The 915,655-nt window shown below is 60.6% G+C and carries 797 protein-coding genes, 6 tRNA genes and 21 pseudogenes (2 of these 824 running past the window's edge); 422 read left to right on the top strand and 402 right to left on the bottom strand.

All coding sequences use genetic code 11. The features are described from left to right. Together P2T68_RS11630 and P2T68_RS11635 are read right to left on the bottom strand one after the other, a co-directional pair. A protein-coding gene (locus P2T68_RS11630; protein WP_102624317.1) for a mannose-1-phosphate guanylyltransferase/mannose-6-phosphate isomerase crosses the window boundary here: on the bottom strand, window positions 1-824 show its 5' portion. The gene continues 637 nt to the left of window position 1, outside the view; the window shows 824 of its 1,461 coding nt (coding positions 1-824); its start codon is at window positions 822-824; its stop codon lies off the left edge, out of view. After that, window positions 824-2,263: an undecaprenyl-phosphate glucose phosphotransferase gene (locus tag P2T68_RS11635; RefSeq protein ID WP_024074433.1), complete on the bottom strand. Its 1,440-nt coding sequence runs from the start codon at window positions 2,261-2,263 to the stop codon at window positions 824-826. Before P2T68_RS11635 ends, P2T68_RS11630 begins: the two co-directional genes overlap by 1 nt. A 663-nt stretch (window positions 2,264-2,926) precedes the next feature. Between P2T68_RS11635 and P2T68_RS11640 the strand changes: the two genes are divergently transcribed. After that, complete coding sequence (locus P2T68_RS11640; RefSeq protein WP_277379359.1) at window positions 2,927-3,556, top strand: LysE family translocator; 630 nt, start codon at window positions 2,927-2,929, stop codon at window positions 3,554-3,556. A gap of 93 nt (window positions 3,557-3,649) precedes the next feature. On the opposite strand, the gene inhA is transcribed toward P2T68_RS11640, so the two are convergent. Then, complete coding sequence (gene inhA, locus P2T68_RS11645) at window positions 3,650-4,330, bottom strand: isonitrile hydratase (protein ID WP_024074435.1); 681 nt, start codon at window positions 4,328-4,330, stop codon at window positions 3,650-3,652. 90 nt (window positions 4,331-4,420) lie between these two features. Between inhA and P2T68_RS11650 the strand changes: the two genes are divergently transcribed. Beyond that, window positions 4,421-5,389, top strand: a complete 969-nt coding sequence (locus tag P2T68_RS11650) for a GlxA family transcriptional regulator (protein WP_277379360.1) — start codon at window positions 4,421-4,423, stop codon at window positions 5,387-5,389. On the opposite strand, the pseudogene P2T68_RS11655 reads toward P2T68_RS11650, so the two are convergent. The 3 genes and pseudogenes from P2T68_RS11655 to P2T68_RS11665 form a co-directional block, all read right to left on the bottom strand. Continuing rightward, window positions 5,386-5,532, bottom strand: a pseudogene (locus tag P2T68_RS11655) (alpha/beta hydrolase); the annotation flags it as partial. The gene P2T68_RS11650 and the pseudogene P2T68_RS11655 overlap by 4 nt on opposite strands. Window positions 5,533-5,889: 357 nt before the next feature. Next, entirely contained in the window at window positions 5,890-7,716 is a 1,827-nt protein-coding gene (locus tag P2T68_RS11660; RefSeq protein WP_168233532.1) for a glycoside hydrolase family 15 protein, read from the bottom strand. Continuing rightward, a complete protein-coding gene (locus P2T68_RS11665; RefSeq protein WP_024074439.1) occupies window positions 7,709-8,509 on the bottom strand; it encodes a glucose 1-dehydrogenase in 801 nt (266 codons plus the stop codon). The genes P2T68_RS11660 and P2T68_RS11665 overlap by 8 nt, the downstream gene beginning before the upstream one ends. Window positions 8,510-8,666: 157 nt before the next feature. On the opposite strand from P2T68_RS11665, the gene P2T68_RS11670 reads away from it, so the two are divergent. The 5 genes from P2T68_RS11670 (at window position 8,667) to P2T68_RS11690 (ending at window position 14,798) form a co-directional block, all read left to right on the top strand. Further along, the gene (locus P2T68_RS11670) at window positions 8,667-9,416 is read left to right on the top strand and encodes a helix-turn-helix transcriptional regulator (RefSeq protein ID WP_024074440.1); all 750 of its coding nucleotides are present in this window, start codon (window positions 8,667-8,669) and stop codon (window positions 9,414-9,416) included. Window positions 9,417-9,523: 107 nt separating this feature from the next. After that, entirely contained in the window at window positions 9,524-10,975 is a 1,452-nt protein-coding gene (locus P2T68_RS11675; protein WP_277379361.1) for an efflux transporter outer membrane subunit, read from the top strand. After that, complete coding sequence (locus P2T68_RS11680) at window positions 10,972-12,099, top strand: HlyD family secretion protein (protein ID WP_277379362.1); 1,128 nt, start codon at window positions 10,972-10,974, stop codon at window positions 12,097-12,099. Before P2T68_RS11675 ends, P2T68_RS11680 begins: the two co-directional genes overlap by 4 nt. Then, window positions 12,089-13,609 carry an MDR family MFS transporter gene (locus P2T68_RS11685; RefSeq protein ID WP_024074443.1) on the top strand — a complete coding sequence of 507 codons (1,521 nt, stop codon included), beginning with the start codon at window positions 12,089-12,091 and terminating at the stop codon, window positions 13,607-13,609. The genes P2T68_RS11680 and P2T68_RS11685 overlap by 11 nt, the downstream gene beginning before the upstream one ends. A gap of 154 nt (window positions 13,610-13,763) precedes the next feature. Then, window positions 13,764-14,798, top strand: a complete 1,035-nt coding sequence (locus tag P2T68_RS11690; protein WP_193690683.1) for an alpha/beta hydrolase — start codon at window positions 13,764-13,766, stop codon at window positions 14,796-14,798. 63 nt (window positions 14,799-14,861) lie between these two features. On the opposite strand, the gene P2T68_RS11695 is transcribed toward P2T68_RS11690, so the two are convergent. Both P2T68_RS11695 and P2T68_RS11700 read right to left on the bottom strand, forming a co-directional pair. Next, window positions 14,862-15,395: an NADPH-dependent FMN reductase gene (locus P2T68_RS11695; protein ID WP_024074445.1), complete on the bottom strand. Its 534-nt coding sequence runs from the start codon at window positions 15,393-15,395 to the stop codon at window positions 14,862-14,864. Between the two features lie 259 nt (window positions 15,396-15,654). After that, window positions 15,655-16,617: a helix-turn-helix domain-containing protein gene (locus P2T68_RS11700; RefSeq protein ID WP_277379363.1), complete on the bottom strand. Its 963-nt coding sequence runs from the start codon at window positions 16,615-16,617 to the stop codon at window positions 15,655-15,657. Window positions 16,618-16,712: 95 nt separating this feature from the next. Between P2T68_RS11700 and P2T68_RS11705 the strand changes: the two genes are divergently transcribed. The 4 genes from P2T68_RS11705 (at window position 16,713) to P2T68_RS11720 (ending at window position 20,331) form a co-directional block, all read left to right on the top strand. Beyond that, window positions 16,713-17,150 (top strand): tautomerase family protein, encoded by a 438-nt coding sequence (locus tag P2T68_RS11705; protein ID WP_168233536.1) that lies wholly within the window; start codon window positions 16,713-16,715, stop codon window positions 17,148-17,150. Window positions 17,151-18,254: 1,104 nt separating this feature from the next. Then, window positions 18,255-18,815 carry a hypothetical protein gene (locus P2T68_RS11710; RefSeq protein WP_277379364.1) on the top strand — a complete coding sequence of 187 codons (561 nt, stop codon included), beginning with the start codon at window positions 18,255-18,257 and terminating at the stop codon, window positions 18,813-18,815. 603 nt (window positions 18,816-19,418) lie between these two features. Continuing rightward, complete coding sequence (locus P2T68_RS11715) at window positions 19,419-19,781, top strand: hypothetical protein (protein WP_024074450.1); 363 nt, start codon at window positions 19,419-19,421, stop codon at window positions 19,779-19,781. A 1-nt stretch (window position 19,782) separates the two neighbouring features. Next, a complete protein-coding gene (locus P2T68_RS11720; RefSeq protein ID WP_024074451.1) occupies window positions 19,783-20,331 on the top strand; it encodes a hypothetical protein in 549 nt (182 codons plus the stop codon). Window positions 20,332-20,363: 32 nt separating this feature from the next. Here the strand turns inward: P2T68_RS11720 and P2T68_RS11725 are convergent, their stop codons facing one another. Beyond that, complete coding sequence (locus P2T68_RS11725) at window positions 20,364-21,515, bottom strand: MFS transporter (protein ID WP_024074452.1); 1,152 nt, start codon at window positions 21,513-21,515, stop codon at window positions 20,364-20,366. Window positions 21,516-21,875: 360 nt separating this feature from the next. On the opposite strand from P2T68_RS11725, the gene P2T68_RS11730 reads away from it, so the two are divergent. The 5 genes from P2T68_RS11730 to P2T68_RS11750 all read left to right on the top strand — a co-directional run bounded on the left by P2T68_RS11730 (window position 21,876) and on the right by P2T68_RS11750 (window position 28,960). After that, entirely contained in the window at window positions 21,876-22,868 is a 993-nt protein-coding gene (locus P2T68_RS11730; RefSeq protein ID WP_277379365.1) for a diaminopimelate epimerase, read from the top strand. Between the two features lie 294 nt (window positions 22,869-23,162). Continuing rightward, on the top strand, window positions 23,163-25,181 hold the full coding sequence (gene tssI / locus P2T68_RS11735; RefSeq protein WP_277379366.1) for a type VI secretion system tip protein TssI/VgrG: 2,019 nt from the start codon (window positions 23,163-23,165) through the stop codon (window positions 25,179-25,181). After that, complete coding sequence (locus P2T68_RS11740; RefSeq protein WP_277379367.1) at window positions 25,181-26,017, top strand: DUF4123 domain-containing protein; 837 nt, start codon at window positions 25,181-25,183, stop codon at window positions 26,015-26,017. Before tssI ends, P2T68_RS11740 begins: the two co-directional genes overlap by 1 nt. Further along, entirely contained in the window at window positions 26,010-26,792 is a 783-nt protein-coding gene (locus tag P2T68_RS11745; RefSeq protein WP_069075640.1) for a hypothetical protein, read from the top strand. The genes P2T68_RS11740 and P2T68_RS11745 overlap by 8 nt, the downstream gene beginning before the upstream one ends. A gap of 11 nt (window positions 26,793-26,803) precedes the next feature. Then, window positions 26,804-28,960 carry a lipase family protein gene (locus P2T68_RS11750; RefSeq protein WP_277379368.1) on the top strand — a complete coding sequence of 719 codons (2,157 nt, stop codon included), beginning with the start codon at window positions 26,804-26,806 and terminating at the stop codon, window positions 28,958-28,960. Between the two features lie 8 nt (window positions 28,961-28,968). On the opposite strand, the gene codA is transcribed toward P2T68_RS11750, so the two are convergent. The 6 genes from codA to P2T68_RS11780 all read right to left on the bottom strand — a co-directional run bounded on the left by codA (window position 28,969) and on the right by P2T68_RS11780 (window position 35,282). Next, window positions 28,969-30,204, bottom strand: coding sequence for a cytosine deaminase (gene codA, locus P2T68_RS11755; protein ID WP_024074458.1), 1,236 nt, complete (start codon window positions 30,202-30,204; stop codon window positions 28,969-28,971). Between the two features lie 26 nt (window positions 30,205-30,230). Next, window positions 30,231-31,436, bottom strand: coding sequence for a PucR family transcriptional regulator (locus tag P2T68_RS11760; RefSeq protein WP_193690399.1), 1,206 nt, complete (start codon window positions 31,434-31,436; stop codon window positions 30,231-30,233). Then, a complete protein-coding gene (gene codB / locus P2T68_RS11765) occupies window positions 31,433-32,701 on the bottom strand; it encodes a cytosine permease (protein ID WP_024074460.1) in 1,269 nt (422 codons plus the stop codon). The genes P2T68_RS11760 and codB overlap by 4 nt, the downstream gene beginning before the upstream one ends. A gap of 192 nt (window positions 32,702-32,893) precedes the next feature. Continuing rightward, window positions 32,894-33,517: an NUDIX hydrolase gene (locus P2T68_RS11770; protein WP_024074461.1), complete on the bottom strand. Its 624-nt coding sequence runs from the start codon at window positions 33,515-33,517 to the stop codon at window positions 32,894-32,896. A gap of 206 nt (window positions 33,518-33,723) precedes the next feature. Further along, on the bottom strand, window positions 33,724-34,080 hold the full coding sequence (queD, locus tag P2T68_RS11775; RefSeq protein ID WP_048729689.1) for a 6-carboxytetrahydropterin synthase QueD: 357 nt from the start codon (window positions 34,078-34,080) through the stop codon (window positions 33,724-33,726). Window positions 34,081-34,202: 122 nt separating this feature from the next. Further along, complete coding sequence (locus P2T68_RS11780; protein ID WP_024074463.1) at window positions 34,203-35,282, bottom strand: hypothetical protein; 1,080 nt, start codon at window positions 35,280-35,282, stop codon at window positions 34,203-34,205. A 210-nt stretch (window positions 35,283-35,492) separates the two neighbouring features. Between P2T68_RS11780 and P2T68_RS11785 the strand changes: the two genes are divergently transcribed. The 5 genes from P2T68_RS11785 to P2T68_RS11805 all read left to right on the top strand — a co-directional run bounded on the left by P2T68_RS11785 (window position 35,493) and on the right by P2T68_RS11805 (window position 39,287). Continuing rightward, complete coding sequence (locus P2T68_RS11785; RefSeq protein WP_024074464.1) at window positions 35,493-35,795, top strand: PepSY domain-containing protein; 303 nt, start codon at window positions 35,493-35,495, stop codon at window positions 35,793-35,795. Continuing rightward, a complete protein-coding gene (locus tag P2T68_RS11790) occupies window positions 35,795-36,106 on the top strand; it encodes a PepSY domain-containing protein (RefSeq protein WP_024074465.1) in 312 nt (103 codons plus the stop codon). The genes P2T68_RS11785 and P2T68_RS11790 overlap by 1 nt, the downstream gene beginning before the upstream one ends. Continuing rightward, window positions 36,106-36,774, top strand: coding sequence for a response regulator transcription factor (locus P2T68_RS11795; RefSeq protein WP_069075642.1), 669 nt, complete (start codon window positions 36,106-36,108; stop codon window positions 36,772-36,774). Before P2T68_RS11790 ends, P2T68_RS11795 begins: the two co-directional genes overlap by 1 nt. After that, complete coding sequence (locus P2T68_RS11800) at window positions 36,771-38,090, top strand: sensor histidine kinase (RefSeq protein WP_277379369.1); 1,320 nt, start codon at window positions 36,771-36,773, stop codon at window positions 38,088-38,090. The genes P2T68_RS11795 and P2T68_RS11800 overlap by 4 nt, the downstream gene beginning before the upstream one ends. 159 nt (window positions 38,091-38,249) lie before the next feature. Further along, on the top strand, window positions 38,250-39,287 hold the full coding sequence (locus P2T68_RS11805; RefSeq protein WP_277379370.1) for an IS110 family transposase: 1,038 nt from the start codon (window positions 38,250-38,252) through the stop codon (window positions 39,285-39,287). 579 nt (window positions 39,288-39,866) lie between these two features. Here P2T68_RS11805 and P2T68_RS11810 read toward each other — a convergent pair. After that, complete coding sequence (locus tag P2T68_RS11810) at window positions 39,867-42,014, bottom strand: methyl-accepting chemotaxis protein (protein WP_277379371.1); 2,148 nt, start codon at window positions 42,012-42,014, stop codon at window positions 39,867-39,869. Between the two features lie 240 nt (window positions 42,015-42,254). Between P2T68_RS11810 and P2T68_RS11815 the strand changes: the two genes are divergently transcribed. Continuing rightward, entirely contained in the window at window positions 42,255-43,574 is a 1,320-nt protein-coding gene (locus P2T68_RS11815; RefSeq protein ID WP_162163605.1) for a Na+/H+ antiporter NhaC family protein, read from the top strand. Window positions 43,575-43,736: 162 nt separating this feature from the next. Beyond that, window positions 43,737-45,416 (top strand): methyl-accepting chemotaxis protein, encoded by a 1,680-nt coding sequence (locus P2T68_RS11820; protein ID WP_277379372.1) that lies wholly within the window; start codon window positions 43,737-43,739, stop codon window positions 45,414-45,416. A 4-nt stretch (window positions 45,417-45,420) separates the two neighbouring features. Here P2T68_RS11820 and yegQ read toward each other — a convergent pair whose 3' ends face one another. Then, entirely contained in the window at window positions 45,421-46,743 is a 1,323-nt protein-coding gene (gene yegQ, locus P2T68_RS11825; protein ID WP_277379373.1) for a tRNA 5-hydroxyuridine modification protein YegQ, read from the bottom strand. Window positions 46,744-46,903: 160 nt separating this feature from the next. Here yegQ and P2T68_RS11830 point away from each other — a divergent pair, with 160 nt between their 5' ends. Continuing rightward, window positions 46,904-47,971, top strand: a complete 1,068-nt coding sequence (locus P2T68_RS11830) for an AI-2E family transporter (RefSeq protein WP_024074472.1) — start codon at window positions 46,904-46,906, stop codon at window positions 47,969-47,971. 3 nt (window positions 47,972-47,974) lie between these two features. On the opposite strand, the gene P2T68_RS11835 is transcribed toward P2T68_RS11830, so the two are convergent. From P2T68_RS11835 to P2T68_RS11845, 3 genes are all read right to left on the bottom strand, one after another. After that, on the bottom strand, window positions 47,975-48,157 hold the full coding sequence (locus P2T68_RS11835; protein WP_024074473.1) for a hypothetical protein: 183 nt from the start codon (window positions 48,155-48,157) through the stop codon (window positions 47,975-47,977). Window positions 48,158-48,248: 91 nt separating this feature from the next. After that, a complete protein-coding gene (locus P2T68_RS11840; RefSeq protein ID WP_024074474.1) occupies window positions 48,249-48,443 on the bottom strand; it encodes a hypothetical protein in 195 nt (64 codons plus the stop codon). Window positions 48,444-48,676: 233 nt separating this feature from the next. Beyond that, the gene (locus P2T68_RS11845) at window positions 48,677-49,051 is read right to left on the bottom strand and encodes a hypothetical protein (protein ID WP_041160888.1); all 375 of its coding nucleotides are present in this window, start codon (window positions 49,049-49,051) and stop codon (window positions 48,677-48,679) included. A 156-nt stretch (window positions 49,052-49,207) separates the two neighbouring features. Between P2T68_RS11845 and P2T68_RS11850 the strand changes: the two genes are divergently transcribed. After that, on the top strand, window positions 49,208-50,026 hold the full coding sequence (locus P2T68_RS11850; protein WP_069075648.1) for a shikimate 5-dehydrogenase: 819 nt from the start codon (window positions 49,208-49,210) through the stop codon (window positions 50,024-50,026). Between the two features lie 361 nt (window positions 50,027-50,387). On the opposite strand, the gene P2T68_RS11855 is transcribed toward P2T68_RS11850, so the two are convergent. Next, window positions 50,388-51,038 (bottom strand): DUF480 domain-containing protein, encoded by a 651-nt coding sequence (locus P2T68_RS11855; protein WP_069075649.1) that lies wholly within the window; start codon window positions 51,036-51,038, stop codon window positions 50,388-50,390. A gap of 205 nt (window positions 51,039-51,243) precedes the next feature. Here P2T68_RS11855 and P2T68_RS11860 point away from each other — a divergent pair, with 205 nt between their 5' ends. Next, complete coding sequence (locus tag P2T68_RS11860; protein WP_024074478.1) at window positions 51,244-51,753, top strand: DUF1993 domain-containing protein; 510 nt, start codon at window positions 51,244-51,246, stop codon at window positions 51,751-51,753. A gap of 269 nt (window positions 51,754-52,022) precedes the next feature. Here the strand turns inward: P2T68_RS11860 and P2T68_RS11865 are convergent, their stop codons facing one another. Next, window positions 52,023-53,048, bottom strand: a complete 1,026-nt coding sequence (locus P2T68_RS11865) for an IS110 family transposase (protein ID WP_024074122.1) — start codon at window positions 53,046-53,048, stop codon at window positions 52,023-52,025. 125 nt (window positions 53,049-53,173) lie between these two features. After that, window positions 53,174-54,394: a serine/threonine transporter SstT gene (gene sstT, locus P2T68_RS11870; RefSeq protein ID WP_277379374.1), complete on the bottom strand. Its 1,221-nt coding sequence runs from the start codon at window positions 54,392-54,394 to the stop codon at window positions 53,174-53,176. A gap of 239 nt (window positions 54,395-54,633) precedes the next feature. Here sstT and P2T68_RS11875 point away from each other — a divergent pair, with 239 nt between their 5' ends. Next, window positions 54,634-55,791 (top strand): MFS transporter, encoded by a 1,158-nt coding sequence (locus P2T68_RS11875; protein WP_024074480.1) that lies wholly within the window; start codon window positions 54,634-54,636, stop codon window positions 55,789-55,791. Window positions 55,792-55,795: 4 nt separating this feature from the next. Here the strand turns inward: P2T68_RS11875 and nhaR are convergent, their stop codons facing one another. Further along, window positions 55,796-56,698 (bottom strand): transcriptional activator NhaR, encoded by a 903-nt coding sequence (gene nhaR, locus P2T68_RS11880; protein WP_024074481.1) that lies wholly within the window; start codon window positions 56,696-56,698, stop codon window positions 55,796-55,798. A gap of 134 nt (window positions 56,699-56,832) precedes the next feature. Between nhaR and P2T68_RS11885 the strand changes: the two genes are divergently transcribed. The 4 genes from P2T68_RS11885 (at window position 56,833) to mnmH (ending at window position 60,095) form a co-directional block, all read left to right on the top strand. Next, the gene (locus P2T68_RS11885; RefSeq protein ID WP_024074482.1) at window positions 56,833-57,084 is read left to right on the top strand and encodes a hypothetical protein; all 252 of its coding nucleotides are present in this window, start codon (window positions 56,833-56,835) and stop codon (window positions 57,082-57,084) included. A 29-nt stretch (window positions 57,085-57,113) separates the two neighbouring features. Further along, window positions 57,114-57,863 carry a TerC family protein gene (locus P2T68_RS11890; RefSeq protein ID WP_069075652.1) on the top strand — a complete coding sequence of 250 codons (750 nt, stop codon included), beginning with the start codon at window positions 57,114-57,116 and terminating at the stop codon, window positions 57,861-57,863. A 94-nt stretch (window positions 57,864-57,957) separates the two neighbouring features. Further along, window positions 57,958-58,992, top strand: a complete 1,035-nt coding sequence (gene selD / locus P2T68_RS11895; RefSeq protein ID WP_024074484.1) for a selenide, water dikinase SelD — start codon at window positions 57,958-57,960, stop codon at window positions 58,990-58,992. Next, window positions 58,992-60,095 (top strand): tRNA 2-selenouridine(34) synthase MnmH, encoded by a 1,104-nt coding sequence (gene mnmH, locus P2T68_RS11900; RefSeq protein WP_024074485.1) that lies wholly within the window; start codon window positions 58,992-58,994, stop codon window positions 60,093-60,095. Before selD ends, mnmH begins: the two co-directional genes overlap by 1 nt. Window positions 60,096-60,160: 65 nt before the next feature. Here mnmH and P2T68_RS11905 read toward each other — a convergent pair whose 3' ends face one another. Beyond that, a complete protein-coding gene (locus tag P2T68_RS11905) occupies window positions 60,161-61,216 on the bottom strand; it encodes a permease (RefSeq protein WP_024074486.1) in 1,056 nt (351 codons plus the stop codon). 103 nt (window positions 61,217-61,319) lie between these two features. Continuing rightward, window positions 61,320-62,021 carry a hypothetical protein gene (locus P2T68_RS11910; protein WP_024074487.1) on the bottom strand — a complete coding sequence of 234 codons (702 nt, stop codon included), beginning with the start codon at window positions 62,019-62,021 and terminating at the stop codon, window positions 61,320-61,322. Between the two features lie 254 nt (window positions 62,022-62,275). Here P2T68_RS11910 and P2T68_RS11915 point away from each other — a divergent pair, with 254 nt between their 5' ends. The 3 genes from P2T68_RS11915 to hemB all read left to right on the top strand — a co-directional run bounded on the left by P2T68_RS11915 (window position 62,276) and on the right by hemB (window position 64,910). After that, complete coding sequence (locus tag P2T68_RS11915; protein ID WP_102625632.1) at window positions 62,276-62,974, top strand: glutathione S-transferase N-terminal domain-containing protein; 699 nt, start codon at window positions 62,276-62,278, stop codon at window positions 62,972-62,974. A gap of 2 nt (window positions 62,975-62,976) precedes the next feature. Then, complete coding sequence (locus tag P2T68_RS11920; protein ID WP_024074489.1) at window positions 62,977-63,819, top strand: PhzF family phenazine biosynthesis protein; 843 nt, start codon at window positions 62,977-62,979, stop codon at window positions 63,817-63,819. 116 nt (window positions 63,820-63,935) lie between these two features. Beyond that, window positions 63,936-64,910 (top strand): porphobilinogen synthase, encoded by a 975-nt coding sequence (gene hemB, locus P2T68_RS11925; RefSeq protein ID WP_024074490.1) that lies wholly within the window; start codon window positions 63,936-63,938, stop codon window positions 64,908-64,910. 199 nt (window positions 64,911-65,109) lie between these two features. On the opposite strand, the gene P2T68_RS11930 is transcribed toward hemB, so the two are convergent. From P2T68_RS11930 to P2T68_RS11965, 8 genes are all read right to left on the bottom strand, one after another. After that, on the bottom strand, window positions 65,110-65,469 hold the full coding sequence (locus P2T68_RS11930) for a hypothetical protein (RefSeq protein ID WP_193690404.1): 360 nt from the start codon (window positions 65,467-65,469) through the stop codon (window positions 65,110-65,112). A gap of 294 nt (window positions 65,470-65,763) precedes the next feature. Beyond that, window positions 65,764-66,072, bottom strand: a complete 309-nt coding sequence (locus P2T68_RS11935) for a contact-dependent growth inhibition system immunity protein (RefSeq protein ID WP_193690405.1) — start codon at window positions 66,070-66,072, stop codon at window positions 65,764-65,766. A 221-nt stretch (window positions 66,073-66,293) separates the two neighbouring features. After that, on the bottom strand, window positions 66,294-66,707 hold the full coding sequence (locus P2T68_RS11940) for a hypothetical protein (RefSeq protein WP_102642594.1): 414 nt from the start codon (window positions 66,705-66,707) through the stop codon (window positions 66,294-66,296). Between the two features lie 46 nt (window positions 66,708-66,753). Beyond that, complete coding sequence (locus P2T68_RS11945; RefSeq protein WP_277379375.1) at window positions 66,754-67,134, bottom strand: hypothetical protein; 381 nt, start codon at window positions 67,132-67,134, stop codon at window positions 66,754-66,756. A 142-nt stretch (window positions 67,135-67,276) separates the two neighbouring features. Beyond that, window positions 67,277-67,624 (bottom strand): hypothetical protein, encoded by a 348-nt coding sequence (locus P2T68_RS11950; protein WP_277379377.1) that lies wholly within the window; start codon window positions 67,622-67,624, stop codon window positions 67,277-67,279. A gap of 491 nt (window positions 67,625-68,115) precedes the next feature. Continuing rightward, window positions 68,116-68,514, bottom strand: a complete 399-nt coding sequence (locus P2T68_RS11955) for a hypothetical protein (RefSeq protein WP_227496858.1) — start codon at window positions 68,512-68,514, stop codon at window positions 68,116-68,118. Window positions 68,515-68,539: 25 nt separating this feature from the next. Next, window positions 68,540-73,330, bottom strand: coding sequence for an RHS repeat-associated core domain-containing protein (locus P2T68_RS11960; RefSeq protein ID WP_277379378.1), 4,791 nt, complete (start codon window positions 73,328-73,330; stop codon window positions 68,540-68,542). 226 nt (window positions 73,331-73,556) lie between these two features. Continuing rightward, entirely contained in the window at window positions 73,557-74,171 is a 615-nt protein-coding gene (locus P2T68_RS11965; RefSeq protein WP_024074498.1) for a LysE family translocator, read from the bottom strand. Window positions 74,172-74,315: 144 nt separating this feature from the next. Between P2T68_RS11965 and P2T68_RS11970 the strand changes: the two genes are divergently transcribed. After that, window positions 74,316-75,401, top strand: a complete 1,086-nt coding sequence (locus P2T68_RS11970; RefSeq protein ID WP_069076249.1) for a DUF1615 domain-containing protein — start codon at window positions 74,316-74,318, stop codon at window positions 75,399-75,401. A 130-nt stretch (window positions 75,402-75,531) separates the two neighbouring features. On the opposite strand, the gene P2T68_RS11975 is transcribed toward P2T68_RS11970, so the two are convergent. Further along, a complete protein-coding gene (locus tag P2T68_RS11975; protein WP_277379379.1) occupies window positions 75,532-76,398 on the bottom strand; it encodes a DUF4349 domain-containing protein in 867 nt (288 codons plus the stop codon). 157 nt (window positions 76,399-76,555) lie between these two features. On the opposite strand from P2T68_RS11975, the gene P2T68_RS11980 reads away from it, so the two are divergent. Further along, on the top strand, window positions 76,556-76,978 hold the full coding sequence (locus P2T68_RS11980; protein WP_024074501.1) for a PaaI family thioesterase: 423 nt from the start codon (window positions 76,556-76,558) through the stop codon (window positions 76,976-76,978). Window positions 76,979-77,160: 182 nt separating this feature from the next. Here P2T68_RS11980 and P2T68_RS11985 read toward each other — a convergent pair whose 3' ends face one another. From P2T68_RS11985 to P2T68_RS11995, 3 genes are read right to left on the bottom strand one after another with little or no spacing between them, the layout of a single operon-like run. Continuing rightward, the gene (locus P2T68_RS11985; RefSeq protein ID WP_102625476.1) at window positions 77,161-78,342 is read right to left on the bottom strand and encodes an acetyl-CoA C-acetyltransferase; all 1,182 of its coding nucleotides are present in this window, start codon (window positions 78,340-78,342) and stop codon (window positions 77,161-77,163) included. A gap of 11 nt (window positions 78,343-78,353) precedes the next feature. Beyond that, a complete protein-coding gene (locus P2T68_RS11990) occupies window positions 78,354-79,013 on the bottom strand; it encodes a CoA transferase subunit B (protein ID WP_024074503.1) in 660 nt (219 codons plus the stop codon). Window positions 79,014-79,044: 31 nt separating this feature from the next. Further along, the gene (locus P2T68_RS11995) at window positions 79,045-79,743 is read right to left on the bottom strand and encodes a CoA transferase subunit A (RefSeq protein WP_010566044.1); all 699 of its coding nucleotides are present in this window, start codon (window positions 79,741-79,743) and stop codon (window positions 79,045-79,047) included. Between the two features lie 132 nt (window positions 79,744-79,875). Here P2T68_RS11995 and P2T68_RS12000 point away from each other — a divergent pair, with 132 nt between their 5' ends. After that, complete coding sequence (locus P2T68_RS12000; RefSeq protein ID WP_024074504.1) at window positions 79,876-80,775, top strand: LysR family transcriptional regulator; 900 nt, start codon at window positions 79,876-79,878, stop codon at window positions 80,773-80,775. A gap of 100 nt (window positions 80,776-80,875) precedes the next feature. Here P2T68_RS12000 and P2T68_RS12005 read toward each other — a convergent pair whose 3' ends face one another. The 6 genes from P2T68_RS12005 to P2T68_RS12030 all read right to left on the bottom strand — a co-directional run bounded on the left by P2T68_RS12005 (window position 80,876) and on the right by P2T68_RS12030 (window position 88,712). Next, complete coding sequence (locus P2T68_RS12005) at window positions 80,876-81,205, bottom strand: hypothetical protein (protein WP_069076246.1); 330 nt, start codon at window positions 81,203-81,205, stop codon at window positions 80,876-80,878. Between the two features lie 559 nt (window positions 81,206-81,764). Next, entirely contained in the window at window positions 81,765-82,613 is an 849-nt protein-coding gene (locus P2T68_RS12010) for an NAD-dependent protein deacetylase (RefSeq protein ID WP_102625477.1), read from the bottom strand. Window positions 82,614-82,621: 8 nt separating this feature from the next. Next, the gene (locus tag P2T68_RS12015) at window positions 82,622-83,062 is read right to left on the bottom strand and encodes a CBS domain-containing protein (RefSeq protein WP_024074507.1); all 441 of its coding nucleotides are present in this window, start codon (window positions 83,060-83,062) and stop codon (window positions 82,622-82,624) included. Between the two features lie 129 nt (window positions 83,063-83,191). After that, a complete protein-coding gene (locus P2T68_RS12020; RefSeq protein ID WP_102625478.1) occupies window positions 83,192-85,141 on the bottom strand; it encodes a DNA topoisomerase III in 1,950 nt (649 codons plus the stop codon). 162 nt (window positions 85,142-85,303) lie between these two features. Then, entirely contained in the window at window positions 85,304-86,926 is a 1,623-nt protein-coding gene (locus P2T68_RS12025; protein ID WP_024074509.1) for an MFS transporter, read from the bottom strand. 115 nt (window positions 86,927-87,041) lie between these two features. Next, window positions 87,042-88,712, bottom strand: coding sequence for a GMC family oxidoreductase N-terminal domain-containing protein (locus P2T68_RS12030; protein ID WP_069076242.1), 1,671 nt, complete (start codon window positions 88,710-88,712; stop codon window positions 87,042-87,044). A 187-nt stretch (window positions 88,713-88,899) separates the two neighbouring features. Here P2T68_RS12030 and P2T68_RS12035 point away from each other — a divergent pair, with 187 nt between their 5' ends. After that, the gene (locus P2T68_RS12035) at window positions 88,900-89,793 is read left to right on the top strand and encodes a LysR family transcriptional regulator (RefSeq protein WP_069076241.1); all 894 of its coding nucleotides are present in this window, start codon (window positions 88,900-88,902) and stop codon (window positions 89,791-89,793) included. A gap of 528 nt (window positions 89,794-90,321) precedes the next feature. Here the strand turns inward: P2T68_RS12035 and P2T68_RS12040 are convergent. From P2T68_RS12040 to P2T68_RS12050, 3 genes are read right to left on the bottom strand one after another with little or no spacing between them, the layout of a single operon-like run. Then, the gene (locus P2T68_RS12040; protein WP_024074512.1) at window positions 90,322-91,419 is read right to left on the bottom strand and encodes a DNA alkylation repair protein; all 1,098 of its coding nucleotides are present in this window, start codon (window positions 91,417-91,419) and stop codon (window positions 90,322-90,324) included. An 18-nt stretch (window positions 91,420-91,437) separates the two neighbouring features. Then, window positions 91,438-92,784, bottom strand: a complete 1,347-nt coding sequence (locus P2T68_RS12045; RefSeq protein WP_024074513.1) for a glutamine synthetase family protein — start codon at window positions 92,782-92,784, stop codon at window positions 91,438-91,440. A gap of 11 nt (window positions 92,785-92,795) precedes the next feature. Then, window positions 92,796-93,353 (bottom strand): XRE family transcriptional regulator, encoded by a 558-nt coding sequence (locus P2T68_RS12050; RefSeq protein WP_277379382.1) that lies wholly within the window; start codon window positions 93,351-93,353, stop codon window positions 92,796-92,798. A gap of 188 nt (window positions 93,354-93,541) precedes the next feature. Here P2T68_RS12050 and P2T68_RS12055 point away from each other — a divergent pair, with 188 nt between their 5' ends. Continuing rightward, window positions 93,542-93,850, top strand: coding sequence for an RcnB family protein (locus tag P2T68_RS12055; RefSeq protein ID WP_024074515.1), 309 nt, complete (start codon window positions 93,542-93,544; stop codon window positions 93,848-93,850). An 87-nt stretch (window positions 93,851-93,937) separates the two neighbouring features. Continuing rightward, on the top strand, window positions 93,938-95,131 hold the full coding sequence (locus P2T68_RS12060) for an MFS transporter (protein WP_277379383.1): 1,194 nt from the start codon (window positions 93,938-93,940) through the stop codon (window positions 95,129-95,131). On the opposite strand, the gene P2T68_RS12065 is transcribed toward P2T68_RS12060, so the two are convergent. From P2T68_RS12065 to P2T68_RS12085, 5 genes are all read right to left on the bottom strand, one after another. Continuing rightward, entirely contained in the window at window positions 95,094-95,366 is a 273-nt protein-coding gene (locus P2T68_RS12065) for a DUF1652 domain-containing protein (RefSeq protein WP_024074517.1), read from the bottom strand. The two genes, P2T68_RS12060 and P2T68_RS12065, sit on opposite strands and share 38 nt — an antisense overlap. 131 nt (window positions 95,367-95,497) lie before the next feature. Then, window positions 95,498-96,994 carry a helix-turn-helix transcriptional regulator gene (locus P2T68_RS12070; protein WP_024074518.1) on the bottom strand — a complete coding sequence of 499 codons (1,497 nt, stop codon included), beginning with the start codon at window positions 96,992-96,994 and terminating at the stop codon, window positions 95,498-95,500. Window positions 96,995-97,296: 302 nt separating this feature from the next. After that, window positions 97,297-98,466: a hypothetical protein gene (locus P2T68_RS12075; RefSeq protein WP_172831351.1), complete on the bottom strand. Its 1,170-nt coding sequence runs from the start codon at window positions 98,464-98,466 to the stop codon at window positions 97,297-97,299. Window positions 98,467-98,480: 14 nt separating this feature from the next. Beyond that, window positions 98,481-99,368, bottom strand: coding sequence for a nitrilase family protein (locus P2T68_RS12080; RefSeq protein WP_024074520.1), 888 nt, complete (start codon window positions 99,366-99,368; stop codon window positions 98,481-98,483). A 115-nt stretch (window positions 99,369-99,483) separates the two neighbouring features. After that, complete coding sequence (locus P2T68_RS12085; protein ID WP_277379384.1) at window positions 99,484-101,433, bottom strand: FAD-dependent oxidoreductase; 1,950 nt, start codon at window positions 101,431-101,433, stop codon at window positions 99,484-99,486. Window positions 101,434-101,858: 425 nt separating this feature from the next. Here P2T68_RS12085 and P2T68_RS12090 point away from each other — a divergent pair, with 425 nt between their 5' ends. From P2T68_RS12090 to P2T68_RS12120, 7 genes are all read left to right on the top strand, one after another. After that, the gene (locus tag P2T68_RS12090; protein ID WP_069076238.1) at window positions 101,859-102,110 is read left to right on the top strand and encodes a hypothetical protein; all 252 of its coding nucleotides are present in this window, start codon (window positions 101,859-101,861) and stop codon (window positions 102,108-102,110) included. 385 nt (window positions 102,111-102,495) lie between these two features. Beyond that, on the top strand, window positions 102,496-102,840 hold the full coding sequence (locus P2T68_RS12095; RefSeq protein WP_069076237.1) for an FKBP-type peptidyl-prolyl cis-trans isomerase: 345 nt from the start codon (window positions 102,496-102,498) through the stop codon (window positions 102,838-102,840). Between the two features lie 6 nt (window positions 102,841-102,846). Beyond that, window positions 102,847-103,452: a GNAT family N-acetyltransferase gene (locus P2T68_RS12100; protein WP_150054679.1), complete on the top strand. Its 606-nt coding sequence runs from the start codon at window positions 102,847-102,849 to the stop codon at window positions 103,450-103,452. A 781-nt stretch (window positions 103,453-104,233) separates the two neighbouring features. After that, a complete protein-coding gene (locus P2T68_RS12105; protein WP_277379385.1) occupies window positions 104,234-104,959 on the top strand; it encodes an MgtC/SapB family protein in 726 nt (241 codons plus the stop codon). 304 nt (window positions 104,960-105,263) lie between these two features. Beyond that, the gene (locus tag P2T68_RS12110) at window positions 105,264-105,890 is read left to right on the top strand and encodes a response regulator transcription factor (protein WP_024074526.1); all 627 of its coding nucleotides are present in this window, start codon (window positions 105,264-105,266) and stop codon (window positions 105,888-105,890) included. Window position 105,891: 1 nt separating this feature from the next. Next, window positions 105,892-109,509, top strand: a complete 3,618-nt coding sequence (locus P2T68_RS12115) for a transporter substrate-binding domain-containing protein (protein WP_277379386.1) — start codon at window positions 105,892-105,894, stop codon at window positions 109,507-109,509. Between the two features lie 137 nt (window positions 109,510-109,646). Beyond that, the gene (locus P2T68_RS12120) at window positions 109,647-110,069 is read left to right on the top strand and encodes a hypothetical protein (RefSeq protein WP_024074528.1); all 423 of its coding nucleotides are present in this window, start codon (window positions 109,647-109,649) and stop codon (window positions 110,067-110,069) included. On the opposite strand, the gene dkgB is transcribed toward P2T68_RS12120, so the two are convergent. Next, on the bottom strand, window positions 110,066-110,884 hold the full coding sequence (gene dkgB, locus P2T68_RS12125; RefSeq protein ID WP_024074529.1) for a 2,5-didehydrogluconate reductase DkgB: 819 nt from the start codon (window positions 110,882-110,884) through the stop codon (window positions 110,066-110,068). The two genes, P2T68_RS12120 and dkgB, sit on opposite strands and share 4 nt — an antisense overlap. A gap of 256 nt (window positions 110,885-111,140) precedes the next feature. Here dkgB and P2T68_RS12130 point away from each other — a divergent pair, with 256 nt between their 5' ends. The 6 genes from P2T68_RS12130 to P2T68_RS12155 all read left to right on the top strand — a co-directional run bounded on the left by P2T68_RS12130 (window position 111,141) and on the right by P2T68_RS12155 (window position 118,462). After that, window positions 111,141-111,779, top strand: a complete 639-nt coding sequence (locus tag P2T68_RS12130; RefSeq protein WP_024074530.1) for a TetR family transcriptional regulator C-terminal domain-containing protein — start codon at window positions 111,141-111,143, stop codon at window positions 111,777-111,779. A gap of 146 nt (window positions 111,780-111,925) precedes the next feature. Further along, a complete protein-coding gene (locus P2T68_RS12135) occupies window positions 111,926-112,717 on the top strand; it encodes an enoyl-CoA hydratase/isomerase family protein (RefSeq protein ID WP_277379387.1) in 792 nt (263 codons plus the stop codon). Between the two features lie 23 nt (window positions 112,718-112,740). Continuing rightward, window positions 112,741-113,901, top strand: coding sequence for an acyl-CoA dehydrogenase family protein (locus P2T68_RS12140; protein ID WP_069076231.1), 1,161 nt, complete (start codon window positions 112,741-112,743; stop codon window positions 113,899-113,901). Between the two features lie 18 nt (window positions 113,902-113,919). After that, on the top strand, window positions 113,920-116,028 hold the full coding sequence (locus P2T68_RS12145) for an acetate--CoA ligase family protein (protein WP_277379389.1): 2,109 nt from the start codon (window positions 113,920-113,922) through the stop codon (window positions 116,026-116,028). Then, complete coding sequence (locus tag P2T68_RS12150) at window positions 116,018-117,625, top strand: 5-guanidino-2-oxopentanoate decarboxylase (RefSeq protein WP_168233131.1); 1,608 nt, start codon at window positions 116,018-116,020, stop codon at window positions 117,623-117,625. Before P2T68_RS12145 ends, P2T68_RS12150 begins: the two co-directional genes overlap by 11 nt. Before the next feature lie 135 nt (window positions 117,626-117,760). After that, window positions 117,761-118,462 (top strand): NAD(P)H-dependent oxidoreductase, encoded by a 702-nt coding sequence (locus tag P2T68_RS12155; protein WP_277379390.1) that lies wholly within the window; start codon window positions 117,761-117,763, stop codon window positions 118,460-118,462. 51 nt (window positions 118,463-118,513) lie between these two features. On the opposite strand, the gene P2T68_RS12160 is transcribed toward P2T68_RS12155, so the two are convergent. Beyond that, window positions 118,514-119,605 (bottom strand): 3-deoxy-7-phosphoheptulonate synthase, encoded by a 1,092-nt coding sequence (locus tag P2T68_RS12160; protein ID WP_024074537.1) that lies wholly within the window; start codon window positions 119,603-119,605, stop codon window positions 118,514-118,516. A gap of 621 nt (window positions 119,606-120,226) precedes the next feature. On the opposite strand from P2T68_RS12160, the gene P2T68_RS12165 reads away from it, so the two are divergent. Further along, on the top strand, window positions 120,227-120,973 hold the full coding sequence (locus tag P2T68_RS12165; RefSeq protein ID WP_193690418.1) for a carbon-nitrogen hydrolase family protein: 747 nt from the start codon (window positions 120,227-120,229) through the stop codon (window positions 120,971-120,973). Window positions 120,974-120,992: 19 nt separating this feature from the next. Then, on the top strand, window positions 120,993-121,433 hold the full coding sequence (locus tag P2T68_RS12170) for a GNAT family N-acetyltransferase (protein ID WP_193690419.1): 441 nt from the start codon (window positions 120,993-120,995) through the stop codon (window positions 121,431-121,433). Window positions 121,434-121,468: 35 nt separating this feature from the next. Here the strand turns inward: P2T68_RS12170 and P2T68_RS12175 are convergent, their stop codons facing one another. Then, complete coding sequence (locus P2T68_RS12175; protein ID WP_024074540.1) at window positions 121,469-121,708, bottom strand: DNA-binding protein; 240 nt, start codon at window positions 121,706-121,708, stop codon at window positions 121,469-121,471. An 83-nt stretch (window positions 121,709-121,791) separates the two neighbouring features. Between P2T68_RS12175 and P2T68_RS12180 the strand changes: the two are divergent. Beyond that, a pseudogene (locus tag P2T68_RS12180) lies at window positions 121,792-122,149 on the top strand (helix-turn-helix transcriptional regulator). Window positions 122,150-122,412: 263 nt separating this feature from the next. Here the strand turns inward: P2T68_RS12180 and P2T68_RS12185 are convergent. Continuing rightward, window positions 122,413-123,390, bottom strand: a complete 978-nt coding sequence (locus P2T68_RS12185; RefSeq protein ID WP_033902000.1) for an IS5 family transposase — start codon at window positions 123,388-123,390, stop codon at window positions 122,413-122,415. Between the two features lie 115 nt (window positions 123,391-123,505). Between P2T68_RS12185 and uvrY the strand changes: the two genes are divergently transcribed. The 5 genes from uvrY to P2T68_RS12210 all read left to right on the top strand — a co-directional run bounded on the left by uvrY (window position 123,506) and on the right by P2T68_RS12210 (window position 128,768). After that, on the top strand, window positions 123,506-124,147 hold the full coding sequence (gene uvrY, locus P2T68_RS12190) for a UvrY/SirA/GacA family response regulator transcription factor (RefSeq protein WP_003190387.1): 642 nt from the start codon (window positions 123,506-123,508) through the stop codon (window positions 124,145-124,147). 1 nt (window position 124,148) lies between these two features. Beyond that, on the top strand, window positions 124,149-125,972 hold the full coding sequence (uvrC, locus tag P2T68_RS12195) for an excinuclease ABC subunit UvrC (RefSeq protein WP_024074542.1): 1,824 nt from the start codon (window positions 124,149-124,151) through the stop codon (window positions 125,970-125,972). Between the two features lie 32 nt (window positions 125,973-126,004). Continuing rightward, the gene (gene pgsA / locus P2T68_RS12200) at window positions 126,005-126,565 is read left to right on the top strand and encodes a CDP-diacylglycerol--glycerol-3-phosphate 3-phosphatidyltransferase (RefSeq protein ID WP_012723427.1); all 561 of its coding nucleotides are present in this window, start codon (window positions 126,005-126,007) and stop codon (window positions 126,563-126,565) included. Window positions 126,566-126,628: 63 nt separating this feature from the next. Further along, window positions 126,629-126,704: transfer RNA gene (locus P2T68_RS12205), tRNA-Gly, on the top strand. A gap of 222 nt (window positions 126,705-126,926) precedes the next feature. Further along, a complete protein-coding gene (locus P2T68_RS12210; RefSeq protein ID WP_102617808.1) occupies window positions 126,927-128,768 on the top strand; it encodes an integrase arm-type DNA-binding domain-containing protein in 1,842 nt (613 codons plus the stop codon). A gap of 934 nt (window positions 128,769-129,702) precedes the next feature. On the opposite strand, the gene P2T68_RS12215 is transcribed toward P2T68_RS12210, so the two are convergent. After that, window positions 129,703-130,431, bottom strand: a complete 729-nt coding sequence (locus tag P2T68_RS12215; protein ID WP_102617807.1) for an SOS response-associated peptidase family protein — start codon at window positions 130,429-130,431, stop codon at window positions 129,703-129,705. Window positions 130,432-130,593: 162 nt separating this feature from the next. Here P2T68_RS12215 and P2T68_RS12220 point away from each other — a divergent pair, with 162 nt between their 5' ends. The 6 genes from P2T68_RS12220 (at window position 130,594) to P2T68_RS12245 (ending at window position 136,273) form a co-directional block, all read left to right on the top strand. Beyond that, window positions 130,594-131,019: a S24 family peptidase gene (locus P2T68_RS12220; RefSeq protein ID WP_014338712.1), complete on the top strand. Its 426-nt coding sequence runs from the start codon at window positions 130,594-130,596 to the stop codon at window positions 131,017-131,019. Next, entirely contained in the window at window positions 131,012-131,152 is a 141-nt protein-coding gene (locus P2T68_RS12225) for a hypothetical protein (protein ID WP_277379391.1), read from the top strand. Before P2T68_RS12220 ends, P2T68_RS12225 begins: the two co-directional genes overlap by 8 nt. Before the next feature lie 98 nt (window positions 131,153-131,250). Further along, window positions 131,251-132,408: a tyrosine-type recombinase/integrase gene (locus P2T68_RS12230; RefSeq protein WP_028692960.1), complete on the top strand. Its 1,158-nt coding sequence runs from the start codon at window positions 131,251-131,253 to the stop codon at window positions 132,406-132,408. A gap of 10 nt (window positions 132,409-132,418) precedes the next feature. Continuing rightward, window positions 132,419-134,026, top strand: coding sequence for a hypothetical protein (locus P2T68_RS12235; protein ID WP_032904191.1), 1,608 nt, complete (start codon window positions 132,419-132,421; stop codon window positions 134,024-134,026). A gap of 98 nt (window positions 134,027-134,124) precedes the next feature. Next, window positions 134,125-135,864, top strand: coding sequence for a tyrosine-type recombinase/integrase (locus P2T68_RS12240; protein ID WP_277378663.1), 1,740 nt, complete (start codon window positions 134,125-134,127; stop codon window positions 135,862-135,864). After that, window positions 135,857-136,273: a TetR family transcriptional regulator gene (locus tag P2T68_RS12245; protein ID WP_079384160.1), complete on the top strand. Its 417-nt coding sequence runs from the start codon at window positions 135,857-135,859 to the stop codon at window positions 136,271-136,273. Before P2T68_RS12240 ends, P2T68_RS12245 begins: the two co-directional genes overlap by 8 nt. Before the next feature lie 89 nt (window positions 136,274-136,362). On the opposite strand, the gene P2T68_RS12250 is transcribed toward P2T68_RS12245, so the two are convergent. From P2T68_RS12250 to mobH, 6 genes are all read right to left on the bottom strand, one after another. Next, window positions 136,363-137,325: an SdiA-regulated domain-containing protein gene (locus P2T68_RS12250; protein WP_028692954.1), complete on the bottom strand. Its 963-nt coding sequence runs from the start codon at window positions 137,323-137,325 to the stop codon at window positions 136,363-136,365. Window positions 137,326-137,370: 45 nt separating this feature from the next. Beyond that, window positions 137,371-137,724, bottom strand: a complete 354-nt coding sequence (locus tag P2T68_RS12255) for a TraR/DksA C4-type zinc finger protein (protein WP_028692953.1) — start codon at window positions 137,722-137,724, stop codon at window positions 137,371-137,373. Between the two features lie 5 nt (window positions 137,725-137,729). Beyond that, on the bottom strand, window positions 137,730-138,581 hold the full coding sequence (locus tag P2T68_RS12260) for a universal stress protein (protein ID WP_028692952.1): 852 nt from the start codon (window positions 138,579-138,581) through the stop codon (window positions 137,730-137,732). Window positions 138,582-138,848: 267 nt separating this feature from the next. Beyond that, window positions 138,849-139,652 (bottom strand): IS21-like element ISPsy20 family helper ATPase IstB, encoded by an 804-nt coding sequence (gene istB / locus P2T68_RS12265; protein WP_029241171.1) that lies wholly within the window; start codon window positions 139,650-139,652, stop codon window positions 138,849-138,851. Next, the gene (gene istA, locus P2T68_RS12270) at window positions 139,645-141,144 is read right to left on the bottom strand and encodes an IS21 family transposase (protein WP_115129398.1); all 1,500 of its coding nucleotides are present in this window, start codon (window positions 141,142-141,144) and stop codon (window positions 139,645-139,647) included. The genes istB and istA overlap by 8 nt, the downstream gene beginning before the upstream one ends. A gap of 538 nt (window positions 141,145-141,682) precedes the next feature. Next, on the bottom strand, window positions 141,683-143,407 hold the full coding sequence (mobH, locus tag P2T68_RS12275) for a MobH family relaxase (RefSeq protein WP_159994816.1): 1,725 nt from the start codon (window positions 143,405-143,407) through the stop codon (window positions 141,683-141,685). Between the two features lie 224 nt (window positions 143,408-143,631). Between mobH and P2T68_RS12280 the strand changes: the two genes are divergently transcribed. Then, complete coding sequence (locus tag P2T68_RS12280) at window positions 143,632-143,829, top strand: hypothetical protein (protein WP_007901093.1); 198 nt, start codon at window positions 143,632-143,634, stop codon at window positions 143,827-143,829. Window positions 143,830-143,961: 132 nt separating this feature from the next. Here P2T68_RS12280 and P2T68_RS12285 read toward each other — a convergent pair whose 3' ends face one another. Both P2T68_RS12285 and P2T68_RS12290 read right to left on the bottom strand, forming a co-directional pair. Further along, complete coding sequence (locus tag P2T68_RS12285; RefSeq protein ID WP_277379393.1) at window positions 143,962-144,921, bottom strand: zincin-like metallopeptidase domain-containing protein; 960 nt, start codon at window positions 144,919-144,921, stop codon at window positions 143,962-143,964. A 130-nt stretch (window positions 144,922-145,051) separates the two neighbouring features. Beyond that, entirely contained in the window at window positions 145,052-145,381 is a 330-nt protein-coding gene (locus tag P2T68_RS12290; protein WP_159994820.1) for a hypothetical protein, read from the bottom strand. A gap of 456 nt (window positions 145,382-145,837) precedes the next feature. Between P2T68_RS12290 and P2T68_RS12295 the strand changes: the two genes are divergently transcribed. Further along, the gene (locus P2T68_RS12295) at window positions 145,838-146,203 is read left to right on the top strand and encodes a DUF3742 family protein (RefSeq protein WP_159994822.1); all 366 of its coding nucleotides are present in this window, start codon (window positions 145,838-145,840) and stop codon (window positions 146,201-146,203) included. Window positions 146,204-146,211: 8 nt separating this feature from the next. Here the strand turns inward: P2T68_RS12295 and P2T68_RS12300 are convergent, their stop codons facing one another. The 5 genes from P2T68_RS12300 to P2T68_RS12320 form a co-directional block, all read right to left on the bottom strand. Further along, entirely contained in the window at window positions 146,212-147,768 is a 1,557-nt protein-coding gene (locus P2T68_RS12300; RefSeq protein WP_159994824.1) for a conjugal transfer protein TraG N-terminal domain-containing protein, read from the bottom strand. A gap of 10 nt (window positions 147,769-147,778) precedes the next feature. Beyond that, complete coding sequence (locus tag P2T68_RS12305) at window positions 147,779-148,087, bottom strand: hypothetical protein (protein ID WP_074844868.1); 309 nt, start codon at window positions 148,085-148,087, stop codon at window positions 147,779-147,781. Between the two features lie 4 nt (window positions 148,088-148,091). Continuing rightward, window positions 148,092-149,474, bottom strand: a complete 1,383-nt coding sequence (locus tag P2T68_RS12310) for an integrating conjugative element protein (protein ID WP_074844871.1) — start codon at window positions 149,472-149,474, stop codon at window positions 148,092-148,094. Next, window positions 149,471-150,427 (bottom strand): TIGR03756 family integrating conjugative element protein, encoded by a 957-nt coding sequence (locus tag P2T68_RS12315; RefSeq protein WP_277379394.1) that lies wholly within the window; start codon window positions 150,425-150,427, stop codon window positions 149,471-149,473. The genes P2T68_RS12310 and P2T68_RS12315 overlap by 4 nt, the downstream gene beginning before the upstream one ends. A gap of 105 nt (window positions 150,428-150,532) precedes the next feature. After that, a complete protein-coding gene (locus P2T68_RS12320) occupies window positions 150,533-150,787 on the bottom strand; it encodes a helix-turn-helix transcriptional regulator (protein WP_159994828.1) in 255 nt (84 codons plus the stop codon). A 167-nt stretch (window positions 150,788-150,954) separates the two neighbouring features. On the opposite strand from P2T68_RS12320, the gene P2T68_RS12325 reads away from it, so the two are divergent. After that, window positions 150,955-151,212, top strand: coding sequence for a LasR-specific antiactivator QslA (locus tag P2T68_RS12325; protein WP_034128270.1), 258 nt, complete (start codon window positions 150,955-150,957; stop codon window positions 151,210-151,212). A gap of 41 nt (window positions 151,213-151,253) precedes the next feature. Here the strand turns inward: P2T68_RS12325 and P2T68_RS12330 are convergent, their stop codons facing one another. The 22 genes and pseudogenes from P2T68_RS12330 to P2T68_RS12435 form a co-directional block, all read right to left on the bottom strand. Next, window positions 151,254-154,007, bottom strand: a complete 2,754-nt coding sequence (locus P2T68_RS12330; protein ID WP_159994830.1) for a conjugative transfer ATPase — start codon at window positions 154,005-154,007, stop codon at window positions 151,254-151,256. Then, window positions 154,007-154,423 carry a TIGR03751 family conjugal transfer lipoprotein gene (locus P2T68_RS12335; protein ID WP_159994832.1) on the bottom strand — a complete coding sequence of 139 codons (417 nt, stop codon included), beginning with the start codon at window positions 154,421-154,423 and terminating at the stop codon, window positions 154,007-154,009. Before P2T68_RS12335 ends, P2T68_RS12330 begins: the two co-directional genes overlap by 1 nt. After that, the gene (locus P2T68_RS12340; RefSeq protein ID WP_159994834.1) at window positions 154,386-155,903 is read right to left on the bottom strand and encodes a TIGR03752 family integrating conjugative element protein; all 1,518 of its coding nucleotides are present in this window, start codon (window positions 155,901-155,903) and stop codon (window positions 154,386-154,388) included. The genes P2T68_RS12335 and P2T68_RS12340 overlap by 38 nt, the downstream gene beginning before the upstream one ends. Then, window positions 155,893-156,702 carry a TIGR03749 family integrating conjugative element protein gene (locus tag P2T68_RS12345; protein WP_159994836.1) on the bottom strand — a complete coding sequence of 270 codons (810 nt, stop codon included), beginning with the start codon at window positions 156,700-156,702 and terminating at the stop codon, window positions 155,893-155,895. The genes P2T68_RS12340 and P2T68_RS12345 overlap by 11 nt, the downstream gene beginning before the upstream one ends. After that, window positions 156,699-157,340: a PFL_4703 family integrating conjugative element protein gene (locus P2T68_RS12350; RefSeq protein ID WP_069551354.1), complete on the bottom strand. Its 642-nt coding sequence runs from the start codon at window positions 157,338-157,340 to the stop codon at window positions 156,699-156,701. The genes P2T68_RS12345 and P2T68_RS12350 overlap by 4 nt, the downstream gene beginning before the upstream one ends. After that, window positions 157,337-157,750 (bottom strand): TIGR03750 family conjugal transfer protein, encoded by a 414-nt coding sequence (locus P2T68_RS12355; protein ID WP_159994838.1) that lies wholly within the window; start codon window positions 157,748-157,750, stop codon window positions 157,337-157,339. Before P2T68_RS12355 ends, P2T68_RS12350 begins: the two co-directional genes overlap by 4 nt. A gap of 7 nt (window positions 157,751-157,757) precedes the next feature. Continuing rightward, window positions 157,758-158,129, bottom strand: a complete 372-nt coding sequence (locus P2T68_RS12360; protein ID WP_069551356.1) for a TIGR03745 family integrating conjugative element membrane protein — start codon at window positions 158,127-158,129, stop codon at window positions 157,758-157,760. 17 nt (window positions 158,130-158,146) lie between these two features. After that, window positions 158,147-158,386 (bottom strand): TIGR03758 family integrating conjugative element protein, encoded by a 240-nt coding sequence (locus P2T68_RS12365; RefSeq protein ID WP_069551357.1) that lies wholly within the window; start codon window positions 158,384-158,386, stop codon window positions 158,147-158,149. Then, window positions 158,383-158,715: an RAQPRD family integrative conjugative element protein gene (locus P2T68_RS12370; protein ID WP_159994840.1), complete on the bottom strand. Its 333-nt coding sequence runs from the start codon at window positions 158,713-158,715 to the stop codon at window positions 158,383-158,385. The genes P2T68_RS12365 and P2T68_RS12370 overlap by 4 nt, the downstream gene beginning before the upstream one ends. 699 nt (window positions 158,716-159,414) lie before the next feature. Continuing rightward, on the bottom strand, window positions 159,415-160,395 hold the full coding sequence (locus P2T68_RS12375; protein WP_159994842.1) for an integrase domain-containing protein: 981 nt from the start codon (window positions 160,393-160,395) through the stop codon (window positions 159,415-159,417). A 138-nt stretch (window positions 160,396-160,533) separates the two neighbouring features. Then, window positions 160,534-161,262 carry a TIGR03747 family integrating conjugative element membrane protein gene (locus P2T68_RS12380; RefSeq protein ID WP_159998768.1) on the bottom strand — a complete coding sequence of 243 codons (729 nt, stop codon included), beginning with the start codon at window positions 161,260-161,262 and terminating at the stop codon, window positions 160,534-160,536. A gap of 40 nt (window positions 161,263-161,302) precedes the next feature. After that, window positions 161,303-163,462, bottom strand: coding sequence for a type IV conjugative transfer system coupling protein TraD (traD, locus tag P2T68_RS12385; RefSeq protein ID WP_159994844.1), 2,160 nt, complete (start codon window positions 163,460-163,462; stop codon window positions 161,303-161,305). A gap of 9 nt (window positions 163,463-163,471) precedes the next feature. Next, window positions 163,472-163,987, bottom strand: coding sequence for an integrating conjugative element protein (locus P2T68_RS12390; RefSeq protein ID WP_159994846.1), 516 nt, complete (start codon window positions 163,985-163,987; stop codon window positions 163,472-163,474). Next, window positions 163,984-164,532, bottom strand: a complete 549-nt coding sequence (locus tag P2T68_RS12395; protein ID WP_159994848.1) for a lytic transglycosylase — start codon at window positions 164,530-164,532, stop codon at window positions 163,984-163,986. Before P2T68_RS12395 ends, P2T68_RS12390 begins: the two co-directional genes overlap by 4 nt. Further along, window positions 164,514-165,233 (bottom strand): TIGR03759 family integrating conjugative element protein, encoded by a 720-nt coding sequence (locus P2T68_RS12400; protein ID WP_159994850.1) that lies wholly within the window; start codon window positions 165,231-165,233, stop codon window positions 164,514-164,516. The genes P2T68_RS12395 and P2T68_RS12400 overlap by 19 nt, the downstream gene beginning before the upstream one ends. A gap of 9 nt (window positions 165,234-165,242) precedes the next feature. Beyond that, window positions 165,243-165,914, bottom strand: coding sequence for a chemotaxis protein (locus P2T68_RS12405; RefSeq protein ID WP_159994852.1), 672 nt, complete (start codon window positions 165,912-165,914; stop codon window positions 165,243-165,245). Then, on the bottom strand, window positions 165,911-166,453 hold the full coding sequence (locus tag P2T68_RS12410; RefSeq protein ID WP_159994854.1) for a PilL N-terminal domain-containing protein: 543 nt from the start codon (window positions 166,451-166,453) through the stop codon (window positions 165,911-165,913). The genes P2T68_RS12405 and P2T68_RS12410 overlap by 4 nt, the downstream gene beginning before the upstream one ends. 106 nt (window positions 166,454-166,559) lie before the next feature. Then, window positions 166,560-167,306: pseudogene (locus tag P2T68_RS12415) on the bottom strand (ABC transporter substrate-binding protein). 52 nt (window positions 167,307-167,358) lie between these two features. Further along, on the bottom strand, window positions 167,359-167,853 hold the full coding sequence (gene radC / locus P2T68_RS12420) for a DNA repair protein RadC (protein WP_159994858.1): 495 nt from the start codon (window positions 167,851-167,853) through the stop codon (window positions 167,359-167,361). Between the two features lie 100 nt (window positions 167,854-167,953). After that, complete coding sequence (locus P2T68_RS12425; RefSeq protein ID WP_093432336.1) at window positions 167,954-168,211, bottom strand: hypothetical protein; 258 nt, start codon at window positions 168,209-168,211, stop codon at window positions 167,954-167,956. 69 nt (window positions 168,212-168,280) lie between these two features. Beyond that, window positions 168,281-168,862 (bottom strand): STY4534 family ICE replication protein, encoded by a 582-nt coding sequence (locus P2T68_RS12430; protein ID WP_159994860.1) that lies wholly within the window; start codon window positions 168,860-168,862, stop codon window positions 168,281-168,283. A 903-nt stretch (window positions 168,863-169,765) separates the two neighbouring features. Then, entirely contained in the window at window positions 169,766-170,107 is a 342-nt protein-coding gene (locus tag P2T68_RS12435) for a helix-turn-helix transcriptional regulator (RefSeq protein WP_029290882.1), read from the bottom strand. Between the two features lie 209 nt (window positions 170,108-170,316). Here P2T68_RS12435 and P2T68_RS12440 point away from each other — a divergent pair, with 209 nt between their 5' ends. Then, the gene (locus P2T68_RS12440; RefSeq protein ID WP_159994862.1) at window positions 170,317-170,574 is read left to right on the top strand and encodes a hypothetical protein; all 258 of its coding nucleotides are present in this window, start codon (window positions 170,317-170,319) and stop codon (window positions 170,572-170,574) included. Between the two features lie 44 nt (window positions 170,575-170,618). Here P2T68_RS12440 and P2T68_RS12445 read toward each other — a convergent pair whose 3' ends face one another. The 14 genes and pseudogenes from P2T68_RS12445 to P2T68_RS12510 form a co-directional block, all read right to left on the bottom strand. Next, window positions 170,619-172,586 (bottom strand): DNA topoisomerase III, encoded by a 1,968-nt coding sequence (locus P2T68_RS12445; RefSeq protein WP_159994864.1) that lies wholly within the window; start codon window positions 172,584-172,586, stop codon window positions 170,619-170,621. Window positions 172,587-172,807: 221 nt separating this feature from the next. After that, the gene (locus P2T68_RS12450) at window positions 172,808-173,278 is read right to left on the bottom strand and encodes a single-stranded DNA-binding protein (protein ID WP_159994866.1); all 471 of its coding nucleotides are present in this window, start codon (window positions 173,276-173,278) and stop codon (window positions 172,808-172,810) included. Continuing rightward, window positions 173,275-173,793 carry a DUF3158 family protein gene (locus P2T68_RS12455; protein ID WP_029290889.1) on the bottom strand — a complete coding sequence of 173 codons (519 nt, stop codon included), beginning with the start codon at window positions 173,791-173,793 and terminating at the stop codon, window positions 173,275-173,277. Before P2T68_RS12455 ends, P2T68_RS12450 begins: the two co-directional genes overlap by 4 nt. Further along, on the bottom strand, window positions 173,790-174,545 hold the full coding sequence (locus P2T68_RS12460) for a PFL_4669 family integrating conjugative element protein (protein WP_029290892.1): 756 nt from the start codon (window positions 174,543-174,545) through the stop codon (window positions 173,790-173,792). The genes P2T68_RS12455 and P2T68_RS12460 overlap by 4 nt, the downstream gene beginning before the upstream one ends. Window positions 174,546-174,691: 146 nt before the next feature. After that, entirely contained in the window at window positions 174,692-175,882 is a 1,191-nt protein-coding gene (locus P2T68_RS12465; protein ID WP_029290894.1) for an STY4528 family pathogenicity island replication protein, read from the bottom strand. Next, a complete protein-coding gene (locus P2T68_RS12470; RefSeq protein WP_159994868.1) occupies window positions 175,879-176,427 on the bottom strand; it encodes a DUF2857 domain-containing protein in 549 nt (182 codons plus the stop codon). Before P2T68_RS12470 ends, P2T68_RS12465 begins: the two co-directional genes overlap by 4 nt. After that, the gene (locus tag P2T68_RS12475; RefSeq protein ID WP_277379396.1) at window positions 176,424-178,010 is read right to left on the bottom strand and encodes a ParB family protein; all 1,587 of its coding nucleotides are present in this window, start codon (window positions 178,008-178,010) and stop codon (window positions 176,424-176,426) included. Before P2T68_RS12475 ends, P2T68_RS12470 begins: the two co-directional genes overlap by 4 nt. A gap of 14 nt (window positions 178,011-178,024) precedes the next feature. Next, entirely contained in the window at window positions 178,025-178,234 is a 210-nt protein-coding gene (locus tag P2T68_RS12480) for a hypothetical protein (RefSeq protein ID WP_029290900.1), read from the bottom strand. Window positions 178,235-178,319: 85 nt separating this feature from the next. Next, window positions 178,320-179,162, bottom strand: coding sequence for a ParA family protein (locus P2T68_RS12485; RefSeq protein WP_159994872.1), 843 nt, complete (start codon window positions 179,160-179,162; stop codon window positions 178,320-178,322). Window positions 179,163-179,166: 4 nt separating this feature from the next. After that, the gene (locus P2T68_RS12490; RefSeq protein ID WP_159994874.1) at window positions 179,167-179,397 is read right to left on the bottom strand and encodes an AlpA family transcriptional regulator; all 231 of its coding nucleotides are present in this window, start codon (window positions 179,395-179,397) and stop codon (window positions 179,167-179,169) included. Window positions 179,398-179,509: 112 nt separating this feature from the next. Next, window positions 179,510-180,259, bottom strand: coding sequence for a hypothetical protein (locus P2T68_RS12495; RefSeq protein ID WP_159994876.1), 750 nt, complete (start codon window positions 180,257-180,259; stop codon window positions 179,510-179,512). Window positions 180,260-181,372: 1,113 nt separating this feature from the next. Next, window positions 181,373-181,891: pseudogene (locus tag P2T68_RS12500) on the bottom strand (AMP-binding protein); the annotation flags it as partial. Between the two features lie 102 nt (window positions 181,892-181,993). Next, window positions 181,994-182,707, bottom strand: a complete 714-nt coding sequence (locus P2T68_RS12505; RefSeq protein WP_277379397.1) for an NAD(P)H-dependent oxidoreductase — start codon at window positions 182,705-182,707, stop codon at window positions 181,994-181,996. 36 nt (window positions 182,708-182,743) lie between these two features. After that, window positions 182,744-183,991, bottom strand: a complete 1,248-nt coding sequence (locus tag P2T68_RS12510; protein WP_277379398.1) for an acyl-CoA dehydrogenase family protein — start codon at window positions 183,989-183,991, stop codon at window positions 182,744-182,746. Between the two features lie 130 nt (window positions 183,992-184,121). Here P2T68_RS12510 and P2T68_RS12515 point away from each other — a divergent pair, with 130 nt between their 5' ends. Beyond that, a complete protein-coding gene (locus P2T68_RS12515; RefSeq protein ID WP_277379399.1) occupies window positions 184,122-185,114 on the top strand; it encodes a helix-turn-helix domain-containing protein in 993 nt (330 codons plus the stop codon). A 36-nt stretch (window positions 185,115-185,150) separates the two neighbouring features. Here the strand turns inward: P2T68_RS12515 and P2T68_RS12520 are convergent, their stop codons facing one another. Continuing rightward, the gene (locus P2T68_RS12520; RefSeq protein ID WP_277379400.1) at window positions 185,151-186,080 is read right to left on the bottom strand and encodes a helix-turn-helix domain-containing protein; all 930 of its coding nucleotides are present in this window, start codon (window positions 186,078-186,080) and stop codon (window positions 185,151-185,153) included. Window positions 186,081-186,985: 905 nt separating this feature from the next. Between P2T68_RS12520 and P2T68_RS12525 the strand changes: the two genes are divergently transcribed. The 5 genes and pseudogenes from P2T68_RS12525 to P2T68_RS12545 form a co-directional block, all read left to right on the top strand. After that, window positions 186,986-187,855 carry a transporter gene (locus P2T68_RS12525; protein WP_277379401.1) on the top strand — a complete coding sequence of 290 codons (870 nt, stop codon included), beginning with the start codon at window positions 186,986-186,988 and terminating at the stop codon, window positions 187,853-187,855. Between the two features lie 212 nt (window positions 187,856-188,067). Continuing rightward, window positions 188,068-189,582 (top strand): amidase, encoded by a 1,515-nt coding sequence (locus P2T68_RS12530; protein WP_277379402.1) that lies wholly within the window; start codon window positions 188,068-188,070, stop codon window positions 189,580-189,582. Window positions 189,583-189,677: 95 nt separating this feature from the next. Beyond that, entirely contained in the window at window positions 189,678-190,277 is a 600-nt protein-coding gene (gene nthA, locus P2T68_RS12535) for a nitrile hydratase subunit alpha (protein ID WP_277379403.1), read from the top strand. Window positions 190,278-190,317: 40 nt separating this feature from the next. Continuing rightward, window positions 190,318-190,980, top strand: a complete 663-nt coding sequence (gene nthB, locus P2T68_RS12540; protein WP_277379404.1) for a nitrile hydratase subunit beta — start codon at window positions 190,318-190,320, stop codon at window positions 190,978-190,980. Next, window positions 190,977-191,294, top strand: a pseudogene (locus P2T68_RS12545) (GTP-binding protein); the annotation flags it as partial. The gene nthB and the pseudogene P2T68_RS12545, both read left to right, overlap by 4 nt. A gap of 159 nt (window positions 191,295-191,453) precedes the next feature. Here the strand turns inward: P2T68_RS12545 and P2T68_RS12550 are convergent. Then, window positions 191,454-191,768 (bottom strand): helix-turn-helix domain-containing protein, encoded by a 315-nt coding sequence (locus P2T68_RS12550; protein ID WP_000349485.1) that lies wholly within the window; start codon window positions 191,766-191,768, stop codon window positions 191,454-191,456. A gap of 111 nt (window positions 191,769-191,879) precedes the next feature. Here P2T68_RS12550 and P2T68_RS12555 point away from each other — a divergent pair, with 111 nt between their 5' ends. Both P2T68_RS12555 and P2T68_RS12560 read left to right on the top strand, forming a co-directional pair. Next, window positions 191,880-192,914, top strand: a complete 1,035-nt coding sequence (locus P2T68_RS12555) for a permease (RefSeq protein WP_277379405.1) — start codon at window positions 191,880-191,882, stop codon at window positions 192,912-192,914. A 12-nt stretch (window positions 192,915-192,926) separates the two neighbouring features. Then, on the top strand, window positions 192,927-194,204 hold the full coding sequence (locus P2T68_RS12560; protein ID WP_000610830.1) for an ISL3 family transposase: 1,278 nt from the start codon (window positions 192,927-192,929) through the stop codon (window positions 194,202-194,204). A gap of 139 nt (window positions 194,205-194,343) precedes the next feature. Here the strand turns inward: P2T68_RS12560 and P2T68_RS12565 are convergent, their stop codons facing one another. The 4 genes from P2T68_RS12565 to P2T68_RS12580 form a co-directional block, all read right to left on the bottom strand. Next, complete coding sequence (locus P2T68_RS12565; RefSeq protein WP_042909957.1) at window positions 194,344-194,727, bottom strand: hypothetical protein; 384 nt, start codon at window positions 194,725-194,727, stop codon at window positions 194,344-194,346. Continuing rightward, window positions 194,724-195,116 (bottom strand): c-type cytochrome, encoded by a 393-nt coding sequence (locus tag P2T68_RS12570; RefSeq protein ID WP_042909958.1) that lies wholly within the window; start codon window positions 195,114-195,116, stop codon window positions 194,724-194,726. The genes P2T68_RS12565 and P2T68_RS12570 overlap by 4 nt, the downstream gene beginning before the upstream one ends. Continuing rightward, entirely contained in the window at window positions 195,113-196,570 is a 1,458-nt protein-coding gene (locus P2T68_RS12575; RefSeq protein WP_042909960.1) for an NAD(P)/FAD-dependent oxidoreductase, read from the bottom strand. The genes P2T68_RS12570 and P2T68_RS12575 overlap by 4 nt, the downstream gene beginning before the upstream one ends. A 188-nt stretch (window positions 196,571-196,758) precedes the next feature. Then, complete coding sequence (locus tag P2T68_RS12580; protein ID WP_041110805.1) at window positions 196,759-197,769, bottom strand: AraC family transcriptional regulator; 1,011 nt, start codon at window positions 197,767-197,769, stop codon at window positions 196,759-196,761. Window positions 197,770-198,453: 684 nt separating this feature from the next. Here P2T68_RS12580 and P2T68_RS12585 point away from each other — a divergent pair. Next, window positions 198,454-199,077 (top strand): phosphatase PAP2 family protein, encoded by a 624-nt coding sequence (locus P2T68_RS12585; RefSeq protein WP_224742910.1) that lies wholly within the window; start codon window positions 198,454-198,456, stop codon window positions 199,075-199,077. A gap of 32 nt (window positions 199,078-199,109) precedes the next feature. Then, window positions 199,110-199,655 (top strand): hypothetical protein, encoded by a 546-nt coding sequence (locus tag P2T68_RS12590; protein ID WP_277379407.1) that lies wholly within the window; start codon window positions 199,110-199,112, stop codon window positions 199,653-199,655. A gap of 250 nt (window positions 199,656-199,905) precedes the next feature. Here the strand turns inward: P2T68_RS12590 and P2T68_RS12595 are convergent, their stop codons facing one another. Further along, window positions 199,906-200,286 (bottom strand): cupin domain-containing protein, encoded by a 381-nt coding sequence (locus tag P2T68_RS12595; protein ID WP_277379408.1) that lies wholly within the window; start codon window positions 200,284-200,286, stop codon window positions 199,906-199,908. On the opposite strand from P2T68_RS12595, the gene P2T68_RS12600 reads away from it, so the two are divergent. Further along, window positions 200,167-201,135: an IS5 family transposase gene (locus P2T68_RS12600; protein WP_277378958.1), complete on the top strand. Its 969-nt coding sequence runs from the start codon at window positions 200,167-200,169 to the stop codon at window positions 201,133-201,135. The genes P2T68_RS12595 and P2T68_RS12600 overlap by 120 nt on opposite strands. Window positions 201,136-201,263: 128 nt before the next feature. On the opposite strand, the gene P2T68_RS12605 is transcribed toward P2T68_RS12600, so the two are convergent. The 3 genes from P2T68_RS12605 to P2T68_RS12615 all read right to left on the bottom strand — a co-directional run bounded on the left by P2T68_RS12605 (window position 201,264) and on the right by P2T68_RS12615 (window position 202,504). After that, window positions 201,264-201,476 (bottom strand): hypothetical protein, encoded by a 213-nt coding sequence (locus P2T68_RS12605; protein WP_277379409.1) that lies wholly within the window; start codon window positions 201,474-201,476, stop codon window positions 201,264-201,266. Window positions 201,477-201,493: 17 nt separating this feature from the next. Continuing rightward, window positions 201,494-201,982 (bottom strand): hypothetical protein, encoded by a 489-nt coding sequence (locus P2T68_RS12610; RefSeq protein ID WP_191122551.1) that lies wholly within the window; start codon window positions 201,980-201,982, stop codon window positions 201,494-201,496. Between the two features lie 207 nt (window positions 201,983-202,189). Then, a complete protein-coding gene (locus P2T68_RS12615) occupies window positions 202,190-202,504 on the bottom strand; it encodes a helix-turn-helix domain-containing protein (RefSeq protein WP_000349485.1) in 315 nt (104 codons plus the stop codon). 111 nt (window positions 202,505-202,615) lie between these two features. On the opposite strand from P2T68_RS12615, the gene P2T68_RS12620 reads away from it, so the two are divergent. The 4 genes and pseudogenes from P2T68_RS12620 to P2T68_RS12635 all read left to right on the top strand — a co-directional run bounded on the left by P2T68_RS12620 (window position 202,616) and on the right by P2T68_RS12635 (window position 206,885). Next, window positions 202,616-203,650: a permease gene (locus P2T68_RS12620; protein ID WP_277379405.1), complete on the top strand. Its 1,035-nt coding sequence runs from the start codon at window positions 202,616-202,618 to the stop codon at window positions 203,648-203,650. Window positions 203,651-203,662: 12 nt separating this feature from the next. Then, a complete protein-coding gene (locus tag P2T68_RS12625; protein WP_000610830.1) occupies window positions 203,663-204,940 on the top strand; it encodes an ISL3 family transposase in 1,278 nt (425 codons plus the stop codon). A 59-nt stretch (window positions 204,941-204,999) separates the two neighbouring features. Beyond that, a pseudogene (locus P2T68_RS12630) lies at window positions 205,000-205,929 on the top strand (GTP-binding protein); the annotation flags it as partial. 53 nt (window positions 205,930-205,982) lie between these two features. Continuing rightward, entirely contained in the window at window positions 205,983-206,885 is a 903-nt protein-coding gene (locus tag P2T68_RS12635; protein WP_277379410.1) for a sulfurtransferase, read from the top strand. Between the two features lie 41 nt (window positions 206,886-206,926). Here the strand turns inward: P2T68_RS12635 and P2T68_RS12640 are convergent, their stop codons facing one another. After that, window positions 206,927-207,220, bottom strand: coding sequence for a c-type cytochrome (locus P2T68_RS12640; RefSeq protein ID WP_277379411.1), 294 nt, complete (start codon window positions 207,218-207,220; stop codon window positions 206,927-206,929). 419 nt (window positions 207,221-207,639) lie between these two features. On the opposite strand from P2T68_RS12640, the gene P2T68_RS12645 reads away from it, so the two are divergent. The 4 genes from P2T68_RS12645 to P2T68_RS12660 are packed head-to-tail and all read left to right on the top strand — an operon-like array spanning window position 207,640 to window position 213,218. Further along, window positions 207,640-209,541, top strand: a complete 1,902-nt coding sequence (locus tag P2T68_RS12645) for a sigma-54-dependent Fis family transcriptional regulator (RefSeq protein WP_277379412.1) — start codon at window positions 207,640-207,642, stop codon at window positions 209,539-209,541. Then, entirely contained in the window at window positions 209,541-211,259 is a 1,719-nt protein-coding gene (locus P2T68_RS12650) for an ABC transporter ATP-binding protein (protein ID WP_277379750.1), read from the top strand. The genes P2T68_RS12645 and P2T68_RS12650 overlap by 1 nt, the downstream gene beginning before the upstream one ends. Next, window positions 211,249-211,926 (top strand): S8/S53 family peptidase, encoded by a 678-nt coding sequence (locus tag P2T68_RS12655; protein WP_277379413.1) that lies wholly within the window; start codon window positions 211,249-211,251, stop codon window positions 211,924-211,926. The genes P2T68_RS12650 and P2T68_RS12655 overlap by 11 nt, the downstream gene beginning before the upstream one ends. After that, window positions 211,923-213,218: a tryptophan 7-halogenase gene (locus P2T68_RS12660; protein ID WP_277379414.1), complete on the top strand. Its 1,296-nt coding sequence runs from the start codon at window positions 211,923-211,925 to the stop codon at window positions 213,216-213,218. Before P2T68_RS12655 ends, P2T68_RS12660 begins: the two co-directional genes overlap by 4 nt. A 121-nt stretch (window positions 213,219-213,339) precedes the next feature. Here the strand turns inward: P2T68_RS12660 and P2T68_RS12665 are convergent, their stop codons facing one another. Then, window positions 213,340-214,830 carry an aldehyde dehydrogenase family protein gene (locus P2T68_RS12665; protein WP_277379415.1) on the bottom strand — a complete coding sequence of 497 codons (1,491 nt, stop codon included), beginning with the start codon at window positions 214,828-214,830 and terminating at the stop codon, window positions 213,340-213,342. Between the two features lie 451 nt (window positions 214,831-215,281). Between P2T68_RS12665 and peaA the strand changes: the two genes are divergently transcribed. From peaA to P2T68_RS12725, 12 genes and pseudogenes are all read left to right on the top strand, one after another. Further along, window positions 215,282-216,862: a quinohemoprotein amine dehydrogenase subunit alpha gene (peaA, locus tag P2T68_RS12670; RefSeq protein ID WP_277379416.1), complete on the top strand. Its 1,581-nt coding sequence runs from the start codon at window positions 215,282-215,284 to the stop codon at window positions 216,860-216,862. An 83-nt stretch (window positions 216,863-216,945) separates the two neighbouring features. Continuing rightward, the gene (gene peaB / locus P2T68_RS12675) at window positions 216,946-218,376 is read left to right on the top strand and encodes a quinohemoprotein amine dehydrogenase maturation protein (protein ID WP_277379417.1); all 1,431 of its coding nucleotides are present in this window, start codon (window positions 216,946-216,948) and stop codon (window positions 218,374-218,376) included. A gap of 1 nt (window position 218,377) precedes the next feature. Further along, window positions 218,378-218,701, top strand: a complete 324-nt coding sequence (gene qhpC, locus P2T68_RS12680) for a quinohemoprotein amine dehydrogenase subunit gamma (RefSeq protein WP_008027961.1) — start codon at window positions 218,378-218,380, stop codon at window positions 218,699-218,701. Between the two features lie 25 nt (window positions 218,702-218,726). After that, on the top strand, window positions 218,727-219,845 hold the full coding sequence (gene peaD, locus P2T68_RS12685; protein WP_277379418.1) for a quinohemoprotein amine dehydrogenase subunit beta: 1,119 nt from the start codon (window positions 218,727-218,729) through the stop codon (window positions 219,843-219,845). An 85-nt stretch (window positions 219,846-219,930) separates the two neighbouring features. Further along, on the top strand, window positions 219,931-221,637 hold the full coding sequence (locus P2T68_RS12690) for an AMP-binding protein (protein ID WP_277379419.1): 1,707 nt from the start codon (window positions 219,931-219,933) through the stop codon (window positions 221,635-221,637). 170 nt (window positions 221,638-221,807) lie between these two features. Further along, window positions 221,808-222,251, top strand: coding sequence for a hypothetical protein (locus P2T68_RS12695; protein ID WP_277379420.1), 444 nt, complete (start codon window positions 221,808-221,810; stop codon window positions 222,249-222,251). Window positions 222,252-222,288: 37 nt separating this feature from the next. Beyond that, window positions 222,289-223,317: an IS30 family transposase gene (locus P2T68_RS12700; RefSeq protein WP_019818564.1), complete on the top strand. Its 1,029-nt coding sequence runs from the start codon at window positions 222,289-222,291 to the stop codon at window positions 223,315-223,317. Between the two features lie 2 nt (window positions 223,318-223,319). After that, entirely contained in the window at window positions 223,320-225,119 is a 1,800-nt protein-coding gene (locus tag P2T68_RS12705; RefSeq protein ID WP_277379421.1) for a methyl-accepting chemotaxis protein, read from the top strand. A 71-nt stretch (window positions 225,120-225,190) separates the two neighbouring features. Further along, the gene (locus P2T68_RS12710; protein ID WP_277379422.1) at window positions 225,191-225,637 is read left to right on the top strand and encodes an OsmC family protein; all 447 of its coding nucleotides are present in this window, start codon (window positions 225,191-225,193) and stop codon (window positions 225,635-225,637) included. 66 nt (window positions 225,638-225,703) lie between these two features. Further along, on the top strand, window positions 225,704-226,483 hold the full coding sequence (locus P2T68_RS12715; RefSeq protein WP_277379423.1) for an enoyl-CoA hydratase: 780 nt from the start codon (window positions 225,704-225,706) through the stop codon (window positions 226,481-226,483). 420 nt (window positions 226,484-226,903) lie between these two features. Further along, window positions 226,904-227,170 carry a reverse transcriptase domain-containing protein gene (locus tag P2T68_RS35185; protein WP_346772499.1) on the top strand — a complete coding sequence of 89 codons (267 nt, stop codon included), beginning with the start codon at window positions 226,904-226,906 and terminating at the stop codon, window positions 227,168-227,170. A gap of 189 nt (window positions 227,171-227,359) precedes the next feature. Beyond that, window positions 227,360-227,729 (top strand): annotated as a pseudogene (locus P2T68_RS12725) (c-type cytochrome biogenesis protein CcmI); the annotation flags it as partial. Between the two features lie 96 nt (window positions 227,730-227,825). Here the strand turns inward: P2T68_RS12725 and P2T68_RS12730 are convergent. Next, window positions 227,826-228,086 carry a helix-turn-helix transcriptional regulator gene (locus P2T68_RS12730; RefSeq protein WP_277379424.1) on the bottom strand — a complete coding sequence of 87 codons (261 nt, stop codon included), beginning with the start codon at window positions 228,084-228,086 and terminating at the stop codon, window positions 227,826-227,828. On the opposite strand from P2T68_RS12730, the gene P2T68_RS12735 reads away from it, so the two are divergent. Continuing rightward, complete coding sequence (locus P2T68_RS12735) at window positions 228,073-228,567, top strand: DMT family transporter (RefSeq protein WP_277379425.1); 495 nt, start codon at window positions 228,073-228,075, stop codon at window positions 228,565-228,567. The genes P2T68_RS12730 and P2T68_RS12735 overlap by 14 nt on opposite strands. A gap of 28 nt (window positions 228,568-228,595) precedes the next feature. Here P2T68_RS12735 and P2T68_RS12740 read toward each other — a convergent pair whose 3' ends face one another. Together P2T68_RS12740 and P2T68_RS12745 are read right to left on the bottom strand one after the other, a co-directional pair. After that, window positions 228,596-230,023 carry a site-specific integrase gene (locus P2T68_RS12740; protein ID WP_159995021.1) on the bottom strand — a complete coding sequence of 476 codons (1,428 nt, stop codon included), beginning with the start codon at window positions 230,021-230,023 and terminating at the stop codon, window positions 228,596-228,598. Window positions 230,024-230,318: 295 nt separating this feature from the next. Then, window positions 230,319-230,570: pseudogene (locus P2T68_RS12745) on the bottom strand (integrase); the annotation flags it as partial. A 240-nt stretch (window positions 230,571-230,810) separates the two neighbouring features. Here P2T68_RS12745 and P2T68_RS12750 point away from each other — a divergent pair. Both P2T68_RS12750 and P2T68_RS12755 read left to right on the top strand, forming a co-directional pair. After that, window positions 230,811-232,043: an MFS transporter gene (locus P2T68_RS12750; RefSeq protein ID WP_277379426.1), complete on the top strand. Its 1,233-nt coding sequence runs from the start codon at window positions 230,811-230,813 to the stop codon at window positions 232,041-232,043. Window positions 232,044-232,056: 13 nt separating this feature from the next. After that, window positions 232,057-232,989: a LysR family transcriptional regulator gene (locus P2T68_RS12755; protein ID WP_102623990.1), complete on the top strand. Its 933-nt coding sequence runs from the start codon at window positions 232,057-232,059 to the stop codon at window positions 232,987-232,989. A 237-nt stretch (window positions 232,990-233,226) separates the two neighbouring features. On the opposite strand, the gene P2T68_RS12765 is transcribed toward P2T68_RS12755, so the two are convergent. Genes P2T68_RS12765 through P2T68_RS12775 form a run of 3 tightly spaced genes read right to left on the bottom strand, consistent with a single transcriptional unit; the run spans window position 233,227 to window position 237,214 of the window. After that, a complete protein-coding gene (locus tag P2T68_RS12765) occupies window positions 233,227-235,482 on the bottom strand; it encodes a molybdopterin cofactor-binding domain-containing protein (RefSeq protein ID WP_277379427.1) in 2,256 nt (751 codons plus the stop codon). Further along, window positions 235,479-235,943 (bottom strand): (2Fe-2S)-binding protein, encoded by a 465-nt coding sequence (locus P2T68_RS12770; protein WP_024076457.1) that lies wholly within the window; start codon window positions 235,941-235,943, stop codon window positions 235,479-235,481. The genes P2T68_RS12765 and P2T68_RS12770 overlap by 4 nt, the downstream gene beginning before the upstream one ends. Further along, window positions 235,940-237,214, bottom strand: coding sequence for a c-type cytochrome (locus tag P2T68_RS12775; protein WP_277379428.1), 1,275 nt, complete (start codon window positions 237,212-237,214; stop codon window positions 235,940-235,942). Before P2T68_RS12775 ends, P2T68_RS12770 begins: the two co-directional genes overlap by 4 nt. Window positions 237,215-237,317: 103 nt before the next feature. On the opposite strand from P2T68_RS12775, the gene P2T68_RS12780 reads away from it, so the two are divergent. From P2T68_RS12780 to P2T68_RS12815, 8 genes and pseudogenes are all read left to right on the top strand, one after another. After that, window positions 237,318-238,208 (top strand): DsbA family oxidoreductase, encoded by an 891-nt coding sequence (locus P2T68_RS12780; protein ID WP_277379429.1) that lies wholly within the window; start codon window positions 237,318-237,320, stop codon window positions 238,206-238,208. Between the two features lie 37 nt (window positions 238,209-238,245). Continuing rightward, the gene (locus P2T68_RS12785; protein ID WP_168232072.1) at window positions 238,246-239,358 is read left to right on the top strand and encodes an alkene reductase; all 1,113 of its coding nucleotides are present in this window, start codon (window positions 238,246-238,248) and stop codon (window positions 239,356-239,358) included. A gap of 52 nt (window positions 239,359-239,410) precedes the next feature. Beyond that, window positions 239,411-240,553, top strand: coding sequence for an FAD binding domain-containing protein (locus P2T68_RS12790; protein WP_277379430.1), 1,143 nt, complete (start codon window positions 239,411-239,413; stop codon window positions 240,551-240,553). Window positions 240,554-240,759: 206 nt separating this feature from the next. Further along, complete coding sequence (locus P2T68_RS12795; RefSeq protein ID WP_024076452.1) at window positions 240,760-241,659, top strand: LysR family transcriptional regulator; 900 nt, start codon at window positions 240,760-240,762, stop codon at window positions 241,657-241,659. Window positions 241,660-242,137: 478 nt separating this feature from the next. After that, a complete protein-coding gene (locus tag P2T68_RS12800) occupies window positions 242,138-243,469 on the top strand; it encodes an ABC transporter ATP-binding protein (RefSeq protein ID WP_277379431.1) in 1,332 nt (443 codons plus the stop codon). Window positions 243,470-243,473: 4 nt separating this feature from the next. Further along, a complete protein-coding gene (locus P2T68_RS12805) occupies window positions 243,474-244,184 on the top strand; it encodes a sulfotransferase (protein ID WP_069076664.1) in 711 nt (236 codons plus the stop codon). 257 nt (window positions 244,185-244,441) lie between these two features. Next, window positions 244,442-245,005 carry a hypothetical protein gene (locus P2T68_RS12810; protein ID WP_102623997.1) on the top strand — a complete coding sequence of 188 codons (564 nt, stop codon included), beginning with the start codon at window positions 244,442-244,444 and terminating at the stop codon, window positions 245,003-245,005. Between the two features lie 144 nt (window positions 245,006-245,149). After that, window positions 245,150-245,449: pseudogene (locus P2T68_RS12815) on the top strand (NADP oxidoreductase); the annotation flags it as partial. A 142-nt stretch (window positions 245,450-245,591) separates the two neighbouring features. Here the strand turns inward: P2T68_RS12815 and P2T68_RS12820 are convergent. Beyond that, a complete protein-coding gene (locus P2T68_RS12820; protein ID WP_277379432.1) occupies window positions 245,592-246,329 on the bottom strand; it encodes an anti-sigma factor in 738 nt (245 codons plus the stop codon). Next, window positions 246,322-246,834 carry a sigma-70 family RNA polymerase sigma factor gene (locus P2T68_RS12825; protein ID WP_069076667.1) on the bottom strand — a complete coding sequence of 171 codons (513 nt, stop codon included), beginning with the start codon at window positions 246,832-246,834 and terminating at the stop codon, window positions 246,322-246,324. The genes P2T68_RS12820 and P2T68_RS12825 overlap by 8 nt, the downstream gene beginning before the upstream one ends. A 153-nt stretch (window positions 246,835-246,987) precedes the next feature. On the opposite strand from P2T68_RS12825, the gene P2T68_RS12830 reads away from it, so the two are divergent. Both P2T68_RS12830 and P2T68_RS12835 read left to right on the top strand, forming a co-directional pair. Then, window positions 246,988-247,956 carry a metallophosphoesterase gene (locus tag P2T68_RS12830; protein ID WP_346772500.1) on the top strand — a complete coding sequence of 323 codons (969 nt, stop codon included), beginning with the start codon at window positions 246,988-246,990 and terminating at the stop codon, window positions 247,954-247,956. 12 nt (window positions 247,957-247,968) lie between these two features. Beyond that, window positions 247,969-248,277, top strand: a complete 309-nt coding sequence (locus P2T68_RS12835; RefSeq protein WP_069076669.1) for a plastocyanin/azurin family copper-binding protein — start codon at window positions 247,969-247,971, stop codon at window positions 248,275-248,277. A 1-nt stretch (window position 248,278) separates the two neighbouring features. On the opposite strand, the gene P2T68_RS12840 is transcribed toward P2T68_RS12835, so the two are convergent. The 12 genes from P2T68_RS12840 to urtA form a co-directional block, all read right to left on the bottom strand. After that, window positions 248,279-248,566, bottom strand: coding sequence for a hypothetical protein (locus tag P2T68_RS12840; protein ID WP_219730552.1), 288 nt, complete (start codon window positions 248,564-248,566; stop codon window positions 248,279-248,281). A gap of 77 nt (window positions 248,567-248,643) precedes the next feature. Then, window positions 248,644-249,522: an urease accessory protein UreD gene (locus tag P2T68_RS12845; RefSeq protein ID WP_102623998.1), complete on the bottom strand. Its 879-nt coding sequence runs from the start codon at window positions 249,520-249,522 to the stop codon at window positions 248,644-248,646. Further along, complete coding sequence (ureG, locus tag P2T68_RS12850; RefSeq protein ID WP_069076670.1) at window positions 249,519-250,172, bottom strand: urease accessory protein UreG; 654 nt, start codon at window positions 250,170-250,172, stop codon at window positions 249,519-249,521. Before ureG ends, P2T68_RS12845 begins: the two co-directional genes overlap by 4 nt. A 26-nt stretch (window positions 250,173-250,198) precedes the next feature. Further along, window positions 250,199-251,911: an urease subunit alpha gene (gene ureC, locus P2T68_RS12855; RefSeq protein WP_069076671.1), complete on the bottom strand. Its 1,713-nt coding sequence runs from the start codon at window positions 251,909-251,911 to the stop codon at window positions 250,199-250,201. A 3-nt stretch (window positions 251,912-251,914) separates the two neighbouring features. Further along, the gene (locus P2T68_RS12860; RefSeq protein ID WP_069076672.1) at window positions 251,915-252,610 is read right to left on the bottom strand and encodes an urease subunit beta; all 696 of its coding nucleotides are present in this window, start codon (window positions 252,608-252,610) and stop codon (window positions 251,915-251,917) included. A 45-nt stretch (window positions 252,611-252,655) separates the two neighbouring features. Continuing rightward, a complete protein-coding gene (locus P2T68_RS12865) occupies window positions 252,656-253,411 on the bottom strand; it encodes an urease accessory UreF family protein (protein WP_069076673.1) in 756 nt (251 codons plus the stop codon). Then, window positions 253,408-253,848 carry an urease accessory protein UreE gene (ureE, locus tag P2T68_RS12870; RefSeq protein WP_069076674.1) on the bottom strand — a complete coding sequence of 147 codons (441 nt, stop codon included), beginning with the start codon at window positions 253,846-253,848 and terminating at the stop codon, window positions 253,408-253,410. Before ureE ends, P2T68_RS12865 begins: the two co-directional genes overlap by 4 nt. Before the next feature lie 23 nt (window positions 253,849-253,871). Further along, complete coding sequence (urtE, locus tag P2T68_RS12875; protein WP_069081345.1) at window positions 253,872-254,561, bottom strand: urea ABC transporter ATP-binding subunit UrtE; 690 nt, start codon at window positions 254,559-254,561, stop codon at window positions 253,872-253,874. 2 nt (window positions 254,562-254,563) lie between these two features. After that, a complete protein-coding gene (urtD, locus tag P2T68_RS12880; protein WP_069076676.1) occupies window positions 254,564-255,301 on the bottom strand; it encodes an urea ABC transporter ATP-binding protein UrtD in 738 nt (245 codons plus the stop codon). Then, on the bottom strand, window positions 255,298-256,446 hold the full coding sequence (gene urtC, locus P2T68_RS12885) for an urea ABC transporter permease subunit UrtC (RefSeq protein WP_069076677.1): 1,149 nt from the start codon (window positions 256,444-256,446) through the stop codon (window positions 255,298-255,300). Before urtC ends, urtD begins: the two co-directional genes overlap by 4 nt. A 1-nt stretch (window position 256,447) precedes the next feature. Further along, complete coding sequence (gene urtB / locus P2T68_RS12890) at window positions 256,448-257,350, bottom strand: urea ABC transporter permease subunit UrtB (RefSeq protein WP_069076678.1); 903 nt, start codon at window positions 257,348-257,350, stop codon at window positions 256,448-256,450. Window positions 257,351-257,429: 79 nt separating this feature from the next. Then, window positions 257,430-258,611: an urea ABC transporter substrate-binding protein gene (gene urtA / locus P2T68_RS12895; RefSeq protein WP_065926081.1), complete on the bottom strand. Its 1,182-nt coding sequence runs from the start codon at window positions 258,609-258,611 to the stop codon at window positions 257,430-257,432. A 653-nt stretch (window positions 258,612-259,264) separates the two neighbouring features. On the opposite strand from urtA, the gene P2T68_RS12900 reads away from it, so the two are divergent. From P2T68_RS12900 to P2T68_RS12910, 3 genes are all read left to right on the top strand, one after another. Continuing rightward, window positions 259,265-260,413 carry a transporter substrate-binding domain-containing protein gene (locus P2T68_RS12900; RefSeq protein WP_069076679.1) on the top strand — a complete coding sequence of 383 codons (1,149 nt, stop codon included), beginning with the start codon at window positions 259,265-259,267 and terminating at the stop codon, window positions 260,411-260,413. Continuing rightward, window positions 260,410-261,042: an ANTAR domain-containing protein gene (locus tag P2T68_RS12905; RefSeq protein ID WP_069076680.1), complete on the top strand. Its 633-nt coding sequence runs from the start codon at window positions 260,410-260,412 to the stop codon at window positions 261,040-261,042. The genes P2T68_RS12900 and P2T68_RS12905 overlap by 4 nt, the downstream gene beginning before the upstream one ends. A gap of 213 nt (window positions 261,043-261,255) precedes the next feature. Next, window positions 261,256-262,791, top strand: a complete 1,536-nt coding sequence (locus tag P2T68_RS12910) for an amidase (protein ID WP_069076681.1) — start codon at window positions 261,256-261,258, stop codon at window positions 262,789-262,791. 48 nt (window positions 262,792-262,839) lie between these two features. Here the strand turns inward: P2T68_RS12910 and P2T68_RS12915 are convergent, their stop codons facing one another. The 3 genes from P2T68_RS12915 to baeS all read right to left on the bottom strand — a co-directional run bounded on the left by P2T68_RS12915 (window position 262,840) and on the right by baeS (window position 265,303). After that, a complete protein-coding gene (locus tag P2T68_RS12915) occupies window positions 262,840-263,163 on the bottom strand; it encodes an IclR family transcriptional regulator C-terminal domain-containing protein (protein WP_227496887.1) in 324 nt (107 codons plus the stop codon). A gap of 67 nt (window positions 263,164-263,230) precedes the next feature. After that, window positions 263,231-263,914, bottom strand: a complete 684-nt coding sequence (locus P2T68_RS12920) for a response regulator (RefSeq protein ID WP_277379434.1) — start codon at window positions 263,912-263,914, stop codon at window positions 263,231-263,233. A 3-nt stretch (window positions 263,915-263,917) separates the two neighbouring features. Next, complete coding sequence (baeS, locus tag P2T68_RS12925) at window positions 263,918-265,303, bottom strand: sensor histidine kinase efflux regulator BaeS (RefSeq protein ID WP_069076683.1); 1,386 nt, start codon at window positions 265,301-265,303, stop codon at window positions 263,918-263,920. A 143-nt stretch (window positions 265,304-265,446) separates the two neighbouring features. On the opposite strand from baeS, the gene P2T68_RS12930 reads away from it, so the two are divergent. The 4 genes from P2T68_RS12930 to P2T68_RS12945 all read left to right on the top strand — a co-directional run bounded on the left by P2T68_RS12930 (window position 265,447) and on the right by P2T68_RS12945 (window position 271,961). Then, window positions 265,447-266,631 (top strand): efflux RND transporter periplasmic adaptor subunit, encoded by a 1,185-nt coding sequence (locus tag P2T68_RS12930; RefSeq protein ID WP_024076448.1) that lies wholly within the window; start codon window positions 265,447-265,449, stop codon window positions 266,629-266,631. A 2-nt stretch (window positions 266,632-266,633) separates the two neighbouring features. Further along, the gene (locus P2T68_RS12935; protein WP_277379435.1) at window positions 266,634-269,768 is read left to right on the top strand and encodes an efflux RND transporter permease subunit; all 3,135 of its coding nucleotides are present in this window, start codon (window positions 266,634-266,636) and stop codon (window positions 269,766-269,768) included. Further along, entirely contained in the window at window positions 269,765-271,159 is a 1,395-nt protein-coding gene (locus P2T68_RS12940; protein WP_277379436.1) for an efflux transporter outer membrane subunit, read from the top strand. Before P2T68_RS12935 ends, P2T68_RS12940 begins: the two co-directional genes overlap by 4 nt. 100 nt (window positions 271,160-271,259) lie before the next feature. Beyond that, complete coding sequence (locus tag P2T68_RS12945) at window positions 271,260-271,961, top strand: VacJ family lipoprotein (protein ID WP_277379437.1); 702 nt, start codon at window positions 271,260-271,262, stop codon at window positions 271,959-271,961. Window positions 271,962-272,047: 86 nt separating this feature from the next. Here the strand turns inward: P2T68_RS12945 and P2T68_RS12950 are convergent, their stop codons facing one another. The 16 genes from P2T68_RS12950 to P2T68_RS13025 all read right to left on the bottom strand — a co-directional run bounded on the left by P2T68_RS12950 (window position 272,048) and on the right by P2T68_RS13025 (window position 289,736). Next, window positions 272,048-273,046, bottom strand: coding sequence for a helix-turn-helix domain-containing protein (locus tag P2T68_RS12950; RefSeq protein ID WP_277379438.1), 999 nt, complete (start codon window positions 273,044-273,046; stop codon window positions 272,048-272,050). A gap of 71 nt (window positions 273,047-273,117) precedes the next feature. Beyond that, on the bottom strand, window positions 273,118-274,596 hold the full coding sequence (locus P2T68_RS12955) for an aldehyde dehydrogenase family protein (protein ID WP_193689579.1): 1,479 nt from the start codon (window positions 274,594-274,596) through the stop codon (window positions 273,118-273,120). A 72-nt stretch (window positions 274,597-274,668) separates the two neighbouring features. Beyond that, window positions 274,669-275,517, bottom strand: coding sequence for a VOC family protein (locus P2T68_RS12960; RefSeq protein ID WP_041160979.1), 849 nt, complete (start codon window positions 275,515-275,517; stop codon window positions 274,669-274,671). Window positions 275,518-275,539: 22 nt separating this feature from the next. Then, the gene (locus P2T68_RS12965) at window positions 275,540-277,186 is read right to left on the bottom strand and encodes a bifunctional 3-(3-hydroxy-phenyl)propionate/3-hydroxycinnamic acid hydroxylase (protein WP_277379439.1); all 1,647 of its coding nucleotides are present in this window, start codon (window positions 277,184-277,186) and stop codon (window positions 275,540-275,542) included. A 21-nt stretch (window positions 277,187-277,207) separates the two neighbouring features. Beyond that, the gene (locus P2T68_RS12970) at window positions 277,208-278,029 is read right to left on the bottom strand and encodes an IclR family transcriptional regulator (RefSeq protein WP_102624002.1); all 822 of its coding nucleotides are present in this window, start codon (window positions 278,027-278,029) and stop codon (window positions 277,208-277,210) included. Between the two features lie 3 nt (window positions 278,030-278,032). Beyond that, window positions 278,033-278,884, bottom strand: coding sequence for a fumarylacetoacetate hydrolase family protein (locus tag P2T68_RS12975; protein WP_277379440.1), 852 nt, complete (start codon window positions 278,882-278,884; stop codon window positions 278,033-278,035). Between the two features lie 228 nt (window positions 278,885-279,112). After that, a complete protein-coding gene (locus P2T68_RS12980; protein ID WP_277379441.1) occupies window positions 279,113-280,558 on the bottom strand; it encodes a carotenoid oxygenase family protein in 1,446 nt (481 codons plus the stop codon). A gap of 35 nt (window positions 280,559-280,593) precedes the next feature. Beyond that, entirely contained in the window at window positions 280,594-281,775 is a 1,182-nt protein-coding gene (locus tag P2T68_RS12985; RefSeq protein WP_193689576.1) for an MFS transporter, read from the bottom strand. Window positions 281,776-281,790: 15 nt separating this feature from the next. Further along, window positions 281,791-282,783 carry a transporter gene (locus tag P2T68_RS12990; RefSeq protein ID WP_041160977.1) on the bottom strand — a complete coding sequence of 331 codons (993 nt, stop codon included), beginning with the start codon at window positions 282,781-282,783 and terminating at the stop codon, window positions 281,791-281,793. Window positions 282,784-282,960: 177 nt separating this feature from the next. Then, the gene (locus P2T68_RS12995) at window positions 282,961-284,517 is read right to left on the bottom strand and encodes a methyl-accepting chemotaxis protein (protein ID WP_024076435.1); all 1,557 of its coding nucleotides are present in this window, start codon (window positions 284,515-284,517) and stop codon (window positions 282,961-282,963) included. Between the two features lie 343 nt (window positions 284,518-284,860). Further along, window positions 284,861-285,094 carry a hypothetical protein gene (locus tag P2T68_RS13000; RefSeq protein WP_024076434.1) on the bottom strand — a complete coding sequence of 78 codons (234 nt, stop codon included), beginning with the start codon at window positions 285,092-285,094 and terminating at the stop codon, window positions 284,861-284,863. Window positions 285,095-285,375: 281 nt separating this feature from the next. Then, on the bottom strand, window positions 285,376-285,795 hold the full coding sequence (locus tag P2T68_RS13005; protein ID WP_024076433.1) for a DUF6691 family protein: 420 nt from the start codon (window positions 285,793-285,795) through the stop codon (window positions 285,376-285,378). 2 nt (window positions 285,796-285,797) lie between these two features. After that, the gene (locus P2T68_RS13010; protein ID WP_024076432.1) at window positions 285,798-286,232 is read right to left on the bottom strand and encodes a YeeE/YedE family protein; all 435 of its coding nucleotides are present in this window, start codon (window positions 286,230-286,232) and stop codon (window positions 285,798-285,800) included. A gap of 70 nt (window positions 286,233-286,302) precedes the next feature. Next, window positions 286,303-287,106 (bottom strand): sulfite exporter TauE/SafE family protein, encoded by an 804-nt coding sequence (locus P2T68_RS13015; protein ID WP_024076431.1) that lies wholly within the window; start codon window positions 287,104-287,106, stop codon window positions 286,303-286,305. 28 nt (window positions 287,107-287,134) lie between these two features. Beyond that, window positions 287,135-288,805, bottom strand: a complete 1,671-nt coding sequence (locus P2T68_RS13020) for a bifunctional protein tyrosine phosphatase family protein/NAD(P)/FAD-dependent oxidoreductase (RefSeq protein ID WP_102624005.1) — start codon at window positions 288,803-288,805, stop codon at window positions 287,135-287,137. Between the two features lie 52 nt (window positions 288,806-288,857). Next, a complete protein-coding gene (locus P2T68_RS13025) occupies window positions 288,858-289,736 on the bottom strand; it encodes an MBL fold metallo-hydrolase (protein ID WP_102624006.1) in 879 nt (292 codons plus the stop codon). A 243-nt stretch (window positions 289,737-289,979) separates the two neighbouring features. Here P2T68_RS13025 and P2T68_RS13030 point away from each other — a divergent pair, with 243 nt between their 5' ends. From P2T68_RS13030 to P2T68_RS13055, 6 genes are all read left to right on the top strand, one after another. After that, entirely contained in the window at window positions 289,980-291,305 is a 1,326-nt protein-coding gene (locus P2T68_RS13030) for a sigma 54-interacting transcriptional regulator (RefSeq protein WP_093235417.1), read from the top strand. Between the two features lie 159 nt (window positions 291,306-291,464). Next, window positions 291,465-291,641 carry a cytochrome oxidase putative small subunit CydP gene (gene cydP, locus P2T68_RS13035; RefSeq protein WP_024076427.1) on the top strand — a complete coding sequence of 59 codons (177 nt, stop codon included), beginning with the start codon at window positions 291,465-291,467 and terminating at the stop codon, window positions 291,639-291,641. Then, window positions 291,638-293,209 carry a cytochrome ubiquinol oxidase subunit I gene (locus P2T68_RS13040; protein ID WP_024076426.1) on the top strand — a complete coding sequence of 524 codons (1,572 nt, stop codon included), beginning with the start codon at window positions 291,638-291,640 and terminating at the stop codon, window positions 293,207-293,209. The genes cydP and P2T68_RS13040 overlap by 4 nt, the downstream gene beginning before the upstream one ends. Next, complete coding sequence (cydB, locus tag P2T68_RS13045; protein WP_024076425.1) at window positions 293,202-294,338, top strand: cytochrome d ubiquinol oxidase subunit II; 1,137 nt, start codon at window positions 293,202-293,204, stop codon at window positions 294,336-294,338. The genes P2T68_RS13040 and cydB overlap by 8 nt, the downstream gene beginning before the upstream one ends. A 22-nt stretch (window positions 294,339-294,360) precedes the next feature. Then, window positions 294,361-294,483 (top strand): cytochrome bd-I oxidase subunit CydX, encoded by a 123-nt coding sequence (gene cydX / locus P2T68_RS13050; RefSeq protein ID WP_024076424.1) that lies wholly within the window; start codon window positions 294,361-294,363, stop codon window positions 294,481-294,483. Further along, window positions 294,480-294,767, top strand: a complete 288-nt coding sequence (locus P2T68_RS13055) for a cyd operon YbgE family protein (protein ID WP_024076423.1) — start codon at window positions 294,480-294,482, stop codon at window positions 294,765-294,767. Before cydX ends, P2T68_RS13055 begins: the two co-directional genes overlap by 4 nt. A gap of 93 nt (window positions 294,768-294,860) precedes the next feature. Here P2T68_RS13055 and bamA read toward each other — a convergent pair whose 3' ends face one another. Then, a complete protein-coding gene (bamA, locus tag P2T68_RS13060; protein WP_193689573.1) occupies window positions 294,861-297,227 on the bottom strand; it encodes an outer membrane protein assembly factor BamA in 2,367 nt (788 codons plus the stop codon). Between the two features lie 188 nt (window positions 297,228-297,415). Between bamA and P2T68_RS13065 the strand changes: the two genes are divergently transcribed. The 5 genes from P2T68_RS13065 (at window position 297,416) to P2T68_RS13085 (ending at window position 304,070) form a co-directional block, all read left to right on the top strand. Beyond that, the gene (locus P2T68_RS13065; protein WP_277379443.1) at window positions 297,416-298,099 is read left to right on the top strand and encodes a response regulator transcription factor; all 684 of its coding nucleotides are present in this window, start codon (window positions 297,416-297,418) and stop codon (window positions 298,097-298,099) included. Beyond that, on the top strand, window positions 298,096-299,379 hold the full coding sequence (locus P2T68_RS13070) for an ATP-binding protein (RefSeq protein ID WP_150296286.1): 1,284 nt from the start codon (window positions 298,096-298,098) through the stop codon (window positions 299,377-299,379). Before P2T68_RS13065 ends, P2T68_RS13070 begins: the two co-directional genes overlap by 4 nt. 57 nt (window positions 299,380-299,436) lie before the next feature. After that, the gene (locus P2T68_RS13075; protein WP_277379444.1) at window positions 299,437-299,889 is read left to right on the top strand and encodes a hypothetical protein; all 453 of its coding nucleotides are present in this window, start codon (window positions 299,437-299,439) and stop codon (window positions 299,887-299,889) included. A 127-nt stretch (window positions 299,890-300,016) separates the two neighbouring features. Continuing rightward, complete coding sequence (locus P2T68_RS13080) at window positions 300,017-302,422, top strand: TonB-dependent receptor (protein ID WP_277379445.1); 2,406 nt, start codon at window positions 300,017-300,019, stop codon at window positions 302,420-302,422. 1,033 nt (window positions 302,423-303,455) lie between these two features. Further along, window positions 303,456-304,070 (top strand): TetR/AcrR family transcriptional regulator, encoded by a 615-nt coding sequence (locus tag P2T68_RS13085; RefSeq protein ID WP_024076417.1) that lies wholly within the window; start codon window positions 303,456-303,458, stop codon window positions 304,068-304,070. A 496-nt stretch (window positions 304,071-304,566) separates the two neighbouring features. On the opposite strand, the gene P2T68_RS13090 is transcribed toward P2T68_RS13085, so the two are convergent. After that, on the bottom strand, window positions 304,567-307,317 hold the full coding sequence (locus P2T68_RS13090; protein WP_150054225.1) for a glycoside hydrolase family 3 C-terminal domain-containing protein: 2,751 nt from the start codon (window positions 307,315-307,317) through the stop codon (window positions 304,567-304,569). 507 nt (window positions 307,318-307,824) lie between these two features. Between P2T68_RS13090 and P2T68_RS13095 the strand changes: the two genes are divergently transcribed. The 20 genes and pseudogenes from P2T68_RS13095 to P2T68_RS13190 form a co-directional block, all read left to right on the top strand. Further along, complete coding sequence (locus P2T68_RS13095; RefSeq protein ID WP_041160973.1) at window positions 307,825-308,049, top strand: hypothetical protein; 225 nt, start codon at window positions 307,825-307,827, stop codon at window positions 308,047-308,049. Between the two features lie 93 nt (window positions 308,050-308,142). Beyond that, window positions 308,143-309,873, top strand: a complete 1,731-nt coding sequence (gene gspE / locus P2T68_RS13100; protein WP_024076414.1) for a type II secretion system ATPase GspE — start codon at window positions 308,143-308,145, stop codon at window positions 309,871-309,873. Then, the gene (gene gspF / locus P2T68_RS13105) at window positions 309,870-311,072 is read left to right on the top strand and encodes a type II secretion system inner membrane protein GspF (protein WP_069076599.1); all 1,203 of its coding nucleotides are present in this window, start codon (window positions 309,870-309,872) and stop codon (window positions 311,070-311,072) included. The genes gspE and gspF overlap by 4 nt, the downstream gene beginning before the upstream one ends. A gap of 20 nt (window positions 311,073-311,092) precedes the next feature. Continuing rightward, window positions 311,093-311,518, top strand: a complete 426-nt coding sequence (gene gspG / locus P2T68_RS13110) for a type II secretion system major pseudopilin GspG (protein ID WP_024076412.1) — start codon at window positions 311,093-311,095, stop codon at window positions 311,516-311,518. Between the two features lie 9 nt (window positions 311,519-311,527). Then, a complete protein-coding gene (locus P2T68_RS13115; RefSeq protein WP_277379447.1) occupies window positions 311,528-311,959 on the top strand; it encodes a type II secretion system protein in 432 nt (143 codons plus the stop codon). After that, a complete protein-coding gene (locus tag P2T68_RS13120) occupies window positions 311,956-312,324 on the top strand; it encodes a type II secretion system protein (RefSeq protein ID WP_024076410.1) in 369 nt (122 codons plus the stop codon). Before P2T68_RS13115 ends, P2T68_RS13120 begins: the two co-directional genes overlap by 4 nt. Then, complete coding sequence (locus P2T68_RS13125) at window positions 312,321-312,950, top strand: prepilin-type N-terminal cleavage/methylation domain-containing protein (protein WP_024076409.1); 630 nt, start codon at window positions 312,321-312,323, stop codon at window positions 312,948-312,950. Before P2T68_RS13120 ends, P2T68_RS13125 begins: the two co-directional genes overlap by 4 nt. Then, complete coding sequence (locus P2T68_RS13130) at window positions 312,947-313,672, top strand: hypothetical protein (RefSeq protein WP_024076408.1); 726 nt, start codon at window positions 312,947-312,949, stop codon at window positions 313,670-313,672. The genes P2T68_RS13125 and P2T68_RS13130 overlap by 4 nt, the downstream gene beginning before the upstream one ends. Next, window positions 313,669-314,712 carry a type II secretion system protein GspL gene (locus tag P2T68_RS13135; protein WP_277379448.1) on the top strand — a complete coding sequence of 348 codons (1,044 nt, stop codon included), beginning with the start codon at window positions 313,669-313,671 and terminating at the stop codon, window positions 314,710-314,712. The genes P2T68_RS13130 and P2T68_RS13135 overlap by 4 nt, the downstream gene beginning before the upstream one ends. Further along, a complete protein-coding gene (gene gspM / locus P2T68_RS13140) occupies window positions 314,687-315,298 on the top strand; it encodes a type II secretion system protein GspM (protein WP_024076406.1) in 612 nt (203 codons plus the stop codon). The genes P2T68_RS13135 and gspM overlap by 26 nt, the downstream gene beginning before the upstream one ends. Further along, entirely contained in the window at window positions 315,295-315,819 is a 525-nt protein-coding gene (locus P2T68_RS13145) for a general secretion pathway protein GspN (RefSeq protein WP_024076405.1), read from the top strand. Before gspM ends, P2T68_RS13145 begins: the two co-directional genes overlap by 4 nt. Further along, window positions 315,816-318,038, top strand: coding sequence for a type II secretion system secretin GspD (gene gspD, locus P2T68_RS13150; protein ID WP_277379449.1), 2,223 nt, complete (start codon window positions 315,816-315,818; stop codon window positions 318,036-318,038). Before P2T68_RS13145 ends, gspD begins: the two co-directional genes overlap by 4 nt. Before the next feature lie 576 nt (window positions 318,039-318,614). Beyond that, window positions 318,615-321,008 (top strand): TonB-dependent receptor, encoded by a 2,394-nt coding sequence (locus P2T68_RS13155; protein ID WP_041160972.1) that lies wholly within the window; start codon window positions 318,615-318,617, stop codon window positions 321,006-321,008. 16 nt (window positions 321,009-321,024) lie between these two features. Then, window positions 321,025-321,990: an amino acid ABC transporter permease gene (locus P2T68_RS13160; RefSeq protein ID WP_024076402.1), complete on the top strand. Its 966-nt coding sequence runs from the start codon at window positions 321,025-321,027 to the stop codon at window positions 321,988-321,990. After that, a complete protein-coding gene (locus P2T68_RS13165; RefSeq protein ID WP_277379450.1) occupies window positions 321,983-322,756 on the top strand; it encodes an amino acid ABC transporter ATP-binding protein in 774 nt (257 codons plus the stop codon). The genes P2T68_RS13160 and P2T68_RS13165 overlap by 8 nt, the downstream gene beginning before the upstream one ends. 18 nt (window positions 322,757-322,774) lie before the next feature. Then, window positions 322,775-323,698 (top strand): ABC transporter substrate-binding protein, encoded by a 924-nt coding sequence (locus tag P2T68_RS13170; RefSeq protein WP_277379451.1) that lies wholly within the window; start codon window positions 322,775-322,777, stop codon window positions 323,696-323,698. Between the two features lie 12 nt (window positions 323,699-323,710). Continuing rightward, window positions 323,711-325,294, top strand: coding sequence for an FAD-dependent oxidoreductase (locus P2T68_RS13175; RefSeq protein WP_277379452.1), 1,584 nt, complete (start codon window positions 323,711-323,713; stop codon window positions 325,292-325,294). Between the two features lie 11 nt (window positions 325,295-325,305). Next, window positions 325,306-325,740 carry a RidA family protein gene (locus P2T68_RS13180; RefSeq protein WP_193689560.1) on the top strand — a complete coding sequence of 145 codons (435 nt, stop codon included), beginning with the start codon at window positions 325,306-325,308 and terminating at the stop codon, window positions 325,738-325,740. Window positions 325,741-325,830: 90 nt separating this feature from the next. Then, a complete protein-coding gene (locus tag P2T68_RS13185) occupies window positions 325,831-327,156 on the top strand; it encodes an LLM class flavin-dependent oxidoreductase (RefSeq protein ID WP_024076397.1) in 1,326 nt (441 codons plus the stop codon). Between the two features lie 175 nt (window positions 327,157-327,331). Next, window positions 327,332-327,733 (top strand): annotated as a pseudogene (locus P2T68_RS13190) (type VI secretion system tube protein Hcp); the annotation flags it as partial. A 21-nt stretch (window positions 327,734-327,754) separates the two neighbouring features. Here the strand turns inward: P2T68_RS13190 and P2T68_RS35190 are convergent. Further along, window positions 327,755-327,874, bottom strand: a pseudogene (locus P2T68_RS35190) (acid phosphatase); the annotation flags it as partial. A 54-nt stretch (window positions 327,875-327,928) separates the two neighbouring features. Beyond that, window positions 327,929-329,134 (bottom strand): annotated as a pseudogene (locus P2T68_RS13195) (DUF1835 domain-containing protein). A 255-nt stretch (window positions 329,135-329,389) separates the two neighbouring features. Here P2T68_RS13195 and P2T68_RS13200 point away from each other — a divergent pair. The 6 genes from P2T68_RS13200 to P2T68_RS13225 all read left to right on the top strand — a co-directional run bounded on the left by P2T68_RS13200 (window position 329,390) and on the right by P2T68_RS13225 (window position 334,486). Next, a complete protein-coding gene (locus P2T68_RS13200; RefSeq protein WP_041161261.1) occupies window positions 329,390-330,067 on the top strand; it encodes an ATP-binding cassette domain-containing protein in 678 nt (225 codons plus the stop codon). Next, window positions 330,064-330,855, top strand: a complete 792-nt coding sequence (gene fetB / locus P2T68_RS13205; RefSeq protein WP_024076393.1) for an iron export ABC transporter permease subunit FetB — start codon at window positions 330,064-330,066, stop codon at window positions 330,853-330,855. Before P2T68_RS13200 ends, fetB begins: the two co-directional genes overlap by 4 nt. Window positions 330,856-331,020: 165 nt before the next feature. Further along, on the top strand, window positions 331,021-331,653 hold the full coding sequence (locus tag P2T68_RS13210; RefSeq protein WP_024076392.1) for a glutathione S-transferase: 633 nt from the start codon (window positions 331,021-331,023) through the stop codon (window positions 331,651-331,653). An 18-nt stretch (window positions 331,654-331,671) separates the two neighbouring features. Further along, window positions 331,672-332,589 (top strand): LysR family transcriptional regulator, encoded by a 918-nt coding sequence (locus P2T68_RS13215; RefSeq protein WP_024076391.1) that lies wholly within the window; start codon window positions 331,672-331,674, stop codon window positions 332,587-332,589. Then, window positions 332,589-333,473 carry a LysR family transcriptional regulator gene (locus P2T68_RS13220; RefSeq protein ID WP_277379453.1) on the top strand — a complete coding sequence of 295 codons (885 nt, stop codon included), beginning with the start codon at window positions 332,589-332,591 and terminating at the stop codon, window positions 333,471-333,473. Before P2T68_RS13215 ends, P2T68_RS13220 begins: the two co-directional genes overlap by 1 nt. Window positions 333,474-333,553: 80 nt before the next feature. Beyond that, window positions 333,554-334,486 carry a pyridoxamine 5'-phosphate oxidase family protein gene (locus P2T68_RS13225; protein WP_041161260.1) on the top strand — a complete coding sequence of 311 codons (933 nt, stop codon included), beginning with the start codon at window positions 333,554-333,556 and terminating at the stop codon, window positions 334,484-334,486. Window positions 334,487-334,588: 102 nt separating this feature from the next. Here the strand turns inward: P2T68_RS13225 and P2T68_RS13230 are convergent, their stop codons facing one another. Next, window positions 334,589-335,365: a LuxR C-terminal-related transcriptional regulator gene (locus P2T68_RS13230; protein WP_069076615.1), complete on the bottom strand. Its 777-nt coding sequence runs from the start codon at window positions 335,363-335,365 to the stop codon at window positions 334,589-334,591. Between the two features lie 597 nt (window positions 335,366-335,962). Here P2T68_RS13230 and P2T68_RS13235 point away from each other — a divergent pair. From P2T68_RS13235 to P2T68_RS13250, 4 genes are all read left to right on the top strand, one after another. Next, on the top strand, window positions 335,963-338,512 hold the full coding sequence (locus tag P2T68_RS13235) for a putative mucin/carbohydrate-binding domain-containing protein (RefSeq protein WP_277379454.1): 2,550 nt from the start codon (window positions 335,963-335,965) through the stop codon (window positions 338,510-338,512). Between the two features lie 433 nt (window positions 338,513-338,945). Continuing rightward, the gene (locus tag P2T68_RS13240) at window positions 338,946-339,239 is read left to right on the top strand and encodes a hypothetical protein (protein WP_277379455.1); all 294 of its coding nucleotides are present in this window, start codon (window positions 338,946-338,948) and stop codon (window positions 339,237-339,239) included. Beyond that, a complete protein-coding gene (locus P2T68_RS13245; protein ID WP_024076385.1) occupies window positions 339,217-339,960 on the top strand; it encodes a hypothetical protein in 744 nt (247 codons plus the stop codon). Before P2T68_RS13240 ends, P2T68_RS13245 begins: the two co-directional genes overlap by 23 nt. After that, the gene (locus P2T68_RS13250) at window positions 339,960-340,673 is read left to right on the top strand and encodes an AAA family ATPase (protein WP_277379456.1); all 714 of its coding nucleotides are present in this window, start codon (window positions 339,960-339,962) and stop codon (window positions 340,671-340,673) included. The genes P2T68_RS13245 and P2T68_RS13250 overlap by 1 nt, the downstream gene beginning before the upstream one ends. Before the next feature lie 23 nt (window positions 340,674-340,696). Here P2T68_RS13250 and P2T68_RS13255 read toward each other — a convergent pair whose 3' ends face one another. From P2T68_RS13255 to P2T68_RS13265, 3 genes are all read right to left on the bottom strand, one after another. Next, window positions 340,697-342,214: a glycosyltransferase family 39 protein gene (locus P2T68_RS13255; protein ID WP_277379457.1), complete on the bottom strand. Its 1,518-nt coding sequence runs from the start codon at window positions 342,212-342,214 to the stop codon at window positions 340,697-340,699. A 9-nt stretch (window positions 342,215-342,223) separates the two neighbouring features. Further along, complete coding sequence (gene arnT / locus P2T68_RS13260) at window positions 342,224-343,879, bottom strand: lipid IV(A) 4-amino-4-deoxy-L-arabinosyltransferase (RefSeq protein ID WP_069076620.1); 1,656 nt, start codon at window positions 343,877-343,879, stop codon at window positions 342,224-342,226. Window positions 343,880-344,067: 188 nt separating this feature from the next. Continuing rightward, complete coding sequence (locus P2T68_RS13265; RefSeq protein ID WP_024076381.1) at window positions 344,068-344,751, bottom strand: histidine phosphatase family protein; 684 nt, start codon at window positions 344,749-344,751, stop codon at window positions 344,068-344,070. A gap of 278 nt (window positions 344,752-345,029) precedes the next feature. Between P2T68_RS13265 and P2T68_RS13270 the strand changes: the two genes are divergently transcribed. The 6 genes and pseudogenes from P2T68_RS13270 to P2T68_RS13295 all read left to right on the top strand — a co-directional run bounded on the left by P2T68_RS13270 (window position 345,030) and on the right by P2T68_RS13295 (window position 351,706). Beyond that, window positions 345,030-345,698, top strand: a complete 669-nt coding sequence (locus P2T68_RS13270) for an ABC transporter ATP-binding protein (RefSeq protein WP_277379458.1) — start codon at window positions 345,030-345,032, stop codon at window positions 345,696-345,698. Then, entirely contained in the window at window positions 345,698-348,160 is a 2,463-nt protein-coding gene (locus P2T68_RS13275) for an FtsX-like permease family protein (protein ID WP_277379459.1), read from the top strand. Before P2T68_RS13270 ends, P2T68_RS13275 begins: the two co-directional genes overlap by 1 nt. Continuing rightward, complete coding sequence (locus P2T68_RS13280) at window positions 348,150-349,211, top strand: lipocalin-like domain-containing protein (RefSeq protein WP_277379460.1); 1,062 nt, start codon at window positions 348,150-348,152, stop codon at window positions 349,209-349,211. Before P2T68_RS13275 ends, P2T68_RS13280 begins: the two co-directional genes overlap by 11 nt. Before the next feature lie 277 nt (window positions 349,212-349,488). Next, entirely contained in the window at window positions 349,489-349,863 is a 375-nt protein-coding gene (locus P2T68_RS13285) for a hypothetical protein (protein WP_024076376.1), read from the top strand. Next, window positions 349,857-349,988 (top strand): annotated as a pseudogene (locus P2T68_RS13290) (iron ABC transporter permease); the annotation flags it as partial. The gene P2T68_RS13285 and the pseudogene P2T68_RS13290, both read left to right, overlap by 7 nt. Window positions 349,989-350,176: 188 nt before the next feature. Continuing rightward, window positions 350,177-351,706, top strand: coding sequence for a hypothetical protein (locus P2T68_RS13295; protein ID WP_277379461.1), 1,530 nt, complete (start codon window positions 350,177-350,179; stop codon window positions 351,704-351,706). A gap of 60 nt (window positions 351,707-351,766) precedes the next feature. Here P2T68_RS13295 and P2T68_RS13300 read toward each other — a convergent pair whose 3' ends face one another. Together P2T68_RS13300 and P2T68_RS13305 are read right to left on the bottom strand one after the other, a co-directional pair. Further along, window positions 351,767-352,864 (bottom strand): SMP-30/gluconolactonase/LRE family protein, encoded by a 1,098-nt coding sequence (locus P2T68_RS13300; protein ID WP_277379462.1) that lies wholly within the window; start codon window positions 352,862-352,864, stop codon window positions 351,767-351,769. Beyond that, window positions 352,861-353,538: a sterol desaturase family protein gene (locus P2T68_RS13305; RefSeq protein WP_024076373.1), complete on the bottom strand. Its 678-nt coding sequence runs from the start codon at window positions 353,536-353,538 to the stop codon at window positions 352,861-352,863. Before P2T68_RS13305 ends, P2T68_RS13300 begins: the two co-directional genes overlap by 4 nt. 216 nt (window positions 353,539-353,754) lie before the next feature. Here P2T68_RS13305 and P2T68_RS13310 point away from each other — a divergent pair, with 216 nt between their 5' ends. The 6 genes from P2T68_RS13310 to P2T68_RS13335 all read left to right on the top strand — a co-directional run bounded on the left by P2T68_RS13310 (window position 353,755) and on the right by P2T68_RS13335 (window position 361,068). After that, complete coding sequence (locus P2T68_RS13310; protein WP_024076372.1) at window positions 353,755-354,678, top strand: substrate-binding domain-containing protein; 924 nt, start codon at window positions 353,755-353,757, stop codon at window positions 354,676-354,678. A 64-nt stretch (window positions 354,679-354,742) separates the two neighbouring features. Continuing rightward, window positions 354,743-356,251 (top strand): sugar ABC transporter ATP-binding protein, encoded by a 1,509-nt coding sequence (locus tag P2T68_RS13315; RefSeq protein WP_024076371.1) that lies wholly within the window; start codon window positions 354,743-354,745, stop codon window positions 356,249-356,251. Continuing rightward, window positions 356,217-357,209: a sugar ABC transporter permease gene (locus P2T68_RS13320; protein WP_024076370.1), complete on the top strand. Its 993-nt coding sequence runs from the start codon at window positions 356,217-356,219 to the stop codon at window positions 357,207-357,209. The genes P2T68_RS13315 and P2T68_RS13320 overlap by 35 nt, the downstream gene beginning before the upstream one ends. A gap of 27 nt (window positions 357,210-357,236) precedes the next feature. Continuing rightward, complete coding sequence (locus P2T68_RS13325) at window positions 357,237-358,316, top strand: alcohol dehydrogenase catalytic domain-containing protein (RefSeq protein WP_069076627.1); 1,080 nt, start codon at window positions 357,237-357,239, stop codon at window positions 358,314-358,316. A gap of 1 nt (window position 358,317) precedes the next feature. Beyond that, window positions 358,318-359,850: an FGGY-family carbohydrate kinase gene (locus tag P2T68_RS13330; RefSeq protein ID WP_277379463.1), complete on the top strand. Its 1,533-nt coding sequence runs from the start codon at window positions 358,318-358,320 to the stop codon at window positions 359,848-359,850. Between the two features lie 492 nt (window positions 359,851-360,342). Beyond that, window positions 360,343-361,068 (top strand): SDR family oxidoreductase, encoded by a 726-nt coding sequence (locus P2T68_RS13335; RefSeq protein ID WP_069076587.1) that lies wholly within the window; start codon window positions 360,343-360,345, stop codon window positions 361,066-361,068. Here the strand turns inward: P2T68_RS13335 and P2T68_RS13340 are convergent. The 14 genes from P2T68_RS13340 to P2T68_RS13405 all read right to left on the bottom strand — a co-directional run bounded on the left by P2T68_RS13340 (window position 361,065) and on the right by P2T68_RS13405 (window position 377,789). Further along, window positions 361,065-362,069, bottom strand: coding sequence for a LacI family DNA-binding transcriptional regulator (locus P2T68_RS13340; RefSeq protein WP_024076366.1), 1,005 nt, complete (start codon window positions 362,067-362,069; stop codon window positions 361,065-361,067). The genes P2T68_RS13335 and P2T68_RS13340 overlap by 4 nt on opposite strands. Window positions 362,070-362,127: 58 nt before the next feature. Then, window positions 362,128-362,991, bottom strand: coding sequence for a LysR family transcriptional regulator (locus P2T68_RS13345; RefSeq protein WP_024076365.1), 864 nt, complete (start codon window positions 362,989-362,991; stop codon window positions 362,128-362,130). 147 nt (window positions 362,992-363,138) lie between these two features. Beyond that, window positions 363,139-364,545 (bottom strand): amidase, encoded by a 1,407-nt coding sequence (locus tag P2T68_RS13350; RefSeq protein WP_277379464.1) that lies wholly within the window; start codon window positions 364,543-364,545, stop codon window positions 363,139-363,141. Continuing rightward, window positions 364,542-365,810: a Zn-dependent hydrolase gene (locus P2T68_RS13355; RefSeq protein WP_102625211.1), complete on the bottom strand. Its 1,269-nt coding sequence runs from the start codon at window positions 365,808-365,810 to the stop codon at window positions 364,542-364,544. Before P2T68_RS13355 ends, P2T68_RS13350 begins: the two co-directional genes overlap by 4 nt. Before the next feature lie 13 nt (window positions 365,811-365,823). Continuing rightward, the gene (locus tag P2T68_RS13360; RefSeq protein WP_102625212.1) at window positions 365,824-366,519 is read right to left on the bottom strand and encodes an ABC transporter ATP-binding protein; all 696 of its coding nucleotides are present in this window, start codon (window positions 366,517-366,519) and stop codon (window positions 365,824-365,826) included. Further along, window positions 366,519-367,268: an ABC transporter ATP-binding protein gene (locus tag P2T68_RS13365; protein WP_024076361.1), complete on the bottom strand. Its 750-nt coding sequence runs from the start codon at window positions 367,266-367,268 to the stop codon at window positions 366,519-366,521. Before P2T68_RS13365 ends, P2T68_RS13360 begins: the two co-directional genes overlap by 1 nt. Beyond that, complete coding sequence (locus P2T68_RS13370; RefSeq protein ID WP_024076360.1) at window positions 367,265-368,275, bottom strand: branched-chain amino acid ABC transporter permease; 1,011 nt, start codon at window positions 368,273-368,275, stop codon at window positions 367,265-367,267. The genes P2T68_RS13365 and P2T68_RS13370 overlap by 4 nt, the downstream gene beginning before the upstream one ends. Window position 368,276: 1 nt before the next feature. Further along, window positions 368,277-369,137, bottom strand: a complete 861-nt coding sequence (locus P2T68_RS13375; protein ID WP_024076359.1) for a branched-chain amino acid ABC transporter permease — start codon at window positions 369,135-369,137, stop codon at window positions 368,277-368,279. Window positions 369,138-369,205: 68 nt separating this feature from the next. Beyond that, window positions 369,206-370,408, bottom strand: a complete 1,203-nt coding sequence (locus P2T68_RS13380; protein ID WP_277379466.1) for an ABC transporter substrate-binding protein — start codon at window positions 370,406-370,408, stop codon at window positions 369,206-369,208. A 224-nt stretch (window positions 370,409-370,632) separates the two neighbouring features. Further along, complete coding sequence (locus tag P2T68_RS13385; protein ID WP_024076357.1) at window positions 370,633-371,400, bottom strand: FCD domain-containing protein; 768 nt, start codon at window positions 371,398-371,400, stop codon at window positions 370,633-370,635. A 115-nt stretch (window positions 371,401-371,515) separates the two neighbouring features. Next, window positions 371,516-373,135, bottom strand: a complete 1,620-nt coding sequence (locus tag P2T68_RS13390) for an alpha/beta fold hydrolase (protein ID WP_081329230.1) — start codon at window positions 373,133-373,135, stop codon at window positions 371,516-371,518. 101 nt (window positions 373,136-373,236) lie between these two features. Further along, entirely contained in the window at window positions 373,237-374,652 is a 1,416-nt protein-coding gene (locus P2T68_RS13395; RefSeq protein ID WP_102625216.1) for an efflux transporter outer membrane subunit, read from the bottom strand. After that, window positions 374,645-376,618 (bottom strand): MacB family efflux pump subunit, encoded by a 1,974-nt coding sequence (locus tag P2T68_RS13400; RefSeq protein ID WP_277379467.1) that lies wholly within the window; start codon window positions 376,616-376,618, stop codon window positions 374,645-374,647. The genes P2T68_RS13395 and P2T68_RS13400 overlap by 8 nt, the downstream gene beginning before the upstream one ends. A gap of 1 nt (window position 376,619) precedes the next feature. Continuing rightward, on the bottom strand, window positions 376,620-377,789 hold the full coding sequence (locus tag P2T68_RS13405) for an efflux RND transporter periplasmic adaptor subunit (protein WP_024076353.1): 1,170 nt from the start codon (window positions 377,787-377,789) through the stop codon (window positions 376,620-376,622). Between the two features lie 345 nt (window positions 377,790-378,134). Between P2T68_RS13405 and P2T68_RS13410 the strand changes: the two genes are divergently transcribed. The 4 genes from P2T68_RS13410 (at window position 378,135) to P2T68_RS13425 (ending at window position 382,295) form a co-directional block, all read left to right on the top strand. Then, window positions 378,135-378,617 (top strand): sigma-70 family RNA polymerase sigma factor, encoded by a 483-nt coding sequence (locus P2T68_RS13410; RefSeq protein ID WP_024076351.1) that lies wholly within the window; start codon window positions 378,135-378,137, stop codon window positions 378,615-378,617. A gap of 119 nt (window positions 378,618-378,736) precedes the next feature. Next, window positions 378,737-380,074 (top strand): SidA/IucD/PvdA family monooxygenase, encoded by a 1,338-nt coding sequence (locus P2T68_RS13415; protein ID WP_024076350.1) that lies wholly within the window; start codon window positions 378,737-378,739, stop codon window positions 380,072-380,074. Window positions 380,075-380,244: 170 nt separating this feature from the next. Next, window positions 380,245-381,465 carry a putative DNA modification/repair radical SAM protein gene (locus tag P2T68_RS13420; RefSeq protein WP_277379468.1) on the top strand — a complete coding sequence of 407 codons (1,221 nt, stop codon included), beginning with the start codon at window positions 380,245-380,247 and terminating at the stop codon, window positions 381,463-381,465. Further along, window positions 381,462-382,295 carry a TIGR03915 family putative DNA repair protein gene (locus P2T68_RS13425; protein WP_024076348.1) on the top strand — a complete coding sequence of 278 codons (834 nt, stop codon included), beginning with the start codon at window positions 381,462-381,464 and terminating at the stop codon, window positions 382,293-382,295. Before P2T68_RS13420 ends, P2T68_RS13425 begins: the two co-directional genes overlap by 4 nt. Before the next feature lie 352 nt (window positions 382,296-382,647). Here P2T68_RS13425 and P2T68_RS13430 read toward each other — a convergent pair whose 3' ends face one another. The 7 genes from P2T68_RS13430 to P2T68_RS13460 form a co-directional block, all read right to left on the bottom strand. Then, the gene (locus P2T68_RS13430; protein WP_041160970.1) at window positions 382,648-383,145 is read right to left on the bottom strand and encodes an Lrp/AsnC family transcriptional regulator; all 498 of its coding nucleotides are present in this window, start codon (window positions 383,143-383,145) and stop codon (window positions 382,648-382,650) included. A gap of 5 nt (window positions 383,146-383,150) precedes the next feature. Next, window positions 383,151-383,981, bottom strand: a complete 831-nt coding sequence (locus P2T68_RS13435) for an ATP-binding cassette domain-containing protein (protein WP_277379469.1) — start codon at window positions 383,979-383,981, stop codon at window positions 383,151-383,153. Between the two features lie 3 nt (window positions 383,982-383,984). Continuing rightward, window positions 383,985-384,698 (bottom strand): ABC transporter permease, encoded by a 714-nt coding sequence (locus tag P2T68_RS13440; RefSeq protein WP_277379470.1) that lies wholly within the window; start codon window positions 384,696-384,698, stop codon window positions 383,985-383,987. Then, entirely contained in the window at window positions 384,695-385,396 is a 702-nt protein-coding gene (locus P2T68_RS13445; protein WP_024076344.1) for an ABC transporter permease, read from the bottom strand. Before P2T68_RS13445 ends, P2T68_RS13440 begins: the two co-directional genes overlap by 4 nt. 150 nt (window positions 385,397-385,546) lie before the next feature. Next, window positions 385,547-386,326: an ABC transporter substrate-binding protein gene (locus tag P2T68_RS13450; RefSeq protein WP_069076586.1), complete on the bottom strand. Its 780-nt coding sequence runs from the start codon at window positions 386,324-386,326 to the stop codon at window positions 385,547-385,549. Between the two features lie 418 nt (window positions 386,327-386,744). After that, a complete protein-coding gene (locus tag P2T68_RS13455) occupies window positions 386,745-387,791 on the bottom strand; it encodes an ornithine cyclodeaminase (protein ID WP_069076569.1) in 1,047 nt (348 codons plus the stop codon). Between the two features lie 11 nt (window positions 387,792-387,802). After that, complete coding sequence (locus P2T68_RS13460) at window positions 387,803-388,729, bottom strand: arginine deiminase-related protein (protein WP_024076341.1); 927 nt, start codon at window positions 388,727-388,729, stop codon at window positions 387,803-387,805. 301 nt (window positions 388,730-389,030) lie between these two features. Between P2T68_RS13460 and P2T68_RS13465 the strand changes: the two genes are divergently transcribed. Then, complete coding sequence (locus tag P2T68_RS13465; protein ID WP_277379471.1) at window positions 389,031-389,924, top strand: GNAT family acetyltransferase; 894 nt, start codon at window positions 389,031-389,033, stop codon at window positions 389,922-389,924. A 127-nt stretch (window positions 389,925-390,051) separates the two neighbouring features. On the opposite strand, the gene P2T68_RS13470 is transcribed toward P2T68_RS13465, so the two are convergent. The 5 genes from P2T68_RS13470 to P2T68_RS13490 form a co-directional block, all read right to left on the bottom strand. Next, a complete protein-coding gene (locus tag P2T68_RS13470; RefSeq protein ID WP_024076339.1) occupies window positions 390,052-391,071 on the bottom strand; it encodes a branched-chain amino acid aminotransferase in 1,020 nt (339 codons plus the stop codon). A gap of 209 nt (window positions 391,072-391,280) precedes the next feature. After that, entirely contained in the window at window positions 391,281-392,660 is a 1,380-nt protein-coding gene (gene lpdA / locus P2T68_RS13475) for a dihydrolipoyl dehydrogenase (RefSeq protein ID WP_277379472.1), read from the bottom strand. 4 nt (window positions 392,661-392,664) lie between these two features. After that, window positions 392,665-393,915: a dihydrolipoamide acetyltransferase family protein gene (locus P2T68_RS13480; RefSeq protein ID WP_277379473.1), complete on the bottom strand. Its 1,251-nt coding sequence runs from the start codon at window positions 393,913-393,915 to the stop codon at window positions 392,665-392,667. Beyond that, on the bottom strand, window positions 393,916-394,974 hold the full coding sequence (locus P2T68_RS13485) for an alpha-ketoacid dehydrogenase subunit beta (protein WP_024076336.1): 1,059 nt from the start codon (window positions 394,972-394,974) through the stop codon (window positions 393,916-393,918). A gap of 1 nt (window position 394,975) precedes the next feature. After that, entirely contained in the window at window positions 394,976-396,211 is a 1,236-nt protein-coding gene (locus P2T68_RS13490) for a 3-methyl-2-oxobutanoate dehydrogenase (2-methylpropanoyl-transferring) subunit alpha (protein WP_069076571.1), read from the bottom strand. A 195-nt stretch (window positions 396,212-396,406) separates the two neighbouring features. On the opposite strand from P2T68_RS13490, the gene P2T68_RS13495 reads away from it, so the two are divergent. Both P2T68_RS13495 and P2T68_RS13500 read left to right on the top strand, forming a co-directional pair. After that, window positions 396,407-396,889 carry an Lrp/AsnC family transcriptional regulator gene (locus P2T68_RS13495; RefSeq protein WP_017847498.1) on the top strand — a complete coding sequence of 161 codons (483 nt, stop codon included), beginning with the start codon at window positions 396,407-396,409 and terminating at the stop codon, window positions 396,887-396,889. A 181-nt stretch (window positions 396,890-397,070) separates the two neighbouring features. After that, on the top strand, window positions 397,071-398,696 hold the full coding sequence (locus P2T68_RS13500) for a methyl-accepting chemotaxis protein (RefSeq protein WP_024076334.1): 1,626 nt from the start codon (window positions 397,071-397,073) through the stop codon (window positions 398,694-398,696). A 58-nt stretch (window positions 398,697-398,754) separates the two neighbouring features. Here P2T68_RS13500 and P2T68_RS13505 read toward each other — a convergent pair whose 3' ends face one another. After that, complete coding sequence (locus P2T68_RS13505; RefSeq protein ID WP_277379474.1) at window positions 398,755-399,618, bottom strand: MBL fold metallo-hydrolase; 864 nt, start codon at window positions 399,616-399,618, stop codon at window positions 398,755-398,757. Between the two features lie 94 nt (window positions 399,619-399,712). Between P2T68_RS13505 and P2T68_RS13510 the strand changes: the two genes are divergently transcribed. The 5 genes and pseudogenes from P2T68_RS13510 to P2T68_RS13530 form a co-directional block, all read left to right on the top strand. Further along, a complete protein-coding gene (locus P2T68_RS13510; RefSeq protein WP_024076332.1) occupies window positions 399,713-400,048 on the top strand; it encodes a metalloregulator ArsR/SmtB family transcription factor in 336 nt (111 codons plus the stop codon). A 172-nt stretch (window positions 400,049-400,220) separates the two neighbouring features. Continuing rightward, the gene (locus P2T68_RS13515; protein WP_102625600.1) at window positions 400,221-401,033 is read left to right on the top strand and encodes a sulfite exporter TauE/SafE family protein; all 813 of its coding nucleotides are present in this window, start codon (window positions 400,221-400,223) and stop codon (window positions 401,031-401,033) included. A 157-nt stretch (window positions 401,034-401,190) separates the two neighbouring features. After that, window positions 401,191-402,366: a porin gene (locus tag P2T68_RS13520; protein WP_069076573.1), complete on the top strand. Its 1,176-nt coding sequence runs from the start codon at window positions 401,191-401,193 to the stop codon at window positions 402,364-402,366. Window positions 402,367-402,506: 140 nt separating this feature from the next. Then, entirely contained in the window at window positions 402,507-403,664 is a 1,158-nt protein-coding gene (nosP, locus tag P2T68_RS13525; RefSeq protein WP_069076574.1) for a nitric oxide-sensing protein NosP, read from the top strand. Window positions 403,665-403,926: 262 nt separating this feature from the next. Further along, window positions 403,927-405,558, top strand: a pseudogene (locus P2T68_RS13530) (PAS domain-containing hybrid sensor histidine kinase/response regulator); the annotation flags it as partial. 585 nt (window positions 405,559-406,143) lie between these two features. On the opposite strand, the gene P2T68_RS13535 reads toward P2T68_RS13530, so the two are convergent. From P2T68_RS13535 to P2T68_RS13560, 6 genes are all read right to left on the bottom strand, one after another. Next, entirely contained in the window at window positions 406,144-406,809 is a 666-nt protein-coding gene (locus P2T68_RS13535; RefSeq protein WP_024076326.1) for a response regulator transcription factor, read from the bottom strand. Between the two features lie 24 nt (window positions 406,810-406,833). Beyond that, window positions 406,834-407,373: a PQQ-dependent catabolism-associated CXXCW motif protein gene (locus P2T68_RS13540; protein ID WP_150056090.1), complete on the bottom strand. Its 540-nt coding sequence runs from the start codon at window positions 407,371-407,373 to the stop codon at window positions 406,834-406,836. Window positions 407,374-407,481: 108 nt separating this feature from the next. Next, a complete protein-coding gene (locus P2T68_RS13545) occupies window positions 407,482-408,273 on the bottom strand; it encodes an ABC transporter permease (protein ID WP_021492851.1) in 792 nt (263 codons plus the stop codon). After that, window positions 408,270-409,010, bottom strand: a complete 741-nt coding sequence (locus P2T68_RS13550; RefSeq protein ID WP_024076324.1) for an ABC transporter ATP-binding protein — start codon at window positions 409,008-409,010, stop codon at window positions 408,270-408,272. The genes P2T68_RS13545 and P2T68_RS13550 overlap by 4 nt, the downstream gene beginning before the upstream one ends. Next, a complete protein-coding gene (locus tag P2T68_RS13555; RefSeq protein WP_024076323.1) occupies window positions 409,007-409,966 on the bottom strand; it encodes a YVTN family beta-propeller repeat protein in 960 nt (319 codons plus the stop codon). The genes P2T68_RS13550 and P2T68_RS13555 overlap by 4 nt, the downstream gene beginning before the upstream one ends. Before the next feature lie 34 nt (window positions 409,967-410,000). Next, window positions 410,001-411,185 carry an ABC transporter substrate-binding protein gene (locus P2T68_RS13560; RefSeq protein ID WP_150095378.1) on the bottom strand — a complete coding sequence of 395 codons (1,185 nt, stop codon included), beginning with the start codon at window positions 411,183-411,185 and terminating at the stop codon, window positions 410,001-410,003. A 279-nt stretch (window positions 411,186-411,464) separates the two neighbouring features. Here P2T68_RS13560 and P2T68_RS13565 point away from each other — a divergent pair, with 279 nt between their 5' ends. Together P2T68_RS13565 and P2T68_RS13570 are read left to right on the top strand one after the other, a co-directional pair. Continuing rightward, entirely contained in the window at window positions 411,465-412,727 is a 1,263-nt protein-coding gene (locus P2T68_RS13565) for a histidine kinase (RefSeq protein ID WP_102624303.1), read from the top strand. Continuing rightward, on the top strand, window positions 412,724-413,350 hold the full coding sequence (locus P2T68_RS13570) for a response regulator transcription factor (RefSeq protein ID WP_277379475.1): 627 nt from the start codon (window positions 412,724-412,726) through the stop codon (window positions 413,348-413,350). Before P2T68_RS13565 ends, P2T68_RS13570 begins: the two co-directional genes overlap by 4 nt. A 95-nt stretch (window positions 413,351-413,445) precedes the next feature. On the opposite strand, the pseudogene P2T68_RS13575 reads toward P2T68_RS13570, so the two are convergent. The 3 genes and pseudogenes from P2T68_RS13575 to exaA form a co-directional block, all read right to left on the bottom strand. Further along, window positions 413,446-414,821, bottom strand: a pseudogene (locus tag P2T68_RS13575) (IS3 family transposase). Window positions 414,822-414,948: 127 nt separating this feature from the next. Next, window positions 414,949-415,596 (bottom strand): pentapeptide repeat-containing protein, encoded by a 648-nt coding sequence (locus tag P2T68_RS13580; protein ID WP_024076318.1) that lies wholly within the window; start codon window positions 415,594-415,596, stop codon window positions 414,949-414,951. A gap of 297 nt (window positions 415,597-415,893) precedes the next feature. After that, a complete protein-coding gene (gene exaA / locus P2T68_RS13585) occupies window positions 415,894-417,789 on the bottom strand; it encodes a quinoprotein ethanol dehydrogenase (RefSeq protein WP_024076317.1) in 1,896 nt (631 codons plus the stop codon). A gap of 255 nt (window positions 417,790-418,044) precedes the next feature. Here exaA and pedF point away from each other — a divergent pair, with 255 nt between their 5' ends. The 14 genes and pseudogenes from pedF to P2T68_RS13655 form a co-directional block, all read left to right on the top strand. Beyond that, window positions 418,045-418,506, top strand: coding sequence for a cytochrome c-550 PedF (gene pedF, locus P2T68_RS13590; RefSeq protein ID WP_024076316.1), 462 nt, complete (start codon window positions 418,045-418,047; stop codon window positions 418,504-418,506). A gap of 3 nt (window positions 418,507-418,509) precedes the next feature. Further along, the gene (locus tag P2T68_RS13595) at window positions 418,510-419,385 is read left to right on the top strand and encodes a transporter substrate-binding domain-containing protein (RefSeq protein ID WP_168232105.1); all 876 of its coding nucleotides are present in this window, start codon (window positions 418,510-418,512) and stop codon (window positions 419,383-419,385) included. Between the two features lie 21 nt (window positions 419,386-419,406). After that, the gene (locus tag P2T68_RS13600; protein WP_069077433.1) at window positions 419,407-420,168 is read left to right on the top strand and encodes a quinoprotein dehydrogenase-associated SoxYZ-like carrier; all 762 of its coding nucleotides are present in this window, start codon (window positions 419,407-419,409) and stop codon (window positions 420,166-420,168) included. Window positions 420,169-420,184: 16 nt separating this feature from the next. Further along, window positions 420,185-421,117, top strand: coding sequence for a quinoprotein relay system zinc metallohydrolase 1 (locus tag P2T68_RS13605; RefSeq protein ID WP_277379476.1), 933 nt, complete (start codon window positions 420,185-420,187; stop codon window positions 421,115-421,117). 136 nt (window positions 421,118-421,253) lie between these two features. Next, entirely contained in the window at window positions 421,254-423,029 is a 1,776-nt protein-coding gene (locus P2T68_RS13610; RefSeq protein ID WP_024076312.1) for a PQQ-dependent methanol/ethanol family dehydrogenase, read from the top strand. Between the two features lie 121 nt (window positions 423,030-423,150). After that, on the top strand, window positions 423,151-424,671 hold the full coding sequence (locus P2T68_RS13615) for an aldehyde dehydrogenase family protein (protein WP_024076311.1): 1,521 nt from the start codon (window positions 423,151-423,153) through the stop codon (window positions 424,669-424,671). Between the two features lie 70 nt (window positions 424,672-424,741). Then, window positions 424,742-425,719 carry an IS5 family transposase gene (locus P2T68_RS13620; RefSeq protein WP_033902000.1) on the top strand — a complete coding sequence of 326 codons (978 nt, stop codon included), beginning with the start codon at window positions 424,742-424,744 and terminating at the stop codon, window positions 425,717-425,719. Window positions 425,720-426,339: 620 nt separating this feature from the next. Further along, a complete protein-coding gene (gene pqqA, locus P2T68_RS13625; protein WP_010209364.1) occupies window positions 426,340-426,411 on the top strand; it encodes a pyrroloquinoline quinone precursor peptide PqqA in 72 nt (23 codons plus the stop codon). Between the two features lie 127 nt (window positions 426,412-426,538). After that, window positions 426,539-427,702, top strand: coding sequence for an alcohol dehydrogenase-like regulatory protein ErcA (gene ercA, locus P2T68_RS13630; protein WP_024076310.1), 1,164 nt, complete (start codon window positions 426,539-426,541; stop codon window positions 427,700-427,702). Then, window positions 427,686-429,056, top strand: a complete 1,371-nt coding sequence (locus tag P2T68_RS13635) for a hybrid sensor histidine kinase/response regulator (protein ID WP_024076309.1) — start codon at window positions 427,686-427,688, stop codon at window positions 429,054-429,056. The genes ercA and P2T68_RS13635 overlap by 17 nt, the downstream gene beginning before the upstream one ends. Before the next feature lie 79 nt (window positions 429,057-429,135). After that, window positions 429,136-430,614 (top strand): DASS family sodium-coupled anion symporter, encoded by a 1,479-nt coding sequence (locus P2T68_RS13640; protein ID WP_168232108.1) that lies wholly within the window; start codon window positions 429,136-429,138, stop codon window positions 430,612-430,614. Between the two features lie 278 nt (window positions 430,615-430,892). Then, on the top strand, window positions 430,893-432,536 hold the full coding sequence (locus P2T68_RS13645; protein ID WP_024076307.1) for an MFS transporter: 1,644 nt from the start codon (window positions 430,893-430,895) through the stop codon (window positions 432,534-432,536). Next, the gene (locus P2T68_RS13650) at window positions 432,533-433,678 is read left to right on the top strand and encodes an HlyD family secretion protein (protein WP_024076306.1); all 1,146 of its coding nucleotides are present in this window, start codon (window positions 432,533-432,535) and stop codon (window positions 433,676-433,678) included. The genes P2T68_RS13645 and P2T68_RS13650 overlap by 4 nt, the downstream gene beginning before the upstream one ends. A 2-nt stretch (window positions 433,679-433,680) precedes the next feature. Continuing rightward, a pseudogene (locus P2T68_RS13655) lies at window positions 433,681-433,806 on the top strand (outer membrane lipoprotein carrier protein LolA); the annotation flags it as partial. On the opposite strand, the gene P2T68_RS13660 reads toward P2T68_RS13655, so the two are convergent. The 10 genes from P2T68_RS13660 to P2T68_RS13705 form a co-directional block, all read right to left on the bottom strand. Next, window positions 433,790-434,647, bottom strand: coding sequence for an aldose 1-epimerase (locus P2T68_RS13660; RefSeq protein WP_277379751.1), 858 nt, complete (start codon window positions 434,645-434,647; stop codon window positions 433,790-433,792). The pseudogene P2T68_RS13655 and the gene P2T68_RS13660 overlap by 17 nt on opposite strands. Before the next feature lie 2 nt (window positions 434,648-434,649). Next, window positions 434,650-435,930, bottom strand: coding sequence for a TRAP transporter large permease (locus tag P2T68_RS13665; RefSeq protein ID WP_069076580.1), 1,281 nt, complete (start codon window positions 435,928-435,930; stop codon window positions 434,650-434,652). A 1-nt stretch (window position 435,931) separates the two neighbouring features. After that, window positions 435,932-436,459, bottom strand: coding sequence for a TRAP transporter small permease (locus P2T68_RS13670; RefSeq protein WP_024076303.1), 528 nt, complete (start codon window positions 436,457-436,459; stop codon window positions 435,932-435,934). Between the two features lie 66 nt (window positions 436,460-436,525). Beyond that, window positions 436,526-437,497 (bottom strand): TRAP transporter substrate-binding protein, encoded by a 972-nt coding sequence (locus P2T68_RS13675; RefSeq protein ID WP_069076582.1) that lies wholly within the window; start codon window positions 437,495-437,497, stop codon window positions 436,526-436,528. Between the two features lie 51 nt (window positions 437,498-437,548). After that, window positions 437,549-438,424 (bottom strand): SMP-30/gluconolactonase/LRE family protein, encoded by an 876-nt coding sequence (locus P2T68_RS13680; RefSeq protein WP_277379477.1) that lies wholly within the window; start codon window positions 438,422-438,424, stop codon window positions 437,549-437,551. Between the two features lie 30 nt (window positions 438,425-438,454). Next, complete coding sequence (locus P2T68_RS13685) at window positions 438,455-439,273, bottom strand: NAD(P)-dependent oxidoreductase (RefSeq protein ID WP_024076300.1); 819 nt, start codon at window positions 439,271-439,273, stop codon at window positions 438,455-438,457. Between the two features lie 320 nt (window positions 439,274-439,593). Further along, the gene (locus P2T68_RS13690) at window positions 439,594-440,856 is read right to left on the bottom strand and encodes an OprD family porin (protein WP_277379478.1); all 1,263 of its coding nucleotides are present in this window, start codon (window positions 440,854-440,856) and stop codon (window positions 439,594-439,596) included. A gap of 192 nt (window positions 440,857-441,048) precedes the next feature. Beyond that, window positions 441,049-441,906: a copper homeostasis membrane protein CopD gene (gene copD / locus P2T68_RS13695; protein WP_277379479.1), complete on the bottom strand. Its 858-nt coding sequence runs from the start codon at window positions 441,904-441,906 to the stop codon at window positions 441,049-441,051. Window positions 441,907-441,909: 3 nt separating this feature from the next. Next, window positions 441,910-442,275, bottom strand: coding sequence for a copper homeostasis periplasmic binding protein CopC (copC, locus tag P2T68_RS13700; protein WP_069076567.1), 366 nt, complete (start codon window positions 442,273-442,275; stop codon window positions 441,910-441,912). Continuing rightward, window positions 442,269-442,736 (bottom strand): GNAT family N-acetyltransferase, encoded by a 468-nt coding sequence (locus tag P2T68_RS13705; protein WP_069076566.1) that lies wholly within the window; start codon window positions 442,734-442,736, stop codon window positions 442,269-442,271. The genes copC and P2T68_RS13705 overlap by 7 nt, the downstream gene beginning before the upstream one ends. Window positions 442,737-442,879: 143 nt before the next feature. Here P2T68_RS13705 and P2T68_RS13710 point away from each other — a divergent pair, with 143 nt between their 5' ends. After that, a complete protein-coding gene (locus tag P2T68_RS13710; protein ID WP_069076565.1) occupies window positions 442,880-443,500 on the top strand; it encodes a TetR/AcrR family transcriptional regulator in 621 nt (206 codons plus the stop codon). Between the two features lie 121 nt (window positions 443,501-443,621). On the opposite strand, the gene preA is transcribed toward P2T68_RS13710, so the two are convergent. The 3 genes from preA to hydA form a co-directional block, all read right to left on the bottom strand. Then, a complete protein-coding gene (preA, locus tag P2T68_RS13715; RefSeq protein WP_024076294.1) occupies window positions 443,622-444,896 on the bottom strand; it encodes an NAD-dependent dihydropyrimidine dehydrogenase subunit PreA in 1,275 nt (424 codons plus the stop codon). After that, on the bottom strand, window positions 444,896-446,263 hold the full coding sequence (locus P2T68_RS13720) for an NAD(P)-dependent oxidoreductase (protein ID WP_168232116.1): 1,368 nt from the start codon (window positions 446,261-446,263) through the stop codon (window positions 444,896-444,898). The genes preA and P2T68_RS13720 overlap by 1 nt, the downstream gene beginning before the upstream one ends. 160 nt (window positions 446,264-446,423) lie before the next feature. After that, window positions 446,424-447,863, bottom strand: a complete 1,440-nt coding sequence (gene hydA, locus P2T68_RS13730; RefSeq protein WP_069076563.1) for a dihydropyrimidinase — start codon at window positions 447,861-447,863, stop codon at window positions 446,424-446,426. 591 nt (window positions 447,864-448,454) lie between these two features. Between hydA and P2T68_RS13735 the strand changes: the two genes are divergently transcribed. Together P2T68_RS13735 and P2T68_RS13740 are read left to right on the top strand one after the other, a co-directional pair. Then, complete coding sequence (locus tag P2T68_RS13735; RefSeq protein ID WP_150055858.1) at window positions 448,455-449,942, top strand: NCS1 family nucleobase:cation symporter-1; 1,488 nt, start codon at window positions 448,455-448,457, stop codon at window positions 449,940-449,942. A gap of 24 nt (window positions 449,943-449,966) precedes the next feature. After that, complete coding sequence (locus P2T68_RS13740; RefSeq protein WP_024076290.1) at window positions 449,967-451,250, top strand: Zn-dependent hydrolase; 1,284 nt, start codon at window positions 449,967-449,969, stop codon at window positions 451,248-451,250. Between the two features lie 62 nt (window positions 451,251-451,312). Here P2T68_RS13740 and P2T68_RS13745 read toward each other — a convergent pair whose 3' ends face one another. The 4 genes from P2T68_RS13745 to P2T68_RS13760 all read right to left on the bottom strand — a co-directional run bounded on the left by P2T68_RS13745 (window position 451,313) and on the right by P2T68_RS13760 (window position 457,880). Further along, window positions 451,313-451,771 (bottom strand): transposase, encoded by a 459-nt coding sequence (locus P2T68_RS13745; protein WP_069076561.1) that lies wholly within the window; start codon window positions 451,769-451,771, stop codon window positions 451,313-451,315. A gap of 326 nt (window positions 451,772-452,097) precedes the next feature. Next, a complete protein-coding gene (locus P2T68_RS13750; RefSeq protein ID WP_193689530.1) occupies window positions 452,098-453,516 on the bottom strand; it encodes an efflux transporter outer membrane subunit in 1,419 nt (472 codons plus the stop codon). Continuing rightward, window positions 453,500-454,669 carry an efflux RND transporter periplasmic adaptor subunit gene (locus tag P2T68_RS13755; RefSeq protein ID WP_024076288.1) on the bottom strand — a complete coding sequence of 390 codons (1,170 nt, stop codon included), beginning with the start codon at window positions 454,667-454,669 and terminating at the stop codon, window positions 453,500-453,502. The genes P2T68_RS13750 and P2T68_RS13755 overlap by 17 nt, the downstream gene beginning before the upstream one ends. Beyond that, window positions 454,659-457,880, bottom strand: a complete 3,222-nt coding sequence (locus P2T68_RS13760) for an efflux RND transporter permease subunit (protein ID WP_024076287.1) — start codon at window positions 457,878-457,880, stop codon at window positions 454,659-454,661. The genes P2T68_RS13755 and P2T68_RS13760 overlap by 11 nt, the downstream gene beginning before the upstream one ends. A 240-nt stretch (window positions 457,881-458,120) precedes the next feature. Here P2T68_RS13760 and P2T68_RS13765 point away from each other — a divergent pair, with 240 nt between their 5' ends. After that, on the top strand, window positions 458,121-458,531 hold the full coding sequence (locus tag P2T68_RS13765; RefSeq protein WP_041161254.1) for a hypothetical protein: 411 nt from the start codon (window positions 458,121-458,123) through the stop codon (window positions 458,529-458,531). Here the strand turns inward: P2T68_RS13765 and P2T68_RS13770 are convergent. After that, window positions 458,528-458,689, bottom strand: coding sequence for a hypothetical protein (locus P2T68_RS13770; RefSeq protein ID WP_168232119.1), 162 nt, complete (start codon window positions 458,687-458,689; stop codon window positions 458,528-458,530). The two genes, P2T68_RS13765 and P2T68_RS13770, sit on opposite strands and share 4 nt — an antisense overlap. Before the next feature lie 234 nt (window positions 458,690-458,923). Here P2T68_RS13770 and P2T68_RS13775 point away from each other — a divergent pair, with 234 nt between their 5' ends. Beyond that, window positions 458,924-459,586, top strand: a complete 663-nt coding sequence (locus P2T68_RS13775) for a C39 family peptidase (RefSeq protein WP_102624292.1) — start codon at window positions 458,924-458,926, stop codon at window positions 459,584-459,586. 7 nt (window positions 459,587-459,593) lie between these two features. On the opposite strand, the gene P2T68_RS13780 is transcribed toward P2T68_RS13775, so the two are convergent. The 5 genes from P2T68_RS13780 to P2T68_RS13800 form a co-directional block, all read right to left on the bottom strand. Next, on the bottom strand, window positions 459,594-460,295 hold the full coding sequence (locus P2T68_RS13780; RefSeq protein ID WP_024076284.1) for a VIT family protein: 702 nt from the start codon (window positions 460,293-460,295) through the stop codon (window positions 459,594-459,596). Continuing rightward, window positions 460,292-461,299 (bottom strand): FAD:protein FMN transferase, encoded by a 1,008-nt coding sequence (locus P2T68_RS13785; protein ID WP_277379752.1) that lies wholly within the window; start codon window positions 461,297-461,299, stop codon window positions 460,292-460,294. Before P2T68_RS13785 ends, P2T68_RS13780 begins: the two co-directional genes overlap by 4 nt. After that, complete coding sequence (locus P2T68_RS13790; protein WP_277379480.1) at window positions 461,289-463,469, bottom strand: PepSY domain-containing protein; 2,181 nt, start codon at window positions 463,467-463,469, stop codon at window positions 461,289-461,291. The genes P2T68_RS13785 and P2T68_RS13790 overlap by 11 nt, the downstream gene beginning before the upstream one ends. 25 nt (window positions 463,470-463,494) lie before the next feature. Next, window positions 463,495-463,965 (bottom strand): DUF2271 domain-containing protein, encoded by a 471-nt coding sequence (locus tag P2T68_RS13795; protein ID WP_024076281.1) that lies wholly within the window; start codon window positions 463,963-463,965, stop codon window positions 463,495-463,497. A gap of 82 nt (window positions 463,966-464,047) precedes the next feature. Further along, window positions 464,048-464,371, bottom strand: coding sequence for a PepSY domain-containing protein (locus P2T68_RS13800; protein ID WP_069076556.1), 324 nt, complete (start codon window positions 464,369-464,371; stop codon window positions 464,048-464,050). Between the two features lie 131 nt (window positions 464,372-464,502). Here P2T68_RS13800 and P2T68_RS13805 point away from each other — a divergent pair, with 131 nt between their 5' ends. Further along, window positions 464,503-465,162, top strand: a complete 660-nt coding sequence (locus tag P2T68_RS13805) for a response regulator transcription factor (protein WP_168232122.1) — start codon at window positions 464,503-464,505, stop codon at window positions 465,160-465,162. Further along, the gene (locus tag P2T68_RS13810; protein ID WP_193689526.1) at window positions 465,159-466,493 is read left to right on the top strand and encodes an ATP-binding protein; all 1,335 of its coding nucleotides are present in this window, start codon (window positions 465,159-465,161) and stop codon (window positions 466,491-466,493) included. The genes P2T68_RS13805 and P2T68_RS13810 overlap by 4 nt, the downstream gene beginning before the upstream one ends. A 30-nt stretch (window positions 466,494-466,523) precedes the next feature. Here the strand turns inward: P2T68_RS13810 and P2T68_RS13815 are convergent, their stop codons facing one another. The 4 genes from P2T68_RS13815 to folD all read right to left on the bottom strand — a co-directional run bounded on the left by P2T68_RS13815 (window position 466,524) and on the right by folD (window position 471,532). Continuing rightward, window positions 466,524-468,611, bottom strand: coding sequence for a TonB-dependent receptor (locus tag P2T68_RS13815; protein ID WP_277379481.1), 2,088 nt, complete (start codon window positions 468,609-468,611; stop codon window positions 466,524-466,526). Between the two features lie 103 nt (window positions 468,612-468,714). After that, on the bottom strand, window positions 468,715-469,104 hold the full coding sequence (locus P2T68_RS13820; protein WP_069077429.1) for a DUF2946 domain-containing protein: 390 nt from the start codon (window positions 469,102-469,104) through the stop codon (window positions 468,715-468,717). Window positions 469,105-469,314: 210 nt separating this feature from the next. Then, window positions 469,315-470,238 carry a D-alanyl-D-alanine endopeptidase gene (gene pbpG / locus P2T68_RS13825; protein ID WP_150054361.1) on the bottom strand — a complete coding sequence of 308 codons (924 nt, stop codon included), beginning with the start codon at window positions 470,236-470,238 and terminating at the stop codon, window positions 469,315-469,317. Between the two features lie 439 nt (window positions 470,239-470,677). Further along, window positions 470,678-471,532, bottom strand: a complete 855-nt coding sequence (folD, locus tag P2T68_RS13830; protein WP_024076274.1) for a bifunctional methylenetetrahydrofolate dehydrogenase/methenyltetrahydrofolate cyclohydrolase FolD — start codon at window positions 471,530-471,532, stop codon at window positions 470,678-470,680. A gap of 275 nt (window positions 471,533-471,807) precedes the next feature. Here folD and P2T68_RS13835 point away from each other — a divergent pair. The 11 genes from P2T68_RS13835 (at window position 471,808) to P2T68_RS13885 (ending at window position 484,076) form a co-directional block, all read left to right on the top strand. Continuing rightward, window positions 471,808-471,884, top strand: a tRNA-Arg gene (locus tag P2T68_RS13835). A gap of 32 nt (window positions 471,885-471,916) precedes the next feature. Then, window positions 471,917-471,992 (top strand) — tRNA-His (locus tag P2T68_RS13840). A gap of 56 nt (window positions 471,993-472,048) precedes the next feature. Continuing rightward, a tRNA-Leu gene (locus tag P2T68_RS13845) sits at window positions 472,049-472,133 on the top strand. 77 nt (window positions 472,134-472,210) lie between these two features. Further along, a tRNA-His gene (locus tag P2T68_RS13850) sits at window positions 472,211-472,286 on the top strand. Between the two features lie 1,424 nt (window positions 472,287-473,710). Further along, window positions 473,711-475,414 (top strand): group II intron reverse transcriptase/maturase, encoded by a 1,704-nt coding sequence (gene ltrA, locus P2T68_RS13855; protein WP_031694129.1) that lies wholly within the window; start codon window positions 473,711-473,713, stop codon window positions 475,412-475,414. A gap of 129 nt (window positions 475,415-475,543) precedes the next feature. After that, on the top strand, window positions 475,544-476,854 hold the full coding sequence (gene tig, locus P2T68_RS13860) for a trigger factor (protein ID WP_024076273.1): 1,311 nt from the start codon (window positions 475,544-475,546) through the stop codon (window positions 476,852-476,854). A gap of 91 nt (window positions 476,855-476,945) precedes the next feature. After that, window positions 476,946-477,581 carry an ATP-dependent Clp endopeptidase proteolytic subunit ClpP gene (clpP, locus tag P2T68_RS13865; RefSeq protein ID WP_024076272.1) on the top strand — a complete coding sequence of 212 codons (636 nt, stop codon included), beginning with the start codon at window positions 476,946-476,948 and terminating at the stop codon, window positions 477,579-477,581. 112 nt (window positions 477,582-477,693) lie between these two features. Next, window positions 477,694-478,977 carry an ATP-dependent Clp protease ATP-binding subunit ClpX gene (clpX, locus tag P2T68_RS13870; RefSeq protein WP_010564906.1) on the top strand — a complete coding sequence of 428 codons (1,284 nt, stop codon included), beginning with the start codon at window positions 477,694-477,696 and terminating at the stop codon, window positions 478,975-478,977. A gap of 175 nt (window positions 478,978-479,152) precedes the next feature. Beyond that, entirely contained in the window at window positions 479,153-481,549 is a 2,397-nt protein-coding gene (gene lon, locus P2T68_RS13875) for an endopeptidase La (RefSeq protein ID WP_069076552.1), read from the top strand. Between the two features lie 148 nt (window positions 481,550-481,697). After that, complete coding sequence (locus P2T68_RS13880) at window positions 481,698-481,970, top strand: HU family DNA-binding protein (RefSeq protein WP_003174819.1); 273 nt, start codon at window positions 481,698-481,700, stop codon at window positions 481,968-481,970. Between the two features lie 231 nt (window positions 481,971-482,201). Continuing rightward, complete coding sequence (locus tag P2T68_RS13885) at window positions 482,202-484,076, top strand: SurA N-terminal domain-containing protein (protein ID WP_024076270.1); 1,875 nt, start codon at window positions 482,202-482,204, stop codon at window positions 484,074-484,076. A gap of 106 nt (window positions 484,077-484,182) precedes the next feature. On the opposite strand, the gene P2T68_RS13890 is transcribed toward P2T68_RS13885, so the two are convergent. Beyond that, a complete protein-coding gene (locus tag P2T68_RS13890; RefSeq protein WP_069076551.1) occupies window positions 484,183-485,376 on the bottom strand; it encodes an MFS transporter in 1,194 nt (397 codons plus the stop codon). A gap of 120 nt (window positions 485,377-485,496) precedes the next feature. On the opposite strand from P2T68_RS13890, the gene P2T68_RS13895 reads away from it, so the two are divergent. Continuing rightward, window positions 485,497-486,396, top strand: coding sequence for a LysR family transcriptional regulator (locus tag P2T68_RS13895; protein ID WP_102624851.1), 900 nt, complete (start codon window positions 485,497-485,499; stop codon window positions 486,394-486,396). An 89-nt stretch (window positions 486,397-486,485) separates the two neighbouring features. Beyond that, window positions 486,486-487,280, top strand: coding sequence for a DUF2242 domain-containing protein (locus tag P2T68_RS13900; RefSeq protein WP_277379482.1), 795 nt, complete (start codon window positions 486,486-486,488; stop codon window positions 487,278-487,280). A 1-nt stretch (window position 487,281) separates the two neighbouring features. Here the strand turns inward: P2T68_RS13900 and aceE are convergent, their stop codons facing one another. Next, on the bottom strand, window positions 487,282-489,942 hold the full coding sequence (gene aceE, locus P2T68_RS13905; protein WP_069076549.1) for a pyruvate dehydrogenase (acetyl-transferring), homodimeric type: 2,661 nt from the start codon (window positions 489,940-489,942) through the stop codon (window positions 487,282-487,284). Between the two features lie 144 nt (window positions 489,943-490,086). On the opposite strand from aceE, the gene P2T68_RS13910 reads away from it, so the two are divergent. Continuing rightward, window positions 490,087-490,563 carry a MarR family transcriptional regulator gene (locus P2T68_RS13910; RefSeq protein WP_024076265.1) on the top strand — a complete coding sequence of 159 codons (477 nt, stop codon included), beginning with the start codon at window positions 490,087-490,089 and terminating at the stop codon, window positions 490,561-490,563. 56 nt (window positions 490,564-490,619) lie between these two features. Here the strand turns inward: P2T68_RS13910 and P2T68_RS13915 are convergent, their stop codons facing one another. After that, the gene (locus tag P2T68_RS13915; RefSeq protein ID WP_277379483.1) at window positions 490,620-491,624 is read right to left on the bottom strand and encodes a pyruvate dehydrogenase; all 1,005 of its coding nucleotides are present in this window, start codon (window positions 491,622-491,624) and stop codon (window positions 490,620-490,622) included. A gap of 203 nt (window positions 491,625-491,827) precedes the next feature. Between P2T68_RS13915 and P2T68_RS13920 the strand changes: the two genes are divergently transcribed. Beyond that, window positions 491,828-491,950, top strand: coding sequence for a hypothetical protein (locus P2T68_RS13920; protein ID WP_277379484.1), 123 nt, complete (start codon window positions 491,828-491,830; stop codon window positions 491,948-491,950). 8 nt (window positions 491,951-491,958) lie between these two features. Here P2T68_RS13920 and P2T68_RS13925 read toward each other — a convergent pair whose 3' ends face one another. Next, window positions 491,959-492,993 carry an AraC family transcriptional regulator gene (locus P2T68_RS13925; protein WP_168232127.1) on the bottom strand — a complete coding sequence of 345 codons (1,035 nt, stop codon included), beginning with the start codon at window positions 492,991-492,993 and terminating at the stop codon, window positions 491,959-491,961. Window positions 492,994-492,997: 4 nt separating this feature from the next. Next, window positions 492,998-494,128: a carbon-nitrogen hydrolase family protein gene (locus tag P2T68_RS13930; protein WP_024076262.1), complete on the bottom strand. Its 1,131-nt coding sequence runs from the start codon at window positions 494,126-494,128 to the stop codon at window positions 492,998-493,000. Between the two features lie 212 nt (window positions 494,129-494,340). On the opposite strand from P2T68_RS13930, the gene P2T68_RS13935 reads away from it, so the two are divergent. After that, entirely contained in the window at window positions 494,341-496,380 is a 2,040-nt protein-coding gene (locus P2T68_RS13935) for an NADPH-dependent 2,4-dienoyl-CoA reductase (RefSeq protein ID WP_069076545.1), read from the top strand. Between the two features lie 57 nt (window positions 496,381-496,437). Next, window positions 496,438-497,328: a pyridoxal-phosphate dependent enzyme gene (locus P2T68_RS13940; protein WP_168232128.1), complete on the top strand. Its 891-nt coding sequence runs from the start codon at window positions 496,438-496,440 to the stop codon at window positions 497,326-497,328. Here the strand turns inward: P2T68_RS13940 and P2T68_RS13945 are convergent. The 3 genes from P2T68_RS13945 to P2T68_RS13955 all read right to left on the bottom strand — a co-directional run bounded on the left by P2T68_RS13945 (window position 497,325) and on the right by P2T68_RS13955 (window position 499,951). Beyond that, on the bottom strand, window positions 497,325-497,870 hold the full coding sequence (locus tag P2T68_RS13945) for a cytochrome b (RefSeq protein ID WP_102624843.1): 546 nt from the start codon (window positions 497,868-497,870) through the stop codon (window positions 497,325-497,327). The two genes, P2T68_RS13940 and P2T68_RS13945, sit on opposite strands and share 4 nt — an antisense overlap. 114 nt (window positions 497,871-497,984) lie before the next feature. Then, window positions 497,985-498,812 (bottom strand): phosphonoacetaldehyde hydrolase, encoded by an 828-nt coding sequence (gene phnX, locus P2T68_RS13950; protein WP_024076258.1) that lies wholly within the window; start codon window positions 498,810-498,812, stop codon window positions 497,985-497,987. Between the two features lie 29 nt (window positions 498,813-498,841). Further along, window positions 498,842-499,951, bottom strand: coding sequence for a 2-aminoethylphosphonate--pyruvate transaminase (locus tag P2T68_RS13955; RefSeq protein WP_069076541.1), 1,110 nt, complete (start codon window positions 499,949-499,951; stop codon window positions 498,842-498,844). Between the two features lie 125 nt (window positions 499,952-500,076). On the opposite strand from P2T68_RS13955, the gene P2T68_RS13960 reads away from it, so the two are divergent. Together P2T68_RS13960 and P2T68_RS13965 are read left to right on the top strand one after the other, a co-directional pair. Next, complete coding sequence (locus P2T68_RS13960; protein WP_069076540.1) at window positions 500,077-500,985, top strand: LysR substrate-binding domain-containing protein; 909 nt, start codon at window positions 500,077-500,079, stop codon at window positions 500,983-500,985. A 109-nt stretch (window positions 500,986-501,094) separates the two neighbouring features. Continuing rightward, the gene (locus P2T68_RS13965; RefSeq protein ID WP_069076539.1) at window positions 501,095-501,802 is read left to right on the top strand and encodes a YebC/PmpR family DNA-binding transcriptional regulator; all 708 of its coding nucleotides are present in this window, start codon (window positions 501,095-501,097) and stop codon (window positions 501,800-501,802) included. Between the two features lie 385 nt (window positions 501,803-502,187). Here the strand turns inward: P2T68_RS13965 and P2T68_RS13970 are convergent, their stop codons facing one another. From P2T68_RS13970 to P2T68_RS13985, 4 genes are all read right to left on the bottom strand, one after another. Beyond that, a complete protein-coding gene (locus P2T68_RS13970; protein ID WP_277379485.1) occupies window positions 502,188-503,501 on the bottom strand; it encodes a protein kinase in 1,314 nt (437 codons plus the stop codon). 39 nt (window positions 503,502-503,540) lie between these two features. Then, window positions 503,541-504,635 carry a cell division protein ZapE gene (gene zapE / locus P2T68_RS13975; RefSeq protein WP_277379486.1) on the bottom strand — a complete coding sequence of 365 codons (1,095 nt, stop codon included), beginning with the start codon at window positions 504,633-504,635 and terminating at the stop codon, window positions 503,541-503,543. A 202-nt stretch (window positions 504,636-504,837) separates the two neighbouring features. Then, on the bottom strand, window positions 504,838-505,575 hold the full coding sequence (locus P2T68_RS13980; protein ID WP_102624839.1) for an anti-sigma factor: 738 nt from the start codon (window positions 505,573-505,575) through the stop codon (window positions 504,838-504,840). Continuing rightward, on the bottom strand, window positions 505,572-506,078 hold the full coding sequence (locus tag P2T68_RS13985) for a sigma-70 family RNA polymerase sigma factor (protein WP_102624838.1): 507 nt from the start codon (window positions 506,076-506,078) through the stop codon (window positions 505,572-505,574). Before P2T68_RS13985 ends, P2T68_RS13980 begins: the two co-directional genes overlap by 4 nt. 168 nt (window positions 506,079-506,246) lie before the next feature. On the opposite strand from P2T68_RS13985, the gene P2T68_RS13990 reads away from it, so the two are divergent. Together P2T68_RS13990 and P2T68_RS13995 are read left to right on the top strand one after the other, a co-directional pair. Continuing rightward, complete coding sequence (locus P2T68_RS13990) at window positions 506,247-507,329, top strand: catalase family peroxidase (RefSeq protein ID WP_102624853.1); 1,083 nt, start codon at window positions 506,247-506,249, stop codon at window positions 507,327-507,329. Further along, window positions 507,326-507,865: a cytochrome b gene (locus P2T68_RS13995; protein ID WP_024076249.1), complete on the top strand. Its 540-nt coding sequence runs from the start codon at window positions 507,326-507,328 to the stop codon at window positions 507,863-507,865. Before P2T68_RS13990 ends, P2T68_RS13995 begins: the two co-directional genes overlap by 4 nt. Window positions 507,866-507,900: 35 nt before the next feature. Here P2T68_RS13995 and P2T68_RS14000 read toward each other — a convergent pair whose 3' ends face one another. Both P2T68_RS14000 and P2T68_RS14005 read right to left on the bottom strand, forming a co-directional pair. After that, window positions 507,901-509,052, bottom strand: coding sequence for a M14-type cytosolic carboxypeptidase (locus P2T68_RS14000; protein ID WP_024076248.1), 1,152 nt, complete (start codon window positions 509,050-509,052; stop codon window positions 507,901-507,903). 465 nt (window positions 509,053-509,517) lie between these two features. After that, window positions 509,518-509,868 (bottom strand): DUF3077 domain-containing protein, encoded by a 351-nt coding sequence (locus P2T68_RS14005; RefSeq protein WP_277379487.1) that lies wholly within the window; start codon window positions 509,866-509,868, stop codon window positions 509,518-509,520. A gap of 131 nt (window positions 509,869-509,999) precedes the next feature. Between P2T68_RS14005 and P2T68_RS14010 the strand changes: the two genes are divergently transcribed. Then, window positions 510,000-510,635: an XRE family transcriptional regulator gene (locus tag P2T68_RS14010; protein WP_024076246.1), complete on the top strand. Its 636-nt coding sequence runs from the start codon at window positions 510,000-510,002 to the stop codon at window positions 510,633-510,635. Here P2T68_RS14010 and P2T68_RS14015 read toward each other — a convergent pair. The 4 genes from P2T68_RS14015 to P2T68_RS14030 form a co-directional block, all read right to left on the bottom strand. Beyond that, window positions 510,632-512,557, bottom strand: a complete 1,926-nt coding sequence (locus tag P2T68_RS14015) for an acetyl/propionyl/methylcrotonyl-CoA carboxylase subunit alpha (protein WP_277379488.1) — start codon at window positions 512,555-512,557, stop codon at window positions 510,632-510,634. The two genes, P2T68_RS14010 and P2T68_RS14015, sit on opposite strands and share 4 nt — an antisense overlap. Next, a complete protein-coding gene (locus tag P2T68_RS14020) occupies window positions 512,554-513,360 on the bottom strand; it encodes a gamma-carboxygeranoyl-CoA hydratase (protein WP_024076244.1) in 807 nt (268 codons plus the stop codon). Before P2T68_RS14020 ends, P2T68_RS14015 begins: the two co-directional genes overlap by 4 nt. 133 nt (window positions 513,361-513,493) lie before the next feature. Beyond that, the gene (locus P2T68_RS14025) at window positions 513,494-515,101 is read right to left on the bottom strand and encodes a carboxyl transferase domain-containing protein (protein WP_069076534.1); all 1,608 of its coding nucleotides are present in this window, start codon (window positions 515,099-515,101) and stop codon (window positions 513,494-513,496) included. 11 nt (window positions 515,102-515,112) lie between these two features. Then, on the bottom strand, window positions 515,113-516,276 hold the full coding sequence (locus tag P2T68_RS14030) for an isovaleryl-CoA dehydrogenase (RefSeq protein WP_024076242.1): 1,164 nt from the start codon (window positions 516,274-516,276) through the stop codon (window positions 515,113-515,115). Between the two features lie 150 nt (window positions 516,277-516,426). On the opposite strand from P2T68_RS14030, the gene P2T68_RS14035 reads away from it, so the two are divergent. After that, window positions 516,427-518,064 carry an AMP-binding protein gene (locus tag P2T68_RS14035; RefSeq protein WP_277379489.1) on the top strand — a complete coding sequence of 546 codons (1,638 nt, stop codon included), beginning with the start codon at window positions 516,427-516,429 and terminating at the stop codon, window positions 518,062-518,064. Between the two features lie 566 nt (window positions 518,065-518,630). Here the strand turns inward: P2T68_RS14035 and P2T68_RS14040 are convergent. From P2T68_RS14040 to P2T68_RS14050, 3 genes are all read right to left on the bottom strand, one after another. Next, on the bottom strand, window positions 518,631-519,530 hold the full coding sequence (locus tag P2T68_RS14040) for a hydroxymethylglutaryl-CoA lyase (protein WP_102624832.1): 900 nt from the start codon (window positions 519,528-519,530) through the stop codon (window positions 518,631-518,633). 16 nt (window positions 519,531-519,546) lie between these two features. Then, on the bottom strand, window positions 519,547-519,942 hold the full coding sequence (locus tag P2T68_RS14045; protein ID WP_024076239.1) for a MerR family DNA-binding transcriptional regulator: 396 nt from the start codon (window positions 519,940-519,942) through the stop codon (window positions 519,547-519,549). Between the two features lie 115 nt (window positions 519,943-520,057). Beyond that, a complete protein-coding gene (locus P2T68_RS14050; protein WP_024076238.1) occupies window positions 520,058-520,993 on the bottom strand; it encodes a LysR family transcriptional regulator in 936 nt (311 codons plus the stop codon). 151 nt (window positions 520,994-521,144) lie between these two features. Here P2T68_RS14050 and P2T68_RS14055 point away from each other — a divergent pair, with 151 nt between their 5' ends. Then, the gene (locus P2T68_RS14055; protein ID WP_024076237.1) at window positions 521,145-522,374 is read left to right on the top strand and encodes an acyl-CoA dehydrogenase; all 1,230 of its coding nucleotides are present in this window, start codon (window positions 521,145-521,147) and stop codon (window positions 522,372-522,374) included. Between the two features lie 123 nt (window positions 522,375-522,497). Here the strand turns inward: P2T68_RS14055 and P2T68_RS14060 are convergent, their stop codons facing one another. Both P2T68_RS14060 and xthA read right to left on the bottom strand, forming a co-directional pair. Next, entirely contained in the window at window positions 522,498-523,832 is a 1,335-nt protein-coding gene (locus P2T68_RS14060) for a phosphate ABC transporter substrate-binding/OmpA family protein (RefSeq protein WP_277379490.1), read from the bottom strand. 211 nt (window positions 523,833-524,043) lie between these two features. Beyond that, a complete protein-coding gene (gene xthA / locus P2T68_RS14065) occupies window positions 524,044-524,856 on the bottom strand; it encodes an exodeoxyribonuclease III (protein WP_277379491.1) in 813 nt (270 codons plus the stop codon). Window positions 524,857-525,024: 168 nt separating this feature from the next. Here xthA and P2T68_RS14070 point away from each other — a divergent pair, with 168 nt between their 5' ends. The 7 genes from P2T68_RS14070 (at window position 525,025) to P2T68_RS14100 (ending at window position 536,278) form a co-directional block, all read left to right on the top strand. Further along, window positions 525,025-525,675: a GNAT family N-acetyltransferase gene (locus tag P2T68_RS14070; protein ID WP_024076234.1), complete on the top strand. Its 651-nt coding sequence runs from the start codon at window positions 525,025-525,027 to the stop codon at window positions 525,673-525,675. Between the two features lie 64 nt (window positions 525,676-525,739). Then, entirely contained in the window at window positions 525,740-527,467 is a 1,728-nt protein-coding gene (locus tag P2T68_RS14075) for an autotransporter assembly complex family protein (protein ID WP_102624830.1), read from the top strand. Then, complete coding sequence (locus tag P2T68_RS14080; RefSeq protein ID WP_277379492.1) at window positions 527,467-531,150, top strand: translocation/assembly module TamB domain-containing protein; 3,684 nt, start codon at window positions 527,467-527,469, stop codon at window positions 531,148-531,150. The genes P2T68_RS14075 and P2T68_RS14080 overlap by 1 nt, the downstream gene beginning before the upstream one ends. 459 nt (window positions 531,151-531,609) lie before the next feature. Then, a complete protein-coding gene (locus P2T68_RS14085; protein WP_024076231.1) occupies window positions 531,610-532,083 on the top strand; it encodes a MarR family transcriptional regulator in 474 nt (157 codons plus the stop codon). Then, window positions 532,080-533,531 carry an efflux transporter outer membrane subunit gene (locus P2T68_RS14090; RefSeq protein ID WP_069076529.1) on the top strand — a complete coding sequence of 484 codons (1,452 nt, stop codon included), beginning with the start codon at window positions 532,080-532,082 and terminating at the stop codon, window positions 533,529-533,531. Before P2T68_RS14085 ends, P2T68_RS14090 begins: the two co-directional genes overlap by 4 nt. Window positions 533,532-533,546: 15 nt before the next feature. Continuing rightward, window positions 533,547-534,749, top strand: a complete 1,203-nt coding sequence (locus tag P2T68_RS14095; protein WP_024076229.1) for an efflux RND transporter periplasmic adaptor subunit — start codon at window positions 533,547-533,549, stop codon at window positions 534,747-534,749. Continuing rightward, the gene (locus tag P2T68_RS14100; protein WP_024076228.1) at window positions 534,749-536,278 is read left to right on the top strand and encodes a DHA2 family efflux MFS transporter permease subunit; all 1,530 of its coding nucleotides are present in this window, start codon (window positions 534,749-534,751) and stop codon (window positions 536,276-536,278) included. Before P2T68_RS14095 ends, P2T68_RS14100 begins: the two co-directional genes overlap by 1 nt. 93 nt (window positions 536,279-536,371) lie before the next feature. Here P2T68_RS14100 and lpxH read toward each other — a convergent pair whose 3' ends face one another. Both lpxH and P2T68_RS14110 read right to left on the bottom strand, forming a co-directional pair. Next, on the bottom strand, window positions 536,372-537,121 hold the full coding sequence (gene lpxH, locus P2T68_RS14105) for a UDP-2,3-diacylglucosamine diphosphatase (protein ID WP_024076227.1): 750 nt from the start codon (window positions 537,119-537,121) through the stop codon (window positions 536,372-536,374). Then, entirely contained in the window at window positions 537,118-537,621 is a 504-nt protein-coding gene (locus P2T68_RS14110) for a peptidylprolyl isomerase (RefSeq protein WP_024076226.1), read from the bottom strand. Before P2T68_RS14110 ends, lpxH begins: the two co-directional genes overlap by 4 nt. A 249-nt stretch (window positions 537,622-537,870) precedes the next feature. Here P2T68_RS14110 and P2T68_RS14115 point away from each other — a divergent pair, with 249 nt between their 5' ends. Continuing rightward, window positions 537,871-539,571 carry a glutamine--tRNA ligase/YqeY domain fusion protein gene (locus P2T68_RS14115; protein WP_277379493.1) on the top strand — a complete coding sequence of 567 codons (1,701 nt, stop codon included), beginning with the start codon at window positions 537,871-537,873 and terminating at the stop codon, window positions 539,569-539,571. Window positions 539,572-539,591: 20 nt separating this feature from the next. Beyond that, entirely contained in the window at window positions 539,592-540,980 is a 1,389-nt protein-coding gene (gene cysS / locus P2T68_RS14120) for a cysteine--tRNA ligase (RefSeq protein WP_024076224.1), read from the top strand. A gap of 173 nt (window positions 540,981-541,153) precedes the next feature. On the opposite strand, the gene P2T68_RS14125 is transcribed toward cysS, so the two are convergent. Next, window positions 541,154-541,717: a dihydrofolate reductase family protein gene (locus P2T68_RS14125; RefSeq protein ID WP_024076223.1), complete on the bottom strand. Its 564-nt coding sequence runs from the start codon at window positions 541,715-541,717 to the stop codon at window positions 541,154-541,156. Window positions 541,718-541,863: 146 nt separating this feature from the next. Here P2T68_RS14125 and lepB point away from each other — a divergent pair, with 146 nt between their 5' ends. Beyond that, window positions 541,864-542,532 carry a signal peptidase I gene (lepB, locus tag P2T68_RS14130; RefSeq protein ID WP_277379495.1) on the top strand — a complete coding sequence of 223 codons (669 nt, stop codon included), beginning with the start codon at window positions 541,864-541,866 and terminating at the stop codon, window positions 542,530-542,532. Window positions 542,533-542,706: 174 nt separating this feature from the next. On the opposite strand, the gene P2T68_RS14135 is transcribed toward lepB, so the two are convergent. The 7 genes from P2T68_RS14135 to P2T68_RS14165 all read right to left on the bottom strand — a co-directional run bounded on the left by P2T68_RS14135 (window position 542,707) and on the right by P2T68_RS14165 (window position 550,262). Continuing rightward, window positions 542,707-543,045 (bottom strand): Na+/H+ antiporter subunit G, encoded by a 339-nt coding sequence (locus P2T68_RS14135; RefSeq protein WP_069076526.1) that lies wholly within the window; start codon window positions 543,043-543,045, stop codon window positions 542,707-542,709. After that, on the bottom strand, window positions 543,042-543,320 hold the full coding sequence (locus P2T68_RS14140) for a K+/H+ antiporter subunit F (protein ID WP_024076217.1): 279 nt from the start codon (window positions 543,318-543,320) through the stop codon (window positions 543,042-543,044). Before P2T68_RS14140 ends, P2T68_RS14135 begins: the two co-directional genes overlap by 4 nt. Then, on the bottom strand, window positions 543,317-543,805 hold the full coding sequence (locus tag P2T68_RS14145) for a Na+/H+ antiporter subunit E (RefSeq protein WP_277379496.1): 489 nt from the start codon (window positions 543,803-543,805) through the stop codon (window positions 543,317-543,319). The genes P2T68_RS14140 and P2T68_RS14145 overlap by 4 nt, the downstream gene beginning before the upstream one ends. After that, entirely contained in the window at window positions 543,802-545,478 is a 1,677-nt protein-coding gene (locus P2T68_RS14150) for a monovalent cation/H+ antiporter subunit D (protein ID WP_024076215.1), read from the bottom strand. The genes P2T68_RS14145 and P2T68_RS14150 overlap by 4 nt, the downstream gene beginning before the upstream one ends. Further along, window positions 545,475-545,819 (bottom strand): Na+/H+ antiporter subunit C, encoded by a 345-nt coding sequence (locus P2T68_RS14155; RefSeq protein ID WP_007986256.1) that lies wholly within the window; start codon window positions 545,817-545,819, stop codon window positions 545,475-545,477. Before P2T68_RS14155 ends, P2T68_RS14150 begins: the two co-directional genes overlap by 4 nt. Next, entirely contained in the window at window positions 545,819-548,740 is a 2,922-nt protein-coding gene (locus P2T68_RS14160) for a monovalent cation/H+ antiporter subunit A (RefSeq protein ID WP_024076214.1), read from the bottom strand. Before P2T68_RS14160 ends, P2T68_RS14155 begins: the two co-directional genes overlap by 1 nt. Before the next feature lie 592 nt (window positions 548,741-549,332). Further along, complete coding sequence (locus P2T68_RS14165; protein WP_024076213.1) at window positions 549,333-550,262, bottom strand: DMT family transporter; 930 nt, start codon at window positions 550,260-550,262, stop codon at window positions 549,333-549,335. A 92-nt stretch (window positions 550,263-550,354) separates the two neighbouring features. Between P2T68_RS14165 and P2T68_RS14170 the strand changes: the two genes are divergently transcribed. From P2T68_RS14170 to P2T68_RS14185, 4 genes are all read left to right on the top strand, one after another. Then, window positions 550,355-550,918 carry an XRE family transcriptional regulator gene (locus P2T68_RS14170; protein ID WP_024076212.1) on the top strand — a complete coding sequence of 188 codons (564 nt, stop codon included), beginning with the start codon at window positions 550,355-550,357 and terminating at the stop codon, window positions 550,916-550,918. Window positions 550,919-551,072: 154 nt separating this feature from the next. Then, the gene (locus P2T68_RS14175) at window positions 551,073-552,269 is read left to right on the top strand and encodes an SfnB family sulfur acquisition oxidoreductase (protein WP_277379497.1); all 1,197 of its coding nucleotides are present in this window, start codon (window positions 551,073-551,075) and stop codon (window positions 552,267-552,269) included. Between the two features lie 9 nt (window positions 552,270-552,278). Then, window positions 552,279-552,605, top strand: coding sequence for an acyl-CoA dehydrogenase (locus P2T68_RS14180; RefSeq protein ID WP_193689512.1), 327 nt, complete (start codon window positions 552,279-552,281; stop codon window positions 552,603-552,605). Beyond that, window positions 552,605-553,981 carry an LLM class flavin-dependent oxidoreductase gene (locus P2T68_RS14185; protein ID WP_024076209.1) on the top strand — a complete coding sequence of 459 codons (1,377 nt, stop codon included), beginning with the start codon at window positions 552,605-552,607 and terminating at the stop codon, window positions 553,979-553,981. The genes P2T68_RS14180 and P2T68_RS14185 overlap by 1 nt, the downstream gene beginning before the upstream one ends. Before the next feature lie 85 nt (window positions 553,982-554,066). On the opposite strand, the gene P2T68_RS14190 is transcribed toward P2T68_RS14185, so the two are convergent. Beyond that, a complete protein-coding gene (locus tag P2T68_RS14190; RefSeq protein WP_069076520.1) occupies window positions 554,067-554,960 on the bottom strand; it encodes a hypothetical protein in 894 nt (297 codons plus the stop codon). 389 nt (window positions 554,961-555,349) lie between these two features. On the opposite strand from P2T68_RS14190, the gene P2T68_RS14195 reads away from it, so the two are divergent. The 7 genes from P2T68_RS14195 to P2T68_RS14225 are packed head-to-tail and all read left to right on the top strand — an operon-like array spanning window position 555,350 to window position 562,494. Further along, a complete protein-coding gene (locus P2T68_RS14195) occupies window positions 555,350-556,252 on the top strand; it encodes an AMP-binding protein (RefSeq protein ID WP_024076207.1) in 903 nt (300 codons plus the stop codon). After that, a complete protein-coding gene (locus P2T68_RS14200) occupies window positions 556,249-557,022 on the top strand; it encodes an ABC transporter ATP-binding protein (RefSeq protein WP_024076206.1) in 774 nt (257 codons plus the stop codon). Before P2T68_RS14195 ends, P2T68_RS14200 begins: the two co-directional genes overlap by 4 nt. Next, window positions 557,019-557,900 carry a branched-chain amino acid ABC transporter permease gene (locus tag P2T68_RS14205; protein ID WP_024076205.1) on the top strand — a complete coding sequence of 294 codons (882 nt, stop codon included), beginning with the start codon at window positions 557,019-557,021 and terminating at the stop codon, window positions 557,898-557,900. Before P2T68_RS14200 ends, P2T68_RS14205 begins: the two co-directional genes overlap by 4 nt. A 4-nt stretch (window positions 557,901-557,904) precedes the next feature. Then, window positions 557,905-558,954: a branched-chain amino acid ABC transporter permease gene (locus P2T68_RS14210; RefSeq protein ID WP_024076204.1), complete on the top strand. Its 1,050-nt coding sequence runs from the start codon at window positions 557,905-557,907 to the stop codon at window positions 558,952-558,954. 21 nt (window positions 558,955-558,975) lie between these two features. Beyond that, complete coding sequence (locus tag P2T68_RS14215; protein WP_024076203.1) at window positions 558,976-560,316, top strand: ABC transporter substrate-binding protein; 1,341 nt, start codon at window positions 558,976-558,978, stop codon at window positions 560,314-560,316. A 3-nt stretch (window positions 560,317-560,319) separates the two neighbouring features. Further along, the gene (locus P2T68_RS14220; protein ID WP_024076202.1) at window positions 560,320-561,087 is read left to right on the top strand and encodes an ABC transporter ATP-binding protein; all 768 of its coding nucleotides are present in this window, start codon (window positions 560,320-560,322) and stop codon (window positions 561,085-561,087) included. A gap of 12 nt (window positions 561,088-561,099) precedes the next feature. After that, window positions 561,100-562,494 carry an FAD/NAD(P)-binding protein gene (locus P2T68_RS14225; protein ID WP_102625049.1) on the top strand — a complete coding sequence of 465 codons (1,395 nt, stop codon included), beginning with the start codon at window positions 561,100-561,102 and terminating at the stop codon, window positions 562,492-562,494. 981 nt (window positions 562,495-563,475) lie between these two features. Here the strand turns inward: P2T68_RS14225 and P2T68_RS14230 are convergent. The 4 genes from P2T68_RS14230 to P2T68_RS14245 are packed head-to-tail and all read right to left on the bottom strand — an operon-like array spanning window position 563,476 to window position 568,105. After that, window positions 563,476-564,741: an HlyD family efflux transporter periplasmic adaptor subunit gene (locus P2T68_RS14230; RefSeq protein WP_277379498.1), complete on the bottom strand. Its 1,266-nt coding sequence runs from the start codon at window positions 564,739-564,741 to the stop codon at window positions 563,476-563,478. Then, a complete protein-coding gene (locus P2T68_RS14235) occupies window positions 564,731-566,209 on the bottom strand; it encodes a TolC family protein (RefSeq protein ID WP_024076199.1) in 1,479 nt (492 codons plus the stop codon). Before P2T68_RS14235 ends, P2T68_RS14230 begins: the two co-directional genes overlap by 11 nt. Continuing rightward, on the bottom strand, window positions 566,202-567,401 hold the full coding sequence (locus tag P2T68_RS14240; RefSeq protein WP_277379499.1) for an ABC transporter permease: 1,200 nt from the start codon (window positions 567,399-567,401) through the stop codon (window positions 566,202-566,204). Before P2T68_RS14240 ends, P2T68_RS14235 begins: the two co-directional genes overlap by 8 nt. Further along, a complete protein-coding gene (locus P2T68_RS14245) occupies window positions 567,398-568,105 on the bottom strand; it encodes an ABC transporter ATP-binding protein (protein ID WP_069076509.1) in 708 nt (235 codons plus the stop codon). The genes P2T68_RS14240 and P2T68_RS14245 overlap by 4 nt, the downstream gene beginning before the upstream one ends. 356 nt (window positions 568,106-568,461) lie before the next feature. On the opposite strand from P2T68_RS14245, the gene P2T68_RS14250 reads away from it, so the two are divergent. Next, window positions 568,462-569,214, top strand: coding sequence for a TetR/AcrR family transcriptional regulator (locus P2T68_RS14250; RefSeq protein WP_277379500.1), 753 nt, complete (start codon window positions 568,462-568,464; stop codon window positions 569,212-569,214). A gap of 281 nt (window positions 569,215-569,495) precedes the next feature. Here the strand turns inward: P2T68_RS14250 and P2T68_RS14255 are convergent, their stop codons facing one another. Both P2T68_RS14255 and P2T68_RS14260 read right to left on the bottom strand, forming a co-directional pair. After that, on the bottom strand, window positions 569,496-570,557 hold the full coding sequence (locus P2T68_RS14255; protein WP_024076195.1) for an FUSC family protein: 1,062 nt from the start codon (window positions 570,555-570,557) through the stop codon (window positions 569,496-569,498). A 314-nt stretch (window positions 570,558-570,871) separates the two neighbouring features. Beyond that, the gene (locus tag P2T68_RS14260; RefSeq protein ID WP_277379501.1) at window positions 570,872-572,488 is read right to left on the bottom strand and encodes an NADP-dependent glyceraldehyde-3-phosphate dehydrogenase; all 1,617 of its coding nucleotides are present in this window, start codon (window positions 572,486-572,488) and stop codon (window positions 570,872-570,874) included. A 138-nt stretch (window positions 572,489-572,626) separates the two neighbouring features. Here P2T68_RS14260 and P2T68_RS14265 point away from each other — a divergent pair, with 138 nt between their 5' ends. The 3 genes from P2T68_RS14265 to P2T68_RS14275 all read left to right on the top strand — a co-directional run bounded on the left by P2T68_RS14265 (window position 572,627) and on the right by P2T68_RS14275 (window position 576,183). Further along, window positions 572,627-573,490 (top strand): Dyp-type peroxidase, encoded by an 864-nt coding sequence (locus P2T68_RS14265; protein ID WP_024076193.1) that lies wholly within the window; start codon window positions 572,627-572,629, stop codon window positions 573,488-573,490. 127 nt (window positions 573,491-573,617) lie between these two features. Next, window positions 573,618-574,982 carry an MFS transporter gene (locus P2T68_RS14270; protein ID WP_277379502.1) on the top strand — a complete coding sequence of 455 codons (1,365 nt, stop codon included), beginning with the start codon at window positions 573,618-573,620 and terminating at the stop codon, window positions 574,980-574,982. 70 nt (window positions 574,983-575,052) lie between these two features. Further along, window positions 575,053-576,183, top strand: a complete 1,131-nt coding sequence (locus P2T68_RS14275) for an MFS transporter (RefSeq protein WP_024076191.1) — start codon at window positions 575,053-575,055, stop codon at window positions 576,181-576,183. A 27-nt stretch (window positions 576,184-576,210) separates the two neighbouring features. On the opposite strand, the gene P2T68_RS14280 is transcribed toward P2T68_RS14275, so the two are convergent. Beyond that, complete coding sequence (locus tag P2T68_RS14280; RefSeq protein WP_277379503.1) at window positions 576,211-576,732, bottom strand: DUF3087 domain-containing protein; 522 nt, start codon at window positions 576,730-576,732, stop codon at window positions 576,211-576,213. Window positions 576,733-576,858: 126 nt separating this feature from the next. Between P2T68_RS14280 and P2T68_RS14285 the strand changes: the two genes are divergently transcribed. Beyond that, the gene (locus P2T68_RS14285; RefSeq protein WP_024076189.1) at window positions 576,859-577,038 is read left to right on the top strand and encodes a hypothetical protein; all 180 of its coding nucleotides are present in this window, start codon (window positions 576,859-576,861) and stop codon (window positions 577,036-577,038) included. A gap of 12 nt (window positions 577,039-577,050) precedes the next feature. Further along, a complete protein-coding gene (locus tag P2T68_RS14290; RefSeq protein ID WP_024076188.1) occupies window positions 577,051-577,251 on the top strand; it encodes a DUF6021 family protein in 201 nt (66 codons plus the stop codon). 31 nt (window positions 577,252-577,282) lie between these two features. On the opposite strand, the gene P2T68_RS14295 is transcribed toward P2T68_RS14290, so the two are convergent. After that, on the bottom strand, window positions 577,283-577,519 hold the full coding sequence (locus P2T68_RS14295; RefSeq protein ID WP_024076187.1) for a DUF6555 family protein: 237 nt from the start codon (window positions 577,517-577,519) through the stop codon (window positions 577,283-577,285). Window positions 577,520-577,640: 121 nt separating this feature from the next. Between P2T68_RS14295 and P2T68_RS14300 the strand changes: the two genes are divergently transcribed. Next, window positions 577,641-578,465, top strand: coding sequence for an arylamine N-acetyltransferase (locus P2T68_RS14300; protein ID WP_102625036.1), 825 nt, complete (start codon window positions 577,641-577,643; stop codon window positions 578,463-578,465). A gap of 81 nt (window positions 578,466-578,546) precedes the next feature. Here the strand turns inward: P2T68_RS14300 and P2T68_RS14305 are convergent, their stop codons facing one another. Genes P2T68_RS14305 through P2T68_RS14315 form a run of 3 tightly spaced genes read right to left on the bottom strand, consistent with a single transcriptional unit; the run spans window position 578,547 to window position 581,332 of the window. Beyond that, on the bottom strand, window positions 578,547-579,548 hold the full coding sequence (locus P2T68_RS14305) for an NAD(P)H-quinone oxidoreductase (RefSeq protein ID WP_024076185.1): 1,002 nt from the start codon (window positions 579,546-579,548) through the stop codon (window positions 578,547-578,549). Window positions 579,549-579,550: 2 nt separating this feature from the next. After that, window positions 579,551-579,883, bottom strand: a complete 333-nt coding sequence (locus P2T68_RS14310; RefSeq protein WP_277379504.1) for a carboxymuconolactone decarboxylase family protein — start codon at window positions 579,881-579,883, stop codon at window positions 579,551-579,553. A 12-nt stretch (window positions 579,884-579,895) separates the two neighbouring features. Then, window positions 579,896-581,332 carry an NAD-dependent succinate-semialdehyde dehydrogenase gene (locus P2T68_RS14315; protein WP_277379505.1) on the bottom strand — a complete coding sequence of 479 codons (1,437 nt, stop codon included), beginning with the start codon at window positions 581,330-581,332 and terminating at the stop codon, window positions 579,896-579,898. Between the two features lie 310 nt (window positions 581,333-581,642). On the opposite strand from P2T68_RS14315, the gene P2T68_RS14320 reads away from it, so the two are divergent. Continuing rightward, window positions 581,643-582,569 (top strand): LysR family transcriptional regulator, encoded by a 927-nt coding sequence (locus P2T68_RS14320; RefSeq protein WP_069076516.1) that lies wholly within the window; start codon window positions 581,643-581,645, stop codon window positions 582,567-582,569. 80 nt (window positions 582,570-582,649) lie between these two features. On the opposite strand, the gene nuoN is transcribed toward P2T68_RS14320, so the two are convergent. The 22 genes from nuoN to P2T68_RS14430 form a co-directional block, all read right to left on the bottom strand. Continuing rightward, entirely contained in the window at window positions 582,650-584,113 is a 1,464-nt protein-coding gene (gene nuoN / locus P2T68_RS14325) for an NADH-quinone oxidoreductase subunit NuoN (RefSeq protein WP_024076181.1), read from the bottom strand. A 7-nt stretch (window positions 584,114-584,120) separates the two neighbouring features. Beyond that, complete coding sequence (nuoM, locus tag P2T68_RS14330) at window positions 584,121-585,653, bottom strand: NADH-quinone oxidoreductase subunit M (RefSeq protein WP_024076180.1); 1,533 nt, start codon at window positions 585,651-585,653, stop codon at window positions 584,121-584,123. 39 nt (window positions 585,654-585,692) lie between these two features. Then, window positions 585,693-587,546 (bottom strand): NADH-quinone oxidoreductase subunit L, encoded by a 1,854-nt coding sequence (gene nuoL, locus P2T68_RS14335; protein WP_024076179.1) that lies wholly within the window; start codon window positions 587,544-587,546, stop codon window positions 585,693-585,695. After that, a complete protein-coding gene (gene nuoK, locus P2T68_RS14340) occupies window positions 587,543-587,851 on the bottom strand; it encodes an NADH-quinone oxidoreductase subunit NuoK (RefSeq protein WP_003174727.1) in 309 nt (102 codons plus the stop codon). The genes nuoL and nuoK overlap by 4 nt, the downstream gene beginning before the upstream one ends. A 2-nt stretch (window positions 587,852-587,853) precedes the next feature. After that, window positions 587,854-588,357 carry an NADH-quinone oxidoreductase subunit J gene (gene nuoJ, locus P2T68_RS14345; RefSeq protein ID WP_003174726.1) on the bottom strand — a complete coding sequence of 168 codons (504 nt, stop codon included), beginning with the start codon at window positions 588,355-588,357 and terminating at the stop codon, window positions 587,854-587,856. A gap of 9 nt (window positions 588,358-588,366) precedes the next feature. Beyond that, on the bottom strand, window positions 588,367-588,915 hold the full coding sequence (gene nuoI / locus P2T68_RS14350) for an NADH-quinone oxidoreductase subunit NuoI (protein WP_003174725.1): 549 nt from the start codon (window positions 588,913-588,915) through the stop codon (window positions 588,367-588,369). Window positions 588,916-588,926: 11 nt separating this feature from the next. Beyond that, the gene (gene nuoH / locus P2T68_RS14355) at window positions 588,927-589,934 is read right to left on the bottom strand and encodes an NADH-quinone oxidoreductase subunit NuoH (RefSeq protein WP_017137518.1); all 1,008 of its coding nucleotides are present in this window, start codon (window positions 589,932-589,934) and stop codon (window positions 588,927-588,929) included. Then, the gene (gene nuoG, locus P2T68_RS14360; RefSeq protein WP_024076178.1) at window positions 589,931-592,645 is read right to left on the bottom strand and encodes an NADH-quinone oxidoreductase subunit NuoG; all 2,715 of its coding nucleotides are present in this window, start codon (window positions 592,643-592,645) and stop codon (window positions 589,931-589,933) included. The genes nuoH and nuoG overlap by 4 nt, the downstream gene beginning before the upstream one ends. A gap of 135 nt (window positions 592,646-592,780) precedes the next feature. After that, window positions 592,781-594,136, bottom strand: coding sequence for an NADH-quinone oxidoreductase subunit NuoF (gene nuoF, locus P2T68_RS14365; RefSeq protein WP_277379506.1), 1,356 nt, complete (start codon window positions 594,134-594,136; stop codon window positions 592,781-592,783). Beyond that, a complete protein-coding gene (nuoE, locus tag P2T68_RS14370) occupies window positions 594,133-594,630 on the bottom strand; it encodes an NADH-quinone oxidoreductase subunit NuoE (protein ID WP_003174721.1) in 498 nt (165 codons plus the stop codon). The genes nuoF and nuoE overlap by 4 nt, the downstream gene beginning before the upstream one ends. A gap of 2 nt (window positions 594,631-594,632) precedes the next feature. Then, entirely contained in the window at window positions 594,633-596,417 is a 1,785-nt protein-coding gene (nuoC, locus tag P2T68_RS14375) for an NADH-quinone oxidoreductase subunit C/D (protein ID WP_024076176.1), read from the bottom strand. Window positions 596,418-596,489: 72 nt separating this feature from the next. Beyond that, window positions 596,490-597,164 (bottom strand): NADH-quinone oxidoreductase subunit B, encoded by a 675-nt coding sequence (locus tag P2T68_RS14380; protein WP_003219572.1) that lies wholly within the window; start codon window positions 597,162-597,164, stop codon window positions 596,490-596,492. Between the two features lie 10 nt (window positions 597,165-597,174). After that, window positions 597,175-597,588 (bottom strand): NADH-quinone oxidoreductase subunit A, encoded by a 414-nt coding sequence (locus P2T68_RS14385; protein WP_003219575.1) that lies wholly within the window; start codon window positions 597,586-597,588, stop codon window positions 597,175-597,177. Window positions 597,589-598,391: 803 nt separating this feature from the next. Then, a complete protein-coding gene (gene aceA / locus P2T68_RS14390) occupies window positions 598,392-599,717 on the bottom strand; it encodes an isocitrate lyase (RefSeq protein WP_024076175.1) in 1,326 nt (441 codons plus the stop codon). A gap of 494 nt (window positions 599,718-600,211) precedes the next feature. Beyond that, window positions 600,212-600,949, bottom strand: coding sequence for a secretin N-terminal domain-containing protein (locus tag P2T68_RS14395; protein WP_069076506.1), 738 nt, complete (start codon window positions 600,947-600,949; stop codon window positions 600,212-600,214). Between the two features lie 244 nt (window positions 600,950-601,193). Beyond that, window positions 601,194-601,616, bottom strand: coding sequence for a GNAT family N-acetyltransferase (locus P2T68_RS14400; protein ID WP_024076173.1), 423 nt, complete (start codon window positions 601,614-601,616; stop codon window positions 601,194-601,196). After that, complete coding sequence (locus P2T68_RS14405; protein WP_024076172.1) at window positions 601,609-602,778, bottom strand: cupin domain-containing protein; 1,170 nt, start codon at window positions 602,776-602,778, stop codon at window positions 601,609-601,611. The genes P2T68_RS14400 and P2T68_RS14405 overlap by 8 nt, the downstream gene beginning before the upstream one ends. 83 nt (window positions 602,779-602,861) lie before the next feature. Continuing rightward, on the bottom strand, window positions 602,862-604,232 hold the full coding sequence (purB, locus tag P2T68_RS14410) for an adenylosuccinate lyase (protein ID WP_024076171.1): 1,371 nt from the start codon (window positions 604,230-604,232) through the stop codon (window positions 602,862-602,864). Between the two features lie 125 nt (window positions 604,233-604,357). Next, window positions 604,358-604,981 (bottom strand): high frequency lysogenization protein HflD, encoded by a 624-nt coding sequence (gene hflD / locus P2T68_RS14415; RefSeq protein ID WP_277379507.1) that lies wholly within the window; start codon window positions 604,979-604,981, stop codon window positions 604,358-604,360. Beyond that, the gene (gene mnmA, locus P2T68_RS14420; RefSeq protein WP_024076169.1) at window positions 604,978-606,102 is read right to left on the bottom strand and encodes a tRNA 2-thiouridine(34) synthase MnmA; all 1,125 of its coding nucleotides are present in this window, start codon (window positions 606,100-606,102) and stop codon (window positions 604,978-604,980) included. The genes hflD and mnmA overlap by 4 nt, the downstream gene beginning before the upstream one ends. Before the next feature lie 59 nt (window positions 606,103-606,161). Next, window positions 606,162-606,608: an NUDIX hydrolase gene (locus P2T68_RS14425; RefSeq protein WP_024076168.1), complete on the bottom strand. Its 447-nt coding sequence runs from the start codon at window positions 606,606-606,608 to the stop codon at window positions 606,162-606,164. A 222-nt stretch (window positions 606,609-606,830) separates the two neighbouring features. Next, window positions 606,831-609,056, bottom strand: coding sequence for an NADP-dependent isocitrate dehydrogenase (locus P2T68_RS14430; RefSeq protein WP_024076167.1), 2,226 nt, complete (start codon window positions 609,054-609,056; stop codon window positions 606,831-606,833). Window positions 609,057-609,549: 493 nt separating this feature from the next. Here P2T68_RS14430 and icd point away from each other — a divergent pair, with 493 nt between their 5' ends. Further along, on the top strand, window positions 609,550-610,806 hold the full coding sequence (gene icd, locus P2T68_RS14435) for an NADP-dependent isocitrate dehydrogenase (protein ID WP_024076166.1): 1,257 nt from the start codon (window positions 609,550-609,552) through the stop codon (window positions 610,804-610,806). Between the two features lie 91 nt (window positions 610,807-610,897). Here the strand turns inward: icd and cspD are convergent, their stop codons facing one another. Further along, on the bottom strand, window positions 610,898-611,176 hold the full coding sequence (gene cspD, locus P2T68_RS14440; protein WP_024076165.1) for a cold shock domain-containing protein CspD: 279 nt from the start codon (window positions 611,174-611,176) through the stop codon (window positions 610,898-610,900). A gap of 224 nt (window positions 611,177-611,400) precedes the next feature. On the opposite strand from cspD, the gene clpS reads away from it, so the two are divergent. Further along, complete coding sequence (clpS, locus tag P2T68_RS14445) at window positions 611,401-611,769, top strand: ATP-dependent Clp protease adapter ClpS (RefSeq protein WP_010567912.1); 369 nt, start codon at window positions 611,401-611,403, stop codon at window positions 611,767-611,769. Window positions 611,770-611,798: 29 nt separating this feature from the next. Beyond that, window positions 611,799-614,069 (top strand): ATP-dependent Clp protease ATP-binding subunit ClpA, encoded by a 2,271-nt coding sequence (gene clpA / locus P2T68_RS14450; protein ID WP_024076164.1) that lies wholly within the window; start codon window positions 611,799-611,801, stop codon window positions 614,067-614,069. 183 nt (window positions 614,070-614,252) lie between these two features. On the opposite strand, the gene infA is transcribed toward clpA, so the two are convergent. The 3 genes from infA to aat form a co-directional block, all read right to left on the bottom strand. Next, window positions 614,253-614,471 carry a translation initiation factor IF-1 gene (gene infA, locus P2T68_RS14455; RefSeq protein WP_002553999.1) on the bottom strand — a complete coding sequence of 73 codons (219 nt, stop codon included), beginning with the start codon at window positions 614,469-614,471 and terminating at the stop codon, window positions 614,253-614,255. A 100-nt stretch (window positions 614,472-614,571) separates the two neighbouring features. Then, window positions 614,572-615,279: an arginyltransferase gene (locus tag P2T68_RS14460; protein ID WP_024076163.1), complete on the bottom strand. Its 708-nt coding sequence runs from the start codon at window positions 615,277-615,279 to the stop codon at window positions 614,572-614,574. A 55-nt stretch (window positions 615,280-615,334) separates the two neighbouring features. Then, window positions 615,335-616,015: a leucyl/phenylalanyl-tRNA--protein transferase gene (gene aat, locus P2T68_RS14465; RefSeq protein WP_024076162.1), complete on the bottom strand. Its 681-nt coding sequence runs from the start codon at window positions 616,013-616,015 to the stop codon at window positions 615,335-615,337. 497 nt (window positions 616,016-616,512) lie between these two features. Between aat and ftsK the strand changes: the two genes are divergently transcribed. Genes ftsK through cysG form a run of 6 tightly spaced genes read left to right on the top strand, consistent with a single transcriptional unit; the run spans window position 616,513 to window position 624,013 of the window. After that, window positions 616,513-618,918, top strand: coding sequence for a DNA translocase FtsK (gene ftsK / locus P2T68_RS14470; RefSeq protein ID WP_024076161.1), 2,406 nt, complete (start codon window positions 616,513-616,515; stop codon window positions 618,916-618,918). Window positions 618,919-618,973: 55 nt separating this feature from the next. Beyond that, entirely contained in the window at window positions 618,974-619,597 is a 624-nt protein-coding gene (gene lolA / locus P2T68_RS14475) for an outer membrane lipoprotein chaperone LolA (RefSeq protein ID WP_069076504.1), read from the top strand. Window positions 619,598-619,624: 27 nt separating this feature from the next. After that, on the top strand, window positions 619,625-620,947 hold the full coding sequence (locus tag P2T68_RS14480) for a replication-associated recombination protein A (protein WP_024076159.1): 1,323 nt from the start codon (window positions 619,625-619,627) through the stop codon (window positions 620,945-620,947). Then, entirely contained in the window at window positions 620,947-621,321 is a 375-nt protein-coding gene (crcB, locus tag P2T68_RS14485) for a fluoride efflux transporter CrcB (protein ID WP_024076158.1), read from the top strand. The genes P2T68_RS14480 and crcB overlap by 1 nt, the downstream gene beginning before the upstream one ends. 16 nt (window positions 621,322-621,337) lie before the next feature. Beyond that, window positions 621,338-622,618, top strand: coding sequence for a serine--tRNA ligase (serS, locus tag P2T68_RS14490; RefSeq protein ID WP_024076157.1), 1,281 nt, complete (start codon window positions 621,338-621,340; stop codon window positions 622,616-622,618). After that, entirely contained in the window at window positions 622,619-624,013 is a 1,395-nt protein-coding gene (cysG, locus tag P2T68_RS14495; protein ID WP_024076156.1) for a siroheme synthase CysG, read from the top strand. Window positions 624,014-624,119: 106 nt separating this feature from the next. Here cysG and P2T68_RS14500 read toward each other — a convergent pair whose 3' ends face one another. The 6 genes from P2T68_RS14500 to tusD form a co-directional block, all read right to left on the bottom strand. Next, window positions 624,120-625,115, bottom strand: a complete 996-nt coding sequence (locus tag P2T68_RS14500; RefSeq protein ID WP_024076155.1) for a glutathione S-transferase family protein — start codon at window positions 625,113-625,115, stop codon at window positions 624,120-624,122. 88 nt (window positions 625,116-625,203) lie between these two features. Next, a complete protein-coding gene (locus tag P2T68_RS14505; protein ID WP_024076154.1) occupies window positions 625,204-626,205 on the bottom strand; it encodes a glycosyl transferase family protein in 1,002 nt (333 codons plus the stop codon). Further along, window positions 626,202-626,537, bottom strand: a complete 336-nt coding sequence (locus P2T68_RS14510) for a TusE/DsrC/DsvC family sulfur relay protein (RefSeq protein WP_024076153.1) — start codon at window positions 626,535-626,537, stop codon at window positions 626,202-626,204. The genes P2T68_RS14505 and P2T68_RS14510 overlap by 4 nt, the downstream gene beginning before the upstream one ends. Next, window positions 626,534-626,812: a sulfurtransferase complex subunit TusB gene (tusB, locus tag P2T68_RS14515; protein WP_024076152.1), complete on the bottom strand. Its 279-nt coding sequence runs from the start codon at window positions 626,810-626,812 to the stop codon at window positions 626,534-626,536. Before tusB ends, P2T68_RS14510 begins: the two co-directional genes overlap by 4 nt. Then, window positions 626,812-627,162, bottom strand: a complete 351-nt coding sequence (gene tusC / locus P2T68_RS14520) for a sulfurtransferase complex subunit TusC (RefSeq protein ID WP_024076151.1) — start codon at window positions 627,160-627,162, stop codon at window positions 626,812-626,814. The genes tusB and tusC overlap by 1 nt, the downstream gene beginning before the upstream one ends. A gap of 1 nt (window position 627,163) precedes the next feature. Beyond that, entirely contained in the window at window positions 627,164-627,556 is a 393-nt protein-coding gene (gene tusD, locus P2T68_RS14525; RefSeq protein WP_041160966.1) for a sulfurtransferase complex subunit TusD, read from the bottom strand. A 157-nt stretch (window positions 627,557-627,713) separates the two neighbouring features. On the opposite strand from tusD, the gene P2T68_RS14530 reads away from it, so the two are divergent. After that, a complete protein-coding gene (locus P2T68_RS14530; protein ID WP_024076149.1) occupies window positions 627,714-628,889 on the top strand; it encodes a CaiB/BaiF CoA-transferase family protein in 1,176 nt (391 codons plus the stop codon). Between the two features lie 174 nt (window positions 628,890-629,063). On the opposite strand, the gene P2T68_RS14535 is transcribed toward P2T68_RS14530, so the two are convergent. The 3 genes from P2T68_RS14535 to P2T68_RS14545 all read right to left on the bottom strand — a co-directional run bounded on the left by P2T68_RS14535 (window position 629,064) and on the right by P2T68_RS14545 (window position 631,600). Continuing rightward, window positions 629,064-630,314, bottom strand: a complete 1,251-nt coding sequence (locus tag P2T68_RS14535) for an IS256 family transposase (protein WP_102625793.1) — start codon at window positions 630,312-630,314, stop codon at window positions 629,064-629,066. A 61-nt stretch (window positions 630,315-630,375) separates the two neighbouring features. Continuing rightward, on the bottom strand, window positions 630,376-630,870 hold the full coding sequence (locus P2T68_RS14540) for a SprT family zinc-dependent metalloprotease (protein ID WP_041161247.1): 495 nt from the start codon (window positions 630,868-630,870) through the stop codon (window positions 630,376-630,378). 127 nt (window positions 630,871-630,997) lie between these two features. Then, window positions 630,998-631,600 (bottom strand): Yip1 family protein, encoded by a 603-nt coding sequence (locus tag P2T68_RS14545; protein WP_024076147.1) that lies wholly within the window; start codon window positions 631,598-631,600, stop codon window positions 630,998-631,000. A gap of 301 nt (window positions 631,601-631,901) precedes the next feature. On the opposite strand from P2T68_RS14545, the gene ttcA reads away from it, so the two are divergent. Next, entirely contained in the window at window positions 631,902-632,726 is an 825-nt protein-coding gene (gene ttcA / locus P2T68_RS14550; RefSeq protein WP_150054751.1) for a tRNA 2-thiocytidine(32) synthetase TtcA, read from the top strand. Window positions 632,727-632,793: 67 nt separating this feature from the next. Next, window positions 632,794-633,465 (top strand): DNA-3-methyladenine glycosylase I, encoded by a 672-nt coding sequence (locus P2T68_RS14555; RefSeq protein ID WP_102625108.1) that lies wholly within the window; start codon window positions 632,794-632,796, stop codon window positions 633,463-633,465. 352 nt (window positions 633,466-633,817) lie between these two features. Here P2T68_RS14555 and P2T68_RS14560 read toward each other — a convergent pair whose 3' ends face one another. The 3 genes from P2T68_RS14560 to arsC are packed head-to-tail and all read right to left on the bottom strand — an operon-like array spanning window position 633,818 to window position 635,170. Next, on the bottom strand, window positions 633,818-634,222 hold the full coding sequence (locus tag P2T68_RS14560) for a DUF2069 domain-containing protein (protein WP_024076144.1): 405 nt from the start codon (window positions 634,220-634,222) through the stop codon (window positions 633,818-633,820). After that, complete coding sequence (gene wrbA, locus P2T68_RS14565) at window positions 634,206-634,820, bottom strand: NAD(P)H:quinone oxidoreductase (protein ID WP_024076143.1); 615 nt, start codon at window positions 634,818-634,820, stop codon at window positions 634,206-634,208. Before wrbA ends, P2T68_RS14560 begins: the two co-directional genes overlap by 17 nt. Further along, complete coding sequence (gene arsC / locus P2T68_RS14570; RefSeq protein WP_024076142.1) at window positions 634,817-635,170, bottom strand: arsenate reductase (glutaredoxin); 354 nt, start codon at window positions 635,168-635,170, stop codon at window positions 634,817-634,819. Before arsC ends, wrbA begins: the two co-directional genes overlap by 4 nt. Before the next feature lie 115 nt (window positions 635,171-635,285). Between arsC and P2T68_RS14575 the strand changes: the two genes are divergently transcribed. Continuing rightward, window positions 635,286-635,747: a TlpA disulfide reductase family protein gene (locus tag P2T68_RS14575; RefSeq protein ID WP_024076141.1), complete on the top strand. Its 462-nt coding sequence runs from the start codon at window positions 635,286-635,288 to the stop codon at window positions 635,745-635,747. A gap of 240 nt (window positions 635,748-635,987) precedes the next feature. Here the strand turns inward: P2T68_RS14575 and P2T68_RS14580 are convergent, their stop codons facing one another. The 4 genes from P2T68_RS14580 to P2T68_RS14595 all read right to left on the bottom strand — a co-directional run bounded on the left by P2T68_RS14580 (window position 635,988) and on the right by P2T68_RS14595 (window position 640,670). Further along, entirely contained in the window at window positions 635,988-636,392 is a 405-nt protein-coding gene (locus P2T68_RS14580) for an META domain-containing protein (RefSeq protein ID WP_277379509.1), read from the bottom strand. After that, window positions 636,389-636,829, bottom strand: a complete 441-nt coding sequence (locus P2T68_RS14585; RefSeq protein ID WP_024076139.1) for a hypothetical protein — start codon at window positions 636,827-636,829, stop codon at window positions 636,389-636,391. The genes P2T68_RS14580 and P2T68_RS14585 overlap by 4 nt, the downstream gene beginning before the upstream one ends. 71 nt (window positions 636,830-636,900) lie before the next feature. Next, window positions 636,901-637,890 carry a 2-hydroxyacid dehydrogenase gene (locus P2T68_RS14590; RefSeq protein WP_024076138.1) on the bottom strand — a complete coding sequence of 330 codons (990 nt, stop codon included), beginning with the start codon at window positions 637,888-637,890 and terminating at the stop codon, window positions 636,901-636,903. Between the two features lie 26 nt (window positions 637,891-637,916). Further along, window positions 637,917-640,670 carry a response regulator gene (locus P2T68_RS14595; RefSeq protein ID WP_024076137.1) on the bottom strand — a complete coding sequence of 918 codons (2,754 nt, stop codon included), beginning with the start codon at window positions 640,668-640,670 and terminating at the stop codon, window positions 637,917-637,919. Window positions 640,671-640,876: 206 nt separating this feature from the next. Between P2T68_RS14595 and P2T68_RS14600 the strand changes: the two genes are divergently transcribed. Together P2T68_RS14600 and P2T68_RS14605 are read left to right on the top strand one after the other, a co-directional pair. Next, window positions 640,877-641,605: a response regulator transcription factor gene (locus P2T68_RS14600; RefSeq protein ID WP_102625480.1), complete on the top strand. Its 729-nt coding sequence runs from the start codon at window positions 640,877-640,879 to the stop codon at window positions 641,603-641,605. Next, complete coding sequence (locus tag P2T68_RS14605; RefSeq protein WP_150055036.1) at window positions 641,592-642,968, top strand: sensor histidine kinase; 1,377 nt, start codon at window positions 641,592-641,594, stop codon at window positions 642,966-642,968. The genes P2T68_RS14600 and P2T68_RS14605 overlap by 14 nt, the downstream gene beginning before the upstream one ends. Here P2T68_RS14605 and P2T68_RS14610 read toward each other — a convergent pair. Then, window positions 642,965-643,480 (bottom strand): DUF2062 domain-containing protein, encoded by a 516-nt coding sequence (locus P2T68_RS14610; RefSeq protein WP_168233404.1) that lies wholly within the window; start codon window positions 643,478-643,480, stop codon window positions 642,965-642,967. The two genes, P2T68_RS14605 and P2T68_RS14610, sit on opposite strands and share 4 nt — an antisense overlap. A 135-nt stretch (window positions 643,481-643,615) precedes the next feature. On the opposite strand from P2T68_RS14610, the gene P2T68_RS14615 reads away from it, so the two are divergent. From P2T68_RS14615 to murB, 8 genes are all read left to right on the top strand, one after another. Continuing rightward, entirely contained in the window at window positions 643,616-645,841 is a 2,226-nt protein-coding gene (locus P2T68_RS14615; RefSeq protein WP_227496811.1) for a DNA internalization-related competence protein ComEC/Rec2, read from the top strand. 109 nt (window positions 645,842-645,950) lie between these two features. Next, window positions 645,951-646,586 (top strand): MotA/TolQ/ExbB proton channel family protein, encoded by a 636-nt coding sequence (locus P2T68_RS14620; protein ID WP_024076132.1) that lies wholly within the window; start codon window positions 645,951-645,953, stop codon window positions 646,584-646,586. Then, window positions 646,583-647,011, top strand: coding sequence for a biopolymer transporter ExbD (locus P2T68_RS14625; RefSeq protein ID WP_024076131.1), 429 nt, complete (start codon window positions 646,583-646,585; stop codon window positions 647,009-647,011). The genes P2T68_RS14620 and P2T68_RS14625 overlap by 4 nt, the downstream gene beginning before the upstream one ends. Next, window positions 647,011-648,021, top strand: a complete 1,011-nt coding sequence (gene lpxK, locus P2T68_RS14630) for a tetraacyldisaccharide 4'-kinase (protein WP_069076496.1) — start codon at window positions 647,011-647,013, stop codon at window positions 648,019-648,021. The genes P2T68_RS14625 and lpxK overlap by 1 nt, the downstream gene beginning before the upstream one ends. A 24-nt stretch (window positions 648,022-648,045) precedes the next feature. Then, window positions 648,046-648,231 carry a Trm112 family protein gene (locus P2T68_RS14635; RefSeq protein WP_003174668.1) on the top strand — a complete coding sequence of 62 codons (186 nt, stop codon included), beginning with the start codon at window positions 648,046-648,048 and terminating at the stop codon, window positions 648,229-648,231. After that, window positions 648,228-648,992, top strand: coding sequence for a 3-deoxy-manno-octulosonate cytidylyltransferase (gene kdsB, locus P2T68_RS14640; protein ID WP_277379510.1), 765 nt, complete (start codon window positions 648,228-648,230; stop codon window positions 648,990-648,992). Before P2T68_RS14635 ends, kdsB begins: the two co-directional genes overlap by 4 nt. Continuing rightward, the gene (locus P2T68_RS14645) at window positions 648,992-649,456 is read left to right on the top strand and encodes a low molecular weight protein-tyrosine-phosphatase (protein ID WP_024076128.1); all 465 of its coding nucleotides are present in this window, start codon (window positions 648,992-648,994) and stop codon (window positions 649,454-649,456) included. Before kdsB ends, P2T68_RS14645 begins: the two co-directional genes overlap by 1 nt. Next, window positions 649,453-650,472, top strand: a complete 1,020-nt coding sequence (murB, locus tag P2T68_RS14650; protein ID WP_277379511.1) for a UDP-N-acetylmuramate dehydrogenase — start codon at window positions 649,453-649,455, stop codon at window positions 650,470-650,472. The genes P2T68_RS14645 and murB overlap by 4 nt, the downstream gene beginning before the upstream one ends. A 74-nt stretch (window positions 650,473-650,546) precedes the next feature. Here murB and P2T68_RS14655 read toward each other — a convergent pair whose 3' ends face one another. After that, window positions 650,547-651,218 carry a Bax inhibitor-1/YccA family protein gene (locus P2T68_RS14655; protein WP_010209655.1) on the bottom strand — a complete coding sequence of 224 codons (672 nt, stop codon included), beginning with the start codon at window positions 651,216-651,218 and terminating at the stop codon, window positions 650,547-650,549. A gap of 152 nt (window positions 651,219-651,370) precedes the next feature. Between P2T68_RS14655 and P2T68_RS14660 the strand changes: the two genes are divergently transcribed. Then, window positions 651,371-651,461 (top strand) — tRNA-Ser (locus P2T68_RS14660). 115 nt (window positions 651,462-651,576) lie between these two features. On the opposite strand, the pseudogene P2T68_RS14665 reads toward P2T68_RS14660, so the two are convergent. Further along, window positions 651,577-651,867: pseudogene (locus P2T68_RS14665) on the bottom strand (integrase); the annotation flags it as partial. A 92-nt stretch (window positions 651,868-651,959) separates the two neighbouring features. Here P2T68_RS14665 and P2T68_RS14670 point away from each other — a divergent pair. Beyond that, window positions 651,960-652,199, top strand: a complete 240-nt coding sequence (locus tag P2T68_RS14670; protein WP_143036948.1) for a hypothetical protein — start codon at window positions 651,960-651,962, stop codon at window positions 652,197-652,199. Between the two features lie 254 nt (window positions 652,200-652,453). On the opposite strand, the gene P2T68_RS14675 is transcribed toward P2T68_RS14670, so the two are convergent. Beyond that, window positions 652,454-653,551: a lipase family protein gene (locus P2T68_RS14675; protein WP_158244164.1), complete on the bottom strand. Its 1,098-nt coding sequence runs from the start codon at window positions 653,549-653,551 to the stop codon at window positions 652,454-652,456. Between the two features lie 141 nt (window positions 653,552-653,692). Here P2T68_RS14675 and P2T68_RS14680 point away from each other — a divergent pair, with 141 nt between their 5' ends. After that, window positions 653,693-653,887: a hypothetical protein gene (locus tag P2T68_RS14680; protein ID WP_024076125.1), complete on the top strand. Its 195-nt coding sequence runs from the start codon at window positions 653,693-653,695 to the stop codon at window positions 653,885-653,887. A gap of 88 nt (window positions 653,888-653,975) precedes the next feature. Continuing rightward, on the top strand, window positions 653,976-654,191 hold the full coding sequence (locus P2T68_RS14685) for a hypothetical protein (RefSeq protein WP_024076124.1): 216 nt from the start codon (window positions 653,976-653,978) through the stop codon (window positions 654,189-654,191). 212 nt (window positions 654,192-654,403) lie between these two features. Here the strand turns inward: P2T68_RS14685 and P2T68_RS14690 are convergent, their stop codons facing one another. Beyond that, window positions 654,404-654,772 (bottom strand): hypothetical protein, encoded by a 369-nt coding sequence (locus tag P2T68_RS14690; protein ID WP_024076123.1) that lies wholly within the window; start codon window positions 654,770-654,772, stop codon window positions 654,404-654,406. A 172-nt stretch (window positions 654,773-654,944) separates the two neighbouring features. Here P2T68_RS14690 and P2T68_RS14695 point away from each other — a divergent pair, with 172 nt between their 5' ends. Continuing rightward, a complete protein-coding gene (locus P2T68_RS14695) occupies window positions 654,945-655,283 on the top strand; it encodes a hypothetical protein (protein WP_003218335.1) in 339 nt (112 codons plus the stop codon). Then, complete coding sequence (locus tag P2T68_RS14700; protein ID WP_024076122.1) at window positions 655,280-655,624, top strand: hypothetical protein; 345 nt, start codon at window positions 655,280-655,282, stop codon at window positions 655,622-655,624. The genes P2T68_RS14695 and P2T68_RS14700 overlap by 4 nt, the downstream gene beginning before the upstream one ends. A 50-nt stretch (window positions 655,625-655,674) precedes the next feature. Here the strand turns inward: P2T68_RS14700 and P2T68_RS14705 are convergent, their stop codons facing one another. Then, window positions 655,675-656,550 carry a hypothetical protein gene (locus P2T68_RS14705; protein ID WP_143036947.1) on the bottom strand — a complete coding sequence of 292 codons (876 nt, stop codon included), beginning with the start codon at window positions 656,548-656,550 and terminating at the stop codon, window positions 655,675-655,677. An 82-nt stretch (window positions 656,551-656,632) separates the two neighbouring features. Between P2T68_RS14705 and P2T68_RS14710 the strand changes: the two genes are divergently transcribed. Then, window positions 656,633-656,830, top strand: a complete 198-nt coding sequence (locus P2T68_RS14710) for a hypothetical protein (protein ID WP_024076120.1) — start codon at window positions 656,633-656,635, stop codon at window positions 656,828-656,830. Window positions 656,831-656,987: 157 nt separating this feature from the next. Continuing rightward, on the top strand, window positions 656,988-657,338 hold the full coding sequence (locus tag P2T68_RS14715; RefSeq protein WP_024076119.1) for a hypothetical protein: 351 nt from the start codon (window positions 656,988-656,990) through the stop codon (window positions 657,336-657,338). A 67-nt stretch (window positions 657,339-657,405) separates the two neighbouring features. Here P2T68_RS14715 and P2T68_RS14720 read toward each other — a convergent pair whose 3' ends face one another. Beyond that, window positions 657,406-657,606, bottom strand: coding sequence for a hypothetical protein (locus tag P2T68_RS14720; protein ID WP_024076118.1), 201 nt, complete (start codon window positions 657,604-657,606; stop codon window positions 657,406-657,408). Between the two features lie 414 nt (window positions 657,607-658,020). On the opposite strand from P2T68_RS14720, the gene P2T68_RS14725 reads away from it, so the two are divergent. Together P2T68_RS14725 and P2T68_RS14730 are read left to right on the top strand one after the other, a co-directional pair. Next, window positions 658,021-658,653 carry a putative metallopeptidase gene (locus tag P2T68_RS14725; protein WP_041160965.1) on the top strand — a complete coding sequence of 211 codons (633 nt, stop codon included), beginning with the start codon at window positions 658,021-658,023 and terminating at the stop codon, window positions 658,651-658,653. Between the two features lie 111 nt (window positions 658,654-658,764). Beyond that, complete coding sequence (locus P2T68_RS14730) at window positions 658,765-659,424, top strand: hypothetical protein (RefSeq protein WP_168233407.1); 660 nt, start codon at window positions 658,765-658,767, stop codon at window positions 659,422-659,424. Between the two features lie 97 nt (window positions 659,425-659,521). On the opposite strand, the gene P2T68_RS14735 is transcribed toward P2T68_RS14730, so the two are convergent. The 4 genes from P2T68_RS14735 to P2T68_RS14750 form a co-directional block, all read right to left on the bottom strand. Continuing rightward, the gene (locus P2T68_RS14735) at window positions 659,522-659,857 is read right to left on the bottom strand and encodes a hypothetical protein (protein WP_069076494.1); all 336 of its coding nucleotides are present in this window, start codon (window positions 659,855-659,857) and stop codon (window positions 659,522-659,524) included. Window positions 659,858-660,483: 626 nt separating this feature from the next. Beyond that, window positions 660,484-660,624 (bottom strand): DUF2256 domain-containing protein, encoded by a 141-nt coding sequence (locus P2T68_RS14740; RefSeq protein ID WP_081329435.1) that lies wholly within the window; start codon window positions 660,622-660,624, stop codon window positions 660,484-660,486. Next, window positions 660,621-662,159 (bottom strand): cryptochrome/photolyase family protein, encoded by a 1,539-nt coding sequence (locus P2T68_RS14745; protein WP_024076114.1) that lies wholly within the window; start codon window positions 662,157-662,159, stop codon window positions 660,621-660,623. Before P2T68_RS14745 ends, P2T68_RS14740 begins: the two co-directional genes overlap by 4 nt. After that, window positions 662,152-662,619, bottom strand: a complete 468-nt coding sequence (locus P2T68_RS14750) for a DUF393 domain-containing protein (RefSeq protein ID WP_168233409.1) — start codon at window positions 662,617-662,619, stop codon at window positions 662,152-662,154. The genes P2T68_RS14745 and P2T68_RS14750 overlap by 8 nt, the downstream gene beginning before the upstream one ends. Before the next feature lie 272 nt (window positions 662,620-662,891). Here P2T68_RS14750 and P2T68_RS14755 point away from each other — a divergent pair, with 272 nt between their 5' ends. Continuing rightward, window positions 662,892-664,205: a PAS domain-containing methyl-accepting chemotaxis protein gene (locus tag P2T68_RS14755; protein ID WP_150296423.1), complete on the top strand. Its 1,314-nt coding sequence runs from the start codon at window positions 662,892-662,894 to the stop codon at window positions 664,203-664,205. Between the two features lie 161 nt (window positions 664,206-664,366). On the opposite strand, the pseudogene P2T68_RS14760 reads toward P2T68_RS14755, so the two are convergent. Next, window positions 664,367-664,615: pseudogene (locus P2T68_RS14760) on the bottom strand (hypothetical protein); the annotation flags it as partial. Between the two features lie 60 nt (window positions 664,616-664,675). Next, window positions 664,676-664,822, bottom strand: a complete 147-nt coding sequence (locus P2T68_RS14765) for a hypothetical protein (RefSeq protein ID WP_155766473.1) — start codon at window positions 664,820-664,822, stop codon at window positions 664,676-664,678. Window positions 664,823-664,899: 77 nt separating this feature from the next. Here P2T68_RS14765 and P2T68_RS14770 point away from each other — a divergent pair, with 77 nt between their 5' ends. Continuing rightward, window positions 664,900-665,100: a hypothetical protein gene (locus tag P2T68_RS14770; RefSeq protein WP_069076493.1), complete on the top strand. Its 201-nt coding sequence runs from the start codon at window positions 664,900-664,902 to the stop codon at window positions 665,098-665,100. A gap of 220 nt (window positions 665,101-665,320) precedes the next feature. On the opposite strand, the gene P2T68_RS14775 is transcribed toward P2T68_RS14770, so the two are convergent. Then, the gene (locus P2T68_RS14775) at window positions 665,321-665,521 is read right to left on the bottom strand and encodes a hypothetical protein (RefSeq protein WP_216639847.1); all 201 of its coding nucleotides are present in this window, start codon (window positions 665,519-665,521) and stop codon (window positions 665,321-665,323) included. A 749-nt stretch (window positions 665,522-666,270) separates the two neighbouring features. Here P2T68_RS14775 and P2T68_RS14780 point away from each other — a divergent pair. The 3 genes and pseudogenes from P2T68_RS14780 to P2T68_RS14790 form a co-directional block, all read left to right on the top strand. Beyond that, window positions 666,271-666,766: pseudogene (locus P2T68_RS14780) on the top strand (glycoside hydrolase family 104 protein); the annotation flags it as partial. A gap of 669 nt (window positions 666,767-667,435) precedes the next feature. After that, on the top strand, window positions 667,436-669,061 hold the full coding sequence (locus tag P2T68_RS14785; RefSeq protein WP_069076492.1) for a methyl-accepting chemotaxis protein: 1,626 nt from the start codon (window positions 667,436-667,438) through the stop codon (window positions 669,059-669,061). A 485-nt stretch (window positions 669,062-669,546) separates the two neighbouring features. Then, window positions 669,547-670,008, top strand: coding sequence for an anti-virulence regulator CigR family protein (locus tag P2T68_RS14790; RefSeq protein WP_024076108.1), 462 nt, complete (start codon window positions 669,547-669,549; stop codon window positions 670,006-670,008). A 97-nt stretch (window positions 670,009-670,105) separates the two neighbouring features. Here P2T68_RS14790 and P2T68_RS14795 read toward each other — a convergent pair whose 3' ends face one another. From P2T68_RS14795 to P2T68_RS14805, 3 genes are all read right to left on the bottom strand, one after another. Further along, the gene (locus P2T68_RS14795; RefSeq protein WP_150054336.1) at window positions 670,106-670,918 is read right to left on the bottom strand and encodes an oxidoreductase; all 813 of its coding nucleotides are present in this window, start codon (window positions 670,916-670,918) and stop codon (window positions 670,106-670,108) included. Between the two features lie 175 nt (window positions 670,919-671,093). Then, a complete protein-coding gene (locus tag P2T68_RS14800; protein ID WP_168233658.1) occupies window positions 671,094-672,092 on the bottom strand; it encodes an NADP-dependent oxidoreductase in 999 nt (332 codons plus the stop codon). 117 nt (window positions 672,093-672,209) lie between these two features. Then, a complete protein-coding gene (locus P2T68_RS14805; RefSeq protein WP_150054338.1) occupies window positions 672,210-672,998 on the bottom strand; it encodes an SDR family oxidoreductase in 789 nt (262 codons plus the stop codon). A 189-nt stretch (window positions 672,999-673,187) separates the two neighbouring features. Between P2T68_RS14805 and P2T68_RS14810 the strand changes: the two genes are divergently transcribed. The 5 genes from P2T68_RS14810 (at window position 673,188) to P2T68_RS14830 (ending at window position 676,685) form a co-directional block, all read left to right on the top strand. Next, window positions 673,188-673,775 carry a TetR/AcrR family transcriptional regulator gene (locus tag P2T68_RS14810; RefSeq protein WP_024076104.1) on the top strand — a complete coding sequence of 196 codons (588 nt, stop codon included), beginning with the start codon at window positions 673,188-673,190 and terminating at the stop codon, window positions 673,773-673,775. A 263-nt stretch (window positions 673,776-674,038) separates the two neighbouring features. Further along, window positions 674,039-674,197 (top strand): hypothetical protein, encoded by a 159-nt coding sequence (locus tag P2T68_RS14815; protein ID WP_190300988.1) that lies wholly within the window; start codon window positions 674,039-674,041, stop codon window positions 674,195-674,197. Between the two features lie 343 nt (window positions 674,198-674,540). Next, window positions 674,541-675,290: a hypothetical protein gene (locus P2T68_RS14820; RefSeq protein WP_069076487.1), complete on the top strand. Its 750-nt coding sequence runs from the start codon at window positions 674,541-674,543 to the stop codon at window positions 675,288-675,290. 142 nt (window positions 675,291-675,432) lie between these two features. Continuing rightward, window positions 675,433-675,702 (top strand): hypothetical protein, encoded by a 270-nt coding sequence (locus P2T68_RS14825; RefSeq protein WP_069076486.1) that lies wholly within the window; start codon window positions 675,433-675,435, stop codon window positions 675,700-675,702. A gap of 479 nt (window positions 675,703-676,181) precedes the next feature. After that, window positions 676,182-676,685, top strand: a complete 504-nt coding sequence (locus P2T68_RS14830; RefSeq protein WP_277379512.1) for a hypothetical protein — start codon at window positions 676,182-676,184, stop codon at window positions 676,683-676,685. A 57-nt stretch (window positions 676,686-676,742) separates the two neighbouring features. Here P2T68_RS14830 and P2T68_RS14835 read toward each other — a convergent pair whose 3' ends face one another. Then, the gene (locus P2T68_RS14835; protein ID WP_024076100.1) at window positions 676,743-677,369 is read right to left on the bottom strand and encodes an XRE family transcriptional regulator; all 627 of its coding nucleotides are present in this window, start codon (window positions 677,367-677,369) and stop codon (window positions 676,743-676,745) included. Window positions 677,370-677,374: 5 nt separating this feature from the next. Beyond that, complete coding sequence (locus P2T68_RS14840; protein WP_168233656.1) at window positions 677,375-677,533, bottom strand: hypothetical protein; 159 nt, start codon at window positions 677,531-677,533, stop codon at window positions 677,375-677,377. A 245-nt stretch (window positions 677,534-677,778) separates the two neighbouring features. Between P2T68_RS14840 and P2T68_RS14845 the strand changes: the two genes are divergently transcribed. The 3 genes from P2T68_RS14845 (at window position 677,779) to P2T68_RS14855 (ending at window position 681,774) form a co-directional block, all read left to right on the top strand. Next, window positions 677,779-679,896, top strand: a complete 2,118-nt coding sequence (locus P2T68_RS14845; protein ID WP_277379513.1) for a TonB-dependent receptor — start codon at window positions 677,779-677,781, stop codon at window positions 679,894-679,896. 406 nt (window positions 679,897-680,302) lie between these two features. Next, complete coding sequence (locus tag P2T68_RS14850) at window positions 680,303-680,845, top strand: sigma-70 family RNA polymerase sigma factor (protein WP_024076097.1); 543 nt, start codon at window positions 680,303-680,305, stop codon at window positions 680,843-680,845. Beyond that, window positions 680,842-681,774, top strand: a complete 933-nt coding sequence (locus P2T68_RS14855) for a FecR family protein (RefSeq protein ID WP_102625114.1) — start codon at window positions 680,842-680,844, stop codon at window positions 681,772-681,774. The genes P2T68_RS14850 and P2T68_RS14855 overlap by 4 nt, the downstream gene beginning before the upstream one ends. Window position 681,775: 1 nt before the next feature. On the opposite strand, the gene P2T68_RS14860 is transcribed toward P2T68_RS14855, so the two are convergent. Next, window positions 681,776-683,593, bottom strand: coding sequence for a sigma-54-dependent Fis family transcriptional regulator (locus P2T68_RS14860; RefSeq protein ID WP_069076483.1), 1,818 nt, complete (start codon window positions 683,591-683,593; stop codon window positions 681,776-681,778). A gap of 473 nt (window positions 683,594-684,066) precedes the next feature. On the opposite strand from P2T68_RS14860, the gene P2T68_RS14865 reads away from it, so the two are divergent. The 6 genes from P2T68_RS14865 to P2T68_RS14890 all read left to right on the top strand — a co-directional run bounded on the left by P2T68_RS14865 (window position 684,067) and on the right by P2T68_RS14890 (window position 690,121). Beyond that, window positions 684,067-685,161 carry an ABC transporter ATP-binding protein gene (locus tag P2T68_RS14865; protein ID WP_024076094.1) on the top strand — a complete coding sequence of 365 codons (1,095 nt, stop codon included), beginning with the start codon at window positions 684,067-684,069 and terminating at the stop codon, window positions 685,159-685,161. Next, window positions 685,161-686,258 carry an ABC transporter ATP-binding protein gene (locus P2T68_RS14870; protein ID WP_024076093.1) on the top strand — a complete coding sequence of 366 codons (1,098 nt, stop codon included), beginning with the start codon at window positions 685,161-685,163 and terminating at the stop codon, window positions 686,256-686,258. Before P2T68_RS14865 ends, P2T68_RS14870 begins: the two co-directional genes overlap by 1 nt. Further along, window positions 686,255-687,121, top strand: a complete 867-nt coding sequence (locus tag P2T68_RS14875; protein ID WP_024076092.1) for a sugar ABC transporter permease — start codon at window positions 686,255-686,257, stop codon at window positions 687,119-687,121. Before P2T68_RS14870 ends, P2T68_RS14875 begins: the two co-directional genes overlap by 4 nt. A 10-nt stretch (window positions 687,122-687,131) precedes the next feature. Next, window positions 687,132-687,932 carry a carbohydrate ABC transporter permease gene (locus P2T68_RS14880; RefSeq protein ID WP_003174634.1) on the top strand — a complete coding sequence of 267 codons (801 nt, stop codon included), beginning with the start codon at window positions 687,132-687,134 and terminating at the stop codon, window positions 687,930-687,932. A 10-nt stretch (window positions 687,933-687,942) separates the two neighbouring features. Continuing rightward, on the top strand, window positions 687,943-688,215 hold the full coding sequence (locus P2T68_RS14885) for a DUF2160 domain-containing protein (RefSeq protein WP_014718862.1): 273 nt from the start codon (window positions 687,943-687,945) through the stop codon (window positions 688,213-688,215). A 163-nt stretch (window positions 688,216-688,378) separates the two neighbouring features. Continuing rightward, complete coding sequence (locus P2T68_RS14890) at window positions 688,379-690,121, top strand: ABC transporter substrate-binding protein (RefSeq protein ID WP_024076091.1); 1,743 nt, start codon at window positions 688,379-688,381, stop codon at window positions 690,119-690,121. A 705-nt stretch (window positions 690,122-690,826) separates the two neighbouring features. Here P2T68_RS14890 and potE read toward each other — a convergent pair. Together potE and P2T68_RS14900 are read right to left on the bottom strand one after the other, a co-directional pair. Next, window positions 690,827-692,155, bottom strand: a complete 1,329-nt coding sequence (gene potE / locus P2T68_RS14895; protein WP_024076090.1) for a putrescine-ornithine antiporter — start codon at window positions 692,153-692,155, stop codon at window positions 690,827-690,829. 164 nt (window positions 692,156-692,319) lie between these two features. Then, a complete protein-coding gene (locus tag P2T68_RS14900; protein WP_024076089.1) occupies window positions 692,320-692,751 on the bottom strand; it encodes a hypothetical protein in 432 nt (143 codons plus the stop codon). A gap of 165 nt (window positions 692,752-692,916) precedes the next feature. On the opposite strand from P2T68_RS14900, the gene P2T68_RS14905 reads away from it, so the two are divergent. Beyond that, window positions 692,917-693,930 carry an ABC transporter substrate-binding protein gene (locus P2T68_RS14905; RefSeq protein ID WP_024076088.1) on the top strand — a complete coding sequence of 338 codons (1,014 nt, stop codon included), beginning with the start codon at window positions 692,917-692,919 and terminating at the stop codon, window positions 693,928-693,930. A gap of 293 nt (window positions 693,931-694,223) precedes the next feature. On the opposite strand, the gene P2T68_RS14910 is transcribed toward P2T68_RS14905, so the two are convergent. Further along, a complete protein-coding gene (locus P2T68_RS14910; protein ID WP_069076480.1) occupies window positions 694,224-695,012 on the bottom strand; it encodes a helix-turn-helix transcriptional regulator in 789 nt (262 codons plus the stop codon). An 86-nt stretch (window positions 695,013-695,098) separates the two neighbouring features. Between P2T68_RS14910 and P2T68_RS14915 the strand changes: the two genes are divergently transcribed. The 4 genes from P2T68_RS14915 (at window position 695,099) to P2T68_RS14930 (ending at window position 699,534) form a co-directional block, all read left to right on the top strand. Beyond that, window positions 695,099-696,097 carry a bile acid:sodium symporter family protein gene (locus P2T68_RS14915; protein ID WP_069076479.1) on the top strand — a complete coding sequence of 333 codons (999 nt, stop codon included), beginning with the start codon at window positions 695,099-695,101 and terminating at the stop codon, window positions 696,095-696,097. A gap of 499 nt (window positions 696,098-696,596) precedes the next feature. Further along, window positions 696,597-697,787 carry a sugar transporter gene (locus P2T68_RS14920; RefSeq protein WP_150054566.1) on the top strand — a complete coding sequence of 397 codons (1,191 nt, stop codon included), beginning with the start codon at window positions 696,597-696,599 and terminating at the stop codon, window positions 697,785-697,787. Between the two features lie 170 nt (window positions 697,788-697,957). After that, window positions 697,958-698,641, top strand: a complete 684-nt coding sequence (locus tag P2T68_RS14925) for a hypothetical protein (protein WP_277379515.1) — start codon at window positions 697,958-697,960, stop codon at window positions 698,639-698,641. Then, window positions 698,638-699,534, top strand: coding sequence for a hypothetical protein (locus tag P2T68_RS14930; protein ID WP_069076477.1), 897 nt, complete (start codon window positions 698,638-698,640; stop codon window positions 699,532-699,534). Before P2T68_RS14925 ends, P2T68_RS14930 begins: the two co-directional genes overlap by 4 nt. Window positions 699,535-699,544: 10 nt before the next feature. Here P2T68_RS14930 and tal read toward each other — a convergent pair whose 3' ends face one another. The 7 genes from tal to P2T68_RS14965 all read right to left on the bottom strand — a co-directional run bounded on the left by tal (window position 699,545) and on the right by P2T68_RS14965 (window position 707,135). After that, window positions 699,545-700,468: a transaldolase gene (tal, locus tag P2T68_RS14935; protein WP_024076082.1), complete on the bottom strand. Its 924-nt coding sequence runs from the start codon at window positions 700,466-700,468 to the stop codon at window positions 699,545-699,547. Between the two features lie 24 nt (window positions 700,469-700,492). Next, complete coding sequence (locus P2T68_RS14940) at window positions 700,493-701,446, bottom strand: sugar-binding transcriptional regulator (protein WP_102625120.1); 954 nt, start codon at window positions 701,444-701,446, stop codon at window positions 700,493-700,495. A gap of 45 nt (window positions 701,447-701,491) precedes the next feature. Continuing rightward, window positions 701,492-702,292 (bottom strand): SDR family oxidoreductase, encoded by an 801-nt coding sequence (locus P2T68_RS14945; RefSeq protein WP_193689495.1) that lies wholly within the window; start codon window positions 702,290-702,292, stop codon window positions 701,492-701,494. Between the two features lie 10 nt (window positions 702,293-702,302). Further along, complete coding sequence (locus P2T68_RS14950) at window positions 702,303-703,067, bottom strand: SDR family oxidoreductase (protein WP_277379516.1); 765 nt, start codon at window positions 703,065-703,067, stop codon at window positions 702,303-702,305. A 547-nt stretch (window positions 703,068-703,614) separates the two neighbouring features. Next, on the bottom strand, window positions 703,615-705,129 hold the full coding sequence (locus P2T68_RS14955) for a sugar ABC transporter ATP-binding protein (protein WP_277379517.1): 1,515 nt from the start codon (window positions 705,127-705,129) through the stop codon (window positions 703,615-703,617). A 15-nt stretch (window positions 705,130-705,144) separates the two neighbouring features. Then, window positions 705,145-706,077, bottom strand: a complete 933-nt coding sequence (locus tag P2T68_RS14960) for a sugar ABC transporter substrate-binding protein (RefSeq protein WP_277379518.1) — start codon at window positions 706,075-706,077, stop codon at window positions 705,145-705,147. Window positions 706,078-706,127: 50 nt separating this feature from the next. Further along, window positions 706,128-707,135 (bottom strand): ABC transporter permease, encoded by a 1,008-nt coding sequence (locus P2T68_RS14965; protein ID WP_024076075.1) that lies wholly within the window; start codon window positions 707,133-707,135, stop codon window positions 706,128-706,130. 361 nt (window positions 707,136-707,496) lie between these two features. Here P2T68_RS14965 and P2T68_RS14970 point away from each other — a divergent pair, with 361 nt between their 5' ends. Genes P2T68_RS14970 through P2T68_RS14980 form a run of 3 tightly spaced genes read left to right on the top strand, consistent with a single transcriptional unit; the run spans window position 707,497 to window position 710,736 of the window. Then, a complete protein-coding gene (locus tag P2T68_RS14970; RefSeq protein ID WP_024076074.1) occupies window positions 707,497-708,333 on the top strand; it encodes a transketolase in 837 nt (278 codons plus the stop codon). After that, window positions 708,323-709,255, top strand: a complete 933-nt coding sequence (locus P2T68_RS14975; protein ID WP_069076472.1) for a transketolase C-terminal domain-containing protein — start codon at window positions 708,323-708,325, stop codon at window positions 709,253-709,255. Before P2T68_RS14970 ends, P2T68_RS14975 begins: the two co-directional genes overlap by 11 nt. 5 nt (window positions 709,256-709,260) lie before the next feature. Next, window positions 709,261-710,736, top strand: a complete 1,476-nt coding sequence (locus P2T68_RS14980) for an FGGY-family carbohydrate kinase (RefSeq protein ID WP_069076471.1) — start codon at window positions 709,261-709,263, stop codon at window positions 710,734-710,736. A gap of 181 nt (window positions 710,737-710,917) precedes the next feature. Here the strand turns inward: P2T68_RS14980 and P2T68_RS14985 are convergent, their stop codons facing one another. Beyond that, window positions 710,918-711,862 (bottom strand): aliphatic sulfonate ABC transporter substrate-binding protein, encoded by a 945-nt coding sequence (locus P2T68_RS14985; protein WP_041161243.1) that lies wholly within the window; start codon window positions 711,860-711,862, stop codon window positions 710,918-710,920. Between the two features lie 573 nt (window positions 711,863-712,435). Continuing rightward, on the bottom strand, window positions 712,436-713,299 hold the full coding sequence (locus P2T68_RS14990) for a LysR family transcriptional regulator (RefSeq protein ID WP_193689494.1): 864 nt from the start codon (window positions 713,297-713,299) through the stop codon (window positions 712,436-712,438). A 101-nt stretch (window positions 713,300-713,400) separates the two neighbouring features. Between P2T68_RS14990 and P2T68_RS14995 the strand changes: the two genes are divergently transcribed. After that, entirely contained in the window at window positions 713,401-714,405 is a 1,005-nt protein-coding gene (locus P2T68_RS14995; protein WP_277379519.1) for a quinone oxidoreductase, read from the top strand. A gap of 61 nt (window positions 714,406-714,466) precedes the next feature. On the opposite strand, the gene P2T68_RS15000 is transcribed toward P2T68_RS14995, so the two are convergent. Together P2T68_RS15000 and P2T68_RS15005 are read right to left on the bottom strand one after the other, a co-directional pair. Then, window positions 714,467-714,892, bottom strand: a complete 426-nt coding sequence (locus P2T68_RS15000) for a hypothetical protein (RefSeq protein WP_102650995.1) — start codon at window positions 714,890-714,892, stop codon at window positions 714,467-714,469. A 145-nt stretch (window positions 714,893-715,037) separates the two neighbouring features. After that, entirely contained in the window at window positions 715,038-715,760 is a 723-nt protein-coding gene (locus P2T68_RS15005; RefSeq protein ID WP_102625615.1) for a pirin family protein, read from the bottom strand. A 180-nt stretch (window positions 715,761-715,940) separates the two neighbouring features. Here P2T68_RS15005 and P2T68_RS15010 point away from each other — a divergent pair, with 180 nt between their 5' ends. Both P2T68_RS15010 and P2T68_RS15015 read left to right on the top strand, forming a co-directional pair. Beyond that, window positions 715,941-716,891: a GlxA family transcriptional regulator gene (locus P2T68_RS15010; protein ID WP_041160963.1), complete on the top strand. Its 951-nt coding sequence runs from the start codon at window positions 715,941-715,943 to the stop codon at window positions 716,889-716,891. A 95-nt stretch (window positions 716,892-716,986) separates the two neighbouring features. Next, window positions 716,987-718,492: a winged helix-turn-helix domain-containing protein gene (locus P2T68_RS15015; protein WP_277379520.1), complete on the top strand. Its 1,506-nt coding sequence runs from the start codon at window positions 716,987-716,989 to the stop codon at window positions 718,490-718,492. Here P2T68_RS15015 and P2T68_RS15020 read toward each other — a convergent pair. Both P2T68_RS15020 and P2T68_RS15025 read right to left on the bottom strand, forming a co-directional pair. Continuing rightward, window positions 718,439-721,210, bottom strand: coding sequence for a winged helix-turn-helix domain-containing protein (locus P2T68_RS15020; protein WP_277379521.1), 2,772 nt, complete (start codon window positions 721,208-721,210; stop codon window positions 718,439-718,441). The two genes, P2T68_RS15015 and P2T68_RS15020, sit on opposite strands and share 54 nt — an antisense overlap. Before the next feature lie 58 nt (window positions 721,211-721,268). Next, entirely contained in the window at window positions 721,269-721,664 is a 396-nt protein-coding gene (locus tag P2T68_RS15025) for an AraC family transcriptional regulator (protein ID WP_024076064.1), read from the bottom strand. Between the two features lie 204 nt (window positions 721,665-721,868). Between P2T68_RS15025 and P2T68_RS15030 the strand changes: the two genes are divergently transcribed. The 6 genes from P2T68_RS15030 to P2T68_RS15055 all read left to right on the top strand — a co-directional run bounded on the left by P2T68_RS15030 (window position 721,869) and on the right by P2T68_RS15055 (window position 727,992). After that, window positions 721,869-722,777 carry a LysR family transcriptional regulator gene (locus P2T68_RS15030; protein WP_024076063.1) on the top strand — a complete coding sequence of 303 codons (909 nt, stop codon included), beginning with the start codon at window positions 721,869-721,871 and terminating at the stop codon, window positions 722,775-722,777. A gap of 105 nt (window positions 722,778-722,882) precedes the next feature. After that, window positions 722,883-724,112 carry a formamidase gene (gene fmdA, locus P2T68_RS15035; protein ID WP_024076062.1) on the top strand — a complete coding sequence of 410 codons (1,230 nt, stop codon included), beginning with the start codon at window positions 722,883-722,885 and terminating at the stop codon, window positions 724,110-724,112. Between the two features lie 2 nt (window positions 724,113-724,114). Then, window positions 724,115-724,462 carry a zinc ribbon domain-containing protein gene (locus P2T68_RS15040; RefSeq protein ID WP_024076061.1) on the top strand — a complete coding sequence of 116 codons (348 nt, stop codon included), beginning with the start codon at window positions 724,115-724,117 and terminating at the stop codon, window positions 724,460-724,462. A 362-nt stretch (window positions 724,463-724,824) separates the two neighbouring features. Next, window positions 724,825-725,397, top strand: a complete 573-nt coding sequence (locus P2T68_RS15045) for a DUF2239 family protein (protein WP_277379522.1) — start codon at window positions 724,825-724,827, stop codon at window positions 725,395-725,397. A 26-nt stretch (window positions 725,398-725,423) separates the two neighbouring features. Further along, window positions 725,424-726,779, top strand: coding sequence for an MATE family efflux transporter (locus P2T68_RS15050; RefSeq protein ID WP_069076464.1), 1,356 nt, complete (start codon window positions 725,424-725,426; stop codon window positions 726,777-726,779). A 40-nt stretch (window positions 726,780-726,819) separates the two neighbouring features. Further along, window positions 726,820-727,992 carry an MFS transporter gene (locus tag P2T68_RS15055; protein ID WP_024076058.1) on the top strand — a complete coding sequence of 391 codons (1,173 nt, stop codon included), beginning with the start codon at window positions 726,820-726,822 and terminating at the stop codon, window positions 727,990-727,992. Here P2T68_RS15055 and P2T68_RS15060 read toward each other — a convergent pair whose 3' ends face one another. Next, window positions 727,993-728,352, bottom strand: coding sequence for a type II toxin-antitoxin system HicB family antitoxin (locus tag P2T68_RS15060; RefSeq protein WP_024076057.1), 360 nt, complete (start codon window positions 728,350-728,352; stop codon window positions 727,993-727,995). Beyond that, window positions 728,349-728,555, bottom strand: a complete 207-nt coding sequence (locus tag P2T68_RS15065) for a type II toxin-antitoxin system HicA family toxin (RefSeq protein WP_168233502.1) — start codon at window positions 728,553-728,555, stop codon at window positions 728,349-728,351. The genes P2T68_RS15060 and P2T68_RS15065 overlap by 4 nt, the downstream gene beginning before the upstream one ends. 256 nt (window positions 728,556-728,811) lie before the next feature. Between P2T68_RS15065 and P2T68_RS15070 the strand changes: the two genes are divergently transcribed. From P2T68_RS15070 to P2T68_RS15080, 3 genes and pseudogenes are all read left to right on the top strand, one after another. After that, window positions 728,812-739,746 carry a non-ribosomal peptide synthase/polyketide synthase gene (locus P2T68_RS15070; RefSeq protein ID WP_277379523.1) on the top strand — a complete coding sequence of 3,645 codons (10,935 nt, stop codon included), beginning with the start codon at window positions 728,812-728,814 and terminating at the stop codon, window positions 739,744-739,746. Between the two features lie 3 nt (window positions 739,747-739,749). Next, a complete protein-coding gene (locus tag P2T68_RS15075) occupies window positions 739,750-747,531 on the top strand; it encodes a non-ribosomal peptide synthetase (RefSeq protein ID WP_277379524.1) in 7,782 nt (2,593 codons plus the stop codon). A 22-nt stretch (window positions 747,532-747,553) separates the two neighbouring features. Continuing rightward, a pseudogene (locus P2T68_RS15080) lies at window positions 747,554-761,098 on the top strand (non-ribosomal peptide synthase/polyketide synthase). 142 nt (window positions 761,099-761,240) lie between these two features. Here P2T68_RS15080 and P2T68_RS15085 read toward each other — a convergent pair. Both P2T68_RS15085 and P2T68_RS15090 read right to left on the bottom strand, forming a co-directional pair. Then, the gene (locus tag P2T68_RS15085; RefSeq protein WP_024076052.1) at window positions 761,241-763,658 is read right to left on the bottom strand and encodes a TonB-dependent siderophore receptor; all 2,418 of its coding nucleotides are present in this window, start codon (window positions 763,656-763,658) and stop codon (window positions 761,241-761,243) included. Window positions 763,659-763,767: 109 nt separating this feature from the next. Further along, on the bottom strand, window positions 763,768-765,420 hold the full coding sequence (locus P2T68_RS15090) for a cyclic peptide export ABC transporter (protein WP_024076051.1): 1,653 nt from the start codon (window positions 765,418-765,420) through the stop codon (window positions 763,768-763,770). 201 nt (window positions 765,421-765,621) lie between these two features. Between P2T68_RS15090 and P2T68_RS15095 the strand changes: the two genes are divergently transcribed. Further along, entirely contained in the window at window positions 765,622-766,449 is an 828-nt protein-coding gene (locus P2T68_RS15095; RefSeq protein WP_069075800.1) for a N(5)-hydroxyornithine transformylase PvdF, read from the top strand. A gap of 130 nt (window positions 766,450-766,579) precedes the next feature. On the opposite strand, the gene P2T68_RS15100 is transcribed toward P2T68_RS15095, so the two are convergent. From P2T68_RS15100 to pvdM, 3 genes are read right to left on the bottom strand one after another with little or no spacing between them, the layout of a single operon-like run. Next, window positions 766,580-767,452 carry a formylglycine-generating enzyme family protein gene (locus P2T68_RS15100; protein ID WP_024076049.1) on the bottom strand — a complete coding sequence of 291 codons (873 nt, stop codon included), beginning with the start codon at window positions 767,450-767,452 and terminating at the stop codon, window positions 766,580-766,582. Between the two features lie 32 nt (window positions 767,453-767,484). After that, window positions 767,485-768,756, bottom strand: coding sequence for an aminotransferase class V-fold PLP-dependent enzyme (locus P2T68_RS15105; protein ID WP_277379525.1), 1,272 nt, complete (start codon window positions 768,754-768,756; stop codon window positions 767,485-767,487). A gap of 19 nt (window positions 768,757-768,775) precedes the next feature. Then, window positions 768,776-770,125, bottom strand: a complete 1,350-nt coding sequence (gene pvdM / locus P2T68_RS15110; RefSeq protein WP_069075797.1) for a pyoverdine-tailoring dipeptidase-like protein PvdM — start codon at window positions 770,123-770,125, stop codon at window positions 768,776-768,778. Window positions 770,126-770,267: 142 nt separating this feature from the next. On the opposite strand from pvdM, the gene P2T68_RS15115 reads away from it, so the two are divergent. Continuing rightward, window positions 770,268-771,887, top strand: a complete 1,620-nt coding sequence (locus tag P2T68_RS15115; protein WP_024076046.1) for a hypothetical protein — start codon at window positions 770,268-770,270, stop codon at window positions 771,885-771,887. A gap of 12 nt (window positions 771,888-771,899) precedes the next feature. Here the strand turns inward: P2T68_RS15115 and P2T68_RS15120 are convergent, their stop codons facing one another. Together P2T68_RS15120 and P2T68_RS15125 are read right to left on the bottom strand one after the other, a co-directional pair. Next, window positions 771,900-772,574: a helix-turn-helix transcriptional regulator gene (locus tag P2T68_RS15120; RefSeq protein ID WP_024076045.1), complete on the bottom strand. Its 675-nt coding sequence runs from the start codon at window positions 772,572-772,574 to the stop codon at window positions 771,900-771,902. Window positions 772,575-772,803: 229 nt separating this feature from the next. Continuing rightward, on the bottom strand, window positions 772,804-774,048 hold the full coding sequence (locus P2T68_RS15125; RefSeq protein WP_024076044.1) for a methionine gamma-lyase: 1,245 nt from the start codon (window positions 774,046-774,048) through the stop codon (window positions 772,804-772,806). Between the two features lie 123 nt (window positions 774,049-774,171). On the opposite strand from P2T68_RS15125, the gene P2T68_RS15130 reads away from it, so the two are divergent. Both P2T68_RS15130 and P2T68_RS15135 read left to right on the top strand, forming a co-directional pair. After that, a complete protein-coding gene (locus tag P2T68_RS15130; protein ID WP_069075795.1) occupies window positions 774,172-774,642 on the top strand; it encodes an Lrp/AsnC family transcriptional regulator in 471 nt (156 codons plus the stop codon). Window positions 774,643-774,986: 344 nt separating this feature from the next. Beyond that, complete coding sequence (locus P2T68_RS15135) at window positions 774,987-775,424, top strand: carboxymuconolactone decarboxylase family protein (RefSeq protein WP_024076042.1); 438 nt, start codon at window positions 774,987-774,989, stop codon at window positions 775,422-775,424. 4 nt (window positions 775,425-775,428) lie between these two features. Here the strand turns inward: P2T68_RS15135 and P2T68_RS15140 are convergent, their stop codons facing one another. Further along, window positions 775,429-777,588 carry a TonB-dependent siderophore receptor gene (locus P2T68_RS15140; RefSeq protein WP_277379526.1) on the bottom strand — a complete coding sequence of 720 codons (2,160 nt, stop codon included), beginning with the start codon at window positions 777,586-777,588 and terminating at the stop codon, window positions 775,429-775,431. A 191-nt stretch (window positions 777,589-777,779) separates the two neighbouring features. Between P2T68_RS15140 and P2T68_RS15145 the strand changes: the two genes are divergently transcribed. After that, the gene (locus P2T68_RS15145) at window positions 777,780-778,574 is read left to right on the top strand and encodes an acetoin reductase (protein ID WP_277379527.1); all 795 of its coding nucleotides are present in this window, start codon (window positions 777,780-777,782) and stop codon (window positions 778,572-778,574) included. 56 nt (window positions 778,575-778,630) lie between these two features. Here the strand turns inward: P2T68_RS15145 and P2T68_RS15150 are convergent, their stop codons facing one another. Beyond that, the gene (locus tag P2T68_RS15150) at window positions 778,631-780,490 is read right to left on the bottom strand and encodes a sigma-54-dependent Fis family transcriptional regulator (RefSeq protein ID WP_277379528.1); all 1,860 of its coding nucleotides are present in this window, start codon (window positions 780,488-780,490) and stop codon (window positions 778,631-778,633) included. 309 nt (window positions 780,491-780,799) lie between these two features. Here P2T68_RS15150 and P2T68_RS15155 point away from each other — a divergent pair, with 309 nt between their 5' ends. Genes P2T68_RS15155 through P2T68_RS15165 form a run of 3 tightly spaced genes read left to right on the top strand, consistent with a single transcriptional unit; the run spans window position 780,800 to window position 783,936 of the window. Beyond that, window positions 780,800-781,777 carry a thiamine pyrophosphate-dependent dehydrogenase E1 component subunit alpha gene (locus P2T68_RS15155; protein WP_024076038.1) on the top strand — a complete coding sequence of 326 codons (978 nt, stop codon included), beginning with the start codon at window positions 780,800-780,802 and terminating at the stop codon, window positions 781,775-781,777. Between the two features lie 39 nt (window positions 781,778-781,816). Next, window positions 781,817-782,836, top strand: coding sequence for an alpha-ketoacid dehydrogenase subunit beta (locus P2T68_RS15160; RefSeq protein WP_024076037.1), 1,020 nt, complete (start codon window positions 781,817-781,819; stop codon window positions 782,834-782,836). Continuing rightward, window positions 782,833-783,936, top strand: coding sequence for an acetoin dehydrogenase dihydrolipoyllysine-residue acetyltransferase subunit (locus tag P2T68_RS15165; protein WP_069075792.1), 1,104 nt, complete (start codon window positions 782,833-782,835; stop codon window positions 783,934-783,936). The genes P2T68_RS15160 and P2T68_RS15165 overlap by 4 nt, the downstream gene beginning before the upstream one ends. Window positions 783,937-784,398: 462 nt before the next feature. Here P2T68_RS15165 and P2T68_RS15170 read toward each other — a convergent pair whose 3' ends face one another. Next, the gene (locus P2T68_RS15170) at window positions 784,399-785,295 is read right to left on the bottom strand and encodes a helix-turn-helix domain-containing protein (protein WP_069075791.1); all 897 of its coding nucleotides are present in this window, start codon (window positions 785,293-785,295) and stop codon (window positions 784,399-784,401) included. A gap of 139 nt (window positions 785,296-785,434) precedes the next feature. Between P2T68_RS15170 and P2T68_RS15175 the strand changes: the two genes are divergently transcribed. Genes P2T68_RS15175 through P2T68_RS15190 form a run of 4 tightly spaced genes read left to right on the top strand, consistent with a single transcriptional unit; the run spans window position 785,435 to window position 789,668 of the window. After that, a complete protein-coding gene (locus P2T68_RS15175; protein WP_277379529.1) occupies window positions 785,435-786,793 on the top strand; it encodes a glutamine synthetase family protein in 1,359 nt (452 codons plus the stop codon). 22 nt (window positions 786,794-786,815) lie between these two features. After that, window positions 786,816-787,904 carry a polyamine ABC transporter substrate-binding protein gene (locus tag P2T68_RS15180; RefSeq protein WP_024076033.1) on the top strand — a complete coding sequence of 363 codons (1,089 nt, stop codon included), beginning with the start codon at window positions 786,816-786,818 and terminating at the stop codon, window positions 787,902-787,904. Continuing rightward, complete coding sequence (locus tag P2T68_RS15185; protein ID WP_024076032.1) at window positions 787,901-789,196, top strand: FAD-binding oxidoreductase; 1,296 nt, start codon at window positions 787,901-787,903, stop codon at window positions 789,194-789,196. The genes P2T68_RS15180 and P2T68_RS15185 overlap by 4 nt, the downstream gene beginning before the upstream one ends. Before the next feature lie 55 nt (window positions 789,197-789,251). Beyond that, window positions 789,252-789,668 (top strand): SRPBCC family protein, encoded by a 417-nt coding sequence (locus P2T68_RS15190; protein WP_069075789.1) that lies wholly within the window; start codon window positions 789,252-789,254, stop codon window positions 789,666-789,668. Between the two features lie 241 nt (window positions 789,669-789,909). Here P2T68_RS15190 and P2T68_RS15195 read toward each other — a convergent pair whose 3' ends face one another. Then, window positions 789,910-791,304, bottom strand: coding sequence for a HAMP domain-containing sensor histidine kinase (locus P2T68_RS15195; RefSeq protein WP_069075812.1), 1,395 nt, complete (start codon window positions 791,302-791,304; stop codon window positions 789,910-789,912). Further along, window positions 791,282-791,965 (bottom strand): response regulator transcription factor, encoded by a 684-nt coding sequence (locus P2T68_RS15200; protein WP_003219726.1) that lies wholly within the window; start codon window positions 791,963-791,965, stop codon window positions 791,282-791,284. The genes P2T68_RS15195 and P2T68_RS15200 overlap by 23 nt, the downstream gene beginning before the upstream one ends. Before the next feature lie 492 nt (window positions 791,966-792,457). Between P2T68_RS15200 and P2T68_RS15205 the strand changes: the two genes are divergently transcribed. After that, window positions 792,458-793,363, top strand: a complete 906-nt coding sequence (locus tag P2T68_RS15205; RefSeq protein WP_024076029.1) for a hypothetical protein — start codon at window positions 792,458-792,460, stop codon at window positions 793,361-793,363. Window positions 793,364-793,574: 211 nt separating this feature from the next. Here P2T68_RS15205 and P2T68_RS15210 read toward each other — a convergent pair whose 3' ends face one another. After that, complete coding sequence (locus P2T68_RS15210) at window positions 793,575-794,495, bottom strand: MurR/RpiR family transcriptional regulator (RefSeq protein WP_024076028.1); 921 nt, start codon at window positions 794,493-794,495, stop codon at window positions 793,575-793,577. A 284-nt stretch (window positions 794,496-794,779) separates the two neighbouring features. On the opposite strand from P2T68_RS15210, the gene iolC reads away from it, so the two are divergent. The 14 genes from iolC (at window position 794,780) to P2T68_RS15280 (ending at window position 810,465) form a co-directional block, all read left to right on the top strand. Beyond that, window positions 794,780-796,717, top strand: a complete 1,938-nt coding sequence (gene iolC / locus P2T68_RS15215) for a 5-dehydro-2-deoxygluconokinase (RefSeq protein WP_277379530.1) — start codon at window positions 794,780-794,782, stop codon at window positions 796,715-796,717. 179 nt (window positions 796,718-796,896) lie between these two features. Beyond that, window positions 796,897-797,787, top strand: a complete 891-nt coding sequence (gene iolE / locus P2T68_RS15220) for a myo-inosose-2 dehydratase (RefSeq protein ID WP_024076026.1) — start codon at window positions 796,897-796,899, stop codon at window positions 797,785-797,787. Beyond that, window positions 797,787-798,575 carry a 5-deoxy-glucuronate isomerase gene (gene iolB / locus P2T68_RS15225; protein ID WP_024076025.1) on the top strand — a complete coding sequence of 263 codons (789 nt, stop codon included), beginning with the start codon at window positions 797,787-797,789 and terminating at the stop codon, window positions 798,573-798,575. The genes iolE and iolB overlap by 1 nt, the downstream gene beginning before the upstream one ends. A gap of 23 nt (window positions 798,576-798,598) precedes the next feature. Beyond that, window positions 798,599-799,414, top strand: a complete 816-nt coding sequence (locus P2T68_RS15230; RefSeq protein ID WP_277379531.1) for a TIM barrel protein — start codon at window positions 798,599-798,601, stop codon at window positions 799,412-799,414. Window positions 799,415-799,424: 10 nt separating this feature from the next. Then, window positions 799,425-801,356, top strand: a complete 1,932-nt coding sequence (gene iolD / locus P2T68_RS15235) for a 3D-(3,5/4)-trihydroxycyclohexane-1,2-dione acylhydrolase (decyclizing) (RefSeq protein ID WP_277379532.1) — start codon at window positions 799,425-799,427, stop codon at window positions 801,354-801,356. A 19-nt stretch (window positions 801,357-801,375) separates the two neighbouring features. Further along, on the top strand, window positions 801,376-802,386 hold the full coding sequence (locus P2T68_RS15240) for a Gfo/Idh/MocA family oxidoreductase (protein ID WP_069075808.1): 1,011 nt from the start codon (window positions 801,376-801,378) through the stop codon (window positions 802,384-802,386). A gap of 198 nt (window positions 802,387-802,584) precedes the next feature. Beyond that, window positions 802,585-803,613 carry a Gfo/Idh/MocA family oxidoreductase gene (locus P2T68_RS15245; protein WP_150055837.1) on the top strand — a complete coding sequence of 343 codons (1,029 nt, stop codon included), beginning with the start codon at window positions 802,585-802,587 and terminating at the stop codon, window positions 803,611-803,613. Window positions 803,614-803,740: 127 nt separating this feature from the next. Next, window positions 803,741-803,920, top strand: a complete 180-nt coding sequence (locus P2T68_RS15250) for a hypothetical protein (RefSeq protein WP_081730344.1) — start codon at window positions 803,741-803,743, stop codon at window positions 803,918-803,920. Between the two features lie 48 nt (window positions 803,921-803,968). Next, window positions 803,969-804,904 carry a sugar ABC transporter substrate-binding protein gene (locus tag P2T68_RS15255; RefSeq protein WP_277379533.1) on the top strand — a complete coding sequence of 312 codons (936 nt, stop codon included), beginning with the start codon at window positions 803,969-803,971 and terminating at the stop codon, window positions 804,902-804,904. A 64-nt stretch (window positions 804,905-804,968) separates the two neighbouring features. Further along, window positions 804,969-806,522, top strand: a complete 1,554-nt coding sequence (locus P2T68_RS15260) for a sugar ABC transporter ATP-binding protein (RefSeq protein WP_069075806.1) — start codon at window positions 804,969-804,971, stop codon at window positions 806,520-806,522. A 58-nt stretch (window positions 806,523-806,580) separates the two neighbouring features. Continuing rightward, complete coding sequence (locus P2T68_RS15265) at window positions 806,581-807,603, top strand: ABC transporter permease (protein WP_024076018.1); 1,023 nt, start codon at window positions 806,581-806,583, stop codon at window positions 807,601-807,603. A 360-nt stretch (window positions 807,604-807,963) separates the two neighbouring features. Next, window positions 807,964-808,368, top strand: coding sequence for a TraR/DksA C4-type zinc finger protein (locus P2T68_RS15270; protein WP_003191666.1), 405 nt, complete (start codon window positions 807,964-807,966; stop codon window positions 808,366-808,368). Window positions 808,369-808,550: 182 nt separating this feature from the next. Then, entirely contained in the window at window positions 808,551-810,146 is a 1,596-nt protein-coding gene (locus P2T68_RS15275; protein WP_024076017.1) for a methyl-accepting chemotaxis protein, read from the top strand. A 115-nt stretch (window positions 810,147-810,261) separates the two neighbouring features. Beyond that, window positions 810,262-810,465 carry a hypothetical protein gene (locus P2T68_RS15280; RefSeq protein ID WP_024076016.1) on the top strand — a complete coding sequence of 68 codons (204 nt, stop codon included), beginning with the start codon at window positions 810,262-810,264 and terminating at the stop codon, window positions 810,463-810,465. 6 nt (window positions 810,466-810,471) lie between these two features. Here P2T68_RS15280 and P2T68_RS15285 read toward each other — a convergent pair whose 3' ends face one another. Both P2T68_RS15285 and P2T68_RS15290 read right to left on the bottom strand, forming a co-directional pair. After that, the gene (locus P2T68_RS15285) at window positions 810,472-810,708 is read right to left on the bottom strand and encodes a DUF2789 domain-containing protein (RefSeq protein ID WP_024076015.1); all 237 of its coding nucleotides are present in this window, start codon (window positions 810,706-810,708) and stop codon (window positions 810,472-810,474) included. Between the two features lie 74 nt (window positions 810,709-810,782). Next, window positions 810,783-811,013 (bottom strand): hypothetical protein, encoded by a 231-nt coding sequence (locus P2T68_RS15290; RefSeq protein WP_069075805.1) that lies wholly within the window; start codon window positions 811,011-811,013, stop codon window positions 810,783-810,785. A gap of 803 nt (window positions 811,014-811,816) precedes the next feature. On the opposite strand from P2T68_RS15290, the gene P2T68_RS15300 reads away from it, so the two are divergent. Both P2T68_RS15300 and P2T68_RS15305 read left to right on the top strand, forming a co-directional pair. After that, window positions 811,817-812,266, top strand: coding sequence for a hypothetical protein (locus P2T68_RS15300; protein WP_051448895.1), 450 nt, complete (start codon window positions 811,817-811,819; stop codon window positions 812,264-812,266). A gap of 133 nt (window positions 812,267-812,399) precedes the next feature. After that, entirely contained in the window at window positions 812,400-813,410 is a 1,011-nt protein-coding gene (locus tag P2T68_RS15305; protein WP_024076011.1) for an ABC transporter substrate-binding protein, read from the top strand. 182 nt (window positions 813,411-813,592) lie between these two features. Here P2T68_RS15305 and P2T68_RS15310 read toward each other — a convergent pair whose 3' ends face one another. Together P2T68_RS15310 and P2T68_RS15315 are read right to left on the bottom strand one after the other, a co-directional pair. Then, the gene (locus P2T68_RS15310) at window positions 813,593-815,719 is read right to left on the bottom strand and encodes a TonB-dependent receptor (RefSeq protein ID WP_277379535.1); all 2,127 of its coding nucleotides are present in this window, start codon (window positions 815,717-815,719) and stop codon (window positions 813,593-813,595) included. A 94-nt stretch (window positions 815,720-815,813) separates the two neighbouring features. After that, window positions 815,814-816,203 carry a DUF2946 domain-containing protein gene (locus tag P2T68_RS15315; protein ID WP_041160960.1) on the bottom strand — a complete coding sequence of 130 codons (390 nt, stop codon included), beginning with the start codon at window positions 816,201-816,203 and terminating at the stop codon, window positions 815,814-815,816. 92 nt (window positions 816,204-816,295) lie between these two features. Between P2T68_RS15315 and P2T68_RS15320 the strand changes: the two genes are divergently transcribed. Beyond that, window positions 816,296-816,733: a DUF3995 domain-containing protein gene (locus P2T68_RS15320; RefSeq protein WP_024076007.1), complete on the top strand. Its 438-nt coding sequence runs from the start codon at window positions 816,296-816,298 to the stop codon at window positions 816,731-816,733. Between the two features lie 299 nt (window positions 816,734-817,032). Here P2T68_RS15320 and P2T68_RS15325 read toward each other — a convergent pair whose 3' ends face one another. The 3 genes from P2T68_RS15325 to P2T68_RS15335 all read right to left on the bottom strand — a co-directional run bounded on the left by P2T68_RS15325 (window position 817,033) and on the right by P2T68_RS15335 (window position 822,641). Then, window positions 817,033-817,416: a hypothetical protein gene (locus tag P2T68_RS15325; protein WP_168233525.1), complete on the bottom strand. Its 384-nt coding sequence runs from the start codon at window positions 817,414-817,416 to the stop codon at window positions 817,033-817,035. 255 nt (window positions 817,417-817,671) lie between these two features. Further along, a complete protein-coding gene (locus tag P2T68_RS15330; protein ID WP_168233526.1) occupies window positions 817,672-818,082 on the bottom strand; it encodes a hypothetical protein in 411 nt (136 codons plus the stop codon). Then, window positions 818,079-822,641, bottom strand: a complete 4,563-nt coding sequence (locus tag P2T68_RS15335) for an RHS repeat-associated core domain-containing protein (RefSeq protein WP_277379537.1) — start codon at window positions 822,639-822,641, stop codon at window positions 818,079-818,081. The genes P2T68_RS15330 and P2T68_RS15335 overlap by 4 nt, the downstream gene beginning before the upstream one ends. A gap of 252 nt (window positions 822,642-822,893) precedes the next feature. Between P2T68_RS15335 and P2T68_RS15340 the strand changes: the two genes are divergently transcribed. From P2T68_RS15340 to P2T68_RS15350, 3 genes are all read left to right on the top strand, one after another. After that, window positions 822,894-825,386, top strand: coding sequence for a TonB-dependent siderophore receptor (locus tag P2T68_RS15340; RefSeq protein WP_277379538.1), 2,493 nt, complete (start codon window positions 822,894-822,896; stop codon window positions 825,384-825,386). A 129-nt stretch (window positions 825,387-825,515) separates the two neighbouring features. Next, entirely contained in the window at window positions 825,516-825,845 is a 330-nt protein-coding gene (locus tag P2T68_RS15345) for a hypothetical protein (RefSeq protein WP_024076003.1), read from the top strand. A 211-nt stretch (window positions 825,846-826,056) separates the two neighbouring features. Further along, window positions 826,057-826,317 (top strand): hypothetical protein, encoded by a 261-nt coding sequence (locus tag P2T68_RS15350; protein ID WP_024076002.1) that lies wholly within the window; start codon window positions 826,057-826,059, stop codon window positions 826,315-826,317. Window positions 826,318-826,595: 278 nt separating this feature from the next. Here the strand turns inward: P2T68_RS15350 and P2T68_RS15355 are convergent, their stop codons facing one another. Beyond that, window positions 826,596-827,540 carry a sensor domain-containing diguanylate cyclase gene (locus P2T68_RS15355; protein ID WP_277379539.1) on the bottom strand — a complete coding sequence of 315 codons (945 nt, stop codon included), beginning with the start codon at window positions 827,538-827,540 and terminating at the stop codon, window positions 826,596-826,598. 210 nt (window positions 827,541-827,750) lie between these two features. Continuing rightward, window positions 827,751-827,891 (bottom strand): hypothetical protein, encoded by a 141-nt coding sequence (locus P2T68_RS15360; RefSeq protein ID WP_024076000.1) that lies wholly within the window; start codon window positions 827,889-827,891, stop codon window positions 827,751-827,753. Between the two features lie 223 nt (window positions 827,892-828,114). Here P2T68_RS15360 and P2T68_RS15365 point away from each other — a divergent pair, with 223 nt between their 5' ends. Genes P2T68_RS15365 through P2T68_RS15380 form a run of 4 tightly spaced genes read left to right on the top strand, consistent with a single transcriptional unit; the run spans window position 828,115 to window position 829,956 of the window. Then, window positions 828,115-828,426 (top strand): YXWGXW repeat-containing protein, encoded by a 312-nt coding sequence (locus P2T68_RS15365; protein WP_277379540.1) that lies wholly within the window; start codon window positions 828,115-828,117, stop codon window positions 828,424-828,426. A gap of 32 nt (window positions 828,427-828,458) precedes the next feature. After that, window positions 828,459-829,037 carry an RNA polymerase sigma factor gene (locus tag P2T68_RS15370; protein WP_277379541.1) on the top strand — a complete coding sequence of 193 codons (579 nt, stop codon included), beginning with the start codon at window positions 828,459-828,461 and terminating at the stop codon, window positions 829,035-829,037. After that, on the top strand, window positions 829,034-829,465 hold the full coding sequence (locus tag P2T68_RS15375) for a hypothetical protein (protein WP_024075997.1): 432 nt from the start codon (window positions 829,034-829,036) through the stop codon (window positions 829,463-829,465). The genes P2T68_RS15370 and P2T68_RS15375 overlap by 4 nt, the downstream gene beginning before the upstream one ends. Then, a complete protein-coding gene (locus P2T68_RS15380) occupies window positions 829,462-829,956 on the top strand; it encodes a periplasmic heavy metal sensor (RefSeq protein WP_024075996.1) in 495 nt (164 codons plus the stop codon). Before P2T68_RS15375 ends, P2T68_RS15380 begins: the two co-directional genes overlap by 4 nt. A 23-nt stretch (window positions 829,957-829,979) precedes the next feature. On the opposite strand, the gene P2T68_RS15385 is transcribed toward P2T68_RS15380, so the two are convergent. Next, window positions 829,980-830,513 (bottom strand): hypothetical protein, encoded by a 534-nt coding sequence (locus tag P2T68_RS15385; RefSeq protein ID WP_024075995.1) that lies wholly within the window; start codon window positions 830,511-830,513, stop codon window positions 829,980-829,982. 135 nt (window positions 830,514-830,648) lie between these two features. Beyond that, complete coding sequence (locus tag P2T68_RS15390; protein ID WP_041161240.1) at window positions 830,649-831,011, bottom strand: NUDIX domain-containing protein; 363 nt, start codon at window positions 831,009-831,011, stop codon at window positions 830,649-830,651. 127 nt (window positions 831,012-831,138) lie between these two features. On the opposite strand from P2T68_RS15390, the gene P2T68_RS15395 reads away from it, so the two are divergent. Both P2T68_RS15395 and P2T68_RS15400 read left to right on the top strand, forming a co-directional pair. Then, window positions 831,139-832,119 carry a Gfo/Idh/MocA family oxidoreductase gene (locus tag P2T68_RS15395; RefSeq protein ID WP_024075993.1) on the top strand — a complete coding sequence of 327 codons (981 nt, stop codon included), beginning with the start codon at window positions 831,139-831,141 and terminating at the stop codon, window positions 832,117-832,119. Between the two features lie 89 nt (window positions 832,120-832,208). Continuing rightward, window positions 832,209-832,850: a ribonuclease T2 gene (locus tag P2T68_RS15400; protein WP_024075992.1), complete on the top strand. Its 642-nt coding sequence runs from the start codon at window positions 832,209-832,211 to the stop codon at window positions 832,848-832,850. Here the strand turns inward: P2T68_RS15400 and P2T68_RS15405 are convergent, their stop codons facing one another. Continuing rightward, window positions 832,851-833,711: a helix-turn-helix transcriptional regulator gene (locus P2T68_RS15405; protein ID WP_102625531.1), complete on the bottom strand. Its 861-nt coding sequence runs from the start codon at window positions 833,709-833,711 to the stop codon at window positions 832,851-832,853. Between the two features lie 109 nt (window positions 833,712-833,820). Between P2T68_RS15405 and P2T68_RS15410 the strand changes: the two genes are divergently transcribed. Continuing rightward, the gene (locus tag P2T68_RS15410) at window positions 833,821-834,231 is read left to right on the top strand and encodes a hypothetical protein (protein ID WP_024075990.1); all 411 of its coding nucleotides are present in this window, start codon (window positions 833,821-833,823) and stop codon (window positions 834,229-834,231) included. A 167-nt stretch (window positions 834,232-834,398) separates the two neighbouring features. Continuing rightward, window positions 834,399-835,307 (top strand): glutaminase B, encoded by a 909-nt coding sequence (gene glsB / locus P2T68_RS15415; protein ID WP_024075989.1) that lies wholly within the window; start codon window positions 834,399-834,401, stop codon window positions 835,305-835,307. Between the two features lie 130 nt (window positions 835,308-835,437). Here glsB and P2T68_RS15420 read toward each other — a convergent pair whose 3' ends face one another. From P2T68_RS15420 to P2T68_RS15445, 6 genes are all read right to left on the bottom strand, one after another. Beyond that, window positions 835,438-836,955 (bottom strand): DUF2599 domain-containing protein, encoded by a 1,518-nt coding sequence (locus P2T68_RS15420; protein ID WP_024075988.1) that lies wholly within the window; start codon window positions 836,953-836,955, stop codon window positions 835,438-835,440. Window positions 836,956-837,743: 788 nt separating this feature from the next. After that, complete coding sequence (gene mddA, locus P2T68_RS15425) at window positions 837,744-838,511, bottom strand: methanethiol S-methyltransferase (RefSeq protein ID WP_277379542.1); 768 nt, start codon at window positions 838,509-838,511, stop codon at window positions 837,744-837,746. A gap of 132 nt (window positions 838,512-838,643) precedes the next feature. Beyond that, window positions 838,644-839,912, bottom strand: a complete 1,269-nt coding sequence (locus tag P2T68_RS15430; protein ID WP_168233417.1) for an FAD-binding oxidoreductase — start codon at window positions 839,910-839,912, stop codon at window positions 838,644-838,646. Further along, entirely contained in the window at window positions 839,909-840,661 is a 753-nt protein-coding gene (locus tag P2T68_RS15435; RefSeq protein ID WP_024075985.1) for an amino acid ABC transporter ATP-binding protein, read from the bottom strand. The genes P2T68_RS15430 and P2T68_RS15435 overlap by 4 nt, the downstream gene beginning before the upstream one ends. Continuing rightward, window positions 840,658-841,326, bottom strand: a complete 669-nt coding sequence (locus tag P2T68_RS15440) for an amino acid ABC transporter permease (protein WP_277379543.1) — start codon at window positions 841,324-841,326, stop codon at window positions 840,658-840,660. The genes P2T68_RS15435 and P2T68_RS15440 overlap by 4 nt, the downstream gene beginning before the upstream one ends. Next, window positions 841,323-842,105: an ABC transporter substrate-binding protein gene (locus P2T68_RS15445; protein WP_150295143.1), complete on the bottom strand. Its 783-nt coding sequence runs from the start codon at window positions 842,103-842,105 to the stop codon at window positions 841,323-841,325. Before P2T68_RS15445 ends, P2T68_RS15440 begins: the two co-directional genes overlap by 4 nt. Before the next feature lie 216 nt (window positions 842,106-842,321). On the opposite strand from P2T68_RS15445, the gene P2T68_RS15450 reads away from it, so the two are divergent. Continuing rightward, window positions 842,322-843,101: an IclR family transcriptional regulator gene (locus P2T68_RS15450; RefSeq protein WP_024075982.1), complete on the top strand. Its 780-nt coding sequence runs from the start codon at window positions 842,322-842,324 to the stop codon at window positions 843,099-843,101. Between the two features lie 131 nt (window positions 843,102-843,232). On the opposite strand, the gene P2T68_RS15455 is transcribed toward P2T68_RS15450, so the two are convergent. Together P2T68_RS15455 and P2T68_RS15460 are read right to left on the bottom strand one after the other, a co-directional pair. Beyond that, window positions 843,233-844,477 (bottom strand): saccharopine dehydrogenase family protein, encoded by a 1,245-nt coding sequence (locus tag P2T68_RS15455; protein WP_024075981.1) that lies wholly within the window; start codon window positions 844,475-844,477, stop codon window positions 843,233-843,235. A gap of 28 nt (window positions 844,478-844,505) precedes the next feature. Next, window positions 844,506-845,603: a carboxynorspermidine decarboxylase gene (locus P2T68_RS15460; protein ID WP_069076330.1), complete on the bottom strand. Its 1,098-nt coding sequence runs from the start codon at window positions 845,601-845,603 to the stop codon at window positions 844,506-844,508. 354 nt (window positions 845,604-845,957) lie between these two features. Here P2T68_RS15460 and P2T68_RS15465 point away from each other — a divergent pair, with 354 nt between their 5' ends. The 7 genes from P2T68_RS15465 to P2T68_RS15495 all read left to right on the top strand — a co-directional run bounded on the left by P2T68_RS15465 (window position 845,958) and on the right by P2T68_RS15495 (window position 852,925). Continuing rightward, complete coding sequence (locus tag P2T68_RS15465) at window positions 845,958-846,977, top strand: LacI family DNA-binding transcriptional regulator (protein WP_024075979.1); 1,020 nt, start codon at window positions 845,958-845,960, stop codon at window positions 846,975-846,977. After that, window positions 846,961-847,965, top strand: a complete 1,005-nt coding sequence (locus P2T68_RS15470) for an ABC transporter substrate-binding protein (RefSeq protein ID WP_069076331.1) — start codon at window positions 846,961-846,963, stop codon at window positions 847,963-847,965. Before P2T68_RS15465 ends, P2T68_RS15470 begins: the two co-directional genes overlap by 17 nt. Next, window positions 847,966-848,784, top strand: a complete 819-nt coding sequence (locus P2T68_RS15475) for an ABC transporter permease (RefSeq protein WP_024075977.1) — start codon at window positions 847,966-847,968, stop codon at window positions 848,782-848,784. Beyond that, window positions 848,781-849,575 carry an ABC transporter permease subunit gene (locus P2T68_RS15480; protein WP_024075976.1) on the top strand — a complete coding sequence of 265 codons (795 nt, stop codon included), beginning with the start codon at window positions 848,781-848,783 and terminating at the stop codon, window positions 849,573-849,575. Before P2T68_RS15475 ends, P2T68_RS15480 begins: the two co-directional genes overlap by 4 nt. Next, window positions 849,572-850,603 (top strand): ABC transporter ATP-binding protein, encoded by a 1,032-nt coding sequence (locus P2T68_RS15485; protein ID WP_277379545.1) that lies wholly within the window; start codon window positions 849,572-849,574, stop codon window positions 850,601-850,603. Before P2T68_RS15480 ends, P2T68_RS15485 begins: the two co-directional genes overlap by 4 nt. A gap of 10 nt (window positions 850,604-850,613) precedes the next feature. Then, window positions 850,614-851,447 (top strand): phosphodiesterase, encoded by an 834-nt coding sequence (locus P2T68_RS15490; RefSeq protein ID WP_024075974.1) that lies wholly within the window; start codon window positions 850,614-850,616, stop codon window positions 851,445-851,447. Between the two features lie 158 nt (window positions 851,448-851,605). Then, entirely contained in the window at window positions 851,606-852,925 is a 1,320-nt protein-coding gene (locus P2T68_RS15495; protein WP_277379546.1) for an OprD family porin, read from the top strand. A 20-nt stretch (window positions 852,926-852,945) separates the two neighbouring features. Here P2T68_RS15495 and P2T68_RS15500 read toward each other — a convergent pair. After that, a pseudogene (locus P2T68_RS15500) lies at window positions 852,946-853,032 on the bottom strand (outer membrane lipoprotein carrier protein LolA); the annotation flags it as partial. Window positions 853,033-853,198: 166 nt separating this feature from the next. On the opposite strand from P2T68_RS15500, the gene metE reads away from it, so the two are divergent. Beyond that, the gene (gene metE, locus P2T68_RS15505; protein ID WP_277379547.1) at window positions 853,199-855,487 is read left to right on the top strand and encodes a 5-methyltetrahydropteroyltriglutamate--homocysteine S-methyltransferase; all 2,289 of its coding nucleotides are present in this window, start codon (window positions 853,199-853,201) and stop codon (window positions 855,485-855,487) included. Between the two features lie 213 nt (window positions 855,488-855,700). Here metE and P2T68_RS15510 read toward each other — a convergent pair whose 3' ends face one another. Then, complete coding sequence (locus P2T68_RS15510) at window positions 855,701-856,855, bottom strand: DUF1624 domain-containing protein (RefSeq protein WP_277379548.1); 1,155 nt, start codon at window positions 856,853-856,855, stop codon at window positions 855,701-855,703. Window positions 856,856-857,017: 162 nt separating this feature from the next. On the opposite strand from P2T68_RS15510, the gene P2T68_RS15515 reads away from it, so the two are divergent. Both P2T68_RS15515 and yfcF read left to right on the top strand, forming a co-directional pair. Further along, on the top strand, window positions 857,018-857,554 hold the full coding sequence (locus P2T68_RS15515; RefSeq protein WP_277379753.1) for a DUF924 family protein: 537 nt from the start codon (window positions 857,018-857,020) through the stop codon (window positions 857,552-857,554). Window positions 857,555-857,666: 112 nt separating this feature from the next. Continuing rightward, window positions 857,667-858,299: a glutathione transferase gene (gene yfcF / locus P2T68_RS15520; RefSeq protein WP_277379549.1), complete on the top strand. Its 633-nt coding sequence runs from the start codon at window positions 857,667-857,669 to the stop codon at window positions 858,297-858,299. Here the strand turns inward: yfcF and P2T68_RS15525 are convergent. Beyond that, window positions 858,274-858,540: a hypothetical protein gene (locus P2T68_RS15525; RefSeq protein WP_024075968.1), complete on the bottom strand. Its 267-nt coding sequence runs from the start codon at window positions 858,538-858,540 to the stop codon at window positions 858,274-858,276. The two genes, yfcF and P2T68_RS15525, sit on opposite strands and share 26 nt — an antisense overlap. A gap of 134 nt (window positions 858,541-858,674) precedes the next feature. Between P2T68_RS15525 and P2T68_RS15530 the strand changes: the two genes are divergently transcribed. Together P2T68_RS15530 and P2T68_RS15535 are read left to right on the top strand one after the other, a co-directional pair. Continuing rightward, on the top strand, window positions 858,675-859,319 hold the full coding sequence (locus tag P2T68_RS15530) for an ATPase (RefSeq protein ID WP_277379550.1): 645 nt from the start codon (window positions 858,675-858,677) through the stop codon (window positions 859,317-859,319). 36 nt (window positions 859,320-859,355) lie between these two features. Next, the gene (locus P2T68_RS15535; protein WP_024075966.1) at window positions 859,356-859,697 is read left to right on the top strand and encodes a hypothetical protein; all 342 of its coding nucleotides are present in this window, start codon (window positions 859,356-859,358) and stop codon (window positions 859,695-859,697) included. A 67-nt stretch (window positions 859,698-859,764) separates the two neighbouring features. Here P2T68_RS15535 and P2T68_RS15540 read toward each other — a convergent pair whose 3' ends face one another. Together P2T68_RS15540 and P2T68_RS15545 are read right to left on the bottom strand one after the other, a co-directional pair. Beyond that, complete coding sequence (locus P2T68_RS15540; protein ID WP_150295126.1) at window positions 859,765-860,511, bottom strand: creatininase family protein; 747 nt, start codon at window positions 860,509-860,511, stop codon at window positions 859,765-859,767. A 29-nt stretch (window positions 860,512-860,540) separates the two neighbouring features. Beyond that, a complete protein-coding gene (locus tag P2T68_RS15545; protein WP_024075964.1) occupies window positions 860,541-861,254 on the bottom strand; it encodes a murein L,D-transpeptidase catalytic domain family protein in 714 nt (237 codons plus the stop codon). 39 nt (window positions 861,255-861,293) lie between these two features. On the opposite strand from P2T68_RS15545, the gene P2T68_RS15550 reads away from it, so the two are divergent. After that, window positions 861,294-862,898: a L,D-transpeptidase family protein gene (locus P2T68_RS15550; RefSeq protein WP_069076338.1), complete on the top strand. Its 1,605-nt coding sequence runs from the start codon at window positions 861,294-861,296 to the stop codon at window positions 862,896-862,898. On the opposite strand, the gene P2T68_RS15555 is transcribed toward P2T68_RS15550, so the two are convergent. Further along, the gene (locus P2T68_RS15555) at window positions 862,876-863,394 is read right to left on the bottom strand and encodes an AAA family ATPase (RefSeq protein WP_150095188.1); all 519 of its coding nucleotides are present in this window, start codon (window positions 863,392-863,394) and stop codon (window positions 862,876-862,878) included. The genes P2T68_RS15550 and P2T68_RS15555 overlap by 23 nt on opposite strands. Before the next feature lie 78 nt (window positions 863,395-863,472). Between P2T68_RS15555 and dapF the strand changes: the two genes are divergently transcribed. After that, window positions 863,473-864,282 carry a diaminopimelate epimerase gene (dapF, locus tag P2T68_RS15560; protein WP_069076340.1) on the top strand — a complete coding sequence of 270 codons (810 nt, stop codon included), beginning with the start codon at window positions 863,473-863,475 and terminating at the stop codon, window positions 864,280-864,282. A 113-nt stretch (window positions 864,283-864,395) separates the two neighbouring features. Beyond that, entirely contained in the window at window positions 864,396-865,607 is a 1,212-nt protein-coding gene (locus P2T68_RS15565; protein ID WP_277379551.1) for a YgcG family protein, read from the top strand. Between the two features lie 81 nt (window positions 865,608-865,688). Here the strand turns inward: P2T68_RS15565 and P2T68_RS15570 are convergent, their stop codons facing one another. Then, on the bottom strand, window positions 865,689-866,183 hold the full coding sequence (locus P2T68_RS15570) for a DUF1543 domain-containing protein (RefSeq protein ID WP_277379552.1): 495 nt from the start codon (window positions 866,181-866,183) through the stop codon (window positions 865,689-865,691). A gap of 106 nt (window positions 866,184-866,289) precedes the next feature. Between P2T68_RS15570 and P2T68_RS15575 the strand changes: the two genes are divergently transcribed. Then, window positions 866,290-867,111, top strand: a complete 822-nt coding sequence (locus P2T68_RS15575; RefSeq protein ID WP_102624757.1) for an aldo/keto reductase — start codon at window positions 866,290-866,292, stop codon at window positions 867,109-867,111. 53 nt (window positions 867,112-867,164) lie between these two features. Here the strand turns inward: P2T68_RS15575 and P2T68_RS15580 are convergent, their stop codons facing one another. Further along, window positions 867,165-867,680 carry an Hcp family type VI secretion system effector gene (locus tag P2T68_RS15580; protein ID WP_024075957.1) on the bottom strand — a complete coding sequence of 172 codons (516 nt, stop codon included), beginning with the start codon at window positions 867,678-867,680 and terminating at the stop codon, window positions 867,165-867,167. A 477-nt stretch (window positions 867,681-868,157) separates the two neighbouring features. On the opposite strand from P2T68_RS15580, the gene tssA reads away from it, so the two are divergent. From tssA to P2T68_RS15660, 16 genes are read left to right on the top strand one after another with little or no spacing between them, the layout of a single operon-like run. Continuing rightward, window positions 868,158-869,711: a type VI secretion system protein TssA gene (gene tssA, locus P2T68_RS15585; RefSeq protein ID WP_102624758.1), complete on the top strand. Its 1,554-nt coding sequence runs from the start codon at window positions 868,158-868,160 to the stop codon at window positions 869,709-869,711. Between the two features lie 34 nt (window positions 869,712-869,745). Then, window positions 869,746-870,243, top strand: a complete 498-nt coding sequence (gene tssB, locus P2T68_RS15590; RefSeq protein WP_069076343.1) for a type VI secretion system contractile sheath small subunit — start codon at window positions 869,746-869,748, stop codon at window positions 870,241-870,243. A 26-nt stretch (window positions 870,244-870,269) separates the two neighbouring features. Further along, entirely contained in the window at window positions 870,270-871,745 is a 1,476-nt protein-coding gene (gene tssC / locus P2T68_RS15595) for a type VI secretion system contractile sheath large subunit (RefSeq protein WP_277379553.1), read from the top strand. A gap of 14 nt (window positions 871,746-871,759) precedes the next feature. Further along, complete coding sequence (gene tssE / locus P2T68_RS15600) at window positions 871,760-872,161, top strand: type VI secretion system baseplate subunit TssE (protein WP_024075953.1); 402 nt, start codon at window positions 871,760-871,762, stop codon at window positions 872,159-872,161. Further along, the gene (tssF, locus tag P2T68_RS15605; RefSeq protein WP_277379554.1) at window positions 872,151-873,938 is read left to right on the top strand and encodes a type VI secretion system baseplate subunit TssF; all 1,788 of its coding nucleotides are present in this window, start codon (window positions 872,151-872,153) and stop codon (window positions 873,936-873,938) included. Before tssE ends, tssF begins: the two co-directional genes overlap by 11 nt. Beyond that, window positions 873,902-874,909 (top strand): type VI secretion system baseplate subunit TssG, encoded by a 1,008-nt coding sequence (tssG, locus tag P2T68_RS15610; RefSeq protein ID WP_277379555.1) that lies wholly within the window; start codon window positions 873,902-873,904, stop codon window positions 874,907-874,909. The genes tssF and tssG overlap by 37 nt, the downstream gene beginning before the upstream one ends. A 12-nt stretch (window positions 874,910-874,921) precedes the next feature. Next, the gene (locus P2T68_RS15615) at window positions 874,922-877,360 is read left to right on the top strand and encodes an AAA family ATPase (protein ID WP_277379556.1); all 2,439 of its coding nucleotides are present in this window, start codon (window positions 874,922-874,924) and stop codon (window positions 877,358-877,360) included. Next, window positions 877,357-878,883, top strand: coding sequence for a sigma 54-interacting transcriptional regulator (locus P2T68_RS15620; protein WP_168233430.1), 1,527 nt, complete (start codon window positions 877,357-877,359; stop codon window positions 878,881-878,883). Before P2T68_RS15615 ends, P2T68_RS15620 begins: the two co-directional genes overlap by 4 nt. A 27-nt stretch (window positions 878,884-878,910) precedes the next feature. Then, the gene (locus tag P2T68_RS15625; RefSeq protein ID WP_024075948.1) at window positions 878,911-879,042 is read left to right on the top strand and encodes a hypothetical protein; all 132 of its coding nucleotides are present in this window, start codon (window positions 878,911-878,913) and stop codon (window positions 879,040-879,042) included. Between the two features lie 15 nt (window positions 879,043-879,057). Next, complete coding sequence (gene tagH, locus P2T68_RS15630) at window positions 879,058-880,248, top strand: type VI secretion system-associated FHA domain protein TagH (RefSeq protein ID WP_168233431.1); 1,191 nt, start codon at window positions 879,058-879,060, stop codon at window positions 880,246-880,248. Window positions 880,249-880,253: 5 nt separating this feature from the next. Further along, complete coding sequence (gene tssJ, locus P2T68_RS15635) at window positions 880,254-880,739, top strand: type VI secretion system lipoprotein TssJ (protein WP_069077420.1); 486 nt, start codon at window positions 880,254-880,256, stop codon at window positions 880,737-880,739. A gap of 1 nt (window position 880,740) precedes the next feature. Continuing rightward, window positions 880,741-882,069: a type VI secretion system baseplate subunit TssK gene (gene tssK, locus P2T68_RS15640; protein ID WP_277379557.1), complete on the top strand. Its 1,329-nt coding sequence runs from the start codon at window positions 880,741-880,743 to the stop codon at window positions 882,067-882,069. A gap of 5 nt (window positions 882,070-882,074) precedes the next feature. Beyond that, complete coding sequence (icmH, locus tag P2T68_RS15645) at window positions 882,075-882,941, top strand: type IVB secretion system protein IcmH/DotU (RefSeq protein ID WP_277379558.1); 867 nt, start codon at window positions 882,075-882,077, stop codon at window positions 882,939-882,941. Between the two features lie 15 nt (window positions 882,942-882,956). Continuing rightward, window positions 882,957-886,319, top strand: coding sequence for a type VI secretion system membrane subunit TssM (gene tssM / locus P2T68_RS15650; RefSeq protein WP_277379559.1), 3,363 nt, complete (start codon window positions 882,957-882,959; stop codon window positions 886,317-886,319). Beyond that, window positions 886,316-887,047, top strand: coding sequence for a PP2C family serine/threonine-protein phosphatase (locus P2T68_RS15655; protein WP_277379560.1), 732 nt, complete (start codon window positions 886,316-886,318; stop codon window positions 887,045-887,047). The genes tssM and P2T68_RS15655 overlap by 4 nt, the downstream gene beginning before the upstream one ends. After that, entirely contained in the window at window positions 887,044-887,880 is an 837-nt protein-coding gene (locus tag P2T68_RS15660) for a serine/threonine-protein kinase (RefSeq protein ID WP_024075941.1), read from the top strand. Before P2T68_RS15655 ends, P2T68_RS15660 begins: the two co-directional genes overlap by 4 nt. A 7-nt stretch (window positions 887,881-887,887) precedes the next feature. Here P2T68_RS15660 and P2T68_RS15665 read toward each other — a convergent pair whose 3' ends face one another. Then, window positions 887,888-888,217, bottom strand: a complete 330-nt coding sequence (locus P2T68_RS15665; RefSeq protein WP_024075940.1) for a DUF6388 family protein — start codon at window positions 888,215-888,217, stop codon at window positions 887,888-887,890. Between the two features lie 302 nt (window positions 888,218-888,519). Between P2T68_RS15665 and P2T68_RS15670 the strand changes: the two genes are divergently transcribed. Next, window positions 888,520-890,595: an EAL domain-containing protein gene (locus tag P2T68_RS15670; RefSeq protein ID WP_277379561.1), complete on the top strand. Its 2,076-nt coding sequence runs from the start codon at window positions 888,520-888,522 to the stop codon at window positions 890,593-890,595. On the opposite strand, the gene P2T68_RS15675 is transcribed toward P2T68_RS15670, so the two are convergent. Genes P2T68_RS15675 through P2T68_RS15685 form a run of 3 tightly spaced genes read right to left on the bottom strand, consistent with a single transcriptional unit; the run spans window position 890,592 to window position 893,875 of the window. Further along, window positions 890,592-891,434, bottom strand: a complete 843-nt coding sequence (locus tag P2T68_RS15675; RefSeq protein WP_277379562.1) for a metal-dependent hydrolase — start codon at window positions 891,432-891,434, stop codon at window positions 890,592-890,594. The genes P2T68_RS15670 and P2T68_RS15675 overlap by 4 nt on opposite strands. A gap of 15 nt (window positions 891,435-891,449) precedes the next feature. Further along, window positions 891,450-892,340, bottom strand: coding sequence for an SDR family NAD(P)-dependent oxidoreductase (locus P2T68_RS15680; RefSeq protein ID WP_102625095.1), 891 nt, complete (start codon window positions 892,338-892,340; stop codon window positions 891,450-891,452). Further along, window positions 892,337-893,875, bottom strand: a complete 1,539-nt coding sequence (locus tag P2T68_RS15685; protein ID WP_277379563.1) for an NAD(P)/FAD-dependent oxidoreductase — start codon at window positions 893,873-893,875, stop codon at window positions 892,337-892,339. Before P2T68_RS15685 ends, P2T68_RS15680 begins: the two co-directional genes overlap by 4 nt. 276 nt (window positions 893,876-894,151) lie before the next feature. Between P2T68_RS15685 and P2T68_RS15690 the strand changes: the two genes are divergently transcribed. From P2T68_RS15690 to P2T68_RS15735, 10 genes are all read left to right on the top strand, one after another. Continuing rightward, window positions 894,152-895,150, top strand: a complete 999-nt coding sequence (locus P2T68_RS15690) for an alpha/beta hydrolase (RefSeq protein ID WP_227496808.1) — start codon at window positions 894,152-894,154, stop codon at window positions 895,148-895,150. A gap of 318 nt (window positions 895,151-895,468) precedes the next feature. Continuing rightward, entirely contained in the window at window positions 895,469-896,749 is a 1,281-nt protein-coding gene (locus P2T68_RS15695; protein ID WP_150054536.1) for an alkane 1-monooxygenase, read from the top strand. A 135-nt stretch (window positions 896,750-896,884) separates the two neighbouring features. Beyond that, on the top strand, window positions 896,885-897,379 hold the full coding sequence (gene praA / locus P2T68_RS15700; RefSeq protein WP_024075933.1) for an alkane oxidation protein activator PraA: 495 nt from the start codon (window positions 896,885-896,887) through the stop codon (window positions 897,377-897,379). 132 nt (window positions 897,380-897,511) lie between these two features. Then, entirely contained in the window at window positions 897,512-898,024 is a 513-nt protein-coding gene (gene praB, locus P2T68_RS15705) for an alkane oxidation protein activator PraB (RefSeq protein WP_024075932.1), read from the top strand. A 200-nt stretch (window positions 898,025-898,224) separates the two neighbouring features. Continuing rightward, window positions 898,225-899,658, top strand: coding sequence for an outer membrane protein transport protein (locus P2T68_RS15710; protein WP_024075931.1), 1,434 nt, complete (start codon window positions 898,225-898,227; stop codon window positions 899,656-899,658). Between the two features lie 282 nt (window positions 899,659-899,940). After that, window positions 899,941-902,466 carry an acyl-CoA dehydrogenase gene (locus tag P2T68_RS15715; RefSeq protein WP_069076358.1) on the top strand — a complete coding sequence of 842 codons (2,526 nt, stop codon included), beginning with the start codon at window positions 899,941-899,943 and terminating at the stop codon, window positions 902,464-902,466. 235 nt (window positions 902,467-902,701) lie between these two features. Then, entirely contained in the window at window positions 902,702-904,045 is a 1,344-nt protein-coding gene (locus P2T68_RS15720) for a 3-oxoacyl-ACP reductase (protein ID WP_102625099.1), read from the top strand. A 4-nt stretch (window positions 904,046-904,049) separates the two neighbouring features. Continuing rightward, complete coding sequence (locus P2T68_RS15725) at window positions 904,050-904,940, top strand: MaoC/PaaZ C-terminal domain-containing protein (RefSeq protein WP_069076360.1); 891 nt, start codon at window positions 904,050-904,052, stop codon at window positions 904,938-904,940. Further along, entirely contained in the window at window positions 904,937-906,235 is a 1,299-nt protein-coding gene (locus P2T68_RS15730; protein ID WP_069076361.1) for an acetyl-CoA C-acetyltransferase, read from the top strand. The genes P2T68_RS15725 and P2T68_RS15730 overlap by 4 nt, the downstream gene beginning before the upstream one ends. Window positions 906,236-906,266: 31 nt before the next feature. After that, on the top strand, window positions 906,267-907,970 hold the full coding sequence (locus tag P2T68_RS15735) for an AMP-binding protein (RefSeq protein WP_024075926.1): 1,704 nt from the start codon (window positions 906,267-906,269) through the stop codon (window positions 907,968-907,970). A 210-nt stretch (window positions 907,971-908,180) separates the two neighbouring features. Here P2T68_RS15735 and P2T68_RS15740 read toward each other — a convergent pair whose 3' ends face one another. Further along, complete coding sequence (locus P2T68_RS15740) at window positions 908,181-909,296, bottom strand: Gfo/Idh/MocA family oxidoreductase (protein WP_168233607.1); 1,116 nt, start codon at window positions 909,294-909,296, stop codon at window positions 908,181-908,183. 309 nt (window positions 909,297-909,605) lie between these two features. Here P2T68_RS15740 and P2T68_RS15745 point away from each other — a divergent pair, with 309 nt between their 5' ends. Both P2T68_RS15745 and P2T68_RS15750 read left to right on the top strand, forming a co-directional pair. Beyond that, window positions 909,606-910,646 (top strand): YCF48-related protein, encoded by a 1,041-nt coding sequence (locus P2T68_RS15745; RefSeq protein WP_069081340.1) that lies wholly within the window; start codon window positions 909,606-909,608, stop codon window positions 910,644-910,646. Window positions 910,647-910,661: 15 nt separating this feature from the next. Continuing rightward, the gene (locus tag P2T68_RS15750) at window positions 910,662-913,037 is read left to right on the top strand and encodes an RND family transporter (RefSeq protein ID WP_024075923.1); all 2,376 of its coding nucleotides are present in this window, start codon (window positions 910,662-910,664) and stop codon (window positions 913,035-913,037) included. Window positions 913,038-913,086: 49 nt separating this feature from the next. Here P2T68_RS15750 and P2T68_RS15755 read toward each other — a convergent pair whose 3' ends face one another. Then, window positions 913,087-915,655, bottom strand: partial view of a DUF6543 domain-containing protein gene (locus P2T68_RS15755; RefSeq protein WP_277379564.1) — the 3' portion only. It continues 2,333 nt past the right edge of the window; only the last 2,569 of its 4,902 coding nucleotides appear in the window; its start codon lies beyond the right edge, outside the window; it ends in the stop codon at window positions 913,087-913,089.

Genomic DNA, 915,655 nt, shown 5'->3' on the forward strand with positions numbered 1-915,655 from the left:
CAAGGCACCACGGCCACGTGCTGGGATTTCTCCATCAGTGCCACGTCGATGGAAATGTCCGGTGCGCTGCCGAAGGCATCGGCGTCCAGCTCTCGTTGGCGCGAGGTTTTATTCTGTAGGCTTTGGCTATGCGCCAGCGCAGCGCTGGCCGCTTCCAGGACGTCGGGAGCATAGGTCGTCAGTTCGTTGACCAGGGTGCTGGCCTTGAAGCAGAACATCCCGGCGTTCCACAGGTGCTTGCCACCGTCGAGGTAGGCCTGGGCCGTGGCCAGGTCGGGTTTCTCGACAAAGCGTTTGACGCGATACCCGGCGCTCAAGGCCTCGCCTTGCTCGATGTAGCCAAAGCCCGTCTCGGGGCGATCGGGCTGGATACCGAAGGTCACCAGGTAGCCGGCTTCAGCCAGCTCGCGGGCCTGGCTCACGGTGGCGGCGAACGCGGTTTCATTGAGGATCAAGTGGTCGGCCGGCATGACCAGCAACGGCGCGTCGTCGCCGAAATGCTCCTGTACATGCAGTGCCGCCACGGCAATCGCGGCGGCCGTGTTGCGACCGAACGGCTCCAGCAACAGGTCCAGGGGCAGGTGCGCCTTGTTCACCAGCCGGTAGTCATCGAGGGTGCGAAACAGCAGGTCGCGGTTGGTGACCGTGAGTACGCTCTGCACGCCGGGCAGGCGGCTGGCGCGCTGGAAGGTTTTCTGCAACAGGCTCTGGCCATCGCGCATGCGCATGAAGGGTTTGGGCATGTTCTGCCGCGACACCGGCCACAGCCGCGTGCCCGAACCACCGGAAATGATGCAGGGAATTAATCCGTCGAGGGGATTCATCAATAGACTTCCTTGGTGGAAAGGACGGCCGGGACCGTCATGAAGACGATGTACAAGTCAAACCACACCGACCACTTGGAGATGTACTCCAGGTCGTACTCGACACGTTTCTGGATCTTGAACAGCGTGTCGGTCTCACCGCGGTAGCCGTTGATCTGCGCCCAGCCGGTGATTCCAGGCTTGACCCGGTGCCGCGAGCTGTATTCGCTCACCGCCACTTCGAAGGGAATACCGGCGGCCTTGGTGGCCGTGGCGTGGGGGCGCGGGCCAACGATCGACATGTTGCCCAGCAGTACGTTGAACAACTGCGGCAGCTCGTCGATGCTGGTCTTGCGGATAATGCGTCCGACCCGGGTGATACGTGGGTCGTGACGGGTGGTCTGGCGTTCGGCGGTGAAGTCGCTCTGGTCGGTGTACATCGAACGGAACTTGAATACGCGGATTTCGTTGTCGTTGTAGCCAAATCGATTCTGGCGAAACAGCACCGGGCCCCTGGAGTCGAGCTTGATCGCAATCGCGGTCGCCAGCATCAACGGTGACAGCACCACCAGCGCCAGGCTTGCCAACAGGCAGTCTTCCAGGCGCTTGATCACCGGCGACCAACCGCGCAGTGGCAACTGCGAGGTGTTGAACATCAGGATGCCACCCACTTCGCTGATGCGGCTGTGGCCATAGCGCAAGGCGGCCATGTCGGGCACCAGCATCACGTTCACCGACATCTGGCGCAGGCGATTGACCAGCCCATGGATACGCTGTTCGGCCGCCCAGGGCAGGCAAATCATGACCTGGTTGACCTGCTCGGCGCGGATCAGCTTTTCCAGCTCGCGGGTGTTGCCCAGCAAGGGCAGGTTGCTCAACGATTTGGGAATGCGCTCGGTACGGTCATCGATAAAGCCGATCAGGCCCGAGCGGATATCGCCGTTGCGTTGCAGGTGATCGGCGACGTGCACGGCGGTATCGGTGAAACCCAGGATCACCGTGCGTTGCAGGTACATGCCGTGGCGCATCAGCTGGCGGTACAGGCGCAGCATGAGCAGGCGCTCAAGGCAGAACAGCCCCAGGCTGGTGATGTACCAATACACCAGGTTGCGCGGGGTCAGTTGCGGGAAAAACTGCAGGATCTGGTACATGAACAGCAGGATGCAAAACGCTGCCGACCAGGCCTTTATCTTGGTGCGCAAGCGCAGTCGATTGCTGAACAGTTCCTCGGAATAAATACCGAGAGCCTGGAACAGAATAATGGTCAGGATCGCGAAAAACAGCAGCAGGCCGAGAAAGTGGGAGCGCAGTTCAGGGGCCATCGGGTCGATGAAAAATACCAGCACCAACGGCGGCAGGATAGCCGTCAGGCCATGGATCGATTTGACGAAAACAACAAAAAATTCAACAAAACCCGCACGTGTTAAAAACAAGCTGTCGACGGACGACGTCTCTGGCATAAAACATCCCTCATTGCACTCCAGACTTCTCTGTCCGGTTCTTTATTCAATAAGGCGGCGGGCCACTTTATTGAGGGAACGTCGAACGACGGCAACTCTGGATAAAACGCAACCGCCCATTCATATGAGTGGAATGTGCGGGGTGGTGACTAAAGGAGTGGTCCCTTTGTGTGCTATGTCAACGAATTGACGATGTTGCGGAAGTGTTGTGATAGACGCTTTAGGCGATATTCTTTTGGCATTTTATTGACGATCCTTGTCCAGGCACTCGGTGATGGCGTGTGTTTTTGAGTGTAGGAACAAATGTGAGATTTTTCCTGTTTAACGCGAGAACCTTTTCCAAAGAGAGGTAGGAAAAGGGGACAAGTATGGGTTGATCAGGAGCACAAAGTGCCCAGCCGCCGGGCTTTCGTTGGTTCGGAAGTTGTCTGCGGAACTTACGCTTAAATGATGCGGTTCATCCAGGAAGTTGTCCTGGGAAGCGGTGCCCACTGTTTGATAATAGTGTTTGGCGAACAGGTGAGTGCCCGGCAGTGTGAGCGTCCAAACGTTATTCATGCTGTAGTCGATGACCCGTACGTGCGGGATTGTATCCAGCACAATTTTTTGTTTGCGTCAGGTTCGCTGCTTAATCTACGGGCTTTCCCGGTGGATGGGCCGAGCATGATAGATCTCGCAACCTTGGCGGTTTTTTCCGGTGCTGTTGTGCTGTTGCTGTTATCGCCGGGGCCGAACATGGCGTTCGTCATCAGCCACGGCATAACCCATGGCTGGCGCGGTGGCGCGGCCTCGGCCCTGGGCATCGGCGTAGCGGACCTGCTGCTGACGGCATTGACGGCCATGGGCGTTACGGCCTTGGTCGCGAGTTGGCCACCGTCATTCGACTTGATTCGCTATGCCGGCGTGATTTACCTGCTGTGGCTGGTATCCAAGACCTTGCAGGCAAAGCCCGGTGGGGCAGCTACCCAGGTCGAACGCGTGCGGTTGGGCCGTGTATGCGTACGGGCCATGCTCAACAGTTTGCTCAACCCCAAGGCGCTGTTGTTTTTCGTGGTGTTCCTGCCGCAGTTCGTGCGCCCCGAAGCAGGCCCGATCGCGACGCAACTGTGGGTGCTGGGCGGCGTGCTGACCTTCATCGCCGCCGTGTTTCACCTGGTGCTGGGGGTGTTTGGCGGGGCGGCCAGCCGGTTTTTCAGCGGCCGCCCCGGCACCGCCACCCTGCAGAAGTGGGGCCTGGCCACGGTGCTGACGGTGTTGGCCGTGCGCCTGGCGCTGATGGCCCGACCGACGTGATGGCTTGTTGAAGAAAGTACGGTCCCCCTGCTCATCGCTGCTGGCGATCAACCGAGGCCCCTACACAAGCCACACTGGCCGCGAGCCGCGTCGTCAACCCAGGCGCGCTGCCGCCCGCGCCACAATCTCAGCGCGGGTCTTGCGCGATTCGGCCGTACGCTTGTTGGCTTCTTCCAGCACAGCGGTGGGCGCCGTGTCTGGGCGGCCGGCATTGAACGGTGGCGCCGGGGCGTATTCGATCTGCAACTGCACCAATTGTGCCGCCGCTTCGCTGTACAACTCCGCTGCCAGGGTCAGGGCGAAGTCGATGCCGGCGGTGATGCCGCCGCCGGTGAACAGGTTGCCATCGCGCACCACGCGCTCCTGTACCGGGATCGCGCCAAGAGGGGCGAGCAGGTCGTGGTAGGCCCAGTGCGTCGTCGCCTTGCGCCCGCGCAACAGGCCCGCCGCGCCGAGCACCAGCGAACCGGTGCACACCGACGTCACGTAGCGCGCGGTCCGGGCCTGGGCCTTGAGGAAGTCCAGGGTTTGCGGATCTTCCATCAACGGGCCCACACCGGAACCGCCGGGCACGCAGAGCACATCCAGGTTCGGGCAGTCGGCGTAGGTCATGGTCGGGGTAAAGACCAGCCCGGTGCTGGACGTGACCGGAGCCAGGTCTTTCCAGACCAGGTGCAACTGTACGTCCGGCAACGAGCCCAATACGTCGTACGGGCCGGTAAGGTCCAGTTGCTGGATGCCGGGGAACAACACAAAGCCGATCTGCAAAGTCATGAATGACGCTCCGATAAAGGGGTGGACGGCTTCACTCTAGAGGCCTAGGCTTTGGCGCATACGCCATTGAGCCCACGAATCACGCCAATCATGCCCAGACTTGTTCACGTACTCGCCTTCGACAATGCACAAGTGCTCGATGTCACCGGGCCGCTGCAAGTGTTCGCCTCGGCCAATGACCTGGCGCGCCAACGCGGTTTGCCGCTGCCCTATGCCGTCACGGTGATCGCCGATCAGGCACAACCGGTGATGACCTCCGCTGGCCTGGCGCTGGTGGCCGAGCCGTTGCCTGCGGTTGACCAGCCTTGCGACACCCTGCTGATCGCCGGCGGCTGGGGCGTGTACGGCGCCGCCGAAGACCCGGCGCTGGTGGATTGGGTGCGGGAAAAATCCCGGCATACCCGACGCATGGCTTCGGTGTGTACCGGTGCGTTTCTGCTGGCCGCCAGCGGTTTGCTCGACGGCTGCCGCGTGGCCACCCACTGGACGCGTTGTGACGAGCTGGCGCGCAAGTTCCCCGCGCTTCAGGTCGAGGCCAACCCGATCTTTATCCAGCAAGGCACGCTGTGGACCTCGGCCGGCGTGACGGCCGGTATCGACCTGTGCCTGGCGCTGGTGGAAGAAGACCTGGGCCGCGCCGTCGCCCTGGAAGTGGCGCGGCATTTGGTGGTGTTTCTCAAGCGCCCCGGCGGCCAATCGCAATTCAGCGTGACCTTGTCGTTGCAAAAGGGCGACAGCCGCTTTGCCGAATTACACGCCTGGATCGCCGAGAACCTGACTCTCGACCTGAACCTCGCGACCCTGGCCGCCCAAGCCGGCATGAGTGAGCGCAGCTTCGTGCGCCACTACCGTGCCGAAACCGGGCAAACCCCGGCGCGTGCGGTCGAGTTGATCCGTGTTGAGACTGCCCGCCGGCAACTGGCGGACAGTACGGCATCGATCAAGCGCATCGCCGTGCAGTGCGGCTTTGGCTGTGAAGAGACGCTGCGCCGCAGCTTCCTGCGGGCCTTGGCGGTGACGCCACAGGCCTATCGCGAACGTTTTTCGCCAGTGGCCTAGGCAAGCAATTCCAACAGCGCTTCAAGGGTCGCGTGTGGCGCTTCCTGGGGGATATTGTGGCCCACACCGGCCAGCACCTGCCGGCGATAGACACCGCTGAAGTGCGCCACGTCGTCGTCCTTCAGGGGGATCGCCAGCCCATCCATGAGTTCCAGCAGCTCCTGCCGGTATCTACACAACTTTTCAGCCCCTGACACATCTTCCTGTGGCGAGCGGGCTCGTCCCGCGTTGGGCTGCGTAGCAGCCCCAAAACCAGGCACCGCGGTGTGTCAGTTAAAAACACATCGCCTGTAATGGGGCCGCTTCGCGCCCCAACGCGGGACGAGCCCGCTCGCCACAACAGCCTCATCTGCCGGGCATTCAGCGTTGAGCCAGCGTTGTTTAGATCCCTATGGCGTGATAGGGGAAGCCGTGCAGCAGGGGTACCGGCTCACTGTCAGTGGGGCCGTGGGCGACAAGCGCCACTCCTGCGCCAACACCCCCAGCACACACAGGCGACCTCAGGGCTGCCACACCGTCTTCTCTCCACTCAACTTGCGATCCAGGAATGTCGCCGCGCTGATCAACGCCAAGTGGCTCAACGCCTGGGGGGTGTTGCCCAAATGCCGTGCCTGGCTGTCGAACTCTTCGGCGTACAACCCCAGCGGGTTGGCATAACGCAGCAACTGTTCGAATTCCAGGTGGGCCTTTTCCACCTGGCCGGCGCGGGCCAGGCATTCGACGTACCAGAACGAGCAGGCGGCAAATGCGCCTTCGGTGCCTTGCAGGCCGTCGATCTGGCTGTCGTCGTTGCGATAGCGGTACACCATGCCGTCGCGTACCAGGCTGTCCTGGATCGCTTCCAGCGTCGACAGCCAACGCGGATCGGTGGCGGCAACAAAGCGCACCAGCGGCATCAGCAGCATCGAACCGTCCAGCGCGGTGCTGCCGATATGCTGCACAAAATGCCCGCGCTCTTCGTTCCAGAAGTTGCTCCAGATGTCGGCGTAGATCGCCTGGCGTGTCTCGTCCCAGCGCGCGAACGGGGCCGGCAGGGAACGCTTGGAGGCCAGGCGGATCGCGCGGTCCAGGGCTACCCAGCACATCAGCCGCGAATGCAGGAAGTGATGCTGCTCGCCGCGCATTTCCCAAATGCCCACGTCTTTCTGGTTCCAGACTTCACAGACCTGGTCGGCCACTTCCACCGTGTGTTTCCAGCCTTCGTGGGAGATGGCTTCGCCGTATTTGTTGACCAGGTACACCGCGTCCATCAACTCGCCGTAGATGTCCAACTGCACCTGGTCGAAGGCTTCATTGCCGATGCGCACCGGGGTCGCGCCGCCATGGCCGCTGAAGTGATCAAGGGTGGCCTCGGGCAGCTCCTGGCGGCCGTCGATGCCGTAGAGGATATTGATTTTGGTCGGTTGGCCACAGCAGTCGCTGACCCGGCCTTTGAGCCAGCGCATGTAGGCGTTCGCTTCATCGATGAAACCCAGGCGCATAAAGGCGTAGACCGTGAACGAGGCGTCGCGGATCCACGTGTAGCGGTAGTCCCAGTTACGCTCGCCGCCGCGGGTTTCCGGCAGGCCGAAGGTGGCGGCGGCGATGATTGCGCCGTGTTTGCGCGAGGTCAGGAGCTTGAGTGCCAGCGCCGAGCGGTTGACCATTTCGCGCCAGCGTCCGCGGTAATTCGATTGGGCGATCCAGCTGCGCCAGAAGCTCAGGGTACGTTGCAGGTACAGGTCGGTGCAGGCGTTGGTGACCCGGGGGTCGTCCTCGCCACCGAGGATGAATTCGGCGCTTTCTTCCTGGCCGAGGGTAAACGTCGCCACGGCGGCCTGGTTATCCAGTTGCAGCGCATGGCTGCCCGCCAGGCGCAGCCCAGGCTGGCCATCAGCGGTGAACAGCACGGCGTTTTCATCGGCGCTGGCGTGAGTTCGCGCCCGCGCATAGTCATGGCGCACAGCGCAGCGCAGATGAATCGTTGCCGTTCCGCTGACCACTCGCACCCGGCGAATCAACAGGGGCAGGTCGTCGACGGCTTCACTGACACACAGCAGGTCGGTCACTTCCACTACCGCCTCGTCGCTGAGCCAGCGGGTTTGCAGCACGTTGGTATCGGGCAGGTAGATCTGCTCGCGGCGGGCCTCGGGCAGGTTCGGGGTGAGTTGAAAAATGCCGGCCTCGGGGGTGTCGAGCAGCGAGCAGAAAATCGATGGGCTGTCGAATTCAGGCCAACAGAAAAAGTCGATGCTGCCCTTGTCGTTCACCAGGGCGGCGCTGCGCATGTCGCCGATAATGCCGTGGGCATCGATGGCGCTTTGGGGCTCTTTGTTCAAATCAACCATTGCCACGAAACTCCGGATAAAGGCTCATCCCGCCATCAATGAAAAGGGTACTGCCCACCACATAGTCCGAGGCGTCACTGGCCAGCCAGACCACCGCATTGGCCACGTCTTCCACGTCGCCCACACGCCCATACGGAATCAACTTGAGCAGCTCTTTTTCAGCCGCGCCCTCAGTGGCCGCCTGGTTGATCGCCGTGCGAATCGCTCCTGGGGCAATGCCGTTGATACGGATGCGTTGCTCGCTAACTTCCTGGGCGAGGGTGCGCATCAGCATCTCCACGCCGCCCTTGGACGCGGCGTAGTTCACATGCCCGGCCCAGGGGATCAACTGGTGCACCGAACTCATGTGGATGATCTTGCCCGCCGCTCGCGACACACCATCACGCACGCCCTGGCGCTGGAAAATTCGCACGGCGGCGCGGGCGCAGAGGAACTGGCCGGTGAGGTTGACGCCGATCACCGTGTTCCAGTCGTCGAGGCTCATGTCGACCAGGTTCGCGTCTTTTTGCAGGCCGGAATTGGCCACCAGGATGTCCAGGTGGCCAAAGGCTTCGAGGCTCTTCGCGAACAGGCGTTCCACGTCGGCCTCCTTGGACACATCGCCACCGATGGCAATCGCCCGGCCGCCGTCGGCATTGATCTGTGCGGCGAGGGCCTCGGCGGGTGCCGCCTGGGCGTTGTAGTTGAGCACCACGGCCGCACCGGCAGCGGCCAGGGCCTTGGCTGCGCCGGCACCGATGCCGGAGCTGGCGCCGGTGACCAGGGCCACTTGTTGCTGCAATGAAATCTGCATCGACCATCCACCGTATTGTCAGAGTCCTTTCAGCTGACTGGCGGCGCGGCGCGGAAGTTCACCGGATGTCTTGAGCGCGACGACAGCTGTCTCTTTCAATCGTTTTCGCCAGCGTGCTTTTCGCTAGACTCAGGGCCTGTTGACGCGAGACCCGCCCATGACTGCCCAATCGTCTCCCAGGCCGTGGCTTGAAGCCTATGCCGACAATTACCACAACGATGAGGTGGTGCACGCCCATTGCCATGCCGAAGCCCAACTGATTCATGGCGTCTCCGGGGTCATGCTGGTCAGCACCGCGCAAGGCAGCTGGCTGGTGCCTTCCGGGCACGCGCTGTGGGTGCCCGCGGGGACGGCCCATGAGATTCGCATGGCCGGTGACGTGCATATGCGCACACTGTTCCTGGCGCCGGATGCCGAGCCCGAATTGGGCCGAGTGTGCCAGGTGATTGAAGTGTCGGCGCTGCTGCGCGAACTGATCGTCGCCGCCACCTTGATCGCCGGGCAGAACAGCCCGCGCATGCAGGCGATGATCGAGCTGATCCGCATGGAGCTGCTCACGGCGCCCGTGGTCGCGATGCATGTGCCGGTGCCCGCCGAGGCGCGGTTGGCGCGGTTGTGCACGCACTTTATCCGCAACCCTTCCGATGACAGCAGCCTGCAAGCCTGGGCCGACATCCTGAACATGAGTACACGGACCCTGAGCCGGATTTTCCAGCGCGAACTGGGCATGAGTTTTGGCGAATGGCGCAAGCGCGCGCGGCTGGCCCTGAGCCTGAAATTGCTGGCCCAGGGCGTCTCCATTCTGGAGGTGGCGCTGGAGCATGGCTATCAAAGCCCGAGCGCCTTCAGTGCGATGTTTCGGCGAGCGATGGGCTACCCGCCGAGTCATTTCCGCCCGGGGGCCTGATTCGCTCATCCCGGTGTCTGTCCGGCGACGACACATGGCCTGGGTGCGCGCGAAACCCGTGGGGCGACTGCCTATGCTGCAAGGCCCTTTCTTGAACGAGCCTTGTGATGCCCAGCTCTGTGATTGTCGCCTTACACCGCACACCGCTCGCGGTTGTGTTGAGTGCGCTGGTCGCGTGCGGCCACGTGCCGTCGACCCAGGTCACCGCGCAGCCCGCGCCACGCTTGTCGGTGGAAACCAGTGACGCGCTGCCCGACCATTGGTGGCAGTTGTACCGCGACCCGCAATTGGATGCCCTGGTGGAAAAGGCACTGCGTGAGAACAAAGACCTGGAGGCAGCCGGTGCCCATGTCGATGCATTGCTCGCGCAGTTGCAGCAATTTGAAGGTGAACGCCGTGCCTCGACGATGTTGTCCTATGGCCTGGACTATGGGCGCAGTCGTGATGACCAGACCCTGGCCAAGGCCTCTGGCCAGTCAGCGGATGGGCAGTGGAGCCATACCCCGCAATTTTCCCTGAGCTACACCCTGGACCTGTGGGGCGCGGTGCGCTATCGCATTGCCGCCGCCCGCGCCGATGCCCAGGTGGCACGGGCGATGGAAGATGAGTGGCGCGTGACCGTGGCGGCGCAGACCGCCAGGGCCTATGCCCAGGCGTGCGTCTACACGCAACAGGCGCAGGTGCAACGCCATTCGGTGCAATTGCTGGAGCAGAGCGTCGACATCACCCAGCGCTTGCGCCACGCCGGTGCCGCCACCGAACTGGACGTCGCGCGCCTCCAGGGCTTGCTGGAAGAAACCCGCTCGCCCTTGCCCATGTTCACTGCCCGGCGCCAGAGCGCGCTGTATGAACTGGCCGCGCTCAGCGGCCAAACCCCGGAAAAGGTGATCGCCTTGCGCTGTGCCCAGGCGCCGCAATTGCAGGCACCGTTGCCAGTGGGCGAGGGCTGGGCGCTGGTGCAACGGCGCGCCGATATCCGTCGCGCCGAAGCGCGGTTGCGTTCAGCCACAGCGTCCACGGGCGTTGCCCGCGCGCAGCTTTATCCGCGTATCACCTTTGGCGCCATGTTGGGCTCTTCGGCTGCCAGCCTGGGTAAGCTGGGCAATGCTGATGCTGTGGTGTACGGCATTGGGCCCTTGCTGTCCTGGCAGTTTCCCGACCGGCAGATCGCCCATGCGCATATCAGCCAACGCCAGGCCGAGACCCACCAGGCCCTCGCGCAATTCGATGCCACGGTGCTGGGCGCGCTCAAGCAAGTCGAGCAAGCCTTGGCCCTGTACCAGGGCGAACAGCAGCGTCGCCAGGCCGTTGCCGACGCTCTCGATAACAGCCGTCGCGCCTTCGACCTGGCCCGGCGTGGCTTCCAGGCCGGTGGGCTGGATGCCTTGCAACTGCTCGACAGCGAACGCAACCGGGTCAGCCTCGAGGCACGCCTGGCCCAGGTCGACCTGCAATTGATCAACCGTCAGATCGACGTGTTCCAGGCCCTGGGTGGCGGCTGGCAGCGTGACGATCCAGCGTCTTCCCTCACTGTTAATACCCTCGGAGCTCGCCCATGAACCAGGCAATTGAAGTCCTTCCTCCTACGTTGATGCAGCGTCATCGCCGGGCACTGGTCAGCGCTGTTTCAGTCGCCGCTTTGCTGGGCGTCGTAGGGGCTGGCGCCTGGTGGTGGAACCTGGGCCAATACTTGGAGGAAACCGATGATGCCTATGTGCGCGCCGACTGGGTGGCAATCAGCCCGCGGGTGGCCGGTTACGTCAGTGAGGTGCTGGTCGATGACAACCAGGCGGTCAAGGCTGGAGATGTGCTGGTGCGTATCGATGCACGGGATTACACCGAGCGCCTGCACAGTGCCGAGGCGCAGTTGCAGCAAGCACATGCGGCGGTCACCGCGCAGCAGGCACGCCTGGACACCTTGGACGCACAATTGAGCGAACAACAGCAACGCATCGTTCAAGCACGTGCAGCCCTCGACAGCGGTGAGGCTGAAGCGCGACGGGCGCATTTGGACTACCAGCGCTATCGCGACTTGGTGGCACAACAGGTGGCCAGCGCGCAGCACCTGGAAACCGTGAGCGCCAGCCAGGCCCAAGCCCTGGCGGCGCTGGCCCAGGCGCGTGCCCAGGTCGCGCGCCAGCAGGCGCAGGCACAGGTTATCCAGGCGCGTCGACAGCAAGCCCAGGCCCAGTTGCTCGAGCGCCAGGCGCATATTGGCGAAGCCCAGGCCAGCCTGGCCCTGGCCCGTAATGCCTTGGCCGATACCGCCATCCGTGCGCCCTTTGATGGCGTGGTCGGGCAACGCAAGGTGCGGCGCCAGCAATACGCAACGCCGGGTCTGCCGCTGTTGGCCGTGGTACCGGTGACCCAGGCTTATGTGATCGCCAATTTCAAGGAGACCCAGCTGCAGCACATGGCACCGGGGCAGGCGGTGGAGATTGCGGTGGACAGCTTCAGTGGCCAGCACTGGCAGGGTGAAGTCCACAGCATCGCCCCCGGTTCCGGCGCCGTGTTTGCGCTGTTGCCGCCAGACAACGCCACGGGCAATTTCACCAAGATCGTCCAGCGTTTTCCGGTGAAGATCCGCCTGGTGCAGCGGGGCGGCGCGAGCCCGCCGATCCTGCCGGGCATGTCGGTGATCGCCACGGTCGATACCCGTGGGGAGCGTGCCCATGGAGGCTGAGGCGCATTCGTCCCAGGTCTCGCTGCGTGCCTGGGTGGCCGTGATCGGCGGGCTGTTTGGTTGTTTCATGGCCGGCATGAACGTGCATGTCACCAGCGCCGCGCTGCCGGAAATCGAAGGCGCCCTGGGGGCGACGTTCGAGGAAGGCTCGTGGATTTCCACCGCATACCTGGTGGCGGAAATCATCATGATCCCCCTCACGGCCTGGCTGGTGCAGGTGTTCTCGCTGCGCCGCGTGATGCTGGTGGGCTCGGGCCTGTTCCTGGTGGCGTCGGTCGCCTGTTCGCTGGCGCCAAACCTGCAAACCATGATCGTGATCCGCGTGGTGCAGGGCGCGGCCGGGGCGGTGCTGATTCCGTTGTCGTTCCAACTGATCATCACCGAGTTGCCGGCCAGCAAGGTGCCGCTGGGCATGGCGCTGTTCAGCTTGGCCAATAGCGTGGCCCAGGCGGCCGGTCCTTCCATGGGCGGGTGGCTGACGGACATGTATTCCTGGCGCTGGATTTTCTACCTTCAACTCTTCCCCGGTATCGCGTTGCTGGCGGCGGTGGCCTGGTCCATCGATCGTCAGCCCATGCAACTGAAGCTGTTGCGCCAGGGCGATTGGTGGGGAATTGCCTGCATGGTGCTGGGCCTCGGTGCGCTGCAAATCGTGCTGGAGGAGGGGGGGCGCAAAGATTGGTTCGGCTCGCCGTTCATCGTGTGGATGACGTTGTTGGCGGTGGTGGGGTTGATCGGCTTTGTTGCCCGTCAGTTAGGAGGGCGGCACGGGTTTATCAACTTGCGGTTGCTGGGGCATTACAACTTCGGGGTGGCCAGTGTGGCGATGTTCATTTTCGGCGCCAGCACCTTCGGCCTGGTGTTCCTGGTGCCCAATTACCTGTCGCAACTGCAGGGCTACAACGCGCGGGAAATCGGGGTAAGCCTGATTCTCTACGGGCTGGTGCAACTGGTGATGGCGCCGTTCTTGCCACGGCTGATGAAGTGGCTGAGCGCCAAGCTGCTGGTCGCTTCGGGCTTCGCCATCATGGCGTTGGGCTGCTGGATGGGCGCCCATCTATCGACCGACAGTGCCAGCAATGTGATCGTGCCGTCGATCGTCGTGCGCGGCATCGGCCAGCCGCTGATCATGGTGGCCTTGTCAGTACTCGCCGTGCAGGGGTTGGCGAAGGCGGAGGCGGGCTCGGCGTCGGCGGTGTTTTCGATGCTGCGCAACCTGGGTGGTGCCGTCGGCACGGCGCTGCTGGCGCAACTGGTGGTGGTGCGTGAGCGGGTGCATGCGGCACGCATCAATGAGTCAGTCACGGTGTTCGACCCGGCCTTGCAGCAACGCTTGCCCGGTGAGGGTGTGTTGCAGGCGCAATTACCGGACCAGCAATGGGCCTTGCAGATATTGGATCAGGGCATTCATCACCAGGCGTTCCTGATGGCCTACAGCGATGCGTTCTACCTGGCATGTGTGGCCTTGACGCTGTGTGCCGTGGCGGCGTTGATGTTACGGCGCGGTTGAGGCTTGACCCCAGTGAAGTCCCTCAAGAAAGTGATGCTTTTCGATCTTAAAAATCAATAGGTTGCGTATTATTGAATGCATGCGCTGCTTAAGGGATTGGCACTGAGATTCGAGCCGATTAGTCGGAACGCTTGAAAGGAAAAAAGTAGTGACTATGCACAACGTAGTCTGGATGAAGCGTTACCGCGCAAGGTTGATTTTTGTCATCTGTCTCATCGTGGCTATCGCTTTGGTGGTTCTCGCGCGGCTTGACACTTATGGTCTGGATCGCAGGGCCAGCGAACCTTTTGCATTCGACGCAAATGGACTGCGCCTGGCCGGCACGCTCTGGCTTCCTGACCACGCAGCGACAGCGGCAGTCGTTCTGGTTCACGGAGATGGCCCCCAGGATCGCACGTCGCAGCAAGGTTACGATCCCCTCATCAATGCGCTTCTCGATGCAGGTATCGCGGTTGCTTCGTGGGATAAACCAGGCATTGGGGCGTCGCAGGGGAATTGGCTCAGCCAGTCCATGGCTGATCGCTACGTGAACGCGCGCAGCGCGTTGTCCGCCTTGCGCAGTAAGCTGCAAGGAATCCCTGTCGGTGCGCTTGGGTTTTCTCAAGCCGGCTGGGTACTGCCCCGCTTTGCGTCGGGTGAGGCCGACTTTCTGGTGCTTGTCGGCGGTGCGGTATCCTGGCAACGGCAAGGTGACTATTACACTCGGACGCGGTTGCAACGCACTGGGATGTCCGAGCGTGACATTGACACAACGATGGCTGAGATGGCCGCCGCCGATGATCGCTTGTTTGCCTCTTCGCAGGTGCCGTCGGCTGCTCTTCTGGACGGTATAAGCCCAGAACGATGGGCTTTTGTACGGCGAAATGTGCACGAAGATGCGACCAGCGCCTTGAAAAAACTCGATATACCACTCCTTGCGTTGTGGGGGGCGGACGATCTGAATGTCGATCCCGAAGCCAACCCAGCCCTCTATCGAAAGACAGTTGGGGGCAACCATCCAGCCAACCGGATTGAAGTCATACCGGATGCAACTCATGGGCTACTGAGGGCGGCGTCTTACAACACCCAACTCACCAGCGAATGGTCCTGGTTCACCACGATGAGGTTCCTGATGGAAAGTCGTCATGCCTACGCACCAGGCGCCCTTGAAACGATAAACGAGTGGGTTCATGCAAGATCCGGCCAGTAGATGCGCTGGCTGCTAGCAGTTCGACTGCATGCGGCCAACCACTCGGCAAGCGATGCAGGAGCATCAAGGGTTTTGATTGTCGAGGTGCCGTTTAAACGCGTCGAGCGCAGTAACAATCAGAGGGCCTATCACCGGGTCGGTGGTGATGCCCTCGGCGCTCAACTCGCTGGACAGGAGGTTAACCGACATCGACGCCTCCTCGATGACGCGGGCGGACATCGTATCCAGGACCAGCCGCAATGCGGCTTGCGCATGACTGGCTCTGGGTGAAGCGTTGAACAGCGCGACAGGCTTGCCTGGGAACTCTTCACTGCTCACGAGCCAATCGAGCATGTTTTTGAATGCGCCGGGAATACCTCGAGCGTACTCGGGGCATGAAAACAACAGCCCATCCGCTTGCCCGATAATTGAGCGTAACTCGATGATTGTCTCGGGGGGATCCTCGAGCAGATCCGGGTTGAAGTGAGGCAATTTACCGATACCGTCGTACTGTGCGACCGATACCCCTTCGGGGCATAGACGCTCCGCTGCTTGTAGCAAAATTGAGTTGGAGGAGGCCTGACGCAGACTTCCCGAGACAGCAAGCAAACGCACCATTTCAGCACCGTTCGTGGTTCATCAATCGGTGAAGTTTCGCACGAGCCGGACTGCATGGACTATTGCTGCATAGCCATGCGGCAATGGACATCTTCTTCCCTCTTGCGGCTACGAACGAATGTGTTTACAGGATGAAAATCTATTCATTGGATTCAGGGAGAGGGTTGGTCGGATGTATAGGTGCACCCATCATCGCACCGAGCGCATAAGCAGGGACAGCAAAGCCCGCTTGGCTGACGCTGGCGTGCAAGTCTGCGGGCTACTGGCGCAGTTGTTTTGGGGAGGCGTTCAACAGGCGGCGCATAAGTCGCCGTAGGGCCGTGGCATCCTGGTATCCCACCTGTTCGGCGATAGATTCAACAGAATATCTGCTGGTTTCCAGCAGCACGCGGGCCCGGTTGAGTTGCACACGCTGGATCAAATATTGGGTTGAAAGGCCGGTAGCTTTTCGAAGGTGTCGGGACAGCGTTCGCTCAGACATGCCTGCGTACGCTGCAAGGCTCGGGACACTGGGCGGATGGGGCAGGCATGTTTCGATGTAGGCGGTGAGGTTAGCGACCAGTGTATTGCCCTGGGCCATGATTGCTGGGTTGATGAAGGGGGTCTGTAGCTGTCGGCCGTCGAGCAGAAGCGCTTTGCCCACATAGTCGGCGAGCTCCGGCGACAGGCGTCTGCGCAGCAGGTGCAGCATCAGGTCAGTTTGCGCGAAGGCCGCGCCTGCGGTCGTCAAGGGTGGGTCGCAGAGCACCATGACGTTGGGGTCGACAATGCAGTCAGACGCGATGCTCGACAGCCAAGGGGCGAGCCACCAGGAGGTCGTTACCTGTCGACCATCGAGTAATCCTGCGGCATTCAGGAGAAAGACCGCCGAGCACGACGCTGCAATCTCCCTGCCTTTATCCGCATGAGCCTTCAGCGCCGGCAGTATCTGACGTACCCAGTCTTCCTCAAGACGCTGCAGCAGCGTGTCGAAGTCGCTGATGCCAAGGCCTGGAATGACCCAGCAGGAGTTGTCCTCGACGTCTGTTGTCAGTTCGTCAACCAACAGGTGCATGCCGTGCCCTAGCACAACCAGCCCCGACTGCGGCCCACAAACTCGCCAGCGTGGCACGGCAAGGCCGTGCCGTTGCGCAAGTGTTGCGGCGGTGCCGAGGATGTCCAGGGTCGCTGCGACGCTTGAAGCGAACGCCCCAGGAAAGATGAGGATAGTGAAATCGTACATTGTCCGATTGTGCCCGAAAACAGACGAATCGGTCACTTATGCGCTGAAGAGATAACTGGCCCAATGGCGTTTCCAGTTAACAATGAGGTTTCGCCATGCCAAACATTCTGATCAAAGTACCTACCGGAGCTTTCAATCAGCCACAGCGCCAACAGCTGCTTCGACGCGTGAGCGATGTGGCAATGGTTAACGAGCATATGGGCGATGCCCCTCAACAGCGTGCGTTGTGCTGGGTGCTCATCGAGGAAGTTCAGGCTGATGAATGGCTGTGTGGGGGCGTTGCTCCTCATGCCCGGTTTGTCCCATGCATGGTCGTCGTCAAGGTACCTGCCGGCGTTCTGGATGCGCCGATGCGCCAGCGCTACGTGCGTGAACTGCATGGCGCACTACAATCGAGCCAGGCAGTGGGGGATCAGCGCCAGTTGCTGAGCTCTATACAGATCCAGGAGGTTGTTGACGGAACCTGGGGGGCGAATGGTGATATTTGGCATTTGGCCGACTTCACCCGTGCAGCCGGATACGGGCATCTATAGGCCCTCCAGACAGCTTACATCTGAACCTCCATGTCTTCTTACGTGCCCCTGTCTTCAGTTGAAATGTCTTCACCGTCACCTGGGCGGCGTCAGCCCCGAGGCATTCGAAAGTGCCTCACTTCGAGGCTGGAAAACATCTACGGAGGCGGGGGCGATTCACTGGGCGAGCCACGTACTTTCTTCGTACGGGCCAGTGTCGGGTTCTGACTCTGGGAGGAAGGAGAAAAGTCGCAGCACCACGCTGTGTTTTTTTTCGCGTATCGATCCGATCTCCTACCGATCAGTCGGCGATTTGATGCCGACTGGAGGAACTGAATCAGACATGTCCGCCACACAGAGGTTGCCTGCATTCCCTTATTGGAAGCCGGTGAACCCTGTAATACAGCCGGACTGGAGATTCAAAAAATGGCGGTATCAGCCCTCGATAAATCCGTGTCTCATTCGCCCCCTAATTCGTCGTCCTCCAAAGCCGAGACCAAGGTCAAGGACACTGTCGCCTCCCAGGGTGATGGGCAAAAAGGCGCACGTATCGCATTCAACCCGGGCGGCGACAAACCTGGCAAATTGTTTGCCAACAAAGAGCTTGCCCAGCACCGAGAAGGTGGGAGCGGGGCGCAGGGTGAAAGTCGACAGACACCGGCGTCTGGGACCCTCAGCCAAATCACGCAAAAAATGAAGGGCTGGTGCGGTGGGCAGCGACCGCCCAAGCCGGTCCCGTGCAAGCCCGACCCTTGCTACAGCAAGCCGCCGGAGCGACCTACGCCGTGCAAGCCTGACCCTTGCTACGGCAAACCACCGAAGCCGCCCAAGCCGGTCCCCTGCAAGCCCGATCCTTGCTACAGCAAGCCACCAGAGCGACCTACGCCGTGCAAGCCTGACCCTTGCTACGGCAAACCACCGAAGCCGCCCAAGCCGGTCCCCTGCAAGCCCGATCCTTGCTACAGCAAGCCACCAGAGCGACCTACGCCCTGCAAGCCTGACCCTTGCTACAGCAAGCCACCAGAGCGGCCTACGCCGTGCAAGCCCGACCCTTGCTACAGCAAGCCGCCGGTGCGCCCCACGCCCTGCAAGCCTGATCCTTGCTACGGCCACAAGCCCGACCCTGTGTACTCACAGAAGAGCAACGACGATCTGGCACGCCAGCTGTTGAACAACTTCGATGCCTTCAAGGATCCGAAAACGCCGTGGTTCGTCACCACGCAGGGTCTTTCGGACATGGCCAACAAGCCGTTGACCGGTAACCCCGCCCAGGATCAGAACATCCGCCTGGCGCGTGAGCTGTTAAGGCGCCCGGAAGTGGTGAACGCATTGGATCGACACAGCTCCACCGGCGCGCTGGATGGCCTGATCGACCGGCAAAAAATTCAGATGACCCTCAGCAGCCAAAGTCCTTTGAAATACCAGGATGACTCGCGGTTGGCGCAAGAGATGCTCGAGCATTTCGAGGGATTGAAGGCCCCGGCCAACCCGGGCTTCATCAGCATCGACAAGTTGCACGGGCTCGCCTCGTGGCCGACGAGCGATCCGGTTCATGGACGCCTGGCCTGGATTGCGCAGGAAGTCCTCAAGCGCTCCGAGGTGAAGGAAAACATGGACGGTGGGGATTACTGGGGCAAGGACGGCTGGATTCACTGGGACACATTGCGCCAGATGTCCCGCGGATAAACGTGCACCGCAGAGTAATTCATTGAGCGGGAGAATCGCCACGAACCCCTCGTGGCGCATTCCCTTGGGGGGCCCTATGACTTCGACTTCGTTCAACGCTGGTCAGTCTGGATACCGACAGTCTGCCAGCGATCAAACCCATGCGGAGGCTCAAGAGCCCACTTGCGACAAAGCCCCCGCGCAAATACTCCATGCTTATGAGACCCAGCGCATGAAGGACTTTGCCGGTCAGCGCAGGTTCCAGGCGCCAGTGGCTGACGATTTTGCCCGAGGCATGCTTGCGCCCGGCCAGGAACTTGGAAGGGACGCTCAACCCCTGGCGTCGCTTCGTGGTGTCATGGTCTCGGTGATGATTGGGCTGAGGTCCATGTGCAGTGGGCAAAAGGCCGAAAACAACCGCGCGGCGCCTCCTCACGACCGCGACTGATCGGCCATCGTGGTGCGTGCGTTTACATGCTGTCATCGCTATTCGCTCGTCCTCCGGAACTATTGCGATCGCCCAGCCACACATCGGTGGCTTGACTGGTATCCATCCGCGGAGCTCGGCCACCTTGGCAGTGGGCGCCAGACAAGCTCGGATCTGGAAAAAGTTGGAGATAATGCATGAAAATTGATGGTGCAATACCTCTCGGGCGGCCAGCGGCCATGGGAGGGGCAGAGGTGCAACCGGTTTTGCCGGCGCCCGTTGTTCACACGCCGTGCGAGGAACCCAGTCTCGCACCGGACGCGCGGCCACGGCGTCCGGTGCTGTTGCGTGGGGCCTTGTCGGCGTTGCGCTACCAGGCATTACAAAATCCACCGGCTGCGCGCGCGAATACGGTCCCACCCGGTCCTCACTCCACCGATAGCCAGTTGGCGGGCGAGCTGGAGAAAAACTTTGGTGAATTGCACTCGTTTTTCAAGGAAGGGCGCCTGACGCAGTCGTCCTTGCATCGCATCGCTGCTGAAGCGTTGAGGGGAGAGTAATGTGCGGGACCGCATGATCCTGATGGTCAGGGAAATTCTCAAGCGTCCGCCTCTTAACGACGCAATCATCGATTGCGAGGGGTACATCACTCGCGACAGCTTGAGGGTGGCTGCTGCAACGCTGCTGGGCAACAGTACGCCAGGGGCCTTCAGCCAGGATCCTTTCCAGGGGCAGGGCAATGCCCTGGTTGTCGAGGCCCTGCAAGGTCATTTCACACAATTGAAAGACCCGACCAAGGATCGCAAGTTTTTTTTTGAAGCGCTTGAGTACGTGGAAATTGCGCTGCTCAAAACCGTGATGAATGACCCCGATGCCATTGATTCACTGGGCTTGCCCATACTGGAGCCTTGCACTGGCCTGCCCAGGAAGAAGTACAGCGAACATTGCGTGTACATGGCGAAAAATATTATCGAGCGCCCGGGGTTACTGCGTTCGCTGGAGCGTGCCAACCACACGCGCCTGTTTGGTTGGCCCCGGTATGAGGGTTGGCTCAGCAATAAGAGTCTTGAACGCTGGCTTGAACAGTACAAGGCGCATAAGGCCAGGTAGCCCTCGATCCGGGCTTATTGCCTTGAGTTGCCTTATACCTTGAGGATCTTGCCACTGATGGCCACACCCGCCAGCAGCAGCGCGATCAACACAAAGGCGGTGCTCAGGCTACTGCCGTGGGCGATAAAGCCGATCATCGCCGGGCCTGCGAGTATGCCGGCATAGCCGAGGGTGGTGATGGCTGGCACGGCGATATGTTCAGGCATGACGGTCTGCTTGCCGACCGCGGTATACAGCACCGGCACGATATTCGAGCAGCCGGCGCCCACCAGGGCGTACCCCAGCAGGGCGGTTTCCCACGCAGGGAGCAGGGTGGCCAGTAACATGCCCGTGGTGGCCAGCGCACCGCCGATCATGATGACGCGGGTGGCGCCCAGACGCCGCACGATCGCATCACCGGTCAGGCGTCCGGCCGTCATGGTCAAGGCAAAGGCCGCATAACCCAGGCCGGCATAGGCTTCGTCCAGGCCGCGTTCGGCGCTGAGGAATACCGCGCTCCAGTCGAGCACGGCCCCTTCGGCCAGAAACACGATAAAGCACAGGCAGCCGATAAACAGCACGACGCCGTGCGGCACCGCAAAGGCCGGCCCCGAGCTTTCACTGCCATAGGGCAAGAAGTGTGGCCCAGCCTTGAGCAGTGCTGCCGCCATGATGACGATCACTACCAGGGTCGCCTGCAAGGGCGACAAGCCCAGCCCCAGCATCCCGGCAACGCCCGCAGCGCCGACGATGCCTCCCAGGCTGAACAAACCATGGAAGCCCGACATCATGGTTTTGCCGCTGGCGCGCTCAACGATCACCGCTTGCAGGTTGACCGTGGAATCCACCGTGCCCAGGCCTGCGCCAAACAGGAACAGCCCGGCGATCAACAAGGGGATCGAACTGACGGTGGCCAGCATCGGCAGGGCCAGGCAGATCAGGATCGTCCCGGCGGTCAGTACGCGTCGGCAACCGTAGCGCGAGGCCAGCGCGCCCGCCACGGGCATGGCAATGATCGAACCCACCCCCAGGCACAGCAGCAACAGGCCAAGCGTGCCTTCATTCAACTGCGCGCGCGCCTTGGCATACGGTACCAACGGCGCCCAGGCGGCGATGCCGAAGCCAGCGATAAAAAAAGCGATACGGGTCGACATTTGTTCCAGCCGACCGGGAACCACGGGCGCTGGGGTGGGGATGGCAGTCATGAAAAATCCTTGGTCTTGCGTTCAATGAACGATGTCCGGCGCGACATCCTTGCATATCAAGCCGTATCGAGCGAGTCAGGGTTCCCCTGGTTTCAGGTTTGCTGCCCAGGCGGTGAATTCTTTTTTTACAAACACGGAACGCTGTGGACCTGATTTGCCACACAGAGCCTGTCGAGTTTGTAGGAGGTGGCCTGGAAGATGTGTAATTCCTGTGAGAATGGATGAACCCCAGCTTTCTTGTGGTGGATGACCACCTTCCAGCCCACCTCCCACAGCTCGACCATTCTGTAATACGCTGCTGCCCCGGTGAGTAGGCAACTGGATGGACGAGCTGATGAAAGTTCTCAGGCAGGCGGCAGCATGACCCTGTTCTACGATGCACGCGGCAATATCTATGGGGTCGTCAACCCCGCCTTTTTGCGCAGCCGGGGTGTGGGTGTGCCCGATAGCGCCGCCCTCGCGGCGAGTAACCGGGAGGCATGGGCGGCATCGGCCATCGCCTCCGAATGCGGTTGGGGTTCATTGCCGCGTCCGGCCGACGCCAAGGCCCATCGCTGTGATGGGCTGCTGGTCGGGCCGTTTCAGGCTGAGCCGCCGTTCGATCTGTTGATCGTCAATACCGATGGCTCCCTCGCCGAGCGCAGTGGCAACGGCTTGACCATCTTTGCGCAGGCGTTGACCGACCAGGGGTTGATGACCCAGGGCTGTGAACTGCGGGTGCATCACGACAAATCGGATGCCGCGTCGCCGGTGGCTACGTCGGTCGAGCCCGCACGGTATGGGCCGGTCGATGGGTTCTGGCTGGCCTTGGGGCAGCCTGAGTTCGGGCCCTTGGCCGTGGGGGCGGTGGGCGTCGAGCCCGTGCGGGTGGAGGCGCATGGGTTCAGCCGGGTGGACACGTTGGTGGCAATCAATCCGCACTGGGCCTGCAGTCAGTTTGTGCGGGTCGGCAACCCTCATTGCGTCACACTGGTCGACCAGGTTTCGGCATTGCCGGACAACCCTTCGATGCACCAGCCCGCATTGTTCCTCGCCCTGCAAGCCGTTGCCTTCGCACCACCTGTCGGTAGCGGCCAACCCTGTGCCGCCGGCATTAACCTGCAATGGGCGGCGCGTGATCACGGCAACCGGGTGTTGGCGCGAGTCTTCGAACGGGGCGAGGGACCTACGGCGTCGTCGGGCACCAGCGCCAGCGCTGTGGCATGCGCGGCGTGGCGGGCCGGTTGGGTTGAGGGCGGTGAAGTGGCCGTGGTCATGCCGGGCGGCACGGCGCCAGTGCGTTTGCAAACGCAGGCCGAACGCTTGCTCGGCGTCAGCCTGTTTGGGACGGCGCGACCACTCCCCGCAGCGTAGGCGAACCGTTGTCGGCTTTAATTGATGTGGGCTAGTTCTTTAGCGGTTAGTTATTTAGATGTAAGCCTGTGTCGTACTTTTCTTATTGTTGATCACTGGTTGAATGGCTGTATTTAATATTTAGCAAAAGACACTTCCATCCTCATCGTACGAATATTCTGTTTTATTTCTGACCGGCCGAATTTCCGACGGAGACGCTAAGCTTTCGGGCGTTCAGGCGCTTTTTCTCTGCAACTCGATCGATGTTGCGAGAGAGAGTATTTCAGTCAGAAAGTGGATGGCGGGTAACAACGGATGGTTAATGCGTTTGTTTCGTCACGTTTCAAATTAATAGTTCCAGGCATAAATACAGACTTTCAAGTACTGGCTTTCAACGGCAGCGAGGCCGTCGATCAGCCGTACTTCATTGAGGTGCAACTCGTCAGCGAAAACCCTTCCCTTGACCTGGAGCGTTTGCTTCACCAACTTGCCTATCTGGACTTCGGCGAGGCCGATCAAGGCCTGCATGGGCAGGTCTACGCCATTGGCCGGGCTGATCCGGGTGTTCGGCTCACCCGCTACCACCTCACCCTGGCACCGCGCCTGGCCAGCCTGGCCTACCGGCGCGACCAACGCATCTTCCAGCAGCGCAGTGTGCCGCAGATCATCATGGCCGTCCTCGAGCACCATGGCATCCTGGCCGACGCCTATGCCTTTGAGCTCGGCCCGGTGGTCTATCCGCCGCGCACATTCTGCGTGCAATACGCGGAAACCGACCTGCACTTCATCCAGCGCCTATGTGAAGAAGAGGGGATTCACTACCATTTCCGCCACAGCGTGAACAACCACCTGCTGGTATTCGGGGATGACCAGACGGTGTTTCGACGCTTGCCACAGCAGCGTTACTGCGCCTCGCCTGATCCAACGACCGAGGCGCGGGGCGTCCAGCGTTTCGACAGGCGCCTGGAAACCCGCAGCCGGCAAACGGTGAGCCGCGATCATGACTTCGAACACCCAGCGTTGCGCCTGCAGGAACAGGCCGGCACGGTGTCTGCTCAACCGCTGGAAGACTATGACTACCCCGCTGGTTTCACTGGCCATGCGCGGGGTGTGCAATTGGCGCGTCGAGGCCTGGAGCGCCATCAGAGCGACCGTCATCGGGCATCGGGCCAGAGCGATCAACCCGTATTGCGCAGCGGTCATTTCCTCGACCTGCGTGACCATCCGGACCCGGCCTGCAATGACTTGTGGTTGCTCACCTCGGTGCGTCACGAAGGTTATCAACCGCAAGTACTTGAAGAGGCGGTATTTGAGCCAGGGGCCTTCCAGGGCTATCGCAACCGCTTCACCGCGACGCCCTGGCGCGCGGTGTATCGTCCGCCCCTCAAACATGCCAAGCCAACCATCAAGGGCAGCCAGACCGCTACGGTGACCGGGCCTGCGGGGGAGGAGGTGCATTGCGATGCCTATGGCCGGGTCAAGGTGCGCTTTCATTGGGATCGCCTGGACCCGACGGATGATAAAAGCAGCGCCTGGGTGCGCGTGGCCACCGGTTGGGCCGGTGCCGGGTTTGGCGCCATGATGATTCCCCGGGTCGGCATGGAGGTGCTGGTGATCTTTCTTGAAGGCGACCCCGACCAGCCGCTGATCAACGGCTGCCTGCCCAATGCGCTACGCCTGCCGGCCTATTCGTTACCGCAGCACAAGACCCGTAGTGTGCTGCGTACCTGCAGTTCCCCGGGAGGCGCAGGCGGCAACGAGCTGCATCTGGAAGACCGGTGCGGCGAGGAGCTTATTTACCTGCGCGCCCAACGTGACCTGGAACAACAGGTCGGCCATGACAGCCGGCTGGAGGTGGCCGGGGAGCGACGCGAGATCATCCACGGGTTAAGTACGGTCCGCCTGGATAACGAGGAGCATCGTCACATCACCGGTGATCGCAAGGTGGTGTTGCAGGCGAACGACCACCTTGACGTACAGGGCGAGAGCCGGACCTATGTGAAGCAGACCCTGGTGGTCGAAGCCGGACAACAGGTGCATATCAAGGCCGGTGCCAACCTGGTGATCGATGCGGGCGCACAACTGAGCCTCAAGGCTGGCGGAGAGCACCTGGTGCTGCAGGCAGGAGGGATTTTCAGCAGTCGGCCCATCAGCCTTGGCGGCTCACCGTCCGAAACCCGTGCTGCGAATGCCTCGCCTGTTACCGGCAGCCTGAAAGTCGCCGCCGTGCAAGGCGTCATCATGGACCTGGCGCGGCAACTGGGCGCGGACTTCTGCCCCCTGTGCGAACGCTGCCGTGAAGGCCAATGCGACATGACCGGGAGGGCGGCTTGATGCCGATGCTTCCCAACCGCTGGATGGCCCGACAACAACAGGCAGGACGCCGGATATGCCTGATGCTCGATGGTTACAGCGCGGCCCGCCAGCCCATGTTGGCGGCCCGCGACCTGTCGCACTATCGCTGTCTCTACAGCGAGACCGTCGCGGCAGAACTGGCGAACACGGGCCCCGTACTCCTGCTGCTGGGGCCGATGAGCGAGCCCGCATTGGTCGACCTGTTGCAACACCCCGAAGCCAACTGGGGGTGGCTGGGCAGCCTGCCTGACGACGACTTGACCGGTGTGACAGCGCATTGGCGCGAGCGGCTGATGGTCGGGCCCGAAGGGGAGCAGGCGCTCTACCGTCTTCACGATAATCGCACCCTGGCCCGTGCCCTGGCCTACCTGCCCACAGCGCTGTGGCCGGAATTCCTCGGGCCACTGATCAGCGTGTGCTACTGGCACGAAGGAGGTTGGCGCCATGGCGAAAACCCTGCCCCCGGCCACTACCCGGTGCCTGTGCCGGTGCCATGGCTGAACACCCCGAACCCTCAGGCCGACGCCATCCTGCACGCCAATATCCTGCGATACCTGCTGGCCGAACACAGTGAAGACCTTGCCGCACTGGTCGAGTTTCAAGACCCCAGGGCGTGGCTGAGCCAAGTGCTGGAGCAGGCTCGCGCCTGGCAATGGCACGCGCCGGAGCAGCTGGAATTCCTGGTGGTTCGACGGCTGAAGGAGGCGACTCGCAACCGTGTGATCTGTTGGCAGCCGCGAGCGGGTGAGGCGCCAGGGGAGCATTTTGAACGGCTGGTGGAGCAATGGCGTGGGGAGGAGCGCAACCATGAGTAGATGGATAGGCGGTGCGTTGTTAGTTGTTGCCCTGGTGTGGCTCCCTGGGTGTACGGGGAAGAGAGGTGAGCATTTTACGCTGGAGGTGGATATGCCGGCGGAGTTCAAAGTCAAAACGGCGGCCAACTACCATCCCGCCCCTGGTGAGACTTGCACGTTGCCGCAGCGCCGGGGCAGGCGTCCTGAGCGCAAGGTGTTTTTTACTGAATACAAACCCGTGGCCAGTCGGGTGAGTTATGAGTTGCCGCTGACTGAAACAGTAGACGGCTGCCCGCTGGTCGTGAGTAGTGTGGTGTTTGATTTTTATGCGAAGTGGGGCAAGCGGGATACGGATGTTGGGGGGGATATTGCAGGTATCTCCATTCAAGACCGCTTAGAAGACAAATTGCCGACGATGCCTGAGTCACGCGTGCACGAATTGTCAGGGCAATGTCAGTGGTTGTTTCGGACGGTGGGCCCACAGCACGCAATCATAAAGGTCCTTAAATGCAATTCATTGAGCGAAGGGGGGCAGTTACAGAAAACACCAGCAGGAGGCGTTGTACAGCGGGCTCAACTGACGGGAAAAACACTTAGGATGGCCCTACACGTTATTGGTGAAGAACGACCTTACATGGGAGATAACTGGATTCGTTTTCCCCAAGGCTGGAGGCGCTGCCGAGGGAAGAGCTTAGAAGATCAAGACGCGTTCTGTCGGGGTAATACCACTGACTTCAAGTCTTTCAAAATGCCAGATGGGCGTATTTGCGACTGGTATCCACACTGTACTGAATAAGGATGTTCAGCATGGCAATTGAACAATGGAAGCGCGCTTTTTTTAATGGAACGATGCCTGCTTGTGCGTTACGAGGAGGTTGGCTGAGTTTTTGTCTGGTAGACGAGTTAGGTGATGGGAAAGCCTATGGTGGGCTTGCTTATGAAATGGCTGATTGTGCAGGACAGCGATACAAAGGGCATTTGGACGGGCAAGGATTCGCAAGGTTGGAGGACATATGTCGAGGGCCAGTCGTACTGGTTTTCGATGCATTGTATGACGCGGAGGAGGGGTACTACCCAACCTTGCTGAAGCGAGAGAGATATCCAATACCTATCACCAATCTCCAGGTTCGAGCTGAAAAAACGCGCTTCAAGCATTTGGGTGGTGAACGTAACGAGCAAAATCCTGCGTGCCGATTGGGGGATCAGTATTATCAGGTTGAAGTGCGTGATTTGGTTCGGCACGTTGCTCATTTACCACCCCTTACGCCGAGTGCGCATGGTGTTCAACGCCACGCGTTAAAAATGATGGCCGACTTGGGGTTCGGCCCACCTGAGCCAGTTCTTTCAGGGGTTGTGCTTTTTCCCAACCGACACACCGTTCTTGAGGTCCGTCCGTTGCGGGCATTGCGCCCCATGCTTTCCATCGATGATCGGTTTTGTGCGTTAAATCTATATCAGTTGGCGCTGATGTCGACCTTGAGTTACTGCGATTTTGGTCAGCAACCTCCAAAGAAACCATTGGATCAAGTCAGCTTTCCATTGGAACCCAGTGTTGGAAATTTGTTTGCGGAGAAGCTCTCGGGGTATCACGAAGCCTGGAAAGTTGATGGGGAACAGGTTCAGCGTTTTTATCCGCTGTATGAGGAAGTCCCGTACTCCCTTCGCTTTGAAATATTGCCCTTCGATCCTGAAATTTATCCTCAGAACCGGGCTGAATTAGGAGCGGTACAGGAACATCCTGCGTATTTGCATTTTTTTGACGATGATAAGTTCGGTACCGATACGCAAGCTTTCATCAGTCACCACGATGAGGTGGTCCTGATTGCGATACGCGGCACTGCCAGTGCTGCTGATGGGCTGAGAGACGCCAATGCCCACCAGGTGGATTTTGCCGACGGCGTGGGCAAAGCCCATGAAGGGTTTTATCAGGCATACCGCGCCATGCGAGATTTTGTATTGCGCTATCTCGACCAGTTCTATCGCAGCCAGCGCATCGTGATATGCGGCCACAGTCTGGGCGGAGCAATTGCCTTGCTGTTAGCAGAAGGGCTGCGGCGCGCCCCGGATCGTAACTACACTCCTCTCCTCTATACCTACGGCGCCCCCCGCGCCGCCGATTCCAAATTCACCGACGGTGCCTCAGCCCTGGTCCACCACCGCATCGTCAACCATAACGATCCCGTCCCCAGTGTTCCCGCGCCCTGGATGAACACTACCGCCAAACTCTGGATCCCCGGCGCCGTGACGTTATTCAGTGCCCCTACGCCCGGGGGCCTGTTGTTCGCCGCTGGCCTGGTGCGGGTTGGTGGCAATCCCTACCAACATCATGGCGAACAGCAGCACTTCATGCCGATCACATTGGAGGATGGCACGCAGGCGTCGGTGTTGTGGAAACCCGGTTGTGAGTCCATCCAGGAGGCCGCCTGCAATCGTGCGTTGCAACTGCACGGCGATATGCCCGACCGTGACAACTTGCTCAAACAGCTGTTCCAGGCCGACCAGCATTTCATGACCGCCAGCTACATCCCCGCCGCCTGGGCCACGTTGCGCCGCTGGCAGCACACCCTGGAGAGCCAGGGGCCTTTGGTCACACCGAGGGAATACGCGTTGCTCGACCATGCGCTGGAGACCATGCGCCAACAATTGCGCGACAAGAACCGCGAGCTTGAGCAGCGGCGTCCGCCGAACCAGCGTGGCCAGGCCCATGAGCACAATCAGGCCCTCAATGCCGAAATCGACCGCTTGAACACCAGCCGCGAGCGGCTGCACAGCCTGCGCTGGCGCCGTCTCGAGGTCCGTGACGTGTATGGCAGTCATAGTCACTCCGCCAGCCTGCAACCGAGTCTCAAGCGTTGGTTCAGCCACCGGGAAAACCGTGAGCGTTCGCCGGTAGCGAGTGTCCCGTCCCCCGTTCATGGTGACCGGGGGAGGGTGCACTCGCTGGATATCGACTCGATCGTTTAGCCCACTCTTTACAGGAACTCGACCTGCGCCGGCCGCCGCTTCATCAACACCTTGCCATGGCGGATCGAATACAGCGGCAGGCCCTGGCTGCGAATCACCTCATAATCGCTGTCGGCCGACAGGATCAACAGGTTGGCCGGCCGCCCAGGCTCCAGGCCGTAGCGCTCGCCCAGGGCCATGGCTTTGGCGCTGTTGTCGGTGACCAGGTCCAGGGCGCTTTGCAGGTTACGGTAGCCGAGCATATGGCAAATGTGCAGGCCGGCTTCCAGCACGCGCAGGATGTTGCCGTTGCCCAACGGGTACCAGGGATCGACGATGGAGTCCTGGCCGAAGCACACGTTCATGCCGGCTTCGAGCAGTTCGTTGACGCGGGTGACGCCACGGCGTTTCGGGAAACTGTCGAAGCGGCCTTGCAGGTGAATGCTTTCGGTGGGGCAGGAGACGAAGCTGATCCCGGAATGCCCCAGCAGGCGAAACAGTTTGGCGCAGTAGGCGTTGTCATAGGAACCCATGGCCGTGGTGTGGCTGGCAGTGACGCGGGCACCCATGTCACGGCTGCGGGCTTCCTCGGCGAGGACTTCAAGGAAGCGCGAGTGTGGGTCGTCGGTTTCGTCGCAGTGCACGTCCACCAGGCAGCCGGTACGTTCGGCCAGGTCCATGAGGAACTTCACCGAACTCACCCCTTGGTCACGGGTGTATTCGAAGTGCGGGATGCCACCGATCACGTCGGCGCCCAGGCGAATGGCTTCTTCCATCAGTTCGCGACCATTGCGGTAGGACTCGATGCCCTCCTGGGGAAAGGCGACGATTTGCAGGTCGATCAGGTGCGTGCTTTCTTCACGCACTTGCAGCATGGCCTTGAGCGCCGTGAGGTCCGGGTCGGTGACGTCGACATGGGTGCGAACATGCTGGATGCCATGGGCGGCGAGGGCCTGGATGGTTTTCTTGGCGCGGGTGCGGGTGTCTTCCTCGGTGATGGTGGCCTTGCGTTCGCCCCAGCACTCGATGCCTTCGAACAGGGTGCCGCTCATGTTCCAGCGCGGCTCTCCGGCAGTCAGGGTGGCGTCGAGGTGAATATGCGGTTCGACGAACGGTGGCGTCACCAGGTTACCGGCAGCGTCCAGGTCGTCGGGCCCTGCAGTTGGCGACCCCGTTTGCGCAGTGATACTGGCGATCCGGCCATGTTCCAGGTGCAGATCATGCAGGCCTTCACGGTGGCGCAGGCGGGCGTTGATGATGTGCATGGGCAAGTTCCTCTTGGCTAAAACAATCAGGCAGACAGCCGCCAGATCATCAGGGCGATACCGATGTCCAGGCGGTCGTATGAATTATCCAGCGTCAGCCCGCACAGGGCTTCGATGCGCTGGACGCGGTGCGTCAGGGTATTACGGTGAACGGCCAGGCGCTGGGCGGCGGCCACAAGGTTACCATTCTCATGAAACCAGGCTTCCAGGGTCGGCATCAGGCTTGGGCCATGATGCCGGTCATGGCGCAGTAACGGGCCCAGGCGCTCATTGAGAAACTGATCGAGCAGCGCGCGATCACGAACACCGCTGAGCAGTTTCAGCACGCCTAGTTCGTCATACACGCACAGCCCGGCGCGCTCGCTGAAGCGTCGCGCGGCGGTCAACGCCTGGCGTGCTTCCTCCTGTGCCAGGGCCAGGCGCGCGGGCGGGTGGGCGGCGGCGCTCAGGCCGATAAACACTTTCAGGGGCGCCAGGCGCAGGTTCAATGGCTTCAACCAACTGGCCAACTGCTCGCGGTTGGCCAAGGCGGCAACGGCATCCGCGGCCGGCAGCAACAACGTCCATTGCCCGGCCCTCCCGAGGACGGGTATCGACGCCGAATACTGACGCAGGCGCCGAGTAATGCTTTCGTGTTGCCGAGCCAACTGCGCTTCCATGTGCCCGGCATCGCCTTGGGTAAACAATGCGTCGCTGCCCTCCAGCTGTAATTGCACCACTTGCCAATGCCCTGCCAGCGACAGGCCCAGTTGGGCGGCGCGGTGCAGCAGGAGGTCCAGGGATTGAAAGTCGCCGGCCAGCAAGCGTTCCAGCACATCGTGCCGCGAACGCCCCAGTTGTTCGGACTGGATCAGCGCCGAGCCGATCGCCTGGGTCACCAACACCATTTTCAACGAGTAGGGCTGCTCGATCAGGGGCAGGCCAGCGGATTCGGCGGCGTCCAGCAAGCGCTGGGGGATCACCTGAATATAGGCGGGGCCGGTCAGGATCACCAACCCGGCCACTTGGCGCTGACAGGCTTCGTCCAGCAGTTGCAGGAGGTTGGCCTCATCCCGGGGGTGGTTGATACCGGTGACGAACACCAGTTCACCGCCGAGCACCCATTCGGCGATCCCAGTGTTTTCGGCCACATACGGCCAGCGCACCACGTTATCCAGGCCGGCCGAGCCAGCGCGCAGGCGCATGGACTCCAGGCCCGGCAGGGCCAGCACATCGGCAAGGGTCAGGCTCATGCCTGGGCGTCAGCCAATGGCGTGCGCACACGCAGGACGGCGGTGAGCACCACGTAGGTCAGCGACGCCGCCACAATCCCCACCAGCGGCGCGACCCAGGGTGAGTTGAATGCCAGCAACGTACCCACGGCGTACGCCACCAGGCCCGGCCAGTTGAACGCGGGCAGGCGCGCCTCTGCCAGGCGCGGGTACTGGCCGCGATAGCGATAGAAGAAGTCCGCCATGATCACGCCGCCGATGGGCGGGATCACCGTGCCCAGCAGGATCAGGTAAGGCACCAGCAGGTCGTACATGCCCAGCAGGGCGAGCAGGGTGCCGATCACCGCACCGGCGAGGGTCACGGTCTTGCGACGTCGGGTGCGCAGCAGGTTGCAACCGGCGACGGCGAAGTTATAGATGGTGTTGTCCTGGGTGCTCCAGATGTTGAGCAACAGCATGGCCATCGCCGCCATGGCAAAACCTTGCAGCAGCAAGACTTCCACCACATCCGGTTGCTGATAGACGATGGCCCCATAGGCGCCGATCAATACCATCAGGCCATTGCCGACAAAGAAGCCGATCAGGCTGGCCAGTACCGCGACCTTGGCCGAGCGGGAAAACCGTGTCCAGTTGGTGGCCTGGGTCGCGCCGCTGACAAAGGTGCCGAACACCAGGGTGATCGCCGTGGACAAGTCCAGCGTACCGCTCGGCACCACCGCCAGCAGGCCGTCCAGCCCGCCGACCTTGACGGTCGCCACCCACATCGACAGAAACAGCAGAATGCCCATGGCCGGCACCGCGATGTACGACAGAATCTCCAACCCTCGATAGCCCACATAGGCCGTGGCGCAGAACACCAGGCCAAACAGCACCATCAGCGCCAGCACACTGCCCTGGCTCAGCTCGAAGTATTTGCCCAGCACCACGGCGGCCGTGGCGGTGCCCCAGGCATACCAGCCGATCTGGGTGAAACCGAGGATCAAGTCACTGAGCTTGCTGCCCACTTCGCCAAAACAGAAGCGTCCCATCAGCACTGAATTCAGCCCACTCTTGAAGGCGATGTAACCCAGGCCGGCGGCGTAGATGCCCAACAGCAGGTTACCCAAGGCCACGACGCCGAGCATGTCGATGAAACTGAAGGCCACCCCCAGCTTGCCGCCGGCAAACATGGTTGCGGTAAAAAACGTGAAACCCAGCAGCACCATGGCGGTCGACGCCAGCCCCTTGCGCGCATGCATGGGGACTTCGCTGAGGGGGTAATCGTTGCCTGGATCTTGCTGCGTCATGTGCCTTGCTCCCTGAATGAGTGACGCAGGCCTATTGCACCGCGCGTGCCACATTCGCCGCAGTGAAGGACGCATGGCGGGCGTTGTGCAGTGTGCACAGTATTTATAGCCAATCAGGGGGGCGCGCGCGGGCAGGAGTGTTCTGTGTGCCCAATCGGGCACGAAAGCGGTGCAGCGGTGATACAAATTGGATCAGTCGAACAGGGTCTGGGTGGTCTCGCCGCGATGAAAGGCAAACGCCGCTTCCAGATCACTTTCAATGGTGCGGCCACGGGACAGTGGCGGCAGGTTGTCCAGGGCGAAAAAACCCACCTCGGTGGTTTCAAAACCCGCCGCGGGTGCCAGTTGGTCGACCCGCTCACACAGGAAATACAGCTTGTAGAAGTCCCGCACATCCGGCCGGTACAACCCCTTGGCCTTGTGCGTCACGCTGTACAGCGCGCGTGCGGTCACGGTCAGCCCGGCTTCCTCGCGAATTTCCTTGATGATGTTTTCTGCCGCCGACAAGCCGATATCGGCGTAGCCCCCTGGCAGGGCCCAGCAACCGTCGGTCAACTCGCGCACCAGCAGGATCTTGTCACCCTCGATCACCGCGCCGCGCACATCGATCATCGGCGTGGAATAGCGCTGGGCAAAATCGCTCACCAACCCGGTGATGCGCTCCAGCGGCACATTGCCCAGTTGCGCGAGCATGCTATGGGCAATTTCGGCAATTTCTTCCAGACGCTCGCGCTCGAAATCGTCGGTGCAAAAATGCAGCCCGGTGGAAGCCAGTGCCTGCAAGCGTTTGGCCTGGGCCAGCCAGATGTTTTCCATACGAACCTCGTGGGTGACTGAACAGGGGCAGGTCCAAGCCTGTAATACCGGGCATAAAAAAACACCGCAAGGGTGATGCGGGTCAATCAAGGGATAGAGCGGGTCACCGCTAACCTGTGGCGAAGGCGCAAACGCCCTCGCCACAGTGACCGTGTTCTTCCTTGGCTGACTGGCATTACCGCCAGGGTGTTTTGTACCGCATGGGTTTATTCACCGCGATAGATGCAGCCGCTGGTGCAGGTCTCATGGATGCGAATGGCGCTGAGCTCCGGCAGCAGGGGTTTGAGTTCGGCCCAGATCCACTTGGCCAGTACTTCGCTGGTCGGGTTTTCGAGGCCCGGGATGTCGTTCAGGTAGTTGTGGTCGAGGCGTTCGTAGAGCGGCTTGAAAATCGCCTTGATCTCCGAGAAGTCGCGAATCCAGCCTGTATGAGGGTCCAGGTCGCCGCTCAGGTGGATCGCCACCTTGAACGAATGCCCATGCAGGCGCCCGCACTTATGGCCTTCCGGTACATGGGGCAGGCGGTGGGCGGACTCGAATGTAAATTCCTTGAAGATTTCCACAGTATTTTTCGGCTCGGTCAGGTTTCTGGCAGGCGGCGAGTTTAACAGCTACATCACACGTCGCGCATACCGTCCCTCTGCAGGCGCGAACAGGCTCGCTCCTCCAGGAGAAAGGCGTTGGGTCAAAGGGCTTGCAAGCGCTCGCCTAATCCACCGTTATCGGCCAATGCCAGAAACTCATCGCCCAATCGCTGGCTCTCGCTCATCGCGGTCTGCCAGTACCGGTTACGACTCGGGTCATCCCCCATGAAGCGCTTGAAATCGCTGCGATCCGGCAGTTTGCCGTGTGGCAGGCGGGCCAGGTAGTCCTTGGACGGCGCCAGCAGCAACACATCCTGCAAGCCTTGTGGGTTGCTGCGCCGCCACGGCAGGCCCTTGTCGAACCAGCCGGGGATGACCCGGTCGGTGAAGTGCGGGTACAGCACGATGTCGTCGCCGTGGTAGGGCAGGTCCAGGTGATAGTCCAGCAGGCCGCCGTCGCGGTAGGTGCCGGCACCCGCTCCGGGCAGGTCGCGTACGCCTTGCATCACCATGGGGATCGAGCCGGAGGCCAGCAGCGCCTGGCGCAGGTTGCCCAGGTCCAGGGTGAGGAAGCGCGACGGAAAATCCTTCAACGGATGCACCGGCGGCGCCTGGCGGGGGTCGTGGACGATCAGTCGTTCGAAATGCCGCGACAGCCGCGCGCGGCCACGCAGGTTGTCGGCAATCACCGACGACAGGCCGAGGCCAAGACGCCCGCGATGGTCATCGGCGAGCAGGCCGTGGCTCTTGACGACCATGATGTTCAATCGATAGTTGGGGGTGTCCAGCACCTGGGCATCACGTCCGGCCAGCAGGTCATCGAGCATACGCTGGCAGCTCTGGCTGACGTCGGCCATGGTGACGCCCTTGGCAAAGCGTTGTTCGTTGTACAGTCGGCCGAGGTCGAGCAAGCCTTGCACCGGGTCGGGCAGGCAGGCACTGGCAAAGCGCCAGGAGCCGATCGACGCGCCGATCAGCGCGCGTTCCCGGGGCGCGCGGGGCAGCCAGTCGCCGAACAGGGCCAGGTCCAGGCCCTGGATGCCCAAGGCTTTAGGGCCGCCGGCCGCGCCGGGGAGGGTGCCGACGTCGGCCGGCTGCAGGCCCTGTTCGCGAATGCGGGTGAACGCACGTTTACCGGCCTTGAGCGTCAGGGCGGGAAACTTGATATGGATGGCTGTCATACCGGTCTCTGTTGAGGCAAGTTCAGGGGCGAGGTTGCTCGCGAAAACGTCAACGATAACGCGTGAATCCTGGATACACACGATGCTGGCGAAATCTTTGTGACCGCGTTTGCGCATACTCGTAATTGCCATGGTGGCAATTCAGTTTCAGTTAAGTTGCAGCCGTTACCGTGACCGGCGTAGGAAAACATCGTGTAACGGAGACTTATCATGAAGCGCCTCACAGCTCTGGTCGCCGCCGCTATCATCACGTCCACGGCGACCCAGGCTGGAGCCGTGGACCCTGACAAGCCACTGACCGTGCCCGCCACTGTTACAATTGTCGCCTTTGATCAACTGGACGCCACCGCCCTGGCCCTGCATCCCGGCTCAACGCTGTTGGACACCGATCTGGATGAGGCCTATGGCAAGTACATCTATGAAGTCGAACTGGAAGATGCCCACGGTATCGAATGGGACGTTGAATTGGACGCGCTCACCGGGCAAGTTCTCAAGAATCATCAGGATACGTAATGAAGGTATATCGACGTGCCACGGGTTTGGCGGTGCTGGTGCTCCTGGCATTCTGCTCAAGCCTGTCGGCCCGTGACCTCAACCAGGATGAAGCCTTGGCGCTACGCCAGCAGGGCGTGATCCTGCCGCTGGAGCAACTGTTGCAGCAGGCCATGGCGCGGCACCCCGGCTCGCGGTTGCTGGAGGCGGAACTTGAGAAAAAACATGGCCAGTACGCGTATGAAGTGGAACTGGTGACCACCGAAGGCGTGGTGCGCGAGATTAAGCTCGACGCCACGACCGGTGCGCTGATCAAAGACGAGGAAGACTGATGCGCCTGCTGCTGGTGGAAGACAACGTACCCCTGGCCGATGAACTGCTGGCTGGGCTGCAACGCCAGGGCTATGCGGTCGATTGGCTGGCGGATGGGCGCGACGCGGTGTATCAGGGCCGCAGCGAGCCCTATGACCTGATCATCCTCGACCTCGGCCTGCCTGGCTTGCCGGGGCTGGAAGTGCTGGCGCAATGGCGCGCAGCCGCGCTGGCCACCCCGGTGCTGGTGCTCACCGCCCGGGATTCCTGGGCCGAGCGCATCGAGGGGCTCAAGGCCGGCGCCGACGATTACCTGAGCAAACCCTTTCACCCTGAAGAACTGCACCTGCGCATCCAGGCGTTGTTGCGCCGTTCCCATGGCCAGGCCAACCAGCCCACCCTGCAAGCTGCCGGCCTGCATCTGGACGAGGGCCGCCAGTGCGTGTTGCGCGACGGCGAGGAAATCCAACTGACCGCCGCTGAATTCCGCCTGTTGCGTTATTTCATGCTGCACCCGGAACAGATCCTGTCGAAAAGCCATCTGGCCGAGCATCTTTATGACGGCGAGACCGAGCGCGACTCCAATGTGCTGGAAGTGCACGTCAACCATCTGCGCCGCAAGCTGGGCCGCAGCGTGATCGAAACCCGGCGCGGCCAGGGCTACCGGTTTGGCGCCAGCCCTGCATGAAGTCGATCCAGCGACGCCTGAGCCTGGGGCTGATCAGCGTGATGGTGATCGTCGGCGTGGTACTCGCGCAAACCAGCCTGTGGTTGTTCGAGGCCGGTTTGCAGCGTTACCTGGAAGCTGGCTTGCGTAACGACAGCGAGAACCTGTTGGTGGCGCTGGTGCGCGGGCCCAACGGCGTGCAGTTGGATGAGCACCGCCTGTCGCCGGCGTATCAGCGGCCGTTCTCCGGGCATTATTTTCGTATCGATTTTGCCGACATTCACTGGCGCTCCCGCTCGCTGTGGGACCAGGAACTGCCCCGGCTCCCCGAGACCGGGCTCAAGGGCAACCTGCAACTGGGGCCGGAGGGCCAGCAGCTGCTGGTACTACGCTCGGACTACAAGCGCTTTGGCCAAGCGATTTCGATCAGCGTGGCCCAGGACTACACACCGGTGCGCGAAAGCTTCCGACTGATGCGCCAAATCGGCCTGGTGCTGGGGCTGGCGGCGCTGCTGCTGGTGCTGATCCTGCAACGAGTCACCGTGCGCCGGGCGTTGCGCCCCCTGGAAACCGCGCGCAACCAGATCGCCCAATTGCAACAGGGCCAGCGTTCCCAGCTCGACACCCAGGTGCCGCTGGAACTGGAGCCGCTGGTGGCGCAGATCAACCACCTGCTGGCTCACACTGAAGACAGCCTCAAGCGCTCGCGCAACGCCCTGGGCAACCTGGGGCATGCACTGAAAACCCCGCTGGCGGTGCTGCTGAGTGCGGCCTCCAGCGAGGCGCTCAAGGACCACCCCGAGTTGCGCAAATTGCTTCGTGACCAGTTGGAGCAGGTGCAGCAACGCCTCAATCGTGAACTCAACCGTGCGCGCCTGGCCGGCGAAACCCTGCCGGGCGCCTTGTTTGATTGTGAAAAAGAACTGCCCGGCCTGCTGGCCACGTTGAACATGATCCACGGCGACCACCTGGACCTGAGCCACCACGTCGCCCCGGGCCTGCAACTGCCGTGGGATCGCGAAGACCTGCTGGAGCTGCTCGGCAACCTGCTGGACAACGCCTGCAAATGGGCAGATGCCGAAGTGCGCGTCAGCGTCAGCGAGACGCCACACAGTTACCTGCTGACGGTGGAGGATGACGGCCCTGGCATTCCCGAGACCCGGCGCGACGAAGTGTTCAGCCGTGGTACACGTCTCGATGAGCAGACGGACGGCCATGGCCTGGGCCTCGGGATCGTGCGGGATATCGTCGAGGTGTGGGGCGGGGTGTTGCAGTTGCAGGAGAGCGAGTTGGGCGGCTTGAAGGCGTTGATCGAATTACCCAAGCGCCATGGCTGACATACCTTAGATAAAAATGTGGGAGCGGGCTTGTTGTGGTGAGCAGGCTTGTTGTGGCGAGCGGGCTTGTTGTGGTAATGGGATGGACGCCCCCTTCCTAACGGCATCTATGTGCCAAAGTTAAAGTGTTACCCACACTTAACGGAAGGGAGCGTCCTCATGAAGCTTACGACTGTTTCGGTTGACTTGGCAAAAGCCCTGTTTCAACTTCACGCGATCGACGAACAAGGAAAAACGGCGCTAAGGAAGCAGCTTAAACGTGAACAAGTTGTACCGTTTTTTGCCACGTTAGAGCCGTGCCTGGTGGGCATGGAGGCATGTGGCGGAGCCCACTACTGGGCAAGAAAACTGCAGGCACTTGGTCATACGGTCAAGTTAATGGCACCGAAATTTGTGAAGCCCTATGTGAAGTCGAACAAAAGCGATGTAGCTGACGCAGAAGCAATCTGTGAAGCCGTTACTCGGCCCAACATGCGCTTTGTGCCGATCAAGACGGTAGAGCAACAAGCTATTCTGGCCGTGCATCGCGCACGGCAGGGATTCGTAAAGGCCAGAACGGCACAAGCTAATTCGATTCGTGGACTTCTTGGAGAGTTTGGCGTGGTCTTGCCGCAGGGCATTCGGCATATTACCGAGCGTTTGCCGGGCATTTTGGAAGATCGTGACAACGCTCTTCCTCGATCTTTGCGCCAACTGATGCAGCGTTTGAGTGAGCATTTCAAAGAGCTGGATCGACAGGTCGTCGAGTTGGAACGGGAGATTCAACAATGGCATCGCAGCAATGAAGACAGTTGCCGCCTGGCAGAAATACCAGGAGTCGGCCCGCTCACTGCAACCGCGCTAGTGGCGTCAGTGGGTGATGCGAAGAATTTCACTAATGGTCGGCAAATGGCAGCATGGCTGGGGTTGGTGCCACGACAACATTCCAGCGGAGGAAAGCCCACGTTGTTGGGGATCAGTAAACGGAGCGATGGTTATTTACGCACTTTGCTGGTTCACGGCGCTCGGTCGGTGGTTCGAGTGGTGGAGAGTAAAACAGATCCTTCGGCGGATTGGCTGAAGGGGTTATTGGCTCGTCGGCACACCAACGTTGCAGTTGTTGCTCAGGCTAATAAAACTGTCCGGATAGCCTGGGCACTATTGGCCCATGGCAGCAAGTTCCGAGCCGACTACACCCCTGATGTAACAGGGGCGTAGCCGGCTCGGTGGAATCAAAAAGTGGTGCGTTAGAGGGAGTATTTCCAAGGTTGCTCAGGCGATCATGACGTGATGGCAAGACAGGTAGGACCGGGATCGGGTAACTCTGCTCCGCTCACAGCGCTTCGAGCGCGTTGTGGTGATAAGAGCCCGATCAGCGAATTCCATCAGGGACAGAGGCATAGCCTCACTTAAAGTCCGGATGTATGGCTGCAACCTTATCCCGTCTGTGTTTTCACGAATTGAGCGCTTGGCATACTGGGGGCGTCCATGTATGAGCGGGCTTGTCCCGCGTTGGGCTGCGAAGCGGCCCCAAAACCTGGCGATTTAATATGCCTGGATAAACGCGGTGGCTTTATTGGGGCTGCTGCGCAGCCCAACGCGGGACAAGCCCGCTCGCCACAACAAGGCCACTCGCCACAAGCCCGCTCGCCACAACAAGGCCACTCGCCACAAGCCCGCTCGCCACAAGGCCACTCACCACAACAAGCCCACTCACCCTAGAGGTCACAGTCGGCTGTGCGACAGCGCCACGTCGACGAGGGTGTGGGGCCTCTCACATTGGACTGCCTTCGACCCTCAGACGCGGAACTGGTCCATCAACCCCTGCTGCTGGTTGGCCAGGCTGTTCAACGCCTGGCTGACCCGCGCCGACTCATTGGCCTGCTCCGACAGCGACTCGGTGACATCGCGGATCGTTGCCACATTGCTATTGATCTCTTCGGCCACCGCACTTTGCTCTTCGGCGGCGCTGGCGATTTGCAGGTTCATGTCGCTGATCACCGTCACCGCGTCGCCGATCTGGCGCAGTGCGGTGACCGCTTCGCCCACTTGTTCGACGCTGCCCTGGGCCTGGCGATAGCTGTTGCCCATGGCGCCGACCACGTCGGTGGTGCCGCTTTGCAGCTGTTCGATCACCAGGCGGGTTTCTTCCACTGACTCCTGGGTCCGTCGCGCCAGGTTGCGAACTTCGTCAGCCACTACGGCAAAGCCACGGCCTGCCTCACCGGCGCGGGCAGCTTCGATGGCAGCGTTAAGGGCCAGCAGGTTGGTTTGCTCGGCAATGCCGCGAATCACTTCCAGCACCGAACCAATCTGCTCGCTGTTGGCCGCCAGGCCTTCGACCTGGGTCATGGCCGTGCTCATGTCCGCAGCGAGGAGCCCGATGTTGGTGGTGGTGCGGTCGATTACCGTCAGACCGTCGCGGGTTGCCTGGTCGGCATCCCGCGCCGCTTGGGCCGCCTGGGCCGCGCTGCGGGCGACGTCCTGGGCGGTGGCGCTCATTTCATGGGAGGCGGTGGCCACCTGGTCGACCTGGCGGTATTGCTGTTCCATGCCGGCGCTGGTTTGGCTGGCAATCGCGGCGGACTGGTCGGCGGTGCCACGGGCGTCCTGCACCGAGCGTTTGACCTCGGCAATGATCGGTTGCAGCTTGTCGAGGAAGCGGTTGAACCAGCCGGCCAGTTGGCCCAGTTCGTCTGGCTTGTCATAAGCCAGGCGACGGGTCAGGTCGCCTTCGCCGCTGGCGATGTCTTCGAGCATGTGCGCCACACCGAGGATCGGTTGGGTCACGCTGCGCGCCATCAGCCACACCAGGATCAGGCCGATCACGGCGGCCAGCAGGCCCAGGCCCAGTTCCAGCAGGGTGCCGCGGGTGTTATCGGCATCCATCTGCGCCTTCAGTGCTTCTGCCGGCCCCACCAGGACTTTTTCCGGCACATCCAGTAACACTCCCCACGACTTGCCACCGGGAATCGGCGCGAACGGCGCCAGGACCTTCAGTCGATGGTCGGTGCGCAGGCTGCTGATTTGCGTACTGCCGGCCAGGGCGCTGGTCAGTTGTGCGCCGTTGGCGCTGTCGACCTGCTCAAGGCGCTGGCTGAGCTTGCTGGCGTCCGGGCTATAGCCGGCAAGCAGGCCGGTGGGGCTGAGGATGCTGACCTGGGTCTGCCCGTCATACAGCTTCTCGCTGGCCCGTTGGCTGATGCTCTGCAGGCTGTTGAGGTTGATGTCCACCGACAACGAGGCGATGACTTTGCCGTTGACCATCAGCGGGAAGACGATGCTGGTCATCAGCACGTTCTGCCCGTCGATCCGATAAAAATAGGGTTCGATCACGCACGGCTTGAGGGTGGTGCGTGGGCAGGTGAACCAGGCGTTGGCTTTTTCACCGCTTGGGCCGACGGATGTGTCGGTCATGTCGCTTTCGGGCAGCGGCATCGACGTCAGTTTGCCCGGCGTCGGTTGCGACCAGTACAGGGCGAACCGGCCCTTGTCGTTGCTGCCCAGCTCTGCCTGGTTGGCGAACAGTTCGTCCTTGCCGTCCAGCGCATTGGCTTCGAACACCAGGGACAGGCCCAACAGGTCCGGGTTGGCCTGCAGTGCAGCCTTGACCTGGCGGGTCAGGTCTTCGCGGGTGTCGAAAGCGTCGAGGAAGCGTTTCTCGGCCTGTTCGCGCAGGAACAGCACCTGGCGGGAAAAACCGTGGCCGTACTGGTAGGCGTCCATGAACTGCTGGCGAATGCCCAGCGCCTGCACATCGCCTTGCGCCTCGATACGCGCCTGGGCGGCTTCATCGAGCATCTGCATGCTCGAAACCTTGACCTGTTCGGAGCTGTGCTCCATGCGATACAGCGACAGACCTACCAGCAGGGTCACGATCCCCAACAGGCAAAGGCCGGCGAGCAGGGTGATTTTCCATTGAATGGAGAGCTGTCTGAGGGACATCGCGGAGCATCCTTAACCTGAAAACACAAAGAACCCCTGTATCGACCGCTGCAAGTTTTTCTTTATTCAAACGTTCAATTTAAATCTAGCAGCGGCGTCGTTTTTTGACATGCGGCCCCGCCTGCTGCAAAGTGCGCGCCCTCTAATAAGACCTCCTTGAAGCCTGCATGCTGGCCGCCATTACCGTGGCCGCACGCGTGGGCATGCCTGTTTTTATGTTTCTGTCTTGAGGTAACCATGATTAACGCAGTCATCGCCGCGGTCGGCACCATGCTGGTGCTCAGCCTGTCCCGCGTGCATGTGGTCATTGCCATCATTGTCGGCGCCCTGGTGGGTGGCCTGACTGGCGGCCTGGGCATCGAGGCCACTCTCCAGGCCTTCAATGGTGGGCTGGGCGGTGGCGCGACCGTGGCGTTGTCCTACGCATTGCTCGGCGCTTTTGCGGTGGCCATTGCCAAGTCCGGCCTGGCCCATGCCCTGGCGGACAAGGCGTTGATGTTGGTGGACCGCCAGGAAGCCACGGGCGGCAGTCATGTCAAATGGGTGTTGATCGGCCTGTTGTGGGGGGTAGCAATTGCTTCGCAGAACATCTTGCCCATCCATATCGCTTTTATCCCACTGCTGGTGCCACCGCTGCTCTACGTGTTGACCAAGCTGCAACTGGATCGCCGCCTGATCGCCTGTGTGATGACCTTCGGCCTGATCACGCCGTACATGTTCCTGCCGGTAGGGTTCGGCAATATCTTCCTCAACCAGATCCTGCTGGCCAACGTGGCCAAGAGCGGCGTGGACATCAGCCAGGTCAATGTCACCCATGCCATGGGGCTGCCGGCGTTAGGCATGGTGGTTGGCCTGCTGGTGGCGGTGTTTATCAGCTATCGCAAGAAACGCGTGTATGACCTGGAGAAAATCGAGCGGGTCGAGCAAGTGGCGGTGCAGTACAACCCGCTGACCCTGCTGGTGGCGGGTGTGGCGATTGCCTCGGCGTTCATTATTCAGCTGTGGCTGGATTCGATGATCATCGGCGCCCTGGCGGGGTTCCTGATTTTCTCGGTGTCGGGCATCGTGCGCTGGCGCGAGACCGACGATTTGTTCACCGAAGGCATGAAGATGATGGCCATGATCGGCTTCATCATGATTGCCTCGTCGGGTTTTGCCGAAGTGCTCAAGGCCACCGGCGACGTGCGCTCCCTGGTGGAAGCCTCGGCGGCGTTTATCGGGCATAGCCGTGGGGTTGGGGCGTTGTTGATGTTGCTGGTGGGCCTTCTGGTGACCATGGGGATCGGTTCGTCGTTCTCCACCGTGCCGATCCTGGCGGCGATTTTCGTGCCGCTGTGCGTGCAATTGGGCTTCAGCCCGCTGGCCATAGTATGCATCGTCGGCACGGCCGGCGCCCTCGGCGATGCCGGCTCGCCTGCTTCGGACTCCACCCTGGGCCCGACTTCCGGCCTGAATATCGACGGCCAGCACCACCATATCTGGGACACCGTGGTGCCGACATTTCTGCATTACAACATCCCGCTGCTGGCGTTTGGCTGGCTGGCCGCCATGATCCTCTGACCGGCATGTTGCACCGCCCTGGCTCGCGAAGAACGTCAACGATAACGCGGCAAACCTGACACCCTGCGGTGCTCAGGTTTTTCGTGAGCACGCTCGCTCCTACAGATATTTCTCAATTGGCCGCTAACCTCTTTAAGTCGCCACTAATAAGAGAGAAAAGCCATGCGTCTGAGTTTGAAGGCCAAAGTCCTGTCCCTCGCCGTCGTGCCGGTGCTCTTGTTTGCCCTGGTGATCAGCCTTACCACCGTGTCGATCCTCCAGGGGCAAGCGCGTAACGAGGTGGATGAAACCCGCCAGCGCCTGCTCAACGACGCCAAGGCCACCCTGAAAAGTTATGTAGAAGTGGCCATGACCACCATCAAGCCGCTCTACGACGCGGCGGCCCCCGGCGATACGGCGGCGCGCGCCGAGGTGGTCAAGCTGCTGTCCAGCACCAGCTACGGCAAGGACGGTTACTTCTTTGGCTACGACTCCGAGACCATCCGCCTGTTCAAGGGCAACAGCCCGGACGGCGTGGGCAAGAGCTTCAAGGACAACCGTGACCCCAACGGCGTCTACGTCAACCGTGACCTGGTCAAGGTCGGCAAGGATGGCACCCACTACCTGCAATACAGTTCGACCCAACCGGGCCAGACCGAACTGGTACCCAAGATGGGCTACACCGAATACCTGCCCAAATGGGACATGGTGATCGGCACGTCGGTCAACCTGGACGGCATTGAAGCCCAGGTGGCGGTGGTCGAGGCCAAGGTGGAAAAACGCATGGAAGGCGTATTGCTGAGCATCCTCGGCGTGGCCGTGGTGGTGTTGCTGGTGATCGCCGCCGTGGGCGTGGTGCTGGCCAATACCATCCTGCGTCCACTGCACCTGATGAAAGCCAACCTCGACGACATCGCCGCCGGCGAAGGCGACCTGACCCGCCGCCTGGCCATCACCAGCCAGGATGAACTGGGCGACCTGGCTGGGGCGTTCAATCGGTTTGTCGACAAGATCCACGGCCTGGTGCGCCAGATCACCGAAATGACCGCGCAACTCACCGGCCTGGTCAGCCAGGTGTCCGAGCAGGCCCAGCGTTCAGAACAGGCCATGGAGCGCCAGCGCCACGAGACCGACCAGGTGGCCACGGCGATCAACCAGATGTCTTCCGCTGCGCAAGAAGTGGCGCGCAGTGCCCAAGGTGCCTCCGTGGCCGCGCAACAGACCGACGCCGAAGGCCAGGCCGCCAAGCGCGTGGTGGACGGCAGCATCGCGCAAATCCATGCGCTGGTGAACGATATCCGCAGCAGCGGCGTGTCCCTCGACAGCTTGAAGCAGGATGTATCGTCGATTGTCATCGTACTGAGCGTCATCCGCTCGATTGCCGAGCAGACCAACCTGTTGGCCCTCAATGCCGCCATTGAAGCCGCCCGGGCCGGGGAGGCCGGGCGGGGTTTCGCCGTAGTCGCCGACGAGGTGCGCGCGCTGGCCAGCCGTACCCAGACCAGCACTCAGGAAATCCAGGGCATGATCGACCGCCTGCAAAAAGGCACCGAGGCCGCTGTCGATGCCATGCGCCGCTCCAGCGATGCCGGTGACGGCACTTCGGCCCAGGCCAACGAAGCCGGGGCGTCACTCGACACCATGGCGCAGTTGATCGGCACCATCAATTCGATGAACGCGCAGATCGCCAGCGCCGCTGAAGAGCAAACGGCAGTGGCCGAAGAGATCAATCGCAGCGTGCATCAGATTGCCGTGGCTGTGGACAGCGTGGCCGATGAAACCCAATTGGGCGCCCAGACGTCGCGTAGCCTGGCTGATCTGGGCCAGCGCCTGGGGCAATTGGTCGGTCAGTTCAGGATCTGAGCGGCTACACGATGTCGCGCATCAACAGGCCGTAGCGCAAATCCATCTCGGCTGGCAGGGGGACATACACTGTGTGTCCATCCCCCGGCGCCACCTCGATAGCCTCGCCCTTGGCGTTATGCAACGTGGCCAGGTCGAAGTGAAAGTTGCCGGCAGGGGTCATCAGTTCCAAGTGATTGCCCACCGCAAAGCGGTTTTTCACCTTGACCTCGGCCAACTCGCCACGGCGCTCGCCGGTCAACTCCCCGACAAACTGCTGGCGTTCGGAAACCGAGCTGCCGTTCTGGTAGTTCTGGTATTCGTCGTGGACATGACGGCGCAGGAAACCTTCGGTGTAGCCGCGCTGGGCGAGGGACTCCAGGTTGGTCATCAGGCTACGGTCGAATTCACGCCCGGCCACCGCATCGTCGATGGCCTGGCGGTACACCTGGGTGGTGCGCGCGCAGTAGAAGTGGGACTTGGTGCGGCCTTCGATCTTCAGTGAGTGCACGCCCATATGGGTCAGTCGCTCCACGTGCTGTACGGCGCGCAGGTCCTTGGCGTTCATGATGTAGGTGCCGTGTTCGTCCTCGAAGGCGGGCATGTGTTCGTCGGGGCGATTGGCTTCTTGCAACAGGAACACCTGGTCGGTCGGTGCGCCGATACCCAGGGTTGGCTCGGGCTGATATTCCTGGACGATATCGCCGGTGGCATTTTCCACTGCGGGCGTGGCCTGGTATTTCCAGCGGCACGCGTTGGTGCAGGTGCCCTGGTTGGCGTCGCGCTTGTTCATATAACCCGAGAGCAGGCAACGCCCGGAATAAGCCATGCACAACGCACCGTGCACAAACACCTCCAGCTCCATGGCCGGCACTTGCTGGCGGATCTCGCCGATTTCTTCCAGGGACAACTCCCGCGACAGGATCACGCGGCAGATGCCCTGCTGTTGCCAGAACTCCACGCTGGCCCAGTTCACGGTGTTGGCCTGCACCGACAGGTGGATCGGCATCATCGGGAAATGCCGGCGCACCAGCATGATCAGCCCCGGGTCGGACATGATCAGCGCATCCGGGCCCATCGCGATCACCGGGGCGAGGTCCTTGAGGAAGGTCTTGAGCTTGGCGTTGTGCGGCGCGATGTTCACCACCACGTAGAAACGCTTGCCCAGCGCGTGGGCTTCCTGGATGCCGAGCGCCAGGTTGGCGTGGTCGAATTCATTGTTGCGCACTCGCAGGCTGTAGCGCGGCTGGCCGGCATAGACCGCATCGGCGCCGTAGGCGAAGGCGTAGCGCATGTTTTTCAGGGTGCCAGCGGGGGCGAGCAGTTCGGGAGCGAGGGTAGGCTGCATGGTCGGCACTTGGGGCAAAAGTGCAGCAGGGTAGTGCAAGCCGGCGAAGGCTTTATTGATCTGGGTCTACGCTTGCAACAAAGATGGCACTCGCAGGGGGCGCAGTGGACTAAGCATCAGGGCGCACACGCGCGCCCTGCTTTTTTGACATGGATCGGACATGAACGCGACCAACCTGCAATTCAAAACCCTGTTGCTCTTACTGGTCCTGGTGACCATGGCCTTTATCTGGATTCTGTTGCCGTTCTACGGCGCGGTGTTCTGGGCGGTCATCCTCGGTATCATCTTTGCGCCCTTGCAGCGCCGGCTGCAGTTCAAATTTGGCTGGAATCGCAACCTCACGTCCCTGACGACTCTCACGGCCTGCCTGATCATCGCGATCCTGCCGGTGATCATCACCAGCGCGTTGTTGGTACAGGAAGGGGCGACGCTGTACAAGAACATCGAGAGCGGCAAGTTGGACGTGGCCGGTTACATCGAACAGTTCAAGAACGTCCTGCCACCTTACTTCCAGCACCTGCTGGATCGCTTCGGCATGGGCAACCTGGAGGGCTTGCGCGAGAAAATCGTCAAGAGCGCGATGCAGGGCAGCCAATTCTTTGCCACCCAGGCGTTCAGCTTTGGCCAGGGCACGTTTGATTTCCTGGTGAGCTTTTTCATCATGCTGTACCTGCTGTTCTTCCTGCTGCGCGACGGCCCGGAGTTGGTGCGCAAGGTGCGTACCGCAGTGCCCTTGGCCGAACCGCAAAAGCGTCGCCTGCAACTCAAGTTCAACCGCGTGGTGCGTGCCACGGTCAAGGGCAACGTCCTGGTGGCCGTGACCCAAGGAGCGCTGGGCGGTTTGATTTTCTGGTTCCTGGATATCCCCAGTGCGTTGCTCTGGGCGGTATTGATGGCATTTCTATCGCTGCTGCCGGCCGTGGGCGCGGGGATCGTATGGGCGCCGGTTGCCGTGTATTTCCTGCTCAGCGGGGCGATCTGGCAGGGTGTGGTGCTGGGCTTGTTCGGCGTCTTTGTGATCGGCCTGGTGGATAACGTGCTGCGCCCGATCCTGGTGGGCAAGGACACCAAGATGCCCGATTACCTGATTCTGATCTCGACCCTGGGCGGCTTGTCAGTATTTGGCCTCAACGGGTTTGTGATCGGGCCGCTGGTAGCGGCATTGTTCATGTCCAGTTGGGCGCTATTTGTCGAAAGCAAGCCCCGGGTCAAGCTGCCACTGCCCTGATTCTCAGGCGTGGAGCCGGACATGGGTCGCGTGTTGCAGTTGTTTTTCTGCGGCCGACAACGAGGTGAGCGGGCCGCTGATGGGCTCGCCATCACGGACCACATACCAGCAGGCAAGCAAGCCGGCCTTGCGAAGGGGCGCGGGGACGGCGCTACCGATAACGGACATGATCTGAACAGTGGGCATAAATACCTCCAATCGCTATGGAGGTCACCTTACGGGGTGCAGGCGTGCAGGAAAAATCACCTGGCTCGATAGTCGACATCAACGCCAGGCGTCAATCCACCACTTGATCGAGCATGCTCACGACTTCCTGCTCGCTGAGCAGGCCCTTGCGTACCAGGTTTTCCGTAAGCAATGCCAGGAACTTCGCGCTGCGGTGGCCTTCGAGGTGCTTGAGTTCAGTCAGGGCGCTATAGACCCTGCTGGACGTACAGAGGCCGGCGGTGCGGTGTGGGTTTTGTGTGGGCATGGTCAGTCGTCCTTGTTGTTTTGGGGTGGACTGGTTTAAGAGTGAGGGGGTGTCGTGACGTAAACATGACAGCGCGAGCCCCGGTCGGGCAAGTAGACTTTCGATCTGAATGATGTGGGATTGCTGCTTGGCCGTTGTCTTCAAAGCGACATTGGCCTCCCGAATCCAGCCTTTTTCGCCCGAAAAAAAGCCCCGCGTGTGGGCGAGGCCTGTTCAGGTGTGTCAATTCAAACTTACCAGCCGCGGCCATAGTAGCCATGGGGCGGGCCGTAGTAACCGCGGGGAGGGCCGTAGTAGCCGCGTGGCGGGCCGTAATAGACGGGCGCCGGACGGTAGTAAACCTGTTGCTGCACATACACCGGTGGCGGCGGGGCGTAGTAGACCGGCGGCGGAGCGGCATACACCGGCTGCGGCTGGACGTACACCGGCTGCTGCACATAGACCTCACGCGGCTGGCTGGCAACGACGGAGCCGACGACGGCGGCACCGACAAGAGCACCCAAAACGGCCGGGCCACCCCAACCACCACCGTGGGCTGAGGCTTGGCCTGCCATAGCGAGTGCGCCGATAAGCAGGGCGATCTTGGGGAGTTTACGCATCATGGTCATTCCTCGGTTAGCCCCTGCGCTTGTGGTCTGCAATCAATAGACTCAAGGATTGTCGCGGGGATACTTTTAAGACAACGTATTTCTGAAAAACAGCACAGCCACTAGGTAAAGGTTGTGTAAGGTCTGTACCCATTTGCTTACTTAAAGGAGCTTGCGATGCAGATGCACCCCAACAAGGACACCCAATTGTGCATGTCACTGTCGGCGCGCCCTGGGAATTTTGGCCTGCGTTTTCATAACCATCTGTACGAGCAGTTGGGTTTGAACTTCTACTATAAAGCCTTCAGCAGCCAGGATTTGCCCGGTGCGATCGGCGGTATTCGCGCCTTGGGCATTCGCGGTTGCGGGGTGTCCATGCCGTTCAAGGAAGCCGCCATTGCCTTAGTGGACGAACTGGATGATTCGGTTCAAGCCATTGACTCCCTGAACACTATCGTCAACACCGACGGCCACCTCAAGGCCTACAACACCGACTACATCGCTATCGAACAACTGCTGAAAAAACACGGGGTGCCACAGGATTCGACCTTTGCCCTGCGTGGCAGCGGCGGCATGGCCAAGGCCGTGGCCAGTGCCTTGCGTGACGGTGGCTATGCCCATGGCGTGATCGTGGCGCGCAATGAGGCGGCGGGGCGGGCATTGGCGCAGAATCTTGGGTACGAATGGCGGGCTGAACTGGGTGATTTGCGCCCACGGATGCTGATTAACGTAACGCCGATCGGCATGACCGGCGGGGCCGAGGCGGACGCGTTGGCGTTTGAGGCGGATGCCGTTGATAAAGCCGAGACAGTGTTCGATGTGGTGGCGATCCCCGCCGAAACGCCGTTGATTGTGCGAGGGCGGGCCAAGGGCAAGCGGGTGATTACTGGCCTGGAAGTGATTGCGATCCAGGCGCTGGAGCAGTTCGTCCTGTACACCGGCATTCGACCGACTCAGGAACAGTTCGAAAAGGCCGTGGTGTTTGCCCGAAGCTGAAGAACGCTGGTGATCAAATGTGGGAGGGGGCTTGCCCCCGATGGCATAGGTATCTACACAACGTTGGCTCAACGCTGAATGCCCGGAAAATAGGGCTGTTGTGGCGAGCGGGCTAGTCCCGCGTTGGGCTGCGTAGCAGCCCTAGTCAAGAAGAACGCGGTGTATCAGACACTCTGCAGAGGCTGGTTTTGGGGCTGCTACGCAGCCCAACGCGGGACTAGCCCGCTCGCCACAGGGAGATTTGTCAGGGGCTGAAAAGTTGTGTAGATACCCATGCCCCGATGACGGTGTATCAGGCAATGAATGTATTGACCGAACCACCGCTATCGGGGGCAAACCCCCTCCCACATTTTTGACCGTGTCAGGCCTGTTCCAGCTGTGCCAGGCGCTCTTCCAGCGCCGCAATCCGTGCTTCAAGCTCTTCAATACGATCCAGCGAGACCGCGCCGGCAGAGCGCTCCACCGGGCTCCCCCGCGCCGCGATAATCGCCTCGATATCCGCCGGGTCCCCCAGCGCATGGGTATAGCGATCTTCCCGCTGTCCGGCCTGACGTGGCACCAGCAGCGCCAATCCGCGTGCGATCAGGCGCTCCAACTGGTGCACCACTTGCTCGGCATCTTCGAAATCATGCATGCGCCCGCTGCGGGTCAGCAGTTCATTGACCGTCTGCGGTCCGCGTAAAAACAGCAGCCCGGTCAGGATCACCTGGGCCGGCACCAGCTCCAGCGCCTTGTCTACCCGATGCTCCCAGCGGTCGGCGCGACTGCCCATCACCAATCGGGTAAAGCCCTGGCCTTCGAGTGCGCGCAGGCTCTGGCCGACCTGGCCTGGGCTGAGGTTCATGACGGGTTCGCGGCTGGTCTTCTGGTTGCAGGCCAGGACCAGGGCGTTGAGGGTCAGGGGATAGGTTTCGGGGTTGGTCGCCTGTTTTTCGATCAGGCAGCCCAGGATGCGGATTTCCGTGCTGTTCAGGCGCGGCTCAGGAGTGTCGGTGTCGTGCTCGGCGGTCATCGCGCTTTCCCTATGCAGTGAATGGGGGCGTTCTCAATGGGTTTCCCTACCCCGTTGTCGCCTTAAAGCAGACCAGGCCCGGCGCGGCGGGGAATCTAATTGAGAACGCCCCCGCCTAGCCTAAGCCGGAAAAAATAAAAGACAAGCGCTCGGCATGGCTATAATCGCCGCTGGTTCCAACCCTGCCATTACCGATGAGACTGTCATGACTATTTCCCTGTACGCCGCCTCCGTCCCAGTCTTCAAGCAAATGCTCAACGCCCTGAGCGATGTGCTGAACAAAGCCGAAGCCCACGCCACCGCCAAGAACATCGAGCCTAACGCCCTGCTGCAAGCGCGCCTGTTCCCGGACATGTTCCCACTGGTGCGCCAGGTGCAGATCGCGGTCGACTTCGCCAAAGGTGTTTCCGCACGCCTGGCCGAGATTGAAGTGCCGAAGTACGAAGACAGCGAAGTGACCTTCGCCGACCTGCAAGCGCTGATCGCCAAGGTCCTGGCGTTTGTCGACACCATCAAGCCTGAGCAGATCGACGGCAAGGAAGGCATCGAAATCATCACCCGCCCAGGCACTCCGAAAGAGAAACGCTTCACGGGCCAGTCCTACCTGCTGACCTACGGCCTGCCGCAGTTCTTCTTCCACGTCACTACTGCTTACGCATTGTTGCGTCACAACGGTGTGGAAGTGGGCAAGCGCGACTACATGGGCGCGTTCTAAGCCTATAAAAAAATCTATGGTCCCCCCATTTTTGCAATACTGATTAACGGGCGATGTGGTTGGCTTGCTTAAATCTATCCGGCGTCTGTTTGGGGCTTGCCCCAGCGCCACGATGAGAGTCGCGCCTGACGATCCTTAAAAGCCCGTCGGCTTCTGAAGCCGATTTTTATGTCAGGATCTTCGCCAGGCCGGTAGGCCGTTCACGTCATCCGTTGTTCAGCTATCGCAAAACCTGAAGGGTGAATTGTGGTACTGCAACAACCGCAGGGTCAGGCGTTCAAGGCGTCTGGCCCTGCTTCATATTGCGCATGGTGAGCCGCTATCGCCCAAGCGATACGCGCCAGTTTGTTGGCCAGGGCACAGGCCACCACATTCGAGTGTCGTCGGCGCAGCAGCGCTCGCACCCAGTCGGCCAAAGCCCCCTTCTGATGATCCAGCCTCTGCATGTAAACCCTGGAGCATTGCACCAGCAGTTGCCGCAGGTGCTTGTCACCCCGCTTGCTGATCCCCAACAAATTGGCTTTGCCGCCCGTGCTGTACTGTCGCGGCACCAAGCCCACTGAAGCCGCAAAATCGCGACTGCATCGGTATTGCTTGCCATCGCCCATTTCTACAGCCAGAAGGCTGGCGGTGATCGGACCGACACACGGCATGCTAAGCAAACGGCTCCCCAGATCATCGTCGGCCAGCTGGCAAGCCAGTTGTTTGTCCAGTTCCTTGATCTGTTCATCCAGGTAAACGAAGTGATCGTGCAGGCGTTGCAACAGCACTGTCAGCCGCACAGGCAGCTCATGCTCGGCCAAAACAGCTGCCAAACGCTTCATGATGGCTGAGCCTTTGGGCAGGCTGATGCCAAATTCCAGCAGGAAACCGTGCATCTGATTGGCTGTCTTGGTGCGGTCATGCACCAACGACTCGCGCATGCGATGCAGGACAGACAGGGTTTGCTGAGACTCGGTTTTAGGCGTAACGAAGCGCATGGACGGACGGGAAGCCGCCTCGCAAATGGCCTCTGCGTCGATAAAGTCATTTTTGTTGCCCTTGACGAAAGGGCGGACAAACTGCGGTGAAATCAACTTGGTCGTATGCCCCATCGCCGCAAGCTGACGGGCGATGAAGTGAGAGCCGGCACAGGCTTCCGTTACCACGACGCAGCTCGGCAAGTTGCCGAAGAACCGCATCATCTGCGCTCGCGAGAGCTTTTTGCGAAACACCTCGCGGCCCGATTTGTCTTGGCCCAGAAGGTGGAAATTATGTTTGCCGAGATCGATCCCGATCAGTGCTGACTCGCTCATGATGATGGCCTCCAAAAACAAAACACCCTGCGAAAGCGTAGCCCTCGCAGGGTGTGGGGGGGACCATCTCATTAGCCCGGGGGCGTTCTTCAATGAACGGCCCCGGGCTTTTTTACGCCTGGAGTTCACGCAGGCAGTTCTTCCTTGCCCAGGCACGCGGCCGCGGTAAACAACACATCCGTGGACGAGTTAAGTGCAGTCTCCGCCGAATCCTGCAACACACCGATGATGAAACCGACCGCCACCACCTGCATGGCAATTTCGCTGGGAATGCCGAACAGGCTGCACGCCAGGGGAATCAGCAGCAGTGAACCACCGGCCACCCCCGAGGCTCCGCAGGCACAGACTGCCGCGACGACGCTGAGCAGTACGGCGGTGGGCAGGTCGACGGCAATCCCGAGGGTGTGCACGGCAGCCAGGGTCAATACGGTGATGGTGATCGCGGCGCCGGCCATATTGATGGTGGCGCCCAGGGGGATCGACACCGAGTAGGTGTCTTCATGCAGGCCCAGGCGTTTGCTCAACGCCAGGTTCACCGGAATATTCGCCGCCGAGCTGCGGGTGAAGAAGGCGGTGATGCCACTTTCGCGCAGGCACATCAGCACCAGTGGGTACGGGTTGCGGCGCAGCTTCCAGAACACGATGGCCGGGTTGATCACCAAGGCCACGAACAACATGCAGCCGATCAACACCACCAACAGGTGCGCATAGCCGAGCAGGGCGCCGAAACCGGAAGTGGCCAGGGTCGAGGCCACCAGGCCGAAGATACCCAGCGGCGCAAAGCGGATCACCACGCGCACAATCAAGGTGACGCCGTTGGACAGGTCGTCGAGTACGGTGCGGGTGGTTTCGCCGGCATGGCGAATCGCGATCCCCATGCCGATGGCCCAGGCCAGGATGCCGATGAAGTTGGCATTCATCAGGGCACTGATCGGGTTATCCACCACGCTGAGCAGCAGGCTTTGCAGCACCTCGCCGATGCCGCCGGGGGCGCTCACCGTGGCGTCATGGGTGGCCAGTACGAGGAACGAGGGAAACAGGGTGCTGGCGATCACCGCAACGACTGCCGCGGCAAAGGTGCCCAGCAGGTACAGGAACAGGATCGGCTTGATGTGGGTTTCCTGGCCGTGTTTATGGTTGGCGATCGACGCCATGACCAGCACAAACACCAGGATCGGCGCGACGGCCTTGAGCGCAGTGACAAACACTTTGCCGATAAACCCGGTGGCCTTGGCGGCTTCGGGCAACAGCAGGGCCAGCAGGATACCGGCGATCAAGCCGATGACGATTTGCGTGACCAGGCTGACACGCGCAAGTCGTTGAAAGAGGGAAGGGGCAGCAGTCATAAAGTTGTCTCTGTTTTTTTAATGGGTGCAGCAGGGCGGGCGGAAAGGGCTGTAGGAAACAGGTCGCGAAGTCTAGCATGCTGCACGAACTGTCCCGGCCAATGCGGCAATGCGTCACCGGCCGGGCGCCGGTCTTAGCCAAGTCCGGACATGTTCTGTTAAGATTCCGGCCTCTCATCTTTCCTCTCCGTCAGCGAGCCCCCAGGGCAGTCGTTGATGTCGTCGTTTCTGGAGTTTTCATGCTGTTTCCGATCCTGCTGCTGTCGGCCGCCGGCTTTACCGTGCTGACCACGGAATTCATCATCGTCGGCCTGCTGCCGTCGATTGCCCGCGACCTGAATGTCAGCGTGTCCCAGGCTGGGTTACTGGTGACCCTGTTCGCGTTCACCGTGGCGGCGTTCGGCCCGTTTCTCACGGCCTACTTCGCCCGATTCCAGCGCAAACGCCTGTTCATCACGATCCTGGTCATGTTCGCCGTGGCCAATAGCGTGGCCGCGCTGGCGCCGAATATCTGGGTCATGTCCCTGGCCCGCTTGATCCCGGCCTTGGGGTTGCCGGTGTTCTGGGCCCTGGCCAGTGAAACCGCGGTGGATATCGTCGGCCCCGAATTCGCCGGGCGCGCCATTGAGAAGATCGGCTTCGGGATTGTCTGCGCCACGGTGTTTGGCATCCCGGTCGGCACGCTGATTTCCGATATGTTCGGCTGGCGTACGGCGTTTGCCCTGCTTGCGGCCATCGCGCTGGCCAAGGCCTTGCTGCTGTACATCTACCTGCCCGTCACGAACGCCAAGAACGAGCAGGTCACCTTGCGCTCACAGTTCAAGATCCTGCGCAGCCCGCTGATGCAGGGGCATATCCTGCTGTCGATCCTGGTGTTCAGCGGCATGTTCACCGCCTACACCTACCTGGCGGACATCCTCGAGCGCCTGGCCGGGTTCGACGGTACGCTGGTGGGCTGGTGCCTGATGGGGTTCGGCGCGGTCGGCCTGATCGGCAACTCCCTCGGCGGGCGCGCGGTGGATCGTCACCCGTTGATCGCCTCCATGGTGTTTTGCGGGTTTATGATCGCTGGCATGGTGGCCGTGGTGCCCGCCATTCATTCGACAATCGGGCTGGCGGCGGCGATGGCGGTGTGGGGCGTGACCCAGGCGGCGATGTTCCTGGTCAGCCATGTCCGCCTGATGAAGGCCGCGCCCCATGCGCCGGCGTTTGCCGCGTCGCTGAATATCGCCGGGGCCAACCTGGGTATCGGCCTGGGGGCCATGGTCGGTGGGCATGTCATCGACACCTTGGGCCTGGGCAGCCTGGGCTTTGCCGCCTCCGGGTTTATCCTGGTGTCGATCCTGCTGGCGCTGTGGCTGATGACGGCCAAGCAACCGGCTGCTTCCAACGCCTGAGCTGTCAGGGCAGGGCGGTGAACAATTCTCGCCGCGCACCCTCGGTAATCGCCACGATGCCGGGGTGCTTGACCTTGCGCTCCACCGAGATCGCGTAGAACGACTCGCTCACCGCATCAGTCTGGCCGATCAGCGCCACGCCGTACTGGCGCACGACCTCATCGGCGATCACGCTGGGGGCGATAAAGATACCGCTGCCGGATTGGCCGAATGCCTGCATCAACGCGCTGTCGTCGAACTCGCCGATAATCTTTGGCTGGATCTTCTGCTCGGCAAACCAGCGCTGCAAGCGGCTGCGCACCACCGTCTCCGCCCCCGGAATCAAGAGCGGCGCGCCATGCAAGCATTGTGGGAAATCGCCGCCATGCCGGTCAGCCAGTGCCTGGGTGGCGAAGAAACTGATGCCACATTCCCCCAGTTTCTGGCTGTAACCCTTGATGTCCAAGTGCGTTGGCATAGGGCTATCGGAAATGACCAGGTCCAGGCGCTGGATCGCCAGGTCGGCCAATAAACGTTCGAGTTTGTCTTCACGGCAGGTGATGCGGATCGGTTCGCTTAGCTCCATGGTCGGTGCGATCAGCCGGTAGACGATGGACTTGGGCACCACATCCGCTACCCCGACCCGGAACACAATCTGCTGTTCATTGGGTTGCGCGCGCAGCATCGCTTCCAGTTCATTGCCCGTCTGGAACATCTGCTCGGCATAGGGCAGGGCCTGGCGACCCGCTTCGGTCAGCTCCAACTGGCGGCCTACCCGTTGAAACAATGCGACACCAAAGGTTTGTTCCAGCAGGCTGATCTGCCCGCTGATGGTCTGCGGCGTGAGGTTCAGTTGCTCGCAGGCGCGCACGATGCTGCCGGTCTTGGCTACCACCCAAAAGTAATGCAGTTGTCGGTAATTGAGCATGGCACCCTACACTTCGCAAAAATCGAAGTATACGCGAGAAAAATACGAATTTTCCTGAACTGTTCGCCTGCATAGAATGCCTCGCTATCGCGGGGCCACTATTTGGACCCAATGGTTCTAACGAGGAAGACATCATGAAACTCAACTCCCTGGGCGCTGCATCGCTGCTTGCGCTTTCATTGGTGGTGGTCAGCGGTTGTGATCAAGTCGAAAAAAGCGCGCAGCAAGTGATGGGCAAGGCCACCGAGCAGGCCAAACAAGTCATCGATGAAACCCACAAGGCCGCCGAACAGGCCTTGAGCGAGGCGACCCAGGGCCTGATCAGCCCGGAAAAAAAGGATGACCAGCCAGAAAACGCGCCGCAATCGGACAGTAAAGAAGCTTAACTTCCCCCGAACAACGTCAGGACTGACCTATGGATTACCTTTTACAACTGGCCGCCAGCCCCACCGCCTGGGTCGCCCTGGCCACCTTGATCGTCATGGAAATCGTGCTGGGCATCGATAACCTGATCTTTATCTCGATCCTCACCAACAAATTGCCGGAGAAGCACCGGGCCAAGGCTCGTCGCATCGGCATCAGCATGGCGCTGGTGCTGCGCCTGGGCCTGCTGAGTACCATCGCGTTCATCGTGCAGTTGACTGCCCCGGTGTTCGAGATATTCGGCCAGGCGTTTTCGTGGAAAGACATGATCCTGATCGCCGGCGGCCTGTTCCTGGTATGGAAGGCGACGACCGAAATCCATCACAGCATGGACCCGGAGCCGGAAGAGAAGGCCAGCACCAGCAATGTCGTGGCCATCGGTTTTGCCGCCGCCATCGGGCAGATCCTGTTGCTTGACCTGGTATTTTCCATCGACAGCATCATCACTGCCGTAGGCATGACCGAGCACTTGCCGATCATGATCATTGCCGTGGTGACATCGGTCATCGTGATGTTGGTGGCGGCTGAACCGCTGGCCAAGTTCATCAACGACAACCCGACCGTGGTGATGCTGGCCCTGGGCTTCCTGATCATGATCGGCATGACGCTGATCGCCGAAGGTTTCGGTGCCCATGTGCCAAAAGGCTATGTATATGCGGCGATGGCGTTCTCGGCGGCAATCGAATGCTTGAACATCGCGCGGCGTAACCGGCACAAGCGTTTGCTCGCTGCCCGTCAGTAACGGCTGGAACAAACAGGCCGGCTGCGCTCATCCGAGCCCAGCCGGCCTTTTGCTGTCTGCTAGAATCGGCCCACTTGATAGCTTGAGGTCCACCATGAACGAGCCGATTCGACTTACCCAGTACAGCCACGGTGCGGGTTGCGGCTGCAAGATTTCCCCCCAGGTGCTGGAAGTGATCCTGGCCGGCAGCGGAGCACAGAACCTTGACCCCAAGCTGTGGGTGGGTAACGCCTCGCGCGATGATGCGGCGGTGTATGCCATCGATGATGAGCGTGGAGTCGTCTCCACCACGGATTTTTTCATGCCGATTGTCGATGATCCCTTCGATTTCGGTCGCATTGCCGCCACGAATGCCATCAGCGATATCTACGCCATGGGCGGCGACCCGCTGATGGCCATCGCCATTCTCGGCTGGCCGGTCAACGTGCTGGCCCCGGAGATCGCCCGCGAAGTCATCCGAGGCGGGCGCTCGGTGTGTGACGAAGCCGGCATTCCGTTGGCGGGTGGGCACTCCATCGATGCCCCGGAGCCGATCTTCGGCCTGGCCGTGACCGGCATCGTGCAAAAGCGCCATATGAAGCGCAACGACACGGCCACTGCTGGGTGCCAGCTGTACCTGACCAAGCCTCTGGGCATCGGTATCCTCACCACTGCCGAAAAGAAGGGCAAATTGCGTGAGGCGGATATCGGCCTGGCCCGTGACTGGATGTGCACCCTCAACAAGCCTGGCAGTCGCTTCGGCAAGTTGGCTGGCGTGACCGCGATGACCGATGTCACCGGTTTCGGCCTGCTGGGGCATCTGGTGGAAATGGCTGACGGCAGTGGCCTGACTGCGCGCATCGAGTACGAAAAGGTCCCACGCCTGCCTGGCGTGGAGTACTACCTTGACCAAGGCTGCGTCCCTGGCGGCACCTTGCGCAACTTCGACAGCTACGCCAGCAAGCTCGGGCGCCTGCAGGAACTGCACAAGCGCGTGCTGTGCGACCCCCAAACCAGCGGTGGCCTGCTGATCGCTGTCAGCCCCGACGGTGATGCCGAGTTTCACGCGGTCGCGGCTGAACTGGGCCTGGCTCTTGAGCCGATTGGCCAGTTGGTGGAGCGACAGACCAACGCGGTAGAGGTGTCTTGATGGCCACTGACATCACCGATTACCGCGATATCTTCCTCAACGACCGACCCATGATGGATACCCGCGCGCCGATCGAATTCAGCAAAGGCGCGTTTCCCGGGGTGATCAACCTGCCGTTGATGACCGACGACGAGCGCCAGCGCGTCGGCACCTGCTACAAGCAACAGGGCCAGCAGGCGGCAATCGTGCTGGGCCATGAACTGGTGTCGGGGGCGATCAAGGCCGAACGCATCGAACAGTGGGCACGATTTGCCCAGGCCCATCCCGACGGTTACCTGTACTGCTTTCGTGGCGGGCTGCGCTCGCAGATTGTGCAGCAATGGTTGAAAACCGAGGCCGGTATTGAGTACCCCCGTGTCGGCGGCGGCTACAAAGCGATGCGCTCCTTTCTGCTCGACACCGTCGAGCGCGCCACCGCCGAGTGTGATTTCGTGCTGCTGGGGGGCATGACCGGCGCGGGCAAAACCGAGGTCCTGGGCCAGTTGCGCAATGCCTTGGACCTGGAAGGCCACGCCAACCACCGGGGTTCCAGCTTCGGCAAGCGGGCCACGGCGCAGCCGTCCAATATCGACTTTGAAAACCGTCTGGCGGTAGACCTGCTGAAAAAGCGCGCGGCGGGCATCGAGCAGTTCGTCGTCGAGGATGAAAGCCGCATGATCGGCAGTTGCGCACTGCCGTTGCCCTTGCACAAAGGCATGCAGTCCTTTCCGATGGTGTGGTTGGAGGACAGTATCGAAGGGCGCGTCGAGCGAATCCTCAACGATTACGTCGTCGATCTGAGCGCGGAATTTATCGAGGTGTTTGGCGAGCAGGGCCAGGCGCTGTTTGCCGAGCGCTTGACCCAGGGCCTGGCCAATATCTACAAGCGCCTGGGGGGCGAGCGCTTCCAGCGATTGCAGGTGATTCTGCAGGAGGCCCTGGCGGAACAGGCACGCACCGGCGTCGTGGATTTGCATCGGCTGTGGATCGAAGGTTTGCTGTGCGAGTACTACGATCCGATGTACGCCTTCCAGCGTGAAAAGAAAGGCGCACGGATCGAGTTCTCCGGCGAGCAGGGCGCGGTGCTGGCGTACTTGCGCGAGCGTAGCGCCCGGCGCGGTTGACAGGTGGGTTTCCGGTGCCTCATCGCGGGCTTGCTCGCGATAGGGCCGTCAGCCTCAACGAAGCGTTAGAGGATCACGGCACCGATCAATCCGCACACCACGCCCACCAGCATGGTCAAGCCGGCCACCGTCACCAGCACCCGCGCATCGAAATCCTTGCGCAGCATCAACAGCGACGGCAGGCTCACGCTCGGCAAGGTCATCAGCAAGGCCACGGCGGGGCCGGTGCCCATGCCCAGGGTCATCATGGTTTGTACGATGGGGATCTCTGCCGCTGTAGGAATCACAAACAGCGTGCCGACAATCGCCAGCGGTACCAGCCACACCAGGCTGTTGGCCATGGCGCCGTCCACATGGGGAAACAGCCAGACCCGCGCTGCACCGAGCACCAGCACCGCCAGGATATAGATCGGTATCGTGCTCCAGAAGAGCTGCCACAGGGTACGCAGCCAGCGGCTCAGGAACGGTTGCGACTCCGTGCTGCTGGCTTCGGCTACAGCCTCCAATGCCGCTTCCGGCACCTGTTCAGGCCGGGCGATGCGCTGTGCCACCATCGACACCCCCACCACCAGCACAATCCCCGCCACCAGCCGCAACGCCGTAAACCCCCAGCCCAGCACAAACCCCATGAACACCAGCGTGGCCGGGTTCAGCACCGGGTTGGCGATCCAGAACGCCAGCGCGGCGCCCACCGACACCCGCTGGCGGCGCATGCCTGCCGCGACCGGTGCCGCGCAGCAACTGCACATCATCCCCGGCAAGGCGAACAGCCCGCCGCGCAAGGTCGAACCCAGCCCGGCGCGGCCGAACAGGCGCAACAGCCAATCGCGAGGGATCAGGACCTGCAGCAAGGAACCAAGGATCACCGCCAACACAGCGGCTTTCCAGATCGCCAGGAAATACACCTGGGCATAGGCCAGCGCCGCGGCCAGCGGCGAGCTTTGCTGGTCATTGAGAATCGAGGCGCCGATGCTGTGGTTATCGGCGGCCACAAATGCCTTGAGGTAATAAGGCGACCACTTCACGTAGTAGAGGCCCACGCAGGCCACCAGCAGGAATAACGTTGGTTTCCACCAGAATGACCAGCCTCGGTTGGGCTGGGTGGAGGTGAGGTTGGGCATGGAAAGGTTCCGCAGGCGAGTCAAGAACGCAGCATCATACGCCCTTGCCTTCGATCATACCCACGCTCCTGCGTGAGCAAAGCTCAAGCCGAAACGCTGCGCTTCAGAGATCGGCGCTGGCCTGGGTCGCCTGTGGGCAAGTTTCGTCGCCGTTATTCAGCCCTTGCTTGTAGTTACGGCTCAGCAACGAGGCCTTGCCGTTGTGCCAGGTCAGCGTCAGCACATACAGCGTGTCGTAGTCACTGCCGGACCAGTCATTGGTGATGGTGTGCTTTTCGCCCACCGCTTCACTGGCCACCTTGTTGATCAACTCCGGCAGGTAACCGTGGGACCAGGCGGTGTAGATGATGGCGTTGTGGTACTTGTCTTCCACCAGTTCGTCGGCGAGGGCGCTGGTGTCATTGGCCGAAAACTTGATGTTCACCGGCAGGCCGAGCTTGATCGCGCTGGGGCTGATGGTCATCAGGGGGCGAATGTAGCTGTACGAGTTATCTTTTTCGCCTTCTTCGATATTGCGCGTGGGGTTGGCGGCAAACACGAAGTTGGCCTTGCCGAATTTTTCCGGCAATACAGTGGCCAGGTTCATCGCACGGTTCAGGCCCTGGCAATTGAGCTGGCCCAGGCCGCCGGCGGGTTTTTCGCCGTGGCGCAGGAAAACCAGGGTTTGCACGCCATCCACCGGTTGGGCGCGGCTTTCGCGAGCGTCGAGGGCGGCGACCATGGCGGCGCTGACCAGCAGCAGCGGCAGCGTAATGTAGGAATAGCGTTTCAGTCGTTGTACATGGCGCAGAGGCTTGATCTTCATTGTAGGTTCGAGTCTTCATGCGTCAGGTTAAGGCGGACAAGCCTGGCCCCAGTCACGCCGATGGCGTCCTGCGGTGTGTTCCCTGTCGATACAGCGAGGTGCCTCCATTTACCGTTCGGGCGCATGTAAGAGTGCGCTTGGGCACTTTGGTTCGCCCGTGCGGGACATTAGCCCGCCAATGTTGCGCAATGATGACTTATGCACGACGGCAGGCGGGTGGCTATCATGGTGACTTTCTGCCTTGGGGTTTCCCGATGAATTCGCTCGCTGCCTTCCCGATCAACAGCAAATGGCCCGCCCAGCACCCTGAGCGCCTGCAGCTGTACTCGCTGCCCACGCCTAACGGAGTCAAGGTCTCGATCATGCTCGAAGAGCTGGGCCTGCCCTATGAAGCGCACAAGGTCAGTTTCGACACCCAGGACCAGCTGTCGCCCGAGTTCATGTCCCTGAACCCCAACAACAAGATTCCCGCGATCATCGACCCCAATGGCCCCAGCGGCCAGCCGTTGGCGCTGTTCGAGTCCGGCGCGATCTTGATTTACCTGGCGGAAAAGACCAGCCAACTGCTCTCGGAAGACCCGGCCACCCGCTACGAAACCCTTCAGTGGCTGATGTTTCAGATGGCCGGCATCGGTCCGATGTTCGGCCAGGTGGGGTTCTTCAACAAATTCGCCGGTAAGGCCTACGAAGACAAACGCCCGCGCGACCGCTACGTCGCCGAATCCCGACGCTTGTTGGCGGTGCTGGAGAAACGCTTGCTGGGGCGTACCTGGATCATGGGCGACGACTACAGCGTCGCCGACATCGCCACTTTCCCGTGGATTCGCAACCTGATCGGCTTCTACGAAGCGGGCGATCTGGTCGGCATTGCCGACTTCCCCAATGTACTGCGCGCGCTGGACGGTTTTGTTGCCCGGCCAGCCGTGATCCGTGGCTTGAACATTCCGAGCTGAGCATGCCGACTTTCGATTTCAAACAACTGGATGTATTTAGCCGCGAGTCGCTCAAAGGTAATCCGCTGGCCGTGGTGCTGGGCGCCGATAGCCTCAGCGACCAGCAAATGGCCGACTTTGCCCGGTGGACCAATCTCAGTGAGACCACATTTTTGCTGACACCCCGTGATCCACGGGCCGACTACCGCGTACGAATTTTCACTACCTTGAAGGAGCTGCCATTCGCCGGGCACCCCACATTGGGCAGTTGCCATGCGTGGCTCCAAGCCGGAGGTATCCCCAAGGGCGAGGAGATCATCCAGGAATGTGAAATCGGCCTGGTGCGTGTCCGCCGTCAAGGGGATGAACTGGCGTTTATTGCGCCGCCGTTATTGCGCGACGGCCCGGTGGAAGCGCCATTGGTCGAGCGCGTGCGCCTGGCCTTGGGCCTGGAGCCGCAAGCGATTGTGCGCAGCCAATGGGTTGATAACGGGGCCGATTGGCTGGCGATAATGTTGGCCGATCGCAATCAAGTCCTAGGCTTGCAGCCAGACTATTCGCAACTGCTCGGTTTGGCCGTGGGTGTCATAGCCCCTTGCAACCCAGCCCACGATGACGTGGAGGCGCACTTTGAAGTGCGTGCCTTTGTCGCAGGCGATGGCGCCCAGGAAGACCCGGCCACCGGCAGCTTGAATGCCGGCATTGCGCAGTGGCTACTGAGCGAGGGGCTGGCGCCGGAGCGTTATGTGGTCAGCCAGGGCACGGCCATAGGGCGTGCGGGGCGCATTCACATCGAGCGCCAGGGCGATGAAATCTGGGTCGGTGGGGCAGTGGCGGTGTGCATCGAAGGGCGTCTACAGCTCTAGATCAATGAATTATTACGAGCCTGGCAATACACTGTTGGCCCCTGGGCATTTGTGCTGCCGGGGCCAAGGGGCATAAGCTTTCGCCCCAAAGTTTTCAGTCTTCAGTCAGGAAAGCCATGACCAGCCAGTTCCCCCAAGCCCGCCCACGCCGCCTGCGCCGCTCCCCGGAACTGCGCAGCTTGTTCCAGGAAACCGAGTTCACCCTCAACGATCTGGTATTGCCGATTTTCGTCGAAGAAGAAATCGACGACTTCGTGCCGATCACCAGCATGCCGGGGGTGTTGCGTATTCCCGAGAAGAAGCTGGCCCATGAGGTCGAGCGCTATGCCCGTGCGGGGATCAAGTCGGTGATGACCTTTGGCGTGTCCCACCACCTGGACGCCAGTGGCAGTGACACCTGGAAGGAACGCGGGCTGGTCTCGCGCATGTCCTCGATCATCAAGGACGCCGTGCCGGAAATGATCGTGATGTCCGACACCTGCTTCTGTGAATACACCGACCACGGCCACTGCGGCGTAATGCACGGTGCCCACGTCGACAACGACGCGACCCTGGTCAACCTGGGCAAGCAAGCCGTTGCCGCCGCCCGCGCCGGAGCCGATGTGATTGCACCGTCGGCGGCGATGGACGGCCAGGTCCAGGCGATTCGCCGCGCCCTGGATGACGCCGGGTTCACCCATATCCCGATCATGGCCTACTCCACCAAATTCGCCTCGGCCCTCTACGGCCCGTTCCGCGAAGCCGGTGGCAGCGCGCTCAAGGGCGACCGCAAGAGCTACCAGATGAACCCGATGAACCGCCGCGAAGCCGTGCGCGAATCGCTGCTCGACGAACAGGAAGGCGCGGACGCGCTGATGGTCAAACCGGCCGGTGCCTACCTCGACATCATCCGCGACATCCGCGAAGCCTCGCGCCTGCCGGTGGCGGCGTATCAGGTCAGCGGCGAATACGCGATGATCAAGTTCGGTGCCCAGGCGGGGGCGATTGATGAGGATCGGGTGGTGCGTGAAACCCTCGGCTCGATCAAACGCGCGGGTGCGGATTTGATCTTCACCTACTTCGCGATGGACTTGGCGTTGGCCGGTATCTGAGAACAGTGCAAACCCTGTGGCGAGCGAGCTTGCTCGCGTTGGGCTGCGTAGCAGCCCTAAACCCCTGATTTACCTTAAATACTTCATCTCCCTGACTAACTGCATTCTGTGGCATTTGAATTTTGTGATTGGGTGAATGAGATTTTCTTCAATCGTTGGTCTGAATTTTATTTGTTTATTTCGGCTGTATAATTAGTTTTTATTTGTTGTTCATAGCTTCTGCATTGTATTTGTCAAGGCAGTCAAGCAAGACTTTCATGAATTGCCTTTTGTCAGTTATTTCGTCGTTGAAATAAGTATCAAAAAGATAAAATACGGACTCGAAGTTTTCGTCTGTATTTAAGAAGTGCCGGATGGTGTTGATATGCCATTCCCTTTCGTCTTTCTTGTATTTGATAAATTCAGGTTTGGTAAGTGTGTCAAATAACTCGGCGAGTTCTTTGTCATTGTTTATATTTTTTGATGCAATGAAGATCTCTCTTTCGGAGTCGTCAAGGTTTTCGATGTTGTAGGTGAATAAAAGGCTGCGGAGAATTGAAAGTTTAGGCTGATGTTTCATATCAGTAGTCCGTATAGGCGGTAATTGGGTTTCCGTCTGTATCTAGTATTACTGTTGCTTTTCGTTGTTTTCCATATTCAAATGTGTCTTTTTTATAGCCCTCTCCGATTTTTTCCCCATGTCCGTGGGATCGCGAGATGTTTCGAAGTTGGTACGTCTATATGTTGTCTCGGCACAAAAAAATTAGCCTATAAATAGTACTGCCCCCCTTTCTGATAACTATCTGGTCGTAAGCTTATCAAGCTTTACCTGTCGCTCCGCACGTGTCAGTTTCGGTGAGGCGGGTTCTCAATTTTATTCCCCGAGTAAGTGATTTTCGAGTTTTTGGAGTACGTGATCCAGCCATAGTGGTCCTGAAGCCCATTGATTTGGATAATAATAGTAACAATACTGCTTATGTAACAGATTTTCTTGGAAACCTGACTCGTTTGTGTAAGAAGTAATTAGGTCTAAAATTTGATTTCTTACAGTCAATACTACATCGGTAGGCGACTCGAGTAGAAAGCTATCAATGACCTCGTCAGCAGAGGCATGATTTTCTGTCCAGTCCTGATTAAAGTAGGCGCCAAAAAAATGTTGAAGTTCTGTTGAGGTTTTGTTCATTTTTATATTGCGAGACAAAGGGGAGGCAGAGGGATGGATTTATTTGATTGAGAACAGTGAGTTTGAACTTAAGCCTATTAATAGTTTTGTCCCCATTTTTCTGTTCCCTTTCTGGTCTTGCATGACTGGGGTCGCTTCGCCGTCCAGTGCGAGCAAAGCCTGCTCGCCACAGGTCGTAGGCATGATCTGAAAAGTTGTTCTTTCGACTTATTTAAAAAGGTTTAATTGAGTTTTTCATAGTCTTTCGCGCCTATTGAGGCTAGCCAAGTCTTGAAAAAATCAATTTGTACTTGCGGATCGTTTGTTAGGTTGTTTTCTTCGTAGTCAAATAAATGAACTATATTGTCTTGATCTGCGTGTTTGCCTAGTGTCATCTCGTATGCGACGAGTCCCGCGCTCATCTGAGAAGCCATTCTTGAAGGCATGACGTTTATCTTTGCGCCCTTGCACAAAAATGTCATGTGTGGGAATTCCGCTCTGACTTTTGCCAAGCACACGTATATGTCTTTTCCTTGATAAAGTTTTCTGAAGTTATTGGATTCTGAAAACCACATCAGCCTATTTACGGGGTCATATTTTACGGTTGTTTCGATTTTTATATTATTACGTATGACCTGAATTTTTTGGTATTCCATTTTTTATTTCTGCTGAGCCTTCTCGAGTGAGTGATTTATGGTTTGTCTAAATTGATTTAGCCCATTTGTTACCATAAAGAATGTGCTCGTTAACATCGTTAGTCAGTTCGTTTTCTTCATAATCGAATATGCGGACCAGCTTGGCCTCTGGATCGCCCATTTCAACTTCGTATGCCACGATTCCACTTGACATTTGGGATGCCATTGCGGACGGGTAGACATTTATTTTAGAGCCTTTGCACAGGAAAGTTATGTCGCTGAACTCTTTTCTTAATAAACCAAAACAGATGAAAATATCTGTATCGGTATATGTTCTTTTTGCACCATTGCTAAATATTATGGAGAGAGAGGGTATGCTTCCGTCATATTCAATGGTGGCCATTTCTCTAAGAGAATTATTAATTATGGCTATTTCTATGCTTTTCATTTTTTATTGTCTATTTGGATTGATTGGCGAATAGCCTTTATGTGTGCCGTTATCGTGAAGTGGGGGGCATATAAGGTATCTTTAGTGTTTATCCGTTCGAGACAAAGGGCGGTGGATTTGTTTAATTGCTGCTTTTTTGCGATTACTGAGTGTTACGGTATTGCCTCAATCGACCGAGCAGCGTTCTCATGAACATTTGCTGATTAATTACAGGTTCACCGAAATAAGTTGCCATTGTTTTGAATATTGAGTCGAAGTTGTCTCCGATGGATAAATAGTGTTCGATCGAGTCAATGAACCACTCTTGCTCCTGTTTAGTGTGTGACAGGAATTCCGGTTTGGTCAGTTCGTCAAGTAGTTCAATAAGCTCTTTTTCATTGTTTATATTTTTTGACGAAATAAGATTTTCTCTTTTTAAATCATCCGTATTTTCAATGTCATAAGTGAACAGTAGTCCGCGAATTATTGACATGCTTGGTTTGTTTTTCATTTTTATTCCTCGGTGTAAGCCGTTTTGGGATTTCCATTTTTGTCCAGTATTACTCGAGCTTTGCGTTGTTGACTATATTTGATTTCTTCGCTGGAATACCCTTCACCAATAATTTTTCCCATGTCTCCGTTTCTTCTGAAGATCAGCTGTGCTCGATATATCGAGTTCAATTGATCCCTGTGACTAGGGACAAAGGGGCGGATTTATTTGACTGAAAACAGTGAGCTTTAACTTAAGCCTATTAATAGTTTTGTTCCCATTTTTCCGCATTTTTCCAAGGCCAGGCGAAACTCCGTGGTGACCCATTTCTTGAGGCAAGCGAGTTCCTGTGGCGAGCGAGCTTGCCTCGCGTTGGGCTGCGTAGCAGCCCCAAAACCGACACCGCAGAACTACCTGAAACCCCGCATTGCCCTGACTGGTGCCGCTTCGCAGCCCAACGCGAGCAAGCTCGCTCGCCACAGCGTTTTGGGCTGTCAGGGAAAGTGGTGGTGTTACCACGTTGACTGGTCTTCGAGGCTGGCTTTTTGCAGGTCGTCTTTCCATACCTCATTGGCTAGCCGGTAGATATCGGCGAAGAAGCCTCTAGGGTCGGCGATTTCCGTTTCGTCCCAAGCCATAGTTATGTGTTCGTCGTAATCACTTTCGAATTCTCTCGCAAAGTCAAAGTCGGGTTTGTCTAGCACACTCCTGAGTGCAGACATCAACACGAAGCGATGCCTGTAGGAGAGATACATAAGATCCTTAAGAATATAAGAAATTATAATTATTTCTCTGTCTTTTTCATTGTTAGGGTTGTACTGTCGTAATTCTTTTTCGACCGTGTTCTCAAGGTCGTATATCGATAAAGCTCCTAATATATGAGAGATGTTAGGGGCGTAGGGAGTATTCATGAATGGGCACTTCAGCATCGTCTGCTCACTTAGGGAATGCGGTAAATGGTCGAGTTGGATTGTTTCTATCAAATCTGACCTCTGCTCTGTCCATGTTTTCAATGTACTTAGGATCGTTTACGTCTCGGCGGTTAGGTTTGTAGCCGCGTCCGGCTCCGGGTAGCTCGACTATAACCACGGGGTTACCTCCTCCATCAAGACCTGTAGGAAATGGTGAATTGCCTTGCATCCTGCCCATGGCTTTATTTATAGCGTGAAGCTGCATTCCCCAGGTTTTAAATTGGGAGCTGGAATTGATAGTTTCTCTTTTTCCAGTGGTTGGACTTGTTCCATCAATAGATCGTTGCTTTAAAGCGTTGTCTGGTATCTCCGGGCCATGCTTTTCAACCGAGTGCATATCGTATTTCTGTTCCCAACCCAGTACTTTTTGTTTTGCATTTGCCTCTTTCAGTTCATCTATTCTCGCCTGTCGTTGAGTGCGCGTCAGTTGAGGTAGAGCTGGCGCGCCTTCATTAACGCTAGACTTCGGAAGGATAGGAGGAGCGCCAGGCTTGCATTCGTCACCAGGGCAGGTGCTTAAACCTAGTGGATCCACCCACCCCGTAGGATTGGGCACATACTGGTACCCATTGATCCCACCCGCCAACTTCACCGGATCCGGTGTCAGGTAACGACCAACATCCGGATTGTAGTAGCGATGGCGGTTGTAGTGCAGCCCGCTTTCCTGATCGAAGTACTGGCCCTGGAAACGCAGTGGGTTGTCGACTGTTCCGATGTCGAGCCGGGTGATTTCGCCGTAGGCGCGGTAGTGCGCGGACCAGACGATTTCGCCCTCGGGATTGGTGAGTTCCTGCGGTGTGCCGAGGTGGTCGAGTTGGTAGTGGTAGGGCTTCGTTTCTTTTGGGCCGAAGCCTTCCAATAGCGCCAGTGGGCGAAAGCTGTCCGGTTCGTAGAGGTAGCTGCGATGCTTTTCGGCGTGGTGTTCGGCGATGAGCTTGTCGCCTTGCCAGAAAAACTCGGTGGTGATGTTGTCGACGGTTTTGCTGATTCGTCGCCCAAACGGATCGTAGCGATAGCTCGCGGTTTGGCCGTCGGGCTGGGTAATGCCGATCAGCCGATGCTGGCAGTCGTAGCGATACTCGGTGACGAGTTGATGGTCTTTGCCGCGCCGTTCGCGGATCAGGTTGCCGAAGGCGTCGTAGTCGTAGTGGCGGTCGCCCTGGATCATCAGGCGGTTGCCGGCGACGATGTCGGGGCCGGGGCGGTCTTGCATGAGCAGGTTGCCGGCCGGGTCGTGGGCGAAGCGTTCCTGCGGGGCTTGCGAGTGGTCGGCGCGGGTGAGGCGGGCGAGGGGGTCGTAGTGGTAGTGGTGTTCGCCTTTGCGGCTGTCGACTAGACGGGTGAGGTTGCCGCTTTTGTCGTAGTCGTAGTGGCGTTGGTAGAGGGGGGTGCCCTGTTGCGCGACGGTGTGGGCGTGCAGGCGGTGTTGTTCGTCGTAGTGGTAGTGGCTGAGGAGCTGGCCCTGTTGGCGTTGGCTTTCGCGGCCGGCGTTGAACAGATGGGAAGTGAGCATTTCTCCATTCAATTCAACCGTGGCGAGGTGGCCACCTTTGTCGTGGTTGAAGGTGAGGCGGTTGTTATCGGGTAAACGCAGGTGTTTCAGCTGACCGCACGCGTCGTAGCCATAGCGCAAGGTGCCCCAGCCTTGGTGTTCGGCGGTGAGACGGTTTTGGCTATCGTATTCGTAGGCTAACGCCCAGTGACCGTCGTCGACGCTGAGGAGGTTGCCTTGGCGGTCGTAGGTATATTCAACAAGGTTACCGTCGGGGAGGGTTTTTCGTACAAGGCGTCCGGCGTGGTCTCGCTCATAACGAGTAACGAGCTGACTGCCATCGTCGCCGTGTTCGGTCTTTTCCTGCAGGTTGCCGTTGAGGTCGTAGGCGTAAGCGGTACGCTGCCCATCAAACCCGACTTCCTGCTGGATCAGGCCGTTGGGGTGGTAGTCGAGCCGGTAGGTCTCGCCAACCTCGTTTTCGATCTCGGTCAGCAGTAACCGGGCGTTGTCGTAGCGGTAGTGGACCTGGGTGCCATCGGCATTGATACGGCGGCTGATCAGGTGCAGGCCGTCGGCGTATTCGTAGCGGGTGACTCGTCCGAGTTCATCGCGTTCGGCGGTGATTTTTCCGTAGGGGTTGTAGCTGTATTCGCGCGTGGCGCCGTCCGCTTGGGTTAGCCTGACTAAGCGCCCGGCGGCATCCCATTGATACTGGATCAGCGCGCCATGCTCATCCTCGCGGGCAATCTGTCGACCCAAGTCGTCATAGCGATAGCGCCGCACACCGCCATTGGGCCGCGTCTGCTCCAGCAGTTGCCCGCGCTCATTCCACACCAGCCGCTGGCAGCTGTGATCCGGGTACCAAACCCCCACCAGTTGTCCGTATTGGTCGTAGCTGTAGTCGGTGACATGGCCGTCGGGATCGGTCTTACGCGTAATGTCGCCCTGGTCATTACGCTCGTACTTCCACAGCGCCTGACCCCGGCGCACCACGCGTACGAAGCCATTGTCATGCTCGTAGGACGTCGGCTCGTCATCCCCCGGAAACAGCGCGACCAAGCGCCCGGCTTCGTCGTACTGATACGCCGTCACCGCCCCCAGCGGATCTTGCTCAATCGTCAGCCGACCTTTGTCATCGTAGGATTTGAAGTGCTGCGCACCGTCCGGATCAATCCGCTGCACCAGCCGCGCCCGGTCGTCATGGACATACACTTCCTGACTGCCATCGGCGTTGTGCACCGTGACGCGCCCGTCGTCACTCCACACATAGCGCGTGTCCATCTGCGAAAAACTGGCCCAATGCCGGACACATCGCGCCGCCTTGCCAGACCGTTCCCACGCCCAGAAGAAACTCGCCCCGCCGGCCAATTGCCGCTCGAGAATGACGTGCTTATCGTCGTAGCGGTAAACCTCGCTTTCGCCGACGGCATTGGTCGCCGAGACCAGCCGTCCAGCGTTGTCATAGGCGTAGGCAACAACGTGCTGCTCCGTCACCCAGACGTAGGGTTCATGCCCCTTGGCGCGCTGAACCTGGTAGTCCACCGCCACAATGCGGCCCCGTTCATAGCGCAAAAACAGCGACCGGCCCGCGCCGTTATCCAACCGCTCAATGCGCCCCAATACGTCTCGGAAAATTCGCAGGCGGTTGTCATACGCATCACTGATCGAGACCAATACTCCGTCGCGAAAGTGATAAAACCGCGCCGCCTGGGCCAGCACCAGTTCATCCGGCGAAGCGCCCAGATAGATCGCCGCTTCAGCCAGGCTATTGGTGATCGCGGGGCGAGCAGCGGTGGGCAGTGGAAACTCAGTCGTGCGGTTTTCATGGTCAATCCAGACGACCGAATCGCCCACCACAGAAAGCCTGTGCGCCAGCGAATGACTCCAGCCAAAGCCCAACCCGCAATCCACTTCCACCGCACTGGTGCGGTACAACCGGGTCCACTCGAACGGCAAAATCCCGTCCAGCGTGCCATCGGTCAGGGTGAGCAGCTCCTCGCCGGTAACCATCGACACCGGGCAGCCGTTGGTGACGGTCTTGTCCGAAGACGCGGCAGCATCCCCCGCAGGGTTTTTCCCCGAAACAGGCGCATCATCCACGTGCTCTTGCCTGACCAATACCGTTTGCGGGCGCTTGTTTCGAACTGCCGGCACCGAGTTTGAAACCAGGTTCTCACCCGCCTTCAGCGGTGCAACAGGTACAGACTTCGAGATCATCGAGCCGCCGAGCAACAACGGTTTCGCCGCTGCCACATGGGGCTCCAACGTCGGTCCTGCAACCTGCTTGGCGAGCAACTGCAGCAGCTCCCGCGCCCGTCCGGACTTGACCTGGCTCAGCACCTGGGAGCCCAGGCGCACCGCAACCCCCATCCCGGCCGTCACCCGAATCAGCAGCAGGTTGATCAGCACCTCACCGGTGATCTCGCCCCACAGTTCATGCATTTGCGGGGGCGGCAGCAGGCGCATCCAACTGACCATCGCCGACACATAGATGAACAGCAGCGGCTCATCGCTGAGGATCAGCAGGCCATGGGCGATCTTGTCGTTGCCCAGCTTCAACAGCTCATCGAGCTCGGCCTGGGAGAGGTATTGCAGCAGCTTTTCGCTGTTGGGCTTGATGTCCTTCAGCAGCTCATACAGCTGCGTAATGTTGTCCCACAGGCTGTAGAGCGCTTTGCCGATACCACTTAGGAACGCGGTCTCCAGCAGCCTGCGCCGGTCCAGTGGACTGGTGTCCGTATAGCCTTGCCACTGAGCTTGGAAAGCGCCGGCCCACTCTTCACGCAGGCGCACTTCCAGCTCGGCGATCACCGACTGATAAGACGCATACAGCGCCTTGACGTGATCCTTGGAAACGTTGGGATAGAAGGTGATTTGGTACTGCTGGTTGCGATCGCACTCGGTGATTTCGAGGATGCCGCTCGGGCCGATGGTTTTGTGGATCGGTTCACCCAGCGGGCCGCCGTTTGGATCAACGCGTTGCAGCACCACCGGTGTATTGCCGATGGGGACGAAGCGCGTGCTCTGGAACATATGCACCAGCGTCAGCGTGCCATCGGCCCGGCATGTGGCGACGGTGCTGCTCGGATAGAGGGAACGGGTCGTCGGTGCGACCAGCGCCACCTCATCCCCTACCTTGAATACCTGCTCGACATCGAGTGCCGAAAAGCTCCAGAAGCTCGCCGCCCAGGTGTCAAAGGTGTTGAGGCATTCACGAAAGTCGCGGAAGACGCCTTCAACGTCGACCGTCTTCACGTCCATTGGGGTCAGGACTAACCTGCCAATGGCCGGGTTCAAGCGGCAGCCCCCGCCATCGGGGCCTCAATAAAAAACGCCATCTGCAATCCCTCGCACTGTGTATTCAGGCGAGGGACTTTGCAGATGTTCTCAGGGAAGGGGAGTAGAGGTTATCCGGCGATCGGGTGGGACGTTTCGTCTTCTTTCGGCCCAGCTCGAAAGGGCTTTGCGGCCCGGCGAATGTAAGCTTTCAACGCTGCGCAAATGCCAGGTTCAGCCCCAACCCCGCAAACGCCGCCGCAAAACTGCGCCGCAACCAGTTCTGCACCCGTGGCGACTCGACCACCGTACGGCGGAACCCGTTGGCCAGCAGGCCATAGACCACAAACACCGCAAAGGTCATCGCCATGAACACGCCGCTCAGCACCAGCATTTGCAGGGCGGGCGCGGTGCTGCCTGGGGTGACGAACTGGGGCAGGAAGGCCAGGAAGAAAATGGTCAGCTTGGGGTTGAGAATATTCAGCAGGAAACCGCGGACCATCAAACTGTGTGCAGTCGCGACCGTTGGCGCGTCGTTCATGGCGAAGGCCGAGCGATCCCGCCAGGTGGCATACGCCAGGTACAACAGGTAGGCGACGCCGGCGTACTTCAACGCTTCGAAGGCCAGCGCACTGGTGTGCAGCAGCGCGGACAGGCCAAGCACCGACGCCAGCAGGTGGGGGAGGATGCCCGCCGTGCAGCCCAGGGCGGCGAAGACGCTGGCGCGCTTGCCGGCCGTGAGGCCTGTGGACACGGTGAAGATCACGCCGGTGCCGGGAATCAGCACGACAATCAGGCAGGTGACGAAAAAGTTCAGGCTAAGCATGGCATTCAAACTCCGTGTAGGAATGGTCGTTGATAGATCCTGTCACGTTCGACCCGGGAGGGCGAGAGGGGCGATTGGCGAACCCGCGTTAGACTTACCGGTCGAACCCCGCAATGCCTGACCATTGTCTTTCAAGGAAGCCCCATGTCCGTACGCTGCCTGATCCTGTGCCTCACCCCCTTGCTGGTGCTGGCCGGCTGCTCTACATCGCGGGCCCCGCAACAGCCGGAGCGCAGCGAGGCTGAGGTGAAAGCGCAGATCGTGCGACTGCTGCCCTCAACGGTGGCGGACCGGAATGGGTGGGCCCAAGACATTTACACGGCCTTCGACACCCAGAATATCTACCCCAGTACTGAAAATATCTGCGCTGTGTTGGCGGTGACCGAGCAAGAGTCCACCTACCAGGTCGACCCGGCAGTACCCGGCATGGGCAAGATCGCCCAGGATGAAATCCTGCGCCGTGCCGGTAAGGTCCATGTGCCGGCATTTGTCGTACGCAGTGCGCTGCAATTGCGTTCACCCACCGGCAAGTCCTACGCCGATCGCTTGAACGCCGCGCGCACGGAGAAAGACCTCAGCGGTATTTTCGACGATTTCATCAGCATGGTGCCTTTGGGCAACACGCTGTTTGGCGGTTTCAACCCAGTGCACACTGCTGGGCCCATGCAGGTCAGCATCGATTTTGCGCAAAAACACGCGCGGGGTTATCCCTACACGGTGGAGGGGACGATTCGCCGCGAGGTCTTTACCCGGCGTGGCGGCCTGTATTTTGGTATCGCCCATTTACTGGGGTATCCGGTGAGCTACGAGCAGCCGCTGTATCGCTTCGCCGACTTCAATGCGGGTTGGTACGCCAGCCGTAATGCGGCGTTCCAGGCTGCTGTCAGCCGTGTCTCGGGTAAAGAACTGGCGCTGGATGGCGACCTGATCAACTACGGTTCCTTGTTGCCCGGCACCACCGAACTGGCGGTGCGCTCATTGGGCGCGAAGCTTGACATGCGCAACCCCAGCATCCGTAGCCAACTGGAGCAGGGTGAGCAGCTGGATTTTGAAGAAACAACCCTCTACACACGGGTGTTTGCCCTGGCCGACAAAGCTGCTGGCAAGCCGCTGCCCCGGGCGATCCTGCCGGGCATTGTGCTCAAGAGCCCGAAGATCACCCGTAACCTGACCACGGCGTGGTTTGCCAAGCGCGTGGATGAGCGGTATCAGCGTTGTATGAAGCGCTGACACCGAATCACTGTGGCGAGCGGGCTTGCTCTGGCCAGTAGGCTTGCTCTGGCTAGTAGGCTTGTCGTGGCGAGCGGGCTTGCCCCGCGTCGGGCTGCGAAGCAGCCCCAATAAAGCAGAATGCGGTGTATCAGGTATCTTTTGGCTCCTGATTCCGGGGCTGCTTCGCAGCCCGACGCGGGGCAAGCCCGCTCGCCACAGCAAGCCTGTGCGACACAACGAATCTGCGCCATAGCCACACCCACAACCACACCACCGGAAACGCCAGGATCACGAACGGCAGCACGTAGCTGGCGCGCTCCAGGGCGTCTGCGGTGCCGTCCACCAGGTTCGTGCCCAGGTTGCTGAACATCCGGCTGAAGCGTGACGCTGGATTCGCGCCGTCGGAGGAGCGGAAGTTCAGCGTTACGCGGTTGGTATCGAGGCGATGTTGCTGGCCGGCAGCGACCTGGGCCAATGCCTGCAACTCGTTTTCGATGCCCGCTTGCTCCTTGCTCAAGGCGATCAGGTCGCTGACGGTGATGTCTTTGCGCTTGGCCAGTTCGTCGAGGCGTTGCTGCTGGGCTTGCAGCCGATCCTGGCGACGGCGCACATCGGCGACCGCATCGGCCAGGTCTTCGGCGCGGGTGATGCGCTGCCCGAGTTTGCCGCCTTCGGCAGCCAGGGTGACCATCGGTTCCACGCCGCCAGGCGCGATGCGCAGGATGATCTCGCCGCCATTACCGTCTTCGGTGATGCCGAGGATATTGCAGGCGCCAAACCGCGCGGACTCGCAGGCTTCGCGAGTGGCCTGCATGCGTGGTGCGAGCAAGGCGCCAGGCAGGGCCAGGGTCAACTCATGTTCATAGGCCAGTTGCGCGCCGGCCCGGCCTTGTTCGCCGCTGATCACCGTGGCGCGGGAGTGGTCCTTGGGCGAACAGCCGGCCAGGGCGAGGCCGGCGAACAAGATCATCAGAGGCATGCGGAGCGGGTGGGAGTTGCCGTCCAGGTGGCGCATTGCGATTCCTTGAGGTGTGCAGGAGACATTGGCGGCGATTAAAGCGGGTCTGGCCAATTAACGCAAAGCATCCCAGGGGATTTGCAGCGCTGATGGTGATGGCCGTCGTTTCGGACCCGGCGTACACCTCAAGCCTTATTCCAGGGACGTACTCGCCATGATCGCTCACGCTGTGCCCGAAGGTTTTGTCTCGCTGCCCCGAAGCAGTCCACTCCTTGACCTGCTGGGCCCGGCGTATTGCCGGGGGGAGGGCCTGCAACTGGAGATCGGCTTGCGTGCCGACAACCGTCACGCCAATGGACGCGGCACGGTGCATGGCGGGGTGTTGGCGACGCTGGCGGATATCGGCATGGGGTATGCCATGGCGTTTTCCAGTGAGCCGCCGTTGCCGTTGATTACGGCAAGCATGACGGTTGATTACCTGGGAGCGGTGCAGGTGGGGGAGTGGATCACCGTGCGCTTGGAGCATCACAAGCGGGGGCGGCAGATGGCGTTTGCCACCGTGGGTTTGCGGGTGGGGGAGAAGGTGGTCGCGCGGGCTAATGCGGTGTTTGCCGTGCCTCAATCTGACAGGCAATGAAGAGCTGATGTGGGAGGGGGCTTGCCCCCGATGAGGGTGGGTCAGTTAATACATCTGTAGCTGACCCGCTTCTATCGGGAGCAAGCCCCCTTCCACAGTAGGACTGTGTTTTTTCAGGGAAGCCGCGTAAAGAAAAGGCCTGGCTTTTCGTGGAGCCGGGCCTTTTCAGTGTTGCTCTTTTATCAGCTGCGTTCGAGTGCCAGGGCCACGCCTTGGCCGCCACCGATGCACAGCGTCGCCAGGCCTTTCTTGGCGTCGCGCTTGATCATTTCATGCAGCAGGGTCACCAGTACGCGGCAGCCTGAAGCACCGATCGGGTGGCCGATGGCGATGGCGCCGCCGTTGACGTTGACCTTGTCGGCGTCCCATTCCAGCTCTTTGCCCACCGCCAGGGATTGTGCGGCGAAGGCCTCGTTGGCTTCGATCAGGTCCAGGTCGCCCAGTTTCCAGCCGGCCTTGTCCAGGCAACGACGGGTCGCCGAGACCGGGCCGATGCCCATGATTGCCGGGTCGACGCCAGCATTGGCGTAGCTGGCGATACGGGCCAGCACCGGCAGGCCCAGGGCCTTGGCTTTGTCCGCGCTCATCAGCAGCACCGCAGCGGCGCCGTCGTTGAGGCTGGAGGCGTTGCCGGCGGTGACACTGCCGTCTTTCTTGAACGCCGGCTTGAGCTTGGCCAGGGATTCGGCGGTGGTGCCGGCGCGCGGCTGTTCATCCACTGCAAAGGCAATCGGGTCGCCCTTGCGCTGGGGAATCAGGATCGGCGTGATCTCATCGGCAAAGCGCCCGGCTTCAATGGCGGCCGCGGCTTTTTGCTGGGACGCGGCGGCGAAGGCGTCCTGGGCTTCACGGCTGATACCGTATTTGTCCACCAGGTTCTCGGCGGTGATGCCCATGTGGTAGTCATTGAACGCATCCCACAAGCCATCGGTGATCATGCTGTCGATCATCTTGGCGTGGCCCATGCGCAAGCCGGTGCGCGCAGCAGGCAACACGTAGGGAGCAAGGCTCATGTTCTCCATGCCGCCAGCGACGATCACCTCGGCGTCCCCGCAGCGGATGGCCTGGGCGCCCAGGTGCAGGGCCTTGAGGCCCGAGCCGCAGACCTTGTTCAGGGTCAGGGCGGGTACGGCATGGGGCAGGCCGGCCAGGATCGAGGCCTGGCGCGCCGGGTTCTGGCCTGAGCCGGCGGTGAGCACCTGGCCGAGGATCACTTCATCGACTTCGGCCGGGTCCAGGCCGGTCTGCTCCAGCAGGCGACGGATCACGGCAGCGCCCAGTTCCGGTGCCGGGATGCTGGCCAGCGAACCTTGAAAGCTGCCCACGGCGGTGCGGGTGGCAGCGACAATCACGACGTCTTGCATGGAATCAGTCCTCACTGGAAGTGCATTTCTGGAACGTTGTCCGGGACGATCAGTTTACCGGCGGTCTTGCTCACAATCTCTTCAACGCTGACGCCAGGTGCGCGTTCCTTGAGGACAAAAGCGCCATTTTCGATTTCCAGGTAGGCCAGGTCCGTCAGTACACGCTTGATGCAGTTCGCACCGGTCAGCGGCAGGCTGCATTGGCTGAGCAGCTTGGACTCACCGTCCTTGGACGCGTGGGTCATGATCACGATGATGTTTTCTGCGCCGGCCACCAGGTCCATGGCGCCGCCCATGCCTTTGACCAGCTTGCCGGGGATCATCCACGAGGCGATGTTGCCGTGGACGTCGACTTCAAACGCACCCAGCACGGTCAGGTCGACGTGGCCGCCGCGAATCATTGCAAAGGACTCGGCGGAGGAGAAGATCGAGGCGCCGATACGCGCGGTCACGGTTTGCTTGCCGGCGTTGATCATGTCGGCATCAATGGTTTCTTCGGTGGGAAACGGGCCCATGCCAAGCAGGCCGTTTTCCGATTGCAGCATCACTTCCATGCCTTCGGGGATGTAGTTGGCCACCAGGGTCGGAATGCCGATGCCGAGGTTGACGTAAAAACCATCCTGCATTTCGCGGGCGACGCGTTGAGCCATTTGTTCGCGGGTGAGAGCCATGGTGACTTCCTCTTATTGTTCTGGACGTGGATTATTTGCGGACGGTGCGCTGTTCGATGCGCTTCTCGAAGGTGCCGCAGATGATCCGGTCGACGTAGATGCCAGGGGTGTGGATCTGCGACGGTTCCAGTTCGCCCGGTTCGACGATTTCCTCGACTTCGACCACCGTGATCTTGCCGGCGGTGGCGGCCAGCGGGTTGAAGTTCTGGGCCGTGTGGCGGTAGATGACGTTGCCGAAGTGGTCGGCTTTCCATCCCTTGACGATGGCAAAATCACCGGTGATGGACTCTTCCATCAGGTAGGGGCGGCCATTGAATTCACGGGTTTCCTTGCCTTCTGCGACGGGCGTGCCGACACCGGTGGCAGTGAAGAACGCTGGGATGCCAGCACCGCCTGCGCGCATTTTTTCCGCCAGGGTGCCTTGGGGAGTCAGCACCACTTCGATTTCGCCGCTGAGCAATTGCTTCTCGAACAGCGCGTTTTCACCGACGTAGGAGGCGATCACTTTGCGGATCTGTTTTTCTTCCAGCAGCACGCCCAGGCCGAAACCGTCGACACCGCAGTTATTGGAAACCACGGTCAGGTCGCGGGTGCCTTTGCGCTTGATTTCGGCGATGAGGTTTTCCGGAATGCCGCACAGGCCAAAACCACCCGCGAGCACGGTCATGCCGTCTTCCAGGCCTGCCAGCGCTTCTTCATAGGACGCCACGCGTTTATCGAAACCTGCCATATGCACCTCTTTTATTGTTTGTGGTCCAGCCATTGAACGAAGTGTTGCGCCGACGGATTGATTTGTTAAGTTGTTTTTTAAGGTTGATTGATTTAGAAAACAGCATAGTCGAGCCGTCTACGGAGTAGCCTCATGACAGTTAAACAGATGCGTGCCTTTCTTGCCGTGGCCCAGAGCCTGAGTTTTGCCGCTGCCTGCGAACGCCTGCACCTCTCCCAATCGGCCTTGAGCCTGACCATCAAGGGCCTGGAAGAAGGGCTGGGCGGGCGCTTGTTCAGCCGTAATACACGCAATGTCGCGCTGACACCCGAGGGCGAATCCCTGCTGCCCCTGGCACGCCGGCTGATGGCTGACTGGGACAATGCCGAGGACGAACTGCGCCAGTTGTTCACCCTGCAGCGGGGGCGGGTAACGGTGGCCGCGATGCCGTCGTTCGCCGGTAACCTGTTGCCGCCGATCCTGAAGATATTCCGCGCACGTTACCCCCAGGTGAATGTGACGGTACACGACCTGATCAACGAACAGGTGCTGGAAATGGTGCGCGACCGCCAGGTGGAACTGGGCGTGGCGTTTGAGCCGGCGGAAGGCTCGTCACTGCTCTTTACCCCGCTGTACCTGGACCGCTTCATTGCCGTGGTGCCTGGCGATTCACCGCTGGCGCAGTACGCCGAGATCGATTGGCAAACCCTGCTGGAGCAACCGTTTATTACCTTGCAGCGGCCCTCTACGGTACGGGTGATGCTCGAAGAACACCTGGGCGCTTTAAAACGCAAGCTACCGGTGGCATTGGAGAGCCACCAATTGGCAACCGTGGGCAAGATGGTTGCCAGCGGCTTGGGCGTCAGCGCGGTACCGGCGTTATGTGCGCAGCAGATGCGGGAGGCGGGAGCCCATTGCATTACCTTGACCGACCCGGTGATAGAGCGGCCGATTGGGGTGTTGACCAAGCCGGGGTATGAACTGTCAGCCGCCGCGCAGGCGTTGTTTGACATCTTTCGCGATGAGGCGGGGAAGGGCCGGTTCCCGCTGTGACGCTTGCGTCAGCGCCGGTTTATATGAATAAAAAATAATCGCGCGCATAAAAAAGTCCGCTCGGCTAACCGGGCGGACTTAATGTTGTAATGATTTTTTATCAGCAGTATTTATCAATCACTTTAACTTGCGATTGGCCCTTGATGTTCTGCCATTCGGTATTAAGTGTATGGAACACTTGCTCGATAAAGTTACGATCGGCAGCCGCTTTTTTACCGACATAACCCTGGCCGCGGCGGTACATCCGCAGGCGCGCCGCCAGTTCACGGTTATTGCGGTCGAACTCCGCTTCTTCGGTGTGGGGCGCCAGGCAGTCAATTTTGACTTCGCCCGATTTACCAATCCACAGGATATGGTCGTCGAGTTTGTCTTTCTGCGCTGCGAACATATCAGCCAATTCATCGATAGTTGGTTGGTTGTTCAGATTCATGTGTAAGCCCCTTGACCAGTTGGCGATCTATCAATTGATTCGTTAATACACGTTTAAGTTGTCTCCGGTTCCGAAAACCGGGCGTCAGCGACTGTCTGCCGAATACGGGCAGGGTCTTGAACCTGATGCATGTAGTCTTGCTGATGAACTGCTACGCAATGGTTTCATAACGAAGACAAGCAGCGTTTGAGCTCCTTGTACCGATCCTTTCGGGCCGGTCAGCTTCATCAATCTGCCTTGTGGGCAGTGCACATCCGGAAAAAACAGCTCGGCGGTCAGACGAGCTTGTTCAAAACGCTTGTTGCCAACGCTCCCGATCCGGGAGACGTCTAGATCATGCAAGGACAAAAAGGTTACGTCAACGGTTATGTAGTGATTATTTTCGATCACTACATAAATCGCCGTGGGGACGGGAGGATGCAGGAGAAGGTGACTTGGGCGTCATTTTTTGTGCTGATTAGTCGCCGGCGCCAAGTGGCCATTCAGCGCTTGACCCTGGTGGGAGGGGGTAACTCGAATCGTCGCACCGCCCCCTTCGACGGGTTGATCTGTGGTGTCTTTAGGCTCCCAGCCGCTCGGCCAGCAAAGGCAACAACCGCTCACAAGAGGCTTCGATTTTCACCTGCAAGAGCTCATCGCCTCGGGTCTTGCCCAGGTTAATGGCGATCACCGGCTTGCCCTGTTCGACCATCGCCTTGCACAGGCGAAATGCCGAATAGGCCATCAGCGAAGAGCCTACCACCAGCAAGCCCTCGGCCTGCGCCACTGCGGCCATCGCCCTGGCCGCCGTGGCCGGCGCGACGTTCTCGCCAAAAAACACCACATCCGGCTTCAGTCGTTCGCCATCGCAATGGGGGCAGTGGGGTACCTGGAACTGCTCTTCGAAGGTCGGGTCAAGCAAGGTGTCGCCATCAGGCGCCTGGACGGCATGCACCTGCGCCAGGTAGGGATTGGCGATTTCCATTTGCCGCTGAACGCCATCGCGGGGGCTGCGTAGCTGGCAATCCAGGCACAGTACTCGATGCAGGCTGCCATGCAGTTCGATGACATCGTGGCTACCGGCCTGATCATGCAGGGTGTCGACGTTTTGCGTGATCAGGCCACTGATGCGCTGGCGTTGCTGCAGGGTCGCCAGCGCGCGGTGGGCGTTGTTCGGTTGGGCGATACGTACTCGCGGCCAACCCAGCATTGCCCGCGCCCAGTAACGGCGTCGCGCTTGCGGTGTGGCCAGGAACTCCTGGTACATCATCGGCGCCTTGCCCCGGCGTACGCCTTCGCTGTCACGGTAATCGGGTATCCCCGACGACGTACTGATCCCTGCACCGGTCAACACCAGAAAGCGCCGTTCGGCCAGGGCCCGGTGCAGGGTGTCGAGGTGATCCTCTTGATGTTCCAGCGTGTCGAGCATGGGGTCCCCTATTCGCCGCGGATGTATTGCTCCAGCTGTTTGATCAGGTCGGCCTGGTCGGCAATGGCTTCTTTTACCAAGTCACCGATGGAGAGCAGGCCCAGCAGTTTGCCGTCTTCGACCACCGGCAGGTGGCGCAGGTGACTGTCGGTCATGATGTTCATGCACTCATCGACCTTTTTATGGGTGTCGACGGTGATCACCGGAGAGCTCATCACCTCATGGACCTTTGTAGTGACCGACGACAGACCCTTGAGCATGATTTTGCGCGCGTAATCACGTTCGCTGATGATGCCTACCACCACGCCATCCTTAACGACCGGCAAGGCCCCGACGTTTTTCTCCGACATCCGGACCAGTGCTTCAAACACGGTGTGGTCGTGTTTGATGACATGGACTTCCTGGTTTTTCTGGTCCTTGGCTTTGAGCACTTGTGCAACGGTTTTCATGGCGACCACTCCGGTTTTTTTTAGTTAGTCTGGCTCCCCCTACAGAATCCTAGACGGCCCGCGCGGCGGCAAGGTCCAAAGCGGCGTTAAACCCGTCGAAAAACGTCATTCGCCGGTTTTTTTTACCTTTCATCCCGCATTCGCTGGCTTTTTGCCGCGCTTGGGGCTGCCGGCGGTCTTGCGGGGTGCGGCCTTGCGCTTCTTTTTCCACGGTGCGGCGCCTCGGCCCGCCGGGCTGGCCGGCCCCATGATGGTCATGCGCATGCCGTTGCAGCGCGCCACCTGCTTGCTCATCCAGGCCGCCTGTTTGGCGACGAATTCTTCCAGGCTCATCTCGCCGCTTTGCACCATGTCCAACGCCTGCTCCCAGATCGCGGTGGTGCCGGGGTCGGCGATGGCGCGGGGTACCGCGTCGATCAGGCTGAAGGCTGCCGGGGTTGCCGACAAGGCCTTGCCGTTCTTCACCAGGTAACCCCGGTCGAGCAACCCTTGGATAATGCCGGCGCGGGTGGCCTCGGTGCCGATGCCGGTGGTGTCCTTGAGTTTTTGCTTGAGCAGTGGGTCTTCCACCAGTTTCGCGACGTTTTTCATCGCCTTGATCAGGTCGCCTTCGGTGAAGGGTTTGGGCGGTTGGGTCCACAGGTCCTTCAGGTTGACCTTGGCCACTGCGTATTCCTGGCCTTGCACCAGTGTTGGCAAGGCCTGGGGGGCCGGGGCTTCGCGCCCCTTGGCCGGTGCGAGGGCTTCGGGCAAGGCCCGTTTCCACCCCGCTTCGATCACGACTTTGCCCACCGCGCGTAACGCCTGGCCCGCGCAGTCGAAATCCGCCTGGGTGCGATCGTATTCGTGGTTGGGCAGAAACTGCGCCAGGTAGCGCGCGCGAATAAGGGTGTAGACCGCGCGGTGCTTGCCGGTGAGTTGGCCAACGTCCTTGCCGGCCCCGGTGGGAATGATGCCGTGGTGGGCGCTGACCTTGGCATCATTCCAGGCTCGTGAGCGGCGCTGGGGGTCGATATGCGGCATCAACTCGTTCACTGCCGCATCCGCGCGGCCCAGCGCGGCGAGAATCTTCGGCGCTTCGCTGTGCTGGCTCAATGGCAGGTAGCCGCAGTCACTGCGCGGGTAGGTGATGACCTTGTAGGTTTCGTAGAGGGATTGGGCGATATCCAGGGTTTCCTGGGCGCCGAGCCCGAGCTTCTTCGAGCAGATTTCCTGCAGGGTGCCCAGGTCGAAGGGCAGGGGGGCCACTTCGCGCATGCGTTCGGTGCGCAACTTCACCAACTGTGCGCGGGCGGCCTGGGTCATGGCGTCGGCGGCGTCCCGGGCGAGTTGCGGGTTGAGGCAGCGGCCCTGGTCGTCACAGGCGTCCTCGGCGGCGCGCCATTGGGCGGTGAACGTCATGTGCTCATGACGCAGGTCGACATCGATCGCCCAGTACGCCACCGGCACGAAGTCGGCGATGCTGCGGTCGCGGTCCACCACCAGGCGCAACGTCGGGGTTTGCACGCGCCCCACTGGCAGCACGCCTTGGTAGCCGGATTGACGGCCGAGCAAGGTAAACAGGCGGCTCATGTTCATGCCGATCAGCCAGTCGGCGCGGGAGCGGCCCAACGCCGAGTGATACAGGCTGAAGGTCTCGGCACCGGGCTTGAGTGCGGCCAGGGCCTTGCGAATGGAGGCGTCGTCCAGCGCCGACAACCATAGCCGCTGGATCGGCCCGCGATAACGGCAATGTTCCACCAGCTCCCGGGCGATCATTTCGCCTTCACGGTCGGCGTCGGTGGCGATCACCAGTTCCTGGGCTTCCCCCAGCAGGCGCTTGACCGCCTTGAATTGGCTGGCGGTCTTGGGCTTGACCCGCATTTTCCATGTTTGCGGGACGATCGGCAGATCGGCGAGCACCCAGCGTTTGTACTTGGCGTCGTAGGCGTCGGGCGGGGCGGTTTCCAGCAGGTGGCCGATGCACCAGGTGACGGTGACTCCGCTGCCCAGCCAGCAACCGTCGCCACGGCGACTGGCGCCGAGCACGGCCGCGATATCCTTGGCCTGGGAGGGTTTTTCACAGAGGAACAGCCGCATGGTCAGCCCATTCGATACAGAGTTGAATGGGGAGCAGGATGGGCAAAAGACGGGAAATGATCAACCTTTATCTGGATGGATATACAGCTATTTGTGTGGCGCTGGAAAAAATGTGGGAGGGGCAGCCTCCCACAGGGGATCTCCTGTGTTCAGAAGATCGGTTTAGTTGTTATCGATATCCACATGCCGCGTTTCCTTGAGGCAGAACATCCCCACGATCAGGCTAACGCCAGTCACCGCTACCGGGTACCACAGGCCATAGAAGATATCGCCGGTGTACACCACCAGGGCAAACGACACGGTTGGCAGGAACCCACCAAACCAGCCGTTACCGATGTGGTAAGGCAGGGACATCGAGGTGTAGCGGATGCGCGTCGGGAACAGTTCCACCATCAGTGCCGCCAGCGGGCCGTAGCACATGGCTGCGATCAGGATCAGCGCGACGATCAGCACCACCACCATCACCTTGTTGACCTGGGCCACATCCGCCGAAGTCGGATAACCCGCCAGCGCCACCGCGCCACGCAGGGCGGCTTCGTCAAAACCATCGATACGCACTTCACCCACGCTCACTTGCACCGGGCTGCCGGCCGGGGCGGCGGCGCTGCTGTAGGGCAGGCCTTGCTTGACCAGGAAGGTCTTGACCTTGTCGCAGGGGCTGTCGAAACGCGCCTTGCCTACCGGGTCGAACTGGAAGGTGCAGGTGGCCGGGTCGGCCAGTACGGTGATTGGCGCCTGGTGGCTGGCCTGGTCCATCGCCGGGTTGGTGTAGTGCGCCAGGCTCTTGAAGATCGGGAAGTACAACGCGGTGGCCAGCAGCAGGCCGAGCATCAGCACCGGCTTGCGTCCAACCTTGTCCGAGAGCCAGCCAAAGAAGATAAAGAACGGCGCCCCGATCACGACGCTGATGATCAACAGCATGTTGGCCAGGGCCGGGTCCATCTTTAGGAACTGCGTGAGGAAGAACAGCACATAAAACTGCGCCGCGTAGAAGGTCACCGCTTGCCCGCCGTTGATGCTGAACAGCGCAATCAGCACCACCTTGAGGTTTTCCCATTTGCCGAAGGACTCACGGATCGGCGCCTTGCTCGCCTTGCCTTCCTCTTTCATCTTCAGGAAGGCGGGTGACTCATGCAGGCTCATGCGGATCCAGGTGGAAATGCCCAGCAGTACGATGGAAAACAGGAACGGAATGCGCCAGCCCCAGACTTCGAACTGGTCACCGGTGAAGTAACGGCATGCCAGTACCACCAGCAGCGAGAGCAGCAGGCCGAGGGTGGCAGTGGATTGAATCCAGCTGGTGTGGAGGCCGCGTTTGCCGACCGGCGCATGTTCGGCGACATAGGTGGCCGCACCGCCATATTCACCACCCAGCGCCAGGCCTTGCAGCATGCGCAGCACGATCAGGATGATCGGCGCCGCGATGCCGATGCTGGCGTAAGTGGGCAACAGCCCGACGCAAAAGGTCGCGACGCCCATCAGGATGATGGTGACGAGAAAGGTGTATTTGCGTCCGATCATGTCGCCCAGGCGACCGAATACCAGGGCGCCGAACGGTCGTACGACAAAGCCGGCAGCAAAGGCCATCAGGGCAAAGATAAACGCCGTGGTGTCGTTGACCCCGGCAAAGAACTGTTTGCTGATCACCGCCGCCAGGGCGCCGTAGAGGAAGAAGTCATACCACTCGAACACCGTCCCCAGGGACGAGGCGAAAATGACTTTCCTTGATTCGCTGGCGGTACTCGGGCTGACCGCCGAGCCCAGGACTTGAGCATGTTCTGACATCGGGTATCCCTCACAGTGATTATTTATTGTTGTTCCACTGTCGGCGCCAACCTCGGCGCCGGTCTGTTTTCCGTTCCTCAGCAGGAGCGGACTTGCTCGCGAAAATCGTCAACGATTACGCGGGAAACCTGGCTGAACGTGGCGCCTTTGCATTTTTCTCGAGTTGGCTGCTGGCTCCTGCAGTATTCGGTGAAAGGATCAACTGCGCGGCTTTCTCGGCGATCATCAGCGTCGGTGAACAGGTATTGCCGGATGTAATGCGCGGCATGATCGAGGCATCGGCGATGCGCAGGCCGGGCACGCCATGCACGCGCAGTTGCGCGTCGACCACCGCGTCCTTGTCATCGCCCATGCGGCAGGTGCCCACGGGATGGAAGATAGTCGTTCCGATGCGCGCGGCGGCTTCGTGCAGTTGCTCTTCGGTTTGCAACGCATCGCCGGGCAGGTACTCCACGGGTTTGAACTGGCTGAGAGCCGGCGCCGCCACAATGCGCCGGGTCAGGCGAATGGCATCGGCAGCGACGCGCAAGTCTTCCGGATGGCTGAGGTAATTGGGCTGGATCAGCGGTGCATCCGCCGGGTTGGCTGAGCGGATATCGATGCGGCCGCGGCTGTGCGGGCGCAGGTCGCAGACCGACGCGGTAAAGGCCGGGAAGGCATGCAGCGGCTCGCCAAAACGCTCCAGGGACAGCGGCTGTACATGGTATTCAAGGTTGGCCGAGGTCTGTTCCGGACCGGAGCGGGCAAACGCACCGAGCTGGCTGGGCGCCATCGACAGCGGGCCGCTGCGGTCATACAGGTAGCGCAGGCCCATGCCCATCTTGCCCCACACGGTGCCGGCGATCTGGTTCAAGGTGCGGGCGTTTTCCAGCTTGTAGATCAGCCGCAGTTGCAAGTGGTCTTGCAGGTTGCCGCCGACACCCGGCAGTTCATGCACCACGTCAATGCCCAGCGGCTTGAGCACATGGGCGGGGCCGATTCCCGAGCGTTGCAGGATACCCGGCGAACCGACGGAGCCGGCGCATAGCACGATCTCCTTGCGGGCTTCCCAACTGACCTGCTGGCCGTGCTGGCGCCCGAGTACCTTGGAGGCGCGGCCGTTCTCCAGCAGCACACGGTCGACCTCCACCTCGGTCAGCACGGTCAGGTTAGGCCGTTGGCGGATCGGCTTGAGAAATGCCTTGGCCGCATTCCAGCGTACCCCGGCCTTCTGATTGACCTGAAAGTAGCCGCAGCCTTCGTTATCGCCTTGGTTGAAGTCGCTGATGTTGGCAATGCCGCTCTGCGCCGCGGCGTCGCGAAACGCATCCAGGATCGGCCACGACAATCGTTGTTGTTCTACCCGCCATTCGCCGCCATCGCTGTGGAATTCCGAGCCGCCGGCAAAATGGTTTTCGCTCTGCTTGAACAGCGGCAGCACGTCTTTCCAGGCCCAGCCGGCGTTGCCTGCCGCCGCCCAGCCGTCATAGTCCTGGGCCTGGCCGCGCATGTAGATCATGCCGTTGATGGAGGAACAGCCCCCCAGCACCTTGCCGCGTGGATAACTCAGTGCGCGGCCTTGCAGGCCCTCCTGGGCTTCGGTCTTGAAGCACCAGTCGGTGCGCGGGTTACCGATACAGAACAGGTAGCCGACGGGGATATGGATCCAGGGGTAATTGTCGCGACCACCGGCTTCGAGCAGCAGCACGCGGTGGGCGGGGTTGGCGGACAGTCGATTGGCCAGCAGGCAACCCGCGGGGCCGGCGCCTACTACCACGTAATCGTATTGCGCAGCTGCAATGGGCATCTGAGGTCTCGCTTGTTTTTCTTATTGGCTCCATCCTAGTTGTTAGTTTTCGTCTTAAAAATGTTAGTTTTTACCCAGCTGCTGTGCGTTTTTAAACAGCGCTGCCGGTTGGCGCCAGCCCCTTTGGCGAACGAGCTTGTTGTGGCGAGGCTTAAGTCATTATTTATGCCCAAGGGAGAAAGGCGACATGTTCGACTGGAATGACCTGCGATATTTCCTGGAGTTGCAGCGCAGCGGCCGCCTGCTGACTGCCGCACAGCGCCTGAAAACTACCCACGCCACGGTGGCGCGGCATATCGAGGCCATCGAGAAAAGCCTGGGTACGGCGTTGTTTGTGCAGCACGCCCAGGGCTACGAGCTGACGCCTGCTGGCGAAGCCTTGCTCAAGCACGCCGAAGCCATGGAAAACGTCGCGCTGCTGGCCGAAGACGAACTCACCCACAGCGCCGCCCCGCTAGGCAAGATCCGCCTGGGCGTGGCCGAGGGCCTCGGCGTGATGTTCCTCGCCAGCCGCATGGGCGGGCTGTTCGAGCGCTACCCAGGGTTGGAAGTCGAGCTGGTGGCGGTGCCGCGCTTTGTCAGCATTCTCAACCGCGAAGCGGAAATCAGTATTCACCTCGAACGCCCCAGCGTCGACCAACTGGTAACGCGCAAGCTCACCGACTACCGCCTGGCCCTCTACGCCAGCCGCGCCTACCTGGCGCGCACGCCACCGATTGAAAAACGCGAAGACCTCGCGGCCCATTCATGGATCGATTACGTCGACGACCTGCTGTTCAGCCAGGAATTGAAGTTCCTTAGCAGTTTCTGCCGTAACCCCAAGGTGGTGTTCCACAGCACCAGCGTGATCGCCCAGCACCAGGCGGCACGCTCGGGGTTGGGGATTGCCGTGTTGCCGTGCTTCATGGCCGCCGGCGACCCCGACCTGGTGCCGTTGCTGCCGGGGGAGGGGATTCAGCGCAGCTACTGGATCAGCTCGCGCAGGGAGTTGCACAAGTCGGTGCGGCTGCGGGTGTTGTGGGATTACGTGGTGGAGTTGTGCGCGCGGGAGCAGCCGCTGCTGCTCGGCGAATCCAACTGAAGAAACCGGATCAACAATGTGGGAGGCTCCGCTAAATCTCCAACTTGGCGCTGTCGCGCAGCAAACTGGAACCCCTGTGGCGAGCGGGCTTGTTGTGGCTAGTAGGCTTGTTGTGGCGAGCGGGCTTGCCCTAATGCCGTTCAGTTAAGCGTACATCGCCTTCTGTAGGAGCGAGCTTGCTCGCGAAAAACGTCAACGATAACGCGTGTTTCCTGAGTGAACGCGGCGCCTGTGAGTTCTTCGCGAGCAAGCTCGCTCCTACAAAAAAGCCTTAACTGAACGGCATTAGGGCTTGCCCCGCGTTGGGCTGCGAAGCAGCCCCAAGACCAGCCGCCCCGGCAATATCTGATACACCGCATTCTGCTTTATTGGGGCTGCTTCGCAGCCCAACGCGGGGCAAGCCCGCTCGCCACAACAAGCCGGCTCGCCACAACAAGCCGGCTCGCCACAACAGCCCGTTCGCCGCAAAAATGCGGTCATGGGGGCAGCCTCTTCCCACTTTTGATTTGTGGTGGTGGTTAAGTCGGGTCAATCGCGCAATACGAATTCCGCACTGCCCAATCGCTCCCCATTCACCAGCACATGCACCTTATGCCTGCCAGGGTAGTGCTTACGCGTGGTCAGTTCGCGGATGTGCTGCTCGCGGCTGATACGTTGATGTTCACCCGCCGCCAGCGTGAAGGCCTTGAGCTTGAACACCTTGGCCGCGCTGTGGCCGGCGCTTTTGACATAGTCGATGGCGTAGTCCACCACCAGCTTTTGCGCGGTGGCGGCGGTGGACTCCAGGCTGAACGACAGGTTGATGCGCTCGCCCAGTTTGATGACCGCCGGGGAGACGTTCAAATGATGAATCTTCACCTCGGCCTTGGCCCCTGCGCCCATGATCGTCAGTGCCCGGGTGTTGCCTTGCTTGATCAAGCTGCGCAGTGCATGGCGGGCAATCCAGGCGGTGTGGGGGTTGTCGAGGTTCCAGCCTTCAATCAGGCTGAGCACCCAGTCCGGGTGGTCCTTGGTGATGTCGTTGAGATGGTTGGCCACGGACTTGCGCACGTAGAGGCTGCTGTCGGCCTTGAGGTTGTCTAGGATCGACGCGCACAGCTCGGGGTTGGCCTGCACTTCGGCCAGGCGAAACGACCAGGGCAGGCGTGGCCGCGAGCCCTCGCTGGCGAGGCGACGTACGTGTTCGTTGGTATCCCGCGACCACTGTTGCATCACCGCCAGGGTGCGGTGGAAATCGTGCAACAGGAAGTGCCGGATGGCGAATTCGGCCGAACCGAACGTGGTGAAGTATTTGAGCGCGGCCATGGAGCGCTTGAAGTCATCCCGGCCGTAACTCGCCACGTAGTGCGGCAGGAACAGGCTGACAAACCCGCTGTTCAGGCGCGGCGCCAAGGCGTAGAGCAATTTCAGGGTCTGCGGGTAATCCAGCGCGATTACCGCGTGCAGGCTCTCGCTGACCCGCGCCATGCGCTGCATCACCGACAACTCGGCCAACCCGGCCTTCGCATGCTTGAGGAAACCCTTGGCGTCGAACGCCGGATACACCGCGCTCATTTCGGTGGCGATGTGTTGCAGGCGTTCGACGTTGAAGATTTCCTTGAGGGCCGGGGCGCTTTGGTCGGTCATCGGTGATTCCTGTGGGGGTTAGAGAAACCAGCGGTACTCCCGCGCGTTGATCTCTTGCTGAAACGCCAAGTGATCCTGACGCTTGTTTTCGCAGTACACGTCGACAAATTCCGCCCCCAGCTTATCGCGTACCACGGGGTGATGTTGCATGGCGCGCACGGCGTCGAGCATTTCCAGGGGGAAGTCGGCGCCGCTGGTGCGGTCCTCGTTCAGCGGTGTGATGGGTTCGCGCTTGGCCTCCAGCCCATGTTCCAGCCCGGCCAGGATCGCCGCCAGCACCAGGTACGGGTTGGCATCGGCGCTGGCCAGGCGGTGTTCGATGCGCAGGTTGCGTGGGTCGGACTCGGGAATGCGCACGCACGCATCGCGGTCTTCAAAGCCCCAGCTCGCACGGGTTGCCGCGTTGACCGTACCGCCCAGGCGGCGAAAGGCGTTGTGGTTCGGTGAGAATATCGGCATGCAGTGCGGCAGTAACTCCAGGCAGCCGGCAACGGCATGGCGCAGGGGTTGCTGCTGGTGCGCCGCGAGCAAGTTATTGCCGGCGCCGTCATAGAGGCTGACATGCACATGCATGCCGCTGCCGGGAAATTGCAGGTAGGGCTTGGCCATGAAGCTGGCGCGGTAGCCATGCTTGAGCGCGACGCCACGGGTGCTGCGGCAGAACAGGGCGGCCCAGTCGGCGGCACGCAGGCCATCGTCCAAGTGGCCGAAGTTGATCTCGAACTGGCCAGGGCCGAGTTCGGCGGTGATCACCGTGATGTCGATGCCCTGGTCCTTGGCGGTTTGCGCCATATCGTCGAGCACTTGCGAGAAACGTGACAGCCGTTCGATATGCAGGTTGGGCTGGTCATCGGCGTCGTCGCTCAACGGGTCACGGGCATATTGCGGCAGGCCATTGTCGAGCTTGCGGTCGAACAGGTAGAACTCCAGCTCAAACGCGACCACCGGGTGAATGCCTTTGTGGTGCAGACGCTCCAGCACCTTGGCCAACACTTCCCGAGGCTCGAATTCGATGGGCGCCTCGGTGCCGTCCGAGGTGATCAGCATCTGCCCCAGGGGCTGGCTCTCCCAGCTCACTGGCTTGAGCGTGCCTGGCACCAGGCGGCGGTTGGCGTCGGGGTCGCCGTCGTTGAAGCAGTAGTCGCCGATCTTGAACAGCCCGCCCTGAGTTCCCAGCAGCACGGCATTTTGCGGCAGTTTCAATGGGCCGCCGGCGGCGACTTTTTCCAGCATCTCCACCGGGTAGCGCTTGCCGTAGAAATGCCCGGGGATGTCCAGGGCGATCAGGTCGACGTAACGCACGTCGGGATGGTTCTGGCGAAAGGTCCGTACTTCGGCCAGTAACGTGGAGGCATGGCTTTTCACGGGTGTTGCTCCTAGTTGTAGACCCACAGCACGCGGGCGGGCAGATCGGTCAGGTTGGCATAGCGACAATGGGCGTAACTGGCCAGGTGGAAGCTGTCGCCGGGGCCCAGGGTCACCGATCCGGCTTCGCCTTCCACCCACAGCGTCAACTCGCCTTCCAGTACAAAACCGGCCTGCTCGGCGCGGTCGCTCATGCTCTGTTCGCCGCTGTTGGCGCCGGGGGCCAGCAGGCTGTCGAGCATCGAGAACGCGCCGTTCATGCTGGGCGAGACGAGGATGTCGGTGATGCCGTTGGCGTAATACACCGTGCGCCGCTCATTCGGGCGGGTCACCCAGTCCACGGCCTTGGGTTTGGGCCGGCTGTAGAAGTAAGTGGTTGGCACATCGAGGGCGTGGCTGATGGCGGTCAGATCCGCCACGGTCGGGCGCGACAGGCCACGCTCAACCTGGGACAGGAAGCCCACCGAACGCTCGATTTTTCGCGCCAATTGGGCGAGGGTGAGCTTCTTGTGCTTACGCAGGTCGTGGATCAGCGCAGCCAGGGTGGCGAGTTCTTCTTGTTGGCTCATGAAATTTATGTCGAATAATTTCATGAAAAATTACAGGATTAATTTCACGCAGGCAATGCCCATGCAGTCGGAGCCGTGTTTGTTCGCCCTCGACGGCGCCAGGAGTTCGTGCTGCTCACTTCTGGCTGAATGATTCCCCGTGCCTGCGGTCGGAACCTGGGTACGCGTCATTCATTGAAGGAGCACCCATGAAGTCCAGAACACTCGCTGCTTGCCTGCTGGTCGCCGCCAGCCTGTCCACCGCCAGCTTTGTCGTGCAGGCTGGAGATACCCCGCAGGAAACTGTGCAGCCGTCCAACATCAACACCCGCGACTTGAAAGAGGGCGACCGCGCTCCGGATATCCTGATGCGCAAGGAGTCGGCCGTCAGCGACTGGAAAAAGCGCGGCCTCAAGCAACCCGAAGAAGACAGCCAGTGGGCACGGGTGGGTGACAAGTTCGTGCTGCTCAAAACCACCAACGGCACCATTCTCGAGATCACCCCAGTCAAGAAATAAGCAGGTGGCAGCACCTGCTTTTTTCGAGATTCCTGGGTTAAGGTAACCGGCTGAAATGGTCGCGTTACCTTCAAGGAAAAGAGCAGGATGCTTGCCACAATAAGAAACTACCCCCGCACCGTGAACCTGCTGCTGTCGGCTACCTTGATGCTGACGCTGGCCAAAGCCATCACCTTCCCCTACCTCGTGATCTACCTGACCAGCCACTTTGCACTGGACATCAGCCAGGTCGGCCTGGTCATCGGCAGTTCGCTGATTGTCGGTTCGCTGCTCAGCGTCTATGGCGGGTTTCTGGTCGATCGCATCAACAGCTATCGGCTGCTGCTCGGGTTGAGCGTGCTATTTGCGCTGGGCTTTGTCGGCACGGTACTCGCGCAGAATATCTGGACGTTCTACAGCTGCCTGATCCTGATCAACCTTGCTTATGCGGTGATCGACATTGCCGTCAAGGCCGGTTTCGCCAGCCTGTTGTCGGAAGAGGCGCGCAGTGAAGTGTTTTCCATCAAGTACACCCTGACCAATATCGGCTATGCGGTGGGGCCGTGGTTTGGCGCGATGGTGGCCAAGCTGGATATCAGCCTGCCGTTCATTCTGTCGGCCCTGTTGGGGGTGGGGTTTTTCCTGCTGTACTGGCGCTGGGGTGATCGCTCATTGGCTACCGCCGATGCGATGCAAAAACCGGTGTCATTCCTGGCCGTTGGCGGCGTGCTGCTGCGCGACCATCGCCTGGTGTGCTTCACCCTGGGTGGCCTGCTCAGTGCGGTGGTGTTCGGCCAGTTCACCGCGTACCTGTCGCAGTACCTGGTGACCACCACCACGGCGGAATATACCTACACCGTGATCAGCGCCGTACTCACCACCAATGCCGTGCTGGTGATTGCCTTGCAATATGTGATCGGCCGACGTATTTCCCACCGTCACCTGAGCCGCTGGCTGATCTTCGGCCTGAGCATGTTCATGCTGGGCTTGATCGGTTTCGCGCTGTCCACCAGCGTGTGGTGGTGGGTGCTGGCGATGGCGGTGTTCACCATTGGGGAAATCATCGTGTTCCCGGCCGAGTATATGTTTATCGATCGGATTGCCCCGGACCACCTGCGGGGCATGTACTACGGTGCGCAGAACCTGTCGAACCTCGGTGCCGCCCTGGGGCCGGTATTGTGTGGGCTGGTGCTGGCCAGCCTGCCGGCACACTACATGTTCTACATGCTCGGTGCGTTTATCGTCGCGGGCGGGGTGTTCTATTTCATTGGTTCGTCGTTGAAGGCAAGTCATCGATCATGAGCTTGCCCATGTTGTTGCTTTGCAGTTCGTAGCGCAGCTCTTCGACCATCTTTTCCACTTCTTGTGGGGTCTGCAGCCGATTGGTGTTGATGCCGGTCACGACCAGGTCGACCCGACCGGTTTGAGCGTCGTAGACCTTGAGGGTCAGCGATGCGTCCCGGCACAGTGTGAATTCGCAGGTCAGCGGCGCCAGGCCTTCTTCGATGCAATTTCGCAGTTGAGAGAGGGTGAACATGTGGGTTCCTTCAAGGGGGTCGTTTTGCGACTGCACAGGTTCAAAGACCTGTGCTCACCCTGGAAGGTTAAGGACTGCAACGACACGCGATAAGGCGAATTCGCACTAGCCTCACTAGTGCATTTGCACTTTTAGCGCTTGTTCTTGACCCGCATTTCTCCGGCAAACAACCCGCGTTCACGGGCCCAGACGATGGCTGCACTACGGCTGTGCACCCCCAGCTTGGAGTACACCGTCGCCACATGGTTACGCACGGTATTCGGCGCCAGTTTAAGGCGTGAGGCGATCTCCTTGTCGGCCAGGCCTTCGCAGATCAATCCGAGCACATCGCGCTCGCGGGCAGTGAGGTCGGTGAAGGTAACGTTTGGCAGGTTGGGGCTGTTGACGCTCTTGGCATTGGCCAGTTTTTCGATCAGGGTCTGGCTGAACCAGGAAGCGTCCTGCATCACTTCTTCGATGGCCGCCACCAGTTCCAGCTCCGAGCGTTTACGTTCGGTGATGTTCATCAACACCATCAGGTAGCAGGGCACGTCCTGGATGATCACGGTGTCGGCGGAGACTACGCAGTCGATCACCTCATCGCCTTTCTTGCGCACCTTCAGGTCCAGCCCATCGAGGTTGCCGGCTTTTTCCAAGGTAGTGAACAGCTGCGCGCAGGCCTGGGCGCTGTCGATAAAGTCGATGTCTTCGATGGCCTTGCCGATCAACTCTTCACTGATGTAGCCCGTGATGTTCATGAACGCCTCGTTGATATCCACCACCTGGCGGTTGGCGGCGCTGCATACCAGGGTGGGCACCGGGGTCAGTCGAAACGACTTGGCGAAGCGTTCTTCACTCTGGCGCAGGGCGATTTCCGCCTTGCGTCGTGGCTCCAGGTCGGTGAAGGAAAACAGCATGCAGTCTTCCTCATTCATGTCCAACGGCTGGCCAGCGACGATCACCAACTTGCTGCCGCCTTCGGGCAGGCGCAGTTCGGCTTGCATCTGCGGGATGGTCGCCCCTTCGCTCAGGCGTTGGATGGCCAGGTCCTTGCGCTCGGCCTGTTCCAGCACATCCAGTTCATACACCGAGCGGCCGATCACCTGGTCGCGGTTGTAGCCGGTCATCTCCAGGAACCCCTGATTGACCTTGATATAGCGCAGGTCGCTCAGGCGGCAGATTACGGCGGGCGCCGGGTTGGCGTTGAAGGTTTTCTCGAAGCGTTGTTCGGCACTGGCCCATTCGGTGGCATCGCTGAGGATCAGCACCAGCAACTCCGGCTCCCCGCGCGCATCGGTCAGCACCAGGCTGCGCAGGCGGTGCACCCAACTGCGGTGGTCGTCGTCGAGGGGCGTGACTTCCACCACCACATCACTGAATTCTTCACCGGCCGCCACACGGCTCAGCGGGTAGCTGTCCAGCGGCAGCGGGTGGTTGTTGCGATAACGCAGGGCGAAGCGCTTGGCGTACTGCTCGGTGTTGGCGCCCAGCGCCAGGACGTCGCTGACACCGTGCATGGTCAGCGCGGCTTCATTGGCCCAGAGGATGGTCTGGTCGACCTCGGCCAGTATCACACCGTCGGACAGACCGGAAATGATCTGCTGCAGTTGGCGGCGGTTGGTTTCTTTGGCTAAGACGTCCTGGCTCATGGTTTCTCCGTGGTTGGCGATCCGTGTCCCGGGCGGGGGAGGGGCGCATGGGAAGTACGACACCCGGGCTTAAAGATAGTGCAGATCAATTGCCCGTCACGGAGTGCGAATGCACTAGAGGGGGTGGTGCATTTTTGCGAGGACGACGTGCACGCTGTTCGCCAGGCTCAAATGATCAATTGCGCGGAAAGGATCGAGCAGGACCTTCGGCAATGTGGTCGGTAAAGGTCTGTCGGTTGCTGACAGGGGGGATCTACGCCATTTCAGGGGAGGGGGGTGTAGAACCCCCTCACCACTCAAGCTTATGTGATTAATTTACCGATCAGAGGCACAACCAATAGCGTACTGATCGCCATTGAAATTACATTGCCGATATAGGGGTGAAAGTGTCCAGGTAACCGCTGGGTGATAGCACACGCCAACGGCGGTGCGATTAACGCACCCAGTGTTGCACTTAAGGCAATCACGGCGCCGCTACCGCCGTGGGTCAATACTGCTGCAGGCACCACCGAGACCAGTGGAACGTAAGTCGGATACCAGCCTTGCTTGATCCATTGATGCCTCCATATCACTACACCCAGCGCTGACGTCAGAGCCTGCGCGGCGACCATGTGCAACACCAGTCCCGATCCGTAAGCCGGGCTCATGGGGTTCAGGGCATAGGCCAGCAACACTCCCGCCAACAGACCAAGACTGGCAAGTTCATTCCCAAAGAATGGTGCTTCGGAGAAGTCTGCTAGTACTCGGCGCAGACTCCATACGACACCATAAGTGGGTGGACTGGTCGGCAATGGTTTGGTTGGGGCGACGTAATCCGAGCGCACTATTGAGGGGGCTCGGCGAAGCAGCATGAACGCGATGACGCTGCCCACCGCCATGCCCAGCACATTACCGATGACCACCGGCAAGCCGAGTGGCACGCATACAAAGTTGACGATCAACAAGCACATCGGCGTAACCAGCAATGCCCCAAGCACCGCGGCGTTGAGTGTGACCTTCCAGCCACCGCCAAACATCAGCACCATCGCTGCCGGCAACGAAACGAATGCTGCAAACGTCGGTTGCCATGTTTCTGCCGTGATGCTCCAACCCCATAGCAGATTGCTCAACAGCAGCCCTAACAGGGAGCTGGTCACAAGCCAAGGCCACAATCCAGTGCCATAGGAAATGGGAAAACCCTGCCAGGCTTTATTGCGCTTGCTCGCCCACCAAGCCAGGTAAGCACCGCCTAATAGACCAAGTGAAGCAAGTTCATGCTTGTAGAAGGCAACCTCGCTGATATCTCCCAGCACCCAGCGCAGCCAGGCTGCTGGATGCGGCAAGCTGACGACCATCTCATCGTATCCAGGCCATGACCCCCGATAACTGAATACAACCCATATCACCAATAGAATGCTGGTCAACGCGAGGCTAAGGACTGTTATATCTGTCCACGAACGGGGGCGAGCTGTCTTGGTAAATGAAGTTTCCATGACGTCCCCTCTGATCAGCGCGGCAGGGCTGGGTGTCGGGAATACCCGAGCATCTGATCGTATAAGTCATTGCGCCGGTCCCGTTGCAGGTCATTGAGGCTGTTCCATATAGGGGCGCTACGGGCACTCGTGAGGTCAATGTCGGCAAACAGAATTTCCTGCCGATTGGCCGAAGCTACGGCGCCAATCGGCCAACCGTTGGTTCCAGCAATCAACGAGCATCCGAGGTAGCGAGCATCCCGTTCTTCACCGATGCGGCTGGCTGCGGCGATAAACACGTTGTTTACATGGGCTGCAGTCATGGTCAGGTACGACGCCATGCATTTGCCTGCCTCGTCAAAAAGCGGTGGTGGCGTCCACACCCAGTTGTTCAGGCTGCAAATGATATCGGCGCCCTGTTGGCTGAGAATTCGCGGCACCTCCGGGAACCAGATATCCCAACAAATCAGCAGACCGATTCGGCCGATCGGGGTTTCAAATACCGGAAAGCCTGTATCGCCAGGAGTGAACCAAAGCTTTTCCAGGTTCCACAAATGTGCTTTCCGATATTTGCCTATGAATCCGTCGGGTCCCAACAGCACGGCAGTGTTGAACAACTGCACCCCTTCAATCTCACTCAGGCCTGCCACCAGATAAACCTGATGCCTGCATGCAAAATCAATCCACGCCCGCACGCTTGGCCCGTCCGGTATCGCTTCAGCGTGATCGAACGCGTCTTTGCGACTGCAGAAAAAATACCCGCAGTTGGAGAGTTCGGGCAGAACGATCAGGTTGGCGCCACCGTTCACTGCTTCGTTTGCTAGTTCGAGGCTCTGACGCAGGTTTTCGGCTCTATTGAAAACGCCGACTTGCGGAGCAAATTGAATAACAGCAACGCGGGTAGGGCTTGTCGGTTCTTGCATGGGGGTGACCTCTTATTATGCAACCGGGATGGTTGAATGTTTATAAGAAGTGATGAAGTGTTTAAATGGAAGTCAGATGATTCCTGTCGTGATGTAGTCTGATTCTGTTGAGTCTTTAATTTTTATTTATATACTCGGGGTAATCTTGCATTGTGAAATCGCCGTTGAAGTTTGCGTGGGTTTTGTTGCAAATATTTATCACTGTGTCTATAGCGCCTCTGAAGCATGGCTCTGTCCAGCCCGCGTCAACGGAAAATGACTCGCCGCAAAGATACAGTCCCGACGTGTATGAAAAGTCTCTGTTGTATTTCATAAGGCTGACAGCATCATAATACGTGCCCGCACGATAGAGTTTTGCGCAACCCAAGGAGTGCTTGTCTTTCATCCAGCGTTGAACAAGTGCTTGTTTGTGCCCTATGTAGGGAGATATTCGTTCTTTTATGTTTGTTGATTTCAGGAGGATTCTGTCAAGTTCTTCTATGCATTTTTCGACGAGTTCGTTGTCGCTGAATGAAGACAATTTTGTGGCGTCGTCTTCCCATGTGTAGCTGAGAAGTATGCAATCATAGGTGCTGTTTTCGTTGTAGCGGTAAGTGTATACGTCATGTATGAAACTGTCGGTAACTATCGCTTGTGGGATGTTTTTGTTATTTGATAGGAACGTTTTTTTGAGGGGGGCGTAGACCTTGCAACTGGTCTCCCAGTGCGCGGTTTTGTACGCTGCAATAATTTCAAGTGGAAGCATGTCCTGATTGAAGTTTTCAAGAAGAATCTGCGTCTCTATTATCCATGAAGGTAGCGTCATTACCACTGAGTCGAAGTCGATAAAATATGAGTTTGTGATTTTTGATTGAATGGGATGCCAGGTGTAGTGAACTCGGATTTGCCCGTTTTTTAGTTTTTCCAGTTTCGTTACTGAACTGCTGGTGAGTAATCCGGATTCTCGTTTTATCAAGTGTTCGTATAGAGACTCCTGGGTTTCGGTCGGTTTTATAAATAGTAAAGACTCTGCCAGAGATGCAAGGCCTATATAATTTGGCTTATTGAATTTTAGTCCTTTTGAATCGACAACTTCAGGAGCATTCAAATAGGGGGACGGTATAGGCGTGCCATCGGGATTTACACGCCCATGAATTAATTGGAGATGACTGCTGAATCCGAATATGGCTGTGCGTATCGGATAAAGAGAACATATGTCATAGAATGCTCCCCAGCTACCGTCACCGATTCCGATAGAGTAAAAAATTGCTGATTCTTCTGCCGTCATTCCCATACCTCCAAAATTACCAGGATCGTTAGCGTTCCAAGCGTTAATCGTTGGTGTTTTGACAAGGTCGCGAAATGTAATGCCTTCGTATCTCTTTACGATAGCTGCCCAATAGTCTTCCCACTTGTCAGTGCCGTAGTAGTGGGCGATTGTTGATGTCATGTGCTCGGCGAATGCTGTCCATTTTGCGAAGACAACCCCTAAGGTCTTGCCTGGGGGTGGTGTTCTTCCATCCGTGTTTTTCCAGATCAGCATTATTGGTTGATCGTTGTCATCTATGCATCCTTCTTGGAGGTAGATTCCAGTTGATCGGACCCATGGACTACCAGGGTTCGGGAAATTTGAGTGGGCCAGTTCGAACTCATTTGCGTAATACGCCATAAGCGAGCGCCCATCTTTTGGTTGTTCATTTGATTTGTTGAAGAAAGGCATTCTCATTGCACCCATTTCAAATGGGGGTCTGCCAAGGGTGTTGGTGTTGTTGCTTCCAAGTGCGGTAAGGTGTCTTCCGCCAATACGCGTTGATTTTTCAATCAGGGTGATATGGGTGAACCCGCACCTGTGTAATTCTCGTGCGGTTGTTAGGCCTGTAATTCCTGCGCCTATCACACAGATTTTATGACGGGGCTCTGTTGCTTGTGCCACTCCGTTTTTTTGTTCTAATAGAGTGCGGTAGTCAAAACACAGATCTGGCGGGTTTGGAAAGGTTGCCGTCCACTTACTTTTGGAAGAGCGTTTTTTTCTATGGAGTTTTGTGGCGATGTCTGCAGGGTAATTGAAGTCTGATCCGATAGTCATTTTGGTATTGTCCATTAATAATTGATTGGCTTTTTACAGCGTGAACGTGATTTCGCGGGGCGGGAATAGGCAGGTTGTAATTTTTGGCTAAGGAAGGTCGCGTTGTTTTGTAGGTGAAAACTACTTGATCTGAAAGTCACGGTCGGGAAGCAAAGCTATGAGTGGGATTTACACCTTGTTATGAGGGACTGCACCAACATGCCATTCAATTAAGGGTAGTTGGCGTGACATGCTCCTGATAGTAAGCCTCCTTGCCACAACGGAATGTGTTCGACACGTTATTATCAATTAACGTAGTCGCTCACGACGCTACGTATCTAAAAACCAACTGGTATGGACCTGTGAACTCTGACAGTAGGCAAGCCCTTACACCCACCGTAGGCTGGTGCATGTGTCCACCGCATAGATGAGTAAGGAGCCTGGCCATGACAAAAAATGAGTTTAGCGTTCATCTTGAGGAAAAAATGGCTGCTGCCCGTAAGCGAATCTCGTCCAAGATGACCAAGTCAGACCGCATGGATTCGGGCAGGGTGGCGTTTTTGACCGCGTTGAAACATGTGGTCGATGGGGCCGGCAGTCCAGAGGACCTGGGGACCCTCGATGCCGTCAATGATGTACTGCAGGACCTGGGGATGCTGGCAAAGTCGAAGACCTTTTTGGCCATGCTCGAGCCTTGAGGAGGGGAGTGTCTGGTGTCGTGAAGGGCGCATTGCCACGCTATCTGTCTAACACCGAATAACCTCTGTCGCTCTCCATGTTGATGCCTCTTTCATCAACATGGAGCCAGTGCCATGAGCACGTTCAACCCATCGACCCCGCGCCTTCGTTCAGTGAAGTCGAGGGTTACCTGAGCGCGATCGGCCCACAGTTGTTCGAGCAGGCAGCATCGCTGTTGCCGAAGCAGCCCGCCCGCGTGGGGCCGCTGCATTTACAGCGCGTGCATGTATCCACGGGAGACCTTGCTGGTGCATCGTTCGCGCAGTGGGCGGCTGGCGATCAGCCTTGCCAAACGCGTTTGATTCTGGGAAAACCCCAGCCTTTGCGCATTCAACGAGAGCCTCCATGAGCGACGACACCCTCCAAGTCACCGATATCCGCCCAGGCACCGGCAAGGCCGTGGTCAAGGGCGCGCTGATCACCACCCAATACACTGGCACCCTGGTCGATGGCACGGTGTTCGATTCGTCCTGGGCGCGCGGCAAGCCGTTCCAGTGCGTGATTGGCACCGGGCGGGTGATCAAGGGCTGGGACCAGGGCCTGATGGGCATGCAGGTGGGGGGCGTGCGCCAGTTGTTCGTGCCGGCGCACCTGGCCTACGGCGAGCGCTCGATGGGCGCGCATATCAAACCCCATAGCGATTTGCGCTTTGAGATTGAATTGCTGGAAGTACTGACGCGCGATGATTGAAAGGCCATGAACAGGGACGTTGATCCACAGGCGTTACCGGGTTGCTCCATCGAGGGCATTCGGGTGGTTGAATTGCAGGGCCGCGATGAGGCTGAGCTGCAACGGTTTTTTGCGCAGGCGCCGGATTACTTCCTGGCGGTCAACGGTGAACCGGCCACGCCCAACGAGGCCCGCGAGGAACTGCAGGGCCAGTTGCCGCCAGGCTGGCGTTGCCGCCGGATGTACTGGCTGGGCTACCGTGATGGGCAAGGCCAACTCGTCGCCGTGGTCAATATCGCTGCGGACCTGCTCGCGTTGGGCGTGTGGCATATCGGTTTGCTGCTGGTGGACTCGCGCCTGCACGGCACAGGGCTGGCGCAGCGGCTGCATGTGGATCTTGAGGCATGGGCGGTGACACAGGGCGCCGAGTGGCTACGGCTGACCGTGGTACTTGGCAATGCCAAGGCTGAGCGCTTCTGGCCCAAGCTGGGGTACGTGACGGTGCGGACTCGGGAGGGGATCAGGATGGGGCGCCAGGTGAACCGCGTGGCGATCCAGGTGAAGGCCCTGGCCGGTGGGCAGGTCGATGATTACTTGAGGCGCGTGGCGCGGGACCGGGCCGATGCGCAGTAGCCATGGTGGTCCACTCTTCCATTGTGGGAGCGGGCTTTGGGGAGGGTTGAAAATCGCTTCCTGAACCCGTCCTGAAGAATATTCTTATTCCCCATGCGGAAAATTTCCTACGGTTTACTCTCCTGTAATCGGCGCGTAAGCTTCGCGCGTTTTCATCAATAGCGGAGACCCTCAGTGGGTACTTGTTCGAGTGACAGTTGTCAGCCGGTCTCGGTAACCGGCCCATACTTGGCAAGGTAACGCGCATTTTCCAGATGCCGTTGTCTCGCCACCTAGCGAGAAGCGGCATCCCGGCAGTAGCCAGTCCTGGCGCCTGCCTGATCCCTCTCATCGACGCTGACCTGCACCTGAGTTGACTCGGGATGCTACGGACGCGCCTGCCTGTTACGGCAGGCGGGCCCCGCCGGCTATGCCTGTCTGACAGGCGTGGCGCGGATGGGCAGTACCTGCATGACGGTTTTTTCCTCAAGCAGGAGTCACACCATGAACCTCACTCTGTTGAAAGCGTTTTTCGCCGGCTTCCTGCGAGACCCGGCATATCGCCCGGCACTTCCGTCGCCTGGCATTACAGGCGCTGCCGTCGCTGTACGTTGTATTCCTGCCGCTGATTCTGCTGGCGTATAGGGGCCTGGCCCAGGCAGTAAAGGGGGGCCGCATCCGTAAGTTTGGCTGGCAGTAACACGCTGTATCGACCACCCCTGGCCCTTGTGGGGGACGGCTGACGGGCCTCCACCGGGAGCAACGGTGGTTTCAATTTGCTCAGGCATTCATGGAGTTTTTTATGCAGGCAATCAACAACATCAACCTCAATTCCTTGATCGATACCCTGGTCAGCCTCACCGCCGCGTTTATCCTCGGTGGGCTGATCGGCTTCGAGCGCCAATATCGCCAGCGTACGGCGGGTTTACGCACCAATGTGCTGGTGGCGGTGGGCGCAGCGATATTTGTCGACATGGCCAACCGCCTGGGCGGCGCGGAGGGCGCGGAGGGCGCGGTGCGAGTGGTCGCGTATGTGGTATCGGGTATCGGCTTTCTGGGTGCCGGCGTGATCATGCGCGAAGAAGGCAATGTGCGCGGGCTCAACACCGCCGCCACGCTTTGGGCCTCGGCGGCGGTGGGGGCATGTGCCGGCGCCGACCTGATCCTCGAAGCGCTGCTGGGGACGCTGTTTGTACTGGCGGCCAACACGTTGCTGCGCCCGATCGTGAACAACATCAACCGCCAGCCGTTGGACGTGGTGTCGGCGGAGGTGACCAACATCCTCTATGTCATTGCGCGGCGTAGCCAGCAGCAGGCGGTCATGGTTTTGCTGGAGGCCGAATTGGCGCGCTGCAACTACCCGGCCAGCGACGTCGACGTCCGGCCGTTCGGCAGCGACGAAGTGGAAATCGAGGCCACGCTGGTGGCCACCTCGGTAGACGGCGACGAGCTGGATGCCCTGGTTGCGCGCATTTCCACCTCGACGCTGGTGGTACAGGCCTTCTGGAGCCCGAGTACCACTGACTGACCCCCCGCCAGGCATAGCCAGGCCCACGGGGCTATGCTTTTTTGTGAGGAAAAGTCCTACATTCAGTCAGGAGTATCCCTTCAAATAATACGCCACCTCATTGCTAAGGTTGCGCGCTTGCGGCTGGCCGGCGGCAAAGGTACGGCTTTATAGGGTCAAGGTGTTTTTCAATTGAAGGGACCAGGCACTGCCTGGCTGGCGTCCTTAGGGGAAAGGCAGTACCGCTTGTCGGAACTGTCATTTCTCACAGGTACCCGAGTCCCGTGTGATGTGTCAGCGTACTTTGTCCTCCCAGGGGAGTTATATGAGTAAAGCGTTAATTGTCGATGATCATCCGTTTATCCGGGCCACGGTCCGGTATCTGTTGAAGCAGGAAGGCTTTACTGAGATCGATGAGGCGGGCAACGGTGCAGATGCTGTGCAGAAGGCCAGGGAAGGGCGCCCGGATCTGGTGATCCTCGACCTGGCAATGCCGAAGCTGGGCGGGCTGGAGGTGATCGCTCGGATCAAGGCGCTTGGCCTGCCGTGCAAGATCCTTGTGCTGACCTCCTACCTGGCGGTGTTTTTTTCCACCCGCTGCATGCGCGCCGGGGCCATGGGGTTTGTCGCCAAGACCGGCGAGCTGGACGAACTGCAGAAGGCTATCAAGGCGGTGATGTCCAACTACAGCTGCTTCCCCAGCTTGCCCACCAGTTCGGTACGGCGCGATGATTTGCAATCTACCGAGCAAGCCATGGTGGAGGCGCTCTCGGATCGTGAGTTGACGGTGTTGCAGAAACTGGCCCTGGGCCTGGGCAACAAGGAAATCGCCGAAGACATGCTGCTGAGCCACAAGACCATAAGCACCTACAAGACGCGTCTCAAGGAGAAACTGCGTATGTCATCGGTGGTGCACCTGTCCAAATTTGCCCAGCGCAATCATCTGATTTGAAATGATCGCCTCCGCGTTTGCCCGACTCGCGGCCATTCTGTTGGCGGCCCTGTTGCCCCTGTTCGCGGTGGCCCTGGATGAAGCGCACCCGTTGCGGCTGCTGGGCCACTCCCACCTTGAAAACCCCGGCGTTGAGCTGGACGAAGCCGATTGGCGCTGGCTGCGCGAGCGGCGCAGCGTGTTGATGGGCGTCTCCGCGCCGGACTACGCGCCGTTCGACCTGAGCAACAATAATGACGAGCTTGAGGGGATTACCGCCGATTATGCGGCGCTGGTGGCCCAGGCGCTGAATATCACCGTCGAGGTACGGCGCTATGACACGCGCGATGAGGTGATCGAAGCCCTTAAGCAAGGCCAGGTGGATTTCCTCGGTTCGGCCAATGGTTACGAGGCCGCAGACCCGCAACTGGTGCTGTCGCGCTCCTATGCCAATGATCAGCCGACCCTGGTCACGCGTACCGGGGACAGCCAGGCCCTGAGTGCCGACCTGGCCGGCAAGCGCGTGGCCATGCTCTATCACTACATGCAGCCCGCCGCCGTGCAGGCGTTTTACCCTCGGGCCCACCTGCAGCTGTTTGCCTCGACCTTCGAAGCCATTGGCGCCGTAGCCTTCGAGCAAGCGGATGTGTACCTGGGCGATGCCATCAGCACCCGGTATCTGATCAGCAAGAACCACCTCAACAATGTGCGCATGGCGGATTTTTCCGCCCTGGAGGTCAACCCGTTCGCGTTTGCCGTGGCCAGGGGCGATGATCGATTGCTGCGCATCCTCAATGCGGCACTGGCGACCATCCCCGTCAACACGCAACTGGAGATCCTGCGCCGCTGGAGTGCGGGCAGCAGTGGTTTCCTGGAGGCCGACCGGCTGCGCCTGAGCCGGGGTGAGCAACGCTGGCTGGAGAAACATCCCCGAGTGAAAGTCGCGGTGCTCGACAAGTTCCTGCCCCTGTCGTTTTTCAATGCCAAGGGCGAATTCGAGGGGTTGAGCGCCGAAGTGCTGTCGCGGATCAGCCTGCGCACCGGCTTGAAATTCGATGTGGTGAAAGGCAGTTCGCTGCCTCGCCAGATCGACGCGGCCAGCATGGGCGACGTGGATATGATCGCGGTGATCACCCCCAGCAATGAGCGCGCCGAAAAGGTCCGTTTTACCCGACCTTACCTGACCAATCCCTATGTGCTGGTCAGCCGTCTTGATGGAAAAAGCCCGCTCACCCTGGAGGACATGGCTGGAAAACGCCTGGCCTTTATCGGAGGCAATACGCTGGGCGAGCGTATTGCCCGCGACTTCCCGCGCGTCGAGTTCGTCGACACCGAGAACCCTGAACAAGCCATGGCGATGGTGGCCAGCGGCGCCGCCGACGCGACCGTGCTGTCATTGATCAGCGCGCGCTACATGATCGCGCGCTATTACCGCGACCGCCTGCGGGTGACCAGCACGGTCGGCGCCGAACCGGCACGCATCACCTTTGGCGTGAACCGTAGCCAGTTGGAGCTGTACTCGATCCTCGACAAGGCGTTGTTGAGCATCACGCCCGAGGAAATGGACGAACTGACCAACCATTGGCGCAGTGAAGTGATCATCGAAGACAGCTATTGGCTGCGCCATCGCAATGCAATCATCCAGGGGTTCGGGCTGGCCGCATTGTTGTTGCTGGTCACCCTGGGCTGGGCCATGTACCTGCGCAATCTGATTCGCAAGCGGGTCCAGGCCGAACGGGCGTTGAGCGACCAGATGCGCTTTATGAGTGTATTGATCGACGGTACGCCCCATCCGATTTATGTGCGCGATCGCCAGGGGCGGTTGATGGCCTGCAATAACGCCTACCTCGAGGTATTCGGCTTCAAGCTGGAAGACGTGATCGGCAAGACCGTGGTGGAAACCGATACGGGTAACCGGCCGCAAGCCCAGTCCTATCATGACGATTACCTGCGGCTGATGGCGCGGGGCGAGCCGCAGATTCATGACCGCATACTCCGGGTGCCCAGTGGTGAGGTCCTGACCATTTATCAATGGATGTTGCCGTATCGTGATGGCGACGACCATGTGGTGGGCATGATCGCCGGCTGGGTGGACGTGAGCGAACGCCAGCGCCTGCTCGGCCAGTTGCAGGAAGCCAAGGACGAAGCCGACGCCGCCAACCGCGCCAAGACCACCTTCCTGGCAACGATGAGCCATGAGATCCGCACGCCGATGAACGCAGTGATCGGCATGATCGAGCTGGCTCTGAAAAACGCTGAGCAGGGCCGGGCCGACCGTGATGCGCTGGAGGTGGCGTCGGTGGCGTCGCGCGGCATGTTGGAGTTGATTGGCGACATTCTCGATATTGCCCGCATCGAGTCCGGCCATCTGTCCCTGGACCAGGCGCCGGCCAACCTGCATGAGTTGCTGGCGTCGGTGGCGCGGGTGTTCGAAGGGCTGGCGCGAGCCAAGGGCCTGGCGTTGAAAGTGGAGCTCGATCCGGCGCTCGATCGCCCGGTGCTGATCGACCCGCTGCGCTTCAAGCAGGTGGTGTCGAACCTGTTGAGCAATGCCATCAAGTTCACCGCCCAAGGCCAGGTGCAGCTCGGCGCTCAAGGGCTGTTAGCGGGTGAGCAGCTGACCCTCAAACTCTGGGTGCAGGACACCGGTATCGGTATCAGTGCCGAAGACCAGCAGCGCTTGTTCAACCCGTTTATCCAAGGTAGCAACACTGAGCAATCGGCGCGCAGCGGGTCTGGCCTGGGGTTGGTGATCAGCCGTAACTTGTGCGAAATGATGGGGGGGCAATTGCACTTGACCAGCGTGCTGGGGCAGGGCACACGGGGGGATGTGAGCCTGCCGCTGGTCACCACCGACGCCATGCCGGCCCCGGGGTTGGCACCCGCCGCGCATCTGCCGCCGGCGTGTGCCTTGAGCATCCTGGTGGTGGATGACTACCCGGCCAATCGCGTGCTGCTGACTCGGCAATTGAGTTTCCTCGGGCATCGCATTACCACGGCGGAAGACGGTGTACAGGGGCTTGCGCTGTGGCAGACCGGTCACTTCGACGGAGTGATCACCGATTGCAATATGCCCCTGAAGGACGGTTACACATTGGCGCGGGATATTCGTGCGCAAGAGCGTGAGCGTGGGTTGGTGCCGTGCCTGCTGCTGGGGTTTACCGCCAATGCCCAGCCTGAGGAGGTCGAGCGTTGTCGCCAGGCGGGCATGGACGGATGCCTGTTCAAGCCCACCGGCCTGGAAGATTTACGCGCGGCGTTGGCCGTGCGCAGCGCCAGCTTTTCCCCGCCGGAGGCTGAACCCCTGTTTGATCTGAGCGCGCTGATCGCCTTGACGGGCGATGATCACGCCGCCCTGAAAGAGCTATTGATGCCGTTACTCGAGAGTTTGGAAACCGATCGTGCACGGTTGTCGTCCCTGCAGCACCAGGCTGACTTTTCCGGGCTGCACGACTTTGCGCACCGCGCCAAGGGTGGCGCGCGGATGGTCAAGGCACAGGCGCTGATCGAGGTCTGCGAGACGCTGGAGAGGGTGTGTGAGCAGCGCGATCACACTGCACTGGAGGCGGCGACGCAAGCGGTCGGGGAAGCGATCGGTGATTTGCATCAGCATCTGAGCCGTTATTGCAATCAGCCTTGACTGGGGTTGAGTGCCACTCGGTGGGTTTGGGAGAAATCCTACGTGAAGAGGGAATATGCCTGATTTTGTCTTCGGGATATGTCTGGAAAATGGGCGGCGCTCACTGACGAGCACTGACTGCCTCCCAGGGGTTCGCCATGCCGAATAAAGCACTGACTATCCTGATTGCCGATGAACAGCACCTGCAACGCCTATACATCGAAAAAATGCTCAATCAGCTGGGGTACCACCGGATCGTTCCGGTGCAGACCTTCGAAGAAGTCAAGATTCTCACCGCCATTCCGGCCGAGCCCTTTGATGTGCTGATCATCAATGCGGGGCTGGCGGCCCATGCCAGCGAGCCGCAACCCCAGGTACGCCATGTGCTGGTCTACGACCACCAGGACCTGGGCCAACCGACCGGCGCCACACCGGCGGTGCTGGTTCGCCTGCCCGGCGTGCCGGACCCCATCAACCTTGAACATTTCATGGACATCATTGATCCACCCGAGGCCACTACGGGCCTTCGGGTATTGCCGTGGCTGCGGGAGTTGTCCCGCGTGCCGGTGGCTGGGGTCTAGTCCCACTTCGGTGCGATGCCCTTGGGGCTGGTCAGGCGATGGCCGCGCTCCAGCCCAGCAATCTGTGCCATGTCGGCATCGCTCAAGGTCAGCTCCAGGGCCTTGAGGTTGCTCTCCAGATTGGCGCGCTTGGTCGACGATGGGATCACTGCATAGCCGCTTTGCATGGCCCACGCCAGGGTTACTTGCGCCGGGGTCGCATGGTGGCGTTCGGCGATCTGCTGGATCACCGGGTCTTTCAGCACCTCGCCGTAGGCCAGGGTCATGTAGGAGGTGAGCGGGATACCCTGGGCTGTCGCGAACGCCACCACCTTGCGGTTTTGCAGGTAGGGGTGCAGTTCAATTTGATTGGTGGCGATGTTGTCGGCGCCGACCGCCGCGATGGCCTGCTTCATCAAGTCGATGGTGAAGTTGGAAATCCCGATCTGGCGCGTCAGGCCCAGGCGCTTGGCTTCCAGCAACTGGCCCATGAATTCGGCGACGGGTACCTGGTCTTCCGGCGATGGCCAGTGGATCAATGTCAGGTCCAGATAATCGGTCTTGAGCTTGCGCAGGCTCTCCTGGAGGCTCGGGATCAACTGGCCTTCGGCGAAATTGGCGATCCAGATCTTGCTGGTGAGGAACAGCTCTTCACGGGGGATGCCGCTGTTGGCGATCGCCTGGCCGACGTCGGCTTCGTTTTCGTAGATTTGCGCGGTGTCGATGGCGCGATAGCCCAGTTCAAGGCCGGTGCTGACCGAGTCGATCACCACCTGGCCTTGCAGGCGGAAGGTGCCGAGGCCGAAGGCGGGTACGGTGTGCGTGGGGATAGACATCAGTGACTCCTGAAGGGGGTAAACAATGGCGCCGAGTATCCGCCCGTCGTTCCTTCGGAAAAACCGTTGAATCCGAAAAGGAGTCTTGACTGCAAGTCACGAATGCAGCATTTCCGGTTGATGGGTGGGCAAGGGCGTGAGCCGTGGCCCTGGGCGACAAGCGTGGGCGGCGTTGCTGCGCACGCTGGATCGGCTGTCGCCGGGCTACCGCGACTGATGTAGAGTCGTGCGGCCGACTCAACCGAAGGATACCCCCATGACCCAGGAAACCCGTTTCTCCCGGATGGACCCGGAGTTGCGCAAGGCCCATCTGGTCCAGGCCACGCTCACCTGTCTCAAGCGCGACGGTTTCCAGGGCGCTTCGATCCGCAAGATCAGCGCCGAGGCCGGGGTATCGGTGGGGCTGATCAGCCATCACTACTCCGGCAAGGATGAGTTGGTGGCCGAGGCCTACCGCACCGTCACCGGCCAGGTCATGGACCTGCTGCGCGAGACCATGGCCAAGGCCCCGTCCAGCCCCCGTGAGCGGTTGTCGGCGTTGTTCCGTGGCTCGTTTTCCGCCGAGCTGCTCGACCCGCAATTGCTCGACGCCTGGCTGGTGTTCTGGGGCGCGGTCAAGACTGCGCCGGCCATCAACCTGGCCCACGAACATTCCTATGCCGAGTACCGCACCATCATGCGTTCAGCCCTGGCCGACATGGCCCGGGAGGAGGGGTGGGAGCCGTTCGACGCCGACCTTGCGGCCATCGGCCTGAGTGCCTTGCTTGACGGGCTGTGGCTGGAGTCGGGGCTCAACCCCGGCACCTTCACGCCGGAGCAGGGCATCCAGATCTGTGAAGCCTGGGTCGACGGCCTGCAAGGCGCCGGTCGCCAGCGCTACCTGCTCAAACCCTGAGTTTTCGCGCCGCCTGGATGCAATGTCCGGGTCGGTATTGGCCTTTGGAAAATTTTACAGCCTGCCAATTGCAACCTTGCTGAACACTCGTTTAGTATCGCCCCATGTCGCACCCCTCAAGCCAATTAAAATAATTCGAGGAAGCCATGACTGCCGATGCGCCCGTGCTCACCCAAGTGCAAGCCGGCATTGCCTGGATCACCCTTAATCGGGGTCCCCAGCGCAATGCATTGGATATCCCCACGCTCAAATACCTGCAGGCCTTGCTCGACGGCTTCAACCGCGACCCGGCTGTGCGCGCGGTGGTATTGACCGGCAGCGGTCGCAGCTTCTGCGCCGGCGCCGACCTCGCCGAATGGGCCGAGGCAGATGCTCGTGGCGCCCTGGAAACCTACGGTTGGACCGAAACCGCTCACGCCCTGATGACCCGCCTGTACACCCTCGACAAACCTACGATTGCCGCGATCAACGGCACCGCCGTCGGCGCCGGCATGGACCTGACCCTGTGTTGCGACCTGCGCATCGCCGGCCAAGCGGCGCGCTTCAAGGCTGGCTACACCAGCATGGCCTACTCCCCGGACGCCGGTGCCAGCTGGCACTTGCCGCGCCTGATTGGCAGCGAACAAGCCAAGCGGCTGCTGTTCCTCGACGAGCTGTGGAGCGCCGAGCGCGCCCTGGCGGCAGGGCTGGTGGGCGAAGTGGTCGCTGACGATCAACTGCACGCCCGCACCCTCGATCTGGCGACGCGTCTGGCCAACGGCCCGACCCTCGCCTTCGCCCTGACCAAGACGTTGATCCGTGAGGGCGCCCACCGCAGCCTGCCCGAGCAACTCCAGGCAGAACGCGCGGCAGGCCTGTTGTGTGGGCGCAGTGTCGATGGTGCCGAAGCCTTGCGCGCCTCCCTGGAAAAACGCCCGGCGAATTTCTGCGGCCAATAACAAGACCCCGAACAGGTAGCGCCATGAATTTCCAACTCAGCCAAGAACAAGACATGTTGGTGGACGCGGTACGCAGTTTTGTTGCCAGGGAATTATTGCCTCACGAGGAGGCGGTAGACCGTGCCGACGCGGTTCCCCCGGAACTCGCCGCGCAGATTCGCGACACCGCCATCGCCGCGGGTTTCTACGCGTTCAACATGCCGGAAGAGGTGGGGGGCGGTGGCCTGGATTACCTGTCCCAGGCGTTGATCGAGCGGGAGTTGTCCAAGGTCTCGTGGGCGCTGCATGTGTTTGTCGCGCGCCCGTCCAAGATCCTGATGGCTTGCACCGGCGCGCAGATTGGCGACTACCTGTTGCCATGCGTGCAAGGCAAGAAAATCGACTGCTTTGCCCTGACCGAACCGGGTGCCGGCTCGGATGCCAACGCCATCAAGACCCGCGCCGTGCGCAGTGGCGATGACTTCGTGATCAATGGCAGCAAGCACTTCATCAGCCATGCCGGCCATGCCGACTTCGCCATTGTGTTTGCCGTCACCGACACTTATGAACACAACGGTCGCCAGCGCAATGCGGTGACTTCGTTCCTGGTGGACCGGGGTACCCCAGGCATGACCATCCGCCGGGGCCCCAAGTGCGTGAGCAACCGTGGTTACCACACCTATGAAATGTTCTTCGACGACTGCCGGGTCCCGGCCTCCAAGGTGCTTGGCGACGTGGGCAAAGGCTGGGACGTGGCCAACGCCTGGCTCACCGCCGGCCGCGTAATGGTCGCCGCCAATTGCGTCGGCCAGGCCCAGCGCGCGCTGGATGTATCCCTGCAATGGGCGGCGGACCGCAAACAGTTTGGCCAGCCCATCGGCACCTATCAGGGGGTGAGTTTCAAGTTGGCCGACATGGCCACACAGATTCGCGCCGCCGAATTGCTGACCCTGCACACCGCCTGGAAGATGGATCAGGGCAGCATGACCGACGGCGAGGCCGGCATGGCCAAGCTGTTTGCCAGCGAAACCCTGGGTAAGGTCGCTGACGAAGCTGTGCAGATTTTCGGTGGCATGGGCCTGATGGACGAAGGCCCGGTGGAGCGTATCTGGCGCAACGCGCGGATCGAACGGATCTGGGAAGGCACTTCGGAAATCCAGCGCCATATCATCGCCCGCGAACTGTTGCGGCCCCTGTTGCGTTGATCGGCGCGGAGAACGCTCATGTCCCAGGCTATTCGCGACAATCTCAAGCGCCTGCTGGCGCCCCGGCACCTGGCGTTCGTCGGCGGGCGCAGCATGGCGCGTGCCCTCAAGCGTTGTGCCGAGGGTGGCTTTACCGGGCCGATGTGGCTGGTCAATCCGCAGCATGACCACCTCGAGGGTATTCCCTGTGTGCGCCGCGTCGCCGACCTGCCGTGCGGCCCGGACGCGGTATTTATCGCCACCCACCGTGAGCTGACGTTGACCTGCGTCGCCGAGCTGGCGGCTATCGGCACGGGCGGCGCCATCTGCTATGCCTCTGGCTTTGCCGAAACCGGTGCCAGTGGCGCGGCGTTACAGCAGCAGTTGCTGGCGGCGGCGGGGCAGATGGCCTTGCTGGGGCCCAACTGCTACGGCCTGCTCGACTACCTGCACCGCTCGGCGCTGTGGCCGGTGGCCCATGGCGGCAAGGCCGTCGAGAAGGGCGTGGCGGTGCTGACCCAGAGCGGCAACTTCGCCTATAACCTGTCGATGAGCGATCGCTCGTTACCGGTGGCCTATATGGCTTCGGTGGGTAACCAGGCGCAGCTGGGCGTTGCCGAACTGATGGATGTGTTGCTCGATGAACCACGCGTTACTGCCATCGGCCTGCACCTGGAAGGTTTGAAGAATGTGCCGGGGTTTGCCCGCGCCGCGCATAAGGCGCTGGAGAAGGGTATTCCGATTATCGCGTTGAAAACCGGCGTGTCGCAGATCGGTGCCGAGCTGGCGTTGAGTCATACCAGTTCGTTGTCCGGCTCCGATGTGTTGTACGACAGCCTGTTTGCGCGGCTGGGCGTGATCCGGGTCAGTGGCCCGGTGAGTTTTGTCGAGACGTTGAAGGCGGCAGCGTGCGGCAATCTACCGGGCGGCCATCGCCTGATTGCGCTGGCCTGTTCCGGGGGCGATGCCGGGCTGATCGCAGACTATGCCGAGCGCAACCGCCTGGCCTTGCCCAAACTGGATGAAAACCAGCGCGGTGAGCTGGCGCAGGTGTTGCCCAGCTACGCCAACCTGGTCAACCCATTGGACTTCACCACTGCCATCTGGGGCGACAGCACGGCACTCAACAGCATGCTCGACACGGTCCTGCGTACCGACGCCGATGCTGCGATGCTGGTACTGGACTACCCGGCTGAATTCACCGGTGAGCGCCAGGAATGCGACCTGTTGCTCGAGCTGTTCTGCAATGCGCTCAGTCGGCACGGCAAGACCGGTTTCGTCACTTCGGCTTTTCCCGAATTGCTGCCGCCCCATGCCCGTGAGCGTTTGCATGCCCAAGGCATTGCTGCGTTGCAAGGTGTGGAGGACGCACTCGCAGCCTGGGGACGGATCGCTGGGTATCAACATCAGCGACGCATCTTGCTGGCGCGAGGCGAATCCCGCCTCGCTCCGCTGTGCCCCCTCCCTTTGCAAGGCCAGGGCCTGGCGCTGGATGAGTGGGTGTCCAAGCAAGCCTTGCGGGTTTTCGGCTTGAACACCCCGGCCGCGGTGTTGAGTACACCGGGGCGGGCACTGGCCGATGCGAGCCTGTTGGGCTACCCGCTGGTGCTCAAAGCGGTCAGCGCTCAGTTACCGCATAAAACCGAAGCCGGGGCCGTGGCGCTGAACCTGCAAAACGGCGAGGCCCTGGCGACTGCGCTTGAGCAGATGCGCACGCACATTGCCGCGTACGCACCGGGTGTGGTCTTCGATCAATTGTTGCTGGAATCCATGGCGCCGCCGCCGTTGGCCGAGTTGATCGTCGGCATCAAGCGCGAGAATGACTTCGGCCTGGCCCTGGTGATTGGCGCCGGGGGCGTCCTGGTGGAATTGCTCAAAGACAGCCGCAGCCTGCTGCTGCCCACCACGGATGATGCGATCCGCCATGCTGTGCTCAGCTTGCGCAGCGCTGTCTTGCTGCAAGGCTTTCGCGGGCGCGAGGTGGCGGATATGGACGCGTTGGTCGCAGCCATCCGTGCAGTGGCCGACTACGCATGCGCCAACGCCGGGCAATTGCTGGAACTGGATGTAAACCCATTACTGGTCAATGCCCAGGGCGCCACGGCGGTCGATGCGTTGATTCGTTTAGGAGATGAGCATGCACGATAAAACGATGACCGGCGGCCAAGCCCTGGTGCGATTGCTGGCCCACTATGCGGTCGACACGGTGTTCGGCATTCCCGGCGTGCACACCCTGGAGCTGTATCGCGGGTTGCCTGGCAGCGGCATTCGCCACGTGTTGGCTCGCCACGAACAGGGTGCAGGCTTTATGGCCGACGGTTATGCGCGGGTCAGCGGCAAGCCGGGGGTGTGCTTTGTGATCACCGGGCCCGGCGTGACCAATGCGGCAACGGCCATCGGCCAGGCTTACGCGGACTCGATCCCGATGCTGGTGATTTCCAGCGTCAACCACACCGCCAGCCTGGGCAAGGGCTGGGGCAGCTTGCATGAGACCCAGGACCAGCGGGCGATCACTGCGCCGATCACTGCGTTTTCAGCGGTGGCCTTGAATGCCGAGGACTTGCCCGAATTGATCGCCCGTGCCTATGCGGTGTTCGACAGTGAGCGGCCACGGCCGGTGCATATCTCGGTACCACTGGATGTGTTGGCGGCGCCCATTCAAAGGGACTGGAGCCATGAGGTGGTGCGGCGTCCCGGGCGCGGCCTGCCTGCGGCGCACTGCCTGGATCAGGCGGCGGCGAAACTCTCGGCGGCCAGGCGCCCGATGATCATTGCCGGCGGTGGCGCGCTGGCGGCCGGTGCGGTGTTGCGGCGCTTGAGCACAGTGCTGGCGGCACCGTTTTTCACCAGTGTCGCGGGTAAAGGCCTGTTGCCGATCGATGACCCGTTGAATGCCGGTGCGACCCTTTGCGTGGCGCCGGGCTGGCAACTGATCAGCGAGGCGGATGTGGTGCTGGCAGTCGGCACCGAGATGGCCGACACCGATTATTGGTGCGAGCGTTTGCCGCTCAAGGGCGAGCTGCTGCGGGTGGATATCGACCCGCGCAAATTCAATGATGTCTACCCCTGTGCGGTGGCGCTTAACGGCGACGCCGAGCAGACCTTACGAGCCTTGCTGGAACGCCTGCCGTCTGCACCGCGCGACGCTGACGCGGCGGCATCACACGTCGCGACGTTGCGGCAGGCAATAGCGCGGGGGCACGGTCCATTGCAGTCGATCCACCAGGCCATTTTCGAGCGTATCCACGCCGAGTTGCCCGTCAACGCCTTCATCAGCAGCGACATGACCCAACTGGCCTATACCGGCAACTATGCCTTCCAAAGCCGCGCGCCGCGCAGCTGGCTGCACCCCACTGGCTACGGCACGCTGGGCTATGGCCTGCCGGCGGGCATCGGTGCCAAGTTCGCCGCGCCGCAACGCCCGGGGTTGGTGCTGGTGGGCGACGGCGGTTTTCTCTACACCGCCCAGGAACTGGCGACCGCCGTCGAGGAACTGGACAGCCCGCTGGTGGTACTGCTGTGGAACAACGACGCCCTTGGCCAGATCCGCGACGACATGCTGAGCCTGGAGATCGAACCTATCGGCGTGCTGCCGCGCAATCCGAATTTCGCGCTGCTCGGCCAGGCATTCGGCTGCACGGTGAACCAGCCACAGAACCTGGATGAACTGCAAACGGACTTGCGCAATGGCTTCAAGCGCAATGGCGTGACCTTGATCGAGCTGAAACATGCCTGTGCCTGTTGACCGTCAGAGGAGCAAGACCATGGGCGAACACCACATGACTCAAGCCATGCACCTACGGGACATCCTTACACCCAGCGTTGTGGCCGAGCGGTTTGACTGGCCCAACGGGCGGCGCCTATTGCTTGAGGAACTGACATGAAAGTTTTGATTGTGCATGCCCATCCGGAGCCGCAGTCGTTTACCGCCGCGCTGCGCGACCAGGCCATCGCCACGCTGCAAGGACTGGGGCATGCGGTGCAGGTCAGCGATTTGTATGCCATGAACTGGAACCCGGTGGCATCGGCGTCGGATTTTTCCACCCGAGAGAATCCCGACTACCTGGTGTACGCCCTGGAGCAGCGCCTGGGGGTGAAAAAGCAGTCGATAGCGGCGGATATCCAGGGTGAGCTGGATAAGTTGCTGTGGGCCGATCTGTTGATCCTTAATTTTCCGATCTTCTGGTTCTCGGCACCGGCGATGCTCAAGGGGTGGATCGACCGGGTGCTGGTGTCGGGGGTGTGTTACGGCGGTAAGCGCTTTTACGATCAGGGTGGGCTGGCGGGCAAGCGGGCACTGGTCACGGTAACCTTGGGTGGGCGCGAGCATATGTTCGGCGAGGGGGCGATTCATGGTCCGTTGGAGGAGATGTTGCGCCCGATTCTGCGCGGGACGCTGGCGTATGTGGGGTTTGAGGTGCTGGCGCCGTTTGTGGCATGGCATGTGCCGTATATCAGCACGCAAGCGCGGCAGGATTTTCTGATGGGGTACGAGCAGCGGCTGCAAGGGCTGGCGGATGAGCAGCCCCTGGTGTTCCCGAAACTTGAGCAGTTCGACGAAGCGCTGCACCCCCTGTCCTGAACCGAACATCCCTCCGATGGGGGAGGGGGCCTGTCCCCTCCCAGATGCCCGTCAGTGGGCTGCGCGGTGTTCCCGCAAACGCTCTGCCGCATTGCGCAGCAACTGCTCGGTGCTATCCCACCCCAGGCAACCATCGGTCACCGACACGCCATAGTTCATCGATGTGCTCAACGGCTGGCAGCCTTCGAACAGATGACTTTCCAGCATCATGCCGATCAGCGCGGTATCCCCTTGCAGGCGTTGCTCCAGCACGTCATTGAACACCGCCGGCTGACGCAGCGGGTCTTTGCCGCTGTTGGCATGGCTGCAATCGACCATGATCCGCGCGGCCACCTTGGCCTTGGCCAGGTCGAGTTTCACCTGGGCCACACTCTGCGCGTCGTAATTCGGCCCACGGTGACCGCCGCGCAGCACCAGATGGGTGTCGGGGTTGCCCGAGGTCTGGATGATCGCCGGGTGGCCCTGGCTGTCGACGCCGAAGTGTCGATGCGGGTGGGAGGCCGAGCGCATCGCGTCACAGGCAATCGCGACGCCGCCGTCGGTACCGTTCTTGAAGCCCACGGGCAGGCCCAGGCCGCTGGCCATTTCGCGGTGGATCTGCGATTCGGTGGTGCGCGCGCCAATGGCGACCCAACTGAGCAGGTCGTCGAAGTAGCCGGCGGCCATGGGTTGCAGCAGCTCGGTGGCAACCGGCAGGCCCAGGCGCAGCATTTCGCGCATCAGCTCGCGGGACAGGGTCAGGCCAGCGGCCATGTCGTCGCTGCCATCCAGGTGGGGATCGTAGGCCAGGCCTTTCCAGCCGATAGTGGTGCGCGGTTTTTCGACGTAGGCGCGGATCACCAGCAGCATCTGGTCGCTGACATCCAGGGCCAGCCTCTTCAGGTTGCGCGCGTATTCCATGGCCGATTTCGGGTCGTGGATCGAGCAGGGGCCGACAATCACCAGCAAGCGAGAGTCGTCGCCATTGAGGATGGCACGCACGGCTTGGCGATGGGCGTGGATCTGCTGGTCGAGGAACGGGCTGAGGGGCAACTGGTGCTTGAGCTCAAGCGCGCTGGGCAAGCGCTGGGTCAGGGCTTCATTGGCGCTGGTCAAGGCGCTGTTCAGGGCAGAGAGGGGCAGAGCGGCGACGGAGGAGTTCATATTCAAGGCTTCCTGGGCAAGCGGCGGGCTGTTCCCGCACGCTTGGCCCTACTGGGGTGTTCGACAATTGGCCGTATTGGCTACGTGAGTTGGCTTGCCACCAATAGGTGACCGATCGGAGGCGGCAGGCTGTCCCGAGCGGAGCTTGCTAAATCGCCATGCAGTGGAAGTGTCGTAGCGGTAATAAGTGGCGTAGTTCATGACGTGATTCCTTTAAGTGTTCTTGATCAATCAAAAAAAGTGGCGGCCTGAAAAAACAAAACCCCCGGTCGGGGAGCCGACCGGGGGTTAGATTTCTCTGGTAGGCGACCCCTTGAGTAGTGGGCGCCGATTTCAGGTATCAGGCGCGCCAGTGGCTAAACCAATACCCAAAATAAAAGCTGACCAGTGCGCTCAAACCGTTAACGCGGGTAGCCACGACCGAGCGCGGGGCGCTGGAAGCAGGGCAAACCTGGGTTTGGGTGAGTTGCAACATGGTATGTCTCCAAATGATGGGGGGAGCTTACTAGAGGCTTGCGGTTGGATTCAATCAGTAATTTCTATTACGTGGAGGTACTTACGACTATGGGGGGAGTGCCGATATGCTGGTCGCACTTCGATAATGATTGCGGGGACGCGACCATGACTGCCTTGACCCTTGCAGCAGCCCAAACAACTTCCATCGCGGGCGATGTGCCGGCCAATCTTCAGCGGCACCTGGCGTTCATGCGGGCGGCAGCCGGCCATGGCGTGCAATTGCTGGTGTTCCCAGAGCTGTCATTGACCGGGTATGAACCGTCCCTGGCGGATGAATTGGCCATAGCGCCTGAAGACGCACGGCTGGCGCCCCTGCGGGAAATGGCGCGAGAGCTGCGGTTGACGGCGGTGGTGGGCATGCCGATCCGATTGGCTCCAGGCACGGGCGTGTTGATCGGTGCCCTGGTGCTGGGGGCGGATGGCTCCTTGGGGGTCTACACCAAGCAGCATCTGCATCCCGGCGAAGAGGTGGCATTCATTGCGGGACAGGGCGGTGCAGCGTTGGCGTGGGGAGACGATCGGATTGCGCTGGCGGTGTGTGCAGATTTCTCCCACTCAAGTCATCCGCGCAATGCCGCGCAATCGGGAGCAAACGTGTATGCCGCCGGCGTGTTGATCAGCGAGGCTGGCTATGCTGCCGATACCACTCTGTTGCAGGGGTACGCGGCTGAGCACCGTATGCTGGTAGTGATGGCCAACCATGGGGGCCCAACGGGCGGCTGGACCTCTGCCGGGCAAAGTGCCATCTGGGCTGCCGATGGCCTGGTTGCTGCGGCGTCCGGCACTGGCGAAGCACTGGTCATTGCGCGTCGCGAGGCTGGGCGCTGGACCGGACGGCAGGTGGCGATCTGAAAAGGGAGGGCGTGACGGTATGACATTCCACTTACGCGCGGCGACGGATCAGGACCGGCTGTTTGCACGTACGCTCACCCGTGAAGCGATGAATCGTTACTACGAGCAATTCGGTTTCATCTGGTCCAATGAAGGCTTCGATACAGCCTGGGCGGGACGAGAAAGCTGGTTGATCTGTCGCGACGATGCCGTGATAGGTTTTATCAGCCTGAGCCGGGACGATGAGGCGCTGTTCATCCGCGAGTTACACCTGGTCGAGGCGTTTCGCGGGCAAGGCGCGGGCAGTTGGGTGTTGGAGCAGATGGTCCTCAAGACTCGCGCATTGGGTTTGAGGCTGCTGCGTCTGACGGTGTTCAAGACCAATCCTGCCAGGTTGCTTTATCTCCGGCACGGATTGAATGTCGTCCGGGATGAAGAGTGCTTCTGGCAAATGGAGCGTCTTTGTCAGACTCTCGACTAAAACAGGCACTGCACTTGAATTAGCGCATACTGGCTTCAGGAAACTACTTCTCTATCGCTGTGCTGGACTTCAGGTTCATCCAGGATAATCCCTTCTTTCATGCCCAACAGGACCGCCACCTTGTGGGCTTCTCCACGCCGTCCCTTTTTGCGCCCAGCGAGCACTTGATACGTGGTTGCCGGGTCCACGCCGTGTTCCCGGGCGAATGCTTGAACTGATTTACCTTGGTGTTCAAGCCAAGCCTTGGCTTGTGCAGCGGTGCGGATTCCGGGCATAGTTCAAAACCGTTCAAATTTGTTTAACCAAGGGATGAACGTATCACCTCTTGGGGTGTGCCAATTTAGGATCATACATCCAAATGAGTGGAATCGGTTCGCGTTTAAGGCAAGAAAGAGAGCGGCTTGGCCTGTCGCAAAAAGTTTTTGGTGAGATAGGAGGCGTAGAGGCCAACGCCCCAAGGCAAGTATGAAAACGGAGGGCGCGCACCGAAAGCGGATTACTTGTCGCGCGTGGCAGCGAGAGGTGTGGACATCCTGTACGTGTTGACCGGGACTCCTACGCCGACACAACTGGACAACCTGAGTCATCTCGAAGAAACAGTCCTGGGCAACTACCGGGCAATGTTCAAGGAGGACCAGGATGCGATCCGGCGCCTGACCTCAACCTTGGCCGAGCTTTCATCGATAGTGAACGATAAACTCAAGCCGCTGCCCTAGGATTCCTGACCTTTTACCCAGGAAACAACGCTGTTCCTCACCCGAGGAACAGTTGCAGCGCGTTTAAACTCTATATATATGACACTTGCAACTAGGTCTGTGCCTTGGTTTTTTGCTAAGGAAGGTCTGAAGTAAGCAGCCGTTTTTAACGGCCTCGCTGTCTGAGGTTCAAAAAACACCGACTTAATCGAAAATCAGACCTTTCCTCCTGTCAGTTCACTGTTTTTTGCGGAATAGCACCTTTTCAGGGCTCATTGTCCACATCACAGGCGCACCTCGCCTGCATTCAACAGTCGTTTTCGCATCATCCACAGGTTCGATAAGGCAAACAGTGTGGTCTGCTGCGCGGTGTTTTTCACCAAGCCTCGGAAGCGGACTTTCGTATAACCAAACTGGCGCTTGATCACCCTGAATGGATGCTCAACCTTGGCCCGGACTTGAGCTTTCGCGTATTCGATTTTGCGGCGCATGCGACCGATCAGGCTCTTTTTTGCATGCTTCTTATAGCTGCTGGGGCGCGCTGCGATCGACCAGATCATCTGGCGATGTTGATGCTCCGCACGCTTCTCCACGCCGGTGTAACCGGCATCGCCAGAGACGTAAGTTTCCTCGCCATGCAGCAACTGATCGACCTGAGTCACGTCCGCCACATTCGCCGCCGTGCCCACCACGCTATGTACCAGACCGGATTCAACATCGACACCGATGTGCGATTTCATCCCGAAATAGTACTGATTTCCTTTCTTTGTCTGGTGCATTTCGGGGTCGCGTTTACCGTCCTTGTTCTTGGTCGAACTGGGCGCATGAATGATCGTCGCATCGACCACAGTTCCCTGACGCAGCAGCAAACCTCGGTCGCCCAAATAGCCGTTGATGACCTGCAAAATCCCACCGGCCAGCTCATGTTTTTCCAACAGCCGGCGGAAGTTGAGGATCGTGGTTTCATCCGGAATCCGATCCAAATGCAGCCCGGCAAACTGGCGCAGAATCGTGGTTTCGTAGAGGGACTCTTCCATCGCCGGATCGCTGTAGCCGAACCAGTTTTGCATCAGATGAACCCGCAGCATGGCCATCAACGGATACGCCGGACGACCGCCTTCACCCTTCGGATAATGCGGCTCGATCAACGCAATCAGGCCTTTCCAGGGCACGACCTGATCCATCTCAATCAGGAAACGCTCACGGCGGGTCTGCTTACGTTTGCCTGCGTACTCGGCATCAGCGAAAGACATTTGCTTCATCGGGGCTCAACCGTTCAGTTCGTGGGACAGCCGTATCTCACCAGATTTGGAAGTCTTTTTCAGAGTTTCCCTAAGGTGCACGGCAACCTATAAGACCATATCGCGAGGTGTCTGCTTGATTAGGGTGCTAGTAGTCGATGACCATGATCTCGTTCGTACAGGCATTACACGAATGCTGGCTGACATCGATGGCCTGCAAGTAGTCGGCCAGGCTGAATCGGGGGAGGAATCCCTGATCAAGGCCCGGGAATTGAAGCCCGATGTGGTGTTGATGGACGTGAAGATGCCTGGGATTGGCGGTCTTGGCGCCACCACCAAGTTGTTGCGCAGTCACCCGGACATCAAGGTCGTAGTGGTGACCGTATGTGAGGAAGACCCGTTTCCGACCCGCCTCTTGCAGGCAGGGGCGGCGGGTTACCTGACCAAGGGTGCGGGCCTGGCAGAGATGGTGCAAGCCATTCGCCTGGTGTTTGCAGGCCAGCGTTATATCAGCCCACAGATTGCCCAGCAGTTGGCCATCAAATCTTTCCAGCCCACCAGCGACTCGCCATTCGATGCGCTGTCCGAGCGGGAAATCCAGATCGCCTTGATGATTGTCGGTTGCCAGAAAGTACAGACAATCTCCGACAAGCTGTGCTTGTCGCCCAAGACCGTCAATACCTACCGCTATCGGATTTTCGAGAAGCTCGCCATCAGCAGTGATGTTGAATTGACCCTGCTCGCGGTCCGCCACGGCATGGTGGACGCCAGCGCCTGACATGACCACACCGTTTGATCCAAGTGCCTTCCTCTCAACCTGCAGTGGTCGCCCCGGCGTGTACCGCATGTTCGACAGCGAGGCACGCCTGCTCTATGTCGGCAAAGCCAAGAACCTGAAAAACCGCCTGGCGAGCTACTTTCGCAAGAGCGGCCTGGCGCCCAAGACGGCCGCCCTGGTGGCGCGCATCGCCCAGGTCGAGACGACCATCACGGCCAATGAAACCGAAGCGCTGCTGCTGGAACAGACGCTGATCAAGGAGTGGCGGCCGCCTTACAACATCCTGCTGCGCGACGATAAATCCTACCCCTACGTGTTTTTATCCGACGGTAACTTCCCACGCTTGAGCATTCATCGTGGCGCGAAGAAGCAGAAGGGCAAGTACTTCGGCCCTTACCCCAGCGCCGGCGCCATCCGCGAAAGCCTGAGCCTGCTGCAGAAGACCTTTTTCGTGCGCCAGTGCGAAGACAGCTTCTACAAGAACCGTACGCGGCCGTGCCTGCAATACCAGATCAAACGCTGCAAGGCGCCCTGTGTGGGTCTGGTGGAGCCGGCGGAGTACGCCGAAGATGTACGTCACTCGGTGATGTTCCTCGAAGGTCGCAGCAATGCCCTGACCGATGAACTGTCCGGTGCCATGGAGCAGGCAGCCAGCACCCTGGATTTCGAGCGCGCTGCCGAGCTGCGTGACCAGATCTCCCTGTTGCGCCGTGTGCAGGACCAGCAAAGCATGGAGGGCGGCACCGGCGACGTCGACGTGGTCGCGGCTTTCGTCAACCCGGGCGGCGCCTGTGTGCACCTGATCAGCGTGCGTGGCGGGCGGGTGCTGGGCAGCAAGAACTTCTTCCCGCAGACCGGTATCGACGAGGAGGTGGCCGAAGTCATGGCCGCCTTCCTTGGCCAGTACTACGTCAGCAGCCCCGAGCGCGACTTGCCGTCCGAATTGATCGTCAACGTGGTGCATGAAGATTTCCCCACATTGATCGAGGCGATCCACGAACTGCGTGGTCGCGAGCTGGACATCAGCCACCGCGTGCGCGGCACCCGTGCCCGCTGGCAGCAACTGGCCGTGACCAATGCCGAGCAGGCCCTGGGGGCGCGTCTGGCCAATCGACAGCACGTGGCCGCACGCTTCGAGGCCCTGGCCGAAGTCCTCAACCTGGACGAGCCACCCCAGCGCCTGGAGTGCTATGACATCAGCCACTCCAGCGGCGAGGCGACGGTGGCCTCGTGCGTGGTATTCGGGCCGGAGGGGCCGATCAAGTCCGATTATCGGCGCTATAACATCGAAGGCGTCACCGCTGGCGACGACTACGCCGCGATGCACCAGGCCCTCACGCGCCGCTTCAGCAAGTTGAAGGACGGGGAGGGCAAACTGCCCGATATCCTGCTGGTCGATGGCGGCAAGGGCCAGTTGTCCATGGCCCGTGACGTGCTTAACGAACTGGCGGTGCCTGACCTGATCCTGCTCGGCGTGGCCAAGGGGACCACGCGCAAGGCTGGTTTCGAGACGTTGTACTTGAATGATGCCGCCCATGAGTTCACCTTGAAGGGCGACTCCCCCGCGCTGCACCTGATCCAACAGATCCGCGACGAGGCGCATCGTTTCGCCATTACCGGCCATCGCGCCCGTCGCGGTAAAACCCGGCGAACTTCAACGCTGGAAGGGGTTGCCGGGGTTGGCCCGACACGCCGACGCGATCTGCTTAAACATTTTGGTGGCTTGCAGGAGCTATCCCGTGCCAGCATTGACGAAATTGCCAAAGCTCCCGGTATCAGTAAAAAGCTCGCTGAGTTGATTTATGCCAATCTGCACAGCGAATAGAATGCCTTCTCACCTCGTAGCCAGTTGTGCCGATGAATATCCCTAATCTGATCACCGTTCTACGCGTTCTCCTTATTCCGATTTTCATTCTGTTGTTCTATTTGCCGTACGAGTGGAGCTATATGGCCTCCAGTTCGGTATTTGCTTTTGCTGCCGCAACCGACTGGCTTGATGGCTACCTGGCTCGCCGCCTGGAACAGAGCACGCCGTTCGGCGCATTCCTCGACCCGGTGGCCGACAAATTGATGGTCGCCGTGGCCTTGGTCCTTCTGGTGCAGGAGCACGGTAACCTGTGGTTGACCTTGCCGGCTGCCGTAATCATCGGGCGCGAGATCGTTGTCTCGGCCCTGCGCGAATGGATGGCCGAAATTGGTGCCCGTGCCCATGTGGCTGTTTCGAACATGGGTAAATGGAAAACCGCCGCGCAGATGCTTGCACTGGTGATCCTGCTGGCCAACCCGTCGGATTTCACCTTCTGGGTGCTGCTGGGCTATGCCTTGCTCCTGATCGCCGCTGGCCTGACGTTGTGGTCCATGCTCCAGTATTTACGCGCTGCCTGGCCGCATCTGCGTACCACCGTTGAAAAGAAATAAAACTTTTTTGAATCAAGGGGTTGACGGGTGGTGAGGATTCTATAGAATGCGCATCACCAAGACGCGGGAATAGCTCAGTTGGTAGAGCACGACCTTGCCAAGGTCGGGGTCGCGAGTTCGAGTCTCGTTTCCCGCTCCAAATATTGCGCTACAGAGTTCCACTGAATTCTGTAAGTGATTGAAATCAGGGCCTTTAGGCCCTTTTTTCGTTCCAGCGGGAACCACTGAAATCCAGCACTATCCGGTGCGTTTAAGTCCAGAATTGAGTCCAGGATTCTGACGAGCACTGAATCGGTTTAATGCTGGAGCAGATTGTGTAGCGAGATGAGCATCTGGCCCTGACTCTGTTCAGGAGCTCGCGATGGCACTCTCAGAAATGGCAGTTCGGCATGCCCGAATCACCGGTAATGACTACACCCTCGGTGACAGTGATGGTCTCACTCTCAATGTGACGGCCAGAGGCGGAAAAGTCTGGCTCTTCCGTTATTACTGGGCGGGCGTGCAGAAACGCATGTCTCTCGGTAGTTATCCGCAAATCAGCCTTAAAGAAGCCCGTGTCCGACGTGATGAGGCGCGCGCCTTGGTTGCCCAGGGCATCAACCCCTACGAGCATCGTAAACAACAGCGACTAGCTGTTCATGCTGCGAAGGAGCACACCTTCGAAGCGGTGTTTAATCAGTGGGTGGAGTTCCGCAGGCTAAGCCTGAAGGAAGGACGCCAGAGCACGCTCTCGCAGATCTTGAGAATCTTCAGTAAAGACGTCTTGCCCATGCTGGGCGGGCGGTCCATTTACGATATCAATCGTCACGATCTGCTGGATTTGCTGAGCAGGATTGAGCAGCGCAAGGCGTTAACGACCGCCGAAAAATGCCGGACCTGGTTCAACCAGTTGTTCCGCTATGCGTTGGTGAAGATCGAGGGGCTGGAACACAACCCAGCTTCAGATCTTGATGTGGTCGCATTTCCCAAGCCTCCAGTGACGCACAATCCGTTTCTCCGAATGGACGAGCTTCCGGCATTGATGGCTGCTCTTCGAAACTACGGTGGCGCCAACCAAACTCGGCTTGGCCTTCGGTTGTTGTTGCTGACCGGTGTCCGCACGGGCGAATTGCGGTTGGCGACACCCGACCAGTTCGATCTGGAGAAGCGCTTGTGGGTCATACCGGCGGAAGTGGTGAAACAACTCCAGCTAGCGATGCGGAAGCCAGGTAAGCAGACTCAAAATGTACCGCCTTATATAGTGCCGCTGTCGGTTCAGGCGCTGGAGATCGTGCGTCACTTGCTGGACCAGGTTGTCCCCGCACAGCGCTACTTGTTTGCGCATCGAAGCGACCTGAGCAAGCGCATCAGCGAGAACACGCTGAATGGCGCGTTGCGTCGGATGGGGTATGCCGATCAACTCACCGGTCATGGGATGAGGGCGACGATCTCGACGGCGCTGAACGAGATCGGGTATCCAAAGGTTTGGGTGGATGCTCAGCTTTCTCATGCTGATCCGGACAAGGTGAGCGCGGCCTACAATCACGCGGGATACGTGGAGCAGCGCCGGACCATGATGCAGGACTGGGCGAACCGTCTTGATCTTTGGGGGCAGGGCCAGCTGAAAGCGGCTAGCTCTCCGCTTACCATCCGGTTGGAGGGTGCTGCTTCGCTGCCGTCGCTGGAAAGCGCGAGCGCAAACTCCATTCAGTTCAACGGCATCTTTCCAATGACAACCGTCTCGGTGCCCAAGGCTTCGGTTAGCGGCGAACCAGCTCTTATCGTGCCGCACCAGTCGCCTGTCGTACCTCTTTCGGTCCCGACTGAAATGCCGCATAAATCTCACGTGTCTGACATCCAGCGCGAACGCGCCGAGATGCTTGCCATCTATGAGGCCGCTAGTAATTTACCGTTAATTGTTTTCGCTAAATTGGCTGGTAAATCCCGAGATCAGATCAATCGTGATATTAAGGCTCGGCGTCTGCTGTCCCTCAGCCTGGGGAATCGTGGTCAGCGCATTCCGGATTGGCAGCTTGATCCACTGCGGCACAAGTTGGTACTTGCTGCGTTAGCGAGGTTTCCGGATACCGGTGCGTGGAGGCTTTATCGGGCGGTCTGTGAGCCTCATGAGCGACTTAAGAGGCGTGCGCCAATCGATGTGCTCACTCCGGAGAATTTCGACGCGACTGTGCGGATCGTTTGCAGCGCCCTGAGCCCAAGCTGAGTTGCTGTCCTAGCGCGGTGACAAATGGGCGTCACCGCTTGCTTGAGTACTGCTTGGCACGGAACTGTAGTCGAGGCCTGCCGACGGTGTTATGCGTCTAGTCGACCTGATTCCGCTGCAATACCGCGTGTTGGTCGCCGGCCTTCTACCATGCGTTTTAGTCGCCGCTTCGGCGGCCATCGCCTGGATGGTCCAAGGCTGGCAATACGGTCAGCAGCTGGAAAAAAAAGCCCGGCAAGGCCTAGCTCAGCGGTGAACTGGTGATAATGAACTGGGAAACCGGAAGCACTAGGAAGGTTGTTTTGATGGGAGATGCTCCTCAGCAACGGCTCATTTCCTGATCGCCCGGGCTGACCCGCTCAAGTCTAGGGGAGCAGACTGTCAGCTCCCCGGTTTGAAATCAAAAAAAGAAGCCTGGGCAACCAATGCCCCATCGTTCCAGCAGCTCAGAGATCCTGATAAGCAATACAACAGTCGCCGTCAATAAAATAACTATGTTCATTTCTTCTTCTCGCAAAGAAACTCGCCACGCTGATAAGCGCGGTGTTTGTGGACGTTGGGTAGGGCTGTTAATAAACTAAATGTTTATCGGCTCGGTCGTCAACGGATGTTTTAAGAAATAATTAAATGAGACGACGACATACACCTTAAGCCCTCCTAAAGCAGGGCGGCTGCGGTGGTGTGAGGGTATATACGCCTTTAGCCCTAGTGGCAAAGATGTCCGGTGGTAGAGGAGATTCAATAGTGTAGTTTCATAAGCTGTTAACAACACTTTACGTGTAGATCTCCTGCTCTATTTTTCGCTTAAGATTTCGTACTATGTTGTTCCACGAAATTATAATTTTGTTGAAGTGCCCGATTTTATTGGGTGCGGTAGCCTATGTGTAGGAATAAGTTTCGCAGGGCAGGTGTTACACGAAAAGTGTAAATAACACTATTTCTGTGGATCGAATAAGGAAACCGATTGGATCAGGGCTGCCCCCTGATTGCGAACATTCCCCACGGCCTGGTCAACCCCGAACCACTCGAAGACCTCGCTAGGTTCGCCCTGCAGCAGCACAATTTGTTTGGGGCGCTCTGTGGGTGTGGCGGGGTCGATCCATTCCTGCGCCAGTTCCGCATTCAGCGCCACAGGGCAGCGATCATGGATTTTCACGATGCCTCCCTGGCTGTCAGCGGTGATGATCACGAAGCCGTCATGCTCCAGCGGCTCCCAGGCTCCCGTCGGGTACTGACCGATGGCAGCGCACAAAATCGGCGCTAGGTCCTTTCGGCGGATCAAATACGGCTGCTTTTTTGGCCCGCCTTCATCCACCCATTCCAACCAACTGTTGATTGGAGCCAGTGCTCGGTGCGGCCAGATCGACTTGTAGTAAGGACCGTGCGCAACTTTCTCGACCCTAGCATTCACCGGGGTTCTATCCTTCGCCCAATGCAGCTTCGAGCCCCAACGCACCATATCGGCGTTTAGAACGTCACCCCCCTGATGGAAGAGTGCGAACTGATTCGAGGGTGCGCCGTTATAGCGTCCCAAGGGCTGATCGCCCACGGTACTGACCATGGCATTCGGCATGCTCAGCACGCGGGTGAGCTCATGGCTTCCGGTGTACTGGGAGAGTCGTCCGCGATGTTCAGCCCTCTGGTTAACGTCAGCGTAGTCCAGCGGGCGATCCGTCTACGAAGCACAGGTGAGCGGCGCACGACCGTGACCTGTATCAGCGTGGGCCTGCTCAGCCATCTGTCCGAATATTCTTACAAGAAATTGACCGCAAAACTTGTACAACGTTAACTGTATATCTGTACAGGTTTCTGGAAGTGATCCGTCATGAGCTTTTCGATTTTGGGCCCTATTGCCGAGGGTGGCTTGAAGCTGCCCTTGTGTTCGTTTCGAGTGCCCGCCGGGTTTCCATCTCCGGCGGCGGACCACATCGAAGCGCACATCTCATTGGATGAGGTTCTGAACATTCGCGCCCCGCATGTCTACCTGGTCTCAATCGCCGGGGAGAGCATGCAAGGCGCCGGGATTTTTGAAGGTGATCTCGCGGTGGTGGACCGCGCTCTGGAGCCTGCGCACGGCCACATCGTCGTGGCATTGCTCAACAACGAGCCCGTATGCAAACGCCTTTGCATTCGCGGCAGGGAGGTGATTCTCCTTTCGGAGAACCCAAAGTACCCACCGAGGTACGTGCTTGAGGGCGACGAGCTGGTGATTTGGGGCGTCATCACATGCAGCGTGCGCAGCCATGTCTAAACCCCAGCCAGTTTTCGCCCTGATCGACTGCAACAGCTTCTACGCCAGTTGCGAGCGCGTGTTTCGACCCGACCTGGCCCGCGTGCCCATCGTGGTGTTGAGCAATAACGATCTGAGGGGTGGGAATCGTTAGTAAATCCTGTAGAGTCCGCGCCACCTTCTGAACCCCTCTGGAACAGCAGTTTCCAGGCTTCATAAGGCAATCCATTGGAAGTGTTTTAGGGCAGCGGCATGAGGCTGGTATTCGCAACAAAAGACCTAGCATTAGCAGGTCGATCCTTTGAAGGCTTTCCGTTGCTGATTGGGTCAGAGGGATGGCCAGTCGAGCCAGCTCAATCCTTCCTTTGGCACACGCTTATCGAGTCAGGTGAGGCCCTAAGCGATTTGACTTGGGAAGCCTATGGACGGCGTCTGTACGATTACTTTGCCTTCCTGGAAGCCAATGGATTGGGCTGGGACGAGGAAAGCCCGGCTCACGGTCTGAGTGCTCTGTCGAGGTACAGGGATTGGTCGAGCGGAGAATTAGCACTTGATCCCGGCACGGTGAACAATCGTCTGGCCTTGATCGTGAGGTTCTACCGATGGGCTAAGCAGCGCAACCTGATAACTGTGCTGCCCTTCGGTGAGAAAAGGGTAAGAGTTGCCCAACATTCCGGTCTTCTCAGTCATATCGCTCTGCCCGGAGCCGAGAGCACGAAAGTTTCGGTGATGGTTCGCGACCGAAAGCGCTTGACCAAATTCCTGACCAAGGATCAAGTCAAGGTATGCCTTGCCCTGGATACCGATCCAAGCCACCAGATATTGTTCCACCTCATGGTGCGTACCGGCCTTCGCTCCTGTGAAGCGAGGTCTTTTCCTCTCAAATATGTGTTCAACCCCAGGTTGAAGAAGGGACTGCGCCCAAGGCAAATGATCAGTGTTGCTCTTGATCCTTCAGACATGCATATCAAGTACGACCGGCCTAGAACTATCGACGTGCCATGGTCGTTGATGGAGAGCATGTGGTCTTACTCCCTTCACCAACGAGAGGTTCGTAAGTCCAATGGTGATGGACGTGTTACCGCGCTGCTGCTGACTAATGAAGGCAGGCATTATTCAAAAGATTCCGTAGTGGACGTTATGAAGTCCTATGAAAGAAAGTGCGGTTTCTATGTTCGGGCCCACATGCTACGCCACACCTATGGGACTTATACCTTGCTTGCTCTTCGAAAAAGCAAAGAGTTTGAAGGTGAGCCATTGTTGTATGTCCGAGATAGGCTGGGGCATTCAGATGTGCAAACAACTATGATCTATTTGCATCTCATAAACCAGCTTGAAGCCCAATCCGTCCTTGCTCACGAGGACGAAATTGACATGATGTTTATGACTGATTCGGTTTCGCGTATTTGAGGTAGCACCATTGGCTCGGCAAAAAAGCTACAAGGCGGTTATGCGGTCGGTTACAAAAGGATTCGAGGCTGTCGAAGATGATATCAAGATTGACCTGCCGAGAAACCCGAGAAACCACAGGCAACTCGATCATACGAAATATTTAGGCTTGGGCTTCGACGCTTGGGCAATTCAAAGTCTTCACGTTATCAAAGCTTTGCTACAAGGAGGAAACTTCTCAGTGACGACCTTGATTGGTTACTCTACGAACGGGCTGAGATTTTTTATAAATTTCTTGAGTGGAGGTTCGGTCAAGTCGCCACCTGCAACGCCAAACAGTCTTACCAAAAGCCACTTGGATCGATACGTCTCTTGGCTGAGGCTAAAATACCCTAACGGCTCGACAGCCAAGAATTACTATACTAGCTTCAAGTCGTTAGTTGTTGTTTTGGCTGAATATGGATTTATTGAAGTTAATCTTGACGATCTTTTGCCCCTCAATCCATTTCCTAATAATTCGCAGAGCACTAAAGATGCAGATCCGCTCACCTTGGGTGAAATGCAAAGGCTGATTGGCGCTTTGAAGTCAGATCTTATTGCCATCCATAAGGGTACATTCCTTGGAAATGGCGCGGAGGCGATGGCTGTATTGCTACTAATTACTGCGGCAAGGTCTGGAATCAATACTACGCCGCTCTTGGAGATGAAAAGGGATGCCCTACAGCCTCACCCATTTATTCCTAATCTCAGGTTGATTACTACCGTCAAACGTCGAGGTAAAGGCGCACAGAGCAAAACAATCCGTCAGACTAATCTGCTAGATGAGTACAGTGCTATTCCCCTGGATGGGGTGGCAGTCCTCAATAAGGCGCTGGAGATTTCTAAGCCACTCGTAGCACTGGCACCTGATGAAATATCTTCATGTGTGTGGTTATATCGCTCGGGCCAGCCTGGCCGCTCGAACGACATCGTTACCCTTACACCCGGTGCTTTATATGTCACGGCAAAAAGCATTTGTGAGCGTCATGCGCTTCAGGATGATCAAGGCAATCGGCTAAATGTCACGCTTAGTCGGCTGCGAAAGACTATGGAAAGCCGTTTGTGGAAACTGAGCGGTGGCGACATTATAGAAGTTTCCTCCGTTATGGGTCATACCCCTGGTGTCGCCGATAATCACTATTTGAAAATCAACGATGAGATCAAGGTCGACGGGGCGACATTTGTTGGGGAGGCTTTTCCGGACAAACTACGTGGCATAAACGTTATACCAACCCCACCAGGCGGCTGCAAAGATAGCCTTTACGGTAGTCTGGCACCAAAGGATGGCGTCAATCATTGTTCTGAATTCATCCACTGCCTCGGTTGCCCTAGCTATGCAATTGTAGGCACCTTGGAGGACTTATACCGGCTGTTCAGCTACCAACAATTCTTGTATGCAGAAGTCGAATACTTTCTCACGGACGAGTGGGGCGCATGGCGCAAGCGTCAGTTTGACTATATTCGATTGATAGATGATTTCACCCAGAAGTTTGATCTTGCATTGGTTTCGCAAGCAAGGGCTCAGGCTGAGTCATCTCCGCACTTGTTCTGGGCTAAAAAAATCGAGTTCATGAAGAAAAAATTGGGCGGCGAAATTTGAGCATAAGAACCACGAATGCGGTGTTAAAGGCATATGATGTCCTCATCGCACAGCCAGTTTCAGCGAATGGTCTAAGTCCCGCAGAGCGGGATGCAATCGTGATCAGCGCTATCGTTAATGAAGATGGAGAAACCTTCGTTCTTAGCAGGTTTGGCGATGCACAGTGGGATCTTCGCCCGTTTTTTGATCAGGCCAATATTGCTCATTCTTATAAATTCATCAACTGGGATATGGGCATGCCTCGGGCGCTTATTGATGACTGCAAAGCTGTTGCTTATGCTTGGTTTAAAAGAGGAATGCCTAGATCCAAACCTCCTATCGCACGGGGCATTACTACTTTCGCCGTCGTCAGCGTGATGCCTTTTGTTCGCTGGTTAAACAATCTAGGAGTTTCAAGCTTTGCAGATGTCCGTCCGATCCATGTCAGCAATTACGTTCATCATTGCAAATATGAATTGAAGTTAAGGCCTCTCCCGCTGTATGGGCGATTACGGGTTATTGATTTTCTTTGGGTGTTTTCTGTCGACACGATGTTTCCCATTCAGAGTTATCCTTGGGGTAATTCGACATTGTGGCGGATTTGTGGGGTCGCGAATGTAAAAGGGTTGGGTGCTGCCACTAAAAACGTCGGGCGAACAGATATCATTCCTCATGATGAACAATCTAGGATTTTCAACTATTGCGAAAGCATTGTCCGGGAGATGAAGGCCGAATTGGCAGTCAATGGTATTGGATATCATCCTAGTGATGAACGGATGGCAATTCGTTGCAGAGATGCTGTTCTGTATATAGTTTCAATCACTAGCGGCATGCGCAATGACGAGGCAATTGGAATTGAGGTTGGCGCTTGGCGCAAAGAGTTAAGAAATGGAATTAATTTTTGCTGGGTGACCACAGTCGAGCACAAGACAGGTAAAGGCCAAGTCGAATATCTTGTGCCAGAACTAACGATTGAAGCTTTAAGTCTTTTGGCAAAATATTCAGCACCCATCAGAAAAGAGCTGGATGAAGAGATTAGACAGCTTGCAAGCAATCGGGATTTTTCGTATTCAACTGAACATCTCCTTAGGCTCGAAAAAGCCCGAAAAGCCGCGAATAAACTATTTTTGGGACGAAACACACAAGGAGGGAAAGTTCAGGAAAGCCATCATGTTGAGGCTCTCAGCGGGCAAGCATCCAATGCTGCGTTTGACCGTATAGCTAAAGCCGCTGGAAGCGATTGGCCGTTGAGGACGCATCAATGCAGGCGAACATATGCAAGATGCTTTGTAGAATCCCGTATGGGCCGCACTTCATTGATCTACCTCAAATGGCAGTTCAAACACAGCAGCATGAGTATGACCCAACTCTATGCATCCAATCCGCAGCAAGACCTGACTCTCTTTGATGAGATCTTCCAGCAGATGACAGAGTTTAAAATTGACCTGATCGAATCATGGCTCGATGATCAGCCACTGGCAGGGGGCGCTGGCGAAAAGATTGTGGAATTGCGGGCAATTCCAATCAAGGATAGAGCTGCTTTGCTTGCCCAGACCGCCCCACATGCCAACATTCGTGCGACTGGACACGGCTGGTGCATCGCCACAGAGCGGGGCTGCGGAGGTGCTGGTCTATACGAAGCCACACGGTGTCCAGGGTGCAAAAATTCGGTGATCGATGAAGTCTTCGCCAGCACTTGGCAGGACATCTACATTCAACAGCGAGAGCTGATAAAAATTGAGGATGCAGGCCCGGCTGTTAGGCAGCGCGCAGAACGCGACTTGCAGGTTGCACTAGATGTAATTACCAGCCTTGGCCTTTCTCCAGTTGAGGAAATGGAGGAGGCGGCAAATGACTAGACAGGCGGTGGGCCCTGACTCTCCTATTCGCTCCAGGTCGAAGACACTCGCCGCGCTCAACAAGGTCGTCGACGATCTCATTGCTGGTGACGGAAAGCTTTCCATCACATCCGTTGCCCGTGCCGCAGGTGTGACTCCGGGACTCATCCATAACACTTACCCAAGCATAGCGGAAAGGATTCGCAACATCGTTGGCAAGTCGGTGCGAGCCCAGCGAGACTCTAAGCATCAAGCGTTGATGAGCGAGAAAGAAAAGAACAGGGTGCTCCGTGCAGAGAATGATCAGCTTTTAGCGGAGGTAGCTCGGCTGGCTTCGGTTAACCAGCGACTAATATTCGAGATGATTCAGCTGAAGGCGGTTGCCAACGGTAAGGTCACCGCACTCCCTCTGAAACCAGGGCCCAACTAGGCCCTGATGGGGAACCCGCAGAATTCGTAAAAATCGCACGCTAACAGTTCAAGCGTCCCGGCCACGCCTGACTGTAGCTTGTTGACTGGTCAGTCTGTCTCGCGGGTAAAGCGATAGAACAAGTTCGGCTCGCTGACCACGTACAAATACCCTTCATCGTCGATGGTTACGCCTTCGGCTTGGGGTATGCCTTTCAGCAAACCAGCAAACCCCCTCGCCAAGGAGCGGAAACTCACCACCTTGCCCTCATCGGTGATTTCAATCAGCAGTTTCGACTCGTCGCTGAGCAATATCAGGTGGCCACTCTGTTGATCGAAGACGACCGAAGACAAGTCAGTGGCAAATACCTTGTCCTTTACCAAGTTGGACAGGTCGCGCACGTGCAGGGAAAAACCTCCTGCCAGGCTGGCACGAAGGCCGCCCACTTCCAGCAATTGGCGAGGGTCACGCTCCTTGGTCACAAACAAGCGATCACCTTTCAGGTCGTAGGCGAGCCCTTCAAGGCCTTTGTTGTCCGCCTTGCCAAGTGCCAAGGTCAGAGCTGGATACTGGTCTCGGCTCAATGAGCGACCGGGAGAAAGCTTACTGCCTTCGGCGAGGGGGACATCCACGATAACAAGGCTCTGCCGGCGCTCCTCGGCGATTACCAGTTGGCCGTTGCCGGCATAGGACACCGCCTCCACATCGTGGAAACCGTCCAGGCTATAGCGCCTTTCCACGTCACCGTCACGACTGAGGGCCAATAGTTCGTTTGGGCCGTTGGTAACCGCCCATAGCAGGTTCAGGTCAGGGTCGAAGGTCAGGCCCGAAAGGTTGTTGTCCACACCGGGAACCGGCTTAGCATCGAGCTCAACCCGATAGTCAGGCAGCCACACAGAGCGCTCCTGCCAATCGTCGGTGTGCCAGTGGGTCTTGATCCAGAAGTACAACCGATCATCAAGGTGATGGGTGCGGACTTGGAATACGGTAAGCAATACAAAGCACAGCAGTGCCCACATCCAGGCACTTGTTTTCTGTGTTCGGCCCAACCAGTTTTTAGCCATCAAATACATTAGAAGCCTCGTTAATTGGGACTGACGTCACGAGCTGTCATGGTTTCAATCCGACTCGGCGCGGCTCGCACAGGTGATGCACAACGGCGTGGCCGGATCGAATTCCAGGCGGCCCGAGGCGATCAACTCGCCGCATTGGTTACACCAGCCATACTCGCCCTCGTGCCAACGCTTGAGGGCCAGCTGGAGGCGGACGCGTTCATGCTGCGCCCGACTGCGGATGGCATCGTTCATCGCTTGCTGCTGGAGTGCGTCCATCCTCGACAGACGCCCTACCTTGCTTTGATCCAACTCCACCGATTGCGAGCGAGACTCAGCGTCTTCCAGCAACCGATCCAGCTCGGCAGCCCGCTGTTCCAGTAGGGTCTTGAAATGGGCAAGATCGAGGGCGTCGTCCATGGCCGTTAGCGCAGCAGCAACAGTGGGCCAGTGGTGGTGCGCAGCATGCTGGTCGTGGTGCTGCCGACCAGAAACTGACGGATGCGCGAATGACCGTAGGCCCCCATCACCAGCAGGTCGATGCCGTGCTCTTTCTGATAGGCGTGCAAGGTAGGCTCTATCTCGCCGTTCAGGGTCTCGGCGCGAACAGTGAATCCGACGTTGAGCAGCACTTTCTGCGCCCAGTCCAGCTGCGCGGACGATTCGTCGTTCACTGGCCCAACCATCACCAGGTGGATCGGCAGCCCCTTCAGCAGGGGGCTGGCCGCCAGCATCTCCACACCCTTGCGGGTAGTAGCGCTGCCATCGAAGGCCAGCATCGCGCTCTCGGGCTTTTGGAAGTTGGCCGGGGTGACCAGGATTGGCCGGTGCATGATACGAATCACGCTCTCCAGCTGGCTTCCGACATGCTGACTCAGACCGCCGCTAGACTCGCCTTGGCGACCGATGACCAATAGGCGCGTTTCGCTTTCCAGCTCTTGCAGGTTTTCCAGCAGATCGCCATGACGTTGCTTGGACTCCGGCGCGGTCACACCATCCGTCATGGCCCGCTCTTTCGCGGCCGTTAACATGATCCGCCCCTGCTCCAGGGCCAACTTACCGCGCTGTTCATCCAGGGAAGCAAGCTCATCGAGCAGATGCTCGCGGCTGCCAAGGCCGATATTGCCACTCAAGTCGGCCGCAACTGGGTACTGGCGCTGATCCAGCACATGCAAGAAGGTCAGCGGGGCTTCCAGGCTCAGACTGGCCCAGGCTGCGTAGTCGCACACAGCTGGAGCCGAGGTGGAACCGTCGATACAGGCAATTACTTGGGTCATCGTTGTTCTCCTTCTCAGTGGCCCATGAGTTGATCAATGGCGTCGGGTTTATCGTGAACTCCGAATCGATCCACGATAGTGGCGCTCGCTTCGTTGAGACCTAACACTGTTGGCGCTGATTTAAAACTGACCCACCCTGCCGATTGAAAATTGACCCAGGACGGATTGCTGATTTTTGCCCCAGCAATTGTGGATAAGCTTAGCAGCAGTGTTCCGATTCAAGACCATCAAGCCCCACCGCAAGCGGCAGGGCATTTATGGTGCGGATCAAAATGGCTCATCGTCCTCGACATCATCTCCGTCCTTGCGCTTTCGTTCCCGTGACTTGATCTTTGTCTGCGCGGCCAAGGTGCTGTGTTGTAGTCGGTAGGACTCGTTGCCCGTTTCGACGATGTGGCAGTGGTGTGTCAGCCGATCCAGCAACGCGGTGGTCATCTTGGCGTCGCCAAACACACTCGACCATTCCGAGAAGCTCAGGTTGGTGGTGATGACCACGCTGGTGTGTTCGTACAGTTTGGACAGCAGGTGAAATAACAGGGCACCGCCGCTTTGACTGAAGGGCAAATACCCCAGCTCATCCAGTATCACCAGGTCTGTTCGTAGCAGTCCCTGGGCGATTCGCCCTGCCTTGCCATCGTACTTCTCACGCTCCAGCAGATTCACCAGATCCACCGTGGAAAAGAAGCGCACGCGTTTGTTGTGGGCCGTGATTCCGGATACAGCCAAGGCACTGGCCAGGTGTGTTTTCCCGGTTCCAGGGCCGCCGATGAACACGACATTCTGCGCGGTTTCAGTGAACGCTAAGCTGGATAGATCGCTGACCAGCCGGGCATCAGCGCTGGAAGCGCTGAAGTCAAAGCCAGCTAAGTCACGGTGCATGGGGAGTTTTGCCATGTTCATCTGATGATTCACCGAGCGTACCGCGCGATCCGCATGTTCCTGCTGAAGCAGATGTTCCAGCAGCCATTTCGATGAAGCCGTCGACGCTGTTCCTTGAGAGACCAGTTCTTCCCAAGCACTGGCCATGCCGTGCAGGCGAAGTTCTTTGAGTTCAGTCATTAGGTCACGCATTGCGATTCTCCTCATCGGTCGCACGGAGCCGGTCGTAGCGTGCCGTATTGGCAACAGGCGCGACCTTGAGTTGCAGGCTGGTTTCTACACAGGGAGGTGGTGTGGTGGAGGTCAGGCGGGCAACGACATTGAGGATGTGATCGGCGCTCAGACTTCCCGATTCAAGTACCAGCTCCACCGCCACCAGCACTGGTTCGAGACCCGCAATTGGCACAGCAGCCAGTACCTGCATCATGATTCGATCACCGTTGGTGTGACGCCTCAGTCCTCGTTTGAGAAGCCGTAACGGTTTTGGCAAATCAGCAAATGGCGCGCCGTTGCGCAATGCACCAGGCTTGCGTTCGATGAGTGGGATGTAGTGCTGCCAGTCAAAACTGACCTGATCTCGATCAAAGAGGCGCTCGTGACTGGCGATCACCGTTTCGTCGGCAATGACCACGATCCGCGAAGGGTACAAACGGCTGCTGACCCACTGGCCGACTCTCTCACATGGCACTGAATAGCGATTTCGCGCCACGCTGATCAGACAGGTGCTGGAGACCCGCACGGTACGCTCGACGTAGCCATCAAATACCGTCGGCATTGGCATCATTTCGACCTGCTCCAGCTCCAAGACCTCGGCCACCGTCAGCCCGTTGTACTGCGGATGCACCAGTTCGCTCCAGAGCGACCGGCAACGTTGGCCGAGCCAGACATTCAGCTCCTCAAAGGTATGGAACATGCAATTTTGAGCATCGAGCCAGATTCGCCTCCGGCTGTCCTGCACGTTCTTTTCGACGATGCCTTTCTCCCAGCCAGAGGCCACGTTGCAGAAGTCCGGATCGAACAGATAGTGCGCGCACATCACGGAAAACCGGGCGTTGACCGTGCGGCCTTTACCTTTGTTGACCTTGTCGACAGCCGTTTTCATGTTGTCGTAGATGCCGCGACGTGGCACGCCACCCAACGCTCCAAACGAGCGCGTATGGGCATCAAATAGCATCTCGTGGCCTTGGCTGGGGTACGCAACCAACCAGAATGCGCGGCTGGCGCACAGCTTCATGTGGGAGACCTGGACACGTCGAAAAAGACCACCGATCAGCAGACCTTCTTCGCTCCAGTCAAATTGAAAGGCCTCACCGAGAGCAAACGTCAGCGGTACAAAAGCGCGTAAAGACTTGCCTTGCTCCCCTCGCCAAGAGCGGACAAACGCCGTGAGCTGGCTGTAGCCGCCGTCGTAACCCTCGGCCTTGATCTGCTCGAAAAGCGCTTTGGCGCTCCTGCGGTTGTGTCTTGGCCGGAACGAATCGGCCTTGAGCGCCTGCTCCAGGGTCTCGTGAAAAGGGCTGAGCTTATTGAAGGTTGCGCACCGTTGGTACGCTGGCTGAGTGGCTTCGGGCGCTCTGACCCATTTTCGGATGGTGTTTCTCGACAGCCCGGTACGCTTGGCTATCTGATGCAGCGAGAGCTTGTCGCGGAAGTACATCCGCCGGATTTTTCCCAACATTTCCATGCTGATCACCCTGTGTTCTCCTGCTCAAAAAGTGAGCAGAAGCAGTTGAACACCTGGGTCAGTTTTCAGTCGGCAGAACAGCCTCTACTGGGTCAGTTTTCGGTCAGCGGCAACAGAATGAATATAGGTCGTCATGTGTTCGCATGTCTTTTCTCTGCAGGTACGTTATTTTGCATATTTTTAACATACACGCAAGGCGGGATGTCGCGATGGTACGGTCCAGCAGCTTGCTTGTGAGTTGAGGTCAATAGGGCGACGGGTTAAACAGCGGAGCCTGCGCGTGGTAGACGTCAAGTTTTTGAGTGCGGAACAGAATGACAGTATGGATACCTGTATCTGGGTGGCAGTTAATCTGCATTTCTCACATGCTTGAAGAGATCGCTGATGCGCTGCGTTGGGCACACCGACGCTTCGGGAGGAGCGTGTCATGGATAGATCTGCAGCTAGATTGTAAGTGACAAAAATATAGAGTCTGGGAGGCAATCCTTGCATGGGCAGTGCCCAAGAAAAGAGTTGGACGGCTCCCTATGTGAGGTCGTTAGCCATCATCAAGCGCAAGAAACGGGTTGTTTGGTGGTATCGATTCTAAAAGTGATGTCGGCTCCGCAATCAGATATCCCTTCAAAGTTGTTTTCTTCCTGGGGCCTTGCACTTTGCATGCCCAGATGTTCAAACCATCAGCGCGCTTTCGGTGGACCTTCAGCTTCTCAAATTGCTTCTGCACCCAGCGCCATTCTTCGATCTCTTGACAGGTGCCATGAGACACACCAGGAAACTCCTGCGCATAGCGTTGAAAGAGGCCAGGGGTCACGAGAAATACAGTGCCGTCCACCGTGTGAACCTTCGCCTTGCTGTCATTGATGACCAGCTTGTGGCTCGAGATGCTTTCTTTGACCCAATTCAGAAATGCCTGACCTGGGCCATCCAGCGAGGTATTTGAGATTTCGAGAGTGCTTGCTGACGATTCGTCGCTGACCTCAGGCTCTTCCAGCTCGAACATATCCAATAGCGTGCCGAGATAGTCAGCGTCTTCCATCGCCATGGGATCTTTCAGCGAAGAGCTTTGACGCGATCCTGTACTGACAGCCTCTGACGCTGCTGGTGATGCCGGAGCGTCGGTCGGATGGTCATCGACTGTCACGCTCACCGTCCCGCTGAAAGCTTCGGGACGTTCTTCGTTCCTCCAGATCAACGCCGGCTGAAGGCGCAGAAAGGTAAAGCTCTGCTCCCAGTCTCCCTGCGTCACCAGCGCGGTCCAGATGGCTTTGCCTTCCGGGGTGGACTCGGCCAGCCCATGCGACTGGAGTTCATCGAACACCGCGATGTTGGATGAGGGAATACCCTCGATCGACTGCGACAGCAGATAGGCTCGCAGCTTGTCCGTGACCGTCTTGCTGACCAGCCACAGCGCGTCTTGGGTCAACCAACCCGCGGCGCCCGGCTGGTTGAGTTTCAGCTCGTGCTGAACCAGATGACGCAGTCCGCTGACCAAATGGTGTTGCAACGAATGAACCGGTGCTTGCAGCGCCTTGCTAGGGTTACCTCCGATATTCTGCGCGGTGGAGACACGGTCGGCCTGAATGACCAACTCACCGAGCACGCCGGCACGTTCGTACTGGCCGGCCAGGACATACAGCAAGCTGCCCCAGAGCGACGGAAAGCCACTGAGCCAATCGAGGATCGGGCGGTCGAGAATCTGGGTGTAGAGCAAACCTGCGGCGGCGCCGTGCAGGTGGTAGTCGCGACCTTTGAGGTAGCGAAAACGGTAGGGCTGATCCAGCGGGCCCTGCCAAGGATGCCAAACACGGCCATCCTGGCGTTCGACCTGCAGGTCCACGGCGATCTTGCCGATGTCATGCAGCAGGGCGCCATAAGCAATACCCGCCGACCAGGCATCGGTCTGGGCGGCTTGGTCTTCGGGCGCGGCGCCGGTGGGAAGCAGATATGACTGACGCAGTTTCAAACTGCAAGCGACCAGCTCTAACCCATGGTCGAGCATGCCGCCAAGATAAGCATGATGGTGCGTCTCGCTGGCTGGAAGCTGCTGGACCAGTTCGGCGTAGCGATGGATCGGATTTAAATAGAGCTGGCTGAACTGCGGATGGGAGAGGGCGGTGTACTGCCAGATGCGATCGAGCAACCGTCGACGGTGCTCGGCTGCTAATAAGCTCTGGGACGACTCGATGGGCAGGTAACCTTCGGCAACTTTTACGGTGGGTGGCGGAGGTGGCTTTTGCCTTTTGTGGCGAAACAGATTGAGCATCGTGGCCTCCCGGGAAATGGCAGGATCAGTGGCCTTTTAGCCTTTTCGGATAGGGCTCTTACCCTTGACTCCCCATTCCCTTCCAACCCTTCCCCATCCTTTTGGCTCGTGTCCCTTTGTGCGGCAATTGGGATATTGATACTGCTAGACATCGTTTTGTTAGGGTGCTGGTACGAGAAAGAAAAGAGTCGGTACACTGCGGTGCATATTTTTTGGGTCTTGCCATGAACCTCACTGACGCTACGCTCGTGCTGCTGCTCGCGGCACGTATCCATGGGACCGACGAAGCCGTCAGGGCCTCGGCGAAGAGCGTGGTCAAGAAGTTGCCGCGCAGTAAGCGCGATTTGATCTACAAGGTGATCGACAGCCGGAGTCCGCTCGAGCTGGTGGATTTTCTGGCGCAGAACCTGGATGCGGAATGACAGGCTGGGGGTGTGTGCCCATCTCTGATTCTTTTCATCAGTGCCCCGCGGCATGGGGATTTTTCTGGGCGCAGAAAAAAGGGCCCGACTCGCGTTGGGCCCTGTGATGCGATTGCAGCGGTGAGGTAACCATCAAACTCCATCGTTCATGTATCGTGAGTCATCCATTGCCATCTGCTTCAGTTGCTGCTCCAGGTTGAGTACATACTCCGAGGCGCTTCGGGCCTGACCACTGGCGCGAAAGATCGCGCGTTTGTCAGCCTTGAGCAGGCCGAGCCAGGAGTCGATGTAGCCCTCGTGCCGCAGCTCCCCCTGTATACCGGCGTAGGCACATAAAAAAGCAGCGCCCATCTCGGCGATCAACTCCTCAAACGCATAGCCTGGCGAGCCGAACGGACAGGCTGACGTCACGCCTTCGCGCTGTAACCGAGCGTGATGCCCGGTCCAGTGCGTCAGCTCGTGAAGTGCGGTGGCGTAGTATCCACGTTCATCGTGAAATTGCGCTTTTGTCGGCAGTTGGATGAGATCCCTGATCGGGTGGTAAAAGGCTTCGTCGGCAGATCGATGAACGATCTGTGCCCCCGAACTTAACAGCAGATTTTCCGCAGCACTGTTGGGCTGGAAGGGATCACTCTGTTCCGTCTCGAGCAGGGTGTCATTGAGCATTTCGAGCCCCTCCGTTTGCTCGATGTTGAACAGAAAATGTGTCCTGAGAATGCCAAAGTGAGCGACCTTGGGTTGACCGTTCTCATCGAGGACCGGTTGGCCTGACTCGGTCTGTTCCTCGCGCTCCATCGGCTTGTAGAGCACCGCCAGGGTGCTGTGCTCACCCTTACGGATGTGTCCACCGGCCTTTCTGGCTTGGTTGAACGTCAGCCAACGATCTTGACTGAACCCCTGCAACCTAGCCTCGGCCCAGAGCAGCGGTAAATTGATGCCCGAATACGGACGTCGCGTGATGGCATTGATGGGGTAGGGTTGATGACCGATGTAAGCTGATCCACTTGAGGACCAGGGTTTGATCCAGGGAGCAACGCCTTGGTCTAACGCGGTAACGATCTTGTCAGTTACGTCTTGGTAGATATCGCGCATGGCAATTTCCTCGAAAGAAAAACGAAGGAACGCCTTGCCCGCCGGGGGAGGGTTCCCCGGTGGGTGATGGTTGGATTGATGCAGGTCTTGCATGCCGTCCGAATGTGGAGGTGGGCGCCGCCCATTGCGCTTAGCGCTGGTGTTCTCCTGCAAGCGCTATCAGCAAGGCGGCAGGCTGACCCGGTTCTTGGAGTAGGCTCAGACTCAATTGCAGCAACGGGTCTTGGTCTAAGCGATCGGTTGGTTCAATGTGGATTACCTCGAACAGCACATAGGGCTTTTGTGGATAGGCCAGGTGTGCTTCGAAGGCTGCGCGCAATACGTGGCTCAACCGATCGATCTGCAGCTTCTCAGCGTGATCGGAACGCTCGAGCTGTACTGCGCGTTGCCATGCGCCAGGTGTGAACACGATGGGCAAACGAAGGGTGTTCAGTGTTTCCGGTGTAAGTGAGTCGGGCATGGTATGTCTCCGTTGAAAACGCGAAGAAACCTGTCCCGTGCGGGAAAAGATTTCCCCGCAGTGGGTTGAAGAAAATCAAGAGGGTTTTCCTGACGAGCAGAGCTCGAAAGGCGCTCAGGAGAGCAGTAGGCGTTCATCACCGTAGAAACGGTCACCGTGCGAGCTACCGAACGCTAATCGCACTTGGGGAGAGCCATCATCGAAGTGACGTAGCCTTGAAGGTTCTGGCTACCTGGGAAAGTGCTGTCGATAACAGCGATCCGTACCTTGTATTTAACCGGACGATTTGTATGGGTCAATGACTGTAGAGACGCTGTTTCACGGAGCTTGTCTTCTGTCTTCCAGTGAAGATTTTTCGGCTGGGGCAAACTGATAAACGGTCAGGCACGGGCCGATTTCAGTAGTACGCTATTACTCTTGTCTCAACCATGAAAACGCTCAGAAGAGGGCGAGACCATGCCGATTCAGCAACCTGTTCAGAGTTCACGTGCCCACTGCTGGGCCTATACCTGTGGCATGTCGATAAAGCGCGGGTATCGCAAGTTGAAAGCGTTTGAGTCCCGCGTGGCTGAGCGTGCGGTGACGGCAGGTATGCCTGCAGGTAAATTACTTGTTCGCGGGAGTTTTCTGATTGCTCAGTTGGCGCTGCTCGGAGCATTACTTTTTGTTAGTTTCTGGTTGTTTGTGCTGATGTGCACATTCGTCGCATTCGCAGCTATCCCAGTTCAAGATTCAGACACTCCAGGTATTGATGATCTCGATGATCCAATGCATAGAACATCTTGGCCTGAGCGGTACGATAAATGGGGTTCACTGAAGTAACCTCGTGGTTATTTTGAGCCCCATTTACCCGAAACAACTCTTGCACCGCTCATCAACTGAGAGGTCCCGTTAGCGCTCGCTGTCTGTGCAGCCTGGGTTCCCCTGCTGAGCATTCCTTCTACGCCGGAACCTACGCTATATCCGGCCCAACTCATTGCTGCTAGAAAGACCATTGGCAGCACGATGAACATCGCCCCCATCACATACTCAATTACCTGCGCCGTGACCGTCCCATCCATAAACCCGGATGTGGGTAGCGATAACAACACTTGATTGGACGCCGAAACTTGGTTGTACAAGGTATCGAGCATGCTGGAGTCGACCCAGCGGGCCAGTTCCCACCAGAAACTCAGCATGTGCAGCGTGAACAGCGCGAACGTCACCGTCATGACGGTCTTCAGCTGATAGGTACTGACCAGCAGGATCAGCGGCAAGCTGATGATGACGCCCATGATGAGGAAGGCCTGCACCATTGGCAGAGCGGCGCGTAGCGCATTCATCGCTGGGAAGTTGCTGAAGGAGCCGAGGGCCAACCCGGTATTGGTGGCGAGGTTATTGAGCCCCTGATTGATTGAGCCGCCACGAGCGCTAGAGCCATAGTCCTGGTACACCTGTCCAGGTGACATGGACATCGTTTGCTGGCGCGGGCTGATCAGTTCGCGCAGGGTGGCATCTTCGATCTCGTTGCTCGAACGGCCAGTCAACCAACCTTTCAGCTGAGTCAGCAGCGAGGGATCAACCTGCTGGATCAACCGCTCGCGCAAGCCAACACCGCTGTCGCTCCACCACTGCTTGCAAGTGGGGTAGCCCGCGCCATTCTCCAGGCGCGGCAAGGAAACATCGCGGCTTTCGTCATACGGCCAACTGATTCGCGGTGTGCGTGAACGATCCGTGTCGTAGTAGCCGGGCGTGTCGAGAAGATAGCTTGAGCCGATCCAGGACGCGTCGTGACTTTGTTCCTTGTCCAGTTGCGGGCGATTGGTAAACAACCGAGAACGGGAATAGCCATAACAGTCGCGGGTGAAGTCGGCGACTTCCTGCAGCAGTACCTGGCTGTTGATACGCGAGCTGTCGATCTCCATGCGCATCTGCCGAATATCCGGTGCGCAGGGAATGGAGGCGGTGGCTGCGGCGGTTACCCCTTTGCTCAAGGCATGCACTAGAAACCACCAGGTCGGTACGTTGGCGGAGCGTTCGCCGATGGTATTGAAGGTCGTCCCCCAGGCGGTTTCCGCTGGCTTGGCCACACTTACGCCGCAGCGCTGACTCGCCGCATCATCGAGCGTCATTGACGAGAGGCTCAACGGAAAGACCGGCGCGCAGCCGAACAACACAACGATGTAGGCCAGCCACAACCGGTTTTCGATCCGCGGCACCGAGAGCTGTCCCTTGTTACCTTCATCCGCACCTTGCTGACGGGCCGATAGCCATTCTTGCAGGATGATTGCACCAAAGGGCGCGGCGAACAGTCCGGTGTCGGACAGGACGCTCCAGAGGCCGTTGTTGATGATCCAGGCCAGTAGGGAGAGGTAAAACTCCAGGTAGCTGTTGGTGCTCATGAGCATGGTGGTGACCTCACAGTCGGGTGAGTTCGACGCAGGTAATGAGCACGAGCCCTAATGTCCCGATGCGTTTCACGCGCAGTCGATCCTGTGGTCGATGTCGGTAGCGCCGAAGCAGACCCCACCAGAGCGCGAAGAGGGCGCCGTAGAGCAGGGCACGCCACCCCCGCAGATAGGGTCGTACGGATTCGAATACCTGCTGCCAGGCCTCGAAACTACCCAACGCAATGCGGCCGATCCAGGCGACCAATGCGGCGGTGAGGATCATCGCCGCGGCAATTCCCAGACCTGAAAGCAGAGTGAACAGCCGTGAGCGTTTCATGGCTTCACTTGCGCCTGGCGTCGGCGTCATTGAGTCGGCGGGGCTCGGGATCACCTTGTTCGACGGTGCGTGATGCGTCGGCACCCCCTGCATGCCGATCGAGCACCAAGCTGGCGGTATTGGTGGCCAGCATCTGCCGGACCTGCAGTTCGGTCTGCAGCAGACGAATTTCGCGCTCCAGAGCGTCGATGTTTTTCGTCAAGGCGGTTTGGGCCGGTTCGGCGGAAGCGATGTTCGGTTCGTGGCTGCCCGCCAGCAGAGTGCGCAGTAGCAATAGCGCCTTGTCGAGCACGCTGGACAGGGCTGTCTCACTGGCCAGGCGCCGTGTCAGTAGATCCTGGTCGGGATCGTCGCGCAGCGCTTCGATCACACCCCGGGTCACCGGCAGCATCGGGCTGGAGGCTTTCACCAGGTTGTCAGGGGTAGGCGGCAGCGAGCCAGACAGCAGCTCTTGCAAGGCCTTGAGGCGCTCGTTATAGGCCTCCTGGATCAGTGGCGTCAATCCGCTGCCAGCGGTCGCACGCAGGGTTTCGCAGCTATCGCAGGTCGAGACTTCGCTCTCGCCCAACACGCGAACGGCCCATTCGGATTCCTCTTGCGGCGAGGCCCAAGTCTGGCAGATAGCCCCACCCAGGCAGTCGTTGCTACTGATCGACGCACCGTCATCCACCGACCGGTTATGCAGCAGGTTATAGCCTGCGCGGACCACGTCGGCGGTCACCCGAATGGGCGTCTGTCCGTTACCTCCGGCCTTCGAACCGCCGACCCAGGACACTCCATTGTTGCCGTTACGCGCCTCGGTGTTTTTCACTGCGGCCACCGCATCACCGCCGGTTTGCTCCAGATTACCCTGCATTTCCTGGTTCTTAGCCAGCGCGCCCCAGCCGGCCTGACCGACCTTGTCCGCCATCTTCTCGGCCATGGCCTGGCAGGTCAGCTTGGAGCGGTCGAAGTCGATACGCCCCTGCATCACCCCGTTACTCAGCAACTCATAGAGACCGGGGTTGGCGCGCTGGATGATCAACGCCGGCAGTGACATCACCGCTTGGGTCGCGTTCTGCACGATGCTGCCCATAATCTGCTGGAAACCTTCGGTGGCACCGTTTAGCTGGTTTTGCAGGGTGTTGGTGAGGCTCATGTTTCCGCACATCATGTTCGCTCGCCAGGACCCGCCGACACCGAGACCACTGGGTCGGTAGAGCGAGCTCGGTGAGCCCACTGCCGAGCCGCCACCAATGGTGTACATCACTCGGTCATCGAGCACTTCGCCTTGAGTGCCCAGGCGGTAATCGCCCTCGGCGGCGTGGGCATGCGTGGCCATGGCGAGCAGCCCGTAGATCAACAAATTTGCCAGACCAAACCATGATTGCGCACGAAGTCGACTCATGACGCACCGCCTTCGAAGTCGATGCTGAACAGGAAGGTCTGCCCCTCGCGTTTACAGCAGCTATAAGGACGCCACAGCGACCAGGCATAGCCGCCATCCGCGCTCTGGACCGGATCGCTGGGGAAGATGGCGCACGTGGGCTGAACCTGGGGGTAGAGCAACTGCCATTTGTGGGTTGAGGTGTCGTTTTCAATAATCGGGCCCGGCGGCCAGTAACCGTCGCGTTTGGCCGGCGTGAGTGGTACATACACATGCGGTTGCCCGTTACGGGTGATGACATCGCCGGCCCGTTGCGCCATGACTGCGGCGGCTTTGAAGTCGTCAGGCTGTACCAGAAAACCCTGCCGGGGATAAACGTTGCCCCACATGTTTCCCGAGGCCTGACTACCGATTTCACGGAGCCCCGGCATGAGCGACTCGGGGTAGAAACCTTCCGGGATGCCATCGCGCCAGGCCAGTGAGTCCAGGGTACTCAGGAAGTAAGGCATGAATGCAGTTGCGCCGCTGGCGCAGGCGTAGCCTGATTGCGAAGCCAGTTGCGTGGCGATCCTGCCACCGGGGTGGCCGATACCGTCGACGTTCTTGAAGCGGGGCAGGTTGTCGCGGCGGGTGTTCGGGGTGATCAGGTTGCCGCCACCCTCCGCGCCGCTGATGGGAGCGGAGAGGGCAGCCATCTCGGTCCAGGGGTTGCCGCCGGTGTTGGCGTAGCTCGAGACCACCAGTTCAGGAATGAAATGACGAACCTTGGTCGAGGTTTTGACTGTGCAGCCGAAGGGGGTGCAGAACAGCCAGAAACAAATGCCGACGACCCTGTAGTCGAGGCAGTTTTGCGAAAGCACGGAGGACGTGATGCTGGCGGTGTCCAGCGCCACGCTTGGGCCGCACGCCAGCAGGATACTCAGCGCCAGGGGCCGTAGCTTTGTGGGCGAGATTGACGAGCAGGCAACAGGCATGATCCAGGCTCTCGGTGTATGGCCTGGGCAGGTTCGATTACAGACTGAAGACTGTCAGTGGAAATTATGAAGGCGGATCTATCGGATTTGTGAGCCGTGAGACTATTATTTGACGTGAAGGGCGCTGCGCAGAGTATCGGGTTCTGCAAGTAGCTGATCTGTGGTGATTTCGAGAATATTGGCGAGTTTGCACAGGACCATCAGCGACGGATTGCCCGTGCATCGTTCGATTTGACTGACGTAGGTGCGATCCACCTCGGCCATGAGCGCCAACTGCTCTTGGGTAAGGTTTTTCACGCGTCGCATCAAGCGGATGTTTTCCGCCAGCTGCAGACGAAGCTGTTCGTAGTCTTGAGTCATGCGCGCAAATTGCGCCTTGAGGGACTCTCAATCCACGGGATATAGTCTACATTGGCATATCTAGGCTATTTGATGCTCATGCCTGTTATCGAGCTTTCATTTGGCTTCGTTAGGATTTTCGAGGCTGTACTCCGCGTCTAACAATAAATCAGACATCTAGGGTGTGTATGGACGAAAACTACATTTCAATTCCTGCGGCGGATGGTTGCCCAAGTCTTCTGACACCATGGAGCAACGAGTTTGCCTCGATGATCGAACGTGGCGTGCAATGTGCTCAGGCTTGGCTTGATACGCCCGGCGAGATTCCCCTGTGGTGGGAGCTGGCACAAACCCGCAAGACCTTTCCTGTCGGTGACTGCCAGGATGCCTTCGAAGCCGGATTCTTGTTGAGGATTCAGCAGCGGCTCCGGGGCGTACCGCAATAACCGATCACTCGCTTTAGAGCGAAAGGCCTGAATAGATTCCCCTATGCGGGTTCTATTCCTCGCGCTCTATCGATCCGTTGAGCTACCCGATACGCCGCTTCCAACTCAGAGCAGCCATTCTCCTGCATCAGTGTCCAGCGCTCGGCTTTTTCCTCGGGCTCCGTCATGGCCAGGGCGAGATAAAGACTTGGCGGCACGGCCCGAAACAGCGTTTCGAGCTTCTTCGATAGCACGACCCCCTCAGTGTATTTTCCCGGCTCCTTGCTGGCGGAGAGCAACAAGGCTTTCTGTGCCGGCGTGAGTTTCTTGAACCGTGCGATTTCTTCGATTTCCGCGGGCGGCATGTTCAAACAAATCCACCACTCGATCATGTTGAGCATGGTCTGCGCGGCAGTGGGGAAGTCGGCAAGGTTCTGCGTGGCGAGCCAGAACCAGGCGCCAAGCTTGCGCCACATCTTCGTGCCCTTGACCACGAACGGTGCCAGCAACGGGTTCTTGGTGATGATATGGCCCTCGTCGGTGACCATGATGATCGGTCGGCCCAGGTACTGATCGCGCTCGGCGAGATTGTTCACGGTGTTCATCAGGCTGATGTAGCTGATGGACATCTGGGCTTCGTAACCTTCACGAGCATAGGTGGCCAGGTCGACAATGGTCACATCGCTCTCGGGCCAAGGCGTGCCCTCGCGATCGAACAGTTCACCCTCGAAACCCTGGCAAAACAGGTCGATGGACTCGCCCATTTCCTGGGCACGCTCGCGACGCTTCTCCGGCAAGTGCGGGTCTGCGGCGACGCGCAGCAAGGCGTCGCGCACGTCGCGGGTCAGCACCTGACGGCCCGCGGTGACGCAGGTTTGCGCCGCATAGAGAATGCACTCGCGGATCAAGCTGCGATCGGCTCGACTAAGGCGGGCTTCTTCCTTGGCCTCGCCGCCGGTGATCATCAGTCGGGCGGTGATTTCCAGTTCGCCGAGAACATCGCGCTGGTCCTCGCGACTGGCTACCGCCTCATCGTCCAGCTCATCGATCGACAGAGTTGCCACCTGATCCGGCTGCTCAACCAGACGCCAGGCATCGACAAAGGGCGCGAGGCTGACCGGGGCGCCAGGTTTCAATTGGACCTTGTTGACCGAGAGACCTTGTGTCGCGAAGTAGTCACCCTGCAAACCAAACGAATTACCGGCCTCGACGATAAACACGCGAGGGCGGTACACGGCCATGATTTGCATCAGCAGGGTGACCAGGGTGGCTGACTTGCCGGCACCAGTCGGGCCGAACAACAGCAGATGACCGTTCATGGCCCGGTCCAGTCGTGATAACGGGTCGAAGCTCAACGGCGAACCACCACGATTGAACAGGGTGATACCTGGGTGATCGGTACCTGTGCTGCGGCCCCAGACTGGAACCAGGTTCGCCAGGTGCTGGGCGAACATCAGGCGCGTGTACCAGTTGCGTGTGTCGCGGGCCGGGTTGTACGCCATCGGTAACCAACGCAGGTAACTGTTGCAGGCGGCAACTTCATCGCCTTCGCGTACCGGTTGCAGCCCCACACCCAGCAGCGCGTTGGCCAGGCTGACCGAGCGCAGGTGCAATTGCTGCTCATCGTGACCGCGCACGTAGAACGCCAGCGTGCCGCGGTACAGCTTGTGCTGGCGACCGATGATCGCGCGAGCCTCTTCGACATCCTGACGGGTCTGGGTCGAGGCCAGGTTTTCACCGATGGCTTTGCGCGCCAGGCGGTTTAACTGGTCCTCGAGCACATCCTGCGGTTTGACCACCAAGGTCAAACTCATCACCGTGCCTTCGGGTACCTGATCGAACAGGGCATTCACCGCGTCGCCCTTGTGGGTTTCGCCGGTTAGCTGACCAATCAGCGGTGCGCGTCGTAGCTTGTCCACGACCATCACCCGATGGGGCTGATCGTCGAAGTACCAGAGTCCACGCTGTACATCCGAACGCGGCTCATTGAAAAATAGGCGCTCGGCAAAGTCATGATCGAAGGGCAGCTCCAGCGACTCACCATCGCTCGGCTCCGGATAGGCCACGCGGCGGTAGAAATCCTCGGGCGCTTCATCAGTGAGCGTGGGTGCCGGATTGAACCACGGCACTAACCAGGCATACAGACCTCGGCCATCGACTCGCGTTGTTTGCACCCCGCATGCCTGCAACGAAGCCGCAATACGTTCGCAAGCCTGATGCAGGGATTGCACCGGGGTGAGTCCTGTCTCCTCAGCGTCAGACTCAAGCCAGCGATAGACCACCAGTCGCACCCGACGGTTATTGCCGCGCCAGGGCAGGCGCGTCACCACCTTATCCTCAAACAGACCACCGGGCTTGGCGATGGCCTTCAGATGACGGCGGCTGAGCTCCAAATACGCCTCGGTGAAGACCGTGCCTCGCGCGCTGTCCTGGATATAATCGGTGAGCCGGGTCAGGTAGGGGGTGAAGTCGTTGTCGTCCTGACAGAAAAACTGCGCCACCCACGGCGCTTGGTCCCGCTCGTCAAAGCTATCCTGCAGGGCATCCTCGAGGGCATCGCGGGCGGCCATCAACCAATCGGGTTCGCGCCCTTCGGTGCCGATGGGCAGCAACTCGAACACCGCGCCCACCGAGCGATTGTCATCGAGCAAAAAACACTGCTTGGTGTCGAGGTATTCGACCCACGGCAGGTGATCGGTGAAGCTGGGGTTGTGCGCATAGAGCGCGGCTTCATCGGCCAAGGTGGCGCGAGGGCGCAATGGGTGGCGCCAGGCTTTCCGCGCAGGAGTGCGGTTGCCCGCATCGCTGGTACGCACTACAAGTCTTCCTGACGTTCACCCGGTAACGCGTACTGCACCCGTTGGTAGAACGGAAATACGGTCGAGTAACCCGGAACTGGTGCCTGCTCGGTACCACTCAAATGCGGATACACGTACAGCACCAGATCGGGGCTGGGCAGGCGAGGGAACAGGTTGCGGATCTCATTCGCCGCTGTGCGCGTGTACGGTTCCTGGAGAGCCGCGGAGACATCTGCCTGAGCCAGCGGGCGGCGTAACTGCTGCCGAGCATCCAGCAGTTGCTGCTGAGTGCCTTGCGAACCAGCACCGTTCCAGATTTCCAGCATGGTTTGCTCGCCATGGGGCAGCAGCGTCTCCTTGTCGGTGGAGCACCCCGCCAGACCCCAGCAGAGCAAACTAATCCAGGTAAGGCAGAGAAGCTTGGTCTTTTTCATGGCGAACGCTCCGGCCCTTGGGCTCGTAGTCGATGGTGATCTCATGGTCGAGGTGCAGTGCGACTTGGGCGGCCGGTGGCACGTACACGGCCGCAAAGGCCTCGCCATACAATTTGTTGATCCACTCGCGGATGTCGCTGACCCCACCGCTGAGAATTGCATTCAGCGCGCTATTGCCATTGCTGCTGGTGACTCCGAGCGTACTTCCGCCCGAACTGATCACGCTGCTATTGCTCTGCTCATCTCCGAGCAAGGCAGCGACACCGGCGCCAGCCGCCGTGACCAGACTCTGGCTACCGAGGTACTGCTGGGCGTTCGAGCGGCGCTCACCGGCAATGCACGGGATGCCATACGGATCGGACAGGTAACCGAGTCCACCACGGATCTTGTCGGTGTTCGAACTCTGGGTGGTGGAGGCGTTGCGGCTGGCTACTGCCTTCGGCTGAGGCACCGTGCGGATGGTGCCGTCTGTGAATACGAAAGTGATCGACTCGACCTGTCCGCGTACGCAGGACAGGGTCCAGTCACCGGACGCCGTGCCGCTCATTACGGCCCCCGCAACGTCCGGCAGGTCGATGCCGTTGGCGGTTAGGTTCTCGGGGCCGACCAGCACCTTGAAGGGATAGGGATCATTCACGGTGCCGTCCACCGGGACTCGGCCGATCAGCGCGGTCATGGCGACCGAGCCCATCAGCGTGGCGTTTTCAGGAATGGTGTAGACCGGCTTCGCGCCTTCGGTACGATCAAGGGATCGCGTCAGGCCACGCTCACCCTGGGTGACCGCCCGTAGCTGTTTCTGGCTGCGATCAATGGCGTTATCTTTCAAGTCTTCCAGTGAGTTGAAGGCGGTAGGCAGACTCAGTGCGGAGGAAGTCTTGGTTTTGCCTCGGGCGTTGGTGGACGGAGCATCCGAGGGTTCAATCCACTGCAGCGCATCAACAGCAGGATGCAGGCCTTCGAACTGCGCGCCATCGCCCGGCTCAAGCCCCAGTCCGATCGGCATGTCCTTGCCTTTGCCGGTCAGCCCCGACAATTGGTTCTGCAATTGCGTCAGCAGACCGCGAGCCTGGTGACTGTCTTGTTCCGCTTTGAGTCTGGCCTCGTTGGCTTGTCGGCGGCCTTCGTCGACCTGCTGGGTCACACTACCTAGCGCTGTCTGGATACGCGAATCAACACTGTTTTCCCGCTCCCGCAGGCGGTTGTTCTCCGTTTGCAACGAATCGTTGTGTTTCTTCAAACCGAGCATGTCGCTGCGCATGGCTTTCACCTGGCCGACCAGGGTGGCGACCGTGTCGCGTGGGGTATCGCCCGCAATGCCGAGCGACTTGGCTTGCTCGACGGATAACTGAAGGTTGCCCTGATCAACCGGGTTCTCTGGAGAGGGCGTGCTACTCCCCGCGACCCAGCTTTTCAGAATAATCAACACCACGCCCAGCAGTGCAGCCGGCACCAGCCATTTGAGCAAGGCGTTAGCTTTCATCGTCAGCACCTCGTGCAATGGGCGGGAGCGGCACGGCGTGTTCGAGGCCGGCACCGCGAGTGACGAGGTAGGCGATCGTGGTGTCTTCAGCACTGCCGACCGGTCCGAGGAAAGCATGCTGGAAAGCCGCGGCGAACAGCGTGGCCTGCAGCCGACGCGGATCGAGTTGCACCCTCGCTGAACCACGATTGCGCAACTTCACCGCCGTCACCCAGTAATCACCGAGTCGCCAGGCGGCGATGGGTGTGCTGGACACGTTTTCGGTCGGCAGCAGGGTCGGCAGTTCGGTGCGCAGCTTGAGCGGGACGCGGCGTACACCGGGCAGGGACTCCACGGTGCGCAGCGGCGCGTACAGGCTTTGCGCGGCGTAGCGTGTCAACGCGACCGGGATCGGCGTACGTGCTGGAACAGGTACGGCGCTGGTTTCAGCCTCCGTAGCCTGCATCTGAACATTCTTGAGAATGCGCACGGGCTCCAGCGGTTGATCGCCAGGCGTGGCCGCGATATCCAGGAGGATGATCTCGCCCGTCGCGACCGATTGCAGTTGCAGTCGGGTCGGGGCAATGGCTTCCGATGCGCGCAGGTACAGCGTGCCGCCGGTTGATTGCACGCGCAGCTTACCCGTCAGGGTTGAGGGCACGCCGACTCGAACATCCTCATCGACAAAGACCACTCGTTCCTGATTGATCACCAGCGGAACCGCGAGGGGGAGGCGTTCCCAGCGGATCAGTTCGACGGCTTGTGCTGCTCCCCATAGCATCAGTACGACGGTGAGTCCCAGGGTAGACATCCGCTTCATGGTTCACCTCCAGGCAGGGAGATTTTTTGCGGAGTGCCCTGATAGCAATCCAGTGCCAGCCCCCACTTGTTGCGCTCGGGATCCAGGTCAAAACGCACCACGCGCAATGGATAGCGCACCACCACCCGTTTCACCGGTTCAGCGGCGTAATATTCATCGGCGTTGAGGTCGAGCTTGACCAGCCAGCTGTCACGGTCGAGTTGCTTGACCCGGAGTTCAGGATCCTCGCTGTAGCCTCGGCCCAGAATTTCGTAGACGCCACGCACTCGCTGACGCAGTTCGCCTGCGGCCTTGCGGTACTCATAATCACCGTCGAGGAAGGCCTTGCAGGCGGGTGTCAGGTAGGACTGCAAGCCATAGATGGCGCGACGATAATCCTTCTCGCCATCCGAGGGCCAGCGGTTGAGCTGGCCAAAGATGTACAGTGCAAAGGCATAGACATTCTCTGAGGGGATATCCCACCACTTGCGCGTGCTGCCCGAGCGCAGATCTGGGGGTACATGCACGGTCAGATCGGTCGGTGCCGAACGCCAGCCGTACCAGAGCCCGGCACAGACCAGGGCAAGGATCATTACCGCCAGACGCAGGCTGAAGATATGGGCCCGTTGGGCATCGACCTTGTTTCGAAATCGGCTCATGGCTGCCACCGGGACAGGGCAGGGCGCAGTCGACGCGAACGGCGAACCGTCCAGGCGCCGGAGTGGAGAATCAAACTTCCGCGCCCCAAGTGCCAACGGCTGGCGAGTACCCATTCGAGTTTGCGGTACAACCAGGTCTCGGGGCGAGCCCGTTTGGCCCGGCGCAGTAGCGTGCCACCGGCAAATAGCACCAGCGCCATGCATGCGATCATGCCGGTCGGCGCTACGGCAATGGAAGCGGTGGCAATCGCTAGAGGAACGCCCAGCAGTAGGCCAATGACGGCGCCGGTGCCGAGTGCTACCCACATCTCATCATTGGTCAACCCGCGCAATACGGCGGGATCACGATTGAGTCGCTCTGGGAGAAAGACCAAGGTGCCGTCGGCCAGGCGTTCGATAGTGTCGTTCATGCCAACCTCACAGAATCGCGGCCGCCTTGGTCAAAAACCAGATGATGATCACCACCAACAGGGCACCGATGCCGACTACAGCACCCAAGTCCTTCCAGGTCTTGCGCTGGTTCTGCACGTCGGCATAGACGGTCAGCGAATGCCAGGCCACACCGAGAAAGGCGAGCAGGGCGATCAGCAGACCCAGCAGGATGCCGCCGTCGTAGGCGTAGTTTTTGATCGTCTCGATCAAACCAGATCCTTCGCCACGCGAAGGGGCTTCCATGGTCGGGAGTTCGGCAAAAGCCAGGCTTGGACCGAGCACCAGCAACAGACCGATCAAGCGCAGGTTCGCACGATCACGCAGGTTGTTTTTCAGGGGGACAAGGCACTTGAGCATGACGGCGATCTCCTGGTTTAGGAAAGGGTGAAGAACATCAGAACCAACAACGCGAGCAACACGCGTGCAGTGCTGCCACCGAAGAAGCCGAAGCGCACACTGCCTGTCGCCCATCCCCGGTAAGCCGTCCACATCACCCAGGTACACCAAAGCAAAGCCAGGACGAGAACCAGGGACAGCCACAGTGTCGAACTGCTTTGCGCCGAAAAGCCGGAGGCGTTTTGAAAAGCGGAGCTCTGAGCGTCAGTCATGCTCATGGCGACGGCTCCGCGGGCAGTGCGTCCAGACGGTAATCGCCGACCAATTCAGTAGCATCGCGGGGTTGAGCGCGAGAGGGGGACATATAGCCCTGCACCCCCTGGCGAATACGTTGGATGTCCTTAGACAGACGGAGATAGTCGAAGCGATAGCGCTCGACTGGTTCAGCCGTGCTGGCTGCCTCAGCTCGTGTCGCAAGGCGTTCGATGGTGTCGAGTTGCCGCTGGATAAGGCTGAGTTGATCCTGCTCATGAGCCGAGGCGGCATAGCTGCTGCCGTGAACGATAGCCAGCGAGAGTAGTAAGCAGCGAAAGACGGTAATCGGCATGATGCTGTCCCATATGGAGCTGGGAGCAGAATCAAGTCAAAGGTCGAATTATTCCGTAAGAAACCTGAGGTCTAATGAATCGCTTTTTCTGGGGAGGTACTGGAGATGTTTACTTACAGCTATGTGGTCCTTCGATCTTTGATGGAGAGAGTGGTTGAGGCTCTAGGGAAATTCCACTCTCGATGAGTTTCGTTGGTGACGGTATCCGTTTCGTAAGGACACCCAGCAAGGCTGCCTCGGAGTAGAACGGATGGCCGAAATCCTCGCTGCCGACTCGTTTGTCTGTCACAAAAAACGGACGTGCAGTGCGCCGGGCACATGCTGAATAATGGCCAAGATAACGCCTTTGTGCCGCTCGCTGGACAGTTACGGATTCCTTTTATACTGACGGGTAGTAAGTAGATTTTGATAGCAAAACGGCCTGCATCGAACACCACAAGAATTGATATGGAAAGTGATATGGCTATCTCTGACGAACATAAGAGGCTGACGGCGCTGTGAGCGAACTGGTTCCGCAAAAGAGTCTTTGGCGTTATTGCCACGGAGCTGACTTGCGATCGACACCACATGTAGTGGTCCAGAGGAAGAGACCATGCCATTCCCAAAGATCCACCAGCACAGTTCACACGTACCTACTGGTCCGATCATGCCGGACTACGTTCGCGAGCAGTAGGAACAGCGCCATATCGAATGGCTTGCTCATGTTCGACTACCAATGTAAGTCGATAACAGGTCGATACGGCCGAGTCCCAACTCGTAGCTGATTTGCACTCGGGCATCCTGATCTAGGCGTCGGTCGAGTTGGTAGCAACGGCCACCGTTGATGGGCGCGAGATGATGAGTGATCTGCTCATAGCGCTCGCACGCATAGGCGACCCGAAGTTCGTGGAAGCCTTTGAGGTTGTGCGAATGGAGGATCTCTCGTGCGGGGCGGACGATTTGCCGTTGTAAATCGACATAGCGTTCGTTCGGTGCAAGCAGGTTGCGGCTACCGTTGGGCGAAACCTGTTCGGCAAATTTCAGCGCTTCATGAATAGGATCATTTACCGTGATCCAACGAAGCGCCGACGCACGTGAGCGGCCACCTTGGATGCCATCTCGGATGTTGATTTTGCCGCAGTGTTCGGTCTCATGTTTTAGGCGCGGTAGATCGGCCAAAATGGCCTCGCGCAAGCGCATGCCGGTGGCTCGCGCCAACTGAACGATAGCCGCCGCGCGCGGCATTTGGTGTTCGCAGAGCGCGTCAACGATCCGCGTCACCTGCTCATGGTCTTGGCCTTGCGGCGTCGAGCGACGAACACTGGTACGCCGCATTCCCAAGGCCTTACTCGGGCTCGGCACCGCCACAGACTGATCGCCGCGAAGCGCCGCCATAGTCCGGTTCACGCTGGACAACCGGTTTTGTGCGGTGGCGATGCCGATAGCGCCTTGTTCAACTTGTTGGCGCAGATGCCCTGCGTAGTCCAGCAAGGTCTGCCGATCTATCTGTCGCGCATCGTTAAACCCCGGCCCATCCTCCGAACGACACCAGCGGACAAACGCCTGCCAGCGATCACTGTGCGCCTTGACCGTGGCGTAATGCCCGCCGCCAAAAAGATCGCGCAAGGCTTGCGGTCCGGCATAACTCAGTTGTCGGCCATAGCCAAAATTGCGCCCATCTCGTCTACCAACCAATGCCATGATCAAACTCCTCTCGAAGCCAAACACCTGTGAGGGTTGTCCACTAACGCGGGACTGGCGGCTCCTTACGACCGGGAGCTTGGGCCTCTCATGAGCTAACCTCCTGAACACTTCCGCGGATAAGCATTTGTGTCGCACTCAGAGATATTTTTTGAATGTCGCCGTCGTGATGGCCATGGCGACCCCGAGCATCACGGCGCAAGGCAGAAGTACCGCCATTGGGTTGAGCGAAAAGGGTAGGGACAGGTAAAGGATCCAGGGCACGATCAGCAGTGGGATGACCGCTCGCTTGGCCCGATGATAGACAAAGCTGCTTTCGCGCCCAGCGCCGAATTTACGCAGGTCGCGGCGCATCAAACCATCGATGAAGCCGGTGAGCATGGCCAGCAAAAGCAGGGGGGTCGCCAAGACCAGAATGGTCAGACGCACCACGAAAGTGAAAGTGACATACACCGCCGCCAGTACAAAATCCTCGATGCTCACATACAGCTGATTGAGCTCGCTCCAGAAGCCGTTGTCCTGGCTCGACGCCCGCGCCTGCTGGGCGAAATCCGTAAAACCGGTCTTGACCAGTAACCACTGCTGGAGGAAAGCCAGCCACTGGACAATCGTCTGTCCAGGCTGTTGGATAATCAGTGAGGATGTGAAGTGCTCACTGAGCCAGCCCAGTTCGCGACTCAGCATCGCCTGACTGTGTCGCCAGCCTTGATCACCCCAGAACAGCAGCAGACCGGCCCACTCGATCAGAATCGAGAACAGCAACGAGGCGATCAGCAAACCGATGACGTGCAGGACCAGGTTAATCGCCGAGACGATTAGCCCTGGGCGCTGGATGGGTTGCGGTGGAGGGTTCTGAGCTGAAGTCATCCTTCTTGACTCCGCGAGATGCACAGCAGGGCCGACGGCGTCATGGGGCCTCCTGAGCAGGAACACTTGCATCCACCGCTGAAGAAGTGCGTGGAGGCGTAACCCGATCTGGATCGAAGTCGAGCGTCGGGCCGCCGCCACTTGCACTCCACCAGTGACCCGCCTGTTCGTTGTAGCTGGTGCGCATCCGCTGGGTGAGCTCCTGCAGATCCTTGGGCATCGCATCGTCGGGAGAGGGCCTGGGCAGTGGCATACGGACTTTCCAGAGCTGCCCGCCCACCTGGAAGGAGAACATTTGCCCCTTGGGCAAGCTGACGATGTGAGCCGGCTCGATCAGGGGCACGCAGGTGCTGCTGACCCGATCTTGGGAGGACGAAGTGAAGTCCGTGTTGGCCTCCGGGTCGGAGGTATCGGTGGCCCCCGAGACCAGGGTTTTCGTCAGCACGTTGATCTTGGGCAATTGTTGGGTGAGCAGTTCCGCGGTGGCGGTTTCGCGCACCCGGAGCATCTGCAGGGTGTTGAAGTTACCGATGACCTGGCCGGCTTTGGCCCGGTTGCCGATGCGTGCCTCAATATCGCTGAGGGTTTGGGTGTAAGCCGTGACTTGGATACCGGCACCGCCGCCCTTGTTGATCAGCGGAATGAATTCATCGCCCATCAACTCGTTGAACTCATCGGCGTGCAGGTTGATCGGTAGCTTGTCGGCGCTGCTGCCAGCGGTAGGCAAGCCATGGTCGATGCCATGCTTGTAGATGTGTCCGGCGACCGAGACCAGATCGGCGAACATGGAGTTGCCCACGGCAGCGGCGACCTCGGCATCGGTCAGTGCATCGAGGCCGACGTAGACGATGCCGCGCTTACGGATGATCTGTATCCAATCGAAGATCGGTCGTGGGTCATTCAGGTCGGTGTAGTTGGGGGCCAGCAGTTGGGAGGTCTTGCCGGTGGTGAGTTTCTCCAGCAGCGGCAGTAGGGAGGCAACGATTTTGTCGAAGTAAGTACGGTCATATCGCACCGCCGAACGCAGTCCATCCATTACCGGATCAAATACCCGCTTCACCGCTAGGTACTGCTCGATCGCCACCACGCGCTTTTCGCGCCCGATCATATGCCGGGGAATGTTTTTCTCGGTGAGTTTGCCTTCAAGCTGGACGATCACTTCCCACGCCTTCGGGTCAGTTTTGGCGAAAAACTGCTGGGCGTATTCGATGAACAGTGCGTCGATGTTGACCACATGCCGTTGGATCTGCAGGTAGTCTGGACGTCGGCCTAGCTCGATCAGCGCTCGGGCGATGATGTTGACGAAACGCCAGGCGAACTCGCGAAAAGCCGCAGAGTTACCTTCACCGCTAAGCTGCCCGGCGATGCGTGACGCCACTTCCGAGATACGACCGAAACGTCCCACGGCGTTGTAGCGGGCCGAGATTTCTGGCCAGCCCAGATGGAAGACATAAAACTCCTTCTCCCTACCGGCACGTTTGGCTTCGACGTACATGCGCTTGAGCAGGTCGGCATCGCCCTTCGGATCGAAGACAATCACTACCTCGTGTTCAACGCGGTGTATGTCCTGGGTGATGTACACCTCGGCGAGTCGCGTTTTGCCGACACGGGTCGTGCCCAGCACCAGGGTGTGTCCGACCCGTTCGCCCAGCGGCAGGCTGACTTCCGTTTCGTTGGGTTCGACCCCATGCAACAGCGGCGAACCACCGACCGGGGGCAAAGGGCGCAACGGATTGAAGGCGCTGTCCCAGGCCGTGACACGCGCCAGTGACGAGAGCGGAAACGGTGCATGCTCCAGGCGGCGTTCGAGTTCACGTGCCAGCCGGTAACAGGTCGGTTGGTCGACATAGTGGGCGACCGCCGGATCCTGGGCTTCGACCAGGCGCTGGGTGTGCAGGCGGGTCCAGCGAAAGCCGCGCCCCATAAACAAACGCTTACGGCTGACTGGAATCTGTCGGCTGGTCAGTTCGTAGCGGGGCAGCCGACGGATATTGCGCCGATAACGCAGCACCTCCCAGGCTTGTCGCAGCCGGATTAGGCCGAACAGGGCATAGGCCAGCGCCGCAACCAGACCGATCTCGGGTGACAGGGCCACAGCCCAGGGCGAGTACACGCACAACACCGCGGCAGCGATGCAGATCGCTACGGTGTACAGCTCCACCGCTGGCCGGAGCTTGGACTCCATCGCATGCTCGGCCATGACCTGGACTCACTGTTCCAGTGAGGTGGCAGTGATCAAGACGGGATAGTGCTCAATCTGCAGGCGGGTGGCGATGTCGTTGCCGTTGACCGGCAGGATGGTAATGCCCGGAGCGGCTGCTCGAATCCGGGCCAGGGCTTCATTATCGGCCACTTCGACGGCGAGGCCAGCCGCGCCCATTTCCTGCAGTTCAGCAGCGCGTTGACGCAGCCAAGTCAGCGACTGGGGATCGTCACCGACCAGGAAAAATGGCCGCAAACCAGGCATGCTCAGGGCGCGAGGCGTGATTTTGCCGGGGCTCAACTGAGAGCTGCGGACGGGTAGTATCCAGGCTTCATCGGCAAACGTGGACAGGTCCGCATGCATGGCCCGATCAGGCTGGATCTTATTGTTTATTAGCGGCCTGGCAACCTGAAAATGGGGGCGGGTGAAGTCGCTAGGCTGATCCCCGGCTACGGTCAACTCCGGCTGCGCGAAAGGTGCCAAGAGCAAGATGAAGTAGCATGTAAGTGGCATTCGCTTCATGTTGGTGTGTCCTGTTTGAAGGCAATCAGCAGTCGTTCGAGTTGCCGGGAAAAACCTGCGCGGTAACGTGCGGCTGGCGCTCCTCCCGCCGGGCGGTGATAGCGTCCGGCAGCCAAAACCCAATCACCGGTGGTAGCGTGATGCTCCTGCAACAGCTCGGCGGTCACCGCGAGATTTCGGTAGGGATCAAGGGCTTCGCAAGGGCTGGAAAAACGTTGTCCGTGATAACCCAGGTTGGTTTGCCCGAGACCGGCATCGACCCGCTTGGCGTCATGTCGGGCGAGTGCCTGAAGCAAGGCGTGACAGGCGGCCTGGCGAGTGGCGAAGCGGTAGGGTGTTCCGGCGATGTTCAGGGTCCAAGGCCAGGGCAGCAGTCGACCACGGACGCGGGTACCACTCTCCTGCAGGGCAATCGCGAACAGCACCGTAGAAGGGATGTCGGCGTCATGCGCCGCCAGTTGGTAGGCAGGAGGCGGAAGTTCGTCAGCCTGGACGGCGAGCATTGTCAGCATGAGCGCAATACCACTCAGTCGAGACGTTGCCATTGTCCATTCACCTGTTGAAATGTGGCGGGCAACGACCCCGAGGCACCCAGGCTGAACCAGCGACCACGGTCATGGTTCAGGGTGATTTGCCGGCGTTGAACCTTGGCCGGCTCGATGTCGGCTTGCCGAGCCCAGCTACGGACGCGTTCATCCTCGCCTTGGCTGCCCACTAGGTAGATATCGAACACCGTGTCGCTGCTTTGCAGACGCTGCGCTTCGGCGGTGCACGCTGGGCAGTGGTCCTCCACAAATAGAGCCTGGCGCGACGCGGCCGCTGAGCTGGTAGGGGGCGGGGATGCCATGCCCTGGATCGGCAGCAGCCCGGGAAACAGCTTGGCCCAGGCTGCGGTGTAAGCGTTTTGGTAGGCCAACTCGCGCTCGGCGCGTTTGGCTTCCAGCGCCACCTGTAATTCGGCATAGCGCTGGCGCTCTTGGTCGGTCTGGGCCTCAACCCCAAGTGCGGTCAACGGATCGAGGTTCGGGCTCCAGAAACCGCGTGGACCGGCTTGGATCTGTTCGAAGCGCGTCCACTCCTGCTCCGTCAGCCCCCAGCTTGCCGCCTGTTCAGAGTCAGAGCGCCCCAGGGGAGCGGACTGCGTGTCCTGGATCCGTGACTGTGTCGCGACGGGGTTGCCCACCGCAGCGCCCATGGCCAGTAGCGAAGCGAGACAGACAACGGTGGGCAGTAGCGCTCTGTTCATGATCACTACTCAAGGGAGGTGCACGGTCTGATCTGGCTGAGCGGCCACCGCGAAGATGGCTGAGTTCGGCTCCAGTATTTTCAGGCGCCAAGCCCCTTGCTGCTCACCGCTATGTAGCAGCCGGACATCCGTGAGCGAGCGACTGTCATGAGGTGCGACCGCCAGAAAGCGCTCACCCCCGCGGGACTCGACACTCAATACTGAAAACGGTGGCGAGAGCGGGTTGGGTTTGGGGCGAGCGGTCTTTTTCGGTTTGGTCGCAGAAGGCGTCGGCGGTGGAGGGAATGGCTTGGTCCTGAGGTCCAGGAGCTGCTGCTCGACCTGTTCAATGCGTGCGCGCAGCGCTGTCAGGTCTGCCTGGGTGGCGCGGGCTGCGAGACCATCACGCAGTTCCTGTATCTCTTGCGCCCACTGATCCAACATCGGATCGAGGGTATTGGCCTGTTGCTCACCAGTATCGACCATCTGCTTCAGGTCTTTCAGCGCGTACTGCAGCTTCTCCTGGGCGTCCTTGAGGGCGCTTGAATCATGTTGCAGGGTGTCCAGGGTTTGTCGGTATTGCGTGTTCGTGCTCTGCAGTTCGGCCACGCGTTGATACTGGTTATACAAACCACCGCTCAGGCCGGCGACCGCCAAGCAAAGCAGCCCAATAATGAGGGTTTGAAACGTCGAGGCTCTCATGGGCGTGCCTCCAACAGATGGGGCGAGACGGGTGTGATCAGCGCGACGCCGGCCTCCGTTTTCTGCTGTTCGAAGCAGACCGAACGGCTGACTTCGTCGGTCGTGAGTTGCCAGGCGGGGCCAGCCAGCACTTGCAGCGCGCGGCGCAAAGAGATCGGGCCGAGCCGGTAATGGGCTGCGGGCAGGGGCCGAGTAAACAGCACCCTCACGGACGCGGTAACGGGGCAGAGCGAATAGCCTGAACGCTGCAATACGTACTGCAATGCATCCAGCACAGAAGGGTTCAGGCTGGACGGGATGCTCACGTCAATGATTTGGGCAAGAAGATCGCGTTGTTCCGTGGTGGGCTCGGTGCTGACCAGCGTGTAGCGGCCATAACGAAGCTCTGCCGGATGGCTTTCTTCGGCTATGCCCCTCGAGTGCTGGGCCCGATTGGAGCCACTGTCGATCTCTGGATTGGTCGGCAAAGGGTTGGGGATTTGCGCGGTGCAGGCGCTCAACAAACCCAGCAGGCAGACAGGTGTGAAAAAACGCTCCATGGAAGAAACCTCATGTCAGATTCAGTGCAGAACCTGACATGAGGTGAAGGAGCGATTCCGTGAGAAAGTTGATTCAAGGTGGGTCGTGTTAACGCTGAACACGTTGCTATTCATCGAAAATGGCGAGCCCAACCAAGACGGCAGCGTCGGGGTCGAAGATCAACAATCGCACATCCGCCAATGCCGCCAAATACAGTACGTTGACCAAAGTTTCCGGTGTGCCTGCGTCGAGTTGTTCTTGTCTCAAGCTCGAATAACGATTGCCCTCAATGTTCAGCAAGTTCTCGTCCGTCCATGGCGTGCCGATCAGTTTGCAACCGATACCGCAGCAATCTGGCAGCGTAAAAAGCTCGAACAAGAGGCCGGTTTGCCTCGGAACGAAGTGACTGACCCACTCCTGCAGATAAAGCACCGCTTCTTCGGGAAGGTGCGCGGTACTGATTTCCCAGACTCGACTGTAGTGTCCTGTTTCGAAGCTCAAGTGATGGACCATGGCTTGGGCCTTTTCCAGGGAGTACAGATCACCGAGGTGATGCCGCTCGTTGAGCATTTCGCCCATCACAGCCTAGATCACTTGGCGCACTAGCCCGCTGGACTGACAGCGTTCATCCAAATTAACCGGAATGGAGTGGCCTTCGCTGATCACGGCGAAATCGTCATTGAACAGGCAGGGGAACAGTTCCAGCTCGTCGTCGGACAGATGGGCTTGTGCATCATGCACTGGTCGAAAGCAGGGAGGGCAGTCGTCTTCGTAGGTGATCAGTAGCAGCCGTTCGATATGAAGGTTGTCGTAACTGCGAGCAAATGGGTTTGAGGCCGCCAGCAGGGCTGCAGCTTGGTATGTGGGGTTCATGAAGGTTCTCCAGAATGAAAATGAACAAGGCGCCCGAAGACGCCTGTGAGGGTTAAAGCCAGCCATGTTCGGCAAGGGAGAGAGGACGACCTTCACCGACGATGAAGTGATCCAGTACGCGCACTTCGACCAAGGCCAAGGCCTCCTTCAACCGTGCGGTCAAGATGCGATCCGCCTGGCTGGGTTCCGTACAACCTGAGGGGTGGTTGTGAACAAAAATGGCGGCCGCGGCGTTATGCGCTAGGGAGCGCTTAACGACTTGGCGGGGGTAAACGCTGGCACCATCAATGCTGCCGTGAAAGAGGACTTCGAACGCCAACACCCGGTGTTTGGCATCGAGAAATATCACACCGAAGACTTCATGCTCTTGTTGCACAAGGTGCAGTTTTAGGTATGAAGCCACGGCGTCAGGCGACGTCAGGTTAGGGCCGCGGGCGAACAGCCGACGATCCAGAATATGCAGTGCTTCGTCGATCACCTGGTTTTCTTGGACAATGCGATCAGCCTCGAAATCCGAGGTCTCAATCAGTGTGAGCTGGGTGCTCATGGTGGTACCTCCGAAGGGAACAATCAGGGGTACACGCCCGAGGGGAGTGGTGTCCCCGAGGTGGGTGTGGAGTCGCGGGCGTTAGCAGATGGCGCGCTGTTTACAGTCGCGTGAATCGGTGGCGTTGACCGTGTAGGGGCGAACTACAACCGTCGCAGGGCAATGGGGAAAAAGCTTTTATTCCCCAGCCAGTTTCGGGATCGAAGTCGGCACTGATGGGCATTAACCGAACCAGTTCTCGATGGATGCCGGCGATGCGTTTCTCAATTTCATCCGTCGTGTAATAGAGCGATAACGTGCTGTAGTCCTCGTAAGCAGTAGCAAACAGGCAGTCGTCGCAAAGCCAGAAGGATTCCATGTCGTTCTCCTGTGCTATTGAAGAAAAGGCGCTCGAGGGAGCGCCTTTATGTGGAACATCGTTGACTGTTCAGGCGGACTGAACGGTACGGGTGGCATGACGGCGGGCCGTGTGGGGAGTGGGTAAAGATTCAGGTTCGACCTGAGCCTCTGTTGGTTCGTCGGTCCCCTCAGCTTCGGCCTCAGCCGATGTTGGAGATGGCTCACTGGTGGGCGCTTGCTCAGCAGGTGCTGTTGCTTCCTGCCTGGCGGGCGCTTTGTATTCGAACGTGCCGTTGACCTTGATCCAGTCGATGAACAGCAAACGACCTTTCAGACTGGCGCCTGGTTGGCCTTGTTTATCGCCTTTCTCGTAGAGAAACGGATCAATCCATAGATCGCCGATACGGAACGACAGCAAGACCTTTTTCTCGGCGTTGACAGCGTCCATGTAGAGACGAATCAAACGTTCAGCTTCGCCTCCAGCGACCTTGCAGTCGAAGCGGGTGTACTCCACGGCATCGGTGGCACCGTGCAGGGCGGCGATATCGCAGGCCATGAAGGGTTGGCCGCGGCGGACTTGTACTTCACGAACACGGTTGAGGTAACCGATACCGGTGGTGTGCAGATTGAAGTAAGTGGTCGCTTCTTGGGATTGGTTGGCGTGGGCCATGGTGGTTCTCCTGTTTCAAGGGAAAACGGCGACGCACAGGCCCTGACGGGGAAGTGAGCCCCCGTCAGGGTGGGTAAGGTGAAGTCGAGCGATGAACGACTCGCCACCGGCAAGCCGATGACGATCAGAACGATGCGTCTGGGGAATAGCTGTGCAGCAGAAAACCGTCTGAGGTGGTGATCCGCAGGCATGGGGTAGTGGGCATTCATCACCGCTGAAGCGGTAACCGCGCGAGCTTCCGAACGCTGATCGCACTTGGGTAAACCACCACGAACGTGGCGTAGCCTTGAAGGTTCTGGCTACCTGGGCTGGGCTGTCAACGACAGCGAACCACGCCCTTGGTATAAGCCTGTCATAGGGGAGCGTCAAGACGCTGCAACCGGATTTTTTAAGGCCGGAATACAATGGCAGTCACTGGATTGAAGAAAGTGAAGAGCGGGCCTGGCGGGGTGCCAGGCGAGGAACAGAAAAGCCACCTTTGGCGGTCTTACGCAGTCGACAAGCTCCTCGCAAAACTTGGTTTAACTGCGCCATGATTCGCCAACCGACCCTTGTCGTGGCCTGGGTCGGAAGCTGCTGGCACGCATCCGCGCACAAAGGGTGCCCAGTGTTTCCCCGGCGGGCTCCGGGACTGAATACGATCGTCGAAGCGGATGACCGCTATTGCCTGGCAGAGGCAACAGTGGTCATCCGCCACCACAATCAGGTCGAGCACAAAATGGGAGTGAAATTCCGCAGAAGAGAAGGCTCCGAACTCTAGGAGTCCGACCGAGCTGCCCGGAGCGAATCGGTCTTGGGTCGCCGTTGGCGGTGATCCTGAGGCACTACAGCAGAGAGGGTGGGACGACGTCAAGACAGAGGGCGTCCCTCAGAGCCCCCTATATCGAATGCGAGCGAAGGAGCTCACTTGTTGGCGAGATGAGCGGCTAATTGTTCGACGGTTGCCAAGATATAGGCACGGTCGCTTTCTTTCAGTCCACTCAGCAGACCTGCGATCATCTGGCCCTGGTCATTGGGACGATTGCTCGACTCCGTCAGCAGTTCATCCATTCGGCAGTCGAAAATGTCCGCCAACTGCATCAGCTTGACCACGGAAAGCTCCACTACACCCCGCTCCAGGCGCGATATGGCTTCACTGCCGATCCCCATGCGCTCAGCCACCTCTTCCTGGGTCAGATTACGCTCGGTCCGGTGTTTCGCGATCATGCGCCCGATTTGGGCTTGGGTTGGATGTTTATGTGCCAAGTGATGAGTTCTCCAGTTCAACCCGAATGGTTGAGCAAAGACCTATTGACATGAACATCCTTAGCGGTTGAGTATCGACTTTTTGGGTTGCTATATTGGCTGAAATCGCTGTGTAATGCGACGTGGGTTCTATTCCTCCAGGAATCAGAGTCCAGGGTGGCCCGTGAGAATGAATGGTCTGATAGGGCCAAGCTGAGGAATGGTTGAGCATGGAAGAGCAGAGCGAGAACGTCATGGATCTGATCTGGGATCGAACACTGGAGCTGTTCATCAAGATTCATGATTGCCCTGATAACCACGAACACTTCGACAGCCTTGTCCGTTGGCTCAACGAAAATCCTGCTCACCTGAAAGCGTTCAACGAACTAGGGCAGATATGGATTTCGACAGGCATCGCCTTGGCGCGTGAAATCGGACAACCACTCAGCGACTTAGAGAGGGATCAGCCGCCGTTGATGATGCACTGACCAGTACATCGCCTCCAATATTCATGTTGATCTTCAATGGCGCGTCATGGGCGACACGAATCTTTTCTGATGGGCACAGTGCCTTTGCAGTCTGGGTAGTGGGAGCACGACCAAAATGGCCCTGATTTCCCCTTTCGTCTGAGTGTTGAGGCATTGCATATGGGGCAGGCTGGACCGGCTTCGACAGGTACCGCCAAGGTGAGCGTTCCGCAGTGTTCGACCAATTGCGCAATCCAAGTCGCCTGCTTGGCGACGAACGCATCCAGGGTCAGACGTCCCACTTCGATTTCGTCCAGAGCCTGTTCCCAGATCGCGGTCATACCCGGATCCGCGACTGCAGCAGGTACCGCCTCGATCAGGGTATGGGCCGCTGCGGAGGCCATCAAGGCGCGTTTTTTCTTCAGCAAATAACCGCGATCAATCAACCCCTTGATGATACCGGCTCGCGTGGCTTCGGTGCCGATACCGGTGGTGTCCCGAAGTTTTTGTTTCAGGCGTGGGTCGTTGACCAGCTTGGCCACATTTTTCATGGCCTTGATCAGATCGCCCTCAGTGAGTGGTTTGGGAGCGGCAGTGCGCATGGACTTGAGTTCGACGTCGTCCACTGCGCACTGAGTACCTTGTTGTAAGTCTGGTAAGACTTGAGACTTTTGACTGGGCGCATCGTCCTCGGTGTTGTCGGAGAGCAAGCCTTTCCAGCCCTGGACCAGGATCTGTTTGCCAACAGCGGTCAATCGTTCTTCGCCACACTTCAGTTCGACCTGGGTCCGATCAAACTCATGATGCGGAAGAAATTGCGCGAGGTAGTGGCTACGAATCAGTTCGTAGACTTGGCGTTCTTGTTCGGACATCCGCGCCAGGTTCGCCGGCTCGATGGTGGGGATGATGCCGTGATGCGCTGTGACCTTGGCATCGTTCCACGCACGGGAGTGCAGTAATCGATCGAGTCCTCCCAGTGCGGGCAGCAGTGCAGGATCTGTTTCGAACAGGGCATCGAATACCGCGGGTACCTCGTCGAACATACTCTCAGGCAAATATCGGCAATCGCTGCGCGGGTAGGTGGTGGCTTTGTGGGTTTCATACAGAGCCTGGGCGATGTTCAGGGTTTCCTGAACGCCGAGTCCCAGCTTGCGTGAGCAGACTTCTTGCAGTGTGCTCAGGTCTAAGGGCAGGGGTGGCGGTTCTCGGGAATGCTCAGTCTGCAGCGAGAGTACTGTGGCGGTCTTACTGCTAGAGATCGCTTGGACCGCGTGACGGGCAAGCGCCTGCTGCAGGCAACGACCGGCCTCATCTCGTCCTGAGCTTGGTGGTAACCACGATGCGATGAATGGTTGTCCCATTGAGGACAGGTGCACATCCACGTCCCAGTAGGGTACCGAGACGAAGCTGGCAATCGCGCGATCCCGATCGACTACCAGACGTAAAGTGGGTGTCTGGACGCGTCCAACCGACAATACTCCGTCATAGCCCGCCCGCCGTCCGAGGAGGGTAAACAAGCGACTAAGGTTCATACCGATCAGCCAGTCGGCGCGGCTGCGGGCGAGGGCTGAATGATAGAGCGGGAAGGTCTCCTGGCCGGACTTCAGCGAGGACAATGCTTTGCGAATCGACGCCTCGTTGAGTGCGGATAACCAGAGGCGCTGAACGGGGCCTCGATACTTGCAGAGCTCCAGTAACTCGCGGGCAATCATTTCACCTTCGCGATCGGCGTCGGTGGCGATGACGACGGTGGTAGCTTCGTTGAGCAGCTGTTTGATGATTTTGAACTGCGCGACAGTCTTGGGTTTGACCTCAACCCTCCACTGCGTAGGGAGGATCGGTAGATGATCCAACGACCAGGTTTTGTACTGATCGCCATAGGCTTCAGGTGGGGCCGTTTCCAGCAGGTGACCGATACACCAGGTGACGGTTGAATCGGTGCCGATCAGGCAACCATCACCGCGTCGAGTGGCTCCGAGAACCTTGGCGATGTCACGACCTTGGGAAGGTTTCTCGCAGAGGAAGAGACGCATGGAACTACTCCGGATTGAGTTCGGAGCAGCGTTGTTGGAAACAGCCGTTGCGAGATATGAGAAACCTGAATGGCAGGTTCCTCATATTAGTCGGTGAGGACGGGCATAAATGGTCCGAGGCCGCTAGCCGATTGCAGCGTGGACGATAGTGTGGATCTTCACGAGCAGCGAGTAATAACAACCAGCAACTTCGCGCAAAGGCGCAATTTTTATGCCTGAAGTCAGTCCGTAGATGGCTGTCCTCTGCGCTTTCGGGGTTTGGACGTAGCTGAACTGGCCTGCTCTGTATTTTGCCCGACGTGCGTCGCAGATGCCGCCGGTTCACTGGAGCGTTCCCGCATGACCACACTGTGCACCCGGTGAGGCAGGATGCCGACTCGACGGGCCTCGATCTTGAAGGTCACCCGCGCATTGTCATCGCTGTCCTCCCACTCATCGCGCACGGTGCGGCCTTCGACCAATACGCGCATACCTTTCCGATACAGCGTGCTCCAGTGTTCAGCCTCGCGGTGCCAGAGCTCAACCGGCGCCCAATAGCCGCCTCGATCTTCATAGCTGCCATCGCGTGGCACGGGGTTGTCGAAGTACACATTCAGCCTTAGCAAACGCCGTGGCTCGTCATTACCTGACGGAAATTCCTGGAACTCTGGCGCACTGCCGATATTGCCTTCGCCGACGAAAAAAGTACTCATCGTGATACCTCCACTGCGGTTGTGAACTGGCGCAGCAGCCGTTCGGCACTGTCCATTTTGATCGCACAGGTCGTGGCCTGGCGGTAGAGCGAATGCACCACACTCATCTGTAGATTCAGTGCGATGCGATTGCATTCGAAACGGCGCAATCCCTCGCGTACTACCTGCGTCAGGGCTTTGTTGGAGATCTGGCGTTCCCAGACCGCCACCCCCATACGGGTGAAGTCACGGGTGCGCCAACGCAAAAAGGTGCTGCCAGCGCTGGTGTTCTGCAGCACCAATCGGATACCCAGCAGTGAGTAAGGGGGCTGTCCGGCTTGCTGCACCACAGCCTCCATCAAGTCACATAACTGCGCCTCGATTTCCCTCGCCATCTGCGCCAGCTGCTCCAACTCCCCCTTACCCTTAAAAGGTTTTAAAAGGCCTTTTAGGGAGGCCGCGTGTTCGAGCTGCCGATAAGCATCCGGTGTCAACGCTTCGAAGGGCATTGGTTGAATCGGGATCATGGGATTCATGCTTCGTCCTCCGACTCATCCACTGTCGCAGATGGCTCTCCGGCTTCCTCTGCCAACGCGTCAGCATCATCCACTGCTACCGCACCACGACGAATGATTGGCGGCGCGAACTGGGAGCGACGAATACCTTCAAGGATGTCCATCGGGGGCAAACCCAGTTTCTCAATGGCCGCAATGGCACGGGCGTTGTTCGCCGCCATGTCGTCGCGGGTGACGCCAGCATGCCGATAGCGTTGCGCTTGGCCGAACAGGCTGCGCAGCAGATGGGCACCGTCGTCGATCCAGGCTTCCATGTCTCTGCGACCGATCAGGGCGGTGTGATGGGCCAATAGGGTACGACGCACCAGGGTGTCGTAATCGGTCAGCAGGTAGACCGCCAGAAAACCCAGCTGGCTGCCGATATACAACGGCAAGGTCACGGGGTGGATATTGAGGTTGTCGCCCATATCGATCTGCGTCGGCAGGTCTTGTCTGATCCGATCCAGCTGTTGGGTCAGTTCCAGCATTCCGATCTTGGCTTGCGTCAGTTTTTCTTCGAGTTGCACGATGGCCCAGTCGGCATAGGGATCATCCTGGGCCGCGGTTTGTTTGATCAGGTTGGTGGCACTGATGTAACCGGCCATGCCCATGATCGAGTGGACGCCTTCGCGTGCGGTCCGACCTTGCCAGATACGGGCAGCGTGGTGAGTGTGCAGGGTCAGGGTAATGCTGCTGCGCAATGAACCCAGATTGAGTTGATAGTGATCGGCCACGGTGATGTCCTCGCATTCGCTTGGAGGGGAACGTTGCGACAGATGAGAGGTAAAGACAGCCAAAAAGCTGAATGCGGTCTGTTCGGTTTGGTTTAAGAGTGCTAACTATGTAGACGTCAGTAGATTTGATGCCAGTGGCATCAAATCTATTGACGTCCACCGCGTTTGCCACGCAGTTGGCGTAGCTCATTCAGGCACGCTAGTGCGAGGGCGGATGCGGGTTCGCCCTGTTGTCGAGTTGATCGCGAGGTGGCCGGTAGGGGCGGTTCTGCAATGGGTAAAGGTTCTGCCTGACCTGCCCAAGGACGAAAATCGCCTTTCAGCGCACGCTGGATTAGACCCATCAGATAGGCCGCTGGCTTGCGGATTCCACCGGCCGCACAGCGTGCCCCCGCTTCGTTGAGCACCGCCTGCCGATCCGCTGGTTTAAGTTTGTTCAACGCCACGGTGACGGCCTGATGCTCGCTTGGGCTCAGGTGCAGTGGGGTGGGCCAGAGCAGGTTATCCACCGCCGGGGTCGCGCGCGGTACAGTACAAATACTTTCTTTTAATACAGTACAGGCGGCGTTCGGATTCCGAACGGTGCCGGAAACGCTGGTGTTCAAGCCTGGTTCGGATTCCGAACGAAGGTCTGCACGATTCCGAACGCGGTGATCGCCACCCCGTTCGGAGTCGCGTAACGCGTCAGCGGTTGCCCGATCCAATCCTTGCTGTGTCCAATGTTCGCCCCAACTGTCGAGCCGCGTCGGTAACCGATCCCGATCGATATTCGTGTCCTGGCGGACCTCCTCCACTACGTGCTGGGCGACAATACGCACCGCTTTGGTGGCATGAGCGAGGGCATGTCCGACCAGCTCCAGGTAATCCTGATCCAGTTCCATGGCCTCTGCGGGGGTTAACGGCTCATCGTGTAGAACATACAGAGAACCTTGATGACGTCCGCTGATCTGATCGCGGGCGCGACTCACCAAGCTGAGCCAGCGGGTCAGTCTGAGCATCGTCAAGACGCGGGCGATGGTTTCACGGGAAGCTGATGCACCGTAGGGCACGCTCGAAAGGTACGGCTGCAAATCTTCATAGCGCGGCGTGACCACGCCCTGGCCTTGCAACATGAGTCGAAATACTTGCCAGGCATTACGTTCCAACGGCGTCAACCGACTATCCAGCAGCAGTCGACGCGGCACGACTTCGTGTGATTGACCACTGAACAGAAAACCAGCTTGCAGAGCCTGGTAAGAGGGCTGTTCAGTGGTAGGGCGTGCTGGCCAGCGTTCACTCAGCTGTTGGGTGCATTGCTGCAGGACACGCTGCCAGCGACTGGAAGGGGCGGTGTTCATATTTCGTTGCTGTAATGGTCGATCTGCTGCCACACGATGGTCAAGCTGATCTGTTGTTCTTCGGCCAGCATCATCATGGCGTCGAGCTGATCCTCGGTACCGTCCTGCGCGCGTAGCTGGCACCATCGCTGCCAGAGCGCATGTTCCTGGGCTTCGCTCAAATGCTGAGGACGGCCCTTACGGGTTTCTATCTTGAGCAGGCGTCGACGCAGGGCGGTTTCCGAATGCGCCAAGCCGAAGCAGCGATACATGATGGTGCTGCTGGCGCCCAGCTTGAGCGCTCGATTGATCAGCCGTTCGTTCTGCTCGTCGCGTTCGGCTTGCTCGATCAACCGATGTAGCACCGGCGAGTCAATCTTGACCTCAACCCAAGGTACGGTGGCATGGGCCAGGCGCGACAGCGTGGTGGGCGGTAAGGATTGCAACAGGTAGATGTCGTCCTCACCCAAGCCGAGTGCTTTGCAGCGTTGCAGGTTACCCAGGCGCAACTCGTGAAGGACCTGGGTCAGCATGGCCTGGTTGAGCACATTGAAGGATAAGCTCATGGCAATTCCTTCTGTGAGTTGACTTCATGGGGAAGCGTTAAGTCGATCAGGCGACGGGCTAGGCGGATCAGGCGATACAGTTTGATGAGCAAGCCGTCGGGCAGTCGCTCCAGTCCCACATCCACGGCGGGACGATCTGTCAGCGGGAGTTGGTAGACCCCCAACAACAACTGGCCGAACAGGGCTGAGGGCAGTTGCTTGCGGTCCTCCCAGTTAACGTCGTCTTGAGCGCGTAGCAGGGCCAGGAGCAGTAGGTGAACGCCGGTCGCGCGAGGCGCTGCAAGATCAAGTGGCTCGATGTTGAGGGCAAAACCCAAGCCATGCGTCTGATCGATGATGCTCTCGGGATGTCCGGCATAGGTCGCCATTTCCCGCGCCAGTCCGGCAATGGCTAAACGCAGTTCTTCGGGGCTATCCAGTGTGGGTGCGATGATCCAGATGTCGTCGATCGCGCATGCCTCGACGGTCGGTGCTGTATCGATTGAGATCTCGCGCTCGATCTGTTCACGAATCTGTTGAACACGTGACGGAGGGCTGACCTCTGAAACGACATTCGTTTCGTGCGGTGTTAGCCGTTCCTCTCGCGCTGTTTCGGTCAGGGACTTGGTCTCAGTTGATTTGGGATGAGGATCGGAGGAGAGAGGTTCTGCCGCGGCTTCATTAACGCTCGGCAGAGGGGTGTTCTCTGAGGGCGTGGTGATGACAATGCCAGGCGTCGAGATGACTCGTTGGGTATCGCTCAGCTCCAGGGCCAACATACGGTAGGACTGTCCGAGTAAACGGCTCATGCGTTCAAGCAGTTCATCCTGGAGCTGCTCAAGATCGAATGACTCGGGGTCGGTGTCAAAGTCGCCCAGGGTATCGAGCCAAAACTCGGCGAACGCAACAGTGACGGTTGGATAATGGTTCCAGGTTCGTTCGGCCTGGCTACGCAGACCGATTAGTCGTTCGATCTGTGGTTTACCCAATCCGGCATACAGGGTTTGTGGAATGGCGGGCAGTACGTGTTCAAGGGTGTCCAACATACGGCTGATGTGTGATTGCGAAATCGGATAGCCTCCAGCGGCAAGACGTCGTGCCAGCTCACGTTGTGATAGCAGAGCTCCCTCTCGTTCGAGCATGGCTTTGAGTTTGGCTACCGCCAGAGCCCGTTCGATGAACGTGAGTTGGCCATGTAGATCGCTTTCAGCCAGATGGCCGAGTAGGGCGGTGATTTCATTGCTCCAAGGCCGGAACAGGCAATGAATGCGAAAGAAGCGCTCGTCGCGGGTTTCCTGCCACAGCTCGCCGAGAATCGCCAATCGCGTATTACCGCCGTTGCGGATGATGAAATAGGTTTCTCCGGGGCGGCGGGTAATCGGTGGCGGTTGATCCAGCCCGCGTTCACGGATCGAAGCTTTGATATCGTCGTATAGAGGATTACGGATGAAGCGCGGGTTGTGTTCGTACGGCCGCAACTGCTCCAGCGTCACCAACATAGGCGTGTCAGCAAGTGGGTCGGACAGCCGCTCCAGTTCTGAAGCTCGAGGAAAATGGTCCTGATGCAGCTTGTCGGTGACTTCCTCCTGACTGAGCTTTTTCATCTGAATAACCTCAGTTAACGGCGGTTGTGCAAATGATCACCGACCTCGAACTTGACGATCTCGGCAGTCCCTGAACCTTCGAAGTGTCGGGAAAGTTCTGCGAGGAACCAGTTCATGGCCGAGCGCCCACCCTGCAGGCGAAAGACCACAGTGCAGTACTCCTCACAAGGTCGGTGGTGGGGTTGAATGGAGGGTGGAACGATGATGGGCAGTTGATCCAACATCAGAAGACTCCTAGCCAAACATGGTTGGTCTCAAGGTCGATCAAACTCAATGACGGGGTGAGAAATGCCAGTTGGGTGATTTGTCTCATTGAACATCCGCGCATCTGTTCACCGTAGATATCGCCTCGCGCCATTCCGGAGACAACTCAATGGCCAGCGCTTGCATAGTTTCCAATGCTGGTGGCGAGCGTCGTTCGCGTGACCGGCGCGTCTCGATTCGGTGGACTGGTAGGCCGAGGGAGGCGGCATTGAGATACGCCACTCGGTCTGGAACTATGGTTTCTAGAACCGAGATGTTGGTAGCCCCAGCGAAGGTCTCGCGCAGGTCTCGGATGATCATTCGCGTGTCTACTCGGATGCTATTTACCTGGTTCAGCAGCAGTCGCAACGGTGGCGGCGTAATACCCAGGTGACGAAATGATTCGAGATCACTGAACAGCCTCAAAGTGCCGCGGCGTAGTTCGCGGGCGGCTAGCATTTCCGGTGTGATGGGGGAGAGGGCGATATCGCAGGCGAGGATGGCCATCTCTACTAGCACGCTACGTGCGCCTTGGGTGTCGATCAAAAGCAGGTCATAACGGGGGCGAAAATCGTCGAGCAAATTGCGCAGCCGTAATCTCCCGTCAGGGGCGTGCAGCAGTAATGTACTCAACTGGCCCTGAGCGTCGTTGGAGATGATGAGGTCGAGCCCTGCAATCACGGTCCTGGAAATAATCTGTGCAGGCGTTGTTAACTTGAGTGCAATGAGCTCGTGAGCGCCAGCAATAGCTTTCTGGCTCAAGGCGTAATAGCTGGAGAGGGTGGGTTGGCTATCCAGATCGAGCAGTAGAACACGTAGACCAGCATCCGCCAGCAGACCGCCGAGATTGGCGGATACTGTGGTTTTGCCTACGCCACCTTTCGTTGAAACCACCGATAGCACATGCATGGCATCAGACCTGTTGGCCTAAGCGCTCAACGACCCACTGCTCGATTTCTAGCGAGTCCCAGCCAACCGCACGCAACCCTATGCGTTTGGCTTGAGGGAATTTACCTTCCTTCATCAGGTTATAGATGTGTGCACGCTTGAAGCCGGTTTTACGCTCCACCTCCTCACGCCGCATGATGTGACGTTCGAGCGGCGGTTGGAGCAAGTCTGCAATAGGTGAAAGCTGATTGAACATGATGGTCACTCCTGGCGTCGATTGGCGCGTAGTGGGAAGTGACCTGAATTGAATAGCAGAAACGGTAGAGAGTCATTGCACTGCAATTGGGATGATTGCGGTGCAATGGGACTCAGCGCTTCGAGAGACTTCGTTTGGCAGCAGCGAATTTTTCATCCAAGGTGCGCTTGGAAATGCCAGACAGGTTTTTATGGTGAGCGGTCAGCGCGTCGACAATGGCAGCTTGGGATCTGAAAACTGAATGAGGTTTTCCCGAGGGGGAGTGATCTAGGAAAAGGCTGACCATTGCACCGATGATGTGGAGGTACGCGGTTTCGCTCCGGTCGCTAACCTTACTATTGGTCTTGAGCAGGTGATGTATGTTCTCCTTTTCCAATCCGATACTTTCAAGTTCATTTAACAGTTGCTGATAGGCTGTTTCTATATTTTTTAACTGTAGTTGCAAGGCGTCCCGATCACATTGTAAGGTTAAATATGCACCTATACTTATAGTATTCTGCTGCTTGAGTGAACCTTCAAAAAGAAACGCCGGTCGCTGGTCAGGATAGTATCGCGACATCCAGAACCTAAGATCAGTATGGCGCACGGTTATTTGGTTGCAGTCAATGGGTGTTCCAGTTGCGACTGGCACGCCGAAGCAACCGTAGGCGAGTTCTCCATGTTGAATCCCATCCAAAATTTTTTCGGTATTTGCATGCAAACATGGCCACTGTGGGAAGGCGATTTTGAGCATGGTGGTGCAATGCCGCCCTGCCTCAAGAATTTCCCTCTCGAAGGCCATTAAGTTACACCAACGTAAGGCCGCATCAATGGGCCGATAAAAAATCTTCGCGTTGGGATGGCAGCTTCGAGTTGCGTACATAACAGTTTCTCCTCCTTGAAATCCGTTGCTCCTGAAGAGTTTATTTTTGAGTGTTTTCTTGAAAAATTTAGGCTTACTAAATTTAGGGGGCATCCAAACGAGCTTTGATGGAACCAACGGCTTTAACTGCTGAGCGAGCTTAATTCAGATCGGCTGAAAAAAAATGACAAAAAGTTGATGATTTCCGCCAATTTTTGCTGATTGACCGTTGGAGGCTCATACGTAGTTGATAATTTCTCTGCTGTCAAGCGATCAACCTATATTTTCATGCTCTGAAAGTGAGTTGAAGCAGTTGAACACCTAGAGCAGTTTTCAATCGTCATAACGGTCTTACTGCGTCCGTTTTCGCTCAGCAGCTAATAACAGCCTGACGCCGGAAGAGTTTGATATACAACCCGTTTCCTCGTTTGGCGAGGCTGCAGGTGCCAACGTTTTAGGCGGGTATTAGGGAAATATTATCGGCGTATACTAGCCGATCGAGAAATCTAATAGTGAGGAAACCTTTTAAGGAGTCATCCAACGGCTAATATTTCTTGCATGACTGACGGCGGATCGGATCAAAGGCGGCGGGATTGGAGACTGAATATTTTTACATTTGGGACGAGAAAACTTGACTCTCACTGGTTCGCTACTTTCATACGACGAGAGTAATAAGAAAGTCCGAATTGCTGGGCGTGATAAAAGTCTGGAGACCTATTCAGTACAAACTCCAGATGAACGTAAATGTTCCCTGTAGGCCGGTGCTGCGGGCAAAACTGTATTAGCCTTCTGCGTTCTACGCGTGGTCGCGTCTCTAAATCTTGAAAGGATAATTGATACAGCATTTACTTCTTCGTAGTTGCAAAAAGAAGATCTGGAATGGAAGAGGTTGGGCTCCTGTTGATAGGGGCACGTATTGGGAGGCTTTGGCTTGGCAGTTCTCTTTTTCGTAGACGGAAAAATTCGAGGTTTAATTTCAGTGAGAACTTCTAAGTACCGTAAAAGTGAACGAGACCTATCGACACTGGTGCGTGAGGCTACTGGAAAGATAGAACGTCTTTCTTCTTCGGGTATTAGAACAATCAAGTTTCTTTGTTTGGATTCAAGAATTCGCCAGCATTAGGTTTATTTCAGCGCGAACGCCGGATCGCCCTCGGCCAGGAACGCCTCGTAGTCCAGGTTGCTGACGGCCTGGCCTTCGCCGTATTCCGGGTCATTGACGTCGATGACCAGCGGCGGATGGTCCAGCATGCTGATCGCTGCGTGAATCACTTTATGGAATTCACGGTCAGTGATCAGCACCTTGGCTTCGCCATGCTGGAGCATGAACGCAATGGCTTCGGCGTCGAGCCGCACGTTGAGGGGGTTGAGCACGGCGCCGATCATCGGCACGCCGAAGTGCACTTCAAGCATCTCGGGGATGTTGGGCAGCATCACCGCCACGGTGTCGTTCTTGCCGATACCTCGACCGGCCAGCGCCGAGGCCAGACGTCGGCAACGGGTGTAGGTCTGCGCCCAGGTACGGCGAATGGAACCGTGGATGACGGCGGGGTAGTCGGGATAAACGTTGGCCGTGCGCTCGATGAAGCTGAGCGGTGACAGGGCGATGTGATTGACAGCCGAAGGGCCTAGCCCTTGTTCATAGATCGACATGTGCGGGTACTCGATGGCTGATTGTTAGCTCTATCAGTGATCCCTCGGCGTAGTTGCCGTGGTCACCTTTTATGTCCGGCTTGCTTAAATTCGAAAAAAATATTAGGTGTCGGGAGCAGAGAACGGCTGCAACTTTTCGTCGAACTGATTGAGCGAAACGAACGTAAGTGCTTCTAATGTGTCTAGTGAGCTCAAGTGCTGCCGATAGTGATCCAACAGGTCAGCGCGGGCTTCCTGAGAGAGATATGGCACGTGATGCGCAACAAAAGTCGGGAGCACCGCCATCCCGGTATACGCCAGCGTGCCGCGTAGAATGGGCTTGAGCATATCGTTAAGTTCACCGTGCACGCCGTCCTTGAGCAGCATGTGAGGTTGGCCGCCGATGGTGATGGCAAGCATGGCTTTCTTGCCAAGCAAACCTCCCTGATCATAAAAGCGCTTGCCACCGTAGCAAACGCCGGAAACAAGTACCCGGTCTATCCAGCCTTTCATGATCGCGGGCATTGAGAACCAATAGATCGGGAAGTTGAAGATCACAAGATCAGCTTTGAGCAACTTGTCTAGCTCCTCCTGGATATCGGGTGCGAGAGTTTGTTGTGAGTGATTGTGACGCTGCTCCAAGGCATAGGTCAGGTACTCGGGATTGGCACGGCTGCCAAAATCTGCAGCGCTGGCAATCGGATTCCACCTCATGGCATATAGGTCAGAAACTTCGACGCTATGCCCTTGCGCCTGCAGTTCTTCAACCGCCAGATTTTTCATGCTTGTATTAAACGACTGCGGCTCATTGTGCGAGTGGACAATTAGAATCTGCATTGGATCGCTCTCCATCGAATCGGCTCAGAAGTCCAATCAACCTGTAATTTCTTTACCGAAAATGCCGCGAGCAATTACCAGTTTTTGAATCTCATTGGTGCCTTCATAGATTTCGGCGATCTTGCAGTCGCGGTAAATCTCCTCAACTCGATAATGCGAACCATCAGCGGCTAGTTCGCGCATAAAGCCGTAACCACCAAAGATCTGTAGGGCGTCACGGGCAAATTCACCGGCGAGATTAGTGCCGTACCATTTGGCCATCGCGGCCTCGGGTTCCGGGAAAGCAAGCCCTTCGTCCATGCGTAAGGCGGCCTTGAGATACAGGTTGCGGGCATTTTCGACTTCAGTCGCACGCTCAGCCAGCTTGAACTGCCAATACTGGAACTGCGCGATGGCTTTGCCGAAAGCGCGGCGGCTCTTGAGTCGATCGACACTGTGATCAAACAGGGCCTGAGCCATGCCGGTCCCGCTTGCAGCAATCCCGATGCGTCCGTAAGTCAGCGTTTGCAATGCGATCTTAAGACCCTGCCCCGGCTGACCAACGATGTTCGCGAAGGGTACCTTGACGTTGTCGAAGTAGATGTCCGCCGTCAGTTGACCGTGGTTGCCCATTTTTTTGTCTGGTTCGCCAACACGAACGCCGGGCCAGTTCAATTCGACCACTAACTCGGTCATGCGCTCGCCATCGACGCAGAGCAATACAACAAAATCGGCGACAGGTGAGTTGCTAATGAAACGCTTGCGGCCGTTGACGATGTAGCCATCTTCGGTACGCGTGGCGTGGGTGCTCATGGCTTCGATGCTCAGGTCGGTACTGGCATTCGGTTCGGTAGTCGCAAAGCTCCCGATCTTGTCGCCGTTGAGCAAGGGCGTGAGATAGCGTTGTTTAATCGAGTCTGATCCGTGGTTCAGTGCATTGCCCGCGAGAATGCAATGCACGTCAACAATGGCGGCGACCGAGTTCGAGTGGTAGGCCAGTTCTTCGATCATCACTGCGGTGGCTGCAGTTGGATACTTGAGCCCGCGCCCGCCATTGTCGGCAGCAAAGGGGATACCGAACAAACCGGCTTTGGCCATCTTGGCGAACAAGTCGCGCGGGAAGGCTTCGACGGATTCTTCGGTATGACCAATAGAATAAGCCACTGGCGCGACATGCTCATCAGCGAAGCGACGAACCTCCTCGCGGATGGCCAGGATTTCCTCAGGGGTATTCAGGTCGTGGTACAGGCTGTTCTGGTAACGGGTAGTAGTCGCAGTGGCGGGTGCATCGGCAAAAACGGTCATTGAATTAATCTCGTATCCAGTTTGGAAGCAACGTTGCGAGAACTGTAGAGAGCTTCATGAGCGGGGGTAATAGGCAAAAACGACGGTAAATATGCGAATATCGCCATACCCAACTTTAAAGGTGCCCGCCATGCCTATCGTCGCGATCCTGGGGTTTGACGATTCCTATGCCTCCGTCATTGGAGGATTTGCCGACATGCTTCAGGTCGCCAATGCACATATGTCCAAGCAAGGGATGCCTTCAGCCGGACTTTTTGAGTGGCATTTCCTATCGCAAAACGGGCTGCCTGTGCGCACAAGCAACGGGCTTGAACTTGCAATGAGGTCACTCCCGCAGGACCAGTATTACGATCTGGTCTTTATCCCCAGCCTGCATTACCGGGGCTGGCATCCTTTTCGACAGTTTCTGGAGAATCAGACAGATGTGCGTGACTGGCTGGTCAAGCAATGGCTGCATGGCGCATGGCTTTGCGCGAATTGCACGGGCACCTTCCTGCTTGCCGAAACAGGCTTGCTCAATAACAAGGTTGCAACGACGACCTGGTGGCTGGAGGAGCACTTTCGCGAGCGATTCCCTGAGGTTGATCTGCAAATTCGTCCGGCGGTGACTGAATCTGATCGTCTGGTGTGCGGCGGTGCACATGCCACATTTCTGTTGCAGGCCATTCACGTGCTCAACAAATTTGCGGGAAAGGCCATTGCCATGCAGTGCGCCCGCAGCATGCTGATCGATTTGACCCAGACAATACAGACGCCCCTTCAACCCCTTATCGCCGATAGGACACACAACGATCCCTTGGTTCAACGCGCCCAGAAGTGGCTTCAGGATCACTTGGCGGAACAGGTGCGCATGACCGACCTGGCACAAAGGCTGGCCGTCAGCGAACGCACGTTAATCCGCCGCTTCAATACTGTGCTTAAGCAGTCACCGTTAACCTACTTGCAAAATTTGCGCATCGACACGGCGCGGGCGTTATTGGAGGCTGGCGACCTAAGCACCGAGCGTATCGCTCAATATGTCGGTTACAGCGACATCAGCTCGTTTTCCCGGCTATTTCGTGAGCGCGTCGGGTTCACGCCGGGAGCTTATCGAGCCAGGTTTCAATTACCCGAGGTGGATTAGCTGACGGATCCAGGTAGCAGACTGAACGCTAGTATCTCAATTCCGGCGCAGCAGGGACTGAGGGGAAACACCAAAGGCCTTGCGGAAGGCATGGCTGAAGTGTGAGAAATCGGAGAATCCAAAGTCTAGTGCTACCTGGGAAACGCTACGCGCCTGGCCTCGTTCGATGGCATTGCGGCTGGCTAACAAACGCTCTTGCCAGAGAACGGACATTGGAGACTTCTGGTGCCGGGCGAACGCGCGCGTCACGGTACGCGTCGAGACATGGTGAACACTGGCAATTTGCTCAACTGACAGCTCCTGATTGGACAGGTGCTTTTGAATGTAGATCATGATTCGACCATACAGGTCGCGCTCGTCGTTGGCTTTTTCCAAGCTCTGAACTTCAAGACTCAGCGCCAATAAATCCAGCAGCGTCTGGGAGAAACGCGTGGAAAAGTCGCTGTTTTCCAGAAAGGGCGGCGCTTCTACCACCTGGCGTAGCATTTCGCGGAGGGGGATGACCCCGGGGCGCCGATCGTCCAACACTATTGCGGTCAGGTTTTCCACCCCAGGCAGACGCATGCTTAGCATATGACGCGGGATGCGCACCAAATGATTGTTATTGCCCCCCAAGCTGTAACGAAAGGTCTGGGAGCCGTCATAAAGCATCATGTTTCCGGCACCGAGGACGGCCTTGCGTCCACCCTGTTCCATCTGGCCATAGCCATCCTGATAAAAGCCCAACCACAGATCCTCGTCAGGGCGGCTCCGCAAGTTCTTTGGCGTGCGCTCCCAAAAGTGCATGGACGAGGAGACGGTACACACATCGAGGGCTCCCAAGCCTCTGACGTGCAACTGGCCGTTGAACATGTGTTCATCGAGAGGTTTACTGAGGGCTGGTATGCAGTGTCGGCATACCACCTCCTTCCAGTATTCAAAGCGGTGCCGGGGGGCTTGGTTTTCAGTGGAGTAATCTGCGGACATTGAAGGCGCCTCCCACAATTGTCTGTTTTATCGACTGCTTGGAGCGTTGTCGAAGGGTGGAGGTACTGGCAGAGCAAAAAGCAGGCCAGTGGATCATTAACGTTGCCGACTGCGCACTGACGCACAGACAAAGCATGCCGTGTAAGGTTTTCGGTGCGATGAATACTCACCTCGGGTCAATTGGCGATGGGTGATGTGGGCGTATTTATGCTACATAAAGAACCAACACCTGATGTTAGGTGTTTCGAGTGCTTCTTTAAGAGGCACTCATTGGGATTTATTTTCCCCTCTGTTTTCCCTGTGGTTCTCTGTATTTAACCGGATGTCCTTTTCAGCCAAGTGCTTGTCCTTGTAAACCAAGCCAAACGCGATGTTCCAGCCTACCTTCTGTTCTCGGCGGTGCGCAGCCTCTCCCGCTGTAAGCCTATTGGCAGGCGCGATGTTTAAATTGAAAGCAATCTCTACATGCTTTGAACTTGCGGCGAATTAAACGGCTGAACCGTCTCTGTAGTTTTTTAATAAAATGTTGTTCAAGCTCCATGTTTTTGTTAGCTGCCAATAAGTCTGCTGCCGGCCTTGAAGATCGGGTGCGAGCGTTCGCCCGTTGTTCAATCGCTGTGCAAATAATAACAATCATAAATTCAGGAGTAATTATGGAATCCACAATTGATGGCTATCTAACATATCCCGGAAAATTCTCCCGAAGTGTTCCTGATGATTATGGGTCGCCTCTCGTGTGCCGGGTTTACGCCGGGTCACCTACAGACTGACTTGCGGTGTTACCGACAGTACCACGGGCGGTTCTGATCCAGATCCCGTCCTGACGCTGAACTTACCCCGAACATTTTCTAGCCCCTCATCTCTAGCGCATGGGGTAGGGGCCCCTTTTTGCCAGGAAATTGATCATGAAGTGGAGCCACTCCTTACTCGTTCTGGGCATGTTGCCCTTTGTCAAAAGCCAGGCAATTGAATTAGCACCGGGTGATTTCGAACCTCTACCCGTAGGGGCTGATGCCTTGCTGATTTATTACCAGCATGCTGATCGATCGGACCTTTATCAGAACGGCCATAAAGTCTCCGACAACGCCAAGCTCAGCTCGGATGTGGGTATCCTTCGTTACATTCATGCAGTAGGTGTCTCGGAGAACCTCACATGGCAGCCGCAGATATTGTTGCCATTCGGCTACCTGAACGCCTCGGGTGATGTCGGTGCCCTGGGTGACGCGCACGGTGTTGGCGACCCGATACTCGCTGCACCCCTTTTTTGGAAATTGCCGACTGCGAACAAGGATGTTTTCGTGCTGGCGCCCTATCTGTCCCTCCCCGTGGGTAGCTACGACAAAAATGATGCCTTGAACCTGGGCGAGAACCGCTGGCGTGCGACTTTACAAGCGGCCTATGTCCATCACTTTTCAGCGCAGTGGGCGTTGGACACTGTCGCTGAAGCGTCTTGGGTATCGGACAACAACGAGTACGGTGCGACAAGCGCGAAACTCGAAGAAAACACGCGGTATGAATATCAGGCGGCAGTGCGCTACAACTGGACGCCAAGCACCACTTTCGCAGTCGGCGGAGGTTACGTAACCGGTGCGGCTACTACCGTGGACAGCGTTGATCAACACGACGGCGTTTCAACTTCCTACGGGCGTTTTACCGTCACTCACTTCATCGATCCGACGCTGCAGGTTCAAGCTCAGATCGGCAAGGACATCGAGGTTGAGCAAGGCTTCAAAGAAGGTGCGCGCCTGAATCTACGAATCCTGAAAGTTTTTTGAGAGAAAACACGCATGGAAGGATGTCCTTTTTAGCCAAATGGTTGTCCCTCTCAGCCAAGAAAGAGCGGGGAGGGATGCCTAATGTGATTTCTGTCACTACCCGGATCGATGTCGCTCCAGGTGCTCGGCCAGGGGCTGTGTTTAACCTCCTCCGAGTACACTCGTACTGCTCGCCCGGTGTCGATCTCAGACAACAAAAGAATAGGAAAACCATGGCCATTGTTCGCCCCACCCTCGATCAACTTCTGGAAATTGCCGGCCGCTTGAACATGCAGCTGTCGAACGAGCAGGCATCGGAATACCTGGCACTCATGCAGTCGAGTTTCGACGCATACGATCTGGTCGACGAACTCCCCGATTTCGTTCCGCCGGTACGCTACGAGCGCAGTTCGGGCTATCGCCCTTCGGCCACGGAAAATCCGCTCAACGCTTGGTACTACAGGTCCCTGGTGAGCGGCGCCCCGGAGGGGAAACTTGCCGGCATGACCATTGCTGTCAAGGATAACGTCGCTTTGGCCGGTGTCCCGATGATGAACGGCGCCGCGCCACTGGAAGGCTTTGTGCCTTCATTCGATGCCACTGTGGTCACCCGTCTGCTCGACGCCGGAGCGACCATCCTGGGCAAAGCCACGTGTGAACACTACTGCCTTTCCGCTGGCAGCCACACCTCTGATCCCGCGCCTGTGCACAATCCCCATCGCCACGGTTTTTCCTCTGGCGGATCCTCCTCCGGCAGCGCTGCGTTGGTGGCGGCCGGTGAGGTGGACCTGGCGGTCGGCGGCGACCAGGGTGGCTCCATTCGCATTCCCTCGGCGTTATGCGGCACTTATGGCATGAAGCCTACCCATGGCTTGGTGCCTTATACCGGGATCATGGCGATAGAGGCTACTATCGACCATGTTGGGCCTATCACCAATAACGTGCGTGATAACGCACTGATGCTGGAGGTCATGGCCGGTGCGGACGGGCTCGATCCACGTCAGGCGGCGCCTCAAGTCGATGACTACTGCGGCTATCTGGAGCGGGGAGTAAAGGGGCTCAAGATTGGCATCGTGCAGGAAGGGTTCCAGCTGGCCAATCAGGATCCACGTGTCGCCGAAACAGTTCGCAACGCCATCGCCCGACTCGAGTCGTTGGGCGCCCACGTAGAGGAAGTGTCAGTACCCGAGCATAACCTGGCCCGCTCGCTCTGGCTTCCCATCGGCTGTGAAGGCCTGACCATGCAGATGATGCACGGTAATGGCGCGGGCTTTAACTGGAAGGGGCTCTACGACGTCGGCCTGCTGGATAAGCAGGCCGGTTGGCGCGAGCAGGCGGACGCACTGTCCGCGTCGCTAAAAATGTGCATGTTCGTCGGTGAGTTCGGCCTGGAGCGCTACAACGGCAGGTTCTACGCCAAGGCACAGAACATCGCGCGCTTCGCCCGTGCCGGCTATGACAAGGCACTGGACACCTACGACCTGCTGGTGATGCCGACGGTGCCGATGATTGCCCAACCACATCCGAAACCGGGTTGCTCGATCACCGAGTACATCGCTGGGGCGCTGGAAATGATCGGCAACGCCGCGCCACAGGACATTACGGGGCATCCCGCGATGTCGATTCCGTGTGGTCTGGTAGATGGCCTGCCAGTGGGCCTCATGCTCGTCGGAAAGCATTACGCGGAGGGCACGATTTACCAGGCCGCCGCGGCGTTTGAAGCCTCTGCGAACTGGCGCACGCTCTGAGCCTTTCTACAGGCGCTGCACCTCCAACAGATCAATAAGAAGGCTCGACAGGTTCCACAGTTTTATAGCCGTGTTGACTAATAAGGAGTTACCCGATGAGTGTATCTGTTCCCACAACGACTACTTCCACACCCGGTGAGAGGGCATGGGCCTTGTTTCAGGTTCTGAAGAACAAGGAACTGATCCCTGAGGGCTATATCGAGCAACTTACCCAAGTAATGGAGCACGAATGGAGTCCTGAGAACGGAGCTCGAGTGGTCGCCAAGGCTTGGGTCGATCCGCAGTATCGAGCGTTGCTGCTCAAAGACGGAACTGCAGCGTGCTCACAGTTCGGATATACCGGCCCGCAAGGCGAATATATCGTTGCTCTGGAAGATACCCCATTGCTGAAGAACGTCATTGTCTGCAGCCTTTGCTCTTGCACCAACTGGCCGGTCCTCGGCCTTCCGCCTGAGTGGTACAAGGGCTTTGAGTTCCGCGCACGCATGGTCCGGGAAGGGCGCACCGTGCTGCGCGAATTAGGCACAGAGTTGCCGAGCGACATGGTCGTCAAAGTCTGGGACACCAGCGCTGAAAGCCGTTACCTGGTTTTGCCGCTGAGACCTGAAGGCACCGAGCACATGAGTGAGGAGGAACTTCAGAAACTAGTGACCAAGGACGTGCTGATTGGTGTCGCCTTGCCACGCGTAGGCTGAGAACAACAACTCATTATCTTCTGGTTTCGGAGTTTTAATTATGGATGGTTTTCACGATCTCGGCGGTTTTCAAGGCTTTGGCAAAGTGCCCCACACCATTAATAGCTTGAGCTACAAGCAAGTCTTCAAGCAAGACTGGGAGCACCTGGCGTATAGCTTGATGTTCATCGGTGCCGACCAGTTGAAAAAGTTCAGCGTGGACGAGGTGCGTCACGCTGTCGAACGCCTGGATGTGCGTCAACACGTCGGCACCCAGTATTACGAGCGCTATGTTATCGCTACCGCCACGCTGCTGGTTGAAACAGGCGTTATTACTCAAGCAGAACTCGATCAGGCGTTGGGCTCGCACTTCAAGCTGGCCAACCCCGCTCATTCTGAAGGTCGCCCAGCTATCACCGGTCGGCAGCCCTTTGAGGTGGGCGACCGGGTCGTCGTGCGCGACGAGTTTGTGGCAGGGCATATACGCATGCCGGCCTATGTGCGCGGCAAGCAAGGTGTGATCTTGCACCGGACTTCACAACAATGGCCTTTCCCGGATGCGATCGGTCATGGAGATTTGACCGCTGCTCATCAGCCTACCTACCACGTTGAATTTTGCGTGAAAGATATATGGGGTGATGCGACGGATGATGGTTTCGTGGTGGTCGATCTTTTTGAAAGCTACCTGGATAAGGCTGATATCACGCAAGCGGTGAATACATGATTGACGGCGCCCTGAAAGGCCGACTGCCGGTGACGGTCCTTTCTGGCTTCCTCGGCGCCGGCAAAACCACGCTGTTGAACCACATACTGCACAATCGTGAAGGCCTGAGAGTAGCGGTCATCGTCAATGACATGAGTGAAGTCAACATCGATGCCGAAGAGGTGCAGCGTAATGTTTCGTTGCATCGCGGTAGCGATGAGCTGATTGAAATGAGCAACGGCTGCATTTGCTGCACGCTACGGGCCGATCTGCTTGAGCAGATCAGCCTGTTGGCGCGCCAGCAGCGTTACGATTATCGGGTATCCGGAATTTCTGGTTGATAAAATGCCAAAGATGTAAAGAAGAAAATCTTTCTCAGCGGATTATCTGATTGATCCTCTTCAGCCTACTCTACTGCCAATTTTCTGTTTCCACCTTCGCCTGAGTCTTCATAGCGATGCTGACTAGGGAGGACAGCGAGAGCTGGGCAAGCGTCAAAGCGGTTCTGGTTCATGCGCAATCCGGACACCTGCACAACATTCCTCTTGTAAGAAACCGATCAAATTCTCTAGGTGCCCATACTCGGGTATACAGACAATCGTGCGGCTATGTTTCTCCTGCCGGATCAGCCCTACCTTGGCCATGCGCGCAAGGTGATGTGATAGCGTCGAAGCAGGAATACCCAGCCCCTTCTGGATATCTCCGACCGAAGCCCCATCATGGCCAGCTTTGACCAGAAAGCGGAACACGGACAGTCGGTGACTATTCCCTAGCTCAGCTAAGCTGGCTGCAACCTTTTCGTGATCCATAGCACGCCCCAATAATTCGATGTTTCTAGAATTATAGTTGACAGGTCGGATAAACGCAAGTAGGCTGCGTACATCATTTCGACAATACTAGAAATATAGGAGTAATATTGAATGTCATCTCAACTCCAAGACGCTCTAGGCATGTTCGCCTTTCTCGCTATCGAGCTATCGGTTTTATTCATTGGCATTAGCTTGCTGGTCGGAGTTCTTCAACGTCACATCCCACCATCCAAGGTGGAAGCGTTACTGACTTCCAGTGGGAAGCGAGGCTATTTTCTTGCTGCTGGTTTAGGAGCTATAACGCCCTTCTGTAGTTGCTCGACTATCCCCATGTTGAAAGGGTTGATTCGGGCACGGGCCGGTTTTGGGCCGATGATGGTGTTTCTTTTCTCATCTCCGTTGCTGAATCCTATCGTCGTCGGCCTGCTGGTTGCCACGTTTGGATGGACACTTACTGCTATCTATGTGCTCGCCGCTTTGGTGGTCGCGGTAGGTGCCGGATGGCTGCTTCACACGCTTGGCTTCGAGCGTTATGTGCGCCGGACGGCGACACAAGAGAGCAGTGGATGTAGTTCATCAGCAAGCCCGTGCAGTGCTACATCGACCGCATCGAGTTGCGGCACCAACAGCTGCGACACCACTCGGAAGACGGCTTCTTGCGGGGCTGATAGGAAGACAACAGTCTCTACGTCTAGCGAATGCTGTGACAGTCAACCCACTGTCACGGTTAAGAAAGAAGGGAAGTACAGTGGTGTGTGGCGGGAAGCTTGGTCGGACTTTATCGATGTGTTGCCTTACCTGCTCATCGGTATTGCGATTGGCAGCGTGATCTATGGTTTCATGCCCACTGACTTATTGGAGCAGTATGCAGGCCCAGATAATCCCTTTGCCATTCCAGTTGCCGCTGTCATCGGCGTGCCGTTGTATATTCGCGCTGAAGCCGTCATACCTCTGGCAGCGGCTCTGATGGCCAAAGGCGTGGGTGCCGGGACGGTGCTAGCGTTGATCATCGGCAGTGCCGGAGCCAGCCTGACTGAGCTCATTCTGTTGCGCTCTTTGTTCACGCTGAAGCTTTTAGCGGCGTTTTTAGCAGTCATTTTTGCTATGGCGATGATTGCCGGTTACGCCACCTACCTGTTTTTCTGATCAAGGCGGGAGATGATTAATTCGTTAAGCCTTCCTGGGTACCAGTTGGTGGATTCTGATGAGCAGAATGAAGACATACATTTTCGGCTTGAAGCACCTACACCAGTAGCCTGCGAGGGGTGCGGCGTGCAGGGTGAGTTCGTGCGGTTCGGCAAGCGTGACGTTCCCTATCGTGATCTGCCCATCCACGGCAAGCGGGTCACTCTCTGGGTGGTCCGCCGCCGATACACCTGCCGGGCCTGCAAGACAACATTCAGGCCCCAGCTACCGGAGATGGTGGACGGATTCCGTATGACACTGCGGCTGCATGAGTACGTGGAGAAGGAATCCTTCAACCACCCCTACACCTTTGTGGCGGCACAGACCGGCCTGGACGAGAAGACGGTGCGCGACATCTTCAACGCCCGCGCCGAGTTCCTGGGGCGCTGGCACCGCTTCGAGACGCCCCGCATCCTGGGCATTGACGAGCTATACCTGAACAAGCGCTACCGCTGCATTCTGACCAACATTGAGGAGCGAACCCTGCTCGACCTGCTGGCCACCCGCCGCCAGGACGTGGTGACCAACTACCTGATGAAGCTGAAAGACCGGCAGAAGGTCGAGATCGTCAGCATGGACATGTGGAACCCCTACCGGGCAGCGGTCAAGGCTGTGCTGCCCCAGGCCCGTATCGTGGTCGATAAGTTCCATGTGGTGCGCATGGCCAACGATGCCCTAGAGAGAGTGCGCAAGGGCCTCAGAAAGGAGCTGAAACCGTCCCAGAGCCGGACTCTCAAGGGAGACCGGAAAATCCTGCTGAAACGCGCTCACGAAGTCTCAGACCGGGAGCGCCTCATCATGGAGACCTGGACAGGCGCGTTCCCGCAACTGCTGGCCGCCTACGAGCACAAGGAGCGCTTCTACGGCATCTGGGACGCCACCACACGGCTCCAGGCAGAAGCCGCCCTGGACGAGTGGATAGCCACCATCCCGAAGGGCCAAAAGGAAGTCTGGAGCGATCTGGTCAGGGCAGTGGGAAACTGGCGCGAAGAGACCATGACCTACTTCGAGACGGACATGCCCGTCACCAACGCTTACACGGAGTCCATCAACCGACTGGCCAAGGACAAGAACCGTGAAGGGCGCGGTTACTCCTTCGAGGTGATGCGGGCACGAATGCTCTACACCACGAAGCACAAGAAGAAGGCACCGACTGCGAAGGTCTCTCCTTTCTACAAGAAAACCATCGGTTACGGACTGCCGGACTTCGCAGAGGAACTCAACTACGGAGTCGATCTATCAACCATCTGATAATGGTATCAGGTTGGTGGGGTAAAGGTGCCCCATCAACCATTAAATCCGTATACCCGAATTTCATACTCATGATCACTCTCCCATTGTAATTATTGTGCAGGAGCGCCCGGCGCCTGACGCCGGGGCGAAACGTGGATCAGACGCAGACTGGCTTTGCGGTAACCTGGCTGGCGCACCAGCCGAAGCCCAGGGCTGAACCCAGGTAGACCGCTGCCAGCCCCCAGCCAAGAGGATTCATCGAGCCCGCCATCACCGCGTGAACGATGATGCCGGCGCACACGAGATCGGAGCCGATCAGCAACAGCGCGTCGCGCCGTGGCAGGTCTTCGAGACTGCGGATAAACCAGAAGCCCAGACCGACAGCCAGATACGTAGCGCCGAGGAGTCGGCCAAGGAGCATGCCGTCAGCCCCCAGTGGCAGGCCCACCCAGCGGAAAATCAGGCTTGGGTCGACCAGCAGCAGCGTAGCGACAGCTACGGTCAGCAGGCACTTGGGTTTGGTGTAGATCGTGATGCTCATGAGTGGGGTCCTTGTTGACTGAGGAAACAAGTAAGGGCCTGACGATCCTCTGCCTGGCGCAGGCCACCGAAGGCCATGACGGTGCCGGGCAGGAACGTCATGGGGCCACTGAGGAAGGCGTCGAGTTTTTCCGTATTCCAAATGAAGCCGGCCTGCTCCAGCGTCGGCGTATAGGTGAAACCCGGGGCTGAACCTGCCCTGCGACCGAACACATCACCGAGACTTGGCCCGACCTTGTGTTCGGCGAGTGAATGGCAGGTTGTGCAACGGGTTTCGAAGAGCTTCTGGCCGGCAGCCGGATCGCACGCTTCAGCGGCCTGCGCGGGCAGATTGATCAACCCCTGCAGCCCGAGTGCGGCGAACAGCTGAAAGGCATAGCGGCCATTCATCCCAGCAACTCCTTGGTTCTCTGGGCCGCCTTGCCGCCGGCAGCGATGGCTCCGTCGATGCAGCCTCGCCAGCCCTCGCCGTGGTCTCCCTGGCCGAAGAAGATGCGGCCACTGTCCTTCTGGAAGTGCGCGTAATACTTCTCGAACCACTCCGGTTTGTAGCTGGCGTAGGTGCCGAGGCTGTAAGGGTCGAGGGTCCATTCGTAGCCATGGGTACTCTCGACCTGGATGCCTGGGAAGAGCGGTTCCAGAATCGACTGGACGGCTTTGATGTCAAAGATATCGATTTTGCCTGGATCGTTGCCGAAGGCGACGAAGAGTGTGTAGTCGTCGCTCACGTAGTGCGCCATCACCAGGTTGACCGGGTAGTTGGAGTCGGCCATGGCGGTGACCTTCGCCAGCTTGGTAAATCCGCCCCTGGCCTTGATGTAGAACTTGATCCCTTTGCCGCTGTGCTTCTGCTTTCCTGCCTCGATCAACACCGGGTCCAGCGCAGGGGAGAACTCCAGGTTGGGCAGTACGTTCATAGGCAGCGCGATGATGACACTGGCAGCGACGATCTTTTCGCCTTTTTGGGTGGTCACCACCGTGTGGTCACCCTTGTCTTCGATTTTTTTGACCGGAGTCGACAGGCGCACTTGCGGCTTGCCGTCTTCGATCATCTTGTTGATCAGGCCGACGGTGCCGTCCTTTAGCTTGTAACGCACGACAGCGTCGTTGAAACCCTGCAGGTTCCAGCCAGAAAGCGCCCAGTAACGCAGCATGTCGACGTAGGACGTCTGGTCCAGTGGGGCATGCGCTGTCGCGCCGACGAAGCTGTCGATCGCCACCCGCTGCACCGGGTTGAGCTTGAGCTCATCCAGTCGTTGCTGGCCAGTTCGCTTGTCACGGCGAATGATTTCGTTCCAAGTGTATTGAGCGTCGTAGGGACGATCCCAGACCTGACGCGCCTCGACGTAGAAGGCATCCAGTGCTTCGTACAGCGGCAGCAATTGCTCGCCGCTCAACGTGTGGGTCGTGTCGCCGACCTTGACCACATACTCTTCTTTGTCCAGCGCGACGCCACTGACCGGAGTTTCCAGCACCTCCAGGCCGTAACGCTCTTTCTCGGCCCAGACGAAGGGCTGCGCCTGGTGAATCCAGGTGCCACCCATTTCGACTTTGTGACCGTCAAACTCGGAGGTAAAGGTGCGCCCGCCCAGGCGGTTACGCGCTTCCAGCAACAGTGTCTTGTAGCCGTTCTTGCGACTGTCGCGAGCCGCCGTGACACCGGCGAAACCGCCGCCGATCACCACCACGTCATAGTCACAACCCGCTGTCTTGCAGTTATCGCCGGATGCCGCCGTGGCACGGGTCATAACACCTGCCCCCGCGACAGCCACCGCGCCCACTCCGGCGCCGTGCAAAAACTTGCGACGGCTGACGCCCTGGGCGCCGTTCTCATGCTCTGCCATGCCCTCACCTCTTTTTTTGTTATGAGTGGCGGGCATGCTGTGCAGCTAAAAAGCCCCCGGCCGAACCAGACGACGCTAGCCGGGACAGGTCCTGCCCACCTCAGGGACAGAAGCTAACAGTGGAGATGCGCAGGGGCTTGCCAGCGTGCGTCAGAGCCGTTGACATCTGACGTCAACTGCAAAAAAAATTACGCGAGGTTGGCCTTGGCTTGCAGGCGATATTGCTGAGGAGAGACTTGAGTCCAGCGACGAAAAGCTCGGCTGAATGAACTGCATTCGGCGTAACCAAGCAGCAAGGCGACTTCAGTCAGGCTGTAATGGTTCTGCGCCACATAGGCTTCGGCCAGTGACCGGCGCACGTCTTCGACCAGCAGCCTGAATTCCACCTGGTGCTCAGCCAGACGCCGTTGCAGTGTGCGCGGTCCCAGGCCCATGCTCTGCGCCACCATTTCCAGGCTGGCCCCGCCGCTGCTCAGGCTGCTGGCGATATGACGCCCCAGTTCGGCGAGCAGATCGCCAACGGGTGCCCTGATCTGCCGCTGCTGTTCGAGGAAGGGTTCCAGTGCCTGGAACAGGCGTGGATCGGCGGTGCGTACCGGCATCTCCAACAATTCAATCGGGAAATAAAGGCGGTTGTCCGACTGCTTGAAATGCAGCGGGCACGCAAGCACGTCTCGATGTAACGACCAATCGGTCGGCCTTTCATGCTCGAAATCGGCCCGCTGCGGCGTCAATCGCGGATTCTCGGTGATCTCCCGCAGAAGGCTGAGGAAGAAGCCAATGGTGAATTCGGAGTCCTGGCGGCGCCGCGTGATGGTCGGATCGGTGCACTGGTAAGACAGGATGACCTGCCCCCCGTCGATTTCGAAATCCACCCGAATAGCATGAGCAAACACCACGGCGAAATGACTCATGCACCGCAGCGCCAGGAGCATGGTCGGCGCACTGCGTATCGTTTGACCATAGGCGCCAAGGGCGGTGCTGACAGTCTGGATGCCGATGCGCAGGCCGATCGACGCATCCACTCTGCGCCCGAGGATCTCCCAGAGCTCGACATAATTCGCGGCGGGAATCTCCACATCGGGGGTATGCAAAATGCGCTCGTCCAGGCCGGCCTCGGCCAGGAACGGGGCGAACAGTTGTGCATTCACGCGAAAGAAGCTCTCGGCGAAGATGGTCTGGGCACTGGGTCTGGACATGCTGGACAACGCCGAATGAAGCCCTGTTCCGGGCAGGTAGTTCTTATAGGACTCACGGTCCCTGTCTCGATGACATGGCCGAACCTGAAGTCATCCTAAAGGCCATGAAACATTTTGCAAAGACTCTTCGGCCGGGCAATTACCACGGATTCTTAGTCTCATCATCCCCCCCGCCGAAGGGGGGGACGTGCTTTTCAGCTCCGATAAATTCAAGACACAACAGTACGTCCCATCACTCAACGCTTTCGAGCGGGTGAACCGATGAAAACAATAATAATGCTGTGTGTCATTGCCTCACTGATAGCGATGGTGGCTGTCGTCACCACACGATTTGACGACGTCTCGCTGGAGTCGCTGCACCAGGCCCGGAATGAATGCCAGACGGTGAATCCCTACGCCTGCCTCAGACCATCGGTGAATTTTGCCTCGCTGCATTGATCGTGCTCCGAGCGCCGAATTCCAGGTTGTCGCCCCCGATAAATGAGGTACTCCGTGAATCACCGATCCTTTTGGCTGGGAACCAGTCTCGCACTCTGTGTCGCTGCTGCGCATGCCGATGCACCTGCCCAACCGGCTGCCGTCCCTGAGTTTCGTCCCGGTCTGTTGACCGGTTATCTGTCGCCTAAATCCTTACCCGACAGTCGCGCATTGCTTCCTGCCCCTCCTGAACAGAATTCTGCAGACATGGCGCGTGATGAGGCGATTTCTCACGCTACCCTCGCCTTACGGGATACGCCGCGATGGGCTCTGGCAACCGCCGATAATGATTTGCGATTTCCGCGGGCCGCCGAGACGTTTAGCTGTGCATTGAATGCCCCGGTCAGCAGCGAAGACACGCCCTACTTGTATCAACTCTTGCGTCGCTCGCTGACGGATGCCGGACTGGCGACCTATGCAGCCAAGAATTTTTACGTCCGCACACGGCCTTTGGTGGTGAATCAGGCACCCATCTGTGCCCCGGACGCGGAACCCTTGAAAAAAGACGGCTCCTATCCCTCCGGACACAGCGCCGTCGGCTGGGCATGGGCACTGATCCTGTCCGAGATGGCACCTGAGCGTACCGATGCCCTTCTGGCACGGGGTATTGCCTATGGACAAAGCCGGGTGATTTGCAATGTGCACTGGCAGAGCGATGTCGACGCCGGACGACTTATCGGCGCCGCCGCAGTCGCTCGTCTGCACGCAGACCCTCTATTCCTCGCCGACCTGGATATCGCCAAGCGGGAACTCGCTGCGGTACGTGCGAAAGGTCTGAAACCGTTACGTGACTGCCAGACAGAGACACAGACACTCGCCACTCACCCTTAGTGGCGCCCCTCCACACAACAGGAAACTTTCCTATGAGCAACGCAACAATGGCCATCGTCGGTGACGAAGCAAACGTTACACCCGCCGAACTGGGCTGGACATTCATCCGCTGGGGCCTTGGCCTGTTCATCACCGGATTTGCAGTCGGTTTCATTCCGATCCTGCACTACATGGTCGGCGCTCAACAGGGAGATGTCGGCCCGGTGTTCCTCAAGAACGTCACGCTGTGGTGGGGCTGCCCCGCCGTCCTGGCCGAGATGACGCTCAAAACCGGTAGCCTCGGCATGATCGCTATCGGGTTGTGCTATCTGGCGGCGATCCGCCAAGGCGCGGTGCACAGCGTTTGCGGCCTTGAACGCATTGCGGCCAAACTTTGCGCCTACGGACTGATCGCCGAACTGGTGACTGCCGGCGTGGGTTTTTACGTCGGCAACAAGATCTGGCCAAACTTCTATTTCGAACCCGTGCAGGTCGGAAAGAACCTGTGGCTCGCTGCGCAGGGACTCAGCATCCTCGTCTTTTTCGTCGGCATTTGTTATGCGATCGCTGGCGTGCGCAGAGCGGCGGCGCAACGGTGATGACACATTATCTGCGCAAGTGGTTCTGGCAAAACGGACGTTGGCAGGTCATTGCTTGGGTCTGCGGCATCACAGCCACGGCATACTGGGTCTATTCAGGCATGCCGATGATTTGCCACTGAGTGCGAGTCAACCAAGCCAGAACCAAAAAGCCCGGCAGCGTATCGCATGCCGGGCTTCTTTTTTGCTGCATGTAGAGTTACGCGATAAAGCAGGAAATACGTCAGCTCATCAAAGCATCCATGTGCACCTAAATATCCGTAGTGGCAGAAAAAAAGCTCTTGCGCGCTTTTTCTGATTTCACATCCCAGATCACCGTTGCTCCCTTGCGAATAAACCAGCTACGTCCATCGCCACCCTCATAGGTGACGCTATTGCCTGATTCATCGGTTATCTCGATTTCACCCTCAATTAACGTTGCCAGCTCGCTAAGGAAACTCTGAAAAAGACTTCCAAATCTGGTGAGATACGGCTGTCCCACGAACTGAACGGTTGAGCCCCGATGAAGCAAATGTCTTTCGCTGATGCCGAGTACGCAGGCAAACGTAAGCAGACCCGCCGTGAGCGTTTCCTGATTGAGATGGATCAGGTCGTGCCCTGGAAAGGCCTGATTGCGTTGATCGAGCCGCATTATCCGAAGGGTGAAGGCGGTCGTCCGGCGTATCCGTTGATGGCCATGCTGCGGGTTCATCTGATGCAAAACTGGTTCGGCTACAGCGATCCGGCGATGGAAGAGTCCCTCTACGAAACCACGATTCTGCGCCAGTTTGCCGGGCTGCATTTGGATCGGATTCCGGATGAAACCACGATCCTCAACTTCCGCCGGCTGTTGGAAAAACATGAGCTGGCCGGTGGGATTTTGCAGGTCATCAACGGCTATTTGGGCGACCGAGGTTTGCTGCTGCGTCAGGGAACTGTGGTCGATGCGACGATCATTCATGCGCCCAGTTCGACCAAGAACAAGGACGGTAAACGCGACCCCGAAATGCACCAGACAAAGAAAGGAAATCAGTACTATTTCGGGATGAAATCGCACATCGGTGTCGATGTTGAATCCGGTCTGGTACATAGCGTGGTGGGCACGGCGGCGAATGTGGCGGACGTGACTCAGGTCGATCAGTTGCTGCATGGCGAGGAAACTTACGTCTCTGGCGATGCCGGTTACACCGGCGTGGAGAAGCGTGCGGAGCATCAACATCGCCAGATGATCTGGTCGATCGCAGCGCGCCCCAGCAGCTATAAGAAGCATGCAAAAAAGAGCCTGATCGGTCGCATGCGCCGCAAAATCGAATACGCGAAAGCTCAAGTCCGGGCCAAGGTTGAGCATCCATTCAGGGTGATCAAGCGCCAGTTTGGTTATACGAAAGTCCGCTTCCGAGGCTTGGTGAAAAACACCGCGCAGCAGACCACACTGTTTGCCTTATCGAACCTGTGGATGATGCGAAAACGACTGTTGAATGCAGGCGAGGTGCGCCTGTGATGTGGACAATGAGCCCTGAAAAGGTGCTATTCCGCAAAAAACAGTGAACTGACAGGAGGAAAGGTCTGATTTTCGATTAAGTCGGTGTTTTTTGAACCTCAGACAGCGAGGCCGTTAAAAACGGCTGCTTACTTCAGACCTTCCCTAAAGGGATACGTGAAACGGAAACGGCCCTTCGTGACTTCAAACAGACCTGTAGTGAGTGGAGCCTCTCCCCCGCCAAGATCCAAGCGGGCATACAGTTTTATTTCCGTTTCAGACAATGTCGTTGCGCCCAGGCTCTCAGGTGAGCCGATGTAAACGAGTTCATCATCTTTGTTTGCGGATGAATAGGTGATCATGGTTGCTCCTTCTCTGGCTAAACTTCAATTGTCGGCAAGGGGTAGCGCAACTCTCCGATCATGTCATCCAGAGAGCCGCGCGGATGGCACGTGCTTTCCATGGTCAGCCATTTGAGGATGGCTGACTCGTGACGAACCATTGACTGGGCGATGTCGCGATCCTCTTCCGGGCAAATGCGCGCGATCTCTTCAAAGCGCGACAGGAAGTTCTCAACAACAGGTTTAATGCCGCCGGCAAATTCCTGGAGGTTAGCGGCTGACTGATAGGCGCTGACAATGGCTCCAGCATCACTCAGGTCGATGTTCTCGCTCAGAGGTACGCCGTACTTGAACAAGAAGGGCCGCAAGCGCGCTTTTGTTTCGGTTTCAAGTTGCAGCAAAGTGCCAAAGTGGTATTGATCGCGTTCGCTTTTCGCCACCTCGATCAGCGCGAGTGCAAGGGCTTCACCAAATATCTCGCTCTCATGCAGTTCGCGAATCCACGCAGGATATTCCACAGCCGTCATACAGTTACTCCACTGTTTGTCTTGTTTTAATGGGTATCCGGAATTTCTGGTTGATAAAATGCCAAAGATGTAAAGAAGAAAATCTTTCTCAGCGGATTATCTGATTGATCCTCTTCAGCCTACTCTACTGCCAATTTTCTGTTTCCACCTTCGCCTGAGTCTTCATAGCGATGCTGACTAGGGAGGACAGCGAGAGCTGGGCAAGCGTCAAAGCGGTTCTGGTTCATGCGCAATCCGGACACCTGCACAACATTCCTCTTGTAAGAAACCGATCAAATTCTCTAGGTGCCCATACTCGGGTATACAGACAATCGTGCGGCTATGTTTCTCCTGCCGGATCAGCCCTACCTTGGCCATGCGCGCAAGGTGATGTGATAGCGTCGAAGCAGGAATACCCAGCCCCTTCTGGATATCTCCGACCGAAGCCCCATCATGGCCAGCTTTGACCAGAAAGCGGAACACGGACAGTCGGTGACTATTCCCTAGCTCAGCTAAGCTGGCTGCAACCTTTTCGTGATCCATAGCACGCCCCAATAATTCGATGTTTCTAGAATTATAGTTGACAGGTCGGATAAACGCAAGTAGGCTGCGTACATCATTTCGACAATACTAGAAATATAGGAGTAATATTGAATGTCATCTCAACTCCAAGACGCTCTAGGCATGTTCGCCTTTCTCGCTATCGAGCTATCGGTTTTATTCATTGGCATTAGCTTGCTGGTCGGAGTTCTTCAACGTCACATCCCACCATCCAAGGTGGAAGCGTTACTGACTTCCAGTGGGAAGCGAGGCTATTTTCTTGCTGCTGGTTTAGGAGCTATAACGCCCTTCTGTAGTTGCTCGACTATCCCCATGTTGAAAGGGTTGATTCGGGCACGGGCCGGTTTTGGGCCGATGATGGTGTTTCTTTTCTCATCTCCGTTGCTGAATCCTATCGTCGTCGGCCTGCTGGTTGCCACGTTTGGATGGACACTTACTGCTATCTATGTGCTCGCCGCTTTGGTGGTCGCGGTAGGTGCCGGATGGCTGCTTCACACGCTTGGCTTCGAGCGTTATGTGCGCCGGACGGCGACACAAGAGAGCAGTGGATGTAGTTCATCAGCAAGCCCGTGCAGTGCTACATCGACCGCATCGAGTTGCGGCACCAACAGCTGCGACACCACTCGGAAGACGGCTTCTTGCGGGGCTGATAGGAAGACAACAGTCTCTACGTCTAGCGAATGCTGTGACAGTCAACCCACTGTCACGGTTAAGAAAGAAGGGAAGTACAGTGGTGTGTGGCGGGAAGCTTGGTCGGACTTTATCGATGTGTTGCCTTACCTGCTCATCGGTATTGCGATTGGCAGCGTGATCTATGGTTTCATGCCCACTGACTTATTGGAGCAGTATGCAGGCCCAGATAATCCCTTTGCCATTCCAGTTGCCGCTGTCATCGGCGTGCCGTTGTATATTCGCGCTGAAGCCGTCATACCTCTGGCAGCGGCTCTGATGGCCAAAGGCGTGGGTGCCGGGACGGTGCTAGCGTTGATCATCGGCAGTGCCGGAGCCAGCCTGACTGAGCTCATTCTGTTGCGCTCTTTGTTCACGCTGAAGCTTTTAGCGGCGTTTTTAGCAGTCATTTTTGCTATGGCGATGATTGCCGGTTACGCCACCTACCTGTTTTTCTGATCAAGGCGGGAGATGATTAATTCGTTAAGCCTTCCTGGGTACCAGTTGGTGGATTCTGATGAGCAGAATGAAGACATACATTTTCGGCTTGAAGCACCTACACCAGTAGCCTGCGAGGGGTGCGGCGTGCAGGGTGAGTTCGTGCGGTTCGGCAAGCGTGACGTTCCCTATCGTGATCTGCCCATCCACGGCAAGCGGGTCACTCTCTGGGTGGTCCGCCGCCGATACACCTGCCGGGCCTGCAAGACAACATTCAGGCCCCAGCTACCGGAGATGGTGGACGGATTCCGTATGACACTGCGGCTGCATGAGTACGTGGAGAAGGAATCCTTCAACCACCCCTACACCTTTGTGGCGGCACAGACCGGCCTGGACGAGAAGACGGTGCGCGACATCTTCAACGCCCGCGCCGAGTTCCTGGGGCGCTGGCACCGCTTCGAGACGCCCCGCATCCTGGGCATTGACGAGCTATACCTGAACAAGCGCTACCGCTGCATTCTGACCAACATTGAGGAGCGAACCCTGCTCGACCTGCTGGCCACCCGCCGCCAGGACGTGGTGACCAACTACCTGATGAAGCTGAAAGACCGGCAGAAGGTCGAGATCGTCAGCATGGACATGTGGAACCCCTACCGGGCAGCGGTCAAGGCTGTGCTGCCCCAGGCCCGTATCGTGGTCGATAAGTTCCATGTGGTGCGCATGGCCAACGATGCCCTAGAGAGAGTGCGCAAGGGCCTCAGAAAGGAGCTGAAACCGTCCCAGAGCCGGACTCTCAAGGGAGACCGGAAAATCCTGCTGAAACGCGCTCACGAAGTCTCAGACCGGGAGCGCCTCATCATGGAGACCTGGACAGGCGCGTTCCCGCAACTGCTGGCCGCCTACGAGCACAAGGAGCGCTTCTACGGCATCTGGGACGCCACCACACGGCTCCAGGCAGAAGCCGCCCTGGACGAGTGGATAGCCACCATCCCGAAGGGCCAAAAGGAAGTCTGGAGCGATCTGGTCAGGGCAGTGGGAAACTGGCGCGAAGAGACCATGACCTACTTCGAGACGGACATGCCCGTCACCAACGCTTACACGGAGTCCATCAACCGACTGGCCAAGGACAAGAACCGTGAAGGGCGCGGTTACTCCTTCGAGGTGATGCGGGCACGAATGCTCTACACCACGAAGCACAAGAAGAAGGCACCGACTGCGAAGGTCTCTCCTTTCTACAAGAAAACCATCGGTTACGGACTGCCGGACTTCGCAGAGGAACTCAACTACGGAGTCGATCTATCAACCATCTGATAATGGTATCAGGTTGGTGGGGTAAAGGTGCCCCATCAACCATTAAATCCGTATACCCCGATTATCTACTCATCGAGTCAACGGGCATTTCTGAACCCATGCCGGTTGCAGAGACTTTCGCCTTCCTTGATCCCGAAGGCTTCAGTCTTAGCGAATTGGCGCGGCTCGATACGCTGGTGACGGTCGTCGACGGCAGTCATTTTTTGTCGTTGCTGAATTCAACGGAAACCGTCGTTCGCGACAACACAATCGACAGCCCGCCGCGTTACTTGGCGAATCTGCTGATCGAGCAAGTAGAGTACGCCAATGTCATTCTCATCAACAAAGTAGACCTTATCGATGAGCCAGAATACCTGGCGTTGCACGCGGTCCTCGCGAGCCTGAACCCGACCGCTGAGATCATGCAGATGGCCCATGGCAATGTCGCGTTATCAAACATTCTTGGCACCCACCTATTCGATTTGCCCAGCCTGGCGGAGTCGCCGGGCTGGATGAAGAAAATGGAGGCCGTTGATGAGCCCGCTTCAGAGTCGGACACCTATGGCGTGACGTCCTGGGTGTACCGCGAACGAGCTCCTTTCCACCCGCAGCGATTGCTCAACTTCCTCAATCGGCCCTGGCACAACGGCCGCCTGTTGCGCAGCAAAGGTTACTTCTGGGTCGCCAGCCGGCATCTCGAAACAGGCATGCTGGTACAAAGCGGCCAGCAGTTTCAATGGGACTACGTGGGCCACTGGTGGAACTTTATTGAACGGTCGCAGTGGCCCCGGGACGAGTACCGGCTCCAAAGGCTTATGGCCAGGTGGGATAGCATTGTTGGCGACTGCCGGCAGGAGTTGGTTTTTATCGGCCAGGGACTCGATACGCATCTCTTGCAGAGCGAACTGGACGATTGCTTGCTGAGCGCGCAAGAGATCTCAGACGGACCAGACAACTGGCGGGCCTTGCCAGGCGCAGAAGCTTTCGACTGCAGGGCATTGTCCGCATAATCAAGTGATCAATGGGCCGCCAAACATCCGCACAACTGTCTTGGAAGGACGTAATGAACTCGATAACGCTTAGGGATCCAAATGCCCTGGTCAGCACAAGCTGGCTGGAAGATCACCTGGGAGATCCCGGTCTTCGGATTTTTGACTGCACTACGAGGCTTGTTGCAGACGAAGCTGGCAAGCGCCCCTACAGGGCGACACCTTGCCTGCATGAATATGAGGTCGGCCATATTCCAGGCGCTGGATATTTCGATTTACAAAGGGACTTTTCGCGTCAAGACAGTCCATACGGCATGACATTGGCTGACTCAGCCCATATCGCTGCGGCGTTCGCAAAGAGTGGTATTGACGACAGTTCCCGGGTCATTCTCTATTGCCGACGCGGGGTGTCATGGGCTGCGCGATTCTGGTGGATGTTGAAGTGGTTGGGCTTTGACAATGCCTCGATCCTGGATGGAGGACATGAGAAGTGGGAGGTAGAAAAGCGGGCCCTGTCAGCCTCTCCCTGCAAGTATCCTGCGGGCACCCTCCATATCCAGCCTCGACCCGAACTGTTCGTAGGCAAAGCGGAGGTACTGAGCGCAATCAATGATCCCTCAATGTGCACAATCAGCGCTTTGGGCGCTGACTTGCATAACGGAAAAGTCACTGCATTTGGACGGACAGGAAGGATTCCGCGAAGTGTGAATGTGCCCCAGAAAGAGCTGCTGGATCCTGAAACAGGATTATTCAAATCCCCAGAGGAAATCTCCCGGTACTTCATGGAAGCGCAGACAAGCACATCCAGAGGATTCATCACTTACTGCGGAAGTGGCATATTCGCTGCGGTCGACGCGTTCTGGCTCTATCAGCTGGGATACGACAACGTTGCCGTCTACGATAACTCGATGAGTGAATGGGGCGCCGATCCGACCCTTCCCATGGAGTGCGACTTAGAGACAATCAATGGCTCGTGATCTGTGCAGAGCCATCTTTGCTGGAGGAGAGTTATCAGCTATTACTTTGACATCCAGGCAATCACAGCCATGTAGTCTTCAGCATTGCAATCCATGCAGAGGCCGCGTGGTGGCATGGCGCCAAAGCCCTCTGTCACATGCTTTACGAGTACTTCGGTGCCTTTATCCAGACGTGGTTTCCAGGCGGCCTGGTCGCCTTTTTTCGGAGCAGTCGGTAATTGGCCGCTGTGACACATCATGCAACTACGCTTGAAGACAGCTTCGGGCTCCTGGGCTGCCTGCGCGGCAGTCAGTACAAAAAGCAGGCAGCAGCTATGACCTTTCTCACGATTCACCTAATTGGTTTTTATGTTTAGGCTTGGGCGGAATTTATCCGTTGCTGCGCAATGAATCGGAACGCATAAGGACGCAGCGCAGGTACTGATTTCGCCTTTCTCGGGCAGAGCATAGGGCGTTGGCAGCAAGGTACCAAGTGCGACAACCTGTCATGCGAAGGGTCCTCTTGAAGATTGATGGCAGATGCGACGCGCACTTCGGAATGACCTGTGGTCGATTGTCGCAGTCTGGTATTGAAGCCTCACGCCAACTCCAGTCGGGTAAAAGATGCCTTGCAAGTGGTTCGGATCCTGCATGTCTAAACATAATCACCCGAACGGCCTCTCTTGCAATCGAGGAGGTGTTAGCGTGATGCTTAGATAAAGCGCCGCGCCTGCGGGAAGAGATAGGCGGACGGATTAGCCAGGAACTGACCAACATGTCCAAGAAAACAATAATAGATAACCTTCGACCCGAAGCCCTTTTGGCTCGTGAAAAGCTGCACAACGATGGGTTCATCCCCGATGGTTTGTTGCGTGCTGAAATTGGTGCGTCGTGGCGACGCAGCATGGAGCATGGCGTGCATTTCAAGGCAGGATACGAGCTGGAGCAGCAGTCCCGTTCGAATGTGGAAGCTTTAACTGTTAGCAACCGCTTGCTGATTGACGCAGCGCTGCCTGCGATCGACTACCTGGCCGAGCGTCAGGGCAAGTCAGGGGTGATTATCCTCGCCAACGCAGATGCCACCATCCTGACTGTCGAAGGTCGTGCCGATCGCCTCAAGGGTATGGGCATGGCGGACATCGCCCGTGGCGCGTGCTGGAGCGAAGCTGCTCGCGGCACTAACGCGTTAGGCACTGCTCTGGTCGAAGCCCGAACAACAATGATTGATTGCGGTGAGCATTTTCTTGATCGCCTTAATCAGATCTCTTGCACGTCCGTTCCGATTTATTGCCCGCAAGGCAATCTCCTCGGCGTGCTTGATCTGACCCGTGAAGGGCCGTTGGGGCGCGCTCAAGAGAGCACCGCACTGCTGTCTATGGCCGTCAGCCAGATCGAAAGTCGGGTATTCAACACCAGTTATCCAGATGAAATAGTCTTGGCATTTCACAGCCGCCGCCAATACCTCGAATCATCCTGGCAGGGGCTGATGGCGGTGAGCCTGGGGGGGCAAGTGCTGGCGGTCAGTGCCCAGGCGTGTCAATTGCTCAATGATCAACGCTCGTCGCTGGTTGGAATGCGTTGCGAGGAATTCCTGGGCGTTGACGGCATGCAACTTTTGTCACGAGCGCATGGGAGTCCGGTAGGTAGCCTAAGGACCGCTAGAGGTGAGTTTTTTTACAAGATTTTGCGTATGCCGCAACGCTCGATCAGCGTTAGCGTACCGTCGCGTAGCACCGTCAAAGTTAACCAGACCCAACCCCAGCTTGAATCTCTGGCCGGTAGCAATAGTCGTTACGCCCGCGCTTTGCGGATGGCTCGTCAGGGCCTGGCTAATGAGTTGCCCGTTTTGCTGCTGGGTGAAACCGGCACTGGCAAAGAAGTCATCGCCCGCGCCCTGCACATGGCTGGCAGTCGCTGTGACAAACCTTTTGTGGCGGTCAATTGCGCGGCAATCCCCGAAGGTTTGATCGAGTCGGAATTGTTCGGCTACCGCGAAGGTGCCTTTACGGGGTCTCGCCGCGGCGGCATGGTCGGTCGATTGCAACAGGCCCATGGAGGCACCTTGTTCCTGGACGAAATCGGCGATATGCCGCTGGCGTTGCAAGCGCGACTGTTGCGTGTATTGCAAGATCGCAAAGTAGCGCCGCTCGGTGCTGGCGAAGAGCAGAGCATAGACATAGCGCTGATTTGCGCCACTCACCACGACCTTAAACGCCAGGTGGAAGACAAGGAGTTTCGCGAAGACTTGTTCTATCGGGTCAACGGCATCAGTGTCTTGCTCCCGGCACTTCGCGAACGCGACGATGTACCGTCACTGGTGACTCAACTGCTGGCCAAGCTTGGGGCACCCGATATGCTGTTGGACGAGGACCTGAGTCGTTTGCTGCTGGGGTATCACTGGCCGGGCAATATCCGCCAACTGGAAATGGTCCTGCGTACTGCACTGGCCATGCGTGAGGCGGGGGAGAGCGTGCTCACTCTCGACCATCTGCCCGACAGTACGCTCGATGAACTCAATGCGAGCGAACGGCCGCCGTCCGGCAGTATCAGGGAGAGTGAACTGGGGCTGATCCGCCAGTCCCTCGACACCCATAAAGGGAATGTCTCGGCTGCTGCTGACACCTTGGGTATCAGCCGTGCGACGCTGTATCGCAAACTCAAACAGTTGCGCTCTTGATGCAGCGCGTCATAGTTCGGCTGATCGACAGCCAAAACCCCGAAGCTCTGAAAGCCGCGCTGAGTTGGCTCTACGGCTTTGTTCGACCCCACAGGTTGGCGATCATCGGTTTGCTCGGGTTGTCGATCTGCGCCTCGCTGCTGGTGCTGGTGCAGCCATGGCTGACCAAACTGCTCATCGACGATGGTTTGTTGGGGCGCGACTTTTCAATGGTGGTTCAGATTGCCGTCCTGATGATTTTCGCCGGTATCACGGGCACGGCACTCTCAGGTGTTAATCGTTATCTGCACACACGCTTGTCCGGACGAATTTTATTCTCGCTGCGGGACGATCTTTACCGGCACCTGCAAACCCTGTCCCCGAGCTTTTACGGGCAGCGGCGCATTGGCGATTTGATGTCGCGACTCGACGGTGATGTCGCCGAGATCCAGCGCTTCGCCGTAGACTCATTATTTTCAGCAGTATCCAGTGTGGTCGGCCTGGTTTGCGCCATAGCAATGTTGCTGACGCTGTCGTGGAAATTATCGCTGCTGGTATTGCTGTTAATCCCTCTCGACATACTCTGGTTACGCTGGATGCGCAGAAAGGTCGAGCGCGATGTGCGGCAGTTACGCGAGCGATCGGCAGACCTGTCTTCGTTTATGGTTGAAACCCTGCCGGTGATGAAATTCATTCAATCGTCGGGTCAGCAGCGACGGGAATCAAGCCGGTTGGAGACACTGGGGCAGGGGTACATGAGCCAACTTCTGCGCCTGCAGATCACCGAGTTTTTCACCCAGGCAGTGCCGGGTACGTTGACGTCATTGTCCAGGGCCTGCGCATTTTTGATCGGCGGTTATTGGGTGGTACAGGGCACCTGGCAACTCGGTGCGCTGATCGCGTTTTCCACCTATCTGGGCATGGCCGTCGGGCCGGTTCAGAGTTTGCTTGGGCTCTATGTTGCTATCCAGCGGATGACGGTCAGTCTCGGTCGCGTCATGGAGTTGCGTGGTGAAGAGCCGACGGTGCTCACCCCCACCACCCCCCAACCGATGCCTGCCAGCGGGGACTTGCGTTTTGATGAGGTGCACTTCACTCACCCCGGCCGTCGAAGCACCTTGTGCGGCATTGATGCGCGGATCCCCTATGGCTTGAAGGTTGCGCTGAGTGGTGGCTCCGGTGTAGGGAAATCGACGTTGATCGACCTGTTGCAACGTCATCATGATCCGCAGTTAGGGCGCGTACTACTGGGTGAAGTCGACTTGCGCGACCTGGACCTGTTCCAGTTGCGCCAGCGCATCGCCGTGGTCAGTCAGGACATCGTGCTGTTTCGTGGCAGCCTTGCCGACAATCTGGCGTACGCAGTGCCAGATGCCAGCCGCGAATCGATCGCGGAAGTCGCGCGCCTGGCACAACTCGACAGCCTGATCGCCTCCTTGCCCGAAGGCCTCGACAGCCCTCTGGGCGAACGCGGCCAACAGTTGTCCGGTGGGCAGAAACAACGCATCGCGATTGCCCGGGCATTGTTGCAGGACCCGCTGATACTGGTACTGGACGAGGCGACCTCGGCGGTGGATGAAGCCACCGAACGTGAAGTGATAGAGGCCATCGACCTTCTGTTTGCCGGGCGCACACGCATCCTCATCAGCCATCGCCCCTCGACCCTGGCCGATGCCGATCTGCGCTTCGAGTTGCTGGACGGTGTGCTCACTTCGAAGACGGTGCCGCATGAAGCCTGAATTGCGCATTGGTGTGGTCGACAGCGGACATTGCGTGGCGCAACAGGTGCGGGTGTTCGCCGGGCGGCGCTTTTCGTTGCTGGACGATGGGCTGGCCGAGAGCGAACTGCTTGACGATCCCCTGGGGCACGGCAGTGCAGTGATCGAAGCCATCGGCCAACGGGCGCCAGCGGCGGTATTTTGTGTGGCTCAGGTGTTCGATCAGCGTGGTGTCACCAGCGCCTTGCAGATAGCTATAGCAATTGACTGGCTGGTGGCGCAGGACGTGCGCTTGATCAACTTGAGCCTGGGTTTGCGCCAGGATCGCAGCCTGCTGCGCGAAGCCTGCGCTTCGGCGGTCGCACGCGGCGTTCTGATCTGTGCGTCCAGCCCGGCCCAGGGCGAGGGTGTATTTCCGGCTAATTACCCCCAAGTGTTGCGGATTACCGGCGACGCTCGCTGCACCGAGCAGGAGTGGTCCTGGCTCGACAGCGCCCAGGCAGACTTCGCCGCTTGTGTGAATGGCAGCTACCCAGGGCAGTCCGGCGCCAGCCTCGGATGCGCGGCCTTGAGCGGGCACATCGCGAGCTTTCTGGTGGAACAACCCCAGGCCAGCAATGCGCAGGTGGTTCATTGGCTGCAGGAGAACGCCCGTTATCGTGGCCCTGAACGGCGCTCGGGCGCATGAAGTCGATTATCGTACTGGGCGCGGGGCCGGCGGGGGCGGCGGTTGCATTGGGCCTGCGCCGACTCGGTTATCCGGTGACACTAATCAGCGAATGGCGGCGGTTTGCGGCGCTGGAAGGGGTCTCAGTCAGAGTGCTCGAGGCCTTGCGTGGCGCGGGGCTGCACCAAGCCCTGGCGGACGCGGCCTTGCCCTCCCAGAGGCAGGTGTCGTGGAACGGCCAGCAGCATGCGCAGAACATCGAATACCTGCTGGATCGTCCCGGCTTTGATCGCGGCCTGCGCGAGGATTTGCGCCTGGCTGGCGTGGCGCTGATCGAGGGCCGAGCGCTGACCGTCAGGACTTCGGTCGCGGGGCATTTGATCGAACTCGAGGGCCAAGAGGCCCTGTCGGCCGACTTTCTCGTGGAAGCCCGCGGGCGTCAGGCCCCAGCGCTCGGCAAGGGCCTGCGCGGCCCCGAGACGGTCAGCCTGCTGAACCGTTGGCAAGGTACGCCGGGGCACACCGCCAGCGCCGTGGAAAGCCTGATGGATGGCTGGGCCTGGATGGCGCGGCGGGCGGACGGTCAATGCTACTGGCAATGGACGGTAGACGTTGCCAGCGCCGGTTTGCCAGGCAAGACACAGTTGCTCGATTACTGTCGCCGACGTCGTGAAACTTCTGAATGGGCCCGGGCGTTTTTCGGCTTGGAGTCAGAGATTGATCTGCAATTGCACGCTCGCAGCAGCACGGCGATTCTCAGCCCACAGGTGTGTGGCGATAACTGGATCCGCGTGGGTGACGCAGCGATGGCGGTGGATCCGTTGTCTGGCAACGGGATTTTCCAGTCGCTGTCTTCGGCGCTGCAGGCACCTGCGGTGATCAATACATTGCTGCACAAACCCGAGCGGGCAGCGCTGGCGCAGCGTTTTCATCAGCAACGGGTGGAGCAGCTGTTCCTGCGTTTCGCACGAATCGGCCGGGATTTTTATGCCGATGAGCAGCGTTGGCTGGATAAGCCATTCTGGCAATTGCGGCGTAACTGGCCGGATGCGGAGGTAGCGCATGCCGAGACGGATTTTGCAGCGTTGCGGATCGAGCGGGCGCCGGTGCTGAGGGACGGTTTTGTCGATGAGGCTGAGGTGGTGATCACGCCGGATCAGCCGCTGGGGATCTGGCATGTGCAAGGGGTGGAGGTGGCGCCGCTGGTGCGACGGTTGAGGATTGAACCTGCTCGGCAAGTACTGGCGCAGTTGTCGGTGGAGCAGGACAGGGTGGTGCGAGGGTGGCTGTTGAGTCAGGGTTTCAAACCCTGATGTCGTGATGATCGGGCAGGCCTCTTCGCCGCCAGGCTCACCCCTACATTGACCGTGCGTGATAACACATTTCCCTGTAGGAGAGAGCCTGATAGCGATGGCGCCCATGAGGCGCCACAGATCAGAGCTTGATCAATACCGATTTGAGCTCGGTGTAATGCTCAATCGCCGCGAACCCCATCTCACGCCCCACCCCGGACATCTTGTAGCCGCCAAATGGCAGCGCGGGATCCAGCGCACTGTGGCAGTTAACCCAGACCGAGCCCGATTTAATTCGTGGAATCATCCGATGTACCGCTCCCAAGTCATTCGACCAGATGCTGGCGCCCAATCCATACGGACTGTCATTGGCCATGCGCAACGCATCGGTTTCATCATCGAACGGAATAGCGACCAGCACAGGCCCGAAGATCTCGTCCTGAACCAGTGAATGCTTCTGATCGACATCAACGATCACTGTCGGTTTGACGAAATACCCGGGGCCGTATTGCTCGCCACCGCAGGCAATCGTCGCGCCACTTTGGCGACCCTTTTCGATATACCCGTAGACAAGGTCCTGCTGGCGCGCGGAAATCAAAGGGCCCATCTCGACAGTTGTATCCAGCCCGTTGCCCATCTTCATGGCGTTGGCGATATCGGCAATATCGGCCACGACATTATCGAAATGCTTGCGTTGCACATATAGCCGTGAACCCGCGCAGCACACTTGGCCCTGGTTGAAGAAAATGGCACTGGCGGCGCCTGCTGCTGCAGCCTTCATCTCTGCGTCCGCCATCACGATGGTCGGTGACTTACCGCCCAGCTCAAGCGTGACGCGGGTCATTGTCTCCATGGCGATCTTGCCGATCTGCTTGCCAACGGCAGTGGAGCCCGTGAAGGTCAGTTTGTCTACCAGAGGGTTATGGGTCAGTGCCGAACCAGCGGTGATCCCGGTCCCGGTGACAACGTTGAACACGCCCTCCGGGTAACCTGCTTCCAGCGCGAGTTCGGCCAGTTTGAGTGCAGACAGTGGTGTTTCATCCGCAGGTTTGAGCACCATCGTACAGCCGGTTGCCAAAGCCGGGCCGAGTTTCCAGCACGCCAGCAACAGTGGGAAGTTCCACGCCACGATGGCGCCGACTACACCCACCGCTTCGCGACGAATGAAGCTGTGGAATTGGTCATTGGGCATCAGCGGAACCGACACTTCTACCGTCGACCCTTCGATCTTGGTTGCCCAGCCTGCCATATAGCGCAGGAAATCGATGGACAGTTGCACGTCCATCACCCGGGCCACGGTCACGCTTTTTCCGTTGTTCAGACATTCCAGCTGGGCGAGAACATCGGCATCACGCTCCATCAGATCGGCGAGCTTCCACAGAAGGTTCTGGCGCTCCCGGGGGCGCGCTCGGGACCAAGCCGAATCATCGAAAGCCTGGCGCGCAGACAGCACCGCCCGGTCGACGTCGTCAGCAGTGGCGCGGGGCACAACGCAGAGTTCTTCCCCAGTGGCGGGATTGCGAAGAGACATAGTCTGACTATCGGCGGCTTCAACCCATCGGCCCCCGATGAGCATGCGCGGAGCTCGTTGAATAAACGCGGTAGTGTTGGGATGTAGGCTCGTAAGCGACATGATTCAACCTCTTTTGTTGGTGTATTGAGGTTCATCGCAATGGTTGTGCCAATTACGGCTTTTTAAAGTTAAAAGCACGAATACTCGGGGGGGGGCTGTTATACGAGCGTTTTTTGGATTCGCCGACTGTCGTATATTGAGACGACTTGAGAAATTAAAGTCATTCTCGTGAAACAGTTCACCAAGGGACATGTGCGGGCAACACGGTAATTTGCATATCTCAGAGTGAAACAGTTGTCGCGAAGTAAAACAGTCTGCTGCAGCAGTTGAGTTGCCAAATAACCTTGTCGTTACCGATACGCCGCCTATCTAGCAAAATATCAAAAGTTGGCACGGTCTGTGTATTCACCACTTCAGACGCGCTTTGTTTCTGCCTGCTGCAAGTCGCTGGAACAGAAATCGCATACACGTAATTTAAAAATAAGAATACACCGTGCGAGGTTCGACGTTGATGAAGAGAAAACTCCGATCAGGCCTGAGCGCCAGTCTGCTGGCCGTGGCCGCTTGTGTGGCGCTGCATTCGCCTTACAGCCTGGCAGCTCGCGACGCCCAGACCATCCTCAAGGAAACCTGTCAGGGCTGTCACACCCCCGAAGCCGATAACGCCCTGAGCCGTATCAGTCATCAGCGCAAAACGCCGGAAGGCTGGCTGATGAGCATCGCCCGCATGCAGACCATGCATAGCTTGCAGATCAGCGATGAAGATCGCCGAACGCTGGTCAAGTACCTGGCCGATACCCAGGGGCTGGCGCCTAGTGAGACGGACGGCGTGCGTTATGCGCTGGAACGTCGCCTCAATACTGTCGAAAAATTCGACGACCAGACCAGCCAGATGTGCTCTCGCTGCCACTCGGGCGCGCGGGTCGCTCTTCAACGCCGTCCGGCGAAGGAATGGGAGGAGTTGGTTAACTTCCACCTCGGGCAGTGGCCATCGCTTGAGTACCAACTGTTAGCGCGCGATCGTGAGTGGTTCGATATTGCCCGCAAGGAGATGGTCCCACTGTTGGCTGAACGCTACCCGCTGGACAATCCGGCCTGGAAAAAATGGTTGAGCAGTGCACCGAAAGCCGAAGCCTTTGTCGGTGACTGGAGTTTCAGCGGCCACCTGCCGGGCAAGGGCGAACTGTCTGGCGTCATGAGCGTGACACCCGATGCCAGCGACACGTTCAAGGTCAGCGTCAAAGGCCAATACGCCGATGGCAGCCCATTCAACGGCGAAGGCAGTGCAATCCTCTACACCGGCTACGAATGGCGCGGCAACGTGACCATCGACGGCGTGGCCATGCGCCAGGTGTTCGCCGCGCAAGGAAATGCGATGCAAGGCCGGATGTTCGAAACCGAGCACGATGAACGTGGGCTGGATTTCGTCGCGGCCAAGCAGGGCAGCAGTCGTTTGCTCGCGGTGCAGCCGGGTTATGTAAAGGCCGGCAGCGAGACTGAAGTGAGCCTGATCGGCAGCGGTCTTGATGGCAAACCGAACTTTGGCAAAGGCGTGGAAGTGGTCGAAGTGCTTGAGCAAAGTTCTGGGCGCATACGCGTCAAGCTCAAAGCCTTGGCCACTGCTCAGCCGGGCCTGCGAAACGTCACCGTTGGTACGCTGAAAGGCCCGACACTGTCGGTCTACAGCAAAATTGCGGAAGTCAAAGTCGTTCCCGAGTTCTCGGTGGCGCGGATCGGCGAGGGCGGTGGCTCGACGCCGAAAGTCCAGGGCCGTTTCGACGCGGAAGCCTGGGGCAAGGGCGCTGACGGCAAGCCGTACCGCATCGGCGTGTTCCCAGCGCAATGGAAAGTCGAGGCCTTCGACGACCGTGCCAAGGAAGACGAAGACGTCAAGTTCGCCGGCACCATGCACGCCGACACCGGCGTGTTCACTCCGGGCGATGCGGGGCCAAACCCGCAGCGCAAAATGTCCACCAACAATGCCGGCAACCTGAAGGTCATTGCCGCCGTCGACGATGCAGGAAAATCCCTGACCGGCGAAGGCCACATGATCGTCACCGTGCAACGCTGGAACAATCCACCCATTCCTTGAGTTGGCCTGAGAGCAATGGCTTCAGACACTTTTTCGGAATGATCGCAGGCCCCGCCAAGCGGGGTTTGCACAGGAGGTTTGCAATGGGCGCTATCTTGAATCTGGTCGAGCGGAACTTGCACGAAGTGCACGTCGATGCCGACCGTATGCTGTTCCATATTCCCAGCAGTTCGCTGTTCGCCAGTGATGAACTCACGGGCACCATCATCGACACCTTGCGCGGCCCGGGTTGTTCATCGGATGACTTGATCCAGCGCCTCGCCGCACGCTTCAACGGCGAAGAAATCACTGAGACCCTGCGTGAGCTGATGGCCCTTGAACTGGTCAGCGACGGCTCGCCGCTGACCCCCGACATCGGCACCAAGCGGGTCGAGCGCACGGCAATCAATACCGTGGTGCTCAACGTCAATACCGGCTGCAATCTGAGCTGCACCTACTGCTACAAGGAAGACCTGGACAAGCCGTCGGCCGGCAAGAAAATGGACGTCGAAACCGCGGTCGCCTCGGTGGAAATGCTGCTGCGCGAATCGCCGGACGAAGAGCGTTTCACCGTGGTGTTTTTCGGTGGCGAACCGCTGAGCAATCGCAAGCTGATCGAGTACATGGTCGATTATTGCGAGAAGCGTTTCCGCGAGGCGGGCAAGTTCGTCGAGTTCGTCATGACCACCAATGCGACGCTGCTCACCGAAGAGACCGTGGACTACCTCAACGCCCACCGTTTCGGCCTGTCAGTCAGTATCGACGGACCAAAAACCGTGCACGACCGCAACCGCATCACCGTGGGCGGGCAGGGCACGTATGACGTGGTGCGGCGCAAGGCCGAAATGCTGCTGTCGCGCTACAACAGCCGTCCGGTTGGCGCTCGGGTGACCTTGACCACTGGCGTGACCGACGTCGAAACCATCTGGGATCACCTGTTCAACGAACTGGGGTTTGCCGAAGTCGGGTTTGCCCCGGTGACTTCCGGCGACATCAGCACCTTCAACCTGTCCAGCGACGAGCTGATCGAAGTCTTCGCCAGCATGAAGAGGCTTGGTCGGCGTTACCTGGAAGCGGCGCTGGAACACCGCAACATCGGCTTCTCCAACCTGCACCAGTTGATCACCGACATCCATGAAGGCCACAAAAAAGCCCTGCCGTGCGGTGCCGGGTTGAAGATGCTGGCGGTGGACTACAAGGGTGAGCTCAACCTGTGCCACCGCTTCACCGGCTCGTCGTTGCCGACCTTTGGCAACGTCCACACCGCCGTGAAACAGGTCGAGTTGAACGACTTCCTGTCCCAGCGTCTGGATCGCACCAACACCGGCTGCGAAGATTGCCAGATCCGCAACCTGTGCTCCGGCGGCTGCTACCACGAGAGCTACGCCCGGTACGGCGACCCGACCCACCCGACCTATCACTATTGCGAACTGATGCGTGACTGGGTCGACTTCGGCATCGAGGTCTACACCCGGATCATGGCCAACAACCCTGCGTTTATCAGCAGCTACATCACTCCGCGCAAGGCTCACTGATATGAAACATCTCAAGGCAATCAATAACAAAGCGTTGAAACTCGATGAGGCTGCGGCCGAAAACCGTATCGAAGAAGTGGTGGCGATGAGCTCCGTCGCGGGCTGCGCCTCGACCACCGACCCGGGTTGGGAGATCGATGCGTTTGGCGGTGTGTCGTCGCTGTGCCAGCCGATGGAAGCCGACCTTTATGGCTGCTCCGACCCATGCTGGTGGCCGGCCCAGGTGCCGGACATGATGAGCACCTACCCGGACTGGAACAAGGATGCCCAGGCGTCCAACGACAATTGGCGCAACCTTGGCACTGTCTTCCCTAAAGACAAGTGATCGGACAGACAAGAAGGATTCCAGCATGCCTAGCATCAAAGCCTGCGGCCTGGCCGCGTTCGCCGTCCTGAGCGTCTGTTCGTTCAACGTTCTGGCCGATGAGACCACCCCACTTAAAGCCGGTCACGAGTACATGGTGACCCCTAACTACCCGAACAACCTGCACGTTATCGACTTGGCCACCGATACAGTGTTGAAGACGTGCAAGATGCCCGACGCCTTTGGCCCGGGCACCGTTCAGTTGTCGCCGGACCGCAAGACCGCTTACGTGCTGAACAACCACTACGCCGATGTCTACGGGGTCGAACTGGACAGCTGCAAGCAGGTGTTCCACGCCAGCATCAGCCAGCAGCCGGGTGAGAAAGCCAAGTCGATGTTCGCTTTTACGGTGAGCCATGATGGCAAGGAACTGTTCATTGTTGCTAATCCGACATTGATGCTCAACGACCGCTATGTGGTGCAACAACCGCGACTTGATGTGTACGCCACCGACGCCGGCATGAGCGCCAAACCTGTACGTAGCTTCCCGGCACCTCGGCAGTTGACCATCATGCAGAGCGGCGAAGACGGCACGCTGTATGTAGCGGGTGCGGACATCTTTAAGGTCGATGTGAAAACCGGAAAATTCGATGTGCTGATTCCTAGTCGCCATTGGAAAAGAGCCAACTACAGTGCGCCGGACGTGCTTTACGTGTGGAACCAGCAGACCTACCGGCATGACTTCTCGCTGCTCTACACCGCGGCGAAATACAAGGACAAGAAGCAGGACCCGGCCACCGCAGAGTATGTCTATGGCCAGTTCAGTGTCGACCTGAAGACCGGCAAGACTGAGATCAACGATTTTGGCCCTCTGACCGAAATCTACTTTACTGGCATGCGCTCGCCGAAGGACCCGAATCTGATGTTTGGCGTGCTGAATCGCCTGGACAAGTACGACATCAAACAGAAGAAAAGACTTCACTCTGCCACGCTCGATCATTCCTATTATTACGTAGCCTTCAACAAGGATGGCAGCAAAATTTATTTGTCAGGCACGCTCAATGACATCGCTATTTTCGATGCCGATAGCATGAAAAAGATCGGAAATATCAAACTACCTGGAGGTGATATGGCGTTGAACTCCTCGCAAATATTTATTCGTTAAAAGTTCGCTATCAATAATAAAAATGATGGGGGCTGTTGCGCTGTGATTCGCAACGGCTGCCCTGGTTGGATAGAAGGGTTTTGATATGAATCTTCCGAGCTACAGCAGTGGGCCGCAGAGCAAGCCATTATTAGCAATGACCATCGGTGCGGCCTTCGACCTGGCTGTCGAGCGTTTTCCCGAGAGAGAGGCTCTGGTTGTGCGGCATCAGGAACTGCGTTACACCTGGAAGCAACTAGCGGAAGAGGTGGACCGTTGCGCACAAGGGTTGCTTTCACTGGGGCTTGAAGTGGGCGAGCGCGTCGGTATCTGGTCGCCTAACTGTGCGCAGTGGTGTATTGCTCAGTTTGCAACCGCAAAAGTGGGTGTGGTGCTGGTTAATATCAATCCCGCCTATCGTCCCAGCGAGATTGAATATGCGCTGAAGCAATCCGGTTGTCGTTGGCTGATTTCTAGTGACGTTTTCAAAAGCTCCAATTACCACGAAATGCTTTATACGCTGTTGCCGGAGTTAAAATCTTGCGACTCTGGCGCCATAAAAAGTGACAAGCTACCGGAGCTACGTGGGGTCATCACTCTCAGCGAGCAGCCAGCGGAGGGTATGTTGTCCTGGACCGATCTGCTGGGGCGTGCCGCTATGGTTGGCCGTCAGAAACTGATTGAGTGCGGAATGCAGTTGCAGTTCGATGATCCGATCAACATTCAGTACACCTCAGGTACGACGGGGGCGCCCAAAGGCGCAACACTTAGTCATTACAGCATTCTGAATAACGCTTATATGGTGGGAGAAAGTATGCGTCTCACCGAGCATGATCGTCTGGTAATTCCTGTTCCGCTCTACCATTGCTTCGGCATGGTGATGGGGAACCTCGGTTGTATGACTCATGGCAGTACGATGATTTATCCCAGCGCTTCTTTTGAGCCGTTGGCGACACTTCGAGCTGTGGCAGAAGAACAAGCGACCGCCATGTTTGGCGTGCCTACCATGTTTATTTCCATGCTGGATCATCCCGAACGTACGGCTTTGGACCTGAGCAGCCTGCGCACAGGTATAATGGCCGGCTCCACATGCCCCATCGAAGTGATGCGACGGGTCATCGAGGACATGCATCTTACCGAGATGCAAATAGCTTATGGCATGACCGAAACCAGCCCTATCTCGACGCAGACCGGGCCTGAGGACGATTTTACCCACCGCATAACCAGCGTCGGGCGCACTCAGCCACATTTGGAAAGCAAGATCATCGACGAGCACGGCAGGATAGTTACATGCGGGCAAATCGGTGAACTCTGCACGCGCGGATACAGTGTGATGCTCGGCTACTGGAACAATCCTCAAGCGACCACGGCTGCCGTAGATGCAGCCGGTTGGATGCATACCGGGGATCTCGCAACCATGGACGAGGAGGGTTACATCAACATCGTCGGACGTAACAAGGACATGATCATTCGCGGAGGTGAAAACGTTTATCCGCGAGAGGTCGAAGAATTCCTTTTTACTCATCCAGCGGTGGCGGATGTGCAAGTAATCGGTGTACCAGATGAAACCTACGGAGAGGAGATTATAGCCTGGGTTAAACTACATCCCGGCCACCTGGTGGACACTGAATCCCTGCGCGACTATTGCAAGAATAGAATCGCTCACTTCAAGATCCCGCGAAGCTTCAAATTGGTTGACGAATTCCCCATGACCATCAGTGGCAAGATACAGAAGTTTCGTATGCGGGAAGTCAGTATCGCTGAACGTGAAGCAACCGCGTCAAAGGAAGCTGTTCTCAGTACAAGTAAATAGGGCTGGCTGCAGTATCGCAATTGAGTAATGTGCAGTCAGTCATGACCGTTACCGTAACTTTCGAGCCTGAAGCGTGCTATGCGCATATAGCACGCTCTGGTTTAAAGTCGCCTGCGACTTAGTAGGTGTCGACAGTAGCGCTCGGAAGATTGTGCCTATAAAGAGGACGTTTGCTTTTGTTTTCGAATCGATTACCTATTCTATGGAAAATTACGCTATTGGCGGGCTTCTGTCTTTTGGCGGTTGTTGCATTGCTGGTAGGGCATGCGGTCTATCGAATGAACGCGGACACCTCTTTCGTAAAAATGAGTGTGGCTCAAATGCTAGAAACATCCGCTCGGGAGCGGATGAAAAAAGAAGCCGATGTGCAGGCTCTCACGATCAAGAATTATATGATGTCGTCCTACCAGGAAGGCCTCAATTTCTCTCGACAAGTTGTGCTGCAGCGCAGGCAAGCGCACGCACTGAAATTAAGCCCGCAGGCCCTGCGAGAGAATCTCCATCATCAGGTCAAGCAGGCATTGGAGGCCAATCCGCAACTGCTTAGCCTCTATATAGTGTTCGAAAAAGACCAGGTCGATGGCAATGATAAATCCGGCGGCCGCGAAAACTGAGTGCAACACCTGACCTTTCCGGTACGGTGCTGCCCCTATGTCCTATTCCGAACTCAGCGTCGAAGAGCGCGCCATCATTCAACTCAGTCAAGCTCAAGGCTTCAGCCTGCGCGGCATTGCTCGCCTGATTGACAGGTCGCCCTCGACCATCAGCCGAGAGCTGAAGCGCAATCGAGGCAGTAGTGGTGCTTACTCGGCCCGCTGCGCCCAGCAACAGATGAACATTCGGCGCCAGGTTTGTCGCCCCAAGCGCAAGCTTGTGCCGGGCAGCGAGCGCTTCGAACTGGTGGCCCACATGCTGCGTAAGCGTTTGTCTCCCGAGCAGATTGCCGGCAAGCTGCGCAGCATGACCATACCCAACCTCAGAGATGCCTACGTCTGTCGTGAGACGATCTATAACGCGATCTATGCCTTGCCGGTCGGCGAGTTGCGCAAGGAGCTGATCGTCTGCCTGCGCCAAGGCAAGACGACGCGCCGGCCGCGCTCTGGTGGCGTGGATCGGCGCGGCCAGATCCCTGAGATGGTCAGCATTCATGTTCGCCCGCCAGAGATCGAAGACCGGCTGATGCCGGGGCATTGGGAGGGCGACCTGATCAAGGGTAAGGCCAACGCCTCGTCGGTAGGCACGTTGGTGGAGCGCACCAGTGGCTACCTGATGCTGATGAAGATGAACGACGCAACGGCGACCTCGGCGATGGAGGGCTTCAGTGCAGCGCTCAACAGCATGCCGCTGGCGATGCGCAAGAGCATGACCTACGACCAGGGCCGGGAGATGGCGCGGCATGCTGAAATCACCCAGCAGACAGGGGTCGCTATTTACTTCTGCGACCCGCACAGCCCCTGGCAGCGCGGTAGCAACGAAAACATCAACGGCCTGATCCGCCAGTACCTGCCCAAGGGGACTGACTTGTCGGTACACAGTCAAGAGCAATTGAATGCCATCGCCTTGGAGCTGAATATGCGCCCCCGTAAACGCTTCGATTTCAAGTGCCCGATCGAAGTCATGGGCGAGGTGATGCAGGAAGCCATGGCTATGCGGCATCATGCTCCAGCTTCAAATCAATAACCGTGTTGCACTCAGCTTCTGCAACCGCCTCCTTTATTGACCATGGCGATGTAGGGAGTAACGAGAAAGGTCGTTTTGCGCCTTATTGGATACGGCGCGAAGGTCGCGTCAGTGCTCAGGTGATATCCGAAGCTCTGATTTCCGACACCACGCCTATGCTGGATGGTTCTCCTTTTAATCAGTGGCTCAATTGTCCAAGAGAAACGCTTAAGGCGTGCTTGTTAAATCCCTATTTCGACGACAGTACCGGCCAGCGGATATTAATAACGACCTTGGCGTTCCCTGTCATAGAAGACGGTAAGGTGCTGGCGATTATCGGTATGGACATCAGTCTGGATAATCTTCAACAACTCGCTACTGTTGGCAGCCACGATCTGTATCAGGGGAGGGGCGCTGTCAGCATTGTCAGCTCCGCGGGTCTGCTCGCTGCGCACAGTCGTGATAGAAGCTTACTCGGACAACGCCTTGAAGAGGTCTACCCGGAGAATGGCGAAGTCTTACTGGCATTGCAGCGGCTTGGGAAAGCATCCGAGCAACAGGGGCAGGATAATTTACAGTTGATTGCGCCAGTGATGCCTATTCCCAACAGCGAGCCTTGGGCGTTACTGCTGGATGTTCCCATGCAGTCTCTTTTGGCCCCGGCCTTGTTGTTGCAGCAAGATTTGGATAACCGCAACGCAAAAGGTGCAGTGCTGGAATTAGCGCTCGGCGCCGCTGCAGCAACTATTGGCTTGATATTGGTTTGGCTGACGGCGTTAGGCGTGACCCGACCGATTTTACGTGTAGCAGACATGCTCAAAGACATTGCTGTCGGCGAAGGAGACCTTACACGCCGTTTGGTTTATACGCGTCAGGATGAGCTCGGCGAACTGGTTGGCTGGTTCAACCGCTTCCTCGATAAGCTTCAACCCGTGATCGCCGAGGTAAAACGCTCTGTTCAAGAAGCCCGTAATACCGCCGATAAGTCCGCCATCATTGCAAATCAAACCAGTTCGGGTATGCAGCAGCAATACAGAGAAGTGGATCAAGTTGCGACTGCATCCCAAGAAATGACCGCTTCAGCCCATGAGGTTGCGCGCAGTGCTGCGCACGCTGCCGATGCAGCACAAGGAGCCGACTTGGCGACCTTGGAGGGCCTTGAGGTTGTAAACAACACCTCAACTGCCATCGAGCATTTGTCTCACGAGATGAGTGCGGCTATGGAAGAGATACGAGATTTGACTAGCCGGAGTGACCAGATCAGTTCAGTGCTGGATGTAATACGTGCCATTGCCGAACAAACCAATTTGCTTGCGCTAAATGCCGCCATTGAGGCAGCGCGTGCAGGCGATGCGGGACGAGGCTTTGCGGTCGTCGCCGATGAGGTACGAAACCTGGCCCGACGTACTCAGAGTTCTGTCCAAGAGGTTCGCTCGGTAATTGAGGGGCTGCAGCAGCGAACCAGGGATGTTGTCAACTCGATGCATAGTAGCCATAGCAAGGCTCAAAGCAGTGTCGGACAGGTGGCATTGGCCGTGGCCGCTTTGCAGCGCATTGGTGCTTCGGTATCCATCATCACCCATATGAATTTGCAAATAGCCAGCGCCGCTGAGGAGCAAAGCATTGTAGTTGAAGAAATTAATCGTAACGTCGCAGCGATTCGAGATGTGACCGAATCGCTCTCTGCGCAGGCGCAGGAATCGGCAAAAATAGGTAATACTTTGAACGGCTTGGCTAACCATCAACAGGCACTCATGGATCAATTCGTAGTGACTCCCATTACCGCCGATAACCTTTTTGCCAAGGATATTTGTAGGCGATAAGATAAGGTTGTCGCATACGGCTATTGTGCTTGGTGTGTAATTTGATTAATTATCAGGTTTGAGGAGAAGATATGTCTCAACATATTGCTGAAATTAGCTGGGAAAAAGATACTCACACTGATGACGCTTCTACCTACTCACGCAATCACGTTGCTCGGTTTGAAGGACAACAGAAATTAAACATTTCTGCCGGAGTTGAATACAAGGGCGATGCATTATGTGCGGATCCTGAGCAGCTTTTGGTCACTGCCGCCGCTAGCTGTCACATGCTTTTTTTCTTGGCAATCGCTGAGCAACAGGGATTCCTTCCCGAGTCCTACAGCGATACTCCTGTAGGTTACCTTGAGAAAACCGATGGAGGCGGGTTGGAAGTCACCTTGATTAAGCTTTATCCAAAAATTGTATTTTCTGGAGAACACCAGCCTGGTGAAAGCGCTATTGCCCGTATTCATGCAGGCGCACATAAAAGATGCTTCATAGGGAACTCTATAAAAGCGAAAATTACGGTATGTAATTAATCCTGAGTGAATAAACTGACCTGCGTAGATAGCTGAAATAGTCCGCAGGAATGAAGGTGATGATACATGTCCAATATTGATGAGGTAGTCTTAAGCGAGCGTCGAAACGACGTTGTGACATTGTGGCTTAACCGGCCGCAGCAGTACAACGCACTATCGGAAGAAATGCTGACTGTGCTGAAAGAAAAATTAGACATGATTGCATTCGACTCCAGCATTCGCTGTGTCATCTTGGCCGCTAAAGGCGATGCATTTTGCGCAGGTCACGATTTGCGCGAAATGCAGCAAAAACAAAATATTGTTTTTTACCAGAACTTATTTGGTTTGTGCAGCGATGTGATGCTTAAAATTCAGTCGTTACCTGTGCCTGTAGTTGCTCGAGTACAAGGGCTAGCGACTGCGGCAGGCTGCCAGCTTGTAGCGAGCTGTGACTTGGCGGTTGCCACGCGTGGTGCCCGCTTTGGAGTTTCAGGTATAAATTTAGGGCTGTTCTGCTCTACGCCATCTGTTGCGCTTACCCGGAATATTTCCGCTAAGCGAGCCTTTGAGATGTTATTTACCGGAAAATTTATTGACGCACATACCGCGGTGGATTGGGGTTTGATTAACCAGGCCGTCGAAGGTGAAGTGCTTGATGGCGCAGTGGAAGTTTATACTTCTGCGATATCGTCCAAGAGCCCCACAGCCATTCGGTATGGTAAGTCGATGATTTATCGTCAGCAATCGATGTGCGTCGAGGATGCATATTCATATGCAGCTAAAGTCATGGCGTGTAATGCCATGGAGGATGAAGCCATCGAAGGTATTGCCGTTTTCCTGGACAAGCGTCCGGCTGACAATAAATAGCGACTTGATTAGGGCGAAAATATGATGTTTTGGAGCATCTTATGGAAGCCTCCTAAGCAATGTTTTTTGCTCAAGCTATCTCAAGGCGAGGTGAGAAGTACGCGGGTTGGACAGGGCAGGGGACGTCAGGGCCTAGCTTCGGCTGAAGCACGGTTGTTCCACCGCTGTCTGTCGATTGCGAGTGCGCAGCTCTGCGAGTGGTACGCCGAACACGGCCCTACGCTGTCCGCGCTCCCAGGCACTCAGTAGTTCGACAGGGTCGGCTCTGTCGCGCTGCCAGAGTTCGAGTGTCCCGACTCTGCCATCAGGCTAACCGATTTGTACGCAGGGCTCCACGGTGGAGCCTATCGAGCAACGCCATCGCGGCGGGTCGACATTCCCAAAGCCGGTGGCAGGCAACGCCCGTTGGGTATTGCCTCAATGGAGGACAAGATCGTACAGCAGGCGGTCGTTAGCGTTCTGAATGCAATCTATGAAGAGGACTTTCGGGGATTCTCGTACGGGGTTCGGCCGCGACTTAGTCAGCACGATGCGCTGGATGCGTTGACGGTAGCGTTGAAGGGCCAGGAGGTGAACTGGATATTGGATGCGGATATCACGTCGTTCTTTGATGAGATCGACCCTGAATGGATGCTGATATTTCTGGGGCACCGGATTACAGGCCGGCGCCTGCTCAGGCTTATCTGAAAATGGCTTCAGGCGGGTTTTATCGAAGATGGCCCTAGGATGGCTGCGACCAAGGGGACGCCTCAAGACGCAGTGATATCGCCGCTGGCGAATATCTATGTTCATTACGTGCTGGATCTGTGGGCACGCCCGTGGTGATGTAATTATTGTGCGTTACGCGGACGACAGCGTGGTGGGTTTCACGACCAAAGAGCCGTCGCGGCCAAGCCGGTGGCATTGCTCAAGGTTTCGGTCGACCTTTCGCCGAGGTCAAGGTCAAAGTCCAATCGGGTTACAGCGTGTTCATCTTCACCCGTGCCGTTTCCGGTCCACCGGCACCGTTGGCCAACGCCTGACCGTGGCCGACTTGCCGGTGACCGTGGAGTTGGGTGATGCGGACGCAATGATGCTGCAAATGAAACTGTCGAACTTCCCTGAAATCCAACTGGTTGCGCGTATCTCCCGCGCCGGCCAACCAGCTGCCGGCGAGTGGAGCGTTCAAAGCGCCTCTCTGCCGAAAAGCGCCAAGACGCTCCAAAAGCTAATTATTGACACACCAAAATCTATCCGACGCAAATAACGTCTGTGATGTACTCGACGCCTAGGATTTACGCATCCTTAAACAAGATGAATTGCGTTGATTTAACGCCGTTTGACCACCTCTAGTCGTATGGACCTAGATCTTTTCCTGCAGCGTTTTGAAAAAAGCATCGATATTCTCATCGTGGCGTTGGTAATAGGTCCAAGGGCCTATCCGCTGAGAAGTCACCAGTTGCGCGCGCTGCAGGGCAGTGAGGTAAAGCGATGTAGTGGACTGTGAAAGCCCTGTGCGCTCCTGGATGATGCTGACGCACACACCCACCGTTTCAGGATCTACCTCCTGCTCGGGAAAGCTCCTCCTGGGATCCTTGAGCCAATTGAGGATGTCAAGTCGCATCGGGTTTGTATTGGCAATTGCTGGCTTGGTCTGTCTGCTGCTTCCAGGCGCAGCCGCCCCTGACCCCGTTAGCGCACTCACGATGCTGTTATCGGGGGTGGCATGGGGGATCTATTCACTGCTTGGCAAAACTGTCGCCGATCCGCTGGCAACCACAGCCGGCAATTTTCTGCGCTCGATTCCCCCGGTCTTGATTGCAAGTTTGCCGTTTCTCTCAGCGCTGCGTTGGGATCTGCTGGGGATATTTTATGCGGTTCTTTCCGGCGCGCTGGCGTCGGGCGTTGGCTACGCGGTCTGGTACGTCGCGGTGCGTTATCTTGCAGCGTTTCAAGCCGCGACGGTGCAGTTGAGCGTGCCCATCCTGGCTTCGCTGGCTGGTATCGTTTTTCTGGGGGAAAGCCTTAGCGTAAGGATGGTGTTGGCATCCGTCGCTGTGCTGGGGGGTGTTGCGTTGGTGTTGGGCGGCAAACAGCACGGCTAGTTGTCACCGGATGACGATGCCAGGAAAATCACTGCTGCTTTTCACCTGATGAGTATCCTAGTTCCTCTAAAGAGTCCTGGCCGATTATGATATCGGTGAGCTTCTCCCCCAGCAGATTCCAAGCTTCTTTTTTCTCTTCGGCATAATCATGGTGTAAGTAGTGACGGCGGACCCGGGAGCCTGCCAGCACGTGGTTCTGACAGCGGTCTATCACGTCAAGGCTTATGCCACAGGCTTGCATCATGGTCGCACCCGTTCGTCTCAAGTCATGGGGTGTCCATTCTCCATTGGCACCACCGGACAGCACCAGGGTGTCATCATGTCGGCGACGTGAAAGCGGCTTGCGATTTTTGAAGCGTGATTGGCGGTCTCCCACCTGTTTGCTGACGACCTTGAGATCGACATGACCATCATGATGCTTTGCGGGAAAGCACCATTGAGAGTTTCCTGTCAGCAGCCGAAGCTTGCTGAAATAGTGGATCGCAAACGCAGACAGGAACACGTGGTGGTCTTGTTTTCTCCCCCGGCTACCTTTGACGTTCGCCACAGGAATAAACCAGACACCAGTTTTCAAATCAATGTTTTTCCATTCGGCCTGAAGCAGTTCACCGATCCGGCATAACGTTCCCAAGCAGATCCAAAGCGCAAGTTGGGTCTCCGGCTTGAGTGGGCGAATCCCATCATACTTTTCGCCGGCAGGTAGTGCTGCATAGTCCGCAGTCATTTTTTGAAAGCGTTGGTTTAATTCTTGAAGTTCGATAGAGGAGAGGATCCGAGTTCGCTCCTCCTGATAGTCACTGGGTACAAGCTTGTTGATTTCGACCAAGTCTGCTGGGTTTCCATCAATCAGCAATGTTCGCCATGGCTGGCGTTTCTGCGCCCATCCAAACATCTGAACGATATCCGAAAAAAGACTGATGGCCTGACGAGTGGCGCCGCGAGCCATTACAGATCGCACCAGGCTCCGCAGGTCATGCTCATCAATTGAGCTGATGACTTTTGAGCCTAGGGCGGGGTAAAGATCTTTCGCGAATTTTCTCCGTAGCTCGGCATTACCATCCTTGCGCGCCACACCATCGCGAAGCCATTCTCCCGCGAGGTCTAGCAGCGTTAACTCCTTGGATTTTCGCTGGGCGGCTTCTGCGAGTTGCGCAGCCAGCTCCGCTTTCAGTCTGACCTTCTCTGCGCGTTTGTTCTCGTTTGGATTAATCCCTTTGGCTACAAGGTCTCGCGCTTCGTTGCGCTCCTTGCGGATCTCGGTCAACGACTTATTTGGCCAGGTACCGCACGAGAAACGGGTGTAAATCCCTTCCCAGCGAAACTGGAAGTAAAAGGGGATGGCGATACCTTTTTTGCGGAGTGAGACTCTGCCCGCGAGGCTGCCTTCGTCGCGTATCATGATTCCGACATCCTGCTCGGTCAGTGCTTCCAATTCCTTGGCAGTGAGCTTTACCATAATCAACCTCTTTATGAGTTTACTCCCACATTTACTCCCACCGATTCGTCAGCTAAAGGTAGATCAGGATAGAGGTCGTTGGAAGAATAAAGCGCTGAAAGGCCTTTTATTGCTGGGATTTAGGATTCTGTAGGAGAATGACGAGAGCCAAGGATGTCTAATGCTTAACTGAATGGGGTGCTAGGGGTCGAGTGTTCGAATCACTCCGTCCCGACCATTATTCCTGAGTAGAATCAGACAATTGAGCCGATCTAACAGATCGGCTTTTTTGTGCCTGCGCAAAATCAGCGCAAAACTACCCGGTGATTTCACTGATATTCAGGTCCGGGATTGCTTCTGACCAGATGATTTCATCGTGGTCCCGCTGGTGGTTTTTGGTCATGCCCTCGCTCGCATGACCAGTGATCTTTTGCCCATCCTTTCCGGCTTTCTCTTACAGGTGCAGCGACAGAGCTCGCACTTCGTGGAAGCCTGGCATCTCCTCTTCCTTCCATCCCGCGTAGCCGCTCGCCGCCTCGCTGACCGCCTTGAGCGCTCGCGTCAAATATGAGCCGGTCTAATGAATTTGGACATATCAATAGGGCGCTCTGATGGCGTCCAAACCTGATGTGTGCAGTTGCTGTTATCGACCCAGCCCGGGCATCTCTTGCGCACGACGCAACGCGACGTTGCGTCCCGGCCATATTCTCTCGAGGTGCACTGCCGCCTATGTTGTTGGCCTGGCAAACATGAATGCGAGTGACCTTCGTTGGAAAGTCACCGCTGTCGAACCTCAGGAGTCTATGGCATGGGCCTTTCTACACGTGATACAGCAGCGACGATACAAAAAGCATCAATGACAAAGGGGCTGGTGCTTCTATTTGCTTTTTGTTGCGGTGCCATCGTGGCCAACATCTATTACGCACAACCGATTATTAGCTTGATCGCTCCGGATATCGGCATGTCGAGTGGGAGCGCGAGTTTCATCGTTTCGCTGACCCAGATTGGTTATGCGCTCGGATTGTTTTTCCTGGTGCCCTTGGCGGACCTGGTAGAAAACCGTCGGCTGATGATCGCGACGATCGTGATTACGATCTTCAGCCTGGTCGCCGCCAGTTTATCCAAGCAGCCGAGTGTATTTCTAGTGGTGTCGGCACTCATCGGTTTCAGCTCAGTCTCCGTGCAGATGCTTATTCCTTTGGCGGCACATCTGGCATCGGAAGAGTCTCGCGGTCGGGTGGTTGGCGGGATTATGGGGGGCTTGCTGCTAGGGATTCTGCTGGCGCGGCCTCTGTCGAGCCTGGTTGCCGATCATTTGGGCTGGCGGGTGGTGTTTGTCGGGGCCGCCGCCTTGATGCTCGTTATCGCCATCGTGATTGGCATGACCCTGCCTAAATGGCAACCGACCCATCGTGCGTCGTACGGCCAATTGCTGATGTCCCTGGGCCAACTGTTTTGCCGCGAGCCCGTGCTGCGTCAGCGCGCGCTCTATCAAGGGCTGATGTTTGCGGCGTTCAGTTTGTTCTGGACCGCTGTGCCATTGATATTGAGTCGTGAGTTCGGCCTCACGCAAAGTCAGATTGCGATTTTCTCTTTGGTTGGCGCCATCGGTGCCATTGCCGCACCTATCAGTGGCCGTCTTGCCGATGCAGGCCATACTCGACGAGCGTCGCAGGTGGCCATGGTGCTGGGTGTATTGAGTTTCCTTCCAGCCTTCATCAATCCCTTTTACGGTGTGATTGGGTTGGCCGTCACCGGGATAGCGCTGGATTTTGCAGTGCAAATGAACATGGTGCTTGGCCAGCGAGCTGTCTATGCATTGGGCACGGCCAACAGAGGCCGTCTGAATGCGTTGTACATGATCAGTATCTTTATTGGGGGTGCAATCGGTTCTTCGGTAGCCAGTTTGCTTTATGAACATGCCGGCTGGCTGGCGATTGCTGCGGTGGGAAGCGCATTGTCGCTGGTAGCTCTAGTCGTCTTCTCGGTGGTTTCTCGTCGGACCCGAACTGGCACAATGCTCAATATGAACAACGGGTGAGTCAAGGAGTGTCATGGACAAGCTGCTCGCATTGAAGATGTTCGTCCAGGCTGTGGATTCGAAGGGCTTTTCTTCTGCCGCTCGACAGTTAGGCCTGGCGACGTCTTCTGTGACTCGGATGATCGATGGGCTTGAGGCGGAACTGGGCGCTGTCTTGCTTAATCGATCCACGCGTCAAATCTCATTGTCAGATGCCGGGGCCGCCTACTACTTGAAAGCGCGGGAAGTGCTGAATGCTGTCGCCGAGGCGGATGCCTCGGTCAGTGACCGCGGGGAACTCCCTGCGGGCCATCTTCGTATTTCCGTGCCCGTAGCGCTGGGGCGTCGTCTGATTGCACCTCATATTGCCTCGCTGTTGAAGCGATACCCTCAACTTGTGTTGGACATGACGCTCTCCGATGACATCGTTGAATTACTGGGGGAGCGCGTCGATCTGGCGATTCGATTGGGATCGGCAGCCGCCATGGATGGTGTCGTCAGTCGTCCCGTCGGTCATTTCAAGCGCCGGGTGGTGGCCAGTGCCGAGTACCTGAATGCACATGGCTTTCCTGAACATCCCATGGACCTCATGCAGCACGAGTGCCTGCGTTTCAGTTACGGCCCAAAGCAACAGGTGTGGACTTTCTTAAAGGAAGGTGAGGAGACTCGAGTACCGATTGAGGGCCGCTTCAAAAGCAACAATGCCGAGGTTTTGCGTGAGGTTGCGTTGGCGGGCGGTGGAGTGGCTCTGTTACCTGACTGGCTCGTCAACGACGATATTGGCAGCGGTGATTTGACTTCATTGTTCGAGTCCTTTGTTATCAATCCGAACGATGCCAGTTCGGCCATTTCCGCGCTGTATCTTCCCAATCATCGTGGCTCCAAGCGCGTCAATGCGTTTATCGATTTCATCAGCGAATTGCTAGGGCCTGAAGGCTCGTTTTCGAACGATGCTGTCAGGAGATAGCATTGAAATGCTCAAGCGCCTGCAAAACTCTATCGATATTTCCCCAGCAAAGAGGCACTGATAGACCGCGTGTACGACGAGGTGTATCAGTGGGATTCCTCGTGTTCGCGTTAACGGGTTGCTGCATGAGCGCCAGGCGCTCACGAGCGTGCGCCTGGCTACCGATTCAGACGTTTCGCCGGCATCGGCAGGCTGACTTGTGGCGGAAGGGCATAAGGTCGACACCGCCCGGATCGGTCATGATCCCAGCGCCTCCTGCCAGCCACGTCGCGCCAGCGGCAGATCGAGCAAGCGCTTGCCGGTGGCATCGTTGATGGCATTGCCCAGTGCTGCGGCCATGGGGCCCTGGACGATTTCCGCCGCACCAAGAAATGGCTGATCCGGCTGATCAATCAGGTGGACCTCGACCTGTTGCGGCAAATCCGGAAAACGCATGATCGGATAGCCGCTCCAGTCGAAACTGTGCATGCCGCTGGCGTCATAGAGGATTCGCTCATAGAGCGTCCAACTGGCGGACTGCACGATGCCACCCTGGATCTGATTGAGCAGCCCGTCGGGGCTGACAATTTGCCCCACGTCGACGGCGGCGACAACGCGATCAATCGTCACCTGTCCAGTCTGGCGCTGCACATGCAACTGCACGGCGATTGCGCAGTAACCCATGATGTTTTTGTAGCGGGCAAAGGCAAAGCCGACTCCGCTGCCGGGGCCCGTTGCTTTTTGTGGCCAGCGGAACTCAGCGGCCACGCGCTCCACCACCGCCCGTGCTCGCGGATCGCTCAAGTGATTCAGGCGAAATTGTACCGGGTCGACGGTGGCCCTGGCCGCCAGTTCATCGACGGTGCTCTCGATGGCGAAGATGTTGATATGGGCACCGAGCGAACGCATGGCCGAGGTCCTGAATGGCATGGTCAGTACAAAGTTAAGATCGACCTTCAGGTTGGGGATCTCATACAACGGAACGGCATTGCGGTCGCCGTCGCCTTCGGGCTGAGCGATCGGTACCGACGGTGCCGGGGTGAAGGGATTGGCCAACAGCCACGCCGGCAACAGGCGCCCGGCGTTGACGATACGTTCGTTGTGCGGCGTACTCCAGAGTTCGTATGTCCAGTCGCGAAGCCGCCCGCTGTCGTCCAGTCCTGCTTCCACTTCGGCAAGCATGGCCGAGCTGTAGGGCTCCCAGAGATTTTCCTGTTCGCGCATCCATTGCACCCGTATCGGCTTGCCGGGAATGGCCATGGCGATCAGCGCGGCGTCGGCGGCGGCGTCATCGGCGCCGTTGTGGCCATAGCAACCGGAGCCTTCAGCGTGGATGCACCGCACCTGAGCCACCGGCAGGCCGACCATCTCGGCGATACCCGAGCGCAATGGATAGACACCTTGAGAGTGGGTCCACACGGTCAGTGTGCCGTCCTTGAACCAGGCCACTGCGCAGGAGGGGCCGATGGAGCCGTGCATCAGGTATTGCTTGGTCACCCGGGCCTTGTAGGCGCGCGGCACCGGTTGCGGGAGGTCACCCTTGGCACTCACCGGGTAGCGTCGCGCCGGCAATTCGGTGAGGAGTTGATGGATGTGTGTCGAGTCGGGCAGCGGGTTACCTGCTGTCCAGCGGGCCGTGGCATAGCCCTCGCGCATTGCTTTGACCGCCAGCCATTCATCGGTGGCGACCACGGCAAGGTAGCTGCCGTTGCGGATCAGTTTCACCTCACCGGGCAGTTTCCCGAGGGCGGCCTCGTCAATCTCCAGAAGCTGACTGCCGCGCCGGGGTGGCCGTATCACGCGGGCATGCAGCATATCGGGCAGGCGCATGTCCTGCACATAGGCTGCACCGCCGCTGACTTTGGCCGGGATGTCCAGTCGAGGCAGTGATTGGCCGATCAGGGTGAAACGGCTGGCTGGCTTGAAGGGCGAGTTGGCCGATGCAAAACGATGCAGTTGGACCCCTGCCACGGCTTGTGCGTAGGTCATGCTGCGGCCTTGCGCATCGTAGATCACCGCGTCCCGCGTGGTCAGGCTGTCGACGTTGAGATGCCATTGCCGTGCCGCGGACTCGAGCAACAATTGACGCACCTGGGCCGCGGCGTTGAACAGCGCGGTGCCGCTGTCGACGATCGTATGGCTGCCGGCGGTATACCCTTCATTGGGGGTCAGTGCGGTGTCGGCGGTGAGAAAACGGATGAGCGTGGGCGGCACTTCCAGCCGCTCGGCGGCGATCTGCAGGAGCGCAGTTTTGACGCCAGTGCCCAGTTCCACTTTGCCGGTGTAGACGGTGATGCCATCTTTTGCATCAATGCGGATCCAGGCGTCCAGGTGAGGAGTGGCGCGCAGGCTGCCCGGCAGGTCGGGGGCGAGGATCTCTGTCCCCAAGGTGTCTACTTCAGTGTCGGCGAAGGCGCGAGGAATGGCCGGGAGCAGTGCGAACCCCATCACCAATGCACCATTTATCATGAATGCGCGGCGGCTCAGATCGACTTTTTGCGTTGAGGTTTTCATACCTTGCCCCCTTGCGCGATGACCGATTTGATAGCGGCGAGGATTCGCACATGGGTGCCGCAGCGGCACAAGTTGGGTGCCATGTGGCGACGGATCGTTTCATCGTCCGGATGGGGGTTGGCTTCCAATAGCGCCTGTGCGCGGACGATCATTCCGGCGATGCAATAGCCGCACTGGGCCGCCTGTTCCTCGATAAAGGCTTTCTGCAAGGCACCCGGTTGGTCAGCGCTGCCGAGGCTCTCGACCGTGCGCACCGATTTGCCCGCCAGCGCGCCGCAGGGCGTCAGGCAGGAAAACACCGGTTTGTCGTTCACTAGCACCGTGCAGGCGCCACATTGACCCAGACCGCAGCCGTATTTGGCGCCGTTGAGCCCCACTTGATTGCGCAAGGCATACAGCAAGGGCATGTCGTCCGCGATGTCCAGTTCGTGAGTCTTGCCGTTGATATCGAGTGTGATCACGGTTGCTGCTCCTGAGCCCGAATGCTTTTGATGGTCTTGTCGAGATCCGTCCAGGGACGGTTCGCGCAACTTTGGTTGCGCAAGTACTCGGCAAGTGCGGCCACATGGGTGTCGTCCAGGCTAGGGGCGAAGGCAGGCATGTAGTGGCTGGAAGCGGCGCTGGACATGGGGATGCCCTGCAGGATGGTCTGGATCAAATTGCGTGGCGAGTCCTCCATCACCGCCGAGGTGTTCGCCAGCGCCGGCCGCGATTCAATGACGCGCATCGGCGCCGCGCCGCCGTGGCAACTCGCGCAGGCGCCGTCGAACAATGAGGCGCCCATAAGTGCTCTGGCGCTGGGCTTGACCCCAGAAGTGCAGGGCGGCGATGGGGCATCCGATGAGGTTTTCTTGAGGTCGAGAATGTACTGCGCGATGGCATGGGCATCTTCCGTCGGCAATTGCGCGATGCTCAGACTGACCGGCAACATCGGGCCCGCTGCTGCGCCGTGTCCTTCGGCGACCTCGCCCGTCAGATAGGCGACCAACTGGGCTTCGTTCCAGGGGTGTTGCGCCTCGGTCATTCCGCGCAGGGCAGGGGCTGTCCAGCCGTCGACGACACCACCGTTGAACCGTTCGCTGCTTTTTTCCCCGCCAATCAGATTCAGGGGCGAATGGCAGGATGAACAATGTCCCGCTCCCTCGACCAGGTAGCGTCCGCGGTTCCATTGTGCTGACTGGTTGGGAAGTGGCTCCAGCGGATCTCCATGCAGGAACAACAAGTTCCAGAAGGACACCAGCGGACGGAAGTTCATGGGGAAGACCATATGGTTCTGCGGCGCGGTGTATGTGATCGGGTCCACGCTCATCAGGTAGGCATAGGCGTCGGCGATATCGGCGTCGCTCATCTTTCGATAATGCACGTAGGGGAACGCCGGATAGAGGAAATGGCCGTCACGCGCGATGCCTTCACGCATGGCCCGTTCAAAGGCGTCCAGCGACCACTTTCCGATACCGGATTCCGGGTCCGGGGTAATGTTGGTGGTGAAGAGGGTTCCGAAAGGCGTTACCAGCGGCAAACCGCCGGCCATGTAGGCGCCTCCTGGCCGTGTGTGACAGACCGCACAGTCTCCGGCTTCGACGACGCGGCGGCCTCTGTCCAGGGTTTCGCGATCGGCCTTCAGGGGCTGGCTGACCGTGGCAATTTCCGGCCTCCACATCATCCAGAACGCAAACCCTAACCCCACGACGCCGATCGCCAGAACGACACCGATGATCGTTTTGCGCTTCATCGCCTTACCTCTCGAGCTGAATTAACGACAGATTTTTCAATCCGCCGCGTGCGATGGGCGTACGGCGATTTTCCATGACGTGAGCTTAGAGAGGGTGCTTGTGATGGAGTACCCCATCAAGGCGCAACGCTACATTGCGCCAGGCGCAACGGTGACCGAATCAACAACCGTTAACTCGCGCAGCGTGCGCCCCTGTCCAAAGACAGGCGCTCAAGGACCGTGGCGCGCCGAAGGCGTGATCGGCACATCGTTGCGTTTTGCGAAAAGCTACGTTGTGCAACCGACGGATTCTCTGGCGGCGCTCCGGCCCCTACCTTGGGGGGTGAAACACTCAACCACGGAGACCGTCATGAGTTTGCACTCATCCACAATTCAAGTGACTTACGACTTCATCTGCCCATGGTGCTGGATCGGTGAGGAACATCTCGAACGCGCTCTGGCCGCTTCGGGTTTATCAACGGACCGACCCATCGGCTTCCTGCCTTATCAGTTGAACCCTGACATGCCCGTTCAAGGCATGGATCGCAAAGTCTATCGCTCTGGCAAATTCGGCAGTTGGGCACGTAGCCAGGCGATGGACGCACAGGTCACCCACGCCGGTAAGGCGGTCGGGCTTGAGTTCGATTACGAGCGAGTCAAAAAAACGCCCAACACCCTGGCCGCGCATCGGTTGGTATGGCGCGAGCAACAGGCGGGTCGAGACGCGTCGACGCTGGTCAAGGCCATTTTCAAGGCGTACTTCGGCGAGGGGCGGGATATCGGCGACCTCACGATACTGGCCGACATCGCTGCCGAAACCGGGCAGGACCGAGCGGTCATTGTCGACTTTCTCAAGTCCGATGAAGGCACGGCTGAAGTCTTGAAGCTCGAAGCCCAAACCAAGGCATCCGGTGTGCGCTCGGTGCCCAGCATTCAGATCGCAGATGACGTGATCAGTGGCGCCCAGCCCGTCGAAATAATGACCCGGATACTGAAACGAAGCGAAGCCGCTTAAGGCGTTTTTCCAATCCCTATTCATTCAGGAAATCATCATGACTCATCACTTGTTCAGCCCGATCAAACTTGGCCAACTCACCCTCAAGCACCGCGTCGCCATGGCGCCTCTGACTCGTTCGCGGGCGGGGCAACCGGGCAACGTACCGACATCGATGAACGTCGAGTACTACCGTCAGCGTGCCAGTGCCGCATTGATCATTACCGAGGCTACGCAGATTTCGCAGCAGGGCCAGGGTTACGCCTGGACCCCCGGCATCCATAGCGACGAGCAGATCCAGGGCTGGAAGGCGGTCAGCGAGGCCGTGCACGCAGAAGGCGGGCGCATTTTCCTGCAGCTCTGGCATGTGGGGCGAGTGTCGCACCCGGTGTTCCAGCCTGGCGGCGGCTTGCCGGTGGCGCCCACCGCGCAACCGGTACCCGGCAAGACCTTCATCCTCAATGAAGAGGGCGAGGGCGTATGGGGTGATGTACCTGTCCCTCAAGCGCTGGACATTCCCGGGATCGAAGCGATCGTTGCCGACTTCCGCAAGGCCGCTCGCAACGCGATCCTGGCGGGTATGGACGGGGTGGAAATTCACGCCGGCAATGGTTACCTGCTCGACCAATTCATCAACAGCGCCAGCAATCAGCGGAGTGATCGCTACGGTGGAAGTATCGAAAACCGTGCCCGGTTGCTGCTTGAAGTCGTGGACGCCGTGACCGCGCAAGTAGGCGCCGAACGCGTAGCTGTCCGCCTGACACCGATGGGACGTTTCATGGGGATGGGCGATGACACCCCGGAACAAACCTTTGGCTACATCGCATCCCGGCTCAATCACTGGAATCTCGCGTACCTGCACCTGGTAGAACCGATGATGGTTGGCACAGTGCTCGATGAAAGTAACGACCCACGCTGGGACGCGATCATCAAGCAACTGCGTAATGACTTCCACGGCGTTCTGATGTTGGCGGGAGGCTACTCCGGCGAAACGGCCGAACAGGCCATTGCGCAGGGGCGTGCGGACCTCATTGCGTTTGGTCGCCCGTTCATTGCCAACCCCGACTTACCGGCTCGCTTGCGCGGTCGCAACGAACTCAACGTGGCTGACGGCAACAGCTTTTTTGGTGGCGACGCCAAGGGGTACGTCGACTATCCGGTGTTGGCATAACGCAACGCTAAACCGCAGCCGGGGAAATCACCCGGCAACGAGGAGAAAGGTAATGAAGCGTTCAGGTGTTCCGAAGGCCTTGGTCATTGGTGGTTCCCTGGGAGGGCTGTTCGCCGCCACGGCGTTACGCGCGATTGGTTGGCAGGTCGATATTTACGAGCGATCCCCTGCGGCGATGGACAGTCGTGGCGGGGGCATCGTTCTGCAGGCGGATGTCCTGCACCATTTTCGCTATGCGGGCATTCATCCGGCAGGTGCGCTCGGCGTCCGGTCCCATGACCGTCTCTATCTGGATCGAGTCGGTAGCATCGTGCATAAAGAGCCGATGCCGCAAACCCAGACGTCCTGGAATACGCTATACAGCGCATTATTTTCTGCGTTTCCTGCCGAGCATTATCACCGTGGCAAGACGTTGGTGGATCTGACCCAGAATGAGCACAGGGTGACTGCGACTTTTGCAGATGGCGGCGGTGCAGAGGGTGACCTGCTGATTGGTGCCGATGGCGCGGGTTCAACCGTACGAAGCATGGTGCTGCCTGGAGCGGTACCTACTTATTCGGGGTATGTGGTGTGGCGTGGGCTGGTCGATGAAGAGCAACTTCCAGACTTCGCCAAAACGCAGCTTTACGAGGACTTTGTTTTTCAACAGGACCCTGAATCGCTGATGCTGGAATACATGGTCCCGGGCGTGAATGGCTCCGTTAATCCTGGCGAGCGTCGGTTCAATTGGCTGTGGTATTTGAAAGCTGCACAAGGGCCGGAACTGGACGCTGTGCTCACTGACCGCAATGGCCATCGGCGTAGTCACTCCATTCCACCCGGGGCCTTGGCCACGGGGCAGGATGCTTACATTCGGGAAATGGGTGAGCGGCAGGCGAACCCGGCTTTTCGGGAACTGATTCGCCAGACCAGGGATATTTTTGTGCAGGCGATCCTTGATCTCAATGTCCCGCAAATGGTGTTTGGCCGTGTGCTGTTGACGGGGGATGCCGCTTTTGTGCCGCGTCCTCATACCGCCGGAAGCACGGCCAAGGCCGCCCGCAATGCACTGTCCCTGGCGCAAACAATCGATGACAGCGGCGACCTCGATCATGCACTGCTGGCCTGGCAGCGACAGCAACTTGCAGAAGGCAAGCGCATGGCGGATTGGGGAGTGAATATGGGCAATCGGATCATGGGCATCGCGCAAGCCTGATGGTGCGGTTCACACCGGCCAACCTGTACCTGCCCTGGGATGCCACTCTATTGATCAATCGGTTATTTGTCGTTTTTTGATTGTCATCCGATCAATTGTAGGGTCGCAGGCCTCTTTAATCAGGCCATTGAGCACAGCCATGCAAGATTCCCATTGCCTGGTCATGCACAGTCGCCACCTTTACCTTTCGATTTCGGAGTCCGTTCATGGACAAGTTGCTTGCGCTGAAAATGTTTGTCGAAACGGTACGCTGTGGGGGGTACTCATCTGCAGCGCGTAAGCTCGGCATCTCCACGTCGTCGGTGACGCGGCAGGTCGCGGGGCTGGAAAGTGAGTTGGGCGCCAGCCTGCTCAACCGCACCACGCGCAATACGAGCGTCACTGTGGCGGGGCAGCACTATTTCGATAAGGCCGTGGCGATCCTGGAGGCCATCGATGAAGCGGATGCCGTCGTTGCCGATCGTGGCAGCGAAGCTCAGGGGCGTCTGCGGGTCAGTGTCCCGGTGGAGTTCGGCCGGCGAATCATCGCCCCGCACTTGGGGCGGCTGCTTGAACGCCATCCCGGTCTGGAAATCAGTCTCTTGCTGAGCGACGAGATCAGTGACCTGCTCAGCGAACAAATTGATGTGTCGGTACGTCTCGGTTCATCGGTTGTCAGCGACGACATCATCAGCAGGCAGTTGGGCGAGTTCCAGCGCTGGGTTGTGGCGAGTCCCGAATACCTGGCACGAACCGGACTGCCCCGACACCCTTGCGACTTGCTGGAGCACCAGTGCTTACGTTTCGATTACCGCATGGGCCACCACCAATGGACATTCCAGGGGGATGAGGACGTCATCCGCTTGAATGTGCAGGGACGGCTGCAAAGCAACAATGCCGACATTCTGCGCGAGGCTGCCTTGGCCGGTGGCGGGGTGACGCTGTTGGCCGATTGGCTGGTACGTGAGGATGTCAGTGCAGGTCGGCTGACGCGGGTGTTGGAGCAATATGAGGTCAACCCAGGCAGTGCAAGCACCTGCATCAATGCGCTGTATCTGCCCAACCATCGTGGCTCCAGTCGCATCAATGTATTCATAGCGTTTCTTCAGGAAATAATCACGCCCTAAGCGCGTCTCGTGCATCAGGCAAGACCGCGTTGTACATTTCCCCACGTGCTCGAGTTCGTACAGTGGCATCCATCAACTGCCCCGGTCGTCAACGCAGCATCCCGCGGCCACTGACAAAAAATTTCGTTTAAAACAGGACGTCAGCATGACGCAGTTGGCAGCTCAAACAGTCTTATCGGGGTGGGCAAGGGTGCTAGGGGGCGAGTGTTCGAATCACTCCGTCCCGACCATATTTTTCAATGACTTAGGCCAATGTTCACAGCATTGGCCTTTTTCATGTGCGTGAGAGCCTGCCAGCTTCCTTTCAGCCTCTGATCATGGCTAATCCTTTGACTTTTTGTGATTGAACAGGCGCGCGATGTTTTGATTTGGGGCAGAATGTCGGACTTCATCGGCTTGACAAAATACTTGGTGATCTCCTTGGTGTGTCTCTGGGCAGGATTTGCTTTCTTCCAAATCGCGCGTAAAGGTTTTGCAGATGTGTTCTGAGTTTTCAATACAGGTTAAAAGTGTTAGCAAGCATTTTCGAATATACGCCAGCCCGCGCGCGCGTCTGCTGCAGATGTTCAGTAGGGAAAAGCACTATAAGGAGTTTGTGGCGCTAGATGATGTTTCTTTTGTAATAAATAAAGGCGAGACAGTTGGCATTGTTGGTCGCAATGGGAGTGGAAAGTCTACGTTGTTGCAGATGATTTGCGGCACTCTGACCCCTACTTCCGGTGAGATAACTACACATGGCCGTATTGCCGCGCTGCTAGAGTTGGGGTCGGGTTTCAACCCCGAGTTCAGTGGGCGAGAGAATGTTTACATGAATGCTTCCATACTTGGACTTTCCAATGCGGAAACTGCAGCACGCTTTGAGTCCATACTCGCCTTTGCAGAGATTGAAGACTTCATAGATCAGCCGGTCAAGAATTACTCCAGTGGCATGATGGTGCGGCTGGCTTTTGCTGTGGCTATCAATGTCGACCCGCAGATCCTGATTGTCGATGAGGCGCTGGCTGTGGGGGATGAGCTCTTCCAGCGCAAATGCTATGCGCGGATCGAGGCTATCAAGGCCCAAGGTGCAACCATTTTGTTCGTTTCCCATGCAAGTAATACGGTTGTGAGCCTGTGTGACCGGGCGATTCTGCTGGATGGTGGTAAAAAGATTACTGAAGGCACGCCCAAATCAGTGGTTGGTAAGTATCAGCGGCTGCTGAACGCTCCTGCCGACAAAGCCAAGGTCATGCGCGAACAAATGTTGGCTGGTATCGAGGCGCCTCCGAGTCCCGAGTTGGCTGAGCCTGGAGAAGTGGATGAGCTATGTCAGGAAATGGCGGGATATTTCGATCCGCACCTTGTTTCCAAGACTGTGCTGTCTTATGAATCTCGTGGTGCATTGATCTCTGATCCTCAGTTACTCAACATCCAAGGGCAAAAGGTTAATTGTCTCAAGGCAGGAGAAACTTATCGCTATACCTACCGTGTGCGCTTTGATCGTGATGCTAGGAATGTCCGTTTTGGTATGCTGATCAAGACTCCCACTGGCGTGGAGTTGGGGGGGGCTACTTCAGCCAAGCAGATCGCAGAGGGAATCGGGGTTGTTTCATCCGGTTCCGTGCTGTCGGTGGAGTACAGTTTTGTCTGTCGCCTCAATGAAGGATTGTATTTTCTCAATGCTGGCGTATCCGGGGATTGTGGTGAGGGATTCCACCATCTTCATCGCGTCGTCGATGCGTTGTGCTTTCGCGTGAGTGCGGAAAGCAAGCAGTTCGGGCTTGGTCTCGTGGATTTCTCATGTGCGCCGGAATGGTCTTTGGTAGAGTGATTGGATGTTAAGGTTTATCGGAATTGGTGCCCAGAAAAGCGGCACTAGCTGGTTATACGAAGTGTTGAGCAAGCATCCAAGTGTAAGCTTTCCAGCTGGCAAGGAAGTTCACTTCTGGGATGCTCACTACCTGAATGGTGTTGGCTGGTACAGCAGTTTGTTCAGTGAGGAACGCTGCAATGGCGACATCACTCCTGCCTATGCAATTCTGCCACTCGACCGGATTCGTGAAGTGCACCAATACTTTCCCAGCTTACGTATCGTTTATCTGATGCGAAATCCGATTGAGCGAGCATGGTCTTCTGCCAGGATGGCACTGCGCCGAGCCGAAATGGAGTTTTGTGAAGCGTCTGATCAGTGGTTCATTGATCATTTCAAATCGCAGGGATCGTTGCAGCGTGGTGACTACGCCAACTGCTTGAGAAACTGGATGTCGGTCTATCCTCGTGAGAGCTTTTTGATTTCTCGCTACGAAACGATTGCGCACGACCCCGTTGGTTTCGCCAACAGGGTACTGAGTCACATTGGCTTGGGTGAGTTTTTCTCCGAGACTCATCGTCCCGAGTTATCTCGGCCGGTCTTCGAGGGCTACAAATCTGCTATCCGACCGGAATTGTTGCAAGTGTTGCATCGGCTCTATGCTGACAAGATCGACGCATTGAGCGAGCTGCTCGAGGCTGACTTCTCAGACTGGAAGAACAGGTGTTGGCGCTGACGGAAAGCTGACCCACCCAGCCGATTGATAATTGACCCAGGACGGATTGCTGATTTTTGCCCCAGCAATTGTGGATAAGTTTAGCAGCAGTGTTCTGGTTGACGACGCATCCAGCCCCACTGACCCGCTGATGTAGCGCACTATCGCTCCCGGATCAGCCGTCACTGGCATTCCATGCGCGCTGGATGCCTGGTTGGGTACTGGGTACAGTGCTTGGAGTCCAAGTTGCACTATCCGCCTGAATCGCAAGGATGCCCATGCGTAAAATCTTGATAGCGTTGTCGCTCGTTATTCCCTCGCTCCTGCTGCCTGGCTGCTCAGCTGTGTCGACTTTCGACAAGTATGCAACCTTGCGCTTTTATGAGTTCAGTCGAACGGACATTAAGTACAGTCACTTTGATGGTGAGTCAGGCATGCTGAGTTCTAATCCCAATTTTCGGAATACAATGCTGCCCGCACGGATAGCCGATAACAATCAATGGATCGACTTCACTGATGACATGGGGCAAGTTTATAAGACGTTTGGAAATACCTTACATCGCGACACATTTCCAGCTGGGCTGGAGCCGATCAAAGAGTTTGTTGCCTGGAGTCAGCTTCCGCCAATGCAGCGCCTGATTATGCGCGATACGTTGAATGCCAAGCCTGAGTTCACATCTATTAACGCTCGACTGGTGCTTGAGCGCGGCACGAATGAGCCGCTGTTGGTTTTTACAGGCAGTTCGCTACCTTGGGAGACAGCCCCGCAGTATGCGATCGACAAAGTCAACGCAGTCAGAATGCTGGTGAATGCGCGGATCTGGTATGAGATTTTGAAGTAGCAGGCTTCCGAGAAGGCCAATGGCAGATCTGACAGCCCAGCCCCACGCTGGGCTTTTTGCATCTGGCGGGAAATATCGGTACTAATGAAAACCCAATCGAGCGTGATGTCGTTTTGCCTCTTCCCACTCGCGACCTATGGAATCAAGGCGGTCGATCTGGGTGGCAAGTATTCGAGCGAGGTATTCGCTCAGTTCGTCCCAGGCGCGCGGGTTGTCAAAGCCTTCAACCACCTTGATGTGGCAGTGCTGGCGGAGCCGGAAGTGGCGGGCGGCAAGCGCGTCTTGTTCTACTCAGGCGATGATGCAGCCGCAAAGGCAGACGTGCGTAAGATCATTGAAGAGACCGGCTTCTATCCCGTTGACCTGGGGTCACTTGACGTTGGTGGGCATCTGGCATCGCTGCCTTTTGGCTCGTTGTCTGCGCAGAACTTCATCAAGATCTGATCGCACAACGCTGAATAACACGCAGTATTTTCCCCGGGAGACCGGACTGCCGTTGACGAGTGATTCCCGGGACTGGCATCTGGCATTACGCGCGTGGGGTGTATTGGTCATGCCCTCTCCCTATGGGCGTACTTACCTGTCTTCAGTTCTGGATGAGTTGGCTGAGGGTCTGCAGTTCGCCTTTTTCTACATCGGAAACAAGGACGTAGCGCATGTGCTTAGCTTGCCACGAGACGACGTTGAAGCCTCGGATTGATTGGGTTTGCTGAGGTTTGTCAGCTTCGGGGGTGGGCAGTATGAACACGTTGATAATGTGTTTCGCCCGGCCATAGCTCAGTGCTGCTATGGTCTGGTGTTGCAGATAATCAAGGCGTCCGCCCAGCAGCACAAACCCTTGCGCCGTGTAGTCGACCACCGGTGGCGAGAAGTCGAGTTTGCCGGCGAACCACGGTTTGACGGTGTGACGGTCGGAGGAAACGACGTCGTTGAGGTGTTCGCCCATCAGCGAGCGCACGTGGCTGGAGACGGCTTCGTCCATCAGCGGTTGTTCGCCGTCGGGCGTTGCGATGTAAAGCATCGCGGCCAGCGCCAACGTCGTCGCAGAGAACGCTGGGGCGAGCCATTTCCGCCAGCGTTCCATTAGGCCAATGGCAGGTGCTTCAGGCGCGAAGATACGGGTGGCTAACGCTGCCGGCGCCGGGTAATACGCAGCATGGCGCTTCACGCTGACCTTCAGCGCTTTTACTTCTTCACACCCCCGCGCGCATTCCCTGCACAAAACCAGATGCGCAGACACATCCGCAGCCAAAGCAGGATCCAGTTCCTGATCCACATAACCTTGCAACCGAACCCGGCAAACCGGGCAATCAAGCTCATTCATGATCGTGCAACTTCAGTAATTCAATCTTGAGCATCGCGCGCGCCCGGGCCAGTCGCGACATGACGGTGCCCATCGGAATGTCGGCCACCAGGGCGATGTCTTTGTAGGGCAGGTCTTCGAGTTCTTTGAGCACGATCACCTCGCGATACGCTGGCGGCAGGGCGCTGAGGGCTTGCTGGAGCAACGCGACGTTTTCGGTGTGAATGGCCAGCAATTCCGGGGTCTGGCTGTGGCTGAGTGCGCCTTCATGCTCGCCGATGTCGTCTTCGATGGCCACCCAATGCCGCCCGGCCGAGGCTTTGAGCCAGGTGTAGCTTTCGTTGCGCACGATAGCCAGGAACCACGCCCTGGCATTGCCATCGGCAAAGCGCTGCAAAAACCTGAAGGCGCGCAACGCGCTTTCCTGCACAACGTCGCGCGCGGCGCTGTCGTTGCCGGTCAGCCAGCGCGCGAGGTTGTAGGCGGCGTCCAGATGGGGCGCTATCAGTTCCTCGAATTGCTTCATGGTCGGTTCCGCACCGTCACACCTCTATAACTGTGCTGCGCGGGCGTTTATTCCCGCAAAAGAATTTATTTTTTGGCTCGGAATAAACCGCCACCGCGCAAGGTTTCCCTCGTGTCAGCTACCTCACTGTAGTTCGCCCGCGAGGACACACCGATGGCCATGCACACAAAACCTCAACGCCGCACCGACGGCTTGCTCAACCCGGATCGGCGCACGCTGCTCAAGTGTTCGGCGTGGGCCGGGGCCGGCGTCATCTGGGCCTTGCATGGCGGCATTCCGAAAGCCTTTGCGCTGTATGCGGCGGGCAACGTTTCCGATCCCGAGGCGTTGGACAGCACCTTCCACTTCGTACAGATCAGCGACTCGCACATCGGCTTCAACAAGGAGGCCAATCCGGAGCCGGTGAAGACCCTGCAAGTGGCGGTCGACAAAGTTATCGCGCTGCCGAAACGGCCTTCGCTGATCCTTCATACCGGCGACATTACCCACCTGTCCAAAGCCGAGGAATTCGACACGTCGGCGCAGTTGCTCAAGGCGCTGCCGTCCACCGTGCATTACGTGCCGGGCGAGCACGACACGCTCGATGCGGGCGGCGGCGCGCTCTATCTGGAGCGTTATGGCAAGGGCACCAAAGGTAATGGCTGGTATAGCTTCGACGATCACGGCGTGCATTTCATTGCGCTGGTGAATGTCTTCAATTTTCAAGCGGGGCGTGAGGCCAATCTCGGCGCCGATCAACTCGCCTGGCTGGCGGATGACTTGCGCGCGGTATCGAGCAGTACACCCATCGTCGTCTTCACCCACATTCCGCTGTGGACGATTTATCAGCCATGGGGCTGGGGCACCGAGGACGGCGATCAGGCGATCGCGATGCTGCGCAAGTACGGTTCGGTGACGGTGCTGAACGGGCATATTCACCAGGTCATTCAGAAGGTCGAAGGCAACATCACCTTCCACACCGCCCGTGGCACGGCGTATCCGCAACCTGCACCGGGTGCGGCACCGTCACCGGGGCCGATGACGGTGGCGGCGGATCAGTTGCGCAATTATCTGGGGGTTACCGAGGTGCGTGCCACGCAGGGCGATCACCCGTTGGCGCTGATTGACTCGACATTGGTTTAAGAGGGTGGACAAATGAAAACGCGACTGTTGGCGCTGCTGTGCCTGATGTTGTCGATGCCGGTGTGGGCGCAGGAAGTGAAGATCGACATCAAGCAATTCATGTTCGACCCCAAGGATCTGACCGTGGCCGTGGGCACCAAAGTGACGTGGGTGAACGACGATCAGGTCCCGCACACGGTCGCGGAAACCCACAAGGTGTTTCGCTCGGGAGCGCTGGATACGGACGATAGTTTTTCCTGGGTGTTCGATACCCCAGGGGAGTTTGAGTACTTCTGTGCGCTGCATCCGCAGATGATCGGGAGGATTATCGTGACTCAATAATCTAGCCGGAAAACGTCAGTACCGTTGTCTCTTCAGTTGCCGCGATGAAGGCCGCGACCTGCTCCTTCGGGGGCGGAGAGAGTTGGCAATATTCGTCTGCCAGGTATTCGATAACGGCTTGGTCATCCCAGGGGCCAAGCGATGTCAGGTAGTCAGGGTACTGATTCTGAATCTCTACCCATGAAGAGTAAGGTTTTTTGGAGAGCAGCATCTTTGTGTGGGTGTAAATAATGTGGATGTGCACGAGGCGGTTTTCCTTACGCTGCCTGGGGGTTGTGACTTCTTTCATGACTGTCCTTGCGCAAGGGCCGGCGCGGTGGAAGCGGGCGCGCCATCATCTACAAAGAGCTTGAGCAGCATCAGCACTCATTTGCGACGTACACGCGGTGCCACGCCGGTCAGATGCTCACGCACGCACGCCCAGGCTGTGTGAAGGCTGTTGCGCAGTGACACGGCATCAAGGGTCATGATGCGTAATGAAACCCCGCAATCGTTGGGCAACGCGCTGACACCCAGATAGCGGTCGGGGTGAGCGGGTAGGGCATTGCGCAAGGCTGTTTTCAACGCTTCGACAGGTAAGCCCTGGCCCACAAGCATAAATGTTGCCAGGGTCTGGAAGGCATGACTGACGCCCGGTAATTGCCGCAGCAGGTCTTGCCCGCTCAGCGCCAGGCGATCGCCGGCCAGTAAGCGGCCTGCCGGGCAGCGCACTTCCAGGTCGGCGCGGTAGAAATCGAAGAGGCCGGCACTGTCTTGAGGGGTGTGCAGGCAAAACGCGTCGCACAGCATCACCCTGGCGCCCGGGTGCAGATTCACCCTCACCTGGCTGTACAGGTTTGCCTGGGGAAACAGGATCGTCGCCATTGGCAGGTACTCCAGCAATGCTCCGCGTTCGGCGGTGAGGCTGACAGTCTGGCGTGCCGATTGCTCGAGCATGCTGTGCGCTACCGTCGCCGCGCCAGTGCTGACATGGACTTGAGTGTCCGGCCCGGCATGCAGGTGCATCCGCAAATCCTGCCCTGCGAAAATCCCGCCCGAGCACGACTGCACATACACGGCGGCCATGTCTTTCGGGTCGTCCGGCAGCTTCAGGGTGCGGCCCAGATGAAAGGGATAGCCCACGCGCTGCTCGCTGATATAACTGGCGCCGGACGGCGCTTTGCTGAAGGCGATCCGGGCCTGCACCGGTGACGATGCCTGGGGCGGGGCAATCAACGGGCGAAGCAGTTCCTGCGGCGCGTTCATGGTCGGTCAAACAATACGGCGCGGCTGATGGCTTCGACTACCGCGTCGACCCCGTCACCCGTCGCGCAGTTGGTGAACAGCACGGGCCGGCCGTTGCGGGCTTCGGCGGATTCGCGACGCATGCGTGGCAGATCAACGCCCACATAGGGCGCCAGATCATATTTGTTGACCACCAGCAGATCACAGCTCAACACGCCTGGCCCTCGTTTGCGCGGGATGTCATCGCCGCCAGCAACATCAATCACAAAGATCCAGTAATCCACCAAGTCCAACGAGAAGGTCGAGGCCAGGTTGTCGCCACCGGACTCAATCAGGATCAGGTCCAGGTTCTCGAATCGCGCTTCCAGTTCGTCGGCCATTTGCAGGTTCAGCGTCGGGTCTTCGCGGATCGCCGTGTGCGGGCAGGCGCCGGTTTCTACCGCGAGCACCCGTTGTGGGTCGATCAGGCCGCTGCGCTGCACCCGTTCGGCGTCCTCGCGGGTCGCCAGGTCGTTGGTGATGATGGCCAGTTCGGTGCCGCGCGCGATGAAGCGCGGAATCAGTTGCTCCAGCAGGCGAGTCTTGCCCGAACCGACCGGGCCGCCAATCCCGACTCGCGCGGCGCCGGGGTGGGCTTGCGGCTGCGGTACGGCGTGGAATGCAGTGCTCATTATCGGGTTCCTTTTATTGGCTGTGATCAGCGCAACATGTAGCGCTGGGCCAGGGGCACTTCGCTGACCGGCTCGCAGGTCAAGCGCTCACCGTCGGCGTACACATCGAAGGTCTGTGGGTCGACGCGAATGTCCGGGCAGGCGTCGTTGTGCAGCATGTCGGACTTGCGCAGGGTGCGGGTGCCGAAGGCCGGCAACAGGACTTTTTTCAGGCCCAGCTTCTCGGCGGTATTGGCCTCTACCGCGAGGCGGTTGACGAAATTCACCGACAGCGCCTGTTTGGCTTCACCGAAGGCACCCCATTGCGGGCGCATGATCAGCGGTTCGCAGGTGTACAGCGAGGCTGCCGAGTCGCCCATCACGCCGTGCACGATAAAACCGCCCTTGACCACCAGCTCCGGCTTGATGCCAAAAAAGGCAGGGCGCCACAGCACCAGGTCAGCGATCTTGCCCGGCTCCAGCGAGCCGATATAACTGTCGATTCCGAACACCCGCGCAGCATTGATCGTGTACTTGGCGATGTAACGCTTGATGCGTTCGTTGTCGCCCAATCCGGTTTTTTCTTCCGGCAAACGGCCGCGTTGGTCTTTCATCTTCGAGGCCAGTTGCCAGGTGCGACAGATCACCTCGTTGATGCGCCCCATGCCCTGGCTGTCGGAGCCCAGGATCGAAATCGCCCCGGTGTCGTGCAGGATGTCTTCGGCGGCGATGGTCTGCGGACGGACCCTGGACTCTGCGAATGCCACGTCTTCCGGCACGTCCGGATTGAGGTGATGGCAGACCATGATCATGTCCAGGTGCTCGTCGAAGGTGTTGACGGTGTACGGATTGGTCGGGTTGGTCGAGGAGGGGATGCAGTTGGATTTTCCTGCCACGCTGATGATGTCCGGGGCGTGGCCGCCGCCTGCACCTTCGGTGTGGTACATGTGGATCGTGCGGTCGCCGATGGCGGCCAGCGTGTCTTCGAGAAAGCCCGACTCATTCAGGGTGTCAGTGTGCAGTTGCACCTGAAAGTCGTATTCATCGGCCACCTTGAGGCAGGTATCGATCACGGCGGGCATCGCGCCCCAGTCCTCGTGGATCTTCAAACCCAGGCAGCCACCACGCAGTTGGCCGAGCAGCGATTCCGGCTTGCTGGAATTACCCCTGCCGAGAAAGCCGAAATTGATTGGCCAGGCTTCAGAGGCTTGCAGCATCTTGCCAACATTCCATTCGCCGCCGCAGTCGATCCCCACGGTAATCGGCCCAAGCGAGCCGCCGATCAGCGTCGTCAGGCCCGCGGCGAGCGCGTGGTCGCAGAGTTGCGCAGAATCGAAATGCACGTGCACGTCGATCCCGCCGGGCGTGACGATCAGGCCTTCAGCGTCGCGCACGGTGGTTGCGATGCCGCAGATCAGCAGCGGATGCACACCGTCCATGACCTGCGGATTGCCGGCCTTGCCGATGGCTACGATCTTGCCGTCCTTGATGCCGATGTCGCCTTTGACGATGCCGATCACCGGGTCGATGATCAGCGCGTTGCAGATCAGCATGTCCAGCGCGCCGTCTGCGCTGTCATGCCCCGGCATCAGGCCCATGCCGTCGCGCAGGGTCTTGCCGCCGCCGTGCAGGCATTCATCGCCGGGCACCGAGTGGTCGAATTCCACCTCGGCCAGCAGCGAAGTATCCCCCAGGCGCACGGCGTCGCCGGTGGTGGGGCCGTACATCGCGGCGTATTCCTTGCGAGTCATCGTTGCCATGGATCACGCCCCCTTGAACTGTTGAGCGCGCGCGCGATCGAGCGCGATGGCTTTGCAGGCCGGATCGTGCAGGTTGCCGTTGGTCAAACCGCTGAAACCGTGGATGTCACCCGTGCCGCCGAATTGCACCAGGTGCACTTCGCGCAGCTCCCCCGGCTCAAAACGCACGGCGGTGCCGGCGGGAATGTCCAGGTGCATGCCGAAGGCGGCGGCGCGGGGGAAATCCAGCGCCTTGTTGACTTCGAAAAAGTGGTAGTGACTGCCGATTTGCACCGGCCGGTCGCCGGTATTGATCGCCCGTACGGTGGTCGTGGGGCGACCGCTGTTGAGCTGTATATCGCACTCGGGCGAGATGATTTCGCCAGGCGTCGGCATGACGGCCAACGGCAACTGGCCGGGTCGAATCGGCTGATGCACGGTGACCAGTTTGGTGCCATCGGGGAACGTACCCTCCACTTGCAGCACCGGCAGCAGATCGGCCACGCCGGGCATGACATCGTCAGTGTTGAGGAGCGTTGAGCCGAAACTGATCAGCTCGGCCACGCTGCGCCCCTCACGGGCGCCTTCCAGTATTTCATCGGCAATCAGCGCCGAGGCTTCCGGAAAGTTCAGGCGCAGCCCTTTGGCGCGGCGTTTACGCGAGAGTTCGGCGGCGGTGTACAGCGTCAGCCGCTCAAGTTCGGTGGGCGTCAGCAGCATGTTCAAGCTCCTGTGTCGGCAGCAGGCGTTTTCGTGCCTGCCACCTCAATTGGCGAAAAGACGGAGGTCCTGGGTTTCGTGACGCATCACGGCAATCTCGGCCATGGGTGTGAAACCGCTGGCGTCGTCGGGGGCGAGCGGAGCCTCAGCCAGCAGTTGCAGGAGCAAGGGCTGGATATCGGTAAGCACCCGCTGCGCATCCACATGCCCCATTACGCCCAGGCGCACAGCGGCGCTGACCAGTCCGGTGCATAACCCATGGGCGGCAGCGAGTTGGCAGTGCTCGAGTGGCATGCCGAGACGTTTCCACAGCAGCCCTTGCAGCACCGGCAAATGCCCCGGCGTTGCTCGGGCGAGCACGTGTTGCTGGTAAGCGGCAGCGCCGGGTGTACCGAGCGCGACATGCACGCCCAGCAACGATTGGCCAACGCGACGTGAGCCTTGGCGCAGTTCCTCTGCCAGGGTCAGGGCCTCGATGTGACTGTCCAGGTCCATCAGGGTGGCGAGGTCAGCCGCCGCGTGCCAGGCGGCGCATAAAAACACCCGGTCAAAACTGTTCCAGCGATGGCGCAATTGCCCTTCGACGAAGGCCCGCACCTGAACGCTGCGATCATTCTGCAGCCCGCGCTGACGGCGCCTGACAGGGACGCGGTCGGTCATCGAGTCGTTCTGCCCCAGGCGTGCATCGGCCACCAGCGTTTCCAGCCCCCATGACCAGGCAACCGCGCCGCCGGGGAAAAAGCTGTCCGCCTGTTGCAGCGCCAGCAGGCTGCTGCGCAAATCGGCCGGTGCGGCGCTCATAGGCGCTGCACCCGGCCGTCCGCGAGCATCGGCGCCAGACGTTCGAGGTAATCGGCCTGCGGGCCATTCAGCGGGATCCGTAACGTCGTGCCTGCAAAGCGCACGGCCCAGTGCATGTTTCCGGCGAAATACCCCAGCTCCAGCGCTGCGGCAGCGTCCCTCGGTTGCAGGTCGAGAAACTGCACGTCCTGCATTTGCACGACGATGGCGCGCTGACCGTCGAGCATCAGCACCGAGCCGTTACGCAGTTGCTGATGGCGCTCCAGCCGAATCGCACAGTCGGTGCCGCGATCACTGGCCAGGCGCAGGCGATGACGCTGAATATCGCTGGCCGACAGGCTGAGGGTTTCGACCTGGCCTGCGTGGCTGAGGTCATGCAAACGGTCGGCGAGGGCAGGGTCGCTGGCCTGGCCCAGAATGCGGTCAAGGATCAACATGGTGTGCGCTCCCAGGTCCGGTTTCAGATGGTCAGGTAGCGCAGGATGCGCTCGCGGTCGACGGTTTCCCGGACCTCGCTGTGGACGAACTCGCCTTTCTCGATGATCAGGTAACGGTCGGCCACTGCCATCGCAAACGACAGCACCTGTTCGGAGACGATCAGCGAAAACCCCCGTTCTTTTTTCAGCAGGTTCAGGGCCCGGGCGATGTCCTTGATGATCGATGGCTGAATGCCCTCGGTCGGCTCATCCAGGATCAGCACTTTGGGGTTGGACACTAGCGCGCGGGCAATCGCCAGCTGTTGTTGCTGGCCGCCGGAGAGGTTGCCGCCCTTGCGTCGACGCATCTCGAACAGCACCGGGAAGTACTCGTAGATGTAGTCGGGAATCGGCGCGGCTGGGGCGCCCTGCATGCCCGTGAGGATGTTTTCCTCAACCGTCAGGTACGGAAAAATCATCCGCCCCTGTGGCACGAAGCCCACCCCGGCGGCCACCCGCTCATAGCTCTTGCTGGCAGTGAGTTCCTGGCCCGCCAGCGTGATGCTGCCGCTACGTGTCGGCAGCATGCCCACCAGGCTTCTGAGCAGGGTGGTCTTGCCCATGCCGTTGCGACCCATGATCGCCAGGGACTCGGCGGGTGCGAGAGCCAGGTTGAGGTTGCGCAGCACATGGCTGTCGCCGTAATACACGTTCAGGTTATTGACGGTCAGCATGCTCAGTGCCCCAGATAGACGTCGATGACGCGAGGATCGTTTTGCACCTGATCCATCGAGCCGTAGGCCAGGGTTTTGCCCTGGTGCAGGACGGTGACTTTGTCAGCCACTGACTTCACGAACTCCATGTCGTGCTCGATGATCACCATGGCGCGGCCCTTGGCGATACGCTTGAGCAGGCCCGCGGTCTTTTCCCGTTCGCCTGCACTCATGCCGGCCACCGGCTCGTCCAGCAGCAACAGGTCCGGGCGCTGCATCAGCAACATGCCGATCTCCAGCCACTGCTTTTGCCCGTGGGACAACAGCCCGGCTTTGCGCCCCAGTTGGTCCTGGAGGAAAATCATCTCGGCGGTCTGCTCGATCTCTGCTTGCAGGGCCGCGTCTTTGCGGGCGAACAGGCAGTTAAAAATGCCGCGTTTGCCAGGCGATGAGATGTCGAGGTTCTCGCGCACGGTGAGGTCTTCATACACCGAAGGGTTCTGGAACTTGCGCCCAACGCCCGCGCGGGTGATCTGGTACTCGATCATGTTGGCCAGTTGCAGGTCCTTGAAACGGATGCTGCCGGCACTCGGGCGGGTTTTGCCGCAGATCATGTCAAGCAGGGTGGTCTTGCCCGCGCCGTTAGGGCCGATCACTACGTGCACCTGGTTTTCTTCGACATAGAAATTCAGGCTGTCCACTGCCTTGAACCCGTCGAACGACACCGTGAGGTCTTCGACACTCAGCAACAGGCCACTCATGACTGCACCTCCTGTTGGGCGTGGCCAAGGCGTTGCAGCAAACCGGCCAGCCCGGTCGGCAAGAACAGCACCACGCCCATGAACAGGAAACCGATGAAGTACTGCCAGAAGTTGACGAAATTTTCCGACAGGTAGGTTTTGGCCACGCCAATCAACAGCGTGCCGTACACCGCACCCACCAGCGACAGACGCCCGCCAAGGGCTGCGTAAATGACGATTTCGGTCGAGGGGATGATGCCCACCAGCGACGGCGACGCGAGGCCGACCTGCAGGGTGAACATCACTCCGCCGAGCGCCGAGATCAGTGCCGCCACGGCAAAGATGAACGCTTTGAACAGTGCTGTGTTGTAGCCGGAAAACCGCACGCGGTCCTCACGGTCACGGATCGCCACCACCACTTTGCCCAGTCGGCTGCGCAGGATGAACCCGCACAACGCCACGCAGCCCAGCAGCAACAGGGTGGTGATCAGGTACAGAATCCAGGGCGTTTGAGGCGTTTGCAGGCTCATGCCAAAGGCGGTCTTGAAGTCGGTCAGGCCATTGACGCCACCGGTGTAGCCTTGCTGGCCGATGATCATGATCGACATGATCGCCGCCAACGACAGGGTGATGATCGAAAAGTACACGCCGCCCACGCGCTTCTTGAAATACGCGTAGCTGAATACAAACGCGAGCAATGTCGGGAGGATGAGGATCGCCGCAAAGGTGAATGTCGCCGACTCGAAAGGCTTCCACCACCAGGGCAGCGCGTCGACGCTGTTCCAGATCATGAAGTCCGGCAACGCCGAGCCGTAGAAGGCGGCGAGTGCGCTCGCCGCTTCGTCGGTGGCCGTGGCTTCAAGTTTCAGGTACATCGCCATCATGTAGCTGCCAAGGCCAAAGAAGATGCCCTGGCCCAGGCTGAGTATCCCGCCGTACCCCCAGATCATCACCATGCCCACGGCGCAGAACGCCAGGCTCAAATATTTGCCGGCCAGGCCCAGGCGAAAGTCGCCCAGGCTCAGGGGCAATATCACCAGCAACAGCAGCGACAGCCAGGCCAGGCTGTGGCGCTCGAGCAACGGCAGCAACCCGGCGCGCAGCCAGCGCGTGGTCGGCGTCGAGGTGCTGGGGCGGGTGAGGGGCGTCTCAGTCATATCGTTCATCTCAGCGTCTCACTTTCGCGGCGAACAAGCCGTTGGGGCGGAAGAACAGCAGCACGATCACCACCAGCAGCGTGATGGCTTTGGCCATGGATCCGGTGGTGAGGTATTCCAGCGAAATCTGCGTCTGGCCGATGGCGAAGGCCGACAGGAAGGTGCCCAGCAAACTCTCCACCCCGCCAAACACCACGACGATGAAGGTGTCGACCAGGTACTGCTGGCCGCTCACCGGGCCGGTCGAGGCGAGCATGGTGAACGAGCTGCCGGCGATCCCGGCCAGCCCGCAGCCCAGGGCAAACGTGACCGCGTCGACGCGGGCGGTGTTGATGCCGGCCGCCCCGGCCATGGCGCGGTTCTGGGTCACCGCGCGAATGCGCAAACCCCAGCGGCTGCGGTACAAAAACAGAAACACGGCGCCGGCGATGACCAGTGTCAGGCCGATGATGAAAATCCGGTTGAGCGGCAGTTCCAGGCCATCGCTGATCTTCCAGGCGCCTTGCAGCCATTGCACGGTGGGCACGCTGACTTCCTTGGGCCCGAAGACTTGGCGGAACACCTGCTGCAGCACCAACGACAGGCCCCAGGTCGCCAGAAGCGTGTCGAGCGGGCGGTTGTACATGAAGCGAATAAAGCAGCGTTCGAGCAAGAAACCAAACGCGAAGGTCACGACGAAGGCCACGCCGATGCCGATCACGAAATACCAGCCCATGTAGTCGGGAAAGTAGCGCGCAAACACCACGGACGTGACGTAGGTCATGTAGGACCCCATCGCCATCAACTCGCCATGGGCCATGTTGATTACGCCCATCAGGCCGAACACGATGGTCAGCCCCAGGGCCATCAGTACCAACACCGAGAACAGCGAGAACCCGCTGAAGACCTGCATCACCAAAATATCGAAAGTCATTGCGTCGCTACCTGTCGCTGCACGTTGGCGGACCGCGTGGGCGGGAGAGGGCGCGAGTCAGATCGCGCCCGACCCTGCATCACAGTTTCGGGAAAGGGTTGGGCTCGATGGGCGCGGACTCGTAGATCACGTCAACCTGACCCTGGGCATTGAGGGTGCCGATACGCGCGCGCTTCCACAGGTGGTGGTTGTCCTTGTGGACTTTGACCTCGCCTTCAGGCGCGTCGAGGGTCAGTTCCGAGGACGCGGCGATCACGGCCGGGACGTCGAAACTGCCGGCTTTTTCCACGGCTTTCTTCCACAGGTACACGGCGGTGTACGCGGCAGCCATTGGGTCGCCGACCACGCGTTTGTCGCCATAGCGGGCCTTGAAGGCGGCGACGAATTTCTCGTTGACCGGGTTTTTCAGGCTCTGGAAGTAGCTCATGCAGGTGAGAAAACCGGTGAGGTTTTCGGCGCCGATGCCGGTGACTTCTTCTTCGGTGACGGCCAGCGCCATCAGCGTCTGGTTGCTGCTGTCGATGCCGGCGGCCTTGAGCTGTTTGTAGAACGCCACGTTTGAGCCACCGACGATGGTGGACAGCACGATGTCGGGCTTGGCGGCCTTGATTTTGTTGATCACCGAGGAGAACTCGATGTTGCCCAGGGGCAGGTAATCCTCACCGACGATGGATCCGCCCTGCTTGGTCACCGACGCCCGTGCCAGCTTATTGGTGGTGCGCGGCCAGATGTAGTCCGACCCCACGAGGTAGACGGTCTTGCCTTTGTTGGCCATCAACCAGCTGACGGCTGCCAGGGTTTGCTGCGACGCTTCGGCGCCGGTGTAGATGATGGCCGGGGATTTTTCCAGGCCTTCATAGAACGTCGGGTAATACAGCAACGCCTTGTTGCGTTCGAACACCGGCAACACCGCTTTACGCGACGCCGAGGTGAAGGCGCCGAACGTAGCGACAACGTGATCGTTTTCCAACAGCTTGCGCGCCTTCTCGGCGAAGGTCGGCCAATCGCTGGCACCGTCCTCGACGATCGGTTCGATGGTCTTGCCGAGCACGCCACCGCTGGCGTTGATTTCGTCGATGGCGAGTTTTTCCGCATCCACCACCGAGGCCTCACTGATGGCCATGGTGCCGGTCAGCGAGTGGATGATGCCGACCTTCACGGTCTCGGCTGCCTGCACCTGGCTGACCAGGGAAAACGGCAACAGGCTGAAGGCGCCCAGCAACAGGGCATGCTTGATCAAACGGCGTTTGTCGTTGTGCATTCACTTCTCTCCAGGAATAAAAAAAGCCCGACATCCCGGCTAAATCAATAGTCGGGAAATCAGGCTTCTTGTGCCGAATCTGGCGGGACAGCTGTGTCCGATCCAGTCGTACGCGAGGTGCTTCCCTACTTGCCAAGGGGGCGTAGGGCAAACAGCTGGCGCGATGTCTCTGGAGAGTTATAGCAAGGGCAGTGCCAATTGCGACCAGGGCGTTTTCCGGGCAGTTGAGGGGAGGGGGCGAGTGACTCCTGCATCTATTGCCGCGTGTCACTGGCCTGCGCTGCTTTGGCGCGAATGCATGATAAATGCACCAATACCGTGAGCATGTGGGCGGCATGGGTTGGCTCCAAGGCAAGGATTGAAACCGGCTGGCGCCAGGCGAGCAGGTTGCCCGTTGTGTGTGGCCCACTATCTGCATGAGTGACAGGCAACACCCTCGCAGGGTCCCTTGTCACACGCCCATCCTCGGCAGGTGTGGAAGGCCCCTCGCATGACTGGCCCTGACAGCGTTGTCGCGCCAGCCCCAGGCACAACCCGCCTGAGAGCAGCCGTTGCGTTTACACGGCGTCTCGTTCAATCATTTTTTTGCACAGGCCTCCAGACCCCCATCCACGAGCGGGTGTCTTTTCTCACGTTGAACAAGGTTTATAGGCATGGTTGACCAGTCGATCCGCATAGGCGGTCTGTTTTCCGATACCGGTGTCACGGCGGCTGCCGAGGGCTCGACGATGCGCGGCGCGCAGTTCGCGATTGCGCAGATCAATGCGGCCGGCGGGGTCGATGGTCGCCCGCTGCAGTTGATCACCCGCAACCCCGATTCAACGCCTGCGCTGTACGCCATGCACATCGAATCGCTGATCCGCGAAGAACACCTGCGGTTTTTCTTTGGTTGCTACACCTCGGCTGCACGCAAGGCGGCACTGCCGATTGTCGAGCGCTACGACGCCCTGTTGCTGTACCCGGTGTATTACGAAGGTTTCGAGTATTCGCGCAACATCATCTACACCGGCGCCACACCGAATCACAATGCCTTGCCGCTGGGTAATTACATGCTGGACAACTTCGGCAATCGCGTGTTGATGATCGGTTCCGAATACGTCTACCCGTACGAAACCAATCGCTTGATGAGCGACCTGTTGTACGAGCGTGGCGGCACCAAGCTGGGCGAGTATTACCTGCCGCTGAAAAATGCGCGGCCGGAAGATTTCGCCAAGCTGATGGTCAAGGCCAAGGAACTCAAGCCCTCGTTTATTTTCTCGACAGTCGTCGGTGAAACCATGGGGCATTTGTACCAGGCCTACGCCGACGCAGGCTTTGATCCGGCAGTGATGCCGATTGCCAGCCTGACGACCAGCGAAACCGACATTCAGCAAATGGGTGTTCACCTGGGCGCGGGGCATATTTCGGCGGCTACGTATTTTCAGTCGGTGGACACGCCGACCAACCGCCAATGCATTGCCCAATACCGCGAGCTGTTTGGTCAGCATCAGGTCACTGACCGTTGCTGGGAGGCGGCCTACTTCCAGGTGCATTTGCTGGCCAAGGCGATCGTTCGAGCGGGCAGCACTGAAGTGGAGGCTGTGCTGCAGGCCATGCGCGGGCTGGAATTCGAAGCGCCACAAGGACGCATTCGGATCGATGCCAACAATCACCATACGTACCTGTTTTCGCGGATCGGCCGGGCCAATGTCGAGGGTCAATTCGACATCCTTTACGAAAGCCAGCGTGCACTCAAGCCTGACCCATATGCCATTGCACCCAATTTCAATGAATGGTCCGGCTCGGTGGGGAGACGTCTATGACCGTGCGCGCCGCCAAGAAACGCCTGCGCAACGACGGTGCCGGTGGCATCAAGGACCTGCGCGACGTCAGCGTATTGGTGATGCACCCGGATGACGAGGATGGACGCAACCTGATCGAACAGTTGCAGCGCATCGGTTGTCAGGTGCGTGTGCAATGGCCGATTCCGGAGCGCTTGAGCGCTGAGGCGGACGTGATCGTGTTGGCGGTGTCGCCGGAAAGCCTGTCGACCAACACACCATGGCTGCTGCACGCCAGCACGCCGCCGATCATTCCGGTGATTGCCTATGAGAACCCGATCATTGTCGAGGCATTGGTGCAATTGAACGCTTGCTCTGTCATTCCTTCGCCCGTGAAGTCGTTCGGTTTGCTGACCGCGTTGGCGATCACGCTCAGTCAGTCACGCAAGGCCCGCGAACGGGAAAGGCACGTCAAGCGCCTGGAAGGGCGCATGGCGGTCATGCGCACCGTGCAGCAGGCGAAAATAATCCTCATCGAAACCAAGGGCATGTCGGAGACCGATGCCTACAACGCCTTGCGAGATCAAGCCATGGCCAAACGCGAACCGGTGGAAAAAATCGCCGAAGCACTGGTCAAGGCCCACGAGTTGTTCCGACAAGCCTGTTCCTGAACAGTCTTTGAGCATCAAGCTTGTGAAGGCTTGATCCTCTTCTGCGTGGACGTTTGCCATACGCCTCACTTGGCAGGTATGGATCACCGCGTGGCGACCGGCATGGACAATGGAGTCCTCCGGAGCGAGCCGTAACCTGTGCATTGGGCACGGCCGGTTCGAGTCAATGATCACCCGATATCGGGTGGTTCTTAACGTCACTTGGAGAACACCATGTCCGTAAAACGCCCCAGCAAAGCCGATTTTCTGATGGCCGCCGAAGACCACGGTTATCACCTGACAGATAGCCAGATGGAGGCCTTCCTCAATCTGGCCGACGAAACGTTGAACGCCTATGAAGCCATCGATGCGCTGTACGCCGCCAACGTCGCGCAGCAACCGCCTGAACGCGAATACAACAAAGCCGCCGAGGCAGACAACCTGCACGGCGCCTGGTACGTGAAAACCCGCATCGTTGGAGCGGCGCAAGGGCCATTGGCCGGCAGGACTGTGGTCATCAAGGACAACGTGTCGGTGGCTGGCGTCCCCATGGCTAACGGTTCATTGAGCCTGGACGGGTATATCCCGTCCGAAGACGCCACTGTGGTCAAACGCTTGCTGGCGGCCGGGGCCACGGTGGTCGGCAAGTCGGTGTGTGAAGACTTGTGTTTCTCCGGGGCCAGTTTCACCTCCGCCAGCGGCCCGGTTAAAAACCCGTGGGACCTGACGCGCAATGCAGGCGGCTCGTCCAGCGGAAGCGCGGTGCTGGTGGCGCTTGGCCAAGTCGACATGGCCATCGGCGGCGATCAGGGCGGTTCGATCCGGATGCCGTCGGCCTGGAGCGGCATCGTCGGGCACAAACCGACTTACGGCCTGGTGCCTTACACCGGGGCGTTCCCGATTGAGCGAACCATCGATCACGTGGGCCCGATGGCCAATAACGTGCGCGATGTGGCAGTGATGCTCGATGTCATTGCGGGAGCCGATGGGCTTGATTCCCGGCAAAAGAGTCCACCCGCGGTCAACTGCCTCGCGACGCTGGACCAGGGCGTTGCCGGCTTGAAGATCGGCTTGCTGCGAGAGGGGTTTGCGATCCCGGGGATGTCCGAGCCGCAGGTGGATGCGCTGGTCAAGGCGGCGGTTGCCCAGCTTGAAAGCCTGGGCGCCAGTGTCGGCGAAGCGAGTGCTCCGTGGCACACGGGCGTGGCATTGGATCTGTGGAACGTGATTGCCACTGACGGCGCGGCGTATCAGATGTTGCAGGGCAATGGTTACGGCATGAACGTCGACGGTTATTACGACCCGGACATCATGAGTTACTTCGGCGAAAAACGCCGTGAACACGCGGATGCGTTGTCCAGTAGCGTGCGAGCGGTCGCGTTGACCGGTCACTACAGCCTGAAAAACCTGCATGGCGCCTACTACGCCAAGGCGCGGATGCTGGTACCGGAGCTGACGCGCCAGTACGACGAGGCATTCAAGGATTTTGATGTATTGGTGCTGCCCACCATGCCCTTCGTAGCCACGCCGTTGACCGCCGCGGATGCGCCCGTCGAGGAGTACGTGCACAGTGCACTGGACATGCTCGCCAATACCGCGCCGTTTGACCTCACGGGGCACCCCGCGACGTCGATCCCGGCGGGGCTTGCGGACGGCTTGCCGGTAGCCATGATGATCGTTGCCCCGCGTTTCCAGGACGCCCTCGCATTACGCGTTGCCCAGGCCTACGAACACGCCCGTGGCGCATTCCCTAAACCCCCGGCGCTGTAAACCGATTGCCTGCCCTGGCGCTGGCGAATACGTTCGCTGGCGCCTGGGCTACTTTGCCTGCCAGCCCAATTGTCTGGAAATCTGCTGGGTGGCTTCCATCAGCCGATTAACGTAATCCTGCTTGAGTTCTTCGCGAAAACGAAAGCAGGGGAAGGACACGCTCATGCCCGCTATCACGTGGCCGAAACGGTCACGGATCGGTGCGGCCAGGCAGCGCATATTGTCTTCGAACTCTTCATGGTCTTCGGCATAACCCTGGGCGCGTACCACTTCCAGTTCTTGTAGATAGGCCTCGATGCTGGTCAAGGTGTTGGCGGTACGGCGCTCGAAACTTTCTTCCTGCAAATGAGCGATCAGCTCGGGCTGCTCCAGCCAGGGCCTTTAGGATGGTCAAGGGGGGCGTTGCCAGGGTGCAGACTGCCTTGGCCTCGACAAAACCTCAGCCCCCGGAAAGCTGAAACCGATAGCCCACCCCATACAACGACTCGATGGGCGTTTCCCCAGGGCATGCCTGCTCCAGCTTACGCCGCAGGTTACGGATATGGCTGTCCACCGTGCGGTCGGTGACCACACGGTGGTCGGAGTAGATGTTGTCGAGCAGTTGGTCACGGGAAAACACCCGCCCGGCGGAACGTGCAAAGGTGCTGAGCAAGCGCAGTTCCAGCGGCGTGAGGTCCAGTTCGATACCGTCGAGTGACGCACGGTATTGCGTTTCGTCGATCAGCAGGCGCGGCGGTGTGCTGGTCAGCAGGTGGGGGCCGCGACGCAGGATGGCTTTGACTCGCGCTACCACCTCGCGCGGGCTGAACGGCTTGCAGATGTAGTCGTCGGCGCCCAGGTCCAGGCCCTGCAGGCGGTCCACCTCTTCGACTCGGGCGGTGATCATGATGATCGGTACGGCGCTGAACCCGCGCAGGTCCTGGCACACTTGCATACCGTCGCGCCCGGGTAGCATCAGGTCGAGCAAGATCAGGCGCGGTGCCTGGGCGCGCACGCTCGGCACCACCTGCAAGCCGTTGTCCAGGCAGCGCGTCGGGTAGCCCGCGGCGACCAGGTAATCGCGCATCAGTGCGGCCAGCTTCGGTTCGTCTTCGACGATCAGGATCGGGCTTTCGTCGCTCATGAGTCAGGTATTCCGTGGCAGGCGCAGGGTCAGCCAAAGACCGCCGAGGGGGGAGTGAGCGGCGCTGAGGCTGCCGCCGTGGGCGAGGGCGATGCTGTGACAAATCGCCAGCCCCAGGCCGGCCCCGCCACTGGCGCGGTTGCGCGACGATTCACCGCGATAGAAACGCTCGAACAGGCGCGGCAGTTGTTCGGCTGAAACGCCTGGGCCGGAGTCTAGAACGTCAATGCACACGTCGGTGCGATCCAGGCCGGCGCGGATGCGTATGAGCCCCTGCGGGTCGGTGTAGCGCACGGCGTTTTCCAGCAGGTTGGAAAACAATTGCTGCAAGCGATTGGCGTCGGCCAGCAGTTCCAGGGGCTGGGATGGCAAGTCCAGTTCGATGCGCAGGTGCTGGGCGTGCAAGCGCTCCTGGAACATCGCCACACTGTTGCGCAGCAGCGGCTCCAGTGCGCAAGCGCTCTTGCGATAGGTCAGTGCGCCCACATCCGCCAGGGACAGTTCATACAGATCATCCACCAGCTTGCTGAGCATGCCGACCTCACCTTGCAAGGATTTCATCGAGCCTTGGTCCAGGGTGCGCACGCCATCCTCGATGGCCTCCAGCTCGCCGCGCAACACCGACAGCGGGGTACGCAATTCGTGGGACACATCGGCCATGAACTCACGACGCATCTGTTCATTGCGCTCCAGGGTATAGGCGAGCTGATTGAAGTCCCGGGCCAATTGGCCCACTTCGTCATTGGAGGCCACCGCCACGCGGCCGCTGTAGTCGCCGCTGGCCAGGCGATGGGTCGCTGCGGCCACCCGTTTGACCGGCTCTAACAACGTGCGGGCGATCCACCAGGCAATCAGCATCGCCAGTAGCAGCGAAAAGGCGCCCATCACCAGGCTGGTGCGTAACTGGTATTGCTGGAACCGTTCGCCGCCGGCCTCGGTCACGCTCTGGAACGGGGTCACGGCCAGCCAGCCGACGGTTTCATCGGCCACCACGATCGGGCGCAACAAGGCGTCGTTGCCGATATCCGGGTAGCCGTTCACGCGTTTTTTGTGTTTATCCAGCAATGCAATGCGAAACAGCGCGCCCGTCAGGTCCGAGGCCATGGGGGTACGCAAGTCGTTCTTCGCCGGATCTTCGCCGAGTTCGGGCCGCATAATGTCAAACCAGCGGTCCGGCTGGTTGCGCAGGAACTCCCAATTCCCCTCACGCGCATAGGCACTGGCCAGGCGTGGCAGCACGGGTGCCATGCGGTCCAGCGCCTGCTCATTGAGATACCCGAGAAAGCCGCGCCCAAAACTCCAGCTCGTCGCCAAGCCCATGCTCAGGATGACCAGCAGCACACCGGCCAGTACCGCGATAAACAGCTTGGTGGAGATACTCAACTTCATGCAGGTGGGCCGTTAAGAATGGATGGACCATTTAGGCCCTGGCGACGGAAAGATTCAACCCGGTCGGGCAATCTTCAATTTTCCTGCACATTTGCCTCGCAGGATGGCGCTGACTCAAGCCATTCCGTCTTGCAGAGGCAGCTATGTCCACGAAAATAATCGCCAAATTCCTGGTAACCGCCGCGGTTTTCCTGTCGTTGATCATTCTGGTCATGTTGGGTGGCTGCTCCGGTGGCGAGCCGGCGCCTGAAGCGGTCACCCCCAAAGTCTCGGTGATCAGCATAAAGCCCCAGAGCCAGGTGCTGACCACTGAGTTGGCCGGGCGCACCCAGGCGTTCATGGTGGCGCAGATCCGTCCGCAGGTGGGCGGCATCGTCCAGCGGCGACTGTTTGTCGAGGGCGCGGATGTCAAGGTCGGGCAGGCCCTGTACCAATTGGATGCGGCGTCCTATACCGCCGCGCTGGCGCAGTCCCAGGCGAGCCTGGCCAAGGCTCGCGCCACGCTTAAATCGGCGCAGAGCACCGCCAGGCGCGACGCGGAACTGGTGAAGATCAATGCCATCAGCCAGCAGGATAACGAGGACGCCCAGGCGACCTTGCTGACGGCTGCCGCCGATGTGCAAGTCGCCGAGGCGGAAGTCGAAACTGCCCGGATCAACCTGGCGTACACACGTATCACCTCGCCGGTCAGCGGGCGCATCGAAACGTCCACCGTGACCCCTGGCGCGCTGGTGGTGGCCAATCAGGACAGTGCATTGACCACGGTGCAGCAACTCGATCCGATCTATGTGGACGTTACCCAATCGACCACGCAATTGCTGCGGCTCAAGCGGGACCTGGCCAGCGGCGTGTTGCAGTCCAACGGTGACGGCCAGGCGCGGGTCAGCCTGAAGCTGGACGATGGCAGCACTTACAACCAGCAAGGGCGGCTCAAGGTCAGCGGCGTCAGTGTCAACGAGGGGACGGGCACCGTCACCCTGCGCGCGGAGTTCGCCAATCCAGACCACCTGCTGCTACCGGGCATGTATGTCCGCGCGGTGCTGGAGCAGGCCCGCAATGACCAGGCCATTCTGGTTCCGCAAAAAGCAGTGACCCGCAGCGCCAGCGGTGTGACCACGGCGCTACTGGTGGTCGACGGCAAGGTGGAACAACGTCAGCTGAGCATTGATCGCGCGGTGGGCAATCAATGGTGGGTCACGGCAGGCCTCAAGGCGGGTGACCAGTTGATTGTCGAAGGCGGACAAAAAGTCCGTGCCGGTGCCGCAGTCCAGGCGCAGGACGCCAGCGCGCAAGCGGCCACGCCACCCACCCCTGTGAAGGAGGGTTAAGCGTGGCGCACTTTTTTATTGATCGACCGATTTTCGCCTGGGTCATCGCCATCGTGATCATGCTCGGTGGCAGCCTCTCCATCAGCCAGTTGCCGTTGGAGCAATACCCGGACATCGCGCCACCTACGGTGAAGATTTCCGCGACCTACACCGGGGCCTCGGCCAAGACCGTGGAAGACTCGGTGACCCAGGTCATCGAACAGCAGATGAAAGGCCTGGATAACCTGACCTACATGTCGGCCACCAGCAGTTCGGCGGGCAGTGCCAGCATCAGTTTGACGTTCACCGCCGGCACCGACCCGGATGTCGCCCAAATGCAGGTACAGAACAAGCTGCAACAAGCCGAGTCGAGACTGCCGCAATCGGTACAAAGCGAAGGCCTGACCGTGACCAAGGGCGGCTCGGACTTCCTGATGATTGTCGCCCTGGCATCGGATGACCCCAGCGTGACCGGCACCCAGATCGGCGACTACATTTCCACCACCTTGCTGGACTCCATCAGCCGCATAGACGGGGTCGGCGATGTGCAGACATTGGGGGCAGGCTATGCCATGCGTATCTGGCTGGACCCGGCCCTGTTGGAAAAGTACGCGCTGATGCCTTCGGACGTCAGCAGTGCCCTGGAGGCGCAGAACACCGAAGTCTCCGCCGGGCAACTGGGGGCATTGCCGGCGATCAAGGGGCAGCAGTTGAACGCCACGATCAGTGCCCGCAGCAAACTGCAGACCGTCGAAGCGTTTCGTGATGTGGTGGTCAAGTCCAGCAGCGACGGTGCCGTGGTGTTGCTGGGCGATATCGCGACCCTGGAACTGGGCAGCGAGAGCTACGACATCAGCACCGCCCTCAACGGCAAGCCCGCGGCGGCCATGGGGGTGCAACTGGCGGCAGGCGCGAATGCGCTGAACGTCGGCAAGGCGGTCAAGGCCAAGCTCAAGGAGATGGAGCCGTTCTACCCGACTGAAATGCAGCTTAAAAACGTGATTGCCTACGACACCACGCCGTTTGTCAGCCTGTCCATCGAGGAAGTGGTCAAGGCCTTGGGCGAGGCCATCGTGCTGGTGGTGTTGATCATGTTCCTGTTCCTGCAAAACCTGCGCGCGACGCTGATCCCGGCGATTACCGTGCCGGTGGTGTTGCTGGGCACGTTCGGCGTGTTGGCGATGTTTGGCTATTCGATCAACACCTTGACGATGTTTGCCATGGTCCTGGCGATTGGCTTGCTGGTGGACGACGCCATTGTGGTGGTGGAAAACGTAGAGCGGCTGATGGGGGAGGGGCTATCGCCTGTGGCGGCCACGCGTCAATCGATGCGCGAAATCAGCGGCGCACTGGTCGGCATCACGCTGGTGCTGAGCGCGGTGTTTATCCCCATGGCGTTTTTCGGCGGTTCCACCGGGATTATCTATCGGCAGTTTTCGGTGACCATTGTCTCGGCCATGGTCCTCTCGGTGTTGGTGGCGATGACGCTGACCCCCGCGCTGTGCGCTTCGTTGCTCAAAACCCACGATGGCCAGGGGCATGCGGCCCAGCGCGGGTTCTTCGGCGGGTTCAACCGCACCTTTGAACGTGCCAGCGCCGCTTACGAGCGTTGGGTGGGCGTGGTGTTGCGGCGTTGGGTGCGCAGCCTGCTGCTCTATGGCGGGGTGCTGGTGGTCATGGCGGTGGGCTACATGAGCCTGGCCACGTCGTTTCTGCCGGACGAAGACCAAGGGATCCTCCTGGCACAGATCCAGTTGCCGGTCGGCGCGACGGACAGCCGCACCCAGGCGGTGATCAAGCAGTTCGAGGACTACATCCTCAAACAGCCCGAAGTCGAAGCGATGATCAGCATCAGCGGGCTGGGCATGGGGGGGAACAGCCAGAACACCGCGCGCGCGTTTATCCGCCTCAAGGACTGGGACGAACGCGGTGGGCCCGGCCAGGGTGCGGCGGCCATTGCCCAACGGGCGACCCTGGCACTGGCCAGCATCGGGGATGCCGACGCGTTCGTCATGCAACCGCCGACCGTACGCGGCCTGGGCCAAAGCTCGGGCTTTGACCTGCAACTCAAGGACCTCGCTGGCCTGGGCCACGATGCACTGGTGGCGGCCCGCGAACAGTTTCTTGAGCTGGCCAGAAAGGATCCACGTTTGCTCGGGGTTCGCAGCAACGGCCTGGACGATGCGCCGCAGCTCAAGGTCAGCATCGACGACCGCAAGGCCGGGGCCCTGAGCCTGAGTACCAGCGACATCAACACCACCTTGTCGACGGCGTTGGGCGGTACTTATGTGAATGACTTTCTCAACCAGGGCCGGGTGAAAAAAGTCTACGTGCAGGGCCAGGCATCCGCGCGCATGCAGGCCGCGGACCTTGATCATTGGTTCGTGCGCAACAGCAACAATGAAATGGTGCCGTTCTCATCGTTTGCCAGCAGCACCTGGAGTTACGGCTCACCCTTGCTGGAACGCTACAACGGTAACGCCTCCCTGGAAATCGTCGGTGACCCCGCGCCAGGGGTGAGCTCCGGCGACGCGATGGACGCGGTGGAAGCCATTGTCCGGCAATTGCCCCAGGGCATCGGCTACGAATGGACCGGGCAGTCCTATCAGTTGCGGCTATCCGGCTCCCAGGCCCCGCTGCTCTATGCCCTCTCCGTATTGTTTGTGTTCCTGTGCCTGGCCGCACTCTACGAGAGTTGGTCGGTGCCGTTCTCGGTGATTCTGGTGGTGCCCCTGGGGGTGATTGGCGCCGTGTTGGCGACCCGCGTCGCGGGGTTGAGCAACGACGTGTATTTCCAGGTGGGGCTGTTGACCACCGTCGGCCTGGCGGCGAAAAACGCGATCCTGATCGTTGAGTTCGCCAAGCACCTGCAAGAGCAGGGCAACAGCCTGATCGACGCGACGCTGATCGCGGTGCGCCAGCGCCTGCGGCCGATCCTGATGACGTCCCTGGCCTTCATGTTCGGCGTGTTGCCGCTGGCCTTGAGTACCGGCGCAGGCTCCGCCGGACGTCAGGCCATCGGTACCGGCGTACTGGGCGGGATGTTCAGCGCCACGGTGCTGGGGATCTTCTTTGTACCGCTGTTTTTTGTGCTGATCCGCCGCCGTTTCGGCCGCGAGCGCAGTGCTCGTCAATCTGCCTCGACAGGTGATGCATGATCAAGTCACATTGGCCTTTACTGGCCGCCATGGTCCTGGGCGGCTGCGTCAACCTGGCGCCCCAGTATGAGCGGCCTGAAGCGCCCGTCTCCGGGCAATGGCTGCCGGCGGCCAGCCTGCCGAAAGGGCAGGTGGGCGCCGACGTCAAATGGCAGCAGTTCTTCACCGACAGCCGCCTGGCGCAGTTGCAGGCGTTGGCGCTGGCCAATAACCGCGACTTGCGCCTGGCCAACCTGAACGTGGAGAAGGCCCAGGCGCAGTACCGCATCAAGCGCGCGGACCTGTTTCCCACCCTTGATGCGAGCGTCAGCGGCACCCATAGCCGTACGCCGGGGTCGTTGTCCAATACCGGCACGGCGGCCACCACCCACGATTACAGTGCGCAATTGGGGCTGAGCAGCTATGAACTGGACGTGTTTGGCCGGGTACGCAACCTTCGGGACGAGGCCCTGGAAGACTACCTGGCGCTGACGGAAACCCGGCGCAGCACGCAAATCAGCCTGGTGGCCGAAGTGGCCACCGCCTGGCTGACCCTGGCGGCCGACAACGAACGGCTGCTGCTGGCCCAGGAAACCCTGACCAGCCAGTTGGCCACCTACGACCTGACCCAGCGCAGCTATGCTCTGGGCGGCTCCTCCGCGCTGTCCGTGGCCCAAGCCCAGACCACGGTCGAGTCGGCGCGGGGCGATGTGGCGTCCTACGAGAGCCAGATTCTGCAGGACCGCAATGCCTTGCGCCTGTTGGTCGGCAGTGACGTGCCCGAGGCCCTGTTGCCGGGCACGCACCTGGAGTCAGCGGCCGTGCTGGTGCAGATACCCGCGGGCCTGCCTTCCAGCCTGCTGCAACAACGCCCGGATGTGCTGTCGGCCGAACACACCCTCAAGTCCGCCAATATCGATATCGGCGCGGCGCGCGCGGCGTTTTACCCCAGCATCAGCCTGACCGCCAATGCCGGCTCCTCCAGCGCGGCGTTGGCCGGCCTGTTCAAATCCGGCAGCGGTGCCTGGACCTTTGCCCCGAGCATCAGCGTGCCGATTTTTGACGCGGGCAGTAACCGCGCGACCCTGGACTCGGCCAAGGTCGAACGTGATATCCAGGTGCAGACCTACCAGCAAACCCTGCAGACCGCGTTCCGTGAAGTGGCCGACGCGCTGGCGGTGCGCAGCACCCTGGATCGCCGGATCGCCGCGCAACAGGCGCTGACCGACGCCAGCCGCAAAAGCTTCGAACTCTCCGATGCCCTCTATCGTGGCGGGTCGAAAAGCTACCTCGAAGCCCTGGATGCGCAACGCTCCCTCTACAGTACACAGCAAGACCTGATCACCCTGCGCCTGACCGAGCAGAGCAACCGCATCACGCTCTACAAAGTGTTAGGCGGCGGCTGGAACTGAAGGCCCAGGCGAAAAGACTCTGCCGCATACACACATAACCGCAGCGATGGAACGGCTTGCGTGGATCAAATCGGGTGACTTCATTCATTGGGGAACAAACATGCGTGCCTTTCGTTTCACCTTAAGCCGTCGCGCCCAGGCACTGGCCTGCGCCTGTTTCATCACGCTGTCACCGCTGTGCCGTGCGGATTCCGACGAGGACCCATGGGAGGGGTTCAACCGATCGATCTTTGCATTCAATGACACGTTGGATACGTATGCACTCAAACCGCTCGCCCAAGGCTATCAATTCATCACCCCCCGTAGGGTCCAGGACGGTATTCATAACGTCTTCAACAATCTGGGGGAGGTGAAAAACCTGGCTAACAATGTACTTCAAGCCAAATTTCACAGTGCCGGCGTGGATACCAGTCGCTTTTTGCTCAACAGCACGCTGGGCCTGGTGGGGATGATCGACGTCGCGACGCCGATGGGGCTGCAACGCAGTGACCAAGACTTTGGCCAAACCCTGGGGCACTGGGGCGTCAACAGCGGCCCTTACCTGGTACTGCCATTCCTGGGGCCAAGCACGCTTCGCGATGCACCCGCGATCCTGTCCGATGCCTACGCCAACCCGGTCCGTTACATCGGCGACGTTCCGACGCGCAATAGCCTGTACGGCGTGAGCATGATCGACGGGCGTGCCCAATACCTGAAATCTGAAAAGCTCATCACTGGCGATAAATACAACTTTATCCGCAGTGTTTATCTGCAAAACCGAGCGTTCAAGATCCAGGGCGCAAACGTCAAGGATGACTTTTGAGCCGTGTGACGACCTACACGAGGTGACCTGCATGCGTTGCCAGGCCCGTCCAGCCTGACCTCGGTGTGGATGGGCGGTGCCTGGGGTTACGCCGCGGTGGAGTTGGCGCGGGCGTCGCTGGCGGTCTCACGAAACAGCCGGGGCGACATGCCGAATGTCGACTTGAAGTGCCGGCTGAAATGGGAGCTGCTGCCATAACCCCAGGCGTAGGCTATTTCGGTGAGGGAGCGATGGGCCTGCTCGTGGTTGCGCAGGTCTTCGGCGCAGCGGGACAACCGACGCTGCCAGATGTACTCGCTGACGCTGCACCCCAGTTCGTCCTGGAATGCCCGATGCAAACTGCGCACCGAACACTGCTCGGCGTTGGCGATGCGTTCGATGCTCAGGTCGCGGTCGGCCAGGTGGCGCTCAATGTAGGCCTTGAGGCGGTTCTGCTTGAAGAAGCGGAAGTCATGGTCGAGCTGCTTTTCATCTTGCTTGTTCTTCAGCGCATTGTTCAGCAGCCCGGCGATACTGTCGCCGATCAGCCCCGCCGAGTGGCTGTTGAGCAAGGGGTATTGGTGGTAGGCGTCGCTGATCAAGTGCATCAGCATGCGCCCCAGCCCGTTGCGGCCACTCAAGTGCATGTCGCCGGTCTGGGTCAGTTGCCCGGCAGCCCCCTGGAACAGCAGGATAAAGTGCTCGCAGCCCTGGGTACTGGTGACGCTGAAGGGTTTGCCGCAGTCGACCAGGAGCATCTCGTCCGGCGCGACGGCGCTGCTTTTCTGGCCTTGCTCGAAGTGACTGACACCGGCGATTTGCAATATCAGCATACGCGGGGTGTCGAGCACATCGAGCGCCTGGCTCAGGTGACGTGAATAGCGATGGGCACTGGCGGTCATGCGGCAGAAACGCAACTGGCCCAGGTCGCCGTATTCCAGTCGCCCCTGGAAATTACCGTTGTGCAGCGGGTCGATGTGGGTGGATTCCAGGCGCTTTATATACTCCGGCGTGCGGCCCAGATGATCGCTCATGAATTCTTTCCACTTCATCAGCCGATCGGAGCGCATGACCTGTTCGGTGGACACACAGGCTAGATTATTCATTGGTTTCGCCTTTTGTTTTTTGTTTTGGGCAGACGGGGCAGGGCTGGACCCTGCCCGATCCTCGCAGACGATCAGAACGGGTAGTGATGGCTCCCGGCTTGCCAGGTCACCCAATGGGCCCGGGTGAATTCATCCAAGGCATAGTGACCATTGAAGCGGCCAAGGCCGGAGTTCTTTTCGCCGCCGAACGGCGCATTGGGCTGATCATCGACCGTGATGTCGTTGATATGGGTCATGCCCGCCACGATGCCACGGGCAAAGCTCAGGCCGCGCGCCATGTCGCGGGTAAACACCGCACTGGACAGACCGTACTCGCTGGCGTTGGCCAACTCCAGGGCATGGGCCTGGTTTTGCGCGATCATCAACGGCAGCAACGGCCCGAAGGTTTCATCGCGAGCCAGGGCCTGGTCGGGGCCCACTTCGCCAAAGACATGGGCCGGCAGCACCAGCCCGCGCGCCTGGCCGCCACACAACTGCTTGAGACCGGCGCGCTCGGCGGCGGCGATCTTCCCCAGCAGACCGTCGAGCTGACTTTGGTTGACCACCGGCCCGATCACCGTATCGGCCTGGGCCGGGTCACCGGTCTTGAGATTGCGCACGCGCTCGACCACCAGCGCTGCGAAATCGGCATACAGCGAGCGATCCACAATGACCCGGTTGACGCTCATGCAAATCTGGCCCTGATGCAGGAAGCGCCCGACCACGGCGGCATGCGCCGCGATCTCGATGTCCGCATCCTCCAGCACCACCAGCGGCGCGTTGCCGCCCAGCTCCAGCGCCACCCGCTTGATGTGCTTGCCACCGGTGGCGATGCGTCCGACATTGCGTCCCACATCGGTGGAACCGGTGAAAGAGATCAGGCTCGGTATCGGGTGTTCGACGAAGGCATCGCCAATCTCCGAACCCGCGCCGACCACCACGTTCAGCGAACCGGCCGGGAACCCGGCTTCTTCGAACAGGTGGGCAATCAGCAGGCCGCCGGTCACTGCCGTGTCGCTGGCCGGCTTGAGTACCACGGTATTACCCAGCGCAAGTGCCGGCACCACGGAACGCATGCTCAGGTACAGCGGGAAGTTCCACGGGCTGATCACACCGACCACCCCCAGTGGTTCGCGAAACACGAAGCTCTGCTCACCAGGCTTGTAGCTGGTCAGGATCCGCCCCTCAACCTGCATCGGCAGGGTGGTGCACTCGCGAACCAGGTTGAGGGTGAACTGCCACTCCATGCCCGCCTTGATGCGGGTACTGCCGGACTCACAGATCAGCCAGTCGATGATTTCTTCGCGGCGGTTCTGGATGACCTGGGCGAGCTTTTCCAGCTGTGCGCCGCGCTCGGTCGGGTGCAGCGCGGCCCAGTCGGTCTGTGCGCGCTGGGCGGCCTGGTAGGCGTCATCCAGGTCGGCCACCGAGGCCAGGGGCATTTCCAGCAAGGGTTCGCCGTTGAAGGGGTTGCGGTCGTCCAGGCGTCGTGTCGAACCACCGGCGCGCCAGGTGCCGTTGATGTATTGGTCGCCGTTGATGGCGTAGGCCGCGAGTATTGGAGTTGTCATTGTCTTACCTTTGAGGCAGGTAGCCGCGTCGATTGAGGGTGGGTGAGGGCAGACCCTTTAGGTTGTGCGTATTCAGCTTCGGATCCAGGCGCGTCCCCAGGAGTTGAGGGTGTATTCCTCCTGCGGCCAGACGCCAGGCGGGCGCGTGGCCTCGGTGATCTCCAGCTCGGCCGAGAACTCCAGGCGGTTGCGATCGGCATCGACCACCATGAAGAACAGGTTGTTGCCTGGGCCATGTCGTCCCGGGCCGAAGAACAAGGTGATGCGTTCCTTGGCGAAGCGGTCGCCCCAGTCGCGAATGTCGTTCCATTCGTTGGTTTCGTAACAGTGGTGATCCCACTCGTTTTTCGATCCGCGGAAGAACGCCAGCGAATGGTGCTCATCGTCCGAACGCAGGAAGCAGGTGGTGAGCTGGCCGCTCTGCTCGTCGACGACATTGTCCGAGACGGTGAAGCCCACCGTGTTGACGTAGAAGTCGATCATCGCTTCCAGCTCCGTGGTCTGGAACACCACGTGCTGCAGGCGGCCCGGCATGCCCTTGCGGTCGACCGTGGACGCGCCGCGAGACACCCCAAATACGGTTTGTCGACCCTGGGGGTCACGGATTTGAAAGGCGCCCGCCTCCAGCAACGGCGAGTCGAGCGCCTCGACGTTACAACCGTTGCCGACCAGGCGCGTGCGCAGCTCGCTCAAGTGTGCTTGGCTGCCCAGGTCGTACGCCGCCGCGAGCAGGCCGCTATGGTCGGCGGGCGAGATCAGCATGGCCCGTTGAGGCCCCTGGAGCAGCCAGCTGCCGTCGGCTTGCGCCAGGCTGTCCATGTCCAGCAGGCGCCGATAGAAATCGACTTGCTGCTGGGGCGCTTTGCTCGCCAGGTGCAGGTAACACAGGCGTGCGGGAGTGGAAGTCTGCAAGGTTTGCATAAACACCTCTGGGGCTGAAGGTTCAGGGGTAGACGGGCGCCATCGCCGGCTGATCCACGCGATGGTTCGTCAGGGTGATGCCGAACAACGACTGCAATGCGCCAGCGGCCTGGTCTTGTGTGGCCAGGTCGAAGATGGCGGCCACATAGCGATCCGGGCGCAGCAGCACAAACGTGTGGCTGTCGCCGAGCAGGTCCTTGAGCGCATCCTCGCGGTCGTGCAGCACGGTGCAGCCGGGCAGTGATGGCAGGGCCTGCACGTGCGCCGGCAGGATCAGGATGCGCTTGGCTTCCAGGTGGTCCCAAAGGCCGTGGCGCAGTTCATCCAGGCGCTGGCGAGCGGGGTCGCCATATTGGATCAGGGCAAAACCGGCACCAATGGTCGTGTCCAGCAGTTGTGTGTGGCCTTGGGCATCGGTCAGCAATGGCTGAGGAAACATTTGCCCGCAGGCCAGCTTCCCGGCCTTGCCTTCGGGCAATACCAGGCCTTTGGTAAAACGTGGTTTGGGCTTGAAGCGCATTTGCAGGAAATAATCGCGCAGCGGCGGCACCAGGCCGATTAACGCGAAGGCCGCGCTGATCAGGCGAGCCCGCAGCACGGTGGCTGGCGCCATGACCAAGCCAAGGTTCAGGGCCAGCTTGATCAAGGCCCAGGCATGGTCGCGCCGCTCGCTTTCGTAGGACAGCAGGGCGGTTGCGGCCATTTGGCCCTTGAGCACAGCGATCAGCTTCCAGCCCAGATTGTGCGCGTCGCGAACGCCGCTGTTCATCCCTTGCCCGGCGTAGGGCGGGGTCAAGTGGGCGGCATCGCCGGCAAGAAATACGCGGCCGACCTGCCAACGCTCGGCGACGCGGGCATGAAAGGTGTAGACCGTCTTGCGCACGATAGACACCGGGGCATCGCCCTTGAACGGACGAAGCAGCGTGTGCAGGCATTCGGGGCTGAGCACCTGCGCATCGGTTTCGCCCGACTTGAGCTGGAACTCAAAGCGCCGAGTATGGTGCGGGCCGGGCACTTCCACCACCGGGCGCCGGGCATCGCAATACACGCGGGTTTGCCAGAAGGGGTCGTCGTCCTGGTCGGTGTCGACCACCAGCCAGCGTGAGGAAAAACTCGACCCTACCATCTCGATCCCCAGTTGCTTGCGCACCGGGCTGCGACCGCCGTCGCAGGCGATCAGGTAGCTGGCCTTGACGTCGAGCAGTTGGCCATCGGCATCCTTGATCAACGCGCGCACGCCGTGCTGGTCTTGAGTGAACTCGAGCAGTTCGTGATTGAAGCGCGCTGTCAGGTTGGCAAAACGTTCAAGGCCGACCTTCAGCGTGCTTTCGAACAGCGGCTGGCGAAACGCATTACGCTTGGGGAACCCATATAACCTGCCGGTGGGCTCGACCTTGCCAAAGCAACGGCCGCCTGCGCGGGTGAAGTAATGCACACCGTAGCCGGGCACGACGTCGCGTAACACGGCGTCATCCAGCCCGATCGCCTGCATGGTGCGCAAGGATTCATCATCGATCGAAACGGCGCGGGGTTCGGTCACGGTGCCGGGTTTGCGGTCGATGATCAGGGTGTCCACATTGGCCTGGCCGAGCAGGTTGGCCAGGGTCAGCCCGGTGGGGCCGGCGCCGACGATCAGGACTTGAGTGCTGAAGCTGTTGAGGGGTGTCATTGTTATTCCCTTCCAAAGGTTTCAGTCCGGCTGCGGCGGGCGATGGGTCAGCGCCGCCATGCGTTGCGACAGCGTCTGCGCGAGGGCCAGCATCTGTGCCCCTTGTTGCGCTTCCTGGGCGTTGTCGCGCTGCTGGATCGGGCGCACGCAACTGATGCTGCCGACCACCTTGCCGTCGCTGTCGAAGATCGGCGCCGCCAGGCCGTAGACGCCGGGATCGATTTCCGCCGCGCTGGCGACATAGCCCTGGCGGCGCAGTTGCTGCAGCGAGCGGCGGAACTGTTCCCAGGTCTGGCCCAGGTGGCTGGCGCGCACTTCATCAGGGTTTTCCAGGAACAGTTGGTTGTGCTGGCGCGAGGTCATGTTGGCGAGGATCGCCTTCGACGTTGCGCCGAGGAACAGCGGCCTGGGTGAGCCCCGGGAGTAGCTGACCTCACTGAACAACTCGCCATGCTGGTGGATACACACCACCTGGTCCTTGAACAGCCGGCAGATCAGCCAGACCTGTTGTTCGCTCCAGCGTGGCAGGTCGTGTTCCAGCGACTGTGCGGCGCGCACCAGGGGGTCGCTCAGGCGCAGTTGGCGGTCCCAGGTGATAATCCGCGCGCCGAGTGCGTAGCGTCCGGCTTCGACCTGAAACAACAGGCTCGCCTCGGCCAGTTCGCGCACATAGCGATAGATGGTCGAGCGCGTATAGCCCAGCGCGGCGCCCATTTCGTCGACCGCCCAGATCGGGCTGGCTTCGGTGAATAAATCCAGTACCCGCAGCATGCGTTCAAGGCTCGAACCTTTGCTATCGGCGTCCTGTTCGGACAGCTGTTCTGCTTCAGACAATGGCTGCATGGCTTACTGCTCGTCGGCGATGTTGTTGCGCAGAATGCCGATGCCGGCTATCTCGACTTCGACGGTATCGCCGGGCTTCATCCAGACCGCTGGTTCGCGGAAGGCGCCGACGCCGCCGGTGGTGCCGCTGACAATCACATCGCCGGGCGCCAGTTCGGTGAAGGTGGAGCAGTACTCGATCAACTGGCGCACACTGAAAATCATGTCGCTGGTGCAGGTGTGTTGCATCACTTCGCCGTTCAGGCGCGTGGTCAATTCCAGGTCCTGCGGGTCGCCGATCTCATCGCGCGTTACCAGCCAGGGACCGAAGCCGCCGGTGTTGGGGAAATTCTTACCCGGCACGAACTGAATGGTGTGCTTCTGCCAGTCGCGGACGCTGCCATCGTTGTAGCAGGCATAACCGGCCACATAGTCCAATGCATCCGCTGCCTTGACGTGCCGCGCGGTTTTGCCGATGACCACCGCGAGCTCGCCTTCGAAGTCCAGTTTGTGCGAAGCCTTCGGACGAATGATCGGTTGCAGGTGCGCCACCTGGCTGTCGGCGAAGCGCGTGAAAATCATCGGGTAGGTTGGCATGTCACGCCCGGTTTCACGCACGTGGGTGGCGTAGTTGATGCCGATGCACAGCACTTTGCCGGGGTTTGCGATCACTGGCAGGAACGTCACGTCCGCGATTGCGACGCGGGGCAATGACGCCAGCACGGTTGGGGTCAGTTCCCCGAGGCGATGGGCGGTGATGGCTTGCTTGAGGTCCGTGCCAACGGTGGGCTTGACCGATTCCAGGTCAATCAACTGGTCACCGTCGACCACACCGTAGGTCGTACGGCCGTGAACAATGAAGCTTGCGAGTTTCATGAAGTGTCCTCTCGTAAAGGGCAGCGGGAGATGGCGGCAATGGGGTTAATCTAGTCCTGCACATTTATCCTGTAAAGTGGGATTTATGCATAAATCCTGCAATATGAAATAAATGCGATTTTTCTGTTCGATCATCGGATCGAGGCCGGCAATGCCAGGCAGCCCGTGCCATTCCAGCAAGTGGATGGCCACGGGCGTGACGCGCGAAAGGGGGAACGCTGGGACGATTTAGCGCGGTGCCCAGCAGCCATGCAGTGACATGCGCAGGCGGAACGGGATTTTGATGCGTGCGATGGGGCCGGCGGCCATGGCGGAGGCGTCCAGCACCACCAGTTCGCTGCGGCCTTCGGCAATCAGGTTGAGCAGGCACACCACGTAGCCATCGCCTTCCGCGGCGTCAGCGGAGCGTGGAATGAAAATGGGTTCCTGGAAGCAGCCGCTGTCACCGGGAAACCAGGCATCGGTGACACCGGTGGTGAGGTTGAGGTGAGCCAGCAGGTTAAAGAACTGGAACGGCATCGGCCCGTTCGACGGGTTGTAGGGGCGCTCTGGATCGAAGGCGAGCAGGAATCCATGTTCATATTTGCGCCCGATGTAGCGGTCATCACAGCGGGGAAACTCGCAGGGGTAGTCGGTCAGCGCCTGGGGTTGCAGTTCATCTTGCGCACTGTTGAGGTCGAACACCCAGCGCATCAGGCTGGCGGCCAGGGTTTCCGGTGGCGGTACAAAACCGTCCGCCTGGGGGAAGAAGTAAAAGATGTTGCCGCCGGTGACGGGCATGTCCAGATAGACTTTGCCGCCTTCGTCGAACGCATTCAGGGTGTGGCCCTGGAAGCCGTCCTTGGGCCCTTTGAACCAGCGCACGTCGCGCGCGTGGCCGTGGCGGGGGACCACGGCAAACAGCTGGGGCAGCTCGGGTTGCCACTGGAAATGCTGGCCGCCGTTTTTCATGCGCTCGACATCTACCGTCAGCGGGATCAGCGGGAACACCACATAATGTTCGGTGACCGCGAAGTCGTGGACCATCGCTGCATAGGGGGCCTGGAACCAGATTTCATGCAGCAGTTTTCCCTGCGGCGAAATCTCGAAATAGGCCATGTCGGGTGTGCCGTCGCCTTTGGCTTCGTAGCTGAAGGCCAGGAGGTTGCCGGTGACGGGGTCGAGCTTGGGGTGGGCAGTGAACGTTGCAGAGTTGATCTGCCCGTCGAAATTCCACTCGCCGAGGGTTTCCAGCGTCTGTGGGTCCAGGGCCCAGGGCATGGCATCTTCCTTGAGCGCCAGCAGGACATTGTTGTGCGGGATCACCGAGGTGTTGGCGGTGGTGTTGTTTTTGGCCGCGAGCGGGTCGTTGGTGTAGACGTTGCGGTACACGCCGTTGAGCGAACGCCCTTCACGGCGTTGAGCGACCAGGCGATCGGTCAGCACATAGCGTCGACGCAGCGAGACCTTGCCGCCTTCAAAGTAAAAACCGCTGACCAGGGCATCGCCGTTGAAGAAAATATCGCTGCCGAGCATCGGCGGGTACTGCGGGTCCGGCGACACCTGATAAAAAGTGCCACGGATCGACTCGGGAAGGGTGCCTTCGACTTCAAGGTCGTACACCTCGCCCTCGACGCGGCTGGGTGTATACAGCGCCCCGGAAAATTCGGGGGTATTGGGGAATGGCGTATTCATTGCGTGATCTCATTGAGCGGTTTGGTTGACGTCGTTCAGGCGGATTGGGTTGCCAGGGCCTGCCCACAAGGCTTCACGCCTCGACGGAAACGGGCCACCACCAGGCACGAGATGATCAAGGCCAGCATATAAGCGCAGGCGGCGAGCCAACCCACCGCGCGAAAGTGCCCTTCACCGACTACCAGCGCGGCGCCAAAGGGGCCAAGGCCCTGACCGACGAAAATCGCTGCGTTGCCAAGGCCGGCCAATCGACCGGAGGGGTCGAGTTCGGCGGCCATGGACAGCAGGTACGGCAAGCTGAAAAACCACACCATATGAATCAGGCAAGCCGTGGTGGCGAATGCCACGGTGCTGTCGCCGTAGACCATGATCAGGGTGGCCAGTAACGCAGTGCCGAAGCTCAACAGTTGCGGGAACAATAGCCCCAGACGCCGCCCGATCAGCCCGGAAAGGCCGGCACCCAGGGCGCCCGCCAGGATGCTGCCACCGAGGATGGCGCCGATCTGCTGGGGCTCCAGGCCCAGGCTTTTGCCGATGCGTTCCTGATACACCCACAGGGCGGAGTGCCCGAAGAACAGTAGCGCAAACAGCGCGATCAGCAGCATCGACGTCAGCCCGAACGGCCGGGCTGCGCCATGGGCGATGCGTTGGGCGTCCGGGTAGTGCCTGGGTATTCTCCAGCAACCCAGTGCGGCGAGCAGGCTGGTGATGGCCAGCAGGCAAAAGGCACCCTGTACGCCAAACCCCCGCAACAGCAGGGGCATGGAGGTGACCAGCAGCATGCCCCATAACAGGTTGCCGATATTGATCACCGCAAAGGTCGCATCTTTGGACCTGCGCAGTGCCGCGGTCGCATACACCACCGCCATGACCGCGCCACCGCTGGCGCCGCAGATGATTCTGAAGACCACCAGCCATGCCTGGCTGTGAAGCTGGGTGCTGACCAGGTTGCCAGCGGCCAGGATCAACAACGCTACCAGGGCAAAGCGGCGGCGGTCGACACGCGCCATCAACAGCGCACAGGCGCCGCAGGCGATGGCCATCGCGATCAGCTCGGCGGCGAAAATCGTGCCGATGGCATTGAGCGGCACACCCAGTTGATCAATCAACGCGCCGCCCAGAATCGGCTGGATCTGCAGCGTTCCCAGGGAAATGACCATCATCAGGCAGATAGCGCCCAGTGATTGCTTGCTATCGATGGAGTCGAGCGCATTCATCACACATCACCTCAGTCAGAACTTATGGACGTAGCGAACTTGCACGGCGTAATCGGTTTTGCTGCGGTTCTCTACGCCGGTTTCTTTATAGGTATTGAGCCAGAACGCCTTGTCCTCAGTGATCTTCCAGAACAGGCCAGGGCCAATGCCGAGGACTTTCTCGCGGGAATTACTCAAGCGGTCGCCGTTGACCTGGTCATCCGAAATCTGCCGGAAGTAATAGCCGTTGATCCCGACCGAGACCTTCGGGAACACCTCGTACGAGGCCGTAAAGTTGGCCCAGGCCGATTGCCCTGCTTGGGTGTCGCGCACCGGTCGCCCTTCAAAGAACTGCGCCGAGCTGCTGGCTGGATCGTCGTTCTTGAAGTTGTACAGGTAATTCAGGCGCCAGCTCACTTCCCAGCGCGGTGCCGGCATCAAGGTCGCGGCCCAGTAGGGGTTGAAGGAGAAGTAGTTGGAGCCGGTATTCAAGTCCTTGTGTTTGTCGTACTTGCCGGTGGGCAGGATCGTATCGAAGGCCACGCGCTGCACAAACACCGGCCGGCCTTCGGCATTGACGATCGGATCGAACTGGATCTGCGGGCCGACCGTGACGTCGCCCAGGCCAACGCCGTTGTCCTTGAGTTTGGCGCCGTTGTCGCCAAAGTCGCCGTCCAGTGAGATCACGGGTACCAACAGGCTCCAACCCAGGTGCGCGCCACCGCCGATGGTGTCGGGTGAGTAATAGCTGAATTGGTTGATCAAGCTGATGACATTGATCTTCGGGTTATCGAAGTTGCGGTTGTCCTTGCCGCCATTGTCACGAATGCTGCTGGCCGTACTGAATTTCAGATAGGTCTGATGCGTCAGCCCGGGTGGCCCGGCGAACCCGTCGTAGAAGCTGGTGCCGCCCAGGTTGATACCGCTGGGTTGGCTGACGGAGGGCGGAGGAGGGCCCTCGGCAGCATAGGTGGCAAGTGATACGAAGCTCAGAGCCAGGCACGCTGGCAAGGATGGTGTCAGTCTCATTGACGTCGCTCTATTATTGGAGTTGTGAGCTGGGGTAGCTTCCCCTGGCGCTTCAACTCTAATTCCTGAGCTTTTGCGTTACTTGTACACAGCGGTCAGAGTTGACTGAGAGCGTCATGTTGCCGGCGTTAGGCGCTTGAGCGGCAAGTTTGTGCAATCAGCCCACCCCTCGCGCCCCTAGACCTTGAAGCGCTCCACCAACCTTTCCAGTTCATGCCCCAGCCGCGCCAGCTCGTTACTCGACGCTGCGGTTTCTTCGCAGGTGTTGGCCGTCTGCTCGGAAATGTCGCGGACGTTGATCACGCTGCGATTGATCTCCTCGGTGACAGCGCTCTGCTGTTCGGCTGCCGTGGCAATCTGCTGGTTCATTGACTGAATGATCGAGACCTTGCCCGTGATGTTCTCCAGCGCATTGACCGCTCGATGGGTGCATTCCACGCTGCTTTCACTCAGCAGCAGGCTGCTTTCCATGCCGGAGGCCACGGCGTGGGTGCCGCTTTGGACGCCGGCGACCAGGGTTTCAATTTCTTCGGTGGAGCGCTGGGTGCGCAGGGCGAGGTTGCGGACCTCGTCCGCGACCACCGCAAACCCGCGACCAGCCTCTCCGGCGCGGGCCGCTTCGATGGCCGCGTTCAGCGCCAGCAGGTTGGTTTGCTGGGCCACGGCCTTGATCACATCCAGTACGCCGCCGATTTTGTCGCTTTGTTCCTGGAGATGGCGCACCGCGTCCGCCGACTGGTTGAGTTCTGCCGCCAATCGCTGGATTTGCGCGATGGCTTCGCCCACGATCCGTTCCCCTTCGCTGGCCTGCTGATCGGCTATGGATGCCGCCGCAGAAGCTTCTTCGGCATTGCGTGCGACGTTGTGCACGGTGGCGGTCATCTCGTTCATTGCCGTGGCCACATGATCCGTTTCGGCTTTCTGGTTGCTGATGCCGGAATTGGTGTGCTCGGTGACCGCCGACAGCTGCTCGGCCGCGCTGGCCACCTGGATAACACCGGAGCGAATGCCGTCGATCAGTTCGTGGAGGTTGAGCATCATCTGCTGGAGGCCTGATTGCAGCTGGCCCAGTTCGTCACGCCGGTTGACCTGCAGATGCTCGGTCAAATCACCCTGGGCAATGCGGTTCACCGCCCGGAGCGTGTGTTGCAGTGGGTTCACGATTTGACGGGTGATGACCCACGCAGCGAGGGCGCCCAGCAACAGCGCCAAGGCCGCGACGAGCCCCAGCAGGGTCTTGGTGGAAGCGGCGTCGGCATCGCGTTTGGCATTTTGCGATTGAATGAGTTTTTGCGTGGTATCGAGCAGCAGGTCACCCAACTGGCCCATTCGTTTAAATAACGACGCCTGGTCAATGCCGGGGGTGGACAGGTCGTGCAGCAGCCCTCCGTACGCGGTGACCGCATTTTCCTGCTGTTGGATCAGGTCGGCATCCAGTGGGTCAATGAACAGTGCCCGAATACTGTGCAGGTGGGCTGCGAGCTGATCCAGGGTTTGCTGCAACGGTTGATAGGCATTCGGCTGCGCGTTCGTACCGATGCGTAGACGAATGATTCGCAAGTCCTTGGTGTAATCGCTGACCTGCGCAATTTTTTCAACTTTCAGCCCGCGGTCGGTCAACGTCACCACGGCGTACCAGCCGGTCGCGGCCAGTAACAACGCAAGCCCCAGTACCAGACCGAACCCCCAACTTAATTTAGCACTGACTCGGATATTGCTGATCCAGCCGAACATATGGACTCCCGATAGTAACGCAGGTTGATAAGTGAGTTCTGAGTGTCGACCTTGAATCGTAATGCTTTAGCGTGAGTGTGACGGCCACACTATTACTCCGGCTGGTTTTGAGCACTGCATGAAAAAATATCGAGAGGTGGAATGAAGGGCGGTAGTGCCACTGAAAGGTTAAAGCACCTTGTTTTTCGGGGGGGTGGAAAGATTGGCCAATTAACCAAGTGCGTTTTCAGAAGGCTCATAGTGTGATCTTGTGCTTTAGTCGAATATTCAGGAAGGCCAGGTTCTGGTGAGCCCGAATAGAGAGCGACAACTTCCCGAAAGGGCCACGATCGTCATCATGAATTTAATGGTTGATGGCTTTTTTCAGGTAGGAAAACAGCTGGTCCTGGCAAGCCCTGTAGTGATTTTCAAGGTTCTCGACCTCCCACATGCGGGCGAGCCAGACCTCATCGCAGGCCTCTTCTAAATGGTTTACGGTTGTCATCCAACTGGTTTGGGCGTTCAGCGTCGCCTGCATTAATTGCAAGAACTCCTCATTAATGGGAAGGGTATTGGGTGTGGATTGTTTGAGGGGCATTAAAAGTACCAGGCAACAATTTTAATCAGGGTGGGGGTTTGTGCTGCCCACTATAAAACGCTGCTCGCAAAGGGCCATATTCGACGAATGGCTAACAAGTCGGGCACTCATAGTTGAATTTTTTAGGTGCGGGTATTCATCCGCTGGATAATATCGTTGTGGTGATAATCATTATTTGTTGCATTAAACCGATGATTCGATTCAGCCGATAAGTTGAGCCTTAAATAAACGCTCTTGAATGATCGGCTGCAACGCTATTGTTGTTGAGAGTGCAAACGCAATCAACGACCGTGGCGGTTTTCCAGGGCCGTAAATAACAACATGCCACTCAGCATGGCCACCATGAACACCAACGCTTGCCAATGCCCGGTCAGCAGGATGGCCACGGCCGGCCCAGGACAAATTCCGGCGATCCCCCAACCGATGCCAAATAACAGGCTGCCGCCGATCAGGCGCCGGTCCAACTCACGCTTGGCAGGGAATTGCATGGGCGCGCCCAGGAGCGAACGGGCGTGTCGGCGTGCCCAGGTCAGCGGGCCAATCGCGACGGCAATGGCGCCGCCCATGACCAGCGCCAGGGACGGGTCCCAGGCCCCAGCCAAATCCAGGAACGCGAGCACTTTGCTCGGGTTGGCCATGCCGGCCAGCAGCAGGCCCAGACCGAACAGCAGGCCGGCGATGAATGCCGTGACTTTGAGCATGTTCAAACCCCCAGTAGATGACGCAGCACAAACACCGTCAGGAATCCGCTGGCCATGAAACAAACCGTGGCGACCATTGAGCGCGGCGAAAGGCGTGATAAGCCACACACCCCATGGCCACTGGTGCAACCTGAGCCATACCGCGTACCAACCCCCACCAGCACACCGGCGACGATCAGCCCGAGCCCGCCGCTCTGGAACTCAATCGCCGGCAGCGCGGCAAACAAGCCCCATAGCAGCGGCGCGACCAGCAGGCCCAGCAGAAACAGCGCTTTTTCACTTACGCCTTCGCCACCGCGCTGCAGCAGGCTGCCGATCAGGCCGCTGATGCCGGCGATGCGGCCGTTGCCGACGGCGAACAGGCTGGCCGCCAGGCCAATCAATGCGCCGCCTGCCAGGGACGACCAGGGGGTGAAGTTGAGCCAGTCGACAGTCATGGGGTTTCTCCTGTGCACATCTTGGGGGACTGGCGCGGTTCAGGCGCGCCTGAAAGTCGCTCGTTCAGGTTCATGTATTAATCGCCTTGACCAGCAGGGCCACCGCCACCAGCATCGACACGGCGGCAAACCCTCGTTGCAGGTGGGGCCCCGCCAGCCGAGCCGCGATCAGGCGTCCGCCGGCCATGCCAGACAATGCGCCCAGAGAGAACGGCAGCGCAATTGCCCACTGCAAATGCCCGGCCGCCGAACTGGCCGCAACGCCGGAAATGGACACCAGCGCTATCACCGCCAGAGACGTTGCCAGCACCGACTGCGTGGTCAAATTCGTGTATCGCTGCAGCGCCGGTACCATCACAAAGCCGCCCCCCACGCCGAGCAGGCCCGACAGCCCGCCCGCGACTATGCCAGACACGGTGAGCGCCCAGGCGCACGGCGCCGTCCAGTTCAGCTTTCCGCGCTGGGGGTTCAATACGCAAGGCGGCTTGGGCGCGACGGCGGTCTTCGAGGCCGGGGAGGGCGGCAACGAGCGTTTGAATACCCGGAACGCCACGTACATCAGCACGCATGCAAACAGGACCGTTAACGGACGATTCGGTGTGCGTTGTGCCAACCAAAGGCCCAGGGGCGAACAGACGATCCCCGCGGCCGCGATCAACAACGCGGCCTTGTAGCGGACGGTGCCGTTCTTGAGGCCCATCACCGCGCCCAGAGTCGCGGCCAGCCCGACCGCCAGCAGGCCAATAGGCCCGGCCTCGGCCATGCTCAAGCCCGCCCCGAATACCAGTAACGGCACCGCGAGTATGCCGCCGCCGGCACCGGTCAGGGCCAGAATCACGCCCACCGTGAGCCCCAGTAGTAAGACGATGATCATCTGAGTGTCCTTGCCTTCTGCGCGGCATTCATTGGTCGGTCAACTCGGGTTTCGCCAGCCACTCCCGCCCCTTGAGCATGCCCTTCCAGTACAGCGGTGGAAGAATCCGCTCTTTGAGCAGCCAGGCCAGCCTGGAAGGTCGAGTGCCGTCGATCAGCCATGACGGGAAGCTGGGGGCGACCTTGCCGCCGTAGGTGAACTCCGCCAATACAATCTTGCCGCGCTCCACCGTCAGAGGGCAGGAGCCGTAACCGTCGTACTGGGCGACGCCGGTTGCCTTACCGAGTGCCGCCAACACGTTATGGGCCACCACCGGTGCCTGCTTGCGCGCGGCGGCGGCTGTCTTGGCGTTACTGGTGTTGGCTACGTCGCCCAGGGCGTGAATGTTGGCCCAGGTTTTATGGCGCAGCGTGGCGGGCTCGACATCTACCCAACCCGCCGCGTCTGCCAGGGGGCTGACCCGAATGAAATCCGGCGCGATCTGCGGCGGCACCACATGCAGCAAATCAAACTCGCGCGTCACCCGGCGAGCGCTGCCATCGGCGTGTACGCTGCTGAACGTGGCGGTGCGTGCCGGGCCATCGACGTGGGTGAGGGTATTGCCGAAATTCAGGTCGATCCCATACGCCGTGACATATTCCATCAACGCCGGCACATAGTCGGCCACCCCGAACAGCACCGCGCCGGCGCTGTGGAACTCGATGTCGACGGCATCCAGCACACCGCTGCGTTTCCAATGATCGGCCGACAAGTACATGGCTTTTTGCGGTGCCCCGGCACATTTGATCGGCATGGGCGGCTGCGTGAAAATCGCCCGGCCACCGCGCAAGTGTTGCACCTGTTCCCAGGTATAAGGCGCCAGGTGATACAGGTAATTGGAGGTCACGCCGTTGCGCCCCAGGGTCTCTGATAAGCCCTCGATGGCATGCCAATCGAGCTTCAGGCCGGGGCAGACGATCAGTTGCTCGTATTTGACCACCCGGCAGCCATCCAGAATGACCGCGTTTCTCTCGGGTTCGAAGGCCGCCACCGCGGCCTTGATCCAATGCACGCCGCGGGGCAGGGTGGCGCCCATGGTGTGGGCCGTTTGACGCGCATCGAACACACCGCCGCCGACCAGCGTCCAGCCAGGTTGGTAGTAATGCACATCGGCCGGGTCGACGATCGCGATGTCGAGCCCCGGCGCGCGGGCCAGCAGGCTGGAGGCGGTGGCGATACCCGCCGCGCCAGCGCCGATGATCACCACGGTGTGCTGCGCCTCAGCCACTTCGACCGGCGTGCGGCCCTGGTTCGCAATCCGCCGAATCACGCCTTTCATGTCGAAGCCGGCTTTTTTGGCGCTTTCGACGATGTGCGGCAGGTCGTGCTGACCTGCTTGTGACAGCGCCCACATTGTGGTCGAGCGCATACCGGAGCGGCAATAGGCCAACACCGGCTTGGGCAGTGTTTCCAACAGTTGGCCGAAGGCAATCCCTTGCTCGTCGGTGACTTTGCCCGATTCGGCGGGTAGATAGTGCGCCTCGATGCCGACCGCGTCGGCGGCGCGTTTGATTTCGGCAAACAACGGTTGGTCAGCGCCCTCACCATCGGGGCGGTTGCACACGATGGCTCGAAAGCCGGCGGCTTTCAGTTCGGCCAGTTGGCTGGGGAAAATCTGTTCTGATACTGATAGAGCAGGTGCAAGGCTGCGGATATCCATACGTGTCTCCGTGATGGGGATTTTTCTTATGTGTTTTTTTGGGTAGGAAATGTCAGACGACGTTGAGGGGGATTTTCAGGTAGCGGGTACCGTTGGCTTCAGGCGCAGGTAAATGCCCGGCGCGGATGTTGACCTGGACCGAGGGCAGGATCAGGGTCGGCATGTCCAGCGCTGCATCGCGCTTGGTGCGCATCGCTACGAACGCCTCCTCGCTGATGCCATTACGCACATGCACGTTGAGTTCGCGCTGTTCGGCAACGGTGCTGACGAATTGCACCTCGCGCCCGCCCGGCTGGTAGTCGTGGCACATGTACAGCAACGTCTGCGCGGGCAGGCTCAGGACTTTGTTGATGGACTGGAACAGCGTGCGCGCGTTACCGCCGGGGAAGTCACAGCGGGCGGTGCCGTAGTCGGGCATGAACAGGGTATCGCCGACAAACGCCGCCGTTTCGCTGCCATTGCTGATCAGGTAGGTCATGCAGGCCGGCGTATGGCCGGGGGTATGCAGCGTAGAGCAGTGCAGCGTGCCGATACGGAACGTTTCCTCGTTGGCGAACAGGTGATCGAACTGGCTGCCGTCGCGGGGCATATCGCTGCCGGCATTGAACAGCGTGCCGAACACCTTTTGCACCGTCGAAATCTGGCTGCCGATGCCTATTTTTCCACCGAGCTTTTCCTTCAGGTAGGGCGCGGCGGTCAGGTGGTCGGCGTGGACGTGGGTCTCCAGAATCCACTCGACCTGCGCATTCAGCGCGTTCACCCGGGCTATCAGGCGGTCGGCAGAGGTGGTGGCGGTGTGGCCTGATTTGGGCTCGTAATCCAAAACGCTGTCGATGATCGCGCAGTGGTGGGTGGCTTCATCCAGCACCAGATAGCTGACGGTATGGGTAGCAGGATCGAAGAAGCCTTCGACGTGAAGTTTGGCGCGCATGAACGGTCTCCTTGAGGGGGCTTTTTTACCGAGCCACTTAGACTAAGGACTGACGGTGCAATAAGTTTGCCAGGCGATGGCGCTCACCAAATCGTATGATATCCAATTGATTTTATTGGGCTTTGTATTTGTGTATGGGCGTGTTCGGGCCTCTGTCGGATGGGGTTTTCTGCCATTGGCAGTGCCTGTTGACAGAGGTGGCAGTGCCACAACAGGATAGAAGAATGGATTCCAGGAGCCATGATGAAGACTTTCCAGCCGACCCCCACCAACGCCGTGCCCCCTCCGGATCAAGTGCAGTCGCTTGTTTCGTTTTTGGAGCACGAACCCAACCCCATGATCGTGCTTGATCCGGACTACAACATCCTGGCGGCCAACACGGCCTATCAGCGTCAGTTCGGCAGCGCCGACAAGCCCTTCATCGGGCATAAGTGCTATCAGATCTCCCACCATTACGACGTCCCGTGTGATCAGGCAGGTGAGAATTGCCCGATGAAAAAAGCCCAGGAGATGCGTGGGCCGGATCGTGTCTTGCACATCCACCACACGCCTCGGGGGCCTGAGCATGTCGACGTGGAATTGCGCCCGATCCTCGACGAGCATGGGGTGATTACCGCCTATGTGGAGCGCCTGACACTGGTACGCAGCGCCTCGGCGCGCCCCAGCGACGAAGGGTTGGTCGGCTGTTCACCGGCTTTCAACCTCGCCCTGTCGGAGTTGCAACGGGTGGCGCCCTCCATGCTGCCGGTGCTGCTGCTGGGGGAATCGGGCACCGGTAAAGAGCTGTTCGCGCGCGCCGTCCATGAAACCAGCGAGCGGGCCGCCGGGCCGTTTGTGGTGGTGGATTGCTCGGGCTTGACCGAAACGCTGTTCGAGAGCGAGCTGTTCGGCCATGAAAAAGGCGCCTTTACCGGCGCCGTCACGCGCAAGCCCGGCTTGGTCGAAACCGCCCAGGGCGGCACATTATTCCTGGATGAAATTGGCGATGTGCCGCTGGCCATGCAGGTGAAACTGTTGCGCCTGATCGAATCCTCGACTTATCGCCGGGTTGGCAGTGTCGAGACCTGTCACGCCAATTTCAGATTGATTGCCGCCACCCACAAACCGCTGGAAAAGATGATGGAAAAAGGCGAGTTCAGGCAGGACCTGTACTATCGCATCAGCGCCTTCCCGATTCACTTGCCACCCTTGCGTAACCGGGTCGAAGACATCGGCTTGCTGGCCAATTCCTTTCTGCAGCGTGGCGGTGCCGGCAAGCGCCGTCTGACCCTCGACCCTGAAGCCTTGGCAAGGCTCCAGCAGTACCCTTGGCCTGGCAATATCCGTGAGTTACGCAATGCGCTGGAAAGAGCCAGCCTGTTCGCTGACGACGGCGTCATCCGTGCCGTCCATTTACCCCAGGCATGCGTGGCGCTGCCGCCTCAGGCTGTGGCTTCGACCCCGTTCGACAGCAACACGCTGGCGCAGGCCCTGGCGACATTCAAAGGCACCCGCAGCGAGTTGGCCAGGCACCTGGGCATCAGTGACAGGACCTTGTACCGACGCCTGAAAGAACAGGGCCTGGCCTAGGCAGTCTCCGACTGCCAGCGCGCTGCCAACCTGGCAGATTGGCAGCGCGCTGGTCTGCCAATTCCCGCTTAATTCAACCCGATCACATCGTAACTGTCTGTTTTATAAGCATATAAATACAGAATCAGGCCTTGGCATGCCCTGTGCTAATTGCCTGGCATGACCATTTCCGACAAACGCCTGCTACGCCATCTGCTCACCGCGGTGCTGATCAAGCTCGTGCTGCTGAGCGTGCTGTGGTGGCTGTTCGTCCGGGATTCGCACGTCACTGTCGACCCGAACACGGTCGGCAACCGATTCGGTGTACCCACCTCGACTCAAGGGGCAAGCAAGTGATCTCAGAACAACTGGTGGATTTGTCACGGCTGCAGTTCGCAGCGACTGCGCTATACCACTTTCTTTTCGTGCCGCTGACGGTGGGCATGGTGTGGCTGCTGGTCATCATGGAGAGCGTCTATGTGATGACCGGGAATGTCATCTGGAAAGATATGACGCGCTTTTGGGGCAAGTTATTCGGCATCAACTTCGCCTTGGGGGTGACCACCGGCATCACCTTGGAATTTCAGTTCGGCACCAACTGGGCGTACTACTCCCACTACGTGGGCGACATCTTCGGCGCCCCGCTGGCCATTGAGGGGTTGATGGCGTTTTTCCTCGAATCGACCATGATCGGGCTGTTCTTTTTTGGCTGGGATCGCCTGAAGAAAGAGCATCACTTGCTGGTCACGCTGCTGATGGCCATCGGTACCAACCTGTCGGCGTTGTGGATATTGATCGCCAATGGCTGGATGCAGAACCCGGTGGGCTCGGAGTTCAGCTACATCACCATGCGCATGGAGATGGTGGATTTCTGGGCGGTGGTGTTCAACCCGGTGGCCCAGGCCAAGTTTGTCCACACGGTATCTGCCGGTTATGTCACCGGCTCGATGTTTGTGTTGTCGATCTCCAGTTGGTACTTGCTCAAGGGGCGTGACATCGAGTTCGCCAAGCGCAGTTTTCGGGTGGCGGCTGCCTTCGGCCTGGCCTCGGTGCTGAGCGTCATCGTGCTGGGGGATGAATCGGGTTACACGGTGGGCGAGGCGCAGCAAACCAAGCTCGCGGCCATGGAGGCCATGTGGGAAACCAAGCCGGCGCCGGCGGGGCTAACCTTGCTGGCCAGCATCAATGAAGCCGAATCCCGGAACAACTGGGAAGTCGACGTGCCGTGGGTGATGGGCTTGATCGGCACGCGCTCGGTGAGCAAACAGATTCCCGGCATTCATGACATCAAAGAGAAAAACCGTGCGCGCATCCTGCGTGGCATTACCGCGGTCAATGCGCTGGAAGCCCTGCGCGCCGATCGCACCGATAAGGCGGCGTTCGAGACCTTCGAAGCGTACAAGGCCGACCTCGGCTTTGGCCTGCTGCTTAAAAAGTACGTCGCGGATGTCAACCAGGCCACCCCGGCCATTATCGACAAGGCGGTGAACGATACCGTACCGCGCGTAACCCCGATGTTCTGGGCGTTCCGGGCCATGGTCGCGCTGGGTTTCGCCATGCTCCTGCTGTTCGGGCTGGCCTTCTGGAGCACCTTGAAGTCGGCCTGCACACGCCGCCGCTGGCTGCTGCGTTGGGCGCTCTGCATGCTCCCCGCGCCCTGGCTGGCCTGCGAGCTGGGCTGGTTCGTCGCTGAATACGGTCGTCAACCCTGGACCATCTACGGCGTGCTGCCCACCCACATGAGCGTCTCCACGCTGAGCATCAACAACCTCTATGGCTCGCTGGCAGGATTCGTCGCTTTCTACACCGTGCTGCTGGTGGTTGAAATGTTCCTGATGGTCAAGTTCGCCCGCCAAGGGCCCGGCAGCCTCGGAACCGGCCGTTATGCCCACGATGCCAACCTGAAGGAACTCCACCATGCTTGATTACGTCACCCTGAAAATTATCTGGTGGGCACTGGTCGGCGTACTGCTGATCGGCTTCGCCATCATGGACGGCCACGACATGGGGGGCGGCACCCTGCTGCCCTTTGTGGGCCGCACGGACCTGGAGCGCCGCGTCGCGATCAACACGGTGGGGCCGCACTGGGACGGCAACCAAGTGTGGTTCATCACGGCGGGCGGCGCGTTGTTCGCGGCCTGGCCGGTGGTGTATGCCACTGCGTTCAGCGGGTTTTACTGGGCGATGATCCTGGTCCTGTGGGCGTTGTTTTTCCGCCCCGTGGGGTTCGACTATCGCAGCAAGATCCACAACGCCAGATGGCGCAGCACCTGGGACTGGGGGCTGTTTGTCGGCGGGGCCGTGCCGCCGCTGGTGTTCGGCATCGCGTTCGGCAACCTGTTGCAAGGTGTACCGTTCCACTTCAGCGACCTGCTCGTATCGACGTACACCGGGAGTTTCTGGCAACTGCTGAACCCCTTCGCGCTGCTGACCGGGGTGGTGAGCAGTGCAATGATCACGCTGCAAGGCGGTACGTACCTGGCGCACCGCACTGAAGGGGCGATCCAGGCCCGGGCGATCAAAGGCGGGGTGGGCGCGGCGTTGGTGCTGCTCTGCACATTTGTGATCGCTGGCATCTGGTTGCAATGGATCGACGGCTATCGCATTACCTCGGTGGTGGATACCGCCGGGCTGCCGGACATTCTCAACAAGACGGTAGTGCGCGAAGCCGGTGCCTGGATGGCCAATTACGGCCATTACCCTTGGCTGTGGCTGCTGCCCGTGCTGGGCTTGGTCGGCGCAGCCGCTGCCGCGTTGTTGCTGATGATGCGGCGGACCCTGGCCGCGTTCGTCGCGTCGTCGCTCGCGGTGATCGGCGTGATCAGCACGGCCGGTGTCTCGATGTTTCCCTTCGTCATGCCGTCGTCATCGGTACCGGCGGCCAGCCTGACCGTGTGGGACAGCGTTGCCAGTCATCTGAGCCTGGCGATTATGTTCTGGGCCACGCTGATTTTCATGCCGCTGATCGTGATCTACACCTCATGGGCCTATCGCGTCATGCGCGGCAAGGTCACCGTGGCGCAGATCAAAGCCAACGAACATTCAGCCTACTAGCGTCATCGGAGGAGCAACGACTATGTGGTATTTCGCCTGGATGCTGGGAGTCGGCTTTGCACTGCTGCTGGCCATATTAAATGCGATGTGGGGCGAGAACGAAGCCGGCCGCGCCCTGAACGATCGTGACGAGACGCGGCCATGACGCCGCGTGCCGCCGACGCACCGGCGCCCTCACAGCTACACCTGCTGAGCTTGCTGCTTGCGATCGCGATGATGCTAGCGTGTACGCTCTATCCGCCGATGATGACCGCGCCAGATGGCCGCGCTGATCATGGGCTGGCAACGGCGTTGTTCACCGCGATGAGCGTGGCCTTTGTCAGGGGCGTGGGGTTTGTGCCACGCAGGCGTGTGTGGCGCGGGTTGTTCTCGGGCTGGACCTGCCTGGCCGCACTGGCCCTGGCGGGCGCGCTGAAGTTCCTGCGCTGAAGGCGCGACGATCCCGAAGCTACGGTGGCATCTCTTTGCCGTAGCGGGATCGTCGAGCCTTGCGCACGCGGCGGCGCCGGAATGCTGGAAGCCTCAGAACGTCTGGCCCATGGAAAACTGGAAGATCTGCTTGTCCGCGTTCTCCGGCGTGCGGATCGGATACGCCAGGTTGACACTCAAGGGCCCCAGCGGGCTGTACCACGTCACGCCCACCCCCACTGAGCTGGCCATCTGGCTCAGGTCCACACTGCCGCAGCCTTGGGTGGTGCTCAGGTAGCATTTGTCCGAATACACCGAGCCCATGTCCCAGAACAGCGAGGTGCGCACGGATTTGTTGTCCTTGATAAAAGGCACTGGGAACAAGTACTCCGCGCCCCCGGTAATCAGGATATTGCCGCCCAACGCATCGGTATCGCGGTCTGAATAGTACGCCTGACCGGCGCTGGCATAGGTGCCGGTCGCCGGGGTGCTGCGCGGGCCGAGGGTGCCACTTTTAAAACCGCGCACCGTGCCTTCGCCGCCCGCGGTATAGCTTTCATAGAAGGGCAGCCCGTCCGTGGCGCCATAACCGTTGCCGTAACCGAGCTTGGTATGCAGGCGCAGGGCCGTGGTGTTGCTGACGGGCAGGAAGGTTTGCCCCGTGTAGTCGACTTTGTAGAAGCTCAGGTCACTGCCGGGCACCGTCACGGTCAGGTTGAGGTTTTGCGAGTGCCCGCGCGTGGCCAATACGCCCTTGTTCAAGGTCGACTCCGACCAGCCCAGGTTGGCCTTGAAGTTGGTGAACTGCTTGCCTTCGCGTTCGATGAAATCGTAGATCTCGTCGGCGCTGTAAGTGCCTGGCTCGATGCTGTCGTGTTGGGCTGTCAGGCCGAAACTCAGGCGTGAAGTCTCATTGATCGGGTAACCGAGGGTGGCGCCCAGGCCAAAACTGTTGATGGCGTAATAAGACACCCCATCATCGTAGTATTTGTTGTAGTCGGTCTTGTTGTAGAACGCGTTGTAACCCAGGCTCACCCCGTCGGCCGTGAAGTAAGGGTCGGTGAAACCGATGTTGTACTTGCTCTGGTAGGACGAACGGGTCAGCCCCAGGCTGGCGTAATTACCCGTGCCGAGAAAGTTGTTCTGGGTAATCGAGCCGCCGAGGATCAGCCCCGAACTCTGGGCGAAGCCGATGCTGGCGGTGATCGAGCCGGAGGCTTGTTCTTCCACGGCGTAGTTCACATCCAGCTGGTCATCCACCCCGGCGACTGCCGGCGTCTCGACATTCACCTCCTTGAAGAACCCCAGGCGCTCCAGGCGGACCTTGGATTGGTCGATCAGGTAGGTCGACGCCCAGCCACCCTCCATCTGGCGCATTTCGCGGCGCAACACCTGGTCGTCGGTCTTGGTATTGCCCCGGAAGTTGATGCGATTGACGTAAGCCCGCTTGCCGGGGTCGACGCTGAAGAGGATGTCGACCGTATGGTCGGCGTCATGGACCTGGGGCGTACCGTTGACGTTGGCGAACGTATAGCCTTCGTTGCCCAGGCGGCGGGTAATCAACTCCGAGGTGGTGGTCATCAATTTGCGCGAGAACACCTGGCCCTTTTGCACCAGCAGCAATGATTGGAGCTGGTCTTGCGGGACTTTCAGCTCGCCGCTCAACTTGACGTCGCGCACCGTGTATTTCTGGCCTTCCTGGATGTTCACGGTGATGTAGACGTGCTTTTTGTCCGGGGTCATGGACACCTGGGTCGAGCTGATGTCCATGTTGATGTAGCCACGGTCCAGGTAATAGGAGCGCAGCCGTTCGAGGTCGCCGGAGAGTTTCTCCCGCGCGTATTTATCGTCGTTCTTGAAAAATGACAGCCAGTTGCTGGTCTTGAGCGTGAAGGTATCGGTCAAGGCGTCGTCGGGGAATACCGTATTGCCCACCACGTTGATGTGCTGGATCGACGCCACTTCACCTTCATCGATCTTGATCTTCACGCCGACCCGGTTGCGCGGCTGGGCGATGACCTCGGTGTCGACCGACGCCGAATAGCGGCCCTGGGCAACGTACTGACGCTGCAACTCATTGCGCACACCCTCCAGGGTGGCACGCTGGAATATCTCACCTTCGGCAAGCCCGCTCTGCTTCATGCCCTTCATCAAGTCGTCGGTGGAGATCGCCTTGTTGCCTTCGAATTCGATACTGGCAACCGAAGGACGCTCGACTACATTGATAATCAGCACGTCGCCTTCGCGGCTCAACTGGATGTCCTGGAAGAACCCGGTCTTGAACAACGCACGCGTGGAGTCCACCAGGCGCCGGTCATCCGCTTCGTCGCCGACATTCAGCGGCAGTGCGCCGAACACGCTGCCCGCCGAGACCCGTTGCAGGCCATTGATTCGAATATCCGAGATTTTGAAGCCTTGGGCGAGTGCCAGTGAGGCATTGAGCAGCAGCGCAACCGAGCAGAGCAGGCGCGAAAAATTCATCAAGATCTTTTCCAGAACACATCGACAAGCAGCGCCGGCGCGCTTGGATCACTCGCCGACCGGTGAAGGGCGAGCATACGAGCGCGGGGCGTTTGGTGCGGTTAACCGAATGTCAAGTTAGGTAAAGGTTGGCCCGAATCGCTGCTGCAAGGCTGATAATGCGCACCCACCCCACAGACGAGCCGGCAATGATCTCCGTACTGTTAGTCGACGACGACCAGGAATTGACTGGAATGCTGAGCCAGTACCTGGCGTGTGAAGGCTTCGAAGCCACGGCCGTGCACACGGGCGAGGAGGGCGAGGCCGAAGCGCTGTCGGGCCGCTACAGCATTGTGGTGCTGGATGTCATGCTGCCCCAGCGCTCGGGCATCGAGGTGCTGCGGCGTATCCGCATGGTCAGCCAGGTGCCCGTGGTGCTGCTGACCGCCCGTGGCGACAACATCGATCGCATCACCGGCCTGGAGCTGGGCGCCGACGATTATGTGCCCAAGCCCAGTTCCCCAGGCGAGCTGGTGGCACGCCTGCGCGCCATCATGCGCAGGGTGCAGGCGGCGGGTCAGCCGACCACTGAGGTGATCAAGACCGGCTCGCTGGTGTTGTGGCCAGGCAAGCGTGAGGCCCTGTGGAACGGCGCCGAGCTGGGTGTGACCAGCACCGAGTTCAGCCTGCTCGAAGAGCTGGCCCGCAGCGCCGGCCAGGTGGTAAGCAAAAAAGACCTGTCGCTCAACGCCCTGGGCTGTCCGCTGACCCGCTACGATCGGCGCATTGACGTGCACATCAGCAGCATCCGGCAAAAGCTGGGGCCGCGCCCGGATGCCAAGGCCTGGATCCAGAGCGTGCGCGGGCTTGGCTACCTGTTGATTGCCGAATGAGCACGCCCGGCCTGCTGTTCTGGAAGCTGTTCCTGGCTTTCTGGCTGGCGACCACCTTGACGTTCCTGGTGGGCGTCGGTGTGCTTGAGGTGGGCCGTTTCCGCCCGGGCGACCCGCATGTGGAGGCGATCCTCGCCAGCGAAAAGAGGCTGCTGCAACAGTTTGGTGTCCAAGCCGCCGGCCAGCTTCTGACGGTATGGGAGCGGCCGCCGGATGAGGCCATCGGGGTCTATGACAGCACCGGCCAGTTGCTGGTTGGCGCTCCCGTTGCACAGCCGGCCTATGAGCAAGCGGTCACCAGCCGGGAGGGCCTGGCGCTGTCTCTGCGGTCGACCCATGCGCCGGGTAATGACGCAGGCAGGCCGTGGCCCCAGATCCCGCTGATCATCGGTACGCTGATGAGTGCGCTGTTCAGCGGTTACATGGCGTACTACCTGGCCTGGCCCTTGGCGCACTTGCGTCGGGCAATGAGCGATGTGGCCCAGGGGCGTTTCGAAACCCGGGTCAAGCCGTCCATGGGCAAGCGCCGCGATGAAATCGTCGACCTGGCCGAAGACTGCGACCGCATGGCCAACCAGTTGAAGGTATTGGTGCAAGCCCAGCAGCACCTGCTGCACGACATCTCCCATGAGCTGCGCTCGCCGCTGACGCGCATGCAAGCGGCCATCGGCCTGTTGCGCCAGGACGCCGCGCGCCTGGAAATGCTCGAACGCATCGAGCGCGAATCCGAACGCATGGACACCCTGATCGAAGCGTTGCTGACCCTGGCTCGCCTGCAAGGCCGGCCCGAAAGCATCGAGCGCGAGCCGGTGGATATCGTCGAATTGCTGGCGATGATTGTCGAAGATGCGCAGTTCGAAGCCGGTATCAAGGGCTGCCGCGTTCATCTGCAGGCTTGCCCGCCGTTTATCGCCTGTGTCAGCGGCGAGTTGCTGTACCGCTGCTTTGAGAATGTGATCCGCAACGCTGTGCGCTATACCCGACCGGGTACTACCGTGCGGGTCTCGGCGCACGTCAATGCCGAGGCGAATCGCTTGAGCGTGCGCATCAGCGACCAAGGCCCGGGGGTGCAGCATGACCGGCTGCACAGCATCTTCCAGCCGTTCGAGCGCGGCGTGGGCGATGCCACTGTCGGCTTTGGCCTGGGCCTGGCCATCGCCGCGCGGGCGGTGCAGATGCACGGCGGCACTATCGAGGCGCGCAATGAGATGGGGGGAGGGCTGACCGTGGAGGTCAACCTGCACAGCGCGCGATCTTTACACGACATTACATTGGCTTGACCGCCCTGTACGTCGCCGCTCATTAGACTGGTCGCCAGTGATCGAGCGGAGATGGCAATGTTTCAGGTGCATAAAAAGGGCTTTGTGCCCGGCAGGAAAATGGTCGACGGCCTGGTCCCGTATGATTTCTTTTGCGAAGACAGCCCGGCGATCAATCTCTTCGTGTTTACCGGCGCGGCCACCCCAGGCGCAAGCGTCGAAGAGCAGACGCTGTGGGGCTTCACCCGGCTGGAGCGGTTCGAGGCGATGACCAGCGTGCTGGTGGGCAACAAGCAACAGGTCGGCTGGTTTCAAAGCGTCAATGTGCTGACCGGGCCTGACCTGAACGGTACGCAAAGCGTGAAATTCCAGCGCGTGCTGAAAATCATCAAGCACGCGAGCGCCACGCGCAAAGTCGACTACGAGATCCTGACCGACGAAGGCGACACCTACTTCACCCGGCCGACCGTCGCGCCGAACTGTGCGCAAACCGTCATCTATTCGGCCGACACCTCCGCTCAGCGTGGGTAAACACGCCATGAAGGCGGCGTAAGGAGTACTCGAACTTTTTTTGTGAATGATTTTCGTCGAAGCCTGTCCCTTTTTTTCACCTCACCGGTCATTCCAGGTAAGTGAACAAAATCGAGAGCTTCTTCCAATGCCCGCAGTCCTCCCCTTGCGCTTGCGCCCGTTGCTCAAACTGAGCCTGGTGCTGAGCCTCAGCGCCAGCCCGTTGTTTGTCCCGCTCAGCTATGCCGAAGACACCGCCGCCCGCCGCAGCTACCAGGTGCCCGCGGGGAGCCTGAGTGCCGCGCTGACCCGCTTCGCCGGGTTGTCAGGCGTCAACCTGTCGGTGGACCCGGCGCTGGTCAGCGGGCGCAGCAGCGCTGGGTTGTCCGGTGAGTACGGCGTGGAGGAGGGCTTTGCGCGTTTGCTGCAAGGCTCGGGCCTGCAACTGCAATCGATGGGCGAGCAGGCCTACATGCTGGTGCCGGTACCGGATGGCAGCAGCCTGGAGCTGGCGCCGACGTCCATCCTCGGCACCACGGGCCTGTATGACGGCGATACCTACGCTGGCGGCCAGGTGGCGCGCCGTGGCTCGCAAGGCTTGCTGGGCACGCGGGACTTCATGGAAACGCCGTTCAGCATGACCACCTACACCCAGGACACGGTCAAGAACCAGCAGGCGCGCACCCTCGGCGACCTGATCGCCAGCGACCCCTCGGTACGCGCCACTAACCCGGCCGGCGGGCGGTATGAACAGTTCACCATTCGCGGCTTCAGCCTGTTCAACAGTGATGTGGCCTACAACGGCCTGTACGGCGTGCTGCCCACTTACACCATCGACATGGAAATGGCCGACCGCGTCGATATCTTCAAAGGCCCCACCCAGTTGATCAACGGCATCTCGCCGCGCGGCAGCGTGGGCGGCGGCATCAACGTGGTGCCCAAGCGCGCCACCGACAAGGACATCACCTCGTTTACCGGTACCTGGGCCTCCGACAGCCAGGCGGGCGGGGCGGTGGATGTGGGGCGGCGCTTTGGCGAGGACAACAAGTTCGGCCTGCGTTTCAATGGCGTGAAGCAATCTGGCGATACCACCTGGGACCACCAGAGCGTCGACCGCGAAATGGCGGTGCTGGGCCTGGATTTCCGTGGCGAACGCCTGCGCCTTTCCACCGATATCGGCCACACCGAACGCGATACCGATGCGCCACAGGAACGTGTGCAAGTGGCCGCCGCCGCGCCAGTGCCGAGCGCCAACGATGTGCGCCACAACTACGCGCAATCCTGGAGCAAGGCCAGCACCAACGACACCTTCGGTACCGTGAATGCCGAATATGACCTCAGCGATTCGGTGATGCTCTACGGCGGTGTGGGCGCGCGTAAAAGCAACCACGACTTCCTGCGTCATGCGGTGTCCGTGACCAATGCGGCCGGCGATTTCACGGTGCAGCCCCGTGATTTCACCCGTGATGAAAATGTGCACACCTACAACGCGGGGGTGCGCAACTGGTTTCACACCGGGCCGGTGAGCCATGAGGTCAACCTGGCCGCCAGCTACTTCTATATGGACTTCACCAACGGCGGCGCGCGTTATGCGAACGCGTCGAGCAATCTCTACAACCCCGTGCAAACTGCGACGCCGTCCGTGGCCACGCGCCAGGATGCGAAGGTCTACACCGAGAACAAGTTCAGTGGCGTGGCCTTGTCCGACACCCTCGGCTTCTTCGATGATCGCCTGCTGTTGACCCTTGGCGCGCGCTGGCAGCGGGTCAAGGTGGATGACTGGAACAATGGGGTCAAAGGCCTCACCGGCTACGACGAAGAAAAGATCTCGCCATCCGGCGGCTTGCTGTTCAAAGCCACCGACAAACTGTCGCTGTACGCCAACTACATGGAGGGCTTGAGCCAGGGCAAGATCGCGCCGTCCACGTCGAGGAATGAAGACGAGATCTTCCCGCCGTTTATCAGCCGCCAGGTCGAAGTCGGCGCCAAATACGACGCCGGAGCCTTCGCCGTGACCGCCGCCGTGTTCCGCATCAAGCAACCGGCCTATGAAACCAACGCCACCTCGCGGTTATTCGGCCCCAACGGCAAGCGCCAGAACCAAGGGGCGGAAGTCAGCGTGTTCGGTGAACCGCTCAAGGGCGTCCGCCTGCTCGGTGGGGTGATGTACATCGACAGCGAACTGACGCACACCACCAACGGTACCTACGACGGCAACCGCGCGCCGGCCACGCCCAAGTACAACGTCAACCTCGGCGCCGAGTGGGACGTACCGACCCTCGAAGGCTTGACCCTGACCAGCCGCGGCATCTACTCCAGTTCGCAGTACCTGGACCCGTCCAACGTCAAGGAAATCGACGCCTGGAACCGCATCGACGTCGGCGCACGCTATGCCTTCAAGGTGGATGACAAGCACATCACCCTGCGGGCCAATGTCGAGAACGTCGCCGATAAGCGCTATTGGAGCTCGGCGGGTGCGTCGGATGACAGCGAGCCGGGGCTGACCCTGTCGACCCCACGCACCTACCTGCTGTCTGCCACCGTCGATTTCTAATACCCGCGCCCCTGTATGGATTGATGGCTGGTTGTGGCGAGCGGGCTTGCCCCGCGTTGGGCTGCGAAGCAGCCCCAAGACACCGTCCCGGAGCTGCCTGACACACTGCAGCGCTCTTATTGGGGCCGCTTCGCGACCCAACGCGGGGCAAGCCCTAATGCCGTTCAGTTAAGGCTTTTTGTAGGAGCGAGCTTGCTCGCGAAGAACTCACAGGCGCCGCGCTCACTCAGGAAACACGCGTTATCGTTGACGTTTTTCGCGAGCAAGCTCGCTCCTACAGAAGGCGATGTACGCTTAACTGAATGGTATTAGGGCAAGCCCGCTCGCCGTTCAGTTAAGGCTTTTTTGTAGGAGCGAGCTTGCTCGCGAAGAACTCACAGGCGCCGCGTTCACTCAGGAAACACGCGTTATCGTTGACGTTTTTCGCGAGCAAGCTCGCTCCTACAGAAGGCGATGTACGCTTAACTGAATGGTATTAGGGCAAGCCCGCTCGCCGTTCAGTTAAGGCTTTTTTGTAGGAGCGAGCTTGCTCGCGAAGAACTCACAGGCGCCGCGTTCACTCAGGAAACACGCGTTATCGTTGACGTTTTTCGCGAGCAAGCTCGCTCCTACAGAAGGCGATGTACGCTTAACTGAATGGTATTAGGGCAAGCCCGCTCGCCGTTCAGTTAAGGCTTTTTTGTAGGAGCGAGCTTGCTCGCGAAGAACTCACAGGCGCCGCGCTCACTCAGGAAACACGCGTTATCGTTGACGTTTTTCGCGAGCAAGAACTAGGCGTCCCCCTCGCTCCTACAGAAGGCGATGTACGCTTAACTGAATGGTATTAGGGCAAGCCCGCTTGCCACAGTTACTGTGTTCTTCCTTTACTGACAGGCATCAGGGCTTGCCCCGGGCGGTCGGAAGCCTTGGAGGATGAGGTACAGCGTTTGAACCGGTTGGACTGCCGCCTGATCGAACGGGAAAGCGCCTGAGCTTTATTTGCGGCCCAGGGGCAATTTGGATACGGTGCAAGCCTGCCCACAAGGACCTCCCCATGACCGAGCCTGCCCCCAAGACCCGCCGCGCGCCCAAAGGTGAAAAACGCCGCGAAGAGCTGTTGGACGCGGCCTTGCAGGTGTTTTCCCTGGAGGGTTACAGCGGCGCTTCGGTGGCCAAGGTGGCGGCCATCGTCGGTATTTCCGTGGCCGGTGTGCTGCATCACTTCCCCAGCAAAATTTCATTATTGATGGGCGTGTTGCAACGTCGCGACGAGGTCAATCAACGGATTGCCGATGAAGTGCGCGCGGAGAAGTCGCTGACCGGGTTGCTCGGCAGCCTGCGCGCGATCAACCGTTCGAACGCCACCGCGCCGGGCGTGGTGCGCGCGTTTACCATCTTGAATGCCGAAAGCCTGCTCGACACCCAACCGGCCTGGGCCTGGTTCCAGGCGCGCTATGCGGCGATTCAGCAACGTATGCAGGGGCAGTTTGCCGACCTGGTCGCAGCGGGGGAGGTGCGCAGCGATGTGGACATCGCCGGGCTGGTGGAAGAAATCCTGGCCATGATGGACGGCTTGCAGATCCAGTGGCTGCGCTTTCCGGAGCAGGTGGACCTGGTGGCGCGGTTTGACAGCTACATCGCGCGGGTCGAGGCAGCCATCAGAACTTGAGTCGAACACAGTCAAATGTGGGAGGGGCGGTGCGACGATTCGACTTGCCCCCGATGGCGGCCTCTGGGCCGACTATTTTTTTGGATTGGACCGGGTACATATCCGTTGCTGCGGTAACGGCCACTTAGGGTTCCGCCCTTACGGCGGCTCACTTTGGAAAAGCCCCAAAGTAAGCAAAGGGCTCTTGCCCCACCACTCGGCACCTCGCCCAGGCTCGGTGTGCCCGCAATCCGACAGTGATTTGGGGGGCCGCCGCCACGCGCCATCCATGGCGCGGGGCGGCTAAACCGGCATCCCTGCCGGTTTACCCCCCAAATCACTATCGAATTGCGGCCAGCGTGGTTTAACGGGGCGCCTGAGATCAAGATCAAGATCTAAAGCAAGATCAAGGGCGGCTCGCTTCGCATCGTGGTTACCGTTGGCTAATACAACGTTGTGTAGATACCCATGCTCATCGGGGGCAAGTCGAATCGTCGCACCGCCCCTCCCACAGAGGTCAGTTACCGGTGGCACTGCCCTGGCTGCTGTCATCGCTCATGTCATAGCCATCACCGTCGCTGGTGCCGCTATCCCCTTCATTTTGATGCAGCACACCGCCGGTCTTCACCGCCGATTCACGTAGCGTCGAGTTGAGCGCCGAGCGCGGCAGTGGGTTGCTGGTGGTGGTCGACAGTTCCTGGCGGAACGGGTTGACCAGCTTGGCGTTCAGGCGAATGTCCTGGGACGACGCGCCCACCGACAGGTTGAAGCTGTCGGCATCCACGACCCATTGCTTGCTCGCGACGTCGTAGTAGGCCAGCGAGCGATCGTTGAGCTCGATAGTCACGCGCTTGCTCTCGCCCGGCTTCAAGAACACTTTCTTGTAGCCCTTGAGTTCCTTGATCGCGCGTTCGACTTTCGGGTTGTTCTGGCCCACGTACAACTCGGCCACTTCGGCGCCCGCGACCTTGCCGGTGTTGGCCAGGTCGAACGACACCTTGATCGGCGCACCGGCCACCGCCACCCCAGGGGTCACGCTGATGTTGCTGTAGCCGAAGGTGGTGTACGACAAGCCGTAGCCGAACGGGTAGAGCGGCTTGATGCCCTTTTTCTCGTAGCCGCGATAGCCCAGGAACAGGTCGTCCTTGTAGCTCATCTCGGCCAGGGTTTCCTGGTTGTCGAACTTGGGGAAGGTCGCGTAGATCGGGTTGTCTTCGATGTTGCGCTCGATGCTGATCGGCAGCTTGGCCGACGGGTTGACCTTGCCCAGCAGGATCTCCGCCAACGCCTGGCCGCCGTTCTGCCCAGGGTAGAACGCATGCAGCGCGGCCGGTACCTGGTCGATCCAGTCGCTCATCTTCAAGCCGGTACCGCCGTGCAGGGTGACCACGGTATTCGGGTTGACCTTGGCGATGCTCTGGATCAGCAGGTTCTGGTACTCGGGCAGGTCGAAACTGTGATCGAAGCCTTCGCCTTCGTATTCATTGCTGTTACCGGCCGCGACCAATACCGCGTCGTACTGGGCCAGGTCCTGCGGTGCCACCAGCGAGGCCCAGCTCATCTGCACGCCCACCAGGCCGCCCATGGTCGACAGGTAGCCGTTGCGGCGTGAGTATTCCAGCTTGATGTCGACCGGTTTGCCGGCTTCCAGGTTGACCTTGGCAAACACCGGAATGGTCGGCGGAATACTGTTGTTCGGCAGCGGTTTGCCGTCGCCGTTGTCGAGGACTTTCTGGCCGTTGACGTAGAGGCGCACGGCGCCGTCGGCACGCACCTTGAACACCTGCTCGCCGCTGACCGTCGGGGTGATCTGGCCGCTGTAGCGAATCGAGGTGGCGGCGGTATCGCCGTTCACTGGGAGGCTGTCGGTGGACCAGTCCAGGTCGACATGGGTGTCGGTGCGGCTGGCGGCCGGGTCGCCGGACCAGTTGGTGTTGCTGAAGAACTCGGTCTTCAAGCCTTTGACGCGGTTGCCATGGCTGTCGGCGTGGGTCCAGGTCGAGGTGGCGGGGTCCAGGGACAGCCCGTCGATGAACTCGACCTTGGCGCCCGGCGCCAGTTGCTGCAAGCCGCTCAGCTCACTGATGTAGTTGGCGGCCATGACGTTGGCGCTGCCAAAACCGGTAGGTGGCGCGTACTTGGCCAGGGTGCCGACCACGGCGATGCGCTTGACCTTTTTGGCGTCCAGCGGCAGCAGGCTGTGCTGGTTTTTCAGCAGCACGATGCCTTCGCGGGCAGCGTTCAGGGCCACGCGGTTGCTGGTGGCGCTGTTCATGTTGTGGCTGGTCAGCGGCGCCTTGCTGTCGAACTTGTACAGGTAGATCTGCTTGAGGATGCGGCGCACCTTGTCATCGATGGTCGCGCTGCTTAGCTCGCCGCTGTCCAGGTACGGCTTGAGGATGGTGCTGTTCATCTGGTAGCCCATCATGTCCAGGTCGGTACCCGCCTGTGCCGCCGGCAAGCCGTTGACCACTGCGTTGTAGTCGCTCTGCACGAAGCCTGGGTAGCCCCATTCGGTCTTGAGGATGTCACGCATCAGGTGCTTGTTCTGGCAGGCGAACTCGCCGTTCACCTGCTGGAAGGCGCACATCATCATCGCGACCTTGCTGTTCTTCGAGGCGGACTCGAACGGCGGCAGGGTCATCTCGCGCAGCACGCGCTCGCTGATGATTTCATTGAGGTGGAAGCGGTTGCTTTCCTGGTCGTTGGCGGCGAAATGCTTGGCGTTGGCCCACACACCACGCGACTGAATGCCGTTGATCACCGCCGGCCCCAGGCTGGCGCCCAGGAACGGATCTTCACCGGACAAGTACTCGAACGCCCGGCCGCTGTACGGCATGCGGTAGAGGTTCACGCCTGGGCCGGTGACGAACTGATAGCCGCCACTGGCGGTGTCATAGCCCAGGGCACGGCCCAGGTCGATGGCGCGACGTGGGTTCCAGCTGGCGGCCAGGTTCGGCCCCGACGGGTAGACCACGCCCTGCGCGTTGCCTTCGCTGGTGTAGCGCACGCCCACGCCGCCATCGGCGCCGTGAATCTGCGGGATGCCGTACTGGGTCAGTGGCTTGACGTCCCAGCCTCCGGTGCCGCCGATGTAGGCGAGTTTTTCTTCCATCGTCATCTTCGCCAGGGTCTTGTCCGCGGCTTTTTCCGCGCGGCTTACCCGGCCTTCATCCAGGGCGGGGCTGGTGGCCGCATGCACCTGGGACACGGCCAGTGCCAGCAGGGCGAATGCCGACTGTGCACCGATCATTTTGCGTTTATTCATGGGACTCTCCGACAACAGTTCAGTAAACATGGCGCGCCGAGAAGTGCGTATTGCACTGCACCTCGTCACTTTTTTCTGGGCAAAAGTTGCCCGTGATCGCAATTTTTAACCGATGGCTAATTGCAACTATTTGGCGAAATTCGCAGTTTTATAAGTGTAATAATTGTATTGGTTATTGTTGTGGGTAGTGTCTAGGCGATATCACGGCATGGCATTTTGAACCGCGAAAACGGCATAATTAAGGCAATTCTTGCGCTTGTAAGTCAAACGAAAGCTAATTTTTGCGTGAAATAAGAAATAATTTCTTACGTTCTGGAACTAAGACTAAACCTACCAGTCGATTGGTTTAACAAAAAACATCCTGGCATGGCTAACTAGTGGCATTGCTCGATGGTTCTAAAGTGCCATGTTTACACAAGCTGTCATACACAACGCTTTGGTGTAGGGTCTTGATCGAGTTCAAGGCGCCACTTGGGCTGTTTGCTGTTTTTGATCTGGAGAAAGTTGATGAAGATTTCCCTGTTGGGTGCCGGTGTTGTATTGGGCGTTGCGCTAAGTGGTGCGGTGATGGCGGCTGATGCCACCGACGCGGATGCCAAGTCAGGCGCCGCCGATTCCACCGTGCTGACCCAGAGCCACGATGCCAAGGCGGCCAAGAAGCAGAAGACCGAAACCACCAAAGGCGGGCGGCCGCTGAACAGCAGCCAGGCCGCGCCGAAGACCTCGAACTAACGGGGAAACGCGGTCCCCTGTGGGAGGGGACTTGCCCCCTCCCACAAGGGTTTCCCATAGCCCTTTAGAACATCGCCCCTCAGATTTTTACCCATGCCCAGTTCCTCAACGCCCATCGATGCCTGCCAACTGCACATCCCGCACACCGAACAGGTCTGCGCGTGGCTGATGCAACACGCTGGGTTGAAAACCGTTGACCTGGAGCGCGCCCGGCGCCTGTCCCAGGAGGGCGGCGATGCCGAGTTGCTCGGCCTGCTCACACGTTTAGGGCTGGTCTCGGAAGTGGAACTGGCCCGTGCCTGGGCGGACCTGCTCGGCGCACCGCTGCTGCTGGCCGATGCGGCGCCGCCGCTGCTTGATCCGTTGCCGGTATTGACCGAACGCTTCATGCACCACTACCAGGTGGTGCCCGTGGGCTGGAGCCAGGGCGGCCTGCGGGTACTGGCGGCCAACCCGTCGCTGGTCTACCCGTTCCAGGCCATCGCCTATGCCTGCGGCGTACCCGTGTGGCTGGCCGTGGGCCCGCGCAACGAAGTCGAAACCCTGATCGAGCGCTACTACGGCCAGGGCCGTTCGGCCATGGGCACCCTGATCGAAAACCTCGACGAGCAGGGCAGTGCCCTGGAAGACATCGAACACCTCAAGGACATGGCCTCCGAAGCGCCGGTGATTCGCCTGGTCAACCTGATCCTGCAGCGCGCGGTGGAACATCGTGCCTCGGATATTCATATCGAACCCTTCGAAAACCAGCTCAAGGTGCGCTACCGCATCGACGGCGTGCTGCACGAAGCCGAAGCCCCGCCGTCCAGTTCTTCGGCGGCGGTGATTTCGCGGGTGAAGATCATGGCGCGCCTGGACATCGCCGAGCGGCGCCTGCCCCAGGACGGGCGCATCATGCTGCGCATCCAGGGCAAGGAGCTGGACTTGCGGGTGTCCACGGTGCCCACCAGTTTTGGCGAATCGGTGGTCATGCGTTTGCTCGACCGCCAGACCGTGCAATTCGATTTCCAAAGCCTGGGCTTTGATGGCCAGCGCCTGGAAACCTTCCTCGAAGTGCTCGAGCGGCCCCACGGCATCCTGCTGGTCACCGGGCCCACCGGCTCGGGCAAGACCACCACCCTGTACACCGCGTTGTCGCGACTCAATACCGCCGAGCGCAAGATCATCACCGTCGAAGACCCGGTGGAATACCAGCTTGAAGGCATCAACCAGATCCAGGTCAAGCCGGCCATCGGCCTGGACTTCGCCGGCGCGCTGCGCTCCATCGTGCGCCAGGACCCGGACGTGATCATGATCGGTGAAATCCGCGACCTGGAAACCTGCCGCATCGCCATCCAGTCGTCCCTCACCGGCCACCTGGTGCTCTCGACCCTGCACACCAACAGCGCGGCCGCGAGTATCACGCGCTTGCTCGACATGGGCGTCGAAAGCTACCTGATTGCCTCGACCGTCAACGGCATCCTCGCCCAGCGCCTGGTGCGACGCCTGGACCCAGCCACTCGCGAAGCCTTCGAAGCCCCTGCGGAATTGATCGCCGAGCACGGCCTGGATCGGTTTACCGAGCAGCGCCCGATCCTGCTCTATCGCCCCCGCGCCGATGCGCCGGGCGGTGGCTACCACGGCCGCAGTGCGATCACCGAACTGCTGGTGATGAACGACGAACTGCGCAGCCTGCTGATGCGCCAGGCCGACGCCGCCACCCTCGAACAGGCCGCCCGCCGTGGCGGCCTGCGTACCTTGCATGAAGAAGGCCTGCGCCAGGCCGTGGCGGGTGTCACCTCCCTTGAAGAAGTGCTGCGCGTCACCCGTGGAGAGGGCGCATGAGCCTGTTCAAATACCGTGCCCTCGACGGCCAGGGCCAGGCGCAAAACGGCACCCTCGAAGCCAAGGACCAGGACGCCGCCGTCGCCGCGCTGCACAAGCGTGGCTTGTTGCTGTTGCAGATCGAGGTGGCGGGCGCCCAGGGGCTGCGCAAGGCCTTCGGCCGGGGCCAGTTGAACGGCGCGGCGCTGGTCAGTTTCACGCAACAGTTGGCCACCCTATTGGGCGCCGGTCAGCCGCTGGAGCGTTCCCTGGGCATCCTGCTCAAGCAGCCCGGCCAGCCGCAGACCCGCGCGTTGATCGAGCGCATCCGCGAACAGGTCAAGGCCGGCCAGCCGTTATCCAAGGCGCTGGAGGCGGAGGGCAGCCAATTCTCGCCGCTGTACTTGAGTATGGTCCGCGCCGGTGAGGCGGGCGGCGCCCTCGAAGACACCCTGCGCCAGCTCAGCGATTACCTGGAACGCAGCCAGTTACTCCGGGGCGAAGTGATCAACGCGTTGATCTACCCGGCCTTTCTGGTGGTCGGCGTGCTCGGTTCGCTGGCCTTGCTGCTGGCCTACGTGGTGCCGCAGTTCGTGCCGATCTTCAAGGACCTGGGCGTGCCGATTCCGCTGATCACCGAGGTGATCCTGGGCCTTGGCCAATTCCTCGGGGCCTACGGCCTGGTGGTGCTGGCCGGGTTGATTGTCGGCGCATGGGCCCTGGCCGCACGTCTACGCGACCCCCAGCGCCGCGAACGCTATGACCGCCGCGTGCTGGGCATCCGCATCATCGGCCCGCTGCTGCAACGGGTCGAAGCCGCCCGCTTGGCCCGCACCCTCGGCACGCTGCTCAGCAACGGTGTGGCGCTGCTGCAAGCGCTGGTGATTGCCCGCCAGGTCTGCACCAACCGCGCCCTGCAAGCCCAGGTCGCCCAGGCCGCCGAGTCGGTCAAAGGCGGCGGCACCCTGGCCAGCGCTTTCGGCAGCGAGCCGCTGTTGCCCGATCTGGCGTTGCAAATGATTGAAGTCGGCGAACAGGCCGGCGAACTCGACAGCATGCTGCTCAAGGTCGCCGAGGTGTTCGACGTCGAAGCCAAACGCGGCATCGACCGCCTGCTCGCCGCGCTGGTGCCGTCCCTGACCGTGGTCATGGCGGTGCTGGTGGCGGTGATCATGCTGGCGATCATGCTGCCGCTGATGAGCCTGACCAGCAATATATGAACCCTTAAGGAAACACGCTGATGCGCCATACCCGATTCAAGCCCGCCCGCCGCCAGGGCGGTTTTACCTTGCTGGAAATGCTCGCGGTGATCGTGCTGCTGGGCATCGTCGCGACCATCGTGGTCCGCCAGGTCGGCGGCAACGTGGACAAGGGCAAGTACGGCGCGGGCAAGGCCCAACTGGCCAGCTTGAGCATGAAGATCGAAAGCTACGGCCTGGACGTTGGCTCGCCGCCCAAGACCCTGCAGCAACTGGTCGACAAGCCGGGCAACAGCGCCGGTTGGGCCGGGCCGTACGCCAAGCCGTCAGACCTCAAGGACCCGTTCGGCCATGCCTTCGGCTACCGCTTCCCGGGTGAGCACGGTGCGTTCGACCTGATTTTCTACGGCCAGGACGGCCAGCCCGGCGGCGAAGGCTACAGCGCCGACCTGGGCAACTGGGAATAACCCACGACCATGGCCAACGCCCAACGCGGCTTTACCCTGCTGGAAATGCTGGTGGTGATCGTCTTGATCAGCATCGCGGCCGGTTTGGTCGGGTTTGGCCTGCAACAAGGCCTGCGCGCCGCCAAAGAACGCCAGGCCGTCGGGCAGGTGGTCGAGGCATTGCGCAGCACGCGGGCGCGGGCGATTGTCAGCGGCACCACCGAAAGCACCGTGTTCGATTTGCGCAACCTCAGCGTGCAGGCGCCGGGCCGTCCGAAAAAGTATTGGCCGGCCGGGCTGCAAGTGACCCTGCACACCGCCGAGCAAGCCGGCGTGGCAGTGGATTTCTATCCCGATGGCAGTTCCACGGGGGGCCATGTGTTGCTGGCCAACGGCAGTCGGCGTTGGCGCATCGACATCGGCTGGCTGACCGGCAGCGTGCAGTCCAAGGCGCTGCCATGAAGCGCCAGGCGGGTTTTACCTTGCTGGAAATGCTTGCCGCGCTGACGCTGATGGCGATCTGTAGCACGGTGCTGCTGGTCGCCTTCGGCCAGAGCGCGCGCTCGTTGTTGCAGGTGTCCCACAGCGACCGCCTGACGCATGCGGCCTTGAGTGTGATGGATCAGGAAGGCACCGGGCCTTTGGCCAGCGGCATACGCCAGGGCGAGTTGGACGGTATCGCCTGGCAACTGCGCATCGCCCAACAGCCCAGCCGCGTTGGCCAGGCGCATCTGTTTCGCCTGGATCTCACCGTCAGCGAAGGCCCGCGCCGTGCCAGTTTCAGCACCTTGAAACTGCGCGCTGTCGGCCTCGGGGCTGGCTTGTGAAGGCGCGTCAGCAGGGCTTCACCTTGCTTGAGATCATGATCGTTCTCAGCCTGCTCGGGGTGTTGCTGACCCTGGTCGGCGGCGCCTTGCTGGGCGCCAATCGCGCCGTGCTCAAGGCCCAGCGCTACACGGTCAGCCTGGATGAAATGCGCGCCGCGCAACAGTTTTTACGCACCGCCATCAGCGAGGCGTTGCCGTTGGATGTGACCGAGGACGACAGCCAGACCGATGGCTTTTTTGCCGGTGGCCCCCAGCGCATGCAATTTGTCGCGACCTTGCCGGGTGTGCTCGGTGGCGGGATTCAGCGCTTCACCTTGCAGTGGGTGGGGCCTGAATCGCAGCGCGACTTGCAGGTGGCGTTCGCACGGTTTGAGTCCGCGGCGCAAGTCAGCGTCCCGGCCTCGCGCAGTGAGCCGCAAGTGTTGTTGAAGGATGTCGAGGATCTGCAATTCAGCTATCGCGGCGTGTCGCCCAAGGGCCAGGCCACCGGCTGGATCAGTACGTGGCCGTGGACCAAGCGCCTGCCATACGCGGTGCGGATTGACGCGCGGGTGAATGGGCCGGTGCCATGGGTGACCCAGGTGGTTGCCTTGCGCCTGAACCTGTCCGGCGGGGCGCCCGAATGATCAAGCATCAACGCGGTGTGGCCCTGCTGCTGGTGCTGTGGGTGCTGGCCTTGCTCAGCCTGTTGTTGGGCGGCCTGGCCGGCTGGGTGCAATTGGAAACGCGCCAGGCCGCCTGGCACCGTCAACACACCCAGGCGGTGCTGGCCGCCGAGGCCGGGGTGGCGCTGGCGATGCAGGCCGTCGCGGACCCGTTGCAGCGCAAGCAGTGGATTGCCGACGGGCGTGAAATCGCGCTGGTGTTCGACGATGCGCAGCTGCGCGTCAGCCTGCACAGCGAGCGCGGCAAGTTGTATTTGAACAGCGCCGAAGTGGGCGATTTCGCCCGCCTGGCCCTGGCCTGCGGTGCGACCCAGGCCCAGGCCAAGCAGCTTGCCAGGGCCTTGGAAGTACGCCGCAACCAGGGCCTGGCGCCGTTTCGGGTGGTGGAAGAAGTGCGCCAGCTGCCGGGCATGACCCAGGCGCTGTACAGCGAACTGGTGCCCGAGATCAGCCTGTGGAGTGGCCTGGACCGGCCTGATCCGGCATTCGCCAGTGCCGTGATGCGCCGCGCGCTGAACCTGCCGCACCCGAGTGCGGTGGGTGCCGATCCCGGCGACGTGCTGGTGGTCAGCAGTCGCGCACAACGCCCCGGCGGTTACCACGCCCAGGTGCAAGCCACCGTGTTATTGAGCCCCGCGCAAGGCAGCGCACAACCTTATCGAGTCCTACGTTGGCAAGAATGAACGAACAGCTAACCGCGCGGCTTCAGGCGCTGGCACAGCCCATCACCCAGCGCTGGCGCGGCAGCCTGCTGCAACTGGGCTGGCGCCTGTGGCTCAAGGAGCTGCGTGGCTGCCTGCCGGCGTGGTTGTCGTTCGCCGATATCCCCGAGCGTGTCTACGCCTGGCCGTTGACCGCGGCGGTCGAAAAGCGCCCTGGCGAAGCGCGTCAGGTGCTGGTGCTGCCGCCGGAAACAGTGCTGGTGCAAACCCTGCAATTGCCTCCGGCGGCGGCGCGCAACCTGTCGACGGTGGTCGGCTATGAACTGGACCGCTTCACGCCGTTCGACGCCGCCCAGTTGTACTTTGTCGCGCGCCAGGAACGCCGCACCCCCAGCCACCTGCATGTCACGCTGGTAGCGATCCTGCGTGAGCGCCTCGACCAGATCCTCATCGACTGCACCGCCCTCGGCTTGCAACCCCATGCCGTGGATGTCGCCGATAGCGCAGGCAACCCCATGGGCATCGACTTGCTGCCGGCGCCATTGCGCCCGCGCCAGCGCCCCCAGGGCAAGGGCCTGCAACGCAGCCTGCCGTGGTTGTGCGGCGCCTTGGTGATTGCGGCGATGCTGTTGTGGCTCAACGACCGCCAGCGCGTGCTCGATGCCATGCAGCACAGTGTGCGCGAGCAGAGAGCCCAGGTCGCCGAGATCCAGGCCCTGCGCCAGCAACTGCTCAATACCCGTGGCGCCGCCCAGTACCTGATTCGCCGCAAGGCCGCTCAACCGCCGCTGGCGGCGCTGCTCAACGAACTGACCGCGTGCCTGCCGTCGGACACCTGGCTCGACCAGTTGGAAGTCAACGACGGCGCCGATGTGTCCTTCTCCGGGCAAAGCGCCAAGGCCAGTGCGCTGATCACCCGGATCAAGGCCTGCCACAGCCTGGAAAACGCCCAGTTCGAAGGGGTGATCCAACCCGATGCGCAAACCGGCAAGGATCAGTTTTCCTTGCGCGCCCACCTGCACCAGGAGGCCGCCGATGCGCCGACCACTGACACCCCGTGAACGCCGTGGCGCGGCCCTGATCGCCCTGGCCCTGGTGCTCGGCGCCGGCTACTGGCTGTTGATCGACAGCTGGTTCGCCGGCCCCCTGCGCAGCATGGGCGAGCAGGCCGAGCAATTGCGTGAACAGCAGCAACGCTACGCCGGTGTGTTGCGCCAGGGCGACAGCCTGCGCCAACAGCTGGAGCAAGCGCGGCAGGACCCGGCCAGCAGCACCAGCCTGTTGCCCGGCGACGACCCCAGTGCGGTGGCGGCGGACCTGATGCAGCGCATCGCCGACCTGATCAACAGCCGCGCCGGCCTCGGTGGCGGTTGCAGCCTGACCCAGCGCATGCCCATCACCCCGGAGCAGGACGACGCCGAGCCCTATCGCCAGGTCAAGGTCAGCCTGACCCTCAACTGCGCCATCGAGCCGTTGACCGCGATCCTGCATGAACTGGAGTACCAGCGGCCATTTCTGTTTGTCGACGAGATGAGCATCCGCCGCCCGCCGAACGCGCCGGCCAGCGGCGGCGCCGGACAATTGGTGGTGCACCTGTTGGTGCGCGGTTACCTGCAACCGGCCGCCGCCCGGCAGGTGCAGCGATGATCAATGCATTGCGTCCCCTGGAATGGCTGTTGCTCGGCGTGGCCGGGCTGCTGGGCCTGCTGATGGTCGGCATCCTCAGCAGCATCGGCGATGCGCCGCAGTGGTTGCCGGCGCCGGCCCCCGACGCGCGCGCCAATACCGCCGCCAAGGTACTGGTGGCACCCAGCGCGACCCTCGAAAGCCTGGCCGGCACCTGGCAAGCACCGCTGTTCAGCCCCGACCGCAGCCCTGACCGTGCGGTGGGCCAGGCGGCCGTCTCCAGCCTGTCGAGCCTGGTGCTGACCGGTATCGTCCTCGACGGCGACCTGCGCGTGGCGCTGCTCAAACGTGCCGATGGCCCACCCCTCAAGGTCCACCAGGGCCAGACCCTGCCCAATGGCTGGCGCCTGGAACACCTCACGCCCCGCGATGCGCGCTTTGTACTCGACGGTCGCACGCAAACCCTGAGCCTGCGTGCCCTGCGTTTGCCGCCGCCGTCCACCACCGCCCCGATTACCCTTCCTCACGAGTCCACCCCTTGATCGATACCTTCCCTGGCGCCTTGCGCACCACCGTGTTCTGCCTGGCCACCGCCGTTTCCCTCGGTGGCTGCGGCACATTCCCTGAGCATCTCGACCCGGACGAGGCCCTGTTGCATGAGGCGATGCAGGGCACCGGTTCGCAGCGCCCGCCCGTGGACCCGGCCAGCGAACAGGCCGCGGTCGACAGCGGCCAACCCCAGGCGAAAACCCCGCCCCAGCGCCAGTTGATACGTGGCAACCAGCAGTTCGTGCGCCAACCGGCCGCGGTCTCGGCCACCAAGGAGGAGGGCAGCGGCGACATCGTCTTCAACTTCGCTGACCAGCCGATCGAAGCCGTGATCAACAGCGTGATGGGCGACCTGCTGCACGAGAACTACAGCATCGCCCAGGGTGTGAAGGGCAATGTCAGCTTTTCCACCTCCAAGCCGGTGAACAAGCAGCAGGCCTTGTCGATTCTGGAGACCCTGCTGTCGTGGACCGACAACGCCATGATCAAGCAGGGCAACCGCTATGTGATCCTGCCGGCCAACCAGGCGGTGGCGGGCAAGCTGGTGCCGGAGATGCGCGTGTCGCAACCCTCCAGCGGCCTGTCGGCACGCCTGTTTCCGCTGCGCTATATCTCGGCTACCGAGATGCAGAAACTGCTCAAGCCGTTCGCTCGCGAGAACGCCTTCCTGCTGGTGGACCCGGCGCGCAATGTGCTGAGCCTGGCCGGCACTCCCGAGGAACTGGCCAACTACCAGGACACCATCGACACCTTCGACGTGGATTGGCTCAAGGGCATGTCGGTGGGCGTGTTCGGCCTGCAACGCGCGTCGGTGGCCGAGCTGATGCCCGAGCTGCAAAAAATGTTCGGCCCCGACAGCGGCATGCCCCTGGCGGGCATGGTGCGCTTTTTGCCCATCGAGCGGACCAACTCGGTGGTGGCGATCTCATCGCAGCCGCAGTACCTCAGCGAAGTCGGCGACTGGATTCACACCATCGACGAGGGCGGCGGCAACGAGCCGCAGATGTATGTCTACGACGTGCGCAACATGAAGGCCACCGACCTGGCCAAGTACCTGCGGCAGATCTACGGCACGGGCGCGATCAAGGACGACACGCCGGCCAAGGTCGCCCCCGGTTTGCGCACCGCGACCTTGTCCTCGGCGGGCACCAACAGCACCTCCGGCAGCACGCCGGGTGGCCTGAGCAACAACCTCAATAGCAACCAGCCGCCTGCGGAGGATGACGAGCAGGCACCCGAAGCCGAGCAGGACAGCGCCGAGCAGGGCGCGAGCGAAGACGCCCCGGCCAAAAGCCTCGACGCCGGCACCCGCATCACCGCGCAAAAAAGCAGTAACCAACTGCTGGTGCGCACGCGCCCGGTGCAGTGGAAAGAGATCGAATCGGCGATCAAGCGCCTCGACAACCCTCCGCTGCAAGTGCAGATCGAAACGCGCATCCTCGAGGTCAAGCTCACGGGTGAGCTGGACCTTGGTGTGCAGTGGTACCTCGGTCGCCTGGCGGGCAATTCCACCAGCACCACCGTGGGCAACGCCGCCGGCAGCCAAGGCGCCTTGGGCGGCGGCGGGGCAGGGTTGGGGGCGACGGATTCGTTGTTCTATTCCTTCGTCAGCTCCAACCTGCAAGTGGCCCTGCACGCCCTCGAAACCAACGGCCGCACCCAGGTGCTGTCAGCGCCGTCGCTGGTGGTGATGAACAACCAGCCGGCGCAGATCCAGGTGGGCGACAACATCCCGATCAGCCAGACCACGGTCAACACCGGCACCTCCGACACCACGTTGAGCAGTGTTGAATATGTGCAGACTGGGGTGATCCTCGACGTCGTGCCACGGATTAATCCGGGTGGTTTGGTGTACATGGATATTCAGCAGCAGGTCAGCGATGCCCAGGACCAGCAGGCGTCCAGCAACGACACCCAGGCCAACCCGCGTATCTCCACGCGCTCGGTATCGACCCAGGTCGCGGTGCAGAGTGGGCAAACGGTGTTGCTGGGCGGTTTGATCAAGCAGGACAACGCAGAGAGCGTCAGTGCGGTGCCTTACCTTGGGAAGATTCCGGGGTTGCGCTGGTTGTTTGGCAATACCAGCAAGTCCAAGGACCGCACGGAGTTGATTGTGCTGATTACGCCCAGGGTGATTACCAGCAGCAGCCAGGCGCGGCAGGTGACGGATGATTATCGCCAGCAGATGCAGTTGTTGAAGCCGGCTAACTGAAATGTGGGAGGGGGCTTGCCGTAATGCCAGTCAGTTAAGGCTTTTTGTAGGAGCGAGCTTGCTCGCGAAAAACTCACAGGCGCCACGTTCATTCAGGAGGCACGCGTTATCGTTGACGTTTTTCGCGAGCAAGCTCGCTCCTACAGGAGGCGATGTACGCGAGCCCCCTCCCACAGTTTGATATCCCGATATCAGATAGATCTGGGCCTGAGATAAAGACCAACCTCAAAAAGACATTATTTATATGAATAAAAAAACTAAAAAATAATAAAATTAGAGAATATTAGCTTATACCAAAACAGCATTATATTTTCAAAACCCATTCCGTTATGTTTGATCGCAACAGCCTACCCCTGACCTCGGATGGTACCCAGCGTGATTCAGATTCTGCGCGCCATAACCGGGTGATAGCCCCGCGGCAGAATCGTTGGAAGGGAGCTCAACGTATGTTGCCGATTCAACCCCCTCGACTGCCCCACACCTAGTCACCAATCGCCGCAATACCCCTGAAAAAACGAGCACCGCGCCCGCCCGCGTGACTGCCCGACTTCGCGATTTGGAATGTCTGGAGTGGCTATGAAGCAAGTCTTACAACCGACCGTCTTACTGGCGCTGGCCGTGCTGGCCGCAGCGGCACAGGCCCAGGACGACAGCACCCTGTCCACCGTGGTGGTCACCGGTAACCGTGGCGCCGAGCAGCGCACGGTCACCAGCAGCCCGGTGCCGATCGATGTGGTCAGCGCCAAGCAATTGCAGAACACCGGCAAGCCCGGCTTGATGGAAGCGCTGAGCGCGGTGATCCCGTCGCTGACCCTGCCGGAAAAAACCGGCTGGGACGCCAGCGGCATGGCCCGTGCCCCGAACCTGCGTGGCCTGAGCGCCGCCGAGGTGCTGGTGCTGGTCAACGGCAAGCGCCGCCACACCAGCGCGACCCTGAACATCAACGGGATCAACACCGGCGCCGCGCCGGCAGACCTGGACCTGATCCCCATCAGCGCCATCGACCATGTGGAAGTGCTGCGCGATGGCGCCGCCGCCCAGTACGGCTCCGATGCAATCGCCGGGGTGATCAACGTGATCCTCAAGGCTGATACCAGCGGCACCTCGGTGACCAACGCCGGCCTGGGTTACGACGGCAAGAAACAGACCGTGCAGCAAAGCCTCAACAAGGGGTTTGAAATCGGCAACGGCGGCATCGTGCAACTGGCCCTGGACGCGCGCAGCCAGAATGATGACAACAAGGCCAGCGCCAACGGCTACACCTATGAGCAAGCCTATGGCCTGGCCGGCAAGTCGACCTACGGCGGCTACGGCACGCCCAAGACCAACCTGCTGACCCTGGGCTACAACGCCGAGCTGCCGATCGATGACCGCTTGAGCCTGTACTCCTTCACGACCTATTCGCGGCGCAAGGCCGAGCAGGGCCAGAACTTCCGCCTGCCGACCATCACCAACACCATCACCACCGGACCCAATGGCTACCCGTCCGGCTACACGCCGACCTGGTACATCGACGAGGACGACTTCCAGGCCGCATTCGGTGGCAAAGGTAGCGTGGGCGCGTGGGACTGGGATTTGTCCACCACCTATGGGCGCAACGAGGCGGAGCAGGGCACCACCCATAACCAGAACCCCTCCTTAGGCGAGGCCACGCCGAACAGCTTCACCTCCGGCACGTGGATTTCCACCGAGCTGACCACCAACCTCGACTTCAAGCGCGGCTTCGATATCGGCCTGCAAAAGCCGCTGGACCTGTCCTATGGCTTTGAGCATCGGCGTGACACCTATGAGGTGCAGGCCGGAGACTACGCGTCCTACGCCAATGGCGGCTACTGCGTGGCGCCGGGCAACTGCGCCTCGTCCGGGGCCCAGGTCACCAACGGCATTTCACCGGACGAAGAAAGCAGCGCCTCGCGCAACAGCCTGGCCAGTTACGTTGACGTGGGCTTCAACCCGCTGCCCGACTGGTATATCGGCACCGCCTTTCGCTACGAGCATTACAACGAAGGCGTGGGCGCCACCCGCAGCGGCAAGTTGACCACGCGTTATGACTTCACCCCACAATTTGCCGTGCGCGCCACGGTCAGCAATGGCTTTCGCGCACCGTCCCTGGCCAACAGCTTGTTCAGTGCGCGCTCGACCACCTATGGCGTGGTCGACGGCGTGTACCAGTCGATCAACTACGGTGTCCTGCCAGTCGGTTCGGCCGCCGCCAAGGCCCTGGGCGCAGAGGACTTGAAGCCCGAGCGCTCCACCAACTTCAGCCTCGGCTTTACCCTGACCCCCACCGATCGCCTGAGCTTCACCGCCGACGCCTACGTGATCAACCTGCGCGATCGCATCACCCTCACCGGCACCTTGCTCGGCCCGGAAGTCACCCAGGTATTGCAGAACAACGGCATCAACTCCACCTCCGGCGGCCAGTACTTCATCAACGGCGCCGATACCCGCACCAAGGGCCTGGACCTGGTCAGCAGCTACAACCAGGACCTTGGCCCATACGGCTCGCTGAAGTGGACGGCGGCGTTCAACTGGAACCAGACCAAGATCCTCAACTACAAGGAGTCCACCAACATCCTGGGCACCTCCTATGAGCTGATGGATCGCCAGGCGCGCAACCTGATCACTGGGGTACAGCCCAACACCAAGTTGATCCTCGGCGGCGACTGGAGCATCGATCGCTTCAACCTCAACCTGGCCCTGACCCGCTACGGCACCTACAAGGAAGTCAACTCATCGGCCAACCGCGACCTGGACCGCGTCTACAGCGCCAAGTGGATCACTGACCTGGACCTTGGCTACCACCTCACCAAGGACCTGAACATCGCCGTCGGCGCCAAGAACCTGTTCGACCTCTATCCGAAGAAACAAGGCGTGCCCAGCAGCACCATGCTTGCCAGCTACGGCACCTATTCGCCCTACGGTTTTACCGGCGGGTATTACTACACCCGCTTGACCTATGCCTTCTAAGGCCGAGGAGTCACACATGCCCATCGTCGCCAAATCCTATGACCTGATTGACTCGCCCAGCACGGTGCGCCAGGCCCGTGTGTCCACACCGATCAAAGCCCTGCAGGTGGTGCCCGCGCGCCATCCCTGGCGCTGGGCCGGGTCGATCTTTGCCGCGCTGGTGCTGCTCGCCATCGTGCATTCCCTGGCCACCAACCCGCGCTGGGAGTGGGGCGTGTTCGGCCAGTGGTTCTTCTCGCCGTCGGTGCTGCGCGGCCTTGGCCAGACGCTGTTGCTGACGCTGCTGAGCACGCTGTTCAGCGTCATCCTCGGCACCGCGCTGGCGTTGGCACGGCTCTCGGGCTCGCCACTGCTGGCGGCCCTGGCCTGGGGCTATATCTGGTTTTTTCGCTCGATGCCGGCGCTGCTGGTGTTGATCATCCTCTACAACTTCGCCTACCTGTACGACCACATCGTGCTCGGCGTACCGTTCACCGGCGTGGTGTTCGCCGAGTGGTCGACGGTCGACGTGCTCAGCCAATTCACCGTGGCCGTGCTGGGCTTGAGCCTGATGCAGGCGGCGTACGCGGCGGAGATCATCCGCGGTGGCCTGATCGGTGTAGATGCCGGCCAGCATGAAGCGGCAGCGGCCCTCGGTTTGCCTGCGTCGCGGCGTATCTTCCGGATCATCCTGCCCCAGGCGCTGCGTTCGATCCTGCCGTCGGGGTTCAACGAAATCATCGGCCTGGTCAAAGGCACCTCCATCGTCTACGTGCTGGCTTTGCCGGAGCTGTTCTACACCGTGCAGGTCATCTACAACCGCACCCAGGCGGTGATCCCGCTGCTGATCGTCGCCACCGTCTGGTACCTGATCATCACCACCGTGCTCACCAGCGCGCAGTACTACGTCGAGCGGTATTTCGCCCGTGGCACTGCGCGTGTACTGCCGCCGACCCCGCTGCAGCGCATCCGTCGCTGGCTCAAGGAGAAATCCCATGAGTGACGCCCGCGCCGGCCGTATCCAGATCCAGGGCGTGGGCAAGCGCTTTGGCAATCAACAGGTGTTGAAAGACATCGACCTGACCATCGATCCAGGCAAGGTCACGGTGATTCTCGGGCCATCCGGCTCGGGCAAGTCCACCTTGCTGCGCACCATCAACCACCTGGAAAAGATCGACAGCGGGCACATCACCATCGACGGTGAATACGTCGGCTATCGACGCAAGGGCGACCTGCTTTACGAACTCAAGGAACGCGAGATTCTCAAGCGCCGCATCGACGTGGGTTTCGTGTTCCAGAACTTCAACCTGTTCCCGCACTTGACCGCCTGGGAGAACGTCGCCGAGGCGCCGCTGGCGCACAAGCGCTGGAGCAAGGCCGACGCCCAGGCCAAGGCCACGGCGCTGCTGGCCAAGGTCGGCCTGGCGGACAAGGTCGATGCCTACCCCCGCCAGCTTTCCGGCGGCCAGCAACAGCGCGTGGCGATTGCCCGTGCGCTGGCGCTGGACCCCAAGGTGCTGCTGTTCGATGAGCCCACTTCAGCCCTCGACCCGGAACTGGTGGGCGAAGTACTCGACGTGATCAAGGGCCTCACCCGATTGGGCGTGACCCTGGTGATCGTCACCCACGAAATCGGCTTTGCCCGCGAAGTGGCCGACCACGTGGTGTTCCTCTGCGACGGCGAGTTGATCGAAGAGGGCCCGCCCGAACAGATTTTCCGCCAACCCCGACATCCCCGCGCCAAAGCCTTTCTCGGCAAGGTGCTTTAGTTCAAGGAGTGACTGCCCATGTTTATCGATACCGCCCGCGTGGCCCTGCTGGCACTGGCCGTCAGCACCGCGCAACACGCATTTGCCGTGCAACAGGTCGACCTCAGCCCCGACCGCCCGCGCATCCATGCGCCGCGCAACGAAGCGGCCATCGCGCAGATCCCGCCGGGCTTCAAGTTCGCCCAGCCGGGCAAGTTCACCGTGGCCGTGTCCGGTGTGGCCGGGCCGCCCCTGGCGCTGTTGGCCAGCGATGACAAGACCACCATCGGCAGCGAAGCCGACACCGCGCAACTGGTGGCCGACAGCCTCGGCCTGCAACTCAATGTGGTGCAGACCAGTTGGGAAGACTGGCCCCTGGGCGTCAGCTCGGGCAAGTACGACGCGGTGATCAGCAACGTCACTGTGACCGAGGCGCGCAAGAAGCGCTTTGACTTCGCCACGTATCGCCAGGATGTGCTCGGGTTTTATGTGAAGAGCATCAGCAAGATCAGCGAGATCAAACAGGCGGCCGATATCGCCGGGCTGAAGATCATCGTGGGTTCCGGCACCAACCAGGAAAAGGTCCTGCTGGCCTGGAACGAGGCCAATGAAAAGGCTGGCCTCAAGCCCGCGCTGTTGCAGTACTTCGACGACCAGGCCGCCGCGCAACTGGCGGTGCAATCCGGGCGCAGCGATGCGTTGTTCGGGCCTAACTCGGTGTACGCCTATTCGGCTGCGATCACCGGCGGCATCAAGCGCGTCGGCACGGTGAACGGTGGCTGGCCGTTGCAGGCGGACATTGCCGTGACCACCCGCAAGGACAACGGCCTGGTCAAGCCAATCCACACGGCCCTGGAAGGCGCGATTGCCGGCGGCCAATACGAACAGGTGCTGCAACGCTGGGGCCTGGACGTGGAGCGGGTCGACAAGTCGCTGATCAACCCACCGGGCCTGCCGGATTAAGGAGTATCGACCATGGGACTGACACGACGTGAAGCCTTATCCAGCATCGCTGCGGTAGGCGGCGAAAAGGCCGTGAAGGATGCACTGGCGGTATTGGGCCTGGGGCCGTCGTCGCATCGACGGCCGCAGCCGCTGAAACTCAAGGACGGCCTGGGGCAGGGCACCCGCGTGCTGGTGCTCGGTGCGGGGATTGCCGGGCTGGTCACCGCCTTGGAACTGACCCGCGCCGGCTTCGCCGTGCAGGTGCTGGAAGCCCGCGACCGCGTAGGCGGGCGCACTTGGACCCTGCGCCATGGCGACCGTGTGGATTACAAGGATGGCCGTACACAGACCGCAGCGTTTGACCCGGGGCATTACTTCAATGCCGGGCCTGCGCGTATTCCCAGCCAGCACCGCACGATCCTCGACTATTGCAGTGAACTGGGCGTGCAGCTGGAAGTGCTGGTCAACAGCAGCCATGGCGCCCAGGTACGGCCGGATGTGAACCAGCCGGCGTTTACGGTTGGCCAGGCGATCAACGATGCGCGCGGGCACTTGTCCGGGTTGCTGGCCAAAGCGGTGCAGCGCGATGCGCTTGACGATGTGCTGAGCGCCGAGGAACGCACGCGCTTGCTGGCATTCCTGCAGGTGTATGGCGACCTGTCCCAGGAGCTGGCCTTTGAGGGCACGATCCGTTCGGGGCACCTGGAATCCCCCGCCCACCCTGGCGCCTTGCCTGCCAGCCGCCGCCCGTTGGCGCTGGACCAACTGCTGCACCCCGAGCTGTGGGGCGCCTTGCTGCACACCGAGTTCCCGGAGTTCTCGGCGACCATGTTCCAGCCGGTGGGCGGCATGGACCGCATCACCGATGCCTTCTACCAGCGCGTCAGCGATCACGTGCAGTTGGGCGCCCAGGTCCGCCAGATCCGCCAGTTGGACGACGGTGTCGCGGTCACCTATCACGACCAGCGCAGCGGCCGCGAACAGGTGGTGCGCGCCGATTACCTGGTCTCGACGCTACCGCTGCCGCTGGTGGCCAGGCTCGACACCGACTTCAGCGACCCGATCAAAGCCGCGCTGCTCAGCACCCGCAGCGACCAGGCGACGAAAGTGGCGTGGCAATCGCCGCGCTTCTGGGAAACCGACTACCGCACCTACGGCGGCCTGTCCTGGATCGAACACCCGGCGCGCCTGCTCTGGTACCCCAGCAACGACCTCAACACCCGTGAGGGCTTGTTGGTGGCGGGCTATGTGACCGGGGAGGGCGCCGATGTGTTTGGCGCGCAACCGTTCGACCAGCAGTACGCCACCTCCAAGGAGGCTGTGGAGTTGTTGCATCCTGGGTATTCCAGGTACCTGCGCCACCCACTGGCGGTGTCCTGGGAACAGATCCCTTTCAGCGAAGGCCCGTGGCTGCAGCGTGAGCACTTCCCGGCCGCTGCCAGCGCCTTGCTCGAAGCAGGCCACGGCCGCGTGTACTTCGCCGGCGACGGCCTGGTGCAAAGCGGCGTGGGCATCTGGCAGGAATCGGCGGCCAACTCGGCGCGGCATGTGGTGGCGCAACTGGCTGAGCGCGTTACCCGACAAACCCACCTTGCGGCAGTGGCCGCCTCCTGAGGAACCCCACCATGAGCGACAGCATTCAACGCACCAGCGTCGGCGATTTCCCGATCTCGCAGACCGTCACCGTACCCGCGTCCGCCAGCCTGGTTTTCGTCAGCGGCACCTTGCCGGACCTGGCTGATCCGAACGCCCCGGCCGGCACGCCAGCGGCCTATGGCAGTACCGAAGTACAGACCGTGTCGGTGTTCAACAAGATACGCAAGATCCTGCGCCAGCAAGACCTGGACCTGGGCGATATCGTGCAACTGCGCGTGTTCCTGGTGGGCGCCGCAGAAACCGGCGGCAAGCTGGATTTCGCCGGGTTGCAGCGTGGGTACACGCAGTTCTTCGGTACCCCTGAACAGCCGAATAAACCTGCACGCACCGCGTTGCAAGTCGTCGCGCTGCCCTTGCCCGGAGCGCTGGTCGAAGTCGAAGCCATCGCTGCCAGAACAGCCTGATTCGAGCGGGAAAGACGGTGGGAGGGGGCTTGCTCCCACCTTTTATCCGGTTCAGCCAGATGATCCTTATGTCCACCTTGGAGAATCCCGATGTCTACAGCACCCCGGCAACTCAAATTCGGCGCCATCCTCACCGGCGTCGGCACCGCGCAAAACGAATGGCTGCACCCGCAAATCCCTGGCAATGCCAGTGTCGATATCGACTGGTACCGTGCCCAGGCACAGCAGGCGGAAGCGGCCAAGTTCGACCTGGTGTTCATCGTCGACAGCCCCTACATCACCCCCGATTCGGCACCGCACTTCCTCAACCGCCTGGAGCCGCTGACCCTGCTCTCGGCCATTGCCGGCGCGACGTCGAAGATCGGCCTGGTCGCCACCTTGACCACGTCCTATACCGAACCTTTCAACGTCGCCCGCCAGTTCGCCTCCCTGGACCTGATCAGTGGCGGCCGCGCCGGCTGGAATGTGGTCACCACCGGCCTGGAAGGCGCGGCCGGTAACTTCGGCCGTGAGCAGCATATCGACCATACCGAGCGCTATCGTCGGGCAGCCGAGCACCTGGAGGTAGTGCAAGGCCTTTGGGATTCCTACGAGGACGACGCCTTTGTGCGCGACAAGGCGAGCAAGGTGTTCCTCGACCCGCAGCGCCAGCACCGCCTCGACCATCACGGCGAGTTCTTCTCGGTGACCGGGCCGCTGAATATCGCGCGCTCAGTCCAAGGCCAACCGGTGATTTTCCAGGCGGGCATTTCCGAATCCGGACGCAGCTTGGCGGCCAACTATGCCGAGGGCATTTTTGCTGGGGTGGGTAATTTCGAGGACGCCCAGGCCTATTACAGCGATATCAAACAACGTACCGCCGCTGCCGGGCGCAACCCCGATCACGTGACCATCCTGCCGGGTATTTCGCCGATCATTGCCGACACCGATGAGCAGGCCCAGGCCATCGACCGCGAACGCAATGGCGAGCTGGATTTGAACAAGGCACTGGTGCAGTTGGGGCGGCCGTTCAACTACCACGACTTCAGCCAGTACCCGTTGGACGAACCCTTCCCCGACCTGGGCGACCTGGGCAGCAATGGCTATCGCGGGCATGCCGAAAACATCAAGCAAGTCGCCCGCGAACAGGGCCTGACTCTGCGTGAGGCGGCGTTGCGCTTTGCCAAGCCGTTCTCCAGCTTCGTCGGCTCGCCCAAGACCGTGGCAGATGAGATCGAGCGTTGGTTTGTGGACGGGGCGGTGGATGGCTTCAACATCCATGTAGGGGCGCCGGATGACTTTGCGCGGTTTACCGACCAGGTGCTGCCGCTGCTGCGTGAGCGTGGGTTGTTTCGTCGTGAGTACAGCCACAGCACGCTGCGTGGGCACCTGGGGTTGCCGGTGCCGGTGAATCGGCATACGGCGGCAAGGAGCTAGGCGGCCTGAGGGTCATCACCACTTCCAGCCGCCCTGTTGTTTCAGGGGCGCGATAACGCCGTTGCGTTTATGTCTGATTTCCAACATCTCTCGGCGCATTTGTCGTTGGCGTTTGCTGTTCAGGCATAGAAGCCCGATCAGCAGGCTTAGTAAGGCAAGGGTAAATAGGAGGTAATGGGCCTGGGGGGTGTCGCAGACAGGGTCGATGCACTCGGGCACTGGAGGTGGTGCGGGCAAGGTCAATATCGCCAACCTGAACCTGAAAAAACCGCTGGATAAATCCAGCCCCAACCTGATGATGGCCTGCGCCAGTGGCAAGCATTACCCCGAAGCCAAATTGGTGGTGCGCAAGGCGGGCGGAGCCAGCCCGGTGGAGTACCTGGTGATCACCTTGAAGGAAGTGATGGTGGTGTCCTACGGCACCGGTGCGCAAAGTCAGGATGATGTGCTCTACGACAACATCGCCTTGAACTTCGCCACCGTCGAGGTCAGTTACCAGCCGCAGAAAGCCGACGGTACCAAGGACGGTGGGGCGGTGAAGTTTGGCTGGAATATCCGGCAGAACGTGAAAGCCTGAGCCACGGCCAATCAATCACTATTACCGCAACAACAAGGCTCGTTGCTTGACTTGCCGCTTTTGTTCAAACGGCAACTCCCCATCATCCCCATACGGCGCGCTGTACCGGTTGCAGGCGCCGGCGCTGGGGGCTACTGGTATCCCATCAAGGCGGTCGGCAGCAGGCAGGTGACAATCAGGTCACTCTCAGGTGAGTCAAGGCCGCCATACGGGCGACAGATGTTTATCAAGGGTCCAATGGCATTGGCCGGGCTTCAGGCTCACACCGCCGACCCACCGTTCATGGCTGGCGTGGTCCAGCCAGTAAGCGTCGCCGTTCAGTACTTGATGCCCCAGTGTCGTCAGCGCCAGCACCCGCCGAGGCCATTCGAGGTGGGGCTCGGTTTCTGTCAGCAACGGCTACTCACCATCGATCAACGGCCGCAACAGCGCGTGAAACATCATGTCTCCCAGGAACGGCAGCGGTTCGCGCTTGGCCATCAATTCGGCAAACACGCGCCCGAACGTCACCGGGCCGGCTTCGGCGAGGTACGCCAGGGACAGGCGTTCGGTCAGCGACAGCCCATCCCGCGCGCCTGGCAATTCCTGCAGTTGTCGCCGCAAGGCGGGTGCCAGCAAGGGCAGGGCGGGATGCGGGCGCTGGGCCAGGGCGGCCAACTTGAGTGGGGCGCTGTCGCAGTAGGCTGCCCAAGCCTCACGGGCCAGTTGCAGCGCAGCCTCATCGATCAACCGCCGTTGCGGCCAGAGCCAGGCGAGGACATCGGGGGCCAGTTGGCCTATGCCGATAAAGCGTTCGACGCCGGGGATGCGGTCGACCTCGATCAGCTCCAGCTTACGGGGTACACGTTCAAGGCTGGCCAAGGCGTGGATCAGGAACAACTGGTCATAGGCATCCGCCTCGCACCAGAGCACGCTGTGCTCGGCGTCGGCCAGGGTTTCAAGCTGGTTGTACTCATCATTGACGCGACGCGTGACATCGGCCAGGTCCAAGGTGAATGCCTGGCTGATGAACGCACTGCGCATCGCGCGGAATGCGTCGCGGGGCAGGTCGCGAACCGGGCCCATGCACAACGGGTCGGTGAGCATCTGGAACTGGCCCTTGAACCCGGCCAGCTGCAGGCTGTGGGCAATGTCACTACCGCAGCGCCAATGGGTGGTGCGGGCTTCATCGCTGGCGTCGAAGTCGGGATGGCGGGCGGCGAAATCGAGGGCGTCGACGTGGGCCTTGAGCTTGGGCCAACTGCTGAAACCCAGTTGTCTGGCGACCTGCCATTGGGCCTGGGACAACGTGGCGCCGGGGTTTTCGGCTTTCAGGCGCGGTAGCAGTTCCTTGGCGCGCTTGCGCTGCTGCTCAAGGTTGATACGGCCATCGGTGGTGGAGGTCAGGGGGCGTTGTGACATACGAGCTCCTTGCACAAACCTTTTCCGCTTTAAGGTTGGGAGTCGTAGAAATGAGGGGGTGCTTCACTGTCTTGGGCGCAGCCCTTTCCGCGGAAGGTGGCGTAGAGAGCGCCAGGCGGCAAATATAGGCAGGGCAGGTGTCGATTGCAAGGCACCGCTATGGGACGGGGCGCCATCGTTTGATTTTTTGCTATGAAAAGCCTGCTCGTCTGCTTCACCATTGCGTCCGACCGACAGACGAGGAACACCGCGTTCATGAGCGCACTGATCGAAACCCGCGCCCTGACGCGCATGGACGAGCGCCGCCAGGTGCCCTTGCTCCAACCGACGGATTTCTCCTTGAAACGCGCCGACCGCGTGTCGATCACCGGCACGTCCGGTTCCGGTAAAAGTGTGTTCCTGCGGGCCTTGGCGTTGCTCGATGCCCCCTCTTCGGGGCAGGTCCTGTGGAACGGCCAGCCGATCAGCAACGCCCAGATTCCCCACTACCGCAGCCATATCAGCTACCTGTCCCAACGCCCGGCGCTGATCGACGGTACGGTGGAAGACAACCTGCGGTTTCCCTTCAGCCTCAAGACCCTGCGTCAACGCCATTTCGAGCCGGCGGCTGTCATCGCGCTGCTGGGCCACGCCGGCAAGTCGCCCGACTTCCTGGCGAAGAATGCCGGTGACCTATCGGGCGGGGAGGCCCAGGTGATGTCGTTGATCCGCACGTTGCAGCTCAACCCCGAGGTGCTGTTGCTGGACGAACCCACCGCTGCCCTCGACCCTGCGTCATCCCGCGAGGTGGAAGCGTTGATCGATGCCTGGTTCGCCGCTGACAACGCGCGTGCCTATATCTGGGTGTCCCATGACCTCGACCAGGCCCGGCGCATGAGCGATATCCACCTGCACATGAGTGCCGGGGTATTGAGTGGCGCCGCCCAGCCATGAATTATCAAAACCTCACGGCCCTGGACATGGCCATTGCCGCTTCGCTGATCCTGATCAACGGCGCGTTGTCGCTGGCGTTGCGCCTGGGCCTGGAGCGCCAGTTGCTGTGGGCCGCCGTGCGCACCGTGGTGCAACTGCTGGCGATCGGTTACCTGCTGGGCTGGGTGTTCGAATTCGCCTACTGGTACGTGGTGCTGCCACTGATGTGCGCGATGACGCTGATCGCCGGGCTGTCGGCTGCCGGGCGCGGGCGGCGCACTTACCGTGGGCAACGGGTCGACAGCATCGTGTCGGTATGGGGCAGTTCGTGGCTGGTGACGGCGGTGGGTTTGTTTGCGGTGATTCGCATCCACCCCTGGTACGAGCCGCAGTACGCGATCCCGATCCTCGGCATGATCCTCGGCAATACCCTGACGGGTGTGTCCCTGGGCATCGAGCGCATGACCCAGGAACTCACATCGGGCCGCAACACCATCGAGATGATCCTGGCCCTCGGCGGTTCGCGCTGGGAGGCGGCGCAGGAAGCGATTCGCCAGGCAGTGCGCGCCGGGATGATTCCGACGCTGAACCAGATGACCGTGGTCGGTATCGTCAGCCTGCCCGGCATGATGACCGGCCAGGTGCTGGCGGGGGAGAGCCCGGTGGATGCGGTGCGCTACCAGATCGTGATCATGTTCTTGATCGCGGCGTCGTCGGCGTTGGGCACGGTCGGCGCGGTGCTGTTGACCTACCGGCGTTTGTTTTCCAAGAGCCATCGATTCTTGCGCGATCGCTTGGAAGAACGCTGAAGGACTCTCCCGCGCCGAGTTGGCGTACGTTGCAGCGACGGGTAAAAATTTCGGCGGGTGATTGTTTCACTGGATGAAATGCTGGATTGTCAATCCTGGTCATTCCATTGATCGAGGCCGCGGAGGACCCTGCGAGGCGTCGAACCCCTACCTTTGGAGCCTTTCATGTCCCAGCCTGCGATCAAACTTTATGGTTTCCCATTGTCCGGCCACTCCCATCGGGTCGAGTTGATGCTGTCCCTGTTGGGGCTGCCCAGCGAGTTCATCCTGGTCGACCTCAAGCAAGGCGCGCATAAAACCCCCGAATTCCTGGCCACCCTCAACAGCTTCGGCCAGGTGCCGGCGATTGACGATAACGGCACGATACTGGCCGATTCCAACGCCATACTGGTCTACCTGGCCAACCGATATGGCGACGGTCAATGGCTGCCCAGCGACCCCGTGGGCCAGGCGCGCGTACAGCGTTGGCTTTCGGCCGCTGCCGGTCAATTGCATGCGGGGCCTGCGAGCGCGCGGTTGGCGGTGGTGTTTGGCGCCGATGTCGATACCGTCACCGCCATCAGCCGCTCCCATGCCTTGCTGGCGTTGGTGGAGCAGCAACTGAGCCAAAGCCGCTTCCTGGCTGGCGAGCAGCCGAGCATCGCGGATATCGCTTTCTACACCTATGTGGCTCATGCACCGGAAGGCAATGTATCGTTGGCCGACTACCCTCAGGTACGTGCCTGGCTCGCCAGCATCGAGGCTTTGCCAGGCTTTGTGGGCATGCCGCGTACGGCGGTGGGTTTGCAATCACAGTAACCCTCACGAGGCGCGCGGATGGATCGATTTCATGAAATGCAGGTGTTCCTCGCGGTGGCCGAGGAGGCGGGCTTTGCCGCCGCCGCGCGCCGCCTGAAGACCTCGCCGCCCAGTGTGACGCGGGCCATCGCCGCCATGGAACAGCGCATCGGCACGCAACTGCTGGCGCGCACCACCCGCAGCCTGCACTTGACCGAAGCCGGCCAGCGTTACCTGGAAGATTGCCGGCGCATTCTCGCCGAACTCAATGAAGCCGAGGAGGCGGCGGCGGGCAGTTATTCCGTCCCCTGCGGCCATCTGGCGGTGACCGCGCCGGTGCTGTTTGGCGAGCTGTATGTGGCGCCGGTGCTGGGGGATTACCTGGATCGCTTCCCCCTGGTGAACATCAATGCCTTGCTGGTCGACCGCGTGGTGAACATGACCGACGAAGGCGTCGACGTGGCCGTGCGGATCGGCCATCTGCACGAGCCTGGCCAACAGGCGATCCAGGTCGGTGAAGTGCGCCGTGTGGTGTGCGCCGCGCCTGGTTATCTGGATCAGTGGGGGCGGCCGCAACGCCCCGAACACTTGCGTGAGGCCAAGGTGGTGACCTCGTCCGCCAGCCAGCGGGTGGGTGAATGGCAGTTTGTCGACGCTGGCCAGCCGTTGACGGTGCCTATTGAGCCGCGCCTGGTGGTCACGGCGAATAACGCGGCGATCAACCTGGCGCGGCTGGGCTGGGGCTTGACCCGGGTGCTGTCTTACCAGGTCGCGGCGGCGGTGGCGGCGGGTGAATTGGAGATTGTCCTGGAAGCGTTCGAGCCGGCACCACTGCCGATCCAGGTGGTGTTCCAGCAGAGCAACCGGGTGCCGGCCAAGGTGCAGACTTTCGTGGACTTCCTCGCCCATCGCCTCGGCCAGGATGCAGCCCTGAACCCGCCGATGCGGCGCGGCTGATGGAGCGCTATCACGACATGCAACTGTTCGTGGCGTTGGCCGGGCAGCCGAGCCTGGCCGCGGCTGCGCGCAGCGCCCAGGTGTCCGGGCCGACGCTGATGCGTGCGATTGCCCGTTTGGAGGCGCGCCTGCGCGTGCCGTTGCTGCAACGCAGTACGCAGGGTGCCAGCCTCACCGACGTGGGCGGCGCCTACATGGCCGACTGCGTGCGCCTGCTGGCCGCCGTGGAGGCCGCGCAAGCCTCGGCCAAAGGCTTGCATGTGCAGGCCCAGGGCAATTTGCGGGTGTTCTTGCCGTTCCTGTTCAGTTGCCACGTGATGGCGCCGGTGTTGGCCAGCTACATGGACCGCTATCCCGATGTACACCTGTCGGCGCATTACCACGACTACTACCCGAACCTGCATGAAGAGGGGCTGGATGTGGCGATCCTGGTGGGTGAACTGCCCAGTTCGGCGCTGATCGCACGGCCAGTCGGGCACGTGCGGCATATCCTCTGCGCCAGCCCCGCTTACCTCCAAGCCCACGGTGCGCCAGCGCATCCCGCCGACCTCAAGCGCCATCATCTGATCGCCAGCGTCGATCAAGTGTCCTGGGCGTTTCGGGGCTATCAGCTCAAGGCCCGTGCGCGCCTGGGGTGTGCCACGGTACAAGGGGCGATCAGTGCCGCGGTGCAGGGCGCGGGCCTGGTGCGTTGCTTGAGCTATCCCGTGCATGAGCATCTGCTCAGTGGGCAGTTGCTTCGCGTCTTGCCAGGCTATGAGCCGCCAGCCATGCCCGTGCACGTGGTGTATCGCGAAGGCCGCAATGCGCCGATGCGCGTGCGCAGCTTTGTCGACCACTGCGTGGCAGCCCTGCGCGAACACCCGGCATTTCAGTTGGTGTAACAGTGGATTGCCGGCGGTGGGCATTCTCTCGGTGCTCGCCGGGGTGCAGCATGGGGCTGTCCAAACTTGAGGTGATTGCCATGAACCCGAACGAACAGTCCCCCTGGCATGCCGGTGAACGGCAGATACAGGCAAGTGCCGGCGCCGCCGAACGCATGGCCGTGATCGGGCCGAAGGTGATTCGCGATCATTTGCCGGAGCAGCATCGGGATTTCTATCCCTTGCTGCCGTACCTGATACTCGGTGTGGTGGATGAGCACGGCATTCCCTGGGCGACGATGCTCGAAGGCGCTCCGGGGTTTGCCCATTCACCCGACCCCCACACCTTGCAGATCGATAGCCTGCCCAGTGCAAGCGACCCCGCCAGGGCCGCTTTGCACAGCGATGCTGCTGTGGGCTTGCTGGGCATCGACCTCAATACCCGTCGACGCAATCGCATGAACGGGCGAATCGGTGCCCTGGATCACGACGGTTTCTCCGTCAACGTGGTGCACACCTTCGGCAACTGCCCCAAGTACATCCAGCTGCGGCCCGTCGATTCAATCGCGCGTAAACCCGGTTGCATGGCCGAGCACGCCAACCACCTGGATGATGCCGCCCGCGTGATGATCCGCAACGCCGACACCTTCTTCGTTGCCAGCTACGTGGATGCGGACGGCGAACGCTCGGTGGACGTTTCCCATCGTGGCGGCAACACCGGGTTCGTGCGGGTCGAAGGCAATGTGCTGACCATCCCCGACTTTGCCGGCAATCTGTTCTTCAATACCTTGGGCAACCTTGCGGCCAACCCCGTGGCGGGCCTGTTGTTCATCGATTTTGCATCAGGTGATGTGATGCAACTGGCCGGTCGCACTTCGCTGATACTCGGCGGCCCGGAAGTCGACGAGTTCGACGGTGCACAGCGGTTGTGGACGGTGACCGTGGAGCATGTCATTCGCCGCCCGGCGGCGTTGGCATTGAGGTGGCGGTTTGCGGAGTTTTCACCGTTCAGCCTGGCGATGGGCCGTCGGTAGATGGGGGAGAGGGGGCGGGGGCGGGAGCGGCTGCGACCGCCACCCGAGGCCAGCGCGCAAGGCTTCAGGCCATGCCGCTTGTGGTAAGCATCGGCTTGCGCATCAGGCGCCGATCATCCATTTCGCCAACCCGTGCCGGCCACTGACGCCCAGCTTGGCGGCGGCGCGCTTGAGGTAGGTTTCGACCGAGCTGTTTTTCACGCTGAGCTGTTCTGCCATTTGCGGCACGGTGCCGCCGGTCAACAGGCCGAGACACACCTGCTGCTCACGGGCCGATAGGGTGATATCGCTGAGGGAAAGGCGCTTGTCGAACTCGCGCTGCAACTGCGAGTGTTCCAGCAGGGTGTGCGCCGGTTCGCGCTCGGGGGGCGCAGCCTGGCGCAGCAATTGTGCATGCCGCTCCATCAGCGGTAACAGGGTGTCTGACAGGCACTTGAGAAACGACAGCTCGGCCAGGGAAAATCCGCGCTGGGCCGGTGGACGGTACAACGAAATCACATAGCGTCGATCACCCTGGCGCGACACCAGGCTGCACTGGTGCGAGCGGTCGGCGCGGGCCCTTATCTGGATCAGCAATGGGTCCTGCATGTCGAGCATGTCCCGCAGCAGCGGATGCTCGTTCAGTGGGGGCAGGGTGTGGGCGGGAGAAAGCTCATTTCTCTGCCCGGCGCGGCCCAATCGCTGGATGTCGAGCACGCGGCCGTGCTGTTCGTCGAGGGTCCATTCATTGAGCTCGGCACCGTGGATCGGTACCCACTGGTCCACCAACTGCCACAGATGGGCGGCGAATGCGGCGTGGCCGCTGGTTGCGATCAACTCGCCCAATTCGGCGTAAAAAACCGGGTTCTCCATGGTGTTGATACGGCGCGGCAGACTCATAGCCATTTTTCATCCTTGATGTCGAAAACCTCAACGGGCGCCCTGGCGTGGGCGCCGGGGCCCAGGTGTGCGGCGGAAACAAGGGACACAATCTGCCATAAAAATAGCGTCATTAATCCGACGTATCTCACGGCCCTTTGCGCTGTAGCAGAAACCGCGGTGGCTCAACATTACGAATAACTATTTGATATTAAACATAATTTTCGTTTTTTAGCGGCGTGTTCGTCACTCGGCAGCGGACAGATATAGCTGATGTCCTACATCGATTTCATCGTTTCAACCCTCGGTCTCATCGGGCACGAGCAAGCTCGCTCCCGGACGTGACAGGCGATACCGCCTCTAATCGCGCGTATCAACGGCAACACCTCTGCCGCCCAGGGCGAAGGCAGGGTGTTTTCTAACAGGGAAAAAGGCAGGGTGTTGGTTTTTGAGCAGGCGCCTGGTTGATGCAGGCACGACAACCCCGGGTATAGAAAGATTATGTCTACGCGGGCAAAGAAATAGATATAAAAAACTGTGAATTATCACAGTCGTGAAAACAGGTGGGGGGCTTCATGATTTTTCCAGGTAATGAGTTCAATCACCCTGGAAAGCGATATGGACGATTCAAAGGCAATTACAAAGTTTTTTAAACCTTATACCTTGGAACATCCAGGCTGGTTTTGGGGAACCGGTTTTTCCAAGGGCATTTACCATGATCGACAACCCCTTGGAGTGATACTTCCCGCCGGTGCACGTATATCCATTCGCCGGTCCAGTGCCATTGACCGTGTACTGCAGCTGGATCTGCTAAATGATAGCGGCGTGACGGAAACCTATATTCGGATCACCGGTGAGTGGGCAGGCTTGACTGTCACCCATCCCTCCGTTCCGTTCGTGCTTACACCCTATGAGCCGATAGATGTCGAGATCGAATATTCGACAAGCGGCGACGAAGTCCTGCCCATCTATGTTTCGAATGGCAATGCGGATTTGTTTTTTCAGCAGTGGGATGAGACTGATTCTGCGTTTGCGCTCATCCAGACAACTTATGCCAGCTTGCTCGTTCCGGCGGTCGATAAAGCCGTCGTCAAAGCACTGCATCAGGCGCAGGGGCTTGACAGCCTGGAGAAATATTATACGGGCGTGTTTGAGTACTTTAATTCCTTGGCGGGTATCTCATTCGATACACCGGTCCCGACCGATAAGAATATTCACAATCGGTATTTCATCAAGGCAGATAAAACGGGTGGAGGCTCTGCCTACTATGGGAATGGGTGGACAGCTCAGGTTGGCGATTCGATCGCGAGTTGCTGGTTGGACACGCGCGCAGATAACTGGTGCTCACTGCATGAGATAGCCCACGGCTACCAGACATACGCGATGTATAACAGTGTCGTACCGACCGGCGAGGTCTGGAATAATATTTATGCGACTTATTATCAACATAAAATGATGGGGCAAAGTGTATATGAGCGCGGCTGGATGTATGCCGGCAATGCTCAGGCGACATTCGATGCGATGCGCAGCCGAATGGACAGTAGTGTGCCGCCGGGGAGATGGCATTTACATGAAGTGCTTTTTTTATTCATGATCATCATTGATAAAGCCGGCGAGTCGGCTTTCACCGAGTTTAACCAGTACTACCGAGCACTTGCCACGACCAACGGATTTGATCTTTGGGAACATCCCTTGATGGATCTGTTCAGTGCACGCTGGGCTGATAGGCTCAATATTGATATCGGACCCTTGATGGCATTGTTGGAGGTGGAAGTCTCCGCTGACCGCGCTCTGAAAAATGTCTATGGGAACTTTCGCCCGTGCTGTCCGCTTTACCGGGTCGTGCCTCCTGAACAACTGGCCTACCTCCAGCAGCAGTTGAATTTGAAGACGCCGTTTTCACTGGTCGACTGTCTATCGCTCAACGTGACTGATCTTAAAGGTGACTTGACACTGGAGATGACGAATCAAGCCTATCTCGAAAACAAAAATAAATCTTTCATCCTGCGCACGGGTAGTAATCAATCGCATATTGTTAAAGTCACTTCGCCTGTGCTTGAACTGAAGGGGCTGCCGATAGGTGTATATAATTTGCAGCATCCAGCGGTGCCCAGTGGCGTTCGAACGATCAATCACAATTATCTAGAAGTGAGTGCGAACATGAATAATAACGTGTCATTAGATTATGCTTATGCTCAAGGCACCTCGTTGGCGTCGCAAAAGATCGAGTTTTTCGGGTTGTATGGTTTATTTGCTGTACTGAATGTCGATATGGAATTTCATAGGGCAACGTTCAATGTTTTAAGGGCTGAGCCCCATTCCTACTATGGAACGTCTGTCTATGCAGGTATTTCCGTCGAGGACATTAATGGCTTTGTGCTGTTTGATTTATCCATTCCCGGCAAAGGTGCAGTGGTGTTCGTACACGAGTTTTTGATAGGACCTGGCTGTACCGTTACGATTCATCATAAAGAGCCTTCTCGTCTCTCAGAGACTCCGAACTTACAACCCTTTATCGATAAGGCCTCTGTCGATAATACGTTGACGGTCACGGTGCAGGGTTTAAGGAATTTGAAACTGGATAATAGGCCGGCAAATAATTTGAAAACGAGAATTGCACTGGCGGCTGATGAAATCAGAAAAACCCCGCATTTATTGTTGCATGCGGGCTCTTCGCCCGTCATGGATGTGTTGGCGGCGATCAATACATTTGAAAGCCCCGAGCGGGATCAGCTTCTTGAAAGCATCAGGGACTTGATTGTCTTCTATGGTGATACCGGAGACGCAGGCGTGGCGGGAAGTTATTTTACCTGGCGCCAATCTGGGGTTGGACAGGGAACGGTGGCAGATATAAAAATTGATACGGTCACTCAGCAGGTGGCTATCGAAGTGATTGCCGCTAGACCTCATGGCTATTTCCCTTCTATTTACATTGCCATGTGGGTCAGGACGGCAACAGGTGAGGTGCTTTACTCTCAAGAACTAAGAGGTGATGTTCAGGCCGAGCCCAGTTACGTGACGCTTCCTTTTGTCGAGGGTTCTACGGTTAGCGTTTTGCACTTGGAGCCCGTTCGTTCGGTCATCGTAAATACTGATACTCAAGCGCAATATCCAGTCAAGCAGATACATGTTGTTCGATCACTTGGAGGCGGCAAGTTGCAAATTTAATCGGGCTGGGTGATTCCTTGTCCCCGGTTTGTACCGTCCTGTGTGCAGCGGCAAAGAGCGGCCGACCTATTCTTGCCGGATACTTGAAGTAAGACCGTATGTCGGATTTTCTTGTGAGGTTCGTTGGAACTGTTCGGTGTTCTACACATTTTCTTGGTTTGAACATTTTTATAGGTGCCGATTGAGATTTTGGTAAGTGATTAATTTTATGAGGGTTAAATATTTATATCGAGTATGGGTAGCACAGCTTTATTTCGTATGGGCTTGTTGGTGTTCTGATTGTCGTGAAAGAAAACTCCTAAAGTGTCCGGTTCATTTTCCTACAAGGCGAAATTGGAAAAATTGCGCTTTCTTTTAGCTGGATCTAGATTGCTATCGTCACTCGTTAATCAGTCATTGAAGATAATGATTGTGTGGTCTCAGGAGAATTGAGATGAGCGATGAAGAGTTTGACGTGATGTTTTTCTATTTTGATAATGAATGTGGGTTCAATCTGTATGTGGGTAGCGCCGGAGCATCAGGAAACCAAGGCGGATGCTGGAAAACCGCTATAGGGTATTCCGCGATGAATATAACCCTACCTAACTATGAAATCATGAATTTCGCAACGGAAAGTTTGCTCGTAGCTGACAGGGGCGTTTCAAAGGTACATTCGCAGCCACTGCGCGCGTGGAAAGAGTGGTGCCGTTTCCATGAGGTGAGTGATGAGATATTACCCCTTGCTTAAGCCATTATTGTTGGCGGGGCTATTTATTAAAGAACAGTTAAAAGAGCCCGTGGCTTTATTTTGGATCGTTATATCCCCGGTGGTTACGTTCTATTTGATCGCCTATGCCAGGGTGGGGGAGGGTACGCTGTCTCAGCGTTATCTGGATAATACCTCGTGGTTTTATGCGTTCGTATCGTCGAGTGTTGCCCTGTTTGGCTTGGCATTTTATATAGTGGGGAGAAGGGAGAGTGGGTTTCTACGATCCTTCGTCTATACGCGGCGCACAAAAACAATCTTTCTTTTGGGGCAGTTTTTTGCCTATTCTGTAATGTCGGTTATCTATTGTTCTGCTTTTTATGTGTTCACGAGAAACTATTTTGGCGTAATGGACGTTACAGAGTTTTTTGTTGTGCTTGGGCGGTTTTACATCTGCTTTCTCTTGTTTTCCGTACCTTCGCTTCTGCTGACGTTGATTCCAATGGGATTTCAAAATACAAATACGGTTTTTTCTATATTTTCATTCCTGATGCTGGTGCTGGGAGTTGTCAGCGCGAACGCCTCTCATCGCGTGTTTGAAGTGATCCGCTATTTTAATCCGATGTGGTGGGCAAACCAGATAATGTCACTGGGGGTCGCTGAATGCGCATTCCTCGTTAGGGTGGTTGTTTGCCTTTTTGTTATTTCGTTTTTGATGTTGATCCGTTTTTTACTTATTAACCCAGTGTGGAGTCGCTATTGATGAGACGGCTTATCGTAAAATCACTGGGTATCGGATATGCGCAGCATGTGGTGCTTGAAGACGCCTCGTTGACGGTCGGTCCCGGTTCAATTTCAGGCTTGTTGGGACCTAATGGTTCTGGAAAAACGACTTTTTTTGACGCGGTGTGTTGTCTGAAAAAAGCCAATTCCGGTGAGATATCCAATTCGTTCTCGAAGTTGCTTTATCTATCACAAATCATTACGACGCCGCCGGTGCTGCGAATGTTTGATGTTTTTAAAATGATGATGCTTTTTTGTTCTGACACACAGGTCACACAAAAGCACGCGCTGGAAAAAATTGAAAAATGGAGCCCGGGGATAGCTGAACGCTATTGTGAAATATGGGAAAAGAAATCGTCTCTTTGCAGTTACGGAGAAAAGCGATGGTTTTTTACCTTGTCCCTGCTCTCCGTTAACGCTGATCTGGTGATACTGGATGAGCCCACGGCAGGTGTGGATCCCGAGTTTCGTTATCACATCTGGAAATGCCTGGAAGGGGCTGCCGCGGAAGGTGTCGCGATTGTGGTTTCATCGCATAACGTCGATGAGATCGTTGCCCACTGCGATGACTTCTACATGCTGAGTCAGCGGCGTTTCAACCGCTTCACTGATGCTGAGGGCTTCATGAACGCCTATGACGCTGCAAGCCTGGATGAGGCGTTTATTCATGCCGCGAGCCTGCCAAAGGGTTAAAGGCAGGCGCGCACCAGGCTCGGTTATTGCCCCTGTGGGATAAACGCTACGCTGCCACCCGAACGCGTGTGAAACAAGCGCTCGCCATTGTCCGGCTGGGTGGTGATCACCTGGTGATCCGCGCCCAGGTAGGCCAGCGGTGTGGGATCTTCCTTGGAGAACTGCGCGATGATGATCGTATGCTGCGCGTCGAAGCCCTGGCCGCTGGTTTTTTCCAGCCAGGCCATGAACTCGGCGCTGGTGCCCCGGCGCGGGAAGTCCTGGGTCTCGGCGACGTAGTAGAACGGTTTGCCGTGGTTTTGCAGGTACATCGGCAGTTTGTTGTCGACCTCCACCAATACCATTTGCCATTGGTTCCAGGGGGCGCTCTTGATGGCCTGGGCCTGAACGTCCTTGACGAAACGGGTCACGCCGCCGTTGCCATTGGTCCAGGGATACGCCACGCCCAATACCAGCAGCATCAACAGGGCCGCAGCGGCAAACCCTTTCTGCCAACGCGGCCAGCTCGCCGGTTTTTTCGCCAGCCGCTCACTCACCCACCAGGCCGCCAGTAACTGCGCGAACGGCACCAGGGGCAGCACGTAGTAGCTGCGTCGGCTACCGCTGGCGGTGAAGAACACAAACAACAGGCCCAGGCCCCAGACCAGCCAGCGCACATTGGGGGGAGTCTGGCGCCAGTGCCGCACGGCCAGCCACAGGCCGAGCAGCCAGCATGGGGCCCAAGGCAGGGTGTAGGCGGGCAGGTAGATCAGGTAGGTGTAGATCGGCCCCATATGGTCGAACGGGTCGAAGAAGCGCACCACGTTTTCGCGGAACACCAACGCCAGGCCGCTTTCACCGTAAGTCGGCGCACCGTAGAGGTGGGACAGCACGAACGGGATGGCGTAGAACGCCGCAGCGATCAGCAGCGCCAGCACCAGGCGCAGGTTGAGGTGGCGTTTGTAGCGCTGTTCGCTGAGCAAGTGCGGCAGCAGTACCAGGCCCGGCAGTACAAAACCGATCAAGCCTTTGAACAGCGACGTCGCCGCCAGCAACAGGAAAAATACCGTGTAGCGCCCCAGGCGTGTGTCGTCCGGCCCGCGCCAGTACCACCACACCGCCGCCAGCACGCCACACACGGTGAGCACATCCGCCGTGGCCACGCGTGCCCAGAACAGAAAGTAGAAGGTGGTGGCGAGCATCCAGCCGGCAATCAGCCCGGTGCCCTTGCGGAACAGGCGCTCGCCGATCAGGTAGACCAGCCAGATGCTCAGCCATGCCGCGATCACCGAGGACAGGCGCAGCGACCACGGGCCCAGGCCACCCATCAGGTTGGCAAACGCGGTGATCAGCCAGTAGGAGGGCAGGGGCTTGTCGTAGTACGGCGCTCCCTTGAGGTAGGGGTCGAAGTAGTCGCCGCTTTGCAGCATCTGCAATGCGATATTGGCCCAACGGGTTTCCGGTCCCCACAGATCGCGACTGCCCAGGCCCAGCAGCAGGAGCAAGGCCGACACGCCCAGCAATAGCAACAGGGCGCCGCGCTCGGTTTTCCAGAAAGTCATGGTGGGTTCCTAGGGGGATTGCGGATAGAGGGTGAGTACCAGGTCGCCCTTGCGATAGCGTTTGCCACCGGGCGGCAGTTGCCCCTCTTCAATGTGTTCGCTGGTGCTCCGGACACGCATCAGGACCCCCACCGAACCCTGTTTACGGGCATCGGCCAGCCAGGCCTGGACATCGTCCAGCCCGACCTTGCGGTGCACCGAGTCGGGGTATTGCAGGCCATAGCGCAGCTCGCCTTCGGTGTTATAGAGCGTCACCTGTGTGCGGTTCAGGCGCCAGGCCAGGGCCGAGGCCGATTCCAGTTCATTGCTCAGCAATGCCTGGGTTTGCTGCAAGTCGTCCAGGTGTTCCAACACGAACTGGTCGGGCATTTCGTTATCCGCCACGAACTCGGGCATGCCCACCGGCAGCAGTACCACCAGCAAGCCGATACCCAGGGCCGGCATTGCCCATAACGTCAGCGGGCGCACGGCTTGCAGCAGGTTGGAGAGAATCCAGCCCAGCAGCACGATAAAGGTCAGCGACAGGCTGAACATCTCAGCGTGGCTATTGCCGTACAGCGGCCTGGTGAGTTGCAGATAAATCAGTGCCACCATCGCGACCATGCCGATCACGAAGTTGAGCACGCCGTTGAGGCAGAGGGCGCGTGCTTTGCGTTGTTGAATCAGGTCGATCAGGGCATGCCCCATCAACAAGGCCAGCGGCAGCAGGCACGGCATGATGTAGGTCGGCAACTTGCCGTTGCTCAGGCTGAAAAAGCCCAGCGGCAGCAGCATCCACAGGGCGAGGAAGACCATCGCCGGTTGACGTTTTTCTTTCCAGGCCTTGAGCAGGGTATTGGGTAACAACGCCGACCACGGCAGGCAGGCCACCACCATGATCGGCAGGAAGAACCACCACGGCCGCGCATGCTGGGCATTGTCGGAGGCAAAGCGGCGGATGTGTTCATGCCAGAAGAAGAAGCGCCAGTAGTCCGGTTCCTGCACGTGGATCGCCCACACCCAGGGCAGGCAGATCAGCAGCGCGACGCCAATCGCCAGCGGGCCATAACGCAGCAATTCACCCAGGCGGCGCTGCCAGAGCATGTAAGGCACGGCAATCAGCACCGGCAGCAGCCACGCCAGGAAGCCCTTGGTCATGAAGCCCATGGCACAGGCCACGCCCAGCACCGCCCAGGCTCCCAGCCGGGCCCGCACGGTGCGGCTGTCGAGGGCAAACCACAGCGCTACCAGGCTGAGGTTGACCCAGAACGTGAACTGCGGATCGAGGTTGGAGTAGCTGGCTTGCCCGGCTACGAGGCCAAAGCTCAGGTAGAGCAGGGCGCAGGCGAAGCTTTTGCGTGGGTCGTTCCACAGGCGGCGGGCGATCAGGTAGGCCAGCAGCACGCTCAACCCGCTGGTCAGCGCCGAAGCGATCCGCACCCCGAACAGGTTCTGCCCAAACACCGCTTGGCCGAGCGCGATCAGCCAATAGCCGGCGGCGGGTTTTTCAAAGTAGCGCAGGCCCATGAAATGCGGGGCCACCCAGTTGCCGCTGGTGAGCATTTCCTGGCTGATCTGGGCGTAGCGGGTTTCGTCGGGTACCCATAAACCGTGCAGGCCAAGAGGCAGGAGATAAAACGCGGCAATCGCCAGCAGCAGTAAGGGCAGAGGTTTTATTCGGGTCATGCGAACGTCGCTCCTTGACGTCTAAGGGAGGGAAATGGATGTAGGAAAGTTGTAGTACAAAGACTCACAATGTTCACTAAGTCGCTGAAAATAGTCATGACGTCCTTAACTAACAGGCGCGACTAAACATGCCAGAAGTTGGCTGTCGTTTGGCTGAACACCTGCGCCTTGTATATGTAAAAAATTGTCTAGAGTTGCTTGATTGCCGCTGGCCAGTCCACGCTGTTCATGATGCCCAGGGTCTTGAAGTGACCGTTGCCCAGCACCTCCACGAACAGCGCGCTACCGTACTCGGCGGTCACCGCATGGGGGTACCCGAGTGCTTGTTCGAAGTCATTGATGCAGGCACTGTGGGTGATCAGCACCAGGTTGCGCCCGGGTTGTTTGTGGCTGAGGATTTCTTCGCCCATGGCGTCGCCGCAGATCGCCAGCGGGCCTGGGGAGAGCAGGGTCTTGCCGAACATGAACTGCGAGGTCTGGGCGGTGCGGGTGGTGGGGCTGCTGAGGATGTCAGCGCTCTCCATACCCAGGGTTTTAAACGCTTTGCCGATTTCCTTGGCCTGCTGGGTGCCGTGGATGGTCAGGCCATCAGCGGGGCCGAAGCAGGGGTTTGACGAGCGGTCGCAGCGCTCTTCATGGCGCACAAGCACAACCACATTGCCGTCGCGCCAGCCAGCGAGCAAGCCTGAGGTGAGCAGGCGATTACCAACGCCCAGGTCCGGCGGGGACAGTGGCCAGGCCAGGTAGCCGGCCAGTAAGGTCCCGAAGAAGGCAGCCACTGCCATGCCCAGCCAGAGCTTCTTCAAGCGTTTGGCCCGGGCTTGGTATGAGCGCGATTTGGTCAGGGTCAGGTTAACCACGTTGTTCACCATCGACACGTTAGGCAGCGTTTTTTATCAAACAGGTGCAACTCTCTGAGTGCGCCCGTAGTGGTGCAGGAGCCTGTCATACAGTTGCTGTCTTTTTGCTGAAAATCGGTGTGTTAAAAGTTGCCAGTGCCGGCAACTAAAAAGTTGGTCGTTATTGGCAGTTGGTCGGCACTTTATGCGCTGATCGGTAGGTAACCGGTGAAATGCATGTGAAAAATTTGCGTGGCGAGGGCGGTCAGCCGTTATCCTCGATTGCAGTCCATTGGCGAGCGAGCATTCCCATGTTGCAGGTGCAAGGTGTCCATAAAAGCTACGTCACTGCGCAGGGCCCGCTGACCGTCTTGGCCGGCGTTGATCTGCACCTGGCTGAGTGTAGCAGCCTGGCGTTGATGGGCGAGTCGGGTAGCGGGAAAAGTACGCTTTTGCACCTGGTGGCCGGTCTCGATCGTGTCGACAGCGGCAGCATCCGCATCAGGCAGCAGCGTCTCGACCAAATGAGCGAAACGCAACTGGCCCACTGGCGCCGCACGGAAATCGGTCTGGTATTCCAGCAGTTCAACCTCATCGGCAGTTTGCGCGTGGACGACAACCTGGCCTTCCAGGCGCGGCTGGCAGGACGCTTCGATCCGCAGTGGCAGGCGCAGTTGGTGGAGCGCCTGGGCCTTGGCGACTTGCTCAAGCGCTATCCCGAACAACTGTCGGGTGGCCAGCAGCAACGGGTGGCGGTGGGGCGGGCGTTGGCGTCGCGACCGGGCCTGCTGCTGGCCGATGAGCCTACCGGCAATCTGGATGAAGCCACCAGTGATGACGTGCTGCAATTGCTGCTGGACCTGTTGCGCGACACCACCACCAGCCTGTTGATGGTCACCCACAGCGCGCGGATTGCCGCACGGCTTGATCGCCAGGTGGTGCTGCAGCGCGGGCATGTGCAAGCCCCGGATGCGGGTTGATGGCGGTATTCCAGTGGACCTTGCGCGCGTTGCTCAGCCATTGGCGGCGCCATCCCGTACAGTTTTTCAGCGTGCTGACCGGACTATGGCTGGCGACCGCCCTGCTGACCGGCGTACAGGCCCTGAACAGCCAGGCGCGTGACAGCTACGCCAGAGCCAGCCAATTGATCGGCGGCGAACCCCAGGCCAGCCTGAGTACGCCGGACGGCGCCAGTTTCCCCCAGGCGCTCTTTGCCCAATTGCGCCGCGCCGGGTGGCCGGTGTCGCCGGTGGTGCAGGGGCGGGTGGTGCTCAAGGGGCATGAAGACCAGCGCCTGCAATTGATGGGCATCGACCCGCTGTCGTTGCCCGGCAGTGGCGTGGTGGCGGGGCAGCGCTTGAGCCAGGCACAGATGCTCGTCTTCTTCGAGCCGCCCGGGCGCACCTGGATCGCTCCGCAGACCTTGCAGGCGCTGGGGCTGCACGCCGGTGAGCAGCCGCTGACGACGAGCGGGCGCACTTTGCCGCCGTTGCAGGTACAGCCGGACATGGCGCCCGGCATGCTGCTGACCGATATCGGCTTCGCCCAACCATTGCTGGACATGCCCGCGCGCCTGTCGCGCTTGCTGGTGGACAAGGCTTACGCCGCCAGCCAGCCCACGCCGCCGGCCGAGCTGCAACTCAAGCAGGGCGAAGACAACAACCTGTCGCGGCTCACCGAAAGCTTTCACCTGAACCTTGATGCGCTGGGCTTCCTGTCCTTTGTGGTGGGGCTGTTTATCGTGCACGCGGCCATCGGCCTGGCCCTGGAGCAGCGACGCGGGCTGTTGCGTACATTGCGCGCCTGCGGCGTGAGTGCGCGGATGTTGATCCTCGGCCTGGGGGTGGAGCTGGGTGCCTTGTCGATAGTGGGGGGCGTGCTCGGCGTCGCCAGCGGCTACCTGTTGGCCAGCCTGCTGCTGCCGGATGTGGCTGCCAGCCTGCGTGGCTTGTATGGCGCCGAGGTGCCGGGCCAATTGAGCTTGAGCCCAGGGTGGTGGGTGGCAGGGGTGGGCTTGAGCTTGCTCGGCGCCTTGCTTGCCGGCGCCAGCAGCCTATGGCGCGCGGCCCGCCTGCCATTGCTGGCGCTGGCCAATGCCCAGGCCTGGCACGAGGCCCATGGGCGCTGGTTGCGGCGCCAGGGCTGGGTGGCGGCGACGGCCTTACTGATCGCGCTGCTGGCGTTATGGCTGGGCGACAGCCTGGCTGCCGGTTTTGTGTTGATGGCGGCCTTGCTGCTCGGCGCCGCCCTGGGTTTGCCGGTGTTGCTCAACGGTTTGCTGGAGGCGCTGCTGGGGCGCAGCCGTTCGGTACTCGGCCAGTGGTTTCTGGCTGACTGCCGCCAACAATTGCCGGCCTTGAGCCTGGCATTGATGGCGCTGCTGTTGGCCCTGGCCGCGAATATCGGCGCGGGCTCCATGACCTCGGGCTTTCGCCACACCTTCAATAACTGGCTGGAGCAACGCCTCACCGCCGAGCTGTACCTCAACCCGCAAAACCCGGCCCAGGCCGAGCAACTCAGCACCTGGCTGGCGCAGCAACCGTTGGTGCAAACCGTGCTGCCTACCTGGCAGGTTGCGGTGCAATTACAGGGCAGGCCGGCGGATCTGTTTGGCGTGGTCGACGACCCTACCTATCGCCAGCACTGGCCGTTGCTGGAAGCGGCGAGCGCGCCGTGGGACCAGTTGCAGCAAGGCGAGACCCTGATGCTCAGCGAACAACTGGCGCGGCGGCTCGGCGTGACGCTGGGTGACACGGTCAGTATTCCCACGCCGCACGGTGTGTGGTCGCCCACCGTGGTGGGGGTGTACGCCGATTACGGCAACCCCAAGGGCCACGTGCTGGTCAACGCCCGGCACCTGCTGGCCCACTGGCCGAGACTGACGCCGGCGCGTTTCAACCTGCGGGTGTTGCCGGAAAACGTGGCGCCGCTGGTGGGTGAAGTGCAGCGCGCCTTTGCCTTGGAAGACAGCCGTATCGTCGATCAACAGCAACTCAAGGGATGGTCGAGCCAGGTGTTCGAACGCACCTTTGCCGCCACCGCCGCGCTCAACAGCCTGACCTTGGGCGTGGCCGGCGTGGCGCTGTTCATCAGCCTGCTGACCCAGAGCCAAAGCCGCCTCGGCCAACTCGCCCCGCTGTGGGCGCTGGGGGTGACGCGGCGGCAATTGATGCTGCTGAACCTGGGGCAAACCTGGCTGCTGGCGGTGCTCACGCTGCTGCTGGCGTTGCCGCTGGGCCTGTTGCTGGCGTGGTGCCTGGATGCGGTGATCAACGTGCAGGCGTTTGGCTGGCGCCTGCCGTTGCAAGTGTTCCCGTGGCAGCTCGCACAATTGCTCGGGCTGGCGCTGCTGGCCACGCTGTTGGCGTCGGCCTGGCCGCTGTGGCAGCTGTATCGCAGCCGCCCGGCGGACTTGTTGAGGACGTTTGCCCATGAAGATTAGGTCGTTGATGTGCGCATTATTGCTGCTGGCGGCCTGTGACAAAGTCCCCGCGCCACAGGAAAGCTTTGCCGGCCTGGGCAGCGACGCGGCCGACTTTGCCCAGGTGCTGCCTGGCAAGGTCTTCAGCTTTCCCGAGGATCACGGCCCCCACGATGGCTTTCGTATCGAGTGGTGGTACGTCACCGCCAACCTCAAGGACGCCCAGGGCAATGTGTTCGGCGTGCAATGGACGCTGTTTCGCAACGCCCTCAAGGCCGGGCCGACGCAAGCCGGCTGGCACGATTCAAACGTATGGCTCGGCCACGCGGCGGTCACCTCCGCCACTCGCCATTACGCCGCCGAACGCTTCGCCCGCGGCGGCGTCGGCCAGGCCGGGGCGCAGGCAGTGCCGTTCAACGCCTGGATCGACGACTGGAATTTCGCCAGCGAGCCCGGCGCCGCGAGCGCATTGGCGGCGATGCAACTCAAGGCCAGCGGTGCGCAATTTGCCTACGACCTGCACCTGACCTCCAGCCGGCCATTGGTGTTGCAAGGCGACAACGGCTACAGCCGCAAATCCGACCAGGGCCAGGCGTCGTACTACTACAGCCAGCCGTTCTTTACTGCCGAAGGCAGCGTCAGCATCGACGGCAAGACGTATCAGGTCAGCGGCCCGGCCTGGCTCGACCGCGAATGGAGCAGCCAACCGTTGACCGCCAGCCAGACCGGTTGGGACTGGTTCTCCCTGCACCTGGACCGTGGCGAGCAGTTGATGCTGTTTCGCGTGCGGCAAACCGACGGCGCGGCCTACCTGACCGGCACCTGGATCGACCGCGAAGGCCACACCCAGACCCTGCACAACGCCGACATCCAACTGGCACCGCTGGACACCACGGTGATCGACGGACGCCACATTCCCACACGCTGGTCGCTGAAGATTCCCAGTAAACAGCTGGATATCACCACCCAGGCCGTCAACCCGAACGCCTGGATGAACCTGAGTATTCCGTACTGGGAAGGGCCGGTGCAGTTTGACGGCGGGGTGGGTTACCTGGAGATGACCGGATATTAGGGTTGTTTCTGTAGGCGCTGTTTCTTCGTGAAGTAGGCCACTTCCCAAATGCATTTCAGCCCACCAGCGCTTGTGTCCGGGGCGTAGGTGCTTGCTTATATTTCGACGCCATCTTCTTTGCATCTCGGATGTAGGGCATCGCGCAGAGCTATATCAACGACCGCACAACGGACTACACCAGTTTGAAATCCCGCCTCATGGGCAGCGCCCCGAGCCAGCAGCGCTCCGATCATTTTGATGTGCTCAACCGGCACCTGCGCCCAGAGGGGGCTTAGTCGTGTCGTTTTTTCTTGCCTTCACCATTGTGCATTTTGGTGGGGCGTTTGTCGTTTTGGGGCTGGCGTTGTTTGCCGAATATACAAAACTCGACGAGGTGGAAGGTTATTTCAGTCATAACGAAAGGGTCCGCGCCAATAAGCGATTCTGGAGACGAAACCGGTGGATCGACAGGCAATACCGCATGCTGTTGATGTTTGATTTCCTGTCTGACTCAGCACGCTATGTGAAAGCAGGTGTTGTGACCGAGGCCGAGCTGGCGTCGGTTCCCTTAGGACTGAAGCGTTGGGTGTTGTGGCCTTATTACGTAGGTTTCATTTGGGTTATTGCAACAGTCGTTTGGACCGTTTGGCGTAGATGGGCCGATATCACCTGACCGGCACCTGGATCGACCGCGAAGGCTGCCCCTAGACCCTGTACAACGCCGACATCCAACTGGCACCGCTGGACACAGCGGTGATCGACGGACGTCACATTCCTACACGCTGGTCGCTGAAGATTTGGGCTGTCAGCTGGGGCTATTGGGGCACTTGGCTCCAGAGGGGGTCCGTTTTTTCCTACGCGAATTTCTCCTTAAAACCACATTTCTCTGAAAAAATACTGTACATCCATCCAGTCTTATCCTACATTCCATCCCAGGTGACCGGATGTCACCTGACCTTCAGTTTTTAACTATGGATGGATAAAAAATGAAATCGAAAAAAGCCTTTATGCTGGGCGCGGCCATGGCGGCCACCTGCTTTGTCTCGGCCTTTGCCCTCGCTGAACAATACCCTCACCTGGCTGCGCAAGCGGCGCCTCCCGCGGTCAAGCAAGGGTTGAAAAACGCTGCGAAGATCAAGGTCAACAAGGCGCCGACTGCCCTCAAGCAGCAACTGCAGGCGGGTGCCCAGTTGAAGAAACCGCTGTTTGCCGCCAAGGCGCAAGCCGACTCGGTGGTGGAAGACAACACCGCGCCGGCCCGGGTGACCCAGGTACAAAAAGCCACGGCCCAGTCGGCGCCCGCCGTGCAGGCCGTGCAGGCCGTGCAGGCCGCGCTGGTCCAGGGCTGTGAGCAGACGCTGGATGTCAACGCGCTCTACACGATCAATGGCGTGCAAACCGGCGACCTGCTGTGCTACCACTTCAACCTGCCGCAGAAAGCGCGAATCAACGTCCTGCTGGTCAACCAGACCGCGGGCACCGACATGTCGTTGTCGCTGTTCCAGGATGACGGCCAGGGCAATCCGCTGCCTTTGGGCACCTCGAACAACCCTGGTACTGGCGATGAAAGCCTCGGCGGCGTGGTGCCGGCCGGCGATTACTACTGGTTCATGGAAGCCAACGCGGCGGTCCAAGGGTCGAGCTTTCAGTTCGGTGTTGCGGTCGATACCAACCTCGACGCCTTTGAACCCAATGACACCCCGGACACGGCCTTCCAACTGCCGGACACCCTCAACTACATCAGCGGCAATGCCGACAGCCTGGATGACGTCGATTACTTCGATTTCACCGCAGTCCGTGGCCAGAGTGTCGGTATTGCGCTGACGGCCGATGCGGCCAGTGGCAGCACGCGTAACAAGTGGATCCTTGAGCGTTTCGATGGTGCCCAGTGGGTCACCGTGGGGGCCAATGTCCTGTCGACATCGATCCCGAGCCCGGGCGTCGGCGGCGTGGTCAAGGTGCGTGTGCGGCCGAACCAGCACCCGAATGAGCCGTGGAGCGCGACGGGTAAATACAACCTGTCGTTTGGCTCCAATCCACGGGTGAACAACCCGGATGTGAAGGGCGAGGCGAACGTGTTGCGCATCCCGTACTCGGCTTCCGACGTGGGCTACGGCTACATGACCACCCAAGCCTATCGGGACCTGACCTGGACCATGGGCCTGTCGGACAGTACCGGTGCGCCACTGGTAGGGCTGCACCCGGTCGTCTACCTCGACCAGCACATCAATCCGGACACCGGCAATATCGTCTACAAGGCGTATTCGGCGGCGACCGGCAGTTCGGGGCTAGCGTCGGGCACGATCAACGTGGGCACCTGCTTCGGTGATTTCCAGACCACCTTTGTCGATTACGCCCAGGGCTACAAGAACACCTGGCGTACCGACTTCAACTACGGCGTGTGGCGCATGGAAGTGCTGGAATACCCAGGCATTGGTGTCGGTGGCGATAACACCGAGTTCGTCAGCTTCGGCCACCTGTGCAAACAGACCTTGCTGAGCAGCACCAAGAGCTGAACATGATTGACCCGTAGTCCCCAGGGCATACAGGCCAGGCGCCTGTATGCCCTGTTTGCGTTATGGCGCAAACGCCAGTTTCAACGGCAAGCGCGCCATGCTCGTATTCTTCAACGAGCCCAGGTACAACCAGTCGCCATACTCCCGCGCGGTGGTGATCGGTGAGTAGTTGCCCGCGCTGCCATCCTGCAAATTAGCGATGACCTTACCCTCGGTATCCAGCCCCAGCACAAAGGCTTTGCGCTCGATGGGCTTGGGCACCACCATCAGCGCGCGCACCATCACCTTGCGCAGCAGCGGGTAGCCGGCAAAGCTGTCCAGCAACGGATTGCGCGGCGAATACAGCGCGACCCAGAAGCGGTCCTGGCCATTGAAACTGAGGTTGTCCGGCAGGCCGGGCAGGTTGTCGATAAACAGGTCATGGCTGCCGGCGCGGTCGCCCTTGAGCCAGTAACGGCTGATGCGGTAGGCACCGGTCTCATTCACCAGCACGTAGCGTTCATCCGGCCCCAGGGCCACGCCGTTGGCGAATTGCAGTTGGTCGAGCAGCACCTCGGTGCGGGCGTTGCTGAAGTCGTAACGCAGCAACCGCCCGTCGCCGCCATGCTCGATCACGGCTTCACCGTCCTGCCCGTAGCCCCAGCGGCTCGAAGCATCGCTGAAGTACGCGTAGCGCCCGCTGGCGTCCACGCTCACGTCATCGGTAAACCCGAACGGCACGCCATTGGCCGCAGTGCTCAGGGTGGTGAGCTGGCGATTGCGGTCCAATGCCAGCAGGCCCTTGACCCCATCGGCGATGATCAAGCGCCCATCCGGGTGCAGCGCCATGCCCAGTGGGCGCCCGCCGGTATTGGCCAGCACTTCCAGGCTGCGGCTGTCGGGCGAGGTGCGGATGATGCGCCCGTCATGCAACCCGCTGATCAGATAGCCCTGGGCATCCAGCAGCAGGGCCTCGGGCCCGTCGATGTCTTGGGCACCGATTTTTTGTACGCCCTTGAGGCGCTGGTTTTCGGCGTAGGGGCCGTCTTTCAGCGAGGGCGCCTTGGGGGGGACCCAGTTCACCGGTTGTACTGGGGTGGGCATCAACAGCAGAAAGGCGATCACTGCCAGGAGCAGCACAAACAACAGGTGGCGCAGTTTTTTGGGGCGGGTACTCATGACGGTTCCTGGTTGTCGTGGGGGTTCGGTTCCCAATGCAGGGTGCCGAACAGGTAATCCATCAGCGGCAAGACAATATTGAAGTTGCGCCCCTGCATCAGCTCGCGACGGTGGTGCAGGGCGTGCAACCGGTGCATCTGGCGAATCCACGGCAGGCGTGCCAATGGATGTGCGACGGGCAAGTGCTCACAGGCGTGAAACACTTCGTAAAGCAAATAACCGAGGATCATGCAGCCAGCAAACAATCCGGCGACATTGGGGCTCAACTGCTTGAGCAGCCACCAGGCGGGCAGGGTGATCGCCAGGCTGTGCAGCACGATCAGCCAGGCGGGGAACAGGATCACCCGCCAGTCGCGAGGGCTGTCGTAGGTCATGTGGCCGGGGGTGAAGAAACTGTGGTGATCGCCGGTGTGGCGCGCGTAGAACAGGCGTGACAAGGCATGTTTGTGATGGCCGAGGTGACGGTGCACCAGGTAGATACACAGGTTGAAGAACACCAGGGTCGCGGGCACGGTCAGCCATTGCAGCGGGGTGATTCGATGCGTCGATGACCAGGCCAGGAGGATGCTGGCGATGCCGTAGCCGAACACGAAACCGGCATGCAGCCAGGGGTTGTAATGGGGCGCGACATTGGCGCGGTAGCGGGCGCGAAAGGTCTCGGTAGGGTGGGCCATGGCGGGGTGCTCGGATTTTTTTTGTTGGAGGCTGAGCTTAGTTGGTGCTCAAGATTGTGCGAGCTTTTGCGGCGTACCTCCAACAAGCCGCCTCCCATATTTCGACCGCGCCCGACCAGTGGCCCCTTGCGCCTGCCGGATTTCCTTGCTAGCTTCTCGCAAAATGTTAACGATAACATTTGCTCTAACAATAAAAACAAAACAGAGACCCACGCCATGAAAATGCTTCCGAAAACCCTGTGTTTATTGGCTGTAAGCATCACCCTCGGTACCGTTTCCCCGGCCTTTGCCGACGCCGCCAAACCGCTGCGCATCGGCGCGTCCTTCCAGGAAATCAACAACCCCTATTTCGTCACCATGAAAAACGCCCTGGAAGAGGCGGGTGCCACCATCGGCGCGAAACTGATCATCACCGACGCCCGCCACGACGTGTCCAAGCAGGTCAGTGACGTGGAAGACATGCTGCAAAAGGGCATCGATATCCTGCTGATCAACCCTACGGATTCGGTCGGCGTGCAATCGGCGGTCAAGTCCGCCCACGCTGCCGGCGTGGTGGTCGTGGCGGTCGACGCACAGGCCGAAGGCCCACTGGATTCCTTCGTCGGTTCGAAGAACTTCGACGCCGGCTTCCAGGCCTGTGAATACCTGGCTAAGAACATCGGCGACAAAGGCAATATCGCGATCCTCGACGGCATCGCCGTGGTGCCGATCCTCGAGCGTGTGCGCGGCTGCAAAGAGGCCGTGGCCAAGCACCCGGACATCAAGATTGTCAGCATCCAGAACGGCAAGCAGGAACGTGACCAGGCGCTGACCGTCACCGAGAACATGCTCCAGGCGCAACCGACGCTCAAAGGCATTTTCAGCGTGAATGACAACGGCTCCCTCGGCGCACTCTCGGCCATCGAAGCCAGTGGCCTGGACGTGAAACTGGTCAGCGTCGACGGTGCGCCGGAAGCGATCAAGGCGATCCAGAAACCCGGCAGCAAGTTCATCGCCACCTCCGCCCAATACCCCCGCGATCAGATCCGCCTGGCCCTGGGCATCGCCCTGGCGAAGAAGTGGGGCGCTCAGGTACCCGCCACCATTCCAGTGGACATCACCCTGATCGACCAGGCCAAGGCCAAGGACTTCAGCTGGTAAATCACCCAGGCCCCACGTGCGTCGTGGGGCTTGAGGCCATCCTTCTGAATACGAGGTCGGCGGTATGAGCAGTCTTCTGAAGCTGGAAAATATCTGTAAGCGTTACCCCGGTGTGCAGGCCCTCAAGTCCATCGACCTGCAGGTGGAGCGTGGCGAGATTCACGCGTTGCTGGGGGAAAATGGCGCCGGCAAATCGACCCTGATGAAAATCCTCGGCGGCGTCGAACATCAGGACGAAGGGCACATCCTGATCGATGGCCAACCCCGGCATTTCGCGACCTACCGCGATGCGATTGCCGCGGGCATCGGCATCGTGTTCCAGGAATTCAGCCTGATCCCCTACCTCACGGCGGTGGAAAATATCTTCCTCGGCCATGAGCTGAGCAACCGTTTCGGGCTGCTGCGCAAGCGCGAAATGGTCGAGGCGTGCGAAGCGTTGTTCAAGCGCCTCGGTGTGACGATTGACCTGAAGTGCGCGGTCAAGCACCTGAGCGTGGCCGAGCAGCAGTTTGTCGAAATCGCCAAGGCCCTGGCCCTGGATGCGCGCCTGCTGGTGCTGGATGAACCGACCGCGACGTTGACCCCCAGCGAAGCCGAGCTGCTGTTCGACATCATGCGCGAGCTCAAGCGCCAGGGCGTCGCGGTGATCTTTATCTCTCACCACCTGGAGGAAATCTTTCAGGTGTGCGACCGCATCAGCGTGCTGCGTGACGGCGCCAATGTGGGCGTCACCGAAGTGGCCGACAGCGATATCGACCGCCTGGTGGAAATGATGGTGGGCCGCCGCCTCGAATGCAGTTTCCCTTCCAAGCCGAGCAGCGAGCGTGGCCCGGTGTTGCTGGAGGTCAAGGACATCCAGCTGGTGCGCAACGGCCCGCGCAACCGCTTCAACCTGCACAAGGGCGAGATCCTCGGCTTTGCCGGCCTGGTGGGCTCGGGCCGCACCGAACTGGCCCTGGGCATGATGGGCGCGCTGCCATCGGTGAGCAAAGACGTGTGGCTGCGAGGCGAGAAAATCACCCTCGACGACCCCGCCCAGGCGCTGGCCCACGGTATCGGCCTGCTCCCTGAGAGCCGCAAGAGCGAAGGGCTGATCACCGATTTCAGCATTCGCGAAAATATCTCCTTGAACAACCTGCCCAAGTACCAGGGCGCCTCGGGCCTGATCGACAAGGCCAAGGAGTGCGCCAGTGTCGAAGACCTGATGCGCCAGCTGTCGATCAAGGCGCCCAGCGGCGAAAGCCGGGTGTTCAACCTCAGCGGCGGCAACCAGCAAAAGGTGGTGATCGCGCGTTGGATCAACCACCACTGCGACGTGCTGGTATTCGATGAGCCCACCCGTGGCATCGATGTCGGCGCCAAGGCCCAGATCTACGCGCTGATGCGCAGCCTGACCGAGCAGGGCTACGCGATCATCATGATTTCCTCCGAACTGCCCGAAATCATTGGCATGTGCGACCGCGTCGCCGTGTTCCACAAAGGCGCCATCGTCAAGCTGCTCGAAGGCTGCGCCGTCAATCCTCAAGAGGTCATGCGCCATGCAACAGGGGGCTCAAGTGAATACGTCCATTAACAGCGTCGACACCCGCCGACTGCGCCTGAACCTGGCGCAGCTGGTGCGCTCGCCGGCGTTCTATCCCTTCGTGGGGCTGGTGGTGGTGACCCTGGTGATGATCCTGGCCAGCGACACCTTCCTCACGGCCAGCAACCTGTCGAATATCGCTCGCCAGGTGTCGATCAACGCGATTATCGCGGTGGGCATGACCTGCGTGATCCTCACTGGCGGTATCGATTTGTCGGTGGGGCCGGTGATGGCCTTGTCCGGCACCCTGACCGCCGGCCTGATGGTCGCGGGGCTGCCGCCGGGCCTGGCGATTGGCGCCGGCATGCTGGTCGGCGTGGCCTTCGGTATCGGCAACGGACTGTTCGTGGCCTACCTGCACATGCCGCCGATCATCGTGACCCTGGCGACCATGGGCATCGCCCGTGGCCTGGGCCTGATGTACACCGATGGCTACCCGATTTCCGGGCTGCCGGAGTGGTTCGGCTTCTTCGGTCGCCAGAGCCTGTTCGGCATCGAAGTGCCGATCCTGATCATGCTGATCACCTACTTTGCCGCCTATGTGCTGCTGCAACACACGCGCATCGGCCGCTACATCTACGCCATCGGTGGCAATGAAGAAGCCGTGCGCTTGTCCGGGGTGCGCGCGGCGCGCTTCAAGTTGCTGGTGTACGCCATCAGCGGGCTGACGGCCGCGATTGCCGGGCTGGTGCTTACCTCGCGCCTGATGAGCGGCCAGCCGAATGCGGGGGTCTCGTTCGAGCTGGATGCGATCGCCGCCGTGGTGCTGGGTGGTGCGTCGATTGCCGGTGGGCGCGGGGTGATCGTCGGCACGTTGCTCGGCGCGATGCTGCTCGGCGTACTGAATAACGGACTGAACATGCTTGGCGTCTCGCCTTACGTCCAGAGCGTGATCAAGGGCGGGATCATTTTGCTGGCGATCTTTATCAGCCGTCAGCGCCATCGATAAACCTCTATCCACACAGGACCCAATACCATGGAAAAGCACACTCATATGCAAGCCGTCGTCTGCCACGGCCCGAAAGACTATCGCCTGGAACGCATCGGCAAACCCCAGGCGCGCCCCAATGAACTGGTGATTCGCATCGCCGCCTGCGGCATCTGCGCCAGTGACTGCAAGTGCCACTCCGGCGCGGCCATGTTCTGGGGCGGCGACAACCCCTGGGTCAAGGCGCCGGTGGTGCCGGGCCATGAATTTTTTGGCTATGTGGTCGAGGTGGGCGAGGGTGCCGAGGAGCACTTCGAGGTCTCCGTCGGCGACAAGGTGATCGCCGAGCAGATCGTGCCCTGTGGCAAGTGCCGCTTCTGCAAGTCGGGCAAGTACTGGATGTGCGAAGTGCATAACATCTTCGGCTTCCAGCGCGAAGTGGCCGAAGGCGGCATGGCCCAGTACATGCGCATCCCCAAGACCGCCATCGTGCACAAGATTCCCGAGTCGGTGTCCCTGGAGGATTCCGCGCTGGTGGAACCGATGGCCTGCTCGATCCACACCGTGAACCGTGGGGACCTCCAGCTTGATGACGTGGTGGTGATCGCCGGCGCCGGTACCCTGGGCCTGTGCATGGTCCAGGTCGCCGCGTTGAAAACCCCGAAGAAACTGGTGGTGATCGACATGGTCGACGAGCGCCTGGAACTGGCGAAAACATTCGGTGCCGATGTGGTGATCAACCCGTCCCGTGACAACGCCCGCGAGATCATCAACAGCCTGACCGACAACTACGGCTGCGACGTGTACATCGAGACCACCGGCGTCCCGGCCGGCGTGACCCAGGGCCTGGACCTGATCCGCAAGCTCGGGCGGTTTGTCGAGTTCAGCGTGTTTGGTGCCGAGACCAGCGTCGATTGGTCGATCATCGGTGACCGCAAGGAACTGGACGTACGCGGCGCCCACCTGGGGCCGTATTGCTACCCGATCGCCATCGACTTGTTCGAGCGTGGCCTGGTCACCTCCCAAGGCATCGTCACCCACGACTTCCCGCTGGACGATTTTGCCGAAGCCTTCGAATTGGCCAACTCGACCAAGTCGATCAAGGTGCTGTTGAAGCCGGTGGTTTGACATGAACTACGTGATGGGCGTCGACATTGGAACCCAGAGTACCAAGGCGCTGCTGGTGGATGCTCAAGGCACGATCATCGCCCAGCACAGCCAGGGGTATCGCGTGGATACCCCGAAAGTGCGCTGGGCCGAGCAGTGGCCACAGGTGTGGTTGGACGCGGTCGAGGCCTGCGTTGCGCAGTGCATGGCCAAGGCCGGGGTTGCGAAAGAACAGGTCAAGGCCCTGTGTATCAGCAGCCTGTACGGTGGTTCGGGGATTGCGGTGGATGCGCAGATCACGCCGCTGCACCCCTGCCTGATCTGGATGGACCGGCGTGCCGGCGAGCAGGTGGCGTGGGTGCGTGAGCACGTTGATTTGGCGCGTCTGTACGCGGTCACCGGCAATTCGGTAGACAGCTACTACGGCTTCACCAAGATGCTCTGGCTCAAGCAGCACCAGCCCGAAGTGTGGGCTGACACGCGTTACTTGCTGCCGCCCAACAGCTATATCAACTGGTGCCTGACCGGTGAACTGGCGGTGGACCATAGCAGCGCCGGCAACATGGGCGGGGTGTACGACGTGGCGCAGCGGGGCTGGTCGCAGGAGATGCTTGCCGCGCTGGGTATCCCCCTGGCGATGATGCCCGAACGGTTGGTGTATTCCGGCGAAGTGGTCGGCGAACTGCGGGACGCCTGGGCCACGCGATTGGGCTTGGCGGCCGGTATGCCGGTCCTCGCCGGCGGGGTGGATGCGGCCATGGCAACCCTGGCCGCCGGGGTGACACAGCCGGGCAACCACGTGGCGATGATCGGCACCAGCATGTGCTGGGGCTATCTGAACCAGCAGGTGGATGCGCACCACGGCCTGGTGAGTTTTCCCCATGTCTACAACGGCCAACGCGACCTGTACATCTTCGGCGGCGCAATCACCGCCGGGGCGTCGGTCAGCTGGTTTCGCGAGCAGTTCTGCCAGGCCGAGGAGCAACAGGCCCGGGCCACCGGCCAGGACAGCCTGGTATTGCTGGAAGAACGCGCGATGAAGATCCCGGCGGGCAGTGAAGGCTTGCTGTTTTTGCCCTACCTGATGGGCGAACGCAGCCCGGTCTGGGACGACCGCGCCAGTGGCAGTTTTGTCGGGCTCAACCTGTACCACAGCCGCATTCACCTGTACCGCGCGGTCCTGGAAGGAGTGAGTTTCGCCCTGCGCCACAACATCGAGGCCGGCACCCGTGGCGCGCACTCCCTGGACCCGCGCTTGATTGTGGTGGGTGGGGCGAGCCATTCGGATTTGTGGATGCAGATCATCGCGGACGTCACGCGCTACCCGGTGTACACCATCGTCCAGGAAGTGGAAGCGGCCCTCGGCGCGGCGTTGCTGGCGGCGCATACGGTGGGGTTGGTGAGTGATGGGGAGATGGCGAAGGGGTGGGTGCAACTGCAATTGCGGGCGGAGCCGAAGGTGGAAAACGTCGAGGCCTATGACCGCGCGTTCGCCGAGTACCTGAAGCTGTATCCGGCCCTGAAGCCCGTCATGCACGGCCTGCAAGCCCACTGAACATCCGACCACCCCTGTGGCGAGCGGGCTTGCTGTGGTGAGCGGGCTTACTGTGGCGAGCGGGCTTGCCCTAATGCCGTTCAGTTAAGCGGACATCGCCTTCTGTAGGAGCGAGCTTGCTCGCGAAAAACGTCAACGATAACGCGTGTTTCCTGAATGAACGCGGCGTCTGTGAGTTCTTCGCGAGCAAGCTCGCTCCTACAAAAAAACCTTAACTGAACGGCATTAGGGCTTGCCCCGCGTTGGGCTGCGAAGCAGCCCCAGTAAGATCACCGCGTTTTTTCAGACCAAACGCGGTGCGGGATTTGGGGCTGCTGCGCAGCCCAACGCGGGGCAAGCCCGCTCGCCACAAAAATAGCCCGCCTGCCACAAAAAATGCGGTCATCCAGCTGGAGTTTTAATCCTTAACAATCAATAAGTTATTTTGTTTTTTATATGAGGGGGCTTGCCCCCTCCCACAGCGGATCTTCATTGTTTTTGGGAATTTCATTCATGCAAGCCACCTTCGACTTCACCCACCAGCGCATCCTCGTCACCGGCGCCAGCAGCGGTATCGGCCGCGAAATCGCCCTGCAACTCATCAACAGCGGCGCCGAAGTGATTGCCCTTGGCCGCGACGCCCAGGCCCTGTCTCAACTCGGCTGCCAAACCCTGTGCCTGGACATCGCCGACAGCGCCGCCCTGGATACCGCGCTGCAAGACCTGCCGCCCCTGCACGGCCTGGTCAACTGTGCCGGTATTTCACGCCTGGAACCCGCCGCGGCTATCAGCGCCGACGCCTTCGACCAGGTGATGCAGGTCAACGCCCGTGCCGCGGCCCAGGTCGCCAGCCGCGTGGCGGCGAAGATGATCGCGGCGAAGATCGCCGGCAGTATCGTCAATGTGTCCAGCCAGGCGTCGCTGGTGGCGCTGGACGACCACCTCGGCTACTGCGCCTCCAAGGCCGCACTGGATGCGATCACCCGCGTGCAGTGCGCCGAATGGGGCCGCTTCGGTATTCGCGTCAACAGCGTCAACCCCACGGTGACGCTCACGCCAATGGCGACCATGGCCTGGTCCGAGCCGGCCAAGCGCGACCCGGCGCTGGCGGCGATCCCCTTGGGGCGGTTTGCGCAAACCGTGGAAGTGGCGTTGCCGGTGCTGTTCCTGTTGAGCCGCGCGGCCAGCATGATCAGCGGTGTCAGCCTGCCGATCGACGGTGGCTACACCAGCCGCTAGCCGTTCTCCAGCCGGCCGGCGATAACCACCTTGTCCCGTGGCTTGTATGGGTCTTCCAGGCGGTCGAGCAGCAGGCGTACCGCGCTGCTGCCGGCCAGGGAGGCGTCGTGGGCGACGCAGGCGATCGGCACGCCGAAGATATCGGCGAAGGGCAGCCGGTCGATGCCGCAGATGGTCAGGCTGTCATGGGGGATGTTGTGCATGCGCAGCGCGCGCAGGGCACCGAGGGTGATCAATTGGTTGAAGCCCATGATCGCGTCCGGCGCCGAATGTTCGGCAAGGTAGTCGAGGGTGTGCAGGTAGGAGGGCATCAGCGTGTAGTCGCCGGCCTGCACCTCGACCTGCACCTGCGGGTGTTCGGCCAGCACTTCGCGCAGGCCCTTGAGGCGCTCGACGGTGATGCGTGAATGCTCGGGGCCGGTCAGCACCAGCAGGCGCTTGAGGTCAGGGGTCTGGCGCAACAGGTAATGCGCGGCCTGGATGCCGCTGTGGTAGTTGTCGAGCACCACACGGCTGAACGGGCTGTCGTGGATCGTGCGATCGAGCAGCACCACCGGGGTCTTGCCGTTGCCCAGGCGCTCCAGGTAGTCGGGTTGGTAGCTCGGCTCATCGGACACCGGCGACAGGATAATCCCCGCCACGCGGTAGCCGAGCAGGGTGTCCACCGCCTTGCTTTCCAGCTCTGCCAGCTCATCGGTGTCCACCAGCATGATCGTATAGCCGTGCTGTTTGGCCTCGCGGGAAATCGCCTTGATCATCTCGCTGTAGAACGGGTTGTCGACCGACGCCGTGATCACGCCGATGATCAGGCTTTCACTGCGCTTGAGCCCGCGGGCGAAGGCGTTGGGCACGTAGTCCAGCTCCCGCGCCACTTCGAGAATGCGCGCCAGGGTCGCGGGCTTGACCTGGTCGGGTTTGTTCAGCGCCCGAGACACCGTGATGGTCGTCATGTTGACCCGTTTGGCGATGTCGCTGATGGTGACGGACTTTTTCTTGTTCATCGGTAAGGCTGCAAAAGGAAACACCCGCAGGCTAGCATGCACGGCGGTGGTTGGTGACTCAAATCAACGGGTCCCAGCGTTGCGACCAGTCGCTTTCGGCCTTGACCACCTCACGCAGCAACCCCAGCGCCTGCTGCAATACGGCCGAATCCCGCGCTCGCGAGTACACCAGGAATGTCGGGAAGCTGAACTCCGGCGCCTTCGGCACGCGTTGCATCACGCCGCTGTCGAGGTAGCTCTGCACCACCCGCGTGCGGAAGTACCCCGCGCCGCCGTGCTCCAGGATGTACTGCAACGCCAGCGGCCCCAAGTTGAAACTCAAGGCGGCGCGGGCCTTGTCGGGCAGGGCGGCGTCATGCTGCTGGCGAAAACCCGGGCCCCAGTCGATATACACATACGGGTCCGGCTGACTCACCCGTTGCACCAGGATCAGTTTTTCCTCCAGCACCTGCTCCACCTGCAACCCCGGCCAGTATTGCGGCTGGAACACCAGCGCGGCGTCGAGTACGCCCAGCTCCAGCTGGCGCAACAGGTACTCGCCTTCGCGTATTTCGGTGCGTAGGGCATACCCGGGGATGTGTTCGCGCAGGGCCTGGGCCCAGCCGAGCATCAATGGGTTGCACAGGCTGACTTCGCCACCGATATGCAACACGTTGCGGTAGCCATCCGGCAACGGCAGATCGCGCCGCGCGGCTTCCCAGGTTTGCAGCAACTGGTTGGCATACACCACAAACGCCTCGCCATCGGCGGTCAGGCGCGCGCCGGCGCGGTTGCGTACAAACAGCGTACTGCCCAGCTGGCTTTCCAGGTTTTTCACGCGGGCGGTGATGGCGGTCTGGGTGACGTGCAGTTTCTCGGCGGCTGCGGCGAGGCTGCCGCAGCGGGAGATTTCGAGGAAGGTGCGTGCCAGTTCGATGTCCATGAAGCCCCCAGGGATGAATGGGGACCTATTGTAGTGGAATGCGATCAAGAACTGTGGGAGGGGGCTTGCTCTCGATGCAGTGGGCCAGTTGACCGATCGGCTTCTGGCACACCCTCATCGGGAGCAAGCCTCCTCCCACAGTTGGATCTACGCTACTCCGGTGATCGGGGCTGGCAGATGATCGGTAGGGAATGCCTTGGCATATGCCTGGCAAACCCGCAACACCGTCTCATCGGCAAACCGCGCCGCCACCACGTGCAACCCCACCGGCAGGCCATTCGCCGCCAGCCCGCACGGCACCGACGCGGCTGGTTGCTGCGTCAGGTTGAAGGGGTAGGTGAAGGGCGTCCACTGCGTCCATGCCTGCATCCCGGAGCCTGGCGGTACGTCGTGCCCGGCCTCGAACGCGGTGATCGGCATCATCGGCGACACCAGCACATCGTAGTGCTGGTGGAACGCTGCCATCCGTGCCACCAGCGCCGCCCGGGCTTCGAGCGCGGCGTTGAAGTCCTCCAGGCTCAACTGCGCGCCGCGTTGCGCGATACGCAGCAGGCCGGGGTCCAGCAGCTGTTTTTGCGCATCGCTCATCGAGCCGGTCAGGCGGGCGGCGCCAGCCGCCCATAAAGTGCTGAACACCTCCAGCGGGTCACTGAAGCCTGGATCGATCTGCTCGACATGGGCGCCCAATTGCTCCAGGCCTCGAACCGCCTGGGCGACCACGCTGGCCACCTGGGGATCGACGTTCACATAGCCGAACGTGGGGCTGTAGGCCACGCGCAGGCCCTTCAAGTCCATCGCCCCCGCCAACCATGGCGTGGTCCTCGGCGCGCCGATCAGGCCATCCCGCGCATCCGGCTGCGCCACGGTTTGCAGCATCAGTACGCTGTCTTCCACGGTGCGGGTCATCGGCCCCAGGTGGGACAATATCGTCATGGAACTGGCCGGCCACTGCGGCACGTAGCCGAAGGTCGGCTTGATCCCGAACGTCCCGGTAAATGCACAGGGAATGCGGATCGAACCGCCCGCATCGCTGCCCTGGTGCAGCACGCCCAGGTTCAACGCCGCCGCCGCGCCCGCGCCGCCGGAAGACCCGCCCGCCGTGGTGCGCGTGTCCCACGGGTTGCGTGTGATGCCGTACAGCGAGTTGTCGGTGACGCCTTTCCAGCCGAATTCCGGGGTGGTGGTCTTGCCCAGCAGCACCGCGCCGGCCTTGCGCATAAAGGCCGGGAAGGGCGCGTCGACGTCCCACGGTCCCTCGGCGCTAGACGTACGCGAGCCCTTGCGGGTGGGCATGCCGATCGTCAGCGTGAGGTCCTTGATCGACGCCGGTACGCCGTCCAGCGCGCCGCAGGGTTCGCCCTTGAACCAACGTTCTTCCGAAGCCCGCGCCGCATGCAGCGCGCCCTCGGGGTCGACATGGCAGTAGGCGTTCACCACCGGGTTGTAGCGCTCGATGCTTAGCAGCGCGTCTTCGGTCACTTCAACCGGTGACAGGCTCTTATCGCGAAAATGCGCCAGCAGTTGCACCGCCGTCAGTTGGCCCATCTCACTCATGGCTGATCCCCCTGTGCCGCATTGACCATGGCGCGTAGCAACACCGCGCAGCCCGCTGCCAGGTCATCCGGCGCGGCGTTTTCGATTTCGTTGTGGCTGATGCCGCCTTCGCACGGCACGAAAATCATCCCGGCCGGGCCGAGTTCGGCGACAAAGATCGCGTCATGCCCGGCACCGCTGACGATGTCCATATGGCTCAGGCCCAAGGCGCTGGCGGCGTCGCGCACGGCGTTGACGCAGGCCGGGTGGAAGTCCAGGGGTGGGAAGTCGGCGGTGGGGGTCAACTCGTAGCTCAGGCCGTGTGTGGCGGCGGTGGTTTCGATCACGCCACGCACTTCATCGACCATGGCTTGCAGCTTGTCGGCATGCAGGTGGCGCAGGTCGATGGTCATCTGCACCTGGCCGGGAATCACATTACGCGAACCGGGGTGCAGGCTCAGGCAACCGACCGTGCCGCAGGCGTGGGGTTGTTGTTGATGGGCGATGCGGTTGACTGCGCTGACGACCTCGGCGGCGCCTACCAGGGCGTCCTTGCGCAGGTGCATGGGCGTCGGGCCCGCGTGGGCTTCGACGCCGGTGAGGGTCAGGTCGAACCACTTCTGGCCCAGGCAACCCATCACCACGCCAAGGGTAATGGCCTGGTCTTCCAGCACCGGGCCCTGTTCGATATGCGCTTCGAAATACGCACCGACCGGGTGACCCGACACCGCGCGGGCACCGGCATAGCCGATGCGCTGCAACTCGGCGCCCACCGACAGGCCTTGCTCGTCCTGCTTGTCGAGGGTGTCCTGCAAGTCGAACTTACCGGCAAATACCCCGGAGCCCATCATGCACGGCGGAAAGCGCGAGCCTTCTTCGTTGGTCCACACCACCACTTCAATCGGCGCTTGGGTCTCGATCTTCAGGTCATTCAGGGTGCGGATCACTTCAAGGCCCGCCATCACCCCGTAGCAACCATCGAACTTGCCACCGGTGGGCTGGGTGTCGATATGGCTGCCGGTCATCACCGGTGGCAGGGCGGGATTGAGGCCAGGGCGACGCGCGAAAATATTGCCGATGGCGTCGACACTGACGCTGCACCCGGCCGCCTCGCACCATTGCACGAACAGGTCACGGGCCTGGCGATCCAGGTCGGTGAGGGCCAGGCGGCAGACGCCGCCCTTGACGGTGGCGCCGAGCTGGGCCAGGTCCATCAGCGATTGCCACAGGCGGTCGCGGTTGATCAGCGGGGCATTGCTCTGGAGCGGTTGGGCAAAGCTATTCATCTTCGTACTCCGGTCAGGCGCTCAGGGCCAGGTAGCGATTCTTGATTGTCGGGTCGGCGCGGAAGTCTGCAGCGCTGCCTTCGTACACCACGCGGCCTTGTTCGAGCACGTAATGGCGGTCGGCGAGCTTGTCGCAGACCATCAGGTTCTGTTCCACCAGCAGCACCGGCAGGCCGTCGTCCTTGACCTTGCGCAGGATCTTCACCAGCTCGTCGACGATCACCGGGGCCAGGCCTTCGGTGGGCTCGTCGAGGATCAGCAGCTTGGGGTCGTTAAGCAGGGCGCGGGCGATGGCGAGCATCTGTTGCTCGCCGCCGGACAAGGCGTGGCCGGCGTTTTTGCGCCGTTCCTTGAGGCGCGGGAACATGCCGTACACATCTTCCAGCTGCCAGCGGCTGGTCTTGCGCGTGGCGATGCGCAGGTTTTCCTCAACGCTGAGCAGGCGAAAGATCCCGCGGTTTTCCGGCACCAGCGCCAAGCCCTGGCGCGCGATTTCAAAGATCTTCTGCCCCACCAGCGCGTGGCCATTGAAGTGGATCTGGCCCTGGCGCGGGCAAATGATGCCGAGGATGCTGCGCAAGGTGGTGGTCTTGCCGGCGCCGTTGCGGCCCAGCAGGGTCACCAGTTCGCCGGGGTTGACCCTCAGCGACACGCCTTCGAGCACGTGGCTTTTGTCGTAGTAGGAATGGATATTCTCGACGATCAGCATCAGGCAGCCTCCCCCAGGTAAGCGGTGCGTACACGTTCATCGGCGCGCACGAACTCCGGCGTGCCTTCCACCAGGATCTGGCCGTGGCTCATCACGGTGATGCGTTGGCTGATGGACATGACGATGCTCATGTTGTGTTCGATCAACAGCACCGTATGGTCGCGGCCCAGGTCGCTGATCAGTTGGGTCATGATCGGGATATCGTCGATGCCCATGCCCGACGTGGGTTCGTCGAGCATCAACAGTTTGGGTTTGGAGCAGATCGACATACCCACTTCCAGCACCCGTTGCTGGCCGTGGGACAACTCGCCGGCCAAGGTCTCGGCGCGCGCGGTGAGTTGCAGGCGTTCGAGCACCTGGTCGGCCATCTCCCGGTGTTCGCGCTGGTTGTCGACGTGGCGCCAGAAGTTCAAGGCGCGCGCACCGTCGCGGCCTTGGGCGGCCAGGCGCAGGTTTTCGCGCACGCTGAGGTTCTGGAACAGGCTGGTGAGCTGGAACGAGCGCGCCATGCCCAGGCCGACACGGGCGTGGGCCGGTTTGCGCATCAGGGGGTGGCCGTCGAAGTGGATGGCCCCGGCGGTGGCCTGGCGTTCGCCGGTCAGGCAGTGGAACAGGCTGGTCTTGCCCGCGCCATTGGGGCCGATGATGGTATGGATGGTGCCGGCTTCGACCTTGAGGTTGACGCCGTTGACCGCATGGAACGCGCCGTAGGCCAGCTCCAGGTCCTTGGTTTCCAACAGGATGCTCATAGCCCTTGCTCCTTGGCGACGATGGCCGCTTTGCGACGGCCGCGCACTTTCTCGAACAGCGACGCCAGGCCGCCCCACAACCCCCCGCGCATGAAGATCACCACCAGGATCAGGATCACCCCCAGCAGCATCAGCCAGCGCGGCCACAGGTCGGAAAGGAAGTCCCCCAGCAGCACGATGGAGCCGGCACCCAGCAATGAACCGAACAGCGAGCCGGTACCGCCGACGATGGTCATGATCAGGATGTTCTCGGACATCGCCAGGTCGATGTTCGACAGCGGCACAAAGTGCAGCAACATGGCGTACAGCGCCCCGGCAATCCCGGTGACCGCGCCGGACAGCACGAACACCAGGATCTTGAAGTGGCGGGTGTCGTAGCCGATGGCCGAGGCACGGGTTTCGTTTTCGCGGATCGCCATCAGCGTGCTGCCGAACGGTGAGGCGATCACTCGGCGCGCGCCGATAAAGATCAGCAGGAACAGCACCGCGACGAAGGCGTAGAACGCTCGCGCGTCAGCCAATGACAGCAGCACGGTGTCACCGATACGGATCTCCGGGCGCGGCACGCTGAGCAGGCCGTTGTCGCCGCCGGTCCAGTCGCTCAAGGTGTAGGCAACGAAGTAGGCCATCTGGCTGAAGGCCAACGTCAGCATCACGAAGTAGATCCCGGTGCGCCGGATCGCCAGGGCGCCCACCAGCAACGCGAGGAAACCACCGGCGATGGCAGCCCCCAGCAGGGCGACGAACAGGCCCAGGTGCAAGTGGATCATCAGCAGCGCCGCGCAATAGGCGCCGGCCCCGAAGAAGATGCCTTGGCCAAACGACAACAGGCCGGTGTAGCCGAGCAACAGGTTGCAGGCCAGGGCTGCCATGGCAAAGATCAGGATCTCGGTGGCCAGGGTCGCCGAAGGTAGGATCAGCGGCAGGCCGATCAACACCGCCAGCACCCACAGCAGCATGGCGCGTGACTGGGTCTTGGCAAACGGCAGGGGGTTTTTCTCGCTCATGTCAGGCTCTCCCGAACAGGCCGTAGGGGCGCACCAGAATCACCGCGGCCATGGCGCCGTAGATCATCAGGCTCGCACCCTGGGGCCAGAGTGTGGTCATCAGGCTTTGCACCACGCCCACCAGCAAACCGCCCACCAGCGCACCGCTGAAGGAACCCATGCCGCCGATGACCACCACCACAAAGGCGATCCCGAGAATTTCCGGCCCGACAAAGGGTTGGGCACCGCGCAACGGTGCGAACAGGACGCCCGCCATGCCCGCCAGGCCTACGCCGAGGGCAAAGGTCATGGAGAACAGCCGGAAGATATTGGTGCCCAGCAGCGACACGGTTTCGGTGCTCTCGCTGCCGGCGCGCACCAGGGCGCCAAAGCGCGTGCGTTCCAGCAGCAGCCACAGGCCCAGGCCGACCAGCCCGGAAAACAGGATGAGGAACAGGCGGTAGTAGGGGTAGACGAAATCACCCACCACCAGCACCCCGCGCAGCAGTTCCGGCACGGCCACGCTCTTGCCCACCGGGCCCCAGATCATCACGCTGGCCTCCTGGATGATCAGCGCAATCCCTAGGGTCACCAGGATCTGGAACATGTGCGGCAGGTGATAAATCCGCTGGATCAATAATCGCTCGATCACCCACGCCAGCGCGGCCACCACCAGCGGCGCGAGCAGCAGCGCCAGCCAGAAGTTGCCGGTGAGGCTCACGGCGGTGTAGCAGATGTACGCGCCCAGCAGGAAGAACGCGCCGTGGGCGAAGTTGACGAAGTTGAGCAAGCCGAAAATGATCGTCAGCCCGACCGCGATCAGGAAGTAGATCATCCCCAGGCCAAGGCCATTGAGTATCTGGAACAGGTAAAGATTAAGCATGCACAAACCCTCTAACAGGTGGCCGCGCGAGCGGCCCTGCCGTGTACAACCGGTGATGTTTTAGCGGATCAGGCGAGCGTGCAGCCCGTGGCGTCCACCGGCGGGAACGACTGGCCGGCGTTGAGTACCTTGGCCAGGTCATCCTTGTCGGCCATCTCGCCAGCGGCCTTGCCAACCAGCAGGTAGTAATCCTTGATCACCTGGTGGTCGCCGGCGCGGATCGACTCTTTGCCGGTCGGGCCTTCGAAACTCAGGCCCTGCATGGCCTTGGCCACGGTCGGCCCGTCGAAGCTGCCGGTGGAAACAATGGTGTCGAGCATGACCTTGGTGCTGATGTAGTCGGCGGCCAGCGGGTAGGTGGGGTTGATGCCGTACTTGGCCTGGGTCAGCTTGACCAGTTCGCGGTTGAGCGGGGTATCGACCTGGTGCCAGTACTGCGCGCCGAGGTACACGCCTTCCAGCACGTCGCTGCCCAGCTCCTGGAACTGGTCGAGGCCGGCGGACCACACCAGCAGGATTTTCATGCGTTCCTTGATGCCGAAGTTCACCGCCTGGCGCAGGGTGTTGGACGACTGGCTGCCGAAGTTGAGCAGCACCAGCACGTCGGGCTTGGTCGAGATGGCGTTGGTCAGGTAGCCGGAGAATTCCTGCTCCTGCAACGAGTGATAGCTGTTGCCGACATGTTCCAGGCCGTGCTCCTTGAGCACGTTTTTGGCGCCTTCGAGCAACGCTTCACCGAACACGTACTGTGGGGTGATGGTGTACCAGCGCTTGGCGTCCGGCAGCAACTTGATCAACGGCACCAGGGTTTCGCGGATCGCGCCGTAGGTGGGCACCGACCAGCGGAACGTGGCGGCGTTGCAGTCCTTGCCGGTGACCTCATCGGCGCCCACCGGTGTCATGAACACGCCGCCGGCCTTGTCGACTTCCTTGGCCACCGCCAGGGCCGACGATGACAGCGTGCAGCCCTGGAAGAACCGCGCGCCGTCCTGCTGGATGGCTTCCTGGACCTTGCGCACGGCCTTGCCGGCGTTGCCTTCGGTATCGATGACTTTGTAGTTCAGCGGGCGGCCGAGGATTTCGCGATGTTGTTCCACCGCCAGGCGCGAACCCATGTCGGCAAATTTGCCATAGCTGGCAAAGGCGCCAGACATGGACTTGAGGCCGTAAAAGGTAAAGGGCTCGGCGGCAAATGCCGAACGCACACTCAGCGGGAGGCTGAGGGCGGCGGCTGCGGTGAGGCTGGCTTTCAATAACGTACGACGCTGCATGGGGTGACTCCCTGGTTTAGTTATTGGCAGGAGTAGCAATGGCGATACGGTGGAGCAGGGCCTGTGGGCAGGCCTGTTATTGGATGAAACGATGTGTGGTTGAAATGCAGCCCACATGTGGGAGGTGGCTTGCCTCCGATAGCGGTGTGTCAGTCGACATTAATGTTGAATGTGCTGGCGTCATCGGGGGCAAGCCCCCTCCCACATGGGGTCTGTGGTGTTCTTTAAGAGTGATCGAACTCCAGTAGAAAATGCGGGCTGACCTGGCCTTCGAGGGCGGTCATATGGTGTTCGGCGTCGCACATGTGTTCATGCATCAGGCTGCGCACCGCGCCTTCGTCGCCGGCACGAAAAGCGCTCAGCAGCTGCTTGTGATAGTCGAGGTTGGCCGCGTCGAACTGTTTGCGTTTGGGCTTGTAGGCTTTTTTCAGCACCACCAGGTCGCGCAGCAGGTCGTTGAGAAACTGCGCCATGAAGCTCAGCAACGGGTTAGGGCAGGCCTTGGCCAGCAGGTTATGGAACTCCAGTTCCGCCAGGCGCTGTTCGCGCTGGCCGGCTTCGCTGTCTTCCGGAGCGCTGCAAAAATCCACGTTGTCCTGCAGGGCCTGGTAATCGGCTTCACTCAGGCGCCCGAGTACCGACACTGCCAGTTCCACCTCGATCACCTTGCGCAGTTGATACACCTGCTCGCCATCCAGGTGCTGGAAGTGCAGGTAATTGCGCAAGGCGCGGCTGGCCGGTTCAGTGCCGGCCTGGTTCAGATACGCCCCGCCACTGGGGCCGGTGCGCGTACTCACCAGGCCCTCGACCTCCAGCGCCTTGAGCGCTTCACGGGCCGAGCCCTTGGAGCATTGGAAGCTTTCCATCAGCTCGCGCTCGGTGGGCAGGCGGTCGCCGGGCTTCAGCGCATCGGTGACGATGGAGCGCTTGACCGACTCGACAATCACATCGGACAGCTTCTGGCGTTTGCGGCGTAGCGGGCGAGTCAGCATGGGGTCGATTTATCGTATTAATGCGGATAAATAGCACTTAATAACGATTGGGCCGGGGCGTCAACGCGAGGTGTCGTTTCTGGTGCGAAGGGGTCGCAAATGGGTGCGGGGAAGCTCACTGCAAGGTGGCATCGGTGCACACCGTCGAACGGGGTGGCTTGGTGCCGTGCATCAGGTAGTCCCCGACCCAGCGGTTCACGCAGGCACTGACTCCGCTGAACGAAACCCCGTGGACATAGGCGTCCTTGAGCTGCACGCGACTGGCCGGGAAGGTGCGTTCAAAGGCCCAGGCGGCACCGGTGGACGGGGCATGGTCGTCGAATTCGGCTTGCACCATCAGCAGGCTGTCGAGCTGTGCCAGTGCCTTGTGCGGCAGCGGGGCGGCGGTTTTGCGTGGCCAGGTCGTGCATTGGCGAGCTTCGAGGGCACTGCCGGCGACGGGGTGTTTGGCGAGGGATTCGGACTCTTTCTGCTGCCACTGTTCTTCGCTGGAGTAGACCGAGTCATTGCACAGGATGGCGGTTTTTACCGAGTCGGCAGCCGACATGCGCAGCGGCCCCGGCTTCGGCACGTTGGCCTGCAACGGTTCACGCACGCGCTGCAGCAGCAGGCTGAACATTGCCTTGGCCCGCTGTTCGATCTCGGCGTCAGGGCTGAATAGATACGCGCGTGCCCGAGCCTCCAGCGTCAGGTCATCGCTGTCGGGGGCTTCCCGCAGCCAGCGGCTGAGCACGTGGGCCCCCATCAAACCGGCGGGGTCGCTGTAGTAGCGGTTGTTGGAGCGCAGGGCCGTGCGCACACTGGGCAGCAGTTCCATGAAGACCCTGCGCACCGCCACCGGTGAATCGCCCAATTGGTAGAGCCCTGGGTAAAGGGCGGCGGGGGTGGCGACGAAGCGATCGAAGATCTTTTCCTTTTCGCTGGCCACGATAAAACTGGCGTGCTCGAAGGTGGACGTCCAGTTCAGGTTCGAGTCGAGCACCATGCGCCCGACATGGGCCGGGAACAGGCCGCCGTACCAGGCGCCGAGCCAGGTGCCGTAGGCGTTACCCAGGTAGTTGAAGCGCAGTTCGCCCAGTTGCTTGCGTACAAACTCCAGGTCGCGGGCCGTCTGCTCGGTGGTGATGTAGGGCGTCAGCGGATGGCTGGCGCAGGCTTGGGCTATCAACCGTGCGTTGTGGCGCACAGCGGCCAGGTTGGCCTCGCTGCGGTCTTCGCTGATGTCCCCTTGCGGCACGATCTTGCGCTCGGACTGACACTCCAGGCGCGACCCTGGCAGGCTGCCCAGGCCCCGAGGGGTGACTTCGACCACGTCATAGGTGTCGGCCAGCTCGCGGTAGGTATCGCCCCAGTCGGGTTGCCGGGCGTAATGCTTCCACACCGTCGCCAGGTGCACGGCGAAGGCGCCGCCCGCATCGAGCCCCGGCCCGCCAGGGTTGGCAAACAGGGCGCCCTGGCGAGACAGCGGTTGCTTGGCGCCGACGCGCGTGATGTCAAAACTGATGCTGCCGCGCTCAGGGGCGGCGTGGTCGAGGGGCGCGGTGACGATGCCGCATTGGGTGCGTTCGATGACCTCCGGGTCCAGGCGCTCAAGCGCGGGCTGCGGGCAGTCGAGAAACCATTCGATACCGAAGGCGGAGGGCTGCGCCTGGGTGTGGCCGACGGAGGGTATGAGGGTGGCCATCAGGACCAGGCAACGGAAGGTGATGGCGCTGGCAGTGGTCAGGGATTTCATCTGCGGTCCTGGTCAGTCGGGAGGGTGACTTTTTTACCAAGGACCGCACGCTTAAAAATGTAGGAGGAAAAAACAGCCCGTGTATGAAATGCGAATTTTGTTTATCGGATGTCGGAGTGCCAGCCGCCCCCCAACGCTTTGTACAGCGCAATACTGGCCTGCAGGCGTGACAGCCGCAGTTGTACGTCCAGGTCCTGGGCCGTGTACAGGGTGCGCTGGGTTTCCAGCACCGTGAGCAGGTCTTCGGCGCCCGCCTGGTAACGGCTTTCGGCGATCTGGAAGGCGGTCTGCGCCTGTTGCAGCTCTTCGCGTTGCCATTGGCGTTGCTGGTCCAGGCGCGTGATGCTGCTGAGGGTTTTTTCCACATCGGCAAAGCCGTTGATGATTGCGCCGCGATAGGTTTGCAGCAGTTCATCCTGGCGCGCGCGGGCCTTGTCGCGTTCAGCCCTTAAACGGCCGTGGTTGAAAATCGGCCCGACCAGCCCGGCGGTCAGCGTGTAGTACGGGCTGCGCAGCATATCCGCGGCCTTGTAGGCGTCGGAGCCGAGCGTAGCGCCAAGGGTCACCTTGGGCAGCAAGGCCGCGCGGGCGACGGCCACATTGGCTTGCGCGGCGGCCAATTCGGCCTCGGCCTTGGCCAGGTCGGGGCGACGGCTCAGCAATTGGCTGGGCACACCCGCACCGATACTCGGCCAGGTCAGCGTCGCGAAAGACTCTGTGCCCAGGTCCAGGGCTTGCACGGGTTGGCCAAGCAGGGTCGCGAGGGTGATGCGCGACTCTTCGGCGACTTGCTGGATCAGCGGCAGTTGCCGTTGCTGGCTGGCGACCAGGCTTTTCTGTTGCGCCAGCTCCAGGGCGGTGGCAGAGCCGGCGTCGTAGCGAGTCTGCACCAGGGCCAGCACGTTGCGCGCATTGGCCAGGTTCAGCTCGGCGATCTGCTCGCGTTGGCGGGCGGCGAGGGTCTGGGCATAACGGTCGGCGACGTTGCCGAGCAGGGTCAATTCCACTGTGGCCTGGTCCGACTCGCTCGCGCGCAGGCTGTACAGCGCGCTGTCCCGGGCGGCGGCGCGGCCTCCCCAGAAGTCCACTTCATAACTGGCGGTGAAATTGGCGCCGAAGTTCTCCACGGTATCGTCGCTTTGCGAGGCATCCAGGTCCGGCCCACCCTGGCCGCGCAACAATTTCTGGCGGCTGGTGGTGAGGTTCAGATTCACCTCGGGCAGCAGCGGCGCACCGGCAATCACCGCCGTCGCCTGGGCCTGGCGCACCCGTGCCATGGCGGCGGCGACGTCGAAACTGTCACGCCGGGCCTGGTCGATCAGGCGGTTGAGTTGCGGGCTGCCAAACTGGGTCCACCAGCGTTGGTCGATGGCCTGGGCGGCGTTTCGCTCGGCGTATTGCCAGGCAGCCGGTGCTGCGATACCGCTGTCCACGGCGGGCGCAGGGCCGGTGCAGGCGTTGAGCAGCAGGCACAGGCTGATGACTGACACGTGCGGCAGGGGGGAGGGTTTATTCACTGGTCAATGCCTTAACCGGATCGAGCCGGGCAGCTTTACGGGCCGGCATAAAGCCGAAGACGACGCCGGTGACCAGCGCACAGCCAAACGCGCCGAGCACCGCCACCAGGGAAAACTGCACCGCGACCTGGGCCAGCAGCAACAGGCCGCCCACCAGCAGCGCCAGGGCGATACCGCACAAGCCGCCGACCACCGAGAGCATCACCGCTTCGGTGAGGAACTGACGCAGGATGTCGCGCTGGCGTGCGCCGGTGGCCATGCGGATGCCGATTTCGCGGGTGCGCTCGCGCACCGTCATCAACATGATGTTCATCACGCCGATGCCGCCCACCAACAGGGAAATCGCCGCAATCGAACCGAGCATCAGCGACAGGGTGTTCTGGGTGTGGGCTTCGGCCTGGATCATCGCGGCGTTGTTGGTCAGTTCATAATCGCGCTTGCCGTTGTGCAGTTTCTGCATCAATTGGTCGATGGCCACTTCGGCGTCATGCACCTTGCGCGCATCGGCGGCGGCAATCACCACGTATTCGGGGTTGTAGCTGCCGAACAGGCGCACGCTGGCGGCGCTATAGGGAATCGCGATGCGGTCGTCACTGTCCTTGTTTCCGGAGGTGGCGCCTTTTTCCGCCAGCACGCCGACCACCTGGAATGGCACGTTTTCGATCAGGATGTACTGCCCGATTGGATTGACCTGGCCCTTGAACAGCTTTTCGCGGATGCGATGGCCGATCACCGCCACGGTGGCGGCGGCCTGTTCGTCGGCGGCGGTGAAGTAGCTGCCCTCGACCACGGGCCAGTTGAAGATCTCCGGGAAATTGGTGTCGTTGCCGCCCACATAAGCCATGTAGTCGACGTTGCCGTAACGCACCCCGGCCTCGGTGCCGTTGACCGGCATGATGCGCTTGACCTGGGGCAGGCTGGCCAGGGCCGCGACGTCGTTGAGGGTCACGATCCCCAGTGGTGTGCGTGGGTTGGGTGACGAGCCGCTCAGATACAGAATGTTGGAACCGAACGCGCCCATCTGCGCCATGACCTGGCGCTTGCTGCCTTCGCCGACCGCCAGCATCACCACCACCGAGGCCACGCCGATGATGATCCCGAGCAACGTCAGCGCGGTGCGGAAGCGGTTGATCCACATCACCCGCCATGCGGCTTGTACCGCGTCCAACAGTTCAGCCTTCCACGCGCCGTTGTGTTCGGCACCGTCGATCAAGCGTTGGCGCAGGTCCACGGCTTGCAATGCGTCGCGGCTGGCGGTGGCCGCGACGTAATGTTCATCGGCGGCAGAGTCGCTGATGATCAGGCCGTCGCGAATCTCGATGATGCGGTTGGCGCGCGCGGCCACTTCGCGATCGTGGGTGATCAGGATCACCACGTGGCCCTGGCTCGCCAGTTCGTCGAGCAGGGCCATGACCTCGGCGCCGCTGTGGCTGTCGAGGGCGCCGGTGGGTTCGTCGGCGAGGATGATATGCCCGCCGTTCATCAGTGCGCGGGCAATCGAGACGCGCTGTTGCTGGCCGCCGGACAGCTGGTGCGGACGGTTGCCGGTGCGCTCGGCCAGGCCCAGGCGCGTGAGCAGGGCGTTAGCGCGGGCGTGGCGTTCGGCGGCGCTGAGGCCGGCATAGATCGCCGGCATCTCGACGTTTTCCTGGGCCGTGCCCGACGGGATCAGGTGGTAGCCCTGGAACACAAAGCCGAACGCCTCGCGACGCAGCCAGGCCAGTTCGTCGTTGCCCAGGTGCGCGACGTTTTCCCCGGCGAACAGGTAGTCGCCTGTGCTGGGGCGGTCGAGGCAGCCGAGGATATTCATCAGCGTGGACTTGCCGGAACCGGAGGCGCCGACGATGGCGACGAACTCCCCGGCATGGATCGACAGGTCGATCCCGCGCAGCACGTCGACCTGCGGGCTATCGCCGCCGCCGTAGGATTTGCGGATGTGCTTGAGTTCGATCAGGGGCGTGGTCACGTCAACCCCCACTGCCGTCGAGCGGGCCGATCAGCAGGTGATCGCCTTCGTTGAGGCCGTCGAGCACCTCGACCCGCAAGCGATCGCTGAGGCCCAGGCGCACTTCGCGCTCCTCGATACGCCCTTTTTTCGTGACCACGCGCGCGATCTGCCTGTCGGCGCGCGACGTTCCCTGCAATGCCGCGACGGGCACGGTCAGCGCATCCCGTGCCTGGCCGGCGACAAAGAACACCTGGGTGGTCATTTCAGCCATCAGCGCGTTGTCGGGGTTATCCACATCCAGCAGCACCGTGTACAGCACAACGCGGCCGGTCCCGTTTTTGCTGGAGCTGGTCGGGCTGCCACTGCCCTGGGTCTCATTCAGCGGTTTGGGGGGAATCGGCAGGATTTGCCGCACGGTGCTGGTCCAGCGGCGGTTGCCGCCGCTCAGGGTGGTGAAATAGGCCGTCATGCCGGGTTTGACATGGCCGATATCGGCTTCCGAGACTTCAGCCCACACCGTCATCGGCGACAACTTGGCGATGCGCAGGATCAACGGCGTCTGCTGCTGCGCGTTGAGGGTCTGGCCGACGCGCGCATCCACGGCGACCACGGTGCCGGTCATCGGCGCATAGATGCGCGTATAACCCAACTCGGCTTCGTCACTGCGCAGGCTGGCCTGGGCCTGGAGAATCTGCGCCTGGAACATGGCGACCCGGGCCTGGGTGGCGCTCAGTTCGGCCTTGGCGGTTTGCACGTCTTCTTCGCGGGTGGCATTGCCGGCGGCCAGGCGCTGCTGGCGCTGGTACTTCTGCTGCGCCAGTGCGTGCTGGGCCTTCTGCTCCTGCAATTGGGCCTTGAGGTTTTCGATGGCGTAGCGGCTGGCGTCGAGCTTGGCCTTTTGCGTCGAAGGGTCGATCTCCACCAGCAACTGGCCTTCCTGGACCTGGTCGCCGGCCTCGACATGGATCTTGCGGATCTGCCCGGACGCCTGGGCGCCCACATCCACGTAGCGCCGCGGTTGCAGGGTGCCCAGGGCGGTGACGCTGTTTTCGATATTGCCGCGCGTGACGGTGACGGTCGTCAGATTGTCGGCGCCCTGGGGCAGCACCTGCCAGGCGGCCACGGCGATGATGGGAAGCAGGCACGCGGCAGCGAGCAGGGCGCGTCGGGCGGGGCGAGGGCGTTTCATGCTTTGGTTCCAGCCAGGGAAGTTCGGGCCGCGATTGCGGGGAGCTGACAGTTAAACGAGGGAATTGCCCGAAGATTTAGGCGGTTACACACGCAAATAGCGCTGTGGCGAGTAAAAAAATCGCCGATGGGTGCAAGACTTCTTTAAAAGTAGATGAGAATTACTATAAATTGCACGCAGCCAAACTGCCATTACTGAATGGCCTGTATCTGTGTAGGAGCGAGCGTGCTCGCGAAGAGCTCAAGGACGCCGCGTTCACTCTGGTTTCCCGCGTTATCGTTGACGTACTTCGCGAGCACGCTCGCTCCTACAGCACCTAATGCCGCCGCCCGTAGGCCGGGAGTCATGTTGGAAAACTACTATCGTGAGCTGGTGTGTTTCCTCAACGCCAAGCTGGGCAACCGCCAGGTGGCCGAAGATGTGGTGCATGACGCTTATGTGCGGGTGTTGGAGCGGACCAGCGAGACGCCCATCGACCAGCCTCGAGCCTTCCTGTACCGCACGGCGTTGAACCTGGTCATCGACGGGCACCGGCGCAATGCGCTGCGCCAGGTCGAGCCGCTGGACGTGCTGGACCATGAAGAACGGTTTTCCAGCTACGCGCCCCACACCAGCCATGATCAGGCCCAGCGCCTGGAGTTGCTCGAACGGGCGCTGGCCGAATTACCCGCGCCGTGCCGCCACAGCTTCCTGCTGCGCAAACTCGAGGGTTTGTCCCATTCGCAAATCGCCGAACGCCTGGGTATTTCACGTAGCCTGGTGGAAAAACACATCGTCAATGCCATGAAGCACTGCCGGGTCCGGATGCGCGAGTGGGACGCGCACTGATCGGCGATCGGTTAAATTTTATTTCATTGTCCTCGTTTCCTATCAACACATGACCTGTTGTGCAGGTCTTGAAGGTATTCCCGCCCCACCGCCACGGGGCTTATCCAGAGGACACTGGAATGACACAGGCAATTGCTTCGCCCGCGGTTCACGACCTGATCGGTATCGGTTTCGGCCCTTCGAACCTGGCGCTGGCCATCGCCCTGCAGGAGCGTGAAAAGACGCAGGGCAAACTGGACGTGCTGTTTCTCGACAAACAGGCTGATTACCGCTGGCACGGCAATACCCTGGTGACCCAGAGCGAACTGCAGATTTCGTTCCTCAAGGACCTGGTGACCCTGCGCAACCCAACCAGCCCGTACTCCTTCGTCAACTACCTCAAGGCCCATGACCGCCTGGTGGACTTCATCAACCTGGGCACCTTCTACCCGTGCCGCATGGAGTTCAACGACTACCTGCGCTGGGTCGCCGGGCAGTTCCAGGCCGTGGGCCGCTACGGAGAGGAAGTGCTGGCCATCGAGCCGATCCTGCATCAACAGCAGGTCGAGGCGCTGCGGGTGATTTCCCGCGATGCCCAGGGTGAGCAGCATGTGCGTACCACCCGTGCGGTCGTGGTCAGCGCCGGTGGCACGCCGCGGGTGCCGGAGGTGTTCAAGGCCCTTAAGGATGATGGCCGGGTGTTCCACCATTCCCAGTATCTGTCGCGCTTGGCCCAGCAGCCCTGTGTCGACGGCAAGGCGATGCGGATCGCGGTGATCGGCGGCGGCCAGAGTGCGGCCGAAGCCTTCATCGACTTGAATGACAGCTTCCCGTCGGTGCAGGTCGACATGATCCTGCGCGGCTCGGCACTCAAGCCGGCCGATGACAGCCCGTTCGTCAACGAAGTGTTCTCGCCGGCCTTCACCGACCTGGTGTTCCAGCAGGCCGGCACCGAGCGTGAACGCCTGCTCGCCGAGTACCAGAACACCAACTATTCGGTGGTGGACCTGGACCTGATCGAACGCATCTACGGCATCTTCTACCGCCAGAAAGTCTCCGGCATTGCGCGCCATGCGTTCCGCACCATGACCGTGGTCGAGAAGGCCACCCCCGGTCCGTTGGGCATCGAACTGGCCCTGCGCAACAACGGCACTGGCGAAACCAGCGTCAGCCACTACGACGCGGTGATCCTGGCCACCGGCTACGAGCGCCAGATGCATCGCGAATTGCTGGCGCCGCTGGAGGAGTATCTGGGTGACTTTGAAGTGGCGCGCGACTACCGCCTCGTCACCGATGAGCGCTGCAAGGCCGGCATCTACATCCAGGGCTTCAGCCAGGCCAGCCATGGCTTGAGCGATACGTTGCTGTCGGTGCTGCCGATTCGTGCGGATGAGATTGCAGCGTCGCTGTTCGAGCATGATCGTCATCGTGGCCAGGGCCGCTCGGTGCAGGACCGGCTGCTCGCCGCCGCCAGCTGACCCCCTTGCAGGAGCGAGCTTGCTCGCGGAAACCGTCGACGATAACGCGGGCATTCTGGGTTGACGCGGTGGTCTTGCGTTCTTCGCGAGCAAGCTCGCTCCTACAGGTGGTACTGGCAACACTGTGGGGTGACTGGTACTGTATAAAAAACCAGTATCGGTAGCCCTCCATGCAATTGATCGAAAAACTCAGCATCCTCGCCGACGCCGCCAAGTACGATGCCTCGTGCGCCAGCAGTGGCGCGCCCAAGCGTAGCTCGGAGGGCAAGGCGGGGCTGGGTTCCACCGATGGCATGGGCATCTGCCACAGCTACACGCCGGATGGGCGCTGTGTGTCGCTGCTCAAGGTGTTGCTCACCAACTTCTGCCTCTACGACTGCCAATACTGCGTCAATCGCCGCTCCAGCGACGTGCCGCGGGCACGCTTCAGCCCGGAGGAGGTGGTCACGCTCACGTTGGATTTCTATCGGCGCAATTGCGTCAGCGGGCTGTTCCTCAGCTCGGGCATCATCCGCTCGGCGGACTACACCATGGAGCAGCTCGTGCGGGTGGCCAAGCTGCTGCGCGAAGAACATGACTTTCGCGGCTATGTCCACCTCAAGACCATTCCCGAAGCCGACCCGGCGTTGATCGCCGAGGCCGGGCGGTATGCTGATCGCCTCAGTGTGAATATCGAATTGCCCACCGATGCCAGCCTGCAAACCCTGGCGCCGGAGAAGCAGATCGTCTCGATCAAGCAGGCCATGCAGACCATCTACACCGGCGAACAGACCGTGCTCAACGAACCCCGTGCCCCGCGTTTCGCGCCGGCCGGGCAGAGCACGCAGATGATCGTCGGCGCCGACGACACCGACGACAGCACCATCCTCCACGGGGCCGAGGCGTTGTATGGCAATTTCAAGCTGCGCCGCGTGTATTACTCGGCGTTCAGCCCCATCCCCAACAGCCCGAAAAGCGTGCCCCTGGCCGCGCCGCCGTTGATGCGCGAGCACCGTTTGTACCAGGCGGATTTCCTGCTGCGCAGCTACGGCTTCAGCGCCAATGAACTGTTCGAAGGCCCTGGCCACCTGGCCCTGGATATCGACCCCAAGCTGGCCTGGGCCCTGGAACACCGCGACGTCTTCCCCTTGGACCTGAACCGTGCCGAAGCGACCCTGATCGCCCGTATCCCCGGTATCGGCCTGCGCACCACCCAGCGCCTGGTGGACCTGCGCCGTGAACGCAAGATCCGTTTCGAAGACCTGGCCCGCATGCGCTGCGTGCTGGCCAAGGCCAAGCCATTTTTCATCACCAGCGACTACCACCCGCAACAGGCTGAAAGCACCAGCGTGCTGCTGCGTGAACAACTGCGTGACCGTCCGCAGCCGCAACAAATGGGGTTGTGGGGATGATCAGCCTGGAATGCGACAACCTGTTCAGTACCTGGCGCGAACAGGCGCGTTGGCTGCTCAGCCATCAGGTCGATCCCAGCCAGGTGAGTTGGGGCGAGGCTGAAGTGGCGGACCTGTTCGCCACCGACGAACCGATCCCCGAGGGGCTGGGGCCGTTCCAGGCGCGGATTCCCAAGGCGTTGCTCGAACTGCTGGAAGCCGCCGCCTGTTACCACGGCGAGCAGCGCTGGAGCCTGTTGTATGAGGTGCTGTGGCGGGTCAGCCATGGCGACCGCACGGCAATGCTCGCGGGGGACAAACTGGGCAGCGAACTGCAACGGCGAATCAAGCAGGTCAGCCGCGAGGCTCATCACCTGCACGCGTTCGTGCGGTTTATCGCGGTACCCCAGGAGGCCGGGCCCGAGCTGCCGGAGTACGTGGCCTGGCATGAGCCGGCCCATGACATTCTCCGCAGCGCCAGCCAGCACTTTATCGGGCGCATGGGCCGCCATCGCTGGATGATCGCGACACCGTTGGATGGGGTTTACTACGATGGCGAGCAACTGATCCATCAACGCCAGTGCCCAGAGGCGTGGCAGCAGTTGGCGCAGAATGTCGAGGACCCCCACAGTGCCATGTGGTTGACCTATTACAGCCACATCTTCAACCCGGCGCGGTTGAACCCCAAGGTGATGGAAGGGCATTTGCCAAGCCGGTTCTGGAAGAACTTGCCGGAGGGCAAGTTGATCCCGGGGTTGATCAGCGAGGCGCGGACGGGGAAGCAGAAGGATGGGCAGGCGAGCCTGATTGGGGCAAAGCCGGGTAAGCGCATCTCCAGCGGGCACGCTTAAAAAATGTGGCAGGGAGCTTGTTGTGGCGAGCAGGCTTGCCCTGCGTTGGGCTGCGCAGCAGCCCCATTAAAAACACCGCGTAGTTTCATCGTTTCAGATAAAACTTCCTGGGGCTGCTGCGCAGCCCAACGCAGGGCAAGCCTTAATGCCGTTCAGTTAAGGCTTTTTTGTAGGAGCGAGCTTGCTCGCGAAAAACTCACAGGCGCCGCGTTCATTCAGGAAACACGCGTTATCGTTGACGTTTTTCGCGAGCAAGAACTAGGCGTCCCCCTCGCTCCTACAGAAGGCGATGTACGCTTAACTGAACGGCATTAGGGCAAGCCTGCTCGCCACATACAACTGGGCTTGATCCTTATGCCAGTTCAGTGGCGGTGTTCTTGACGATTGCGAGTTCGGGATGTGCCACGAGTTTGTCGATGTGCAACTCATCATTGTTCAACCAGGTCTCGGTCAGCACCCGGTAATGCTCCATATCCCGGCAGCGCATGCGCAGGCTGTAGTCGAACGGCCCGCTGATCAGCTGGCATTCGAACACCTGCGGGCAGGCCTTGACGCAGGCTTCGAAAGCCTTTTGCGCCGAGCGCCCGCTCTGGTTGGACAAGGCCACGAGCACCAGCAGAGACAGCCCTGGCGAGACCATCTGCACATCGATGATCGCCCCATACCCGCGGATCACCCCACGTCGCTCCAGCTTGCGCACCCGCTCCAGGCAGGGCCGGGGAGTGAGGTGGACCAGTGACGAGAGCTTTTCGTAGGTGATACGCCCCTGATGCCGCAGCACATCGATGATTGCCTCATCGATGCGATCCAGCGCAGGGGAAGAATGGGGTCCGTTGGCCTTGGTATCCATGGGTTTCACTTCAAACGATTGGAAAGAAATTGCTGCAAGCGTTCGCTGTTGGGGTGGTCGAGGATCTCGGCGCCGCCTTGTTCTTCGACCCGGCCCTGATGCAAGAACAGCACTTGGCTGGACACCTGGCGGGCAAAGCCCATTTCGTGGGTGACCATCAACATGGTACGACCTTCCTCAGCCAACGTCTGTATGACTTTGAGGACCTCTCCTACAAGTTCAGGGTCGAGGGCGGAGGTCGGTTCATCGAACAGGATGATTTCCGGCTCCATCGCCAGGGCCCGGGCGATGGCCACGCGCTGCTGTTGACCGCCAGACAGGAACGCCGGGTATTGATCCGCCACCCGGCCAGGCAGGCCGACCTTGTCCAGGTACAGGCGCGCGCGTCTTTCCGCCTCGGCGGCGCTCACGCCCAGCACCCGGCGCGGGGCCATGGTGATGTTTTCCAGCACGGTCATGTGGCTCCACAGGTTGAAATGCTGGAACACCATGGCCAGGCGCGTGCGCAGGTTCTGCAATTGCTCCTGGTGCGGTGCGCGGGTACCGGCGCGGCCCTGGCGCATTTCGATGCTGATGCCGTCCAGGGTGATGACCCCGGCATCTGGTTGTTCGAGGAAATTGATGCAACGCAGCATGGTGCTTTTGCCCGAGCCGCTGGCGCCGATCAGGCTGATCACATCGCCGTTGCGTGCGTTGAGGGACACGCCCTTGAGCACTTCGTGTTCGCCGTAGCGTTTATGGATGCCTTCGACCTGCAGCTTGACGGCAGCTGTGGCCGTTCGTGTAGCGGGGACATCGACAGGATAAGTGGCCAGGGCCTGCGCGGACTGATTCATGGGTTAGCCTCGGGTAGGAACAAGAAAACGCATCCAGCGACGTTCGGCCAGTCGAAACAGGCCCACCAGTGCAAAGGACAGCAGCATGTAGAGCAGGGCAGCGATACCGAAGGCCTGGAACGTCAGGAACGTTTCGGCATTCGCATCGCGGGCCACCTTGAGGATATCGGCGACGGTGGAGGTAAACGCCAGCGATGTGGCGTGCAGCATCAGGATCATTTCATTGCTGTAGGCCGGCAACGCCCGGCGCAACGCGGCCGGTACCACCACAAACAGGTTCAGGCGCCAGCCATGCAGGCCATAGGCGCGTGCCGCTTCGAGTTCGCCGTGGGGAATATTACGGATCGCCCCGGCAAAGATTTCCACGGTGTAGGCGCAGGTGTTGAGCACGAAGGCCAGCAGGGTGCAGTTCAAGGCATTGCGGAAAAACTGGTTGAGCAGGGCGTTGTCCTGCACCACCTCCAGGCTGTACAGCCCGGTGTAGCAAATCAACAGTTGGATATACAGCGGCGTGCCCCGGAACAGGTAGGTGTACACCTCCACTGGCCAGCGCAGCCAGACGTGTTCCGAGACGCGGGCCAGTGCCAGGGGGATCGACAGGACAAAGCCGAACACCACCGAGATAATGAACAGCCACAGGGTCATGGCGACGCCGGACAAACCCGCGCCATCGCTGAACAGGTAGGCCAGGCCGTATTGCTGGAACAGTTCGATCATCGCGCCATCCCCTTGATGCCGAGGTTGTAGCGCCGCTCGAGGCGCTTGAAAATGCGGTTGGAGAGGGTGGTGATCACCAGGTAGACCAGGCCGGCGAGGATCAGGAAGTACAACGGCTCATTGGTGGTCTTGCCGGCGTTTTGCGCGGCCTTGACCAAGTCCGACAGGCCGATGATCGACACCAGCGCCGTGGACTTGAGCAGCACCAGCCAGTTATTGCCCAGGCCCGGCAGGGCGAAGCGCATCAACTGCGGGAACAGCACCAGGCGAAACCGCTGCCAGCGGCTCAGGCCATAGGCGGTCGCGGCTTCCAGTTGGCCGACCGGCACGCTGAGGATCGCGCCACGGAAGTTTTCGGTGAAATACGCGCCATAAATAAACCCCAGGGTGATCACCCCAGCGGTGAACGGGTCGATTTCGAAGTAGTTCCAGCCGAATACTTCGCTCAGGTCGTTGAGCCACAGTTGCAAGCTGTAGAAGATCAGCAGGATCAGCACCAGGTCCGGCACGCTGCGGATCAGCGTGGTGTAGAGCGTCGCCGGCACGCGCAGCCAGTTGGCGCTGGAGAGCTTGGCACCGGCGGCGACCAGGCCCAGGGTGAGGCTCAGGGCCAGCGCCAGGAGCGCCAGCTTGAGCGTCATCCAGGCACCCTGGGCCAGCATCGGGCCGTAGCCTTGCAAGTTGAGGAGTTCGTTCATGGGGGGATCTCTAAAGGAACGACGCCCTTTTGTAGGAGCGAGCTTGCTCGCGAAGAACTCAAGGGCACCGCGTTGAACCGGATTCGCTGCGTTACCGTTTACGACCTTCGCGAGCAAGCTCGCTCCTACAAGGGCTTTGGCCGGTGGGGCTTACTCGTTGTAGATGTCTTGATCACCGAAGTATTTCTTCTGGATCTGCGCGTAGGTGCCGTCTGCCTGTACAGCGGCGATGCCCTTGTTGATCAGCGCACGCAAGTCCTGGTCGTTCTTGCGCAGGCCCATGGCGATGTCCAGGGGCAGGGTCGGGTCCTTGAAGGCCGGGCCGGTCTTGAAGTCGGCGCCTTCAGGCTTGGACAGGAAGTTGAGCTGGGCTTCGAGCTTGTCGGTCAGGGTGGCGTCGAGGCGGCCGTTCTGCAGGTCGGCGTAGTTCTGTTCCTGGGACTGGTATGCCTTGATCTGCGCGCCGAGCTTGGCCAGTTGGGCACGGGCATAGGCTTCTTGCAGCGAGCCTTGCAGCACACCGACTTGCTTGCCTTTCAACGATTCCGGCGTATCGCCGAACTCGGCGCTTTTACGGGTGATGACCGAGGTCGGGCTGAGGAACAGGCGGTCGGTGAAGTCGATGACTTTCTCGCGCGCCGAGGTCACCGCCATGGACGACATGATCGCGTCGAACTTGCGCGCACGCAGGGCCGGGATCATGCCGTCGAATTCGTTGTGCACCCAGGTGCATTTGACTTCGAGCTTGGCGCAGATGGCGTTGCCCAACTCGATATCGAAACCTTGCAGGCTGCCATCGGCGGCCACGGATTCAAACGGGGGATACTCGGGGAATACGCCAAAGCGGATTTCTTTCCAATCCTGGGCGTGGGCGGTGGTGGCGCACAGTGGCAACAGCAACGCAGCGAAGAGTGATCGCAGTGGAGTCATGTGTAAGTCCCTATATTTTGTAATTGATGTCAGGGCAGTCAAAAGGTGAATCGAGTCTTTATTGTTTAGTGCAGCTTTGTGGTCGTTCGGCTTCTTGTGGGGAGCCCACTTGTTGTGGCGAGCGGGCTTGTCCCGCGTTGGGCTGCGTAGCAGCCCCAAGCCATTCACCGCGTTTTTACAGACACGACGCGGCGTTTTTATTGGGGCTGCTGCGCAGCCCAACGCGGGGCAAGCCCGCTCGCCACAGAGAATGCTTCATGGTGGTGCGTTTTTTGTGTCGTTTACCCCCGGCTCAAAGCGCAAATTGCGCTGTTAAAACAAGCAATGCAGCGGAATCGGCTGTAGCACCCTATGAATCGGCTTTTCAGTCCGGGAAATCCGGCCTGCTCTGGGCGCAAAGTGGCAGGCCAGAGCGGTCTCAGGCGCGCTTTTTGTGCTGTGCACGAGGTTGTTGGGCCAGGCGCGCGAACAGGTCTTTCGGGTCGGCCAGGTCGGGTACCAGTTCCAGCTCGCTGCCGACATCCAGCGCCTTGGCGACGTCGAGCACGTAGCGCAGGGCGGAGTAGTCTTCGATGGCAAACCCCACCGAGTCGAACAGGGTGACCTGGCGCGCATTTTCACGGCCGGGCTGCTGGCCGTTGATCACCTGCCACAACTCGGTCACCGGCGAGTCTTCCGGCATGTGCTGGATTTCACCTTCGATGCGGCTTTGCGGTTCGTATTCGACGATCACCCGGGCGCGCTCGACGATGCGTCGGTCCAGCTCAGTCTTGCCTGGGCAGTCGCCGCCCACGGCATTAAGGTGCATGCCGGGTTCGATCATCTCGTCGGTGAGGATGGTGGCGTAGGCTTTGTCGGCGGTGACGGTGGTGACGATATCCGCACCTTTGACGGCCTCGGCCACGCTGCCGGCCAGGATCACCTTGATTGCCGGGAATGCCTTGAGGTTGGTGGCCAGCTTGGCGGTGGCCCTGGCGTCGATGTCGAACAGGCGGATCTCGTTGATGCCGAGCATCGCGTGGAAGGCCAGTGCCTGGAATTCGCTCTGGGAGCCGTTGCCGATCAACGCCATGCTGCGGCTGTTGTCGCGGGCCAGGTAGCGGGCCACCAGGGCTGAGGTGGCGGCGGTACGAATCGCGGTGGTCAGGGTCATCTCCGCCAGCAGCACCGGTTTACCGGTGTCCACGTCGCCCAGGGCTCCAAAGGCCATCACGGTAAGCATGCCGGCCAGGGTGTTTTTCGGGTGGCCGTTGACGTATTTGAAGGCGTACAGCGAGGCGTCGGACACCGGCATCAACTCGATCACGCCATCCGGCGAGTGGTTGGCCAGGCGTGCGCATTTCTCGAAGTCCTGCCAGCGCAGGTAGTCGGCGCGGATGTACTCGGCCATCTCGGTGATGCAGGTTTGCAGGCCTTTTTGCGAAACCAGGTAGCTGAGGTCGTTGACGTCGATATAACGGGTCATGGCAAGACTCCTTATTGAAATGAGGGACGGGCGGGCAGATGCACTTCTGCCAGCATGCAGCGGGCACTGCCGCCGCCGATGCGTTCGATGTTGTCGATGTTCACCACCACCGGCCGTGTGTGGCGCTCCACATGCTGGCGCTGGGCCGGTTGCAGCGCGCTCCAGGCACTGGCAGACATCACCAGCAGCGGCTGGCCGTCGCGGTCGTGGACTTCGAGCATGTTGCCGGCGAAGGCTTCGAGCTGGTCGAAGTCGAGGCCGAGGATGTCTTTGCCGGTGTCGCGCAGCGAGCGCTCCAGGGCCTGGCGTTCGTTGGCATCGGGCAGCGCTTGCAGGCACACCACCGCGAGGTCGCGGCCGACACTCATCATCACGTTGCTGTGGTAGATCGGCGCATGGTGCCGGTCGACGGCGTGGAACACGCAGAGTTGGTAGTCGAGACGTTCGGCGAACTGGCGCAGGGCGGCGTGGTGGGTGCGCCCGGAATGGCAGGCGTAGCTGATACGGTGCTGACGGTCGAGCACCATGCTGCCGGTGCCTTCGAGGAAGATGTTTTGTTGTTCGAGGTGGCTGAGGTCGATGGTGTCCTTGATCGCAAAGCGCTGCTCCAGCACTTGCAGCACCCCCTTGTTGCGCTCCAGTCGGCGGTTCTGGCCTTCCATCGGGTACAGCACCAGGCTGCCATCGGCGTGGCTGCTCCACCAGTTATTGGGAAAGATCGAGTCCGGGGTGTGAGGCGCCGGGGTGTCCTGCACCACCAGTACTTCCACGCCGTGCTGGCGCAGGGTGTCGACGTAGCCGTCGAACTCTTCCAGCGCTTTCTGCTGTGCACCGAGCGGGTCGAGGGGCGCACGTTGGAAGCGGTTGTTGATCGCGGTGTCCGGGTTGAAGGCAAAGCGCGCCGGGCGAATCATCAGGACGGTGTTGGTGGTTTGCATGGGTGCACGAATCCATGGGGTGAGCTGTGGGGCTATTTTGTGGCTTGTGCGGTATGAATCCCGGCTGAAACAACGGGGCGGCTCAGCCGGGAAAGCTGAAAAGGGGGGTAGGGCAGCCGAATCGGCTGCCGGGGGTGGAATGCGGTCAAAATGTGGGAGTGGGCGGTGCGACGATTCGACTGGCCCCCGATAGCAATCTTTCGGTTACAGGTTATCTGACTGGCACACCGCTATCAGGGGCAAGGCCCCTCCCACATTGGTACAGTGGCGACTGTTATAGCGCCGTCAGCCAGGAGGAACCATGTCTACCGTCGTTCGTCTCGCCCAATCCGCCGATGCCGAAGGGATCAGCCAGGTCATCCTCGCGGCTTTGCACAGCAGCAATGCGCGGGATTATCCGGCGGAGGTGATTGCGCGGGTGGCCAGCAACTTCACGCCGGACGCGGTGCTGGACCTGCTCAAGCGCCGTGTGGTGCTGGTGGCGGTGCAGGACTCGGTGATCGTCGCCACGGCGGCCTTGGATGGAAATGTGGTGCGCTCGGTGTTCGTCAACCCGGCGCTGCACGGGCAGGGCATTGGTCGGCTGCTGATGATTGAAATCGAACTGCGCGCGCGGGACGCGGGGGTGACGACCCTGAGTGTGCCATCCTCGCTGACCGCCGAGCCGTTCTACACCAAGCTGGGCTTTCACACGGTACGCGATGTCTACCACGGCAATGAGCGCACGTTGGTGATGGAAAAGGCGCTGCTGTCGCGCCATCCCATCGGGCCGTATCGCGACCGCCAGCATCGGGCGCAGGTGGTGGCGTTATGGCAGGAGGCGTTTGGTTATGACACGGCGCATAACCTGCCGACCTTGGCGATCGATAAGAAACTGGCGGTCAATGACGGGCTGTTTTTCGTGGCGACGGACAAAAAAACCGTGATCGGGACGATTCTGGCCGGCTACGACGGCCATCGCGGCTGGCTGTACTCGGTGGCCGTGCACGCCGACTATCGGCGTCATGGCTTGGGGGCCTCGCTGGTGCGGCATGCGGAACAGGCACTGACGGCCCTGGGCTGCATGAAGATCAACCTGCAGATCACCAGTGGCAATGATGCGGTGGCTGGGTTTTACGAGGCGCTGGGGTATGGGGTGGAGCCGAGGATCAGCATGGGCAAGAAGATTGTCGAGAATATCCCGACTCAATCTTGAGAACACTGCAAATCAAATGTGGGAGGGGGCTTGCCCCCGATGGCGGAGTGTCAGCCCGTACAGTTTTAACTGATGCACCGCCATCGGGGGCAAGCCCCCTCCCACAGGGTATTGCAGTGTTGCTGGCTTAGACTTTTACGATCCAACCCTCTGGCGCTTCGACGTCACCGGTCTGCACACCGGTCAGCTCTTTGTAGAGCTTCTGGGTGATCGGGCCGACTTCGGTCTCGCTGTAGAACACGTGCAGCTTGCCGTTGTACTGGATACCGCCGATCGGCGAGATCACGGCGGCAGTCCCGCAGGCGCCGGCTTCCTTGAAGTCCGACAGTTTGTCGATGAACACTTCGCCCTCGATCACTTCCAGGCCCAGGCGGGTCTTGGCCAGTTCGATCAGCGACAGGCGGGTGATGCCTGGCAGCACCGAAGGCGACTTCGGTGTGATGAACTTGTTGTCGTGGGTGATCCCGAAGAAGTTGGCCGAGCCGACTTCCTCGATTTTCGAGTGGGTCATCGGGTCCAGGTAGATCGCGTCGGCAAAACCGGATTTCTTCGCTTCCGAGCCCGGCATCAGGCTGGCGGCGTAGTTGCCACCGACCTTGGCGGCACCGGTGCCCTGTGGCGCGGCGCGGTCGAAGGTGGAGATCTGGAAGTTGTGCGGCACCAGGCCGCCCTTGAAGTAGGCGCCGACCGGGATGCAGAACACCGAGAAGATGAACTCCGGCGCGGTACGCACGCCGATGTTGTCACCGGTACCGATCACGAACGGGCGCAGGTACAGCGCGCCGCCGCTGCCGTACGGCGGGATGAACCGCTCGTTGGCCTTGACCACTTGTTTGCACGCGTCGATGAACGCGTCGGTCGGGACGTGCGGCATCAGCAGGCGCGCGCAACTGCGCTGCATGCGCGCGGCGTTCTGGTCCGGACGGAACAGGTTGATCGAGCCGTCCTTGCAGCGGTAGGCCTTGAGGCCTTCGAAGCACTGCTGACCGTAGTGCAGGGCAGTGGAGCCCTCGCTGATGTGCAGCACGTTGTCGTCGGTCAGGGTGCCGGCTTGCCATTCGCCGTTTTTCCAGACCTGGAGAAACCGCTTGTCGGTCTTGATGTAGTCAAAACCCAGCTTGTCCCAATTGATGCTTTCGTTACCCATGACACCCTCTATCTTTGGTCAAGTCGGTTTTTTTCTGAATGGGCGCAACAATACTGCATTCGCAGGTCCGTTCGCATCCCCCGCGTCCCTTGTAGGAGCGAGCTTGCTCGCGAAAAACTCAAGGGCGCCGCGTTCATTCTGGTTTCACGCGTTATCGTTGACGATTTTCGCGAGCAAGCTCGCTCCTACAGACGGCGTTGTGAGCCCGGTTAAAGGTGCAAGGCATGCCCGAGCGCACGCAGTGCCGCTTCCTGCACCGCCTCACCGAGCGTCGGATGGGCATGGATAGTGCCCGCCACGTCTTCCAGGCGCGCGCCCATTTCCAGGCTCAGGCCGAACGCGGTGGACAGCTCGGACACGCCGGCACCGACCGCTTGCCAGCCGACAATCAGATGATTGTCCCGCCGCGCTACCACCCGTACGAAACCGGTTTTCGACTCCAGGGTCATCGCGCGGCCGTTGGCGGCAAACGGGAAACTCGACACGATGCAGTCCAGGCCGGCGGCCTTGGCTTCATCGGGCGTCTTGCCGACCACCACCAGTTCCGGGTCGGTAAAGCACACCGCCGGGATCGCCGCCGGGTTGAATTCGCGGTGTTGACCGCTGATCAGTTCCGCGACCATCTCGCCCTGGGCCATGGCCCGGTGCGCCAGCATCGGCTCGCCGCTCAGGTCGCCGATCGCCCACACATTGTGCATGCTGGTCTGGCAACGGTTGTTGATCCTGATCGCCGCGCCATTCATCTCCAGGTCCAGCGCCTCGAGGTTCCAACCCTGGGTATTGGGTTTGCGACCGACGGCCACCAATACCTGGTCGGTCACCAGTGACAAGGTGTCGCCATTCGGGTCGCGCACTTGCAGGTGGTTGTGTTCGAAGCCGGTGACGCTGTGCTTGAGGTAGAGCTTCACTCCCAGCTGCTTGAGGGACTCAACCACCGGCTGGGTCAGTTCGGCGTCATAGGCGGGCAGGATGCGCTCCTGCGCCTCCACCACGCTGACTTCGGCGCCGAGCTTGCGGTAGGCAATGCCCAGCTCCAGGCCGATATAGCCACCGCCCACCACAATCAGGCGCTTGGGCACGCGGGTCGGCGCCAGGGCTTCGGTGGAGGAGATGATCGGCCCGCCAATCGGCAGCATCGGCAGGTTGACGCTTTTCGAGCCGGTGGCCAGCAACAGGTGTTCGCACTGGATGCGCTGGTCGCCGACGTCGACGGTCTTGCCGTCCACCACGTTGGCCCAGCCGTGGATCACCTGCACCTTGTGTTTCTTTAGCAGCGCGGCAACGCCAGTGGTCAGGCGATCGACAATGCCGTCTTTCCATTCCACGCTTTTGCGGATGTCCAGGGTCGGCACATCCACTTCGATACCCAGCTGGGAACCCTGGCTGTGGTGGATGGTTTGCTGGAACTGTTCGGCCACATGGATCAGGGCCTTGGACGGAATGCAGCCGATATTCAGGCAAGTACCGCCCAATGCCTGGCCTTCGACCAGAATGGTCGGGATGCCCAACTGGCCGGCGCGAATGGCGGCCACATAACCGCCGGGGCCGCCGCCGATAATCAGCAGGGTGGTATGCAGTGTTTGAGTCATGCCCTTACTCCAGGAACAGGCTGGCGGGTTGTTCGAGCAAGCCGCGAATGGCCTGGATGAATTGTGCCGCGTCCATGCCATCGACCACTCGGTGATCGAAGGAACTGGAGAGGTTCATCATCTTGCGGATCACGATCTGGCCCTTGATCACCATCGGCCGTTCGACGATGCGGTTGACGCCGACGATGGCCACTTCCGGCAGGTTCAGCACCGGGGTGCTGACGATACCGCCCAAGGCACCCAGGCTGGTCAGGGTAATGGTCGACCCCGACAGTTCGTCGCGGCTGGCCTTGCCATTGCGCGCGGCGGTGGCCAGGCGCGCGATTTCCTCGGCATTGCCCCACAGGCTGCGCGCCTCGGCGTGACGCACCACCGGCACCATCAGCCCCACATCGCTCTGCGTCGCGACGCCGACGTGGACGGCGCCAAGGCGGGTGATGACCTGGGCTTCGTCGTCGTACCGCGCATTGATCTGCGGGAACTCCCGCAACGCCACGACCATGGCGCGCACGATGAATGGCAGCAGGGTCAGCTTGCCGCGTGTCGCACCGTGCTTTTCATTGAGGTGCACACGCAATTCGTCCAGGGCGGTGACGTCGATCTCTTCCACATAGCTGAAATGCGCGGCGCGGCGGGTGGCGTCCTGCATGCGCTGGGCGATCTTGCGGCGCATGCCGATCACCGGGATCTGTTCTTCGTCGTTGCGTTCGGCGTAGGGGTTGGCGGCAGCGGACGTTTTCAGCGAACCCTGCAGCAAGTAGGCGTCCAGGTCTTCGTGCAGGATCCGGCCGGCAGGGCCCGTGCCCTGGACCAGGCGCAGTTGGATACCCGCATCCAACGCATGCTTGCGCACGGCGGGGGAGGCCAGTGGGCGTTCATTGGCATCGCGAGCCACGGGGGCGTGTGGCGCCACGGCCGGCTTGCTTTCCACCACCGGGGCCGCCTTGGCTTCAACCACCGGCGCGGCTTTCACCGGTGCCGCGGTGACCGGCGCATCCTTGGTATTGCCTGCGCCTTCCACTTCAATGCTGATCAGGACACTGCCCACGGCCATGACTTCACCCGGCTCGCCGCCGAGGGCAATCACCCTGCCATGGACCGGCGAGGGAATATCCACCATCGCCTTGTCGGTCATCACATCCGCCAGCACCTGGTCTTCGACCACCATATCGCCGACCTTCACATGCCAGGCCGACAGTTCAACTTCCGCAATGCCTTCGCCAATGTCCGGCATCTTGATTACGTGCGTGCCCATTCAGACCTCCATGACCCGTTTCAACGCCGCGCCCACTCGGGACGGACCTGGGAAATACGCCCATTCCTGCGCGTGTGGGTAGGGGGTGTCCCAACCGGTGACGCGTTCGATTGGCGCTTCCAGGTGGTGGAAGCAATGTTCCTGCACCAGCGCCACCAGTTCGGCGCCGAAGCCGCAGGTACGGGTGGCTTCATGCACCACCACGCAACGGCCGGTCTTTTTCACCGACTTGACGATGGTTTCCAGGTCCAGCGGCCACAGGCTGCGCAGGTCGATGACCTCGGCGTCGATGCCGGTCTCTTCGGCGGCGACTTGCGACACATACACAGTGGTGCCGTAGGTCAGCACGGTCACGGCCGAGCCTGGGCGCACGATGGCGGCCACATCCAGTGGCACGGTGTAGTAACCGTCCGGCACTTGTGCCTGCGGGTGTTTCGACCACGGCGTGACCGGTCGGTCGTGGTGGCCATCGAACGGGCCGTTGTACAGGCGCTTGGGCTCCAGGAAGATCACCGGGTCATCGTTTTCGATCGAGGCAATCAGCAGGCCCTTGGCGTCATACGGGTTGGACGGCATCACCGTGCGCAGGCCGCAGACCTGGGTGAACACCGCTTCGATGCTCTGGCTGTGGGTCTGGCCGCCGTAGATGCCGCCGCCGCAGGGCATGCGCATGGTCAGCGGTGCGGTGAACTGGCCGGCCGAGCGATAACGCAGGCGCGCGGCTTCCGAGATGATCTGGTCGGTGGCGGGGTAGACGTAGTCGGCGAACTGGATTTCTGCCACCGGGCGCAGGCCGTAGGCACCCATGCCCACCGCCACGCCGATAATGCCGCTTTCCGAGATCGGTGCGTCGAACACCCGCGAACTGCCGTATTTGCTCTGCAAGCCTTCGGTGCAACGGAACACGCCGCCGAAATAACCGACGTCCTGGCCGAATACCACCACGTTATCGTCACGCTCAAGCATCACATCCATGGCCGAGCGCAGGGCCTGGATCATGGTCATGGTGGTGGTGGTCATGGCGGTTTCCAATTCGATGCTGTTGTTGTGATCGTTCATGTCAGACCCCCAACTCTTGACGCTGGCGCTTCAAGTGCTCCGGCATCTCTTTATAGACGTCTTCGAACATGGTCGCGGCGCTCGGAATCTGGCCACCGGCCAGGGTGCCGTACTGTTCGGCTTCTTTCTGCGCGGCGATCACCTCGGCTTCAAGTTCGGCACTGACCGCCGCGTGTTCCTCTTCGGACCACTGGCCAATCTTGATCAGGTGCTGCTTGAGGCGGGCAATCGGGTCACCCAGGGGGAAGTGGCTCCAGTCGTCGGCAGGGCGGTACTTGGACGGATCATCCGACGTGGAATGCGGGCCGGCGCGATAGGTGACCCATTCGATCAGGGTTGGCCCGAGGTTGCGGCGCGCACGCTCGGCAGCCCAGGCGGAGGCGGCATACACCGCGATAAAGTCGTTGCCATCCACGCGCAGGGAGGCGATGCCGCAACCGACGCCGCGTCCGGCGAAGGTGGTGGCTTCACCGCCGGCAATCGCCTGGAAGGTGGAGATCGCCCACTGGTTGTTGACCACGTTGAGAATCACCGGCGCGCGGTACACGTGGGCGAAGGTGAGCGCGGTGTGGAAGTCCGATTCGGCGGTGGCGCCGTCGCCGATCCAGGCGGAGGCGATCTTGGTATCGCCCTTGATTGCCGAGGCCATGCCCCAGCCCACGCCTTGTACGAATTGGGTGGCGAGGTTACCGGAAATAGTGAAGAAACCTGCGTCCTTGACCGAGTACATGATCGGCAGTTGGCGACCCTTGAGCGGATCGCGCTCGTTGGACAGCAGTTGGCAGATCAGGTCCACCAGCGGTACGTCGCGGGCCATCAGGATGCTTTGCTGGCGGTAGGTGGGGAAGCACATGTCGTCGATGTTCAAGGCCAGGGCCTGGGCGCTGCCGATGGCTTCTTCGCCGAGGCTCTGCATGTAGAACGACATTTTCTTCTGACGCTGGGCGACCACCATGCGGTTGTCGAAGATCCGCGTCTTGAGCATGGCGCGCATGCCGCGCCGAAGGACCTCGACAGGCACCCCTTCGGCCCATGGGCCCAGGGCCTGGCCCTGGTCGTCGAGCACGCGGATCAGGCCCTTGGCCAGATCGGCGGTGTCGGCGGGTTCTACGTCGATGGCGGGTTTGCGCACCAGGCCGGCGTCGGTCAGGCGCAGGTAGGTAAAGTCGGTCTTGCAGCCTGGGCGGCCCGAGGGTTCGGGAACGTGCAGGCGCAGTGGTGCATACGGCTGGTTCATGGCTTTCTACGCTCGATCTTGTGAATTTCTTGTAGTGGGCGCGCTAGCTGACAGTCAGTCTTCGGGTAGAAGAAATCTTGTCCTACAACAATCATAGGCTCGGCGTAGAAGAATATTTATCTCTGTTTCGTTGCGCTCCGGCTCATTTGCGGATAAAAAAACTGCATAAACATAATAAACAGGTGATTTTGTCTCATGCGCAAACTGGACCGTACCGATATCGGCATTCTCAACGCCCTGCAGGAGAATGCGCGCATCACCAACGCCGACCTCGCCCGTTCGGTCAACCTCTCCCCCACGCCGTGCTTCAACCGGGTCAAGGCGATGGAGGAACTGGGCCTGATCCGTGACCAGGTCACCCTGCTGGATGCCGATTTGCTGGGGCTGCACGTGAACGTGTTTATCCACGTCAGCCTGGAAAAACAGAACGAACTGGCCTTGCAGCAATTCGAAGGCGCGATTTCCGACCGGCCCGAGGTGATGGAGTGCTATTTGATGGCCGGCGACCCCGACTATTTGATCCGCGTACTGGTGCCAACGATCCAGTCACTGGAGCGCTTCATGATGGACTTCCTGACCAAAGTGCCGGGGGTGGCGAATATTCGCTCAAGCTTTGCGCTCAAACAGGTGCGTTACAAGACCGCGTTGCCACTGCCACCGGATGGCTTGATGGTCTGATACCAACAGGTGATAAGACTCACCACTTTGATAGTTAGCTAGATAACTAAAGTAGTTGTTTTATTATTTCCACCTATAAATAAAAAATTGCTTAATCAGTCACGTATTTTTCACATCCGTTTCAACACATTAACACCCATAAGGCCGTGAAGTTCGCGGCCCAGGAAAGGGGTGAGCCGCGATGTCCATGAGAGCCTTGAAGTTGAACTTTCGTACCACGCTATGTTTTGGCGTGGTGTGCCTTCTACTGTTGATACAAGGGGCCATGACGCTGATAAAAGTCGACAAAGTTTATTCGTCGACTGTCGATATAGAAACTAACTGGCTGCCCAGTATTCGCCTGGGCGGTGAGATAGATGCGGCGTTTTACAAGCTGCGTCTTGATCTGCGTCGTTTTGCCATGGAAAGCGACCACCAGGACCCCGCGTCCCTTGAGAAACTCAAAAGCATTCGTGCTGCCGCGCTTGAAGTTGCCGAGCGCTATGCACCGTTAGTGTCGAGCCCCGAGGAACAGGCCAAGTACAACCAGGCAATGAGCGGGATCAAGAACTACGTCCAGAAAACCGATGAGTTTCTTGCGCAAGTCTCCACCCTGTCCCCTGAGCAGATGTCGACTTACTTGCGTGACGTCAACGGGCCTATTGCGCTTGAAGTGCAACGCTCCATCAGCGAACTGATCGAGTTGAATGCCCGCGGCTCCAGCCAGGCGGTGCAAGTTGCCTCCGGTGAGTATCAAGCCGCGCGTCTGTTTACCTGGCTACTGATGATCGGTTCAGTGCTGGTCACCCTCGTGGTTGCGCGTTTGTTTACCCGCAGCATTATCAAGCCGGTACGTGAATTGTTGGTGTCGACCGGCAAAATTGCCGACGGCGATTTGCGTGTCGCCATCGCCGTCAACGGCAATGACGAGTTGACCGAATTACAACGGTCGACCGCGTCTATGCAAATGAACCTGAAAAGCACCTTGCAGCATATTTCTGAGGCGTCCGGGCAGTTGGCCTCGGCTGCGGAAGAGATGAGCGCCATTACCCGCGAGTCCAGTGCAGGGATTGAACGCCAAAGCATGGAGACGGATCAGGCGGCCACGGCGGTTAACGAGATGACGGCGGCGGTGGAAGAAGTGGCGCGCAATGCGGTTTCGGCTTCCCAGTCGACGCAAGACTCCCAGCGCTCGGCCAAAGTTGGCCATGAGCGGGTGACGCAAACCATCGCCTCGATCGAGAAACTCAGCGCCACGGTGCAGCAGACCGGTATCGAAGTCGAAGGGTTGGCCAAGCAGGCACAGGACATCGCCCGGGTGGTTGAAGTCATTCGCTCGATTGCCGAGCAAACCAACCTGCTGGCCTTGAACGCGGCCATTGAAGCCGCCAGGGCAGGGGAGCAGGGGCGGGGCTTTGCGGTGGTGGCCGACGAAGTGCGGGCACTGGCCCATAGAACGCAAACCTCGACCCAGGAAATCGAGCAGATGATTGCGAAAATCCAGACGTGCTCCAGTGACGCGGTGTCTTCCATGGCCCTCAACCGCAACGAAGCGCTGGACTCGTTGAAGATCGCCCATGAAGCGGGCCTGGCCATTACTCAGATCACCGAGGCCATCACGGATATCAATGACCGTAACCTGTTGATTGCGACCGCCTCCGAGGAGCAGGCCCACGTGGCCCGGTCCGTGGACCAGAACCTGATCAGTATTCGCGATCTTTCCATCCAGAGTTCGTCGGCGGCCGGTCAGACCTCGATCGCCAGCCAAGAGCTGTCGAGGCTGGCGGTGGACCTCAAGCAGATCGTGTCGAAATTTGCCGTAGCCTGATCACACCTGCGAAATACCCCCGGAGCATGCAACGGCATGGACGCCACGCAGGATGGCTTTAGAGCTGATTCAACGGAATCTTCAGGTACACCACCCCATTCCCCTCCGCTGGCGGCATATTGCCCGCTCGCACATTCACCTGGATCGCCGGCAACAACAGCGTGGGCATCCCAAGGCCCGCATCGCGCTGGGTTCGCATCGCCACAAACGCCGCTTCGTCCACCCCGTCATGCACATGAATATTGCCCGCGCGCTGCTCGGCCACGGTGGTCAGGCATTGGGCCGCGCGGCCCTCGGGTGGGTAGTCATGGCACACGTACAGCCGGGTCTGGGGTGGGAAGGCCAGGAGTTTGCGCATCGACGCATACAACTGGCGCGCATCGCCGCCGGGGAAGTCGCAGCGTGCGGTGCCGACATCCGGCATGAACAGGGTGTCGCCCACCAGGATCAACTGGTCGTCGATCAGGTAGGCCATGTCCGCCGGCGTATGCCCGGGGACGTGCAGGGCCTGGGCCTTCAGAGAGCCGATGTGGAACACCTCATCCGGTGCAAACAGGTGATCGAACTGCGAACCGTCGACGCGAAATTCCGGCTCCAGATTGAACAGGTTCTTGAACACGTCCTGCACCTTGCTGATGCACTGGCCAATGGCGAACTTGCCGCCCAGTATCCGCCGCAAGTACGGCGCGGCAGACAGATGGTCCGCATGGGCGTGGGTCTCCAGCAGCCACTGCACCTGCAGGTGATGTTCGCGCACAAAAGCAATCACCTTATCGGCCTGGGCGGTGTCGGTGCGTCCGGACGCCGGGTCGTAGTTGAGCACCGAGTCGACGATGGCGCAGGCGCTGCCATCGGTTTCATAGACGACGTAGGTGTAGGTCGACGATGCCTCGTCCAGAAAGGCTTGAATCAACGCTGGCATGGCGGCTGTCCCCGGTGAGGAAAAAAGTGATTACAATCAGTTTACATTTACACATAATGTTTTGAGCTTAAGTGAGAGAAAGGACCCGCGGCAAATGGAATCTACTCTGAGTGAAGGCGAAGTCGCCCAGTTGCGCGCGTCGGCGTCCAAGGCGTGTTCCTTGCTCAAGGCCCTGGCCAACGAGGATCGCTTGTTGATCCTGTGCCAGTTGACCCAGGGGGAGCGCAATGTCGGCGAGCTGGAAACCATGACCGGTGTGCGCCAGCCCACGCTGTCACAACAGTTGGGCATCCTGCGCGACGAAGGGCTGGTGTCGACCCGCCGCGAAGGTAAATACATCTTCTACGGCCTGGCCAGCCACGAAGTGATCCAAGTGATGAAGACCTTGTCCGGTCTTTACTGCGGCGCGGTCATGAAAAGCTGGGCGTGAGGCCATACGGCAGCGACCCTTGTGTGCATGACGATAAGAAAGGCGATCGACCATGAATGACCAACACTGGGGACCGACCATCAGTGGCGATATCGTTGTCACCGGCGGTTCGGCAGGCATTGGCCTGCTCAAGGGCCGTGAGTGGCAGACCCGTCTGACCAAGGTGGATTGAATGCTGCTGGCCAGTCTTTTGGGGATGTTGATGGGCCTGGTCATGGGCCTGACCGGTGCCGGTGGTGGCATCCTCGGGGTGCCGGCGTTGGTACTGGGCCTGGGGTTGAGCATGACCCAGGCCGCGCCGGTGTCGTTGCTTGCCGTGGGCGCGGCGGCGGCGGTCGGGGCGATCGATGGGTTGCGCCACGGCCTGGTCCGTTATCGCGCCGCGTTGTTGATCGCCTTGCTCGGTGCGCTGTTTTCACCCTTGGGCGTATTTCTCGCCCACCAAATGCCCGAGCCACTGCTGATGGGCCTGTTCAGTGCGCTGATGGTGCTGGTGGCCTGGCGCATGCTGCAGCGCGAAAAGGTCGAGACCGGCCCGAGTGACCATGGCGCCGCGTCCTGGGGCCAGAAAAACTGCATGCTCGACCAGCAGACCGGGCGCCTGGCCTGGACCGTCAAATGCAGCGCGACCTTGGCCGCGTTGGGCGCGGTGACCGGTGCCGTGTCGGGCCTGCTTGGGGTCGGCGGTGGCTTTCTGATCGTGCCGGCGTTCAAGCAACTGACCGATGTGCAGATGCGTGGCATCGTCGCCACCTCGTTGATGGTGATCAGCCTGATCTCGTTGATCGGTGTGGCGGGCGCCATGCAGGCCGGGGTGAGCATCGAAGCGGTGGGCTGGGTGTTTATCGGCGCGAGCATCGTCGGCATGCTCATCGGCCGGCGCCTGTGTGCGCATATCCCTGCGCGCACCTTGCAAGTGGGGTTCGCCAGCCTGTGTGTCCTGGTGGCCCTCGGCATGTTGGTCAAGGCCGGTCTTACGTCCTAAGTGCCGGGCCTGTCTCCGGGCCCGTCTTACGCCCCATTTGCCGGGCTCCCCCGGCCCGCCCAAAGCACCCTCAAATCACGGCCAAGGCAGCGTAGGCCGGGGCCTGGCATCTTTCGATAATCGCCTCCGACATCACGTCCCTGTTGCGGAGCGCACCATGCATAACAATAAGAACCTCCCCCTGCGTCTGTTACCTGCTTTTATTCTCAGCCTCGGGCTCAGCCCGTTCGCCGATGCGGAAATCATGCTGTATGACAAAGACGACACGACCTTTTCCACCGATGGCTACATCAACGCCTTCTACGTCAACAGCAAGGTGGACCGCGCCGGTGACCAATACGATCGGCGCCAGGCGCGGGTGAAGATGGGCTTCTTGCCCAACTACCTGGGCTTCAACATGAGCAAGCAGGCTGACGACCTCAAGCTCGGCGCCCGCGCATCGTTCTGGGTGACCATCAACGACAGCGAAACCAATGGCACCGACACCGCCATCGACGTGCGCCAGTTCTACGGCACCGTGGCCAACCCGGAGTGGGGCGAGGTGCTGATCGGCAAGGATTTCGGCCTGTTCGCGCGCTCCAATATCCTGCTCGATGAGCTGCTCGCGGGCTACGGCCAGGTCAGCGACAGCCTCGGCCTGGTGGATGGCGGCGGGGTGTCGTTCGGCAATATCGGCAGCGGTTACCCGTACCCGTTCCCCACCTCGCAGATCACCTACCGCACCCCGGTGATGGATGGCCTGCGCATTGCCGTGGGCATCCTCGACCCGGTGGATACCAACGACAGCAGCCCCCAAGGCAAGGCCTACCAGAAGAACCCGCGCACCGAGAGCGAGGTCACCTACCAGTTCGACCTCGGCGGGGCGAAAATCTACAGCTGGCTCAACGGCAGCTACCAGACCTCCGACAACACCGACTCGACCGTGGCGTCCGTCACCTCCAAGGGCCTGGGTTATGGCGTGCAGGCGAAAATGGGCGGCCTGTCCTTGACCGGCTCGGGCTTCCAGGCCAAGGGCATCAACCCGTTCTTCACCAACAATGCCGGCGAGGCGACCCTGCGTAATGTCGACAGCAACGGCTACCTGCTCCAGGGCTCGTACAAGCTGGGCAAGAACCGCCTGGCGTTGTCCTATGGCAAGACCCAGGACGACGGCAACGGCGTGGTGGGCAGCGGCGCGGATTATGAGACCCGGGGCATTGCACTGTTCCACGACGTGAATGCCAACCTGAAGCTGGTGGCCGAGTACAACCAGTTCCAGATCAAGGGGCATGACACCCGCGCGCAGAATGAAGACACCGATACCTTCGCCGTCGGAGCCGTGCTCACCTGGTAACCCCTGCACTGCAATCCAACTGGAGGGGCGGTGCGATACCGTGAAACTTCATCCCATCGCATCCCCCCACCCAGTACCCAAGTAGCATAGGTCCCGCCCCCCGCCCTTCGTACACTCATGCCTCAGAGGGGGAACCAACGATGCACAACAGTGAAGGCGTAGTCAGTGCCATGTCCCAGGCGATCGATGCCAGGCAGGCCGCCGAGGAATTGGCCGAGCAACTGCTGCATCCATACCTGGGCTTCGTGCTGTTTTTCTGCTCAGCCTCCTACGATCTACAGGCCCTGGGCCAGGCCCTGCAACAGTGCTTCGGCAGCGTACGGGTGGTGGGCTGCACCAGTGCCGGCGAGATCACGCCTGAAGGCTATGGCCGTAATTGCGTCACGGCAATGGGCTTTAACCACGCGCACTTTTCCATCGCCACCGAATTGATCGACCAGGTGGAACACTTCAGCCTGATCGACGCCCAGCAGATGGTCGAACGTCTCGTCGGCGGCTGTCGCAGCAACACCCTGGCGCCGATCAAGGGCAATACCTTCGCCCTGACCTTGCTCGATGGTTTGTCCAGTCGTGAAGAAATGGTGCTCGCCGCCCTCAGTGCCGCGCTTGGCGACATTCCGCACTTCGGCGGTTCGGCCGGTGACGACAACTTCCTCACCCACACTCACGTGTACTTCAACGGCGCCTTCCACAGCGGTGCGGCGGTGGTGGTGCTGGTCAATACCTGGCTGGATTTCGAGGTCTTCACCACTCACCACATCCTGCCGCGCAGCGAAAAGCTGGTGGTGACCGGCGCCGACAGCCCGTCGCGCCGGGTCTTCGAACTCAACGCCGAACCCGCCGCCGAAGAATACGCGCGACATATCGGCGTGGCCGTGGCCGACCTTGACCACCGTATCTTCGCTGCCCACCCGCTGGCGGTGCGTATCCATGACCAGTACTACGTGCGGGCGATCCAGCAGGTGCATGACGACCTGAGCCTGAGTTTCTACTGTGCGGTGGAAAACGGCATCGTGCTCACCGTGATGAAGCCGGGGCCGATCCTGCCGAACCTGGAAAACCTGTTCGACGGCCTGCAATCGCGTCTTGGCGACTTGCTGCTGACCATTGGTTGCGACTGCTTCCTGCGGCGCCTGGAGCTGGAAGACAGCGACAACCTCGAACAAATCGGCTGCTTTCTGCGTGACCATCGGGTGATGGGGTTCAACACCTACGGAGAACAGTTCAATGGCATGCATATCAACCAAACCTTCACCGGCGTCGCCATTGCCCGAGGTCGAGCTCCTGGATCGCACTGAACTGTTGGCCGAGGTGGCGCGACTGCGCCAGGACAACCACAAGCTGGCGCGGATCAATGCGGCGTTGATCGAGCGTATCGAGTCCGGCGTGACCCAGGGCAATGACCCGTACACCACCTTCCAGCATTCGGTGGTGCTGGCCGAACAAGTGCGCGAGCGCACCGACGCACTGAACCAGGCGATGGCCGAACTGCGCGCCAGCAACCATTTGTTGATCAACGCCCGGCTGCGCGCCGAAACGCTGCGGCGGGAACAGGCCGCCGCGCAAAAAGCCCAGGAAAGCGAGCGCTGGATTCGCCTGATCACCGACCATGTGCCGGCCCTGATCGGCTACCTGAATGCCGACCTGGTGTATGAGTTCACCAACAAAGTCTACGAAGAATGGTACTGCTGGCCACGGGGCATGATGCTCGGGCAGAGCCTGCGCGAAGTGCACAGCGAACAGCACTGCCAGCGCCTGGATGCGTATGTCGCCCGCGCGTTGGCGGGGGAGAGCGTGACCTTCGAATTCGCCGAAACCAATATCAAGAACCAGGAGCGCTACATGCTGCGCTCCTACGTGCCCAACCGCCTGGCCAATGGCGAAGTGGTGGGGATTTTCGTGCTGATCCGCGACATCACCGAACGCCGCCGCACCGCCGAAGCCTTGCATCAGGCTTACCTGCATCTGGAGCAGCGCGTCGCCCAGCGCACCTCGGAGCTGACCTCGCTCAACGACCAACTGCTGCGCGAGATCGACGAGCGTCGCCGGGTGGAGTCACGCCTGCGTGAAGCCAAGCTGGAGGCGGAACAGGCCAACCTGTCGAAAACCAAATTCCTCGCCGCCGTCAGCCACGACCTGCTGCAACCGCTGAACGCCGCGCGGCTGTTCACCGGTGCCTTGCTCGAACGCCGCGAGCCCCAGGCCAATGAAACCCTGGTGCGCAACGTGAGCAATTCCCTGGAAGACGTGGAAAACCTGCTGGGTACCCTGGTGGATATCTCCAAGCTGGACGCCGGGGTGATCAAGGCCGATATCGCCCCGTTTGCCTTGAGCGAGTTGCTCGACAACCTGGCTGTGGAATACACCGAACTGGCCCGCAGCGAAGGTTTGGCGTTGCACTTTATCGGCTGTTCGGCGCTGGTGCGCAGCGATATCCAGCTGCTTGCGCGTATCCTGCGCAACCTGCTGAGCAATGCGATTCGCTACACCTATCAGGGGCGCATCGTGCTCGGTTGCCGGCGTCAGCACCAGCGTTTGTCGATCCAGGTGTGGGACAGCGGCATGGGCATTGCCGAGGAGCGCCTGGAGGAGATTTTCCAGGAGTTCAAGCGCGGTGATGTGCAGCGGCGCGATCAGGATCGCGGGCTGGGCCTGGGGCTGGCGATCGTAGAGAAGATCGCCGGGATACTCGGCCATCGCATCACCGTCAAATCCTGGCCGGGCAAGGGCTCGATGTTCTCGGTGGAAGTGCCGCTCAGCGCCACCGCCCCGCGTTCATTGCCCATGCCGGCGATGACCGAGCCGATGCTCGAACGCCTGCAAGGCGCGCGGGTGTGGGTGCTGGATAACGACGCAGCCATTTGCGCGGGGATGCGCACCTTGCTCGAAGGCTGGGGGTGCAGCGTGATCACCGCACTGTCGGAGCAGGACCTGGCGCGGCAGGTGGACAACTACCATGCCGAGGCGGACCTGTTGATCGCCGACTACCACCTGGACGATGAGCAGAACGGTGTCGACGCCGTGGCACGCATCAACGCCCGGCGCGCCAGCCCGATCCCGGCGATGATGATCACCGCCAACTACAACAACGAGCTGAAGCTACAGATCCGCGAACTGGGGCACACCTTGATGCATAAGCCAGTGCGGCCGATGAAGCTCAAGACTGCCATGAGCCACCTGCTCGGCAAGTGAACCCCGAAACCCCATCAAATGCAGATCAAAGTGTGGGAGGGGGGAAGCCCCCTGGTGTTGTGTCAGGAAGCTCAGGGGTACGAGGCCGGTGCTGGCCACCTGCCCGGCAAGCGAACCCCGAAACCCCATCAAATGCAGATCAACCTGTGGGAGGGGGCTTGCCCCCGATAGCGGTGTGTCAGTCAACTTTATTGTGACTGACACACTGCCATCGGGGGCAGGCCCCCTCCCACCTTTGATTGGTGTTGCGTCAGGAAGCTCAGCGGCGCAGGTACGAGGCCGGTGCGAGCCACCTGCCCGGCAAGCAAACCCCGAAATCCCATCAAATGCAGATCAACCTGTGGGAGGGGGCTTGCCCCCTCCCACCTTTGATTGGTGTTGTGTCAGGAAGATCAGTGGTGTGGGTACGAGGCCGGTGCGGGCTACCTGCCCGGCAAGTGAACCCCGAAACCCCATCAAATGCAGATCAAAATGTGGGAGGGGGCTTGCCCCGATAGCGGTGTGTCAGTCAACTTTTATGTCACTGACCCACTGCCATCGGGGGCAAGCCCCCTCCCACCTTTGATTGGTGTTGTGTCAGGACGATCAGCGGCGCAGGTACGAGCCGAAATCTATATCTCCGGCACTGAGTATCGCTTGCACCCGGTTGTGCACATTCAACTTGCGCAGGATCGCCGACACGTGGGCCTTCACGGTGGTCTCGGCAATTTCCAGGGTGTAGGCAATCTGTTTGTTCGACTCACCCTTGGTCATGCGTTCCAGGACCAGCAACTGCTTGCGGGTCAATGCCTGCAGCAGTTCGGGGGCGAAGCCGGGGTTTTCGTTGAGGCGGCGGTGGGTACCGGTTTTCTGGGTGCGGATGATGTCCGGCGGCAGGTACACGTTGCCGTTGAGAATCTGCTGGATCGCCTCGGTCATCTGCTGGCGCGGCGAGGACTTGGTGATAAAACCAACGGCACCGTAGGTGATGGCTTGCAGCACGATCTGCTTGTCCTGCTCGGCCGACACGATCACCACCGGAATGGTCGGCGACTCGTTGCGAAGGTTGATCAGGCCATTGAGGCCGTGCATGCCGGGCATGTTCAGGTCGAGCAGGATCAGGTCCAGGTCGTCGTGTTCCTGGGTCAGCGCCAGGGCACTGTCCAGGTCGGCGGTCTCCATCACTTCGCTGCCGGGGAAACCGTCGCTGATGACGTTATGGATCGCTTCGCGAAACAGCGGGTGATCATCGGCAATCAGGATTTTGTACATGGCCGTTCACCTTTCTTATTGTGGTTATTCAAATGGCTCGGGTTGCGCAACCGACACCGGCAGCTTCGCCGCTTCCCAGGCATCCAGGCCATCTCGATACCAGTACACAGAGGTATAGCCCAGGTTGGCGGCACGTTTTACCGCGTTCCAACTCAACCAGCAATCGGAGCGGCAATAGAAGACCAGCGGTCGTGTCGGGTCGCCGCCGCTGTAGGTGTACAGGTGGCGCACGAAGTAGCTTTGCCATTCCGGCGTGAGGTCGCCATCGCCGGTATTGGCCAGCCAGTGGCTGCCGGGCAGGTTGGCGTGAGGCTGGTCTTCGATGAAGCGACCTTGCAGCCATTGACGGCGATACACGTCGATCAGCACCGGTGCCGGGGTCTGCGCCAGCAGGGCTTGCAGGGCCGGGGTGTCGATGATCGTGGCGCCCGGCAAGTGATCGGGCGTGGGGCTGCGGTACAGGCTGATGCGGTAGCCGTCGGCGGAAAACAGTGGGGTGTCGGCATGCGCGTGAGCGATGAACAGACACAGCAGTGCCAACAGAGGCAGTCGGGCAGGCAGCATGGCGGGGCAATCCTTATCGTTATGCGGCCATTACACGTGAGTCCCGAGCCCTTGGGAATGCGACGATAGACAGGAAAACCCGTACTAAAGTAGTAGTTTTTGCCAGCCTCAGCCCTTTTTGCGCAACGCCGCATGCTGAGGGTTGAAGGTCAGTACCGCCAACACCGCGAACAGCACGGTCAAGCCCAAGCACACCGCCAGGGCCAGGCCGGCGAAGCGTTCATACAGGGCAAAGCGCACCAGCTCCACGGCGTGGGTAAACGGGTTGATCGCGCACAACCAGTACAGCCATTCACTGGAGTCGCGCATCTTCCACAGCGGATACAGCGCCGATGACAGGAAAAACAGCGGGAAGATCACGAAATTCATCACCCCGGCAAAGTTTTCCAACTGACGAATGGCATTCGACAGCAGCAGGCCCAGGGCACTCAGCATCAAGGCCACCAGCAGCAAGGCGGGCAGGGCGATCAGCAGCCCCATGGCCGGCGGTTGCACACCGTATACCCAGGCAATCGCCAGGAACCCGTACACCTGCAACAGCGAAATCAACGCAGTGGCGAGCAGCTTGCTGCACAGCAAAAATGTGCGCGGCAGCGGGCTGGTCAGCAGCACGCGCATGCTGCCCATCTCGCGGTCGTAGACCATCGACAACGAGCCCTGCATGCCGTTGAACAGCAGGATCATGCAGGCCAGCCCCGGGATGATGTAGACCTCGTAGGGGATGTAAGTGTCGTAGGGTTCGATCACCGAAATGCCCAGCGCAGCGCGGAACCCGGCGGCAAACACCAGCAACCACAACAGCGGGCGCACCAGGGCGCTGAGAAACCGGGTGCGCTGCAACACAAAGCGCAGCCACTCGCGCAGCACGATGCCGCGCAAGCATTGCCAGTAAGCGTTCATGCCACGGCTCCTGTGGGGGCGGGGCGGGTCAGGCGCGCGAACACGCTGCCCAGGTCGCCGCCCTGGGCCTGGATCAACGCGTCGACTTGCCCGCTGGCCACCAAGCGGCCCTGGTGCAGAATCATCAGCGCATCGTCGGGCTGCACTTCATCGAGCAGGTGGGTGGTCCACAGCACGCTGATGCCTTGCTCCAGGCACAGCCTGCGCACGTGCTGGTTCAGGGCCAGGCGGCTGGCGGGGTCGAGGCCGACACTGGCTTCATCCAACAGCAGCAAGCGGGGTTCGTGCAGCAACGCCCGGGCGATTTCGACGCGGCGCCGGTGACCGCCGTTGAGTTCGCGGACTTTTTCGCGGCGCCGTTCCGTCAGGGCCTGGCGCGCCAGCTCGGCGGCAACGCGCAGGTCGGTCTGGCGCCGCGATAAGCCGTGCAGCGCGGCGTGGTAGCGCAGGTTCTGCTCCACGCTCAAATCCAGGTCCAAGGTGCTTTGCTGGAACACCACCCCCAGTTGCGTGAGTGCTGCGCGTGGCGCATCGCGCAGGGAGTGGCCGCCCACGCGGATATCGCCGCTTTGCAAGTCGTACAACCGCGTGAGCAGCGCGATCAAGGTGGATTTGCCCGCGCCGTTGGGCCCCAGCAACGCGGCAAACCCTCCGGGCGCCAGGCTGAAACTCACCTCGTGCAGGGCCTGGCGTGCGCCATAGGCGAAGCTCAGGTCGCGCACCTCCAGGGCGTTCATGGCGTCACCACCACGCCCCACGGATAACGTCCGACCTTGACCGACTTGATCACCTTGAGGCTGTCCACATCGATCACCGATACATCGCCGCTCACGCCATTGGTGGCCAGCAACTGTTTTTCGTCCGGGGTGAATGCCATCTGCCAGACGCGGCGGCCCACCAGCAGGTAGTCGAGGATTTCGAAGGTCTTGGCATCGATCACCGCCACATGGTTGGCCGGGCCGAGGGCGACAAAGCCGTACTTGCCGTCGGCGCTGAGCTTGATCCCGACCGGCTGCACCTTGTCCGGGTGCACGCCCTTGATCTTGAAGGTCAGGGTCTTGAGGATCGTGCGGCTGGCCACGTCGAGGATGGTCACGGTGCCGCCGATTTCCGCCGAAGCCCACAGCTGCGAGCCATCGTGGTTGAACTCGACGAAGCGCGGGCGCTGGTCCACCAGGGTGCTGTCGGCCAGGGTCTGGGTGCTGGTGTCGATCCAATGCAGCATGTTCGTGGTTTCGCTGGTGTTCACCGCCCACTTGCCGTCCGGGCTCACGGCCATGCCTTCAGGCTCCACGCCGACGTTGATCTGGCCGAGCACCTTGGAGGTCTCGGTGTCGATCACTGTCACCAGCGCATCGTCTTCGTTGGACACGTACAACCAGCGGTTATTGGGGTGCAAGGCGAACTGCTCGGGGTCCTTGCCGGAGGGCAGTTCCTTGATGATCTTGCGCGTCGCCACGTCCATCACCTGTACCCGGTCCGAGTCGCTGGCGCAGATGTACAGCAACGTGTTGTCGTGGGACAGCAACAAGCCCCTTGGGCGCTGGCCGACCTTGAGGGTGTCGGTGACTTGCAGGGTCTGCATGTCGATCAGGCTCAGGCTGTTGTCTTTCTCGTTGGAGACCCAGGCGGTGCTGGCCATGGCGTGCCCGGCGGCAAGCAGCAGGGCGCATGAGAGCAGGGTGCGGCGCATGGCGGATTCCTTATTATTGTGAGTAGGGGAGCGATCAGGGGAAGCGGCAGGTCACCTCGGGCTTGTCGTAGCCCAGGCTGTCCATTTCGTTGAAGGGGTGCAGGAAACCGTCCTGGGGCGAGGTGCTGACCAGGGCGCGGGGCTGCACGATCGGGATCGGTTGGCGCAACTCGCCGTTCCACGGGCGGTAGCTGAGCTTGCGGCCCTTGAAACCGTCCAGTGGCAATTGTTCGCTGATCTCCAGTTGGCGGATGGCCATGGGCTCGACCTGGCGCAACTTGTTGACCGCACTGGCGACGCTGCGCACGGCCATCCAGGCGGCGAAGTCGCGGTCGTTCATCCAGCGCCCGGCCAGGGCCTCGAAGCGTTTTTGCAATTGCGCGGCGCCGTAGGTCTCGACGGTTTTGTGCCAGCCGGTGGGCGTCAGGCCCTGAGTGCCGGCGACGGGGCGCGGGTACCAGGTCTGGTAGGGCACGTACTCGCCGAAGTCGCCGCGCTCATCGGCCACCAGTACCACGTCGTATTCGGCGGTCTGGGTGAACAGCGGCATATCCGCCTGGGCACTGCGGCGTTGGTCGTTATCGAAACGCCAGGCTTTTTCCGCCACCAGCTGCACGCCGAAACGCTTGGCGGCGCGGCGCAGGGCGGCGGCGTAGGCTTGGTCATCCTCGGTGGGGCCGACGATCAGCAGCGCCTTTTGCCATTTGCGCACCACCATGAACTGCGCCAGGGCATCGGCGAGCATGGCCCGGCTCGGCAGGCTGTGCAGCACGTTACCCAGGCAGTCGGTGCTGCGCAGGCTGTCATCCGGGCTGCCTGCGTTGAATAGCAGGCTGTCGGGCAGTGCCGCGCTGAGTTGGCGCAGGCTGGCGGCGGGGGCGTTGACCACGAACAGGCGCAGGCCCTGGGCGTGCTGGGCCTGGGCGGCGGCGAGCAGGGCCTCGGGGGTGTCCACCGTGGCGCTGGTCAGGCTGTAGCGCTGGTTGAGAAAGGCGCCGGTGCTGTTGCTGTCGATGATCGCCAGCTCGGCGCCGCGTTGCCCGGCATCGCTCGGCTCGGGGATCACATTCGACAGCAGCGGCCCCGGATCCGGCCGGTAGCCCAGGTAGCCGATCTGTACCGCCAGCGGCGCCTCGGCAGCCTGGCTGGCGCTGGCCACCCCGGCGGCGCAAGCGATCGCCAGCAGGTACAGCACGGCGTAGGGGGCGAGCTGGCGCATAAGGCACTCCATGACAGGTAGCGCCAGCATAGGAACCCTTGGGGGCGCTGCAAATATGCAGAAAGTACCGCTGGGGCAGTACCAAGGTAGTAGCCCCGCGCGCGTGGCGCGGTCTTAGCATGGGGCATCCGCGTCGCGCTCACTCGGGAGATGAACGCTCATGCACATCCTCAAGGTCCTGCTCCTACCGTTCCTGCTGATCGTCAGCCTGATCGGCGTCGACAAGCTGCACGCACCACGCCCGGCGTCGAGCGTGCCCGCCAGCGTGGCGCGCTAGGCATGTCGGCGCTGTGGCGCATCAACCTGTGGGTGTGCGGCTTTTTCGCCCTGGTCACCTGCGCCTGCACTGGCCTGTTGATGCATCAGGCCTTGGCGGATGTGGAGCGCGAGCTGCAATCGGCCGAAGCGGTGGTGCACTACCTCAGCGAAACCGCCGAGCGCGACCCCGCCAGCCTGCAACCGCACCTCACCGCCAGCCTGCGTCATGTGCGCGTGCATTGGCTGGGGCCTGGCGAAACCTTGCAGGCACCGGCGGCAGACGGCCTTGACGCCTGGCTCGGCCGCCTGCTGTTTGCCCAGGCGCGGCGCAGTCCCCAGGTACTGGACTTGCCGGACGGCCGGCGCGTGTCGATCGCGGTCGACCCACGGGACGAAATCGACGAAGTCTGGGACTCTCTGCAACAACTGTTGGGCCTGTGCGCGTTGGCGCTGGCCTTGAGCCTGTTGACCATCCGTTGGGCGGTGCGCCGTGGCATGGGCGTGCTCGATGAGTTGCTGCGTGCGCTGCAACAGGTGTGCGCCGGCCAGCTCAATGTCCGTCTGCACAGCGCGGGGTCGCCGGAAGCGCGGCAACTGGCGCTGCATTTCAACCGCATGACCCACGCCCTGGAGCAGGCGCGCACCGACAACACCCAACTGACCCAGACCCTGATGGCGGTGCAGGAGCAGGAGCGCAATCACCTGGCCCAGACCCTGCACGATGACCTGGGCCAATACCTGGCCGGCATTCGCGCCCAGGCCTGCCTGTTACGCCTGGTCACCGACCAGCCGCCATTGCTGGCGCGCACGGTGGCGCAACTGGAAGATCACTGTGACCACTTGCAGCAAGGTTTCCGCGCGCTGGTCCACGACCTGTACCCGGTGGCCTTGCAACACCTGCCGATGGCCGAGGCTTTTTCGATGCTGGTCACGCAGTGGCAGGCCAGCCATGGCATCGATTGCCGGCTACGGGTCAGCACCGATTTGCCGGCATTGTCCGGAGCGAGCAAGACCCACCTCTACCGCCTGCTCCAGGAGGCCCTGACCAATGTCGTGCGGCATGCCGACGCCAGCCATGTCTGCGTGCGCCTGCACCGTCGCGGTTCGCGCCTGCGCCTGTGGGTGCGCGACAACGGGCGCGGTGCACACACGCCGCAGCGCCCGGGTGTCGGCCTGTATTCGATGGCCGAACGCGCGCGCTGCCTGGGCGGCGAACTGAAAATCCTCAGCCATCCCGGCGCCGGTTGGGCGCTGGCGTTGAACATGCCGTTGGAGGCTTCATGAATATTCTGTTGGTGGATGACCACGCGGTGGTGCGCCAGGGCTATGCCAGCCTGTTGCGGGCGCTGCTGCCGGCCATTGAAGTGCGCGAGGCGGCCAGTGGTGAAGAAGCCCTCAGCCGCGTGCAGGAAGCGGTGCCGAACCTGGTGATCATGGACTTCGGCCTGCCCGGTATCAGCGGCCTGGAAACCACGCGCCGCCTGCGCCAGCGCCTGCCGCAGTTGCGCGTGCTGTTCTTCAGCATGCACGACGAATTACCGCTGGTGCGCCAGGCCCTGGAGGCGGGGGCCTCAGGCTACCTGACCAAAATCTCGGCGCCCGAGGTGTTGATCGAAGCGGTGCGGCGCATCCTCGACGGCCACGCCTATATCGAACAGGCCCTGGCCACCGAGCTGGCCTACACCCCCAGCGATCAACGCCTGCAGGGCATGACCCCGCGCGAGCTGGAGATTTTCCTGATGCTGGCCAAGGGCACGCCTACCCGGGCGATTGCCGACCAGCTGAATATCAGCAGCAAGACCGTGTCCAACCACTTGACCTTGCTCAAGAGCAAGTTGCAGGTGAGTTCCCATGCCGAACTGGTGCATCTGGGGATCGACATGGGCGTGGTGCGCGTAGCGGGCTGACAGTTTTCTCTCTGTTTTACACCCTTCAAATGTGGGAGGGGGCTTGCCCCCGATAGCGGTGCTGAAGTGCGCCCCAAAAGCTGGACAGCTGTTGGTTAGGCTACAGCGGACCGGGTCCTGTACGCTACAGGGCTCAGTCCGCCAAGCTTCACTTTGATTCGCTTATGGTTGTAGTAATGGATGTACTCATCCAGCCCCGCTTGCAACTGCTCCACGCTTTCAAAGCTTTCCCGATAGTAGAACTCTGACTTCAGCGTGCCGAAGAAACTCTCCATTGTGGCGTTGTCATGGCAGTTTCCTTTGCGTGACATGCTTTGCTCCAGCCCTGCTTTTTCTAGCCTCTCCCGGTACTTTGGATATCGATAGTGCCAGCCTTGATCTGAATGCAGCATTGGCTTGCCGCCCTCAGGTAAGCCTTCAATAGCTTTTTCCAGCATCTCGCCCACCAAGGCATATTGGGGACGTATTGCCGTCTGATAGGCCACGATTTCTCCGTTGTACAAGTCCAAAACTGGGGACAAGTACAGCTTTTTGCCGGCCACTTTGAACTCGGTGACATCCGTCACCCATTTCTGATTCGGTTGCTCAGCCTCGAACTGACGAGCCAAGGTGTTGGGCGACACTTCGCCCATCGGCCCTTTATACGACCTGTATTTCTTAGGCCGCACCGTGCATTTCAGACCCAGCTCCCCCATCAGTCGTCGTACCGTTTTACTGTTGATCAGCGATCTTTCTTTACGTAGTTCTAGCGTCATCCGACGGTAACCAAAGCGGCCCTTATGCTCGTTTTGGATGGTCTGGATAGAAGCTTTGATCGAGGAAAATCGGTCCGCAACGCCCATCGCCTTGAGTTGGTAGTAGTACGTACTTCGCGCAAGGCTCACTAGCTTGAGCAAGTCACGCAAGGGAAAGTGTTGCTTAAGCTCACTGACTAATCGGGCTTTTTCTTCTGTTCTTTCTCCCGCCTCATCACCGCCTCGCCTAACTCCCCAAGCTTTTTTAGATAAGCGTTCTCCATCCGTAGGTATTGGAGCTCATCAAGTAACGTCTTGTGCTCAGGCTCAGGGCTGGTGAGTGGGGCAGCGGTTTTGCGTGGTTTAGCAGGTGGTTTAGGCATAGCGGTGCTCAGTCCTCTTTTCCCTGACTCCAGGGCTTCAATACCGCCACTGTAATACTGCTGTTGCCATCTGCCCACCTGAGTGGAATCCCCCAAGTTGAAAAGCGCCGCTGCGCGGCGCAAGGAAAGGGAGTCATCCCACATGCGCCGCAGAACAGAGAACTTGAACAAGGCACTGTAACGCTGGCCGGTACTGCTCAAGCTGGCCTCACCGTGTAATCGATAAGCCTCGACCCAACGACGAAGCAAGGTGGGGTCCATTTGAAATTGAGCGGCGACCCGGCGAAACCCTCGGCCTCGCTCAAGGAAAGCGGTGATGGCAGATAGCTTGAACTGCGTGGTGTACTTGCTCATGAAAACGCCCCAGAAATTGGATGGGTGTCCAACTTCTGGGGCGCACTTCATGCTTCAGTCACTCAGGCATTGACTGATCCACCGCCATCGGGGGCAAGCCCCCTCCCACATTTTGAATCGTGGTGGTCTAGCGATTCCAGGTGGTAGGACAGTCTTTGCAGCCTTCCATATTGGCATCCTGAAAGTTCGCATAGTGCTGGCGACTGCCGGTGAGCGTGGCCTGTTCCAGGTTGCTTTCGCCGAACTTGGCTTCCTGTAGATTCGCATCGCTCAGGTCCGCTCCTTGCAGGTCGGCCTTGCTCAGCCAGGTCATTTCCAGGTCGGCGGCACGCAGGTTGGCCTTGTGCATTTTTGCCCCCGACAGCCGTGCGAATTGCAGGTAGGCCGCGCTGAGGTTGGCGTTTTCGAACTGTGCGCCCTGGGCAAACAGACCCCAACCCTGGATCGCCATCAGCGTCGCGCCGGTGAAGTCGGCCAGGCGCAGGTTGCTTTGCTGCAAGCTGGCGCGGGTCAGGTTGGCGCCCTGCAACCGGGCTTTTTCCAGGTTGGCCAGGTCGAGGTTGGCATGGCGCAAATCGGCGTCGCGCAGGTCGGCACCGGCCAGGTTCATTCTGCTCAGGTCCTGGTTGCTGAGGTTGGCGCCCTTGAGGTTGGCGCCGGGGCATTGGCTGTGTTCGGCGATCGTACAGCCGTTGACGACCAGTGGGGCGTCGTCGCCGTCGTCGGCGTGCGCCAGGGGCAGGGAGAGCAGGAGTAACAAGGGCAGGTAGTTCATCGTGCAACCTCTAGGGATCCTGTGGGGAGCGGGTTTACTGTGGCAAGCGGGCTTACTGTGGCGAGCGGGCTTGCCCTAATGCCGTTCAGTTAAGGCTTTTTTGTAGGAGCGAGCTTGCTCGCGAAGAACTCACAGGCGCCGCGTTCACTCAGGAAACACGCGTTATCGTTGACGTTTTTCGCGAGCAAGCTCGCTCCTACAGAAGGCGATGTACGCTTAACTGAACGGCATTAGGGCAAGCCCGCTCGCCACAGGAGCCCGCTTACTGCAAAAGGCGGCCCGGCATTCTCGCAGGGGTTATTTTTGCGCGGTTTTCTGATCCCAGCTCGGGATCTTGAACACCCAGAACGACCCGCCTTGCGCCACCGGCTTGGTCAGCTCGGCCATGTCGCCGCCCCACAACGGCACCGCGCCGCCATAACCGACGGTGACGCCAATGTACTGCTCGCCATCCTGTTCCCAGGTGATCGGCGGCGAGACGATGCCGCTGCCGGTCTGGAACTTCCACAGCTCCTTGCCGGTTTTCGCGTCGAAGGCCTTGAAGAAACCATCGCCGGTCCCGGTGAACACCAGGTTGCCCTTGGTCGCCAGCACGCCGGCCCACAACGGCAGGTGTTCCTTGTGTTCCCACACCACCTTACCGGTAGTGGGGTTCATCGCGCGCAGGGTGCCGACGTGGTCCTCATACATGCGCTTGATACGAAAGCCCATGCCCAGGTAGGCCGAGCCCTTCTTGTAGTTGACCTCTTCGGTCCAGTATTCCTCTTTCCACTGGTTGCCCGGGATGTAGAACAGGCCGGTGTCCTGGCTGTAGGCCATGGGGTTCCAGTTCTTGCCGCCCAGGAACGGCGGAGAGACCTCCACGGGTTTGCCCTTGGTTTCACCCGGCAATGGCTTGGCCGGGCGCTGGCCTGGGTTTTCCACGGGGCGGCCGGTCTTCAGGTCGATATGGCTGGCCCAGGTAATGTTGTCGACAAACGGGAAGGCGTTCTGCAGCTTGCCGTTGTTGCGGTCGACCACGTAGAAGAAGCCGTTGCGGTCGGCATGGCCGGTAGCCTTGACCACTTTGCCGTCCTTGTCCTTGTAGTCGAACAGCACCAGTTCGTTGTTGCCGGAGAAGTCCCAGGCATCGTTCGGCGTGTGCTGGTAGAACCATTTCACTTCACCGGTGCTCGGGTCGACGCCGACCTGGCCGGAGGTGTAGAGGCTGTCGAAATCGTGGGGGTTGCCGTCCTTGGAGGTGCGCGCCCAGGTGTTCCACGGGCCGGGGTTGCCGGCGCCGACGATGATGGTGTTGGTCTCGGCATCGAAGCTCGCGCTCTGCCAAGGTGCGCCGCCGCCGTGGCTCCAAGCCTCGACCTTGCCGGTTTCGGTGGTCGGGTCATCCGGCCACGACGGGGCTTTCACGTCGCCGGTCGGCGTGCTGTCCTTGCCGTTGAGGCGGCCCATATGGCCCTCCACGAACGGACGCATCCAGACCTCTTCGCCGGTGTCCGGGTCGCGCGCAAACAGCTGGCCGACCACGCCGAACTCATCGCCGGAGCTGCCGTGGATCAGCAGCACCTTGCCGCTGACCTTATCCTTGATCAGCACCGGGGCGCCGGTCATGGTGTAGCCAGCGGCGTGGTCGCCGAACTTCTTGTTCCACACCACTTTGCCGGTGTTCTTGTCGAGGGCGATCAGGCGCGCGTCGAGGGTACCGAAGTAGATCTTGTCGCCGAAGATCGCCGCTCCCCGGTTGACCACGTCACAGCAGGGGCGAATGTTGTCGGGCAGGCGGTGATTGTAGGTCCACAGGCGCTTGCCGGTCTTGGCGTCGAGGGCGAACACGCGGGAGTAGGAGCCGGTCACGTAGACCACGCCGTCGCTGACGATGGCCTGGGATTCCTGGCCGCGTTGTTTCTCATCGCCGAACGAGTAGGACCAGGCTGGGGTGAGCTTGAACACGTTCTTGTCGTTGACCTGGGCCAGCGGGCTCCAGCGCTGGGCGTTGGTGCCCATGCCGTATTGCAGCACGTCCTGGGTGGTCAGGTGGTCGTTGGCGATGTCTTCCCAGGTGACGTTGCGGGTTTGCTTGGCCGCAGGCTCGGCGGCGGCATAGCCCGCGGCACTGAGGGACAGGCTGCCCACCAGCACGAAGGCTTGCACGGCAAGGCTTAAAGGTGAGAGGGCGGGTAGCGATCTTATTGTCATGGTTGCAGTTCCCAGTGGAGGTTTTGGCCTGCACAGGGTGGCGCGTCAGGGGGCCGGACGGATACGGAAAAACGCCCGCTGTGGCCGGGAAGACTTCCCGTGGCGCCGCTGTTTTAGGCGTGCCCCACAAGCCCTACTACCAAGGGAGGATAAGCCGGCCACCAAAGCAGCATACGGCCCATGCCCCGGGGTTTCTAAGATGGTTGCCATAGCCTCTGCAATGAGGTTTTGCGTGCAATCCTGAGGGCAAAAATAATGACAACAAAACACAACGCCTTGCTTGTCGCCGGGCTGTTGGCCGGTGTGATCGCTGCGGGCTCCGCCTGGGCCCATGGCAACGTGGTCCCGCAAGCCGTGGAAACCAAGGGCCTGACCTCGATCAAGGACGCCGGCGTGCCGGTCAACGAAGACGGCTGGGCGGCGGTCAATCCGTACCGCACCTCCCCTGAACACGACCGGGCCGTGGAAATCGGCTCGTCCGCCTATAACCAGAACTGCGCCGCCTGCCACGGCCTGGAAGCCAAGTCCGGCGGCATCGCCCCCGACCTGCGCATGCTCGACGTGGGCGAAGCCGGTGATGAGTGGTTCGTCGAGCGCGTGCGTCATGGCGCGGTACGCGACGGCCGGGTGTATATGCCGAAGATGGCCGACTACCTGAGCCAGGAAGCCTTGTGGGCCGTGCGCACCTACCTGGACACCGTGCACGTCGAGGAGTAAGCCATGCGCCTGTTCGCTTATGTGCTTGGCCTGGCCCTGCTGTGTTGCCAGACGGCACAGGCACAGGTGCGCAGCTATGACCAGATGATCGCCGACGGCGAACTGAAAGTGGCGGTGTACAAGGACTTTGCCCCCTACAGCTTTGAAGACGGCACCACCCCGCGTGGGGTCGACGTGGAGCTGGCCCAGGCCCTGGCCAAGGCGCTGGGGGTGCAACTCACGTTGATCTGGGCGCCGGCCGGCGAGAAGCTTGACGACGACCTGCGCGACTACATCTGGCGCGGCAGCCCGTTGCACAACCAGCAATTGGCCGACCTGATGATGCGCGCGCCCTACGACCGCGATTACGCGCAAAAGCGCAATGACCAGGGCGAGCTGGAAAACGGCCATGTGGTGATGTTCGGGCCTTACCAGAACGAACAATGGCAGGTGGCCTACGATCGCCGGCGCCTGGACAAGGTCGCCAGCGTGGCGGTGTTCGAGCAGCACCCGGTCGGCGTCGAAGTCGACAGCGTGCCGTCGTTCTACCTGACCTCGGTGTTCAACGGCATGCTTGCCGGCAAGACCCATCACTACCCCGGCGTGCCCCAGGCCTTTGCGGCGATGAAGGCCGGCGAGGTCGATGCGGTGATGGCCATGCGTGGCGAAATCGACTGGCAGGTGCATGAGGCCCACGACCCGCAACTGGCCCTGGCCGAGAACGCCTACCCGAACATGGGCAGGCAACGCTGGGAAATCGGCATGGCGGTGCATGAAAGCAATCGCCAGTTGGCCTACGCGGTGGAAGAGGCCCTTGAAGGCCTGATCCGCGACGGTTCGCTGCAAGCCATCTACAGCCATTACGGCCTGCAATACGAAGTGCCCGAGATGTACCAATAGGAGCAGGCGATGATCTGGCGACTGAACGTGCGACTGAGCTGCCTGCTGGCCTGCTGGTTACCGCTGGCGGCCCACGCCGTGGACGTCGAGCCAGGCAAGGATCCGGTGCCGTCGGTGATGTGGGCGTTCTACCACAAGCAGTTCCTGGCCGAAGCGCCGTTTGTGTTCGACGAACGGGTCAAGCTGCTGGCGCCGCCGTTTGCCGAAGATGCGCGCCAGGTGCCGCTGGAGATCGACGCACGGGCGTTCAAGGGCCATGTGCTGAAAATCCTCGCCTGGGCCGAGCTCAACCCATTGCCGAAGATCGTCGACTTCCAGCCCAAGGCCGGGGTGCTGCCGTGGCTATCGCTGCGGATTCGTATCGAACAGGCCACGCCGTTGCGCGCGGCAGTGCTCACCGACGACGGGCTGTGGCACGTCGGCTCGACCCTGATCGATGCGGCCGGCGGCGGCTGCACCGCGCCCAGCGTGGTACGCACCCAGCCCGGCTGGGAAGAACACATCGGTGAAGTGCTCGGCGGGCGTTACCCGCGTGGCGAGTTCAGTCGGGTGCGCGTGCAGGTGGCGCATCCGATGGACAACGGCATGGTCAGCGGCATCCCCGAGTTCTACCTCAACCATGCGCAACTGCGGGGCCAGGACGGCCAGGTGCTGGCCGAGCTGGAGCTGTTCCCGGCGGTCAGCGAAAACCCCAACCTGGCCTTTGATATCGACGCCCCAGGGCCGACCCGCCTGGTGTTGCGCGACAACAGTGGCAATGAATTCGACGCCGCCATTCCCTGACCAGAAGGAGCGCGGCATGCGCTGGATTCTATTGCTGTGCCTGAGTTTGAGCCTGCCCGCGCTGGCGGACCTGGACTACGCCCTCAAGCCACGGTTGATCGCCGATGACACCTGGCTGCTCGAAGGCAGTACCGACAACTTCGCCAAGGCCAATGGCGGCAATATCGTCAACACCGCTTTTATCGTCACCGAGGCGGGCGTGGTGGTGATCGACACCGGCCCGTCGCGGCGCTACGGCGAAGCCATGCGCGAGGCCATCGCCCGCGTCACCCCCAAGCCGGTGATCCAGGTGCTGATTACCCACCATCACCCCGACCATGCGCTGGGCAACCAGGCGTTCAAGGACGTGCCCATCGGCGCCCTGGCCGACACCACGCGCCTGCTGCATGAGCAAGGCGACGGCATGGCGGAAAACCTCTACCGCATGGTCGGCGACTGGATGCGCGGCACCGAGGTGGTGTTGCCCACCCAGGTGTTGGAACCCGGTGTGCTGAGCGTTGGCCGCCACGACTTGCGCCTGCTCGCATTGACCGGCCACACCGGCGCCGACCTGGCCATTCTCGACCAGAGCACTGGCGTACTGTTTACCGGCGACCTGGTGTTCTACCAACGCGCGCTTACCACGCCCAACAGCCCTGGGTTGACGGCGTGGCTGGCCGACCTCGACACCCTGCAAGCCTTGCCCTGGACGTTGATCGTGCCCGGCCACGGCCCGGTCGCCAGTGACGCGCAGCCCTTCGCCCAGATGCGCGACTACCTCACCTGGCTCGACCAATTGCTGCGCGACGGTGCCGCCCAAGGCAGCGACATGGCCGAGATGATCCGCGGCCCCATTCCCGAGCGTTTCGCCGCCATCAGCCTGAGCCGCTACGAACTGATCCGCAGCGTCAGCCACTTGTATCCGCGTTATGAGCGCGAGCAGATGCAACGCGTCGACTCGGCGCGCTGAGCGGCCAGACCCGCTACTAAGGAACTAGCAATCTCGATACTGCGGTCAATTGTGACAACTGCCCCTGCGCCCAAGAATCGCTACCAGACCGGGAAAATTTCCCGGGTATAACAAAAAAACCGCAGAGGTAGCCGTCATGACCCAACCCGCACGCCGCCAACCCTTCGCCTTGAGTGTGTTGCTCGGTGCCATTCTGTTATCCGGCCAAGCCATGGCCGCCGTGACCGACCAGGACATCCTCCAGGACCCGAAAAACCCTGGGCAGATCGTCACCAACGGCCTGGGCGTGCAGGGCCAGCGCTACAGCCCGCTCGACACCCTCAATGTGGACAACGTCAAGGACCTGCGCCCGGTCTGGGCCTTCTCCTTTGGCGGCGAGAAACAGCGCGGCCAGCAGGCGCAGCCGATGATCAAGGACGGGGTGATGTACCTCACCGGTTCCTACTCGCGGGTGTTCGCGGTGGATGCGCGCACCGGCAAGAAACTCTGGCAGTACGATGCGCGCCTGCCCGATGACATCCGCCCCTGCTGCGACGTGATCAACCGTGGTGTGGCGCTGTACGGCGACCTGGTGTTCTTCGGCACCCTCGATGCCAAGCTGGTAGCGCTGAATAAAGACACCGGCAAAGTGGTGTGGAGCAAGCAGGTTGCCGACCACAAGGAAGGTTACTCGATCAGCGCCGCGCCCCTGGTGGTCAACGGCAAGCTGATTACCGGCGTGGCCGGTGGCGAATTCGGCGTGGTGGGCAAGATCCAGGCCTACGACCCGAAAAACGGCGACCTGCTGTGGATGCGTCCAACCGTCGAAGGCCATATGGGCTATGTCTACAAGGACGGCAAGGCCGTGGAGAACGGTATTTCCGGCGGCGAGGCGGGCAAGACCTGGCCTGGCGACCTGTGGAAGACCGGCGGCGCGGCGCCATGGCTGGGCGGCTACTACGACCCGGAAACCAACCTGCTGCTGTTCGGCACCGGCAACCCGGCGCCGTGGAACTCGCACCTGCGCCCCGGCGACAACCTCTATTCATCCTCGCGCCTGGCGCTGAACCCGGATGACGGCACCATCAAGTGGCACTTCCAGAGCACGCCCCACGACGGCTGGGACTATGACGGCGTGAACGAGCTGGTCTCCTTCAACTACACCGAAGGTGGCAAGGAAATCAAAGCGGCGGCCACCGCCGACCGTAACGGCTTCTTCTACGTGCTCGACCGCACCAACGGCAAGTTCATCCGTGGCTTCCCGTTTGTCGACAAGATCACCTGGGCCAGCGGCCTGGATAAGGACGGCCGGCCGATCTACAACGAAGCCAGCCGCCCAGGCGCACCGGGCGGTGAAACCAAAGGCACCTCGGTGTTCGTCGCGCCGGCGTTCCTCGGCGCGAAAAACTGGATGCCGATGGCCTACAACCGTGACACCGGGCTGTTCTATGTGCCGTCCAACGAATGGGGCATGGACATCTGGAACGAAGACATCGCCTACAAAAAAGGCGCGGCGTTCCTCGGGGCGGGCTTCACCATCAAGCCGTTGAACGAAGACTACATCGGCGTACTGCGTGCCATCGACCCGAAGACCGGCAAGGAAGTCTGGCGCCACAAGAACTTCGCGCCGCTGTGGGGCGGGGTGCTGACCACCAAGGGCAACCTGGTGTTCACCGGCACGCCGGAAGGTTTCCTGCAGGCGTTCAACGCCAAGACCGGCGAGAAGGTCTGGGAATTCCAGACCGGTTCCGGCGTACTCGGCTCGCCTGTGACCTGGGAAATGGACGGCGAACAGTACGTCTCGGTGCTCTCCGGCTGGGGCGGCGCGGTGCCGTTGTGGGGCGGTGAAGTGGCCAAGCGCATCAAGGACTTCAACCAGGGCGGCATGCTCTGGACCTTCAAGCTGCCCAAAGAACTGGTCGCCAAACACTGAATCTACGACCAAATGACAAGAGCCCCCCTGCCAACGGCGCATTCGCCCGGCAACGGGGGCTCTTTACTATCGGGTCATCGCCTGTTGACCGACAGGCCCGGACCCAGACAGAGGCCTTAACATGATCTACGCACAACCTGGCACCCCTGGCGCCATCGTCAGCTTCAAGTCGCGCTACGGTAACTACATCGGCGGCGAATTCGTCGCGCCGCAGAGCGGCCAGTACTTCACCAACACCTCGCCGGTGACTGGTGAGCAGATCGCCGAATTCCCGCGCTCCAACGCCGCCGACATCGACAAGGCCCTCGACGCCGCCCATGCTGCCGCTGACGCCTGGGGCAAGACCTCGGCCCAGGATCGCGCCCTGGTGCTGCTGAAAATCGCCGACCGCATCGAACAGAACCTCGAAGTGCTGGCCGTGACCGAAAGCTGGGACAACGGCAAGGCCGTGCGCGAGACGCTCAACGCCGACGTGCCCCTGGCCGCTGACCACTTCCGCTATTTCGCCGGGTGCATCCGTGCCCAGGAAGGCGGCGCCGCCGAGATCAACGAACACACCGCTGCCTATCACTTCCATGAGCCATTGGGTGTGGTCGGGCAGATCATTCCGTGGAACTTCCCGCTGCTGATGGCGGCCTGGAAACTCGCCCCGGCCCTGGCCGCCGGTAACTGCATCGTGCTCAAGCCGGCCGAGCAGACGCCGCTGTCGATCATGGTGTTTGCCGAGTTGATCAATGACCTTCTGCCACCGGGCGTGCTGAATATCGTCCAGGGCTTTGGCCGCGAAGCCGGCGAAGCGCTGGCCACCAGCAAGCGCATCGCCAAGATCGCCTTTACCGGCTCGACGCCTATCGGCGCGCACATCATGCATGCGGCCGCCGAGAACATCATCCCGTCGACCGTGGAACTGGGCGGCAAGTCGCCGAACATCTTCTTCGAAGACATCATGAACGCCGAGCCACAGTTCATCGAAAAGGCCGCCGAAGGCCTGGTGCTGGCGTTCTTCAACCAAGGTGAAGTGTGCACCTGCCCGTCGCGGGCGCTGGTGCAGGAGTCGATCTACGACGACTTCATGAAAGTGGTGATGAAGAAGATCGTCAAGATCAAGCGCGGCAACCCGCTGGACACCGAGACCATGGTCGGCGCCCAGGCGTCCGAGCAGCAATACGACAAGATCCTGTCCTACCTGAAAATCGCCCAGGAAGAGGGCGCCGAGTTGCTCACCGGCGGCGCGGCCGAGCGCCTGGAGGGCGACCTGTCCAGCGGTTACTACATCCAGCCGACCCTGCTCAAGGGCCACAACAAGATGCGCGTGTTCCAGGAAGAAATCTTCGGCCCGGTGGTGGGTATCACCACCTTCAAGGACGAAGCCGAAGCCCTGGCGATCGCCAACGACAGCGAATTCGGCCTGGGTGCCGGGCTGTGGACCCGTGATATCAACCGTGCCTACCGCATGGGCCGGGCGATCAAGGCCGGCCGCGTGTGGACCAACTGCTACCACCTGTACCCGGCGCATGCCGCGTTTGGCGGCTACAAGAAGTCCGGCGTGGGGCGTGAGAACCACAAGATGATGTTGGATCACTACCAGCAGACCAAGAACCTGCTGGTGAGCTACGACATCAATCCGTTGGGGTTCTTCTAAGGAAACTCTGAAAAAGACTTCCAAATCTGGTGAGATACGGCTGTCCCACGAACTGAACGGTTGAGCCCCGATGAAGCAAATGTCTTTCGCTGATGCCGAGTACGCAGGCAAACGTAAGCAGACCCGCCGTGAGCGTTTCCTGATTGAGATGGATCAGGTCGTGCCCTGGAAAGGCCTGATTGCGTTGATCGAGCCGCATTATCCGAAGGGTGAAGGCGGTCGTCCGGCGTATCCGTTGATGGCCATGCTGCGGGTTCATCTGATGCAAAACTGGTTCGGCTACAGCGATCCGGCGATGGAAGAGTCCCTCTACGAAACCACGATTCTGCGCCAGTTTGCCGGGCTGCATTTGGATCGGATTCCGGATGAAACCACGATCCTCAACTTCCGCCGGCTGTTGGAAAAACATGAGCTGGCCGGTGGGATTTTGCAGGTCATCAACGGCTATTTGGGCGACCGAGGTTTGCTGCTGCGTCAGGGAACTGTGGTCGATGCGACGATCATTCATGCGCCCAGTTCGACCAAGAACAAGGACGGTAAACGCGACCCCGAAATGCACCAGACAAAGAAAGGAAATCAGTACTATTTCGGGATGAAATCGCACATCGGTGTCGATGTTGAATCCGGTCTGGTACATAGCGTGGTGGGCACGGCGGCGAATGTGGCGGACGTGACTCAGGTCGATCAGTTGCTGCATGGCGAGGAAACTTACGTCTCTGGCGATGCCGGTTACACCGGCGTGGAGAAGCGTGCGGAGCATCAACATCGCCAGATGATCTGGTCGATCGCAGCGCGCCCCAGCAGCTATAAGAAGCATGCAAAAAAGAGCCTGATCGGTCGCATGCGCCGCAAAATCGAATACGCGAAAGCTCAAGTCCGGGCCAAGGTTGAGCATCCATTCAGGGTGATCAAGCGCCAGTTTGGTTATACGAAAGTCCGCTTCCGAGGCTTGGTGAAAAACACCGCGCAGCAGACCACACTGTTTGCCTTATCGAACCTGTGGATGATGCGAAAACGACTGTTGAATGCAGGCGAGGTGCGCCTGTGATGTGGACAATGAGCCCTGAAAAGGTGCTATTCCGCAAAAAACAGTGAACTGACAGGAGGAAAGGTCTGATTTTCGATTAAGTCGGTGTTTTTTGAACCTCAGACAGCGAGGCCGTTAAAAACGGCTGCTTACTTCAGACCTTCCCTAACCCTCCGATGCAACGCGGTCCCCTGTGGGAGGGGGCTTGCCCCCGATAGCGGTGTGTCAGTCACAGCTGTTTCAGCTGACACGCCCTCATCGGGGGCAAGCCCCCTCCCACATGTTGCTCCCCGTACGTTCGCGACCAATGCAGTGCCCGCACTCGTTCGAAAGCAGCATTCGTACCCTCGTCCCAAGAACCTGCTGGTGAGCTACGACATCAATCCGTTGGGGTTCTTCTGATTTCAACTTGAAATGCAATCAACTGTGGGAGGGGGCTTGCCCCCGATAGCTGTGTGTCAGTCACAGCTGTTTCAACTGACACTCCCTCATCGGGGGCAAGCCCCCTCCCACATGTTGCTCCCTGTACGTTCGCGACTAATGCAGTGCCCTCACTCGTTCGAAAGTAGCATTCGCACCCCCATCCCTCCATGCATTAATGCCTTCACCGGAATCTTCCGGCACAACAAGAGGATCGCCCCATGTGGACTAAACCCGCGTTTACCGACCTGCGTATCGGCTTTGAAGTGACCATGTACTTCGCCAGCCGCTGATCCACCCCCGGCCAGCCACGCGCTGGCCGGGCTCGTTTTGGGAATGACCCTTTGGTCTGATTGCATTCGTCCGCGAATGGGTTAGTGTGAAGTGCATCTCCCAAAAATAATAACAACAGGCTTTCCAATGAGCCCAAATCTGAGCCTCCTGCGTAAATTCGTCTCGCCTGAAATCATCTTTGGTGCCGGCTGCCGGCACAACGTCGGTAATTACGCCAAGACCTTTGGTGCGCGCAAGGTCCTGGTGGTCAGCGACCCTGGTGTGATCGCCGCGGGTTGGGTGGCCGATGTGGAAGCCAGCCTGCAAGCCATCGGCATCGACTATTGCCTGTACAGCGACGTGTCACCCAACCCGCGCGTCGAAGAAGTGATGCTGGGCGCCGAGGTGTACCGCGACAACCATTGCGACGTGATCGTCGCCATCGGTGGCGGCAGCCCCATGGACTGCGGCAAGGCCATCGGCATTGTGGTCGCCCATGGGCGTAACATCCTCGAATTCGAAGGGGTGGACACCCTTCGCGTGCCCAGCCCGCCGTTGATCCTGATCCCCACCACCGCCGGCACGTCGGCGGATGTCTCGCAGTTCGTGATCATTTCCAACCAACAGGAACGCATGAAGTTCTCCATCGTCAGCAAGGCGGTGGTGCCGGATGTGTCGCTGATCGACCCGGAAACCACGGCCAGCATGGACCCGTTCCTGTCCGCCTGTACCGGTATCGACGCGCTGGTGCATGCCATCGAAGCGTTCGTGTCCACCGGTCACGGCCCGCTCACCGATCCCCATGCGCTGGAAGCCATGCGCTTGATCAACGGCAACCTGGTGCAGATGATCGCCAACCCTGGTGACATTGCCCTGCGCGAGAAGATCATGCTCGGCAGCATGCAGGCCGGCTTGGCGTTCTCCAATGCGATCCTCGGCGCGGTGCATGCCATGTCCCACAGCCTCGGCGGGTTTCTCGACCTGCCCCATGGCTTGTGCAACGCGGTGCTGGTGGAACACGTGGTGGCGTTCAACTACAACTCGGCGCCGGAGCGTTTCAAGGTGATTGCCGAGACGTTCGGCATCGACTGCCGGGGCCTCAACCATCGGCAGATTCGGGGGCGGCTGGTGGAGCATCTGATTGCCCTGAAACACGCGATCGGCTTTCACGAAACCCTCGGTTTGCACGGGGTGCGCGTGGCGGATATTCCGTTCCTGTCCCAGCATGCCATGCACGACCCGTGCATCCTCACCAACCCCCGTGAGTCGAGCCAGCGTGACGTCGAGGTCGTCTATGGCGAAGCTCTCTGACGACCAGCAGCGCGCCCTGGCCGGGTTGCTGGGGCTGGGCGACCAGTCGGCGCGCAAGAGCCATTACCCGGAACTGACCGCGCGGCTCGATGAGCTGGAGGCCGAGCGCAAGCGCTACATCCGCCTTAACGATGAGCTGGAGCAACGGGTGGCGGCGCGCACCGATGAGTTGCTGGAAGCCAACCGCAACCTGCAACAGCAGATCGCCCAGCGCGAACAGGTCGAACAGGAACTGCGCGATGCCCGCGATGCCGCCGAGGCCGCCAACCGCAGCAAGGACAAATACCTCGCCGCCGCCAGCCATGACCTGTTGCAACCGCTCAACGCCGCGCGCCTGCTGATCGCCACCCTGCGCGAACGCAACTTGCCCAGCGTCGAGCAGGTGCTGGTCGAGCGCACCCACCAGGCCCTGGAAGGCGCCGAGGATTTGCTCACCGACCTGCTGGATATCTCGCGGCTCGACCAGGCCGCGGTCAAGCCGGATGTGGCGGTGTATCGCCTGGATGAACTGTTTGCGCCGCTGGTCTCGGAATTCCAGTCAGTGGCCTTGGCCGCCGGGCTCAATCTGCGCGCGCATACCGGCCACTACGCGATTTGCACCGACTTGCGCCTGGTCACGCGCATCCTGCGCAATTTCCTCAGCAACGCTTGCCGTTACACCGACGACGGCTGCATCCTGCTCGGCGCGCGCCGCCGTGGCGACCGCCTGCGCCTGGAAGTGTGGGACACCGGGCGCGGCATCCCGGCCGATCGGCTCGACGCGATCTTCCTCGAATTCAACCAGCTGGACGTCGGCCGCGCCTCGGACCGCAAGGGCGTGGGCCTGGGCTTGGCGATTGTCGAGCGCATCGCCGAGATCCTCGGCTACCCGGTGGCGGTGCGCTCGTGGCCGGGGCGCGGGTCGATGTTCAGCATCGAAGTGCCCATCAGCGAGGACATGCCGTTGGCCATCAGCCAGCTGCCGGTGCAAGCGACGACGGGCAACCCCTTGCCGGGGCGGCGTTTGCTGGTGCTGGATAACGAACTCAGCATCCTGGAAAGCATGAGCGCGCTGCTCGGCCAGTGGGGCTGCGAGGTGGTTACCGCCACCGACCAGGCCGGCGCCTTGCTGGCGTTGCAGGGCAGGGCGCCGGAGTTGATCCTGGCGGACTACCACCTCGACCACGGCGTGGTGGGTTGCGAGGTGGTCAAGTACCTGCGCGAGCACTTCGACCAGCCGATTCCCGCGGTGATCATCACGGCTGACCGCACCGACCAATGCCGGCGCATGCTGCGGCGGCTGGACGCGCCATTGTTGAACAAACCGGTCAAGCCCGGGAAGTTGCGGGCGGTATTGAGCCAGTTATTGGCCTAGGGTCTTGATACCTGTCAACACCGCCTGCGGCATTTTGCGCCATGCTCCCTGCCTGATTTGACGGCCGACGGAGAACCCCATGAGCGCCCCCGCAACAACCGCTGCATCCTTCAAGTTGCCCCTGGGCCTGGTCGTCGCCGTGCTGGTGATGGTCGGGGTGCTGCTGTTGCCGATGCCCGCCGACTTGCCGGTGGCGGGGCATCGCATGCTGGCGATCCTCGCGTTTGCCGTGGTGGTGTGGATCACCGAGGCGGTGTCGTATGAAGCCAGCGCGATCATGATCACTTCGCTGATGGCGTTCCTGCTCGGCACCGCGCCGTCGCTGCAGGACCCCACGCACCTGATCGGTTCCAGCCCGGCCATCAGCATGGCGCTTACCGGCTTTTCCAACCCCGCGCTCGCGCTGGTGGCGGGCGCGTTGTTCATCGCCGCCGCCATGACTCACACCGGCCTCGACCGGCGTATCGCCCTGGTCACCCTGACGCGGGTGGGCACCAGCACGCGCGGCATTCTGCTGGGGGCGATCGCGGTGACTATCCTGCTCAGCCTTGTCGTCCCCAGCGCCACCGCGCGCAGTGCCTGTGTGGTGCCGATCATGATGGGCGTGGTCGCTGCGTTTGGCGTCGACAAACGCTCCAACATCGCTGCGGGCTTGATGATCGTGGTGGCCCAGGGCACCAGCATCTGGAACGTCGGCATCCAGACCGCCGCCGCACAAAACCTGCTGACCGTGGGCTTTATGGACAAGATGCTCGGCCAGCGCGTGTCGTGGATCGACTGGCTGATCGCGGGGGCGCCATGGGCGCTGATCATGTCGGCGGTGCTGTTGTTCCTGGTGATCAAGCTGCTGCCGCCGGAAAGCGACAGCATCCCTGGCGGCAAAGAGGCGGTGGCGCAGTCGCTGGTGGATATCGGCCCGATGACCGGGCCGCAGAAGCGCCTGCTGGCTGTGTCGGTGCTGCTTCTGCTGGCTTGGGCCACGGAAGGGCGCCTGCACAACTTCGACACCACCTCGACGACCTATGCCGGCCTGGTGTTCCTGTTGTTGCCGGGCATTGGCGTGATGACCTGGAAGGACGTGCAATCGCGTATCCCGTGGGGCACGGTGATCGTGTTTGGCGTGGGCATCAGCCTGGGCACGGCGCTGCTGACCACCCAGGCCGGGCAGTGGCTGGGTTCCCAGGTGGTGGCGCACACCGGCTTGGACCACGTGGGGCCGCTGGGGGTGTTTGCGATTCTTGGGGCATTCTTGATCGTGATCCACTTGGGGTTTGCCAGCGCCACGGCATTGACCTCGGCGTTGCTGCCGATCCTGATTGCGGTGTTGCAGACCCTGCCGGGGGAATTCAACCGGTTGGGGGTGACGATGCTGTTGGGGTTTGTCGTCAGCTACGGGTTTATCCTGCCGATCAACGCGCCGCAGAACATGGTGTGTTTGGGGACTGGGACGTTTACGGCACGGCAGTTTGCCAAGGTGGGGATTTTGGTCACGTTGATCGGCTACCTGCTGATGCTGGTGTTTGCGGCGACTTACTGGAGCTGGCTCGGCTGGATCTGATAGGGCGTGTGGTCTCCAATACAAAGGAGATCCAATGTGGGAGGGGGCAAGCCCCTCTCACATTTTGATCTCCATGGACCAGATAGACCTTGCTCTGTACCCAACCCAGAAAGCTGGTCAGCCCAGACGCCGCCATCACCGCCAACCCCCATACTTGACCTTGCCCACGCCAGGCATCAATTGCCCCTTCAACATGGCAAGATGAACTCCTCTCAGGTTTACTACTCCCTGAGTAATGGAGTCACCGACCTTGCGTGTCGGCTCATCAAGGTCACCGAATGGACAAATACACCCCCCGCACCTGGCAGCCTCACGAGCGCCCGAGCCTGCCGGGCTCGCCGTCGACGCCGTTGCACCCCACCCACAAGCGCTGGCTGTATGCCTTGGTCGGCGTACTCGTAGCCATCACCGGCGGCCTGGGCAACTCGCTGGTGATCGCCAACCTGCAATACCTGCAAGGCGCCTTGGGCGCGACCACCGCGGAAATGGCCTGGTTGCCCGCCGCCTATGTGATGACCAACGTGTGCATGAACCTGCTGCTGGTGAAGTTTCGCCAGCAATTCGGCCTGCGTGCGTTTACCGAGGTGTTCCTGGTGCTCTATGCACTGGTGACCTTCGGCCACTTGTTCGTCAACGACCTCAACTCGGCCATCGCCGTGCGGGCAGCCCACGGGATGGTGGGGGCGGCGCTCAGTTCCCTGGGTTTGTACTACATGATCCAGGCGTTCCCCGCCAAATGGCGCTTGAAGGCGCTGGTGCTGGGGTTGGGGACCGCGCAGCTGGCCTTGCCCCTGGCGCGGTTGTTCTCCGAAGACCTGCTGCAAATCGCCGAATGGCGCGGCTTGTACCTGTTCGAACTGGGCATGGCGCTGATCTGCCTGGGCTGCGTGTTCCTGCTCAAGTTGCCGCCCGGCGACCGTTTCAAGACCTTTGAAAAACTCGACTTCCTCACCTTCGCCATTCTCGCCAGCGGTGTGGCGCTGCTCTGCGCGGTGCTGTCCTTGGGGCGCATCGACTGGTGGCTGGAAGCGCCGTGGATCGGCGTGGCCTCGGCCTGTTCCCTGGTGTTGATCATGACTGGCCTGGCCATTGAGCATAATCGCGCCAACCCGCTGCTGATGACCCGTTGGCTGGGCAGCGGCACCATGATTCGCCTGGCGCTGGCGGTGATCCTGATTCGCATGGTGTTGTCCGAGCAGTCCACCGGCGCGGTGGGGTTCATGCAGATGTTGAACATGAGCTACGAGCAGATGCACACGCTGTACGTGGTGATGCTGGCCGGGGCGATCAGCGGGCTGGTGGTCAGTGCGCTGACGATCAACCCGGCGCACTTGCTGATGCCGCTGGTGATTGCCCTGGCGCTGATGGCCACCGGCTCGGTGATGGACAGTTTCTCCAGCAACCTGACCCGCCCGCAGAACCTGTATATCAGCCAGTTCCTGCTAGGCTTTGGCGGCACCTTCTTTTTGGGGCCGACCATGGTGCTGGGGACTAAAAACGTGCTGACCAACCCACGCAACCTGGTGAGTTTCTCGGTGATGTTCGGGATCTGCCAGAACCTCGGCGGCCTGATCGGCGCGGCGTTGCTCGGCACGTTCCAGGTGGTGCGCGAGAAGTTTCACTCCAGCATGATCGTCGAGCACCTGACCTTGCTCGACCCTCGCGTGGCCGCCCGCGTGCAGGGCGGCGGCTCGGCCTATGGCGGCATCGTCGCTGACCCGGAGTTGCGCAACCTCATGGGGATTCGCAGCCTGGCCACCGCGGCAACCCGTGAGGCCAATGTCATGGCCTACAACGATGTGTTCATGCTGATCGCGATCATCGCGATCCTGACCATGATCTGGATCTTTATCCGCAGTCTGTGGCTGATGAGCACCACTAAAGCAGCCACTCCCGTTCAACCCAGCGGCGCCTCTTCATGACCGAACCGACCACGACCACCACCAATGCCATCGCCGCCACCCCGGAAGGCACCACGCCACCGGGGGCCACCGTCACCGAACCGCGCTCCCTGTGGGTACGCATCCTTTCGTCCCTGGGCTTTGCCGCGATTGCCCTGGTGGGCGTGCTGGTCGTGCTGTACGCCTGGCAGCTGCCGCCGTTCAGCAGCGCGGTGGAAACCACCGAGAACGCCCTGGTGCGCGGCCAGGTGACCATTATCGGCCCGCAGCTCAGCGGCTATGTGTTCGAGGTGCCGGTGCAGGACTTCCAGTACGTCAAGGCCGGCGACTTGCTGGTGCGCCTGGATGACCGCATCTACCAGCAGCGCCTCGACCAGGCCCTGGCCCAACTGGCGGTGCAGAAGGCTTCACTGGCCAATGTGGTGCAGCAACGCAACAGTGCAGAAGCAACGATCAAACTGCGCCAGGCCGCATTGGTGGACAGCCAGGCGCAGGCGCGCAAAAGCACCGCCGACTTGCGGCGCAATGAAGCGTTGATCAGCGACGGTTCGGTGTCCAAGCGCGAGCTGGACGTAACCCGCGCCGCCCATGCACAGACTATTGCGGCGGTCGCGCAAGCCCAGGCCAGCCTGGAAATCGCGCGGCAGGATTTGCAGACGGTCATCGTCAATCGCGGTTCCCTGGAAGCGGCGGTGGCCAGTGCCGAAGCGGCGTTGGAGTTGGCGCGTATCGACCTGTCCAACACCCGCATTACTGCACCCCGTGACGGTCAATTGGGGCAGATTGGCGTGAGGCTGGGTGCCTACGTCAACTCTGGCGCGCAGTTGATGGCGCTGGTGCCGAAGCACCTGTGGGTGATCGCGAATATGAAGGAAACCCAGATGAACAACGTGCAGGTGGGCCAACCGGTGACCTTCACCGTGGATGCGCTGAACCACCGCAAGTTTCGCGGCACGGTGCAGCATATATCCCCAGCCACCGGCTCGGAGTTCAGCCTGTTGCAGGCGGATAACGCCACGGGCAACTTTGTGAAGATTGCCCAGCGCGTGCCGGTAAGGATTACCGTGGACCCGGATCAGGCTGAGAGTGAACGGCTGCGGCCGGGGTTGTCGGTGGTGGTGAGTATCGACACGGCTGGGCGCCTGAAAAACTCCCCACCTTGAGCATGGCGCTGATCCCTGTAGGAGCGAGCTTGCTCGCGAAGATCGTCAACGATAACGCGGGGGGCCTGATGCCCCGCGTTGCCCTGAGGTTTTTCGCGAGCAAGCTCGCTCCTACAGGGGGGTGTATTTCAGGTTGAAATTGAGTTGGACCGACTGGTTGTGTTCCAGCAGTGTCAGGCCCGGCCGCCCTGGCAGGTGATGAGCATTCACCGGATGACTCACCGGCTCGATGCAAAAGAACCCCAACCCCGGCGGGCAGTACAGCAGGAAGTAATCGGCCCCGCTGGCCTGGCATTCCAGCGCATAACCCAGTTCTGGCTGTTCGATCCGGCAGTACCCGTCCCACTGGCAAAAGCCATTGTCCACTACGCCTTCGGGCAGGTTTTTCAATGCCTGGAAATCCCACTCTCCCGGCACCGCCGCCAACCCGGTCGGCAGCTTGGACGCATCACTCATCCACACCTGTGCGGCCTTGGCCTGCAACCGGGTGCCCGGTCGGCGTGGAAAGTACGGATGCAGGCCCACGCCATGCCACGCCGCTGTTGCGGCCTGGTGCGTCACCCGCAGTTCGATACCTAGAACCCCGTCGCTCAAGCGAATACGCTGCTCGGCGCGGTAGGCAAACGGCGTGGCGCATTCGAGCGCCAGCACCACCTCATCCGCCGCCTGGCTGACCACTTGCCACCCGTGCTGCCAGGCTGAGCCATGAATCGGCAGTGGATCGGTCAGGCTGTTGGGCGTGAGTGCCAGCCAACCGTCGGGGTTGTCGAAACCGCCATGGGCAATGCGGTTGGACCAGGGCACCAACGGATAGCACCCCAGCTTGCCCGGCAAACCGGTATGGATCGCCTGCTCATCGTTGTGTCGCAGCAACGGCTGCCCGGTGGCACGCACTGTCCAGTTGACGATGCTGCCGCCCACGGCCGGGTTCAAGGTCAGGTGGGTGAGGTTATCTTCAAGTTCAATCATCATCACAGCACCACACTGGGCAGCCACAACGACAGCGCCGGAACGTAGGTCACCGCCATCAGCACCAGGAACAGCACCGCATAGAACGGCAGCAACGCCTTCACGGTCCGCTCGATACTGACCTTGCCCACGGCCGCCCCCACAAACAGCACCGCGCCCACCGGCGGCGTAATCAAACCGATGCCCAGATTCACCAGCATGATCATGCCGAAGTGCACCGGGTCGACGCCGATGCCGAGCACCACGGGCAGCAAAATCGGGGTAAGGATCAGGATCAGCGGCGCCATGTCCATCACCGTGCCGAGCAACAGCAGCATGGCGTTGATGCACATCAGGATCACGTAGCGGTTGTCCGACAGGGTCAGGAACAGCGTGGTGATCTTCGCCGGGATCTGCATCAGGGTCATGATGTAGCCGAAGCTGGCGGCGAAGGCGATCAGGATCATCACGATGGAAATGGTGCGTACCGTGCGGTGCATCAGCTTGGGCAGTTCGCTCCATTTGTAGTCGCGGTAGATGAACATGGTCACGAAGAACGCCCACAGCACCGCGATCGCGGCGGATTCGGTGGCGGTAAAGATGCCGGAGAGGATGCCGCCGAGGATGATCACCATGGCCATCAGGCCCCACAGCGCGTCGGCGCAGATTTTCAGCGCTTGCTTCAAGGGAATGACTTCGCCCTTGGGGTAATTGCGCTTTTTGGCGAAGATCAGGCACAGCACCATCAGGCACGCGCTCATCAACAGGCCGGGGACCACACCGGCCATGAACAACGAGGCGATCGACACCGTGCCGCCCGCTGCCAGGGAGTAGAGCACCGAGTTATGGCTGGGCGGCGTCAACAGTGCCTGCACCGAACCGCTGATGGTCACCGCGGTGGCGAATTCTCGGGGATAGCCACGGCGTTCCATCTCCGGGATCAGCACCGAGCCGACCGAGGCCGTGTCGGCCACCGACGAACCGGAGATCGCGCCGAAAAACGTCGAGGCCATGATGTTGACCAAGGACAGGCCGCCGCGCACAAAGCCCACCAGCACGCCGGCAAACGCCACCAGGCGGCGCGACATGCCGCCCTCGGCCATGATCGCCCCGGCCAGCACGAAGAACGGAATCGCCATCAGCGAAAATTTATTTACCCCGCCGGCCACCTGGATCATCAGGGCCTGGAACGGGATGTCGATCCACCACGCGCCAATCAATGCCGACAAACCCAGGGCGTAGGCCACCGGCATGCCGATCAGGATCAAGGCAATAAAGCTGCCCAACAGAATCAATGCGTCCATATCACGCGGCCCCTTCGCTTTCTTCCACCAGGTCGAGGCGCACCACGCGCCGGTTGCTCTGGTCACCGAGCAGGAGTTTTTCCACCACAAAGATCAGGGTCAGCAGCCCGCCAATCGGGATCGGCATATAGGTGATGCCCACGCGCAGGGTCGGGATGGCGCTCATGAACTGGTTCCAGGTGGACAGGCACAGCTTGGTGCCCCAAATGGCCATGAACAGGCAGATGGTGCCCATCAGCAGCTGCGAGACGATGCCGATGACCTGGCGTTGGCGGGGCGGCAGGCGGTCGGTGATCATCGCCACCGACATGTGTGCGCCAGCGCGATAGCTGGCGGCGGCGCCGATAAAGGTGAACACCAGCATCAGCAGGATGGCGGTGGGCTCCGGCCAGCTGGAGCCGGTGCCGAGGATGTAGCGGGCGAAGATGCCCCAGGGAATGATCAGTGCCACCCCGAGAACCGAGAGGCCGGCGACCCAGACGCAGGTCATGTAGAGGCGGTCGTTGATGCGCAGCAGTAGATTCTTCATGGCGTTCACCGTAACCGGGCGCGTCGATGCCGACCGCGCCGGGCCTTTTGCGAGAGGCAGGGAAGGTTATTGAACGGCGTCGATGCGCGCGATGATGTCGGCGTAGGGCGCGCCGTACTTGGCGCGAACCGCTGCGGTGGCGTCGTAGAAGGGTTTTTTGTCGACGCTGATGAACTCGACACCGGCGGCCTTGAGCTTGGTTTCGCTGCTGGCGGACTTGGCATCCCACAGCGCGCGCTCATCGGCCTGGGCGGCCTTGGCGGCGTTTTTCACCATGACTTGCTGCGCCGGGGTGAGCTTGTTCCAGGTGATCTTCGACATCACGATGGGCTCGGGCAGGATCAAGTGTTCGGTGAGGGTGTAGTACTTGGCGTTCTGGAAGTGGTTGTGTTCCAGCAGGGTGGGCGGGTTGTTTTCCGCGCCGTCGATCACTCCGGTCTGCAGGGCACTGAAGATCTCGCCGGTGTCCATGGCGATGCCGTTGGCGCCCATGGCATTAAAGGCGTCGATGAACAGCGGGTTGCCTTGCACGCGGATCTTCATGCCCTTGAGGTCTTCGATCTTGCGCACCGGTTTCTTGGTGTAGAGGTTGCGCGTGCCGCCGTCCATCCAGGCCAGGGCCACCAGGCCGAACTCGGAGTCGGTGATCTTGGCGAGGATCTCATCGCCGATCTCGCCGTCGATGACCTTGCGCATATGCGCCTGGTCACGAAACACGAACGGCAGGTTGAATACGTTCACGTCCGGCACCACGGGCCCGACGATGCCAAGGCTGACGCGGGTCATCTGCACCGCGCCGACCTGGGCCTGCTCGACCACTTCTTTCTCGGAGCCCAGGACCCCGCCGGGGAAGTACTTGAAGGTCAGTTCGCCGTTGCTTTGTTTGGTCAGGGCCTTGCCCATGTTCTCTTCGGCTACGACAGTGGGATAGCCGGCGGGGTGAACGTCGGCGAATTTGATTTCCAGCGCGTGGGCGGCGCCGGTGAACAGGACACTCAGGGGAAGTGCAGCGGCCAGCAAGGTGCGTTTGAAGTCCATGGGAGGTCACTCCTGTGTTGTTATTGTTGTATTCAAGGCACAGCGATGCAGCTAGAGGGTAAACGTTGGCTCAGGCAGTCCTTGGACGCCGGGGTTGAGGGCGAACACGCCGCCGGACAGTGACTGCTCGCCCTGGTCGTCTCGTATCGAGGTGACGAACAGCGTGTCCAGGCGACTGCCGCCAAAGGCGCACATCGTGGGTTTTTTCACCGGTACGCTCAGGGAGCGGTCCAGGCGGCCATCGGGGGTAAAACGGTGGATCAGGCCGGCGTCGTTGGCGCAGATCCAGTAGCCACCGTCGGCGTCCACGGCTGCGCCGTCGGGACGACCTGGGTGCTGGTGCATGTCGACGAACACGCGGCGGTTGGACGGCGTGCCGGTCTCGGTGTCGTAGTCGAAGGCCCAGATCTGCTGGACCAGCGGGTGTGAATCCGAGGCGTACATCGTGCGGCCATCGGGGCTGAAGGCGAGGCCGTTGAGGGTGATAAAACCGTCCAGCTGGGCATGGGGCGCTGAACCCGATGCATAGCGATAGAGGATGCCTTCGGCCGCATTCGCGCCCATGTTCAGCACCATGCTGCCGGCCCAGAAACGGCCCTGGCGATCACAGCGGCCGTCGTTCAGACGCATGTCCGGGCGAGGGTGCTCGACGCTGGCCAATGGCGTGGTGTCGAGGCTGCCGTCGTTATGCGGCGTGAGTTGGAAGAAGCCGGTTTGCATCCCCGCAACCCAGTTGCCGGCGTCGGTGCGAGCGATGCAGGCCAGCATCTGCGGGGCTTTCCACGCAGCGAGATGGCCGGTGGCGGCGCTCCAGCGTTGCAGGCCACCGTTGGGGATGTCCACCCAGTACAGGGCGTTTTCCTCGGGCACCCATACCGGGCACTCGCCCACGGCATTGCGGGCGTCGACAATCAATTCTGCAGTCATGGCCACTCATTCCCTTGGGTTGGTCTGGCGTCAGTCACCGAACGGTCCAGCGGCGCAGAATGCCCCGCCTTGATACACCTTGGCCGGGTCATCGGCCGCTACGGGGGGCTGGGTTTCGACCTGGGCACGGAAGACTTCGGAGGTGTCTTTCGGGGCATAGCCCAGGTGCGCGGCGTAGCGGTTGTCCCACCAGGTGTCGAGGTTAGCCGACATGCCGTAGACCACGGTGTGGCCGACGTTCGGCGTATACAGTGCGCGTTCGAGCAGTTGGGTCAGGTCGTCGAAGCTCAGCCAGGTGTGCATCATCCGGCGGTTCTGCGGTTCCGGGAACGAAGAGCCGATACGGATACTGACGGTCTCGATGCCGTAGCGGTCGAAGTAGAAACTGGCCATGTCTTCGCCATAGGACTTGGACAAGCCGTAGTAGCTGTCTGGGCGGCGTGGGGAGTGGGCGTCGAGCTGTTCGCCCTGCTTGTAGAAGCCGATCACATGATTGGAGCTGGCGAAGACCACGCGCTTGACGCCATGGCGGCGCGCGGCTTCGTAGATGTGGAAGATGCCGCTGATATTGGCGCCTAGCACTTCTTCGAAGGAGCGTTCGACCGAGACACCGCCAAAATGCAGGATGGCGTCGACGCCTTCCACCAGGTGATGCACGGCTTGTTTGTCGGCGAGGTCGCAGGGTTGCACTTCTTCGCTGGCGTCGGCCGCCGGGGCCATGTTGGCAATGTCCGACAGGCGCAGTACTTGGGCGTAAGGGCGCAGGCGTTCGCGCAGGACTTTACCGAGGCCGCCGGCGGCACCGGTGAGCAGCAGGCGGTTGAAGGGAGTGGGGGTAGTCGTGGTCATGGAGATTCCAAATTTTTGTTGTAGGTTGTCGTATGACTATGCCGAAGTATTGTTAGGGATCCCCTGGGTTGTCAACGCGCCATTGGACAAAAGGTGTAACGAGGCTGTGGCGAGCGGGCTTGCCCTAATGTCGTTCAGTTAAGCGTACATCGCCTTCTGTAGGAGCGAGGGGGACGCCTAGTTCTTGCTCGCGAAAAACGTCAACGATAACGCGTGTTTCCTGAATGAACGCGGCGCCTGTAAGTTCTTCGCGAGCAAGCTCGCTCCTACAAAAAAGCCTTAACTGAACGGCATTAGGGCAAGCCCGCTTGCCACAGGGGTTACAGCAACGAGATCGGATAGCTGATAAAGATCCGGTTCTCATCGAACTCGTTATTGCTGAAATCCCGACGCAGGGTGGAGTTACGCCATTTGACGTTCAAATCCTTCAGCGCACCGCTCTGCACGGTGTAGGCCAGTTCCGATTCACGCCCCCATTCCTTGCCGTCGGTGATCGCCCCGGTGTGTACGTTACTGCCGCTGATATAGCGGTTCATCATGGTCAGCCCGGGAATGCCAAGCACCACGAAATTGAAGTCATGGCGCACCTGCCAGGATTTTTCCTTGGCGTTGTCGTAGCTGGAGTTGTAGCTGTCGTTGGCCAGGGTGCCGCCGCTGGTGCCGTTGACCCGCATCCACACGCTGTCGCCGGTGAGCTTTTGCAGGCCGACATAGAAGGTGTTGCCCTGGTACTTGGCCGAAAGCAGGGCGAACACGGTCTTGTTGTCCAGGTCGCCGGCCAGGGCGCTGCCGTCTTCCTTGCCGTTGAAGAAGCCGAGGTTGGCGCCCAGGGTCCAGTCGCCCAGCGGTTGGCTGTGGGTCAGGTTGAGGTATTGCTGCTGGTAGATATCGCTCAGTTCGGCATACCACAGGCCGACCTGGGTGCGCTTGTCATTGAAGCTGTATTCACCGCCACCGAAGTTGAAGCGGTCGGAGGTGAATGCGGCTTTGCCGTTCATGAACATGTCTTCCATGCTCGCGTCGTTGCGCGGGCTATTGCCGCGAAACTGCCCGCCGTAGAGGGTCAGGCCGGCGATTTCGCTGGACGTCACCTGACCGCCACGGAAGGTCTGTGGCAGCGAGCGGCCGTCGTCGGAACGCAGGATCGGCAGCACCGGCATCCATTCGCCCACCTTTAATTCGGTCTTCGACAGCTTGGTCTTCAACGCCACGCCCAGGCGCCCGAAGTTGTCGGCGGGGCGGCCGTCATCGTGGATCGGCAGCAACTGGGTGCCGCCGGTGCCTTTGCCGCCGTCGAGCTTTTGTGAGTACAGGCCCAGCACATCGATCCCGAAGCCGACAGTGCCTTGGGTAAAGCCGGACTTGGCGTCGAGGATAAAGCTCTGCGTCCACTCTTCGGCCTTGCCCTGAGGGTTGCTCGGGTTGGTGAAATTGCGGTTGAAGTAGGCGTTACGCAGGTTGAGCGTGGTCTTGGCGTCGTCGACAAAACCTTCGGCGTGGGCGATGAGGGGCAGGGTGAAGGCCAGGCTGCCGAGGCCGATAACACTGAGACGCGCGGAAGAATAGCGGGCGAATTGACTCACAGTGATGCTCCCTTTCATTTGTTGTTTTTATTATTTGTTATACGTCGTCGTACAACATTGGGGCGGATATTTGCGGGGTTTTTGCGGGGTGTCAAGCAGAAGTTATACGATGACTGCGTGTGGGTTGATCTAGAGCGGGCAGTGTCAATGTGGGAGGGGGCAAGTCGAATCGTCGCACCGCCCCTCCCACATTCAGCCCGCCAGGACCATGGGAGGCAGGGTGCCAAGGAGTGAAACGGCGGCGACGGCGCAAACACCGAGCAGCCATTCCAGCATCACGCTGGCCTTCAAGCTGCCCAGCCGCTGTTCGCAGCGATCAAGGCGCAGCCGGTTCAGCAGCGCCAGCGCCAACATGCCCAGCACCAGCATCACCTTGATCAATAGAATCAACGCAAAACCACTGAACAACGGCGTGGGCCACAGCTGCCCGGTGAGGACGCGCACATTGATCAGGCCGGTCACCAGCAAGCCCGCGACCAGGCCATAACCGACGCCGCTGAAACGACGCAGGACCGGCGCCAGCTCAACACCGTGTGGCTGCCTGAGGATCAATACCAGCAGCAATAACCCCCCCAACCATGCGCCGACGCACATCAGGTGCACCATCTGGTTGAGGATCAACAGCTGCCCGCTCAGCCCATCGAGCATGGCGCCATGGCCGACCGGGGCCAGGGTCATCAGCAGCAGCGTGATCAACGGCAGGCGCGGGGCCTTCCACGCGGTCATCAGGGCGATGACCAGCAGCCCATTCAACAGCAGGTGCCAGGTCCACACCTGGCCAAAAAAGGTCTTGCCCAGCACCAACTGCACGGTCGACAGTTCCAGCGCCGCCGGCCATGAACCGGCCATGCTGGCGGTAATCAACAGTAACCAGATCACCCCCGACGCGAGGGCCGTCCAGGCCAGCCCACGGGTGATGCGCAACACTTGTCGGTCCAGCACCGCCTGCGGTTCAGCGCCCAGGAGCCAGGGCCTGAATACACAGGCCCCGAACATCAGCAGCACGACGATGAAATGCACAAAGCGGCACAGCACCAGCAGGGTTGCCATGGGTTATTGGCCGACCTGGAAGCTGTATTCGCCATTGCTCTTGTGGGTATCGACCGAGACTGCGTTCCACACCACTTTGTAGTGACCGTCCGCCAGCGGGGCGGCGGGCGTCACCACCAGGGTTTTCTTGTCGGCGTCTGGCGTTGCCAGGCCCTTGATTGCCACTTCGGTGCCGTCCTTGCTCAGGGACACCTTGGTGAAGGTGGCTTCGACGCCTTCGCTGAAGGTCAGGCGCAAGTCCTTCGGTGCGGCGACGGTGCTGTCGGCGGCCGGCTCCGAGCTTTTGAGGTGGGCGTGGGCAAACGCCGCCGAGGCGCCGAGCAGGGAGGCGAGCAGGGCGACGGCGGTTAGGGTTTTCTTGATCAGCATTGTTCCGTACCTTCAGTGGGAGGAGTCGGTAAAGCCATGTGCAGCAAGGGAAACGGTTTGCCTTCGCCATCCAGCGGCGAGCGCGCGACCTGGACAAAACCGTAGTGCAGGTAGAAACCCACAGCCTGGGGGTTCTGCTCGTTGACGTCGACGGTCAAGGTGTCGTGGCGCGCACGGGCGTGGTCCAGCAACTGGCGGCCGATCCCCTGGCCGCGGCGCGTAGGGTCGATAAACAGCATTTCCACATTGTTCCTGCCGGTGGCGATGTAACCGGCAATACCCTGTTCATCTTCATACACCCAGACGTCAAGGGCAGGCATCGGCAGGTAAGTGTCGCGTACCAGGGGCAGTAAACGCTGGATATCGTCCTCGGGGAGGAAGTCATGGGTGGCGCGTACCGAGCGCTCCCACAGGGCGCCCAGCAACGGGTCGTCGGCGGGTACGCGAGGTCGAATAGGCATGGGAATGATCCTGGATAGGGACCGCGATCCTAACCAATCCAATATCCGTGGGGAAGGTGAAGGTAAGAACTTTCATTGCGGCCTGTCGCCGCGGTCTAGAGCCGATGGTAGTCTTTAGCCCATGTTGTTGTCAGGGAGCCCTTATGGGCAATCACAAGATCGGAATTCGCCGGGTCAACGTCGAAAAAATCCTGCTGGCGGCGGAGAAGGTCTTCGCCGAAAAGGGCTATGGCAGCACCGCCATGGCCGATATCGCTGAAGAAGTGCAGCTGCCACGTTCCAACCTGCATTATTACTTCACCACCAAGAGCGAGCTGTACAGCGCCGTGCTGTTCGATCTGCTGGAGGTGTGGAAGCAGGACGCCTTGAGCTTCGAGACCTTCGATGACCCGAGGGTGGTGCTCAGCAGCTACATCCGCGCCAAGATGCAGCGCTCGCGCACGCGGCCCTATGGCTCGAAAGTCTGGGCCAACGAGATCATCCACGGCGCGCCGACCCTCGGTGAGGCGCTGGATGAAAGCCTGTACGACTGGGCCAAGATGAAGGAGGCGAAGATTCGCCAGTGGGTGGAAGACAAACGCATCCTGCCGGTGGAGCCGTCGAGCCTGCTGTATATGATCTGGGCATCGACCCAGCACTATGCCGACTTTGATCACCAGGTGAAGATTTTGAATGATCACCAGCCGTTGTCGGATATGCAGTTCGAGAAGGCGATCCAGACGGTGACCAGTGTGATTTTGCGCGGGATTGGGTTGGAGCCTTGAGTCTTGTGGTGAGGCTGAGGGCCTCATCGGGGGCAAGCCCCCTCCCGCAGTGGATCGCATTCTTTCAGACATAATGCGCTCAATGTGGGAGGGGGCTTGCCCCCGATAGCGGTCTACAGGACTACACCGCCTCCCGGTAGGGATTACGCGGATCCTGCGTCCAATTCAAGAACGGCTTACCGGTGTCCACCGGTACCATCTCGATGCAATCCGCCACCGGGCAGGTGATCTGGCACAGGTTGCAACCCACGCACTCGTCGTCGATCACCTCGTACTGATGGGTGCCGTCCGCCTGTTTCAAACTGGCGATGGCCTGGTGCGACGTATCTTCACAGGCAATATGGCAACGCCCGCAGCCAATGCACGTCTCCTGATCGATCTTGGCAATGACCTGATAGTTGATGTCCAGGTACTTCCAATCCGTGGTGTTGCCCACCGCCCGCCCGGAAAATTCTTGCAGGCTGGTGTAACCCTGACTGTCCATCCAGCGTGACAATCCATCCTTCATCTCTTCCACAATGCGAAACCCATGCAGCATCGCCGCCGTGCACACCTGCACCGCGCCGCAGCCGAGGGCGACGAATTCCGCCGCGTCGCGCCAGTTGCCGATGCCACCAATGCCGCAGATCGGCAGGCCTTGGGTCTGCGGGTCGCGGGCGATTTCGGCGACCATGTTCAGGGCAATCGGCTTGACCGCCGAGCCGCAGTAACCGCCGTGGGTGCTCTGGGTGCCGACCATCGGCAGGGCGACCATGCGTTCCAGGTCCACGCTGGTGATGGAGTTGATGGTGTTGATCAGCGACACCGCGTCCGCACCGCCGCGATAGGCCGCCCGCGCCGCCACACGGATGTCGGTGATATTCGGCGTGAGCTTGACGATCACCGGCAGTGAGCAATAGGTCTTGCACCAGCGCGTCACCTGTTCCACATACTCTGGCACCTGGCCCACCGCCGCGCCCATGCCGCGCTCGGGCATGCCGTGGGGGCAACCGAAGTTCAGCTCGATGCCGTCGCAGCCGGTGGCTTCTACCAGGGGCAGGATGTTTTTCCAGGATGCTTCAACGCACGGCACCATCAGCGACACGATCAGCGCGCGGTCCGGCCAATCCTTTTTCACCTGGGTGATTTCCCTGAGGTTGATCTCCAGGGAGCGGTCGGTGATCAGCTCGATATTGTTGATGCCCAGCACTTCGCGGTTGGCGCCGTAGTGCGCCGAGTAACGCGACGACACGTTGACCGCCGCCGGGTCTTCACCCAGGGTTTTCCAGACCACGCCACCCCAGCCCGCTTCAAACGCGCGGACCACGTTATAGGCTTTGTCGGTGGGCGGCGCGGAGGCCAGCCAGAACGGGTTGGGGGCCTTGATTCCGGCGAATACAATCGAGAGATCGGCCATTACGCAGCCTCCACGTTAAGCATGAGTTGGGCGTGCATTGCTTCGGCGGCCAGCTTGCCGTGTTGTACCGCTTGCACGGTGAGGTCCTGGCCGAGGCTGACGCAGTCGCCACCGGCATATACGCCGGGGATGCTGGTGCGCAGCTGTTCATCGACGAAGATACGCGCGCCGACGCGCTGCAGTTGTTGGGCCAGGGGGTCGTGCAGCGCCTCGTTATCGAAGCCCTGGCCAATGGCCTTGAAGATCGCATCGGCGGCCAATTCGAAGGTCTCTCCGGTGGGTTGCAGGCAGCCGTTTTCCAGGCGAGTGCGGGCGAAGCGCATGCCGCGGACGTGGCCCTGGTCATCCAGCAGCACTTTTTCGGGTTGGGCCCAGGTCAGCAGGCGCACCTGATTGGCCTTGGCGATGTCCTGCTCATGCTGGGTCGCGCCCATGTCCGCCAGGCCTCGGCGGTAGACCAGGTTGACGTCGCGCGCACCGAGGCGGGCCATTTGCACGGCCATGTCGATGGCGGTATTGCCGGCGCCGAGCACGATGCAACGGTCGGCCAGGGGCAGTTGGGTCAAGTCGTCAGCCTGGCGCAACTCGCGGATATAGTCGGTGGCAGCGAGCAGGCCGGGGGCGTCTTCGTGGGGCAGGTCGAGGTGTTTGCTGGCGGTCAGGCCCAGGCCAAGGAACACCGCATCGAATTGCTGGTGCAGTTCGCTCAAGGTGAGGTTGTCGCCCAGGCGCTGGCCGTGGCGAATCTCGATGCCGCCGATTTGCAGGAGGAACTCCAGTTCCTTCTGGGCGAAGTCATCCACCAACTTGTACTTGGCGATCCCGTATTCATTCAGGCCGCCGGCCTTTTCCCGCGCTTCGAAAATCACCACGTCATGCCCGTGCAGGGCGGCGCGATGGGCGCAGGCCAGCCCTGCGGGACCTGCGCCGACCACGGCGATGCGCTTGCCGGTGGGCGCTGCACGCTGGAACGGGTGTTCGCTGAAGTGCGCATTGTCGATGGCATAGCGCTGCAACAGGCCGATCAGCACCGGCGCGCATTCTTCGGCGTTGTTACGCACGCAGGCTTGCTGGCACAGGATCTCGGTGGGGCAGACGCGTGCGCAACTGCCGCCAAGGATGTTGGCCGAGAGGATTTTCTGCGCTGCGCCTTGGACGTTGTCGGTGTGGATATTGCGGATGAACGAGGGGATATCGATCTCGCTGGGGCACGCATTCACGCACGGCGCGTCGTAGCAATACAGGCAGCGCGAGGCTTCCAGTTGCGCTTGCCGGGCGGTGAGGGGCGGTGCCAGGTCGGTGAAATGGCTGGCGAGGGTGGCCCCGTCTTCAGGGGGATGGGGGAGGTGGCTCAGGGTCTGGATCACGGTGTTGGCCTCACGGTTATTTTGCCTCTGACGGGCATTTGCTGACGCAATGTGTAGGAGCGAGCTTGCTCGCGAAAAACCTGAGAGCGCCGTTGAGTATCAGGCTTCCCGCGTTTTCGTTAACGTTTTTCGCGAGCAAGCTCGCTCCTACATGGGGGGCTCAGCGTTTCACAGCCACCGGCCTGGAATGCTCCGCCCGCTTGCTCAACTGCTCAAACACCGACGGATACGCCGGCCGTTCCACATAGCGCCCGGCACCGCGCTCGGCGCGCAGGTCGCCATCGGCCCAGACCAGCTTGCCCTGGCTGATGGTGTGGCTCGGCACGCCGCGCACGGTCTTGCCTTCGAAGATGTTGAAGTCCACTTGCTGGTGGTGGGTCTTGGCTGAAAGGGTGCGGGTGCCCTCGGGGTCCCACAGCACCAGGTCGGCATCGGCGCCGACGCGGATCGCGCCTTTGCGTGGGTAGAGGTTGAAGATCTTCGCGGTGTTGGTGGAGGTCAGCGCGACGTACTCCTGCATCGACAGGCGCCCGGTGTTGACCCCTTCGTGCCACAGCAGCGCCATGCGGTCTTCGATCCCCGCGGTGCCGTTGGGGATCTTGCTGAAGTCGTCGCGGCCGGCGGCTTTCTGTTCGGCGCAGAAGCAGCAATGGTCGGTGGCGGTGGTGTGCAGGTTGCCCGATTGCAGGCCATGCCACAGCGCTTCCTGGTGCCCGCGTGGGCGGAACGGCGGGCTCATCACATAGCCGGCCGCGGTGTGCCAGTCGGGATGCTGGTAGACGCTGTCATCCAGTAACAGGTGGCCGGCGAGCACTTCGCCGTACACCGCCTGGCCCTTGCCCCGGGCGTAAGTGATTTCGTCCAGGGCTTCCCGGGTTGAAACGTGCACCAGGTACAACGGCGTGCCGAGGGTCTCGGCGATACGAATCGCGCGGCTGGCCGCTTCGCCTTCCACCTGGGAGGGACGCGACAGTGGATGGGCCTCCGGCCCGGTGATGCCCTGGGCCATCAGCTTGCGTTGCAGGTGATACACCAGCTCGCCGTTCTCCGCATGCACGGTGGGCACCGCGCCCAGTTCCAGGCAGCGTTCGAAGCTGGCCACCAGGGTGTCATCGGCGGCCATGATCGCGTTCTTGTAGGCCATGAAGTGCTTGAAACTATTGATGCCATGGTGGCTGACCAGCTCGGCCATTTCTTCGCGCACCTGCTCGCTCCACCAGGTAATCGCCACGTGAAAGCCGTAGTCGGATGCGGACTTTTCCGCCCAGCCGCGCCACTGGTGAAAGGCTTCCAGCAAGGACTGCTGCGGGTTGGGGATCACAAAGTCGATGATCGAGGTGGTGCCCCCCGCCAGGCCTGCTGCGGTGCCACTGAAAAAGTCTTCACTGGCCACGGTGCCCATGAAGGGCAATTGCATGTGGGTATGCGGGTCAATGCCGCCGGGCATCAGGTATTGGCCGCTGCCGTCGAGTATCTCAGTGCCGGCGGGAATATCCAGGTCCGTGCCAATGGCGCGAATTAGACCGCCTGCGCATAAAACATCGGCGCGGTAACTTTCATCATGGGTAATAACGGTGGCGCCACGGATCAACAGCGACATGTCGAGTTCCTCACAAGGCTTGACCGGCTTGTGCCAGTTCTAAGTGTTGTCATGCTGTTCACCGTGGGGTGCATAAACCTGTCATCGGTGACAGGAATAGAAACTAGCCCGAGTTTTTAGAATGAGCAAGAATATTTTTTATAAGCTTATATCGATATTAACTTGTTGATTTATATGGATAAAAATTGAAAATCACCAAAATGTAGCGAGCGCTCACCATTTTGACGCACTTGACAGGTTCTCAATATGAGCAACATTTCTTATTGCAAATCAGACGCTTGAGATATGCCGCTTGACGGGCGCGGTAAATAAAAATAATTGTGATGCACCAGATTGAGCCCTGAGGGTTCGGACAACTTTCGCGTTATTTAGCCTGAGTAGCGCGGCAAGTACCGCAGGCTCAATTGGAAAGCTGATTAACATCAGCACGTTATATAAGCGGTGCGGGTTGAAGGTCAGTGGTCGGCACGATTATTGAGTGCAGTGGCGGCTGGCCGGGCCCGTGATGTCGTGTTGTCAACGAGGTACTCCGGCCATCCTGCGTAAAGCGTGGGATGAGCAACAATAATTCGAAAAAACCGTGGAGCGGCCATGCAACAGAACAGATCGCAAGTCATAGAACGCAACGGCCTGTACGAACTCGACGCCGGCCCCGACGTCCTCGACAGCCCTCGCTACAACCACGACATGGCACCGACCAAGGTGCATGAACGCACTTGGAACAAGTGGCACATCACCGCGCTGTGGGTCGGTATGTCGATCTGTGTGCCCACGTACACCCTGGGCGGGGTACTCACGGCGTACTTCGGTTTGTCGGTGGGCGAGGCGCTGATGGCGATCCTGCTGGCCAATATCGTGGTGCTGATTCCGCTGACCCTCAACGCCTTCCCCGGCACGAAGTACGGGATTCCGTTCCCGGTGTTGCTGCGCTCGTCGTTCGGCATCCTCGGCTCCAACGTGCCGTGTCTGATACGCGCGCTGGTAGCCTGTGGCTGGTTCGGTATCCAGACGATGTTCGGCGGGTTGGCGATTCACCTGTTCCTGGGCTCGATTTTCGACGGTTGGAAGTCCCTCGGCGGCACCGGTGAAGTGATCGGCTTCATGATTTTCTGGACCCTGAATTTGTGGGTGGTGCTGCGCGGCGCCGAGTCGATCAAGCGCCTGGAAACCCTGTCGGCGCCGCTGCTGGTGGCGGTGGGCATTGGTTTGCTGGTGTGGGCGATGCCCAATGTCTCCCTTAGCGAGCTCATGGCCATTCCACCGAAACGCCCCGAAGGTGCCAGCCTCACCGGTTACTTCATGGCCGGCCTTACCGCGATGGTGGGCTTCTGGGCCACTTTGTCGTTGAACATTCCTGACTTCAGTCGTTATGCCAAAAGCCAGAAGGACCAGATCCTCGGGCAGATTTTCGGCCTGCCGCTGACCATGTTCCTGTTCGCGGCCCTGGGCGTGATCATGACCGCCGCCTCGGTGAAATTAGTGGGCGTCAGCGTGTCCGACCCCGTCACCTTGATCGGCCATATCCAGAGCCCGGTGTGGGTCGCCGTGGCCATGGCGTTGATCATCGTCGCCACCTTGTCCACCAACACGGCGGCGAATATCGTCTCGCCCACCAACGACTTCCAGAACATCGCGCCCAAGCTGATCAACCGCACCACGGCGGTGATCCTCACCGGCCTGGTCGGGCTGGCGTTGATGGCCCATGAGCTGCTGAAAAAGCTCGGGCTGATCGTCTCGGACGTGAGCCTGGAGACGGTGTATTCCAACTGGTTGCTGGGCTATTCGAGCTTGCTGGGGCCAATCGCCGGGATCATGGTGGTGGACTACTTCATCACTCGCAAACAGCAACTGGACCTGGCCGGTTTGTACCGCGACGACGTGTACCCGGCGTGGAACTGGAGTGGCTTTGTCGCCTTTGGCGTGCCGGTGGTGTTGACCTTGCTGTCGTTGGGCAGCGATGCGTTCAGCTGGTTCTACAGCTACGGCTGGTTTACCGGTTCGGCGTTGGGCGGGTTGTTGTATTACGGCTTGAATGCCAAGCGCGGAATCAGCCCGGTAGTCGTCAAAGTCAATTCATAAGAAATACAGCCTGAGGAGATCCCCATGAACGCTGCCCTCGACGTTCTGCAATCGACCCATCAGCACATCAACCGCGACCGTTTGTGGCAGTCGCTGATGGACCTGGCCAAACTCGGCGCCACGCCCAAGGGCGGCGTGTGCCGCCTGGCCCTCACCGACCTCGATCGCAAGGCCCGCGATCTGTTCGTGCAATGGTGCGAAGACGCCGGCTGTACCGTGACCATTGATGGCATCGGCAATATTTTCGCGCGCCGCCCTGGGCGCAATCCCAACTTGCCGCCGGTGATGACCGGCAGCCATATCGACACCCAGCCTACAGGCGGCAAGTTCGATGGCTGCTTTGGCGTGCTGGCAGGGGTGGAGGTGCTGCGCACGCTCAATGACCTCAAGCTCGAAACCGAAGCGCCCTTGGAAGTGGTGGTGTGGACCAACGAGGAAGGTTCGCGCTTCCCCCCGTGCATGATGGGGTCTGGGGTGTTTGCCGAAAAATTCACCCTGGCCGATACCTTGGCCAAGGTCGATGTGGACGGCGTCAGCGTGGGCGATGCGCTGAATGCGATTGGCTACGCAGGTACGCGTCCCGTCAGCGGGCACAAGGTCGGTGCGTATTTCGAAGCCCATATCGAACAGGGGCCGATTCTTGAGGATGAGAAGAAAACCATCGGCGTGGTGCTCGGCGCCCTCGGGCAGAAGTGGTTCGACCTGAAACTGCGCGGCGTTGAAGCGCATGCGGGGCCGACGCCGATGCACCTGCGCAAGGACGCTCTGGTAGGCGCGGCGGCGGTGGTGGCGGCGGTCAATGCGGCGGCGCTGGGGCATCAGCCGCATGCTTGCGGGACCGTCGGTTGCCTGCAGGCCTATCCTGGCTCACGCAACGTCATTCCCGGTGAAGTGCGCATGACCCTGGACTTCCGTCATCTGGAACCGGCGCGGTTGGATTCGATGATTGCCCAGGTGCGCAAGGTGATTGAGGACACCAGCGCCAAACACGGCCTGAGCTTTGAGATGGAACCCACCGCCGACTTCCCGCCGCTGTACTTCGATAAAGGTTGCGTGGACGCTGTGCGCGATGCGGCGAATGGCCTGGGCCTGTCGAACATGGACATCGTCAGCGGGGCAGGGCACGACGCGATTTTCGTCGCCGAACTGGGCCCGGCGGGGATGATCTTCGTGCCGTGCGAAGGCGGCATCAGCCATAACGAAATCGAGAATGCGGCACCGGATGACCTGGCGGCAGGCTGTGCAGTGCTGTTGCGCGCGATGGTGGCCGCTTCAGCCGCCATCGCCAGCGGCAAACTCGCCGCCTGAAAGGCACAAAAAAAATGTGGGAGGGGGCAAGCCCCCTCCCACATTTTGAACTGCGTTTGACGTTAGACCCAGATGGCATCCCACAATGGGTAGTCGCCAATCCGCTCCACCAACCCCGCCCGCAATGGATTCGCCACCACATACCTGGCCATTTTTACCAGGTCATCTTCCTTGCGCAGTGCCCGGTCATGGAAGCTCTCTTGCCAGAGCCGCCCCTTGCGACCACTTACGCCATTGACGGATCGCGTGCTCTTGGATTTCACCTGCCGCATCAAATCCGCCAGCGAGCCTTTCTGTAGCTCGATAATCCAATGAAAGTGGTCCGGCATGACCACCCAAGCCAGGGAGTTCGCCAGCCCTTGGTACTGGGCTAACCGAAATTGCCAGACCACCAAGCGACCGAGATGGAAATTGTTGAATATCGGTATGCGTTCGTGGGTGTTGGTGGTGATGAGGTAGATGCGGTTGGGTTCGCTGACGCGGCCGATGCGCAGGCGGTGTGAAGCGGGTAAATCTGCCATTCCCTGGCCCTCTCAAGATGTGCCTGGAGAGGCTAGATCGGAGGGCAAGAGGCTGATGGGCAGGCTGTTGGCAGGATGTGTCTGGAAGGGCGCTATCGGGGGCAAGCCCCCTCCCACAGGGGCTCAGTGGCGTTTATACATTATGTGTCTGACACAGGATCAGTGTGGGAGGGAGCCCCCTCCCACAGGGGAGCTGCGGTGTTCATACAGTATGTGTCTGACACAGCATCAGTGTGGGAGGGGGCTTGCCCCCGATAGCGGTGGCTCAGCTACGGATGAACTGGCTGTCCTCCTGCATTTAGCCTGAACGGTGCCTGAGGGCGGTGTCAGGCCTCAGGCTGCCAACCGCCGCCCAGGGCTGTGACCAAGCCGATACTCGCCTGCAACTGCCGCGTCTGCACCGCCTGCAATGTCCGCTGGGCTTGCAATGCCGCCGTCTGCGCCGTCACCACATCCAGATAACTCACCGCGCCCGCCTGATAGCTGTTCATCGCCAGGGACTGGGTGCGCTGCGCCGCATCTGCCGCGGCTTGTTCATCCTGCGCTTCCTGCTGCAAGTCCCGCAGTTGCGCCAGGTTATCTTCCACCTCACGCACGGCCTTGAGCACCTGGCTGCGGTACTGCGCCGACGCTTCTTCAAACTCGGCCTTTGCCTGGCGTTCATTGGCGCTCAGGCGTCCCCCATCGAAGATCGGCAAGTTCATCATCGGCCCCAATGCCCAATAGCGGTTGCTGGCGGACAGCAGGTTGCCCACCCCTTGCGTCTGCCCCCCGATCAACCCGGTCAAACTGAAATCCGGATACCACGCCGCCTTGGCCACGCCGATATTCGCATTGGCGGCAAACACCCGGCGTTCCGCCGCGGCAATATCCGGGCGGCGTTGCAGCAGGTGGCTTGGCAACTGCGAGGGAATCCCGGGCAGGGTCATCAGGTGTTGGCTCTGCGGCAGCGTAAAGTCACTGGCCGCCACGCCCACCAGTTCACCGATCGCATGTTCGGTGAGGTTGCGCTGGCCGGTGACTTCATCCAGTTGTGCCTTGGCTTCGGCCAGTTGATTTTGCGCGCGAGTCAGGTCCAGTTCGGAGGCGATCTGGCCTTCATAACGGCTGCGCGTCAGTTGCAGGGCCTGGCTGTAATCCTCCAGCGAACGGTTGAGAATCCGACGCTGTGCATCCAGCCCATTGAGCTGCACATACAGCGTCGCCAGCTGACGTTGCAGGCTCAGGCGCGCCACGGCCAAGTCATCGCCGGACGCTTGCGCCTGGGCATCACCGGCCGCGACCTGGTTGCGGATTTTGCCCCACAGGTCCAGGTCGTAGCTCAGGGAAAAGCCGGCGGTGTTGCTGTTGTATACCGATGGCTGCGTATCCCCGCGCAGCGGCCGTGAATCCGATTGGCGCTGGCGCAACGGCTGCGCGCTGGCGGTGATTTGCGGGAACAGCCCGGCATGCAATTGGCTGGCATACGCCTGGGACGCATCGAAGTGCGCCAGCGCTGCCGCCAGGTCCGGGTTGGCCTCGATCAGTTGCTGTTGCAGCTGATTCAGGCGCGGCTCGTGGTAGAGCGTCCACCACTGCGGCGCCAGTTGGTCGGACGGCTGCGCGCTGTGCCATGGACCGTCGCTGGTCTGTTCGCGGTAGTTCGCCGGCAGGTCGATCGACGGCACGTGGTAGGTCGGCGCCATCGAGCAGCCTTGCAATGCCAGCAGCATCAACGCCGCGAGGGGCTTAAGCCTTGGGCGCATGCGCACCTCCGGAGGCGTCGGCCAGTTGCACCGGGTCGCCTTCGCGCAGGGCGTCGGGCGGGTTGTCGACGATGCGGTCAGCGGGTTTCAGGCCCTGGTCGATGACCAGGCGTTCGCCGAGGTCGAGGCCGATATGGATGTCTTGCAGGTGCACATGGTTCCGCGCATCGAGCACCGCGACCTGAGTGCCTTGGGCACGGAAGATCAGCGCACTGGCCGGGATGCTGACGCCATGGGTATCCGCCGGAATCGGCAGGGTGGCTTCGGCGTAATCACCGGGCAGCAGTTCGCCGTGGGGGTTGTCGGCGACGAACTGCGCGAGCAGGGTGCCGGAGCGACGGTCGATGGCGGTGGAGTCGCCGATCAGGCGCGCCTTGAAGTGTTTGCCGGGATGCTCGGGCACCGTCAGTTCGGCTTCCAGCCCTGGGTGAATCACCGCCGCATAGTTCTGCGGTACCGGCACATAGAGGCGCAATTGGTGGGTGTCGGCGATGTTGAACAGTTCCGGATCGCTGTCGGTATCGGCCTTGATCAACTGGCCGATATCGGTGTTGCGCGCGGTGATGGTGCCGGCGAAGGGGGCCCGGATGGTCTTGTAGCTTTCCAGCGCCGATAGCCGTGCATAGTCGGCCGCGGCCGCCTCGGCGTTGGCCTTTGCGGCCGCGGCGTTGGAGGTTTTTTCATCGGCTTCCTGGCGCGACACCGAGTGGCTGCCCAGCAGGTTTTGCCAGCGTGTGGCGGTGGTTTCGGCCAAGCGTGCATTGGCCTGTTGCTGCACCAGGCGCGCGTGGGTTTGTGCCAGTTGCTGGTCGAGGTCGGGGCTGTCGATCTCGGCGAGGATTTGCCCGGCCTTGACCTGGCTGCCGATATCAACTTTCCAGTCCTTCAGGTAACCGCTGACCCGCGCATGGATCGGCGCCTTGCTCCAGGCCTCGAGGTGCGCGGGCAGGCGCAGGGTGTCGCCGGCCACGTTCTGTTGTGGCTGGAACACCATGACTTGGGGGATGGCGGCGGTTTCGGTCCAGGCGGTGACCGATTGTTCGTGCATCGTGCGGGCATGCAGGCCGTTGGCGACCAACAGGGCGGCCAGGGTCAGGCCGCCGACACCCATGAGCATCAGACGCTTGCGCGAGGGGTTGTGATCAGACGACATGTGGGTTTTCTCCAGCAACTGCGCGAGTAGAGTGACGACCGTGGACCAGGCTGAAGACCACGGGAACAAATAACAGGGTGGCGACGGTGGCGCAGATCAAGCCGCCGATCACCGCTCGGCCAAGGGGCGCGTTCTGTTCTTCGGAAAGGGCCAGGGGCAACATGCCGATGATCATCGCCAGGGCCGTCATGCACACCGGGCGAAAGCGCGTATAGCCGGCTTCCAGCGCGGCCTTCAGAGCATCGCCATGCTCGGCCAGGCGTTCGCGGCAGAAGCTCACCACCAGGATCGAGTTGGCGGTGGCCACGCCCATGCACAGGATCGCGCCGGTCAATGCCGGCACCGACAACGACGTCCCGGTGAGGAACAGCATCCACACGATCCCTGCGAGCGCCGCCGGCAATGCGGTGATGATCACGAACGGATCGACCCACGACTGGAAGTTGACCACGATCAGCAGGTAGATCAGCACCACTGCGCCGAGCAGGCCAAAGCTCAAGCCGCTGAAGGCTTCGTGCAGCGCATCGATCTGGCCATGCAGGCTGATCACCGCGCCCTTGGGACGCATCGATGCGGTGTCGTCCAGCACTTTTTGCACGTCGCGGGCCACGCCGCCGAGGTCACGGCCTTGCACGTTGGCGTACAGGTCCAGGGTCGGTTCGATGTTGTAGTGCGTGACCACTGCCGGGCTTTGCACGCGGGAGATGGTCGCCACGCCGCCGAGGATCTGCGACTGGCCGTCGGCACCGGTCACCGGCAGCGCTTCCAGCGATGGCAGGCTGTCGAGACGATATTGCGGGGTGGCGGCGACGATGGAATAGGACACGCCATTGGCCGGGTTAAGCCAGAAGGTCGGTGCGGTTTGCGAGCTGCCGGCGAGGGAGGCGACCATGCTGTTGGTCACGTCCCGTTCGGTAATGCCCAGGCCGTTGGCGCGCATACGGTCGACATTCACTTGCAGCGACGGGTAGCCGGTGGACTGCTGGATACGCAGGTCGGCGATGCCGGGTACGTGTTGCAGTCGACGCTCAAGCTCCACGGCATAGGCACGGTTTTCTTCATCGCTGCGCCCGGAGATTTTCACGTCCAGCGGAGCCGGCGCGCCGAAGTTGAGGATCTGGCTGCTGATGTCCGCCGGCAGGAAGGCGAAGTGGCTGCCGGGGAAACTCTGGGGCAGCGCCTCACGCAGTTTTTTCACGTAGTCGGCGGTGGGCGCGTGGCCCTTTTTCAGGCTGACCTGGATATCACCGTCCTGCGGACCGATGGTGCCGCTGCTGCTGTAGGCCATGTCGATGCCGCTCAGCGGAATGCCGATATTGTCGACGATGGTGTCCAGCTCTTCGGCGGGGATCACTTCGCGAATCCGCGCTTCAATCCGGTCGAAGGCCGCCGCGCTTTCTTCGATACGCGTGCCCAGCGGCAGGCGCACATGCAGCGCCAATGCGCCGGCATCGGTGGCGGGAAAGAAGTCCTGGCCGAGGCTCGGCAGCAGCAGGAACGACGCCAGCACACAAGCCAGGAAGCCGACGATAAAGCCCTTGCGGGTGCCCAGCGCGAGGGTCAGCAGGCCATGGTAGGTGTCGCGGATATTCGAGAAGTGACGCTCGAACCCCTGCTGGAAATTCAGCACCGATTGCAGCAGGGCATTGCGCGGTTGGCGGTGCTGCTCGCCTTCGTGGTGGTTGATGAAGTCATCTTCCGGATGATGCCCCGCACCGGGCTCCGGCGTGTGCGGCTTGAGCAGGAACATTGCCAGGGTGGGCACCAGGGTGCGCGAAAGGATGAACGAACTGGCCATGGCGAAGATCACCGCCAGGGCCATCGGCCGGAACAGGTAACCGGCGATGCCTTGCAGCAAAAACATCGGCACAAACACGATGCAGATGCACAGCAGGGAGACGAATGCCGGGCCGACGATCTGCGCGGCGCCGTCGAGGATCGCGGTCTTCACCGCCTTGCCTTGTTCCAGGTGCCAGTTGATGTTTTCGATGGTCACCGTGGCGTCGTCCACCAGGATCCCCACCGCCAGCGCCAGCCCGCCGAGGGTCATCACGTTAAGGGTTTGCCCGCTGACCGCCAGCAACGCGATGGCCGACAGCACGGCCAGGGGAATCGATGCGGCGATGATCAGCGTGGAGCGCCAGCTGCCGAGGAACAACAGGATCATTGCGCTGGTCAGCAGCGCGGCGATGATGCCTTCCTGGGCCACGCTGCCCACCGATTGCTTGACGAATACCGAGGCGTCGCCCAGCAGCGAAGTCTTCAGCGACGGCGGCAGGGTTTCGTTGATGCGCGGCAGCATCTGGCGGATGCCGTCGATGATCGACAGGGTCGAGATGCTGCCGTTTTTCAACGCCGGCATCAGCACCGCGCGATGGCCGTCGACGCGCACGATATTGGTCTGCGGCGGCGAGCCATCGCGCACGTGGGCCACCTGGCCGATGGTGATCAGTGCGCCATCAACCGTTTTGATCGGCAGGTCGTTGAGCTCATCGATGGCCTTCGGGCTGTTGTTGAGCAGGATCGTGTATTCGTTGGGGCCGAGCTTGGCGGTGCCCACCGGGATGATCTGGTTTTGCAGCGCCAGGGCGTTGCCCACGTCCTGTGCCGACAAGCCCTTGGCGGCCAGCGCCTGCGGGTCGAGGTCGAGGGTGATCTGGCGCTGTTTGCCGCCCATCGGCGTGGGCATGGCCAGGCCGGGCAGGGCGCTCAAGGGCAGGCGGATATTGTTCTGCACCAGGTCGCGGATCCTGGCTTCAGACAGCGTCGGGCTGGAGAACGCCATTTGCAGGATCGGCACCGTCGAGGCGCTGTAGTTGAGGATCAGCGGCGGCGTGATGCCCGGCGGCATTTGCTTGAGTACGGTTTGTGATACCGCCGTGACTTGGGCATTGGCGGTGCGGATATCCACGCCGGGTTGGAAGAAGATCTTGACGATGCCCATGCCGGGCAGCGATTGCGATTCGATATGTTCGATGTCGTTGACGGTGGTGCTCAAGGAGCGTTCATAGGTGTAGATCACCCGACCGGCCATGGCGTCCGGCGACAGGCCGTTGTATTGCCACACCACGGCGACGACGGGGATGCCAATATCGGGAAAAACATCGGTGGGGGTGCGCAGGGCCGCCATGGGCCCGACGATGCAGATAAATATGGCCAGCACGATAAACGTGTATGGCTTTTGCAGTGCGGTCTTTACCAGCCCGAGCATGCGTGAACCTCCGGAGGGAGCAGGATTGCAAACCCCGGCAGTCTTGACCGACCCACCTAACACGCACCTTTCAGCCAGGTGAAGGAAGTTTTAGTTATGCGCTGAAGATCGTTTCATGTGTATTCATTTGTTCTACAAAGGCGAGCTCCTCAAGCTTGTACCCCATCGGACGCGAGTCACTTTTCTGCGTCCAGCGCCTTGATCGATGTCCTTTGGAGCCCTGCCATGAACTTGAAAAACCTGTCACTTAAACCACTCCTGCTGATTCCCGCCCTGGGCGCGGTCTTGTTGTTGTCGGCCTGTGCCGGCCCGATTCCCAAGGCTGACCCGAGCGAAGCCTGGATCGGCTTGAAGGAAGAAGCCCCGAATGACTTGATGGCCGAGCGCGTGGATGGCAAACGCGTGGATGACGGGCGCTTTTTTGAAGTGCCACCGGGGGACCACCGCCTGGATGTGACGCTCTATGAGGAGGAACCGGGCGACGATAACCAGCAGGATTGCCAGGGCCGCGTGGAGTACAAGCACTTCAAGGCGGGTGAACACTACACCCTGGTGGAATCCAGCCTGGGCACCACTGTGCGCGCATCCCTGATGGATGGTCACGGTAAGGAAGTCGCCGCGACGCAGGACTTCAATTGCATGCCTGGCTAGGCGTGGTGCACCGCGCGCTTATGCGGCTTGGCGGGCGCAGTGGGTCTGGCGTGGGGGTGATGGTGCCGGCGGGTAATGCGCAACACCCCCCACAACATGGCGCCGGCTACCGCCAGCCAACCGCAGATCAACAGGACAATCGTTGTTGCAAGGCTCATTCGGGCCTCCTTCGCCCCGTAGGGGGCACACACAGTCTTCTCAATGGACAGTCTAGCTACCCGGCGGTTGCCTGCTATTGACCAATGGTCGTGTCCATCCAACTTGTTTGCTCTATCACCGCGTGTTTACTGGGGTTCTCGGCTATAGAGAACGCCATTGCCCGCGGTTTACTGTCGGCGCGATTGGGCTATGATCAGGCCCCTCACCGACAGTTGATCAAGAGAGTAAAAAAATTGCGGTTACGGTCGAACGTTAAAACATCCTGGTTGCTGGCCTGTGCCCTCGGGCTGGCGGCCTGTTCCGGTCATCCGTCGAAGCTTGCGGGCTTGCCGGAGCGCGTTGAACTCAATGGCGTCCCGACGTTTCGCAGCGATGCCTATCAGAGCGGTCCTACGGCATTAGCCAGCATGCTGTCGCAACAAGGCATTGTGATGACACCGGGCTTGCTCGATAAACCGCTGCGCTTGCCCGCTGCGCAGGCTGATCTGGAGCGCAACATGCAGGTGCTGGCGCGTGAGTACGGGCTGATGGTGTACCCGCTGGATGCCAAGCTGACCGCGGTGCTGGCGCAGGTGGCGGCGGGCTACCCGGTGATGGCGCGCATCAGTGGCCGGTTCTGGTCTGAACCGCACTACGTGGTGGTCGTCGGCTTTAACCAGCAGAAGAGCACCGTGTTGTTGCGTTCAGGCATGGACCGGCGACTGTTGATGGGCTTCAGTGATTTTGAATCGGCGTGGAAGAGCGCCGGACACTGGGCCATCCTGACCCAGCGCCCGAGCCAGTTGCCGGCCAACGTGGACGCACAACGCTGGCGTGAAGCCGCCAACGCCACTGCCCAGGCCGGGCAGGAGCAGGCAGCGGCGCAGGCGCTCAAGGTGTTGGCTGAGAAAAAGTAAGCGCCACCTACACCACCGCGCCAAACAGCGCTCCTACGGTCGCCGTAACGCCCATGGCGAGTGCCCCCCACAGGGTCACTCGCCAAGCGCCGGTGATGATGCTTGCTCCGCCGGCCTTGGCCGCGACGCCGCCCAGGCTGGCCAGAAACAGCAGGGACATGCCGGATATCCACGGCACCACGCTGTGGGGCGGCGCGATCACCGTTACCGCGAGTGGCAATGCGGCACCGACCACAAAACTGGCGGCCGAGGCGAGTGCCGCTTGCAGCGGTTTGGCCGTGAGTGCCTCGCTGATGCCCAACTCGTCACGGGCATGTGCGCCCAGGGCGTCGTGTGCCATTAACTGATCGGCGACCTGGTGGGCCAGTTCGGGTGACACCCCGCGGTGCATGTAGATGTGGGCAAGCTCGCTATGTTCGGCCTTCGGGTTGCTCGCCAGCTCCGCCCGTTCCCGTGACAGGTCGGCCCGCTCGGTATCGGCTTGGGAATGCACGGAAACGTATTCGCCGGCCGCCATGGACATTGCGCCCGCCACCAACCCGGCCATGCCGGTGACGAGCAGCGAAGCGTGGGTAGCGTTGGCGGCAGCGACGCCGATCAGCAGGCTGGCGGTGGAGACGATACCGTCGTTGGCCCCCAGGACTGCGGCGCGCAGCCAGCCGATACGATCACTGCGATGGGACTCGGTGTGCCGGTGCATGAATTTCATGGTTGAGCGGGACTCGTGTTCGTGGGCGGTGTTTGGATCGGACGGTTCTCAATCTGCGCCTGCAGAATGCCGTCGACAATCGATATTTCCTTGAGTTGGTCACCCTCGCGCAGCACGAACAGCGCGTCCATGCCGCGCGCCTGCGCCAGGCGTGGGCCTTCGATCTCGCCGAGCACCATCAACGCCGTGCCCCAGGCATCGGCAAGCATGCACGAGGCGGCTACCACCGTGACGGCGGCGATCGTATTGCACAAGGGCGCGCCAGTGGCCGGGTCAAGGGTGTGGGCATACTGTCGCCCCTCGAGGTCAACCCAGTGCCGGTAGTCGCCAGAGGTGGCGATGGCCGCATCGCAGAGCTCCATCACGCCCATGACTTCCCGCCGGCCCCGGCACGGCTTTTCAATGGCCACGACCCAAGGTTGGGCATCCGGCTTCACGCCTCGGGCCCGCATTTCGCCGTCGATACCGACCAGGTAGCGGGTCAGCCCGAAACCGTCCAGGCAGCGTGCCAGTTCATCGACGCCAAAGCCTTTGGCGATCGCGTTGAGGTTCAGGTGCAGCGGCGCGTGTTTGCGCACTTGATGTCGTTGCAGGTCCACCGTCAACCCCGCGTGGGCGCTCAGGCGGGGGCGTGGCGCCAGGGTGTCGACGTTGTGTGCGGTGATCGTGGGGGCGCCAGGGCCAAAGCCCCAGGCCTCGACCCGGTCACCGACCGCGATGTCGAAGGCGCCGGCGGATTGCTGGCTGACCCGCAGTGCTGTCGCCAACACGCTGGCCAGTTCCTTGGGCACCGGCAGCCAGGTCTGCTCGGGGGCGGCGTTGAGGCGATTGAGGTCGGAATCGGCTTTCCAGAGGGACATTTGCTGGTCCACCCGCTCCACGGCCTGGGCCAGGCTGCGGCTGATCGCCTCGATGTCGAGGCCCGCCTCGGCATAGAACACGGCGCTGTAGCGCGTGCCCATGGTCTCGCCGTTGAGGCTGTAGCGTTGGCTATCAGTAGACATCTTCACGGTAGCGTCCTTGTGCCTTGAGGGCTTGCACACTCAAGTTGAGTGGCACCAGTACTTCATCCAGGGCCTGCATCACGCCTTTGGCCATCTCGCGACTGCCACACACCAGCACCTGGGCGCCTTTTTCAATCAGCCGCCGCAACGCCAGGGCATCGTTGATCAACCGGTCTTGCACGTAGCTGCGGTCCTGCACTTGGGAAAACGCGGCGCGTAACGTGGTCAGGCGGTGGTCGGCCAGGTAACGGTTGAGCTCCGGTTCATAGAGGAAATCCGACGCCGGGTTACGCCCGCCCCAATACAGGTGCATCGGGTGCCTGGCCTTGTTGTTGCGAATAAAACCGGCCAGGGGGCCAATGCCGGTACCCGCACCAATCAGGATCACCGGGTGTGCACCCGACGCCGGGCGAAATTGCGGGTTGGGTTGGATAAAGGCTTCGATCGACGCGCCGATTGCCAGGCCATGCAGGAAACCCGAACACAGCCCACCTTCGTGTTTGCGCACGCAAATCTCCAGTACGCCATCGTCACGGCTGCTGGCCAGCGAATAAAAGCGTGGCAACGGGCTGCCTGGCGGGTAGATGCCGACCAGATCGCCGGCCTGGAAACGCGGCAGCCCGCCGGGTGCCTTGAACCGCAGGACGTGGGTCGGTGCCTGTACTTGCTCGCCATAGACAGTGCATTCGGCCAGTACCAGTTGATGGGTACGTGGTCGCTCGGGGTTGTGGACCAGTTTCAACGCCTGCCCGAGGACTTCACCCAGGTCCAGGCCCCAGCGCATGAGCTCCTGGGAGGACTGGCGGTTGATGCTCTCCAGTGGCAATAACGCCACGCCGCCGGCCTGCTCCATGGCGGCCTGCACGACGTGGGCGTATTGGCAGAACTGCGCAAACTGTCGATCGCCAAAACCCAGTACGGCAAAAGGCAGGCCGGGTTTGATCGCGCATTGCTCCAGCCGTTTGAGGAACTGTGTGGCCGAGGCGGGCGCGTCGCCGTCGCCATGAGTGGCCGTCAGGATCAATACCCGCTGCGCGCTGCGGTAATCCCCTGTCCATTCATTCATCGCTGCGCTATGCACCCGATGGCCGGCCTGGTGCAGCGCGTCATGCAAGGTGCTGGCAAAGCCCCAGGTGGTGTTGTTTTCACTGCCCACCAGAATCACGCTGTCGGCGGCGTGGGCAGGGCTGTTATGACGAATGCGCGGGCCGGCCTTGCGGCGGCGCCACCAGAGCAGCATGCCGGTCACGCTCATCAGGGGCACGCTGAGGGCGCAGAGGCCAAGGAACAAGCCCAGCCACCAGAGGCCTTCACCGGTGTGCAATTGATAGATCAATTGGTAAAGGTCATGCAGCGAATCATGGGCCTGATAAGACACCAACGCGCCGCTGACCGGGTCCACGTAGCCATCGCCCTGAGCGGTACGCAGGGAAAACACGTCTTGCGGGTGACCGGGGCTCGGGTACACCAGTTCGCGCAGGTCATTCAGGTCGGTGGCCTGCAAGGCTTGCAGGTTGGCCACCGGTTGCGCCACGCCGGCGCTGATGGCGGTCGGGAAGGCCGGCTCGCTCTGGCTGCCGTCGGCGACCAGGCCAAAGGTGGTGGCGCACAGGTAGAGCCCCGTCAGGGCCGAGAGCAACAGGCCAAGCACGACCAGGCGCCCGACTTCGGCATGCCAGCGTTGGCTGAACGTGCCCCGCAGCGGTCGCAGCAGGTTGCGCAGGCCGCCCAGGCGGCGCGCCAGCAACAGCGCGCCAGACACGCAAAGAATCAGCATGAAAAGCGCGCCGATACCCGCGATCCCGTGCCCTGTGGTGTCCATGAACAGCGAGCGATGCAGGTCTTTGACCCAGCGCGAAACGGCAGACGGCTCGTAGGGGCCAAGGCCCTCGCCCGTCAGTGGATCGACCCTTTGCGCAGCGGCCTGGCCGTCCTGAGTGTAGTAGATGATCAACGTCCCGGACGCGGTGCGCTGAATCTGCTCCACCCCCGGAAAATGCTGGGCGATGCGCCCGGCCAACTGGCCGACATTGAGCTGCCCGGCCTCGATTGACGTGCTGTGCAGGCGTTCCAGCGCTGGGTTGACGGACAACACTGCGCCGCTGATGGCCATGATCATGACCAGCAGGGCGGCGATCAGTCCGGGCAGTGAGTGGAACTGGCGAAGCATGTTCAGCCTCCAGAAGTGGCGAGTACTACAGGGCGTAGGTAAACGACTCGACGTAAGTGTTGCCGCTCACCGGCTTGCTCGACCCGCTCGATGTCAGGGCAACGCTGACGTCGGCGCGGCTGTCGCGTTTGTCTTCCACGGCGCTGTCGATACGGATCTGATACCCGGCATCGATCAAGGTGTCGGCCAGTTCAACGCTGACGGTGAGGGTGTCGCCGCTGCCGACGCTGGCGCCGCTGAGCCCGTCAAACTCGCTTGGGTTCATGCCGCTGCCACGGGCCCAGTCGCTCAGGTGGCGGTAGTACTTGGCTTTCTTGCCGGCCACCCAAAGGGTTTTCTGGTACTGGCCGTTGGCGTCAGTGACATAGATCGCCAGGTACGCACCGTTGCCGCTGTAGGGCTTGAGCTGGGTGGTCAGGGTGACTTCTCGGGCCTGGGCCAGGCTCGGGAGAGCAAGGGCGCCGGCGAGGCAGGTTGCAGCGAAGAGTGTTTTCATGGGGATGTCCTGGTTGAGCGTTGTGGCGAAAGCCTGGACCTGCTGGCTGACAGCAACCTGAAAGCCTTGGAAAGCGTCAGGCTCATTGAGCACCAGGGCGGTCGAGGTAATCCCGTGCGTCGCCGTTGTCGCCGAAATGGATTTCCAGTTTGCGCAGGCGAAGCGAGGCGGGTGCGTAGCTGGCTTCGATCGCATTGCCCTTGCGGTCGGTGGCCTTGAGCGTGTAGCAACCGTCGTCGACCTTGATGCGCTGCACACTCCAGCCGTATTGCTGCTCGACCTGCTGGCGCAAGGTTTCGCGCGGTTGCCAGTCGTTGACCGGCTCGCGGCAGTCATCATCGGCCAGGGCGTACCCGCCGAGCAGGACGCTCAGCAGGGCGGTGCTGGCAATAAAAGCGGGTTTCATGATCTATCTCCGATTCGATGGGCCTGTGCGGCATACCCTAGGGGGCATTCCTGACAACCGGCTGAATCTTCAGATTCACGTCAGGTAAGGCCGCTAGGGTGCTGCACGACAACCATCAGAGGAGGTGCCAGATGCGCGTTTTATTGGTCGAGGACGCACCTGGGCTGGGCGAGGCGGTGCGCGAACAGATTGCCGATGACGGTCACGCCGTCGATTGGGTGCAGCGACTGGAGCATGCGAGCGCCAGTGTGCGTACCACGCCGTATGACCTGATTCTGTTGGACCTGATGTTGCCTGACGGTCGCGGGCTGGACTTTTTGCGCCAGCAGCGTTCGGCTGGCAACGTGACCCCGGTGATCATCCTCACCGCCCAGGACCAGATTTCCGACCGCATCGCCGGCCTGAATGCCGGCGCCGACGACTACTTGGTCAAACCGTTCGACCTGTTTGAACTCTCGGCCCGTGTGGCCGCGGTGGCCCGCCGCTACAGCGGCAACCCGAACCCCCTGATCAGGCTCGGTGAATTACAGATCGACATGAACGCGCGCACCGTGCAGCGCGCCGGCGTCACCATTGACCTCACGGCACGCGAGTGGGCGCTGTTCGAGGCGTTTGTGCAGCGCCCTACGGCGTTGCTGTCGAAGTCGCAGCTCGAAGAGCGCTTGTATGCCTTTGGCGCCGAAATCGAGAGCAACACCATCGAGGTCTACATCAGCCGCCTGCGTAAAAAACTGGGGCGTGAGCTGGTGGAAACCGTGCGCGGCATGGGCTATCGGTTGATGACCGTATGAAGTCGCCGATCAGCCTGCAAAGGCGCCTTGGCCTGGGACTGACCCTGGGCATGACCTTGCTCTGGCTGGGCGCGACCGTCGGCGCCTGGCTGGTGGTGCAACATGAGTTGAACGAAGCGTTCGACAGTGCCCTGGAAGAGACCGCGCAACGCATCCTGCCCCTGGCCGTGCTGGAAATCAGCAACCGCGAAGAACCGCGCACCGCCCAGCACATCGCAACCTTGAAGATGCACAAGGAGTATCTGACCTACCTGGTGCGTGATGCCCAGGGCCAGATCCTGATGCAGTCCCATGACGCCAACCCGAAGATATTCAACGACTCGCCGCGCGAAGGGTTCTCTACCACGAAAAAGTACCGGCTGTATGGTGCGAGTGCGCTGCGCAATACGTTGTTCATTGAGATCGCCGAGCCGCTGGGGCATCGCCGCGAGGCGGCGCGGGAAGCCTTGTTTGCGTTGTTGCTGCCGCTATTGGCGTTGATCCCCATCAGCTTGTTGGGCACTTGGCTGTTTGTGCGCGTCAGCCTGCGTAGCGTGTTGGCCTATCGCCGTGCCGTGGAAGCCCGAGGGGTGGGGGATTTGTCGCCGATCAGCGTGGCGCGGTTGCCGGCAGAAATCGACCCGTTGGCCGACGCGGTCAACCACCTGTTGGAGCGCCTGCGCAAGGCATTGGAGGCCGAGCGTAGCTTCACCGCCAACAGTGCCCATGAATTGCGCACCCCGTTGGCCGCGACGTTGGCGCAGATCCAGCGCCTGCGCCAGGAAGCGCCGGAAGGTCCATTACGCATGCGTGCGACGAAGATCGAAAACTCATTGCGCGAGCTGGCACGGCTGTCGGAAAAGCTCATGCAGTTGGCCAAGGCCGAGGGCGGCGGGCTGTTGTCCGAGGCGCCCCAGGACCTGATCCCCTTGCTGGCCCATGGGGTCGATGAATGGAATCGCAGCAGCGGTCAGCGCATCCGCTTGCAGCTTCCTACCCAGGGCAGTGTGTATGCGGCGATTGACCCGGACGCGTTCGGTATTCTGCTGCGCAACCTGATCGAGAATGCATTGAAGTATGGGGCGCAGGACCAACCGGTTGAAGTCAGCCTGACGGACCAGGCGCTGCTGCGGGTGGTCAATGGTGGACCGGCTGTGCCTGCACCAGTGTTACAGCGCCTGACCGAGCGCTTTGTGCGCGGCAGCAGCGAAGCCAGCGGCACAGGGCTCGGCCTGGCCATTGCCAAGACCATCGTCCAAGGGGTCAAGGCGCGTATGACCCTGGCTTCGCCCGCGGCCGGCAGAGACGACGGGTTCGAAGTCAACGTTCAGTTTTTGCGCCTGCCGACCTGAACGTTGACTGAGCCCCAGCGACTGCTTGCCTCAGAAATCCACACTGACGCCGGTATACAACGCCCGCCCGTCACCGGGTGAATGCAGCGAAGCCTGGGCACCGTCCGGGTCGTACCAGACGTATTCATAGTAGCGATTGGTAAGGTTCTTCAGCTGCAGATCGACACTGACCGACTCGGTCACCCGGTAACTGGCGCCGAGGTTCATCAGGACGTAGCCACCGTAAGTCCCCCGGGTATTTTCGCGTTCAAGGTAGTAATTCGTCTGGCCATTCATCCACGCCGTCAATTGCAGGGCGGGGGTCGCCTTGTAGCTGACCCCGGCGTTGTACAGGTGATGAGGGATGTGGTCGATCTCCTGGCCTTTGCTGTTGGGCAAGGTTGAACTGGGCTGGAGTATTTTCGAGTACTGCCAGGCGTAGGCCATCCAGAGATCGGTACGCTCGTTCGGGTGCAGGTTCACCTGCGCGTCGTAACCCCAGCGCCGGGTTTGGCCGACGTTATCCGACTCACCACTCGGGTCGTTGAGTCGACGACTGACTTCGCCACTGGCCTTTTGTTGCCAATAAGCCACGCGGCCGTCGATCCAATCGGCGGGCGTGAACTTGATGCCGGTTTCCCAGCCTTCGTTGATGGACGGCGCGAGATCCGTATCCCTTGGCGGAATCTTGTAGGCCGCGGCACCGGTACCCACCTGAAATGTACGGCCCCAGTTGGCATAGACGCTGGCAACGTCCCACGGTGAATACACCACGCTGAGCTTGGGTTGTTTGATCAGCCCATAGTCATTGATGGCGTAGTCCAGGCCGGTCATTTCGTTGGTGAAGTCGCCTTGGATCTTATCGACGCGATAGGCCGGGATGATCTTCAGCGACTCGAACGGTTTGATCTCGGCCTGCACGTAGGCGCCGTAGGTATCGAAGTCGAATTGCTGGTCACGGGTTTGGGCCTGCCGGACCCGGTCCTTGGTGCGGTAGCGCTCGCTTTTGTTGTGTTGCTGCTGCATGTCCGCGCCGCCTTCCAGGGCGAAGTCATACAGCCAGCTGACTTCAGGGCGCCAGGTCAGGGAGGTGAGGGCGCCGTATTGGGTTTCGTACGCATCGCGCTCTTGCTGGGCGCTGGTGCGCCAATATTGCGTCCAGCGCCGGTCGTCGAAGGTGTTGACGTAGGTTTTCGCCGCCCAGGCCAAGGTGTCGGCCAGCTCGGTGTCGAAGTGCACGCTGAGCTGGTTCATCCGCCGCGTGCCTTTGTCGGTGGCGTTGTAGCTGTTGGTCATGGTCGGGTGCTGGTGGGCGTCCTCTTCACTCAGGTAGCCGGGTTCCTGCGCCTCGGTTTCGTAGTGACGGGCGATCAGGCCGATACGGTAGCGGTTGTCGTCCGGGGTATAGAACCATTTGCCGGCCATGGAAAACTTGTCTGCCTGGGCGTGATCGCGGTAGCCGTCGGATTTCTGGTAGGCGAAGAAGTAGTTCTGCGTCCAGTTGCTGGTTTCGATGCCCTTGGCGAGCTGGGTCTCCTGCGTGTTGTAGCTGCCATAGCGAATACGTGCCTTGGTGTAGTCGCCACCGGTGCGGGTCAGCATGTTCACATTACCGGCGATGTTGTTCAGGCCGTAGCGCGCATCGCTGGTACCGCGTACCACTTCTATGCTGTCCAGCTCCAGGGGGAAGATCATGTCCATGAACGGCATATTGCCGTCGTTGCTGTTGCTCGGAATGCCGTCGATCAGCAACTTCACCGCGTTGACTTCACCTTCGCCGTTAAAACCGCGAAAGGAAATCTTGCCGGAGGTGGTGCCTTGGTTGAATTCGGTGAGCATCACCCCCGGCGCACGGCTGAACAACTCCCAGCTGTAATTGACCGGCATTTTTTCGAGGATATCGGCGCCGAGCACATCCACTGAGCTGAGCACACTGCTGGTACTCAGCGGGCCATTGCTGCCGGTGGCGCCCTGGACCGTGACGGTGCCGAGGGTGAGGGTTGAGTCTTCGGTTCTACTGGCTTCGGCCAAAACCAGGGGCAGCGGGTTGATGGCGAACAAACCGACCGACAGGAGCGGCCATAGGGATCGGGACACGCAAACGCGCTTTGCGCACGGCAAAGTCAATGGAGCAGGCATAACGCACACTTCCTGATAAACAAGACACTTCAAAGGGGTTCAACCACCTCAGGGGGCGGTGAAAAAGAAGAGCGCACCTCACCTAGGTGGGTGCAGGTGTCGATCAGGCGGTGGGGGAGGCGCGTGGGCTCAGGCTGGGCCAGCGAATCCTGGGGTGCAGCGTCGGCAGCTCAGGGTTGACGAGGGCGATGGCAAGCGCGTAGCGCGGCAGGAAATGTCGATAGTAGTCGGAGGGCAGTGCCGCCAGCCCGGCATGGCCGCAACAGCAATCGCTGTGTTTCATGGGGCTGCTGGACGGGGCTGACTGGAGTGGGTCGATCAGCTTGCTCAAGCTGGGAGGTAATGCCTGCGAGGTGCCCCCCGAGCAGAATCCGCCCCATAGCAACAGCCCCATATCCGGCGGCTGCAGGGCACGGCCGAGCGGCATGGCCAGCATGTTGAGCAGCACGGCAAGGCAGGCGATCCAGGGGCTTATGCGTTTGAAGCTAGCCATGAAAGACGTCGACTGAAAGGGATGAGCATTTAGCGGCAGTTCCTGCGCAAAGTAAAAGCGCATTCGTGCGCTATTTTGCCGCAGATCAGGCCGCGGCCTGGGGCGACCGACTCCCCCGCAAAAGTCTGTTTTGTGTGTCTATCGGACAAAAAAATGCCCCGAGCGAGTCGGGGCATCCGCCAAGGTGACACCTTGTCCTGGCGGGTTGGTTCAGCGTCGAACCTCTGTCGCGTTGGCGCGGTTCTTCAGGTTCTTATCGGCTTTGTAGCGCAATGCCACATCCGGCACCGAACCGCTCTTGCCGGTCTCGACCCAGTTGCGAATGCGGCTGGCATCGGCGAAGTGGGTGAATTTGCCGAAGGCGTCGAGGATCACCAGCGACACTGGGCGGTTACCCATGCTGGTTACCAGCACCAGGCAGTGACCGGCCTGGTTGGTGAAGCCGGTCTTCGTCAGCTTGATGTCCCAGTTGGCGCGGTTGATCAGGTGGTCGGTGTTGGAGAAGCCCAGGGTGTAGTTGGGCTTGCGGAACGCCACGGTTTTTTCCTTGGTGGTGCTCAGCTGGCTCAGCATCGGGTATTTGCGCGCATAGGCCAGCAGCTTGCTCAGGTCCCTGGCGGTCGACACGTTGTGGATCGACAGGCCGGTGGGCTCGACGTAATGGGTACTGGTCATGCCCAGCGCCTTGGCCTTGGCGTTCATCGCTGCAATAAAGGCCGGGTAGCCGCCTGGGTAGTGGTGGGCCAGGCTGGCGGCGGCGCGGTTCTCCGAGGACATCAGGGCGATCAGCAGCATTTCTTTGCGGGGCATTTCGCTGCCGATTTTCACCCGGGAGAACACACCCTTCATTTCCGGGGTGTCCTTGATGTTGATGTCGATGTACTCGTCCATGTTTTGCTTGGCTTCGAGCACGATCAACCCGGTCATCAGCTTGCTCACGGAAGCGATGGGTACCACCACGTCCGGGTTGCTGGAATAAATCACCTTGTTGGTTTGCAGGTCGACCAGCATGGCGCTGCCGGAGGCAATTTGCAGTTTGGAGGTGTCACGCGGCGCCAGGGTGGTTTCGGCGGCTTGCGCGAAGGTGCCTGTGAAAGCAAACAATAGGCTGACGAGAGAGAGACGAATTTTCACGCGGATGAACTCGCTAAAAAGTAAGGAAATACCGTTCTGCAACGGGTTATATGAAAAATGACGTTACATTTTAAGAGTATGGATCAGAAAACGATAGAGAGCCTTTAAATAAAGGCTGTAAGCCGATGATTGGTTGGGTTTGTATCCACCCGCGGAAAAAAAAGGCCCGCTTGCGGGCGGGCCTGATGGAGTTCTTCAAAGGAGTGGGGGTAAGTTGCGCCCGTTCCCGTCGATGGCGGGTGAAAAGGATGTCGAAGAATCGAGAAACCCGGCATTGCGGCTAGCTGTTGAGCAGGATGCCCGGGCGAGTCCTTTATGTGGCTGACTTCAACAGTCCGTGGCGTTTTGGGAGGGGGTAGGAGAGCAGCTTTATTGACGGGTGATCAAAAAAACAAAAGCCCTGCTATCAGGCAGGGCTTTTGTTCAGCGCGCCAGAGGATCAGGCGTGCAGGGTTTCCGCCGCATACAGCGTATTTTCCAGCAGGCAGGCACGGGTCATCGGGCCAACGCCGCCTGGCACCGGGGTAATCCAGCCGGCGCGGGGCAGGGCGGTTTCGTACACCACGTCGCCGACCAACTTGCCGTCTTCCTGGCGGTTGATGCCGACGTCGATAACGATGGCGCCTGGCTTGATCCATTCACCTTTCACCAGCCCCGGCTTGCCGGCGGCGACCACGACCAGATCGGCGCGGCCGACATGGCCGGCCAGGTCTTTGGTGAAGCGGTGGGTCACGGTCACGGTGCAGCCGGCCAGCAGCAGCTCCATGGCCATCGGGCGACCGACGATGTTGGAAGCACCGACGATGACGGCGTCGAGGCCGTAGAGGTCGACACCGGTGCTTTCGAGCAGGGTCATGATGCCTTTGGGCGTGCACGGGCGCAGCAGCGGGATACGCTGGGCGAGGCGGCCGACGTTATACGGGTGGAAGCCATCGACGTCCTTGTCCGGGCGGATGCGCTCCAGCAGCTTGGAGGCGTCCAGGTGCTCAGGCAGTGGCAATTGCAGCAGGACGCCGTCGATGCTCGGGTCGTCGTTGAGGCTGTCAATCAGGTCGGTCAGGGCCTGTTGAGTCGTGTTGGCAGGCAGGTCGTAGGCTTTGGAGATGAAGCCGACCTCTTCACAGTCTTTACGCTTGTGCGAGACATAAACCTGAGAGGCAGGATCGCTGCCGACCAGGATCACCGCGAGACCCGGCGTGCGCAGACCTTGCTGGCGACGCTCGGTGACGCGTTTGGCGATCTGCTGGCGCAGGCTGGCGGCGATTGATTTGCCGTCGATAAGTTGTGCAGTCATTACGCGTGATTAACCATCGAGAGGGGGAAGAAAAGTGCGCGCATTCTCGCACGCCAAGGCGTGAGGGCAAAGGCGCTTGGTCTGCAAATTGGCCTAACCCCTTAAATAAAATGAATTTTTTTTAAAAAAGATTTGACGGGTTTCCGGGGCCTCTATACTATTCGTCGCACTTGTCGGGCACAGCCTAGCACTGGTTAAGAAGGTCGAGCAGAATTGCTGTTCTGCAACGCTGGAAGCACTTAGTTTGTAATCCTCCAAGAGTACAGATTAATCAGGCGCCCGTAGCTCAGCTGGATAGAGCATCCGCCTTCTAAGCGGATGGTCGCAGGTTCGAGTCCTGCCGGGTGCGCCATTAGGCAGCTTTGGCACAAGTAGCGCTATATGGTGGGCGTAGCTCAGTTGGTAGAGCACGGGATTGTGACTCCCGTTGTCGAGGGTTCGATCCCCTTCGTCCACCCCATATTTAGAAAGGCGCCAGATTAATCATCTGGCGCCTTTGCTTTAAGAGCTTCAAGCGCGGATGTGGTGGAATTGGTAGACACACTGGATTTAGGTTCCAGCGCCGCGAGGCGTAAGAGTTCGAGTCTCTTCATCCGCACCAATTAAAGCCATGCGCAGCCGACAGGCTGGGTAGGGCTCAACAAAGAAGTGGTTTGGTTTCTTTGTTAACGCAATATGGTGGGCGTAGCTCAGTTGGTAGAGCACGGGATTGTGACTCCCGTTGTCGAGGGTTCGATCCCCTTCGTCCACCCCATATTCGAAAGGCGCCAGATTTAACAGTCTGGCGCCTTTTTTGTTTTAGCGGTTCGAGTACCCGGCGGCTGTAGGTGCTGGGTCGCAAGAGCGGGGCGTTTCGTCGTATTTATGTATCTCGATGATGCTGCACTGCTTGCCTGCTCTGTTCGCGGGGTGGGCTGTCAGGGAGATGATCGGCGACTTCTTCTATATATAGAAGGGTTGGCGCAGAGCCCTGGCGTGATTGGCTGTTATTTGTCACCGGGGCGAGCTGCATTCGTGCATTCGTACCGATAAATTGCCTGCTGTTTTTTTACCCGTTTCCAGTAGGGTGACTTCTTGAGTTTGACCCACTAGAATGCATGCCCTTGGTGCGACACGCGTGGCGTGTCTCCTAAACTTCGAGGTGTAGAGTCATCTTGAAGGGTTTTCGAAAGAGAGCCGAGAGCTTGGGTGCCCAATCCCAAGAAACAAAACCCTCCCAGAAGTCCAATGCCTTCAAGGACTTGCCGCAGCGGCGGTGGCAAACTCAAGGTCGATTAGCGCTCGGTGGCTCGACCGCAGTACTGGATTTCCGGTATTGGAGTGCCTACTACACATCAGCCCTATTCAGGGCTAAACCCATGCGGGAGAGAATCCCCGCTGGGGTTCCCTCCTGCTTTTGAAACAGGAGGTAACAATTCTTTGAGCATGCTGCCCCGGCAGTCCCTGTTCACATCAAACCGGAGACATGAGCGAAAGCTCTGTCTGTCATTGTCCAACCATTGCCTGTTTGGAGTGGCAGCGGACTCGTTGTGCGACCAACGATAGCCTAGGAAGACATGCGTCACTGGTAACGGTGGGGTGTGAAGCTCTTCCAACAATGTAGCCCCCGTATGGGTGCGTCTTCGCCGTGAGGCGGAGCGCAGATGCTCGGAGCAGTACCGGGTTGAGGCGCTAGGCTGGCTGGTATGGGTAACACAAGTGAACTGCTAATAAACGTCGTCAGCATTACGGTGCCTAATCTGCTGATAGGCATTAACCAAAAAGGTGATGCGACCGGTTGTTCTGGTCAAGGGTCGGAACACGTCGTCACATAAGGTCGCCGGCGAATAGGCAGACTCTAACCCAGTCGTGTGACAGGCAGGGAACGTGGTAAGCCCGTATGGCTGCCTTCGGGCAGGTGAACCGCAAGGGGATCCGTTGGCTGTGCGGGTATGGGATCGCAGAGAAAGCGAAAGCCGGGCTGTAATGGCCCGGATAGGGGCTGGAACATTGCTCCACGGGAAACCGGGCAGACTTCTGCGTGGTCTTTCGTCGCATGAACTCTGAGTGAACCTGTCTCAATAAACCTAGAGATCCAGCTGTAACGGATCTTCTATTAATCCAACCCTGGCGGGAGCGTCCATTCCCGTCAGGGGATGTGTGCGTCTTTCGCTTGGGGCAACTTGAGAGGAAGGCAGCATGTTAGAACATAGCCAATTGGCCGTGTCTGCGCCTTCCGGCGCTCCGCAACAATGGCATGACATCGATTGGTGGCGTGTTCAGCGGAATGTCCGGGCGATGCAGATACGGATTGCGAAGGCTTGTCGGGAAGGCAACTGGCGCAGGGTGAAAGCCTTGCAGCGGATGCTGACCCGCTCACGCTCGGCCAGATACTTGGCCGTACGGCGAGTCACTGAAAACCAGGGTAAGCGCACGGCGGGAGTCGACCGCGTGCTCTGGGATACACCCGACGCAAAATGGAAAGCGGCAAATGGGTTGAAGCGTCACGGATATAAACCACGACCTTTACGGCGTGTGTTCATTCCGAAGTCGAATGGGAAGGAACGCCCTTTGGGCATCCCGACCATGACTGACAGGGCTATGCAGGCGCTGTATTTGCTAGCTCTGGCACCCATTGCAGAAACCACCGGCGATCCAAACAGCTACGGCTTTAGGATCGAGCGATCTACGGCGGATGCAATGGGGCAGTTGTTCGTATGCCTATCCAAGAAGGTTTCGGCCCAATGGGTTTTGGAGGCGGACATCAAAGGCTGCTTTGACCATATCAATCATGACTGGCTTATCACCAACGTCCCAACGGATAAGGTGGTTCTCCGAAAATGGTTGAAAGCTGGCGTGATTCATAAAGGCCAGCTACAGGCAACGGATGCCGGTACGCCACAGGGCGGGATTGTCTCGCCCAGCTTGGCGAATCTGGTGCTGGATGGGCTGGAGTCACAACTTAAGCAACATCTGGGTGTGACCAAGGCCAAGAAGCTGAAAATCAATGTGGTGCGTTACGCGGATGACTTTGTGATAACCGGAACCTCGCGAGAGGTGCTGGAAACTGAAGTCAGACCTTGGGTAGAGCAGTTCCTAGCAGTGCGGGGGCTGCAGTTGTCACTCGAGAAGACGCGTGTCGTCCATATAAAGGAAGGCTTTGACTTTCTAGGTTGGAATTTCCGCAAGTACGATGGGAAGCTTCTGATCAAGCCAAGCAAGAAAAACGTGAAAGCGTTCTATAGCAAGGTAAGGGAGGTCATCAGTACCAGCAAAACGGTAAGGCAGGAGGATCTGATCCGACAGCTGAATCCGATACTGCGTGGCTGGGCGTTCTATCACCAGCCTGTGGTAGCCAAGAAAGCGTATAGCCGCATGGATTACATGATCTTTCTGGCTCTATGGCGTTGGGCAAAACGGCGACACCCTAAGAAAACACTCCAGTGGATCGGAGCGAAATATTTTAAACCCATGAAGGGGCGCAAAGGGGTGTTTGCCACCGCGACGATGAATGACAAGGGAGAGATGCGAACGATCGAGTTGTACTCGCTAGCGAGCACTCCGATCGAAAGACACAAGAAGGTGAGTGGGGAGTACAACCCCTTCGATCCTTCTATGGAGGAAATGGGTGAGAAAAGGCGTATGGAACAGATGCTCAAAAGGCTGGCGTACCGTAAGCAAATCTTGAGCCTTTTCCAGAGTCAGAAAGGATTGTGTCCAATATGTAAGTTACCGATTACGAAGGAGACGGGGTGGCATGATCACCACATTCTGTACCGCACAAAAGGCGGTGGAGACTCCCTAAATAACCGGGTACTATTGCACCCCCTTTGTCACCAGCGGCTACACGCTCGCGGATTGACAGTGAACAAACCGGCTCCCCTTACCGGGGGTTTTGATTAGGCCCGAGCCGTATGCGGGGAAACTCGCACGTACGGTTCTTAGGGGGAGGTGGGCCAGTAATGGCCCATCTCTACCCGACATTCTGGGGTCGGAAACGGCCGGCTAACGTCTGTGCAACGAGGAATATCCATGCAAGTTTCTGTTGAAAATACTACTGCTCTCGAGCGCCGCCTGAGCATCACCGTGCCGGCAGAGCGCATCGAGACTGCGGTCAACAAGCGTCTGCAGCAGACTGCCCAAAAGGCCAAGATCGCTGGCTTCCGTCCAGGCAAAGTGCCAATGAGCGAAATCAAGCGCCGTTTTGGTGCTGATGCGCGCCAGGAAGCGGTAGGTGACGTGATCCAGGCTTCCTTCTACGAAGCCGTTGTTGAGCAAAAGCTGAACCCGGCTGGTTCGCCGTCGATCGAGCCTAAGTCCCTGGAAGCCGGCAAGGACCTGGAATACGTTGCCGTATTCGAAGTGTTCCCAGAGTTCACCGTTGCCGGTTTCGACGGTATCGCTATCGAGCGCCTGAGCGCTGAAGTGGCCGATTCGGACCTGGACAACATGCTGGAAATCCTGCGCAAGCAGAACACTCGTTTCGAAGTGGCCGACCGTGCCGCCCAGAACGAAGACCAGCTGAACATCGATTTCGTGGGCAAGGTTGATGGCGAAGTATTCGCCGGCGGCTCCGCCAAGGGGACTCAGCTGGTGCTGGGCTCCAATCGCATGATCCCGGGCTTCGAAGACGGCCTGGTTGGCGCCAAGGCTGGTGAAGAACGCGTCCTGAACCTGACTTTCCCAGCTGACTACCAGAACCTGGACCTGGCTGGCAAAGCCGCCGAGTTCACCGTGACCGTCAACAGCGTTTCCGAGCCTAAGCTGCCAGAGCTGAACGAAGAGTTCTTCGCTCAATTCGGTATCAAGGAAACCGGTATCGAAGGCTTCCGCACCGAAGTTCGCAAGAACATGGAGCGTGAGCTGCGCCAGGCCATCAAGTCCAAGGTCAAGAATCAGGTGATGGACGGTCTGCTGGCCGCCAACCCGATCGAAGTGCCTAAGGCCCTGCTGTCCAACGAAGTGGATCGCCTGCGCGTACAAGCTGTTCAGCAATTTGGTGGCAACATCAAGCCTGATCAACTGCCGGCCGAGCTGTTCGAAGAGCAGGCCAAGCGCCGCGTCGTGCTGGGCCTGATCGTGGCTGAAGTGGTCAAGCAGTTCGACCTCAAGCCTGACGAAGACCGCGTTCGCGAAATGATCCAGGAAATGGCTTCGGCCTACCAGGAGCCTGAGCAGGTCGTGGCTTGGTACTACAAGAATGACCAGCAGCTGAACGAAGTACGTTCGGTTGTGCTGGAAGAACAAGTTGTGGATACTGTTCTGCAGAAGGCTAAGGTGACCGATAAATCGGTCTCTTACGAAGAAGCAGTCAAACCGGTCGAAGCACCACAAGCCGACTGATTGCCCAACTCGTTCGAAATACAACCATAAGCCAGCCTCGCGCTGGCTTATGTGTTTTCAAGACATGACTATTTGGGAGTAACTGCAGAGCATGTTCCGTAATTCCTATATTCAGCAGAACTCTGATATCCAGGCCGCAGGCGGCCTGGTCCCGATGGTTGTCGAGCAGTCCGCTCGTGGCGAACGCGCCTACGACATCTACTCGCGCCTGCTCAAGGAGCGAGTGATCTTTCTGGTGGGTCCTGTAGAGGACTACATGGCCAACCTGATCTGTGCGCAACTGCTGTTCCTTGAAGCGGAAAACCCGGACAAGGACATCCATCTTTACATTAACTCGCCGGGCGGTTCGGTGACTGCGGGCATGTCGATCTACGACACCATGCAGTTTATCAAGCCGAACGTGTCGACCACCTGCATCGGCCAGGCATGCAGCATGGGCGCATTCCTGCTGACCGCTGGTGCCGAAGGCAAGCGTTACTGCCTGCCGAACTCGCGTGTGATGATTCACCAGCCACTGGGCGGCTTCCAGGGCCAGGCATCGGATATCGAAATCCATGCCAGGGAGATCCTCTTTATTCGTGAGCGTCTCAACACGCTGATGGCCAAGCACAGCGGGCATACCTTGGAAGAAATCGAGCGTGATACCAACCGTGACAATTTCATGAGTGCCGAAGCGGCACGTGATTACGGGTTGATCGACGCAGTGATCGAAAAGCGCCCCGCTTAATATAAGCAGCTCAAAATAGGGCTGGTCGGCTTGTCCGATCACCGGCGGGCTTGAAAAAGCCCGCATAAGCCTTCATCTTGTGTTGCAAGCCTATCGGATTTGGATCGAACGAATGACTGACACCCGCAACGGCGAGGACAACGGCAAGCTGCTCTATTGCTCCTTCTGTGGCAAAAGCCAGCATGAAGTACGCAAATTGATTGCCGGCCCCTCGGTCTTTATCTGCGACGAGTGCGTCGACCTGTGCAATGACATCATCCGTGAGGAGGTGCAGGAAGCCCAGGCCGAAAGCAGCGCGCATAAATTGCCTTCGCCTAAAGAAATCAGCGGCATCCTTGACCAGTATGTGATTGGTCAAGAGCGTGCAAAGAAGGTTCTGGCCGTAGCGGTGTACAACCACTACAAGCGCTTGAACCAGCGTGACAAGAAAGGCGACGAAGTCGAACTCGGCAAGAGCAACATCTTGCTGATTGGACCTACAGGCTCGGGTAAAACCCTGCTTGCAGAAACCCTCGCTCGCCTGCTGAACGTTCCGTTCACCATCGCCGACGCCACCACCCTCACCGAGGCTGGCTACGTGGGTGAAGATGTCGAGAACATCATTCAGAAACTGCTGCAGAAGTGCGACTACGATGTTGAGAAGGCCCAGATGGGTATTGTCTACATCGACGAAATCGACAAGATTTCCCGCAAGTCCGACAATCCGTCGATCACCCGGGATGTTTCCGGTGAAGGCGTTCAGCAGGCACTGTTGAAGCTGATTGAAGGCACGGTTGCTTCCGTACCGCCACAAGGCGGCCGCAAGCATCCGCAGCAGGAATTCCTTCAGGTTGATACGCGTAACATCCTGTTCATCTGTGGCGGTGCGTTCTCCGGTCTGGAAAAGGTTATTCAAAACCGTTCCACCCGTGGCGGCATTGGTTTCAGTGCAGAGGTACGCAGCAAGGAAGAAGGCAAGAAGGTGGGCGAGTCCCTGCGTGAAGTCGAGCCTGACGATCTGGTCAAGTTCGGTCTGATCCCGGAATTCGTTGGCCGTCTGCCGGTCCTGGCCACGTTGGACGAGTTGGATGAGGCTGCTCTGATTCAGATCCTCACCGAGCCGAAAAACGCCCTGACCAAGCAATATGCCAAGCTGTTCGAAATGGAAGGTGTAGACCTCGAGTTCCGTACCGATGCACTCAAATCGGTGGCCAAGCGGGCACTGGAGCGCAAGACCGGTGCGCGTGGCCTGCGCTCGATTCTCGAAGGCGTGTTGCTCGACACCATGTACGAAATCCCCTCGCAATCCGAGGTGAGTAAAGTGGTGATCGACGAAAGCGTTATTGAAGGTAAGTCCAAGCCACTGTATATCTACGAAAACAGTGAGCCTGCTGCCAAGGCTGCGCCAGACGCGTAAGCGTTTTGCAGTTGCTTTACAAACAAGGGGCCTTTAGGGGCCCCTTAGTTTTTAGGACGCGTTTTGGCTGTACCGGTTTTCCTGCGTTTAACTGCTGGCAATAAGCTTGTTTTTTTTGCATGCAGCCCCCATCTTGGTTTCAAGCTTACTTTTCAACTGTCATAGAGGCGAAATCATGAAGACAACCATCGAATTGCCTCTCCTGCCGTTGCGTGATGTCGTCGTCTATCCGCACATGGTTATCCCGCTGTTCGTGGGGCGCGAGAAGTCTATCGAAGCCCTCGAGGCTGCGATGACGGGCGACAAGCAGATCCTGCTGTTGGCCCAGAAAAATCCTGCTGATGATGATCCAGGCGAAGATGCCTTGTATCGCGTCGGTACTGTTGCGACTGTGCTGCAACTGCTCAAGCTGCCGGATGGCACCGTCAAGGTGCTGGTGGAAGGTGAGCAACGCGGCGCGGTGGAGCGTTTCATGGAGGTGGACGGCCACCTGCGCGCGGAAGTGGCGCTGATCGACGAAGCCGAGGCCCCTGAGCGCGAATCTGAAGTGTTTGTACGCAGCTTGCTTTCGCAGTTCGAGCAATATGTGCAGCTGGGCAAGAAAGTCCCGGCGGAAGTCCTGTCGTCCCTCAACAGCATCGATGAGCCAAGCCGCCTGGTCGACACCATGGCCGCGCACATGGCGCTGAAGATCGAACAGAAGCAAGACATTCTCGAAATCATCGACCTGTCCGCCCGTGTCGAGCACGTCCTGGCGCTGCTGGATGCCGAAATCGACCTGCTGCAGGTCGAGAAGCGCATCCGTGGTCGTGTGAAGAAACAAATGGAGCGCAGCCAGCGCGAGTACTACTTGAATGAGCAGATGAAGGCCATTCAGAAAGAGCTCGGCGACAGCGAGGAAGGCCACAACGAAATCGAAGAGCTGAAAAAACGCATCGATGCCGCTGGCCTGCCGAAAGACGCCCTGACCAAAGCCAATGCCGAGCTGAACAAGCTCAAGCAAATGTCGCCGATGTCGGCCGAGGCCACTGTGGTTCGGTCCTATATCGACTGGCTGGTACAGGTGCCGTGGAAGGCCCAGACCAAAGTGCGTCTGGACCTGACCCGCGCTGAAGACATTCTTGACGCCGACCACTACGGCCTCGAAGAAGTCAAAGAGCGCATCCTCGAATACCTCGCCGTGCAAAAGCGCGTGAAGAAAATTCGTGGTCCGGTGTTGTGCCTGGTTGGTCCTCCGGGCGTGGGTAAAACCTCCCTGGCCGAGTCCATTGCCAATGCCACTAACCGTAAATTCGTGCGCATGGCACTTGGTGGCGTGCGTGATGAGGCCGAAATCCGTGGTCATCGCCGCACATACATTGGCTCGATGCCAGGAAGATTGATTCAAAAGATGACAAAGGTGGGTGTGCGCAACCCGCTGTTCCTGCTCGATGAAATCGACAAAATGGGCAGCGACATGCGTGGCGATCCGGCGTCGGCCTTGCTCGAAGTGCTCGACCCCGAGCAGAACCACAATTTCAACGACCATTACCTGGAAGTCGACTACGACTTGTCCGACGTAATGTTCCTGTGCACCTCCAACTCCATGAACATTCCGCCAGCTTTGCTGGACCGGATGGAGGTGATTCGTCTGCCGGGTTACACCGAGGACGAGAAGATCAACATTGCGGTCAAATACCTCGCGCCCAAGCAGATTTCGGCCAATGGCCTGAAGAAAGGCGAGATCGAATTCGAAGTCGAGGCCATTCGCGACTTGGTGCGTTACTACACCCGCGAGGCCGGCGTGCGGGGGCTTGAGCGCCAGATTGCGAAGATTTGCCGCAAGGCGGTCAAGGAACATGCGCTGGAAAAACGTTTCTCGGTGAAGGTTGCCGCCGACTCCCTGGAGCACTTCCTGGGCGTACGTAAATTCCGTTACGGCCTGGCGGAGCAGCAGGATCAGGTCGGGCAGGTGACTGGCCTGGCGTGGACCCAGGTGGGCGGCGAGTTGCTGACCATCGAAGCCGCGGTGATCCCGGGTAAGGGCCAACTGATCAAGACCGGTTCCCTCGGTGACGTGATGGTCGAATCCATCACCGCTGCCCAGACCGTGGTGCGCAGCCGTGCCCGAAGCCTGGGGATCCCTCTGGACTTCCACGAGAAGCACGACACTCACATCCACATGCCGGAAGGGGCGACCCCTAAAGACGGCCCTAGCGCAGGCGTAGGCATGTGCACGGCCCTGGTCTCGGCCCTGACCGGCATTCCCGTGCGCGCCGATGTGGCCATGACCGGGGAAATCACCCTGCGTGGCCAGGTATTGGCTATCGGTGGCCTGAAAGAGAAATTGCTTGCTGCACATCGGGGTGGAATCAAGACGGTGATCATTCCTGAAGAGAATGTTCGCGACTTGAAGGAAATTCCTGACAATATCAAGCAAGATCTTCAGATTAAACCGGTTAAATGGATTGACGAAGTCCTGCAAATTGCGCTGCAATACGCGCCGGAGCCCTTGCCGGATGTGGCTCCGGAGATAGTCGCGAAGGACGAAAAACGCGAGTCTGATTCCAAGGAAAGAATTAGCACGCATTAATGCGTTAAAGCCTGGGGGCTTCCTTGACAGCTTTTTAGAGCCCTTGTTATAAAGCGGCTCTTAAGTGTCTGTAGGCCATTCAGCACTGGTTTTTGCTTTCACCAAAAAACTTAGAATCATACTCAATAGATATATAAGGGGACTTAGAGTGAACAAGTCGGAACTGATTGATGCTATCGCCGCATCCGCTGATATCCCGAAAGCTGCTGCTGGCCGTGCGCTGGACGCAGTAATCGAATCCGTCACTGGCGCTCTGAAGGCCGGCGACTCGGTGGTACTGGTAGGCTTCGGTACTTTCTCTGTGACTGACCGCCCAGCTCGCACTGGCCGTAACCCACAGACTGGCAAAGCACTGCAAATCGCTGCTGCCAAAAAACCAGGTTTCAAAGCCGGTAAAGCCCTGAAAGAAGCCGTTAACTAAGTTTCGATCAAGCCTTTACCTACCCGGGTCCGACGCAGGTCTGGCCTGGCAGCGGAGCGGAAGCTGACCCACGTATCCATTGGGTCGCCACGCCGGGGGTGTGGGTTCAAACCCCCGTCCGCTCCGCCAGTTACGAGAAGGCGCATCCTCGGATGCGCCTTTCTTCTATCCGGACTCTACCCACGCTCCACGGTTGCCTAATTTTGAAGTTCAACCGTTTCTGGGGGACGCATGCTGCAGAATATCAGGGACAATTCACAAGGCTGGATTGCCAAGACCATTATCGGGATCATCGTCGCATTGATGGCGTTCACCGGTATCGAGGCCATTTTCCAGGCTTCGACCAACACCAAGCAGGACGTGGCCAAGGTCAACGGTGAAGTAATCACCCAGACCGAACTGAGCCAGGCCGTCGACATGCAACGTCGTCAGCTCATGCAACAACTGGGCAAGGATTTTGATGCCTCCCTGCTGGACGAAAAATTGCTGCGCGATGCAGCCCTCAAGGGCCTGATCGATCGCAAGCTGCTGCTGCAAGGTGCGGCTGACTCCAAGTTCGGCTTCTCCGAAGCGGCACTGGACCAGGTGATCCTGCAGACGCCGGAATTCCAGGTGGACGGCAAATTCAGTGCCGAACGCTTTGACCAAGTGATTCGTCAACTGGGCTACAGCCGTCTGCAGTTCCGTCAGATGCTGACCCAGGAAATGCTGATCGGCCAGGTTCGCGCAGGCATCGCCGGCAGCGGTTTTGTGACCGACGCCGAGGTACTGGCATTTGCCCGCCTGGAAAAACAGACCCGCGATTTCGCCACCGTCAATATCAAGGCCAACCCTGCGGCGGTGAAGCTCACCGACGACGAGGTCAAGGCTTACTATGACCAGCACGCCAAGGAATTCATGACCCCGGACCAGGTAGTCATCGACTATCTGGAACTGAAGAAGTCGTCCTTCTTCGACCAGGTTACCGTCAAGGACGAAGACCTGCAGGCTGCCTATCAGAAAGAAACCGCCAACCTCGCTGAACAGCGTCGTGCGGCGCACATCCTGATTGAAGTCAACGACAAGGTCAGCGAGGCGCAAGCCAAGGCCAAGATCGAGGAAATCCAGGCGCGCCTGGCCAAGGGCGAGAAGTTCGAAGCCCTGGCCAAGGAGTTTTCCCAGGATCCAGGTTCGGCCAACAATGGTGGCGACCTGGGTTATGCCGGCCCAGGCGTTTACGATCCGGACTTCGAAACTGCCTTGTATGCGTTGAACAAGGATCAGGTCTCGGCGCCGGTACGCAGCAGCTTCGGTTGGCACCTGATCAAGCTGTTGGGTGTCGAGGCACCGCAAGTGCCGACATTTGCCAGCCTGAAAGACAAGCTGACCCGCGAACTCAAGACCCAGCAGGTCGAGCAGCGTTTCGTCGAAGCGACCAAGCAATTGGAAGATGCGGCATTCGAAGCTTCCGACCTGGCCCAGCCAGCCTCTGACCTCAAGCTGACCGTGCACACCTCCGCGCCATTTGGCCGTGAAGGTGGCGAAGGCATTGCGGCCAACCGTGCCGTGGTCACCGCTGCATTCAGCCCGGAAGTGTTGGATGAGGGTGCCAACAGCACCGCCATCGAGCTGGATCCGGAAACCATCATCGTGCTGCGTGCCAAAGAGCACCTCAAGCCTAAGCAACTGCCGCTGGAAAGCGTTGCGGCGGCGATCCGTACGCAGATGGCCAAGGAACGCGCCAGCGCGGCTGCCAAGGCTCACGCTGACGAGTTGATCGCCAGCTTGCGTGATGGCAAGACTCCGCTGAACCAGCCAGTCGATGGCCAGGCCTGGAAAGTCACTGAAGCGGCGACCCGTAGCCAGGAAACGATTGACCCAGCTGTTCTGCAAGCGCTGTTCCGCATGCCCAAGCCCGTGGCCAAGGACAAGCCGACCTTCACCACCGTGACCCTGGCTGACGGTAGCCTGGTGATCGTGCGCTTGAATGGTGTCAACGAAGCCGCCGCCCCATCGGACGAAGAAAAGGCGCAATACCGCCGCTTCCTCGCTTCCCGCGTGGGTCAGCAAGACTTCGCGGCGTACCGCAAGCAGTTGGAAAGCAAGGCTGATATCAAGAAGTATTGATGTCGGTTTGAACAAAAGCCCTCGGCCTGAAAGGACCGGGGGCTTTTTTTTATGTGTGTCCCGCCCTGAATAAGGTTTACACCTTCTGGCCTATCTTCAGGAGGACTCAAGGGATAGAGGTCGAAGGCGCAGCCTGTGATGCACCGGCCAAGGCCAGTAGCATCAACAGCACCACCGCCCATGGAAACGCCGCAACCCCCCAGCCCTCAAGCAACACCCCGCCGGCCAGCCCGCCGCCCGCTATCCCCAGGTTCCATACGGTCACCAGCATCGATTGCGCGGCATCCGCCGACGCGCCTGCCGATTTGGCCAGTGCGGTCTGCAACAATGCGGGCAGGCCGCCAAATGCCAGGCCCCAGAGGGCGATAGCCACGTAGATGACGGCGGGTATGTTGATCCAGAACGCCAGCGCCACGGCTATCAAGCCAAACAGCGCACAACTGATCAGCAGCAGTGTATGCAACCAACGATCAATCAACAGGCCGGCTAACCAGATGCTCAGCAGCGCCGCCAGGCCAAACACCAGTAGCACCCGGTCGATATCGGCGGTGATCGCGGCAGGCGCCAGCAGCGGGGCGATGTAGGTGTAGAGAATGTTGTGGGCGAGTACGTAGGTAAAGGTCACCCACAGCACCGGACGAATACCTGGCAAGGTCAATACTTCACGCATTCCCAAGCGTTTTCCTGGCGGTTCGCCGGCAAAGTCCGGGAGCTGCCAGCGCGCCCAGATCAGCAGCACCAGCGTCAGCCCTGTCATGATCGCAAAGCTCAGGCGCCAGCCTGCAACGGTGCCTAGGAACGTGCCGGCCGGCACACCCAGGGACAAGGCCAATGGTGCGCCCAGCATCGCTACGGCGATCGCCCGGCCTTGCAAGTGCGGTGCAACCATCCGGCTTGCATAGCCTGCCAACAACGCCCAGAGCAGGCCGGCGAAGACCCCGGCAAAAAAGCGTGCACCCAGGGTCAGCCCATAGTGACTGGACAGCGCCGTGACACTGTTGACCAGCGCGAAACCACCGATGGCGACCAGTAACAATGGCCGCCGACGCCAGCCTCGGGTCAGCAGCGTCAACGGTATCGCCGCGAGTAGTGACCCAAGCGCGTAGAGAGTGACCAATTGACCGACCAGTGCAGGCGATACGTCGAGGCCTTCGCCCATCTGCGGCAGGAGCCCGGCGGGCATGGCTTCAGTGAGGATGGTGATAAACCCGGCGCACGCCAGGGCCAGCAAGCCGCCCAGCGGTAGTACGTCAGGCTGGGCTGTCGTTGGGCAATCGGTCAGTGAAGGGCTGTTGCTCATAGCGCTCTATCCATGCAAAGGGGCAAGGGGGGCAGAGTAGGGGGCTGTGAGCAACGGAAAAACAGGCTAAGGTTCCGAACTTATCGGACACCTATGTCCGTAATACTCAAGGATTCGTTCATGGACAGCCTGGGCAGTCTCTCGGTATTTGTGCAGGTGGCGGAGACTCGTAGCTTTACGGCTGCCGGTCGCGTGCTGGGGGTGTCATCGTCGGCGGTGGGTAAAAGCATCGCACGCATGGAAGAGCGCCTGGGCGTAAGGCTATTTCACCGCAGCACGCGCAGTATCACCTTGACCAGTGAAGGCGCGCTGTTCCTTGAGCGCTCACGGCGCATCCTGGCCGAGGTCGAGGCGGCCGAGCAGGAGTTGACGCAAGCCGGGGCCATCCCTCGGGGTAAGTTGCGCATCAGTGTGCCGCAGGTGCGCGGCCTGTTGATGCCGGTGCTCAGCGACTTTATGCGCGCCTACCCGGCTATCGAATTGGATGTGGATTTTTCCGACCGTATGGTGGACGTGATCGAGGAGGGTTTCGATGCGGTGATTCGCACCGGTAAACCGGAAGATTCGCGCTTGATGGCGCGGCATCTGGGCTATTACCAGTTGGTGCTGGTCGGCACCCCCGGTTACTTCGACCAACATGGCACCCCGCAGCAGCCGCAGGACCTGAGCCGCCATGCCTGCCTGCGCCATAAATTCTGCGCTACCGGCAAGCTGGAAAACTGGCCATTGCGCCAGGTGCCAGGCATTGCCGAGCCGACACTGCGCGCACCGCTGGTCAGTACCACCATCGAGTCCCTCAACCATGTGGTGCTTGAGGGGTTGGGTATCGCTTGCCTTCCGGACTACATGGTCAACCAGGCCGTGGAGCAGGGGCGTTTACAGCGTGTACTGGACGACTACCTCGAGCACCGGGGTAGTTTCTGGATGTTGTGGCCATCAAGTCGCCATGCCTCGGCCAAACTCCGCGTGTTTATTGACCATATGTGTGCCGGGCTTTTTCCTGTAGGCACCGATGTGTAGGCCTGTGACGTTTTACCGACAGGAATGCGCGCGCCAAGGCCTCGTTCTGTTGCACAATACCGCCCTGACTGTTTTCCTCAGGATTTTCAATGTCGACATCATTTCAATTGCGTAGCCTCGGGTTGGCGCTGGTGCTGGCGGGCACCGCGGGCTGCTCGTCACCCAAGACCGCTATTTATGAACATGAAAATTTCGACGACTCTGGTACGTTTTCCCGGGATTACCCGGTCACTGACGTGGCAGCGTGCGAGGCCGCACGGCGTGCCCTGCTGAGCCAGGGCTACATCATCACCAGCAGCGATCCGAAACTGGTAGTGGGTAACAAGAGTTTCCAGCAGACCGGCGAGACTCACCTGCAAATCAGCTTCAACGTGGTGTGTGCCGATGACGGCAAGGGCAAAAACCACTCGACGATGTTCGCCAACGCCCTGCAGGACCGCTATGCGCTGAAGAAGGTCAATAACTCCGCAAGCCTGGGGGTGGGCGTGCTGGGCTCGGTGTCGATGCCGATTGGCTCCACCGATGACTCGATGGTGAAGGTGGCGAGCGAGACCGTCTCGGCGCCGAAGTTCTACGAGCGCTACTTTGCCCTGGTGGACGTGTTCCTGCCTCAGGAAGTCAAGAAGGCGGCGCATATTCCAGAGACGCCCAAGGCGGACCTGGGGGTACCGGAACCCAAGGTCGCCCCAGCGGCCGAGAAAACGCCAACGCCGAAGGAAGCACCCGCGGCGCCGGCCGCCTCGGAGCCGGTTGTACCTGCGCCGGAGGCTGCGCCGATTGCCCCGCAGGCAGAACCGACACCTGCGCCGACACCAGCGCCAACCACGTCGGACCTGCCGCCGCCGACAGAGCCGATTCCACCCCTGCCGACGCCTGCACAGTAAATCAGACCGCTACGGGATTGGTCTTGTCGACATTGATTCCGTAGCGCCTGATCGCCTCACTGACTTTGTCGCGTCCGATCAACCCGTCGTCGGCCAGCGCCTTCAGTGCCGCCAGCACGATGAAATGCCGGTCCACCTCGAAGAACTCGCGCAAGGTTTCCCGTGTATCCGACTGCCCGAAGCCGTCCGTGCCCAGCGCAACAAAGCGCCGGTTTGCCACGAAGGGGCGGATCTGGTCGGCGAAGAGCTTCATGTAGTCAGTGGCCACCACCACCGGGCCCATCTGTCCGGCCAGGCATTGTTCGACGTAACTCAAGCGCGGTTCACGTTCCGGGTGCAGCAGGTTCCAGCGTTCCGCTTCATGCCCATCACGGCGCAACTCGGTCAGGCTGGGCGCACTCCACACGGTGCTGTGTACGGCGAAATCCTTGTCGAGCAATGCAGCAGCAGCGATCACTTCCCGCAGGATCGAACCACTGCCCATCAATTGCACCTGTGCTTGCTGATGAGTACTCAGGGGATACAAACCCTTGAGAATGCCTTCTTCCACGGCTTCGGGCATTGCCGGGTGTGGGTAGTTCTCGTTGAGCAGGGTGATGTAGTAGTAAATATCCTCCTGCTCGACATACATGCGCCGCATGCCCTCGCGAATGATCACCGCCAGCTCGTAGGCAAAGGTCGGGTCATACGACACACAGCAGGGAATCACTGACGCCAGGATATGGCTATGCCCATCGTCATGCTGCAAGCCTTCGCCCATCAGGGTGGTGCGCCCGGCCGTGGCGCCCAGCAGGAAACCGCGCGCCCGTGCGTCGCCAGCCGCCCAGGCCAGGTCGCCGACGCGCTGGAAGCCGAACATCGAGTAGAAAATGTAGAAGGGTACGGTCATCAGGGCGTGGTTGCTGTAGGACGTACTCGCCGCGATCCAGGAGGAAATGGCGCCAGATTCATTCAGGCCTTCCTGCATGATCTGTCCGTCCTTACTCTCCTTGTAGTAGCTCAGTTGCCCAGCGTCCTGTGGGGTGTAGAGCTGGCCGACGGCGGAGTGGATACCTATCTGACGGAAGAGGCTTTCCATACCGAAGGTGCGTGATTCGTCCGGCACGATGGGTACGACCCGCTTGCCCAGATGCGGATCCTTGAGCAGCGTGCCGAGGATGCGCACAAAGGCCATGGTGGTGGAGATGGCGCGCTCGCCGGTGTCTTTGAGCTGGGTGGCGAAGGCGCTCAGCTCCGGAATCTGCAGTGACTCGACGGCGGTGTGGCGCGCTGGCACATAGCCGCCCAACGCTAGGCGCCGTGCGGCGAAGTAGCGAGCCTCTTCGCTCTCGGCGGCTGGCTTGAGATAAGGGATTTCGGCCAACTGCTCATCAGGCACTTCCAGGCCGAAGCGGTCGCGGAAGGCTTTGACGGCATCGGCGCCCATTTTTTTCAGTTGGTGGTTAATGTTCTGGCCTTCGCCAGCTTCGCCCATGCCAAAACCCTTGACGGTTTTCGCCAGGATCACCGTGGGCTGGCCGGTATGACGCACAGCGGCAGCATAGGCGTTATAGACCTTGTCGGGGTCATGACCGCCTCGTGAGAGTTTCCAGATATCCTCGTCGGACAGGTCTGCAACCAGTGCCAGCAACTCTGGGTATTTGCCGAAGAAATGTTCGCGCACATAGGCGCCATCCTGGGATTTGTAGTTCTGATAATCGCCGTCCACGCACTCCATCATGCGTTGGCGCAGCAGCCCGCTCTGGTCTTTTTCCAGCAGCGCGTCCCAGCCACTGCCCCAGATCACCTTGATCACATTCCAGCCCGCCGCGCGGTAGAGGCTTTCGAATTCCTGGATCACCTTGGCATTGCCGCGTACCGGGCCGTCCAGGCGTTGCAGGTTGCAGTTGACCACGAAGATCAGGTTGTCGAGCTTTTCGCGCCCGGCCAGGGAAATGGCGGCCATTGATTCCGGCTGGTCCATTTCGCCATCACCGAGGAACGCCCAGACCTTGCGGCCCTGGTGCTGCTTGAGCGCGCGCAACTCCAGGTAGCGCATAAAGCGCGCCTGGTAGGCGGCGGTGATCGGCCCGAGCCCCATGGACACGGTGGGGAATTGCCAGAAGTCCGGCATCAACCGTGGGTGAGGGTAGGACGATAAGCCCTGGCCACCGGCCTCGCGCCGGAAGTTGTCCAACTGCGCTTCGCTGATGCGGCCTTCGAGGTAGGCACGCGCGTAGATGCCTGGGGAGGAGTGACCCTGGATGTACACCAGGTCGCCATCGAACGTGTCGGTGCGCCCACGGAAAAAGTGGTCGAAGCCGACGTCATACAGCACGGCGGCCGACGCATAGGTGGCGATATGCCCACCGACACCGGAATGTTTGCCGGCGCGCAGCACCATGGCCATGGCATTCCAGCGGATAAACGCATTGGTGCGGCGTTCGATGGCCAGGTTGCCGGGGTAGGGCAGCTGGCGGTCTACCGGGATCGTGTTGATGTAGGGCGTGGTCACCCGCCCGTAGAAGTCACCATGCCGCGCCACGTCGAAATCCAGCAACTGGTCGATCAGGTAATGGGCGCGCGGGCGGCCTTCGGTGGACAGCACCGACTCGATGGACTCCAGCCACTCGCGGGTTTCCTGTGGATCGGCGTCGCGTCTGACTGTGTTATTCGGGGTCATGTGAGGCTCCAGGGTAGGCGGATTTCAAGGGGTGGGCTCCTTGTGGGAGTGTTGCAATATGATTGCAATTGCAACTACATGAGCGAATCTAGCGCGGGATGAGCTACTATTGCAACCTTCTTGAAATCCACCGGATGGTGTTGCATGTCGTCGAAAGAGCCCGATGTATGGTTCCGTTTTGTCAGGGCCCACAGGACGGTTATCCGTGAAATCGAGCGCCGCCTGGCGGCCGCCGACTTGCCGCCTTACGCCTGGTACGACGCACTGTGGGGCCTGGAAAGCGGCCCCGAAGGCACCCGCCGCATGCACGAGTTGGCCGATGTGCTGGCCATCGAGCGCTATAACCTCACCCGCCTGGTAGACCGCCTGGAAAAGGACGGCCTGGTGGTGCGTTCACGCTCCGACGGCGATGGTCGCGCGGCATTTGCGTCGATCACCGATGCCGGCCGGGCATTGCGTAAAAAAATGTGGAAGATCTACGAAAGCACGGTGGACGAGTTGTTCCTGTCGCAGATCGAACCGGAGCAGCGCCAGGCGTTTGCCGAGGCGTTGGAGCGTACTGCCGGGATGGCGATGGCGGCAGGTGTTCAAACCCGTGGCCGACGCAAGTCGGAAGCTTGATGCCGATCCCATGTGGGAGGGGGCAAGTCCCCTCCCACAATGGCGTGCATGCCTGTTCATTTCAGTGCATACCGGTTTATCGCCAGGTCCACCTGCCGGGCATCAATAAGCCCTTCTTCCGCCAAGGCGTTCAATGCCAATACCGCAATCCAGTAGCGACTGGGCGCGGTCGCCTGCACCGAGCCGGCTCCCAGCGCCACGAACCGCGCATCCACATACGCCGCCAACTGATCGACAATTGCCTGCGGATAACCGGTGACGGCAATGACCGGCGCCGCATTTCCGGCCAGGCAATCGCGTAAATGGCAGCTGCGTTTGGGGGCCGTCGGATGCAGGCGATTCCAGCGTTCAGTGGTCGCCGCTTCACGGGCCAACCGCGTATAGCTGGGACAGCTCCACAGTTGGGCCGTGATCTTCCAATCCTCTTCCAACAATTGCGCCGCCTGGACGACTTCTTCCAGCGCCCGGCCTGCGCCGAGCAATCGCACATCCCATGAGGGACCGCCCTGGATCGGGTACATGCCCTTGAGCGCATCCTCACGGTCCTGTGCGCTCAAGGGCACTGCGCTTGCGTGGTCATGCAGCGCCAGGTAATAGAAGCCCGGTTGGCCTTCGACATACAGCGTGCGCAACCCTGCCAGCACAATCGCCTGGGCTTCCTCGCCCGAAGCCGGGTCGTAGGGCGTGCAGCGCGGATGGGTCGCCAGCCATATCGGCAGGGATGGTTGCGTGCCCTTGGGCCAGGGGGAGGCGTGGTTTTCGATGTCGTTGCACAAGATGCCGCGCTGCGTCGTCTCCTCCGTCAAGGCGCATAACTGCGCAGACGACACGGCGCTGTGCAGGTACAGCAGCGGTTTTTCCCCGGTATTGCGTGCGAACCAGCTGGGCCATCCATCTACGCGCCGGGAGTGGGACTGGCCGCGGATCACCCAGGCCTGTCGGCTGGATTCCAGGGTGTTGGCGATGCTCATCACGGTGTATAGCGGTGAGCGGCAGGCCGTTGTCGCACAACTCAAGGCGTCGAGACAGAGCTGCGCGGCGCGGGCGGTAGCGGTGGTCATAGGGAGGGCACCTGGCAACGAATGCCCTTACCTTAGTGGAAATCGGTATGTTATTGCAATTGCAATGATTGCAATTGTACTTAAAGCCTCCTGTGCTAAATCCGTATAACGCTGCTACGTTTAATCTTGGAGTGCAGGAACGTCATGACGTCGACATATTTTCGTCATCACGGCACTTTAGTCTGGCTGTGCAGGTCATTTGTTTGCAGCCGTTTTTAATTCAAAACAAGGAGCCCACCATGGACGATTACCAGGAAGAACTGCTGGAGTACCAGGCCTTTGAACTGGACCCTCTGGATCCGGCCGATGACGCCACCGAGCTGTAAGACCGACTTCAGGCGGAGTGCCGCTGACTGCGGCGAAATTCCCCTGGGGTCTGGTTGTTCCACCGCCTGAACGCCCGTTGAAAGGCTTGGGCCGAGGCAAAACCGAGCAAATAGGCGATCTCGCCGAACGCCAGTTCCGTATCGCGAATGTAGGTCATGGCAAGGTCGCGGCGGGTGTCGTTGAGGATTGCGCGAAACTGAGTGCCTTCTTCGGCCAGTTTGCGGCGTAGCGTCCAGGTGGGCAGCTTCAAGCGTGCCGCCACTTCTTCCAGGTCGGGTTCCCGGCCACCATTGAGCATCGGCCCGAGCAACCGGGTAATGCGCTCGCGCAGGCTGCGGGTGCGAGTCAACTGCTCCAATTCCCTTTCACACAATTGCAGCAAGAGTTGCCACGTGCTTGGACAGTGCTGTGGGTTGCGCAGGGCCAGGGTTTGCTGGCTGAGGCGCAGTTGATTGATGTCGGCGCCGAAATGGACCAGGCCGTCACCCAGCATGCTGTACTGGTCGCTGTACTCGGGGGCGTCGAATTCAATCTCGATGCGCTGTGCCTGCACCGGTTGCTGGGCCAGGCTCGACAGTTGGTGCAGCCACCCGGCGATGATCGAGTCCACCACAAAGCGGTTGTAGGCGTTGTAGGGGCTGATGGAATAGAAGCGCAGCCAGGCGCCTTCGGCATCCTCATGAAAACTCGATTGCCCGCGATAGTTGGAACCGTACAGCGCTTCGAAGCGTGTGAGGGTGCGCGCCGCTTCACGCACGTTGGGGGCTTGGGCGGCCGTGACCCCGGCCAGGCCGGCCTGGCTCAAGCGACCGAGTTGGCCCATGCGCAGGCCCAGGGCCGGGTCGCCGGTGAGTTGGATGGCGGCATGGCCCAGGCGCATATAGCGCGGGATCGACAAGCGTGCGCCCGCTTCGGCGAGGCGTGCCGGGTCAAGGCCGTATTGCAGCAGCAGGGGTTGCGGGTCGAGGCCGTGGCTGTGGATTGCGTCGGCCAGGGTGTGCACGAAGCCCACCGACAGATCCCCCAGGCGCACCGGTTTCACGGCATTACAACCAGATATTCAGCAGGCGTGCGCCGCGGGCGTCGCCGTCGGCGATGATTTGCCCGTTGCTGCTGAGGAAACTGTGCCCGGCAGTGCCCAGGTCCCAGAACTGCCCACGCAGGAACACGCTCATGCCGGCGCTGGCCTGGCTGATGGCGGGCTGGCTGATGAGGGTGAGACGGCGCCAGGCCTCGCCCTCGCTGAGCTCTTCGGGCTTGAGGCTGATTTCCGGTGGGGTGGACACACTTTTGAAGCCACGCCATGGGCGGTCCCAGGTGTCGCGACCGATGACAAACGCCGGCACCGCGATCAGCTGTGCGCCTTGTTCGTTGAGCTTGCGATAGTTGTCCGGGTACCAGCTGTCACTGCCGATCAGGATACCCAGGCGTCCAGCCGGGGTGTCGACTACGCTGACGATGGTTTCATCGCCCGGCTCGATAAAACCGCGCTCATCGTAGATCGGGTAGAGCTGGCGTTGCGGCTGGCCCACGGGCAAACCGTCGGCGGCAAACACCAGGCTGGCGTTGTACAGCGCACCATGGCCGACCTGCAAGTGACCTTGGCGGACGCTGGGGTTGGGCAGGGCGATGGAGCCGGCCACCAGGGTCACGCCAAATTCCTTGGCCAGGCCGCCGAACAGTACCTGGTAATCGCGCGCCATCTCCGGGGCTTTCATGCGCAGGTAGGCATCGTCCATGCGGTTATCGCCGGTGGCGCTGATCCAGGCCCGCAGGAACTGCAACGGGTTGCTGATCGACAGCCAATTCATCGCATCTTTGACATGGGTCGCTTGGTACAGCTCGTTTTTCTCACCGCCGAGCATCAGCCAGGTGCCGATGTGTTCCGGCAGCACCACGATGGTCTTTTCATTGATCAGCCCCTGGTCGCGGGCTTTTTGCAGGTAGGCCGCCAGCTTCAGGTGCAGGCGTTCCAGGCTCTGGTAGTCAGCGGGGAACAGCTCGGGCTGGATGCCCAGCAGATTGCCGCGGTCGGCCGGCTGGCCTTCGTTGACGGCCAGGGTAATGCGCAGGTCGGACAGGTAATGCGCCACGGGGCGCTCCTGGGTCCAGACCAGATACGCGGCGATGGCGGCAACCAGGGCCATGGTGACGGTAAGAACGAGAAGTTTACGCATGGGGGAACAGACAACGGACCAAGTGCAGGGTTCGCACCTAGGGTAGGGCCCATGCCCCGGCTTGCCAAGGGGCACTGTGCATTTGGATCAATAACTTGTCAGTTTCAGTCATTGAGCCGTCATCCCTCGCCTCTTAGTCTGTGGGACATAAACCGATGACGGGCCCTACGAGCCTGCCACACCCCCGTGATGATCCGTTGTGGAGCTTGACCATGACCGCTGCTGCGTACCCGCACCTGCTGGCCCCGTTGGACCTGGGTTTTACCACCTTGCGCAACCGTACCCTGATGGGCTCGATGCACACCGGCCTGGAAGAGAAACCGGGCGGTTTCGAGCGCATGGCGGCCTATTTTGCCGAGCGCGCCCGTGGCGGCGTGGGCCTGATGGTCACCGGCGGCATTGGCCCGAACGACGAAGGCGGGGTGTATGCCGGCGCGGCCAAGCTGACCACCGAGCAGGAGGCGCAGAAGCACAGGATCGTCACGCAGGCCGTCCATGACGCGGGCGGCAAGATCTGCATGCAGATCCTCCACGCTGGCCGTTATGCCTACAGCCCCAAGCAGGTCGCGCCGAGTGCGATCCAGGCACCGATCAACCCGTTCAAGCCCAAGGAGCTGGACGAGGCGGGCATCGAAAAGCAGATCCAGGATTTCGTCACCTGCTCGCTGCTGGCTCAGTCCGCCGCGTACGACGGCGTGGAAATCATGGGCTCCGAAGGCTACTTCATTAACCAGTTCCTCGCCGCTCATACCAACCACCGTACCGACCGTTGGGGCGGCAGCTACGAAAACCGCATGCGCCTGGCGGTCGAGATCGTGCGCCGGGTGCGCGAAGCGGTGGGCCCGAACTTCATTATTATCTTCCGCCTGTCGATGCTCGACCTGGTCGAAGGCGGCAGCACCTGGGAAGAAATCGTGCAGTTGGCCAAGGCCATCGAGCAGGCCGGCGCCACGCTAATCAACACCGGGATTGGCTGGCACGAAGCGCGTATCCCGACCATCGCGACCAAGGTCCCCCGTGGCGCCTTCAGTAAAGTCACCGCCAAGTTGCGTGGCGCGGTGCAGATTCCGCTGATCACCACCAACCGCATCAACACCCCGGAGATTGCCGAGCAGATCCTTGCCGAAGGCGATGCCGACATGGTGTCGATGGCACGACCGTTTCTCGCTGACCCGGAGTTCGTCAACAAGGCCGCTGCCGGTCGCGCCGATGAAATCAATACCTGTATCGGCTGCAACCAGGCCTGCCTGGACCACACCTTTGGCGGCAAGCTGACCACTTGCCTGGTCAACCCGCGGGCGTGCTACGAGACCGAGCTGAACTACCTGCCGGTAAAACAGATCAAAAAAGTCGCCGTGGTCGGCGCCGGCCCCGCAGGCCTGGCAGCGGCTACCGTGGCGGCTGAGCGCGGCCATCAAGTCACGTTGTTTGACTCCGCCAGCGAGATCGGCGGCCAGTTCAATATCGCCAAGCGCATACCGGGCAAGGAAGAGTTCTTCGAAACCCTGCGCTACTTCAAGCGCAAGTTGCAGACCACCCATGTCGAGGTGTGCCTCAACACCCGTGTGGATGTCGCGCAACTGGTGGCGGGCGGCTATGACGAGATCATCCTGGCCACCGGCATTGCGCCGCGTACCCCGGCGATCCCGGGTATCGACAATGCCAAGGTGCTGAGCTACCTGGACGTGATCCTTGAGCGTAAGCCGGTGGGCAAGCGCGTCGCGGTGATCGGTGCCGGTGGCATCGGCTTTGATGTGTCGGAATTCCTCGTGCACCAGGGCGTCTCCACCAGCCTGGACCGTGATGCGTTCTGGAAAGAGTGGGGCATCGACACCCAACTGCAAGCCCGTGGCGGCGTGGCCGGGATCAAGCCCGAGCGTCATGCACCGGCGCGTGATGTGTTCCTGCTGCAACGCAAGGCTTCCAAGGTCGGCGACGGCCTGGGCAAGACCACCGGCTGGATTCACCGCACCGGCTTGAAGAACAAGCAAGTGCAGATGCTCAACAGCGTCGAATACTTGAAGATCGACGATGAGGGTCTGCATATCCGCATCGGCGCCGAGGGCGAGCCGCAGCTGTTGGCGGTGGACAATATCGTCATCTGTGCCGGCCAGGATCCGTTGCGCGAATTGCAGGACGGCCTGGTCGCCGCGGGCCAGCACGTGCACTTGATCGGCGGTGCCGATGTGGCGGCCGAGCTGGACGCCAAGCGCGCCATCAACCAGGGCTCGCGCCTGGCGGCCGAGCTGTAAGGAACCGAGGCGGGGCGGTGTTAGACTACCGCCCCTTTTTCACGCAGATGTTCCCCGATGGGTCCCTTCGATTGGCTTCCCCGTGCGCCGCTTGAACCCTTGCCGCTGGACTGGCTGAACGGGGTTGAACTGGCCGTGCTGCGCCTGGACCGCATCGACCCGCTGATCAGCGGCAACAAGTGGTTCAAGCTCACCGGGCACTTGGCCCAGGCGCAACAGGCCGGTGCGAACGGAATCATCAGCCTGGGCGGAGCGCACTCCAACCATTTGCACGCGCTGGCGGCGGCGGGCAAACGCTTCGGTTTCCCTACCGTCGGCCTGTTGCGCGGCCATCCTCAAGACACCCCCACCGTGGTCGACCTGAAAGCCTTCGGCATGCAGTTGCATTGGCTGGGGTATGGCGGCTATCGCGCACGTCACGAACCTGGATTCTGGGCACCATGGCGTGAGCAGTATCCGGACTTACATCCTGTGCCCGAAGGCGGCGGCACGCTCTGCGGGGCGTCGGGGTGTGGCGTGTTGGTCGAGCAGGCTCGCGCCCAGTTGGGCAACCTGGGGTGGGCGGATTACACGGCCTGGTGGCTGGCGGCGGGCACTGGCACCACCCTGGCGGGCCTGGTGCTGGCAGAGGCTGGTGCGCATCCGGTGTTTGGCGCAATGGCGGTGCCGGATGATCACGGTGTCGCGCAAAACGTGCAGGCCATCGTGCAGCAGGGATATGAACTGCTGGACGCCAGCCGGGGTGGGTTTGCCAAGGTCGACCCACTCCTGCTCGACTTTATCGACGCCACCGAACAGGCCTGCGGTGTGCCGCTCGAGCCGCTGTACACCGGCAAGGCGTTGCTGGCGTTGAAGCAACAGGTCGAGGCCGGACGCTTCGGTCGCGGCACTCGCCTGATCTTCATCCATACGGGTGGCTTGCAGGGCCGTCGTGGGATTGGCGCCTAGCGCTTGGGCATCATGCGCAACACCGTGTTATCGCGCATGAAGTAATGGTGGTAAAGGCCGGCCACCGCGTGCAGCCCGATCAACCAATAACCGATCGAACCGCCCAGTTCGTGCCATTCCTTGATCTGCTTGGCCAGGTCCTTGTTTTCACCGATCAGCGGCGGTAACTCGACCCCGTAGAACATCACGGAATGCCCTTGGGCGCTGACGATCAGCCAACCGGCGATCGGCATGCCGATCATGAACACGTACAGCGCCAGATGCATCAGGGTCGCCAGCGAGGACTGCCATTGCGGGGGGGCCGGAACGATCTTCGGTGCAACGCCCAGGCTGCGTGCAAACAGGCGCAGCCACACCAGCACAAACACGGTCAGGCCGAACATGAAGTGCATTTCGACGATCAACGCCCGCCCGCCACTGCCTTTGGGAAAGATCCCGCGAAACTCAATGCAGGCGTAGACCACCGCCAGCAACACCACCATCAACCAGTGCAACGCAATCGACATGGTGCTGTAGCGTGTATCGGAATTTTTCCACGGCATCGCTTTCTTCCTCACTCATCAGGGCAAACCTCCGTTCTTTGGCGACGAAGTCCTTTTACTGTAAGCCTGTTTTGCCGGATTTGCCCGACGCGAATGCCGTTGTGTTGACCTTGATCAGTGCGCTTGCGGCATTTCACCGCGCGCCAGGCGCTGGTTGATGTCCGTGATCACCGCCGGCAGGTCGCTGATGGTGTCGATCAGGTAGTGCGGGCGCGAGGCTTGGAACAGCGTCTCGATGCGCGTGCGTTCGCTGGCCAGGGTGGCGCTGTCCAGTGCGCGAAATTGCGCGTAGGTCAGGCCCAGGGCGTTGCCGGAGCAGGTCAGGGCCACGGTCCACATCCCGGCGCGGCGGCCTTCGAGAATGCCCGGGACGGTGTCGTCGACCTTGACGCAGGCCGCCACATCGTCAATGCCCAGCGCGATCACGTTGGCCAGGGCCTGGGCCGGCCATGGACGGCCATTGGGGACTTCGTCGGTGGCAACCACGTGGTCGGCGCTATAGCCGTTGCGGGCCGCCAGGGCGACAACCTTGTCCATCACTGGCTTGGGGTAGCCCGAGCAGGAACCGATCTTGATCCCCTGTGCACGCAGCGCCGCGATGGTGTCGAGGGCGCCGGGGATCAGGGCCGAGTGTGCGGCGATTTTCTCGATCTGCAAGGGCATGAAGCGCTGGTAGATGGCGGTGACGTCGTCATCGCTGGGCGTGCGGCCGAACACCTTGCGGTAGCGCTCGGCGACCGCCGGTTGGTCGCAGAGGGTGCGGATATGGTCCCACTTGCCCATGCCCATCGGGCCACGGGCTTCTTCGATCGAGACGTGCACGTCGAACTCGGCGAAGGCTTCGACAAAGATCTGCGTGGGAGCGAACGAACCGAAGTCGACTACGGTGCCAGCCCAGTCGAGGATGACGGCCTGGAGGGTGTTGGGGGTTTGATAGTTCATGGGTCGAATCCTGTGGGTCATGGGGAGAATCAAATGTCCAACACTTCCATCTCTTGCAGCACCTGGGCGACCGCCGCCACCGCCGCCTGCATCTCGGCGATATCGACGTGGCCGATGCAGCCGACGCGGAAGGTCTCGACCTCGGTCAATTTGCCGGGATACAGAATGAAACCCTTGGCCTTGACCCGTTCGTAGAACGCCTTGAACTGGTAGCGCGGGTCTTTTGGCGCGTGGAAGGTGACGATGATCGGCGCCTGGATCGCTGCCGGCAGGAAGCTGCGCAGGCCCAGTTCGGCCATGCCGTCGAGCAACGCCTGGCAGTTATTGGCGTAGCGCTGATGGCGCGCGGGCAGGCCGCCCTCTTCGTGGTAGTGCAGCAGCGCTTCGTGCAGGGCGGCGACCACGTGGGTGGGCGGGGTGAAGCGCCACTGGCCGGTCTTGGCCATGTAGCTGTGCTGCTCGAACAGGTCCATCGCCAGGGAGTGGCAGTTGCCTTGGGCGGCGGCCAGCGCCTGTTTTTCGGCGAAGACAAAGCCCATGCCGGGCACGCCCTCCAGGCATTTGCCCGAGGCGGCGATCAACGCCTCGAACGGCACTTGGCGGGCATCGATCGGCAGTGCGCCGAACGAGCTCATGGCGTCGACGATCAGGCGCTTGCCGTGGCGTTTGACCACCTCGGCGATCTGCGGCAGCGGATTCAGAATGCCGGTGCTGGTTTCGCAGTGGATCAAGGCGACGTGGGTGATGGCCGGGTCGGCGTGCAGCAGGCGGTCGACGTCGGCGGCGGTAGTGGGTTCGTCCTCGGCGGTCGCAAAGGTGCTGAACGTACGGCCGAGTACTTCACAGATCTTCGCCAGGCGTTTGCCATAGGCGCCGTTGATCAGCACCAGCACCTTGCCGTCGCGGGGCACCAGGGTGCCGATGGCGGCTTCGACGGCGAAGGTGCCGCTGCCCTGCAAGGGGATGCAATGGTGGCTTTCGGCACCGTTGAGGATCGCCAGCAGTTGCGCGCAGGTGCTGGCAGTGAGTTGGTTGAAACGGTCATCCCATGACCCCCAATCCACCATCATTGCCTGGCGAGTGCGGGCAGAGGTGGTCAAGGGGCCAGGTGTCAGCAGGATCGGCGCGGCAGTGCTCATCTCAAGTCCTTGCAAGCTGTTTGGGGGTGAAGCTACGGCGCCTAAATTGCAGTTTGGCTTGTTATCAATCAAATTGTTTGTTGTTATGCGAGCTATCAGTCAGGCCGATAGCCAGGTCAATCCCCATGAACCTGTTCCAATTGCGCGCATTCGATGCCGTGGCCCGCGAGGGTAGCTTTACCCGTGCGGCAGCGCGGCTGTTCATCAGCCAGCCGGCGGTCACCGGGCATATCAAGGCCCTGGAGGAGCACTACCAGATCCCGCTGTTGCGTCGCACGGCGCGGCGGGTCGAGTTGACCGAGGAGGGCGCGCGCCTGGCGGCGATCACGCGCGCGATCTTCGGCCTGGTCGACGAGGCGCAGACCCTGCTGGAGGCCAATCGACAATTGCTCTCCGGGCGCCTGGAAGTGGCGGCGGACGGCCCGCACCTGGTGATGCCGATGATTGCCAGCCTGCGTGCGCGTTACCCCGGCATCACCGTCAACCTGCGCTTGGGCAATGCCCAGGAAACCCTGGCGGCGTTGCTGGCCGAGCACGTGGATGTAGCGGTGCTGACTGAGGCGGAGCCGCGCAATGGCTTGCACCTGCACCCCTTGGGCGAGTCGCGGATTTGCGCGTTGGTACCGGCCAGCCACCCGTGGGCGACGCTGCCCAAGGGCATTGGCCTGGAGCAATTGAACGAGGTGATCATGGTGCTGCGCGAGCCCGGCTCCATCACCCGACGCACCTTCGACGACGCCTGCCTGGCGACCAATGTGCAACCCAGGGTGTTGCTGGAACTGGACAGCCGCGAGGCGGTGACCGAAGCCGTCGCGGCTGAATTGGGGGTTGGCGTGGTGTCGTCGATGGAGGTCAGCCAGGACCCGCGCGTGCAGGCGGTGCCGATCCGCGGCGAGGGGCTGCTGAACCGGCATATGCTCGGGTGCATGGAGCGGCGCCGGTCGTTGCGTTTGATTCAGGCGTTCTTCGAGCTGGCGCCGATGAGGGGCTTGGTGCCGGAGCAGGATGCGACGATCAAACCCTTGCGAACCTGAGGGGTATGGCCGGTTTTTGGTGGATCAGAGCGTTTTTGCCCTATAAACTCTGCCCCCAAAGCGCCGGCCAGTAGACGTTTCGGCGCGATGGACGAGAAGAGAGTGAGTCATGGGCGCACAGTGGAAAGTCAAACATAAAGAAGCGGCAGCCAATGCCAAGGGCAAGATCTTCGGCAAGCTGGTGAAAGAGATCACCATCGCCGCGCGCAATGGCGCCGACACGGCGACCAACGCCCACCTGCGTCTGGTGGTGGAGCAGGCCAAAAAGGCTTCGATGCCCAAGGAAACCCTGGACCGCGCCATCAAGAAAGGTGCCGGCCTGCTGGGTGAAACCGTGCAGTACCACCGGGTGACCTACGAAGGGTTCGCCCCGCACCAGGTGCCGTTGATCGTCGAGTGCGTCACCGACAACATCAACCGCACCGTGGCGGAAATCCGCGTGGCCTTCCGTAAGGGCCAACTGGGGGCTTCCGGCTCCGTGGCCTGGGACTTCAACCACGTTGGCCTGATCGAAGCGTCGCCGGACAGCCCGGACGCTGATCCGGAAATGGCCGCGATTGAAGCCGGCGCGCAGGACTTCGAAGAAGGTGAAGAAGAAGGCACCACCCTGTTCATTACCGAGACCACCGACCTGGACGCCGTGCAAAAAGCCTTGCCGGAGCAGGGCTTCACCGTACTGTCGGCCAAGCTGGGCTACATCTCGAAAAACCCGGTGAGCGGCTTGACCGACGCGCAGATGGCGGAAGTCGAAGCCTTCCTCGAAGGTCTGGACAACCATGACGACGTGCAGGATATGTTCGTCGGCTTGGCAGGCTGATTGAGAGCTGAATAAGCTCGGCTTGAATGTGGGAGGGGGCTTGCCCCCGATGGCGGTGGGTCAGCCAACACACCTTTCAACCGTGCCACCGCCATCGAAGCCTCGCTAAAGCTCGACATCTCCCACAGGGGATTGGCGGTATCCACGAGATCCACAGCCGGGCTGCTCTCTACCTGCCACCCGCGATCAAATGTGGGAGGGGGCTTGCCCCCGATGGCGGTGGGTCAGCCAACACACCTGCCAACAATGCCACCGCCTTCGAAGCCTCGCTAAAGCTCGACATCTCCCACAGGGGATTGGCGGTATCCACGAGATCCACAGCCGGGCTGCTTTCTACCTGCCACCCGCAATCCAGTGTGGGAGGGGGCTTGCTCCCACATTGGGTTCAGGGGTGTGGGATAGATTGCAGCAGCGCTTCGACTTCCTCGAAACTCGGCCGTGCCAACACCTCCGGCTGGCAGCAACGCGCCTGCAAGCCTTCTAGCACCTGACGCGTGTCGTCGCTCAAGCCCGTGTCGATCCGCTCCAGCAACTCCCCGAGCAACACCCCGAACGCCCGCACTTCAATGCGCTGCAACGCCCTGGTCTCCAGGGTATCTGCCGTGGCATGGAATGACGCGGCGCCAAAATCCCCCAGCAGGCAATCACCCGCCGCATTCCACAGGATATTGTGGCCGTACAGGTCACCATGGGTGATGCCGTGCCGGTGCAGGTGTGCGGCCACCGAGGCGATGCCCCGCGCCATGCGCAATGCCACGGCGAGGCTGAAGCGGGTAGCAGGGTCGTAGATGTCGCGGGTGCAGGACGCGAGGCTGGGCAGGGCGGCGAGGTTACGGTAGCTCGGTTCGATCAGGTCCATCACCAGCGCGGCCTGGCCGTCGGGGTGGCCCACCACACGGCCTTCGACCTTGATCAGGTTGGGGTGCTGCCCGGCCGCGATGCAGGCCTGCATTTCATGCAATGGCGAGCCGTCGCTGGTGATGGCGCCTTTATAGAGTTTGACCGCGACGGGCTTGGCCTCAGGTTGCCACGTGGCCTTGCGAATCACTCCGGAGGCACCTTCCCCGAGCACGTCGGCGAGCGCCAGTTGCGCCCAGGGAATATCCGGTGTCGCGTCGTCGGCGGCCACGTCAACCGCCATTTCCACCGGGTTGCCAGCGTAGGCCAGCCAAGTCAGGCTCGGCAGTGTCAGCAGCCATTCGGGCAAGTGGGTCAGACGGTTGGAGGCAATGCGGATCAGCTCAAGGTTCTGGCAGTTGGCCAGGCTCGGCGGCAAATGCGCGAGTTGGTTGCCGGCCAGCATCAGTTTTTGCAGCAACGGCCGCTGGCCCAGTTCGTCGGGCAGTTGGCTGATGCGGTTATCGGTGAGGATCAGCCAGCGCAACTGCGGCGGCAGCGCGGTCGCCGGTACGTGGCGGATCTGGTTGGCCTTGAAGCCGATCATGCTCAGTTTGGCGCACTGGCCCAGGCATTCGGGCAGTTCCGTAAAGGCGTTGTCCGAGCAGAACAGTACGCGCAGGTGCGGCAGGCGATGCAGGTCATCCGGCAGGCTGCTCAGGGCGTTGCCGCTGAGGTTGAGGATTTCCAGGGAGTCGGCCAGTTCGAAGATTTCCCGGGGGAATTCAGTCAGCCCGCAGGACAGGTCCAGGCGCGTGATACCGGCCAGTTGGCCGGCCTTGAGTTGGGCGAGGGTATTCATGAACGGCGCGGTCACTCGGCAAGAGGGCGTAAAAGGCGCTCATGATACCGGGTCGGGCGCGCGTTGCGGGCTGACCGTTTGCAATTGGTTCAGGCGGCTGGCCGTGCGGGCCAGGTCGATGGCCTGGCCTTCCAGGGATTTGGCCAGGGGCTGTTCGCCGATCAGGGTCAACTGCTTATCGCGGTCGTAGAGTACGTCTACCAGGTTGATAAAGCGCTGTTGCACGGCGATCGGGCAATCCGCCAGGTATGGCAGCCCATCGATGATCCAGTGGTCGAAGTCGTCGCACAGCAGCAGGTAGTCCATTACCGCAGTGAGTTGTTCGCACAGGTCGCTGAACGTGAAAGCGATGCGGTGTGCTTCGCGCTGGCGGCAGGTCAACTGGCGGGCGCCGACGCTGAGGGGCTGCGGCGGGCAATCGGTGGTGGGCAAGCCAAGGGCCTCACGTTGTGCTGGCGTGCCCGGCCACACGTATTGCCCCTGGGTAAAGCGCTGTTCGGCATGGGCCTGGGGCAGGCTGCGGAAGTCGCGGGGCGAACTGACTTCCAACACCTCCATACGCGCCGCGATCAAGTCGATCACCGGCTTGAAACGCTGGTGGTACAGGGGGTTGGGCAACAGGCCCGCGGGCGGGTAGTTGGAGGTGACCAGCACCAGGACACCGCGCTTGAACAAGGCTTTGAACAGCCGACTGATCAGCATGGCATCGCCAATATCGTGGACGTGGAACTCGTCGAAGCACAGTACGCGGCAGCCCTCGAGCAGCTCATCCAGGGTCGTGGCCAGTGCGTCTGGCTGCTGACGATGGGCGAACATGCCCCGGTGCAGGCGGGCGAAAAAGTCATGGAAATGCACGCGTTGTTTTTCGGCCATTGGCAACGCCTGGAAAAACCCATCGAGCAGCCAGCTTTTGCCGCGCCCCACCGGGCCGTGCAGGTACAGGCTGCGGGTCGGTTGGCCGGCCAGCAGGTGCGCGGTTTCGCGGGCCATGGCGGCGATCGCCTGGGCCTGGCCGGCGCTGAGGGTGTAGCCCTGTTGCTCGGCCTTGTGCTGAAAGAACATCGGGATGGAGGCGTCGACGCGGGTGCCTGGGTTTTTACCGAGCAGGCGTCGGATCAGGGGAAACACGGCCAATGCAAGTCACTCTGTGGTGCGGTGGTCGCTTACTTTAGAGCTCCGGCCATGTTTTGACCAATCGAGAAGGGCGCCGCCAGCCATCTCGAAAAGGCATGGCCTATAGACACCCGCCCAAGCGCTCAGCAGGCGGCGCGGGTTTGGGAGGGCCGGGTGCACCTGCAACGCCGAGACCTGGACCGATACCGTGGTGCTGGAGTTTCTAGAACTTCAACAGCGGCGCGGTGGGCTGATCCACCGGGCTGACCATCGCATAGTTGTAGCCGGCGCCGGACCAGTATTCGGCGTGTAAGCCGTCAGCGCTGCGGTTGCCACGGGGCAGAAAGCCGTTGTCCGGGCCCGGTGGGCGGATGTAGAAGCTGATGTGTCGACCTTGCGTGTCTTCGTACAACACCATCGCCGCTGCGCCTTGCTCGGTGGTGAGCAAGCGTGCGCTGACCGGCTTGAAACCTGCCTGGCTCAAGTCCGGCAGGCGGTGGGCCTGGTTGAAGTAGCGATCAAGCCAGGTTTGCATCGTGCCGCTGTCCGAAGAGCGGTAGTCGGCCGGCATGATGCCGTCCTGGGCAAACAGGCGGTAGGCCTGCATGGCGTCGGCCATGGGCAGCAGCGGCGGTTGCGTGGCTTCACGGGCGTGCCAGCCGCCAATGCCTCCGAGGCTGACGGCAATCAGCAGCACCGCCGCTGTCGCGAAATGGCGGCGGGACTGATGCTTGATGCGCTGGCGAATCAGCATCGGGTCCAGCCCAGGGTTGGCCGGCTGGTGCAGGACGCCACTCAGTGCCGCGCGCAGCAATTGCGCATCCTGCTGCCAGGCGTGGACTTGGGCCGCGACCTCGGGGTGGGCCGCCAAGTAGGTTTCAAGCACACGCCGATCACTCTCCAGGAGCTGGTGATCGACGTAGGCATGCAAATCGCGTTCGCTGGGGGGCAGGCTGATCATTTGAGTATCCGCAGGGAAGGGCTGGCGATTTCGCCATCGCTGAGTTGGCGCAGGGCCTGGCGCGCCCGGGACAGGCGCGACATCACCGTGCCGATGGGCACGTCGAGGATTTCTGCGACTTCCTTGTAGCTCAAACCTTCGACCGACACCCACAGCAGCAGCGCACGTTGCTCGGTGTTGAGTTGATCGAAGGCTTGCAAGGTGGCTTGGGCCATCACCGTGCGCTCGACCGAGGGCTCGGCATCATCGCGCCCGGTGAAAAAATCGAGCATGCGTGCATAGCGGCGGCTGCGTCGATGGGCGTCGAGGAACTGCCGGTAGAGGATCGAGAACAGCCAGGCGCGCAGGTCGCCTTCCAGACGTTTGTCGTCCCAGCGGATGATCGCCCGTTCCAGGGTCGACTGCACCAAGTCGTCGGCGCTGCTGGCGTGACGGGTCAGGGACACGGCAAAGCGCCGCAGCCTGGGGATGAGTTCACGTAACTGTTCGTCGAGTGCGTGCATGGGATGCTGGCTGGTCGCTACGTTGGGACTAGAGAGACGTCCGGCGCTGAAGGTTATTCCCCTTTCTCGAAAATAAATCAAAGGCCAGGGAATAGAGCGGATCGGCATTCGTCTCAATGCACCGACCCTATGTTCACCGCCAAAGGCCCTTGGCCCTGGAGTTTCCTGATGGTAGATCACTCACCACCACCCCGTCTTGCGCTGAGTACTGCGAGCCTGATTGCTCGACTTGTCGGCATCGGTGCGGTTGTTGCGGTTGTTGCGGGGGCGTTTGCCTACGTCAACGGCACCCTCGACCCACAACGCCTGCGGCCCACGACGCTGGTCAATGCCCTGGAAACCAATAACGGTGTGCATCCGGGGTTCCGCCGCAACCACGCCAAGGGTGTGTGCGTCGCGGGTTATTTCGAGAGCAGCGCCGAGGCGCGCGCGTATTCCAGCGCCCAAGTCTTCAGCGCAGCCAAAACCCCCATCATCGGCCGATTTGCCTTGCCCAGCGGCAACCCCTATGCACCGGACAGCAGCGTGCCGATCCGCAGTTTTGCCGTGCAATTTACCCAAGCCAACGGCCAGCAATGGCGCACTGGGATGAACAGCATGCCGGTGTTCCCGGTGGGCACGCCCGAGGCGTTCTATCAACTGCTCAAGGCCGGCGCGCCCGACCCGGCCACCGGCAAGCCGAACCCGGCGAGTATGCCGGCGTTTTTTGCTTCTCACCCTGAGACCGCGCCGTTCCTGGCGTGGGTCAAGACCGCCAGGCCATCGGCCAGCTATGCCACTGAAACCTACAACGGCATCAATGCGTTTTACCTGGTGAACGCCGACGGCAAACGCCAGGCCGTGCGTTGGGGCGTCGTACCGCAGAGCCAGGATGCACCCGGCGATAGCGCACCGGCAGGCAATGACTTTCTGGAGAAAGACCTGGTGCAACGCCTGGCGGCAGGACCGCTGCGTTGGCAATTGAACATGACCCTGGCCAACCCCGGTGACCCGCTGGACGATGCGAGCAAGACCTGGGCCGGTGAGCACAAGGTCATCAACGTCGGCAGCCTGGTGCTGGACAGCAGCCAGCCACAGGTCGATGGGGATTGCCGTGACATCAACTTCGACCCGCTGATTTTGCCGAGCGGCATCGAGGCATCCAATGATCCGCTGCTGGCGGCCCGTTCGGCTGCGTATGCCAGTTCTTACCTGCGTCGCGCTGGCGAAGTCAGCCCCTTGCACAATGCCCCTCAGGAGTCGAAGCCATGAATGCCCAACCACGGTTTTTCACGCCCCTGGCGCGCCTGCTGCATTGGTTGATGGCGCTGATGATCATCGCGATGCTGTTTATCGGTGCGGGGTTGGCCGCGTCGGTGTCCGAGCGGCATGAATGGTTGATTCACCTGCACAAGCCGTTGGGGATTGCGATTCTGGCGCTGGTGATCGTGCGGCTGGTGGTGCGCTTTTCCACGCGCCAACCACCGCTGCCCAGCGATTTGCCGTTGTGGCAAACACTGGCGGCCAAGGCGTCTCACCTGGTGCTGTATGCCTTGATGCTGGTGCTGCCGCTGCTGGGTTGGGCGATGATTTCAGCGGCGGGCGACCCGGTGATGCTGAGCAGTTCGATACAGCTGCCGGCGCTGGTGGGCGCGAATGCACCGTTGTTCGCGGTGTTACGCAAGGCCCATGGGTATCTGGCCTACCTGCTGTTCCTGACGGTGCTTTTGCACCTGGCGGCGGCGTTATTCCACGGGCTGATTCGGCGCGATGGCGTGTTGCAAAGCATGACCGGTACCAAAGACTGAGGCTGCCATTGAACCCTTGCCGGACCAGGCAAGGGTTAGCGCAGGACGGTCACGATATCGGCGATCGTGCTCAACACATCCTTACCCAATTGCATCGAGCGTTTGCCCGACCAGCCGGTGTGTGGGTTGGGCGCATCGTCGTTGTCCTTGAACGGCATTTCCAGGGTCAGCGAAAGGCAATCGTATTTCTCGCCGACGGCATTGCAGGCCAAGGTCATGTTGGCTTCGCCCGGCAGGTCGCGGGTGTAGCCGTGGGTGGTCTGGAAGTCACGGGTCAGCGCGCTCAGGTGGCTGCGGAAGTGTTTTTCCAGGGCTTCGATGCGCGGGGTGTATCCCGGGTTGCCTTCGCAACCGGCGGTGAACACGTAGGGGATTTCCTCGTCGCCATGGATGTCGAGGAACAGGTCGACGCCATGCTTTTCCATCTGTTGCTGCACGAACAGCACTTCCGGGCTGGTTTCCTGGTTGGCGCTCTGCCACGCGCGGTTGAGGTCCTGGCCCATGGCGTTGGTGCGCAAGTGGCCATGGAAGGCACCGTCAGGGTTCATGTTGGGGATCAGGTACAGGTCGGCAACGGCCAGGAGCTTCCTCAGCTCGGCATCGCCATCCTGTTGCAGGCGTTCGATGATGCCTTCCATGAACCATTCGGCCATGTGTTCGCCGGGGTGTTGCTGGGCGATGATCCAGACCTTGCGCCGGTTGCTGCCGCCTTTGCCACGACGTAGCAACTGGATATCACGGCCTTCGACACTTTTACCGGTGGCCAGCAATTTAGCGCCTGCGCGGGTCACGGCCTGCTCGATCAGCCAGTCGTGGCGTTCGCGGCTGTAGGGTTCGAAGTAGGCGAACCAGGCGTGTTTCTCACGGGTTTCGAGGCTGATGTGCAAGGTCTCGCCATCAAAGCGCGTGGGCACGCGGAACCAGTTGATATGGTCGTAGGAGGCGACAGCGTTGTAGCCGCTCCACGCATGCTTATAGGAAGAATGGCTGGCGTTGCTCAGGCGGAAAGTGTGGGTATGGCCCACGTGCATGCCTTCGGCCTTGAAGTGGAACCACTGGAAATGTGCGCTGCGGGTATCGGGTTCGATGGCGAGCAGCAACTGATAGGCATCGCTGGCATCCAGAACCTGGATATTGCCACTGTCGAAGTCGGTGCTGATCTTGATAGAGGTCAAGGCCACGGTCATAGTCGGGTTGCCTGGGTATGAATGTTGTGGCGGTTATATTACACAGGCACCGGGCAAAATCTTGACGCAAAATTGTTGCGGAGGAGGGGGGCGTCGTCCTTGACGCTGGGGCAGCTTAGAATCTATGAGATTGATTCTCAAGCGCTATTTCTCAAAGATCTGGGCTAGAGCCTTCGATCGGCTTTCTTTGGACGATGGTCTTTTGCTACCATGCGCGCCATTCAGCAACACACAGTCTTCATTAGCCTGAAGTCATGCCAGGGAAACTGGCAAAAAAAAAGACCCGGCCAAAGAGCCGGGTCAAAAACCGTGATTAGCCTGATGAGGAGATATTCCAAGAGTCCGACCTAAGGTCCCTTGGTCTATCGACTGATCTCGCGATCAGCTGAGCCCAATAATAATCATTATCATTTGCAAGTCAAATGTTTTTATCCGTGAGATAGAAATATTTTTCCTGCGCGCCCGTCACACGCTTGCCTGAGCCTTCGGCGCCTGCAGCGACCGCTCCACCATCGCCTTCGCCATATCGATCAAATACACCACTGAGAATGCCAGGTCGCGTTGATTGCCTTGATGGCTGTTCGCTGATTCGTAGGCGGTGGCGGCAGCACTGCGCAACAGGTCCGAGGCGTGCACCAGGGCTTCTTCGTGGCTGATGTCGGGTTTGACGCGAAAGAAGGTGTCATCCGAGGGCGATGGCGACATATCTTCTTTCAAGTAATAGTCCAGGGCTCGCTGGGCGGCGCTGCTGCCGCGCATGTCGAGCAATTCGCTGGTTTCGGGTGTTTCAGGCAGGCGGTGCGGGCTTGTCGTCATAAGGGGCGGTACTCTGGGTGGGTGTCGAAAACCTTATGTTCGATGATAGTACGTATCGTATTTATGTCGTTTTATGGATTACTACAAACTGTTTATTGCCCTGAAAAATACGCATCGTATTGTCACGCACCATGGATAACTGGATAGCGTTGGTCAAAGCCAACATGAAAGACCGCAAGGTCACGCAGGATCAACTGGCCGAACGCCTGGGCATGTCCCAGGGCGGGGTGGGCCATTGGCTCAACAAACGCCGTGTGCCAAGCCTGGCCGACATGAACCGGGTTCTCGCGGAACTGGGGCTGGGCTACCTGGAAGTCGCCTTGCAGATTCGCGAAAAGACCGCCGAGGCACTGCCCGCGCAACCTCCCTACAACCCGTATTTTCGATACCCGGTCAACGATTGGACGGGCATGTGCGAAATTCGCGAAGAGCACGGCGCGTACGCCACCACCCGCTTCGAACTGACGGACTACCACGCCCGCGGGGACGCCTTCTGGCTCCCGGTGAGGGGAGACGCCATGACCGCCCCCAGCGGCCTGAGCATCGGTGCGGGCATGCTGATCCTGGTGGACCCGGCTATCGATGCCCAACCTGGCAAGCTGGTGGTCGCCCAATGGGCTGACAGCCCCCAGGCGACTTTTCGCCAACTCATGGAAGAAAGCGGCCAGCTTTACCTGGTGCCGCTCAACCCCACCTATCCGAAGCAGCGGTTCACCGAGGATTGCCGCATCCTCGGCGTGGTGGTGCAGGCCACGGCGAAGTTCTAGTCGGCTGTTTCGAGCTCCACCAGCGCGCAGCCTTCGGCAACCATTTCGCCTTCCTCGCAGAACAACGCCTTGATCACCCCGGCCTGGGGCGCACGGATGCTGTGTTCCATCTTCATGGCTTCCAGCACCACCAGTTGCATGCCGGCCTCCACGGCTTGGCCGACTTCCACCAGCACCCGCACGATGCTGCCGTTCATGGGCGCGGTCAGGCCGCCTTGATGGAGCTGGCCGGCCTCGACCGCTGCAATCGGGTCGAACAGGCTGACCGCGTGCAACTCGCCATCCCAGCGCAGGTACAGGGTGCTTTCGCTGCGCACCGCCAGATGAGCGCGGCGTACGCCCTGGTGCTCGATCAGCAGCTGTTCGCCGCGCAACAGCGGGGGCTGGGTGGGTAATGTCACCAACCGATCCTGCCCATTGCAGCTCAAGTGCAGCGAGACTTCGGCGGGCAGGCCGGCACGAAAACCGCGCGTGTCCGCCCAAGGCCCGTCACCGGCCGGCAAGCTCTGTATGAACGCCGCGGCCGCGGCCTGCCAGAACTCATCGCTCAAGGCGCCAGGTACCGGCAGCAGCTCATCCTGATAGCGCGGGATAAACCCGGTATCCAGTTCCGCCGCGGCAAACGCGGGGTGGGCGATGATTCGACGCAGGAAGCTCAGGTTGGTCCGCAGCCCGCCCACCGCAAATTCATCCAGCATGCTCAACAGCCGCAATCGCGCCTGTTCACGGTCTTCGCCCCAGGCAATCAGCTTGCCGAGCATCGGGTCGTAGAAGGGCGACACGCTGTCGCCCTGCTCGACGCCGCTGTCCACGCGTCGCCCCGGGCCGGGGGCCGATTCGCGGTACAGCGCCAGGTGCCCGGTGGCCGGCAGGAAATCGTTGGAGGGGTCTTCGGCGTACAGCCGTACTTCGATGGCATGGCCGATCAGCGGCACTTGTGCCTGGGTGATCGGCAGCGCTTCACCCTGGGCCACGCGAATCTGCCAGGCCACCAGATCGAGGCCGGTAATCGCTTCAGTCACCGGGTGTTCCACTTGCAGGCGCGTGTTCATTTCCATAAAGAAAAACTCGCCACGGGCATCCAGCAGAAATTCCACCGTGCCCGCGCCCACATAGCCAATGGCCTGGGCTGCGCGTACCGCCGCTTCGCCCATGGCCTTGCGCTGTTCAGTACTCAAGCCAGGCGCCGGGGCTTCCTCGACGACTTTTTGGTGCCGACGCTGGATCGAGCAATCGCGCTCATTGAGGTACAGGCAATGCCCCTGCTGGTCGGCAAACACCTGGATCTCCACATGGCGCGGCTTGAGCAGGTATTTTTCCACCAGCATCTGCCCATTGCCGAACGACGACAGCGCCTCGCGCTGGGCAGAGGCCAATGCCTCGGCCAACTGACTGACGTCCTCGACCACTTTCATTCCCTTGCCGCCGCCGCCGGCCGTGGCCTTGAGCAGCACCGGGTAGCCGATACGCGCGCAGGCATCGCGGAACGTCTCCAGGTCCTGGGCTTCGCCGTGGTAACCCGGCACCAGCGGCACGCCGGCGGTCTCCATCAACGCTTTGGCGGCCGACTTGCTGCCCATGGCGTCGATCGCCGAGGCGGGCGGGCCGAGGAAGATCAAGCCAGCGGCCTCGACCGCGCGGGCAAACCCGGCGTTTTCCGACAGGAAGCCGTAGCCCGGATGAATCGCCTGGGCGCCGCTGGACTGGGCCGCGGCGATCAATTTGTCGATCTGCAGGTAGCTGTCCGTGGCTTTGCTGCCCCCCAGGTCGACGCGGATATCCGCCTCGCGACTATGGCGCGCGTCGCGGTCCGTGGCGCTGTGTACAGCGACGGTGGTCAAGCCCATGGCCTTGGCGGTGCGCATCACCCGGCAGGCGATTTCACCACGGTTGGCCACCAGTACGGTGGTCAGTGTGCTCATGAACGGGGCTCCTGGGATTGCCAGCTGGGCGTACGTTTTTGCAGGAACGCGCGCAAGCCTTCCTGGCCTTCGGCGCTGACGCGAATGCGGGCGATGGCATTTTCGCAATAACGGCGCAGGGCCGGGGTGAGGGCGCCGTTACCGACCTCGCGCAACAAGTCTTTGCTGGCGCGCATCGCCGCCGGGCTGTTTTGCAGCAGGTTGGCAACCCATTGCGCGACCTGTTGTTCCAGCGTATCGGTCGGATAGCTTTCCGCCAGCAGCCCAATATCCCGCGCCCGTTGGCCGCCAAACCGTTCGGCCGTCAGCGCATAACGCCGGGCTGCGCGCTCGCCGATCGCCTGTACCACAAACGGGCTGATCACCGCTGGCGCCAAGCCAATACGCACTTCTGACAGGCAGAACTGTGCGTCATCGGCACCAATCGCCATGTCGCAGCAACTGATCAGGCCCAATGCGCCACCGTAGGCCGCGCCTTGCACCACTGCCAGGGTGGGGATCTTCAGCTTCGCCAGGTTGTACATCAGCTCGGCCAGTTCGCGGGCGTCGTCCAGGTTGGTGTGGTAGTCCAGCTCGGCCGATTGCTGCATCCAGGCCAGGTCGGCCCCGGCGCTGAAGTGCTTACCGCGCCCGCGCAGGACCAGGAAGCGCAGGGACGGATCACCTTGCACCTGGTCGAGGGCGATGATCAGTTCGCGGATCATCTCGGCGTTAAATGCGTTGTTCTTGGCTTCACGACTGAGCCACAGCGTGGCAAAGCCACGGCTGTCGGTGATCAGTTCGAGGGTGTTGAAATCGCTCATGCAAGGAGCTCCATGATGATGAGAGGTCTCCTGTAGGAGCGAGCTTGCTCGCGAAAAACGTCCAGGCAACGCGTTCATCCAGAATGCTCGCGTTATCGTTAACGACCTTCGCGAGCAAGCTCGCTCCTACAGGTTACATGCGGAACACGCCGAAGCGGCTCGGCTCGATGGGGGCATTCAGCGCGGCAGACAGCGCCAGGGCCAGCACGTCGCGGGTCTGCATCGGGTCGATGACGCCGTCGTCCCACAAGCGCGCGCTGGAGTAGTAGGGATGGCCCTGGGTTTCATACTGGTCGAGGATCGGCTGCTTGATCGCCGCTTCTTCTTCGGCACTGAACGCAACCCCTGCACGTTCGGCCTGTTCACGCTTGACCTGCACCAGCACCCCTGCGGCCTGCTCGGCACCCATCACACCGATGCGCGCGTTCGGCCACATCCATAAAAAGCGCGGGTCGTAGGCGCGGCCGCACATCCCATAGTTACCGGCACCAAAGCTGCCGCCGATGATCACCGTGAATTTCGGCACCTTGGCGCAGGCCACGGCGGTGACCAGCTTGGCGCCATGCTTGGCGATACCGCCGGCCTCGTATTTCTGGCCGACCATAAAGCCGGTGATGTTCTGCAAGAACAGCAGCGGAATCCCGCGCTGGCAGGCCAGCTCGATAAAGTGCGCGCCTTTTTGCGCGGCTTCCGCAAACAAAATCCCGTTGTTGGCCAGGATCGCAATCGGATAGCCGTGCAAGTGGGCAAAACCGCACACCAGGGTGGTGCCGAACAGGGCCTTGAATTCATCGAACACCGAGCCGTCCACCAGCCGTGCGATCACTTCGTGCACATCGAACGGTTGCTTGGCATCGGCCGGGATCACGCCATAGAGCTCCTCGCTGCTATACAACGGCGCCACCGGCGTGCGTTGCAGCAACTGGCCCTGCTTATGCCAATTGAGGTGGGCGACGCTGCGGCGGGCCAGGGCCAGGGCGTGCTCGTCGCTGTCGGCATAGTGGTCGGCTACGCCAGAAATCTTGCAGTGCACATCGGCACCGCCGAGGTCTTCAGCGCTGACCACTTCACCGGTCGCCGCCTTCACCAGCGGCGGGCCGGCGAGGAAGATGGTGGCCTGCTGGCGCACCATGATCGCTTCGTCGGCCATCGCCGGCACGTAGGCGCCGCCGGCGGTGCACGAACCCATCACCACGGCGATCTGCGGGATGCCCTGGGCACTCATGTTCGCCTGGTTGAAGAAGATCCGCCCGAAGTGCTCACGGTCGGGGAACACTTCATCCTGGCGCGGCAGGTTGGCGCCACCGGAGTCCACCAGGTAGATGCACGGCAGGCGATTCTGCTCGGCGATGGTTTGGGCGCGCAGGTGTTTCTTCACGGTCAGCGGGTAGTAGGAGCCGCCCTTCACCGTGGCATCGTTGGCGACGATCATGCATTCGACCCCTTCGACCCGGCCAATCCCGGCAATCACGCCGGCGGCAGGCACGTCTTCGCCATACACCTGGTGGGCGGCCAGTTGGCTGAGTTCAAGGAACGGTGAGCCTGGGTCGAGCAAGCGGTTGATGCGCTCGCGTGGCAACAGTTTGCCGCGTGAAGTGTGGCGCTCCTGGGCCTTGGCGCCGCCACCCTGCTGCACGTGGGCGAGCAGGGTGTGCAGGGCGTCGACCTGTTGGCGCATCGCTGCGTCATTGGCGATGAACTCCGCCGAGCGAGGGTTGAGCTGGGTGTGCAAGGTGGCCATGACGTGCTCCTTCAGCGGGTTTCGTTGAAGAGTTCGCGACCGATCAGCATCCGCCGAATTTCACTGGTGCCGGCCCCGATTTCATACAGCTTGGCGTCACGCAGCAGGCGTCCGGCAGGGAATTCGTTGATATAGCCGTTGCCGCCGAGGATCTGGATGGCATCGAGGGCCATCTGCGTCGCGCGTTCGGCGCTGTAGAGGATCACCCCGGCCGCATCCTTGCGCGTGGTTTCGCCACGCTCGCAGGCTTGCGCCACCGCGTAGAGGTAGGCGCGGCTGGCATTGAGTTGGGTGTACATGTCGGCGACCTTGCCCTGGATCAGCTGGAATTCGCCGATGCTCTGGCCGAACTGCTTGCGGTCGTGGATGTAGGGCACGATCAGGTCCATGCACGCCTGCATGATCCCGGTCGGGCCACCGGAGAGCACCACGCGTTCGTAGTCCAGGCCGCTCATCAGCACTTTCACACCGCCGTTGAGGGCACCGAGGATATTGTCTTCGGGGACTTCCACATCATCGAAAAACAGCTCGCAGGTGTTGGAGCCGCGCATGCCCAGTTTGTCGAACTTGTTGCTGCGGCTGAAGCCTTTCCAGTCACGCTCGACGATGAATGCGGTGATGCCGTGGGGGCCCTTTTCCAGGTCGGTCTTGGCGTAGATCACATAGGTGTTGGCGTCAGGGCCGTTGGTGATCCAGGTCTTGCTGCCGTTGAGCACGTAGCGGTCGCCACGCTTGTCGGCGCGCAGCTTCATCGAGACCACATCGGAGCCGGCATTCGGCTCGCTCATGGCCAGGGCGCCCACATGTTCGCCGCTGATCAGTTGAGGCAGGTACTTGAGCTTCTGCTCATGGTTGCCGTTGCGGTTGATCTGATTGACGCAGAGGTTGGAGTGGGCGCCGTAGGACAGCGCCACCGACGCCGAACCGCGGCTGATTTCTTCCATGGCCACCACGTGGGCCAGGTAACCCAGGCCGGCACCGCCGTACGCTTCCGGCACCGTGATGCCCAGCAGGCCCATGTCGCCAAACTTGCGCCACAGGTCGGCGGGAAACAGGTTGTCGATGTCGATCTGTGCCGCGCGAGGGGCGATCTCCTTGGCCACGAAGGACTGCACCTGGTCGCGCAACATGTCGATGGTTTCACCGAGGGCGAAGTTCAGGGAGGGATAACTCATGGACGGGCACCTTAAGTTGAGCTTTGTTGTTATGTGGGTGGGGCGCCGGGGGAGGGCGATCACCTTTACGTTAACGTAAGCTTGCGTTGCGGTGCTGTCAATCGTAGTTTACGTTTACGTCAACCTACAAAAAAGACAACAGGGGTCGTTATGGATCAACCGAATCCGAGCTACAGCCGTGGCTCCCAGGACAAGACGCTGCTGGCCATGACCATCGGTCAGGCCTTCGATCGCACCGTTGCGCAGCATCCTGATGGCGAAGCCCTGGTGGTGCGCCACCAACAGCGCCGCTACACCTGGCGGCAACTGGCCGAGACCGTTGACCTGCACGCCCGAGCGTTCCTGGCCCTGGGCATGCAAACCGGCGACCGCCTGGGCATCTGGGCGCCCAATTGCGCCGAATGGTGTATCAGCCAAATCGCCAGCGCCAAGCTCGGGGTGATCCTGGTCAATATCAACCCGGCCTATCGCAGCAGTGAGTTGGAATACGTGCTCAAGCAATCCGGTTGCCAGTGGCTGGTGTGCGCCGGGTCATTCAAGACGTCCGATTACCATGCCATGGTGCAGGCGCTGAAGCCCGACCTGCGTGGCGTCATCAGCCTTGACCCCAATCCGCCCCCGGGTTTCCTGCCCTGGTCGCAGTTGGCAGCACTCGGGGCGGGAGTCGCGCCGGAACAGGTGCGCAGCCGTCAAGCCAGCCTGAGCTTTGATCAAGCCGTCAATATCCAGTACACCTCCGGCACTACCGGCTTCCCCAAGGGAGCCACCCTCAGTCACCACAACATCCTCAACAACGGCTACATGGTCGGCGAAAGCCTGGGCCTCACCGCGCAGGATCGCCTGGTGATCCCGGTGCCGCTGTACCACTGCTTTGGCATGGTGATGGGCAACCTGGGCTGTATCACCCATGGCACCACCATGATCTACCCCAATGACGGCTTCGATCCGCTGCTGACGCTCACCGCCGTCGCCGAAGAGCGCGCCACTGGCCTGTACGGCGTGCCCACCATGTTTATCGCCATGCTCGATCATCCGCGCCGGGGCGAGTTGGAGCTGTCGTCCCTGCGTACCGGCATCATGGCCGGCGCCACGTGCCCCATTGAAGTGATGCGCCGGGTCATCGGCGAATTGCATATGGGCGAGGTGCAGATTGCCTACGGCATGACCGAAACCAGCCCGGTGTCGTTGCAGACCGGCGCCGATGATGACCTGGAGCGTCGGGTCACCACGGTGGGGCGTACCCAGCCACACCTCGAACACAAGATCATCGACATCGACGGTAACACCGTGGCGCGCGGCGAGACGGGCGAGCTGTGTACCCGTGGCTACAGTGTGATGCTTGGCTACTGGAACAACCCGGAAGGTACCCGCGAGGCCATCGACGACGCGGGCTGGATGCACACCGGCGACCTGGCGACCATGGACGCGCACGGCTACGTATGCATCGCCGGGCGCAACAAAGACATGATCATTCGCGGTGGCGAGAACGTGTACCCGCGGGAGCTGGAAGAGTTTTTCTTTACCCATCCGGCGGTGGCCGACGTGCAGGTTATTGGTGTTCCGGATGAGCGTTATGGCGAAGAGATTGTGGCCTGGGTCAAGTTTCACCCTGGGCACGTGGCCAGCGCGCTGGAGTTGCACACCTGGTGCAAGGGGCGCATCGCGCACTTCAAGACGCCCAAGCATTTCAAGTTCGTGGACGAATTTCCGATGACCGTCACGGGCAAGGTCCAGAAATTCCGCATGCGCGAGATCAGTATCGAGGAGTTGGCGTCGCGCAACGACTGAGGGAAAGCGCCTCTGCCTGAGGAGGCGTGCACACAGCACAAAGGGGACCCTAGGGTCCCCTTTAATTTGTCGTTGCCTGCTCTTTTTTTATTATTGAGGGGCGGTCTGTTGTTGTTTTTGGTAACCGTGACCCTTTACCGCTGTTTTTGGCGACCCCCATCCGGGGTCAAGAGCAAACGTATTTTTTTGAGCGCTGATCTGCTTCTTCGCAAGCGATCCAACCAGTGGCAGCTACCTGAGGTAGTTTTATTTTTCTCTATCCGGTTGCGGGTTTCGGCATGCCGTACCCTGCGAAGCACATCTTCTCCAAAAAAATCTGTTAGCTGCGTCTCTGCCGTGTTGTTTTTGTTATGTCAGAGTCGTTACGTCTTATTTTTATTAGGTTTGGCGCTTTTTATTCTTGTTATGCCATAGAGATAGCAGAACCCGTGCCAACTTTATAAAGTCTTTTAGAATCAATGAGTTAATTTTTGTGTGCGATTTGGCCTACGGCGAATGCCACAAAATATGTTCCCGTGTTACTCGATGTGTAGCGGTGCGGTAACACATCGTCACGGATCGGTTACTCACTGTGTGCTACGCACCTTGGCCACACGCGAACCGGTGGGGCGGCCCAGCACTGTGCAGATCTGTTGGCCGGCCCGGATCAGTTGCTCCAGGTCGATGCCCGTGTGGATCCCCAGCCCATCGAGCAGGTACACCACGTCCTCGGTGGCGACGTTACCGCTGGCGCCCTTGGCGTAGGGGCAGCCGCCGAGGCCCGCGATAGAGCTGTCGAACACATTGATCCCTTCCAACAGGCTGGCGTAGACATTGGCGATCGCCTGCCCATACGTGTCGTGGAAGTGCCCCGCCAACTTGTCCCGCGGTACCTGCGCACCCACCACCTCGAACAGCCGCCGCGTGGCGCCGGCCGTGCCGGTGCCGATGGTGTCGCCCAGGGACACTTCATAGCAGCCCATGGCATACAGCTCACGAGCCACTGCCGCCACTTGCTCCGGGGCGACCGCGCCTTCGTACGGGCAACCCAGCACACAGGACACATAGCCACGCACACTGATGCCGTGCTGCTTGGCCGCCGCCATGATCGGCGCAAAACGCTCCAGGCTTTCGCTGATGGAACAGTTGATATTGCGCTGGGAAAACGCCTCGGAGGCTGCCGCAAACACTGCGACTTCCTTCACGCCGGCCGCCAGCGCGTCTTCAAACCCGCGCAGGTTCGGTGCCAACGCGCCATAGGTGACACCGGGCTTGCGCTGGATCTGCGCAAACACCTCACCGGAACCGGCCATCTGTGGCACCCATTTGGGCGAGACGAAACTGCCCACCTCGATATAGCCCAGGCCGGCGGCACTCAGGGCATCCACCAACTGCACCTTGTCGGCCACGCTGATGGGTTGGGCTTCGTTCTGCAAACCGTCGCGCGGGCCGACTTCGACCAGGCGCACGTGGTAGGGGAGGGACATGGCAACTACCTTCTGTTCAATGGCCAGCCTGGCCTTGGATGGTCTCGGCCAGGGCCTGGGTGCAGCGCTCTTCGGCGGTGTCCAGTTCCAGCTTCATTTGTTCGATATCCAGCAACTGTTGCTCCAACTGTTCACGGCGTTCGGCGATCTTCGCCAGCATGCTGTTGAGCTGGATATGGTTGCCGCTGGCGGGGTCGTAGAGTTCGATCAATTCACGGCACTCGGCCAGGGAAAAACCGATGCGCTTGCCACGCAGGATCAGCTTCAGGCTGACCTTGTCCCGCGCCGAGTAGATGCGTTCCTGGCCGCGGCGTTCCGGGGCCAGCAGGCCTTGTTCTTCATAGAAGCGAATGGCGCGGGTGGTGATGTCGAGCTCGCGGGCGAGGTCGGAGATGCTGTAGGTCGTGCTCATGGGGGCGCTCAAGAAGGTCTTGGCGTTAAGCTAATGGCAGGTTGACGTGAACGTCAAGGGCCGCTGCGCAGCCCATCGGGGGCAAGCCCCCTCCCACAGGGGAGGCTTTTCACCCTCAGGCCTGCTGTTTATCCAGCTTCTTTTCGTGAGCCGTGACTTGCTGGCACAACTCGATCATTTGCTCACGCATCCAGCGGTTGGCCGGGTCCTGGTCGGTGCTTTCGTGCCAGTACAGGTGGGTTTCCACCGGCGGCACGTCATTGACCGGCAGGTTGAACCAGTGCAGGTCATGACGGCGGGCGAAGCGTTCGGGCACGGTCATCACCATGTCGGTCTGCTGCAACACTTGGGAGGCCATCAGGTAATGCTGGGAGCGCAGGGCAATCTTGCGCTGGATGCCCATCTTGCCCAGGGCCAGGTCGACATGGCCCAGGCCATTTCGGCGGCTGGAGATATGGATATGGGTCAGCGACAGGTAGTCATCCAAGGTGAATTTGTCCTTGCCCGCCATGGGATGGCCCTTGCGCATGGCACAGACGTAGCGGTCTTCCATCAGCTTGACGTGGCGCACCTGCGGGTCGGTGTTGAGCGGCGCGTCCACGGCAAAATCCAGGCGCCCGGCGGCCAGTTCCTTGGTGGTTTCGCGGCGCTTGGACAGGAAACTCTCGATCACCACCGTCGGTGCCAGGCGGCGCAGACGCTGGAACAGCAACGGCAGGATCACCGCCTCGGTGAGGTCGGTCATGCTGATGCGATAGGTCTTGGCCGCCTGCTGAGGGTTGAAAATCCGGCTTTCCTGCACCGACACCCGCAGCAACGACAACGCATTGCGCACCGGACCGATGATGTTCTGCGCCATCGGCGTGGGCACCATGCCTTGGGCGGTGCGCACGAACAGCGGGTCGTTGAAGGTCTCGCGCAAGCGGGCCAGAGCGTTGGATACCGCTGGTTGGGTAATGCCGACAATCTGCCCGGCGCGGGTCAGGTTGGCTTCGGTGTAGATCGCGTCAAAGACGATGAAGAGGTTGAGGTCGACCTTGCTCAGATTCATTTCGTTGCGCTCTTATTGTTAGGTGGCCATACGTCGATCATATATCGGTGATGAATGTTAATACACGCCGAGAATAGGCTAGGTAAATTATCAACGCTGTTCTAGCATCGAATGCATGACCTAAACAACCTCTCCAAGAAGGGAGCTGCTCATGGATTTCGCCTATTCGCCCAAGGTTCAGGAACTGCGTGAACGCGTTACAGCGTTCATGGACGCTTACGTTTACCCGGCCGAGCCGGTGTTCGAACGCCAGGTCAGCGAAGGCGACCGCTGGCAGCCCACCGCGATCATGGAAGAGCTGAAGGCGAAAGCCAAAGCCGAGGGCCTGTGGAACCTGTTCCTGCCTGAATCCGAGCTGGGCGCCGGCCTGACCAACCTTGAATACGCGCCACTGGCCGAGATCATGGGCCGCTCGCTGCTGGGCCCGGAGCCGTTCAACTGCTCGGCCCCCGACACCGGCAACATGGAAGTGCTGGTGCGCTACGCCAACGAAGAGCAGAAACAACGCTGGCTCCAACCGCTGCTGCGCGGCGAAATCCGCTCGGCCTTCGCCATGACCGAGCCCGATGTGGCCTCCTCGGATGCCACCAACATGGCTGCCCGCGCCGAACGCCAGGGCGACGAGTGGGTGATCAACGGCAAGAAGTGGTGGACCTCCGGCGCCTGCGACCCGCGCTGCAAGATCCTGATCTTCATGGGCCTGAGCAATCCTGATGCACCGCGTCACCAGCAACACTCGATGATCCTGGTGCCGGTGGACGCCCCGGGGGTGAAAATTGTGCGCCCGCTGCCGGTGTTCGGTTACGACGACGCGCCCCATGGCCACGCCGAAGTGCTGTTCGACAATGTGCGCGTGCCGTATGAAAACGTGCTGCTCGGCGAAGGCCGTGGCTTTGAAATCGCCCAAGGTCGCCTTGGCCCGGGCCGCATCCACCACTGCATGCGCTCCATCGGCATGGCCGAGCGCGCACTGGAATTGATGTGCAAGCGCGCCGTCAGCCGCACCGCATTCGGCAAGCCATTGGCACGCCTGGGCGGCAATATCGACAAGATCGCCGACTCGCGCATGGAAATTGACATGGCGCGCCTGCTGACCCTGAAAGCGGCGTACATGATGGACACCGTGGGCAACAAAGTGGCGAAAAGCGAAATCGCCCAGATCAAGGTCGTGGCGCCGAATGTGGCGTTGAAAGTGATCGACCGCGCGATCCAGATTCATGGTGGCGCCGGGGTTTCCAACGACTTTCCGCTGGCCTACATGTACGCCATGCAACGTACCCTGCGCCTGGCCGACGGCCCGGACGAAGTGCACCGCGCGGCGATCGGCAAGTTCGAGATCGGCAAGTATGTGCCACGGGAGATGATGCGCAGCGGGCAGTAACACCGCGTCGCCTGCAATCGGGGGCAAGCCCCCTCCCACACTTTGAATGTATGCCCAAATCAAAATGTGGGAGGGGGCTTGCCCCCGATGAGGCCGGATCAGGCCCTGAAGATCCCACAGCCCTCAGTACACCCAAACCTCCACCCGCCGATTCTTGATCCGCCCTTCATCCGCGGTATTCGCCGCCACCGGCATCTGCGCGCCGAACCCGCGAATATCCCTCAGCACCACGCCGCTCTTGACCAATTCACGGCGCACCGCCATCGCCCGCAATTTCGACAGCAGCGCCGCGCGCTGCGGGTCACTCTTGGCATCGCCAAACCCTACCAGCGTCACCTGCTTGTCGAGCTTGTCGTGGCTTTTGATATAGGCCACCACGCGTTGCAGATCCTGACGCGCCTTGTTATCCAGGCTGGCGCTGCCTTCCTCGAAACGAAAATTCACCGTCAGGCGCTGGGCGTCGCGGGCGATCGCCTGATAGTCCTCGGGCATCGACGCGCGCGGCTCTACCCCAATCGCCTGCACCTGCTGTGCGATAAATCCGTTGGCCGCGACAATCGCCTGGCCTTTGCTGCTCTGGGTAAAGTCCACCAGCGCCTTGGCCCATGGATTACGTGTGGACGGTGGCAGGTAAAAGAACAGTCGTCGGGAGAGAGGGTAATCCTCCGTGGCGATCAGGCTGTTCAAGGGCAACATGGGTTGCGAGTCACCATCGACAATCGCCACCGCCTTGGCCTGACGCACATAGGGCAGGCCGATAAAGCCGATGCCATGGGGGTCACGGCTCACCGCGTCGGACAATTGCTCGCTGGACTCGAAACGCTTGGCGGACGCCGCCAGGGGTTTGCCGCGCCGGCTCAGCACCAGTTCCTTGAAGGTGTCATAGGTACCGGACTGGTCATCGCGCGCGTACAGATTGATCGTCCCGCCGACACCGCCCAGGGCCTCCCAGGTACTGATTTCGCCATTGAAGATCTGCGCCAGTTGCTCGGTGTTCAGGGTGTCCAGCGGGTTGCGCGGATTGAGGATGATCGCCAGGCCGTCGATGGCGATGACCTGCTCGGCCTCAGGGCTTTTCAGGTCACCCAGGGGTTCGAGCTCCACCAGTTCACTGTCCTTGATCGGGCGGGATGAAGCTGCCAGGTCGGCGCTGGATTTTTTCAGCGCGACAAACCCGGTGCTGGAGCCATGGGCCGCGACCTCTATGGTCACGACCTTGCCCTGGCGTGTCTTGCCGACGACCCTTTGTTCATTGGCGCCTTCGGCGGGTTCGCTGTGTACGCCTTGCAGCCCCTGCTGCTCCATCAAACCCTTGATCAGCGCCGGCCCCAGCGCTGCGCCAATAGTGTTCGAGCCCTGGATGCGCAGGGCAGGGCCTTGGTCGGGAACGGGTAGAGGGGCAGCAACAGCCGAGAGGGAAAACGCGCTACACAACAGGAACAGAACGCGCAGCATCATGCCGGCACCTTCTCAAGCCAAAGGGAGTGCCGCGAGATTAAGTCAGTCAGGTTGCATAAATATGACTGGCATGCTGCCAATCAAACGGTGGGAGGGGCGGTGCGACGATTCGACAAGCCCGCTCGCCACAGGGGTTCAAGTTTGTCGTGCGACCGCGCTAAATCGGAGATTCAGCGGGACCTCCCCCATTTGACCGAGTCCGGCCAGGGAATCAGATCAGTTCCAACCAGATCGGCGCATGGTCAGACGGCTTCTCCAGGCCACGCAGATCGTAATCCACACCGGCATCCTTGACGCGCGGCAGCAAGCCATTGGAGGCCATGATCACGTCAATCCGCAGCCCACGCTTGGGCTCATCCTCGAACCCACGGCTGCGGTAGTCGAACCAGCTGAAACGGTCGGTCACATCGGGGTTGAGGTGACGGAAGCTGTCCACCAGGCCCCAGTTCTTCAGGCGGGCCATCCACTCGCGCTCTTCCGGCAGGAAGCTGCACTTGCCGGTTTTCAGCCAGCGCTTGGCGTTGTCGGCGCCGATGCCGATATCGCAGTCTTCCGGGGAAATATTCACGTCGCCCATCACCACCAGTGCCTGGTCATTGCTGAACTGGCTTTCCAGCAGCTGTTGCAGGTCTTCGTAGAAGCGCTGCTTGGCCGGGAACTTGGTTGGGTGGTCGCGGCTTTCGCCCTGAGGGAAGTAGCCGTTCATGATGGTCACCGGATGGCCATTTTCATCGGCGAAGGTGCCCCAGATAAAGCGGCGCTGGGCATCTTCTTCATCGCTGGCAAAGCCTTTGTGCACGCTCAAGGCTTCTTTGCGCGACAGCAGGGCCACGCCGTAGTGGCCTTTCTGGCCGTGGTAATACACGTGATAGCCCAGTGCCTGTACTTCGGCCAAGGGGAACTGGTCGTCATGCACCTTGGTTTCCTGCAGGCCAATCACGTCGGGTTGATGCTTTTCAATCAGCGCCGCCAGCTGATGGGGGCGAGCCCGCAGCCCGTTGATATTGAAGGAGACGATTTTCATGGTCGGCAGTCCAGTCTGGCAAAAGGGCGATGCTAGCGGACAAGTCGGACGGGGGCCAGCGTGGCGGTAGGACAGATGCACTGCTAATGTCTGGGAACGACTGGTGCCGCGTAAGTTCGTACTCATAAGAACGCCATCTTTTGAATGGCGCCCAGGGAGACTCACCGTATGCCTGACTCTTTAACCACCCTTGCCGAAGTTCGCTTGCTCAACAGCGACTATTCCCCCGAGGCCCGCTCCCTGCTGTATCAGGCTTATCGCCATGAGCCGACCTTTGCCTACATCTTCGAAGCCGAGCGTCCAGGCTATGAACAGCGGGTGCGCGCCACCGTGCGCGAACTGGTCAAGCAGCATTTCTTTCAGAAACTTCCTGCCATTGGCCTGTTCGTCAATGACCGGCTGATCGGCATCGCCTTGATCGCGCCGCCGCAGCGGCGCCTGGGGATCACCGAAAGCTGGGCCTGGCAACTGCGCATGTGGCTGAGCACGGGTGTACGTGGCACGCGGCGCTACCTTGATTACCATCATGCGGTGCTGGCATGCCTGCCCGCCGAATCGGTGCATGTGTTGCCGCTGCTGGGTATTCACCCACAGTTCCAGGGCAAGCATTACGGCGAACAGTTGCTGACGGCGGTGCACAACTGGTGTGCCGAGGACCCGCATTCGTCCGGTGTGGTGGTGGACACGGGGAATCCACGCTATCTGGATTTCTACCAGCGTCAGGGCTATGAGGAAATCGGCGAGGTTGCTGTAGGACCTGTCTTGGAACATGTGTTTTTTCACCCCAATCCCCAGGCGTTACAGGCTTCAACGGCTTAACGCAGAATTTTTCAGAATCATCTGTGTTCTAAGTTGCTCCCGAGGTCGTGTAGCATCCGCGCCTATGAAGTTTCCAGGAAGATTTACCAGCGGCTTGGTTCTGCTGTTCACAAGCTGCGGCGCGTTCGCGCAAAGCGAATTGGACGTACGGATCAAGCCAACGAACGATGCGCTGAAGGCCAATATCGAAGGTTATATCGGCGGGGTGGGCGATCGTGATGAAGAGGCCTTGCAACGGTTCAGCCGTGGCGCCGAGGAACAGGCGCGCAAAGCCGCCCAGGCGCTGGGGTTCTATCAGCCACGGATCGCAAGCGATGTGAAGGGCGGCAAGACTCCGCGCCTGATCCTCACCATCGACCCCGGCGAACCGGTGCATTTGCGCAACGTGACCATTCGGGTCGACGGCGAGGCTGCGAACCTCAAGGCGTTCCGCGTACCCGTCAGCGACGACCTAAAATCCGGCGCCGTGCTCAACCACGGCCACTACGAAGACGCCAAGCGTCTGATCCAGAACCAGGCCTCGCGCTACGGCTTTTTCAGCGGGCGCTTCACGCGCCAGACACTCTCGGTGGACCCCCAGGCGGGCGTCGCCGATATCGAACTGATCTATGACAGCGGCCCACGCTACACCTTGGGCAAGGTCAGCTTTGCCGGTGACACGCCGTTTGATGAAGAGCTGCTGCAACGCATGGTGCCGTTTAAAAATGGCACGCCCTACGACTCCGAACTGATCGCCGAACTCAACCAGGCCCTGCAATCCAGTGGCTTTTTTGAAGGCGTGCGCGTGGACGCCGCCCCGGCGGCTTCGGCCAATGATGTGATCCCGGTCGCCGTGCGACTGGAAACCCGCAAGCCGCGCACCATGGGCCTTGGCCTGGGGTATTCCACCGACGTCGGTCCACGGGGCAAAGCCAACTGGACCCGCCACTGGGTCAACCCCCAGGGCCACAGCTACGGCTGGGAAGCCGAACTGTCGGCACCGCGCCAGAACGTCGGGCTGTGGTACGACATTCCGCTCGACCCGCCGCTCACCGACAAACTGCGGTTTGCCGGCGGCTACCAGAATGAAGAACTGGCCAACACCGACACCCTGAGCAAGCTGCTCACCCTTGGCCCTGAATGGCACAGCAAGTTGCCCAGCGGCTGGACCCGGGTGATCTCCCTCAAATGGCAACGCGAAGAATATCGCCTGGGCGATGACTCGGGCCTGAGCAACCTGGTGATGCCGGGGATCAGCTATTCCTACCTGCGCAGCGATAACCGCATCGACCCGCACCATGGCTACCGCCTGATGTTCGATGCCAAGGTCGCCAAGGAAGGGCTCGGTTCCGATACCAACCTGCTTTACGGTACGGCCACGGTCAAGGGCCTGACCACCCTTTGGGACAATCATCGCTTCTTGGCACGGGCGCAGTTCGGTGGCAGCGCCACCAATGGCTACAAGTCGGTGCCGCCGTCTTTGCGCTTCTTCGCCGGTGGCGACCAGAGCGTGCGCGGCTACGAGTACCAGACCCTGTCGCCGGAAAACGACCAGGGCGACCGCATCGGTGGTCGCTACATGGTGGCCCTGAGCGCCGAGTACCAATATTCCATCGCCGAGAAATGGCGAATCGCGACCTTCGTCGACCAGGGCAACTCCTTCAACACCCTGGAAATCCCCAACCTGAAAACCGGCGTCGGCGTCGGCGTACGGTGGGTCTCGCCGGTAGGACCGATCCGCCTGGACCTGGCCCATGCCTTGGAAGAGCCAGGTGGGTTTCGTGTGCACTTTTCCATGGGGCCTGAGTTGTGATGCGAGGTTTGAAAATAGCGGGGCTGGCCATCGTTGCCTTTCTCGCCTTGATAGGGCTGGCGCTGTGGACGGTGCTCGGGACCCAGGCGGGCAGCCGTTGGGCCTTGGGCCACGTGCCGGGGCTGAGCGTGGAGAATTTCCAGGGGCGCCTGGGCGGCCAGTGGAGCGCCGATCATCTGCTGTGGCAGCAAGACAGCAGCCGTGTCGAACTCGACGCACCGAAGTTTGATTGGTCGCCTGCCTGCCTGCTGCGCCTGACCTTGTGCATCGATCGATTGGAGGTGGATCAAGCCAGCCTGCAATTCCCGCCCAGTACCGAGCAGAGCAGTGGCCCGATCACGCTGCCGGACCTGACGTTGCCCGTCGCCATCCAGTTGGGCGACGTTCGCGTCGGCCGGCTGCTGTTTAACGGCAGCGAACAACTCAAGGGCCTGCAACTGGCGGCGCATTGGACCGTCGCCGGTATGCAGATCGATACGGTGCACCTGCAACGGGACGACCTGATGCTGGACCTGTCCGGCCTGCTGCAACCCACGGGCGACTGGCCGTTGACTGCCAGCGGCAACCTGAGCCTGCCTTATGCGCCAGGCGGTGCGCCGTGGAAGGTTGCGCTCAGACTCGACGGCGACCTGCTCAAGACCCTCAAGCTCGATGCCGACAGCAGTGGCTACCTGCCCGCCAAACTCAGTGGCGAACTGCAACCGCTGGTGGAGAACCTGCCAGCGCAGTTGCACATCACCGCCGATGGCTTCAAACCCAGTGCGGACTTGCCCGATACCCTGCAACTCAATCAACTCGACCTCACCGCCAAGGGCGACTTGAGCAGTGGTTACCAACTGCTGGGCAAAGCCATCCTGCCGGCGGAAAAAGGCTCGGTGGATGTATTGCTGCAAGGCACGGTCGACGCCAAGGGCGCGCAGATTTCCGGCCTGGATTTGACCGCCGGTGAGCAACAAAGCCTGAAACTCACGGCACAGCTGGACTGGCAAGAAGGTTTGAGTGCCGAGGCGAAAATCGCTTGGCTGGATTTTCCCTGGCATCGCCTGTATCCGCTGATCGACGAGCCTCAGGTCGCGTTACGTACCTTTAACGGTGAAATCTCCTATAAGGACGGCAACTACCTCGGCAACTTCAAGGCTGATCTCGACGGCCCGGCGGGCCGGTTCAATGTGGTCACGCCCTTCAGCGGCGATCTCAAGCAAGTGTTCCTGCCCGAGTTGAAACTGACCGCCGGCCAAGGCAAGGCCGAAGGCCACCTGAACCTGCAATTCGCCGACGGTATTGCCTGGGACACCGCACTGGACCTTTCGGCCCTGAACCCGGCGTACTGGGTCGGCGAATTGCCTGGCACCCTGGCGGGTCCGCTGCGCAGCAAAGGCGAATTCAAGAACGAGCAACTCAAGCTCAACGCCGACCTTGACCTCAAGGGCCGCCTGCGTGGCCAACCCGCCGTGCTGGCGGCCAAGGCCGAAGGCACAGGCCAGCAATGGACCTTGGCCAACCTGGATATCCGCTTGGGCGACAACCGCATCAACGGCAGCGGCAGCCTGCAACAACGCCTGGCCGGGCAGATCGATATCAGGCTGAGTCGCCTGGCCCAGCTGTGGCCGCAGCTACGTGGGCAGGTCAATGGCCGAATCGATGTGGCCGGTAGCCTCAAGGCGCCACAAGGCAAACTCGACCTCAAGGGCCAGCAATTGGCCTATGTCGATAATCGTCTGCAAAGCCTCACCCTCGACGCCACCCTCGATAGCGCCCAGCGCGCAAAGATCGACCTCAAGGGCAGTGGCATTCAAAGTGGCGACACCCAGGTCGGTACCCTGACCGCCAGCGCCCAAGGCGATATCCGGCGCCAGAGCGTCCAACTCGACCTGGCGGGACCGCTGCTCAAGCTGGCCCTGGCCCTCGACGGCAACCTCGACAACAGCAACTGGCGTGGGCGCCTCGCGAGCGGCGAGGTGCAGGCCGGTGGCCAGGACTGGAAGCTGCAGGCCCCGGCGAAAATCGAACGCCTGGCCGACGGCAAACTGACCTTCGCGGCCCACTGCTGGGTGTCCGGTGCAGCCAGCCTGTGCGGTGAAGACCAGCGCCTGATGCCCGAGCCGAAGCTGCGCTACCACCTCAAGCAATTCCCCATCGACAGCCTGGCGGCCTTTTTGCCGAAAGATTTCGCCTGGCAAGGCAAGCTCAACGCCGACGTTCAGCTCGACCTGCCCGGCAGTGGCCCCAAGGGCGTGGTCTCGGTGGATGCCAGCGGCGGCACCTTGCGTGTCAAGGATAAGGACCAGTGGCTGGATTTTCCCTACGACACCTTGAAGCTGGAAACCACCCTCAACCCCAAGCGTATCGACACCCAGCTCAACTTCCAGGGCGGCAAGCTCGGCGAGTTGCTGTTGCAGGCGCAGATCAACCCGTTGCCGAAAAACAAACCGATCACCGGCAATTTCAGCCTTACGGGCCTCGACCTCGCCGTGGCGCGCCCGTTTGTGCCGATGGTGGAAAAACTCACCGGCAAGCTCAACGGCAGCGGGCGGATCTCCGGTGGACTGTTGGCGCCGCAGGTCAACGGCAACGTGAATCTGGTGGGTGGTGAAGTGTCCGGGCCTGAGCTGCCCGTGAGCCTCGAGGGCTTGAATGTGCAGGCGTTGATTGCCGGCGAAAGCGTGCAACTCAACGGCGCCTGGCGCAGCGGCAAGGCCGGGCAGGGCAGCCTGAAGGGGCAGATCGACTGGGGTCAGGCGCTGGCGGTGGACCTCAGCCTGCAGGGCTCGCAACTGCCGGTCACCGTAGAGCCCTACGCCGCGTTGGAAGTGGCGCCTGACCTGAAGATCAGCTTGAAGAACGACAAGCTGGCGATTGCCGGCAAGGTGCATATCCCTCGTGGCGATATCACCGTGCGCGAACTGCCGCCTTCGACGGTCAAGGTCTCCGATGACACGGTGATCGTTGGCCGCCAGACCGAGGAGGGCAAGCCGCCGATGGCGATGGCCATGGACATCGATGTCGTGGTGGGGGAAGAGCAGCTCAACTTCTCGGGCTTCGGCCTGACCGCCAAGGTTCAGGGGCATGTGCATATCGGCGACAACCTCGACACCCGGGGCGAACTGTGGCTCAACGATGGTCGCTATCGCGCCTATGGGCAACGGCTCACGGTGCGCCGCGCGCGCCTGTTGTTCGCCGGGCCCCTGGATCAACCGTTCCTCGATATCGAAGCCGTGCGGGTCACCACCGAGCCGTCCAGGACCGTAACCGCCGGTATTCGCTTGAGTGGCAGTGCCGAACAGCCGACCACGCAGATCTTCTCCGAGCCGGCAATGGCCCAGGAGGACGCCCTGTCCTACCTGGTGCTGGGACGTTCGCGTACCACCACCGGCGAAGACAACAATATGCTTGCGCAAGCAGCGTTGGGCCTGGGCCTGATGGGCAGTGCCGGGGTGACCTCGGATATTGCCAATAAACTCGGCATCCAGGATTTCGACCTCGACACCCAGGGCAGCGGCAACAACACTGCCGTGGTCGCAAGCGGCAAGATCACCGAGAAACTCAGCCTGCGCTATGGCGTGGGGGTGTTCGAACCGGCCAACACCATCGCCTTGCGCTACCTGTTGAGCAAGAAGGTATACCTGGAAGTGGCCAGCGGCGTCGCCAGTTCCCTGGATATCTTCTACAAGCGCGATTTCTGAGTCCTGCTCGGTCAAAAAGGTAGGGGCGGCGACTCAGCGGGGGCAAGCGGGCTTGTTGTGGCGAGCGGGCTTGCCCCGCGTTGGGCTGCGCAGCAGCCCCAAAACCAGGCTCCGCGGTGTCTCAGTAAAAAACACATCGCCTGTAATGGGGCCGCTTCGCGCCCCAACGCGGGGCAAGCCCGCTCGCCACAACAAGCCCGCTTGCCACAGTTACAGTGTTCGCCTTTAACTGACTGGCATTAAGACAAGCCCGCTCTCCACAGGGATTCCACTTTGCTGTGCGACAGCGCCAAATCGGAGATTGGGTGGGACCACCCAACCCACAGGTTTGACCGCATCCCCCCCCCCCGACCGCCAGCCAATTACCAAGCAAGCTAATTATTTAATTTGACATTCGCTGCCTAAGCAGTAACATCTCGTCATACATTAACTGCCTAGGCAGTAATAAGGTGGCTTTCGATGAAACACTTCACCCCTGACAACTTCCACAACTGCCACCTCGGCCTGTTGCTGGGTCGTGCCGCCATCCTCAAGGACCGCATCATCGACGCCCACATGGAACCCCACGGCATTACCGCCGCGCAGTTCAAGGTGTTGATCATCATGGCCCAGTTCGGTGTCGACACCCCGGCGGAGCTGTGTCGCAACCTGTCCCTGGACAGCGGTTCGATGACCCGCATGCTTGATCGCCTGGAGCAAAAGGGCCTGCTGGACCGCAAGCGTTCCGAACTGGACCGCCGTCAGGTGCAGTTGGTGCTCACCGCCGACGGTCAGCGCTTGGCGGACATGCTCCCGCACATCGGCGCCGACGCGTTGAACCAGTTGGCTGGCGCCTTGGAGCCCGGCGAGCTGGAAACCCTGGAAAAGATCCTCAAGAAAATTCTGATAGCTGCTGGTGATCCCATCACCCTTCAGCGGGTAGGTAAAGAATGAACACACGTGCCCTTTGCCTGGTGCTGATGGCCATGAGCATGGCCGGTTGCGCCAACTTCAGTGGCCTCGACACCCAGGGTCAACGCCTCGATGCCAACACCCTGCAAACCGGCAAGTCCCTCAGTGGCGTGAGCCTGTCGGCCGCCGCCTGGCCCAGCGCCGACTGGTGGAAAAGCCTCGGTGACCCGCAACTCGACAGCCTGATCCAGGAAGCCCTGCAAAACAGCCCGGATATGCAAGTCGCCAGCGCGCGTGCCCACCAGGCCGAAGCAGCGGCGTATGCGGCCAACGCTGCACGTATGCCGACCCTGGACGCCAGCGCCGGCGTCAGCCGTTCACGCCTGGCCAAGGATCAGGACCCGCTGGGTCAGGGCGATGCCTACGCCACCGTGCGCAACATCGGTGCCAGCTTCAATTACAACTTCGACTTATGGGGTGGCCAACGCGCCGCCTGGGAAGCCGCGTTGGGCCAGGCCCGCGCCGCCGAAGTCGACCAGCAGGCCGCGCGCCTGACCCTGGCGGCCAACGTGGCCAAAGCCTACAGCGACCTGGGCCAGGCCCATATCGTGCGTGACCTGGCCAATGACGACCTCAAGCGCACCCGGCAAATGCTCGACCTGGGCAAGCGTCGGCTGAATTCGGGTATCGACAGCCAGTACCAGTACCAGCAGACCGAAAGCCTGGAAGCCAGCTCCCAATCACAACTGATCGATGCCGAAAAGCAACTGCAGAGCGCCAAGATCGCCCTGGCCGTGTTGCTCGGCAAAGGCCCGGACCGTGGCAACGAACTGGTACGCCCCAACGTGCTGAAACCCAGTGCCGTCGCGGTGCCTTCGGTGCTGCCTGCCGAACTGCTCGGCCGGCGCCCGGACCTGATCGCCGCACGCTGGCGGGTCGAGGCCGCGAGCAAGAACGTCGCCGCCAGCAAGACGCGCTTCTACCCCAACCTCAACTTGAGCGCGAGCGCCGGGGCTGAGTCGTTGCTGGGGGATGCGATGTTTGGTTCGGCCAGCCGTTTCTTCAGCATTGCGCCGACGATTTCGCTGCCGATCTTCGACGGTGGCCGCCTGCGCGCCGACCTCGATGCCCGCGATGCCGACTACGACCTGGCGGTGGCCCAGTACAACAAAACCCTGGTGCAAGCCCTCGGCGATATCGGCAATACCCTTTCACAACTGCGCGACACCGGCCGGCAGATCCAGGCTCAGCAACATGCCGCGGACATTGCCCAGCAGTCCTACGACACCGGGTTGCAACGGTACAGCTCCGGCATCGGCAATTACCTGGATGTACTGAGCATCGAGCAGCAATTGCTGCAGGCCCAGCGTCAGCTGGCGACCTTGAATGCCGCACAAATCGATCTGTCGATTCAACTGATGCAAGCCCTGGGTGGCGGCTACAACGCCGCAAACGTGGCGTCGACCACCCCAGCTACACGCACGGAATAATTTGAGGTATTTGTCATGGCCACTGCCGAAAACAGCAATGCAACGCAACAACCCAAAGACGACAGCAACCCCCGCAAACGCAAAGTGATGCTGATCGGCCTGGCGCTGATCGTGATCCTCGGGAGCGTCGGTGTGTGGGGCTGGTATGAGCTCTACGGTCGCTTCAACGAGAGCACCGACGACGCCTACGTGAATGGCAACGTGGTGGAAATCACCCCGCTGGTCACCGGTACCGTGGTCAGCATCGGTGCCGACGATGGCGACCTGGTCCATGAAGGCCAGGTGCTGGTCAATTTCGACCCGAACGACGCAGCGGTCGGCCTGCAAAGTGCCCAGGCCAACCTGGCGCGCACCGTGCGTCAGGTGCGTGGCTTGTACAGCAATGTCGATGGCATGAAAGCCCAGGTGAACGCCCAGAAAGCCGATGTGCAAACCGCCCAGGACAACTACAACCGACGCAAGACCCTGGCCCAGGGCGGGGCGATCTCCCAGGAGGAGCTGTCCCACGCCCGTGACAGCCTGACCGCGGCCAAGAACGCCCTGACCAACCTTGAGCAACAACTCAAAACCAGCAACGCCCTGGTGGATGACACCGTGATCTCGTCCCACCCGGACGTGCAAGCCGCCGCCGCACAACTGCGCCAAGCCTACCTGGCCAATGCGCGCAGCACCTTGATCGCCCCTGTCACCGGCTACGTGGCCAAGCGCACCGTGCAACTGGGCCAGCGTGTCCAGCCGGGCACGGCGTTGATGGCGGTAATCCCGCTCAACCAGCTGTGGATCGACGCCAACTTCAAGGAAACCCAGTTGCGCAACATGCGTATCGGCCAGCCGGTGGACATCGAGGCGGATATCTACGGCAGCGACGTGAAGTTCAGCGGTACGGTCGACAGCCTCGGCGCGGGCACCGGCAGCGCGTTTGCCCTGCTGCCGGCACAGAACGCCACCGGTAACTGGATCAAGATCGTGCAACGGGTGCCGGTGCGCATCCATGTCAATGCCGACGAACTGGCCAAGCACCCGCTGCGCGTGGGCTTGAGCACCGTGGTCAATGTCGACCTGCATGACCAGAGCGGCCCGGTACTGGCGCAACAGGCCCCGCAAAAGGCCTCGTTCACCACGGATGTGTATGAACGCCAATTGGCCGAGGCCGACGCCATGATCACCCAATTGATCCATGACAACAGCGTCGCTGCTCCCAAGGCTGCGCAACGCTGATGAGCAATAACGCCTCCTTCTCACCGCCGAGCCTGCTGATGGCCACCATTGGCCTGTCGCTGGCGACCTTTATGCAGGTGCTCGACACCACGATCGCCAACGTGGCGTTGCCGACTATTTCCGGCAACCTCGGCGTGAGTTCGGAGCAGGGCACCTGGGTGATCACCTCATTTGCGGTGAGCAATGCCATCGCCTTGCCGCTGACCGGCTGGTTGAGCCGGCGCTTTGGTGAGGTGAAGCTGTTCCTGTGGGCCACCCTCCTGTTCGTGCTGGCCTCGTTTCTGTGCGGTATCTCCACCTCGATGCCCGAGCTGATTGGCTTTCGGGTGCTGCAAGGCCTGGTGGCGGGGCCGTTGTACCCGATGACCCAGACCCTGTTGATCGCCGTCTACCCCCCCGCGAGGCGCGGCATGGCCTTGGCGTTATTGGCGATGGTCACCGTGGTGGCGCCGATTGCCGGCCCCATCCTGGGTGGCTGGATCACCGATAGCTACAGCTGGCCGTGGATCTTCTTTATCAACGTGCCCATCGGCATCTTTGCGGTGATGGTGGTGCGTTCGCAATTGAAGGCACGCCCGGTGGTCACCAGTTACCAGCCGATGGATTACGTCGGATTGCTGAGTTTGATCGTCGGTGTCGGCGCCTTGCAGATCATCCTCGACAAGGGCAACGACCTGGACTGGTTCGAATCCAACTTCATCATCGTCGGCGCGGTGATCTCGGCGATTGCCCTGGCGGTGTTCATCATTTGGGAACTGACTGACCAGCACCCGGTGGTCAACCTGCGGCTGTTTGCCTACCGGAACTTCCGCATCGGTACCATTGTGTTGATCCTGGGCTATGCGGGGTTCTTCGGCATCAACCTGATCCTGCCGCAGTGGTTGCAAACCCAGATGGGCTACACCGCGACGTGGGCGGGCCTGGCGGTGGCGCCGATCGGCATCCTGCCGGTGCTGATGTCGCCGTTTGTCGGCAAGTACGCGCACAAGTTCGACCTGCGCCTGCTGGCCGGCCTGGCGTTCCTGGCGATTGGCTTGAGTTGCTTCATGCGGGCAGGCTTCACCAATGAGGTGGACTTCACCCACATCGCCCTGGTGCAGCTGTTCATGGGCATCGGCGTGGCACTGTTCTTCATGCCGACCTTGAGCATCTTGATGTCCGACCTGCCACCGCAGCAGATTGCCGATGGTGCGGGCCTGGCGACCTTCCTGCGTACCCTGGGGGGGAGCTTCGCGGCGTCGCTGACCACGTGGATCTGGATTCGCCGGGCGGACCAGCACCACGCGTACATGAGCGAAAACATGACGACCTACGACTCGGCGACCCGTGATGCGTTGAACGCACTCGGCGGGGCAGGGCAGAAGGCTTATGCGCAATTGGACCAGATCCTCACCAGCCAGGCATACATGATGTCCACCGTGGATTACTTCACGCTGCTGGGATGGATGTTCATGGGGTTGATGCTGCTGGTGTGGCTGGCCAAGCCGCCGTTTACCGCGAAGGCGGGGCCGGCTGCTTCCGGTCACTGATTCCGAAAACGTACAGGGATCTAAATGTGGGAGGGGGCAAGCCCCCTCCCACATTTGGATCTTTGTTCACATTGGATCAGTGGTGTTTGGGGATCAGGCGCCAGGCAACGCCAGTTGCGGGTTCACAAAATCAAACGCCGCCAACTGAAACCCTTGCTCATCCACCTGCAACGCCCAGCCCTGCTTGTCCCAATCCCCCAGCACAATGCGCTTGGCCGCCTGGTCGCCAATCTGCAACTTGTGGATCGCCGGACGGTGCGTATGGCCGTGGACCAGGGTGCGCACGCCAAATTGCTGCATCACCCGCGGCACTTCTTCCGGGGTGACGTCGACAATATCGTTGGCCTTCATCCGCGTCTGCGCACGGCTTTCGCTGCGCAGCTTGCGCGCCAGCGCGTGGCGGGCGCGCAGTGGCAGGTGACGCAGGATAAACAGCACCAGCGGGTTACGCAGGATGCGCCGCAGCTTCATATAGCCGAGGTCGCGGGTGCAGAGACTGTCGCCGTGCATCAGCAGCACGGGCTCGCCATGGAGCTGCACGACACTCGGGTCCTTGAGCAAGGTAGCGCCTGTGGTTTTGCAGAACGCCTTGCCGATCAGGAAATCGCGGTTGCCATGCATGATAAAAATCGGGGTACCGCTGTCGCTCAGCTCGCGCAGAGCTGCGCAGATCGAACGCTGGAAGGGGGTCATCCCATCGTCGCCAATCCAGGCTTCAAAGAAGTCCCCCAGAATGTACAACGCCTGGGCGCCACGGGCGCGGCCGTGGAGCAGATCCAGAAACGCCCGGGTAATGTCCGGGCGTTCCTCTTCCAGATGCAAATCTGAAATCAGCAATATCACTCAATGATCTCGGCTTTCTCGATGATCACGTCTTCTGCTGGCACGTCCTGGTGGCCGGCCTTGCTGGTGGTGGAAACTGCTTTGATCTTGTCGACAACGTCAGTGCCTTCGGTGACTTTACCGAACACCGCGTAGCCCCAGCCTTGAACGTTCTTGCCGCTGTGGTTCAGGAAGGTGTTGTCGGCCACGTTGATGAAGAACTGCGCGGAGGCCGAATGCGGCTCCATGGTACGGGCCATGGCAACGGTGTACTTGTCGTTGGAAAGGCCGTTGTCCGCTTCGTTCTGGATGCTTGGACGCTTGTCTTTCTTTTCTTTCATGCCTGGCTCGAAACCGCCGCCCTGGACCATGAAGTTGCCGATGACACGGTGGAAAACGGTATTTTCGTAGTGGCCGGCTTTCACGTATTCGATGAAGTTGGCGACGGTGATCGGCGCTTTCTCGGCGTTCAGCTCGATGACGATGTCACCGTGGTTGGTGGTCAGTTTGACTTGAGTCATGTGTACTACTCTTTTCAGGGAATTCGTGGGTTCGGGCGCCTCGGCGCCACGACCGGTTTGGCTAAACGACGGCCAAGACGCGCAGTTTAACGTGCCCTGCAGGAATTTCGAGGTGGTTTTTTACCGCCCGGGCAATTAAACCAGCAGTTTTTGGCCGTGCTCTGTCAGGTGGTTGACAGCATCGGCTATGATATCGCCTTTGTTTTATCTGGCCCCACCCGGCCACGAACCTGTCTGTTCAAGGATCCTATGAGCAAGCCCACTGTCGACCCTACCTCGAATTCCAAGGCCGGACCTGCCGTCCCGGTCAATTTCCTGCGCCCGATCATCCAGGCGGACCTGGATTCGGGCAAGCACACGCAGATCGTCACCCGCTTCCCGCCAGAGCCCAACGGCTACCTGCACATCGGTCACGCCAAGTCGATCTGTGTGAACTTCGGCCTGGCCCAGGAGTTCGGTGGCGTCACGCACCTGCGTTTCGACGACACCAACCCGGCCAAGGAAGACCAGGAATACATCGACGCCATCGAGAGCGACATCAAGTGGCTGGGCTTCGAGTGGTCCGGTGAAGTGCGCTACGCCTCCCAGTACTTCGACCAGTTGTTCGACTGGGCCGTCGAGCTGATCAAGGCCGGCAAGGCCTACGTCGACGACCTTACCCCGGAGCAGGCCAAGGAATACCGTGGCACCCTGACCGAGCCAGGCAGGAACAGCCCGTTCCGCGACCGTTCGGTAGAAGAGAACCTCGACTGGTTCGCCCGCATGCGTGCCGGTGAGTTCCCGGACGGCGCCCGCGTGCTGCGCGCCAAGATCGACATGGCTTCGCCGAACATGAACCTGCGCGACCCGATCATGTACCGCATCCGCCATGCCCACCACCACCAGACCGGTGACAAGTGGTGCATCTACCCCAACTACGATTTCACCCACGGTCAGTCGGACGCCATCGAAGGCATCACCCACTCCATCTGCACCCTGGAGTTCGAGAGCCATCGCCCGCTGTACGAATGGTTCCTGGAGCACCTGCCGGTACCGGCGCACCCGCGCCAGTACGAATTCAGCCGCCTGAACCTGAACTACACCATCACCAGCAAGCGCAAGCTCAAGCAACTGGTGGATGAAAAGCACGTGCATGGCTGGGACGACCCGCGCATGTCGACGCTGTCGGGCTTCCGCCGTCGCGGCTACACCCCGGCGTCGATCCGCAATTTCTGTGAGATGGTCGGTACCAACCGCTCCGACGGCGTGGTCGACTACGGCATGCTCGAGTTCAGCATCCGCCAGGACCTCGACGCGAACGCGCCGCGTGCCATGTGCGTGCTGCGCCCGTTGAAAGTCGTGATCACCAACTACCCGGAAGACAAGGTCGACAACCTCGAGCTGCCGCGTCATCCGCAGAACGAAGCACTGGGCGTGCGCAAGCTGCCGTTCGCGCGTGAAATCTACATCGACCGCGATGACTTCATGGACGAGCCGCCAAAAGGCTACAAGCGCCTGGAGCCGAACGGCGAAGTGCGCCTGCGCGGCAGCTACGTGATCCGTGCCGACGAAGCCATCAAGGACGCCGATGGCAACATCGTCGAGCTGCGTTGCTCCTACGACCCGGAAACCCTGGGCAAGAACCCTGAAGGCCGCAAGGTCAAGGGCGTGATCCACTGGGTGCCGGCCGCTGCCAGCATCGAGTGCGAAGTGCGTCTGTACGATCGCCTGTTCCGTTCGCCGAATCCTGAAAAGGCCGAAGACAGCGCCAGCTTCCTCGACAACATCAACCCTGACTCCCTGCAAGTGCTCACCGGTTGTCGTGCCGAGCCATCCTTGGGCGACGCACAGCCGGAAGACCGTTTCCAGTTCGAGCGCGAAGGCTACTTCTGCGCGGATATCAAGGACTCGAAACCAGGTCAGCCGGTATTCAACCGTACCGTGACCTTGCGTGATTCGTGGGGCCAGTGATTCTGTTTTAAGGAACTGTCGTGCTAACGATCTACAACACACTCAGCAAGACCAAAGAAGTCTTCAAGCCGCTGGATGGCAACAAGGTGCGCATGTACGTGTGCGGCATGACCGTGTACGACTATTGCCACATCGGCCACGGTCGCAGCATGGTTGCCTTCGACCTGGTGACCCGCTGGTTGCGTTTCAGCGGCTATGACTTGACCTATGTGCGCAACATCACCGACATCGACGACAAGATCATCAACCGCGCCAACGAAAACGGCGAGTCGTTCGACGCGCTGACCGAGCGCATGATCGCCGCCATGCACGAGGATGAGGCGCGCCTCAACATCCTCAAGCCGGACATGGAGCCGCGTGCCACGGACCACATCCCTGGCATGCACGCGATGATCCAGACCCTGATCGACAAGGGCTACGCCTACGCCCCAGGCAATGGCGACGTGTACTACCGCGTCGCCAAGTTCATGGGCTACGGCAAGCTGTCGCGCAAGAAAATCGAAGACCTGCGCATCGGCGCGCGCATCGAAGTCGACGAGGCCAAGCAGGATCCGCTGGACTTCGTGCTGTGGAAAGGCACCAAGCCCGGCGAACCAAGCTGGGAATCGCCATGGGGCGCCGGGCGTCCGGGCTGGCACATCGAATGCTCGGTGATGTCCACCTGCTGCCTGGGCGAGACCTTCGACATCCATGGTGGCGGCAGCGACCTGGAGTTCCCGCACCACGAGAACGAAATCGCCCAAAGCGAAGCCGCCACCGGCAAGACCTACGCCAACGCCTGGATGCACTGCGGCATGATCCGCATCAATGGCGAGAAGATGTCCAAGTCCTTGAACAACTTCTTCACCATCCGCGACGTACTGGAAAAGTACCACCCGGAGGTGGTGCGTTACCTGCTGGTATCCAGCCACTACCGCAGCGCCATCAACTACTCGGAAGACAACCTCAAGGACGCCAAAGGCGCCCTGGAGCGCTTCTACCACGCGTTGAAAGGCTTGCCCGCCGTTGCACCGGCTGGCGGAGAAGCTTTCGTGGCGCGGTTTACCGAAGTGATGAACGACGACTTCGGCACCCCCGAAGCCTGCGCTGTGCTGTTCGAAATGGTGCGCGAGATCAACCGCCTGCGCGAGAGTGATCTCGACGCAGCGGCGGGCCTGGCGGCGCGCTTGAAAGAACTGGCCAGCGTCCTGGGCGTGTTGCAGATGGAAGCCGACGACTTCCTGCAAGCCGGCGCCGAAGGGCGTGTGGATGCGGCTGAGGTCGATGCGCTGATCCAGGCGCGTCTGGCGGCTCGTGCCAACAAGGACTGGGCGGAATCCGACCGTATCCGTGACCAACTGACCGCGATGGGTGTGGTGTTGGAAGACGGCAAAGGCGGGACGACGTGGCGGTTGGCCGACCAGGCTTGATCAGCAAACCCTGAATAAAAAACGCCCCGACTGGTTCGGGGCGTTTTTTTTGCGCCCTGTTTTTAGTGAGCGGCTCACCCGATCCAGTGTGGGATTGGCGGTATCCATGCGATCCACAGCCGGGCGGCTCTCCACCTGCCACCCGCGATCCAGTGTGGGAGGGGGCTTGCCCCCTATTGCGCGGTGCGAGAGCCTGCTGCCACTTGATATCGACTCTGCACAAAACCATTGTCCGACACGTACGTTCCGACGTGGTGGAGCTCATGCTCACTGCCAACCTGACTGAATAGCGGGATCCCTTGCCCGAGTAAAACCGGGATACGGGTAATGATCAGCTCATTGATCAGGCCCGCTTCAAGAAACGCCTGGATCGTTTGGCCACCGTCGATATAGAGATGCTTCATGCCGCGCTCAGCTAACGCCGCCACGAGTGTGGTTGCATCTCCCGCCATGACCTCGACCTTGCCCTCCAGATGTGCAGGGATTTGCAGCGGCTGGTGAGAGAGCGCAATGACCGGTGTACCCTCATAGAGCCACTTGGGGAAGGACACTACTTTCTCCAGGGTTTTTCGGCCCATCACCAGCGCATCGACCGTGGCGATAAAGCGTTCATAGGTCATGCCTTTCAACTCAGCGGTTTCATATTCCGGCCGGAGCAACCATTCGATATCACCGTCTGGACGGGCAATAAAGCCGTCGATGCTGGCGGCGATAAAGACAGAACATTTGATCTCCATGGTGGACACTCCTCTTTATGCGCTGGACGCAACGACAGTCAACGGGGGCTTTTAGCCTGGCGCTAATGTTAATTTAATCTTTGCGTGTAACAACCGAGCGGCGATAAAGATAGCCCTTACGCCCCCTTTCTGCCGTGCGAGGATGTATGCGAAGTTGGTTGATCCGTTACCGTTACGCAATTATTTTCTGGTTGTGCTTCGGCGTTTTCCGTACATCCCTGGCCGACTGGAATCCCATTCCCTCTGGCTCCATGCGCCCGACATTGCTGGAGGGCGATGTGGTGTTGGTCAATCGCGTGGCCTACGACCTCAAGCTGCCGCTCACGGACATCTCCCTGGCCAAACTCGATAACCCCCAGCGCGGCGATGTGGTGACGTTCTCGTCGCCCAAGGATGGCATGCGCCTGATCAAGCGCATCGTCGGTATTCCCGGTGACACCCTGGAAATGAAGGATGAGGTGTTGTGGGTCAACGGCGTGCCTGCCACGTACAGTGACGCGCAGGACATCAGTGAACCCATCGTTCCCGGCCATACGGTGCCGGGGATCAAGCTGACGGAGCGGGAAGATACCCGTCAGCGCACCATCCAGTTCATGCCTACGGTTCGGGCTTTACGCAATTTCGGCCCAGTCACCGTGCCGGCCGACAGTTACTTCATGCTCGGGGACAACCGCGATAACAGCGATGACTCCCGGTATATCGGCGTTGTTCCACGTCGGCTGTTGATCGGGCGGGCGCATCATGTGCTGGCGTCGGCGGAGATCCTGGACCATTGGATGCCACGCCTGAACAGATTTGGCGCACCGATCCTGTAGGCGCCCTACCGCTAAGCGTTGCGCGGCCCCATCAGATCTTATGCCTGGCACCCATTCAAGTGTGGGAGGGGGCTTGCCCCCGATGGCGGTGTATCAGTATCAGATGCACAGGCTGACACACTGCAATCGAGGGCAAGCCCTCTCCCACATTTTCAATCGAGTCTGTCTGAGAGGTCAGCGGCGGCTGCTGACCTCGGCCGGCACATCGTCACCGGCCATGCGCTTGCGGAACAGCGCGGTCCTTGCCAGCAGCAGGGTGGTCACCGGCACGGTGATCGACAGCAAAATCGGAATCAACCAGCCGTGCAGCACCGGTCCGGACTTGAGCACCGAAAAATAGATAATCGATGCCAACGCCACACTCCACGCGCCCAGCGTCGAGGCCAGTGCCGGCGGGTGCATGCGCTGGAAGAAGTCTTTCATGCGCAGCAAGCCAATCGCGCCGATCAGTGCGAACACGCTGCTCAACACCAACAGTACCGCGACGACGATTTCCATCCATAACGGCATCATTCAATCACCTCCCCACGCAGCAGGAATTTCGCCAGGGCAAATGAGCCCACGAAGCCGAACAGCGCGATCAACAGCGCCGCTTCAAAGTAGGTGTCACTGGCATACCGGATACCCAGCACCAGCATCATCAACATCGCCAGGATGTACAGGTAGTCCAGCGCCAGTACCCGGTCCTGGGCCGAGGGGCCTTTGAACAGGCGGATCAACGTCAGCACCATGGCCAGGGAGAACAGGAACAGGCTGAACAGGATCGCATTGGAGAGCAGGGGGCTCATTCGAAGATCTCCATCAGGGGCCGTTCGTAGGCGTGTTTGAAGTGCTGGATAAACTGCGCGTCGTCATCCAGATCGAACACGTGCAACAGCAGGATGCTGCGGTCCAGGGCCAGTTCGGACCAGACGGTACCGGGCGTCACGCTGGTGATCATTGACAGCGCAGCCAGCCCATTGGGGTCGCGCAGGTCCAGGGGGATTTTGACGAAGCGCGAACGCGGTGGTCGCGAGCCGCACACCAGCACCCCCCAGGCCACCTGCAGGTTGGAGATGATCACGTCGCGGCCGACCAGAAAGAACAGGCGGATGATCACCCCAGGGCGGCGGATGCGGATCGGCAGCGGACGCAGTGGCGCCATCAGCAGCGGCGCGAGAAAGCCCAGCAGTGCCCCTAGCAGCAGGTTGCCGGGGCTGACGGACAGGTTGAGTACCAGCCACAGCACCCACAACGCCAGCGACAGCCACGGGGCAGGGAACAGGCGCTTCATGGTTGCACCTCCAGCGCGGCGCGGGCTTCGGGGCTGGGTATCGGGCGCTGAGCCATGACGGCCATTACGTAGCGTTCTGGGTTGTTCAGGCTCTTGGCGATGTCCAGGGTGTAGTTCATCAGCGGTTCGGCCTTGAATGTCAGCACGACGCTCAAGCCCAGCAGGAAGAAAATCGGCAGGCATTCGAAGCGGCGCAGCAGCGGCGAAGGGCGCTCTTCCGGGGTCCAGAAGCGCTGGATGCCCAGGCGGGCGAAGGCCATCAGCGATGCGAGGCCCGACAGGATCAACAAGGCGGCCAGGCCCCAGGCAGCCGGGCGAATCGGCTCATCAATGCTGAACCAGAGGCCGATCGGATTGAGCAGCGCACTCAGCAGGTTGAGTTTGCCGATAAACCCCGACAACGGGGGCATGCCGATAATCAGCAGGGCGCAGGCAATAAAGCTCAGGCCGAGGAACGCCATGGTCCAGGGAATGACCTGGCCGACCACGGCTTTCTGTTCGTCATCGAGGTTGACGCCTGGCCGTGGATGCAAGGACTCCATGGCTTTGGGCAGCGCATCGATTTCTTCATCCAAAGGCAGGTCGTTGGCCGAGCGCGATCGCTCGATCAGTTCCGCCAGCAGGAACAGGGCACTCAGCGCCAATGTCGAGCTGACCAGATAGAACAATGCGCCTGCCGTCAGGCTTGGCTGGGCGAACCCCACCGCTGACAGCAGGATGCCGGCCGATACCAGAATGCTCAGACTGGCCATGCGCTCCAGGCGCTGCGCCGCCACCATGGCCAGTGAGGCGCAGATGATCGTGGCCATGCCGCCGTACACCAGCCAGTCGCCGCCGAACAGTGCCGACGCGCCGGCCTGGCCAGAGAACAGCAGGGTCCACAAACGTAGCACGGTGTACACGCCGACCTTGGTCATGATCGCGAACATCGCCGCCACCGGCGCGCTGGCCGAGGAGTAGGCGGGTGCCAACCAGAAATTCAGCGGCCACATGCCCGCCTTGGCCAGGAATGCGGTGGCGAGGATCGCCGCGCCGGCATGCAACAGGCCGCGATCGGCTTCCGGCACCAGCGGGATTTTCAACGCCAGGTCGGCGAAGTTCAGCGTGCCGGTGACGCCATAGACCATCGCCGCGCCGATCAGGAACAGCGACGAGGCCAGCAGGTTGATCGCGATGTAATGCAGCCCCGACGACACCCGTGCGCGCCCCGAACCGTGCAGCATCAAGCCATAGGACGCGGCCAGCAGCACTTCGAAGAAGACGAACAGGTTGAACAGGTCGGCGGTCAGGAAGGCACCGTACAAGCCCATCAACTGAATCTGGAACAGCGCATGGAAACTGGTGCCGGCACGGTCCCAGCGGGCCATGGCAAACAACAGCGCGCTGACGCCGACGATGCCGGTCAGTACCAGCATCAGCACCGATAACTTATCCGCCACCAGCACGATGCCGAACGGCGCTTGCCAGTTGCCCAGCAGGTAAACCACCACCGCATCGCTACTGCCGTGCATCCACCCCATCAGGAACACCGAGAGGCCGAGGCCGAGCAGGGTCGAGAACAGGTTGATACGGGCCTTGAGTGGCCGGCGCTTTTCGCCAAGCATCAGCATCAATGCCGCGGTCAGCAGGGGCAGCAGGATCGGCGCGGCGATCAGGGAGTACGCCAGGTTCATTCCTTGGGCTCCCGGCCGTCCACATGGTCGGTGCCGGTCAGGCCCCGCGATGCCAGCAGCACCACGAGGAACAACGCGGTCATCGCGAAGCTGATCACGATCGCCGTCAGCACCAGTGCCTGGGGCAGGGGGTCGGTATAATGCAGCAGGTCTTGCGGCACGCCGTCCTTGATGATCGGCTCCTTGCCGATAAACAGGCTGCCCATGCTGAAGATGAACAGGTTGACCCCGTATGACAGCAGGCACAGGCCCATCACCACCTGGAACGTCCGTGGCCGCAGGATCAACCAGACGCCCGAGGCAGCCAGGACCCCAATGGCAATTGCAATGACTTCTTCCATCAGGCGGCTCCTTCCGTTGCGGCAACCACTTTGGCCTGGTTGCTCGGTTTATGGGCCCGTACCGACTGGTGACCGAGGGCGGTGAGCATCAACAGGGTCGAGCCGACGACCATGGCGTACACGCCGACGTCGAAGAACAACGCGCTGGCGATATGAATGTCGCCCAGCACCGGCAAGCTGAAATGCCACGTATGGGTGGTGAGGAATGGGTAGCCGGCAAACAACGCACCCAGCCCGGTGAGGGTCGCCGAGAACAGCCCGAAGCCCATCCAGCGCATCGGCCGCAAACTCATCTGCGCCTCGACCCACTGGGTGCCGGCGACCATGTATTGCAGGATAAACGCCACCGACATCACCAGCCCGGCGACAAACCCGCCGCCCGGTTGATTGTGGCCGCGCATGAACAGGTAGAACGACACCACCAGCGCAATCGGCAGCAGCAGGCGCACCAGCACTGCCGGCACCATCATGAAGCCCAGGGCGGTGTCGCTGGCCTGGCGCGGGTTGACCAGGTCGGTGGCCACGTCCGGCGCCAACTGGCGCTGTTGCGGCGGCAATTCCATGCTCTCTTTTGACGGGCGGAAGCGCCGCAGCAGGGCGTAGACGGTCAGCGCGACGGCGCCGAGCACGGTGATTTCGCCGAGGGTGTCGAAGCCGCGGAAGTCCACCAGCATCACGTTCACCACGTTGCTGCCACCGCCTTCGGGCAGGGCGCGGCTGAGGTAAAACGATGAGATGTCGTTAGGCGTCTGGCGCGTCAACATCGCGTAGGACAGCAGCGCCATGCCGCCGCCGACCACGGTGGACAGCAGGAAGTCGCGCAGGCGCCGAACGCGTGCCTTGCGCAGCGAGCTGGGCAGTGGCGAGACTTCTTCGATCCGCCGTGGCAGCCAGCGCAGGCCCAGCAGGATCAGCACGGTGGTGACCACTTCGACCACCAGTTGCGTCAGCGCCAGGTCCGGCGCCGAGAACCACACGAAGGTGATGCAGGTCATCAGGCCACACACGCTGACCATGGTCAGGGCGGCCAGCCGATGGTACTTGGCTTGCCAGGCAGCGCCCAGGGCGCAGGCAATCGCCAGCAACCACAGGGTCACGAACACGATGGAGCCCGGGATCTTCGGCCGGTCGCCCCAGCTGAGGCCGCTGTTGATCACGGGGATCATGCCGCCGATCACGGCCACCAGCACCAGCAGGAACAATTGGGTCTGCAGGCGCTTGGTGCTGATGCGTTTCTCGATCTTGCGCACGCCGCGCATCATCACCACCAGGCTGCGTTCGAAGCCGCGCTTGCCGTTGAAGTAGCTGATGATTGGCGGGTATTTGAAGCGGCCACGCTTGAGTTGCTTACGCAGCAGCAGGTACAGCACCACACCGCCGGACATGGCCACCAGGCTCATGATCATCGGTGCATTCCAGCCGTGCCAGATCGCCAGGCTGTACTCCGGCAGCACGCCGCCGACCACCGGCAGCGCGGCGGCAGCGAGGATCGAACCGACCACTTGGGCCGGGAAGATACCCACCAGCAGGCAGGTAAACACCAGCAGCTCAACCGGCGCGCGCATCCAGCGCGGCGGCTCGTGGGGTGTGTGCGGCAGGTCGGTGGCGGCCGGACCGAAGAACACATCCACGGTAAAGCGCAGGGCGTAGGCCACGCTGAACGTACCGGCGATGGTCGCGATCATCGGCAGGGCGATTTCCACCCAGGCGGTTGCCGAGATAAACACGGTTTCGGCGAAGAACATCTCTTTGGACAGGAAGCCGTTGAGCAACGGTACGCCGGCCATGGATGCACTGGCCACCATCGCCAGGGTCGCGGTAAACGGGATCAAGCGCACCAGGCCACTGAGTTTGCGGATGTCCCGCGTGCCGCTTTCGTGGTCGATGATGCCTGCCGCCATGAACAGCGAGGCCTTGAAGGTGGCGTGATTGAGGATGTGGAACACTGCTGCGACGGCGGCCAGCGGGCTGTTCAGGCCAAGCAATAAGGTGATCAGCCCGAGGTGGCTGATGGTGGAGTAGGCCAGCAGGCCTTTGAGATCATTCTGGAACATGGCGCAGTAGGCGCCGAGAAGCAGGGTAATCGCGCCGGCACCGCCGACGATATAGAACCATTCTTCGCTGCCGGACAGCGACGGCCACAGGCGGGCCAGCAGGAACACGCCGGCCTTCACCATCGTCGCCGAGTGCAGATAGGCTGAAACCGGGGTGGGCGCTGCCATCGCGTGGGGCAGCCAGAAGTGGAACGGGAACTGCGCGCTTTTGCTCAGCGCGCCAATCAGCACCAGGGCCAGCATCACCGGGTACAGCGAATGCGCACGAATCTGATCACCCGCCGCCAGCACCTTGTCCAGGTCATAGCTGCCGACGATATGCCCCAGCAGCATCACGCCCGCCAGCAGGCACAATCCACCGGCGCCCGTCACCATCAACGCCATGTACGCACCGCGCCGTGCATCAGCGCGGTGGTGCCAGTAGCCGATCAACAGGAACGAGAACAGGCTGGTCAGTTCCCAGAAGAACACGATCTGGATCAGGTTGCCGGAAATCACCAGGCCGAGCATGGCGCCCATGAACGCCAGGAAAAACGCGAAGAAGCGCGGCACCGGATCGTCCGGCGACATGTAGTAACGCGCATACAGCGACACCAGCGTGCCGATGCCGAGCACCAGCATCGAGAACAGCCAGGCGAACCCGTCCATACGCAAGACGAAATTCAGGCCGAGGCTGGGCAACCACATGAATTCTTCGCGGATCACGCCACCGTGGGCGATCTGGGGGTAGAGCAGGGCGACTTGAACGGTTCCGACCAGGGCCACAAGGCCAGCCAGCAGGGATTCGGTGTTACGTGCGTTATGCGGCAGCAAGGCCGCCAGACAGCTGCCAATGAAAGGCAGAAGCAGTAGAACTATCAGGGACATAGGCTTCTAATCTGCAGGAGTTTGGGATGCATCATACGTGCCGCTTTCGTGATCACCAAACGGCAAGATGTGGCAGGATCCTACAAGATAGGTCGAATAATCCCATTTGGCAGTGTTTCGGACCTGATCGCTCCCCTGTGGCTGCTGTGGCAAGTGGGCTTGTTGTGGCGAGCGGGCTTGCCCCGCGTTGGGCTGCGAAGCAGCCCCAAAACACAGCCCCGGGAGCAGCCTGGCACACCGCAGCGTTCTTATTGGGGCTGCTGCGCAGCCCAACGCGGGGCAAGCCCTAATGCCGTTCAGTTAAGCGGACATCGCCTTCTGTAGGAGCGAGCTTGCTCGCGAAAAACGTCAACGATAACGCGTGTTTCCTGAATGAACGCGGCGTCTGTGAGTTCTTCGCGAGCAAGCTCGCTCCTACAAAAAAACCTTAACTGAACGGCATTAGGGCAAGCCCGCTTGCCACAACAGGCCCGCTTGCCACAACAAGCCTGCTTGCTACAACACACCCGCTTGCCACAGTTACCGTGTTCCTCCTTGACAGACTGGCATCAGGGCTTGCCCGCGTTAGGTTGCTTCGCAGCCCCCAGCTGCCTCAATTCTGACGCTCTTGCTCCAACGCCTCTTCCAGCGCCTGCGCCTTTTGCCCGCGCGTCTTCATCTCGCTCACAATCACCGCCACCACAATCAACGCCGCCCCCAGCATCGCAATCGGCGAGAACCGCTCGCCAGCGATCCGCCCCACAACGCCTGCCCACACCGGTTCCCCGGCATAGATCAACGTGGCCCGTGTCGGCGAAACGCTCTGCTGCGCCCAGTTCATTGCGACCTGGATCACCGCACTGGTCAGGCCCAGGCCCACGGCGCTGAACAGCAGCAGCCAGGAGAACCCCGGCAACGCTTCGCCCATCGGCACCACCATCAGGAACGACAGCAGCGACGCCGTTGCCAGTTGCACCACGGTCACCCGGCGTACGTCTACCTGCCCGGCAAACGCACTGATCAAAATGATCTCGGCGGCTATCGCCACCGCACCGATCAAGGTCGCGATCTCCCCAGCGCTGAAATTCAGCGATGCCCCAGCCGGCCCGGTCAACAACATCAACCCGGCAAACGCCAGCATGATGCCAATGCTCGGCATCAACCCCGGACGACGGCCCAGCACCAGCCATTGCAGCAACGGCACAAACGGCACATACAGCGCGGTAATGAACGCCGATTGGCTGCTCAAGATCGTCTGCAGGCCAATGGTCTGCAAGCCATAGCCGAACATGATCGCCACGCCGATAAACACGCCCGCCTTCAGTTCGAACAACGTCAGGTCGCGTAAGGTCCGCAAGGAAAAGAACCCCACCACAACCGCCGCCGCGGCAAAGCGCAGGCCCACGAAAAACATCGGCCCGCTGACGGTCATGGCGTGTTGCACCAGCAAAAACGTGCCGCCCCAAATCATCGTGATAAACACCAGGATGCATTCGGCTTTGCTGAAGCGGTTGAAACGCGGGGAGGATTTCGGGGTGGTCATGGCGGCTCGGTCTTGCAAGGGAAAGGCACGGACCGCACAATGCGCCGCACGCTGGGCAGTATACTGCGCACACCCACCCATTGAGCAATATAGTGCACAAAGAAAATCCACAACGGGCTTCGGTCCTGCAGCACGTCAGCCAGAACGTTCGTCGCCTGCGTCATGCTGCCGACATGAGCCAGACTGCGCTTTCGGAAAAGTCCGGGGTCAGCCGGCGCATGCTGGTGGCCATCGAAGCGGGGGAGAAGAACGTCAGCCTGTCCACCCTCGACCGTGTGGCCGAAGCGCTGGATGTGGCGTTCAGCGACCTGATCCAGGCGCCGGATGTGCGCGATCACAGCCGCATCAACGAGCTGGCCTGGGCCGGCGAAATCGACGGCAGCAAGGCGGTGTTGCTGGCCAAGGCCACGGCGCGGCGTGAGGTCGAATTGTGGGAGTGGCGCCTTGAGCCGGGTGATCGCTATTGCCCGGACCCCGACCTGGAAGGGTGGAGCGAGCAACTGTTCGTCTTCGAGGGCAGCCTGACGTTGGTGGTCGGCGACCAGGAAAACACCATCGGTGCCGGCGAATTCTTCATGTTCGCCAGCCACCAGCCCCATGCCTATCGCAATGACGGCCACGTTGCCGTGCGCTTTGTGCGCAATGTGGTGATCTAACTGTTTGCCAGCCAACAGTGGATGGACACTTTGCTGGTTTGAAACCGCGGTTGCGCGCCCGTATACGCAGCAACCCACTGATTTTACTGACGATTAAATTCAGGCACGACTCCTGCAATCACTCCAGCATCCCCTCGGAGCCTGGAGTCGGCCCATGTCTGCCCACCCTCAACACCCTGCCCATATCATCCGCTCGGACGCGGAAGCCATCGAGGTCGCCCGGCGCCTGGCCGAACGCTTTGCGGTCGACGCCAGTGCGCGCGACCGTGAGCGGCGCCTGCCGCTTGCCGAGCTTGACGAGTTTTCCGCCAGCGGCTTGTGGGGCATCACCGTTCCCAAAGCCTACGGCGGCGCCGAGGTGTCCTATGTGACCGTGGCCGAGGTGATCAAGTTGATCTCCGCTGCCGACCCTTCACTGGGGCAAATCCCACAGAACCACCTGGGCGTGGTGGATATCCTGCTGCAAACCGCCACCGAGGAACAAAAGCGACACTACTTCGGCAAGGTCCTGGCCGGCTACCGTTTCGGCAATGCGTTCTCCGAGGCCAAGAGCAAAAACGCCGGCACCTTCGATACCCAGATCCGTTTTCACGGCGACACCGCGCAGATCAATGGCGAGAAGTTCTACTGCACCGGTGCGCTGTTCGCCCATCTGGTGCCCACCGTTGGCAATAACGAGCGCGGCCAGGCGTTTATTGCCTTGGTTGAACGCGATGCGCCAGGCCTCACCGTTATCGACAGTTGGGACGGCTTCGGCCAGCGCACCACCGCCAGCGGCGGCGTGACCCTCGATGGCGTAACCGTGCCCCTCAGCGCGGTGATCCCCGCTCACCAGGCCTTCGATCAACCCACCGCCAACGGCCCGATTTCACAGATCATCCAGGCGGCGGTCGACACCGGCATCGCCCTGGGCGCCCTTGAACAAGCCAAGATCTATGCGCGCCAGGCGCGACCCTGGATCGACAGCCAGCAGGATCACGGCTGGCAAGACCCGTTCACCATCGCCGCCATCGGCGATCTGGAATGGCGTGTGCACGGCACCGAAGCCATCCTCGCCAAGGCCGGCAAGGCTGTGGACCTGGCCCTGGCCGAACCGAATGAAGACACCGTCGCCAACGCTTCACTGATCGTCGCCCAGGCCAAAGTCCTGTCGGCCGAAACCGCGTTGCTCGCCAGCAGCAAGCTCTTCGAACTGGCCGGCACCCGCTCCGTCACCGGCAAACATAACCTTGACCGCTTCTGGCGCAACGCACGCACCCACACCCTGCACGACCCGGCCCGCTGGAAATACCACCTGATCGGCAATTTCGTGCTCAACGGCGTGAAGCCCGCGCGCCACGCCTGGAACTGAGGATTGACCATGACCGCACTGAGCCTTGCGCGCCAACTGTTGGACAGCACCCGCCGCCATGTCGAGACAAGCGATGACCCCTATGTCATCAGCCGCTTCGGTGATCTACAGATCCGCGTCGACGTGGCCGCCGCCCTGCTGGAACGCGCTGAAACCCACCCCAGCCCGGTGGCCGCCACCGAAGCGCAGATCGCCGCCGCCGAAGCCCTCATCGCCGCGAGCAACGCCGAATTCGAACTGACCGGCCAACGCACCGAACTGCCGTCGAGCCTCGATGACCCGTTGCGCTGGAAATACCAGATCGTCGGCAACTATCACCTCAACGGAGTGCTTTGATGTCCCGTGAAATCCGCTTGAATGCCTTCGACATGAACTGTGTCGGCCACCAATCGCCCGGCCTGTGGGCGCACCCGCGTGACCGTTCGTGGCAGTACAAGGACCTGGAGTACTGGACCGACCTGGCGAAAATCCTTGAGCGCGGCAAGTTCGACGGCTTGTTCATCGCCGACGTGCTGGGTATCTACGATGTGTACAACGGCAATGGCGACGCGGCCATTCGCCAGGCGACCCAGGTGCCGGTCAATGATCCGCTGTCGCTGATCGCGCCGATGGCGCTGGTCACCGAGCATCTGGGCTTCGGCCTGACTGCCTCGCTGTCCTTCGAGCATCCGTATCCATTTGCCCGTCGGCTCTCCACCCTCGACCACCTGACCAAGGGCCGTATCGGCTGGAACATCGTCACCTCCTACCTGGAAAGCGGCGCCAAGAACCTCGGCCAGAAAGCCCAGACCGAACACGACGCGCGCTACGACTACGCCGAGGAATACCTGGAGGTCTGCTACAAACTCTGGGAAGGCAGTTGGGAGGAGGGCGCCGTGTTGCGCGACCGCGAGCGCCGGATTTTCAGCGACCCGAGCAAGATCCACGAGATCCGTCATGTCGGCAAACACTTCCAGGTGCCCGGTATTCACCTGTGTGAACCCTCGCCGCAGCGCACGCCGGTGCTGTACCAGGCCGGTGCGTCCAGCCGTGGCAAGCAGTTCGCCGCTGAACAGGCCGAGTGTGTGTTCGTCGCCGCGCCATCTAAAGTCTTGCTGAAAAAGACCGTTGCCGACATCCGCCGTCGTGCCGCCGAGGCCGGGCGTGATCCGAAGAAAATCCTGATCTTCAACCTGCAGACGGTGATCGTCGGCGAGACGGATGCCAAGGCCAAAGCCAAGTTCGACGAGTACAAATCCTACGTCAGCTACGAAGGCGCGATGGCGCTGATCTCCGGCTGGACCGGTATCGATTTTAGCCAGTTCAAACCGGATGAACCGCTCAAGCATGTGCATACCAACGCCATTCAATCGGCGGTGGAAGCCTTTTCCACGGCAGACCCGAACAAGGTCTGGACGCCCAACGAGCTCGCCGATTGGGTCGGCATCGGCGGTTTTGGCCCGCTGTTTGTCGGTGGTCCGGAAACCGTGGCGGATCTGTTGCAGGAGTGGGTGGAAGAAACCGATGTGGATGGCTTCAACCTGGCCTATGCATTGACTCACGAAACCTTCATCGACGCCGTGGAGTTGCTGGTGCCGGAGTTGCAGAAGCGCGGTGTGTACAAGACTGAATATGCCCAGGGCACGTTGCGCGAGAAGTTATTTGGCAACGGAGCAAGGTTGTCGAGTTCCCATCCAGGCAGTGGTTACAGGATTTTGGAAGGTTTGCAGTGAGACAAGTACACATATGATCCTGCTGTGTAAATGGTTCAGCGGGGGATGTGATAAAGATCGCAAACCCCGCATGAAAGATAAACGCCTATCGAGTAATACTGAAAACGCCATTGCGTGCTTCGGTAAAGTGTCGCCCACCACTGGGGTCGGTTGCACCGGCCACAAAGTTGAACGTTCCTGCGAAGGTTCCCGTAATGTTATTGTTACTGTCAACGTTGGGGAGTGAACGTATTGTCAACTGACCTTCTTCGCCATGGTAGATATAAGATCCACTCATGTTATAAAAAATAACACTGACCTCTTTGCTGTCTTCACTGATAGCGTAGGTGCCTGTCGGAAGGTCTCTTGAAATGAATATGGCTATTCGATAGTCGTATACGTCTGGCCTTGTCGCAAACGCTCGCGACCATCCCGCGATCTGGTTATTTGAACTGATGTATAGATTATCCTCATTAGACTCATAGCGTGCATTGATATCGCGACTCAGGTCGCACACAACCGTCGGTGCCGCATAATTTCTTCTGCTTTCTGTGAACCCCACAAGCTCCAGAACGCCCTCACTCACGGTGACTGTTTTACCCCTGTTCTGACCCTTGAAGTTGAAAGTCGCCTTGATTGTTTTGGTGCTATTGTCAAATGTCAGTTTCAGGCTGCCTTCGGTGGCGGTGTAGTTGATTTGAGAGAAGGGGCCTGATTTTGACCAGAGGGCATTAACGCCAGAGGTGGTAGTGAAGTCTGAAGTGATGGCGTATGTTTTGTCAGTGACGTCGCCATCGTTAGGGATAAAAAAAGAAAATTCTTGAAAGTCTTGGTTCTCATTTTTTTCGGTGCGTATGTTGAGGAGCCACTTGAGTGGCAGGTCATTCATGAATAGTGAATAGTGAACGCCATCGAATGCGTCATATTCATCTTCCTCGTCTTTGATCGTTGCAGTGCACTTTAGAGATGTGTTGGCTGAGATTTTTCCGGAAGTGTTCATGATGATTCTTCCTCTGTGGGAGCATGAGGCTAAAGATTATTCGGGGGGATGTGCGACGTCTACTGTCAGGTTTGACAGGTATAGCGGGAGTTTTTTTTATTTCGAAAGATACGCTCATGCTCGTGTGGCTAAGCAGGTTTAGGTATGAGGTCGCTGTTGCTCACACCGACGGCTTAGTTGGCTTTCTGTTGCTCCAGCAACAGTTGATATGCACTTTGTTCAACGAGGCTTCTGCCCGTCGTTGTAGGCCTATGAATTAGCTGAGTTTGAAGGCAATTCTGCATTGGCATAGTTAATGCTTTGCTCTGATTGCTATTTACCGTTACCGCTTGACCCCAGACAGCCAGCGGACCACCGCACGCTTAACTCCCAGTAGGAGCTTTACCCCTATGAGCGTGCACGTACTAAAAAGCCCGCTGGCCCTGGAATGGCCCGCCGAGCGGCTCGGCAACCTGCCCAACGCGCTGGAACAACTGCACCACTGGGCGCAGACCACGCCGCTGCACACCGCCTTGCGCCACAAGCGCCAGGGCCAGTGGTATGCGTGGCGCTGGATCGACGCCTTGCGAGATGTGGAGCGCCTGGCCGATGGCTTGCGTCAGCAGGGCTTTGACGAGCAATCGCGCTTGGCCCTCAGCGGGGCGTTCGAGCCGAACCTGTTGCTCCTGGCTCTTGCGGCTCAAGCCATCGGCGGGCAAGTCCTGACCCTGGCCGATGACTTGGAGCCCGAAGCGCTGCAACAACATTTATGGCGCATCCGTCCCACCCATGCCTACACCCAGGACCGTCAGCAAGTGCGGCATTGGCAGTCGGCCAACCTGCTGGATTTTGCCCCGTTGCTCGGCCCGATCGACCCGACGCAGCACCTCGTACGCTGGTGGCAACCCAGCGGCGAAACCGCGTTGTGGAGCGAAGAGGGCACCCACTGGGAGGGGGGGCTGGCGGTGGTGTTGGAGCAATGGCTGAACAGCGGCCATGGCCTGGCCTTTCCGGAAAGCCTGGCCTCGGCGCGGCGCGATCGCAGCGAAGTCGCCCCCACCGGCTTGCTGTTGTCACCCGCACGCTTGCAGCACCTGGCCGACGAAATCGAAAGTCGCCTTGCACCCCATGGCACCTGGCGTCGGCGCCTGTGCGACTGGGCCATCGCCCACCCGCAAAGCGGCCTGCGTCGCCTGTTGAAAAACCGTGTGCGCAAGCTGCTCGGCTTTCAGCGCCTGGCTTACATCTGGCAACCCCACAAATCCACCCCTTCGCCGGTGTGGCTGGCGGAATTCAAACGGGACATCGCATGAGCCAAGCCATTCTCCAGGTGCGGGATATCTCGCTGTCGTTCAAGGGCGTCAAGGCGATCAATGCCTTGTCCTTCGAGGTGGCGCGCGGCGAGATCTGCGCGCTGATCGGTCCCAATGGTGCCGGTAAAAGCTCATTGCTCAATGTGCTCAACGGCGTGTACCGCTTCGATGCTGGCGAGATCGTCTTCGAAGACCAGCACTTCCAGCGCATCGACCCGCTGGGTGCCGCGCGCCGGGGCATTGGTCGCACCTTCCAGAACAACGCGCTGTTCAAGAAGATGAGCGTGCTCGACAACATCCTTACCGGCCTGTCGCGGCATATGCGCAGCCGTTTTATTGAACAAGCCCTGGGCTTGCCGCGCGCACGCCGGGAAGCCGAAGCGTTCCGCCTGCGCGCCCAGGGCATTCTCGAGTTTCTTGAGTTGCAAGCTCAGCGTGATGTGCTGGTGGGCAACCTCTCTTATGGCCTGCAGAAGCGTGTCGAGTTGGGCCGGGCATTGATCGCTGGGCCTAGCCTGTTACTGCTCGACGAACCCATGGCGGGCATGAACGCTGAGGAAAAACAGGAAATGGCACGCTTCGTCGCCGATGTGAACCGCGACCTGGGCACCACCGTGGTGTTGATTGAGCACGACATGGGCGTGGTGATGGGCCTGTCCGACCATGTGGTGGTGCTCGACTACGGGCGCAAGGTCGGCGACGGAACCCCCGCCGAGGTACAGGCCAACCCCGATGTGATCGCGGCTTATCTCGGAGTGGCAAACGAATGACGTTCTTCTTCGAAACCCTGCTCGGCGGCCTGCTGGCCGGCACCATGTATTCGTTGGTCGCCATCGGCTTCGTGCTGATCTACAAGGCCAGCGGTGTGTTCAATTTTGCCCAGGGCTCGATGCTGCTGTTTGCCGCGCTGACCTTCGTCAGCCTGCATGACCAGGGCGTGCCGTTTGCCCTGGCACTGCTGCTGACGGTGATCGTGATGATCGTCGGTGCCTTGCTCATCGAGCGCCTGGTCCTGCGGCCCTTGGTGAACCGTTCGCAGATCACCCTGTTCATGGCCACCCTTGGCCTGTCGTTCATCATCGAGGGCCTGGCCCAGGGCTTGATGGGGTCCCAGGTGCGTGCACTGGACCTGGGCATTGATGACGTGCCGCTGTTCATCGGGCCGCTGATGCTCAGTCAGTTCGATCTGATCGCGGCCGCGGCTGCCGTGTTGTTGGTGACGGTCCTTGCGCTGCTGTTCAACAAGACCCGCATCGGTGTGTCCCTGCGTGCGGTGGCGGATGACACCACGGCGGCGCTGTCCATCGGCATCAACCTCAACCGTATCTGGCAGATCGTCTGGGCGGTGGCGGGGATTGTCGGGCTGGTGGCCGGCTTGCTCTGGGGGGCGCGCCAGGGCGTGCAGTTTTCGCTGTCGCTGGTGGTGCTCAAGGCCCTGCCGGTGCTGATCATCGGCGGCTTTACCTCGATTGGCGGGGCCATCGTCGGCGGGCTGATTGTCGGCGCGGCGGAAAACCTTGCCGAGGTGTATATCGGCCCGTTGATCGGCGGCGGCATCACGCCGTGGTTCGCCTATGTATTGGCCTTGGCCTTCCTGTATATCCGTCCCGCCGGCCTGTTCGGCGAGCGCGCCATCGAGCGAGTCTGAAACCATGTCGATTCCCGTTGCTCAACAAACCGCGCCGTTGTTGCTGGTACAGCGACGCGTGCCCTGGGGCCTGATCGGCCTGCTGGCCCTGGCCTTTATCGTGGTGCCGCTGTGGGGCAATGACTATTGGCTCAATGCGATCCTGATCCCGTTCCTGGTGCTGTCCCTGGCCGGGCTTGGCTTGAATCTGCTGACCGGCTATACCGGGCAAACCTCGGTCGGCGCGGCGGGTTTCATGGCCGTCGGCGCGTTCGCGACCTACGGTTTCCTGTTACGCCTGCCGGAGCTGGGCCTGCCGCTGGCGCTGCTCGGTGGGGGGATTATCAGTGCGTTGGTCGGTTTGCTGTTCGGCTTGCCCAGCTCGCGGATCAAGGGCTTCTACCTGATGGTCACCACCCTGGCCGCGCAGTTTTTCCTGGAGTGGCTGTTCGTCAAGTTTCCCTGGTTCTACAACTACGGCTCGTCCGGGACCATCTCTGCGCCGAAGCTGGCGCTGTTCGGCCATGACCTCAACACGCCGCTGGGCCGCTATTGGCTGACGTTGGTGACGGTGCTGCTGTTGACCTGGACCGCCATCAACCTGGTGCGCAGCCAGGTCGGGCGCAATTGGATGGCGATCCGCGACATGGACACCGCCGCCGCCGTGGTTGGCATCCCGGTGGTGCGCTACAAGCGCCTGGCGTTTGCGGTCAGCTCGTTTTACCTGGGCATTGCCGGCGCGCTGTGGGCGTTCGCCTACCTGGGCACGGCCAGCGCCAGCAGCTTCGATATCAATCGCTCATTCCAGATCCTGTTCATCATCATCATCGGCGGCATGGGCAGCATCGCCGGCAACTTCGTGGGTGCGGCGTTTATCAGCCTGCTGCCGATTGTCCTCAGCCATGCCGGGCAGGCGCTGTTCGGCGGTTCGGTGGACGCGGGGCAGTTGCAGAACCTGCAAAAAATCATCTTTGGCGTGTTGATCATCGTGTTCCTGATCAAGGAGCCCGAGGGCTTGATCCGCCTGTTGCACAACCTGCGTGACCGTGTGCGGCAGTGGCCGCTGCGTTTCTGACATTCCTCCAAGAGAATCCTTATGCGTGCATCCTTGAAACGTTCCTTGATCGGCGCCGCGTTTACGTTGGCAACCCTGGCCGGTGCTGTCCCCCAAGCGATGGCCTCGCCGGACCAGCAATTCATTCCCCTGGCCACCTATCGCGTGGGCGCCTACGCGTCCAGCGGTGTGCAGGTGTGGGCCGGGATGATCGACTACCTGCGTTATATCAACGAGGTCGAAGGCGGCATCAATGGCGTCAAGTTGGTGTGGCAGGAATGCGAGACCGAGTGGACGGCGGAGAAAGGCATCGAATGCTACGAGCGCTTCAAGCATGGCCTGGAGGGCGCGCCGGTCGCGGTGTACCAGCCCAATGGCGCGCCGGCGGCCTATGCGCTCAGCGAAAGGGCAGAGGTGGACAAGATCCCGCTGATCACCCTCGGTTACGGGCGTACCGAAGCCACCGACGGTACGGTGTTCCCGTATAACTTTCCGGTGATGCTGACGTTCTACAGCGAGGCGTCGACCCTGGTGAACTACATCGCCCAGCGCGAGGGTGGTTTCGACAAGCTCAAGGGCAAGAAGATCGCCACGGTCTACCACGACTCGGCCTACGGTCGCGAAACCCTCGGCCCGTTGAAGTTGCTCGCCGAAAAATACGGTTTTGAAAATATCCAGATTCCGGTGGCCGACCCAGGCAACGAACAATCGGCGCAATGGCGCCAGGTCCGCCAGGCCAACCCGGACTGGGTGTTCCTGCGCACCTGGGGCGTGTCGACCCCCGTGGCGGTCAAGACCGCTGCGCGCTTCGGCTTCCCGGTGGACCATATCATCGGCGATATCTGGGCCAGTTCCAGCGAAGACGTATTGCCCGCAGGCGCCGCCGCCAAGGGCTACCTGGCCCTCACGCCGTACCCGGCCGGCAGCGACTTCGAGATCCACAAACGCCTCAAGCAATCCGTCCTCGACAAGGGCCACAGCGACCTCAAGGACCTGAAGAACTTCGGCAGCGTGTACTACAACTCCGGCCTGGTGAATGCTGCCGTGGCGGTGGAGGCGATCCGCACGGCCCAGGCCAGGTTCGGCCAGCGCCCGCTCAATGGCGAAGAAGGCCGCTGGGGCCTGGAGCACTTGAATATCGACGACGCGCGCCTCAAGGCCATGGGTTACCTGGGCCTGATGCAGAACCTCAAGCTGTCGTGCCGCGACCACGAAGGCGGCGGCTCGGCGCGGGTACAGCAGTGGGACGGTGCTCAGTGGACGCTGGTCAGCGACTGGATCGCCGCCGACCGCGCACTGTTGCGCCCGCTGATCGATGAAAAGTCCGCGGCCTTCGCCAAGGAAAAAGGCCTGACGCCACGCACCTGCACCGGGGATGAATAAACCATGAGCCTGCCTGCCGCAGAACCTGCACACGCCGCGCTGCTGACGGTCAACGACATCGAGGTCATCTACGACGGCGCGATCCTGGCGGTGGCCGGGGTGTCGCTGAGCGTGCCCAAGGGCGCCATCGTCGCCTTGCTCGGCGCGAACGGCGCCGGCAAGAGCACTACCCTCAAGGCGATCTCCGGGTTGGTGCGTGCCGAGCGCGCCGAAGTCAGCCGTGGCGTGATCGAATACGCCGGCGTCGACCTGGCCGGTGTCGACCCCAGCCAGCGTGTGCGCCAAGGCATGGTGCATGTGCTCGAAGGCCGCCATGTGTTCGGCCAGCTCAGCGTGGAAGACAACCTGCGCAGCGGTGGTTTTGTGCGGCGCCTGAGCCGCAAGGCCATGGAACACGACCTGGAGCGCATCTATGCCTGGTTCCCCCGGCTCAAGACCAAGCGCCACACCCGCGCCGGGCTGACCTCCGGTGGCGAGCAACAGATGGTCGCCATCGGTCGGGCGTTGATGACCCGTCCTACTTTGGTACTGCTCGACGAGCCGTCCATGGGTTTGGCGCCTATGATCGTGCAAGAGATCTTCGAGATCATCGCGCAGCTCAACCGCGAGCAGCAGGTGAGCTTCCTGGTCGCCGAGCAGAACATCAACGTGGCGCTCAACTATGCGTCCCACGGCTACGTGCTGGATACTGGGCGGGTGGTCCTGAGTGGCAGCGCCGCCGAGTTGCTGGCGCGGGGCGATTTGCATGACATTTATCTGGGTAAACAGTAAGGGCGAATCCGCATGAGTGAAACCATCCGCAACGCTGATGTCCTGATCATCGGCGGCGGCCTGAGCGGCACGATGCTGGCTGTGCAACTGCTGCGCCTGCCTGGCCAACGGCAAATCCTGGTGATCGAACCGCGCCGCGAACTCGGGCGTGGCGAGGCCTACAGCGCGGTCGAGTTGGGCCACACCTTAAATGGCAATGCGGCGCGCATGAGTGTCGACCCGGACAATGCCGACGACCTGACCCAATGGCTCACCGACTACATCGGTGCGGGCGGTTGGCCTGAGTCCGACCAGCAGCACGTGCCCATCAGCGAACTGTTCCCGCCACGCGGCATTTTTGGCCTGTATGCGCAGCAACGGTTGGCTGAAGCCAAGGCGTTTTCGGCGTCCACCGTCGAGCATATCCGCGCCGAGGTGGTCGATCTGCAAGTCGAGGACGAGGGGGTATTGCTGACCCTCGACAACGGCCAGCAACTGCGCGGCGCCCAAGCGGTGTTGGCCACTGGCATGTTCCCGGCGGCGCGCACGCCCCAGACCGAGTCCAGCGGTTTGAACGCTGCGGCCGTCGACCCGTGGGACGTGCAGGCCATGACCCAGATCGACCCGCAGGCGCCCGTGCTGATCATCGGCTCCGGGCTGACCATGGTGGATGCCGTGGTGTCCCTGGAACAGGCCGGGCATCGTGGGCCGATTGAGGTGTTTTCCCGTCACGGCCTGCTGCCCCATGTGCGCCGGCAACCGCCCAGCTGGGAAGACTTTCTCGGCGCGAACCACAACCTGCGAAGCCCTCGGCAACTGCTGCGCGAGGTGCGTCGCCAATGCCGCCTCGCGCTGGAGCAGGGTATCGATTGGCAGGCGCCGTTGGACACGGTGCGCGCCCATATCGGCCGGTTGTGGAGCCAGGCCAGCGAGGGCGAGAAGCGTCAGTTCGTGCGGCATGTGCGGCCATGGTGGGAAAGCCATCATCACCGTTCCCCGCCGTTGAGTGCGCAGTTGGTGGCCAGGCTGCATGAGGAGGGGCGGTTACGGATTCAAGCGGCCTCGTACAAGGGCCTGGAGCCTTCGGGCAGCGGCGTGACCATTCGTTTGCGTCGGCGTGGCGAACCTGCGGTGACTCTGGTGTCGGGCGCAGCCCTGATCAACTCCAGCGGCATCGAGTACGACTGGCGCCGCGTGGCCCGGCCACTGCCGCAACAGTTGCTCAAGCGCGGGTTGGTCCAGCCTGGGCCGTTGGCGTTGGGGATTGCGGCGGATGCGTCGGGGGCGGTGCTGGATGCCCAGGGCCAGGTCAGTGCGCGCTTGTTCGCCATGGGCCCGCCGTTGCGCGGGATGTGGTGGGAGAGCACGGCGGTGACCGATGTGGCGCTTCAAGCCAAGGCACTGGCTTCAACGCTGACAGAAATCTAAATGTGGGAGGGGGCTTGCCCCCGATGGCCATAAGTATCTACACAACTTTTTTCAGCGGTCTGTGGCGAGGGAGCTTGGTCCCGTGGCGGCCTTCGGGCCGACCGCTTTTTGGGGGTTGGGTGAGTACATATCCGTTGCTGCGGTAACGGCTGCCTATGGTTCCGCTCTTACAGCGGGTCACTTTTGGAAGAGCGAGCGCCAAAAGTAACCAAAAACGTACAGCCCCAACACTCGGCACCTCGCCTAGGCTCGGTGTGCCCGAACGCAGGCTTTGGAGTGTGGGCCGCCGCGATGGGCCATCCTTGGCCCAGGACGGCTAACCCGGCGTCCTGCCGGGTTACCCACGCTCCAAAGCCTGCGTTCGGCCAGCGTGTTTGACGGGGCGATCCCAGATCAAAAACAAAAGCGAGGCGGCCTTAAAGCCGACCTGATCATTGAAGCGTACGCGGTGTGGCTTCTATTTCCTTAACCGCTGACGAAGTCAGCAATCTTTTGATCTCCTCTGGCTCTGGCTCTGGCTCTGGCTTTTGATCTTGATCTCAGGCGCCCCGTTAACCACGCTGGCCGAACGCAGGCTTGAATCCGTGGGTAACCCGGCAGGACGCCGGGTTAGCCGTCCTGGGCCAGGGATGGCCCATGACGGCGGCCCACGGATTCAAGCCTGCGTTCGGGCATACCGAGCCTAGGCGAGGTACCGAGTGGTGGGGCAAGAGCCCTTTTGGTTACTTTTGGGGCTCTTTTCCAAAAGTGACCCGCTGTAAGAGCGGAACCCTAAGCAGCCGTTACCGCAGCAACGGATATGTACTCGGTCAAATCCAACCACATGGTCGGCCCAAAGGCCGCCACGGAAGCAAGCTCCCTCGCCACAGACCACTGAAAATTGTGTAGATACCCATGCCCCGATGAGGGAGTGTCAGTGAATGCATCTTCGGCTGACCCACTGCCATCGGAGACAAGCCCCCTCCCACAGGGGTTCTGCATTTATCTTGAGGTCTTCACAAAGCCGGGCTTGAGGCCGAACACCTCCACGCCCTGCGGCGTCGATTGCCCGGTGGTCACCTTCACCTGCTCTACCGGCTTATCCATCGCCTCTCGATACTCCACTGTCATGCCATCCTCGCCACGGGTGATTGCCGGCGCCGGCACGATGATCGCCTGGGCATTGTTGTAAGTGGCGATGGTCAAGCGTGCGCTCATCCCCAGCCGCACCCGCTGCAACTGCTGCGGCGTCAGCTTGGGGATCGACAGGGTCACCGGAAACTGCGCGCTGCCCTGGCTGTCGCCGGCTATCGCCAGGCCGCTGACCACGCTGACCGAGCCGGTCAGTCGCTCGCCATCAAAACCATCGCCCATCACTTCCACGGCCTGGCCCTGGTGCAACTGGTTGATGTCCAGTTCGGAGACCTTGGCGACGATTTTCAGCCGCTCGATATTGGCCAGGCCGAACAGCACCTGGCCCTGGCTGACCCTGCTGCCGGCCTGCACCGGTGCATTGTTGCTGCCGCCTTGGGCCGATGGGGTGCTGCTGCCGGGCGCGGGCACGACGATGCCGGAGAATGGCGCCTTGACCTCGCGACCTTCGAGCAACTTGTGCAGGGCGTCGTATTTCACCGTGGCGTTGGTCAGCTCCATATCGGCAATTTGCCGGTACTCGCCTTTGCCTTGCTCCAGCGCCTGCTGCAGTTCGCTGCGGGCCGAGGCGAGGTCCAGTTGTTGTTGCTGGGTCTGTTGCTTGAGGTCGTCCAGCTCATTGCGCGGGATGATGCCGCGCTGGAACAGGTTTTCGCTCTCGGTGAGTTTGCGCTGGGTATTGCCGGCGGTCATTTCTACGGTGCGCAGGCTGCGGCGCGCACGGCTGACGGTGGGGCTGCTGTCCCAGTCCTGCATTTCCTGCACGGTGCGCCGCGCCTTGAGCTGTGCGGAGAGGGCGTCGCGCAGTTGCACTTCGAGGGTGGCCGGGTCCATGCGCAACAGCACCTGGCCGGCCTCGACCCGCTGGCCTTGTTCCACCAGGTTGGCCTCCACATTGCCGTCAAAGGGCGCGGTGAGGGTGAGGGTGGTGTCGGGCTCGATCTTGCCCACCAGGCCGATCTGGTGCACCAGCGGGTCGGGTTTCACCGCCAGCCATTGTTCGCCCACCGGCGCCGTGTTGGCGGCCGGGCTGCGCAGGCTCAGCGCGGTGATCCCCGCAGCCGCCAGCAGCACGATCAAGACAGCACCCAGCAGGCGTTTTTTGTCAGTAGTCATTGAGGGCGATTTCCCAGCTTTCCAGCGTCATGCCCAGGGTCAGATCGAGTTGGGTCTGGGCGTTCAAATAAGCGATCAGTGCATTGAGCTGTGCATTTTCGGCGTTGCGCAGGTCAGTCTCGAAGCTCAGCACCTGGAAGTTGGTGGAGCGTCCGGCGCTGAGTTTTTCCCGCTCGATGTCGATCTTGCGCCGCGACAGCTCCACGGCGCGCTGGGAGATTTCATATTGGCGCCAGCGCGTACCGAGGTCGCGCACCACATCGTTGACGTTGCGCTCCAGTTCCTGGCGCGCGTCGGTGATACGGATCTCCTGGTCCTCCACGTTCACCCGCGCACGCACTTCGGCCTGGCGCGTGCTGATATCACCGATGGGGATCTGCACCTGCACCCCGGCGTAGCTGTCCCAGGTGCGGTTGTTGGTGCTGCCGGCATTGTTATTGTAGGCATCGCGGACCTGGTTCGCCCCGGCCACCAGGTCCACTTGCCAGCGCCCGGAGTCCTTGGCAATCACCAGGTTGAGGTCGGCCTGCTGGCTGCCGAGCAGGGCGGCAAGGTATTCCGGTTGCTGGGTCTGCGCCAGAGTGAACGCCTGGCGCTTGTCGATTTGCATGGGCCTGGCTTCCAGGGCCTCGGTGGCACGAATCGGCGTCGACAGGTCCAGGGCCAGCAGGCGCAGCAGGGCCAGGCGGCTGGTGTCCAGTTGGTTTTGCGCCTCTTCCACGCCCAGTTGCTGGGTGGCGATGTCGGCTTCGGTCTGCACGATTTCGAACTCGGCCATGCGCCCGGCACTGATCAATGCCTTGTTCACTTCCAGCAACGTGCCCGAGCGCTTGAGGGCATCCTGCACGATGCTCAGTTGTTCCTGGGCGCGCAGCAGCTCGCGGTAGGTGGCGATGATCTGGCTGATGGTCTGCGCCACGGTGGCCTTGAGGTTCAGGCGGTTGGCCTGCTCCGACAGGCGCGACAGGCGCAGCGGCGCGGTGGTGGCGTCCCAGCCGGCGCCGCGCATCAGCGGTTGGATGATCGCCAGGTCGAGGCCGTCGCTGCGGTAGCGGCCGGCGCGGTCGGCGTTGGTCAGTTGCTGGGTCCACGCCATGCTCAGCCGCGTGCCGTATTCGCTGAGCAGGCTGGTGGCCGGCGCCAGGTTGGCGTTGCGTGTGTTGTCTGTCGAGCCACGGGTACTGCGGTAATAACTGTTGAGGGTGAGCTTGGGGTTGAACACATCTTCGGCCACGCGCAGGTCGAACTTCTGCGCCACCCGCTGCAGGTAGGCGCTACGGATCGCCGGGTTATTGCGCAGGCCCAGGTACACGGCATCTCCCAGGGTCATGTTGGTGACCTGGGCGTTGAGCGAAACGCCACGCTCATAACCGCTGCGGGTGGTACTGGGCGCTGACGGTTTGATGACGACGTCGGCGGCCACGCCGTGCAGGCTGACCCAGGCGAGCAACCAGAGCCATTTACTCATCGCGCAGGGCCTCCACCGGTTGCAACCGCGAGGCCGAGACCGCCGGGTAAATACCGAAGAACAGCCCCACCAGCAACGTGCTGCCCACGCCCAGGGGCAGGGCGGCGACAGCCAGGGCGAATTCCCAGCCCGACAACCAGGCGTATAGCCAGGCGGCGGTCATGCCCAGCACGGCGCCGCACAGTGCGCCGACGGCGGTGAGGGTCACGGCTTCGAGCAGGAACAGGTTGCGGATATCCCGCTGGCGCGCACCGAGGGCCATGCGAATGCCTATCTCGCGTCGGCGTTCCGAGACGTTCATCAGCATCACATTCATCACACCGACGCCGCCGCCCACCAGGGAGATCGCCCCCAAGGCCAGCAGCAGGTAGGCGAAGGTGCGGCTTTGCCGGGTCATGCCATCGATCATTTGCTGGGGCACCGTGATCTCGACGTCGTGGTCGCTCAGTTGGGTTCGCAGCGCGACGGCGGCGTCCCGCGCCACGCGTTCCATGTCCTCGCCGGGGGCGGCGCGGATGATCACATTGCTGATTTGCGGGTTGGGGTAGATGCGGCGCATGCCGTCCGCAGGCATGAACAGCGTCTCGTTGGCCTGCACCGGCATCAGCATCGCCCGGGGCTGGTTGGACAAAATGCCCACCACCTGGAACAGGTAGTCATTGATGCGCACCCGGTCGCCCAGCTTCAGTGGGTCACCCGGCGCGCCCAGGGCCTGGGCGAGCTGGTCGCCGATCACGCCGTAGGTTTCATTTGCGTCGAAGGGGGACAGGAAGCGTCCTTCGCGCAGCACCAGGCGCATGGTCGGCGGGATATCCGGGGTGATGCCGACGAAGTTGGCGTTGGTGGTGCGGCCATGGAACACCATGGGCCCGCTGAACGGGGTGATCGCGCCGATATGGGCGATCCCCGGCACGGCCCGGCGTACGGCATCGAGGTCGAGCTGGGTGCGCATCGGCACGTTGGCGGTGCCTTTGGGCGGGAACTGGGCGATCAGGGTGTCGGTGCCCATGTCCTTGAAGATCATTGCGGCGTCCACCGCTGCGTTGTGGCCGATATTGATCAGCGCCACCACTGACGAGCTGCCGATCACAATACCCAGCAGCGCCAGGATCGAGCGCTTGCCCAGGGTGCGCAGGCTGACGAACGCTTCGTGCAGCAGTTGGCTGAGGCTCTGTTCGACCCGCAGGTTCATAGGCCGCCAGCCTCATGCACCACACCGTTGCGCACCAGGATCTTGCGCTCCAGGCGCTCGGCGATGTGCGCGTCGTGGGTGACGATGATCAGGGTGACCTGTTGCTCGCGATTGAGCGCCAGGAGCAGGTCCATGATCTCCTGGGCAGTGGTGCTGTCGAGGTTGCCGGTGGGTTCGTCGGCCAGGATCACCGAGGGGTTGCCGACCAGGGCCCGGGCAATCGCCACACGCTGGCGCTGGCCGCCGGACAGGTCGGCGGGGCGGTGATGAGCGCGGTCGGCCAGGCCAACCTGTTCAAGCATGCGCAGTGCCTGTTCTACCGATTCATGGCGTGATACGCCGCGATAGCTCAAGGGCAACGCGACATTATCCAGGGCGCTGAGACGCGGCAGCAGGTTGAAGCTCTGGAACACGAAGCCGATCTGCTGGTTGCGGATCGCCGCCAGTTCATCGGGGCTGGCACTGAAAATATCGTGGCCGGCAAAGTGGTACTGGCCGCAGTTGGGCACGTCCAGCAGGCCGAGGATATTGAGCAGGGTACTTTTGCCAGAGCCCGAAGCACCGAGGATGCCGCAGCTATCGCCGCTGGCGATGGACAAGCACACATCATTGAGAATGGACAGTTGCTGCCCGGCGAGCTCATAACGCTTGCCGATGCCTTGCAGGGAGATCAAGCCTGGGTGCGCGTGGGTGTCTGTCATCATGACTACGCCTGCAGTCTCGACGGTGCCGACACGCCCCCGGAAAATCGTTGTAACAAGTTCGGGAGCCGCCTGGTACGCGTCACGGACTGGTTTAATTTCTTGTTTTTAAAATATTGTTTGAATAGTAACCGCGTTCAATCCGCTTCGCCAGCCATGGATGTAGAGCGGTTTTACGCTTTGAAACGATTTCCAATGCGGCGCCTCACGCCCACAAAAAAACCTTCGGCGGCCTTCAATGCGCCACACTGCAAGGCTTTTCAATCATATGGCGCAGTGTCACTACTTGATTTCGAACGACGGCCCCGGTATAAAAAATCAAATAATTTTTTAAAACATATTTCCCACGTGGAACTTCTATGGTCGCGAAGAAAGTCAGCGCTCCAAACATTACCAAGACTCGATTGCTGGATGCGACAGAGGCTCTCTTCATAAAGTACGGATATGACGCGGTTTTGTTACGGCAGATTACCGAGCGTGCCCAGGTCAACCTGGCCGCCGTGAACTACCACTTCGGGGACAAGGACTCCCTGATGAAAACCCTGCTGATGCAGCGCCTGGAGCCGCTTAACGAGCAGCGCCTGGAGTTGCTGGCACGCTGTGAAGCCGAATCCGACGGGCCCCTTGATTGCGACACGCTGCTGGGCGTGCTGTTTGCCCCGGCCATGGGCCTGGAACGCAGCGACCCCGCGAGCGGGCAAGGGCGCTCGTTCATTCGCTTCCTCGGGCGGGTGTACAGCGACACGTCGCCGTTTATCCAGGAATACCTCAAGGTGCATTACCAGCCGGTGTTCCAGCGTTTCTTCGAAGCCTTCGCCCTGGCCTTGCCGGACTTGCCGCGCAACGAGTTGGGGGTGCGCCTGCAATTTGCCCTCAAGGCGATTTCCGGGGTGATGGCCGGTACCGAACTGCGCCTGTTGATGAACTCCATGAGCCTGGGCCGCCCGGCCACGGATGCCGAGGTGATGGCCAAGTTGATCACCCTGGTGTCGGCGGCGATTCGCGTGCCGCAGCAAAGCCCGGAGGCTGAAAACGCGTTGGCCAAGGTGCTGGATACCCAGCGGGCCATTCGCGAACAAGCGGCAGCCCCCGCCGCCAAGGCCTCACGCTGACCTCCCTGTAGGAGCGAGCTTGCTCGCGAAGAACGCACGATCACCGCGGTTAACCAGCCTGAGACCGCTGCGTTATCGTTTAATGCTTTTCGCGAGCAAGCTCGCTCCTACAGTGTTTTGCGCAGGCAAAAAAAAGCCCGCTGGGGCGGCGGGCTTGATGTGCAACGTTTGTAACGGATGAGGCTTCACCCTACGTCCCGGGATGTGAATAATTCGTGAAAAAAATGTAAGAGAAAGTATGAAAGTGTTGACGTGCTTAAACACGTCAAAAGGCCATCTGTTTATATCTTCCAGTGCCCCGCGCTTTTGGCCAGGCGTTGACGCAGTGCATCCACATTTGCCGCCAGTTGCACCGTCAACAATCGGTAGCCATCCAACGCGCTATAGACCGGCGCATCCAGTGTCGGCTTGTCGCCTCCGAGGTGGCCAGGCCGTTCCAGGCGCTCTGTCACCCCGGATTTCAACGCCCGCGCCATGCCCACCAGCTGCACGCGAATCTGCCGGTGCTCGGCCTTCAACATCACCTGCATGCGCGCCATCGCCTGCTCGTCACGCGGGTCCGGCCGGGTATTGCCGAGAATCTCCAGGGTGCTGATACACATGCGCAGGTGGCGTTGGATGTGGTCCAGCTCGGTCATGGAAATTCGCACTTCCTTGGACACCGATGGCATCAGTGAGCGCAACTGCACGATGGCCGCGTTCAAACGGTTGAGCAGTTTAAGGTGCTCATCATCGGTGACCGACTGGCCGTTGATGATCCGGCTATAGATCGCGGCACAGTCGCGCAATGCGCTGGCCAGGTTGTAGCGCCACGAATACACGGCGTACAGCGGCAGGGCGAAGGAAAATGCCAGGGCCAGGACGATACCGATCAGGATATCGACGGTGCGCCACAAGCCATCCGACAGCGGGTTGTCACCATGCCCGGCGACGATGAACACCGTGATCGCCGACAGCAACGCGATGTAGCCGCCCTTGCCGATGGCGTGATAGGAAAAGAACCCGCACACCACCGACATCAACAGGTAGGTCAGCAAGGGTTGGCCGAAGTAAGCCTGTTGCACCACCAGCAGCAAACCGACGCTGGCGCCGATCAAGGTGCCGTAGGCGCGCTCCACGGCTTTCTTGCCGATATTGCCGTGATGCTGCAAGCCGCCGATCACGATCAGCATGGTCACCGACGCCCACTCACCGTGGGGCAGGTTGATGCCGGTGGTCAGCAGGATCGTCGCCAGCAAGCCGATGGACACGCGCACCGCGTGGATCAGCTTGGCATGACGATAACGGCGATACGGGTCGAGCAGGGGGCGCAGCAGGCGCCGGGCGAAGAGGGGTAGATTCATCGGGAGTAAAGGGGCCTCAGCTAGTCAGGGCGAATTCGGTTCAAGTGTGGGAGGGGGTAAGCTCTAATGCACTTCATCAGTTAAGGAAGAATGCTGTCACTGTGGCGAGCGGGCTTGTCCCGCGTTGGGCTGCGCAGCAGCCCCAAAACCAGCCCCTGCGCAATATCGGGTACACCGCATTTGTCCTTCATTGGGGGCGCTTCGCACCCCAACGCGGGACAAGCCCGCTCGCCACAGGTTACCGGTCGCCCGTTCTATCTCTTAACTGACCGGCATTAGGGCTTGCCCCCTCCCACATTTTCTGCGGTGCGTTTTTAGAAAATGTAGTCGGTGGTCAAGAAGCTCGAATCGCGGTTGCGCAGGATCTCGCTGAGCAACGCCTTGTTGCTGTCCTGGAACTTGGTTGCCACCAGGGTGCGGATCGAAAATACGCGCAACGCATCATGCACCGACAGCGTGCCCTCGGCCGAGTTCTTGCGGCCGTTGAAGGGGAAGGTGTCCGGCCCGCGTTGGCATTGGGCATTGATATTGATCCGGCCGACCTGGTTGGCGAAGGTGTCCACCAGGCGTCCGATTTGCACCGGGTCGGTGCCGAACAGGCTCAACTGTTGGCCGAAGTCCGATTCGAGCACGTAATCGACCACGGTTTCCAGGTCGCGGTAGGGCACGATCGGCACCACCGGGCCGAACTGTTCTTCGTGGTACACACGCATTTGCGGGTTCACCGGGTACAGCACCGCCGGGTAAAAGAACGACCCGCGACTGACGCCACCCTGGGCGTTCACCACCTGGGCGCCGTGCTGCGTCGCATCCGCCACCAGCGCCGTGAGGTAATCCACCTTGCCCACTTCCGGCAGCGGCGTCAGCGACACGCCGTCTTCCCACGGCATGCCGGGTTTGAGCGTGGCCAGTTTCTGGTTGAACTTCTCGATAAAGCGATCGACCACGTCTTCATGCACAAACAGGATCTTCAAGGCCGTGCAACGCTGGCCGTTGAACGACAGCGAGCCAGTGAGCGCCTCGCTGACCGCATTGTCCAGGTCCACCTGCGGCAGCACGATGCCGGGGTTTTTCGCGTCCAGGCCCAAGGCCGCGCGCAGGCGGTGTGGCTTGGGATGCAGTTTTTTCAAATCACTGGCGGCCTTGTTGGTGCCGATAAACGCAAAGATATCGATCTTGCCGCTGGCCATCAGCGCGCTGACGGTTTCGCGGCCGCTGCCGTAGATCACATTGATCACCCCGGCCGGGAAACTGTCGCGGAACGCCTCCAGCAACGGACGGATCAGCAGCACACCCAGCTTGGCCGGCTTGAACACCACGGTATTGCCCATGATCAGCGCGGGGATCAGCGTGGTGAACGTCTCGTTCAACGGGTAGTTGTAGGGGCCCATGCACAGCGCCACGCCCATCGGCACACGGCGGATCTGGCCGAGCGTGTCCTGCTCCAGTTCGAAGCGGCTGCTACGGCGATCGAGTTCCTTGAGGGCATTGATGGTGTCGGTGATGTAGTCGCAGGTGCGGTCGAACTCTTTTTGCGAGTCCTTGAGGTTCTTGCCGATTTCCCACATCAGCAGCTTGACCACCGCATCACGTTGTTCGCGCATGCGCCGCAGAAACGCTTCGACGTGCAGGATGCGTTGCGCCACACGCATTGTCGGCCATTCACCCTGGCCACGGTCATAGGCGCGCACGGCGGCGTCGAGGGCGGTGAGGGCGGTGTCGGCATCCAGCAGTGGTGTGCTGCCAATCTGCACACGCGTGTCGCCCAGTTGCACGGGGCTGAGGACCTGGGCCAACGGACCGTTCCAGACCCGCAACTGGCCGTCGACCAGGTAATCACGCTGTTCGATAGGCGCCGCCAGGCGAAATTGCTCGGGAATGTCGGCGGTGGAAACGGGAAACAGCTGGGCGAGCAGGTTATCGGTGGTCATGTTGCTACCCCTGGAATAGTTGCAAAACATGACTAGAGAGTCACCCAACAACGGTCTCCATGGCAAGGCTTGTGCGCTTTGCAGTACGCAGGGGCGCGCGTGGCGGGTAAACTGCGCGGCTTTCTTGAAGGAGTTCATATGAGTCAGTACCAGCCGGGCATTCTTGCCGCTCCGGTGCCCTTGCAGGCACGCCATCTGTTTTTTGCCGTGGATTCCCTGGACGCCGTGCCCGCTGCGCTGGATGCGTTGGTGCAGCGTGTGGATTCGGCGGCCGTGGTCGGGTTCGGTGAGCCGCTGGTAACCGCCCTGGGCGCACAGATCGACGGTTTGCGCCCATTCCCGGCTGTCAGCGGGCCAGGTGCGCACAACCCCTCCACCCAGCAGGCGCTGTGGGTGTGGTTGCATGGTGTGGATCGCGGTGAGCTGCTGTTGCGCAGTCGCGCCTTTGAAAAAGCCTTGGCCCCGGCTTTTCGCCTGGTGCAGTCGACTGAAGGTTTTCGCTTCAAGACCGGCTTCGACCTGACCGACTACGAAGACGGCACCGAAAACCCCCACGACGATGCCGCCGTGGAAGCCGCGCTGACCGACAGCGGTGCCAGCTTCGCCGCGATCCAGCAATGGCAGCACGACCTCGATGGCTTCGCCGCCTTGCCCGCCGAGGAGCGCGACCACATCATCGGCCGCCGCCATGGCGACAACGAAGAACTCGACGACGCCCCCGAATCCGCCCATACCAAACGCACCGCCCAAGAGAGTTTCACCCCGGAAGCCTTCGTGGTACGCCGCTCGATGCCGTGGGCCGAAAATGGCCAGGCTGGCTTGATGTTTCTTGCCTTCGGCCATTCCTTCGACGCATTCGAAGCGCAACTGCGCCGCATGAGCGGGCTGGAAGACGGGATTGTCGATGGCTTGTATCGCATCAGCACGCCGTTGACCGGCGGCTACTACTGGTGCCCGCCACTTCAGGCCGGGCGCCTGGACCTGGGTGCACTGACGGGCTAAGCGATCCACCCCACGGGCCTGCTGTTTCGAAGCGAACATGAAAACTCTGACAGACAGGCAATCGATCACTGAAAAATGTCGGCACAGCCCTTAGTCTAGAGGCCTTTGTCACCCGCCTGGATCGTTCATGTCTTCTGTTGCCGATGGGTTGCCCTTTAACAAACGCCTGCCGGCGGTCATCGCCATTTCCCTGGGGATCGGCATGGCGACCCTGGACACGGCCATCGTCAACACGGCGCTGCCGACCCTGGCCGAAGGGATCGGCACCGATTCCGCCTCGGTGATCTGGGTGGTCAATGCTTACCAGTTGGCGATTATCGCCACGGTATTGCCGTTCGCTTCGTTGAGCGATGTGCTGGGCCATCGCCGGGTGTACCTCGGCGGTTTGCTGCTGTTTATCCTGTCTTCGCTGTTTTGCGGATTGGCCGGGTCGCTGGTGACCCTGACGGCGGCGCGAGTGGTGCAGGGGTTGGGCGCGGCAGCCATCATGAGCGTGAATACGGCGCTGTTGCGGCATATCTACCCGTCGAAAATGCTGGGCCGTGGCCTGGGCTACAACTCGTTGGTGGTGGGGCTGGCCTTTACCCTGGGGCCGACCGCCGCGTCGGCGATCCTGTCGGTGGCGACCTGGCACTGGCTGTACCTGATCAATGTGCCGTTGGGGCTGTTGGCCCTGGTGTTGGGCCTGCGTTCATTGCCGACCCTGCCCATGACCGGGCATGCCTTCGACCGTCTGGCGGCCGTGCTGTGTGCCGGGTTATTTGCCTTGCTGGTCCTCGGCCTGGGCACGGCGGTGCACGGCGCCCAGGGCGCGCTGACCCTGGGCCTGGTCGCGCTGGCGCTGGTCTGTGGCGTGTTGCTGTTGCGCCGGCAGGCCGGGCACCCGGCGCCGATGCTGGCCCTGGATTTGTTCAAGCGGCCGGTGTTTGCCTTGTCTTCCCTCACGGCGATCTGCGCGTTCAGCGCCCAGGGCCTGGCCTTTGTGTCGCTGCCCTTTCTGTTGCAGGCGGTGCTCGGGCATAGCCAAGTGGAAACGGGCTTTCTGATGACGCCCTGGCCAGCCGTCGTGGCGGTCATGGCGCTGGTGGCGGGGCGCCTGGCCGACCGTGTCTCCCTGGGGGCGCTGTGCGGCATCGGCCTGCTGATGCTCAGTGTCGGCATGGCCGCGCTGGCGACACTCGGCAGCGGCGCGTCGACGTTCGATATCGGCTGGCGCATGGCACTGTGCGGTGCCGGGTTTGGCTTTTTCCAGTCGCCCAACCTCAAGGCGCTGATGACCAGTGCGCCGTTGGCGCGCAGCGGTGGGGCCAGTGGCATCGTGGCGATTTCACGGTTACTGGGGCAGACGTTGGGCGCCTCGCTGGTGGCATTGTGTTTCCACCTGTTCCTGGGCAGCGGTCCGCAATATGCCTTGTGGCTGGGCTGCGTGTTCGCGTTGGTGGGCGCCGTGGCCAGTGGCTTGCGCTTACTGCCCTATGGGGAAAAAGCGTGATTGGGCGTTGTAAAATCCGGCGTGGGAAGGCTACCTTGGCGACCTGAATATTTCGGGATGTTTCAGATTTATGTCCAGCCTGGCCCTCCGCACCGCTGATACTCACTCCCGTCGCGCCGCGCTGACCCTTGCCTTATGCCTACCCAGTGATGTGTTGCTCTACCTGCTGCTGCCGATGGAGTACCAGGCGTTCGGCATCACTTTGGCCCAGGCCGGGGTGTTGTTGGCCGCCAACCGCCTGGTACGGATTTTCGGTTACCGGCATGTATTGAATTTTTACGCGCGCCACGGCGACCGCTTGACCTGCATGATCGCGGCGGGGGCCGCGACATTGTGCGCCGTGGGCAATTCGATGCTGTCGGGGTTTGCCGCCCTGCTGGGCTTGCGCCTGGTCTGGGGCTTGTGTTTTGCCGCGTTGAACCTGTCCACCCAGGTGCTGGCCACCTCGGAGCCTGCGGGCGCCGCGCGCCGGGCCGGGCGATCGCGGGCGTTGATTGCGCTTGGGCCGATGCTGGCCTTGCCCCTGGGTGGGTTGCTGACGTTGTGGGCCGGGCCGCGTCCGATTTTCCTGATTCTTGCCGGCTGCTGCCTGGTGGGGCTGTGGATGGCGCGCGGTTTGCCCGGCACCGGGCACGACTTGCACAGCACCCCGGGGCGCCGTTTCAAATGGCCCGACAGTGTGGCGCTCTGGTCGTTTATCGAAGGCGTGGCGCTGGATGGCTTGTTTATCTTCGGTCTGTCGATTCAGGCGCAGAAGATCATGGGCGGTGACGCGGTGCTGATCGCCGGGGGCTTGATGGCCCTGCGTTACCTGTCGGAATTGCTCCTCAGCCCCTTGGGGGGGCGCGCGGCACAACGCTTCGGCGCCACCGCCATGTTGTTGCTGTTTTCGTTCTTGAGTGCACTGGCCCTGGCTGCGTTTGGCAGCTATTGGGTGATCATCGGCGCGGCGGCCGTGCTGGTGCTGCGCGCCTTGCAACTGCCCCTCGTGACTACCCTGGTGGCCGAGCGCAACCCCGGCGCCATGCGGGTGTCGGCATTGGCGTCGAACGCAGTGTGGCGCGATATCGGCGCCGGCCTCGGGCCGCTGCTGGCAGGCCTGTTGCTGCCGGTGGCGTCGGCGCCCTGGGTGTTTGGCCTGGCGGGCGCGGCGATTGCGGTAAGTGCGCTGTTCTGCTGGCGCGCCAAGCGTTCCAGCTGATGGGGCAGGGCGCGTGTATCCGCAGGCTCAAGCGGTTTTGATACTGTCCAGCCAGGCGGGGTTGAAGCGGGTTTGCTCGGTGTCGAGCCCCAGCGCCTGCATCTTGGCCTTATGCGCCTCGATCTCGCCAACCAACTGCGCCTGGGCGCTGGAGTTGGCGTCCAGCTCGTGCATTTGCGTCAGCCCCAGGTGGTAGAAGCGCAGCACCTTGAGCGCGGTCGGGTCGTTGGCCTGCACCCGTTCGGTCACGGTGTGCATCACATTGGTCACGCGCATCAACTGGCGCTTGAGCTGCCAGCCATACACCGCGGGCGCCAGCCACGGCTGGTGCCACAACGGGCCGCGCACCAGGGCAACAGTGATCAACACGCCGGTAAATACACCACCGACGTTGAAGCGAAAGTTATCACCACCAGGCTCGCCGAACAGCATCACGGCCAGGCTCGACAGCAGCATCGCCAAGGCCACGAAAAGCACGGCCACGATCAGCGTGCTGCGACGGGTCTGACGGCGGTAGGTGACGGGGTCGCAGGGTTTGAGCTCGAACATCCGGGGCAGGTCTCCAGAAGGAATGTGCCGGCATCTTCTCATGCCTGGGGCAATCAAGTTGAACGATGGTTTGCGGTACTTCCTCTAAAACGATGCAGGCCACTAACCCCCGTGAGGTGAAGCATCATGCCCGAATACAAGCAGCCGCCGCCCGGCACTCCCGACCCCGACCGCACACCCGGTGAAGAAGAGCGCGATAACGATGCATTGCGCCCCAATGATCCGAAGGAGCGTGACGAACACGATGAGGTGGAGCGCGTCGAGCAAGACCTGGAAACCCTCCACGACAAAGCCCGCCCGCTTTAACAGGAGACAGTCATGAATAAACCCTCGGATGGCCCACACTCCAACGAACATGCCAGCGGCCAGGATGAGCTGGGCTTCGACCCGGACTCGCCGGATGTGGCAGACCCGCAGGTCGACCCGGTAGGTCCGGCCATCGCCCCGCTGGATAGGAAAGGTAAGGACGAGGCGAAAAAAAAGCCGCCCTACGATCCGTTGGGCGACTTGAAACACTAATACGGGCCCCGCCATTGAGCGGGGCTTTGCTTTATTTGGGCGGTGTCCAACTGACGTCGGTGATGCCGTATTTCTCTGCCCAGGGCCGCGTGGTTTTTTTCACCTGCTCGTGACCTACCCGGCCGATACGACTGACATGGGCGATGTCGGCGTCGACGGCTGCCCAGTGCCAGGCTTCGGCGTTGTTCATGATTTCTGCGCGCACCACAAAAGATTTCGGCTGGCCGTGCAGTTGGTAGTGGATGGTGTAGATTTTTGCGGTACTCATGTTGCCTCCCTGTCTTGTTCATAGATGGAGAGGAAAGCGTCCAAAAAGGTTCACTCAAAATGACAAGGTGCATGCCAGGACGGCATAGTGACGCCTTTGCACCGTGCCCAAGGATCGCGCCATGCTCCAGCTGACCCATAGCCGTTTGTACCTGCAACACCTCGGTTACGATGCGCCGCCCGCGCCTACGTTGCAGACCCTGCGGGATTTGCAGCTGCGTCATGTCTGCCGCTTTGCCTTTGAAAGCCTGTCGACCCTGATGAAGCTGCCGGTACCGATCGACCTGCCCAGCGTCGAGCAAAAAGTGTTGTTCGAGGGGCGCGGTGGTTATTGCTACGAGTTGAACCAGATGTTTCTCGCGTTGCTGCAGGAACTGGGTTTCGACGCGCGTGGGATCACCGGCAGGGTGGTGATGGGCGGGCCACCCGATGCACGCACCGCGCGGACCCATCGCCTGAGCCTGGTGACCCTGGACGGCGTGCGCTATATGACCGATGTCGGCTTTGGCGGCATGGTGCCCAGCAGCCCGTTGCTGCTGGACACCGAAGCGGTGCAGGCGACCGCCCATGAACCCTATCGCCTGACCTTCAACGACGGCAGCTACACCCTGTGGGCCCTGGTCGCCGGGGAGTGGCGCGGCTTGTACGTGTTCGACCTGCAAGTGCAGGCGGACATCGATTATGAAATCGGCAATTGGTACGTCTCCACCCACCCAGGTTCGCCGTTTCTCGGCCAGTTGAAAGTGGCACTGCTGGCGCCCGGTCGACGCCACACCTTGAACAACGCTGACTATGCGATTCACACCCTGGATCGCCCCAGCGAAAAACGCCGGATAGACAGTGCCGACGAATTGTCGAGGGTGCTGCACGATACCTTCGGTATTCGCCTGCCAACGCATCCGCAACTTCGCGAAGCGCTGGAGGGCTTAATCCTGGGGCGTCCGTAAGCGCGCGACGAACCGGAAATCAACGAGCTTGACGGGAAACTCACCAACAACGTTTTTTAGGGTGGCAACCTGCTGCCGGGCTTAAACCAAGTCAGCCGGTTGCATCGTCAGAATGATTTTTCCAACATTCTCGGATGATTCCATTCGGCGATGGGCATCGGCCGCACGAGACAGCGGGAACGTGCTGTCAACGACCGGCTCCAGACTTCCGGCGCCCTCGAAGCGATCAAGCCAATGCGCGCGGAAGCGCTTGATCATGTCGTGCTTCTCTGGCTGTGTACGGGACTTCATGACCGTACCGATGATTTGCAAGTGACGGTAAAGGATGTGCTCCAGTTCTACGCTTACCTTACCGCCTCCGCCCAGGATACCGACCTGTACCAGCCGGCCTCCATGGGCAAGGGAAGCGATGTTGCGTGCGAAGTAGGGCTCGCCCACGAAATCAATGACGACATCAACCCCTCGACCATGGGTTTTATCGGCGATGACTTGGGCAAAATCCTGCGTCTTGTAGTCAATGGCCGTATCGGCTCCCAAATGTTCGACACGCGCCAGCTTGCTGCCGTCGGTTGTCGCATACACCGTGGCCCCGGTGGCGTATGCCAGTTGCACGGCGGCAGATCCCACACCACCCGCAGCGGCATGGATCAATACCGAATCGCCGGACTTGAGCCGAGCCAGGTGCATCATTGCTTCATGGGCGGTGACGAAGACCTCGGGAATAGCGGCTGCGTGCACATAGTCCAACTGCGCAGGAATAGGCATGGCCATGCGATAGTCGATGCGTGCAAGCTCGGCGTAGGCCCCACCGCCGACAACGCCCATCACTCGATCTCCGATCTCAAAATCCTTGACCTCATCACCTTTGCCAATCACCTCGCCGGCGATCTCCAGACCGATGATCGGTGAGTCACCGAAATTTGGATGGCCGTAGCCACCTGTTCGATGGGTCAGATCCGCACGGTTCACACCCGCCGCATAGACCCGTACCAGCAAGTCAGTCGGGCGGACTTCAGGGGTGGGAGCGTCTGCCAGTTCAAGTACGTCCGCCGCGCCGAAGGCGCTAATGCTGATGGCTTTCATGGTCAGTTTTTCTCCGATTCGGTAAACGTGGCATTGGCGATAGCGGAGGCGGTGATGGCGCCTGGAAAGCCTACGTAGAACGCCAGGTGAGTGATCGCGGCGGCGATTTCGTCATGGGTCACCCCGTTGCTGACTGCCCGTCGCAAGTGCGCGGGCAACTCTTCAGAGTGACCGCCGGCAATCAATGCCGCCACGGTGATCAGGCTTCGGTCGCGCGGGGACAATGCCGGGTCGCTCCAGATCTGCGGATACAGCGTTGAATCGAGGAATTGCGACAGCTTGGGTGTAAACGCCCGGGCCGCTTCACGAGGGCTGCTGAAATTGAGCGTGGACATGATGAGGTCTCCTTAAGCCTGGCTGATGAATTTGTGGGTGAGGTAGTGCTCGATGCCTTCAATGCCGCCTTCCGAACCGTGGCCGCTTTCTTTCATGCCGCCGAAGGGAAGTTCCGTGGCGACGATGCGGTATTGGTTGATGCCGATCATTCCGGCCTCCAACCCGTCAGCGACGTCAATGGCTGTTCGAGCGCTGGACGTGAACGCGTAGGCTGACAGCCCGTAGGGCAGTCGATTTGCCTCCTTCAAACCATCCGCCAAGTGATCGAATGGCATCAGTACGGCGATAGGCCCAAAGGGTTCTTCATGCATGACTCGGGCGCTCATAGGCACATCCGCCAACACGGTGGGCTCAAAAAAGTAGCCGCTGCATTCCAGGCGTTTACCACCGGCCAACACGCGTGCACCTTTGGCGACGGCATCAGCCACCAACACTTCCATCTTGGCCAACTGCCTTGGATTGGCGAGCGGTCCAACCTGGGTACCAGGCAGCAGGCCATCGCCAATGTTCAACGCGAGGGTGGCCGTCACAAAGTGATCGACAAAGGTTTCGTAGACGTCACGCTGAATCAGAAACCGCGTTGATGAGATGCAGACTTGGCCAGTCCCGCGGAACCGATTGGCAACGCCTTCGACGGCGGCTTTTTCGACGTCGGCGTCATCGAATACCAGCACTGGCCCGTGCCCTCCCAATTCCAGGGTGATGGGCTTGACGCCTTCTGCCGCGCGGGCTGATAGCAGCCGCCCGATGGGAACCGAACCCGTAAAGGTCACCTTTCGAATGATGGAGGAGGCGATCAGGTGGCTGGAAACCTGATCCGGTACACCAAAGACCACCTGCAACACGCCTTTAGGCAAGCCTGCATCGTCGAGTGCACGCGCCAGGGCCAGCGCCGTGGAGGGGCTTTCTTCCCCTGGCTTGAGGATGACACTGCAACCTGCGGCCAAGGCTGCCGAGAGCTTGCGTGCGGGCGTAATGGCTGGGAAATTCCAGGGCGTGAACGCAGCGACAGGACCGATCGCTTGGCGTTTTACCAGTTGCAGCACACCGGGACGATTGGCCGGCACTACGCGCCCATCGATGCGGCGTGCGCTTTCGGCAAACCACTCGAAGTATTCAGCCGCACGCGTGACCTCATCCAGGCTTTCTGCAAGCGGCTTGCCCTCTTCAAGGGTCATTTGCTCGGCAATGTGGGGGGCGCGCTCCAGGATGAGATCGGCAGCACGTTTGAGAATTTTTGCGCGCTTGTCAGGTACGGTCTGGCGCCATTGCTCAAAGCTCAGTTGCGCCACTTCGAGGGCGTGATTGAGGTCGTCGGTGGTGGCGAGTGGAACGCGCCCGATCTCACGTGCGGTTGCGGGGTTGACGACAGCAGCGGTTGCGCGTCCTTCGGCACTGATCCATTCACCACCGATAAAGAGATAAAGCGGGTCGTAAGACGTGTTCATGGGGTTGCCCTTCGGTTGGAGTATCAAACGTTCATACAGCTCGGCGCCTGGGGTGCCGCGGCAGGGCTTGTTCAGACGCCCTGTGCAACCCAGTCTATGGACTGGGAACCGTTTGATTTAGCCGGCCAGGAGGGAATCATTGTTGTGTCTGGAGGGAATATCGAGCACAGGCGGGAGCGTGTAGCATCTGCACTGCCGCACGCGTCATGCGGCGATGACTGTCCGGATCGAAGGTCAAGACGTTAGTGTTTTTTGGTGGCGTACTTCTGCAGTGAAGAACGTTGGGAATTGGATCGACAGGTAGATCTGGATGGATAAGCTTACGAACATGTCGGTGTACGTCAAAGTGGTTGAGATGGGCAGTTTTACTGCTGTGGCTAACCATCTTGACTCTACGGTCGGCAATGTCTCGCGTGCGGTTTCCGCGCTGGAAAACGTGCTCGACACCCGCCTGTTGCAGCGCTCGACCCGCCGTCTTTCGGTGACGGACGCTGGCCGGCGCTTTTATGAGCGCTGTACCAAGATTCTGGCGGACCTTGAAAACGCAGAAGCCGAGGCGAGTAATGCCGCGCTGAAACCCAGGGGGACATTGCGTGTGCATTGTGTGCCGGGGCTGGCGCGGCAGTTGGTCACCTCGGCCGTGCTGGAGTACCGCCGGGAATTCCCCGAAGTCACCGTGGACTTATTGCTTTCTCAGCGAATGCCTAACCTTTTGGAAGACCAATTGGACGTGTCTATTCTGATCGCCCGCACGCTGCCGGATTCAGCGTATGTCAGCCAAAAAATCGGTGTTAGCCATTGTGTGCTGGTTGCGTCTCCAGCCTATCTGGAACGACACCCGGCCCCTGTGACGCCGGAAGATCTCAATGATCACCAGTGCTTGCTGTTGGGCACCGTCGATTATGTGCGGGATGAGTGGCAATTGAAGAGCAAGGCCGGGGATGCCACGTTCGCCCCCCAGGGCCCGAGTTTCAGCGTCAATGATATGGACGCAATGGCGTCCGCCATTCGAGAGGGCGCAGGCATAGGTTTGCTGGCCGGCTTTTCAGCTATCGAGGACCTGCGTTCAGGCAGGCTCGTGCGTGTTCTGCCTGAGTATCACACCTACGAGCGCAATGTTTACGCCGTCTACACATCACGGCAGTTCATCGATGCAAAAATTACCCGCTTCATCGAGACGTTAAAAAATCGGGTCGGCACTGAGCTGATGATGACCGCTCAGGAACTCATTGTTTGAACGAAGCCTGGAACCATTCCCCAGCATGCAAAACGGCGCCCGAAGGCGCCGTTTCTGTTTACTGACATCCCGCTAGGCAATCAAACGCCCAGCACCGCGTGCTGCACCAGGGTGAGCAACGGTTGTGGGTACACGCCCAGGAAGAAGGCGAGCAGGGCGATGGCCAGCAGCATCACGCCACCGGCTTTCTGTTCCCAGTGCAGCTCGGCGTCAACACGGCGCAGGTTTGGCTCGATCAGGTACAGGGTGACCATCACGCGCAGGTAGTAGAACACGCCGATGGCACTGCCCAGCACCAGGGATGCAACCAACCACCACTCGTGGGCTTCGACACCGGTAGCGACGATGTAGAACTTGCCGATGAAGCCCGCGGTCAGCGGGATACCGGCCAGGGAGAGCATCATCACGGTCAGCACGGCGGTCAGGTACGGACGGCGCCAGAACAGGCCGCGGTATTCGTACAGGGCGTCGGCGTCACGGCCTTTGTAAGGCGAGGACATCAGGGTGATCACGCCGAACGCGCCGAGGCTGGTGATCACGTAGGTGACCAGGTACACGCCGATCGCTTCCACGGCCAGGCCTTTGCTCGCCACCAGGGCGATCAGCAGGTAGCCGAAGTGGGCGATGGACGAGTAACCCAGCAGACGCTTGAGGTTGTTCTGGGTCAGTGCCAGCAGGTTACCGAACAGGATCGACGCAATGGCGATCACGGTCAGCACGTTGCTCAGCACGCCGGTGTTGGCGGCAGGAGAGATCTGGAACAGACGCACCATCACCGCAAACACCGCAACCTTCGACGCGGTGGCCAGGAACGCGGCGACCGGCGCCGGGGCGCCTTCGTACACGTCCGGGGTCCACAAGTGGAACGGCACCAGCGACAGCTTGAACGCCAGGCCGATCAGCATCATCGCCAGGCCCAGTTGGGCAATCGGCGCGGGGCTGTTGGTGGCGGCCAGGGCGTGACCGATACCGGTGAAGCTCAGGCTGCCGGCTTCGGCGTAGAGCAGGGCCATGCCGAACAACAGGAACGCGGAACCGGCGGCCGACAGCACCATGTACTTGATGCCGGCTTCCAGGGAGCGCTTGTTGAAGAAGGCGTAGGCCACCAGGCCGTAGGTCGGGATCGACAGCAGTTCCAGGCCGATGAACAAGCCGGCCAGGTGCTGCGCGCTGACCAGCACGATGCCGCCGGCCGCAGCCAGCAGGATCAGCAGGTACAGCTCTTCGCGGTTGCCCGGGTAGCCCGTGCCGCCTTCGCCGAGGTAGGCGTGGGCGAGGGTGACGCAGGCCAGGGTCGCCACGAGGATCAGCGCGATATACAGCAACGCGAAGTCATCGATCATCATCAGCGGGGTGACCGCCAGTGGTGCGACCTTGAGTGCCGGGATAATCGACAGCAGGGCCAGGTTCAAGCCCGCGCAGGACAGCAGGAACGTTTGCGAGTGATTGCGGCGCCAGGCGATCGCCAGCATCACCACCACGATGGTGAGGCTGGTGATCAGCAGCGGCGCAAGCGCGATAAAGTGTTGGATCGTGAATTCCATAGCGCTCTTACCGGGCCGAAGCGAGTTGAGAGAAGGCGGTGCCGAACCACTGCTGCACGCCATGCATCGTTGCGGCAGAAGTGTCCAGGAACGGTTGCGGGTAAACGCCGATGTAGATCAGCAAGACCGCAAGGCCGAGCACCATGATCAGTTCGCGAGCATCCATCCCGTGCAGCACGGTGTCGGACTTGGCCGGACCGAAGTACGCGCGGTGGATCATGATCAGCGAGTAGACCGAACCGAACACCAGGCCGGAGGTGGCGATGGCGCTGATCCATGGCGTGTGTACGAACGAACCCATCAGGATCAGGAACTCGCCGATGAAGTTGCCGGTACCCGGCAAGCCCAGGGACGCGGCGGCGAAGAACAGGCTGATCGCCGGCAGGTAGGCAATGCGCGACCACACGCCACCCATCTCACGCATGTCACGGGTATGCAGGCGCTCGTACAGCTGGCCACTGAGGATAAACAGCGCGGCAGCCGAGACACCGTGAGCGAGCATCTGGATCACCGCGCCTTGCAACGCCAGCTGGCTACCGGAGTAGATGCCGATCAGCACGAAACCCATATGGGAAACAGACGAGAAGGCGATCAGGCGCTTGATGTCGGTTTGTGCAAAGGCCAGGAACGCACCGTAGAAGATCCCGATCAGACCCAGGGTCATGGCGATCGGCGCGAACTCGGCCGAGGCATTCGGGAACAGCGGCAGGGCGAAACGCAGCAGGCCATACGCAGCGGTCTTCAGCAGGATACCGGCCAAGTCCACGGAACCCGCGGTCGGCGCCTGGGCGTGGGCGTCAGGCAGCCAGGAGTGGAACGGTACCACCGGCAGCTTCACCGCGAAGGCGATGAAGAAGCCCAGCATCAGGATGTACTCGGTGGTCAGGGACATCTTGGTTTTCAACAGGTCGGCGTAGTTGAAGGTAATCACGCCCGTGCTGTTGAAGTTGACCAGTACCAGGCCAAGGATCGCCACCAACATGATCAGGCCGGAAGCCTGGGTGAAGATGAAGAACTTGGTCGCCGCGTAGATCCGGGTTTTCTTGCCGTCCGAAGAACTGTGACCCCAGAGCGCGATGAGGAAGTACATCGGCACCAGCATCATTTCCCAGAAGAAGAAGAACATGAACAGGTCGAGGGCGAGGAACACGCCGACAACGCCGCCCAGGATCCACATCAGGTTCAGGTGGAAGAAGCCCACGTGACGCTGGATCTCTTTCCAGGAGCAGAGTACCGAGAGGATACCCAGCAGGCCGGTCAGCAGGATCATCAACAGCGACAGGCCGTCGAGGGCCAGGTGCACGTTGATGCCGAAGCGTTGGATCCACACGTGCTTGAATTCAAGCGCGAACGTCGGATCGACACCCGGTGCCGGAGCAAATGAATAGTCGCCATGGGCCCACAGCCAGAGGCCGAGAGCGAGTTCCAGGGACATGGTCAGCAACGCAATCCAGCGGGGGAGGGTGGCGCTGAAGCGTTCACCCATCCAGCAGAGCAGGCCGCCGATAAAGGGGATCAGGATTAGCCAGGGCAGAATCATGACGGGCTCGTTTCCTTTCGCAAGTTCGCAAAGTTCATATCAGACCGCTACCACAACGATGGCGCCGATCACCAGCACGGCACCGGCCGCCATGGAAGCTGCATACCAACGCAGTTGGCCCGTCTCGGTACGGCTCAGGGCGGTGTGACCGCCTTTGGCAGCGCGCGGGATCAAACCGATGGTCTGGTCCAGCGGGTCTTTACGCAGTACATGACTGATGGCCAGGTATGGCTTGACGAACAGTTTGTCGTAGATCCAGTCGAAGCCCCAGGCAGCGAACCACCAGGCCGAGAGGAAACGGCCGATGCCACTGTTGGCCACGGCGGTCACGAAGCGACGCTTGCCGAGGAACAGCAGGGCCGCCAGCAGGATACCGGCGATGGCAATGGCGCCCGAGGCGATTTCCAGGCTGTGCTTGGCGGCGCCACCGGCATGGCCGGCGCTTTCCGGCAGTACACCGGCCAGTGGCGGGGTGATCAGGGCGCCGATGAAGGTCGACAGGATGATCAGCACCGACAGTGGCAACCAGTGGGAGATGCCATGGCCTGCGTGGGCTTCGGTCTTGGCTTCACCGTGGAAGGTGATGAAGATCAGGCGGAAGGTGTACAGCGAGGTCATGAATGCACCGACCAGGCCTGCATACAGCAGGTTCTGGTTACCGCTGGCAAAGGCTTCCCAGAGGATTTCGTCCTTGGAGTAGAAACCGGCGGTCACCAACGGCAAGGCGGCTAACGCGGCACCACCGACGATGAAGCTGGCGTAGGCCAGTGGCAGTTTCTTCCACAGGCCGCCCATCTTGAAGATGTTCTGCTCGTGGTGGCAGGCAACGATCACCGCACCGGAGGCAAGGAACAACAGGGCCTTGAAGAAGGCGTGGGTCATCAGGTGGAAGATCGCCGCGTCCCAGGCGCCAACGCCCAGGGCCAGGAACATGTAGCCGATCTGGCTCATGGTCGAGTAGGCGAGGATACGCTTGATGTCGGTCTGCACCAGCGCGGCGAAGCCGGCCAGTACCAGGGTCACGCCGCCGACCACGCCCACCAGGTGCAGGATGTCCGGCGCCAGGGTGAACAGGCCGTGGGTACGGGCGATCAGGTAGACACCGGCGGTCACCATGGTCGCGGCGTGGATCAGTGCCGAGACCGGTGTAGGGCCGGCCATCGCATCCGCCAGCCAGGTTTGCAGCGGCAGCTGTGCGGATTTACCCACGGCGCCGCCCAGCAGCATCAGGGTCGCCAGGGTGATCCAGAAGTCACCGACCTGGAATTTCTGCGGTGCCAGCACCAGCAGTTCCTGGATGTTCAGCGTGCCCACTTGTTGGAACAGGATGAACAGGCCGATGGCCATGAACACGTCGCCGATGCGGGTGACGATAAAGGCCTTGAGTGCCGCGTTACCGTTGTTGCGGTTGCTGTAGTAGAAACCGATCAACAGGTACGAGCACAGGCCCACGCCTTCCCAGCCGAAGTACAGGAACAACAGGTTATCGCCCAGCACCAGGAACAGCATGCTGGCGATAAACAGGTTGGTGTACGAGAAGAAGCGCGAGTAGCCCGCTTCACCGCGCATGTACCAGGACGCGAACAGGTGGATCAGGAAGCCCACGCCCACCACCACGCCGAGCATGGTGATCGACAGGCCGTCGACGTAGAGGGCGAAGTTGGGCTTGAAGCCCTCCACCGACATCCATTGCCACAGCACCAGGGTGTAGTGACCGCCTTCGGGTGGCGCGACGTTGAATTGCCAGATGACGTAGGCGGCGACGATCGCCGACAGGCCAATGGAACCCACGCCGATCAGGGCAGAAAGGTTTTCCGACCAGCGTCCACGGGAGAACGACAGCAGCAGGAAACCGATCAGGGGAAATACGAAAGTCAGAAAGATCATGTTCATCCGCGCATCTCACTGGCAGCGTCGATATCAAGCGTGTGGAAGCGACGATACAGTTGCAGCAGGATCGCCAGGCCAATACTGGCCTCGGCGGCTGCCAGGCTGATCACCAGGATGAACATGACTTGTCCATCCGGCTGGCCCCAACGTGCACCCGCCACGATGAACGCCAGTGCCGCAGCGTTCATCATGATTTCCAGGCTCATCAACACGAACAAAATGTTACGGCGGACCATCAGGCCGACCAGGCCAAGGCAGAACAGGATGCCGGCGACCGCCAGACCATGCTCCAAAGGGATAGCAGGCATCGTCATTGCTCCTTGGCTTCGTTGCGGCCCAAGTGGAAGGCGGTGATGGCTGCGGCGAGCAGCAGCATCGAAGCCAGTTCGACCACCAGCAGGTACGGGCCGAACAGGCTGATGCCCACGGCTTTCGCGTCCACGGTGGTGTGGCCGATGGCCTGGCCGCTCTGGTGAGCGAACAGCACATACAGCAGTTCACCCAGCAGCAGGGCTGCGAGGACGACCGGGCCGAGCCAGATGCCGGGCTTGAGCCAGACGCGCTCCTGGGCGACCGAAGCCGGCCCGAGGTTGAGCATCATCACCACAAACACGAACAGCACCATGATGGCGCCGGCGTAGGCGATCACTTCCAGGACACCGGCGAACGGTGCGCCGAGGCTGAAGAAGGTCATGGCCACGGCGATCAGCGAAATGATCAGGTAGAGCAGGGCGTGCACGGGGTTGGTGTTGGTGATCACGCGAAGCGTGGACACAACCGCGATACCCGATGCGAAATAGAAAGCGAATTCCATCTTTCTTCCTTAAGGCAGCAAGCTCTTCACGTTGATCGGCTCGGCTTCGTTTTGTGCGGCGCCCTTCGGCTTACCGGCAACGGCCATACCTGCAACACGATAGAAGTTGTAATCAGGGTTTTTACCGGGACCAGAGATCAGCAGATCTTCTTTCTCGTACACCAGGTCCTGACGTTTGAACTCGGCCATCTCGAAATCCGGTGTGAGCTGGATCGCGGTGGTCGGGCAAGCTTCCTCGCACAGGCCGCAGAAAATGCAGCGCGAGAAGTTGATGCGGAAGAAGTCCGGGTACCAGCGACCGTCTTCGGTTTCAGCTTTCTGCAGGGAGATGCAACCCACCGGGCACGCCACGGCGCACAGGTTGCAGGCTACGCAACGCTCTTCGCCATCGGGGTCGCGGGTCAGCACGATGCGGCCGCGATAGCGCGGCGGCAGGTACACCGCTTCTTCCGGGTATTGCAGGGTGTCGCGTTTGCGGAAGCCGTGACCGAACACCATCACCAGGCTTCGCAACTGGGTACCGGTACCCTTAACGATGTCGCCAATATATTTGAACATGGGTCAAATCCTCACTGAACCGCGCCCGCTGGCGTGTTCAACAACACAACGGCAGCAGTCACCAGCAAATTGATCAGGGTCAGCGGCAGGCAGAAACGCCAGCTGAAATCCATCACCTGGTCGTATCGTGGACGCGGAATGGAAGCGCGCAGCAGGATAAACAGCATGATGAAGAACGCGGTCTTCAGGAAGAACCAGAAGAACGCCAGCTGCGGCAGGATGCCGAATGGACCGTGCCAGCCGCCGAAGAACAGCGTGACCAGCAGGGCCGAGATCAAGATGATGCCGATGTACTCACCGACGAAGAACATGCCCCATTTCATGCCGGCGTATTCAATGTGGTAACCGTCGGCCAGTTCCTGTTCCGCTTCCGGCTGGTCGAACGGGTGACGGTGAGTCACGGCCACGCCAGCGATGAAGAAGGTACAGAAGCCAAAGAACTGCGGAATGATGAACCACAGGTTCTGCGCCTGGTACTCGACGATGTCGCGCATGTTGAACGAGCCGACCTGCACCACGATGCCCATCAGCGCGAGGCCCATGAACACTTCGTAGGACACGGTCTGGGCCGAGGCACGCAAGCTGCCGAGCAGGGCGAACTTGTTGTTACTCGACCAGCCGGCGAACAGCACCGCGTAGACCGACAAACCCGCCATGGCGAAGAAGAACAGCAGGCCGATGTTCAGGTCCGCCACGCCCCAGGTCGGGGTGATCGGGATGATCGCGAAGGCAATCAGCAAGGCGCTCATGGCCACGACCGGTGCCAGGGTGAAGATCACCTTGTCGGCAAACGGCGGGGTCCAGTCTTCCTTGAAGAACATTTTCAGCATGTCGGCAGCGATCTGGAACATGCCGAACGGGCCAACGCGGTTCGGACCGTAGCGGTCCTGCCACCAGCCCAGCAGGCGACGTTCGACGAAGCTGAGCAGGGCGCCCGCGACGACCACGGCCAACAGGATCACGATGGCCTTGACGACCGAGATGATCACGTCGATCACTTCAGGGGTGAACCAGGTCATTGCGCTGCCTCCTGCAGACCGTCAACGGTTTTGCCAAAGATTGCCGCGGGAATACCGGCGAAACCTTTAGGCAGTGCAACCAGGCCGGCACCCAACGCTTCGTTGATGCGCAGCGGCAGACGCAGGGTCTGGCCGGCCACGTTCAGGCTGAGCAGGGCGCCGTCGTTGACGCCCAGGCGGTCGGCTTCGGACTTGGCCACGGATACATAGGCAGCGGGAATGCGCTCTTGCACCGGCGCGGCTTTGGAAGAGGTTTCTTCGCTGCCGAACAGGTGGAAGAACGGCACGACCTGCCAAGTACCGGGGGCCGGATTGAACGGACGCGGTACGGCGGCGAACCAGTTCAGCGCATCGCCCTGGGTTTCGATCAGGCGGGTGCCTGGGTCGCCAGCGCGGATATGACCACCGACTTCGTCCTGGAACTTGTTCCAGGCCTGCGGCGAGTTCCAGCCCGGCGACCAGGCAAACGGCACCTGCTGACGTGGCTCGACGGAACCCGAGTAACCTTCCATGGAGAAGGCGAATGCGGTGTCGTTATCTTGCGGGGTGCGCGGTTCGTGCACGCTGATATCGGCACGCATGGCGGTACGACCGGAGTAGCGCAGCGGTTCACGGGCGAGTTTCAAGCCCTTGATGCGGAACGCGGCGGACGGTGCGGCGTCGACGATACGTGCCAGTTGCGGTGCACTTGCGGCGACAGCTGCGGTGACGTGGTCGAGCTGGGTCCAGTCCAGCGGCTGGTTCAGCAGGGTCGAGCGCAAGGCATGCAGCCAGCGCCAGCCTTCGTGAACCAGGATGCTGGCGTCCATGTACTTCGGATCGAACACCTGGAAGAAGCGCTGGGCGCGGCCTTCCTGGCTGACCAGGGTACCGTCGCCTTCGGCGAAGGTCGCGGCCGGCAGTACCAGGTCGGCTCGCTCGCTGGTCGCGGTCTTCTGGTGGTCGGCCACGATCAGCACCTTGGCGGCGTTCAGCGCGGCATCGACCTTGGCCGAATCGGTGCGGGTGTACAGGTCGTTTTCCAGTACCACGATCGCGTCGGCCTTGCCGTCGGTGACCGCTTGCAGGGCCGCGTCCAGGGACTCGCCCCCGAGCATGGCCAGGCCAAGGCTGTTGGCTTCCGGCACGACCAGGCTGATGGAGCCGTTCTTGTCACGCAGCTTCAGGGCCTTGGCGATGTTTGCGGCGGCTTCGATCAACGCCTTGGACGCCAGCGAGGTCCCGGCAATGATCAGTGGGCGCTTGGCCGCCAGCAGGGCGTCGGCGATGCGTTGGGCAAGTGCCAGCGCTTCAGCGTCCAGGCCTTCGACGGCAGGCGCGCTGGCATCGAGGGCGTGGGCCACGGCGAAACCGATGCGGGCCAGGTCGTCAGGGGCGGCGTGTACGCATTCTTCGGCGATATCGTCGAGCTTGGTTTCAGCGATGCTTGCGATAAACAGCGGGTTCAGCGCGTGCTGGCCGATGTTTTTCACCGCAGCGTCGAGCCAAGGCTGTACGCGCATGGCGTCGGCCATGTCTTCGGCCTTGCCTTTGACTGATTGACGCAGGGACAGCGCGATACGCGCGGCGGTCTGGGTCAGGTCTTCACCGAGCACGAAGATCGCGTCGTGGTCTTCGATGTCGCGCATGTTCGGCACTGGCAGCGGGCTGTCGTTCAGCACTTGCAGGACCAGGCGGATACGTTCCAGTTCACCGGCTTCGATACCGGAGTAGAAGTGCTCGGCGCCGACCAGTTCGCGCAACGCGTAGTTGCTTTCGAGGCTGGCGCGGGGCGAACCGATACCGACGATATTGCGCCCGCGCAGCAGGTCAGCGGCCTTATCGAGGGCCTCATCGGTGCTCAGCTTGGCGCCGCCGGCCAGCAGGGGCTGGCGCGGGCGGTCTTCGCGGTTGACGTAGCCATAGCCGAAACGGCCACGGTCGCACAGGAAGTACTGGTTGACCGAACCGTTGAAGCGGTTTTCGATGCGACGCAGTTCACCGTAGCGCTCGCCCGGGGAGATGTTGCAACCGCTGGAGCAGCCATGGCAGATGCTCGGTGCGAACTGCATGTCCCACTTGCGGTTGTAGCGCTCGGAGTGCGTCTTGTCGGTGAAGACACCGGTCGGGCAGACCTCGGTGAGGTTGCCGGAGAATTCGCTTTCCAGCACGCCGTCCTCGACGCGACCGAAGTACACGTTATCGTGGGCGCCGAAAACGCCGAGGTCGGTGCCGCCAGCGTAGTCTTTATAGAAGCGCACGCAACGATAGCAGGCGATGCAGCGGTTCATTTCGTGGGAAATGAACGGGCCGAGGTCCTGGTTCTGGTGGGTGCGCTTGGTGAAGCGATAACGGCGCTCGTTGTGGCCGGTCATCACCGTCATGTCTTGCAGGTGACAGTGACCGCCTTCCTCACAGACCGGGCAGTCGTGGGGGTGGTTGGTCATCAGCCATTCGACAACGCTGGCGCGGAACGCCTTGGATTCTTCATCGTCGATGGAGATCCAGGTGTTGTCGGTGGCAGGGGTCATGCAGGACATGACGATACGACCACGGGTGTCGTTCTCGTCGGTGTACTGCTTGACCGCACACTGGCGACAGGCACCGACGCTACCAAGCGCGGGGTGCCAGCAGAAATACGGGATATCGAGGCCGAGTGACAGACACGCCTGTAACAGGTTGTCCGCCCCATCGACTTCGAGCGCTTTGCCGTCTACGTGGATAGTGGCCATGGTTCAAAGTTCTTCGTTGGCCCGTTGTCAGCGGGCGTGGCTAATGGAATCTTGTTATTCATGTGCATCAACACAGCCATCAAGGCGTCAGCACATGACAAGGCGAAGGGCACGGACCCTTCGCCTGTTTAAGCGTTACGCGCCGACTATGATCGGCCTTGCCAGAGGCGGGACGGCGGCGCTGGTGGGCGCGATGCCGGCTTCGAACTCCGAGCGGAAGTATTTGATTGCGCTGCCCAATGGCTCTACGGCGCCCGGTGCGTGAGCACAGAAGGTCTTGCCTGGGCCGAGGAAACCGACCAGGCCCAGCAGGGTCTCGATGTCACCCTCGCGGCCTTCGCCGTTTTCCAGGGCCATCAGCAGCTTGACGCTCCACGGCAAACCATCGCGGCATGGGGTGCAGAAACCGCAGGATTCACGGGCAAAGAACTGCTCCATGTTGCGCAGCAGCGAGACCATGTTCACGGTGTTGTCGACTGCCATCGCCAGGCCGGTCCCCATCCGGGTGCCGACCTTGCCGATGCCGCCGGCATACATTTGTGCGTCGAGGTGCTCAGGAAGCAGGAAACCGGTACCGGCGCCGCCTGGTTGCCAGGCTTTCAAGGTGTAGCCGTCGCGCATGCCGCCGGCGTAGTCCTCGAACAGCTCGCGCGCGGTCACGCCGAACGGCAGTTCCCACAGGCCAGGGTTCTTGACCTTGCCGGAGAAGCCCATGAGCTTGGTGCCCATGTCTTCACTGCCTTCGCGAGCCAACGATTTGTACCAGTCCACGCCGTCGGCGATGATCGCCGGCACGTTGCACAGGGTCTCGACGTTGTTCACGCAGGTCGGCTTGCCCCACACGCCCACGGCGGCAGGGAAGGGCGGCTTGGAGCGTGGGTTGGCGCGGCGGCCTTCGAGGGAGTTGATCAGTGCGGTTTCTTCACCGCAGATGTAACGCCCGGCGCCGGTGTGCACGAACAGTTCGAAGTCAAAACCCGAACCAAGGATGTTCTTGCCCAGCAGGCCAGCGGCCTTGGCTTCTTCCACGGCACGGTTGAGGTGCTTGGCGGCGGTGGTGTATTCGCCGCGCAGGAAGATATAGCCACGGTAGGTTTTCAGCGCGCGGGCGCTGATCAGCATGCCTTCGATCAGCAGATGGGGCAGTTGCTCCATCAGCATGCGGTCTTTCCAGGTGTTGGGCTCCATTTCATCCGCGTTGCACAGCAGGTAGCGGATGTTGATGGATTCGTCTTTGGGCATCAGGCCCCACTTCACGCCGGTGGGGAAGCCTGCACCGCCGCGACCCTTGAGGCCGGCGTCTTTCACCGTCTGGACGATGTCGTCCTGGCTCATGTCGGCGAAGGCTTTGCGCGCAGCGGCGTAACCGTTCTTGGCCTGGTACTCGTCGAGCCATACCGGCTCGCCGTCGTCACGCAGGCGCCAGGTCAGCGGGTGGGTTTCGGCCGAACGCTTGATCAGGTTGGCCGGGCCGAAGGAAGTCAGGGTCATGGGTAGCCCTCGAGCAATTGGGTCACGCCAGCAGGCTGCACGTCACCGAATGTGTCGTCGTCGATCATCAACGCCGGCGCCTTGTCGCAGTTGCCCAGGCAGCACACCGGCAGCAGCGTGAAGCGGCCGTCCGGGGTGGTCTGGCCGAGGCCGATGCCCAGTTTGTTCTGGATCTCGCTGACCACCGACTCGTGGCCACCGATGTAGCAGACCATGCTGTCGCACACGCGAATGATGTGGCGGCCAACCGGCTGGCGGAAGATCTGGCTGTAGAACGTGGCCACGCCTTCAACGTCGCTGGCAGGAATGCCAAGGATCTCGCCGATGGCGTAGAGGGCGCCGTCCGGCACCCAACCACGTTCCTTCTGGACGATCTTCAAGGCTTCGATCGACGCCGCGCGCGGGTCTTCGTAGTGATGCAGCTCGTGCTCGATGGCCGAGCGCTCGGTTTCACTCAAGGTGAAACGGTCTGTCTGGATAAGCGTGCTGTTCATGCTTAGCGGTCCACGTCGGCCATAACGAAATCGATACTACCCAGGTACGCAATCAAGTCCGCGACCATCTCGCCTTTGATCACCGAAGGGATCTGCTGCAAGTGGGCGAAGCTTGGGGTGCGAATCCGGGTGCGGTAGCTCATGGTGCCGCCATCGCTCGTCAGGTAATAACTGTTGATACCCTTGGTCGCTTCGATCATCTGGAAGGATTCGTTGGCCGGCATTACCGGGCCCCACGAAACTTGCAGGAAGTGCGTGATCAGGGTTTCGATGTGCTGCAGGGTGCGCTCTTTCGGCGGCGGCGTGGTCAGCGGGTGATCCGCTTTGTAGGGACCTGCCGGCATGTTGCGCATGCACTGCTCGATGATCTTCAGGCTCTGGCGCATTTCTTCGACGCGCACGATGCAACGGTCGTAGGCATCGCCGTTGGCCGCCAGCGGTACTTCGAACTCGAAGTTCTCGTAGCCGGAGTACGGGCGTGCTTTACGCAGGTCGAAATCGCAGCCGGTGGAACGCAGGCCGGCACCGGTGACGCCCCATTCCAGGGCCTCTTTGGTGTTGTAGGCGGCGACGCCGATGGTGCGGCCCTTGAGGATGCTGTTGTCCAGCGCGGCTTTCTGGTACTCGTCCAGGCGCTTGGGCATCCAGTCGATGAATTCCTTGACCAGGCGTTCCCAGCCGTTCGGCAGGTCGTGGGCCACGCCGCCGATGCGGTACCAGGCCGGGTGCAGGCGGAAACCGGTGATGGCTTCGATGACCTTGTAGGCGCGCTGACGGTCGGTGAAGGTGAAGAACACCGGGGTCATGGCGCCGACGTCCTGGATATAGGTACCCAGGAACAGCAGGTGGCTGGTGATCCGGAAGAACTCGGCCATCATGATGCGGATGGTGTCGACGCGGTCCGGTACCTTGATGCCGGCCAGCTTCTCGACCGAGAGCACGTACGGCAGGTTGTTCATCACGCCGCCGAGGTAGTCGATACGGTCAGTGTACGGGATGAAGCTGTGCCAGGACTGACGCTCGGCCATCTTCTCGGCGCCACGGTGGTGGTAGCCGATGTCGGGCACGCAGTCGACGATCTCTTCGCCGTCCAGTTGCAGGATGATACGGAAGGCACCGTGGGCCGAAGGGTGGTTCGGACCCAGGTTGAGGAACATGTAGTCCTCGTTGGCGCCGGAACGCTTCATGCCCCAGTCTTCCGGACGGAAGCGTGCAGCCTCCTCTTCCAGCTGTTGCTTGGCGAGGTTGAGGCTGAACGGGTCGAATTCGGTGGCGCGGGCAGGGAAGTCCTTGCGCAGCGGGTGACCTTCCCAGGTCGGCGGCATCATGATGCGCGTCAGGTGCGGGTGGCCGGGGAAGTCGATGCCGAACATGTCCCAGACTTCACGCTCGTACCAGCTGGCGTTCGGCCAGATACCGGTCACGGTGGGAATGCTCAGGTCGCTCTCGGACAGGGCGACCTTGATCATCACGTCGCTGTTACGTTCGATCGACAGCAGGTGATAGAACACGGTGAAATCGGCGCCGCTCGGCAGCCCCTGGCGCTTGGTGCGCAGACGCTCGTCCACGCCATGCAGGTCATAGAGCATGACGTACGGCTTGGGCAGGTTGCGCAGGAAGGTCAGGACTTCGACGAGCTTGGCACGTGCCACCCACAGCACCGGCATGCCGGTGCGTGTGGCCTGGGCGGTGAAGGCATCAGGGCCGAAACGGTTATTGAGTTCGACGACCACATCCTGGTCGTCTGCCTTGTAAGGCGGGATGTACAGAGCACTGCCTGTAGTCATGGTTTTTTATCGCTTTCGGTCAACGTAAAGAATGAAGCCAGGTTTTCGTTCTATAAAAGAATCGGTTCTGGATCAGACTTCGTCGGGGCTGCGCAGGTTGGTGACCTGAATACGCTGTTCGCGGCGCTGTTCCTTTTGTGACGGCATCTCGGCGCGGTAAACGCCTTGATCTCCGACAACCCAGGAAAGTGGGCGACGCTCCTTGCCAATCGATTCCTGCAACAGCATCAAGCCTTGCAGGAATGCTTCAGGGCGGGGCGGGCAGCCAGGCACGTAGACGTCCACGGGCAGGAACTTGTCCACCCCCTGAACCACGGAGTAGATGTCGTACATGCCACCGGAGTTGGCGCACGAACCCATGGAGATAACCCACTTTGGCTCGAGCATTTGCTCGTAGAGACGCTGAATGATCGGCGCCATCTTGATAAAGCAGGTTCCGGCGATAACCATGAAATCCGCCTGGCGCGGTGATGCCCGGATGACTTCGGCGCCGAAGCGTGCGATGTCGTGGGGCGCCGTGAAGGCGGTGGTCATTTCCACGTAGCAGCAGGACAGACCGAAGTTGTACGGCCACAGGGAGTTCTTACGTCCCCAGTTGACCGCGCCACTCAGCACGTCTTCCAGCTTGCCCATGTAGATGTTTTTGTGGACTTGGTCTTCTAACGGGTCGGAAACGGTTTCCCGTTCGCCGATGGGGTACTGCTCGTTAGGAGCATCCGGGTCGATCCTGGTGAGATTGTATTGCATCGCCAAAGCCTCATTGTTTCAGCTTCGCTTGCCGCTTGCGACGAGCTTCCGGAGCCCAGTCAAGGGCGCCCACTCGAAATAGGTAGACAAGGCCTGCCAACAGAATTGCTATGAAAACGAGGGCTTCGACGAATCCGGTCCAGCCGCTTTCGCGGACGGACACAGACCAGGCAAAGAGAAAGAGGGCTTCGATATCGAAGATCACGAAGAGCATCGCGACCAGATAGAATTTGGCTGAGAGCCGCAAGCGGGCGCCACCTGTGGGTAGCATGCCGGACTCGAACGGTTCGTTTTTGCTGCGGCCCCAGGCTTTTGACCCGAGGAGGCTGGAGACGCCAAGCATGAAGGCACAAAGGCCGACAACACCGAGGAGGAAAATGGCAAAGCCCCAGTTGTGGGCCATGAGTCCTGTCGCTTCGGTCATGCTGGAAATCCTTAACAGAGAGCAAAGGTCTCTGAGCTCGAAAAAGTAACGATGCAGTGACGATATGTCGCAGCGCAATCAATCGCGTTGATTTTATGGCTAAACACCGGGCAAGTAAAATTCCTATAGCGAAATTATTCGCGGGAATAAGCACATAGTGCACCTCCTTGGGGCTGCAGCCCTTGCATAGTGGGCATTAGCGGGCATTTGATCAAATGTGTTTTGTTTAACCTGTAACGAAGCTTTCTTGTTCTAAATGATAATGAATATTGTTTGGGTGGGTTTTAAGCAGGTGCTGATGGTGTAGCGGGGGAAGTTGCCGTTACTTGGTTGATTTCCGCTAGTTGCCGGAGCGGATCTTTTAACCGATTTATTTGCAGCGAATACCGCGCTGGATCAATGTTTTGTAAAAAATATTCAGGTTGCATGCGTTCCCGGGGTGTGGGGGGGGCTTGTCAGTTAAGAGATAGAACGAGCAAACAGTCACCTGTGGCGAGCGGGCTTGCCCCGCGTTGGGCTGCGAAGCGGCCCCAAAACCAGGCATCGCGGTGTGTCAGTTGAAAACACATCGCCTGTAACGGGGCTGCTTCGCAGCCCAGCGCGGGGCAAGCCCGCTCGCCACAGTTAGGGTGCTCCTTCTGGACTGACAGGCATCAGGGCAGGCCCCCTCCCACATTTGGGGGCTCATTGACCTGGGGCGGATCGCTCAGGCAAAAAAACGCCCCGAACCAGTCGGGGCGTCAGATCGTGCGGCACTGCGGTTAGCTCTTTATCGGGTCCGCGATGGCCGTGTGCTCATGCACTCAGTGGAACTGTTCTTCTTCGGTCGAGCCGGTCAGTGCGGTCACGGACGAGGTGCCGCCCTGGATCACGGTGGTCATGTCGTCGAAGTAGCCGGTACCCACTTCCTGCTGGTGAGCCACGAAGGTGTAGCCCTTGGCGGCGTCAGCGAACTCTTGCTCTTGCAGCTTCACGTAGGCGGTCATGTCGTTGCGGGCGTAGTCGTGCGCCAGGTTGAACATGCTGTGCCACATGTTGTGAATGCCGGCCAGGGTGATGAACTGGTGCTTGTAGCCCATGGCGGACAGTTCGCGCTGGAACTTGGCGATGGTCGCGTCGTCCAGGTTTTTCTTCCAGTTGAAGGAAGGCGAGCAGTTGTAGGACAGCAGTTGGTCCGGGTATTCCTTTTTGATCGCTTCAGCAAAGCGACGGGCTTCAGCCAGGTCCGGCTTGGCGGTTTCGCACCAGATCAGGTCGGCGTACGGCGCGTAGGCCAGGCCGCGGGCGATCGCCTGGTCAAGACCGGCGCGTACTTTGTAGAAACCTTCCTGGGTGCGTTCGCCAGTGACGAACGGTTGGTCGTACGGGTCGCAGTCCGATGTCAGCAGGTCGGCGGCGTTGGCGTCGGTACGGGCCAGGATGATGGTCGGTGTACCGGCAACGTCAGCCGCCAGGCGGGCAGCGGTCAGCTTCTGTACGGCTTCCTGGGTCGGCACCAGTACCTTGCCGCCCATGTGGCCGCATTTTTTCACCGAGGCCAGTTGGTCTTCGAAGTGCACGCCGGCGGCGCCAGCCTCGATCATGCTCTTCATCAGCTCGTAGGCGTTCAGTACGCCGCCGAAACCGGCTTCGGCGTCAGCCACGATCGGTGCGAAGTAGTCGATGTAGCCTTCGTCGCCAGGACCTTTACCGGCTTTCCACTGGATCTGGTCGGCACGGCGGAACGAGTTGTTGATGCGCTTGACCACGGTCGGTACGGAGTCCACCGGGTACAGCGATTGGTCGGGGTACATGGATTCAGCGGAGTTGTTGTCCGCTGCCACTTGCCAGCCGGACAGGTAGATCGCCTGGATACCGGCTTTTACCTGTTGGACTGCCTGGCCGCCAGTGAGGGCGCCCATGCAGTTGACGAAATCTTTGTCGGGACGGAAGGAAGGCTTGGCGCCCTGGGTCACCAGGTTCCACAGCTTCTCGGCGCCGAGTTTTGCAAAGGTGTGCTCAGGTTGAACCGAGCCACGCAGGCGGACGACGTCAGCAGCGGAATAAGCGCGGGTTACGCCTTTCCAGCGTGGGTTTTCAGCCCAGTCTTTTTCAAGGGCTGCAATTTGCTGTTCGCGTGTCAGTGCCATGGGGGAAAACCTCGTCGCATAGGTCTAGGTGGAAAATTCCATTTGCCAGCCACGTAGTGAATGCGTGGTTGTGGCTGCTCGCTGACCAGAAGCTTGGGTGTTCAAGTCAAGTTCGGCGGGGATGGCGACGGGATGAACGATGGCTCAAGGGGGGAGTTGAGCAGGTAAGGGCGAACTGCGAACGGTCTTCGGGCATCGTGGGCCTTTGTACGATCCATCAGTGTGTAGCCGGGTTACCTGGTTAGCTTCCGTCCCTCGGGACAACTTCGTTCCAGTCGCAACCTCGTCAAACACACCTTGTGGGCGGTACAGACACGAATCGGCTCGGGTGGGTAGCTTGGAGCGTCGATCCGAAGGCCCTTGCCAGGGCCCCTGATTAGCGGGAGCGAGGCCATCATGCACAGGCTTTTTTGGATCGTCAAATGTTTTGTAGTGCTTTTTTTATAGCACTACATCTTTAGTCTAATACGACTCGTCAGTCAGTTTTTGGTGCTTCAGTTCAGGGTGTCGACCTTAACCCGCAAAGTCAGGTCGTCACGGCCCTGAGTAGAGTAGCTGCGGGTTGTGGAGGATTTATCGGCCTGGGTCTCACGGTTGATGCCGGCCAGGGGGATCCATTCGCCCAGGCGGCCGCTGACGGTTGTGTCGGTACTTTGCACGTTCACTACATCGGCACGTTCCTGGCTCATGCGGTCACGGTTGGTACTGATCGCCAGGTGCACGGTGTCGCCGGTGACGCTGGCGGTGACGTAGAAGCCCTGAGTGACGTTGCGGTACTGGGTCTGGTTCTGCGGGCGGCCGTAGGCATCGGGCTGCGTGGTGGTCAGGGGGACGCTCTGGCCGACCTGGATCAACGCGGGTACGCCTTCGCTGGCCTGGATCTGCTGGATGCCGCCCTCGCGGCTGGCGGTGCCGTAGCTGATGATGCGCGTCTGGCTGTCGCCGCTGTTCTGCTGGTTGTTTTCATTGGTATCGACGGTGATCAGCAGGCGTTTGGCCGGCGTGTCCAGTTGGGCGAGCAGGGCGCGCAGGTCCTGGATCTTGCCGGGGGCGGCATTCACGATCAGTTGGTTGCCGTAGGCGCTGACGGTACCGTCCTTGCCGATGAAGTTCTGCGCCACGGGCAGCAGGTCGGCGCTGGTGCGGTTGCTCAGGTTGACGACTTCGGTGTCGGCCAATGCCGTGCAACTGGCGGTCAGGAGGAGAGCGGTGAGCAGGGTGCGAAGGGACATGTCCGTTATCTCTGCGAGTCATTTAGGCTTGATAGTGCCAGTTTGTCGGCCTGGCAGGTCGCAAGTTTAGTGAGGATCAAGCCTGCTGTAGTGGGTAAGTCTGTCGTGGCGAGCGGGCTTGCCCCGCGTTGGGCTGCGTAGCAGCCCCAATAAAAAACGCCGCGTTCCTTCAGAAAGAGCGCGGCGTCTGGTTTTTGGGGCTGCTACGCAGCCCAGCGCGGGGCAAGCCCACTCGCCACGGGGATCAGCCCCCGCGCACCATGTCGACATGCGGAATCCCGACTTCCAGGAATTCCTCGCTGGTGATCTTGAAGCCCAGTCGCTCATAGAACGGTGCCGCATAGACCTGCGCGCTAAGGAACTGTTTGGTCTGGCCGCGTTTCTCGGCCTCGCCAATCACGGCTTCCATCAGCTTGTCGCCGACCTTCAGCCCGCGCCAGTCCTTGAGGACCGACACGCGACCGATCTCGCCGCTGGGCAGCAGGCGAGCGGTGCCAATCGGGAAGTCGCCCTCGTATGCGAGGAAATGCACTGCATCTGCGTCGTCTGCGTCCCACTCCAGTTCTGGTGGGACCGATTGTTCGGCGATAAATACCGCTTCACGAATGCGCCGAATCTCGGCGATATCCTTTTGCCAGTCCGCGACACTTACGTGAATTTTATTCATCGGCAAACCCCAGGCTTCCTTGTTTGACCAGTTCGCACAACAGGTCGCGGCCATCTTCGTCCGCCAGCCATGGGCTGAGGTTCTCGATGTGCAGCGCGTCGGCGGCGCAGATCAGCTTCAGCAGCTCGCGCAGTTTGCCCGGCAGGTAGCGACTCTGGCCGCTGGCGAACAGCAGCAGGTCGTCGTCCACTTCCGACCAGGCCAGGCGCGCGCTCGGGTTGCGAATCAGCACGGCGCCGTCTTCCAGGCTGCTCACCACGTCTTCTTCCGACAGGTCTTCCGGTCCGGTAACCAGTTCCGGGTAGCGCGGCTCGGTCATGAACTGGCCAAACCAGGTCAGCAGCATGCGCTCGTCGCTCATATGCTCGGCCAGCAGGCTCTTGAGACGGTCCAGGGCGTCGCTCTGGATCTGGTGCGGGTCGCCGGCTGGTTGGGCGTCGGCGTCGGTGTAGCGCTCTTCGTCGGTCAGGTACTGGCTGAGGAAGTCGGTGAAGTGGGTCAGGACTTCAGCGGCGCTCGGTGCACGGAAACCTACCGAGTAGGTCATGCAGTCATCTTCAGCGATACCGAAGTGTGCCAGGCGTGGCGGCAGATAGAGCATGTCGCCCGGTTCCAGTACCCACTCGGCGCTTTCTTCGAATTCGGCGAGGATGCGCAGGTCGGCGTGTTGCAGCAGCGGGCTTTCGGAGCTGCACATTTGGCCGATCTTCCAGTTGCGCTTGCCCTGGGCCTGCAGCAGGAACACATCGTAGTTGTCGAAGTGCGGACCCACGCTGCCGCCCGGCGCAGCGAAACTGATCATCACGTCGTCGATGCGCCAGCTCGGCAGGAAGCGGAACTGCTCCAGCAGATCGGCCACTTCCGGCACGAACTGGTCGACCGCTTGTACCAGCAGGGTCCACTCGCGCTCAGGCAGGGTGCTGAAGGTGTCTTCGGCGAACGGACCGCGACGCAGCTCCCATGGACGTTCGCCATGCTCGATCACCAGGCGCGACTCGACTTCCTCTTCCAAGGCGAGGCCGGCCAGTTCGTCGGCGTCGATCGGGCTTTCGAAGTCAGGGATGGCCTGGCGGATCAGCAGGGGTTTTTTCTGCCAGTAGTCGCGCAGGAACTCCCGTGCCGTGATGCCGCCCAGAAGTTGAAGAGGGATATCAGGATTCATGTGTAACCTATTGAAAAAAAGCACTTTTCAGACTGGAATAAAAACGCCCGGCGCGGCCGGGCGTCTCAGGGGTCTTGCGGTAATCAGATGCGTTTGGCTTGGGCCACGGCGTTGCCGATGTAGTTGGCCGGGGTGAGCAGTTTCAGCTCGGCCTTGGCAGCGGCTGGCATGTCCAGGCCATCGATGAAAGTTTGCAGCGCTTCAGGGCTGATGCCCTTGCCACGCGTCAACTCTTTGAGCTTCTCGTACGGGTTTTCGATGTTATAGCGGCGCATCACGGTCTGGATCGGCTCGGCCAGCACTTCCCAGCAAGCGTCCAGGTCAGCGGCGATCTTCTGCTCGTTGAGCTCAAGCTTGCTGATGCCTTTGAGGCTGGCTTCGTACGCGATCACGCTGTGGGCAAAGCCGACGCCGAGGTTGCGCAGTACGGTGGAGTCGGTCAGGTCGCGCTGCCAGCGGGAGATCGGCAACTTGCTGGCCAGGTGCTGGAACAGGGCGTTGGCGATGCCGAGGTTGCCTTCGGAGTTTTCGAAGTCGATCGGGTTGACCTTGTGCGGCATGGTCGACGAACCGATTTCGCCGGCAATAGTGCGCTGCTTGAAGTAGCCCAGGGAGATGTAGCCCCAGATATCGCGATCGAAGTCGATCAGGATGGTGTTGAAGCGTGCAATGGCGTCGAACAGCTCGGCGATGTAGTCGTGCGGTTCGATCTGCGTCGTGTACGGGTTGAAGCCCAGGCCCAGCTCGTCTTCGATGAAGGCGCGGGCATTGGCTTCCCAGTCGATCTCGGGGTAGGCCGACAGGTGCGCGTTGTAGTTGCCGACAGCGCCGTTGATCTTGCCCAGTAATGGCACGGCGGCGACCTGTGCGATCTGACGTTCCAGGCGGTACACCACGTTGGCCAGTTCTTTGCCCAGGGTGGTCGGCGACGCCGGCTGGCCGTGGGTGCGCGATAGCATCGGCACGGCGGCGAAACGGATCGCCAGTTCGCGGATAGCTTCGGCGGTCTGGCGCATCAGCGGCAGCATGACGTCATCACGGCCTTCGCGCAGCATCAGGGCATGGGACAGGTTGTTGATGTCCTCGCTGGTGCAGGCAAAGTGGATGAACTCGCTGACCTGGGCCAGTTCCGGCAGCTTGGCCGCCTGTTCCTTGAGCAGGTACTCGATGGCTTTTACGTCGTGGTTGGTGGTGCGCTCGATCTCTTTGACACGCTCAGCGTGTTCCAGGGAGAAGTTTTCCGCCAGGGTGTTGAGCACGGCGTTGGCTTCGGCGGAGAACGCCGGCACTTCGCTGATGGCGGGGTGAGCGGCCAGGCGCTGGAGCCAGCGCACTTCAACCAGTACACGAGCACGGATCAGGCCGTATTCGCTGAAAATAGGGCGCAGGGCCTGGGTTTTGCCGGCGTAGCGGCCGTCAACAGGGGAAACCGCAGTGAGCGAAGAGAGCTGCATGGGGTGTTCTCGGACAGTCGGGCAACGAAATGGGGCGCGTATCATACATGAAAAAATCCGCCGGTCCGTTGCCAACTGACCGGCGTATTACGCGTAACGGCTTGAAAAGGGCCCGTTGGTACGACTTATTCGTTGCGCATCAACGGGTAAAGCTCTTTGAGCAATTTGCGATGGCTGATGACCAGCTGCCAACGATGACCGCCCAACTGGCGCCACAACCGCGCCGAACGAATACCGGCCAGGAGCAGCGCGCGGATTTTCGAGGCGTTGTTCGGTTGTTGCAGGTTGCGCATGTCGCCGTGGACCTGGATCCGCTGGCGCAAGGTGCTCAAGGTGTCCTGGTACAGCGCACCCACGGCGGCGATCACGTTTTCGTGGGCTGGGCCGAAGTGTTCCACCTGGGATTGAATCTGCGGCAGGCGTTTGCCAATGGTCTCGAGCAGGTCGTCGCGCTTGGCCAGTTGGCGCTCGAGACCGAGCATCGACAAGGCATAGCGCAGCGGCTCACGTTGCAAGGTGCTCGGGTCACGCTCGAGTGCGCCGATCAGCGCGCGGTAACCTTCGCGCAGGGCCAGGTCGTCGCCGCCGTAGACCTCCAGGGTGTCCTTGGGGTCGCGGATCAGCAGGCTGCCGAGCATGCAGGTCAGGCCCGCTTCGGTGACCTGGCCGGTCTTGGCGATCTTGTCCACCAGCACCGCGGCGAGGAATACACCGCCGAGTGCCGTCAGTTGCTCCTGGGTCGGGCTCATGCCGGGGTGCTCCAGGGTTCGGCGATTTCGATCACGCCGCCCCCCAGGCAAATCTCCCCGTCGTAGAACACTACGGACTGGCCAGGTGTGACCGCGCGTTGCGGGTCATCGAAGGTGGCACGGTAACCGCTGGCGGTTTTTTCCAGGGTGCAGGGTTGGTCGCTCTGGCGATAGCGCACCTTGGCGGTCAGGCGACGCGGGGTGCTCAGGTCGATCGGGTTGACCCAATAGATCTCCGACGCCAGCAGGGCGCGGGAGAACAGCAGCGGGTGTTCATTGCCCTGTCCAACAACCAGTACGTTGTGCTCCAGGTCCTTGATCAGTACGTACCAGGGTTCTTCACCGGCGTCTTTCAAGCCGCCGATGCCCAGGCCCTGGCGCTGCCCGATGGTGTGGTACATCAGGCCGTGGTGGCGGCCGATGACCTCGCCGTCGGTGGTCTTGATCTCGCCCGGTTGTGCCGGCAGGTACTGCTTGAGGAAGTCACTGAAGCGGCGCTCGCCAATAAAGCAGATCCCGGTGGAGTCCTTCTTCTTGGCCGTGGCCAGGCCGTGTTGCTCGGCGATCCGGCGCACTTCGGGTTTCTCCAGCTCGCCGACCGGGAACAGGGTCTTGGCGATCTGTTCGCCGCCGACGGCGTGCAGGAAGTAGCTCTGGTCCTTGTTCGGGTCCAGGCCCTTGAGCAGTTCGGTGCGGCCATCGATATCGCGACGGCGCACGTAGTGGCCAGTTGCAATCAGGTCGGCGCCGAGCATCATGGCGTAGTCGAGGAACGCCTTGAACTTGATCTCGCGGTTACACAGGATGTCCGGGTTCGGCGTACGACCGGCCTTGTATTCGGCCAGGAAGTGCTCGAACACATTGTCCCAGTACTCGGCGGCGAAGTTGGCGGTGTGCAGCTTTATACCGATTTTGTCGCACACGGCCTGGGCATCCGCCAGGTCGTCCATGGCGGTGCAATATTCCGTTCCATCGTCTTCTTCCCAGTTCTTCATGAACAGGCCTTCCACCTCATAGCCCTGCTCCATGAGCAGAACGGCGGAAACGGAAGAATCCACGCCGCCGGACATACCGACGATGACGCGCTTCTTTTGTGTGTCAGAAGGGGCTGGATCACGCATAGGATTTCAACGGGTGTCTTTAAAAAGGACGCGATTCTAGCAGGCTCGCGCCTGCAAGGCTAAAGAGAAGGGCGGATCAATTCGAGACTGTGGCGCTGACCGGCCAGATAATCGTCGATACAGCGGATGATCAGCTCGCTGCGCCAGTCGTCGCGCAAGGCTATCAGCTCGTCGCGCGTCAGCCAGCGGGCGCGCACGATGCCCTCGTCGAGTTGATAGTCCGGGTAGTGTTTCAGCGCCTTGGCGGTAAAGCAGACCCGCTGGTAGGTCACGCCATTGCTGGGGGCGGTGTACAGGTAGATACCGACGACGCCGGTGGCTTCCACGTCCCAGCCGGTTTCTTCGAGGGTTTCGCGCACGGCGGCTTCGGTCAGGGTTTCATGCGGGTCGAGGTGGCCGGCGGGCTGGTTGAGCACGGCACGCCCGTTCTTGAGTTCTTCGACCATCAGGAAGCGGCCGTTGTCTTCGACGATGGTGGCGACGGTGATGTGGGGTTGCCAGGTCATGGGGTGCCTCGATTCAGTTGTACGGCTCGGCCTATCGGCAGGATTGCAGTCAATGTGGGAGGGGGCTTGCCCCCGATAGCGGTGGATCAGCTATAAGTAGCCTGGTCGGTATGTGCCATCGGGGGCAAGCCCCCTCCCGCAACTTGATTGGGTTTCTTCAGCAAAAAGCACATAAACAAAAACCCCGGCACAGGGCCGGGGCTTCTTTGCATCCTTACAACCTTACTTCAACTTGGCAATCGCCGCGTTGAGGGTGTTGCTTGGGCGCATGGCCTTGCTGGTCAGCTCCGGGTTCGGCGCGTAGTAGCCGCCGATGTCCACTGGCTTGCCCTGTACGGCGTTGAGCTCGGCAACGATGGTTGCTTCGTTCGCGGCCAGGGTCTTGGCCAGTTCGCTGAACTGCCCTTGCAGTGCCGTGTCTTCGGTCTGTGCCGCCAGGGCCTGGGCCCAGTACAGCGCCAGGTAGAAGTGGCTGCCGCGGTTGTCGATGTTGCCGACTTTGCGCGATGGCGACTTGTTGTTGTCGAGGAACTGGCCGGTGGCCTGGTCCAGGGTCTTGGACAGTACCAGGGCTTTCGGGTTGTTGTATGTCACGCCCAGGTGTTCCAGGGAGGCTGCCAGGGCCAGGAATTCGCCCAGGGAGTCCCAGCGCAGGAAGTTCTCTTCCAGCAGCTGTTGCACGTGCTTGGGTGCCGAACCGCCAGCGCCGGTTTCGAACAGGCCGCCGCCGTTCATCAGTGGCACGATCGACAGCATTTTGGCGCTGGTGCCCAGTTCCATGATCGGGAACAGGTCGGTCAGGTAGTCGCGCAGTACGTTACCGGTCACCGAGATGGTGTCCAGGCCCTTGCGGGTGCGCTCCAGGGTGAACTTCATCGCGTCGACCGGCGACATGATGCGGATGTCCAGGCCTTCGGTGTTGTGGTCTTTCAGGTAGGTCTGGACTTTTTCGATCACGGCGCCATCGTGGGCGCGCTTCGGGTCCAGCCAGAAGATGGCTGGGGTGTTGCTGGCGCGAGCGCGGTTGACGGCCAGCTTGACCCAGTCCTGGATCGGCGCGTCTTTGGCCTGGCACATGCGGAAGATGTCGCCGGCTTCGACGGGCTGTTCCATCAGCAGGTTGCCCTTGCTGTCGGTGACGCGGACCACGCCGTCAGCCTTGATCTGGAAAGTCTTGTCGTGAGAGCCGTACTCTTCGGCTTTCTGCGCCATCAGGCCAACGTTCGGTACGCTGCCCATGGTAGTTGGATCGAACGCGCCATTGGCCTTGCAGTCTTCGATGACGGCCTGGTAGATGGTGGCGTAGCAACGATCCGGAATCACGGCCTTGGTGTCGTGCAGTTGGCCGTCGGTGCCCCACATTTTACCGGAGTCACGGATCATGGCCGGCATCGAAGCGTCGACGATGACGTCGCTCGGCACGTGCAGGTTGGTGATGCCTTTGTCGGAGTTGACCATCGCCAGGGAAGGGCGCGAGGCGTAGACCGCCTGGATGTCGGCTTCGATCTGCGCTTGCTGCTCGGCCGGCAGGGCCTTGATGCGTGCGTACAGGTCGCCGATACCGTTGTTCAGGTTGAAGCCGATCTCGGCCAGCACGTCTGCGTGCTTGGCCAGGGCGTCTTTATAGAACTCGGCAACGATCTGGCCGAACATGATCGGGTCGGAGACCTTCATCATGGTGGCTTTCAAGTGAACCGACAGCAGGACGCCTTGTTTCTTGGCGTCTTCGATTTCAGCGGCGATGAAACTGCGCAGGGCTTTCTTGCTCAGTACGGCGCTGTCGATGATTTCGCCGGCCTTGACCGTGGTCTTTTCTTTCAGGACGGTGGTGGTGCCGTCTTGGGCGACCAGCGCAATTTTGACAGTGTCAGCGGCTTCGATCTGTACGGCTTTTTCGCTGCCGTAGAAGTCGCCGTTGCTCATGTGGGCAACGTGGGACTTGGAGTCGGCAGCCCAGGCGCCCATTTTGTGCGGGTGCTTGCGTGCGTAGTTCTTGACCGACAGGGGGGCGCGACGGTCGGAGTTGCCTTCGCGCAGGACCGGGTTCACGGCGCTGCCCTTGACCTTGTCGTAACGTGCACGGGTTTCTTTTTCCGCGTCGGTGGTTACGGTTTCGGGGTAGTCCGGCAGGGCATAGCCCTGGGCCTGCAGTTCCTTGATCGCCGCCTGCAGTTGGGGGGTCGAGGCACTGATGTTAGGCAGCTTGATGATGTTGGCTTCAGGGGTCACGGCCAGGGCGCCCAGTTCGGCGAGGTGGTCCGGTACGGCCTTGGTGCCCAGTTGCTCGGGGAAGCTTGCGAGGATGCGCCCGGCGAGGGAGATGTCGCGGGTTTCCACGGCAATATCAGCGGAAGCGGTGAAGGCCTCTACGATAGGCAGCAGTGAATAGGTGGCGAGGGCTGGGGCTTCGTCGGTGAAGGTGTAGATGATCTTCGAGCGGGTGGGCATATTCGGATTAACTCTCTTCTTTGCTGAAAGCGTGCGCAGAAACTCGAGATGCGCCGGGTAGAGCGCGTTCGTTCAAAGTCATCCATGAGCGAAAGGTCGAGGTTTCTTCGCGGTGATGTTGGGTTGCATCAGTCGAGCGTCAAGCGGGTGGACTATTGTAATAGTCCTGCTTTGTGGCGGAGGGCGTTGTTCTAGAGCGGTCCGCCGTCGTGACTCTTTGGTCAGCGGCGGCATTATACATAGGTCGCTATGCTTACGCCGAGCCTTCATACAAAAGGTGTGTCGTCCATTGGTCTAAAGGTCGCAGGTACCGGATTACGCCTAAAGTCGCACGATGTGCTCAAGATTGGCGCTTTTCCCTTTGCTTTCAGGCTTGTAGGCGACTAAATGTGCTGTTTTCGATGCAAATGAGCATGGCGCGAGGTTTCAGTCGCCATTTATCTGGAGTAGGCTCGAACGCAGCCAGATGTTCAATCCATAGATGGAGTTCAGCATGGGATACAAGAAGATTCAGGTTCCGGCAGTCGGCGAAAAAATCACCGTCAATCCAGACCATTCTCTCAATGTTCCTGACCAACCGATCATCCCTTATATCGAAGGTGACGGTATTGGCGTCGACATCAGCCCGGTGATGATCAAGGTAGTCGACGCGGCTGTTGAAAAAGCCTACGGCGGCAAGCGCAAAATCTCGTGGATGGAGGTGTACGCCGGCGAAAAGGCGACCCAAGTCTACGACCAGGACACCTGGCTGCCCCAGGAGACCCTGGATGCGGTCAAGGATTACGTGGTGTCCATCAAGGGCCCGCTGACCACTCCAGTCGGTGGTGGTATCCGTTCATTGAACGTAGCCCTGCGCCAGCAACTCGACCTGTATGTGTGCCTGCGTCCGGTGCGCTGGTTCGAGGGTGTACCGAGTCCGGTCAAGAAGCCCGGTGACGTGGATATGACCATCTTCCGTGAAAACTCCGAAGATATTTACGCCGGCATCGAGTGGAAAGCCGGCTCGCCGGAAGCCATCAAGGTGATCAAGTTCCTCAAGGAAGAAATGGGTGTCACCAAGATCCGTTTCGATCAGGATTGCGGCATTGGTATCAAGCCGGTATCGCTGGAGGGCACCAAGCGCCTGGCGCGCAAGGCCCTGCAATATGTGGTGGATAACGACCGCGACTCGCTGACCATCGTGCACAAAGGCAACATCATGAAGTTCACCGAAGGTGCCTTCAAGGAATGGGCCTACGAAGTGGCGGCTGAAGAGTTCGGTGCCACCCTGCTTGATGGTGGCCCGTGGATGCAGTTCAAGAACCCCAAGACCGGCAAGAATGTGGTGGTCAAGGATGCCATTGCCGACGCGATGCTCCAGCAGATCCTGCTGCGTCCGGCTGAATATGACGTGATCGCGACGCTTAACCTGAACGGCGACTACTTGTCCGACGCCCTGGCGGCGGAGGTGGGTGGTATCGGTATTGCGCCGGGCGCCAACCTGTCCGACACCGTGGCCATGTTCGAGGCCACCCACGGGACTGCGCCCAAGTATGCGGGCAAGGACCAGGTCAACCCGGGCTCATTGATCCTGTCGGCAGAAATGATGCTGCGCCATATGGGTTGGACCGAGGCGGCCGACCTGATCATCAAGGGCACCAATGGCGCTATCTCGGCCAAGACCGTGACCTATGACTTCGAGCGCTTGATGGAAGGTGCCAAGCTGGTCTCTTCGTCAGGCTTTGGTGATGCGCTGATTTCGCATATGTAGGTGTAGGGCTCAGGCAACAAAAAACGGCCGCCCCGATTTGACTGGGTGGCCGTTTTTTTTATCGCAATTTGCTCGCTCGGCAGCCGATGGTTCAGGCCGTTTGTTTCTTTTCTTTATGAGCGTGCGGGGCTGCGGGTTTTTCCAGTGTTTCCGCTTTCACTGGTTCGATCTTCACGGCGTGCAGCCCTTTCGGTCCTTGAATGATTTCAAAGCTCACAGCTTGGCCCGCTTTCAGCGTTTTATAGCCATCCATTATGATCGCTGAATAATGCGCAAAAAGGTCCTCGGTTTTTCCATCCTCCTGCACAAAGCCATATCCTTTGGCGTTGTTGAACCACTTGACCTTGCCATTGATCTTGACGCCAGACATACACATTTCCTTCTGCACCAGACTCCATCACTGGAGTATCATCCAGTTTATCCGTCCTAACCCGAATAAATAAGGTTGACTGCGCGGACCTTTTTTACCCACTGTGGGTTCTATTGGTTGTAACACCGTTTTGCCGATAGTCAAGGCGACCGTATAGTCAGAGTTGAAATTCTGACAGCTCGCCCCCACCACTGTATTTGAACCACTGACGAACCTTTCTTTCCATGCATGCAATCAGCCAGATTCGACTAACATTCAATCAGGATCGACCGGATCACGAACACGATGACGACGGTTCTGCAGGCATTGCTGTTCAGGAGGCCAAGCCTGCTTTACAGGCGCCGCCGATGTACAAGGTGGTTTTGTTCAATGATGACTACACACCGATGGATTTCGTGGTCGAAGTGCTCGAGGTGTTTTTTAACCTGAACCGCGAGTTGGCGACCAAGGTAATGCTGGCCGTTCACACAGAAGGACGGGCAGTATGTGGAGTGTTTACCCGCGACATCGCCGAGACAAAGGCCATGCAGGTCAACCAGTACGCCAGGGAAAGCCAGCATCCGCTACTCTGTGAAATCGAGAAGGACGGTTAACGCCGACCACTTGGGTATGAGGTGAAGCTATGTTAAACCGCGAGCTCGAAGTCACCCTCAATCTTGCCTTCAAGGAGGCTCGTTCGAAGCGTCATGAATTCATGACCGTCGAGCACCTGCTGCTGGCACTTTTGGATAACGAAGCTGCCGCCACCGTATTGCGTGCGTGCGGCGCCAACCTCGACAAACTCAAGCATGACCTGCAGGAGTTTATCGACTCCACCACGCCACTGATCCCCGTGCATGACGAGGACCGCGAAACCCAGCCAACCCTGGGCTTCCAGCGGGTGTTGCAGCGTGCTGTTTTCCACGTACAGAGCTCCGGCAAGCGTGAAGTCACGGGCGCCAACGTGCTTGTGGCGATCTTCAGCGAACAGGAAAGCCAGGCGGTATTCCTGCTCAAGCAACAGAGCGTTGCCCGTATTGATGTCGTCAACTATATCGCCCACGGTATCTCCAAGGTGCCTGGGCACGGCGATCATTCCGAGGGTGAGCAGGAAATGCAGGATGACGAGGGCGGTGAGTCTTCTTCTTCGGGCAATCCACTGGATGCCTATGCCAGCAACCTTAATGAATTGGCGCGCCAGGGGCGGATCGATCCGCTGGTAGGGCGTGAGCTTGAGGTGGAGCGTGTCGCGCAGATCCTCGCGCGCCGTCGCAAGAACAACCCGCTGCTGGTGGGTGAGGCGGGTGTCGGTAAAACCGCGATCGCCGAAGGCCTGGCCAAGCGCATCGTCGATAACCAGGTGCCAGACCTGCTGGCCAACAGCGTTGTCTATTCGCTGGACCTGGGCGCGTTGCTCGCGGGCACCAAGTACCGTGGCGATTTCGAGAAGCGCTTCAAGGCTTTGCTTGGCGAATTGAAAAAACGCCCGCAGGCGATCCTGTTCATTGATGAGATCCACACGATCATTGGTGCCGGTGCGGCGTCCGGTGGGGTGATGGATGCGTCCAACCTGCTCAAGCCTCTGCTGTCGTCGGGTGACATTCGCTGCATCGGTTCGACCACGTTCCAGGAATTCCGTGGGATCTTCGAGAAAGATCGCGCACTGGCGCGTCGCTTCCAGAAAGTCGACGTGTCCGAGCCTTCGGTTGAAGACACCATCGGTATCCTGCGCGGGCTCAAGGGCCGTTTCGAGGCGCACCACGGCATCGAGTACACCGATGAAGCATTGCGGGCGGCGGCTGAGCTGGCATCGCGCTATATCAATGACCGTCACATGCCGGACAAGGCGATCGATGTGATCGATGAGGCGGGTGCTTATCAGCGTCTGCAGCCGGTCGAGAAGCGGGTGAAGCGCATCGACGTGGCCCAGGTCGAGGATATCGTGGCGAAAATTGCGCGGATTCCGCCAAAACACGTCACCAGCTCCGACAAGGAACTGCTGCGTAATCTGGAACGTGACCTCAAGCTCACCGTTTTCGGCCAGGATGCGGCCATCGACTCGCTGTCCACCGCGATCAAGCTGTCGCGTGCGGGCCTCAAGTCGCCGGACAAGCCTGTCGGTTCGTTCCTGTTCGCCGGCCCTACCGGCGTCGGCAAGACCGAGGCTGCGCGGCAGTTGGCCAAGGCCATGGGGATCGAGTTGGTGCGGTTCGACATGTCCGAGTACATGGAGCGTCACACCGTGTCGCGCCTGATCGGTGCGCCTCCAGGCTATGTTGGCTTCGACCAGGGCGGCCTGTTGACCGAGGCAATCACCAAGCAGCCGCATTGCGTATTGTTGCTCGATGAAATCGAGAAGGCTCACCCGGAAGTCTTCAACCTGCTGCTGCAGGTCATGGATCACGGGACCCTGACCGACAACAACGGGCGCAAGGCGGACTTCCGCAATGTGATCGTGATCATGACTACCAACGCCGGTGCTGAAACGGCTGCGCGGGCCTCGATCGGCTTTACGCATCAGGATCACTCGTCCGATGCGATGGAAGTCATCAAGAAGAGCTTTACGCCGGAGTTCCGCAACCGCCTGGACACTATTATCCAGTTTGGTCGCCTCAGCCATGAGGTCATCAAAAGCGTGGTGGACAAGTTCCTTACCGAGCTTCAAGCGCAGTTGGAAGACAAGCGCGTGCAGTTGGACGTAACGGACGCGGCGCGCAATTGGCTGGCAGAGGGTGGCTACGACGCGGCAATGGGTGCTCGCCCAATGGCACGTCTGATCCAGGACAAGATCAAGCGGCCATTGGCCGAAGAGATCCTGTTTGGCGAATTGTCCGACCATGGTGGCGTGGTGCATATCGACCTGAAGGACGGCGAACTGACCTTCGAGTTCGAAACCACGGCTGAAATGGCCTGATCGATAGCTGCGGGCGCCAATGTGGGAGGGTGCTTGCCCCCGATAGCGGTAGATCAGTCACTTATGTAGCGACTGAAACACTGCTATCGGGGGCAAGCCCCCTCCCACATTTGGTTTTGGCACTTGGTAAATAGCACGCACACAAAAACGCCCGGCATAACCGGGCGTTTTGTATTGACTTGATTAGCGAGCGCGGTAAGTGATGCGCCCTTTGCTCAAGTCATAGGGCGTCAGCTCGACGCGCACTTTGTCACCGGTAAGAATACGAATGTAGTTCTTGCGCATCTTGCCGGAGATATGCGCGGTTACGACGTGCCCATTTTCCAACTCCACACGAAACATGGTGTTGGGCAGGGTGTCGACGACAGTGCCTTCCATTTCGAAGCTGTCTTCTTTCGACATGCAGTAAAGCCCTCGGTATCCAGTGAATGGCCCGGTGCAACTGCGCCAGGCAAAAGCGGCGTGCATTGTGCCCGAAAAAGGGTGTTTAAGCCAAGGGGTTCTAGTTAAGCGTGACCCATCTTTGATTAATTAGCAGTTCAATGGGCCGATATTGGGTCTTGTAGTTCATCTTTTTGCAGTTTTTGATCCAGTAGCCCAGGTACACCGCCTCCAGTTCCAGGCGTAGAGCTTCGCCGATTTGCCAGAGGATCGCGAAACGTCCCAGGCTGCGACGTTCCTCGGCCGGCTCATAGAAGGTATAGACCGCCGACAGGCCGTTGGGCAGCAGGTCGGTCACGGCGACGGCCAGCAGGCGGCCGTCGAGGCGAAACTCGTAGAAGCGCGAGAAGGGCAGGTCGCGCACCAGGAACGTGGAAAACTGGTCGCGGCTGGGGGGGAACATATCGCCGTCGGCATGGCGTTGTTCAATGTAGCGCTGATACAGGTCGAAGTATTCTTCGCTGAATCGAGGCTTGCTCGCGGTGACAGTCAGGTCGGCATTGCGCTTGAGGATGCGCTTCTGGTTACGATCGGGTAAAAACTGCGCCACCGGGATGCGTGCCGGCACGCAGGCATTACAGTTCTGGCAGTGGGGCCGGTAGAGGTGATCGCCGCTGCGCCGAAAACCCATTTCCGAAAGGTCGGCATACACATGCACATCCATCGGCTGGCTGGGGTCGAGGAACAGGGTGGTGGCCTGTTCGTCTGGCAGATAGCTGCAAGAGTGGGCTTGAGTGGCATAAAACTTCAAACGCGCCAGCTCGGTCATGATCAACCCTCGGATAAGCTTTGAAATAAGTGTAAGCCAGGTGCGCGGATGTCGCCTAGGAAACCCACGGCCCAGAGCTGGGTTGATCCAAGTGGTCGTGCAGGAAGCCGGCGAACTCGCTGCGGGGAATGGCGCGGGCGCCCAGGCTGTGCAGGTGATCATTGGGCATCTGGCAGTCGATCAGCACAAACCCCCAGGCCTGCAATTGACGGGTCAGCGTGACGAAGCCAAATTTCGAGGCGTTGTCAGCGCGGCTGAACATGGACTCGCCAAAAAAAAGCTGGCCCATCGCCAGGCCATACAGCCCGCCCACCAGCTCTCCGTTGTCCCATACCTCCACGGAGTGCGCATAACCGCGTTTGTGCAGCGCCTGGTAGGCGCTCTGGATGCCTTCGGTGATCCAGGTGCCATCGGCATAGGCGCGGGGCGCGGCGCAGGCCTGGATGACCGCTGCGAAGTCCTGGTCGAACGTCACGGTATAACGCTGTTGGCGCAATAATTTGCCCAGGCTGCGGGATACGTGCAGCTCGTCCGGAAAAATCACGGTGCGCGGGTCCGGCGACCACCACAGGATCGGCTGGCCTTCCGAGAACCATGGAAAGCAGCCATGGCGGTAGGCCTGGATCAATCGTTCGGCCGACAGGTCGCCACCGGCGGCGAGCAGGCCGTTGGGTTCGCGCATGGCTTTGGCCAGCGGCGGGAACGTCAGGGTATTGCGTTGCAACCAGGTCAGCATGGCATCCAGGCTTACGGAAGGGGAGGGGAGTGGCAGGCATGTTGCCTGCCCCAAGGGGGTGATTATTGTCGACCCAGCGCCATGGGGCCAGTCCGAATCGGCCATTGGCGTGGATTAACGTGAGCGGAAGGTTCTGCAACTCTGTGCGCGAGGTGTGGTCGTAATCGGGTCTGGCCGATGCAGGCCATTTGCCAAGCTTGCCTGGATTGGCAAAAACAGCTCATAAGCCTTTGTCAGCAAAGACAATGCATGCTCAAATTGAACATGGTGTGACACACAATTGGCTATGCTGCCTGAAGAAAGGCAAGTGGCGTGGCATCGGGGGCACAAACCCGTACAATGCGGCCATTGTGGCGTTATCGCCGTTTCGTGAATCAGTCACGGAATGTTAAAAGTAAATTCAACAATGTTCGTTCATTTTTCAACTGCTCGGATTGAGCGGTAGTGTGCAGTCATTCAACAGATGGACGCGCTGAAGGCGCAGGAAAAGACCCGTTTTGAAGAAATCCACCGCGACACCCAAGACAGTCGTGCCGGCCTGGCGCCAGCACCTGCACTATCGACTCAAGGAAGGTGCGCTGATCGCTATCGGTGCGTTGTGCCTGTTCCTGATGATGGCCTTGCTCACCTATGGCAAGGACGATCCGGGTTGGAGCCACAACAGCAAGATCGAAGACGTGCAGAATTTCGGTGGGCCTGCCGGTTCCTACAGCGCCGATATCCTGTTCATGGTATTGGGCTACTTCGCTTATATCTTCCCGCTGTTGCTGGCGATCAAGACCTGGCAGATCTTCCGCCAGCGTCATGAGCCGTGGCAGTGGAGTGGCTGGCTGTTTTCCTGGCGGCTGATCGGCCTGGTGTTCCTGGTGCTGTCCGGCGCGGCGCTGGCTCATATCCATTTCCACGCGCCCACCGGCCTGCCGGCGGGCGCGGGTGGCGCATTGGGCGAAAGCCTCGGCGACCTGGCGCGCAAGACCCTGAACATCCAGGGCAGCACCCTGATGTTTATCGCATTGTTCCTGTTCGGCCTCACGGTGTTCACCGACCTGTCATGGTTCAAGGTGATGGACGTGACCGGCAAGATCACCCTTGACCTGCTGGAACTGTTCCAAGGCGCTGCCAACCGCTGGTGGGCGGCCCGGGTCGATCGCAAGCGCATGGTCGCGCAACTGCGTGAGGTGGACACCCGCGTCAACGAAGTGGTCGCGCCGAGTACGCCGGATCGCCGCGAGCAAGCCAAGGTCAAGGAACGCTTGATCGAGCGCGAGCAGGCCCTGAGCAAGCACATGTCGGACCGTGAGAAACAGGTGCCACCGGTGATCGCCCCTGCGCCGACCAAGGCCCCGGAGCCGAGCCATCGCGTCCAGAAAGAGAAGCAGGCCCCCTTGTTTGTCGACAGCGCGGTCGAAGGCACCTTGCCACCGATCTCGATTCTCGACCCGGCCGAAAAGAAACAACTCAATTATTCCCCTGAGTCCCTGGCGGCCGTCGGCCACCTGCTGGAAATCAAGCTCAAGGAATTTGGCGTCGAGGTATCGGTGGATTCGATCCACCCCGGCCCGGTGATTACCCGTTACGAAATCCAGCCCGCCGCTGGCGTCAAGGTCAGCCGCATTTCCAACCTGGCCAAGGACCTGGCGCGCTCCCTGGCCGTGACCAGCGTGCGCGTGGTGGAAGTTATTCCCGGCAAGACCACCGTGGGTATCGAGATTCCCAACGAAGACCGCCAGATCGTGCGCTTCTCCGAGGTGCTGTCGACGCCGGAGTACGACAACTTCAAATCGCCGGTGACCTTGGCTCTGGGCCATGATATCGGCGGCAAGCCGGTGATCACCGACCTGGCCAAGATGCCTCACCTGCTGGTGGCCGGTACCACCGGTTCCGGTAAGTCGGTGGGTGTGAACGCGATGATCCTGTCGATCCTGTTCAAGTCCGGCCCGGAAGACGCCAAGCTGATCATGATCGACCCGAAAATGTTGGAATTGTCGATCTACGAAGGCATTCCACACCTGCTTTGCCCGGTAGTCACCGACATGAAGGACGCCGCCAACGCCCTGCGTTGGAGCGTGGCCGAGATGGAGCGCCGCTACAAGCTGATGGCGAAGATGGGCGTGCGTAACCTGTCGGGCTTCAACGCCAAGGTCAAGGAAGCCCAGGATGCCGGCACGCCGTTGACCGACCCGCTGTACAAGCGCGAAAGCATCCACGACGAAGCGCCCTTGCTGAGCAAGCTGCCGACCATCGTGGTGGTAGTCGATGAATTTGCCGACATGATGATGATCGTCGGCAAGAAGGTCGAAGAACTGATCGCACGTATTGCCCAGAAAGCGCGTGCGGCCGGTATCCACTTGATCCTCGCCACCCAGCGTCCTTCGGTGGATGTGATCACCGGCCTGATCAAGGCCAACATTCCGACCCGGATGGCGTTCCAGGTTTCCAGCAAGATCGACTCGCGTACCATCATCGACCAGGGCGGCGCCGAGCAATTGCTGGGGCACGGTGACATGCTCTACATGCCGCCGGGCACCAGCCTGCCGATCCGGGTCCACGGCGCCTTCGTTTCCGACGACGAAGTGCATCGCGTGGTGGAAGCCTGGAAACTGCGCGGCGCGCCGGAGTACAACGATGACATCCTCGCCGGTGTCGAAGAGGCCGGCAGCGGCTTCGACGGTGGCAGCGGCGGCGGTGACGATGATGCCGAAACCGATGCGCTGTACGACGAGGCCGTGGCGTTCGTGCTGGAAAGTCGTCGCGCCTCGATCTCCGCGGTGCAGCGCAAGCTGAAGATCGGCTACAACCGCGCCGCCCGTATGATCGAGGCCATGGAAAACGCTGGCGTCGTCACCGCAATGAACACCAACGGCTCGCGCGAAGTCATCGCTCCTGGGCAGATGCGCGACTGATCACGCGCCGCGTGGCATTACGCGGCGCGCCTTAAACGACTCAATGAGGACTCCCATGCGTCTTATCCGCATGCTGTTGTTGCCGGCACTGGCCCTGACTGCTGTCTCGGCCCACGCTGACCAGGCTTCCGTCGACAGCTTGAAAAACCTGTTGGACAAATCCCAGACCCTGACTGCGCGCTTCTCCCAGCTGACCCTGGATGCCGGTGGTACCCGGTTGCAGGAAACCGCGGGTGAGATGGCCGTGCAGCGTCCAGGCCTGTTTTACTGGCACACCGAAGGTAAGGCTGAACAGACCATCGTTTCCGACGGCAAGAAGGTCACGCTGTGGGATCCTGACCTGGAACAGGCGACCATCAAAAAGCTGGATCCGCGTCTGAGCCAGACTCCAGCTTTGTTGCTGTCGGGCGACGTGTCGGAAATCAACAAAAGCTTCGACATCACCTCCAAGCAAACCAGCAATGTGATCGAATTCACCCTCAAGCCGAAATCCAAGGACACGCTGTTTGACAGCCTGAACCTGTCGTTCGGCAACGGCATGATCAACAACATGCGCCTGATCGACAGTGTCGGCCAGCGTACCGATATCCTGTTCTCCGGGGTCAAGGCCAACCAGCCGGTACCGGCATCCAAGTTCAAGTTCGACATCCCCAAGGGTGCCGACGTGATCCAGGAATAACCTGCCTAGAGGTCTCAAGCGCTGCCCATGGATCTGTTTCGAAGTGACCCGATTGCCCAGCCCCTGGCCGCGCGCTTGCGCTCCACCAACCTGGATGAGTATGTCGGTCAAGAACACCTGCTCGCTCGCGGTAAGCCTCTGCGCGAAGCCCTGGAGCAGGGTGCGCTGCACTCGATGATTTTCTGGGGGCCGCCGGGCGTGGGTAAAACCACCCTGGCCAGGCTGCTGGCGAAGGTCTCCGACGCGCACTTTGAAACGGTCTCGGCGGTCCTGGCCGGGGTCAAGGAGATCCGCCAGGCCGTCGAGGTCGCCAAGCAGCAGGCCGGGCAATACGGTAAGCGCACCATCCTGTTCGTTGACGAAGTGCATCGCTTCAACAAGTCGCAGCAGGATGCATTTTTGCCTTATGTCGAAGATGGCACGCTGATCTTTATCGGGGCCACCACCGAGAACCCGTCCTTCGAATTGAACAACGCCTTGCTCTCTCGGGCGCGGGTCTATGTGCTCAAGAGCCTCGACGAAGCGGCGATGCGCAAGCTGCTGCATCGCGCCTTGAGCGAAGACAAGGGCTTGGGCAAGCGCCAGCTGAGCCTCAGTGACGAAGGCTTCAAGATCCTGCTGAGCGCTGCCGACGGCGACGGCCGACGTTTTCTCAACCTGTTGGAGAACGCCTCCGACCTGGCCGAAGACGGCAGCGAAATTGGCGTTGACCTGCTGCAAAGCCTGCTCGGCGATACCCGCCGCCGCTTCGACAAGGGTGGCGAAGCCTTCTATGACCAGATCTCCGCACTGCACAAGTCGGTACGTGGTTCCAACCCGGACGGCGCGCTGTACTGGTTCGCGCGGATGATCGATGGCGGGTGTGACCCGTTGTACCTGGCGCGCCGCGTGGTGCGCATGGCCAGCGAAGACATCGGCAACGCCGACCCGCGCGCCTTGAGCCTATGCCTGGCGGCCTGGGAGGTGCAGGAGCGCCTCGGTAGCCCTGAAGGCGAGTTGGCGGTGGCCCAAGCCATCACCTACCTGGCCTGCGCGCCAAAAAGCAACGCGGTGTACATGGGGTTCAAGTCGGCCCTGCGGGCCGCCGCCGAGCATGGTTCCCTCGAAGTACCGCTGCACCTGCGCAATGCCCCGACCAAACTGATGAAGCAACTGGGCTATGGCGATGAATATCGCTATGCCCACGATGAGCCGGACGCCTATGCCGCCGGCGAAGATTACTTCCCCGACGATCTGGAGCCGCAGCCGTTCTACCAGCCAGTGCCTCGCGGCCTGGAGCTGAAGATCGGTGAAAAGCTCAATCACCTCGCCCAACTCGATCGCCTCAGCCCAAAACAGCGGAGAAAGTAGTGCTCAAGACGATTCTTGCCGTGTCCGTTGCCGGCATCGCTGGTACATTATTGCGTTTCGCCACCGGTACTTGGGTAAACGCCAATTGGCCGAAGCATTTTTATGCGGCGACCCTGGCCGTCAACCTGGTGGGTTGCCTGATCATTGGGCTGTTGTACGGCTGGTTCCTGTTGCGCCCGGAAGTGCCGATTGAAATTCGGGCCGGCTTGATTGTCGGCTTTGTAGGCGGTCTGACGACCTTTTCATCCTTTTCACTGGATACGCTGCGCCTGCTGGAAAGCGGGCAGGCCCTGGTCGCCTTCGGGTACCTGGGCATCAGCGTGTTCGGCGGGCTGCTCGCCACCTGGGCCGGCCTGTCCTTGACCAAACTTTGATAAACGAGAGAACGACATGCTCGATTCCAAACTGTTACGTAGCAACCTTCAGGACGTAGCGGACCGCCTGGCATCCCGTGGCTTTGCCTTGGATGTTGCGCGCATCGAAGCGCTGGAAGAACAGCGCAAGACCGTCCAGACCCGCACTGAAGCACTGCAGGCTGAGCGTAATGCGCGTTCCAAATCCATCGGTCAGGCCAAGCAGCGCGGCGAAGACATCGCGCCGTTGATGGCCGATGTCGAGCGCATGGGCACCGAGCTGTCCGACGGTAAAATCGAGCTGGAGAAGATTCAGGGCGAGCTGGATTCAATCCTGCTGGGTATTCCCAACCTGCCGCACGAGTCCGTGCCGGTGGGCGCCGATGAAGACGGCAACGTCGAAGTGCGCCGCTGGGGCACGCCGAAAACCTTTGATTTCGAGATCAAGGACCATGTCGCCCTGGGCGAACTGAGCGGTGGCCTGGATTTCGAAACCGCCGCCAAGCTGTCCGGCGCGCGCTTCGCCCTGCTGCGTGGACCGATCGCGCGCCTGCACCGTGCCCTGGCGCAGTTCATGATCAACTTGCACACCGGCGAGCACGGTTACGAAGAGGCGTACACGCCTTACCTGGTTCAGGCGCCGGCCCTGCAGGGGACTGGGCAACTGCCGAAGTTCGAAGAAGACCTGTTCAAGATCGGTCGCGATGGCGAAGCCGACTTGTACCTGATCCCGACCGCCGAAGTGTCGCTGACCAATATCGTGGCCGGCGAGATCCTCGACGCCAAGCAACTGCCGATCAAGTTTGTCGCACACACGCCGTGCTTTCGCAGTGAGGCCGGTGCATCGGGTCGCGATACCCGCGGCATGATTCGCCAGCACCAGTTCGACAAGGTCGAGATGGTGCAAGTGGTCGAGCCGTCGACCTCCATGGAAGCCCTCGAGGGGCTGACCGCCAACGCCGAACGCGTCCTGCAATTGCTGGAGCTGCCGTACCGCGTACTGGCGTTGTGCACCGGCGACATGGGCTTCAGCGCCGTGAAGACCTACGACCTCGAAGTATGGGTGCCCAGCCAGGACAAATACCGCGAGATTTCGTCGTGCTCCAACTGCGGTGATTTCCAGGCGCGTCGCATGCAGGCGCGTTTCCGCAACCCGGAAACTGGCAAGCCGGAACTGGTGCACACCCTCAACGGTTCGGGCCTGGCCGTTGGCCGCACCCTGGTGGCGGTGCTGGAAAACTACCAGCAGGCCGACGGCTCGATCCGTGTACCTGACGTGCTGAAGCCCTACATGGCGGGCATTGAGGTCATCGGCTAAATGGAATTTCTGCCGCTGTTTCATAACCTGCGCGGCAGTCGTGTGTTGGTCGTCGGTGGCGGGGAGATTGCCTTGCGCAAATCCCGGCTGCTGGCCGACGCCGGTGCGTTGCTGCGGGTGGTTGCTCCCCAGATTGAACCCCAGTTGCGTGAACTGGTGCTGGGCAGTGGCGGGGAGCTGATGTTGCGCGGTTATCAGGAGGCCGACCTTGAGGGGTGCACCCTGATCATCGCCGCGACGGATGACGAACCACTGAATGCGCAGGTGTCCAGTGATGCCAGGCGCCGTTGTGTGCCGGTCAACGTGGTGGATGCGCCGGCCTTGTGCAGCGTGATCTTCCCGGCGATTGTCGACCGTTCGCCCTTGGTGATCGCGGTGTCCAGCGGCGGCGACGCGCCGGTGCTGGCGCGCTTGATCCGCGCCAAGCTGGAAACCTGGATTCCGTCTACCTACGGCCAATTGGCCGGGTTGGCGGCGCGTTTCCGCGCCCAGGTCAAAGCCTTGTACCCGGATGTGCAGCAACGCCGCGCGTTCTGGGAGGAGGTGTTCCAAGGCCCGATTGCCGACCGGCAACTGGCCGGGCAGGGCGATGAGGCCGAGCGCCTGCTGATCGACAAGGTCAACGGTGCGCCGCCTTATGCGCCGGGTGAAGTCTATCTGGTCGGCGCTGGCCCGGGCGATCCGGACCTGCTGACCTTCCGCGCCTTACGCCTGATGCAACAAGCCGATGTGGTGCTGTATGACCGCCTGGTGGCGCCGGCGATTCTCGAGCTGTGTCGTCGCGATGCCGAGCGGGTATATGTCGGCAAGCGTCGCGCCGATCACGCCGTGCCCCAAGACCAGATCAACCAGCAATTGGTGGACCTGGCCAAGCAAGGCAAGCGCGTGTTGCGCCTCAAGGGGGGGGATCCGTTCATCTTTGGGCGGGGTGGCGAAGAAATCGAGGAACTGGCGGCCCATGGCATCCCGTTCCAGGTGGTGCCGGGAATTACCGCCGCCAGTGGTTGCGCGGCGTATGCCGGGATTCCGCTGACACACCGCGACTATGCGCAATCGGTACGCTTTATCACCGGGCACTTGAAGGACGGTACCTCGGACCTGCCTTGGCAGGACCTGGTGGGGCCTTCGCAGACGCTGGTGTTCTACATGGGCCTGATTGGCTTGCCGATCATCTGCGAGCAGTTGATCAAGCATGGTCGCGCGGCGGATACCCCGGCAGCGCTGATCCAGCAGGGCACTACCGCCAACCAGCGCGTGTTTACAGGCACCTTGGCTGACTTGCCGCGCATGGTAGCGGAGCATGAAGTGCATGCGCCGACGCTGGTGATTGTCGGTGAGGTAGTGGTGTTGCGTGAGAAGCTGAAGTGGTTTGAAGGCGCCCAGGCCCAGGTCTGAGCCTAAATGCATCGGGGGCAAGCCCCCTCCCACATTTTGGAATGCATTCCAATGTGGGAGGGGGCTTGCCCCCGATAAGGCCATTTGATCCAACCAGTCCTCTGGATCAGCTCCAGACACCCTTACCGCTCAGCCGTCCACGATCATGCTTGGCATCGAACGCCTGCAACGGCCCCTTCGGCACAATCCCGGTCGGATTGATCGTCCGGTGGCTGGCGTAGTAATGCCCCTTGATGTGCTCGAAATCCACCGTCTCGGCCACGCCCGGCCACTGATACAGCTCCCTCAACCAATTCGAAAGGTTCGAATAATCGGCAATCCGCCGTAGGTTGCATTTGAAGTGGCTGTAGTACACCGCATCAAAACGAATCAGCGTGGTAAACAGCCGCACATCCGCTTCGGTCAGGTATTCGCCTGCCAGGTAGCGATGGTCGCCCAGGTGCTGTTCCAGGTAGTCCAGTTCGGCAAACACATCATCAAACGCGCTTTCGTACGCTGGCTGCGAAGTGGCGAAGCCTGCGCGATACACACCGTTGTTGACGGCGGGGTAGATGCGCTCGTTCAGCGTGTCGATGCTTGGGCGCAGCGTCTCGGGGTAGAAGTCCAGGGTATTGCCGGTCAGTGCATTGAACGCACTGTTAAACATGCGAATGATCTCTGCCGATTCGTTGCTGACGATGCGATTCAACTGCTTATCCCACAGCACCGGCACGGTAACGCGCCCGGTGTAGTCGGCGGTGTCGGCGGTATAGCGTTGGTGCATGAAGTCGAAGCCATCCAGCGTATCGCCACTGGAGCCGAGGGCCTTGTCGAAGGTCCAGCCGTTTTCCAGCATCAGCCAGCTGACCACGGAGACGTCGATCAGGCTTTCCAGGCCCTTGAGCTTGCGCAGGATCAGGGTACGGTGCGCCCAGGGGCAGGCCAGGGAAACATACAGGTGATAGCGACCGGCCTCGGCCTTGAAGCCACCCTCACCACTTGGCCCGGGCTGGCCATCGGCGGTCACCCAGCTGCGGCGTTGCGCCTGTTCCCGTTGGAAGGCGCCATCGGCGCTACTTTCGTACCACTGGTCATGCCAGTGTCCTTTGATCAGCAAACCCATGATGGGCTCCTTGGCTAATAAACGTTGGAGCCCAGTCTAGAGGGATGAGTTCGAACTAAAAGCGCAAAGACCGGAAGTTAATGATCGATTAAATCGATTTGTCCCGCGCGTCCCAGTATTGCTGGGCCAATTCGAACGCCTGTTCCCGTGGGTGGCCGAGGCCGCGCAGCGCCAACGCCATGGTGGCGATCAGGGCCAGTTGCGGGTAGCTGTCCTCGACGTCGCCGCGCCACAGTGCCTTCAAGTGCTCCGGCTCAAGCGTGGCCGGCTTGACATGGCGCTGGGCGGAGAGGGCGGGCCATTCTTCGTCCCAACTGGCCCCGCCCGTGGTGCCGTACAGGTGGCTGAGCGTGTCGGGGTTGATCTCGATCTCGCCACCGTCGCCCTTGACCACAATCACATTGTCGCCAAGCAGGCCGCTGGCATCGCGATGAACACCCTGGTAGCCCGGGTGGAAAATGCTTTGCAGGCCGCACCGGGCATTCAGTGGGTTGAGCAGGCGCGCCAGGGAGTGGATCGGTGAACGCAGGCCCAGGGTATTGCGCAAGTCGATCATGCGTTGCAGTTGCGGTGCCCAATCGCCGAGCGGGATAAACGCCAGGTTGCCGTGTTCATAGGCCGCCTCCACCTGCTGCCAGTTGCGGCACAGCGGGATCTGCAAGCCTTCCAGCAATTGCTCGGTGTACAACCGGCCGGCGGTGTGTGCGCCGCCGCCGTGCATCAGGATGCGCACGCCATGTTGCGCCAGGCATTTGGCCGCCAGCAGGAACCAGGGCAGGTGGCGTTTCTTGCCGGCATAGGTTGGCCAGTCGACATCTACGTTCAGTGCCGGTGCGTGCAGGCGTTCGCGCACGGCTTCGGTGAAGCCAGCGAGCTCTTCAGGGCTTTCTTCCTTATGCCGCAACAGCATCAGGAAGGCGCCGAGCTGGGTGTCCTCGACCTTTTCATCGAGCAGCATGCCCATGGCTTCGCGCGCTTCTTCGCGGGTCAGGTTGCGCGCGCCGCGTTTGCCTTTGCCCAGGATGCGTACGAATTGCGCAAAGGGGTGCTCGGCAGGGGTTTCGAGGGTCAGCGGGGCAAAGTCGGTCATAAGCAATTCGTCGGCCTTGGCAGGCCCGCCAGCTTGGCGGCGAGTTTGGCGGGAGTGCCGTTGAACAGTTTGTTGAGGTGCAGGCTGTTGCCCTTTTCCGGGCCCAGCTTCAAGGCGGTGTACTTGATCAGGGGGCGCGTGGCGGGGGACAGCTGGAATTCGGCATAGAACTGGCGCAGTAACTCGAGGATTTCCCAGTGGTCCGCGGTCAACTCCAGAGGCTCGGCGGCGGCCAGGGCGTTGGCCACGTCGACGGACCATGCATTCAGGTCGACGAGGTAACCGTCCTTGTCCAGTTCAAGGGTACGAGCGCCTACGGTCAGGGTGTTCATAACCAGCTGTTGACCTTGTCGTAGTCAATCGACAACTGCACGAAACCCGGGTAGTCCACGCTATCGGCCCAGTCTGGCAGCGGTAGATTACGCGCCAGCATGTCCTCGGCCAGCACAAAGACCTTCACCCCCCTGGTCAGCAGGGCAGGGGCGTGCAGCCCGTAGGCGCCATCGCCGCAGAGCAGGATGGCGTCCTCGCTGCCGCAGATACGCAGGCAGCTCTCGAGGCGGCTATCGGTAAACGGGGAGTGGGATATCACATGTAAAGTCGACATCAGAGGGTGATCACCTGGTCGTAACGGTCAATCAGCTGGGTGATGGCTGCGCTGTCCAGCGGCTGGGCAAGGGTCGAGTGCACAAGCCCGCGGGCGGCGAGGCTGTGGCTGCAGGCGAACACGTCGTCGATGCCAAACAGTCCCAGCGCCTGCAGGTTGGCGCTGAGGTCTTTTTGCTGCACGGCCTTGGCGTCCTGGTGCGGGGCCAGTTGGAACACGCCGTCATCGAGCAATAGCAGGCCGATGGGCAGGTCGAACGCGCCGCCGGCCAGCACGATGTCCAGGGCCTCCCGCGCACTCGGCCCGGACCAAGGCGCCTGGCGGCTGATCACCAGCAAGGATTTGGCCATGTCACGGTCCTCCAAAACAGATCAGGCGGTCGGCCGCCTGGGCGGCGTCATGCAATTGGCCCAGGCCGGACAATGCCCATGGCGCTTCCAGGTTGACCGCGCTGCGTTGATAGCGCGTGGCTTCTTCGTGATTGAGCACGCCACGGCGCAACGCCGCGGCGATGCAGACGACGCCGTCGAGCTGGTGCGCGCTGACCAGCTCACGCCATTGGCGGGCAATATCCTGCTCGTCCTGGGGCGTGACGATGGCATTGGAAGCGCTGTACACGCCATCCTGGTAAAAAAACAGGCGCACAATCTCATGCCCACCGGCCAATGCGGCCTTGGCGAACAACAAGGCGCGGCGCGAGGAGGGCGCGTGGGCGGCGGAAAACAGTGCAATCGCGAACTTCATGGAACACTCTGCAAGCAAACGTGGGCCAATGATAAAGCCGCCGACGCGAAAAAGCCCGCCATGATCAAAACGGTCACTGTCGCTGATCGTTCTGACGATTGCCGGTCGGCGCAAGGCTGCCTAGTCTGTGGGCATTCGAAACCCAGCAGGAGTCTCCATGTCAGGTCCCTTGGCGTCCCTCAAAGTCCTGGATTTTTCCACCTTGCTACCCGGCCCGTTTGCCTCGTTGATGCTCGCCGACATGGGCGCCGACGTACTGCGCATCGAGTCGCCCACGCGCATGGACCTGTTACGGGTATTGCCGCCCCATGACCAGGGGACGTCGGCAAGCCATGCCTACCTCAACCGCAATAAGCGCAGCCTTGCCTTGGACCTCAAGCAGGCAGAGGCGCTGGAGATTGTGCGCGAGCTGGTCAAGGGCTACGACATTGTGCTTGAGCAATTTCGTCCCGGGGTGATGGAACGCCTGGGCTTGGGTTATGACGCATTGAAGGCGATCAATCCGCGGCTGATTTATGTGTCGATTACCGGCTACGGCCAGACCGGCCCCTATAAGGACCGCGCCGGGCACGATATCAATTACCTGGCACTGGCCGGCGTGGCCAGTTACACCGGGCGTCGGGACAGCGGGCCATTGCCGTTGGGCATACAGTTGGCGGATGTCGGCGGCGGGTCGTTGCATGCGGTGGTGGGCCTGCTCGCTGCTGTGATCGCTCGACAGCAAAGCGGCGTGGGCCAGTATCTGGACGTGAGCATGACCGATTGTTCGTTCAGCCTGAATGCCATGGCAGGCGCTGGCTACCTGGCCTGCGGGGTGGAGCCGGAATGGGAAAGCCATGTGCTTAATGGCGGTAGTTTCTACGATTACTACCGGTCGCGGGATGGGCGCTGGATGTCAGTGGGCAGCCTGGAGCCGGCTTTTATGCAGCGGTTGTGTGAAGCGTTGGGGCGCCCGGAGTTGGCTGCGCAGGGTTTGAAGCCAGAGCAGCAGCCGGCGCTTAAGCAGGCCTTGCAGGTGGAGTTCGAGAAGCGCAGTTTCGAGGAGTTGTGCGAGCTGTTTGCCGGGGTGGATGCCTGCGTTGAACCGGTGCTGACGCTCAGCGAAGCCGTGGCCCATCCGCAGTTAAAGGCGCGGGCGCTGGTCAGCCAGGTGCCCAGGGGGGATGGCTCGAGCCAGGCCCAGATTGCCTGCCCGTTGAGGTTTTCGGAAGGGTTGCCCGCGCCCCGGCACATTGGCGCCGCCGTGGGCGCGCACAGTGATGAAGTGTTGGCGGAGCTGGGTTTCAGTGCCCAGCGCATAGCCGATTTGCGGCGGAGCAAGGTTGTGGGGTGACTTCACCGGCGCTATCGGTGGGCAAGCCCCCTCCCACATTTGACCGCGCTGTCATGTCGATCAACTGTGGGCGTCGGTTTTGCCCGCGATGAGGCCCTGGCAGGCACCGCAACCGGGACTGTCAGATATTTTGTGTGCGGGCCGGTAATGGCCTGCCGTCAGGCAGGCCATGCTTTACCAGGTTGGCCTGATAAATCGATCTCCGTACAGAATCGCAAATTGATTCATCGCACTTTTCCAGTCATGTGCCGCGGAGCCCCAGTTTGCGGTGATATTGCGCAGTCCAAGCCAGATCAGTTTTGTCGCCGCATCGTCGGTCGGGAAGTGACCTCGGGTCTTGATGATCTTGCGCAACTGAGCGTTGATGCTCTCAATGGCGTTGGTCGTGTAGATCACTTTTCGAATCGCCGGCGGGAACACGAAAAATGGGATCACACGATCCCAAGCGCGGCGCCAGGCAGCCACTACCGTCGGATACTGCTTGCCCCATGGCCCGCTTTCAAACGCATCCAGTGCCTGCTCGGCCGCTTCGGCGGTCACCGCCTGATAGATCGGTTTGAGCGCCTTGGCCAGTTCGCGACGCTTGTCCCAGGCCGCGTAATCAAGACTGTTGCGGATCAGATGAACAATGCATGTTTGCAGTGTCGTGTCTGGAAATACGGCGTTGAGAGCCTCTGGCATGCCTTTCAGTCCATCGGTCACAGCAATCAACACGTCTTCGACGCCGCGTGTCTTGAGGTCGTTGAAAACTTTCATCCAGAACTTGGCGCCCTCGGTATTTTCTATCCAGATGCCGAGAATATCGCGTGTTCCGTCAGGCAAAACGCCCAGGGCCAAGTAAATCGCCTTGTTGCGAACCAGCCCCTCTTCGCGAATTTTGACCCGTAGAGCATCGAAGAAAATAACCGGATACATCGGCTCCAAAGGCCGCTGTTGCCATGCACCGATCTCTGCCATGACCTCGTCGGTTACAGAGCTGATGAAGTCGGGAGAAACGTCAGTACCGTACTGCTCGGAAAGAAACGCTCGGATCTCTCTGACCGTCATTCCACGGGCATACATGGCGATGATCTTGTCGTCGAAACCGGTGTAGCGGCGTTCGTGCTTGGGGATCAAAATGGGCGAAAAACTGCCGTCCCGGTCGCGAGGAATATCCAGTCGGAGCGGGCCGTCGCCGGTTAGAACCGTCTTGCCGCTTTTGCCGTTGCGCTGATTGGTTTCATCCTCTGGGCGCTGCGCGCCCGGCGGATAGCCCAAGTGATGCCCGAGCTCAGCACTCAGGGCTCGCTCGATCAAAGCCTTCTTGAACGCCGCAGACGCGTCCTCGATGGCTTCAGCGGTCATCGGTCCATCGGTGAATTGCTCGAGCAGCTCTTTCGGGATTTTCGGCAGCTCTCGCAACGCAGGTTTCTTTTTGGTTGGCATACATGCACCTCTTACTCATGTTATGCCCGAACACAAAATTTCTGACACCCCCCCGCAACCTTCACTCGACGCGGGTTTCCCCGGTAAACACCAAGGTCTGTCGGCAGCGCCGGCACAGGTAACGCCGCCCCTGCCGCACCAGCCCATGGCGCTGTGGCGAAAATGGGAAGTCGCTGTCGGCACACGGGCAACGATAGATGTAACGGGTCACCTGGCGGCGCTTGATTGCATAGGTGTGGCAGCGGTCCGGCGGTAGTTCATAGACGCCGCGCATGATCAACTGCCATTCCTCGCCATGGGGCTGGATGCGTTCACCAAACAATTGGTGGGCGATCAGGTGCGCGACTTCATGCGCCACGGTTTGCTTCAGGAAGTGTTGGCTGTTTTCTCGGTACAACTGTGGGTTGAAGCGCAGCAGGTTCTCATGCAAATGCGCGACACCGGCTTTCTGGCCCCGCAGCTTGAGGCTGACCTGGGGGCGTTTGAAGCTTCGTTTGAAAAAGGATTCGGCTAGCAGGAAACAATCTTCGACGCGGGTATTGAGTTGCTCGGGCATGCTGTACATATCTCCAGAGGTGCCCAGTATGCCGCAAAGCTGGGTGTTTCCGAATCTGTCAGGCGCCGAATGGTCATGCATGACGCACAAAGCCACCTTGCGGTGGCCTTGCCTGCGGTGTGAATACTCAGTTGGTGTAGATCGGGCCCACGCCCAGGCCCCAGACAATCACGGTAAACGCCATGATCGCGACCAGCACCACCAGGCCCACGGCCAGTACCGAGCTGGAAAACAGGAAGCCTTCATCGGGGTCGATGTTCATAAAAGTCGGCAGCCCTACGTACAGCAGGTACACCGTGTAGCAAATGGCTGCCGTTCCGACCACCATGCCGAGCCACATATGCGGATAGAGCGCCGCGAGCCCGCCGATAAACAGCGGTGTCGCCGTGTAGGTGGCAAAGGCGACACAACGCGCCATGCTGGGGCTGGCGTCGTAGGTGCGCGCCATCCAGTGAATGAAGGCGCCCATGACCGCTACGCCGCCGAGCATGGCCAGGTACGACATGATGGTCATCCACAGCGCGCTTTCCTGGGTCAGCATGACCGGGGAGCGGTTGCCGATGACCCAGCCCACCTGGGTAGTACCGATAAAGGCAGACACGGCGGGGATCGCCGCGAGAATCAAGGTATGAGTGAGGTACATGTGGCCGATGCTTTCTTCTTTATCGCCACGAATTTCCCGCCATTCCTGGTCGGGATGGGTAAAAAGCCCCACGACGTGATGGATCATGCCAGTCACTCCTGTCGTTATTACCATCGCCCCCCATTGGAGCGCCCACGGGCCAGATGGCCTGAAAGGTCTGGATATGTGTGCGACCTCAAGTCGCAGTATAGGAAGTGATGACCGGAAAAACCGTAGGGCTTTAGAGCAAATTGCGCTGTAAACAGTGGGGTTAATCGCGGCGCGGTCTGTAGTCGGCCATGCAGCCAAGTGTGGGAGAGGGCTTGCTCCCTCCTACATTGGAACTTGGCCAACCTTATCGGTAAAATACCCGGCTTTTCGTCACATACCTCCAGCGGATCCAAGCGCCATGGGCACTCTTACGGTCAACCAGAACAAACTGCAAAAACGCCTGCGTCGCCTGGCCGGTGAAGCGGTCGCCGATTTCAACATGATCGAGGACGGCGACAAGGTCATGGTCTGCCTCTCCGGCGGCAAAGACAGCTACACCATGCTCGACGTGCTGCTGCACCTGCAAAAGGTCGCGCCGATCAAGTTCGAGATCGTCGCCGTCAATATGGACCAGAAGCAACCGGGCTTCCCCGAGCACGTACTGCCGGCGTACTTGAAAGAGCTGGGCATCGAGTACCACATCGTCGAGAAAGACACTTACTCGGTAGTCAAGGAACTCATCCCCGAAGGCAAGACCACCTGCTCGCTGTGCTCGCGCCTGCGCCGTGGCACGCTTTATACCTTTGCCGACGAAATCGGCGCGACCAAGATGGCCCTGGGTCATCACCGCGATGACATCGTCGAAACCTTCTTCCTCAATATGTTCTTCAACGGCTCCCTCAAGGCCATGCCGCCCAAGCTGCGCGCCGATGATGGGCGCAACGTGGTGATCCGCCCGCTGGCCTATTGCAACGAGAAGGACATCCAGGCCTATTCGGATTTCAAGCAATTCCCGATCATCCCGTGCAACTTGTGCGGCTCCCAGGAAAACCTGCAGCGCCAGGTGGTCAAGGAGATGCTTCAGGAGTGGGAGCGCAAGACGCCGGGCCGCACCGAGAGTATCTTCCGCAGCCTGCAGAACGTGATCCCGTCACAGTTGGCCGACCGCAACCTGTTTGACTTCACCAGCCTGCGTATCGACGAGACCGCCGCTTCGCGCTTCGTCAACGTAGTGAACCTCTGACGCTTTTCAACGCTCTGAACGACGGCGCTCACGGGCGCCGTTTTCATTTCAATTTCCAGGAGAGGGCATGCGCGATTACAAGTGGCTGCACGAATACTGTCTGAATCGCTTCGGTTCGGCGGCCGAGTTGGAGGCGCACCTGCCAGTGCCCAAGACCCCGGCGCAATTGCGCAGGATCAGTGATGATCGCTACCTGTCGACCCTGGCGCTTCGTGTATTCCGTGCCGGGCTCAAGCACAGTGTGGTGGACGCCAAATGGCCGGCGTTCGAGCAGGTATTCTTCGGTTTTGACCCGGAAAAAGTCGTGCTGATGGGCGCTGAGCACCTCGAGCGCCTGATGCAGGACACCCGTATCATCCGCCACCTGGGCAAGCTCAAGAGTGTGCCGCGCAATGCGCAGATGATCCTGGATATCGAGCAGGAGAAAGGCAGCTTCGGTGCGTTTATCGCCGATTGGCCGGTGACCGATATCGTCGGCTTGTGGAAGTACCTGAGCAAGCACGGCCATCAGTTGGGTGGGCTGTCGGCACCGCGCTTCCTGCGCATGGTGGGCAAGGACACGTTTGTGCCGAGTGATGACGTGGTCGCCGCATTGAATGCGCAGAAGATTGTCGACAAGGCGCCGACCAGCCTGCGCGACTTGGCGACGGTGCAGGGCGCGTTCAACCAGTGGCATGCCGAGAGTGGGCGGCCAATGTGCCAGTTGTCGATGATGTTGGCGTACACCGTCAACCATTGAGCCGGTTTTTTAATGTGGCGAGTCCGCTTGTTGTGGCGAGCGGGCTTGCCCCGCGTTGGGCTGCGAAGCGGCCCTAAGACCGGCTAATTGGTTCTGCCTGAAAGAATGCGGCGCCTGGGTCAGGGCTGCTTCGCAGCCCAACGCGGGGCAAGCCCTAATACCGTTCAGTTAAGCGTACATCGCCTTCTGTAGGAGCGAGCTTGCTCGCGAAAAACGTCAACGATAACGCGTGTTTCCTGAATCAACGCGGCGCCTGTGAGTTTTTCGCGAGCAAGCTCGCTCCTACAAAAAAGCCTTAACTGAACGGCATTAGGGCAAGCCCGCTCGCCACCACAAGCCCGCTTGCCCCGCGTTACTCGGCCAGCCGGCGATTCAGTTGGTGCCGCCAACGCACATACAGCAGCGCCGTACAAAACAGCGCCAGGCTCGCCAGCATTTCCAGAACGCCGAACCACTGGCGGTTCGGGTCATACGCCGCCAGCGCGCCCTTGATGAAATACAAATTCACCACAAAGCACATCCACGAATGCCCGCGAGCGCTGCCGATGAGCATTCCCGGCGCCAGTACCAGCAGCGGCACCAGTTCGATCAGCAGGATCACCCATGGGCGTGCGCCATGCAGGTCGGCCACGAACAGGTAGTAAATGCACAGCAACCCCACCAACCCGAAAAACGCCAACAGGCTCAGGGCGCGCGCGACCTTGACCCGCGGTTCGAGCCACGCCTGTGGGGGCAGGACCTTAGGCTTCCTGGCCACGGCCGTTCTCCAACAGTGCCGCGGTTTTTGCCAGGCGCAGGCCAAGGGCCTTGCACAGCGCAATTTCATGGGGGTCGAGCAGGCGCTTGCCGTCGGGCCCGGCGTGGTGGCTGGCGCCATAAGGCGTACCGCCGCCCTGGGTGTCGAGCAGTGCCTGTTCGCTGTAAGGCAGGCCGGTGATCAGCATGCCGTGGTGCAGCAGCGGTAGCAGCATCGACATCAGCGTGGTCTCCTGGCCGCCGTGCAGGCTGGCGGTGGAGGTGAATACACCCGCCGGCTTGCCGACCAGGGCGCCGGTGAGCCACAGGTTGCTGGTGCTGTCGATAAAGTATTTCAACGGTGCGGCCATGTTGCCGAAGCGTGTCGGGCTGCCCAGCGCCAGGCCCGAGCAGTGCTTGAGGTCATCCAGGCTCGCATAGAGTGCGCCTTCATCGGGAATGCTCGGCGCCACGGCTTCGCATTCGGTGGAGATGGCTGGCACGGTGCGCAAGCGCGCTTCCAGTCCGCCCAACTCTATGCCTCGGGCAATATGCCGGGCCATTTCGCTGACCGAGCCATTGCGGCTGTAATACAACACCAGCACATACGGCGCCGTCACGGCAGGATCTCCAGCACGTTCTCTGGCGGGCGGCCGATGATGGCCTTGTCGGCGGTTTCCAGGATCGGGCGCTCCATCAACTTTGGATGCGCGGCAATGGCGGCGATCAACTGGGCTTCAGTCAGGCTGGCATCCGCCAGGTTCAGGGCCTTGTATTCATCTTCGCCGGTGCGCAGCAATTGACGTGCGCTGACGCCCAGCTTGGCCAGCAGGGCCTTCAATTGTGTGGCGTCCAGCGGGGTTTCGAGGTAGCGCACGACGGTGGGGGCAAGGCCGCGCGCTTCGAGCAGTTCGAGCGCACCGCGGGATTTCGAGCAGCGCGGGTTGTGATAAAGCGTCAGATCTGTCATGTGCGGGTCGCATCTTGCGTAAGGTGGCGGGTATTCTACCTGCGCTGCGGCCCGTCCTTAAACCGTAAGAGGCGATAGGTCGCAGTGAACGTTCATTTTTGCGAAGGATTACCCCATGACAAGGCGACTGATCGGTGCATTGGCGATCATCACAACCCTGCTGCTCAGCGGCTGCGGCAATGACTATGGCGTTGACCAGTACGGCCAGAAGGTTGCGGCCGAGCGCCTGGACAAGCAATGGTTGGTGGTCAATTACTGGGCGGAATGGTGTGGCCCTTGCCGTACTGAAATTCCGGAGCTCAACGCCTTGTCAGAACAATTGAAAGGGCAGAACGTCGGCGTGTTCGGGGTCAATTTCGACAATGTGCAGGGTGCGGAACTGAAGGAAGCCAGTGACAAGCTGGGCATCAAGTTCACGGTGCTGGCGCAGAACCCGGATGGGATCTTCGATATTCCGCGCAGCGAGGCGTTGCCGGTGACGTACATCATCGATGACAAGGGCAAGGTGCGTGAGCAGTTGATGGGCGAGCAGACGGCGGAAGGGGTGCTCGCCAAACTTAAGGCCCTGCGCGGTTAAAGCAACACTTCAAAATGTGGAAGGGGGCAAGCCCGAACGCCAGTCAGTTAAGCCTACATCGCCTTCTGTAGGAGCGAGCTTGCTCGCGAAAAACGTCAACGATAACGCGTGTTTCCTGAATGAACGCGGCGTTTGTGAGTTTTTCGCGAGCAAGCTCGCTCCTACAAAAAGCCTTAACTGACTGGCGTTCGGGCTTGCCCCCTCCCACATTTGGATCCCATCAATCCATAGATTGGGGGTTCAACCCTCTTCGAGCCACAGGCGAATGGGCTTGCCTTCGGCCGGCCAGAAGCGGGTCTGTTCGATCGGCGAGATATCCCAGCGCTCGACGCCTTGCAGGGCCTGGAAGAAGCGGTGTTCCTGCTCCATCAATGCCTCGGCGCAGAGTTTGCGGGTGCTGCCGAGCTTGCCGAAGCTGAGCTTGTCGCCCTTGACGGTGTACGGCGCGAACCAATGGTTGCAGCCGCCGTTGCCATAGGCACGGCCGTCAGATCCCAGGGTGACGGTGAGGTGGGCGTAATCCATCAGCGGCCGCTCGCCAATCCATTCCACCACGTAGCTGTGATCCTGCTTGAGCTTGGCCGTGTCGCCGGCGCAGCCTGTCAATGCCGTACCGAGGACGGCGAGCAGAAGCGGGCCTTTCATTGCGCAGCCTGCTGGCATTTCGGGCAGCGGTGTTTGTCGCCTTCGTGGGTCCAGCCTAACTCGGCAATGCGCGCGTTGGCGGCCGGCTGCAGCGGCTCCTTGGTCAGTTTGGTTTCCACCGCGAATTCAAACTCCAGCACAGCGTCGCAGCTGTCGCAGTTGACCTTCCAGGTGTGAATCTCCAGCTCGCCGAATTTCGGCCCCTGGGCCATGGCAACCCATTGGCCCGCCGGGCGGATGGAGTAGCGCGCATCACCTTCGACGGTGAGGCGCATCGACAGGGTTTTACTGCCGCGCAGGGTGACGATCAGTACGTCGCCATGCTTGATCGAGCCCCCGTTGCCGGTGACCTGGTAACGGCCCGGCACCAAGGCGCGGCATTCGATCAGGGTGTGTTGCGGGCTCAGCAAGCTGAAGCGGAAATCGTGTTCGGCCATGGATCCTCCAAATAGGCGCGGCATCCTATCACGGGTGCCGCTCGATCATGAGCCGGGTATGTGACCGCTGATCATCCCTCGACCAGGTTTTGTGCCCGGCCGTCGGCCCATGCCGCGATATTGGCCAGGGTGGTGCCGGCGATCGCCGCCAGCGCTTCACGGGTGAGGAAGGCCTGGTGCGCGGTGATGATTACATTGGGGAAGGTCAGCAGGCGGGCGAGGACGTCGTCCTGCAAGGGCAGGTCCGAGCGGTCCTCGAAAAACAGTTGGGCTTCTTCCTCGTACACGTCCAGCCCCAGATAGCCGAGTTGGCCCTCCTTGAGCGCTTCGATCAGCGCCGGGGTGTCCACCAGGCCGCCTCGTCCGGTATTGATCAGCATCGCACCGGGTTGCATCTGCGCCAGGGAACGGGCGTTGATCAGGTGTTTGCTGTCGGCTGTCAGCGGGCAATGCAGGCTGATGATCTGCGCCTGGGCCAGCAGCTCGGGCAGGCTCACATAGCGAGCGCCAAGAGCCAGGACGTGCGGGTTAGGGAAGGGGTCGTAGGCCAGCAGTGTGCAGCCGAAACCGGCCATGATTTTGGCGAACGTCGCGCCGATCTGCCCGGTGCCGACCACGCCCACCGTCTTGCCCACCAGATCGAAGCCCGTCAGGCCGTGCAGGCTGAAATCGCCGTCGCGGGTGCGGTTGTAAGCGCGGTGCAGGCGGCGGTTGAGGGCAAGGATCAATGCCACGGCGTGTTCGGCCACGGCGTGAGGCGAGTAGGCGGGGACGCGCACGATGGTCAGCCCCAGGCGTTTGGCGGCGGCCAGGTCGACATGGTTATAGCCGGCCGAACGCAGGGCGATCAGGCGCGTGCCGCCGCGGGCCAAATGTTCCAGCACCGGGGCGCTGAGATCGTCGTTGATGAAGGCGCAGACCACTTCGTGGTGTTCGGCCAGGGCGACGGTGTCGAGGTTGAGGCGGGCCGGCTGGAATTGCAGTTCCAGGCCCGCGGGCAAGGGCTCACCGAGAAAACTGTCGCGGTCGTAGGCCTGGCTGCTGAAAAGGATGATGCGCATTGAATAGCTCCCTGCATTAAGGTGGATCAGACACTGACCCGCGCTTCACTGGCCAGTCGTGCAATGGCCATGTCCAGTTCGTCCAGCGCGGCCACGGCCTTGGCATCGTCCTGCTTGAGCAGGGTTTCGGCACGTTGGCAGGCAGCACGCAGTTGCGGCACGCCGCAGTAGCGCGTGGCGCCATGCAGGCGGTGGACGCGCTCGATCAAGGCATGGTTGTCGTTGGCCTCGCGGGCAACGGTGATGGCCAGGCGGTCGGCTTCCAGGGATGCCAGCAGCATCGCGAGCATGTCCGCCGCCAAGTCAGTCTTGCCGGCGGCCAGGCGCAAGCCTTCCTCGTGATCGAGCACCAGCAGTTGCACGCCGGGCCCCAGATTGTCGGACGAGCGCTCCGGCCCCTGGTTGCGCAGGGCCAGGCCGGTCCACTTCAACACCACCTGGGCCAGTTGCCGCTCGCTGATCGGCTTGGTCAGGTAGTCGTCCATACCGCTTTGCAGCAGGGCGCGTTTTTCATTGGCCATGGCGTGGGCCGTGAGGGCCACCACCGGCAGGGGCGTGCCATTGCGCTCGCTTTCCCATTGGCGAATCGCCTCGGTGCTCTGGCGACCATCCATGCCCGGCATTTGGACGTCCATCAATACCAGGTCGAAGGTTTCCTGCTTGACCGCTTCGATGGCCGCGTAACCGCTTTCTACCGCCTGGACCTTGGCACCCATGTCTTCCAGCAGGGTTTGCACCAGCAACAGGTTGGCCGGATTGTCGTCCACGCATAACACACGAGGTGCGCGGCTGGACAACGGCTCGCCCGGCTCGCTACGCGATGGGCGCGGGCTGATCAGGTCGGCCAGCGCGCGGCGCAGCTTGCGCGTACAGGCCGGCTTGGCCTGCAACTGGCTGTTAGGGTTGGGCACCGACTGGTTGAATAGCATTTGCTCGGTGGTCGGGCACAGCACCAGGACTTTGCAGCCCAGATGTTCAAGGTCCCACAGGTGCTGGTTGAGACGCTCGGGCGGAATGTCATTGGCGGTGACGCCGAGCACGGCGAGGTCGATCGCCTGTTCGGTCTGGTGGGCGCTGGTGATGCCGTTGGTCAAGCTTTCCAGGGTATTGAACGGGGTGACTTCCAGGCCGCAGTCTTCCAATTGATGTTGCAGGGCCTGGCGCGCCAGTTCGTGGTTTTCCAGGACCGCCACGCGATGGCCGAGCAACGGCGCACAGGGCAGGTCTTCGACGTCATCGCGGGTCTTGGGCAGGTTCAGGCTGATCCAGAACTCCGAGCCTTCGCCCGGTGTGCTGTCGACGCCGATTTCACCGCCCATCTGCTCGATCAGGCGCTTGGAGATCACCAGGCCCAGGCCGGTGCCGCCGGGCTGGCGCGACAGTGAGTTGTCCGCCTGGCTGAACGCCTGGAACAGTGCGCGCACATCCTGGTTGGACAAGCCAATACCGGTGTCCTGCACGCTGATGCGCAGTTGTACGCTGTCTTCCTGTTCGTCCTCGATCATCGCGCGGGCAACGATGGTGCCTTCACGGGTGAACTTGATCGCATTGCTGATCAGGTTGGTCAGGATCTGCTTGAGACGCAGCGGGTCGCCGACCAGCGCCAGCGGGGTGTCGCGGTACACCAGGCTCACCAATTCCAACTGCTTGGCATGGGCGGCAGGGGCGAGGATGGTCAGGGTGTCTTGCAGCAGGTCGCGCAGGTTGAAGGGCACGCTGTCGAGGACCAGCTTGCCGGCCTCGATTTTCGAGAAGTCGAGGATTTCGTTGATGATGCCCAACAGGTTGTCGGCAGATTTTTCGATGGTGCCCAGGTAGTCCAACTGGCGTGGGGTCAGTTCGCTTTTTTGCAGCAGGTGGGTGAAACCGAGGATGCCGTTGAGCGGGGTACGGATTTCATGGCTCATATTGGCCAGGAACTCCGACTTGATACGGCTGGCCTCCAGGGCTTCCTTGCGTGCCAGGTCCAGCTCGATGTTCTGGATCTCGATGGTTTCCAGGTTTTGGCGCACGTCTTCGGTCGCCTGGTCGATGCTGTGCTGCAATTCTTCCTGGGCGTTCTGCAGGGTCTCGGCCATGCGGTTGATGCCTGAGGCGAGCTGGTCCAGCTCCTGGCTGCCCAGCGGCGGCAGGCGCGTTTCCAGGTTGCCGTCCTTGAGCTGGGCGACGGCTTGCTTGATCTGGCCAATCGGCGAGTTGATGGTACGACTGATACGCAGCGCCAGGGCGGCAGTGCAGATCAAGCCGATAGCGATCAACAGCAGGCTGGCGAACAGGCTGCGATAGCCACGCAGCAACATGCCGTTGTGGGACAGTTCCACCTCGACCCAGCCCAGCAGGCGGTCGGATTCATCGGGGATCAGGTCGCCCGCCAGGTTGCGATGACGGCCAAACACCGGCAGCAGATAGCGGGTGGCGTCGTTGCCGGTGCGCTGCAACAGGTGGGAACTGTTGCCGGTCGGCGGCTGGTTGAGCATGGTCGGGCCGGCGTGGGCCATGGACACGCGATCCGGCGCTAAGAAGGACACGGCGCGTACGTCGGGCTGTTCCAGGGATTGGGTGGCGATGCGTTCCAGCAGGTCGGTGTTCTTGTTGCTCAGGGCCGGCGCGACCAGCGGTGCCAACTGTTCGGCGATCATTTCGCCGCGTTGCAGTAATTGGGTTTGCAGCTCAGAAAGTTGCATCCAGGTGAAATAGCCCCCCAGCAACAAGGCCATCAGGCTGGTCGGTAACAAGGTCAGCAACAGTACGCGGCCTTTTATCCCCATTCTTCTAAGCACGCCACTCTCCTGCTTCCACACTGAAATCAATTGTCCCGCGCGGGCATCCGGCCCGCGCCACGTGCGCAGTGTAGCCATTTGCGCGGCCTGGAATCTTGCAAATTAATGATACATCGCAGTCTTCAGGCCATTTCGCGCCGCTCGGCGATTGCCTGGGGCGGGGTAATCTTGAATAATTAGTATTTGAGAATGACTTGCAGACGCTAATGAATCCCGCGGCAGTTAGCCTACCCAATATCCTGACCATCGAAGATGACCCTGTGCTCGGTGCCTACGTCCACGAGCATTTGGGGCGCTGCGGGTTTCAGGTCACTTGGTGCCAGAACGGCCAGCAAGGCTTGCAACTGGCGCGTAGCCAAGTGTTCGACGTGGTGTTGATGGATATTTTGCTGCCGGGGCTGGATGGCTTGTCGATCCTCACGCACTTGCGCCAGCATCACGCGACGCCGGTCATCCTGATGTCTGCCTTGGGCGCCGAGGCTGACCGCATCAACGGCTTTCGCCTGGGCGCGGACGATTACCTGCCCAAGCCGTTCAGCATGATTGAACTGCGGGTGCGCATCGAAGCCATCCTGCGCCGCGTGGCCTTGGACCGTCGGCCGTTGCCGACGCAGCAAGCGATGCGCGACGACGCACGCACCCTGCGCTTTGATGATGAGCTGTGCGATGTCGTCTATCAGGCGCAGTGGGCCGGACTGACCCGCAGTGAATACCGTCTGCTGGAAACCCTGCACCGCAACGGGGAAGAGGTCCTGAGCAAGGCCTTCCTTTATCAACATGTGTTGCAGCGCGGCTATGCACCCCACGACCGCAGCCTCGATATGCACATCAGCCAGATGCGTCGCAAGCTCAAGGCCATCGGCTACAGCGAGCGCGAAGTGCGCACGGTGTGGGGCAAGGGTTATGTACTGAGCGGTCACGATGAAGCTGTTTGAACGGCCATTGCAGCGGCTTCCGGGCAAGCATTCGATATTCTGGAAGCTGGCGTGCCTGCTGATTGCTTTCTGCTTGCTGATGATCTGGCTCAGTTGGTCGTGGGGCCGGTACATGGAGGAGCAGAACGCCTTCCTGGCGGACAAGTCCCGCGAGATTCTCAGGGGCTACGCGGCGGGTGCCGAGTTGGCCTTCAGCACCCAGGGGCGTGCCGGCGTGGATGCTTGGCTGCAATTGATGGCAACGCGTGAAAGCACTTGGGTCGGCGTGATCGGCAATGACCTGCAGTCGCTCAGCAGCGCGCCACTGAACGATAAGGAAAGCCAGCGCCTGACTTTTTTGCGCGGCCTGGATTGGCCGGTCAGCCGCCATGTCAAAGGCTTGCCCTGGATGAAGGTGCCGTTTCCCGTCGACCCCAGCGTCGGCTCGCTGGTCATCGAACTGCCCCAACGCTTTATGCCGGGGCAATACCAGCTGTTCTGGCGGGTGGTGACCAATGGCATGATCCCAGGCCTGTTTACCCTGTTGCTGTGCATCGGCCTTTATCGGCTGCTGATCATGCCTCTCAACCAGCTGCGCGAGCAGGCCAACGCCTGGCGTGCCGATCAATTGAATACCCGTCTGTCCCACGATGCCACCAGTCGCCAGGATGAACTCGGCGAATTGGGGCGCGCCTTTGACCAGATGTCCGAGCGCCTGCAAGGCACAGTGGTGGTGCAACGGCAACTGCTGCGGGACATGTCCCATGAACTGCGCACGCCGTTAAGCCGTTTGCGGGTGGCCTGTGACAGTGAGCGAGACCTGACGCAACTGCGTGAGCGGCTGGGACGGGAGATCGATGCCATGCAGCGCCTGGTGGATGACAGCCTGCAACTGGCCTGGCTGGATACCGAGCGGGCGCCGCTGCCTGTGGAAAACATCCAGGTGCAAGCGCTGTGGGACATGCTCAGCGAGAACGCCTGTTTTGAAAGCGACTGGCCAGCCACGCGCCTGCCGTGCGTGGTCGGGGCTGATTGCTGGGTGCGCGGCAACCTGAATGCCTTGGCCCAGGCGCTGGAAAATATCCTGCGCAACGCCATACGACATTCCCCTGTGGGCGGGATTGTGTGGCTTGATGGACGCCGTGATGGCGAGCACTGGCACCTGTGGCTGGAAGATCAGGGCGGGGGAATTGATGAGGGCGATCTGGAACGGATCTTTGCGCCGTTCACCCGGCTGGAGGGTTCACGCCCCGGCGACGGCGGCTTCGGACTGGGCTTGAGCATCGCGCGCAATGCCGTGCAACGCCAGGGCGGTAGCCTCTGGGCGGAAAACGCCGGGCAGGGCTTGCGCGTGCACCTGCGGTTGCCGGCCCGCGCGGATTAACCGCGGCGCTGTTTGCGTTTCTTCCATTGGTGCGCGACCCACCAGCGCCAGTAAATCATGGTCAGGCAATAGGCCAGCGCACCCAATACCAGGCCCAACACCACCGAACCCAGCAGGAACGGCTGCCACAGCGTGCTCAGCTGACCGCTGATCCATTCCCAGGTCAGGTCATCGGGCAGGCTGCGCGTCGGCACATTCATCAGCCAGGCGCCGGTCATGTAGGTACAAAAGAACACCACCGGCATGGTGATCGGGTTGGTCAGCCACACCAGGCTGATGGCAATGGGCATATTGCCGCGCACCGCGATTGCCAGCACCGCAGCCAGCAGCATCTGCAAGGGGATCGGGATAAACGCCGCGAACAAACCCACGGCCATGGCACGCGCCACCGAGTGTCGGTTCAGGTGCCAGAGGTTCGGGTCATGCAGCAAGGTGCCAAGAAACTGTAATGACTTGTGTTCCCTGATACTGGTGGGGTCGGGCATGTACCGTTTGAATAAGCGCCGGGGCATAAGGGGTCCAGGTCAGTTCGAGGGGCAAGTATGCCCGCATTCTATAAACAGAAAATTCAGACTTTGTGACAAAACATCATAGGCGTTGCTCGGTGTCCGGCTAAGACTGAGTGGATCACTTGGAAGGGATGATTCATGAAGACAGGGATGTTCGCGCTCGCGCTGGGGCTGCTCGCCTTGCGTTTTTTACCCGCGTTGCCGCCTGCCGCGGGGGTGTTGGCCATGTGCGTGCTGGCGTTGATGCTGCTGCCGTTTCGCAGCCACCCACTGGCGTTCTTTCTGCTGGGCTTGAGTTGGGCGTGCATCAGCGCGCAGTGGGCGCTGGATGACCGCCTGCAACCGGCGCTCGATGGCCAGACGCGCTGGGTGGAGGGCCGGGTGACCGGGTTGCCGCAGCAGACCAGCACGGGCGTGCGTTTCGAACTGACCGACGGCCGGTCCCCCAAGGCGCGTTTACCCAAGCGTATTCGCGTGGCCTGGCATGGCGGGCCACCGGTGCGCAGTGGGGAGCGCTGGCGCTTGGCCGTGACGCTCAAGCGGCCATCCGGCGTGCTCAACTTCCATGGCTTTGATCATGAGGCCTGGCTGTTGGCCCAGCGCATCGGTGCCACCGGCTCGGTGAAAGACGGTGAGCGTTTGGCGCCGGCGCGCAACGCTTGGCGCGACGCGGTCCGCCAACGACTGATGGCGGTGGATGCCCAAGGCCGCGAGGCCGGGCTGGCCGCCTTGGTGCTGGGCGATGGCTCGGGGCTGGCCGCCGAGGATTGGCGTGTGTTGCAGGACACCGGTACGGTGCACCTGCTGGTGATATCCGGCCAGCATATTGGCTTGCTGGCGGGGTTGATCTATGGGCTGGTCACACTGCTGGCGCGCTACGGTTGCTGGCCCCCCTGCTGGCCGTGGCTGCCTTGGGCGTGTGGCCTGGCATTTGCTGCCGCGCTGGGCTACGGCCTGCTTGCGGGGTTCGGAGTGCCGGTGCAAAGGGCCTGCGTGATGGTGGGGCTGGTATTGCTGTGGCGTTTGCGTTTTCGCCATTTGGGCGCCTGGTGGCCATTGTTACTGGCATTTAATGGCGTGCTGATCCTTGAGCCTTTGGCCAGCCTGCAGCCGGGGTTCTGGTTGTCGTTCGCGGCTGTCGCGGTATTGGTGCTGGCATTCGGTGGGCGTTTGGGGCGGTGGAGCGCCTGGCAAGCCTGGACCCGTCCCCAGTGGTTGATCGCGATCGGCCTGTTTCCGCTGTTGCTGGTGCTGGGGTTGCCCATCAGTCTCAGCGCGCCGTTGGCTAACCTGTTTGCCGTGCCATGGATCAGCCTGGTGGTGTTGCCCTTGGCATTGTTGGGCACTGTGCTGGTGGCGGTGCCCTTTGTGGGGGAGGGGCTGTTATGGCTGGCGGGTGGGGCGCTGGATGGGTTGTTCCGCGCCTTGGCGTTGCTGGCCGGGCACCTGCCGGCATGGATACCGGCCGAGGTGCCGATGGGCTATTGGCTGGTGAGCGTCGCGGGTGCAGTGTTACTGCTGTTGCCCAGGGGCGTACCGTTACGACCGATGGGGTGGCCGATGCTGTTGTTGGCGGTGTTTCCGCCGCGGGAGCCGGTGCCCCATGGGCAGGTTGAGGTGGTGCAACTGGATGTCGGTCAGGGGCAGGCGCTGGTGCTGCGCACCCGTCATCACACCTTGCTCTACGATGCGGGTCCGCGCTCGGGGGAAGTCGATCTTGGCGCGCGTGTGGTATTGCCGTCATTGAGAAAACTCGGGGTGGAGGTATTGGACATGATGCTGCTCAGCCACGCCGACGCCGACCATGCCGGCGGTGCGGCGGCTATTGCCCGTGGGCTGCCGATCAGACGGGTAGTCGGAGGCGAAACACGAGGCTTGCCGGCGTTTCTCGGCACTGAACCCTGTGTCAGCGGTGAACAGTGGGAGTGGGATGGGGTGTCATTTGAACTGTGGCAGTGGCCAGATGCTATTAGTGGTAACCCGAAATCCTGTGTATTACAGGTCCAGGCCAAGGGTGAGCGCATGTTGCTCACGGGGGATATTGATCGCGCCGCCGAGCGGGCTTTTCTTGCCTCGCCCTTGGCTGTGCGGACCGATTGGTTGCAGGCGCCCCATCATGGCAGCCGCAGTTCTTCGTCCTGGCCCTTTGTGCAGCGGCTGGCGCCCACGGCGGTGCTGATTTCCAGGGGGCGAGGCAACGCGTTCGGCCACCCCCACCCCCAGGTGATGGAACGCTACCGGGCACTGGGTACCCAGGTTTATGACAGTGCTGAACAAGGGGCTGTGCGTGTGCAATTGGGGGCGTTCCTGCCACCGACTGTTGCGCGCAGTCAACGCCGTTTCTGGCGCGAAGCGTTACCGTAATCCTGCGTTACCAAAGACCGGAGCCCGTGAGAGGCGGGTCCATGGCCGACGAACCCTGCTGCCGAACCTATATGGTAAAGTGGCGCACTTTTTCGAGGGGACATTCACTGTGTGGGAATTGGTCAAATCCGGCGGCTGGATGATGTTGCCGATCATCATGAGTTCCATCGCCGCACTCGGCATCGTTGCCGAACGCCTGTGGACCCTGCGCGCCAGTCGCGTCACCCCGGAGCATCTGCTGGGGCAGGTCTGGGGCTGGATCAAGAACAAGCAACTGGACAAGCAAAAGCTCAAGGAGCTGCGCGCCCATTCACCGCTGGGTGAAATTCTCGCCGCCGGCCTGGCCAACTCCAAGCATGGTCGCGAGATCATGAAGGAGTGCATTGAAGAAGCGGCTGCCCGCGTCATCCATGAGCTGGAGCGCTACATCAACGCCCTGGGCACCATCGCGGCCATGGCGCCGTTGCTCGGCCTGCTCGGCACGGTGTTGGGCATGATCGATATTTTCAGCGCCTTCACGGGCTCCGGCATGACCACCAACGCTGCCGTGCTGGCCGGCGGTATTTCCAAGGCATTGATCACCACGGCCGCGGGCCTGATGGTCGGTATTCCCTCGGTGTTCTTCCATCGCTTCCTGCAGCGCCGCATCGATGAACTGGTGGTGGGCATGGAGCAGGAAGCCATCAAGCTGGTGGAAGTGGTGCAGGGCGACCGTGATGTGGACCTGGTCGAGGGCAAAGCGTGAAATTTCGCCGCAAGCAACGGGAAAATGTCGATATCAACCTCGCGTCGCTGATTGATGTGGTGTTTATCCTGCTGCTGTTTTTTGTCGTCACCACCACCTTCACCCGACAGACCGAGCTGCGCGTCGACTTGCCGGAAGCAGTGAGCGGGTCGCCGGCCGAGGACCAGGAGGTCAAGCAACTGGACATCGCCATCAGCGCCGACGGGGTGTTTTCGGTTAACAACCAGTTGCTGGAAAAAAACGACCTCAATAGCCTGATGGAGGCCTTGCAGAAGGAATCCGGTGGCGACACCAAGATGCCCCTGTCCATCAGTGCCGATGGCAAGACCCAGCATCAAGCCGTGATCACCGCGATGGATGCCGCCGGCAAGCTGGGTTTCAGCCATCTGCGCATGTCCACGGTCGAGGCGGCGAGCCAACCCTGATGGCCATGTCCGATCGTTTGCTCAAGGCTTGGTACGAAGGTCATCCGGCGCTCACGCTGTTGAGGCCGCTGGAGTGTCTGTATCGCCGGGTGGTGCAGCGCAAGCGTGCGCGTTTCGTGGCGGGCGAGGGCGACATCTATCAATCGCCGGTGCCTGTGGTTGTGGTCGGTAATATCACCGTAGGAGGCACTGGCAAGACGCCGTTGATCCTATGGTTGATCGAGCATTGCCGGCGCAGTGGCTTGCGTGTGGGGGTGGTCAGTCGTGGGTATGGCGCCAAGCCGCCGCAGTTGCCATGGCGCGTCGAGGCCGACCAAAGCGCCGCAGTGGCCGGCGACGAGCCCTTGCTGATCGTGCAGCGCAGCGGTGTAGCACTGATGATCGATCCCGATCGCAGTCGCGCAGTGAAGGCCTTGCTGGCCAGTGACAACCTGGACCTGATCCTCTCTGACGACGGCCTGCAGCATTACCGCCTGGCTCGCGACCTTGAACTGGTGCTGATTGACGCCGCGCGCGGCTTGGGCAATCGCCGTTGCCTGCCGGCCGGGCCATTGCGCGAGCCGATGGAGCGCCTGCAGAGCGTTGATGCGCTGCTCTACAATGGTGCCACTACGGACCGCGACGACGGTTTTGCCTTTCGTCTGCTGCCCACCACGTTGGTCAATCTGCACAGCGGCGAGCACCAGTCGGTCGATCATTTTCCGATGGGCCAGCAGGTGCATGCGGTCGCTGGCATCGGCAACCCGCAACGTTTCTTCAACACCCTCGAGACGCTACACTGGCGTCCAATACCCCATGCTTTTGCCGACCACGCGCCCTACAGCGCCGAAGTCCTGAATTTCACGCCGTCATTACCACTGGTCATGACCGAGAAGGACGCGGTGAAGTGCCGCGCCTTTGCCCGGCCAGACTGGTGGTACCTTGCGGTGGATGCGGTACCGTCGCCGGCGTTTGTCGCTTGGTTCGACACGCAGTTGATGCGCCTGTTACCCGACCGTCTCTTGCCTTAAAACGCTTCTTTCCAGGAAACACTCATGGACACCAAACTGCTCGATATCCTCGCTTGCCCGATCTGCAAAGGCCCGCTCAAGCTCAGCGCCGACAAAACCGAGCTGATCAGCAAGGGGGCCGGCCTGGCTTATCCCATCCGTGATGGCATTCCGGTCATGCTGGAAAGCGAAGCTCGCACCCTGACTACCGATGAGCGCCTGGATAAATGACCACCGCCTTTACCGTTGTCATTCCCTCGCGATATGCCTCGACGCGCTTGCCGGGCAAGCCGCTGCAACTGATCGGCGACAAGCCGATGATCCAACTGGTGTGGGAGCAGGCCTGCAAGAGCGGCGCCGAGCGAGTCGTGGTGGCGACCGATGACCCGCGGATCATCGAAGCCTGCAAAGGGTTTGGTGCCGAAGCGGTGCTGACCCGCGAAGACCATAATTCCGGTACCGACCGCCTGGCCGAAGTGGCCACCAAGCTTGGCCTGGCGCCCGATGCGATCGTGGTCAACGTGCAAGGCGACGAGCCGTTGATTCCACCGCGCGTGATTGACCAGGTGGCCGCCAACCTGGCGGCCCATGGCGAAGCGCGCATGGCGACCCTAGCCGAGCCGATCGAGGACATTGACACGCTGTTCAACCCGAACGTGGTCAAGGTGGTGAGCGATATCAACGGTCTGGCCCTGACATTCAGCCGTTCGACCTTGCCATGGGCGCGGGACGCGTTCGCCCAGAGTCGCGACGTGTTGCCGGAGGGCGTCCCGTATCGCCGCCATATCGGTATCTACGCCTACCGCGCCGGCTTCCTGCATGACTTCGTCAGTTGGGGCCCGTGCTGGTTGGAAAATACCGAATCCCTGGAGCAATTGCGTGCCTTGTGGCATGGCGTGCGCATCCATGTAGGCGATGCCCTGGAAGCTCCTCCTGCGGGCGTTGACACCCAGGAAGACCTCGAGCGCGTCCGTCGCCTGCTGGGGGCCTGATGGAGGTCCTGTTTGTCTGCCTGGGCAATATCTGCCGCTCGCCCACCGCAGAAGGCGTACTGCGCCATAAGTTGCGCGAAGCCGGGTTGGCCGACCAGGTCGACGTGGCATCTGCGGGGACCGGTGAGTGGCATGTCGGCAACCCGCCGGACCAGCGCAGTCAGCGTGCAGCGCTGCTGCGCGGTTATGACCTGTCGGCCCAGCGCGCCCAGCAGGTCTCTCGCGCCGACTTTGCACGTTACGACCTGATCCTGGCCATGGATCACAGCAACCTGCGCAACCTCAAAGCGCTGCAGCCAGTGCAGGGCAAGGCGGAGCTGGACTTGTTCCTGCGTCGCTACGACGCCGAGGTGGACGAGGTGCCAGACCCTTATTACGAAGGTGAACAAGGCTTTGAACGGGTCCTGGACCTGATCGAGCGAGCCTGTGACTTATTGGTGATCGAATTGAAGGGGCGGTTATGACCTTGCACGTGCTTACGCAGGTGTCGCTCAAGCCATTCAACAGCTTTGGCATCGATGTGCGCGCCCAATTGTTCGCCGAGGCCCATAGCGACGACGATGTCCGTGAAGCGCTGGCCTGCGCTGCCGTGCATGCGTTACCGCTGCTGGTGATCGGCGGGGGCAGCAATTTGCTGCTGACCCAGGACATCCCGGCCTTGGTATTGCGCATGGCAACCCAGGGCATTCGCGTGCTGCACGATGATGGCCTGCACGTGGTGGTCGAGGCCGAAGCGGGCGAAGCCTGGCACCCGTTTGTGCTGTGGACCCTCGAACACGGCTTTTGCGGCCTGGAAAACCTCAGCCTGATCCCCGGCACCGTCGGTGCGGCACCGATGCAGAACATCGGCGCCTACGGCGTGGAGATCAAGGATGTGTTTGCCGGCCTCACGGCCCTGGATCGCCAGACCGGCGAGCTGCGGGATTTCAGCCTGCAAGAATGCCAGTTCGCCTACCGCGACAGCCTGTTCAAGCATGAAACCGGGCGCTGGCTGATTCTACGGGTGCGTTTTGCCCTCAGCCGCGCCAGCCACCTGAAACTTGACTACGGTCCAGTGCAGCAGCGCCTGGCCGGGCAGGGGATCACCGAGGCAACCCCGAGCGACGTCAGTCGGGCGATTTGCAGCATTCGTCGGGAAAAACTGCCGGATCCTGCGGAGCTGGGCAATGCGGGTAGTTTCTTCAAGAACCCATTGGTTTCCCAGGCGCTGGCCGAAGAGCTACGGGGCGTTTACCCGGACCTGGTGGCCTACCCCCAGGCGGACGGGCAGATGAAGCTCGCCGCCGGTTGGCTGATCGATAAGGCTGGCTGGAAGGGCTTTCGGGATGGCGACGCAGGTGTACATAAAATGCAGGCGTTGGTGCTGGTCAACTATGGCGGCGCCACAGGGCACGATATAGCGAACCTGGCGCTGCGTATCCAGCGCGATATCGCCGAACGCTTTAACGTCGAGCTGGAAATGGAGCCGAACCAGTATTGAGCATCCACGCCAAGCGCTGGAAACAAAAATGCCCCGCATCTTTCGATACGGGGCATTTTTTATTGCGGGATGAATCAGTCGTCGCGGCTCATGATGCCGAAGATCTGCAACAGGCTGATAAACAGGTTGTAGATCGACACATACAGGCTGATGGTCGCCATGATGTAGTTGCGTTCACCGCCGTGGATGATGGCGCTGGTCTGGAACAGGATGCACACCGACGAGAACAGCACGAACCCTGCGCTGATTGCCAGTTGCAGGCCACTGATCTGGAAGAACATGCCCGCGACCACCGCGGCCAGCAACACGAAGAAGCCAGCGGTGATGAAACCACCCAGGAAGCTCATGTCCTTGCGGGTAATCAGCACGTAGGCCGACAGACCACCAAATACCAGGGCGGTCATGGCAAACGCCGAGCTGACCACTTCCGCACCGCCGGCCATGCCCAGGTAACGGTTAAGGATCGGGCCGAGGATAAAGCCCATGAAACCGGTCAACGCAAAGGCCGACACCAGGCCCCAGGCCGAGTCACGCAGCTTGTTGGTCAGGAAGAACAGGCCATAGAAACCGATCAACACGACAAAGATATTCGGATAGCCAACACGCATCTGTTGGGCCACGAACGCCATTACGCCGCTGAATGCGAGGGTAAGGGCGAGCAAGCCGTACGTGTTGCGCAAGACGCGGCTGACTTCAAGCTGCTCAGCCTGCGCGTTACCATTCACTGCGTAATTCTGTTCGCGCATGGCGACACTCCTTCAGTTTTGAAACGTTCAGTCGCAAAGATCATAACAGACGCTCTGTAACAAGCGATGGCGAGAGTTTGACAGTGTGTTTCATTCGGGTATTATGGCGCCCGCTGAGACGGGATGGGCTACTATAATCCTGTGACGCACAAGGGAAATTGGCAGAGTGGTTGAATGCACCGGTCTTGAAAACCGGCGGACGTTAATAGCGTCTCCAGGGTTCGAATCCCTGGTTTCCCGCCAAGATTCAAACGAAAGCCCCGCATTTGCGGGGCTTTCGTGTTTCTGGCACTTGGCAAGCGAGGGGCGGCTCTTCATAGGTGTTCCATAACTATTATGGAGGCGTTCCAGAATTTCTCTATTTTGACGGCTTCGCGGTAGCGCCGATCCTCCTGTAAACCCGCTTGGTAATTTCCTGTTTGCTGTGCCCCAACAGCAGGCTTGCATCGCCAATATCGACGATTTCCGATGCCGCCTTTGGCCGGATGTCACGAAACTGAAACCCGCCAATCTTCGCGGCGAGCATCGGATCCCCCTGATTGATTGCTTTTTGCTGCGCCTTCTCCCGCGCCTTGTCCCAGCGCAAGCGCAACATCCCCTTTGTCATCCTCTTGCCATGCTTGCTGATCAGCAGGTACTTGGAGGGGTGGTGTGCGGACATAGGGGATCCTCGCCGGCTGGCGTGATTCGTTGATATGGGGTATTACGGGTGACCGACACAGTGTCGGTGGGAGTTTGAAAGTGGATGCTGCTGTAGCAGGCTTAGTCGGTGCTGCAATCGGACCGAGTACGACCCTGATCACCGTTTGGATTCAAGCGCACTATCTCGCTAAACGCGAGCGAGCAAAATTTGTTATGGAGTTTGCTGCGGTAGATCGCCGACATCAAATGCAAGAAGCTATTCGCCAAGGAAAGCGAGCAGCCATTGCTCCTTTATCCGCTTTTGCCAAATATCACGATCGACTGATTAAAATCAGATAGCAGGGAATGATGAAAGAAAAAGAGCTTCAACCGCTTTCTAGGGGAATTCATTCAATGCTTGACTTTGCCAATCGCCTCGATAAAGAGCGGCGTATGCAAGATGTTGATTGAGCTAGTAAGTTGGAGGTCGGATATCCGAGTGGCCGGCATGGAACCGGATTATAGTGAGTTAGGTAAGTGATGAGTATATGAATTAATCACCCGCGATCGCCAAGATGGCACGGTAGCGGTAAGACTTTTCTCGAAAGTAGTACTTACATTGACATTGGTGTTGGTCTGCTTTCAAGGTCTCCACTGCAAAGTGTTGATTGCATGGCTAATGTGTAAAATACTGGGCGTTGTTCTGAGGCTAATAGCTTTATTAACAACCGTCCATAATTTTTCATTCGGTGCCCCTGGATGATTTCTTTGCTCGATACGGCATTGCTTAACTCAAGGCGTAACTGGTGTGAGAAGTCGCGTTCTATATCCATGCGCTCCGAGTAATCGAAGTATGGTGTCCGCATTAAAAGAATTACATTGCCGTTAGCTTCGTAGTTGTTGTTTGACCATCCAATTATATTTGGTGGGGGCATGAAGGGTATTGCGTCATCGCATCTAACAACTCTGTACGTAACAATGTTTAATATCTGGTATTTTCTTGCGCCTTCATTGTTGGTGAAGCGCGGAGCGCCAAAAGTTCCTACAAATTCGATTGTTGCTCCAGATTCATGAAGATACATCGATACAATTGATGCCACCGCGCCACCTAAAGAATGGCCGTAAAGCCTTATCATATAACCCTGATCTATTTTTTTACCGTATTTCTCCCTGATAGACGCATATACAATTTTGGCGATCATTTGAAAACCTCGATGAAACGAAGTTCCTGTATCCTTATCAAGCTGCTTTGATGTCTGAATGTCTATGTAGGCATCATCAAGATTGGCAGTGCCTCGAACCGCAATATCTATGGTTTTATTCTTTTCATCGACTTTAGAAATATAGACCGTTGATGTTTCTTTGGATCCGATGCTAGGTCGGCTTAAGGTTGTTCTAGACCAACCCTCTAATTCGCCGTCACTGTAAGCAAAGTCAGATGCCCTCATGGCAGTCAGCAGGTAGTCATTTACTCTGGCTAGTTGAGCGCTGCGAAATTGCTGTTGATGATTTGGAAGCCCAGAATATCCAGGGTCCAATAATTTTGGAGTTCTTTTCGGAACTGAATCAATCGATTTACAGCTGGAAAATGAAATTAATAGTGCGAGGGCTGCCGCTAAGTAAAGTAAAGTACGCATTCGCTGCCCGCCCTTCGAAAGTGATGACATATAAGCATCATAGCTAAAAATCCGCGAGTCGTTGATGAAGAGCAAAGATCCGTGTCCTAAAATCTCAATCTGTAGGTTCGTGAGATTTTCTAATAAGACGATATCATCCGTGAATGGTAGTGGAATTTTGATTTGCGTTGCGGTATCAAGTCTTCCCGGCATCGGGCCGGCTAGGGGGGAGTATAGATGTCGAATCAGGCGCAAATTGATGCAATTGAGCAACTGCTACTGGCAGTGCTGAAGCAATCTGGAACTACGTTTTCCGACCTCGCAATTGAAGAAGCTCTTGCATCTCTGATGAGAGCTGATGCGCCTGGTGGTCTTGAGCGGCGAGGAGCCGCTGGTGATTATCTGATGGAGCTGAGATTACGGCTGGGTTAGGCGCCGTCTTCCTTGACAGATGTTGGCAATTCATTTTCGGTTGGGGTATTACGGGTGACCGGCATGGAGCCGGATCAAGGAGCAGAAAATGGCATATATGGTTGATTCGTTATTGAAGGTCGCTGCGGCTGGTGGCAGCTTGGTAATCGGGGAGGGTTACATGGTCGACAGCGTGATTCAAATCGCGCAGACCCTGAAAGGAAACGGCGGCCATTTGACCATCAAAAGTCAAAAGTACATGGTGGACAGCATGATCAAAATTTGCCGAGCAGCCCCGGGTCAGGTGACATTCGACCTTTCTTGAGTCGAAGCTCCGTGAGCTAAGGATCTAGACCCGTCTTAGCAAACTCTTCCAACTGTCGCGACTGCTTTTCTGTAACTTTGAAAACCGGTCGCGCCCGCGCGCTCTGTTCACACCTGACTTCCAGAGTGGCGCGAGACCAGATTGGCGAGATCGATGCATTGGGGCGTCGACGCTGGGATGGTCTTTGGCTGACAGCGCGGAAAGACGCGCACTTATTTCGGTTGAAGTAAGTTCAGATAGGCCGTGCAAAACTCGCTATTAACGATTTTCACTACTCTGGAGTCCCGCTCATCCCATGAAGAATCGGGTGGGCCCATAATTTCATCTCTTATGTTCGCGGCAATCGCAGTTAGCTCTGCTTGGCTTTTTTTGATGCCGTTTTCTCGCATATAGAGCCCCGTTATTTCCCAAGACTTCTCTATCACAGAGTCGTCTTGTTTCTCTATGCTCGCTGCCATGGTGCATCGAATCATATGAAATATGCGCTCCTCATGGCGTTCGCACCCCTGTGTCGCTAGAAGGGCAACTGCGAGCATTGCCGGAAGAATTTTGCTTCCTTTCATCTTTCTTTCTGTATCCATCCAGTATTTCGTTCTTCGAAGGGGCGGCGGTCTCTATCCCCCTCAAGTGTACCTTTTCAGGCCTCGACATTGATCGGGCCCTTTTCGTTTTCGGCCCCGCCACACCCATCGCTATGGCTGGGAGTGTTGTTGGGGCTGACCTATTTCAAACATGCCCCACGGAGTCGAGCGCATGGAGTACCTACAGCGCCTGCTCGACAAGATCGACAGGTTCGAATTGCTTATCGCGGGCCTGGTTGGAGCGGTGATCGCCAGTTGGTGGCACAAGGACGACTTGAACGACTGGCGTGCCTGGATGATCTTCCTCATCACCGGCATGGCCTGCTCGATCTACCTGACGAGCATGGTCAGCACCTACCTGGGCGTGACTGAGCCAAAGATCGTCGCCGGCATCGGCTTCCTGCTGGGCGCATTCGGCGGCTCGCTTCTGGCGGCCATCAATCGAGCCATCAAATCCGCTGACCTCTGGGCGCTCATTCGCCAGCGGTTCGGGGGAGGCAATCCACCATGAATCTTGAACTGATCAACTCCATCGCCTGCGGCCTTATCGCGCTGTGGGCGGCCTGGTGCGTACTGAGCGGGAAGGTGAGGGACGGCATCCTCGGGAAGCTGATCTACTTGGCGATCGCCATCAGCGGTTTTGTCGTTATGGCACGCAGCCAGAACATCTTCTTCGGCCCGACCAGTGCCGGCCTGACGCTGCATGTGTCCCTGGCCCTGGCCGGCGCGCGCCACATCTTCATGGTCACTTACTGGCAGCGAGTGAAGATCTGGCTGTGCCGTACGCTGAATTGCGAGCACTGCCTGCATTGCGACAAGGCACCAGGTGGTGTCGAGCGCAGGGGTAAATAATCCGCGCCACGTTTTCGAATGCGCCGAATCGTGTTGAACGATGGCTGAAGTCAGTGGCTTTTTCTCTCTATATTTTTGAAAAGTGACTTGAGATTGGAAGGGTCTAGGCAGTCAGGTGCTATCGTCTGCGACTGCTTAAAATAGGCCTGAACTTTCGGGTTCGCGAAATCGCCCTTAAGAGCCAACAGGTAATACCCGTCGGCGCGAAACTTTTCCAGGCTCAGAGAAACAGGTTCGAAGAAGTCCCTCATAGTGGTCAAGGGTAGTTGACGGTTGGCTTCCGTTTTCAGTGAATCTTTGAAGCAGTACGAGCGTATCGCCGGCAATGGATAATGGTCAGAGTACAGATCTGGTCGCTCTAGAGCATTAGCTAGCTGGCTATACTTGCGAAGAAACTCGGGGTCATCGAACTTGAATCGCAGGAACGCCTCGTCACAGTCACGCAACAGCATAATCGCTCCGGCAACCAAGCCTTGATCCGCGGCGCTTTGGTAAAGTGCGCAGGCCTCTACATGCATAGCCTTATAGCCATTTAGAAAGGTTGCCGCTTTACTCTCTTGCATATTCGCCAACATGAAAGTCGCTACACCGTGTCCTCCGGCGCTAGCTTTACGCAGCTCGTCCTCGTAGGTCTCAAGTCCTTTCGTTGCCTCCTGTATGGATTGGCTCAGTGTGAGCTTGTCAATTTTACCCTGCTGTTCTTTTTCAACCAACTGATTAGCTCGTTGCTGTATTTCATCACCTAAAAGCATTGCGTGTTCAAAGACAGCTTCGGCTTCGGGAGATGGCGCAGCCTGCACCTCAGCACACAGAGCGATGCTGGAAAGTAGGACTAAAAGACGAAGTTTCAAAGGCGTTTCTTCCGTGATTGCAGTTGTTCGAGTCTCCATTACTGTAATGGATTCAATCAGGGTGGGGTAGTTCACGTGCTTGACCGTCACTCCAGTATGAGTCGGAGTTATGGTGAGGTTTCCGATTGGTGCAGAGTTTCATTGCAGAGTCTAATACATGACCAACGTCACCCGCCTGCGGCACGTGCTGCCAATGAGCCTGGACATCAACGCAGCGGTAAACGCTCTCGACAAGGCCATTGCTGATGCCGTGGACGACGCCAAGGAAACCGGGCTGCCTCAGGGCCTGGTCGTTGGATTGCTCCACGGTCACGCCCATGCCCAGACGCACCAGATGGTTACAGAATCCCCATGACGACCAAGCAGCCAGACTGGGGGGCAATCGAGCGCGCCAAATCGTGGCGCGATTAAGATCATGTCAATCATGACCACGCCCGCTGTCCTGAATGCCCGCTATCAAGCTGATGCGTTATCCTTCGGGAAATTCAGCAGTGCTCTGATAGGTAATTTCCATGCCGCGATTCGAAGCTTTCAGTAATGGGCAGCATATCGGTTGGTCCGATTTAGAGCTCGGCGATCCGCCCATGGGGGTTGCGTTCGGCGTATTTGTTCCTGCTCCTGGATATTCCATTATCCAGGAGCAAGTCAGAGCCTTTGCTCAGCGTGATCAGAGACATTTTAATTTTACAGTGCGTATTGTGGGCGGAGAGGCGATTCGTGCTGCCGGTGTGTGCATTGCGGACTACTCGTTTGATTGCGGGAAAGACGCAATAGAGTTGAGCGTTCTAGGAATCGAATATCCACCATACGGTGATGTCTTTCCTGAGCACGTCGCGGCCTACAAGCAGCAGTGGGGCGGGTAGCCACATCTCGGACCGTTGATGGGTTTGACAGCTTAGGTGTGCCGCGGGTGAGTGCGGCACGGAAGGATCACTTCACTTTGAGCGCTTCTTGGATCTGGTCGGCGTAGGTGCTCAGGTTCTCCAGTTCGGAGGCCAGAGTGCTCGTACCAGCAACGGCTGCCTCGATTAGCGTCACGGCTGCAGCAACTGCATTTGCCCTTTCAAATTCCGCGTTAAGGCGGTGAGCCTTGGATGCTGCGTGTGCGTATTCGCCAGCTGTTTTAGACATCGGTTGATTTCCTTTCAAATATTGATCCTCACCAATACCGGCAACGAGCCACTATTTCAATTCCACCTTTAGGCTCACCTGAGACAATTTATGACAACCAAGCAACCCGACTGGGAGGCAATCGAAAGCGCCTACCGGGCCGGGTTGCATTGTGGTTAGGTTTTAAATATTTGCCATAGGGTGACGCCTCCTAGCACAAATATCAGCACTGTTTTTGGTGTGAGTCGCCCCGTTAGATAAAGTCCAATCAAGATGACAAGAAGCGCCTTCGATATTATCTCTGATGAGCTCATGCGTATCGCCTGTAATGAATGAGCTACCTATCCTCCACGCCTAATTCACTCCTGAGTGCTGTATTCGTACCGTTTTCCGGTCTGAATTAAATGTGCTGTCGCTTCAAAGATCAGGTGATAAATGAACAGACCGATGCCTCCCGCATCACTGATTGAGTTGTCGGAGCTATCCGACGTCGGTATTCGCCTGACTCCAGCCACAGAGGTTTGGGAATGGCTACAAACCGAGATCCTTGCCGACACCGGCAGCATTCAAAACGAAGACCATGCCCACTTATTGGATGCAGACATCCGGGTCATGTGGGCGTCGTCGAGCTTCGAGAAGCAGGGCAGGACAGTCCTGGGCCAGGCCGAACAGGTAGCGTTCCGCGCAGGCGGTTGGCAGAAAGCCCGGATGGAGCAGCAGATGCGTGATTGGTTCGGCGACGTGCCGGCCTTCATCATCACCCTGGCTGCTGACTACTGCGCCCAGTGCAGCGATACCGACTTCTGTGCCCTGGTTGAGCATGAACTCATGCATATCGCTCAAGCCCGCGATCAATGCGGGCAACCAAAATTCACGAAGGATGGAATGCCCAAACTGGAGCTGCGGGGCCATGATGTCAGTGAGTTCGTCGCTATCGTTGAGAGATACGGTGTTGGGGCGCCGGATAGCGATGTTGCTCGAACGGTCGATGCTGCCAAAAAAATACCATCCGTTAACCGTGCCTCTATAGCGAGTGCTTGCGGTACCTGCTTGATGAGGGCTGTGTAGTGGAAGAGCAGTGGAAGACGATTCAAAACTTCGGTGAGATGTGATCTCAGTTGATACCCCCAAAAGACTTGGGCGCCATTGGCGTAGCCTGGCATAAATTAAGGGCAAAATATGTTCAGCAAATCTCAGATAATGACCATCCCAGTCCTGATCTCATCGGTACTTTTACTCACCGGGTGTCCGCCACCGGCGTCTTTCACCCAATGGAAACGCGCTTCTACCTCTGTAGAGGGCGTTAAAGCCGCAATGGCAGAATGTGGCGACCCTGTAGCAGGGCCACAAAACCATTTCCCAATAAACGAACAAATAATCCACTTTCAGTGCATGCAGCGTCTCGGTTTTACTCGAAAAGACGGCTTTGAATACTGCGACATAATGAAGAATATGCCGGCCTGTGTTGAAGAAAGGCAGGGGAGGCCGCTCAGCTTGTCCCAGCTCGAAGCGTTACCGTTTGTCGAAGACGAAGCATTTCACCCAATCAAGCCTAATTCAGGCCGGGATGAACGTATGCAGGTCTCATGGCGTAGAGCGGGAGCGTCACGCCATTTTTCATTCAAGGTAGCTAATGACAGCGAAGCCCTGCCGGTGATGTATGCGTGCGGCTATGCGAAGCCACTTGGGTCGAATCTGGACGTCGCAAGCATCGGGCGCACTGCAGAAGTGCAGCGTTGCATGATTGATCATGGCTTTGAACCCAAAAACAAAATTATGCTGGTTTGCCAGACTTACCCCCAAGTGACGGGCTGTTCGTCGACAACTCCGCCGAGTTGATGCAGGCAGAGAGCAGGGCCGAGAGGGGCTTGCTCGTTCAAAATAAGAGGACGTCCTAGACGCGCGACCTTTCAACTCATGGGCACAATTGGATTTTCTACATCGATTTAACGGATAGCACTTCCACGTATTTGTATTTCTTCTTGGCAGCCTTCACAGCATCTTGTTCGGCGAGCAACGAGCTCAACGTATCAGACTCGTGAATCAACTCGGTCATTTTTCCCTCGAACTCGTTTCCAACCCGTAGCGTGACCCGCAGCCTGGGCGTAAATGCTTTCGCCAGCTTCTTCTTGGCTGCTGGAGCGACAACGGGTTTTGCGAGCACAATTTCTTCCACAGGCTCATTTACTAGAGGAGCAGATATCTGCTCTTCGGGCTGAGGCGTACCGAATAGGGCACGACGCATTTCTTCTTCAGTTAATTCAGAGCTCATAGAACATCTCAAAGTGGGCAGTAATCAGCTCGACGAATTCTACTAGGATGGCGGCTCAAGCGTGTCCTCTGGGAGCATGTACGGCCACTGTGAATTCGTGCTACATGGTCACAACATTTCAACGTGGTAGTGGGCCTGATAGCGATAAAAATGATGCAACGTAAGCTAGGCTATTGAGGGCTTAAGGGGTCATCGCAATGGTTGTCTGGCTTCGTCTTCGACAACTGAGTGAACTGTTCCAATGCGTTTTGGAAGTCCTCCAATGCAAAGCTTACCGGCTTGCTCCCTGCGATCCATTGTGTCGAGATTCCAACTTCCAGTTTGTCGGAAATACTTCGACCGAAGCGCCGCCAGTGGACGGTGTCGCTCATGCGCTTCTGTGGAGGCTGGAAATGGAGCGCGTTCTTTCGAGCCATGATGCTGATAATTTTCGCGTCCTCCTTCAGGTTCGGCTTGAAAAACGATTGAGTCAATTTTGGACGCTATGACATGGAGCCATGTCTGACTTTTCTTCAAGGCATATGCTCTGAGCATCTGATGGATGCAGCTGCTCGATCTTTCTTCATTCATAACAGATAGCCTTATCAGGTGCACCAAAGGGTCTGTCGAATGCCCTCTATTTCTTTTCACCGCGTCGTTGCTTTGTTGCGCCGGCAACGCTCCGAGCAGTAGAGCACCTCCTCCCAGCAGCGCGCCCATTTCTTTCTCCAAGTAAATGGTAGGCCACACGTCATGCAGGTTTTGACTGGGAGCTCACTCTTTTTCAAAACGACTGACCTTCATCCAGTTTTGCGAGTAACAACTCGCCGCGTCGCCATAACGCCTGCTGTTTGGATTCATCCATGTGGTCGAGGTTTTTATAAATCATGGCCATGCGCTGGTTGCCGCGAAGGCGGTCGCCGTGGCGCATCAGGAAGTGCCAATAGAGCGAGTTGAACGGGCAGGCATCGCCTGTCGTGCTTTCGCTTACTTTGTATGCGCAGCCACGGCAATAATCAGACATACGCTTGATGTACTGCCCGCTCGCGCAGTAGGGTTTCGAGCCTAGATATCCGCCGTCTGCGTGCATAACCATGCCGAGTGTATTGGGCAGCTCCACCCAATCGAAAGCGTCCATGTAGATCGCCAGATACCACTCACATATCTGACTCGGTGCGATACCTGCCAGCAGGGCGAAATTGCCAGTCACCATGAGACGTTGAATGTGGTGAGCGTAGGCATGCTCAAGGCTCTGGTTGATGGCTTGGCGCATGCAATTCATCTGCGTGTCGCCCGTCCAGTAGAACTCTGGGAGCGACCGCGAATTACCGAATGCGTTGCCGTCGGCATAGTCAGGCATCTTCAGCCAGTAGACGCCTCGGACATACTCCCGCCAGCCGATCAGTTGTCGAATAAAACCTTCGGCAGCGTTCAGCGCAATGCTGCCCGACAGGTACGCCGATTCAACATCGCTGCACAGCTGACGAAGATCCAGCAGTCCAATATTCAGCGCGGCGCTTATTCGGGCATGAAACAGGAACGGCTCGTTACAGGCCATCGCGTCTTGGTAGTCGCCGAAGGCTGCCAGGCCCCAGTCGAGGAAGTAATCCCAGAGGGCCTGAGCTTCGGCATGGGTTACCGGGTAGTCGAATGTGTCGAGCGTGCCGTAGTGGCTTGCGAAATTTTTGGCAACTAACGCAAGAACATCTCGGGTAATTGCGTCAGGAGTAAAACGTGCGGGTGATGGAGGCCTTACGCCCTTGGGTAAAGCCTTTCTGTTTTCTGCATCAAAGTTCCATGCACCTCCGACCGGGCTACCGTCCCCATTGAGTAATAGCCGGCTCTTGCGGCGCATCTCGCGATAGAAGAACTCCATGCGCAGCTGCTTTTTGCCATTCGCCCAGGTAAAGAACTCGGCACGGGAGCAGAGAAAGCGAGAATCCGAATGCCATTTTATCGCTAAACCACAGTCCTTTATCGATTGCTCCAAGCGCCAGTCGCCGCACTCGGTGATGTGGATTTCATCCGGTCGCAAAAGTGCGCGCCACCGCTCTAACTCGCGAGGCACCGATCCAGTATTTTCTGGGTCATCGAGCTTTACGTACTGCACCTTGACTCCCCGTTGCTGCAACGCCTCGGCGAAGTGGCGCATAGCGCTGAAGATAAGGGTGATCTTTTGCGGATGATGAGGAACATGGCTGGCTTCTTCCATCACCTCGACCATGAGCACGGTATCGCATTCGATATCAACGGCCTGTAGTGAGGCGAGATCGAACGACAGCTGATCACCTAGGATCAGGCGAAGGCTGCTAGCTTTATTCATCATTACCTCTTGCAGGCGACGTCTTGCTGCCAGTGGCGCGTTTGGTATCAGGCACTACGCAGCCCTCATCGCGACACCGAACGCTGCCATCAGGATGGGGCAGCCATGCTAGATGCGGACGCAAGCGACAAAATAGGCGATAGCCAAGGTTTAGAAGTGGCCTAGTCGAACGCCATGATAACGGCTCCGCCCAGATACCAAGGCCCGCTGCTCGCCAGCTCCAAAGCGTCGCGTCTAAGCCAGTGACCCAGGTTCCATCGCCCAACCTGGCGTGCAGTATCGACTGCATTTCAACGAGCGTGAACCCAAGAGATTTTGCGTCGAAGGTAGGATCGCTGATGTCCACAAACAGGAGACGATCCGGTGCTGCTCGCGCATTTAGGATCTTGATCTCCCGGGCGCAAAGAGGGCACTCGCCGTCGAAATAAAGCGTCAGTGGCCACCGATCATTCTTGTACAACTACTGATACCTTGTATAAGTTTTTAGACAAGATATGCTCAAAAAACTTCGATGACAACCGGGCCTAATCCTCGAAACGAAATCAGGTTCCAAGCAGTGCCTGATCGGGGGATTTCAGGTTTGCTTCTGGGGCTGGAGCTGAGACGTGTGGCCACGGCAGCTTGCCGACCTGATTGTGACGTTCGTCGCCTCACTGCTTTTCGTTCGTCTGATAGCTAAACGTGTTGCTGATCACGCCGATAAACCTATTAACACCCAACAGGCGGTTTTCCATGTTCAATAAAAAAATCAAGAATCAGCTTGAGGCTCAAACAGCCGAGTTGTCGGAGTTGCGCCAACTGCGTGATGGCCTACACCGTGAAATGCTGACGCTGAGTATCGATACAAATTTTGCAATTACCGCCTGCAACGACAATTTTGCACAGGCTTTGGGGTACACCCAGAATCAGCTTATAGGTCGTGCCATGGCCGACATTGTTCCGCAGTACGTTTCCAAGCTTCCCTGTTTTCACAATTTTCGCGCGGCTGTCGCCGCCGGTAAGTCGATATCCGATGAATACAGGTACCTGCATGCTGACGGCTCATTAGTGTGGATTCATGCTCATTGGCAACCCGTAGCTGATGCGACTGGCCGGTTGAGTCATATCGCAGGCTATGCGACGAACATTACGTCCAGAGTGGAAAAGGCATCGGAAAACGCATCGTTCATTGACGCGCTACTGCGCTCGACGGCGGTCATTGAGTTCGATCTATCCGGGCATGTAATCACGGCGAATGAGCAGTTTTTAAAAGCGATGGGTTACAGCCTGGGACAAGCGCAAGGAAGTCATCATCGTATTTTCTGTCGGCCAGAGGAGGCTTCTTCCCAGCAATACAGGGATTTTTGGTTGACGTTGAACAAGGGTGAGTTTGTCGCTGGCCGATTCCAACGTGTTGATAGTCGGGGTCAGACGGTATGGCTGGAGGCGAGCTATAACCCGGTCTACGACACCGAAGGAACACTGCGCAAGGTAGTTAAGTTTGCAACGGTTATTACCGAACAGGTTGCCCGTGAACACCAAGTCAGTGATGCTGCACAAACGGCATTTGAAATCTCCCAGCAGACTGACGTTACTGCTCAACGTGGTGCGATAGTGGTTAACGACACTATGCACACCATGCGCAAAGTCGCTGGGGATATGCAGGCTGCCTCGGGTGGCGTCGAAGCGCTTGGAAAGCAGTCGCTGTTAATCAGTTCGATCATTCAGACCATCAGTAGTATTGCTCAGCAAACGAACCTTTTGGCATTGAATGCTGCGATTGAGGCTGCACGCGCAGGTGAGCAAGGCCGAGGTTTTGCAGTCGTCGCGGATGAGGTTCGACAATTGGCCGGGCGCACCAGCACGGCGACTGAGGAAATCGCATCAGTTGTTTTGGAAAATCAGAAGCTGGTGGATCAAACTATAGCGGAGATGGCGAACAGTAAGTCCCAAGCTGAGCAAGGTCTTGAGCTAGCCACGCAGGCAGGGCAAGTTATTGTTGAAATTCAGGACGGAGCCAAGAAAGTTGTTGAAGCGGTTGGTAAGTTTGCGACTCAGGTGGCTTAGCACGCTCAATCGTACTGCGTTGGAGTTCGCCCCTAAGGAGTTGTCGAGTGTGTGCAAAGTGAGGGGGAACAACACATGCTTGGCGAGATCGACGGTTCGGGCTTGTTAGGGTTGTCGTTGAGCTTTGGCCTTCGTTACCAGTCATAGTCACATCCGGCAAACCAACCACGCTTGGCTAGTTGTTCAGTTACGTCAATGACGCCCGAGTCACCAAAAAAACCGGTGGTGTTTGGGTAGTGAATACCTGCCAGCGACACCATCGACACCTCGGTCTTGCGGCCGAAGTACGATAGAAAATGCCAGCCGCCAGCTGTACTCCCCACGTGTGGAAAATTGATCGCAGCTTTATCTGTTATGTAGTGCTCGCGTGAGGCGCGTTTGAGATCAAAATCAAATAGTGGCTGAATCATGGAAGCTTTCTGAGTTGGGCTAGACCTTGCTTGATGTGGCCGGCGTTCTCGCCGATGGTCTCAAGGGCGCCACGCACGTTGTTTGCCTTGTCCCGGCGCCACCGTCTCCACCAAGAAGAAGTCGACAACGATCTCATTGTCCTGAGGGTTGAAGCCGAGTCCGTATTGGGTTTTGAAATCGAAGGGGGGCTTCTGCTGTGCGGACATAGGGGATCCTCGCCGGTTGGCGTGATTCGTTGAAGTGGGTGATATGCTTTGCTGCTTATCAAACAAGGACGTGGGTAATGGCCGGTAAAAAGCTTGAAGCGTTCCGCGAGTGGTTCACGCCGCGTAAGCGGTTATGGGCAGGGCTCGCTTTGCTTGTCACTGGGGTATTCGGGCCGCTTTTGTATCCAAGCATAAATGGCTATTGGAGTATCTTTATTGCTCCTGGGATCGTGTTTATCTGCAATGCAAGGAATCCCGAAGCTCGCGATAAGCGCTGATAGCCTCGCCGTCTGGTGCTGTTCAGCGATAGGGGTATTACGGGGGACCGGCATGGAGCTGGATTAAGGCGTGTTGCTTGTTCCGCAGTTGCGGCGGTCTTCCCGGTAGCGCTGCGCGTCGCTTATGAACCGACCGCAAGCGGCTTCTGGATGTAAAACTCAGCTGCGTCGGGGTATTGGTCCAGCGCTTCGCTCAGCGTCACATACTGGCAGTCAACACCTACTCTCGCGCTCTGGCATCCACGTAGGCCTTGGGCCACGGGATGTCGGTGTCGCGGTGATCGCAAGCGCCGTCCCGCGTAAACACCTGGGCCTTTGCCAGGTCGGTGACGTACCCAGAGCCACCAAAGCCCCAGAACGATAAGCCGTCGCCGACGTAGGCGTGACTGTGGCTGTCTTGCAGGTAGAACTGGTCGTCCATGGATTATCTCCAGTTAGGCGCCGGCCTCCGGATGCAGCGAGAAAGATTCTTATTGAAGGTCGCGGCGATAAACTCAGCGCATTCTTAACAGGGAGCATCGCTGCAATGGAACTGAAGTCGCCGAGCAAAAACATATGGATAGTGGGCGCCGCCGGGGTGATCGCTGGCGCCGCCATCATCGCCACCAACTCAGAAGGTTTTGTGCATACCTTGGGTGTTGGCATTCTTGCAGGGGGGGACTGCCGCTTTCGCTGCAGGTGGCCGGTTTGTTGGTGATACCTTTACGGCCCCATCGATGTTTCCGTAATCGAGCAGGCTGACAGTAAACCAGCATAGCTTGATCGGAATTGATCAACGGCGGAAACGAAATTTTGACCAACCATGCTTGTATTTAAATGACCCCGTGTCTCCTCGAAGGACATAGAGGGACGTCCGGTAAAATGCTGTAAATCGAGAGAAGCCGAAGCTTCTTATCTTTTTGTAGACCCAAACCCATCCGTGGTGATTGGTAGTTTTGGTGGGTCTCAACACCATTGACGCGTTCCTTGTAGGGTTAATTTGGCGCAGATGATAGCGATGTGCCCCAACGCAAAGGCTGTCAATTAATAACGGAGCGGAACTTCTTGTCGCGACGGGGTCTTTGGCCAAATTCGTTTGAATACAGCATCTTGCCAACCTTATCCAACTGAGTTGGTTTTTACCCTTGATCCCGCCTTATATGCGGGTTTTTTTCGCCTGGAGAAAAGACAATGGCACGAATTTCAGCTATCCAAGCGGGCAGTCGTGACGCGTTGGCCTTCCTCGATATGCTCACTTGGTCCGAAGGGACCAGCACATCGCCGGCCACCGCCCTGGATGGCTACGACGTCATCGTGACGGGCATCGACAGGAAGCCTGAGATCTTCACGGATTTCAGTGATCACCCTCTTCGCAAAGGGACGACGCTCGAAGGTCATCAACAGTAAGGGGCTGACATCTAATGCCTCGGGCCGGTACCAGCAGATGCTCAAAGATTGGCCGTATTGCCGAACGCTGCTGACCCTGTCGGACTTCAGCCCGATCAGCCAGGACCTGCTGGCTCTGCAGCACATCCGCGAATGCCGCGCACTACCGGACGTGCATGCAGGCCGGGTCGGAACCGCAATCGAAAAGTGCCGGAATATTTGGGTAAGCCTGCCTGGTGCAGGGTATGGCCTGTGTGAATACCGGCTTGATGATCTGATCCAGCAGTACCGCTTGGCGGGGGAGCACTGTCATGACGGCATTACGGAAAGTGTCCCAGCGCAAACGCAACACACCCTTCGTCATCCGTTTCCCGTGCTTGTTGATCAGTAAGTATTTGGAGTGGGGGCGCACGTCCCTTTCTGTTATCTCCCTAACCAATTTCCCGAGGCTGTTTTCTCCGGCTTCTGTTCGCATCAGAGTTCTGAGTTTCTGCCTGGTCAGATAGGCCAGATCAGCTTTGGTTGATCGCTAGCAAAAACTGACCTTCGACACTTTGTGACCCGCGCATTGGAGTAGGGATTTCCCTAACCGCTTTTCCAGTATTCCTACATTTGAATAGGGATGATCTGATGGTTGCATTGGTGTCAATAAGCCACTATTTGGCCAGGGGCTCATAACCTGTCCACCAGAGGCGACAGGTTATGAGCGGGAGACAGGCAGTGAGCAAACAGACTCCATCCATTCTGCAGCTTTTGCCCGGTTTCGCGTGAGGAGTGCCAGCCAACTGAACTACAACGATCTTTATATGACATCAATTCTTCGAGCTGACTGATTCCGCTTGTGAATTTCAGGTTCCGAAGTCACGAGAAATCGAGCCGGTAGGTGCGTTGGCGGCATTGTTCGACTTTTACGGATGTTGGCTGCCGAAGTAGCGTCCATGTTGTACCGACCTTCCTCAGAGAGATAAAAATGAACGTCAGGAATATGAATCTGGCTCCAAGGTCTGCCGCCTTCTTCTCACTCATTGTCCTAGTGGTTTTTGCTCTGGGCATTGTCGCCGTGATGCAAATGGGCAAGCTTCGAGAGTCGGAGCAAGATGTCGAAACTAATTGGATGGCGAGCATCCGTGAGATTGGCAAGATGCAGGTGGGCGTCTTGCGTCTGCGTCTGGAAAGTATCCGTATCACCGTGACCACTGACGAACAACAGCGCCAAACCCGCATCGCTTCGTTGAGCGGCTACCGCAGTACGCTGAAGGACACCATCAGCCATTACGAGCCCCTGGTTACCGGGCCGGCAGAGAATGAGCTCTACCGGGCAGTCGAAGGCGATGTGCAGCAGTATTTCAAGCTGTTGGATGAGCTGGAGCCTTTGTTGCGAAGTGGTGATGACGCCGCAGCTGTTGCCCTGATCAACACCCGCATCAGTCCGATGACCAATACCCTGCAAGACAACCTGAACAAGCTTGCGGACTTCAACGATGAGGGCGCCAAGCGTTCAGGTCTGGATGCTGCCGCGACGTACAGCAATGGTGTGACGCTGGTGATTGGCTTGCTGGTGGCGACCGTCATACTTACCGTGGTGCTGGCTGCAATGCTGACCCGCAGCATTACGACGCCCATTAGCGATGCGTTGGCCGTGGCCGAGCGCATCGCCGGCAGCGACCTGTCCAAGGAGGTCGTGATCATTGGCCGTGATGAAGCCGGTCGCCTGCTGGCCGCTTTGGCGAAGATGCAGGGCAACCTGCGGGAAACCATCGCTCGTATCGCCGATTCTTCCACCCAATTGGCGTCAGCCTCTGAAGAAATGACTGCTGTAACCGAAGAGGCCAGTCGCGGGTTAGTGCGACAGAACGATGAAGTCAATCAGGCCGCGACGGCAGTGACCGAAATGAGCGCTGCGGTGGACGAGGTGGCACGTAATGCCGACGCCGCCGCCCAATCTTCCCGCGAGTCCATGGAATTCACGCGCTCGGGTATCGAGAATGTGGCGCAGACCCTCAAAGCCATCGAAAGTCTGGCCAGCAACGTGGCCAGCACGGGTGACCAGGTCAAGGCCTTGTCAGGCAAAGCTCAGGACATCAGTAAGGTGGTCGAAGTGATTCGCGCGATTGCCGAGCAGACCAACTTGCTGGCGCTTAACGCTGCTATTGAAGCTGCCCGCGCGGGCGAGCAAGGTCGCGGCTTTGCGGTGGTGGCTGATGAAGTGCGTGCCCTGGCCCACCGCACCCAGCAGTCGACCCAGGAAATCGAACAGATGATCAGCGCGATTCAGGCGGACTCGACCCAGGCAGTGGGCGCCATGAACGTCAGTGCCCAGATGGCCAGCAGCTCAATCTCTGTGGCGCAGAATGCCGACCTGTCGCTCAAGCAAATCGCTGAGGCCATAGCCCAGATCAATGATCGCAACCTGCTGATCGCCACCGCCTCCGAAGAGCAGGCTCAGGTGGCCCGCGAGGCGGACCAGAACCTGACCAGCATCCGAGAACTGTCGATCCAGAGCTCGGCAGGTGCCAATCAGACCGCCAGCGCCTGCAGTGAGATGGCCAACCTGGCTATTGAACTCAATCATCTGGTGGCGCGCTTCAAGGTATGACATGCGTCGTTGTCCTGGCCTGTACTTGCCATATCAGTCGCACCCTCATCGGAGGTGATTACGTTTGCGAGTGTTCGAATCCCTGGTTTCCCGCCAAGATTCAAATGAAAGCCCCGCACTGCGGGGCTATTGCGTTTCTGGGGGCTGGTACCGCCGCCCTCTGAAAATATGATCGTTTCCGCATCATTTCAGGCAGTTGCCGCAACTCGTGTCGAGTTACGGTTAGCCGGATGGCTTTACGATCTGCGCGCCACGTCGGTAAACCGTCTCGGTTACTCGGTCGGGCCTTGCTGGTAGTGGCAGAAGAGGGCATGCCCGCCGATGCCCGGACCGGTATATGCCGAGCCAGCCGACGGAGGGGCACGCGTCTTACCCCAGATAGGCGCCGCCCTGACCACCGGATGCAGCGAGTCGGAAGAAGGCGAAACTAAAACCGACAATACCGTCTACCTTTCAAGGGGTAATCCCTTTTGGAGAAAACGGTCATGTTTAAATCTCGCTCGCTTGTAGCCGCTGTTACCTGCCTTGCTTTGGCTGTTGGCTCTGTGGCGGCTGTGGCCGACCCTGGTAATGGGAAGGGCCAAGGCAATGGAAAAGGCAACTCCCAAGGTGGCCAAGGCCATGGCAACCAGGGTAACAAGGGGAAAGGTTCGAGCGGGGATGATTGGGCGCGCGGGCCTAGCATTGACCGGGGCGGTGTATTGGGGGTGGTTGGTGGCTATCGTGACTATTGGCGCCCAGGTCCGTCACTGCCGCCCGGAATACAAAAGAACCTGGCTAGGGGAAAACCTCTTCCTCCAGGCATCGCCAAGAAGCTGGATGGCCGGTTGCTGGGCAGGTTGCCCCATTACGACGGCTACGAGTGGCAACAAGCGGGCACTGATTTGATATTGGTAGCAATTGCCTCCGGCATAATTTACGAGGTGCTCAACGGAGCATTCGATTAAGGCGATAGCGGTTCGATGATCTTGTCGCCCTGCGCAGTAATGCTTTCCCTCAACCCTGAGTGTTAGCCCGATAGTCGCGGACACCAGGGCGTGTTGCTCAAACCGGCAGGCGGAATTGCTTACGCAGGGCTTTGTCGAAGAATCCTGCGGGGGCAAAGCGGCGCAGCAGACTGATTTGTCGCGCTGTCTTGCCGGCCGTGTAGCGATGCTGAGGCTGGAAATCGGTCGCCGCTTTGACTATGACCGCTGCCACGACTTCAGGAAGATCGGCTTTTGGCATCACTTCGCCGAGTAGTGCCCGGAACCCTGATCGAGCCTGATCGTACTCTTTCAACGGCGCGTCCGGTTCAATGCTGTTTTGATCGAAAACGGTACGCACGAATGCCGGCTCGATGACCGAGACGCGAATATCGAAGGCTCGAACCTCGTGATCAAGGGATTCCGAATAGCCCTCTAGAGCGTGCTTGACCGCCGAATAATGAGCGGAGTAGGGCGCGGGTATTAATCCCAAAATAGATCCGATATTGATGATGCGCCCTTGGCCACGTTGTCGCATCGAAGGCAATACCGCGTTGGTCATACGGATTACGCCGAACAGATTGACATCGAACAATGCCTGCACCTGTGGGATCGAGAACTCTTCTGCACCGCCCAGCAGGCCAATGCCGGCATTATTGACCAACAGATCGATCCGCCCGGTCTGGGCGAGCACGCTGGAGACGAGAGCACTGACAGAGTTGTCGTCTGTCACATCGCAGGTGAGCATGGATACCTGTGTTGGACTGGCACCAGCCTTGCGACTCGTGCCAAATACCCTATACCCAGCACGCAGCAGAGCCTCGGCAGTCGCTTGGCCAATCCCGGATGATGCACCGGTCACTATCGCGGTTCTTTCGGAAGAGGTTTTCATTGGGTGCTCCAGTGTGTCCGTGAGTTGCTTTCGGTTATAGCAAGGTGTGAGTTCAACGTTATTGCTCCAGCATTAATGGGCGCCAGACTACTGTTGGCGGTGTTGCTCGCACACGTCTGACTGCAAAAGACATGAGCCCTTGCCCTGAGCTTCAGTTATCGAGTACTCGTTGTAGTCATATGAGCTTAATGATCACCTTACCTTTGGCTCTGCCCCGTTCCACATAACTCAAGGCCTCAGCCGTTGACTCGAAAGGGAAGGTCCGGTCGATGACAGGTGTGATAACGCCAGACTCGACAAGCGCAGTGATTTTCTTCAACTGAGCGCCGCTCGCACGCATGAACACGAACGCATAACTGACGTTCTGTTTGCGGGCTTTTCTGCGTATGCCACTGCTCAACAGGCGCATTACCCAACCCAGCCCCCAGAACAGCTTCTGTTCTTTTGCGAACTCCGCCGTCGGTGGCCCAGAGATAGAAATAAGCTGGCCGCCAGGCTTGAGAATACTGAGTGATTTTTCCAGCTCGACCGGGCCGAGGCTGTTCAATACGACATCGTAGTCGCGCAAGACGTTTTCGAATTTTTGCTGCGTGTAGTCGATGACGACGTCTGCTCCCAACGCCTTAACCCAAGCCACGTTACTTGTACTGGTCGTCGTCGCAACAAAGGCCCCCAGATGTTTTGCAAGCTGGATGGCCACTGTGCCGACTCCACCGGAACCTGCGTGGATAAAGACTTTTTGCCCCTTCTTCAACCGGGCTGTTTCAACCAGCACCTGCCAGGCAGTCAGTGCAACCAAGGGAAGAGAAGCCGCTTCTTGCAGGGTGATATTGTTGGGTTTCAGCGCAAGGGCACTTTCCTCCACCGCAATCATCTCGGCAAAGGTGCCAATGCGCGATTCGGGTGGGCGTGCATAGACTTCGTCACCCGGCTTGAAGTGCTGCACGCCCGACCCCACGCGAACCACGACGCCGGCTAGGTCATTACCCAGGATCAAAGGGAATGAATACGGCAGGATCAGCTTGAATTCGCCTTTGGCAATCTTCGAATCCAGCACATTGACGCTACTGGCATGTACTTTGACCAGCACGTCGTAGATGCCTGGTTCAGGTACCGGTACCTCGCCAATATGTCCATGGTTCTCGCCGTAGCGGTCGATCAGGAAGGCTTTCATGCTTCAGTTCTCTGGCTTCAATGGGCTGGCAGCATGCGCACCCCAACGTAATGTTAGAACCTTTGCAGCAAGCGCCTTTACCTCAACGTATGCGTATCACCGCTTGCAGCGTGGCAATCACACCTGGGCTTGATAGCGCTCGGCGACTACCGATTGGCGAATCTCTGAAAGCAAACCCTGGCGGGCAGACTGCAGAGCATCCCAACGCGCGGCGTCTTGTAACGGCGGAATGGTCACCGGCTCGCGACGATCAAAACCCACCAGCGCAGCATCGACCAGGTCGCTCACGTTCATGACTTCGCTCAGGGTATTGATATCGATACCTGCACGTTCCCAGATTTCCGTACGGGTGGCCGCGGGGAGTACAGCTTGCACGTAGACGCCTTTGGGCGAGAGTTCAAGGCTCAACCCTTGCGATAGAAACAGGACAAACGCCTTGGTCGCACCGTAGACGCTCATCCCGAATTCCGGCGCCAGCCCCACGACCGAGCCAATATTGATAATCGCACCATTACCGGCGTGTGCCAGGCGTGGGGCGATGGCGCTGGCGAGCCGTACCAATGCGGTGGTGTTGAGCGCGACCAGGTTGGCAATGCTGTCGGTGGATTGCTCGATGAAGCTGCCCGATTGCGCGGCTCCGGCATTATTCACAAGGATGCCGATACGGGCGTCATCACGTAGGCGAGCTTCGACGGTGATCAGATCATTGGTTTGAGTCAGGTCAGCCTGGATCACGTCAATGGAAACACCGTGTTGCTCGCGCAGCCGGGAGGACAGTGCGTCTAACCGGCTTTTGTCGCGGGCAACCAGTACCAGGTTGTGGCCACGTTGGGCAAAACGCTCGGCGTAGGTTGCGCCAATGCCTGTCGAGGCGCCGGTAATCAGTACGGTTTCAGGGATGCTCATAAATGAATGCTCTTGAGTGGACGTGGATAAGCGATGCAGTTTTCAGGGCTGTTCAGCCCTGCGCGCAGCCCCAGAGACATGCGGCGGTGTTTTTATGATGTCGATCATAATCAATGCTGTCAACGGTTTTGATTGCGATCGACATCAGAGTATAGTCAGGCCATTGTTCAGGAGTCCCAGGGGCGCGAAATGAAGATCACCAAGACGCAATCGCTCGCCAATCGAGCCCATATTGTGGAGACGGCGTCAGAGCTGTTTCGTGAGCGTGGCTATGATGGTGTGGGTGTGGCAGAACTCATGGCGACTGCCGGTTTTACCCAGGGCGGCTTTTACAAGCACTTTGGCTCTAAGGCCGATTTGATGGCTGAAGCCGCAGAAAACAGTCTTGCAAAATCTCTCACGAGTACCTGCGATCTCGACCTTCCCGGGTTTGTAAATCTTTACGTGTCGAGGGATCACAGGGACGGCAGGGGAGTGGGTTGTACGATGGCAGCGCTATGTGGTGACGCTGCTCGTCAATCAAATGAGCTGAAGGCGACCTTTGCGGACGGATTAGAGAGCACGCTGGCAGCACTTGAGGAAAAGTACCTGAAGGGGCTGGATACGATGGGGCAAGACGTTCGGGCAAAAATGATCAACTTGCTGGCACATGCCATCGGTGCCGTCATGTTGTCACGGGCGTGTCCGGATGATTCGTCTCTCGCCGATGAAATACTGGAAACGTGCCGCGCTGAGATCATTGCATCATTGCCATTGAGTGAGAAAAACAGCCTGTAAGTGGCTGGGACACGGACCCAGCGAGTTGCCGGCGTCAGTAACGCTGCGGCAATGCCCCCCCCCTCATTGCGTGGAGGTTGCCCTGCCTCGAGCGATGGGGGCGGAGGTTTTTCGACGAGTGACGTGTCTAGATCAAGGGTTCTGAGGTTTTTGGGGTTGTCACCTCCGACGTTGGCGTCTACCCTGAAAATGTATGAATTGTTACTAACAATTTCGGAAGCGCCCGTTTTTGAGGCGCGATACTTCAGGACGAGGAACGAAACATGTTTTCACATGAAGGTGCCGCAATAGAGCTGTTGTTGTTCATTATCGGTCTGTCGGGACTGCTCTTGGTCGTCTGGTTTATTCACCATCAATATGAACGAAGGGGCGGGAAAGGCGTAAAAAAACAACATGACCGTAATGCCGGGCGTTCGACGTAGCCTGGCTGTCTATCTCCCATCCAAGCCAGCCGTTTTCGGCGGGTTCCTGGCGGCCACGCCCTGTAGGGATGAGATTCTCCAGCACTGTTCGTGCCGGCCCAGGCTGCCGAGCATTGCCCCCAGAGGATAGGGCACCACTTGAAGAAGAGATGTCTGATGTCGACGCCGCCAACTCGCTGGCGAGCGAGCATCCTGACAACTGATTCAAGCGCTTGAGCCCAGCGAACCCGGCCCGGCGCCGGGTTTTCTGCCGCCCCTCTGCACTTTTTCGAGTTTTCTGGATCTATCGTTGTGCCAGCGACACTCATACTGCGTGTGGCCAGAACAACTAGATCGGGTGCCGATGCCGCGTACTTTGCCTGTTTTTACCGCCTTTTGGACGCGCCGGCCGTTGCTGCTGGCGGTCGTGTTGATGGGGTGTGCCAGCGCTTGCACTCAGCAGCAGGGACGCGATATCGCCAAGCAATTCAGTAACGGCAAGCCCGATGAATTCTTCCAGACCAGCGTCGATCGTATGGCCACCCTGGGCATGCGCGACAACCTGCAAAGCTTGTATCTATTGATGAACAAACTTTATCTGCGTAACCCCAACCAGTGGCGTCAATCGGGGTACCCGGACGCGGTGAGCGCGGCGCGGGAAATTCGCAAGGCCATCGAGAATCGTCAACCATTGCCCGCCCTGGGGGATCGTCGTGACCTGGCGGCATTGAGCTATTCCTTGAGCCCTGAGTTTCGCGGCGACCGGGTGGGTGCGTTTATCTACGCGATTGGCAGCATGCTCGTCACCGCACACGGTGGGCGCACGCAGTTCTACATTTCCGACTCGATCAATCCGCAGTTCGTCAATAACGCTGCGCGCAACATCGAGAAGGCAACCTGGTTGCTCAGCCAACGCCAGGATGCCAATGGCGTGCTGCTGTTGTTTTCTAACGAGATCTCGGAGGAGGGCAGCAACCTCAGTTTTGCGGTGGAGTTCGGCAAGATCGTCGCGCGCCTCGACCTGCTGACCCAGATGCTCGATGAGCGCTACCGACGTATCGGCCTTAACTATGCGCAAAGCCTGTTATTGATGAATTTCCTGCCGGTGCAATGAAATCCCCCGACCTTGCGCTCTGCGCCAGATAGTGCGGTGCTTCCGTTTCCTCTGTAGGAAATGGCCTATCTTGCATCTCGCAACTTGAAACGCTTCCCGGTCGGCAATAGCCTCGGATTTTTCTTAAATATGAGGCCCTACCTTGGGTAAGCGAAAAACGGTTTGGCCCACTGATCGCGAGATTCGCCTGCGGTTTATGCTCTTTGCGGTGATCGACGCCGCGCGTGTCCATGGGGTTGCTGCCGAGCTGCTGTTGAACGCGCACACGGTGCTGCGAGATTCGCCGACGGAGATGCAATTGCGTGACGTGCTCAGCGACATCCTGGCCACCGATGAAATGCAGGGTTTCAGATTCCCGGCGGGGTCAGAGGCTGACGATTTTATGCGCGCACTGGAGCCGTCTGCCGATTAGTCGCCGGGCTCAGCTTGGGTCGGCAATGTCTTGAGTCGCCTCGTCGCTGCCCGAGTTGCACGTCGGCGTCGAGGCAAGGGATGGGTGGGACGTCCTGCCCAAATAGCTCGAAAACCTGGAGAGGGTGGAAATCCTGATCATCTTCACGCGGCGGGTCAGTATCACCCTGGAATTGCAGCACCGCCCGGTGTGATGCCTCGCCAGAATTTGTTCGCGTCAGTTAGATCGTTTATTTCCTTCAGGAATGGGGCTATTGCCCGATCGAATATCTATTGCGATGTAATTGATTGGATAGCAGCCACCTTGGAAGTTGCAGCGTTGTAATCGACGTTATCGCAACAAGTAGGGCTGCATTATCCGATTGAAACCCGCTCAAACGTCATTTTCCGCTGCTGGATCACCTTCTTGCGTCGTGACACCCGCGCTCTAGAATCGGCCCCAGAACTTACTCATTTCCTGTCGATTACGGAGTTTCGAACATGATGAATGCCATGCAGATGCCAATGAACACCTCCATGCCAATGATGCCGATGATGGGCATGCCGATGATGATGGCGACCATGAAGTGCGAAATGGCCAGCGACGCCATGATGTGCACCATGAAGCCGGCAGCGGGCATGGATATGGCTCAGTTCAAGACCAACGCCGAAATGATGGCGATGATGCTGAACTGTGGCATGCCCATGATGATGCAGTGTGCCAACCTGTCGATGATGTGCATGTCGGCCGACGCCATGGCTATGATGTCCAACATGAACATGCCGATGATGATGCCTATGGGCATGTCGATGCCGATGATGAAGTGCGTGATGGAATGCACGATGCAGGCTGACGGCATGCTCTGCAAAATGATGCCGATGCCAGGCATGAGCATGGACATGATGAACAACTGCTGCATGCTGATGAACAAGATGATGAACGACTGTGCCATGCCGATGATGATGAGCTGCAACGGCATGCCGATGATGTGCTGCACCTGCTGACAGGTTCTGCATGCTGAAAAACGCCCCGATTATCCGGGGCGTTTTTTTTGGCGCAAATTAATCCAACCGTTCCGGATAGGTGATCACCAGAAACGCCACCGCCTCGCTGTCCGATGGGTTGCGGTAGCGGTGGGGCTGGTCGGCATAGAACAGGATCGAGTCGCCGGTGGAAAGCAAATAGCGCTCGTCGTTGACGCTGACCTCCAGCACGCCCTGGGCCACCACCAGGTTTTCCTGGATGCCCGGGCCGTGGCCTGCGGAAATTTCTTCGCCCAAGGCGCGCAGGCGAATCTCATAGAATTCGGACTGGCGCGCCGTATCGTATGGAAATAACGCGCGGCTGACGAAGGCCCCGTCAGCACTCACCAGGCGCTTACTCTGTTGCGCCGGCAGTACCTCAACCCCTTCAAACGCGCGGTCTTCCAAAAACGCCGCCACCGATACCTTCAAGCCCTTGGCGATCTTGCACAGAACCTTGATCGACGGGACGCTGCGCCCGGATTCGATCTGCGCCAACATCGCCCGGCTGACGCCGCAGGCACGTGCCAGGCCGTCCAGCGACAAGTGGCGCTTGCTGCGCAGGCGTTGCAGGTTATGCGCCACGCAGAGGCTGATGACGTCATCGTCGTTGCTGGGCTTGGGCAGCGGTTCAGGTGCTTCGGGAATCACGTGCAGAAAACTCATCGGCCTTACGCCCGGCGAGTGTCGCTGGGCAGGGAAGCTTGGGCGGTGAACAGCATCAACCCGGCACGCGCTGCGTACATCGCCCACATCAACTCGGCCGCAGCTCGTGCCTGGCGGCGTTTGCGGTGGAGGGTGAAGTCGATGACGGTAGCGGATGTGTGCATGGGGGCGGTCTCGTGATGCGTGGGTGACTCAGTGGCTCCACAGTAATGCTTGCCGGTTATTTCTATAAATACTGAGTTTGCATTTGTTAATTCGATTTTGGACTTAAAAATATTCCCCGTCCGATGGCGTTGTGGGAAGGCTCTGGTCCGTTAATCAGGCGTGACCTGATGCACCGGTTTGCCTTCCCATCACTGTTCGCGTGCCAGGCCCTGGCTTCCACGCCCCCGAATTCAAAGGACTCCCCATGCTTTTGCGTCAACCTCCGCTGCTGTTTGCCGCCTTGACCCTCACTTCACTGGTGCAAGCCGAAGAACTGCAACTGGCTCCGGTCGAAGTCACCAGCAGCGAAGCCAGCGCGGGCGAAGTGGCCCAGACGCAGCTCAAGAGCGTGCCTGGCGGCACCAACTACATCGACATGAACAGCGTGCAGCAGGGGCGGGTGAGCACCAATGAAGACGTGTTCAAGTACCAGGCTGGGGTGTACGCCAAGGCGGCCAATAACGAAGGCGTGAAGCTGTCGATCCGTGGCTCGGGCCTGAATCGCAGCCCGGGTGCCCATGCCTCGGGGCTGTATGAAATGTTCGACGGCTTGCCGCTCACCGGGCCTGGCGGTACGCCCTATGAACTCAAGGACCCGCTGTGGCAAAGCCGTGTCGAAGTGCTGCGCGGCGCCAATGGGTTCGATCAAGGCGCATTGGCGCTGGGTGGTTCAGTCAACTATGTGACCCGCACCGGCTACGACGCGCCCAAGTTGCAAGTGCGCTACGAGGCGGGCAGTCGCGGCTATGGCCAGCGGGAGATCAGCTCGGGCCAGGTGCTGGGGGACGCCGACTACTACATCAGCCTCACCGGTTCAGAGTCCGACGGTTACCAGCACCAGAGCACCGGCAGCGGCAAAGGGGTCGCGGCCAATTTCGGCTATCGCTTCAACCCGGACCTGGAAACGCGCTTTTACTTCCGTTACCGCGAAACCACCAATGAGACGCCCGGCAAGCTTACGCGCGACCAGATCAACCACGATCCGCGTGCCGCCAACAGCCTTAACGCCGCCCGCGATTCGAAGCGCCTGCAACCCGGCTCCACCTGGATCGCCAACAAAACCACGCTGCAGTTGGACGATACCTCGCGGCTCGAAGTCGGCCTGGCCTACCACGACTACCCCATGGACCTGCGTGAAGGCACCAATCGCCTGAAAGTCGCCTACACCGATATCAGCAGCACCCTGAAATACATCCGCCAGGACACGCTGTTCGGGCATGCCAGCACCACCACCCTCGGCCTGCGCACCACCCAGGCGATGCCGAACAATGGTGCGTCGGAATACGTGCGAACGCCCGCTGGCAATACGGCCACCTTTGCCCCCGGCACCAAGACCCGCGACTACAGCTACCTGGGCTCCGACACCGTGCTGCACCTCGGCAACGAGCTGGAACTGGTCCCGGACCTGTGGCTGACCACTGGCCTTGCCGCGATCTACACTCGCCGCGAAACCCAAGTCACCTATCCCGAAGGCCAGGCGCCGCTCAGTCAACATGACTGGGACTACGCGCCACGCATCGGCCTGCGTTATGACTTCAACCCGCAATTGCAGGTGTACGGCAACCTGAGCCGCTCGGTCGAGCCACCCCATGCCTGGTCGATGATCTGGGGGTCGAACAAATACTTCCCCGCAGGCAGTGGTGCGGCCACAGGTTTGCAACGCGAAGGCGTGAATCTGAAAAACCAGACCGCCACCACCCTGGAAATCGGCGGGCGCGGTGAAGCAGGGTTCGGCCAGTGGGACCTGGCGCTGTACCGTTCCGAAGTGCGCCACGAACTGCTCACCGTGGAAACCCAGGCGCAGACCTCGACCCGCAATGCCATCGTCGCAGAGTCCAATGCCAGCCCCACCGTGCACCAGGGCGTGGAACTGAGCCTGCTCAGCCCGTTGTGGGACGGTGGCCGCAGCGGCGCGCTCGCCCTGCGCCAGGCGTATACCTTCAGCGATTTCCACTACCGCGACGATGACCGCTTCGGCGACAACACGTTGCCGGGCATCCCCAAGCACTATTACCAGGCACAACTGCGCTACAGCCATCCGACCGGCTTCTACACCAGCCTCAACACCGAGCATTCCTCACGGGTGGCGGTGGACTACGCCAACTCCTACACCGCCGCCGCCTATACCTTGCTGGGTGCCACCGTTGGCTATGACGCGCCCAAGCAGGATTGGCAGGCCTGGGTCGACCTGCGCAACCTCACCAACCGGCGTTACGCCAACACCGTCACGCCCGGTTACGACGACAAGGGCCTGGACGTGGCCCGATCCACACCGGGCGACGGGCGTGGCATCTATACCGGGGTGTCATGGAGCTGGCGCTAAGAGTGCAAACAGGGGGGAGGCCCATGCCCCGGTTAGAAATGTAAACGATGTCCCCGGTTTGTAACCTCGCATAAGCCATTCCAGTCGACCGCATTCTTGTGGCGAGCGGGCTTGCCCCGCGTTGGGCTGCGAAGCAGCCCCAAAACCAGGCGATTCAATATGCCTGGATAAACGCGGTGGCCTTATTGGGGCTGCTGCGCAGCCCAACGCGGGGCAAGCCCGCTCGCCACAACAAGCCCGCTCGCCACAGGTTACGCTCGCCACAGAGGTCCCCGTCGCGCTTAGTGCAGCCACCCACATTGGGTTCGCGGTGCTTTTAGAGAGTGTGAGCCCCCTTGCCCCGATATCGTTTTACTGGCATTGTTTGCGCAATTGGTAATATTTCCCATTTGAGAAGTTTTTGCGCATGCATGACATTCCGGCCGCGCTGGGCGATTCAGTGCGTCAGCAAACCCTTACGGCAATGTACAGCGAGCACCACGGCTGGCTGCATGGCTGGCTGCGCAAAAAACTCGGTTGTTCCCAGCACGCTGCCGACCTGGCGCATGACGCGTTCATCCGCGTACTGATGCTGGCCGAGCCGCAAAACATCAAGGAACCCCGTGCGTTCCTTGCGACAACGGCGGGGCGCCTGTTGATCGATGGCGCGCGTCGCCGACGTATTGAAAAAGCCTACATGGAGGCCCTGGGAATCCAGTGCGAAGAGGCAGGCATGCCCGATCCGGCCGCGATCCACGTGGCGCTGCAAGCCCTGGAGCGCATCGCCGAGATGCTCGCCGGCTTGCCCGCCAAGGCGCGCGAAGCCTTCTTGTTGAGCCGCCTCGATGGGCTGACCTACAACGAGATCGCGACCCGCCTGGACGTATCCCCCAGCACCGTCAAAAACTACATCTCCACGGCGCTGGTGCATTGCTACCACAGCCTGCATGCGGCAGACCCATTGGCATGAGTTCCGAGCAGATCATCCAGCAGGCTGCGAACTGGCTGACGCGCCTGCACGACGAAGATGTCAGCGACACCGACCGCCAAGCCTTCAATGCCTGGTGCCAGGCCGACCCTCGCCACGCGGTGGCCATCGAACGCATGCGCAGCCTGTGGGGCAGCCTCGACACCTTGCCGGCGCAACCGGCGCGGATTGCCTTGAACCGCGCATTCGCCCCGCAACGCGCGCGCGGTGCCCAGGTGGTGGGCTTGCTCGGCGTATTGCTGTGTGGCTGGCTGGGCCTTGAGCACTTGCCGGTATGGATGGCCGACCAACGCACCGGTGTCGGTGAGCGCCGTCAAATCGCCCTGGAAGACGGCAGCCAATTGCAGCTCAACAGCAACTCGGCGGTCGACGTGAAATTCGACGGCCACCAGCGTGTGATCGAATTGCTGCAGGGCGAGTTATGGGTGGACGTGGCCAAGGATGCGCAGCGGCCGTTCGTGGTGCGTACCGATCAAGGTACGGCGACCGCACTGGGTACGCGTTATATGGTCAAGCGCGCAGCGGACGGCACGACGGTAGTGACGGTGATCGAATCCACCGTGGCGGTCAAAGGCGAGGGCGCAGACAGCGTGAAAGTCGCTGCTGGCCAGCGTTCGATCCTCGACCACGGCCATGCCCAGGCCGCGCAAGCCATCGCCAACACCGACCCGGACGCCTGGACCCGCGGCCTGCTCAAGGTCAACGACCAACCGCTGGGCGAGGTGCTGCAAACCCTGGCCAGCTATCGTCATGGGGTGGTGCGCTTCGATGCCCAGGCCCTGCGGGATGTGCGAGTGTCTGGCGTATTCAAGCTGGACGACAGTGCAGCCGCGCTCTCAGCGCTGGCGGACAACCTGCCGATCCGGGTGGAGTACTTCACGGATTTGCTGGTGGTGGTCAAACCTCGCTAGCTCAGGCTTCGTTCTGCCGCAGGCGCTTGTACAAGGTGTTGCGGCTGACTCCCAGCTCCCGTGCCAGGTGGGAAATGTTCCCGCCTGCTGCCTTCAGGCGTTGCTTCAGGTCGAGGGTCTCATCCAGGTATTCAGTGGCCGGCAGCGGTGCCGTCAGGTTCAAATCCACAAAAAAATCGTCCGGCAGATGCTCCGCGCGGATCGGCTGTTCTTCGGCCATGGCCAGGGCCACCTGCAACACGCTGCTGACCTGGCGTAAATTGCCCGGCCAAGGGTGCTGCTCGAACAGCGCCAGCACCTCGGGACTGAGCCCGGCCCACTGGGTCGGCTCGCGATGCTGCTGCCATAGCTGTTGGAACAGCGCGCGCTTGTCGGTGCGCTCGCGCAGGGGCGGTAGTTCCAAGGTCAGGCCACCGATGCGGTAGTACAAATCCTCACGAAAACGCCCGGCCTGCACAAGCTCTCGCAGTGCGCGGTTGGTGGCGGAGATGATGCGCAAGTCCACCGGGAACAACTCGCTGCTGCCCACGGGTTGCACGCAACGTTCCTGCAATACCCGAAGTAGACGCGCCTGGGTCGGCAGGGGCATGTCACCGATTTCATCGAGAAACAGCGTGCCTTTGTCGGCCTTGCGAATCAGGCCGATGCTGCCTTTCTGATTGGCGCCGGTGAACGCGCCTTTTTCATAGCCGAACAGTTCCGATTCCACCAGCTCTGCCGGAATGGCTGCACAATTCACTGCGATAAACGCCTGCCGGCTGCGCGAACTGGCCTGGTGCAGGGCTTTGACGAACACCTCCTTGCCCACCCCGGTTTCACCGTGGATCAGCAGCGGGATATCTTTTTCCAGCAGCCGCTCGGCCTGGCGTACGGCTTTTTCCACGCGGGCTTCACCGAAATGCAAGGTCTTGAGGCCCATCGCGACGGGCTTGGGCGGTATCGGTTCGCTGAACACGCGCGCCTGCACCGGCGTTTGCTTGGGCCGTTTCAACACGCATTGGAAGCGATTGCGTCCCGCCGCCTGCAACGAGAACGGCAACCCCTCCGGCTGATTGAGCAACTCCAGCAACGACACCTTGAACAAACTGTCGATCATCACCCGCGACAGGCTGATGCCCAGCAGGTTGTCGGCGCGGCGGTTGGCCGAGAGCACCTGGCCGCTTTCATCGAAGATCAGCAGGCCGGCCCACTGGCTGTCGAGGTTGCTCAGGCCAGTATTGAAGGTCAGCTGAAAGTGCTCGCCGCGAAACAGGTTGAGGATCAGCCGGTTCTCCACGGTTTGGCTCATCATCTTGACCATGCCCAGGGTGTGCGAGGGCGGCAGGTAGCTGTCGCTGGACACATCCAGCACGGCGATGATTTCACGCTGGGCATCGAAGATCGGCGCCGCGGAGCCGGTCATGAAACGGTTGGCTTTCAAGAAGTGTTCATCGTGCTCGATATGCACCGCCTGGGCACAGGCCAGCGCCGTGCCGATGGCATTGGTACCGCTGGAGCGCTCCATCCAACTGGCGCCAGCGCTGAAACCGCGGGCCAGCTTGGGCTCGATAAAGCGCTGGGTGCCCCACGAAGTCAGGACCTGGCCCTGGTTATCGGCCAGCATGATCAGGCAGTTGGAGTTGCTGAGGATGTTCTCGTAGTAGGGCAGCACTTCCTGATGAGTGGTCTGCACCAGGGAATGCTGGCTTTCCAGCAACTGGCTGATGCCTTCGGCGGGGAGCTGGTCGAAGCTGGGGGGGCTCTGGTGGTCCAGGCCGTACGCACGGCAGCGGCGCCAGGATTCCTGGATTAAGGTGTCGTGAGCCAAGGGTTCGGCCATGGGGCGACCTTCTTTTTATTGTTTTGGGGTCTTGCACTATTTACCCGACGCAACGGGGACAAAATGGGGGAGGGGGTAAGCCCTAAGGCTTTTTTGTAGGAGCGAGCTTGCTCGCGAAAAACCTCAACGATAACGCGTGCTTCCTGAATGAACACGGCGCCTGTGAGTTTTTCGCGAGCAAGAACTAGGCGTCCCCCTCGCTCCTACAGAAGGCCATGTACGCTTAACTGACTGGCAGCCCCCTCCCACATTTGACCTGTGTCGATCGTTCCATCGGGTTCAAAGAGTGTTGTTCATAACTGTTCATTGTCAACCCCAGGATTGTTCAATTGTTCAGCCCGATCTGTTCATTTTTGTTCGTTCCTGAACATCACGTTCAGCCCACTGCCTTGTGAATCAAGCACCTGCCGTCTTGGCATGAAACTCGCTCTGAGGACTGGCCAGATTCATTCCAATAATAAAAAGGGCGTGTCATGTCATTGACCCTGGAACATGTCTCCCGCGTCGTCGAAGGCCAGACCTGGATCGACGACGCCAACCTGCGATTCGAAGCCGGTTCCTTCAACGTCCTGCTGGGCCGCACGCTGTCCGGCAAGACCAGCCTGATGCGCCTGATGGCCGGCCTGGACAAGCCCGACAGCGGCCGCATCCTGATGAACGGCGTGGATGTCACCCACAAACCGGTGCGTCTGCGTAACGTGTCGATGGTGTATCAGCAGTTCATCAACTACCCGACCATGACCGTATTCGAAAACATCGCCTCGCCGTTGCGCCAGGCCGGTGTGTCCGACGAGCTGATCCAGAGCAAGGTGCTCGAAACCGCCAGGATGCTGCGCATCGAGAAATTCCTCCAGCGTCACCCCTTGGAACTGTCTGGCGGCCAGCAGCAACGCACGGCCATGGCCCGCGCCCTGGTCAAAGACGCCGAACTGATCCTGTTCGATGAACCGTTGGTGAACCTGGACTACAAACTGCGTGAAGAGCTGCGTCAGGAAATGCGCGAGCTGTTCAAGGCGCGGCATACCATTGCCATCTACGCCACCACCGAGCCCAACGAGGCGTTGGCCCTGGGCGGCACCACCACGATCCTTCACGAAGGCCGAGTGATCCAGAGCGGCAGGGCCGCCGAGGTCTATCACCAGCCGCAAACCGTGCTGGCCGCCGAGCTGTTTTCCGAACCACCGATCAACCTGATGCCGGGGCGTATCAGCGGTAACGAGGTGAGCTTCGCCAATTTCGTGCACTTTCCGTTGAATGTCGACCTGCGCCCCATCGGCGAAGGCGAGTTCCGCTTTGGTGTGCGCCCCAGCCATATCAGCCTGGTACCGAGCAACGACGATGACCTGGAGTTGGCGGTGACCGTGGAAGTCGCCGAGATCAGCGGTTCAGAAACGTTCCTGCATGTGCGCAGTGAACACTTCCTATTGGTCCTGCACCTGCCGGGCGTGCATGAGTACGACGTCGACGCGCCGATCCGCGTGTATATCCCCACCCATAAACTGTTTGTGTTCGATGGCCAGGGCCGTTTGGTCCAGGCCCCCGGGCGCCGTGTCGCGAGGGTTGCCTGATGGCCGAGATCCATTTGCAGAACCTGGCGCACAGCTACAGCCCTACGCCGGCCGGTCCTGAGGACTACGCCATTCGGGCAATGAACCACGTGTGGGAGCAGGGTGGTGCCTACGCCTTGCTCGGGCCGTCGGGCTGCGGCAAATCGACCCTGCTCAATATCATCTCCGGGTTGCTCAGCCCCTCGGAAGGCCAGGTGTTGTTCGACCAACAGGTGGTCAACGAGCTGACGCCGGAGAAACGCAACATCGCCCAGGTGTTCCAGTTCCCGGTGGTCTACGACACCATGACGGTGTTCGACAACCTGGCTTTCCCCCTGCGAAACCAGGGTATGGCCGAGGCGAAAATTCACAGCAAGGTGCAGGAAATTGCGGAGGTCCTCGACCTGCAAAACCTGCTGAGCAAAAAGGCGCGCAACCTCACTGCCGACGAAAAGCAGAAAGTCTCCATGGGCCGTGGCCTGGTGCGCGATGACGTATCGGCGATCCTCTTCGATGAACCGCTGACCGTGATCGACCCGCACCTCAAATGGAAACTGCGGCGCAAGCTCAAGCAGATCCACGAGCAGTTCAATATCACCATGGTCTACGTCACCCACGACCAGCTGGAGGCGTCGACCTTTGCCGACAAGATCGCGGTGATGTACGGCGGCCAGATCGTGCAGTTCGGCACGCCACGGGACCTGTTCGAACGGCCGAGCCACACCTTTGTCGGCTATTTCATCGGCAGCCCGGGGATGAATCTGATCGAAGTGCAGGCCGAAGCCGGCGGGGTGCGTTTTGCCGGTACGTATCTGCCGTTGTCGGAGGCCTTGCAGCAGCGCATTTCCGAAACGGACTACACGAAGCTGCAGGTCGGCATCCGCCCGGAATTTGTCCATGTGTGGGATGAGCACAACCCTGACGCCCTGCAGGCCGACGTCACCCATGTGGAAGACCTCGGCACCTACAAGATCGTGACCCTCAACCTCGACGGCGCCACCCTGAAAGTGCGCCTGGCCGAAGACAAACCGGTGCCGGAGGGCAGGGCGTCCATCAGCTTTCCCGCGCAGTGGCTGATGGTGTATGCCGACGACTACCTGCTGGAGGTGCTGCCATGAACAAGGTGCAGAACAACAAGGCCTGGTGGCTGGTGTTGCCGGTGTTCCTGCTGGTGGCGTTCAGCGCGGTGATCCCAATGATGACCGTGGTCAACTATTCGGTGCAGGACATCTTCGACCAGTCCAGCCGCTACTTTGTCGGCGCCGACTGGTATAAACAGGTGCTGCTCGATCCGCGCCTGCATGACTCGCTGTTGCGCCAGTTCATCTACTCGGCCTGCGTGCTGCTGATCGAAATCCCCCTGGGCATCGCCATCGCCCTGACCATGCCGACCAAGGGCCGCTGGTCGTCGCTGGTGCTGATTATCCTGGCCATTCCCTTGCTGATTCCATGGAACGTGGTCGGCACCATTTGGCAGATTTTCGGCCGCGCCGATATTGGTTTGCTCGGCTACAGCCTCAATGCCCTGGGCATCAGCTACAACTACGCGGCCAATACCCTGGACGCCTGGGTCACGGTGCTGGTGATGGACGTATGGCACTGGACGTCGCTGGTCGCGCTGCTGTGCTATTCGGGGCTGCGGGCCATCCCTGATGTGTACTACCAGGCGGCGCGGATCGATCGCGCATCCGCCTGGGCGGTTTTCCGACATATCCAATTGCCGAAGATGAAAAGCGTGCTGCTGATCGCGGTGATGCTGCGCTTTATGGACAGTTTCATGATCTACACCGAGCCCTTTGTCCTCACGGGGGGCGGGCCGGGTAACGCCACTACCTTCCTCAGCCAGACGCTGACCCAGATGGCCGTAGGCCAATTCGACCTGGGCCCGGCCGCGGCGTTTTCCCTGGTGTATTTCCTGATCATCCTGTTGGTGTCCTGGTTGTTCTACACCGCCATGACCCATTCCGACGCCAACCGCTGAGGTCGCCAGCATGAGCAAGCGCAAAGTCATCCCCCTGCTGATTTATATCCTGTTCCTGCTGGTGCCGATCTACTGGCTGTTGAACATGTCCTTCAAGAGCAACACCGAAATCCTCGGCGGGCTGACGCTGTTTCCGCAGGACTTCACCCTGGCCAACTACAAGGTGATCTTTACCGACCCGAGCTGGTACACCGGTTACCTCAACTCGCTGTACTACGTGAGCCTGAACACGGTGATTTCACTGAGCGTGGCGTTGCCGGCGGCCTATGCTTTCTCGCGTTACCGCTTCCTGGGTGACAAGCATCTGTTCTTCTGGCTGCTGACCAACCGCATGGCGCCACCCGCGGTGTTCTTGCTGCCATTTTTCCAGCTGTATTCGTCCATCGGCCTGTTCGATACGCACATCGCCGTGGCCTTGGCCCACTGCCTGTTCAACGTGCCGTTGGCGGTGTGGATCCTCGAAGGCTTCATGTCTGGCGTGCCCAAGGAAATCGACGAAACCGCTTACATCGATGGCTACAGTTTTCCCAAATTCTTCGTGAAGATTTTTATCCCGCTGATCGGCTCCGGCATCGGCGTCACGGCGTTTTTCTGCTTCATGTTTTCCTGGGTCGAACTGCTGCTGGCGCGCACCCTGACTTCGGTCAACGCCAAGCCCATTGCGGCGGTGATGACGCGCACGGTGTCGGCGTCGGGGATCGATTGGGGCGTGCTGGCGGCGGCGGGGGTGTTGACCATCCTGCCGGGCATGCTGGTGATCTGGTTTGTTCGCAACCACGTGGCCAAGGGCTTTGCCCTGGGCCGGGTCTGAGGAGTCGATGATGGAATGGATGGCCTGGACCACCCCTACGGCGCTGTTCTTTGGCGGCATTGCCCTGATTCTGGCGGGCATGACCACCTGGGAACTGCGTTCGCCGAGTATCCCTCGGCGCGGTTTGTTGCCGATCAGCACCACCCGTGGTGATCGCTTGTTTATCGGTCTTCTCGGAAGCGCCTACCTGCACCTGCTGGTGATTGGCGTAACCGACTGGAGCATCTGGGTGGCGTCCGCGCTCTCCCTGGTATGGCTGTTGAGTGTGATGCGTTGGGGCTAGTGCCTCGACACCTTGTAGGAGCGAGCTTGCTCGCGAAAATCGCCAACGATAACGCGGGCATTCTGGATGTACGCGGTGTCGTCGGGTTTTTCGCGAGCAAGCTCGCTCCTACAGAGGGGCTGTGGCGTTTGTAGTCCTTTTTGAAATTAACCAGGAGGTCTCTATGTTGAATAAAAACAATAAGCTGCGACATAGCATTTCATTGGCCGCCGTACTGGCCCTCAGCGGTTTGAGCGCCACGGCCTGGGCCGATGCGTACGAAGACGCGGCGAAAAAATGGATCGGCAGCGAGTTCAAACCCTCGACCCTCACGGCCGACCAGCAGCTTGAGGAACTCAAGTGGTTCATCAAGGCTTCGGAACCGTTCCGTGGGATGAAGATCAACGTGGTGTCGGAAACCCTCACCACCCATGAGTACGAGTCCAAGGTGCTGGCCAAGGCCTTCAGTGAAATCACCGGGATCAAGCTGACCCACGACCTGCTGCAGGAAGGCGACGTGGTGGAAAAGCTGCAAACCCAGATGCAGTCCGACAAGAATATCTATGACGGCTGGGTCAACGACTCGGACTTGATCGGTACGCACTTTCGCTATGGCAAGACCGAATCGATCACCGACCTGATGGCCAACGAAGGCAAGGCCTTCACCTCGCCGACCCTGGATATCAAAGACTTTATCGGCATCTCCTTCACCACTGCGCCGGACGGCAAGATCTACCAGTTGCCCGACCAGCAATTCGCCAACCTCTATTGGTTCCGCGCCGACTGGTTCGAGCGTCCGGAACTCAAAGCCAAGTTCAAGGAGAAGTACGGTTATGACCTCGGCGTGCCGGTGAACTGGTCCGCCTATGAAGACATCGCCAAGTTCTTCAGCGAAGACGTCAAGGAAATCGACGGCAAGCGCATCTATGGCCATATGGACTATGGCAAGAAGGATCCGTCCCTGGGCTGGCGCTTCACCGATGCCTGGTTCTCCATGGCCGGCGGCGGCGACAAGGGCCTGCCCAACGGCTTGCCGGTGGATGAGTGGGGCATTCGCGTGGAGGACTGCCACCCGGTGGGCTCCAGCGTGACCCGTGGCGGCGATACCAACGGCCCGGCCGCCGTGTTTGCCACGCAGAAATACGTGGACTGGATGAAAGCCTACGCCCCCCCGGAAGCGGCGGGCATGACCTTCTCCGAGTCCGGCCCGGTGCCGTCCCAGGGCAATATCGCCCAGCAGATCTTCTGGTACACCGCGTTTACCGCCGACATGACCAAGCCGGGCCTGCCGGTAGTGAACGCCGACGGCACGCCGAAATGGCGCATGGCGCCATCGCCGGTCGGGCCGTATTGGGAAAAGGGCATGAAGAAGGGCTATCAGGACGTGGGCTCCTGGACCTTCCTCAAGTCGACGCCTGAGAAGCAGAAACTCGCGGCCTGGCTCTATGCTCAGTTCGTGACCTCGAAAACCGTGTCGCTGAAGAAAACCATCGTCGGCCTGACGCCGATTCGGGAATCCGACATCAACTCCCAGGCCATGACCGACCTGGCGCCGAAACTCGGTGGCCTGGTTGAGTTCTACCGCAGCCCGGCCCGGGTGGAATGGACCCCGACCGGCACCAACGTGCCGGATTACCCACGCCTGGCGCAACTGTGGTGGAGCAACATCGCCGCCGCCGCCAGCGGCGAGAAAACCCCGCAACAGGCGCTGGATAACCTGGCCAAGGAGCAAGACGCGATCATGACGCGCCTGGAACGCTCCAAAGTGCAGCCGGTGTGCGGGCCGAAAATGAACCCTGAGCGTGACGCGCAATACTGGTTCGACCAGCCGGGCGCGCCGAAACCGAAACTGGCCAACGAGAAGCCTAAAGGCGAGACCGTGGCCTACGGCGACCTGCTCAAGCAATGGGAGGCCGCGCGTAAATAATCATTCCGGAACACGCGGTAAAAACGGTGGAAGGGGGCTTGCCCTCGATGAGGGCGTGTCAGTCACCTATTGGTTAACTGACCCGGCGCCATCGGGGGCAAGTCGAATTGTCGCACCGCCCCTCCCACAATTGGATCTGCATATATCCGGTAAATTTCGGTCTGGTTTTGTTCTGGCTTTTGCGGCCCTGGAACCGACCGGTGTTGTGGCTGGTGTACTCGGTAAAAATGTGGGAGGGGGCAAGCCCCCGATGGCGGCGTGTCAGCCAACACACCTGCCAACAGCACCACCGCCTTCGAAGCCTCGCTAAAGCTCGACATCTCCCACAGGGGATTGGCGATATCCGTGAGATCTACAGCCGGGCTGCTCTCTACCTGCCACCAGCGATCAAATGTGGGAGGGGGCTTGCCCCCGATGAGGGAGTGTCAGTCACTTAGTTGTTAACTGACCTAGCGCCATCGGGGGCAAGCCCCCTCCCACAATTGGATCTCCACAGGTCAGATATCTCCACAGGTCACGTAGACCTCGGCCTGCTTTTGCTCCGTCTTTTGCTGCCTTGGAGCCGACCGGTGTTGTGGCTGGTGTACTCGGTAAGAATGTGGGAGGGGGCTTGCCCCCGATGGCGGAGTGTCAGCCAACACACCTGCCAACAACACCACCGCCTTCGAAGCCTCGCTAAAGCTCGACATCTCCCACAGGGGATCGTCAGGCCTCGGGTGAATCTGCTGGTTCCCCAACAAACCGCTTGGCCAGAAACCCATACAACAGATACCCCAGCGCCAACACCAGCATCGCGCCAAACACCGGCGCTTCCCCGCATGCGTAAATCGCATACAGCGAATACCCCACGGCTACTACGACCACCAGCGTGTTCCGCGCCTGTACCGTCGCACTGGCGCGCGCCTTGTGCATCATCACCAGCAAGCCGCTGAGGGCGGTCACATAGGGCACCAGGTTGGTCACCACCGCCAGGTTCACCAGCTTGCTGAACTGCGCACTGGCGCTGGGCGAGATGGTCGACAAGGCGATCAGGCTTTGCAACGTCGCACAGGCCAGCAGCCCCAGCACCGGCGCATTGGCCTGGGTGACCCGGCTGAAAAAGCGTGGAAACAGGCGTTGGTCCGCCGACATCTTGGCCGTCTGTGCCAGGGTGAATTGCCAACCCAGCAGCGAACCGATGCAAGCCACCACCGCCAGCGCCATGATCAGCTTGCCCACCCAGGGGCTGAACATCTGCGCATAGACCAGCGCAAACGGCGCGGAGGAGGCCGCCAGCTCAGCGTTGGGGACGATGCCCTGGATCACCGACGTCGACAGCACATACACCACCGCCACCCCCAGCGTGCCCAGCAGGCACGCCAGCGGTACGGTGCGCTCGGGGTTCTCGACCGCGTCATAGCCTTGGGCGGCCGACTCCATGCCGAGGAAGGCCCACAGGGTCAGGGGAATACTCGCGCTGACGGCGTCCCACAGGTAGCGTCCGTGCGGGTTCCATGCCGCGGTGAACACCTCGGCCCGGAAATAGAACCAGCCGATCACGCACAGCCCCGCCACCGGAAGGATCACGCCCCACACCGTCACCACGCCGATGCGCCCGGTGATGCGTGGGCCGCCGAAGTTGGCCGCGGTGGTCAGCCAGATCAATGCCAGGCTGCCGATAAACAACGGCATCGGCCCACTGCCCAGCCAGGGGATAAACGCTGACAGATAACCCACCGCTGAAATCGCAATCGCCACATTGGCGATGATCAGCGAGAGAAAATACAGGAACGAACACATGAAGAACCCGGACTTGCCGTGGGCCTCTTCGGTGTAGGCCGACATGCCGCCGCTGCGCTTACAAAAAAGCCCGCATTGGGCAAAGCCGTAGGCAATTGCCATCGAACCGACCGCCGTGACACCCCACGACAGCAACGAAATGGCCCCCAATTGCGCCATGCTGGCCGGCAACATGATGATGCCCGAGCCCATCATATTGATCGCGACCAGGGCGGTCAGGCCCAGCAGGCTCATCTTTTTACTGGGTGTGGACATCGGTATTCCTTGGGGTTGAATAGCGAGCACTGTCGTTGTGGCGAGGGAGCCATGGCTTGGACACATTCGGCGCGTCCTTTGGCCTGCGTCAACCTCCGCGCCTGTCATACTGCAATGGACTCAGGTGGGGCGCCCCCTTGGGTCGGTGGTTCGGGGCCTCGGGATCAGGCCATCGCCTGTGGCTGGAGGCGCCATTCACCTTCCAGGTCCTTGACCAAGCCACTGGCCAGGAACAACGGGACCAAACGCCTGTGCAGTGGCGGTTCGACAAACTCCTTCACCGTCTCCACTGCCAGCACCCCACTCAACGGCAGCTCGGCCTTGGTGTAGGACAACCAGGCTTTCTTGAGCATCAACAGCACATCACTGCCGGCCGTGGACGCAAAGCGACGGTGGGTCGGCTTGGCGTCGAAGGTGAACGTGTGTTGCTGTTCATAGCTGCTTTCATCGCCGCCACTGGCCGCACACCGTACGCAGGTGCACGGACCATCGCCAAATGCGCTGCGCAGGTAGGCGTTGAAGTCCACCACGGGCTTGAGTGACAGGCGCTTATCCACCTCGAACAGGTCCCCGGTCATTTTTTCGTCAGTGTTCAACGTCCATTTCCTCGCAGGTATCAGGCGGCTTTTCAAAGCGCGGCACAATAGCAGCCGGGCGCCGATTTGGGGATGATTTGCATAACAATAGATCGCGATATTCTTTTGCGCTCTTAAAAACCGCCGCTAGGCTTCATCACCTCCTCGAAAACGCGGCAGCCCTCCATGACTTTCAAACGTTCCTCCCTGACCCTCCTGGCCGCATCCCTGGCCGCCGCCGGTGCGTTACTCAGCCCCGGCGCCCAGGCCGAAGGCAAGATCAGTATCGCCCAGCAGTTCGGCATCGGTTACCTGATCCTTGATGTAGTGCGCGACCAGCACCTGATCGAAAAACACGGCAAGGCACAGGGCCTGGATATCCAGGTGGAATGGAACAGCATTTCCGGCGCTACGGCCATGAACGAATCGCTGCTGGCCGGCGCGCTGGACGTGGTGTCGGCCGGTGTGCCGCCGATGCTCACCCTATGGGACCGCACCCAGGGCAAACAGAACGTCAAGGCCATCGCCTCCCTTGGTTCGATGCCCAACTACCTGCTGTCCAACAACCCCAAGGTCAAGACCCTCAAGGACTTCACCGAGAAAGACCGCATCGCCGTGCCCGCCGCCGGCGTGGGCTTCCAGTCGCGCACCTTGCAGATCGAAACCGCCAAGCAGTTCGGCGACGCCCACTACAAGAAATTCGATGACATCTCCATCAGCCTGGCCCATCCCGACGCCACGGCGGCGCTGATTGCCGGCGGTTCGGAGATCAATTCGCACTTCTCCAGCCCGCCGTTCCAGTACCAGGAACTGTTGAACCCCAACGTACACAAGGTGCTCAGTTCCTACGACATCCTTGGCGGTCCGGCCACCTTCAACGTGCTCTACACCACGCAGAAATTCCACGACGAGAACCCCAAGACCTACAAGGCGTTCTATGACGCCCTGGCGGAGGCGGAGACGATCATCAAGGCTGACAAACCGGCGGCGGCCAAGGCGTATATTCGCGTCGAGCAATCCAAGCTGCCGTTGGACCTGGTGGAGAAAATCGTCCAGGACCCGGAAATCGACTTCACCATCGTGCCGCAGCGGACCTATATTTATGCCGAGAAATTGCATGAGCTCGGCGTGCTGAAAAACAAGGCGGCGAGCTGGAAAGACTACTTCTTCGAAGAGGCCCACGGCGGCAACGGCAGCTGAACGTCGATCCCCATTGGACGTACGGTCAACATTGTGGGAGGGGGCTTGCCCTAATGCCGTTCAGTTAAGGCTTTTTTGTAGGAGCGAGCTTGCTCGCGAAGAACTCACAGGCGCCGCGTTCACTCAGGAAACACGCGTTATCGTTGACGTTTTTCGCGAGCAAGCTCGCTCCTACAGAAGGCGATGTACGCTTAACTGAACGGCATTAGGGCTTGCCCCGATAGCGGTGGGTCAGCTACAGATAAGCTGACTGTTCCACTGCCATCGGGGGCAAGCCCCCTCCCACATTAGTGTCAGCGGAAGAATTCACCGGGGGTGGCATCGAACTGCTGCCGAAACGCGTTGATAAACGCCGAGGTGGACTCATAGCCACAGCTCAACGCCACATCTGTGACCCGCTCGCCTTGCTCCAAGGCGGGCAGGGCGCTCAATAACCTTAAACGCTGGCGCCAGGCCCGAAACGTCAGGCCGGTGTCACGCACGAACAAGCGGCTCAGTGTCTTTTCACTGACCCCCAGCTTCCCGCTCCAATCGCCCAATGTCGTCTGCTGTTCCGGGTGCAGGTTCAAACTGCGATAGATCTGGCGCAACCTGGGGTCGAGGGGCAATGGCAGCATCAAATCCACTTGGGGCGCCGCCGCCAATTGATCCAGTATCACGTGGGCCAGGCGACCATCGGGGCCGTCCTCGGCGTACTCCACCGGCAACGCGCTGAAGCTGCGAATCAGCTCACGCAACAGGCTGCTCACCTCCAGCACCTGGCAACGTTCGGCGGCCCAGGCGGTGACCCGGCAATCCAAGTAGAGGCTGCGCATCTCGGTGTGGGGCGAGCTGTACACCCGGTGCGGCATGCCCGCCGGAATCCACACCGCGCGCTGAGGCGGCGCGACGAAACGGCCGGCGCTGGTCTGGATCTCCAGCACCCCGGAAATCGCGTAGGACAATTGCACCCACGGGTGGCTGTGCCGACGGGTGAGGGCGCGATTGGGCAGCGATTCGGTACGCCCATACACCGGCCGTGGCAGGCTGGAAAGCCCGGGCACGCTGCGGCGCACGGTTTTGTCATGTCCTTTAGGCGGCATTTACTGGCTCATTGGCGTTAGTCGGTAACAAGGCGTTACGTTAGAGTCGCGGTGACGCTCTTGGCAACCCCCGGAAGATCCTGCTTATGACTCGCCCCCGTTTTCTGCCTGACAACTTCACATTGACGCTGATCGCCACGGTGATCCTCGCCTCCCTGCTACCCGCCAGTGGCCAGACCGCCGTGGCCTTCGGCTGGGTGACCAACCTGGCGATCGCGCTGCTGTTTTTCCTGCATGGCGCCAAACTGTCGCGCCAGGCCATCGTCGCCGGGGCGGGCCACTGGCGCTTGCACTTGCTGGTATTCAGCCTGACTTTCGTGCTGTTCCCACTGCTGGGCCTGGCGCTCAAGCCGGTGTTGTCGCCGTTGATTGGCAAAGACCTGTACATGGGCATGCTTTACCTCTGTGCGCTGCCGGCCACCGTGCAATCGGCGATTGCCTTCACCTCCCTGGCCCGCGGCAATATCCCGGCGGCGATTTGCAGCGCGGCGGCGTCGAGCCTGTTCGGCATCTTCCTCACGCCGTTGCTGGTGACCCTGTTGATGAATGTCCACGGTGAAGGCGGCTCTACGCTCGATGCGATCTTGAAGATCAGTGTGCAACTGCTGCTGCCGTTTATCGCCGGGCAGATCGCTCGGCGCTGGATCGGCGCATGGGTGGGGCGTAACAAGGCTTGGCTGAAGTTCGTCGACCAGGGCTCGATCCTGCTGGTGGTGTACGGGGCGTTCAGCGAGGCGGTCAACGAAGGTATCTGGCACCAGATCCCGCTGTGGGAACTGGGCGGCCTGGTGGTGGCCTGCTGCGTGTTGCTGGGCCTGGTGCTGTTGGCGTCCACCGTGTTGGGCAAGGCGTTCGGCTTTAACCAGGAAGACCGCATCACCATCTTGTTCTGCGGCTCGAAAAAGAGCCTGGCGACGGGCGTGCCGATGGCCCAGGTGCTGTTCGCCGGGGCGACCATGGGGGTGCTGATCCTGCCGTTGATGCTGTTCCATCAGATTCAGTTGATGGTCTGTGCGGCATTGGCGCAGCGCTATGCCAACCGGCCGGAAAGCATCCCGGAAATGATGGGGCAGGTGGATCCGTGATCCCATGTCCAGGCGCCGACGAGAATAGCCGCTCGGTCAGCCGTGTCGGCATATGCATCAACATGGGGTCGTGGGTGGGGAATCTTTCCCGGCTGTAGGGCGGCTCAGGTTGTCGGTCAAGGGCCGCTTGAGTTCAGGGCGCGCTGGGCGGGCACAGGGTGTGCGACAAATGCGCGCAGTGCTGCGGTGATTGACGCGACGGGGCGTTCCCCGCCAGCCGTGGCACCCGCTTCAATGGGCACCGCGCTGCATCGCTGGCCGACGCCCAGGCGGCCTGTCACGCCGGGCGTTATTACCACCCGCGTTACCCGTGGAGGGGCAAGCTCGGCAAGCCGATGGCGCCGCTCGCTGACGTGATGGCCCTGGCCTCGTCATGAGGGATCGGACGACGAATGCCTGGGATCAGCGTCAACAGCCGCCCGAGAAACCTATAGAATGCTGGGCGGCGGCGCTCCTCCTGGGTGGCCGCTCGATCATCGCCAGAGTGCCGCACCGTTCAATGAGCCTTTCAGCCGCAACCCCCCAAGCCAATTGGCAACCGGTCATCGCCCTGGCGCTGGCCGCCTTTGTGTTCAATACCACCGAATTCGTCCCCGTTGGGCTGCTCAGCGCCATCGGCGCCAGCTTCGACATGCCGATTGCCAGCGTTGGCCTGATGCTCACCATCTACGCTTGGGTGGTGTCGGTGACGTCACTGCCGGTGATGCTGCTGACCCGCAATATCGAGCGGCGCAAGTTGCTGATCGTGTTGTTTTGCCTGTTCATCGCCAGCCATATCCTCTCCAGCGTGGCCACCGGCTTCGGCCTGTTGATGGTCAGCCGTATTGGCATTGCCTTGTCCCATGCGCTGTTCTGGTCGATCACCGCTTCCCTCGCCGTGCGCCTGGCGCCCGCCGGCAAGCAGGTGCAAGCCCTCGGACTGCTGGCCACCGGCACGTCCCTGGCGATGGTCCTCGGCATTCCCCTGGGCCGCCTGCTCGGTGAAGCCATGGGTTGGCGCACCACGTTCCTGGTGATCGCCGCCTTCGCCGCCGCCCTGGTGTTCTGGCTGGCGCGCACCTTGCCGCTGTTGCCCAGCCAGAACTCCGGCTCGTTGCGCAGCCTGCCACTGCTGTTCAAGCGCCCGGCGCTGGTGGCGCTGTACGTGCTCACTGCCATGACCGTGACTGCGCAATTCACCGCCTACAGCTACATCGAACCTTTCGTTGAAGGCGTCGCGGGCCTGAGCGGCAATGTGGTCACCCTGTTCCTGCTGGTGTTCGGTGGTGCGGGCATCCTCGGTTCGCTGCTGTTCAGCCTGGTACACCGCTTCAACCCCCATCTGTTCGTGATCGGTGCGGTGTTCCTGCTCGCGGCGTGCCTGGCGCTGTTGCTGCCATTGAGTGGTGCGCAGTCGTACCTGGTGGGCCTGAGTGTGTTCTGGGGCATGGCGATCATGGGCTTCGGCCTGGCCATGCAGTCGAAAGTGCTGGTGTTGGCACCGGACGCCACCGATGTGGCCATGGCGATGTTTTCCGGTATCTACAACATTGGTATTGGCGGTGGCGCGCTGATGGGCAGTTGGGTCGGCAGCCACTTCGGCTTCGCCTGGATCGGCGCGGCGGGCGGGTTGCTGGCAGCGGTGGCGTTGATCGGGTATTGCCTGGCAATCAGGCGCTTTGGGCAGGGTGTAGCGCAGACGCCGGCTTGATCGCCGCGGGCGACCATTGGTCGCCTTCGAACACCCACACTGTTATTAAGTTGACGCCATTTTTTCCTGCTTTTAATATCCCCAGCCAATGATGGCATGGTGATGGCATTTGTTCGTCAGACACTGCTGGCAATCCACTCTTTAAAAGGACTTTTCCCGTGGCATTTCGCATGTTCCGAAACTGTATCGCCCTGTTTTTCATCTGCTCCGGCCTGTTTGGTTGCGCAGCCAATATCCAAAAGCCGGTTGAACTCGACACCCAGTTCTGGAACGACAAGAGCCAGACCATTGGCGTGGCCATGACTGCCTTGCCGCCCTCGGAGCTGGTGCTCGGTGGCAATCAGGGGCTGTTGGACCTGGCGATCAACAAGGGTGTCAACAGTAAACTCAGCACCCACGTCAGTACCTGGAAGCTGCAGGACGCCGCAAGTATTCCCGATGAAATCGTCGCCAAGCTGGTGGCCAAGGGTTACAAGGCCAAGCGCGTGGACGAGTCGATCGACCTCGCCAAGTTCAAGGAAACCAAATTCCGCGAAGGCTTCTTCGGCCGTGACCTGACGCCATTGCAAGCCAAGTACGGCGTGGATCGCCTGCTGTTGATCTCCTACACCGCCAGTGGCGCATACCGCACCTACTACAGCGTGGTGCCTACCAGCGTGCCGACCCCGCAAGTGGGCGGTATCGGCCTGGTGGTCGACCTGCGTGACAATCACCTGCTCTGGTACAAGCCGTTTGCCGTGACTCAGCCGGCGCAGGGTGAGTGGGACCAACCCAACTTCAGCAACTTGTCGAACGCCTACTACCAGGCCGTGGACAGCAGCCGTCAACTGGTCATCACTCCGTTCGCCCAATGAAGGTCCTGGGCAGTGCCTTGCTCATTGTCAGCGGCCTGATGCTGGGGGCGTGCGCCCAGCATCCGCTGCCTGAACCGGGCTTCAATACGCCGTCCGCGCTGTCTTATATCAATGCCCACGGCGCCAAGGTCGAAGTGCGGTGGCCGGCGCAGGGCCTTGTCACCGCGTCGATGGTGATTGATAGCAAGCGCGCGGCGGACGCCGCTCAAGTCAGTGACAATGTCACCCGCAGCGCGGTGAATGCCGGGGGCGTGGTGGGGTTGTTGATCGCCAGCGCCATTAATACCCAGACAGGCGCGGGTGTGCTCGAACGCGATGCGCGCAATAGTGCGGAACACGATGCACGCCCGATGACGACGCTGCTCGGCGAGCAAAACCTGGAAGCGGCCTTTTCCCGACGCTATCAACAGACCGGCCAGGCGGCTGGCCTGCCTGCGGCACAGGGGCCGGTCAGCGCGCTGGTGCTGGTCGAACCGCGGCTGGTGCTGAGCGCGGACCGGGGCAGCTTTACCCTGGTCAACCGGGTACAGGTCCAGGACATCGCCGGGTCGGTGCTGTATCAACGGCGCATTGACGTGGTCGGGCAGCCGTTTCGCAGCTGTGGTGCGCAATGCATCGACGATGGCCACCTGGAGTGGGCCAAGGTGAATGAGCAACTCGAAGCCTGCATTGACGAGACCATGCGCGTGCTTGCACAAGACCTGCGCGCGGGCGAGGGGGTGGATGCAGGGGAGCAGACGGTGCGTTACGTGCTGGACGGTCGCCGTGTGGTTGAACGCGGTCGGCTGTTGCCGTCAGCCGGTGTGTATCACCGGTACCGTAACCTGGATGGCGCAATCAAGTCGGTACCGATGCCATTCGAAAACATCGCGGCGCAGGCGGTTTCACCCTGACCGGGCGGGCTTAGAGCCCGCCGAGCAAGGTCTCCAGCTTTTCCTGGTCACGGGCAAACTGGCGGATACCTTCCGCGAGTTTTTCCGTGGCCATTGCATCTTCATTCGACGCCCAGCGAAATTGCGCCTGCGTCAGCCGCTGGCGCGGTTCGCCGTCGGTGCCTGGCACCAGCTTGCGTTCCAGGGTGCCCTGGTCTTCGTCGAGCTTTTGCAGCAGGTCCGGGCTGATGGTCAGGCGGTCGCAGCCAGCCAGTTGTTCGATCTGGCTGAGGGTGCGGAAGCTGGCGCCCATCACCACGGTCTTGATTTCATTGGTCTTGTAGTAGTTGTAGATGCGCGTCACCGACTGCACGCCCGGATCATCAACGCCGGTGTAGTCCAGGCCGGTGTTCTTGCGGTACCAGTCGTAGATACGGCCCACGAATGGTGAGATCAGGAACACGCCGGCATCGGCGCAGGCCACGGCCTGGGCGAAGGAGAACAACAGGGTCAGGTTGGTCTGGATCCCGGCTTTTTCCAGGCGCTCGGCGGTGCGGATGCCTTCCCAGGTGGAGGCCAGTTTGATCAGCACGCGGTCGCGGCCGATACCGGCCTGGTCGTACAGGGCGATCAACTGGTTGGCCTTGGCCCACAATGCGTCTTCGTCGAAGGACAGGCGTGCGTCGACTTCGGTGGAGATGCGCCCGGGGATCACCTTGAGAATGCCGGCACCCACCGCCACTGCAAAGTGGTCGCAGGCCAGGCCCACGTCACCCTTGGCATGGGCCACGGCGCTGCGCAGCAGCTCGGCATATTCCGGGATGGCGGCGGCCTTGAGCAGCAGGGAAGGGTTGGTGGTGGCGTCGACCGGGCGCAGGCGGCTGATGGCTTCCAGGTCGCCGGTGTCACAGACCACGGTGGTGAATTGCTTGAGTTGTTCGAGCTTGGACGTCATGAGCGGCAGTCTCCAGAATGAGGGTTAGTGGTTCAGCGCCAGGGCGGTGTCGAGGTCGGTGATCAGGATGTCGAGGTAGCCGCCCTTGAGCGCCCCACGAATCGCCTGGACCTTGTTCAACCCGCCGGCGAGGCCGAGCACGCGGTGGATCGAGCGCAGCTTGGGCAGCGCTACCGACACCACGAATTCTTCATCTTCTTCCAGCACCGGCTTGCCCTGGGCATCGAAGTAGCGCAAGCAGATATCGCCGACGGCACCGCGTTCGGCGAGCAGGCGCAGCATGTCTTCGGTGTAGTAGTTGCCGCTGTTGCGCAGCAGCTGCGAGGGTTCCAGGTCGCCGATGCCGACAATCGCCAGGGTGATGCTGTCAAAGCGTTGCAGCACCTCCTTGACCTCTTCCATTTCGATGATGCGCTGCTTGCTTTCCACCGATTGCTCGATGCTCTGTGACGGCAGCAAAAACGCCGGGCAGTTGAGCAGGGTGGCCAGGCGTTGGGTCAGCAGGGTGGCTTCGAAGGCGCCTTTGTTGCCGACGCCGCCCAACAGTTGTACCACTTCCTGGGCGCCTTGCTTGCCCGGTTGTGCATGCAAATGGCCGACCATGGCGCGAATGGTGCTGCTCCACGACGAAATACCGATATGGTCCTGGGGTGACAGGCTGGTCTCCAGGTAATGAGCGGCGGCCGAGCCGATGGCCTGCTTGATGCTTTCATCGTTGCCCGGTTCGGTGGCTTCCACCACGATCACCCGGCGCACGCCATAACGGCGCTGCAATTGGGTTTCCAGCTCCAGGTGCAGGCCTTGCAGGCGCATGACCGTGATCTTGACCACGCCTTCTTGCAGCGCCCGGCGCAGGGCGCGGCTGATAAAGGATTGGGACAGGTCCAGCTGTGCGGAAATCTCGGACTGCTTGAGCCCTTCTTCGTAATAGAGGCTCGCGATCTTGGTGATCAGGCGCTGTTCTTCGATCTGGCTCATGAAGGCCTCGGTGGTGAAATCAATGCGGGTGAGGATACCAAACCCTTACGACATGATCAGGCCGCCGTCGATATTGATTGCCTGGCCGGTCAGGTAGGCCGCGTCATCGGAGGCCAGGAATGCCACCAATCCCGCCACGTCCGAGGGTTTGCCGGCTCGGCGCAGGGGGATGTTCTTGACCCATTCGGCCATCAGTTCACCCTTGCCATAGCGCTTGTCATCGGTGCTGAGGATCTCGCCCCAGACGCGGTCGTTGTAGTCCCACATCTCGCTTTCGATGATACCGGGGCAGAACGCGTTGACCGTGATGTTATGCCGCGCCAACTCCAGCGCCAGGCTCTGGGTGATGCCGATCACGCCCATTTTGCTCGCGGCGTAGTGCGGGGTGTAGATAAACCCCTGGCGGCCCTGGCCGGACGAGGTGTTGATCAGCCGGCCGCTGCCTTGCTTGACCATGTACTTGGCCGCTTCCCGGCAGCCCAGCCACACGCCGGTGGTGTTGACTTGCAGGACCTTGTCGAAGTCGGCACGGGGCATTTTGTCGTAGTGATCGATGGTGATGATGCCGGCGTTCTGTACCGACACGTCGATGCTGCCAAAGCGTGCGTGGCCTTCGCGGTAGAGCTTTTCGATATCGTCTTCACGGGTGACGTCGATGCCCAGCGCGAGGACATCGACCTGGTATTCCTGGGCCAGTTGGTCGGCGGTGAAGGTCACGCGCTCGAGGTCGTTGGAGGCCAGCACCAGGTTGGCGCCCTCCTGGGCGAAGCGCTCGGCAATGCCGGCGCCGATACCACGGCAGGCGCCGGTGATCACCACAGTTTTACCGCTGAATCGTTGCGACATGAGGGGCTCCTTACCAGCAGACAAAGCCGCCATCGACCAACAGGTCGACACCGGTGCAGAAAGACGACGCCTGGCTGACCAGGAAGATCGCCGGGCCGACCATTTCGTCCACGCTGGCCATGCGGCCCATGGGCGTGGTCTGTTCAAAGATCTTCACCTGGTCGGCGACTTCCGGGCGTGAGTTCATCGGCGTGGCGGTGTAGCCCGGGCTGATGCAATTGACCCGCAGGCCCTTGTCTGCCCACTCCATCGCCAGGCTTTTGCTCAGGTGGATCACCCCGGCCTTGGAGGTGTTGTAGTGGGCTTGCAACAGGCCACGATTGACGATGCTGCCGGACATGGAGGCGATATTGACGATCGCGCCTTTGCCCCGTGGCAACATCACCGCGGCCTGGGCCTGGCAACTGAGGAAGATGCCGGTGAGGTTGATGTCCAGGGTGGTTTGCCAGCGTTGCAGTTCCAGGTCCTCGGCGGCCTGGGCGTTGGCGATGCCGGCGCAGTTGACGGCGACACTGAGTGGGCCGAGTTCTTGTTCGGTTTGCGCGACGGCTGCATCCAGGGCGGCGCGCTCGGTGACGGTACCGCTGAGGGCCAAGGCGCGACGGCCCAGGGCCTGGATGCGTTCTACGGTGCTGGCGATGCCGGGGCTGCCCGGAAGATCAAAGCAGGCTACATCCGCGCCCGCTTCGGCGAGCCCGACGGCGATAGCTTGGCCTATGCCGCTGCCGGCACCGGTGACAAAGGCCACTTGGTCTTGAAGACTAAAAAGCTGCATGAACTACTCCAATCTTGAAATCACAGTGGAACCCCTGTGGGAGGGGGCTTGCCCCCGATAGCAGTGGTTCAGTTACAGATGCATCTACTGACACTCCCTCATCGGGGGCAAGCCCCCTCCCACATTGGGATCTGTGCAGGTGTTTGGTTATGCGGTGGCCATTTCCATTACCGAAACCGGGGTGGCCTCGCCGCGCTCCAGAGTCCCCATTCGCCAAAAGTCACGACTGAAAAGCTGCATGGATAACTCCAATTTTGAAATCACAGTAGATCCCCTGTGGGATCTGTGCAGGTGTTTGGTTATGCGGTGGCCATTTCCATTACCGAAACCGGGGTGGCCTCGCCGCGCTCCAGAGTCCCCATTCGCCAAAAGCCACGACTGAAAAGCTGCATGGATAACTCCAATTTTGAAATCACAGTAGATCCCTGTGGGAGGGGGCTTGCCCCCGATGGCAGTGGTTCAGTTACAGATGCATCTACTGACACTCCCTCATCGGGGGCAAGCCCTCTCCCACATTGGATCTCCATTGTTTGTGAGGGCCGGGTTCCTAGGCGGTGGCCATTTCCATTACCGACACCGGGGTGGCCTCGCCACGCTCCAGAATCCCCATCTGCCGGCCCCGGCTCATCACCATCACGCGGTGTGACAGCCCGAGCACTTCATCCAGGTCCGAACTGACCACAATCACCGCCATGCCCTTGGCTGCCAGGTCGGCGATCACTTCGTAGATCGCTGCCCGCGCGCCCACGTCAATCCCGCGCGTCGGTTCATCGAGGATGAACACCTTGGGGTTGCGCGCCAGCCACTTGGCGATGATCACCTTCTGCTGGTTACCGCCGGACAGACTGGAAATCCGCGACTGCGGCGCACCTTTCACACCCAACCGCGCCACCGCCGTGCGCGCGAATTCGCGCAGCGGGGTAGGGAACACCCAGCCGCGTTTGTCGAGCAAATCGGTGTTGCCATAAATCAGGTTGTCTTCGATGCGATGCTCCACGACCACGCCTTGCTGCTTGCGGTCTTCCGGTACCAGCACCACACCGGCCTGGATCGCCTCGAAGGGCGAGCGCAACTGGCATGTCTCGCCATCGAGCACCGTATGCCCTTGGATGTCCTGTGCCGCACCGGCAAGGGTGCGCACCAGCTCGGTCCGCCCGGCGCCGACCACCCCGGCAATGCCGAACACTTCACCGGCGCGTACGCTGAAGTCGATGCCGTGCAAGGCAAACTCGCGGCAGGTCAGATCCTTGACCTGCAACATCACGCGCTCTTGCGGCGCCTGCAACGCAGGGAAAATTCGCTCCAGGCTGCGCCCGACCATCTGCTCCACCAATTCCCGCACCGGCACTTGCGCCGTGGCATGCAGGGCGATCTGGCGACCGTCGCGCAGCACCAGCACACGGTCGGCGATGCGCGCGATTTCTTCCAGGCGATGGCTGATATAGATGAATGACACACCCTCGGCCTTAAGCCGTTCCACCTGCTTGAACAGCAGCTCGGTTTCGTCCCCGCCCAAGGCCGCGGTGGGCTCATCGAGGATCAGCAGGCTGGCCTTGAGTGTCAGTGCCTTGGCGATTTCCACCAGTTGCTGGGCCGCCACGCTCAGGCCCTCGACCTTACGCGATGCCGGCACCTTGAGCCCCAGGCGCTCCAATTGGATCTGCGCCTGGGCCTCCATGTACTCGCGGTCGACCCGCCCGTAGCGCATGGGCAGGCGGCCGACGAAGATGTTTTCGGCGATCGACAATTGCGGCAACAGACGGATTTCCTGGTGGATCAGGCCGATCCCGGCCCCCAGTGCGGCACCCGGCGAGGCTGGGGTGTAGGGCTCGCCGAGCCAGGTCATGCTGCCCCCGGCTTCGGGTTGCACGAGCCCGGCGATGATCGACGACAAGGTCGACTTGCCCGCGCCGTTTTCGCCGAGCAACGCCAGGACTTCGCCGGGGCGAATGTCCACATTGATCTGCGACAGCACCTGCACCGGGCCATAGGCCTTGCTGATATTGCGCAGGCATAGCACGGCATCGGGTTCAGTTGCACGGGTATCCAGAGCGGCTTGCATGACGACCTCCACGGCTTACGGGTGCTGTTGCAGGAACGGCGCGACGTTTTCTTTAGTGGTCAGCACGGTGGGCAGCAGTTGTTCCTTGGGCACGGCCTTGCCGGCTTTCAGGTCAATGGCCGAGGCCACGGCCAGGCGCCCCATTTTCTGCGTCTGCTGGGTCATGGTCGCGTTCAGCACACCGCTTTGCACGGCCTTGAGCCCGGCCACGTCACCGTCGAAACCGACCACCACCACCGGGTGATCGAGGTTGCCGACCTTCACCGCCTGGGCGGCGCCCAAGGCCATGGCATCGGCGCGGCCGAAGAACACGGTGATATTCGGGTCACGCTGGAGCAGGTCCTGGGCCACGGCGAAGCCTTTGTCCTGGGCCCATTCGGCGGGTTGCTGGGCCACCACCTTCAGGTTCGGGAAGGCTTTCAACCCTTCTTCAAAACCTTTGGCGCGATCATTCTCGGGGGTGGTGCCGAGCTGGCCTTGCAGGATCGCGATACGGCCCTTGCCGTCGGTGATCTTGCCCACGTATTCGGCCAGGGTCTTGGCCCCGTCCACGCTGTCGCTGGCGATAAAGGTGTCGCCGGGTGCGTCGGGGGCGTTGCGGTCGACAGCGATGACCGGGATGCCGGCAGCCTTGGCGGCTTTCACCGGCACACCGGCCGCAGTGGCGCCAGCCGGGATGTAGATCAGCACATCGATCTGGCGGGTGATCAAGTCTTCAATCTGGCTGACCTGGGTCGAAGAGTTGCCCTGGGCATCCACGGTGATCACCTTGATCCCCTTGGCCTTGCCCTGGGCTTCCACCGATTGCTTGATCTGGTTGAAGAAGTCGGCCTGCAGGTTGGCCACGGCCAGGCCGATGGTCAGGTCCTTGGCCCAGGTGGTGCCGGCGGCAGTGAGGGTGGCGGCGGCGAGAGCGGTGGCTAACAGCAGTTTCTTGGGGCTGAACATGTCGGTGACTCCTGGTTTTATTGTTGGAGGGTGTCAACTGTCGAACAGGTTTAACGGGCAGTGCTGGAGCGGCGTCGCAGGGTGTCGATGGTGACGGCGAGGGCAATGACCACACCGATCACCACTTGTTGAATGAAGGGCGAAACACCCAGCAGGTTGAGGCCATTGCGCAGCACACCAATGATCAACACGCCGACGAGGGTGCCGCCGATGCTGCCGACGCCGCCACTGAGGCTGGCGCCGCCAATCACCACGGCGGCGATGGCGTCCAGTTCCAGGCTCAGCCCGGCACTCGGTTGCGAAGAATCAAGGCGTGCGGCGAGGGTCACGGCGGCGATACCGGCGAGGGCACCGCTGATGGCGTACACCCACAAGGTAATCGCACGCACCTTGATGCCCGACAGCCGCGCGACTTCCGGGCTGCCGCCCATGGCGTAGAGGTTGCGGCCACCGGCACGAAAGCGCAGGAACACCCAGGCCACCACCAGCATCACCAGGAACAGCCCCACGGTGGCCGAGAGGAAACCAAAGTGGCGCACCGTGGCCAGGCTGGTGAACCAGTCCGGGTAGCCGACGATCTGCCGGCCTTCGGTGAGGATATTTGCCAGGCCACGGGCTACCGACATCATGGTGAGCGTGGCAATAAAGGGCGGCAGCTTGGCGTAGGTGATCAACCCACCGGACACCAACCCGGCGAGCATGCCGCTGGCAATCGAGATAGGAATCGCGAAGCCCAGCGGCACGGCCTGATCCTGATACAGCCAGCCGAGCATCATCATTGAAAAGGCCAGCACCGAGCCGACCGACAGGTCGATGCCGCCGATCACGATCACCGCCGTCATGCCAATCGCCAGGATGCCCAGTACGGTGACCTGATCGAGGATGTTCAGGCCATTGCGCAACGAAAAGAAGAATTCAGAGCTGAAGGAGAAGACCAGCACCAACAGCACCAGGCCGATCAGCGGGCCGCCGATGTTGCTGGGCAGCAGTTTCACCAGACGTGGGCGGGGTGGCGGCTTGAGTTCGGCCGGATGCTGGACAATAGCTTTGGCGTCCACAGTGTTCTCCTGATTTATTTTTTTTGGAGTGCTTTCAGGCGTCTTGAATATTTATGCGTGCCTGACTGTTAATTCAGATTCCAGTGACACCGTGTCAAAGTCAAGCGCTTAATTTTTCATGTGTGCCTCTAGGCTGGCACTTTCACACGCCACAAAGCCACGGGATAGATAAGCCCGCGTGGGATTTTGGCCGTTTGTCCGAGGGCTGTTTCCGGGGTTTATTTCATTTTTTCGCCGGTCGCTCACTTGACCTGCTGAGCGTTCGGCGTCTAAATAGAAATATATTGTCACTGCTGAATAAATATTCAAAACAGCTTTGGACACTTTCACCCCGCGTGGTCAGCCTCAAAGGAGCCGCTGCATGAATGCCTTCCAGTACGACGCCCACCAGATCAAGGAACAGGCCCGCCTGATCCGTCGCCATGTGATCCGCCTGAATGCCGACTCACCGGCCGGCGGTCACACCGGGGCTGACTTGTCGGAGACCGACATCCTGGCCACCCTGTATTTCCGCATCCTCAACACCGGCCCGGAACGTACCGAAGACCCGGAGCGGGATATCTATATCCAGAGCAAAGGCCATGGCGTGGGCGGTTTGTACTGCTGCCTGGCGCAGGCAGGCTACATCCCCACTGAGTGGCTGCCGACCTACCAGCACTTCAATTCCCACTTGCCCGGCCACCCGGTACGGCAGAAAACCCCCGGCATCGAACTCAATACCGGCGCGCTTGGGCATGGTCTGCCGGTGGCCGTGGGCCTGGCGTTGGCGGCGAAAATGTCCGGCAGCAAAAAACGCATCTATGTGCTGACCGGCGACGGTGAGCTGGCCGAAGGCTCCAACTGGGAAGCGGCGATGGCGGCGGCCAAGTACGGCCTGGATAACCTGTTTGTGATTGTCGACAAGAACAAGTTGCAACTGGCGGGGTTGACCGCCGAGATCATGCCGCTGGACCCGCTGGACGTGAAATGGGCCGCCTTCGGCTTCAGCGTCAGCGAGTGCGACGGTAACGATGTGGGCCAATTGATCGAGGCCCTGGAAACCATGCAGACCAAAACCGGCGCGCCCCAGGTACTGATCGCCCACACCATCAAAGGCAAGGGCGTGTCGTTTATCGAAGCCCGTCCCGAATGGCACCACCGCGTGCCCAAGGGTGATGAAATCAACGCGGCACTGGAGGAGTTGAACCATGGCGAGTGAACATTTGGCGAGTGTCATGGTGGACGCGTTTATCGCCGCCGTCGATGCCGGGCTGGACGTGGTGCCGGTGGTCAGTGACTCCACCTCTACGGCCAAGATCGGTCCGTTTGCCCAGCGCTTTCCCGAGCGTCTGATTAACGTCGGCATTGCCGAACAGTCCCTGGTCAGCGTCGCTGCGGGCCTGGCCCTGGGCGGCAAGATCGCCGCCACCTGCAATGCGGCGCCATTCCTGATTTCCCGCGCCAATGAGCAGATCAAGGTCGACGTCTGCTACAACCAGGCCAACGTCAAGATGTTCGGCCTCAATGCCGGCACCAGTTACGGCCCGCTGGCCAGCACCCACCACAGCCTCGACGATATCTCGGTGATGCGCGGCTTTGGCAATGTGCAGATTTTCGCCCCGGCGGATGCGCGTGAATGCCGTCAGATCGTCGATTACGCGCTGCGCTATCACGGCCCGGTGTATATCCGGCTCGATGGTAAGGCCCTGCCGGATGTGCACGAGGGCGACTACCAATTCGTGCCTGGGCAGGTGGATATCCTGCGCCAAGGCGCGGATGTGAGCATCGTGGCCTTGGGCTCGGTGGTGCATGAAGCGGTGGATGCGGCCGCATTGCTGGCGGAACAGGGCATCCAGGCGCAGGTGATCAACCTGTCGTCGATCCGGCCCTTGCAGCGCGATGTACTGCTCAGCGCCTTGCGCGGCACGCGTGCGGTGATCAGTGTGGAAGAACACAATATCAACGGCGGCGTCGGCAGCCTGGTCGCCGAAGTGCTGGCCGAAGCTGCATTGGGCATTCCCTTGATCCGCCTGGGCATTGGCGATGGTGAATACGCCGCCGCCGGCGCCCGCGAACCGACGCGCGCCTTGCATAACATTGATGCGGCTGGGATCGTGGCGGCTGCCACTCGGTTGCGGTGAATCCCATGAACAACAACACTCCGCTGATCCTGGCGCTGGATGAAGGCACCAGCAACGCCAAGGCGGTGCTGGTCAATGAACTTGGCCAGGTGATTGCGCGCGGTTCGCGGCCACTGAGCATCAGCCATCCCCAGGCCGGGTTTTCCGAACAGGACCCCCTGTTGATCTGGCAAAACACGTTGGCGGCGATTGAAGAATGCCTGGCCCAGGTGGATCGTCCGATCACTGCGCTGGCGATCAGCAACCAGCGTGAGTCGGTGGTGGCGTGGGATCGTCGTAGCGGCGAGCCGCTGTCGCCTTGCATCAGTTGGCAATGCCGACGCTCCACCGCGTTGTGCACCCAGCTGCATGCGCAGGGCCATGAAGCACTGATCCTGGAGAAGACCGGGCTGGCATTGGACCCGATGTTCTCGGCGGGCAAATTTCGCTGGATTCTCGATCACCTTGAGGATGGCCACGCCCGCGCCGCTGCCGGGCAGATCTGCCTGGGCACGGTCGACAGCTGGCTGTTGTGGAAACTCAGCGGCGGCCAGGTGTTCGCCACCGACTATTCCAACGCCGCGCGTACCCAACTGTTCAACCTGCATACCTGTGCCTGGGATCCTGAGCTTTTGCAGCTGTTCGCCATTCCGGCCGCGGCCTTGGCACCGATCCAGCCGAGCGCCGGTTTCTTCGCCGAAACGGTCGCCGTGGGCAGCTTGCCCGCCGGTATCCCGGTGATGTCGATGATCGGCGACTCCCATGCGGCGCTGTACGGGCAGGGCGGTTTTGCGCCGGGGCTGGTCAAGGCCACCCTCGGCACCGGTTCGTCCTTGATGACGCCCATGAGCGGCCCGATTGCCTCCACCCATGGCTTGTCGACCACCTTGGCTTGGCACGACGGCAGCCAGCCCACCTTCGGCATGGAAGGCAATATCGTCCATACCGGCGCCGCCGTGCAGTGGGCTTCGCGGTTGGTGGCCGGGGAGTCCCTGGACGCCTTGACCGAACAGGCCGCGCAACTGCCGGATAACGGCGGCGTGTATTTTGTGCCGGCGCTCTCCGGTCTCGGCGCACCGCACTGGAAGGCCGACGCCCGTGGGCTGATCTGCGGGTTGACCGAAGCCACGTCCGGCGCGCATATCCTGCGCGCGTCGCTGGAATCGATCGGCTATCAGATTCGCGATGTGTTCGAGGCCATGCAGCAAGACATCGGCAGCCCGCTCAAGGAACTGTGGGTGGATGGCGGCGCCACGCGCAACCGTTGGCTGATGCAGTTCCTGGCCAACCTGTTGCAACGGCCGGTGGTGCGCAGCCTGTCGCCGGAAGTCTCGGCGCTGGGCGCAGCGCACCTGGCGGGGAGGGCGCTGGGGATTTGGGCGAGTGATGAGGCGCTGGGTGCATTGGAGCGCCAGCGCGAGCGGTTTGAACCGCAGGATGACCCGGCGATGGCAGGGCGTTACACCGAGTGGAAAAACGCCCTGGCCCGCACACTTCTCTAACTTGGCATCCACGGCCTTGAGCAACAGCCGCGATTTGACGGGGTGTATAGGGATCAAAAGTGTGAGAGGGGGCTTGCCCCCGATGGCGGTGTATCAGTCAGCTCATCTGTCACTGACCCACTGCCATCGGGGGCAAGTCGAATCGTCGCACCGCCCCTCCCACATTTGGCCTGTGCAAGCCTCAAGGGCGCCAGGTCTGCACATCCGTGGCATCCACGGCCTTGGGTAATAACCCCGCCTTGAAGAACGCATCGGCAATCTTCTGCTGCTCACCCAACTGATCCACCGTCACCGGCTGCACCTGATAACTGCGGTGCGCGTTCGCCGCTTCCACCGTGGCCACATCCAGGTTGCCCCACAACGGCCCAAGCACTTTCGCTGCGTCCTGGGGGTGGGTCTTTATCCATTGGCCGGCTTTTTCCAACTGTTCATACACCACTTTCAACACGTCGGGATGGGCCTTGGCGTACGGCGTGCCGGTCAGGTAGTAACGCTTGTAGCTGGCCAGGCCTGCGCCATCGGCCAGGGTGCGCGTCGGTAACTGGCGCTGCACGCTGGTGAGGAAGGGTTCCCAGGTCACCCAGGCATCCACCTTGTTGTTCTCGAACGCCGCGCGACCATCGGCCGGCGAGAGGTAGGCCGGTTCGATGTCCGAGAACGCCAGGTCGGCCTTGGCCAGCGCGGCAATCAACAGGTAGTGCGTGCCGGCGGCTTTGGTGACCGCGACCTTCTTGCCTTTCAAGTCCGCCAGTTGCTGGATCGACGAATCCTTGTGCACCACGATCGCCTGGGCGTTGGGCGAGGGCGCTTCCTGGGCGAAGTAGGTGAGCTTGGCCTGGGCCGCCTGGGCGAAGATCGGCACGGTGTCGGCCACGTCGGCGCTGATGTCCACGTTGCCGACATTCAGTGCTTCCAACAACGGCAGGCCACTGGGGAACTCGTGCCAGGACACATCGATATGCTCGGCTTTGAGGGCCTTTTCCAGGGTGCCTTGGGTTTTCAGCAGGGTGATCAAGGTCGAGGATTTCTGGTAACCGATGCGCAGGGTTTCCTGGGCTTCGGCGCTTACGGCGACGGCAAAAGCGAGTAACCCTAATACAGCGGCGAGGGGACGGCGTATGGACATGGCGCGCTCGATGTTCAACGAAATTGTGCCAAGCATAAAGTTCTAAAAAACATTCGATAAATAATTTTTGGATCTGAGCTTAGGGCACTTTTATCCACTTGCTGCTCATCGGGCATAACCCTGTAGTTATAGGGCTATTTCATAAAATCCAGTCATTAATATAAACAATAGATTTTTTATGCACATGCCTCTCATGGCCCCATCCCGCCAGATCCATTTCTGTTGAGCGCGCTTTCTGTGGCGAGCGGGCTTGCCCTAATGCCGTTCAGTTAAGCGTACATCGCCTTCTGTAGGAGCGAGCTTGCTCGCGAAAAACGTCAACGATAACGCGTGTTTCCTGAGTGAACGCGGCGCCTGTGAGCTCTTCGCGAGCAAGCTCGCTCCTACAAAAAAGCCTTAACTGAACGGCATTAGGGCTTGCCCCGCGTTGGGCTGCGCAGCAGCCCCAATAAGCCCACCGCGTTATTTCAGACAACACTCGGTGGCAGGATTCAGGGCCGCTTCGCCCCCCAACGTGGGTGGGGATGCCGCCGGCGGCGTATCGCAATAAATTCCTCGGCACCCTGGGCTGAATCAACGGCGCAGCTGCGGTTCGCCTTCAATGCAATCGACCAAAAATTCCATCACCACTTTCACCGACGGTGAGCGCCGCATGTCCGGGTACACCGTCAACCAGATATCGCGCACCGGCCCGTCGCTGGCGGTGGGCAAGCGCGCCAGTTGCGGGTCGTGATCACCCACCAGCGTCGGCAATACCACCGCGCCCACCTGGGAGCGGGCCGCCATTTGTTGGGTGATCAACTCACTGGCGGCAAATACGATCGGGCGCTGGCCGCGCAGTTGGTGCATCCACGCTTGCTGGGGCAGGTGGTCGCGGCTGCTGTCGTAGGCGATGAACGTCCAGTGGGCGGCGGGCAATTGCTTGAACACTGGCGCGGCATACAGCCCGAAGCGCACCACACCGACCTTGCGCCGCACCAGCGCGTCCTCGTCGGGGCGTACGGTGCGCAGGGCGATATCGGCTTCGCCCTTATCCAGCGCGGCCAGTTGGGTGGAGGGCATCAGCACCAGGTTCAGCTGTGGGTATTGGGCTCGCAAGTGCGCCACGTGGGGCGCGATGCAATGGTTGGCAATGGACGGCGGGCAACTGACCCGTACCGTGCCGGCCAGTTCGATGGACGCTACCCGTGACAAGCGCATGACTTCGGTGGCCATCCCGCCCATGCCCGCCGCCAGTTCAGCCAATGCCCGGCCCTGGGCAGTGAGTGGTCGGCTGCGGGGCAGGCGGTCGACCAGTTTCACCCCGAGGGCTGTTTCCAGGGCGTCGACCCGGCGCCCGACGGTAGCGTGTTCCACCTGCAACTCGCGGGCGGCGGCCGACAGCGATTGGGTGCGGGCCAAGACGGTGAAGTAATACAGGTCCTGCCAATCGAACATCGGGTTATTTCCGCACAGAGGTTGGGAGGGTTTGGGGAATTTTCCTACTGAGAAGGTCCTTTTACCATGGCCGCTTCCCAGTGCAAACGGAGTTGTTCCCGATGAAAGCCATCACCCTGCAAACCTATGGTGGACCCGAGGTTGCCCTGCTGCGCCATGACGCTCCCATACCCCAGGTCACGCCAGGCCATGTGCTGGTCAAGGTGGCCTGTGCCGGGATCAATTTCATGGATGTCCACACGCGCCAGGGCAAGTACGCCCAATCGACGACGTACCCGGTGCGTCTGCCTTGCACCTTGGGCATGGAAGGCGCCGGGGTGGTCGTGGACGTAGGCGCCGGCGTCAGTCATTTGCACGTCGGTGATCGGGTCGCCTGGTGCATCGCCTGGGGGGCTTATGCCGAATACGCCGCTGTGCCGGCGGACAAAATCGCGCAGATTCCCAGCGCAATCACCTTCGATCAGGCGGCAGCCGCGATGTTCCAGGGCTGCACCACCCATTACCTGATTGACGATGTGGCGCGCTTGCACGCCGGCAGTACCTGCCTGGTGCATGCGGCGTCGGGCAGCATTGGCCAATTATTGGTGCAGATGGCGCGGCGGTTGGGCGCGACGGTATTTGCCACCGGTAGCAGCGCTGAAAAATGCGCGATTGCCCTGCAACGCGGTGCCCATCAGGCCTGGACGTATGACGAAGGGCGATTCGCCGAGCGCGTGCGCGAGGCAACGGGGGGGCGGGGCGTGGATGTGGTGTTCGACTCGCTGGGCAAAACCACCTTGCGTGAGAGTTTCCGTGCTTGCCGTACACGAGGCTTGATCGTCAATTACGGCAATGTCTCGGGCTCGCTGACGGACCTGGACCCGATTGAACTGGGGGAGGCCGGTTCACTGTTTTTGACGCGGCCGCGCTTGGCTGACCACATGGCCGATGGCGCGACCGTGCAACGGCGAGCCAATGCGGTTTTTGCGGCGATGTTGGAAGGATCGCTGACGGTAGAGATCGAGGGACATTACAGCCTGGAGACGGTAAAGCAGGTGCATGCGCGCATCGAGGCGCGGCAACAGATAGGTAAGGCGGTGTTGTGGGTGGACCGCGACTTGGTTTGATGCAGACGGAAAAAAACCGGCTGATCAGGCCGGTTTGGGGTGCCCCGCGAACAGCGCGGGGTCAGGCGTTGTTGCTGTGCAGGCGATCCGCACCACCTTCGGCCAGGCCACGTGCTTGCAGACGGTCAGCACCGCCTTCAGCGACACGGTTGCCATTCAGGCGATCAGCACCGCCTTCGACCAGGCCACGTTCTTGCAGACGATCAGCGCCGCCCTCAGCGACACGGTTGCCATTCAGGCGATCAGCACCGCCTTCGACCAGGCCGCGTTCTTGCAGACGGTCAGCACCGCCCTCAGCGACACGGTTGCCATTCAGGCGGTCGGCCCCGCCTTCGGCGACACGGTTGCCATTCAGGCGGTCGGCCCCGCCTTCGGCGACGCGGTTGGCATTCAGGCGATCCGAGCCGCCTTCAGCGACGACTGGGTGGGCAAAAGCGTTTGCAGCGAGTACCGAGAAAGCGAGGCTAAGCAAGAGTTGGCGTTTCATGATGGTGTGCTCCAAGTGTTTTAGTTGGGGTGTTGCCGGGTATGGGTTTGATGTTACGCGTTGCATTTTTTAAGAGAACTTCATTGGGCTGATGGTGACTATCGACGCCGGCGATGGCCCGCATGGGCGGGCCATCAAGGGGCCGTCATGGCATCTGCGGCCGTTCTTGAGGGCGCAGGTCAAACACCAGCACCTCGGCATCCTCACCCTGGCTTATGCGGATCTGGCGCTCGTCACGTACTCGGGCACCGTCGCCTTCCTGCAAGCGCTGGCCGTTGATCTCCACGCTGCCGCGGGCCACATGGATGTATACGTGGCGGTTTGGCGCCAGGTCCAGGCTGGCGCTTTCATCGCCGTTGAACAGCCCGGCATACACCCGCGCATCCTGGCGTACATGCAGCGAACCCTTGGCGCCATCCGGCGAGATGATCAACTGCAGGCGCCCACGTTTCTGTGCTTCGCTGAAGTGTTCCTGCTGATAGCGCGGCTCGGCGCCGGCCACGTTCGGCACGATCCAGATCTGCAGGAAGTGCACGCCACGGGTCTGGCTGTGGTTGAACTCGCTATGGGCCACGCCGCGGCCGGCGCTCATCAGTTGCACATCGCCGGGGCGGATCACCGAGCCGGTGCCCAGGGTGTCCTTGTGCTCCAGGGCGCCTTCGAGCACATAGGAGAAAATCTCCATGTCGCGGTGCGGGTGCTGGCCGAAGCCTTTGCCGGCGGCGACGCGGTCGTCATTGATCACCAGCAGGTCGGAGAAACCCTGTTCCTTGGGGTTCCAGTAGTTGGCGAACGAGAAGGTGTGGAACGACTTCAACCAACCGTGATTGGCGGCGCCGCGTTCCGAAGCTTTGCGAAGGGTCAGCATGGTGGTGTCCTCAAGTGAGCGCGGGCTGCGACATGCAGGGCGCTTGCGTTGAGAAGAAGATTACTGGTTACCGAAATATTCATTAAGAAGCTAAAAACTGAATAACTGTCTCATGTGGGTTGACAGTAAAAGACGTGCCATAATGCCGGCCGCATTCTTTTCCGATGGACGTCTCTCGTGATGAAAACCGTGGCCATGGCGCTGTTTCCGGACTTCCTCCTGCTCGACATGGCCGGGCCGCTTGAAGTGTTTTCGATTGCCAACCGCTACCTGCCGCCGGCGCAGCACTACCAGATCCTTACCCTGGGCACCGAACCGGGCCCGCTGCGTGCGTCCAACGGCGTCGTCGTCCAGCCCGACCTGCTGCTGGAGCAGGCGCACGATGCCTACGACCTGTTGCTGGTGCCCGGCGGCCCCGGTGCCTATAACGAATGCCATCCCGACTTGCTGCCCTGGCTGCGGGCCGCTGCACCTCGGTCGCGGCGTTTCGGTTCGATCTGCACCGGCGCCTTTGTGCTGGGGCATGCGGGGTTGCTCGACGGCCACCGGGTGACCACCCACTGGCACTACACCGACCGCTTGATCAAAGCCTTCCCCCAGGCCATCGTCGAGACTGACCGCATCTACCTGCAGGACGGCCGCTTGATTACGTCGGGTGGGGTCACGGCCGGTATCGACCTGGCGCTGTCGGTCGTAGCCCAGGACCATGGCAAACAGGTGGCAGTGGAAGTCGCCAAGGTGCTGCTGGTGGTGATGAAGCGCCAGGGCGGCCAGGCTCAGTTCAGCCCGATGACCGCCGCCGTGTCGCCCCTTGAAACCGCGATTACCCGTGTGCAGAACCAGGTACTGGCCCATCTGGATCAGCCACACACCATCGAGTCGATGGCGGCCCTGGCGGGCATGAGTGCCCGGCATTTTGCGCGGCTGTTTACCAAGGAGGTGCAGATGACGCCCATGGCCTTCCTGCAAGGCGCGCGCATCGACCGCGCGCGGCATTTGCTGGAAACCACCGACCTGCCGCTCAAGACCGTGGCCTTCTACGCCGGTTTTGGCAGCGTGCGGCATATGCGTTTTCTGTTCACTGAAAAGCTCGGCCTCAACCCCACCCAATACCGACAACAGTTCAGTTAACGACAGGATGTCCGTCTCGCGCACCTGAATGTCCGTGACGCTCCCTGTGCCAGCATTGTCCTGTCACGGGTAGCTGGCAAGATAGCGCCAGGCCCATGGAAAAGGAGGCGCAGACGCCCAAGCTCGGGTGTTTCAGCGCTGTTACGGACATGAACAACCCGCACTCGGTGAGCTTCGGCCCCTACACGTTTCACCGACAACAACGCCTGGTCAGCAAGTCTGGCTGGCCGGTGCCGCTGGGCGGGCGGGCCCTGGATATCCTGGCGGTGCTGCTGGAAACCCCTGGGCAGTTTGTCAGCAAGGACACCCTGATCGCGCGGGTCTGGCCGTGCAGCGTGGTCGAGCAGAACAACCTGCGCGTGCATATCGCGGCCTTGCGCCGGGCGTTGGATGGCCAGCGCTATATCCTCAACGACCCCCAACGCGGTTATTGCTTCGTGGCGCCGGGGCAGGGCACCGTGGCCGCGACTACCCCGAGGCACAATCTGGCCGTGCGGCTCAGCGCGGTGATCGGTCGCGATGAGTTGCTGGGCGTGCTGGTGCGGCGCCTGTCCGGGCAACGCCTGATGACGTTGACCGGAAGCGCCGGCGTGGGCAAAAGCACCTTGGCGCTGGCACTGGCCGAGCGCGTGCTGCCGCGCTACGGCGACGGCGTATGGTGGGTGGACCTGGCGACGGTCGAGGCGCCGATGGAAATGCTTCGCCACGTGACCCGAACGCTGGGTCTTGAAGCCTGCAATAACGCCCGTGAACTGGCGCGCCAGTTGGCTTCACACCAATTGCTGCTGGTGCTGGATGGCGCTGACCTGTTGCTCGCCGCCTGTCGGCATCTGGTGCGCACGCTGCTTGAGCGGGCGCCTCGGGTGACGGTGTTGTTGAGCAGTCGTGAAGCCCTGCAGGTCCCCGGCGAATGGGGGCAACGCGTGCCCCGGTTGGCATTGCCGATGCCGTACGCCTGGGCCAGTGTCGAGCAGGCAATGATGTACCCGGCCGTGCAACTGTTTGTCGCTCGGGTTCGGGCCGGTCAGCAGGGCTTTGCGCTGCGGCCCCAGGACCTGGCACCGCTGCGTGATATCTGCCGGCGTCTGGATGGTATTCCCTTGGCCCTCGAACTGGCGGCTGCCCAGGTCGATGCCTTGGGGGTACACGGTGTGCAGGCGCAATTGCGCAATGGCTTGCAGGTGCTGACCCGGGGCCGGCGCACGGCGGTTGAACGGCACCGCTCCATGGCCGCGGCCCTGGACTGGACCTACCAGCGCCTGAGCCTGCCGGAGCGCTGGCTGTTCCTGCAATTGGGTTTGTTCAAGGTGGCGGTGACCTTGCCGACCCTTGTCACGCTGGTCGCGGGTACCGAGCTGGAACACGCCGACCTGGCGTACCTGCTGGGGCGTCTGGTCGCCACTTCGTTGCTGACGGTCGAGCCCGGTCCGGGTGCGCAGCGTTATCGCTTGCTTAACAGCGTGCGCAGCTACGCGCTGATGCAACTGCGCGACCCGGTGCAGGTGGCGCGATTGCAGCAGGGTTATGGGCATTACCTGGGGCCGTTTTCAGGCCGGCCGTTGGTCCTGCAACTCGTCGAGCAGGCTGCGTGCGCGGATTAGGTCCTGGCTGGCGAAACCTTCGGTGAATCGCGCGTAAACCCCACCCAGCAGTTCGCGAGCGGCCTGCCGGCGACCTTGTTTTTGCCACAGTCGCGCCAGCGACTCCGCAGTGCGCATCTCCCAGGCCAGGGCGCCTTGTTGTTGCGCCAGGCCCAGGGCTTCCAACAGCAGGGTCTCGGCGGCGTCGGGCGCGTCCTGGTGCAGCAACGCCTGCGCGCGCACCCGCAGCAATTCCGGCGCGCACCAGCCGGCGGCACCGCTGCGCACCCGCTCGACCGCGGGTTCGTCCACCGTCGCAACGCCCAGTGTAATCATGATGTCCTTGACCAGGCCGAGGCCGTTCAAATCCCCTTGGCCTGGCCCGTCGGCATAGTGCGCCGCCCAGGTCTGGAACAGCTGGGCCGAATGGCGCTGGGCATGCTGTAACAGCAGTGCCTGCAATGCCTGTGCGGCCGCGCCATCGCCGTTATAGCGGGCGATCACCACACCGGCCAGGGCCAGGGTGTAGCAGATCGAGGTGCCATGGTTGATCTGCAGGGCCAGCTCCAGCGCCTGGCTGGCGGTCCGCCAGGCGCGCTCGGGAGCCCCGCGCAGCCATTGGATGCGGGCAAGCACGGTCAGTGAGGCGACGCTCTGGTCGTATTGCACGCCGAAGCCATGGGTGAACCGATTGAGATGGCCGCTGTGGGCCATGCGCTGGATCACCTGTTCGGCATTGTGCAGGGCCAGTGTCTGGTTGCCTGCAAAATGCTGCGCCAGTACTCGCAGGCGCTGGGCACTCAGGTCCAGCAGCGGGTCGGTACGTGGGTCGAGACGATCGAACTGCACACTCTGTTCCAGGGCTTCGCGGTAGTGACCGGCACACAGGTTGACCGCCATATGCCCGGACACGGCCCGCAATTGGCCCGCAACGTCCTGACGCGCTTCGGCCAACTGCCTGGCCTGCTCGAAGGCGGCGATCGTCTGGGGCGCCCCACCCAGGGCGTGATAGGACAGGCTGCCCAAGGCCAATTGCAGTTGCATCATCAACTGGGTGCAGGGCGCGCTCGACTGCTGCATCAATACCAGCGCCTTGCCCACATAGAACCTGTGCTCGCGCAGCAGGGATAATTCCTGCCACAGCGGCATTGCGCTGACCGTCAGGCGAATGCCCAGCTGCTGCGTGCCCTGGTCGCCCAAGCCCCAATCGAGGGCGGCGCGGACGTCTTCGCGTAGCGGTGCGTAGCGGTCGATCCAGGCTTGGGTCGCCGTGCGCTCCCAGTCCTCCCGCGCCTGCTCCATCAATACCAGGCAGCGCGCGGCGTGGCGCTCGCGGGTGGTGTCGAGTTCATCGGCCTGGCTGAGTTTTTCCAGGGCATAGGTGCGGGTAATGTCCAGCAGGCGGTACACCACCTCGTCATCGCCGGGCTCCACGTTGAGCAGGGACTTGGCCACCAGTTGGCTGATCGAACCGAGCACTTCGGCCGGGGCAATCGGCTCTCCGGCGATCACTGCCGCCGCGCTGGCCAGGCTGAACCCGTCACGAAACACCGCCAGGCGGCGCAAGCAAATCTGCTCGCAGTGCGTGAGCAGGTCGAAGCTCCAGTCCAGCGTAGCGCGCAGGGTTTGCTGGCGGGGCAGCGCACTGCGCCGGCCACGGGTGAGCAGGCGGAAGTTGTCTTCCATTTGCACCAGCAGGCGTGGCAAGCCGAAGCGTTCGATTTGCGCCGCTACCAACTCGATGGCCAGCGGAATGCCGTCCAGGCGCTGGCAGATGTCAATGGCCAGGGGCAGTTCGGCTTCGCTCAGTTCAAAACTGTCCTGATGGGACATGGCCCGTTCGATCAGCAGTTGCAGGGCCGGGTAGCCCAGGGCCTGGGCACGGTTGCCAGTGGCGGGCGGGCAGGCCAGGGGCTCCAGGCGTTGCACATACTCACCCTCGGCGCGCAGGGCTTCGCGGCTGGTGGTGAGGATATGCAGGTGGGGCGCATGGCGCAGCAACGTTTCGCAGATCAGGGCCATGTCATCGAGCAGGTGCTCGCAGTTGTCGATTACCAGCAGCAACTGACGTTCGTGCAGGCTGCGCGCGAGGGCGAGCAGCGGCTCATGCTCGGTAAGCGTCAGGTCGAGCAGGGCGGCGAGGTTGGGCAGGATCATCGACGGCGCACTGAGGGGCGCCAGGTCCAGCAGGCGAATGCCATCGGCGTAGTGCCCGATCAGCAGCTCCGCGACCCGCAGCGCCACGGTGGTCTTGCCGATCCCCCCGGCCCCGGTCAGGGTGATGAAACGCTGTTGCGGCAATTGCTGCACCAGCGCGTCGATCAGCGCCTGGCGGCCGATCATTCGTGTACGCCGCAGCGGCAGGTTGTGGCCTTGGCTGTGGGGAGGGCCGTCGGTGGGCAGGGTCATCGGCTCGATGCTCAGTGGGGCGACAAAACTGTAGCCGCGCTGGGCTACCGTCACGATATAGCGCTGCCCGGCCTGGCCATCGCCCAGCGCCTTGCGCAACGCCGCCATATGCACCCGCAGGTTGCCGTCTTCCACCACGCTTTTCGGCCAGACCCGCGCGATCAGTTCCTGCTTGCTCACCACATTGCCGGCCTGCTCCAGCAGGATCAGCAGAATCTCCACCGCGCGCCGTCCCAGACGCAATGGGCGGCCGGCCTCCAGCACCAGGCGTTGGCGCGGGTGAATGCGGTACGGGCCGAAATGTACGGCCTGGTCGCTGAGGTCATTCATGCTGGCGCAGGCCCTGAAAAGACAATCGCCTGAGCATATTCCACGTCGGCAAGGATCACTAGGCGGCAATCACCTGCTTGCGGCGCAATTGGTGATTTCGCCAGGTCATCGGGTTCACCCCTTCGCTGCGGGTGAAGATATGACAGAAGTGCGCCTGGTCGCAGAACCCACATTCCAGGCTGATTTGCGTCAGGCTCAGCGCGGAGCCGATGATCAGTTCCTTGGCGCGCTGGATGCGCTGCTGGCGTATCCACTCCTGGGGCGACAGCCCCGTGGTGCACTTGAATGCGCGGGAAAAATGGCTGCGCGACAAGGCGCAGGCTTGGGCGAGGTCGGCGATTGCCAGGCTTTCGCCAAGGTTGGCGAGGATCAGTTGCTTGGCGATACGCTCGCGTCGGGGGCAGAGGCCACCGATGGAGGATAAGCGTGGAGCACAGTGCTCAAGTCGGGCCATGACGAATTTCCGCAGTCGATGGGAGCGTTCCCGGTGAATGGATGCAGTCTAGACCGCTTCATTCTTGGGGCCGAACCGTCTGGCTGACGAGTTAATCGTTGTTAATTTCGCCAGGTGCCGGCACGGAAAAGACAGCACAGGCATGCAATCCAGAGCGTGCCCTGCGTGCTTATCTGGTGGCTTGCCAACCGTTTGGATATCGCCATGAACCGCAACGACCTGCGCCGCGTCGACATGAACCTGCTGGTGATTTTCGAGGCCCTGATGTTCGAGAAGAACCTGACCCGGGTCGCCGAAAAACTCTTCATGGGCCAGCCGGCGGTCAGCGCGGCCCTGGGCCGTTTGCGCGACCTGTTCGACGACCCGTTGCTGCTGCGCAACGGGCGGGGCATGGAGCCCACGCCACGCGCGGTGGCGATACTCAAGGAGCTGCAACCGGCCATGGACACCATTTCAAGCGCGGTCAGCCGCGCCAAGGATTTCGACCCGTCCACCAGTTGCGCGGTGTTTCGCATCGGCCTGTCCGACGATGCTGAGTTCGGCCTGTTTCCGCCGTTGCTCAGCCAACTGCGCGAAGAGGCGCCGGGGATCATCGTGGTGGTGCGCCGGGCCAATTACCTGTTGATGTCGTCGTTGCTGGCCAGTGGCGAAATCACTGTGGGGGTCAGCTACACCACGGATCTGCCGGCCAATGCCAAGCGCAAGAAGCTGCGGGATATCCCCTGCAAGGTGTTGCGTGGCGATGCCGGTACAGAACCTCTGACCCTGGATGACTATTGCGAACGGCCCCATGCGATGGTGTCGTTCTCGGGTGACTTGAGCGGCAATATCGACCTGGACCTGGCCCGCATCGGCCGCGCGCGCCGGGTGGTACTGGCGGTGCCGCAGTTCAGCGGCCTGCGTGCACTGCTGGCGGGTACGCAGATTATTGCGACGGTGCCGGATTACGCCGCCTGTGCATTGACCGAGGGCACGGCGTTGCGCGCCGAAGACCCGCCGTTTGCGATCGACGCGGCGGAGTTGTCAATGGTGTGGAGCGGAGTGCATGACAACGACCCGGCAGAGCGCTGGTTGCGCGGGCGGATTACCGAGCATATGGCGCGGGCGATCTGAGGCACCGGGTGACCGCGCCCATACGTCATCCAACGTATTTCCCGATTTCGCTGGCCCCCTGAGACTGGATTGAACGCATCCCGTCATCCGTCCAGGAGCCAGTCCATGACCGAAACGCTGATCAAAGTCGACCTCAACCAGCCCGTCACCGAGAACGAGCAGATCCATAACCGCTGGCACCCGGATATCCCGATGGCGTGCTGGGTGAAGCCGGGTGATGATTTCATCCTCGAAACCTACGACTGGACCGCCGGCGCGATCAAGAACAACGACGACGCCAGCGATGTGCGCGATGTGGACCTGTCCACCGTGCATTACCTGTCTGGCCCGGTGGGGGTGCACGGCGCCGAGCCGGGTGACTTGCTGGTGGTGGACTTGCTCGATATCGGCGCCAAGGCCGACTCCCAGTGGGGCTTCAACGGTTTTTTCTCGCGGCAGAACGGGGGGGGGTTCCTCACTGACCATTTTCCCAGCGCACAAAAGGCCATCTGGGATTTCAAGGGCATGTTCACGAGTTCACGGCATATCCCAGGGGTGAATTTCGCGGGCCTGATCCACCCGGGCCTGATTGGCTGCCTGCCCGACCCGGTGATGCTTGCCGACTGGAACCGCCGCGAGCAGGAACTGATCGACACCAACCCCACCCGCGTGCCGCCGCTGGCCAACGCACCGTTGGCCGCCACGGCGCATATGGGCAAGCTCAAGGGCCAGGCCCGTGACGATGCGGCCGCGACCGGCGCGCGCACCGTGCCACCGCGTGAGCATGGCGGCAACTGCGATATCAAGGATTTGTCCCGTGGCTCGAAGATTTTCTTCCCGGTCTATGTCAACGGCGCCGGGCTGTCGGTGGGCGACCTGCACTTCAGCCAGGGCGACGGTGAAATCACCTTTTGCGGCGCTATCGAAATGGCCGGCTGGGTGCATATGAAAGTCGAGCTGATCAAGGGCGGCATGGCCAAGTACGGGATCAAGAACCCGGTGTTCAAGCCGAGCCCGATCACCCCGAACTACAAGAATTACCTGATCTTCGAAGGTATCTCGGTGGACGAGCAGGGCCAGCAGCACTACCTGGACGTCAACATCGCCTACCGCCAGGCCTGCTTGAACGCGATCAACTACCTGACCAAGTTCGGCTATTCGCCGGCCCAGGGTTATGCGTTGCTCGGCTCGGCACCGGTGCAGGGGCATATCAGCGGTGTGGTGGATATTCCGAATGCCTGCGCGACCTTGTGGTTGCCCACGGAGATCTTCGAGTTCGACATCAACCCCACCGCCAACGGCCCGACGAAATACCTCGACGGCAGCATCGACCTGCCCATTGCCCCGGACCTGTAGCCATGCCGACCTACGAATACGCCTGCGAGGCGTGTGGCACTTTCACGCTGCTGCGGCCGATGGCCCAGCGCAACGAACCCAGCCAGTGTCCGTACTGCGAAGGACCTGGCGGGCCGTTGAGGGTGTCGGCGCCGGCGCTGCAAACGCTGTCGGCCAACCAACGCAAGGCCATCGCCGGCAACGAGCGCAGTGCCCACGCACCGCAGACCGTCGGCGAATACCGGGAGAACCGTCGCCATCCGGCCGGATGCAGTTGCTGCGGCACCGGTAAAAAAGTCGAGCCGAGCAAGGCCAACCCCTTGGGCCTCAAGACCCAGACCGGGCCACGGCCTTGGATGATCAGTCACTAGACCAGGAGCGTTGTCCGGTACGCATGCCTCAGGCGATGGTGGCATGGGTAGCTACACCACTCTCTTGACCCTGACCAATCTCCCTGTGGCGAGCGGGCTTGCTGTGGCAAGCGGGCCTGTGTGGCGAGCGGGCTTGCCCCGCGTTGGGCTGCGCAGCAGCCCCAGTAAGATCACCGCGTTTTTTCAGACAAAATGCAGTGCGGGATTTGGGGCTGCTGCGCAGCCCAACGCGGGGCAAGCCCGCTCGCCACACAGCCCAGGCGGCGCTCAGTGGCGGGAGGTTTCACGAGAATCGCCTTGTAAGTTGAAGCGTTAGGGCTAATATGATCCGGGTAAAATAAATAATATCCGGGTAATAAGTCATGCCTGCACACATCACTCCCCAATGCAGCGCCTTTGTTCGTCACCAACGCGTGGCGGCCGGTTCCTATGCCCAGGTGGCTGCCGCCCTGGTTGACCTTGGCCTGTCGGCGGGCAGTTTCCTGGTCTTTGACGACGCCACCGGCGCCCAGGTCGACTACCCCTGGCCGGCAGGTTATGCGCCGGAACAACCCGCACCGACAGACACCGATGACGAGCCTCCCGCGGTGCCCACGGTCGGGCGCCCAAAGCTGGGCGTGGTCGCGCGGGAAGTCACCTTGCTGCCTCGCCATTGGGCGTGGCTGGGCCAGCAGCGTGGCGGCGCTTCGGCTGCGTTGCGCCGATTGGTCGATGAAGCGCGCAATGTCCATGCCTGCCGTGATCAAATGCGCCATGCCAAGGAGGCCAGCTATCGCTTCATGAGCGCCATTGGCGGCGACCTGCCGGGTTTCGAGGATGCCGCGCGGGCGCTGTTTGCCCAGGATGCGGCGGACTTTTCCAAGCAGATCGCGCACTGGCCGGTAGACGTGCAGACGTACCTGGCCTGGCTGTCGCGCAACGCTTTTACTGCCTGATCATAAATCCAGGGACTCGAACTACCATGGAAGTCACCCAACAACGGCCGTTGTGGCAGATCTACCTGATATTTTTGGCACCGATGGTGCTGTCCAACTTCCTGCAGAGTTTTTCCGGCACGCTCAATGGCATCTATGTCGGGCAAATGCTCGGTACCCAGGCGTTGGCGGCGGTGTCGGGGATGTTTCCCATCGTCTTCTTCTTTATTGCGCTGGTGATCGGCCTGGGCGCGGGGGCCTCGGTGCTGATCGGCCAGGCTTGGGGCGCCCAGGAAACCGGGATGGTCAAGGCCATCACCGGGGCCACCTTGACCCTCGGCGCGCTGGTGGGCTTGATCGCGGCGGTACTCGGCAGCCTGTTCGCGCGCCCGGCCTTGCAGGCACTGGGCACCCCCATCGATGTGCTGGATGACGCGGTGGGTTATGCCCAGATGATGATGCTGATCATGCCGCTGCTGCTGGTGTTTATCCTCTACACCCAACTGTTGCGCGGGGTGAGCGACACGGTTTCGCCGTTGTTGGCGCTGATGGTCTCGACCCTGGTCGGCCTGCTGCTGACCCCGGCGCTGATCCGCGGCTGGGTTGGCTTGCCGCCGATGGGCATCCAGAGTGCGGTGTATGCCGGGCTGGCGGGTAACGCGTCGGCGATGCTGTTTCTGATCCTGCGCCTGCGTCATAAAAACCATGTGATGGCGCCGGATCGTGAACTGCTTGCGGCCTTGCGTCTGGATCGGGTGATTCTAGGCAAGGTGCTACGCATCGGACTGCCTACCGGTTTGCAGATGGTGGTGCTGTCGCTGTCGGAATTGGTCATCCTCGCCCTGGTCAACAGCCATGGTTCACAAGCCACGGCGGCCTATGGCGCGGTCACCCAAATCGTCAACTATGTGCAATTCCCGGCGCTGTCGATTGCCATTACCGCGTCGATCCTGGGCGCCCAGGCGATTGGTGCCGGTCGACTGGAACGCATCGGGCCGATCCTGCGTACGGGGTTGCTGATCAACCTGTGCCTGACAGGTGGCCTGATCCTGCTGGGCTACCTGTTATCCCACTGGTTGCTGGGCTTGTTCATCACGGACGACGCCGCACGGATCAACGCCGAACACCTGCTGCATATCATGCTGTGGAGCATCCTGGTGTTCGGCTTCCAGGCGGTGATCGGCGGGATCATGCGTGCCAGCGGCGTGGTGCTGATGCCGGTGGCGATCTCGATTTTCTGCGTGCTGGGCGTTGAACTGCCAATGGCGTATCTGTTCAACGCGCATTTCGGCCTGGAAGGGGTGTGGATGGCGTTTCCCGTGACGTACCTGGCGATGCTGGCATTGCAGACGACGTACTTCCGGTTGGTGTGGCGGCACAAGCAGATCAAGCGGCTGGTGTGATAAAAGGTTGCGCACCTCCTTATAAGAAGACAGTGCATTGATGGCAAACCCCTACGCCGAATTGTTCCAGGCGCCCGGTGCCCGGGCTTTTGTACTTGCCGGGATGCTGGCACGCATGCCCGTGTCCATGGCCGGTATCGGCCTGATCACCATGCTCTCGCAGGTCCACGGCGGTTATGGCTTGGCCGGGTCGGTGGCGGCGATATTTGCCCTGGCTACGGCATTCTGCGCGCCGCAGGTGTCACGGCTGGTCGACCGCTACAGCCAGGGCAGGGTGCTGCCGATCGCTGCACTGATCGGTGGCGGGGCGTTGTTGCTGCTGTTGCTGTGTACGCGTTTCCAGGCACCCAGCTGGACGTTGTTCCTGTTCGCCGCCCTGGCCGGTTGCATGCCCAATATGTCGGCGATGGTACGGGCGCGCTGGACCGCGCTGTACCGCGGCCAGCCCAAGCTGCAGACCGCGTTTGCCCTGGAGTCGGTGCTCGATGAGGTGTGTTTTATCATCGGCCCACCGATCTCCGTCGGCCTGAGCGTCGTGCTGTTCCCGGAAGCCGGGCCTTTGGTGGCGGCGCTGCTGCTGGCAGTGGGCGTCACCGTCTTTGTGTTGCAACGCGCAACGGAACCGCCGGTGCATGAGCACCAGGGCCATCATGGCCGCTGGCTGATCGCTTCACCGTCGGTGCTGATCCTGATGATCCTGCTGTTGGCCATGGGCGTGATCGTCGGCGTGGTGGATGTGGTCAGTGTCGCCTTTGCCCAGCAGCAGGGCCAACCCGCAGCGGCGAGCATTGTGCTGTCGGTGTATGCCATCGGTTCGTGCCTGGCGGGGTTGGCGTTCGGCGCGCTCAAGTTGAAGGCGCCGCTGCCCCGGCAGTTTCTGTGCTGCGGGGTGGCCACGGCGTTGACCACCTTGCCACTGCTGTTGGTGACGAACATCCCTGGGTTGGCGGTGGCGATCTTCGTTTCCGGCCTGTTCTTCGCCCCGACGCTGATCGTGTCCATGGCCCTGGTGGAACAAATCGTCCCGCCGAGCCGCCTCACCGAAGGCATGACCTGGCTGATCACCGGCCTCAGTATCGGCGTGGCCATCGGCGCCGCCAGCTGCGGCTGGATGATCGACCAGTTTGGCGCGGCCAGCGGCTTCTGGGTGTCGCTGGCGGCGGGCGCCGTGGTGTTGGGGGCGGCGGTGCTGGGTTATCGGCGACTGGGCTGATCAACCGATCGCCGGGTCTGCGCCGTGGTGTTGCAGGAACTCGTTCAACGCCTGGCGCGTCAGGTCGTTGAGCGTGACTTTCTTACGGGTTGCCGCCAGGGCCGCGGCCAGGTGCAGGTCATGGCCGACCCGCACATTGAACGAGCCTTTGCATGGCTTCTCCGGGGTTTGCCCCAGGGTCTGGCAGGTCGCGAGATAGTCATCCACGGCCTCGCGGAAGGCCGCGTCCAACTCGGCGACGGTTTTCCCTTCATAGCTGACCAGCGCCTTGATGAAGAGGATTTTGCCGAACAGGCAGTTGTCTTCGAGGCTGGCTTCGATAGAGCCGATGTAACCGTTGTATTTCAGTTGGTTGTTCACTGAATCAGGTCTCCTGATCTCAATTGTTCGATGACCTGGCGACGAATGTAGTGTTTCAGTTCGTTGCCGGGGTGAGGCTTGTGCAAGGTGATCATTGCCGTGGGGTCGCCGATGTCGAACTTGACGCGGCTTCCCGCCCCCTCGATTTGTGTGTAGCCAAGCCGACGCAGCAGCGTGACGAGCTCGGGCCAGGTGAATGTCATGTGTTCATTGAGCAGTTTGGCGAGCAGCTTTTCATTTTTTTGGACACGGCGTTCCCTGCGTGTAACTAAATGTAGTTGCAAAAAGTGGTGTGCGTCAATGCTAGCCCGAGTTGGCGTGACTCAGCGGAGATTGATGTAACCCTTGATGACGCGCTGCTCGACGCCTCCCGCCCTCCGCTAATTTTTCCTTCTCCGGTTCGTTTTATAGGGACGACGTGCCTTTGTGCTTCCCGCCTATTGCTCCGGACTCCAAGAAATGAATGCTGAAGACTCCTTGAAACTTGCTCGCCGGTTTATCGGGTTGCCCCTGGAAAAACGCCAGCTGTTCCTGCAGGCGTTGCAGAAGGAAGGGGTGGATTTTTCCCGGTTTCCGATTCCGGCAGGGGTGGAGGCGCAGGATCGCCAGGCGTTGTCCTACGCGCAGCAGCGCATGTGGTTTCTGTGGCAACTGGACCCGACCAGCGGCGCCTACAATTTGCCGGGGGCGGTGCGGCTCAAGGGCGCATTGAACCAGCGCGCCATGGAGCAGGCATTCGCCAGCCTGGTGGCGCGCCATGAAACGTTGCGCACGGTGTTCCAGCGCCAGGCCGATGAGCGCCTGGTGCAGGTGGCCGTCGAGCCATCGCTGGCCATCGAACACCTGGATTTCAGCGCATTGGAGCCGACGGCGCGCGAGCAGGCCGTCAACCAGGCGGCAACCCGTCAATCGCTGTTGCCGTTCGACCTGGAGCACGGGCCGTTGCTGCGTGTGCAGTTGCTCAAGCTCGATGCACAGGAACACGTGCTGCTGCTGACCCTGCACCATATCGTCTCCGATGGCTGGTCGATGAACGTGCTGATCGACGAGTTCATCCGCTTTTACGACGCCCACGAGCGCAACGACACGCCGCAACTGCCGCCATTGCCGATCCAGTACAGCGACTATGCCCTGTGGCAGCGCTGCTGGCTGGAAGCCGGGGAGCAGGCGCGCCAGCTCGACTACTGGCAAGCGCGCCTGGGCGATGAGCACCCGGTACTGGAATTGCCGACCGACCGTCCACGCCCGGCCATGCCCAGCTATCAGGGCACGCGCCATACCTTCGCAATCGACCCGGCACTGGCGGTACAACTGCGCAACTGCGCGCAAAAGCACAATGTCACGCTGTTCATGCTGCTGCTTGGCGCGTTCAACGTGTTGTTGCATCGCTACACCGGGCAGGTTGATCTGCGCATCGGCGTGCCCATCGCCAACCGCAATCGCAGTGAAGTCGAAGGGCTGATCGGCTTCTTCGTCAACACCCAGGTGCTGCGCACCGAGCTGACCGGGCAGACCCGCGTGGCCGAGTTGCTGCACGCCATCAAGGAGCATGCCCTGGGCGCCCAGGACCACCAGGAGTTGCCGTTCGAACGCTTGGTAGAAGCCCTGAAGGTCGAGCGCAGCCTCAGCCATACGCCGCTGTTCCAGGTGATGTACAACCACCAGCCGGTGGTGGCCGACATCGCCTCGGTCCGCACTGCCTCTGGCCTGGAACTGGCCCTGGTGGAGTGGCAGGGCCGCACCACCCAGTTCGACCTGACCCTTGATACCTATGAAAAGTCCGGCACCCTGCATGCCGCGCTGACTTACGCCAACGACCTGTTCGACGCGCCCTCCATCGCCCGTATGGCGCGCCACTGGATCCGTCTGTTGCAGGCCATGGTGGCCGATGGTGAGCAGCGCATCGGTGAGTTGCCGATGCTGGCCGCCGACGAGCAGCACCTGCTGGTGCAGGCCTGGAACCAGACCGCCGCGCCGTACCCGACTGAGCGTGCCATGCACCACTTGATCGAAGACCAGGTGCAGCGCACACCGGATGCCCCGGCGCTGGTGTTCGGCACCACCACCTTGACCTATGCGCAACTCGACGCGCACGCCAATCAACTGGCCCACGCCTTGCGCGAGCAGGGCGTCGGCCCGGACGTGCTGGTGGGGATTTGTGTCGAGCGCTCCCTCCACATGGTGGTCGGCCTGCTGGCGATCCTCAAGGCCGGTGGCGCCTATGTACCGCTGGACCCCGAATACCCCCAGGAACGCCTGGCCTACATGATCGAAGACAGCGGCATTGCGCTGCTGCTCAGCCAACAGAGCCTATTGCCGTTGTTGCCTGCCGCTGGCCTGCGGGTGATTGCCCTGGACCAGCCCGCGCTGTGGCTGGAGGGCTATAGCAGCGCCTCGCCGGCGGTGCCCATGCAGGCGCAGAACCTGGCCTACGTGATCTACACCTCCGGCTCCACCGGCAAGCCCAAGGGCGCCGGCAACAGCCACCGTGCACTGGTCAACCGCCTGTGCTGGATGCAGCAGGCCTACGCGTTGGATGCCAGTGACGCGGTCCTGCAGAAAACTCCGTTCAGCTTTGACGTATCGGTATGGGAGTTCTTCTGGCCGCTGATGACCGGCGCTCGCCTGGTGGTGGCCGCGCCAGGCGAACACCGCGAGCCCGCGCGCCTGATCGAGACCATCGGCCAGCACGCCATCACCACCTTGCACTTTGTGCCGTCGATGCTCCAGGCGTTTATCCATGAGCCGGGCGTGCAGCGCTGTACCCGCCTCAAGCGCATCGTGTGCAGCGGCGAGGCATTGCCCCTCGACGCGCAGCGCCAGGTGTTCGCCAAATTGCCGAACGCCGCCCTGTACAACCTCTACGGCCCGACCGAAGCCGCCATCGACGTGACCCACTGGACGTGCGTCGACGAAGGCGCCGATAGCGTGCCCATTGGCCGCCCGATCGCCAACCTCGCCACCTATGTGCTCGACGCCCAGCTCAACCCCGTGCCCGCTGGCGTATCCGGCGAGCTGTACCTGGGCGGCACCGGCCTGGCGCGCAGTTACCATCGGCGCCCTGGCTTGACGGCGGAGCGCTTTGTGCCGAGCCCGTTCGTTGCGGGGGAGCGCCTGTACCGTACCGGCGACCGCGTGCGCCAACGGGCCGACGGCGTGCTCGAATACCTGGGCCGCCTCGATCATCAGGTCAAGTTGCGCGGCCTGCGCATCGAGCTGGGCGAAATTGAAGCGCAACTGATGCAGCACCCCGGCGTACGTGAAGCCGTGGTGCTGGTTCACGGCGGCAAGCAGTTGGTGGCGTACCTGGTGCCGAATGGCGACGCGCCAACCGACCTCAAGGCCTGGCTGCTCGACAGCTTGCCGGAGTACATGGTCCCCACCCACTTGATCACCCTGGACCAGCTGCCGGTGACCGCCAACGGCAAGCTCGACCGCAAGGCCTTGCCAGTGCCGGAAGCTGTGGCGCAGCAGGCATTCGCTGCCCCGCAGGAGCCTGTACAGAAAGCGTTGGCGGCGATCTGGCGCGATGTGCTCGGGGTCGAGCAGGTCGGCCTGGACGACAATTTTTTCGAACTGGGCGGCGACTCGATCATCTCCATCCAGGTGGTCAGCCGCGCGCGCCAGGCGGGCATACGCCTGAGCCCGCGCGACCTGTTCCAGTACCAGAGTGTGCGCAGCCTGGCGCGGGTAGCGAGCCAGGACGCGTCGATCGTTATCGATCAGGGCCCGGTGAGCGGGGAGGTGATCCTGACCCCGGTGCAGCAGGTTTTTTTCGCCCAGGCGATCCCGGCGCGCCAGCATTGGAACCAGTCACTGTTGCTGACCCCGCGCGAGGCGCTGGAGCCTGCGCGGCTGGACGCCGCCTTGACGCACTTGATCAACCATCACGACGCCCTGCGCCTGCGTTTTACCCCACAGGGCGACGGCTGGCAGCAAGCCTACGCCGTGCCGGTGACGGAGGCGGCGTTGTGGCAATCCCACGCGAGCACCGATGCTGAGCTGGCAGCACTGTGTGACGAAGCCCAGCGCAGCCTCGACCTGGCGCAAGGCCCGCTGCTGCGTGCCGCGTTGGTCAGCCTGGCCGATGGCACACAACGCTTGCTGCTGGTGGTGCACCACCTGGTGGTCGATGGCGTGTCCTGGCGCATTCTGCTGGAGGACCTGCAACAGGCTTATCGCGAGCAGCCCTTGCCAAACAAGACCAGCGCCTACCAGCACTGGGCGCGGCAGTTGCAGGCCCATGCAAGCACCCTCAGCGCGCAATTGCCGTACTGGCAGGCCCAGTCCAGCGACACCGAGCTGCCGTGCGACAACCCCGAGGGCGGCCTGCAAAACCACCTGGAGGGCAGGCTCGAGACCCGCCTCAATGCCGAGCAGACCCGCCGGTTGTTGCAGGACGCGCCGCTGGCCTATCGCACCCAGGTCAATGACCTGCTGCTGACCGCGTTGGTCCGCGTGATCTGCCGTTGGAGCGGCCAGCCTGCCGCGCTGATCCAGCTCGAAGGCCATGGCCGCGAAGACCTGTTCGATGGGCTCGACCTGACCCGCACCGTCGGTTGGTTCACCAGCCTGTTCCCGGTCCGCCTGCAAGCCGATGGCGAGTTGTCGAGCGCGATCAAAGCGGTCAAGGAGCAACTGCGTGCCGTGCCCGACAAGGGCCTGGGCTACGGCCTGCTGCGTTATCTGGGGACGCCCGAGGCCCGCGCGTCCCTCGCCGGGTTGGCCGCGCCGCGCATTACCTTCAACTACCTGGGCCAGTTCGACCGCCAGTTCGATGAGTCGGCGCTGTTCGTGCCCGCCAGCCAAGGCAGCGGCCAGGCCCAGGACCCCACGGCACCGCTGGCCAACTGGCTGACGGTGGAGGGCCAGGTGTACGGTGGCGAACTGGCGCTGCAATGGGGCTTCAGCCGCGAGATGTTCCAGGCCTCGACCCTTCAGGGCCTGGCGGACGATTACCAGCGCGAGCTGTTGGCGCTGATCGAGCATTGCGTCGATCCGCAACACGGTGCTTTCACGCCGGCCGATGTCAGCCTGGCCCGCCTCACTCAACGGCAACTGGACGACCTGGCGCTGCCATCGCGCGACGTGCAGGACCTGTACCCACTGTCACCGATGCAACAGGGCATGCTGTTCCACAGCCTGTACCAGCAGGATCAGGACGCAATCTATGTCAGCCAGTTGCGCGCCAATCTCCACGGCCTGGACGTGCCGCGCTTCAAACGCGCCTGGGAGCAGGTGCTGGCGCGGCACGACATGTTGCGCACCGGGTTTATCTGGCAGCAGGACCAGGCGCAGCCGTTGCAAGCGGTGTATCGCGAGAGCGCCTTGCCCTTCGTCGAGTACGACTGGCAGGCGCAACCAGACCCGCAAGCGGCATTGGATGCGTTGAGCGAATCCACGCGCGCGCAAGGTTTCGTGTTGGATCGGGCGCCGTTGCTCAGCCTGAAACTGGTGCGTATCGGTGTCGATCGTTTCCACCTGATCCTCACCAACCATCACATCCTGTTGGACGGTTGGAGCCGGGCGCAATTGCTGGGGGAGGTCTTGCAGCACTATGTCGGCCAGCCGTTGCCGGCGCTGCAAGGGCATTACCGCGACTACATTGGCTGGTTGCAAGGCCAGGACTCGTCGGCCAGCGAGGCATTCTGGAAAGGCCAGTTGGCCACGTTGCAGGCGCCGACGCGCTTGGCGTGCGCCACCCCGACCGAGCATTCTTCGGCCAAGGGCAGCTACGCCCTGGCCCTGAGCGTCGCGCAGACCGCGCCACTCAAGGCGTTTGCCCAGGCCCACAAAATCACCCTGAACACGCTGGTGCAAGCCGCCTGGCTGTTGCTGCTGCAACGCCAGACCGGCCAGGACACCGTGGTGTTCGGCGCCACGGTGGCCGGGCGGCCGGCGGGGTTGCCGGGTGTGGAGCAGCAGGTCGGGCTGTTCATCAATACCTTGCCGGTGATCGCCACCCCGAGCCCGACCTTGTGGGTCAGTGAGTGGTTGCAACAGGTACAGGCACAGAACCTCAGCTTGCGTGAGCACGAGCACACGCCCTTGTTCGATATCCAGCGTTGGGCGGGCGCCAGTGGCGCGGCGTTGTTCGACACGCTGCTGGTGTTTGAAAACTATCCGGTTTCCGCCGCGCTGGCCGCTGGCGCGCCGGCCGGGTTGACCTTCAGTGATGTGCAGAACATCGAGCAGACCCACTACCCGCTGACCGTCTTGTTGGGGGCAGGCGCGGGCCTGGAATTCGAGTTCAGCTTTGATGTGCAGGTGTTCAGTGAGGCGCAGATCGAGCAACTGGCCACGCACTTCCAGTACCTGTTGCAAGGCTTGGCCTGCACCACAGCGCAGCGCCTGGGGGATTTGCCGTCGCTGACGGAGGCCGCGCGCCGCCAGGTGCTCGGCGACTGGAATGCCACCGCGCGGGACTACCCGTTGCAGCGTTGCGTGCATGAGCTGATTGAAGCGCAGGTCGCGCGTGCACCGCAGGCGCCGGCGTTGCGCTTCGGCGATGTGTCGCTGAGCTATACCGAGCTGAACCGCCGCGCCAATCGCCTGGCCCATCGTTTGCTCGAGGCAGGCGTCGGGCCGGATGTGCTGGTGGGCCTGGCGCTGGAGCGTTCCGTCGAAATGGTGGTCGGCTTGCTGGCGGTGCTCAAGGCCGGCGGTGCGTACGTGCCGCTGGACCCGGAGTACCCGCGCGAACGCCTGGCCTACATGCTCGAAGACAGCGGCGTGAAGCTGCTGCTGACTCAAGCGCAGGTGCTGGCGCAACTGCCGATTCCCCAAGGTTTGGAAACCCTGGTGTTGGGTGAATCAACATTCGAAGGCTACAGCGAAGAGAACCCCGGCATCGCCTTGGACGGCGAAAACCTGGCCTACGTGATCTACACCTCCGGCTCCACCGGCCAACCCAAGGGGGCGGGAAACCGGCATGCGGCGTTGCTCAACCGCCTGCACTGGATGCAGGAAGCCTACGCCCTGGATGCCAGTGACAGCGTGTTGCAAAAGACCCCGTTCAGCTTCGACGTGTCGGTGTGGGAATTCTTCTGGCCGCTGATGACCGGTTCGCGCCTGGTTGTGGCAGCCCCAGGTGATCATCGCGATCCAGCCAAACTGGTCAGCCTGATTCGGACCGAACAGATCACCACGCTGCACTTCGTGCCGTCGATGTTGCAGGCGTTTCTCCAGGACCCGGACGTCGCCCATTGCCACAGCCTGCAACGCATCGCGTGCAGTGGCGAAGCCTTGCCGGTGGACGCACAGCAACAAGTCTTCGCCAAACTTCCGCACGCCGCGCTGTACAACTTGTACGGCCCGACCGAAGCGGCCATCGATGTGACCCACTGGACCTGCATTGAAGAGGGCCGCGACGCCGTACCGATTGGCCGTCCGATTGCCAACCTCGTCTGCTACATCCTCGACAACAACTTCGAGCCCGCTCCGGTCGGCGTACTGGGCGAGTTGTACCTGGGGGGGATCGGCCTGGCGCGGGGTTATCACCGTCGTCCGGCGCTGACCGCCGAGCGTTTCATCGCCAACCCGTTCGTAAAAGGTGAGCGCCTGTACCGCACCGGCGACCTGGCGCGTTATCGCGACGACGGCGTGATCGAATACGCCGGGCGCATTGACCATCAGGTGAAATTGCGTGGCCTGCGCATCGAACTGGGCGAAATCGAAGCGCGCCTGCTGGAGCACGACTGGGTGCGTGAGGCCGCGGTGCTAGCGGTCGACGGCAAATACCTGGTCGGCTACCTGGTGCTGCAAGGCGCCGAGGAGGATTGGCGTGAGGTCTTGAGCGCCCACCTGGCCAGCCATTTGCCGGACTATATGGTCCCGGCGCAATGGATGCTGCTGGAGCACATGCCCTTGAGCCCCAACGGCAAGCTGGACCGCAAAGCGCTGCCCAAGCCCGATGTCGTCGGCCGTGAGTACCTCGCGCCGAGCAGCGAGTTGGAGCAACAGGTCGCCGCGATCTGGGCTGAGGTACTCGACGTGGAACGTGTCGGGATGCACGACCATTTCTTCGAGCTGGGCGGCCACTCCCTATTGGCCACCCAAGCCGTGTCACGTATGCGCCATGGCTTGGGTCTGGACGTGAATGTGAAGGCGCTGTTTGAGCAGCCCGTGCTGGGCAACTTTGTCCGCGCCTTGACCCAGGCCCGCGTTGCAATCACCCGGATTGAGCGGGCCGAACGTGACCAACCCTTGGCCCTGTCCTATGCCCAGGAGCGCCAGTGGTTCCTTTGGCAACTGGACCCGCACAGCGCCGCCTACCATGTGCCCCGCGCCTTGCGCCTGAAAGGCCGGCTGGATCGCGACGCCCTGCAGCGCGCCTTCGATACGCTGGTGGCGCGCCACGAAAGCCTGCGTACCCACTTCCAGTCAGAGGCCGGTCGTACCGTTCAAGTGATCAGCCCGCGGGCGCGGATCGAATTGCACCCGGTCGACACCGATGAAGCCCATCTCAAGGCGCAGGTCGAGGCGCGCATCACCCAGCCGTTCGACCTGCGCCAGGGCCCGCTGATGCGTGTGACCCTGTTGCGCCTGGCCGAGGACGAGCATGTCTTGGTGCTGGTGCAGCACCACATCATCTCCGATGGCTGGTCGATGCAGGTGATGGTCGATGAACTGGTGCAACTCTACGCCGCCTATAGCCAGGGCCAAATGCTGCAACTGCCGGCCTTGCCGATCCAGTACGCCGATTACGCGCAGTGGCAGCGCGACTGGATGGAGGCGGGGGAGAAGGCGCGCCAGCTGGCTTACTGGCGAGACCTGCTGGGGGGCGAACAACCGGTGCTGGAGCTGCCGTTCGATCATCAGCGCCCGGCGGTGCCTACCCATCGTGGCGCGCGCCTGAATATTGCGCTGCCGGTGCCGTTGGTCGAGCGTCTCCAGGCCCTCGCCCAGCGTGAAGGCGTGACCGTGTTCATGCTGTTGCTGGGGGCTTACCAGGCGCTGTTGCATCGCTACAGCGGCCAACGGGATATTCGCGTCGGCGTGCCCATCGCCAACCGCAACCGCGTGGAGATCGAGGGCCTGATCGGCTTCTTCGTCAACACCCAGGTACTCAAGGCCGACATCGATGGGCACACCACCGTCCGCCAGTTGCTGGCCCAGGTCAAACAGCGTGCGCTGGAGGCCCAGGCCCACCAGGACCTGCCGTTCGAGCAGTTGGTCGAAGCCCTGCAGCCGGAGCGCAGCCTGAGCCTTAGCCCGTTGTTCCAGGTCGCGTTCAACCACCATATCAGCCAGTCCGGCCGGCATTTACGGAGCCTGGCGCAGTTGGACATGAGCCCGGTGAGCTGGGACGAAGCCGTCGCGCAATTCGACCTGACCCTGGATATCGAAGAGTCCCCGGAGCAACTGGGCGCCTCGCTGAGTTATGCCACCGATCTGTTCGACGCCTCGACCATCGAGCGCATGGCGCGCCACTGGCAGAACCTGTTGCAGGCGATGGTCGATGATCAGGCGCAGAGCATTGGCCAATTGAACCTGCTGGATCGCGACGAACAGCAGCACATCTTGCAACTGTGGAACCGCACCGATTCCGGCTTCCCGGCCACGCGCCTGGTGCACGAATTGGTCGCTGACCGCGCCGCTGAAACACCGGAGGCCGTGGCGGTGAAGTTCGACGCGCAGACCCTGACTTACGGCGAGCTGGACCGCCAGGCCAACCGCCTGGCCCGTGCGCTGATCGCCCGTGGTGTGGGCCCGGAAGTGCGCGTGGCGATTGCCATGCCGCGCAGCGCCGAGATCATGGTGGCGTTCCTCGCGGTGCTCAAGGCGGGTGGGGTGTATGTGCCGCTGGATATCGAATACCCGCGTGATCGCCTGCTGTACATGATGCAAGACAGCCGCGCCCGGTTGCTGCTGACGCATACGCGGGCGTTGCAGCAACTGCCGATCCCTGACGGCTTGGATACCCTGGCGATCGATCGCACCGAGGAATGGGCCGATTACAGCGACACGGCTCCAGACGTGAAGCTGCACGGCGACAACCTCGCCTACGTGATCTACACCTCCGGCTCCACCGGCCTGCCCAAGGGCGTGGCGGTGTCCCACGGCCCGCTGGTGGCGCACATCATTGCCACCGGCGAGCGCTATGAAACCTCGCCGGCCGATTGCGAACTGCACTTCATGTCGTTCGCCTTCGACGGTTCCCACGAAGGCTGGATGCACCCGCTGATCAACGGTGCAAGCGTGCTGATCCGCGATGACAGCCTGTGGTTGCCCGAATACACCTACGCGCAGATGCATCGCCACCAGGTGACGATGGCCGTGTTCCCGCCGGTGTACCTGCAACAGCTGGCCGAGCATGCCGAGCGCGACGGTCACCCACCGGCTGTGCGGGTGTACTGCTTCGGCGGGGATGCGGTGGCGCAAGCCAGCTACGACCTGGCCTGGCGCGCGCTGAAACCGACCTACCTGTTCAATGGCTACGGCCCGACCGAAACCGTGGTCACGCCGCTGCTGTGGAAGGCCCGCAAGGGTGACCCATGCGGGGCGGTCTATGCGCCCATCGGCACACTGCTCGGCAACCGCAGCGGCTATGTGCTGGACGCGCAACTCAACCTGCAACCCATCGGTGTGGCCGGTGAGTTGTACCTGGGCGGGGAGGGCGTGGCCCGGGGTTACTTGGAACGTCCGGCACTGACCGCCGAACGTTTCGTGCCAGACCCCTTCGGCAAACCCGGCAGCCGCGTGTACCGCAGCGGCGACCTGACCCGTGGCCGCCCAAATGGCGTGGTGGATTACCTTGGCCGCGTCGACCATCAAGTGAAGATCCGCGGCTTCCGCATCGAACTGGGCGAAATCGAAGCGCGCCTGCGAGAGCAGGACAGCGTCGGCGAAACCGTGGTCGTGGCCCAGGACGGCCCGACCGGCAAGCAACTGGTGGCCTATGTGGTGCCTGCCGACCCCGCCCTGATCAACGCGGTGGAGTTCCGCGATGCCCTGCGCCGCGCCCTCAAGTCCCGCCTGCCGGACTACATGGTACCCGCGCACTTCATGTTCCTCGCGCAGATGCCGCTGACCCCCAACGGCAAGCTCGACCGCAAGGGCTTGCCCGCGCCGGACCCGAGCCAGTTGCAACAACACTACGTGGCGCCTGAAACCGAGCTGGAGCAACAGATCGCCGCGATCTGGGCCGAGGTGCTGCGTCTGCCGAAGGTGGGCTTGAACGACAACTTCTTCGAAGTCGGCGGCCATTCGCTGCTGGCCATCCAGATCACCTCGCGGGTCCAGGCTGAACTGGGCCTGGAAGTGCCGCTGGTGGAAGTGTTCCAGACCGATTCACTGCGCGCCTATGCCCAGGCGGCTGCCACCTTCCGCGCGGGTACGGCGGAAGATTTTGATGACCTTCGTGACTTTTTGAGCGAACTAGAGGCGATTTGAACCATGCTTTCCAACCCGAATATCGACCTGGTCTCGCGCTTTCTTCGCTTGCCGCTGGAACAGCGCCAGCAGTTCTATCAACGTCTGCAAAGCCGTGGCATGAGTTTCGCTCAATTGCCGATTGCCGCGATCCGCGAGGACGGCCAACACTTGCCGCTGTCCTACGCCCAAGAGCGCCAGTGGTTCCTCTGGCAGCTCGACCCGGACAGCGCCGCGTATCACGTCCCCGGAGCCCTGCGCCTGAGCGGGCGGCTGGACAAGGCTGCCCTGCAACGCAGCTTCGATGCCCTGGTGGCGCGGCATGAAAGCCTGCGCACCCGTTTGCACCTGGGCGATGAACAGCGTTCCCAGGAAGTGCTGGCCCATGCCGTGGTCCGGATCGCTGAAAGCCCGGTCGACGAGGCCCGGCTCAAGGCGCGCGTGGAAGCCGAAATCGCGCGGCCGTTCGATTTGCAGCAAGGTCCGCTGCTGCGGGTCAGCCTGCTCACCCTGAGTGAAGACGAGCACGTACTGGTGCTGGTGCAGCACCATATTGTCTCGGACGGTTGGTCCATGGGCGTGATGGTGCAGGAGCTGATGCAACGCTACGCGGCCTACAGCCAGGGCGAGGACTGCACCCTGGCGCCGTTGCCGATCCAGTACGCTGACTACGCCCTATGGCAACGCCGCTGGATGGAAGCGGGCGAGAAGGCGCGGCAGTTGGCCTATTGGCGTGAGCTACTCGGTGGCACGCAACCGGTGCTGGAGCTGCCCCTCGATCACCCGCGTCCGGCGCAACAGAGCTTCCTGGGCGCGCGCCAGGACATCGCCCTGGAACCCGCGCTGGTGGCCGGGGTGAAAGCCTTGGCCCAGGGTGAAGGCGTGACGCTGTTCATGCTGCTGCTGGCGTCGTTCCAGGCGTTTCTGTATCGCTACAGCGGCCAGCAGGACATCCGGGTCGGCGTGCCGATTGCCAACCGCAACCGCGTCGAGACCGAATCGCTGATCGGCTTTTTCGTCAACACCCAGGTGCTCAAGGCCGATCTCGACGGCCAAATGAGCTTTGCTCAATTGCTCCAGCACACCAAGCGCCGCGCCTTGGAAGCCCAGGCCCACCAGGACCTGCCCTTCGAGCAGTTGGTCGAGGCGTTGCAACCGGAACGTACCTTGAGCCACAACCCGTTGTTCCAGGTGATGTTCAACCATCAGGCCAACACCCAGGCGAGCGCCCGGCAACTGCCGGGCCTGCGCGTGGCCAACCTGGAATGGGAGACCCGCAGCGCCCAGTTCGACCTGAGCCTGGACACCCAGGAAAGCGCCGACGGCGTGCGGGCCTCGTTGACCTACGCCACCGACCTGTTCGGCGCCGCCACGGCGTCGCGCATGCTGCGCCACTGGCTGGGCCTGTTGCGCGTGGCCGTGGCCAACCCGGCGTTGCCGTTGCAGGACCTGGCGGTGCTGGACGCGGCTGAGCGCGAGCAAATCGTTTACCAATGGAACGCCACCGCGCGGGACTACCCAGTGCAGCGTTGCGTGCATGAGCTGATTGAAGCGCAGGTCGCGCGTGCACCGCAGGCGCCAGCGTTGCGTTTCGGCGATGTGTCGCTGAGCTATGCCGAGCTGAACCGCCGCGCCAATCGCCTGGCCCATCGTTTGATCGAGGCAGGCGTCGGGCCGGATGTGCTGGTGGGGCTGGCGCTGGAGCGCTCCGTCGAAATGGTGGTTGGCCTGCTGGCGGTGCTCAAGGCCGGCGGTGCATACGTGCCGCTGGACCCGGAATACCCGCGCGACCGCCTGGCCTACATGCTCGAAGACAGCGGCGTGAAGCTGCTGCTGACTCAAGCGCAGGTGCTGGCGCAACTGCCGATCCCCCAAGGTTTGGAAACCCTGGTGCTGGGTGAATCAACACTCGAAGGCTACAGCGAAGAGAACCCCGGCATCGCCTTGGACGGCGAAAACCTGGCCTACGTGATCTACACCTCCGGCTCCACCGGCCAACCCAAGGGGGCGGGCAACCGGCATGCGGCGTTGCTTAACCGCCTGCACTGGATGCAGGAAGCCTACACCCTGGATGCCAGCGACAGCGTGCTGCAAAAGACCCCGTTCAGCTTCGACGTGTCGGTGTGGGAATTCTTCTGGCCGCTGATGACCGGTTCGCGCCTGGTTGTGGCAGCACCGGGGGATCACCGCGATCCAGCCAAGCTGATCAGCCTGATTCAGACCGAACAGATCACCACGCTGCACTTCGTGCCGTCGATGTTGCAGGCGTTTCTCCAGGACCCGGAAGTCGCCGATTGCCACAGCCTGCAACGCATCATCTGCAGCGGCGAAGCCTTACCGGTGGATGCGCAGCAACAAGTCTTCGCCAAACTTCCGCACGCCGCGCTCTACAACCTCTATGGCCCGACCGAAGCCGCCATCGACGTGACCCACTGGACCTGCATTGAAGAGGGCCGCGACGCCGTACCGATTGGCCGTCCGATTGCCAACCTCGGCTGCTACATCCTCGACAACAACTTCGAGCCCGCTCCGGTCGGCGTACTGGGCGAGTTGTACCTGGGGGGTATCGGCCTGGCGCGCGGTTATCACCGTCGTCCGGCGTTGACCGCCGAGCGTTTCATCGCCAACCCGTTCGTAAAAGGCGAACGCCTGTACCGCACCGGCGACCTGGCGCGTTATCGCGACGATGGCGTAATCGAATACGCCGGGCGCATTGACCATCAGGTGAAATTGCGTGGCCTGCGCATCGAGCTGGGCGAAATCGAAGCGCGTCTGCTGGAGCACGATCACGTACGTGAGGCCGCGGTGTTGGCGGTCGACGGCAAATACCTGGTCGGCTACCTGGTGCTGCAAGGCGCCGAGGAGGATTGGCGTGAGGTCTTGAGCGCCCACCTGGCCAGCCATTTGCCGGACTATATGGTGCCGGCCCAATGGCTGAGACTGGAGCAGATGCCGCTCAGCCCTAATGGCAAGCTGGACCGCAAGGCCCTGCCAAAACCCGAAGCCGCGCAACCGTACGAAGCCCCGCAAAGTGCGCTGGAACAACGGATCGCCGCGATCTGGGCGCAAGTACTCGGGGTCGAGCACGTCGGCTTGAACGACAATTTCTTCGAACGCGGCGGCGACTCGATCATCTCGATCCAGGTGGTCAGCCGCGCCCGTGCCGAAGGTATCCACTTCAGCGCCAAGGCCCTGTTCCAGCATCAGACCGTGCGCAGCCTGGCGCGCGTGGCGCAGTTGCAGACCGCCCACGTGATCGACCAGGGCCCGGTGCAGGGGTTGACGCCGTTGCTGCCGTTCCAGCAACTGTTTTTCGAACGAAAACTGCCGCACGCGCATCACTGGAACCAATCGCTGCTGCTGACCCCGCGCCAGCCGCTAGAGGCCGAGCGGTTGACGGCAGCCCTGCAAGCCATCACCCGGCATCACGATGTGCTGCGCCTGAGTTTCAGCCAGCAGGCCGATGGCTGGGTCGCGCGCCATGACGCACCGAGCGCGAGCCTGCTGTGGCACGAGCGCGTACAAGATGCCAGCGAACTCCTGGCCCTCTGCGAACGGGCCCAACGTAGCCTGGACCTGCAACATGGCCCGTTGCTGCGCGCGGTACTCGCCGAGTTGGCCGATGGCTCCCAGCGCCTGTTGCTGGTGATGCACCACTTGGTGGTGGACGGCGTGTCCTGGCGGGTATTCCTTGAAGACCTGCAAAGCCTGTATCGCCAACATACGCTGCCGGCCAAGACGTCATCGTTCAAGGCCTGGGCCGAGCGCTTGCAGGCCCACGCGCGCGGCCCCTCGATGCAGGCGGAAAAAGACTTCTGGCTACAGCAGTTGCAGGGCGTGGCCACCGACTTGCCGTGCCGCGATCCGCAAGGTGCGTGCCCCGGCCGGTTGGCGCAGACCGTGGTCAGCCAACTGGATGCCGAACACACCCGGCAACTGCTGCAACAGGCACCCACGGCCTATCGCACGCAGATCAACGATCTGCTGCTGACCGCCCTGGCACGGGTGATCTGCCAGTGGAGCGGGCACGCTTCAAGCCTGATCCAGCTTGAAGGCCATGGCCGCGAAGACTTGTTTGACGACATCGACCTGACCCGCACCCTGGGTTGGTTCACCAGCCTGTTCCCGGTCCGCCTGACCCCGGCCGCGACCCTGGCCGGCTCGATCAAGCAGATCAAGGCGCAACTGCGTGCTATCCCCAACAAGGGCCTGGGCTTTGGCGCGCTGCGCTACCTGGGCGATGCGTCGACACGCCAGGCCTTCAGCCAATTGCCGCAGCCGCGTATCACCTTCAACTACCTGGGCCAGTTCGACGGCAGTTTTGATCAGCCGGACGGCCTGTTTGCCCCCGCGTCGGAACCTGCCGGCGCCGAGCAGAGCCCCGATACCCCGTTGAGCAACTGGTTGACCCTCAATGGCCAGGTGTATGGCGGTGAGTTGCAGATCGGCTGGACCTTCAGCCCATTGATGTTCGAGGCCCGTGAGATCGAAGCGCTGAGCGAGGCGTTTACCCGCGAATTGACGGCCCTGATAGAGCACTGCTGCACCCCGGGCAACAGCGGCTTCACGGCCTGCGACTTCCCATTGTCGCGCCTGGACCAGGCACAACTGGAGTCGCTGCCGCTGGCCGCCGAGGGCGTGGAGGATATCTACACCTTGTCGCCGATGCAGCAGGGCATGTTGTTCCACACCCTGTATGAACAGGCCGCGGGCGACTACATCAACCAGGTCCGCGTCACGGCCGAGGGCCTCGACGTGGCACGCTTCCAGCAAGCCTGGCAGGCCACGGTGCAGGCCCATGAGGTGTTGCGCACGGGGTTCTTCTGGGAAGGCCAGTTGGAGTGGCCGTGCCAGGTGGTGTACCGCGATGCGCCAGTGCGGATCGAAGTGCTGGACTGGCGCGCCATGCCCGAACGTGAACTGGAACTGCACAACCTGCAGCGTGCCCAGCGCCGCCAGGGCTTCGACCTGGCCAAGGCGCCACTGCTGCGTTTGCTGCTGGTGCGCACCGATGAGCAGCGCCATGAGCTGATCTACACCTATCACCACATCCTGATGGATGGCTGGAGCAACTCGCGTCTGTTTGGCGAAGTGCTGCAACGCTATGCCGGCGTGGCCGTCCCCGAGGCTGGCGGACGCTATCGCGACTACATTGGCTGGCTGCAACAGCGGGATGCCGACGCCACTGAAGCCTTCTGGCGCGCGCAGTTGAGCGCGCTGCAAACGCCGACCCGCCTGGGCAGCCGCCAGCCCGACGCTATCGACGGCTATGGCGACTACCGGTACAGCCTGGCGCAATCGCTGACCGCGCGGCTGGAAGCCTTTGCACGTTGCAATAAGGTCACCCTCAATACGCTGGTGCAGGCGGCCTGGTTGATTCTGCTGCAACGCCATAGCGGCCAGGCGGTGGTGTCTTTCGGCGCCACCGTGGCCGGGCGTCCGGCGGAGCTTTCCGGTGTAGAGCAACAGCTTGGCCTGTTCATCAACACCTTGCCGGTGATCTGCGCCGTGGACGGGCAACACACGGTGGCCGACTGGTTGCAGGCGGTCCAGGCGCAGAACCTGGCGCTGCGCGAGCATGAACACACCGGCCTGTATGACATTCAACGGTGGGCCGGGCAGGGCGGGGCGGCACTGTTCGACAACATCCTGGTGTTCGAAAACTACCCGGTGTCCAAAGCCCTGGAACAGAGCGGCGGCAGCGGTATTCGCTTCGGCGTGCCCAAGGCCCATGAACAAACGAGTTACCCGCTGACCGTGCTGGTGGACCTCGGCGAGACCCTGTCGCTGCACTTCAGTTTTGCCCATGGCTATTTCAAGGCTTCGACCGTGCACGGTTATGGCCGGCACCTGGTCAACCTGTTGCAGGCCATGGTCGATGACGGCCAACAGCGCCTGGGCGATTTGCCGATGCTGGATATCACCGAGCGTCGGCAGGTGCTGCAGGACTGGAATGCCACCGCACGGGACTACCCGTCGCAGCGTTGCGTGCATGAGCTGATTGAAGCGCAAGTCGCGCGTGCACCGCAGGCGCCGGCGTTGCGTTTCGGCGATGTGTCGCTGAGCTATGCCGAGCTGAACCGCCGCGCCAATCGCCTGGCCCATCGTTTGATCGAGGCAGGCGTCGGGCCGGATGTGCTGGTGGGCCTGGCGCTGGAGCGTTCCGTCGAAATGGTGGTCGGCTTGCTGGCGGTGCTCAAGGCCGGCGGTGCGTACGTGCCGCTGGACCCGGAGTACCCGCGCGAACGCCTGGCCTACATGCTCGAAGACAGCGGCGTGAAGCTGCTGCTGACTCAAGCGCAGGTGCTGGCGCAACTGCCGATTCCCCAAGGTTTGGAAACCCTGGTGTTGGGTGAATCAACATTCGAAGGCTACAGCGAAGAGAACCCCGGCATCGCCTTGGACGGCGAAAACCTGGCCTACGTGATCTACACCTCCGGCTCCACCGGCCAACCCAAGGGGGCGGGCAACCGGCATGCGGCGTTGCTTAACCGCCTGCACTGGATGCAGGAAGCCTACACCCTGGATGCCAGCGACAGTGTGCTGCAAAAGACCCCGTTCAGCTTCGACGTGTCGGTGTGGGAATTCTTCTGGCCGCTGATGACCGGTTCGCGTCTGGTTGTGGCAGCGCCGGGGGATCACCGCGATCCAGCCAAGCTGATCAGCCTGATCAAGGCTGAACAGATCACCACGCTGCACTTCGTGCCGTCGATGTTGCAGGCGTTTCTCCAGGCCCCGGAAGTCGCCCATTGCCATAGCCTGCAACGCATTGTGTGCAGTGGCGAAGCCTTGCCCGTGGATGCGCAGCAGCAGGTGTTCGCCAAGCTTCCGCACGCCGCGCTCTACAACCTCTATGGCCCGACCGAAGCCGCCATCGACGTGACCCACTGGACCTGCATTGAAGAAGGCCGCGATGCCGTACCGATTGGCCGTCCGATTGCCAACCTCGGCTGCTACATCCTCGACAACAACTTCGAGCCCGCCCCGGTCGGCGTACTGGGCGAGCTGTACCTGGGTGGCGTCGGTCTGGCGCGGGGTTATCACCGTCGTCCGGCGCTGACCGCCGAGCGTTTCATTGCCAACCCGTTCGTAAAAGGTGAGCGCCTGTACCGCACCGGCGACCTGGCGCGCTACCGCGACGACGGCGTGATCGAATACGCCGGGCGCATTGACCATCAGGTGAAATTGCGTGGCCTGCGTATCGAACTGGGCGAAATCGAAGCGCGCCTGCTGGAGCACGAGTGGGTGCGTGAGGCCGCGGTGTTGGCGGTCGACGGCAAATTCCTGGTTGGCTACCTGGTGCTGCAAGGCGTCGAGGAGGATTGGCGTGACGTCTTGAGCACCCACCTGGCCAGCCATTTGCCGGACTATATGGTCCCGGCGCAATGGATGCTGCTGGAGCAGATGCCGCTCAGCCCCAACGGCAAGCTGGACCGCAAAGCGCTGCCCAAGGTGGATGCCAACTTGCAGGCACGGCCGTACGTCGCGCCGCAGAGTGAGCTGGAGCAGCAGATTGCCGCGATCTGGGCCGAGGTGCTGGAGGTGGAGCGTGTGGGCTTGCACGACAACTTCTTCGAACTGGGCGGCCATTCCCTGCTGGCCACGCAAGTGGTGGTTCGCCTGCGTGAGCAGTTGCACAGCGAATTCGACGTCAAATCGATTTTCACCACACCGACCCTGGCCGAATTCACTGCCGGCGTGGCGGCGCAACAGACAATTAATTCGCCGGTGCAGGACGCATTGGCTAAATCCTTGGAGGCCCTCAAACGTCTATCAGCAGAAGATTTGGATAAATTGATTTCCTGAGGGGCGTGGCGTGCAAGCATTAATCGAGTCGGTAGGGTCACTTTCTGCGCAACAAAAGAAAGCGTTGGCGGTCATGCTCAAGCAACAAGGCATCAACCTGTTTGAGATTGCCCCGGTTTTCAAGCGTCAGGACGGTGAGCCCCTTCGACTCTCTTATGCCCAGGAGCGGCAGTGGTTTTTGTGGCAACTGGAGCCGCAAAGCCCGGCCTACAACTTGCCGCGCGCCTTGCGGCTCAAGGGCCGGCTCGACCGTGTCGCCCTGCAACGCAGCTTCGATAGCCTGCTGGCCCGCCATGAAAGCCTGCGCACCCACCTGCATCAAGATGCCGAGTAGGTGCTGCAGGTGATCGACCCCGTGGTGCGCGTTGAAATCGCCCATGAAAACGGTGACCCCGAGCAGCTTGAAGCGCTGGTGCAAGCAGAAGTCGCCAAGCCGTTCGACCTGCAGCAAGGCCCGCTGCTACGGGTCAAGCTGCTGCAACTGGCGCCGGATGAGCATGTGCTGGTGCTGGTGCTGCACCACATCGTGTCAGACGGCTGGTCGATGCAAGTGATGGTCGATGAGCTGGTGCAGTGTTATGTGGCTTACAGCCAGGGCCAGGAGGCGCGCTTGCCGGCCTTGGCGATTCAATACCCGGACTACGCCTTGTGGCAGCGCAGTTGGATGGAAGCCGGTGAGAAAGAGCGCCAATTGGAGTACTGGCGCGAGCAACTGGGGGGCGAGCAGCCGGTATTGGAGTTGCCGCTGGACCACCCGCGCCCGGCCGTACAAAGCTATCGCGGCGCGCGACTGGACATGGGCCTGGAGGCGACGCTGGTCACCGGCCTCAAAGCGTTGGCCCAGCGTGAGGGCGTGACGCTGTTCATGCTGTTGCTGGCGTCGTTCCAGACCCTGTTGTATCGCTACAGCGGGCAGTCGGATATCCGTGTCGGCGTGCCGATCGCCAACCGCAACCGCGCGGAGACCGAACGCCTGATCGGCTTCTTCGTCAACACCCAGGTGCTCAAGGCCGATATCGACGGGCAGATGACCTTCAGCCAGTTGCTCACCCAGGTCAAGCAGCGCGCGCTGCAAGCCCAGAGTCATCAGGACCTGCCGTTCGAGCAGTTGGTGGAAGCCCTGCAACCGGAGCGCAGCCTGAGCCACAACCCGCTGTTCCAGGTGATGTTCAACCACCAGACTGAAGGCCGCAGGGTACGCGGCGAGCAGCAGTTGCCCGGCCTGGCGGTGGAGGCGCTGGAGTGGGACAGCCAGAGCGCCCAGTTCGACTTGAGCCTGGACACCCAGGAATCGCCCGACGGTATTTGGGCCTCGCTGACCTACGCCACTGACCTGTTCGACGCCGCCACCGTGCAGCGCATGGCCGAGCATTGGCAGGGCTTGCTGCGTGCCGTCGTCGGGCGGGCGGGCGCGCGCATCGCGCAACTGACGATGTTGACCGAGGCCCAGCAACGCGGGCTGTTACAGGACTGGAATCACGCAGCGCCAGTGTTGCAACACAGTGCGGGTGTGCATGGGCTGTTCGCGGCGCAAGCGCTGCAACGCCCGGAGCACACGGCACTGTGCCTGAGCGGACAGTCGCTGAGCTATGCCGAATTGAACTGCCGAGCCAACCGCCTGGCCCATGCGCTGATCGCTCGAGGTGTCGGCCCCGAAGGGCTGGTCGGCGTGGCGGTGGCGCGCTCCTTCGAGATGGTGGTGAGCCTGCTGGCGGTGCTCAAGGCCGGCGGCGCCTATGTGCCGCTCGACCCGCAATACCCGCGTGAACGCCTGCTGCATATGCTTGAAGACAGCGGCGTGCGCCTGGTGCTGACCCAGGCGACTCTCGACCTGCCGCTGCCCGAAGGCTTGGCGACGCTGGACCTGACGCATACGGATTTGACTCAGTACCCCGAGACGGATCCGCAGGTAGCCGTCGACCCGCAAAACCTCGCCTATGTGATTTACACCTCCGGTTCCACCGGCAAACCCAAGGGCGTGGCGATCAACCATGGGGCGCTGACCGAGTTCTCCAGTATCGCGGCGGGCTATTCGCGGTTGACCCAGGACGATCGCGTCCTGCAATTCGCCACCCTGAACTTCGACGGGTTCGTCGAGCAGCTCTACCCGGCGCTGACCCATGGCGCCACCGTGGTGTTGCGCGGCCCGGAGCTGTGGGACAGCGCGCGGTTGTACGAGGAAATCATCGCTCAAGGCGTCACCCTGGCCGATTTGCCCACCGCCTACTGGAACCTGTTTTTGCTCGACTGCCTGGCGGCGGGGCCGCGCACATATGGCGCGCTGCGCCAGATCCATATCGGCGGCGAAGCCATGCCGCTGGACGGCCCGGCACAGTGGTTGAAGGCCGGCCTGGGCCATGTTCGATTGTTGAATACCTACGGCCCGACCGAGGCCACGGTGGTCTCGAGCGTGCTGGATTGCACGTCCAGCGAGACCATTGGCGCTACCGCCAGCCCGATTGGTCGCTCCTTGCCAGGCCGTGCCCTGTACGTGCTGGATCGCGACTTGAACCTGGCGCCACTGGGCGCGGTGGGCGAGCTGTATATCGGCAGCCACTGCGGTTTGGCCCGCGCCTATCTGAACCGTGCGCTGTTGACCGCCGAACGCTTTGTGCCGGACCCGTTCGGCGCAACCGGCGAGCGCCTGTACCGCACCGGCGACCTGGCGCGCTACCGTGCCGACGGGGTGATCGAGTACGTCGGGCGTGTCGACCATCAGGTAAAAATCCGTGGTTTCCGCATTGAGCTGGGGGAAATCGAGACGTTGCTGCTGGCCCAGCCCGGCGTGCGTGAAGCGCTGGTGTTGGCGGCCGACCATCAACTGATCGCCTACCTGGTCGCCGAGCAACAGGATGCCGAAGCGCTCAAGGCTACCTTGCGTGAGCAACTGCCGGACTACATGGTGCCGGCGCACCTGATCTTCCTCGACCGCATGCCGCTCAATCCGAACGGCAAACTGGATCGCCAGGCACTGCCGAAACCCGACGCCAGCCAGCCGCAACACGCCTGGGTCGCGCCGGTGACGGAGCTTGAGCAACAGGTCGCGGCCCTCTGGGCCGACATCCTGGGTGTCGAGCGGGTCGGGCTGGCGGATCACTTCTTTGAGCGGGGTGGCCACTCGTTGCTGGCGATGCAGGTGGTGTCGCGTCTGCGTCATGCCCTGGGGCGTGAAGTGCCGTTGAAACTGCTTTTCGAACAACCGCGTCTCGAACGCTTTGCCGCCGCCTTGCACGCCCTGGAAGCAAGCGTTGGCGAGCCGGTTCCCGCGTTGTTGCCGGCCAGCCGCGAGCAACCACTGCCGTTGTCCTATGCCCAGGAGCGCCAGTGGTTCCTCTGGCAACTGGACCCGCACAGCGCGGCTTACCACATCCCCAGCGCCCTGCGCCTCAAGGGTGCGTTGGACCGTTCGGCGCTGCAACGTAGTTTCGATGCCCTGGTCGCTCGCCATGAGAGCTTGCGCACCTGTATTCAGGTGCTGCCAGAGGGCGCGCGCCAAGTCATTCAAGCCCAGGCCCCGGTGTCGATTGCCCTGGGTGAGGTGAGCGAGACCGATCTGCACGCGCAGGTCGCCGCCGAGATTGCCCGGCCGTTCGATCTGCAAGCCGGGCCGCTGTTGCGTGTGACTCTGCTGCGCCTGGCCGAGGACGAGCATGTCTTGGTGTTGGTGCAGCACCATATCGTCTCCGATGGCTGGTCGATGCAGGTGATGGTCGACGAGCTGGTGCAGCTGTATGCCGCCTTCAGCCAGGGCGAGATGCCGCAATTGCCGGGCATGCCGATCCAGTACGCCGACTATGCGCTGTGGCAACGCGATTGGATGGAGGCCGGCGAGAAGGCGCGTCAATTGGCGTATTGGCACGACCTGCTGGGGGGTGAACAACCGGTGCTGGAGCTGCCGTTCGATCATCAGCGCCCGGCGCAGCAGAGCCATCGCGGCGCTCGCCTGGACGTAGCGCTGCCAGCGGCCCTGGCCACCGATCTCAAGGCATTGGCCCAGGTTCACGGTGTGACGTTGTTCATGTTGCTGCTGGCCTCGTTCCAGACGTTGTTGCACCGCTACAGCGGCCAGCAGGACATCCGCGTCGGCGTGCCCATTGCCAACCGCAACCGCGTGGAAACCGAGCGCCTGATTGGCTTCTTCGTCAATACTCAGGTGCTCAAGGCCGAGATCGATGGGCAGACGACCGTTGCCCAGTTGCTGGCCCAGGTCAAACAGCGCGCGCTGGAGGCCCAGGCCCACCAGGACCTGCCGTTCGAGCAGTTGGTGGAAGCCTTGCAGCCGGAGCGCAGCCTGAGCCTCAACCCGCTGTTCCAAGTGATGTTCAACCACCAGGCCGAAGGGCGCCCGGGCGATACGCCGTCGGCACTCGCGCACTTGCGCATCGAAGGCTTGACGTGGGAGCGCCGCACGGCCCACTTCGACCTCGACCTGGACGTGCAGGAAAACCGCGACGGGCTGTGGGCGTCGCTGGGTTATGCCACCGATCTGTTCGACGCCTCGACCATCGAGCGCATGGCGCGCCACTGGCAGAACCTGTTGCAGGCGATGGTCGATGATCAGTCGCAAACCCTTGGCCAATTGAACCTGCTGGATCGCGACGAGCAGCAGCACATCTTGCAACTGTGGAACCGCACCGATTCCGGCTTCCCGGCCACGCGCCTGGTGCACGAATTGGTCGCTGACCGCGCCGCTGAAACACCGGAGGCCGTGGCGGTGAAGTTCGACGCGCAGACCCTGACTTACGGCGAGCTGGACCGCCAGGCCAACCGCCTGGCCCGTGCGCTGATCGCCCGTGGTGTGGGCCCGGAAGTGCGCGTAGCGATTGCCATGCCACGCAGCGCCGAGATCATGGTGGCGTTCCTCGCGGTGCTCAAGTCGGGCGGGGTGTATGTGCCGCTGGATATCGAATACCCGCGTGATCGCCTGCTGTACATGATGCAAGACAGCCGCGCCCGGTTGCTGCTGACTCACTCGCGGGCGTTGCAGCAACTGCCGATCCCTGACGGCTTGGATACCCTGGCGATCGATCGCACCGAGGAATGGGCCGATTACAGCGACACGGCTCCAGACGTGAAGCTGCACGGCGACAACCTCGCCTACGTGATCTACACCTCCGGCTCCACCGGCCTGCCCAAGGGCGTGGCGGTGTCCCACGGCCCGCTGGTGGCGCACATCATTGCCACCGGCGAGCGCTATGAAACCTCGCCGGCCGATTGCGAACTGCACTTCATGTCGTTCGCCTTCGACGGTTCCCACGAAGGCTGGATGCACCCGCTGATCAACGGTGCAAGCGTGCTGATCCGCGATGACAGCCTGTGGTTGCCCGAATACACCTACGCGCAGATGCATCGCCACCAAGTGACGATGGCCGTATTCCCGCCGGTGTACCTGCAACAGCTGGCCGAGCATGCCGAGCGCGACGGCAACCCACCGGCCGTGCGGGTGTACTGCTTCGGCGGGGATGCGGTGGCGCAAGCCAGCTACGACCTGGCCTGGCGTGCGCTGAAACCGACCTACCTGTTCAATGGCTACGGCCCAACCGAAACCGTGGTCACGCCGTTGTTGTGGAAGGCCCGCAAGGGGGACCCGTGCGGTGCGGTCTATGCGCCCATCGGCACACTGCTCGGCAACCGCAGCGGCTATGTGCTGGACGCGCAACTCAACCTGCAGCCCATCGGCGTGGCCGGCGAGTTGTACCTGGGCGGGGAGGGTGTGGCCCGGGGGTACTTGGAACGTCCGGCACTGACCGCCGAACGCTTCGTGCCAGACCCCTTCGGCAAACCCGGCAGCCGCGTGTACCGCAGCGGCGACCTGACCCGTGGCCGCCCGGACGGCGTGGTGGATTACCTTGGCCGCGTCGACCATCAAGTGAAGATCCGCGGCTTCCGCATCGAACTGGGTGAAATCGAAGCGCGCCTGCGAGAGCAGGACAGCGTCGGCGAAACCGTGGTCGTGGCCCAGGACGGCCCGACCGGCAAGCAACTGGTGGCCTATGTGGTGCCTGCCGATCCTGCCCTGGTCAACGCGGTTGAATTCCGTGAAGCACTGCGGCGTGCCTTGAAAGCCCGTCTGCCCGACTACATGGTGCCCGCGCACTTCATGTTCCTCGCGCAGATGCCGCTGACTCCCAACGGCAAGCTCGACCGCCGCGGCCTGCCGCTGCCCGACGTTGCCCAGGCCCAGGGGGTGTTCGTCGAGCCGGTCAGCCTTTTGCAGCAGCAGGTGGCTGCGATCTGGGCCGAGGTACTCGGCGCCGAACGGATCGGCCTGAGCGATCACTTTTTTGAACTGGGCGGGCATTCCTTGCTGGCCATGCAGGTGATCTCGCGCCTGCGCCAATTGCTGGCGCGCGAAGTTGCCCTGCGCACGTTGTTCGAACAGCCGCAACTGGAAGGGTTTGTGCTGGCGTTGCAGGCGCAGCACGCCACGGTACTGGCCCCGCCGATGCTCGCGCTCAGCCGTGAGCAACCCCTGGCGTTGTCCTATGCTCAGGAGCGGCAGTGGTTCCTCTGGCAACTGGAGCCTGAGAGTGCGGCCTACCACGTGCCCAACGCATTGCGCCTGAGCGGGCAACTGGATCGCGCGGCCTTGCAGCGCAGCTTTGACGCCTTGCTCGCACGCCATGAAACCTTGCGCACCGTGTTTGTCACCGACGGTGAGTCCACGCGGCAGCACATCCTGCCCGTCGCCACAGTGAGGCTGGATGAGGCGCGGCTGCTCGGTGCATCGCCGCAGCAGGTACAGGCGCGGGTGGAAGCGGAAATCGCCCGGCCTTTCGATTTGTACCAGGGCCCGCTGCTACGCGTGACACTGTTGCAACTGAGTGAACAGGAACATGTGCTGATATTGGTCCAGCACCATATCGTTTCCGATGGCTGGTCGATGCAAGTCATGGTCGATGAGCTGGTGCAACTGTACGCCGGGTTCAGCCAGGGGCGGCCGGCGCAATTACCCGCGCTGGTGCTGCAATACGCCGATTACGCCGGGTGGCAGCGCGAGTGGATGGACGCCGGCGAGAAGCAGCGCCAGATGGAGTACTGGCAGGGCCTGCTGGGCGGCGAGCAACCGGTACTGGAGTTGCCGCTGGATCATCCGCGCCCCGCGGTGCAGAGCTACCGTGGCGCCCAGCTGGAAGTCGGCCTGGATGCCGATGTGGTTGCCCGCCTCAAGGGCCTGGCGCAACGCGAAGGGGTCACGCTGTTCATGCTGTTGCTGGCGTCGTTCCAGGTCGTGTTGCATCGCTACAGCGGGCAGTCGGACATCCGTGTCGGGGTGCCGATCGCCAACCGCAACCGGGTGGAGACCGAACGCCTGATCGGCTTCTTCGTCAACACCCAGGTGCTCAAGGCCGATATCGACGGGCAGATGTCCTTTGCCCAGCTGTTGCAGCAGGTCAAGCATCGCGCCCTGCAAGCCCAGGCGCACCAGGACTTGCCGTTCGAGCAATTGGTGGAAGCGCTGCAACCGGAGCGCAGCCTGAGCCACAACCCACTGTTCCAGGTGATGTTCAACCACCAGGCCGAGGCGCGTGTGCCGCGTGGCGAGCAGTTGCCTGGCCTGCGGGTGGAAGGGCTGGAGTGGGACAGCCACACCACGCATTTCGATCTGAGCCTGGATACCCAGGAGTCCGCCGAAGGCATATGGGCCTCGCTGACCTACGCCACCGACCTGTTCGAGGCCGCCACCGTGGCACGCCTGGCGCGGCATTGGCAGAACCTGTTGGACGCTGTGGCGCGAGATGCCCGGCAACCCATCGGCGAGTTGAGGCTGCTCGATCGCCAGGAACACGCGCGCCTGCTGCGGGATTGGAATACCCCGGCGCCGGCGTGCTCGATTCAACAGGGGGTGCAGCACCTGTTCGAGCACCAGGCGCAACGGCGTCCGGAGCACACGGCACTGTGCCTGGGCGGACAGTCGCTGAGCTATGCCGAATTGAACCGCCGAGCCAACCGCCTGGCCCATGCGCTCATCGCTCGAGGTGTCGGCCCGGAAGGGCTGGTTGGCGTGGCGGTGGCGCGCTCGTTCGAGATGGTGGTGAGCCTGCTGGCGGTGCTCAAGGCCGGCGGCGCCTATGTGCCGCTCGACCCGCAATACCCGCGTGAACGCCTGCTGCATATGCTTGAAGACAGCGGCGTGCGCCTGGTGCTGACCCAGGCGACTCTCGACCTGCCGCTGCCCGAAGGCTTGGCGACGCTGGACCTGACGCACGCGGATTTGACTCAGTACCCCGAGACGGATCCGCGGGTAGCCGTCGACCCGCAAAACCTCGCCTACGTGATCTACACCTCCGGCTCCACCGGCAAACCCAAGGGCGTGGCGATCAACCATGGGGCGCTGACCGAGTTTTCCAGCATCGCGGCGGGCTATTCGCGGTTGACCCAGGACGATCGCGTCCTGCAATTTGCCACCCTGAACTTCGACGGATTCGTCGAGCAGCTCTACCCGGCGCTGACCCATGGCGCCACCGTGGTGTTGCGCGGCCCGGAGCTGTGGGACAGCGCGCGGCTGTACGAGGAAATCATCGCTCAAGGCATCACCCTGGCCGACTTGCCCACCGCCTACTGGAATCTGTTTTTGCTCGACTGCCTGGCAGCGGGGCCGCGCACGTATGGCGCGCTGCGCCAGATCCATATCGGCGGCGAAGCCATGCCGCTGGACGGCCCGGCGCAGTGGTTGAAGGCCGGCCTGGGCCATGTTCGATTGTTGAATACCTACGGCCCGACCGAGGCCACGGTGGTCTCGAGCGTGCTGGATTGCACGTCCAGCGAGACCATCGGTGCCACCGCCAGCCCGATTGGTCGCTCCTTGCCAGGCCGTGCCCTGTACGTGCTCGATCGCGACTTGAACCTGGCGCCACTGGGCGCGGTGGGCGAGCTGTATATCGGCAGCCACTGCGGTTTGGCCCGCGCCTATCTGAACCGTGCGCTGTTGACCGCCGAACGCTTTGTGCCGGACCCGTTCGGCGCAACCGGCGCGCGCCTGTACCGCTCCGGCGACCTGGCGCGCTACCGTGCCGACGGGGTGATCGAGTACGTCGGGCGTGTCGACCATCAGGTGAAAATCCGTGGTTTCCGCATTGAGCTGGGGGAAATCGAAACGTTGCTGCTGGCCCAGCCCGGCGTGCGTGAAGCGCTGGTGTTGGCGGCCGACCATCAACTGATCGCCTACCTGGTCGCCGAGCAACAGGATGCCGAAGCGCTCAAGGCCACCTTGCGTGAACAACTGCCGGACTACATGGTGCCGGCGCACCTGATCTTCCTCGACCGCATGCCGCTCAATCCGAACGGCAAGCTGGATCGCCAGGCGCTGCCGAAACCCGACGCCAGCCAGTCGCAACACGCCTGGGTCGCGCCGGTGACGGAGCTTGAGCAACAGGTCGCGGCCCTCTGGGCTGACATCCTCGGTGTCGAGCGGGTCGGGTTGGCCGACCACTTCTTTGAGCGAGGCGGCCACTCGTTGCTGGCGATGCAAGTCATCTCCCGCCTGCGCAATGTGTTGGGCCGAGAGGTTGCGCTCAGAAGCCTGTTCGAACACCCACGGCTGCAGGGGTTTGTCGCAGCGCTGTCGACCGAAAGCGGCATGCCATTGGCGCCACCCCTGGTCGCGGTGGAGCGAGGGCAGCCCTTGCCGTTGTCCTATGCCCAGGAACGCCAGTGGTTCCTCTGGCAGTTGGACCCGCACAGCGCGGCCTACCATGTGCCGAGCGCGTTGCGCCTCAAAGGCCGCCTGGATCCCGTGGCGCTACAGCGCAGTTTTGACGCCCTGGTTGCGCGTCACGAAAGCCTGCGCACCCACCTGAAACCGGACGACGGGCGTGTGGTGCAGGTGATTGGCGCGCCGGCCAGCGTTGAGATCGCCCAGGTCGATGTGGATGCGTCGGCCCTGCGCAGCCAGGTGGAGGCTTACATTGCGCAGCCTTTCGACCTGACCCAGGGCCCGCTGATGCGGGTGTGGCTGCTGCGGGTGGCTGCTGACGACCACGTGCTGGTGCTGGTACAGCATCACATCATCTCCGATGGGGGATCGATGCAGGTGATGGTCGACGAGCTGGTGCAGTTGTACGCCGCCTTCAGCCAGGGCGAGAAGCCGCAATTGCCGGCCCTGCCGATCCAGTACGCCGACTATGCAGTGTGGCAGCGCCAGTGGATGGAGGCCGGCGAGAAGGCGCGCCAGCTGGCTTACTGGCGAGACCTGCTGGGGGGTGAACAACCGGTGTTGGAATTGCCGCTGGATCACGCCCGCCCGAGCCAGCAAAGCCATCGCGGCGCGAGCCTGGACATCCACGTACCGGCGGCACGGGTCACCGCGTTGCGCGCGCTGGCCCAGCGTGAGGACGTGACATTGTTCATGCTCCTGCTCGCCTCATTCCAGGCGTTGTTGCACCGCTACAGCGGCCAGCGGGACATTCGCGTCGGCGTGCCCATCGCCAACCGCAACCGCGTGGAAACCGAGCGCCTGATTGGCTTTTTCGTCAATACCCAGGTCCTCAAGGCCGATATCGACGGGCAGCAGACGGTTGCCCAGTTACTGGCCCAGGTCAAACAGCGCGCGCTGGAGGCCCAGGCCCACCAGGACCTGCCGTTCGAGCAGTTGGTGGAGGCGTTGCAGCCGGAACGCAACCTGAGCTTCAACCCGTTGTTCCAGGTGCTGTTCAATCATCAAACCCAAGCCAGTGGCCACGACCAGGCTGAGCCGTTGCCCGGCCTGCAGGTCAGCGGCCTGGCGTGGGACAGCCACACGGCCCAGTTCGACTTGAGCCTCAATACCCATGAGTCGGCCGAGGGGCTTGCCGCCTCGTTCACCTACGCCACGGACCTGTTCGAGCCGGCCACCCTGGCACGCATGGCCGGCCATTGGCTGAACCTGCTCGACGGCATGACCCAGGACACCCGGCAGCGTATCGGCCAGTTACCGTTGCTGGATGACCAGGAACAGCAAGCAGTGATCCACGACTGGAACGCTACCGCTCGCGATTACCCGTTGCAGCGTTGCGTGCATCAGTTGATTGAAGAACAGGTCGCGCGCACGCCGGATGCGCCGGCCCTGGTGTTTGGCCAGCAGCGTCTGAGCTACGCGCAACTGAACCGCCGCGCCAACCGCCTGGCCCATCGTTTGCTCGCGGCTGGCGTCGGGCCGGACGTGCTGGTGGGCCTGGCGCTGGAGCGTTCCATCGAAATGGTGGTTGGCCTGCTGGCGGTGCTCAAGGCCGGTGGCGCCTATGTGCCGCTGGACCCCGAGTATCCACGTGAGCGCCTGGCGTACATGCTTGAAGACAGCGGCGTGAAGTTGCTGCTGACTCAAGCGCACCTGCTGCAACAGCTCCCCATACCCCAGGGCCTGGATCATCTGGTGCTGGGTGAGTCGTGGTTCGAAGGCTACAGCGATAGCAACCCAGGTATCGTCCTGGACGGCGAAAACCTGGCCTATGTGATCTACACCTCCGGCTCCACCGGCCAGCCCAAAGGCGCGGGCAACCGGCATTCGGCCCTGACCAACCGCCTGCAATGGATGCAGGAAGCCTATGGCCTCGGTGCCAGCGACACGGTGCTGCAAAAGACCCCGTTCAGCTTTGACGTGTCGGTGTGGGAGTTCTTCTGGCCGCTGATGAGCGGTGCGCGCCTGGTGGTTGCAGCGCCGGGGGATCATCGCGACCCGGCCCGGTTGATCAGTGTGATCACCGCCGAGCAGGTCACTACAGTGCACTTCGTGCCCTCGATGTTGCAGGCGTTCCTCCAGGATGCGGCGGTGACCCGTTGCCAAAGCCTGCAGCGCATTGTGTGCAGCGGCGAGGCGCTACCGGTCGACGCCCAGCAGCAAGTCTTTGCCAAACTGCCGCAAGCCGGCCTCTACAACCTGTATGGCCCAACCGAAGCCGCCATCGACGTGACCCACTGGACCTGCGTCGACGAGGGGCACGACACGGTGCCGATCGGCGAACCGATTGCCAACCTGCGCACCCATGTGCTGGATGCCGACCTGTCACCCGTGCCGGTCGGAGTTGCCGGTGAGCTGTACCTGGGCGGCGCAGGCTTGGCGCGTAGTTATCATCGGCGTCCGGGCTTGACCGCCGAGCGCTTCGTGCCTTGCCCGTTCCACCCTGGGGCGCGGCTGTACCGCAGCGGCGACCGGGTACGCCAGCGTGCCGACGGCGTCATCGAATACCTGGGCCGCCTCGACCATCAGGTCAAGCTGCGCGGCTTGCGCATCGAGCTGGGTGAAATCGAAGCGCGCCTGCTGGAACACCCGGCTGTGCGTGAAGCGAGCGTGCAGGTGGTTGATGGCAAGCAACTGGTGGCTTATGTGGTGCTGCAACCGAACGGTGACGATTGGCGCGAGCGCTTGAGCACCCACCTGGCCAGCCACCTGCCGGACTATATGGTCCCGGCGCAATGGGTAGTGCTGGAGCACATGCCGCTGAGCCCCAACGGCAAACTGGACCGCAAGGCGCTGCCCAAGCCCGAGGCCGCTGGCCGCGAGTACGTTGCGCCGCAGACTGAGGCCGAACAACAGATTGCCGCGGCATGGGCGCAGGTGCTGCAGGTCGAACGTGTCGGGTTGCATGACAACTTCTTCGAGCTGGGCGGTCATTCGCTGTTGGTGCTGATGCTCAAGGACCGCATTCATCAGGTGTGCGGTGTCGCGCTGGGCGTCAACCAGTTGATGCTGCACCCGACGGTCGCGGCTCAGGCGCGTTGCCTCGAGGGCGAGGGCGAGCGCTCGTTGATCGTCCGGCTCAATAGCCAGGCCCAGGGCACGCCGCTGTACCTGTTCCACCCAAGTTTTGGCTCGGTGCATTGCTACAAGGCCATTGCCCTGGCGTTGCGTGAGCAGCGTCCGGTGTTGGGCGTGATGTGCCGGGCACTGGTGGACGAAAGCGTTGAAGTGCCGACCTGGGCGCAGATGGTCGAGGACTACACCCAGCAATTGTTGAGCGCACAGCCCCACGGCGCTTACCGCCTGGCCGGCTGGTCCCTGGGCGGCAACCTGGCCATGGAGGTGGCTTACCGCCTGGAACAGGCGGGCCGCGTGGTGGAATCAGTGGGCTGGATCGATGCGCCGCCCCCGGCCCGCTTTACTGCGTTCTGGCAGCAGGGGGCGCAGTTGGATCAGCGGGTGACGTCTGCGGCCGAGCGGCGCGTGGAGTTGCTGGCGGTGATGTTCCCGGCGTACGCCGAGCAGATCCACGCGGTGTGGCAGGCGACGTGCGGCAGCCAGGATGAGCAATGGCAGCAGGTGTCCGATTGGGCTGAGCGGACCCTGGGCGATAGCTTCCGCGTGCTCAAGGATGAGTTGCAGTCGGGCGGCGAAACCGAGCGCTCCTGGGCGCTCAAGCAGGTGCTGGATGAGCGCCTGCAAGACACCGATTACCGCGCCATCCGGGCGCCGGTCAATTGCTGGTGGGCGGCCCTGAGCGAGGGCGGTATCCACCAGGCGTTGATCGAGACCGGTATGCGCGAGGTGATTGGCCAGGCGGGTATCCGGCGTTCGGTGGTGATCGATACGACTCACCACCGGATCGTGGATAACGCTGAGTTCATCAGCAGCTTTGTGGCAGCGATGGAGTAAGCGGTTGCTGTAAAGGGCGCCCCTGGCCAGCGATGGCCAGGGGCGTTTTGCTGTCTGATACCGCGTGTTCATCCAGGCTTGCGCAGCGGGCACAAAAAAGCCCCTGGCCACGGAGTGACCAGGGGCTTTGCGGGTTGCGGGGTTAGAAGTCCCAGCGCGTGGTGAGCATCACGTTGCGTGGGTCGCCAGGGTAAGCCGAGTCATAGAAACCGATGTTGGTGTAGTAGTGCTTGTCGAACAGGTTGTTGACGTTGAGGGTGGCCGAAAGGTTATCGGTCACTTGGTAACGGGTCATCAAATCAACCAGCCAGTACGGGTCTTGGGTGAATTTCTCGGAGCGGCCACCACCGGGGTAGCCCCAGTTGTTGACGGTCTGCCAGCCAGCGCTCTGCCAGCGCGCGCCGCCACCGACGGTGAGCCTGTCCAGGTTGCCCTGGAGTTTATAGGTGGTATAGAAACTGACTTGGTCTTCCGGCTCCCAGGTCGCGACCTTCTTGCCATCGTCATCGCGGGCGATCTTGTGGGTGTAGCCCGCTTGCAGTTGCCAGCCCTGGGCCAATTCGCCGGAGATTTCCGCTTCGTAGCCCTTGGTCTTGGTCTTGGTGCCGATGTACGAATAGTCGACGCCCGGCTGGGAGTTCCACGCCGTGTCGGCCAGCGGGCGGTTTTCTTCGTGCACTTCGAAGTAGGCGAGGCTGGAATTCAAGCGGCCGCCAAAGAATTCACCCTTGACGCCAAGCTCATAGTTCTTGCCCTCGTTGGGGGCAAGCATGGCGCGTGTGCGGGTGCGGTACTGGGTCTGCGGCTGGAAGATTTCGGTGTAGCTGGCATACGCGGTGAAATTGTCGTTCAGGTCATACGTCAGGCCCGCATACGGCACCACCTTGCCGCTTTCCTGGGTGTCGCTGGTACCGGTGACCTGGTAGTTGGCGATACGCGAGCCGAGCAACAGGTGCAGCTCGTCCGTCAGGCTGAAGCGACCCGTGACGTAGGTACCGGTCTGGCGGGTGGTTTCGTCATTGATCTTGGTGGCGGTCCACAGCGGCTCGATGGCTTGGCCATTCCAATTGTAGAAGTCATAGGAGTTGTTGAAGTAAGTGGTCGCGGTGTAGTCCTTGGCTTTCCATTTGGAAATGGACAGGGACTGGCCGATCACCAGTTCGTGTTCGCGGCCGAACAGCTCGAATGGCCCCGAGGCGTACACATCGAGGCTGTCACTGGTGGTGTCGCCCACGTATTTGCGTGCGTAGATGGAGCTGGCGGTGGCGGAGTCCTGGGAGATGTAGCCCAGAGGCGCGTTATAGCCGTTGATCTGGTGGTTGTACTGGCCTTTGGTGACCCAGCCATTGTCAAAGGTGTGTTCCAGGGTCGCGAAAGCGGTACGACTGTATTGCTCCCATGAACCCCATTTCGGGCCGTTGTTGAACGAACGCGGCAGGTTCAGCTTGTTTCCCGTTGCATCAAAGATGGTCCGTGTGCCGGTCCAGCTGGACCCTTTCGGATCGCTGTCCTGGTAGTCGGCGCCGAGGGTCAACAGGGTGTTTTCGTCCAGGTCGAATTCGAGGATGCCGTAGAGCACACCGGTCTTGCGCGAGTAGTGGTCAAGGAACGATTGTTTGTCCTGATACGCCGCGACGGCACGGCCACGCACATTGCCGGTTTCGGTCAGGGGGCCGCTGACGTCGACCTGGGAGCGATAGTTGTCCCAGGACCCGGCGCCCAGTTCGATGCTGCTCTTGAACTCGGAAGTCGGTTTTTTGCGGATCAGGTTGATGGTGCCCCCTGGGCCGCCAGCGCCGGTGAGCAGGCCGGTGGCGCCCTTGAGGACCTCGACACGGTCGTAGATCGCCATGTCGGTCAGGGTCTGGCCCGCTGAGTATTGGGCGTCACGCAGGGTCGGGATGCCGTCGTACTGGAAGTTGACGATAGAGAAGCCACGGGAATAGTAGTTGGTGCGCTCGGTGTCGTAGGTCGACACGGTGATGCCCGGGGTATGGCGCATGACGTCATCGATGGCGTTAAGCCCGAAATCATCCATCACCTGGCGCGTCACCACCGAGATCGACTGCGGCGTTTCGCGAGGCGTCAGCACCATGCGTGTCGCCGTGGCAATAGTGCCAGGGGTATACGAGCCGGTGCCTTCCGTCACGGTGCCCAACTGGTTAGCGGTGACTTGCGTAGCCCCCAGTTCCAGCCCCGAAGTCGCGGCTGCACTGATGGTCACGGCGTTGCCTTGCAGGCTGTAGTGGACACCCGTGCCGTTGAGCAGCGAGGCGATCGCCTTGTCGGGTGCTTGCTTGCCCTTGACCGCAGTGCTGTTCTTGCCTTGCACATCGGTCGGGCTGTACAGCACTTGCAGATTGGTCTGGCGGCCAAATTCCTGCAACGCCGTCCCCAACGGCTGTGCAGGAATATCGATCTCGAGCTCCTGGGCCTGTACATACCCGGCGATGGGCAGCGATACCGCAATCGCGAGCGCGCAAGGCGTAAGGTTGAAGTTCAGGGCCCGTCGCATGGATAGCGCTTTGCTCAGGGGGCTCAGACCGAGTCGTACTGACATGAATGCTTTCTCTTCTGTGTGTGAGGTGGGCAGTTTATAAGTATTTATTGAGTCTGGTTCTCATTACCACTAGTGAGACGTTCCTAACTGGAGAAACCGGAAAAAAATTTCACGCCGGTGCCATTTCATGCACCACCTGGCCCGCGCGCAGGCGCACCAACTGGTCGGCGATATCGAAGTAACGGTCGTCGTGGCTGATCACAATGATGGTTTTGCCCAGGCGTTTGAGGTCCGGCAGCAGCTCGGTGTAGAAGATGCGTCGGAAGGCCGGGTCCTGGTCGGCGGCCCATTCGTCGAACACCAGCACGGGGCGTTCTTCGAGCCAGGCGTTGACCAGCGCCAGGCGCTTGCGCTGGCCGGTGGACAGGTCGGTGGTGCTGAATACGCCGTCCTTGACGCTGACCTTGTGCGCGATTTCCAGGCGCTCCAGGTACCGGGTGGCGCTGTCCAGCGACTGGGTGGCGCTGCCCTGGACGAGGTCATCGAACAGGTAATAGTCGGCGAACACCGTCGTGAACAATTGGCGATAGTCATCGCGCAGCGGGTCGGTGACGGTCTCGCCATTGAGGCGGATTTCCCCGGCGTGGGGCTGATACAGGCCCAGCAACAGCTTGATCAACGTGGTCTTGCCGCAACCGTTTTCACCGACGATAAACACGATATCGCCCTGCTTGATGCTCAGGTTGATCGGCCCCAGGTGGAATGGCTGGCTGCCTTCCACCGCCGGCGGGCTGTAGCTGACGCCGCGCAACTCCAGGCTGTGCACCACCGGTGTCGGCGCCTCGCTGCCATCCATCAGCAGGTGCGGTTCCGGCGACGAGAAGCGTTCGGACAGTTCGGTGATACGCGCAAAGGCAATCCGCGCCTTACCGATAATCGGCAGGTAACCCACTACGTGCTCCAGCGGGCCTTTCATGTAGAGCAGCACCAGCACGAAACCGGTGATCACCGCGGGGTCGGGGTTGGGGTTGTAGGCCTGCATCGCCAGGGCCAGGCCGATCACCACGAAGAACAGCATCGAGCCAAAGGTCTTGGCCACGATGTAGATATTCACCGAGCGCACCTGGATATCGCTGATGCGGTCGGCGGTTTCCTGGATGCGGTGGGTGTTCATGCGAAAGCGTCGGGGGCGGTGGATACGCAGCTCCTTGGCGCCCGACGCGATCGCCGAGTAGTAGCGCTGCAACTCGTCTTCCAGGTCGCGGGCTTCGTCAAAGCCACGAATGCCCTTGTGGCCGGCAATGAACTGCACGCTGCTGCCGATGACGATGGCCACGATCATCATCAGGAACATCGGCACCGACAGGTACGCCAGGTAGCCCAGGCAACCGAGGGTGACGGTGGTGGCGATCGCCAGGGGTGTAAAGGCGAAGGAAAAGTCGCTGATGGTGTCGACGTCGTGGGTCAGCACCGGGATCAGGCGGTGGGAGCGATACTGTTCAATCTGCTCGATAGGCGCCGACAGGACTTTTTCGCCAAGGTCCTTGCGCAGCGCGGCAATGATGCGTTGACCGACATAGTTGGTGCCGATGTCCGACACGATCGAACTGGTCAGGGCCAGCAGGCACAGCGCGGCAAAGGCCAGGATCACGCCCTGGGTCATGCCGGTGGAGGCGTGCAGGGCATTATTGATAGTCGCCAGCAGCAAGGTGATGGCCAGGCCACCCGCCATGCCCAGGGCAACGGAGACCGTCACGAGGGTGCGAAAGGGCCTGAGCAATGCGAGCAAACCGCTGAAGGCGCCGCGCTTGGGGTCGGTCATAAGTACATCCCGGAGAGTGAAAAAGAGGGGGCTGGGCACACAGACCCTTACCCATGACAAACGAAGCGTCGGCGCGAGTATTTAGCTCGGTATGCCCGGCGGCGGCAGTGACGGATAAATTGCCGGGCGGCTGGCTCGTTCTTGTTCTGTAGGCGCACGCGTAACGACGCGGGGCGTGGTCCCTTCAGCGAGAGCGAAACAATGACGAAGAAGAACCTGGTGTATGTCTGGTCCCTGAGAAATGCTGCCGCCGACAAGGCCGGGCAGCCGGTGGCCTACAAGGACCATGAGCGCTACATGAAGTCGGTACTGGAGTTTCTGGTGGGGTCGCTGAACGACACGCCGCTGGGCGAGGCCTACCACCTGGTGGGCGTGGTGTATGACGATGACGAGCAGAACCCACGGGACCAGCAACTGGTCGCCGACTATGGCTTTGCCTGCACGCCTGGGCGCCCATGGCTGTACCCCGCGGACTTGCGGGTGCAGGGGCGCCTGGTCAACGACCTGCTGCTGAGCGTGCCGTCCACCTATCGCCGCCTGCCACGGGGCAGTGCGGAGCATATCGCCGGCAAGCAGGATTTCGAACGTCGCCTGTATGACACGCTGGTCGAATTGAAGGCCGACATCGTGGTGCTGGATGGTTTGCTGGTGATTCTCGATGAACTGGTGCGCCCAGGTGCGCCGTTCGCGCGTCGGATCATGAATATCCACCCGGGCATTACCCGTATCGAGTCGCCGTACGAGCGCCGTGGTGCCTATGCCACCTGGAATGCGCTGTACGGAGCGCGGGGGCAAGCGGTGGTGGATTGGGCGACCAGGGCGACCACACCGTGCGAGCCGCTGTACCTGACCGGCGCCTCGTTCCACTACGTGGACAATGGCATCGATTCCGGCGAAGTGTTCCACGACGTACTCAAGACCGAGATCTCGCCGGACGACACCATCCTTGAACTGCGTTGGAACAACTTCAACAACAGCCTGTTCCCGGCGTTGCATGAAGGTTTGGAGTTGCTGGCGCTCAAAGGCTGAAGCGCCGCGATCCCCTGTAGGAGCGAGCTTGCTCGCGAAAGACGTCAACGATAACGCGTGTATTCAGGATCAGCGCGGTGCCAATGAGTTCTTCGCGAGCACGCTCGCTCCTACAGGGTAGGGGCTGGGCTTAGAGATCGCGCACGACGCGGAAGCCGATCCAATCCCCGCGGGTCTGCGGGTAGATGTTGTTGCGATTGCCCGAGCGCGAGAACACCGGCGCCTCACCCCAGTCATTGCCACGAATCTGGTACAGCTCGCACGTGGGCTCGACCCAGGCACTGCCATCGGTGGGCGCGCCGATGTAATCCGCGTGGTAACAGTCGGCCACCCGCTCATAGACGTTCCCGTGCATGTCATACATGCCAAACGCATTCGGCGGGTAGCTGCCCACCGGCGACGAATAGCTGTACCCATCCGCCGGGCCGTAGGTGTTGGCGTGCTGGGCGATGCTGTAGCCCTTGCCCTCGTCGAACGGGAAGGGGAATGGCCCGGTCGAGCCTGCGCGCGCGGCATATTCACGTTGGGACTCGCTGACCATGTGGTACTGCTGCCCGGTCTTTTTCGACAGCCAGGCCACGTAGCGTTTGATGTCGTCCATGTCCATGCACACTGCCGGTTGGCGCGGGCCCTGAGGATAGCGTGGCTTGCTGGCGATGCATTCGCGGCCGGGGCGGGTGTCGCCGTCGGCGATCTTCACCCCGGTCTGGCGCACGTAGCTGTCCCACTCGCCGGCGGTGATCTGGAAGCGGCTCATGGCGAAGGGCTTGGCGAAGGTCACGTCATGCAGTGGGCCTTCGTCCGGCTCGCGGCCGACTTCATCTGCCGGGGTGCCCATGGTGAAGGTGCCGGCCGGCAATACCACCATTTCCGGGCAGTCCTTGCAGTCCTTGAACACTTTTCCGGGTTGCGGCGTGGCTGCCTGGGCCAGGTTGGGCAGCCATGCCGTGCACAGGGCCGTCAGCGTCAAGGCGGTCAAAGGGGTGAGTCGCAATGGAGTCATGGGAGCCTCTCGTTCAAAGGGAAAAATCACCGTCACACTTGCTGGCTCAGCAGGCTTATGAAGCGTTGGATCTCATCGAGGTTATTGAGCAAGCCGGGGGCGGTGCGGATCACCGGTCCGACATCGCGGTCCACCGCATCGATCACCACGCGGTTGTTCATCATGTAATCCGCTACGGCGTCGCTGTCCTGGCCCTTGACCCGAAAAAAGGTGAAACCGGCCGACAAGCCGGGGCTGCGAGGCGTGACCAGTTCGACCTGAGGGAGGGCCAGCAGCTGGGTTTTCAGTTCGGTGTTGAGGGCATGGATGTGCGTCTGTACCTGCGCCTTGCCCAGTTGCAAATGCAGCTTGAAGGCCTCGTCCGCCGCCCAGCGATGCTCGAAGGCGTGATAGCCGCCGGGCGTCATGATCGTGGCGAAGTCCTTGTCTTCGGAGAACGTGGGCACCATCGGCGTGACGTATTTATTCACCGGGTCGCGGGCGCAGACCAGCCCGGTGCCACGGGGGCCGAACATCCATTTGTGGGTGCCGGCGATAAAGAAGTCGCAGTGCATATCCGGGAAGTCGAGGTTTTCCACGCCGAAACCGTGCACGCCGTCGACCACATACAGGATGCGGTCCTGATCGTCACGGTTGCGATTATGTTCTGCGACCAGTTGGCCGATTTCGCCGATGGGCAGCTTCACGCCGCTGCCGGACTGCACCCAGGTCATGCCGAGTACGCGGGTGTTGGGGCGGATCGAGTGCTGGATATTGCCCAGCACCTCGTCGATGGAGACCTGGCTGGCCTGTTCAAACAGGCGGATGCGGCGCACCTGGGTGCCTTGCTTGGCGACACGAAAATCCAGGCAGTTCTGCGTGGCGTAATGCTCGTGAACCGTGGTGAGGATCTCCTGGTCGGGCCGCACCTTGATCCCGCCATAGATCATCGCCAGCCCTTCGGACGTACTGCCGGTGAGGGCGATCTGGGGCGGGCTGGCCTTCAAGTAACGGCCGGCCCACTCGCGCACCTGGCCTTCGCGTTTCCAGGCTTCTTCACGTCCCCAGTCCATCGCCAGGCCAGGGTTGCGGTCGATCTGTCGGCGGTAGCGTTCGATGGCCTCACGCACCGGCCTGGGGTGTGACGCCACCAGGAAGTTGGAGAAGTGCAGGTAGCTCGGATCCTGGTCGAACAGTTGCTTGAGGTCCGCCCATGGGCTGTCCGGCGCGCTGGCGGCCGATGCCTGGGGCAGGATGGCAGCGCCCAGCGGCAGGCTGGCGGCGATTACCCCGGCCTGTTTGAGAAACGTACGGCGGTCGGTCATGAACTTACTTCACCGGTGGTTAGCGGTTGGCCAAGGGTTTGGCGGCTTTTTGGACCTGGTCCCACACCCGCAGGAAGTTGCCTCCCCACAGCTTGGCGATATCGGCTTCGGAGTAGCCGCGCTGGATCAGTTCGGCGGTGACGTTGCGCACATCGCCGACGTTCTCCCAGCCCTGCAGGCCGCCGCCGTCGTTGAAGTCCGAGGCGATGCCGACGTGATCGATACCGATCTTGCGCACGGTGTAGTCAATGGCGTCGCCCCAATCCTTGAGCGTGGCCTTGGGTTCTTCCTCCAGGATGCCGTACAGGCCCTGGGCGTACTGGCCGAACTTCTGCTCGGGCCATGCCGCAATGATCGCGTCACCTGGCATTAGGGCCATGGCCAGGTTGGGCAATGGTGGCAGGTCGAAACGAGCGCGCAGGGCGTTGAGCTTGTCCTGGGTTGGCTGGCTCAGCGGGCGCAAATAGGCGGGGAAGCCCACCACCTGCACCACGCCGCCGCTGTTCTTGATCAGTTGCAGTTCCTTGTCGCTGAGGTTGCGCGGGATATCCACTGACGCCCGCGGCGCCGAGTGCGAGGCGACCATTGGCGTGCGGCTCAGTTGTGCCACCTGCTCCAGGGCCTGGGTCGACATCTGCGACACATCGATGATCACCCCCAAGTCGTTGAGGCGCTGTACCGCTTGCTTGCCGATGTCCGACAGGCCTTCGAGGGCATCGGTGGAATCATTGAAAAACGGCAGCGGCCGCGACGAATCGGACCAGGCGTTATTGCCGATATAGCTGAAGCCAAACATGCGCATGCCGCGCGCAGCCCATAAGTCCAGCTGGTTCAGGTCATTACCCAGCGGGTAGGCATTGAGCATGCTGATAAAGATCGCGAACTTGCCCTCGCCATGCAGGCGCCGGAAGTCGTCCGGGGTGTAGGCGATGCCGACCTGATTGGGAAAGTCGCGCACCATGCCGGAGATGATCTTGTAGCGCACTTCCTGCTCGTGGCGGGCCTCTTCGACAAACCCTTCGGTGGGTTTGTGCGGCGCATTGGCGCCGTTCCAGATTTCCGGCCAGCCGAAAATCGTCAGCGCCGCGCCGGACAACCGACCCCGCGCCGCCTTGGCCAGGTCGAACTGGCCGCCGCCATCCTTGTCGGCCTCGTTGCCGGCCGTGCCGAAATCCAGCGGCACGGTGATATGGCTGTCGAACGACAGCAAGCGATCCTGCAGGTCGTTGGCCTGCTTGATCACCGCCAACGGGTAACCGGCATTGCCCCTGAACCAGTGATCCCAGGCCAGGAAGCCGGCGCCGGCACCGATGGCCAATGCCAGCGGCAAGCCGATATACAGCGCCTTTTTCGAACGTGGTTTTGTCATTGCCGTCTCAGTCAGTTGAGGCCTTTGCTATCTGGGAAGAACGAGCCATGAGCGCGCAAATTTAGGCGTCGCGGGCGACAAGCTAAATTTCCCCCGTGAGCAAACGTTCTAGCTCTGATAAAGGCGTTTCCTAAGGTAGACAATGACCATCTCTCGACGTGGGTTCATCGCAGGCCTGGCGCTGACCGGCGCAGCCGTGCCGGCGGCCTTTTATGCCCATCGCGAGTTGACGCGCGAAGAATTTCCCATCACGCCCGGCGAAGCCACCGTAGACCTGGCCGACACTGCCGGCCAACACCTGGCGAACACGCTGCGCGGCGTGTGGAGCCTGCGCCTGGAAGGCCGCGATGCTGGCCTCAAGGGCCTGCCGTTGCAGGGGCTGGAATTGCTGCTGGATATCGCCCCACGCGGCCGTGGCCTGCGCGGCTATCTCGACACGGCTGCAAACCTGCGTGCCGACGCTGAACCGCGCTATCGCGTCCTCGGTGATTTGCTCACGGGCGAGGGCGCCGTGCTCTATTGGCGCCTGATCGACCGCGACACCGCCGACGGCACACCGGCCTATGAATTCAAGATGACCCTGGACGAAGTCTGGGCCAACTTCGCCAATGCCGGCAGCAGCACCCTCAGCGGGCACATCCTCGACCTGGACCGGCCCCTCGCGCTGGTTGAACGCGACAACCGCTTCGTCGCGCACAAACAGGTGTTTCCCGAAGCCCGCGAACGCATCGGCCTCAACCCGGCCCTGCTGGCCTGGCTGGTTTCACCGGAGCACCGGCTGTTCCACCAGCTGTGGCACGCCACCCGTGACCAATGGCACAAACTCTCCGAAGAAAAACGCGACGCGCTGCGCGGCATCGGCTGGCAACCCGGCCCGCGCGGCAAGGAACGCGACGCCCGCGGCACACTCAAGGACCGCAACGGTTCGGGCATCGACTTCTTCTTCATGCACCGCCACATGCTCGGTACCGCGCGCTCGATGCAACACCTGCCCTCATGGGCGCAATTCCCCGAACCGCAACCGCCCCTGGAGCGCGATCGCCTGGGCTTCGTGCGTTACTTCGACAACCACGACGGCTTTGCCTTGCCCCCCACCTGGCTGGCACCGGACGACGGCGACTACACCCAATGGGTCAGCGATATCAAGGCCGCCGAGACCTACCACAGCAACTTCCAGGTGTGGGAATCCCAGTACCGCGACCCACGCTACCTGGCCAAACTGACCCTGGGCCAACTCGGCTCCGAGATGGAACTGGGGCTGCACGACTGGCTGCACATGCGCTGGGCCTCCGTGCCCCGCGACCCCTCCAACGGCGCCCCGGTACCGTTCGCCCGTGACCCCGCGGACTTTGCTGCACGCTGGTATGCGGCGGAAAACGACTTCCTTGGCGATCCGTTTTCCTCCCATGTGAACCCGGTGTTCTGGCACTTCCACGGCTGGATCGACGACCGCGTCGAAGACTGGTTTCGCGCCCATGAACGCTTCCATCCCGGTGAGGTCAGCCGGCTTGAAGTCAACGGCGTGGCATGGTTCGCAGCGGGGCGTTGGGTCGAGGTCGGCGACCCCTGGCTGGGGCCGGACACCCATGGCTGCAGCACCACGCCGGGGCTTCAGATGGGACGCTCGATGGAGATGGATCCGGAGACCATGAAGCTGGCGTTGCGCATTACCTTCGGTGCCGAGGACGAGATGTTGAAGGGGTTGTTCAAGCGCGTGCCGAAGCGGCCCTGGTATGCGCGGCATTTGAAGGTGAAGGCTTGAGAGGCGGCCCCCTCAACTCACGGCCGCCCCTTCCTGCGTCGCATACATCCACCGCAACAACGAATGCCGCCCGCTGATACCCAGCTTGACCGACGCGCGCTTGAGGTAGCTCTCGATGGTGTTGACCTTCAGCGCCAGCTGTTCCGCCAGTTCCGGCGCGGTGCGCCCGGCCAGCAGGCCGACGCACACTTCCAGCTCGCGCTTGGACAGGTTCAGCCCCGATTGCACCAGGCGTTCTTCGATGCGTCGGCGCAGGGTGTCGAGGCCGTGGTTTTGCGCTACGACCGGGTCGCTGACAGTGCGGCAAGGCTGGATGGCGTTGATGTGTTTTTCCACCATGGGCAGCAGCAAGGTGGAGAAGTCTTGCAGCAGGCTGCGTTCCTGAGCGGAAAAACACGCTGACGGGGGCGAGCGGTACACCGACAGTACGTAGCGCATATCGTCCTTGCGCCGCGTGAGGTGCAGTTGGGCGGCGGGTGGTTCGGCGCTGCCGGCGGTCACCGAGTCGGTATATACAGGGCTGATCTTGCGCCGGGTATGGCCTTCGGGGCTGACCTGCAGTTGCGTGATATGGGTGGCGTCCACAGCCAGTTGGGTGAGGATCAGGTCATGCAGCATGCGCGGGAAATGGCGGCTGCCGGTGCTGGCGATGACCTTGCCGATATGGGGGAACAGGTGTGCGTTCATCAACTCATCCATGAAAAGTGCGGGTATTCGGCCTTATCGCGACGGGGGGGCAAGGTGCTGGCCAATGCGAATAACCCACAGTGAAAATCCCGCCCGCCGGAAAACCTATGCTAGTACAGGCCCGGCTCGGCATGGGGATCCAATCCGCGAAAACGCGATGCAATTGCCTCAACGGCGGTCGGACTGGGCCGGCCACCGTTGTGGGATCGCTTAACCCCAGGCGTTGGCGTTATTTCAGCGCCGGTTCAGCCGTCCGGGTGTGACGGGGCGCGATACGCATGCACTGGGCCAGGGCCTGCCGAACGTCCGCCAGCAGGTCGGCGACGTCTTCCAGGCCTACCGATAAACGCACCAGGCCCTCACTGATGCCGTGCTGTGCGCGTTCTTCCGGGGTGTAGGTGGAGTGGGTCATGCTCGCCGGGTGCTGGGCCAGGGATTCGGCGTCACCCAGGCTGACGGCGCGGGTGAACAACTGAAGCGCGTTCATGAAGCGCCGGCCGGTGTCGATACCGCCCTTGAGTTCGAAGGCAATCATTCCGCCGGACTGGCGCATTTGCCGGGCCGCCAATTCGTACTGCGGGAAAGAGCGCAACCCAGGGTAAGTCACCCATGCCACGGCCGGGTGCGCCTGCAAGGCTTCGGCCACGGCCTGGGCGTTGCTGCAATGGCGATCCATGCGCAGCGCCAGGGTCTTGAGGCCGCGCATCAGCAGCGCCGCGTCCTGGGGTGACATGACCGCGCCGGTCAGGTCCTTGAGCCCTTGCAGACGAATACGATGCGCCAGGGCCTGGTTGCTCACCGCGATGCCGGCAGTGATATCGCCATGCCCGCTGAGGTACTTGGTTGCCGAATGCACCACCACGTCGGCACCGAGGTCCAGGGGGCGTTGCAGGTAAGGCGTGCAGTAGGTGTTGTCGACCACTACGGTGATGTTGGGCTGCTGATGGGCCAGCGCGGCGATGGCCGCGATGTCCACCAGTTGCAAGGTGGGGTTGGCGGGGGTTTCGCAGTAGATCATGCGCGTGGCCGGGGACAGCGCGGCTTGCAGCGCGGCCAGGTCGGTGAGGTCGACATGGCGCACCTTGATACCGAACTCGCTGATGCCATGGTGCAGCAGGGCGTAGGTGCAACCGTACACGGTCTGGCTGACGATCACCTCGTCGCCGGGGCGCAGCAGGGTCCAGAAGGTCGCGGCAATCGCGCCCATGCCAGAGCTGAACGCTATCGCGGCTTCGCCGTTTTCCAGGGTGGCCATGCGCGACTCCAGCAAGGCCAGGGTCGGGTTGGAAATGCGGGTGTAGAAGTGGCCGCTTTCTTCCCCGGCAAAACAGGCCGCGCCGTATTCCGCGGTGGGAAAGGCAAAGGTTGCAGACAGGTAGATCGGCGGCACCAGCGCGCCATGGTGGTCCTGGGGGTCGTAACCGTGGTGGATGGCACGGGTGGAAAAGCCGAAGGCAGGATGTTTATTGTTCATATCTGGCGCTCCTTATTTCCTACAATGCTATGCTCATAACCACAGCCGAACTTTGCAAAGTTTGCTGATAAATCCCCGGTTATGGGACGAAACATCCATAAAAATAATGATCAGAGGCACGTTATGCCCGTCAGTCTGGACCGCACCGACAAAGCCCTTTTAAACGCATTGCAAGGCAATGCCCGCCTGACCGTGGCCGAACTGGCCGACCGCGTCGCGCTCACCACTTCGCCGTGCTGGCGCCGGGTCCGACACCTGGAAGAGAGCGGGGTGATCAGCGGCTACCAGGCGATCCTGTCGCCCAAGGCCCTGGGCTATGGCGTAACGGCGTTTGTCAGCATCATGATGGAGAGCCACACCCAGGAAATCGCCCGCGCCTTCGAGCAGCGGCTGTTGGCGATACCGGAAATCGTGGCGTGCCATAACGTGTCGGGGCGTTATGACTTCCTGTTGGAGGTGGTGGCCAAAGACCTGGAGTCATTCGGCGAGTTCGCGCGGGAAGTGTTACAGACGCTGCCCTGCGTGAAGGAGATTTACTCGAGCTTTTCCTACAAATCGGTGCGGCCGCTGCGCGTGATGCCGTTGCCGGGGTAGTGCTTTTTGGGGGCGTGTGTGGGAGGGCTGTTGTGGCGAGCGGGCTTGCCCCGCGTTGGGCCGCGAAGCGGCCCCCCAACCAGCCACTGAGGCGTACCTGACACCGCGCAGGTGTCTTTGTCAGGGGCCGCTTCGCGGCCCAACGCGGGGCAAGCCCGCTCGCCACAAAAATGTGGTCACTCAGGAAGAAATCTTAATCCTTGATATTCAATAACTTGTTTATGTTTGATAAGGGCGGCCTGCTCCCACAATTGGTCACCTGATCTTCTGCGCAATTGGATATTTTTCCCGACCACGGCGGTGACTAACCTAGCCACCAATCCTCACCGCCCTGGAGTTCCATCATGCAAACCCGTACCGATTTCTACACCGCCTCCCCGGACGCCATGAAAGCCATGCGCGCCCTGGAAGCTGCCGTCGGCAAACTGTCCATCGAGCTGCCGCTGCTGGAGCTGGTGCGCCTGCGTGTTTCCCAGATCAACGGCTGCGCATTCTGCCTGGACATGCACACCGCCGATGCGCGCAAGGGCGGTGAAACCGAACGGCGCCTGTACACCTTGTCGGCCTGGCGTGAAACGCCGTTCTTCACCCCGCGTGAACGCGCCGCCCTGGCCTGGGCCGAAAGCCTGACCCTGCTCAGCCAGACCCATGCCCCTGACGAAGACTACAACGCGCTGGCCGCCGAATTCAGCGCTCAGGAACAGGTCGACCTGAGCGTGGCGATCTCCACGATCAACAGCTGGAACCGCCTGGCGGTCGGCTTTCGCAAAATGCCCAAATAAGCGATCAGAAGTTCACCGTAGCACTCAGGCGCGCCGTCAGCGGCGCGCCCTGGAACAGGTAGTCATCGCCCATGTACTCGCCTGCGTCGCGCCAGTAGCGCTTGTCGAACAGGTTGTCGACGCTCAGGCGAAACACGGTTTCATACCCGTCGACGCGGGTGCTGTAGCGGCTGCCGACGTTGACCACCGCGTAATCCCCGACTTCGACATTGCCGGTGCGATTGGCGTACTTCTTGGCGCTGTATTGCACGCCGCCGAGCAGCGCCAGGCCATTGACCCATGGCAACGCATAATCGGCGTACACACTGGCGCGCAGCTTGGGCACGTTGATCGCCTGGTGGTCTTCGTAGGCCGCTGTGCCGCTGCCGCTGACCCGTGCACGAATCGCCGCCACGCTGGTTGCGATCTGCAAGCGCTCGGTCGCCCAGCCGTTGGCCGACAATTCCACGCCAGTGTTCTTCTGCTCGCCCTGTTGCACATAGGTGAAGGCCCCGGCGTCATCCGGCTTGGCGTACTGGTAGGCCTGGCGCGTCTGGAAGACGGCGGCGGCGAAGCTGATGCGGCGCCAGTCGTATTTCACCCCGGCTTCGATCTGCCGCGACACGGTCGGCGCCAGGGTTTCGCCCGGGTTGGTCGCAAACCACGGCGCCGTGCCGCCCAGGGACAAGCCCTTGCTGTAGGTGGTGTACAGCGAAATGTCTTCCACCGGTTTGTAGATCAGCGACGCCTGGGGCAGGAACACGTATTGCTGGGTATGGCGCGCCGGGTCGCCATTGTCGTCGAAGGCTTTTTCATCCAGGCGCACTTCGCGACCGCCGAGGATGGTTTGCCAGTGCTCATTGAAGCGGAGGCGGTCGGTGACGAACACGCCGTACTGGCGGCTGTCGAGGTTGCGATGGCGGGCGTTCAACGGTTTGTCGGTGGGCGTGAAGCTCGGCGCATCCTCGTCGATATTGGTCGTGCCGATGTACTCGTTGACGAACTTACGCTTGTCGATCACCCGGCGAAATGCGCTGGTGCCGAAGGTCAGTTCATGGCCGATGCCTGCGGTGTCGAACATGCCGGTCATCGCCGCCTGGACTTCATCGTCACGGCGGGTGTCGTCGGGGCTGCGGTAGTCGTAGACGTCGTAGTTGCCTTCGGGGCTGAAGTAGTTCGGCACGCTGGAGGTGCAACTGGTCGAGCCATAGCAGCCCCACGCAAACGAACTGTAGTCATCAATCACCACTTTGCTGCGCGCCGCGCTGACACTGCCTTTCCACTGGTCGCTGAAGCGGTACTCGAACGTGCCGTTGAGGTTCAACGAATCGATGCCGACCTGCTTGGAGCCGGTTTGATGGCCCAGCAGTTTTTTCGGCGAGGCGTCGTGGGGCACTTGCGTACCGCCGAGCAATTGATAGCCCGGCACTGAGCGTTGTTGCTTGTTCTGGTACTCCGCATCCAGTTGCAGCACGGCGTCGGGGCTGATGTTCCAGTCGAAGGCCAGGGACACAAAATCCCGCTGGCCGTCGGCATGCTCCACGTAGGAGTTGAGGTCTTCATGGGCGACGTTGGCGCGCAGGCCCAATTGCTGCTCGCTGCCAAACCAGCCGCCGACATCGGTGGCGAGATAGCCGCTGCCGCGATCGTCGGTGGAGACCGTCACCGAGCGTACGTCTTCCGGGCGCTTGGTCACGTAGTTGATCACGCCGCTGGGCTCGGAAATCCCACTTTGCAGGCCGGCCAGGCCCTTGAGCACTTCCACTTGCTGCTTGTTTTCCAGGGCGACGTTCTGTTCGCCGGTGATGGTGCGCCCATTGATCTTGTAGCTGCTTGCGGCATTCAGCGAGAAGCCGCGCACCACGAAGTTTTCGTAATAGCCGATCGGCGCATAGCTGTCGCCCACCGAGGCATCGTTGCGCAGCACTTCACTGAGCAGGCGGGCTTGCTGGTCCTTGATCAGCGCGGCGTTGATCACCGTGATCGAGGCGGGGGTGTCCAGCAGCGGTGCTTCACTGAAGCCGCCGACGGCGGCCGTTTCACTGCGATAACCGGACTCGTCCTGGCCCTGGACGTTCACCGCCGGCAGTTCGATCTCCGCCGCCAGGCTGTTGCCAATACCGCCGCTGAGCAGCAAGCCGAGGGCGAAGCGGGAAGTGACGACGGGGCGAAAACGCAAAACCATGGGGCAGGGCCTTAGAAGCGCGGGGCGAGGGGCGCATAAGCTAGGCATAACGGCGCGGTTTTACAAGCGTTCAGGCCAGGCGCGGGCTGAGACATCGCGTCTCAGCCCGCACGTCGATCCACTCGCGGCTCGACAGCTGCGGCGCGGACCTGCGATAGACGAGGCTTCTCTGATCATCACAGGAGTTCGTCATGAGTACTGCTGGAAAAGTCATCGCTGGAAAAGTTGCGCTGGTGACCGGCGCCGGGCAAGGCATTGGCCGAGCCATCGCCTTGCGCCTGGCACGGGATGGTGCGGATATCGCCCTGGTCGACATCAATGGCGCCAAGCTTGAAGCGGTAGCCGCCGAAGTGGTGGCCCTGGGGTGCAAGGCTTCGGTGTTCATCGCTGATGTGTCCAAGCGCGAGCAGGTGGTGGCGGCCGTGGAGCACGCGCACCAGACCCTGGGTGGCTTCGACATCATCGTCAACAACGCCGGGGTGGCGCAGATCGATTCGCTGTTGGACGTGACCCCGGAACAGGTCGAACGCACCCTGGGCATCAACGTGCAGGGGGTGTTGTGGGGCATCCAGGCGGCCGGCAATAAATTCAAGGCGCTCAAGCAGAAGGGCAAGATCATCAACGCCTGCTCGATTGCCGGGCATGAAGGCTTCGCCCTGCTTGGTGTGTACTCGGCGACCAAGTTCGCCGTGCGCGCCTTGACCCAGGCGGCAGCCAAGGAACTGGCCAGCGTCGGGATTACGGTCAACGCATATTGCCCCGGTGTGGTGGGCACGGACATGTGGGTCGAGATCGACAAGCGCATGGCCGAGATCACTGGTGCCGAGGTGGGGGCCACCTACAAGAAGTACGTGGACGGCATCGCCCTGGGCCGTGCGGAAACCCCAGAGGATGTGGCGGGGCTGGTGGCTTACCTGGCGGGGCCGGATGCGGATTACATGACCGGGCAGTCCCCGTTGATCGATGGTGGCCTGGTCTACCGCTGATACCTCGGGGTCTGCATCGGTCCGGTGTGGGAGGGGGGCAAGCCCCTCCCACAGGTTCAGTGTTTGCCCGGCATGTCGATGCCCAACTGGTTGACGCGTCGGTAGAGTGTCGCTCTGGAAATCCCCAATGCCTGCGCCGTCGGCAATGGCTTCCAGCGATGCCGAATCAACGCATCCAGCACCACCTGGCGCTCCGGGCTGACAGGGGCTTGCACATCGGCCTCGGCCCGCTCGCCGCGCACTTCCACGGGTAAATCCGCCAGCTGGATCGTACCGCCCTCGCACACCGCACAGGCATACGCCAGTACATGGCGCAGTTGCCGCACATTGCCCGGCCAGGCATAGCCCAGCAGCAACTCCAGCGCGGCCGGGGCGATGCCCACCGAGATGCCACCGCCGCGGGCTTCCTGCGTCACCAGCCGGTTGATCAAGGCCAGCTTGTCACTGCGTTCGCGCAGGGGCGGCAGGCAGAAGCGCGCACAGCCCAGGCGAAAGTACAGGTCCTCGCGAAACCGCCCCTCGCTCACCAGCGCGGCCAGGTCACGGTGGCTGGCGCAGATCACTTGGATATTCACTGCGCGGGTTTTCGCGGCGCCCAGCGGGGCCACTTCACCTTCGGCCATGACCCGCAGCAAGCGGGTCTGCAGGGCCAGCGGCATGTCGCCAATTTCATCGAGAAACAGCGTGCCGCCATCGGCCTGCACCAGTAACCCCGGCATGCCTTTGCTGGAGGCGCCGGTAAAGGCACCGGCCACGTAGCCGAACAGCTCGCTTTCGATGAGGTTTTCCGGGATCGCCGCGCAGTTCACTGCCACGAACGGTCCCTCGCGGCGCGCACTGCGCTCATGCAACTGGCGGGCGAAAACCTCCTTGCCCGCACCGGTTTCACCTTGCACCAGCACCGGCAGGTTACGGTCCTTCACGCGCACAGCCAGCCGCAGGTGTTCTTCCACGCGCGGGTCGACCTGGGTGTTTGCAACCACCCGCGCCGGTTTGCGTCGGGGTGGGTTGACCCGCACATGTAACGCGCCAGGTTCGCCGAGCCAGTTCAACTGCTGGGTCGATTGATCGGTGACGGCGTGCAAGGCGTCCAGGTCGAAAACCTCGCCGATATGCTCCGGCACTTGGCCAAAGCGCAGCCGCAGGGCCTGGCGCGCTTTGCTGTTGAGGGCATGCAGGCGGCCGTCCTGGTCCCAGGCCAGCAACAGGTCGGGCTGGCTGTCGACATACCCTGGCGTGCTGTGGGCCTGGAGCACCCAGTGCTGGCGGGCGCTGTGCATGAAGAAGGCGTTCTCGATGGCCTGGGCGCTCTGCGCCACCATCTGCCGCACCAGGTGCTGACTGCGCCGGTCATCCGGGGACTTGAGCGCCGAGGCGTCCATCACCCCCAGCAGGTTGCCCTGGGGGTCGAAGATCGGCGCGGCGGAGCAGGTCAGGCTGATAAAGGCTGCACGGAAGTGATCGCGCTTGTGCACCGTGACCGCCGCCTTGCTGGTGAGGACGGTGGCCACGCCACACGTGCCTTCCTCGGCTTCCGACCAGCAGGTGCCCAGGTACAGGCCGGCCTTGCGGCAATCGCTGCGAATGGCCGTGTCCACGCGGTGGTCGATGGTCTGGCCCTGGGCGTCGGTGAGCATCACACAGTAGTCGGCCTGGCGCACACGGTGGTGCAGCTGACCGACGGCCTCGCTGGCGATGCGCATGAACAGCTCGGCGCGCTCGCGGCATTCCTTGAGGCGTGGTTCGCTGAGGATGCGCGGGCCTTGCAGTGAGCCAGGGTCGAGGTGGTGTTGTTCCATGGAGCGCCGCCACGAATCGAAAATGAGTGACGGCACTGGCGCCTGGGGCAGGCGATCGGCATTGCGCACCACGCGACTGACGCAGTCGACATGGTCCTTGGAGTTCGCGGCGAGCATAAGGCCTCCGGTTCTCGATCTTTGTTGTTATGCCCGCCATTAAGCGCGCATGTGCGCAGAGGGACAAGGGCGGCCTGACCAACTGCCCGGCGTGAGACGCAGCGTCTCATTCGGGCTGAGACACCGCGGGCAGGTTGCAATGGCCCGTCTCATTTTGCGGCTCGGGGGTGTCGCCGCACAACCGCGGAGCACTGCTCTGGATCAAGGCTTTGCGCGGTTTTTTCGCGCCTTGGCACAGGCTGTGCTGAGCAGGTTGCAGCTGGCCGCTGCCAGCCTTTTGTGTGTCGAGACAACCTGGAGAACAACAAGATGTCCACTCACCTGTCCACCGATCAATTGCTGCATGCCTACACCGTGATGCGCACCATCCGTGATTTCGAAGAACGCCTGCATGTGGAATTCGCCACCGGCGAGATCCCCGGTTTCGTGCACCTGTATGCCGGCCAGGAAGCCAGCGCAGCGGGAGTGATGGCGCACCTCAACGATGAAGATTGCATCGCCTCCAACCACCGTGGCCACGGCCATTGCATCGCCAAGGGCGTGGATGTGTTCGGCATGATGGCCGAGATCTATGGCAAGAAAACCGGCGTGTGCGGCGGCAAAGGCGGCTCCATGCACATCGCCGACCAGGAGAAAGGCATGCTCGGCGCCAACGGCATTGTCGGTGCCGGTGCGCCGTTGGCGGCCGGTGCGGCGCTGGCCTCCAAGCTCAAGGGCAGCCAGGGTGTGGCCGTGGCGTTTTTCGGCGACGGCGGCTCCAACGAGGGGGCGGTGTTCGAAGCCATGAACCTGGCCTCGATCATGAAGCTGCCGTGCCTGTTCGTCGCGGAAAACAACGGCTATGCCGAAGCCACCGGTTCAGGCTGGTCGGTGGCGTGCAAGGACATTGCCGAGCGCGCCGTGGGCTTTGGCATGCCGGGGGTGATTGTCGATGGCAATGATTTCTTCGCCGTGCACGCAGCCCTTGGCGTGGCCGTGGAGCGCGCGCGCAATGGCCAGGGACCGACCCTGGTGGAGGTCAAGCTGAGCCGTTTCTACGGCCACTTCGAAGGCGATGCGCAAACCTATCGCGGCCCGGATGAAGTCAAGAACCTGCGCGAATCCCACGATTGCCTGGCGCTGTTTCGTCAACGCTGCAACGCCGAAGGCTGGCTCGATGCGGCGCAATTCGAGCGCATCGACGCAGAGGTCGCACAACTGATCGAAGACGCCGTGCGCCTGGCCAAGTCCGATCCCAAGCCCCAGGCCGCCGACCTGCTCAGCGATGTCTACGTGGCTTACCGCTAATCGCCACCCACTACAAAAACAATTCGTGGAGAGACCGTCATGGCTCGCAAAATCAGTTATCAGCAAGCTATCAACGAAGCCCTGGCCCAGGAAATGCGCCGGGACCAGAGTGTGTTCATCATCGGCCAGGACGTCTCCGGCGGCACCGGTTCCCCCGGCGAGCAGGATGCCTGGGGGGGCGTGCTCGGCGTGACCAAGGGCCTGTACCCGCAGTTTCCCGACCGCGTACTCGATGCGCCATTGTCCGAAGTCGGCTACGTCGGCATGGCGGTCGGCGCGGCGACCCGCGGCATGCGCCCGGTGTGCGAATTGATGTTCGTCGACTTTATCGGCTGCTGCCTCGACCAGTTGCTCAACCAGGCCGCCAAGTTTCGCTATATGTTCGGTGGCAAGACCACCACGCCGCTGGTGGTGCGCGCCATGTACGGCGCCGGCCTGCGCGCCGCGGCCCAGCATTCGCAGATGCTCACCTCGATGTGGACGCACATCCCCGGCCTCAAGGTGGTGTGCCCGGCCACGCCGTATGATGCCAAGGGCATGCTGATCCAGGCGATCCGCGACAACGACCCGGTGATCTTCCTCGAGCACAAAATGCTCTACAGCCTGCAGGGCGAAGTGCCGGAAGAGCTGTACACCGTACCTTTTGGCGAAGCCAACTTTGTACGCGAAGGCAATGACGTCACCCTGGTGACCTACGGGCGCATGGTGCATATCGCCCTGGAAGCCGCGGCCAACCTGGCGCGCCAGGGTATCGACTGCGAAGTCTTGGACCTGCGCACCACCAGCCCGCTGGACGAAGACAGCATCCTCGAAAGCGTGGAGAAAACCGGGCGCCTGGTGGTGATCGACGAATCCAACCCACGTTGCTCCATCGCCACCGATATCAGCGCCTTGGTTGCACAGCGCGGGTTTTCGTTCCTGCGCGCGCCCATCGAAATGGTCACCGCGCCACACACACCGGTGCCGTTCTCCGATGCGCTGGAAGACCTGTACATCCCCAATGCCGCGAAGATCGAGGCGGCTGTGCTGAAGATCGCCGACAAGAGGACTGCCGCATGATCCATACCTTGACCATGCCCAAGTGGGGGTTGTCGATGACTGAGGGCCGCATTGATGTGTGGCTGAAACAACCCGGCGACTCGGTGGAGAAGGGGGAGGAAGTGCTGGATGTGGAGACCGACAAGATTTCCAGCAGTGTCGAGGCGCCGTTCAGCGGGGTGCTGCGCCGGGTGCTGGCGCTGAGCGACGAGACCTTGCCGGTGGGGGCGTTGCTCGGGATCGTGGTGGAGGGCGAGGCCACGGAAGCCGAGATTGACGCGGTGATCGAAGGCTTCCAGGCCGGGTTCGTGTCCAGTGCGGCCGAGGCGGAAGCCTCGGGGCCCCGCGCGCAGAAAGTCGAGGTGGGCGGGCGCCTGCTGCGCTACCTCGACCTCGGCGAGGGCGGCACGCCGCTGGTGCTGGTGCATGGCTTTGGCGGCGACTTGAACAACTGGCTGTTCAATCACCCGGCCCTGGCCGCCGAGCGGCGGGTGATCGCCCTGGACCTGCCGGGGCACGGCGAGTCGGGCAAGGCCCTGCAAAATGGCGACGCCGACGAGTTGAGCCAGGCGCTGCTGGCGTTGCTCGATCACCTTGAACTCGACCGCGTGCACCTGGCCGGGCACTCCATGGGTGGGTTGGTCAGCCTGACAGTGGCGCGGCAAGCGCCGGCGCGGGTCGCCTCGCTGACCCTGATTGCCAGCGCCGGGCTGGGTGAAGCGATCAACGGGGACTACCTGCAAGGGTTTACCGAGGCCAATAACCGCAACGCGCTCAAGCCGCAGTTGGTGCAACTGTTCAGCGACCCGGCACTGGTCACGCGGCAGATGCTGGAGGACATGCTCAAGTTCAAGCGCCTCGAAGGCGTGGACCAGGCATTACGCCAACTCAATGCCCAACTGTTCGATGGCGGGCGGCAGCGCCTGGATCTGCGCAACGTGGTGGGGCAGCAGCCGAGCCTGGTGATCTGGGGCGATGACGATGCAATCATCCCGGCCAGCCATGCCCAGGGGCTGGAGGCCCAGGTGGAGATATTGCCGGGGCAGGGGCATATGGTGCAGTTGGAGGCGGCGGAGCGGGTGAACCAGTTGATGGCAGCCTTCCTCAACTCCCAAGCCTGATAGCGAACCCAATGTGGGAGGCCTCACGACCTCTTCGACGTAGCGCTGTCGCGCAGCGAACTGTAACCCCTGTGGCGAGCGGGCTTGTTGTGGCGAGCGGGCTTGCCCCGCGTTGGGGCGCGCAGCGCCCCCAATGAAGGACGAGTGCGGTGTACCAGATATTCCGCAGAGACTGGTTTTGGGGCTGCTGCGCAGCCCAACGCGGGGCAAGCCCTAATGCCATTCAGTTAAGGCTTTTTTGTAGGAGCGAGCTTGCTCGCGAAAAACGTCAACGATAACGCGTGTCTCCTGAATGAACGCGGCGCCTGTGAGTTTTTCGCGAGCAAGCTCGCTCCTACAAAAGGCGATGTACGCTTAACTGAACGGCATTAGGGCAAGCCCGCTCGCCACAAGGCTCTAGTTTGCTGTGCGACAGTGCTAAGTCGGGGATTTAGTGAGACCCCCCACATTGTCGAATGCATTTCAAAGTGAGCGCTTGAGGGTCTCGCTCGGCAGTTCCTTGAACAGCGCTCTATAGCTGTTAGAGAACCGCCCCAAATGCCAGAACGACCAGTTCATCGCCACTTCGGCCACGGTCGTTCCGCTACCGCTCAACAACTCCCGCCGCGCGCCGTTCAAGCGCCGCAAGCGCAACCACTGCGCCGGGCTCATCCCGGTGTAGGTCTTGAAGCCCTGCTGCAACTGGCGCAGCGGCACGCCGGCGATACGCGCCAGTTCCAGCAGGTTGACGCTTTCATCGGGTGCATCCGCCGCCCATTCGCCAATGCGTGCCATCAACTGGCGTTCTTGGCTGCGCCGCTGCAATGAACTGCGGTCCAGGCACACGCATGCGTTATCGAGAATGAACAGGCAATCGTCGAGCAACTGTTGGGTGAGGGTGTCGCGGCTGGCCGGGTCGATCGTGCTGGACAAGCGCGTCAGGGTTCCACTGAGCCAGCGACTGAACAACGCATTCTGTTGGCAGAGCAGCGGCGCCATGAACAGCCCTTCGAGTTTCGCCACATCCAGCCCATGGCGCTGCACGAACTGCGGGCCGAACACCACCGCCACTTCACGGTAGTTCTCCGGGGTGATCCATGTGTTGCGGCTTTCACCATTCAGCAGGTACAGCGCGTTGTCGCTGCCATCGAAACAGAACGCCAGGGACCCCGGCGGCGCATTGAAATGCTGCTCCACACGGGTGTTCATGCACTCTTCGTAGACCTCGACGCCTTGCAGGTCGAGGTAGCGGATACGGCCGGCGAAATGCCCCGGGGACATCTGCTGGTACTGCTGTACCCAGCCGGGTGTCGCACGGCATTGAGCGGCCACATCACCGGTGGTGAAGGCCTGTACGCGCAAGGCGGTTGCCTGTGTCATGGGGTGATCCGTACGCACTCTATTGGTGCGTTGTGGTTCGTGCAAAGTGGATAGATGCCGTTCGACGGCTGGCCCAAGATAGACCTCAATGCGCCAGGAGTACAAGCCGGCGCAGCACTCCACCCATGACGAGGTCCTTATGAACGCCCCCTTCGATCAGCTGTCCGCCTGGCTGAAAGAACACAAGATTACCGAGGTCGAATGCGTGATCAGTGATTTGACTGGCATTGCACGCGGCAAGATCGCACCCACCAACAAGTTCCTGCATGAGCGAGGCATGCGCCTGCCGGAAAGTGTGTTGCTGCAAACGGTAACCGGGGACTTTGTCGACGACGATATCTACTACGACCTGCTCGACCCGGCCGACATCGACATGGTCTGCCGCCCGGTGGCCAATGCCACCTATGTGGTGCCGTGGGCGATTGAACCCACCGCCATCGTGATCCACGACACCTTCGACAAACAGGGTAACCCCATCGAACTGTCGCCGCGCAATGTGCTCAAGAAGGTCCTGCAGCTCTATACCGAGCAAGGCTGGCAGCCGATTGTCGCGCCGGAAATGGAGTTCTACCTGACTCAGCGCTGCGAAGACCCGGACCTGCCGCTGAAAACCCCGGTGGGCCGTTCCGGCCGTGCCGAGACCGGTCGGCAGTCGTTTTCCATCGACGCGGCCAACGAGTTCGACCCACTGTTCGAGGACGTCTATGACTGGTGCGAAGCCCAGGGCCTGGACCTCGATACGCTGATCCACGAAGACGGCCCGGCGCAGATGGAAATCAACTTCCGCCATGGCGACGCGTTGGACCTTGCTGACCAGATCACCGTGTTCAAGCGCACCCTGCGCGAGGCCGCGCTCAAGCACAATGTGGCCGCGACCTTCATGGCCAAGCCCGTGGCCGATGAGCCGGGCAGCGCCATGCACCTGCACCAGAGCGTGGTGGAGATCGCCACGGGCAAGCCGGTGTTTGTCGACGTCGACGGCAAGATGAGCCAACTGTTCCTGCATCACATTGGCGGGTTGCAGAAGTACATCCCCAAGCTGTTGCCGATGTTCGCGCCGAACGTGAACTCGTTCCGCCGCTTTTTGCCGGACACATCGGCGCCGGTCAATGTGGAGTGGGGCGAAGAAAACCGCACGGTCGGCCTGCGCGTGCCCACCTCGAACCCCGACGCCATGCGCGTGGAAAACCGTCTGCCCGGCGCGGATGCCAACCCTTACCTTGCGATCGCCGCCAGCCTGCTGTGTGGCTACCTGGGCATGATCGAACGGATCGAACCCAGCGCCCCGGTGGAGGGCCGCGCCTACGAGCGGCGCAACCTGCGCCTGCCCATCACCCTCGAAGACGCCCTGGTGCGCATGGAGGAGTGCGCGACGGTCAAGCAGTACCTGGGCGACAAGTTCGTGCGTGGCTACGTCGCGGTCAAACGCGCCGAACATGAGAATTTCAAGCGGGTGATCAGTTCCTGGGAGCGTGAGTTCCTGTTGTTGAGCGTCTAAATAATCATAAAAGGGTGTCGATATGCGTCTCGTGAAAAAGCTTCTCCCGCTGGCCCTGGTGGCGGCGTTCAGCAGTGCCAGCCAGGCGGCGCCAACCGTCAGCGTCTACAACTGGACCGACTACATCGGCGAAACCACCCTGGCCGATTTCCAGGCCAAGACGGGGATCAAGGTGATCTACGACGTGTTCGACTCCAACGAAACCCTGGAGGGCAAGTTGCTGGCGGGGCGCACCGGGTATGACGTGGTGGTGCCGTCCAACCACTTCCTCGCGCGCCAGGTGAAGGCCGGCGCGTTCCTCAAGCTGGACCGTGCGCAGTTGCCCAACTTCAAGAACCTCGACCCCAAGCTGCTCAAGCTGCTGGAGAAAAACGACCCCGGCAACGCGCACTCGGTGCCGTACCTGTGGGGCACCAATGGCATCGGCTATAACGTCGACAAGGTCAAGCAGGTGCTGGGCATCGACCATATCGATTCGTGGGCGGTACTGTTCGAGCCGGAGAACCTAAAGAAGCTCAACCAGTGCGGCGTGGCCTTCCTTGATTCGGCGGACGAGCTGTTCCCGGCGATCCTCAATTACATGGGCAAGGACCCGCGCAGCGAGAATCCCAAGGACTACCAGGAAGCCGAGGCCAAGTTGCTGACGCTGCGCCCCTACATCACCTACTTCCATTCTTCCAAGTACATCTCGGACTTGGCCAACGGTGATATCTGCGTAGCCTTTGGTTATTCCGGCGACGTATTCCAGGCCGCCAACCGCGCCAAGGAAGCCAAGAACGGAGTGAACATTGCCTACTCGATTCCCAAGGAAGGCTCCAACCTGTGGTTTGACCTGCTGGCGATTCCGGCCGATGCGAGCAACCCGAAAGAAGCCCACGCGTTTATCAACTACCTGCTGGATCCCGAAGTGATTGCCAAGGTCAGTGCCTCGGTCGGCTATGCCAACGCCAACCCGGCGGCGAAGGCGTTCATGGACCCGGAACTGGTGAACAACCCTGAGGTGTATCCGTCCCAGGAAGTCCTCGACAAACTCTATATTTCCACCACGCCGACCCCGGCGACCATGCGCCTGATGACCCGCGCGTGGAGCAAAGTGAAGACCAATAAATGACGCAGTCCCGTGACCACGCCCGTTCCTATTACCGAGCCACGGCCAACGCGGTTGTCGAGCGCCCTTCACTGGGCGCCGACTTGACCGCCGACGTGTGTGTGATCGGCGGCGGGTTCACTGGCGTCAACACGGCCATCGAGCTGGCGCAGCGCGGGCTCTCGGTGATCCTGCTGGAGGCCCGACGCATCGGTTGGGGCGCCAGCGGGCGTAATGGCGGGCAGTTGATTCGCGGTATCGGCCATGACGTGGCGGGGTTTGCCAAGTACGTGGGTGAGGAGGGCGTGCGTTACCTGGAGCGTGCCGGGATCGATTCGGTGGCGTTGGTGGGTGAACGCATTATCGAGCACGGCATCGACTGCGACTTGCGCTGGGGCTTTTGTGAACTGGCCAATACCCCGGCGCAGTTTGCTGCGTTCAACGGCGAGCAGGAGCACCTGGCGGCATTGGGGTATGCCCATGAAACCCGCCTGGTGGGCCCTCTGGATATACAACAGGTGGTGGGTTCGACGGTCTATGCCGGTGGCCTGGTGGACATGGGGTCCGGGCATTTGCACCCACTCAATCTGGTGCTGGGTGAGGCGAAGGTCGCCGAGTCCCTCGGCGTGCAGATCTTTGAACACACCGAGGTGGTGGAACTGATCCACGGCGACACGGTTAAGGTGCGTTGCGCCGCCGGCACGGTGCGTGCTGCCAACCTGGTGCTGGCGTGCAATGCACATCTGGAAGAACTGGAGCCGCGCTTGAGTGGCAAGGTGCTGCCCGCTGGCAGCTACATCATCGCCACTGAGCCGTTGTCGCCGGCGCTGGCCCGTCAACTGATCCCACAGAACCTGGCGCTGTGCGACCAGAAAGTCGGCCTGGATTACTACCGGCTATCCGCAGACCGTCGCCTGTTGTTCGGCGGCGCCTGCCATTACTCCGGACGCGATCCGGTGGACATCGCGGCCTATATGCGGCCGAAAATGCTCAAGGTGTTCCCACAGCTGGCCACCACCGCCATCGAGTTCCAATGGGGCGGCAAGATCGGCATTACCGCCAACCGCTTCCCGCAGGTCGGGCGCTTGAAGCAGTACCCCAACGTGTTCTACGCCCAGGGGTATTCCGGGCACGGGCTGAACGTCACCCATTGGTGCGCGCGACTGCTGGCCGAAGGCATTCACGCCGGTACAAGCCCAGGCCTGGATATTTTCAGCCAGGTGCCCCACATGACCTTCCCCGGCGGCAAGGCATTGCGTTCGCCGCTGCTGGCACTGGGGATGCTGTGGTATCGGTTGAGGGAATTGATGCATTGACGTGCAGGGCGTGGCAGTCTGGGCGACGTTTTCCTATGACTTCTGGAGATTTACCGTGCCAAAAGCAGCCGCAGTAATTGAAATTCCGGTATCGGCCGATCAGGTCTGGCAGCTAGTGGGTGGCTTCAACAGCCTGCCGGACTGGCTGCCGCTGATCACCAAGAGTGAGCTCGGTGAAGGCGGCCGCCTACGTCACCTGCAAACCGCTGACGGCGGCGTGGTGGTCGAGCGTTTGCAGACTTTCGATAACGTGGCGCGCACCTACAGCTATACGATTGAACAGTCACCGTTTCCGGTGAGTGCGTACCTATCGACGCTGCAGGTCGAGGCGCTGACGGAGTCGTCGGCCAAGGTGACCTGGTCGGGCGTGTTTACCCCGGCGGCGGGTACCACGGATGCCGCGGTGGAAGCGTTGTTTGCCGGGGTTTACAAAGGCGGGGTCGAGGCGTTGCGGGCGAATTTCCCGGGCTGATCCGCTCTATCAGGGTAGCGTTGTGGCGCATCAAACTGCCCCCCTCTGTGGCGAGCGGGCTTGCCCCGCGTTGGGCTGCGAAGCAGCCCCCAATAAGGCCACCGCATTTCTTCTGGTAGAACCGGGAGACTGGTTTTAGGGCCGCTACGCGCCCCAACGCGGGGCAAGCCCGCTCGCCACAACAGGTCCGCTAGCCACAACAAGCCCCCTCGCCACAGGGAGGGGAATCTCCCACAGGCTCTCAGGCTTCGGGCATCAGCTGCTGGCGGCATTCAAGGACCAGGCGCGCACCGCCTTGCTCGCTGGTACCGACTTCCAACTTGAACCCATGCAAGTTGATGATCGCCGCGACAATCGACAAGCCCAGCCCGAAGCCTCCTCGCTGGTCGCCTTCGTCCACGCGATAGAAACGTTGGAACACCGCATCACGCTCCGCTGCCGGTATGCCTGGCCCGGAGTCGTGCACTTCGATGCGTGTGCTGCCGGCGTCATTGAGCCCGCGCAAAATCACTTCACCACCCGGTGGGGAGAACTTGATCGAATTGCTCAGCAAGTTGGACAGGGCCTCGAACAACAGGGCACGGTCGCCGGTGATCCACGGCAGGGACTCCGGAACATCCAGCCTGAGGTGCAATTCGCCTTCCTCGGCCAAGGGCAGGTAGAAGTCATGCAGTTCGCGTAACAGGGGCAGGGGGTCCATCACCAGGAAGCCGGAGCGGCGCTGGTGGTCTTCCAGTTCCGAGATGCGCAACAGCCCGCGAAAGCGCGCCATCAGGGTGTCGGTCTCGGCAATCGCGTCGTCCAGTTTCACGGCGTAGCCCGAGTCTTTCTCTGCCTCCTGCCGGATACGGTAGAGCTGCGCCCGCAGGCGGGTCAGCGGGGTGCGAAGGTCGTGGGCGATGTTGTCGCACACGCCCTTGACCTCGTTCATCAGCTTCTCGATACGGTCGAGCATGGCGTTGACGATGGCGGCGAGCATATCGAGCTCGTCACGCCGATTCGACAGCGGCAAACGGTGGGTGAGGTCGCCGGCGACGATGGCTTCGGCGCTGGCCTGGATCCCGCGAATTCGCCGTAACGGGCGGCGGCGCAACAGGTGCCAGCCGGCCGCGCCGGGGATGATGGTCAGGGACAGCGCCCACAACAACGCATGCCAGATGATCCGGGTCACGCCGAACAGCGAACCGTTGGCGCGCACCAGCACCAGCCAGCGGCCGTCGTCGGTATGGGTCACCACGGCGTCGCAGCTGTCCTTGGGCAGTTTCGGGTCGTCAGAGTCGACGCAATTGACCAGGGCGTGGATCTTGCCGTCCCTCGGCAGGTCTGGCGGGATCGCGCGGATCGGTCCGCTCAACGGGCGAAATTGCTCGTCGAACAGGCCATAGGCGTCCACGCCCTTCATGTCGAAGGTCATGCTGGTGGTCAGGGCTTCGACCAGTTCTTCGCCGTCGAAGCGTTGGAACAGATGCTGGCGCTGCATCAGCGAATGGCGCGACAGGTCGCCCAGGTAACCCGACACCTCGTAGTACAGCACCCCCATGAGGATGCAACTCCAGGCCACGAACAGCGAACTGTACAGCGCCAGCAAGCGGCTGCTGGAAGAACGCCAGCCCTTAGAGGGGTTCAGCAATGACATAACCGGAACCTCGTACCGTGCGGATCAGCGGCGTGAGGCCCGGTGGATCGATTTTCTTGCGCAGGCGACCGATGTGGACATCGATCAGGTTGGTGCCCGGGTCGAAGTGATAACCCCAGACTTCCTCGAAGATCATCATCCGCGACAGGATCTGCCCGGTGTTGCGCATCAGGAATTCCAGCAGTTTGTATTCGGTGGGCAGCAGGCTCAGGGGTTGCTCGGCGCGGCTGGCTTCACGGCTGATCAGGTTGAGTTCGAGGTCGGCCACGCGCAACGCGGTTTCAAATTCCTTGACCGTGCTTTTGCGTCGCAGCAGCACCTCGACGCGGGCGGCCATTTCGTCGGAGGCGAAGGGTTTGGTCAGGTAGTCGTCGCCACCGGCGCGCAGGCCGCGCACGCGTTCGTCCACATCGGAGAGCGCGCTGATCATCAGGATCGGTGTCGACACGCCGATGGTGCGCAGGGTGGTGACGATGGCCAGGCCATCGAGTTCCGGCAGCATACGGTCGAGGGTGATCAGATCGTAATCACCACTCACAGCGCGGACCAGGCCTTCACGGCCGTTGTCCACCCAATCTACGTCCAGTCCATGGCTACTCAGCTCGGCGACGATCTCGCGGGCCGTTACGGCGTCATCCTCGATAGTCAAAATGCGGGTCATAGGATTACCTGGTGAGCGATTCACACTAGAAGTGGGGGCATTTTGCCAAGAAATGGCTGAATGCTTCCTAAATAAAACTTCATATTGGCAAAACTGACACAAGTTTCATGGCGGGCATCGGCCGGTGAGGGCGGGGGGAAGGCCCTAACGCCAGTCGGTCAAGGCATTTTTGTAGGAGCGAGCTTGCTCGCGAAAAACGTCAACGATAACGCGAGCCTCCTGAATCAACGCGGCGCCTGTGAGTTTTTCGCGAGCAAGCTCGCTCCTACACAAGCCGCTGTACGTGGCATTAGGGTGCCAGCCCCTCCCACAGGGAATGCATAACGCCCGCCTGAAACAGTCATTTATTGCAAGTTGCATGGTTCAAGGGAGTTCAATTTTTTTAACTGTTTGAAAACTATGAATTTTATTTTTCCAACTGCCTGGCACGCTGGCTGCACTGTCCCTTTTGAGACTTGTAACACTTAATTTCCTGCCGGGAGCTGAACAACAATGATTACATCCTCATCCACGCTGCAAGAGTCGAGCACGCTCTCCGGGGTTTCCTGGGGGGCGATTTTCGCCGGGGCCGCTGCCGCGGCTGCGTTGTCCCTGATCCTGGTGCTGCTGGGCTTCGGCCTGGGCTTTTCGGCGGTGTCGCCGTGGGCCGACAGCGGTATCAGCGCCAAGGGCCTTGGCATTTCCACCATTGTCTGGCTGGCCTTTACCCAGATCGTCGCCTCGGGCCTGGGCGGCTACATCGCCGGCCGGTTGCGGGTGAAGTGGGCCAATATGCATGGCGATGAGGTGTACTTTCGCGACACGGCCCATGGCTTCCTGGCCTGGGCGGTCGCCACGCTGATCACCGCAGTGCTGGTGGTCGGTTCGGTCAGCAGTGTGGTGAGCGGTGGTGTGAAAGCCGGTGCCAGCGTGGCAGCAGGCGCGGCCAACGGGATCACTCAAGCCGCGGGCAGTGCAGCCAAAGGCGTTAACGGCGGCGACTTCGACTACTACGTCGACAGCCTGTTTCGTGATGATCGCCCGGTCGCCGTCAGTGATGACGCTGCCCATGGCGTGGTTGCACGCATCTTCACCCGCACCCTGAGCAATGATGGCCAACTCGCCGCAGACGACCGTGCCTACCTGGCCCAGTTGATCAGCCAGCGCACCAACCTCAGCCAGGCCGATGCCGAAGCGCGTATCGACAAAGTCTACGGCGATGCCCGTAAAGCGGTCGAAGACGCCAAGCTCAAAGCCAAGCAAGCCGCGGATACGGCCGCCAAAGTCGCCGCCTATACCTCACTGTGGACCTTTGTCGCCCTGTTGATCGGCGCCTTCTTTGCCAGCTTCGCCGCGACCTTTGGTGGCCGTCGCCGCGATGCCGTGGTGTACGTCGAAACCGAAACCTACGTTCGTTAACTCAAGGAGAACACCATGCGCTCATTACTTCTGTGGTTCCTCGGCGTGCCGATCCCGGTGATCATCCTGATCGCGATCTTCATGCACTGATCCGAGTTATTTGTGAGAGGGGGCTTGCTCCCGATATAGGGTGTCAGTCAGCCGAGCCGGCGACTGATACCCTATATCGGGGGCAAGCCCCCTCCCACATTTGATTTGGGGTGTTTGAGGGTCAGTCGTCGAATCCGACTTGCTCGTGAATTTCGTCCACCTTCAATTCCAGTCGATACGCCACGGCAATGAATAACGCCTGGCACAGGCACAAGGTGGCGCTCAACGAACGGAAGGCAAACGACGAACCCTCATTGACCAGCAGCACCGCATTCGCCCGCTTGGCCAGGGGCGAGAGGTTGCTATCGGTGATGATCAGGGTCTTGGCCTGGTGGTGCTGGGCGATGCGCAGGCAGTGCTGGGTCTCTTTACCGTAGGGGGTGAAACTGATGGCGATCACCAGGTCGTTGGCGCGTACGCTGCGCATCTGCTCGCGGTAGCTGCCACCCAGGCCGGAAATCAGGTGAATGCGCTTGTTGGTGTGTTGCAGGTTGTAGACCAGGTAATCGGCCACCGCGAAGGAGCGCCGTACGCCCACCACGTAGATATTGTCAGCGTTGACCACCAGGTCCACGGCTTTCTCGAAGGCTGCATCATCGAGCTCCAGCCCCAGGCGTTCGATCCCCGAAAGGGTGGCGTTGACGCACTCGCGCGCCAGGTCACCGCCACTGGCTTTCTGCGACTTGTTGGCGATCATGCTGCGGATGCGCTGCTGGTAGTTCTGCACCGGCGTGGTCTTGTGGGTGTAGGCCTCGCGAAACAGCGCCTGCATCTCACTGAACCCACTGAAGCCGAAGCGCTGGGAGAACCGCACGATGGCCGACGGGTGCACTTCGCATTCGCGGGCGATGTCGCTGATGCGGTCGACCATGATCCGGTCGCTCTGCTGGCTCATATAACTGGCAATGCGCTTGAGCTGGCGCGGCAGGCTTTCGTACTCATCGGTGATCAGCTGCAACAAGCGTTCGGCATTGATCGGAGGGCTGGCGAGAGTGTCTTGGGAAGCGGTCTCGGGCGTGGCCGGCTGATCGGTGCGGGACATGGGCAATCCTTCTGGCTTGTTCTTCGGTGCGCTGATGGGTGGACGCAAGTCTACAGGGTAGGCGCAAAAAAATACCCCGGCATCACCGGGCCCGTGGTCTGCTGAAACGATCCACGCGGGCTGGCAGGCCCCTATGCTGACGTATTGGAAAAAATATTCCACTAAAAATAATTCTGGAATAAATATTGATTGAGGGCGCTGAACGTTCTAGTCTGCTTCCACCAAGAGCGTTTGCCGTCGCTACGGCGGCACAACGCAGGCTGATAAAAATAACAGGAGCCAGCATGGGCCAGACTCGTTTTGCCAGTGGGCGTCAATTGGATTTGATTTGCCTCGGGCGCCTGGGCGTCGACCTCTATGCACAGCAAGTCGGTGCACGGCTTGAGGACGTGTCCAGTTTCGCCAAATACCTCGGCGGTTCCTCCGCCAATATCGCCTTCGGCACCGCCCGGCTGGGGCTCAAGTCGGCCATGCTCAGCCGGGTGGGCGACGACCATATGGGGCGTTTCCTGGTGGAGTCCCTGGCACGTGAGGGCTGCGACGTCAGCGGCATCAAGGTCGACCCGGAGCGCCTCACCGCGCTGGTGCTGCTCGGCCTCAAGGACCGCGAGACCTTCCCCCTGGTGTTCTACCGTGAAAACTGCGCCGACATGGCCCTGCGCGGCGAAGACATCAACGAAGCCTTTATCGCCTCCAGCAAGGCGTTGCTGATCACCGGCACGCATTTCTCCACCGACGGCGTGTACAAGGCCAGCATCCAGGCCCTGGACTATGCAGCCAAGCACAACGTCCAGCGGGTGCTGGATATCGACTACCGTCCGGTGCTGTGGGGCCTGGCGGGCAAGGCCGATGGCGAGACCCGTTTCGTCGCCGACCAGAAGGTCAGCCAGCATGTGCAGAAAATCCTGCCGCGCTTCGACCTGATCGTCGGTACGGAAGAAGAATTTCTGATCGCCGGTGGCAGTGAAGATCTGCTCACCGCCCTGCGCACCGTGCGCGAACTGACCCCGGCGACCCTGGTGGTCAAGCTCGGCCCCCAGGGTTGCACGGTGATTCACGGTGCGATCCCTGCGCGGCTGGAAGACGGTGCGATCTACCCCGGCGTGCGCGTTGAAGTGCTCAATGTGCTGGGCGCCGGCGATGCCTTTATGTCGGGCTTCCTCAGCGGTTGGCTGAACGACGCCAGCGACGAGCGTTGCAGCCAGTTGGCCAATGCCTGCGGCGGCCTGGTGGTCTCCCGCCACGCCTGCGCCCCGGCCATGCCGACGCCGGCCGAACTGGATTACCTGTTCAACAGCCCGGTACCGATTACCCGCCCGGACCAGGACGCAACCCTGCAACGCCTGCACCGCGTCAGCGTGCCCCGCAAGGCGTGGAAACAGCTGTTCATTTTCGCCTTCGACCACCGCTGGCAATTGGTCGACCTGGCGCAGCGCGGTGGGCAGGACCTGACGCGCATCAGTGCGATCAAGCAGCTGTTTATCCAGGCGGTGGAGCGGGTGGAGCACAAGCTGCGCGAGCAGGGCGTGGCGGCCGATGTGGGCCTGCTCGCCGACCAGCGCTTTGGCCAGGACGCGCTCAACGCCGCCAGCGGTCGTGGTTGGTGGATCGCGCGTCCGGTGGAGGTGCAGAACTCGCGGCCCCTGGCGTTCGAGCATGGGCGGTCGATCGGCAGCAACCTGATCGCCTGGCCCCAGGAGCAGATCATCAAGTGCCTGGTGCAATACCACCCCGATGACGAGCCATTGCTGCGCCTGGAACAGGAAGCCCAGCTCAAGGCGGTGTATGAGGCATCCCTGGTCAGCGGTCATGAACTGCTGCTGGAAGTCATCCCGCCCAAGGATCATCCGTCCACCTACCCGGACGTGCTCTACCGCAGCCTCAAGCGCCTGTACAACCTGGGTATCTACCCGGCGTGGTGGAAGATCGAGGCGCAGCCGGCCGAGGATTGGAAAAAGCTCGATGCGCTGATCCAGGAACGCGACCCGTACTGCCGTGGCGTGGTACTGCTGGGCCTGAATGCGTCAGCCGAAAGCCTGGCCGAGGGGTTCCGCAACGCCAGTCAGAGCAGCACCTGCCGTGGGTTTGCCGTGGGCCGTACGATCTTCCAGGAACCGAGTCGTTTGTGGATGGCGGGGGAGATCGATGATGAGACGTTGATTCAGCAGGTCCAGGCGACCTTCGAACAACTCATCGACGCCTGGCGCAGTGCCCGAGGCTAAACCCAGCTCTAAATGTGCAATGCAATTCCAATGTGGGAGGGGCGGTGCGACGATTCGACTTGCCCCCGATGGCTGAGTGTCAGACAACACTTCTGTAACTGAACTACCGCTATCGGGGGCAAGCCCCCTCCCACAGAAAGCAGATCTCAGTGATACCTGAAAATAATAAAGGTGCAGCCATGCCCGCAATCCGAATTGGCATCAACCCGATCTCCTGGAGCAACGACGACCTGCCGGCCCTGGGCGGTGAAACGCCCCTGAGCACTGCCTTGAGCGAAGGTAAGGAAATCGGCTACGAAGGGTTTGAACTCAACGGCAAATTCCCCAAGGACGCCAAGGGCGTCGGCGACGTATTGCGTCCCTATGACCTGGCGCTGGTCTCCGGCTGGTATTCCAGCCGCCTGGCCCGGCGCTCGGTGGCGGAAGAAATCGAGGCCATCGCCGGCCACGTCGAACTGCTGAAACAAAACGGCGCCACCGTACTGGTGTACGGCGAAGTCGCCGATTCGATCCAGGGCTCACGCATCCGCCTGATTGAACGCCCGCGTTTGCACAGTGAGCAGGCGTGGCAGGACTACGCCGACAAACTCACGGAACTCGCACGCTTCACCCTGTCCCAGGGCGTGCGCCTGGCCTACCACCACCATATGGGCGCCTATGTCGAATCCCCGCAAGACATCGACGAATTGATGCGCCGCACCGGCCCGGAAGTCGGCCTGCTGTTCGATTCGGGCCACTGCTACATGGGCGGCGGCGAACCCCTCGAGGTGCTGCGCAAGCATATCGACCGCGTCTGCCACGTGCATTTCAAGGACGTGCGCAAGCCGGTGGTGCAACTGGCGCGCAACCAGATGTGGAGCTTTCCCGACTGCATCGTCAACGGCACCTTCACCGTGCCCGGCGATGGCGATATTGACTTTGCCGCGCTGCTCGACGTGCTGCTGGCGGCCCGATACGAAGGGTGGCTGGTGGTGGAAGCCGAGCAGGACCCGGCGGTGGCGCCCAGTTATATCTATGCCAAAAAGGGCTACGACACCTTGCGAGCCCTTCTCAGCGAGAGGACCCGGTGATGAGCTTGTTGGTCAAAAGCAGCAAACGCGGCCAAACCATGGTCGCCCTGGAAGCCGGCCGCCTGGAATACGTGGGCTTTGCCGCCTACCGCTTGAGCCTGGGCGAAACCCTGCCTGTCACCGCCGGCGATCAGGAGCTGTGCCTGGTGCTGCTCAGCGGTCGCGTGACGATCCAGGGCGAAGGTTTCAACTGGCAGAACCTCGGGGATCGCCAATCGGTGTTCGAAGACAAATCGCCGTTCGCCGCTTACTTGCCGCCGGGCACCGACGCCCAGGTGACAGCCCTGAGCGACGTGCAAATCGCGGTCTGCGCCGCGCCCGGTGCGGCGGGTTACGAACCTCGCCTGATCCGCCCCGAGCAGTGCAAGCGCAGCGTGCGTGGCAAAGGCGCCAACACCCGCTACGTGTGCGACATCCTGCCGGACAGCGAGCCGGCCCATTCCCTGCTGGTGGTGGAAGTGCGCACGCCGTCCGGGCACTCGTCCAGCTACCCGCCGCACAAGCACGACACCGACGACCTGCCGCACCAAAGCTTTCTCGAAGAGACCTACTACCACCAGGTCAACCCGCCCCAGGGTTTCGTGTTCCAGCGGGTGTACACCGACGACCGCAGCATCGACCAGGCCATGGCCGTGGAAAACAGCGACCTAGTGGTGGTGCCCAAGGGGTATCACCCGGTCAGCGTGCCGTATGGCTACGAGTCCTACTACCTGAACGTGATGGCCGGCCCCAAGCGGGCCTGGCATTTCCATAACGACCCGCAGCACAGCTGGCTGCTGGACCTTTAACCGGTTTTGGACGGAGAACAACAATGAAGTCGCCTCTACGCTTTGCCCTTAACCGTATGGTCGCGCCCAACCTGTCCCTACCGGATTTCATCCAGCTGGCCGTGGCCTTGAAATGCGATGCCATTGAGCTTCGCAACGACCTCAAGGACCGTCAAATCGAATACGGCACCCCGGCCAGCCGCGTGCGCGAAATGTGCGCGGCACAGGGCATCACGGTGCTGTCGATCAACGCGCTGTACCCCTTTGACGTGTGGAACGACGAACGCCGCGCCCAGGCGATCGAGCTCGCCACTTACGCCCGTGAATGCGGGGCCCAGGGCCTGGTGATGTGCCCGTTCAATGAGCGCGGCGATACCCGCGACGAGGCCCAGCGTGCTGCCGGTTTGCGCACGGCACTGAGCGAACTGGCGCCGATCCTGCGCGAATACGGGATTCTCGGTTTTATCGAGCCGCTGGGTTTCCAAGCGTGTGCCCTGCGCCGCAAACGCGTGGCGGTGGACGCGATCCAGTCCATCGGTGGCCTGGATGTGTTCCGCCTGGTGCACGACACCTTCCATCACCACCTGGCCGGCGAGCAGGCGTTTTTCCCCGAACTGACCGGCCTGGTGCATATCTCCGGCGTGGAAGAGGCCGAGGCCCCGCTGAGTTCGATCCGCGACGGCCACCGCGTGCTGGTGGGCGAGGGCGACATTCTCGGCAATGCGGCCCAGATCGACACCTTGCTCAGCACCGGCTACAGCGGCTATCTGTCGTTCGAGCCGTTTGCCGAAAGCGTGCATGCGCTGACGGATATCCAGCAGGCGTTGGGGGCAAGCATCGCCCACCTGCAAAAACGATAAGGGACGCCACATGACCACTACCCGATTGACCATGGCCCAGGCCCTGGTGAAGTTCCTGGACAACCAATACATCGAAGTCGACGGCGTGCAGAGCAAGTTCGTCGCCGGTGTGTTCACCATTTTCGGCCACGGCAACGTGCTCGGCCTGGGCCAGGCCCTGGAGCAGGACAGCGGCGACCTGGTCGTGCACCAGGGCCGTAACGAGCAAGGCATGGCCCACGCCGCTATCGGTTTTGCCAAGCAACACCTGCGCCGCAAGATCTACGCGTGCACCGCCTCCGTCGGCCCAGGCGCGGCGAATATGCTGACCGCCGCCGCGACCGCCACCGCCAACCGTATCCCGTTGCTGCTGTTGCCCGGTGATGTCTACGCCAGCCGCCAGCCCGACCCGGTGTTGCAACAGATCGAGCAGTTCCACGACCTGAGCATCAGCACCAACGATGCGTTTCGCTCCGTGAGCAAATACTGGGACCGCATCAACCGCCCTGAGCAGTTGATGACCGCGGCGATTCATGCCATGCGCGTGCTGACCGACCCGGCCGAGACCGGCGCGGTGACCCTGGCATTGCCGCAGGATGTGCAGGCTGAAGCCTGGGACTACCCCGACTACTTCCTGCAAAAACGTGTGCACCGTATCGACCGCCGCCCGGCCACCGTCGCGATGATCGGCGATGCGTTGGCGGCTTTCCGGGGCAAGCGCAAACCGCTGATCATCTGCGGTGGCGGCGTGAAGTACTCCGGCGCTAATGCCGCGCTGCAAGCCTTTGCCGAGCGTTTTGACATTCCGTTCGCCGAAACCCAGGCGGGCAAGAGTGCGGTGGTGTCCAGCCACCCGCTTAACGTTGGCGGTATCGGCGAAACCGGCTGCCTGGCGGCCAACCTGCTGGCGCCCGAGGCTGATCTGATCATCGGTATCGGTACGCGCTATACCGACTTCACGACCTCGTCGAAATCGCTGTTCAAGCATGCCGAGGTGACGTTTCTCAACCTCAATATCAGCCCCTGCGACGCGTTGAAACTCGACGGCGTGCAAGTGCTGGGCGATGCCAAAGTCGCCCTGGAAGCGCTGGCCGATGCCCTCGGCGACTACCGCGCCGGCTGGGGCGAGCAGGTCCGCGAGGCCAAGGCCCGGTTGGCGGCGGAAGTCGACCGTGTGCATTCGGTGGAATACCAGGGCGACGCCTTCGTGCCTGAGGTCGATGACCACCTGGACCGCGCCGTGCTGCGTGAATTTATCGAACTGACCGGCTCGTGCCTGACCCAAAGCCGGGTGCTCGGCGTACTCAACGAGCGCCTGGCCGACGACGCGATCATCGTCGCCGCGGCCGGCAGCCTGCCCGGCGATTTGCAGCGGGCCTGGCGCAGCAAGGGGGTCAACACCTACCACGTCGAGTACGGCTATTCGTGCATGGGCTATGAGATCAATGCCGCCCTTGGCGTGAAACTCGCCGAGCCGACCAAGGAGGTCTACGCCCTGGTCGGCGATGGCTCCTACATGATGCTGCACTCTGAGCTGGCCACCTCGATCCAGGAGCGGCGCAAGATCAATGTGGTGCTGCTCGACAACATGGCCTTCGGCTGCATCAACAACCTGCAAATCGGCAATGGCATGGACAGCTTCGGCACCGAGTTCCGCTTCCGCAACCCCGAGAGCGGCAAACTCAACGGCGGCCTGGTACCGGTGGACTTCGCCATGAGCGCGGCGGCCTATGGCTGCAAGACCTACAAGGTCAGCACGGTGGAACAGCTGGAAGCCGCCCTGGCCGACGCGCGCAAGCAGACGGTCTCGACCCTGATCGATATCAAGGTGCTGCCCAAGACCATGGTTCACGGCTACCTGTCGTGGTGGCGGGTCGGCGTGGCGCAGGTGTCTACCAGCGAGCGCACCAACGCCGCCGCGAAAAAACTCAATGAACACCTGGCCAAGGCCCGGCAGTACTAATAACAAGAGGAGTGTTTGTATGTCTTTGAAGCTAGGTGTAATCGGTACCGGCGCCATCGGCCGCGACCATATTCGTCGTTGCAGCCAGACCCTGCTCAACAGCCAGGTGGTGGCGGTGACCGACATCAACCTTGAGCAGGCCGCCAAGGTGGTGGCCGATTTGAAGCTGGACGCCGAGGTGTATGCCGATGGTCACGCACTGATCCATTCGCCTGAAGTTCAAGCCGTTCTCGTGACCTCCTGGGGCCCGAGCCACGAAGAGTTCGTGCTCGCCGCCATCGCCGCCGGCAAACCGGTGTTCTGCGAAAAACCCCTGGCGGTCACCGCCGAAGGTTGCCGCAAGATCGTCGAGGCCGAAGTGGCCTGCGGCAAGCGTCTGGTGCAAGTGGGCTTCATGCGCCCGTATGACGAAGGCTATCGCGCCCTCAAGGCGGTGATCGACAGTGGCCAGATCGGTGAACCGTTGATGCTGCACTGCGCTCACCGCAACCCGACGGTGGGTGAGAACTACAAGACCGACATGGCGATCACCGATACCTTGATCCATGAGCTGGATGTGCTGCGTTGGCTGCTCGACGACGATTATGTTTCCGTGCAAGTGGTGTTCCCGCGCAAGACCAGTAAAGCCTTGGCCCACCTGCGCGACCCGCAGATCGTGTTGTTGGAAACCGCCAAGGGCACGCGCATCGACGTCGAAGTGTTTGTGAACTGCCAGTACGGCTACGACATCCAGTGCGAAGTGGTGGGGGAGACTGGCATCGCCAAGCTGCCGGAACCGTCCCAGGTGCAATTGCGCAGTGGCGCCAAACTGTCCAATGCGATTCTGATGGATTGGAAAGACCGGTTTATCGGCGCTTATGACGTGGAATTGCAGGCTTTCATTGATAGCGTGCTGGCGGGGCACGTCGGCGGGCCGTCGGCGTGGGATGGCTTTGCGGCTGCGGTGGCGGCGGATGCGTGTATCGAAGCGCAGGGCAGTGGGCAGATCGTCAAGGTCAGCCTGCCGGATCGCCCACGCTTCTACGGCTAACACTCGGTCAATGTGGGAGGTGTAGGAGCGAGTTTGCTCGCGAAGAACGTCAACGATAACGCGTGTTTCCTGAATGAACGCGGCGCCTGTGAGTTTTTCGCGAGCAAGCTCGCTCCTACAAAAAAGCCTTAATGACTGGCATTAGGGCAAGCCCCTCCCACCGTTGATTGGGTTTCCAATTCAACTCAGGAGTTGATCATGCGAATCGGACTAGTCGGCTACGGCCACGGCGGGCGCTTTTTTCATGCGCCGCTGATTGCAACGTTGCCAGGCGCCACGTTTGTCGGCGTGGTGACGCGTTCACCCGAGCGCCGCCAGCAATTGAGCACTGATCTTCCGGGGGTCAAGGCCTTTGACAGCATCGGCCAGATCGTCGAAGCCGGTGTCGACGCCCTGGTGATTTCCACCACCCTCAAGGGCCGTCCGGCCCTGGTGCTGGAAGCCATCGAGCATGGCGTGGCGGTGGTCAGCGACAAGCCCTTCGCCGCCAACGCCGAGCAGGCCCAGGCGCTGATCACCGCCGCCGAACGCCAGGGCGTGTTACTCAGCGTCTACCAGAACCGGCGCTGGGACTCGGACTACCTGACCCTGCGCAAACTGATCGACGCCGGTGCGCTGGGTACCATCACCCGCTTCGAGTCCCGTGTGGAGCGCTACAGCCCGCAAGCGGTGGGCAATGCCAGCGGTGGCGGCTGGTTGCGCGACCTGGGTAGCCACCTGGTGGACCAGGCACTGCAACTGTTCGGCCCGGTGGATCGGGTATTCGCACAGTTGCAGTTCACCCCGCAACATCCCACCCTCGACCATGGCTTCTTCGTTGCCCTGACCCACGCCAACGGGGTGATTTCCCACTTATGGGGCAGCGCCCTGCAAAATAGCCAGGCGCCGCGCTTTCGCGTCAGTGGCACCTTGGGTTGCTACACCGTCGATGGTTTGGATGGCCAGGAAGAGGCGCTGATGGCCGGCAAGTCGCCGAAAACCGAAGGCGAGCACTGGGGCGCCGAGGAGCATCGACGCTGGGGGTGGTTCGAACAGGGGCCGGAGCGCGAGCGGGTACCGTCGGAGAAGGGCTGCTGGACCCAGTTCTATCGGCAGTTGCAAGCCGCCGTGCAAGGCCGGGGACCGCTGCCGGTGGACGCCTATGACGCACTGGAAACCACCCGGCTACTGGATGCCGCACGCCTCAGTGCCGAGCGCCAGCAGGTGGTTTCAACAAAAATGGAATAAAATTCTAAAACAGGTTGATATGGAAATTATTTTCTAATAAAGTCTTTTCCAGGTTGCAGAAAGTACGTTCGGACTCGATTCGGGCGACTCAACAAAAACAAGATCAAAAACAACCAGGTACCGTCAGATGAAAATCTTCAGCGCTGTACTGCGAGTTTTACGCCCCGTCCTTGCGCCACGCGGCCTGCCCCGCGCCCGGCCATTCTACTTCTCCTTCCTTAATGTGCTGTGCGTCGAAAACAAAGGCGCCCTGGTCTGCTGTATTCCCGGGGCCCCGATTGTGCGACTGCCCTCGAATTCGCTCTGATAAACGCAACGTCCACAAAACCAACAAGAAATTGGAGACAGACCGTTCATGAAGACCCCGATCCGTTTTACCGCGCTGGCCCTGTCCATGATGCTGGCCAGCGGTTTTGCCACGGCTGCCGATCTCAAGGTGGGTGTGAGCATGTCCGCATTCGATGACACCTTCCTGACCTACCTGCGCGAAGACATGGACAAGCAAGCCAAGTCCTATCCCAAGGGCGATGGCGTGCAACTGCAATTCGAAGACGCTCGCGCCGACGTGGTCAAGCAACTGAGCCAGGTCGAGAACTTCATCAGCCAGAACGTCGACGCCATTATCGTTAACCCGGTCGACACCGCGTCGACCGCCAACATCATCAAGGCCGCCACCGCCGCGAAGATTCCGCTGGTGTTCGTCAACCGTCGTCCGGACCAGAAAGACCTGCCCAAGGACGTCGTCGCCGTCACCTCCGATGATGTCGAGGCCGGTAAGCTGCAAATGCAGTACATCGCCGAAAAGCTCGGTGGCAAGGGCAAGATCGTGATCCTGCTGGGCGACCTGGCGAACAACTCCACCACCAACCGCACCAAGGGTGTGAAGGAAGTGCTGGCCAAGTACCCGGGGATCAAGATCGAACAGGAGCAGACCGGCATCTGGCTGCGTGACAAGGGCATGACCCTGGTCAACGACTGGCTGACCCAGGGCCGCGAATTCGATGCCGTGCTGGCCAACAATGATGAGATGGCCATCGGTGCGTCCATGGCCCTGAAGTCGGCCGGTAAGGAAAAGGGCAGTGTGCTGATCGCGGGTGTCGACGGCACACCGGACGGCTTGAACGCGATTACCAAGGGCGACATGACCGTATCGGCGTTCCAGGATGCCAAGGGCCAGGCGGTGGGTTCGGTGGAAGCGGCGCGCAAGATGGCCAAGCACGAGCCGGTGGAGCAGAACGTGGTGATCCCTTTCCAGTTGATCACCCCGGACAACGTCAAAGACTTCAAGTAGCCCTGACATAACAACAATAAGCCGGCAGGGCGGTTACGGCCGCCCTGCAGATGGAGTACCCCTTATGCTCGCTCAAGCCACTGTCTCGCAGTCTCCGGGTATCCAGCCCCTGCCGCTGGACGAACCCTACCTGCTGGAAATCGTCAACATCAGCAAAGGCTTTCCCGGCGTCGTGGCCCTGGCCGATGTGCAATTGCGTGTACGCCCCGGGTCGGTGCTGGCGTTGATGGGCGAGAACGGCGCGGGCAAGTCGACGCTGATGAAAATCATCGCCGGTATCTACCAGCCCGACAGCGGGGAAATCCGCCTGCGGGGCCAGCCGATTGTGTTCGAGACACCGTTGGCCGCGCAGAAGGCCGGGATCGCGATGATCCACCAGGAACTCAACCTGATGCCCCATATGAGCATCGCCGAGAATATCTGGATCGGCCGTGAGCAGCTCAACAGCCTGCACATGGTCAACCACCGCGAAATGCACCGCTGCACCGCCGAATTGCTGGCGCGCCTGCGTATTAATCTGGACCCCGAGGAACACGTCGGCAACCTGAGCATCGCCGAGCGGCAGATGGTGGAGATCGCCAAGGCGGTGTCCTATGACTCCGACATCCTGATCATGGACGAACCGACGTCGGCGATTACCGAGAAGGAAGTCGAGCACCTGTTTTCGATCATTGCCGACCTCAAGTCCCAGGGCAAAGGCATTGTCTATATCACCCACAAGATGAACGAAGTGTTCGCCATCGCCGACGAGGTGGCGGTGTTCCGCGACGGTCACTATATCGGCCTGCAGCGGGCCGACAGCATGAACAGCGACAGCCTGATCTCGATGATGGTCGGCCGTGAACTCAGCCAGTTGTTCCCGGTGCGCGAAGCGCCGATCGGCGAGTTGCTGCTGTCGGTGCGCGACTTGAGCCTGGACGGTGTGTTCAAGGATGTGTCGTTCGACCTGCATGCTGGCGAGATCCTCGGCATCGCCGGGTTGATGGGCTCGGGCCGCACCAATGTGGCGGAAACCCTTTTCGGGATCACCCCAAGCTCCAGCGGCCAGATCACCCTGGATGGCCAGCCGGTGCGTATCACCGACCCGCACATGGCCATCGAGAAAGGCTTTGCCCTGTTGACCGAGGACCGCAAGCTCAGCGGCCTGTTCCCGTGCCTGTCGGTGCTGGAAAACATGGAGATGGCGGTGCTGCCGCTGTATTCGGGCAACGGGTTTATCCAGCAGAAAGCCTTGCGCGCGCTGTGCGAAGACATGTGCAAGAAGCTGCGGGTGAAGACCCCGTCCCTGGAACAGTGCATCGACACCCTGTCGGGCGGCAACCAGCAAAAGGCACTGCTGGCACGCTGGCTGATGACCAACCCTCGGTTGTTGATCCTTGATGAGCCGACCCGCGGTATCGATGTGGGGGCCAAGGCCGAGATTTACCGTCTGATTTCCTTTCTCGCCAGTGAAGGCATGGCCGTGATCATGATCTCCTCGGAGCTGCCCGAAGTGCTCGGCATGAGCGACCGGGTCATGGTGATGCACGAGGGTGAACTGATGGGCACCCTGGACCGTGCGGACGCGACCCAGGAAAAAGTCATGCATCTGGCTTCCGGTTTGCCGGTGGTCCACTGACGAACAGTCGCGCGGGCCTGCGGTTGGCCCGCGCCATAGAATAAGAAGGTGATTGGCTATGAACGCAATAACAGATAACAAGCCTGCCACGGCACCGGTCAAGCACCGTCGACGTTTGCCAACCGAACTGAGCATCTTCCTGGTGCTGATCGGTATCGGCCTGGTGTTTGAGCTGTTCGGCTGGATCGTGCGCGACCAGAGCTTCCTGATGAACTCCCAGCGCCTGGTGCTGATGATTCTGCAGGTATCGATCATCGGCCTGCTGGCCATCGGTGTGACCCAGGTGATCATCACCACCGGCATCGACCTGTCTTCCGGCTCGGTGCTCGCATTATCGGCGATGATCGCCGCCAGCCTGGCACAGACTTCCGATTTTTCCCGGGCGGTGTTTCCGTCCCTGACCGACCTGCCGGTCTGGATCCCGGTGGCGATGGGCCTCGGGGTGGGGCTGCTGGCGGGGGCGATCAACGGCAGCATTATTGCCGTCACCGGTATCCCGCCGTTTATCGCCACCCTGGGCATGATGGTCTCGGCCCGTGGCCTGGCGCGTTACTACACCGAAGGCCAGCCAGTGAGCATGCTTTCGGACTCCTACACGGCCATCGGCCATGGCGCGATGCCGGTGATCATTTTCCTGGTCGTGGCGGTGATTTTCCATATCGCCCTGCGCTACACCAAGTACGGCAAGTACACCTATGCCATCGGCGGCAATATGCAGGCGGCGCGTACCTCGGGGATCAACGTCAAGCGTCACTTGATCATCGTCTACAGCATTGCCGGGTTGCTGGCGGGCCTGGCCGGCGTGGTCGCTTCGGCGCGTGCGGCCACCGGCCAGGCCGGCATGGGGATGTCTTATGAGTTGGACGCGATTGCCGCTGCGGTGATCGGCGGCACGAGCCTGGCAGGCGGCGTAGGGCGCATTACCGGCACCGTGATCGGCGCGCTGATCCTTGGGGTGATGGCCAGCGGGTTTACTTTCGTCGGGGTGGATGCGTACATCCAGGACATCATCAAGGGCCTGATCATCGTGGTCGCGGTGGTGATCGACCAATACCGCAACAAGCGCAAGCTTAAGCGCTAAATGAACGTGCGACTGTTGAGCACTGAATGCAGGAGGGGGGAAGCCCTCTCCCACATTTTATGATTAACAGTCTGTTTCAACCGTTTGTCTTCTATATAGCTCCACAACATTGAATTTCTTGCTATAAACACACTCCGATGACCCGTTCACCAAGCCCGTCCTGGTGCCTTTGGGGGTTGTCCCGGAAAAAATGCCTGTCTTTTCAGTTGCTGAGCCCTCAAGTCGGCCTTAGACTGCCGCCCCTCGTAAATTGAGTGCCGGGTGGCGCTTGAAATGGACGGCGCCTTTCCGAGACTTGCACAGGTCGACCGGAACGCTCCCTTATTCGCCTTAATGCACGTATTTTTTATAGAGAAATCAATGACAAAGGAAAAGTTGCTGGCCATGCCGGCGGATGACTACATGAATGCCGAACAGCACGCTTTTTTCGAGAAGTTGCTGCAGGACATGAAAGTCGAACACCACGAGCGCATTGAACAGAACCGTATCGCCATTGAAAGCCTGGACACCCCGGCGGACCCGGCTGACGCCGCTTCCGTCGAGGAAGAGCGCACTTGGCTGGTGAACGCCATCGACCGCGACCAGCGCATGCTGCCGCAACTGGAGCGCGCACTGGAACGCATCAAGGAAGATTCCTTTGGCTGGTGTGATGACAGCGGCGAGCCTATCGGCCTCAAGCGCCTGCTGATCAGCCCGACCACCAAATACTGCATCGAAGCGCAAGAGCGCCACGAGCAGATCGACAAGCACCAGCGCCAAGCCTGATGCATTGAAGCCGGGGACCGCGACTGCGGTGCCCCGGGGAAATACCGTTACGCCCCCGTCTATTGATCTGCTGCAAGCTACCCCACTAAAGGCCCATGGATAATGGCTGGATAGTGGCGTTTAATGCAGGGACAACAATGACAAACAGCGGGGTGACGAAGATGGCTGGAGACGGATCTCTGATGGGCGCAGCAGTGCCTCCGCAAGCGGTGGTGCGCGGGCTGCCCGGCTGGTTGACGCCGCTTCTGCAGAGCACCGCCCTGGTGCTGGTACTGCTGGGCCTTGCGTTCGCCAGCCTGCCGATATACCTGTGCGTGCCACTGGCCTTGCTGGTGATCTGGCTGCCGCGCCTGAAAAAACCTGCCCTTAGCCTTTCGTCGTCCGACGCCGCCGATGCCATCGGTGACCTGACGCGCGATCTTTCCTATACCACCAGCCATAACGCGTTGTCCGCTGCCGGCGTGGCCTATTCGGTCAAGCAATTGGCCGCTCGCGTGCAATCGCAATTGAGCGCTGCCAAGCAGATCGTCAGCAACGCCGAAGTGATGATTGATACTGAAAAAGTCACTTCCCAGCTCAGCCGCCAAGCCCTGGGCGCGGCCAGTCAGGCCCATCAGCGCAGCACGGAGGGGCGTGAGGTCCTGACTCAGTCGATCACACGCATGCGCCAACTCAGCCAGCGCGCCAATGCCAGCCGCGAGCTGATCGAAGCGCTGAGCCAGCGCAGCGAGGAAATCCAGCGTGTGACCCTGGTGATCCAATCCATCGCCAGCCAGACCAACCTGCTGGCGTTGAATGCGGCCATTGAGGCGGCGCGGGCCGGTGAGCATGGCCGCGGGTTTGCCGTGGTCGCCGACGAAGTGCGCGGCCTGGCCGGCCGTACTGCCACGGCCACCGATGAAGTCGGGCTGATGGTCGCGGATATCCAGCAACGTACGACACAGGTGGTGGAGCAGATTCGCCAACTGTCGGTGGACTTGCACACCGGCGTCGAACAGGTGGAACACGCCGGTGAGCAGTTGGAGAGCATCGCCAGCCTGGCGGCGGACGTGGAAGGGCAGGTCAATGAAATCGCCCAGGGCACCGACACCAACCGCGCACAATTGGACAGCCTGTTCCATGCGGTGGAACAGATGCGCAGCGACCTGGACGTGAGCGACCAGCAAACCCGTGAATTGGCCGGCGCCGCCGTGCAGATGGAAGGGCAGGCCGAAACCATCAGCGAGCGCCTGGCCGCCGTCGGGCTGGATGACTATCACCAGCGTGTTTATGACCTGGCGCGCGAGGGTGCGAGCCGGATTGCCGAGCAGTTCGAGGCGGATGTGCTGCAAAACCGCATCACCCTGGACGACTTGTTCGACCGCAGCTACACGCTGATCCCCAACACCAGCCCCAGCAAATACCACACGCGGTTCGACGGTTACACCGACCAGGTCCTGCCGGCGATCCAGGAAGCATTGCTGCCGCGTCATGAAGGCTTGGTGTTTGCGATCGCCTGCACCCAACAAGGTTATGTGCCAACCCACAACAAGGCGTTTTCTCAGGCCTTGACGGGCGATGCCCAGGTCGATGCGGTGCAGAACCGCACCAAGCGCAAGTTCGATGACCGTACCGGAATTCGCTGCGGCAGCCATCAGCAAGCGGTGCTGCTCCAGACCTACACCCGCGATACCGGCGAGCTGATGCACGACCTGTCGGTGCCGATCATGGTCCGGGGCCGGCATTGGGGCGGTTTGCGCCTGGGCTACAAGCCCGAAGGCACCAAGGCCGCGCGCTAGGGATTATTGCGGTTTATGCAAGGAAGCTGTTCCGAAGATGGCTTTTTCCAACGGGAGGAAAACCGTAGCATGGGCAATATTGTTAGCCAGCTAACTAATGTTGCGGAGAAGCTTCATGCAAAACAAAGTCGATGTGGCCGTGATGATTGGCAGTGGCGTGCCGCCAAGCCTGCGTGCGCTGGGCCAGAATGCGTGTTGGGTGGTGCTGGTCAACGGTGAGCCGCGTGGCACCGCCTTCGCCAGCCGGGATGAAGCGCAAGCGTGCAGGGCTGCCTGGCAAGCGTTGTTGCGCCTGGAACAATCAGGCAGCCTGCATTGAGGGAGGTTATTGCGACTGATGCAGGCGCTGGTTCAGTTCGTCCACCGCGATGGCCCATTCGGCGTCTTCGCGCAGTTCTTCCTTGAGAAACTGTGCCTGCCGGTCCGACCAGAAAGGCGCATCGATGAGTTTCACGCCCGCGGGCAAAGGATGCCCGGCGATGAATTCGTCAATGCCTTCCGGGGTTGAATCCAGGCCCAGTTGTGCAAATAGGGTTTCCAGCGTAGGTATCGGCGCGTCCATATCGTTCTCCGTGCAGGTTTTTCAGGTGGGGTATGCATCGGAGGCTTGGGGCGCGGTAGAGTTCGATCGGATTGTCAGGAGGTCAGTGCCCCGCAATCGACGGCGGTCTTGAGGGCCTTGGCGGCTTCCTTGGCCGCGATCGCGGCAGTGTCGAGCGTCTTGAACCAGCGGTCTTTTTCGACTTGGTGCGTTGTAACGGTGGTCAAGGGCGGCTTGGCGCGCATCACGATAACTGCTTGAAACTCCCCGTCTACTTCCCTGGCATCGCCATGAATAAAAAATTCGCCAATATCAAATTCCGTCACGTATAGCCTTCCCTTCAAGGTAACTGCACTGATGAAACCTGACCCGCGGGGGGCAAACTTCAATGGACGGGCCAGTATGGCAGTTGTTGAAGGGCGGTGGCGCAGTAAAGTCATCCAGGTGACGAAACGATTCCGCCGTGCAGGGCGTGCAGGGCGGTCTCCAATTGCTTGGCCAATTCGCAGGCCTGGTTGTGGTCGCTGCGAAATCCTCGGATCCTGCCACTGGTGACTTCGAGGATATGAAAGAAATTCCTGCCGGCCGGAACAACTTGGTAAAGAACCGAATTCGAGTACCCGTTGGAGCTGTGCAAGCAGTAGTATTGGCGCTCGTCGTGACATGATGAACGAGTGCGGGAAGACGTAGCGTCGTGTTGTTGTCGTAGCATGGTCAGCTCCTGTCGATCTATCTTGTGGACTCACCACCAGCGTTTCGGGTGGTTTTGACCCGTGTTGCTGTTTTAGTATTGTCGCCAGTGGCCGCTGCCTGGTTCCATGCCAAGGTGTGTGTGTTTGTATGAGTTGTCGGAAACTGCGTTTTTAATGGGGTTATTCTCTGAAGCTGGTCGGCGCGTATTCTCGTGTCGTTGAACCTGTGATTTCCTGTGACGCCTGATGACCTTGCAAGAGGTCCATCGTGCACGCCTGTACTAGTCTTACGGCGCAGCAGCGGGATTTTCTTCAGTTTTTTTCAAAGAATGTGTTGTGTGATCGTGCCGTTACGGCCGTTTTTTCGTGCTGCCCGCTCTGGCGGACGGTGCTTTTTTCGATGTGGGGGCGTTTCCTTGGCAGTCAGTAATCTGGATATGCACGCGTTATTCGTGCTGGGTGATTTGCGCGCAAAGTTGGTCAAGCAGTTTCAATCCCGTTTCGTCTACATCACTGAGCAGACGCCGGAAGGTATCTATATCGCCGAGATCGATACCGAAACCGCACTGGTGGTGGATGATAAACCGCGTTTGGAACTCAAGGTCGGTGACCATTTCCGCGCCGCGGTATTACCCAGTCGCGAAGGCGGCAAGTTTGAATTGAAGTTCCGCGATATCAAGTTGACGGTGTATGGCCTGGGTGATTACGCCTTTGTGTCCTGCGCCGAGGGCCAGGGCATTGTCTTCAAGGAAGGCCACAGCGTGATGCTGGTATTTGCCGCCCATGAGCAACTGCAGGAGGGCCTGACCAAGACCCTGAAGGCCGTGACCGGCAAGGCCGCCAAATGGCGCAAGGGTGAGCTGGTGACCTTCAAGGCCAGTGAGTAATCGGTCAATACCACGAACATCCTTTGTCCCTCGGAACCTCTACTACAGTTGAGTTGACTTAACTATTCAGAGGCTTCGCGCATTGCAGCAAAGCCGTCCGCCATGGCTGCAAGAAAATGCGAGGTGCAAAGGCATGAAAGGATTGAAATCGCTGTTGGCCGCGTCCCTGACCACCCTGGGACTATCCGTGGCCTCGGTATCGGCTGCCGAGGCGCCGGTACACTTTGCCGACCTGAACTGGGAAAGCGGCAGCCTGATCACCGAGGTCCTGCGGTTTATCGTCGAGAAGGGCTATGACCTGCCCACCGACACCTTGCCAGGCACCACCATCACCCTGGAAACCGCCCTGGCCAAGAACGATATCCAGGTGATCGGCGAAGAGTGGGCAGGGCGCAGCCCGGTGTGGGTCAAGGCCGAGGCTGAAGGCAAGGTGGTGGGCCTGGGCGATACGGTCAAGGGGGCCACCGAAGGTTGGTGGGTGCCGGAATACGTGGTCAAGGGTGATCCTGCCAAAGGCCTCAAGCCCCTGGCACCGGACCTCAAGAGCGTGAAGGACCTGGCGCGTTACAAGGACGTGTTCAAAGACCCGGAATCACCCGGCAAGGGTCGTTTTCTCAACAGCCCGATTGGCTGGACCTCCGAAGTGGTGAACAAGCAGAAGCTCAAGGCCTATGGCCTGGACGACAGTTATGTGAATTTCCGCAGCGGCTCGGGCGCGGCGCTGGACGCCGAGATCGCTTCGTCGATTCGCCGTGGCAAGCCGGTGTTGTTCTACTACTGGTCGCCGACGCCGCTGATGGGGCGCTACAAGCTGATCCAGCTCGAAGAGCCGCCATTTGATGCCGAGGCCTGGAAGACCCTGACCGACGCGGACAATCCCGATCCGAAACCGACACGTTCGCTGGCGTCCAAATTGAGCATTGGCGTATCCACGCCATTCCAGAAGGCGCATCCGCAGATCGCCGGGTTCTTCGAGAAGGTCGAGTTCCCCATTGAACCGCTGAACAAGGCCTTGGCGACGATGAGCGAGAATCACACCGCGCCGCGGGAGGTCGCCCAAGCGTTCCTCAAGGAACACCCAGAGGTGTGGAAGGCGTGGTTGACGGAGGATGTGGCGCAGAAAGTCGAAGCCAGCTTGAGGTAACGTTCCCTCTCTCGACCGCGGGAGTGCTAAAAATGTGGCGAGCGGGCTTGTTGTGGCAAGCCCGCTCGCCACAACAAGCCCGCTCGCCACAAAGAATGCGGTCGTGTAAGGACTATTCCATATCCAGCTGATGCACCGCTGTCGGGAGCAAGCCGCTTTTACATTTTGTTCGCATTACAGCGTTAGAACCGGGTCTGTACCGCCACCTCAAACGTCCTCGGCGCCCCCAGGTAATACGCTGGCGACACATGGGCAAATTCGGCATACACCGCGTTGGTCAGGTTGCGCACCCGGCCCGTCACCGAGGTGCGCGCGTCCACCTTGTAGCGCAGGAAGGTGCCGAACAACGTGTAGGCCGGTACCGTCTGGGTATTGGCATTGTCCGCGTACACTTCGGCGACGTAGCGCGCATCCACGCCACCCTGCCAATCTTCGGCAAAATCGTATGTCAGCCACAGGTTGCCCACGCGCTTGGGCACATTGGTGGGCGTATTGCCCTTGCGCGACACCACCGCACCGCTGGCGATCTTCTCGTTGAACTCCTCATACTCGGCATCCACCCAGGCGAAGTTGCCTTCGGCGAGCAGCCTGGGTGTGATGCGTAATGAACTGGCCAACTCGATCCCCTTGGACGATTGCGCGCCGACCGGGATGCTGTTGTTCGGGTCCAGCGGATCGGTGACGGCAAAGTCCTTGCGCTCGATCTTGTAGGCGGCGACGGTGGCCGAACCTCGACCGTCCAGGTAGTCGAACTTGCTGCCCACTTCCCACTGCTTGCCTGTCGACACGTCAAACACTTGAGTCGTGGTACTCGGCTGCTCGGCGGCGGTGCTGTATTGCACATACACGTTGGCTGAGGGGATGAACTGGTAAGTCAGGCCAACCCGGCCGGTCACCGGCTCCCAACTGCGCGTGAAGTGGCGTGGGTTAGTGGTGGTCACGCTGCCGTGGTTGGTCACGTCCAGGTCGATCGCGTCGTAACGCAGGCCAGTGAGCAGTGACAATTTATCGGTCAGGCCCAGGCGGTTTTCCACGAACAGTGCCTTGGTCGTGACCTCGTTGGTCTTGTCCCTGATAAAGCCGGGTCGTGTACCTGGGATGTCGTAGAAGTGCCCAGGGTCGTAGTGATCAGGGTCCACTGTGCTATTGCCGGCCGCCCTGAGCGGGCTGTTGGTGGTGCTATTGACCTTGTACTCGAAGCCCCCGGACCAAGTGGTCGACAGGCCAAAGACGCGGTCTTCATGACGCAGCTCGAACTGGTTACCGTGCTGTTCGCCCTGATGGCGCACCTGGTAGGCGGTTGAACGGTTCACCGCACTGTTGTCGGCGTTGTACTGGTAGGTTTCCAGGTTGCGGTAATCGCGTTGGCTGTCCAGGTGGTAAAGGGTGTTTTTCAACGTGGTGCTGTCGTTGATCCGGTAGTCGATGATCGAGCGTGCCCAGAGGGTGCGTTGTTCGTAACGACCGTCGGCGACGTTGTAGTTATTGAAGCGGTTGTGTGTGTCGATCTTCAACTCACCGGCCTTGGGGTTGAGCACGGGCGTGCCCCAGTAAGGACTGTCTTCGTGTTCATCCTGGTATTCCAGGGCCAGGGTGTGGGACAGGTTGGGGGTCAAGTCGCTGAGCAGGGAAAACGCCACGCTCCAGGCGTCGCGCTGGTCGCGGTCGATATAGCTGTGGTTGGTGTTGCGGCTGACGTCCAGGCGGGCATAGTGCTGCACGTCGGCGCCTGGCTCGGTGAGCGCATGGTTCAGGCCGAAGGCCATGCCGGCGGTATCGTAGCTGCCATAGGTCAGTTGGCCTTCGGCGGCCTGTTCCTCGCGGCTGGCCAGCTTGGTCACATAGTTCAGCGATCCCCCCACGGAGCCGGCACCGTTGATCAGCGAGGAGGGGCCGCCGACCAGTTCCACGCGGTCATAAATCCACGCATCCACTGGCCGCGCCAGGCCGGTCGCCACATTGATACCGTTGAACATCTGGGTGATCTGGCTGCTGGTAAATCCCCGATACGACACAAAACCACCAAACCCTGGCGGTGCACTGGCGTTGATACCGGGTAAGGTGTTGGCGGCGTCGCGGAAGGTCCTGGCGCCATGGCGCTCGATGTCGTTGCGTGTGGCGATGGCCACCGAGGCCGGGGTTTCCCGCACGCTCAGGCCCAGCCGCGACGCCATGCCGCTGGGTTGGTCCAAGGCCAGGCCGGGCTCGGTGGTTTGTTCGCCATCAATAGTGGTTGGGGCCAGCTCAACGGCCCAGCCGCAGACAGGCAGGCAGCCGAACAGGCCCGCTAACAGGGGTAAATGTTTCATGAGTTGAATCCTGAAAAACTTGGCTTGAAACAACGCACGGCCGCCGTACTTCCTCGCGGAAACGGTGGTCAGTGCAGATCAGAAAGCAAAGGGATCAGGCAAAGGCGGGCGGCGCGCGAGGATGGGCCGTTGGCCAGGTAAAGCGGGCGGGGAGGTCAGCGGTGGCGACAATGGCCGGAGGGGGGGCATGAGGCTGTGGCAATACCGCCACATTCAGGCTGGAACTGAATGCCGGGCCCATGCCGCCGGTCGAACACAGCGGGCAACCAAACGCCTTGGACAGGGTTGGCAGGCTTTCATCGGTGGAGTTGGACGGCGTGGGCGCCTGGGTGCGCGGGTCCACCGTACAGAACTGACCGCCGAGGCCATTGAGCTGCATCCCGACCATCTGCCCATGCCCGATACTGCACGCGAACACATTGAACAGGACGCAGCAGTAGAGCATCCAGGCAATGATCGAGCGGTCGGCACGGGCAAGTTTCATGGGGCGGCACTTTACCATCAGCCGCCGACGAAATGCCTGCAAAAAATTTCAGGGGGGCTATCCTACTTCGCATCTTTTCAGGGAGAACCACCATGAGCTTCGTCGTTGCACGATGGGTCGTCGGCATTTTTACCTGCATCAGCATGGTCCACCTGTATTGGGCCGCCGGCGGCAAACTTGGCAGTCTCGCCGCCATCCCCCAACTGCCCGGCGAATTTGCCAGCGGGCCACGCCCGGCGTTCAAGCCCTCGGCGTTGGGCACTTTCCTGGTGGCGATGGGGTTGGTCGCGATTGCATTGCTGGTGTGCCTGCGGGCAGGGCTGTATTTCTCGCCGGTGTCCCATGGCGCATTGCAATGGGGGATCAGCGCGATTGCCGTGCTCATGTTTGCCAGGGCGATTGGGGATTCGGAGTTGGTTGGGTTTTTCAAGAAAGTCAGCGGGTCGCGGTTTGCGCGGTTGGATACGTGGTTTTATTCGCCGTTGTGTTTGGTGTTGGGGGTGGGGTTGTTGGTGGTGGCGTGGGGGTGATGGGGGGGGAGGTTGTGAATCTCGCATCATTTATTGGGTGTATGCTTTCCCATGGCCTCACATCCAGTTTCGTTTATATGTACGATTTTAATTTTTTATCTCTTGGGAGACGGGGAAGGATTTGTTTAATCAAATAGTGAATCGAACCTTTAGCCTGTAAGTAGTTCTGTCCCCTTTCTGCTGGTCCCCTTTCTGGTCCCTTTCTGGCAGTCCTATTTGTTCCCGATAGTAAAATATATCCGGTGGTTGGAATGTTTTTGTACATGTAATGAGCGGCTATAGGATAGGCAGCTTTATGCTCAGGCATTTGTTGGGTGAAGAAGAATGTCAGTTGCTCTAACTTCAACAAATCTGGACTTTCGGGTGATTGGTTTGTCAAGTTCAATTAGCGCTATTGAATCGCCGATTTTTAGTATTGCGCAACGTTGGTCTGCGTCTTGGATAAGCTCGCCGATAATTTTATGAGCCCCGTTTTCAGATGTGATCTCTGGTGTTATGCCGGATGAGGGCATAATGTTTTGTCCCCATGAAAATATTTCATCCAGTTCTAATTCTACATCCAGAGTTTCACCAATTTTTAACGTGATTCCGCCCCATAAAGCCGTGGCATTTCCAAAGGGTGAGTTGAATTTCACTCTCAAAGTGCCTTTTTCAGAAAAAACGTCAGTTACTTTTATCTTCATTTCACTTCTTCTTCAGGGGGGCGCGTACAATAGTATTGTCGACGTTCATGGGGATTGGGACGGATTTATTTGATCGAAAAAAGTGGGTCGGATCTTTAGCCTGTAAATGGTTTTTCCTCCTTTCTGCTCTACGACCCGTACTTGTTTGTGAATGATTGTTAGATTTGGCGGTTTTTTCGGCGGTACCGTTATTTGTTGCCTTCTAGATTGATTTTTGTCTCTACTAAGTGTGTTGTTGATTTGTGGTTCTTCGGTTCATAGTGTCGAAAAATAAATGTCTCCCTCAAAAGATATACATGCTATCCAGTCCAATCTTTCTTGGACTATGTATGTGTGCTGGGGGATCGTCGAAAATATCTTTAGCGCTGGGGAAAGGTCTTTGATGTCAATTAAATAAGCGTTGTCGGTGGAATCGCCTAAAATGATGACGTCGCCTTCAGTGATGAGCTTGATTTTTTCTGAAAGTGCATCCATTGACATCTGTGATGTTGATGCACCGAGATAGATGGCGTCTTTCAACAAGTTCCAAGCAATATTGATCACGGAAAATGGAATATTATCATTTATTTTTTTTGCAATTGAGTCATGTTTTGAGTCGCTTAAAATGATGATTTTTTTATTGATTTTCTTAAAGTCTTCAATGATTTCTTCGTCAAGATAACTCATTTTTTTGCGAACCTTTCCGTTATTTGGAGTACTGTTTTTTCTTTTGCTTCAAACGTAAAGTGTGGACCATTTTTTCTGTGGGTCCATACATTTATATGTGCGCCATTCTTTGCGTCGTGTTCGACGCGATAGCCAGTTTTGTTGTCGGAAGTTTGCATTCCTACGGGTTCCCCTTTTCTTTTTCCGAATTTTCCTAGTTTTGGCTTTTCTGCTCGGAAGTCATTTTCTAATAGCCATGCAAGAGCTTTGTTCAAAGCTTGTTCATAAGTGGATGAGTGAATTGCACCTCCTGCGTCAGGCGGGGCATCCTCGTGTATTTTTTTTGACTTATTTCGTTGGTCCGGACAATCACCGCGTGCGCAGGAAAGTCCTATGGGATCTACCCATCCCGTAGGATTGGGCACGTACTGGTACCCGTTGATCCCACCCGCCAACTTCACCGGATCCGGTGTCAGGTAACGACCAACGTCCGGATTGTAGTAGCGATGACGGTTGTAGTGCAGTCCGCTTTCCTGATCGAAGTACTGGCCCTGGAAACGCAGTGGGTTGTCGACTGTTCCGATGTCGAGCCGGGTGATTTCGCCGTAGGCGCGGTAGCGGGCGGACCAGACGATTTCGCCCTCGGGGTTGGTGAGTTCCTGGGGTGTGCCGAGGTGGTCGAGTTGGTAGTGGTAGGGCTTCGTTTCTTTTGGACCGAAGCCTTCCAGCAGGACGAGCGGGCGAAAGCTGTCCGGTTCGTAGAGGTAGCTGCGATGCTTTTCGGCGTGGTGTTCGGCAACCAGTTTGTCGCCTTGCCAGAAAAACTCCGTCGTTATGCCGTCTACGGTTTTGCTGATGCGTCGCCCAAACGGGTCATAGCGATAGCTGGCGGTTTGACCATTGGGTTGGGTGAGGCCTATCAGCCGGTGCTGGCAGTCGTAGCGGTATTCGGTAATCAGCGCGTGCCCACGGCCACGTCGTTCGCGGATCAGGTTGCCGAAGGCGTCGTAGTCGTAATGGCGGTCACCCTGGATCATCAGGCGGTTGCCGGCGACGATGTCGGGGCCGGGGCGGTCTTGCATGAGCAGGTTGCCGGCCGGGTCGTGGGCGAAGCGTTCGTGCGGGGCTTGCGAGTGGTCGGCGCGGGTGAGGCGGGCGAGGGGGTCGTAGTGGTAGTGGTGTTCGCCTTTGCGGCTGTCGACTAAACGGGTGAGGTTGCCGGTTTTGTCGTAGTCGTAGTGGCGTTGGTAGAGGGGGATGTCCTGTTGTACGACGGTGTGGGCGTGCAGGCGGTGTTGTTCGTCGTAGTGGTAGTGGCTGAGGAGTTGGCCTTGTTGGCGTTGTTGTTCTTGGCCGGCCTTGAATAGATGAGAGGTCAGCAGTGCGCCATTTAACTCGACGGTGGCGAGGTGGCCGCCTTTGGCATGACTAAAAACCAGTCGGTTGTTGTCGGGCAGGCGCAGGTTTTGAAGCTGACCGCAGGCGTCGTAGCCATAGCGCAAGGTGCCCCAGCCTTGGTGTTCGGCGGTGAGACGGTTTTGTGGGTCGTATTCGTAGGCTAACGCCCAGTGGCCGTCGTCGACGCTAAGGAGGTTGCCTTGGCGGTCGTAGGTATATTCAACAAGGTTACCGTCGGGCAGGGTTTTTCGTACAAGGCGTCCGGCGTGGTCTCGCTCATAACGAGTAACGAGCTGACTGCCATCGTCGCCGTGTTCGGTCTTTTCCTGCAGGTTGCCGTTGAGGTCGTAGGCATAAGCCGTACGCTGCCCATCAAACCCGACTTCCTGCTGGATCAGCCCGTTGGGGTGGTAGTCGAGCCGGTAGGTCTCGCCAACCTCGTTTTCGATCTCGGTCAGCAGTAACCGGGCGTTGTCGTAGCGGTAGTGGACCTGGGTGCCATCGGCATTGATACGGCGGCTGATCAGGTGCAAGCCGTCGGCGTATTCGTAGCGGGTGACGCGCCCGAGTTCATCGCGTTCGGCGGTGATTTTTCCGTAGGGGTTGTAGCTGTATTCCCGACACGCCCCACCGGGCAGCACCACGCGAACCAACCGACCCACGCTGTCCCACTGATACTGGGTCAGCGCGCCATGCTCATCCTCGCGGGCAATCTGTCGACCCAAGTCGTCATAGCGATAGCGCCGCACAGCGCCATTGGGCAGCGTCTGCTCCAGCAGTTGCCCGCGCTCATTCCACACCAGTCGCTGACAGCTGTGATCGGGGTACCAAACCCCAACCAGTTGTCCGTATTGGTCGTAGCTGTAGTCGGTGACATGGCCGTCGGGATCGGTCTTACGCGTAATGTCGCCTTGGTCATTGCGCTCGTACTTCCACAGCGCCTGACCCCGGCGCACCACGCGTACGAAGCCATTGTCATGCTCGTAGGACGTCGGCTCATCATCCCCCGGAAACAGCGCGACCAAGCGTCCGGCTTCGTCGTACTGATACGCCGTCACCGCCCCCAGCGGATCTTGCTCGACCGTCAGCCGACCTTTGTCATCGTAGGATTTGAAGTGCTGCGCACCGTCCGGATCAATCCGCTGCACCAAGCGCGCACGCTGATCGTGGACATACACTTCCTGACTGCCATCGGCGTTGTGCACCGTGACGCGACCGTCGTCACTCCACACATAGCGCGTGTCCATCTGCGAAAAACTGGCCCAATGCCGGACACATCGCGCCGCCTTGCCAGACAGTTCCCACGCCCAGAAGAAACTCGCCCCACCGGCCAAGCCACGCTCAAGAATCACGTGCTGCTCGTCGTACCGATACACCTCGCTTTCGCCGACGGCATTGGTCGCCGAGACCAGCCGTCCATCGTCGTCATAGGCGTAGGCAACAACGTGCTGCTCCGTCACCCAGACGTAGGGTTCATGCCCCTTGGCGCGCTGAATCTGGTAGTCCACCGCCACAATGCGGCCCCGTTCATAGCGCAAAAACAGCGACCGGCCCGCGCCGCTATCCAGGCGTTCGATGCGCCCCAATACGTCGCGGAAAATTCGCAGGCGGTTGTCATACGCATCACTGATCGAGACCAATACACCGTCGCGAAAGTGATAAAACCGCGCCGCCTGGGCCAGCACCAGTTCATCCGGCGAAGCGCCTAGATAGATCGCCGCTTCAGCCAGGCTGTTGGTGATCGCGGGGCGAGCGGCGGTGGGCAGTGGAAACTCAGTCGTGCGGTTTTCATGGTCAATCCAGACGACTGAATCGCCCACCACAGAAAGCCTGTGCGCCAGCGAATGACTCCAGCCAAACCCCAACCCGCAATCCACTTCCACCGCACTGGTGCGGTACAACCGGGTCCACTCGAACGGCAAGATCCCGTCCAGCGTGCCATCGGTGAGGGTGAGCAGCTCCTCGCCGGTAACCATCGACACCGGGCAGCCGTTGGTTACGGTTTTATCCGAAGACGCGGCAGCATCCCCCGCAGGGTTTTTCCCCGAAAGAGGCGCATCATCCACGTGCTCTTTTTGCTTCAGCACCGTGTTCTGCCGCGCCCGCCAGCGCATCTGCAGCGTGCCTTGCTTGAGCCCGCCGACCACGCCGCGAACCGCCACCGCTTTGTAGCGATCCACCGCCTGCATGAACTTCGTCAGAATCGCCAGCACGCCCTGAACAAAACCCACCGCCGCCTTAACCATCTGCGCGCCATACCTGGCCAGCCGCAGGCTCAAATACGCCACAGCCGCCGCCGGCAATGCGATGGTCAGCACCGCACCCATCACCAGGTCGATCAGCAGCGACACCACAAACCCAGCCGCCACTTGCGCAATCTCACTGGGCGGCAATGCGTCCAACCAGATCATCGCCGTGCGCACCAGCAGGAACAGCGCCGCTTCATCACTGGCGAGCAACATCGCCTGTTCCATGACCTTGGGGGCGCTGGCGGCCAAATCCGCCAGCTTGGCCGCTCCAGCCCCCAGTTGTTCGACGTATTTCAGAGGATCTTCAAGAATTGCCTGCACCAACTGGATGCTGTCCCACACCTCGCGAATCGCCGCCCAACTGCCAGCCAATATTCCGCTGCCAATCGCGCTGGCCGTCGACTGTTGCCAATGCGGCTTGAACCCTTCCCACTGCGACCGCAGCCATTGCTCCAGGTCTGCGGTCAACCCGGCGTAGGACACAAACAACGCGTCCACCTGTTGCGCCGACACGCCGCCTTGCACCCGTACCTGGTAGCGCGCGCCCGCGACGCATGGGTGCGAGCCTTTACCCTGTTCATCGAGCATGACCACGCTCGAACTGCCGTCATCCAGGCCGATCACCTCAACCGGGATATCGCCGATCGGCACGTCATACACCGACTCGAACTTGCTTTCGATCTGCAACATACCGCCCGCCGGGCAGCGGGCCACGGTGGAGAAGTCGGTATCGGAAAGGCTCACGGAACGTTGCGAATTCCCCGCGCGCAACACCCGATCCATCCCCAGCAACGACGGTAAATCAGCGGCGTGGCTCACCGAATCCAGCGCGCGCGAATACCAGGCCCCCAGTTGCTGGCGATACGTCACCAGGCTCTGATGGAAGCTATCCAGCTCATGTTCGATATGGGCAATGTGGGAAGCGTTGGTCATCCGTGACGTCTCGGCAGAAGGCAAGGCGTCGGAGTCTGCCGCAGCGAAAAGCGGCTGGATGAACGGTTTTGAAAATCAGAAAGGGCTCACCACAGTCAGGAAAAAGACGCGAAAGACCTACCCAAAGGGCTACACAAAAAAGCGATCCAACCGATTGCAGTACACCACTCAAATAAAAACTGCTCTCATCCTTGCCCGATTTTCCTGCGTGCCCGTCATGGTTAATAGAACCTCCATTACGCAGGATTTCCCATGTCGCGCCTTGCTCGTCCCTTGCACCCACTGGCCCTGTCCGTGGCGATTGCCTTTGCCGCCGTGCCGCTGCTGATCGTGCCGTCCGCCTTCGCTGAAGAAAGCCGCAGCGCCTTTCGCCGTTTCCAGATTCCGGCCGGCGAATTGAGCCAGGCACTCAATAGCCTGGCCGAACAGGCGGGCCTGGTGCTGGCTTTCGATGCAAGCCTGGCCCGTGGCAAACGCAGCAATGGCTTGAGCGGGCAATACGACACTGAGGTAGCGCTGAATCATGTGCTCGCCGGTAGCGGCTTGCAGGCGCTGAAGATCTCCGCCGACCGCTACCGTCTGGAAGCTATCCCGGATAACGGCGGGGCCATGGAGTTACAGGCCACGACCATCAGCGCGGCCGACCGGGCCGACAGTCCGACCGGGCCGGTGGCCGGCTACGTGGCCACGCGCAGCCTGTCAGGAACCAAGACCGACACCGCAGTGATTGAAACCCCGCAGTCGATTTCTATCGTCACTAAAGACCAGATGCGCGCGCAGAACGCCGAGAGCCTTAACCAGATCCTGCGCTACAGCGCCGCTGTCGTTCCGGAAACCCGTGGCGCCACGGCCTCGCGATTGGACCAACTGACCATCCGTGGTTTCGCCCCATCCACCTACCTCGATGGCCTGCGCGTGCCTTCCAGCCGTGACGCCTTGCCGCAAAAGGATGCTTTCGACCTGGAGCGCGTCGAAGTACTGCGCGGCCCGGCTTCGGTGCTGTATGGCCAGGGCACGCCGAGCGGGGTGATCAACATGGTCACCAAGCGCCCACTGGATACGCCGTTTCATGAAGTGGGCGTCGAATACGGCACCTTCAACAAGAAGCGCACCACCTTCGATCTCAGTGGCCCGATTGACGATCAGGGTGTGTATGCCTACCGTGTGGCGGGATTGTTCGACGAGGCCGACGGCCAGGTCGAACACACCGAGACCCGCCGCCAGTCGCTGTCCAGTGCATTCACCTGGCGCCCCGACGAGGCCACCTCGCTGACCTTGCTCGGGCATTTCCAGAAGGACCCCCAAGGCGCATCCTACGGCTCGGTGCCGGCCTGGGGCTCGGTGCTGCACAGTCCGACCGGGCGCAAGATCGACGTGGACTTCTACGACGGCGAAAAGAATTTCGAGAAGAGTGACCGTGAGTATTACTCCCTTGGCTACGCGTTCGAACATCATGTCGACGATGTCTGGACCGTGCGCCAGAACGCGCGTTACCTGCGTGCCGAAGGTGTCTATCGGAGCCTCTACAACAGCTACCTCAGGGCGGATTACCGCACGTCCAAGCGTTCGACCATTGCCACCGATGTCGACATGGACGCCTACAACCTCGACAACCAACTGCAAGCCAAATTCGACACCGGGCCATTGCAGCACACGTTGTTGATGGGCCTCGATTACCAGAACACCAGCACCGACACCAAGGCCGGTTACGGCTCGGGGCCGGACCTGGATATCTTCGACCCGGTCTACGGCGCGCCCGTGGCCACGCCAGCGTTCACCACCGATGCGACCTCGCGCAGCGAACAGACGGGGGTCTACCTGCAGGAGCAAATGAAGTGGGACCAATGGGTGCTGTTGCTCGGCGGTCGCTATGACTGGGCCAGCACCGACAGCACTACCAAGACCCTGAGCAGTGGCGCCAAGAGCAAATCCTCCCTGGACAGCAAGGCGTTTACCGGGCGTGTGGGCCTGGTCTATCTGTTTGAAAACGGTCTGGCGCCTTACGCCAGCTATGCCGAGTCGTTCAACCCGCAATCGGGCACCGGCTACGGTGGTTCGGTGTTCAAGCCGACCGAGGGCAAGCAGTATGAAATCGGTATCAAGTACCAACCGCCAGGCAGCAACAGCTTTATCACGGCGGCGATTTTCGACCTGCGCCAGAGCAACGTGCCTACCATCGACCCAGACCCGACCCACCTGTGTGGCAATGGCCGTTGCAACATCCAGGACGGCGAACAGCAATCCCGTGGCTTTGAACTGGAAGGCAAGGCCAGCCTCAACGACAACCTGGACATCACCGCCGCCTACGCGTACCTGGATAACCGTGCGAGCAAGTCCAACAGCACCGCGCAGTACGCGCCGGTCAGCGATGTGGGCGTAGGGCCGGCGATCCCGGTCAAAGGCACGACCACGTATGGCCTGCCGCGCCATACGGCCTCGGCCTGGGCTGACTACACCTTCCATGATGGCCAGTTGAAAGGATTCGGTGCCGGTGCTGGCGCACGCTATGTCGGATCGTCCTGGGGGGATACGGCCAACACCCTGAAAGTCCCGGGCTACACCTTGTTTGACGCGGCGGTGCACTACGACATTGCGAATATTGCCAACCCCAAGGACAACCTGCGCCTGGCGCTGAACGCCACCAACCTGGCGAATAAAGAATACGTGGCGTCCTGCTTGTCCTACTCCTGGTGCTGGTATGGCTCGCAACGCACCGTGCAGGCGAGCGCCACTTATCGGTGGTGAACCCATGCAGTCCCTGTAGTGCGATAGAACTCACTCCTACCGTGTGCAATAAGGCAATTTAGTGGCCCCTTTGTAACAAAATTCTCGCCAGAATCGCTTTTATTTTCAGGTGGTTAGGTGAGGGAACAAATGCGCACTGTTGGAATCATGCTGTTCGCCTGCTCCCTGGCCGGCGGCGCGGCTACCGTGCAGGCACGGGAGTTGCGCGAGGGGGACAAGTACATGTGCAGTTGGGGCGCAGGTACTGCCGCCAGGGCCCAGGAACTGAAGTTGTCAGGGGTTTCGCTGTATGCCGCGCGACAAAAGATCCAGACCATCAAGTTCAATAAATCGTGGATGCGCATGATGGCCATGGGCATCACCGAGCAGACCTATGACAGCCGCTCTCGGCTCAAGCCCGAGGCGATTCGCCAGACGTTCTATCAGGACTGCCTGCGCTACAAAGTGGCGCGTAAATAAACGACTGGCCAGCAGCGCCTGTGCTCTTGATCTGCCCCTGCGGGGCAGGCGCTTTACAAATCCACCACAATCCCATGTTTCATTTTGCATACAATTGCGTCCTGCATGGAGGAGGCAAGTATGCAAACGCTTTATGCCATTGGCACCTTGGTGGTGGCCAACGAGATGGGTGACGACGTCCGCTACGAAAAGAGCAGGGCGCTATAACCTCATGAACCCGCCAGCGGCTGAATCGTCCAACAGCTTGCGTTATTTCGCGTTCGGGGTGCTGTGTGTCGCAGGGGCACTGGGGATCTATTTCGTGCAGTTCAATGCCGAGGTCGACCGCCAACGCGAAGCGGCGGCCGAGCGCATTGCCTTGTGCCGGCAAGTGGAGCGTGTGGCCAGTGCGGCATCGTCTAACAGTGTCGAACTTCGCGAAACCTGCAAACGGTTGAACGGGCAATCCTCTAAAAGTGTCACGCCGCTTTAATTAATAACCATTGTTTATAAAGGGATATATGGGGTGGAAGTAATCGCGATACTTGCACCAAAAAGTGGCATTCATATACCCCTCTACCTTAAAAAATATGTGGTTATTGAATGACTTACGACGCTTTTAATCCGACGAAAGGATTAAAATAATCTTGTTACAGCTTTTTACACTGGGTATTATTGCCGGGCGTTCACCTCCCACGGTTTATGCATTTTTAAATCCCAAGTTTCCATCAGCTACTTGGGATTTTTTTTGCCCGCGATTTGACCTCGGTATCACACTTCTATTTCGGCAAACTCTGCACGCATCCGTCCATTGTGCTTGGCCTGGTACAGCAATTTGTCGACGCTTTCGACAAACCCCAGCATCGCACTGTTCGGCGTCACGATATGCGTGCCGACCCCCAGGCTCAGGCTCAGCAGGTTTGATACCGGTGAAAACCCATGTTCGATCTGTTGCTGGCAAATCAGATGCAGGCAACGTTGCGCCACTTGCCTGGCCGATGCGGCGTCGGTTTCCGGCAATAACCAAACGAATTCCTCGCCGCCGATGCGCGCGATGAAGTCCCGCGGTCGGTTGGCCGCCAATGACAGCGTGCGTGCCACCTGGCGCAGGCATTCATCACCCTTGATATGGCCGTAGTGGTCGTTGTACTGCTTGAAAAAATCGATATCCAGGATGATTAACGACAGCGGCAACTGGCTACGCTGGGCGCTGGCCCATTCGCGTTCCAGCACGGTATCGAACATGCGGCGGTTGGCGATACTGGTGAGGCCGTCCTGGAAGGAGTATTCCTCCAGCTGTTTTTGCAGGCGAGTGAGGTGCTCTTCGGTCTTTTTGCGCTCGCTGATATCGAACATGAAGCCGATCAGCGCTTCGACCTCGCCATCCTTGCGTACCACATGCACCACGTCGCGAATCCACACATAGTCGCCGTTGACCGTCAGCGCGCGGTAATCGGCCTCGTGGTCCACCCCGGCACGGGATTGCGAGACACAGAAATTCACAACGTATTCGCGGTCATCCGGGTGCATGCGCTCCACCCAGTCATCCACGCTGACCCAGCTTTTCGGCGCCCAACCCAGCAGCGCTTCGATCTGCGGGCCGATATAACTGAAGGTCATGGTCTGCCAGTCGATGCGCCAGGGGATGGCCTTGGTCGATTCGAGCAGCGTCTTGTACACATCGCTGTCGGGCAGGCTTGGGAGTTCGGTGCTCATGATTGGGCGGCTCGCGATGATGGCTAAACGCCAACAGCGTCATTTGATCATGGGCTGGAGTCAAGCGCTGGGTGCAGCAGCAGACGGGAGGTCGAGTGATGGGCATTCTGGCGTCAGCCGTGGCGCATTTACGCGGTGAAAAGCGGCATGGTCGATACGTTTGCATCCCCCCGCGCTCCAGGCCGGACGCGGAGGGGTTAGCGCGCGGGATCAGCCGTTGACGGTGTCGGTCGGTGTCGCGGCGGCGCCGTAATAGCGCCAGCAGCAATGCCGATGCTCCGGCACGATCACACAGCCGCTGAGGCTGACGATCAACAAGGCGGCGACCAGCATGGATAGGCGACGAGACATGGTATTTCCTCATGGGTGTGTTGTGCGTACTGGTTAAACGCCGTCACCCGTGTAAATCCGTCGCGAAGCTTTCAAACATTTCATCAAGCCTTGCCATCCCCTGCGCAATACTGCGTTTGACCACTGCCTGAAAAAAAACGCCGCGGCCTGCGACGGATTTTCCGGCACACGCCGTTCAACCCATCAGCAGCGTGTATTCCTGCACGCCAATGAAGGAGTTGCCATGAGACCCCTGGCCCATTTGCGTTATGCCGTGCTGATCCCGCTGGCCTTCGCCGCGTTCGTCAGTACCCCGACCTTTGCCCAGACCGACATCATCATCCAGCAGGCGCCACCCCCGCAGCGCGTGGAAATGATTCCCGCCGAGCGCCCCGGTTATGCCTGGGACCCTGGCCACTGGCGCTGGGAAGGACGCGGTTACGCCTGGGTGCCGGGTCACTGGCAGCCGGTGATGCGCCATGCCCGCTGGGAGCCTGGGCACTGGGAAGCCCATGGCCCGAACTGTTATTGGCGTGAAGGGCACTGGATTCGCTGAAACCTCTTAGCCCCGGACCGAGACTTGCCCGATTGAAAGACACTGATCCGGACGTTGAGCTGCTGGCTCGTATCGGCAATAACGAACCTGCGGCCGTCAACGAAATGGTGACCCGCAAGCTACCCCGGTTGCTTGCGCTCGCCGGTCGAATACTGGGCGATGCCGACGAGGCCAAGGACGTGGCCCAGGAAAGTTTCCTGCGCATCTGGCGCCAGGCTGCCAATTGGCGCAGTGGTGAGGCGCGTTTCGATACTTGGCTGCACCGGGTGGTGCTCAACTTGTGCCGTGACCGCCTGCGCCGGCGCAAGGAGCGCCCGTTGAGCGACGAAGAGGCGCTGGAGGTGGCAGACAGCTCGCCATCGCCTGAAGAGCAATTGGAAACCCAGGACCGCAATGCACGCATGGCCGCCGCGTTGACGGCCTTGCCCGAGCGCCAGCGCGAAGCCATCGTGTTGCAGTACTACCAGGAGCTGTCGAATATCGACGCCGCGGCCCTGATGAATATCAGCGTCGAGGCACTGGAGAGCCTGCTGTCGAGGGCCCGACGCCAGTTGCGCAGCCAACTTGCCGACACACCCGGGCTTGCCCGCCCAGGAAGGGGAACACCATGACACCCGAACGCTTTGCTTATCTGGCCGACGCCTACGGGGCGGACCTGCGTCGCTGGCCCGATGCTGAACAGGCACCGGCCCAGGCATTGCTCCGCAGCGGCAATGTGCATGCGCGCGAAACCTTGCAGCAGGCGCGTTGGCTCGACAGCCAGCTGGACAGCTATCAGCCGCTCGTCGCCGACGCGGCGTTGGTCAGGCAGATTCGCCGATCCGCAGTGGGCGGTGAGTCTTTCTGGTCGCGTTACGCCGGTTGGCTATCGCCGGCCGGCCTTGTGGGCGTAGGGATCGCAGGCGTCGTCACGGGAATGCTGGTGGCGTCCATGAGCGTGCCGCTGCCCATGCGGTCATCCGACGTGCTGCCCAGCGTCTTCGACCAGGGCGACGCGGAAGTCGTCTTCACCGTCAATGCCGAGGAAGCCGAGCAATGACAAGCAGATCCCTCAAGCCGTGGTTGCTCGTTTCGGTGTTGCTCAACGTGTTTCTTATCGGCGGCGTCGGTGGCGGCCTCTACCATTGGATGGCCAACACGCCGACCGCCGCAGCGGTGGTCAATCAGCACGGCTTGCGCCAGGCGATGTTGAAGCTGCCGGTGGAGCGACGCAGGGAGCTGCGCCAGTTGTTGCGCCACAATCGCGACGACAGCCAGCCGCTGATCATGGCGGGGCGTGAAGCGCGATTGGGTGTGATCAAGCAATTGGAAGCGCCAAGCCTGGACCGTGAGGCATTGGTGGCAGAGCTGGCCAAGGCACGGGAGGCCGATATGGCCCTTCGGGCACTGGTGGACAGCACCCTGGCGCAGTTCGCCGGTAACCTGCCCCAGGATGAGCGGCAGAAGCTGGTCGAGGCGTTGTACATGCGCGGGCAGGCAAAAAACAAATCGATGCCCCTGGAGTCGGTAGGGAGTAAGCCTCGATCCTGAGCTGTTTCATCCTGACAGACCTGCTACGGGCGCGGGTCTGTCATTGACGCAAACGATGTGGCCAGCGTCCGGTAAATCAGACGGTCATTGCTGTCTGCGTCGCCATCGCCATCGGCGTCGATGAGGTCCTTGACTTTTCGATACTTACCGTAGCGGTCGGGGTCTGTTACCGTCACGATAAAGTCAGCTGCAGAGATGATGTTGTTGCCGTCTTTGAAATGCAGGATCTCGATATCCGTTGTTGAGCCAGGTTTGAATCTTATCAATATGCGACTAAAGCGCTTCTTATCACCGATGTCGCTCAAGGTGACCAAGTCGGTTACCAGCTTGGCGGCCAGCTCATAGTAGGACGCGTCATTTTTGTCACCTTTACCGTTACCATCCACATCTTCCGGCTTGCTGATAACGTAATACTTCCCGTCATTGTTGAGTGAAGACACACGTACGGTGAAGTCTGGCTTATCAAGTTCGTTATTTTCATCGCTGAGGCGAGATATCAGGACTTCGGGTATGTCATCGTCCCCGAACACTTCTTTGAATTCGTAGAGTAGCTTCATGGCATTGCATCCTTCCTGTGGCAGCGAAACCTGCGTCTACGACCGTAAGCCGATGACGTCGATCGGTCTACTGTCAACATTGACAGGTGATTGCCCGTTCAGTGTTGGCGACCGCGAAGGATGCTGAGTGCGGCGCTACAGGCGCCGCAGGAAGGATTTGACGATGTGCCGGGTGGCGTCGGTGGTGTCCAGTTCGTCCACAGCGCCGTAGGCATGCCACTGGCAGTCGACGATCTCGTTGCAGGGCCGTGCATCGGCGATATTCACCACTGAGGCTTCGAACACATGGTGCAGCGTGTCGCGGGCCTTCAGTTCCTGCAGGTACAGCAGGCCGTCCACGTTCAACCCGGTTTCTTCTTCCAGCTCCCGCTCGGCCGCGCCGACGGGGCGTTCATGCTGTTCGACCTTGCCACCTGGCAGTGCCCATTTCGACCTGGCCTTGCGTACGAAGAGGATATGCCCTTCGTGTTCGCAAATGACGGTTGCGCGTATTTTCATCATCTGTGCTCCCACGGCGCAATGTCTGTCACAAAAGTGTAATGCAATTGTCATGCTAGGTGGTTGTAGCGCGTCGGGTTAGGTACGTGGATACTGCCTGATTGATGAAAACGGACGAGGAAAACTGATGACGACCGTACGTTGGGGCATGATCGGCTGTGGCAGTGTCACTGAGTTAAAGAGTGGACCGGCTTTCTACAAAGCGCCAGGCTCAGCCCTGGTAGCGGTGATGGGGCGCCGCGAAGCGGTTGTGCGCGATTATGCAGCACGTCATGGCATTGCGCGCTTCTACACCGACGCCCAAGCGCTGATCAACGACCCCGAAGTGGACGCGGTGTACATCGCCACGCCGCCCGACAGCCACCTGGAGTACAGCCTGATGGTCGCGGCGGCGGGCAAGCATTGCTGCGTCGAAAAACCCATGGCCCTCAACGCCGAGCAGAGCGCGTTGATGCAGCGCACTTTCGAACGTGCTGGCTTGCACCTGTTCGTTTCCTACTACCGCCGCTCGTTGCCGCGTTTCCAGCAAGTGCGTGACTGGTTGCGGTCCGGGCGTATCGGCGAGTTGCGCCAGGTCAACTGGAGCCTCTGCAAGCCGCCAGCCGCCGAAGACGCCAGCGCCGCCAATTGGCGCACCGACCCGGCCATTGCCGGCGGTGGTTATTTTGTCGACCTGGCCAGCCACGGGTTCGATCTGTTCCAGTTCCTGGCCGGGGACATTGTCGAGGTCAGCGGGTTTACCGCGCGGCAGGCCGGGGAGTACACGGCTGAAGATGCGGTGACCGCCTGCTGGACGTTTGGCTCGGGGGCGTTGGGGATGGGCTGCTGGAACTTCGTCGCGGACCGTCGTGAAGACCGCGTCGAGCTGATCGGCAGTCGCGGCCGCATAACGTTTGCGGTGTTCGAAGACCAGCCGCTGCACCTTGAGAGCGACGTGGACGAGGTGCTGGAAGTGCCGTGCCACGAGCACATCCAGTGGCATCACGTGCTGGCGATGAACGCACACATTCGTGGCGAAGCCGAGCATCCGTCGCTGGCGATCGAGGCGTTGAAGACCGACCGCATCCTGGACAAAGTGTTGAAGCGTAATCCCTACCATCCTGAGTAGTTTTCCCCAAGGCCGCGTGGCTTCGGCGCCTATCGCCGGGGACACCCGCGGGCCGACAATGGTCGCCTCTTTTTTCAAGGAACAGACGGATGAACTACAAGGCAGCCTGGATGGCTATGGGGTGGGTGCTGGCATGTATGGTGGCGCAAGCGGCACCGCGTGAGCAGCGGCCAGCCGGGGATTTTGATTTTTATGTGTTGTCGCTGTCGTGGTCGCCGACCTTCTGCCTGACGCACCCGGACAACGAGCAATGTTCGGGCAAGGGCTATGGGTTTGTGCTGCATGGGCTATGGCCGCAGTACGCAAAGGGCGGGTGGCCGGCATCGTGTGATCCACAATCGCGATTGTCGGCGCAAGACCTGGCCAAAGGCGCGTTGATATTCCCGACACGGGCATTGCTCAAACACGAATGGACCAAGCACGGTACCTGCAGCGGCCTCGACGCTTCGCGCTATCTGGAGGCGACCGATGCGGCCTTGGGCGCGGTACAGATTCCGCAACAGCTGCAGCCGTTCGATGCCCCGGCCTACCTGCAGGCGCGCGACATCGAAAACCTGTTTCGCCAGAGCAATCCCGCCATGGGCGACCACAGCGTGGCGGTGATCTGCAAGGGCAAGGTGTTATCGGAAGTGCGGGTGTGCCTGAGCAAGGAACTGCGGTTTGCCGGCTGCCCCCGGAGTGTGAAGACCCAGTGCCGCGACGGCGATATTCGGATTCCACTGCAGCGCTGATCAACTGCCTGGGTGCAATGCAATGGCGGCAGGTGCCAACGCGGCGTTGGCACTCGAGGCTCCGGCACGGTCGGCCAGGTAACGCGCTGGCGGCTGGCCCATTGCCTTGCGGAACATGGTGATAAACCCGCTGGCGTTTTCATAGCCCAGGTCCAGGGCGACCCGCTGCACGCTTTCACCCTTGGCCAGGCGTTGCAGGGACAGGATCACATGCAACTGCCGGCGCCAGCGGCCGAAACTCAGGCCAAACTCCTCCAGCAGCAGGCGCGTCATGCTGCGTTCGCTCATGCCGATGCGTACCGCCCACTGGGCGAGGGTGGCCTTGTCCGCGGGATTGGCCAGCAGGCTGTCAGCCAGGCGGCGCAGCCTTGGGTCCTGGGGCATCGGCAGGTGCAGGTGTTCGATCGGGGCCATGGCCAGTTCGTCCAGCAGCGTGTTGATCAAGCGCCCCTGGGCCCCGTCCACTTCATATAACGGCGGGAAGCTCACCGCTTTGCTGATCAGCTCATGCAGCAGCCCGGACACTGCCAGGGTGCACGCCTGCGGGGGCAGGGCGTTGGCGGCGTGCGGGTCGACCAGCAGGCAATACACCTCCGCCGCCCCGGAGCCACGGGCCGCGTGGGGCATGCCACCGGGAATCCACAGCGCGCATTGCGGCGGCACGATCCAGATACCGGCCTCGATTTCACAATGAATCGCCCCGCGCAGGGTGTACATCAACTGGCCCTTGCGGTGGGTGTGTGGAGCGTGCTCCCAATTCTGTGATGCGCTGCTGGCGCTCACTGCCACCACGGCACGTGGGATCAGGTCGGCATCCTTGGCGCGCGAGGGGTCATGCAGGTCGAGACGATGGCGCTTCATGGCAGTGCCGCGGCTTGGCTGAGTTGCGAAACATTCTGGCTATTCTGTGCAATGTCGTCCAGCGGTTCGGCGCCTATAGTGAGATCCACTCTCATTCAGGAGCTTTGCCATGCGACTCGACAGTTCAACCTTCCCTGTGGTGAAAATCGTCTTTGACGCGCCCAACGAAGGCGGGCCGGACGATACCTTTGTGATCTTCGAAAGCCTGTTGGCGCGTCAGCAACCCTTCCTGCTACTGCATGAAAAAGCCGTGGATGAGAACAATCACGAACACTCCCACGAGGAGCGCAAACAAGCCTCGATCTGGATGAAGAAAAACAAACCGGCCCTGCGCGCGTTCGTCAAAGGCATGATCCAGGTGGAACCGAGCGCGGCCAAACGCCTGGCGCTCAAACCGTTCACCATCACGTTCAGCAAGGCGTGGGGCTATCCGCTGCTGGTGGTAGGGTCCCGGGAGCAGGCGTGGGCACTGGCGCGGGACGTGCTCGATGAGCGGGTTTGCGATGTGGCGCAATTTTGAAATGTGCACCGGGCGGGGGGGCGTCAGTCACTGTAGACAGTCCGCCCCGGCTGATTTCCTTCACCTTTGCCGAACCGGAGAGGGAGATTGTGTGGGGCTTGCTAGCACATTGAAGTATCCTCCGCGCCCCGCTATCACTGATTCAACGAACGATGACCTCACACGCTATGCAGGCGATGCTATCGGCGATCCTCGACGAAGTGCGCCCACTGATCGGCCTCGGCAAAGTCGCCGACTATATCCCCGCATTGGCCGATGTACCGGCCAACCAACTCGGTATTGCGGTGTACGGCAACGACGGCTCAGCCTACTGCGCCGGCGATGCCGACACCCTGTTCTCGGTGCAAAGCATCTCCAAGGTATTCAGCCTGGTGCAGGCCATCGACCACGGTGGCGAAACCATCTGGGAACGCCTGGGCCACGAGCCTTCGGGGCAACCGTTCAACTCCATGGTGCAACTGGAATTCGAACGCGGGCGACCCCGTAACCCCTTCATCAATGCCGGCGCGCTGGTGATCTGCGACATCAACCAATCACGCTTTGCCGTGCCGATTTTGTCGATGCGTGACTTTGTTCGGCGTCTGTCGGGCAACCCGCAGATCCTGGTCAACAGCGTCGTTGCCGAATCCGAAGCCCAGCACGGCGCACGCAACGCGGCCATGGCTTACTTGATGAAGTCGTTCGGCAACTTCCATAACGATGTGGACGCGGTGCTGCACAGTTACTTCAACTACTGCGCGTTGCAGATGAGCTGCCTGGATCTGGCCCGGGCATTCAGCTTCCTGGCTAACGCGGGGGTGAGCGCCCACAGCGGCGAGCAGATCTTGACCGCGCGCCAGACCAAGCAGGTGAACTCGATCATGGCCACCAGTGGGCTGTATGACGAGGCGGGCAACTTTGCCTACCGCGTGGGCTTGCCGGGCAAGAGCGGGGTCGGCGGCGGGATTGTCGCGGTGGTGCCGGGGCAGTTCACCGTGTGCGTATGGTCGCCGGAGTTGAACGCAGCGGGGAATTCGCTGGCGGGGATGAAGGCGTTGGAGTTGTTGAGCGAGCGGATTGGGTGGTCGGTGTTTTGAGATTAACGCGACCCTGTGCACGGTTAAATGAATGACTCAACAGGCTCTAAGCTCATGGAACCCGCAGATAACACTGCTAGGTCCATGAGCTTGATCCAGGTGAGTGGCTTTCACGTTAATCAATCGGGTTTCAGATGGGATTGCATTTTTCGGCGACAGCGGTCTCGTGAGACACATTCGGCCGGAAGGGTTCCAAGTTCCACTCCGCTTTGTTTTTTGCGATGGCGAGGTGACAGACAAATTGTCGACGCATGCCGCCGCCGTCGTTATTTTTCCATTGTGGGTCGTTGGCATATTTCTGAACGAGTTCTTGATAAGCCGCGTCGGTTTTATCTGGGCCAATGAGCCTGCCGCAAGCGGTAGGGATTACCGAAAGAGTCCATTGTTCTTTGTTGGTGCCAGGGTCATAACGTAACAACCAGGAAGCGGAAGCAATATAGGACGTGCAGGTCGAGGTGTTCAGTGAAAAGTTACGATCGTCGGCCCAATTTGACGTTTGACCGTTGAGGGTCTGCCTGGCAGTGATCGGATCATAACTGGCCATCGTTGCAGCAGGGATTCTCCAGGTGCCATCTGAGCCAGCAGTCGTCTTACCAAGCAAGTACGCACCCTCTTTTGGATATACCTCAATTTCGGCATACGGTGCGCTCTTACCGGAAATAGTGAAGGGGGAGGAAACCGTGGCGCCTTCCGCCGGTTCCACAATCGTAGGACGGGTAAGGGCAGTGGTGGGCGCCCCCGGGCCAGTGACGGCCTGGTTCGAGGAACTGAAACCAAACACTACCTCCTCTTGTGCCGAGGTGGGGAGTTTTAGACTGAGTATTGGAACAATAATACCGGTGTCTGTATAGAACTCTTGTTGATTGGCTTGGGCGTCAGCTAGGCTCGCGGCGGTTGTGAAAAAAAAGGCTTGAATCGGTAAAGTACTGCCGCTTTTGGGTGGCCAGGCGGTAACTTGCAGATCATTCCAATCGGGGGCAAAACCCAGCAGGTTCTTCGCCTTGATCGACTCCATGAACGGGATACTGCCTCCCGGTACTGTTTTTCTCACATCGAATCCACACTGAGATAGATAGGGGTCAGAGAATGAAGCGCTGTCATTCCAGTGTTGTAACCATTGTTGGGCGGTCGTGATTCCTTGTAGGGCGCATAAACGACTGGCTTGAAAGTATTTCCCATTCTCCAGGGTGATGCTGCCGCAAGGAACATCGCGATACCAGTCCCAGGAGTCTTTCGGGAATGAACAAAGAACATCAACCGGGATCTTGCCGGGCGGTGCCAGAAGATTGGGATAGATTATATAGCCATTCGCATCGGGCAGATTCCAGGCAAAGTTTGAGAATTTGGCGTCTGCTCTTAAAAAAGAAAATGAAATTGAGTGTCTGGCGATTGATGTTGGGCTAGGGTCCCAGACTCTATAAGCATTGGATTTTTTGGTCACCCTTAACAAGAGGCCATTGCACAAAAAAGCCGGGCGGTTAACGGTTCCGCAGTCGACGGCAGTATCGTGGTATTGATTTTGAATGGCGATCAATGTGTTTTGGCCGTCGGTAATGGAGTCAATAGGCGAACCTGAACTCCATTGCGCATTGGCATGGCTGAATAGAAAGGAGAGGCTTAAGAGTATTAGATGCCTTATGCGTTTCATGATGTGCCTCTTTTTATACCTATAAAATGGGCGGCGAGCCGATGCATTTTTGTCTTTGCATGTAAAGGCTAATCAGTGCGAGGAAAATATGTACCTGTTACTTTTCACAGGTTTTTATATTTTTTAGCTATGGCTGGAGGGGGTCTTATTATCTTGAGATTTTTAGGTGCTGCGAGCTTTAATGAGAGGGGTGGGATGTCTGTTTAGTTAGTTGTTGGCAGTTGTAATGGCGGGCTCGATATTTTTCATGGGCGAGTGCCAGGTGTTTATTAGGCGCGCAACACTTTTGGTCTAAATATCGAGAGTTGATGGGGCTTCAAAAGTGAGAGGTTGCACAGGGGCTGGAAAGCTTCTTTCAATAAACTTTTAAACGTGGGGCTATATGCATGCAGTTCGCGCATTAAACCCTTATCGGAAAAATCCTAGAAGAGCAAACCCAGAATGCGAATGCTACGCTGCCGTCGCAGCCCAGGATTTTTCCCTTTTCTCAGATGGATGTCTGTATGGCCTATGAACGCCATATCGCCCGTGTCGGTCGATCAGTGTGCCAGGCAGCTCCGGGGCTGTGTGTTGGGGCTGCTGCGCAGCCCAACGCGGGGCAAGCCCTAATGCCGTTCAGTTAAAGCTTTTTTGTAGGAGCGAGCTTGCTCGCGAAGAACTCACAGGCGCCGCGTTCACTCAGGAAACACGCGTTATCGTTGACGTTTTTCGCGAGCAAGCTCGCTCCTACAGAAGGCGATGTACGCATAACTGAACGGCATTAGGGCAAGCCCGCTCGCCACAAAGGGCTATTCAGGGTCTTTTTTGCGTGTCTTCGACCACGGCAAAATCATGCTCACTTCCTGCTGATACCGGCGATACCGCTCACCAAACAACCTCACCAGGTCCTTCTCTTCAAAGCTGGCGCCAATGAAGACATAAACCGTCATCCCTATCGCGAATAGCAGGTGCCCAGACGTCATGTACGGCGTTGCCCAAAAGGCGATCAGAAAACCGAGATACAGCGGGTGGCGCACGATCTTGTAAAGCAGCGGCGTCCTGAATACTGGCGCCTGCGGTGTGGGTTTGCGCCAACGGTCGATGACCTGCTTGAGCCCGAACAGTTCGAAGTGGTCGATCAAAAAGGTTGCCAGTAAAGCGATGCCCCAGCCCAGCCAGAACAGGCCAATCAACAGGGCCTTGGCCCACGTCGTTTCAACCTTCCAAACGGTGAACGTCATCGGTTGCCACAGCCAGAATATCAGCACAAGCACCAGGCTGCTGAGCAGTACATACGTGGAGCGCTCCACCGACGTGGGGATGATTGCCGCCAGCCATTGTTTGAAGCCTGTACGTGCCATGACCGTGTGCTGGACGCCGAATAGCAGGATCAGTGCGCAGTTGATCAGCGCGGCGACGGGCCACGCGACGAGGGGGCCATCGTTGATGTTCTTGGGCACTGCCACGTTGCCGACGAAGCCGATCAAATATAAGCACGTGATTAGGAACACCACGTAACAGCAGGCGCTGTACACCAATCCGATGGCACGGGCGGTGCGGTTGTTGTCGAGGTTCATGAGCGTGCCTTTCCCACAGGATGAATGGACAGCAAACCCGCAGGTCAGCCACTCCATGGCTAAGCCTAGCGGGTTTTGCGTGCACGGTAAGCTGTGAGAGTTGACAGTTCTCGGCGTTGCGGACAGCAGGATTCAGCTGATATTGAGCCGATCCAACAAGCTGTACCAAGCCACCCCCGCACCAATGTAAAACCGCTGCAGCCCATGCATCGGCAAGCGCTGCAACGGCGTCACCGGGTAGGCAAACTCCGCCTTGCTGTCACATAACCGTCCCGCCAATTGCTGGCCCAGGCTGGTACACAGCGCAATCCCCCTCCCGTTACAGCCCAGCGCCAACGTCAGTCCCGGCGCAGGCTCGTGTACGTGGGGCATGAAATCCCGGGTGATCGCGATTCGCCCGGCCCAGCGATACTCGAATTCCAACGGCCCCAACTGCGGAAACAGCAACGCCAATGATCGTTCCAGATGCGCGAAATCCGTAGGAGAGGAGGGATCGTTGAACAGCCCGCGCCCGCCCATCAGTAAGCGGCCGTGACTGTCTTTACGAAAGTACAACAGCAAACGCTGCGCCGTGGACACGGTTTCCTGCCCCGGCAGGATACTCTCGGCCGCGGGCCCGCTCAGCGGCTTGGTGGCGACGATAAAACTGTTCGCTGCCAGGATGCTCTGCGCCATGCCCGGCCACAGGTTGCCACTGTAGCCATTGGTCGCCAGCACCACTTGGTCGGCGCTCACTTGCGCACCACCAGCGGTTTGCAAGTGCCAGCCAGCACCCTGGCGCTGCAATGCCGTCACTGCGCTGTGACCATGAATGCGCACACCCGCCGCCGACGCCGCGCCCACCAGCCCACGGGCATACGCCAACGGCTGAAGCGCCCCGGCGCGACCGTCCAGCCAGCCACCGGCAAACGCCTCGCTGCCCATGCGCGCAGCCACTGCCGCCGCGTTCAGGCGCTGCACGGGGACACCCCGGCGGGCCCACTGATCCGCCCGTGCGTGCAGCCCGGCGACGCCTTTTTTGCTGTATGACACCTGCATCCAGCCTTTGCGTACCGGTGCACAATCAATCCCGTGCTTTTCGATCAGGTTGAACACCAGGTCCGCCGAGTTCGAGACGGTCGAGATCAATGGTTCGGCGCGCTCCGGCCCGAGCATCCGCACCAGTTGTTCCGGGTCGTATTTGAGCGTCGGGTTGACCTGCCCACCGTTGCGCCCGGACGCCCCCCAGCCCGGTTCGTTAGCTTCCAGTACACACACGCTGACCCCGCGCTCGGCCAGATGCAGCGCCGTCGACAGCCCGGTATAGCCAGCACCGACAATCGCCACATCCACCTTCACCGATTCACTCAGCGCAGGCGTCGGCATCACCGACGGCGCCGTCGCCGACCACAATGACTTCATGACAGGCTCCGCGTATCGCCAGTGGGGTGCAGCACCCGCCGCAGGAAATCCTGGGTACGTGGATGCTGCGGATTGCCCAGCACTTGCTCGGCCGCGCCGCTTTCGACGATGTAGCCGCCATGCAGGAAGCACACGCGGTCGGCCACTTCCCGTGCAAAGCCCATTTCGTGAGTGACGACAATCATGGTCATGCCTTCATCGGCCAGGGTGCGCATCACCGCCAGCACGTCGCCCACCAGTTCCGGGTCGAGGGCCGAGGTGGGTTCGTCGAACAGCATGGCTTCGGGTTTCATCGCCAGGGCGCGGGCGATGGCCACGCGTTGTTGCTGGCCGCCGGAGAGCTGTTCCGGGTAGGCGTCGGCCTTGGCACTCAGGCCGACTTTTTCCAGCAGCACCAGGGCTTCCTCGCGGGCCTGCTTGAGCGGTTCGCCTTTGACGTACACCGGGCCTTCCATGACGTTTTCCAGCACGGTGCGATGGGGGAACAGGTTGAAGCGCTGGAACACCATGCCCATGCGGCTGCGCAGGGCGTGAACGGTTTTACTGGCGCGCTGCACGGTTTCGCCGAACACGTTGATGTGGCCGCCGTCATAGGCTTCCAGCGCATTGATGCAGCGCAGCAGGGTGGATTTGCCTGAGCCCGACGGACCGATCAGGCACACCACTTCACCCTTGGCCACGTCCAGGTCCACGCCGTGCAGCACGCGGTGGCTGCCGTAGTGTTTTTGCAGTTGGCGTATCTCGATCATGCTTTTTTCCTCCGGCCCAGGTGCTGTTCCATTCGACGCAAGCCATACACCAGCGGCAGGCTCATCAGCAGGTAGAGCAGGGCGACCAGGGTATAGACGGTCATGTTCTGGAAGGTCGACGAGGCGATCAGTTGGCCCTGGCGGGTCATCTCGGCCACGGTGATGGTCGACACCAGCGACGAGTCCTTGAGCATCATCACCAGGGTGTTGCCGTAGGGCGGCAGCGCGATGCGAAACGCCTGGGGCAGGATCACCCGGCGCATCATCAATGCTGAGCGCATGCCCAGCGCTTCGGCGGCTTCGCGCTGGCCCTGTTCCACGGCGATGATGCCGGTGCGAAAGTTCTCGGCCTGGTACGCCGAGTAGGCGATGCCCATGCCGATCACCCCGGCATAGAACGCTGTGAGGTGCACCCCCATGTCCGGCAGCACGAAGTAGATGTAGAACAGTTGCACGATGATTGGCAGGCCACGGATCACATTGATGATGGTGCTCGCGGTCCACGACAGCACGCGGATCGGTGACAACTTGAGCAACGCCAGCACCAGGCCGATCGCGCTACTGAGCAGGAACGACAGTACGGTGATCTGGATCGTTACCCAGGCGCCCTGCAGCAAAATCGGCAGGAAGCCCTGGGCGTTCTGCAGGAATTCGGCCGGGTTCATGGGCGCACCTGGGTATCAAGCCCCCACTTCTTGAGGATGCTGTCCAGAGTGCCGTCGGCCTTGATGCTGGCGATGGCGGTGTTGAGGCGCGCGAGGGTTTCGGTGTCGCCCTTGCGCACCACCAGGCACACTTCGCCGACGTTGGCGGGCGTGTAGTCAGGGGCCAGTTTTACCCCTTTGAACAGCTTCTGGCGGATCTGGTACGCGACCACGGGTTGGTCACCGACCGCTGCCTTGATACGGCCCAGGGACAGGTCGCGGACCATCTCGCCGATCGAGTCATAGGTGCGGATTTCCTTGAAGATGCCCAGCTTGTTCAGTTGGTCATAGAAGATCGTACCGGCCTGTACGCCGACCACCTGGCCTTTGAGTGGCATCAAGTCCGGGTAGGCGGCGTTGTCCTCGGCGCTGATGATCAGGCCTTCCCCGTAGGCGTACACCGGCGCGCTGAAGTCGACGACCTTGGTGCGCTCTTGGGTCTTGAGCATGCCGGCGGAGATGAAGTCGAGCTTGCCGGACGTGAGGGAGGGGATCAGCGCGGCGAAGTTGGTCTGTTCGATCTGGCTGGTAAAGCCGCCAGCCTTACCCACGGCCTCGGCCACATCGACCATCACGCCCTGGATGCTGTTGCTCTTGATATCGAGGAAGGTAAACGGCGAGCCGCTGGCCGTTGCACCGACTTTGTACGAGGACGCACCGGCGGCGTGCACAACGCCGACGCATAGGGTGGCGCACAGACCGAAGGCGAGGCGGCGAAACAAGGGCGAAAGACTGTTCATCGGGTTACTCCATAAGGAAAACGGATTGTCAGTAGCGCTAGCGGCTACGGATGAAACCGCAAGCTCTATGCCATTTCGATGAATAAAAATCGTATGTCGCTATAGAAAATAGAAAAAATGAACTGTTCGTATCGGTATGCGATTTTTAATGGTCTATTTTTGCAATTTAGGGTAGAAATATCGCTACGTCTGACTGACCCCGCCCGTGAGTTCGCCATGTCCGAAGAACGCAACAGTTTGCACAACCAATCCCTGGAAAAAGGCCTGTCGGTGCTCAAGGCATTCAGCGCCCAGCGCCGTAGCATGAGCCTTGCAGAGGTGGCGGACGCCGCCGGCATGACCAAAAGCTCCGCCCAGCGCATGGTGTTTACCCTCGAAAGCCTGGGTTACCTTCGGAAACACTCCCGCACCCGGCATTACCAACTCACCCCGCGGGTGCTGGAGTTGGGCTTCAGTTATCTGGATGCGCATTCGCTGATCGAAGTGGCCAACCCGTTTCTGTCGGAACTCACGCGCTTGACCGGCGAGACCTCGTGCCTCACCGAGCCGGCGGGCTACGACATGACCTACATCGCGCGCTTCGTCAGTTCAGGCTTTGTGCCGGTGCATATGCCGATCGGCTCGCGGGTGCCGATGTACTGCACGGCATCGGGGCGGGCGTATTTGAGTGCGCTGCCGCAGGAGGAAGCGTTGGCGTTGATCGAGAACAGCCAGCGCATTGCGCACACCAGCCAGACATTGACTGAGGTCGACAGGATTCTGGATTCGTTGCAGGTGGTGAGAGAGCAGGGTTATGCAGTGAATGGCCAGGAGTTGTTTCTGGGCGACATGACTATCGGCGCGCCAGTGCTCGGTGCGAATGGCCGCCCGGTGGCAGCGGTGCATGTGGTGGCGCCGACCAGTCGGTGGAGCAGGGCGGATGCGGAGAAGCAATTGGCGCCGGCACTGTTGCAATGCTCAAGGGCACTGAGCAACTCAGCCCGGAACCTGGAATAACAGACACCCTGAAACCCAATGTGGGAGGGGGCTTGCCCCGATTACAGTGTGTCAGTCAATACAGCTGTGACTGATCTACCGCTATCGGGGCAAGCCCCCTCCCACATGTTGGTTCGGTCTGCTATCGCCTATCAGGCAATCGCATCCCAGGCCCGATCACCGTGCTCGTCCTTGATCCGCGTCGGCAAGCCCATCACGTCCAGCGCCTTGAGGAACGGCTCAGCCGGCAATTCCTCAACGTTGGCCATGCGCTTTACATCCCACTCACCGCGGGCAACCAACAGGGCGGCAGCCACCGGTGGAACGCCGGCGGTGTAGGAAATGCCCTGGCTGTCAGTCTCGGCAAAGGCTTCTTCGTGATCCGCCACGTTGTAGATGAACACTTCGCGCGGCTGGCCATCCTTGGTGCCTTTGACCAGGTCACCGATGCAGGTCTTGCCGGTGTAGCCGGGGGCGAGGGAAGACGGGTCGGGCAGTACGGCCTTGACCACTTTCAACGGCACCACTTCCAGGCCTTCGGCGGTTTTCACCGGTTTTTCGGAAAGCAGGCCGAGGTTGTTCAGCACGGTGAATACGTTGATGTAGTGCTCGCCGAAGCTCATCCAGAAACGCACGTTGGGCACGTCGAGGTTTTTCGACAGCGAGTGCACTTCATCGTGGCCGGTCAGGTAGAGGTTCTGCGAGCCGACCACCGGCAGGTCGTCGGTGCGCTTGACTTCGAACATGGTGTTGCTGGTCCACTGGCTGTTCTGCCAGCTCCACACCTGTCCGGTGAATTCGCGGAAGTTGATTTCCGGATCGAAATTGGTGGCGAAGTATTTGCCATGGGAGCCGGCATTGACGTCGAGAATGTCGATCGAATCAATGCGGTCGAAATGCTGTTGCTGCGCCAGCGCGGCGTACGCGTTGACGACACCTGGGTCGAAGCCCACGCCAAGGATGGCGGTGATGTTCTTCTGTTTGCACTCTTCCAGGTGGTTCCATTCGTAGTTGCCGTACCACGGCGGGGTCTCGCAGACCTTGCCCGGCTCTTCGTGGATGGCGGTGTCGAGGTATGCAACGCCCGTGTCGATGCAGGCACGCAGTACCGACATGTTGAGGAACGCGGAACCTACGTTGATGACGATCTGCGATTCGGTCTCGCGGATCAGGGCCTTGGTCGCTTCCACGTCCAGGGCGTTCAGCGCGAAGGCTTGGATATCGGCGGGTACCTTGAGGCTACCCTTGGCCTTGACGCTGTCGATGATGGCCTGGCATTTGGAGATGTTGCGCGACGCGATAGCAATACGACCGAGTTCGTCGTTGTGCTGCGCGCACTTGTGGGCCACCACCTTGGCGACACCTCCTGCACCAATGATAAGAACGTTCTTTTTCAATTGCTTTATCTCTCCTTTATCCGCCAGCTTACGAAAGGCTGGACAGGTAGTCGTCGTAACCAAATTCACGAACCACCTCGACTGTACCGTCGAGTTGTTTCACTACGATGGACGGCATTTTCAGGCCGTTGAACCAGTTTTTCTTGACCATGGTGTAGCCCGCGGTGTCGATGAACGACAGCCGATCGCCGATGGCCAGCGGACGATCGAATTGATACTCGCCAAAGATGTCCCCGGCCAGGCAGGATTTGCCGCACACCATGTAGGTGTGTTCACCCGCGCTTGGCGCCAGCTTGGCGTTGAGGCGGTAGATCAGCAGGTCCAGCAGGTGGGCTTCGATGGAGCTGTCGACCACGGCGAGGTGCTTGCCGTTGTAGAGGGTGTCGAGCACCGTGACTTCCAGCGAAGCGCTGTTAGTGATCGCGGCTTCGCCGGGTTCCAGGTAGACCTGTACGTCGTACTTCTGCGAGAACGCCTTGAGGCGCTGGCAGAAGGCGTCGATGGCATAGCCTTCACCGGTGAAGTGGATGCCGCCGCCGAGGCTGACCCAGTTGACCTTGTGCAGCAGCGCGCCGAAGCGTTCTTCAATGGTGTTCAGCATCTGGTCGAACAGGTTGAAGTCGCCGTTCTCGCAGTTGTTGTGGAACATGAAGCCGGAGATCTGCTCGATCACGCCTTCGATCTTCACCGGGTCCCATTCGCCCAGGCGGCTGAACGGGCGCGCCGGGTCGGCCAGCAGGTAGTCGGAGCTGCTCACCTGCGGGTTGACGCGCAGGCCACGGGTCTTGCCCTCGGAGCGCTCGGCAAAACGTTGCAGCTGGCTGATGGAGTTGAAGATGATCTTGTCGCAGTTGACCAGCATCTCTTCGATTTCATCGTCGGCCCAGGCCACGCTGTAGGCGTGTGCCTCACCTTCGAACTTCTGGCGACCGAGCTTCAACTCGTACAGCGACGACGAGGTGGTGCCGTCCATGTATTCCTGCATCAGGTCGAACACCGACCAGGTGGCAAAGCACTTGAGCGCCAGCAGGGCCTTGGCGCCGGACTGCTCGCGCACGTAAGCGATCTTCTGCATGTTGACCAGAAGCTTCTGTTTATCGATGAGGTAGTACGGCGTTTTGATCATTTTTGAGAGCCTGCGGCGGTGCCTGCCAAAAAAGGACACGCATTGTGCCCGCACTTGGATCGAATCGAAAGGTTAGCCGGCGGATTTCGCTGCGCCAGCTTTACGATCCTAACCACTGAGTATGACTATCTATGCATGGACACCGCTCCAATGTGGGAGGGGGCTTGCCCCCGATGGCGGTGCTTCAGCCAGCCTATTCTTCATTGATCCACCACTATCGGGGGCAAGCCCCTCCCACATGTTGGCCTATGTGACAGTGCTTCACTGCCATCAAACTGTCATCTCCCCACCACCTTCCTGCCACATTCCACCGTTACTGTCCTCGCCAATGAGATCGATCTCAAGCGAGTGAACATGACTGACCTGAAAGACGTTGCGCGGTTGGCTGGCGTATCCCGCGCGACCGCCGCCCGCACCTTTGCCTCCCCTGACCAGGTGCGCCCGGCGACCCGTGAACAAGTGTTCGCCGCCGCCCGTGAGTTGGGGTTTCGGCCTAACTTGCTCGGCCGCCAACTGCGCCTGCAAACCACCCAGTTGATCGGCGTGGTGGTGCCCAACCTGCTCAATCCGGTGTTCGCCGAACAGTTCCAGGCCATGGAGCGTGCCGCGCGGTTGCGTGGCTACAGCCTGGTGCTGGCGACCACCGACTACAGCAGCGAGCGCGAATGCATTGTGGTGGAGGAGTTGCTGCGCCAGCGCGTCGACGGCCTGGTGCTGACGGTCACCGATGCCGAAAGCAACAGCGTGCTCAGCAGCCTGAATACCGAAAAAACCCCGTTCGTGCTGGCCTATCACCAACCGAGCAACCCTAACTACAGCGCCGTATCGGTGGACAACCGCGCGGGCATGGCCCTGGCCACGCGCTACCTGCTGGAGGCCGGCCATCGACGCATCAGCATGGTCGCCGGCCCTGCCTTGCAGTCCGACCGCGCACGCCTGCGCTACGCCGGGTATTGCGATGCGATGAAGGAATACGCCCTCAAAAGCCGCGCAGTGATCGAAATGCCGGCGCACACCCAGGCCGAGTTCGCCGCGATCGAGCCGTTCCTGCGCGGCCCCGAGGCGCCGACTGCGTTGGTGTGCTCCAACGATTTCCTGGCGATCAGCCTGATCGCCGAGCTGCGTCGCAACGGCTGGAATGTGCCCGAGCAACTGTCCGTGATGGGGTTCGACGGCATTGCCCTCGGCACCCAGATGCACCCGACCCTGTGCAGTGTGGTGCAGCCCATCGCACTGCTGGCCAGCACCGTGATTGATCAACTGCTGGCGCAGATCGCCGGCAATGCCCCGATTTCCCATTGCCTGCCTTGCCATGTCCGGCCGGGCGAAAGCACTCAACCCCATGAGGAGACTCTTGATGCGCGCATTCAGTAAAACCCTGGCAGCTGTGCTGCTGTGCGGTGTGGCCAGCCTGGCCCAGGCCGCCGATACCGCGATTTGCTACAACTGCCCGCCGGACTGGGCCGACTGGGGCACGCAACTCAAGGCCATCGCTGCCAGTACCGGGGTGCAAGTGCCCCTGGACAACAAGAACTCCGGCCAATCCCTGGCGCAACTGGTCGCCGAGAAGGCCGCGCCGGTCGCCGACGTGGTGTATTACGGCGTGACCTTCGGCCTGCAAGCGCAAAAGGCCGAAGTGGTCGACACCTACAAGCCCAAGGGCTGGGAGCAGATTCCCGCCGGCCTGAAAGACCCCGCCGGCCACTGGTTCGCGATCCACTCCGGCACCTTGGGCATCATGGTCAACGTCGATGCATTGGGCGGCCTGCCGGTGCCGCAAAGCTGGGCAGACCTGCTCAAGCCGCAATACAAAGGCATGGTCGGTTACCTCGATCCATCCAGCGCGTTTGTCGGCTATGTATCCGCCGTGGCGATCAACCGCGCCCTGGGCGGCGACCTGGATAACTTCGCCCCGGCCATCGACTACTTCCAGAAACTGGCGAAAAACGCCCCCATCGTGCCCAAGCAAACTGCCTATGCGCGGGTGCTGTCCGGCGAGTTGCCGATCCTGGTGGACTACGACTTCAACGCCTACCGCGCCCGCTACAAGGACAAGGCCAACGTCGCCTTCGTGATCCCGCAGGAAGGCAGCATCAGCGTGCCCTATGTGATGAGCCTGGTCGCCAACGCGCCCCATCGCGCCAACGCTGAAAAGGTCCTCGACTTCGTGCTGTCTGACGAAGGCCAGGCACTCTGGGCCAAGGCTTACCTGCGCCCGGTACGGCCGATGAAGATGCCCGCCGAGGTCGCCGCCCAGTTCCTGCCCGATAGCGACTATGCCCGTGCCGGTGTGGTGGATTACCAAAAAATGGCCGCTGTGCAGGAAGCCTTTGCCGCCCGTTATCTGAACGAGGTCAAGTAAGTGGCCGCATCGGCAAAACATGCAGCCTGGGCGCTGGCCCCGGCCTTTGCAGTGCTGCTCGCGTTCTGGCTGTTGCCGTTGGCGCACTTGATGGTGCTCGGCGGCGAGAGCCGTGACAGCCATGGCAGTGGTTATTGGCAGGTACTGAGCAGTTCGCAATATTTGGGCAGCCTGGCGCAAACCTGCGCGCTTGCTGTTTTCGTGACACTGGTGGCGTTGTTGATTGGCGGCATCAGCGGCGTCTTCCTGGCGCGCCAGCGTTTTTTTGGTCGCTCGGCGCTGGTGGCGTTGTTGACGTTTCCACTGGCGTTTCCGGGCGTGGTGGTGGGTTTCCTGGTGATCCTGTTGGCCGGGCGCCAGGGGTTGCTGGCCTCTTTGGGCCTGCAACTGGCCGGTGAGCGCTGGATCTTTGCCTACTCGCTGGCCGGGCTGTTTGTCGGCTACCTGTACTTTTCGATCCCGCGGGTGATCCTCACGGTGATGGCGGCGTGCGAAAGCCTCGACCGCAGCCTGGAGGAAGCCGCACATTCCCTGGGGGCCGGGCACTGGCGCGTGGTGTGCGACGTGATCGTACCGGGCCTGGCGCCGGCGCTGGCGTCGTGCGGGGCGATCTGTTTCGCCACCTCCATGGGCGCCTTCGGCACTGCGTTCACCTTGGGCACACGCCTGAATGTCACCCCAGTGGCGATCTACAACGTGTTCACCAACTATGCCAACTTCGCCGTGGCCGCCGCGCTGTCGGTGGTGCTCGGTGCGGTGACCTGGGCGGTCCTGTTGCTGACGCGACGCCTGGTGAAAAACGCGGGGACGGTCCTGTGAAGCGCTCATCGCTGTTTGTGATTCAACTGCTGTTCACTTTGCTGGTGTGCGCCTTCATGTTGGTGCCGGTGCTGATGTCATTGCTGGCCGGGTTGACGCGCAATTTCTTTGTCGGCCTGTCCAGCGGCCTGACCTTCGACTGGTTGATCCAGGTGTGGCAGGCCTATTCGCCCACCGTATGGCTGTCGCTGCAATTGGCCGTGGCGTGCGCAGTGTGCGTGTGTGTGATCGGCGTACCGGCGGCCTATGCCTTGGTACGCATGAACAACCGCTTCAGCCGCGCCTTCGAGGAACTGATGGTGCTGCCGGTGGCCATGCCGGGCCTGGCCAGTGCGTTGGCCTTGCTGCTGACCTATGGCCAGTTCGGCGGCTTTCGTAGCAGCTGGTTGTTCATCCTGGTCGGCCATGTGCTGTTCACCTTGCCGTTCCTGGTACGCCCGGTGATGGCGGTGATGCAACGCCAGCAACTGCCGGTGCTGGAAGAGGCCGCGGCCAGCCTCGGCGCCGGGCCGATCAAGCGCTTTTTCAGCGTGGTAGTGCCCAACTGCCGTGCCGGGATTCTGGCGGGCGTGCTGATGGTGGTGACCTTGTCGCTGGGTGAATTCAACCTGACCTGGATGCTCCATACACCGATGACCAAGACCCTGCCGGTGGGCCTGGCCGACAGCTACGCTTCGGCGCGCCTGGAAATCGCCAGCGCCTACACCCTTATCTTTTTGCTGATGATCGTGCCGCTGTTGATTGCGTTGCAGGCCATCAGTGCGCGTCTGTCCCGTGGAGAGCGTCGATGACTGCTATCACTATTCGTCTCAAGGGCTGCCGTAAGGCTTTCGCCGACGGCACCGTGGCGGTGCATGACCTGGACCTGACCGTCGAAGGCGGTGAAACCCTGGCGATTCTCGGCCCGTCGGGCTGTGGCAAAACCACCACCTTGCGCCTGATCGCCGGCCTGGAACGCCCGGATGTGGGCCAGGTGTTGTTCGGCGACCAGGACGTCACCCGCCTGCCCATTGAGCGCCGCGATGTGGGCATGGTGTTCCAGAATTACGCGCTGTTTCCCAACTTGGATGTGGCGGGGAATATCGTCTACGGCTTGAAGATTCGCGGCATGTCGCCACTGGCGCGCAATAAGCGCTGCGAGGAATTGCTCGAGCTGGTGGGCCTGCAAAATCACGGCAAACGCAGTATCCACGAATTGTCCGGTGGCCAGCGTCAACGCGTGGCCTTGGCCCGTGCCTTGGCACCACGCCCCAAAGTGCTGTTGCTGGATGAACCGCTGGCGGCCCTGGATGCGCAGTTGCGCGAGCGCCTGCGCAGCGAGCTGAATGAGCTGCTGCGCGGCCTTGGTATCACCTCGGTATTTGTCACCCACGACCAGGGCGAAGCCATGGCCCTGGGCGATCGTATCCTGGTGATGGAGCACGGCCGTGTCGCGCAACTGGCCAGCCCACGGGAGATCTACCAGAAACCGGCCAATGCGTTCGTCGCCGGTTTTGTCGGCAACCTCAATGCCTTTGCCGTCACCTCGCGAACCGCCCATGGCCTGAAAGTCTGCGGCGGCGAGCTGCCGTGGGGGGCCGCCGACATGCCCAATACGGTGTACTGCCGCCCCGAACACCTACGGGTGATGGAGAGCGAAGGGCACCTGCACGGGCATCTGCTCGCGCAGTTCTTCCAGGGCGCCCAGAGCCGCCTGCTGGTGGATGTGGGTGGCCTGCAACCGCTGCTGGTGGACAGCAGCGACAACCAGCTGCATGTCGTCGGCGCGCCGATTGCCTTGGCCGTTGCGCCGCACATGTTGTTTACCCTGAATGCGTGAGAGTCGACTTTTGAAGCGTCCGTTTCTTGTTGCACAGATCAGCGATCTGCACCTTAAAGCCGGCCAGCGCCTGACCTATGGGGTTGTCGATACCCTGGGCGCACTGCGCCGTGCCGTCGACCATTTGAACGCCAGCCACCCACGGCCCGACATTGTGGTGGTCAGCGGTGACCTGGTGGACTTCGGCCGCGCCGATGAATACGCCGTGCTGCACCCTGAACTCGCGCGCCTGCACATGCCGTGCTACCTGGTGCCGGGCAACCACGACACCCGCGGGCCGTTGCTCGACGCATTCCGCGATCATGCCTATTTGCCTTTGTCGGCAGAGCAGCCGTTGGACTGGGTGGTGGACGAGCATCCGCTGCGCCTCATCGGCCTGGACTCGACTATCCCCGGTGGGCATGGCGGCCAGCTCCTGGACAGCCAATTGCAGTGGCTGGATGAGCAACTGGCGCGACGTCCTGACACGCCGACGTTGCTGATCCTGCACCATCCGCCGTTTGTCAGCGGCATCGGCCATATGGACCGCGAACCCTTTATCAACGCCGCCGCGCTGGAGCGCGTCGTGGCGCGCCACCCGCAAGTGGAACGCCTGTTGTGCGGGCACCTGCACCGGCCGATGCAGCGGCGCTTTGGCGGCAGCTTGAGTTGTGTGTGTCCCGGCACCTCCCATCAGATCGTGCTGGACCTGCAAGACGCCGCGCCCGCGCATTTCAACCTGGAACCGGCGGGGTATTTGTTGCATCGCTGGGATGCGCAACACGGCTTGATCAGCCACAACGGCGTGTTCGGGGATTACCCGGGGCCGTATCCGTTCTATGACGCTCATGGATTGATTGACTGAGGTTTACGGAGGTTTCACTTCACTCAACCAGGTAACTAACTAAGCACTAAGCAACTGAATAACCGTTAACGCCCCGGCCAATGTCACGTTTGGCCGACGGCATCCTGCTGCCCATTTTTTGCGCCCGGAACTTGGATTCCGCGCCGGAGTTCGTCCTGATGAAAGCCACGTTGAATGTATTGAGTGTATTGACCGGTGGCCTGGGTATTGCCCTGAGCCCCTTGGCGTCTGCTGACTTTTTGAGCGACAGCCAAGCCAACTTGAGTATGCGTAACTTCTACTTCAATAACGACAACCGCGACGGCACGGCGGCACCGTCGAAGACCGAAGAGTGGGGCCAGGCGTTTATCCTCAATTACCAGTCGGGTTTTACCGACGGCACCGTCGGCTTTGGCCTGGACGCCATCGGCATGCTCGGCGTGACCCTCGACAGCGGCGCCGGTCGCCATGTGGGCAGTTCGATGATCCCCAACGATGACGGCAAGGCCGCCGACAATTGGGCCCGTGGCGGTGCCACCGCGAAGGCGCGTTTCGCCAAGACCGAAGCGCGTTACGGCTACCTGCGCCCGAACCTGCCGATCCTGGTGAGCAACGACGGCCGCCTCTTACCGCAATCGTTCGAAGGCGGCCAGGTGACCAGCAAAGACATCGACAACCTGACGTTGATCGGCGGCCAGCTCCAGCACGCCACGGGGCGCGGCTCCAGCGACAGCAGTGGCCTGGCAGCAGCCGGTGGCACCCGCGAAAGCAATAAATTCACCTACGCCGGTGCGGACTACCAACTGACCAAGGACCTGATGGTCCAGTACTACTACGCCAACCTCGAAGACTATTACCAGCAACACTTCGCCGGGTTGATCCACGTGTTGCCGTTGGGTGACTACGGCTCATTGAAAACCGACCTGCGTTACTTCAAGACCACCTCGGACGGCAAAAACAGCAGCGCCGCGGGGCGTGCCGACGGCTACAAGTTCAGCGGCTATACCAAAAACGGCAGCGGTGAAATCGACAACAACACCTGGAGTGCAGCCTTCATTTACTCCCTGGGGCCGCATGCGATTACCGCGGGTTACCAGCAAGTGTCCGATGACAGCAACTTTGCCCAACTCAACCAAGGCGGCCTGGCGAGCAAAGGGGAGGGCGGTTCGAGCCTGTACCTCTACACCGACCGTACGGTGCAGACCTTTATCCAGGCCGGCGAACGCACCGCCTTCGCCCAGTATGCCTATGACTTTACAGCGCTGGGCGTGCCGGGTTTGAAGGCGTCGATGATGTATTTGAAAGGTGACCATATCCTCACCGCCAGCGGCAATAACGCCAGCGAGTGGGAACGGGATATCGGCCTGGACTACGTGGTGCAGGGCGGCACCTTCAAGAACGTCGGGTTCGGCTGGCGCAACGGCGTGTCGCGCAGCGAGGTCGCGCGGGACCAGGATCAGAACCGGGTGTTTGTGAATTACTCGATTCCGTTGATGTAACCGGCCGAGCGGATCCCCCCTGTAGGAGCGAACTTGCGCGCGAAAAACCTAAGTGCGCCGCGGACCGTCACGCAGCCCGCGTGATCGTTGGCGTTCTTCGCGAGCAAGCTCGCTCCTACAAGGGGGGATGTTCAGGCTGCCCGGCGCCACGAGTGTGACATGGCGCATTAACATGAGTGAATCTTGTGATCATCAGGAATAAAATGAGTTTGTTTCACTATCTCCGTCTACCGACAATGCCTGCCATTAATACCTACAGTGGAGTTGTAAGTCATGGCAGTCGCTCATTCCCTCGGATTTCCGCGCATTGGACGCGATCGTGAACTGAAAAAAGCGCAGGAAGCGTTCTGGAAGGGCGAACTCGACGAAGCTGGCCTGCGCGCCGTCGGCCGTGAGCTGCGCAAGACCCATTGGGCGTTGCAACAGCAGGCCGGTATTGACCTGTTGCCCGCCGGCGATTTCGCCTGGTACGACCAGGTGCTGACCCACTCGCTGATGTTCGGCGTGATCCCCGAGCGTTTCCGTCCCGCCGATGGCCAGGCCACCCTGCACACCCTGTTCGGCATGGCCCGTGGCGTCAGCGACAGCTGTTGTGGGGGGGCACACGCCCAGGAAATGACCAAGTGGTTCGACACCAATTACCACTACCTGGTACCCGAGTTCAGCGTTGACCAGCAGTTCCACCTCGGCTGGGACCAGCTGTTCGAGGAAGTGCAGGAAGCCCGTGAGCTGGGCCATACGGTCAAGCCGGTGGTGATCGGCCCGTTGACTTACCTGTGGCTGGGCAAGGCCAAGGGCGGTGACTTCGACAAGCTCGACCTGCTCGAGCGCCTGCTGCCGTTGTACGGCCAGATCTTCCAGCGCCTGGCGGAGTTGGGCGTGGAGTGGGTGCAGATCGATGAGCCGATCCTGGTCCTCGACCTGCCACAGGCCTGGAAAAACGCATTTGAGCGCGCCTATAACCTGATCCAGCGCGACCCGCTGAAAAAGCTGGTGGCCACCTATTTCGGCGGCCTGGAAGAGAACCTTGGCCTGGCGGCTAGCCTGCCGGTCGACGGTTTGCATATCGACCTGGTACGTGCGCCGGACCAGTACCCGACCATCCTTGATCGCCTGCCGGCCTATAAGGTGTTGTCCCTGGGGGTGGTCAATGGCCGCAATGTCTGGCGCTGCGACCTGGAGAAAGCCCTGGCGACCTTGCAGCATGCCCATGAAAAACTCGGCGATCGCCTGTGGGTGGCACCGTCCTGTTCGCTGTTGCACAGCCCCGTGGATGTGGGCCGCGAAGACCAATTGGATGCCGAGTTGAAAAGCTGGCTGGCGTTCGCCGTGCAGAAGTGTGCCGAAGTCGCGGTACTGGCCCGCGCGGTGAACGAACCCGAAGCCCCCGATGTGCTGGCCGCCCTGGCGCAAAGCCGCGCCGTACAGGCTGCCCGAGCGACCTCGCGGCGTATTCACAAGCCCGCCGTGCAAGCTCGCGTGGCAGCGATCACCGCCCAGGACAGCCAACGTCAGTCGCCGTTTGCCCAGCGTATCGACAAGCAGCGTGCGCGCCTCAACCTGCCGCTGTTCCCCACCACCACCATCGGTTCGTTCCCGCAAACCGCGTCGATCCGCCTGGCGCGCCAGTCCTACAAGCAAGGCAAGCTGAGCGAAGCCGAATACGTCGAAGCGATGCACAGCGAGATCAAGCATGCCGTCGAGGTCCAGGAAAACCTCGGCCTGGACGTGCTGGTACACGGTGAAGCCGAGCGTAACGACATGGTCGAGTACTTCGCCGAGCAACTGGACGGCTACGTGTTCACACGTTTCGGCTGGGTCCAGAGCTACGGTTCGCGCTGCGTAAAACCGGCGGTGATCTTCGGTGACCTGAGCCGTCCGAAGGCGATGACGGTGGAGTGGATCCGCTACGCCCAGGGCCTGACCCACAAGGTGATGAAGGGCATGCTGACTGGCCCGGTGACCATGCTGATGTGGTCCTTCCCGCGCGAGGACGTGAGCCGCGAAGTGCAGGCTCGGCAACTGGCGTTGGCGATTCGTGATGAAGTGCTGGACCTGGAAGCCGCTGGCATCCAGATCGTGCAGATTGACGAAGCGGCGTTCCGTGAAGGCCTGCCGTTGCGCCGTGCGCAGTGGCAGCCTTACCTGGACTGGGCCACCGAAGTGTTCCGCCTGTGCGCCTCGGGCGCGCGCGATGAAACCCAGATCCATACCCATATGTGCTACAGCGAGTTCAACGATGTGATCGAGTCCATCGCGGCGATGGATGCCGACGTGATCACCATCGAAACCTCACGCTCGGACATGGAACTGCTGCATGCGTTCGAAGCCTTCGCCTACCCCAACGACATCGGCCCGGGCGTCTACGACATCCACTCGCCAAGGGTGCCGGATGCCTCGGAAATGGCCAACCTGCTGCGCAAGGCGGCCCAGCGCATTCCGGCCGAGCGCTTGTGGGTGAACCCGGATTGCGGGTTGAAGACACGGGGTTGGCCGGAGACGGAAGCGGCGTTGATTCATATGGTCACCGCGGCTCGCCAGCTACGGGCTGAGTTGGCTTAAAACCTTACAAAACAGAAATGGCACAAGTAACCTGTGGCGAGCGGGCTTGCCCAAAGGCTTTTTTGTAGGAGCGAGCTTGCTCGCGAAAAACATCAACGATAACGCGTGTTCCCTGAATCAACGCGGCGCCTGTGAGTTTTTCGCGAGCAAGCTCGCTCCTACAAAAGGCCATGTACGCGTAACTGACTGGCATCACATTCAGTCTGTGCCAGGTCAGAGGTATTTGAGCCACGCCAGGTCGCGGCGCCGGGCCTTGAGCCTGGCGAACCAGTGCACGGGCGGGTAGAGCGCCAGGGGCAACACCAACGCCATCAGCCACACCGCACCGATACTGTCGAAACCGAAGTAGTTGCCATGGTTCAAGCCAAACAGCGCCACACAGGCGACATACAGCACTTTCAGCACATAAAGATGCAGCAGATAAAAGAACATCGGCACGCAACCAAACACCGCTAACACGTTGATCCAGCGTCGATGCCCCGCGCGTTCAAACGCCAGCAACAGCAACAGCCCAACCCCCAACGTCAACGCCAGGAACAGCAGCGAAGGTGGGTACTTGGTCACGTTGAAAAAGCTCATCAGCGTCTGCATGCCGCTGTCATACGCCTGCCAGGGCTTTTCGCCATAGCCATTGAGCGCACGCAACAGCACGAACCCCGCCAACGCACCCACACCGCCGAACAGCAAATGGCGCTGGCGCACGGCCGGCAATGCGGCATTGGCAAACCACGGGCCCAGGCCGTAACCCAGGGCAATCACACCGATCCACGGCAGCACCGGGTAGGTCGTGCGCAGGCGTAGGGTGTCGGACACTTCAATCCAACTGCGCTCATGCAGGATCGTCCACGGAATATGCAGCGCCGAGCCTGGATCGAAGTGCAGCCCATCCAGCAGGTTATGCCCGCCGATGATCACCAGCGCCAGCGCGATCAACAGCGGGCGCGGCAACCAGACCAGCACGGCGAGGGCGATCATGCTGATGCCGATCGCCCAGATCACCTGCAGATAGATCACGCTGGGCAGCAGTTGGAAGGTCCAGGCGAAGTTGACCAGGGTAAATTCCAGCACCACCAGGAACAGCCCACGCTTGAACAGGAACGCTGACACATCGCGACGGCCCGTGTATTTCTGACCGTACAACCAGGCGGACAGCCCGGTGAGCAGTACGAACACCGGCGCACACAGATGGGCGAGGGTGCGGCTCGCGAACAGTGCAGGCTCGGTGCTGTCGAGGCTCATCGGGTCGGTGACCTGGCGGTGCAACAGGAAGGTTTCGCGTACGTGGTCGAGGAGCATGAACAGGATCACCAGGCCGCGCAGGGCGTCGATGGAGAGCAGGCGTTGGCGCAGGGGAACAGTGTCGGTCATAAGCAGAAATCACAGGGCCGGGCGAAAAAACTGGATGTTATCCTATAACGCAAATGCCTGCGCTGCTGACGGTTAAGGTTTCAGCCACGCAGTCCTTCTGGTTCACTGTGAGGCACACAAGCAAGGGAGAGGCTGATCGTGAGTACTCGCAACAACGCGGTAATCCACACCCCGCAATCCGTCATCGCTTTCTGGCAGCAAGCCGGCCCCAAGCGCTGGTTCGCCAAGGACGCGGCGTTCGATGCCAGCTTTGGCGACACGTTCCGCGCCACTCACCTGCAAGCCGCCCGGCGCGAGCTGGAAGGCTGGCTGGACACAGCGGAGGGCGGCCTGGCCTTGCTGATCCTGCTCGATCAATACCCGCGCAATGCCTTTCGGGGAACCGCGCATATGTTCGCCACCGACCCGTTGGCGCGCCTGTATGCCCAGCGCATCGTCGACACGGGGCTGGATCAATTGATCGAACCCGCGTTGCGCGCGTTCTGCTACTTGCCGTTTGAACACTCGGAAAACCCGCAGGATCAGCAACGCTCCCTGGCCCTGAACCAGGCACTGGATGCCAACACCTATCGCTGGGCCAAGGAGCACGCCGCCATCATCGAGCGGTTCGGGCGCTTTCCCCATCGCAATGACGTGCTGGCCAGGCAGATCACCGACGCGGAGCACGCCTTCCTCAAGGCCGGTGGTTTCGCCGGCTGATCGACGGCCCGTCGCGCTGTTATTCCTCTCGGGAATGCCCCCATAAAAACCCTGCATTGTCTTTATGGCGGCGCATCTCGTAGCGTGGGGGCTCATCCAAGGAGATCGTCCCATGAGCCAAGGTCCGTTGCGTCTTTACGTTGATTCGCTGTTCACCAGCCCCTATGCGATGTCGGTGTTTGTCACCCTGCGCGAAAAAGGCCTGGCCTTCGACATGGTCACCCTCGACCTGGACGCCGGGCACAACCAGGCGGAGGACTTTGCCGAGTTGTCTGTGACCCAACGGGTGCCGACCCTGGTGGAGGGCGACTTTGCCTTGTCGGAATCGTCCGCGATCAGCGAGTACCTGGAGCAGGCTTACCCCGAGACGCCGGTCTACCCGGCTGATCCCAAGCAGCGGGCGAGGGCGCGGCAGGTGCAGGCGTGGTTGCGCAGCGATTTGCTGCCGATTCGCCAGGAGCGTTCGACGCTGGTGGTGTTCTACGGGCAAGCGATGCCGACGTTGTCAGCGCCGGCCGAAGCCGCCGCGCGCAAGTTGATCGACGCGGCGCAGGTGTTGTTGGCGGAGAACCCGCCGTACTTGTTCGGGGAGTGGTCGATTGCCGACGTAGACCTTGCAGTGATGCTCAACCGCCTGATCCTCAACGGTGACAGCGTACCTGCCGAGTTGGTGGACTATGCCCGGCGCCAGTGGCAGCGCCCCTCGGTGCAAGCCTGGGTCAATCTGCCAAGACCCGTGCTTTAGGCCATTCCTGCGCCACGCGGCGGTCCAACTCTTCCCAATCGGCCATGCCCAGGACCCGCGTGGTGTTCAAGCCGCGCAGGTAACCGCGTAGCTGCTGGGCACTGGCATAGACGTGGTCCGGGTCGGCCATCGGGTCCTGCAGCACCTGTTCATAGTCAACCAGGTAATCGGCGACCCGATCGCGAAACTCCGGCAATACGGCATCGCGGATCCGGTCGAAGGTTTTCTGGTGGGGCTTCATGGCATGGTCCTTATAAATTTTATGTTCAGCACTATCGGTTCAGATGATAGTCACCATCGAAGATCGCAAGTTCTGTTTTTTCATGAAAAGCGGAAAATCATCCCCATCGACACGCCGTTCAAGGAAATCGCGCGATGAGGACGTTTATCCAGCTGGCTATGATGACCCTGATGCTGGGGGGTGTGGGCATGACCACCCCGGCAATTGCCGATGACCTGCGTAGCAGCCATTTGCTACCTATCGACGCTAGCGTAGACTCTCTGCGCCGCACGCAGTCGGTTGGGGTGCTGTACAGCGAAAATACGCTCGACAACCTCAACTACCTTGAGCGCTACCACACGATGGCCATGAACGGTGCCAAGGGCAGCCTTGATGCACGTATCCGCGAGGCGTTCGTTAACAGCTCCGACCCTGAACTGGCGATCGACTGGTTGATGAACTCGCTGCAAGGTACCTTCCTGTCGGTGACGTTCTACGACAGCCTGGATGCCTTGGTGCAGGCTCATCCTGATGTCGTGGTGATGCTCGATACCCATAACCAGTTGCTGACCCAGCAAAACGACCAGGTCGAGGCGCGGTTTATTGCGCGGTTCTATGATGCGAACCTGCAATACATCGCCAAGGCCGAAGGTTCGGTGCACAAGCAAGTGCCGTCGGTGTGGGTGCATGACAAGGCCGCGCCGGAGATTGCGGCGCAGATCGAGCAGCAGCGAGATGTGCAACAAGATGCCTTGAAGCAGTTTGATGCATCGCTCAAGGCGCTGGTCCAAGCAGGTTGATGTAAATTTTTCCTTTTCTATTTTTCAGGATTTTGTATGCGCTCTTTTTTTGTACCGGTTCTGGCTGTCGCTTCTTTGTTGCTGGCCGGTTGTGTCTCCGCGCCGAATTCGCCGAGCTTGACCCTGCAAACCGCCAAAACCCCCGAAGGCTATGTGCAATGTGTATTGCCCAAGCTTGAAAAGCACGACATCACCTCGACCGTGACGCAGAACTCGCGCCACGCCAAGGTGGTGCTGACCAGCAAGATCGCCGCCGATGATGTGCTGGAAGCCTACAAGTCCCAGGACAGCACCAAGGTGTTCCTGTATGAGCGCAAGCCGTTGGCGTCGACCATCACCCCTTCGCGCCTCGAACTGGCCGCCAAGGAATGCCAGTAATCACTGATCACGCAAGACCTTGCGTGGGAGGGGGCTGCCCTCTCCCGCAGTCTGATTGATGTAACGCCTAGGGTTTTGCTTCGTGGCTGAAGCTGTCGACCGTCTTGACCAGCCCTTGAGCCGCCAACGCCACCAATTCTGCGCCTTTCTCCACCGTCGCCAGGGCCGGGTCGGAACCCATGCGCCCGTCGGGGAAGCGGGCGCGGAAGTCCAGGGCTTCACGGATCGGCCCGGTATTGGCGATCTGCGGCGAATACTCGGCAGTCTTGATCGACTCCGGATAAGCCCACTGCGTCACCGCAATTTCCGACGGCGTGGCATGGCTGCCATGACCTACCGGGAACTGCCGATGGGCCAGGTCGTTGACGCCTTCCAGGTCCCACCAGTTCACCAGCTTCAGCGCGAACCCGGCCGGGCGGCGGGCGTAGCTGGCTTCGGCGTACAGCTCGGAAAAGGCCGCTTCAATCGTGGCGATATTGCCGCCGTGGCCGTTGAGGAACAGGATCTTCTCGAAACCATGCCCGGCCAGCGAGCGCACCCAGTCGCCAATCGCGGCAATAAAGGTGGAAGGGCGCAGAGAGATGGTGCCGGGGAAGCCCAGGTGGTGCTGGGCCATGCCGATATTGAAGGTCGGGCCGATCAGGATGTCGGCGTTCTCTTGGGCTTGATGGGCGATGATCTCCGGGCACATCCAGTCGGTGCCGAGCAGGCCCGTGGGGCCGTGCTGCTCGTTGGAGCCGATGGGGATCACTACCGTGCGACTGCGCTCCAGGAACTGCTCGATCTCGATCCAGGTGGACTTATGTAGCAGCATGCGACGCTCTCTTTTATCGGTGGGACAGGTTAGCCGCCACGGATTGTACGACTACTTGCCACCTGTTGGGGTTTACAGTTGAGGTACGTCGAGGACTTCAACCAGCGCTGGTCGGGGTACCACGAGAACATGAACTGCCCGTCCTTGAGTTTATCCACGACCTGGCGTGCTACCTGCGGGCGCACTGCCGGGCACCCCTGGCTGCGGCCGATACGGCCTTCGCGCTTGCTCCACAGTGGGCTTACGTAGTCGGCGGCATGAATCACCAGCGCGCGGTCGCGGGCCTGGTCATTGAAGCCCGGCTCCAGGCCATCCATGCGCAGCGAGTAGCCATGGGTGCCCAGGTAACTTTCCTGGGTGCGGAACAGCCCCAGACTGGACTGGTGGCTGCCCTCGCGATTGGAAAATTGGGTGGCGAAGTTTTCCCCGGACTTCGCGCCATGGGCCACCAGGTCGCGCAGCACCAGGGTTTTCTTGCGCAAGTCGAAGATCCACAGCCGACGGGCGGTCGAAGGTTGGGAATAGTCAATCACAGCCAGGCGCTCGGAACGTTCCTCGCCATTATTGATCGCGCACTGCACGGCGCTCAGGGCGCTTTTCAGTACTGTGGGATTGAGTTCTGGAGCCGAGCGCGCCAGGCTGTTATACAAGGAAGGAGGGTTGCCATTGGCGGCGAGCGCAACACTGCTCAACATTGCCAGGCTCACCGTGATAAGGCCGAGACGGCACATAAAAGTCAGCATCTACAGTACATCCCCCCGCTGTGGATTGGAGCAAAGCCATTGTTCAAAAAACACGCATATTACGTGAGCATTTGCTTGCTCGTTGCACCATTGGTCGCGACAGCCGACGCGCTGATGGTGGATTCATTGCCAGTGACGGCGCCCAGTCCGGTCAACTCGGCCCCCATACAGCAGGCCCTTGCGCAGTTGCCAGGGGTCTGCCCCGAACTTGCCCCCCGGATCGACGCCGCCGCGCAATCGCGCCTGCAGGCGTTCTACCAGCAGCAGGGTGATGTGCCGCTGTGGTCCGCCGACGAACGCCGCCAGGCCCTGCAATCTCAGTTGCTGATGCTGGCCGATGACGGCCTGGACCCCACCCACTATAGCCTGCCCCCGGCGAATGCCACGGCGAACGTGCTGTGCAACGATATCGACACCAGCCGCCAGTACCTGCAAGCCTTGCAAGACCTGCACTACGGGCGCCTGCAACAATCGCGCTTCGAACCGCTGTGGCATGCCCAGCCTCCCGCCCGTGACCCCAACACCGAAGTGCTGGGGTTTGCCGCCACCGGCCTGCACGATATGGCCCAGGCGTTTGACCAGGCCCGTCCCAGCGCCGACCTGTATCGCAGCCTGCGCAATGTTTACTCCACGGCGCGCCAACAACCGTTGCCGCACTGGGAAGCGGTCGCCAGCGGCCCGTTGCTGCGCCCCGGCATGGAAGACCCACGGGTTCCAGAATTGGCGCGGCGCTTATACAGCGGCGGCTATCTGGCCCAGGCTCCCGCCGGCAACGGCAGGCAATACCGGGATGAACTGGTCACGGCCGTCAAAGCCTTCCAGCTCAGCCACTCCTTGCAATCCGATGGCGTGATTGGCGCGGGCACCGTGGCCGAACTCAATATCAGCCCAGCGATTCGTCGCGAACAATTGCGCATCAACCTGGAGCGCTTTCGCTGGCTGAGCCAGGACCTGGAACCCGAGGGCGTGCTGGTCAACGTGGCCGCCGCACAACTGAGCGTTTACCAGAGCGGCATTCCCGTGTGGCAAACCCGCCTGCAAGTCGGGCGTGCCGAGCGCCAGACACCGCTGCTCAAATCGCGCATCACCCGGCTGACCCTCAACCCCACTTGGACCATCCCGCCGACCATCATGCGTGAGGACAAACTCCCGGCGATTCGGCTCAACCCCGAGTACCTGCGCCAGCAGAACCTGCAAGTGCTCGACGCCGAAGGCCACCCGCTGGCCCCCGAACAGATCGACTGGGCACGCCCCGGCAACATCCTGCTGCGCCAGGAAGCCGGCCCGCGCAACCCGTTGGGCAAGATCGTGATGCGCTTCCCCAACCCGTATTCGGTGTACCTGCACGACACCCCCAGCCAGCCACTGTTCACCAAAGGCCCGCGCGCGTTCAGCTCCGGTTGCGTGCGGGTCGAGCAACCGCTGCTGCTGCGCGACCTGCTGGTGACGCCGGCGGAACGTGCTCGCACCGATGAATTGCTGGCCACGGGTGTGACCCATGAATTCCGACTGGCCACGCCGGTGCCGGTGTTACTGGGCTACTGGACGGTGGAAGTGGATCGCCAGGGCGGGCTGGTGTATGCGCCGGATATCTACGGGCGCGATCTGGTGTTGATGAAGGCTATGGGTTCCCAAGCCCTGTAGACGCGAGGCGCGCAATCACCAGGGTGACGGCCTGGTTCACCGTCAGCAGCGCCGTGTCGAGGGTCCATGGCGCTTCATCCCAAGCCTCATACTCATGGTCCAGGACCGACTGCCAGGTGGGCGGAACCAGGCCGGCGATGTCGCCTGCGCGGGTTTCCACGCGGCGTTGATGGACCTGTGGGTCAGAGCAGATCACCTGGATGTCGAGCACGTCCACGCTAGCCTGCGTGGCCACGTTCGCCCATGCAGATCGGCTTTCCCGGACCGGATTCACGCAATCGGCTATCACCGTATGACCCAGTTGCAGATGACTCAGCGCCAGCGCATTGGCTACCCCATAGCCGCTCGCGCCCACATCTGCCGCCAGCACGCCGGCATTGCGAATCGCCTGCTCGATCACGTCGATGCGCAGGTAAACCGCGCGAGTCTGGCGCGCGAGTTCACGGGCGATGGTGGTCTTTCCGGTTCCGGGAAGGCCGCTGAAGACGATAAGCATGGTTCGGTCTCGATAAGTCTGGAGGGCCGGTTCAGGGTATCCTCCTGTTCACCCACCGGTCGACCCTAGGAGCCCAGCATGACCTTGCCGTTCGTGAAAATGCATGCTCATGGCGATGATTTCATCATCATCGACCGCCGTGGCCAGGACGACCCGATCACCGCGCAGGTTGCCCGCTGCCTGGGCAATCGCCACACCGGTATCGGTTTCAATCAACTGGCCGTGGTGCTCGACTGCGCCGATGCCGCTGCGCGTATCAAGTTCTGGAACCCCAATGGCACGCCCCTGGAGGCCTGTGGCAGTGCCACTCGGGGGGTGGCCGACCGCTTGATGCAGGAAACCGGCACCGATTCGATCGTATTGCGCACTGAGCGCGGGTTGCTGACGTGCGTGCGGGTGGCGGGGCAGCGGGTGTCGGTCAATATGGGCGCGCCATCGCTGGACTGGGCCGCAGTGCCGCTCGCCGAGCCGCTGGATACCCGAACCTTGCCGATCAAAGGCAGCCCGGCCGCGTGCAGCATGGGGAATCCACACTGCACGTTCTTTGTCGAGGATATCGCTGCCGTCGACGTCGAAGCGCTGGGCCCCGCCCTGGAAGTTCACCCGTTATTCCCGGCCAGGACCAATGTTCATTTTGTCCAGGTACTGGATCGCCGCCATATCCGCCTGCGCATCTGGGAGCGGGGCGGCGGTGTACCGCTGGGTTCCGGGTCGTGCTGCTGCGGGGCGGTGGTAAATGGTATCCGCCGTGGTTTGCTGGACGATACGGTTGAAGTGCACTGCGACGGCGGCACGCTCACCGTGCAGTGGGACGGGCAGGGTGGTGTGCTGTTGACCGGGCGTGTGGAGCCGATCATGCAAGGCACGGTGTACGCGATTCCGGTGTAGGCGTGCCGAGTACCGACAGGTCCATTTGGGGCCTCAACGCCATGGGCTGCACCCGGTCTAGCGCCGATAGGGTAAAGTCGGCAGCACAAGGAAGACACTTCAGGTAACAAAACATGATGCTGTGGTTGCGGCGATCCGCCTTGAGTCTGCTGGCCCTGCTGGCTGTCACCCTGTTGATCAGCACCGCCCAGGCCGACACGGCACCTGCGAGCCCGATCAAGGTCGCGCTGGACCAGCGCGTGATCGACCTCACCAATACCCTCGATGCGACGGCCATCCGCCGCCTGACCGACCAGCTCGCGGCCCTCGAACAACGCAAGGGCGCGCAGATAGCCGTGTTGCTGGTACCCAGCACCGGCCGCGACAGCCTCGAAGACTTCACCAACCAACTGTTCCGCGCCTGGAAGCTGGGGCGCAAGGACGTCAACGACGGCATCCTGTTGCTGGTGGCCAAGGACGATCGCAAGGTGCGCATCGAAGTGGGGTATGGCCTGGAAGGTACCGTCACCGACCTGTTGGCCCACCGCATCATCGAAGAACACATCACCCCGGCGTTTCGCCAGGGCGACTACGCGGGGGGTATCCAACAGGGTGTGGACGACCTCAGCGCGCTGGTCGAGGGGGGCGACCTGCCGAAGGTGGCCAGCCCGGGGCTGCCGCCTCCGGCAATCGCGGTATTGCTGGCGTTCATCGTGGGCTCCATCGGCGGCGTGTTGATCAGCGCCGGCAAGCTGCCCTGGCGCCGGGCGCTGGTGGTCGCGGTCGCGGTGACGGTGCTGCTGGCGGTGTTCGCCGGTGGTCGGGATTGGCCGGTGTACCTACTGTTGTTACCGCTGACCCTGCTGATCGGCGGTGCCACATTCGGTGCATTGTGGATGGCGCGCACGGTGTTTTATGGCGTGCTGGGCCTGCTGGCCTACATTGCCGGGCTGGTGGTGACGGATCGTTACGTGGATGTCGATTTCATTCACTGGCTGGCGTTTCCCCTGGGCGCATTGGTGGTGCTGGGGATGTACCTGATCCTGTTTGTCATCATGAAAGATGCCTGGAAACGCAGCCGCGTGGGATGTGTTGCGCGAGCGCTGGCGGCGGTGGCGGTGTACGTGGCGGCGGGCTTGCTGTTCGAGCGCGGGCGTGATGGCTGGCTGTTTGCGATCCCGATTGCCTCATTCGTGGCGCTGTTTATCTTTGGCAAGGTCAGCGTTGGGTCGGGATCGAGCTCGGGCAGCGGTTCCGGTTCGAGCGCCAGCAGCTCAAGTTCCAGCAGCAGTTCGTCGGGGGGTGGCGGTTCCAGCGGCGGCGGTGGGGCGTCCGGCAGTTGGTGATCGCGAGTCGCGTAGCCCATCGACCTTGGGTGAGAGCTCCGGCAGTTGCAGTGCACGTCCTTAGGTGAGCCAGCACGGCGATCAGGGCAGCACGATATAGTCGTTCTGCTGCACGATTGGCCGGTGCGGCCCCTGCACAAGGTGGACATAGCGGCCGTCCACCAGGTCGATGGGGAGGCAGTCATCGATATCCAATACCCCGTCGGTGTGAGCCTGGGACCAATGGCGCAGCATCTGCTGCTGACCCTTGGCTTTGGCTGCCTGTTTGTTGGGCGCGACCACCAGCAGGTAGTGATGGGCTTCGCCAAAGCTGTGGGCTTCATAGCCGCCCAGGTTGACGAAATACAGATGTTGCGCCCCGGCCTGGGGTGCCAGGGGGCTGAGCTCGACTGTCCAGCCATCGACACCCTCCACGGCCATCCAGGCATCGATATGCACACCCTTGGGGCTGCCAAACCAGGCGTCGCGCAATTGCGGGTAGGTGCCTTCCAACGTATCCGCCACGGCGAATACCACATCATGGACTTCGATCCGGGCGCGAGGGTGCTTGCCCCCGAGCATCACGACAAACAGCATTGCAGGTCCTTCCTGGCAGCTTGGCAAAGGGCAACCATACTTCGATTGAACCCTTTTGTCCGGTCAATGCCACACTGTTAACCCGCGAACTCATCAGGAGATTGTCATGCGAACCATTGATCTGGCCGGCGTTCCCGTCCCTGTCATCGGCCAGGGAACCTGGCGCATGGGCGAGAACCCCGACCAGCGCCGCGCCGAAGTCGCCGCGTTGCAACTGGGGATCGACGAGGGCATGACCCTGATCGATACCGCCGAAATGTACGGCGAAGGGGGGGCCGAGGAGGTGGTCGGCGAGGCCATTCGCGGCAAGCGTGACCAGGTGTTCCTGGTGAGCAAGGTCTACCCCCATAACGCCAGCCACAAGGGTGTCCCCCGTGCTTGCGAGGCCAGCCTCCGGCGCTTGGGGACTGATTACATCGATCTGTATCTGCTGCATTGGCGCGGCCAGTATCCCCTTGAAGAAACGGTCGAGGCCTTCGAGCGGCTGCGAGAAGCCGGCAAAATCGGCCGCTGGGGTGTGTCCAATTTCGATGTCGCCGACCTGCAGGAACTTGCTTCCCCGGCCTGTGCCACCAACCAGGTGCTCTACAACATTGAAGAGCGCGGTATCGAATTCGACTTGCTGCCATGGTGGCAACAGCATCACTTGCCATTGATGGCTTATTGTCCGATTGCCCAGGGGGGTGGGCTGCTATCCAGCCAGACGCTCAAGCACATCGCTCACCTTCATGAGGTCACGCCTGCCCAGGTGGCCTTGGCGTGGGTGTTGCGCCAGGAGGGGGTGATTGCCATCCCCAAGGCCGTGACGCCCGAACACGTGCGCCTTAACGCCAGCGCCGCGAACCTGGTGCTGGATGAACACGATCTGGAGGCCATCGACCGGGTGTTCGGCGCGCCCAAGCGCAAGCACCCCCTGGCGATGGTCTGAGTGTCGCGCAGAAACGGCGCCGTCCCTGGCAGCCGTTTGCGCATCAGGCCGGGTCAGCCGGCCGCCGGGCTGCGCCAGTCGTCCGAGCCGGATGTACCGGAGACCTCATGGGTCCAAGTGATCTTGCGATAGCTGAAGTAGACGTCTTCGAGGTGGGTGAAATGCGCGTTGTCCGGGTCCTGGCAATTGGGCATGCGCGACTGGATGTCGACGATGGTCGCCCCTTCGAGTTCGATGGTGAAGTAGTGCTCCTGCGTGCCTGCCGCTGAGGTCCGCAGCCACTCCAGTCGGCACTTGACCTCTTCGCCGCTGGTGAGGGCGCTGAAGAGCAACGGCGATGACTTGTCGAAGACCTTGCTGATCATCAACGGTTTATGCACCCTCTGCCCCGTCGGTTGGCCCGATTGCGGGTCGCGGGGAATGATTACCTGGTGAGCAAACGCCTGCACGAGAATCTGGTCCTCATGACCTTCCTGGTAAATGCCACCTACCGAGTCCTGGGTAAAAGTGCCTGCCGTTATCAAACCTTGCTTGACACCGGTAATAGAAAGATACGCGGGTGTTGGCATGTCGGGTTTCCTTGCCTTATTGATAGGGAGTTCCATTCGGCGACGGGCCGGATGGGCAAAACCCCTATAACAAGAAGCGTGCCTGAAAGTTGGAACTCCAATGAAATAAGGGGTTCGATGTGGCGTGCGCTTGTATTTTATAAGTTGCGGGGAGGCGGGGGCGATATTAACGGCTGGTATTTGCGCTTAAGTGCGCAATTAGTTGCTTGTTCTGTTTGAGCCGCTCTAATCAATGAAGCGCGAGCAGTCAGGGCATTTTGCAACGGATTAAACTGCGCAAATTGCTGCGCAGGCCAGGTTTTATGGTGATTGTAGGAAATTCCTTAAGTAGGCGCATGTTGCTTGCTGAATGTTTTTTGCGTGACTAATGTTCGCTCGCTTCGTCACGTTTTTCACGAAGCTTCATGGCTTACTGGTGCGCAGCCAATACGCAGTTAGTTCGCCGGTCCTATCTTGGATAATCGTGCGCGGTTAAAAATGATTTACTCAGACACGCTTTGCGCTTATTACCTTGAGGTCGCCCGAACGCCATGTTCAGATGCAAGTTATGCCGGCAGTGAAGTGCGCTTCTCCAGCGAATATGAAGCCCTTGAAACCGAGCTGGCCAAGGCCCAATCGATCCACGGCGGCAGCCAGCCAGACTGGCAGCTCGTCAGGGTCATCAGCGAAGGCGTGCTGCGTCAGCATTCCAAGGATTTGCGGGTCGCGGCATGGTTGACCTGGGCGTTGTACCAGCGTGAATCCTTTCCTGGTTTGCTGGCAGGCCTGGGCCTGTTGCGTCATCTTTGCGAACAGCATTGGGCGGCTGTCCACCCCGCCAAGATGCGTACCCGTGGCGCAGCTTTCGGCTGGCTGGTGCTGCGCCTTGAGCCCTTGTTTGCGCAAACCCTTGCAATCGCGGATCAGCAACCCCTGTTCCAAGCCATCCTTGAACACCTTTCCAGCCTGGATGAATGCTGGAGCGCATGCCTGGGAAGCGACGCGCCACTCCTTCTGCCGATTCGCAGGCAATTATCAGAGCGCCTGGCGCGCACGGCGCAATGCGGTCCCGAGCCGGCCGGTGTGACGGCGGTCGTTGCACAGGTCAAGCAGGCAGCGACTCAATTGCTCAAGCCGGAAGCTGCAATCGATAACGAAAAAGACGCACATAAGCGACTTCGCACCCTGCAGGACCAGGCTCGCCCATTGTGTACCTGGTGGCTGCGCCAGGACGCTACAGACCTGCGCGCATTGCGCCTGGGCCGTACGCTGGCCTGGCTGCCCCTGGTCAGTTACCCCGACGCCGACAGTGCAGGGATCACCAGCCTGCGTGGCCCCACATCCGACAAGCTCAACCGTTACCAGGAGCGTTTTGTCCAAGGTCATTACGCCGACCTGGTGCTTGAGCTTGAAGCAAGCCTGGCCAGTGCGATGTTCTGGTTCGACGGTTTGCGCATGCAGTGGGAGTGCCTCGAGGCGCTGCAGGCTCATCTGGCGATGTCCGAGGTGGAAGTCAGCCTCGCCCTGTTGTTGCAACGCCTGCCGAACCTCCTCGGGTTCTGCTTTCACGACGGCGTTCCGTTTGCGGATGCTGCGACTCGCGACTGGATTGCGCTGCAGGTGAATCGCCATCTGCAAAGAACCTCACCCTCGCAGATATCGATCGATGCCGACGCCGAGCCGTGGGAGAGGGCGTTGCAGGACGTCATGCCACGGTTGCGCAAGGACGGGCTCAAGGCCGCCGTCGGGGAACTCAGGCAGGGCCTGCATGCCGCACGCGGCGAGCGAGCGCGCTTCCATTGGCGTTTGGCCCAGGCCCGGTTGTGTGTACTGGCCGGCAAGTACGAGCTGGCGAGAATCCAGCTTGAACAGTTGGATCATGAACTGCAGCAGGCGGGGCTGGACCGTTGGGAGCCTGGCTTGGCGCTGCAGGTGGCGCAGTTGCTGTATCGCTGCTGCGACCTGTTGCCACAAAGCCATGCCGTGCGGGAGCGCAAGGAAGACACCCATCGCAGGTTGTGCCACTTCGACCTGGAAGCGGTACTTGAATAGGCTTTCGAGCCGCTCGAAAAAAAGGAGATAGACCATGGCCAAAGAAGGTTCGGTAGCACCCAAGGAACGCATCAATATCACCTTCAAACCTGCCGTTGGAGACGCACAGGAAGAAGTTGAACTGCCGTTGAAGTTGTTGGTACTGGGGGATTTCACCCAGCGTGAGGACTTGCGCAAGCTGGAAGACCGCAAGCCGATCAGTATCGACAAGAACACCCTGGACGAGGTGCTGGCCAAGCAAGCGCTGGAGTTGACGCTCAGCGTGCCCAATCGCCTCCAGGACGCGCCCGACGTTGAAGAGCTGGGCATACAGGTGCGGATCAATTCGATGCAGGACTTCAACCCCGCAAGCCTGGTGGAGCAGATTCCCGAACTGAAAAAGCTGATGACGCTGCGTGAAGCGTTGATGGCATTGAAGGGGCCACTGGGGAATACGCCGAGCTTTCGCAAGGCCATCGAGCAAGCCCTGGCCAATGATGAATCCCGTGCACGGGTATTGGCCGAGTTGGGGCTGGGCAGTTCCACCGTATGACTTTTTCAGGAAAAGGACACTGAACGATGAGCGCACAACATAAACCGCTGGCCACATCAACGGATGACAACGGCGGCATCCTTGACAACATTATTGCCCAGACGCTGCTGACGGTTGACGACGAGGCGTATGGCATCGCCAAGCGCGGGGTCTCGGCGTTTATCGAAGAGCTGCTCAAACCGCACAACAGCGGTGAGCCGGTCAAGAAACGCCTGGTCGATCGGATGATCGCCGAAATCGATGCCAAGCTCAGCCAGCAGATGGACGAAATTCTCCACCACCCGGATTTCCAGGCGCTTGAAGCCGCGTGGAAGGGCCTGCAGTTGCTGGTCGATCGCACTAATTTTCGCGAGAACATCAAGATCGAACTGCTGAATGTCGCGCGGCAGGACCTGTTGGATGATTTTGAAGACTCGCCGGAAATCAACCAGTCCGGGCTCTATAAACACATCTACAGTGCCGAATACGGTCAGTTTGGCGGCCAGCCGGTAGGCGCCATCATTGCCAACTACTTCCTCTCGCCCAGCGCGCCGGATGTCAAGCTGATGCAGTACGTTTCCAGCGTGGCCTGCATGGCCCATGCGCCGTTTATCGCGGCTGCCGGGCCGGGGTTCTTTGGCTTGGAAAGCTTTACCGGGCTGCCCGACCTGAAGGATCTCAAGGATCATTTCGAAGGCCCCCAGTTTGCCAAGTGGCAGAGCTTTCGCCAGAGCGAAGATGCCCGCTACATCGGCCTTACCGTGCCACGGTTCCTGCTGCGCACCCCCTACGACCCGTCGGAGTGCCCGGTCAAGACCTTTGCCTACCAGGAAAACGTGGTCAACAGCCACGAACACTATCTGTGGGGCAATACTGCCTACGCGTTCGCCACGCGCCTGACCGATAGCTTCGCCCGGTTTCGCTGGTGCCCGAACATTATCGGTCCGCAAAGCGGTGGCATGGTGGAGGACCTGCCGTTGCACCACTTCCACAGCATGGGCGAAATCGAAACCAAGATTCCTACCGAGGTGCTGGTTTCCGATCGTCGCGAATATGAGTTGGCCGAGGAAGGCTTTATTGCCCTGACCATGCGCAAGGGCAGTGACAATGCCGCGTTCTTCTCCGCCAGTTCCGTGCAGAAACCCAAGTACTTCGGCACCAGCGCCGAGGGCAGGGAGGCCGAGCTGAACTACCGCCTGGGTACCCAGTTGCCGTACATGATGGTGGTCAACCGGTTGGCCCATTACCTCAAGGTGCTGCAGCGCGAACAACTGGGTTCGTGGAAGGAGCGCACCGACCTTGAGCTGGAGCTCAACAAGTGGATTCGCCAATACGTGGCGGACCAGGAAAACCCCAGCGCCGAAGTGCGCGGCCGGCGTCCGCTGCGAGCCGCCCGTATTGTCGTCAGTGACGTCGACGGGGAACCTGGCTGGTACCGCGTCAACCTCAGTGTGCGACCTCACTTCAAGTACATGGGGGCGGATTTCACCTTGTCCCTGGTCGGCAAGCTCGACAAAGAATGAGCAGGCACCAGGGGATGACACATTACTGCAGCCTATTCGAGCGCCTTGACGGCCAGGCACCTGCCCAGGCGAACAGCGTGGCGTCCATCGCGACGCACCTGGGCAAGATGCTCAGCACGCGTGCGGGCAGTGTCCAGACATTGCACGACTACGGCTTGCCGGATCTCAATGACCTGCGCCTGAGCCTGCACGAATCATTGAGCCGATCGCGCCTGTCGATCGAACGGTTTATCCAGGCCTATGAGCCGCGTTTGGCGAACGTGCGCGTAAGGCTATTGCCCCGCGACCGCGATCCCCTGGTCCTGGCATTTGCCATCGAGGCCACACTGCTCGCCAATGGAATCAGGCAACCGGTGGTGTTCAGTGCGCTTCTGGGAGATGGTGGGCAGGTCGAGGTTGCGCCGGATGACCTTTAATCGTTATTACCAAAGCGAACTCAGTGCCTTGCGTCAGCTGGGGCGACGTTTCGCCGAGCGCAATCCAGCCCTGGCACCGTTTCTCGCAGAGGCCGGCCAGGACCCGGACGTGGAGCGTTTGCTCGAAGGCTTTGCGTTTCTCACCGGCCGCCTGCGGCAGAAACTGGATGACGAATTACCCGAACTGACCCATTCGTTGATGCAGTTGTTGTGGCCCAACTACATGCGGCCTCTGCCATCGTTCAGCATCTTGCAGTTCGATCCGTTGAAACGGGCAGGGCCTGCTGTCCGGGTGGCGCGCGACACCGCAGTGGAAAGCGCGGCCATCAATGGCGAGCGCTGTCGCTTTCGGACCTGCTACGCCACCCAGGTCATGGCGTTGCAACTGAGTGCCGTGACGTATGTCTTCCAGGGTGAGCGAGCCCTGTTGGACCTGCGGTTAGACATGAGCGCCCCGGGGAATTTCAGTGAGTTGGTGTTCGACACGTTGCGGTTGCACTTGGCCGGGGATCGCCACGTCAGCCAGGGGGTGTACCTGGGCCTGCTGCGTCATCTCGACGGCATCGAGTTGTTGCTTCTCGGTGCTGACGGCCAGCCCGTCAACGGGGCCGATGGGCAGGCAATGTCGCTGCGGCTGTGTGCCAGCCAGGTACGCCCGGTGGGGTTCTGCGAAGAACAGGCGTTGATTCCTTACCCAGTAAATACCTTCCGTGGTTATCGCCTGCTGCAGGAGTATTTTGCCTTCCCTGACAAATACCTGTTCGTGGATGTCGGCGGTTTGGATCGGTTGCATGGGGTGCCCCAGGCACTGCTCAAACGGGTGCGTGGCATGGTGATGCGTTTTGAACTGCGCACCCAGGGGCATGAGCCGCAACGCCCCGGCCTGGACAACGTGAAGCTCTATTGCACCCCCATCGTCAATCTGTTCAACCATGATGCCGTGCCCGTTCGCCTGGACGGCAAGCAGGATGAGTATCTGCTGGTGCCTGGGGAATATACCCGGGGCAACGCCGCGGTGTTTTCCGTGGACAGCGTGACGGGATGGCGCCCGGGTGGCCTGGGTTATCGGCATTACGTACCGTTCGAGTCCTTTGAACACGACAGCGCCACCCCAGCCTCGAACATGGCCCCCAGCTACAGCCTTCGCCAGCGTGCATCGGCACAGCATGCCGGTCTCGACACCTGGATCGCGTTTGAGCGTGACCAGGGGCACGAACAGGAAACACTGTCGATCGAGTTGACCTGCACCAATCAGAACCTGCCGCTGCAGCTACAGGTGGGGCAGGTCAACCAGCCCTGCGAGCAGACCCCGGAATTTCTGGCGTTTCGAAATATCACCGTGCCGACCACGAGTCTTGCTCCGCCCCTGGACCAGGACTTCCTGTGGCGACTGATCAGCAACCTGTCGCTCAACTACCTGTCGTTGACCGATATCAATGCCCTGAAAGTCATCCTCGAAACCTACGACCTGCCGCGTTATCACAGCCGCCAGGCGCAGAAGATCAGTGCAAAGCGGTTGGGAGCGCTGCGCGCCATCCGGCACGAAGCCGTCGACCGATTGCTCAATGGCCTGCCGATTCGCGGTGTGCGGGTGGACCTGTCGATCGATACCCAAGGCTTCCTCGGCCAGGGCGAAACCTTTGTATTCGCTTCGGTGCTCAACGAGTTTTTTGCGCTGTACGCCAGCTTGAATTCGTATCACGAATTGCGAGTGATCAGCACACAAGGAGATGTGTACCTATGGCCACCCCGCATGGGCGAGCAGCCCCTGCTTTAACCGAACTGTCCCGTTTCATCCGCGAGTACTCGCTGTTCCAGGCGGTGTTACAGGTGATCGAGCGCTTGCGTGATGCCCATCCACTGCTGGATGAGGACGCGTTGTATGACCAATTGGAATTCCAGGCCAATCCAGGCTTGGGCTTTCCCGGACACGACATCGATCGAGTGGAGTTTTTTGTGGAGTACGGTCAATTGCGCGCGCGGCTTCGCCTCAATGTCCTCGGGCTATGTGGCGCGGGGTCACCACTGCCCGCGTTCTACGCGGAGCAGGCGTACGCAGAGGTGTCAGGCGGTAACGCCACCCGGGATTTCCTGGACGTGTTTCACCACCGCCTGCAACGGCTGATGCTGCCGATCTGGCGCAAATATCGTTATCGAGCCTGCTTCCGACGGGGCGCCAGTGATGCGTTCTCGGCGCAGATGTTTGCCTTGATCGGACTGGGAGGCCAGGACATTCGTCGGGCGGCAGCGCTGGACTGCAAACGGCTGCTGCCTTATCTGGGGCTGCTGAGCCTGCGCGCGCATTCGGCGGCAATGATTGAGACGGTGATGCGCCATTACTTCAAGCACCGCCGGTTGTTCATCGAACAGTGGGTTGAACGCAGCGTGTCAATCAACGGACAGCAGCGCAATCGGCTGGGGGCGGCCAACCACACGCTCGGCCAGGACCTGGTGCTGGGGAGTCGGGTCACCGATTGCAGCGGCAAGTTCACCGTGCATCTGCTCGGGCTCGACTGGCAACGATTTCACCAGTTCCTGCCGACCGGGGAGGACCTGCGCCCCTTATGTGCACTGCTGCGCTTAACCGCGCGCGCACCGCTGGAATATGACGTGCGCCTGGTGCTCGCCGAAGGGGAGATCCGCGCGCTGCATATCGGCGAACGCAATGTGTGTCGCCTGGGATGGACCAGTTGGCTGGGGCATGAGCGGGCGGATGGTGTGGTCACGCTGTCTGGCAATGCGCATTAAGGACTGATGATTATGATGAATGTAGACCTGCAACAATTGATACGGACATTGGCGGCGCAAACCCGCAGCGACCTGGAACGCTCGGCTGAGCGTTGTATCGCCCGGGGCGGTCGCGAAGTGCTGGTGGAGGACCTGCTGCTGGCGCTGCTGGAGCACGCCGATGGCGTGTTGGCCAAGGCGCTGGCAGAGGCCAACGTAGCGCTGCACGAACTGCAGGCGACGCTGCAGCCAAAGACCGCGCAGTGTGCAACCCGCAACCCGGTGTTCGCCCAGGCTTTGGTGCAGTGGTTGCAACAGGCGTTGATGGTTGCGCACCTTGAACTGGGGCGACATGACGTTGACCAGGGCGCCCTGTTGCTCGCGCTGTTACGTCATCCCCTGGAGCACGCCGGCAGCGGCTATCAAGGTATTTTGAGCCGTTTGGACGCTGATCGCGTACGTGACTTCTTATTGAGCCAGGGCGCACAAGCCCAGGCAGTGGTGGCTGAATCATGGTTGCAGCGTTTTACCCAGGACCTGACGCGCCAGGCCCGTGAAGGCTTGATCGACCCTGTCATCTGCCGGGAGGGTGAAATCCGGCAATTGATCGACATCCTCGTGCGTCGACGCAAGAACAACCCGATCCTGGTCGGAGAAGCCGGGGTCGGGAAAACGGCGATTGTCGAAGGCTTCGCCCTGCAAGTGGTCGCATCGCAGGTACCGCCAGCCCTCCAGGATGTGCGCGTGCTGACCCTTGATATGGGGCTGCTGCAAGCGGGGGCTGGTATCAAGGGCGAATTCGAGCGCCGCCTCAAGGGGGTGATCGACGAAGTCAACGCCTCGCCCCAGGCCGTGATCCTGTTTATCGACGAGGCTCATATGCTGGTGGGGGCCGCGGGGCCGGGTGGTGCGTCGGATGCCGCCAACCTGCTCAAGCCTGCGTTGGCCCGCGGTCAACTGCGGACCATCGCCGCCACCACCTGGTCGGAGTACAAGCAATACATCGAAAAGGACCCCGCATTGGCGCGGCGTTTTCAACCGGTACGGGTAGGTGAACCGAGTGTCGAGGCTGCGGTATCGATCCTGCGTGGACTGGTGCCGGTCTATGAGGCCAGCCATGGCGTGTACGTACGCGATGATGCGGTTGTCGCGGCAGCGCACATGAGCGCGCGGTATTTGGCCGGGCGCCAGCTACCGGATAAAGCGGTGGATGTGCTGGATACGGCGTGCGCAAGGGCTCGCACGTGCTTGTCGGCGCGGCCCGAAGCCTTGCAATGCCTGGTCGCCGAGCTTGCCGAAGGGACGCGGCAACACCTGGCGCTGCGCAGGGATGCCGAGGTTGGGCTGCCGGTCGATGAGGTGGCCCTGCAAGCCTTGAGCCTGCGACTGGATGCCCTGGAGCAGGAGCGCCAGGCCCTGGAGCAGTGCTGGGTTGAACAGCGCGAGCAGCCGACGGCAAGCCCGACGGTGTGCCCGCGCCTGGTGGCCCAGGTCATCAGTGCGTGGACCGGGATTCCCGTCGAGCAAGTGGCCCTTGAACCCAGCGAAAAAGTCCTGGGGTTCGCCGATGCCTTGCGAGCACGCATTCTGGGACAGGAGCCGGTCGTGCAGGCGCTTGATCGCAGCCTGCGGGCCGTAGCTGCCGGCCTCAACGAACCCGATGCGCCGGTAGGTGTATTCCTGCTGGCCGGCCCCAGCGGTGTGGGCAAGACCGAAACCGCGCTGGCGCTGGCCGACCTGCTGTACGGAGGCCAGCGGTTCGTCACCCTCATCAATATGTCGGAGTATCAGGAAAAACACTCACTGTCTCGATTGATCGGTGCACCTCCGGGTTACGTGGGCTACGGCGAAGGGGGTGTCCTGACCGAAGCGGTGCGGCAACGCCCTTATTCGGTGGTGTTGCTCGACGAGGTCGAGAAGGCGGACCCGGAGGTGTTGAACCTGTTCTACCAAGTCTTCGACAAGGGCTTGGCCAATGATGGCGAAGGGCGGGAGATCGATTTCCGTAATACGTTGATCCTGATGACCTCCAATCTTGGCAGCGACTGCATCAGTGAGGCGTGCGCCGACGGCCTGCGCCCGGACATCGAGGTATTGCAGGCCGCGATCCTCCCCGCGCTGCGGGCACACTTCAAACCGGCGTTGCTGGCCCGGATGCGGGTGGTGCCCTATTACCCGGTGACGGGTGAGGTGCTCAATGACGTGGCACGCCTCAAGCTTGCGCGCCTTGGTCAGCGATTACAGCAACGCCAGTTGGCGTTTACCCACACGCCCGAGCTGGTGGCGCACATGGTCCGGCTCTGCACACACGGTGACAGCGGAGCGCGCGCGATCGATCAGTGGATCGAGTCGGACCTGCTGCCGCAGATCGCTGATCGGCTGCTGACTGCAACGGTGGGCCATGCAGGTCTGTCACGGGTTCATGCACGGCTGGATAGCAGCGGTCGGCCAGTCTGCGAGTTCGGTCAATGATGAAAAACCTGTTTACCCCATTACCCCATCCCCTGACCTATGCCGAGACCTTGCTCGGCTGGTTCTGCCGACTGGGCCATGAACACGACGAAACCACGCTGGCGGACTTGTGCGTGACCGGCGCTGCGCAACTGGGCCAGTGTGAACTCAGCCAGCTGTACCTGTTCGATGAGCCGGCGGGCAGGCTTGAGCTGATCGCCCAGCATCTCCAAGGGGCGCTGCCGCCGGGCGACCCAGCGTCGGGCCCTGGCTCCCAGCATGAACCTCTGTTGCACTACGTGCTGACCCAAGGGCAGCCCCTTACCCTGGATGACCTGAGCCAGTGCGTGCATGACACCGGGTTCCTGCCGGCAGTGGCGCAGCCTTGGCATTGCCTGTCCTGCATACCGCTGCTGGGGCGCAGCAAAACCATCATGGGGGTATTGCTGTGCGCCAGCCCGCGCCCAGCCCAATTGCAAGGTTATGTTGCCTCGCTGGCGCGCCTTGGCGGCTTCGCGCTGGCGCAATTGAGCCTGTTGCGACGGATGCAGCCCGCACCGGAGGTCACCCGGCTCAAATCGAGAGCGCCCGCCACTCGTGTGTACGGCTTGATCGGCAACAGTGTTGCGATGAACGAGACCTGCCGCTTGATCGGTAAAGTCCTGAATACGCCGTACACCGTGTTGCTGCGTGGCGAGACCGGTACCGGCAAGGAAGTGGTGGCGCGTGCCATCCACGCCGCCGGGCCGCGCAGCGCTAAAGCGTTCGTGGTGCAGAACTGCGCCGCGTTTCCGGAAGGCCTGTTGGAGAGCGAGCTGTTCGGCTACCGCAAGGGCGCATTTACCGGGGCCCAGCGCGACCACGTCGGGTTATTCGATGCAGCCCATGGCGGCACGCTGCTGTTGGATGAAATCGGTGACATGCCGCTCTCACTGCAGGCCAAGTTGCTGCGCGTTTTGCAGGAAGGAGAAGTGCGTCCGCTGGGGGCCAATGCTTCCCATAAGGTCGATGTCCGCATCATCGCGGCGACTCACCGTGACCTGCTTGCCATGGTGGCCCAGGGGACCTTCCGCGAAGACCTGTATTACCGGCTGGCGCAGTTTCCCATCGAGTTGCCGGCGCTGCGTGAGCGCGACGGCGACGCGCTGCAACTGGCGCGTCATTTCGCCGACGAGGCCTGTATGGCACTCGGTCGGCCAGCTGTTGGCTGGTCAAGCGCGGCCCTGGATCAACTGACGAGTCATGGCTTCCCCGGCAATGTCCGCGAACTCAAGTGCCTGGTGGAGCGCGCGGTGCTGCTGTGTGATGACGGTGTGATCCTGCCGCTGCACCTGGCGCTGTCGCCGCGAACGGAGGCCGCTGTAGAGACCACATTACGCCAGCGCCTGGAGAGGGTGGAGCGCATGGTCCTGATCGATTGCCTGCAGAAGAACCGTGGTAATCGAACACGCACCGCCCGTGAGCTGGGCGTCGCTCGCCGCACGCTGCTCTACCGGCTTGCCCGCTTGAATATTCCTGTTGGTGAAGCCAAGGGGGAGTGCTGAATGCCTTGTGTCTATGGGAGATACCCGATGCCTGATCGTCTGTGGCAAGCCATGTTGCTTGTGTTGTGTGTGCTGGGCGGCTGTAACGCCAATTATGTCTTCGATGATGCTGACTACCGTCCGTTGGGCGACCCGCAAGCGACCAGTCGCGGCCAGTGAATGGAGGACCCGAGCATGCAACTGGTATTTGAAGTGTATGACGGCGCTGGCACCGAGCCGCTGGCCGGCGCTCGCAAGACGTTTGCCGGTGTCGGCGGTGTGATCGGTCGCGGGGCCGGTTGCGACTGGGTGATCCCCGATGCCAGTCGACTGTTGTCCAGTCACCATGGGCTGGTGAGCTACCGTGAAGGTCGCTACTTTCTGACGGACATCAGCAGCAATGGCATTTGCGTGGCCGACAGTGGTGAACGCCTGAATAAAGGGCAGGCGCGACTGATCGCCGACGGTGATCTTTTTCAACTGGGGGCATTGGCGATACGCGCAAGGCTTATCGAGCCGCCGGCCCCGCCCGGCGCGCGGCGATTTACGGCACCGGGGCCGATTCCCGACGATGCTTTCCTGGCCCTGGACCCCATGCAGGCGCTGGATGATGAGGACCTCACCCATCCGTCATTGGACGGGCTGGACGCATTGAGTACTGTCGCCCAAGAACCGGGGCAGTGGATGACTCACAGCGCGGCGGACCGAGACCATCTGGTCTTGCCTCGATGGGTGGAGCCCGACCTGGAGGTGCCGCCGAGCCCGCAGGTTGTCACTGTGCCAGCGGACAACGAGTCCTTTTGGACGCAGTTTGCGGCAGCGCTGGGGATCCGCCTCGACGACGTTGACAGGCCAGCGCGAGAGGCATTGGCGATCAAGGTCGCCGGCTTGCTCAAGCTGAGTATCGAGGGGTTGCAGCACAACCTGCGCACCTGCGACGAACTGAAAAGTGAATCGAACCTGGCGCCCGCCGCTCCCGTTGTGAACAGCCCAAACCCCCTCAGGCAGTGCGCGGATGCCGAGACGGCGTTGGCCGCATTGTTGGGCATCAGCGAATTTGGCCAACTGCCCGCCGACCTGGCGATCACTCAAGTGCACCGGGATATGCAGACGCATCAGATTGCATTGCTGGCGGCATGTCGTGCCGCGGCGCGCAGCGCGCGGGAAGCGTTCGCCCCCAGCTATCTGCTGCTGTGTTTCGAGCGCCAGGACAAATCGCCCCGGTTCAACACCGACGGTGCCCAATGGCGCGCCTATCAACGTCACTACCAGCGCCTGGTCGAGGCTGAACCGCTCACGGGACACCTGTTGGGCAAGGACTTCGCCAGAGCCTATGACGAGCAGGTCCGCCTGATCTCCACCCTTCATGTGGACTACCCGGGATGATGATCATGTATCGAGCCGCCGTTGCATCCATGCTGGTGGTATTCAGCCTGTTGACCGGGTGCAGCACCCTGTCGCCTTTTTCTACCGTGACCAAGCTGGACCTGAAGCTGGTCGCCAGCGATCAGGTCAACCCCGACCTGCACGGGCGTCCCTCGCCGATCGTGGTGCACTTGCTCGAGCTGCGCCATCCCGTGGCCTTCGAGAACGCCGATTTTTTCAGCCTTTACGGGCGTGCCGAGCAAGCCTTGCCCAAGGACTGGGTAAGCAGCGAGGAGCTGGAAATGCGCCCCGGCGAACGGCTGGAGCTCAAGCTCAAGGTTGAACCGCAGAGCCGTTATGTGGGGGTGCTGGCCGCCTATCGAGACCTGCCCCATGTGCAGTGGCGAATGGTGGTGTCGCTTAACCCGCAGAAACTGACCCGGGCCAGCCTGGTGCTTGACAAGGCTGGCATCCGGGTCGCCAACCCGATTTCTGGTGCGAGGCAGGATTGATATGCTCGTTCATAAAGTCATTTGGCAGGAAGGCATGTTGTTGCGGCCCCAGCACCTGCAACACAACGATCGTTACTACAACCAGCAACTCAACCGCACCCGCCTGCTGGGCTGCGACACCTGGGGTTTCATCACCCTTGAAATCGACCTGCAGTACCTGCGCCTGGGCAAGATCGTCGTCAACCAAGCCAGTGGTGTATTACCCGACGGCAGCCTCTTTGAGTTGAGTGCCGCCATGGAGCCGCTGGTCCTGCAGGTACCTGCCAACGCGGGCAGGCAAGGGATCTATCTTGCGTTGCCGTTGACGACCCACAACCAGATCGAGGCGCGCAAGCAGGACCAGGCCGATGTCTGGGCACGCTATATCACCTGGCCGATGGACGTTGGCGACTCCAATGCCGGTGTCGATTTACGTTGTCAGATTCACTGCGGCCGTCCGGACCTGCGCCTGCTGCTGGGGGAGCATCACAGTGACCAGGCGTGTGTGATGCTCAAGGTCGCCCAGGTTGTGGATTGCACGGATGAAGAGGGCGTGAGCCTGGACCCGGAGTTCAGCCCGACCTTCATGTATGTCCAGGGATCGGCTTATGTATCGTCGTGCCTCAAGGAGGTGATCAGCCTGCTGGCCTGCCGAGGCGACGCCATTGCAGAGCGTATCCAGGGCAACGGTGCCGCCGCCGGTTCGCAGATCGGCGACTTTCTGATGCTGCAACTGGTCAATCGTTGCGAGTGGGTCCTGCGTCACTATCTGGGCCAGGTTCAGGTTCGTCCGGAAACGGTGTTCCGCGAGTGCCTGTCGATGCTCGGTGAGTTATCGACGTTCGCCCATGACAGCAAGCGTGCCCAGTTGGACGTGCGGTATCGGCATAACGACCAGGGCGCCAGCTTTCGTGGGCTGATGGAGGGCATTCGCTCCATGCTATCGATGGTGCTGGAGCAGCATGCCATGGAGCTCGCGCTGCAACAGCGTCAATACGGCGTGCTGGTATGCCCGGTGAGCGACCTCAAGCTGCTCGGCAGCGCGACCTTCATCCTGACGGCCAGCGCGCAGTGTGATTCGGATGAGCTTCGTCACCGTTTGCCGGCGCATCTGAAGATCGGCCCGGTGGAGCGTATACGCGAACTGGTCAACCTGCATCTGGCGGGCATCAAGGTCAAGCCGCTGCCGGTGGCGCCGCGCCAGTTGCCGTTCCATGCCGGCAAAACCTATTTCATGCTCGAACTCAGCGCCCGGGACATCACGCAACTGGAGCATTCGGGTGGGTTTGCCTTCCATGTCGGCGGCGAGTTTGCCGAGCTTGAACTCACCTTCTGGGCCATCAGGAACTGAACACTATGACCACGGACCGTGAATACCAGCAGGACGAAAAAACTGTCCTGCTTGATCGTGAAGGACGGGGGCCGGCGCAGGGCGCGATCACCGATTTCCCCACGCCACCGCGCTTCGAGCAATTGGAAGACCGAATGATCTACGCGGCCCGCTTGCAGGGCGCGCAGACCTTCAATATGGGGCTTAACCCGCTGGTTGCGGTCGCTTGGGAATTACTCGCGGAGGTGGCCCGGCTCAGGAACCATGGCGGTCGGGAAAGCTTGCAAACACTGAATGATCGGCTGTCGGAAGGGGTCACCCAATTCGAGACCCGTGCCTTACATGAGGGGAGCGAAAACGGCCAGGTCATGTCGGCGCGTTATGTGTTGTGCAGCGTGATCGATGAAGCGGTGGTGACCACCGCCTGGGGCAGTCGCAGCGATTGGTCGAAGGTCAGCCTGCTGAGCCGCTTCCATAACGAAACGTTCGGCGGCGAAAAGTTTTTCCAGCTGCTGGAGCGACTGTCCCGAGACCCGGTCAAGCACATTGCGCTGCTGGAATTGATGTACCTGTGCCTGACGATGGGGTTTGAGGGTAAATATCGGGTCATGGAGCGTGGCGTGCTGCAACTTGAAGCGGTGCGCGATGCTTTGTATCGCCAGGTCAGGCATGTCCGGGGCACGCCGCTGCCTGTCTCTGTATTACCGCCACAGGTGGAGCCCGTACGCCATAAAGCCCCGCGCAAGCTGCCGACCCTTTGGGTTGGAATCCTTTGCCTGGGCTGCATGCTGGCGATCTATTCGGGGTTTGCCTGGGTATTGGGCAAAGAGCGCACACAGGTGCTGCAACCTTTTCAAATTTCGGCGCCGGATCTGACTCGGACGCCCCTGTAACGCTGGGAGCAATGAATGAACGCATTCTTCAAGGGCGCGGGCACCGTGCTGGCTACGATTTGGGTCTGGAGCTTGTTGCTGGTGCTTTCAGTCGCGCTGTTGGTATGGTTTTTCGGACCCTTGCTCGCGGTGGACGGGTATCGGTTCTGGGCCGCACCGACATCGCGCCTGTTGACCGTCTGCGTGGTGTTTCTGTTGTGGGGGCTGGCGATGGTCCTGGCCGGCGGGCGCCGCGCCGCGCGGCTGAAAAAGCCCGGACACCAGGCGCATCATGAGCAACAGGGGCGCATCGAGGACGAGCAGAAACAAGTGCGTGGCCGCTTCAGGGAGGCGCTGCATACCCTGAAAACCTCTGGCCGGTATGCTGAACGCAGCGAGCGTTGGCGTGATGAGCTGCCCTGGTACCTGTTGATCGGCGAGGCGGGCAGTGGCAAGACGCGCTTGCTGGCGGCCAGTGGGTTGCCGTTTCCGCTGGACCGTGTCGAGCCGAGTTCGACGGGCCAGACCCGCTACTGTGATTGGTACTTTGCCGACGACGCGGTGCTGGTCGATACCGCCGGACGCTACCTGACGCAACCGGACGGTGCCGTGGATGCCGCGGGCTGGTTGACCTTGCTCAGGCTGCTCAGGGCGCGACGCCAGGTCCGCCCGCTCAATGGTGTCGTGGTGACCTTGTCGATGGAAACGCTGGTTGGCAGCCACCCGCTGGATCTGGACCATCACGCCCGTCACATTCACACGCGCTTGCAGGAAATCCAGCAGACGTTGCATGTCGATGTGCCGATCTACCTGGTCCTGACCCAGGCCGATCGGTTGACGGGGTTTGCCGAATACTTCGACTCACCCCAGGCCGACGCCGCCGAAGGCGTACTGGGTGAACAGCTGATCACCGGCAAGGCCGGCACTGAAGTCACCCAGGTGCGCCAGGCGTTCGAGACGCTGCTGCAACGCCTGGGGGGGGAGTTGATTCAGCGCTTGCACGCGCAGCGCAGTGTCGAGCAGCGCGGGCTGACACTCGACTTTCCGCAACAGATGGCGCGAGTCGGCGAACGCCTGTGCGCATTTATCGAGCTGGCTTTTTCCGCGCATCGTTATCAACGTATCAACGGACTGCGCGGGTTCTATTTGACCTGCGCCGGTGAGCGCGGCTCGCACTTCATCCAGGGCTTGTTCAACCGGGTGATATTTGCCGAGGCCGGCCTCGCCGGTCTGCAGGGCCAGGAACAGCAGCGCATACGTCGCCGGCAAATCGGCGTGGCCGTGGCCGCAACCCTGATCATCGGTGCGGCGGGTTGGCTGTGGATGCACAGTTATTCGGTCAACCATCATCGCTTGCAGCAACTGGCCAACCTGGCGACGCCAGTTGCCTTGCCACTTGGTACGGACGCGATGCTGGCCGTGTTGCCGCTGCTGGATGCACGGCGGGCGGCGATCCAGGTTTTCCCCGCAGTGCAGGACGTGCCACTGGTGGAACGTGCAGGCTTATATCAGGGAGAAGCGAGTCAGCCGGTGCTGGACAGCGCTTATGAGCAGGCCCTGCAACAGCAGTTATTGCCACGGGTGACCGAGTTGCTCGAAGAGCAGGTGCGTTCGAGCCTGGATGATCGCGAGCGGCTGTTGGACAACCTGCGTGCCTACCTGATGCTCACCTTGCGCGAGCGCCGTGATACGGCTTGGCTGGCGCAGCGAGTGGCTGGCCATTGGTCGGCACGTTATGCGGGCGATACGTCGACACAGCACCGCCTGAATGTGCACCTGGCGCAGTTGCTTGGGCAATCGTTCGTGGCACCGGTGGATGATCAACTGGTTGCCCTGGCGCGCCAGGCATTGCGCGGTGAGTCGTTGGCCGATGTGATCTACCGGGTGCTGCGCGAGCAGTCGCGTAACCTGGAACCCTTGCGCTTTGCCGAGGGCAAGGTATTTGCCGCCATCGATCATCCGATCCCCGGGTTCTACACAAAACGGTATTTGCAGTATTTCGAGACGCAGGGGCCGCGATTGGTGAATGCCATTGCCCAGGACAATTGGGTGCTGGGTGAAGGGACGGACTTGAGTGCCATGGATTTACGCCGGCTGATGCTTGAGCTCGAGCAGCGTTACTTCAGCGAGTACGCCGACGCCTGGAGTGAGGCATTGGGCCAGGTCAGCCTGCAGGCGACTGACGGCCTCAGGCAAGGTGCCGAGCAACTTGCCAGCTTGACGTCCGCCCAGTCGCCCCTGATCCACCTGTTGCAGTTGGTCAGGGAAAATACCCGCTTGCTCCCTGTCAGCGAGCGACTGGATGAGGTGACGCGCCAGATCGGTGAGGTGGGCGCGGTGGCGCAGTTGGCAAGCGACGCGTTAATGGAGCAGTTGCCGCCGGATTCGGCCCGGCGTGCGTTGCAGCGCCGCTTCGAACCGTTGCACCAGATGCTGGACGAGCGGCAAAACCCCGGTGCCGAGTTAAGCCAGGCCCTGCGTCTGGCCGACGAGTTGCACCTGCAACTGACGGCCCTGAACCGTGAGAGTGCGCCGGAGCAGGCGGCCTTCCAAAAGGCTATACGGCGCATGGAGGGCCAGCAGGATGTGCTGGGCAATTTGCGTGACGCTGCTGCGCGTCTGCCACTGCCGCTGTCTGCCTGGTTCGAGGCCATTGCCGATGATGTCTGGCGCCACTGGTTGGATGAGGCCTATGTGTATGTGAACCAGCGCTATCAAAGCGAGGTATACGGTGTGTATGCCAAGGCCATTCGCCAGCGGTACCCGTTCAATGCCCACGGTACCAGCGATGTGGCGCTCAGTGATTTCACCGATTTTTTCAAGCCTCGAGGTGTGATGGCGCGGTTCTATGACAGTTACCTGCGCCCGTTTGTCAGCACCGAGGGCAGCCGCTACCGCTTGCGCGGCCTGGACGGGCGCAGCTTTCCGACATCACGTGCTTTCCTGGACCAACTGGCGAAGGCGCAAGTGATCCGGCGCGGTTTTTTTTCCGAGGAACAAGGAGGCTTGTCCGTGCGCTTTACCCTGGCCCCCTACAGCCTGGACCAGGCGGTCAGTCGCGCCATCCTGCGTATTGGCGATCAACAACTGGAATATCGCCACGGCCCCATCGTGCCCATGGCGTTTCATTGGCCCACCGAGGCCGACAACGGTCGCAGCAGCCTGGTCCTGGAGCGGGGCGCGCATCGACCCCTGGGGATCGAGAAAAACAGCGGAGATTGGTCATTGTTCCGCTTCTTCGATTTGATGCAGAGCGAGCCCGCCAATGGCCGGAACGCGCAGATACTCAAGTCTGACCTCTCGGGTTTGCGCGCCAATTACCTGTTGACCAGCCAGCGCATGCCCAACCCATTTCAAATCGCGGCCTGGCGCACGTTCCGCTTGCCGGAGCGACTGTGAGCCGCCATGGCATCCCTTGGCGCAGTGCGGGGCGTACGCAGCGCGGCAAGGTCAGGGCGCGTAACGAGGACGCGTTCCTCGATTGCCCTCAACGCGGCTGTTGGGCGGTGGCGGACGGCATGGGCGGGCACCGGGCCGGGGATGTGGCCAGCCAATGGGTGGCCAGCAGCCTGGCGTCCTTGTCGGGGCAGGGTAGCCTCGATCAGCGCGTGGAAGCCGTTCGCCGATGCCTGCAATCGCTCAATTGGCAACTGGGCCATGGGCTGAGACGCCTCGCAGGTGATCTCGACGGCACCATGGGCAGCACCGTCGTCACGCTACTGTTGGAGGGCAGTCGTGCTGCCTGTGTGTGGGCGGGAGACAGCCGTTGCTACCTGTGGCGCGGGCAGAACCTGTATCAACTGTCCCGCGACCACTCCCTGCTTCGACAATTGATGGATGAACAACAGTTGAGCCTGGAGCAGGCCCGAGCCCACCCGGATGCGCGGGCCTTGACGCGGGCCATCGGCGCCCGTGAGCCCTTGAACCTGGAAGTGCTGGAGCTCAGCACTCGGCCAGGCGATGTGTTCCTGTTGTGCAGCGACGGTCTGTACCAGTCACTCAGTCATGGCGAGCTGGGACGTGCCTTGAGCATGGGCACGCCGCAACAGATGGTGGACCGGTTGTTCGCCGCCGTCATGCGCGGCACGGCGCGGGACGACCTGACTGCTGTGGTGGTGCAGTCATGAGCGCGACCGTGGCCCCACCCAGCCTGCTCGCCGGGCGTTATCAGCTGGAGCGGATACTCGGCAGCGGAGGCATGGGGGTGGTCTACCGCGCCCGTGACTTGCTGCACGAACAATTCGGCGAACCGTGTTCCAGTGTGGCCTTGAAGGTCCTCGGCGAAACCTTTGCCGAGTGCCCGGATGCCCATGTGCTGTTGTACAGCGAGTTTGCCCTCGCCCGCGGCCTGCGACATGAGCGGGTGGTGCGCATGTATGGATTCGACGTCGATATCAACCGGCATATCGCGTTCTTTACCATGGAGTTGATGCACGGCATGACCCTGGACCGGCTGCTGCTCGAATACCCCGGTGGCATGCCTTGGCGAGAACTGCAACCGATGGCGGTGCAGTTGCTCGACGCCGTGGCGTATACCCATCGCCTGGGTGTGCTGCACGGCGATCTGAAGCCGGGCAACGTCATGGTCAGCGAGGAGGGCCTGCGGTTGTTCGATTTCGGCCTGGGGCAGTCACTGCTCACGACCGGGTTGCCGGGCCTGAGCCGCGGCCATATCGGTGCCTGGACACCCGCTTATGCCGCGCCGGAGCTGCTGGCCGGCGATGCGCTGTCAATGGCCGCCGACCTGTACGGCGTGGCGTGCGTGCTTTACGAGATGGCGCAAGGACGGCGGCCGGGGGAGCGCTCATCCGCTGAGTCACTGCCGCGACCACGGCAATGGCCTCGGCATTATTGGCCGGCGTTACGCACGGCGCTGGCCCTGGACCCCGAGCGTCGTACCATCAGCGTCGCTGAGTTGCGTGAGATGATGGGCTGCCCGTGGCGCCGTTGGTTTGTGTAGCGCGGTGTCAGCTGTTCACGTCGTGCAACCGGCAGTAGTCAGCCCAGCTCATGCCGGCCATCTGCGCCACTTCCTTGTGGACTTCGAGGCGTTGGGCTTCGAACGCCTGGGCTGACTCCGCTGTCAGCTTGAGTGTCAGCTCCCAGGCAAACAGCCCCTGGCGCTCGGCTTCAGCCTCGAAGGCTTCGTGCAGGTGCTCGGCGCGGTATTGCGCCAGGGTTTCGCCTTTGGCCTGGGCCGCCAGCGGGTTCAGGGTATCCAACTGCGTGACGATGTCGGGATGTTCTGCCAGGAATCGGTCCAGGGCGAGCTGGTGGTTATCGCCGGGTTGTGACAAGGCTGTGCTCCAGGTTGATAAAGGGGTCAGGGTCGAGGTGCAGTCGCGTCCAGTGTCCGGCGCCACGTTAACGGATGGCGGGTGCCGGCTGGCAGAACGGGCGGATCGTCGATCTGCGCGTCGAGGGCCAAGGATGGGCCAACCCAGGAAGTTCGACAAGCATAACGCCCCGAAATGAATGCCGAAAAAAACCGGGTGGCGCTGCAAAAGCCTTTCGCTCCCGCTATCAGGACGTGTAGCGTTAGCCGGTGTTTTCGGCCCTGCCTTCCAGGGACGGTAAGCGACGGACAGAGGGATGGGTCATGGCGCAAACGCTGTTCAAACTGTTCTTTACCCAGCGTCTGGCCGCCCTGGCCAGTACCGAGTCATTGCGTGCGATCCGCGAGGGGCTGTTGTGGATCCTGCCGTGCCTGCTGGTGTCGGCCGCCTTTCTGATCCTGTCCGAATGCGCTCGCGTGCTGGGGTTCGCCCCGTCGTTGGTGACCTTCCTGGCGGGGCTGCATAACCAGATCAGCTCGGTGATCCCGCTATTGGTGGCGGCCTCCATCGGTTACATGCTTGCCATTCAATATCGGCTGCCACAGTTGCCCGTCGCCTTCCTGTGCCTGGCCCACGTGGTGGTGGCGACCTTTATCCTGCGTGATTACCCGCGCACCTCGGCCACCTTCGTACTGTTTATCGCGATTGCTTCGCCGCTGCTCAATGTGCCCGCGATCGCCTGGCTGCATCGCTATCGCTGGACCCGCCTGGTCAACGAGGACCTGGTGACCCACAACCTCAGGGGCACCATCAATATGGTGATGCCGGGCGCAATCACCTCACTGGCCTTGGTGGTGGTGCTGTCGATGCTGTTGCAGATTCCCTATGTGGCAGAGCTTCAGGGGCCGCAGGTGATCGATGCGCTGGAATCACCCTACGGCAGCGGTTTGTTCGTGACCCTGATGAATTCGCTGTTGTGGTTTTTCGGCATTCACGGTGTGTACGCGATGCAGCCGTTGTTCGATGTGCTGGACCAGGCGGTGGTGCTGAACCATGCCGCCTTGGCCGCCGGAGAGCCGATCAAGTACCTGCTCAACAGTGGCCTGCTGGGCAGTTTCGCCTTTATCGGCGGCTCGGGCGGGGCGCTGTGCCTGTTGGTGGCGATCCTGCTGTTTTCCCGGAGCCAGTCCATGCGCCTGTTGGCAATAGCCAGCTTGCCGTTGTCGTTGTTCAACGTCAGCGAAGTGCTGCTGTTTGGTTTGCCGATTATCCTCAACCCGCGCTTGTTCGTTCCGTTCCTGCTGGTGCCGGCTTTCAATGCGATGGTGGCGCTGACCGTGGTGCAGCTCGGCTGGGTGTCGCCCGCCGTGGTCAGCGTGCCATTTACCGCGCCGGTGCTGTTCAATGCCTACCTCAGCACCCACGGCGATCTGGCCGCGGTGGTGCTGCAAGTCGCCCTGCTGGTGATCGGCACCCTGATCTACGCGCCCTATGTGCGCGCGATCCATCGTCAGCCCACCGAAGGCGGTACGGTGTACCTCAAGTCGTTGGACATGACCTTTCGCGGCCTCGAAGAAAAAGGCCGCCTGCTGGAGTTGGACCCGGTGCTCGCGTCTCACAAGCTGCTGGCGCGCCAGGCCAACGAACTGAGCCGCATCCAGCAGATCAGCGATTATGAGTTCTACCTCGAGTTCCAGCCCCAGGTATCGACCCGCACCGGCCTGTGTACCGGCTGTGAAGCCTTGATGCGCGCCCGGGATGCCCAGGGTACCGTGCATTCGCCCTGGGAATTTCTGCAATGGCTGGCCCAGGCGCGACTGATGCCGGATGTGGATGTGTGGGTGGCGTCCCAGGCCGTGCGTGAGTACCAGAAGTGGCAGAAAGTCGGTTTTGCCTTGCCGATGACGATCAATATTTCCAGCGCCACCCTGACGGATGCTGCCTATGGCGAACGCCTGGTGGAAATCCTGGCCCAGGCCCACGGGCAGGTGTCGGTGGAAATCACCGAAGACGCGTTGGTCAGTGATATCCAGGTCACGCGCCAGACCCTCCAGAAACTGCAAGCCATCGGCGCCAAGGTCTATATCGATGACTTTGGCACCGGGTATTCCGCCTTGAGTTACCTGCACCAGTTTCCGGTGGACTTCATCAAGATCGACCGCAGTTTTGTGGTCGCCCAGCACGAGCCCAAGGGCGCCCAGGTGCTGACCGGCCTGTTGCGCTTTTGCGAGGCGTTGAACCTCGGAGTGGTGGTCGAAGGCGTGGAGACCGCCGAGCAGTTGGCCTTCCTGAACTCAGGCAATGAGCTGATTATCCAGGGCTGGTATTTCAGCAAGGCGCTGCCAGGCGATCAATTGCAAGGCTTTGTGCGCAATCGTGCCAGCCTGGCCGAGGCCTAGGCCGACTCGTAGCCGCCACCGGTCCGGGCGATCTCTTCGAGCAACCCGTCTATGCGCGCCAGGCGTGCGCGGTTGTCGTGGTCCCAGGGGTGAAAGCCGGGTTTGAAGTAATGCAGCCACGGCCGCAGCATCCTTGGGAACACCCCCTTGGGACCGTAGAGAAACTTGAGCATGCGCCAGAACCCCTTTAAATGCCCTCCGGCTTTGCGGTCGGCAATCAGCAAGCGTACGTGGAAATCAAACACCACCAGCCAGAAGAGCAGGGTGGTGGTGAGCATGGTCCCGGTGCGCAACAGATAGCGCAGTGGCCCGGGCTTGACCACGGTGTTCCACACATCGAACGCCACGGCCTTGTGCTCGGTTTCTTCCAGGGCGTGCCAGTACCACATCTGCTGGTAGCCCTTTTGTGAGTCGCCAAAGCGCGACGGGTCGCTGAGCAGTATTTCCGCGAGCATCGCGGTGTAGTGCTCCAGGGCGATGGTTACTGCCAGGTTGAAAGACGGCGGCAGGTGTTTTTTCTGCAGGTCGAGGATGAATTTCAGACGTCGGTCCAGGGTGTGCGCCGGCAGCCCCGCCGCTTGCAGCAAATCGTTATAGGCCACGTGTTCGCGGCTGTGCATGGCTTCCTGGCCGATAAAACCCTGGATCTCTTTCTTCAACTGCGGGTCATGGATGTGCGCGCGGTAGTGGCGCACGCTGTCCATGAAAAACAGCTCCCCTTGGGGAAACAGCAGCGACAGGGCATTGAAGAAGTGCGTGATGAACGGGCCTTGCTCATGCCAGTTCTTGATGCGTTCAGCCGGTAAGGCAAAGCGGATATCGCGACGGATAGGCAGCATGGTGCGTCCTCCTGTTCAGAGACGGGATTCGTCGTTGGTTTCAAGCATCGGCCTGCGTGGTTTGGGCGCCATGCGTCTGCTGGCGAGCACTACCAAGGCCTGATAGGCCGCCGGCAGGCAGCGCGCGAGCAGGTCGAGGCAATACGCGTCGCGGCCAATCAGCACGCGGCGCTTGTTCTTGCGCACACCTTGCAGGATCACCTTGGCGGCCTGATCGGCGTCGGTAATGAACAGCTTCTCGAAGTCGGCACGGGCCTGCTGTTCGCTGTGGATCAAAAAGCCGGTCATGTTCGCGTCGATACGGCTGCTGCGGCAGATATCGGTGCGAATGCCACCTGGGTGTACACAGGTGGCCGAGACGCCGCACCGTTGCAAATCGAGCTCCTGGCGCAGGGCTTCGGTAAAGCCGCGCACGGCGAATTTGGTCGCGTTGTAGCCGCTCATGCCGGGCTGGGCAAACAGGCCGAAGACGCTGGAGGTGTTGATCACATGGCCGTCGCCGCTGGCCTTGAGGTAGGGCAAAAATGCCTTGGTGCCATGCACCACGCCCCAGAAGTTGATGCCGACGATCCATTCCAGGTCGGCATAGTCCACGCCTTCGACGGTGCTCGACAGCGCCACGCCGGCATTATTGAAGATCAGGTTGACCTGGCCATGGTCGGCCGCACAGCGCGCGGCCCAGTCTTCCATGGCCTGGCGGTCGGACACATCCAGCACCTGGGTGGTGACGGTCACCGGCGACAGGGTCGAGGTCTTGATCAAGGCCAGGGTCTGCTCCAGTCCCTGGCTATTCTTGTCCGCCAGCGCCAGGTGACAGCCTTCCCTGGCCAGGGCCAGGGCCAATGCGCGGCCCATGCCCGACGCCGCGCCGGTAATCGCCGCTACGCGGCCGTTGAATGACTTCATGACAGGCTCCTTTCGACACCGGCATTGGGTGCGGCTATCGCGCGCGGTGGTGCGTTGACCGGCGCCAGGCCGACGACATAGTCCTTGAGCACAAAGTGCCGGGTGACCTGCTTGAAGCGCCAGGTCGAACCGGGCCACAGCGTGGTGTTCTTGCCGGTACGGGGATCGAGATACCAGCTGCGGCAACCGCCGGTATTCCAGATGGTGCGCTTGAGCCTGGCCTGCAGTTGCTGGTTGTAGGTGTGCTCCACGGCGGGTTTGACGTCGACCGTGGCGATGCGGTGTCGCTGCATGTGCTTGAGCGCATCGAGGATGTAGGCGACCTGGGCCTCGATCATCAGAATCATCGAGTTATGCCCCAGCCCGGTGTTGGGCCCGATGATCAGGAACAGGTTCGGATAGCCCGGCACCGTGGTGCCTTTATAGGCATGTGCGCCATCGCGCCAGGCATCCATCAGGTCGACGCCGTCGCGGCCGATGATGCAATCGCGGGGCAGCGGGTCGGTGGCCTGGAAGCCAGTGCCGAAGATCAGGCAATCGGCGGGGTGTTTTTTACCGTCGGCGGTGATCACGCCATCGGCTTCGATGCGCAGCACACTCTCGGTCACCACCTCGACATTGCTGCGTGACAGCGCCGGGTAATAGTCGTTGGAGATCAGCACGCGCTTGCAGCCGATGGTGTAGTCCGGGGTCAGGGCCTTGCGCAGGGAAGGGCGGGCCACTTGTTTGTGCAGGTGGCGCAGGGCGATTTTCTGCACCATCTTCATCAGCCGTGGGTGCAGGGCAAAGCCCACCACGCGACCTTCCAGCGCCCAGTAAAAAGCACCGCGTACCAGGCGCTGGGTGAAAGGCAGGTGCTTGAAGGCCCAGCGTTCGGCGCGAGAAATCGGTCGGTCGGGCTTGGGCATGATCCACGGCGGGGTGCGTTGGAACAGGTCCAGATGGGCCACCTGTGGCGCGATCTGCGGCACGAACTGAATGGCACTGGCGCCCGTGCCGATCACCGCCACGCGCTTGCCCTTCAAGAGGTAGTCGTGGTCCCACTGCTGGGAGTGGAAGCGCTTGCCCTTGAAACTCTCCAGCCCCGGAATATCCGGCAGCGCCGGGCGCGACAGCGCCCCCATGCCCGATATCAGCACCCGCGCGCTGACCTGGCGCCCGTCACTGAAACGCAGTTGCCAGCGTTGCTGCTGCTCATCGAACACGGCGTGTTGCAGGCCCATGTTGAAGCGCAGGTACGGCATCAGCTCGAATCGCCGGGCGCATTGCTCCAGGTAAGCGCGGATTTCCGTTTGCGGCGCGAATTGGCGCGTCCAGTCAGGGTTGGGCGCAAACGAAAACGAGTAGACATGGGACTGCACATCGCAGGCGCACCCTGGGTAGTGGTTGTCGCGCCACGTGCCGCCGAGCGTCTCGGCCTGCTCGGCGATAAAGAAGTCGGTCAGGCCGGCCTCCTTGAGCTGGATGGCCATGCACAGGCCGGCGAAGCCTGAACCGATGATGGCGATGTCGATGGATTCGCTGTGGGCATTCATAGGCAGTCCTTCATGGGCATCGAATGTGCTCCTGTTTTTTGTTTTGTCTTTTAGATAGAAGACCATTGCAAAGGAAAATTGAATTATTTATTTTAAAAAAGATTTTAAATAATCTACCTGAAAATATCGCCTACGCTAGTCCCTGGCTCCTTATGTGCGACCTGTCCGACGGACGCGAGGGTATGCACGAAGTTTAGGTCCCGGGTGTGGACGATGGCTGAGGCCTTGATCAATACCGGTCGGGCGGTCGGCAGCAGGGAAGCAGAGGACCGAGCTATGGCTGTTGAATGGGTTATCGCTGCGGGTGTGCTGGTCGGTGCGAGCGCGGTGTTATGGGGGTTCAGTACCTGGATGACACGGCGCATCGAAGCAGCTGTTCCAGGCAATGGGCGTTTCGTCGATGTCGAGGGCGAGCGCTTTCACTATTACGAGGAGGGCGAAGGCCCACCGCTGGTCATGATTCACGGGCTGATGGGCAGCAGTCGCAACCTGACCTATGCCTTGTCCGGCCGATTGCGTGAGCACTTCAGGGTGATCACCCTCGACCGCCCGGGGTCGGGTTATTCCACCCGTCACACCGGTACGCCCGCCGACCTGCCGGCCCAGGCCCGGCAAATCGCCGCCTTTATCAATACGCTGGGCCTGGACAAACCGCTGGTGCTGGGGCATTCCCTCGGCGGTGCGATTGCCCTGGCGCTGGCCCTTGACCACCCCCATGCGGTATCGGGGTTGATTCTGGTGGCGCCGCTGACCCATCCCCAACGTTTGTTGCCACTGGTGTTCCTGTCATTGGCGGTGCGCCCGGCGTGGTTGCGACGCTGGATGGCGCATACCCTGACCATGCCCGTCGGCCTGCTGACCAAAGGCTCGGTGGTCAAAGGCGTGTTCGCCCCTGATGCCGCTCCAGACGATTTCGCCACGCGCGGTGGCGGCTTGCTCGGCATGCGCCCTGACAACTTCTATGCCGCCTCCACCGAGATCAACCTGGTCAACCAGCACTTGCCGGACATGGTCAAGCGCTACCCGCAACTGACCCTGCCCATCGGCCTGATCTACGGCGCACAGGACAAGGTGCTGGACTTTCAAAAACACGGCCAGGCCCTGGCCAGCAAGGTGCCGGGGCTTAAGCTGCAAGTGGTGGAGGGGCGCGGACACATGTTGCCAATCACGGCCGCCGAGCGTGTGGCCGTGCTGGTGGAGCAGGTTGCCAAGCGCGTGCGACCGGCGCAAAACGCCACGCTGTTGCATCCGCCATTTGCCCTGGCGAGTAAATAATTGGTTACCCGACTTGCGGTTCAACGGCGTCAATTGCCTGGCCTAGACACCTGACTAAACAGCTGAAAAAGAGACTGATCGGTCACGGAAAAAAGCGCTCGAGAAACTAGTTGACGACCTAACGATTCCGCGCTATTTATTTAAAAAAATTATTTCAATGTCTAATTTGAAACAATTTTTGAAATGCCTAAGAGCGAATAAAATAATGAAAAAAACGTCTTTTATCGCATGGTTGGTTTTTCGGGGCAGTCAGCGCTTCGTGAACCTGTTTGTCGCCCCATTCGTTTGCCTGCCCACCGACTGCATTCGGAGGCTGCCATGAACCAGGCCCTGGCAGCTCCAAGCGTCTGGACCGACGGCAAGCGCCACCTGTGGTGGCTCGGCATCATGCCGCTGGCAACCCCCTTGCTCTCCGGCGCTCTCGCCATCACCACCGGCGTACAACAATTGTGGTGGGTCGGCGTACTGGTGATTTTTGGCCTGATCCCGTTGATCGACGGCCTGCTCGGTGAAGACGTCAGCAACCCGCCCGAGTCCGCCGTCAGCCACCTTGAATCCCAAGGCTACTACCGCTGGATCGTCTACACCGGTGTGCTGTTTGTCATCGCTTCGGTGGTCATCACCGGCTGGCTGGCCGCTGGCGGTATCGACTGGATCATCAACGGCGGCCTGCTGCACGCCACCGCCACGCTGGACCCTTCGAGCTGGATGGCACAGGCCGCTGCGTATATCACCGAGCGCACCCAGCTTCACGGTCAGATCAGCGTATTCACTTACCTGGGCATGGCCATGTCCACGGGAGCTGCCACCGGCATTGCGATCAACACCGCGCATGAACTGGGGCACAAGCCCAAGCCGTTGGAAGTGTTCCTGGCCAAGGTCACGCTGGCCCCTACGTTCTATGGGCACTTCTACACCGAACACAACCGCGGCCATCACGTACGTGTCGCTACCCCGGAAGACCCCGCCAGCTCCCGCCTGGGTGAGAGCTTCTGGGCCTTTCTGCCGCGCTCGGTGTGGTTCAGCGCCCGCTCGGCGTGGAACCTGGAGCGCGAGCGCCTGCGCAAACTCGGCCTGCCGGCCTGGCATTGGAAAAATGGTGTGCTCAGTGCCTGGATGTACAGCGTGGTGCTGTGGGGCGCGATGATCGCCTGGTTGGGTTGGGCAGTGGTGCCATTCCTGATCATCCAGGGCATCTACGGCTTCTCGTTGCTGGAAGTGGTGAACTATGTCGAACACTACGGCCTTAAACGCCAGAAGTTGCCCAACGGTCGTTATGAGCGTTGCTCGCCACGGCATTCCTGGAACAGTAATCGAATTGTCACCAATATATTTTTGTTCCAGTTGCAACGGCATTCCGATCACCATGCCAACCCCACGCGTAGTTATCAGTCGTTGCGTCACTTCGATGAATCGCCGCAACTACCCTACGGTTACGCGAGCATGATTGTCTGGGCCTATGTGCCTTACTTATGGCGACGACGGATGGATCATCGTGTGCTGAATCATTATGGCGGTGATATCACACTGACCAATCTTCAACCTTCACAGCGTTTGAAGTACTTGGAAAAGTACAGCGGCACGACCCAGTCATTTTGATCTGAAGTAGTACGTTATTTACGGCGTTCGTGATCTGTGTATTGCGCAGGTTGCTGTCGCCCTGGTGTTACCGATTTTATGGCAAGCAAGTTGTTTGACCCGAACAAAAATAATTTCAAGGGAAGGACGTACACCATGCAAGCACCTGCCAAGTTCACCACGCATATCGTATTGGCTGCGTTGGGTTTGATTGTCTATCAACAGGCCCAGGCCGCACGTATCGAACCGGCCGGCAGTGCCTTTACTGCCCAGGGCCCCATCAGCTTTTCCAAGGGCGCGCTGATCAGCGCCGACTGCACCATCAAAGTCGCCGGTAAGGTTGCCGCCGATGGGACGTCGGTGAATGTCGACAAAGTTGAATTCGATGGCGGCCTCAAGTGCAGCCGGGTCGAAGCCATCAACTTGCCGTGGGTATTAATTGCCAAGGACACAAAAAGCGGCTCGATGTCGAAGATCAGCGTAGATGTGCACGCCTTCGGCCTGGGCGGCAAGTGCGGCCCTTCCACGGCCGACGGCACCTGGGATAACGCCACCGGAAAGTTGGAAGCAGCCAATGTTCCGATTGGCGAAGACTGCAAGATCAAGACGGTGTCGATCAAGATGCCACCGAACTTCAAAGTGGTTGAGTAGTGGTTGGATGTTGTAGCGGTAATTGAATTGAGATTTGGCTGGAAAGGGAAGTTCTGCAGTTTCACCGTGACCTCTCGTTCATGGCCATTACCCCGGGCGAAATGAATTCGCCATAACATGTGAGGAAAAACAATGAAAAGCTTGAAAACCCTCGTTTGTGTAACGTCTTTTGCTCTCAGTTTCGGTGCAGCATCGATGGCCAGTGCGGCATCGATCGTTCCGAATGGACCGTTCACCAACTTGACCGGCACCATTACCGTACTTTCGCCTTCTTCGTCCGCCCCTGTTACTTGCACCCTTACTGCGAGCGGCACTGTTGCAGGTGGTGTGGCGACTATTTCAAGCGCTAGTTTCACTGGCGGCATTCTGTGTCCACTGGCGCAACTGAAAAGTCTCCCTACCCCAGGTTGGGTGTTGACCGCTACTAGCCTCAGCGCCGGTACCCTGTCCAATGTGGGCTACGTGATCAATGGTGCTCCTCCGCTGATTCCTCGGTCGGACTGCGGCCCTACCAGCATTGCTGTGACCTGGAATCAATCCACCCACGTTCTTGGCGCAACCAATCAAACCCTGCTTGGTCAGGGAACCGGCAACTGCACTATTCAATCGCTGACTGTTAACGCACCAGGCCTGACCGTTCAATAACTCGTTGGGTTAGAACCAAGGGCTGATCACCCGCTGTAGGCAGGTGCCTCGAAAGGGGCACCTGTTTGAAGTAAATAAGGCGACACCCGTAGCATCTTAAAAACGTATCAGCGATATGACGCGCAGGTGCTTCCGCGAGTGCTTGGGTTTTTTAAGACGCTTCCGCAGAGTCGGCCGTTGATAATAATAAGGAGTGCCGCATGAACAATAAGAAACTACAAGTGCAGGTCGCACTGGGGCTGGCGTTGTTGGGTGGAATAGCGGTAACGGTGCCGGTTCAGGCCGGTGGTTTTGCTACTCCGACTGTAGGTGCCGCTGGTTGGGGGCGTGGGTTCGGTGGGGGATCGCTGTTCAAGGGTGATCCAAGTGCGGCTTACAACAACCCTGCGGCAATGGCGTTTATCGATCAAAGCGTTGCGCAGTTCACCATTGACTACGCTCGCATCAATATCAAATACAAAGGTCAGGCCTACGACCTCAATGGTAACCCTCTGGAAAAAACACCTTTGAACCCGGACGGGTCTTTTGGTACGCCTTATTCCCAAGGTGACGGCGGTGAGGGTGGTTTTACCGCCTGGCTGCCTACCGGTTTCATGGTTATACCGATCAATGATCGCTTTGCTTTCGGCCTGAGCCAAGTGGTGCCTCAGGGTATGCGCAGTACCTGGGACGAGGACTGGAAGGGGCGTGATTTTGCCGTCGACACCAAGATCGAAACGGTAGGGCTCACGGGCTCTCTATCGTTCAAGGTCACCGATCGGTTCTCTATTGGTGCAGGGGCAATCGTCCAGCACACTAAAGGCTTCGTCAGCCAGAACATTGACCTGCTGGGGGCGGCGGCCGCCTCGCCAGCGGGCATTCCTTTCCCGTCAGGCGTGGGCAACGCATTGATGCGAGTCAAGGTCGATAACACGTCCGTGGGCTGGTTCACAGGCGTCGTCTGGAAACCCACCGAACGTGACACCCTGGGTTTGAACTACCACGCGAAAATCAAGAACAAGATGGAGGGCAAATACAACATTCGGGCTGATGCTGCGTTGAAAAGCCTGATGACTGATCCTGCGTTGCCCGATGGCACGACACTGGTGGGGGTCCTGTACCCCGGCTTGAGATTGCAACCGGACGGCGCCAACGCCGAGACTCGGCTGGATATCCCGGCGAATGCTTCCTTTGACTGGGTGCATGAAGTCAATGAACGGTTGACCCTGGGCGTCAGTGCGACCTGGACCCAATGGTCATCCTTCAAGGCTCTTACGCTGACATCGGACGGTAACCTGATCGTATCGATTCCCTACAAGTATCGCGATGCCTGGCAGTACTCTTTCGGCGGCGATTACAAGCTCACTGACGACCTGACCTTGCGCAGCGGTGTGTCGTTTGACCAGACCCCCACACGCAACTCAACACGTGATCCGCGTATCCCCGACGGTGACCGGATCTTCGCTTCGCTTGGGTTCGGCTACAACGTAAGAGCCATTCCTGGTTTAAGTGTTGACGCGGCCTACTCGCGGCAGTTTGTACAGGAGGTCAACCTGAAGACACACAATCAAGACCGCCTGGGTGGCTCGCGACTTGATGGAAAATCCGAGGGCAAGGGCGAAGTGGTCAGTGTGTCAGCGACCTATCGGTTCTGACCTAAACGGTGTGACGGCGTCATGAGGTAGTTGGCGCATCCGGCTGCCTCTTCATGTTGTCACTTATCGACGGGTCGCCCATGCGACCCGTTGCGATTTCCTGATGAACAAACCTGAGAGGCTGATCCATTCATCCGCCATTTTTTTTGCCTATACATTAAATAAAAATTTCAAAACAAAATTTGAATTTGTCTTTCCGAGTTTGTAGTGTGGCGTTACGCCGCAGCTCATTTCGATCTGCACCCACGTTTGCCACGCCCTGAATCGAGTCGAGGTATCTCCATGGTTATCTGGTTATTGGTGGGTTTCGCAGCCGCGATTGCCCTGGCGTATCGACAAGCCGCCGCCACCCTGTGGTTGGGCGCTGGCCTGGTCTGGCTGGCGGCGGGTTACCTGTTCAATGTGGTCGCCGCTTTCGGCACCACCGTCGCGGCGGTGCTGGTGGTGGTGCCGGCATTCCTGATGACGATCAAACCCCTGCGCCGTACCCTGTTGACCAGCAAGGCCCTGGGCCTGTTTCGTACGATCATGCCGGCGATGTCCGACACCGAACGCGCGGCGATCGAGTCCGGCACCGTGTGGTGGGACGCCGAGCTGTTCAGCGGCAAGCCCAACTGGCAGCGCCTGTTGCAAGCCGCGCCAGCCAGCTTGAGTGCCGAGGAGCAAGCCTTCCTCGACAATGAAGTCGAAACCCTTTGCGACATCGCCAACGACTGGGAAACCACCCAGGTCTGGCAGGACATGTCCCCCGAAGGCTGGCAGTACACCAAGGACGCCGGCTTCCTCGGCATGATCATTCCCAAGCAGTACGGCGGCAAAGGTTTCTCTCACTATGCGCACTCGCAAGTGGTGATGAAGCTGTCGACGCGCTGCTCGGCGGCGGCGATTTCGGTGATGGTGCCCAACTCCCTGGGCCCGGCGGAGTTGCTGCTGCACTACGGTACCGATGCCCAGCGCAATTACTACCTGCCGCGCCTGGCCCGGGGTGAAGATATCCCGTGCTTCGCGCTCACCAGCCCCTATGCCGGTTCCGACGCGGGGGCGATCCCGGACCTGGGCATTGTCTGCAAGGGCCTGCATGAGGGGGAAGAAGTACTGGGTTTCAACGTGACCTGGGACAAGCGCTACATCACCCTGGGGCCCATCGCCACTGTGCTCGGCCTGGCGTTTCGCGCCGAGGACCCGGACGGTTTGCTCGGCGCGCCCGGTTCACTCGGCATCACCTGCGCGCTGATCCCGACTTCCCATCCCGGCGTCAACAGTGGGCGCCGTCACTGGCCGTTGAATGCGGTGTTCCAGAACGGTCCTACCACCGGCAAGGATGTTTTCATTCCTTTGGAGTGGGTCATCGGCGGCCGCGAGCAAGTCGGCAACGGCTGGCGCATGTTGATGGAGTGCCTGGCCGCCGGCCGGGCGATTTCGCTGCCATCGGCCAACGTCGGCCTGGGCAAGGTCGCGGTGCGCGGTACCACCGCGTATGCGGCGATGCGTAAACAGTTCGGCCTGCCCATCGGCAAGTTCGAAGGCGTGCAGGCGCCGCTGGCGCGCATGGCCGGGCATTTGTATGCCTGCGATGCGGTGCGCAAGGTCTCGGTGGCCTCTCTGGACGCGGGCGAGAAACCCTCGGTGATCTCGGCCATCGCCAAGTACCACGTCACCGAGCGCGCGCGGATGATCGTCAACGACGGCATGGATATCGTCGCTGGCAAAGGCATTTGCATGGGCCCGAATAATTTCCTGGCGCGTGCCTACCAGCAAAGCCCCATCGCCATCACGGTGGAGGGCGCGAACATCATGACGCGTTGCCTGATCATCTTTGGCCAGGGCTTGATCCGTTGCCATCCCTACGTGTTCCGCGAGATGGAAGCGGCGCGCAACCCGGATCGGCGCAAGGCGTTGGAAGACTTTGACCGCGCGATGTTTGGCCATGTGAGTTTTGTGCTGGCTAACACGGTACGCGCGGCGGTGAATGCGCTGACGGGCGGCCGGCTGATTTCCGTGCCAGCCAAGACCGACCCGGCGCTGGCGTCCTATTACCGCCAGGCTAATCGGCTGTCGGTGGTGCTGGCATTGATTTCGGATATTTCCATGGGCGTGCTGGGCGGGGCGCTCAAGCGCAAGGAAAGTATCACCGGGCGCCTGGGCGATATCCTGTCGCAGTTGTACATCCTGTCCTGCGTGCTCAAGCGTTTTGAGGACGATGGACGGCCCCAGGCGGACCTGCCGCTGGTGCATTGGTCGGCCCAGGACGCCTTGTTGCGCGCCCATGAAGCCCTGGCCGAAGTGCTGGATAATTACCCATCGAAAGCGGCTGCTGCGGTGCTGCGAGGCTTGACGTTCCCGTTCGGTATCCCGCTGCGCAAACCCTCGGATCACTTGCTGGCCCAGGTCGCCGATGTGGTGCAGACCTCCGGCGAAACCCGCGACCGTTTGTTGGCCAATTCCTACATCCCACGTCCGGAAATCGACAAGCTGGCCTACGGCGAACTCGGCTTCCGCCTGTTGCCGCAGGTGGAATTGATCGACGCTCGACTCAAGCCGGCGATCAAGCAAGGCCTGCTCGAACCGATGCCGATTTCCGCCACGGCCTTTACCGCCTGGCGCGTCAAGGCGCGGGCGCTGGACCTGATCAGCGCTGACGAAGACGCCTTGCTGGCGCGCTATGTGGAATATGCCGACCACGCGATCCAGGTGGATGACTTCCCCCAGGACTTCGGTTTGCTGGAGGCGTTGCAGCAGCGCAGGCAGGCGTTGGAGCCGGCGCCCAAGCGGCGCAGCAGCCAAAGCGAAAACGCCTCGGTCAATTAGGGCAAACCCGGTCAATGTGGGTGGGGGCTGGGTCCAATGCCAGTCAGTTAAGGTTTTTTGTAGGAGCGAGCTTGCTCGCGAAGAACGTCTAAGCAACGCGTTCATTCTGGATAAACGTGGTGGTCCTGAGTTCTTCGCGAGCAAGCTCGCTCCTACATGACTGGCATTAGGGCTTGCCCCCTCCCACATTGGATCGGGTTTACAAGGTCAGAATGTGTTGTGAGTGAATGCGGATATGAGTGACAGCTACCTATCGTTCGTCAATTCCCCCTGGGGCCGGCGCCTGGCCCAGGCGGTGGGCTTGCCTCAGCCCGTGCCGTTGCAGCGCCATCGCAGCGGCCAGCCAGGCCTGGCCAACCCGGTGATCGTCGCCGGGGCAGGGCGGCTTTCCACGCGAGTGCAACAGGTTTTCAGCGCCACCGACACGGTCACCGCCGCGCCGGCGACGCTCAAGGCGCCGTCCACGGTCAAGGTGCAGGGCGCAGTGTTCGATGCCAGCGCTGTGGTCGACCTGAAACAGTTGGATGAGCTGTACGAATTCTTCCACGCCAACGCCAAACGCCTCGGCCAGCACGGTCGGGTGGTGGTGTTGGGCACGGCGCCCGAACACTGCGCGAATCTGCCCCAGGCCATCGCCCAGCGTGCCCTCGAAGGGCTGGTGCGGTCGCTGGCCAAGGAGCTGCGCCGCGCGATCACGGTGCAATTGCTCTATGTGGCGCCAGGTGCGGAGGACGCACTGGACAGCAGCCTGCGTTTCTTCCTGTCGCGCCGCTCGGCCTACGTCTCCGGGCAGGTGGTGCGCCTGGAAAAACCGGTGGACGGCCACCCCAGCGTCAACTGGGATAAACCCTTTGCCGGCCGACGCGCGCTGGTTACCGGGGCTTCCCGTGGCATCGGCCTGGCGATTGCCCAGGTACTGGCCCGCGACGGCGCCCACGTGGTCTGCGTGGACGTGCCCCAGGCACAGGAGTCGTTGCAGCAAGCGGCCGCCAGCGTCGGCGGTTCGGCGTTGCCGTTGGACATCACCAGTGCGGATGCAGGGGCGTTGTTGCAGGCCCATGTCAGTCAGTACGGCGCCTTCGACGTGGTCGTCCACAACGCTGGGATCACCCGCGACAAGACCATCGCCAAGATGACCGAAGCGGCCTGGCGCAGCGTGCTGGCGGTCAACCTGGAAGCGCCGCTGAACCTGAGCAACGCCTTGTTGGAAAACCAGGGGCTGAACCCCGGTGGGCGCATCGTGTGTGTGTCGTCGATCTCCGGGATTGCCGGCAATCTCGGGCAAAGCAACTACGCCACCTCCAAGGCCGGCGTGATCGGCCTGGTACAGGGCCTGGCCCCGAGAGCGGCAGCGCAGCAGATCACGGTCAACGCGGTGGCGCCCGGTTTTATCGAAACACAGATGACCGCGAAGATCCCGCTGATGATCCGCGAAGCCGGGCGGCGCATGAATTCCCTGTCTCAGGGTGGGCAGCCGGTCGATGTGGCCGAAACCATCGCCTGGCTGGCCCATCCTGCCTCGGGTGGGGTCAATGGCCAGGTCGTCCGAGTGTGCGGCCAAAGCCTGCTGGGAGCCTGAGTCCATGGACTACATCACACAGATCATTGACCCACCGCCCTCGCGCACCCAGCTGTTGCTCGACGGCGTACGCGCCTTGCGCAAGCCCAAGCTCGACGGTGCGCCGCTGTTGCCCAACGAGCGTCTGGTGCGTTCGGCGGTGGCATTGTCTGGCGCCGACATCGACGCTTATGGGCGTGCTTGTGGGTTCCGGCGCGAGCAGGGGGTGCCGCTGTCGTACCCCCATGTGCTGGCGTTCCCCCTGCACCTGATGGTGTTGACCCGTCCGAGTTTCCCGTACCCGGCCAGCGGCATGGTGCACCTGGCCAACCGCATCCGGCAGCACCAGCGCCTGCATGAAGGCCAGGCGCTGCGCCTGGAAGTCTTTTGCGAACGCTGGGTGGCCCATGCCAAGGGCCAGGCGCTGAGCATCGCCACCCGCGCCTACAGCAACGGCGCCCTGGCGTGGGAAAGCGACAGCCTGTACCTGCGCCGCGAGGTCAAAGACCCGGTGGGCGAGCCGTGGGGTGACGCCCTGCCGTTGCAGGAAGAAGGCCTGCTGCGCACCCAGCGCTGGATGCTGCCCGCCGACCTGGGGCGGCGGTTTGCCAGGGTCTCGGGGGACTTCAACCCGATCCACACCTCACTGATCGGCGCCAGGCTCTTCGGCTTTCGTCGTGCCATCGCCCATGGCATGTGGACCCTCAGCCGTGCATTGGCCGCTCAACAACCGCCCGGTGGCCTGGATCAGGCCCAGGCCCATTGCGACTTCAAGCTGCCGATCTTTCTGCCCGGCCAGGTCGCCCTATGGCAACACCCCGTGAGCGGCCCGCGCCGCGAATTCGAAGTGCGCAATTTCGCCGGCGACAAACCGCATATGCGCGGGCTATTTGTCTGGAATGAGAACCCTACATGAGTGACTACAGCTTCAACCCGGCCCCGACCCGCCGCGTGGCGATCATCGGCGGCAACCGCATCCCGTTTGCCCGTTCCAACACGGTATACGCCCACGACAGCAACCAGGATCTGCTGGTGGCTGCGCTGCAAGGCCTGGTCGACCGCTACAACCTCCACGGCCAGCGCCTGGGCGAGTTCGCTGCCGGCGCGGTGATCAAGCATTCGCGGGATTTCAACCTCGCGCGTGAGTCGCTGCTGTCGACCACCTTGTCCCCGCAGACCCCGGCCTACGACGTGCAACAAGCCTGCGGTACCGGTCTGGAAGCGGCCTTGCTGGTGGCGAATAAAATCGCCCTCGGCCAGATCGAAGTCGGCATTGCCGGCGGCGCCGATACCACTTCCGACGCGCCCATCGGCATCAATGAGTCCCTGCGCCACACCTTGCTCGCGGCCAACCGTGCCAAGGGCATGGGCGACAAGTTGAAGGCGCTGCTGAAGGTGCGCCCGTCGATGTTTTTCAAGCCGCTGCTGCCGCGCAATGGCGAGCCGCGCACCGGCTTGTCCATGGGCGAGCATTGCGAAGAAATGGCCAAGCGCTGGCAGATCAAGCGCCTGGCCCAGGATGAGCTGACCCTCACCAGTCACCAACGCCTGGATGCCGCGTACAAACGCGGTTTCTTCGACGACCTGATCAGCCCCCATCGCGGCCTGGCGCGGGACAACAACCTGCGCGCCGACGCCAGCCTGGAGAAACTCGCCGGGCTGTCCCCGGCCTACGACCGCCAGAACGGCACTCTCACGGCGGGCAACTCCACGCCACTGACGGATGGCGCCTCGGTGGTGCTGTTGGCCAGCGAAGAATGGGCGGCAGCCAATGGCTGGCCGGTGTTGGCCTACCTGCGCACGGGCGAGACGGCGGCGGTGAATTTTGTCGACGGCACCGAAGGCTTGTTGATGGCGCCGGCCTATGCGGTGCCACGCATGCTCAAGCGCGAAGGCCTGAGCTTCGCCGACTTCGATTTCTTCGAGATCCACGAAGCCTTTGCCGCCCAGGTGCTGTGTACGCTCAAGGCCTGGGAGGACGCCGAGTATTGCCGCGAGCGTCTAGGCTTGGAGGCGCCACTGGGTGCCATCGACCGCGCCAAAATGAACGTCAACGGTGGCTCCCTGGGCTGCGGCCACCCGTTTGCCGCCACCGGAGGCCGGCAATTGGCGACCTTGGCCAAGGCCATCCATGAACGCGGGGGTGGACGCGGCCTGATTTCCATCTGCGCGGCGGGCGGGCTGGGCATTACCGCCATCGTCGAAAAGTAGCTCTATCAAAAACAACAACAAGGAGACTGCCATGAACGCTATCAGCCTGGAACAGACCGAACGGGTCTGGTTGAACGCTTACCTGCCCGGCGTCCCGGCGGACATCGATGCCGGTATCGAAGACTACCCATCGTTGCGCGAGGTGTTCCTGGAGCACCTGGAAAAATTCCGCGAGCGGGTCGCCTACGTCAGTATCGGCACGGAAATGACCTACGCCGACTGGCACGTGCAGGGCGTTGCGTTTGCCGCCTGGCTGCAAGGCCAGGGCGTCAAGAAGGGCGACCGCGTGGCGTTGATGATGCCCAACTGCTTGCAGTACCCGATCTGCCTGCTGGGCACCCTCCTGGCCGGCGCGGTGGTGGTCAACGTCAACCCGTTGTACACCGCCCATGAGCTCAAGCATTTGCTCAAGGACAGCGGCGCCGAAACCGTGGTGATCTTCGAAAACTTCGCCCACACCCTGGAAAAAGTCATCGCCGGCAGCAGCGTCAAGCGCGTGGTGGTGGCGGCCATCGGCGACTTGCTCGGCACCTTCAAGGGCGCGGCGATGAACTTCATCCTGCGCCGCGTGCAAAAGCAGGTGCCGGCGTTCAACCTGCGTGGCTCGGTGCGTTTCAACCAGGTACTTAAACAGGGGCGGGCGCTCAACCACTTCCCGGTCGCCATGGCGCTCGACGACCTGGCCTTCCTGCAATACACCGGCGGCACCACGGGGGATGCCAAGGGCGTGATGCTCAGCCACCGCAATATCATCGCCAACCTGCTGCAAGCCAAGGCCTGGGTCGGTGATCAACTCGACCAGGACAAGCAGGAAACCAACGTCACCCTGCTGCCGCTGTACCACATCTTTTCCCTGACGGTGAACTGCCTGATGTTCATGTGCCTGGGCGGGCGCAACATCCTCATTGCCAACCCCCGTGATGTGAAGCGGGTGCAGATGATCCTGCGCAAGGAGCGCTTCAATGGCATCGCCGGGGTCAATACGCTGTTCAACGGCCTGCTGGAGAATAAGGAGTTCTGCGCGCGGGACTTTTCCGACCTGCGCATGGTGATCGCGGGCGGCATGGCCACGCACACGGCGGTGGCCAAGCGCTGGAAGGAAGTCACCGGTCTGCCGATCATCGAAGGCTATGGCCTGACCGAATGCTCGCCGGTGGTGAGCATCAGCCCCATCGACATCTCACGCATGCGCGAGATGGAGTTCACCGGCAGCATCGGCGTGCCGCTGCCGTCGACCTGGGTACGCTTCATGCGGGAAGACGGCGAACTGGCCGATATCGGCGAACAAGGCGAACTGCAAGTGCGCGGTCCGCAGGTGATGCAGGGCTACTGGAAACGGCCGAACGAAACCGCCGAAGTGCTGGACGCCGAGGGGTGGTTGTCGACCGGTGATATCGGCGTGATGGATGAGCGCGGCTATATCCGCCTGGTGGACCGCAAGAAAGACATGATCCTGGTCTCGGGCTTCAACGTGTACCCCAATGAAATCGAGGATGTGGTGGCGTTGCACCCCGGCGTCGGCGAAGTCGCGGCGATCGGCGTGGAGGACGGCGTGACCGGCGAGAGGGTCAAGATCATCGTGGTACGCAAGGACCCGAACCTGACCCAGGAACAGCTCCTGGCCCATTGCCGGGAATACCTGACGGGCTACAAGGTGCCCAGGTATGTGGAGTTTCGCAGCACCGAGTTGCCCAAGACCACGGTGGGTAAAGTACTGCGCCGAGCGTTACGCTGATTCAAATGTGTGTACGTGATCTAGAAATGTGTAGGTGATCTAACAGGATGCAGGTGATCTAAAAGGATGTAGGTGATCTAACAGGATATAGGTGATCTAAATGTGGGAGGGGGCTTGCCCCCGATGGCGGAGTGTCAGCCCGTACAGTTTTAACTGATGCACCGCCATCGGGGGGCAATGTCGAATCGTCGCACCGCCCCTCCCACCTGCTCAAACCGTGCCCACTGTTACCCAGCGCTCTTCCTGGGCCGCCACGCGAATCGCCGTCGCCAACCGCTCCACTTCCCACGCCGCCTCAAAGTCAGTGCCGTCCGCCCCCTGGCCGGCCAGCGCCATCATCAACTCCTGCACCTCCAGCGTCTTCAGTTCGTTGTAGCCCAACTGATGCCCGGCAGCCGGGCTGAACGCCGCATAACCCGGCAGGGCAGGGCCTGCCAGCAAGCGCTGGAAACCGTCCTGGCCGGCACGGCACAGGCGCAGTTCATTCAAGCGCTCCTGATCGAACGCCAGGGTGCCCTTCGTGCCGCTGATCTCGAAACTCAGGTGGTTCTTGTAGCCATGCTTGAGCCAACTGCTGCTCACCGTGCCGCGTGCGCCGTTGGCGAAACGCAGCAGGGCGTGAATCTGGTCATCCACTGCGATGGCTTTCAATTCGGTACTGCCTTTGATCGCGGGGCGCCGGGTATGAACCGTCTGCGTATCGGCGCACACGCTGAGCACATCGCCGACCAGATAGCGCGCCATCGACAACAAGTGGCTACCCAGGTCCGCCAGGGCGCCACCGGCGTGTTCCACTTCGCAGCGCCATGACCAGGGTGATGCCGGGTCGGCCATGAAGTCTTCGCTGAACTCGCCCTGGAAACTGATGATCTCGCCAAGGTCGCCATTGGCGATCAACTGCCGCGCCAGGCCGATCATCGGGTTGTGCTGATAGTTGTAGCCGACCCGCGTCACCACCCCGGCCGCGCTTGCCGCACGGCGCATGGCATCGGCCTGTTGCAGGCTGACGGCCAGGGGTTTTTCGCAGTACACCGCCTTGCCTGCGGCAATCGCGGCCATGGCCATGGGGTAGTGCAGGTGGTTGGGGGTGGTGATGGCCACCACGTCCACCGACGGGTGGTTGACCAGCGTTTGCCAATCGCCATGGGCCCGGGCAAAGCCCCAGGCGCTGGCGCAACGCTGGGCGCGCTCAGTGTCGGCATCGGCCAGGGCGGCCAGTTTCAGGGTGACGGGCAGTTCAAATACCGCGCGGGCGTTGTTGAAGGCCAGGGCATGGGCACGCCCCATGAAGCCTGTGCCAATCAAGCCGATTCCGAGTTCGCGCATCGCCGTGGTCCTTTGGATTATTGTTTTCAGGAACACTATTAATGGAATAAAAATTCCCAAAATTCAAGATATGGAAAAATTAATTCATTAGGCGCGCGCTATCATTCCGGCTGATGTGGCTATATTCAGCACGTGGCCAAACGCCGTCAGTTAACAAAAGATAACGTAGCGCCGATTGTCAGACGATTCGAAAGCCCGATAGGATGGCCCCTGCTGCCTCCAGGCGCTCTAGATTGCAGGTTTCAGAGCCCAGGAAGGCAAGACGACCTAACAATAATAATGGGAGAAAGGTCTATGAGTGAGCCTGTCATGGGTTGGGTTGTTTGCCGCCCACGTGCCGCACGCAGGGTTGCGTTGCTGGCCACAGCGCTCTCGCTGTTTGGAGCCGTCGCGTTGCCGACCGCCGTCCAGGCCGCCAGCGATACCCCCGCCGCCGCGGTGTTTGCGATTGAATCCCCCAAGGCCGCCAAGGGCCTGATGATCGACGTGGTCCATGCCGGCAAGCGCCTGGTGGCGGTCGGTGATCGCGGGCATATCCTCTATTCCGATGACCAGGGCACTACCTGGACCCAAGCCAAAGTTCCCACCCGGCAACTGCTGACGGCGGTGTATTTCGTCGATGACCAGCACGGCTGGGCGGTCGGCCATGATGCGCAAGTCCTCGCCAGCACCGACGGCGGTGCCACCTGGAGCCAGCAATACCAGGACCTCAAGCGCGAAGCGCCGTTGCTCGACGTATGGTTCAAAGACGCCAGCCACGGCCTGGCCGTCGGTGCCTACGGTGCGCTGATCGAAACCACCGACGGCGGCAAGACCTGGAACGACGTCAGCGACCGCCTCGATAACGAAGACCAGTTTCACCTCAACGCCATCGCTTCTATCAAGGACGCCGGCCTGTTTATCGTGGGCGAGCAGGGCAGCATGTTCCGCTCCAGCGACGATGGCCAGACCTGGGAAAAACTCGAAGGCCCCTACGAGGGCTCGCTGTTTGGCGTGATCAGCACCGCTCAACCGCAGACCCTGCTGGCCTATGGTTTACGCGGCAACCTGTACCGCTCCACGGATTTCGGCAGCACCTGGGAGCAGGTCGAATTGAATGCCGCGCGCGGCGCCCTGGAGTTCGGCTTGTCGGGGGCGACCTTGCTCGATGACGGCTCATTGGTGGTGGTCGGCAACGGCGGCAGCGTGGTGGTCAGCCATGACGACGGCCAGACCTTCAGCGTATTCAACCGCCCGGACCGCATTTCGTTGTCGGCCGTCACGGCGGCAGGCAACGGCAACTTGATTCTGGTCGGGCAGGGTGGTGTTCGCGTCGCCACGCCCACCGGCGCCGAACCGACAAAACAATAAGAAGGCGGGGAAAGAATGAGCAGTCATCACAACGATAAAGCGACCTTTCTTGAGCGCCTGATCTTCAACAACCGCCCGGCGGTTATCGTCATTTGCCTGCTGGTGAGTGTGTTCCTGTTCTGGCAGGCGACGTTGATTCGCCCGTCCACCAGCTTTGAAAAAATGATCCCGCTCAAGCACCCCTTCATCGAGAAGATGATGGAACACCGCAACGACCTGGCCAACCTGGGCAACACGGTGCGCATCTCGGTGGAGGCCAAGGACGGTGACATCTTCACGAAGGAGTACATGGAGACCCTGCGCCAGATCAACGACGAGGTGTTCTACATCTCCGGCGTCGACCGCTCGGGCCTCAAGTCGCTGTGGAGCCCCAGCGTGCGCTGGACCGAAGTGACCGAAGAAGGTTTTGCCGGTGGTGAAGTGATCCCGCAGAGCTACAACGGCTCGCCGCAAAGCCTCGACCAACTGCGCAACAACGTGCTCAAGTCAGGCCAGGTCGGGCGCCTGGTGTCCAACGATTTCAAGTCGAGCATTGTCGATATCCCGCTGCTGGAGTCCTACCCGGACCCGCAGGACCAGGGCAAGCTACTGGCCCTGGATTACCGCAAGTTCTCCCATGAACTGGAAGATAAGATCCGCAACAAGTTCGAAGCGCAGAACCCCAACGTCAAGATCCATATCGTCGGCTTTGCCAAGAAGGTCGGCGACCTGATCGACGGCCTGGTGATGGTGGTGCTGTTCTTCGGCGTTGCGTTCGTCATCACCCTGGTTCTATTGCTGTGGTTCACCAACTGCCTGCGCAGCACGGTCGCGGTATTGAGTACCACGCTGGTGGCGGTGGTCTGGCAACTGGGCTTGATGCACTTCTTCGGCTTCGGGCTGGACCCGTATTCGATGCTGGTGCCGTTCCTGATCTTCGCCATCGGTATTTCCCACGGCGTGCAGAAGATCAACGGTATCGCCCTGCAATCCAGTGAGGCCGACAACGCGCTGACCGCCGCGCGGCGTACCTTCCGGCAACTGTTCCTGCCGGGGATGATCGCGATCCTCGCGGATGCCGTGGGCTTTATCACGCTGTTGATCATCGATATCGGGGTGATCCGTGAACTGGCCATCGGCGCATCCATCGGTGTGGCGGTGATCGTGTTCACCAACCTGATCCTGCTGCCGGTGGCGATTTCCTATGCCGGCATCAGCCAGCGCGCCATCGCCCGCAGCAAGAAGGACGCACACCGCGACCACCCGTTCTGGCGCCTGCTGTCGAAATTTGCCAGTGCCAAAGTGGCGCCGGTCTCGATCCTGCTCGCGCTGGTCGCCTTCGGCGGCGGCCTCTGGTACAGCCAGAACCTGAAGATCGGCGACTTGGACCAAGGCGCGCCGGAGCTGCGCCCGGACTCGCGCTACAACAAGGACAACAACTTCATCATCAGCAACTACTCGACCAGTTCCGACGTGCTGGTGGTGATGGTCAAGACCAAGGCCGAAGGTTGCTCGCGCTATGAAGCCATGGCGCCGATAGACCAGTTGATGTGGAAGATGCAGAACACCGAGGGCGTGCAGTCGGCGATCTCGCTGGTGACCGTGTCCAAGCAGATGATCAAGGGCATGAACGAGGGCAACCTGAAATGGGAAACCCTGTCGCGTAACCCGGATGTCCTGAACAACTCCATCGCCCGCGCCGATGGCCTGTACAACAACAATTGCTCGCTGGCGCCGGTGCTGGTGTTCCTCAACGACCACAAGGCCGAAACCCTCGACCGCGCGGTGCATGCGGTGCAGGCGTTCGCCAAGGAGAACAACAAGGACGGCCTGGAATTCATCCTCGCCGCCGGTAACGCCGGGATCGAAGCGGCCACCAACGAAGTGATCAAGGCGTCGGAGTTGACCATCCTGATCCTGGTGTACCTGTGCGTGGCCACCATGTGCATGATCACCTTCCGTTCCTGGGCGGCGACCCTGTGCATCGTGCTGCCGTTGGTGCTGACCTCGGTACTGGGCAACGCGCTGATGGCGTTCATGGGGATCGGCGTCAAGGTCGCGACCTTGCCGGTGGTGGCCCTGGGCGTGGGGATTGGCGTGGACTACGGCATCTACATCTACAGTCGCCTGGAAAGCTTCCTGCGCGCCGGCCTGCCACTGCAAGAGGCCTACTACCAGACGCTCAAGTCCACCGGCAAGGCCGTGCTGTTTACTGGCCTGTGCCTGGCGATCGGCGTGTGCACCTGGATCTTCTCGGCGATCAAGTTCCAGGCCGACATGGGCCTGATGCTGACCTTCATGCTGCTGTGGAACATGTTTGGCGCGCTGTGGCTGCTGCCGGCGCTGGCCCGCTTCCTGATCAAGCCCGAGAAACTGGCGGGGCAGAAGGGCAATTCGCTGTTTGCCCACTGAGGGGTGAGGGCGTCTGGCCCTCACCCCAAGGTGGACCTTCAGGCCGGTATCACGGGTTCGCTCGCGGTAGCGGCGCGATCGCCAGGAAAATCTGGTCGACGGGAGGCGTGATCAGTACATAGACAATGTTGGTGACCGGTTCGCTGCCGGGGTCCCGGAGGTTGCGCAAGTAGGTTTGGACGTGTTCCTTGAGCAAATCCTTCTGGGTGAATTTGCGCTGTTCGGGCAGCTTCAAATGCGCCCGGGTGTAACGGGCGGGCGGGGCGTCGGCCGTGGCGTAGTGGAAGTGCGCGTACCACAACACCGCCGGCGGTTTTTTCGCCTTGTCGTAAACCGCGTATTCGGTGAAGAAGTCGCCGCTGAGGGTCGGACGTTGCGGGTCGGCCAGGCTCGTCAGGTTGATGTCGATTTCTTGATGCTCCCACAGGTAGTTGAGGCTCTCCGGTGTCGGCCATTGGCGCTTGTAGGCTTCACTGCACACGCGTTGAGCCTGCCGGTTCATATCCCGGGCCTGCGCGAGGTATTCGTCGACCAGGTCCTGGGCCGATAGCTTGTCGAGGTGATCGCGCTGTATTTCCTCGGCCAGTGCCGTGAGTTTTCTCGCATGGCCGGTGAGCAGTTCATCCCAGTCGCCCGGATTGACCTGCTGACGGGTGAGGGGCGAGTCGAGTTTTTGCTGGTCGGTCGCAATCGTGTGATCAATGCCTTTGCGCTGTTCGATCAGCGCCTGGCCAAGGCTTTTGAGGGTAGCGAGTGAGCGGCTCTGTGGTTCGGTTGGCACCGGGGCGGCAGGTTCGTCTTCGGTGGCTGCCCAGCCGTCTTCGTGTCGGCTGAAGGCGCTGACGGTTTCACCGGTCAGCGTATCGGTGATGGTGAAACGTTCCTCGGCGCCTTGTGCACCGGCAGGCTTGAGTTCGCCGATGAGGTATTGCTTCCTACGGGTTTTGAAGACACGTTTTGTCGGCAGTTTGGGGCGCAGGTTTTTCGACAGGGGCAGCTCCACGTCCAGCGCTTCCTGCTTGCGCACCACGGCTTCCAGCTCGTTTTGTGCAAGCGCCTTGGCATATTCGAGACCTTTGAGCAGGCGCTCGGACTCCGGGCGCAGTCGACGCGGGTTGATGACCTTGAGCGCGCGGATGGCCTCTTCATAGCGGTTGTACTGCTTGAGGACCGTCTCGTAGACATCCCGTTGTTCGGCCAGCGGGTATTCGGCGCTGCTGCGCACTTCAACGTGAGACAGCAGCACCTCGAACAGGTCGATGTGCTCAAGGCGCCTGATGTAGAGGTCTTCTTCGGGCGGCGGCACGGTATCGGTCATTTCCACGCTGGCAGCGGCGAGATAGTTCAGCGCATTGAGTTTCAGGTTGTCGGAAAAAAAATGCTGTGGGAAGGCGATCTCATCCAGCAGTTTTTGACGTACCACGCGCCCGGCCCGCGAGTCCTGTTCCAGCCGTTGAAGGGTGTTCTCCATGGCTGCCGAGACCTCGCCCATGTGCTGGCGGACGTTGGCCGACTCAATGGCGTTGCTGATGTATTCGTTGTAGACGGTGCGGTCGCCCAGCAAATTGTCGATAAACATCCTGCGCGCCATCTCTGCCATCGGCTCCCCCGCGCGGGAGAAGCGCATGGCGTTGAGCCGGCCCAATAGCAAGGTGTGAATGAACAGCTGTTGATCCCAGATGGTGTTGAGGATTTTCTCGCGGTCGCGCACGTGCGCACCCGCCCCACCGACTTTTTCCAGTTCCTGGCCCAGCGTGACCATTTCCAGGCGCGGGGGGAGCGACTGGGCAAACAAGACTTCCAGGTTTTGCAGCAGAATCTCGAATTCGCTACGCAGCGTCTGGTGCCTGAGGGTTTCCTGCAGGTGGCGTGCTTCCAGCCCCGGCCTTTGTGCATCAGTCGCCTTTTTCAGCAGCTCTGCCGTCAGTTGGACGATCTTGCGTTGATGCTTCAGGGCATCCAATGCGTTTTGTGTGGGTTTAAGCGATGCATCGAATGGCTCCAGCAGTTGCGGGATTTCTTGGCTGAGTGCCTGTACGCGCGCGAGCACCTGCTCTTTCTTGCGCCGGTTTTGCGCTTGCAGTTCGTCCTTTCTGCCGCCGCCCAACAGCTTCAGCCCAGGGTCCAGGGTCCAGCGGCCCCTCCCGTCGGTCTTGAGCTTGATACCGGGGTGGTCTGGATGCTCAGGGTGAATGATGAACACCTCGCCAAAGCCCGGAACAATACTGACCCTGAACAACAAGCCGCCGACGGAGGCATGCCATCGGCCGTCAATGCTGTACAACCCCGCGTGGGGGCCGATCTTGAGCGGCTCTGGTGCGGGCGTGGGCCAGGCGATGTTGACGGATCGCAGTTTGTCCAACAGCCTGGCCGAGGCGCTGTCGCTGGCCAGGGAATGGTCAAAATCCATCAGCGTACGGCCACCCCCCGGTGGTTCCGCGGGCAGGCCGACAATGCCACGCGCAACCACTGCTGTTCGCGTTGTTGCCGGGCCGGGCAGCGGGTGCCTGAAGGGCTCGAGGGTCAGGGCTTGTGCATCGAACGGTGGGGTGTCGGCAACGGGAGCCGGGGTGCCATGATGGACCATCAGCAGGCTGATGTTGAGCAACAGGTCGACC

This window comes from Pseudomonas sp. G11, from assembly GCF_029457515.1.
Lineage (GTDB): Bacteria > Pseudomonadota > Gammaproteobacteria > Pseudomonadales > Pseudomonadaceae > Aquipseudomonas > Aquipseudomonas gorinensis.

Excerpts from the sequence above, each read along its gene's own strand:
- P2T68_RS12940 (WP_277379436.1), top strand. The coding sequence starts at position 269,765 with ATGATCAAGTCACATTGGCCTTTACTGGCCGCCATGGTCCTGGGCGGC.
- P2T68_RS14195 (WP_024076207.1), top strand. The coding sequence starts at position 555,350 with ATGAGCGTGCACGTACTAAAAAGCCCGCTGGCCCTGGAATGGCCCGCC.
- P2T68_RS12150 (WP_168233131.1), top strand. The coding sequence starts at position 116,018 with ATGCACGATAAAACGATGACCGGCGGCCAAGCCCTGGTGCGATTGCTG.
- aat (WP_024076162.1), bottom strand. The coding sequence starts at position 616,015 with ATGCTGACCTGGTTGCAACGCAATACCCTGACGTTCCCGCCGCTGGCC.
- P2T68_RS13760 (WP_024076287.1), bottom strand. The coding sequence starts at position 457,880 with ATGCTCGGGCTGGTAAAGACCGCACTGCAAAAGCCATACACGTTTATC.
- P2T68_RS14040 (WP_102624832.1), bottom strand. The coding sequence starts at position 519,530 with ATGTCCCTCCCCTACCACGTGCGCCTGGTCGAAGTCGGCCCGCGCGAC.
- P2T68_RS12490 (WP_159994874.1), bottom strand. The coding sequence starts at position 179,397 with ATGTTCAATCAGCTTTCACCTATTGCAGACTTGCTCCAACCGCCGCTC.
- P2T68_RS14045 (WP_024076239.1), bottom strand. The coding sequence starts at position 519,942 with ATGAGCACGACCTACAGCATCTCCGACCTCGCCCGCGAGCTCGACATC.
- P2T68_RS14225 (WP_102625049.1), top strand. The coding sequence starts at position 561,100 with ATGAGTGAAACCATCCGCAACGCTGATGTCCTGATCATCGGCGGCGGC.
- P2T68_RS15465 (WP_024075979.1), top strand. The coding sequence starts at position 845,958 with ATGACTGACCTGAAAGACGTTGCGCGGTTGGCTGGCGTATCCCGCGCG.
- P2T68_RS14790 (WP_024076108.1), top strand. The coding sequence starts at position 669,547 with ATGTTTAAATCTCGCTCGCTTGTAGCCGCTGTTACCTGCCTTGCTTTG.
- P2T68_RS11945 (WP_277379375.1), bottom strand. The coding sequence starts at position 67,134 with ATGAAAAGCATAGAAATAGCCATAATTAATAATTCTCTTAGAGAAATG.
- P2T68_RS13350 (WP_277379464.1), bottom strand. The coding sequence starts at position 364,545 with ATGAGTGAGATGGGCCAACTGACGGCGGTGCAACTGCTGGCGCATTTT.
- P2T68_RS12550 (WP_000349485.1), bottom strand. The coding sequence starts at position 191,768 with ATGGATCACGAAAAGGTTGCAGCCAGCTTAGCTGAGCTAGGGAATAGT.
- P2T68_RS14255 (WP_024076195.1), bottom strand. The coding sequence starts at position 570,557 with ATGAATCTACCCCTCTTCGCCCGGCGCCTGCTGCGCCCCCTGCTCGAC.
- P2T68_RS14575 (WP_024076141.1), top strand. The coding sequence starts at position 635,286 with ATGACAAGGCGACTGATCGGTGCATTGGCGATCATCACAACCCTGCTG.
- P2T68_RS15730 (WP_069076361.1), top strand. The coding sequence starts at position 904,937 with ATGAGTGACTACAGCTTCAACCCGGCCCCGACCCGCCGCGTGGCGATC.
- P2T68_RS12395 (WP_159994848.1), bottom strand. The coding sequence starts at position 164,532 with ATGGCAACGTCTCGACTGAGTGGTATTGCGCTCATGCTGACAATGCTC.
- P2T68_RS13145 (WP_024076405.1), top strand. The coding sequence starts at position 315,295 with ATGATCAATGCATTGCGTCCCCTGGAATGGCTGTTGCTCGGCGTGGCC.
- P2T68_RS14915 (WP_069076479.1), top strand. The coding sequence starts at position 695,099 with ATGACTCGCCCCCGTTTTCTGCCTGACAACTTCACATTGACGCTGATC.
- P2T68_RS13185 (WP_024076397.1), top strand. The coding sequence starts at position 325,831 with ATGTCTACAGCACCCCGGCAACTCAAATTCGGCGCCATCCTCACCGGC.
- gspF (WP_069076599.1), top strand. The coding sequence starts at position 309,870 with ATGAGCCTGTTCAAATACCGTGCCCTCGACGGCCAGGGCCAGGCGCAA.
- P2T68_RS13970 (WP_277379485.1), bottom strand. The coding sequence starts at position 503,501 with ATGAATACCCTCGCCCAACTCAAGGCCGGCCAACTGGCCGGTATCACG.
- nthB (WP_277379404.1), top strand. The coding sequence starts at position 190,318 with ATGGATGGTTTTCACGATCTCGGCGGTTTTCAAGGCTTTGGCAAAGTG.
- P2T68_RS12140 (WP_069076231.1), top strand. The coding sequence starts at position 112,741 with ATGAATTTCCAACTCAGCCAAGAACAAGACATGTTGGTGGACGCGGTA.
- P2T68_RS14300 (WP_102625036.1), top strand. The coding sequence starts at position 577,641 with ATGCTCCAGCTGACCCATAGCCGTTTGTACCTGCAACACCTCGGTTAC.
- P2T68_RS13450 (WP_069076586.1), bottom strand. The coding sequence starts at position 386,326 with ATGACTCCACTGCGATCACTCTTCGCTGCGTTGCTGTTGCCACTGTGC.
- P2T68_RS15670 (WP_277379561.1), top strand. The coding sequence starts at position 888,520 with ATGGCGCAAACGCTGTTCAAACTGTTCTTTACCCAGCGTCTGGCCGCC.
- P2T68_RS14735 (WP_069076494.1), bottom strand. The coding sequence starts at position 659,857 with ATGAGCTCTGAATTAACTGAAGAAGAAATGCGTCGTGCCCTATTCGGT.
- P2T68_RS12690 (WP_277379419.1), top strand. The coding sequence starts at position 219,931 with ATGAATCTTCCGAGCTACAGCAGTGGGCCGCAGAGCAAGCCATTATTA.
- P2T68_RS11965 (WP_024074498.1), bottom strand. The coding sequence starts at position 74,171 with ATGCTTAGCCTGAACTTTTTCGTCACCTGCCTGATTGTCGTGCTGATT.
- P2T68_RS15390 (WP_041161240.1), bottom strand. The coding sequence starts at position 831,011 with ATGAAAATACGCGCAACCGTCATTTGCGAACACGAAGGGCATATCCTC.
- P2T68_RS12635 (WP_277379410.1), top strand. The coding sequence starts at position 205,983 with ATGAACTCGATAACGCTTAGGGATCCAAATGCCCTGGTCAGCACAAGC.
- P2T68_RS12960 (WP_041160979.1), bottom strand. The coding sequence starts at position 275,517 with ATGCAAACCTTGCAGACTTCCACTCCCGCACGCCTGTGTTACCTGCAC.
- P2T68_RS12315 (WP_277379394.1), bottom strand. The coding sequence starts at position 150,427 with ATGCCTGTTGCCTGCTCGTCAATCTCGCCCACAAAGCTACGGCCCCTG.
- P2T68_RS12865 (WP_069076673.1), bottom strand. The coding sequence starts at position 253,411 with ATGAGCGCCGCACCGGCCGATTTGCGCAGCAGCCTGCTGGCGCTGCAA.
- hflD (WP_277379507.1), bottom strand. The coding sequence starts at position 604,981 with ATGAGCCCGACCCAGGAGCAACTGACGGCACTCGGCGGTGTATTCCTC.
- P2T68_RS14220 (WP_024076202.1), top strand. The coding sequence starts at position 560,320 with ATGAGCCTGCCTGCCGCAGAACCTGCACACGCCGCGCTGCTGACGGTC.
- P2T68_RS13075 (WP_277379444.1), top strand. The coding sequence starts at position 299,437 with ATGTTTCAGGTGCATAAAAAGGGCTTTGTGCCCGGCAGGAAAATGGTC.
- P2T68_RS15305 (WP_024076011.1), top strand. The coding sequence starts at position 812,400 with ATGAAAGGATTGAAATCGCTGTTGGCCGCGTCCCTGACCACCCTGGGA.
- P2T68_RS14320 (WP_069076516.1), top strand. The coding sequence starts at position 581,643 with ATGGATAAGCTTACGAACATGTCGGTGTACGTCAAAGTGGTTGAGATG.
- P2T68_RS12810 (WP_102623997.1), top strand. The coding sequence starts at position 244,442 with ATGCGTAAAATCTTGATAGCGTTGTCGCTCGTTATTCCCTCGCTCCTG.
- P2T68_RS13420 (WP_277379468.1), top strand. The coding sequence starts at position 380,245 with ATGCAATTGATCGAAAAACTCAGCATCCTCGCCGACGCCGCCAAGTAC.
- istA (WP_115129398.1), bottom strand. The coding sequence starts at position 141,144 with ATGGAAATGTTGGGAAAAATCCGGCGGATGTACTTCCGCGACAAGCTC.
- P2T68_RS14185 (WP_024076209.1), top strand. The coding sequence starts at position 552,605 with ATGTCCCGTGAAATCCGCTTGAATGCCTTCGACATGAACTGTGTCGGC.
- P2T68_RS11660 (WP_168233532.1), bottom strand. The coding sequence starts at position 7,716 with ATGGTTGATTTGAACAAAGAGCCCCAAAGCGCCATCGATGCCCACGGC.
- P2T68_RS13675 (WP_069076582.1), bottom strand. The coding sequence starts at position 437,497 with ATGGACTTCAAACGCACCTTGCTGGCCGCTGCACTTCCCCTGAGTGTC.
- P2T68_RS13245 (WP_024076385.1), top strand. The coding sequence starts at position 339,217 with ATGAGATATTACCCCTTGCTTAAGCCATTATTGTTGGCGGGGCTATTT.
- P2T68_RS11820 (WP_277379372.1), top strand. The coding sequence starts at position 43,737 with ATGCGTCTGAGTTTGAAGGCCAAAGTCCTGTCCCTCGCCGTCGTGCCG.
- P2T68_RS15495 (WP_277379546.1), top strand. The coding sequence starts at position 851,606 with ATGAAAGCCACGTTGAATGTATTGAGTGTATTGACCGGTGGCCTGGGT.
- P2T68_RS15380 (WP_024075996.1), top strand. The coding sequence starts at position 829,462 with ATGACAAGCAGATCCCTCAAGCCGTGGTTGCTCGTTTCGGTGTTGCTC.
- P2T68_RS12250 (WP_028692954.1), bottom strand. The coding sequence starts at position 137,325 with ATGTATTTGATGGCTAAAAACTGGTTGGGCCGAACACAGAAAACAAGT.
- P2T68_RS12075 (WP_172831351.1), bottom strand. The coding sequence starts at position 98,466 with ATGGAAACTTCATTTACCAAGACAGCTCGCCCCCGTTCGTGGACAGAT.
- ttcA (WP_150054751.1), top strand. The coding sequence starts at position 631,902 with ATGGGCACTCTTACGGTCAACCAGAACAAACTGCAAAAACGCCTGCGT.
- P2T68_RS15365 (WP_277379540.1), top strand. The coding sequence starts at position 828,115 with ATGAGACCCCTGGCCCATTTGCGTTATGCCGTGCTGATCCCGCTGGCC.
- P2T68_RS13570 (WP_277379475.1), top strand. The coding sequence starts at position 412,724 with ATGAATATTCTGTTGGTGGATGACCACGCGGTGGTGCGCCAGGGCTAT.
- P2T68_RS14380 (WP_003219572.1), bottom strand. The coding sequence starts at position 597,164 with ATGCAATACAATCTCACCAGGATCGACCCGGATGCTCCTAACGAGCAG.
- ureC (WP_069076671.1), bottom strand. The coding sequence starts at position 251,911 with ATGGCAACGATGACTCGCAAGGAATACGCCGCGATGTACGGCCCCACC.
- P2T68_RS12525 (WP_277379401.1), top strand. The coding sequence starts at position 186,986 with ATGAAGTGGAGCCACTCCTTACTCGTTCTGGGCATGTTGCCCTTTGTC.
- P2T68_RS15255 (WP_277379533.1), top strand. The coding sequence starts at position 803,969 with ATGAAGACCCCGATCCGTTTTACCGCGCTGGCCCTGTCCATGATGCTG.
- P2T68_RS11690 (WP_193690683.1), top strand. The coding sequence starts at position 13,764 with ATGCACAACGTAGTCTGGATGAAGCGTTACCGCGCAAGGTTGATTTTT.
- P2T68_RS12470 (WP_159994868.1), bottom strand. The coding sequence starts at position 176,427 with ATGAGCTTATCCTTCAATGTGCTCAACCAGGCCATGCTGACCCAGGTC.
- P2T68_RS15230 (WP_277379531.1), top strand. The coding sequence starts at position 798,599 with ATGAAGTCGCCTCTACGCTTTGCCCTTAACCGTATGGTCGCGCCCAAC.
- P2T68_RS13325 (WP_069076627.1), top strand. The coding sequence starts at position 357,237 with ATGGAAAAGCACACTCATATGCAAGCCGTCGTCTGCCACGGCCCGAAA.
- P2T68_RS14050 (WP_024076238.1), bottom strand. The coding sequence starts at position 520,993 with ATGAATCTGAGCAAGGTCGACCTCAACCTCTTCATCGTCTTTGACGCG.
- P2T68_RS13680 (WP_277379477.1), bottom strand. The coding sequence starts at position 438,424 with ATGACTGCAGAATTGATTGTCGACGCCCGCAATGCCGTGGGCGAGTGC.
- P2T68_RS12920 (WP_277379434.1), bottom strand. The coding sequence starts at position 263,914 with ATGAGCGACGAAAGCCCGATCCTGATCGTCGAAGACGAACCGAAGCTG.
- P2T68_RS13520 (WP_069076573.1), top strand. The coding sequence starts at position 401,191 with ATGCATAACAATAAGAACCTCCCCCTGCGTCTGTTACCTGCTTTTATT.
- P2T68_RS11905 (WP_024074486.1), bottom strand. The coding sequence starts at position 61,216 with ATGCCCAACCTCACCTCCACCCAGCCCAACCGAGGCTGGTCATTCTGG.
- praA (WP_024075933.1), top strand. The coding sequence starts at position 896,885 with ATGCAAGCACCTGCCAAGTTCACCACGCATATCGTATTGGCTGCGTTG.
- P2T68_RS14095 (WP_024076229.1), top strand. The coding sequence starts at position 533,547 with ATGGCCACTGCCGAAAACAGCAATGCAACGCAACAACCCAAAGACGAC.
- P2T68_RS14880 (WP_003174634.1), top strand. The coding sequence starts at position 687,132 with ATGAGCAAGCGCAAAGTCATCCCCCTGCTGATTTATATCCTGTTCCTG.
- P2T68_RS12825 (WP_069076667.1), bottom strand. The coding sequence starts at position 246,834 with ATGAAGCAATTCGAGGAACTGATAGCGCCCCATCTGGACGCCGCCTAC.
- tig (WP_024076273.1), top strand. The coding sequence starts at position 475,544 with ATGCAAGTTTCTGTTGAAAATACTACTGCTCTCGAGCGCCGCCTGAGC.
- P2T68_RS15340 (WP_277379538.1), top strand. The coding sequence starts at position 822,894 with ATGTCGCGCCTTGCTCGTCCCTTGCACCCACTGGCCCTGTCCGTGGCG.
- codB (WP_024074460.1), bottom strand. The coding sequence starts at position 32,701 with ATGACGCAGCAAGATCCAGGCAACGATTACCCCCTCAGCGAAGTCCCC.
- P2T68_RS13240 (WP_277379455.1), top strand. The coding sequence starts at position 338,946 with ATGAGCGATGAAGAGTTTGACGTGATGTTTTTCTATTTTGATAATGAA.
- codA (WP_024074458.1), bottom strand. The coding sequence starts at position 30,204 with ATGCACATCATCAACGCCCGCCTGCGCCACCGTGAAGGCCTGCATGAT.
- P2T68_RS13885 (WP_024076270.1), top strand. The coding sequence starts at position 482,202 with ATGCTGCAGAATATCAGGGACAATTCACAAGGCTGGATTGCCAAGACC.
- P2T68_RS15205 (WP_024076029.1), top strand. The coding sequence starts at position 792,458 with ATGATTACATCCTCATCCACGCTGCAAGAGTCGAGCACGCTCTCCGGG.
- P2T68_RS15740 (WP_168233607.1), bottom strand. The coding sequence starts at position 909,296 with ATGCGCGAACTCGGAATCGGCTTGATTGGCACAGGCTTCATGGGGCGT.
- P2T68_RS13345 (WP_024076365.1), bottom strand. The coding sequence starts at position 362,991 with ATGGACATCGAACTGGCACGCACCTTCCTCGAAATCTCCCGCTGCGGC.
- P2T68_RS12035 (WP_069076241.1), top strand. The coding sequence starts at position 88,900 with ATGTTCGACTGGAATGACCTGCGATATTTCCTGGAGTTGCAGCGCAGC.
- P2T68_RS13490 (WP_069076571.1), bottom strand. The coding sequence starts at position 396,211 with ATGAACCAGCCGTATGCACCACTGCGCCTGCACGTTCCCGAACCCTCG.
- P2T68_RS12110 (WP_024074526.1), top strand. The coding sequence starts at position 105,264 with ATGAGTAAAGCGTTAATTGTCGATGATCATCCGTTTATCCGGGCCACG.
- P2T68_RS12530 (WP_277379402.1), top strand. The coding sequence starts at position 188,068 with ATGGCCATTGTTCGCCCCACCCTCGATCAACTTCTGGAAATTGCCGGC.
- P2T68_RS12455 (WP_029290889.1), bottom strand. The coding sequence starts at position 173,793 with ATGAATCCCATGATCCCGATTCAACCAATGCCCTTCGAAGCGTTGACA.
- P2T68_RS12060 (WP_277379383.1), top strand. The coding sequence starts at position 93,938 with ATGCTTGCCACAATAAGAAACTACCCCCGCACCGTGAACCTGCTGCTG.
- P2T68_RS13515 (WP_102625600.1), top strand. The coding sequence starts at position 400,221 with ATGCTGCTGGCCAGTCTTTTGGGGATGTTGATGGGCCTGGTCATGGGC.
- P2T68_RS15165 (WP_069075792.1), top strand. The coding sequence starts at position 782,833 with ATGATCCATACCTTGACCATGCCCAAGTGGGGGTTGTCGATGACTGAG.
- P2T68_RS11990 (WP_024074503.1), bottom strand. The coding sequence starts at position 79,013 with ATGGCTCTCACCCGCGAACAAATGGCTCAACGCGTCGCCCGCGAAATG.
- P2T68_RS14590 (WP_024076138.1), bottom strand. The coding sequence starts at position 637,890 with ATGCGCATCATCCTTTTCAGCAGCCAGGCCTACGACCGCGACAGTTTT.
- P2T68_RS11695 (WP_024074445.1), bottom strand. The coding sequence starts at position 15,395 with ATGGTGCGTTTGCTTGCTGTCTCGGGAAGTCTGCGTCAGGCCTCCTCC.
- cspD (WP_024076165.1), bottom strand. The coding sequence starts at position 611,176 with ATGTCTGGCGTCAAGATCAATGGCAAGGTCAAGTGGTTCAACAACGCC.
- P2T68_RS15315 (WP_041160960.1), bottom strand. The coding sequence starts at position 816,203 with ATGAAACTTGCCCGTGCCGACCGCTCGATCATTGCCTGGATGCTCTAC.
- urtE (WP_069081345.1), bottom strand. The coding sequence starts at position 254,561 with ATGCTGACCGTCAATAACCTGAACGTGTATTACGGCGACAGCCATGTG.
- P2T68_RS15135 (WP_024076042.1), top strand. The coding sequence starts at position 774,987 with ATGCAAACCCGTACCGATTTCTACACCGCCTCCCCGGACGCCATGAAA.
- P2T68_RS13995 (WP_024076249.1), top strand. The coding sequence starts at position 507,326 with ATGAATGCCCAACCACGGTTTTTCACGCCCCTGGCGCGCCTGCTGCAT.
- P2T68_RS13000 (WP_024076434.1), bottom strand. The coding sequence starts at position 285,094 with ATGCCCCTCAAACAATCCACACCCAATACCCTTCCCATTAATGAGGAG.
- xthA (WP_277379491.1), bottom strand. The coding sequence starts at position 524,856 with ATGAAAATCGTCTCCTTCAATATCAACGGGCTGCGGGCTCGCCCCCAT.
- P2T68_RS13645 (WP_024076307.1), top strand. The coding sequence starts at position 430,893 with ATGGACAAATACACCCCCCGCACCTGGCAGCCTCACGAGCGCCCGAGC.
- P2T68_RS11995 (WP_010566044.1), bottom strand. The coding sequence starts at position 79,743 with ATGGCAGGTTTCGATAAACGCGTGGCGTCCTATGAAGAAGCGCTGGCA.
- P2T68_RS12020 (WP_102625478.1), bottom strand. The coding sequence starts at position 85,141 with ATGCGGCTGTTCCTCTGTGAAAAACCCTCCCAGGCCAAGGATATCGCG.
- P2T68_RS11680 (WP_277379362.1), top strand. The coding sequence starts at position 10,972 with ATGAACCAGGCAATTGAAGTCCTTCCTCCTACGTTGATGCAGCGTCAT.
- P2T68_RS14615 (WP_227496811.1), top strand. The coding sequence starts at position 643,616 with ATGAAGACAGGGATGTTCGCGCTCGCGCTGGGGCTGCTCGCCTTGCGT.
- P2T68_RS11850 (WP_069075648.1), top strand. The coding sequence starts at position 49,208 with ATGCAGATGCACCCCAACAAGGACACCCAATTGTGCATGTCACTGTCG.
- P2T68_RS12910 (WP_069076681.1), top strand. The coding sequence starts at position 261,256 with ATGTCCGTAAAACGCCCCAGCAAAGCCGATTTTCTGATGGCCGCCGAA.
- P2T68_RS12905 (WP_069076680.1), top strand. The coding sequence starts at position 260,410 with ATGACCGTGCGCGCCGCCAAGAAACGCCTGCGCAACGACGGTGCCGGT.
- praB (WP_024075932.1), top strand. The coding sequence starts at position 897,512 with ATGAAAAGCTTGAAAACCCTCGTTTGTGTAACGTCTTTTGCTCTCAGT.
- P2T68_RS14260 (WP_277379501.1), bottom strand. The coding sequence starts at position 572,488 with ATGACCACCGATAACCTGCTCGCCCAGCTGTTTCCCGTTTCCACCGCC.
- P2T68_RS13555 (WP_024076323.1), bottom strand. The coding sequence starts at position 409,966 with ATGCGCCGCACCCTGCTCTCATGCGCCCTGCTGCTTGCCGCCGGGCAC.
- P2T68_RS13610 (WP_024076312.1), top strand. The coding sequence starts at position 421,254 with ATGACCCAACCCGCACGCCGCCAACCCTTCGCCTTGAGTGTGTTGCTC.
- P2T68_RS12025 (WP_024074509.1), bottom strand. The coding sequence starts at position 86,926 with ATGTCAGAACATGCTCAAGTCCTGGGCTCGGCGGTCAGCCCGAGTACC.
- P2T68_RS14975 (WP_069076472.1), top strand. The coding sequence starts at position 708,323 with ATGGCGAGTGAACATTTGGCGAGTGTCATGGTGGACGCGTTTATCGCC.
- P2T68_RS15545 (WP_024075964.1), bottom strand. The coding sequence starts at position 861,254 with ATGCTGACTTTTATGTGCCGTCTCGGCCTTATCACGGTGAGCCTGGCA.
- tusB (WP_024076152.1), bottom strand. The coding sequence starts at position 626,812 with ATGTCGACTTTACATGTGATATCCCACTCCCCGTTTACCGATAGCCGC.
- P2T68_RS14655 (WP_010209655.1), bottom strand. The coding sequence starts at position 651,218 with ATGCGCGAACAGAATTACGCAGTGAATGGTAACGCGCAGGCTGAGCAG.
- P2T68_RS11810 (WP_277379371.1), bottom strand. The coding sequence starts at position 42,014 with ATGTCCCTCAGACAGCTCTCCATTCAATGGAAAATCACCCTGCTCGCC.
- P2T68_RS11685 (WP_024074443.1), top strand. The coding sequence starts at position 12,089 with ATGGAGGCTGAGGCGCATTCGTCCCAGGTCTCGCTGCGTGCCTGGGTG.
- potE (WP_024076090.1), bottom strand. The coding sequence starts at position 692,155 with ATGTCCACACCCAGTAAAAAGATGAGCCTGCTGGGCCTGACCGCCCTG.
- P2T68_RS13315 (WP_024076371.1), top strand. The coding sequence starts at position 354,743 with ATGAGCAGTCTTCTGAAGCTGGAAAATATCTGTAAGCGTTACCCCGGT.
- P2T68_RS14840 (WP_168233656.1), bottom strand. The coding sequence starts at position 677,533 with ATGCACACATCCGCTACCGTCATCGACTTCACCCTCCACCGCAAACGC.
- P2T68_RS12290 (WP_159994820.1), bottom strand. The coding sequence starts at position 145,381 with ATGCCCGACTCACTTACACCGGAAACACTGAACACCCTTCGTTTGCCC.
- P2T68_RS15150 (WP_277379528.1), bottom strand. The coding sequence starts at position 780,490 with ATGCTCGCCGCGAACTCCAAGGACCATGTCGACTGCGTCAGTCGCGTG.
- icd (WP_024076166.1), top strand. The coding sequence starts at position 609,550 with ATGGGATACAAGAAGATTCAGGTTCCGGCAGTCGGCGAAAAAATCACC.
- P2T68_RS15095 (WP_069075800.1), top strand. The coding sequence starts at position 765,622 with ATGACGAAGAAGAACCTGGTGTATGTCTGGTCCCTGAGAAATGCTGCC.
- P2T68_RS14860 (WP_069076483.1), bottom strand. The coding sequence starts at position 683,593 with ATGGCCGAACCCTTGGCTCACGACACCTTAATCCAGGAATCCTGGCGC.
- dkgB (WP_024074529.1), bottom strand. The coding sequence starts at position 110,884 with ATGTCTATCCCCACGCACACCGTACCCGCCTTCGGCCTCGGCACCTTC.
- P2T68_RS13650 (WP_024076306.1), top strand. The coding sequence starts at position 432,533 with ATGACCGAACCGACCACGACCACCACCAATGCCATCGCCGCCACCCCG.
- P2T68_RS12135 (WP_277379387.1), top strand. The coding sequence starts at position 111,926 with ATGACTGCCGATGCGCCCGTGCTCACCCAAGTGCAAGCCGGCATTGCC.
- istB (WP_029241171.1), bottom strand. The coding sequence starts at position 139,652 with ATGCGTGACCTAATGACTGAACTCAAAGAACTTCGCCTGCACGGCATG.
- P2T68_RS12510 (WP_277379398.1), bottom strand. The coding sequence starts at position 183,991 with ATGACCGTTTTTGCCGATGCACCCGCCACTGCGACTACTACCCGTTAC.
- P2T68_RS13405 (WP_024076353.1), bottom strand. The coding sequence starts at position 377,789 with ATGAAACGCCCTCGCCCCGCCCGACGCGCCCTGCTCGCTGCCGCGTGC.
- P2T68_RS15050 (WP_069076464.1), top strand. The coding sequence starts at position 725,424 with ATGGAAGTCACCCAACAACGGCCGTTGTGGCAGATCTACCTGATATTT.
- urtB (WP_069076678.1), bottom strand. The coding sequence starts at position 257,350 with ATGACTTTCGATATTTTGGTGATGCAGGTCTTCAGCGGGTTCTCGCTG.
- P2T68_RS11975 (WP_277379379.1), bottom strand. The coding sequence starts at position 76,398 with ATGCGCCACCTGGACGGCAACTCCCACCCGCTCCGCATGCCTCTGATG.
- P2T68_RS12160 (WP_024074537.1), bottom strand. The coding sequence starts at position 119,605 with ATGAACTCCTCCGTCGCCGCTCTGCCCCTCTCTGCCCTGAACAGCGCC.
- nosP (WP_069076574.1), top strand. The coding sequence starts at position 402,507 with ATGCACAACAGTGAAGGCGTAGTCAGTGCCATGTCCCAGGCGATCGAT.
- P2T68_RS14835 (WP_024076100.1), bottom strand. The coding sequence starts at position 677,369 with ATGAGTTTTCTGCACGTGATTCCCGAAGCACCTGAACCGCTGCCCAAG.
- P2T68_RS14830 (WP_277379512.1), top strand. The coding sequence starts at position 676,182 with ATGATGAATGCCATGCAGATGCCAATGAACACCTCCATGCCAATGATG.
- lpxK (WP_069076496.1), top strand. The coding sequence starts at position 647,011 with ATGGCCATGTCCGATCGTTTGCTCAAGGCTTGGTACGAAGGTCATCCG.
- P2T68_RS15120 (WP_024076045.1), bottom strand. The coding sequence starts at position 772,574 with ATGAACGCACACCTGTTCCCCCATATCGGCAAGGTCATCGCCAGCACC.
- P2T68_RS12230 (WP_028692960.1), top strand. The coding sequence starts at position 131,251 with ATGAGGCTGGTATTCGCAACAAAAGACCTAGCATTAGCAGGTCGATCC.
- P2T68_RS13505 (WP_277379474.1), bottom strand. The coding sequence starts at position 399,618 with ATGCCAGCGTTGATTCAAGCCTTTCTGGACGAGGCATCGTCGACCTAC.
- exaA (WP_024076317.1), bottom strand. The coding sequence starts at position 417,789 with ATGACAATAAGATCGCTACCCGCCCTCTCACCTTTAAGCCTTGCCGTG.
- P2T68_RS13755 (WP_024076288.1), bottom strand. The coding sequence starts at position 454,669 with ATGTCGTCTGATCACAACCCCTCGCGCAAGCGTCTGATGCTCATGGGT.
- P2T68_RS13090 (WP_150054225.1), bottom strand. The coding sequence starts at position 307,317 with ATGAATAAACGCAAAATGATCGGTGCACAGTCGGCATTCGCCCTGCTG.
- P2T68_RS12995 (WP_024076435.1), bottom strand. The coding sequence starts at position 284,517 with ATGTTCGGCTGGATCAGCAATATCCGAGTCAGTGCTAAATTAAGTTGG.
- P2T68_RS13795 (WP_024076281.1), bottom strand. The coding sequence starts at position 463,965 with ATGAAAACACTCTTCGCTGCAACCTGCCTCGCCGGCGCCCTTGCTCTC.
- P2T68_RS14950 (WP_277379516.1), bottom strand. The coding sequence starts at position 703,067 with ATGCAGCTTTTTAGTCTTCAAGACCAAGTGGCCTTTGTCACCGGTGCC.
- P2T68_RS15310 (WP_277379535.1), bottom strand. The coding sequence starts at position 815,719 with ATGAAACATTTACCCCTGTTAGCGGGCCTGTTCGGCTGCCTGCCTGTC.
- P2T68_RS12320 (WP_159994828.1), bottom strand. The coding sequence starts at position 150,787 with ATGACTCAAGACTACGAACAGCTTCGTCTGCAGCTGGCGGAAAACATC.
- P2T68_RS13170 (WP_277379451.1), top strand. The coding sequence starts at position 322,775 with ATGTTTATCGATACCGCCCGCGTGGCCCTGCTGGCACTGGCCGTCAGC.
- P2T68_RS14775 (WP_216639847.1), bottom strand. The coding sequence starts at position 665,521 with ATGGACGACCAGTTCTACCTGCAAGACAGCCACAGTCACGCCTACGTC.
- P2T68_RS11745 (WP_069075640.1), top strand. The coding sequence starts at position 26,010 with ATGAGTAGATGGATAGGCGGTGCGTTGTTAGTTGTTGCCCTGGTGTGG.
- lolA (WP_069076504.1), top strand. The coding sequence starts at position 618,974 with ATGCGTCTTATCCGCATGCTGTTGTTGCCGGCACTGGCCCTGACTGCT.
- P2T68_RS14715 (WP_024076119.1), top strand. The coding sequence starts at position 656,988 with ATGCCGCGATTCGAAGCTTTCAGTAATGGGCAGCATATCGGTTGGTCC.
- tal (WP_024076082.1), bottom strand. The coding sequence starts at position 700,468 with ATGACGTCCAAGCTCGAACAACTCAAGCAATTCACCACCGTGGTCTGT.
- P2T68_RS13665 (WP_069076580.1), bottom strand. The coding sequence starts at position 435,930 with ATGGACGCATTGATTCTGTTGGGCAGCTTTATTGCCTTGATCCTGATC.
- P2T68_RS13410 (WP_024076351.1), top strand. The coding sequence starts at position 378,135 with ATGTTGGAAAACTACTATCGTGAGCTGGTGTGTTTCCTCAACGCCAAG.
- P2T68_RS13770 (WP_168232119.1), bottom strand. The coding sequence starts at position 458,689 with ATGAGCCTTGCAACAACGATTGTCCTGTTGATCTGCGGTTGGCTGGCG.
- P2T68_RS14230 (WP_277379498.1), bottom strand. The coding sequence starts at position 564,741 with ATGACTACTGACAAAAAACGCCTGCTGGGTGCTGTCTTGATCGTGCTG.
- P2T68_RS15410 (WP_024075990.1), top strand. The coding sequence starts at position 833,821 with ATGCGACTCGACAGTTCAACCTTCCCTGTGGTGAAAATCGTCTTTGAC.
- pgsA (WP_012723427.1), top strand. The coding sequence starts at position 126,005 with ATGAATATCCCTAATCTGATCACCGTTCTACGCGTTCTCCTTATTCCG.
- P2T68_RS12710 (WP_277379422.1), top strand. The coding sequence starts at position 225,191 with ATGTCTCAACATATTGCTGAAATTAGCTGGGAAAAAGATACTCACACT.
- tssC (WP_277379553.1), top strand. The coding sequence starts at position 870,270 with ATGAGCGCACAACATAAACCGCTGGCCACATCAACGGATGACAACGGC.
- clpS (WP_010567912.1), top strand. The coding sequence starts at position 611,401 with ATGCATGCAATCAGCCAGATTCGACTAACATTCAATCAGGATCGACCG.
- P2T68_RS15720 (WP_102625099.1), top strand. The coding sequence starts at position 902,702 with ATGAGTGACAGCTACCTATCGTTCGTCAATTCCCCCTGGGGCCGGCGC.
- tssK (WP_277379557.1), top strand. The coding sequence starts at position 880,741 with ATGCTCGTTCATAAAGTCATTTGGCAGGAAGGCATGTTGTTGCGGCCC.
- P2T68_RS12030 (WP_069076242.1), bottom strand. The coding sequence starts at position 88,712 with ATGCCCATTGCAGCTGCGCAATACGATTACGTGGTAGTAGGCGCCGGC.
- tssB (WP_069076343.1), top strand. The coding sequence starts at position 869,746 with ATGGCCAAAGAAGGTTCGGTAGCACCCAAGGAACGCATCAATATCACC.
- hemB (WP_024074490.1), top strand. The coding sequence starts at position 63,936 with ATGACCAGCCAGTTCCCCCAAGCCCGCCCACGCCGCCTGCGCCGCTCC.
- P2T68_RS13945 (WP_102624843.1), bottom strand. The coding sequence starts at position 497,870 with ATGCCGTGGAAAAATTCCGATACACGCTACAGCACCATGTCGATTGCG.
- P2T68_RS15690 (WP_227496808.1), top strand. The coding sequence starts at position 894,152 with ATGGCTGTTGAATGGGTTATCGCTGCGGGTGTGCTGGTCGGTGCGAGC.
- P2T68_RS12410 (WP_159994854.1), bottom strand. The coding sequence starts at position 166,453 with ATGGAGCGTTTTTTCACACCTGTCTGCCTGCTGGGTTTGTTGAGCGCC.
- P2T68_RS14015 (WP_277379488.1), bottom strand. The coding sequence starts at position 512,557 with ATGAGCACACTGACCACCGTACTGGTGGCCAACCGTGGTGAAATCGCC.
- P2T68_RS14305 (WP_024076185.1), bottom strand. The coding sequence starts at position 579,548 with ATGAAAGCCATCAGCATTAGCGCCTTCGGCGCGGCGGACGTACTTGAA.
- fetB (WP_024076393.1), top strand. The coding sequence starts at position 330,064 with ATGAATTATCAAAACCTCACGGCCCTGGACATGGCCATTGCCGCTTCG.
- P2T68_RS11915 (WP_102625632.1), top strand. The coding sequence starts at position 62,276 with ATGAATTCGCTCGCTGCCTTCCCGATCAACAGCAAATGGCCCGCCCAG.
- P2T68_RS13255 (WP_277379457.1), bottom strand. The coding sequence starts at position 342,214 with ATGACTTTCTGGAAAACCGAGCGCGGCGCCCTGTTGCTATTGCTGGGC.
- P2T68_RS12365 (WP_069551357.1), bottom strand. The coding sequence starts at position 158,386 with ATGAGCATGACTGACGCTCAGAGCTCCGCTTTTCAAAACGCCTCCGGC.
- P2T68_RS12950 (WP_277379438.1), bottom strand. The coding sequence starts at position 273,046 with ATGAATAATCTAGCCTGTGTGTCCACCGAACAGGTCATGCGCTCCGAT.
- P2T68_RS14540 (WP_041161247.1), bottom strand. The coding sequence starts at position 630,870 with ATGCCCGAGCAACTCAATACCCGCGTCGAAGATTGTTTCCTGCTAGCC.
- P2T68_RS15525 (WP_024075968.1), bottom strand. The coding sequence starts at position 858,540 with ATGAAGCCCCACCAGAAAACCTTCGACCGGATCCGCGATGCCGTATTG.
- P2T68_RS15125 (WP_024076044.1), bottom strand. The coding sequence starts at position 774,048 with ATGAACAATAAACATCCTGCCTTCGGCTTTTCCACCCGTGCCATCCAC.
- P2T68_RS14610 (WP_168233404.1), bottom strand. The coding sequence starts at position 643,480 with ATGCCCCGGCGCTTATTCAAACGGTACATGCCCGACCCCACCAGTATC.
- P2T68_RS14845 (WP_277379513.1), top strand. The coding sequence starts at position 677,779 with ATGCTTTTGCGTCAACCTCCGCTGCTGTTTGCCGCCTTGACCCTCACT.
- P2T68_RS12570 (WP_042909958.1), bottom strand. The coding sequence starts at position 195,116 with ATGAATGGCCGCTATGCCTTTCAGCTGTTCGCCGCACTCGGGCTGCAG.
- P2T68_RS14275 (WP_024076191.1), top strand. The coding sequence starts at position 575,053 with ATGTCCAGCCTGGCCCTCCGCACCGCTGATACTCACTCCCGTCGCGCC.
- P2T68_RS12400 (WP_159994850.1), bottom strand. The coding sequence starts at position 165,233 with ATGAACAGAGCGCTACTGCCCACCGTTGTCTGTCTCGCTTCGCTACTG.
- P2T68_RS13480 (WP_277379473.1), bottom strand. The coding sequence starts at position 393,915 with ATGGGCACGCACGTAATCAAGATGCCGGACATTGGCGAAGGCATTGCG.
- tagH (WP_168233431.1), top strand. The coding sequence starts at position 879,058 with ATGCAACTGGTATTTGAAGTGTATGACGGCGCTGGCACCGAGCCGCTG.
- P2T68_RS13910 (WP_024076265.1), top strand. The coding sequence starts at position 490,087 with ATGTCGTCGAAAGAGCCCGATGTATGGTTCCGTTTTGTCAGGGCCCAC.
- copD (WP_277379479.1), bottom strand. The coding sequence starts at position 441,906 with ATGGCAACCCTGCTGGTGCTGTGCCGCTTTGTGCATTTCATCGTCGTG.
- P2T68_RS13375 (WP_024076359.1), bottom strand. The coding sequence starts at position 369,137 with ATGCTTAATCTTTACCTGTTCCAGATACTCAATGGCCTTGGCCTGGGG.
- cydX (WP_024076424.1), top strand. The coding sequence starts at position 294,361 with ATGTGGTATTTCGCCTGGATGCTGGGAGTCGGCTTTGCACTGCTGCTG.
- P2T68_RS13235 (WP_277379454.1), top strand. The coding sequence starts at position 335,963 with ATGGACGATTCAAAGGCAATTACAAAGTTTTTTAAACCTTATACCTTG.
- peaA (WP_277379416.1), top strand. The coding sequence starts at position 215,282 with ATGAAGAGAAAACTCCGATCAGGCCTGAGCGCCAGTCTGCTGGCCGTG.
- P2T68_RS13820 (WP_069077429.1), bottom strand. The coding sequence starts at position 469,104 with ATGGCTAGCTTCAAACGCATAAGCCCCTGGATCGCCTGCCTTGCCGTG.
- P2T68_RS12440 (WP_159994862.1), top strand. The coding sequence starts at position 170,317 with ATGGAAGAGCAGAGCGAGAACGTCATGGATCTGATCTGGGATCGAACA.
- P2T68_RS14060 (WP_277379490.1), bottom strand. The coding sequence starts at position 523,832 with ATGATGCTGCGCGTTCTGTTCCTGTTGTGTAGCGCGTTTTCCCTCTCG.
- P2T68_RS14875 (WP_024076092.1), top strand. The coding sequence starts at position 686,255 with ATGAACAAGGTGCAGAACAACAAGGCCTGGTGGCTGGTGTTGCCGGTG.
- P2T68_RS14025 (WP_069076534.1), bottom strand. The coding sequence starts at position 515,101 with ATGGCCACCTTGCACACCCAGCTCAACCCTCGCTCGGCGGAGTTCATC.
- P2T68_RS15395 (WP_024075993.1), top strand. The coding sequence starts at position 831,139 with ATGACGACCGTACGTTGGGGCATGATCGGCTGTGGCAGTGTCACTGAG.
- P2T68_RS13355 (WP_102625211.1), bottom strand. The coding sequence starts at position 365,810 with ATGAATAGCTTTGCCCAACCGCTCCAGAGCAATGCCCCGCTGATCAAC.
- P2T68_RS15735 (WP_024075926.1), top strand. The coding sequence starts at position 906,267 with ATGAACGCTATCAGCCTGGAACAGACCGAACGGGTCTGGTTGAACGCT.
- serS (WP_024076157.1), top strand. The coding sequence starts at position 621,338 with ATGCTCGATTCCAAACTGTTACGTAGCAACCTTCAGGACGTAGCGGAC.
- P2T68_RS13605 (WP_277379476.1), top strand. The coding sequence starts at position 420,185 with ATGCGCTGGATTCTATTGCTGTGCCTGAGTTTGAGCCTGCCCGCGCTG.
- P2T68_RS15115 (WP_024076046.1), top strand. The coding sequence starts at position 770,268 with ATGACCATCTCTCGACGTGGGTTCATCGCAGGCCTGGCGCTGACCGGC.
- P2T68_RS12520 (WP_277379400.1), bottom strand. The coding sequence starts at position 186,080 with ATGTCCGCAGATTACTCCACTGAAAACCAAGCCCCCCGGCACCGCTTT.
- P2T68_RS13210 (WP_024076392.1), top strand. The coding sequence starts at position 331,021 with ATGTCCCAGCCTGCGATCAAACTTTATGGTTTCCCATTGTCCGGCCAC.
- P2T68_RS14280 (WP_277379503.1), bottom strand. The coding sequence starts at position 576,732 with ATGTTCGAGCTCAAACCCTGCGACCCCGTCACCTACCGCCGTCAGACC.
- P2T68_RS13055 (WP_024076423.1), top strand. The coding sequence starts at position 294,480 with ATGACGCCGCGTGCCGCCGACGCACCGGCGCCCTCACAGCTACACCTG.
- P2T68_RS13800 (WP_069076556.1), bottom strand. The coding sequence starts at position 464,371 with ATGAAACCCGCTTTTATTGCCAGCACCGCCCTGCTGAGCGTCCTGCTC.
- purB (WP_024076171.1), bottom strand. The coding sequence starts at position 604,232 with ATGCAGCTCTCTTCGCTCACTGCGGTTTCCCCTGTTGACGGCCGCTAC.
- P2T68_RS15075 (WP_277379524.1), top strand. The coding sequence starts at position 739,750 with ATGCTTTCCAACCCGAATATCGACCTGGTCTCGCGCTTTCTTCGCTTG.
- P2T68_RS12820 (WP_277379432.1), bottom strand. The coding sequence starts at position 246,329 with ATGAATGAGCTTGATTGCCCGGTTTGCCGGGTTCGGTTGCAAGGTTAT.
- P2T68_RS13565 (WP_102624303.1), top strand. The coding sequence starts at position 411,465 with ATGTCGGCGCTGTGGCGCATCAACCTGTGGGTGTGCGGCTTTTTCGCC.
- P2T68_RS13160 (WP_024076402.1), top strand. The coding sequence starts at position 321,025 with ATGCCCATCGTCGCCAAATCCTATGACCTGATTGACTCGCCCAGCACG.
- P2T68_RS15240 (WP_069075808.1), top strand. The coding sequence starts at position 801,376 with ATGTCTTTGAAGCTAGGTGTAATCGGTACCGGCGCCATCGGCCGCGAC.
- P2T68_RS15105 (WP_277379525.1), bottom strand. The coding sequence starts at position 768,756 with ATGACCGACCGCCGTACGTTTCTCAAACAGGCCGGGGTAATCGCCGCC.
- mnmH (WP_024074485.1), top strand. The coding sequence starts at position 58,992 with ATGGCCACTGACATCACCGATTACCGCGATATCTTCCTCAACGACCGA.
- P2T68_RS14940 (WP_102625120.1), bottom strand. The coding sequence starts at position 701,446 with ATGAGCCAGATCGAAGAACAGCGCCTGATCACCAAGATCGCGAGCCTC.
- P2T68_RS14150 (WP_024076215.1), bottom strand. The coding sequence starts at position 545,478 with ATGAACCTGGCGTACTCCCTGATCGCCGCGCCGATCCTGCTGCCCCTG.
- P2T68_RS15325 (WP_168233525.1), bottom strand. The coding sequence starts at position 817,416 with ATGAAGATAAAAGTAACTGACGTTTTTTCTGAAAAAGGCACTTTGAGA.
- P2T68_RS12430 (WP_159994860.1), bottom strand. The coding sequence starts at position 168,862 with ATGGCCCACGCCAACCAATCCCAAGAAGCGACCACTTACTTCAATCTG.
- P2T68_RS15540 (WP_150295126.1), bottom strand. The coding sequence starts at position 860,511 with ATGCTGCTACATAAGTCCACCTGGATCGAGATCGAGCAGTTCCTGGAG.
- cydB (WP_024076425.1), top strand. The coding sequence starts at position 293,202 with ATGCTTGATTACGTCACCCTGAAAATTATCTGGTGGGCACTGGTCGGC.
- P2T68_RS14010 (WP_024076246.1), top strand. The coding sequence starts at position 510,000 with ATGGATAACTGGATAGCGTTGGTCAAAGCCAACATGAAAGACCGCAAG.
- nuoM (WP_024076180.1), bottom strand. The coding sequence starts at position 585,653 with ATGATTCTGCCCTGGCTAATCCTGATCCCCTTTATCGGCGGCCTGCTC.
- P2T68_RS12355 (WP_159994838.1), bottom strand. The coding sequence starts at position 157,750 with ATGAACGACACTATCGAACGCCTGGCCGACGGCACCTTGGTCTTTCTC.
- glsB (WP_024075989.1), top strand. The coding sequence starts at position 834,399 with ATGCAGGCGATGCTATCGGCGATCCTCGACGAAGTGCGCCCACTGATC.
- P2T68_RS13685 (WP_024076300.1), bottom strand. The coding sequence starts at position 439,273 with ATGACCACGACTACCCCCACTCCCTTCAACCGCCTGCTGCTCACCGGT.
- P2T68_RS12555 (WP_277379405.1), top strand. The coding sequence starts at position 191,880 with ATGTCATCTCAACTCCAAGACGCTCTAGGCATGTTCGCCTTTCTCGCT.
- P2T68_RS12325 (WP_034128270.1), top strand. The coding sequence starts at position 150,955 with ATGGACGAAAACTACATTTCAATTCCTGCGGCGGATGGTTGCCCAAGT.
- P2T68_RS15015 (WP_277379520.1), top strand. The coding sequence starts at position 716,987 with ATGGAAAAGGAGGCGCAGACGCCCAAGCTCGGGTGTTTCAGCGCTGTT.
- P2T68_RS14245 (WP_069076509.1), bottom strand. The coding sequence starts at position 568,105 with ATGATGACAGACACCCACGCGCACCCAGGCTTGATCTCCCTGCAAGGC.
- P2T68_RS14580 (WP_277379509.1), bottom strand. The coding sequence starts at position 636,392 with ATGAAAGGCCCGCTTCTGCTCGCCGTCCTCGGTACGGCATTGACAGGC.
- P2T68_RS12370 (WP_159994840.1), bottom strand. The coding sequence starts at position 158,715 with ATGCCGATTACCGTCTTTCGCTGCTTACTACTCTCGCTGGCTATCGTT.
- P2T68_RS15680 (WP_102625095.1), bottom strand. The coding sequence starts at position 892,340 with ATGAAGTCATTCAACGGCCGCGTAGCGGCGATTACCGGCGCGGCGTCG.
- fmdA (WP_024076062.1), top strand. The coding sequence starts at position 722,883 with ATGACCGAAACGCTGATCAAAGTCGACCTCAACCAGCCCGTCACCGAG.
- P2T68_RS14980 (WP_069076471.1), top strand. The coding sequence starts at position 709,261 with ATGAACAACAACACTCCGCTGATCCTGGCGCTGGATGAAGGCACCAGC.
- urtC (WP_069076677.1), bottom strand. The coding sequence starts at position 256,446 with ATGAACGATATGACTGAGACGCCCCTCACCCGCCCCAGCACCTCGACG.
- phnX (WP_024076258.1), bottom strand. The coding sequence starts at position 498,812 with ATGAACTATCAAACCCCCAACACCCTCCAGGCCGTCATCCTCGACTGG.
- P2T68_RS14145 (WP_277379496.1), bottom strand. The coding sequence starts at position 543,805 with ATGAAGCGCCTGTTCCCTGCCCCGTGGCTGTCGCTGGCGTTGTGGGTG.
- P2T68_RS12375 (WP_159994842.1), bottom strand. The coding sequence starts at position 160,395 with ATGGCATTGGTTGGTAGACGAGATGGGCGCAATTTTGGCTATGGCCGA.
- P2T68_RS12955 (WP_193689579.1), bottom strand. The coding sequence starts at position 274,596 with ATGACAACTCCAATACTCGCGGCCTACGCCATCAACGGCGACCAATAC.
- P2T68_RS12480 (WP_029290900.1), bottom strand. The coding sequence starts at position 178,234 with ATGTTGGATCAACTGCCCATCATCGTTCCACCCTCCATTCAACCCCAC.
- lon (WP_069076552.1), top strand. The coding sequence starts at position 479,153 with ATGAAGACAACCATCGAATTGCCTCTCCTGCCGTTGCGTGATGTCGTC.
- P2T68_RS14585 (WP_024076139.1), bottom strand. The coding sequence starts at position 636,829 with ATGGCCGAACACGATTTCCGCTTCAGCTTGCTGAGCCCGCAACACACC.
- P2T68_RS13535 (WP_024076326.1), bottom strand. The coding sequence starts at position 406,809 with ATGTACAAAATCCTGATTGCCGATGATCACCCGCTGTTTCGCGAAGCG.
- P2T68_RS15045 (WP_277379522.1), top strand. The coding sequence starts at position 724,825 with ATGCCTGCACACATCACTCCCCAATGCAGCGCCTTTGTTCGTCACCAA.
- P2T68_RS12575 (WP_042909960.1), bottom strand. The coding sequence starts at position 196,570 with ATGGCAGAGCATGAGAACGGCGCCCAGGGCGTCAGCCGTCGCAAGTTT.
- P2T68_RS13470 (WP_024076339.1), bottom strand. The coding sequence starts at position 391,071 with ATGGGTAACGAAAGCATCAATTGGGACAAGCTGGGTTTTGACTACATC.
- P2T68_RS12900 (WP_069076679.1), top strand. The coding sequence starts at position 259,265 with ATGGTTGACCAGTCGATCCGCATAGGCGGTCTGTTTTCCGATACCGGT.
- P2T68_RS15245 (WP_150055837.1), top strand. The coding sequence starts at position 802,585 with ATGCGAATCGGACTAGTCGGCTACGGCCACGGCGGGCGCTTTTTTCAT.
- P2T68_RS15575 (WP_102624757.1), top strand. The coding sequence starts at position 866,290 with ATGCGAACCATTGATCTGGCCGGCGTTCCCGTCCCTGTCATCGGCCAG.
- P2T68_RS13780 (WP_024076284.1), bottom strand. The coding sequence starts at position 460,295 with ATGAAATTCATGCACCGGCACACCGAGTCCCATCGCAGTGATCGTATC.
- P2T68_RS14290 (WP_024076188.1), top strand. The coding sequence starts at position 577,051 with ATGAATAAACCCTCGGATGGCCCACACTCCAACGAACATGCCAGCGGC.
- P2T68_RS14955 (WP_277379517.1), bottom strand. The coding sequence starts at position 705,129 with ATGCAAGCCGCTCTGGATACCCGTGCAACTGAACCCGATGCCGTGCTA.
- P2T68_RS14985 (WP_041161243.1), bottom strand. The coding sequence starts at position 711,862 with ATGTCCATACGCCGTCCCCTCGCCGCTGTATTAGGGTTACTCGCTTTT.
- P2T68_RS14910 (WP_069076480.1), bottom strand. The coding sequence starts at position 695,012 with ATGCCGCCTAAAGGACATGACAAAACCGTGCGCCGCAGCGTGCCCGGG.
- P2T68_RS11650 (WP_277379360.1), top strand. The coding sequence starts at position 4,421 with ATGCCCAGACTTGTTCACGTACTCGCCTTCGACAATGCACAAGTGCTC.
- P2T68_RS15435 (WP_024075985.1), bottom strand. The coding sequence starts at position 840,661 with ATGATCGAGATACGCCAACTGCAAAAACACTACGGCAGCCACCGCGTG.
- P2T68_RS14160 (WP_024076214.1), bottom strand. The coding sequence starts at position 548,740 with ATGTCCCTGATAGTTCTACTGCTTCTGCCTTTCATTGGCAGCTGTCTG.
- gspM (WP_024076406.1), top strand. The coding sequence starts at position 314,687 with ATGCGCCGACCACTGACACCCCGTGAACGCCGTGGCGCGGCCCTGATC.
- P2T68_RS13300 (WP_277379462.1), bottom strand. The coding sequence starts at position 352,864 with ATGAGTACCCGCCCCAAAAAACTGCGCCACCTGTTGTTTGTGCTGCTC.
- pedF (WP_024076316.1), top strand. The coding sequence starts at position 418,045 with ATGACAACAAAACACAACGCCTTGCTTGTCGCCGGGCTGTTGGCCGGT.
- P2T68_RS12755 (WP_102623990.1), top strand. The coding sequence starts at position 232,057 with ATGGACAAGCTGCTCGCATTGAAGATGTTCGTCCAGGCTGTGGATTCG.
- nuoE (WP_003174721.1), bottom strand. The coding sequence starts at position 594,630 with ATGAACAGCACGCTTATCCAGACAGACCGTTTCACCTTGAGTGAAACC.
- P2T68_RS13915 (WP_277379483.1), bottom strand. The coding sequence starts at position 491,624 with ATGACCACCGCTACCGCCCGCGCCGCGCAGCTCTGTCTCGACGCCTTG.
- P2T68_RS11885 (WP_024074482.1), top strand. The coding sequence starts at position 56,833 with ATGAAACTCAACTCCCTGGGCGCTGCATCGCTGCTTGCGCTTTCATTG.
- P2T68_RS15440 (WP_277379543.1), bottom strand. The coding sequence starts at position 841,326 with ATGAACCCGGCCGAATTCCTGCAGAACGCCCAGGGCTTCCTGCCGATT.
- P2T68_RS14315 (WP_277379505.1), bottom strand. The coding sequence starts at position 581,332 with ATGAACACGTCTTACGACCCGCTTTATCTCTTTATCGGTGGTGAATGG.
- P2T68_RS14000 (WP_024076248.1), bottom strand. The coding sequence starts at position 509,052 with ATGACCGTGGCCTTGACCTCTATCAAGATCAGCACCGACTTCGACAGT.
- iolB (WP_024076025.1), top strand. The coding sequence starts at position 797,787 with ATGAGCTTGTTGGTCAAAAGCAGCAAACGCGGCCAAACCATGGTCGCC.
- icmH (WP_277379558.1), top strand. The coding sequence starts at position 882,075 with ATGACCACGGACCGTGAATACCAGCAGGACGAAAAAACTGTCCTGCTT.
- P2T68_RS11730 (WP_277379365.1), top strand. The coding sequence starts at position 21,876 with ATGACCCTGTTCTACGATGCACGCGGCAATATCTATGGGGTCGTCAAC.
- P2T68_RS11790 (WP_024074465.1), top strand. The coding sequence starts at position 35,795 with ATGAAGGTATATCGACGTGCCACGGGTTTGGCGGTGCTGGTGCTCCTG.
- P2T68_RS15625 (WP_024075948.1), top strand. The coding sequence starts at position 878,911 with ATGCCTGATCGTCTGTGGCAAGCCATGTTGCTTGTGTTGTGTGTGCTG.
- ercA (WP_024076310.1), top strand. The coding sequence starts at position 426,539 with ATGAGCCCAAATCTGAGCCTCCTGCGTAAATTCGTCTCGCCTGAAATC.
- P2T68_RS13120 (WP_024076410.1), top strand. The coding sequence starts at position 311,956 with ATGAAGCGCCAGGCGGGTTTTACCTTGCTGGAAATGCTTGCCGCGCTG.
- tssE (WP_024075953.1), top strand. The coding sequence starts at position 871,760 with ATGACACATTACTGCAGCCTATTCGAGCGCCTTGACGGCCAGGCACCT.
- P2T68_RS15660 (WP_024075941.1), top strand. The coding sequence starts at position 887,044 with ATGAGCGCGACCGTGGCCCCACCCAGCCTGCTCGCCGGGCGTTATCAG.
- P2T68_RS13930 (WP_024076262.1), bottom strand. The coding sequence starts at position 494,128 with ATGCGTAAACTTCTCGTTCTTACCGTCACCATGGCCCTGGTTGCCGCC.
- sstT (WP_277379374.1), bottom strand. The coding sequence starts at position 54,394 with ATGACTGCTGCCCCTTCCCTCTTTCAACGACTTGCGCGTGTCAGCCTG.
- P2T68_RS12000 (WP_024074504.1), top strand. The coding sequence starts at position 79,876 with ATGACAGTTAAACAGATGCGTGCCTTTCTTGCCGTGGCCCAGAGCCTG.
- murB (WP_277379511.1), top strand. The coding sequence starts at position 649,453 with ATGACCTTGCACGTGCTTACGCAGGTGTCGCTCAAGCCATTCAACAGC.
- P2T68_RS13295 (WP_277379461.1), top strand. The coding sequence starts at position 350,177 with ATGAAATCGAAAAAAGCCTTTATGCTGGGCGCGGCCATGGCGGCCACC.
- iolD (WP_277379532.1), top strand. The coding sequence starts at position 799,425 with ATGACCACTACCCGATTGACCATGGCCCAGGCCCTGGTGAAGTTCCTG.
- P2T68_RS14870 (WP_024076093.1), top strand. The coding sequence starts at position 685,161 with ATGGCCGAGATCCATTTGCAGAACCTGGCGCACAGCTACAGCCCTACG.
- P2T68_RS14510 (WP_024076153.1), bottom strand. The coding sequence starts at position 626,537 with ATGAACACCCTGACCGTAGGCGCTCGTACCCTTGAACTGGACAAGGAC.
- P2T68_RS12830 (WP_346772500.1), top strand. The coding sequence starts at position 246,988 with ATGGCCATGCACACAAAACCTCAACGCCGCACCGACGGCTTGCTCAAC.
- P2T68_RS12350 (WP_069551354.1), bottom strand. The coding sequence starts at position 157,340 with ATGAGCCGATTTCGAAACAAGGTCGATGCCCAACGGGCCCATATCTTC.
- P2T68_RS14930 (WP_069076477.1), top strand. The coding sequence starts at position 698,638 with ATGAAGGTCCTGGGCAGTGCCTTGCTCATTGTCAGCGGCCTGATGCTG.
- yegQ (WP_277379373.1), bottom strand. The coding sequence starts at position 46,743 with ATGCAGCCTACCCTCGCTCCCGAACTGCTCGCCCCCGCTGGCACCCTG.
- P2T68_RS15270 (WP_003191666.1), top strand. The coding sequence starts at position 807,964 with ATGACAAAGGAAAAGTTGCTGGCCATGCCGGCGGATGACTACATGAAT.
- P2T68_RS12005 (WP_069076246.1), bottom strand. The coding sequence starts at position 81,205 with ATGAATCTGAACAACCAACCAACTATCGATGAATTGGCTGATATGTTC.
- P2T68_RS14925 (WP_277379515.1), top strand. The coding sequence starts at position 697,958 with ATGTTCCGAAACTGTATCGCCCTGTTTTTCATCTGCTCCGGCCTGTTT.
- P2T68_RS11845 (WP_041160888.1), bottom strand. The coding sequence starts at position 49,051 with ATGACCATGATGCGTAAACTCCCCAAGATCGCCCTGCTTATCGGCGCA.
- P2T68_RS13550 (WP_024076324.1), bottom strand. The coding sequence starts at position 409,010 with ATGAACGCCCTGGAGGTGCGCGACCTGAGCTTCGCCTATGGCGCACGC.
- P2T68_RS13305 (WP_024076373.1), bottom strand. The coding sequence starts at position 353,538 with ATGGCCCACCCTACCGAGACCTTTCGCGCCCGCTACCGCGCCAATGTC.
- tssI (WP_277379366.1), top strand. The coding sequence starts at position 23,163 with ATGGTTAATGCGTTTGTTTCGTCACGTTTCAAATTAATAGTTCCAGGC.
- nuoC (WP_024076176.1), bottom strand. The coding sequence starts at position 596,417 with ATGACTACAGGCAGTGCTCTGTACATCCCGCCTTACAAGGCAGACGAC.
- P2T68_RS14090 (WP_069076529.1), top strand. The coding sequence starts at position 532,080 with ATGAACACACGTGCCCTTTGCCTGGTGCTGATGGCCATGAGCATGGCC.
- P2T68_RS13005 (WP_024076433.1), bottom strand. The coding sequence starts at position 285,795 with ATGCTCAAAGTCACGGCATTCATCGCCGGCCTGCTGTTCGGTCTGGGC.
- P2T68_RS14945 (WP_193689495.1), bottom strand. The coding sequence starts at position 702,292 with ATGTCGCAACGATTCAGCGGTAAAACTGTGGTGATCACCGGCGCCTGC.
- P2T68_RS12040 (WP_024074512.1), bottom strand. The coding sequence starts at position 91,419 with ATGACCGACCAAAGCGCCCCGGCCCTCAAGGAAATCTTCAACGTCGAA.
- iolE (WP_024076026.1), top strand. The coding sequence starts at position 796,897 with ATGCCCGCAATCCGAATTGGCATCAACCCGATCTCCTGGAGCAACGAC.
- P2T68_RS15375 (WP_024075997.1), top strand. The coding sequence starts at position 829,034 with ATGACACCCGAACGCTTTGCTTATCTGGCCGACGCCTACGGGGCGGAC.
- P2T68_RS12085 (WP_277379384.1), bottom strand. The coding sequence starts at position 101,433 with ATGACTATCGGATCAGACTTCAATTACCCTGCAGACATCGCCACAAAA.
- clpX (WP_010564906.1), top strand. The coding sequence starts at position 477,694 with ATGACTGACACCCGCAACGGCGAGGACAACGGCAAGCTGCTCTATTGC.
- P2T68_RS13745 (WP_069076561.1), bottom strand. The coding sequence starts at position 451,771 with ATGGCAGATTTACCCGCTTCACACCGCCTGCGCATCGGCCGCGTCAGC.
- P2T68_RS13425 (WP_024076348.1), top strand. The coding sequence starts at position 381,462 with ATGATCAGCCTGGAATGCGACAACCTGTTCAGTACCTGGCGCGAACAG.
- P2T68_RS12505 (WP_277379397.1), bottom strand. The coding sequence starts at position 182,707 with ATGCAGATTCTAATTGTCCACTCGCACAATGAGCCGCAGTCGTTTAAT.
- qhpC (WP_008027961.1), top strand. The coding sequence starts at position 218,378 with ATGAAACATCTCAAGGCAATCAATAACAAAGCGTTGAAACTCGATGAG.
- traD (WP_159994844.1), bottom strand. The coding sequence starts at position 163,462 with ATGGCCGAGCATGCGATGGAGTCCAAGCTCCGGCCAGCGGTGGAGCTG.
- aceA (WP_024076175.1), bottom strand. The coding sequence starts at position 599,717 with ATGGCACTGACACGCGAACAGCAAATTGCAGCCCTTGAAAAAGACTGG.
- P2T68_RS11955 (WP_227496858.1), bottom strand. The coding sequence starts at position 68,514 with ATGAATACTCCCTACGCCCCTAACATCTCTCATATATTAGGAGCTTTA.
- P2T68_RS11855 (WP_069075649.1), bottom strand. The coding sequence starts at position 51,038 with ATGACCGCCGAGCACGACACCGACACTCCTGAGCCGCGCCTGAACAGC.
- P2T68_RS14765 (WP_155766473.1), bottom strand. The coding sequence starts at position 664,822 with ATGTCCGCACAGCAGAAGCCCCCCTTCGATTTCAAAACCCAATACGGA.
- P2T68_RS14075 (WP_102624830.1), top strand. The coding sequence starts at position 525,740 with ATGAAGTTTCCAGGAAGATTTACCAGCGGCTTGGTTCTGCTGTTCACA.
- P2T68_RS12465 (WP_029290894.1), bottom strand. The coding sequence starts at position 175,882 with ATGAACACCGCCCCTTCCAGTCGCTGGCAGCGTGTCCTGCAGCAATGC.
- P2T68_RS12585 (WP_224742910.1), top strand. The coding sequence starts at position 198,454 with ATGGCGCGTGATGAGGCGATTTCTCACGCTACCCTCGCCTTACGGGAT.
- P2T68_RS13250 (WP_277379456.1), top strand. The coding sequence starts at position 339,960 with ATGAGACGGCTTATCGTAAAATCACTGGGTATCGGATATGCGCAGCAT.
- P2T68_RS12565 (WP_042909957.1), bottom strand. The coding sequence starts at position 194,727 with ATGAGCATCACGATCTACACCAAACCCAAGTGCCTGCTGACCGTAGCT.
- P2T68_RS14035 (WP_277379489.1), top strand. The coding sequence starts at position 516,427 with ATGGATCAACCGAATCCGAGCTACAGCCGTGGCTCCCAGGACAAGACG.
- P2T68_RS13270 (WP_277379458.1), top strand. The coding sequence starts at position 345,030 with ATGTTGCAGGTGCAAGGTGTCCATAAAAGCTACGTCACTGCGCAGGGC.
- P2T68_RS13955 (WP_069076541.1), bottom strand. The coding sequence starts at position 499,951 with ATGAGCACTGCCGCGCCGATCCTGCTGACACCTGGCCCCTTGACCACC.
- P2T68_RS11890 (WP_069075652.1), top strand. The coding sequence starts at position 57,114 with ATGGATTACCTTTTACAACTGGCCGCCAGCCCCACCGCCTGGGTCGCC.
- P2T68_RS15320 (WP_024076007.1), top strand. The coding sequence starts at position 816,296 with ATGAGCTTCGTCGTTGCACGATGGGTCGTCGGCATTTTTACCTGCATC.
- P2T68_RS14785 (WP_069076492.1), top strand. The coding sequence starts at position 667,436 with ATGAACGTCAGGAATATGAATCTGGCTCCAAGGTCTGCCGCCTTCTTC.
- P2T68_RS12405 (WP_159994852.1), bottom strand. The coding sequence starts at position 165,914 with ATGAGAGCCTCGACGTTTCAAACCCTCATTATTGGGCTGCTTTGCTTG.
- P2T68_RS12130 (WP_024074530.1), top strand. The coding sequence starts at position 111,141 with ATGACCCAGGAAACCCGTTTCTCCCGGATGGACCCGGAGTTGCGCAAG.
- P2T68_RS13560 (WP_150095378.1), bottom strand. The coding sequence starts at position 411,185 with ATGCGCCAGCTCGCCCCCTACGCCGTGCTGTACCTGCTGGCGATCGCT.
- P2T68_RS14500 (WP_024076155.1), bottom strand. The coding sequence starts at position 625,115 with ATGGGTTTGCTGATCAAAGGACACTGGCATGACCAGTGGTACGAAAGT.
- P2T68_RS15745 (WP_069081340.1), top strand. The coding sequence starts at position 909,606 with ATGGGTTGGGTTGTTTGCCGCCCACGTGCCGCACGCAGGGTTGCGTTG.
- P2T68_RS11860 (WP_024074478.1), top strand. The coding sequence starts at position 51,244 with ATGACTATTTCCCTGTACGCCGCCTCCGTCCCAGTCTTCAAGCAAATG.
- P2T68_RS12080 (WP_024074520.1), bottom strand. The coding sequence starts at position 99,368 with ATGCAAGAACCGACAAGCCCTACCCGCGTTGCTGTTATTCAATTTGCT.
- P2T68_RS13095 (WP_041160973.1), top strand. The coding sequence starts at position 307,825 with ATGAAGATTTCCCTGTTGGGTGCCGGTGTTGTATTGGGCGTTGCGCTA.
- P2T68_RS15065 (WP_168233502.1), bottom strand. The coding sequence starts at position 728,555 with ATGACATTCACCTGGCCCGAGCTCGTCACGCTGCTGCGTCGGCTTGGC.
- P2T68_RS12790 (WP_277379430.1), top strand. The coding sequence starts at position 239,411 with ATGAAGCGTTCAGGTGTTCCGAAGGCCTTGGTCATTGGTGGTTCCCTG.
- P2T68_RS15175 (WP_277379529.1), top strand. The coding sequence starts at position 785,435 with ATGAACGCCCCCTTCGATCAGCTGTCCGCCTGGCTGAAAGAACACAAG.
- P2T68_RS13080 (WP_277379445.1), top strand. The coding sequence starts at position 300,017 with ATGCCCGCAGTCCTCCCCTTGCGCTTGCGCCCGTTGCTCAAACTGAGC.
- cydP (WP_024076427.1), top strand. The coding sequence starts at position 291,465 with ATGACCATTTCCGACAAACGCCTGCTACGCCATCTGCTCACCGCGGTG.
- P2T68_RS11805 (WP_277379370.1), top strand. The coding sequence starts at position 38,250 with ATGAAGCTTACGACTGTTTCGGTTGACTTGGCAAAAGCCCTGTTTCAA.
- P2T68_RS15350 (WP_024076002.1), top strand. The coding sequence starts at position 826,057 with ATGAACCCGCCAGCGGCTGAATCGTCCAACAGCTTGCGTTATTTCGCG.
- P2T68_RS14530 (WP_024076149.1), top strand. The coding sequence starts at position 627,714 with ATGTCAGGTCCCTTGGCGTCCCTCAAAGTCCTGGATTTTTCCACCTTG.
- P2T68_RS12155 (WP_277379390.1), top strand. The coding sequence starts at position 117,761 with ATGAAAGTTTTGATTGTGCATGCCCATCCGGAGCCGCAGTCGTTTACC.
- P2T68_RS12775 (WP_277379428.1), bottom strand. The coding sequence starts at position 237,214 with ATGAAGCGCAAAACGATCATCGGTGTCGTTCTGGCGATCGGCGTCGTG.
- P2T68_RS13890 (WP_069076551.1), bottom strand. The coding sequence starts at position 485,376 with ATGAGCAACAGCCCTTCACTGACCGATTGCCCAACGACAGCCCAGCCT.
- P2T68_RS13360 (WP_102625212.1), bottom strand. The coding sequence starts at position 366,519 with ATGCTGATCGTCGAGAATATCCATTCCTACTACGACAAAAGCCACGTG.
- P2T68_RS15430 (WP_168233417.1), bottom strand. The coding sequence starts at position 839,912 with ATGAAGTCATTGTGGTCGGCGACGGCGCCGTCGGTGATGCCGACGCCT.
- P2T68_RS14175 (WP_277379497.1), top strand. The coding sequence starts at position 551,073 with ATGTCTGCCCACCCTCAACACCCTGCCCATATCATCCGCTCGGACGCG.
- P2T68_RS15140 (WP_277379526.1), bottom strand. The coding sequence starts at position 777,588 with ATGGTTTTGCGTTTTCGCCCCGTCGTCACTTCCCGCTTCGCCCTCGGC.
- P2T68_RS13115 (WP_277379447.1), top strand. The coding sequence starts at position 311,528 with ATGGCCAACGCCCAACGCGGCTTTACCCTGCTGGAAATGCTGGTGGTG.
- P2T68_RS15055 (WP_024076058.1), top strand. The coding sequence starts at position 726,820 with ATGGCAAACCCCTACGCCGAATTGTTCCAGGCGCCCGGTGCCCGGGCT.
- P2T68_RS15405 (WP_102625531.1), bottom strand. The coding sequence starts at position 833,711 with ATGAAGCGCCATCGTCTCGACCTGCATGACCCCTCGCGCGCCAAGGAT.
- P2T68_RS15085 (WP_024076052.1), bottom strand. The coding sequence starts at position 763,658 with ATGTCAGTACGACTCGGTCTGAGCCCCCTGAGCAAAGCGCTATCCATG.
- P2T68_RS14755 (WP_150296423.1), top strand. The coding sequence starts at position 662,892 with ATGTTCAATAAAAAAATCAAGAATCAGCTTGAGGCTCAAACAGCCGAG.
- tssA (WP_102624758.1), top strand. The coding sequence starts at position 868,158 with ATGATTTACTCAGACACGCTTTGCGCTTATTACCTTGAGGTCGCCCGA.
- P2T68_RS12115 (WP_277379386.1), top strand. The coding sequence starts at position 105,892 with ATGATCGCCTCCGCGTTTGCCCGACTCGCGGCCATTCTGTTGGCGGCC.
- P2T68_RS13980 (WP_102624839.1), bottom strand. The coding sequence starts at position 505,575 with ATGATCAGCCTGCCCCCCAGCGAACGCGATTTGCATGCCTACGTCGAT.
- P2T68_RS12735 (WP_277379425.1), top strand. The coding sequence starts at position 228,073 with ATGTCAAGTCGCATCGGGTTTGTATTGGCAATTGCTGGCTTGGTCTGT.
- nuoG (WP_024076178.1), bottom strand. The coding sequence starts at position 592,645 with ATGGCCACTATCCACGTAGACGGCAAAGCGCTCGAAGTCGATGGGGCG.
- P2T68_RS12600 (WP_277378958.1), top strand. The coding sequence starts at position 200,167 with ATGTCTTTCGCTGATGCCGAGTACGCAGGCAAACGTAAGCAGACCCGC.
- nhaR (WP_024074481.1), bottom strand. The coding sequence starts at position 56,698 with ATGCTCAATTACCGACAACTGCATTACTTTTGGGTGGTAGCCAAGACC.
- P2T68_RS11930 (WP_193690404.1), bottom strand. The coding sequence starts at position 65,469 with ATGAAACATCAGCCTAAACTTTCAATTCTCCGCAGCCTTTTATTCACC.
- P2T68_RS12285 (WP_277379393.1), bottom strand. The coding sequence starts at position 144,921 with ATGCGCGATATCTACCAAGACGTAACTGACAAGATCGTTACCGCGTTA.
- P2T68_RS15145 (WP_277379527.1), top strand. The coding sequence starts at position 777,780 with ATGAGTACTGCTGGAAAAGTCATCGCTGGAAAAGTTGCGCTGGTGACC.
- P2T68_RS14820 (WP_069076487.1), top strand. The coding sequence starts at position 674,541 with ATGCCGCGTACTTTGCCTGTTTTTACCGCCTTTTGGACGCGCCGGCCG.
- P2T68_RS12715 (WP_277379423.1), top strand. The coding sequence starts at position 225,704 with ATGTCCAATATTGATGAGGTAGTCTTAAGCGAGCGTCGAAACGACGTT.
- P2T68_RS12295 (WP_159994822.1), top strand. The coding sequence starts at position 145,838 with ATGCCGATTCAGCAACCTGTTCAGAGTTCACGTGCCCACTGCTGGGCC.
- arsC (WP_024076142.1), bottom strand. The coding sequence starts at position 635,170 with ATGACAGATCTGACGCTTTATCACAACCCGCGCTGCTCGAAATCCCGC.
- P2T68_RS13065 (WP_277379443.1), top strand. The coding sequence starts at position 297,416 with ATGATCTCCGTACTGTTAGTCGACGACGACCAGGAATTGACTGGAATG.
- P2T68_RS13130 (WP_024076408.1), top strand. The coding sequence starts at position 312,947 with ATGATCAAGCATCAACGCGGTGTGGCCCTGCTGCTGGTGCTGTGGGTG.
- P2T68_RS14030 (WP_024076242.1), bottom strand. The coding sequence starts at position 516,276 with ATGAGTTATCCCTCCCTGAACTTCGCCCTCGGTGAAACCATCGACATG.
- P2T68_RS14205 (WP_024076205.1), top strand. The coding sequence starts at position 557,019 with ATGACGTTCTTCTTCGAAACCCTGCTCGGCGGCCTGCTGGCCGGCACC.
- P2T68_RS13020 (WP_102624005.1), bottom strand. The coding sequence starts at position 288,805 with ATGGATATCCGCAGCCTTGCACCTGCTCTATCAGTATCAGAACAGATT.
- P2T68_RS14250 (WP_277379500.1), top strand. The coding sequence starts at position 568,462 with ATGGTCGCGAAGAAAGTCAGCGCTCCAAACATTACCAAGACTCGATTG.
- P2T68_RS15040 (WP_024076061.1), top strand. The coding sequence starts at position 724,115 with ATGCCGACCTACGAATACGCCTGCGAGGCGTGTGGCACTTTCACGCTG.
- P2T68_RS15485 (WP_277379545.1), top strand. The coding sequence starts at position 849,572 with ATGACTGCTATCACTATTCGTCTCAAGGGCTGCCGTAAGGCTTTCGCC.
- P2T68_RS14805 (WP_150054338.1), bottom strand. The coding sequence starts at position 672,998 with ATGAGCATCCCTGAAACCGTACTGATTACCGGCGCCTCGACAGGCATT.
- P2T68_RS13460 (WP_024076341.1), bottom strand. The coding sequence starts at position 388,729 with ATGCAAACCACCAACACCGTCCTGATGATTCGCCCGGCGCGCTTTGCC.
- P2T68_RS13310 (WP_024076372.1), top strand. The coding sequence starts at position 353,755 with ATGAAAATGCTTCCGAAAACCCTGTGTTTATTGGCTGTAAGCATCACC.
- P2T68_RS11865 (WP_024074122.1), bottom strand. The coding sequence starts at position 53,048 with ATGAGCGAGTCAGCACTGATCGGGATCGATCTCGGCAAACATAATTTC.
- P2T68_RS12650 (WP_277379750.1), top strand. The coding sequence starts at position 209,541 with ATGCAGCGCGTCATAGTTCGGCTGATCGACAGCCAAAACCCCGAAGCT.
- P2T68_RS14085 (WP_024076231.1), top strand. The coding sequence starts at position 531,610 with ATGAAACACTTCACCCCTGACAACTTCCACAACTGCCACCTCGGCCTG.
- mobH (WP_159994816.1), bottom strand. The coding sequence starts at position 143,407 with ATGCTCAATCTGTTTCGCCACAAAAGGCAAAAGCCACCTCCGCCACCC.
- P2T68_RS11665 (WP_024074439.1), bottom strand. The coding sequence starts at position 8,509 with ATGCAGATTTCATTGCAGCAACAAGTGGCCCTGGTCACCGGCGCCAGC.
- P2T68_RS11840 (WP_024074474.1), bottom strand. The coding sequence starts at position 48,443 with ATGCCCACACAAAACCCACACCGCACCGCCGGCCTCTGTACGTCCAGC.
- P2T68_RS11725 (WP_024074452.1), bottom strand. The coding sequence starts at position 21,515 with ATGACTGCCATCCCCACCCCAGCGCCCGTGGTTCCCGGTCGGCTGGAA.
- P2T68_RS14960 (WP_277379518.1), bottom strand. The coding sequence starts at position 706,077 with ATGTTCAGCCCCAAGAAACTGCTGTTAGCCACCGCTCTCGCCGCCGCC.
- P2T68_RS12560 (WP_000610830.1), top strand. The coding sequence starts at position 192,927 with ATGATTAATTCGTTAAGCCTTCCTGGGTACCAGTTGGTGGATTCTGAT.
- P2T68_RS12970 (WP_102624002.1), bottom strand. The coding sequence starts at position 278,029 with ATGCAGCCATTGTCTGAAGCAGAACAGCTGTCCGAACAGGACGCCGAT.
- P2T68_RS14815 (WP_190300988.1), top strand. The coding sequence starts at position 674,039 with ATGTTTTCACATGAAGGTGCCGCAATAGAGCTGTTGTTGTTCATTATC.
- P2T68_RS13225 (WP_041161260.1), top strand. The coding sequence starts at position 333,554 with ATGAACCCGAACGAACAGTCCCCCTGGCATGCCGGTGAACGGCAGATA.
- P2T68_RS11875 (WP_024074480.1), top strand. The coding sequence starts at position 54,634 with ATGCTGTTTCCGATCCTGCTGCTGTCGGCCGCCGGCTTTACCGTGCTG.
- P2T68_RS14535 (WP_102625793.1), bottom strand. The coding sequence starts at position 630,314 with ATGCCAACCAAAAAGAAACCTGCGTTGCGAGAGCTGCCGAAAATCCCG.
- P2T68_RS14505 (WP_024076154.1), bottom strand. The coding sequence starts at position 626,205 with ATGACCGACTTTGCCCCGCTGACCCTCGAAACCCCTGCCGAGCACCCC.
- P2T68_RS12090 (WP_069076238.1), top strand. The coding sequence starts at position 101,859 with ATGACAAAAAATGAGTTTAGCGTTCATCTTGAGGAAAAAATGGCTGCT.
- P2T68_RS12255 (WP_028692953.1), bottom strand. The coding sequence starts at position 137,724 with ATGGACGACGCCCTCGATCTTGCCCATTTCAAGACCCTACTGGAACAG.
- P2T68_RS13545 (WP_021492851.1), bottom strand. The coding sequence starts at position 408,273 with ATGAACGCTTACTGGCAATGCTTGCGCGGCATCGTGCTGCGCGAGTGG.
- P2T68_RS14600 (WP_102625480.1), top strand. The coding sequence starts at position 640,877 with ATGAATCCCGCGGCAGTTAGCCTACCCAATATCCTGACCATCGAAGAT.
- P2T68_RS12095 (WP_069076237.1), top strand. The coding sequence starts at position 102,496 with ATGAGCGACGACACCCTCCAAGTCACCGATATCCGCCCAGGCACCGGC.
- P2T68_RS14690 (WP_024076123.1), bottom strand. The coding sequence starts at position 654,772 with ATGGATACAGAAAGAAAGATGAAAGGAAGCAAAATTCTTCCGGCAATG.
- P2T68_RS11785 (WP_024074464.1), top strand. The coding sequence starts at position 35,493 with ATGAAGCGCCTCACAGCTCTGGTCGCCGCCGCTATCATCACGTCCACG.
- uvrC (WP_024074542.1), top strand. The coding sequence starts at position 124,149 with ATGACCACACCGTTTGATCCAAGTGCCTTCCTCTCAACCTGCAGTGGT.
- P2T68_RS13010 (WP_024076432.1), bottom strand. The coding sequence starts at position 286,232 with ATGACTGTCGACTGGCTCAACTTCACCCCCTGGTCGTCCCTGGCAGGC.
- P2T68_RS13085 (WP_024076417.1), top strand. The coding sequence starts at position 303,456 with ATGACCGAGCCTGCCCCCAAGACCCGCCGCGCGCCCAAAGGTGAAAAA.
- P2T68_RS12800 (WP_277379431.1), top strand. The coding sequence starts at position 242,138 with ATGTGTTCTGAGTTTTCAATACAGGTTAAAAGTGTTAGCAAGCATTTT.
- P2T68_RS14080 (WP_277379492.1), top strand. The coding sequence starts at position 527,467 with ATGCGAGGTTTGAAAATAGCGGGGCTGGCCATCGTTGCCTTTCTCGCC.
- P2T68_RS12345 (WP_159994836.1), bottom strand. The coding sequence starts at position 156,702 with ATGAAGCGGATGTCTACCCTGGGACTCACCGTCGTACTGATGCTATGG.
- nuoH (WP_017137518.1), bottom strand. The coding sequence starts at position 589,934 with ATGACCTGGTTCACCCCTGAAGTGATCGACGTGATCATCTCGGTCGTC.
- P2T68_RS15180 (WP_024076033.1), top strand. The coding sequence starts at position 786,816 with ATGCGTCTCGTGAAAAAGCTTCTCCCGCTGGCCCTGGTGGCGGCGTTC.
- P2T68_RS13985 (WP_102624838.1), bottom strand. The coding sequence starts at position 506,078 with ATGCACGCACTCGACGAACAGTTACGTGAACTCATCCCCAGGCTGCGG.
- P2T68_RS13640 (WP_168232108.1), top strand. The coding sequence starts at position 429,136 with ATGAGCGCCCCCGCAACAACCGCTGCATCCTTCAAGTTGCCCCTGGGC.
- P2T68_RS12605 (WP_277379409.1), bottom strand. The coding sequence starts at position 201,476 with ATGATCACCTATTCATCCGCAAACAAAGATGATGAACTCGTTTACATC.
- P2T68_RS11715 (WP_024074450.1), top strand. The coding sequence starts at position 19,419 with ATGAAAATTGATGGTGCAATACCTCTCGGGCGGCCAGCGGCCATGGGA.
- P2T68_RS13740 (WP_024076290.1), top strand. The coding sequence starts at position 449,967 with ATGAACGCTGCCCTCGACGTTCTGCAATCGACCCATCAGCACATCAAC.
- P2T68_RS11675 (WP_277379361.1), top strand. The coding sequence starts at position 9,524 with ATGCCCAGCTCTGTGATTGTCGCCTTACACCGCACACCGCTCGCGGTT.
- P2T68_RS14545 (WP_024076147.1), bottom strand. The coding sequence starts at position 631,600 with ATGATCCATCACGTCGTGGGGCTTTTTACCCATCCCGACCAGGAATGG.
- P2T68_RS11760 (WP_193690399.1), bottom strand. The coding sequence starts at position 31,436 with ATGAGCCTGACCCTTGCCGATGTGCTGGCCCTGCCGGGCCTGGAGTCC.
- P2T68_RS15615 (WP_277379556.1), top strand. The coding sequence starts at position 874,922 with ATGATGAATGTAGACCTGCAACAATTGATACGGACATTGGCGGCGCAA.
- baeS (WP_069076683.1), bottom strand. The coding sequence starts at position 265,303 with ATGAAGTTGAGTATCTCCACCAAGCTGTTTATCGCGGTACTGGCCGGT.
- clpA (WP_024076164.1), top strand. The coding sequence starts at position 611,799 with ATGTTAAACCGCGAGCTCGAAGTCACCCTCAATCTTGCCTTCAAGGAG.
- P2T68_RS12380 (WP_159998768.1), bottom strand. The coding sequence starts at position 161,262 with ATGACTTCAGCTCAGAACCCTCCACCGCAACCCATCCAGCGCCCAGGG.
- P2T68_RS13440 (WP_277379470.1), bottom strand. The coding sequence starts at position 384,698 with ATGATCGAACTGTTCCAGCAATACGGCCTGGCCTACCTGTTCAGCGAT.
- peaB (WP_277379417.1), top strand. The coding sequence starts at position 216,946 with ATGGGCGCTATCTTGAATCTGGTCGAGCGGAACTTGCACGAAGTGCAC.
- P2T68_RS15275 (WP_024076017.1), top strand. The coding sequence starts at position 808,551 with ATGGGCGCAGCAGTGCCTCCGCAAGCGGTGGTGCGCGGGCTGCCCGGC.
- P2T68_RS13805 (WP_168232122.1), top strand. The coding sequence starts at position 464,503 with ATGCGCGTTTTATTGGTCGAGGACGCACCTGGGCTGGGCGAGGCGGTG.
- P2T68_RS11970 (WP_069076249.1), top strand. The coding sequence starts at position 74,316 with ATGTCCGTACGCTGCCTGATCCTGTGCCTCACCCCCTTGCTGGTGCTG.
- P2T68_RS13280 (WP_277379460.1), top strand. The coding sequence starts at position 348,150 with ATGAAGATTAGGTCGTTGATGTGCGCATTATTGCTGCTGGCGGCCTGT.
- P2T68_RS13735 (WP_150055858.1), top strand. The coding sequence starts at position 448,455 with ATGCAACAGAACAGATCGCAAGTCATAGAACGCAACGGCCTGTACGAA.
- P2T68_RS14645 (WP_024076128.1), top strand. The coding sequence starts at position 648,992 with ATGGAGGTCCTGTTTGTCTGCCTGGGCAATATCTGCCGCTCGCCCACC.
- P2T68_RS14140 (WP_024076217.1), bottom strand. The coding sequence starts at position 543,320 with ATGAGCCCCCTGCTCTCCAATGCGATCCTGTTCAGCCTGTTCCTGTTC.
- P2T68_RS15335 (WP_277379537.1), bottom strand. The coding sequence starts at position 822,641 with ATGACCAACGCTTCCCACATTGCCCATATCGAACATGAGCTGGATAGC.
- P2T68_RS12475 (WP_277379396.1), bottom strand. The coding sequence starts at position 178,010 with ATGAAAAAGCTCAGTCAGGAGGAAGTCACCGACAAGCTGCATCAGGAC.
- P2T68_RS14430 (WP_024076167.1), bottom strand. The coding sequence starts at position 609,056 with ATGCCCACCCGCTCGAAGATCATCTACACCTTCACCGACGAAGCCCCA.
- P2T68_RS12930 (WP_024076448.1), top strand. The coding sequence starts at position 265,447 with ATGTCCACGAAAATAATCGCCAAATTCCTGGTAACCGCCGCGGTTTTC.
- P2T68_RS14155 (WP_007986256.1), bottom strand. The coding sequence starts at position 545,819 with ATGGAAGAAGTCATTGCAATTGCCATTGGGGTCCTGGCTGCCTCGGGC.
- P2T68_RS15400 (WP_024075992.1), top strand. The coding sequence starts at position 832,209 with ATGAACTACAAGGCAGCCTGGATGGCTATGGGGTGGGTGCTGGCATGT.
- P2T68_RS15030 (WP_024076063.1), top strand. The coding sequence starts at position 721,869 with ATGAACCGCAACGACCTGCGCCGCGTCGACATGAACCTGCTGGTGATT.
- P2T68_RS14240 (WP_277379499.1), bottom strand. The coding sequence starts at position 567,401 with ATGAACCTGCGGGTCGAACAGAGCCTCAGCCAACTGCTGCACGAAGCG.
- P2T68_RS12105 (WP_277379385.1), top strand. The coding sequence starts at position 104,234 with ATGCAGGCAATCAACAACATCAACCTCAATTCCTTGATCGATACCCTG.
- P2T68_RS12170 (WP_193690419.1), top strand. The coding sequence starts at position 120,993 with ATGACATTCCACTTACGCGCGGCGACGGATCAGGACCGGCTGTTTGCA.
- P2T68_RS15260 (WP_069075806.1), top strand. The coding sequence starts at position 804,969 with ATGCTCGCTCAAGCCACTGTCTCGCAGTCTCCGGGTATCCAGCCCCTG.
- P2T68_RS12300 (WP_159994824.1), bottom strand. The coding sequence starts at position 147,768 with ATGCTCATGAGCACCAACAGCTACCTGGAGTTTTACCTCTCCCTACTG.
- P2T68_RS15090 (WP_024076051.1), bottom strand. The coding sequence starts at position 765,420 with ATGACCGACCCCAAGCGCGGCGCCTTCAGCGGTTTGCTCGCATTGCTC.
- P2T68_RS15565 (WP_277379551.1), top strand. The coding sequence starts at position 864,396 with ATGATGCTGTGGTTGCGGCGATCCGCCTTGAGTCTGCTGGCCCTGCTG.
- P2T68_RS14635 (WP_003174668.1), top strand. The coding sequence starts at position 648,046 with ATGGACACCAAACTGCTCGATATCCTCGCTTGCCCGATCTGCAAAGGC.
- P2T68_RS11935 (WP_193690405.1), bottom strand. The coding sequence starts at position 66,072 with ATGAACAAAACCTCAACAGAACTTCAACATTTTTTTGGCGCCTACTTT.
- P2T68_RS11635 (WP_024074433.1), bottom strand. The coding sequence starts at position 2,263 with ATGCCAGAGACGTCGTCCGTCGACAGCTTGTTTTTAACACGTGCGGGT.
- P2T68_RS14700 (WP_024076122.1), top strand. The coding sequence starts at position 655,280 with ATGAATCTTGAACTGATCAACTCCATCGCCTGCGGCCTTATCGCGCTG.
- P2T68_RS14190 (WP_069076520.1), bottom strand. The coding sequence starts at position 554,960 with ATGAACACTTCCGGAAAAATCTCAGCCAACACATCTCTAAAGTGCACT.
- P2T68_RS14800 (WP_168233658.1), bottom strand. The coding sequence starts at position 672,092 with ATGAAAGCCTTCCTGATCGACCGCTACGGCGAGAACCATGGACATATT.
- P2T68_RS13485 (WP_024076336.1), bottom strand. The coding sequence starts at position 394,974 with ATGAACGATCACAACAACAGCATCGAATTGGAAACCGCCATGACCACC.
- P2T68_RS14285 (WP_024076189.1), top strand. The coding sequence starts at position 576,859 with ATGCCCGAATACAAGCAGCCGCCGCCCGGCACTCCCGACCCCGACCGC.
- P2T68_RS12210 (WP_102617808.1), top strand. The coding sequence starts at position 126,927 with ATGGCACTCTCAGAAATGGCAGTTCGGCATGCCCGAATCACCGGTAAT.
- P2T68_RS14055 (WP_024076237.1), top strand. The coding sequence starts at position 521,145 with ATGGATTTCGCCTATTCGCCCAAGGTTCAGGAACTGCGTGAACGCGTT.
- P2T68_RS12310 (WP_074844871.1), bottom strand. The coding sequence starts at position 149,474 with ATGAGTCGACTTCGTGCGCAATCATGGTTTGGTCTGGCAAATTTGTTG.
- nuoL (WP_024076179.1), bottom strand. The coding sequence starts at position 587,546 with ATGAACATGATCTTTCTGACTTTCGTATTTCCCCTGATCGGTTTCCTG.
- P2T68_RS11670 (WP_024074440.1), top strand. The coding sequence starts at position 8,667 with ATGACTGCCCAATCGTCTCCCAGGCCGTGGCTTGAAGCCTATGCCGAC.
- P2T68_RS13940 (WP_168232128.1), top strand. The coding sequence starts at position 496,438 with ATGGGTCCCTTCGATTGGCTTCCCCGTGCGCCGCTTGAACCCTTGCCG.
- P2T68_RS13810 (WP_193689526.1), top strand. The coding sequence starts at position 465,159 with ATGAAGTCGCCGATCAGCCTGCAAAGGCGCCTTGGCCTGGGACTGACC.
- P2T68_RS13330 (WP_277379463.1), top strand. The coding sequence starts at position 358,318 with ATGAACTACGTGATGGGCGTCGACATTGGAACCCAGAGTACCAAGGCG.
- P2T68_RS14310 (WP_277379504.1), bottom strand. The coding sequence starts at position 579,883 with ATGTCCACGCTCAATTTCAGCAGCCCTCGTGAAGCGGCCCGGGCGTTT.
- P2T68_RS14710 (WP_024076120.1), top strand. The coding sequence starts at position 656,633 with ATGACCAACGTCACCCGCCTGCGGCACGTGCTGCCAATGAGCCTGGAC.
- P2T68_RS12220 (WP_014338712.1), top strand. The coding sequence starts at position 130,594 with ATGAGCTTTTCGATTTTGGGCCCTATTGCCGAGGGTGGCTTGAAGCTG.
- P2T68_RS11985 (WP_102625476.1), bottom strand. The coding sequence starts at position 78,342 with ATGCAAGACGTCGTGATTGTCGCTGCCACCCGCACCGCCGTGGGCAGC.
- P2T68_RS14720 (WP_024076118.1), bottom strand. The coding sequence starts at position 657,606 with ATGTCTAAAACAGCTGGCGAATACGCACACGCAGCATCCAAGGCTCAC.
- metE (WP_277379547.1), top strand. The coding sequence starts at position 853,199 with ATGGCAGTCGCTCATTCCCTCGGATTTCCGCGCATTGGACGCGATCGT.
- ltrA (WP_031694129.1), top strand. The coding sequence starts at position 473,711 with ATGTTAGAACATAGCCAATTGGCCGTGTCTGCGCCTTCCGGCGCTCCG.
- P2T68_RS13385 (WP_024076357.1), bottom strand. The coding sequence starts at position 371,400 with ATGCTGACTCGCCCGCTACGCCGCAAACGCCAGAAGCTGTCCGATGTG.
- P2T68_RS13445 (WP_024076344.1), bottom strand. The coding sequence starts at position 385,396 with ATGAACGAACTCCTCAACTTGCAAGGCTACGGCCCGATGCTGGCCCAG.
- P2T68_RS11795 (WP_069075642.1), top strand. The coding sequence starts at position 36,106 with ATGCGCCTGCTGCTGGTGGAAGACAACGTACCCCTGGCCGATGAACTG.
- P2T68_RS15265 (WP_024076018.1), top strand. The coding sequence starts at position 806,581 with ATGAACGCAATAACAGATAACAAGCCTGCCACGGCACCGGTCAAGCAC.
- P2T68_RS13390 (WP_081329230.1), bottom strand. The coding sequence starts at position 373,135 with ATGAAATCCCTGACCACTGCCAGCGCCATCACCTTCCGTTGCCTGGTC.
- dapF (WP_069076340.1), top strand. The coding sequence starts at position 863,473 with ATGACCTTGCCGTTCGTGAAAATGCATGCTCATGGCGATGATTTCATC.
- gspG (WP_024076412.1), top strand. The coding sequence starts at position 311,093 with ATGCGCCATACCCGATTCAAGCCCGCCCGCCGCCAGGGCGGTTTTACC.
- P2T68_RS12495 (WP_159994876.1), bottom strand. The coding sequence starts at position 180,259 with ATGTACGCAACTCGAAGCTGCCATCCCAACGCGAAGATTTTTTATCGG.
- folD (WP_024076274.1), bottom strand. The coding sequence starts at position 471,532 with ATGACTGCACAACTTATCGACGGCAAATCAATCGCCGCCAGCCTGCGC.
- P2T68_RS13580 (WP_024076318.1), bottom strand. The coding sequence starts at position 415,596 with ATGAACTACCTGCCCTTGTTACTCCTGCTCTCCCTGCCCCTGGCGCAC.
- P2T68_RS11940 (WP_102642594.1), bottom strand. The coding sequence starts at position 66,707 with ATGGAATACCAAAAAATTCAGGTCATACGTAATAATATAAAAATCGAA.
- P2T68_RS15685 (WP_277379563.1), bottom strand. The coding sequence starts at position 893,875 with ATGAATGCCCACAGCGAATCCATCGACATCGCCATCATCGGTTCAGGC.
- P2T68_RS14165 (WP_024076213.1), bottom strand. The coding sequence starts at position 550,262 with ATGACCACCCCGAAATCCTCCCCGCGTTTCAACCGCTTCAGCAAAGCC.
- P2T68_RS13030 (WP_093235417.1), top strand. The coding sequence starts at position 289,980 with ATGAAGACTTTCCAGCCGACCCCCACCAACGCCGTGCCCCCTCCGGAT.
- P2T68_RS13500 (WP_024076334.1), top strand. The coding sequence starts at position 397,071 with ATGTCCATGAGAGCCTTGAAGTTGAACTTTCGTACCACGCTATGTTTT.
- P2T68_RS13965 (WP_069076539.1), top strand. The coding sequence starts at position 501,095 with ATGGGCGCACAGTGGAAAGTCAAACATAAAGAAGCGGCAGCCAATGCC.
- P2T68_RS11700 (WP_277379363.1), bottom strand. The coding sequence starts at position 16,617 with ATGTACGATTTCACTATCCTCATCTTTCCTGGGGCGTTCGCTTCAAGC.
- P2T68_RS12860 (WP_069076672.1), bottom strand. The coding sequence starts at position 252,610 with ATGCTGCTGACGCCCACCGAACTTGAGCGGCTGACGCTGTACACCGCC.
- P2T68_RS15420 (WP_024075988.1), bottom strand. The coding sequence starts at position 836,955 with ATGAAACGCATAAGGCATCTAATACTCTTAAGCCTCTCCTTTCTATTC.
- P2T68_RS14005 (WP_277379487.1), bottom strand. The coding sequence starts at position 509,868 with ATGACGACAAGCCCGCACCGCCTGCCTGAAACACCCGAAACCAGCGAA.
- P2T68_RS13790 (WP_277379480.1), bottom strand. The coding sequence starts at position 463,469 with ATGCTTCGCCAGTTCCACTCACTGCCCGGACTGATCGCCGCCCTGCTG.
- P2T68_RS11800 (WP_277379369.1), top strand. The coding sequence starts at position 36,771 with ATGAAGTCGATCCAGCGACGCCTGAGCCTGGGGCTGATCAGCGTGATG.
- P2T68_RS12610 (WP_191122551.1), bottom strand. The coding sequence starts at position 201,982 with ATGACGGCTGTGGAATATCCTGCGTGGATTCGCGAACTGCATGAGAGC.
- P2T68_RS14070 (WP_024076234.1), top strand. The coding sequence starts at position 525,025 with ATGCCTGACTCTTTAACCACCCTTGCCGAAGTTCGCTTGCTCAACAGC.
- P2T68_RS14885 (WP_014718862.1), top strand. The coding sequence starts at position 687,943 with ATGGAATGGATGGCCTGGACCACCCCTACGGCGCTGTTCTTTGGCGGC.
- P2T68_RS13380 (WP_277379466.1), bottom strand. The coding sequence starts at position 370,408 with ATGCAGCGTCGTACGTTATTGAAAGCCAGCCTCACCGCAGCCGCCGCC.
- P2T68_RS14725 (WP_041160965.1), top strand. The coding sequence starts at position 658,021 with ATGAACAGACCGATGCCTCCCGCATCACTGATTGAGTTGTCGGAGCTA.
- P2T68_RS12260 (WP_028692952.1), bottom strand. The coding sequence starts at position 138,581 with ATGACCCAAGTAATTGCCTGTATCGACGGTTCCACCTCGGCTCCAGCT.
- urtD (WP_069076676.1), bottom strand. The coding sequence starts at position 255,301 with ATGAGTGGCCTGTTGCTGAGTGTCGAAGACCTCACGGTGTCGTTCGAC.
- P2T68_RS12145 (WP_277379389.1), top strand. The coding sequence starts at position 113,920 with ATGTCCCAGGCTATTCGCGACAATCTCAAGCGCCTGCTGGCGCCCCGG.
- P2T68_RS15200 (WP_003219726.1), bottom strand. The coding sequence starts at position 791,965 with ATGACCCGCATTTTGACTATCGAGGATGACGCCGTAACGGCCCGCGAG.
- P2T68_RS13540 (WP_150056090.1), bottom strand. The coding sequence starts at position 407,373 with ATGCTGCCTGCCCGACTGCCTCTGTTGGCACTGCTGTGTCTGTTCATC.
- P2T68_RS11980 (WP_024074501.1), top strand. The coding sequence starts at position 76,556 with ATGATCGCTCACGCTGTGCCCGAAGGTTTTGTCTCGCTGCCCCGAAGC.
- P2T68_RS13990 (WP_102624853.1), top strand. The coding sequence starts at position 506,247 with ATGGTAGATCACTCACCACCACCCCGTCTTGCGCTGAGTACTGCGAGC.
- P2T68_RS13670 (WP_024076303.1), bottom strand. The coding sequence starts at position 436,459 with ATGAAGAATCTACTGCTGCGCATCAACGACCGCCTCTACATGACCTGC.
- P2T68_RS14770 (WP_069076493.1), top strand. The coding sequence starts at position 664,900 with ATGGCCGGTAAAAAGCTTGAAGCGTTCCGCGAGTGGTTCACGCCGCGT.
- P2T68_RS12805 (WP_069076664.1), top strand. The coding sequence starts at position 243,474 with ATGTTAAGGTTTATCGGAATTGGTGCCCAGAAAAGCGGCACTAGCTGG.
- P2T68_RS15020 (WP_277379521.1), bottom strand. The coding sequence starts at position 721,210 with ATGAATGACCTCAGCGACCAGGCCGTACATTTCGGCCCGTACCGCATT.
- urtA (WP_065926081.1), bottom strand. The coding sequence starts at position 258,611 with ATGCACAACGACAAACGCCGTTTGATCAAGCATGCCCTGTTGCTGGGC.
- P2T68_RS13175 (WP_277379452.1), top strand. The coding sequence starts at position 323,711 with ATGGGACTGACACGACGTGAAGCCTTATCCAGCATCGCTGCGGTAGGC.
- P2T68_RS15130 (WP_069075795.1), top strand. The coding sequence starts at position 774,172 with ATGCCCGTCAGTCTGGACCGCACCGACAAAGCCCTTTTAAACGCATTG.
- P2T68_RS15285 (WP_024076015.1), bottom strand. The coding sequence starts at position 810,708 with ATGGACGCGCCGATACCTACGCTGGAAACCCTATTTGCACAACTGGGC.
- P2T68_RS14295 (WP_024076187.1), bottom strand. The coding sequence starts at position 577,519 with ATGAGTACCGCAAAAATCTACACCATCCACTACCAACTGCACGGCCAG.
- P2T68_RS15445 (WP_150295143.1), bottom strand. The coding sequence starts at position 842,105 with ATGAACAGTCTTTCGCCCTTGTTTCGCCGCCTCGCCTTCGGTCTGTGC.
- P2T68_RS12050 (WP_277379382.1), bottom strand. The coding sequence starts at position 93,353 with ATGAGCCAACAAGAAGAACTCGCCACCCTGGCTGCGCTGATCCACGAC.
- P2T68_RS15710 (WP_024075931.1), top strand. The coding sequence starts at position 898,225 with ATGAACAATAAGAAACTACAAGTGCAGGTCGCACTGGGGCTGGCGTTG.
- P2T68_RS13815 (WP_277379481.1), bottom strand. The coding sequence starts at position 468,611 with ATGCCTGCTCCATTGACTTTGCCGTGCGCAAAGCGCGTTTGCGTGTCC.
- P2T68_RS12485 (WP_159994872.1), bottom strand. The coding sequence starts at position 179,162 with ATGCATGTGCTATCGGTGGTTTCAACGAAAGGTGGCGTAGGCAAAACC.
- P2T68_RS12615 (WP_000349485.1), bottom strand. The coding sequence starts at position 202,504 with ATGGATCACGAAAAGGTTGCAGCCAGCTTAGCTGAGCTAGGGAATAGT.
- P2T68_RS12785 (WP_168232072.1), top strand. The coding sequence starts at position 238,246 with ATGACTCATCACTTGTTCAGCCCGATCAAACTTGGCCAACTCACCCTC.
- P2T68_RS14400 (WP_024076173.1), bottom strand. The coding sequence starts at position 601,616 with ATGAATAAAATTCACGTAAGTGTCGCGGACTGGCAAAAGGATATCGCC.
- P2T68_RS12620 (WP_277379405.1), top strand. The coding sequence starts at position 202,616 with ATGTCATCTCAACTCCAAGACGCTCTAGGCATGTTCGCCTTTCTCGCT.
- P2T68_RS12015 (WP_024074507.1), bottom strand. The coding sequence starts at position 83,062 with ATGAAAACCGTTGCACAAGTGCTCAAAGCCAAGGACCAGAAAAACCAG.
- P2T68_RS13620 (WP_033902000.1), top strand. The coding sequence starts at position 424,742 with ATGAAGCAAATGTCTTTCGCTGATGCCGAGTACGCAGGCAAACGTAAG.
- P2T68_RS12750 (WP_277379426.1), top strand. The coding sequence starts at position 230,811 with ATGGGCCTTTCTACACGTGATACAGCAGCGACGATACAAAAAGCATCA.
- P2T68_RS14395 (WP_069076506.1), bottom strand. The coding sequence starts at position 600,949 with ATGTCCCTTCGCACCCTGCTCACCGCTCTCCTCCTGACCGCCAGTTGC.
- P2T68_RS14905 (WP_024076088.1), top strand. The coding sequence starts at position 692,917 with ATGACTTTCAAACGTTCCTCCCTGACCCTCCTGGCCGCATCCCTGGCC.
- P2T68_RS15675 (WP_277379562.1), bottom strand. The coding sequence starts at position 891,434 with ATGCTGCCTATCCGTCGCGATATCCGCTTTGCCTTACCGGCTGAACGC.
- P2T68_RS11835 (WP_024074473.1), bottom strand. The coding sequence starts at position 48,157 with ATGCCCACTGTTCAGATCATGTCCGTTATCGGTAGCGCCGTCCCCGCG.
- P2T68_RS15070 (WP_277379523.1), top strand. The coding sequence starts at position 728,812 with ATGAATGCTGAAGACTCCTTGAAACTTGCTCGCCGGTTTATCGGGTTG.
- P2T68_RS15000 (WP_102650995.1), bottom strand. The coding sequence starts at position 714,892 with ATGAAACGCCAACTCTTGCTTAGCCTCGCTTTCTCGGTACTCGCTGCA.
- P2T68_RS11750 (WP_277379368.1), top strand. The coding sequence starts at position 26,804 with ATGGCAATTGAACAATGGAAGCGCGCTTTTTTTAATGGAACGATGCCT.
- P2T68_RS13155 (WP_041160972.1), top strand. The coding sequence starts at position 318,615 with ATGAAGCAAGTCTTACAACCGACCGTCTTACTGGCGCTGGCCGTGCTG.
- P2T68_RS13015 (WP_024076431.1), bottom strand. The coding sequence starts at position 287,106 with ATGATCATCGTCTTACTACTGGGGCTCACGGTGGGCGTGATTCTGGCC.
- P2T68_RS15695 (WP_150054536.1), top strand. The coding sequence starts at position 895,469 with ATGAACCAGGCCCTGGCAGCTCCAAGCGTCTGGACCGACGGCAAGCGC.
- P2T68_RS13220 (WP_277379453.1), top strand. The coding sequence starts at position 332,589 with ATGGAGCGCTATCACGACATGCAACTGTTCGTGGCGTTGGCCGGGCAG.
- P2T68_RS14405 (WP_024076172.1), bottom strand. The coding sequence starts at position 602,778 with ATGAATCCTGATATCCCTCTTCAACTTCTGGGCGGCATCACGGCACGG.
- P2T68_RS15355 (WP_277379539.1), bottom strand. The coding sequence starts at position 827,540 with ATGAGCACCGAACTCCCAAGCCTGCCCGACAGCGATGTGTACAAGACG.
- P2T68_RS12655 (WP_277379413.1), top strand. The coding sequence starts at position 211,249 with ATGAAGCCTGAATTGCGCATTGGTGTGGTCGACAGCGGACATTGCGTG.
- tssM (WP_277379559.1), top strand. The coding sequence starts at position 882,957 with ATGAACGCATTCTTCAAGGGCGCGGGCACCGTGCTGGCTACGATTTGG.
- P2T68_RS14810 (WP_024076104.1), top strand. The coding sequence starts at position 673,188 with ATGAAGATCACCAAGACGCAATCGCTCGCCAATCGAGCCCATATTGTG.
- kdsB (WP_277379510.1), top strand. The coding sequence starts at position 648,228 with ATGACCACCGCCTTTACCGTTGTCATTCCCTCGCGATATGCCTCGACG.
- P2T68_RS12645 (WP_277379412.1), top strand. The coding sequence starts at position 207,640 with ATGTCCAAGAAAACAATAATAGATAACCTTCGACCCGAAGCCCTTTTG.
- P2T68_RS14745 (WP_024076114.1), bottom strand. The coding sequence starts at position 662,159 with ATGAATAAAGCTAGCAGCCTTCGCCTGATCCTAGGTGATCAGCTGTCG.
- P2T68_RS15470 (WP_069076331.1), top strand. The coding sequence starts at position 846,961 with ATGCGCGCATTCAGTAAAACCCTGGCAGCTGTGCTGCTGTGCGGTGTG.
- P2T68_RS14425 (WP_024076168.1), bottom strand. The coding sequence starts at position 606,608 with ATGACCTGGCAACCCCACATCACCGTCGCCACCATCGTCGAAGACAAC.
- P2T68_RS15005 (WP_102625615.1), bottom strand. The coding sequence starts at position 715,760 with ATGCTGACCCTTCGCAAAGCTTCGGAACGCGGCGCCGCCAATCACGGT.
- mnmA (WP_024076169.1), bottom strand. The coding sequence starts at position 606,102 with ATGCGTGATCCAGCCCCTTCTGACACACAAAAGAAGCGCGTCATCGTC.
- P2T68_RS14215 (WP_024076203.1), top strand. The coding sequence starts at position 558,976 with ATGCGTGCATCCTTGAAACGTTCCTTGATCGGCGCCGCGTTTACGTTG.
- arnT (WP_069076620.1), bottom strand. The coding sequence starts at position 343,879 with ATGACCCGAATAAAACCTCTGCCCTTACTGCTGCTGGCGATTGCCGCG.
- P2T68_RS12840 (WP_219730552.1), bottom strand. The coding sequence starts at position 248,566 with ATGAAAGAAGTCACAACCCCCAGGCAGCGTAAGGAAAACCGCCTCGTG.
- P2T68_RS13180 (WP_193689560.1), top strand. The coding sequence starts at position 325,306 with ATGAGCGACAGCATTCAACGCACCAGCGTCGGCGATTTCCCGATCTCG.
- P2T68_RS12225 (WP_277379391.1), top strand. The coding sequence starts at position 131,012 with ATGTCTAAACCCCAGCCAGTTTTCGCCCTGATCGACTGCAACAGCTTC.
- P2T68_RS11910 (WP_024074487.1), bottom strand. The coding sequence starts at position 62,021 with ATGAAGATCAAGCCTCTGCGCCATGTACAACGACTGAAACGCTATTCC.
- P2T68_RS12280 (WP_007901093.1), top strand. The coding sequence starts at position 143,632 with ATGAACCTCACTGACGCTACGCTCGTGCTGCTGCTCGCGGCACGTATC.
- P2T68_RS13335 (WP_069076587.1), top strand. The coding sequence starts at position 360,343 with ATGCAAGCCACCTTCGACTTCACCCACCAGCGCATCCTCGTCACCGGC.
- P2T68_RS12985 (WP_193689576.1), bottom strand. The coding sequence starts at position 281,775 with ATGAATGCGCTCGACTCCATCGATAGCAAGCAATCACTGGGCGCTATC.
- P2T68_RS14180 (WP_193689512.1), top strand. The coding sequence starts at position 552,279 with ATGACCGCACTGAGCCTTGCGCGCCAACTGTTGGACAGCACCCGCCGC.
- P2T68_RS14680 (WP_024076125.1), top strand. The coding sequence starts at position 653,693 with ATGTCGAATCAGGCGCAAATTGATGCAATTGAGCAACTGCTACTGGCA.
- P2T68_RS12185 (WP_033902000.1), bottom strand. The coding sequence starts at position 123,390 with ATGAAGCAAATGTCTTTCGCTGATGCCGAGTACGCAGGCAAACGTAAG.
- P2T68_RS12795 (WP_024076452.1), top strand. The coding sequence starts at position 240,760 with ATGGACAAGTTGCTTGCGCTGAAAATGTTTGTCGAAACGGTACGCTGT.
- ureG (WP_069076670.1), bottom strand. The coding sequence starts at position 250,172 with ATGAGCACTGCATTCCACGCCGTACCGCAGCCGCAAGCCCACCCCGGC.
- P2T68_RS13705 (WP_069076566.1), bottom strand. The coding sequence starts at position 442,736 with ATGCCTATTCGACCTCGCGTACCCGCCGACGACCCGTTGCTGGGCGCC.
- tusC (WP_024076151.1), bottom strand. The coding sequence starts at position 627,162 with ATGGCCAAATCCTTGCTGGTGATCAGCCGCCAGGCGCCTTGGTCCGGG.
- P2T68_RS12010 (WP_102625477.1), bottom strand. The coding sequence starts at position 82,613 with ATGCTCGACACGCTGGAACATCAAGAGGATCACCTCGACACCCTGCAC.
- P2T68_RS15160 (WP_024076037.1), top strand. The coding sequence starts at position 781,817 with ATGGCTCGCAAAATCAGTTATCAGCAAGCTATCAACGAAGCCCTGGCC.
- P2T68_RS15385 (WP_024075995.1), bottom strand. The coding sequence starts at position 830,513 with ATGAAGCTACTCTACGAATTCAAAGAAGTGTTCGGGGACGATGACATA.
- P2T68_RS14695 (WP_003218335.1), top strand. The coding sequence starts at position 654,945 with ATGGAGTACCTACAGCGCCTGCTCGACAAGATCGACAGGTTCGAATTG.
- P2T68_RS12245 (WP_079384160.1), top strand. The coding sequence starts at position 135,857 with ATGACTAGACAGGCGGTGGGCCCTGACTCTCCTATTCGCTCCAGGTCG.
- P2T68_RS11640 (WP_277379359.1), top strand. The coding sequence starts at position 2,927 with ATGATAGATCTCGCAACCTTGGCGGTTTTTTCCGGTGCTGTTGTGCTG.
- P2T68_RS12730 (WP_277379424.1), bottom strand. The coding sequence starts at position 228,086 with ATGCGACTTGACATCCTCAATTGGCTCAAGGATCCCAGGAGGAGCTTT.
- P2T68_RS14125 (WP_024076223.1), bottom strand. The coding sequence starts at position 541,717 with ATGGAGATCAAATGTTCTGTCTTTATCGCCGCCAGCATCGACGGCTTT.
- pvdM (WP_069075797.1), bottom strand. The coding sequence starts at position 770,125 with ATGACAAAACCACGTTCGAAAAAGGCGCTGTATATCGGCTTGCCGCTG.
- tssG (WP_277379555.1), top strand. The coding sequence starts at position 873,902 with ATGGCCACCCCGCATGGGCGAGCAGCCCCTGCTTTAACCGAACTGTCC.
- hydA (WP_069076563.1), bottom strand. The coding sequence starts at position 447,863 with ATGTCGCTGTTGATCCGTGGCGCCACCGTTATTACCCATGATGAAAGT.
- P2T68_RS15330 (WP_168233526.1), bottom strand. The coding sequence starts at position 818,082 with ATGAGTTATCTTGACGAAGAAATCATTGAAGACTTTAAGAAAATCAAT.
- nuoN (WP_024076181.1), bottom strand. The coding sequence starts at position 584,113 with ATGGAATTCACGATCCAACACTTTATCGCGCTTGCGCCGCTGCTGATC.
- P2T68_RS12445 (WP_159994864.1), bottom strand. The coding sequence starts at position 172,586 with ATGCGTCTCTTCCTCTGCGAGAAACCTTCCCAAGGTCGTGACATCGCC.
- P2T68_RS13960 (WP_069076540.1), top strand. The coding sequence starts at position 500,077 with ATGAACCTGTTCCAATTGCGCGCATTCGATGCCGTGGCCCGCGAGGGT.
- P2T68_RS14850 (WP_024076097.1), top strand. The coding sequence starts at position 680,303 with ATGCATGACATTCCGGCCGCGCTGGGCGATTCAGTGCGTCAGCAAACC.
- peaD (WP_277379418.1), top strand. The coding sequence starts at position 218,727 with ATGCCTAGCATCAAAGCCTGCGGCCTGGCCGCGTTCGCCGTCCTGAGC.
- P2T68_RS13215 (WP_024076391.1), top strand. The coding sequence starts at position 331,672 with ATGGATCGATTTCATGAAATGCAGGTGTTCCTCGCGGTGGCCGAGGAG.
- P2T68_RS15195 (WP_069075812.1), bottom strand. The coding sequence starts at position 791,304 with ATGTCATTGCTGAACCCCTCTAAGGGCTGGCGTTCTTCCAGCAGCCGC.
- P2T68_RS12660 (WP_277379414.1), top strand. The coding sequence starts at position 211,923 with ATGAAGTCGATTATCGTACTGGGCGCGGGGCCGGCGGGGGCGGCGGTT.
- P2T68_RS12965 (WP_277379439.1), bottom strand. The coding sequence starts at position 277,186 with ATGACACCCCTCAACAGCTTCAGCACTCAAGTCCTGATCGTCGGCGCC.
- P2T68_RS13510 (WP_024076332.1), top strand. The coding sequence starts at position 399,713 with ATGGAATCTACTCTGAGTGAAGGCGAAGTCGCCCAGTTGCGCGCGTCG.
- nuoK (WP_003174727.1), bottom strand. The coding sequence starts at position 587,851 with ATGCCTGCTATCCCTTTGGAGCATGGTCTGGCGGTCGCCGGCATCCTG.
- P2T68_RS15510 (WP_277379548.1), bottom strand. The coding sequence starts at position 856,855 with ATGACCGACACTGTTCCCCTGCGCCAACGCCTGCTCTCCATCGACGCC.
- P2T68_RS12390 (WP_159994846.1), bottom strand. The coding sequence starts at position 163,987 with ATGAAGCGAATGCCACTTACATGCTACTTCATCTTGCTCTTGGCACCT.
- P2T68_RS13430 (WP_041160970.1), bottom strand. The coding sequence starts at position 383,145 with ATGGATACCAAGGCCAACGGACCCCATTCTTCCCCTGCGCTGGATCGC.
- P2T68_RS14890 (WP_024076091.1), top strand. The coding sequence starts at position 688,379 with ATGTTGAATAAAAACAATAAGCTGCGACATAGCATTTCATTGGCCGCC.
- P2T68_RS15580 (WP_024075957.1), bottom strand. The coding sequence starts at position 867,680 with ATGCCAACACCCGCGTATCTTTCTATTACCGGTGTCAAGCAAGGTTTG.
- P2T68_RS12590 (WP_277379407.1), top strand. The coding sequence starts at position 199,110 with ATGAGCAACGCAACAATGGCCATCGTCGGTGACGAAGCAAACGTTACA.
- P2T68_RS14795 (WP_150054336.1), bottom strand. The coding sequence starts at position 670,918 with ATGAAAACCTCTTCCGAAAGAACCGCGATAGTGACCGGTGCATCATCC.
- P2T68_RS14865 (WP_024076094.1), top strand. The coding sequence starts at position 684,067 with ATGTCATTGACCCTGGAACATGTCTCCCGCGTCGTCGAAGGCCAGACC.
- P2T68_RS11770 (WP_024074461.1), bottom strand. The coding sequence starts at position 33,517 with ATGGAAAACATCTGGCTGGCCCAGGCCAAACGCTTGCAGGCACTGGCT.
- P2T68_RS12625 (WP_000610830.1), top strand. The coding sequence starts at position 203,663 with ATGATTAATTCGTTAAGCCTTCCTGGGTACCAGTTGGTGGATTCTGAT.
- P2T68_RS12065 (WP_024074517.1), bottom strand. The coding sequence starts at position 95,366 with ATGTTCACCCTCTCTCAACTGCGAAATTGCATCGAAGAAGGCCTGGCG.
- radC (WP_159994858.1), bottom strand. The coding sequence starts at position 167,853 with ATGAGCACCCAGCTCACACTGATTGAGACCTCGGATTTCGAGGCTGAT.
- lepB (WP_277379495.1), top strand. The coding sequence starts at position 541,864 with ATGCGAAGTTGGTTGATCCGTTACCGTTACGCAATTATTTTCTGGTTG.
- P2T68_RS15715 (WP_069076358.1), top strand. The coding sequence starts at position 899,941 with ATGGTTATCTGGTTATTGGTGGGTTTCGCAGCCGCGATTGCCCTGGCG.
- yfcF (WP_277379549.1), top strand. The coding sequence starts at position 857,667 with ATGAGCCAAGGTCCGTTGCGTCTTTACGTTGATTCGCTGTTCACCAGC.
- P2T68_RS12700 (WP_019818564.1), top strand. The coding sequence starts at position 222,289 with ATGTCCTATTCCGAACTCAGCGTCGAAGAGCGCGCCATCATTCAACTC.
- P2T68_RS12835 (WP_069076669.1), top strand. The coding sequence starts at position 247,969 with ATGAAAACGCGACTGTTGGCGCTGCTGTGCCTGATGTTGTCGATGCCG.
- P2T68_RS14135 (WP_069076526.1), bottom strand. The coding sequence starts at position 543,045 with ATGATGCCGTTATGGATGGAAATCGTCGTCGCGGTACTGTTGGTGTTG.
- P2T68_RS12335 (WP_159994832.1), bottom strand. The coding sequence starts at position 154,423 with ATGAAAAAGACCAAGCTTCTCTGCCTTACCTGGATTAGTTTGCTCTGC.
- P2T68_RS15025 (WP_024076064.1), bottom strand. The coding sequence starts at position 721,664 with ATGGCCCGACTTGAGCACTGTGCTCCACGCTTATCCTCCATCGGTGGC.
- P2T68_RS11830 (WP_024074472.1), top strand. The coding sequence starts at position 46,904 with ATGAACGCGACCAACCTGCAATTCAAAACCCTGTTGCTCTTACTGGTC.
- P2T68_RS15300 (WP_051448895.1), top strand. The coding sequence starts at position 811,817 with ATGCACGCGTTATTCGTGCTGGGTGATTTGCGCGCAAAGTTGGTCAAG.
- P2T68_RS15750 (WP_024075923.1), top strand. The coding sequence starts at position 910,662 with ATGAGCAGTCATCACAACGATAAAGCGACCTTTCTTGAGCGCCTGATC.
- P2T68_RS12165 (WP_193690418.1), top strand. The coding sequence starts at position 120,227 with ATGACTGCCTTGACCCTTGCAGCAGCCCAAACAACTTCCATCGCGGGC.
- P2T68_RS12070 (WP_024074518.1), bottom strand. The coding sequence starts at position 96,994 with ATGAGCCAGGACGTCTTAGCCAAAGAAACCAACCGCCGCCAACTGCAG.
- P2T68_RS11950 (WP_277379377.1), bottom strand. The coding sequence starts at position 67,624 with ATGAAAAACAAACCAAGCATGTCAATAATTCGCGGACTACTGTTCACT.
- P2T68_RS15555 (WP_150095188.1), bottom strand. The coding sequence starts at position 863,394 with ATGCTTATCGTCTTCAGCGGCCTTCCCGGAACCGGAAAGACCACCATC.
- P2T68_RS13615 (WP_024076311.1), top strand. The coding sequence starts at position 423,151 with ATGATCTACGCACAACCTGGCACCCCTGGCGCCATCGTCAGCTTCAAG.
- nthA (WP_277379403.1), top strand. The coding sequence starts at position 189,678 with ATGAGTGTATCTGTTCCCACAACGACTACTTCCACACCCGGTGAGAGG.
- P2T68_RS14115 (WP_277379493.1), top strand. The coding sequence starts at position 537,871 with ATGAGCAAGCCCACTGTCGACCCTACCTCGAATTCCAAGGCCGGACCT.
- P2T68_RS14020 (WP_024076244.1), bottom strand. The coding sequence starts at position 513,360 with ATGAGCGATTTCAACACCCTCGAACTGATCACCGACAGCCGTGGCTTT.
- mddA (WP_277379542.1), bottom strand. The coding sequence starts at position 838,511 with ATGAACCTCGACAACAACCGCACCGCCCGTGCCATCGGATTGGTGTAC.
- P2T68_RS35185 (WP_346772499.1), top strand. The coding sequence starts at position 226,904 with ATGGAGGACAAGATCGTACAGCAGGCGGTCGTTAGCGTTCTGAATGCA.
- P2T68_RS12305 (WP_074844868.1), bottom strand. The coding sequence starts at position 148,087 with ATGAAACGCTCACGGCTGTTCACTCTGCTTTCAGGTCTGGGAATTGCC.
- clpP (WP_024076272.1), top strand. The coding sequence starts at position 476,946 with ATGTTCCGTAATTCCTATATTCAGCAGAACTCTGATATCCAGGCCGCA.
- P2T68_RS14100 (WP_024076228.1), top strand. The coding sequence starts at position 534,749 with ATGAGCAATAACGCCTCCTTCTCACCGCCGAGCCTGCTGATGGCCACC.
- P2T68_RS12360 (WP_069551356.1), bottom strand. The coding sequence starts at position 158,129 with ATGCTCAAGTGCCTTGTCCCCCTGAAAAACAACCTGCGTGATCGTGCG.
- P2T68_RS13370 (WP_024076360.1), bottom strand. The coding sequence starts at position 368,275 with ATGAGCGAGAAAAACCCCCTGCCGTTTGCCAAGACCCAGTCACGCGCC.
- iolC (WP_277379530.1), top strand. The coding sequence starts at position 794,780 with ATGGGCCAGACTCGTTTTGCCAGTGGGCGTCAATTGGATTTGATTTGC.
- P2T68_RS13070 (WP_150296286.1), top strand. The coding sequence starts at position 298,096 with ATGAGCACGCCCGGCCTGCTGTTCTGGAAGCTGTTCCTGGCTTTCTGG.
- P2T68_RS13435 (WP_277379469.1), bottom strand. The coding sequence starts at position 383,981 with ATGAATCAGTCCGCGCAGGCCCTGGCCACTTATCCTGTCGATGTCCCC.
- nuoI (WP_003174725.1), bottom strand. The coding sequence starts at position 588,915 with ATGTTCAAATATATTGGCGACATCGTTAAGGGTACCGGTACCCAGTTG.
- P2T68_RS13340 (WP_024076366.1), bottom strand. The coding sequence starts at position 362,069 with ATGAACAAGAAAAAGTCCGTCACCATCAGCGACATCGCCAAACGGGTC.
- P2T68_RS13660 (WP_277379751.1), bottom strand. The coding sequence starts at position 434,647 with ATGATTGAACTTGAAGATAACCTCACCCACCTGACCTTGAACCCGGCC.
- aceE (WP_069076549.1), bottom strand. The coding sequence starts at position 489,942 with ATGACCCCGAATAACACAGTCAGACGCGACGCCGATCCACAGGAAACC.
- P2T68_RS12945 (WP_277379437.1), top strand. The coding sequence starts at position 271,260 with ATGCGTGCCTTTCGTTTCACCTTAAGCCGTCGCGCCCAGGCACTGGCC.
- P2T68_RS14685 (WP_024076124.1), top strand. The coding sequence starts at position 653,976 with ATGGCATATATGGTTGATTCGTTATTGAAGGTCGCTGCGGCTGGTGGC.
- P2T68_RS14460 (WP_024076163.1), bottom strand. The coding sequence starts at position 615,279 with ATGACCGAGCTGGCGCGTTTGAAGTTTTATGCCACTCAAGCCCACTCT.
- P2T68_RS15535 (WP_024075966.1), top strand. The coding sequence starts at position 859,356 with ATGCGCTCTTTTTTTGTACCGGTTCTGGCTGTCGCTTCTTTGTTGCTG.
- nuoJ (WP_003174726.1), bottom strand. The coding sequence starts at position 588,357 with ATGGAATTCGCTTTCTATTTCGCATCGGGTATCGCGGTTGTGTCCACG.
- P2T68_RS12120 (WP_024074528.1), top strand. The coding sequence starts at position 109,647 with ATGCCGAATAAAGCACTGACTATCCTGATTGCCGATGAACAGCACCTG.
- P2T68_RS13165 (WP_277379450.1), top strand. The coding sequence starts at position 321,983 with ATGAGTGACGCCCGCGCCGGCCGTATCCAGATCCAGGGCGTGGGCAAG.
- P2T68_RS13635 (WP_024076309.1), top strand. The coding sequence starts at position 427,686 with ATGGCGAAGCTCTCTGACGACCAGCAGCGCGCCCTGGCCGGGTTGCTG.
- P2T68_RS12515 (WP_277379399.1), top strand. The coding sequence starts at position 184,122 with ATGCCTATCGTCGCGATCCTGGGGTTTGACGATTCCTATGCCTCCGTC.
- P2T68_RS13135 (WP_277379448.1), top strand. The coding sequence starts at position 313,669 with ATGAACGAACAGCTAACCGCGCGGCTTCAGGCGCTGGCACAGCCCATC.
- P2T68_RS14920 (WP_150054566.1), top strand. The coding sequence starts at position 696,597 with ATGAGCCTTTCAGCCGCAACCCCCCAAGCCAATTGGCAACCGGTCATC.
- P2T68_RS13710 (WP_069076565.1), top strand. The coding sequence starts at position 442,880 with ATGGGCAATCACAAGATCGGAATTCGCCGGGTCAACGTCGAAAAAATC.
- P2T68_RS12595 (WP_277379408.1), bottom strand. The coding sequence starts at position 200,286 with ATGCGGCTCGATCAACGCAATCAGGCCTTTCCAGGGCACGACCTGATC.
- P2T68_RS14265 (WP_024076193.1), top strand. The coding sequence starts at position 572,627 with ATGAGTCAGTACCAGCCGGGCATTCTTGCCGCTCCGGTGCCCTTGCAG.
- P2T68_RS11780 (WP_024074463.1), bottom strand. The coding sequence starts at position 35,282 with ATGACAGCCATCCATATCAAGTTTCCCGCCCTGACGCTCAAGGCCGGT.
- P2T68_RS13595 (WP_168232105.1), top strand. The coding sequence starts at position 418,510 with ATGCGCCTGTTCGCTTATGTGCTTGGCCTGGCCCTGCTGTGTTGCCAG.
- P2T68_RS15250 (WP_081730344.1), top strand. The coding sequence starts at position 803,741 with ATGAAAATCTTCAGCGCTGTACTGCGAGTTTTACGCCCCGTCCTTGCG.
- P2T68_RS13230 (WP_069076615.1), bottom strand. The coding sequence starts at position 335,365 with ATGAGTCTGCCGCGCCGTATCAACACCATGGAGAACCCGGTTTTTTAC.
- P2T68_RS14480 (WP_024076159.1), top strand. The coding sequence starts at position 619,625 with ATGGATCTGTTTCGAAGTGACCCGATTGCCCAGCCCCTGGCCGCGCGC.
- P2T68_RS14970 (WP_024076074.1), top strand. The coding sequence starts at position 707,497 with ATGAATGCCTTCCAGTACGACGCCCACCAGATCAAGGAACAGGCCCGC.
- P2T68_RS13365 (WP_024076361.1), bottom strand. The coding sequence starts at position 367,268 with ATGAGCATCCTGTTGGAAACCAAGGACCTGGAGCTGGCCTACGGCGCG.
- nuoF (WP_277379506.1), bottom strand. The coding sequence starts at position 594,136 with ATGACCCTGACTTCCTTCGGCCCGGCCAACCTGATCAAGCGTTCGGCC.
- P2T68_RS12990 (WP_041160977.1), bottom strand. The coding sequence starts at position 282,783 with ATGAGACTGACACCATCCTTGCCAGCGTGCCTGGCTCTGAGCTTCGTA.
- P2T68_RS13465 (WP_277379471.1), top strand. The coding sequence starts at position 389,031 with ATGTCTACCGTCGTTCGTCTCGCCCAATCCGCCGATGCCGAAGGGATC.
- P2T68_RS11960 (WP_277379378.1), bottom strand. The coding sequence starts at position 73,330 with ATGGACGTGAAGACGGTCGACGTTGAAGGCGTCTTCCGCGACTTTCGT.
- P2T68_RS14730 (WP_168233407.1), top strand. The coding sequence starts at position 658,765 with ATGTTCAGCAAATCTCAGATAATGACCATCCCAGTCCTGATCTCATCG.
- P2T68_RS13900 (WP_277379482.1), top strand. The coding sequence starts at position 486,486 with ATGTCGACATCATTTCAATTGCGTAGCCTCGGGTTGGCGCTGGTGCTG.
- P2T68_RS11740 (WP_277379367.1), top strand. The coding sequence starts at position 25,181 with ATGCCGATGCTTCCCAACCGCTGGATGGCCCGACAACAACAGGCAGGA.
- P2T68_RS15530 (WP_277379550.1), top strand. The coding sequence starts at position 858,675 with ATGAGGACGTTTATCCAGCTGGCTATGATGACCCTGATGCTGGGGGGT.
- P2T68_RS15100 (WP_024076049.1), bottom strand. The coding sequence starts at position 767,452 with ATGACTCCATTGCGACTCACCCCTTTGACCGCCTTGACGCTGACGGCC.
- P2T68_RS15155 (WP_024076038.1), top strand. The coding sequence starts at position 780,800 with ATGTCCACTCACCTGTCCACCGATCAATTGCTGCATGCCTACACCGTG.
- P2T68_RS15360 (WP_024076000.1), bottom strand. The coding sequence starts at position 827,891 with ATGTCTCGTCGCCTATCCATGCTGGTCGCCGCCTTGTTGATCGTCAGC.
- P2T68_RS13200 (WP_041161261.1), top strand. The coding sequence starts at position 329,390 with ATGAGCGCACTGATCGAAACCCGCGCCCTGACGCGCATGGACGAGCGC.
- infA (WP_002553999.1), bottom strand. The coding sequence starts at position 614,471 with ATGTCGAAAGAAGACAGCTTCGAAATGGAAGGCACTGTCGTCGACACC.
- P2T68_RS12175 (WP_024074540.1), bottom strand. The coding sequence starts at position 121,708 with ATGCCCGGAATCCGCACCGCTGCACAAGCCAAGGCTTGGCTTGAACAC.
- P2T68_RS14995 (WP_277379519.1), top strand. The coding sequence starts at position 713,401 with ATGAAAGCCATCACCCTGCAAACCTATGGTGGACCCGAGGTTGCCCTG.
- P2T68_RS14605 (WP_150055036.1), top strand. The coding sequence starts at position 641,592 with ATGAAGCTGTTTGAACGGCCATTGCAGCGGCTTCCGGGCAAGCATTCG.
- P2T68_RS15185 (WP_024076032.1), top strand. The coding sequence starts at position 787,901 with ATGACGCAGTCCCGTGACCACGCCCGTTCCTATTACCGAGCCACGGCC.
- preA (WP_024076294.1), bottom strand. The coding sequence starts at position 444,896 with ATGGCCGATCTCTCGATTGTATTCGCCGGAATCAAGGCCCCCAACCCG.
- P2T68_RS15280 (WP_024076016.1), top strand. The coding sequence starts at position 810,262 with ATGCAAAACAAAGTCGATGTGGCCGTGATGATTGGCAGTGGCGTGCCG.
- P2T68_RS14235 (WP_024076199.1), bottom strand. The coding sequence starts at position 566,209 with ATGAGTAAATGGCTCTGGTTGCTCGCCTGGGTCAGCCTGCACGGCGTG.
- P2T68_RS12740 (WP_159995021.1), bottom strand. The coding sequence starts at position 230,023 with ATGGTAAAGCTCACTGCCAAGGAATTGGAAGCACTGACCGAGCAGGAT.
- P2T68_RS12580 (WP_041110805.1), bottom strand. The coding sequence starts at position 197,769 with ATGTCCAGACCCAGTGCCCAGACCATCTTCGCCGAGAGCTTCTTTCGC.
- P2T68_RS13750 (WP_193689530.1), bottom strand. The coding sequence starts at position 453,516 with ATGCGCCCAAGGCTTAAGCCCCTCGCGGCGTTGATGCTGCTGGCATTG.
- ureE (WP_069076674.1), bottom strand. The coding sequence starts at position 253,848 with ATGTTGATCCTTGACCGCATTCTGGGCCAGGCCAGCGACCCTGCCCTC.
- tusD (WP_041160966.1), bottom strand. The coding sequence starts at position 627,556 with ATGAAGTTCGCGATTGCACTGTTTTCCGCCGCCCACGCGCCCTCCTCG.
- P2T68_RS15450 (WP_024075982.1), top strand. The coding sequence starts at position 842,322 with ATGTCCGAAGAACGCAACAGTTTGCACAACCAATCCCTGGAAAAAGGC.
- P2T68_RS12975 (WP_277379440.1), bottom strand. The coding sequence starts at position 278,884 with ATGAAACTCGCAAGCTTCATTGTTCACGGCCGTACGACCTACGGTGTG.
- P2T68_RS12425 (WP_093432336.1), bottom strand. The coding sequence starts at position 168,211 with ATGGAATCCTTCTGGCTTTGCGACGACTGCCTGTTTGCTACTGCTTAC.
- P2T68_RS12845 (WP_102623998.1), bottom strand. The coding sequence starts at position 249,522 with ATGAACGCGCCGCAGGAACTGCTTCGCCCGTTGATTGCCCCGCCCCAG.
- P2T68_RS15570 (WP_277379552.1), bottom strand. The coding sequence starts at position 866,183 with ATGCTGTTTGTCGTGATGCTCGGGGGCAAGCACCCTCGCGCCCGGATC.
- P2T68_RS13415 (WP_024076350.1), top strand. The coding sequence starts at position 378,737 with ATGACACAGGCAATTGCTTCGCCCGCGGTTCACGACCTGATCGGTATC.
- inhA (WP_024074435.1), bottom strand. The coding sequence starts at position 4,330 with ATGACTTTGCAGATCGGCTTTGTGTTGTTCCCCGGCATCCAGCAACTG.
- P2T68_RS12665 (WP_277379415.1), bottom strand. The coding sequence starts at position 214,830 with ATGTCGCTTACGAGCCTACATCCCAACACTACCGCGTTTATTCAACGA.
- P2T68_RS14270 (WP_277379502.1), top strand. The coding sequence starts at position 573,618 with ATGTCTTCTGTTGCCGATGGGTTGCCCTTTAACAAACGCCTGCCGGCG.
- lpdA (WP_277379472.1), bottom strand. The coding sequence starts at position 392,660 with ATGACTCAAACACTGCATACCACCCTGCTGATTATCGGCGGCGGCCCC.
- P2T68_RS13275 (WP_277379459.1), top strand. The coding sequence starts at position 345,698 with ATGGCGGTATTCCAGTGGACCTTGCGCGCGTTGCTCAGCCATTGGCGG.
- P2T68_RS14855 (WP_102625114.1), top strand. The coding sequence starts at position 680,842 with ATGAGTTCCGAGCAGATCATCCAGCAGGCTGCGAACTGGCTGACGCGC.
- P2T68_RS13935 (WP_069076545.1), top strand. The coding sequence starts at position 494,341 with ATGACCGCTGCTGCGTACCCGCACCTGCTGGCCCCGTTGGACCTGGGT.
- P2T68_RS13025 (WP_102624006.1), bottom strand. The coding sequence starts at position 289,736 with ATGCGCGCCAAACTTCACGTCGAAGGCTTCTTCGATCCTGCTACCCAT.
- P2T68_RS13455 (WP_069076569.1), bottom strand. The coding sequence starts at position 387,791 with ATGACCCGTTATATCGACGTCAACGACCTCAGCTACCTGGTTTCGCAA.
- P2T68_RS11920 (WP_024074489.1), top strand. The coding sequence starts at position 62,977 with ATGCCGACTTTCGATTTCAAACAACTGGATGTATTTAGCCGCGAGTCG.
- P2T68_RS15620 (WP_168233430.1), top strand. The coding sequence starts at position 877,357 with ATGATGAAAAACCTGTTTACCCCATTACCCCATCCCCTGACCTATGCC.
- P2T68_RS12450 (WP_159994866.1), bottom strand. The coding sequence starts at position 173,278 with ATGAGTACTTTTTTCGTCGGCGAAGGCAATATCGGCAGTGCGCCAGAG.
- P2T68_RS12340 (WP_159994834.1), bottom strand. The coding sequence starts at position 155,903 with ATGAAAGCTAACGCCTTGCTCAAATGGCTGGTGCCGGCTGCACTGCTG.
- P2T68_RS12100 (WP_150054679.1), top strand. The coding sequence starts at position 102,847 with ATGAACAGGGACGTTGATCCACAGGCGTTACCGGGTTGCTCCATCGAG.
- P2T68_RS14555 (WP_102625108.1), top strand. The coding sequence starts at position 632,794 with ATGCGCGATTACAAGTGGCTGCACGAATACTGTCTGAATCGCTTCGGT.
- P2T68_RS12980 (WP_277379441.1), bottom strand. The coding sequence starts at position 280,558 with ATGAATACGCCATTCCCCAATACCCCCGAATTTTCCGGGGCGCTGTAT.
- tssF (WP_277379554.1), top strand. The coding sequence starts at position 872,151 with ATGACCTTTAATCGTTATTACCAAAGCGAACTCAGTGCCTTGCGTCAG.
- gspE (WP_024076414.1), top strand. The coding sequence starts at position 308,143 with ATGCCCAGTTCCTCAACGCCCATCGATGCCTGCCAACTGCACATCCCG.
- bamA (WP_193689573.1), bottom strand. The coding sequence starts at position 297,227 with ATGAATTTTTCGCGCCTGCTCTGCTCGGTTGCGCTGCTGCTCAATGCC.
- P2T68_RS14385 (WP_003219575.1), bottom strand. The coding sequence starts at position 597,588 with ATGACCGAAGCGACAGGACTCATGGCCCACAACTGGGGCTTTGCCATT.
- P2T68_RS15345 (WP_024076003.1), top strand. The coding sequence starts at position 825,516 with ATGCGCACTGTTGGAATCATGCTGTTCGCCTGCTCCCTGGCCGGCGGC.
- cysG (WP_024076156.1), top strand. The coding sequence starts at position 622,619 with ATGGAATTTCTGCCGCTGTTTCATAACCTGCGCGGCAGTCGTGTGTTG.
- P2T68_RS15010 (WP_041160963.1), top strand. The coding sequence starts at position 715,941 with ATGAAAACCGTGGCCATGGCGCTGTTTCCGGACTTCCTCCTGCTCGAC.
- P2T68_RS13895 (WP_102624851.1), top strand. The coding sequence starts at position 485,497 with ATGGACAGCCTGGGCAGTCTCTCGGTATTTGTGCAGGTGGCGGAGACT.
- P2T68_RS12780 (WP_277379429.1), top strand. The coding sequence starts at position 237,318 with ATGGAGTACCCCATCAAGGCGCAACGCTACATTGCGCCAGGCGCAACG.
- P2T68_RS12765 (WP_277379427.1), bottom strand. The coding sequence starts at position 235,482 with ATGAAAACCTCAACGCAAAAAGTCGATCTGAGCCGCCGCGCATTCATG.
- tssJ (WP_069077420.1), top strand. The coding sequence starts at position 880,254 with ATGTATCGAGCCGCCGTTGCATCCATGCTGGTGGTATTCAGCCTGTTG.
- P2T68_RS14210 (WP_024076204.1), top strand. The coding sequence starts at position 557,905 with ATGTCGATTCCCGTTGCTCAACAAACCGCGCCGTTGTTGCTGGTACAG.
- P2T68_RS14200 (WP_024076206.1), top strand. The coding sequence starts at position 556,249 with ATGAGCCAAGCCATTCTCCAGGTGCGGGATATCTCGCTGTCGTTCAAG.
- P2T68_RS15460 (WP_069076330.1), bottom strand. The coding sequence starts at position 845,603 with ATGATCAAAACGCCGTACTACCTCATCGATAAACAGAAGCTTCTGGTC.
- P2T68_RS12055 (WP_024074515.1), top strand. The coding sequence starts at position 93,542 with ATGAAGTCCAGAACACTCGCTGCTTGCCTGCTGGTCGCCGCCAGCCTG.
- P2T68_RS13320 (WP_024076370.1), top strand. The coding sequence starts at position 356,217 with ATGCAACAGGGGGCTCAAGTGAATACGTCCATTAACAGCGTCGACACC.
- P2T68_RS14110 (WP_024076226.1), bottom strand. The coding sequence starts at position 537,621 with ATGACTCAAGTCAAACTGACCACCAACCACGGTGACATCGTCATCGAG.
- copC (WP_069076567.1), bottom strand. The coding sequence starts at position 442,275 with ATGCTGATCAAGAAAACCCTAACCGCCGTCGCCCTGCTCGCCTCCCTG.
- P2T68_RS13265 (WP_024076381.1), bottom strand. The coding sequence starts at position 344,751 with ATGGTGAACAACGTGGTTAACCTGACCCTGACCAAATCGCGCTCATAC.
- P2T68_RS15210 (WP_024076028.1), bottom strand. The coding sequence starts at position 794,495 with ATGTCCCGCACCGATCAGCCGGCCACGCCCGAGACCGCTTCCCAAGAC.
- P2T68_RS13785 (WP_277379752.1), bottom strand. The coding sequence starts at position 461,299 with ATGTCTACTGATAGCCAACGCTACAGCCTCAACGGCGAGACCATGGGC.
- P2T68_RS11705 (WP_168233536.1), top strand. The coding sequence starts at position 16,713 with ATGCCAAACATTCTGATCAAAGTACCTACCGGAGCTTTCAATCAGCCA.
- P2T68_RS13495 (WP_017847498.1), top strand. The coding sequence starts at position 396,407 with ATGCGCAAACTGGACCGTACCGATATCGGCATTCTCAACGCCCTGCAG.
- selD (WP_024074484.1), top strand. The coding sequence starts at position 57,958 with ATGAACGAGCCGATTCGACTTACCCAGTACAGCCACGGTGCGGGTTGC.
- P2T68_RS15725 (WP_069076360.1), top strand. The coding sequence starts at position 904,050 with ATGGACTACATCACACAGATCATTGACCCACCGCCCTCGCGCACCCAG.
- P2T68_RS14990 (WP_193689494.1), bottom strand. The coding sequence starts at position 713,299 with ATGTTCGATTGGCAGGACCTGTATTACTTCACCGTCTTGGCCCGCACC.
- P2T68_RS15170 (WP_069075791.1), bottom strand. The coding sequence starts at position 785,295 with ATGACACAGGCAACCGCCTTGCGCGTACAGGCCTTCACCACCGGTGAT.